We start from the raw sequence: 908,688 nt of genomic DNA, 5'->3' as shown, positions 1-908,688 counted from the left end.
TGTCCAAGTACCTCTCCGGGATCTACCCGGTGATGCTGGTGATCTGGGTGCGTTACTTCGTCCATACCCTGTTGATGATGGGTATCTTTTTACCGCAGTCGGGCCTGCGTATCTTGCGTACCAAGCGGCCGCTGCTTCAGGTAATGAGAGCCTTGTGCCTGTTGGGCACCAGCTTGATGTTTGTGTCGGGCCTGCAGTACATCCCCTTGGCCGAAGCCACGGCGGTCAACTTTCTTGCACCGCTGATGGTGACGGCCTTGTCTGTGCCCCTGCTACGGGAGCGGGTAACCGGTGGGCAATGGGCGGCCGTACTGGTGGGCTTTTGTGGCGTACTGACGATTGTCCACCCCGGTGGTGAGCTATTCACGCCCGCGATCCTGTTCCCGTTCGCGTCCGCGTTGTTTTTCTGCTTTTACCAGTTGCTGACCCGCAAGGTGGCGGAAGTCGACAGCCCCACTACCAGCAACTTTTTCGCAGGGGTCTTTAACACCCTGCTGATGAGCGCCGTGGTGCCGTTCTTTTGGCACTGGCCCACTTGGCTGGACGGCCTGTTCATGCTGGCCCTGGGCGGGTGTGGCATGACCGCTCACCTGCTGCTGACTCAGGCGTTTCGGCATGCACCACCGGCGTTGCTGGCGCCCTTGGGGTACTGCCAGATCGTCTTCGCAGGCTTTTATGGCTGGCTGATCTTCAACCACACGCCTACGTCCACTACGGTGCTGGGGATCCTGGTGATCTGCTCCAGTGGCGTGGCAGCGGCCTGGTTACAGCGCCGCGCCAAAGTCAGCCCCTCGACGTAAGCGGTGGCCCCCCAAGCGCGTTGGCTAGCGGCCCATGCTGTGAAAGTGCGCGCTCATGCGCTCGGTGTTTGGGGTAATTCCGGTAAACAGTTCGAATGCCTTCACCGCCTGGAACACAGCCATGGCGCTGCCGTCCAGGGTGCGGCAGCCCAGTGCCCGGGCATCGCGCAGCAGTTCGGTTTCCAGCGGGAAGTACACGATCTCCGCAACCCATAGCCCTGCGTGCAAAAGGCCCTTGGGCACAGGGGTACCGGGCAGCTTGGCCATACCCACAGGGGTGGTGTTGACCACCCCCTCTGCCTGCGCCAATGCGTCGGCCAGCGACACACCTACTTGTGCAGGCCTGCCTGGAAAGTGTGCATTGAGGTTAGCCACCAGTGTCTGGGCGCTGTGGGGGTTAACGTCGAAGACCGTCAAGTGCTTCATGCCCTCAAGCAACAGGGCGTGAGCGACCGCCGCGCCCGCACCGCCTGCACCCATTTGTACTACCCGCTCCCGGCCTGCACCGGCCATGGCACGGCGCAAGCCTTCGGCAAACCCCAGGCAGTCGGTGTTATGACCCATGCGCTTACCCTCGCGCAGCACCACGGTGTTTACGGCGCCGATACTCTGAGCCTCTGGCGATAACCCATCGAGCAACGGGATCACGGCCTGTTTGCTGGGGTAGGTGATGTTGAGGCCGGTAAAGCCCAGCTGCTGAGCCGCAGTAAGCAGTGTGTCCAACGCGCTGTTGTCGAGCGCTAGCACATCCAGGTCAATCAACCGGTACACATAGTTCACGCCTTGGGCGCGGCCCTCCTGCTCATGCATCGCCGGGGTTCGGGACAGCGCAATGCCTGAACCGATCAGGCCAACGAGAATGCTGCTAGCGGTGGGGGCTGTCATGCGGGGGCTCCTAGCGGGTGTAGGGCGTTGCGGTGTAAAGGGGCCGCCAGTGTATCAGGCGGCTACCCGGTTACTGCGCCACGGCTGCGGTTGCATCGTGGCAGTCGCTGAACACGTCAAGCGTTGGCGTATACACGGCGGTCTGTACACCGAATAGCCCCAGCACGGAATGAAAGACCACGTCGTGGCTCAGGTTGGCTTGGTCCCGCTTGGCCGCCAGGCAGCCTCTGGAAATACGGCCGTCTGCCAAGGTATGGGGCCCGAACCACAGCACCATAGGCACATGCTTTTGTGCCTCTGGTGCAATGGCATAGGGGGCGGCGTGAAGGTACACGCCGTTTTCACCCAGCGATTCCCCATGGTCGGAGACGTACCACATCGCCGTGTCGAAGCGCTGCGCGTTAGCCTGGAGCAGGCCAATCACCTGGGCCAGGAAATGGTCTGTGTACACCAAGGTGTTGTCATATACATTGGTCAGCGCCTCACTGCTGCAACTGCCCAGCTGGTTGGTATGGCACACCGGGGTGAAGCGCTCCATGGCAGGGGGGTAGCGGTCGTAATACTCAGGGCCATGACTGCCATCGGAGTGCAGGAAAATCACCGCATCGCCCTTCAGTGCGTCGATGTCGGTCTGCAAGCCTTGGAGTAGCGCTTCATCCAGGCACCGATGACCGTCACAAAACGGGCCCTGCTGGGTTTTAGGGATGTCGCGGTGCGGGCTGCGCAGGCAGGTACCTTTGCAGTCACTGTTGTTCTCCAGCCACAGCACCTGTACCCCAGCCTGTTGGAGCACATCGAGCAGGCTTTCGGTGGTTTTGCCTTTCGCGTCGCTGTACGCCTTGCGCCCGAACATGGAAAACATGCAGGGCACCGACACGGCGGTGGAGGTGCCGCAGGCGTGCACCTGGGTGTAGTTCAAAACGTCCAGCTGGCTAAGCTCCGGGTTGGTGTCGCGGGCGTAACCGTTGAGGGAAAAATGGTCTGCGCGCGCGGTTTCCCCTACTACAAAGATCATCAGCCGCTTGCGCACGCCCGCCTCATGATGAGCGTCGGTGCCTATGGCCTTCACCTGAGCCACCTCCCTTACCCCTAGGCGCTCCTTGCCCAGCTTCACGGCTGCATAGATAACGTTGGTGGGGTTGATGAAATGGGTGAGCTTGTCTTGCTGGCGGAACAACGGCCCGTAGGTGGAGTAGAACGCCGCCACCGTCGCCAGTAGAAGCAATGCCGCCAGGGCCGCTACGCCTACTTTATGTACCAGCCCTCGCAGGGGCGGCGCATACCTGACCGGCCACCGCCAGATCAACGCAACAGGGAGCACCCCCAGCAGGAGGGCATAGAGGGCCAGTGTTGGGCTAAGCAGGGAAGCTGCTTCACCTGGGTTGGTTTCCAGTACGTTCTGCACCATCACGGTGTCGATGGAAATACCGTAACTGTTCATGAAGTAAGCGGCGCCGGCGGCGATCAGGGTCACAGCACTGAGCACCGGCTTCAGCAGCGGCCGGAACGAAAGTCCGATCAGCAGCAACGTAAAGGCCGCCCATAAAAAGACAGCGAACGAGGCATAGAACAGCCACTGGGCGGGGCCTTTGAGTTCGATCAAGGCGGCCAGGGCGCGCCAGGTGGCCACGTTGTACACCGCCACTAAGCACAGGGCGAACAGCATGACCAGGCGTGAGGACGTAAGAGGAGGCAGGGGGCGCAAAGCGCTCATGAGTATTCAACTGGTCGGTCGTTGGCCCGCAAGCGGGATCGGCCCAGAGCGTAGGAGCGTATTCGTAAGTGAGCGGTGAGGGCGGGGTGAAAAAAGCGTGAACGCCCAAGGGGCCTGTCCTTGGGCGTCGGGGCGTTCAGCAGTGGTTCAGCGACGGACCAACAGCACCCCTGTTTCCATATGGTGGGTGTACGGGAACTGATCGAACAGGGCACAGCGGGCAATGCGGTGACTGTTGCTCAGTTGCGCCAAGTTGGCCGCCAGGGTGTCCGGGTTGCAGGAGATATAGAGAATCGTATCGAACCGCCGGGTGAGTTCGCAGGTATCAGGGTCCATGCCCGCACGGGGCGGGTCCACGAACACTGTGCCAAAGCGGTAGCCTGGCAGGTCGACGCCCTGCAAGCGGCGGAATTCACGCACCCCGTTAAGAGCCTGGGTGAGTTCTTCGGCCGACAACCGCACCAGCGTGACGTTGCCAACGTTGTTGTCGGCCAGGTTATGCAGCGCGGCGGCCACGCTGGTTTTGCTGATCTCGGTAGCCAGTACCTGGCGCACGCGCGTGGCCAGGGGCAGGGTGAAATTGCCGTTGCCGCAGTACAGCTCCAGCAGGTCGTTTTCGCGCTCACCCAGGGCATCTACCGCCCAATTGAGCATGTGCTGGCACACCGTGCCATTGGGCTGGGTGAAGGCGCCTTCGGGTTGGCGGTAGTGGAAGCTGCGGCCAGCCACAGCGAAGGTTTCACTCACGTAATCCCGACCTATCACTAGCCGTTGCCCACGAGAGCGGCCAATCAGGCTTACGCCTAGCTCCGCAGCCAACGCTTGGGCCTGCGCTTCCCACGCGCTGTCCAGCGGGCGGTGGTAACACAGGGTAATCAGCGCGTCACCGGCCAAGGTAGTCAGGAACTCCACCTGAAACAGTTTGTGGCTCAGCACGTCGCTGGCCTGCCAGGCCGCTTTCAGGCGTGGCATGAGCGCATTGATCCGCTCGCTGGCCACGGGGAACTGCTCGATCAGAATGGGCGTGTATTTATCGCCCGGGCTGAACATTGCGTAGTGGCGCTCACCGCCTTCACGCCACAAGCGAAATTCTGCCCTCAACCGGTAATGCTCTACGGGCGACTGGAATACCTCGGCAGCCGGTGCATCGAACGGCGCCAGCAGTGTCTGTAACCGGGCAACCTTGGCGTTGAGCTGTGCGGTGTAGTGCTCAGGGTGTGTCATGGTCATGCGTTGAACCATCCCAGTTTGACCACGAACAGTACCGACAGAATGACCAGCGCCGGGTTGAGGTCGCGCACCCTGCCCGATACCAGTTTGATAGCGGTCCAGGCGATAAAGCCCAAGGCAATGCCGTTGGCGATCGAGTACGTGAGGGGCATGGCCAGGGCGGTGACCACCACCGGCGCGGCCTCGGTGATGTCGTCCCAGTTGATCTCTGCCAGGCCCGAGGCCATTAGCACCGCCACGAACAGCAGCGCTGGCGCGGTGGCATAGGCCGGTACGCTGGCGGCCAGGGGAGAGAAGAACAGCGCCAGCAAGAACAGCACGGCCACCACGATGGCGGTCAGGCCGGTACGCCCGCCCGCGCTCACGCCAGCGGCGGACTCAATGTAGCTGGTCGTGGTAGAGGTGCCGAGCAGCGAGCCGGCCATGGCCGCGGTGCTGTCAGCGATCAGGGCACGGCCCATCTTCGGCATGTGGCCATCCTTGCCCATAAGCCCGGCGCGCTTGGCTACGCCGATAAGCGTGCCAGAGTTATCGAACAGGTCGACGAACAGGAACGCGAAAATAACGCTTACCAGGCCGATGTCCAGGGCGCCAGCCAGGTCCAGTTGCAAGAAGGTGGGGGCCAGCGAAGGTGGCATGGACAGTAGCCCGATGAACGGGCTGAACTTGAACAGGATCGAGACGGCTGTCACCGAGAGAATACCGATCAGCACCGCGCCTTTTACCTTGCGCGCCTCCAAGGCGACGATCAGCACAAAGCCTAATACCGCCAATACCGCGCCGGGTGCCTTCAAGTCGCCCAAACCCACCAGCGTGGCCTGGTTGGGTACAACGATGCCAGCGGTTGTCAAGGCAATCAGCGCCAGGAACAAACCGATGCCAGCAGCAATAGCGCTGCGCAGGGGCAGGGGAATGCTGTTCACGATCCACTCACGGATCCTGAAGATCGACAGCAGGAAGAAACACACCGCCGAGATAAACACCGCGCCCAAGGCCACCTGCCAGGTGTGGCCCATGTGCAGCACCACGGTGTATGTGAAGAAGGCGTTCAACCCCATGCCAGGTGCCAGGGCGATAGGGTAGTTGGCGATCAGCCCCATCACAGCCGAGCCGATCGCGGCGGCAAGGCAGGTGGCCACGAAGACCGCGCCCTTGTCCATGCCGGTACTGCCTAGGATGCTGGGGTTCACGAACAGGATATAGGCCATGGCCAGGAAGGTCGTGATGCCTGCCAGGACTTCCGTGCGCACGTTGGTGTTGTGTGCCTTTAACTGAAATAGCCTTTCCAGCATGCCCGCTCTCCGAAGCGCATTAGCGCCGAATGATGACCTAGTAGCAAAGCACAGCTTTACAACCAGGCCCAAAAAAGCCGCGCATCATACCAGCGCCAACCTCGCGGGTGAACGCAACGCTTCGCCTGATGGCATAGAAGCGAAATAAAAGCTGGCCGTTTGTCGGCAACACGGCGTATCGCTTAATCAACGCTGCTCGAACGTAAATATTTTTCCAAGCACGCAGGAAATGGGCCCTGTGCCAGCCCGTAGTGCTTTAAGGTCCGCGCCTGTGTGCGTTAGCCCATATAGATTCATAAGGTCGTTTGATGACAGCTGCGTCACCCTTGGCACTCATCCTTCAGGCATCCGCCACGGTGCTGTACCCCGGCGCGGAAGGTCGCATCCTCAGCGAGCATCTGCCCGGCCCGACTGCCGGGGTTGTTCAGTGCCAGCTGTATTTCAGTGATGGTGCGCAGGCGGAGGGCTCGCTGCTGGCCGTCGAAGAAAACGGCTGGCTGCTGCTGGTGTTGGCCTACACCACGGCGCTGGGCCGTAGCGTTCCGGCACGAAGCTGGGCGCTGGAGCAACGCCCGGATGAGCCTCAGGGTTTTCGCATTCGGTCCATGATTCCGGCCGGCCCTGTCGAAGTCATCTAGCTCCCGTCTATTAACGGCCCCGCCGGGCACGCTGAACGAACCAATGCCGTAGAAAGTCGTACAGGGTAGAGACGCAGGCAAACAGACTTGCGCAACAGACCGTGAGGCTTCCCCCGATGAGTGCCCCTTCAGACCGCGCTGGCGTGGATTCCTACGCCAGCCACGCCATACAGTTCACCCTTAATGGCCAACCTCGCACGCTGGACGTGCTGCCATGGACCACCCTGCTCGATTTGCTGCGTGAACGCCTTGACCTGGTGGGCAGCAAAAAAGGCTGCGATCACGGCCAATGCGGCGCCTGTACGGTGTTGGTAGATGGCAAACGCGTGAATGCCTGCCTGACATTGGCCGTCATGTGCGATGGCGCCACCCTGACCACCGTCGAAGGCTTGGCCACCGAAGAGGGCTTGCACCCGCTGCAAACCGCGTTCATCAAACATGACGCGTTCCAGTGTGGTTACTGCACCCCAGGGCAGCTCTGCTCGGCAGCCGCCTTGCTCAAAGAAGGGCACGCTCATTCGGCCGATGATATTCGCGAGCAAATGAGCGGCAACCTGTGCCGCTGTGGCGCTTACGGGAATATCCTGGCGGCGATTGAAGAGGTGATTCAACTGCCAGGGGAGGGCGCCCTGTGAACCCTTTTAACTACGCACGCGCCAGCGACGTCAATGAGGCACTGGCGTTACACCGCCCAGGTAGCCGTTTCATCGCAGGCGGCACCAACCTGCTGGACTTGATGAAAGAGAATGTCGTTCGGCCGGAGCAACTGATCGACATCACCCACTTGCCGCTGCGCGAAGTCACTGTGCTGGACGACGACCGCGTTCGTATTGGTGCCTTGGTAAGCAACGCCGATGTGGCCTATGACCCAATCATCCAGGCCCGCTACCCTTTGTTGAGCCAGGCAATATTGGCAGGTGCTTCGCCGCAGCTACGCAACATGGCCACCACCGGTGGCAACCTACTGCAGCGTACGCGGTGCTACTACTTTTACGACGCAGACATGCCTTGCAACAAGCGTGAGCCCGGCACCGGTTGCCCGGCGCGCACAGGGTTGAACCGTTTGCACGCCATCTTCGGTGCCAGCGAACACTGCGTAGCCACTCACCCGTCCGACATGTGCGTGGCGCTGGCCGCCCTTGAAGCACGTGTGCAGGTGCAAGGCAAGGTCGGCGTGCGGGAAATCGACTTCGCTGATTTCCACCGCTTGCCTGGCGATCAGCCTGAGCGTGACAACACGCTGGCCGAGGATGAACTGATTATTGTGGTCGAACTGCCCGCCGAAGGCTTCTCAACCCATAGCCATTACCTCAAGGTACGTGATCGTGCGTCCTACGCCTTTGCCTTGGTGTCGGTAGCGGTAGCCCTACAACTGGAAGGCAACGTGATCCGTCAAGCGCGCATTGCGCTGGGCGGTGTTGCCCACAAGCCATGGCGCAACCTGGACGTCGAGGCCTCTCTGGTCGGCCAGCCGGCGACACATGAGGCCTTTGCCGCTGCGGCCCAGGCCATGGTCAACGGGGCCCAACCGCTTGCTGGAAATGCCTTCAAGGTGACGTTAGCGCGCAGAGCGATCGTTCGCGCATTGGATGAAGCGGCACTGGGAGGGGCACAGGCATGACGGCGAATGCGATTGGTAAACCCATGGACCGCGTCGACGGCGTGCTCAAAGTCACCGGCCAGGCGCGTTATGCCGGCGAATACCCAGAAGAGAGGCTGCTTTACGGCAGCGTGGTCTCCAGCACTATCGCTTCAGGCCGCGTGCTACGCATCGACGCCAGCCAGGCCCTGGCCTTGCCTGGTGTGATCGAGGTGATGGACCACGGCAACCGCCCGCCCATGGCTGGCGATGACGACGACTACAGCGATGCCGATGCCGCCGATGGAAAGCCCTTCCGCCCGTTGTACAACGACCGCGTGCTCTACAACGGCCAGCCGTTGGCGCTGGTGATTGCCGAGAACCTGGAACTGGCCCGGCATGCTGCCTCCTTGGTACACATCGAATACGTTGAGCATGACTGGTGCTCAGATCTGCGTGCCGAATTAGCGAACGCTGAACCCGCGCCGGCCGAGCTGCCAGACCCACGAGGCGACTTCGATGCAGCCTATGCCAGGGCGGCCTACAGCGTCGATGCCACCTATGAAACCCCGATCGAACACCACAACCCTATGGAGCCCCATGCCAGTACGGTGATTTACAACGCCGACGGCACGCTTGAGGTCCACGATAAAACCCAGGGTACTCAGAACTGCCAGGCTTACCTCTGTCAGGCGCTGAACCTTGAAAAAGACCGCGTGAGGGTACTGGCGGCCTTTGTAGGTGGAGCCTTCGGCTCCGGCCTGCGCCCGCAGTATCAACTGCCGCTGGCGGCCATGGCTGCACTCAAGTTGCGCCGCTCGGTACGCGTGACCTTGACCCGGCAGCAGATGTTCACCTTCGGTTACCGCCCACGCACCCTGCAGCAGTTACGCCTGGCCAGTGATGAAGGCGGCAAGCTGGTAGCGGTTTCACACCATGCCACGGGCCAAACCTCGCGCTTCGAAAAATTCACCGAGCACGTGGTGGAATGGAGCGGCATGTTGTACCACTGCGACAACGTCAAACTCGGTTATGACTTGGTACCAGTCGACCTCTACACCCCATTGGACATGCGCGCCCCCGGTGCAGCCTTGGGGTTGATCGGGCTCGAATGCGCCATGGATGAACTGGCACAGCAGATGGGCATGGACCCTGTGACCTTCCGTGAGCTGAATTTCGCGGACACCAACCAGAACGAAGGCAAGCCGTACTCAAGCAAGGCGCTGATTGCCTGCTACAACGAGGGCAAGGCGCGGTTTGACTGGGCCAGGCGCAACGCCACGCCACGCAGCCTGCGTAACGGCCATAAGTTGGTCGGCCTGGGTATGGCGGGCGGGGTATGGGAAGCCATGCAAATGCCCGCGAGTGCCCGCGCCAGCCTGGGCAAAGACGGCACCCTGACCATCAGCACCGCCACCACAGACATCGGCACAGGCACCTATACCGCGCTGACCCAGATCGCCGCCGAAGCCGCTGGCCTGTCGCCGGAGCGCGTGGTGGTCAAGCTCGGTGACTCTTCCTTGCCCACAGCACCGCTGCAAGGTGGGTCGTTCACCATTTCGTCGGTGGGTACTGCCGTGCAGCAGGCGTGTGAAGCGTTGCACAAGCGGATGCTCACCGTTGCAGCCAGCATCGACCCTGAGTTCGCGACCTTGACCATGGACCGCGTGCGCTTCACCGATGGCGCGTTGGTGTGGGGCGAGCGCACGCTCGCCTTCGACGACTTGGTGCATGCCAGCGGCGTGGATACCCTTGAGGCGCATGTGGACGCCGAGCCCGATGAGAAGCGCGAAGGGTTCAGCACCGCGACGCACTCAGCAGTCTTCGCGGAGGTAGAGGTAGACGAAGACCTGGGCACCGTGCACGTGACGCGTGTAGTAAGCGCTGTCGCTGCAGGGCGCGTGGTCAACCCCAAGACAGCGCGCAGCCAGATCCTGGGCGGCGTGGTGTGGGGCATTGGCATGGCCTTGCATGAGGAAACCCTCACCGACCACGCCTTTGGCCGGCACATGAACCATAACCTGGCCGAGTACCACATTCCTGTGCAGGCGGATGTAGGCGATGTGGAGGTTGTCTTCGTCGAGGAGCATGACACGATTGTAAACGCGTTGGGTTCCAAAGGCGTGGGTGAGATCGGCCTGGTAGGCGTGGCGGCGGCAATCGCTAATGCCATCTACAACGCCACGGGTAAGCGAGTGCGCGAGTTCCCGATTACCCTGGACAAGTTGCTGGACCAGGCGTAACCCGCGCCTAGGGTCAGGCAGCGACGCCCATCACAACGCGCCGCTGCCTGACACCCTTACCGGTTAGGCGGCTGGAGTGGTTTCCCCTGGCGCCGCCGTATCGGGCGTTACGGGCGTTTGCATGTGGTCCCGGTTGGCAAGGCTGGGGAACAGCTTCATCCAGGTACCGGTGACCAGTAGCGTACCTACCCCTCCGATCACCACGGCTGGCACGGTGCCAAACCAGTGGGCGGTCAGGCCCGATTCAAACTCCCCTAGCTGATTCGAGGCGCCGATAAACAGGCCATTGACTGCGCTTACGCGCCCGCGCATCTCGTCGGGTGTCTCCAGCTGCACAAAGGCGCCACGGATGACCATGCTGATCATGTCTGCCGCGCCCAACACCGCCAAGGTTGCCAACGAAAACCAGAAAGAGGTAGACAGGCCGAAAGCAATGGTCGCAACGCCGAACACGCCAACGCCTGCGAACATGGTGCGGCCCACGTTGCGCTCGATAGCGAACCGCGACAACCAGAACGACATCAGCAATGCACCCACGGCGGGCGCTGAGCGCAGCAGGCCCAGCCCCCACGGGCCGGTGAGCAGGATGTCCTGGGCGAATACCGGCAACAGCGCCGTTGCGCCCCCAAGCAGCACTGCAAACAGGTCCAGCGAAATGGCGCCGAGGATGTCCTGTCGGCTCCGGATAAACCGAATTCCCGCCAATAGCGAATGCAGGGTTGCCCGGCCGGTAGGCAGGGGCGTCTCGCGTTTGGGCAGGCTAAGCATCAGGCTCACGGCCAACAGGTACAGCACCACGGTAGGGCCGTATACCCACAGGCTGCCGAACGCATACAGAAAGCCACCCAGGGCCGGGGCCACGATGGTTGCGGTTTGCATGGCCGACGCCGAGGCAGCGACTGCTCGTGGAAACAAACCTGGCGGCACGATGTTAGGCAACAGCGCTTGAGTCGTGGGCATTTCGAAGGCCCGTGCGCCACCCAGGCAAAACGCTAGGATAAAGATCATCTCGCGGCTTACATTGCCGGTACTGCTGCCTATGACGAGTGCCAAGGCAACCAGGGCTTGGAGGGCTTGGCACAGCGCTGCCACCTTGCGCCGGTCATAGCGGTCCGCCACATGCCCGGTGTGTAGCATGAACAGCACGCGTGGCGTGAACTCCACCAGGCCTACCAACCCTAGGTCCAGCACGCTACCAGTCAGTTGGTAGAGGTGCCAGCCAATGGCAACAGTCAGCATTTGAAAGCCGCTGGCAGTACAGACACGGGCCAGCCAGAACGCAAGGAAGGGGCGGTGATGCCGGAGGAGCCGCGGCGCTTCGGTAGCCATAAAGGTAGGGGCCTAAGGGAATAGGGGCCAGAAGACTACCATCACTCTGTAACAAAAAGTTGCATTTACCTGCATTAAACCTGCCGGTTTTGATCGGTGGGACAATCGGTCACGCGGCACTGCACCACAGGCTACATTGAAAGGAACAGGGCTACTCTATGGAGAGTCATTGACGTAGATCAATACGTTTGCCCGTTCCGCCTGCCTGAGGAAACCCTATGTTCGGTATAGAGGCATTGGACCTCGCCCGTATCCAGTTCGCGTTTACCGTGTCTTTTCATATCCTGTTCCCGGCCATCACCATCGGCTTGGCCAGTTACCTGGCCGTGCTGGAAGGCTTGTGGCTGAAGACCCATAACACGGTGTACCGCGAGCTGTACCATTACTGGTCGAAGATCTTCGCGGTCAACTTCGGCATGGGCGTGGTCTCCGGGCTGGTGATGGCCTATCAGTTCGGCACCAACTGGAGCCGATTCTCGGACTTCGCCGGTGCCGTGACCGGGCCTTTGCTTACCTATGAGGTACTCACCGCTTTCTTCCTGGAAGCAGGCTTCTTGGGCGTAATGTTATTTGGCTGGAACAGGGTTGGTCGTGGGCTGCACTTCTTCGCTACCGTTATGGTTGCCATCGGCACACTGATCTCCACCTTCTGGATCTTGTCGTCCAACAGCTGGATGCAAACCCCTCAGGGTTACGACATCGTCGACGGCCGGGTGGTCCCAGTGGACTGGCTGGCGGTAGTGTTCAACCCGTCGTTCCCCTACCGTTTGGCGCACATGGCCACAGCCGCGTTCGTGGCCACGGCATTCTTCGTCGGCGCGGCCGGGGCCTGGCACCTGCTGCGCGGCCGTAATACCCCCGCCGTGCGCAAGATGCTGTCCATGGCCATGTGGATGGCGCTGATCGTGGCGCCTATTCAGGCGATGATCGGCGACATGCACGGGTTAAATACCCTTGAGCACCAGCCGGCTAAAATTGCGGCCATCGAAGGGCACTGGGAGAACGAGGGTGACGGGCCCACGCCGTTGATCCTGTTTGGCCTGCCTGATATGAAAGCGGAGAAAACCCGCTTCGCCGTAGAGATTCCGTATTTAGGCAGCCTGATCCTGACCCACAGCCTGGATAAGCAAATCCCTGCGCTCAAAAGCTTCCCACCGGAGGATCGCCCTAACTCGACGATTATTTTCTGGTCGTTCCGGGTGATGGCAGGGCTGGGCATGCTAATGATCGCCGTTGGCCTGTGGAGCCTGTGGCTGCGCTGGCGCGGCAAACTGTACGACACTCGTCTTTTCCAACGGGTCGCCTTGGTGATGGGCCCGTCGGGGCTTATAGCGATACTGGCCGGGTGGTTCACTACTGAAATTGGCCGTCAACCGTGGGTAGTGTACGGCCTGATGCGTACGGCCGATGCCTCCTCCAACCATGACGTAGGGCAAATGAGCTTTACCCTGGCGCTGTTCGTGCTGGTGTACTTCGCAGTGTTCGGCGTGGGCTTTGGCTACATGATGCGCCTCGTCCGTCGCGGCCCTGCCAGCGCCGATCCGCACAACCATGGCGGCCCTGGGCAGAAGCGTACGCCTGCACGGCCACTGTCGGCGGCGAGCCAGGAAACACCGGAAGACCACCATGCCACCCCTGGCGAGAGGACCTGACCATGGGCATCGATCTATCACTTATCTGGGCCGTGATCATTATCTTCGGCGTGATGATGTACGTGTTCATGGACGGCTTCGACCTGGGGATCGGCATCCTCTTTCCGTTCACGCCGCAAGAGCACGATCGTGACGTGATGATGAACACCGTAGCGCCGGTCTGGGACGGTAACGAAACCTGGCTGGTACTAGGTGGGGCGGGCTTGTTTGCAGCCTTTCCGCTAGCGTATTCGGTGGTGCTATCGGCCTTGTACCTGCCATTGATTCTGATGCTGGTGGGGCTGATCTTTCGGGGCGTTGCATTTGAGTTCCGCTTCAAGGCACGCACGGACAAGCGTCATATCTGGGACAAAGCCTTTATTGGGGGCTCGCTGTTGGCCACCTTCTTCCAAGGTGTGGCGCTGGGCGCATACATCGACGGCATCAAGGTCGTAGGGCGCTCCTATGCCGGTGGGCCGTTCGACTGGCTCACGCCCTTCTCGCTGTTCTGTGGCGTAGGGCTGATCGCAACCTACGCGCTATTGGGCTGCACCTGGCTGATTATGAAAACCGAAGGCGAGTTGCAAGCCCGCATGCATTACCTGGCGCGGCCGCTGACGTTCCTGATGATTGCTTTCATGGTAATCGTCAGCCTGTGGACGCCATTGGCTCATGATGCCATTGCCGGCCGCTGGTTCACCCTGCCTAACCTGTTCTGGTTCATGCCGGTGCCCGTATTGGTGATAGTGGCAACTATCGGCTTGCTCAAGGCCGTGGCCCGTAACGCCAACTACACGCCGTTCCTGTTGACCCTGCTGTTGATTTTCCTCGGGTACAGCGGGTTGGGCATCAGCCTATGGCCTAACATCATTCCCCCGTCAGTCAGCATTTGGGCCGCTGCCTCGCCCCCGCAAAGCCAAGGCTTCGTGCTCGTAGGCACGCTGTTTATCCTGCCGCTGATCCTGGGGTATACGTTCTGGAGCTACTACGTCTTCCGCGGCAAAGTGACCACAGAAGATGGTTACCACTAGGGTGATGACCATGGACAACACCGAAGTGAAAAAACCCCTGTGGCAACGGCTGGGCTGGCTGGTGCTGATCTGGGTGGCCAGTGTTGTAAGCCTGGGCCTGGTGGCTGGGCTACTAAGGCTGCTGATGGCCGCCGCGGGTATGCGTAGCCATTGATCGGTAGGCCCGGGTGCAACGCCCGGGCCTTACCTAGCAGGTTGCTAGGTTATGTTGGCCTCTCTCTTTTCCTACACTCAGCACGGCCCAAATCTGGGACGGAGCCTGCTGATGTCATCTTCCACGCTAGCCTCATTCGCCCGCTACGCGCTTGTCGGTGTGCTCAATACCTTGGCGCACTGGGCCGTATTTCTTGCCTTGGTGTACGAAGCTGGTATTTCCCAAGGCACCTCCAATCTCGTGGCCTTTTTGCTGGCCGTGAGTATCAGTTACCTGATTAACGCTAGCTGGACGTTCAAGGCCCCACGATCGCGCGGGCGCTACCTGTGCTACGTAGGCTTCATGGGGCTGTTGGCGTTGACTGCGGGTTGGGTGGGGCAACGCTTTGCGACACCGCCACTGCTCACGGTTGGCGTGTTTTCCGCCGTGAGCCTCGTGCTGGGGTATGCCTATGCACGTGGGGTTGCGTTCAGGAAAGGGGCCGCACCGTGCTGATTTCGTTAGTAGTGCCGGTGTACAACGAACAAGAGGCTGTGCCGCTGTTCTTCAATGCGGTGAGAGCAATTGCGGCAGGGCGGCCTTACGACATCGAAGTGGTTTTTATCAATGACGGCAGTACAGATGGCACTGCGGCGGCGGTAGAGCATTTGGTCGCTACCGAACCTTTGGTCACGTTGATTAACCTCAGCCGCAACTTTGGTAAGGAGCCAGCCTTGCTGGCCGGGCTGGAGTACGCCAATGGGGATGCCATTATTCCCATGGATGTCGACCTGCAAGACCCTGTAGAGCTCATTCCACAGTTGGTGGAACGCTGGCAGGCCGGGGCCGATATCGTTCTCGCCAAGCGTGTAGACCGCAACGCCGATAGCCTGCTCAAACGCAAGAGCGCGCAGTGGTTCTACCGTGTTCACAACGCACTAAGCCCAAACAAGATTGAGGAGAACGTTGGCGACTTCCGTTTGCTCTCGCGCAAGACGGTAGAGCAGATTAAAACCATGCCCGAGCGCAACCTGTTCATGAAAGGGTTGATGCAATGGGTCGGTGGGCGCCGAGCGATCATCGAATACAGCCGGCCTGAACGGGCGGTGGGCAAAACCAAGTTCAATGGCTGGAAACTGTGGAACTTCGCCCTTGAGGGCATTACGTCGTTTTCTACCTGGCCGTTGCGCGTATGGACGTATATCGGGGTGTGCATCGCACTGGCTGCGCTGTTGTACAGCGCTTGGGTGGTGGCCTCCATGCTGTTCTGGGGCAATGCCGTGGCAGGGTATTCTTCATTGATGGCCGCCCTGCTGTTTTTGGGTGGGATTCAACTCATTGGTATTGGGGTATTAGGTGAGTATATAGGGCGTATTTATGCTGAGGCTAAGTCAAGGCCGAGGTATATCGTAGATAGTGTTGAATGCCGCCAAAAACTTTCTAAAGTTAAAGCTTGAGCGCTTATGAATATCAAAACTGTATTGACTGGCTGGAACTTTAAAACTCTGAGTACTGGGCAGGCTATTGGGTTTTATTTTTTTGCTCTCATTATTTATGTTGTTCCCTTGATAATTAATAATTATTCTTATTGGGATGATAATTTAAGGAAGGTCACTGCTTCCACAAGATGGTACGAAGAGGGACGAGTTGTAGCAGATGTCCTAATAAAAATTTTGACTATGACATCTGGCGCACCATCGGTATTTCCTCTGACGCTTATAGCAGGCGCTGCGGTTATGACTTATGGACTTTGGTATTTGGCGCGCTATTGGTTTGTGCGGCCCACAATTATGCAATGTGCGATTCTCCTGCCGCTTTGGTACAACCCTTACTATCTGCAATTACTTAGCTATCAGTACGACTCTTTTACTGTAAGCGTAGGCATAGCGTTCATGCTTGTGGCTATCCCTTTTTCAAGTAAATCGACCGTTGTAAATTGGGGTGTTCCCGTATTTTTAGTATGGGCTTCACTCAGTACCTACCAGCCTATAATAAATGTATATTTGGGCTTGGCATGTGTTGATGTGTTGCAAAAGGCCCATGGCCATGCTGAACGCCGCGTCGTTTATACAGCTTTTCGCCATATGGCTGTACTATCCAGCAGTTTGATTATTTATTTTCTAACAACCTATCAATTGCTAACGCGTGGGGAGCGGACGGGCTTTTTATGGCCGTTTACACCTGAATGGTACGGGAATGCAGTCAATATCGGTAGCAAGGCTTTAATATTTCTAAGCCCAGTTAATCTAGGGATTTTCTTGGTATTAGCAATCTCTGCCATGGGAGGGTGGTTGCTCGTCTTTGAAAAAACATGGTCGAAGCAGAGGGGCGTCCGAGCGAGAATTACTGGTGCTTCTGTATGCATTTTCAGTGCGGTTGGAATGGTTCTGTCCGTTGGAGGAATGCTCCTTTTCGTAAATGATCCAGGAGGTCACATACAGGCGAGAATGCTATTGGGGGTTTCCTCTTTATTGGTAGGGCTTTTTTTGTTAGCCAATCTGTTTTGGGTGAAAATAAATGAGAATCTAAATTGTTTGATATTTTTTCCCCTTCTTTGTTTTCTTTCGTTCTCCTTTGCGTATGGCCAAGTAATGAGCGATAAGAAAGAAAAAGAGATTTTTGTAGGCACGGTTTTGGCTCAGGACGTGCTTGGTCTTGATACTACCAAAGCGCCTGGATCAATAAGGGTTATTGTTGACTGGACGAAAGATAGATCCTATTATTCACCTGCTTGTGTGCAAACAGAATTCCCTGCCATGCAATATATTTTTAACAATAACTATGCGGTGTTGCCGGAGCAGCTTAATAAGCTTGGTTTCGCGCATATGAGTTTTAAGGTTTTTGATGAAAAGTTAAATGGGCTTGAGTTAGTTTCTTCACGGTCGCTTTACAATATATATTTGAAGGGTGACGTGGTGTATGTGGGCTTTAAGTCGTCGCCAAAAAGCCCGGATTGTGAAGAGGTACGTAGAGCTATGCTGGATAAACCGAAAAAGCCCTAGTGAATTATCTCCTCGCCCTCAACACCACAAACTTAGGATTAGCCCCCACCTGTTCAACCCCCCTGAACAACCGTGACAATTTACTGTGATAGCCCAAGTGCCGATTGCCTACGATATACAGCGAGCCACCGGGCACCAGTGCGTCTCGCGCCTGCTGGAACATGCGCCAGGCCAGGAAATCCCCCACTACCTGCTGCTGGTGGAAGGGCGGGTTGCACAGCACCACGTCCAGCGACCCGGGAGGCTGCTCGGCCAAGCCGTCGGTGGCCTGAATGTTCACGGGGCGATCCCCCAGCGCCGCTGCCCAGTTTTCTCGGGCCGATTGCACGGCCATAAAAGATTCGTCCACCAAGGTGTAATGAGCATCAGGGTTGTTCAGCGCGCTGACCACCGCCAACACGCCATTGCCGCAGCCCAGGTCTGCAACCCTGGCGCTACCCAAGTTCCGGGGAAGATGAGGCAGGAATGCCCTGGTGCCGATGTCCAGGCCTTCGCGACAGAACACGTTAGCGTGGTTGACCAGCGTCAGCGGCGGGGTGTCGAGGTGATAGCGAGTAGGGTAGGGGGAACGTTGCGCCTCGCGCCGCTGACAGGTTGCAATGAGCAGGCGTGCTTTTTTCACCGCCAGTGAGGCCTGTACCGGCCCTATGTACCGCTCCAGCAAATCACCGGCTGCCCGTGGCAGGTGTTTGAGCATGGCGCCCGCGACTACCTGAGCGCCGTCAACCAGGTGTGGCTGCAGGCGAATGAGTTGGTCTTCCAGCAATGCCAGGGTTTTAGGCACCCGCACCAGCACGTGATCGAACAGCCCTGTCAGCGGTTCGCTCGCTGGGATTACCCTCAATGCGTCGAAGGCGTGCCCATTGCGGGCCAGGTTCTTGCTCAGCGCCAGCGCGCCCAGGTACGAATCACCGCTTGACGTTACCTGGTAGCTACCCAGCAGGCTGGCAGCTATCGCGCCAAACGCATCATTGAGTACCAGTACGCGGGCACTCGTCGGCAGGCCTAAACCAGCCAGATGCTCCAATAAGTAATGGTCGGCAGCGTCGAAGGCTTGCAGCGGCTCATCGGCCTGCTCAGGCTGGCGTATCAGGTCAAGGTGGGCGAAGGCGTTATCGAAGCGGGGCATCGTGAGGCTCAGGCGTGCAAAAAAAGAAGAATTCTACGGCCTTTCCACACAGGGCGCCGGTGTTTGTGGGGGCGGGATTACGCCACACTATGCGCCATACGATGCGGAGGTTTCATGAGCGACGAGAAGTTTACCCGCCAGCGCCTGTTGGCTGTGCAGACGCTGACCCCTAACCTGTTTACCCTGCGTACTACCCGAGACCCTGGGTTTCGTTTCGTGGCCGGGCAGTTTGCTCGCCTGGGGGTTGCCAAGGCAGACGGTACCTTGGTGTGGCGTGCCTATTCCATGGTGTCGTCACCCTACGACGAGTTTCTGGAATTCTTTTCCGTGGTGGTGCCGGGCGGTGAGTTCACCAGCGAGCTGTCGCGGTTGCAGGTAGGCGACGAATTGCTGGTAGAGCGCCAGGCGTTTGGTTATCTGACCCTGGACCGCTTTGCCGATGGCCGCGACCTTTGGCTGCTAGCGACAGGTACCGGCCTGGCTCCGTTTCTGTCCATCCTGCAAGGGTTTGAGGCATGGGAGCGTTTCGAGCGGATCTTCCTCGTCTACAGTGCCCGCCATGGCCACGACCTTGCCTATGAGCAGTTGATCGCTGGCCTGGAGCAGCGGGAGTACCTGGCCGAATACGCTGGCAAGCTTACCTACCTGCCCGTAGTAAGCCGCGAGCCGTGGGAGGGTGCGCTTCAAGGCCGTATTACCGACCTGATCGGCAATTGCCAGCTTGAGCGCGCAGCAGGGGCCGCGTTAACGCCTGAAGCGTCACGGGTAATGATTTGCGGCAACCCTCAAATGATTGAGGACACCCGCGCGCTGCTTAAAGCCCGTGACATGCAACTAAGCCTCAGCCGCCGGCCGGGTGCAGTGGCGGTAGAGACCTACTGGTAACGCCAGCCTGATGCCTTGCTCAGCGTAGAGGTGGCGGGGTTACTGTTGGGGTGGTAGGTGCAGGCACGCCGTTCTGCGCTTTAAGGATGTCCCGTATCTCACCCAGCAATAGCTCTTCCTTGTTTGGCGCTGGCGGCAGGGTAGGGGCCTTGGCCTCTTCGCGCTTGAGGCGGTTGATGGCCTTCACACCAATGAAAATCGCGAACGCGACGATCACGAAGTCTACGATGGTCTGGATGAACTTACCGTACGCCAATACCACCGCGGGAGAGGTGCCTTCAGCCGGGCGCAAGGTGATGGCAAGGTCTGTGAAGTTAATGCCCCCGATCAGCAGGCCGAGGGGCGGCATGATGATATCACCGACGAACGACGAAACAATTTTGCCGAATGCCGCGCCGATGATGATGCCCACGGCAAGGTCGACCACGTTGCCTTTGACTGCGAAGGCCTTGAATTCTTTGATCAGGCTCATAGACGTATCCTTTTTTCCAAGAGAGAGAATGACGAAGCGCTTTTTACATAAACCCTAATCAAATCCGGGTCTTACCGTTTCGCACACTGTTAAACCAGACCGGCGATCCATGGATTAGTTTTGTCCTCTAGGCACCGGTGCGTTTCCCTAAGGGAGTATCATGGCGTCTTTTTCTAGCGGAGTTCGCCCATGGCCAAGGCTAAGCGCATGTACGGCTGCACCCAGTGCGGCGCCACCTTCCCCAAATGGGCAGGGCAATGCGCCGAATGTGGTGCCTGGAACACGCTGGTCGAAACCATGATCGAGGCTGCCCCGGCCTCCAGCGGTGGTGGGCGTACTGGTTGGACGGGCGAACAGGCCTCGGTAAAAACCCTTGCCGAAGTGAGTGTGGAAGAAATCCCGCGCTTTTCAACGGCCTCCACTGAATTGGACCGTGTTTTGGGCGGTGGCCTCGTAGATGGCTCGGTGGTACTGATTGGCGGCGACCCCGGCATTGGCAAGTCCACCATTTTGCTGCAAACCCTGTGCAACCTTGCCGAACGTATGCCGGCGCTGTACGTGACCGGGGAAGAATCCCAGCAACAGGTGGCCATGCGCGCTCGCCGGCTGGGGTTGCCGCAAGACAAACTCAAAGTAATGACCGAAACCTCCATCGAAACCATCATCGCAACCGCCCGCCATGAAAAGCCCAAGGTCATGGTGATCGATTCCATCCAGACCATTTTCACCGAGCAGCTGCAATCCGCGCCCGGCGGCGTGGCCCAGGTGCGTGAGAGCGCGGCATTGCTGGTGCGTTTTGCCAAGCAAAGCGGCACGGCTATTTTCCTGGTAGGGCATGTGACCAAGGAAGGTGCCCTGGCAGGCCCGCGCGTACTGGAGCATATGGTCGATACGGTGCTGTATTTCGAAGGCGAATCCGACGGCCGCCTCAGGCTGCTTAGGGCGGTGAAGAACCGCTTTGGCGCAATCAACGAGCTGGGCGTGTTTGGCATGACCGACCGTGGGCTGAAGGAGGTATCGAACCCTTCAGCGATCTTCCTCAGCCGTGCGCAGGAAGAAATCGCCGGCAGCGTGGTCATGGCTACCTGGGAAGGTACTCGGCCTATGCTGGTGGAAGTGCAGGCCCTGGTGGACGACAGCCACCTGGCCAACCCGCGCCGGGTCACCCTGGGCCTGGATCAGAACCGTCTGGCCATGCTGTTGGCGGTGCTGCATCGTCACGGGGGCATCCCCACTCACGACCAGGATGTGTTCCTCAACGTGGTAGGTGGGGTAAAAGTGCTGGAAACAGCTTCGGACCTGGCCTTGATGGCGGCGGTGATGTCCAGCCTGCGCAACCGTCCGCTGCCTCATGGGCTGCTGGTGTTTGGTGAGGTAGGGCTGTCCGGCGAGGTAAGGCCAGTGCCCAGTGGGCAGGAGCGGCTCAAGGAAGCAGCCAAGCATGGTTTCAAGCGCGCTATCGTGCCCAAGGGTAATGCGCCCAAGGAAGCACCGGCCGGTTTGGAGGTAGTGGCCGTCACGCGGCTTGAGCAAGCCTTGGACGCGCTGTTCGAATAGCCAAGCCGCGCTTGACCCCAGGCGTGAGGTCCAGTATCACCGTGTTTTAACCTGCGCAGGACTTCCCATGGTGACTGTTCCGACACCCGCCCGGCAGATCAAGGCCGTTATTTTCGACATGGACGGCCTGTTGCTCGATACCGAGGGTATCTACACCGAGGTCACCCAGGCCATCGCCCAGAAATACGGCAAAACGTTCGACTGGAGCCACAAGCAGCACATCATCGGCCGAGGTGCCCATGACCTGGCCGACTACGTGGTGAACGCCTTGGAGCTGCCTATCAGCATCGAGGAATTCCTAGAGCAGCGCGCGCCTTTGATGACTGCACGCTTCCCTGAGGCCTTGGGCATGGTCGGTGCAGAAGCCCTAGTACGGCATTTAAAGGCCAAGGGTGTGCCTATCGCTGTGGGTACCAGCTCGTCGCGTACCTACTTTGGCTTGAAAACCCAGCAGCACCAGGCGTGGTTCTCACTGTTCGATACCATCGTCACCGCTGATGATCCCGAAGTGGGCGCAGCCAAACCGGCGCCTGATATTTTCCTCGTTGCCGCACGCCGGCTTGGGGTTAGCCCTGCTGACTGCCTGGTGTTCGAAGATTCACCGTTCGGCGTAACTGCGGCCAAGGCCGCCGGGATGTTTGCGTTGGCCGTGCCCGATTCAGCCATGGACCCTGAAAAGTACACCCACGCTGATGGCCGGCTGGGCAGCCTGTTGGACTTCGTACCGGAGCAATGGGGCTTGCCAGCATTCCCTTGAGCCTGTCGGGGCTGGCCAGCCAAGGTTAGCCGCCCCTGGCTTAGCCGATTAGCGCGTTCAAGTCGCGCTCCAGTGCGTCCTCATCGCCCAGATTGAGCTCCACCAGGCGCCGCAGGTGCGTGATTGAGTCCAGGTCGATCTGGGTGCACTGGAAGCCCAACTGGCCGTTGTTGTCATGACGCAACTCAACGTCCATGCAAATCGGCATGTCTTCCGTCAGCGCTACCTTCACATCGAAAGGTGCTTCGGGGTTGCCCTGCCAGTCGTCAGGCCGCTTTACCAGCAGGCCTTTAAGGGAGAGATCCAGCAGCTCAACCGACCAGGTGTGCTCGCCTTGGGTCAATTGGGTGTCGGCATTGAAACCGATGCGATGGAAGCGACGGCGTTCTTCGGGCATGGGGTGGTCCTTTATAAAGCAGCGGAGGCGAATGTCTATGCTGCCGTGGGAACGAGGCCCCGGCAATGCTGGGGTCGCTATTTTATGACGGGGTGTACTAAATTGTTTCCAGTGTTCGGGGTGTGCTGATCCAAAAGTGCGGCTAGACTGGGCTCGGGTTAATTCCGTTCTACTTGTTGGACTATAAAAACATGAAAAACAACAATAGCCTGGCCCGGCATGTGCCGTGGGTCATTCTGGCAGTCATTGGCGCCTGGGCACTGGGTGTGGTGGCGCTGCGTCGCGGTGAAAGCATCAATGCCTTGTGGATAGTCGTGGCCTCTGTGGCCATCTATCTGGTTGCTTATCGTTACTACAGTTTGTTCATTGCCGAAAAAGTCATGCAACTCGACCCTCGGCGCGCCACCCCTGCGGTACTCAATAACGACGGCCTGGACTATGTGCCTACCAACAAGCACATTTTGTTCGGTCACCATTTCGCAGCCATTGCCGGTGCGGGGCCGCTGGTCGGGCCGGTACTGGCGGCGCAGATGGGGTATCTGCCAGGCACTTTGTGGCTGATCGCTGGGGTGGTACTGGCCGGCGCGGTTCAAGACTTCATGGTGCTGTTCATGTCCACCCGCCGCAACGGGCGCTCCCTGGGGGACATGGTGCGTGAAGAAATGGGCCGCATCCCTGGCACGATCGCCTTGTTCGGCTGCTTCCTCATCATGATCATCATCCTGGCAGTGCTGGCGCTGATCGTGGTCAAGGCACTGGCCGAAAGCCCTTGGGGCATCTTCACAGTCATGGCAACCATCCCGATCGCGGTGTTCATGGGCGTGTACATGCGGTTCATTCGCCCTGGCCGTATCGGTGAGATCTCGTTAATCGGCGTGGTGCTGCTATTGACGTCCATCTGGGGCGGTGGCCTGGTGGCCGCAGACCCTGTGTGGGCCAAGGCGTTTAGCTTCACCGGTATCCAGATCACCTGGATGCTGATTGGTTATGGGTTCGTGGCGGCGGTGTTGCCGGTGTGGCTGATCCTTGCACCGCGGGATTACCTCTCCACCTTCCTCAAGATCGGCACCATCATGGCCCTGGCCATCGGCATTCTGGTTACCATGCCGGAGCTGAAAATGCCTGCCCTCACGCAGTTCGTGGACGGTACCGGGCCGGTCTGGAAAGGCGCGCTGTTCCCCTTCCTGTTCATCACTATCGCCTGTGGCGCGGTTTCGGGGTTCCACTCTCTGATTGCATCAGGCACTACGCCCAAGCTGCTAGATAACGAAGTCAATGCGCGTTACATCGGGTATGGCGCCATGTTGATGGAGTCGTTCGTGGCGATCATGGCCATGGTTGCCGCGTCGGTCATCGAGCCTGGCGTGTACTTCGCCATGAATAGCCCTGCCGCAGTGGTCGGTGGCGATGTCAACGCCGTTGCGACGGCCATCAGTAGCTGGGGCTTCGCGATTTCACCCGATACCTTGCAGGCCGTGGCCCACGACATCGGTGAGAACACCATCCTGGCCCGTGCGGGCGGGGCGCCTACGCTAGCCGTGGGCATTGCGCAGATTCTCCATTCGGTACTGCCAGGGCAAAACACCATGGCGTTCTGGTACCACTTTGCAATTCTGTTCGAGGCGCTGTTCATCCTCACGGCTGTGGACGCTGGCACTCGAGCTGGCCGCTTCATGCTGCAAGACCTGCTAGGCAGCTTCATACCTTCGCTCAAGCGTACGGAGTCCTGGGGTGCCAACCTGTTGGCCACCGGGGGGTGTGTGGCACTGTGGGGCTATTTGTTGTACCAAGGCGTTATTGACCCCTTGGGTGGCATCAATACCCTATGGCCATTATTTGGCATCTCCAACCAGATGCTGGCAGGTATCGCGCTGATGCTGGGTACGGTGGTGTTGTTGAAGATGAAGCGCCAACAATACATCTGGGTCACCCTGGTGCCTGCAGTCTGGCTGCTGATTTGCACCACGGCCGCTGGCCTGATCAAGCTCTTTGACCCGAGCCCGGCAGTAGGCTTCCTGGCGCTGGCCAAGAAGTACAGCTATGCGCTGGCTGCGGGGCAAGTGATTGCACCCGCCAAAAGCATCGATCAGATGCACCATGTGATTTACAACGCCTACACCAACGCAACCTTGACCATCTTGTTCCTGTTCGTGGTCTTCGCTGTATTGGTATTCGCGTTCAAAACCGGCTATGCAGCGTTAGGCAAACGCGAGCGGACGGACAAAGAGGCGCCGTTCCAGGCGACGTCTGGCGCATAAAGGGGCTACATGATGTTCAACGACCTGAACCGGTTGGGTAAGTACCTAGGGCAGGCCGCGCGCCTGATGGTAGGCATGCCGGACTATGACAATTACGTCGAGCACATGCGCGCCAATCACCCTGAGCAACCGGTGATGGCCTATGAGGCCTTCTTCCGTGAGCGGCAAGAGGCACGTTATGGCGGCGGCAAGGGCTCGCCTCGTTGCTGCTGAGTCATCACACCTGCGCTATCGGCAGCAACCTGTACGGTTTTGAGCCATACGGGTTGCGCTGCTTCAGGTATTCCTACACTTCACCTATGTGGCATCACGTTGACTGACACTTCCCCCATCCCCGTTACGATACTCAGCGGCTTTCTCGGCGCTGGGAAAACCACCTTGCTGCGTTATTTGCTTCAAGCCGAGCATGGGTTAAAGCTTGCGGTGATCGAAAACGAGTTCAGTGACGCAGGTATCGACACCGAGCTGCTAGGCAGCGAGCCTGTTGAAATCATGACGTTGGCCAATGGTTGCGTATGTTGCAGTGTGCATACCGACCTCACCAAAGCGTTGTTTCTGCTGCTGGAAAAGATAGACGCCGGTACCTTGGTAGTTGATCGCCTGGTAATCGAATGCACGGGCCTGGCCGACCCCGCGCCGGTGGCGCAGACCTTTTTCATCGAAGAGGAACTGCGCGACCGCTATGTGTTGGACGGCATACTCACCCTGGTGGATGCCTACCATGCGCACGAGCACTTAAAGCAAACCATTGCGCAAGCCCAGGTAGGGTTTGCCGACCGTTTGCTTGTCAGCAAAACCGACCTGGTCGAGCCCCAAGCCTTTGAAGCGCTGAGCCAGCGCCTGGCGCGAATCAATCATCGAGCGCCCATCCGCGTGGTAGAACACGGCTGTATCGATTTGGCCGAGCTGCTGGATATCCGAGGTTTCAACCTAAACGCTGACATCGGTGCCATTGCCCCTCAACGCCCCTTGGCCATCGGGCAGGGCAGCGACCGCATCCGAAGTATGGTGCTGCGCACCACCCAACCGCTGGATAGCGATCGCGTCAGCACCTTCATGAATACCCTGCTCGAAGAGCACGGGCGCCAACTGCTTCGATATAAAGGCGTGCTAAGTATCGAAGGCGAGCCGCGCACCTTGGTGTTTCAGGGGGTATTGAAGCTGTATGGGTTTGACTGGGACCGTGAATGGCAAGCGGGCGAGGCCCGGGAAAGTGTGCTGGTATTTATCGGGGATGACCTGCCAGAGCAGGCCATCCGCGCGGCGTTCAGTGCGCTGTGACTATGCGCTAATCGCCATATCCGGGATATGTTGGATCGTCATATTGGGCATATTCTGGATAGTCCGCATTGCGTTCGACCAGGCTAATGCGTAAGGGGAAGACTTCTTGTTGTAACGAAGATGTTAGGTAATTTTCTGAAATAAACGGGTAGTGCCTTGCTATAAGAGGGTGGTGGTGACTGTCCGTGAGGGAAACAGTGGTGTCTGTATAGGTGAGTTCTGTTCCCGTTATCGGATTGCTGATTTCATCTCTTAGCCAGAAGTATGACGAGTTGGGGACGCTCAGCGGATAGGCGCCATAACGTGCTGCCGAGTCGTTACGGATTGCATGCCCTAAATACAGACCTTCTTGTACATATAGGCGATACCCTCTTGAGGTGTAACGGAAATACAGGCGGATGGCATCTTTCCTCGCCTCAAAGGTATAAGCAATCAGATGGGCTCGGTCAGACTTAGAGCTATCTATAACGCTGCGAAATTGAAGCGCTCCAGACAATGGGCGCACGTCGGCGACAAATGAACGTTGGCGGTGGGTAAACATGAGCACTCTCCAGTCGAGATAAGAGTGACCACTTGAACATTCCCGCATGTACCTAAGAATTGGGAAACATTACACAGGTTATAAAAAAGCCCGGCAGTTAAACTACCGGGCTTTTACCAATGACGCTTACTTGCCGTATACAGGCAGACGGGTGCAAATGGCTTGGACTTTACCACGCACTTGCTCAATGACAGCTTCGTTGTTCAGGTCTGCCAGGATGTCACAGATCCAGTCGGCCAATTCTCGGCAGTCTGCCTCGTTGAAGCCACGGGTGGTCACTGCCGGTGTGCCGAAGCGCAGGCCAGAGGTCACGAACGGGGAGCGTGGGTCGTTAGGTACCGAGTTCTTGTTCACGGTGATATGCGCACGGCCCAAGGCGGCGTCGGCGTCTTTACCGGAGATGTCCTGCTTGATCAGCGACAGCAGGAACAGGTGGTTCTCGGTGCCACCTGACACCACGTCGAAGCCACGCTCGATAAACACGCCGGCCATGGCCTGAGCGTTTTTAACCACTTGTTGCTGGTACGCCTTGAACTCGGGTTGCAGGGCTTCCTTGAAGCACACTGCTTTGGCGGCGATCACATGCTCGAGCGGGCCACCCTGTGCACCGGGGAACACGGCCGAGTTGAGCTTTTTCTCGATCTCCGCGTTAGCACGGGCCAGGATCAGGCCGCCACGCGGGCCACGCAGGGTTTTGTGGGTAGTGGTAGTGACCACATCCGCGAAAGGCACCGGGCTGGGGTAGACGCCAGCGGCGACCAAGCCTGCCACGTGGGCCATGTCCACGAAGAGGTAAGCACCTACTTTGTCGGCGATGGCGCGGAAGCGGGCGAAGTCCAGTACTTGCGAATACGCGGAGAAACCCGCCACGACCATCTTGGGCTTGTGTTCAACGGCCAGGCGCTCGACTTCGTCGTAATCGATCAGGCCGTTGGCGTCGATGCCATACTGCACCGCGTTGTACAGCTTGCCTGACGAAGACACGGAGGCGCCATGGGTAAGGTGCCCGCCGTGGGCCAGGCTCATGCCGAGGATGGTATCGCCCGCCTGCAGCAGTGCCAGGTAAACCGCAGCGTTGGCTTGTGAGCCTGCATGGGGCTGGACGTTGGCATAGTCAGCGCCGAACAGCGCTTTGGCACGGTCTATCGCCAGTTGCTCGACCACGTCAACGTATTCGCAACCGCCGTAGTAGCGCTTGCCTGGGTAACCTTCGGCATACTTGTTGGTCAGGACCGAACCTTGGGCTTCCATGACCGCGGGGCTGGTGTAGTTCTCCGAGGCGATCAGCTCGATGTGATCCTCCTGACGCTGGGCTTCTTGCTCCATGGCGGCAAAGAGGTCGGCATCGAACGTGGCAAGGGTCAAATCACGGCTGAACATTGGCGGTCCTCAAGGATCGGCGAAGAGAAGACGGCCATTCTACTAGATTGCGCCGAGCACCGCATATGAAGGCCAATCATGCGCCAGATCAAGGGCGGTCATGCTATGCGTGGGAGCCAACGACAGTTGGCGAATGGTTGGATTTTTACGCATCCGCTCACTCAAGCATGAACAGGGCATCGTTGCTGAACTGGGCCCCGAAGCGGTTCGCAGGCATAGGGCGCCCGAACAAGTAGCCTTGTACTTCGTCGCAGCCATGTTCGCGCAGGAACTCCAGTTGTTCGAGCGTCTCGACACCCTCGGCGATGACCGAGAGGTTCAGGCTGTGGGCCATCGCGATGATCGCCCTGGCGATCTGGGCGTCTTGCTCGCCTTCAGGCAAACCATCCACGAAGGTACGGTCGATCTTCAGCACATCGATGGGGAATTGCTTGAGGTAATTGAGGGATGAGTAGCCCGTACCAAAGTCATCTACGGCAATGCTTAACCCTAGCATTTTAAGGCCGTCCAGGATGTGCATGGCTTCGTTGACCTCACGCATCAGGATGCTCTCGGTGAGCTCCAACTCAAGACAGGCCGGGGGTACGCCGGTCTGGGCCAGAATACTGGCAATACGGTTACCCAACTGACCATCGGCAAACTGACGGGCTGACAGGTTTACCGACACCTTTGGCACCCTGACCCGTGCCTGATGCCAGGCCTTGAGCTGACGGCAGGCCTCGCTCAGTACCCAATCGCCTACCTCGACCACTAGCCCTAGCTCTTCCAACACCGGAATGAACTCCCCAGGCGGCACCAGGCCTCGCCGTGGGTGCCGCCAGCGCAGCAGTGCTTCCGCCCCGGTCAGGCGTTTGCCATCACCACTAAGTTGGGGCTGGTAATACAGCACGAATTCACCCTGCTCCAAGGCATGGCGCAGGTCACTTTCCAGTTCCAGGCGCTCCAGGGCGCTGGCGTTCATGTCGGCCTGGTAGAACTGGAAATTATTCTTGCCGCGCTCTTTAGCGTGGTACATGGCAGTGTCAGCGTTTTTCATCAGTTGGCTCAGCTCGTTCCCGTCCTGCGGGCTGAGCGCGATACCAATACTGGCCGTGACGAAGAATTCGCGGTTCTCGAGCACGAAGGGTGCGTGCAGATTACCAAGGATCTGCTCGGCCACATGGATGGCGCGGGTAAGCGCCGCTTCGCGGCTGATGCGCGACTGCAGCAGTAAGGTAAATTCATCCCCGCCCATGCGGGCAACGGTGTCGTCTTCAGCTACACAGGCGAGCAAGCGCTCGGCCATGTCCTTGAGCATCCGGTCGCCTGCAGCATGCCCCAGCGAGTCATTGATGGGCTTGAACCGGTCAAGGTCCAGGAACATGAGTACAACCCACGCTTTCTGCCGCTCGGCCTGTTGCAGCGCGGTAAACAACCGGTCCTGGAACAGGGTGCGGTTGGGCAGCTGGGTGAGGGCGTCATAGTAGGCAAGGCGATGAATGCGCTGCTCGCTGGCCTTGCGCTCGCTGATGTCGCTGAAGAAGCAGACATAGCTGGCCAGGTCACCCTCCTCATCGAGCACGGCAGTGATCCCTACCCAGGCGGGATAGTGCTCGCCATTACGCCGCTTGAGGCGGATCTCGCCCTCCCAACTGCCCTTGAGGCGCAATTGCTTAACCACGTAGCTCAGGTGCGCTTCCTGATGTTCGATGACAGTTAACAGTACCGGCAGTTGGTCCAGCACCTGGGGAGGTGTATAGCCAGTGACCCGGGTAAAGGCTTCGTTGACCTGAACGATGTAGCCTGCCACGTCAGTAATCAGAATGGCTGAGGTCGAGTGCTGGAATACCGTCGCGGCCATGCGCAAGTCTTTCTCGGCTCGTCGCTGCTGGCTCATGTCACGGCCTACGCCCAGCAGGCCTTCGAAACTGTCGTGCTCGTCCCAGATCAGCACAAGGCGTAGCTCGATGGGAATCTTACGGCCATCGGCACGCAGGCAATCGAGCATGAAGGTTTGGCTTTTGACCTGGCTACGCAGTTGCGCCAACAGGCCAGGGTCTCCCAGGGCAGCACGCACTTGGGCGATCAGTGCGTCCAGGCCGGTTGCCTGGCGCGGGGTGGCGATGGTGGACTTCCAGCCCTCGGTCAGGATAGTGCGCGCATCGTAGCCCAGTACGTTATGCACCGACGGGCTGACATAGTTGAGCTTGAGGCGGCTATTAGTGGAGAAAATCACGTCGCTGATGCTTTCAGCCAGCATGCGGTAACGTTGCTCGCTGTCGCGCAGCGACTGACTGGCCTCAACCTGTTCAGTTACATCCTTGGCCACCCCAATGATGCGCGTGACCCGCCGGTGGTTATCTTCGGTCAGGGTACGCTCGCGCACGTCAAAGCGGCGCCATGTGCCGTTGCGGTGCTGGAAACGCAATTGGCACAGCAGTTGCCCGGCGTAGGCTGTGTCCCTCTGATATTGGCGCAAGGTGCGGTATTGCTCGGCGTCTACCGGGTGCATCAACGCCTCCCAGAACTGATTGCCCAGCGCTTCCATTTCGCTGAGCGTATAGCCCAGGGTTAGCCCCAAGTGATGGTTGCTGTAGAGCATTTGCCGCTCTACCACGTCGGCAACATAGAGGTGGTCGGGCACCGAGCGCACCACGTCCGACCAGAACCGCTCCCGCTCCACCAGCGATAATTGAGCCTGCTTGTGTTGGGTGACATCGTTCAGGCTCAAGACCACTTCGTCCACGTCGCCGTCGTCCGGTACACGGATTTGCGCCCAGACATGGCAAGGGTGCTCGGGCGTCCCGACACTGAATTCCAACTCAACGGTAGCGGCGGAAAACAGCGCAACGATCAGTTGGAACGGCAAGCTGCCAGGCGCAAGGCCCGTGTCGTTCGTTAGTCGCGCCAACACTGTACTCTTGTCGTCTGCCCGCAAAAGGGCCAGCGCCCTCCGGTTCGCTTCTGTCAGCTGCATCGCCTCACGCAGCAGCTGATGCCGCTCAGGTTGAGCCACCAGCCACGCCTGAAGGTCTTCCATATTCTTTACGCCACCGTCCAGCAAGTGCTGGCGCAAAGGACGAAGGTCGAACACGCATAAGCCCACTCCGGCGCCTTCGAAAATATCCTGGTAGCGTCGACGTTGGGCGTGTGCGCTGCGCTGGCGCTGACGCAACCCCAGCAATACCCAGATCGGCAGCGTGATGCACCCCAGGCCAAGCACAAGTTTGCCAAGCAGGCCTGGAAGCAGCGTTGCCTGCGCGCTGCGGGGGTCGAACAAGCCCTGCAGCTGCCAGTCGCTGTTGGGCAGCGGGTAGTTTGCCTGTTCGAGGGCGTGCTCTTGCGGGGTAAGTATCGGAGACGTAGGGGCCTCGTCTGCCGAGGCCCCCTGGGGCCGTTGACGGTAAATCACCTGGTCGCCGTTGCCGGTCATCAGCCACTGAGGTTGGCCTTCACTGCCAGGGCGAGGCGTAAGCGAAGCATAAAACGAGTGGGCGAAACGGAGCAGGGTATAGCCTTGGTCGCGTGGGTCACGCAACAGCAGCCAGAGTTCACTGTAGTCCGGGCTGTTGCCGTACCAATAGCGTGCGCCACCCGCCCGCTCCAGCAACGCATCTATGGCATCGGTGAGTTCAGGCGAAATGCTTTGCCCGGGTAGTGGTTGCCCCTCGGGACCTAATTGCAGGCTACGGTAAGTGGCTTCATGAATGCCCTCGGACGCGTCGTCGATAGGCGCCAGCAACAATTGGCCAAGGCTGTGCTCAGCGAACAGCGCCATGTTCAGCTCAAGTCGGTCTGCCAGGTCGCTGCTGTGCGCTAACGCGTTTTTGCGCTGCTCGGTTTGGCTGCGTTGATAGTCATCCGTGAGCTGCCACGCCAGCAGTATGAACAATGACAGTGCCAATACGGCCAACACGCCTTTGAGCGAGCCCAGGAATACACTGCCCGTAAGCGCCTTGCGTTGGCGTAAGGGCGATGAGTGATCGAGATTACTCAAACTTAAATCCTGCGGTGTGGCTCATAGCCGCCTGTAGCCGATCGCCCGTAACACCATGGGCCTGCCTAGGGTGCTAAAAGCCTAATGGTAACAGGCGGTGCCATGCGTGGAAGGCTAGCATGTCGAGCGCCACATCACCTGCTTATCACAACGGTTGCGAGTTTGCCCTCTACCACGCATTCCGGTAGCTTTGAGGGCCTCCAAAGCGCGCCTTTATCGCTCTGCGCGCCATCATCGTTACCAGTTAGGTTTACCCATGGCCCAATACGTCTACACCATGCATCGGCTGAGCAAGGTTGTTCCGCCGAAGCGGGAAATCCTCAAAAATATTTCCCTGTCGTTTTTCCCAGGCGCCAAGATCGGTGTACTGGGGCTCAACGGTTCAGGTAAGTCCACGTTGCTACGCATCATGGCGGGGGTGGACAAAGAGTTCGATGGCGAGGCCCGGCCCATGCCTGAGCTCAATGTAGGCTACCTGCCTCAAGAGCCTGAGCTGGACCCGGCCAAGAGCGTGCGGGAAGTGGTAGAAGAGGCTGTTTCCGTGATCAAGGACGCCCAGGCCCGCCTGGACGAGGTCTACGCTGCTTACGCAGAGCCTGACGCAGACTTCGACAAGTTGGCGGCCGAGCAGGCCAAGCTAGAGTCCATCCTGCAAGCGTCCGACGGCCATAACCTTGAGCGCCAACTTGAAGTCGCCGCCGATGCATTGCGCCTGCCGCCATGGGATGCTCGCATCGAGCACCTCTCTGGCGGTGAAAAACGCCGGGTAGCGCTATGCCGGTTGCTGCTGTCAGCACCGGACATGCTCCTGCTCGACGAACCGACCAACCACCTGGACGCCGACTCCGTTGCCTGGCTTGAGCGGTTCCTGCACGATTTCCAGGGCACGGTAGTGGCGATCACCCACGACCGTTACTTCCTCGACAACGTTGCAGGCTGGATCCTTGAGCTCGACCGTGGCCAGGGCATTCCTTACGAGGGCAATTATTCCGGCTGGCTCGAAGCCAAGTCTGACCGCTTGGCTCAAGAGTCCAAGCAGCAGTCCGCTCACGAGAAAGCGCTTAAAGAAGAACTGGAGTGGGTGCGCAAGGGGGCCAAGGCTCGCCAGTCCAAGTCCAAGGCGCGTTTGCAACGCTTCGAGGAGCTGCAATCCCAGGAATTCCAGAAGCGCAGCGAAACCAACGAGATCTACATTCCCGTTGGCCCACGGCTGGGCGACAAAGTGATCGAATTCAAGAACGTCACCAAGAGCTACGGTGACCGTGTATTGATCGATAACCTCTCGTTCACCATGCCAAAGGGTGCCATCATCGGTGTGATCGGCGGCAACGGGGCTGGTAAGTCCACGCTGTTCCGCATGATCATGGGCAAAGAGCAGCCCGACTCCGGCGAAATCGACGTGGGCGATACGGTACAACTGGCCTGCGTGGACCAAAGCCGTGAAGACCTCGACGGCAGCAAGAGCGTCTTCCAGCAGATCTCGGACGGCTCCGATCAGATTCGTATCGGTAACTACGAAGTGCCTTCGCGCACCTACGTTGGCCGATTCAACTTCAAAGGCGGCGATCAGCAGAAGTTCGTAAAGGACTTGTCGGGTGGTGAGCGCGGGCGTTTGCACCTGGCCTTGACCCTCAAAGAGGGCGGTAACGTGCTGTTGCTCGACGAACCTTCCAACGACCTGGACGTAGAAACCCTGCGCTCGCTAGAAGAAGCCCTATTGGACTTCCCTGGCGCAGCCATTGTGATCTCTCACGATCGGTGGTTCCTGGACAGGGTAGCAACACACATCCTGGCCTACGAAGACGACTCGCAAATCACCTTCTTCGAAGGCAACTACACCGAGTACGAGGCCGACCGTAAGAAGCGCCTAGGCGATGCCGCTGCCCAGCCACACCGCGTGAAGTACCGCAAGTTGGCCTAAAGCCGGCGCACAGCAGCCTGGTCGGTCAAAGCCAGGCTGCACACGCGTTGTGTCAGGTGTCAGTCGGGGGTGGCGGAAATGGCCACCACTTCCAGGGTGCGGTCGCCGGCTGGGCGCCGCCATACCACTTCGTCGCCTATCTGGGTGTTCATCAATGCCCGGCCCAAGGGTGAGGCCCAATTGATTAACCCAACACCCACGTCTGCCTGATCCTCACCTACCAGGCACACTTGGTGGTGAGTGTCCTGCTCATCCACATAACTCACCCAGCTGCCAATCTGCGCTGCTTGGGTATTGGTCACAGGCGGCACGACCTTGGCCGTTTGCAGGCGTTGGTAGTAGTAGCGCAGGTCTCGCTCAAGGTCTGCCAGTGCTTGCCGGTCAGCACGCTCGCCCAAGGCGCTTTGCTCAAGGTGCAGCGAGCGGAGTTCTTCGGCGCGTGCGCGCAATTGCACAAGGCCGGATTCGGTCACGTAATTAGGGTGAGCACTGACCTGCCGCTCTACAGGTTGAGTGGCCTGGGCAGCGGCCTGGTCTTCATTCACAAATGCGCGGCTCATGGTGCAGTCTCCTTTGCGTTCCCTGGCGTGGCGTCGCAGAGGTTAGGCAAGCCAAGCGCCCAGGAGTTTCTCCAGATGCCTTTCAGCGGCCATGAAAAGCCCTTGCCCTACCGTTATCGACGTCACGTTGCCAGTCACGTTCGCGGTCGTTGACCACCTTGTCGTGAAGGCTTTGCTGGTCTTGGCTAAGGAGGGTTGCCTGGCACTGACGGAACCCATCATCCCAGCCACTGCTGTACAGCTTTTCACTCAAGTAGCGCTGTACGTTTTTGTTAAAGGTGCCGGTAATCGAGCCTGCTGCGCTGCGCCCGCTGCCGCAGCCATCCTGGTAGCCGTCGGCAAAGGCGGGCGGGTACCCCTGCTGCACTAATTGCTCATGAGCACTTTGACACCCGGCGATAGCTAACACGCCCACCACTACAGCCCAGCGCACGTCCATATTGACCACCTCATGCTCCAGGCACCACGCCTGGCATAGGTATCAGTCTAGGTTGTTTTTCATGGAGGCGATGTCAATTGTGCGTGATGGCATTGTCAGTAGTGATACCACTTCAACTCTGCCATCACTTCATTGGTTGGGCCGGCCAAGTGGCTGAAATCCCGCGTTGCGCTTACCCGCAAGCCCAGGTTGCGCGAAAGCTCCCATTGTTGGTTGAGGCTCAGCTGACGGCGTACCTCGCCGTTGATGAAATAGTCACTTGTGGCCTCCAGGCGCAGGTTACCCAGCCGGTTACGCCAGAGTATCCCGCTGTCGAACCCCATGGCCGGGCTGGCAAATGCAGAAAAATCATTGTTGTGCTCTACCCTCAGCGTACCCAAGGCGAAGCCGAGCACGTCAGGGCTTAGCTGCCAGGTGCCACCTGCGCCGCCGTTGAGGTGAGAGACCAAGACTTCGTCTCCGTGCTTGCCAAGCACCCGCTCCAGGCCACCGGTGACTTGCCATGACCACGGCTTGAGCAAAGCGGTACGCGGCGATAGGGAACGAATGGTTGCCAGGTTAAGCTGCTGCACTTGCCACTCTCCGCCCTCGTACTGGCGCACCTTCAGGCCGCCCAGTTCGATTTGCGCCCCGAGCGGGAATCCGTAGGCGTTATCGTTGAGGTCGTGATACGCCATGCGCAGGCCATATTCGGCAAAGGCGCGATCATCGCGGCTGCCAAAGCCCAGCTCCCAGGTGCGGGAGGGGTGGCCGTCTTCTGGCAGCCCAGGCCGTTCCAGGGCCAGCGGCGGCGGTGGGTTGCGGTTGATCGCCTGAAGCAAGGCGAAGCTGCGGCGGCTGCGTTGGGTGTCTCGCGCCTGGCCGGTTGCGCGATAACGATCAAGCCGATACGCGGTGTCTAGCACCAGCGCCTGGCGTGCCCGAGGTAGGGCGGAGAAATCAGGGTCGCCCACTGGGTTGGTCGCACTCGCGATACGTTGCGCCAGCGCTTGCTCCTCCGGCGACAGTGGCGCGGCCCTTGCGAGCAGCTCCCGCTCACGTGAAGGCCGGTACTCGATGTGTTCGACCAGCCCTGCGGCTTTTACGGCTTTCACCGTGTCTGTGGGGATGGCGGCTAACGGGAACTGGTCGGTCAGGTGAAGGCTTGGCCGCGCCACCTGTAGCAGCTCCAGCAAGCGATAAGAGCAGTTTTCGTCGAAGAAGAAGTAGTCGAAGCGAATCTGCTGAAGCTCCCAGACATGCTCCACCAGGCGCCCGGTTTCTTCCGGCGTAAGGCTCAGCTGGTATTCCCACAGGTCGCGGTTTTCAAGGCTTCGGTATTCCGCCAGCTTTTGCTGGTAGGGCACTAATGAAAATAACCCAGGGTAGCCGCCTGCCAGGCCTTTCCAGGCGTATAGCATGCTGTTGTCGCTGCCTTCGACATACGCCCCAAAGTTGATTGCGTAGCTGAGCAGCGCCGTTTTATCAGCCTGGGTGTCGACCTGATCGATACGCAGCAAGGTGTGCCCAAACATGGAGGAGGGGCTGTTGAGGTAAGCGGCAGGAAACACCAGCACGGCAGAGTGCGGCGAAATGTCAGAGTACCAGCGATGGAAATCGGGGCATTCCACGGCAGGCAAGTCAGTCAGCGCGAGTGTGCTGCGTAGCCAGCGCGTACGTGCCGGAAACACACACTGGGCATGGCGATTGCCGAGGCTGGCCGGCGCGTAAAGCGCTTTCAGGGTCGCGGCGAGTTCGTGTTCGGGTTGATAGCGGCCATCAGGGGCAAGGAAGAACCTGGCGTCGTCGACATAGCTGTGCCAGCCACTGAGGCGCTTGTGCTCGTAATGCATCAGCGCGACCCAGTTCGGATCAAGGGCCAGGCCGTCTAGGGTTGCTTGGGTGGGAAGCGAAGCGGCGTTGAGGGAAGTGCAGGCCAGCAAGGCCAGCCAGAGCAAGCGGGTGAGCATCCATTCCGTCCGGGCACAGGTGCGAGAGGCCCGCCCTTGTGGGGCGGGAACTGATACCGCGGGACGTTACGCCTGAGTGGCGTATTTAGCCAGGCGCGGATCGCTCTTGAGCACGTTCAGGGTGTTGCTGTGAACGTCTTCTGCGGTGACATCAGCGGTTTTGAAGATATCGCCGAAGTGCTGGTGGGTAACGGTGGAGAAATACGCACGGTCTTCAGGCTGCACGCCCAACACCACGGCGTACGTGGTCAGTGCTTCGCCGTTGCCTTTAGCCATGTCTTCGGAAAGCTCGTCCATCATGCCGTTCATGGCAATCCAGGATTTACCGCCGTAGGTCAGGGCGCCGCTAGTGTTACAACCGTTTGTGCCGGACGTCATACCGAAGGTAGCGTTACCGGAGGTACCGTTGGTGGTGGAAGCCAGGAAATGCGCCGGGGTGCCACGCTGGCCTTCGAACAGCATGTTGCCCCAGCCGCAGTCCGGGCCGCCAGGGGCCTGGGCGAATGCCTGGAGGGAAGCGACGGTAAGCAGGGAGCCAAGCAGAATCCGTTTCATAGCATTGTTCTCGCAGGTCGATCAAAATGGCCTGGGGCCCTGGAGGCACCAGGTACGTGCCCGCCGTTAGGCTGGGTACGCACCTTGGAGTTTAGGCGGTGATTACGGTTCCGTTGGCGAATGCCCCTAATTTAACTAAAAAGAACGGCGGCGCCTCCGACGCAGGTTGCGTGTCTTGCCAGCCGCGCCTTACGAGCGCCAGAATGCTTCATAGTCTGTAATCCAAGGAAGCCTGATGCCCGAATCCGCCGCCACTCGCCTGCGCCTTGCCCCTGATGCCCTGGCCCGCCCCTTCGCTGCCGAGCAGTTCCGTTTTACGAGCACTGAAGACATCGAGCCGTTCCGTGGTGTGTTGGGCCAGGAGCGCGCGGTCGAGGCCTTGCAGTTCGGTGTGGCAATGCCGCGCCCGGGCTATAACGTCTTTGTGATGGGCGAGCCGGGCACTGGACGATTTTCGTTCGCCAAGCGTTACCTCAAGACCGAGGCCAAGCGCCTGCGTGCGCCCAGCGACTGGGTGTACGTCAATAACTTCGACGAGCCGCGTAACCCCCGCGCCCTCGAAATGCCTGCCGGAAGCGCAGGCGAATTCATCACAGACATCGGCGCACTGATCGATAACCTGCTGGCGACCTTCCCTGCCGTATTTGAGCACCCCTCGTACCAGCAGAAAAAAAGCGCCATCGACCGAGCGTTCAACCAGCGCTATGACCGAGCGCTGGACGTCATCGAGCGCGCCGCGCTGGAAAAAGGCATTGCCCTGTACCGGGACAGTACCAATATTGCGTTCACCCCGATGCTTGAAGGCAAAGCCTTGGATGAAGCGGAGTTCGCCCAGTTGGCCGAGGAAGAGCGCGAGCGTTTCCACAGCGATATCGCAGTGCTTGAGGAGCGGCTCAACGAAGAGCTGGCCAGCCTGCCTCAATGGAAGCGGGAGTCGAGCAACCAACTACGCCAGCTAAACGAAGAAACCATCACCATTGCGCTGCAACCCCTGCTGGGGCCCCTCTCGGAGCGCTATTCAGAGTTCGCAGGCGTGTGTGCCTACCTACAGGCCATGCAGGTCAACCTGCTGCGTACCGTCGTAGAGCAGATCGTCGACGACCCAAAGCCCGACGCCCTCGCACGCAAGCTGCTCGAAGAGCAATACGCGCCTAATCTGGTGATGGGGCACCACGCCAGTGGGGGCGCGCCTGTGGTGTTTGAGCCGCACCCCACCTACGACAACCTGTTTGGCCGAATCGAGTACAGCACGGACCAAGGCGCGCTTTATACCAACTATCGGCAGCTGCGCTCGGGCGCGCTGCACCGGGCCAACGGCGGCTTCCTCATCCTTGAGGCGGAGAAAATGCTCGGCGAGCCCTTCGTCTGGGAAGCTCTCAAGCGGTCGCTGCAATCGCGCTGTCTGAAGATGGAGTCGCCGTTGGGCGAGTACGGCCGCCTGGCGACTGTCACCCTTACACCGCAGATGATCCCCTTGAACGTGAAGGTGGTGATCATTGGTTCGCGGCAGTTGTATTACGCCTTGCAGGACCACGATCCCGATTTCCAGGAAATGTTTCGGGTACTGGTGGACTTCGACGAAGACATTCCCATGGATGGCGATAGCCTGGAGCAGTTCGCCCAATTGCTTAAAACCCGCACCTCGGAGGAGGGTATGGCGCCGCTAAGCGCCGATGCCGTGGCGCGCCTGGCCACCTACAGCGCTCGCCTGGCAGAGCACCAAGGGCGGCTGTCGGCCAAGATTGGCGACCTCTTCCAGTTGGTCAGCGAAGCCGATTTTATCCGTCAGGTCGCCGGCGATGCCATTACCGACGCGGGGCATATCGAGCGTGCGCTCAAGGCCAAAGCGACCCGTACCGGCCGAGTCTCGGCGCGTATCCTGGACGACATGCTGGCGGGAATCGTGCTCATCGATACCACGGGCGCTGCGGTGGGCAAGTGTAATGGCCTGACCGTGCTGGCCGTGGGCGACTCGGCGTTTGGCGTGCCGGCGCGAATCTCGGCCACGGTGTACCCCGGTAGCAGCGGTATCGTGGACATTGAGCGTGAGGTCAACCTGGGTCAGCCTATCCACTCCAAGGGTGTGATGATCCTTACCGGTTACCTGGGCAGCCGTTACGCACAAGAGTTTCCCCTGGCCATCTCCGCCAGCATTGCGCTGGAACAATCCTACGGTTATGTCGACGGCGACAGTGCCTCACTAGGCGAGGCCTGCACGTTGATTTCTGCCCTGTCGCGCAAGCCGCTCAAGCAGTGTTTTGCGATCACCGGCTCGATCAACCAGTTTGGCGAAGTGCAGGCCGTAGGCGGGGTTAACGAGAAAATCGAAGGCTTTTTCCGCTTGTGCGAGGCCCGAGGGCTGACCGGCGAGCAGGGCGCAATTATTCCCAAAGCCAATGTGGCAACGCTGATGCTGGACGAGCGCGTGGTCAACGCGGTGCGCGAAGGCACCTTCCACGTGTATGCCGTAAGCCAGGCCGATGAAGCCCTCAGCCTGTTAGTGGGCGAGGACGCGGGTGAGCCGGATGCGGAGGGTAACTTCCCCGAGAGGAGTGTAAACGCGCTGGTAGTGGACCGCCTGCGGGCGATCGCGGAAGTGATCAGCGAGGAAGAATTGCGCGAAGCAGAACGCGAGCACAAGGTAGAAGCGTTGGCTGAAGTGAAGCCTTGCTCCTAACGCCCCGGTCGGCCGCCGAGCCCGCGGCCGACCACTCGGCGCAAGTGCGGCGGGGTCCGGAATTTTTCAGTTGAGTGCGGTCACACAAGGATCTACCCGTACAAGGGCCTGCTGTCATGTCTCACTCGCTTAGTCTCACCCGTCAATGCCTAGGGCTCGAAACCCGGATCGAATGCATGATTCGCCCGGTAACCGGGGACGTTGGCCACTGGACGCTGCTGTTCGCGGCGGGCATGGCAGGCGAGCAACCAACGGCCATCAAGGCGCAGGGGCCGTTTCATGATGCTCGCGAGGCTGAGTCGGTACTCGATTCCATCGTCGACAGCCTTACCCTGCACGGTTACCAACTGCGCGACGACCCTCGCATCTGGGACATTCACCTGCACGGGCAACTGCGCAAGATCAATGCCGAACGGGGTCGCCACCTCGGCTAGCCCAGGCATTTGCGGGTCACCTTCCGTAAACTGTTTTCCTACAAACGTTGGTATACTTGCGGCCGTTTGCCTGGCTATCTGTGAGTCCCAATGGAACGTTTGATTGAAAGAAGCATGTACGCCTCGCGCTGGCTTCTCGCGCCAATTTACTTAGGCCTTTCCCTAGGCTTGCTGGCCTTGGCGCTTAAGTTTTTCCAAGAAATCTTTCACGTTATTCCCAATGTGTTCGCGCTGGCCGAATCCGAGCTGATTCTGGTGCTGTTGTCGCTCATCGACATGGCACTGGTAGGCGGGCTGCTGGTGATGGTGATGATTTCGGGCTATGAGAATTTCGTGTCTCAGCTGGACATCGACGAAGGCGCCGAGAAGCTCAGTTGGCTAGGGAAAATGGACTCGACCTCCCTGAAGATGAAAGTGGCGGCATCCATCGTCGCGATTTCGTCCATTCACCTACTGCGCGTATTCATGGATGCGCAGAACATCGAGCCTCAGCACCTGATGTGGTACGTGATCATCCACATGACCTTCGTAATCTCGGCGTTCGCCATGGGGTACCTGGACAAGCTCACCAAGCACTGATGTGCTAGGCTGCACCCCTTTTGGCTTGGGCCGGTTCACCGGCCCCCGACGGAGCAGCGTAATGTCTGACCTTTCTTTCTCTACTGACGAATCACGCGTCAGCTATGGCATTGGCCGCCAGCTCGGCGATCAAATCCGTGACAATCCGCCGCCTGGCGTAAGCCTCGAAGCACTTATCGCCGGCTTGACCGATGCTTTCCACGGCACGCCCAGCCAGGTTGCCCCCGAGGCATTGAACGACGCCTTCCGTGCCATCCGTGAAGTGATGCAGGCCCAGGCTCAGGCCAAGGCTGAAGTCGCTGCAGGTGAAGGCAAGGTATTCCTTGAGGAGAACGCCAAGCGTGACGGCATCACTACTTTGCCATCAGGTTTGCAGTTCGAAGTACTGACCGCCGGTAGCGGCGAGAAGCCAACCCGCGAAAGCACTGTGCGTACTCACTACCACGGCACGCTCATCGACGGTACGGTGTTCGACAGCTCCTACGATCGGGGCCAGCCAGCTGAGTTTCCAGTGGGCGGCGTGATTGCCGGCTGGACCGAGGCCTTGCAATTGATGGGCACTGGCAGCAAATGGCGCCTGTATGTGCCAAGCGAGCTGGCCTATGGTGCTCAAGGTGTAGGCTCAATCCCGCCGCACAGCACCCTGGTGTTCGATGTAGAGTTGCTCGAAATCCTGTAATGCATCTCTGCCGCGTGTGGGGCCTTCGCGCCCTGCACACGGCTTTAGGTCTCAATGCAAGTCCGCTGCCGGGCGCAAGGCTCGTGCATAGCAAAACAGGAACAGGCTGCGCACCAGTTCTTTCTGCACCTGTGGCTCGGTTGAATAGAACCCGTCGAAATCCAACTCACCCTGGTCCCTTAGCTCGTCCAAGGCGTCCTCGTGCAGCACTGCGCATACTTCGCCCGTTTCCCGGTGCAGAATGCGCAGGAAGGGGTGAGAGCGGTCCAGCCAGGCATCGATGAAGTAGGTCACGATTATTCTCCTTAATGGGGTTCATTGAGAATAATTCGTATTCGCGATTTTGCAAAGGCCAGGGGCTACCGGCCGTCAGGCCTTTCGCACAAATTCAGACTTCAGCTTCATTGGGCCAATGCCATCCACCTTGCAATCGATGTCGTGGTCGCCTTCGCACAAGCGAATGTTACGAACCTTGGTGCCCACCTTTACCACCAGGGAAGTGCCCTTGACCTTGAGGTCCTTGATAACCGTCACGCTGTCGCCATCGTGCAGTGGGTTGCCGACCGAGTCCTTTACCACCACCGTGGCGTCTTGCGCTTCAGTGGGTGCGCCCGGTGTCCATTCATAGGCGCATTCAGGGCAGATCAATTGCCCGGCATCTTCATAGACGTATTCAGAGGCACAATGGGGGCAGGGAGGAAGTGACATCGAAGGGCTCCTTGAGGTGAAAGCAAACGCGGCTGCCGGCTTCTGTCAGACAGACGCAGGCAACCGCGCAGGTAACGCGAGATCAGTAGGTGCGGGCGACCGCGAATTGGCTGAGTTCGATCAAACCGTCACGGTACTCGCTGGGCGGCAGCGCATCCAGGCAGGCGATTGCCCGGCCGGCGAAGCCTTGGGCCATCTGCGCGGTGTAGGCCAGCGCGCCTGAGGCGTCTACGGCTTCGCGGATACGCTCAAGGTCTTCGATGCCACCCTTTTGAATGGCCTGGCGCACAAGGGCAGCCTGCTCGGGCGTGCCTTCGCGCATGGTGTAGATCAACGGCAGCGTAGGCTTGCCTTCGGCCAGGTCGTCACCCACGTTCTTGCCCAGGGTTTCGGCGTCACCTTTATAGTCCAGCAGGTCGTCTACGAGCTGGAACGCAACGCCCAGGTGGTCGCCGAATTGACGCAGGGCTTCGCGAGCCTGATCGCTGGCGCCGGCCAATGCCGCCGCGCTGTGGGTCGAGGCCTCGAACAACATGGCCGTTTTGCCGCGAATGACTTCCATGTAAGTTTCTTCGCTGGTGCTGGCATCGCGCACCTTGGACAGCTGCAGCACTTCGCCTTCGGCAATGATGCGGGTCGCTTGCGACAGGATCTTCATGACTGGCATCGAGCCTAGCTCGACCATCATTTCGAAGGACCGTGAATAAAGGAAGTCGCCTACCAGTACGCTTGGGGCATTCCCCCACATGGCATTGGCGGTGGAACGGCCACGGCGCATGCCGGACATGTCAACCACGTCGTCGTGCAGCAGCGTAGCGGTGTGCAAAAACTCGATGGTTGCGGCCAATAGCCGCAGGCTTTCACCCTCGTAGCCCAGGGCCTTGCCCCCTAGCAGCACCAGCAATGGGCGAAGGCGCTTGCCCCCAGCAGAGATGATGTAGTCGCCGATCTTCGATACCAGCGGCACCCGCGAGGTAAGCTGCTGCTTGATGATCTCGTCGACGGCAGTGAAATCTTCCGCCACCGCACGATAAAAGGCTTGGGGTTGCATCAGCGGCTAACGCTCCATAAAGGTTGCGCGGCATGCTAGGTGGCAGGTTCCGGCCTGTCAAGGCAAAGGCCCCGCGTACGGAAGGCCGGCAACCGCCAACAGTGGAGCCGGCACGTTCGAGGCCTTGCGTGGCCGGCGCACGTTGCGTACAATCGCGCACCCTGAACTTCTTGGGCATCACCTGCCTTACGCAATTGCAGAGTGGGTTTCCCGCCCACTGCAGCCATGCCAGCCAACACCTCTTCTTATAAAGCGCTGGGTGAGCAGGATTAACGGAGAAATATCATGTACGCAGTAATCGTTACCGGTGGCAAGCAATACAAAGTCGCCGAAGGTGAATACCTGAAGATCGAGAAACTGGAAGTCGCCACTGGCGAATCCGTTACTTTCGATCGCGTTCTGTTGGTCGCCAATGGTGACGACGTGAACATCGGCGCACCTGTCGTTGCAGGCGCCAAGGTGGTTGCCGAAGTCGTAGCGCAAGGTCGCCACGATAAAATCCGCATCATCAAGTTCCGTCGCCGTAAGCACCACATGAAGCGTATGGGCCACCGCCAGTGGTTCACCGAGATCAAAATCACCGGTATCCAGGGCTGATTTCTAGCCTGATCCGCATAGAGGAGTATTGAACTCATGGCACACAAAAAAGCTGGTGGTAGTACCCGTAACGGTCGCGATTCCGAAAGTAAACGCCTTGGCGTGAAAATGTTCGGCGGCCAGGTCATCAAGGCCGGCAACATCATCGTTCGTCAGCGTGGCACTCAGTTCCACCCTGGCTACGGCGTTGGCATCGGCAAGGACCACACCCTCTTCGCTAAAGTCGAAGGCGTGGTGAAGTTCGAAGTCAAAGGTGCCTTCGGTCGTCGTTACGTAAGCGTCGTCGCAGCCTAATCGCGACTCCGCTGAAAAGCCCTGTCTCGCGACGGGGCTTTTTTGTTTGTGATGAGTCTCTTGCAAAGCTGTTTGCTTGGGCTCCAGCGCTGTTTAACTCGGTCGTGGATTGGGGCGCTGCGGTCATTTTTGCAAGAGCCTTATGTTTCCAGGCTCCTATAGGCTCGCCACCTGAGGCGAGAGGCATGTTTTTATGAAGTTTGTAGATGAAGTATCCATCCGCGTAAAAGCGGGCGATGGCGGCAACGGTTGCATGAGTTTTCGCCGTGAAAAGTTTATCGAGAATGGCGGCCCAAACGGTGGCGATGGTGGTGACGGTGGCTCTGTGTACATGGTGGCCGACGAAAACCTCAATACGCTGGTGGACTACCGTTACACCCGCCACTTCGATGCGCAGCGTGGCGAAAACGGCGGCAGCACCGACTGTACCGGCGCAAAAGGCGAGGATCTGGTGCTGCGCGTACCAGTGGGCACTACCGTCATCGATGCCAGCACTCAGGAAGTGATCGGCGACCTGGTGAAAGCCGGCCAACGCTTGATGGTTGCCCAAGGCGGCTGGCACGGCTTGGGTAACACCCGCTTCAAGTCCAGTACCAACCGTGCACCACGCCAGACCACGCCGGGCAAGCCTGGCGACCAGCGTGACCTGAAGCTGGAAATGAAAGTACTTGCCGACGTAGGCCTGCTGGGCTTGCCGAACGCAGGTAAAAGCACCTTCATTCGTTCGGTATCCGCTGCCAAGCCGAAGGTAGCCGATTACCCCTTCACTACCCTGGTACCGAACTTGGGCGTGGTGAGCGTAGACCGCTGGAAAAGCTTCGTGGTCGCGGACATACCAGGGCTGATCGAAGGTGCCTCCGATGGCGCGGGCCTGGGTATTCGTTTCCTCAAGCACTTGGCGCGTACCCGTTTGCTGTTGCACCTGGTAGATATGGCGCCGTTCGATGGCACCAGTGCTGCCGATTCGGCCGAGATCATTGTCAACGAGCTGGTCAAGTTCAGCCCATCTCTGGCCGAACGTGACCGTTGGTTGGTGCTGAACAAGTGCGACAACCTGTTGGAAGAAGAGCATGAGGCCGCCGTCAAGGAGGTGGTCGATCGCCTGGAGTGGGAAGGGCCGGTGTACGTGATCTCTGCGCTGGCCAAGGAAGGTACCGAGCGCTTGAGCCGCGACATCATGCGTTACCTTGAGCTGCGTGCCGAGCGCTTGGCCGAAGACGCTGCTTTCGCTGAAGAAGTCGCCGAGCTGGACCAGCGCATCGAAGACGAAGCGCGGGCTCAGTTGCAGGCGCTGGACGACCAGCGTGCATTGCGCCGTACCGGGGTGAAGAGCGTCCATGACATCGGTGACGATGACGATTGGGACGAAGAAGACGCCGAAGATGGCCCGGAAATCATTTACGTGCGCGACTGACCGCTCACGGCAGGCTTGCAGTACACTGGAACGCCCCGATTTTCGGGGCGTTTTCGTTAATGGTTGGCAAGGACTGGAATAATGCGGATCAAGGTGAAGGGGGCGCGGCGTTGGGTAATCAAGATCGGCAGCGCATTACTCACAGCGGATGGTAAAGGCCTGGACCGTTCGGCCATGGCGGTATGGGTCGAGCAGATGGTCGCGCTCCACGAGGCCGGAATCGAGCTGGTACTGGTGTCGTCAGGGGCCGTTGCCGCAGGTATGAGCCGCCTTGGCTGGGCCCAACGGCCTACCGCGATGCATGAGCTGCAGGCGGCCGCTGCCATTGGCCAGATGGGCCTGGTACAGGCGTGGGAGTCCAGCTTTGCCCAGCATGAGCGCCGCACCGCGCAGATTCTGCTCACCCACGACGATCTTTCTGACCGCAAGCGCTACCTCAACGCCCGTAGCACCCTGCGTGCGCTGGTCGAGCTGGGTGTGATCCCGGTTATCAACGAGAACGACACCGTGGTTACCGATGAGATTCGTTTCGGTGACAACGACACCCTCGCGGCCTTGGTGGCCAACTTGGTAGAGGCTGACTTGCTCGTCATCCTCACGGACCGGGATGGCATGTTCGACGCCGACCCTCGCAGCAACCCCGAAGCGACATTGATCCAGGAGGCCCGCGCGGACGATCCTTCCCTGGATGCCGTGGCAGGTGGTACAGGTGGCGCACTAGGCCGTGGAGGAATGCAGACCAAGCTGCGTGCTGCGCGCCTGGCAGCCCGTTCCGGTGCCCACACAATGATTGTTGGCGGCCGTATTGATCAGGTGCTGGCGCGGCTTAAGGCAGGAGAGCGGCTGGGCACGCTGCTGTCGCCCGAGCGCGAAATGCTGGCGGCGCGTAAGCAGTGGCTGGCTGGCCATCTGCAAACCCGCGGCACCTTGCAGCTGGACGAGGGCGCGGTGCGTGCCTTGAAGGCCGCCAGCAAAAGCTTGCTGCCAGTAGGCGTGACTGCCGTGCAGGGGGCCTTCCGCCGTGGCGAAATGGTCGTGTGCCTGGGGCCGAGCGGCCAAGAGGTGGCCCGCGGGCTGTGCAATTACAGCGCCGCTGAGGCGCAGAGGATCATAGGGCAGCCCTCGGATGCCATCCATAGCGTGTTGGGTTACATGGCAGAGCCAGAGCTGATCCACCGCGACAACCTGATTCTGGTATGAGAGTTATTATGAACCGCATGAGTACCGCGCTGCTGGCGCTGCTGTTAGCTCCTTTGCTGGCGCATGCCGAGCAAGTGGGCGAGGTGTCCACCGTGTTCAAGTTCGTGGGCCCTAATGACCGTATCGTGGTCGAAGCCTTCGACGACCCCAAGGTAGAAGGCGTGACCTGCTACCTGTCCCGTGCCAAGACAGGGGGCGTGAAGGGTGGCCTGGGCTTGGCCGAGGACCGTGCCGAAGCCTCCATCGCCTGCAGGCAGGTGGGCGCGATCCGCTTCGCCCAGCCGCTCAAGGATGGTGAAGAGGTGTTCAAGGAGCGTACCTCGCTGGTATTCAAAACCATGCAGGTGGTGCGTTTCTTTGATGCCAAGCGCAATACGTTGGTGTACCTGGTGTACAGCGACCGCATGATCGAAGGCAGCCCGCAAAACGCCGTGACGGCTATACCGATCTTGCCCTGGCCAGTGCGTTAGCCTGGGCTGGTTAGGGCCCGTTGCCTGTAGGAGCTAATGCAGCCGCTAGGCGGAGCTGGCGAATGGGCTTATGTGTGATGCCCGGTTCGCGAACTTCGCCTGTGGCTCCGTTCACTCCTACAGGCTTTGGCTATTGCTTCCACATTTCAGGCAATAAAAAACCGACCCAGGGGTCGGTTTTTCATGAAGCGCGTCGCTTAGGCAGCAGCGGCAGTCTTCAAGGCCTTGACGTGGCCATTCAGACGGCTCTTGTGACGAGCAGCTTTGTTCTTGTGGATGATGCCCTTGTCAGCCATACGGTCGATGACAGGCACAGCCAGGGTGTAGGCAGCTTGTGCTTTTTCAGCGTCTTTGGTGTCGATCGCTTTGACTACGTTCTTGATGTAGGTACGAACCATCGAACGCAGGCTGGCGTTGTGGCTGCGACGCTTCTCAGCCTGTTTTGCACGTTTTTTGGCGGAAGGTGAGTTGGCCACCGTCGAGCTCCTCGAAAGACTTGGGTAATAGCAAACAAATAAGGCCGCGAATCATGCCCATGCGAGCCGGTAATGTCAAGGGAAAGCGCACTATATTCCACAGGGCCTCAGGACAGGCGGTAGTGTGCATAAAACCTTCCCTTCCGTCACGCTGGCTGTACACTTTCGGCTTTTTGACCCGGCGGCGCGATCCTTCATGAACCTGCTCAAGTCTCTGGCTGCGGTCAGCTCCATCACCATGATTTCCAGGGTGCTGGGTTTTGTGCGCGATACGTTGGTGGCACGGATCTTCGGCGCCGGCATGGCTACCGATGCGTTCTTCATTGCTTTCAAATTGCCAAACCTGCTCAGGCGGATTTTCGCGGAGGGTGCCTTTTCCCAAGCGTTCGTGCCCATTCTGGCGGAGTATCGGCAGCAGCAGGGCGATGAGGCCGCGCGCACCTTTACTGCCTATGTGGCCGGGCTACTCACCCTCGCCCTTGCGATTGTCACTGCCTTGGGCATGTTGGCTGCGCCCTGGGTGATCTGGGTGACCGCGCCAGGGTTTGCCGATACGCCCGAGAAATTCGAGTTGACCACTGCCCTGTTGCGGGTCACGTTCCCCTATATATTGCTGATCTCGCTGTCCTCCCTGGCGGGGGCTATCCTCAATACCTGGAACCGTTTCTCGGTACCTGCCTTCACGCCCACGTTGCTCAACGTGGCGATGATCCTCTTCGCGGTGTTCTTGACACCCTTCTTTCATCCCCCGGTCATGGCGCTGGCCTGGGCTGTGCTGGCCGGCGGGCTGGCACAGCTGGTGTACCAACTCCCGCACTTGAGAAAAATCGGCATGTTGGTGCTGCCCAGGCTCAACCTTGGCCATAGCGGCGCACGGCGGGTGTTGCGGCAGATGGGGCCTGCGATTCTGGGCGTGTCGGTGAGCCAGATTTCGCTCATCATCAATACGATTTTCGCGTCGTTCCTGGCCGCAGGCTCCGTGTCGTGGATGTATTACGCCGATCGCCTGATGGAGTTGCCCTCCGGTGTGCTTGGCGTGGCGTTGGGCACCATTTTGCTGCCAACCCTGGCCCGAACCTACGCTAACAAGGACCGCCAGGAGTACTCTCGTATCCTCGACTGGGGCCTGCGCTTGTGTTTTCTGTTGGTGCTGCCCTGCGCCGTGGCCCTGGCGTTGCTGGCCGAGCCTTTGACCGTGGCCTTGTTTCAGTACGGCCGCTTCGACGCCTTCGATGCCGCCATGACCCAGCGCGCCTTGATGGCCTATGCGGTCGGGTTGCTGGGCATCATCCTGATCAAGGTGCTGGCGCCAGGGTTCTACGCTCAGCAAAATCTGCGTACACCCGTCAAGATTGCAGTGGTTACCCTGCTTGCCACTCAGGCGTTCAACCTGGCATTGATTGGCCCGCTCAAGCACGCTGGGCTGGCATTGGCGATCAGTGGCGGTGCCACGTTGAACGCAGGGCTGCTGTACTGGCAACTGCGGCGCCAGCAGCTGTATCAGCCTCAGGCTGGCTGGGCCGGGTTCTTGTTGCGCCTGGGTGTGGCCGTGGTAGCCATGGGTGGGGTACTGTTAGCGCTAATGAGCATAATGCCGCCCTGGGCTGATGGCGCTATGGTTGAGCGGTTGCTGCGGCTGGGTGTGTTGGTAATCGCAGGGGCAGGCACCTACTTCATCGTGCTACTGGCCATGGGGGTGCGGCTGCATCAGTTCGCCCGTCGGGGCCTGCATTGAAATTTGCACGTGTCGGCGGAATATCCATTTCATCAGCACAAGGCGCTACGTCTTCGCTGCTGCCTGTCGCCCAGGCCTGGGTGTGGTTATAATTGCCGACTTTATGAGCAAGAAGCGTGCTATGCAGCTGGTTCGAGGCCTTCACAACCTCCGCCCCTACCATCGGGGCTGTGTCGCCACCATCGGTAATTTCGACGGAGTGCATCGGGGCCACCAGGCGATCCTTACGCGCTTGCGTGAGCGCGCCCGGGCACTTGGCGTACCCAGCTGTGTAGTGATTTTCGAACCTCAACCTCGGGAGTATTTCTCCCCCGACACCGCGCCGGCCCGGCTTTCACGCTTGCATGACAAGCTGGAGTTACTGGCAGCGGAAGGTATCGACCGGGTACTGTGCCTGGCCTTCAATCCGCAGCTGCGTGACCTCAGCGCCGCCGAGTTCGTGGATGCCATTCTGGTGAACGGCTTGGGCATCAAGCATTTGGAAGTCGGCGATGACTTTCGCTTCGGGTGTGACCGCCTGGGAGATTTCAACTTCCTCACCGAGGCAGGTCACACTCATGGTTTCACGGTAGACGCCGCGCGCACCGTAGAAGAAAACGGCGTGCGGGTCAGCAGTACCGAGGTGCGCAATGCGCTGGCTGAAGCGGATTTCGCCAAGGCTGGGCGGCTACTTGGCAGGCCCTTCTGCATCAGTGGCCGCGTATTGCACGGTCAGAAACTGGCCCGACAACTGGGCTGGCCCACGGCGAACGTGCAACTCAAGCGGCGTCGGGTTCCGTTGACGGGTGTTTATCTGGTCAGCGCAAGGGTCGACGGGCGCGTCTGGCCCGGTGTCGGCAATATTGGCACTCGCCCCACAGTGGTCGGGGACGGTCGGCCACACTTGGAGATTCACCTGCTGGACTTTGCCGGCGACCTGTATGGCCGGCGTTTGACGGTGGAATTCCACCAAAAGCTGCGTGATGAGCAGCGCTTCGCCTCACTGGAGGCGTTGAAGTCGGCGATCGAAGCGGACGTCGCCGCCGCCCGTGCCCACTGGCAGGGCTAACCGCCTTAATGAAGAGCCTGAAATGACCGATTACAAAGCCACGCTAAACCTTCCGGACACCGCCTTCCCCATGAAGGCCGGCCTGCCCCAGCGCGAGCCGCAGATACTGCAGCGCTGGGACAGCATTGGCCTGTACCAGAAGCTGCGTGAAATTGGCAAGGATCGGCCCAAGTTCGTGCTGCACGACGGCCCGCCCTATGCCAATGGCAGCATTCACATCGGTCATGCGGTCAACAAGATTCTCAAGGACATGATCCTGCGTTCGCGCACCCTGGCAGGCTTCGACGCGCCCTATGTGCCGGGCTGGGATTGCCATGGCCTGCCTATCGAACACAAGGTCGAGGTCACGCACGGCAAGGGCTTGTCCGCAGACAAAACCCGCGAGTTGTGCCGCGCCTACGCGGCTGAGCAGATCGAAGAACAGAAAGCCGGCTTCATTCGCCTGGGGGTACTGGGCGACTGGGGCAACCCCTACAAGACCATGAGTTTCGTCAACGAAGCCGGAGAGATCCGCGCTTTGGCCGAAATGGTCCGGGGCGGCTTCGTGTTCAAAGGCCTCAAGCCGGTGAACTGGTGCTTTGACTGCGGCTCGGCCCTGGCTGAGGCGGAAGTGGAATACGCCGACAAGAAATCCTCCACTATCGACGTCGCCTTCCCTGTCGCAGACCAGGCTGCACTGGCCAAGGCCTTTGGTGTGGACGGGTTGGAAAAACCGGCCGCCATCGTGATCTGGACCACCACACCCTGGACCATTCCTGCCAACCAGGCGCTGAATGTTCACCCTGAGTTCACCTATGCCTTGGTAGATGTAGGCGACCGTCTGTTGGTATTGGCCGAGGAGCTGATAGAAAGCTGCCTGGCCCGCTACGGCCGCGAAGGCATGGTGATCGCCACCGCCACTGGCGCGGCCCTTGAGCACCTGAACTTCCGTCACCCGTTCTACAACCGCTTGTCGCCGGTGTACCTGGCTGAGTACGTGGAGTTAGGTGCCGGTACCGGCGTGGTGCATTCGGCGCCGGCCTATGGCGAGGACGACTTCATCACCTGCAAGCGTTATGGCATGCACAACGATGACATCCTCACACCGGTGCGCGGTAACGGCGTGTACGTCGACGACCTGCCGTTCTTTGGCGGCCAGTTCATCTGGAAAGCCGGCGCTGGCATCATCGCCAAGCTCGAAGAAGTGGGCGCGCTGATGCACAGCGAAACCATCACCCACAGCTACATGCACTGCTGGCGGCACAAAACCCCATTGATCTATCGGGCTACGGCTCAATGGTTCGTGGGCATGGACAAGCCACCCGTGGTGGGCGATACCCTGCGTCAGCGCGCCCTCAAGGCTATCGAGCAGACCCAGTTCGTGCCCGAGTGGGGGCAAGCGCGTTTGCATTCGATGATCGCTAACCGCCCAGACTGGTGCATCTCCCGCCAACGTAACTGGGGCGTGCCGATTCCGTTCTTCCTGCACAAGCAAACCGGCGAGTTGCACCCGCGCACCGTGGAGCTGATGGAAGCCGTCGCCCAGCGTGTCGAGCAGGAAGGGATCGAGGCCTGGTTCAAGCTTGACGCCGCCGAGCTGCTGGGCTGCGAAGCCGCCGACTACGACAAAATCAATGACACCCTGGACGTGTGGTTCGACTCGGGTACTACCCACTGGCACGTGCTGCGCGGCTCCCACCCCATGGGGCATGAGCAAGGGCCGCGTGCCGACCTGTACCTGGAAGGCAGCGACCAGCACCGTGGCTGGTTCCACTCCTCGCTGCTCACCGGCTGCGCCATCGACGACCACGCCCCCTATAGGGAGCTGCTTACTCACGGTTTCACCGTGGACGAGAACGGCCGCAAGATGTCCAAGTCGCTGGGCAACACGGTCGCGCCGCAAAAAGTCAGCGACACCCTGGGTGCAGATATCATGCGCTTGTGGGTAGCGTCCACCGACTACTCGGGCGAAATGGCCGTTTCCGAACAGATCCTTCAGCGCAGTGCCGATGCCTATAGGCGTATCCGTAATACCGCACGCTTCCTGCTGTCCAACCTCACCGGGTTTGAACCAGCACGGCACCTGTTGCCGCCTGAAGAAATGCTGGCCCTGGACCGCTGGGCGGTGGACCGCGCCCTAGTGCTGCAGCGTGAGCTGGAAGAGCACTACCAGACGTATCGGTTCTGGAACGTGTACTCCAAGGTGCACAACTTCTGCGTGCAGGAGCTGGGCGGTTTCTACCTGGACATCATCAAGGACCGCCAGTACACCACCCCGGCCGACAGCGTTGCGCGGCGCTCTTGCCAAACCGCCCTGTTCCATATCGCCGAGGCGCTGGTGCGCTGGATCGCGCCGATTCTGGCCTTCACCGCAGATGAAATCTGGCAGTACCTGCCAGGCGAGCGAAATGAGTCCGTGATGCTCAACAGCGCCTACACCGGGCTGAGTGAATTGCCTGATGGCCTTGAGCTCAACCGTGGCTTCTGGGACGGCGTGATGGCGGTCAAGGCATCGGTGAACAAAGAGCTGGAGAATCAGCGCTCGGCCAAAGCCATTGGCGGCAACCTCCAAGCAGAGGTGACCCTGTACACCGATGAGGCCGTGCAGGGCGACCTGAGCAAGCTGGGTAACGAGTTGCGCTTTGTGCTCATCACGTCCAAGGCGACCCTGGCCCCCTTGGCCGCCGCGCCTGCCGATGCCGTAGCGACCGACCTCGCAGGGCTCAAGCTCAAGGTGGTCAAGTCCAGCAATCCCAAGTGCGCCCGTTGCTGGCACTTCGTGGAAGACGTGGGCGCCAACCCGGCCCATCCCGATATCTGCGGCCGCTGCGTGACCAACCTGACTGGCAGTGGCGAGGAGCGTCACTATGCATGAATCAGCGGGGCGCTTCGGGCGCCTGGGGTGGCTGTGGTTGAGCGCCGCCATGCTGGTGCTGGACCAAGCGGCCAAGTACTGGTTTGACAGCACCCTGTATGAAGGGCAGCGGGTTACGGTCATTCCAGGGTTTTTCGACTGGGTACTGGCGTACAACCGAGGCGCGGCGTTCAGCTTCCTGGCAGACCACTCGGGCTGGCAGCGTTGGTTGTTCTCGCTGATCGCCGTGGTGGTCAGCGCCGTGCTGGTGGTCTGGCTCAAGCGGCTTGGGCCTCGCGACACTTGGCTAGCCGTGGCGCTGGCCCTCGTGTTGGGGGGTGCCTTGGGCAACCTGTACGATCGCGTCGCCCTGGGCCACGTGATCGACTTTATCCTGGTGTACTGGAAAGACTGGCGCTACCCCGCGTTCAACATTGCCGATAGCGCGATCACCGTAGGCGCGGTGATGCTGGCGTTGGACATGTTCAAATCGAAAAAGAAGTCCGGAGCATAGGCCCATGACTGACATCCGCATTAGCCAGCACACCCAGGTGACCTTGCATTTCGCGTTGCACCTGGACGATGGCAATACCGTGGACAGTACCTTCGACAAAGCCCCGGCAACCTTCAAGGTAGGCGACGGCAACTTGTTGCCGGGCTTCGAAAATGCATTGTTCGGCCTGAAGGCAGGCGACAAGCGGGACCTCAGCGTGCCGCCAGAAAACGCCTTTGGCCAGCCCAACCCGCAGAACGTACAAGTCATGCCTCGCAGCCAGTTCCAAGACATGGAGCTGGCCGAGGGTTTGCTGGTGATCTTCAATGACGCGGCGAACACTGAGCTACCGGGTGTCGTCAAGGCCTTCGACGATCAGCAGGTCACGGTAGACTTCAATCACCCACTGGCTGGCAAAACCCTACGCTTCGAAGTCCAGATCATCGACGTCCAGGCTCTTTGAGCCACAAAAAGCCACACCAACAGGCGCAGCGCCGCGGAGCCCCTCATGCACATCAAACTCGCCAACCCCCGTGGCTTCTGCGCGGGCGTGGACCGAGCCATCGAGATTGTCAACCGCGCCCTGGAAGTGTTCGGCCCGCCGATCTACGTGCGCCACGAAGTGGTTCATAACAAATTCGTGGTGGCAGACCTGCGCGATCGTGGCGCGATCTTCGTCGAAGAGCTGGACCAAGTGCCTGATGACGTGATCGTGATCTTCAGTGCCCATGGCGTGTCCCAAGCGGTGCGGCAAGAGGCGGCCGGGCGTGGCCTGAAGGTGTTCGACGCCACCTGCCCGCTGGTGACCAAAGTGCACATCGAAGTGGCCCGCTACAGCCGGGACGGCCGCGAGACCATCCTCATTGGCCATGAGGGCCACCCCGAGGTGGAGGGCACCATGGGCCAGTACGATGCGAGCAACGGCGGCGCCATTTACCTGGTGGAGGACGAAGCCGACGTCGCTGGCCTGCAGGTGCGTGATCCGAACAACCTGGCGTTCGTTACCCAGACTACGTTATCCATGGACGACACCAGTCGGGTGATCGACGCCTTGCGTACGCGCTTTCCGAACATAGGCGGCCCGCGCAAGGACGACATTTGTTATGCCACGCAAAACCGCCAGGATGCGGTCAAACAGCTGGCCAACGAATGCGACCTGGTGTTGGTTGTAGGCAGCCCCAACAGCTCCAATTCCAACCGCCTGCGCGAGCTGGCCGAGCGCATGGAAACCCCGGCCTACCTCATCGATGGCGCCGAGGACCTGCAACAACGCTGGTTCGACGGGGTAGGGCGCATCGGCATTACGGCGGGTGCCTCGGCCCCTGAGGTCTTGGTGCGTGGCGTTATCCAGCAGCTACACGCCTGGGGCGCCACCGGCGCGGACGAACTGGCAGGCCGCGAGGAGAACATCACCTTCTCCATGCCCAAAGAACTACGGGTCAAAACCCTTAGCTGACAGGGCACAGTGAGGTGGCGGGGCCTTCGCGGGTCACCCGCACCCGCCCTGTACGGGCCACCACCACGCGCAAATGGCCATTGTTGCTTGCGTCACACAGGTGAAACGTCCCTGCCAGCGCGCCTCGGTTCGGTAGCCTGGGCACGCCCAAAGGGTCAAAGCCGATCTGTTCGCGCAAAGATTGAGACGGCCGTACTGCAATCTTCCCGTCGCCAGTGCGCACTACCAGCACCGGGTTGTTCGGGTCCGCCAGCCCTTGGCCGTTGTAGTCCACCACCAGGCGCCAGCCATTGGCCCAATTTGAATCCAGAGGTTGCACAATCACTCGGCGGTTATGCTCCACGGCCGCCAACCGGGCTGTGCGCAAGCCACTGGCCAGTTCTTGGGCAAACGCTGCCCTGCGTTGTTCAGCGATAAGCTCGGAAAACGCAGGCAGCGCGAGCTGTGTGAGGATTGCCATTACTGCCAGGGTTACCAGAAGGTCTACAAGGGTAAAGGCGCGAGACGCATTGAAGGAAATCGGCATCGGGATCATCCTTGAAACTATTTAAAGGCCCAACGCCTCCATGGCGCTGGTTCTGCTGAAATAACCGTATATGCTTTGCCCAGAAGTCCGGCGCTGGGGCTGGTTTATAGTCGGCGCGTCGAGGTGGAGACTGCAATGCGTCAAGGTATCAAGGGATTTACCCTCATCGAATTGCTGATCACCATGGCGGTGCTGACCATTGCCGTGACCATGGTCGTGCCTGCCTTTTCAGGGCTGATTGCGCGTAACCGGGCCAGCGCTGACATGGCGGAGATCGCCCGCGTGCTGGGGTTTGCACGGTTGGAGGCGATTGACAGGGGCGTGCGGGTGCGGCTCGTGCCCAACTCCCCCGGCGTATGGAGAGGCGAATTGTTGGTAATGGCACCAACGGCCTCAAAGCCAGATGGCGAAGAGCTTCGCCGCAGCAGCGCGCTTGGGGGGAGCGCCACATTGACCGTTGCTGCCGGCACTAGCGTCCCGGATTACATCGAATTCAATAGCCTGGGTGCACTGGCGGTGCCCACGGATGCCACGTTGTTTACCTATATCAACGGCAAGGAAGGGCGAACATTGCGAGTGTGTGTCAACGGTCGAGTCGTCGTTGGCGGTACCTGCACATGAGTCGCCAAGATGGAATCTCACTGATCGAAGTGCTGGTGGCTCTGTTGGTCATGACCCTGGCCTTGCTGGGCGCCGCCGCCCTGCAAATAAACGCGTTGAAGTACACCGGTAGCGCCTATCAGCGCACCCAGGTGAGCTTCATTGCCTATGACATGATGGAGCGCATCCGCGCCAACAGTGGCGCGACCTATACCCTTACCAGCCTGGACTCTGCCCCTACCGCCCCCAACCTGGCGGACCCTAAGACCCAAGACCTTTTCGACTTTGCCAATAACCTGAAAGCCCTCAACGCCAAAAGAGCCACCATTACCTTCGCCAATTCGGTATACACCATTACTATCGACTGGGATGACAAGCGCGCTGCGTCAATGTACAGCGCAAAGAATGACGCTGGAACTGGCCCTGAAACCCAGACCTTCGTCCTTACCAGCCGCGTGGCCGCGCCGGCTACTGCCACGGCGACCACCCCATGAACCGTCGCGAAAAAGGCCTTAGCCTGATCGAACTCATGGTGGCCATGGCACTGGGGCTGGTGATCGTGCTAGGGGTGACTCAGGCGTTCATCTCGGCCAAGAACACCTACCTTACCCAGAACGCCGCCTCCGCCATGCAGGAGGATGCCCGCTACCTGCTTACCCGCATGACCCAGGAGGTCCGTATGGTGGGTATGTTTGGCTGCCTGGCAACCATCACGCCGCCGCCTAATGCACCCACGGTGTTTACTGACGCCCAGACCACACCAATCTCCTGGACCCTGGACCCGGAAAAAGGCAACCGGCTGATGCTGGTGACGGCAGACGTCGGCAGCGCTGGTACGGCCCCTACCTGGACAGTGCTGTCAGACTGCGTCACCAACGCCACCGCCTATAATGGCCTTGCACCGGCTGCAGCTGCGGCAACGCCGGGGCAGTTGTCCTTCCCGCTGCGCCAGGTGTATTACTCCTTCCGGGACAATACCCTGTACACCGGGCTGGGTGATGCCCGGCAGCCTCTGATCAGCAATATCCGTAGCTTTGACGTGCTGTTCGGCATTGCGGCGGATGCCACCGGCGCGGCAGTTACCAGCTATATCCCGACACCGACCACCGCTCAGCTTCCATTGATCCGAACGGTGCGGTTAACGGTCACCATGATGGACCCTAAAAACCAGGTGCAGGACCAGACGTACTCAGTGGTCGCAGCCTTGCGTAACCGGCTGCAGTAAAGGAGGCGAACGATGGCTCCAGGTTTTATTCACCCACGCGCCCAGGCGGGCATGGCCCTGATTGTGGCGTTGGTGTTTCTATTGCTGCTGACGCTGCTGGGGATTAACTCCATGCAGAGTGCCACCCTGCAGGAAAAAATGAGCAGCAGCGTGCAGTTTCGGAATCAATCGTTCCAGTTGGCGGAAGCCGCGTTGCGGGTAGGGGAGGGCGTCGTTTCAGCGCCTGCCTACACCGCGCCGCTGTGTGCCAATACCGCTGCCTGCGCGCCACCAGACGGTTCTAGGGTGGAAGCGCCTGGCGGCAATGGCTATGTCACCTGGATTAGCACAGACAGTACTAATACCGGCTTCTATGCCATACAACGTATAGGCGTAACCACCGGCGCGGTATGGATCAGCGGCCAGTCCGCTACCCTGTACCGCATCACTGGCATCGGCATCGTCGGCAAAGCCCACACCGTGTTGGAGAGTATTTATGCCAAGTATTAGTGTGCGGGTGCGGTTCCAAGGGCTAAAGGCGCTGCTGCTAGGCATGGCCTTAGGGTTGTATACATCCGGTTCGGCTTATGCAGCCTTTACCCCCAGCAGCGCGCCCTTGCTGAGCTCCGCCATAGTGCCACCCAACGTAATGTTGCTGGTAGATAACTCCCGCAGTATGAATAACCTGATTAGGGACCCGAACTTCGAGCAGTCGGTGGTGCAGCCTCAACTCTACTCCTGCGATAACGACCAGAACTGCAAATCCTATACGACTCAAAACATGGCGGGTGAGAACGTAGTGCTGGGCACGTTGGGCCATGGGGACTGTGGCAGTTACTATGCATTTTTACGTTCAAATGGTCGGGGGCCTGGAGATAGGGTGTGTCTGAAACTGCCTGACCCCGTAGGTGGGGAGGAAACGCGCTACTCTGCTCGTTATTTATCCTACCTTATCGAGCAGATGCCTTCGGGGCTGGTATCGCGGGACTACACAGACGGCAGGATTCCTACTGACTATCGCATGAATGTTGCGCGTAATGTGTCCACGGCATTGGTAACTGCAAACCGTGGTGTACGTATTGGCCTTGCAGCATTTAACCCAATTACCGATAGCGATCGAGGCCCTGGGGGTTACATTGCACGTGCTATCGCAGATATCCAGACTACTAAAAATACCCTGGCGGCGCAGGCAAATTCAAACTATAACGGTCTATTGAATTCCATCAAAGGGCTGAGTGCTCTCGCTAACACTCCGCTGGCAGAAACCTATTATGAAATTACCCGCTACTTTAGGGGTATGATGCCTTATAAAACGTACAATCCCAAAGGGACTATATACGAAAGTCCCATTCAGTACCGTTGCCAGAGAAATTTTGGGGTGGTAATTACCGATGGATTACCAACGTTTGACCGCGATTATCCTACGACCACTGCAGAAGATCCAGCACTTGCTGGTGAGTTTAAACTGCCGAACTGGGATAAGGTGAATAACGACGGTAATAATATAAACGGAGACGGTGAGGGCGACACGTTATACCTGGATGACCTTGCCAAGTTTGCCTACGATATCGACATGCGTAGCGATGGAGACGATGCTACAGGGAAAAGTTGGGACGCTACGGATTTTCGTCAGCAAAATCTTTTGACGTATACGGTAGGCTTTACTGCTGCAAACAAAATGTTGTCGGACGCGGCGGGTTATGGGCATGGCAAGTACTACCAGGCAAACGATAGCTCTAGCCTAACGTTCGCCCTGACCCAAGCATTGAATGAAATCAATACCCAGGCAGGCTCTGGGGGCGGTGGCATCACTTCATCGTCGACCAGCTACTCTGGTACTTTCTACTACCAAAGCCTTTATGATCCTACAGATTGGAGCGGTACTATCAGGGCCTATGCATTTGACAGCGATGGGTCGCTTAATACTACGGTAGCACCAAGGTGGACGACCGACTCGACGATGTCAGCCACGTCGACCAATGGCAACTTCCAATCTTGGAACACTGCCAACAACACGGCGATCAACCTCGCTTATGGCAACTTTTCGCCTGATCAAAGAAACACAATCGACAAAAGTCTTGTAGGCCTCACTACTCGTCAGACTACTGGTGCAAATCTGACCGGAAGCAACCTGATTGAATGGACCAAAGGCGTTAATGCGAATGGCCTGAAGGTGCGTACGCGGTTATTGGGGGATGTCATCAATTCCCCCGTGGTGCTGGCCGCAGCCACGGACCAGACGGCTGCCGACATCAAGGGCGATACGAGCTACAGCGCTTATCTAAGTGCCAAAGCCAGTAAAATGGTCAACAGTCTTTTAGTGAATGCCAATGACGGCTTGACCAATGTGATCGAAGCAGACAGCGGCAGGCGCCTGTTTGCTTACTTGCCCTCTACCACGCTGCCAAACCTTTACCAGGTCGAAGACCCTACTTACGTAGAGGGAAAGGCTCATAAGTTCCTAAATGATGGCCAGCTATCTGTATTCGATGCGCAAATTGGCAGTGTTTGGAAAACCATCGCGTTCGGCGGCGTCGGTGGTGCTGCCAAAGCATTTTATGCACTCCAGCTTTTCGACAATGGCACTAATACTGTCAAGGCACTTTGGGAGCTGCGCGCGCCAGATACTCCTAGTACAGGCAACAGTTTTAACGACCTTGGTTACGCCTACGCCAAAGTAGAGGTCGCTCGGTTACCTGATGCCAACAACACTTGGGCAGCCTTTATCAGCAATGGGTATGGTAGCAACAGTGGTGTGGCGGCACTTTATGTGGTGAACGTTGCCACCGGTGCGTTGATCAAAAAAATCGTGGTTGACAGTACTGAATCCGACAACGGCCTTTCTTCGGTCAAACTGGTGGTGAATGCTTCCAACGTGGTGCAGGCCGCATACGGTGGTGATCTAAAAGGGCGGCTATGGAAATTTGACCTTAGCAGCCCGTCTATGTCCAATTGGGGGTTGGCATTCTCAGGCAAGCCGCTATTCACTGCGCCGGGCGGCGTTAGCCAACCCATCACTGCCCCGCCCACGGTTATTGCCAACCCTACCAGCGGTTACATGGTGTATGTCGGTACGGGCAAATTCCTTGAAAACACAGACAAAACTACGTCGGCCACTCAGAGTTTTTATGGCATCTGGGACGCGGCAGGTAGCACCGGCAATTTTAACGAGGCCAACCTACAACCCCAGGCTATAACGGGTACCTTCGATGCTGCAGGCGGTGCTTACCTAACGGTCTCTCAGAACCAAGTCGACTACACAACCAAAAAGGGCTGGTATCTACCGTTAAGGTATAACAACACCCTGGTAGGCGAGCGGGTTATCAATCAGGCGGTCTATACCCGAGGACGAGTGGTGTTCACCACTGCGGGGGTCGACACTTCAGACCCTTGCACCAGTCAAGGGTTTGGCCGATTGATTGAGCTGGACGGCATCAGCGGCAGCATGTTGGCCTATCCGGTTATCGACACCAACGGTGATGGCCTGGTGAACGGCGACGATAAGGTTTCGGCAGGGCTAAACTTTTTGAGCGGCATTCCTACGTTGAATGCGGTTGTGAGTGATACTGGATCAGGCTCGTCAGTTGATACCAAGGTTGTCAACACCTCAGACGCCAAGGTGAAGAGTATTCGGGAGCTTGGCGGCACCGGCGGAGCCAGGCGCATCATGTGGCGACAGGTACAGTAGAGGGCACCATGAGCAGGCATTTCAAAGGTTTTACCCTGATCGAGCTGATGGTCGTCGTGGCGATTGTGGGCATTCTTACTGCAATCGCCTACCCCAGCTACATGAATTACGTACGCAAAAGCCATCGGGCGGAGATTGTTCAGACAATTGTAGAGACGGCCCAAGGCCTTGAGCGTTATTACTCTCGGGCCGGGCGGTACAAGTACACCGATAAAGCAGCGCCAGACATCGTCACTTCTACTGGTAATGCCTGGTACAGGCTTGATGTCAAGCGCGATGAACAGAACTACACGATTACAGCGGTACCCCTCAATAACACCCTGATGGCCACTGACGTGTGTGGCAATTTCTGGATAAAAGAAACGGGGCAGCGGGGTAATTCAGATTTACCTGCAGGTGTGACTAACGCCTTCTGCTGGGGCCGCTAAGCCATACCCGTTGAGACCTCGATGAGCGAAACCGAACACATTATCGTAGTGGGCGCCGGAGTGATCGGTTTGCTCACGGCCCTCAATCTCGCCACGGCCAGCGCCCGCGTCACCCTGTTAGACCGCCAACAGGTAGGCAAGGAAGCCTCGTGGGCGGGCGGTGGCATCGTATCGCCCTTGTACCCCTGGCGTTACAGCGAAGCAGTCACCGCGTTGGCGCACTGGTCCCAGGATTTCTACCCTCAACTGGGTGATCTGCTATTCAGCCGCACGGGTGTAGACCCAGAGGTGCACGTGACCGGCCTGTATTGGCTGGACCTGGATGACGAGACCGAGGCCCTGGCCTGGGCGCGCCAACATGGCCGCCCGTTGAGCGAGGTGGCCATCGAGGCGGTGTACGCCAAGGTACCCCCCTTGGGCGAGGGGTTTAGTCGTGCCATCCACATGGCCGAAGTGGCCAACGTGCGTAACCCGCGGCTGGTCAAGGCCCTCCACGCGGCGCTCAAACAGCTGCCGAATGTCACGCTGCGCGAGCACTGCGCTGTGAGTGGGTTTATCCGCCAAGACGGGCGCATTTGCGGTGTGGCCTGTAGCGTTGGCGAGCTGCTTGCGGACAGCGTAGTGCTCACGGCGGGCGCCTGGAGTGGTGAGCTTCTGGCTACGCTAGGGTTGAACCTGCCGGTGGAGCCTGTGAAAGGGCAGATGATCCTGTTCAAGTGCCAAGAGGATTTTTTACCTGCCATGGTGCTCGCGCGCACCCGGTATGCCATACCCCGGCGGGACGGCCATGTGTTGGTAGGCAGTACCCTGGAGCACGCAGGCTTTGACAAAACGCCTACCGAGCACGCCTTGAGCAGCCTGCGCGCATCGGCCGAAGCACTGCTGCCTGCGCTGCACGACGCAACCCCTGTAGCTCATTGGGCGGGCCTGCGCCCAGGCTCGCCCAATGGCATCCCTTTTATCGGGCCGGTCCCGGGCCATTTAGGCCTATGGCTCAACTGCGGGCACTACCGCAACGGCCTGGTATTGGCCCCGGCCTCCTGCCAGTTACTGGCCGACCTGATGCTGGGCCGCCTTCCCATCATCGATCCTGAACCCTATACCCCACGGGCTGAACGGCTCCGTAGCCTGTAGGAGTGAACGCAGCCGTAGGCGAAGTTCGCGAACCGGCATCACGCAGTACCAAGAACAGGCCCTTTCGCCAGCTCCGCCTGTGGCTTCGCTCGCTCCCTCAAGCTGAAACGACATCGCGCTACTCCAGCCCCAGCTTCTTCAAGCGATAGCGCATTGAGCGAAAGCTCATGTTCAGACGCTGTGCGGCGGCGGTGCGGTTCCAGCGGGTTTCTTCCAGGGCTTGGAGGATCAGCGTGCGCTCGATGTTTTCCAGGTAGTCCTCCAAGTTGCCTACGTGGGTAAGGTCGTGTTCGCTCGCCTCGCGGGTGGGTGCAACCTCGGCCAGGCGGAGGTCCGCCGCATGAATGGCGTCGTTCTCACACAGGGTGTACGCCCGCTCCAGCATGTTTTCCAGCTCGCGCACGTTGCCGGGAAAGCGGTACTGGCGCAGGGTAGTGTGAGCGTCGGCGGCAAGCCGGGCAGGGGGCAGGGCGCCGGCGAGGCGCTTGAGTACGAAGTGCGCAATGGCATCGATGTCCTCGCGGCGCTCACGCAAGGGTGGTACGCGCAGTTCGATGACATTGAGGCGGTAGTACAAATCCTGGCGGAATCGCCCAGCCTGTACCTCGCCCGCCAAGTCTTTATGGGTGGCACACAACACGCGCACGTCTACCACCTGCTCAGCCTGGCCGCCTACGCTGCGCACGGCTTTTTCCTGGATGGCGCGCAGTAGTTTCACCTGCATGGCCAAGGGCAAATCGGCGACTTCGTCTAGAAACAACGTGCCGCCATCTGCAGCCTGAAACAAACCAGGCTTGTCTTCCGTGGCGCCGCTGAAGCTACCCTTGCGGTGGCCGAAGAATTCGCTTTCCATCAGCTCGGTAGGAATGGCGCCGCAGTTGACGGGTACAAAACGTCGATCGCTACGCGGCCCCTGGTCGTGAATCTGCCGGGCGACCAACTCTTTGCCTGTACCGGATTCACCGCTGATGTACACCGGTGCCTGGCTGCGGGCAACCCGGCCAATCTGCTTACGCAACGCCTGCATGGGCGGGGAGTCACCGATCAGCCGATCATCAGCGGTTATAGCCTCCGGCGGCCGGCTGCCCAATCTCAAGGCGGTACTGACCAGCTCACGCAGGCGCGGCAGGTCCACCGGCTTGGTCAGGAAATCGAAGGCGCCGGCCTTCAGGGCATTGATGGCGGTGTCCAGGTTACCGTAGGCCGTGATCATCGCGACAGGCACGTTAGGGTACCGCTGTTGAATATGCTGCACTAGGTCCAGCCCGGTGCCATCGGGTAAGCGCATGTCGGTCAGGCACAGGTCAAACACCTCGCTGGCGAGCCAGTCTCGGGCCTCCTTGACATTACGGGCGCTGCGGGTCTCCAGCTTCATGCGGCCAAGGGTAATCTCCAGCAGCTCGCGGATATCAGGCTCATCGTCCACTACCAGGATTTTCTGCCGTGACGTCATGTTCAGGCCTGCCTTTGTGCGTGAGCGAAAGTAATGCGCATACAACTGCCCCCACGTGGGCCGGGCCGGTAATCCAAGTGCGCGCGGTTGCCCTCGCACAGCTCACGGGAAATGTACAAACCCAGGCCCGTGCCTGTGGTGTCTGTGGTGAAAAACGGCTCGAACAGGTGCTGGCGTTTCTCTGGCGCAACGCCGGGCCCGTCGTCAATCACATCGAGGACCGGCAAGCCACTGGCTGCTTCCGTGTCGAGCTTGAGCCATACCTGCGCTTGCGCATGGCTCAACCCACTATAGCGCAAGCCGTTCTGTACCAAATTGGTCACCACCTGGGTCAGGTGGTGAGGGTCCATGCGGGTTTCGATCCGACCACTGGCGAACTCGGCGTGCAACTGGTGGTGGCTGGGTGCAGTGGTCATGAATTCCGTTACAAACGCTTTAAGCCAAGCGCACAGATCCAACATGTGCGGCGCCGCCGGCCGTCGCCTGGATAACTGAAGCACGTTCTCGATCACCAGGTTCATACGGGCAGATTGGTCCAGGATGATCTGCACCAGGCGGCGGTCCGGCTCGTTGAGCGCATCCGACTCCTGGAGCAATTGCCCGGCATGGCTGATAGCCCCCAGTGGATTGCGCACCTCATGGGCAATGCCTGCGGTAAGCCGTCCCAATGCAGCCAGCTTGAGCTGCTGTGCTTGCTGTGCGATCTGCGACAAGTCTTCGAAGAACACCAGGGTCTGCTGCCCGGCGCCACGGCTCAAGGCAATGAAACTCACCTGTACAGGGGGGCCATCGGGCTTGAGCTTGATGCTATTTACGCGCATGGCCGGGTTTACCCGCCACTGCAGTAAGCGCTCGATCAGGTCTGGCGCGTGGCTACTCACCATCTCACCTACAAGGTACGACCTGCCGAACAATGCCAAGGCACCTTGGTTAGCCAGTTGCACCCGGTGCTGTGCATCCAGCACCAGGATACCGGTACGCATGCGTTGCAGGATCAGTGCGTTGAGCTCTTCCAGGTTGTTCACGTCGCTGGCACGTTGCTCGGCCAGGGTTTCACTGGTACGCAGCAAATGACTCAAGCCCTGCACAATGAGCGCTACCGCAAAGCACAACACCCCCAGGGAGCCTGCCTGTACGTAATCATTGGTCGCTGCGGCTCGAGCGAAGCTCAGGTAAAACGTAAGGTAGATGATCCCGATGGAGGCCAGGGCCGCAATCAACAGCCCAAGGCGACCACGCAACAGCAGGTTGCTCATGGCCACCGAGGCGATTATCAGGTTGCCGATGCCACTGGCAATGCCTCCGGCGGCATAGAACAGCCCGGCCAAGAGGATGATGTCTGCGGCCGATACGCTGAAGACTTTCGCCGAACGGTTAGCATCGCTGAACGTAAGGCCTACCAGCAGGTTAAACAGCAGGTACAGCCAACTGCCCAGGCGAAACAGATGGCCGTCGGCAAGTTCGAGCAGGCGATTGTCCATGTCGCTGGAAATCAGCAGCACCAGGCTGATGGCAATCACCAGCCGGTATAGGTGATACAGGCGCAGCATGCGCCGCGCCTGGGATTTGCCGAGGGTGGTTGCCTCAGCGGTCACGCGCGGCAGGCCCTAACTTCAGGTGCGCCTGGCTGCAATACCAGTTCGAACCGTTGGCCAGGGCTCGGTCGCCTGGCAAGTGAACGCCGCAGTGCGCGCACCGCACCATGGGCAGGGTGTCCCCGGAAGGGCGCGGCGCTTGTGCCTTTTTGGCCTTGAACGTGCGCCACAGCCAGATGGCAATAGCGATAAGGGCGATCCAGAAGAGCAAGCGAATCATGGTGGCGGGGCTTCTGCAGAGAGGAATGCGCAGTGTAGCCAGAGGGGGAGGGCAGAGCCAGCGCAAGGCGGCTGGTGGCGGGATGAGAGAACAGGCCGCGCCCCGGAAGGCACGGCCTGTGTGTCGGCGTTAGTCGAACAGGCCAAAGGTAGCGCGGCTGAACCAGGAGCGGTGAGGCGTAGGCTCGTCGACCTCTGCAGGCGCCTCGTCGGCGCTACCGCCTTCGTCAGCAGGGCGCAGCTCGCGTGGGATGTTGTCCTTCGCGTCCTGGTATTGCTTCCTTAGCTCTTGGTTGGCGCGGCTCTCGCTCGGCGGCGGCGGCGTGTTGTTGCTGTCAATCAAGCCCAGTGTGGCCTTGGAAAGCCAAGAGCGGTTGTCTGCCTCTTCCTTGAGCGGCACGAACGCGCCGTCCTTGATACTAGGGTGATCAGGGTAGTTGTACTTGAGGGTTTCCAGGCTGGTTGCCGCCAGGTCGTCCAGGTGCAAGTGCTGGTAGCTCTCTACCATGACTGCCAGGCCATCGCCCACGGCTGGGGTTTCCTGGAAGTTTTCAACCACATAACGGCCCCGGTTGGCTGCTGCCACATACGCCTGACGGGTGATGTAGTAGTGGGCCACATGGATCTCGTAGGCGGCCAGCAGGTTGCGCAGGTAAATCATGCGCTGCTTGGCATCGGGTGCGTAGCGGCTGGTGGGGTAGCGGCTGGTGAGCTGGGCGAACTCGTTATAGGAGTCTCGCGCCGCGCCCGGGTCGCGCTTGGTCATGTCCAGCGGCAGGAAGCGAGCAACGATGCCCCGGTCCTGGTCGAAAGACGTGAGGCCCTTGAGGTAGTAGGCGTAGTCCACATTGGGATGTTGCGGGTGCAGGCGAATGAAGCGCTCAGCGGCGGATTTGGCGGCCTCCGGCTCTGAGTTCTTGTAGTTGGCGTAGATCAGCTCCAACTGTGCCTGGTCCGCGTAGCGGCCGAACGGATACCGGGACTCCAGTGCCTTCAGCTTGGCCGTGGCACTGGTGTAACTGTTGTTGTCCAGGTCGGTCTGAGCCTGCTGGTACAGTTCGGCTTCGCTCAGGTTTTCGTCGACCACTTCCTTGTTCGACGAACAGGCGGCAGTAAGGCCGACAATGGCGATCAGCAGCAGGTGTTTCAGTTGCATGGCGGCTTGCGTCCCTTAACAGCCGCTGTCTTGGGCGCGGCCGTCCTGTTATGATGAGCGCCCCGTGAACCTCCGGGACGAAAGACGCCGTATTTAACCACAAGCGCGCAGCTGAAACCAAAGGCTGTGCGGCCGCGCTGTTTCCTGTGTAGTTGAGCATGCCTGAGATCATCCGGCTTACCGCCGAAGTCACCCCCGACCTGGGAGGCCAACGCCTCGATCAGGTTGCCGCGCAATTGTTCGCGGAATTCTCCCGCTCACGCCTGTCGGCGTGGATCAAGGACGGTCGGCTTACCGTCGATGGTGCCGTGCTGCGGCCTCGCGATACCGTCCATGGCGGCGCCTTGCTGGCCCTGGAGGCCGAGCAGGAAGCGCAAGGCGAATGGGTCGCCCAGGACATCGCCCTGGATATCGTCTATGAAGACGACCACATTCTGGTCATCAACAAGCCCACCGGCCTTGTGGTTCATCCCGCGGCCGGTCACGCCGATGGCACCCTGCTCAATGCCCTGTTGCACCACGTGCCGGACATCGTCAACGTGCCCCGTGCCGGCATCGTGCATCGCCTGGACAAAGACACCACCGGCCTGATGGTGGTGGCCAAGACGCTGCAGGCCCAAACCCAACTCGTCACTCAACTGCAAAAGCGCAGCGTGAGCCGCATCTATGAATGCGTGGTGGTGGGTGTGGTTACTGCAGGCGGCAAGATCAACGCCCCTATCGGCCGTCACGGTACTCAGCGTCAGCGCATGGGCGTCATGGACAACGGCAAGCCTGCGGTAAGCCACTATCGCGTGCTGGACCGCTACCGCTCCCATACCCACGTGCGGGTAAAGCTCGAAACCGGGCGTACCCACCAAATCCGCGTGCACATGGCTCATGTGGGCTTCCCCCTGGTTGGGGACCCTGTGTACGGCGGGCGGTTCCGTATTCCGCCGGCCGCCAGCCAGAGCTTGGTGGAAGCGCTTAAAACCTTTCCGCGCCAAGCCTTGCACGCGCGCTTCCTGGAGCTGGACCATCCAGAAACCGGCGAGCGCATGGGCTGGGAATCGCCGCTACCGGATGATTTCGTCTGGCTGGTCTCGTTGCTTAAGCAGGACCGTGAGGCTTTCGTCGGATGAGCATGCTCGCTGGCAGTCTGCTTTTGCCAGACTGGCCAGCGCCAGCCACTGTCCGGGCCTGCGTCACTAGCCGCCTGGGCGGCGTCAGCCAGGCCCCCTTCGCCAGCTTGAACCTGGGTGACCACGTGGGCGATGACCCCTCGGCGGTGGGCGAGAACCGTCGCCGCCTCTCCACCCTGTATGCCATTAAGCCGGCCTGGTTACGCCAGGTACACGGTATCGATGTGGTCCATGCTAATCCTGCTCTGCAGGCCGAGGCCGATGCCAGTTGGTCCGAAACACCGGGGGTGGCCTGTACGGTCATGACCGCCGACTGCCTGCCTGCATTGTTTACCAACCGAGCAGGTACACGGGTCGCCGCGGCGCACGCAGGCTGGCGCGGGTTGGCCAATGGGGTACTGGAGGCCACTGTAGCGAGCCTCAACATAGCCCCTGAGGAGGTGCTGGTGTGGTTAGGCCCCGCCATCGGCCCTGCCGCATTCGAGGTAGGCGAAGAAGTACGTGACGCTTTTACTCGCCAACAGCCTGCTGCCAGCATTGCCTTCACGCCCGGTGTCATGCCCGGCAAGCTCATGGCCGATATCTACGCCTTGGCCCGACTGCGCCTGGCGGCTATTGGCGTAACGGCCGTCTACGGCGGCGGGCTGTGCACCGTGACAGACGAACGCTGGTTCTCGTATCGCCGCGCGCCACGTACCGGGCGGTTTGCGTCGCTGGTGTGGTTGAAGCCGTAACGTTCGGCTTTCTCCTGTGTAGTAGGCGCGTGGCACCTGCCGCTGTACGACGGCAGCGGCCTTGGCTTGAATCTTGAGCAAACGGCCTTATCTAACGGGTATCTCGGGCAGGTGGTCTCTTCATCTCTGCGGAGTTGGGTAACACTCCGGCCTGCCTCTATCAGGAAGGTGTATCCATGCGTATAGACCGTTTGACCAGTAAGTTGCAGTTGGCGCTCTCCGACGCTCAATCCATGGCCGTTGGCCACGATCATCCGGCCATCGAGCCTACTCACTTGCTACAGGCGTTAATCGACCAGCAAGGCGGCTCAATCAAGCCATTGCTGATGCAAGTGGGCTTCGATGTAAATAGCCTGCGTAAAGAGCTGGCGAAAGAGCTCGACCGGCTGCCGAAAATCCAAAACCCTACGGGCGACGTGAACATGTCGCCTGAGATGGCGCGCCTGTTGAACCAGGCCGACCGCCTTGCACAGCAAAAAGGTGATCAGTTCATCTCCAGCGAGCTGGTGCTGCTGGCAGCCATGGACGACAACACCAAAGTGGGCAAGCTCTTGCTTGGCCAGGGCGTCAGCAAAAAGGCGCTGGAAAACGCGATCAACAACCTGCGTGGCGGCGAGGCAGTGAACGACCCCAACGCAGAGGAATCGCGCAAAGCCCTTGAGAAGTACACCGTGGACCTTACCCGGCGAGCCGAAGAAGGCAAGTTGGACCCGGTCATTGGGCGTGATGACGAAATTCGTCGCACCGTACAGGTGCTGCAGCGCCGCACCAAGAACAACCCTGTGCTGATTGGTGAGCCGGGTGTCGGCAAAACGGCCATCGCCGAAGGCCTGGCCCAGCGCATCATCAACGGTGAGGTACCCGATGGGCTCAAAGGCAAGCGCTTGCTTTCGCTGGACATGGGGTCGTTGATCGCCGGGGCGAAGTTCAGGGGTGAGTTCGAAGAACGCCTCAAGGCCGTGCTCAATGAGCTGTCCAAGCAGGAAGGGCAGGTGATCCTGTTCATCGATGAGCTGCACACCATGGTTGGCGCCGGCAAGGCCGAGGGCTCGATGGACGCCGGCAACATGCTCAAGCCGGCCCTGGCCCGAGGCGAATTGCACTGCGTGGGCGCTACTACCCTCAACGAGTACCGTCAATACATCGAGAAGGATGCCGCGCTGGAGCGGCGCTTCCAAAAGGTACTGGTAGAGGAGCCCAGCGAAGAAGACACCATCGCGATTCTGCGGGGCTTGAAGGAGCGCTACGAAGTGCACCATAAGGTGGCGATCACGGACGGTGCAATCATTGCCGCCGCCAAGCTGAGCCACCGCTACATTACCGACCGCCAGTTGCCAGACAAAGCCATCGACCTGATCGACGAGGCGGCCAGCCGTATCCGCATGGAAATCGATTCCAAGCCTGAGCCGCTGGATCGCCTTGAGCGGCGGTTGATTCAGTTGAAGGTCGAATCCCAGGCATTGAAGAAAGAAGAAGACGAAGCCGCCCGCAAACGCTTGGAAAAGCTGACCGAGGACATCGCCCGGCTGGAACGCGAGTACGCCGACCTCGAAGAGGTATGGATGTCGGAAAAAGCCGAGGTGCAGGGCTCTGCGCAGATCCAGCAAAAAATCGAGCAGTCGCGCCAAGAGCTTGAAGCGGCCCGCCGGCGAGGTGACCTGAGCCGCATGGCTGAGCTGCAGTACGGGATCATCCCTGACCTTGAGCGCAGCCTCCAAATGGTGGATCAGCACGGCAAACCGGAAAACCAACTGCTGCGCAGCAAGGTGACCGAAGAAGAAATCGCCGAAGTGGTTTCCAAGTGGACCGGTATTCCTGTCTCGAAGATGCTCGAAGGCGAACGCGACAAGCTGTTGAAAATGGAAAGCCTGCTGCACCAGCGCGTCATCGGCCAAAATGAGGCTGTCGTGGCGGTCTCCAATGCCGTACGTCGTTCGCGCGCCGGGTTGTCGGACCCTAACCGCCCTAGCGGCTCGTTCATGTTCCTGGGCCCTACAGGCGTAGGTAAAACCGAGCTGTGCAAGGCGTTGGCAGAATTCCTGTTTGACACCGAAGAAGCGATGGTGCGCATCGACATGTCCGAGTTCATGGAGAAACATTCCGTGGCCAGGCTGATCGGTGCGCCACCCGGCTATGTAGGGTACGAAGAGGGGGGGTACCTGACCGAGGCCGTCCGCCGCAAGCCGTATTCGGTGGTGTTATTGGACGAGGTTGAGAAAGCCCACCCGGACGTGTTCAACGTGCTGCTGCAGGTGCTTGAAGACGGCCGCTTGACGGACAGCCACGGGCGCACGGTGGATTTCCGCAATACGGTGATCGTGATGACGTCGAACCTCGGCTCGGCGCGCATTCAAGAGCTGGTGGGGGACCGCGATGCGCAGCGTGCGGCCGTCATGGACGCGTTGTCATCGCACTTCCGCCCGGAATTCATCAACCGCGTCGATGAAGTGGTGATTTTCGAGCCACTGGCGCGCGATCAAATTGCCGGTATCACGCAGATCCAGTTGGGGCGGTTACGCAGCCGCCTTGCCGAGCGAGACCTGATGCTTGAGCTGAGCAGCGAGGCGTTGGACAAGCTCATTGCAGTGGGCTATGACCCTGTCTACGGCGCACGGCCGCTCAAGCGAGCCATTCAGCGCTGGATCGAAAACCCGCTGGCGCAGCTGATTCTAAGCGGCACGTTCCTGCCAGGGGTGGCGATCAAGGCTAGCGTGGAAGGGGATGAAATCGTCTTCGCGTAATAAATGGAAATTGGTGGCTGCATACCCCTTGCAGCCACCGCCGATGTTATATATCATGCGCCCCGCTTGAGTCGCCCTTCGTAAGACCGGTTTTACCGGTAGCAGGAAAAAAGATGCAAATCAGCATCTTAGTGCTAAAACAGGGGTTGACAGGGTAGTTTGAAGGTGTAGAATGGCGCGCCTCAGCACAGCGAATGTAGCGATACAGAGCGAAGCTTGAGTCGAAGGCCCGGCCTTCAGAAGAGTTAAATTGTTGTAACCGTTGTATGTAGTTCCGCGATAGCTCAGTTGGTAGAGCAAATGACTGTTAATCATTGGGTCCCTGGTTCGAGTCCAGGTCGTGGAGCCAACTTCGGGGTGTAGCGCAGTCCGGTAGCGCGCCTGCTTTGGGAGCAGGATGTCAGGAGTTCGAATCCCCTCACCCCGACCATTTTTGGGTCGTTAGCTCAGTTGGTAGAGCAGTTGGCTTTTAACCAATTGGTCGTAGGTTCGAATCCTACACGACCCACCAAGTAAAAAAAGGCATCCAATAGGGTGCCTTTTTTTCGTCTGTGTATTTTGGTGATACGTCTAACCTCTTTCGCTGGTCTGCCGTGCGCAGCCCGTGGTTTGCTACAATCGCTCACCACCGACGTAGGCCTGCGCCTGGAAGCGACTCCCCCGATGCTTACCTTCTTCAAGAAATTCATTAAAAGAAAAGCCGAAAGAAGAAAGAAAGGTGCCGTTAAGCATCTGTCTAAGTTCCATAAGCAGACTGAATTATTGAGAATAAAATTTCCGAGCTACACGTTCGGTTTAGGTACTTACGGGAGCTTGGAGGTCCACGACTGGAATGAAGGCTCTACGCTTGAGGTCGGCAGCTTCACGTCGCTCGCCAGGGGGACTACCGTCTTATTAGGCGGGCACCATCGTGCAGACTGGACCTCCACGTACCCGTTTCCGAAGTATATGGAAGAAGCTGCTCATATCGAGGACTACCACGGCACGAACGGTGATGTAATCATCGGCAGTGACTGCTGGATCGCTACGGATGTCCTCATACTGTCCGGCGTTAACATAGGGCACGGCGCCATCGTGGCGGCTCGGTCGGTAGTGACAAAGGATGTACCGCCGTATGCGATCGTTGGCGGCAATCCGGCCAAGCTTATCCGCTGGCGGTTTGATGAAACCACGATATCAACCTTGTTGAGGTCTGAGTGGTGGCTTTGGCCCGAACCGCAGATACGTAAGGCTGCGCCGCTGTTGTCGGGCGATGTAAGGGGGTTTGTAGCCTATCTTGACGGCCTCAACGCGCACTAATCACCAATAGCCAGTGTCAGTGTATGTAGGAAAGGGATAGAGCCGGATATGAATTTCAACACGCTCGTTGATTACTGGAAAGTGGAAGTTACAGGTAAACAAGGCAAACCCTTTAGCGTATTACGCTGCTGGCGTAAGGTTCGTAGAAAAGAAACTGACCATTTCATGTTTTGGTTTCGTCTTGCTCAGTACTTCCATCGTAAGCCAAAGGGGCTGTTGAATTATCACAGGATCGCCAGCAGAATTCATACAGGCCTGGTAAGCCGGCATAATATTGATATATTGCTGGATGCCGAGATTGGGCCTGGCCTGAAAATTTATCACCGCGTTGGAATCGTCATAGCAGACCGCGTAAGTATCGGTCGAAACCTTCGCATTAGGCAAAACACTACCATCGGTATTTTGGGTAAAAAGAAAGGCCGGATAACGATTGGCGATAACGTCAATATAGGGCCCAACACCTGCATCATTGGTGATGACTTGATTATTGGCGACAACGTCACGATCGGGGCGATGGCTTTCGTGAACAAGAACATATCAGCAGGTGCTGTGTTTTATTCCACACACCTGCCTAATGAAAAGCGAGCGATTTCAAACGATTAGTGTTAGGACGTCGTACCTGTTTAGCTCATTGTTCAAGTTGGCGTTTGCCTGGATTTTAGAAGGCGCTGAACGAACATTTACGCGTTTCTCCTTATGATCCTATGCCGTTGGTCGGCCAGCGGAGCGGCATTTTAGGCTAAGTGCAGTGGCTACAGGCGACCCATTGACCTATGCCATGCAGCGTATGTGTATGAATGCCGTGGGCTGAAACGTTTCTGAATGATCTGTTTCTTACAGCCCCAGGCCTTGGGTGGCTACGTGCTTGGCTACGGACTGCCCCTACCAACTACTCAATGGTTGCGAGTTCTCTCTGTCACATTGTAACCTTGAGCCCTGGCTTCAGCAGGCAGTCGCGGCTAGGCCCCGACCTGCACGCTAGAGGGGTTGGGAAGGGTTTCTCCAAGGCCCTGGTACTATAAAAAAAGGTTGTTGGTTGTTCTGAATTTTCACCGAGGTGAGTGCTTCGTTGCGCAAGCGGGTCCTCGTTGCAAGGGCAGGAAACTTCAAAACCCATCATGGAAACCGCCTGAAACCACGGTGCTTTCCAGTCGTTCATAACGTTGCGGCGTACGCACGCAACCATCCTTGAAGAGATAATAATGACAACGACGCATTACACAGGCGAAGAGCGGCGCAAGCGGATTTTTGCGATAGTCGGTGCATCTTCCGGCAACTTGGTCGAATGGTTCGACTTTTACATCTATGCGTTCTTTGCGCTTTATTTTGCGCCTGCATTCTTCCCTTCCGACGACCCTACCGTGCGACTGGTGCAGAGTGCTGGCGTGTTCGCCGCAGGCTTTCTGATGCGCCCTGTCGGGGGCTGGCTGTTTGGCCGAATTGCTGACCGTTACGGTCGCCGTACCTCCATGATGATTTCCGTATTCATGATGTGTGCAGGTTCATTGGTGATTGCCTTCCTGCCTACCTACCAAAGTATTGGCCTGGCTGCGCCGTTCCTACTGCTGCTGGCGCGGATGTTCCAAGGCCTGTCAGTGGGTGGTGAATATGGCACCACTGCGACCTACATGAGTGAAGTGGCCTTGACCGGGCAGCGTGGATTCTTCGCCTCCTTCCAGTACGTGACCTTGATTGGCGGCCAGTTGCTGGCTGTATTGGTCGTAGTGATCATGCAAAAGTGGCTCACCAAGGAGCAGCTGATGGACTGGGGCTGGCGCGTGCCCTTTGTGATCGGTGCCTTGGCCGCTATCATTGCGCTGTTGCTGCGTCGTTCGCTGGAAGAAACCCTGAAGCCGCAAACCCGTGAAGACAAAGAAGCTGGCACCCTGCGCAGCTTGTTCAAGCACCACCGCCTGGCCTTTATCACCGTACTGGGATACACCGCCGGCGGCTCGTTGATCTTCTACACCTTCACCACCTACATGCAGAAATACCTGGTGAATACCGCCAAGATGAGCGCTGAAACGGCCAGCTTCATCATGACCTGTGCGTTGTTCTTGTTCATGTGCATGCAGCCTCTGTTCGGTGCCTTGAGCGATCGCATTGGCCGCCGTAACTCCATGCTGTGGTTTGGTGGTCTGGGCGCCATTTGCACCGTACCAATCCTGATGACGCTGAAAACCACCACCAACCCGGTGATTGCCTTCCTGCTCATCACCCTGGCGCTGGCCATCATCAGCTTCTACACCTCTATTAGCGGCTTGGTGAAAGCCGAGATGTTCCCACCTCAGGTTCGGGCATTGGGTGTTGGCCTGTCTTACGCTGTGGCCAACGCCGTGTTCGGTGGTTCGGCCGAATTCGTGGCTTTGAGTCTGAAAAGCGGGGGCATTGAAAACACCTTCTACTGGTATGTGACGGCCATGATGGTGGTGGCGTTCCTGTTCAGCTTCCGATTGCCGAAGAAGGCTGTGTATTTGCAGCACGATGATCACTGAGTGAGTTAATCGGCCCAAGCCTGAGCGGTAATAGCGCTCAGATAGGGCTCATAAGCCGCATGCAGTGAACGACTGAGGCCCCTGGTCAGGTTGGGAGAATCTCCCTAACTTGGCCAGGGGCCTCGGTTTTTTTATGTGCGAAAAAAATCTACGTCTGCATCTGCTGCTACAGGATTAGGAATTAGTAGGGGACGAGCGGCGGGAACCGGTTGATGACTGATGCCACTCAGCCAGCAACCCCTTTGGGGTATTGCGCAATGAGATTTTCCAAGGCGCCAACCATAAGGAAAACAATACATGGCTTCTCAAAATTACCGTGCCTTGCTGGAACAGATCAGCCAGCTAACCCTTATTCCCGAGATGCTTCTGCCGGAAGAACTCACTCAGCTGTCCATTCGTGAAGTGAATTTTTCTCTATACGCCATAGGCGAGCAGAAGCAAGAGTATTTAATCATTCATGCCGATATGGGCCCATTACCCTCAAAGCGTCGGGAAGAAGTGATGTTGCGGCTGATGGACGTCAATTTTTTCCTATTTGAAGCCCCGCGGACTTCTACCTTTTGCCGTAATGCTGAAACCGGCCATATGATGATGAGCCATGCCCAGCCGCTGGCTGGCCTAACAGGGCAGGTGGTTCTTAATCAATTAGACGCTATGGTCACTCGGATATTGGATTGGCGCGTCGACTATTTTCTGGGTAATGAAGCACAGGCGAGCGCAACCGGAGGCAAGCAAGGCGCACAGCCTACTTCCAAGACTACGTTGGCTAGGAGCGTATTCTAATGCTTCCACCTATTCAGCATAACCGTACGTCCAGCGCAGACCAAATTCTGCCTATACATGAAACCGGTAGACCCTCGAGTTCAGCAGCCGTCCCCGGCGTCACTGTTCCTGTAGAAGGTGCAGTGACACGGCGTCCGTCCAATCCTAATCTCCAGGCACAAGACCTCCCACCGTCCCACGGGTTGGCGAGCGCAGCTCATGCCTTGGCTCAGGAACTCTCTGAAGAATCCAAATTGCCAGTCAATTTGGAGCAATCAAAGCAGCGCATGATTCTAGAGGGCCGTTATCTTAAAGAACACACAGGAAGCCACTTACCGTTTCATGCCGTGGTGAAAAACCTTGGGCTGCAGAGCAAGGTCGTCGAAGATGTGCAGAAAGGGCGGCATGAGCTTTTAACAAAAATGGGGCTGGCGCTTGAAAGTGCGGAGCCCAAGCAACTAATGGATATGACGGACACAATCCGCACTGCAATGCAAAATCAGACCCGCTTAATGAACGCCCGGGCAGCCTTATACAATGAAATTTTAAAAAAATCCGCTTTGCCTAAAACTGATCCTGACTTTATCTCCTTGGATGCTGAGGAAAAAGCGAATATAAAGCGCAGCCAGCTTTCTTTCTCAAGCTATGCTGAGCAGCTTTCGTCAGAAATACCCGTAATGCTCGAGTTGATGGACAAGAAAGCTTCGACGATGGCTAAGGCCCTGAAAGAGGCATCAAATATCCCAGGCTTTTCAAAAGGTGAAGATCTCAAGGCGCTCACTAAGAACTGGGAGGGTAGAGCTCAAGCAATCTCCGAAATAAAAGGAGAGTTAGGTAAACACTTCACGATGGCTGCTCAGCAAGGCCAGCGTGGAAAGACGCTAGAAGACATTGCAGAAAAAAATAGTGGCGTCGCAGCAGGTGCGAAGGCATATGCAGCAGGGGGCGGATCTCAGATTATGCCCTCAGGCGTCACCTTCGGCACGGTAAGAGGGGCTGTAGAGTCTGCCATCACTCATCCGGCAGGTCGTGTGGCCACCAATGCTGTTGCGATGACACTGTCGCATAACTTGATGAGTGACCTGGTCAGGGCATCGACTTCAAATATGTTTGGCAACTGGGCGGTAGTGCCAACCAGTGCCAAGCTGCTTATTCCTGACGCTAACCCTCGCGTAAGTGAAAACGGCGTTACGCGTATTCGCAACGAGGATGAGCTGAAAGAAGCGCAAAAAACCGTTGAAAACGATCGCGCACGGTTTGTGGATTCTTCGACGCGTCACAAAGTGGGCAGTATGTCCGGAAACCTAGAGTTCATTGGGTCATTCGCAACCGCTCAGGCGGTAGGCGCTGCTTATGACCTATCTGGCGGGGATTCAAATAGTGTTTTAGGGAAAACCCTTAAATCGATGGCTGGCGGTTTGAACGCAGGTGGCATGACGGCATTATTGCAGTTGCGTAATACCATGACTGACAGTGATGGCAATAAGGTGCATACGCACACCTTCAACGCCTCGAAGAAAACCCGTAATGAGGCATTTCAGGCTACGGCGTCTAGTTGGGCAAAATCACTTGATTATTCTCAAGAAACTGTCCGAAAGATTACAACCAGCAAAGCGGCCGGTATAGCGCTGGGCCTGGCAGGGAGCGCTGGCCTTGATGCATTACGCAATATGGCTGACGAGGACACTACCTTGGGCAAGGTTGGCATTGTTGCTACAGCGGCCCTGGGGCCGCCTACGTTGCTGGGTAATATGTTCGCGGGGATGAATCTAAACGCAGACGTGGCAGCAGACAAGACAGCCGATGCTAAGGCGCTTAAAGCCAGTGGTAAAAAGCCTAAAGAGGCTGGAATACTTGATACAAAACGGCTTGAATCTGCTTACCGCAACGTAGTTGATCCCAATCGTCCGCATGTTAAGCATGGGTCTGAAGCGGGTACGCGGAAACGTGTGGTAGAAAATACTAGCAGGCGGCTTGACGGTGTTTCCCAATTGGCTTCACAAGTTGTGCCGGATGCCCTATCAACGGCCGGCAATGCCATTAGCGCAGGCTACAACAAAGCGGGACAAGCAATTAGTGAGCGTGTTAATAGAGAAAAGGAGCAACCACAAGCTCACCCTGAAGTTCTGGCCCAGACCACTGCTACGGAAGCTGAAGAAATTGAGTTGACCCAAAGGCGCGTTCGCCCTGGCCTAGACAACTCTGATAACGTTTAACCGCTGCATAGAAAAAGCCCCTGGCGCCGTGAGGTGCCAGGGGCTTTTCGGTTTTACATAAAGCCGGTGTGACTGCCGCAGACAGAATCTGCGACAGCCTGCTACTTAGGCCGCAAAATCACTCTGGTGCAGCTGCGTTACGCCCACCAACTGAATCTCGAACTCAGGGTTGGCATCACCGTTCACGCTGCCGTACAGCACGCCGTTCTCAAAGCGCAACTGGCCAGCGGCATTGGTGCTGTCAAAGGCCTGAGAGCCGATGAAGGTGAAGGCGTCTTTGGCATCCGTACCAGTGTTGGCGTCCAGCCCAGTGAGGTCGATCTTGTCGCCCTCGCTGCTCTTGAAGCCCTGGATCACGTCACGCAGGTCGCCCAGCCCAAGGTCGGCCAGCGCTTTGAACGCGTAGGTGTCCGCACCGGTGCCACCGATCAGCAAGTCAGTACCGGCACCACCGATCAAGGTGTCGTCACCGCCACCGCCAACCAAGGTATCGTTGCCATCACCGCCGTCCAGCACGTTGGCGGCGCTACTACCGGTCAAGGTATCAGCGAAGTGGCTACCGGTCAGGTTCTCGATGTACTTGAGCGAGTCTGTGCCCGAGCCGCCAGTGTTTTGCTGAGCACTGGTGTTCAGCGCCACGGTCACGCCAGCGGAGGCGAAGGCGTAGGACACGGTGTCGTTGCCGCCACGGCCGTCCAACAGGTTGTTGCCAGCCCCTGCGAACAGGATGTTGTCCAACCCGTTACCAATACCGTTGGCCGCGCCGTCGGTATTGATCACCAGGTTTTCTATGTTGCTGGTCAAGGTCCAGGTCGCCAGGCTCGTGAACACGGTATCGATGCCACCTACCGAACTGTCGCTGTTCTTCTCGACGGTGGTGTCGTCGGCGTTATCTACATAATAGATATCCGAGCCATTGCCGCCGGTCATGCTGTCGGCGCCGCCCTGGCCATCCAATACGTTGGCGGCGTCGTTACCGGTGATGAAGTTGCGCAGTTCATTACCGGTGCCGTTGATGGCGGAGTAGCCGGTCAGCACCAGGTATTCCACGTTGGCACCCAGCGTCCAGCTGACGGAAGACCTGACCGTATCAATCTGGGTCGCGGCCGCGTTGGTTTCGGTCACGGTGTCCAGCGCGTTATCAACGATGTACACGTCTTTGCCGTCGCCACCGATCAGGGTGTCGGCGCCCAGGTCGCCATCCAGTGTGTCGTTCCACTGGCTGCCTACCAGGGTGTCGTCCTGGTCGGTACCCATGATGTAACCGCCACGCTGGCTGTTCACGTCGTCGTATACGTCTTGAGCCGTGCCGTTGTCGGTGAGGTCAGCCTGGTAGCCCATGTCGGTAGCGATGGCATCGGCCAGGCGCTGGCCTACGATCTCGGCCGACTCTTCATGCAAGTGCCATACGTCATCAGGGTAGGTAACCGGGTCGGCTTCTTGGCGCAACGGCAGGTCGGTGTAATCCACGCCCATCACCACATCAGCGCGCTCGGCAGCGATCGCTTCCTGAGCGGCGCGCACTGCAACCACGCCGCTTTGAATCGAGGCAATCTTGTCTTCGTCGTAGCCACGCACCCGCGCGGCTTCTGCGTCGTAGTGGCCGGTTTCCATCAGGTACACCTTGAAGTCGCCCAGCTGCGAATGCAGGTAGTCGAACACCTTCAGGGTGGAAGCTTTATAAAGTTCAGCCTGGGCTACAGGGTCAGCCGCGCGGCCGATCTCCTGAGCCCCTTCTTCACCTTGGCCCCAGACGATGGCCATGGTCACGTTGTCGATGGCCTTCAAGGTCGCCATCTGCTCTTGCAGCAAACCGACTGCGCGCAGCAGGGCAGGGCCCGGCTCGTTGGTATCGGTCAGCCACCAGGACAAGCGCAGCTCCTCGGGTGAGCCAGTGGACAGCCCGCATACGGTGCTGCCGCCCACGGCCACGTCGATGCCATTGCCATCAGCATCGGTGAATTGGCTACGCACATCATAGCTGGTGTACTTGGCCAGGTCCTTGACCAACTCGGTGGTGCCCGATTGGTCATCGTCATCGGTCATGCGCAGCAGGCGGGCGTTGGACTGGCCCAAGGTGGGCACGAACAGGATGTCTTGCTGGGCACGTTGGGCGAAGACGAAGTCGTCTGCGCTCAGGCTGTTGGCGTAGTTACCTTGAAGCGCGATCTCGAAGCGGTTGCCGTCAGCGTCCGTTTCAGCGGACTTGACGTACGTCTTGCTGCCGTCGTCGCTGGTGGTGATGTACAGAGTGTGGTTGCTGCCGTTACCCAAGCCTAGAATGCCCAGGGCGCTGACGTCGATCTTGTCCACACCGACAGTGAAGTCGTTGATGGTGTCAGTGGCGGTGATACCGTCGGCGTCGTAATCCCGGTAGCTGTCGCTCAGAGCGGTGTAGCGGAAAGTGTCGGCACCGGTGCCGCCCGTCAGGCTGTCACGCCCGGCGCCGCCGTCGATCACGTCGTTGCCGGCGTTACCGTTGATGGTGTCTGCGCCGTCAAGGCCCAGGATCAGGTCCTCGTGGGTCGTGCCGTTGAGGGTCTCGCCATCGGCGGTACCGATCAAGGTGATCGGCGCAGCGTTGGCCACGGTCAGGACGAACACATCACTGGCCGACGCGCCTTTGCTGTCGGTAGCGGTCACCAGGAAGTTGTACACGCCTGCGGCGTCGTCGTCCGGGGTACCACTGAAGGTCAGGGTGTCGGGGTTGAAGGTCATCCAGGCCGGCAGGGGCTTGCCGCCCTGCAGGGTGGCGCTAAAGGTGAGCACGTCCAGATCAGCATCAGAGAACGCTGCACGCGACAGCGTATAGCTGTACGGGGTGTTTTCGGTCGCGGTGCTGTCTTGCAGCGGGTCGGCTACTACGGGTGCGTTGTTGACCGGGATGGTGTCCGTGGTGAACACGAAGTTGGAAGCCGTCAGGGTTTTCAGGTAGTTGCCCTGAAGCGCCAGCTCGAAGCGATTGCCATTGGCGTCCGCGTCGCGGTCCTTGATATAGGTGCGGTCAGTCGTGCTGTTGTAAGAAATATCCAGCGTGCCGCCGTAGCCATTGCCCAGCCCGGTGAAGCCCAGCGTGGACAGGTCGATCTTGTCCATGCTCACGTCGAAATCGGTGATGATGTCGGTGGCACCGGAGGTGTCGGTGCGGTAGCTGTCTGTTATGGAGGTGAAACGGAACACATCCGCCCCGGCGCCGCCGGTGAGCTTGTCCGCGCCCGCGCCGCCGACCAGCAGGTCATTGCCGCCACCGCCGTTAAGGGTGTCATTGCCGGCCAGGCCGAGCAACTGCTCGCTGGCGTCGGTACCGTTCAAGGTGTCCTTGCCCGCAGTGCCATTGAGGGTAGTAGAGCCTGTGTCCGCCACGTCTTTCACGTCCAGGGTGAAGGTATCGCTAACGATGCCGCCTTTGCCGTCATCGGCGGTGACCACCACATCGAAGATGCCGGCCGCGGTTGAGCCAGGGGTGCCGCTGAACGCACGGGTCTCCGGATCGAATGCCAACCAGGCGGGCAGGGCGCTGCCGTCGGCCAGTTTGGCCGAGAAGGTCAGGGTGTCTTTGTCTGAGTCGCTGAAGCTGGTAGCAGGCACTACATAGGAGAATGGCGTGTTCTCGGTAGCGTTTTTATCCAGCAGTGGAACAGCCACCACAGGGTCGTGGTTCACGGCAGCCATGGCAGTGAACACGAAGTTGCCCGCCGTCAGTTTATTCACGTAGTTGCCATTGAGGGCCAACTCGAAGCGGTTGCCTGCGGCGTCTACGTCCAGCGACTTGATGTAGGTCTTGGTGCCGGCGCTGTTAAGCGTTACGTACACGGTACCGTTGCGGCCATCGCCCAGGCCGGTGATGCCCAGTGCGGCCAGGTCGATCTTGTCGTTGGCCGCGTCAAAGTCCGTGATCACGTCGGTCACGGTGTCGCCGCCAGTGTTGTAATTGCGGTAGCTGTCCAGGCGGTTGCTATAAATGAAGGTGTCAGCCCCCGCGCCACCCGTGAGGTTGTCTGCCCCGGCACCGCCATTGATACGGTCGTTGCCGTCACCACCGTTGATGCTGTCTGCGCCTGCCAGGCCATTGAGGGTGTCCGCGCCAGCGGTCCCTGTCAGCGAATCGTTGCCCGCAGTGCCATTAAGGGTGCGGTCGAACACAAAGTTCTTGGCAGTCAAGGTGGCGGCGAGGTTGCCTTCCAACGACAGCTCAAAGCGGTTGCCGCTGGCGTCAGCGTCGTAGCTCTTGATGTAGGTGCGGCCATTGCTGGTGTTGTATTGCACCAGCAGGGTGCCGTTGTAACCGTCGCCCAGGCCTTTGAAGCCTAAATCGGCCAGGTCGATCTTGTCACTGGCTACACTGAAGTCAGTGATCAGGTCAGCGAAGTTGGAAGTGGCGGTACGGTAGCTGTCGGTCAGGGCGGTATAGCGGAAGGTGTCCGCGCCCGCGCCGCCAGTGAGCTTGTCAGCCCCAGCGCCGCCTACCAGCACGTCGTCACCCGCGCCTGCAGAAATCGTGTCTTTGCCCGCGCCGCCGAAGATCAGGTCGCTGTTGGCGGTCCCGTTCAAGGTGTCGGCGCCGTCGGTACCGTTAATGGTGGTGATGGGTAGCGTGTCGCCCACGTAAGAGCCCTCGCCATAAACAAGGGTAGAGCCCTTGCTGGTATGGCTAATGTCGTTGCCTAAAATAGTGTTGTGGTCGGTGCCCGCTTCGTTGCGCTCGGCCACGCCGTAGGTAGACTTGTCACCGCCGGTGATGGTGTTGTCGATGATCTGGTTGTTGTTGCCAGGGAAGAACTGGCCAGACACACCAGCGGTGTCGTCGTAGCTTTGGATGATCACTTCCGGCACAGGGGCGTTGAGCGAGTTGTTGGTCAGGGTGTTGCCGGTCACGGTGACGTCGTTGCTGCCGTAGATCCGAACGCCAGCGCCACCGTTGTCATGGATGTTCACGCCGGTCACGGTCACGTCGCTGGACAGCTTCACCAGTACGCCTTCTGCGCCGTTGCCGTATACATCACCACCTTCGATGGTGACGTTGTAAGGCGAGGGAATGTTTTCGCTGCCGCGCTGCACCACGATGCCGTTGGCCCCATTGCCGTAGGCCACGTTGCCGGTCATGGTGAAGTCGTTGGTGCTGGTCACGATATTGAAGCCGTGGCGATCGTTGCCATAGGCAATGTTGTTCACGTACTTGGTATCGATCATGTAGTCCGCGACAAACCCATCCAGGCCATTGCCGTGGGACACGCAGTTTTCGATCAGCATGTTGATGGTTTGCTCGTGGGGGTCGAACCCGTAGCCCGAGCAATCCTTGATCTCTACCCCGCTCAGGGTCACGTTGCTGTCGTGCCCGTCTTTGCCAGGGATATAGCCATTGAACCAGCCATCGATCTTACCGGTGGTGTTTGCCCGGTTGCCGTCGATGGTCAAGTTGCTAAGGCCAAAATCATGGGTCTCTTCGCCGTAGGCGGAGCGGATAACCCCTGTGATTTTGGTATCAGAGCCGTCGATGACCTTCACAGTGGTCTTGCCCGCGCCTTCACCTTCCATGTACACGTTGCTTTTAAGCATCAAGCAGCCGTCGGAGGGTTCTTCGCCTGCGGAAACGATAAAGGTGCCGCTTGGAACAAATACAGTGCCACCACCTGCAGCCGAGGCTGCATCGATCGCTGCCTGCATCGCAGCCGTGTCATCCGTAACACCGTCACCGACAGCGCCAAAGTCCTTTACATTGAAAATCATGTGCTTGCTCCGGTCCTGGGAAAAGAAATGGAATCAATGCCAATAAGTCAGCGCTGGGTACCGGCCTTATATGACATGGTTCTCGGAAATCGTTTTCTCCTTTCCGCTAATACGTCAAATAAACAGACGAAAGCTGTTTAAGTGACGGTTTTCTGCCGGATTGCCGTGACGGCTCCCTAATGCGAAGCGGTGCTAAGCAGGCTTGTGTCAAAAAGCAGACGTAATAAAGCGCTTTTTTGGCGTTAATGGCGTAATGCTATGCATTCGCGTGTATCGGAGATTGGAAGCTGTCTGGGACTGGGTTTAGCGAGAAGGGGGAGGCGGGCTAGCCAGGGCAGAGAGAGGTATCAACGGATGGAAACGCCGCCGATGACCAAGCAGTTACCGGCGACGGAGGCGTTTTTCTGTCACGCAGGGCGCTTACGCCTCGGTGGTTGGTACACCTGCTTTGGAGAGCAGCGCTGTGCAGCGTGCCGAGAGGTTGACGAGGCGTAGCTGCCGGCCTTGGCTGCGATAGCGCTCAAGCAACGCCTGGAGTGCGGCGATACCCGAATGGTCCATGACCCGGAGGTCAGCGCAATCGATGATTACCTCTGGCGGGTCTTGGGCAGGGTTGAACAGTGCTTGGAAATGCGTGGTAGACGCGAAGAACAATGTGCCATCTACCCGATAACGCCGCACGCCGCCTTCATCGGTGGGCACCGCGTGCAGGTCATGGGCGTGCTGCCAGGCAAAGCTCAAGGCCGCGATGATCACCCCACACAACACCGCGGTGGCCAGGTCGGTAAACACTGTGATGAGGGTAACGGCCACGACCACCAAGGCATCATGACGAGGAATCTTGCCCAGCACGCGCAGTGAGCCCCAAGCAAAGGTCTGCTGGGCCACCACGAACATCACCCCTACCAGCGCAGCCAGGGGAATGCGTTCGATCCAGGGCGACAGGAACAGAATGAACATCAGCATCATGCCGCCGCTGACGATGCCAGAAAGCCGCCCACGGCCGCCCGAAGACAAGTTGATCATGGTCTGCCCGATCATGGCGCAGCCGCCCATGCCTCCGAACAACCCCGATGCCAGGTTGGCCGCACCCAGTGCCACGCACTCCCGGTTGGGCTGGCCACGGGTCTCGGTGATTTCGTCCGTAAGGTTAAAGGTGAGCAGGGTTTCGAGCAGGCCAACCGACGCCATCAGCACCGCGTAAGGCAACACGATGCGCAAGGTCTCCAGCGTCCATGGCACGTCAGGCCAATGGAAGGCGGGCAGGCCGCCAGCGATGTGGGCCATGTCGCCGAGTGTTCGGGTGGGCAGGCCTAGCCCCGCGGCCAGCACGCCAATGCCCACGATGGCTACCAATGCTGGTGGCACGGCTTGAGTCAGGCGCGGAAGCAACCAGACAATCGCCATGGTGGCGGCGACCAGCGCCACCATGACCCACAGGGCAGTGCCCTGGAGCCAATGTTCGCCCTGTTTGAAATGCTCAAGCTGAGCAAGGGCAATCACAATGGCCAGCCCGTTGACGAACCCCAGCATTACAGGGTGCGGCACCATGCGTATCAGTTTGCCCAAGCGCAAAGCGCCAAAGGCCATCATCAGCAGGCCACCCAGCACCACGGTCGCCAACAGGTACTGAGCACCGTGTTGGACCACCAGTGCCACGATCACCACCGCCATGGAGCCTGCGGCCCCGGAGATCATGCCCGGGCGGCCACCAAATACGGCCGTGAGCGTGCAGATAAAAAAGGCGCCATACAGCCCCATCAAGGGGTTGAGGTGGGCGACCAAGGCGAAGGCAATGCATTCGGGCACCAAAGCAAACGCAGTCGTCAGCCCGGCAAGGGCGTCCCGGCGTAGGGAGGTAAAACTCATAACACCTCTGAAGGAAACGTGAGAAACGCCCCATCAGCGCCGCTGGCAGGGGCCAGGGCGGTAAAGAGGCGTTATTGGAATGGCGGCACTATAGGCAATAGCAGGGCGATTGGCCAGTTCCGACGGGCATTCGCTATGTTGTCAAGCGAGGTATCTGACCAATAGCCGTCATGGCTGACGCCAGGCTCCAGTCGGCCCGTCTTTGTTCAAGTTGGAGCAAGGCTGTAGTAGGTTGTCATACAACATAGTTGAAGTTAGTGCTTTTATAGCCTAAAGCGCTATAAGCCAAGGTTATCAAGGGTTATAAGCCGACAACGGTTTAGCGCTTCAGGTGTGGATCAGCTGAAGATCTGTTTGACAGAGGGCTGGCGTGAACCTATAACGTGCGCAGTAGTACGACGACACATATCGTCACACTTATCTCGACAAAAACAATATAAAAGAGTGTTAGCCATGAAAATCAAAGGCATCCGCTGGTGGATGGTTGGCCTGGTGACGGCAGGGCTTATCGTCAACTACCTGGCCCGTAACACGCTGTCGGTGGCCGCGCCCACGTTGATGCAAGAGCTCACCATCACCACCGAGCAGTACGCCAACATCGTCGTGGCGTGGCAGTTGTGCTACGCGTTCATGCAGCCAGTGGCCGGCTATGTGCTCGATGCCATTGGCACCAAGATGGGGTTTTTCACGTTTGCACTGGCATGGTCAGCCGCGTGTGCCGCTGCGGCCCTGGCCACGGGTTGGCAGAGCATGGCCTTCCTTCGTGGGCTTTTGGGGCTGACTGAAGCGGCAGGGCTGCCGGCAGGGGTGAAAGCCACCACCGAGTGGTTCCCTGCCAAGGAGCGTTCCGTTGCCATCGGCTGGTTCAATATAGGGTCTTCGATTGGCGCGTTGCTGGCGCCGCCCTTGGTGGTATGGGCCATCCTGCAGAGCGGCTGGCAACTGGCGTTTCTGATGGTAGGCGCCTTGGGTATCGCCTGGAGCTTTGCCTGGTTGGTGCTGTACAAGCACCCTCGGGACCAGCGCCTGCTGGGTGAAGAGGAACGTCAATACATCCTCTCTGGGCAGGAAGCACGCTTCAAGGAAGTACCCCCGCAAAAAGGCGGCTGGAAAACCATCATCACCAGCCGCAACTTCTATGCAATCGCCTCGGCGCGCATCCTCTCCGAGCCTGCCTGGCAAACCTTTAACGCTTGGATTCCGCTGTACTTGATGACCGAGCGACACATGAACATCAAGGAAATCGCCCTGTTTGCCTGGCTGCCTTTCCTGGCAGCAGACATAGGCTGCGTATTGGGCGGTTACCTCAGCCCGTTTTTCCATAAGCACCTGAAGGTGTCGTTGTTCACGTCGCGCAAGCTGGTGTTGCTGTTCGGCGCCTCGTGCATGATAGGCCCGGCCTGTATTGGCCTGGTAGAGAGCCCTTACACCGCGATCCTGCTGCTGTGCATCGGGGGCTTTGCGCACCAGACGCTTTCGGGCGCGCTGTACTCGATCACGTCCGATTCCTTCGGCAAGCACGAGGTGGCCACTGCCACGGGCATGGGTGGCATGTTTGGCTACCTGGGGGCTGCCGCGTTTACCCTGGTGTTTGGTGTGTTGGTGACCAAGATTGGCTACAGCCCTCTGTTCGTTGTGCTGGCTGTGTTCGATATCGTGGCGGCGATTATTGTCTGGAAGGTGGCCCGCGAGCTGACCTCCCCACCCGCCCTACTGCCCACCGATGATGTACAAGGTAAGCCTGTGGCGGTGTGAGGCTTTGTGGTGCGGTTGCGCTCAGGTGCCTTGACCCCGAGAGGGCGCTGTGGGGTAATTCCGAGGCTGGGCGGCACTTGCCCATCCATCAACCCACAGGGTGCCCCCGGGGCGCCGGTACACCTGGCCCACTGCTGCGCGATCGCGTTCGGGGCCTCTTTCCTTGAGGTGCTTATGTTCGAACACTTACCCCTGTACGCTGGCGATCCCATATTGGGGCTGATGGGGGAGTTTGCCGATGACCCACGGCCGAACAAGGTTAACCTGGGCGTTGGCATCTATTACGACGACCTGGGCCGTGTGCCCTTGTTGGCCTCGGTCCAGCGGGCCGAGGAAACCCTGGTTGCCGAGCACCAGCCGCGTAGCTACCTCCCCATGGAAGGGTCGCCCGCCTATCGCAAGGTGGTGGAGCAGTTGCTGTTCGCTGACAGCGTGGACACCGCCCGCCACGGCGTGGCGATTATCCAGACGGTGGGCGGTTCAGGTGCCTTGAAAGTAGGCGCCGATTTCCTTAAAAGCGCCTGGCCCGAGTCTGAATTGTGGGTATCAGACCCTACCTGGGACAACCACTTGGGTATTTTCCAAGGGGCAGGGTTCAAGGTAAACCGTTACCCGTACTTCGAGCCTGGCCGTAAAGCCTTTGATTTCGACGGTGCGATGGCTGAGCTGGCTAAGCTGCCGCCTAACGCCATCGTGCTGCTGCACCCGTGCTGCCATAACCCTACGGGCATCCAACCTGAACGCGAGCAGTGGGTGCCGATGCTCGACCTGCTGCAGGCGCGGGGTGCGATCCTGTTCCTGGATATCGCCTACCAGGGGTTCGGCAAGGGCTTGGACGAAGATGCGTGGTTGATCCGTGAGTGTGCCCGGCGCGGGCTTGAGTTCCTGGTGGCCAGTTCCTTCTCTAAAACCTTCTCGTTGTACGGCGAACGGGTAGGGGCGCTGAGCGTTCATACCACTCACGCCAGCCAGGCTCAGGTCTTTGGCCAGCTCAAGCTGCATGTGCGGCGCAACTACTCCAGCCCTCCTATGTTTGGGGCCAGTATCGTGGCGCGGGTACTGAGTGACGCTGCCCTCAATCAGCAATGGCAAAGCGAGCTTGGGCACATGCGCGAGCGGATCACTCAGATGCGCGCAGCCTTGGTGGAAGGGCTCAGCACGCGGCTCCCCGAGCAGGATTTCGGCTTCCTGGCCCACCAGGAGGGTATGTTTGCCTATACCGGCCTTAGTGCCGAGCAGGTACGTAGGTTAAAGGCTGAGCATGGCGTGTATGCCGTGGAAACCGGGCGTATCTGCATCGCAGGCTTGAGCCCCAGTAACCTCGATCACGTGATTGAAGCCTTCGCGGCGGTGATGTAGCGGCAGGCCCATGTGCGTTGGGGCTCGGCCAAAAGGCCAGAGCCCCGTTCGCGAACTTCGCCGTTGGCTACGTTCACTCCTACCCAAAGGTTGATTGCAGGGGCGTTCACCCCTCACCACAGGTGGCTGATATTCAGTCGACCTTGACGACCCAACCCTGCGGGCCTTCGAGTTCGCCGCTCTGAATGCCAGTCAGCTCCTTGTACAAGCGCTGGGTGAACGGCCCTACCTCGGTTTCGCTGTAGAACACGTGCATCTTGCCCTTGTACTCAATGCCGCCGATCGGCGAAATCACCGCTGCGGTACCACAGGCGCCGGCTTCGGCGAAACGATCGAGTTCGTCGATATGCACGTCGCCCTCGATCACCTCCAGCCCCAGGCGGCTGGCAGCCAGCTCTAGCAACGACAAGCGGGTGATGCCTGGCAGCACGGAGTGGGACTTGGGTGTGACGAACTGCTTGCCGTCCTGGGTGATGCCAAAGAAGTTGGCCGAGCCCACTTCCTCGATCTTGGTGTGGGTTTCAGGGTCCAAGTAGATGCAGTCGGCGAAATTCTGTTTCTTGGCCTCGGCACCGGGCATCAGGCTGGCAGCATAGTTGCCGCCGACTTTGGTAGCGCCGGTACCGTTGGGCGCGGCGCGGTCGTAGCCGGAGATCACGAAGTTATGCGGCTTCATGCCGCCTTTGAAGTACGGGCCAACAGGCACGGCAAACACGCTGAAGATGAACTCGGGTGCCGTACGTACGCCAATGTTATCGCCGATACCGATCACGAAAGGGCGCAGGTACAACGCGCCGCCAGAACCATAGGGCGGGATAAAGCGTTCATTGGCCTTGACTACCTGCTTGCAGGCGTCGATGAACTGCTCGGTGGAGACCTGAGGCATCAGCAGGCGGCCGCAGCTACGCTGCATGCGCAGGGCATTCTGGTCGGGGCGGAACAGATTGATCGAACCGTCTTTGGCGCGGTAGGCCTTTAAGCCTTCAAAGCATTGCTGGCCATAGTGCAGCGCAGTGGAACCCTCGCTGATATGCAGCACATTGTCTTCGGTCAGCTCGCCGGCCTGCCAGGCGCCATCACGCCAGTACGCCAGGTAACGCAGGTCGGTCTTGATGTAGTCGAAGCCCAGTTTGTCCCAATCGATGCTTTCGTTGCCCATGACACCCTCGATCAACAGTTTCAGCTGGCTCTACGGCAGCCGTTCTTCACCTTGGGATAATAATGATTTCTGACAATTTGTCCGAGGCTTTCGCGCACCAATCGCAACATCAGCTCCAGGGCTTCACCTTATTACCCGTACAGGCACTGCGCCGGTAGCCATTGCTCAAACGCCCCTCCCTCTACCCATGCTCGCGCGCAGGCGATGTCTGGCGCGAAATAGCGATCTTCGTGGTAGTGGCCCACGTAGGCCCGCACCATCGTCATGACACCTTGCAGCAGAGGCGAGGTAGTGAGGGGTGCAAGCAAGTCGATGCCTTGAGCGGCGCCCAGTAATTCAATGGCTACCACTGCGCTGCTGTTGCCGGCCATGTCCTGAAGGCGTCGGGCGGCGAAGGTGGCCATGGACACGTGGTCTTCCTGGTTGGCCGAGGTAGGCAGGCTGTCCACGCACGCCGGGTGGGCCAAGGTTTTGTTCTCCGATGCCAGCGCCGCCGCCGTGACTTGAGCAATCATGAACCCCGAGTTAAGGCCGCCTTCTTTCACCAGGAACGCTGGCAAGCCCGACAGGGCAGGGTCAACCAGCTGAGCCATGCGGCGCTCAGACAGCGCGCCGATCTCGGAAATCGCCAGTGCCAACACGTCGGCGGCCATGGCCACAGGCTCTGCATGGAAGTTGCCACCTGACAGCACATCGCCTTCTGCGCTGAACACCAAGGGGTTGTCCGACACCGCATTGGCCTCGCGCAGGAATACCCCCGCTGCAAAGCGCATGTGGTCCAGGCAGGCGCCCATTACCTGCGGCTGGCAGCGCAGGGAGTAGGGGTCTTGCACGCGCGGGCAATCCCGATGCGACTCACGGATCTCGCTGGTTGCCAGTAGTTCGCGGTAAAAGGCCGCCACCGCGATCTGGCCGGGCTGGCCACGCACCGCCTGGATGCGCGGATCGAAGGGCGCGTCCGAGCCTCTGAGGGCTTCGACGGTCAGGCTGCCGGCTACCACGGCCGCGCTGAACAACCGCTCGGCCGCGAATAACCCACGCAGGGCCAACGCGGTGGACACCTGCGTGCCGTTGATCAACGCCAGCCCCTCTTTTGGGCCTAGCTCCAGCGGTGTCAGCCCGGCCAGCGCCAAGCCTTCGAGGGCGTCCATTTCCCGCCCCTGGTGGCGTACCTTGCCTACGCCGATCAATACCGCCGCCATGTGCGCCAGGGGCGCCAGGTCCCCTGATGCACCGACCGAGCCTTGCGAGGGAATGCAAGGGTACACCTTGGCGTTATAGAGGGCCGTCAACCCCGCGATCACTGCCCAGCGCACCCCGGAAAACCCTCTGGCCAAGGAGGCGACCTTCAAGGCCAGTATCAGGCCGACCGTGGTGTCATCGAGCAACGGCCCGGTGCCCGTGCAGTGGCTGAGCAGCAGGTTTCGCTGCAAGCGGGCAAGGGAGTGCTCTGCGATCGAGGTACGCGCCAGCAGGCCAAAGCCTGTATTGATGCCGTAGACGGTGCGGCGGCTGGCGATAATTTGGGTCACTGTGGCGGCGGCGTTGTCCACCAGGGCACGCGCCGAGGCCTCCAGCTCAAAGGCGGGCTGGGTGTAAAACAGGGTGCGCAGTTGAGCAAGGTCGAACAGGCCGGGCTGAATGAGCAAGGGCGCAGGCATGACGGGTGTCCTGGACAGTGACGGTGCCCGTTATCTAAGCCTGTATATACAAGTATGGCAAGCAGCATTTGCCGGCCCATTCAGGGGCTGGCAAGCCCTTCCGAGCGCTGCGCTTGGCCGGAAGGGCTTGCCAGCTGGTGCAACAAGGCTAATGGAGTTTGAGCCTCGGCTCGGTGCCTCGGCCCAGTCGGCTGCCGAGCATGGCCATGGCGGTGCGGAAGGGGCCGAACAAGGCCACCTGGTGCATGCGGTACAGCGACACGTAGAACATGCGCGCCAGCCAGCCTTCGAGCATGACGCTGCCGGTAAGGTTGCCCATCAGGTTGCCCACGGCCGAGAAGCGCGACAGCGAAATCAGCGAGCCGTAATCCGTGTAGCGGTACTCCGGCAGCGCGCCGCCTTCCAGCCGCTGCTTTAAGGATTTCACCAGTAACGAGGCTTGCTGGTGAGCGGCCTGCGCGCGTGGCGGTACGTTGCGGTCGCTGTCCGGTTGCGGGCAGGCCGCGCAATCGCCGAAGGCAAATACGTTGTCATCGCGGGTGGTTTGCAGGGAAAGCCGTACCTGAAGCTGGTTGATACGGTTGGTTTCCAGGCCGTCGATGTTCTCGAGGAAGGCCGGGGCGCGAATCCCTGCCGCCCACACCTTCAACCGCGCCGGGATCACCTTGCCATCGGCGGTGATCAGGTTGTGCTCGGTCACTTCGCTGACGGCTGCGCCGGTGAGCACGGTGACGCCGAGTTTTTCCAGGGTGCGGTGCACAGGGGCGCCGATGCGCTCAGGCAACGCTGGCAGTACGCGCGGCCCGGCTTCTATCAAGGTGATGCGCATGTTTTCGGGGCGAATGCGCCCTAGCCCATAGGCGGCCAGTTCGTGGGCTGCATGGTGCAGCTCGGCAGCCAGCTCGACGCCCGTGGCACCGGCGCCGACGATGGCAACGGTGATTTCTTCCGGGGGATCGGCGAGCTGCTGAGTGTCTTCCTGAGCGTGAACGCGCAAGTAGGCGTTTAGCAATTGCTGGTGGAAACGCTCGGCCTGGCGGCGGGTGTCCAGGAACAGGCAATGTTCCGCCGCGCCTTTGGTGCCGAAATCATTGGTGGTGCTGCCCACGGCGATCACCAGGGTGTCGTACGACAGCTCACGCTCGGGCACCAGTTCACGGCCCTGTTCGTCTTGAGTCGCCGCCAAGGTGATGCGCTGGCGGGCGCGGTCCAGGTTGCTCATACGGCCCAGCTGGAACTCGAAGTGGTTCCACTTGGCCTGGGCCAGGTAGTTGAGTTCGTCGCCCGAGGAGTTCAAGGAGCCCGCCGCCACTTCGTGCAGCAACGGCTTCCAGATGTGGGTGAGGTTGGCGTCTACCAGGGTAATGGAGGCTTTACCGCGCTTACCCAGGCCTTTACCCAGGCGAGTCGCCAGTTCCAGGCCGCCAGCGCCGCCACCGACGATCACGATGCGATGTTTCATGGAGGTATCTCTTAAGGTTGAAAAATCTGGAGCGCCCTGGCCGCAAACGGCGGTAGCAGGGCAGGGATGGGGCGAGCGCAAGGCAGCTTCGAGCGCCCATCCAGGCTGTTGCGTGATTCAGGTTGCGCGAGTAGACCGCCAAGTAGTCACTCTGTTGCACTTGGCCCGCACAAAGCTGTTGAGGTAAATGCCTGCATTGCAGTCACATGCGGGTAGACGGCGGGCATTGAAAGGAAGGCAGGGCTACGCGGTGTGCCAGTTGTATCACTGCGCCAGGTTAGGCGCCACGGACGTAATGTCACAGGGTGATCCCTACGTCGAATAAAATGCTGCGGCCCAGGTTGGCCCGTAAAAAATCCGGGGCGGCGGGGTGTGCGAACAACACCCGTGCAAAATTGGGCCCCACCAGTGACAGCGACCGCCAGCCCTGGCGCAGGTATTCCGTTGGGGGCGGAAAGTGGCTGTTGAGGTTGAGCACGTCGCGCTTGAGGCTGGCGAACGCAACCATGTCGAGCTGGCTGAGGTCTAGCCCGCGCTCAAGGTAGTTATGGGCTTTTTTGCGCAGGGTAGGCCCAAGCCTGGCCAACAGTTCCGGCGCCCGTATGCGCTTGGGCCGTGCTTCCCGGCGAACCAGTTGGTGTAGTGAAAACGCACTGCGCCGCCGCTTGAGTTCTTCACGCCACTCGTCATTGAGCCGGCGGCCTTCATCCAGCACAAAGAACACCTCGAAATTTGCGTCGCGGAACAACACGTCAGGGGGTTCCTGAGGCACAGGCAGGAATTCTTCGTTGCCGTAGGTGATGTTCAAACCCTGCAGCAGGCGCTGGCATACCCAGCGCTCGCGCTCCCACTTGCGGGCATTGGACAGCAGCGCGTTGGCTTGCTCAGCCTGGGTGGTCAACAGGCGCAGGTAATCGGAATCGTCCATGGCCTTGCCTCATGTGCGGCGTAGCCTATTGGTAGCAGCGATGGGGCGAGAGGACAAGCCCCCGCCACCTGGCAAAGCCTCAGTGATGACTAGGCGGCAGGTCGCCGCTGAATAGCTCATCTTCAGACTCTTCGCGCCCGGCGATCTTATGCTCCTCGGACGCCCAGGCGCCTAGGTCGATCAGCTTGCAGCGGCTGGAGCAAAACGGCCGGTCCGGGAACGCGCTGCTCCATTCCACAGGCGCACCACAGGTAGGGCAATTGACGAGCGAAGGTTGGGTCATGGTCGGTTTCCAGCTAAAGGCAAATAAGCGATGTGCAGGCGGTCTACCGCGGCGTGCAACACGTCGAGGCTGCTGTCGTTGACGATCACGTCGTCTGCTACGGCCAGGCGATCTTCCCGGGTGGTCTGGGCGGCCAGGATGGCTTCTACCTGGGCCTGGCTGGTGCCGTCACGCCTGAGCGTGCGGGCGATCTGCACATCCCGGGGCGCGTCGATCACCAGCAGGCGGTCGGCCAGGCGGTACTGGCCGGACTCTATCATCAGCGGAGAGACGAACACGGCGTACACCGACTGCGCAGCATCCAGGCGCTCGGCGATTTCAGTGGCGATCAACGGGTGCAGCAGCCGTTCGACCCACAGGCGGTGGTCGCTGTTTGCGAAAATCAGCGCCCTTAGTGCCGCACGGTCGAGGGTGCCATCAGCCGTCAGCACGCCATCACCGAACTGCGCCGCCAGCGCTGCCAGCGCGGGGCGTCCGGGTTCGACCACCCAGCGCGAGGCCTGGTCGGCGTCTATCACCTCCAGGCCCAGAGCGGCGAAACGGTCGGCGGCAGCGCTCTTGCCGCTGCCGATACCACCCGTAAGGCCCAGTACCCACGGGCGTGTGCGAGGTGCGTTCATGCGTCCAGCCCTGCGAAGCGAAGGTAGGCGGCCGTGAGGTCACTGCCCCAGATAATGGCGATCCAGCCTGCCACCGCCAGGTAAGGCCCAAACGGAATAGGGGTGCTGCGCTGGGCGCCTCGGGCACGCAGCAGCAGAGTACCGATCAGCGCGCCAACGGCCGACGACAGCAGGATCGTCAACGGCAGGATCTGCCAACCGCCCCAGGCGCCAATCAGCGCCAGTAACTTGAAGTCGCCGTAGCCCATGCCGTCTTTGCCGGTGATCAGCTTGAACAGCCAGAACACCGCCCACAGGCTCAGGTAACCTGCTACCGCGCCCCATAAGGCATCGGTCAGTGGCACGAACAGGCCCAAGGCGTTGACGATCAAGCCCAGCCACAGTAGCGGCAGCACGAGTGTGTCGGGCAGCAGTTGGTGGTCCACGTCGATCAGGCTCATGGCCAGCAACCCCCAGGTCAGCAGCAGCAGGGTGCCGCTTTGCCAGGTGGCGCCGAAGTACCAGGCTACCAAGGCAGACAGCAGGCCACAGCTGAGCTCTACCAAAGGGTAGCGTCGCGAAATGGGCGCCTGGCAGGCTGAGCAACGGCCGCGCAACCACAGGTAGCTGAGCACCGGGATGTTTTCCAGGGCAGTAATCGGGTGCCCACAGTGAGGGCAGGCGGAGCGCGGCACCACCAGGTTGTAGGCAGGCTCGGGGGTATCAGCAGGCAGGTTGAGGTACGCCCGCGCCTGAGTGCGCCACTGAGCGTTCATCATGATCGGCAACCGGTGGATCACCACATTCAAAAAGCTGCCTACCAACAGCCCCAGCACCAGGGCGCACAGCACGGTGGCCAGCGGCGAGCTGGCCAGGAGGTCGAAAGCGAGCATTTACACCACAGAGCCGAGCTGGAAGATAGGCAGGTACATGGCGATCACCAGGCCACCTACCAGTACACCCAGTACAGCCATAATCATCGGCTCCATCAGGGTGGTAAGGCTGGACACGGCGTTATCCACTTCCTCTTCGTAATAGTTGGCGACCTTGCCGAGCATTTCGTCCAGCGCACCGGACTCCTCGCCAATGGAGGTCATTTGTACCGCCATGCTGGGAAAGATACCCGTGGAGCGCATGGAGGTGTTCAGTTGCATGCCTGTGGACACGTCCTGGCGCACCTGATTGACCGCAGTGCGAAACACCACATTACCTGTAGCCCCGGCCACGGAGTCCAGCGCCTCCACCAAGGGCACGCCCGCCGCAAAGGTGGTGGACAAGGTACGCGCGTAACGCGCCACCGAACTCTTGTAGAGGATCTGGCCGATGATCGGGGTTTTCAGCAAGGCGCGGTCGACAGTGTCCCGAAACTTTACGTTCTTCTTGTAGGCGCGGCGAAATAGCACGCCAACGCCAATGAGTGCAGGCACCAGGATGTACCACCAGTTCTGCACCAGCTCGGACAAGTTGATGACCATCTGAGTAAAGGCGGGTAATTCCGCGCCAAAGCCTTCGAACACACTTTGGAACTGTGGCACCACTTTGATCAGCAAAATGCCCGACACAATAAAGGCCACCACCAATACCGCGATGGGGTAGGTCATGGCCTTCTTGATCTTGGCCTTGAGGGCTTCGGTTTTTTCCTTATACGTGGCTACACGATCCAGCAGGGTTTCCAGTGCACCGGCTTGTTCGCCCGCGTGTACCAGGTTGCAGTACAGGTCGTCGAAGTATTCAGGTTTGCGCCGCAACGAGTTGGCAAAGCTGTTACCGGCCGCCACCTCTTGTTTCAGCTCATTCACCAGGTCGCGCATGCTTGGCTTGTCTACGCCTTCGGCAATGATGTCGAACGCCTGCAGCAACGGCACGCCCGCGCGCATCATGGTTGCCATCTGGCGCGTGAAAAAGGCGATGTCCAACGGCTTGATCTTCTTGCCTCGGCTGAAGATCGACGTGGATTTCTTGCGGATCTTGCCGGGCACTACCCCCTGGCGGCGTAGCTGCGCCTTGATCAAGGCGACGTTGAGCCCGGTCAGCTCGCCCTTGAGCCGGTTGCCTTTGCGGTCCACGCCTTCCCAATGGAACACACTGGGTTGCGCGGCCTTCACTGCTTTTACCGCCATGGTTTAATCCTTGGTCACCCGGTTGACTTCTGCGAGGCTGGTCACGCCTTGCATAACCTTTGCCAAGCCTGACTGGCGCAGGTCGCTGAACCCTTCCCGGCGCATTTGCGCGGCGATGTCGATGGAGTTGGCCGCCTCCATGATGAGCCGTTGCAGCGCCGGGGTGTTTTTAACCACTTCATAAATGCCCTGACGGCCACGGTAGCCGTTATTGCACTGGTCGCACCCCTTGGGCTCGTACACCTTGAAGGTGCCAATGCTGGCTGCCGGGAAGCCTTCTTCAAGCAGCGCGTCGCGGGGGATGTCTGCTTCCACCTTGCAGTGCGGGCACAGCTTGCGCGCCAGCCGCTGGGCGATGATGAGGTTCACCGAGGTGGCGATGTTAAAGCCGGCCACACCCATGTTTTGCAGGCGGGTGAGGGTTTCTGCCGCGCTGTTGGTGTGCAGTGTGGAGAGCACCAAGTGGCCCGTCTGCGCAGCCTTGATCGCGATCTCGGCGGTTTCCAGGTCACGGATTTCCCCCACCATGATCACGTCCGGGTCTTGGCGCAGGAACGAGCGCAGCGCGGAGGCGAAATCCATCCCCTGGCGCGGGTTCACGTTCACCTGGTTGATGCCTTCCATGTTGATTTCCACCGGGTCCTCGGCAGTAGAGATGTTGATGTCTACCGTGTTGAGGATATTAAGGCCGGTATAGAGCGACACGGTTTTACCCGAGCCCGTGGGGCCGGTGACCAAAATCATGCCCTGCGGCTGATTCAACGCTTGGAGGTACAGCTCCTTTTGATTCTCTTCATAGCCTAGGGCATCGATGCCCATCTGGGCGCTGGTGGGGTCGAGGATACGCATCACGATCTTCTCGCCCCACAGCGTGGGCAGGGTATTTACCCGGAAGTCGATCGCCTTGCTTTTGGAGATGCGCATCTTGATGCGCCCGTCCTGAGGCTTGCGGCGCTCGGAGATGTCCAGGCTGGCCATCACCTTCAAGCGCGCGGCAATACGCCCGGCCAGGCTGATGGGCGGCCGCGCCACTTCGCGCAACATGCCATCAGTGCGGAACCGCACACGGTAGGCGCGCTCATACGGCTCGAAGTGCAAGTCTGACGAGCCGCTGCGGATGGCATCGAGCAGCATCTTGTTGACGAAGCGCACCACGGGCGCGTCGTCCGCGTCATTGCCGGGGGTGGCATCGTTGCGGTTGTCGTCCACCGCCTCCACATCGAGGCCGTCCAAGTCCACATCGGCCAGGTCTTCAAGGCCGGTGGTGCTTTCGAAGTAGCGGTCGATGGCGTCGCTGAGCTTGTCGTCTTCCACCAAAATGGCTTCGGCGTTCAGCCCGGTGTTGAACTGGATGTCAGTGATGGCTTGCTGGTTGGTGGGGTCGGATAACCCGATGAACAGCTTGTTGCCTCGGCGCCAGAGGGGCAGGGCGCGGTGCTGGCGCACCAGCCGCTCATTCACAAGGCCCTGGGGGAAGGCTTCTTTGTCGATGGTGGAGATGTCCAGCACCGCCATGCCGAACTGGTCAGCGGCCAGCTCCGCGATGTCCCGCCCCCGTACCAGCTTGGTCTGGACCAGGTAATGCACCAGAGGAATTTTGTTGCGCTGCGCCTGTTGAAACGCCTGCTGAGCGTTTTTTTCGTTCAATAGCTCTGCGACGACCAACTGCTTGGCCAGGCCGGTGAGGGCAATGTCATTCATGGGTGGCGAAACTCCTTCGGTCGCTGTTTATAGCGTAGTCCACCCTTGGGTGCCAAATACGTAGGATGAAGTGACAAAAATCGTCAGTTTGCGACGCACCGCAGGGAGCGGCGAAATGATGGCCAATTAGGGTGATTGTCTGAAAACGGGCGGTGCGCAAGGTTGGCACGCCCGTTGCTCTGTTACCCGCAGGCCATCAGGCCCTCTCGCATTAGGAGAATACGAATGAACAACCAGAAGGGTTTTACCCTGATTGAATTGATGATCGTCGTGGCGATCATCGGTATTTTGGCGGCGATTGCTATTCCTGCTTACAGCAAGTATCAAGCTCGCGCCAAGCTCACGGCAGGTCTTGCAGAGGTCACAGCTGCGAAAAATATCGCTGAGGACTTGCTTAATGGCGGTACAGCTATTACTGCAATCGGAAACGTAACAGGCGTCGTCACCCCTACGCAGAACTGCGCTTTAACTGCAAACTTGGCTGGGGGTCAAGGTACTATTGCATGTGCCATACGGAACGCCCCTCCTTCAGTAGCTAGTGCAACAGTAACTTGGACACGTGATATCCAAGGGGCTTGGGGCTGCGCTACCGCTGGTGCTGCTACCGCCGATTTGGCACCTAAGGGTTGCCCACAATAGCCTTAACTAATTCCCTATACCACATCAAAAAGACGAAGCCCGCTTATAGGCGGGCTAGGTTCATTATTTATGTATCGTCGTAGATGGTCCTAGGTTTCGGGCATATCTAATTTCTTCTTCCGCTCACATCTTCTAAGAATCAATTCCCCACTCCCTTGTCTACCGGTTGCCTACCCTCACATCTGATGGTAACTTCTGCACCCGAAACACGCCGGTGTAGCTCAGTCGGTAGAGCAGCGCACTCGTAACGCGAAGGTCGTAGGTTCGATTCCTATCTCCGGCACCATCTCCCCAGCGGCCTAGCCCGCCTTGCATTCTGATGATCCCCACGCCTATGTAGGCGCCAGCAAAGCTGGCGAATAATCAACAGCCGCTACCCCTCCCGACAAAACCGATACGCCCGCGTCTCATACGGAAACGCGATCTCAGCCTGCCCGTTCAACGCCGGGTGCTCGTGAATCAGCGCCTCCAGTTGCCGCGCCACTACCGCTTTCTGGGCCTCAGGCAAGGCCGCGATAAAACTCACCGACATGAAACGGTCCATGATGACCGCCTGTGGCGGCCCGTGATGGGTGTAGGCGAAGCGCGTTTCAGGGGCTTCGCTGAACAGCTCGCCGTCGAACGGCGTGCGCCATTGGCCGGTGTGGAAACGCGGTGCGTCGCCTTCGTACGGCGTGATGATGTCGGTGATGGCCGCTACCCAGTCCACGCTTTCGTCCCGCACGTTCCATATCAGCCCCAGTTGCCCGCCTGGCGTAAGCACCCGGTGGATCTCCCGTAAGGCGGCCTTGTTGGCAAACCAATGAAATGCTTGGCCGCACACCAGCGCGTTGGCACAACCTGCATCCAAAGGGATGCGCTCGGCGGTGCCGTCAAAGAGCGGGACCTGTGGAAAGTGGCGGGAAAATTCTGCGCGCATGGCGGCGACAGGCTCGACGGCCATGATCGACGCCCCCGGGTTGAGCAGGTGAGTGAGCTTCCCGGTACCCGCGCCCAGGTCAACGACCGTAGCGCCCTCGGTAATACCCAGCACCTGCTCCAGCCAGCTCCGCAAGGCCGGCGGATAGCCAGGTCGGCCCGTGCTGTAGGCGGTGGCTTGTAACGTAAAACCCACCTGTGCCGCGTTATGCATAGTGCGCTCCTGTATCCGGCAACCCTCAACCTTTGTAGCAGCCGAGCTTGCTCGCGACCTGGCGTATTACATAGGTTGTGCCTAGTCGCGAGCAAGCTCGGCTGCTACAGAGTACCGGTCTGATGTGGTGTGCCTAGTCGCGAGCAAGCTCGGCTGCTACAGGGTACCGGTCTGATGTGGTGTGCCTATTCGCGAGCAAGCTCGGCTGCTACAGAGCACCGTATTAGGTAGTGCGTCTGGTCGCGAGCAAGTCGTATAGGGCGAGGCAGTGGTTACCCCAGCTTAGACGTCAGCGCACTCATCTGCCCGGAGAGGTCATGCAGCCGCCCGCTGGCTTGTTGGGTGCCTCGCACGCTTTCCTGGTTCGCCACCGCGATGGTGGTGATGTCGGTAAGGTTGCGCGAGATGTCTTCGGCCACCGCAGTCTGCTCTTCGGCGGCGGTTGCGATTTGCTGGTTCATGCCGCGCATGGCTTCGATGGCCGACGTGATGCGTTGCAGCATGGCGCCGGTCTGGTTCACCTGCTCTACGCTGTTTTCGCTGCGCTGCTTACCGGCTTCGATGGCCCGGGCGGCATCGTGGGTGCCCAGTTGCACCGCGTCGATAATCTGGTTGATCTCGCTGATGGACGACGAGGTGCGCTGCGCCAGGCTGCGCACTTCATCGGCAACCACCGCAAAACCACGGCCGGCTTCGCCTGCGCGTGCAGCTTCGATGGCGGCGTTGAGCGCCAGCAGGTTGGTTTGTTCAGCGATCCCCCGGATCACTTCCAGCACCTTGCCTACGCGCCCGCTGTCGGTCTCCAGCTTACGGATCACCGACGCGGTGGTTTCGATCTCGTTACGCATGTGATTGATCGCCTCGATGGTGCCTTGCATCACCTGCTCACCCTGCTGGGCAGAGCGGTCGGCGTCTTCGGCAGCCTTGGCCGCTTCCTGAGCGTGGCGAGCCACTTCCTGGGCAGTGGCGGACATTTCATGCATAGCGGTGGCTACTTGGTCGGTGCGGTGGAATTGCTCTTCAGTACCCGTCGCCATGCGCCGGGCGATCTCATTCAAGCCCGAGCTTGCGCCATCCAGCTCGACGGCGTTGCGCTTGAGGCGGGTGAAGGTTTCGTCGAGGAAGTCACGCAAGGTATTAGCGGCGATAGCCAGCTGGCCCAGCTCGTCTTCACGGGTGTTGGCCACGCGGTCCTTGAACTTGCCTTTACTCAGGTCGGCCACGTAAGCAATCAAACGGGTTACAGGTTCAACCAGGCGACGGCTGACCAGCCACAGGCTCAGTACGGCCACAGCGATGGCTGAGAGCACCATGACCACCGTGCCCACCCACATGGCGCGTTCGGTATCGGCGCTGATCACGGTAGCCTGGGTGCGGGCGGCTTCACTCACGTCTTTCGCCAACTGGCTCAACTGGTCGGTAGTGGCGCGGTCGATGCCCTGAACGCTCTTATCGCCCGCCACCGGGTCGGCACCGGAGGCGACAAAGGCGTCACGCCCCTGGGTGTAGGCCGCCAGCAGGCCTTGGTGGTTGTCACGCAACTTCACCGCGCGCTGCTTGACGTCGTCGCCCAGGCCTGGCTCGGCGATCAATTGGCCCAGCAGTTGCTGAACGGCGCGATGACGGTCTTCGAATTGTGCCCAATATTTATCTCGGTCCGCCGGTTGCTTGCCGCGCAGCAGCACGTTTTTCCATTCCTGCACTTGCACCTTGAATTGCAGGTTGGTTTCTTCCATCAATTGCGACGCGCGCACGGGCCCTTCGACCAGTGCACGGTAGTCCCGCACTCCTCCGGCCAAAAACTGAAAGCAGCCTAGGGCAATAAGCAAAATGGCAAGCAAGCTGCTGCCGATCAATAGCAGCATTTGGGCCTTCAACGAAGTCTTCAGTGACATGTCAGGTACTCAAACGTAAGGGTAGGGGCGGTTAGCCATCTGGAACAGTCCCTGTCCCTCACACACCTATCGGCGGCCTTTTACTTTCATTTAGCGCGCTAACAACCGTTCGTCTGTTGCTCACAAGAAACCCAGCGCATGGCCGAAACTTGGTTAACCCATGGCGTAAGACCGCATGCAGTAGAACTCGCAAGTTTGATGTCTTAATGCCACTATCTCATGCTGCCACCAAGAGTGTTACGCCCATGCCCTTGCCCATGCTTAAGCCCAGGCCGACATTTGACCAACCCTTCGTACCCGTTGGGTGCGCTCAATGCCGTTCGTTGGAGCAACTGGGTTTCGAGTTCACCATGGCCTTCCAGCCCATCATGCACGTGCCCAGTGGCGTGCCGTTCGCCTATGAAGCCCTGGTGCGCGGCCTCAATGGCGAGGGCGCCGGGGAGATCCTGGCCAAGCTGAACGACAGCAACCTCTATCGCTTCGACCAGGCGTGCCGGGTCAAGGCCATTGAACTGGCAGCAGGCCTTGGCCTGGCGAACCTGCCCGACTGCAAACTGAGCATTAACTTCTTCCCCAATGCCGTGTACCGCGCCGAGGCCTGCGTTCGTGCCACGGTCGAGGCGTCGCGGGAGTTTGGCTTCCCGCTCAACCGGCTGATGTTCGAAGTGATGGAAGGCGAGCGGGTTATCGACCCGGACCACTTGAAGTCTATTTTTGCCGAGTACGAACGCCAGGGCTTTACCACGGCCATCGACGACTTCGGCTCAGGTTACTCAGGCCTCAACCTGCTGGCCACGTTCCAGCCGCAGGTGATCAAGCTGGACATGGTGCTCACCCGCAACATCAACGCCGACCCTGTACGCGAAGCCATCGTGTCCGGGATCGTACACGCCACGGGTCGGCTGGGGATCAAAGTGATCGCGGAAGGGGTGGAGACTGAAGCAGAGCGCGATGCCTTGCTCGCGCTGGGCATCGAGCTGATGCAAGGCTACCTGTTCGCCAGGCCAGAGGTCGGGTGCTTGCCGCTGGCGACCAAGGGCTAGCGAGCGGTTAGAAATTCGCAGGCGTATTGGCGCTGATGATTTCCGCTTCGTCGGGGCCGATGTTCTTGAAGCTATGGGGCAGGGTGGTGGGGAAGTAGTAGCCATCCCCCGGCTGCAGAATGCTCACCTCGCCATTGATCGTGACTTCGATGGTGCCACGCGTGACCAGGCCGCACTCTTCACCCTCGGGGTGCACGATAGGCTCGCCGCTGTCCGCGCCAGGGGCGTACAGCTCGCGCAACATGCGCATGCCACGCTGCTTCACGGTAGCCCCCACCAACAGCAGGCGTACGCCGTGCCGGCCTAGATCGGGCTGGTTGGCGGCGCGAAAGATATGAGGGTTTTCGGCAGGCGCTTCTTCAGGGGTGAAGAAATCCGCCAGGGACATGGGAATGCCTTCGAGCAGTTTTTTCAGTGAGCTTACCGACGGGCTTACGCGGTTTTGCTCGATCAGCGAAATAGTTGCGTTGGTGACGCCGCTGCGCCTGGCCAGCTCACGCTGGGACAGTTGGTGGCGCTCACGCACCCATTTCAGTCGTGGCCCGATGTCCATAGCACCCTTATCGATTCAAAGAGAAAGTACGGCCAGGGCCGCTTACAGGCTAAGGCGCATCGACAGGTCGACCGCCTTCACGTCTTTGGTGAGCGTACCCAGCGAGATATAGTCCACACCCGTTTCGGCCACTTGGCGCAGCGTACTTTCGTCGATGCCACCGCTGGCTTCCAGGCGCGCCCGGCCTGCGGTAATGCGCACGGCTTCGCGCATGTCGGCCAGGCTCAGCTCGTCAAGCATGATGATGTCGGCCCCACCCGCCAGTGCCTGGTTGAGTTCATCCAGGCTTTCCACTTCTACCTCCACCGGCTTGCCCGGCGCGATGCCATGGGCGGCGGCGATGGCCTCGGCGATGCCTCCGCAGGCAGCGATGTGGTTTTCCTTGATGAGGAAGGCGTCGAACAGGCCGATGCGATGGTTATGACAGCCGCCGCAGGTCATCGCGTACTTCTGTGCCAGGCGCAGGCCCGGTAGGGTTTTTCGGGTGTCCAGCAGGCGGACCGAGGTGTGCGCAACTTGGTCTGCGTAATGCTGGGCGCGGGTGGCCACGCCAGACAGAAGCTGCAAGAAGTTCAAGGCCGAGCGCTCGCCTGTGAGCAGTGCGCGGGCCGGGCCTTCGAGGCTGAACAGCACTTGATCGGGGGCTGCGCGGTCGCCGTCGGCCACGTGCCAATGCACCGCCACACGAGGGTCCAGCTGGCGGAACACCGCATCCACCCAGCCACAGCCTGCGACCACGCATGCCTGCCGGGTAATCACCTTGGCCTGCGCCAGGCGTTGCTCGGGAATCAACTGCGCGGTGATGTCGCCGGTGCCGACGTCTTCGAGCAAGGCGCGGCGCACATTGGCGTCGATCTCGGTGGCCAGGTCAGCGATCCTGAGGTTGGGCATGGGGCAGCTCCGGGGCAAATTCCGGGGCGATTATAGGGCAGTGCCCGGCCACTGCGTACCCCGCAGTGAACCGCCCGGCGCATTTGCTTTTTTTGGCGGTGCGCGGGAGCTTTTGGCCTGATTTACTGTCTATGCGTCATTAGGGCGCTGCATGTTGTTACAGGGGTAGCGGTTGCCAAGTCGCTGCCAGGGCGTCGAGATGCTGCAACCGCCCTGGCACACGCCGCTCGGCGCAGTGAACACCGCCACTCAACCTTCACTTTCAGGAGCTCGTCATGGTCACAGATGGCAACGTGGTGCCGCTTAAGGTGCCAACCGACCAGGCGGCGTCTGCCCCCTTGGCGCGGTTGCCCGTGGTACTGCTTCAAGTCCGTGACAAGGCCGCCCAGCAGCTGAAGGATGGCTTGCAAGCGTTGTTCGACAACGCGGACGACACCCTGTTCGAGATGGCTGACAAAGCCCTCAACAACGTCGATCAGAACACCTTCTTCGAAGCCATGCGTGACCTGCGCCTCAAGCGCAAGAACATCGAACGCGGCTTCCTCGAAAAATTCTACGAAGCGTTCGTGCGTATTGGTCAGTACGACGTCCAGGAAACGCCCTCGCTGCCCACCTACGACAAACTCGCGCTGGTGCCCAACGACGAGCTGGAGCGCACCGTCGCCCTGGATGCCATGGTGAGCAAGGTGCTGGCGCGTGACGGCTTGACCTTGAGCCAACTCACCATCCGCCTCAATACCTTGGTACCGCGCAAGCTCACGGACGCCAGCAACCCGCTGGGCCCTGCCATGCTTTGCGAATATTTCCTCCAGGCAGGGCGCAGCCTTGGGGTGGAAATCAAGGTCAAGCTGATCATTCTCAAGCTGTTCGATAAGTACGTGTTGAGCGACACCGACCATTTGTACGTGGACGCCAACCAGCTGCTGATCGCCACAGGTATCCTCCCGGAGCTTAAAGCCGCCCCTAGCCGTCGCGCCGAAGACCGGCCGGTGATCGCGCGAAAGCGTGTAGGGGAGCATGCTGAAGAGACCCATGCAGCCCGTCAGTACGCACCGCTGGATGAGAGCGTGCGCGAAGTGTTCTCGGCGTTGCAGGATTTGCTGCACACCGTACGCGGCAGTGTGGCACCCAAGCTGGATGTCCACGCCGACGCGCAGCCTATTTCCACCAGCGACCTGCTGCGCCTGCTGTCGCACTTGCAGCAGTACGTGCCAGCCAATGCCACCAGCCACGAAGACTACGACCTGCGTTACCAGCTTGAGCAACTGCTTACCCGCGTGAGCGTCAAGAGCGGGAAGTTCCGGGTAGTGGGCGGGGTGGACGAAGACGTCATCAACCTGGTGGCCATGCTCTTCGAGTTCATCCTCGACGACCGCAACCTGCCAGACTCGCTCAAGGCATTGATCGGCCGCTTGCAGATTCCGATGCTGAAAGTCGCCGTCCTGGACAAAAGCTTCTTCAGCCGTGGCGCTCACCCTGCGCGGCGCCTGCTCAACGAGATTGCCAACGCGGCAATGGGCTGGAGCAGCCGCGACGAGTCCCAGCGTGATGCCCTGTATGCGCGCATCGAGCAGATCGTGCAGCGCCTGCTTAACGATTTCGTCGACGACCCCTCGCTGTTCTCCGAGTTGCTGGTGGATTTCCTCGCCTTCACCGGTGAAGAGCGCCGCCGCAGCGAACTGCTTGAGCAGCGCACGCGCGACGCTGAGGAAGGCCGCGCACGTGCCGAGCTGGCACGTATGCAAGTGCAGTCCGAACTTAACCGCCGCCTGATCGGCAAGACCTTGCCGCACGTGGTTGTGCGCTTGCTGGAAGAAGCCTGGAGCAAATTCTTGTTGCTGACGTGGCTCAAGCACGGCGGCCAGTCCGAGGAATGGAAAGCTGGCCTTGAGACCATGGACCAGCTTATCTGGAGCGTGGTGCCGCACGATGACTCGAGCAGCCGCCTGCGGCTGTTGGAGCTGGTGCCAGGCCTGCTCAAGTCGCTGCGCGAAGGGTTGACCAGCTCGGCCTTCGACCCGTTCGCCACCAGCCAGTTTTTCAGCCAGTTGGAAAACCTGCACGTGCAGGCCTTCCAGCGTGAAACGCCCGGCGGGAGCCTGCCTGACCCGGCCAATGATCCCGCGCTGGTCAAGGTGCTGGACGAGATCGTGCTGGAAGGCAGTGGCTCGCCAGCGCCACCAGCCGCTGAGCCCGTGGCCCACCTGGCCGAAGACGACCCGGTATTCGCTCAGGTAGATGCCTTGCGTCCTGGGCTGTGGGTGGAGTTACAAGAGGACGAAGAATCCCGCCTTCGATGCAAGCTCACTGCCATTATCGAAAGCACGGGCAAGTATGTGTTCGTCAACCGTACCGGCATGAAGGTGCTGGAGAAAACGCGTCAGAGCTTGGCGCAGGAGTTCCAGCAGGGCAGCATTCGAATTCTGGATGACAACCTGTTGTTCGACCGTGCCCTGGATGCTGTAGTCATCAAGCTGCGCGAGCTCAAAAAGTAATACAAGGTGCCCTGGCGCGCTGCGCGGTGTGGCTGAACAGGGCATACTGCGCGCTTGACCTGCTAGCCCGAAGGTACCTGTATGCGCCTCGATGAGGTCCGCCTGGATCCCGTCACCGGGTGGTGCAGTGGCGTACGCCATTGCCCCTCGCCCAACTTCAATGCTCGCCCCGGCGATGAAGTGTCTTTGCTGGTGATCCACAACATCAGCCTGCCACCCGGCCAGTTCGGCACGGGCAACGTGGTTGAATTTTTCCAGAATCGCCTTGACGGCAACGCCCACCCTTATTTCGCAAGCATCGCGCAGATGACGGTCTCGGCGCACTTTCTCATCGAGCGTGACGGTGCTGTCACACAGTTCGTGTCCTGCCATGACCGAGCATGGCATGCGGGCGTGTCTTGTTTCGAAGGCAGGGAAGGGTGCAATGACTTTTCGCTAGGCATTGAGCTGGAGGGCACCGACGAGCTGCCCTATACCGACGCCCAATACGCAAGCCTTGCTCACTTGAGTGATGAAATCCGCAGGCTCTATCCCGCTATTACCCCCGCCCGTATCCAGGGCCATTGCCATATTGCGCCGGTGCGCAAAACCGACCCTGGCACTGCCTTTGCCTGGGAGCGATACCTGGCAAGCCTGGCACCGGTGCAGGCGCTGACTACGGAGAGAAACGCGTGAGCTTTTTGGTGCTGTTACTGGTGGTCTGGATCGAGAAGTTTTCTGCGCTGCGCCAGCGCGTTCAGCGTGATGGCTGGTTTTTGCGGGCACTGAGCACCTACGGTAGGGCGAGCGGGTTGCGCAAGCACCCGTGGGGTGCGTTGAGCCTATTGGTAGGTGTGCCAGTGTTGCTGGTGATACTGCTGCTGTGGGCGTTAAGCACTGTGGCCTACGGCTGGCTCGCGCTGCCTGTGCACCTGTGGATGTTGCTGTATAGCCTGGGCCGAGGCGAACCCAAGGCTGCCATGGGCCCGTTGCGCGATGCCTGGCGCCGCGGCGATGCACAGGCGGTGCTGTATGTGGCCGAGCGTGACCTGGGTGTGACGGCACCTACGGCTGAAGCGCTGCCCGAGCAGGCACATGGCTGGCTGCTCTGGCAGACGTTTCAGAGTTTTTTTGCAGTGGTGTTCTGGTACAGCCTGCTCGGCCCGGCGCTGGCATTGGCGTACCGGCTATTGGCGTTGGTGGCTGAACGCAGTACCCACCCCGCTTTGGCCGAGCACGCTCAACGGCTGCGCCATGCCTTGGACTGGCTGCCTGCGCGGGTACTGGGCGCCAGCTTTGCCTTGGTAGGCAACTTTGTAGCGGTGTGCCGTTGGATGCTGCTCGAACTGCTGGATTGGCGCGGCAGCGCAGCGCGTTTCGTGACCCAGACAGGCCGGTTGGCGGCAGACGTCGCTTCACCCGATGCCCTCCTGGCCACCGAGCCCGTGGCAGAGCTCGATGCCCTGTGGGCATTGCTGCAGCGGGCGGCAGTGCTGTGGTACGCGCTCTTCGCGTTATGGACGCTGCTATACCGAGGGTAAGGCGCGCGAGCGATAGGCGGGAGCCTAACTCATGCAGCGTTCTATGCCGCCCACCCAAATAGCTCGCAAGCGTTCTGGGTGCTGGCGGCTGCAAGGGCCTCGGGGGTCACGTTCAGCAGGGGCGCCAGGGCCCTGCAAATGTCCGGCAGGTGCAGCGGGCTGTTGCGCACTCCGGGGCGCATGCTGGGGGCCATGTCGGGGCTGTCGGTTTCCAGCACGATGCTGTCCAGGGGCAAGCGCGGCACGACCTTGCGCAGGCGCAACGCCTGAGGCCAGGTAGGGGCACCGCCCAGGCCCAGTTTGAACCCCAGCTTGAGGTACTCCCGCGCTTCTTCCCAACTGCCGGCAAACGCATGAATCACGCCGCATTTGGGCAGCTGGTAACGCTTGAGGGTAGCAATGACCGCGGCGTGGCAGTGGCGCGCATGCAGCAACACAGGGAGGTCGAAGTCTTTGGCCAAGCCCAGTTGTGCCTCGAACAGGCGTTGCTGGCGGTCACGGTCCAGGTGCTTGAGGTAGTAATCGAGCCCAAACTCGCCCAGCGCACACAGCCGTTCATTGCCCGCCAGGCGCTCAAGCCAGCCGCTCAGCTCGTGCAGGTGAGCGGGGGTATGCTCTTCCAGAAACACCGGGTGCAAGCCAAGGGCGGCATACAGACGGCTGTCTTGCGCCACCAGGCCCCACACCCGCTCGAAATTAGCGCGGTGGACACCCAGCACCACCACCCGCTGTACCCCAGCCGCGTAGGCCGCCTCCAACTGCTGAGAGCGGTCAGCGTCGAACTCAGGGAAATCCAGATGTGTGTGGGTGTCCACCAGGTTCACGCAGGGCCCTCGTGGATGCGTTGCTTGAAGGTCCGTGCGATGGCATGTACGCCAGGCAGGTAGTGTTTATCTTCCAGGGCGGTCAGGGCCACTTCCAGTGCGCGCAGGGCGATCAGCTCGTGCTGTTGCGCCATGGCGTTAATCGGCAGTGGCAGGAAATCCAGCAGCTGGGTGTCGCCGAACGTGCCTAGGCGCAGGGATCGGTCGGACAGTTCTCGGCCCTTGAGCACATCGAACACCCCCTGCAACAGCACATAGGAGGTGGTCACCAGGGCGCCTGGCAGGCCGCCAAGCTCGTCGATCAGCTCGCGCATCAATCGCTGGCCGGTCTCGCGGCTGAAGGTTTCGCCTTCGCGTACCAGCACCTTGCCAGAGAACGCCGACAGCGCATCGTTGAACCCACCGGCACGCTCGGTACTGATGCTCAACTCCGACCGTGCACCGATCAGGGCAATATGCGCCAGGCCTGGTTCGAGCAGGCTGGCGGTGAGCAGCCGGGAGGCTTCGCGGTCGTCGCTGATGACGGAGCAAAACAGGCTAGGGTCCATCTTGCGGTCGATGGCGATCACCGGGGTGCCCCGGCTTTGGATCTCCCGGTAGCAGCTGTCGTTGGTAGGCAGGCAACTGGCAACGAAGAGCGCGTCACAGCGGCGGGCCCGGAACAGCTTCTGCAGCTGGCGTTCGCTCTCAGGCTCATCATCGGAGCTAGCGATCAGCAGCTGATAGCCCCGAGCGCGCGCCCGCTGCTCAAGCACCTTGGCGATGCGTGCGTAGCTGGGGTTGTCCAGGTCGGGCAGGATGAACCCCAGCGTCATCGTGCGCTGGCTACGCAACCCGGCCGCTTGGGGGTTGGGTGTGAAGCCATGGGCATCAACCACGGCCCGCACCCGGGTAACGGTGGCTTCGCTGATGCGTTGCTGGGCGGCCTTGCCATTGATGACGTAGCTGGCGGTGGTGACCGAGACCCCGGCCAGCCGAGCGATATCGCTGAGTTTCAAGCAAAGGTTCCTTATAGGGCACCCCAGGCTCCGGCAGGCCACCTGTAGGCAGGGCAAAAGGCATTGTCGCTGATCTGGCGCCTTGGGGGCAGACCCAGTTTTTCACAGGTTGCCCGACGGTAGGCTTTCCTTCGTCCAGTGATTTCAAGTAACGTGCGCTGCTTCACAGATTAAACGTTTCAGCTGCCATGTGTGCGATAAAACTGCACCCGTGCGGTCTGAGGCGTGATTTCAATTATCCACCCACTGCCTGGGTGGCCCGAAAGCGTTTGTGCGCCTAGCCTCAACGATAGCCGTGGCAGGCTGGAAACACTCACAACAATACCTAAGCGCTGTTTAGCGGCGCGATAAGGAGTCAGGCATGCTCGAGCTTACCTCGCAGCAGATTTCCATGGGCCAGGTGGCTGACGACAAGCCCGCCGCGTTGCGCCTGCTGGCTGACCGGCTAGTGGCCGATGGGCTGGTTGCCCCCGGCTATCTGCAGGGCCTGCAGGACCGCGAAGGGCAAGGGTCGACGTACCTGGGCCAGGGTATTGCCATCCCCCACGGTACCCCTGCTACCCGCGACCACGTGTTCACCACCGGTGTACGTCTGCTGCAGTTCCCCGAAGGGGTGGATTGGGGCGATGGCCAGAGGGTGTACCTGGCGATCGGGATCGCGGCCAAGTCCGACGAACACCTGCGCCTGTTGCAACTGCTGACCCGTGCGCTGGGCGAAACCGACCTGGGCGAAGCCTTGCGCCGCGCCAGCACCCCCGACGCCTTGCTCAAGCTGCTGCAAGGCGCGCCCCAGGCCCTGGCCCTGGACGCGCAAATGGTCGGCCTCGGCGTGCCTGCCGAAGACTTTGAAGAGTTGGTATGGCGCGGTGCCCGCTTGCTGCGCCAGGCCGAGTGTGTGAGCAGCGGTTTTGCAGGCGTGCTGCAACAGACCCCACCCTTGCCGTTAGGCGAAGGGCTGTGGTGGCTGCACAGCGAACAAGGCGTCAGCCGGCCTGGCCTGGCGTTTGTAACCCCTGAGCGGCCGCTGGCCCACGACGGCGGGACGGTCAATGGGCTGTTCTGCCTGGCAAGTTTGGGCGAAGCCCACGAGGCGCTGCTGGAGCGGCTGTGCGTGCTGCTGATTGCTGGCCGTGGCGAAGAGCTGTTCCACGCCGCCGACAGCCGCGCCGTGCTGGAGGTATTGGGTGGGGAAGTACCGCCCGACTGGCCCAGCGTTCGGGTCACCCTGGCTAATGCCCACGGGCTGCACGCCCGGCCTGCCAAAGAGCTGGCCCAGCTGGCTAAAGGGTTCGACGGTGAAATCCAGGTGCGCCTGGTAGACAGCGGTGAGGCCCCTGTTTCGGCTAAAAGCCTCAGCCGGCTGCTTAGCCTCGGCGCCCGCCGTGGCCAGGTGTTGGAGTTGGCGGCAGAGCCCGCCATCGCCGAGCAGGCCTTGCCCGCGTTGATTGCGGCTATCGAGCGGGGCCTGGGCGAGGCAGTAGAGCCCTTGCCCCTAGCCACCGCCCTACCGCCGGTGGCCGAACCTGAAGCGCCCGCCCCGCTGCCGGCACCGGTGGCCGGCGAGGTGCTGCGCGCCGTGCCGGCTGCGCCGGGCATTGCCATGGGGCCTGCCCACGTGGATGTTGCCCAACACTTCGACTACCCCGCCCGTGGCAGCTCGCCTGCGGCGGAGCGTGAACACCTGGAGCGCGCCATTGGCCACGTGCGCGAGGCTGTTCAACGCCTCATTACACGGAGCACGGCGCAGGCCATCCGGGATATTTTCGTCACTCACCTGGAAATGCTTGACGACCCTGCGTTGTTCGATGAAGTGGCCCAGCGCCTGCGCCAAGGCGAAAGCGCTGCAGCGGCCTGGGTCGCGGTGATCGAAACCGCAGCTGTGCGCCAGGAAGCGCTACGCGACGCCTTGCTGGCAGAACGCGCCGCAGACCTGCGCGACATCGGTCGCCGCGTGCTGGCGCAATTGTGCGGCGTGCAGGCTGCCGAGGCACCTGCCGAGCCTTATGTGTTGGTGATGGATGAAGTCGGCCCCTCGGACGTGGCGCGGCTAGACCCCACACGCGTGGCCGGTATTCTTACCGCGCGCGGCGGTGCCACCGCGCACAGCGCTATCGTGGCGCGCGCCCTGGGTATTCCTGCCGTGGTGGGCGCGGGCGAGGCCGTGCTGCGCCTGGCCTCCGGTACCCTGCTGCTGCTGGACGGGCAACACGGCCTGGTGACCATTGCCCCGGCTGAGGACGCCCTGGTAAGTGCCCGTCGTGACCGTGACCAACGCGCCGAGCGCCTGGCCGCTGCGGCCCAGCGCCGACACGAACCTGCCATTACCACCGACCGCCATGCCGTGGAAGTGTTCGCCAACGTGGGTGAAGCCTCGGCTGTGGCGGGCGCGGTAGAGCAAGGTGCCGAAGGCATCGGGCTGCTGCGCACTGAGTTGATCTTCATGGCCCACCCCCAGGCACCCGACGAAGCCACCCAACGCGCCGAGTACCTTCGCGTACTCGACGCCCTTGAAGGGCGGCCGCTGGTGGTGCGTACCCTGGACGTGGGCGGCGATAAGCCTTTGCCCTACTGGCCCATTCCAGTCGAGGAAAACCCTTTCCTTGGCGTGCGGGGCATCCGATTGACGTTGCAGCGCCCCGAGCTGATGGAAACCCAATTGCGTGCCCTGTTGCAGGCGGGCAAAAACCGCCCGTTGCGCATCATGTTCCCGATGGTGGCGACAGTGGAAGAATGGCGCCAGGGCCGGGACATGGTGGCGCGCCTGCGCCAGGAACACCCGGTGGACGACCTGCAGCTGGGCATCATGATCGAAGTGCCCTCGGCCGCATTGCTGGCACCCGTATTGGCTGCCGAGGTGGACTTCTTCAGCATTGGCACCAACGACCTGACCCAGTACACCCTGGCCATTGACCGTGGTCACCCCACCTTGTCTGCCCAGGCCGATGGCCTGCATCCGGCAGTGCTGCAACTGATCGACATCACCGTGCGCGCCGCGCATGCCCACGGCAAATGGGTAGGGGTGTGTGGCGAACTGGCGGCTGACCCACTGGCCGTACCCGTACTGGTGGGGTTGGGCGTGGATGAGCTCAGCGTATCGGCGCGCAGCATCGCGCAAGTAAAAGCCGAAGTGCGCGGGCTGGCCTTGGCCACGGCTCAAGGCCTGGCGCGCCAGGCGCTGGTGGCAGCAAGTGCGGGCGAAGTGCGCGCACTGGTGGAGAACGCATAATGGCAAGGATTCTGACAATTACCCTCAACCCGGCCCTGGACCTTACCGTGCAACTGAACGGCTTACGGGTGGGTGAGGTAAACCGTAGCGATGCACTGCATGAGCATGCTGCGGGCAAGGGCTTGAACGTGGCTCAAGTGCTGGCCGACCTGGGCCATGAGTTGACCGTGACGGGCTTTCTGGGGAGCGACAACACGGATCGCTTCGAGGCGCTGTTCGCAGCGCGGGGCTTTACCGATGCGTTCATCCGGGTGCCCGGTGAGACCCGCCGCAACCTCAAGCTTGCCGAAGCCGATGGGCGGGTAACCGACATCAATGGCAGCGGCCCGCACGTATCCGAACAGAATCAGGCTGCGCTTATCGAACGCCTGGCGCGCATCGCGCCTGGTCATGACGTGGCCGTGGTGGCCGGTAGTTTGCCGCGAGGGGTAGACCTTCCCTGGTTGCGACACCTGCTTGAAGCCCTGCATGGCTTGGGCCTGCGTGTGGCGCTCGATACCAGTGGCGCCGCCTTGCGCACCGGCCTTACCTGTCAGCCCTGGCTGGTCAAGCCCAATACCGAGGAGCTGACCCAGGCCTTGGGCAGCCCGGTCGAAAACTTGGAGCAGCAGGCCAGCGCGGCCAAGGCACTGCAGGGTCAGGGCGTTGAACACGTGGTGATTTCCCAAGGCGCTCAAGGCGTCAGTTGGTTTACGCCCACCAGTGCCCTGCATGCACTGCCGCCCACGGTGGCCGTTGCCAGTACCGTGGGGGCGGGCGACTCTCTGCTCGCCGGCATGGTTCATGGCCTGTTGACCCAAACCAGCGCCCAAACCACCTTGCGTACGGCCACGGCTATCGCGGCCATGGCCGTGACGCAAATCGGCTTCGGCATCGCCGAGCCCGGCGCGTTGGCACAGCTTGAAAGTGGCGTGAGCGTGCGCCCCCTGGCAGCGTTCGAGGAGACACCCCAATGAAACTCGCCATCATTACTGCCTGCCCTGGCGGGCGGATTTCCAGCGTGCTCAGTGCCCGCTTGCTGGACGGCGCGGCGCAGCGCCGTGGCTGGAGTACCTGCGTAGAAATCCATGACCCGCAGCACCCGGAACGCCACCTGTCGCCGATGAACATCGAGGAAGCGGACTGGGTGCTGGTAGTCAACAGCGCACCGCTGGATTTGACCCGCCTGCGCGGTAAGCGCCTGTACCAGAGCACGCCGGCAGCCGCCTTGGGCGACGTGGATGCATTTCTGGACAAAGCCTTGGCCGAGGCCAGCCCCTATGAGCCGGAGGCTACGGTAACTGCACCTGTCGCCAGTACCGCGCAACCGCGTCTGGTCGCCATTACCGCATGCCCCACCGGGGTTGCGCACACGTTCATGGCGGCTGAAGCCCTGCAACAGGCGGCCAACCAGTTGGGCTACAGCCTCAAGGTAGAGACCCAGGGCTCGGTAGGCGCACGCAATCCGCTGGGGGCCGATGACATTGCCGCCGCCGACGTGGTGCTGCTCGCCTGTGATATCGAAGTGGCCACCGAGCGCTTCGCGGGCAAGCGCATCTTCCGCTGCGGCACGGGTATCGCCCTGAAGCAGGCCAAGGCCATGCTGCAAAAAGCCTTGGCTGAAGGGCAGGTGGAGAGTGCCAGCGGCGCGGCGGGTGCTACCTCTGCCAAGCAGGAGAAGCGCGGTGTCTACAAACACCTGCTGACCGGTGTTTCGTTCATGCTGCCCATGGTAGTGGCCGGCGGCCTGCTGATCGCGCTGTCCTTCGTGTTCGGCATCGACGCCTTCAAAGAGCCAGGCACGTTCCCTGCCGCGCTCAAGCAGATCGGCGACGCTGCCTTCATGCTGATGGTGCCACTGTTGGCAGGCTATATCGCCTGGTCCATCGCCGACCGCCCTGGCCTGGCGCCAGGGATGATTGGTGGCTTGCTCGCCAGCACCCTGGGTGCAGGCTTCATTGGGGGAATCCTCGCCGGGTTTATCGCAGGTTACGGCGCCAAAGGCATCAACCGCGCAGCCCGACTGCCCGCCAGCCTGGAATCGCTCAAGCCCATCCTCATCATCCCCTTGCTGGCCAGCCTGCTGACCGGCCTGGTAATGGTGTACGTGGTCGGGGCGCCTGTGGCGAGCATGTTGCGGGGGCTTACCGAGTTCCTCAACAGCATGGGCACCACCAACGCTGTGCTACTGGGTATCTTCCTGGGCGGCATGATGTGCGTGGACCTCGGGGGGCCTATCAACAAGGCAGCCTATGCCTTCTCGGTAGGCTTGCTTGCAGACCAGACCACTGGCCCGATGGCCGCAACCATGGCCGCTGGCATGGTTCCGCCCATCGGGCTGGGGTTGGCCAGCCTTTTGGCGCGGCACAAATTTGCCCAGGCTGAGCGTGAAGCCGGCAAGGCGGCGGTGATTCTCGGGCTATGCTTTATCTCCGAGGGTGCCATTCCGTTCGCGGCCAAGGACCCGCTGCGGGTCATTCCCGCCTCCATGGTCGGCGGTGCGCTCACCGGCGCGCTTTCCATGTACTTCGGCTGCAAGCTGGTTGCCCCCCATGGCGGGCTGTTCGTGCTGTTGATCCCCAATGCCATGAACCATGCCTTGCTGTACCTGCTGGCAATCCTGGCCGGCAGCCTGGTCACCGCGCTGGCGTACGCCGTCTTGAAAAAGGCTGAAGGTCAGACGCTGACTGTTCCGGGCGCGGCTTAATGCACCGCCCCTGCGCCTGTCACCCCGCCCCGATGCGCACGCTCGGGGCGGGGTGACAGGCGCAGGGCTGCAGCCCGCAGGGTAAGGGAAGTGTTTACCGATTCCGCGAAACCCGCATACCTCTGAGCATGAGCGCTCCCTGACAATGGAGCATCATCATGCAACCACGCTATATCAAAGACTTATCGTTCGTAGCCACGCTGAACGTCATTAACACTCAGGCACCTGGGCCTGTGCATACATGGGAACAGGCAGGGCGAAGAGACGACGGTTCTTTCATCGGACGTGATGGGAGCTGGCTGACGTCCACTCAAGCGTTTGCGAAACGCGGGCCTCAACCCCTCTGGTTCGGGGCCGTGAGCCGTGGTGAGGGCTTCACCCGCTATGAACTGCGGCTGTGGGGTGAGAACGCAGGCGCGGCTCGCAATGTACGAGCTGAATTCAGTGACAGCGGCTACCTTGGCCTCTACCCTCTGACCGACGCGGTGACGCCAGCCATTTACCTGTATGAACACGACACCTATGTCCGCATGACTGACGCACGTGGCCAGTTAGTACGTGTAGGGTTCGAAGCGTCGAGCCTGACAGGCTACAGCGGCGATTACCTAAACCTTCAGAAGGGCATCATTGCTCAGTTCACCCTGAATGTGATTGAAAAAGGGGTGGCTGAGCCTGGCGCCTGATACCCGCCCCACATAGCCGGCCTGTTTCAAGGCCGGCGCCATGGCCGGCAGCGCACCAGCCCGGTCAGTACACATCCCGCCGATACCGCCCGGTTTCGATCAAGCCGTCAACAGCGGCGTTCCCCAACAGTTGGCGCAAGGTAGTGTCGACCCCTTGAGCCATGCCTTCCAGGCTGCCGCACAGGTAAATCAGTGCGCCTTTATCTAGCCATTGACGCAGGTCGTCGGCGGCCTCCACCAGCAGGTGCTGTACGTAGCGCTTGTGTGGTTGGTCCTGTGAGAACACAGGGTCGAGGCGAGCCAGCGCGCCGGTGGCCTGCCAGGCGGTAAGTTGGCCTTCGCACAGAAAATCCGTCGCCCGGTTACGTTCGCCGAATATCAGCCAGTTGCGGTGATGGCCGGCCGCGATGCGGGCCTTGAGCACACCCAGCAAGCCGGCCAAGCCGCTGCCATTGCCTACCAGGATCAAGGGGCAATCGCCTTCAGGGGGGTGGAAGTTACTGTTGGGCCTTAATCGCGCGTCCAGGCTACTGCCAAGGGCTAACTGTGCTGTGAGCCAGCCTGAACACACGCCAAGTGCGCCGTGGGCCAGGCGGTGTTGGCGCACCAGCAGGCAGAGGGTGCCCTCGGCAGGCAGCGAGGCGATGGAGTAGGCGCGGGGCTGAGTAGCCAGGTGCTGCCCGGGCGGCAGCACTTCCAACAGGTCACCGGCACTCCAGTGCAGGCCCGGCGGGATGGCGAGTTCCAACCTGTACAGGGGCGCCCCCGCGCTGTCAGGGTTCAGCAGGGTGCGCTGTATGAGCACCCAGGGGTATACGGGGGCGAGGCCTGGCACGGCATCGGCCACCGCCACATCGCTTGCCGCACAATGAACCCCCAGCGCCTGTTGCCATTGGCCTAGGTCGCTTTCGCTGGCGCAGTCCACTTCTATAGGCGGGAACAGAGCCTGTGCACCCTGAGCGTCGAGCCAGCCTGTCAGGCGGCGGCCGAAGCCGCAGAAATCGTCATAGCTGCGGTCTCCCAGCGCCAATAGGGCGTAGCGCAACTGCGGCAATGGCCACTGGCGGGCAGCCAGTTGCCGCTCGAACAGGCGGGCGCTGTCCGGGGCCTGACCGTCCCCGAAGGTGCTCACCACGAACACCGCCTGGCAGGCGCCCTTGAGATCGGCTTCGCTTACCGTGGCCAGGCTGATCACGCGGGCACCCTGACCACTTGCCTGCAAGCGAGCGGCAGCCTGCCACGCCAACTGCTCGGCGAAACCACTCTGGCTGGCGAAGGCGATCAGCCAGCCTTCTTCCCGGCCATCCAGGCCCTGTTGGCTCAGGCGGATATGCCGTGCCTTGCGCCGGCGGTCCAGGTACAGCAGCCAGCCCGTGATGAAAAACAGTGGCATGCACAAGCTGGCCGCCATCATCAGCAGGCGCCCAGGCAGCCCGAAATAGCTACCGGTGTGCAGTGCATAGTTGCTGGCGAACAGTTGTTCCCCTAGCGGCTTGCTGGCATAGGTGTCGTGCTTGAGCACCGCGCCACTGACCGGGTTGAGCGTCAGGGTATTGAAAGCGCGATCATGGGGGGAGTGTGTCAGCAGGTAGAACACTGTGGCCGGTTGGCCAGGCCCTGCGGGCAAGCGCAGGTTGAAGCTGCTCAGCTCAGGCCCCGCCGTGGCCTGAAGGGTTCGCCACAGGGCATCGAGGTCGGGGGCCGGCCCAGGTGCATCACGTTGGCGGCCGCCGCGCCCCTCGCCGCTACGCGGGGGCACGGCGGTGCCGGTGAGCACCTGCGAGGCGCCTGCTCGAAACCAGTCATACGACCAGATCAACCCCGTACAGGCGGCCACGAGGTAACACGCCAGGCACCAAGTACCCGCCACCGCGTGCAGGTTCCACTGAAAGGCACGGCCACGCGCTGCCCAGTTCAGGCTCAGCCAGGCACGCCACCGCAGCGGCTGTCGCGGCCAGCGCAGGTAAATTCCGGAGAAACAAAAGAACAGCAAGGCCAGGGTACAGGCGGCGGTCACCTGCTTGCCGCTTTCCCCCAGGGCCAGAAAGCGGTGCAGCCGTAGCACGAAGCCAAAGAAGGCCTGACCAGTCACCTCGCCTCGCACCTGGCCGGTGTACGGGTCTACATATTGGGTAGGCCCGCGCCGCTCACCAGGCGCGGGCGCGTAGGACACGCGCGAGGCCTGATCGCCGGTAAGGTTGATCCAGAGCCCGCTGACCTTGCCGGGATACTGGTCCTCTAACTGGTGTACCAGACGTGACAGCGGCTCGATGCCCGCCTCGTTGGGCGTTACCTTCAGTGTGGTGGGGTTGAGTGCCAGCAGCAGCTCGTCTTGAAAGGTGTACAAGGCGCCAGTAATGCCCATCAGCGAGAGCACCAGGCCTGCGGAAATTCCAAGCAGCCAATGAAGTTGAAATACCGTTTTCTTGAACACGTGCCGGCCTGCTGGGGAAAAAGGGCCAAGGTTAAATCACCAACGCCCCGCACACCTAGGCGAGCGAGGCGGTGGCCATGGGCGAGGGTTAGAAGTGGAAGTTAGCGCTCATCAACGCGGTGCGGCCGGGCGCCACATGGGCGTAATGGGTTTGGAAGACCTGATCGAAATAGCGTTTGTCAGTGAGGTTTTGCACATTCAATTGCAGGTCGAGGTGCTTCGTCACGTGGTATTGCGCCATGGCGTCGTAGCGCCAGTAGGCAGGCACCTCTACCGAATTGGCTTCGTTGCCGAAGCGGGCATCGACGAAGGTCGCACCGGCACCGAAGGTGAGCTTGGGCGTTAGCGCATAGGTGGACCACAGGTTGAACGACTGACGCGGGGTGTTGGGCAGGTGGTTGCCTTCGTCGGCCGCGGCGGTGGTTTCCATTAGCTCGCTGCGCAGGTAGGTATACCCGCCATAGAGGTTCCAGGCGTCGGTCAGCTTGCCACTGTAGGTCAGCTCGATGCCGTCTACCCGTTGCTTGCCGCCCAGTACCTGATAGGTGCCGCCATCGGGGTCGGCTATCCGGGCGTTGGTTTTGTCTGTGCGGAACACCGCTGCCGTCAGCGCCAGGCGGTCATCGAACAGGTCCCACTTGGTGCCCACTTCGTAATTGCGATTACGCTCGGGCTCAAGATTGGTATTGGCGTCGCTCAGCTCCAACCCACCATTGCCGCTGGTCTCTCCGGCGGGATTGCTTGAGGTGGACCAGGCCGCGTACAGGCTGCCGTTGGGGCGAACGTTGTACACCACCCCCAGTTGGTAATTCCACAGATGGCTGTTGTTTTCCCGCGAGAAATCACCGGCCACCGCGCCGCGCCCGCCGGTGGAGTAACCACTGGACCGGGTTTGGTAATCGTCATAACGCAGGCCTGCGTTCACCGACCACCGTTCACTGAGCTTCAACGTATCGAACACATAGCCGGCAGCGGTTTTGGTGTCGGTATCAGTATAAGCAGGGCTGTCGGTGACCGTCCCGTCCCAGGCATCGCCCGGGGAGGGGTTGCTCAAGGAGGTGCAGTCGCCTGCGGGGACCGCGCCGGCCCTGCAGTTGGAGGTACCGGACACCACGTAGGCGCGGTTGTGTGTGTCCTGATAGGTCACTTCTATGCCGCTGTTGAGCGTGTGCTCGATGGCGCCCGTCTTGAAGCGGAAGGTCAGGTCGGTTTGGTTGGCAAACCCTTGGGAGGTGGAGTTGCGGCTTTTTGCCGAACGCGAGACCAAGCCATTGGCCACGTTACCTCGGCTGTCGTCCGGGTTGGTGACGATATAGTCCAGGGTGGAACGGGACACCCGCAGGCTGTTGCCCAGGGTTACGTTCTCGTTGAGGTCGTGCTCGATGCGCACGGTGCCACTGTCGTTGGTGCTCTTACGGTAGTCTCGGGCATCGAGGCCGTAGAAGTTGCTTTTGCTCACACTTACAGGCTTATCGATCTGGTACTTCGAGCGGTTCGGGCTTGAGGTGAGCGGAATGCCGTAGTCGGGCATGTCATCGGTGGACAGGTGATAGTAGCCCAGCGTTACCCGCGTGTCGGTGCCCAGGCCAAGGGCAAGGGAGGGTGCGAAGCCCCAGCGGCTGACGTCTACGTCGTCCCGGCCAGCCACGTTGGCCTCATGCTTCATCAGGTTGAGGCGCACGGCCGAGGTGTCGGTGAGTTGCTTGTTGAGGTCCAGCACGGTTCGCTTGGTCTGGTCAGAGCCCCAGGTGAAACCACCGTCATACGCATCGCCCAGCTTGGCCGACTTTGTGATGAGGTTAAGGCTGCCACCCGTGGAACCCGCGCCGGTGAAGGCTGAGCCAGGCCCTTTGCTGACCTCGACGGCCTCAACGTTGAAGATTTCCCGGCTTTGCGCGGCAACGTCACGCATACCGTCGATGAACACGTCGCTTTCGGCGTTGAAGCCGCGGATGATCGGGCGGTCCGCAGCAGGGTTGCCGCCTTCGCCCGCGCCAAAAGTGATACCAGGCGTGGTACGCAGTGCGTCGGTCAAGCTGGTAGCGGCGGTGTCCCTGATCACCTGTTGAGGGATAACGGTCACGCTCTTGGGCGTCTCGCGCAGCGGGGCGGTGTACTTGTTCGAGGCCGAGTCGTCGGTCTTGTAGGCGGCAGCCTCTGCCTGCTCCGTGACGGTCGTAGCGCCCAGGGTCACAGCATTGTCGTCCGCTTCAGCAGCCTGCGCCACGTGCGTGGCTGAAACGCTGGAAATCGCTACCCCCATCGCCGAAGCGACGAAGCGTTGCGAGCCGTGGAATGGTCTGAATTGGCGTGACATTGGGTCCCTCCCGAGGTCTGAGGCGCGGCAGAATAAGCTAAATGCGTATTTATATCAATTGAGAAACAATATTGTTCGTCATGGGATTGACCTGCCGCAATCCCTTGGGACGCGGCGCTTGATTGTCACAACGGGTAATAATTATCATTGCGCCCCCTTGATCGAGGCGCGTTCATGCTCATTCAAATTCCTGCGCTCTTTACCCCTGCTGAGGTACGTCGTATCCGTGACGCGCTGGCGGCCAGCCAATGGGCAGACGGCAAACTCACCGCGGGCTATCAATCAGCCAAAGCCAAACACAACCTGCAATTACCTGAAGAGCACCCGTTAGCGCGAGAAATTGGTAGCGCGTTGCTGGAGCGCTTATGGGCCAGCCCGTTGTTCCTCTCGGCAGCGTTGCCACACAAGGTGTTTCCACCCTTGATCAACTGCTACCAAGAGGGCGGCAGCTTCGACTTTCATATCGATAACGCCGTGCGCCAGCCCCGAGGCGGGGGCGAGCGGCTGAGAACGGACCTGTCGTCCACATTGTTCCTGAGCGACCCGGCGGACTACGACGGCGGCGAGCTGGAAATCCAGGACACCTTTGGCACCCAGGCAATCAAGCTGGCGGCTGGCGACCTACTGCTGTACCCCGGCACCAGCCTGCACAAAGTAAGGCCGGTCACGCGGGGGGCGCGCTATGCGGCATTTTTCTGGACGCAAAGCCTGGTGCGCGAAGACGCCCAGCGGGCGTTGCTGTTTGAAATGGACGGTGCGATCCAGGCCCTTACCGCAGAGGTGCCCGACCACCCGGCGCTGCTGCGCTTGACGGGCACCTACCACAACCTGTTACGCCGCTGGGTAGACGTATGAGTGGCTGGGCACTGCGTCGAGAGGAGGTCCTGGACGACGCGACCTTGCGCCAACAGCTGGCCAGTAGCCCCGCCCACGCTGCCCGGGCATTACTGGCCGCTGCTGGCGCCGGCGCGGTAGAGGCCCAGGCGTTACTTGGGCAGATTCTGCTCGATGGCCACGGCATCGAGCGCGACCCCGGTTTGGCCCTGCGCTGGTTTGCCATCGCCGCGCAGGCCGGGCATGTGATGGCCACCAATATGCTGGGCCGTTGCCACGAACTCGGTTGGGGCTGCGAGCCCAACGCTGCGCAGGCAGCCCGGTATTACCGCGCCTGCGCGGACAAGGGCCTGGATTGGGGGCTATACAACCTGGGTAATTTGCTCGCGACGGGCCGGGGCGTGCCTCAAGATGACGTCGCCGCCGCGGCCTGCTACCGCCGCGCCGCCGAACAAGGGCACGCCAAGGCCATGAATCTGTATGGCCGGTACCTGGAGGAGGGGCGCGGCGTGGTGCAAGACCAGGCCGCCGCGCGCGCGTGGTATCAGCGCTCTGCCGAAGCGGGGGATTTTCGCGGCCAGTTCAGCCACGCCGGCGTGCTGATCGGCGCTGGCAAGCTTCACGAGGCGGTGGTGTGGTTGGAAAAAGCACGCAAAGGTGGCCACGCCGCTTTTCGCGCCGTGGCAGCCCGCGCGTTAGCGCAGGCGAGCCAGCCTGAAGTGCGAGCTTTGGCGGCGGCTTGGCAGACGACGCTTACAGGTAGTACGACTTCAGCGGCGGGAAGCCATTAAATTCGACAGCGCTGTAGCTGGTGGTGTACGCCCCGGTGGACAGCCAGTACAAGCGGTCACCGATGGCCAGATTCAGCGGCAGGCCGTACTTGTAGTGCTCGTACATGATGTCCGCGCTGTCGCAGGTAGGGCCTGCGATCACCACTTCTTCCATTTCGCCTTTTTTCTCGGTCCAGATCGGGAACTTGATGGACTCGTCCATGGTTTCGATCAGGCCGCTGAACTTGCCCACATCGGCGTAGACCCAGCGCTCCACAGCGGTACGCGACTTGCGCGCCACCAATACCACTTCACTTACCAGAATTCCGGCGTTGGCAATCAACGAGCGGCCTGGCTCCAGGATGATCTCTGGCAGCTCATCGCCAAAGTCTTCTTTAAGGAAGCGAATGATCTCCTCGGCGTAGGTTTCCAGGCTGTTGGTGCGGGTGATGTAGTTGGCCGGGAAGCCACCGCCCATGTTGATCAGCTTTAGCACGATGCCGTCTTCTTCCTTGAGGCGCTCGAAGATCACTTTGACCTTGGCAATGGCTGCGTCCCACACGCTGATGTCGCGTTGCTGGGAGCCCACGTGGAATGAAATACCGTAGGGCACCAGGCCCAGATCCCGTGCGAGGATCAGCAGATCCATGGCCATGTCGGTCTGGCAGCCGAACTTGCGCGACAGCGGCCAGTCGGCGGTGGTGGAGCCTTCGGTCAGGATGCGCACATACACCTTGGCACCCGGCGCGGCCTTGGCAATGTTGCGCAGGTCGGCTTCCGAGTCGGTGGCAAACAGCCGCACGCCTTTGTCGTAGAAGTAGCGGATGTCCTTGGACTTCTTGATGGTGTTGCCATAACTGATGCGCTCTGGCCCCACACCACAGCCCATGACCTTGTCCAGCTCATAGATAGAGGCGATATCGAAGCTTGAGCCTTTGTCGCGCAACAGCTCGATGATTTCAACGGCAGGGTTGGCCTTAACGGCGTAGTACACCTTGGCGAACTCAAAACCTGCCCGCAGGTCGTCGTACGCCTTGCTGATGATCTGGGTATCGATCACCACGAAAGGGGTTTCTTGGGTGTCGGCAAACGCTTTCATCTTCTGGAAGGTTTCGCGCGGGTAGTAATCCTCGACCTTGATCGACATACAAGAAATCCTCAGGCAGGCGTGAATGAAGTCGCCGCGCACTGTAGGGCGTGACGCCTTGGAGATCAATAAAAACTGTCGCGTTTAAATAAGTTAAACAGCCAGGCAAATTGGTTTGTATTTTCCCGTAGCAGCACAGCTTGCTGGCGACCGGCATCACTACGGTGTCACGGCCGGTCGCTGGCAAGCCACGCTGCTACGGGTTGGGGTTAGCTCGCTATCTGCTCGGCGGGCGATACGATGCTGGTCTTCATGCCCCGCGAGCGGCCGGAGCTGAGGTACGCTGCAATGGATTCCTGGGTGACTTCGCCCAGGAACACGTTTTCGGCGTCGAGTACCGGCAGCCACGAGCGGTTGAATTCATACATGCGCGACAGCAGGATGCGCAGGTTCTCGTCATAGGCCGCTGTGCCGTTGAAGGGCCGCAGGAAGGCGGTGCAGGCACCTTGTTGACGGTGCAGGTCGCGGCGGCGTACGTAGCCCAAGGCTTTGTTGGCCGCATCGGTGACTACCACGTAACGGCGGTCATGCTCGTCCATCAGCTCCAGTGCATCGCTCACCGGCGTTTCCGGGCTCACCGATGGGGCATTGTCCGCGGCATCTTCAGCCTTCACCAGCAGCAAGCGCTTGAGCGTGCTGTCCTGGCCTACGAAGTTGCTCACGAAATCGTCTACCGGGTGCGCCAGCAGCGTGTCGGGGTGGTCCAGTTGCAGCAGTTTCCCCGCCCGGAAAATCGCAATCTTGTCGCCCAGCTTCAGGGCTTCGTCGATGTCATGGCTAACCATGATCACGGTCTTGTTCAAGGCGCGCTGCATCTCGAAGAACTCATTCTGGATCATCTCCCGGTTGATCGGGTCGACTGCGCCAAAGGGCTCGTCCATCAACAGCAAGGGGGCGTCTGCCGCGAGCGCGCGAATTACCCCGATACGCTGTTGCTGGCCCCCGGACAATTCCCGGGGGTAGCGGTTGAGGTATTGCTTGGGCTCCAGCTTGATCATGCCCATCAGCTCGCGCGCGCGCTCGCGGCACCGGTTTTTGTCCCAGCCCAACAGGCGCGGCACCACGGTGATGTTTTCTTCGATGGTCATGTTGGGGAACAAGCCGATCTGCTGAATCACATAGCCGATCTTGCGGCGCAGGGTCACTTCATCCAGCGCGCTGGTGTCTTCGTTGTTGATCAATACTTTGCCGGAGGTGGGCTCGATCAAGCGGTTGATCATCTTCAAGGTGGTGCTCTTGCCGCAGCCCGAAGGGCCCAGGAACACGCAAATCTCGCCCTCGTTGACGGTCAGGTTCACGGCGTCCACGGCACGCACGTCCTTGCCGTTGGCGTTGAAGGTCTTGGTCAGGTTCTGGAGTTCGATCATTTGAGCAGTCCTTTCGGGGTCAGCGAGCGTTGCAGCCATTGCAAGAGCAGGTCAGCGATGATGGCGAGCACACTCACCAGCACGGCGCCCACGACCAGCATGGACATGTCGCTGCGGCTAATAGAGGTCAGGATGAGCACGCCCAGGCCACCGGCACCAATGGTAGCGGCGATGGTCATCACACCAATGTTCATCACTACGGCGGTGCGCACGCCCGCGAGAATGACGGGTACCGCGATGGGTAGCTCGACCATGCGCAAGCGCTGACCGAAGGTCATACCAATGCCCTTAGCGGCTTCCCGGATACCGGGTTCGACGCTGGTCAAGGCCAGGTAGGTGTTACGCAAGATGGGTAGCAGCGAATACAGGAACACCGCCGTGATGGCCGGCAAGGGCCCCAGGCCCTGGCCGAACTTGGAGTAGAACGGCAGCAGCAGCCCGAACAGCGCAATGGACGGTATGGTCAGCAGCACGGTTGCGCTGGCCTGCAAGGGCCCAGCCAGGGCAGGGAAGCGGGTCATCAGCACGCCCAGGGGCACGCCCACGATGATTGCCAGCGTGACCGCGATACTCACCAGCATCACGTGCTGCCCGGTCAGGTGCAGCACCTGGTTCCAATCAATGTGGGCGAAGGTGTCGAAGATGCTCATTTCGCCTCCTGTTTCAATTCAGGGTGTTCGGCCAGGAACGCGCGTGCCACGTCGGTGGGGTTGCGGTGCTCTACATCCACTTCGGCATTGAGTTGGCGCATGGTGGTGTTGTCCAGCAGGTCCGCCAGCGGCTTGAGCAAGCCTGCAAGGTTGGGGTGGGCGTCGAGATAATCCTTACGAATCACTGGCGCGGCGGTGTAGTCGGGGAAGTAATGCAGGTCGTCTTCCAATACCTTGAGGTGGAACGAATCAAGACGCCCATCCGTGGTGTAGACCAGCCCGGCGAACACCTGGCCGTTCTTCAGTGCCGTGTACACCAGCCCTGCATCCATTTGGCGGATGTCGCGGCGGGTGAACGCCAGGTCGTAGGTTTCGGTCAGGCCCACCAAACCATCAGGGCGGTTGGCGAATTCGGTATCCAGCGCCAGCACATGATCTTTTTTCGGCTCGTCTTTCACCACCTGATTCAATTGACTGATGGTGTTGACCGACGGGTACTGCTTGGCGATGTCGTCCGGGAACGCCAGGGCATAGGTGTTGTTGAACTTGGACGGGGCCAGCCACACCAGGCCTTTTTTCGCATCCAGCATTTTTACCCGCTCGTAGGTGGCATCGCTGTCGAGCTTCTCGTTTACGTGGTTGTACGACACCAACGACACGCCCGTGTATTCCCAAAGCAAATCCAGCTGGCCGGTTTCCTGGGCGCTGCGGGCAATGTTGCTACCCAGCCCCGAGGTGATCTGCACGTCGTAGCCTTTAGTCTTGAGGTACTCGGCGGTGAGGGTGGCCAGCACGGTCTGTTCGGTGAACACCCGTGCGCCCACCCGCAATACCGCGTTTTGCGCGTGGGCCTGGCCCGCGCACAGCAGGGCCAGGCCCAGCATCATCAGTTTTTTCATGAGAGGTCCTTGTCGGCAGGCTCAACGAGCCGGTGCCAGCCCGCGTTCAAGCCAGGTGCGGCTAGCGAATGTAACGATACCGTCCAGCAGCAGTGCCAGCAGCGCGGTACATACGGCGCCCAGTACCAGTTGCGGCTGATTGTTCAAGGCAATGCCTGGGAAGATCAGGCTGCCGAGGCTGTTGGCACCGATCAGGAACGACAGGGGCGCCGTGCCTACGTTAATGGCCAGGGCCACGCGAACGCCGCCGACGATGATCGGTACCGCATTGGGTAGCTCTACCTGCCACAGCACTTGGCGAGGGGTCATGCCGATACCAACGGCGGCTTCCTTGATCGAACCTTGGACATTTTTAAGGCCCTCGTAGGTGTTTCGCACGATGGGCAAGAGCGACGCCAGGAACAAGGCAAAGATCGCAGGCCCCGACCCGATGCCCAAGATACTCAACGCAATGGCCAGCACCGCCAGAGGAGGGATGGTATTGCCAATGTTGAACACCTGCATGAAGCGCTCGGCAGTGTTGGCCCGCGCCGGGCGGCTGAGCCAGATACCCGCCGGGATCCCCACAACCACCGCCGCCAACATCGACACCAGCACCAACTCCAGGTGTGCCTGCAGGTAGAACCAGATGTCATCTTGGTATTGCCGTATCGCGTCCATACCGATCCACTGGATTAGCAGGCCCAGGATGACAAGCGCTACTGCGCTCGCTATCAGGCCCGTTCTATAGCGTGTGGCCATAGACGTCTCCTTTCTTTATCAAGTCTGCGCGGTCGCGGCCCATCAGGCGGGCACGTGAGCCCGCTGTGTGCGAAAGCGCGAAAAGTGGTTCATGCGAAGCGGCCTTTAAGGCGCTCTACGAACCCTGAGCACGGCCCCGTCAGGCCGAAATTGCCGGTTGTTTCAGCCACCGTAACGAAGCGACTACGGGGTTATGGACGACTCCACTGTTTTAAAGGTTCCCACAGCCAGGGGGGCTTGACCACCCTTAAGCCGCTCAGCGGTTCAGTGTAGCGCCCCACTTGAGCTATAATCCGCGCCCTCTTTTGATTAGCTCCCCGGGCGATTCTTTCATGACCCAGCAGGCCGCCGAAGTCGCGAAGCGCCGTACCTTCGCAATCATTTCCCACCCCGATGCCGGTAAAACCACCATCACCGAAAAGCTGCTGCTGATGGGCAAGGCGATCGCGGTGGCCGGCACGGTCAAATCGCGTAAATCCGACCGTCACGCCACCAGTGACTGGATGGAAATGGAAAAGCAGCGGGGTATTTCCATTACCACGTCGGTGATGCAGTTCCCTTACCGCGACCACATGATCAACCTGCTGGATACCCCCGGCCACGAAGACTTTTCCGAAGACACCTACCGTACCCTCACCGCCGTAGACTCGGCGCTGATGGTGCTGGACGGCGGTAAGGGCGTAGAGCCACGCACCATCGCCCTGATGGACGTGTGTCGGCTGCGCGATACGCCCATCGTCAGTTTCATCAACAAGCTGGACCGGGACATCCGCGACCCCATCGAGCTGCTGGACGAAATCGAGGCCGTGCTCAAGATCAAGGCCGCGCCCATCACCTGGCCCATTGGCTGCTACCGGGACTTCAAGGGCGTGTATCACCTGGAGGGGGACTACATCATCGTCTACACCCCAGGGCATGGTCACGAGCGCACCGAGGTCAAGATCATCGAAAAGCTGGACTCCGATGAGGCACGCGCGCACTTGGGCGACGAGTACGACCGCTTTACCGAGCAGTTGGAGCTGGTGCAAGGCGCGTGCCACCCGTTCGACCGTGAGGCCTTCATGAGCGGCCAACTCACGCCGGTGTTCTTCGGTACGGCCCTGGGCAACTTTGGCGTGGATCATGTGCTCGACGCCGTGGTGAACTGGGCGCCGCTGCCGCTGCCGCGCGTGGCCAACGAGCGCACCGTGGCACCCACCGAGGAGAAGTTCACCGGCTTCGTGTTCAAGATCCAGGCAAACATGGACCCAAAGCACCGCGACCGTATTGCGTTCATGCGCATCTGTTCGGGCAAGTACGACCAAGGCATGAAAATGCGCCATGTGCGCACGGGCAAAGACCTACGCATCGGCGACGCGCTGACGTTCTTCTCGTCCGAACGTGAGCAACTGGTCGAAGCCTTTGCCGGTGACATCATTGGCTTGCACAACCATGGCACCATCCAGATCGGCGACACCTTCAGCGAAGGCGAAAGCCTGGGCTTCACAGGTATCCCGCACTTCGCTCCGGAGTTGTTCCGCCGGGTGCGCCTGAAAGACCCGCTCAAGTCCAAGCAGTTGCGCCAGGGGTTGCAGCAGTTGGCGGAGGAGGGCGCTACTCAGGTGTTCTTCCCGCAGCGCAGCAACGACATCATCCTCGGCGCGGTGGGTGTGCTGCAGTTCGATGTGGTCGCCAGCCGCCTGAAGGAAGAATACAAGGTGGAATGCGCCTACGAGCCCATCACGGTGTGGTCTGCGCGCTGGATTGCCTGCAGTGACAAGAAAAAACTCGAGGAATTCGAAGCCAAGGCCGTGGAAAACCTGGCCATTGACGGCGGCGGGCACCTCACCTACCTGGCGCCTACGCGGGTTAACCTTGCGGTGATGGAAGAGCGTTGGCCCGACGTGAAATTCCACGCCACTCGCGAGCACCATTAATGCACGCAGGCGGTAACGGTAAGGAGGCAACTGTAGGAGGCAACGCCAGTTGCCGAACGGGGGCCGGCCGTGTTATCGCGCTATGCCCTGGTTCGCGAACTCCGCCGTTGGCTGCGTTCACTCCTACAAATAGCAGAACGGGGCCAGCCCGGTGCATTCCCCTGAGCGCTGTGATTGGCCTAAGCTGGGCCCTTATTCAGGATAAGGGTTAGCCCCATCCAGCAGATCAGCAGGGTGCTGGCAGAAGACCGCGTGAACTGAGCCCACATGCTGGGCGCCTGGGTGCTTAGCCCTGGCGCTTGGCGTTAAAAGCCGCCCTTGACTGTCTGGCCCGCTGTAAGAGGGGTATGCAAGATGCCAGACGTCGAGGGCGCTGCCGGATGCATCTCGATTTCGGCTTTTTCAATGGCCATCCCTAACAAATGCCGATTGAGCTTAGGCGTGAGCCGATGGCTGAGGTAAGCCAACTTGGCCTTATAACCTACGGCAATTTCCTCGGTCGGGTTCACCAAGGCGCGCAGGATGGCATCTACCACTTTGTCTGGGCTATCCATGGTAGGCATGCGAGTCTCATGCCCGGTGTAATTACCCACGTGATCCCACAATGGCGTGTCGAGCGCCCATGGCAACACGGTGGTGACGTGGACATAGCGCTCGCGGTTAAGCCGTAGTTCCTCATTTAGCACGCGGCCGAGCATTAGTGCCCCTGCCTTGGAGGCCGAGTAGCTTGCTTGATAGGCATGAGGGATTTCACTGTCCATGGAGCCCACATTTACCAAGGTGCCATAACCCTGGGCTCGGAACTGCTTCAGGGCGAGGTAGCTACCGGTTACCGTGCCTTTAAGGTTTACGTCTATGAGGCGCAAGTGGTCTTCAAGAGGTATGTCTTCGAAACGGCCGATGACAGCAACGCCTGCGTCGTTGATCCAGCCATCAATAGCGCCAAATCGTGCAATGGCTTGCTCTGCCAGGGCTTGCATCTGTGCCACATCGCTTACATCGGTGGTGACCACAAGGGCCTTGCCGCCAAGGGCGTCGATTTCGCTAGCCAACTGCGTCAACGCATCGGTGCGGCGTGCGGCAATCACCACGTTGGCGCCGCAGCGGCCCAAGGCCACGGCAATACCTCGGCCGACTCCGCTGGAGGCGCCAGTGAGCACCACAGTGCTTCCGGCTAGCCGGCTTGTGTCCACGGGGGCCAGTGAGCCGCTCTTGCGACGGTTCAACAGTAGATAAGCCGCCGGTACAGCCAGCAATAAGGGCCACGCGCGCATAGAGGTCTCACTTTTCAGGTGGGCTTAAACACCTGACCCAAGCGGCGCGAGGGAGTTGTTTCCAGGGTTTATCAGGTACGACAGGCGGCGGGAAGATGGCTGCCTAGGCAGCCAGCAGATTGCATAAAACCATGCCGCGCAGTGCCCAATCGCGCATTCTGCATGATGGCAATTCTAACATTCCTTTGTAACTCATTGTTTCTAAAGCGTAACGCTTTAGGGCTTACCTGGCACGGGCGCTGCAATGCTTAGGGCGATGGACTAATTGCTAACTAATAAAGGCCTCGCTAAATGATCACTACTGCCGATTACTCCTCCGCCGCTGCGGACAGCCCTAACCGCTCAGGTGTGTCCTGGGCAGCCATCTTCGCAGGTGCCGCTGCCGCTGCCGCGTTGACGTTGATACTGGTGGTGCTGGGCGCAGGCCTTGGGTTTGCTGCCTCGTCGCCTTGGGCCAATGAAGGCGCCAGCGCGAAAGCGATTGGTATCTCCAGCATCATCTATTTGTTGGTAACTGCAATTCTGGCCTCGGGGCTGGGTGGTTACATTGCAGGCCGCCTGCGTGCTCGTTGGGCCAACCTGCATGGCGATGAAGTGTATTTCCGCGACACCGCTCATGGTTTCCTGTCTTGGGCCGTTGCTACCCTGGTGACCACCGCGCTGATTGTCGGCACTGCCGGTAATGTCGCTAGCGCAGGCGCTCAAGCAGGTGCAAGCGTTGTATCGGGTGCTGCTCAAGTGGCCGGTAGCGCCGCTGGCAGTGCTGCAGCCAACAGCGGCAAAGGGGGTGACCCAATGGGTTACTTCGTCGACAGCCTGTTCCGTAGCGAAGGCCCCGCTTCGGTCAGCGATGATGCCGTGAATGGTGTTGCTAGCCGTATCTTCACCAAGGCCATGGCCGGTGATGGCAAGTTGAACGCCGACGACCGTACCTACTTGGCGCAATTGATTGCCCAGCGTACCCGTATGACTCAGGCCGAAGCTGAAGCCCGTGTAGACCAAGTGTACGCACAGGCGGTTAAAACCGCTGAAGATGCCAAAGTAGCTGCTAAGCAAGCTGCTGACGCCGCCGCCAAAGCCGCTGCCTGGGCTTCCCTGTGGACCTTCATCGCACTGTTGTGTGGCGCCTTCGCTGCCAGCTTTGCTGCATTGGCCGGTGGCCGTCAGCGTGACAACGCTCGCTTGTTGGACACTGACCGTCAGGCTACCCACACCACTACCGTACCGGTTCGTTAATACCGTCTACGCCTACGATTGAACAAGGAGAAACATTATGCGTTCCTTACTGCTTTGGTTCCTGGGTATCCCAATCCCGATCATCATCCTGATCGCACTGTTTATGCACTAAGCAGCTGCTGAACAAAAACGCCGCGGTCACTGATCGCGGCGTTCTTGTTTGGACACCCAGTGATCCAGCTCTATCGCATCGTGGCTGCAGAACATCCTTACAGAACGGTCCGTCGCCAGAGACAACGCCCGTAGACGCTGCTGGTTAGCAACCCGCTGCTGGTGGTCGTAATCCATCATGCGCTGGTAGAACCTTAAACCCGGCGTGCAATGGCGCTCAGGGCTGCCCACCTCGCCTCGGTAGAAGTACGCATCACCGGCATGCAGCAGCCAACCCTCAGCTGTACGCAACGCCACCCCCGCATGCCCCGGTGTATGCCCGGCCAGAGGGATAAGCAAGATCTCTTCGTTGGCATCACCCAGCAAGGCCCTCACTGCCTCAAAGTCATTCCAGCGCTCGCCTTCGGGTTCATAGAACGCCCAATCTTTCACGCCATTCCATTGTTGAGCCCGGAAGCGTCGGGTATCTCGCCAGCCTGCCGCCTGGCTGGCCGCGTCCATTTCCCTCTGCAACACATGAACGGTGGCGTTGGGAAAATCTTCCAGGCCGCCCGCGTGGTCGAAATCCAGGTGAGTCAGCACGATGTGGCGCACATCCGAGGGCGTAAAGCCCAACTGGCGGACTTGTTCCAACGCGGTATAGCGCGGTTCGAGCTGGATATTATTGAAGTAACGGAAGAATTGGCTAAGGCGCTGCCGGGGGTGAAGGACGTCCGCAGACCCAAAGCCGGTATCTACCAGTACCAGGCCATGTGTTGCGGTTTCGATCAGCAGACAGTGGCATACCAGATGGGCCGTGAGGCCTCGGCTATGACCGTCGAACAGGGCCCCGCCAAGCGGGCACATGCAGCCGCAATTCAAATGATGGACGCGCATAAGGGTTTCCACTGATGGCTATACAGCGTCGACCCCTGAGCATTGCGAGGTGATCCTTTAGCGCGATCAGTGGAGCGGGAGGCACTGGCACCTGACGTTTAGCCCGTGTGCCAGCGCTTGCGTTACACCTGTTGAGACTTACAAGAACTGCTCTGCGTAATGGCAGGCCACCAGGCGGGTATCCACTGGGCGGAAGGCAGGCACATCGGTCACGCACTTTTCGGTCGCGTACGGGCAGCGTTTATGGAACGGGCACCCCGAGGGCGGGTTGAGTGGGTTGGGCAGTTCGCCCGCGATCTTGATCCGGGGCTTGTCCGGATTAGGCTTGATCGTAGGGGTCGCTGACAGCAGGGCCTGGGTGTAGGGGTGCAGCGGGTTACGGTACAGGTCCTCTTTTGGCCCCATTTCCGCAGGCCGGCCAAGGTACATCACCAGCACGTCGTCCGCCACGTGGCGAACCACGGCCAGGTTGTGGGAGATGAACACGTAGGCGGTCTGGTACTGCTGCTGCAAGTCCATGAACAGGTTAAGCACCTGCGCCTGGATCGATACGTCCAAAGCCGAGGTGGGCTCATCCGCCACCAACACCTTGGGCTGCAGCATCATGGCCCGCGCCAGCGCAATACGCTGCCGCTGGCCGCCCGAAAACATGTGCGGGTAGCGCTGATAATGCTCGGGGCGCAGGCCCACCTGTTGCATCATCGCTTGCACTTTTTCCCGGCGCTCTGCCTTGGACAGGTTGGTATTGATCAGCAGCGGCTCGCCCAGCTGGTCACCAATCTTCTGCCGGGGGTTAAGCGAGGCATAGGGGCTCTGGAAAACCATCTGCACATCACGGCGCAACTGCTTGCGCTGCTCCTTATTGGCGCCAGCCACTTCCTGGCCAGCGATTTTCAGTGAGCCAGAGCTAGGCTCTTCGATCAGGGTCAGCTGGCGTGCCAGGGTGGACTTGCCGCAGCCGGATTCACCCACCACGGCCAAGGTTTTACCGGCCTCCAGCTCGAACGAAACCCCGTTGAGTGCCTGCACTTTTGCGTTAGGCTTGAACACGCCTTGGGAGACTTCGTAATGGCGAGTCAGCTCGCGAGCGGTAAGAACGACGCTCATCACGCCACCTCCTGGTTACGCGGGTAGAAGCAACGGGCCAGGCTCTGGGTTTTAGGGTCCAGGGCCGGGCGTTGCTGCCGGCAGTTTTCTTGAACATACGGGCAGCGTGGCGACAGCAGGCACCCTTGTGGGCGGTCGTAGCGGCCTGGCACGATGCCGGGAAGCGTCGACAGCCGCTCGGCGCCTTCGCTGTGCTCAGGGATTGCTGCCAGCAGGGCTTCGCTGTAAGGGTGCGCCGGTGCGTCGAACAGTTGCGGCACATGACCGACTTCTACGGCCTGACCTGCGTACATCACGCATACCCGTTGCGCCGTCTCAGCCACCACCGCCAGGTCGTGGGTAATCAGGATCAGGCCCATGTCCTGGTCTTTTTGCAACGCCAGCAGCAGCTCCATGATCTGCGCCTGGATGGTCACGTCCAGCGCGGTAGTGGGTTCGTCCGCGATCAACAGCTTGGGTTCGGCCGCGATGGCCATGGCGATCGCCACCCGTTGGCTCATGCCACCCGACAATTGATGCGGGTAGGCATCCAGGCGGCTCGCCGCGGCGGGGATTTCAACCTTCTGCAGCAGCTCCAGGGCGCGGGCGCGGGCCGCTCGGCCTGAGAGGCCAAGGTGCGCACGCAGCACTTCTTCGATCTGGAAGCCTACGGTGTAGCTGGGGTTCAGGGCGGTCATCGGGTCCTGGAAAATCATCGCCAGGTCTTTGCCGACCACTTTACGGCGCTCGCGCTTGTTGAGCGCCAGCATGTCGTGGCCGTCGAAGCGCAAGGCGTCGGCCGTGACGATCCCAGGGGCTTCAACCAGGCCCATCAGGGCCATCATGGTCACGGATTTACCCGAGCCGGATTCACCGACGATAGCCAGTACCTGGCCACGGTCCACGGTGAGGTCCAGACCGTCTACCACAGGCACCGCCTTGGCGTCGCCAAAACGTACGCTCAGGTTTTTGATTTCGAGCAATGACATGGGAGGCCTCCTCAGATCGCATTCTTGAGTTTCGGGTCCAGCGCATCGCGCAGGCCGTCGCCCATCAGGTTGATCGCCAGCACACTGAGCAAAATGGTCAAGCCGGGCAGGCTCACCACCCACCAGGCGCGCTCGATGTAGTCGCGGGCGGACGCCAGCATGGTGCCCCACTCAGGGGTTGGCGGCTGCACGCCCAGGCCCAGGAAGCCCAGGGCGGCGGCATCGAGGATGGCTGAGGAAAAGCTCAAGGTCGCCTGCACGATCAAGGGTGCCAGGCAGTTAGGCAGCACAGTGACGAACATGAGGCGGGGCAGGGTGGCGCCGGCCAGTTTGGCGGCGGTCACGTAGTCCCGGTTAAGCTCGCCCATAACTGCGGCGCGGGTCAGGCGCACATAGGACGGTAGCGAAACTACGGCGATGGCGATCACGGTGTTGATCAGGCCTGCACCGAGGATCGCCACGATGGCGACTGCCAGCAGCAGCGACGGCAACGCCAGCATGATGTCCATCAGGCGCATGATCGACGGCCCGAGGATGCGCGGGAAGAACCCGGCAAGCAGGCCCATGAGGATGCCTGGAATCAGCGACATCACCACGGACGACAAACCGATCAGCAGCGACAGGCGTGCGCCGTGGATCAGGCGCGAGAGCAGGTCGCGGCCGAGTTCGTCGGTGCCCAGCAGGTACTGCAACTGGCCGCCTTCGGCCCATGAGGGCGGGGTCAGCAGCGCGTCGCGGAACTGTTCGCTAGGGTCGAACGGGGCGACCCAGGGTGCGAACAGTACGCAGAACACCACCAGGATCATGAACATCAGGCCGGCCACGGCGCCTTTGTTACGGGCGAAGGCGATCCAGAATTCCTTATAGGGCGAGGGGTACAGCAGGCTTTGATCGGCTGCCGAGGGTTGAGCTTGGGTAGTCATGGCGAGATCTCAGCGCTGGTGACGAATACGTGGGTTGGCCAGGCCGTAGAGGATATCCACCACGAAGTTGACCAGGATGATCAGGCAGGCAATCAACAGGATGCCGTTCTGCACCACGGGGTAGTCACGGGCGCCAATGGCTTCGATGAGCCACTTGCCGACGCCCGGCCACGAGAAGATGGTCTCAGTCAGCACGGCGCCCGCCAGAAGCGTGCCCACCTGCAGCCCGAATACCGTCAGCACGGGGATCAACGCGTTGCGCAAGCCGTGCACGAACACCACTCGATTGGGCGACAGGCCCTTGGCCCGGGCGGTACGGATGTAGTCCTCGCGCAGCACTTCGAGCATCGACGAGCGGGTCATGCGGGCGATCACCGCCAAGGGGATCGTGCCCAGCACAATAGCAGGCAGGATCAAATGCCGAAGGGCATCCACCCACGCGCCTTCGTCGTCGGTGAACAGCGTATCGATCAGCATGAAGCCGGTCTTGGGCGGAATGTCATACAGCAGGTCGATGCGCCCGGACACTGGCGTCCAGCCCAAGGTAACCGAGAAGAACATGATGAGGATCAGGCCCCACCAGAAAATAGGCATCGAATAGCCCGCCAGGGAAATGCCCATCACCCCGTGGTCAAACAATGAGCCTCGTCGCAAGGCGGCGATTACCCCCGCCAGCAGCCCGAGTATGCCTGCGAAGATCAGCGCGGCAATGGACAACTCCAGGGTTGCGGGGAACAACGACGTGAACTCTTTCCAGACACTCTCCCGTGTTCGCAGGGATTGCCCCAGGTCACCGTGGGCCAGTTGCGCGACATAGTTTCCGTACTGCACATACAGCGGCTTGTTCAAGCCCAGGCGCTCCATGGCCTCGGCGTGCATTTGGGGGTCAACCCGTCGTTCTCCCATCATCACCTCCACCGGGTCACCGGGGATGAGGCGTATCAACGCGAACGTCAGCAGGGTGATGCCGAAGAAAGTGGGGATCAGCAGCCCCACTCGGCGGGCAATAAAGCTAAGCATTTTAAGGTCATACCTCATCGGCCAGTACGGCCGAGGCAGGGCATGGATAACGACCATGCCCTGCCTCGGAGCCCGCCGCTGGCCTGGATAGGGCCGCGGCAGGTCAGTTATTACTTCGCCTGGGTGGTGGCGAAGTTGTTATAGGTCATTGGGCTTATATAGAAGCCTTCGACGTTTTTACGCATTGCGACGAACAGCTTGGGGTAAGCCAGGCTGATCCAGGGTTGCTCCTTTTGGAAAATCGCTTGGGCTTGCTTATACAGCTGCGCCCGCTTGGCCGTGTCCGTTTCGGCCCGTGCTTGTGAAATCACGCCATCGTAAGCCGCATTGCACCAGCGTGCGGCGTTTTCCCCGCTCTTGGCTGCGTCGCAGCTCAAGTTAGGGGTTACGAAGTTATCCGGGTCGCCGTTGTCGCCGGCCCAGCCATAGAACACCAGGTCGTGCTCACCCATTTTGGCGCGCTTGACCATTTCGCCCCATTCCATGATGCGGATATCCGCCTTCAAGCCCACATTGGCCAGATCCGCCTGAAGCAACTGGGCAGACAAGGGTGGGTTGGGGTTGGTCACGCCACCACCGTTGCGGGTAAACACCGTAAAGCTTTGCCCCTCGGGAACACCGGCTTCCTTGAGCAACGCCTTGGCCTTTTCCGGGTCATGCGGGAGGTCGGCCAGTGTAGGGTCGAAACCCAGCATCGTCGATGGGTAAGGGCCGGTACCTAAGGTCGCATTGCCAGCGCCGAACAGGGTAGTGACCAGGTTTTTCTTGTCCAGTGCCATGGCGATAGCCTGGCGTACACGCACATCGTTCAGGTATTTATGCGACGTGTTCATAGCCACATAGCTGACGACCAGTGCTTCGATCTCCTCTACCTTCAGCGCCCCGTCCGCCTTCAACGCTTTAATATCATCAGGCTTAGGGTAGAGCGCCACCTGGCACTCATTGGCGCGTAGCTTCTGCAGACGTACGTTGTTGTCCACGGTGATCGCGAAGATCAGCGGGTCCGCTGGCGGCTTACCTTTGAAGTACTCGGGATTGGCCTTATACCGGATTTGCGCGTCTTTGTTGTAGCGGGTCAGGATGAACGGTCCGGTGCCAACAGGCTTGGTGTTCAGCTCATTGGTCTTATCGGCTTTGAGTAACTGATCGCCATACTCGGCGGAGTAGATTGACGCAAAGCCCATGGCCATGTCCCGCAGGAAGGGTGCCTCTGGGCGATTGAGCTCGAAGACGACGGTGTAGTCGTCGGTCTTGCCCACGCTTTTGAGCAGGTCCTTGAAGCCCATGGCCTCAAAGTAACCAAAACCCATGGATGCCTTGCTATGCCAGGGGTGCTTGGGGTCCAGCTGGCGCTGGAAGCTCCATATCACATCGTCGGCGGTCAGCTCACGGCTTGGCTTGAAGTAATCCGTAGTCTGGAACTTCACCCCTTTGCGTAGGTGAAAGGTGTAGGTCTTGCCGTCTTCGGAAACGTCCCAGCGGTCGGCCAGGCTCGGCTCGATATCAGTTGTGCCGGGTTTGAAGTCTACCAAGCGGTTGAAAATGGGGATGGAGGAGGCATCGAAGGTCGTTCCTGCCGTGTATTGCACCACGTCGAAGCCTTCGGGGCTGGCCTCGGTGCACACGACTAATGGCTTGGCAGCGGCCAAAGCGCTGAGGCTAAACAGTGCGGCGCCCAGGGCGACGCGCAGGGAAGGGCTAGTCATGGAGGATCTCTCGCTATCGTTGCCAGCTGGCCGTGGCGCAGGGGAGGGCCCTGTGCCACGGCTGGCATGCTTACAGGATGTTGAACGGGACCGTGGTGACTATGCGCAGTTCATTTTCGCGGCCGTCTGGCTGAGCATGAACGGTGCCACTGCTGTCCTTGTCCTGGCTGCCACGGTGGGCCGTATAGGTAGCGCGGATGGTCGTGGCTTTAAGCGGGCCATTCTGCACTTTGTAGGAAGTACCTACGCCGTATTCCACGTGGTGTTCGCCGTCCATGGTTTTTACGTCGTAGGCTTCACCCTTGTACTTGGTACCGTCGATGTCCCAACCACGTGCGGTGTAGATATTGAATTTCAGGCCAGGCACGCCGAAGGTGGTCATGTCCAGGCCGTAGGCTACCTGGAACGACTTCTCGTTAGGGGCGTTGAAGTCCGAGAGCAGGGAGTTGGCCAGGAAGATACCGTTGGTTTCATGCAGGTAGTCGAAGTATTCGTCGCCGTCTACTTGCTGCCAGGCCAGGGTCAGGCTGTGAGCGCCGTGGGTACCGGTGAGGCTGAAGCTGTAGGTATTGTTGTCGATGTTACCCAGCTTTTTGCTGCCTTCATCCTTGGTCTTGTAGTAGTTCAAGGACGAGGTCAGCGCGAACACGTCCGCGTCACCCAACTCGTGGGTCAGGCCGAAGTAGTACTGGTTCCAGAAGTCTTCAGCCTGAGTGGCGTAGAAGCTGGTTTCCAGGCTCTTGAATGGCTTGTACACGGCGCCTGCGGTGTGCACGTGATCGGTGGTCGCGCCATTACTGGTGTATTCACTCGTGAAGCGAGTAAGGCTTTGCTCGGTCCGTGGCGAAACGCGGTCGAAGGTACCGATGTCGAAGGTCAGGTTGTCGAACTCGCTGCTGTTCAACGCCACCCCTTCAAAGCTTGAAGGCAATGCACGGTTGCCGATGCTGGCGACCATGGGGGTGTTCAAAGTTTGGCGGCCTGCGGTCAGCACGGTGTTGGAGTAACGCATTTTGAGGTTACCCAGGCCCAGCTTGCTCCACTGGTCCACGGCGTCCCCGTCGCTGTCGGCCAGGGTACGGTTGCTGCCGCCCACAATACGGCTATTACCCCGTTCCAGCGCTATTTCGTTATACAGCGCGCCTTCGACCGCAAAGCCTACAGTGCCCTGAGTGAAGCCCGAGGTGTAGTTGAGGATGGTGCCTTGGGTCCAGGTGGTGCGGTTGTTCTTTTTCTCAACTACGCCATTGGTTTTAGGAACGGTAAATCGGCCCCCATTGGTGTTCTTGAACTTCTCCTCCGCGAAGAAGTTACGTGTGGTCCCCGACAACGACTGGCCTTCTACGAACCCTTTGGACTCGGCTTGGGCGCTGGTGCTTTTCACGGTAATGGGTACGAAGTCTTGGCTGACCGGCTCGGCCATGGCAAGTGAACTGACGCTGCCGATGGCAATGGCCAGCAAGGTGCGTTGGGTGTTTCTCATGAGATAGCTCCTGACTTCTTTTTTTTGCCGATGCCTTTGGGCACCGATCAGCTTTCGCTTGGTTACAACGAAAAGGGTTACCCGACTGCCTTGAGGGAACAGGCGGACACGCGGCCGACTTTAAGGCGATCGACCAGCAGGGTTAACCCGCGATTTCTGTAAGTGTTGTAGGAAAAATCTGTTACTGCGCCTGACACGCTTGCGGGCTCACCTCGCCAGGCCCTAGTAAGCCCCGGCAAGGTGCAACCCGCTTAGCTATCAGTCCTTGATGCCTACTCCGTAGAAGGAGTTGAGGCCGAACGGGCTGATCCGGAAATCCTGCACGCTGGCACGCATCGGTTGGTACACCGTGGAGTGTGCGATAGGGGTCATCGCCACTTGTTGTTTCAGCAGTTGCTGAGCCTGCTTGTACAGCACGGTGCGTTTTTCCTGGTCCGGGATCGCCTTGGCGTCCTGGATCAGCTTTTCGTAGTCCTGGTTGCAGAACTTACCGAAGTTGTTGCCGTTGAACGCGGCGCAGCTGAACAGCGTGCCCAGCCAGTTGTCCGGGTCACCGTTGTCGCCGCTCCAGCCAATCAGCATGGCACCCGTTTCGCCATTCTTGGCACGCTTGATGTACTCGCCCCATTCGTAGCTGATGATCTTGGCCTTGATACCCACCTGAGCCCAATCGTTCTGGAGCATCTCAGCCATTTGCTTGGCGTTGGGGTTGTAAGGGCGCTGTACGGGCATGGCCCACAGCTCAATCTCGGTGCCTTCAGGTACGCCCGCTTCTTTGAGCAATTCCTTAGCTTTCTTCGGGTCGTACGGAGCATCCTTGATGCTGGTGTCATAGGACCATTGCGTCGGCGGCATGGCGTTCACGGCCAACTGCCCCGCACCCTGGTAAACGGCCTTGAGGATTTCCGGTTTGTTCACCGCCATGTCCAACGCTTGGCGAACCTTGAGGTCCTTCAGCCAAGGCTTGGTGACGTTGTACGAGATGTAGCCCAGGTTGAAACCGGCCTGGTGAGGCATCTGCAGGTTTTTATCGGCTTCCAGCGACTTGAGGTCGGCCGGGCGCGGGTAGGCCGTGACCTGGCACTCGTTCTTCTTGAGCTTCTGCATACGCACCGAGGCGTCGGTGGTAATGGCGAAGATCAGGTTGTCTACGCGTACGTCCTCAGGCTTCCAGTAGTCCTTGTTGCCTTTGAAGCGAATCTGGGCGTCTTTCTGGTAGCGGCTGAACACGAAGGGGCCAGTGCCGATTGGTTGTTGGTTGATGTTCTGCGGCTTGCCTTCCTTGAGCAGCTTATCGGCGTACTCAGCAGACTGGATCGACGCAAAGCTCATGGCCAGGTTCTGGATGAAGGCGGCGTCTACGGTCTTGAGGGTGAAGCGTACGGTGGTGTCATCGAGCTTTTCGAGCTTGGTGATGTTCTCGTTCATGCCCATGTCGGTGAAGTATGGGAATTCGGTGGGGTAGGCCTTACGGAACGGCATGTCTTTATCGATCATGCGGTTGAAGGTAAACAGCACGTCATCCGCATTGAAGTCACGGGTTGGCTTGAAGTACTCGGTGGTATGGAACTTCACGCCAGGGCGCAGGTGGAAGGTGTAGGTCAGGTGGTCGTCAGCAATGTCCCAGCTGGTGGCCAAGCCAGGTTCTACCTGGGTGCCGCCGCGCTGAAACTGTACCAACCGGTTGAACACGGTTTCAGCAGAGGCGTCGAAATCCGTACCGGTAGTGTACTGGCCCGGGTCGAAGCCAGCCGGGCTCCCTTCCGAACAAAACACCAGGTTCGACGCGGCTTGGCTCAGCGGAGTGACAGCGAGCAAGCCTGCGCTAACCAGGAACGGAATGACTGCGTGTTTGAGCATGGTGGCCTCATTGTTGTCTTTTTTTCGAAAGAGGGTGGCCTTTTGGGCCTCCCTGCCGATACTTATGCAGGGCCCATACCGATTGCAATGCCAAAGGGTGCCAAGGTTAAAAAAATGTGAAACGGCGAACATGAATGTCGCATAAATATAAATTTACAGCGTAATCACGTTGATAAAGGTCGTTTTTGAAAAGGTGGGAGTGTTACCGCGCTACAGCGCGCACTGTAGTGGTGCGCGTCGCTTTGGGATGAGGCAAACGAACCGGCGTTCGTTCACCCGTATTGCTGTGGCTGGGCTAAGGTGCCAGCTCGATGGTGCCGTCTGCACTTACCGTAACATCCGTGGTGCCGCCCTCTACATCGGGGGTGACCGCGTTTGCACGGGCCGCTTTCATCATGGTCGCGCGCAGGAAAGGCTGGGGCACTCCGCTGCTGTTAAGGGTCAGGTTGACGATCTTGTAGTCCTGTTTACCCAATGCTTGCGCGGCGATTTTTGCGCGATTCTTGAATGCTTCCACGGCGTCCTTAATCAGCGCGTCTTCGCTCTGTTGGCGCGTCGCCGTGGCAATGCTGAAGTCCATCCCGCCCAGTTTCAGGCTTTGCTGCAATTCGCCTGTCAGCGTAGCAAGTGCGGCAAAATCCTGGCTTTCGAGGCGCAGCTCGCCGCGTTCGCGCCAGGCGGTGATAGCCTGGCCCTTGTCGTCGTACACAGCTGTACTGTTGCGGCTGCCTTGGCGGATTGTTACGCCCTTGGCTTGCCGAGCCTTGGCCAGCGCTTCATTGAGGCTTTTGGTTACAGTACTGGCCAGGCGTGCAGGGTCGGTGTCCTGCGCTTCGCTGTACAGCGTGACGCTCATCAGGTCGCGTGGCACTTCGCGCGTGGCTTCGGCATGCAGCGTGATCTGGTTGTAACGGGGCTCATCGGCCAAGGCTGGCACCGCCACGATAGCCAGGCAGGCGGCGAGGGCAGATGACGCTATCTTTTGAGGCATGTGAGCTTCCTTGGTTAACCGTCGAGGCTAGGACTAATAACAATTGCCCCGGTTCCTATTGCAGTGAAGGTTGCCGTGGCGCTGTAGACGCGGCAGCGAGGCCGTTATACTCCTGTGCGCTATTTCAGCGCATCCACCCCGGGAGAGGACATGCTCGCCGCCGTGCCACCGTTATCTGCTACTCGCCAAAACCTGTGGCGCCTCACCGGCGTGCGTATTCTGGTCTTGGCCGCCCAGGCAGGGTCGGTAGGTTTTGCCTACCTGACGCACTTGCTGCCGCTGCCCTGGATGCAATTGAGCATCACCCTGTGCTGTTCTGCCGTGCTGTGTGCATTGACCGCGCTGCGCTTGCGCGCCAGCCTGCCGGTGACCGAACTGGAGTACGCCCTACAACTGGTGTGCGACCTGCTGATTCACAGCGTCCTGCTGTATTACTCCGGGGGCAGCACCAACCCGTTCGTGTCTTTCTACCTGGTGCCGCTGACCATCGCCGCCGTCACCCTGCCATGGCTGTATTCCCTGGTGCTGTCTGGCGTTGCCTTGGCCAGCTACACGCTGCTGCTGATGCAGTTCTACCCGCTGGAAACCTACCCGATCGCACGGGAAAACATGCAGGTGTACGGCATGTGGCTGAGCTTTGCCCTGGCTGCTGCGGTGATTACCTTCTTTGCGGCGCGCATGGCCGAAGAGCTGCGCCGCCAACAGGATTGGCGAGCCCAGCGCCGGGAAGAGGGCTTGCGCGATCAGCAGTTGCTGGCCGTGGCAACACAGGCCGCTGGCGCCGCCCATGAATTGGGTACGCCGTTGGCCACCATGAGCGTCTTGCTCAAGGAGATGCGCCAGGACCACAACGACCCCATGCTTCAGGAAGACCTTCAGGTGCTGCAGGACCAAGTGCAACTGTGCAAGCAAACGCTGCAACAGTTGGTACGCGCTGCCGAGGCCAATCGGCGTCAGGACGTGATAGAGCTGGAGGTCACGGTATGGCTAGGCGAAGCGTTGGACCGCTGGCACTTGATGCGCCCGGAGGCCAGCTACCGGTTCCACCGCCTGGCGCAAGGCGCCGTGCCTCGACTGTCGCCGCCCGCGGACCTTACCCAAGCGTTGCTCAACCTGCTCAATAACGCCGCCGATGCATGCCCGGACGATCTGGAAGTGCGCCTGGATTGGGACGATGAAAACATCTTCATCAGTATTCGCGACCACGGGGCGGGTGTACCCCTGGCCATTGCCGAGCAAATCGGTAAACCTTTCTTCACCACCAAGGGCAAAGGCTTTGGCCTTGGCCTGTTCTTGAGCAAAGCCAGTGTGACCCGCGCGGGTGGCTCGGTAAAACTCTATAGTCACGAGGATGGGGGCACGCTCACCGAGCTTCGGTTGCCCCGTAATGCCCGAGGAGAAACAGATGACTGACGAAACCCAGGCGCCAGAGGCGGAGGAACTGCCTCACCTGTTGCTGGTGGACGACGATGCCACCTTTACCCGGGTGATGGCGCGTGCCATGGGCCGGCGCGGCTTTCGCGTCAGCACCGCAGGCTCGGCGGAGGAGGGCCTGGCCCTGGCCCAGCAGGACATGCCGGACTACGCCGTGCTGGACCTGAAAATGGAAGGTGACTCGGGGCTTGTACTGTTGCCCCGGTTGCTGGAGCTGGATGCCGAGATGCGGGTGGTGATCCTCACCGGGTACTCCAGCATCGCCACGGCGGTAGAGGCGATCAAGCGCGGTGCCTGTAACTACCTGTGCAAGCCGGCGGACGCCGACGATGTGCTGGCCGCGTTGTTGTCCGAGCACGCCGACCTGGACACGCTGGTGCCTGATAACCCCATGTCAGTAGACCGCTTGCAGTGGGAGCACATCCAGCGCGTGCTGGCCGAGCATGAAGGCAATATTTCCGCCACGGCGCGGGCCTTGGGCATGCACCGGCGCACGTTGCAGCGCAAGCTTCAAAAGCGGCCCGTGCGCCGCTAGGTCGCCCGCGTGGCTGCCCTTAGGTTCTTTGCCCGTCATCGGCCCGACTGCGGGCTTGGCGGGCGTCAAACTGCTTTGAGCCCTCTATGACCGATAACGCTGAATACTCTGCAGTGAACGATGCTGTACGCGGGCATTTCGTTGCCCGTGCGTGGAACATGATTACGCCTTACTGGCGAAGCGAGGAGAAGGGCAAGGCGTGGCTGCTGTTGATTGCCGTCATTGTGTTGTCACTCTTCAGCGTAGCGATCTCGGTGCTGCTAAACCGCTGGTATCGGGACTTTTACAATGCCCTGCAAGAGAAAGACACGGCGGCCTTCAGCCATCTGATTCTGTATTTCGGCGGTATCGCCGCTATCGCCATTCTGGGCGCGGTGTACCGGTTGTACCTTACGCAGATGCTGACCATACGCTGGCGCCGCTGGCTGACTGAACAGCATTTTGCACGGTGGCTGGGCCACAAGAATTTCTATCACATGGAAGCGGGCGCCTACACGGACAACCCCGACCAGCGCATCAGCGAGGACATCAACAACTTCACCGGCTCTACGTTATCCCTGGGCCTTGGGTTGTTGCGCACCGTGGTCAGCCTTGTGTCTTTCTCCATTATCTTGTGGGGGGTATCGGGCAGTATCGAGGTGTTTGGCATTAACGTGCCGGGGTACATGTTCTGGGCGGCTCTGGTGTACGCCATCGTGGGCAGCTGGCTGACTCATCTGATCGGGCGCAAGCTCATCCCGTTGAACAACCGCCAGCAGCGCTATGAAGCCGACTTGCGTTTTTCCATGGTACGGGTGCGGGAGAATGCCGAAAGCATCGCGCTCTACAAGGGTGAGCCCAACGAGCAGGCACGGCTGGTAGACCGCTTCGGGCGAGTATGGGGCAACTTCCGGTCGCTGATGAAGGTTCAGAAACGCCTTACCTTCTTCACCGCAGGCTACGGGCAGATCGCAATCATCTTCCCCTTTGTGGTCGCCGCCCCCCGCTATTTCGCTGGCAAGATTCAGCTTGGCGAACTCATGCAGATCAACTCCGCGTTCGGCAATGTGCAGGAAAACCTCAGCTGGTTCGTCGATGCGTATGCCTCGTTGGCCGAGTGGCGCGCAACCACCGACCGTCTATTGAGCTTCCGCCAGGCCATGAGTGAAAACGAAGAGCGCCCAGCCGCCATCAACGTGCAGGCTCAGGGGCCGATGTTGCACATCGCCGGCTTGTCCCTGGCATTGGCGGATGGGCGTACCTTGTTGGCCGGTACGAACCTGAACCTGGCGCCTGGTGAGCGGCTAATGCTCAGCGGCCGTTCCGGCAGTGGCAAAAGTACCTTGCTGCGCGCCTTGGGCGGGCTGTGGCCTAAGGGGGGCGGCACTATTCAGCTGCCCGGCGAGCGCACGTTGTTCCTGCCGCAAAAGCCCTACTTGCCCATTGGCACCCTTGAAGAGGCCTTGAGCTATCCACAATCTAGCGACACCTACTCCGCCGAGCAGTACGCAGAAGCCTTGCGCCATTGCAGGCTGGAGCACCTGGCCTCGCGGCTGGAGGAGGCAAACCATTGGCAACGCCTGCTCTCGCCTGGGGAGCAGCAGCGGTTGTCCTTTGCCAGGGCCTTGCTGTACCGGCCTCAATGGTTGTTCCTGGACGAAGCCACGTCGGCTATGGATGAAGAGGACGAAGCGGCCCTGTACGAGCAAGTGATCGAGCACCTGCCTGGGGTGAGTGTGCTGAGCGTGGGCCACCGCAGCAGTCTGACCCGGTTCCACCCCCGCCGCGTGCGCATCGAAGGGGGGAGGTTACAGGTACAGGAGGAGGGCGGCAGCACGGTCTAATTCAATGACGCGCCCCGCTTTACGCTATGATGGGGCGTGATCACTCCCGAGACGCGTTTATCCATGGACAATCAGAGCGCCCTCCCTCGCGCCCGTAAAAAACCCCGCAGCCTTGCTCAGGAGCTTGTCGCCGTGCTGAGCGAGCGCATCCGTAGTGGCGAGCTCAAGCGTGGCGACAAGCTGCCTACCGAGTCGGCCATCATGGAAGAGCAGGGCGTGAGCCGTACTGTAGTTCGGGAGGCTATTTCGCGCTTGCAGGCGGCCGGTCAGGTAGAGACCCGGCATGGCATTGGCACGTTTGTGCTCGATACCCCGAGCCCAAGCGGGTTTCGTATCGACCCTGCCACCATCGTTACGTTGCGCGATGTGCTGGCCGTGTTGGAGCTGCGCATCAGCCTGGAAGTGGAGTCCGCAGGGCTTGCGGCGCATCGGCGCAGCGACGAGCAGTTGCAGGCCATGCGCGCGGCCCTGGACGCCCTCAACGAAAGTGCGGCCCATGCTACCGATGCCGTAGCATCGGATTTTCAATTCCACCTCAGCATCGCACTTGCCACCGGCAACCGGTATTTCACCGACATCATGACCCACCTGGGCACCAGTATCATTCCGCGCACGCGCCTGAATTCCGCGCGCCTGGCCCATGACGATCAGCAGCACTACATGACCCGGCTCAGCCGCGAGCATGAAGAGATCTTCGATGCCATTGCCCGCCAGGACGCCGATGCTGCTCGCGCTGCCATGCGCCTTCACCTCACCAACAGCCGCGAACGCTTGCGCCAGGCGCACGAAGAAGCGGCCGGCAACCCCGCCTGAACGCGGGTGTTATTTGTAGGAGCCAACGCCAGTTGGCGAAAAGCGAAAAGGTCAAAACCGAAGGCATTGGCCAACTGCAGGTGGCTTCTAACCCCCTAACAAATCGGGTCTTGTATCTCTCTGATTGTGGTTGTACGATGACTTACAACATCGGCAAGAGCCGGTATTTGTCCTATAGCGCACCAGGGTGTTCACAACAATGAATCCACAAGAACTGAAGTCCATCCTCTCCGCCGGCCTGCTCTCGTTTCCGGTGACCGATTTCGATGCCAAAGGCGATTTCAACCGCGCCGGTTACATAAAGCGCCTGGAATGGCTTGCCCCCTATGGCGCCAGCGCGTTGTTCGCCGCCGGTGGCACGGGTGAATTTTTCTCTCTGGCGGCCAGTGAGTATTCCGAGGTCATCAAGACGGCCGTGGACACCTGCGCAACTAGCGTACCTATTCTGGCCGGCGTAGGCGGTGCCACCCGCCAGGCGATCGAATATGCGCAAGAGGCAGAGCGCCTTGGGGCCAAGGGCTTGCTACTGCTGCCTCACTATTTGACCGAAGCTTCTCAGGATGGCGTCGCTGCCCACGTAGAAGCGGTGTGCAAGTCCGTCAGCATTGGCGTGATCGTTTATAACCGCAACGTGTGCCGCCTCAACGCCGTACAGTTGGAACGCTTGGCCGAGCGCTGCCCTAACCTGATCGGTTACAAAGACGGCTTGGGTGATATCGAGCTAATGGTCAGCGTCCGTCGCCGCCTGGGTGACCGATTCAGCTACCTGGGCGGTTTGCCGACCGCAGAGGTGTACGCGGCCGCCTACAAGGCACTGGGTGTGCCCGTGTATTCATCGGCCGTGTTCAACTTCGTGCCTAAGCTGGCGATGGACTTCTACCACGCCATCGCTGCCGATGACCATGAAGCGGTTGGCAAGATGATCGATGACTTCTTCTTACCCTACCTGGATATCCGTAACCGCAAGGCGGGTTATGCGGTCAGTATCGTCAAGGCGGGCGCCAAGATCGCAGGTTATGACGCTGGCCCGGTGCGTACCCCGCTCACCGACCTTACGACGCAAGAGTACGAAATGCTTGCAGCCTTGATGGACAAGTTAGGCCCGCAATAACGCCGCTGCTGGCCAAAAAGCGCGCAGATTGCGCGCTTTTTTGTAGCCGTGAATTATCATGCAGTGAAGACGACGGACAACGGACTGCCTACCCCATGCTTGGCCTATTTCTAGACACCCTGAATATCACTGCACCGGTGTTTGCCATGCTCTTCATGGGCCTGTTGCTCAAACGTGTTCGCTGGATCGATGACGGCTTTATCAAGGTAGCGTCCGAATTAGTGTTCAACGTCACCATGCCCTGCCTGCTGTTTCTAGGGATCATTCATGCCAACCTCAACGAAGCCTTGCAACTGGGCGTGATGCTGTACTTCGCGGTGGCCACGGTAGTGAGTTTTGGCTTGATCTGGCTATGGGCACGGTGGCATTGCCCGCAAGAAGATCGGGGCGTCTACGTACAAGGGTGCTTTCGCGGTAACAACGGCATCATTGGCCTGGCGCTGGCCGCCAGCATGTATGGCGACTACGGGATTGCGGTGGGGTCGATTCTGGCAGCGGTGATGATCGTGCTGTACAACAGTTTGTCGTCCGTAGTGTTGGCCTATTACAGCCCCACCTTGAAATCCGACCCGCTGAGCCTGGCCATAAATGTGGTGCGCAACCCGTTGATTCTCGGCGTGCTAGCGGCGGTGCCCTTCGTCATCTGGCAGGTGTCGTTGCCCGGCTGGATAGACGCTTCGGCTCAATACCTGGCCCACATGACCCTGCCCCTGGCGCTGATCTGCATTGGCGGCACCTTATCCCTCTCCGCTTTGCGCGCAGGCAGTCGGCTGGCGCTCAGTGCCAGCCTGGTGAAGATGGTTGCGTTGCCCGTGTTCTCTACGTTGGGCGCCTGGCTGTGTGGCTTCAGAGGGGCAGACCTGGGGATTCTGTTCTTGTACTTCGGCGCCCCTACGGCTTCTGTCAGCTATGTGATGGCGCGGGCCGCCAACGGCAATTACCGGTTAGCAGCGACCATCGTGGTGGTGACCACCATCGCCGCAATCGTTACCACTAACCTGGGTATTTTCATACTGCACGGGTTGCAGTGGATCTAGCCGCGATAGCGACGTATTAACCCGCAGCCGACCACCGACGGCCAGCGCTTAATAGCACGCCGGCCACCAGCACAGGCAGCACATAGGTGCAAAGCAGGTGCTCCAGCCTTACGGCCAGTGGCATGTCCGTGCTGAAGGCGATCAGGTGCAGGCCGAACAGTGCATACAGTGCCAACAGCAGCAACCCCTCCAACCGGTTGAGCCGATACCCTATACGAAACAGCACGCCTGTCAGCACGGCAGCGCCGAGCAGCGCAGGCAACTCGAACACAAGGCTGTTGGGGGAGATGGACAGGCCTTCCGGGCTGGACAGTACGGCAATGGCCAGCACCAGGGTGAGGTTGCACAACGCACTCCCAATCACATTGCCCACAGCCAGTTCACGTTCGCCTCGCAAGGCCGCGAGCCCAGACATTAACAAGGCGGGCAGCGACCCGCAGGCCGCTACTACCGTCAGCCCAATCACGCGTTCGGACAACCCTAGCTCATTGGCAAAGCCGACCGTTGCCATTACCAGCCATTGACCGCCCAGTATCAGCAGGCCCATGCCTGTCAGCAGACGCACGGTAGCCGCCATCACCGAACGCTGCCGGCGTGGTGCCACAGGGGTAGGCCGTGCCTTTTGCCGAAACTGCCACGCCAATACGCCCAGGTAGGTGGCCCAGCCCACCAGCAGGTAGAGGGCCTCAAGTGCGCCGAGGTGCAAGTCCAGCGCGAGCAGGTACAGCAGGGCAGCCGCGCCAATGACCATGGGCAGGTCGAGCTTGACCACTGGCAACGATACCCGCAGCGGTACGATCAAGGCGCAAGCGCCCAAAGTAACCAGCAGGTTGAAGAGGGTACCGCCCATGACACTGCCCAAGGCCACGTCGTTAGCCCCTGTGCTCACAGCGCCCAGAGCGATTACCAACTGAGGGCCACTGCTGCCCAATGCCATCAGCGACAACCCAGCCACCAGGGGCCGCACCTGTGCGCGCGCTGCCAGGCGTAGGGCATTGCGCACCGTAAGCTCGGCCCCCAGCAGCAGCAACAGCGTGCCTAGTGCAAATTGCAGCCAGCCAAGGGGCGCGAGGGAGGCAAGTTCAGCGACGACGGTACACCTCCATCATTCGATGGGCGCGATGGAAACTCAGCCTTCGAGCTTGCGCTTGAGCAGTTCGTTCACCTGCTGCGGGTTCGCCTTGCCCTTCGATGCCTTCATGGCCTGACCCACGAAGAACCCAAACAGCTTGCCGCGCTTGGCCTCGTCGGCCGCCCGGTACTGGGCCACCTGCTCGGCGTTGGCCTCCAGCATGTCGTCGAGTACCTTCTCGATGGCGCCGCTGTCAGTGACCTGCTTCAGCCCTTTGGCTTCGATAATCTGGTCTGCAGTGCCTTCGCCATTGGCCATGGCCTCGAACACAACCTTGGCGATCTTGCCGGAAATGGTGTTGTCACGAATGCGCACCAGCATGCCGCCCAACTGCTCGGCGCTGACCGGTGCCTGATCGATGTCTACGCTCAGCTTGTTAAGCAGGCTGCCCAGCTCGACCATGACCCAGTTGGCGGCAAGTTTCGCGTCGCCACCTAGGGCCGCGACCTGTTCGAAGTAATCGGCCTGCTCACGGCTGGACGCCAGTACGGTGGCGTCGTATGCAGACAGCCCGTACTGCTGCTGAAAGCGTTCGCGCTTCTGAGGGGGCAGCTCTGGCAGTGACGCCCGCACGCTGTCCAGGAACGCGTCTTCGATCACCACCGGCAGCAGGTCGGGGTCAGGGAAGTAGCGGTAGTCGTTGGCCTCTTCCTTGCTGCGCATGGAGCGGGTTTCGTCTTTGTTGGGGTCGTACAGGCGGGTTTCCTGAATCACCCTGCCACCGTCCTCGATCAGTTCGATCTGACGCTGGACTTCCCGGTTGATGGCACGCTCGATAAAGCGGAACGAGTTGACGTTCTTGATCTCGCAACGTGTACCGAAGGCTTCCTGGCCTTTCGGTCGGATCGACACGTTGCAGTCGCAGCGCAGCGAACCTTCGGCCATGTTGCCGTCGCAGATGCCTAGATAGCGCACGAGGGCGTGGATGGCTTTCACGTAGGCAACTGCTTCCTTGGCGCTGCGCAGGTCAGGCTCGGACACGATTTCCAGCAGGGGGGTGCCGGCACGGTTCAGGTCGATGCCTGAAAAGCCTTGGAGGTCTTCGTGCAGGCTTTTGCCAGCGTCTTCTTCCAGGTGTGCCCGGGTGACCCCGATGCGCTTGACGGTGCCGTCCTCCAGGGTGATATCCAGATAGCCCTTGCCCACGATAGGGTGGTCCATCTGGCTGATCTGATAGCCCTTGGGGAGGTCGGGGTAGAAGTAGTTTTTACGCGCAAATACGTTTTGCTGGCCGATCTCGGCATCGATGGCCAGACCAAACATCACCGCCATGCGCACCGCTTCCTGATTCAGCACCGGCAGCACGCCCGGCATCCCCAGGTCAACCAGGCTGGCCTGGGTATTGGGCTCGGAGCCAAAGGTGGTGGCGCTGCCGGAGAAAATCTTCGATTGGGTGGCGAGCTGGGTATGAATCTCCAGCCCGATCACAACTTCCCATTGCATGGTGTTTCTCCTCAGAACCCTTCCGGCGACTGGCGGTGCCAGTCGGTGACCTGCTGGTAGCGGTGCGCGATGTTCAGCAATCGCCCTTCCTGGAAATACGGCGCCAGCAACTGCGCACCCACGGGCAAGCCGTCAGCAAACCCTACGGGCATCGATAGCCCAGGCAGGCCAGCCAGGTTGGCGGTGATGGTGTAGACATCTTCCAGGTAGGCCGCCACTGGGTCGTTGCTCTTGGCACCCAGTTTCCAGGCGGGGTTCGGCGTGGTAGGCCCGAGGATCACGTCCACGGTCTGGAAGGCCGCCATGAAGTCGTTCTTGATAAGCCTGCGGATACGCTGGGCCTTCAGGTAATAGGCATCGTAGTAACCGGCGGATAGGGCATAGGCGCCTACCATGATGCGCCGCTGCACCTCCGGGCCGAACCCTTCACCGCGCGAGCGTTTGTAGAGGTCGGTGAGGTCTGCGGGATGTTCGCAGCGGTAACCGAAGCGCACGCCATCGAAACGCGACAGGTTGGAGGAGGCTTCGGCAGGGGCGATCACGTAATAGGCCGGGATTGCATGCTGCATGTTCGGCAGGCTGATAGGCGTGATGATCGCACCGAGTTTTTCCAGCTCGCGCAGGCTGGCTTCAACGCGCTCGGCGATGCGCGGATCCAGCCCCGCGCCGAAGTATTCCTGAGGCACGCCGATGCGCAAGCCGTCGAGGCTGTCGTTGAGGGTAGCGCTGTAGTCGGGCACCGGTTCGTCGATGCTGGTGGAATCCTTGGGGTCGAAGCCTGCCATGCCCTGCAATAGCAAGGCGCAGTCTTCAGCGCTGCGGGCAAGGGGGCCGGCCTGGTCCAGGCTGGAGGCGTATGCGATCATGCCCCAACGCGAGACGCGGCCGTAGGTTGGCTTGAGCCCGGTGAGGTTGGTGAAGGCTGCCGGTTGACGGATGGAACCACCAGTGTCGGTACCGGTAGTGACCGGCAGCAGGCGCGCGGCCACGGCTGCGGCCGAGCCTCCAGAGGAGCCCCCCGGTACGTGTTCCAGCTGCCAGGGGTTCTTGACCGGGCCGTAGTAGCTGTTTTCGTTGGCCGACCCCATGGCGAATTCATCCATGTTGGTCTTGCCCAGGGTGACGGTGCCGGCAGCGGCGAGCTTTTCGACTACGGTCGCGTTATAGGGCGCCGTGAAGGTGTCCAGCATGCGCGAGCCGCAACTGGTGCGTACGCCCTGCGTGCAGAACAGGTCCTTGTGTGCCAGAGGGGCACCTAGCAGCGGGGTGCTTTCACCTGCAGCCAGGCGGGCGTCGGCGGCGCGGGCCTGCTCTATCGCCAGGGCCTCGGTCACGGTGATGAAGGCGTTCAGGCGTGGGTCCAGCGCCTGGATGCGGGCAAGCAGGGCGCGGGTCAGCTCTTCGGAGGAGAACTGCTTGGCTTTGAGGCCGTGGGCGATCTCGGCCAGGGTCAATTGATGCATGGCAGGCGTATTTCCCTTACTCGATGACTTTCGGTACCAGATAGAGGCCGCTGTCGACGGCCGGTGCGATGGCCTGATAGGCGTCGCGCTGGTTGTGTTCGGTGACGTGGTCGGGTCGCAGGCGCTGGGTGGCTTCCAGGGGGTGCGCCAGGGGTGCGACGTGATCCGTATTCACCGTTTGCATGTGGTCGGCCAGGCTCAAAATGCTGTTGAGCGCGTCAAGGGTGTGGGGAATATCAGCCTCATTGAGCCCAAGACGGGCCAGGTGGGCAATCTTTTCCACGTCAGAGCGTTCGAGCGCCATGGGGGTCTCCAGAAAGGGCAAAGCCGGGGGGAATGGCCCACCCGACGGGGACACTACGGCGTAAATACGGCCACAAAGCTGCGATCGTGAAGCCGTGTGCCCGGAAAAACAGCCAATTTAACATATTGGCGCCTTGCCCAAAATCCCTGCCGTTGTTAGAGTTTGCCGCACTTTTTTACCCACGCGTTGCCAGGGTCACTTTTCCATGTTCAAGAAACTGCGTGGCATGTTTTCCAGCGATCTGTCCATCGACCTGGGAACAGCCAACACCCTAATTTACGTGCGTGAGCGCGGTATCGTCCTGAATGAGCCCTCGGTGGTTGCCATCCGTACTCACGGTAACCAGAAGAGCGTTGTGGCCGTCGGGACCGAAGCCAAGCGCATGCTCGGCCGCACCCCGGGTAATATTGCAGCTATTCGCCCAATGAAAGACGGGGTTATCGCCGACTTCAGCGTCTGCGAGAAAATGCTCCAATATTTCATCAACAAGGTCCACGAGAACAGCTTCCTGCAGCCCAGCCCCCGTGTGCTGATCTGCGTGCCGTGCAAGTCCACCCAGGTCGAACGTCGTGCTATCCGCGAATCCGCACTGGGTGCGGGTGCCCGTGAGGTGTTCCTGATCGAAGAACCCATGGCGGCCGCCATCGGCGCCGGCCTTCCCGTCGAGGAAGCCCGTGGGTCCATGGTGGTCGACATCGGCGGTGGCACCACCGAAATCGCCCTGATCTCCCTCAACGGGGTGGTCTATGCCGAATCCGTTCGGGTCGGTGGCGACCGTTTCGACGAGGCCATCGTGACCTACGTGCGCCGCAACTACGGCAGCCTGATCGGCGAATCCACGGCCGAGCGCATCAAGCAGGAAATCGGCACCGCCTATCCAGGCGGCGAAGTGCGGGAAGTGGACGTGCGCGGCCGCAACCTGGCCGAGGGCGTGCCACGGGCCTTCACCTTGAACTCCAGTGAAGTACTGGAAGCGCTGCAGGAGTCGCTCGCGACCATCGTGCAAGCGGTCAAGAGCGCCCTGGAGCAGTCTCCGCCCGAGCTTGCCTCCGATATCGCCGAGCGTGGCCTGGTGCTTACGGGCGGTGGCGCGTTGCTGCGTGACCTCGATAAGCTCCTGGCGCAGGAAACCGGCCTGCCGGTGATTGTCGCCGAGGATCCGCTTACCTGCGTGGCACGCGGCGGTGGCCGTGCGCTGGAAATGATGGACAAACACACCATGGACTTGCTCTCAAGCGAATGATCCAAGGTGGCGCCCGGTGAGTTACAGTGGCGTGTCCCGCGCTGCCGTAACGCCGGGCGTTTGCGTTTTCCGTTATTGCCGCGGCGTCGATCCATGACTCATCTTCCCTTCCCATGCCCAGGAGGAGCAGCCCATTAAGCCGCTGTTCGCCAAGGGCCCTTCGCTGGTCGTGCACCTGCTGGTGCTGGCGGTGTTGTCTGTCGCCTTGATGGTGGTCGACGCCCGCTTTACGCTGCTCAAGCCGGTGCGTAGCCAGATGTCGCTGGTGCTGATGCAGTCGTACTGGATTACAGACCTGCCACAACGCGTGTGGCAAGGCGTAGCCAGCCAGTTCGGCAGCCGAACCGAGTTGATCGCCGAGAACGAAAAGCTCAAGACCGAAGCCTTGCTGCTGCAGGGGCGCTTGCAAAAGCTTGCGGCCCTGACCGAGCAGAATGTACGCCTGCGCGAGCTGCTCAACTCCTCGACGCTGGTGAACGAAAAAGTGGAAGTGGCCGAATTGATCGGCATGGACCCTAACCCGTTCACCCACCGCATCGTGATCAACAAGGGCGAGCACGACGGCGTGTTTTTGGGCCAGCCTGTCCTCGATGCGCGAGGCCTGATGGGGCAGGTCGTGGAGTTGATGCCCTATGCCTCGCGGGTTTTGCTGCTCACTGACAGCACTCACAGTATTCCAGTGCAGGTGAACCGCAATGGCTTGCGGGCCATTGCCAGCGGCACCGGTAACCCTGAGCGCCTGGAGTTGCGCCACGTGGCCGACACTGCGGATATCAAGGAGGGCGATCTGCTGGTCAGCTCCGGCCTGGGCCAGCGGTTCCCCGCCGGTTACCCCGTGGCCACGGTCAAAGAGGTGGTGCACGACTCAGGCCAGCCGTTCGCTATCGTTCGTGCGGTACCTACGGCGGCGCTCAACCGTAGCCGTTATGTACTGCTGGTGTTTTCGGACAGCCGTACGCCAGAGCAGCGCACCTCCGATGCCCAGGCCGAGGAGGACGCAACTCCTGCTGCGCCTGCCGCAGGGTCGCCTGCCGCCATACCTGCTGCGCCTGTGCCGGCCACTGTTAACCATGCGCCCTCTACCCAAGGTGCAACCGGGCACTCGGCGGCACCAGCCGCCGGCACGGCGCCTGCTGCCCCGCCGGCTCATCCTGCGACCACGGCGCCCGCCAAGCCGTCCGCCGCCACCTCCACTCACCCGGCACGCAGTGCGCCGGCCAGTCAAGAAGGCGCCCATTGATGGTTAATACCCGGCGCAACCATGGCTGGATGATCTGGCTGACTTTCGGGGTGGGCTTGCTACTGAGTGTGTCGCCCCTGCCTCAGTTCATGGAAGTGCTCCGTCCCCTATGGGTCGCATTGCTGTTGGCCTTCTGGTGCCTCAACGTCCCTTCCAAGGTAGGCATGACCACCGCATGGGTGCTGGGGTTGGCCGAAGACGTGCTGTACGGCACGCTGCTGGGCCAGAACGCATTGATCCTGTGCCTCACGACCTTCCTGATATTGTCCCTGCAGCAGCGCATGCGCATGTTCCCCATGTGGCAGCAGAGCCTGGTGATCTTCGTGGTGTTGGGCGTGACGCAATTGGCGCAACTATGGCTCAGCGCACTCACCGGCAATCGCCAGCCCACCCTGGCCCTGCTGCTGCCTGCCGTGGTCAGCGCTTTGTTATGGCCGTGGGTCAGTTATGGCCTGCGTGGGTTACGCCGTCGCTTCAATATCAACTGAAGCATGGCCTGAGCATTAGGCAAAAGGAGTTGGACCATGACATGCGTCTACCTTGCTTCAGGTTCGCCGCGCCGGCGCGAACTGCTCCAACAAATTGGCGTGCCCTTCGTTCAAGTCACGGCGGCCATCGACGAAACGCCGCAGCCTGCTGAAACCCCTGAAGCGTACGTGCGCCGTTTGGCGTCCAGCAAAGCGGCCGCAGGCGTGATGGTGGCGCCGGCGGGTGCCGTGGTGCTAGGCGCTGATACCGCTGTGGTGCTAAACGGCCGCATCCTGGGCAAGCCGGTCAGTGCCGAAGACGCCCGGCAGATGCTCCAGGCCCTCAGTGGGCGCCAGCATCAGGTATTAACCGCCGTGGCCGTGCGCACCCAGGCTGAAGAGCAGGTGTGTTGTGTGAGCAGTCATGTGGCATTCAGGCCTATCGCCCCTGGTGAAATCTCTGCCTATTGGGCCAGTGGCGAGCCGGCCGACAAGGCAGGCGGTTATGCCATTCAAGGGCTGGGCGCGGTGTTCGTCAGTGCCATCGAAGGCAGCTACTCGGCCGTGGTTGGCCTGCCGTTAAGTGAGACTGCTGCGCTGCTGGCCCGCTTCGGCATTGCGTGCTGGCAACCTGCTGCGCAGTAATGAGGTTACGCTGGCGTCGCGCTGCGGCTTCAGTCCGGGCATCATGGGTCACTATCCTGACGAGAGCCAGTCATGAGCGAAGAAATCCTCATCAACATCACGCCGATGGAATCCCGCGTCGCCGTGGTAGAGAACGGCGTATTGCAGGAAGTCCATGTAGAGCGTACCCAACGGCGCGGCATTGTGGGCAATATCTACAAGGGCAAGGTGGTGCGCGTGCTGCCCGGCATGCAGGCGGCCTTCATCGACATCGGCCTGGAGCGGGCAGCCTTTATCCACGCGTCGGAGATTTCCCTGCGTGAAGGCTCGGCCGTAGAAACCATCAGCGCTCTGGTACACGAAGGCCAAAGCCTGGTGGTGCAGGTTACCAAAGACCCTATCGGTTCCAAGGGCGCGCGCCTGACCACGCAGTTGTCCATTCCCTCACGCTACCTGGTCTACATGCCCCGTACCTGCCACGTGGGCATTTCACTCAAGATCGAGGAAGAAGCCGAGCGCGAACGCCTCAAGCAGGTGGTCAGCGACTGCGTCGCCCAAGAGGGCATTCAGGAAGCGGGTGGCTTTATCCTTCGCACCGCGGCTGAAGGCGCGCGTGCCGAAGAGATTCTGATGGACATCCGCTACCTTCGCCGGCTCTGGGATCAGATTGCCGCGCAGATCAAGACAGTCGGCGCCCCCACGGTCATCTACGAAGACCTTGGCCTCGCGTTGCGTACCCTGCGTGACCTGGTCAACCCCAAGATCGAGAAGATCCGGATCGACTCTCGGGAAACCTTCCAGAAAACCATCCAGTTCGTGGCCGAACTGATGCCAGAGATCGCCGACCGGCTGGAGCATTACCCGGGCGAACGCCCCATTTTCGACCTGTATGCGGTAGAGGACGAGATCCAGCGTGCCCTGGAACGCAAGGTGCCGCTCAAGTCCGGGGGGTACCTGATTGTCGATCCTGCCGAGGCCATGACCACCGTCGACGTGAACACTGGCGCGTTCGTGGGGCATCGCAATCTGGAAGAAACCATCTTCAAAACCAACCTGGAGGCGGCCACCGCCATTGCCCGGCAGCTGCGCCTGCGCAATATCGGCGGCATTATCATCATCGACTTCATCGACATGGAAGATGAAGATCACCAGCGCCAGGTACTGCGTACCCTTGAAAAACAGCTCGAACGCGATCACGCCAAAACCAACATCATTGGCATCACCGAGTTGGGACTGGTGCAGATGACCCGCAAGCGCACCCGCGAGAGCCTTGAGCAGGTGCTGTGTGAGCCTTGTGCCTGTTGCCAGGGCAGGGGCAAGCTGAAAACCCCGGAGACCGTGTGCTACGAAATATTCCGGGAAATCCTGCGAGAGGCCCGCGCGTACCAGGCCGAAGGGTACAGGGTGCTGGCCAACCAGAAGGTGGTCGACCGGCTGCTGGATGAAGAGTCGGGCAACGTCGCCGAACTCGAAACCTTCATCGGGCGTACCATTCGCTTCCAGGTCGAGAGCATGTATTCGCAGGAACAATACGATGTGGTGCTGCTCTGAGTCATTTGCCTAACGGTACAAGGGTCCATCCATGGCGCGTTTGACACAGGTTGCAAGCGCGCTCGTTCGCTGGAGCCTTGGCGCGTGCGCCCTATGCCTGATCGTGCTGGCCCTTTATGTCAGCCTGGGGCGGCAGCTCCTGCCTATGGTCAGCGATTACCGCCCTGCCTTGGCCACAAAGGCCAGCCAGGCACTGGGCATGTCTGTCGCCATTGGCCGCCTCGATGGGGCATGGCGGGGGCTAGCCCCGGTGATTACCGCACGCGACATCACGCTGGGAAGCGGGGCCAGCGCCCTGCACATAGACCAGGTGCGCATCGTGCCGGGCCTGTGGCGTAGCCTGCTTAACCGCGCGCCGCATATCGCTACGCTCCAGGTCGAAGGCCTGCAAATGGCACTGGTACAGGCCGAAGACGGCCGTTGGGCTGTGCAAGGCTTGCCCACACCCAACGATGACGCCCCGTTCGACCCCGCCCAGGCCATTGCCCGGTTACGCCAGTTGGGCGAGCTGACCCTCCTGGAGAGCCAGCTCGTGCTCAAGCCTTGGCAACACGACCCGATGGCCTTTACATACGTGAGCATGAGCCTACGGTCACCCGCAGGTGAGGAGCGCCTGGACCTACGCCTGCACCTGCCTGATGGTAAGCCCATGGCGGCACAGGTACGTGCCCGGGTGCCAGGCGCAGACTGGCGCAATGCGGCCGTACAGGCCTACCTGAGCCTGCCTCAGAGCGACTGGGCCGCCTGGGTGCCGTCTAGCCTTCTGGGGCAATGGCATTTCAGTACGTTGCAGGTGGGAGGGGAGCTGTGGCTAAACTGGGCCCAGGCCCACGTGGAAAGCGCCGCACTACGGTTGAATGCCCCTCACCTGAAGGGCAGTGTGACCGGCCGGCCTGCCGCCGAGCTGAACGATGTGGCCCTCAGCGCCTGGGTAAACCGTGACGTTGATGGGTATAGGCTGATGGCGCAACCGCTGGCCCTGAGCGTGGGCCATGAGCACTGGGAAAGCCGCGTTCAGGCCAAGCAGGAGGGAGAAGCCTGGCAGGTCCAGGCCGACTGTGTGGCACTGGGCCCCCTGCTGCCGGTGCTGGATGCGTTCGCGCCCTGGCCAAATAAAGCCGCCCTGGCCGTGGACAGCCTCAAGCCCAGTGGTACGCTGCGCAACCTGCAACTTACCCTGCGCCCTAACGCTCAAGGGGATGGCCGCCTGTCCTTTGCCGCCAACCTCGATAAGGTGGCGTTCGAGCCTTACCACAGTGCCCCAGGCGCCGCCAATGTGAGCGGCAGCATCAGCGGCGATCTGGGGCGGGGCGAGCTGCTGCTGGACAGCGAGCAGTTCATGCTGCACCTGTGGCCCATCTTCAAGCAGCCTTGGCATTACCTAAGTGCCAAGGCTCGCCTGGGCTGGACGCTCAACAGCGAGGGCTTCAGCCTGGTGGCGCCTGTTATTCAGGTGCAGGGCGAAGAGGGCAAAATTGCCGCGGACTTCATGATCCGCCTACCCTTCGGCGACGGGCTGGAGCCCTACATGGACTTACGCGTAGGCCTGCGCGACGGCGACGGGCGTTACACCGCCAAGTACCTGCCTGAGGCGCTAAGCCCGCAGGTAGCAGAGTGGCTGCGCGGTGCAGTGCAGCAGGGCAAGGTCAACGAGGGGTATTTCCAGTACCAGGGCAGCCTAGCCCACGGTGCGCCGGACCACGCACGCAGCCTGACGCTGTTTTTCGATGTGAAGGACGCCACCTTGGCATTTCAGCCGGGCTGGCCTTCGGTCACCGGCATCGCTGGCAAGGTCGCGATCCAGGACGGTGATGTTCGCATCGATGCCAGCCACGGGCGCTTGTTGGACACGGCAGTGCGCGACGTGCAGGTACGCGTGCCTCATGCGCCAGAAGGGCAAGCGCCACGGCTTACGGTCAAAGGCGTGTTCGAGGGCCCCTTAAGCGACGGCGTGAAAATTCTCCAAACGGCCCCCATCGGAACAGGCGAGCTGTTTGCAGGGTGGCAGGGCGAAGGCCCGCTCAAGGGCACGGTTGACCTGGACATCCCCTTGGCCCACGGTGAAGTGCCGAAGGTGGGCGTAGAGTTCATCACCAGTGGCGCGCGCTTGAAGATCGCCAACCCTGAGCTTGAGCTGACCCAGCTTAAAGGGGCGTTCCGCTTTGATCTGGACAAGGGCCTGGCGGGCCAGGACGTGAGCGGGCAAGCACTGGGCAAGGCCTTCACCGCCACTTTGGGCGCCAATGGCAGTGCGGGCACGCCCTTGACCGATATCAAGGTAAATGGCCGCGTAGACGCGCAAACCCTGAGCCAGTGGTTGGGGTATCGCCAGCCCTTGCCTGCCAGCGGCGAATTTCCTTACCTGCTGAACGTGAGCCTGGGGCAGCGTAGCCAGTTGAGCGTGGAGTCAGACCTCAAGGGCGCAGTCATCGACCTTCCACCGCCGTACGGCAAGGCGGCCCAAGACGTGCGGCCTACACGCGTAGACCTTGACCTCCAGGGCGATACGCGTCAGCTGCGGGTGGCGTATACAAGCTTGGCCAGTTTTGTGTACCAACCGCCCGAGGGGCAATTCACTGCGCCATTGACCACCGGGCGTGGCGAGTTACGGGTCGGCAGCGGCGTAGCCAAGGTGCCAGACGCCTTGGGGCTGCGCGTGCGCGGCACACTGGACACCTTCGACCTCAAGGCGTGGCAAGCGGTACGCGAGCGTTATGTACCAGTGGCCGTACCCACTCCCGTGCCTACGGCCACTGGTACGCCTTCGGTTGCGCTTGCCAACGCACCCGCTACGGTGCCCACTGCCAGCCTGCTGAGCAGTATCGACGTGACAGTGGGGAGGCTCGATGCGTTAGGGCAAACCCTCGCCCAGGCGCGCGTGCGGCTGGACCGTGCGCCGGCGGCCTGGCAGTTGATTGTGGACAGCCAGCAGCTCACGGGCAGGGTGCTGGTGCCAGACCAGGCCGGTGCTGCGCTGGACATCGACTTGCAGGACGTACGGCTACCCGCACCTGCCCCGGTGGTCGCAGGGGCCGAAGAGCCACCCGAGGCGCCTGACCCGCTTGCAGACGTGGACCCGCACACCGTGCCTGCGGTGAATGTACAGGTCGCCCGCCTTTGGCAAGGCGAAGACCTAGTCGGTGCCTGGTCGTTGACACTGCGCCCCACTGGGCAAGGGCTGGCGCTGGACAACCTGAACCTTGGCCTCAAGGGCATGCAGTTGCAGGGCAATGGCAGCTGGGAAGGGGCGCCGGGGGCAACCAGCAGTTGGTTCAAGGGCAGCGTGCGGGGCGGTAACCTGGCCGATGTGCTCAAAGCCTGGCGCTTCGCACCTTCGGTCACCAGCCATGACTTTGCCCTGGATGTCGACGGCCGCTGGCCGGGCTCCCCGGCATGGGCCTCGCCCAAGCGGTATTCGGGGAGCCTGAGCGCTACCCTCAACCATGGCCAATTCGTTGAGATAGAAGGCGGCGCCCAGGCCCTTCGCGTCTTCGGGCTGCTGAACTTCAACGCCATTGGCCGGCGCCTGCGCCTGGACTTTTCCGACTTGCTGGGGCGTGGGCTGAGCTACGACAAGGTGACCGGGCAACTGGCGGCCAGTGAAGGGGTGTACGTCACGCGAACGCCCATTAAGCTCACCGGCCCCTCTAGCAACCTTGAACTCGATGGCACCCTGGACATGGCCGCAGACCGAGTAGATGCGCGGCTACGGGTCACGCTGCCGGTGAGCAACAACTTGCCGATGGCTGCGCTGATCGTAGGTGCTCCGGCGGTGGGTGGGGCGCTCTTCCTGGTGGATAAGCTGCTAGGCGACCGTGTATCGCGCCTGCTCAGTGTGAAGTATCGCCTGGAGGGCTCGCTCAAGGAGCCCAAGCTGAGTTTCGACCGGCCCTTCGACAAAAGCCGTTAATTGCGTCGATAGTTAGCCCAGTTAGGTGGAGTGGAGTAGGCTGTAAGCCTGTTTTGACAGGTAACCCGTTCCCCACGCAGGGTACCTACTGTAGTCGTCTCACCAGGCCGCGCCGAGCAGGCGAGCGGCCGTGAGCGTAGGCCAATGCCCGTGCATTGGCAGTTTTCCTCGCAGGGCGCATTGCGGCCTGCCTCTTTCGCGGAGTGAACATGAGCGAGATGTTATCTACGGTCAGCGCACAACTGTTAACCCCTGGCGAGCTGACCCTCGATAGCCTGGGCAGCGTGCTAGGTGAATTGGCAGGCCCCGGCATCGATGCGGCGGACTTGTACTTCCAAACGCAGATTTCCGAGTCTTGGGCATTGGAAGACGGCATCGTCAAAGAAGGTAGCTTCAATTTCGACCAAGGCGTCGGCGTGCGTGCCCAAGCCGGTGAGAAAACCGGCTTTGCCTACAGCAACACTATTACTCGCGAAGCACTGGGGCTCGCTGCGCAAGCGGCCCGGTCGATCTCCCGGGCAGGCCAGCAGGGCCAGGTGCAGGCGTTCAAGGCGCCGGCCGTGCAGCCACTGTATGCAGCCGATAACCCGCTGGACGTGATGTCTCGCGCCGAAAAAGTCGAGTTGCTCAAGCGTATCGACGCCTACACCCGTACCCTGGATACCCGTATCCAGCAAGTCACCGTGAGCATGGCCGGGGTGTGGGAGCGCGTGCTGGTAGCGGCCATGGATGGCAGCCTGGCCGCAGATGTCCGGCCGTTGGTACGGTTCAATGTCAGCGTAATCGTCGAGCAGAACGGCCGTCGCGAACGTGGCGGCCATGGGGGCGGTGCGCGCACCGACTACCGCTACTTCGTTGATGAAGAGCGCGCCATGGGGTATGCCCGTGAAGCCTTGCGCCAAGCCTTGGTCAACCTGGAAGCCCGGCCTGCACCGGCCGGTACGCTACCGGTGGTGTTAGGGTCGGGATGGTCGGGTGTGCTGTTGCACGAGGCCGTGGGCCATGGCCTGGAAGGGGACTTCAATCGCAAGGGCAGCTCCGCATACAGCGGCCGCATGGGCGAGCAGGTGGCTTCCAGCCTCTGCACCATCGTCGACGATGGCACCCTGGCAGGCCGGCGTGGCTCGCTCAGCGTGGATGACGAAGGTACCCGTACCCAATGCACCACGTTGATCGAGAACGGCATTCTCAAGGGCTACATGCAAGATAAGCTCAATGCCCGCCTGATGGGTGCGGCCGCTACGGGTAACGGGCGCAGGGAATCCTACGCGCACCTGCCGATGCCGCGCATGACCAATACCTACATGCTGGCTGGCGAGCAGGACCCTGCGGAAATCATCGCATCGGTCAAAAAAGGTCTGTACTGCGCCAACCTAGGTGGCGGCCAAGTGGATATCACCAGCGGCAAGTTCGTGTTCTCGACCAGCGAAGCCTACTTGATCGAGGACGGCAAGATCACCGCGCCGGTCAAAGGCGCTACCTTGATCGGCAACGGGCCTGAGTGCATGAGCCGGGTGTCCATGGTCGGTAATGACTTGTCGCTGGACAGCGGCGTGGGCACCTGTGGCAAGGATGGCCAGTCGGTACCCGTAGGCGTAGGGCAACCTACGCTCAAAATCGACGCCATTACCGTAGGCGGTACGGGCGCGTGAGCCAGGCCGTCGTCATTGTGTGCCTGCCTAGCGCAGGCCACGCACCTGCTCGTCCAGCTCGCGGATGTATTTGAAGATCTTGCGGCTCGCGGTCGGTGGCCGGTTATGCGTGGCCTCATGCTGCGCATGTCGAACCAGTGAGCGCAGTTGTTGCCGATCGGTGTCTGGGTACTGGATGACGAAGCTGTCCAATACGCTGTCGTCGCCACCAATTAACCGATCACGCCAGCGCTCGAGGTTATGGAAGCGTTCGTTGTATTGGCGAGTGGAAGCATCCACCTGGTCGAGCAATTCCAGGATGGCGTCGGTGTCTTGGTCACGCATCAGCTTGCCGATGAATTGCCTGTGGCGCTTGAGCGCCGCGTTTGCCGTGTGCTTAGGGGCTTCTTCCAGTGCGCGACGCAAGGGCTCCGTAAGGGGCAGTTTGGCGAGCAGGTCGGGTTTGAGCGTGGTCAAGCGCTCGCCCAGTTCAGTCAAGGCATGGAGTTCGCGCTTGACCTGTGTCTTGCTTTTTCCCTCACCGAGGGAGTCGTCGTATGAATCAACCATGGGGGCCGTCCGTTTATAAACGCCGCCATGATAACCAGTCGGGGGCCGATTGTCCGGCCCGGCCAGCGCAGGCCCTTGCCGCGATCCATCTTTGAAGTGTGGAGAAACCCATGAAAGCAGTCCAAAGCGTTGGTCCAGAGGCCCTGCCACTGCTCAAGCAGCAGGTTCAGGAGATCATTGCCGAAGCCCAGCGTCAGGGGGCCAGCGCCTGTGAAGTTGCAGTTTCCCTGGAGCAGGGGCTGTCCACGTCTATCCGTCAGCGCGAAGTCGAAACGGTCGAGTTCAACCGTGACCAAGGGTTTGGCATCACCTTGTACCTGGGGCAGCGCAAGGGCTCGGCCAGTACCTCTGCCAGTGGGCCGGACGCGATCCGGGAAACCGTCGCTGCAGCCTTGGCCATCGCCAAGCACACGTCCGAGGACGAAGCCGCCGGGTTGGCAGACGCCGACCTTATGGCCAATGAGTTGCCTGCCTTGGATTTGTACCACCCTTGGAACATCAGCCCCGAAGCCAGCATCGAGCTGGCCCTGGCCTGCGAGGCCGCAGCCTTCGACGCCGACCCGCTGATCCGCAATGCCGACGGCAGCCAGGTTACGACTCACCAAGGCTGCCGGGTCTATGGCAACAGCCATGGCTTTGTGGGCGGTTATGCTTCCACCCGTCATAGCCTGAGCTGCGTCATGATCGCTGAGAAAGACGGGCAGATGCAGCGCGACTATTGGTACGACGTGAACCGTGAAGGGCACCTGTTGGCGTCGCCCGAGTCCATCGGCCGTAAGGCGGCCGAACGTGCGGCGAGCCGCTTGGGTGCTCGTCCAGTCTCCACCTGCGAGGTGCCTGTGCTGTTTGCTGCTGAATTGGCGGGTGGCTTGTTTGGCAGTTTTCTCTCGGCGGTGTCTGGCGGCAACCTGTACCGCAAGTCATCCTTCCTTGAAGGCGCCATGGGCCAGCAGTTGTTCCCTGAATGGCTCACCCTCGACGAGCGCCCGCACCTGGCGCGGGCCCTGGGTAGCGCAGGCTTCGACGGGGACGGCCTGGCGACCAGGGCCAAACCTTTCGTAGAGGGGGGCAGGCTGGTGTCATATGTGCTTAGCACCTATTCCGGGCGCAAGTTGGGCATGCCCAGCACGGCCAACTCTGGCGGCGTGCATAACCTGTTCGTGACCCATGGCAATGAAGACCAGGCAGCGTTGATCCAGCGCATGGGCCGTGGCCTGCTGGTCACCGAACTCATGGGCAGCGGCCTGAACATGGTGACCGGGGATTATTCTCGGGGGGCGGCAGGGTATTGGATAGAGAACGGCGAAATCCAGTTTCCCGTTCAAGAAGTCACGATCGCCGGCAACATGAAAGACATGTTCAAGCAGATTCTGGCGGTGGGTAACGACTTGGAGCAGCGTAGCAACGTGCGCACCGGGTCGGTGCTGATAGAGCGCATGACCGTCGCCGGTAGCTAACCGGCGCTAAGCGGGCCGTTCAGCCTGTTTCATGAATCTATGTACCCGCTCCGGTTGCGTTGAGATTGATTATCAACTAATAGTCAGTCTCAACGAGTACGCAATACGTGCGTGCCTCTCAAGCGGAGCGGGCCATGGACCAATGGAAACGCACCATCCAACGCGCTAATGCCTTGTTTGCCCAAGGGCATTGGGTCGATGCGCGTGAATACTACCTTCAAGCCCTGGCGTTGGCTCAGATCCTGTTCGAGCGCTGGGCCGATGCCGAAGAGGCGGTCGCCGCCTTCGTGGTGTCTCATCACAACCTGGCAGACGTGCATTTGCGGTTGCTTCAGCCAGAAGAAAGCGCGGAGTATTTCTGCGCCGCGCATGAGCATTTACTGGTCACCGTCCGCCAACGAGCGCTTCCTTATGCCCTGCGGGACGCTGCGCTTCGTCACAGCAATCGCACCTATACGGAACTGCTGGGTTTCATCGCCGTCCATGGCGAATACCCCCGCACTACGAGTTTGCTCTCAAGTGCCATGGGCCAACAGTCGCGCCACACCGGCGCCCATCCGCGATACGGAGTCCACTGACATGCCCCATACCTTGCCTAGCCTGCCTTACGACTACAAAGCGCTGGAGCCTCATATCGATGCCCAGACGATGGAAATCCACCACACCAAGCACCACCAAACTTACATCAACAACCTCAATGCCGCGCTGGAAGGCACTGAGTACGCTGAAATGCCGGTTGAGGAGTTGATGGCCAAGCACGCTACCCTCGACGACAAACTCAAAGGCCCGGTAGCGAACAACGGCGGTGGCCATGCTAACCATTCGCTGTTCTGGAAAGTGATGACCCCCCAGGGCGGCGGCGCGCCGACAGGGAAGGTGAAGGATGCCATCGAGCAAGACGTAGGCGGCTTCGACGCGTTCAAGGAAGCCTTTACCAAGGCAGCGCTAAGCCGGTTCGGCAGCGGTTGGGCCTGGCTGAGCGTTACTCCCGAGAAAAAACTGGTAGTTGAAAGCACTGCCAACCAGGACAGCCCTCTGATGAAGGGCAACACCCCAATCCTGGGCCTGGATGTGTGGGAACATGCGTACTACCTGAAGTACCAGAACCGTCGTCCTGAGTACATTGGCGCATTCTTCAACGTGATCAATTGGCAAGAAGTTGAGAAGCGCTACGAAGCTGCCCTGCAGGCTGCCTGATTACCGTAAGCCTTCCTGGCGCCTATGGCTCCCTTGCCATGATGTGCTTGGGGGTCATAATCCCTGGGAGCTAACGGAGCTTAAGCGGAGTTGGCGAACAGCGTCCTGTTTGTTGTTCAGGAGGGCCTCATTCGCCAACTGCCGTTGGCTTCTACTCGCCTTCGTCGAATTTGTCATTGATGAGGTGTGCCAGCGCGTCCAGGGCCTCTTGGGCCTGCTCGCCTTCGGTATTCAGATGAATTTGCGTGCCTTTGCCGGCCGCTAACATCATTACCCCCATGATGCTTTTGCCATCGACCAGGCTGGCTTCCGTACGGCCTACACGCACCTGACAGGGGAAGCGCCCGGCAACGCCCACGAATTTGGCGGCGGCGCGTGCGTGCAAACCCAGCTTGTTAATGATGGTGATGTCGAGTGCGGGCATTACGCGAGGCGTCCTTGGGTTCAGGTGAGGTCCCGGTGGCGAACCTGGACATTATCGATGATCGGTTGCAGCTGCTTACCGAGCCGCTCGGTGATATAAACCGAGCGATGGTGCCCTCCTGTGCAGCCGATGGCAACCGTGACGTAAGCACGATTGTTGGCGGCAAACCGGGGAAGCCACTTCACCAGGTACGCGGCGATGTCTTGATACATTTCTTCGACATCTGGCTGAGCCGCCAAATAGTCGATCACAGGCTGCTCCAGGCCGGAGTGCTCACGCAGCTCTGGCCTCCAATAAGGGTTGGGCAGGCAGCGTACGTCAAACACCAGATCTGCGTCTGTGGGCATACCGCGCTTGAAACCAAACGATTCGATCAGGAAGGCCGTACCGGCCTCGGGCTTATTCAGCAAGCGCAGCTTCAGCGTGTCTCGCAACTGATACAGGTTCAGGTGCGTGGTGTTCACCTTGAGGTCTGCCAAATCCGAGATAGGACCAAGCAGGTGGCTTTCTGCGCGAATGGCCTCCGCAAGGGATCGATCTGCACTGGTTAGTGGGTGACGGCGACGGGTCTCGGAAAAGCGTTTGAGCAGCGTGTTTTCGTCTGCATCCAGAAAAAGCACGTCGCACTGGATATGTTTGTTGCGCACCTCCTCTAGCAGCTCGGGGAACCGCGACAGGTGACTGGGTAGGTTACGGGCGTCAATCGAGACTGCAACCAGGGGGCGTGCCAATTCGGTATGGATAATGGCGCGTTCGGCCAGCTCGGGCAGCAGGCCGGCTGGCAGGTTGTCGATGCAGTAGAAACCGTTGTCTTCGAGTACATCGAGTGCGGTGCTCTTGCCGGAGCCAGAGCGACCACTCACGATGACCAGGCGCATGTCAGGCGCCAGCCTGGGTGTCTAGCACCACCTGATAGAGGGCTTCGCCGGACTCCGCAGCCCGTAGGCGGGCGCGTACTTCCTTGCGATCCAGCATGCTAGCGATCTGGCGCAGCAGCTCCAGGTGGGCGTCTGTAGCGGCCTGAGGCACCAGCAGTACGAAAATAAGGTCTACCGGTGCGCCGTCGATGGCGTCGAAGTCTACTGGCGCCTGCAAATGCAACAGCGCGCTCATGGGTGCTTCGCACTTGGCTAAGCGACAGTGGGGGATAGCGATACCGTTGCCAAAGCCCGTGGAGCCGAGTCTTTCTCTGGCGAGAAGTGCTTCGAATACGGTTTGCTGGTCAGCACCCGGAAGGTCCTTGCTGATGAGCCCTGCGATGTGTTCGAGGACGCTTTTTTTACTGCCTCCCGACACGTTCACGCAGGAACGGCCGGGGGTCAGGATGTTTTCTAGTCGGATCATTGGGGGCTCAGCGAGCGGCGGCACCTTGGAGGTGGCTCTGCTGTTTTTCCTTATACTTGAGCAATTGCCGGTCAAGTTTGTCAGTGAGGAGATCGATTGCAGCGTACATGTCGTCGTGCTTGGCTTCAGCGAACACATCCGACGTAGGGACGCGGATGGTAGCTTCAACCTTTTGCATCTGCTTGTCGACCTCCATGATGACCTGAACGCTGGTGATCTTGTCGCAGTGCCTTTGAAGCTTGGCAAGTTTTTCGGTCACGTAACTGCGCATGGCGTCGGTCACATCTAGCTGATGGCCACTGATGTTCACTTGCATACCGCTTCTCCTTATTGCCAGGGCATAAAGAGGCAGGTGTGGTACCTGCCACTGAAACGCTGGTGGCACCCCAGGCGAATGCTCAATGCCCAGGCCAGGTTACATCAGCCGCTTGCGTTCGCTCGACGGCGCGATCCCAAGAGACTCGCGGTACTTGGCGACTGTGCGACGTGCTACCTGAATGCCTTGTGCCTCCAGTAAACCAGCGATCTTACTGTCACTCAATGGCTTTTTCGGATTTTCCGCAGCGACCAGTTTTTTGATGATCGCGCGGATGGCTGTGGATGAGCATTCACCGCCTTCCGAGGTGCTGACGTGGCTTGAGAAAAAGTATTTCAGTTCGTATATGCCGCGGGGGGTGTGCATATATTTTTGAGTGGTCACCCGTGAAATAGTGGATTCATGCATGCCCACTGCTTCGGCGATATCGTGCAACACCAAGGGTTTCATGGCTTCGTCACCGTAGTCCAAAAAGCCACGCTGATGCTCCACGATCTGAGTGGCCACTTTCATCAGCGTTTCGTTACGGCTCTGCAGGCTCTTGATGAACCAGCGTGCTTCCTGCAGCTGATTGCGCATAAACGTGTTATCGGCACTGCTGTCGGCGCGGCGCACGAAGCCTGCATACTGGGCATTCACCCGCAGGCGCGGCACAGACTCCTGGTTAAGCTCTACCAGCCAGCGATCACTGTCCTTGCGCACGATCACGTCGGGCACGACGTATTCAGGCTCGCTGGACTCGATCTGTGAGCCCGGACGGGGATTGAGGCTCTGTACGAGTTCGATGACCTGCCGAAGCTCGTCTTCCTTGAGCTTCATGCGCCGCATCAGTTGGCTGTAGTCGCGGCCGCCCAGCAGCTCGATGTATTCGGTCACCAGCCGTTGCGCTTCGGCAAGCCAAGGCGTTTTTGCGGGCAGTTGCCTCAGTTGGAGCACCAGGCACTCACTCAGGCTTCGCGCACCGATACCGGCAGGCTCGAATTGCTGGATGCGCCGCAGTACGGCCTCGACCTCATCGAGTTCGATGTCCAGTTCGGGATCGAAGGACTGGCACACCTCTTCGAGGGTTTCCTCGAGATACCCCTGGTTGTTGATGCAATCGATCAGGGTGACTGCGATCAAGCGGTCGTTGTCCGACATGGGCGCGAGGTTGAGCTGCCATAGCAAGTGGCTTTGCAGGCTTTCACCCACCGAAGTGCGGGTGGTGAAGTCCCAGTCGTCATCCTCGCCACTGGAGGAGCTGTTGGTGCTGCTCTGGTAGATATCTTCCCAGGCAGTATCCACCGGCAGGTCATCCGGGATTCGTTCGCTCCAGTCACCTTCTTCGCTGCTGCTGCTTTCGGGGGCAGGTGAGCTTTCCTGGAAGTTGGCCTCCTGAAACGCGGGCTCCTGGTTTTCGGCAGGGCTGTTGTGCTCTACCTTATCTGCCAGCGGGTCTGCGTTATCGAAGTCGTCGCCTTCTTCCTGGCGTTCGAGCATGGGATTGGACTCAAGCGCCTCCTGGATTTCCTGCTGAAGGTCCAGGGTAGATAGCTGGAGAAGGCGGATGGCCTGTTGCAACTGCGGCGTCATCGTCAGTTGCTGGCCCATTTTAAGGACAAGCGATGGTTTCATGGCGTGAGCTTGACACCTTGATTGCCGGCGCTAAGCGCCATCCATAGCAAGCGCCTGGAAAAGGCGCCCGAATTTAAGCAAATTATATGCCTGAAACCGGGGCATTTGCCTAGGGGTTTTACATTTACAGCCTGAACTCGTGCCCCAAGTACACTTCCTTTACCAGTTCATTGGCAAGGATAGTGGCTGAATCGCCTTCGGCAATCAATTGGCCATCATTCACGATGTAGGCGATTTCACAAATATCGAGCGTCTCACGCACGTTGTGGTCGGTGATAAGCACCCCGATACCTTTCGCTTTGAGGTGATGAATGATCTGCTTGATATCGCCTACCGAGATAGGGTCCACGCCTGCGAAGGGTTCGTCCAGGAGGATGAACTTGGGTGAGGTTGCCAGCGCCCTGGCGATCTCGACGCGCCGCCGCTCGCCACCGGACAGGCTCATGCCAAGGTTGTCCCGGATGTGGGTGATGTGAAACTCCTGCAGCAGGCTCTCCAAGGCCTTGCGTCGGCCTGGGCTGTCCAGGTCTTTGCGGGTTTCCAGGATTGCCATGATGTTATCGGCTACCGACAGCTTGCGGAAGATGGACGCTTCCTGCGGCAGGTAGCCGATACCTGCACGAGCACGGCCATGCATGGGCTGGTGGCTGACGTCCAGGTCGTCGATAAGCACGCGTCCCTGGTCGGCCTGTACCAGGCCCACGATCATGTAAAAGCAGGTGGTTTTGCCGGCGCCGTTAGGCCCCAGCAGCCCAACGATCTGCCCACTTTCAATGGACAGGCTAACGTCCCTGACCACCTGACGACTTTTGTAGCTCTTGGCAAGGTGCTGAGCCTTCAACGTAGCCATTACTGCGCCTTCTGCGGCTGGTCGGTTTTCTTTTTCGGCTGGATGACCATGTCGATCCGTGGGCGAGGCGCGGTGACCTTGCTGCCCGTGGCGCGACCGGCATTGACCACCTGCTTGACGGTGTCGTAAACGATCTTCTCGCCTTCGGAGGTGTTGCCGTCGTTGATGACCTTGGCTTTGTCTACCAGCACGATGCGGTTTTGAGCCGCGAAGTACTGGATCGTCACGGCATAAGCTTGCACGATGGGCTTGTCCGCGGCGGGTTTCTGTTCGTAATACGCCAGGTTACCCACAGCCGTGAATACGTCTACGTCGCCCGTTGCATTTCGGGTAACCGTTACCTTGTTGCCGGTGATTTTCATCGACCCCTGGGTAATGATCACGCCGCCGGTGTACACGGCAACGCCCTGCTTATCATCGAGCTGGGCATCATCGGACTGGATGTGAATGGGTTGGTCCCTGTCGGTAGGCAGCGCCAAGGCGTTCACGCTTCCCAGTACCGCGCCCAGGCCAAGCAGGAAGGGGAGGGTTTTAACGAGCCTCATACTGTCCTCTTACGGTGGACAGCAAGTGGATCTTGCTGTCGTTCAAATACGCTTTCATTCCCTTGGCAGTCGTTACGCCACCGGCGCCCTCGATTCTAACGTCTCGGTCGGTCTGCGCATATTGCTTCTGTGGAAAGACTGTAGCGCGCGACGTGGTAATCACGGTCGTGCGGTTTTGCTGGTCGATACGATTGAGGCGAACGGCGTCGATCAGCTCAACCTCGCTACCATCAGGATTGACCTCGGCGCGATCGCTGCGCACGTGCCAGGGCAGGGGTGTGCCGCGGTAGATGTCCATCACCGGCGCAGTGACATGAGTGACCTCACTGGTCTTGAGGTGCTCCACCTTGTCAGCGGTCATTTCATATTGTCGGCTGCCGTCTGGCAGGTACTGTACGGTGTGGGCATTGATCGCATAGTAGTCGATCGTGCCTGCATCCACGCTAGCCTTCGGGTTGTGGAGGAACCGCTCAGGGCTGAGGTTCCAGTAGCCCACGGCAATCAGCAGTGCGGCGAGCACCGTGGCAGTTGCCAGCGTAAGGAGCTTTCGGTTTTGCATTGGTCAACCTACAGGTAATGGTTCAACGCGGCATCCAGGTTACCCTGCGCTCGCATGATCAGCTCGCAATACTCACGAGCGGCGCCTTCGCCACCCCTGGCCTGCGTGACCCCATGGGCATGCCGACGCACGAAATCGTTGGCATTGGCCACGGCCATGCCCAGGCCTACTCGGCGCATCACGGGCAAGTCTGGCAAGTCGTCACCCAGGTGCGCGACCTGGTCATAGGACAGGTGTAACTGCGCCAGGAGTTCATCGAGCACGACGAGTTTGTCCTCACGGCCTTGGTACAGGTGGGGAATGCCCAGATTACGGGCTCGCCGCTCAGTGGCGGGGCTGTTTCGGCCACTGATGATTGCGGCGGTCACCCCCGACGCCATGAGCATTTTGATGCCCTGGCCGTCGAGCGTATTGAACGCCTTCATTTCCGAGCCGTCTTCAAGAAAGTACAGGCGGCCATCGGTAAGTACGCCATCGACGTCGAAGATAGCCAGTTTGATGCGGCTCGCTCGCTCCAGGAGGGCACGATCCATTACACAACCCCTGCGCGAAGAAAATCATGCATGTTGACCGCGCCTATGGGCTGGTTCTGTTCGTTGACCACTACCAGGGCACCTATTTTATGATCTTCCATTATTTTCAGGGCCTGGGCTGCAAGCATGTCCGGTGTGACGGATTTGCCATTGACAGTCATCACCTGCTCGATGGGCGTGCGGTGCACGTCCAGGTTGCGGTCCAGGGTTCGGCGGAGGTCGCCGTCGGTGAAGACGCCTGCCAGGGCGCCGTTTTCTTCAAGTACCACCGTCATGCCCAGCCCTTTGCGGGACATTTCAAGCAGCGCTTCCTTGAGCAATGTGCCTCGGCGAACGGCGGGCAGCCCGGCGCCGCTGTGCATCAGTTGCTCTACCTTGAGCAGCAGGCGGCGGCCCAGCGCACCACCTGGATGGGAAAACGCAAAATCTTCCGCAGTGAAGCCGCGGGCCTCAAGCAATGCCACGGCCAGGGCGTCACCCAGCACCAAAGCGGCAGTGGTAGACGACGTAGGTGCCAGGTTGAGCGGGCAGGCCTCGTGCTGCACACGTGCGTCGAGGTTGACCTCTGCCACGTTTGCCAAGGTAGACTCCGGATTGCCCGTCAGGCTGATCAGCCGAATACCCAGGCGCTTGATCAGCGGGAGCAAGGTGAGGATCTCGGCCGTGGTGCCCGAATTGGACAGGGCCAGCACGATGTCATCGGGCGTGATCATGCCCATGTCGCCATGGCTGGCTTCGGCAGGGTGCACGAAAAACGCGGGGGTGCCAGTACTGGCAAGCGTGGCGGCAATCTTGCGTGCGATATGGCCCGATTTGCCCATGCCCATCACAACGACCCGGCCGTTGCTGGCCAGGATCATTTCGCAGGCGTGAACGAAGTCTGCGTTTATATGCGCGAGCAAGCCTTCTACGGCCTTCATCTCAAGGCCGATGGTGCGTTGCGCCGACTGAATAAGGTCGCGGGTTTGATTCATTCGAGGCAAGTCGGTCTGAAGAAAAGGCCGGGATTATATCTGGATTGCCAGAGTCGCGCACGGACCAGAACGCCTAAAGTCAATAGGGCAACCACACCGTCATGGCCACCTGCTAGCGAGGCGGTTCACTGTTCAACCCGTGGTGGTATAGTGCGCCGCTTGCCAAACGAGCCGGGAGTGTGCCCCGGCCTCTACCCCGCACGTCTGATGGGTGTGTCGCATCGTAAGGAGAACGAATGAGTGCCGAACACGCCTACGCCGTCGAGCTGAAGGACGTTACCTTCAAGCGCGGCGCGCGCACTATTTTCCAGAACGTAGATATTCGCATACCCCGTGGCAAGGTCACTGGCATCATGGGCCCGTCGGGCTCTGGCAAGACCACGCTGCTGCGGTTGATGGGCGCCCAGCTGCGCCCACTCAGTGGCGAGGTGCTGGTTAATGGGCAGAACCTGCCCAAGCTCTCGCGCAGCGACCTGTTCGATGCCCGCAAACACATGGGCGTGCTGTTTCAGAGTGGCGCCTTGTTCACCGACCTGGATGTCTTCGAAAACGTCGCCTTCCCCTTACGGGTGCACACCGATCTGCCCGAAGAAATGATCCGAGACATCGTGCTCATGAAGCTTCAGGCAGTCGGGTTGCGCGGTGCGATCGAGCTGATGCCCGATGAGCTGTCCGGCGGCATGAAGCGCCGCGTAGCCCTGGCCCGGGCCATCGCCATGGACCCGCAGATCCTCATGTACGATGAGCCTTTCGTAGGGCAGGACCCTATCGCCATGGGCATGCTGGTGCGGCTTATCCGGCTGCTTAACGATGCGCTGGGCATTACCAGTATCGTGGTTTCCCACGACCTGGCAGAAACCGCGAGTATCGCGGACTACCTGTATGTGGTGGGCGACACTCAAGTGCTCGGCCACGGCACGCCAGCGGAACTGATGGCCTCGGATAACCCTCGTATTCGTCAGTTCATGAAGGGTGAGGCCGATGGGCCTGTCCCGTTTCATTTTTCCGCGCCAGCCTTGGCCGATGATTTTCTAGGGAGGCGCTGATGCGGCATACATCGTTGTTGGAGCGCATTCGCCGGCTTGGGCAATCGGCCGTCGACGTGGTCGGTGGGCTAGGGCGCGCTACCTTGTTCCTGGGCCATGCGCTATTCAGCCGTGGAGGGTTGTCAGGCGGGTTTTCGCTGCTGATTCGCCAGCTGTACTCGGTGGGCGTGCTGTCGCTGGCGATCGTTGTGGTGTCAGGCGTCTTCATCGGGGGCGTGCTGTCGCTTCAGGGGTTCAGCATCCTGGCGAAGTATGGGTCTGAACAAGCCGTTGGGCAGATGATCGCATTAACCCTGCTTCGCGAGTTGGGCCCTGTGGTAACTGCCTTACTGTTCGCCGGGCGTGCAGGCTCAGCGCTGGCTGCCGAGATCGGCAACATGAAGGCTACCGAACAGCTGTCGAGCCTGGAAATGATCGGCGTCGATCCGCTCAAGTACATCATTGCCCCACGGCTCTGGGCCGGTTTCATATCCCTGCCAGTGCTGGCTGCAATGTTCAGTGTGGTCGGCATCTGGGGGGGGTCATGGGTAGCGGTTGACTGGCTGGGCGTTTACGAAGGTTCGTTCTGGGCCAACATGCAGAACAGCGTGAGCTTCACCGAAGATGTGCTCAACGGCGTCATCAAGAGCGTCGCGTTCGCCTTTGTCGTGACATGGATTGCCGTATACCAAGGCTACGATTGCGACCCCACCTCCGAAGGGATCAGCCGTGCGACCACGCGCACGGTGGTGTACGCCTCCCTGGCGGTGCTAGGGCTCGACTTTATTTTGACTGCTTTGATGTTTGGAGATTTCTAATGCAAAACCGCACCCTGGAAGTCGGTGTCGGCCTGTTCTTGTTGGCCGGCATCCTTGCCCTGCTGCTGCTGGCCCTTCGGGTAAGCGGGCTGTCGCCCAGTTCGGCCCACGACACCTACAAACTTTATGCGTATTTTGACAATATCGCTGGGCTTACGGTCAGATCAAAAGTGACCATGGCCGGGGTAACGATTGGCAAGGTGACAGCGATCGATCTGGACCGCGACACCTTCACTGGCCGCGTCACGATGCAGCTCGACCAAAGCGTTGATAACCTGCCAACCGATTCCACTGCCTCGATCCTCACCGCCGGGCTGTTAGGCGAGAAGTATATTGGTGTGAGTGTCGGTGGCGAGAGCGCCGTGCTTAAAGACGGTCAGACGATCCACGACACCCAGTCGTCGCTGGTACTTGAAGACCTGATCGGTAAATTCTTGCTCAATAATGTGAGCAAAGAGGCGAAATAAGGAGTTTCCATGATAGTCATTCTGCGTCGAGCGTTGCTCACCCTGCTGTTGGCGATGCCGCTGTTGGGCCATGCCGCTACCGCTACCCCAGCGCATGACCTGGTGCAAAAAACTACCCAGGAGCTGCTTGCGGACCTGGACGCCAATCGCGAACAGTACCGTACCAATCCTTCAGCCTTTTACGATGCCCTCAACCGTATCGTTGGCCCGGTAGTCGACGCCGACGGCATTTCTCGCAGCATCATGACGGTGAAATATTCGCGTAAGGCCACCCCTGATCAGATGGCCCGCTTCCAGGAAAATTTCCGTCGCAGCCTGTTCCAGTTCTATGGCAATGCCTTGCTTGAATACAATAACCAAGGCATCACTGTAGGCGCGCCCAAAGATGAAAGCGGGGACCGTACCTCCGTGGACATGCAAGTGAAAGGCACCAATGGTGCGGTATATCCTGTGTCCTACACGCTGGAGAAAGTAGCTGGCCAGTGGAAGGTGCGTAACGTGATCGTTAACGGTATCAACATTGGCAAACTGTTCCGCGATCAATTCGCCGATGCGATGCAGCGCAATGGCAATGACCTGGACAAAACCATCAACGGTTGGGCTGGCGAAGTGGCCAAGACCAAGGAAGCTGCAGGGAGCAAGATCCCTCAGGGCCAGCCATGAGTCTGGCAAGTGTGAGCCTGGTGGAGGGCCACCTGCAGCTTAACGGTGTACTGGATTACCGCACCGGTACCCAGCTGCGAGAGCAAGGCAAAGCCTTGGTTTCTCAGGTGCAGGGCACAGACGTGATCGTAGACTGCGCTGGCGTAGAACGCGCCAGCAGCGTGGGTATTTCATTGTTGTTAGCCCTTAGCCGGGATGCAAGGGGCGCAGGCAAGGTGCTTAAGGTCCGTGCCTTGCCTCGTGAGCTTTCCCAGATCGCGGACGTGTGTGGCGTTTCTCCGCTGCTCTCCAGCGTTTAGCCGCGCTGGGCCACGCTGCCGGCTAGCAGTTCATCCCTACGCTGCATGATTCACTATCTGCCCTACGCGCTGCCGCTCGCAGCGGTGGGGCTTTTTTTGTATGATGACCGGCCCGTGCGCGCAGGGCGCCGATCGAGGTTTAGCATGCAGGCCCTAGAAGTTAAACGCTTTCTTGAAGCGAAGCTGCCCCACGTTCAGGTGGAAGTCGAAGGCGAAGGCTGTAACTTCCAATTGAATGTCATCAGCGACGAAATCGCCGCGCTGAGCCCGGTCAAGCGCCAGCAGCAGGTTTACACGCACCTGAACCCGTGGATTGCCGATGGCAGTATCCATGCCGTCACCATGAAATTTTTCACCCGCGCAGCCTGGGCTGAGCGCACCTGAGCCACAGGCTTCGAGAGTGTTATGGATAAACTGATTATTACTGGCGGCGCTCGTCTCAATGGCGAGATCCGCATCTCCGGCGCGAAGAACTCAGCCTTGCCGATTCTTGCCGCCACCTTGCTGGCCGATGGCCCGGTAACCGTAGCGAACCTGCCGCACCTGCACGACATCACCACCATGATCGAGCTGTTCGGGCGCATGGGCATCGAACCGGTGATAAACGAAAAGCTGGCCGTGGAAATCGACCCCCGCACCATCAAAACCCTGGTTGCGCCGTACGAGCTGGTAAAAACCATGCGTGCCTCGATCCTGGTGCTAGGCCCCATGGTGGCGCGCTTTGGCGAGGCCGAAGTGGCCCTGCCAGGCGGCTGTGCCATTGGTTCACGCCCGGTAGACCTGCACATCCGAGGCCTTGAGGCCATGGGTGCGCACATCGACGTAGAAGGCGGCTACATCAAGGCCAAGGCGCCTGAAGGCGGCTTGCGTGGCGCCAACTTCTTCTTCGATACCGTGAGCGTCACCGGCACCGAAAACATCATGATGGCGGCGGCCCTGGCCAAGGGCCGTACCGTACTGCAGAACGCGGCACGTGAGCCCGAAGTCGTCGACCTCGCCCAGTTCATCAATGCCATGGGCGGTAATGTCCAGGGTGCGGGTACCGATACCATCACCATCGATGGCGTCGAGCGCTTGCATTCGGCTACCTACAAAGTGATGCCGGACCGCATCGAGACAGGCACCTACCTGGTGGCTGCGGCCATCACCGGTGGCCGAGTCAAGCTCAAGGACACCGATCCGACCATTCTCGAAGCGGTGCTCGACAAACTGCGCGAAGCGGGTGCGGAGGTTACCACCGGCAGCAACTGGATCGAGCTGAACATGCATGGCAAGCGTGCTCGTGCAGTCAACCTGCGCACCGCGCCGTATCCTGCGTTCCCTACCGACATGCAGGCGCAGTTCATTTCCCTGAACGTCGTGGCCGAGGGCGTGGGCGCAGTGATCGAAACCGTGTTCGAAAACCGCTTCATGCATGTGTACGAGTTGCTGCGCATGGGCGCGCAGATCATGGTCGAAGGTAACACTGCCGTGGTTACGGGTGTAGATGGCCTCAAGGGTGCCCCAGTCATGGCCACCGACCTGCGAGCCTCTGCCAGCCTCGTGTTGGCCGCACTGGTCGCCGAGGGCGATACGCTCATCGACCGCATCTACCACATCGACCGTGGTTACGAGTGCATCGAAGAGAAACTGCAAATGCTGGGCGCTAAGATTCGCCGCGTGCCGGGCTAACGATCATGGCCGGGTTCGCCTGGCCACTTTGTTGAATAGGGATTCGCTTCTCCCATGCTGACCATCGCGCTGTCCAAGGGCCGCATCCTCGACGACACACTGCCATTGCTGGCGGCTGCGGGCATCGTGCCCACCGAGAATCCGGACAAAAGCCGCAAGCTCATCATCCCCACCACTCAGGATGACGTTCGCTTGCTGATCGTACGTGCCACCGACGTGCCTACCTATGTAGAGCATGGCGCTGCCGACCTGGGTGTGGCGGGCAAGGATGTTCTTATGGAGTATGGCGGTCAGGGACTCTACGAACCCCTCGACCTGAAAATCGCGTGCTGCAAGCTCATGACCGCAGGTGCCATCGGCGCGCCTACGCCAAAGGGCCGTCTACGTATCGCCACCAAATTTGTCAACGTTGCCAAGCGCTACTACGCCGAGCAAGGCCGCCAGGTCGATATCATCAAGCTCTATGGTTCCATGGAGTTGGCGCCACTGGTGGGTTTGGCCGACAAGATCATCGACGTGGTCGACACTGGCAACACGCTGCGTGCCAACGGCCTGGAGCCCCAGGACTTGATCGCGACCATCAGCTCCCGGCTGGTGGTGAATAAAGCCTCCATGAAAATGCAGCACGGGCGTATCCAGGCTTTGGTTGATAGCCTGCGCCAGGCCGTGGATGCCCGACACCCTGATTAACCTTCCCCTGCGTGGCGCTCTTGCCGCGCTTCGCTATCCGCGCCATAGGTAAATTCAGCCCTATAAGCGCGATAGCCCTGATAAATTATCCGTCCTGTTCCACTGCCCATCGATTGAGGCTAGCCATGACCGTACCGACCGCCATCCGCCGACTTGACGCCACAGCTCCGGACTTCGCGCGGCATCTGGATCATCTGCTGAGCTGGGAAAGCGTTTCCGATGATGCGGTCAACGGCCGCGTACTGGAAATTATCCAGGCGGTGCGGGAGCGCGGTGATGCTGCCTTGGTGGAGTACACGCAGCGCTTCGACGGCTTGCTGGTTGCTAGCATGGCCGAGCTTATTTTACCCAGGGCTCGCCTGGAGCAAGCGCTCACACGCATTACCGGCGAGCAGCGCGAGGCGCTGGAAATGGCTGCAGAGCGTGTGCGCAACTACCACGAAAAGCAGAAGCAGGACTCCTGGCGCTACACCGAAGCCGATGGCACGGTGCTTGGCCAGCAGGTTACGCCGCTGGACCGAGCCGGGCTCTACGTACCCGGCGGTAAGGCCAGCTACCCGTCATCGGTCTTGATGAATGCCATTCCCGCCAAGGTGGCAGGCGTGCGTGAAGTGGTCATGGTGGTACCTACGCCGCGTGGCGAGGTAAATGAGCTGGTACTGGCTGCTGCCTGCATTGCCGGCGTAGACAGGGTGTTCACCATTGGTGGGGCGCAAGCCGTCGCAGCATTGGCCTACGGTACCGAAAGCGTGCCAGGGGTGGATAAAATCGTCGGCCCAGGCAACATCTATGTGGCCACGGCCAAGCGTCATGTGTTTGGCCAGGTAGGGATCGACATGATCGCTGGCCCCTCTGAGATTCTCGTGGTGTGCGATGGCGGCACCGACCCGGACTGGATCGCCATGGACCTGTTCTCCCAGGCCGAACACGATGAAGATGCTCAGGCTATTCTGGTGAGCCCCGATCAGGCGTTCCTGGATCGTGTGGCGCAAAGCATCGACACGCTGTTGCCTACCCTGGAACGTGCCGACATCATTCGCACCTCGCTGAACAACCGCGGTGCGCTCATCAAGGTGGCCGACATGACTCAGGCCATTGAAGTGGCCAATCGTATCGCCCCCGAGCACCTTGAGCTGTCGGTCGAAGACCCACAGGCCTGGCTGCCTTCAATTCGGCACGCCGGCGCGATCTTCATGGGCCGGCACACCAGCGAGGCGCTAGGCGACTATTGCGCAGGCCCCAACCATGTGCTGCCCACGTCTGGCACCGCGCGCTTCTCATCACCCCTGGGCGTGTATGACTTCCAAAAGCGCTCGTCCATCATTTACTGCTCGGAGCAGGGTGCGTCTGTACTGGGGCGCACCGCGTCAGTCCTGGCCCGTGGTGAATCCCTGAGCGCCCACGCGCGTAGTGCTGAATACCGGATCAAGGAAGCCTGACATGAGCAAATTCTGGAGCCCCTTCGTCAAGCAGCTGGTGCCCTATGTACCAGGCGAGCAGCCCAAGCTGACCAATCTGGTCAAGCTCAACACTAACGAAAACCCCTATGGCCCCTCGCCGTTGGCACTGGAAGCCATGCGAGCAGAAGTAGGCGACAACCTGCGCCTTTATCCAGACCCTAACGGGGATAGGCTCAAACAGGCAGTGGCCGCGTTTTATAACGTAACGCCCGCCCAGGTGTTTGTAGGCAACGGTTCGGACGAAGTACTGGCACATATCTTCCACGGGTTGTTCCAGCAGTCGCAACCGCTGCTGTTCCCCGACATCAGCTACAGTTTTTACCCTGTGTATTGCGGCCTGTACGGGATCGAATTCGAACAGGTGCCGCTCGACGATGATTTCCAGATCGACCCCCGCGATTACGCAAGGCCCAACGGCGGTATCATTTTCCCTAACCCCAACGCCCCCACCGGCTGCCTGCTGCCATTGACGGCCATCACGCACATCCTTGAAGCGAACCCGGATTCGGTCGTGGTGGTAGATGAAGCCTATATCGACTTCGGTGGGGATACCGCCATTGATCTCGTAGGCCAGTATCCCAATTTGCTGGTGACCCAAACCCTGTCCAAGTCCCGCTCGCTGGCGGGGCTGCGCGTGGGGTTGGCCGTGGGGCACCCTGATCTGATCGAGGCGCTGGAGCGGATAAAAAACAGTTTCAACTCCTACCCGGTGGACCGGATCGCCCTGGCAGGCGCCGCCGCCGCGTTCGAGGACCGCGCCTGGTTCGACCATACCCGTCAGCAGGTGATCGCAGAGCGGGAGCGGTTGACGGCAGAGCTGGAGCAGCGTGGCTTCATCGTGCTGCCTTCGGGCGCGAACTTTGTGTTTGCCCGTCATCCCGACCGTGACGCTGGCGAGATTGCTGCTCAGTTGCGTGAGGCCAACGTGATCGTGCGTCACTTCAAACAAGGGCGGATCGCACAGTTCCTGCGCATCACCGTAGGTACGCCGGAGCACAGCCAGGCACTGCTAAGCGCACTCTAGGTGAGGTGCGCTTGGTAAGCGCTTCATTCCCCTTCCTTAGGTGTCGCCGCTGGCGCAGGCGGCGGCCTCAAGCCGATTTCAGCGGTGAGCTTCAGGGTTTTGCCGTTACGCATCACCTCGATACCGATCTTGTCGCCTGGCTTGGTGCGTGCCACCTGGTTCATGGATTTGCGGCCATCAGCGGCGGGCGCGTTATTGATGCTTAAAATCACGTCGCCCAGTTGCAGGCCTGCCTTTTGCGCCGGGCCGTCACGGAAAATCCCTGCAACCACGATTCCAGGCCGGTCTTTGAGGCCAAAGGACTCGGCCAGGTCGTCAGTGAGCGGCTGCACTTCGATACCTAGCCAGCCACGGATGACCTGCCCATGTTCGATGATGGACTTCATCACCTCCAATGCCAGTTTGGTTGGAATGGCAAAGCCGATGCCTTGTGAGCCGCCAGACTTGGAGAAAATAGCGGTATTGATGCCGGTCAGGTTGCCGTTGGCATCGACCAGGGCGCCACCAGAGTTGCCAGGGTTGATGGCAGCGTCGGTCTGGATAAAGTCTTCATACGTATTCAGGCCGAGTTGGTTACGGCCCGTGGCACTGATAATTCCCATGGTCACGGTCTGGCCCACGCCGAACGGGTTGCCGATGGCCAAGGCCACATCACCGATGCGCAGGTTGTCAGAGCTGCCAATGGTGATGGCAGGAAGGTCCTTGAGGTCTATTTTCAGCACCGCCAGGTCTGTTTCGGGGTCACTGCCGATGACCCGGGCAATGGTTTCGCGGCCATCCTTGAGGGCCACTACGATCTGGTCCGCTCCAGCAGTAACGTGGTTGTTGGTGAGCAGGTAGCCCTCGGGGCTCATGATAACGCCTGACCCCAGGCTGGATTCCCAGCGCCGCTGGCGCGGTAGGTTGTCGCCGAAAAACCGCCGAAACTGCGGATCTTCGAACATGGCCTGGGACGACTTGTTCACCACCTTGGTGGTGTACAGGTTGGCCACGGCCGGCGCTGCCAAGGTGACTGCGCTGGCATAGGACACCGGCCCCTGAGTCACGGTCGTGGATTGAGGCGCCTGCTGCAAGTTGACGTCTTGGCTGGGCAGCCCCACCCATTCTGGAAAGCGTTGGATAATCAGCAATGCGACAAGAATGCCAGTCAGCAGCGGCCAACTGAAATAACGCAAGGCAATGGGCATTAGAGGGTCCTGGCAAGGCTGGAGGGATGCGGCGTTTTCACACGCCTGGGCGCAGCTCATAATGGGCGCCATTATACGAGCGCTTTGGCGTCCGCAAACTGCCTTTCTGGAGAGTTTTATGGCTGTATCGCTCAATACCCTGGTAGAGGAAGCCGATCGCTTTCTAGGTAGTGCTGCCATTGCCGATTACTGCCCCAACGGCTTGCAGGTAGAGGGGCGGCCCCAAGTGCGCCGTATCGTCAGTGGGGTCACCGCAAGCCAGGCCCTGCTAGACGCTGCCGTGCAGGCCAATGCTGACGTGGTGCTGGTGCACCATGGTTATTTCTGGAAAGGCGAAAACCCTTGCGTGACCGGCATGAAGCAACGGCGGCTCAAAACCTTACTCAAGCACGACATGAGCCTGTTGGCCTACCACCTGCCGCTGGATGTACACCCAGAAGTGGGCAATAACGCGCAATTGGCTGCCCGCCTGGGCATCACGGTCGAGGGGCCGCTGGACCCGGCAAACCCAAAGATCGTGGGCCTGGTCGGGTCGCTTCACACCCCTCAGACCGCCCTGGAGTTTTCCCGCCACATCAGCCAGGTGCTCGGGCGTGAGCCATTGGTGGTGTGTAGCGGGCACCGGGTACACCGGGTGGGATGGTGCAGTGGCGGTGGCCAGGGGTATATCGACACGGCCATTGCTGCCGGGGTAGACCTTTACCTCACGGGCGAGGCGTCCGAGCAGACCTTCCACAGCGCCTGCGAAAACGCCGTGTCGTTTATCGCCGCCGGGCACCATGCAACCGAGCGCTACGGCGTTCAGGCGCTGGGGGAGTACCTGGCACGACGCTTTGCCGTAGAGCATCTCTTCATTGATTGCCCGAACCCGGTCTAGCTAACTGTGAGGCATATACTCAGATCATTTGGGTCTAGCCCCTGCGCTTTATATACCCGGTTGCTGTGCTAAAGTCGTCGATTCGAACACGGCCCGCCGGCCGTCCCCCTCTGCACCGCATTCCGTGAGTAGCCATGGTCGACAAACTGACGCACTTGAAACAGCTCGAAGCGGAGAGCATCCACATCATTCGTGAAGTGGCAGCCGAGTTCGATAACCCGGTCATGCTCTATTCCATCGGCAAAGACTCTGCCGTGATGCTGCACCTGGCGCGTAAAGCCTTCTTCCCAGGCAAATTGCCGTTCCCGGTGATGCACGTGGACACCCAGTGGAAGTTTCAGGAGATGTATAAATTCCGCGACCGCATGGTCAAGGAGATGGGCCTGGACCTGCTGGTACATGTCAACCCTGAAGGCGTGGCGCAAGGGATCAACCCGTTTACCCACGGCAGCGCCAAGCATACCGATATCATGAAGACCCAAGGGCTCAAGCAGGCCCTGGACAAGTACGGCTTCGATGCAGCCTTCGGTGGCGCACGCCGGGATGAAGAAAAGTCCCGCGCCAAGGAGCGTGTGTACTCGTTCCGTGACAGCAAACACCGCTGGGACCCAAAAAACCAGCGGCCCGAGTTGTGGAGCCTGTACAACGGCAAGGTCAACAAGGGCGAGTCGATACGGGTGTTCCCCCTGTCCAACTGGACCGAGCTGGACATCTGGCAGTACATCTACCTAGAGCAGATCCCAATCGTACCTCTGTACTTTGCGGCCGAGCGGGAGGTGATCGAAAAGAACGGCACCCTCATCATGATTGACGATGAGCGCATCCTTGAGCACCTCAGCGATGAAGAAAAGGCCCGGATCGTCAAGAAGAACGTGCGGTTCCGTACCCTTGGCTGCTACCCGCTTACCGGTGCGGTGGAATCCAATGCCCAGAGCCTGACAGATATCATCCAGGAAATGCTTCTGACCCGAACGTCTGAGCGCCAGGGCCGCGTCATCGACCACGATGGTGCAGGCTCGATGGAAGATAAAAAACGCCAGGGTTATTTCTAAGCATTCCTGTGGGCCTGCCGGGCCGATCAACAGCATTACTAGCTAGCTGTACGCCACAGGCTCGCCGCTTGACGCGTACGGCTTGGAGCTCAAGATGAGTCACCAATCCGAATTGATCAGCGAGGACATCCTTGCTTATTTGGCACAGCACGAACGCAAGGAACTGCTGCGCTTTTTAACCTGCGGCAACGTGGACGACGGCAAGAGCACGTTGATCGGCCGCCTACTGCACGACTCCAAGATGATCTACGAAGATCATCTGGAGGCCATCACCCGTGATTCGAAAAAAAGCGGTACCACCGGCGAAGAGGTTGACCTGGCGCTGCTGGTTGACGGCCTGCAGGCCGAGCGGGAGCAGGGCATCACCATCGATGTGGCGTACCGTTACTTTTCCACTGCGAAACGCAAGTTCATCATTGCTGACACCCCAGGTCATGAGCAGTACACCCGCAACATGGCCACAGGTGCTTCCACCTGTGATCTGGCGATCATTCTGGTAGATGCGCGTTATGGCGTGCAAACCCAAACCCGTCGGCACAGCTATATCGCATCCTTGCTGGGCATCAAGCATATCGTGGTGGCCATCAACAAGATGGACCTCAAGGGCTTCGATGAAGGCGTATTCGACGCTATCAAGGCCGACTACCTCGCCTTCGCCGAGGCCATTGGCCTGGTGCCAACGACTTTGAATTTCGTGCCTATGTCCGCCCTCAAGGGCGACAACGTGGTTAATCGTAGCGAGCGTTCGCCGTGGTACAGCGGGCAGACGTTGATGGAGATTCTGGAAACGGTCGAGGTAGCCGCTGACCGTAACCTGACCGACCTGCGTTTCCCTGTGCAGTACGTGAACCGCCCCAACCTCAACTTCCGTGGTTTCGCAGGCACGCTTGCCAGCGGTGTGGTTCACAAAGGCGATGACATCGTGGTGCTGCCGTCCGGCAAAAGCAGCCGCGTGAAGTCCATCGTCACCTACGAGGGTGAGCTTGAGCAGGCGGGCCCTGGCCAGGCCATTACCCTCACGATGGAAGACGAGATCGACATTTCCCGTGGGGATCTGCTGGTCCACGCCGACAACGTACCGCCAGTGACCGACCACTTCGAAGCCATGCTGGTATGGATGGCCGAAGAGCCGATGCTGCCGGGCAAGAAATACGACATCAAGCGCGCTACCAGCTACGTGCCAGGCACCATTACCAGTATCGCCCACAGGGTAGACGTCAATACCTTGGAAGAGGGGCCGGCCAGTGCGCTGGCCCTCAATGAAATCGGCAAGGTGAAGGTTGCGCTCGATGCAGCCATTGCGCTGGATGGCTATGCCAGCAACCGCACCACCGGCGCCTTTATCGTTATCGACCGCCTTACCAACGGCACGGTGGGCGCGGGCATGATCATCGCCCCGCCTGTGCTCTCTCATGGCGCCAGCGGCGTTCACGGCAGCCTGGCACACGTCAGTGTTCACGAGCGGGCCCTGCGCTTCGGTCAGAAGCCGGCCACTGTCTTGTTCACTGGGCTGTCGGGCGCTGGTAAAAGCACCCTGGCCTATGCGGTTGAGCGAAAGCTCTTCGATCAAGGTCGGGCGGTGTATGTACTGGATGGCCAGAACCTACGGCATGACCTGAACAAAGGCTTGCCTCAGGACCGTGCAGGCCGTACTGAAAATTGGCGGCGGGCAGCTCACGTGGCGCGTCAATTCAACGAAGCCGGCTTGCTGACCTTGGCGGCGTTTGTCGCGCCCGACGCAGAAGGGCGTGCCCAGGCCCGTGACCTGATTGGTAATGAACGTTTGCTGACCGTGTATGTGCAGGCCTCACCGCAAGCGTGCCAGGCCCGTGATCCGCAAGGCCTGTATGCCGCAGGGCGGGATAACATTCCCGGTGAGTCGTTCCCTTATGACGTGCCATTGGACGCCGACCTGGTAGTAGATACCCAGGCTGCTTCTGTGGAGGAGGGGGTGAAGCAGGTGATTGAGCTGCTACGGGCACGAGGCGCGCTGTAGCTTGTACAAAGAAGGGGGTTTGATAACCCCCTTTGCCTTCCTACCGTTCTGATTACTTACGCGTAAGCCCATACTCTTCATCGAGCATGCCTGGGGTACCGGGCCCCTTGGGCGCATAGTCCTTGGGCACTTCCTGATCACGTGGCGGGGTAAGCCGGTCGCGAGGGGCATGGCTTGGCTCTGCGTGCAAGGCGGCCAGCAATCGCTGACGGGTTAGCTCATCGGTCGCCAGCTGATTGGCACCTTCGGCCAAATGCTCCTGCACTTCCTGGTAGCTCTGAGTGAGCTTCTTGACCAGGATGGCCGTGCTGTTGAAGTGGGTGACCACCTCGTGCTGATAATTGTCGAATTTCTGCTGCAGGTCATCTACCTGGCGTTGAGTGCCACCCGGCACCGCGTTAGGCATGAAGCGGGCAATGAGGAAGCCGGCGATGACACCTACGATAAGCGCCAAGGTAGGCAGCAACCAAATCAATAGCGAGTATTCCACGAGTCCTTCCTCTATAAACGGCTTTGCATTACGTTAACGGCTCGCACCCGTGCTGTATACCGCCACAGGCCCTAAAGCGCAGTTGGCAGGCACGGCACACATCGATAGCTAGACGAGTCGACCCCTGTCAGGGTCACGGAGTTCATACCTTGCTGATCCGCGAAAATGCCCTCATGCTCGACGGGCCCGTTGGCCAACTCGAAGCCCTCTACCTGGAAGTGCCCGAGCCGCGTGGGCTTGCGCTGCTCTGCCACCCAAACCCGGAGCAGGGCGGGACCATGCTCAATAAAGTCATGTCCACCCTCCAGCGCACGGCGCGAGACGCCGGTTACATCACCTTACGTTTTAATTATCGGGGCACGGGCAGCAGCGCTGGCGCCCACGACATGGGGCTTGGAGAAGTAGACGACGCACAAGCAGCAGCCAATTGGCTACGGCTACGCCATCCTGGGCTTCCCCTCACACTGATGGGGTTTTCCTTTGGCGGGTTCGTGGCGGGCACGTTGGCAGGCCGGCTTGAGCAGCAGGGCGCGGCATTACGGCATCTGTTCCTGTGCGCACCTGCGGTGATGCGTTTCCAGCCGGAGGCGCCCCTGCCTGAGCGCTGCCCTATTACCGTAATACAGCCCGATGCTGACGAAGTGGTACCACCGCAAGCGGTCTATCAGTGGTCCGCCGGCCTCGATCAGCCCCATGACCTGTGGAAAGTGGCAGAATGTGGCCACTTCTTTCATGGCAAACTCACCGACCTCAAAGATTTGATTTCGCCGCGCCTTGTTCACTGACTGTAGCCTGATAAGCGACCACCCATGACCACCCGGATTCTCACAGGTATCACCACCACCGGCACGCCCCACCTGGGTAACTATGCCGGTGCCATTCGCCCAGCCATTACCGCCAGCCAGCAGCCGGGCATGGACTCGTTCTATTTTCTGGCGGACTACCACGCGCTGATCAAGTGCGATGACCCCTTGCGCATCCAGCGTTCACGCCTGGAGATCGCTGCTACCTGGCTGGCCGGTGGCCTGGATGTGGAGCGTGCCACCTTTTATCGCCAGTCTGACATTCCGGAAATTACTGAGCTCACGTGGTTGCTCACCTGCGTCGCCGCCAAGGGGCTGCTCAACCGCGCCCATGCCTACAAGGCATCGGTGGACAAAAACGTTGAAACCGGTGAAGACCCGGACGCTGGTATCACCATGGGCCTGTACAGCTACCCGGTGCTGATGGCAGCGGACATCCTGCTGTTCAATGCTCACAAGGTGCCGGTAGGGCGCGACCAGATTCAGCACGTAGAAATGGCGCGCGACATTGGTCAGCGCTTCAATCACCTGTTCGGGGCCGGCAAAGAGCTGTTCGTCTTGCCTGAAGCGGTGATCGAGGAGAGTGTGGCCACCTTGCCAGGCCTGGATGGCCGCAAAATGTCCAAGAGCTACGACAACACCATCCCCTTGTTTAGCAGCCCCAAGCAGCTCAAGGATGCCATTGCCCGAATCGTGACCGATTCACGCGCCCCCGGCGAGCCCAAGGATCCTGATAACAGCCACCTGTTTACCCTGTACAGCGCGTTTGCCACGCCGGCCCAGGCCGAAGCGTTTCGGAGTGATTTGCTCGGTGGGCTAGGCTGGGGCGACGCCAAGCAGCAGTTGTTCCTGTTGCTTGACCAAGCGCTGGGCGAGGCCCGTGAGCGGTACCACCAGTTCATTGAACGGCCTGCAGACCTCGAAGACATCCTGCTGGCCGGTGCCGCTAAGGCGCGTCGGGTGGCTACGCCCTTCCTGGAGCAACTGCGCGAAGCCGTAGGGCTGCGCTCATTCCGCACACAGGTCAACACTGCGGGCGAAACTCGCAAGAAAGCCGGAAAGGCCGCGCGCTTCGTGAGTTTCCGTGAAGACGATGGCAGCTTCCGCTTCCGCTTGTTGAGTGCCGATGGCGAGCAGTTGCTGTTGTCGCAGGCCTTCCCTGACGGCAAGAGTGCTGGCGCGGCGAGCAAGCGCTTGCAAGAGGGTGAGCCTGACCTTCGCGCCGAAGGTAACGGGTTCAGCGTGTGGTTGGAGGATACCTGTGTAGCCAATAGCCCGGCGTTCGCAGATACCACCGCGCGAGACGCCGCGCTTGAGGCCGTGCGTCAGGCACTGCGCCCACAGGCGAGCTGAACTGAAGCGGCAACCCCACCGGCCGCACCTCGATTGCCAATCCCCTGGGGCCGCCTTAAAGTGGCGGCCCGGTTTTACAGCCCCGTAGACGACCTATGACGCCCCTCGAACGATACCAAGCTGACCTTAAACGTCCTGATTTCTTCCACGATGCGGCGCAAGAAACAGCAGTTCGCCATCTGCAGCGGCTGTACGACGACTTGGTCGCGGCTCACAACACCAAGCCAGGCCTGCTGGGCAAGCTGTTCGGCAAGAAAGACGTTACGCCCGTCAAAGGGCTGTATTTCTGGGGGGGTGTAGGGCGCGGCAAGACGTACCTGGTCGATACGTTCTTCGAGGCGCTGCCCTTCGAGGACAAAACCCGGACGCACTTCCACCGTTTCATGAAGCGCGTGCATGAGGAAATGAAAACCCTCAAGGGCGAGAAAAACCCGCTCACCCTCATCGCCAAGCGGTTCGCGGACGAGTCGCGGGTTATCTGCTTCGACGAGTTCTTCGTATCGGACATCACCGATGCAATGATCCTGGGCACGCTGATGGAGGAGTTGTTCAAGCACGGCGTAACGCTAGTGGCTACGTCCAATATCGTGCCAGACGGGCTCTACAAGGATGGCTTGCAGCGGGCGCGCTTCCTTCCTGCCATTGCCCTCATCAAACAGCACACCGAAATCGTTAATGTGGACAGCGGAGTGGACTACCGCCTTCGTCACCTTGAGCAGGCCGAGTTGTTCCATTTCCCCCTCAACGAGGCGGCTGAAAAAAGCCTGCGCGACAGCTTCCGTGCCCTGACGCCAGACTGCACCAAGCCAGTGGAAAACGACGTGCTGATGATCGAAAACCGTGAGATCCGTGCGCTGCGCACGTGTGACGACGTGGCCTGGTTCGATTTTCGCGCCCTGTGCGACGGCCCTCGCAGCCAGAACGACTACATCGAATTGGGCAAGATTTTTCACGCGGTGATTCTCAGCGGTGTAGAGCAAATGAGCGTGGCCACGGACGATATCGCCCGGCGCTTCATCAATATGGTGGACGAGTTCTACGACCGCAACGTAAAGCTGATCATTTCGGCAGAGGTAGAACTCAAGGACTTGTACGTCGGCGGGCGTCTGAATTTTGAGTTTCAACGTACCCTCAGTCGTTTGCTGGAGATGCAGTCTCACGAGTTCCTGTCTCGCCCGCACAAGCCATAATGCAATCGCTTGCAAAAGCTGCTTGAGTTTTTCGCTGTAATCCGGATAATTCGCCTGCTCTGCACAAGGGGGAAGTGATGCCCCTCCTTGAACAGGCCCCTGGCCGAAACCCGACGCGATGACCCGAGCCCCCAAAAGCGTCTGGATGCGGCTGCCTTTGACCTTGTCAAAGCAAGCACTATTCAGTAAGCTCCGCCGTCTATTTTTGCTGGGCGGCCCCTGAGGCTATAGAGAATGAAAACTTTTACTGCTAAACCGGAAACAGTAAAGCGCGACTGGTTTGTCGTCGACGCCGCTGGCCAGACCCTGGGTCGTCTGGCTACTGAAATCGCGAGCCGTCTGCGTGGCAAGCACAAGCCTGAGTACACCCCCCACGTTGACACCGGCGACTACATCGTCGTTATCAACGCTGAGCAGGTTCGTGTAACCGGCGCCAAGTCTACGGACAAGGTGTACTACTCCCACTCCGGTTTCCCGGGCGGTATCAAGTCGATTACGTTCGACAAACTGATCGACAAGGCGCCTGAGCGCGTGATCGAGACCGCGGTCAAAGGCATGCTGCCGAAGAACCCGCTGGGTCGCGACATGTACCGTAAGCTGAAAGTCTATGCGGGCGCTGCACACCCTCATACTGCTCAGCAGCCCCAAGAACTGAAGTTTTAACGGAATAGTCCACTATGTCGGCGACTCAAAATTACGGCACTGGCCGTCGCAAGACCGCAACCGCTCGCGTTTTCCTGCGCCCCGGTACCGGTAACATCTCCATCAACAACCGCGCGTTGGATACCTTCTTCGGTCGTGAAACCGCGCGCATGGTTGTTCGTCAGCCTCTGGAACTGACCGGCAACGTCGAGAAATTCGACGTGTTCGTGACCGTTTCTGGTGGTGGCGTAAGCGGCCAAGCTGGCGCCATCCGTCACGGTATCACCCGTGCCCTGATGGTGTACGACGAAACTCTGCGTAGCGAACTGCGTCGCGCTGGCTTCGTTACTCGCGATGCCCGTGAAGTTGAGCGTAAGAAGGTTGGTCTGCGTAAAGCGCGTAAGCGTCCGCAGTACTCCAAGCGTTAATTCGCTGCTTTGCTTCAAGAAAAGCCCGGCCCGAAAGAGTCGGGCTTTTTCGTTTGCACGCGCCGTAACGCTCTAGGTGCTGTGTACCTGCCCGCCCCTAGAGGTTTTGCTGTAAGATTACCGGTTACCGCGCGCCTTGAGGCGCGTTTGTTATAGCTGCTTCGAGCGAGGAGATCGCCATGGGCGTAACCAACCGGTTGGCATGTTACTCAGATCCGGCCGACCATTATTCCCATCGCGTGCGTATTGTGCTGGCCGAGAAAGCCGTGACTGTACAGATTGTCGACATCGCCGCCGGCCACCAGCCGCCTGCCTTGATGGAAGCGAACCCGTACGGGTCGCTGCCTACGCTGGTGGACCGTGACCTGGCGCTGTATGAGTCGACAGTGGTCATGGAGTACCTGGACGAGCGTTATCCACACCCCCCCTTACTGCCGGCCTATCCAGTGGCGCGCGCCAATGCACGGCTGCTGATGCACCGTATTCAGCGCGACTGGTGCGGGCACGTAGACGTGTTGCTCGATCCACGCAGCAAGGAGGCGGGCAGGGTTGAAGCCCGTAAGCAGTTGCGTGAGAGCCTCACAGGGGTGTCTCCGCTGTTTGCTGAAATGTCTTGCTTCATGAGCAACGAGCAAAGCTTGGTAGACTGCTGTCTACTGCCTATTGTGTGGCGGCTGCCTGTGATGGGCGTTGAGCTACCCCGTGGGGCCAAGCCCTTGCTGGACTACATGGACCGGCAGTTTGCCCGTGAGGCGTTCCAGGCCAGCCTATCGGCCGCCGAACGCGAAATGCGTTAGATTTTGAGGAGCTATCGATGAACTCCAGCCGTCCCTATCTCGTCCGCTCATTGTACGAGTGGATCGTAGATAACGATTGCACGCCGCATATTCTGGTAAATGCCGAATACCGAGAGGTGCAGGTGCCGCCAGGCTTCGCAACAGATGGCCAGATCGTGCTTAATGTCTCGCCCAATGCGGTGCGGCACTTGAACATGGATAACGACGCGGTCAGTTTCGAAGGCCGGTTCGGCGGTGTTGCACATACGCTCTTCGTGCCCATAGGCGCCATCTTGGGTATCTACGCCCGCGAAAATGGCCAAGGTATGGTATTCGAGCCCGATGTTCCCAACCTTGAGGATGACCTTGAGCTGGAGGCCGAGACTGAGCGCGATGATGAGCAGCCGCCACCCAGTGATCAGCCTCCACGCCCCAGTGGGCGGCCCAGCTTGAAAGTAGTGAAATGACAAAAGGCGACCCAAGGGTCGCCTTTTTACTGTGGTATCTGTTTGGTAGGAGAGTGGTGGGGTGCAAGGTCGCGGGCAAGCCCTGCTGCTACCGGCGTACCTTCAGACGCCCCTTAGGCATCAATCGATGTATTCGAACAACTTTACGATCTTCTGAACGCCTGATACGCCCTGCACCAGGGTGGTGGCGCGGGTAGCTTCTTGCTGGGTCACGAGCCCTAGCAAGTACACGATGCCATTTTCCGTGACTACTTTGATTCGCGACCCGGGGATCGCATTGTCGGTGAACATCTGCGCCTTGATCTTGGTCGTCAGCACGGCGTCGTTGCTGCGTGCCAGCAAGGAGGAGGGCGCAATAACCTGTAGTTCGTTTTCTACTTTTTTGACACGCTGCACAGCAGCCGCTGCCTGCTCGGCCGCCGCCTTGAGGTCAGCGCGCGGTGTCTGGCCTGCCAGCAATACGACGCCGTTGTAGCTGGTTACCACGATATGCGAGCCTTGATCCAAGTCTGGGCTGGCCTTGGCCACATTCACCGCCACCTTGGTCTCGATCAGCGAATCATCGATCTTGCTGCCCAGGGTGCGAGTGCCGCGGTCGTCATCGATAGGCTTGTCACGGGTGGCATTAAGCACGGAGCTACAGCCGGACAGCGTCAGGCAGAGGGTAAGGGCGGCTAGGCCTACACGGTTGAGGTTCATTCTTCACTCCCAAACAATTGGCTATCGATCAGATCACAAAGGCAGTGGATCGCCAGTAGGTGAACTTCCTGGATGCGTGCCGTGACCTGCGACGGCACTCGGATTTCAACGTCTTCGGGTAGAAGCAGCGAGGCCATGCCGCCACCGTCGCGGCCAGTGAGGGCTATCACGGTCATGTCCCGGTCATGGGCCGCTTGTATCGCCTGGATCACGTTCGCTGAATTGCCGCTGGTAGAAATCGCCAGCAGCACATCACCTGCCTGGCCAAGCGCGCGGATCTGTTTGGAGAAAATCTCGTTATAGCTGTAGTCGTTGGCGATGGAGGTGAGGGTCGAGCTGTCGGTGGTAAGCGCGATGGCAGGCAAGCCTGGGCGCTCTCGCTCAAAACGGTTGAGCATTTCTGACGAAAAGTGCTGGGCATCGCCAGCGGAGCCGCCATTGCCGCAGGCCAACACCTTGCCTTCGCTGAGCATCGCCTGAACCATGACCTGGCTGGCTTGTTCGATGTGAGGTGCCAGCACCTCCATCGCTTGTTGCTTGGTGTCGATGCTGGCTTGAAACAGCCGGCGAATCCGGGATTGCATGTCCATCCTGTACCTTAAAGCCTGGGCCCGCATGAGGGGGCTGCGCGCTGATTGTCTGATCGGGCCCGGCCACGCAGCCTGGCTTAGCTGGCAAAGGCGTCTTTGAGCCAGGTAAGGCCGGGCGAGTGGGGGTTGCTGCCCTCAATGGCAACGATATCGAAACGGCACGGGTGCTCTGCCCAGGAAGGCTCCTGATGCAGGTACCGTTCGGCTGCCTTGATGATGCGCGCCTGTTTACGGTCGTCGACGCTTTCTAGGGCGCCGCCCCATTGGCGGTGTAGCCTGTAGCGGACTTCGGCGAATACTACTGTATCGCCGTCTAGCATGACCAGATCCAGTTCGCCTTCTCGGCAGCGCCAGTTGCGCGCCAGCACGCTGAGGCCGTGCTGGCAAAGGTGGCGCTCGGCCCATCGCTCGGCCTGTTGCCCCGCCAGGCCAGGCGCCGTGGCGGTGGTCACTGAGCGCTGGCCGGCAGGCGCTCGACTTTACCGTTGGTGAACTGCGCCCACGGCAAGTGACGCTCGATACGCTGAGCGCTGTTCAGGCTGAGGTTGCCAGACAGGCCGTCGATTGTGTTGTCTGGCAAAGCCTTGAGCTGACCCAGGCGTGGCCCGAGGGTGTAAGCGTCCACGCCCATCGCGTAGAGGCGGCCAAGGCTGCCATTGGCCTGAGGCCACTGCCGGGCTACTTGCTGGCGAAGGGCATTATTGGCGTCCAGTAACCAAGGGGTTTCGCAGAAGCGCACGCCGCTCAGGTCGTTGTACTGAGCCGGGTCGCCACTGGCGCTGTACACATGGGACGTGGCGTAGACCGGCACATCCCCGGCGTATTGATAGTTAAGGGTGGGCTTGACCTGCTGAGCCTGCTGCGGCGTGGCGGTAAGGTAGATGAAGTCAACGTCCTGACGACGGCTACCTTGGCCGTTGGCACCCGCATGCGCCTGCATCAGCTCTGCGATCTGCTGGGCGAGCGCTACTGGTTGGTCTATCTGCACAGCGGCAACCAATGAGCCACCCCCTGCAAGCCATTCTTGCCGAAACGCTGCCAGCACCCGGTCCCCGAAGTCACCCTTGGGCACAATGGCCGCAGCGCGCTGAAAGCCATCGGCGCGTGCACGCCGTGCCACTTCGTGGGCTTCATCTTCTGCTGCCAAGCCGAATTGGAACAACTGAGAAGGGCCTGGCTGGGGGCTGTCGCTGTAATTGAGTGCAAGCGTGGTGATGGGCAACTGCGGCCGTGTGCTTAACTGCTTGACCAGGTTTTTTTCCAAGGGGCCTACCACCAGGTCGACACCTGCGGCTTGCGCCTGGCGATAGAAATCGTCCATCGAGGTGACTCTGGCGCTGTCGAACAGCTCGATCCGCGGTGCTTCCTGGCCCGCCTGAAGGGCGGCGTAGTAACTGGCCATGAAACCATCACGCAGGGCACGAGCGACACCTGCCAGCGAGCCTTCCTGCGGCAGCAAGAGGGCAATGTGCTTGAGGGGTTGGCTGGTGACGGTCATCAACTGGGCCAGAGGGGCCGGCAAGGTGCGCGCAGCGGGGTGGCTGGCATGTTGAGCACGCCAGGCTTCAATGGCGGCTTTTTGTTGCTCCAGGGTGCCCGGGGTTTTCACCACCTGAGCCAGCGTCAGCCAGCCTGCAAGGTCATCGTTGCCAACCGGCTGTACTTGGTCGGCCGGAAGGCTGGCGATCAACTTCCATATTTCCTCATGGTTAGCGGTGCTGGCGTCCCCTTGTAGCATCGGCGCGAGGAAGATTCGCTCACGCGCCGCGGCCAAGGTTTGACCATCGGCCTCAAGCGCCCTGGCACGGACCGTTTGGGCGCGCGTCTGCTGATCTATGGGCAGTTCGCCCAGATGCTGCAGGCTAGGGTGAGAAAGCGCAGTTAGCGCTGCCTTGGGGTCGTTACGGTTCAAGGCCAGTTCGGCCATGAGGGTGCTGGCGAACACTTGCTGGGCGGGCTTTAACAGGGCGAGGTCAAGGGTGCCGAAAATCTGAGTAGCTTGTGCATCCTGGTGGTCCTGCAGGGCTTTGTTGGCTGCGCTCAAGCGAAGCAGGGCGGCCTCGTCGGGCGCCTTGCTGGCCGCAGCCTGTTGTAGCAACTGTTCGACAGTGGCGTCGGTTGTGCGTGGCAGCTCGCCCAATGTCGAGCCAGGCTGGCTGGCGCAGGCGGCCAACAAAGCAGCCATGAGTAAGGCGATTAGCGGACGCAGGCAACCGGTCATGTACATCTTCCTGATACGAATCGTTGAGCGGGGCATTGTACCCAAGCAGTATTGCTGGTGCGATGCCGATGAGGGGCCGTTGCGCTGACACCCTGCCAACGCAGGCGCTACCCACCCGCGTATCGAGTGATTCGGCAAAGGCGCCCAAGGCCGTTACACTAGCGGCTTTTCCGGCGTTTCCAAGGTGTGTGCTGTGACCCTCCCAGGCGCGACTGATTCAACTTTCGGCACACTTTATGTGGTTGCCACTCCCATCGGTAATCTGGAGGACATAACCCCTCGTGCTCTGCAGGTGCTCAAGGCGGTCACCCTCATCGCTGCCGAGGACACGCGGCATTCGGTGCGCCTGTTGCAGCATTTCGGTATTCAAACGCCCCTTGCTGCCTGCCATGAACACAACGAGCGCGAAGACGGCGGGCGCTTCCTGATTAAGCTGCAAGGTGGCGAGGACGTCGCGTTGATTTCTGACGCAGGTACGCCACTGATCTCCGACCCTGGTTATCACCTGGTGCGTCAAGCAAGGGCGGCCGGTATACGGGTCGTACCTGTGCCGGGTGCCTGTGCAGTAATAGCCGCGTTGTGCGCGGCCGGGCTACCCTCCGATCGTTTCATCTTCGAAGGCTTCCTGCCTGCCAAGGCAGCGGCACGGGCCAGCCGTCTGGCCGCATTGGCCGAAGAGCCTCGAACGCTCATCTTTTATGAAGCCCCACACCGTATCCTCGAGTCGGTCCAGGCGATGGAGGCTGCCTTTGGTGGTGACCGCCCGGCCGTGCTGGCCCGTGAGCTGACTAAAACCTTCGAGACCTTGAAGGGTGTGCCCTTGGCGGACTTGAGTGCATTCATTGCCGCCGACCCCAATCAGCAGCGAGGGGAGTGCGTAGTGCTGGTGGGTGGCTGGGTAGCGCCGGTGGGCGAGGACGCCGTAAGTACAGAAGCGTTGCGGGTGCTTGACCTGCTTTTGGCCGAGCTTCCGCTCAAGAAGGCCTCGGCGTTGGCCGCTCAGATCACAGGTGTGCGCAAAAACCTGCTGTATCAAGCAGCGCTTAGCCGTCAGGGCAGCCAAACCTCAGAGTAACCACCTTATTAACGGTGAGGCGTGCGGGCCGCGCCATGAAACCGTAACGCGATTTCGCCCAACGTTGCTGGCTTTAAGCCACTTAATCGACGGATTGCTTGTGCCAGAGGCCGCTGCCCGGTAACCTTGCTGGCGGAGAGTCGGTTGGACAGTCGCTGCCGTTGCATGCTTGCATGCGCGGGGGAGGAAAGTCCGGGCTCCATAGGGCAGAGTGCCAGGTAATGCCTGGGGGGCGTGAGCCTACGGAAAGTGCCACAGAAAATAACCGCCTACGTGCTTCGGCGCCGGTAAGGGTGAAAAGGTGCGGTAAGAGCGCACCGCGCGGCTGGCAACAGTTCGTGGTCAAGGTAAACCCCACTCGGAGCAAGACCAAATAGGGTTCCATAGGCGTGGCCCGCGCTGGAACCGGGTAGGTTGCTAAAGGTGTTCAGTGATGACCACCGTAGAGGAATGACTGTCCTCGACAGAACCCGGCTTACAGACCGACTCTCCACCTTCCCCCTTCGCCGTTTCGTTTGTACCCCCTTCTCGGGTAATACCGAAAAAATCTTAATTCTCACAATTTACTTTAACTATTTGACGCAATCCCTTGCTGTGGAAGCGTATTCCCAGGCATTCGCGCATCCTTTTTGCAGCTTTTCCATCGATCCTTGGCGTAAATCACCGATATGTAAGGGATTTCACTGACAGCGCGCCTTGACGGTGTGGTGGGGGGGTTCCTATAGTGTGCGCGAGTGGCGAGAAGTGGCAGAAAGTGGGGAATAAGGGCGCCTAATAACAAGCGCGCAAAGGTTTATCTTGGGGGAAGCTCAACTGTGTTTCGCGGAGCCAATGCCATCAATCTCGATGCAAAGGGCCGTCTCGCTATGCCGAGCCGGTACCGTGACGAGTTGAATGAGCGCAGCTCTGGCCAGTTGATCATCACCATCGATACGGTTGATCGCTGTCTTAATGTGTACCCGCTCGACGAGTGGGAAATCATCGAAACCAAGCTCAAGGCGCTGCCCTCGTTGCGAGAGGAGGTCAAGCGCCTGCAACGCTTGCTGATCGGCAATGCAGTGGACCTCGAACTGGATTCAAGTGGCCGCTTTCTAGTCCCGCCGCGGCTACGTGAATATGCCCGGCTGGATAAGCGGGCGATGCTGGTAGGCCAGTTAAACAAGTTTCAACTTTGGGACGAGGACACCTGGAACGCAGTTTCAGCAGCGGACCTCGAAGCAATCCAACAACCGGGTGCCATGCCCGATGAACTGCGTGACCTGATCCTGTGACGACTGACAGCAGCTTTAACCACATTACCGTGTTGCTGGACGAGGCCATCGAGGCCTTGGCCGTGCGCCCGGACGGCTGCTATATAGATGGCACCTTTGGCCGGGGTGGGCACAGCCGCCTGCTCCTGCAGCAATTGGGCGAGGCCGGGCACCTGCTCGGGTTCGACAAGGACCCACTAGCGATTGCCACGGGGCAAGCGCTGGCGGCCGAAGATGGCCGCTTTGTCATTGTGCAGCGCAGCTTTGCCGAGATGGCCGCCGAGGCCGACCGCTTGGGCATAGCCGGCAAGGTCAGCGGCGTATTGCTGGACCTGGGCGTCTCCTCACCGCAACTGGACGACGCAACCCGCGGTTTCAGCTTCCTCAATGACGGCCCTCTGGACATGCGCATGGACCCTTCGAGCGGCGTCAGTGCGGCGGAGTTCATTGCCCAGGCTCCGGAGGAAGAGATTGCCCGGGTGTTCAAGGAGTACGGCGAGGAGCGTTTCGCCCGCCGCATGGCCCGTGCCGTGGTTCAGCGTCGGCTAGTGCAGCCTTTCGAGCGCACAGGTGATTTGGCTCAGGTGCTCAAAGACGCCAACCCGGCCTGGGAAAAGAACAAGCACCCGGCCACCCGTGCGTTCCAGGGCCTGCGCATTCACCTCAATAACGAGCTGGCCGATCTCGAAGCGGGCCTTGAGGCAGCGCTAAGCATTCTTGAGGTAGGCGGGCGGCTGGTTGTCATCAGCTTCCACTCGCTCGAAGACCGTATCGTCAAGTTGTTCATGCGACGGCTTGAAAAAGGCGAGGCTGATAAACTCCCCCGTAACCTGCCCGTTCAGGTGGAACGCTTCAACCCCATCATCCGCACCCTTGGCAAAGCCCGCTTTGCCTCCGACGCCGAACTAAAGGCCAACCCGCGTTCGCGTAGCGCAGTGATGCGTGTGGCGGAGAAGTTGCGGTGAGCAAGCTGCTAAGCAAGCCATTCGGCAAGCCATTCGGCAAGCCATTCGGCAAGCCCGTTGGCAAGCCCGTTGGCAAGCCCGTTGGCGAGGTGTCCGGCAAACCATTCGGCAAGCCCTTGCCGACCGGTAGCTTTTTGATGCTGCTGATGTTCCTGGCCGTCCTGGTGTCGGCCATCGCTGTCGCCTATAGCGCCCACCTCAACCGTACCCTGCTCAACGGCTTGTACACCGAGTTGAGTGAGCGTGACAAGGCGCAGGCAGAGTGGGGGCGGCTTATCCTTGAGCAAAGCACCTGGACGGCACACAGCCGCATTGAAGCGCTGGCCACCGAGCAGCTGAAGATGCATGTGCCTGACGCCGCCGACGTTCGCATGGTGGCTCCATGATGAAGCTCGACGGGGCGCTGTTCCCCTGGCGGTTTTGTGTGGTACTGGGCCTGTTGGGTATCATGGTCGCTGCCATCAGCTGGCGGATCATCGACTTGCAAGTGGTCGACCGGGACTTCCTCAAGGGGCAGGGTGATGCGCGCAGCATGCGGCACATTCCCATCCCCGCGCACCGCGGCTTGATCACCGATCGCAACGGCGAGCCACTGGCGGTCAGTACACCCGTCAGCACGCTTTGGGCCAACCCCAAGGAGTTGCAATTGGCCAAGGAGCGCTGGCCAGACCTTGCCCGCGCCCTCGGTCAAGCCCCGGCTCAGCTCAGCGAGCGGCTGGAAGCCAACGCCAGTAAAGAATTTCTCTACCTGGTGCGAGGGCTTACGCCTGAGCAGGGCCAGGCTGTGCTGGATCTGAAAGTGCCTGGCGTGTATGGCCTTGAAGAATTCCGCCGCTTTTACCCCGCTGGCGACGTTACCGCGCACATGGTGGGCTTTACCGACCTGGACGATCACGGCCGGGAAGGTGTAGAGCTTGCGTATGACGAATGGCTGGCGGGCGTACCCGGCCGGCGCCAGGTGATCAAGGACCGTCGCGGTAAACTGATCCGCGACGTGCAAGTGACCAAAAATGCCAAGGCAGGGAAAACCCTGGCCTTGTCCATTGACCTGCGCTTGCAATACCTGGCCACGCGCGAGTTGCGCAAGGCAATCACTGACAACCAGGCAAAGGCGGGCAGCCTGGTCATCATGGACGTGAAAACCGGTGAAGTGCTGGCCATGGTCAACATGCCCACGTACAACCCCAATAATCGCCGCACCATGGTGCCTGCCACCATGCGCAACCGTGCCATCATCGACGTATTCGAGCCCGGCTCGACCATGAAGCCGCTGTCCATGAGCGCTGCATTGGAAACCGGCCGCTGGAAGCCTACCGACAAGGTAGAGGTGTACCCAGGCTCACTGCAGATCGGCCGTTACACCATCAAGGACGTTTCCAAATCCGAAGGCCCGGTACTCGACCTGACCGGCATCCTGATCAACTCCAGTAACGTGGGGATGAGCAAGGTGGCCTTCGATGTAGGGGGCGAGAACATCTACCGCGTCATGGCGTCGGTCGGGCTTGGCCAGTATTCGGGCCTGGGCTTCCCTGGCGAGCGCGTGGGCAACCTGCCCAACCACCGCGAATGGCACAAGGCCGAGACTGCCACCCTGTCGTACGGCTATGGGCTGTCGGTCACCGCGTTGCAGTTGGTGCACGCCTACGCCACCTTGGCCAACGATGGCAAGCTGGTGCCACTGTCCATCCTCAAGGTGGACAAAGACCCTGAAGGCAACCAAGTCATTCCTCATAACGTTGCCTCTACTATCCAGGGCATGCTCCAGCAGGTAATCGAGGCACCACGAGGCGTCTATCGCGCTCAAGTGCCGGGCTACCACGTAGCGGGTAAAAGCGGTACCGCACGTAAAGCAACCATTGGCTCACGTGGCTACACCGAAAACGCCTACCGTTCGCTGTTCGCAGGCTTTGGGCCAGTGGCCAATCCGCGCTACGCGGTGGTCGTGGTCATCGACGAGCCAGGCGCTGGCGGCTACTTCGGTGGCCTGGTGTCTGCCCCGGTCTTCAGCAAGGTGATGTCGGGTACGTTGCGGTTGATGAACGTGACACCAGACAACCTTCCCGCCACCCCGCAGCAACAGGCCGAGGCAACACCGCCGGCAGCAGCACCTGCGCCCAGCAAAGGACGGCAAGGCTGATGAGCATGCCCTTGACCCACCTCTTCCCCGACGCGGGGCGCGACCCGTTGATCCGTGAGTTGGCGCTGGATAGCCGTGACGTTCGCCCAGGCGATCTGTTTCTGGCGGTGCCAGGCAAGTCGGTAGACGGCCGCACCCACATTGCCGATGCGCTGAAGCGAGGCGCAGCCGCCGTAGCCTATGAAGCCCAGGGCGCCAACGTACTGCCCCTTACCGATGTGCCGCTGATTCCTGTGCGTGGGTTGGCCGGCCAGCTGTCCCGCATCGCCGGCCGCTTCTATTCCGAGCCCGCCCGTCATCTGCGGGTAATAGGCGTGACCGGCACCAACGGTAAAACCAGTGTGACTCAACTGATCGCTCAGGCCCTGGACCACCTCGGCACCCGCTGTGGGCTGATCGGCACGCTGGGCACCGGTTTTCATGGGCAACTGAAAAGCGGGCGAATGACCACTCCCGATGCCGTGAAGGTCCAAGCGACCCTGGCCGACCTGCGCAAGGCCGGTGCCCGCGCTGTTGCCATGGAAGTGTCCTCCCACGCACTGGAGCAGGGCCGTGTCGCTGCCCTGGATTTCACCCTGGCCGTGTTCACCAACCTGTCCCGAGACCACTTGGACTACCACGGCAGCATGGAGGCCTACGCCGAGGCCAAGGCCCAATTGTTCGCCTGGCCAACCTTGCGCGCCCGGGTGCTTAACCTGGACGACGCCTTTGGCCGCGAGCTGGCCAGCCGGCCTGGTGTGTCCCGGGTGATTGGCTACAGCCTCACGGATACCCATGCCGCGCTGTATTGCCGCGACGTACGCTTTGACGACCACGGGGTGAGCGCAACCCTGGCAACCGGGCAGGGCACCTTCAGCCTGCGCAGCTGCCTGTTGGGCCGGTTCAACCTCAGCAACCTGCTGGCAGCCATTGGGGCGCTGATGGCGTTGGACTACCCGCTGGATGAAATTCTCAAGGTCGTGCCCAAGCTGCAAGGCCCGCAGGGGCGAGTGCAGCGTTTGGGCGGTGGCAACCAGCCATTGGTAGTGGTGGATTACGCGCATACTCCAGATGCCCTGGAGAAAATTCTTCAAGCCCTTCGCCCTCATGCCACGGGCAAGCTGGTGTGCGTATTCGGGTGCGGTGGTGACCGTGACCGTGGCAAGCGCCCACTCATGGCCAAGGTCGCCGAGGACGAGGCGGACGTTGTGATCGTCACTGACGACAACCCTCGCAGCGAAGTGCCGGAGGCGATCTTCGATGACATCCGCCCTGGCTTTACGCAGCCCGAGCAAGTGCGTTTCATCGCCGGCCGGGCCGAGGCTATCGCTCAGGCCATCGCACAGGCCAATACCGGCGATGTGGTCGTGCTGGCTGGTAAAGGCCACGAGGATTACCAGGAAATCAAAGGCGAGCGCCAGCCGTTCTCCGATATCGCACAGGCCCAAGCCGCGCTTGGCGCCTGGGAGCCTAACCATGTTTAAGCCTATGTCCCTTAGCCAGCTCATCGCGCCGCTGGGCGCTCGCCTGGTGGGTGACGACTGCAGTTTTACGGGCGTGAGCATCGACAGCCGCGCCATCGAACCAGGGTGCGCGTTCATTGCCTTGGCCGGCCCACGGTTCGATGGCCACGACTATTTGGCGGAGGTAGCGGCCAAGGGCGCCGTGGCCGCTGTGGTGGAGCGTGAAGTGCTGGGCGCACCCTTGCCGCAATTAGTGGTGGCTGACAGCCGCCTGGCGTTGGGCGCCTTGGGGGCACTGAACCGTGCTGCGTTCACTGGCCCTGTCGCCGCCGTTACCGGCTCCAGCGGCAAGACCACCGTAAAGGAAATGCTCGCCGCGATCCTTCGCGTGCGTGGGCCCGCTCTAGCAACCCGTGGGAATCTCAACAACGATCTGGGCGCCCCGCTTACGCTGCTTGAATTGAGCGAAGCGCACTGGGCGGCAGTCATCGAACTGGGTGCGTCACGGGTGGGCGAAATTGCCTATACCGTCGGCCTTACCCGGCCACAGGTCGCCCTTATCAACAATGCCGGCACTGCACACGTTGGCGAGTTTGGCGGGCCGGACAAAATCATCGAGGCCAAGGGTGAAATCCTGGAAGGCCTAGGCGCGACTGGCGTGGCCGTACTGAACCTCGACGACGCCGCCTACCCGATATGGCTTGCCAGAGCAGGCGCGCACGCCGTGTTGACCTTCTCGCTGGCCAACCCTGAAGCGAGTTTTCATGCCGGCCCCGTGGGAACGGACGAGCGCGGCTGCCCTGCGTTCGAACTACGCTGTGACGACGGCATCGAGCCTATTCAATTGAACCTGTTGGGCCTGCACAACGTGCTCAACGCACTGGCAGCGGCGGCGGCTGCACGCGCGCTGGGGGCTACCCTGCCGGAAATCGCCCAAGGCCTGAACAGCGTGCAACCGGTAAAAGGGCGCACGGTAGCGCAGGTTACGCCCACAGGCACCCGTGTAATCGACGACACCTATAACGCTAACCCCTCCTCGGTGGCCGCAGCGGTTGATATACTCGCCGGCTTTTCTGGCCGCACCGTTCTGGTGCTCGGGGACATCGGGGAATTAGGCAGCTGGGCCACCGAAGGCCATCGCCAAGTAGGGGCCTATGCCCGGGGGCGCGTCGATGCGCTGTATGCCGTGGGCCCACTCATGGCTCACGCCGTCGAAGCCTTCGGTGAAAACGCCCGGCACTTCAATACTCAGGCTGAACTCATCCAGGCCCTCGCCGCGGAACAGCTCGCTCATACCACTATTTTGATAAAAGGCTCGCGCAGCGCTGCGATGGAACACGTCGTAGCGGCCTTGTGCGGCGCCAGCGAGGAGAAACATTAATGCTGCTGCTGTTGGCCGAATTCCTTCAACAGTTCTATAAGGGCTTCGCGGTGTTCCAGTACCTCACCTTGCGTGGGATTCTGGGCGTCTTGACTGCGCTGGTGCTTTCGCTGTGGCTAGGCCCGTGGATGATCCGCACCCTGCAAATCCGTCAGATTGGCCAATCGGTTCGAAACGACGGCCCTCAGTCCCACCTGTCCAAGTCCGGCACCCCGACCATGGGGGGCGCGCTGATTCTGTCCGCCATTGGTATCAGCACCCTGTTATGGGCTGACCTTTCCAACCGCTACGTGTGGGTGGTACTGATCGTTACGCTCCTGTTCGGTGGCATCGGTTGGGTGGACGACTACCGTAAGGTGATCGAGAAAAACTCCCGTGGCTTGCCCAGCCGCTGGAAGTATTTCTGGCAGTCAGTGTTCGGGATTTGCGCGGCGGTGTTCTTGTACACCACCGCCAATAGCCCAGTAGAAACCACGTTGATCGTTCCGATGTTCAAGGACGCCAGCATTGCCATGGGCGCAGGCTTCATGGTGCTGGCGTATCTGGTGATCGTAGGGTCCAGCAACGCCGTCAACCTCACCGATGGCCTGGATGGCCTGGCGATCATGCCAACGGTCATGGTAGGTGGGGCGCTGGGGATCTTCTGCTACCTGTCCGGCAACGTAAAATTTGCAGACTACCTGCTGATCCCCTATGTGCCAGGCGCGGGCGAGCTCATCGTATTTTGCGGCGCGCTGATCGGGGCAGGGCTGGGCTTTTTGTGGTTCAACACCTACCCCGCCCAGGTGTTCATGGGCGATGTGGGCGCATTGGCCCTGGGTGCCGCCCTGGGCACCATTGCCGTGATCGTTCGCCAGGAGATTGTCCTGTTCATCATGGGCGGTGTGTTCGTGATGGAAACCCTTTCAGTGGTCATCCAGGTAGCGTCGTTCAAGTTGACCGGGCGCCGGGTGTTCCGCATGGCGCCGATCCATCACCATTTCGAACTCAAGGGCTGGCCCGAACCACGGGTCATCGTGCGCTTCTGGATCATTACCGTGATTCTGGTGCTCATCGGCCTTGCCACCTTGAAGCTGAGGTAGCCCTGTGTCGCTAATCGCTTCCGATCAGTTCCGCATCGTTGTCGGCCTCGGCAAGAGCGGCATGTCCCTGGTTCGCTTCCTGGCGAAGCAGGGCATTGCCTTTGCCGTGGCCGATACGCGCGAGCAGCCACCGGAATTGACGACGCTACAGCGAGACTTCCCTCAGGTTGAGGTGCGCTGCGGCGCCTTGGACGTGGATTTCCTGTGCCGTGCCAGTGAGCTGTTCGTAAGCCCGGGCCTGGCAATTGCGACCCCAGCCTTGGCTGAGGCCGCCGCTCGTGGCGTGAAGCTGTCCGGTGACATCGACCTGTTCGCCCGCTATGCCCGCGCCCCCATCGTGGCAATCACGGGCTCGAATGCAAAAAGCACGGTGACCACCTTGCTAGGGGAGATGGCCCAGGCCGCAGGCAAGCGGGTAGCCGTCGGCGGCAACCTGGGCACGCCCGCACTTGAGCTGCTGGACGATGCTGTGGAGCTGTACGTGATGGAGCTGTCCAGCTTCCAACTGGAAACCACTCATCAACTCAATGCTGAGGTCGCCACGGTGCTCAACCTCAGCGAAGACCACATGGACCGCTACAGCGGCATGCCGGCGTACCACATGGCCAAGCATCGCATCTTCAGGGGCGCGCGCATGGCGGTGGTCAACCGCCAGGACGCCCTGACCCGGCCCTTGCCCAGGGGCGATTTGCGCATCGTCTCGTTTGGCCTGGACGCCCCCGATTTCAATGCCTTTGGCCTGCGCCAGGAAGGTGGTATCAAGTACTTGGCGTTTGCACAGACACTGCTATTGCCGGTGAGCGAGCTCAAATTGCGTGGTGCCCATAACTACGCCAACGCCCTCGCGGCCTTGGCCCTGGGCCATGCCGCAGGCTTGCCGACAGCGCCCATGCTGGATGCGCTGCGGGCATTTACGGGGCTGGCCCACCGTTGCCAGTGGGTACGCGAGTACAACGGTGTGAGTTGGTACAACGACTCCAAGGCCACCAACGTGGGCGCGGCCCTGGCGGCCATTGAAGGGCTGGGCAGCGATATGGACGGCAAGCTGGTGCTCATTGCCGGCGGCGATGGCAAAGGTGCAGATTTTTCCGGCCTGCGCGCCCCGGTCAGCCGCTACTGCCGTGCGGTGGTCTTGTTGGGCCGTGACGCCCAGAAGATCGCTGACGCCCTAGGTCCAAGCGTGACCCAGGTTCAGGTAGCGGACCTGCCCGCCGCAGTCGCCCAGGGCGCTCAGCTGGCACAGCCAGGCGACGCAGTGTTGCTATCCCCTGCCTGCGCCAGCCTGGACATGTTCAGCAATTACGAAGCACGTGGGCACCTGTTCGCCCAAGCCGTGGAGGCATTGGCATGATTTTCAACGTCATCAAGCCGTTCCCTTCGCCGCTCATCAGCAACCGTGGCATTGATATCGATTTCCCGATGCTGGCGGGTTGCCTGGCACTGCTGGGCCTGGGGTTGGTCATGATTACCTCGGCCTCTAGTGAAGTCGCAGCGGTACAAAGCGGCAACGCGCTGTACAACATGACGCGCCACCTGGTTTACCTCGTGCTCGGCCTAGGGGCCTGTGGCATCACCTTGATGATCCCTATTGCCACGTGGCAACGTTTGGGCTGGTTGCTGTTGGCCGGCGCGTTTGCCTTGTTGTTCCTGGTGATCGTGCCAGGCATTGGGCGGGAGGTGAACGGCTCCATGCGCTGGATCGGCTTCGGCGCGTTCAACGTTCAGCCTTCGGAACTGGCTAAGGTGTTCGTGGTGATCTTCCTCTCCGGTTATCTGGTCAGGCGTCAGCACGAAGTGCGCGAAAGCTGGATGGGCTTTTTCAAGCCCTTCATCGTGCTGTTACCCATGGCAGGCCTCTTGCTCATGGAGCCAGACTTCGGCGCCACGGTTGTCATGATGGGCGCCGCTGCGGCCATGCTGTTCCTGGGTGGGGTTGGGCTGTTCCGCTTTGCCTTGATGGTAGCGCTGGCCGTGGGCGCAGTGTTCGTGCTGGTTCAAGCCCAGCCTTACCGCATGGCGCGTTTGATTACCTTCACCGACCCCTGGGCTGACCAGTTCGGTTCGGGCTACCAGCTAACCCAGGCGCTGATTGCCTTTGGGCGCGGTGAGTGGTTCGGCGTGGGGCTGGGCAATAGCGTGCAAAAGCAGTTTTACCTGCCAGAGGCCCATACCGACTTCGTGTTCTCGGTGCTGGCCGAAGAGCTGGGGGTCGTTGGCTCTTTATGCACTGTCGCGCTTTTTGTGTTCGTCTGCGTACGTGGCATGTACATCGGTTTGTGGGCCGAGAAGGCCAAACAATTCTTCGCGGCTTATATGGCGTATGGGCTGTCGTTCCTGTGGATTGGTCAATTCCTGATCAATATCGGCGTGAACGTGGGCTTGCTGCCTACCAAAGGCCTGACGCTTCCATTTCTCAGCTACGGGGGCAGCTCGTTGGTAATCTGCTGCGCCTGCCTGGGGCTGTTACTGCGGATCGAATGGGAGAGCCGCACGTACCTGGGCAGCGAGGAAGCCGAGTTTACCGAGAAGGATTTCATCGAGGAGCCCTACCATGGCCGGTAACGTGCTGATCATGGCAGGCGGCACCGGCGGCCACGTGTTCCCGGCGCTGGCCTGTGCCAAGGAGTTTCAGGCTCGCGGCTATACCGTTCACTGGTTGGGTACGCCGCGGGGCATTGAAAACGAGCTGGTCCCCGGCGCGGGCCTTACGCTGCATACCATCAGTGCCAGCGGTTTGCGCGGCAAAGGGCGAGCGGCGTTACTCAAGGCGCCTTTCATGCTACTGAAGTCGGTGATGCAGGCCAGGGCGATCATCCGCCGTGTACAACCCGTTTGCGTGGTGGGCTTCGGGGGCTATGTGACAGGCCCGGGCGGGCTGGCTGCGCGCCTGGCAGGCGTGCCGGTGGTAGTGCACGAGCAGAACGCCGTGGCCGGTACGGCCAATCGGCTACTGGCGCCCCTGGCGAGCCGTGTCTGCGAAGCCTTTCCACGCACCTTCGCCCCGTCGCCCAAGTGCTTGACCACGGGCAACCCCGTGCGCACAGAGCTGTTCCTCACGGCACCTCGCCAGCCGCTGGCCGGGCGCCGTGCCCGCCTGTTGGTAATGGGTGGAAGCCTGGGTGCCGAGCCGTTGAACAAACTGGTACCTCAGGCACTGGCCAGTCTGGAAGCGGCGCACCGGCCCGACGTGTTCCACCAAGCCGGCAAGCAGCACGATCAGACAACCGCCGAGCGCTACACCAGCTTGGGCGTCGATGCCCAGGTCGCACCCTTTATCGCGGACATGGCACAGGCCTATGCCTGGGCTGACGTAGTGATTTGCCGCGCGGGTGCACTGACTGTCAGCGAGTTGGCTGCCGCAGGCCTGCCTTCGCTGCTGGTCCCCTTGCCACACGCCATTGACGACCACCAGAGTCGCAATGCCGATTTTTTGGCCCGCGAAGGTGCTGCCTTCGTCATGCCGCAAGCAACAACAGGTGCCGCACAGCTTGCCGCGCGCCTTGAAGAGGTTTTGATGCAACCGCAAACACTAGTCACCATGGCCGACAGCGCCCGTCGATTGGCTAAACCAGACGCCACCCGCAGTGTCGTCGACGCTTGCCTGGAGGTGACCCATGGTTGAGGGTCAACGCGCCATGCCGCAGCCTGAAATGCGCCGTATTCGCCGTATCCACTTCGTGGGCATCGGCGGGGTGGGCATGTGCGGCATCGCTGAGGTGCTGCTCAACCTGGGGTATGAAGTTTCGGGTTCAGACTTGAAGGCCTCTGGCGTGACTGAGCGGCTACGTGCGTTTGGCGCCGAAGTGTTTATCGGTCACCGCGCCGAAAACGCGACCAAGGCCGATGTGCTGGTGGTGTCCAGCGCCGTGAACGTCAGCAACCCGGAAGTGGCCACCGCGCTGGAACGGCGCATCCCTGTCGTCCGCCGTGCCGAAATGCTGGCCGAGCTGATGCGCTACCGTCATGGCATCGCCGTGGCCGGTACCCATGGCAAGACCACCACTACCAGCTTGCTGGCCTCGGTGTTCGCGGCAGCGGGCCTGGACCCAACGTTCGTGATTGGTGGCCGTTTGAACGCGGCTGGCACCAATGCCCAATTGGGCAGCAGCCGTTACCTGATCGCCGAAGCCGACGAAAGCGACGCCAGCTTCCTGCATTTGCAGCCGCTGGTAGCGGTGGTCACCAACATCGACGCTGACCACATGGCCACCTACGAAGGGGACTTCAACAAGCTGAAGAAAACCTTCGTCGAGTTCCTGCATAACCTGCCGTTCTACGGGCTGGCCGTGGCCTGCCTGGACGACCCGGTGGTGCGAGACATCCTGCCGCAGATCGCGCGCCCCACTACTACGTACGGGGTGCACGAAGCCGCCGACGTACGCGCTATCAATATCCGTCAGGATGGCATGCAAACCTACTTCACCGTGTTGCGCCGCGACCGCGAGCCTTTGGCCGTGTCGGTCAACATGCCGGGCAACCACAACGTGCTCAATGCCTTGGCGACCATTGCCATCGCTACCGACGAGGGCATCAGCGACGAGGCCATTGTGCATGGCCTGTCCGGGTTCCAGGGCGTGGGCCGGCGATTCCAGGTGTACGGCGAGCTGCCCGTAGAGGGTGGCCACGTGATGCTGGTGGATGACTACGGTCATCACCCACGCGAAGTTGCCGCTGTGATCGAGGCAGTACGCGGCGGCTGGCCCGAGCGCCGTCTGGTCATGCTCTACCAGCCTCACCGCTACAGCCGTACGCGTGACCTGTACGACGATTTCGTGCAGGTACTGGCCGATGCCAATGTGCTGTTGCTGATGGAGGTGTACCCTGCTGGCGAAGAACCTATTCCTGGCGCGGACAGCCGACAGTTGTGCCACAGCATTCGTCAGCGCGGCCAACTCGACCCTATTTATGTAGAGCGTGGTACTGAAATCGCACCGGTGGTCAAGCCGCTGCTGCGCCCCGGTGACATCCTGCTGTGCCAGGGTGCCGGGGACGTTGGCTCTATCGCACCTCAGCTATTGAAAAGCCCGCTGTTTGCCGGCGCAGTCGCCACTTCGGGGAAAGACCAATGAACGCCCAAGCCTATGAACACTTGATGTCCACCGTCATGCCCAGCGACTTCGGCCGCGTGGCGGTACTGTACGGCGGTACCAGTGCCGAACGTGAGGTATCGCTCAAGTCCGGCGCACAGGTGCTGGGCGCGCTGCAAGCTGCAGGTGTCGATGCGTTCGGGATCGACGTAGGGCCCGATTTTCTACAGGTGTTGCAGCGCGAGAAGATCGACCGCGCCTTCATCATCCTGCACGGGCGCGGTGGCGAAGACGGCAGCATGCAGGGCCTGCTGGAGTGCCTGGGCATTCCCTACACCGGCAGCGGCATCCTGGCGTCAGCCCTGGCGATGGACAAACTGCGCACCAAGCAGGTGTGGCACACCCTGGGTATTCCTACGCCACGTCACGCGGTATTGGCCAGCGAGGCCGATTGTGTGAAGGCGATCACGGAACTGGGCTTCCCTTTAATCGTCAAACCCGCCCATGAAGGTTCAAGTATCGGCATGGCCAAGGTGACCAGTGAGCGTGAATTGGTCCAGGCCTGGCAGGCCGCCAGCGTTTTTGATTCGCAAGTCCTGGTTGAGCAGTGGGTCGATGGCCCCGAATTTACTGTGGCGGTCTTGCGTGACCAGGTGCTGCCGGCTATCGCGTTGGGCACGCCGCACACCTTCTATGACTACGATGCCAAGTACGTGGCGAACGACACCCAGTACCGCATTCCCTGCGGCCTGGCTCCAGAAAAAGAGCAAGAGTTGATGGCCCTAAGCCTTCGTGCCTGCCAGGCCATCGGTATTGCCGGATGGGGGCGGGTCGATATCATGCAAGATGCCGCTGGCGCCTTCTGGCTGCTGGAGGTCAACACCGCACCTGGCATGACAGACCACAGCCTGGTGCCTATGGCCGCCCGTGCTGCGGGCCTTGATTTCCAGCAATTGGTACTGTCGATCCTGGCTGACTCGCTACAGGCGCGAGGTTAATCCATGCGTGCCCCTGGCGTTCGTCATCCGCAGCCCATGCCCAGCCGTAAGGTTGAGCAACGTGGCGCAAGCCGTATGGTGGCCAAGGAGCCGCTGGGCAGCCGTGTGCCACGCGTGGGTGGCAGCGTGTTCAAGAAGCTGCTGTGGCCGTTGGTCCTGCTGGCGCTGGCGGCAGGCACGTATGAAGGCGCCGAGCGCGCCATGCCTTACCTGGACCGCCCCGTGTCCAAGATCAATGTCCAGGGCGACCTGAGCTACGTGAGTCAGCAGGCCGTGCAGGAACGTATCGCTCCGTACGCGAACGCGCGCTTTTTCAGCATTGACCTGACCGGCATGCGCACCGAACTGGAGCAGATGGCCTGGATTGCCCACGCTGAAGTCCGGCGGGTATGGCCAGACCAGGTCGTGATTCGCCTCGAAGAACAATTGCCCGTTGCCCGCTGGGGCGAAGGGCAGCTATTGAACAACCAAGGCCAGGCATTCGCCCCGCGCGAACTGGCCAATTATGAGCACCTGCCTCAGCTGTTTGGCCCGCAGCGTGCTCAGCAACAAGTCATGCAGCAGTATCAAGTGCTTAGTCAGATGCTTCGGCCTCTAGGGTTTTCAATAGCACGGCTTGAATTGCGTGAGCGCGGTAGCTGGTTCCTGACCACAGGCGCGGGCAGCGCCGGGCCGGGCATCGATTTGCTGCTGGGGCGTGACCATCTGGTGGAAAAGCTGCGCCGGTTCATCGCCATATACGACAAGACCCTAAAAGATCAGATCACGAATATTGCCCGCGTCGACTTGCGCTATGCCAACGGCCTTGCCGTTGGCTGGCGTGACCCGAACGCGGCGGCGCCAGCGGTACCGACCGTGGCGAAGAATTAACAAGAGGCAGGACATGGCAAACGCGCATAGCGGCAAAATGATCGTCGGGCTGGATATCGGCACCTCCAAGGTAGTGGCGCTGGTGGGCGAAGTCGCGGCCGATGGCACCCTCGAGATCGTCGGCATCGGCACACACCCGTCCCGTGGGCTGAAAAAAGGCGTGGTGGTTAACATCGAGTCCACTGTGCAGTCCATTCAAAGGGCTGTGGAAGAAGCTCAGCTGATGGCGGGCTGCCGTATTCACTCCGCCTTCGTCGGCGTTGCCGGTAACCATATTCGCAGCCTCAATTCGCACGGCATCGTCGCGATCCGAGACCGCGAAGTCAGTACTGCCGACCTGGAGCGTGTGTTGGACGCCGCCCAGGCGGTAGCGATTCCAGCGGATCAGCGTGTGCTACATACGTTGCCGCAGGATTACGTCATCGATAACCAGGAGGGCGTTCGTGAGCCCCTGGGCATGTCGGGCGTGCGACTGGAAGCGAAAGTGCATGTGGTAACGTGCGCGGTAAACGCGGCCCAGAACATCGAGAAGTGCGTTCGTCGCTGCGGCCTGGAAATCGACGACATTATCCTTGAGCAGTTGGCATCGGCGTACTCTGTACTGACTGACGACGAAAAAGAGCTGGGCGTGTGCCTTGTGGACATCGGTGGTGGTACCACAGACATTGCCATTTTCACTGAGGGCGCGATTCGTCACACAGCGGTTATCCCCATTGCCGGGGACCAGGTAACCAACGACATCGCCATGGCGCTGCGCACCCCTACCCAGTACGCCGAGGAAATCAAGATCCGCTACGCCTGCTGCCTGGCCAAGCTCGCAGGCGCCGGTGAAACCATCAAGGTGCCAAGCGTGGGTGACCGTCCCCCGCGTGAACTGTCCCGCCAGGCATTGGCCGAAGTGGTAGAGCCGCGTTATGACGAGCTCTTCACGTTGATTCAGGCAGAATTGCGCCGTAGTGGGTATGAAGACCTTATCCCCGCAGGCATCGTACTAACAGGCGGCACCGCCAAGATGGAAGGGGCGGTAGAGCTGGCCGAAGAGATTTTCCACATGCCGGTACGCCTGGGTGTACCGCATACCGTCCGGGGGCTGGATGACGTCATCCGCAACCCGATCTATTCGACAGCCGTAGGCTTACTGACCTACGGCCTGCAGAAGCAATCCGAAGGTGTGACGTTTACCGGCCTCGCCGGTCGCGACAGCAGTTATGGCGAGGAGCCCAAGGCGCCGGTGCTGGAACGCCTCAAGCGGTGGGTTCAGGGCAATTTTTAAGAGCGGCAGTAGGCGTACTAAAACTAGAGAATTGAAGGAGAGGGAACATGTTCGAGCTGGTAGACAACATCCCGCAGAGCCCGGTCATCAAGGTGATCGGCGTAGGTGGTGGCGGCGGTAACGCGGTCAATCACATGGTTAAAAGCAACATCGAAGGCGTTGAGTTCATCTGCGCCAACACCGACGCGCAGGCACTTAAAAACATCGGCGCGCGCACTATCCTGCAGTTGGGCACGGGCGTGACCAAGGGCTTGGGCGCAGGCGCCAACCCTGAAGTAGGTCGTCAGGCCGCCATGGAAGACCGTGAGCGCATTGCCGAAGTGTTGCAGGGCACCAACATGGTGTTCATCACCACGGGCATGGGGGGCGGCACCGGTACGGGCGCTGCGCCGATCATCGCTGAAGTGGCCAAGGAAATGGGTATCCTGACCGTCGCTGTCGTGACGCGTCCGTTCCCCTTCGAAGGCCGCAAGCGCATGCAGATCGCTGACGAAGGGATCCGTGCCCTGTCCGAGTGCGTGGATTCGTTGATCACCATCCCTAACGAAAAACTGCTCACGATCCTGGGCAAGGACGCAAGCTTGCTGTCTGCCTTCGCCAAGGCGGATGACGTGTTGGCCGGCGCCGTTCGCGGTATCTCCGACATCATCAAGCGTCCAGGCATGATCAACGTCGACTTCGCCGACGTGCGCACCGTGATGAGCGAGATGGGTATGGCCATGATGGGTACCGGCTTTGCCAGCGGCCCGAACCGTGCGCGTGAAGCGACTGAAGCGGCCATTCGCAACCCGCTACTTGAAGACGTCAACCTGCAGGGCGCGCGTGGCATCCTGGTGAACATCACGGCCGGCCCGGATTTGTCCCTGGGTGAATACTCTGACGTGGGTAGCATTATCGAAGCCTTCGCTTCCGACCACGCGATGGTCAAGGTTGGCACTGTAATCGACCCAGACATGCGCGATGAGCTGCATGTAACCGTGGTTGCCACGGGCCTGGGCGCCAAGATCGAGAAGCCGGCGAAAATCATCGACAACACGCTGCAGCCTGCCATGCCACAACAGCAGCAGCCTCAGGCCCAGACGCCCGCAGCGGCGCGTCAGGAGCAGCCAGCGGTCAACTACCGTGACTTGGAGCGCCCTACCGTAATGCGTAACCAGGCGCACGCCGGGGCCGCCGCAGCAGCCAAGCTGAACCCTAACGACGACCTGGATTATCTGGACATCCCAGCTTTCCTGCGCCGTCAAGCCGATTAATGCAATTTATCAGGGGTATAGAGGTGATTGGTGTTCAGCAAAGGCGGGGTCTGCTATGATCGCCTCCTTTGTTGATACCAGTTCGCAACTAGCGCTGAAGCGGCCACTGCCATGATTAAACAACGCACCCTGAAGAACATCATCCGTGCCACCGGCGTCGGTCTGCATTCGGGGGAAAAGGTCTACCTTACCCTCAAGCCCGCGCCAGTCGACACCGGGATCGTGTTCTGTCGTACCGATCTGGACCCAGTGGTCCAGATTCCCGCGCGTGCGGAAAACGTCGGTGAAACCACCATGTCCACCACCCTGTTTCAGGGGGACGTGAAGGTTGACACCGTGGAGCACCTGCTTTCGGCCATGGCCGGCCTCGGGATCGATAACGCCTACGTCGAACTCTCCGCCTCGGAAGTGCCGATCATGGATGGTAGCGCCGGTCCCTTTGTATTCCTGATTCAATCGGCTGGCCTGGAAGAGCAGAGCTCACCGAAGAAATTCATCCGGATCCTGCGTGAAGTCGAGGTTGAAGATGGCGATAAACGCGCCACCTTCGTGCCGTTTGAAGGGTTCAAGGTCAGTTTCGAAATTGATTTCGACCATCCGGTTTTCAAGGATCGCACCCAGAGCGCCAGCGTGGATTTCTCCAGCACCTCTTTCGTCAAGGAAGTGAGCCGGGCACGCACGTTTGGCTTCATGAGCGACATTGAATACCTGCGCAAGCACAACCTGGCGCTGGGCGGCAGTGTAGAAAACGCAATCGTGGTGGACAAGGAAGGCGTACTGAACGAAGACGGCCTGCGGTACGAGGACGAGTTTGTCAAGCACAAGATCCTGGACGCCATCGGCGATCTCTACTTGCTGGGCAACAGCCTGATTGGCGAGTTTCGTGGCTTCAAGTCAGGGCATGCCCTGAACAACAGGCTGCTACGCAAACTCATCGAACAGAAAGACGCATGGGAAGTGGTTACCTTTGAAGACGCGAGTACTGCGCCAATCTCCTATATGCGCCCGGTTGCAGCCGTTTAAGCTCGAACCTTCTCTCTAATTCAAAGCCACCTTCGGGTGGCTTTTTTTCGCCTGCTCACACAGCCTTTCGATTAAGCCCCACTGCTGACGACCAACACGCCCTGTAGCAGCCCAGCTTGCTGGCGACCCCAATACGCTACTCACTATCTGGCGCGCCAAGTGCCAGGGAAATCCGCCGCGCTGTCTGGCGCAGGGCGTTGACGTACTCCACCTTTCGCGCCTCAGGGAAACGAAAGCACGGAAATGAGATGCTCAACCCGGCGATCACGTGGCCAAAGCGATCAAACAACGGTGCCGCGATACAGCGCATGTTGTCTTCGAACTCTTCCTTGTCTTCCGCAAAACCTTGTTCGCGCACCTGACGTAGCTCGCTCATGTACGCCTCCAGATTAGGCAGGGTGTGTGGCGTACGGGCAATGAAGTCATCGGCTGCCAGCAGTTGGCGCACGTCTGTTTCGCCCCGCCAGGCCATCAACGTCTTGCCGATGCCCGTGCAATACAGCGGGGCCCGGCGGCCAATGCGTGAGTACATGCGCAGGCTGTAGCGCGAGTCGATTTTATGCACATACACAATGGCGCCTTCGTCGTGGATGCCTAAATGCACGGTTTCGCCCGTCAAGGTATTGAGGTGCCGCATGCCCTGTTCGGCTTCACGGATGAGGTCGAGCTGAGGCAGCGCACGTGCGCCCAGCTCGAACAGTTTCACCCCAAGCCGGTAACGGTCTTCACTGTCTTGCACCACATAGCCGAGGCGTTTGAGCGTTTGCAGGAATCGATGCACGGTGGCCTTGGACATGCCCAGCCGCTGCGCCAGTTCCGTAAGCCCGCTGTCGTCCTCCTGGTCACCCAGCGCTTCAAGTACTGCCAGGGTGCGCCCCACGGCGCTGACCATCTCGTTGCCAGTGGCGATGCCCTTGTCGTGCATAGGTGTCCGTCTACTCATATTTTTGAACCGGTGGTTCATCTTGCTTGACGGCAGCGTGGATTTCCATAGAAACTCCCTCGCAACAATAATGAACCGCTGTTCCGATTTAGCGAGTTCAGACCAATAAGACGAAGAGCAACGAGGTGCGACAATGAAACGGGTTCCTGAAGCGCCGGCTCGAGTGGCGCTGCTGGGTGAGTGCATGGTCGAGCTACAAAGACGGCCTGACGGCGCGCTTGTCCAGGCGTTCGGCGGCGATACACTCAACGTGGCTGTCTACCTGTCACGGCTTTGCGGCAACCCTGCACGCATCGACTACATCACCGCATTAGGGGACGACGACCTGAGCGCCGCCATGCGTGCCCGTTGGCAGGAAGAGGGTGTAAGCGACGTGCAAACCCGCACCTTGCCAGGCCACCTTCCAGGCCTCTACCTTATCCAGACGGACGATACGGGCGAGCGTCGATTCCTCTATTGGCGCAACGACTCCGCTGCCCGGCGCTGTTTTGATGGTCAGGAAGGCGCCGCCCTGGTCGAGCGGCTGACGGCCTACGACGTTATCTACCTGAGCGGTATCAGCCTGGCGATTCTGAGCGAGGAGGGCAGGTCGCGACTCCTGGCGGGCTTGCACCGCTGCCGCGAACAGGGTGTGCAGATCGTATTCGACAACAATTACCGGCCACGGCTATGGCCCAACGCCGATGAAACCCGCCGTCACCATCGGGCAGCGCTCGCCCTGACGGATCTGGCGCTAGTGACCTGGGAGGACGACGCCGAGCTGTTTGGGCTATCCAGCCCAGCATCGCTGTTTGAGATGTACGCTGAACTGGGCGTCAAAGAGCTCGCGCTCAAGCGTGGCAAGCAGCCCTGCCTGCTGAGTAGCCCTGAAGGCTGGATTGAGGTGCCTGCCGAGCAGATAGACACCGTGGTCGATACCACCGCTGCGGGCGATGCCTTCAGTGCCGCCTACCTGGCGTGTTGGTTACAGGGCGGTACGGCGGAGCTGGCCGCACGCTGGGGGCACCGCCTGGCAGGGGCCGTTATCAGTCATCCCGGTGCAATCATCGCGCGTGACGCCATGCCTGTAATGCCCGGATAAGCCTGTGGCTTGATCCGTAGCAGCCCGGCTTGCCGGCGACCTGGGCCCGTGGTGATATTCGTCGCCAGCCAGTTGGGCTGTTACGGCCGCCCAACAAGCGTCTACTTACGCCGGTGCTTGGACAGCCGCTCCAGCGCCGCGCGCAACCCAGGATCGTTGATGCCTTCAGCGGTCGCTTGCAGGTTGTCGGCGGCGCTGTCGGACAGGTCGAGCACTGGCCCTCTCGCCCGGCCAGGGCCCACGACGGGCTGGACCTTGAACAGGATGCGGGTCAAGCCGATGAACTCGGGCATGCCTTGCAGCCCCTGCTGCAGGCGACGTTGCTGATAACGCAGGCGGGTCGCCCAATGGCCATCGGTCACGACGAGCAGCAGGCTTCCTTCGCGCCAGGACGCCACATGGCAGTGTTCACGGGCTGCAGGCTGTAGCTGGGTGTCGAGCAGCTTTTTGAGCTGGCTCAACCGCTGTGCCTGATTCAGGAGCACCTTCAACGGCCTGGCCTCGCGCAACAGGACAGCGGGCGGGCGCGCCGGGTGGGGACGAAATGCCATGCAACGATCCTCGGTAGGGCGGGCATGTTACCAGAAGGGCACAAGGCACAATCGGCTACCTGATTGCGTGACGTTTGCTTCAGGCGCTTGAAGTTGAGAAAAAAGGCCTTATTGTAAAGCCGCCCCATAAAAGCGCTGTGCCAGCATTGTGGCGTCGCCACTTTCCTCTCCATCGTTTCCGGGTAGAATACTCGTTCGCATGCGGCCATGAGGGCTGCTCGGGCGACGCCTAGGGGCCGCCCTCCATTCCCAAGTGTGGAAGATCCAGCCGATATGTTTGCGCCTTTGTTGAAAAAACTTTTTGGAAGCAAGAACGAGCGTGAAGTAAAGCGCATGCTCAAGACGGTCGGTAACGTCAATGCCTTCGAAGAGAAGATGGTCGCGCTCTCGGACGAGCAGCTGCGTGCCAAGACTGCCGAGTTTCAGGCTCGCGTCGCCAAAGGTGAAACCCTCGACGCCCTGCTGCCCGAGGCCTTCGCCGTGTGCCGCGAGGCCGGTAAACGCATCATGGGCATGCGCCACTTTGACGTTCAGCTGATCGGCGGCATGACGCTCCACGAGGGGCAGATCGCCGAAATGCGAACCGGCGAAGGTAAAACCCTGGTAGCGACCCTGGCCGTGTACCTCAATGCGCTGTCGGGCAAGGGCGTACACGTGGTGACGGTGAACGACTACCTCGCCCGTCGCGATGCCAACTGGATGCGCCCGCTGTATGAGTTCCTGGGCTTGAGCGTGGGCGTGGTCACGCCGTTCCAGCCACCGGAAGACAAACGCGCGGCCTATGCCGCCGACATCACCTACGGCACCAACAACGAATTCGGCTTCGATTACCTGCGCGACAACATGGCGTTCAGCATGGAAGAAAAATTCCAGCGCGAACTCAATTTTGCCGTGATCGACGAGGTGGACTCCATCCTCATCGACGAAGCCCGTACCCCGCTGATCATCTCCGGCCAGGCCGAAGACAGCTCGCGGCTGTACATGGAAGTGAACCGCCTCATTCCGCAGCTCGAGCAGCACATCGAGGAGGTCGAGGGCGAGGTGACCAAGCAGGGTCACTACAGTGTCGACGAGAAAAGCCGTCAGGTGGAGCTCAACGAAGCCGGCCACCAGTTCATCGAAGACATGCTCACCAAAGCAGGGTTGCTGGCCGAAGGCGAGAGCCTGTACTCGGCCCATAATCTGGGCCTGCTGACCCACGTGTATGCCGGTCTGCGCGCCCACAAGCTGTTCCACCGCAACATTGAATACATCGTGCAGGACGGTGGCATTTTGCTCATCGACGAGCACACTGGCCGTACCATGCAAGGCCGTCGGCTGTCCGAAGGGCTGCACCAGGCCATCGAGGCCAAAGAGGGCCTGAAGATCCAGGCCGAAAGCCAGACCCTCGCGTCCACCACCTTCCAGAACTACTTCCGCCTGTACACCAAGCTGTCCGGCATGACCGGTACCGCCGACACCGAAGCCTTCGAATTCCAGCAGATCTACAGCCTGCCCGTGGTGGTGATTCCGCCCAACCGCCCGCTGGCGCGCAAGGATTTCAACGACCTGGTGTACCTCACCGCCGAAGAAAAATACACGGCGATCATCGCGGATATCAAAGAGTGCATGGCCACCGGCCGCCCTGTGCTGGTCGGTACTGCGACCATCGAAACCTCCGAGCACATGTCCAATCTGCTCCAGAAGGAAGGGATCGATCACAAGGTACTCAACGCCAAGTACCACGAAAAAGAAGCTGAAATCATTGCCCAGGCCGGCCGGCCGGGCGCGCTGACCATCGCCACCAACATGGCCGGTCGCGGTACGGACATCCTGCTGGGCGGCAACTGGGAAGTGGAAGTCGCTGCCCTGGAAGCGCCTAGTGAAGAGCAGATCGCACAGATCAAGGCTGATTGGCAGAAGCGCCACCAGCAGGTGCTTGAAGCGGGCGGCCTGCATGTAATCGCCTCCGAGCGGCACGAATCGCGTCGTATCGACAACCAGCTGCGCGGCCGTGCCGGGCGTCAGGGTGACGCCGGTTCCAGCCGGTTCTACCTGTCGCTGGAAGACCCGCTGATGCGTATCTTTGCGTCGGACCGGGTCAAGAACTTCATGAAGGCCTTGGGCATGCAGTCAGGCGAGGCCATTGAGCACCGCATGGTGACCAATGCCATCGAGAAGGCCCAACGCAAGGTAGAAGGCCGTAACTTCGATATCCGCAAGCAGCTGCTTGAATTCGATGACGTGGCCAACGAGCAGCGCAAAGTGATCTACCACATGCGTAACAGCCTGCTGGCCGCTCAGAACATTGGCGACACCATCGCTGAATTCCGTCAGGAAGTACTGGCGGCCACGGTTTCGCAGCACATTCCGCCTCAGTCGTTGCCCGAACAGTGGGACGTGGCCGGCCTGGAAGCGGCATTGCAGGCCGAATTTGCAGTCAACCTGCCGATCCAGCAGTGGCTCGACGAGGACGAGAAGCTCTACGAAGAGACCCTTCGCGAGCGCCTGATGGCCGAGATTCTTGCCGCCTACAACGAGAAGGAAGACCAGGCCAGCGCCGAAGCCCTGCGTACCTTCGAGAAGCAAATCCTGCTGCGCGTGGTAGACGACCTGTGGAAAGATCACCTCTCCACCATGGATCACCTGCGTCACGGTATTCACCTGCGTGGCTATGCGCAGAAGAACCCCAAGCAGGAGTACAAGCGCGAGTCCTTCAACCTGTTCCAGGAGCTGCTTGACTCCATCAAGCGCGACACCATTCGCGTGCTGTCCCACGTTCAGGTGCGTCGCGAAGACCCGGCCGAGGAAGAGGCGCGGCTGCGTCGCGAGGCTGAGGAAATGGCAGAGCGCATGCAGTTCCGTCACGCCGAAGCCCCTGGCCTCGATCAGCCCGAAGCGCTTGAAGACGGCACAGAGGAAGTTGTAGAAGCGTCACTGGCGCCGCTGCGCAACGAACAGAAGCTGGGCCGTAACGAAGTGTGCTGGTGTGGGTCTGGCAAAAAATTCAAACACTGCCACGGGCGTATTGAATAAGCCTCCCGCAGTATCGTTAAGCCACGCCGCGCCGGCCTAGCCGCCGCGGCGTTTATCATTTCAGGGTTCGCCCCTTTTAAAGGAGTCATCAATGGCTGTCGGTCTCGGTCCCTTGCCCACCTTGCATCCTGTTCCCGGTTTCGAGCTGGGCATCGCCTCGGCAGGTATCAAGCGCCCGGGTCGCAAGGACGTCGTGGTGATGCGTTGCGCCGAGGGTGCAACGGTTGCGGGCGTGTTCACCCTCAACGCGTTCTGCGCCGCGCCAGTGATTCTGGCCCGGCAGCGTGCAGCGGGAACCGTGCGCTACCTGCTCACCAATACCGGCAATGCCAACGCGGGTACTGGCCAGCCTGGCCTGCTGGCGGCCGAGCGCACGTGCCAGGCGCTGGCCGCGCTGACAGCGGTTGAGCCAGAGGCGGTGCTGCCGTTTTCGACCGGCGTGATCGGCGAACCCTTGCCCGTGGAAAAAATCGAAGGCGCCTTGCAGGCGGCGCTGGATGACTTGCACGAAGACCACTGGGCCGATGCCGCCACCGGCATCATGACCACTGACACCCTACCCAAGGGGGCGAGCCGGCAGTTCACCCACGACGGCGTAACCGTGACCGTGACAGGGATCAGCAAGGGCGCCGGGATGATCCGCCCGAACATGGCCACCATGCTCGGCTACATTGCTACCGACGCCAAGGTCTCACGGGCTGTGTTGCAGGACTTGATCCGCGACGCGGCCAACAAGTCGTTCAACCGCATTACCATCGATGGCGACACCTCGACCAACGACTGCTGCATGTTGATCGCCACCGGCAAGGCAGCGCTGCCGGAAATCACCGAGGCCAGCGGGCCGTTGTTCAACGCGCTCAAGGCCGCGGTATTCGACGTGTGCATGAGCGTGGCGCAAGCGATCGTGCGGGACGGCGAAGGGGCCACCAAGTTCGTGACCGTGCAGGTTAACGGCGGGGCCAACCCGCAGGAGTGCCTGGACGTGGCCTACACCGTGGCGCATTCGCCACTGATCAAAACCGCGTTGTTCGCCTCGGACCCTAACTGGGGCCGTATCCTCGCAGCCGTAGGGCGCGCCGGCGTGCCCGACCTGGACGTGAGCAAGGTCGACCTGTACCTGGGGCAGGTGTGCATTGCCAGCCAAGGGGGGAGGGCACAGAGTTACACCGAAGCGCAAGGCGCCGAGGTGATGGCTGAGGTTGAGATCCCGATCCGTATCGAGCTAGGGCGCGGTAGCTATAGCGAAACCCTGTGGACTACTGACCTTTCCCATGAGTATGTGAAGATCAACGCCGAATACCGCACCTGATCGAGGCGCACGGCGCTTACGGCCACGGGCTTTTATGCGAGGAGAGCACATGAAACGGGTCCACGTAGCGGCGGCGGTCATTCGCCGCGAGGGCAAGGTGCTGATCGCCCGGCGAGGCGCCAGCCAGCACCAGGGCAACCTGTGGGAGTTCCCGGGTGGCAAGCTGGAAGAGGGCGAAACGGCATCGGCAGGCCTGGCGAGAGAGCTGGCCGAGGAGCTGGGTATACAGGTGACGTGTGCGCGGCCGTTGATTCAGGTCGCCCATGACTACCCGGACAAGCAGGTGCTGCTGGACGTCTGGGACGTCAGTGCCTTCACCGGCGAGCCCCATGGTGCCGAAGGGCAGCCCCTGGCATGGGTCGCGCCCAAGGCCCTGGATAACTATGATTTCCCTGCCGCCAATTACCCTATCGTGGTTGCAGCGCGCTTGCCGTCCACCTACCTCATCACGCCCGACGGGTTGCCTCGGCCTGAAATACTCGGCGGGCTGCGCACAGCCATCAGCCAGGGCGTACAGCTCGTGCAGTTGCGCGCGCCCAATCTGTACGACCCGCAATACCGAGACCTGGCGGTTGATGCCGTTGGCCTGTGCGCGGGCAAGGCGCAGGTCATGCTCAAGGGGCCACTGGAATGGCTGGGCGATTTCCCCTCGGCGGGCTGGCACCTCACGGCCGATCAGGTGCGTAAATATGCACCCAAGGGCCGCCCGTTCCCACCAGAGCGCCTGTTGGCTGCGTCTTGTCACACCGCAGAGGAGCTGGCCCTGGCCCGACAAATGGGTGTGGATTTTGTCACGCTGTCGCCAGTGCAGCCTACCCAGACCCATCCCGAGGCGTCGCCCTTAGGGTGGGAGGCCGCTCAGGCCTTGATTGCAGGCTTCGATAGGCCTGTGTTCCTGATGGGCGGGTTGGGCCCTGCCGACTGCCAGCGCGCCTGGGAGGCAGGTGCCCAAGGCGTTGCCGGCATCCGGGCGTTCTGGCCAGCGTTGCCGTAGCCCGCCCTTACCCCTGTTCGCCCGTTGTAATGCCTGCCTTTGTGGGAGCCAACGGCAGTTGGCGAAAGAACGGTCAAAACGCAGGTTTGGCCTGCGCCCAGAGAATTTCGTCCACGCCCTCGCGGCGGCCGATGATGCGGGCTGCCACGAACAGTAGGTCTGATAGCCGGTTAAGGTAGGCCAGGCCTACGCCCTGCAAGGGCTCTTCCCGGTGCAGTTGTTGGCAACGGCGTTCGGCAGTGCGGGCCTGGGCGCGGCATACATGCGCTTGGGCTACCGCCAACGAGCCGCCCGGAAGAATGAAATTGCGCAGTGGCCCAAGTTCTTCGTTCCAGGTGTCGATAACGGCTTCGATCCGCTCCACCTCAGTGCCATGCAGCGCCTGATGCCCTGGCATGGCCAACTCCCCGCCCAAGTCGAACAAACGGTGTTGGCAAGGCGCCAATACGGCAGTCACTTCCGCAAGGCGCGGGTCACCGGCCAGGTGCGCCAGCAGCAGGCCCAACTGGCTGTTGAAGGTGTCGACTTCCCCAAGGGCGTCGATGCGGGGGTGGTCCTTTGGCACGCGGCGCCCATCGCCCAGGCCCGTTTCGCCAGCATCTCCCGCGCGGGTGTAAATCTTCGATAACCGGTGTTCCATTTCATGTTCCCGCAGTGGTGGCTGTCAGCGCAGGCTGAACCAAGGGCAGACGCAGGGTAAAACAGGTGCCCACGCCGGGCGTTGATTTCACCTCCATCTGGCCTTTGTGGTTGTTGGTGATGATGAAGTACGACACCGACAACCCCAGGCCGGTGCCTTGGCCTACCTCTTTGGTGGTAAAGAACGGCTCGAACATGCGCTTGCGCACGCTTTCAGGCATGCCCATGCCGTTGTCTTCGACCTCGATCTCTGCCCACGGGCTATTAAGCCGGGTGCGCAACACGATAGTGCCAGGCTCGGTGGGGTGTTCACGCTGCTGAATAGCCTGAGCGGCGTTTTTCAGCAGGTTCAGCACTACCTGCTCCAACTCGTTGGCCGTGCCGGGGACGGCTCCCAGCCGAGGGTCGAAGTGGCGCACGATAGCGGGCCCGCGGAAGTCAAAGCCCAGGCTAAGGTCGAAATCGCTGCCCGCGATCTCCACCGCCTGCCCGATCAGTGCAGGCAGGTCGCAGGGCGCCATCTGCCGGTTGCTCCGCCGACTGAAGCTCAGCATGTGGGTCACGATCTTCGCCGCCCGCGCACCTGCGCCCTGAATACCCTCAAGCAGTTGGGGAATTTCCCGGCCCGCCAGGTACGCATTGACGTTGTCCAAGGCGACGCCCGCTACTTCGGCCTGTAGCTGGTTTTTTGGCAGGTCCGGGGACAGGCGCCGGCGGATGTTCTGCACGTTATGGAGGATAGCGCCCAGGGGATTATTGATTTCATGGGCCATGCCCGCTGCCAGGCCACCCACTGAAAGCATTTTTTCAGACTGCACCATCATGTCTTCCAGGGACAGCCGCTGGGTAATGTCGTCGATACGAATCACCACGCCACGCCCGGCACTGCCGCCCAAGGGATAACAGGTCAGCGCATAGTGGTGCGGCACCTCGCCCTTGAGCCAGGTAACCCGCTCGACCTTGACCACCTGATGCTGTTCAATCGTGGCTTTGAGCTGCGGCAGGAACGGCTTAATGGGCTCGAACGCCAGGAAGACAGGCTGGTTGAGCGCTTCGGCCAGCGGGGTGCCAGAAAGCGCTGCCGCCTCTTTGTTCCACTGCGTGACATACAAGCCTTCGTCCAGCGCAATCAACGCCGAGGGCATGGAGTCGATAATGCTGTTCAGGTAGTTCTGGAAGCCTGTGAGCTTTTTCTCGATCTTGCTGCGCACTTCCACCTCCCGCTCCAACTTGCGGTTGGTGTGGCGGGTTTCTTCGGCAAGCCCCTGGGCCGAGTCATAAGCGGCCTGAAAATCGTCGCGTGCGCGTTTGATCTGCTGCTCCCGCGCCTCAATGCGCGCCAGCATGGTGTTGAAGGCTTCGGCCAGGCTACCGATTTCATCCTGATTGCCCGGCGCGGCCCGCAAGGCGTAGTTCTCCTCCCGCGTCACCTGACGGGTAAGCTCCTCAAGCTGGTAGATCGGCCGGGTAATCAAACGCCTGATCTGGCGGGCAATGACCATCCACAGCAGCACACTGAACACCAGAATGCCCAGGCTTGCGGTAAAGGTACCGGTGTAAAACGCCATGGGTAATTCACTGCTGGCGACCAACAGCAAATGCCCCGGCGCGCCGTGGGTGCCCGGCAGCTCAGCCAACTGGTTGCTGCGAAATTCAGTGAGGCGCCAGGTGTCCAGTTGGTCGAAGTGCCGCGGCAGGGAGATGTGATCGCCGTGCTGCAACTGCGCCAAGCGTTGCCCGTCAGGGCCATAAACGGCGGCGGCTCGCAAAGGCGAGTAACTGTCGAATGCCTTGAGCAAGGCTTGTGCGGCCTGGGGGTCATTGGCGGCCTGTTGGGCCAATTGCGGCTGTGCCACCAGCCTGCTGACCGTCTGCATGGCCTGCGGGGCCATGCTCTCGTGGGAAATCCAGTACGCAGCGGTAATGAAGGTAAGGTTGGCCACTACCAATACCGTGACCATCAGCACCAGCAATGCCGCGAGCAGCTTCTGCCCGACCGGAAGGTTTTCAAGACGCTGTCTAAGGGGCATCGCACACCTGGCTAACGAAGAACCTGCCGAGTGTAGCAAGGCTCAGGTGGTAGGCAGGCCCTTGCTGTGCAGTATCGCTACCAGGGCTTGATGGAGCGCGCCGAGGTTGGGGGCAGGCACGCCGTGCTGTTGTGCCTGTTCGCGCACATAGCCCAGCAGGTACGTGACCTCGGTGCGGCGGCCGGCAGCGACGTCCTGGTACATGGAAGAGTAATTGGCGGCCGTTGCGGCAATTACAGCCTCTACCTCGGCAAGCAGCCCGCTGGCCGCCGTGGGCTGCCCAGCCGCGGTGAGGATGGCGCACAACTCCTCACACAGTGCCGCCACGCGTTCAAGGTGCGCGCCTAGCTCGCCATTACGGCAGCCAAGCAGCACCGTCAGCGGGTTGATGGCGCAGTTGATCGCCAGCTTGCGCCACAACCGCGCCATGATGTCGGGAGCCCAGCGGTGCGTCGCCCCGGCACGTACCAGCGCCGTGGACCACGCAGGCGCAGCCGTGCTACAGCTGCCTGCTGCACTGGGGTCGCCTAGCCAGGTGTCGCCGTCTCCAGCGCGGACCACTGCGCCATCTGGGCGTCGGAACGCGCCCTCGGTCGTAGAGGCAAAATACACCTGAGCAAAGGGGAGGGCGGCCACCACGGCCTGCTGGCTACCCAGGCCGTTCTGCAGCATTACCACGCGAGCATCGGGCACCAGGCGCGGGCGTACTTGGGCAATGGCAGCTTCTACGTCATAGGCTTTGCAGGTGACCCATAGCTGGCTGACTGCCCCTGAACCGGCAACGGTGTCGGCAGGTGCCTGGACCGCCTGCTCCGTGTTGCCGTCGACCAGGCGAAGGCCAGGGCCCTGTTGGTAACGTTCGAGGCTGGCCTGGTCACGCAATAGCAGCCGCACGGGCATGCCTGCCTTCGCCAGCCGGCACGCCCACACCGTGCCCAGGCTACCGGCACCCAATACGTGCCAGGGCGCGTGTTGTGACATCAGCTTCTGGCCGGCAGTCGACGCGCACTTACCAACCCGGTGCGATAGCTCTCCTGCAACAACCGGCTGGCCTCGCCGAACAGGCTCAACGGGTCTATCGGCAGGCTTTTGTGGTCCAGGCCTACCAGGCTGATGCCTGCATGCAGCGAGATGCGCCCCGCCGAGGTGATGAAGCCTTGAAGGTTCAGGCCGTCGTGCAACCGGGTGAAACTGCTGGGTGCACATTCGCCCAGGCTGCTGGGCAATGTGAGCAGTACGAAGTGATGATCGTCCACGCGTGCCAGCACATCCAGCGGCCGTACCATTTGCTGGAGCCGCCGGGCCACCCCCTGAATCAGTTCGTTATAGCGTGGGGTGCCATGCGCGTGCCGCAGCGCGTCGGCGTCATGCAGGCCGATCAGCAGGTAGCACAGCGCCCCACCCCTGGCCTGAATGTGCCGAAGGCTGTCGTCCAGCTTTTGGCTGAGGTAACGAGCGTTGCCCAAGCCCGTTAGTGTATCCACCAGGTTGAGCTGCTCCAGGTGGGCCACGGTATCGCGTAGCGACTGGTTCTCCTCGCCCAGGCGCAACAGCTTGGCGCGAGCCCGACCACCCAGGTGCACGCGTGTACTCAATTGCTCATCGATCAGGCTAGCCGGCAGCAGGTCGTCGATCCCCGGGTAGGTGGTATCGTCCGGCAACGTAGCGCCTGGTGCTCCCATCAGTAGTATCCAGGTAGGCCGTTGCGTGGCGCTGTCCAGCAGGCGAACCCGCGGCACCATGGCCAGGCCCGTATCTTCGGCGATCAGCAACAGGTTAGCGTCGCGTTGGTCGAGCTCGGCGAGGGTGTTGGCTACCGAGCACGCCCGCAGGTCGCTGTAGCCAGCCTGCGACAGCAGTCGAGTTGCGTGCTGGCGCAGGGCGTCATCGTCGACGGCCAGAAGGATACTGAGGGTAGGGTTCGACATCTGAAACTCGCAATGAAGGAAATACCGACGTGTAACGGAAGGATGCTATCCATTAGGCTGTAACCGGATGTGCGAGGAAAGCATGCCGGACTGCTGGCGGTCGTTATAATGACCCCTGGTTTTATCCGTCAAGCAGGGTGGCGAGGTTTATCCCGACTTACCGACAGAACACCTTAGTACACTGCCTCTTTGTAACAAACTGGAGAATATTGAATGCCCTCGTTCGACGTAGTGTCCGAGTTGGACAAACACGAAGTCACCAACGCCGTCGACAATGCCGTGAAGGAACTGGACCGCCGTTATGATCTCAAGGGTAAGGCACAAATGGCCTTCAACGAGAAAGACCGGACGGTAAACCTCACCGCGGAGGCCGACTTTCAACTGGAGGCCACGCTGGAGATCCTCCGTCTTGCCTTGGTCAAGCGCAAGATCGACATCCAATGCCTTGAGGTGAAAGACGCTTATCCGTCAGGCAAAGAAATGAAACAGGACGTCGTACTGCGCGAAGGCCTGGACAAAGAAATGGCGAAGAAGATCGTCGCCCGCGTCAAAGACGCCAAGCTCAAGGTGCAAGCGGCCATTCAGGGTGAGCAAGTGCGCATCACCGGCAAAAAACGTGATGACCTGCAAGAGGCTATTGCGCTGTTGCGTGGCGAAACCTTTGGCATGCCGCTGCAGTTCAACAACTTCCGCGACTGACGCGCGCGGAACCATCGGCAAGGTCGGGGCGTCGGAACGGCTGTTGACGGCGGTGGCAAGCCCACCGCTCTTGAATAGTTGAACAGGAGACGCCCTATGGATTTGAACGCCCAAGTCAATCATCTCGTCCGCGCTTCCCAAGCCTGGATACCGATGATTATGGAGTACGGCAGCCGTGTGCTGTTGGCCGTCCTCACCCTGGTCATCGGCTGGTGGCTGGTTAACAGGCTAACGCGGCAAATTAGCAAGCTGTTGGCCTTGCGTCATGCCGACCTGGCGCTGCAAGGGTTCATCAGCACCCTCGCCAACATCATTCTCAAGATCCTGCTGATGGTGAGCGTGGCGTCGATGATCGGCATCGAGACCACCTCGTTCGTGGCGGCCATCGGTGCTGCGGGTCTGGCTGTGGGCCTGGCGTTGCAAGGCAGCCTGTCGAACTTCGCCGGCGGTGTGCTGATCCTGTTGTTCCGGCCCTTCCGTATTGGTGACTGGATCGAAGCACAGGGTGTGTCAGGCACGGTGGACGCGATACAAATCTTCCATACCGTGTTGCGTACCGGCGACAACAAGACAGTGATCTTGCCAAACGGCAATCTGTCCAACGGGATTATCACCAACACCAACCGCCAGCCGACCCGTAAAATCATGCTGAACATCGGCGTGGATTACGACGCAGACCTGCAAAAAGGGTGCGAGGTATTGCTGGACCTTGCCAAAGACCCTCGCGTGCTGGAAAGCCCAGCCCCCGAAGCAGTGGTAGCCGCGCTGGGTGACAGCGCAATTACGCTTTCGCTGCGGCTGTGGGTCAATACGGGGGACTATGGCGGAGTATTGAACATGCTCAATGCCGAAGTGCGCGACCGCTTGCGGGCGGCTGGCATCGATATTCCGTTCCCGCAGCGTGTGATTCGCCTGGTGCAGGATCAGAACGGCGCGCCCGTGGCGCCACAGATCATGACCCCACAGGACACGCAACAGCCTTAAGCAGGGCCCTCATCGGCCGCCTTGAAGTAACGCCAGTTGAGCAGGATAAGCACTAGCGTGGGCACACCCAGCAGGGCGGTGATGAGGAAGAAGCTGTGGTAGCCATACTTCTCCACCATCACCCCCGAATACCCTCCGATCAGCCGAGGCAGCAGCAGCATGATGGAGCTGAGCAGGGCGTACTGGGTGGCTGAGAACTTCAAGTTGGTCAGGCTGGAGAGGTAGGCCACGAACGCCGACGTCGCCAGCCCAGAGCTGAGGTTGTCCAGCGAGATGGTCACGATCAGCATTTTGATGTTCGGGCCCATGTCCGCGAGCATCAGAAACAGAATGTTAGTCCCCGCCGAGGCAGCTCCGCCAATGAACAGGATAGGCATGATGCCAAACCTCACGATCAACAGGCCGCCCGCGCCTGCACCCAGCAACGTCATCACCAGGCCAAACAGTTTGCTCACGCTGGCGATCTGATCCTTGGTAAAGCCCTGGTCGATATAAAACACGTTAGCCATTACCCCCATGACCGTGTCGGACATGCGGTAGGTAGCGATCAGCCCCAACAGCAGCAAGGCCTGCCAGCGGTAGCGCAGGATGAAGTCGTTGACAGGCGTAAGTACAGGCGCCAGGCCGCGCCGGCCCAATGATGACAGGCACAGGGTGGTGAGCAGGGTATACAGCAGCGAGCGGAGGAAGGCGCGGTCTTGCAGCAGCAGGTCCAGGGGGCTCATGTCACCGTTCAACACCTCGGCGAAGTCGGTGTTGTACAGCTGCGTGAACATTGCCGGGACCGATACCAGCAGGATGATCAGCACCACCACCGAGGCAATCTGGTGAATGAACCCATAGCGTGCGGCCGACAGCTGAGTGCGCAAGGGCACCGGGGGCTCGCGCATCAACAGCGACGTAATCAGGGCAGGGACCATCAATACCCCGAACAGCAGATAAGTGCCAGCCCAGGCGCGGTGAAGGTAGGCAAAGCCGGTAGAGCCGAAGCCTTCTGCGAAGAACAGCGCGCCTGCAGTGGCGAGCAAGGCCGCCACGCGGTAGCCGGCCATATAGCTGGCGGCGAGGGCGGCCTGGCGCTGGTCGCCGGCGATTTCGAGGCGATAGGCGTCCACGGCGATGTCTTGAGTGGCCGACGCGAAGGCCACAACTACGGCAATAGCGATCAGCCAGGACAGGTGCTTTTGCGGGTCGCAGAAGCTCATGCCGATCAGCCCCAGTATGACCAAGGCCTGCGCCAGCACCAGCCAGGAGCGTCGGCGGCCTAGCTTGGCCAGGCCGGGCAGGCGCCATTGGTCCAGTAGGGGCGACCATACCCATTTAAAGGCATAGGCCAGGCCGATGAGGCTGGCATAGCCGATGGTTTCACGGGCAACCCCTGCTTCGCGCAGCCACACGGAGAGGGTGGAAAACACCAGCATGTAGGGCAAGCCAGAGGCAAAGCCGAGAAGTAACAGCACCAGCGTGGAGGGGCTGGCATAGGCGGCCAAGGCGGCGCGCCAGGTTTTACCGGGCATGGGCGAAAATCTGCCTCGAATCAGCAAAAACAAAGCGCGCACTCTAACCGCTGTGCTCCTCCGGGCGCCAGCCATGCCGCCGGATATCCACACGATTAGCGTTAATTGTTACGCCTTCGCTGCGCAGGCGCGCACGCTGCTCGTCACCGCTGGCACTGCCTGGCGGTAGGCTGAGACGCCCGCCTGCCGCGATAACCCGGTGCCAAGGCAACGCAGTGCCTTCAGGCAACTGGCTCAGTTGGCGGCCCACCCACCTGGCCGCACGGGCCATACCTGCCATCTCACCCAATTGGCCGTAAGTGACGACCCTGCCCTTGGGAACCGCGGCCAGCACCGTATAAAGGGTTATCTTCCGAACGTCAGGTAACGAATCGGTGACATTATTCGCGGAAAAAAAGGGGAACTCATTGGGCATAATCTGGTCAGTCCTGAGTCCTTCGTTATAGCCGTATAACGCTGATCTTCCACGAAATCGAGTCCGTCGTCGCTTATGTTCTCCAGAACCCTCTTGTGTGTGGCTGTCACCTGCGCCTTACCCTCCGCTTTCGCAGACACTGTCTGGATGAAAAACGGTGACCGTTTGACCGGCACTATCAAGGTGTTCGATGGCGGCAAACTCATGGTAGATACCGCCTACGGTGGGTCGATCCCGGTTGACATGAAACAAGTCAAAACCCTGGAAACCGATCAGCCGCTCCTGGTTCGCCAGGATGCCAACGATGTCGAGATCGCTCAGGCGCTCAAGCCAGCCGATGAAGGTAAGGTAACCCTCGGCAACAATGGCTCGCCTGAAATCGTCGAGCTTGCCAGCATTCAGCAACTAATGAAGCCAAAGCCGTTGATCCAGGACCTCACCTGGAAAGGCAACATCGATGCGGCGCTGGACTTCAAGCGGGCCGAGACCGATACCGACGACTACAACGTCGCCTTTAAGACGACGGCCCGGCATGGCCGGTGGCGCCACATTGGTGACGGTGAGTACAACCGCGAAGCACAGGACAGCGTGACCGAGACCAACAACTGGAAGCTCGAGTACTCGCTGGACCGCTTCATCACCGACCAGTGGTTCTGGCAGGGCCGCTTGAACTACAAGCGCGATCAGGTCGAAGACCTGCGCCGCCAGCGCACCGTGGGTACTGGTCCGGGTTACCAGTTCTGGGATAACGAGCTGGGTTCGTTCTCCTTGGGTAGCTTGCTCAATCGCACCGACTACCAGTTCGCCGACGACTCGAAAGAAAACTTCTATTCTGTGGCGATGAAGTGGGACTACAACCGCTACCTGATCGGCAAGACTGTGGAGTTGTTCTCCTCGGGTGAGCTGGGTCGGCCGTTGAGCAATGTAGCTGATTACAGCCTGGATGCGGACGTGGGGCTGCGTTACAAGGTGACCGAGTGGGCCTCGCTCAACCTCAAGTACGAAAAAGACATCGTCACCGGCACCCGGGATAACAACGACCTGGACAGCAGCCGCTACACCGCCGGCTTCGGTATTGCGTGGTAACGGCTGTCACCTCGCCATCGCAATAAACCGAAACAAGTGCGCCAGCCCAACGCTGGCGTGGCTTGGCGGCGAGTTTGCCCGCAGTGCGACAGACGTACGCTTGAAATGAGGCGTATCGTCGGCACATATAGAGGTGACTTTCGCCGAGGATCATTTTGATGCGCGCTTTGCTGCTACTGCTGCTCCTGTTTCCTGTGTTGGAGCTCTACGTCTTTTTCCGGGTGGGGTTGGCCATTGGCTTCTTCCCTGCCTTGCTGTTGATCATCGCGGGTTCCGCGCTGGGCGTGCTGGTGCTGCGTGTGGCAGGGTTGGCCACTGCGTTGCGGGCACGCGAGAGCCTGCGCAGTGGCCAACTGCCTGCCGAAGAGCTGCTCAACGGCGCTGTTGTGGCAGCCGGCGGCCTGTTGCTGGTGGTGCCTGGTTTCCTCAGTGACATGATTGGTGCGCTGTGCCTGTTCCCTGTCACTCGCCGCCTGATCGCCAACAAGGTGCGGGAACGTGGCCAGGCTCAGGCCATGCGCCAGCGTGCCTTCGATGACACCGGCTATGGGTCGCCTGGCGGCCCACCTGCTTCGCCGAACGGTTCGCCGTCTGGTGTGGCCACACCCCACACGCCTCGTCGCCCCAACCTCATCGAAGGCGAATACGAGCAACGTGACTGACCTTTCAGGCAACCCTTCAGGCGCCCCCGTTCAGGGGGCGTCCTGCTTTCAGCTTGCTGATAATCGACAATTTTTTTTTGGCTCGGGCTTGTAATCCGATGCCATGGCCTCATGTATGGGTCACCGCAAGGTGCCGGCCTCAGGGGCGTGTACGTAACATCGGTCTGTACAGGCCATTTCGTACCTACTCGAGCTGCCGGCCATCATCTGCGTAGGGCCCATCGTCCTACGCGACCGGCAAGCGCCGGGTGCATCAGTGGGTCAGGTACGCCTGGCCGATGGATAACCATAATTAGGAGAGATCGACAATGAAGCTTCGTCCTCTGCATGACCGCGTCGTCATTCGTCGCAGTGAAGAAGAGTCCAAGACCGCCGGCGGCATCGTTCTGCCTGGCTCCGCCGCCGAGAAGCCCAACCGTGGTGAGATCCTCGCCGTTGGCACCGGTCGCGTTCTGGACAACGGTGAAGTGCGTGCCCCGGCCGTCAAAGTAGGCGACAAAGTCGTCTTCGGCCCCTACTCGGGCAGCAACACTGTCAAGGTTGATGGCGAAGACCTGCTGGTAATGAGCGAGAACGAAATCCTCGCCGTCGTTGAAGGCTAAGCCCCCGGCTTACGGCCTTTATTGATGTCCTGTCACGACTTCTGATTCAAGGAAAACGATCATGGCTGCTAAAGAAGTAAAATTCGGCGTCTCCGCCCGCAACAAGATGCTCACCGGCGTTAACGTCCTGGCGGATGCCGTCAAGGCGACCCTGGGCCCTAAAGGCCGTAACGTGGTAATCGCCAAGAGCTTCGGCGCACCTACCATCACCAAAGACGGCGTGTCCGTCGCCAAAGAAATCGAACTCAAAGACTCCTTCGAAAACATGGGCGCGCAGCTGCTGAAAGACGTTGCCTCCAAGGCCAACGACGAAGCAGGCGACGGCACCACTACCGCTACCGTTCTGGCCCAGGCTATCGTTAGCGAAGGCCTGAAGTCCGTTGCTGCCGGCATGAACCCAATGGACCTCAAGCGCGGCATTGACAAGGCGACCATCGCCATCGTTGCTGAGCTCAAGAACCTGTCCAAGCCGTGCGCTGATAACAAGGCTATCGCTCAGGTAGGTACCATCTCTGCCAACTCCGACACCGAAATCGGCAAGATCATCGCCGAAGCGATGGAGCGCGTGGGTAACGAAGGCGTCATCACCGTTGAAGAAGGCTCAGGCCTGGAAAACGACCTGACCGTCGTTGAAGGTATGCAGTTCGACCGCGGCTACCTGTCCCCTTACTTCGTCAACAAGCCAGAGACCATGGTTGCCGAGCTGGAAAGCCCGCTGATCCTGCTGGTTGACAAGAAGATCTCCAACATTCGCGAACTACTGCCGGTTCTGGAAGCCGTTGCCAAGTCGGGCCGCCCGCTGGTAATCGTGTCCGAAGACGTAGAAGGCGAAGCGCTGGCCACCTTGGTGGTCAACAACATGCGTGGCATCGTCAAGGTCGCTGCTGTCAAGGCGCCTGGTTTCGGTGACCGCCGCAAGGCCATGCTGCAAGACATCGCCGTATTGACCGGCGGTACCGTGATCTCCGAAGAAATCGGCCTCACCCTGGACACCACCACCCTTGAGCACCTGGGCACCGCCAAGCGCGTGACCATGACCAAGGAAAACACCACCATCGTTGATGGTGCAGGTTCCAAGGAAGACATCATGGCGCGCGTTTCCCAGATCCGCGCCCAGGTTGCCGACACCTCTTCGGACTACGACCGTGAAAAACTGCAAGAGCGCCTGGCCAAGCTGTCCGGCGGTGTTGCACTGATCAAGGTCGGTGCCGGTACCGAAGTTGAAATGAAAGAGAAGAAAGCCCGCGTTGAAGACGCCCTGCACGCTACCCGTGCAGCCGTTGAAGAAGGCGTGGTGCCTGGCGGTGGTGTTGCCCTGGTGCGCGCCCTGCAGGCGATCTCCGAGCTGCGTGGCGAGAACGAAGACCAGAACGTTGGTATCGCGCTGCTGCGTCGCGCCGTAGAAGCACCTCTGCGCCAGATCGCTGCCAACGCTGGTGACGAGCCAAGCGTGGTAGTGGACAAGGTCAAGAAAGAGTCCGGCAACTACGGTTACAACGCTGCAACCAGCGAATACGGCGACATGATCGAAATGGGTATCCTGGACCCTACCAAGGTAACCCGTTCGGCCCTGCAAGCCGCAGCCTCCATCGGTGGCCTGATGATCACCACCGAAGCCATGATCGCTGACCTGCCAGACGACAAGGCCGGTGGCGGCATGCCTGACATGGGCGGCATGGGTGGGATGGGTGGCATGGGCGGCATGATGTAAGCCCAGCTCCCTCCAGCTCGATGAAACCCTGCCTGCTAAAGGCAGGGTTTTTTTTCGTCCGTGCTATCTCCGCACTACCCCGTGCTACCCCCGTATTCCACGGGTGAGCAGCCGCTGGCCCGATTAACCCTAGCCGCCTATGGCGAACTGAGCGTAAGCTGCGCCGGCTTCGGTGTGTATACCGTACAAGAGGAACCCTACATGCGCATTCTCGTGGTCGAAGATAACCGCGATATCCTCGCCAACCTGGCGGACTACCTTGGGTTGAAAGGCTATACCGTCGACTGTGCCCAGGACGGCCTGTCCGGGCTGCACCTGGCCGCCACTGAACACTACGACCTTATCGTGCTGGACGTGATGCTGCCGGGTATCGACGGCTTTACCCTGTGCAAGCGCCTGCGTGAAGATGCTCGCCGGGATACGCCGGTCATCATGCTCACTGCCCGAGACCAGCTCGATGACCGCCTGCAAGGCTTCAGGCACGGCGCTGACGATTACCTGGTCAAACCGTTCGCCCTGTCAGAACTGGCGGCCCGTATCGAAGCGGTCATGCGCCGCGCGCAGGGTGGTGGTCGCCGCACCCTGCAAGTGGCAGACCTGCAGTACGACCTCGATACTCTGGAAGTGACCCGTGAAGGCAAGCTGCTCAAGCTCAACCCGGTGGGGCTCAAGCTGCTGGCGGTGCTGATGCAGAAAAGCCCTCATGTGCTGCGTCGAGAAGTGCTCGAAGAGGCCCTGTGGGGCGATGACTGCCCCGACAGCGACAGCCTGCGCAGCCACGTTCACCAGCTTCGCCAGGTGATCGACAAGCCCTTCGCCAAGCCCTTGTTGCAGACGGTGCACGGCGTTGGCTACCGGCTCACCGAGGGGCGTGATGGAGTTTAAACAAAGCCTGGCGCAACGCATCATCATTGCGTTCGCGCTGATGAGCGCGTTGGTCGCCGGTGCCTTTGCCGTGGGCATTGTGGCCACAGTCCACCTGGTCGAAGAAAAGCTCATTTCAGCAGGCTTGGGTGGCGATCTGCAGCGCCTGCTGCTCATGGACACCATGGATGATTGGAGCCATCGGCCCGAGCCTGATCAGTTGTTCTATTACAGTGAAGGCCGAGGCGATTTTGCCTTGCCTAAAGACCTGCGTAACCTCTCCGAGGGCTTTCACGAGGTGTTTCGTGGCGAGCTTTCTTACCACGCGATGGTAGAGATCGTAGACGGCCGTCATTACGTACTCCTGCAAGACCAGAGCGATTTCGAAGAGCGTGAACGGATTCTGTTTGCCGTCGTGGTAGTAGGCTTCGTCTTGAGCCTGGTATTGGCGGCCGTGCTGGGTTGGCTATTGGCGCGCCGGGTGATGGCGCCCGTCATTCGCCTGGCCCGGCAAGTACGCCACCGCGATCAACTGCTCGGCCTTGCACCACCGCTGGCGCCGGACTACGCCGCCGATGAAGTGGGCCAACTGGCCGTGGCGTTCGATGCCACCCTGGGCCGCTTGCGCGAGGCCCTCACCCGCGAGCGGCTGTTTACCAGCGACGTCAGCCACGAGTTGCGAACGCCTTTGATGGTGTTGGCCACCTCCTGCGAGCTATTGCTGGCCAACGAGCGGCTCGATGACCGTGCACGCCTTCAGGTAGAGCGCATTACCCGGGCATGTGAAGAGATGCGCGAGCTGGTGCAAACCTTCCTGATGCTGGCACGGGCACAGCGTAACGAGGCCCTCACGGCACAAGGCGCGCTACAGCAGGTGGCCGAAGACCTCATCGCCCAATGGCGCAAGCCTATCGAGCAAAAGGGGCTGACACTGCTCTATGAACCCGGTGAGCCCACTGAGGCACGCTTCAACGTTACCTTCCTGCAAACCGTGATGAGCAACCTGTTGCGCAACGCGCTGCACTACACCGACCAGGGGTTTATCCGCCTGACCCTCGGCAAAACCGGCTTCAGCGTGGAAGACTCCGGCGTGGGTATTCCTGAAGAAAAACGCGAAGCCATGTTCCAACCTTTCGTGCGAGGCAACGAAAAGCGAGGGGAAGGGTTAGGGCTGGGGTTGTCGCTGGTGCAGCGCATTTGCGACGACCAAGGCTGGCTCGTCACCTTAACTACCAATGAGCCTCAAGGCTGCGCGTTTCATGTGACGCTTGAAACGTCAACGCGCAAACACTAGCTGGGCAGCGTTTTTCACACGGGCCCTTGGTGAAACATCTGGCAACAGCACCAGCGCGCTGTTAACGTCGCATTACAGTTTTTTCACATTCGTATGACCACCCGATGACTCGCGCCGCTCTAGTGTTCGGTCCAGTTTCCAGGAGGTCATATGAACAATCCGATCAAGCTTGAGTTTTCTGAGAAGTACGACCAAACCCACGCGCGCCGCTATTTCTATAAGCATCAAAGCGGCGTGTCGCGGCGTCTGTCCCACTTGCGAGACGTGCAACTGGCCCGCAAGGCACTGGAATTGGCAGGGGACCCTGGCCTGGTGTTGGACTTGCCGTGCGGTGCTGGGCGCTTCTGGCCACTGCTGGCAGAGAAAGCCAACCGGGTCATCATAGGGGCTGACAACTCGGCAGATATGGTTGCCACCGCCTGCCAGATGCAACCGCCAGAGGTTGTGGCGCGGGTGAAGCCGATGCAAACGTCCGCGTTTGACATTGACTTGCCTGACAACGCAGTGGACAGCATTTTCTCCATGCGCCTGATGCACCACATCGGCGAAGCGGACCACCGGCTGGCGATGTTGCGCGAGTTTCACCGCGTGTCGAGAGATTCAGTGATCCTCTCGCTGTGGGTAGACGGCAATTACAAGGCTTGGAAGCGCAAGCGCTCCGAGCAGCGCCGGGCAGAGCGAGGCAGCGCGCCGGACTACCAGAACCGGTTCCTGGTGCCGGTACAAACAGCGGAGGCCGAATTTGTTCAAGCCGGTTTCCGCATACAAGAACGACTTGATTTCTTGCCGCTGTATGCCATGTGGCGAGTGTATGTGTTGCGTAAGGAGTAACCTCGATGGCAGCAGAACGGTCAACCCAGGCCAGCCCCGTAGCCGGTGACGCGGGCTTCGATCATTACTGGCAGAGTTCTGGCGAATGGGTAGAAGAGCCCAACCGTCGCCGCGGTGGTGAAAGCGGTGTTCAGCGCGTGTTGCTGCCACAGGCAGGCATGATTTACGTCAAACGGCAAACCGGGCACATCTACCGCTCGCCCTTGCACCCCTTTGGCCGGCCTACCGTGCTCCGCGAACGCGATGCGCTACGTGGCCTCAGCGCGCTGAAGGTTCGGGTGCCTCGGTTGCTGTATTGCGGCGCTCGGCGCGATCAGCAGTTTGGCTGGAAAGCCTTGCTGGTCACCGAATCGCTCGACGGTTTTGAAGAGATCACCCGCTGGTATGAAGCAGGGGGCCGCGAGCGCTATGGCGAAGCCGTGCATGACCAGATGCTGGAAGACTTGGCCCTGAACCTTGCGAAGATGCATAAGGGGCGTTGGCAGCACAGCTGCCTCTACATCAAGCATGTGTTCGTGCGGGTAGTCGAAGGCAACGGCGGGCCACGTGCCGAGGTTGCGCTACTGGACCTTGAGAAGTGTCGCCGGCGGCTGACCGCGACAGCGGCATCGCAGCACGATATCAAACAATTACGGCGCCATTCGTCGTTCAGCGAGGCAGATTGGAAGAAACTGCTCTACTTTTATGAGACCGCGTTTGGCAGCGTTGTCAAAGGGTTAGAGCGATGAACTTACAAATTGCACGAAGCTTGTTCTTCTTAGGCTCACTGGCAGTGGCAACCGCAGCGGTTGCTGCCTGGGATGAGCCGACCCCTGGGGTTTTGCGTGCAGAGCACGGCCAGGGCATCTGCCTGCTCCCTAAGGGCTTCAAATCGGATGCTGCCGAGGTAGCACCCGACCACAACCTGATGCTGTTGATGCTAGGCCTTACCCAAGGCCTGCGCTCCGGGGCATAACCTTGCTGGCTAACCGGCCTTGACCACCTGCAGGTGGTTGTCCCACAGGCCGGACGGCAGTGCCATTGGGCTGCCCAGCCACTGACCCGCCTTAGCGTTGTAATAGCGGCAGCGGCCTTGGCCCGACGTGACCACAAATCCGCCTTCCACGGCAGCTACGCCAGCGCAGTCAGGCATAGGTGCGTCTACCTTCACCTCGGCGGTGTCCAGGTCCCACACGTAGAATCGATTGGCGCGTGGCGCGGTTAGCGCAACCAGCCGCAGGGCATCATTGATTGCCACGCTGGCGGTGTAATTCCCCATCGAGAGCAGCTGTGACTCGCTCACCGGGAAGGGCATGAAGGGCTCGCCGGGGCGCTTGATCGCCAGCAAATGAGGCACCTCGCTGGCGTCGCCCATGAACTGTTGGCAGGCTGCCACGGTGCCGTCTTTGGCAATAGCCAAGTGACGAATGCTGTTCATGGGATGGGGCAGGGTTTCCCTGCTCAACAGGTCGCCCTCCCGGCTCATTAGCACCAGGCTGGGCTCCATCGCGTCAAGGTTCATCTCTACCCGGCTCTCCGCCTCGGTGCGGATGCCACCATTGGCGACCACCAGGGTTTCGCCGTCTGGCAGCCAGGCTAATTCGTGAGGGCCAATGCCATGGGTAGGCAGCTCCGCTACCCGTTCCACGTGGCCACTTGCAAAGCGATAGACACCCAGCACCCCACGGCCTGGCGCCGTGGTGTCGTTTTCGGTGGTGTACAGCCATTCGCCGCTGTGGTGGATCACGGCATGCCCATAAAAGTGCCGATCGGGCAGGGCGTTTATCGTCTGCACCAGCGTGCCACTGCGCAGGTCGATCAGGTAGCTCTGCGTACCTGGGCGACGCGCCACGAACAGCGCAAGAGGCTGGGAAGGGTGTTCGATAATGGCATGGCAGCGTTGGGCTACGGGTGTACAGAACGCCTGCGTGCCATCCATGCGATAGGCTACGGCGTAATGCCCGCCGTCGACGTCGTCCCGAGCCGACAGCAACAAGGGCGGCCGCCCGCCACGGCTGCTCAGCCGCCAGCCAGCTACGGCCCTGCTGCCTTTGAGGAGCCTGAAAAGGCCCGAAAGCGAACGCTGCCACATATCAGTCACCGTCGTTGGCATTGAAGCCCAGTTGGATGTTCAGCGCCCTTGCCAGCTCTAGCTCGTGCAGGCGGTGAACCGTGTTCAAGCGGTCATAGAGGGTATTGAGCGCCTGTTGACCGGCAGGGTCGGCCAGCAGTTCGGTCAGGGTACGCTGATTGTCATCCAGTGCTTGAGTGGCGGCAGCATAGGCTGCGTCGATTTTGGCGGCCAGCGGCTTCTGATCGCTGGGCAGCAAGTTGCGCAGGCCTTTGCCGTCCACGCCATTCCAGACCGCTTGGGCCGCGCTCAAGCTGGCCTGGAGGCTTTTAAGCGATGACTGGCTACGCCAGGCTTCTGCTTGGTACGGCTGTGGCAGGCCCTTGCTCTGACGGCCCATGGGGGCGCCGAGTTTTTTCTTCAGGCTGTCTAGCGCAGTGACCTGAGCGCGTAGCAGGTCTGCAATGGCTTCATGGGCATCGGCATAACGCTGGTTAGGGAAAGTGCTCATTTGCGCGAGCATCCCGTCGTTGCGCTTCCAGGCATCGAGGATGTCTTCAGCCAGGGCTTTTTGACGCTCGCCGATGGCCATCAGCAAGGGGCAATAGGCCGCTTTATTGGCCTCGCTGGCCATTTCAGGCTTGCTGTCGAACAGGATGTATTCATACGCCGACAACCCCTGCACCACTACGCTGGCCTTGGCCAGGGACGCAGTATCGATAGGGCCCCCGCTGGCAATCAGTTGCTCTACCTGGCGGCCTACGAGGTTTTTCTTGTCAGGCCAGAATTGCACCGACCAGGCGCGGTTGCCCTCGGTGAGTGGGCCGATGAGCAACGGTTGCAGGGCTGCCCAGGCCTTTTGCGCTACCAGGTAGTCAGCACGGGCTTTGTCCAGGCTTTCCTGGCCCTGGCAAAAGGCGAGCGCACTTTTGGCCAGTTGCTGATCGGCGTCTACCCACTGGCTGTAGGTAGGCAGCAGTACCTGACTGGCCAGCGCGGCACTCGTCACCGCTTGCGGGTCCTGAGGTGTGCAGGCGCCCAGTGCGAGGGCGGCAAGGCTGGTGAAGAGCAACTTGGGACGAAACATGGACAGCTCCACGGAAAGAAGATCTGGGATGTTATAGGGATTGAAGAAACGCCAGCAATGCTGCGCGCTCATCGGCATCGAATTGCAGCACGCGCGCCTTGGCGTCAGCGGCTTCACCGTCATGCCACAAGACCGCCTCAAGCAGGTCGCGGGCGCGCCCATCGTGCAGGAACCCGCCCTCTGGGTTGACCGTGGCGGACAGCCCGATGCCCCACAAGGGCGGCGTGCGCCAGTCCTGCCCACGGGCCTCGAACACACTGTAGCCATCCGCCAGCCCTGGCCCCATGTCATGAAGCAGCAGGTCGGTATAGGGGCGGATCACCTGGTTCGCAAGCTCGGGTTCGGCGGCGGTATCGGCGGTACGGTACTGGGGCACATGGCAGCGCTGGCAGCCTGCCTGGTAAAACAGCCCCTTGCCCTTAAGCACCTGAGGGGTGGCTTCGTCGCGGCGCGCAGGCACGGCCAGGTTACGGCTGTAGAACAGCACCAGCCGACGGATGTTGTCGCTCACCTCGAAGGGTTCTTCAGGGCTTTGGTTGCCATTTGCCGCGTTCAGGCAGCCGGCTTGGGCCGGCGTGCAGTCAGTGTTGGGATGCAACGAGGACGTAATCCCCAAGTCGCCTGCAAACGCATGGGCATTTTGCTGGTCCAGGCCTGGCTGGCTGGCCTTCCAGCCGAAGCGCCCGAGGGTGGTCTGCCCCGTGGCATCGTCGAACACGTAGTTGGGGCGCCCGCGCACGCCGCCGTCACCACTGGCCTGGGCCTTGGCATTGTCCAGAATGGCCTGCGCGGGGATTGCTTCGAGTAACCCCAGGCCAATCATGGGCGAGGCGATGCGTGCCGAGAGGCGCACTTGGGGATGCAGGGGGCCATAGCCTAACCGGTCAACGTGCAGCTCGGGCTGGCGCAGCACCACCTCGTGGCCGTCAGTAAAGGTGACCGCCACCGGTGTGTAAGCCACGCGCACGCGACCTTCGGGCTGTACACCCGGCACTGCCATGTCCTGCAGTTGGGTGCCATAGACCGGCTCGGGGGTGAACCCCAATCGGCGCAGGCTTTCCAGCGTCGGTTCGCTGTCAGGCACGGAGAGCCGTACCAGCATCGACACGGCATTGGCTGCACCGGCCTCGGGCGCATGGCCGCGCCCGTCACGAATGTGGCAGTTCTGGCAGGCATTGGTATTGAACAGCGGGCCTAGGCCATCTCGGGCGGTAGTGGTGGAGGGCGCGATGACCCAGGGGTTGCGGAAGAAGCTGTTGCCTACGCTGAAATCCACGCGCCGCTGTGCGCTGAGATTGGCCGACGGTAGCTGATAGGCGTTGGCGTCAGTGCGCCGTACCGTGGCAGCACCTGCCGATAAGGCTTCGCCGGGCTCGGCCCGGGTGAAGCGAGGCGCCTGGTCGCATGCCGAGAGCATCAGGCACAAGGCCAGCCATGGCAAACGAACCGGTAATAAGGACATCGGGGTAACCTGTGTTGCGCAAAACCTGTGGCCGCGCAGCAACGCTGCGCGGCCACGACATCAAAACTCGTGGTCGGCGTTGTCCGGGTTCAAGTCGGTGATGCCAAGCTTGCCTGCCGCCTGCTCGATGGCGCCGGTCTGCTTGACCAACGCGCCGATGGCATCACGTACCACTTGGTTGCCTGCGGCATTGCCAGAGGCAATGAGTTGGTCGAAATGCTCGCCCTGATTGGCACGGTCTACCATGACCTGCATTTTCGCTTCGGTATCGGCCAAATCGGCCTTCAGCGCCTGGTCAGTGGCAGGGTCGATCTTGGCCACCAGCGAAGACAGGCCAGGCCCGGTCAGGCGGGTGCCATCGGCGCGCAGGTATTCGCCCAGGTACACATTACGAATGCCTTTGGCATTGAAGAAGGCCGAGTTATGAGTGTTGTCACTGAAGCAGTCGTGCTCGTCTTCAGGCGAATTGGCCTCCAGTGCCACTTTCAGGCGCTCACCGGCCAGCTCACCCAGCGACAGGCTGCCCATGCCGAACAGCATCTTGCGCAGCCCGCTGTCTACCGGCTCGGCTTCCAGGCTGGCGCGGTAGTTGTCGGGGGTGTTGGGCTTCCAGTTATTGACCATTTCGGTGAGGTCGCTGACCAGCAGGTCGGTGGCGGCCTTGAGGTAGGCGCGGCGGCGGTCGTTATGGCCGCCGGTTGCGCCCTTGCCTTCCAGGTAATCGCTGGCAGGGCGGTTGCCGGCCCCGGCGCCCGTGCCGTTAAGGTCTTGACCCCAGAGCAGGAACTCGATGGCGTGGTAACCGGTGGCCACGTTGGCCTCCGACCCGCCAAGTTCGTTGAGGCTGGCGAGCTTCTCGGGGGTGATGTCTTTGACGTCTACCTTGTCTTCACCCAGCTGGATCTCAGTGTGGGCAATGATATTGACGGCGCCGCCGGGGTTGCCCAGCGCAGGCTCGTAATCCTTGGCCACGTAATCGATCAGACCCTCGTCCAGGGGCCAGGCGTTCACCTGGCCTTCCCAGTCGTCGATGATGGTGTTGCCGAAGCGGAACACTTCGCTTTGCAGGTAGCTAGGGCGCGAGGCCAGCCAGGCTTCGCGGGCGGCCTTGAGGGTGTTGGCGTCCGGCTTGGCAAGGAAGGCATCGACCGCTTGCTGCAGGCCGGTTGCGGTGGTGAGGGCATCACTGAACACGGCATGGACCATGTTGGCGTAATGGCCTACAACAGCCTTGGCCGCAGTTTGGTCGAGTGCAACCGCCGCAGGCGTCGCGCTGGCGTTGGCGGCCGTTGGTGCAGGTGTCTGAGCGGCCGCTTTGTCTTTGTCGTTGCTGTCTCCGCAACCGGCAAGGGAAATGGCGACGGCCAGCAGACTGGCAACCAAAGGCGTACGGATCATGGCAAATTCCTGCGTTAAAAATGGCGAAAGGCGCGTAGGAGCGCCGAACGGAGCGGCCACATAATGCGAAGGGTTTGCATTTAAAGTAAAGGGCCGGGTGAAAAATAATTCATCCCGGCGATCACAGGTTCACTGAGGCAAGGTGCCTATGTGCTCACTGCGTTTGAGGAAGGCCAGCAGTTCCCGGGCGGGTAATGGCTTGGCATAGTAGTAGCCCTGGCCCTCATGGCAGCCCTCGGCAATGATGTACGCCTCTTGCTCGGCGGTCTCTACGCCTTCAGCGATGACCTGCATGCCCAGGCTCTTGCCCAGTTGGATGACCGCTCGCACGATAGTGGCGTCGTCTTCATCCTCAAGCAGGTCTTTCACGAAGCTTTTATCGATCTTGATCTTGTCCAGGGGCAGTGAGCGCAGATAGCCCAGAGAGGAATAACCGGTACCGAAGTCATCGATGGCAATCAGTGCGCCCGAGCGGCGCAAGCTAAGCAAGTGCTGGGCGGCGGTACTGATGTCTTCCATCAGGCCGGTTTCAGTGACTTCCAACTCCAGGGTGCGTGGCGGCAGGCGGTACATCTGCACAATGTTGCTCACCACCCGTGGCAGTTCGCTGTGGTGCAGCTGCACCGTGGACAGGTTCACGGCCATGCGCAACTGGCTGAAGCCCTGGTCGTGCCACTCGCGCAGTTGCCGGCAGGCTTGGTCCAGTACCCATTCGCCGATGGCCAGGATCGTACCGTTCTGCTCGGCCAGGGGAATGAACTGATCGGGGGGGATCATCCCGTACTCGGGGTGGTGCCAGCGCAACAGTGCTTCTACCCCCACCACCTTGTTCTCCACGTAGCTCACCTGCGGCTGGTACACCAACGACAGCTGGTTACCCGCCAGCGCTTCGCGCAGGGCCTTTTCCAACTCACGGCGGCGGCGCATTTCGCTGTCCACGCTGGCCACGTAAAACTGGTAACGGTTACGAGAGCGGCCTTTGGCCAGGGTCATGGTCTGCTCGGCCTTTTGCAGCAGCTTCTCCGGGCTGTCGCCGTCTTCAGGGAAGAGGGTAATGCCGATGGTGGCGCGCAGGCGGATCTCCCGAGCATCCAGCGCAAACGGCGCGGCCAGGTCGTCGAGTATGCGCTGGGCCAGCTCGGCGGCCTGGTAGGGTTCCTGAATGCTGGCCTGCACCAGCGCAAATTGGTCACCGCCCAGGCGTGCCAGCGCACCCATACGGCCGCAGTGGGCACGTAGCCGGTCGGCCGTGGCCAATAGCAACTGGTCGCCTGCCTGATAGCTGTATTGCTCGTTCACCTCTTTGAAGTCATCCAGGCCCACGCACACGATCGCCACACGGTGCTGCAAGCGGCTGGCGTCCTTGAGGATCTCCTCCAGTTGCTGTTGCAATTGCAGGCGGTTGGGCAACCCGGTGAGGAAGTCGTATTGCGACATCCGCCGCAGGCTGTTCTCTGCCTCGGCGCGAAGGGTGGTGTTGCGCTCGATGGACGCCAGCAGTTGATTGGCGGTGCTGACCCATTGCCCCAACTCGTTGTGCTCATGGCCCGGAGGTGGCGGCAACTGGCGCTGGCCGGGCCGGTCGGGGTTGATCTGGCTGAGGTGGTGTAGCATGCGCGACAGCGGCTTGGTGAGCAGCCAGTGGTATACCAGGTACAGCACCAGCCCCATCAGCAAGGCGCGTAGCACCCCTGAGAGGAATAGCACCGCAGAGCTGCGCACGAAGTCTTCGCCGTAGGTGGCGGTGTCTACCGTGATGGTCAGGTCGCCGTAGTACTCGTTATAAGGCGCACGCCCTACGAGCCGGGCACTGAACGAGCGCTCTTCGCCCAGCACGGCATCGGTCAGCCAGCGCAGCGAGGTTTTCTGCCGGGGTCGTTCACGTTCGGCGAGCATGGCCTCGCCCGGTTGGCCAATAGACGCGGCCCGCACGGCCGGGTCCTGGAACAGGCCCTCGATCACTTGCAAGCCCATTTCTCGGTCCAGGCTATACACCGCCTGCGTAGAAGGGTCCTGGAACATGTCGAGGATACGCTCGGCGTCCCGTGTGATGGCCTGCCGCGTTTTATAGGCATCCAGAATGATCTGCCCACAACTGAGCAGTACGCCAACGATCAACGCGGACAGCAGCACAATCCGTAGCAGCTTCAGCGCCAAGCTGTGCTTGAGTTCCACCTTCAAAGGACAATTCCTTGTTCCGAGCACGCGGTAACCAGTCGCCCGAGTATTGGCAAAAGCATGGATGACCGTCAAAGGGTTCGAGCGAATTCAGGGGTTTAACGCCAGATGGCAGGCGATGGCAAGGCCTCACCAGAGTATCGGGGCATAAGGCCTTAACTTGAGGTAAGCACGATAAAAACCGCTGTGTGGTGATAAAGGATCAAAGGTAGGGGCGGGCCTTGACCCGCGAAAGGGTTCGCGGCGTGGCCTGCCCCTACACAGGGCACGCGGCCTGAATGGCCGGGTGTCTGCTTACGCGGTGAACGCGCTGCCTTCGAACTGCTGGGCAACGAAGCTCCAGTTGACCAGATTCCAGAAGGCCTCTACGTACTTGGGCCGCACATTGCGGTAGTCGATGTAGTAGGCGTGTTCCCATACATCGCAGGTGAGCAGCGGGGTGTCGCCGCTGGTGAGCGGGTTGCCGGCGCCAATGGTGCTGGCCAGGGCCAGGGAACCGTCGGCCTTCTTCACCAGCCAACCCCAGCCGGAACCGAAGGTGCCGATGGACGTTTTGCTGAATTCTTCTTTGAATTTTTCAAAGGAGCCGAACGCCTGGGTAATGGCTTCTGCCAGCTTGCCGCTAGGCTCGCCGCCACCGTTGGGTGACAGGCAATTCCAGTAGAAGGTGTGGTTCCACACTTGTGCCGCGTTGTTGAAGATGCCGCCAGACGAGGTCTTGACGATCTCTTCAAGGGTTTTGCCTTCGAACTCAGTGCCTGGAATCAGGTTGTTGAGGTTCACGACGTAGGTGTTGTGGTGCTTGTCGTGGTGGAATTCCAGGGTTTCCTGGGAAATGTGCGGCTGCAGGGCGTCATGTGCGTAGGGCAGCGGCGGCAGTTCAAAAGCCATGTGGTTCTCCTAATCGAGGCTGTTGCATTATGCGCAAGGCCGATCACGGGCGGCCCTGGCCACGCCTGCCACAGGGCCGGCGCAGGGCGGGGATCATAGCACCGGGGGCAGGGCATAACCACGCGGCAACTGTGTGGGATAGACGCGCTGGCGCGGCCAAGCGCAGCGGCGCTAACCCACGACCAGTTGGCCGGCCACCACGAACATCATCAGCGCCACGGCACCATCGAGCAGGCGCCAGGTGGCGGGGCGCGCCAACCAGGGGGCAAGCCAGGCCGCGCCCAGCGCCAACGTGAAGAACCAGGCCATCGAAGCACTGGCGGCCCCTGCCACGTAGGCCTCGGGTACCGCCTGACGCGCCCCGATACTGCCAATGAGCAGCACGGTGTCCACGTACACATGGGGGTTGAGCAGCGTGACCGCCAACGCGCTGAGCAGCACGTTTCGGCGCGAGCGGGGCGCCTGATTCTCGGCGGCCAGGGCGCTGGGTGAAACGGCACGGCGCAGGGCCTTGCAGCCATACCACAGCAAAAAAGCCGCACCGCCCCAACGGGCGATGCTCAGCAAGACAGGGCTTTGCGCCAGCAGGGTCGCCAGGCCAAACACCCCGGCACTCACCAGCAGGACATCGCACAGCACACACAAGGCGGCCACCGCCACGTGATGCTCACGGCGCAGGCTTTGGGCGAGCACGAAGGCGTTCTGCGCGCCAATTGCCACGATCAGCCCAATCGCGATTAATAGCCCATTAAGGTAGCTCTGCCACATAACGTTTCTCCCAGATAACGCTGGCAGTGTGAGGCGTAGGTGGCTATAAGGAAAACCGATAATGCTCATGGGGTATTAGTGAATCTGATGTTCGACTACAAATTGCTTACGGCCTTGGCCATGGTGATCGAGCAAGGCGGCTTCGAGCGTGCCGCCCAGGCGCTTGGGCTTTCTCAGTCGGCAGTGTCCCAGCGTATAAAACTGCTGGAGGCGCGGCTGGGCGAACCGGTGCTGGTGCGTGAAGCACCACCTACCCCCACGCCTGTGGGTAAACGGTTGCTGAGCCATGTACAGCACGTGCGCCTGCTAGAGCGGGATGTGCGCGAGGCCGTTCCTGGGCTGGACGACCACCCCTTGCCGGAGCGGCTGCGGGTGGCGATTAACGCCGACAGCCTGGCCACCTGGTGGCCCGCAGCGGTGGCGCCGTTCTGTCAGGAGCGGGGGGTGGTGCTGGAGTTGATAGTGGAAGACCAAGAGGTCGGCCTCAAGCGCATGCGTGCCGGTGAAGTGGCCGCCTGCTTGTGTGCCGCCCCACGGCCAGTGGCCGGTGCGCGCAGCGAGCCGTTGGGCGCCATGCGCTACCGTGCGGTGGCAACTCAGGCGTTTATCGACCGGCACTTCCCGTCAGGTTTCAGTGCGCCTGGCCTGGCACGGGTACCGGCCTTGGTGTACGGCCCGGATGATTTGCTCCAGCACCGCTTCATGGCCGCGCTGGGCATAGAGGGCGGGTTTGCCCACCACCTGGTGCCCTCATCTGAGGGCTTTGTGCGCATGACCGAAGCGGGCCTGGGCTGGGGCTTGGTGCCGGAGATGCAAGTGCGGGCGCAGTTGGCCCAAGGCACACTCGTAGAATTACTGCCGAGCTGCCACAGCGACGTACCCTTGTACTGGCACCATTGGCGCAGCGGCGGCCTGTTGCTCGATGAGCTGACCCGCGAGCTGGTCGACCAAGCCGCACGTGTCCTGGTCCCTATTGCAAGCGTCGGCAGTGCGGAGAAACACACACGGTGAGCAACCCATGAACATACTGGTTACAGGCGCCACGGGCTTTATCGGTGGCAGCTTCGCCCGGTTCGCCCTGAGCCAGGGTATGCAGGTGCGCGCCACGGGGCGCCGCCGGGAGCGCCTTGAGGGGCTGGCACGCCTTGGCGCCTCGGTACTCGACGGCGACCTGACCGACCCGGCCTTCGCTCGCCATGCCTGCCAGGGCATGGAAGTGGTCGTGCACTGTGCGGGGCTGGGTGGGCATTGGGGGCGCCTGCCGGCCTTTGAGTCGGCCAACCTCAGCACCACCGAAAACATTGTGGAGGCCTGCCTCAAGGCGCAGGTGCGGCGCCTGGTGTACCTGTCCAGTGCGCAGATCTACGAATGCCCCGCCGGGGGGCAGCCGGTACGCGAGGACCAACTGCCGCACCGTAAGCGCTCGTTGCAGGCACGCACCCGGTTCAGCGCCGAGCAGCGGGTGTTTGGCGCCGAGGAGTTCGGCCTTCAGGTGCTGGCTCTGCGCCCCGCCCCGGTGGTAGGCGCAGGCGAACCCACGTTGTGGCCCGGCCTGTTCACCCTGTGCGCTCGGCAGCGGCTGGCCATCCTGGGCGATGGCCTGAACCGAGTTGACTTCACTACCCAGGCTAACCTCGACCACGCCTTGTGGGCAGCGATGTACGCCAGCGATGACGCGCTGGGCAGGGCCTACAACATCGCCAACGGTGCCCCGGTGCCGTTCTGGGATGTACTCAACTACGGCCTTCGCCACCTGCAACTGGCACCGTTACGTCATTACCGGCGCGTATGGCCCGCGCGCATAGCAGCGGGGGTATCCGGTTGCGTGCGTGAGTACTGGCCAGGCCGCCCCCGGCCACCGCTGTTACCTGCTGATATCGCCTGGATCACTCAAGACATTACCCTGGACATCAGCCGTGCCTGCCACTACTTGGCGTATGCGCCGCAGGCGTCGATCTGGGCGGGCATGGATGATCTCTGTCGGGGTTGGCGTAGCCAGGACACCTCGGGCAAGTACCGCTAGGCATCTCGTGCAGAGCCTAGGCGAGGCCGTCGCCCCTGGCCATTGGGTGCGGTGATAGACTCGCCGCCATTGTTAATGACCCAGGACGCCTGCCATGCGTAAAGACGCCAGCGACGATTTCGACAACTTGCCCAGCCTTTCCGCCCGTGACCGGGATGACGTTGAGTTCGCGGACGCCCCGCAGCCGCCGGCCCAGCACGAAGCGGTGTATTCACGTACAACGCCTGTGATCAAGGTCAAGGCGCCGGGCTCGGGCGCTCTCTGGGCGTTGGTAGTGGCGCTGTTCATCGCGTTGGGCGGGCTGGGGTGGTGGAGCTTCCAGCAGATCTCGCTGATGGAGCAACAGCTGGTGGCCACGCAGGAAAGCTTTGCCAAGGTGAGCGAAGAAGCCGCCGGCCGGTTACAGGCAATCAGTGGCAAGGTGGCCGACGGCGAAAGCAGCGTCAGCAGCGACACTGAAGCCCTTAAGCAGCAGGTGCGCCAGTTGCAAACCCGTTTGGATGACCTGGGCCGCCAACAGCAGGGCACTACCGGCCAGCAAGGCGCAACGGACAAGCGCTTGGAGCAGTTGAACGGCCAGCTAAGTGCCCAACAAGCCACGGCTCAGCAAGTACAGGATCAGCTCAAAACCTTGAGCGCGGACCTGGCCAGCCTCAAGGCAACAGCAAGCGCGCAGGCGGCCCTTGACGGTCAGGTCAAGAGCCTGGCCACCGACGTGGCCGCGCTGAAAAAGGGGGATAACCTCGGGAACCGGCTGGAGCGGGTAGAGCAAGACCTGGTCGTGCTCAAGAGCGAGCTGGATAACCGGCCCGCTCAGGCCGCTGGCCCCAGCACCAGCGAGTTCGACGCCTTCCGTGGCCAGACCACCCGCAACATCAATGGCCTTCAGGCGCAGGTGCAGAACCTGCAACAGCAAATTGACAGGAAAACCCCTTGACCGCGCCCTTGGCCGTTTAAGCGTTACAGCGTGGGGTAATCCACATACCCCGCCGGGCCGCTGGCGTAGAAGGTGTCCGGGTGCGGCTCATTGAGCGGGGCATCGGCCTTGAACCGCGCTGGCAGGTCAGGGTTGGCGATAAAGGGCACGCCGAAGGCCACCGCATCAGCATCACCACGTGCCAAGGCGGCGTTAGCGCTGTCCTTGGTGTAGCGCTCGTTGGCCACGTACACGCCACCGAACGCCTGCTTGAGCTGCGCGCCCAGGCTGTCGCCGGCTTCTTTTTCCCGTGAGCAGATAAACGCAATGCCGCGCTTGCCCAGCTCACGCGCCACGTAGGTGAAGGTCTCGGCACGGTCGGCGTCGCCCATGTCGTGCAAATCCGCACGAGGGGCCAGGTGCATGCCTACTCGGTTCGCGCCCCACACGCCAATGGCCGCGTCCGTGATCTCCAGCAGCAGGCGCGCGCGGTTTTCCAGCGAGCCACCGTACTGATCGGTGCGCTGGTTGGTGCTGCTTTGCAGGAACTGGTCGATCAGGTAGCCGTTGGCGCCATGGATCTCCACGCCGTCAAACCCTGCCTTTTTGGCGTTTTCCGCACCCAGCCGGTAGGCCTCGACAATGCCGGGGATTTCGCTGGTGTCCAGCGTGCGGGGTGTTTCGAACCCAGTGATGGGCCGTACCAGGCTCACGTGGCCTTCAGGCTGAATGGCGCTAGGCGCTACCGGCAATTCACCGTCCAGGTAGCTGGAGTGGGAGATGCGGCCGACGTGCCACAGTTGTAGGAAGATACGCCCGCCCGCTGCTTGCACAGCCTGGGTCACCTGAGCCCAGCCGGCAACTTGCTCATCGCTCCAGATGCCTGGGGTGTTGGGGTAGCCCACGCCCATGGGCGTGACCGAGGTGGCTTCGGACAAAATCAGCCCGGCGCTGGCGCGCTGCACGTAGTAGTCGGCCATCATCGCATTGGGCACGCGGCCGGCGTCGGCACGGCAGCGGGTGAGGGGGGCCATGAAGATGCGGTTAGGCAATTCAAGGTCACCGACGCGGATAGGGTCAAACAAGGTAGCCATGGGGTATGCCTCTGCGCTTAGTGAGTAACAGGTGCCAGATCGGCCTTGCCGCCCCGGCTGAAGGTAATAAGGGTCAGCACCAGCGCGATCACCGCCAGGGCAGCCGCCGCCAGCGGCACCCGGGTCAGGCCCAGGCCGTGCTCGATCACAGCGCCGCCTGTCCAGGCGCCAAGGGCATTGCCCACGTTGAATGCGCTGATGTTGAGGGTGGACACCAGGTTAGGCGCCGCCTTGCCGAAGCTCACCACGTTCACCTGCAATGCAGGCACCGCTGCGAAGGCCGCCATGGCCCAGATGAACAGGGTGATTTCCGTGGGCACCACGGCCACGCTGGTCCACGCCAGTACCGTACACACCACGGCCATGGCCACGAAGGCGCCGGCCAGGGTGCCTGCCAGTTGGCGGTCAGCCAGCTTGCCGCCCACGATGTTGCCCAAGGTCAGGCCCAGGCCGATCAGCAGCAAGGTGAAGGTGATGCCCCGGTCGGAGACGCCAGTGACCTCGCCCAGCAGCGGTGCGATGTAGGTAAAGAGCGCGAACATCGACGCGGAGAACATCACCGTCATGCTCAGCGACAACCAGATGCCTACACCCTTGAGGCCGGCCAGCTCGGCGGCCATGTCCAGCTTTTGCTCATCGTGCCGCTTGGGCAGGAAGCGCAGCAGCCCCACGAACGCGATCACGCCAATCACCGTCACGCCCCAGAAGGTAGAGCGCCAGCCTGCCGCCTGACCCAGCGCCGTGCCCAGCGGCACGCCCAGCACGTTGGCCAGGGTCAGCCCGGTGAACATCAAGGCCACGGCCGAGGCGCGCCGGTTGGGCTCTACTAAATTGGCCGCCACCACCGAGCCGATGCCGAAGAAGGCGCCATGGCACAGGGCAGTGACCACGCGGGCGAACATCAACACGTTGTAATCCGACGCCACGGCGCACAGCAGGTTGCCAACGATGAACACGCCCATCAGCACCACCAGCGCCAGCTTGCGTGGCAGGCGTGCGGTGGCCATGGCCATGAAGGGCGCGCCCAGGGCCACGCCCAAGGCATAGCCAGTGACCAGCCAGCCGGCGCCGGGAATGGACACGCCCAAGTCCTGCGCCACATTGGGCAACAGCCCCATGATCACGAACTCGGTGGTGCCGATGGCGAACGAACTCAACGCCAGGATGAATAAGGGTAAGGGCATGTGAAGGGGTGTCCTGTCAGAGCTGTTCGCTCAGCTGCTTGAGAAAGGCCTGTAGCCGTTCTTCGTTACGTTGGAAGTAGTGCCATTGCCCTACCTTGCGGCTGCTGACCAGCCCGGCACGTTGCAAGGTGGCCAGGTGTGCCGAGACCGTGGACTGGGACAGCCCGCAGCGCTGGTCGATCTGCCCGGCACACACGCCATAGTCGTGGTTATGCGCCTGGCCAGGGAATTCACCCACTGGGTCTTTCAGCCAGTGCAGGATGTCGCGGCGCACAGGGTGGGAGAGGGCTTTGATGATGTCGTCGAAGTCAGAAGGCATATGACGTGCTCACAGGTGTAGCGGTATATCGCGAGGGGGCGAACTATAAATCGTTGTATCGCGATATACAAATATTTGATGGTGATAGCGCCCTGGCGTCTGGCTATACCCAAAGGCGCAGCCCAGGCGTAAGCTTTCCCCATGAATTTTCTCGCACACCTGCATCTAGGCGGGCCGGCTCCAGAGCAGCTGCTTGGCAGCCTTTATGGTGATTTCGTCAAGGGGCCGCTGGCGGGCCGCTTCAGCCCTCCGCTGGAAACCGCCATTCGCCTGCACCGGGCCATCGATGCCTACACCGACAGCCACCCCATCGTATTGGCAGCGCTGGCGCGCTTCTCGCCCAAGCGGCGGCGCTATGCGGGGATTATTCTGGACGTGTTTTTCGATCACTGCCTGGCGCGCCACTGGCAGGCGTACCACCCCGAGCCCTTGGCGCACTTTACAGGCCAAGTCTATGCCGTGTTGCAGCGCACCCCCGACCTTCCGGGGCGCCTGGCGGCCATCGCGCCCTTCATGATTGCCGACGACTGGCTGGGCTCGTACCAAGCCTTCGAGGTGCTGGATCAGGTGCTACAAGGTATTTCCCGCCGGCTTACCCGGCCCGAAGGGCTGCAAGGCGCCATGCCTGAGCTGCGCACCCTGTACCCCGCGCTGATGAACGACTTCATAGCCTTCTACCCCGAGCTACAGGCCTTTACCCAGGCCTGGCTCCAGCAACAGCGGGTGTAGGAGCATCCCTGGGCGCCCTTAATGTAGCAGCCCGGCTTGCCGGCGACCGGAAGCACCGCGGTCGTAACCACGTCGCGGCCAAGGCCTGCTGCTACAAGAGAACGCCCGTAGCCGCCCGGCTTGCCGGCGACCGGAGACACCGCAGTAGTAAGCACGTCGCGGCCAAGGCCGGCTGCTACAAGAGAACGCCCGTAGCCGCCCGGCTTGCCGGCGACCGGAGACCCGCAGTCGTAACCACGTCGCGGCCAAGGCCAGCTGCTACAAGAGAGCACCCGTAGCAGCCCGGCTTGCCGGCGACCGGAAGCACCGCGGTCGTAACCACGTCGCGGCCAAGGCCTGCTGCTACAAGAGAACGCCCGTAGCCGCCCGGCTTGCCGGCGACCGGAGACACCGCAGTAGTAAGCACGTCGCGGCCAAGGCCGGCTGCTACAGGAGAGCACCCGTAGCAGCCCGGCTTGCCGGCGACCGACGGCACCGTGGTAGTAAGCTCGTCGCGGGCAAGGCCGGCTGCTACAAGAGAACGCCCGTAGCCGCCCGGCTTGCCGGCGACCGGAGACACCGCAGTAGTAAGCTCGTCGCGGCCAAGGCCTGCTGCTACAAGAGAGCGCCCGTAGCCGCCCGGCTTGCCGGCGACCGGAAGCACCGCAGTCGTAACCACGTCGCGGCCAAGGCCGGCTGCTACAAGAGAACGCCCGTAGCCGCCCGGCTTGCCGGCGACCGGGGACACCGCAGTAGTAAGCACGTCGCGGCCAAGGCCGGCGGCTACAAGAGAACGCCCGTAGCCGCCCGGCTTGCCGGCGACCGGAGACACCGCAGTCGTAACCACGTCGCGGCCAAGGCCGGCGGCTACAGGAGAGCACCCGTAGCAGCCCGGCTTGCCGGCGACTGGTTTCAATGCAGATGATACTGCCCTGGCTGTAGGAAAATTCTTTTCATACAGGTAATGTGGCCCGGTCTTTTCGGTAGGCGCCTCTTGCATGACGTTCTGCGTATTGCTGCTCCACGCTTTGCCTTTCAGGGCGGCCTGAACCATGGCCGGGCCTATTTTCCCCTGGCGTAACGACAACCGCTTCGAGCTGCTGATCGACGGCCCGGCGTTCTTCCCACGCATGTTGGCCGCCATTGCTGCGGCCCAGACCCAAGTGGACCTGGAGCTTTACCTGGTAGAGGCAGGGGGCTGCGCCGACGAAGTGGTTGCCGCCCTGGTGGCCGCCGCTGAGCGCGGGGTAAGGGTACGCTGCCTGTTCGACGGCTATGGCAGCCTGGCCTTCGCTGCGCCGTCGCGGCAACAGCTCCAGGCGGCGGGTGTAGAGCTGCGGCTGTACAACCCGGTGTCCTGGCGTCGGGGCGGGCGCAACCTGTTTCGCGACCACCGCAAGCTGTTACTGGTGGACCACGCGCTGGCCGTCGTTGGCGGCACCGGGGTGACTGACCAGTTCTGGCAGCCGGGCCAGGACCAGAGCGAGTGGCATGAAGTGATGGTCGAGATGCAGGGGCCAGTGGTTGCGGACTGGCAGATGCTGTTCGACCGCCAGTGGCGCGCCAACCTGCGCCGCACCGCCTGGCGCCCGGCGACCCACTTTGGCCTGCCCCGTATGCCCCGCTTGCCGCCGAGCGGGGAAGGGCTGGCCCGCGTGGCCTATTGCGATGCCCACCAGAACCGCGACATCCTCCGCGCGCTGGTGCGGGCCATTCATTCGGGCCAGCAGCGCATCTGGCTGGCCACGCCGTATTTTTTGCCCACCTTCAGCGTGCGCCGCTCCCTGCGCCGCGCTGCCCAGCGTGGCCTGGACGTGCGCCTGTTGCTTACCGGCCCGCGCACCGACCACCCCTCGGTGCGCTATGCCGGCCATCGCTACTACCCCCGCCTGTTACGGGCCGGGGTGAAAATCTTTGAGTACCAGCCCTGCTTTCTGCACCTGAAAATGGCCATCGTCGATGACTGGGTGAGCGTGGGTTCCTGCAACTTCGACCACTGGAATCTGCGCTTCAACCTGGAGGCCAACCTCGAAGCCCTGGACCCGGCCTTCACCACGGCCGTGGCGGCCAGTTTCGAGACCGACTTCGCCCGAAGCCGGGAGATCACCCTGGACCAATGGAAAGCGCGCCCCCTGTGGCGACGGGCCAAGCAACGGGTGTGGGGTTGGCTGGACCGCATCGTGGCCAATTTGTTGGACAGCCGCGACTAAACCCCCGTGTACGCTGGGCCAAACCCAGCGACGCGACCCCGCCTGCCCGGAATAAATCCCTCGCGTGCAAAAAAATCCTCAAGGAAATGAACCTGTTGCCCGATAACCGTGGCAGGCAGCTCGGTGGATCCACCATCAGCATCGGCGTGAACGCGACGGTGCCTTAGGTTAATCCACTGCCCTGACCACCTTTCTAGCGATCAGGGACAGGCCGTGGACCGTTTTGCCGTGCGAGTGCTGTGTTTTACCCTGGCCAATGCCTGGGCGTTCGTTGCCGTGGCCGCGCCCGTGCAAACACCTGGCGAGCAAGACCTGTTGCGCGACCGTCAGCAGCAATTACTGCAAGACCAGCAACGCCGCCTGGAAGAACTCAAAACCCTGCCGGGCAAGGCCGAAAAACCCGAGGCCCCCGGCGCCCCCGAGGACACTCGCTGCTTCACCATCACTACCATTGAGCTCAAGGGCGCCAATCGCCTGTCTGACGCCGAGCGCACGCGCCTGACTCAACCCTACGTGGGCGAATGCCTAGGGGTGGCCCGGCTTAACGAACTGCTCAAGGCCATCACCAACCTCTACCTGGAAAAAGGGCTGGTCACCAGCCGCGCCTACCTGCCGCAGCAGGACCTGGCCACCGGGCACCTGCACGTGCTGGTGATCGAGGGCAACCTGGAAACCCTCAAGGGCGATGACGACAGCGGCCTTACTGAGCGCGAGCTGGCCATGGCGTTTCCTGGCCACGAAGGGCAGGTGGTCAACCTGCGCGAAATCGAGCAGATGGTGGACCAACTCAACCGTTTGCCGTCCAACCAAGCGCAGATGGAGCTTAGGCCTGGGCAAGCCGTGGGCGGCAGCGACGTGGTGGTGAAGAACACGCCACAAAAGCCTTGGCGCGTGAACCTGTCGCGCAGCAATGACGGCCAGCGCGGCACGGGTGAACAGCAATGGAACGGCGGCCTGGAGTGGGACAACCCACTGGGCCTGGCCGACCAACTCAGCCTGCGCGGCGGCCACGATGCCGTGAGCGATCACCAGCAGGGGTCGCGCAACAGCGCACTGGCCTACAGCCTGCCCTTTGGCTGGTGGACCTTCAGTTACACCTACAGCCAAAGCGACTACCGCTCCCAGGCCGTGGCCAACGGGTTTGCGTTCAAGCAGACCGGCGACAGCCAAACCCACCAGGCCCGCGCTGAGCGAGTCATCCACCGGGATGCGGTGAGCAAAACGTCCCTGAGCGTGGGCCTGTCCAACCTGCGCACCAACAACTACATCGAAGACAGCCGCCTGGCCCTGAGCAGCAACCGCCTCAGTGAAGTGCAGTACGGCATCAACCACGGCCGCCGCGTAGGCTCGGGGTTCGTGAACATCGACCTGGGGCTGCAGCAAGGCATTGGCGCGTTCGGCGCCCAAGCCAACCACAACCCCGGCCCCGGCGAGCCCAACGCCCGCTACCGCAAATACACTGGCACGGTCAGCTACCTGCAACCCTTCAGCCTGTGGGGCGAGCGCCTGGCGTTCACCAGCCTGGCCACCGGCCAACGCAGCGAGGACGTGCTGTTCAGCGGGCAGCGCACCAGCCTCGGCGGCCCCTCGTCGCTGCGTGGCTACAAGGATCAGTTCGTGGCCGGTGACAGCGGCGGCTACTGGCGCAATGAGCTGCGCCTCACCCGGCCGCTCACCCTGGAGTGGCTGCGCCCGGCGTTCAGTGAATACGGCATGGCCGCCGGCTACGACCAAGGCGTGATTCGTAACGACCGCTACAACGGCGCCCAGCATGGCCGGTTGTCGAGCAACGCCTTCGAGCTGTTTGCCCACGGCCAGCACCTGACCGCCAGCCTGACCTTTGCCCATTCCCTGGAACGCCCCGCTGGCCTGATCGAGCGTGAGTCGCCGATCTACTTCAGCCTTGGGCTGTTCCTCTGACGCAGTGCGAGACCCACGACATGGACGTTCGTCAGTTTGATTTTCTGGTGCGCCAGCCCTCGGCCCGTTTGAAAGAGCGGCAGGCCTTTTGGGGCATGCCCAAGCGCGGCATTGCGCTGATTCTGGTCAACGCGCTGTTCTGGCAGCCCATCTGGGCCCAGGCCGAGGGGATTGCAGTCAGTGGCGGCACCAACACCAGCCTCAACCAGGCCGGCAATGGCGTGCCCATCGTCAACATCGCCGCGCCCAATGCCACGGGGCTGTCTCACAACCAGTACCAGCAGTACAACGTCGGCGCCGAGGGCGCGATTCTCAACAACGCCACCGCCCGTACCCAGGCCACCCAACTGGGCGGCATCATCGTCGGCAACCCCAACTTCAACGGCACTGCCGCAACCACCATTCTCAACGAAGTGGTGGGCGCCAACGCCAGCCAGCTCAAGGGCTACACGGAAGTGGCCGGGCAGGCGGCGCGGGTGATCGTGGCCAACCCCTATGGCGTGACCTGCAACGGCTGCGGCTTTATCAACACCCCGCGCGCGACCCTCACCACCGGCAAGCCAGTGCTGGACGGCGACCGCCTGGACCGCTTCCAGGTGGACGGCGGCCAGGTCACGGTCGAAGGCCAGGGCCTGGACGCGAGCAGCGTGGACCAGTTCGAAATCATCACCCGCGCCACCCAGATCAACGCGCAGATCAACGCCAGGCAACTGGCGGTGATTGCCGGGCGCAACGATGTAGACGCACACACCCTTAACGCCACCGCCCGCGCCGACGACGGCAGCGCCAAGCCCAGCGTGGCCATCGACAGCTCTGCCTTGGGTGGCATGTACGCCGGCGCGATCAAGCTGGTGGGCACCGAAGCCGGGGTAGGGGTGCGCTTGGCCGGCAACCTGGCCGCCAGCGCTGGGGATATTCAGATCGACGCCAACGGGCAGCTCACCCTGGGGCAAGCCGCAGCCAGTGGAACAGTGGCGGTCAAGGCCGCCAGCGCCGACGTGCAGGGCACGGTATACGGCAGCAACGTGACGGTGCGCACCCAAGGTGCGCTTAACGTTCAGCAGAACGTGGCCGCCCGTGACAGCCTTCAGCTCAGCAGCGACGGGCAGCTGACCAACAGCGCCATCGTGGAAGCGGGCGTGAATGCCGACAACAGCCGCAATGGCACGGGGGATGTGACAGTTACCGCGCGCACCCTGCGCAACACCGGCAGCCTCACTGCCAGCCGTGGGCTTACCGCCAACGTTAGCCAGACCCTGAACAACCAGAGCGGCACCCTCAACAGCCAGGCACGCACCCAAATCACCGTCGGCACCCTGGATAACCGCCAGGGCGGACGTGTACTGAGCCAGGGCGCGCTCGACGTGCGCGGCGAGCAGGTACTCAACGACAACGGCGAGCTGGCGGCCGCAGGCAGTGCCCAGGTCACCGCCGCGCGGGTGAGTAACCGCAACGGCCAGGTCACCGCAGACCAGCGCCTCAACCTTCAAGTTACCGGGGCTGTGGACAACCAGGGCGGCCTGCTGGGCGCAGGGCTGGGGCTGGTGGTGAACGCCGCCAGCCTGGACAACCGCCAGGCCGGCGTGGTGGTGAGTGACGGCGCCTTGGACGTTACCCTCGGCGGCGTGCTGGATAACCGCGACGGCGGCGAGGTGCAGGCCAAAGGCCCGCTGACGCTTGCCAGTGGGGCAGTTGATAACCGTGGGGGCCGTGTATCCACCCAAAACACCCTCACCCTGCGCGCCGACGCCACCGACAACCGGGGCGGGGTGTTGCGTGCTGACCAGGCCGCGAGCCTCACCGTTGGCCGCCTGGATAACAGCCAGCAAGGCGCTATCACCAGCCAGGCAGGCTTCGAGCTGATCGGCCAGCAGCTCAACAACCAGGGCGGCCTGCTCACGGCCGCCGGCCCGCTGCGCTTGAACCTCGACGAGGTGCTCAATGGCGCTGGCCGTATCGCCAGCCAGGGCGACCTCACCGCCACCGTCGGCAGCCTTGAACAGCAGGGCGGCGAGCTGGTTGCCCAAGGCAGCCTGGCCTTTACTGGCAGCCGCCTGGACAACCGCGCGGGCGGTTTAGTGGGCGCCAAAAACGCGCTAAGCCTCATCGTTGAGCGCATCGACAACCGTGGCGGCGAGCTGTCCAGCCAAGTGGGCGTAACCCTCACCGGCCAGCAACTGGACAACAGCGACGGCGGCAAGGTACTGGCCGGTACTGCACTGCAAGTGGCAGTGGCCCATGTGATAAACCAGAACAAAGGCCTGTTGTTCGGCGACACCCTGCGCCTCGACGGCCAGCGGTTGGACAACGGCCAAGGCACGGTGGCCGGGCAGAACGGCGCGGTGCTGGCCCTGAGCGACCACCTGGACAACACCGCCGGCGTGGTCAGCAGCGAAGCCTTGCTCACCGTGAATGCCGGCAGCGTACGCAACGCCGCAGGCAGCTTCTCCAGCGCCGCAGCCCTTATGCTCAACGTCACGGGCGCCCTGGACAACCAAGGCGGCGCTATCACCACCGACGCCGCGCTCACCCTCACCAGTGCCAGCCTGGATAACCGCAACAACGGCCTTATCTCCGGCAAGGGCGCAACCCAGGTAACGACCGGCGCCCTGGACAACAGCCACGGCGGGCGGCTGACCAGCAGCGATGCGCTGACCCTTAACGCGGGGCAGGTGACCAACCAGGACGCTGGCCGCATCGCTAGCGCCCTGGCCCTGGCCGCTAACGTCACCGGCTTGGATCAACAGGGCGGGCAGCTCTTCAGCAACACCGCGCTCACCCTGGACCTCAACAACGGCGTGCTCAACAACCAGGGCGGTTTGATCAATGCCCCCGGTGCGCTGGTGCTCACCCACCTCGATACCCTCAACAACCAGGGCGGTGAGCTGTCCAGCAACCAGGCCTTTACCCTGGCCGCCCGGCAACTGGACAACAGCGGCGGCAAGCTGTTGAGCGACGGGCGCCTGACCCTGCGCATCGCCGAGGTGATGAACAACCTCAAGGGCGCCGTGGCGGCCAACGGCCTGGACCTGACCGCCGACAACCTGGACACCACCGACGGCCTGCTCAGCAGCCGTGGCGACGCCACCCTGGTGGTGCACAACGGCCTGATCAACCAGCGTGGCGCGGTCATTGCCGATGGCGACCTCGTGCTCGACGCTGCCACCCTGGACAACCGCCAGGGCCAAGCCTCCAGCAAACGCAACCTCACCGCCCGTGTTGGGCGCCTGCAACAGCAAGGCGGGCAACTGGTGGCACAAGGCGCGCTGAGCCTGACCGGCGACACTCTGGATAACCGCGCCAACGGCCTGATTGGCGCCACCGAAAGCCTGACCCTGGCCGTGACCGACGTGGACAACCGTGGCGGCGAACTCTCCAGCCAGGGCGCTATTGCCCTCACCAGCCAACGCCTGGACAACAGCGACGGCGGCAAGGTACTGGCGCAACGCGCCCTCGCCCTTACGGTGGGTGAACTCACCAACCGCAACAATGGGCTGCTGTCGGGCAGGGCCGGCCTCACCCTCAACGGCGGCCGGCTGGACAACACCGGCGGCGCGCTGGCCAGCCTGGCGGCCTTGAACATCAACCTTGCCGATGCACTCGACAACACCCAGGGCCTGCTCAGCAGCGAAGGCACCTTGAACGTGCAGGCGGGTAGCCTGGTGAACGCCGGTGGCCAGCTCTCCAGCGCCGACGCGCTCACCCTTGATGTCCTAGGCGTGCTGGACAATAGCGGCGGCCGCATCGTTACCGACAGCACCCTTACCCTGCGCAGCGCCAGCCTCATCAACCGCGACAACGGCAACCTCAGCAGCAAGGGCGCGTTAACCCTTACCACGGGCGATTTCGACAACAGCCAGGCGGGGCGCGTAACCAGCGGCGACCGCCTGACCCTCACCGCCGCACAGCTCACCAACCGCGACGGCGGCAGCATCGGCAGCGCCCAGGCCCTGGTGGCCAGCGTGACCGGGCTGGACCAACGCAACGGCCAGCTGTTCAGCAACACCGCGCTTACCCTGAACCTCAACAACGGCCTGCTCAACAACCAGGGTGGCCTGATCAACGCCCCCGGCGCCTTACTGCTGCAACAGCTCAACGAGGTGCAGAACCAAGGCGGCGAGATATCCAGCGCCCAAGCCTTCACCCTGGCCGCCCAACGCCTGGACAACAGCGGCGGCAAGCTACTGAGTAACCAGGGCCTGACCCTGCGCATCGCCCAGGCCTTGAACAACGTTAAAGGCCTGATCGCCGCGGCCAGCGTAGACGCTAGCGCCGGCACCCTGGACAACAGCGCCGGCACCCTCACCAGCCGGGGCGACCTGCAACTGAACGTGACTGGCCTGCTCAGCAACCGCGACAACGGCCTGCTCAACGCGACCCAGGCCCTGAGCCTGATGGCGGGCAGCCTGAACAACCAGGCCGGGCAGGTGCTGGGCAGCAGCGCCCTGACCCTGACCACCGGCGCGTTGAGCACCGGCGACGGTGGCCTGATCAACAGCCAAGGCACCCTGAGCCTGACCGCCGACCAGCTGGACACCAGCAACGGCGGCGAAGTGTCCGCCAAGGGCGACATGACCCTGGCCCTGCACGGCCTCACCCAAGCCGGGGGCCGCCTGCTGGGCGATGCCGCCCTGAGCCTGGACCTCAACGGCGCCGACCTGAACAACCGCGCCGGGCTGATTACCGCCAAAGGCCCCCTGGCCCTTAACCACCTGGGCGCGGTCAACAACCAGGGCGGCGAACTCTCCAGCGCCCTAGGCTTTACCTTGGCCACCGCTGCCCTGGATAACAGCAACGGCAAGGTCATCAGCAACGAGCAACTGAGCCTCAACGCCGCCAGCGTGAACAACCAAAACGGCCTGATCTCCGGCTGGCAGGGCCTTACCGTTACCGGCGGCACCCTGGACAACCGCACCAACGGCACGCTCTCCAGCCGCGCCGGCAACCTCTCCGCTGCGCTCAGCGGCGCACTGCTCAACGGCAACGGCGGCGCCCTGGTTAGCCAGCAAGCCCTTGATGTAAGCAGCGCCAGCCTCGACAACCGGGGCGGCATCCTCTCCAGCGGCGCCGGGCAAACCCTGGCCACCCGTGGCCTGCTGGACAACAGCCAGAACGGCCAGATCGACAGCGGCGCCGCCCTCACACTAACCGCCGACGCCCTCAGCAACGCCGCCGGCAACCTCAGCGCCCAACAGGCCGTGACCTTCACCGGCACCACACTGGACAACAGCGACGGCACCTTCAGCAGCCAGGGCGCGGTCACCCTCGACCTGCTCGGCGCCTTGACCAACACCAACGGCAAACTGGCCAGCGCCGGCCCCTTGCAGCTGCTGCGCAGTAGCCAGGTCAACAACCAAGGCGGGCAACTGGTGAGCCAGCACCTGATGACCCTTAACACCGGCCGCTTGGACAACAGCAACCGCGGCACCGTCGCGGCCAACGAACGCTTGGTGATCGCCGCCAGCGGCGACGTCCTCAACAGCGCCGATGGCTTGATCTACAGCCAGAACGCGGCCGTGCAACTGCAAGCCGCGAGCCTGTCCAACACCCAAGGCGCGGTACAGAGCCAAGGTGCCCTGGCCGTAAACGTGAGTGGGGATGTGGGCAACCTCGATGGCCGCCTGATCGCCCAAGGCGGCGACCTGGCCATTACCGCCGCTAACCTGGACAGCCGCGGTGGCGTGCTTTCCAGCCTGCAAGGCGCGTTCACCGCGCACATCACCGGCGTGCTGAAAAACGGCTACGACCTCAACCGCCAAGGCGGCGTGATTCAGGCCCAGCGCCTGGACCTGCTCGCCTCGGCGGGCCTGGACAACTACGGCGGGCGCGTGTCCGCCCAGGGCGGCGACGCACTGGTGGCGGCCAACAGCTTCGACAACCGCAACGGCGGCCTCTACGCCAAGGGCCTGGTGCGCTTTATCGGCAACAGTTTCGACAACAGCGGCGACAACGACGGCCAGATCGCTGGCCAGCAGATCAACCTCAACCTCAGCGGCGCGCTGAACAACCGCTTTGGCGTGATCGAGAGCGACACCACGCTTAACATCACCGCTGCCAGCCTGGATAACCAGACCGGCAAGATTCGCGCCCTGGGTAGCGCCGGCACCACCCAGTTCAACATCGGCGGCACCTTCGACAACCGCAACGGCACCCTGGAAAGCGCCAACACCGACCTGGCCTTCAACGTCGGCAACTTCCTCAACACCGGCGGCAGCCTGCTGCACGTGGGCAGCGGCGAGTTCGGCATTTCCACCGCCAACATCACCAACGCCGGCGGCAGCATCGTCACCCGTGGCGGCCTGACCCTCAACGCCGACAGCTGGACCAACAGCAGCGTGATCCAGGCCGGGCGCCTGACTGTAAACGTGGGCAATTTCACCCAAACGGCAAGCGGGCAATTGCTGGCGAGCAATGCCTTTGTGGGCACGGGCGGCAACTGGACCAACGACGGCCTTATTGCCAGCGACGGGAGCCTGAACCTCAACCTGAATGGGGCTTATGAGGGCAATGGGCGGCTCACCAGCCTGGGCAACTTCACCCTCACTACCGCGCAGCTGAACCTCAGCACCGCCGCAAGCATTGCAGGCGGTGGCAGCACCGGCCTCAACGTAGCCGGCCAACTGACCAACCAAGGCCGCTTGACCTCGGCCGGTGACCTTGCCGTTAGCGCAGGTGCCCTGAGCAACTACGGCACCCTCGGCACGGGGCAGAACTTGACGGTCAATACCCCGAGCCTGCTGAACGACCATGGGTTGGTGTTCAGTGGTGGGGATATGCAGTTGAATGTGGGAACCCTCGCTAACACTACAGGCGACGTTTACAGCCTTGGTCGGTTGGGCATTGGCGGCAACAATGGCGCTGCCAGAGCGGACCTTCTAGACAACTTTTCGGGTTATATCGAAGCGGCAGGTGATATGACGATCGGTGCTTCGGTTTTAAAAAACCGGGGTGAAGATTTCAATCCAGAACGCCATCTGGTCTCTGGCTTTATTGCGGTGGGTTGCTACGACTGTCAGGGTAGTACCTACGACATCCTCTATGGCGTAAGGGAAATTTATAAAGCCTCTGTAAGCAGCGATGCCAAGGGAGCAACGCTGACCACCGGTGGTAGTTTCAGTTTCGTGGGAGGGGATTTCACCAATAGCCGAAGCACGGTTGCGGCAGCCCGTGATATTTCTATCCAGGCGGACAATTTCAATAATATTGGTGCATCCGGTGGCACCGTAGAGCGCACCCGTACCTACCGTACCGGAGGTATCAGCAGCGGTACGCATTTTAACTTCTTGAATGGCGATCTCTATAACTACAACGTCCACAACGATGATGGGCCACAAGTTTTCCACTACATGGATTCAGAGACCGACTTCGAGGTTGCTACGCAATACGGTGCAGGTGGTAGCGCTGATTTGGTGAACCAGGTTACCGGAAAGCACCTTAAATATTACAGCGGGTTTGACTACGAGTTAGGTGAGTCACAGTACGACCCTAATAACCTGGTTGAAATACCTTCATTCCTGACCAATAGCAATTTCACCCTTAACCGGGATGTTGAGGTTGCTATTGAAGACGGTAGCAGCGTGCAGTCGGCTATTGTGCAAGCGGGAGGGAAGGTGACTATTCAAGCGTCGCAAAACCTGACCAATAGCGTGGTGCACGAAGACTACGCCTATAGCTCAGGTACGAATAAGGTCACGGCGACTCAGCCCTCGGGGTCCAGCATCCCGGTAGTTGCACATATCAATGCCCAACTCCCCCCCAACCTCGCCCAACAACAAATCAACCCCCTGAGCCTCCCCGGCTTCAACCTGCCCACCGGCCAGAACGGCCTCTTCCGCTTGAGCGGGCAGGGCGGCAGCGCGGCGCAAGTAGCCCAAGCAACCGGCGCCCCGCAGAGCTGGAGCCTTGCCGGTGCCAGCATTTCCCTGGCCCAGCGTGAGCAAGGCATCCCGGACGCCCTGGCGCGTGACGTGCAGATCGGCGGGGCCGCGCCGCTATCGGCCAACGCGGGTCAGCTAACTACCGTGAATCGCCAGAGCGCCGGCATCACCGCCGCGTCCACGGCTATTCCGCTCCAAGGCAACAGCGATGCTGGTAACGGTGCCTACGTATTGCCCGGCTATCAGGCTGGGGCGAGCAACACCAGCCCCGCTGCGCAAACCGTCAGCAAAGTACAAGGCGTGCCCAGCTCGGCAGCACGGCCCAACACCAACAAATACCTGATCGAAACCAACCCCGTACTCACCGACCTCAAGCAGTTCATGAGTTCGGACTACCTGCTCACCGGCCTCGGCTACGACCCCGACCTCAGCGCCAAGCGCCTGGGCGACGGCTTGTACGAGCAGCGCCTGGTACAGCAAGCCATCACCGCCCGCACCGGCCAGGCCTTTATCGATGGCCAAACCTCCAACGAGGCGCAGTTCAAGTACCTGATGAACAACGCCCTCGCCAGCAAACAGGCGATGAATTTGAGCGTGGGCGTGGGCTTGACGAGTGAGCAAGTCGCCGCCCTCACCCACGACATCGTGTGGCTCGAAACCCACGAGGTGAACGGCGAAAACGTGCTGGTGCCCGTGGTGTACCTGGCGCAAGCCACCGGCCGCCTCGGCCCTACCGGCGCACTCATCGCTGGCAACGACGTGAGCCTGATCGCCGGCCAAAACCTGGACAACGTCGGCACCCTCAAGGCCACCAACAACCTCTCCGCCACGGCCGGCAACGACCTGGTGAACAGCGGCTTGATCCAGGCTGGCAACCGCCTGGACTTGCTGGCGGGCAACTCGGTGGTGAACAAGGCCGGCGGCATCATCGCGGGCCGCGACGTGAGCGTGACCGCGCTGAGCGGCGACGTGATCAACGAGCGTACCGTCACCGCCGTGGACAGCAGCGTGCGTGGCCAATCCCACAAAGACTATGCCGACAACGCCGCCCGCATCGAAGCCGCCAACGACCTCAGCCTCTCCGCAGGCCGCGATATCAACAACCTCGGCAGCGTGCTGCAAAGCGGCCGCGACCTGAGCCTCAACGCCGGGCGCGACGTCAACCTCGCCGCCACGCAACTCACCAACAGCCTGATCCTGGACCCCAAACACACCAGCAGCGACATCACGCAAGTGAGCTCCACCGTCACCGCCGGCCGCGACCTCAGCGTACAAGCAGGCCGCGACCTCAACGTGATCGCCAGCCAACTCGACGCCAAGCGCGACGTGGCCATGGCGGCCACGGAAAACCTGACGATTAGCTCGGCGGCGGACGAGCAGCATTCGTACTCGAAGAGTAAGAAGGTCACCCGGCAGGAAGACCACGTTAGCCAGGTGGGAAGCACCATCAAGGCCGGTGGTTCAGTCGCCGCCAGCGCAGGCCAGGACCTCGCTGTTATCGGCAGCCAGATCAAGGCCGCTGAAGACGTGGCCCTGGACGCCAAGCGTGACGTGTTGATCGGCGCCGCCGAGAACGAAGACTTCTCCTACTACTACAAAAAGAAAAAGGGCAGTTTCGGCCGTAGTAAAACCAAGGAAACGCAAAGCTACACCAGCACCAACGTCGGCTCGGTGATCGAAGCCGGGCACGACCTGACCGTCAACACCGCCCAAGGCGACAACGGTGGCGTGACCCTCAACGGCGGCCGGGACGTTACCGTGGTGGGCAGCCAGTTGAAGGCCGGCAATGACCTGCTGCTGGGTGGTACCGGTGATGTGGTGATTGCTGCGGGTGAAAACGAAAGCGGCAGCTCTTACAAGAAAACCAAGTCCGGCGCGTTTGGCCTCTCCAAAAGTGGCCGCACTCAGCTGAACACTCAAACCACCCAAGCCGGCAGCGAGTTGGCAGCGGGCAACGATGCCGTGCTTCTGGCAGGCCGTGATGTGCAATTGAGTGCCAGCAGCCTGGCAGCGGGGCATGACGCCCAATTGCAAGCGGGCCTGACGGACAAGACCGGTGATGTGAACCTCAATGCGGCCAGCGATGAGGCGTATGTCTATGCCGAATCCTGGAAGAAGAAAACCGGCCTGTTCCTGAACGGTGGCTCCAGCCTTACCGGTAGCGGGGGTGAAAAAGGCTTTGGCGTATCGGTTGCCAAGGGTGAGAAGAAAGGCCACGAAAGCCAGCAGACCACCAGCATCGGCAGCCAGGTTACGGCGGGTAACGACGCCAGCCTGGGCGCGGCGCGGGACATCACGCTCACCGGCAGTAGCGTAAGCGCCGCCGGTACGGTGTCACTCGATGCCGGCCGGGACATCACCCTGGCTGCTGGCAACACCGCTAGCCAACAAGCCAACTGGTCGAGCAAAACCGCCAGTGGCCTGAACCTGGGCGCAGACCGTAATGGCTTTACTGCCTTTGCGGGCAAGGAAGCGGCCAAGGACAAAACCACCCAAGGCCATGAAGGTGCCGCCCCCAGCAGCCTCAGCGGCATGGACGTTAGCCTTACCGCTGCCCGGGACATTCTCCAGGCAGGCTCCGATGTGAGCGCCGTGCGTGACGTGGCCTACTCAGCTGGCCGTAACATTACGGTCACTGCGGCCAACGAACGCGATACCGCCAGCCGTGAGTCGAGCCTGTCTCGCTCAGGCCTGACCGTTACCGCGAATCACAACATCGGTTCTACCCTGGACGCCGTGAGGGATGCAGGGCAGGGCGAAGATGCAGTTAGCAAAGTCTCCAGTACGCTGGCAGCGGTAGACGCCGTGGACCAGTTCACGCGCGGGCCTACCCTGGAGGCCAGCCTCGGCAATGCCAAGAGCAGTGCCAAGAGCACAAGCACCACCGATAGCGGGCGTGCCTCGACCGTTGATGCGGGCCGGGACTTCACTGCCGTGGCAGGCGACACGCTGCAGGTCAATGGCAGCCGAGTAGGCGCAGGCCGTGATATCAACCTAAGCGGCCGTGATATTTCGTTAGGGGTTGCTAACGGCCAGATCGCGCAGACCGGAGCGCAAACGCAAAGCAGCGCAGGCCTCAACGCCGGCACCACCAACGGCGTGAAGCTGGGTGTGGGTACCAGCCAAGGCATAGCCAACCAAACCGGCACGCAACAGACGTCGCTGGCCAGCAGCCTCGACGCAGGCCGCGACATCAACGCCCAGGCTAAAAATGACCTCACCCTCGTCGGCGCCCAAGCCAACGCTGGGCGAGACATCCAGCTGCAGGCCGGCAACGACCTCACCATCAAGGCCGCGCAAAACGCCTACGCCAGCCGCGACACCCGGCACAGCAGTGGTAGTGAAATAGGCCTGACCGCAGGCCGCAGCGGCGTAGGCGTCTACGCCAGCGCCAACATGGGCCGTGGCACCCTCAGCCGAGACGGCACCCAGGCGCAGGTGGCCTCAGTGAACGCTGGCAACCAGCTGGCGCTTATCAGCGGCCGCGACACCACCGTGAGCGGCGCCGTGTTGCATGGCGACAGCGTTAACGCCAGCGTAGGCCGAGACTTGACCGTCAGCTCCGTGCCCGATACCGGCAAAGCCAGCGGTAAGCAAACCGACGTGAGTGGCACGGTTACCGCCGGCCCACTCCCAGGGCTGAGCGGCTCCGTAGGGTATGGCCGTACCAACGGCAAAACCAACTGGGTGGCCGAGCAAACTGCGATTACTGCGGCCAACCAGCTCAACCTCCAGGTAGGTGAACACACCCAGCTCAACGGCGCGCTGATCAACTCCAGCACCGGCAAGCTCCACCTGGACACACAGACGTTGGGCTTTGCCGACATATCAGGCCTGAACAAGGAGCACAGTTACTACCTCAACGTGGGGGGCAGCTTTGGTGCCAGCTTCGGCGCCAGCGGCGCACAAGACCCCAGCCAAACCGGCAAAGGCAAGCCTGGCGTAGCCGGCTGGAGCGTGCAGGGCTACAACGCCAACACCAACCGCGAGCAGCAAGTGCGCGCCACGGTAGGGGCAGGCGACATCGTGGTACGGGGTGATGCCGGGACGGGGACGGATTCAACGGCTGGGCTTAACCGCGACCCGAGCAAGGCGTACGAGATCACGCGTGATGAACAGCACCGGACGGAGGTGTATGCGTCGAGTTCGTCTATTGATGCGGTGACGCATCCAGTTCAAACGGCTTCGAGCTGGGCACATGCATTGGTCAATTACGACAAAGTGACGAAGGCAAACTTCGATCAGGCAGCGCTCATCGTAGGTAATCAGATTGATCGTTTGCAGCATCCAGGTGCAGGGGATAGTGCTATCGCTGCTGGAGGGGAAAAGCTAGCGGAGCAAACCTTAAGTGCTCTAACAGACGCGGGCATCGAGCGTGACAAAGCCCGTGCGTTATTGGCTGACAAGGATTTTCAAACATTAGTCCTTAGGGAACTGGCTGACATGGCCTCAGCTCAGGATGCAGACCCGAAGGCTATTGCAGAGATAAAGAAAACCCTGATCGATCCCATAACAGGTGAGCGAAATATTCAGGTCACGAGCGGGATAAAAAGAACCGCTGAGCAGCAGATACTGACGGGTGCTTCCTATATCAATCAATACCTTGAGGAAAATCCAGACAAAATAGAGTTGGTTGAAATTACCCTGGCGGCTGCTCAAGGCCCCAAAGGCCTCATGATGCTCGCGGCCCAGAAGGCGCTTAAGGAAACTGAAGCGGGCCAGAAGTTGGCGGAGTACTCTGCTGCCGTTGCACAGGCAGCAGGCAAAAAAATTGCTGAAACTGTCGAGGGTCAATCGTTTGACCCGCTGACTGATCATTTCGTGATTGGCGGCGGTACGCTTATGGCCGCTTTGCTAGTAGGGGTGGTTGGTGTAGCAGTTATAAAAGGTGCAGGTGTAGGTGCTGTAACCGAAAGGGCACCTTTGCCTGTTGGATACCGCGAAGGTAGCTCCGTAGGGGCATCGTTTAACGCTACGGGTGGTTTGCCTGAAGGGTATCGTCGCGTTGTTAGTAAAACGGGCAATACAGAGGTTTTGGGAGGCGACGGTAAGCTTTACGTTGAAGGAAATAATGGACTCGTTCCCAAGGCCGAAGGTAAGCTTGAAGGCCTCAAGGCGGCTGAGCGGGAGATTTCACTAAAAGGTGCAAAAGCGACTGGGACAGCAGGCAGGATTAAGATTGAACCTGGGGCAATACCTGACGTAAACGAAGCACGTGCAGGACAGGGATTATCCGATCTTGGGTACGATGTTACGCATCAAACCACCGCATCAGCTAAAGGTATTCAAGGGCAGCGAACTGCGGACTTACATGTTGATGGGATCGGTTCCATTGATGTGTATACGCCGAACAATCTTGATCCGACAAATATTGTTCGAGCGATAGAAAAGAAGTCGAATCAAGCCGACGGGGTCTTGGTGCAGGCGGACCTGTCAAAAGGTAACATGTCGTCCATCGCTGCCCGTATGTGGGGAAAGACAAATGCGCAGAGTATAAAAACTATATTCTTTCAGAAACCCGATGGATCATTGGTCCGATTTGATCGGCCTGATGGAGGAGGCTAATTATGTCGAAGTACACGTGCACCTGTGGCTACGTTATGAACCTTTCGCAAGGCTGGTCAGATTATGAGTTGACTCTAATTCCTGAGTCAGCGATAGAAAGCTTGGGGGATAGGCTAGACAGTGAGAACAAGCTATCTTCTGATCAGTTATATAAAAGCCTTGATGGAAAAGCCATTACGGTGTACCGATGCCCGAAGTGTAGCCGATTACATTTAGAGGAAGAACCAAACAAATTTACTACTTACATAGCCGAGCAGGCTATTTCTGGATAGAGACCTAGCCTGCAATTTGAGGTCATGGTGCAAAATATTCTGACGGGCAGCTGAGGCTTTATTCGGGAAATCCTGGTGCAAAAGAGGTGCCCGCTGTTAAGTGGAATGCTCAAGAAGCACTTTCCAGATCATAATTCGTACAGGCTAGGCCGAAGTGTTTTGACAAGTGATCCACGTAAGCTTGCTGAAAGTGCTGGGACTAGACAACAGGTCGGTAATATTCCAGTTGGGATGCCAGGCTCGAAAGAAAGGGTAAATTTGGTGGGCCTATAGAGGCATATATAGATGGAGGAGGCGTGGCAACACCTACTGCGAATGGAATTCACTATTCTAAGGATGGCATACATATTGTTCCAGCGAGGCCGTGAATGATGTTCTCTCTTGATAAAGCGATCGTAATTTTTTAAATTTGATAAGGATAATCAATGAGGATTGGGCTGTACGCGCAGTGCAAGAGATTCAAGAGATCTTGAGGTGTTCGCCATTTGTAGATGGTTAGATAGTAATTAAGTACTGGTTTGGGTGCATGTTCAGTAGGTGGCTAGCTATGTCTAAAAGCTAGCTCTGGCACGAAGTTTGAATTTTGCTTTATGCCAGAGCCGTTAGATTCGTGACTAAATACTGGTTGCTCTATACTCCTAGTTTTTATAAGGTCGTGTCTATTTTGATTATAGTGTCCATTAGTCTGTCATGCATTGGGGTAAGCAAGCAGTGTAAATGAAAGCTAGCTAATTGCTTTTCGTCCGCATCTTCTAGTAGTTCCAAAAGAATTCTTATGCTACATTCAATAACGTTTAGCTGGGGACTGTCAGAAATTTTGTGTTCGGGCATAACATGAGCGAAAGGAGCCTGTATGCCGACCAAAAAGAAACCTGCGCGCCAACCACTGAGAGATCTGCCCAAAATCCCGAAAGCGCTGCTTGAGTCTTTCGGTGAAGGGTTGATGACCGCTGATGCCATCGAGATGGCCTCTGCGGCGTTTAAGAAAGCCTTGATCGAGCGCGCCCTGAATGCCGAACTTGGTCACCATCTGGGCTATCCATCGGGCGCGCAGCGGCCGGAGGATGAAACCAACCAGCGCAATGGTAAAAGCGGCAAGACGGTTCTAACCGGCAATGGCCCGATTCGGCTGGAGATTCCGCGTGATCGAGATGGCAGTTTCTCCCCCATCCTGATTCCCAAGCACGAGCGCCGTTACACCGGTTTTGACGACAAGATCATCGCCATGTATGCCCGCGGCATGACCGTCAGAGAGATCCGTGCGTTCCTCTGCGAGCAGTACGGCACGGACGTGTCGCCTGACTTCATCAGCTCTGTAACTGACGAGGTCATGGCAGAGATCGGCGCGTGGCAACAGCGGCCCCTGGAGCCGATGTATCCCGTTATTTTCTTCGATGCCCTGCGGGTCAAAATCCGTGAAGAGGGGCTGGTTCGTAACAAGGCGATCTACCTGGCGCTGGGTGTATTGCCCAACGGAACCCGCGATATCCTTGGCATCTGGATCGAAACCACGGAAGGCGCCAAGTTTTGGATGAAGGTCTTTAACGACCTCAAGACACGCGGCGTCGAAGACGTGTTGATCGCGGTGACCGATGGCCTCAAAGGCATGCCAGAAGTCCTCAGCGCCGTGTTTCCAAAGACGACCTTGCAGACCTGCATTGTTCATTTAATCCGCAACAGCCTTGATTACGCGGCCTGGGATAAGCGCCGCGAATTGGCCAAGGCGCTCAAGCCGATCTATCAGGCAGTCACCGCCGAAGCGGCCGAGCAAGCGCTGGATGCCTTTGAACATGGACCCTGGGGCAAGCAGTACCCCACAGTCGTGGCGGCTTGGCGACGCGCGTGGGATCGAGTCATTCCATTCTTTGTGTTCCCGCCTGCCATCCGAAAAGTGATCTATACGACCAACGCCATCGAGAGCATCAATGCGCAGTTGCGTAAGATCATTAAAACTCGAGGTCACTTCCCGACCGACGAGGCCGCAACCAAGCTGATCTGGCTGGGGTTACGTAATATCACGGCCAAGTGGGGCAACGCAGCCCATGATTGGAAAAGCGCGATGAATCAGTTCGCGGTTCTGTACGGAGATCGATTTATCAGGCCGACCTGGTAAAGCATGGCTTGCCTAACGGCAGGCCGTTACCGGCCCGCACACAAAAAATCTGACAGGCCCTTTAGCTGCTGCCTCGCTTGCTCAACTGCATCTACAGTTGAACTCAGTGATTTAGTCTCGACCTTCAAGGCATCTGCTATTAAAGTCGGAGCATTCTCAATCAAGTTCAGAATATTTCGCTGAATCTCCGAAAAGGCTTTCATTCTTCACCCCAAAGGCCGGTGTGAAGCTGGTGATTAGCAGTTTCCCTTTTTTTAGTTTTAACGTTATCGACATTTAGAGAATCGCATAGGTAACTTACATAAGCAGGGTTTTGACCTGAAAGTAACTGAAGTGAACGCATGAGAGGCTCCCTTGCTAACTGGAGCTGCCACATGTCGTCGCCAAACGAGCAGGGTGGCAGCTGTACGCAGGTTGGCGAACCGGGGCAAAGGAACCCGGCAGGCCCGAAGGCCTCCCGCGCACAGCCGCCATAACACATAACCCCAGGCACAAAAAAAGCGCCTGAATTATGAATGGTGGCGCTGGTGCGCCTTTGCATACACGGGTCGCCAAACCCGGCCGCTGGATTGACAGCGACGCGCGAAGGTTACCGGCAACGAGTTCCCCCTGCAACAATCAACAAATACCTGATCGAAACTAACCCCGACCTCAGCGCCAAGCGCCTGGGCGACGGCTTGTACGAGCAGCGCCTCGTGCAGCAAGCCATCACCGCCCGCACCGGCCAGGCCTTCATCGACGGCCAAACCTCCTACGAGGCGCAGTTCAAGTACTTGATGAACAACGCCATCGCCAGCAAACAGGCGATGAACCTGAGCGTGGGCGTGGGCCTTACGAGTGAGCAAGTCGCTGCCCTGACCCACGACATCGTGTGGCTGGAAACCCACGAGGTAAACGGCGAAAACGTGCTGGTGCCCGTGGTGTACCTGGCGCAAGCCACCGGCCGCCTCGGCCCTACCGGCGCACTCATCGCTGGCAACGACGTGAGCCTGATCGCCGGCCAGAACTTGGACAACGTCGGCACCCTCAAGGCCACCAACAACCTTTCCGCCACGGCCGGCAACGACCTGGTGAACAGCGGCTTGATCCAGGCTGGCAACCGCCTGGACCTGCTCGCCGGTAACTCCGTGGTGAACAAAGCCGGCGGCATCATCGCGGGCCGCGACGTGAGCGTGACCGCGCTGAGCGGCGACGTGATCAACGAACGCACCGTTACTGCCGTGGACTCCACCGTGCGCGGCCAATCCCACAAAGACTATGCCGACAACGCCGCCCGCATCGAAGCGGCCAACGACCTCAGCGTGTCCGCAGGCCGCGACATCAACAACCTCGGCAGCGTGCTGCAAAGCGGCCGCGACCTGAGCCTCAACGCCGGGCGCGACGTCAACCTTGCCGCTACCCAACTCACCAACAGCCTGATCCTGGACCCCAAGCACACCAGCAGTGACATCACCCAGCTTGGCTCAACGATCACCGCCGGCCGCGACCTCAGCATACAAGCGGGCCGCGACCTCAACGTGATCGCCAGCCAGCTCGACGCCAAGCGCGACGTGGCCATGGCCGCTACTGAAGATCTCACCATTAGCTCGGCGGCGGACGAGCAGCATTCGTACTCGAAGAGTAAGAAAGTGACCCGGCAGGAAGATCACGTGAGCCAGGTGGCGAGCACGATCAACGCGGGCGGCAGCGCAGCCTTTAGCGCCGGCCAGGATTTAACCGTTATCTCCAGTCGGATAGAGACCGGCAACGAAGCCTACCTGGTAGCAGGCGGCAGTCTGGCCCTGCTGGCCGCCCAAGACAGCGACTACTCCCTTTACGACAAAAAGAAAAAAGGCAGCTTCGGCGCCAAGAAAACCAAACGCGACGAAGTAACCGAAGTCACCCACATCGGCAGCGAAATCAAAACCGGTGGCGACCTCTTGTTGGTCAGCGGCAAGGACCAAACCTACCAGGCCGCCAAGCTCGACAGCGGCAAGGACCTGATCCTTAACAGCGGCGGCGCCATCAACTTCGAAGGCGTGAAAGACCTGCACCAGGAGAGCCACGAAAAGAGCAACAGCAGCCTGGCCTGGACCAGCGCCAAGGGCAAAGGCAAGACCGACGAAACCCTGAAGCAAAGCGAGCTGGTTGCGCAAGGCGAAGTGGCGATCAACGCCGTGAATGGCCTGCACATTGACGTGAAGCAGGTGAACCAGCAAACGGTAAGCCAGGCCATCGATGCGATGGTGAAGGCTGATCCGCAGCTGGCTTGGCTGAAGGAGGCTGAGCAGCGGGGCGATGTGGATTGGCGGCAAGTGAAGGAGATACATGACTCCTTTAAATACAGCCAGTCGGGGTTGGGAGTATTGCCTTGGCGGTGGCCCTAGGCCCGGCTGGCATGGGTCTGTCCACGACCCAAGCCGCTGTCGCAGGCAGCCTGGCAAATACGGGCATCAACAGCACTATTTCGAATAAGGGCAACCTTGGCGCTTCGGTAAAAGACACGTTCAGCGCTGACAGTCTACAAAACGCCGCAGTGGCAGGCTTTACGGCTGGGTTGATCGATTATGCCGACACCACGTGGTTCGCTGGGGCAGACGGTGCGGCTAATGGTGGATCTAAGGTCGTAACTGCTGGCACTGCTCAAAATCCAGGCTATGCCGCCAGCATGCTTAAACTAGAGAACTGGACGCAAACACTGATACGTAGCGGTACGCATGCAGTTATCAGTAGTGGGGTTGCCACCACAATTAAGGGAGGCAGCTTCGGCTCCAACCGGCGGAGCGTTGGTTGGCGAAGGCATCGATTTAGGTGCGGCCATAGGTAACAAATCAATCGGAGACCTTGCAGCATCGCTGCAAATTCCATCAGGTACCGTTCGAACCATCCTTATGCATGCGGTACTGGGCGGCATTATTTCACTAGCCAGTGGCAGTGATTTTGCCAGCGGTGCAATCGCAGGAGGCGCGGTTGAGGGCCTGACCCCTATCGCGAATCAGTACTTGGCACAGTACGCGAGTGAGAAGTTCGCAGCAGGGGATTTAAGCCTCGTCGGCAGTCAGTACAAAATAACGACTGCGCAGATCATAGGGCTTGTGACGGCGGGTTTAGCAGGTGGGAACGTTGCGACCGGGAGTCTCATTGGTGGGGCGGGTGAAAAGTATAATCAGCAAGGTCACGAAAAAAACGTAGTCGAAGAGGTTAATGAGGAGCTTAGAAGGGAAGAAGGACTACCAGTTTCACAGCAAGAGCTTGAGCATTTCGGAAGCTCAGTAACACAGCCAATAGTTCCTGCTCTTCCAGTCGGCGGCTTGAGCTCAGGGTTTGGCGGTATACCAAAGGTCCCTCAAAAACTTCAGGAGTTTACAAACCCGCCTCAAGGGCCAGTAATACCTTTGAATTGGGTTAGTCGCCCAGGACGTACCGAAGGTAGTATAATCTACTATCCTCCTGGAACAGACCCAAATGCTAAAGGCAGTACCTATATTCGATCTATGCCAGCAGGATCTACTCCAATCCCAGGCCTTGAGAATGGGTATTGGATCTCGGTGGAGAAAGGCCAACCAATAAATGCGGCAACCGGTGGGACCGGTACTAGGGGGGATACTCATATACCATATCCTGCTAACACTAATCCTCCAGAGAGGTAGCTTTGATGATTGATGATTCTGATCTTAAAGAGTTGAATAATTCCAGGCTTATAGGCATTACTGTCGGAATTGGCTCGCAAGTTATGATTTTCGATAGCGGTACCATAATTTTGCAGTGTGGCTATGAATGTTTTTTGGGTGGGAAAAAGATTAGGGGGAATGGGGAGGATATAACTACAGCATCGAATCTTTTTGGGTTTTTAAATCGATGCGTATCCTCTGTTGAGTTTGGAATAGACAAAACTCTTTTATTGGTATTTTCAGGTGGTTATGAGGTAAAAGTAATTCCTGATCGAAATGGGCTTGAGTCTTATGTTTTAACGACCGCGCGCGGTATCGTTCCTGTAATATATTTTTAATAAGTTGATGGTCGGACAGGGCAGCCTGTCACACGAGGCCAAATCCATTATGGAAAAAATAGTGCCCACATTGTTCCAAGTGCGAGGGATTGAGATGCTATTCGCTACACAACTACCTGAATGGCTAGTAGCATGTTTTCGCATTGCACTAGGCGAAATTTATCCTAATATTAGAGCTATCGCTATCGGTTATCATGATAGTGGTTTTGTATTGATTAGGTACTATTGATCGTCAGCCAACCGACTTTGATTTGGAGAGTTTGGAAATTTTGGCCACGAATCGGACTCAGACCAGGGGCTGGAAATAACCTAGCATTACCTTCGGCCGCCGAGGAAGGTGTAGAAGGTGGAACGTGAATAGCCCCCAGATTCCTAGACACTTCCCAAGCTCAGAAAATAACGGTTCTCATACTCTACTGGCGACAGCCGCTTAGCACTGGTGTGTCGACGCTTAGGGTTATAGAACATCTCGATGTAATCGAAAATATCACTTCGGGCTTCATCACGCGTTGCGTAGATTTTTCGTCGGATTCGCTCTCGCTTCAACAGCTGGAAAAAGCTTTCGGCTACAGCATTGTCGTGGCAATTTCCTCGCCGGCTCATGCTGCTGATCACATTGTTGGCTTTCAAGAAACTTTGCCAGTCTGAGCTACTGAACTGACTGCCCTGGTCTGGTCTGGTCTGGTCTGAGTGAATCATCACTTGCTGCTGTGGCTTGCGTCTCCACACGGCCATCAACATTGCATCGATAGCCAGATCGCTGCACATCCTTGGCTTCATTGACCAACCAATGACTTGGCGAGAAAACAGATCCAGCACTACCGCCAGATACAGCCATCCTTCATAGGTTCGAACGTAGGTAATGTCTGTCACCCAGAACTTATTTGGTTCACTGGCCTTGAACTGCCGTGCGAGGTGGTTGGGCGAAGCCACTGTTGGCTTTGCGCCGTAAAACCCTGGACGCCGTCGATAGCCCGTTTGCGAACGCAGCCCCTCGGCCTGCATCAAGCGTCCGACTCGGTTTCGCCCGCATGTCTCGCCCAACTCACGTAGGTCATCGTGAATTTTGCGATAGCCGTACACACCTGCGCTTTCCAGCCAAGCCTGTTTGATCAAGCCAAGCAGCCGTTGATCTTCTTTGGTTCGGGCAGAGTGAGGCTCGGCCAGCCAGGCATAGTAACCGCTGGGATGCACCTTGAGGGTTTGGCAAAGGCGCCGTACCGGGTAATCAATCGAGTGCTTCTTGATAAAGGCGTACTTCAGCCGCACTCCTTGGCAAAGTACGCGGCGGCCTTTTTTAAGATGTCTCGCTCTTCAGTCACGCGTTTGAGTTCAGCGCGAAGCTGACGCAGTTCGGCTTGCTGGTCATCATCTTGCTGACGCTGCTCTTGGGGTTTGCTGTAGCGTTTGATCCAGGCATAGAGGCTGTGAACGGACATGCCCAGTCGCTGGGCAACATCGGCGACAGGTTTGCCTTTCTCAGTCACTTGCGTGACCGCTTCGATCTTGAATTCTTCGGGGTAAAGCTGGCGACTCATGGCACCTCCTATTTGGGCCTCATTATGAGGCTTGGAGGTGTCTAGTAAACCGGGGGCTATTCAGTCTTTTAAATAGAAGGTAGCCGACAGCAAATTGCTGCCGGCTCAACTAAGGCGTATCAAAGCCCCAATGCCTTACGCACGTATTTCTCACGCTGATGGGCGATGGACTCGTTCTGTACTTTGACTTCACCATCGGCCTCTCGTGGCACACGATGACGTTCCACACGTTGAGCTAGCGTTTCATTGCGCTTGTTAACCGGCTCAGATTCAAGCTCTGGGCGCGTTTCACGCAGTTCTGACAACCGTCGGCTTCCCTGTAGGTGTTTCATGAAAACTGGTGGCAGGAGCTTATCGACTTCGGTATACGGGACTGTGCCGAAATCGTCCTTGCCTTGTAGGGTATCATCACAGTTTCGAGCGTGAAGCCGTTCAAACGCCATCGTAGATTTATGCATTTTTACGGCGTAGTCCAAGCTGAACATGCCGCAGTCGAATGCACTCGACTGCTGGTTCACTTCAAGCATCGCAAACTTTGCTTGCGGCAAATGCTCCTGCAAGGCGAGGCTCATACGAAACGCCATCAGCCCAGGACCGCCGTTACGTTTGTTTCCAGGCTCTAGCCCTATCAAGGAGGGTACACCTTTGATTAGTTTGTAATCGAAGGCGCACATGTGCATTTCATTGGGGCTTAGGTTGCCGATAAAGCGTGCAGACCCTTCACCTCGTTTGGTGATGTCCGCCAGTTTCTCTGCGAGGTCATAAGGCGTCGATGCGTAATGTAGGCTTATGCCTGGATATTTGGACTTTGCCCACTCTACAAGATGAGGCATGGCCTCGAAGTCCAGTCGACCGAGCTTTGGGTCAGGTGGCAGATCATTGTCAATGGCGTGTTTTACATGGGTATACGCCTTTTCTAGCGCTTGTTGTTCACTTTCACTTTCACTTTCACTTGATGTCGACAGGTAGGAGACTGGGCTACTGCTCCTTAGCGAGTTAAACATTTATCACTTCCGTTTTTAATTTTAAGGAAGGAATGAGTGGCGATTCTTGAAAAGGAGTTCCATTTAAGGGCGTACCCAAACGGCCACGGCCTAAGCCGGAATACTGGCAATATGTGCGGTGTGTCTAATTAACGCTCTTTGACGGAAAAAAGCCCGGCATTGCACCGGGCTTGTTCATTCAGCGGATTTCTACCGCCAGGCTTTCAGCGATCTTGCCCTGCCATAGCGCTGGCCCGGTGATGTGCACCGATTCCCCCTGGCTGTCCACGGCCACGGTCACTGGCATGTCCTGCACGTCGAACTCGTAGATGGCTTCCATCCCCAGCTCTTCGAAGGCCACTACGCGGGCGCCCTTGATGGCTTGGGCCACCAGGTAGGCGGCGCCGCCCACGGCCATCAGGTACACGGCTTTGTAGTCTTTGATCGCGTCGATGGCGGTAGGGCCGCGCTCGCTTTTGCCGATCATGCCCAGGAGGCCGGTTTGGTCGAGGATCTGCCGGGTGAACTTGTCCATCCGCGTGGCGGTGGTAGGGCCAGCAGGGCCGACCACTTCTTCGCGTACCGGGTCCACGGGGCCTACGTAGTAGATGAAGCGGCCTTTCAGGTCCACCGGTAGCGACTCGCCTTTGTTGAGCATGTCCACCATGCGCTTGTGCGCGGCGTCACGGCCGGTGAGCATCTTGCCGTTGAGCAACAGGGTTTCGCCCGGCTTCCAGCTTTGTACGTCTTCGGGCGTGACGGTGTTGAGGTCTACGCGGCGCGCCGACGGGCCGGCTTCCCATACGATCTCGGGGTAGGCGTCCAGGGGCGGCGCCTCTAGCGAGGCGGGGCCGGTGCCGTCCAGCACAAAGTGGGCGTGACGGGTAGCGGCGCAGTTGGGGATCATGCACACCGGCAGCGAGGCGGCATGGGTGGGGTAATCCATGATTTTTACGTCCAGCACCGTGGTCAGGCCGCCCAGCCCTTGGGCGCCGATGCCCAGCTGGTTGACCTTCTCGAACAGCTCCAGGCGCATTTCTTCCAGGCGGTTCTGCGGGCCGCGGGCTTTCAGCTCGTGGATGTCGATGGGGTCCATCAACACTTCCTTGGCCATCACGGCGGCTTTTTCAGCGGTGCCGCCAATGCCAATGCCCAACATGCCTGGCGGGCACCAGCCAGCGCCCATGGTGGGCACGGTTTTAAGCACCCAGTCCACGATAGAGTCGGACGGGTTGAGCATGGCCATCTTGGACTTATTCTCGGAGCCGCCGCCCTTGGCGGCCACGTCCACTTCCACGGTATTGCCGGGCACGATCGAGTAGTGGATCACCGCCGGGGTGTTGTCCTTGGTGTTCGTGCGGCTGCCGGCTGGGTCGGCCAGGATCGAGGCGCGCAGTACGTTATCCGGCAGGTTGTAGGCGCGGCGTACGCCTTCGTTGATCATGTCGTCTACGCTCAGGGTGGCGCCGTCCCAGCGCACGTCCATGCCCACACGCACGAACACGGTCACGATGCCGGTGTCCTGACAGATCGGCCGGTGGCCGGTGGCGCACATGCGTGAGTTGATCAGGATCTGGGCGATGGAGTCGCGTGCAGCGGGGGATTCCTCGCGCAGGTAGGCCTGGTGCATGGCCTCGATGAAGTCAACGGGGTGGTAATAGGAAATGTACTGCAGGGCATCGGCGACACTCTGAATAAGGTCGTCTTGTTTGATCACGGTCACGGGCGCGCTCCTCTTTAACACGGGAACATTCTCGGCCCACGCAAGGCACGCGGGGCGGCCTCGCAGGCGTTACCCAAAGGGTGGGCAACAACCAGGGCCGGCGGAGGGCCGGCAAAAGGCGCGGCAGTATACCCCCGCCAGCGCAGCACGCGCACCCCGCTTTGGCCGAAGCCGTGCGGTATTCGGCAATGGCCTGAACGAGGTGGGCGAGTGGTTAGTCATCGGTTGGGCTAAAATCCGGTGGTCATTTCACCGAGGGGTCACTAAAGTGGCAACTTGCCATAATTGTGGTCAGGGATAGGATCCCTATTGAGTACGGTGAATCCACGCGTGACCGAACACACCCTTCAAACGCTCCTCATCAAGCGATACCTACTGGGCGCCAGCAGCTACCTCATCATGCTAGTGCTCATTGGCGTGACCTTTATGGGCGGCTACTTCAATGGCTCGCTTGGCACGCTGCTGGGCGGGGCCGCGCTTGCGCTGGCCGCTCAGGCAGTACTGGGCCTGGTGTTCCTTGGCCGTTACAACCTGCGCTTTGCCGACCCTAGCCTTACAGAACTACAGATCTGGTTGGGCATTGGCTGGCACACCTGGCTGCTCGATCATTTGGATGGCGCCCGGGGTGCCTTTCTGATGGTGTACATGGTGCCGTTGCTGTTCGGCCTGTTTCATTTGCCCAGGCGGGTGTTCCTGCGCTGCGCCGCGCTGGTGTTGCTGAGTTTCGTGGTGCTCAACCTGTATGAAGCAGGGCAGGGCCAATTGCAGGGGGCCGGCCTGGTGGTGATTCAGGGCGCGGTGTTGTTCGTGGTGCTGTTCTGGCTGTGCCTGTACGCCAATTACGTTCAAGCCTCTCGCCAGCGCACCCGGCAGCGCCGCTTTGCGTTGCAGGCCCACCAGGACACCTTGCGCGGCATGATGCGTCAGTTGGAAGAGTTGGTGGCCACGGACGAACTCACCGGGTTATTCAACCGTCGTCATTTCCTGCGTTTGGCGTCTCGCGAACTGAACAGCCTGCGTGCGGCCCATACCCATGGGCTGGCCTTGATCGACTTGGACCACTTCAAGCGGATCAATGACCTGCATGGTCACGCAGTGGGGGACGCGGTGCTGCAAGGCTTTGCCCAGGTAGCAACGTCTTGCCTGCGGGAGGGCGACGTGTTGGCGCGCTACGGGGGTGAGGAATTCGTGTTGCTGATGCTCGACTCCGACGCCGAGCGCTTGACCCTGTGCTGCGAGCGCTTGCGTCAGGCGTTCGCCGCCTCACAGCCGGCGGTGGGCAAAGTAGTGTCGGTAAGCCTGTGCGCCGGCATGACCCTGCTGTCCGAAGGGGATCGCCTCGACGATGCGCTACACCGCGCGGACAAGGCCCTCTATCAGGCCAAGCGTGAAGGGCGTAACCGCTGCGTGGCGGCATGGGAATGGGCCGATGCCTGAGTTGCGTGTGGGCGCCCTGAGCTGGCAGGTGCCCCTTGGCGCTTCGCTGTTGGACGCGCTGAATCACAACGGCGTGGCGGTGCCCTACAGTTGCCGCGCCGGCCACTGCCATGCCTGCCGCGTGCGCTGCGTTGCCGGTGACCCTCAGGACGAACGCCCTGACGCCCTGCCTGCCAGCGAGCGCGCCGCCGGTTGGCGCCTGGCGTGCCAGTGCCGTGTGCAGGGTGATCTGGCGGTAGTGCCTTACGACCCCCGTGTCGAGGGTATCGAGGCGCGTGTGGCTGAGGTGCAGTGGCCTAGCGCCGGCGTGCTCCGGCTGCGGCTGTTGTCGGCGCGCCCCGTGCGTTATCGAGCGGGGCAGCACGCGGTGCTGTGGGCAGGTTCAGGTGTTGCCCGGCCTTATTCCTTCGCCAGCCCGCCAGGCGAGGCGCCCTGGCTTGAATTCCATATCGATTGCACACGCTCCGGTGCATTCGTTGATCGTGCCCGCCAATTGCAGCTAGGCGACACGGTCCGTGTAGGCGAGGTACTGAGCGGCCCCTTGCACTACGACCCTGCCTGGGAAGCCCGGCCTCTCTGGCTCCTGGCCAGCGGCACCGGCCTGGCGCCGTTGTGGGCGGTGTTGCATGAGGCGCTCCGCCAGCAGCATCGAGGGGATATACGTGTCATGCATTGGGCAAAGGAGGGCGAGCATTACCTGGCTGATGAGTTAACGGCCTTGGCAGGGGCGGATGTTCACGTTGAGTTGCTTGGGCCAGGTTTGGACCTCAGCACGCTGCGGCCGCCCCGACAGGCCATTGCCCTGGCCTGCGGCGCACCGGCCACAATCGACACCCTCGGCCGCCGTTTATTCATGGCCGGCTTGCCACGCAATCAGGTGCTTACCGAGGCCTTCGAGCACCGCATCGCCAGCCCTTTATAAGAGGTAACGCCAGTTGCCGAAAGCCCCTTCGGCAACTGCGCCTGGCGGCTGCGTTGCCTCCTACAGCAGCACATTAAAAAGGCCTAGCTCAACAACTCAGCGAAGGCTTTATCAGCCTCTAGCACAGCGGGCAGGGCGTCGAACAGCAGGTCTAGATTTACACCCTTCATTAACGCGTCCTGGAGCTCCGCCTTAGCCTGATCGGTAGGGCCACCATGTTGCTGCAACTGGTCACTCACCTCGCTGGCCTGCGCCACCAATACCGGCATGGGCGCATTGCCCGGTGCCTTGTGAGGTTGCGCCTGGTAGGCGATAGCGTCCTGGATCTGCTGGGGCAGGTTCCAGCGGCGGGCCAGTTCGGCGCCCACTTCGGGGTAGCCAAAGCCCAATTGCAGGGTTTCATCGGCCGCATGCCCCGGCGAGGTAGCCGTGGCACGGCGGGCGTTGAGCCGCTCGACCATGTTCGGTGCGCCGGTCTGGATCAGCAGCTCGCCAATGTTGTGCATCAAACCGCAGGTAAAGGCCACCTCCGGGTCCTTGCCGTCCTGCTTGGCCAGCACGCGAGCAATACTTGCCACTTGAAAACTTTTAAGCCAAAAGCCTTTGAGGTCGAAGGACGGCGGGGCGCTGAATGCGCCGGTCACGGCGCTGGCCAACACCAGCGTGCGCAGGGTATTGAAGCCCAAGCGCATGGCAGCATCTTCGATGCTGGTGGATTCGCGTGCCCCGCGAAAGCGTGCGGAGTTGGCCAAGCGAAGGATCTTCGCCGACATGACCGGGTCTTTCTCGATATTCCGAGCGATGTCTTCGATATTCGACGTTGGATTGTCGAACTGAGTAATCAGGTCCTGGGCCACCTTGGGGATGCTGGGCAAGCTGTGCAGCTGGGTAAACAAATGCTCGATTTCCATGGCTCCGACCTCTCTGTCAACGAAGATTCCCACAACAATAGGCGATTTTTACGGCTATGGGTTCGTCTCGTTTAGGCCGCCATAGGTTCAAGCCAACTACTGGCAGGCAACCTTGAGCGCGCCGAGTGTTCTGAGAGTGACCCTGGCTTATGCTGTTGCCTCTACCGCTGTACACAGGACCCGCCAATGCGCTACTGCCCCAACCGAAGAACCTTTGTAAAAAGCCTGGCCGCGCTTGGCGCCGCAGGCACCACGGGCCTGTGGCGTACACCCGGATGGGCCGCACCTACGGCGGCGCCCTCGGCCTTACAGACCCTCACTGGCGACACCTTCGACCTGTTCATCGAAGAGCGTCAGGTCACCCTTGGCGGTGAGCCCCGCACGGCCTTGACCATCAATGGCGGGCTGCCCGGCCCTCTGTTGCGCTGGCGTGAGGGCGATACGGTCACGCTGCGGGTGCATAACCGCTTGAGCGAGCCTACCTCTCTGCACTGGCACGGTATTGTGCTGCCGGCCAACATGGACGGGGTGCCCGGCCTGAGCTTCCATGGCATCGCGCCCGGTGAGGTGTACGAGTACCGCTTCACGGTGCGCCAGCATGGCACCTATTGGTACCACAGCCATTCCGGCTTCCAGGAGCAGACCGGTGTGTACGGCCCGCTGGTGATCGAGCCCAGAGAAGCGGCCTCGGCGCCTATGCGTGAGCAGGTACTCATGCTCACAGACTGGACTGATGAAAACCCCTCGCGCGTCTTCGACCGCCTCAAGAAAGAGCCGGGCTACTACAACCAGAACCCCCGCACCCTGGGTACCTTCATCCACGACGCCGGGGCCAACGGCCTGGGCGCCACGCTGCGGGATCGCTGGATGTGGGCGCGCATGCGCATGGACCCTACCGACATCGCCGATGTGACCGGCCAAGCCTACACCTACCTGGTAAATGGCTACGCCCCGGACGATAACTTCACCACCGCCTTTGCCAGCGGTGAGCCGTTGCGGCTGCGGTTCATCAACGGCTCGGCCATGAGTTACTTCGACGTGCGCATTCCAGGCCTGACGATGACCGTGGTCGCCGCCGATGGCCAACCGGTGCAGCCAGTGAGCGTGGATGAGTTCCGCCTGGCCGTGGCGGAAACCCTCGACGTGATCGTGACCCCGAAAGGCGAGGGCGCTTACACGGTCTTTGCCCAGGCCATGGACCGCAGCGGTTACGCCCGAGCCACCCTGACCAGCCGCCCAGGCCTCGCTGCACCGGTACCCGCACTGGACGCGCCGGTGGTGGTGAGCATGGCCGACATGGGCATGGCCCACGGTGACATGGCGGGCATGGGGCACATGAGCGAGATGGCCGGCATGGGTCACGACACTCACGGCGCCATGCCGGGCATGACTGCGCACACTACGCCCGCGCCACCCGCTCATAAGCCCAGCGAGCACCGCAACCCGCTGGTAGACATGCAGACCGCCGCGCCCACCCCGCGCCTGGGGGACCCGGGCATTGGCCTACGCAACAATGGCCGCCGTGTCCTCACCTATGCCGACCTGCGCAGCACCTTCAGCGACCCCGATCCGCGCGAGCCAAGCCGCACCCTGGAGCTGCACCTCACCGGGCACATGGACAAATACGCCTGGTCCTTCGATGGCGTGAAATTCGCCGACGCCGAGCCCATCCGGCTGACCTATGGGGAGCGGGTGCGTATCGTGCTGGTAAACGACACCATGATGGCCCACCCCATTCACCTCCACGGCATGTGGAGCGACCTGGAAGATGAAGAGGGGCGCTTCATGGTACGTAAACACACCATCGACGTACCCCCCGGCACCCGCCGCAGCTACCGCGTCAGTGCCGATGCACTGGGCCGTTGGGCCTACCACTGCCACATGCTCTATCACATGGAAGCGGGCATGTTCCGCGAGGTACGCGTCGATGCATAAAGTAGCGATCTGTCTGTTGTTAAGCACAGGCGCCGGGTGCGCCCTGGCTGCCGAACCCATGCACGGCATGAATCACGACACCATGCCGGGCATGGACCATAGCGCCATGCCCGGCATGGACCATAGCCCAAGTGCCCCCGCAGCGCCTTCGCCACTGCCCGCCCCCACGGCGGCCGAGCGTGCAGCGGCATTCCCAGACGTACAAGGCCATGCCCTGCACGACAGCGACCTGCGCGCCTATTGGTTGCTGGACCGGCTGGAATACCAAAAAGCCGATGAGGGTACTGCGCTGGCGTGGGACGCCGAAGGCTGGATCGGAGGTGACATCGACCGGCTGTGGCTGCGCTCCGAAGGCGAGCGCACCAATGGCCATACCGAAGCCGCTGAGCTGCAAGCGCTGTATGGGCACGCTGTGTCGCCCTGGTGGACGCTGGTAGGTGGCGTGCGCCAGGACTTCAAACCCGAAAGCCCGCAAACCTGGGGCGCGTTGGGCGTGCAGGGCGAGCCGCTGTCAGACCTGGAGCTACAGGCCACCTTCTACCTGGGTGAAAACCACCAGACGTCGTTGCGCGTGGAAGGTGAATACGACCTTGCACTCACTTCGTCGTTGGTTCTGCAACCGCGCATGGAGGCCAACTTTTTCAGCCGCAACGACCCGGTGCGTCAACAGGGCGCGGGGCTGTCTACCCTTGAAGCCGGCCTGCGCCTGCGCTACGAAATCATCCCCGAAGTGGCGCCTTACATTGGCGTGAACTGGACCAAAAACTACGGCCGCACCGCCGACTACGTGCGTGAAGAGGGCGACGACGTAGACGAAGGGCGGCTAGTGGTGGGGGTAAGGCTGTGGTACTGAGGGCGTGCCTCAGTGCTTGGTCTGCAACTCGTAATAGGTCACCCGGCCGCCTTCAGTGGCGTAGCCGCTATGGTCTAGCGTGTAGTTGCCCGCCTTGAAGAAGAACGAATACGGCTTCCACTTGCTGTCCAGGGTGGCTTGGGTGGCCACGCCGTTGACCATCGCAGTCACCACGCCTTCCTTGTCCATTTGCACGGTGTAGGTGAAGGGCTGGCCCAGGGGGACGTTTTTGAGGGTGTAGATGATGGGGGAGGTGTCATCACCGGGTTTTTTACGCCAGGTGATGTCCACGTTGCCTACGCCCTTGGCGAACCGATACTGCAGCTTGAGTAAAGGCGATTCAGCGTCCTTGGCGTGGATCTGCGCGACTACCACTTTGCCCTCGCTTGGCACTTGCATCACCGCAACCTTGCCGCTGATGACGTTGGTGCCGCTGTTGTATTTCCAGTTGCGCTGGCTGCCCCCTTTGTTGACCTCGCGCAGTTCGCTACGTGGGTACTTGCTGCTGCCCGAATGCGAGCCCGTAACGGGCGCCCACAAGATCAGGCCGGTGCCTGTGTTTTGGAAGTAGGGGTTGCTGAAGGCGCTCAGCCTGGCGGCTGTCACTTCTTGCGCGGGCGCGCCGACAGGAAGAATAAGGTCCCATACGCTCAGGTCGATCATGATCATGCTCCGCAAGAGAGGGGAAGGCTGGGCAGTGATCCCAGGCCTAATACCGAGCTATCTGCCGCACAGCCGGGCGCTTGAAGACCGTTCAGCGGCTAGGCTAAGTGCCACTATTGGCGTTGGCGCTCAGTGCGTTCATGGCTGGACATCTGCCGCGTCGCCCGCATAATCGCCTACCCCCAATCATTGGACCTTCACACGATGCAAGCCGGTAAACCCGTCGACGGCCGCGCCCTGGGCCTGATGTGCGTCCTCTGCGCTATCTGGGGCTTCCAGCAGGTCACCCTCAAGGCTGCGGCAGCAGATGTGGCGCCACTGTTCCAGCTGGCCCTGCGTTCAGGCGGCGCGGCGGTGCTGGTGCTGATCGTGATGGCGGTGCGTGGGCACCGTCTACGCCCCAGCCCCGGCCTGTGGAAGCCAGGCCTGGCCGTGGGGGCGCTGTTCGCGCTGGAGTTCCTGCTGGTGGGGGAGGGGCTGCGCTACACCACCGCCTCGCACATGGTGGTGTTCCTCTACACTGCGCCGATCTTCGCGGCGCTGGGCTTGCAGTACTTCATCCCGCATGAACGCCTCAACGCGCTGCAATGGCTGGGCATTCTGGTCGCTTTCGCCGGTACCGCCGTGGCCTTCTCCGGCAAGCTGTTCGAGCCGGGCGGCAGCCAGCAATTGTTGGGCGATGCCCTGGGCCTGATGGGTGCCGTGGCGTGGGCAGCGACCACGCTTACCGTACGCTGCACCCCGCTCGCCACCGCCCGCACTACCCTGGTGCTGCTGTACCAACTGGTGGGCGCGTTTATCCTGCTGTTGTTTGCCAGCCTGGTCACCGGCCAGGCGCACTTCAACCCCACGGCCATCGCGCTGGCCAGCCTGGCCTTTCAAACCCTGGTGGTGTCCTTTGGCAGCTTCCTGATCTGGTTCTGGCTGCTGGGGCATTACCTGGCGTCGCGTATTGGAGTGTTGTCATTCCTTACGCCGCTCTATGGGGTGGTGTTCGGCGTGGTGTTGCTGGGCGAGCCGCTGGAGCCGGCCTTCATGGCAGGGGCTGCGCTGGTGCTGGCAGGCATCGTGCTGGTGAGTGGGCACGAATTCGTACGGCGGCTGGGTCGGGCCACGGCATCCTGATGGCGCTGGAGCAGGGCTCTAGTGCAGGGCCTCTAAGGGTAAGGCCTCCAGCAGGCGGCGACGAAGCGGACCGAACGGCTGCGCACGCAGGGGGTCAGTTTTTTATCCCCTGAACGGAGCCGCCTCATGCCTCGTACGCTATTAAGCCTGGGCAGCATCAACGCTGACTTTCAGGTACGCCTGGCGCGCGCGCCGGCCAGTCAGGAAACCTTGCTGGCCCATGGGCTGCATCGCCTCAGTGGCGGCAAAGCAGCCAATACCGCCTACCTGGGTGCGCTGTTCGGGCACCGTAGCGTGCTGCTGGGCCGGGTGGGCGCCGATGACCTGGCCGACCAGGCCTTGGGCCCGCTGCGCAAGGCAGGTGTGCTGCTCGATGGCGTTACCCATGCGCCGGGTGCCAGCACGGCGGTGTCCATGATCGCCGTGCCGGACAGCGGCAAAAAACAGATCATTCTTGCCAATGAAGCCAACGATCAGTGGGACGACATGGCGCGCGAACGGGTGCTGGCCGCCATCGCCGAGGCGCCCGCATCCGCGGTGCTGGTGCTCGACTACGAAGTGCCCGCCGAGGTTGTACGCCTGGCCGTACAGGCCGCCCATGCCAAGGGCCTGCCGGTGGTGCTGGACCCTTCCTTCCCGGAGCGCGTGGAGCCTGAGGTGCTGGCCCTGGTGACCGCGCTGACGCCCAATGTGGAAGAGGCCGCAGCGATGCTTGGCCGCGCCGTGGAAAGCGACGCCGATGAGATTGAAGCCGCCCAGGCCCTCAGGGCCGCCGGCGCCGCCATCGGCTGCCTCAAGCTGTCTGATGGTGGCTGTGTGCTGGCGTGTGCCGAGGGCGTGTTCAAGGTACCGGCTACGGGCGTATCAGCCCTGGACGCCACCGGCGCTGGCGATGCCTTCACCGGTACCTTTGCCATTGCTTTGCTGGAAGGGCACGGCGCCGTTGAAGCAGCGGTGTGGGGCACCGCAGCGGCCAACCTGGCGGTACAGGGTTTTGGTTCTCAGTCGGCCTATCAGGGGCGTGAGGCGGTGTTAGCGCTGGCCGCGCAGTTGCGTGACCAGGCGAGGCGGTTGCATGACTGAGGTCACCTTCGAGCACTACGACCCGGCCGACGAGCGCCGCCGTGAAGCGCTGTTCACCTTGAGCAACGGTGTGCTCAGCCTGCGCGGCAGTGCGCCCGAGACGGCCACCGGGCAGGCGGCTGAACCGGGCTACCCAGGGCTGTACTGGGCGGGGTTCTACGATGATGCCGAGCGCGACGTGAACGGCCAGGCGTGCCGCGTAGAGGCGTTGGTGAACTTGCCAGACCCCCTTGGGCTGAGCCTGTCCCCAGACCGTGTGGCGTGGCTGAGCCCCGACTACCGGTCGTATCACCAGTGCTATGACATGGCTCACCTGGAGCTGCGCCGACGCTTTGAAACGATGTGCGCGGGCACGCTGCTCACCGTGGAAGAAACGCGGCTAGTCAGCCATGCCGACCCCAGCCTGATTGTGCTTCGCTGGGTCGTGAACTGCGCGGCGCCCCTCGAAGGGCTGTGGGTGAGAAGTACGCTGCGCGTAAGGCCCAACGCGCTGATCGAACGTAACCTGGCCTACGAGGGGCAGCGTCTGGCCGTGCGCGCCCTGTATTGCGAAGCAGGGTACAGCGGTGTTCAGGCTCAGCTGGCCGGTGGGCGCACAGTCACGGTAGCGTGCCACACGCAGGTTGCGGCCCCCCTCGCATGGGAAGGCCCGGCCCATCAGCGTGAAGCCTGGCTCCCCTGGCCTGACGCAGGGACCTTGGTGATAGAAAAGCACGTGCGCGTGGCCCTCGGGGATACCGCCGTGAGCGACCTGTGCGGCCAGTTACCGGCCGGGCCGTTCGAGGCGGTGCAAGCAGCGCACCGCACGGCATGGGGCGCCGCGTGGCAACTGTCGCGCATGCAGGTGGCCGAGGAGGCCACGCAGCAGGCACTGGATTTTGGCCTGGCCCACGTGCTGCAAACCGTCACCGACCTCAGTCTCGGCCATGACGTTGGGTTCCCAGCCAGAGGGTGGCAGGAGGGCTACCACGGGCAGGTGTTCTGGGATGAACTGTTCGTGTTCCCGTTCCTCGCCAGCCACTTCCCCGCACGCGCCCGGCACCTGTTGGCCTACCGTTACCAGCGCCTGGACGTGGCCCGCGAGCGTGCCCGCGCCGTAGGTCTGGCTGGGGCGCTGTACCCCTGGCGTAGTGGCCAGTCCGGGCACGAACAAACCCCGCCCTGGATGTATTACCCGTTGTCCGGCCACTGGGTGGCCGACCCTACCTGGCGCCAGCGGCATATCGGCGCGGCGATCGTGTACGACGCCTGGCTGCTGTACCTCGCCACGGGCGACCGTGCCTTACTGGCCGGTATGGCCGGTGAAATCATTATCGAGGTGGCCCGCTGCTGGGCCAGCATGGCGCGCCTGCACACCACCCGTGGCCGCTACGTGATCGATGGGGTGATCGGCCCGGACGAATACCACAACCGCTACCCCGGTAGCGCCGAGGCGGGTTTGAACAACAACACCTACACCAACCTGATGGCCGCCTGGACGTTACAACGCGCCTTGCAGGTGCTCGACGAGTTACCTCCGGGCCAGGATCAAGGCCTACGCGAGCGCCTGGGCGTGGGCGAGGGCGAGCCGGCTCACTGGGATGACGTCAGCCGACGCCTGTACCTGCCCGTGCTGGCCGACGGTGTGCTGAGCCAGTTCGAAGGTTTCGAGCACTTATCGATGCCGCGCCCGGAGTGGCTGAACGGCGAGCACCCACGGCTGGACTGGATGCTTGAGGCCGAGGGCGACAGCGTTGACCATTATCAGGTGACCAAGCAGGCAGACACCCTGATGCTGCTGCACCTGTTCCCGCCGCACGAGATCCGCGAGCTGATCGGCCGGCTGGGTTACCCCGTGCCCGAAGACAATGGGCGTCACGCCGTGGAGCATCACCTGTCGCGTATTTCCCATGAGTCGAGCCTGTCCCATACCGTGTGCGCCGGCGCCATAGCGCACGTGGATTTGGCCCGTTCCAAGGCGTTCTTTTGCAACACCTTGAATACGGACCTGGCCGCCAGCGCAGACAGCGGCACACAGGAAGGCGTGCACCTGGCCGCCATGGCCGGCGCACTGGATGTATTGCAGCGTCATTACTTGGGCCTGCGCCCGGCACTGGATGGGCTGCACCTATTCCCCGACCCTCCTGCTGAATTGGGCGCGGTCACGTTGCGCGTGTGCTACTGCGGGCAGTGGCTGACGGTGGCCTGGACGGGTGCGCAATTGACTGTGCACCTGGCAGATAACGCCAGTGTCGGAGTGGCCTTGGTGCATCGACAAGGTGTTACCCGGCTGGCGCCAGGCGAGCACTGGACAGTGGCCTGCCCTCAGCCCTCGAAACGAGGGGGAAGCGGGCTGGACGAAAAGCGATAAACCCCTGCCGACCCGGCAGGGCCATAGCTAAAAAAGAGGGAAACAGCATGACTCAGCAAGCACTGGTCGTCGGCGCCAGCGGTATCGTCGGCAGCGCCATCACCGGCCTGCTTATCAGCCAAGGCTGGTCAGTCGCGGGCCTTGCCCGCAACCCCCAGGCGCGTGAGGGCATGACCCCGGTAGTGGCCAACCTGCAGGACCCTGCCGACCTGGCACGGGCCTTGGCCGGCCACTCGCTTACTCATGTGTTTTTGACCACTTGGTCGCGTCAGGCCACCGAGGCGGACAACATCCGGGTCAACGCCGCCATGGTGCGCAACGTGCTGGAGGCCTTGCGTGTGGCGGGTAGCGTTCGCCATGTAGCCCTGGTAACCGGGCTCAAACACTACCTGGGCCCGTTCGAGGCCTATGGCAAGGGTAGCCTGCCTCAGACGCCGTTCCGTGAGGAGCAGGGGCGCCTGGACGTGGACAACTTCTATTACGCCCAGGAAGACGAAGTGTTCGCCGCTGCTCAGCGCGATGGCTTTACCTGGAGCGTGCATCGCCCCCATACGGTCACCGGCGTGGCCGTGGGCAACGCTATGAACATGGCCACCACCCTGGCGGTGTACGCAACCGTGTGCCGTCACACCGGCCGGCCGTTCCGCTTCCCAGGCTCGGAAGCGCAGTGGAACAGCCTGACCGACATGACCGATGCAGGTCAGTTGGCCAAGCAACTGCTGTGGGCGGCTACTACGCCTGAAGCAGCCAATCAGGATTTCAACATCGTCAACGGTGATGTGTTCCGCTGGAAATGGATGTGGGGCCGCCTGGCCGAGTGGTTCGGCGTGCAAGCGGCACCCTTCGACGGCACGGTGATGCCTCTGGAAGAGCAGACGGCCCATGATGCGCCCACGTGGAAGGCCATTGCCGAGCAGCACGGCCTGGCCGAGGCGGATATCACTCGGCTTACCTCACCCTGGCACACCGATGCCGACCTGGGCCGGCCCATCGAAGTGGTCACGGACATGAGCAAAAGCCGCAAACTCGGCTTTAGCGCTTACCAAGCCAGTGACGAGGCCTTCTACGCGGTGTTCGAGCGGCTGCGTGCCCTGAAGTTGATCCCGTAACGGAGCCTGCGTGCCGGCCTGCCCCTTGGCAGGTACGGCACCACGGGTTACACAGCAACATCCTGTTTCGTAAAACCCTCGCGCCTGGTCAACATCCTGCGCCCTTTGCCCCGGCCGTTCATTGAACCCCTTCCAAGCATTGGCGATACTTCCCCCTTGTTTACAGTCGAGCACAGCACACGGCCATCGACGAGGATGATGCGCCGAGGGAGGATTGAGCGGGCAGGTAGGGTAGTGAAAATCAATGATGGAAATCCGGCTAGAGGTACTGACACAAGACTCGGAAGCAATAGCCTTGGTGCACCGGTACTGGGCCGCAAGCGAGACAGGTGTATTTCTGGAGCAGGTGTGTGATCTGGTGCCGTTCAGGGGTATCACCCGGGCGTCGGCCATGGCCGTTCAGATGCGTGAGTGGTGCCAGGCCTATGACGTAAACCAGCCCTGCAAACACTGTGGCCAGCCTACTGAGATCACCGCCCGCGCTCAGGCCAAGAAGCGCCTGCAGCGGCCCGCGTGGTCTTGCAAGCGGTGCCGCTCCCGTCAGGCGCGGGCCGCCGCGCAACAGCAGGCCCGGCAAGACGCCGAACTCGCAGCCCGCTTGGCGTCTTACCAGGCGCAGGCCAAACACCTCAGAGTGAGCTACGCGTCACTGAAGGACGACGTGGCGCTGCTTCTGATAGCCCTCGATGCCGCCATCCCCCCTCGTTTGATTGGCGATAGCTTTGCCGCCCACGACTGCACCGCGCTGGCGCCGTGCGGCGTGAGCCTTTACCTGCACCGCCTTCATGCAGCCGGTGTGCTCATTGACAGGCCTGATCGCGCGCCCCATGGCACCTATTTCTTACGGGATGAAGCCCTCTGGTACAAGCCCATGCAACGGGTGTTCGCGTTGGTGCCTGATACCGCATTGAAAAGCCCACGCGCCGCCCTCAACCAACTTGCTACCCGCACCTTATCAGACGGCCACGCCATTGCAGCCTTGTGGCTCGATTACGCCGTGGCGGACGTGATGCGGTACTTCCTGACCCAGTGCGAACGCTATGGGCAGGCGCTGTTGCCGCAGGCCCAAGCGCACATCCGTCAGGCCCTGCGAGGCGCCCTGCACACCTACAGCGTGGCGCAGCTCTGGACCATGGGCTGGAACGTGGCCAAGGAAGCAGCCACCCTGGCCAGCCACCCGCACTGCAATCGCAGCAAGGCTACCGCCAGCCTGCCAAGCTTGCTTGAGCGCCACCTTGAACAGGCTGCCTGCCAGCCGTTTACAGTCAAAGGCTGGCATCGCCCCCCGTATCACCCGTCCGGTACCCTGGGTGCGTTGTTCAAGGCCCGCTTCAACGTGGACGAGCACACACCCGGCGCCATGGTCATCGCCCTGTTTGCAGGGTTCGGGCGATCACGCAAACCAGCACAGGCCAGAAAGCCGCGCTAGACTCCGGCCAAATCACCGACCGTTCGCCAACATGAGGTAGCACGTGAGTATCGAGCAGCGTTGGCCATTGAGTGGGCGGGCACTTTCACAGGTGCAACGGTTTAATAACACCCTCAAGCGACTGCCGCGCTTTCGTATTCGCAGGCCGTTCGTGGCAGCGGCGATCCAGGTGCTGCTGCGGGTGAGCCAAGTCGGTGGCGTGCTCAGGCTACTCAGCCATGGGTTGTGCGCAGAGCAGCGCAAGGTCGCCGTGGAGGGCCATGCGGTAACCGTGCGCATAATCAGGCCAAAAGGGGCCAGCCGCGGCGTGGTGTTGGATATCCACGGCGGCGGTTGGGTCATTGGCAATGCCCAGATGAACGACAGCCAGAACATCGCCCTGGTCAATACCTGCCAGGTGACCCTGGTGTCGGTGGAGTACCGGCTGGCACCCGTCACGCCGCTTGAAGGTTTGATGGAGGACTGCCTCACGGCGGCACGCTGGCTGCTGGGTGAACCCGCGTTCGCGGGGCAGCCAGTGATGGTAGTGGGGGAGTCGGCCGGCGCACACTTGGCGGCCGGCATGCTGCTACAGCTCAAGGGCTGGCCGGCGCTGTTGACGCGTATTCAAGGTGCCGTGCTGTATTACGGCGTTTATGATTTCACCGGTACCCCTAGCGTACGTGCCGCAGGCACCGACACTCTGGTGCTGGACGGGCCGGGCTTGGTAGGGGCGCTGCGCACTCTGACGCCTGGCATGACGGACGCAGGCCGGCAGCACGCGCCCTTGTCACCGCTGTACGGCGAGTTCACCGGCTTGCCCCCTGCCTTGATGTTCGTGGGTGAGCTGGACCCTCTGCTTGACGACACACTTGAACTTGCTCGCCGCTGGGCGCCGTGCGCGCCCGTTGAGGCCTACCGGGTACCCGCGTGCCCCCACGGGTTTATTCACTTTCCCACCGCCCTTGCCCACAACGTGCTGGCGTACAGCCGCAGCTGGATTGATAGCCGTCTCGCCGACTAACCTGCCGGGCCCTCTCAAATGCTGATGCGTGGAACCGAATCCTGCTGCCAACCACGCACTCACGATCAGCGCGTATCGCCGTGAGCACCCCCTGCCCATGCGATGCCATTACCGGCCAGTGCCACCCCGCACCCTTGAGGCGAACCTTATGAATGCTCCTATCAACTCCCTGGGCTCTGTGCGCCCCTCATTCCAGCCAGACGACCTGAGCCTCAAGGGCGATGCGTCTTCGCTTGGTGGTGGGCAAAAGCAGAACTTTTCCTTTGGCAATGGCGCACCAGGGCAGGTGGACTTCTCCTCGCTGGGTGGTAAGAAGCAGGTGGATTTCGGCGGCGGGACAGAGCAGGCGTCTGCAGGCAAAGGCGCCGGTGGCGGCCTGGAGGGGATGTCGACCGACATGCTGGCAACGCTCAAATCGTTGCTTGAGCAACTGATCAAACTGCTGGGCGGTAACCCCAGCCAGGCCAGTGAGGGCAATGAAGCGTCTTCCGAGAAAAGCGCTGGCACCGGTTTAAGTAACCAACAGGCGGAGGCGTCACAAGGTGAGAGCCAGGGTGCAAGCGAAGGTGCAGGTACAAGTGAAGGTACTGGCCAGGCTCAGCAGCCGGACATTTCGTTCGCGCCGCAAAATGCCATGGTCCAACCCACCGAGCAATCCGGCGTCCAATCTTCCGACAAGGTAAGCGGTGCCAGCGCCGGCAAGGCGCCACAAGGCATGCCTCAGGACTTGTGGGAGTCATGTGTGGCCTCAGGTGAGAAGCACAACATCGATCCGTACGTGCTGGCGGCCCAGGCCAAGAAAGAAACCCAGTTTGGCGCAGACACCAGCGGTGCCAGCGGTGGCGATGGGGTGATGCAGGTAGAGCCCAACACACGCGCCGCCTATGCAGACAAATTCGCAGAGCAGGCTGGCCACGCGTATGACCATTCCAGCCAGCAGGACCAAGTAGAGATGGCTGCGGTCATCATGGCCAGCAAAGGCGGCGATACCACCAACCAGCTCACCAAATACAACGGCGGCGACAACTGGGCGCCGGGTGCAACGGACTCTTACCAGCGCCCGATCGAGGCGGACAAATACGCCGCCGACGTGCAGAAAATCGCCGAGCAACTACGGGCCAGCGTGGCCTAAGCGGCTGTTGTGTGGGCGCGGTGCCTCAGGGTGCCAGTTGCCCACACCGGGCCGCCGCCTGCCACAGCCGGGCAATGTCCACCGCGCGCTCGCGTAACAAACGGGGCGCGTGGTGGCAGGCTTGCTCAAGGCTCATGGGGCCCGGTGTCAGTGAAAACGCCGCGCTCACCCCGTGGGCGTACAACTGTTCATAGCCGTCGCCCAAGCTGCCCGCGATGATCACCACGGGCACGTGGTACTGATGGGCGAGCCGCGTAACGCCGAACGGGGTCTTCCCACGTAAGGTTTGGCTGTCCACACGGCCTTCGCCCGTAATCACCAAGTCCGCGCCCTGCACAGCCTGCTCCAACCCTACCAGCTCGGCCACCACCTCCACGCCGGGGCGAAACTGGGCCTTCAAGAAGGCCTTGGCTGCAAAGCCCAAGCCGCCCGCCGCGCCACTGCCCGGCTCATCCCGCACCTCCCGCCGCAAGGCCTGGGCGCAGCAGTCCGCGAAGTGGCCAAGGGCTGCATCCAGTTGTTGTACCTGTTCAGGCGTCGCGCCCTTCTGAGGGCCGAAGACCGCCGACGCGCCCTGTGGGCCGCACAGTGGATTATTCACATCGGCGGCGATCTCCACCCGCACATGGGCAAGGCGCGGGTCCATGCCGTCCAGGCTGACGCGGGCCAGCCTTGCCAGCGCCAGGCCGCCGGGCGCCAAGGGCTCCCCTTGGGCATCCAGCAGGCCTACGCCCAGGGCCTGCAACGCGCCTGCGCCGCCATCGTTGGTGGCGCTACCGCCCAAGGCAAGAATGATGCGCCGCGCGCCGGCGTCCAAAGCAGCGCGTATCAGCTCACCGGTGCCAAAAGTGGTGGTATGGCACGCATCGCGCTGCGCCAGCGGCACCCACTGCATGCCACTGGCCTCGGCCATCTCGATGAGTGCCGTGTGGCTGCTTGCCAGCCATCCCCAGTGTGCCGTCACGGTGTTGCCCAAGGGCCCTCGCACCTGCTGGTGGCGCCACGCCCCGTCACAGGCAGCCAGTACCGACGCCACCGTGCCTTCGCCGCCATCGGCCATGGGGCATTGCACGAGGTGGGCGTCAGGCCATACCTGCGCCAGCCCTTCAGCGATGGCTTCGGCCACGGCAGCGGCGCTCAGGCTGTCCTTGAATGAATCCGGCGCAATCACGACGTTCATAGGGCCTCTCCTGTCAGGCTGCTCGCTGTGAACCAGTGCGTCGTGTGGCTCAGGCGAGCAGCTCGGTGATCCACTGCACCTGTAACGCCAGCGCGTAGGTGGTGGCTTCAGGCACCGGGGTGCGGGCGTAGGCGAAGCTGGCCAGGGCCTTGCGCTTAACGCGTAGCCTGCGCTGCCATTTGGCCAAAAAGGCTGGGCTGCGCGCTTGCATGAGCAGGGGGCCAAAGTACAGCGCTTGCGGGCTGTAGGCCACGGGCCCGGTCGCCTCGGCAACGATGATCTCGTAGTCGAAACGGTGTTCCCTCAACACCGCTTCGTGAAGAATGCGGTAGCCGTTCTCCATCAGCCAGTAGCGCAAAGGCGCCTCGCCGCCGTTGGGTTGCAGGATCAGCCGCTCCTGACCACTGAGCTGCGCCTTGCCACTGTCGAGCAGGTCACGAATGGTTTCCCCGCCCATGCCGCAGAGGGTAACGGCGGTAATCCGGTCATCCGGGGTAATGGCCTCAAGCCCATGGGCCAGGCGCACTGCAATGCGTGCGCTCAGGCCCTGCTCGGCTACCGTGCGCTGTGCTGCGCGAAACGGCGTAAGTGCTACGTCACCCGCCACCGCCGCCGTGATCACGCCACGGCGCATCAAGGCCACTGGCAGGTAGCCGTGGTCCGAACCGATGTCTGCCAGCCGCGCCCCGAGCGGTACCTGCGCCGCGACCTGCTCCAGGCGCTGGGATAATGTGTGTTCGTTCAAGCGCTGCCTCTTTTTCTGCTCATTTGCCAACGGCAACGCTGTTGCACGCGCGCGCGGGTTACACGTTGCGAACGTATCGACACTCGTTAGCCGCCATGGGGCTTGTCTGAAGCACAAAACCACAACGCTCTAGTACTTTTCTCGAACCTTCATTGCGCGTGTAGACCTGCGCCTCCAACCGGGAAAGCGCCCATCGCATCTGAGCTTCAAGGATAAGCCGGTTGAGGGCGAGGGTCGCCAGGCCCTGCCTTCGGTGGTCTTGGCCAATACGGTAACCCACCTGCGCCGAGGCGTTTGCCGAAGCGATGTTTTTGAGGTTTGCGCGCCCCACGATGTCACCGTTGGCCGCCTCAATGATCAAGGGGTGCCAGGTTCCAGCGGCCAGGCCTTTAAGGCAGGTGTCGATATGCTCGGCTACGCCTCGTTCGCAATAGAACGCTGGGGCCCTCGGTTCAATGTGGCGTTCGAACCAGGCTCGGTTGTGATGTTCGAACGCTAGCAAGGCCTCAGCGTCGCCCATTGCCAGGGTTCGGAGTATGAATCTATCCACAGGGCGTTCCTTGATGCAGAAAAAGGTCTTACTGGCTTGGCACGCCTGGAACGTCCATGTTGATCCGGCGCCACGCGGCTTCGGCGAAGCTGTATACCGAGAAAGCAATCAACCCCAGCGCCATGAGCATCAGCAACAGGCCACCGGCAGGCAAGCTTTGAAGTGCGTTCAACGCATCTTTGAGGCCTGGAGGGTGCATGGCTTGGTAACGAGAGCCACTGACGGCGAGCAGGGCGGCGATTTCGATAAATACCACGCCCCGCGCGATAAGGCCAAAGCGCGACACAGGCCGCACATACTTCATGGTGTCTTCGTCGGCCTCGAAGTACTTCTCGAACGATGCCTTCCAGCCTTTGATAAGGTGCGCGATGCCTACCCCCAGTGGCACCAGCGCCACCAGGTAAACCAACAGGTTGGAGTATTGCCATGACAGCAGGCTGGCGAGCAGGTCCCGGGTCTGCTCGCCACCGCTACCGCCGCCGCTTGAACGTTCGCGACCGGTCATCAGCAGCCCCAGTGCGAAGAACGCCAGGGCGCCATTGACGATGCCACTGGCAAATAAACCTACGCGGATCACCAGCCCTTTGAGTTCGGTGCCGTGGTGGTCGACGTCGCGTGTGGCCTGCAGCACCCGCCACCCTGCAAAGGCGAGCAAACCGATCACCACCACCCCTACCAGCGCGTCGCCCAGCGGGTGGCTCAGCACGGCCACCAGGCTGCTGTGGCTGTCCCTCGGGTTGGAGGAATCGCGCGCTGCCAGCAGTGCGAAAATGCCCACGATCAGGTAGATCAAGCCGCGTGCGGCATAGCCACTGCGTGCAAGGATGACAAGACTTCGGTGCGGCGACATGGCCCAGCTCCAGCAGGGTAATGGAGGAGCAGACCGGAGGGGCGTAGGGGGGTTCCTTTTATGCGCCTGGGCGCCGTGCCAGGCCAGCGTAAACGGCTGAGGTTGCACACACCGGCCCATTGGTGGGCGCCCCGTCACGCATTCTCACCGCCGCGCCAGATCAGCGAGTAGCGGTCGGTATCCTGCCGCAACGACCACCCGCGGCTCGCCCAATAACGAGCCGCGGCCTGGTTGGTCTTGAACACGTCCAGATGGCATTTCTCGATGCCCGCCTGCTCCAGGCGCTGGAGGCAACGCTCCACCAAACGCTGCGCAATCCCCTGACGGCGGTAGGCCGGTGACACGATCACGTGTTGCAGGTAACCCCGGCGGCCGTCATGCCCGCTCATGGCACACCCACACATTGCCTCGTCGGCATGGGCCACAAAGCTCATGCCCGGGTTGCGCTCCAGGTACCTCAACGTAGCCGCGTGTGAATCGGCCTCCCGAATGGAAACCCCCGGCGTGGTGCTCATCAGGTGCATGACAGCATCGTAATCGTCGATGGTCATGGGGCGGATTGTGATCATCGTTAACCTCTGGCGTGTGGGCGCCAACGGCCGTTGGCGAAGAGGTTTAATACCGTGGCAAAGGCGTTTTCGCCAACTGTCGCTGTCTCTCACAAAGGCCGGTCTTTTGCTCTTTTTTTCTTCAGAAGGATTAGTCGCAGGCACCTTGCGATCGGCATCAACCCTGGCGTGCTTCGCTGTCGTGTTTGAGGGCGTTCCAGAAGGCCTGCATGGTGGCGTTGTTGTTTCCATTAGTGCGGTACGAGCGGATTTCCAGCTCTTCGTTCCAGGCGTCGCTTCCAGCAGGCACCAGCGTGCCGCGTGCCAACTCTTCCTGGGCGGCGCTTTTGGGCAGCCAGGCCAAGCCGTAGCCTTCCCGGGCCATTTGCATCACCTGCATTGCCATGTCGCCTTCGTAGCAGGTTTCGAGGTAATAGGGCGTAGGGCTGCGCTTGAGGATGGTGTCGACGATCCGCCGCAGGAAGGTGCTTTCCGTGTACGCCAGGTGCGGTGTCGGTGCGTGGGGGCTGCCGGGTAATGTGAACAAAGGGCGGCCGCGTCGACCTGGCGCAGACACCGGCACCAGAGAATCCAGTCCCAAGGACAGGCTGCTGAATTTTTCCGTGTTCAAGGAGATCGGCGCTTGGGGGTGGTGGTACCCAATCATCAGGTCGCAGTGGCCTTCTTCCAGTGCCATCACGGCCTGGTGCACATTGGCCGCCACTACCCGTGCCTTGAAGTGGCCATTGCGCGCCTGCTGCTGCTTCAGCCATTTGGGCAAGAAGGTAACCGAGAGGGTATGGCCTACGGTTACCGCGATGGAGTCCCCCGGCATGCGGCCGGCCTCTAGCAGTTCCTCGCGCACGGCGAGCAGGCTAAGCAGGCTTTCTCGGCTCTGTTCATAAAAGGCCTGCCCGGCGCTGGTAAGTTGCGCGGGGTAGATCCCCCGATTGACCAGCTCTACCCCAACCCAGCCCTCCAGGGACTGGATACGTCGGGATAACGCCGACTGGCTGATGCAGCGGATGTCCGCGGCGCGTGAGAAGCTATTCGTCTCCGCCAACGCGATCAGGTCTTCGATCCATTTCAATTGCATGGGGCACCCGGTGTTACGGTTGGCAAGGGCGCTAACCCTAACAAGCAACTCAGCCAACAGTCAGCCCGATTACGCAAAAAATACGACGCCTAGCGTTCCGTCTGCGACATGTCGACAAGAGGTGAAACCTTTCACCTGCCGTTGCCACTCAGGTTATGCAAAAACCACATAGTTGTAGACCGCGAATGCATCACCTTATGTGGCATTTGTTCTTAGAATCGATCTCAGCCGCCGATGCCTTTAAAAAGGCCCGATGGTGTTTCGGGCATTGACCCCTAGAGCACAAGCCCGGTTTCGGTTCACGCGGTGTCGCCACTTACGTTTTGCCTGCCTAACGCATCGCTCCACCGGAGCGGGTATGCGGCCTGCCGTGTTGCCCGCTGAACATACTTTTTGCGCGTCAGGTTCGCCGCGCGCCTGTTGAGGTTACGCATGAATAACATCCGATTGGCCAAGCAGATCGTGCTTGCTTTGATACTCGGCGTACTGGTCGGGGGCGGCCTGCATCATTACTTGGCAGACCCCGAAACGACCAAAGAGGTGGCCTCCTACTTCAACATGATCACCGATGTGTTCTTGCGGTTGATCAAGATGATCATCGCGCCGCTGGTGTTCGCGACCTTGGTGGCAGGCCTGGCAAGCATGAGCTCCAGCGGCTCAGGCATGGTTGCACGCATTTCCATTCGGGCCATGACGTGGTTTATCTGCGCGTCGTTGTTCTCCTTGTCGCTCGGGATTGTGCTGGTGAACCTATTCCAGCCGGGCGCAGACATGAACCTGCCTATTCCTGACAAAGACGTGGCGGTTGCGGGGATCAACACCAGCAGCTTCACGCTGCAATCGTTCCTGACCCACGTATTCCCTCGCAGCATTGCCGAGGCTATGGCCAATAACGAGATCCTGCAGATCCTGATCTTTGCATTGTTCTTCGGTGCTGCACTGGCCTACGTGAAGAAGACCACCAACAACTCGATGATCCAGCCGTTACTCGACGAGTTGGTCAAGGTTATGTTCCGCATTACCGACTATGTAATGGCGCTGGCGCCGATTGCCGTGTTTACCGCGATTGGCTCGGCGATCACTGTGCAAGGGCTGGGGTTGTTGATCGACTACGGCAAGCTGGTAGGTGAGTTCTACGTGGGCATTGCCTTGCTGTGGGCAGCGCTGATCCTGGTAGGGCGCGCGTTTCTGGGCAACGCGGTGTTCAAGCTGCTCAAGCTGATCCGTGAGCCGGTGCTGTTGGCGTTCTCCACGTGCAGCAGTGAGTCCGCTTACCCTAAAACTATCGACGCGCTGGAAAAGTTCGGTGCCTCCAAGAACGTCACCCGCTTCGTGCTACCGCTGGGGTATTCGTTCAACCTGGACGGCTCGATGATGTACCAGGCCTTCGCGCTGATGTTCATTGCTCAGGCATACAACGTCGAGCTGTCGATCCTTGAGCAGATCGTAATCCTCCTGACTTGCATGATCACCAGCAAAGGCATGGCCGGCGTGGCGCGGGCATCGTTGGTAGTGGTGGCGGCTACCCTGCCTATCGTGCACCTGCCTGAAGCCGGGCTGTTGTTGATCATCGGCATCGACCCCTTCATGGACATGGCGCGTACCGCCACCAACATCGGCGGCAACAGCATCGCGACCGCCGTAGTGGCCAAGCTCGAAGCCGACCGTGGCGAAGCGCCCGTGGCTGACACCCTCGATGGGCCAGTCGTGGCTGGTACACCGCCACGGCCAGCCCTGAACACTTCAGAACTGGCCTAAGTTGACGGAAGTAGCGATGAACATCATGAACCGGTATACCCACCAGGCTGGCGAGCGCTCACTCGGGGTCGTGGGCGGCCTCGGCGATCTGGCCGGCGTCGACCTGCTGGCTAAACTGGTCAGCAGCCCGGCGGTGCAGCACGCTCGCGACAAATACCATTTCATGCTCCAGCAGGACCCGTTCAAGGGCAGCGCATTGCCGCTGGCCTCGAACGCCAACCTGAGTTCTCGGATGTTCTACGTGTTCCAGACCTGTCAGGCGCTGGCACGGCGTGAAGCGGATGCGGTGCTGTTGCCCTGTTTTGCCAGCCATACGTTTCTGGAGCAGTTGCAGAACGAGTTGGACATCCCGGTGCTCGACATGATGGCTGCCCTGCGCCAGCACGTTAGCGAAACGCTGGGCGATGGCGGGCGCCTGGGCGTGTTGTGCTCGGATTTTGTACGGCACGACGGATTGTTCGAGCGCTACTTCGGTGATCGCTATACCGTTGTTTACCCGCGTGCCGAATACCAGGCCACCTTGATGGACGCCCTGTACGGGACCATTGGTATCAAGGCAGGCCACCTTGATGGTGAGCCTCTGGCAAAGGTGCGCCGTGCATGCATGGACCTACGCGAGCAGGGCGTAGACCTGCTACTGCCTGGCGCCACCGAGCTGAGCCTGGTGGCCCCGCTGCTTCAGCAACAGGGCCTGCCCCTGCTGGACGCCAACCGGTTGTACGCCGATTTCGCCACCCGTGGTGGTGAGATCACCCGGTCGTTGCCTTTCAAGCTTGGTGTAGTGGGCGGGGTAGGGCCGGCGGCCACGGTGGATTTCATGGGCAAGGTGGTACGCAACACCCCCGCCAGCCGTGACCAGGATCACATCAAGATGATCGTGGAGCAGAACCCGCAGATTCCTGACCGCACGGCCAACTTGTTGCACAACGAAGCCGACCCCAGCATTGCGTTGTACGCCACGTGCAAACGGCTGGAACAGGAGGGCGCGGGCGCAATCGCTATTCCCTGCAACACCGCTCATGCGTTCGTCGAGCGCATCCAGCCGATGCTGTCGATCCCGGTGGTACACATGCTCGACGAGACGGTCAAGCATGTGCGAGACCGCTACGGTGCAGAGGCTAAGGTGGGGCTGTTGGCCACGGCCGGCACCGTGCAGTCAGGGGTGTACCAGCAGGCGGCGGAGCGGGTGGGCCTGCAGCTGATGACGCCCGATGCTGAATTCCAGACCAGGGTCATGCGGTCTATTTACGGCGAGCACGGCATAAAGGCAGGGTTCGTCGAAGGAGAATGCCGCGAGGATTTGCTCGCTGCGGCACAGCATTTGGCCGAGCAGGGCGCGAAGATCCTCATTCTGGGTTGCACTGAATTGCCCTTGGTATTACGCCAGGCGGACGCTTTTTCGCTTGGCTCCTACACGGTGGCCTTGGTAGACCCGACCGAGGTACTGGCACAGCGTTGCGTGGCCATCGCAACGGCTTCTTAGAGACGTAGTGCTGTTTTAGGGAAATGCTCTATTGGAACTAAAAAGAGGCAGAAGAAAATAGAATGCCAGCTTATGGGGCACGTATAAATGCTCCGCAAGTGTGCAAAGAGTGATTTTTGATTAATTAAGTGCACTTTATCAGTGCCTTTTTCGACAAAGCTCTCGTTAGCCTTGGAAGGCCCTGCTGCAAGCCTTTCAGCAGGGTTTAAATAAATCAATATTTAACTTCCAGTGTGGAACTGCTTTAACGTTCCTGCCACATACCTCCTTGTACGTTAGTCGTTCCACAGTTGCTGCTCATTGGCAGAGTTGTCTCGGCGTGCGTGTGTGAAACTTATTAAGGAGAGGCCGTTAGATGATTACAAGACTTCCCAACACAAGCGTGGCCACTACCAGCGCGGCAACAGCCGCTCTCAATCTGGCGCCCGCGCACGCAGAGAAACCGCAGTCGCCGCGTGACGCCTTTATCAATGGCCGTAAAGGCGCCATGGAGGCGGTGAGCGATATGCTTGGCGGACCCCGCCCCGCTAATACACAGGGGCTTGAAGCCAAGCGCGGTGGGCCACTGCCTGATTTTGCCAAGATCGGCATCATTGGCGGCATGGGGCCGGCTGCAGGGAACGCCGCTGCAGAGCGGCTGGTGGACATTTTCCAGAACGAATTTGCGGTAAAAAGCGACCAGGCTCATGGTGCCTATGTACTGGTGTCAGATTCGCCCAAGATCGGTGACCGCACCGCCTACGCCAAAGACAACCTGCCCCCCGACCTGGGGACCCGTGGGCGCGACGAACGCATTAAAACGCTGACCGACCCGCGTGCTGACAATCCCTACCATGGCATGAAAGGGGCCATCGACCAAGCGGCCAGCGCCGGTGCCAAGGTTGCGGTGATTACCTGTAACACCGCGCACATTTGGTTCGACGCCTTGGAAGCACACGCCCAATCCAAGGGCGTGAAACTGCTTCACATCGCCGACTCCGTTGCCGAAGAGGTTAACAAGGCCATGGACGGCAAAGGCGAACGTCGCTACCCCGTGAAAATTGGCCAGTTGGCAACCAACGGCACCAACAGCACCGGCTTGTACCAGAACCGCTTGGCAAGCAAATACCCCGGCCAGTTCAGCATCACCGTACCGCACGAAGAACAGCAGCAAAAAACCATGGGCAGTATCTACGGGACCAAAAACTTCCCGGTGAAGGGCGGCCCCGAGACAAACGGCATCAAGGGCGGCGAATACAAGAACTCTCGTGACCTGATGCTCGAGCCGGCGAAGACCCTGGTCGATGGTGGGGCGCAAGTGGTAACGGGCGCCTGCACCGAAGTACCCCTGGTGATCAATCAGAAAGACTTCGACGCTCACAACGTGCAGTTCGTAGACACCTTGCGGTCGCTGATGGCCCTGGCAGCCACCGAAGCCAAGCAAATGGCTGATGCTGATAAGGACCCTACCGGTCAGGCGCTTTCGAAGGCCTTCAGCCAATTGAAGAGCGTACCTCAACGTTAGCGGCCTCTGGCTGAGTTGCATCGTTGGATGCACCTCGGCCTGCTTCCAAACGTTCCAAGCCTGTTATCACAAAGGCAATAGCACGCCCCTTCTTGCCTAAGAGAACTGACGACATGGCCATGACCTTCGAAACACTGATGACTGAATTCTGCCAGGCGACCGGCATCCGCGATAACGCTGACATCGAGGCAATCATCGGCGGCGCCCCTCTGGATATCGACGGTGTGGCAATTAGCGTACGGCACTCAGCAGATATTGCGCCGGATCGCCTGAGCATTTACTGCGACTTCGGTATCCCGCCTCAAGCGCAACGCGCCAAGGTATATAGCCGCATTCTAGAAGTGAACCTGGCAGGCTACGAGCTGGACCTGGGTGTCTTCGGCACCTCACCCGACAGCGGCCGCATCATCCTGGCCACCCGTTTCAGCCTCGGCACCATGACCGTTGCAGCCCTGCGCGAGGTCCTGGCCCACCTGGTGGAGCGCGGCAAGGCGTTTGGGCTGTCGTATCGCCGTACCGATGCTGACCCGGCGCTGGCACGCCTTGGCCTGGGCGCCGCAGCGACCCTTCCCCGGAGGTAACCAGGATGCGCATTCCTTCGTTTCCAGGGTTTTCTCACGCGAAGCCGCCTGCCGAACCTGCTCATGAGTTGGCCACGCGTGGCACCGGTTCGCCGCGCGCAGGCGATGACGTGGCGACACACGCGCCGCGCCAAACTGTGCGCAATGGCAAGCTGACCAAGCTGTCACCCCAGGAGCACCGGGCAGAATCGCTGGCCAAAAAAGGCCCCGTGAATGTTCAGCTGCAGGGCTTTCAGGATGGCTTGGACAAGTGGGACGACGACCACCCCTTGGACCTTGGCAAGGTCACTCAGGCACTGCGCTTGGTTGCCGAAGGGCATGATGAAAAGCTCGGTATCGGTGAGCGCAACCGTAAGTACAGCCAGGCGCGCATTTTGATGCGCGAAGGCTGTGGTATCGACCAGGCCACCTACAACAAGGCCAAGCATGCGATCGGGATGCAAGGGTTGGCGGATGTCTATGACTCCGCCTTTACCACCTTGGCCATCGCGCCGGCACTGGCTGCTGCGGCTGGGCCGGGGGCCGATGCACTGGGGACGGGCGCTGCGAAGGCCATCAAATATGCCGCCCTCTGGGCGCTCACGCCGCTTTCTAACGGCGCCGGGCAGATCGTTGTGGATGGTTACCAGGACATGGTTGCCAAATTCAACGGCATCCCTGCCTTCGCAGGCGATATCGCCGGCACCAAAAAACTGAACGTTATCCGCCAGCACATTGGCGAGGCGCTGAAAGAAGCGGCCACCCAGAAAGCGGCCTACGACGCACCTGGCGCCACGCCCCAGGCCCGTCGCCAAGCGTTGGATAAGCTGGAGGCCTGCGGTCAGAAACTTGATTCGCTGCACGGCGAATACCGCAAACGCGTGGCCCTGGGGCAGGCCAATTTCGTGAAATACCAAAGCCAGATCGGCTACAAAGCGGTCACTACACCGGGCGTGATTGCAGCCGGCGTGTTCGGTGGGCCCTTCGCCTCCTTTGGCGCCGTTACTGCGCAACAGGCCTTGCAAGCCCCGTTCGGCTACATGGACGAGATCATGCTCAAGGACCACATGATGCGGGCCAATACCAAGTACGCCGATGTGCTCACCGATGCTGCCAAGGCTGCCGGCAAGACCCGTACTAATCGCGACCTTCAGCAAGCAGATCTGGACCCGGCCAAGGTACGCAGCTTGTGGACGCACCCTAAGGAGATAGTCACCGCCAACATCAATGCGGTGGTAGCAGACGAGTTGGCGTCGCGCCTGGCCGACCTGGATGAGCTGGACGCTAAGATCGACAAGACACTCAACGCAGTAAGCATCGCGGATAAACTGCGAGGCACACGGGGCGAGCGCCCACGCCCAGCCGGTGCGGCGCCGGCAGAATCCCCGGAGTTGCTCAAGCTAAAAGCAAAACGTGCTCATCAACAGACGGAGCTGGACAATCTCACAGCGGACATTACCCGCTTCAAAAATGGCAAATGGTCCGAGCTGCATAGCGGCGGTACCATCGCGGCCATGCTGCTGTCGAGCAAGGAGCACTTCATGCTGCTCACCAAATCCAAATTCCGCCGCCCAGGGGAGTACGCGGCCCAGGTGCTCGACCGCCATGGTGGTTTGTCATTGCCCCGTACGGTCTTTGCTGCATTCGAAGACGGCTTCAATATAGGCCCCGCCCACCCTGGCCCGGGTGAGTCGGCCAGCGCACCGGAGGGTGGTGATGCGCAGGGAACGAACGCCGAGGCCGCCGCGCCTGCGGTGGGTATCACTGGTTCCAGCCCGGCCGCCGCCGCGATGGTGCAAACCGGTGTGCTGACCGGCAACGCGTACGCCAACCCGGTGACCAAGTTCACCAAGCAGCGTGTTACCCGCCGTCAACTGCTACCGAAAAAAGAGGAGGGCGATGCGCTGCGCGAGAAGAAAACCCTCACTGGCCGCACCCCTCTCAAGCCTGACCTGCGCTTACAACCGAAGATCGAGCTCAGCGACGGCCATACCATCGACCTGCGTGAAACCCGCGCTTGGTACATGCAAACTCACAGCGCGTCCCGCGCGTTCATGGAGTCGCTTGGGGAAGCCAGCAAGAGCTTCGGCACCCACATGAAAGCGGCTGTCAGCTTGCCCGTGCGCAGCACCCGGGCTTCACTGGCTGACAGTCAGGCCAAAGCCGAAAGCGCTCGCTTGCAGAATACGGTGAACCAGGAGCGGCATGCCCTTGACCTTGAAGACCTGCGCGACGAGGTACGACAGGCGGCGGCTGCGCCAACCCCGACTGTAGGCGACGGGATTCCTAACAACAGGCTAGACGAACTCGCTGATGCCATTGATCAGATAGGGCGGTAGTCAGTCCTGATTCGCGAACTCCGCCGTTGGCTGCGTTCACTCCTACAGCTGGCAGCTAACCAACCCAGGTGTAGAGGGCAACTGTAGGAGACAACGCCAGTTGGCGAAGCGTCATTCACATCGCTAAGCCTCCAGCAAAACGATGATCCTAATAAACGGGGCCCGCGGCCCTAAGGTGCAGAATCACGTCGGTAAAACTTACTGCTAGCCCTTCAGCACTAAGGTTCTGCAATCAGGCAAGACCTAAGGCTCACACACAAGGTGCTATCAGATGTTGAAAGGATTGTTCCACTACTTGGTTGGAGGCGCGTTGCTCTTGGCGGTATCCAGCGTGACTGCCGTGCAGGCAGCTGAAAGGCGCGACTTGATTATCGACACCGATCCGGGTGCCGACGATGTAGTTGCGTTATTGCTGGCACTGGCCTCGCCTCATGAACTGAACGTTATGGCGATCACCACGGTGGCAGGCAACGTGCGGCTGGAGAAAACGGCTCGCAACGCCCGGTTGGCGCGGGAATGGGCCGGTCGTGAGGAGGTGCCGGTCTATGCCGGCGCGCCCCGGCCGCTGGTGCGTTCGCCCATCTACGCGGAAAACGTGCATGGGCAGGAAGGGCTACCTGGTGTTCCTGTGCATGAGCCCGCCAAGGGTTTGGCGCCCGGTAATGCGGTGGACTACCTGATCCGTACCTTGAGCCAGGCACGCCCTCACAGCGTAACTATCGCCATGCTGGGCCCGCAAACCAACCTGGCACTGGCCCTCACGCAAGCGCCGAACATCACTCAGGGCATTAAAGAAGTAGTGGTCATGGGCGGTGCGCACTTTAATGGCGGCAACATCACGCCGGTGGCGGAGTTTAACCTCTACGCCGACCCCTACGCGGCGCAGGTGGTGCTCGCCAGCGGGGTCAAACTCACCTATGTGCCTTTGGACGTGACCCATAAAATCCTCACCAGCGAGGCGCGGCTCAAGCAGCTCTCAGCAGTGGGCAATCACGCTAGCAAACGGGTCGTGGACATCCTCAATGAGTACGTGAAGCTGGACATGGAGCACTATGGCCTGCCGGGCGGGCCCATACACGACGCGAGCGTGATCGCCTGGCTGCTCAAGCCTGAGCTGTTTTCGGGGCGGCAGGTCAACCTGGCGATCGATACCCGCGAAGGGCTTGGCTTTGGCCAAACAGTAGCTGACTGGTACGGCACCCTCAAGCAACCACCGAATGTGTTGTGGATTGCAAACGGCGATGCTCAGGGCTTTTTCGACCTGCTCAGCGAGCGGTTGGGGCGTTTGAAATAGGGTGAACGCTGCCGGTAACGTATCCCGCTGACCCTGGAGCATCCCGGCAAGGCCTGGGCGGCAACCACGTGCTGGCTCGAGGCCTCAACGGCCCCGGCTCAGGGTTATTTGGCAGCGTCTTCATCCAGGCTATACGCAACCACATAGTCGCCTGATTTGGTGCCCAGCCCGCCATGCCCGCCTGCGGCGATCACTACGTACTGTTTGCCTTCCACTGAATACGACATCGGCGTTGCCTGGCCTCCAGCGGGCAGGCGGGCTTGCCAGACAATCTTCCCGGTTCGTTCGTCGAACGCGCGCAGGTAGTTGTCAGCCGTGGCCCCCATGAAAATCAGGCCGCCCTGGGTCACCATGTTGCCGCCGATGTTGAAGATGCCGGTGTTCAAGGGCAGGTTCGTGTGGGTGCCGAACGGGCCGGTATCCCGGGTTGTGCCTACCGGGTGTTGCCACACGACCTTACGGCTCTTCAGGTCAATGGCCGTCAGGGTGCCCCAGGGCGGCGCATTGCAGGGCACGCCGATGGGATTGAGCCACGGGTGTACGCTCCCCACATAGGGGGTGCCATATTGCGGCGCGTACGTGGTGGGGTTGGTGGGTTGATCGCCTTTGCCATCCCAGCCCGGTACCGATGGCTTCTGCTCACGCGGCAGCAGCTGGATGATAAAGGGAATGTAGTTAGCGTTGGCGATCAGCACCTTGTGGTTAGGGTCGATCGAGGCGCCCATCCAGTCGATCACGCCGTCGAACGCCGGGTAGACGATGGTTGGCTTGAGCCCCGGTGGGGTGAACTGACCTTGATACGTATAGGTTTTGAACTCGATACGGCACAACATTTGATCGAATGGCGTCGCCCCCCAGAGGTGTTTCTCCTCTAGATCGGCTGGCGTCACCGAAGGTAAACCGGTCGAATACGGCTGGGTCGGCGAAGTGAAATCGCCTGCGACAGCGCCCTGTGGAACGGCCTTTTCTTCAACCTGCGCAATGGGTTCGCCTGTACGACGATCGAGCATGAAGAACTCGCCGCGCTTGTTGGTTTGTATCAGCGCCGGAAGGGTTGCTCCAGGGTTGTTGGGATCAGGCACGTCGACCAGCGACGGGCCGATGGGCAGGTCCATGTCCCACAGGTCGTGGTGGGTGGTCTGGAAGTGCCAGCGTTCCTCGCCGGTGGCGATATCCAGAGCAACAGTGGCACTGGAGTATTTCTCGTCGAACGGCCGGCGGTGGCCACCGAAGTAGTCCGGGGTCGCGTTACCCATTGGCAGGTACACAAGGCCCAAGTCGGCGTCGGCGGTATACACGCCCCAGGCGTTGGGGGTGCCGCGGGTCAGCTCTTCATCCGGGCCTGGCTTCCAGTTGTGCGGCTCATGGCCTACGTCCCAGGCCCAACTAAGCTCACCGGTGAGGGGGCTGAAGGCGCGGATGGCCCCGGACGGTTCATGTTCGGCCTGGTTGTCCCACACCCAGCCGCCGAGTATCAGGCGATCATGCAGCACCAACGGCGGCGAGGTTACGAAGTGAAAGCCTTTTTGTACGTGGCCCAGGTACTGGGCGAGCGAAATGAAGCCGTGTTCACCGAAGTCTTCGCAGGGCTTGCCGGTTTCGGCGTTCAAAGCCATGACCCGCGCATCGAGCACTGGCGCGATGATGCGCTTGGGGCAGTCTGTCACCGTCCCCTGCGGCGCTTCGTAATAGGCCACGCCACGGCAGGCCAGGTAGACATCGGCATCGGTGTCGGCCTGGGGGTTGAACGACCATTTCTTTTCACCGGTCTTGGCGTCGAACGCCACCACCCAACTGTGGCCGGTGCAGACGTACAGGGTGTCGCCTACCTTGGTGGGGGTGGCTTCGAAGTTGAACTCATGCCCCGCGTCCGTACCGCCTTTATCTTCCCCCGGGCGCATGGTATCGCCGGTCTGAGCCTGCCAAGCAGGCTTCAAGTGACCGACATTGCCGACGTTGATCTGATCTAGCGGAGAAAAACGGTCGCCCTTGGCGGTGCGGCCATAAAACTGCCAATCAGCGTCGGCAACCGACCGGTCATGGGCGTCTGCAGTGCTCGCCTGAGCGGGCAGGGTGCCGTCGATGCCTGGCGATTGGGTTAGTGAGAGCCCACCCACGACCATTGAGAGCAGTACCGCAAGGCCCAAGGGCACACGTACCCGCCGGCGGTTGCCAGTAGGGCCTGCAAGGCGATTGACCACCCACGGCAGCAGCAGGTACACCCCAAGACAGGTAGGTATCAGCAGGCGTGGCTCCAACTCCCAACCGTTGAGCCCCACTTCGTACAGCGCCCACAGCACCGTGCCCGCCAACACCAGCGCATACAGGTGCAGCGCCCAGCGCCGCCCGGTAAACAGCCCCGCACCGGTGGCCAACACGCCCAAGCCAGCGACCAGGTAATACCCACTGCCCCCTAGCCAGGCCAGGTAAGCGCCGCCTGCGGCAAGCGCCAGCCCCGCGAGCAAAACCAATACCCCGGTGATGCGGGGTCGTTGCCTGTTGTCTGCCAGCACGCCTAGTTCCTTATTGATCAAGAAGATGCCTGTCTCCAGGCTCAAGGGCCGCTTATGGGGCGCGGACCTACAGAGCTTTCCACTAACTGACCTGCATTGGCTAGGCGAGTTTTGGGGCTATTCCGAGAAATGAAGGGCATACGCCCCTCAATTAGCCGCTTGGTTGGCTCTACAACGCGGCTTCCCGACAGGTTGAGGGTAGACCTGAAGGTTTATTCAGGTGGTGTTTAAGAAGAGGGTGCTATGCAGCTATCGCTGGTGGAGTATGAGAAACGTTATTTCCTGGGCGTGCAGAGTGTCTAGGACACTGGGTGCGATTCACTAGGGTTATTAAACGCGACGCTAAGGTGAATCATGTCGGCCGGACTGCGAATGCCATGCTGTTGCGCAACCTGCTCAATCGAGGCGCCTTGCTGAATGGCCGTCACAGCGGCGGCCAAGGTTTCAACACTGACTCTTGGGGTTTGCTGACTATTAAACGCGACGCTAAGGTGAATCATGTCGAACCTATCGCGAATGCCATGCTGTTGCGCAGCCTGCTCAATCGAGGCGCCTTGCTGAATGGCCGTCACAGCCGTGGCCAAGGTTTCAACACTGACTCTGGTTGAAGCCTGCCAACCAGCAGCGGGCGGGCGTACTGGCAGGTGTGCCCTTTGTGCCTGAGTAGTTTCTCTCTCTTGAAGAGAATTATGTATATCCCGCAGTGCATCGGCTAATAGCCGATAGGTCTCCTCATCAATGTTATCGACGTCTGATCGTCTCTGAAGCTCTGTCATCGCGTCTGCGGCTTGTGACCGGCTTGTGATTGTTGTGATCGTACGCCAGTGATCTCTAGCCTGATCAGCGGTTCTTATCACTAATCGAGCCGGCGTAGATGCTTGATTTGGGTCGTGTTGGATAGGGGTAGTAGGCGAATCAGGGATATTGTTTATTTTAGTCATTGTTTTAATCCAAAATCTAAATATGCCAACGTAAGGAAAGTGGTAGCCAGGCATCACCAGGGGCCACCCTTAACTTAATAGATGGGTGTTGCACCGATCCTTAAAATCGCCAAGTGATGAGTGGCTTTTCCGCTCTTTTAGGTTCCTGGATATCCGCGCCAAAATGGCTTGGCCGTCGCGCTGCAAAGCCAGTGCGCTGATTGTTCCCCGCAGGATGACGGAAGCACACATGACTGAAGGGTTTAGTATACGGCTGATGTTTGAATGGGGCGGCGTTGCATTGTGGTGCGGAATGAGGTCGTTTCAGCACAATTCTCGGTTGGGTCGAATCGGTATCGTTACCAATTGGAAAATCAGAAGAAAATAAGCCGATCCAGTTTCAGCTGAAGCCTACGTGCAGCAAAGGCTCTAGCGTTTCGAAAAATCCGCGCCCTCTGGCATCGTCACTTCTCTATCTGGAGGCGGATAGATTCGCCCCCAAAATGACGTGGGAGCTGTGGCTCAGAAACAACGGCCTAGGCGGCCTCTACAAGCCCGTAGTAGTGACCTTTCCAGCAGCAGACCTAAACGCAATCCTCTGCCGAACGTCCAATCGAGAGCTGCTTTTAGCCTAAGAAAGCCCCTGTCTGCCGAACCATCAGAGTTCGCGACATCATAGCGTAGGCTCGATAGCGCCCTAACCCCCAAGATTATGCTGGATCGGATGCGGTTTTCCCAGGCGCCTCCTACAGCCATCCATCGGCCAAAAAACAAAATATTATTGACGATTTTTAGATACTATTGATATAGTAAATCGTAAATCAGAAATGCTGAGGTACTTTATGGACTCGCAAAGATCAATTCACGCATTAGTCGATACCCTGGCCGCCACCCTTGAAAAGGTTCCAGATATGGCGGGTGGATCGGTGCGCGTGCTGAAGCTTCTCACGAATGTCTTCCAGCAGTGGTCTGAGGAAAAAACCAAGGAAAGCCTTGGATCTATGACAGACGCGGAGCTTCTTCAAAAGCTTGCAGCTAGCAGCTCTGTCGCCGGGGCTTTGAGCACTAGGGAAACCCGCAAGCAAGCTCGGCGCGTCGCTGCAAAAATCGAGTTCTTTGATCGACTCAAGGGTTTTGGCGGAGTGCTGAAAAGCCAGGCAGTAGCCAGCACCTTGGGTACGACAAGACAAACAGTCAACAATCATGTGAAAAAAGGCACCTTAATCGCGATCCAAGAAGGAAACGATTACCTTTATCCGGCATTTCAGTTTGTTAAAGACGAGAAACTTGCACATCTGGAGGCGATTCTAGGTTTGATGAAAAACGTCAGCGCAGAAGCTCAGTGCACATTCTTCCTCAATCCTATTGCCTTCAATGATGAGGGGGCAGAGTTGCCGTATGTAGTTCTTAAAGACGGTGCTGATGAAAAACAGTTGGAAACGATCAAGCGTGAAGCGGCTCTTTTCATGAGCTCAACGCCTGCGTAAAAAACAGCGCACCCAAAGGTGGGGCGCTGCGTGAGGGGTAGCGGAGCTTAAGAGCTAAGCACCTTATAGCCGAGGATCTCGGTCAAGATCTCCTCTGCATCAATGCTGTCATCCTCAAAGCCTTCCGGAAGTTCTCCTTTGTACTCGAACTCCGGAAGCTTCGTCATCTCAACGGTCTTAACCGTTGTGGTCTCACTTGGTGCCGTCCACAGTGCGTAACAACTGTGTCCGTCCGGGTGATGCCGTGACTCATAAGCGATTCCATCAAAAGGGTTGCCGGGCAACCTGGCCACTGCTGCCACAATTTCTTGTGTAAGCGTGTAGTCAGGGCCCGTCACTTCGTCCACCGTCCGATTTAACTTGGACAGGCATGGCTTCAGATTCAGCAACTTCAAGTCCTTGGTCGTTTCAACCACGCACATATCTTTTTCCTCAAGATCAGTGGTGTTCAATACGATACCCAGCCCTTTCGACTCCTTGGGCCGAAGCCTTCCGAAGGTCTCGGCCAGCGCCCCGCTGGGGTGTTCAGCCCCGTACCAGATCCCGATTTCTTCCTTGGGATCATTAAACCTACCCAGTTCTTTAGGCTTTTTAGGGCATCCGTAATGCTCAGCATTCTTATGCCCGGAGTCCTGAATTCTGTAGCAAGTTGAGCCGCCCGGAAGCAGTTTAACGCTTAGCTTACCGCCAGAGTGCAGCCTTTGAACCAGTTGCTCGGTTTGTTTAATATCGTCGTCGCCTATAGCCATTAATCACCTCGTTAAAGAAAAGTATTGTCATAAGTTCACCATTCAAAGGTTGCTTACGAAAAGGACGCTGGAAATCCAGCGGCGCCCGACACATGTCGAGCGCTCGCGGATTTTAGCAGAGTAAGAGCAGAGGCAAACAGTGCTAGAAAGCTTGTGCATCGACGATGCATGCGGGACGATTAGTTAATGAATTGTGCGATTAACTCCGACGTCTCCCCCGACTTGAGTAGCGCCCAGCTTTAGAGTCCAATCCCAGCAACCAGGAGATTGGACATGAAGAAGCGTTTCACCGAAGAGCAAATCATTGGCTTCCTACGCGAAGCTGAAGCCGGGCTACCGGTTAAGGAACTGTGCCGCCAGCACGGCTTCTCGGAGGCCAGCTATTACCTGTGGCGTAGCAAGTTCGGCGGCATGAGCGTGTCGGACGCCAAGCGCCTCAAGGAGCTTGAGGCCGAGAATGCGCGGCTCAAGCGCATGTTGGCCAATGCCATGCTTGAGAATGAAATCACCAAAGAGGCACTGCAAAAAAAGTGGTGACCGCACCGGCAAAACGCGAGTTGGTGCGGCACATGGCCCTGCGTGGCCTAAGTGAACGTCATGCACTGCGGGTCATTCGTATGAGCGCCAGCGCTTTTCGCTACCAGCCTAGGCCGGATCGCAACCATGCGTTGCGCGAGCGCATCGTAGCGCTGGCCCATCGGTATCGCCGCTACGGCGCCGGCATGATCTATTTGAAGCTGCGCCAGGCCGGTGAGGAGGTTAATCACAAGCGCGTCGAGCGCCTGTACGCCGAGGCGCGGCTGCAGGTTAAAAGGCGCAAACGCAAGAAGGTACCGCTTAGTGAGCGGCAGCCGCTAGGCCGCCCACAGGCCGCCAATCAGGTCTGGTCGATGGACTTCGTGTTTGATCGTACGGCTGAGGGACGTGTTATCAAGAACTTGACGGTGGTCGACGATGCCACTCATGAGGCCGTCGCGATCGTGCCGGAGCGCGCCATTGGCGGGCACGCCTTGACTCGCATTCTTGATCGGGTGGCCATCCTGCGAGGGCTCCCGAAAGCAATCAGCACGGACAATGGTAAAGCGTTCTGCGGTCGCGCCATGTTGCTGTGGGCTCAGGTGCGTGGCGTAAACTGTTCCTGATTGAGCCGGGCAAACCGAATCAAAACGCTTATATCGAATTGTTTAATAGGCACTTTCGTGACGAGTGCCTGAACGAGCACTGGTTCATCAGCCTGCCGCACGCCCAGGTGGTCATCGAAGCGTGGCGCCGGGAATACAACGAGGAAAGGCCAAAGAAGGGTCTCGGGGGATTAACTCCGTCTGCTTATGCCAAGCAGCTGACCGCGAAAGCCGTTACATTGACCCAGGATTCTAAAGCCAACTGCTACTGAGGACGGGGGGACGTCGAGGGATTTTAAGTCTTGAGGCAAAGAGCAAAAGCACACACCATTCTGGTGCGCTTCGCGCTTGAAGGGCAGGAGGGTAGGGCAGAACGTCAGGTTTGACGTTCTAAAGGCCTTTTACTGCGCTTAAATCAGTTCTGACGTTAAATTGCATGAACGACAAAAAATAACAGCCTAAAAAACCTATTTTTGTGTCAAGGCACAAACCACCCAAACGGCATTTATGCCGCCCAGAGCGAGTTGTTATGTTTTGGACTGGACGTTGAAAGTTAGCGTCTCTGGTAGCCGATATAGAAGAGATCTTTTGATTTCTCCCTCATACGCTGTTTTTTGACGTATTTTCTTTTCGATGATTTTGAACTCATCATATGGGATTCGGGGGTCGATCATAATCTGAGTAATAAGTTTGTGAGGTTCAATGTCATACTTAAATAGGTTGTCTTTGCCTGCGTTTTTCGCCCAGTCGCAAAATATTAGACGAACTTCGTTCTCGTGTCTGAATGCTCGACGTTTCAGCAAAAGAGAGCTAAACATTTTTCCAAATGTCATTTGTCCTTGTGGGGTGAAAGTTTCTTTTGCTTTTTTAATAAGCTTCGATTGAATGAGGTATTCAACTTTTCCAATGCAGTGTTCACAGCCGTTTCTATCGTTGGTCGCTGTGCAAAGGCTATCAACTAGTTGCTCAATGGTTGTACGAATTCTGATACTATTTTTATCTGAAGAGTAAATTCTCCACATGGCATCCGATGACTTTTCTAAAGTCCAGCATTGCCCATACATTCGATTATGTATGTCGTACTCTATTTCTTGTCCGGTTTCATCTATCAACTTTGACTTTAAAATAAAATTTTCGAATGTATCTTCCCATAGACTAGGCTTAACTAATGTGTTTTTTTTGGTTTTGAACAGCTCTACTAATCGATCATATGTAACTGTTCGGTATACGTATTTTTTTAATTCTACCTCATCTAAATTAAGGTACATTTCAAGTCCTTTTGACAAATGTTAAACATTAAACCCTTGATGGCTGCCGCCAATCTACTTTTTTGATGGCTAGCTGTCCAGATTCAAAGTTTGGTTGTTATCTGCCATCACAGTCACAAAACGGACCTATCAAATCTCATGCGATGAGTCGTTAGGGCAGGTGTAGGCAGGCCGTCGAGGTGTGGGATCTATGAGGGTGCAAAGCACCACCAGACCACCAGAATGGCGAGCCAAGGGACGCCTGAGCGAAGCGTAAATGAGGGTAAAAAGGGGGGAAAAGGATAGATTTTTTGGATAGAAAAAGGGGTAGAAATTTCTTTCTACCCCTTCTCTAAGTCCTTGATTTACAAGGATTTGTATGGTGCCCCGAGGGAGACTCGAACTCCCACTCCTTTCGAAAACGGATTTTGAATCCGCCGCGTCTACCAATTCCGCCATCAGGGCTTGATGGGCGCGAAGTATAGAGAGGGTTCGACCGTTGGTCAATCAGCTTTCATGGTCAAATTTGCATATTTCGGCTAAGCTTTCCGCCCTTGCTGATCCCCCGTGCCCCAAGATGCGTGTTGCTGATTTCTCCTTCGACCTTCCTGATGCCCTGATCGCCCGCCATCCCTTGGCGCAGCGGCGTGCCAGCCGTTTGCTGGTACTCGATGGGCCATGCGGTAACCTGGCGCACCGGCACTTTGCCGACGTGCTGGAATACCTGCGCCCTGGCGACCTGATGGTGTTCAACAACACCCGGGTGATCCCCGCACGGCTGTTTGGCCAAAAGGCTAGCGGCGGCAAGCTGGAGGTGCTGGTGGAGCGGGTGCTGGGTAGCCATTCGGTGCTGGCCCATGTGCGTGCCAGCAAGGCGCCCAAGCCGGGTACCACCTTATTGATCGACGGAGGCGGCCAGGCGCAGATGGTTGCCCGCCATGAAACCCTGTTCGAGTTGCAGTTCAGCGAGCCCGTGTTGCCGTTGCTGGAGCGGGTAGGGCACATGCCGCTGCCTCCTTATATAGACCGCCCCGACGACAACGCAGACCGCGAGCGTTACCAAACCGTGTATGCCCAGCATGCCGGTGCGGTGGCAGCGCCCACTGCCGGGTTGCACTTCGACGAAGCCCTGATGGCGGCCATTCGCGACAAGGGTATAGACACCGCCTTCGTTACCCTGCATGTGGGCGCAGGTACCTTCCAGCCGGTGCGGGTCGAGCGGATCGAAGACCACACCATGCATAAAGAGTGGCTTGAGGTTACGCCCGAGGTGGTCGCGGCAGTGCAGGCATGCAAGGCACGGGGTGGGCGGGTGATCGCGGTGGGCACCACCAGCGTACGCTCCCTGGAGAGTGCTGCGCAGGGTGGCGAACTCAAGCCCTTTAGTGGCGACACCGACATCTTTATCTACCCCGGCCGGCCGTTCCATGTGGTGGACGCGCTGGTGACCAATTTCCATTTGCCCGAATCCACGCTCCTGATGCTGGTGTCGGCCTTTGCCGGTTACCCTCAAACCATGGCGGCCTATGCGGCCGCCATCGAAGGGCAATACCGCTTTTTCAGTTACGGTGATGCCATGTTCATCACCCGCAATCCGGCGCCAGAAGGTCCACAGGGCAGCGCCGTCGAGGATCGAGCATGAGTCGTACCTGCCGTATGCAGTTTGAGTTGCTGGCCACTGACGGCAAGGCCCGCCGTGGCCGCCTGACCTTCCCCCGTGGCACCGTCGAAACCCCCGCCTTCATGCCGGTAGGCACCTATGGCACGGTCAAGGGCATGTTACCTCGGGACATCGAAGCCACCGGCGCCGAAATCATTCTGGGCAACACCTTCCACCTGTGGCTGCGCCCCGGTACAGCGGTAGTAAAGGCCCACGGCGACCTGCACGACTTCATGCAATGGAAAGGCCCGATCCTCACAGACTCAGGCGGCTTTCAGGTGTTTAGCCTGGGCGCCATGCGCAAAATCAAGGAAGAGGGCGTGACTTTCGCCTCGCCGGTCGACGGCTCCAAGGTGTTCATGGGCCCGGAAGAGTCCATGCAGGTGCAGCGGGACTTGGGCTCGGACATCGTGATGATTTTCGACGAGTGCACCCCGTACCCGGCTACCCACGAGGTGGCCCGTACCTCCATGGAGCTGTCACTGCGCTGGGCCAAACGCTCCAAGGAAGCACACGGGGACAACACCGCAGCGTTGTTCGGCATCGTGCAGGGCGGCATGCACCAGGATTTGCGCATGCGTTCGCTGGAGGGCCTTGAAGCCATCGGTTTTGACGGCCTGGCCATCGGCGGGTTGTCGGTGGGCGAGCCCAAGCATGAAATGATCAAGGTGCTGGATTACCTGCCGGGCCAACTGCCCGCAGATAAACCTCGTTACCTTATGGGCGTTGGCAAACCCGAAGACCTCGTTGAGGGTGTGCGCCGAGGCGTAGACATGTTCGATTGCGTGATGCCTACCCGTAATGCGCGCAACGGTCATTTGTTCATCGACACCGGCGTGCTGAAGATCCGCAACGCGGTTCATCGTCACGACAACTCGTCACTGGACCCAACCTGCGATTGCTATACCTGCCAGAATTTCTCGCGCGCTTATCTCCATCACTTGGACAAGTGCGGCGAAATGCTCAGCAGCATGCTTAATACCATCCACAACTTGCGCCATTATCAGCGCCTGATGGCTGGTTTGCGCGAGGCAATCCAACAGGGTAAATTGGCCGCCTTTGTCGACGCCTTCTATGCCCGGCGCGGGCTGCCCGTGCCGTCTCTGGACCCACTTTAATAATTGACGAATCACGTCGAATGGAGCGCTGAATGAGCTTTCTGATCCCCGCCGCTTACGCGGATGCACCGGCCGCTGGCCCTGCTGGCACTGGTTTCGAATGGATTTTCCTGGTCGGCTTCCTGGTGATCTTCTACTTCATGATCTGGCGCCCACAAGCCAAGCGCGCCAAGGAGCAGAAAAACCTGCTCGGCGGCCTGCAGAAGGGCGACGAGGTAGTTACCAACGGTGGCATCGTTGGCCGGATCGTCAAAGTGAGCGATGACTTCGTGGTACTGGAAGTGTCGGACACCGTCGAACTGAAATTCCAGAAAGGTGCGATTGGTGCAACCTTGCCCAAGGGCACGCTCAAAGCGATCTGATCCAAGTCTTCTACCTCGGCGGGGCGCGCAACGCGCCCCGCGTTTGAACGGGCGGCGTGATGCTGAACAAATACCCTCTGTGGAAATACATCCTGATCGTGGCGGTACTCGCGGTCGGCTTTATCTATTCCGCACCCAACCTTTATCCGGATGATCCGGCCATTCAGGTATCCGGTGCCAGCACCGCCCTGCAAGTAGGCCAGGCCGATCTGGACAAAGCCAGCAAGGCGCTGACCGATGCCGGTATCCAGGTCAAAGGTGCCAGCGTGGCCAGCAATGGCAAGGGCGGCTTGCTGCGGCTCACCCGCCAGGAAGACCAGCTTCCTGCCAAGGACGTGGTTCGCAAGGCCTTGGGCGACGACTATGTCGTGGCCGTCAACCTGGCACGTACCACGCCTCAATGGCTGCGTAACCTGGGCGCCAGCCCCATGAAGCTAGGCCTTGACCTGTCCGGCGGCGTTCACTTCCTGCTGGAGGTGGACATGGACAAAGCCCTCGACGCCCGTATGAAGGTGTATGAAGGCGAAGTGAAAACCCTGCTGCGCAAAGAGAAAGTGCGCTATCGCAGCCTGCCTCAGCAAGATGGGGGCATCATGCTGGGCTTTAGCGACGACGCTGCCCGCGAACAGGCCCGTGGCCTGATCCGCAAGAATTTCACGGATTTCGACTTGACCACGACCGAGCGTAACGAGCTGGCAGTGCTGCGTTTGGCCTTGACTCAGGCCAAGGTGTCGGAAATCCGCGACTATGCCATCAAGCAGAACCTCACCACCGTGCGCAACCGGGTGAACGAGCTGGGTGTCGCTGAGCCGCTGGTACAGCGTCAGGGCGCCAACCGTATCGTGGTCGAGTTGCCCGGCGTGCAGGACACTGCCGAAGCCAAGCGCATCCTCGGCAAAACCGCCAACCTTGAGTTCCGCCTTGCCGCAGGGCCGGATGACAGTCGTGCGACCACCGAGCAATTCGAGTTCCGCGAAGGCAACCGCCCAGCCGCGGCCGTGGAGCGTGGGCTGATCATCACCGGTGACCAGGTGACCGATGCCCAGGCCAGCTATGACGAGCACGGCCGGCCGCAGGTGAACATCCGCCTGGATGGCCATGGCGGCGACCTGATGAACCGCGCCACGCGCAGCAACGTAGGGCGCGGCATGGCGGTGATTTTCATCGAGCAGAAGCCGAGCACCAAATACGTCAAGCAGACCGTGAATGGTGTGGAGCAAGACGTCGCGGTGCCCACCTTCACCGAAGAGAAGAAAATCATCAGCCTGGCGACCATCCAGTCGCCGCTGGGTAGCCAGTTCCGCATCACTGGCCTGGATGGCCAGGGCGAGTCCTCGGAGCTGGCACTGCTGCTGCGCGCCGGTGGCCTGGCTGCGCCGATGTACTTTGCCGAAGAGCGCACCATTGGCCCGAGCCTGGGTGCGGACAACATCACCAAAGGTGTACACGCTGCCCTGTGGGGCATGCTCTTCGTGTCGCTGTTCATCATCGCCATCTACCGCTTCTTCGGCGTGATCGCGACCGTGGCGCTGGCCTTCAACATGGTCATGCTGCTGGCCCTGATGTCTCTGCTGGGGGCAACCCTGACCCTGCCGGGTATCGCGGGTATCGTGCTGACCATGGGCATGGCGGTGGACGCCAACGTGCTGATCTTCTCGCGTATCCGTGAAGAGATTGCAGCGGGCCTGAGCGTTCAGCGTGCAATCTATGAGGGGTTCAACCGGGCCTACACGGCGATCGTTGACGCCAACCTCACCAGCTTGCTGGTAGGCGCGATTCTGTTCGCCATGGGTACCGGCCCGGTGAAAGGCTTTGCCGTAACCATGTCCCTCGGGATCTTTACTTCGATGTTCACTGCCATCATGGTAACCCGCGCGATGATCAACCTGATCTACGGCGGCCGTGACGTCAAGAAGCTGTGGATTTGAGGCCACTGCCATGAAAAAGACCATCAACTTCATGGGCGTGCGCAATATTGCGTTCGCCGTCACGGTCCTGTTAACCCTGCTGGCGCTGTTCAGTTGGTTCTACAAGGGCTTGAACTTTGGCTTGGACTTCACCGGGGGGACGCTGATCGAGCTGACCTACGAGAAGCCCGTTGAACTGGGGAGCCTGCGCCAGGAACTGGTAGGCGCCGGCTACCATGAAGCAATCGTGCAAAGCTTCGGTGCAGCGACTGACGTACTGGTGCGCATGCCAGGCGAGGACCCGAAGCTGGGCACGCAGGTAGCCGATGCGTTGCGGCAGGTGAGCGGAGACAACCCGGCCACTCTCAAGCGGGTGGAGTTCGTAGGGCCGCAGGTGGGTGAAGAGCTGCGCGACCAGGGCGGCCTTGGCATGCTACTGGCGCTGGGCGGCGTACTGATTTACCTGGCCTTCCGCTTCCAATGGAAGTTCGCAGTGGGCGCCATTGTGTCGCTGATTCACGACGTGGTGGTAACACTGGGCATCCTGTCTTTCTTCCAGATCACCTTCGACCTCACGGTGCTGGCTGCGGTATTGGCTATTATCGGCTACTCCCTGAACGACACCATCGTGGTGTTCGACCGGGTGCGGGAAAACTTCCGGGTCATGCGCAAGGCCACGTTGATCGAAAACATCAACGTATCTACCACGCAAACCCTGTTGCGTACGATTGCCACGTCGGTGTCCACGCTGCTCGCCATCGGCGCGCTGTTGCTGTTCGGGGGCGATAATCTGTTCGGCTTCTCCCTGGCGCTGTTCATCGGTGTAATGGCGGGTACTTACTCGTCCATTTACATCGCCAACGTGGTGCTGATCTGGCTGAACCTCAGCAGCGAAGACCTGATCCCGCCTGTTACCAAGGATGCGGTGGACGAGCGTCCTTGATGCGTTAAGCCTTATAAGGCTATGCCGCACCCCTTGAGAGCCGGTGAAAGGTTGAACCTTCACCGGTTTTTTTGCTCCAAGGCTAGGCATAGCGCGAGGCTCTATCCACCTCGCCATCAGGAGGTTCTCGTGAACAAATCGTTGCTGGTTGGTGCAGTATTGGGTGCTGTCGGTGTGACCGCCGGTGGCGCTGTTGCTACCTACAGCCTCGTAAGCAACAAAGCACCGGCGTACGCCCAGGTGCTGGCGGCCGAGCCGATCAATGAACAGGTCAAAACACCCCGTGAAGTCTGCAAGGACGTAGCCGTTACCCACCAGCGGCCCGTGCAGGATCAACACCAGATCCTCGGCAGCGTCGTGGGGGCTGTGGCTGGAGGGCTGTTGGGTAACCAGGTAGGCGGCGGGCATGGTAAGAAGCTAGCGACCGTAGCAGGTGCCGTGGGCGGTGGTTATGCCGGTAACAAGGTGCAAGAGCATATGCAATCCGGCGACACTTACACCACTACTCAAACCCGTTGTAACACCGTCAATGACGTGAGCAGCAAGCTGGTGGGCTACAACGTGAAATACCAGCTCAACGGCCAAGTAGGTCAGGTGCGCATGGACCACAACCCTGGGCCGCAGATTCCGGTCAGCAAAGAGGGGCAGTTGGTGTTGACGCAGGCGCCAGCGCAGTAGCGCAATCGGCAAGCACAAAAAAGCACCCATGTAGGGTGCTTTTTTACGCCCGGAGATCAGCGCTTGAGCGAGGCCGGCAGGTGCGGCTGGATAGCCGTCAACACTGCCTTGAAGCACTTGGTGTTACCCGCGACCACATGGCCTTTTTGCAGAAAGTCATGACCGCCGGTGAAGTCGCTGACCAGGCCGCCCGCCTCTTGGATCAGCAGGGCGCCTGCGGCCATGTCCCACTCGGACAGGCCGGACTCCCAGAAGGCATCGAAGCGGCCAGCGGCCACGTAGGCGAGGTCCAGGCTGGCAGCGCCTGCGCGGCGGATGCCGGCGGTTTCGCCCACAAGTGCGCGGAACATGCCCAGGTAGTTGTCCAGGTGCTCCATCTGGTTGTCGCGGAACGGGAAGCCGGTGCCGAGCAAGGCGCCTTCCAGGCTGCGACGGGGGCTGACACGAATACGGCGGCCGTTCAGCGCGGCACCGCGGCCACGGCTGGCGGTGAATTCTTCCTGGCGCACAGGGTCGAGGACCACCGCGTGTTCAAGGCGGCCACGGTATTTGCACGCGATGCTGACGGCAAAATGCGGTACGCCGCGCACGAAGTTGGTAGTGCCGTCGAGGGGGTCGATGATCCAGAGGTATTCCTCTCCCTCGCCGCTGCCAGCATGCAGGCCGCTTTCTTCGCCCAGGATGCCGTGAGTGGGGTACGCCTTGCGCAGGGCGGTAATGATGCTCTGCTCGGCGGCGCGGTCAACTTCGCTGACGTAATCCTTAGCGTCTTTTTCGTCAACCTTGATGCTATCCAGCCGCTCGATGGAGCGGAAGATCAGTTCACTGGCGCTGCGGGCGGCGCGCAGCGCGATATTCAGCATGGGCTGCATGGATGTTCTTTCACCTGGGTCATTAAAAAGAGCCGGGCATTCTATCAGAAAACCGGCCACTAAGAAGTGGGCCTTGAGCCTTCATGGCATTGCGTTCGTCGCTTCTGTAGAATTCGCCCCCTTTTCAGCTATGGGAGCGCGCAAGGTGCTGCAAAACATCCGCATCATTTTGGTCAATACCAGCCATCCCGGTAATATCGGCGGTGCTGCCCGTGCCATGAAAAACATGGGGCTGACCCGTTTGGTGCTCGTTGCCCCTAACGTGTTCCCCTCACCAGAGGCCAGTGCGCGCGCCTCTGGGGCCGACGACATCCTTGGCAATGCACAGGTGGTGTCCACGCTGGAGGAGGCATTGGTAGGGTGCAGCCTGGTCATGGGCACCAGCGCTCGTGACCGTAGCCTGCCCTGGCCGCTGCTCGACCCGCGAGCGTGCGCCAGCAAGGCCATCGAAGATGCCCAGGCCGGTGGTGAAGTCGCACTGGTATTCGGGCGCGAGCATGCCGGCCTTACCAACGAAGAGCTTCAGCGTTGTCATTTTCACGTCCACATTCCTTCCGCGCCGGAATTCAGCTCCTTGAACCTGGCAGCTGCGGTGCAGGTGCTGGCGTATGAAGTACGGCTGGCGTTCCTGGCGTTGGCCAGCGTTGCGCCTGCCAGCGAGGAGCCCGCAGTGGAATTGGCCACTACCGAAGAGCTGGAAGGCTTCTACGGGCACATGGAAGCCACGCTGGTAGATATCGGTTTTCTTGACCCGGAAAAACCCCGTCATCTGATGGCGCGGTTGCGTCGGTTGTACGGCCGGTGCCGGCTTGAGCGCACCGAAGTCAGCATTTTGCGGGGTATCCTTACCGAGACTCGCAAAACGGCACGGGGTGAGCCCTACAAGCGCAAGGACCCATGAAGTGCAGGGTAGGGCGCTGCTCAGGCGTGCGGGCATTATGCTATGATTCTCGGCCGTTCCGGCGGCTAAACCCGAGTAAATTAGTAGGTCTTATAGTTGACTTAAACACTCGGGAATCGCATACTTGCCCCATCGCGTTCCTCCCGCAACCGTGGTAACAGAACCATGCGACTCACAACTAAAGGCCGATATGCCGTCACCGCCATGCTAGACCTGGCGTTGCATGCGCAGCACGGGCCCGTGTCGCTGGCCGATATTTCCGAGCGCCAGGGCATTTCACTTTCGTACCTAGAGCAACTGTTCGCCAAGCTGCGGCGCGGCAACCTGGTCTCCAGTGTGCGCGGCCCCGGTGGGGGCTATCAGCTGTCCCGAGCCATGCAGGGCATCCAGGTAGCTCAGGTCATCGATGCGGTAAACGAATCCGTAGACGCCACGCGCTGCCAAGGGCTGGGCGATTGCCATGCGGGCGACACCTGCCTTACCCACCACTTGTGGTGTGACCTGAGCGAACAGATTCACGAATTTCTAAGCGGCATCAGCCTTGCAGACCTCGTGAGCCGCCGCGAAGTGCAGGAAGTTGCCCAACGCCAGGACCAGCGCCGCTGTGGCACCCAAGGTGTGATGCCGGCCAAGCCTTTGCTGGAAAAGATTGAAACCTCTGCCGTCGACTGACCGCCGTAGAGCGGAGCGCGCCTGATTAGGAGAATACCGATGAAATTGCCGATTTACCTGGACTATTCCGCGACCACCCCAGTCGACCCTCGTGTGGCTGAGAAAATGATCGCCTGCCTGACCATGGAAACGAACTTCGGTAACCCGGCGTCCCGTTCCCACGTGTTTGGTTGGAAGGCTGAAGAAGCTGTTGAAAATGCCCGTCGGCAAGTGGCCGACCTGGTGAATGCCGACCCTCGCGAGATTGTCTGGACGTCGGGTGCAACCGAATCCGACAACCTGGCCATCAAGGGCGTCGCGCACTTCTATGCCAGTAAGGGCAAGCACATCATCACCAGTAAGATCGAGCACAAGGCGGTGCTGGACACCACTCGCCAACTCGAGCGCGAAGGTTTCGAAGTCACGTACCTTGAGCCAGATGCAGACGGCTTGATCACGCCGGCCATGGTTGAAGGCGCCTTGCGCGACGACACTATCCTGGTCTCGATCATGCACGTGAATAACGAAGTTGGTACCGTGAATGACATCGCCGGCATTGGCGAAGTCACCCGCGCACGCGGTGTGTTATTCCACGTCGACGCCGCCCAGTCCACCGGTAAGGTAGACGTCGACCTGTCCGCGCTGAAGGTAGACCTTATGTCCTTCTCCGCGCACAAAACCTACGGCCCCAAAGGCATCGGCGCGCTCTACGTGAGCCGCAAGCCGCGAGTACGCCTTGAAGCGCAGATGCACGGCGGTGGTCACGAGCGCGGCATGCGTTCCGGTACCCTGGCCACCCACCAGATCGTGGGCATGGGCGAAGCGTTCCGTATTGCCAAAGAAGACATGGTCAAGGACCGCGAGCATGTAAAAGCATTGAGCGAACGCTTCTACAAGCAGGTCGAACACCTTGAGGAGCTGTACATCAACGGCAGCCAAACGTCGCGCGTACCGCATAACCTGAACCTGAGCTTCAACTACGTCGAAGGCGAGTCGTTGATCATGGCGCTCAAGGACCTGGCGGTATCGTCCGGGTCGGCATGCACCTCGGCGTCGCTTGAGCCTTCTTACGTACTGCGCGCCCTCGGCCGTAACGACGAATTGGCACACAGCTCCATCCGCTTTACCTTCGGTCGGTTCACCACCAACGAAGACATCGACTACGCCGCCGCCAAGGTGTGCGAGGCGGTCACCAAGCTGCGTTCACTCTCGCCGCTGTGGGACATGTACAAGGATGGCGTCGACATCTCGAAGATTGAGTGGGCGGCACACTGACGATTGGCAGGGCGGCATGCAGTGCCTGCTGCCTGGCAGGGGCCGCCACACAGAGCGGCTTAATGAAATGATGAGGAGTACCTGACATGGCTTACAGCGAAAAGGTCATCGACCACTACGAAAACCCCCGCAACGTTGGCAAGATGGATGCCGAAGATCCGGACGTAGGCACTGGCATGGTCGGCGCGCCCGCGTGCGGTGATGTCATGCGTTTGCAGATCAAGGTCAATGAGCAGGGTGTGATCGAAGATGCCAAGTTCAAGACCTACGGTTGCGGCTCCGCCATTGCGTCCAGCTCCCTCGCCACTGAGTGGATGAAGGGCAAGACCCTGGACGAAGCTGAAACCATCAAGAACACTCAGTTGGCTGAAGAGCTGGCGTTGCCGCCAGTGAAAATCCACTGCTCGGTACTCGCTGAAGACGCCATCAAGGCCGCCGTTCGCGACTACAAGCAGAAGAAAGGCCTGCTTTAATCGCTTGAATCGTACGCTTTGCACGTTAGGAGTTCCGATGGCCATCAGCATGACCGAAGCCGCCGCCAACCACGTTCGCCGTTCCCTGCAAGGGCGCGGCAAAGGTGAGGGTATCCGCCTGGGTGTTCGCACCACGGGTTGTTCCGGTTTGGCGTATGTGCTTGAGTTCGTCGACGCTACCGTCGATGAGGACCAGATTTTTGAAAGCCATGGCGTCAAGGTGATTATCGATCCCAAGAGCCTGGTTTACCTGGACGGCACCGAGCTGGATTTCGTTCGAGAAGGTTTGAACGAAGGCTTCAAGTTCAACAACCCCAACGTACGTGGCGAGTGTGGCTGCGGCGAAAGCTTCAATATCTGAGGTCGGCCGTGGGTACTCCCTGTCATTTCGCCCTGTTTGACCTCAAGCCGGCGTTCCGTCTGGATCTTGCTCGGTTGGGCGAGCGTTACCGTGAACTGGCTCGGGTCGTACACCCGGACCGTTTTGCCGACGCACCCGCTGCAGAGCAGCGCCAGGCGCTGGAGAAGTCTGCGGCGTTGAACGACGCGTACCAGACCCTCAAGAATGCGCCGCGGCGCGCCCGCTACTTGCTGGCAGTGTCCGGCAATGAGGTGCCGCAGGAAGTGACCGTGCATGATCCGGACTTCCTGTTGCAACAAATGCAGTGGCGTGAAGAGCTCGAAGACCTGCAAGACACTGCAGACCTGGAGGGCGTAGCGCGGTTCAAGCAACGCCTGAAAGCAGCCCAGGTTACTCTGGACGACGACTTTGCCGCCTGCTGGGACCAGCCCGCCGAGCGCGAACAGGCCGAGCGCCTGATGCGCCGCATGCAGTTTCTCGACAAGCTTTCACAAGAAGTGCGCCAGCTAGAAGAGCGCCTCGACGATTAACCCAGTGCCGCCTTGGTCGCACGCCTGATAACAGACAAGCATGGCTCTACTTCAGATCGCCGAACCCGGCCTGAGCCCTCAACCGCATCAGCGCAGGCTGGCGGTGGGGATCGACTTAGGCACTACCAATTCCTTGGTCGCTGCGTTGCGCAGCGGCCTTTCCGAACCACTGCCTGACGACCAGGGTAATGTCATCCTGCCTTCTGCGGTGCGCTACCATGCGAGCCGTGTAGAAGTCGGCATGGCTGCCCGACAGGCCGCCGCCACAGACCCGTTCAACACCATTCTGTCAGTCAAGCGGTTGATGGGGCGCGGCATCGCTGACGTCCATCAGTTGGGCGAACAGCTGCCGTATCGTTTCGCCGAAGGCGAATCCCATATGCCGTTCATCGAGACGGTACAAGGGCTTAAAAGCCCTGTGGAAGTGTCGGCAGAAATCCTGCGTACCCTTCGTCTGCGAGCCGAAGCCAGCCTGGGCGGGGAGCTGGTAGGTGCAGTGATTACCGTGCCGGCCTACTTCGACGACGCCCAGCGTCAGGCCACCAAGGACGCAGCCCGGCTAGCCGGCCTTAACGTGCTGCGCTTGCTCAATGAGCCCACCGCCGCTGCCGTCGCTTATGGCCTGGATCAGCAAGCCGAAGGGCTGGTAGCGATCTACGACTTGGGGGGTGGCACGTTCGACATCTCCATCCTGCGCCTGTCCAAGGGCGTGTTCGAGGTTTTGGCCACCGGTGGCGACAGTGCGCTGGGTGGGGACGACTTCGACCATGCCATTGCCACCTGGGTGCTTGAACAGGCCAGCCTGTCGTCCGATCTCGCGCCAGCTGCGCAGCGCGAACTGTTGCAGATCGCCTGCGCCGCCAAGGAAGCACTCAGCGCCGCCGAGGCGGTGCCTGTCGCCTACGCGGGGTGGTCGGGTGAGCTATCGCGTGCCGGTTTTGAAGCATTGATCGAGCCGCTGCTCGCGCGCAGCCTTAAAGCCTGCCGCCGCGCTGTGCGTGATTCGGGTATCGAGCTCGAAGACATCGGCGCGGTGGTCATGGTGGGGGGGTCTACCCGCGTGCCGCACGTGCGCCAGGCAGTGGGGCAATTGTTCGGGCGCGAGCCACTCACCAACATCGACCCCGATCAGGTGGTCGCCATTGGTGCCGCTATCCAGGCAGACACCCTCGCAGGCAACCAGCGTGACGGCGAAGCCCTCTTGTTGCTGGACGTAATTCCGCTCTCCCTCGGCCTCGAAACCATGGGTGGGCTGATGGAAAAAGTCATCCCTCGCAACACCACCATTCCCGTGGCTCGCGCTCAAGAGTTCACTACTTACAAAGACGGCCAGACGGCCATGGTGATTCATGTGCTGCAGGGCGAGCGGGAGCTGGTAAGCGATTGCCGCTCCCTGGCCCGTTTCGAACTACGCGGTATTCCGCCGATGGTGGCGGGTGCGGCAAAAATCCGCGTGACCTTCCAGGTCGATGCCGATGGCCTATTGAATGTAGGGGCGCGTGAGCTGGCCTCCGGCGTAGAGTCGAGCATTCAAGTAAAGCCGTCCTATGGCCTGACCGATGGCGAAGTGGCGCGAATGCTCAAGGATTCGTTCGAGTATGCAGGGCATGACAAGCAAGCGCGCCAGCTTCGCGAGCATCAGGTAGATGCCGAGCGGCTGGTGGAAGCCGTGCGCGCCGCGGTAGCAGTGGATGGCGAGCGCCTGCTCGATGCTGACGAATTGGCCTTGATCGAGTTGGAAGTTCAAGGGCTTGAAGCGGTGGCCAAGGGCGAAGATGGCGCTGCCATCGAAGCACAAACCCGCCGCCTGTCCCAGCTTACCGATGCCTTTGCCGCCCGCCGTATGAATTCTACTGTCAAGGCCGCGCTGGCTGGGCGCAACCTGAACGAGATTGAGGAGTAATCGATGCCTAAGGTGACATTTCTGCGGCATGAAAAATTTTGCCCCGAAGGGTTAGTGGTAGAGGTCGCGCCCGGTACCAATATCCTGGAGCTGGCCCACGAGCACCATATCGAAATGGAAAGCGCCTGCGGTGGCGTCTGCGCCTGCACCACGTGCCACTGCCTGGTGCGTCAGGGCTTCAATTCGCTTAAAGAAGCAGACGAAATGGAAGAAGACATGCTGGACAAGGCATGGGGGCTGGAACCTCAGTCACGCCTGGGGTGCCAGGTCATCGTCGGCAATGACGACCTGACCATTGAAATCCCTAAATACTCGCTCAACCATGCTGCTGAAGCGCCGCACTGAGGAAGGAGCCAATCATGGGCCTTAAATGGGTGGATGTGCAGGAGATCGCCATACAGCTGGCCGAAGCCATGCCCGATGTCGATCCCCGTACCTTGAACTTCCCCAGGCTGCGCCAGTGGGTCATCGAGTTGCCTGAGTTCGACGACGATCCCGGTCGCTCTGGCGAGAAGGTTTTGGAAGCTATCCAAGCCTTGTGGATCGAAGAAGTGGATTGAAATGCTTGGTCGTTAGGAAATACCTCCGAACCCGCGTATAATTCGCGGGTTTAATTTTTGCTTAACTCATTGTTTCTGGAGTGTCACATGGCTGTTCAACGTACCTTCTCTATCATCAAGCCCGACGCCGTTGCAAAGAACGTCATTGGCAAGATCACCACCCGCTTCGAAGACGCCGGCCTGCGCGTTGTTGCGTCCAAGCTCAAGCAACTGTCCAAGGCCGAAGCCGAAGGCTTCTACGCTGAGCACAGCGAGCGCGGCTTCTTCGGCGACCTGGTTGCCTTCATGACCTCCGGCCCAGTTGTAGTTCAGGTACTGGAAGGCGAAAACGCCATCGCCAAGAACCGCGAGCTGATGGGCGCTACCGACCCGAAGAAAGCAGACGCTGGCACCATCCGCGCCGACTTCGCTGACTCCATCGACGCCAACGCTGTTCACGGTTCGGACTCCGAAGCCGCTGCTGCTCGCGAAATCGCTTACTTTTTCGCTGCTACCGAGGTAAGCACTCGCTAAGCAATGGCTTACGAGTGAAGGGTGAATTCATGACAACGTCAGCCGACAAAATCAACCTGCTGGGCCTTACCCGTCAGGAAATGGAACAGTTCTTCGATACGCTCGGGGAAAAGCGCTTCCGCGCCGGTCAGGCGATGAAATGGATTCACCACTTTGGCGTCGATGATTTCGACGCCATGACCGATTTTGGCAAGGTCTTGCGCGCCAAGCTCAAGGCCTGTGCGGAGATTCGTGGCCCTGAAGTGGTCAGCGAAGACATCTCCGCCGATGGCACTCGTAAATGGGTCGTACGCGTGGCCTCCGGCAGTTGCGTAGAGACCGTGTACATTCCACAGGGCAAACGCGGCACGCTGTGTGTGTCGTCCCAAGCGGGCTGCGCACTGGATTGCTCCTTCTGCTCCACCGGCAAGCAAGGCTTCAACAGCAACCTCACTGCCGCCGAAGTGATCGGCCAGGTGTGGATTGCCAGTAAATCGTTCGGCAGCATTCCCGCCACGGTAGACCGCGCTATCACCAACGTGGTGATGATGGGCATGGGCGAGCCGTTGCTGAACTTCGATAATGTGGTTGCCGCCATGCATTTGATGATGGACGACTTCGGCTACGGCATTTCCAAGCGCCGTGTCACCTTGTCCACGTCTGGCGTAGTGCCAATGATCGACGAGCTTGCCAAGCACATCGACGTGTCGCTGGCGCTCTCGCTGCACGCGCCTAACGACGCCTTGCGCAACGAGCTGGTGCCTATCAACAAGAAGTATCCGCTCAAGGTGCTGCTCGAATCCTGCCAGCGCTACATGTCAGCGCTGGGTGAAAAACGCGTACTCACTGTAGAGTACACCTTGCTCAAGGACGTGAACGACCGCCCTGAGCATGCGGTGGAGATGATCGAGCTGCTGCGCTCGGTGCCCTGCAAGATCAACTTGATCCCGTTCAACCCGTTCCCTCACTCTGGCTACGAGCGGCCCAGCAACAATGCCGTTCGTCGCTTCCAGGATGCGTTGCATCAAGCAGGTTTCAATGTCACCGTCCGTACAACCCGCGGCGAGGACATAGACGCGGCTTGCGGGCAACTGGTGGGGCAGGTCATGGACCGCACCCGCCGTAGTGAGCGTTATATTGCCGTGCGTCAGCTGGAAGCCGACGCCCAGGTGCTGCAATCGACTGTCAGCCAGCCCTGAACGGCCCCCCAAAGAGAGGAACTCAATGACCCTGCGCCACGCACTTCTGCTCGTTATAGCCCTGTCGTTCACGGGCTGTGTTACAACCGGCAAGGTGAACCCCATGGAAACCCGTGAGGGCAGGGCTCAGGCGCGCGATGCCTACACGCAACTTGGGTTGGGCTACCTGCAACAGAATCAAACCGAGCGCGCCAAGGTGCCCCTCAAAAAGGCCCTTGAGCTGGACGCCGACGACCCGGACGCAAACGCTGCGCTAGCCTTGGTGTTCCAGGCCGAAGGGGAGGGGCCCCTGGCCGAGCAACAATTTCGCAAAGCGTTGTCGGGCCGCCCAGGTGATGCACGCATTCTGAACAACTACGGCGGCTTTCTGTACGAGCGCAAACGCTACCAGGACGCCTACGACAAGTTTCGCCAAGCCTCCGAAGACAGCCTTTACCCAGAGCGGTCCAGGGTGTTCGAAAACATGGGCATCACGGCGTTGATGCTGCAGAACAAACCAGAGGCTCAGCAGTGGCTGGAGAAAGCCCTGAGGCTTAACGCCCAACAACCGCGCGCGCTTTTGGAAATGGCCGAGCTATCCTATGAAGCGCGGCAGTATGTACCTGCGCGAGACTACTACGAGCGTTTTAGCCAGCTGAGCGAGCAGAATGCCCGTAGCCTGTTGCTGGGCATACGGCTGGCGAAGCTGTTTGACGACAAGAATCGGGCAGCCAGTTTTGGCCTGCAATTGAAGCGACTGTATCCCGGCACGCCGGAATATCAGCAATACCTGTCGGAGCAATGATGAAAGCGGCGCATCCCGAAGCAGTAGCAGTGGCTCGCACGAACCCCGGTGAAACCTTGCGCCAGGCCCGCGAAAGCAGAAACTGGTCGTTGCAGGAAGTGGCGACGCGGCTGAACCTCACCACCACCTCGTTGGCCAACCTGGAAGCGGGCGCCTTCGAGCGGCTGCCAGGGCATACGTTCGCACGTGGCTACATTCGTGCCTATGCCAAGCTGCTAGGCATGGATCAAACCCCGCTGGTGCAAGCCTTCGACCAATACACAGGCACTAATGCCCAGGGGGCCAGCGTGCATGGCCTGGGGCGTATCGAGGAGCCCGCGCGGTTTTCACACAATATCCTGCGCATCGTTAGCCTGTTATTGCTGGTGCTAGTGATTGGCGGTGGCTTCCTGTGGTGGCAAGACCAGAACGCCTCGCGTGGCCGGGACCAGGCCGGTACCGCCATGGAGCATGTGGAAGTAGAGAGCGCTGACGGCACTACCCAGATTCACCCTATCGACGAGCCTGAAGACCAAGCGGTGGCCGATAGCCAAACGGCGGCTGCACCCGTGTTGCAAACCCCCACCGCAACCGAACAACTGGCCGCCAACCCGCCAGCAACCGGCGCAACGCCGGCCGCTCCGGTGGCGAGCCCTAACGCTGCGCCGCTGTCGACCAATCCGCCCGGCGCCGTGCCGGTTACACCTGGGGCGCCCGCCACAGGAGTGCCTGCCACAGGAATGCCTGCCACACCAGGTACTGATCAGGCGGCAGCTCCGCTGCCAGGCGCAGGCCAGGTACAGATTCAATTCACTGCCGACTGCTGGATGCAGGTCACCGATGCCACCGGCAAGGTGCTGGCCAGCGGTCTCAAGCGCAAGGGCGATAGCCTGGACGTGAGCGGCAAACCACCTCTTCAGGTGCGCCTGGGCGTTGCCCGAGCGGCACAGATTACCTATAACGGCCAGGCCGTGAACGTGGAGCCCTTCATCTCGGGCGCAACGGCTCGCCTGAAACTGGGGCAATAACTGTCATGCATGGCGAATCTCCGATCAAAAGGCGCGTGTCTCGTAAAATCTGGGTGGGTAACGTTCCGGTAGGGGGTGATGCGCCCATTGCCGTCCAGAGCATGACCAACACCGATACCTTGGACGTGCTCTCCACCGTGGCGCAGATCGCCCGGCTGGAAGCGGCAGGCGCAGACATCGTTCGCGTCTCCGTGCCGGACATGGATGCCGCCGAGGCCTTCGGCAAGATCAAGCAGCAGGTCAATGTGCCCTTGGTAGCAGACATTCACTTCGACCACCGGATTGCGCTGCGCGTAGCCGAGTTGGGCGTGGATTGTTTGCGCATCAACCCTGGCAACATCGGCCGCGAAGACCGCGTGCGCGCCGTGGTGGATGCCGCCCGCGACCGTGGCATCCCAATCCGTATTGGGGTCAATGCGGGCTCTCTGGAAAAAGACCTGCAGAAAAAATACGGCGAGCCTACCCCCGAAGCACTGGTGGAATCTGCCCTGCGCCACGTAGAACACCTCGACCGTCTTGACTTCCAGGACTTCAAGGTCAGCGTTAAAGCTTCCGATGTCTTCATGGCGGTGGCGGCGTATCGACTACTCGCAGGCCAGATTATTCAGCCGCTTCACCTGGGCATTACCGAAGCCGGTGGTCTGCGTGCCGGTACCGTGAAGTCGTCCGTTGGCCTTGGCATGTTGCTGGCCGATGGCATCGGCGACACGATCCGGATTTCACTGGCGGCAGACCCGGTGGAAGAGGTAAAGGTGGGCTTCGACATACTGAAGTCGCTGCGGTTGAGGTCTCGCGGGATCAACTTCATCGCGTGCCCAAGCTGCTCCCGGCAAAACTTCGACGTGGTGAAAACCATGAACGAACTGGAAGAGCGCCTGGAAGACCTGCTGGTGCCATTGGACGTTGCCGTGATTGGCTGCGTGGTGAATGGGCCCGGCGAAGCCAAGGAGGCACATATTGGCCTCACGGGTGGTACGCCCAACCTTGTGTACATCGACGGTAAGCCGGCGCAAAAATTGACCAATGACAACCTGGCTGAACAGCTTGAACGGCTGATCCGCCAAAAGGCGGCAGAGAAGGTCGAAGCCGATGCGGCTGTTATTGCCCGTGGCTGAAAGCCGTCGTAATCGAATCGTTAAGGACACCCTGTGACAAAGTCTCTGCAAGCCATTCGTGGCATGAATGACATCCTGCCCGAGCAGACCCCCCTTTGGCGCTATTTCGAAGGTACCGTGGCGCAATTGCTGGACGCCTACGGCTATCGCCAGATCCGCATGCCCATCGTTGAATTCACTGAGCTGTTCAAGCGGTCCATCGGTGAAGTGACGGACATCGTCGAAAAAGAGATGTACACCTTTAACGACCGTAACGGTGATTCGCTCACCCTGCGGCCCGAAGGAACTGCCGCCTGTGTGCGTGCGGTGCTCGAACACGGCATTACCGGCAGCGGTCAACCACAGAAGCTGTGGTATGCCGGCCCTATGTTCCGCCACGAGCGGCCGCAAAAGGGGCGTTACCGGCAGTTCCACCAGATCGGTGTGGAAGTGTTCAACCTGGCAGGCCCAGACATCGACGCCGAGTTGATTACCCTGACGTGGCGCCTGTGGGGCGCACTGGGTATTCGCGATGCGGTCAAGCTTGAGCTCAACAGCCTGGGTACCAGCGAGGCCCGCGCCCGTTACCGCGAGGCGTTGGTCGCGTTTCTGTCCCAGCACCTTAGTGCCCTGGACGAAGACAGCCAGCGCCGCTTGAACAGCAACCCCTTGCGCATTCTCGACAGCAAGGTACCCGAGACTCAGGCGCTGCTGGTGGATGCGCCCAAGTTGGCCGATTACCTCGACGACGAATCCAAAGTGCATTTCGAGGGGCTCAAGGCGCGGCTCGACGCTGCAGGCATTCCTTACGTGATCAACCCCAAGTTGGTGCGCGGGCTGGATTACTACTCCAAGACTGTCTTCGAGTGGGTGACCGATAAACTGGGCGCCCAGGGCACCGTGTGCGCAGGCGGCCGTTACGACGGCCTGGTCGAGCAAATGGGCGGCAAGCCAACGCCAGGCGTCGGCTTTGCAATGGGCATCGAGCGGCTGATTCTGCTGCTCGAAACCCTGGAGCAGGTGCCTGAGGCCCTGGCCCGTCAGGTAGATGTGTACCTGTGCGCCATTGGTGAGGCTGCCGAGCTGGCCGCGTTAACGCTGAGCGAGCGGTTGCGGGACGCCTTGCCCACGCTGCGGCTGCAGGTAAACGCGGGCGGCGGCAGCTTCAAAAGCCAATTCAAGAAAGCTGATAAAAGTAACGCGCTCTTCGCCCTGGTACTGGGGGAGGACGAGCTGGCCGGTGAAATGATAGGGTTCAAGCCTTTGCGCGGTCAGGGCGAACAACAGGACATTGCCTGGAGCGCGCTGGCCGAACAGCTCGCCAGCGCCTTGCAGGCCTGATCAAATTGCCCGTGTGGGCATACGTGAATAACACAGGAGTATTGGGGTGTCGGGTAGCGATGATGAACAGCTCGTCCAGTTCAAGGACTGGTGGCAGCGCAACGGCAAGCCCTTGGTCACCGGCGGCCTGCTGGCGTTGGTAGTGGTCTTTGGCTGGCAGGGTTGGCAGAAATATCAGGGCAACCAGGCCCAAGGGGCTTCAGGCCTGTACCAGCAACTGCTGGAGACTGCGCTTGCGCCTGGTGGCAAGCCAGACCAGGCCAAGGTGGACTACCTGGCCGGTGAACTCGAAAAACAATACGGCGGAACGGCCTATGCGCAGTATGGCAAGCTCTTCCAGGCCAAAGTGAACGTAGATGCCGGTCGCCCGGACGCGGCCGCAGGCCAGCTGCAAGCCGTGGTCGACAAGCCTGCCAACCCCACGTTGGGTGAAGTGGCGCGCGAGCGGCTCGCCCAGGTGCTAGCGGCGCAGGGCAAGACGGAAGATGCGCTCAAGTTGCTTACCGGCGAACCGGACAAAGCCTTCGTTGCCAGCCGTGAAGAGCTGCGTGGCGACCTGTTGGTAAAACTGGGCCGGGCTGACGATGCCGCCGCTGCCTACCGTAAAGCTAAAGGTGCACTGTCCGACGATGCTGCCGTAGGCGACCTCCAACTCAAGCTCGACGACCTGGCCAAAGGGGATGCGTGACGTGATTCGATGGAAACATGCGGTATTGCTGGCACTGGCCCTGGGGGTCGTGGGGTGTAGCAGCAACAGTAACAAGGAACTTCCGCCTGCGGAGTTAACCGACTTCAAAGAAGAGGTATCGCTGAGTAAGGTCTGGAGCCGCTCCGTTGGCGATGGCCAGGGCGAAACCTTCAACATGCTGGTACCTGCCGTCGAGGGCAGCACGGTTTACGCCGCAGACACCAATGGCCTGGTAATGGCCATGGACCGCATGAACGGTGACGTTCAGTGGGAGAAGGACATGGAAATGCCGATCTCGGGCGCCGTGGGCGTGAGTGGTGGCATGGTCATGTTCGGTACCTTGCGCGGTGATGTGGTTGCCTTGGATGCTTCCAGTGGCGAGGAACGGTGGCGTGCCCACGTCAAAGCCGAAGTGCTTGCACCACCCGCCAGCAATGGCGACGTGGTGGTTGTGCAGACCCAGGACGACCGTTTGGTAGGCCTGGATGCAAGCAACGGCAACCAGCTCTGGATCTACGACAGTACCCCTGCCGTACTGACCCTGCGAGGCACCAGCGCACCCTTGGCCACCAACCAATTGGCGGTTGCCGGGTTGTCCACGGGCAAAGTGGTCGCGCTGGACATTCGCAATGGCAACCCTGTGTGGGAAACCCGCGTTGCCATTCCGCAAGGCCGTTCGGAGCTTGACCGCGTAGTGGACATCGACGGCGGCCTGCTGCTGGCTGGCGGCAACCTGTATGTCTCTACCTACCAGGGCCGTATGGCGGGCCTTGAGCTCGAAAGCGGTCGGGTACTGTGGCAGCGCGATGCGTCAAGCTATGCCGGCGTGGCGCAAGGGTTCGGTAGCGTGTACGTGGCCGGTGCGACTGGCATCGTCGAAGGCGTGGATGAGCGCTCTACCACGGCTCTATGGAGCAACGATGCACTGGCGCGCCGCCAGCTGACCGCCCCTGAGGTGTTCTCCAGCTATATCGCCGTGGGCGACATGGAAGGTTACCTGCACCTGCTCAGCCAGGTAGACGGTCGCTTCGTGGGCCGTATCAAGATTGACGGTGACGGCTTGCGGGCGCGGCCATTGGTGGTAGGCGACATGCTTTATGTGTACGCCAACAGCGGCAAGCTCGAGGCCCTGACCATCAAGTAATGCTTGCTATGCTTGGGGCAGTTAGCCCCAAGCGCGCGGGGTGATCCCGCACTCGTTAATGGCCGCTGCCCCGCAGCGGCCTTTGCCTTTCTGAAATTGTAAAGTGGAGAGCCGTATGGTTCCCGTAATCGCTCTGGTTGGCCGTCCCAATGTGGGTAAGTCCACCATGTTCAACCGCCTGACCAAGAGCCGCGACGCCATTGTTGGCGACCTGTCCGGCCTGACCCGCGACCGTCAATACGGTGAAGCGGTGTGGCAAGGCCGTTCTTATATTGTCGTCGATACCGGTGGTATCACAGGCGATGAAGCCGGCATGGATGAAAAGATGGCCGAGCAGTCGCTGCTGGCCATCGAAGAAGCTGATCTGGTGATGTTCATGGTGGACGCCCGCGCCGGCTTCACCGCTGCCGACCAGATGATCGCTGAGCACTTGCGCAAGCGAAACAAGCGTTCGCTGCTGGTGGCCAACAAGGTCGATAACATCGACCCCGAGATGGCGCGTGCTGAATTCGCACCGCTTGGCATGGGTAACGCGATTCCAGTAGCGGCCTCCCAGGGCCGTGGCATGAACGCGCTGCTGGAGTCGGCGCTGGGTGAATATCCTCGCGACCTGTCCGAGGACGAGCTGGGTGAGAACGTGGCCGAAGGCGAAGAGCCGACCCGCGTGCCAGGCCCTAGCGAAAAAGACGGCGTGAAAATCGCCATTATTGGCCGCCCGAACGTGGGCAAGTCCACGTTGGTCAACCGCATGCTGGGCGAAGAGCGGGTGATCACCTACGACGAACCCGGCACAACCCGCGACAGCATCTACATCCCGTTCGAGCGAGATGGTGACAAGTACACCTTCATCGACACGGCGGGCGTACGCAAGCGTGGCAAGATCCACGAGGAAGTTGAAAAATTCTCGGTGGTCAAAACGCTCCAGGCCATCAAAGATGCCAATGTCGTGATCTTCGTGATGGACGCCCGCGAAGGGGTGGTCGATCACGACCTGAACCTCCTGGGCTTTGCGCTGGAAACCGGCCGCGCCATCGTAATCGCTTTGAACAAGTGGGATGGCATGGCGCCAGGCGAGCGTGAATACGTGAAAACCGAATTGCAGCGCCGGTTGTTCTTCGTAGACTTCGCAGACATCCACTTCATTTCTGCACTGCACGGTACCGGGGTAGGCAACCTGTACGGTTCGGTACAGGCCGCGTTCAAGTCCGCGATCACCCGTTGGCCTACCAGCCGCCTAACGCAGATCCTGGAAGACGCCGTGGGCGATCACCAGCCCCCGATGGTCAATGGCCGTCGCATCAAGCTGCGTTATGCCCACTTGGGTGGCGCCAACCCGCCGCTGATCGTGATTCACGGCAATCAGGTGGAGAAGGTTCCGCGCTCCTACACCCGCTTCCTGGAAAACACTTACCGGCGCGTACTCAAGCTGGTCGGTACGCCGATCCGTATCGAATACAAGGGTGGTGAAAACCCCTATGAGGGCAACAAAAACACCCTCACGGACCGCCAGGTCAACAAGAAGCGCCGCCTGATGTCGCACCACAAAAAGGCCGAGAAAAAGCGCAAGGACAAGCGCTAATTGTGGGGTGGGGCTAGCCAACGGATGGCCAGCGCCGCGCTAGCCACTTGCTAACGCCTGCCTCCCTCGATCGGCTATCCTGCGCCTTCGCCCGCGTTCACGGGCGATAGGCTAGCAGGGGACCCAGATGATCGCTTCCAAACTGCCCAACGTCGGCACTACCATCTTCACCACCATGTCACAGCTCGCCGCGCAAACCGGCGCGTTGAACCTGAGCCAGGGTTTTCCAGACTTCGACGGGCCCTTGGCACTGCGTGAAGCTGTAGCGCGGCATGTGATGGAAGGGCGCAACCAATACGCACCGATGGCGGGGTTGCCTGGCTTGCGCGAGCAGGTGGCCGCAAAGATTGCCCGGAGCTATGGTGCTCAGGTGAGCCCTGACCATGAGATCACGATCACCCCTGGCGCCACCGAAGCTATTTTCTGCGCGGTTCAGGCCGTGGTGCGCCCGGGTGATGAGGTCATTGTGTTCGACCCGGTGTATGACAGCTACGAGCCCTCCGTCGCGCTGGCGGGCGGCCGTTGCGTACACGTGCCGCTAGACCCCGTCACCTTCGCGCTGGACTGGGACGCGCTGACGGCAGCGCTAAGCCCTCGCACCCGGCTTATCATGCTCAACAGCCCGCATAACCCCAGCGGCGCATTGGTCAGCACGCAGGACGTGGAGCGGCTGGCCGCCCTGGTGCAGGCCCGAGGGTTGTACCTGATCAGCGATGAAGTGTACGAACACCTGGTGTATGACGGTGCGTGCCATGCCAGCGTGCTGGCGCACCCTGGCCTGTATGAGCGTAGCTTTGTGGTGAGTTCGTTCGGCAAGACCTACCACGTGACGGGCTGGAAGACGGGTTATGTCGTGGCGCCCCCGGCCTTGACGTTGGAGCTGCGAAAGATTCACCAGTATGTGAATTTCTGCGCAGTAACCCCTTTGCAATGCGGGCTGGCCGATTACATGGCGGCCCACCCGGAACACGTGAGCGAATTGCCGGGGTTCTACCAGGCTAAACGGGATCTGTTCTGCGACCTGCTGGCCACTTCCCGTTTCACCTTTACCCGTACGCCTGCTACCTATTTCCAAGTGGTGGATTATTCCGCCATTCGACCAGACCTTAATGACGTGGACATGTCGCTCTGGCTTACCCGTGAGCATGGGGTGGCGACGATCCCGCTCTCAGTGTTCTATCAGACGCCTATACCGCAGCAGCGGCTGGTACGCCTATGCTTTGCCAAACGCGAAGACACCTTACGCGCCGCAGCGGAGAAACTATGCGCGATCTAACGCAGTTGCCGGATTTGAACGTAGCCTTGGTGCAGAGTGACCTGGAATGGCACGACCGGGCCGCCAACCTGGAACGCTTTGCGGCGCTGTTACCCCAGGCTGCCGGTGCAGACTTGGTGGTGTTGCCGGAAATGTTCACCACGGGCTTTTCCATGGAGTCAGCCACCCTGGCCGAACCGGAGGATGGCCCCACGCGCGCCTGGCTCTGCGAACAGGCCGCAACATTGGATGCAGTGATCACCGGTAGCGTGATTATCCAGGCTGCCGACGGTAGTTACCGGAATCGGCTGCTATGGGCGCGGCCAGACGGCACGGTGATGCATTATGACAAGCGTCACCTGTTCAGGATGGCGGGCGAGCACGAGCACTACGCCCCCGGCGAGCGCCAGGTGCGCTGGGAGTTGAAGGGCTGGCGAGTGCGCCCGCTCATCTGCTACGACCTGCGCTTTCCGGTGTGGAGCCGCGACCCGCAGGACACTGACCTGCTGCTGTACACCGCCAACTGGCCAGGGGCGCGCCGGCAACACTGGAACCGCTTGCTACCCGCCAGGGCTATTGAAAACCTCTGCTACGTGGTGGCCGTAAACCGTGTGGGCACTGATGGGAAGGGCTACGCCTATACGGGGGATAGCCAGGTGCTAGATGTGCAGGGTGAAACTCTGCTCAATGCAGGGGAAGCCGAGGGCGTATTTCACGTCACCCTCAGCAGTGCCGAACTCGCCGCGTACCGTACCCGCTTTCCTGCACATCTGGATGCGGACACGTTCGAAATCACCTAACCCACCACCACTTGTAGCCAGTCGTAGGAGCCAACAAAGTTGGCGAAGGCTCCTCCTGCCCAGGAGGCAGGCCGAGAAACCTTCGCCAACTGCCGTTGGCTCCTACCGGTGTACTACTAACCGGGTATGGCTCACGCCGCCTGCGTGGCCTGTTGGCTCAGCGACCGGTTAAGGGCACTGAACAACGCCTTGAAGCTGGCGGTAGTGATGTTTTCATCGATACCTACGCCGTGCACGGGCCGTTCACCGGCCACGCGCAGCTCGATGTAGGCCGCCGCCTTGGCGTTGGTCCCCGAGCTGATGGCGTGTTCGTTGTAGTCCATGATTTCCACACCCACGGGCAGGGCGTTGACTAAGGCTTCCAGGGCGCCGTTGCCTTTGCCTTTCCAGTGCAAGGTTTCGCCTTCGCTGCTGATCTCCACATACACCTGGCTGTTGCCATTCTCTTCAGCCAAACGATGGCTGACCAAGGCGTAGGGCAGGTTGGCCTGGAGGTATTCTTTTTGCAGCAGCTTATAGATCTGCTCTGCGGTCATTTCCAGCCCTAAGCGGTCGGTTTCGCCCTGCACCACTTGGCTGAATTCGATCTGCATCCGCCGTGGCAGGTTGATGCCATATTCCTGTTCCAGCAGGTACGTGATGCCGCCTTTGCCGGACTGGCTGTTTACCCGAATAACCGCTTCGTAGCTGCGGCCGATGTCTGCCGGGTCGATGGGCAGGTAGGGCACTTCCCACAGTGCGCCTTCGGCTTGCTGAGTGAACCCCTTGCGAATGGCATCCTGGTGAGAGCCGGAGAAGGCCGTGTGTACCAGGTCGCCTACGTACGGGTGTCGAGGGTGTACCGGCAGTTGGTTACATTCCTCGACCACCTTGCGTATGCCGTCGATGTCCGAGAAGTCCAGCAGGGGGTTGATGCCCTGGGTGTAGAGGTTCAGGCCGAGGGTGACCAGGTCGACGTTGCCCGTGCGCTCACCGTTCCCGAACAGGCAGCCTTCTACGCGGTCGGCCCCGGCCATCAGGCCCAGTTCGGTGGCAGCGACGCCGGTGCCCCGATCGTTGTGGGTATGCAGGCTGATCAACACGCTGTCGCGGCGGTTGATGTTGCGGCAGAACCACTCTATCTGGTCGGCGTATACATTGGGGGTGGACACCTCCACCGTGGCAGGCAGGTTGAGAATGATCTTGTTCTGCGGCGTAGGGTTCCACACCTCGATTACCGCATCACAGACCTCTTTAGCAAACGCAAGCTCGGTCGCGCTGAAGGTTTCTGGCGAGTATTGGAACGTCCATTCGGTGTCGGGCTGCTGCTTGGCGTATTTCACGAACAGCTTGGCCGCGTTCACCGCGATGTCCTTCACCCCTTGCTTGTCCTGGTTGAAGACAATACGGCGGAAGGCGGGGGAGGTGGCGTTGTACAGGTGAACGATTGCCTTCTTGGCACCGCGCAAGGATTCGAACGTGCGGGCGATCAAATCTTCCCGTGCCTGGGTCAGCACCTGAATGGTGGTGTCCTCAGGCACATGACCGCCTTCGATCAGCGTACGGATGAAGTCGAAGTCGGTTTGCGAAGCAGACGGGAACGCCGCTTCGATCTCTTTCACGCCCACTTTGACCAGTGTCTTCCAGAACCGTAGCTTTTTCTCGGCGTCCATTGGCTCGATCAAGGACTGGTTGCCATCGCGTAAGTCCGAGCTGCACCAGATTGGTGCTTCGGTAATGGCCTTTGACGGCCAAGTGCGATCAGGCAGGTCTATGGTGGGAAACGCGCGGTACTTGCTGGACGGGTCTTTGAGCATGGTCATGGAGTCAAAATCCTTTCGCGACGACGGCCCCAGGGCCGGCTTTGCTTAAATGCGGTATTGAAGAAGCGATGCGCAGCGGTTGGCAGGTAGTCGAAAGCCAACCAGATTCAGGCACCGGTGCTGACGAAGCAATATATGGGTATGTTGATTGTGCATGCCTCAAACCCTAACCAGTGCAGAGGAAGATCGCAAGCTGTGCAAGGAAATTGGTATAAAAGTTCAATTAAACGGATATTAACGATAAAAAATTTCACATATTTTCGTTAATCGCTAGAAATATGCCCTCGTTCTGCGTCGTTGAAAGGTGCGCCTTGCTCACGGGCTGCCAATAAAAATCGCCGGGTCCACCCGCGCGTCATTCAGGCTGACGTTCCAGTGCATGTGCGGCCCGGTGGCGCGCCCGGTGCTGCCTACTCGGCCTACCACCGCACCGCGAGCCAATACCTGGCCTATTTTCACGTCAACCTTGGACATGTGGCAGAACATGCTGATAAAGCCCTGGCCGTGGTCCACGAACACCGTATTGCCGTTGAAGAAGTAGTTCCCCACCAGGGTGACCTTGCCCGCTGCGGGGGTCTTGATGGGCGTGCCGGCAGGCACGGCGAAATCTAGCCCCGAGTGCGGGTTGCGTTCTTCCCCGTTGAAGAAGCGACGCACGCCGAACCGGCTGGACAACGGCCCGTTCACCGGCTTGTCGAGCAGCAGGTTGCTGGGCGTGCCGGGCGCAAAGTGGGCATAGGCCTGGTTCTGTTCAGCCAGCTCTTTATTGATGCGGGTGAGGTCCTGGGGCTCAGGGTTCACCTGACGCGTGTTCTTCAAGGTGATGCGCTGCTCAGGGTAGGTTTTGCTGCCAACGCTGAATGTGACTGCACGCGGGGCGCCAACTTCGCGTACCTCTAGCGTTTGCGTGCCAGGCTGGGTTTTCAAGGCGATCCCTATCACGGCGCGCCATCTGTCTTGCTCCTTTACTACCAGCACAGGTTTGCCGCCCAGGAACGCTTGGGGTGCGGCAGGTGCGTCACCCAGGTCGATCACCGCCACACCACCGGGCACCGGCCTGTTCAATTGACGAGTGAGGTAGCTGTCCGCCCAGGCGGAGGACGTGGTTATGGCAAGCAGTAGGGTGCAGAGCAGTCGATACATGGTCGGTCCAGGGCGTAAAGGTAGCGGCCATCTTAAGGGAGGATGCAGGGGTTTGCGCCATGGGGCTGCTCAAGCGGCCTGCCCTTATCTTGAAAAACCATGAAATGTAATGAAGGGCAGCTGCCAGTGATGAGCAGTCATGCCCACGCCTCGCTATGACCGTTCGTCGCTGCAACACTGCGCTCAGTTCGTGGTCACCGCCGCGGCACCCAGGTTCATCACCCTGGGCGCTGCCAAGGCTGATCACGGTGGTCCGGGACTGAATACGAGTGTGTCATGCGTAGGTTCATTTTGATGGGCGTGCTGTGGTTAAGCCTGGTACCGCATGCGTTGGCGTCGCCGATGATTAACCCCGGTGCGATGTTCAACTTTCTTGAAGCGGGTAGAAGCGCGCTGTTAAAGCGCGTGTACAACTCAGGCATCAGCACGGCGTTCATCAAAGTATCGGTTCAAGAGATCCTGATCGATGAACAGGGCCATCAGCGGGAGCTGGCGCCGCAAGCGTTAGGCGCAGCCCCGATGCTTGGGCACAACACGCTGGTGGCCAGCCCCGCGCGAATGATCATACCCGCCAAGGGCCGGCAATCGACGCGCCTGCTGTTCCTCGGGGCGCGGCCTGCGGAGCGTTATTTCCGTGTGCGCTTCATGCCTGTGCTGCCCAGTGGGGCGGACGCGTTCAATACCGATGAGGCGCAGCGCAAGGCCTATGAGCAGGAGTTGGCCGCTGGGGTCACCGTGCTCTCAGGGTTTGGCACCGTGTTGTTCGTGAGGCCCGACCAGCTCAGGTTCGACACCCGCCTGCGCGACGACCCTGCCGAGTACGGCGTGGAGAACGCAGGCAATACCACTGTGGTACTCGACCATTTCAAAGACTGCGCCAGCAGTGATCCCGAGCAATGCAAGCCCTTGACCCAGCACTACGTGCTACCCGGCAAGCGGCACCGCTTTGCCAAGTTACCCGGCCGCACCTACCACTTCGTGCTGCTGGAGGGCGATCGAGAACAGCCCGTGGCCGTCAGCCCTTTAGCGGCACAACCGCTCAACCACAACGCTTCATCACAACCCAAAAGGAAATGACCTATGTCACGTAAGACCCTCGCTCCTTCTCTGGCCGTAGCCGCGGCCCTCGGCATGGCTGCGAGCAGCGCGTTCGCCGCCGATACGTCGGTTGAGCATCAAGTGCAGCTGGTTGCCACGGTGCCAACCAATACGTTCTACGTGCAGCCCGCTGACGCCGGCTGGATCGGCCTGCCTCAGCGGATGGAGTGGAACCTGGTTCAAGAAACCCTGGATAAGCTGCGCAAGCCCTTCGATGTCAAGCACACCGCTGGCGCCATCCAGGCGCGCCTGACCGACACCGAGGCCTACCTGAGCAATGGCACCACCTCTATCCCTTTGGTCGTCACCTTCAATGGCAAGGTGTTGAGCGCGACCACTCCCATCGAAGTGGCCAGTGCCAGCGACGCCGCCGCCGGGCAGCGGGTGAATCTGGAAATCGCACCAGGTGCCAAGCCCTCGGGCGGCTTCAAGCCAGGTAACTACTCAGGCAACGTCAACATGACCTTCGACGCCGTGGTCGCCACCAACCCTTAAGCACAGCCCTTGTTTGCCGGCGGCAAGGCGGCCTGTTCAACAGGCACCTTGCCGCCGCGCCTCGCGACCTGCCATACGAGAAACCAATGTTCGACAACGCACTTAAACCTGCCTTGCTGGCCTGCTGCTGCGCGCTGTTTACGCTGGTGCAGCCCGCCGCGCAGGCGGTAGAAGGAGTAAGCGGCCTGACGGTGCTGAATCAGGCCGAGCAACTGCCTGACGGTTTTGAAGAACATTTTTTCGACGTTCCGCTTGCCGTGCGCATTGAGCTGGATGGGCAGTTTCTTGGCGAAGCCTTGGCGGTGATCAGCCGCAACGACACCGTACGGCTGCTTGATTTCACCGACAGCCAGGACAGCACGTGGCCTCAGGCGCAGCGGGACTTATGGGCCCAGACGCTGGCCGATGACACGGCGCTGGGCACCTGCACCGGCCAATGCCCCAATGGGCTGCTGGCCCTGCATTACCAGTTGGAAGACTCTCAGCTGTTCATTCTCACCGAACAGGCTGAGCGCAAGGCGCTGCAGCCTCGTTACCATGACCTTCCCCAGGCCGGCAGCTACGGCCTGTTGCTGCAGAACCAATTGAACCTTACTGGCGGCTCTGACAGCGAGCGGTCGGGCCGTTATTACCTTCAGGGCAGCAGCAGCCTGGGGGGCTGGACCCAGATCGCTACCGCGCAACTGGCCAAGACCGGCGCGCCCGGCGCGCCCGTGTACCATTCGATCAACGAGCTGTATACCCAGCGAGAAGTGCAAGGGGCGTTCTTTCGGCTGGGCTATTTCACCCCCGATGCCTTGGGCCTGTACCGGCAACCACGGCAGTTCGGCGGCAGCCCCGACACCACCTTGGGCGTAATGGTCGGCAGCAGCGATAGCCTGGTGGTTGAAACCGCGAGCCCCAGTACCTATCCGGTGTACGTCACCCCTTCTCGGCAGGGCGTGGTAGAGATCTACCGTGACGGGGTGCTGATCAACAGCCAGGCGGTGCAAGCCGGCTTGCAAACCCTGGATACGCGCAAATTGCCAGGTGGGATCTATCCCGTACAGGTACGGGTGGTGGAGGACGGCGCAGTGACGTCGACCACCGAAGAAACCATCTACAAGCCCACCAATTGGCACAACGCCGCGCAGCGCTGGCGCTACAACCTGTATGCAGGCCGCAATGCTCGGCTGGTGAATAACTGGGAAGATGACCGCACACAGCAACCCACCTTCGGGGCCTTGTTCAATTACCTGGCGCACCCCCGTGTGGTGGTTGGGCTGTCGGCGCAGCATATCGACGCAAAGAACCAGTACGGCACTTCGCTGGACTGGAGCCTGACCGACCGCGCCAGCCTTTACGCCAACCTATACCAGACCAGCCAGCACGGCACTGGCCTGGACGTGCAAAGTGTTTACCGTTACGGGAGCGGTAGCCTGGCGTTCAGCCATAGCCGCGCCTGGCTGGATACACGGCGTTCGTATGACTACCTCGACGGGGTGGCAATTCGTCAACGCCGCCACTACATCGGCGCCACGCAGAATAGCGCGCTGTCCCTCAACCAGCGGCTGAGCCTGGACAGCAGCCTCAACGCCCGCATCGCCCATAGTCAGGGCAATGTAAGCGGGGTGGCATTAGACCTGAGTTGGTTGCGCAATGGCACACTGTTTGGCAGCGATGTGAATTGGCGCGTGTCCTTGTTCGACCGGCCCAGCGCCATTACCACCGGCACCCGGCGCAACCGTGGGCTGGAAGTGGGTATCAACCTGGCGTTGGGCGGCGCTGGCAAACATGTGTCCGCCAGTGTTGGGACACGGACCGGCCCCGATGGCAAGCGTGACGTGAACGCGTCGCTGGGTTATCAGCGCCACTATGAAGAGGGCATCCTGCGCAGCTACTCCGCCACCCTGGACGCGGATCGCTACGGGGTAGGGGTGTCGGGGCAAGCCTACCTGCAAACCGAGCAGCTCAGCGGCGACCTGTATGCGCAGCGTTACTCCTACAGTGGTGCGCTCAGCGGTGGCGTTAACCTGGCCAGCACCCTGGCCTTCGGCGGTGGCGAGCTGGCCGCCAGCAGCCGCTACTACGGCAACGAAGCAGCAATGATCGTGGATGTTGATTCCGACCTGCCGAACCTGGCCCTGCGCGCCGACGACCTTGGGGGCGGGTACAGCGGGCAGCTAAAGCCTGGCCGCAACCTGATCCCGATCGGCGCCTACAAGGGCGGTGCGGTGCAGTTCGATTTTGCCAGCGACGATGCTCACGCAGCGCACATCGAGCCCGCATTGGCCACCTACCATCTGAACAAAGGTGCGGTGCGTTACCAAAAGGTGCAGGTGTTCAAGACTGTATCGGTACTGGGCCGCCTGCTCGACCCCCAGGGGCGCCCTCTGCGCGGTGCGCGGGTGCAGAACCATGCAAGCTCTGGCGTAACGGAGGCCGATGGCTTCTTCGTACTTGAAATGAGCGAGGCCACGCCTGTGCTCGAAGTGAGCCATTCAGGCCGCCACGCCTGCACCATCACCCTGGAGCCGCACAAGCACAAACGCGAGAACGACGTGCTGCTTGTCGCTGACCTTACCTGCCTGCCCTCCGCCCCAGCGGTTGCTCGACAGGAGGGGTGAGGTATGCCGGCCGCTTCATCACTCATGCCTAACAACACCAACGTCCAGGGAGGCCCCATGCGGACCCTTATTGTGCTAACGCTGCTCAGCCTGCTTGGGCTGTTACGCCCCCCTATGGCAGTGGCCGCTCAGATCAACATCACAGCGGTTTATTCCCCCGATAAAGCCAACCCTTCACGCAATGAATTCAAGAACACTACGCCAAATGGCGGTTATTGTGCGCTTTACCCTGCCCAGTGCGAGCAGCTCAATCAGTTCAGCGTCAGCCTGCCTATCCGGTTCGCCACTCAAGAGTCGATCATTCCCCAGGTAAACCAGGGCAATGCTCGTCAGGGTGCTTATTTCAGGTTACCGACGGCGTTCCGAACGATCACCGTAACCCATGAAAAAACCGGCGCAACCGCTGAACTGCGCTTTCGTTTTGCAGGTATCGGGGCTGAGTACGCGCTGAACCAAACCATCGTCAATCACGCCAGCGTGTGGCGCCGTACCTGGGTGAATGCCCCGGCACCCTGCAAGAACTCAGGGTCGGGTTGGTATAACCCGACCCGGTACCGTTTTTTCTGGAAAATGCCCGTAGGTATTGGCGCCTGTAGCATGCCGGCCAAGATCGAAGTGGTGCCGTCCTTTACCTACACCAACGTAACGTTTTCCTATGAGTTGATTACGCCGGACCCCTTGAACATGGACATCGGTCGCTACAGCGGCAGCCTGTCGCTAGGCGTGGGGCCGAACCAGGAACTGGACTTCGGCGACCTCACCCTGCCGTCCGACAATACCGTTACGCTCACCTTCGACTTGGCCGTGAACCACTTGCTCAAAGTGGACTTCCCTCCAGGGGCAGACCGCGCCGTGCTGCAACCGGCCGGTGGCTGGCAGGCCTGGCTCAATACCGGTAAAAACCCACCAGCCCTCACGGCCAGCCAACGGTTCAACCTCTCCAGCTCGGGCAAGTTCAGGATGTACCTGGCGTGCGAGTACCCCATCGGCGGCACTTGCGCTATCCAATCCCCTAACGGGACGGCCCAAGTACCCGTGGACATTTCAGTCACCTTGCCGCTAGGGGTTGTGGGGCGCCAGACCAAACAGCCTGTGCAGCGGCAGTTGCTGCTTGAGGGTAGCGCCAACGCACGGGAGTTTCAGAGCGTGCAGGTGCAGTTCGACCGCGCCGCCAGCCTGCATTACGACGTTCCGGCTGACTTCACCGCGAGGATGGCCAGCTACGCCGGGCAAACCTACCGGGGCGTGGCCACGGTCGTGTTCGACGCCAGCTTTTGAGTGTTAATCTTGGCCGGCGCTATCCAAGTGGGTGTCAGCCAAGTATCCAGAGGGGGTCGTGCATGACACGCTATCTGATAGACACAACAACCCTGTTCGACGATGAGTCCTTTGAAATTGCTCCAGTGAATGATCCAGCCGCGGCCGTTTCACTGGGCGCGGCGGCTAGCCGGTGCCTGTCCGCCCTGCTTGAAGCCCAGGGCAGTATCGTGACCAAGAAAGAGCTGCTGTACCAAGGCTGGGAACGCTATGGGCAACAGGTCTCGGGCAACAGCGTCAACCAGTCGGTGGCGCAGATCAGGCGCTGCCTGGCGAGCATCGGGCAGCCACCGGATTGGCTAGTGACGGTGCCACGCATTGGCTACAAGATGGCCGATTGCGTGCCGGTAACTCAGCAAGGCCTTGAGCGCGTCGCCAATCTTCAGCCTCCAACTACGCTGCCTGCCGTGACTGAGGTGCAGCCCCCTTTGCCCCCGGCGAGTGGGCGCCACTGGAGCACCCGCCTAAACCGTTTCGCGGTTTATGACGTATGGCGGCGTTGGCGGGCACCACTGTATGTATGCACCTTCTTGAGCCTGAATGGCGCCATGGCGCTAGGGTGGGATACCTTGCGGGGTGTGTCTCCTCTCACCAGTCAAGTGCCCGCGCTGTACGTACCTGCGGGCAGTGACGGCGCTTCGCGGGTGTTCGTTGGCCCCACTCTGGCAGGAAAACCCGATGTCATTGGCCATCACCTTGCTCAATTGCAGCGTTTTCCGGCAGCGGCGCTGAGCGGGGCCACCCCCTCGCACGTGTATGTCAACGGCACCCTTCGCGATGACGTGTACAGTTATTTTCTTTGCAACGGCCCCGTCGAACGTGCGCAGGCGCGTTGCCTGTCTTACCTGATCGTTGGTGAGCGGGCGCGATGAGGGCAGTGCTGTGCATGGTGAGGGTGGGCTGTTTACTGTTGTTAGCGATCGCGCCCTGGCTGTTTACCTTCGGGCTGGCAACCGAACCTCGCAAGCAGTGGTCCTGCGAAACCGCGTTTGAAGTGCTGCGCGTCTCTTCACTAAACGAGCAGCACCGGGCCGAGGGCCATCTGAGCCAACATTTTCGGTACAACGGGCAAGGCTTGGCACGCTTGAACGGCCGCGTGTTTCTGTACGCGCCAGGCCAGCCTGCCGATGCGTACACCTTCCACCGGGTGTCCGAATTCACCTTTGGCCAGGCCGGGCCGTATGTGAAAAAACGCATCGACAAGGTGGTCAAGGGCATGGGCGATACCCTGCCCGACGATTGGGCACTGGACTACTTTCACGAGCCTACCCACGACTATTACCTGCAGGTCATGCACCTGGGTGGAAAGGCGTATGCCTTGGGGGCCATCAACATGCCGCGGCTGCATTGCGGCGGCTAAGGGCTGTGCCTGTTCAATCGAACAAGGGCAGAGTCACAGGCTCGGCGGTGGGGCCTTCTACGCGCACGGTCAATTCACCCTCCCCAAGGCGTGCCGTAAGCCGTTGGTGAGGCGTGGCCTGGCTTGCCCGGCGGATGGCCTGGCCGCGTTCGTCCAGTAAAATACTGTAGCCGCGGCCAAGAGTGGCCAGGGGGCTGACAATGTTCAATGCCTGGGCCTGTGCCTGTAACCGCTGGCGCTCGGCACGTAAACGCTCCTGCATCACGTTGGGCAACCGCTGGCGAAGCTGGTCGAGGCGCTGCTGCAACAACGCGAGGGCGCGGCCCGGGTGTTGCGCGGCCAGGCGAGCATCCAAGTGAGCAAGGCGCTGGTGACGGTGGTGCATCGCGTTGGTGAACGCGCGGCGCAGGCGCATGTCCAGGTCGTCCAGGCGTTGTGCCTGTTGCCGCAGTTTTTCGCCAGGGTGGCGCAGCCGCCGGGTCAGGCCTTCCACCTGCAAGCGGTCGTGGGCCAGGCGGTGCTGCATGCGCAGTAACAGGCGGCGTTTGAGGCTGGCCAACTGGCGTTGCAGGTCGTTGCTGTCGGGGGCCAGCAACTCAGCAGCGGCAGTAGGGGTAGGGGCCCGCACATCCGCCACGAAGTCACTGATGGATACATCGGTCTCATGGCCCACGGCACTGACCACGGGCGTGATACAGGCGTCTATGGCCCGCGCCACTGCTTCTTCGTTGAAGCACCAGAGGTCTTCCAGGGAGCCACCGCCCCTGGCCAGGATAATGGCATCGAAGCCGTGGCGATCGGCCAGGCCCAGTGCCCGCACAATCTGCCCAATAGCCTCGCGCCCTTGCACGGCGGTAGGAATCACCGTGAGCTTGACCTGCGGCGCGCGACGACGGAAGACACTGATGATGTCGCGGATCACCGCGCCGCCGGGCGACGTAACGATACCGATGCGCCGGGGGTGAGCGGGCAGGGGCTGCTTGCGTTCGGCGCTGAACAGCCTTTCGTTGCCGAGCTTTTCTTTCAAGGCCTCGAAGGCCAGGCGCAAGGCGCCATCGCCGGCGGGCTCTACCGTATCGAGGATCAGTTGGTAATCACCCCGGCCCTCGAACAGCGACACCTTGCCGCGCACTTTCACCGCCAAGCCATCACGCAGGGCCTGGCGTACTCGGGTGGCGTTCTGCCGGAACACGGCGCAGCGCACCTGGGCGCCAGCATCTTTAAGGGTGAAATACAGGTGGCCAGAGGCTGGCCGGGCGAGGTTGGAAATCTCCCCCTCTACCCACACGCTGCTGAACACGTCTTCAAGCAGCACCCGCGCCCGCCCATTGAGCTGGGAAACGGTAAGCACTTGGCGATCCAGGCCAAGCCTGGCAAAGGGGTCGTTATTCATGGGCTGATAATAAAGGCAACCACGGCAGCTGTCGCGGCCGGAAATGCTAGAATCATCGACCGTTCTGTCGTTGTATGGCTCTCGCATGGCTTCGCAAAGTATTCTCGTTCCTCAACTCTCCACCGTGCCGCGGGCTGAAAGCGTCGCCAGCCTGATGCTGCGCTGGCTCGTGCACAAGAATGTAGTGGATGGCCAGCTCACCACCTGCTGCCGCGCCGGCGATGGCATGGGCTACGCCATTGCCGAGGGCGCCCGGCGCGCGGTGCGTTACCCCGAGCGCTTGCCATTCGGTGAAGCGCTCAATGGGTTGAGCGTGATGACCAAGCGCTGCATCTACACCCCGCAGCAGGGCTTCAGACAAGAAGCAGGCTGCCCTCAATGCCAGCGCGAGGTGGGCGAGCCGCTGTTCGAAAGCTTGGAGGAGTGGTACCCCGGCCTGACCGATAACTTTACCTGCCCGCTGTGCGGCTTCGAAGATGACATCAATGGGTTCATCTTCCTGCAGCCGTGCGGCTTTTCCAACGTAGGGTTTATCTTCGAAGGGTGGGGCGAGGCGGAGTTTACCGAAGCCTTTCTGGCAGATTTCGCCGAGCGCCTCGATTGGCCCGTGCGACAGGTGACCGTACGCCTGTAAGCATGCATTGAGCCGGTGGGCATCTACAGGTATAATGGCGCGCTTCCATTTTCCCGCCCGGGAGCCCCCGCGATGCTGCGTATCAGCCAAGAAGCCCTGACTTTCGATGACATTCTTTTGGTCCCCGGTTACTCCGAGGTCCTGCCGAACGAAGTCAGCCTCAAGACCCGTTTGACCCGTGGCATCGAGCTCAACATACCCCTGGTGTCCGCTGCCATGGACACCGTGACCGAAGCCCGCCTGGCCATCGCCATGGCACAGGAAGGCGGCATCGGCATCATTCACAAGAACATGACCGTCGAACAACAGGCCGCGGAAGTTCGCAAGGTCAAAAAGTTCGAGGCCGGTGTGGTGAAAGACCCTATCACCATCGAGGCGGATGCCACGGTGCGTGACCTGTTCGAGCTTACCCGCCTGCATAATATTTCCGGCGTACCCGTGCTGCACAACGGGGACCTGGTGGGCATCGTCACGTCCCGCGACGTGCGCTTCGAAAACCGCCTGGACATCGCCGTACGTGATGTCATGACCCCGCGTGAGCGGCTGGTCACTGTGCGCGAAGGCGCCACCAAGGAAGAAGTTCGGCAGCTGCTGCACAAGCACCGTCTGGAGAAAGTCCTGATCGTGGATGCGGAGTTCCAGCTCAAGGGCATGATGACCGTCAAGGACATCGAAAAAGCCAAGGCCTACCCGCTGGCCAGCAAAGACGACCAAGGCCGCTTGCGCGTTGGCGCTGCGGTCGGTACGGGCAAGGACACCGGCGAGCGCGTCACGGCCCTGGTGGCCGCTGGCGTAGACGTCGTAGTGGTCGACACCGCCCACGGTCACTCCAAAGGCGTAATCGACCGCGTGCGCTGGGTCAAACAAAACTTCCCACAGGTGCAGGTGATTGGCGGCAACATCGCCACCGGCGCCGCTGCCCTGGCCCTGGTAGAGGCGGGCGCCGACGGCGTGAAGGTCGGTATCGGCCCAGGCTCCATCTGCACCACCCGTATCGTGGCCGGTGTTGGCGTACCGCAGATCAGCGCCGTCGCCAACGTAGCCGAAGCGCTTAAAAACACCGACGTTCCGCTAATTGCCGACGGCGGTATCCGCTTCTCCGGGGACTTGTCCAAGGCCATCGTGGCGGGCGCCTATTGCGTGATGATGGGTTCGATGTTCGCAGGTACCGAAGAAGCGCCGGGCGAAATCGAACTGTTCCAGGGGCGTTCCTATAAAGCCTACCGGGGCATGGGGTCGCTGGGAGCCATGGCACAAGCCCAGGGCTCGTCGGACCGCTACTTCCAGGATTCCTCCGAAGGCGCCGAGAAGCTCGTGCCCGAAGGCATCGAGGGCCGCGTGCCCTACAAAGGCGTGTTGTCCGCGATCATCCACCAGTTGATGGGTGGGCTGCGTTCGTCCATGGGCTACACCGGCAGCGCCAATATTCACGAGATGCGCACCAAGCCCGAATTCGTGCGCATCACCGGCGCTGGCATGGCCGAATCCCATGTTCACGACGTGCAGATCACCAAGGAAGCACCTAACTACCGCGTAGGTTGATAGGCAAGCGTTCACTGAGCGGGGCTGTTGAGACACAGCCCCGTTTTTATTTTTTGTTCTCGAGAGAATGAGTCATGGCCCTCGATATTCATGCCCACCGTATCCTGATCCTCGATTTCGGTTCGCAGTACACCCAGCTTATCGCTCGCCGCGTGCGCGAAATCGGCGTGTATTGCGAGTTGCACCCGTTCGACATGAGCGATGAGGCGATCCGCGACTTCGCCCCACGCGGGATCATCCTCGCCGGTGGCCCGGAATCCGTTCACATGGCCAACAGCCCCCGCGCGCCGCAGGCCGTGTTCGACCTGGGCGTACCGCTGTTCGGCATCTGCTACGGCATGCAAACCATGGCCGAGCAGTTAGGCGGCCGGGTAGAGGGCTCCAGCCTGCGTGAATTTGGCTACGCCCGCGTGGACGTGGTCGGCAAAAGCCGCCTGCTCAGCGGGATCGAGGACCACATCGACGCCGATGGCATGCTGGGCCTGGATGTGTGGATGAGCCACGGCGACAAGGTCACTGAAATCCCATCGAGCTTCCATGTGCTGGCCAGCACCCCAAGCTGCCCCATCGCTGGCATGGCTGACGACGAGCGCGGTTACTACGGCGTGCAGTTCCATCCAGAAGTCACCCATACCAAGCAAGGCGGCCGCATCCTGTCGCGCTTCGTGCTGGATATCTGCGGCTGCGAAGCCCTATGGACCCCTTCGCGCATCGCCGACGATGCCATCGAGCAGGTACGCGCCCAAGTCGGCGACGCCAACGTATTGCTGGGCCTCTCCGGTGGTGTGGATTCCTCCGTGGTCGCCGCGCTATTGCACAAGGCCATTGGCGACCAGCTCACCTGCGTGTTCGTAGACAACGGCCTGCTGCGCCTGCACGAAGGCGAGCAAGTGATGGCTATGTTCGCCGAGAATATGGGCGTAAAAGTGATCCGCGCCAACGCCGAGGAGCAGTTCCTGGGCAACCTGGCCGGTGAAGCAGACCCAGAGAAAAAGCGCAAAATCATCGGGCGCACCTTCATTGACGTGTTCGACGCCCAGGCCAGCCAGCTGCATAACATCCAATTCCTGGCCCAAGGCACCATCTACCCTGACGTGATCGAGTCGGCCGGCGCCAAGAGCGGCAAGGCTCACGTGATCAAGTCGCACCACAACGTGGGTGGCCTGCCAGAGGAAATGAACCTAAAGCTGGTAGAGCCCCTGCGCGAGCTGTTCAAGGACGAAGTCCGCCGCCTCGGCCTGGAGCTGGGCCTGCCCTACGACATGGTCTACCGCCACCCCTTCCCTGGCCCAGGCCTGGGGGTGCGCATCCTCGGTGAAGTGAAGAAGGAATACGCCGACCTGCTGCGCCAGGCCGACCACATCTTCATCGAAGAGCTGCGCAACGCTGACTGGTACCACAAGGTGAGCCAGGCGTTCGTGGTGTTCCAGCCAGTCAAATCCGTGGGCGTGGTCGGCGACGGCCGCCGTTACGCTTGGGTTGTGGCGCTGCGTGCGGTAGAAACCATCGACTTCATGACCGCCCGCTGGGCGCACCTTCCGTATGAGCTGCTAGAGAAAGTCAGCGGCCGCATCATCAACGAGATCGAAGGCATCTCGCGGGTGACGTACGACGTGAGCAGCAAGCCGCCGGCTACGATTGAGTGGGAATGATTGGACGTCCGGCATTGTCCGGCACGATCTAGCAAGAAATGCCCTGGAGCCCGCGTAATTGCGGGCTTTTGGCTTTTTTGGGCTGGCAAATTCTGGCAGCTTTGTGCATCGCCAAGCACCGTGTTTGTATGGCATGGTACGGGGCATTGACTGAGCCAAATGCCATGTTCGGTGCTCGATACCATGTCGCCCTAGTAGGGCAGGGCATGGTATCAAATCTCATCATCAGCCCGGTTTCATTGGGTTTTATCGTGGTGCATGAGTGCTTTTCTGAGCATGGTATTTTTTCAATGGAATCCGTAACTGCCATGCTGACCGATACCAAGCTGCGTAACCTCAAACCGCAAGAAAAACTCTACAAGGTGAACGACCGTGACGGGCTGTACGTGGCCGTCACTGCTGCCGGTTCCATCTCCTTTCGTTACAACTACTCAATCAATGGCCGTCAGGAGACCATCACGTTCGGTCGTTATGGCGTGGGTGGCATCACACTTGCGGAAGCCAGAGAGCGCTTGGGCGAGGCTAAAAAGATGGTTTCGGCGGGTAAGTCACCTGCCAAAGAGAAAGCCCGTGCCAAGGCACGCATCAAAGGGGCAGAGACGTTTGATGCGTGGGCGGAGAAATGGCTGCGTGGGTATCAGATGGCTGACTCGACGCGTGACATGCGCCGATCGGTTTACGAGCGCGAGCTAAAGCCGCACTTCGGTAATCAGAAACTGGTGGAAATCAATCATGAGGATCTGCGTACCCTGACAGATGCAATTGTGGAGCGTGGAGCTCCAGCCACGGCCGTGCACTCCCGCGAGATTGTGATGCAGGTGTTCCGATGGGCGATAGAGCGTGGCCAGAAGGTTGAGAATCCGGCCGATCTGGTGCGTCCTGCAAGCATCGCTAAATTCGAGCCACGCGATCGCGCTTTAGGGCCTGACGAAATCGCGTTGATGTATCAGTACCTGGACCGCATCGGCACTGCCTCATCCGTGAGAGTCGCCGCTAAGCTGCTGTTGCTGACCATGGTTCGCAAAAGTGAATTGACCAACGCTACCTGGAACGAAATCAATTTCAGCGAAGCCCTGTGGACTATTCCGAAAGAGCGGATGAAGCGGCGCAATCCCCATTTGGTGTTCTTATCTCAGCAGGCGCTGGATTTCTTCATTGCTCTGAAGACGTTTGCCGGTGGTTCGGATTACGTCTTTCCCTCTCGGTACGATTCTGATTTGCCGATGAGTACCGCGACGATCAATCAGGTGCTGACGTTGACCTACCGGCTTGCGCAGAAAGAAGGGCAGCCGTTGAGCAAGTTCGGACCGCATGATTTGAGGCGCACAGCGAGCACGCTGCTGCATGAGGCGGGTTACAACTCAGATTGGATTGAGAAGTGCCTTGCGCACGAGCAGAAGGGCGTACGGGCCGTTTACAACAAGGCTGAATACCGCGATCAGCGTCGGGCGATGTTGCAGGATTGGGCGGATATGATTGACGAGTGGACGCTCAAACGACCACGTCCAAGCAATGGCGGAAAAAAATGAAACTAGAGCTTTGAGCTTTCATGGTGATGCCTGCTTTCCAGACCGTCGCTTGATGGCCGCAGAAACAGCTTGGCGTGATACGCCAAGCTGCCGGGCGATTTCAGCCTGACTTGTAATTCCTTGCATCAACAGATCATCTATCGTGCTAGTTGGTGACTTCAGTGCTTGGAGAAGGCGGTATGCCTCTTTTCTGACCTCGGCATGGGTCTCGATATCCCAGCTTGGAAGGAAAGCAGCTTCTTGAGACCAGATTTTTGCAATCAAATCCTCATAATCCAGCACGAACCTCCTATCGCGTTGGTAAGCGCGGCGTGCCTCATCGCTACGTCGCGGATTGTGGGCCTCACAATAGAGTTTGCTCGGTTTAGCTGACCCCTCTGGTTGGCCGGGTAGGGCCGCAGGCCTTAGTAATTCACCGTGTTGCGCCCAAGTAGAAACGAGCATTCGGCGCTCCACATGCTCACGAAATGCTGCTATCGAAAAGTCCCTGCGCAATTCCTGAATGTCACAGTACTTCGACAACATTCGAGGGGGCTCATACCTGCCGAACTCCCCATTCAATGCCCGTTCGTATCGATCCACCAAGGCATCGGCTTTTTTCTGAGCTTCGGTGCGAACAGACTCCGTTAATGGAACTGCTTTGATATTCCCGCGCTTTAGGCGCTTGAAGACTTTCGGCGCCGCGATGCTGATCACATATTCGGTGGAGCGCCAACATAGCTCGCAGAAGCACCACTCGTATTGGTTACTCAACTTGGCCCGGATGCGATCCGACGATGTGTCGCTCTCTCTAACCAGCATTTGCAAAAGCGGGTCGTAGGTGCTCGACGTTTTTAAGTGTTTTCCCATCATCCGATGATAGCTCTGATTGACAACCAAATTCTAACTTTTTTGCGCCCTGGTTCTGGCGCTCGAAGGCATTGTCAAGCATCTGACAACTTCGAAGGAAAGCGACCCCATGGAGACCAAACCAAAGAGCAAGACACTCATCAACCGTAAGAAATTGCATGCGATGATCCCGCTAGCAGAGCGCACGATCTACAACATGGAGCAGCGGGGAGAATTCCCGCGCCGTATTGCGTTAACCAGTCGAAATGTCGCTTGGGATTTGGCTGAAGTCGAAGAATGGATTGATGCGTGCAAGGCTTCTGGCCCAGCTCCCAGACCCGGAATTGGAGCCTGAATAGTGTGGGTCGGGCCCGACTCAGGGCCCATGCCGCAGCCGCATGTGCGAACTTCCCGCGCTCAACTTCAACGTTCACAGCTTGCGCTGTTCAGCTCTCAGGACGAGGCGCAGATGTACCATGACAGCAACAGGAGCGGGTTCTTCTCGCTACTGGTTGACGTTCGTGGCGAAAAGCGTCAATCGTCCCACCGGCTCGCGGATATGCCCACCATACTCAATCTGGTGGACAACACTCGCGATACTTGGATGTCTCAGGCCGAATTCATCCGCCCCAATCGCCGGGTAGTGAACCTCGCTCGCCTGGGGTTGTTGTTCACCGATCTTGATACCTACCGCATACCCGCGCTGGCAGGCCGCACGCCTGACCAACTGGCGGCATCGGTGCTCTATTTCTGCGCGGAAGATGGTCTACCTGCACCGTCTGTGCTGATCTACAGCGGCCGGGGCATCCAAGCGAAATGGCTACTCGATGGCACTATCCCGCGTCAGGCTTTGCCACGCTGGAATGCGTGCCAGCGCTACCTAGTGGATCGCCTCGCACATGTCGGTGCCGATCCGATGGCCAAAGATGCAAGCCGCGTTCTACGGACCATCGAGACAGTCAACAGCAAGAGCGGTGAAGTCTGCCGCGTTGTTCACGTCACGAACGACACCGACGGGCAGCCCGTCCGCTATAACTTCGAGTATCTAGCTGATGTCCTGCTACCAACCGCTCGCTGGACAATCGAGCAGCAACGGCAGGAGCAGACAGAGCGGGCCAAGCGCAAATCCAGGCGTTTCCTTTTGGTGCCCGGTGGCAAGACTGACAATCTACACGGATTCTCAGGCCGCAAGCTCGCGTGGGACCGCCTCGAAGACCTGCGCAAGCTCGCTGAGCTGCGCGGTGGTGTCAGCGAAGGCAGCCGGATGAAACACCTGTTTTGGCGCTTGAACTTCCTGTTGTTGTCCGGTGCAACCAACAGCAAACAGATGTATCACGAAGCCTCAGCGCTGGCCCGTGAGCTAGATCCGCAATGGAATAGCCGCTCCAAAGAGCTGATGACCTTGTTCAGCAAGGCCAAAGCTTACGAATCCGGCGAGCGGGTCAACTTCGGAGGCAGGGACTATCCATCGCTATACACGCCCAAGAACGATACCCTCATAAACCTGTTTGGAATCACTACGGATGAGCAACGGCAGCTCAAGACGATCATCAGTTCGGAGATGGCCCGAGAGCGTGATAGGAAGCGCCACGAGATCCGTAGGCGCGCCGCCGGAGCCAGAGACCGAGAAACCTACCTCGAAGCGGCTAACGCCAAGTTGGTAAAGGCGCAAGCCCTCAGAGCTGAAGGTTTGAGCGTGCGAGCCATCGCCAAGCAAATGGGCGTATCAGTTATGGCTGTGTCGAGGTACATAAACACCCCATAAAATCAGTGTACCAAGTCCGTCCGTATTACTAATGGCGAAGCCTCCGGGCATTTGGATGGTCGCTTGTTTTCGCTGAGTTAGAGGGCGTCGGGTCATTGGTCTGCACCTGAGCATCAGTACGCATTGCCACTGTTCTAACGCCTGCATCGAATTGACCGGCAAGCTGAACGGAGTTGATCGAGGCAGAATGGGTCAATTACTGATTCTACAAACCTCAACCTGGTAGCCCATTGCACCGAGCCTTTGGGCGAACTGCCGGAAGTTAACCTTTGAGAAAAATGGTACGTGCAAGGTCTCGTTGGGTTGCATGATAGCGAAAACGATTCTGTTGCGCGGTTGTGTGACAGGATTGAAGGAAAACTGGAAACTACCCAATTCCGCCAGATAGCCGTTCACCTGAGTAACAACGTCTGGGGCATTGATAAGGGCTTCAGCGGACACATAGGCCTGGGAAAAGAGATGGCTCAGCACGCTCGACGATGAGTACTTCTTGACGTGGATGATGTGGTGATCCGGCGTCAGCAGGTCACAAAATTCGAATGGGCCGCCAGCGCCCATCAACCTCACTAATTTCTGGTCCATCAGATAGAAGTTTATGTTATCTGCGATGCGTCTTAGGTAAGCGCCCTCGTGGTCGGTGCCATACGGAGGAAACACAAGGTTGCATGGAACTGCAGCGTCAAAGAAGCGATTCACTTGCTCAGTGTAATCGCGGTCTATCTGGTACCAATCACCCTCGCTGAGCAAATAGATTTTTCCCTCGTGCTCGATCTCCGCCTCAAGGCACGTATACAGAGGCCACGCGGCAATACGGTGCTCATCTGCCCCGTAAAGGTAGATACATTCGGATGCCAGTGCCTGGCGGGAGATACCCCGCAGAAGGTGCTTGGCGAGCAGCGCCTGCCGCAGATCTAGGTCGAATGCGATCGTCGGGCCGTTGCGAGATCGAGCGCTGTGTTTCACATAGCCGAAGCCGCTTATGTCATTGCCAAGTAGCTCGGGTGGCGCCGCACGGACGCTGTCGAACTGCTCTTGATTTATCGCAACCACTAAAAGCCCATCCAGTTGGCCCATGAGTGCGGAGTCGCGTACTGGGACGATGAAGTCCATCCAAGGGTATTTTTCCTTGCAATGCTCGTCTTCGTACGCCGTCAATAGTCGAAGCGCGATTTCCGGGAGGTCTTCGAGGCTTACATCGGAATGCAACGCCAATGAGTCCGAACCGCTAACGTACTCATCCTCATCCTGATCGCTCTGCACGATGCCGGTTAGCGATTTCAAGATCTCCGAGTCGAACTTGAAATCGAACTCCGAAATCGATAGCAGCCTCGATGACTGAGCCTTTGAGCGCAGGGGCGTGCGATCAATATTAGACTTTTCCACGGATTTGATCAGTAGTGGATCAGTCAAACTGAGCGCCGTGCGCAGCCCGAAATAACGCTCAATGGCTAGCTGATTGATCATGTGTCTGGCGTGGCCAAAAGTGAAGCAAAAGACCCTGCCATGGACTGCCAGGACGAGGAGCGCTTTAAGTGATCTGCCGGTAAGATCGAGACCAGCCACCTCTGGGATAGCACTGAATAGCTGCGTCCATTTAGGATGAGAAGGATTTTTCTGGTAGTAAAAGAGGCAATCAGCATCGCCCAACGAAAAAGCGATAGGTCGCAAGTTGACCTCATCGGAAAGAGCGTTTTGGGCGGTTAGCCCGTCTTTGAGCAGGAACACGTTGATGGTGATCTTCACATGTCACTCCTTGACCTTTCGCTTTGATGTTAAATTGGCATCTGCCTCTCTTTCCGTCAAGACACGGACGATGTGGGTAGCGTCAGCACTGCTGCTTTTGAAATCTAGAAGTCCGCAGGGACCAGCGTCACCTTTGTCGTACTCTTCACTTGGTGATGTCGCGCTAGCTATTCTAGCTAGGTAGGGACCTACAGGAAGCTCAGAAGCTTTTTACCCGAATGACAAGAAACTCGACGTGGCTTGTCACCCAATCAAAGTTTATTCTCGAGCCATTATGATTATTAATAACTTTATAGAGCTTCATAAAGCTTTTGAAAAATACAAGAATAATAGCGCTTGGATATTCAGGGGGCACGCTGATCCTTCGTGGGAGCTAAAACCTAAGTCTGGGCGTTTACCATATTCAAAATCAAATGAACAAAATATCTTCAAGGCTTGGGTACGTCGCGCAAATGAATTCATAAAAGAGAGACCTGAGAGCGAGTGGGAATGGCTTGCAATTGCTCAGCACCATGGTCTAGCGACTAGGCTGTTGGACTGGAGCTATAATCCTTTGGTAGCTGCATTTTTCGCGGTATCAGAAGGAGCTCCGGATCGAGATGCAAAAATATTCTGCTATAAGTGTCTATGGGAGTTTGATAGCAAAAAAACCAAAAGCCCATTCGATGTTAAAAGTGCGGGGAAATTCAAGCCAACTGGGGTTGTTCCTCGAATAATTAGGCAGGGCGGAGTTTTTACAGTGAGTCCAGACCCTAAAAAAGCCATTGATGAACTAATGCGCGAAAATGAAGAGCTTGAAATAATCACCATATCAAAGGAGTACAGAAAAACGCTCCTTGAAGACCTGAATTTTTATGGAATTAATATTTCTTCGATATATCCGGATCTTGATGGGCTTTCAGCTCATGTGAATTGGATTGTTGAGAACAATATCTACAATCTTGCTCCTGAAAAAGCGTAGCTATACGGGTAGGTCGTTTGCTTCGAATATTGGGACTGGCTTTCGCGTACCTTTAGCCAAACGCTATGAGGTTATGCAGAGGGTCGATTTCTGCCGGTTGCGTGACTGAGACAGGTCCGTGCGTATTACTGATGGCGGATCCCTCCGCACCATTACTGCTCTTCGTCCGCATTGATGGTTGAAGGTGGTAAACGATCCGTTCAGAAATGGGCATAAGAGAAGAGCGTAACTTCGGAAAAACAAAACCCCGCGCTCGGGCGGGGTTGTTATTGATAGCTCAGCAATCGGCAATCAGCGACTGCCGCGACGCTCTCGTTTCTGCGCTTCCTGAGCCGCTTGGATGGCCATCAACACTTGCCGGTTAAGAACGGCGCTACTCTTACTGCCCAGCAGAGGCAAACGATTCATGGTCTGCATCCCCGCAAACACACGGTAGGAAGCCGACAAGGCAAGCGGGCTTACTCGAAGCTGCAAGGCCGTATATTGATGATCCAGCCTATCGAGCTGCGGCCCATAGCCCTTGCTACGCAGCCACCTGCCGAGCGCCCACATGCCGACTGCGAGCGTCGAGGCTAATACTACGAATCCAGCGAATATCAGAACGTCCATCATGGTTATTTCTCCGATTGATCGTTGTTCGAGGTCACGCCCGGCACCTTGAGTGAGGCGAGGCGTCCAGGAGTAGAGTTAGTTTCCGAGGCCGGACGGATGACGTTAGGCTCTGCTTGTGAAGCTTCTGCGGCCGATTCTGCTTCATTGGCTGGAGTGGTCGAGTAGGTATCGTCGGGAACTGGTTGCGGAGATCCTGCACCAAGAGACAAGGCGTGCGCATTTTCCATACCTGGCACTGCTATCGAGGCCATCACGCCGAGCATTTTTGCGCCACCGTCGGCCGCTTGGGAAAGCGCGCTGCCGGAGCTGACAACTCCCCCTTTTGGTGTCGTCGGCTGGTCTTTGTCGTCGTTCCCCTGCGCGGCCTTTCCGGCCTGCTTGGCGGCCTGTTGTACGCCGCTGCTTGGCAAGGACGGAGCGGCCGACGCCTGCCGGGCAGGATTGGCTGAGCTGCCGCCGACCTTTGCGCCTGCGGAACTGGCACCCTGGGCCGCTGCGCCGCCGGTGCTGGCACCCACGCCGGAGGACGCCGCTGCACCCATAGACGACGCGGCACCACCTGCGGAGCTGGCACCGGCAAAGCTGGAGTTAATCGCCCCCGCCAGTCCACCGGCACCCGCCGCCCCAGCCCCGGCTGCGCTACCAGTACCGGCAGCTCCGAGGGCGGCAGCAGGAGCCGCGGCCCCGGCTGTGGCAATGGCGGCCGCCGCAGCCGCCGCCCCGGCAGCACCGGCCACTGCCATCCCGCCAATGGCCGAGCCGCCGCCCATTGACGTGCCACTAATCATGGCACCGATCAGGTCAGGAATTGTTTTCGTGAGGTAACAGCACACCAAGGCCAAACCGACCATCGTCATCAATGACGCTTCGTCATTGGTGTAGGCGGCCAACCACTGCTTTGCCGACTGTATGATCAGGCCGACAATCAGGGTTAGTACAAATAGCTTGGCGCCAATCGCAACGGTGAAGCGCATCGGCGCAATTGCAAAATCCCGCGTCCATTGCGAACCGCCAAAGCCGATGAACAGCACGGAAGCATTGATGATGATGTAAGACTCTACGAGCGTGACAAACATGAATGCAGCGATGAAGGCGAAACATGCCAACACAAGGATTGCGCATACAGCGATCAGCAGTCCCTTGGCTGGAGAAAACACTGAAATGCCCTCCACCATGGTGCGGCCAAAATCCAGCGCAACTGCCAGCATATCGCCGGGTTCTAATGCACGCCCGAGGCCGCTCGCCGATGCCGCCGCATCACGGAAGCTATCGACAATGGCCGTCGACCATTCCACCGAGTACTTCATGACTGCAAGGAAGAAACCGATCACCAGAATGAAGCGCAGCAGCTCGCCGACAATCTCGCCGAAATCGGCTTGCTTCATGACCAGAGGCATGAACGTCCAGATGAACTGGATCGAGGCCAGCAGCCAGAACAGTCTGATCGCATAGTCATACAGCTTCCCTGACCACTGGTGCGACTGTTGCAGAACGAGGTCGAGTAGACCCTGAATCGATGTATCGGCATGGGAGAGGTCGGTCGCCGCCACAGCATCTCCGCCCACGAACACACCAGCCAAGGTGAGGAACAACAATAGACGAGGATCCATAGCTAGTACCCCTTCACGCCGCCGCGAGTATTCGGGCGCGCCTCAAATGAGAGATCAGCGTCACGCTGTTGCCGTTGTTGCTCAGCCACGGCAGTACATTCGCTATTGCTTTGAACCATCACGGTGACCATGGAACCGGCCAGTACTGACCCGGCGCACATCAACGCGATGAGCCATCTCGAAATAGTCATTCTCAGTACTCCTTCACGCCGCCGCGTGTGTTTTTGCGCGCTTCAAACTGCTGTTCAGCGGCTTCGCTAGCGGCCTTCCGGTCGCCTTGCTGAGCCATGTAGTTGCCCTGCATGTTGATTTGGGTGGCCATCAGATCGCGCAGTTTTTGGAGTTGCTGCACATTCTGGGAGGCGATTTCGTTGCCCGCCTGTATAGCTTGCATGCGGCCTACGGCTGACTGCGAACGGGCCACCATGCGATCAAGCTGGATGTCTTCAGACTCGAACTTGCTGGTATTGAGGTTTGCCGCCTCGAGTGCCGTCTTTACGTTGTTGCTGCCTTGTTCCGACCACTTCTGATAGCGCTCATGAGCTGGTACTTCTGCTGAGTTCGCGGCTTGATTTAGGTAGGACTGAAAGCCGGGGAAAGCGGTGTTGAACTGAGAGTCCATATTCTGGATCTGGCGGCCTAGGGACTGCGAACGGGTGTAAAGGTTGGCCACGTTTTTAAGATCGGCCGCGATGCTGCCAAACATGGTGCTTGGCAAGCCCGTGCCTTGGGTGACCATATTCTGATACTGCTGAATCTGCGTCTGAAGCTGCTCTGCAGTGTTCAGCGCCGTGTTGACTGCCTCGGTGTACTCAAACATCTGTTGATAGAACGTCGAGCAGTTTGAGCAGTAGATGGCATATGCGGGGGGTGGTGCCAGGTAGAGACCCACACTAAGGCTTGTGCTTTTCATTGCTAAAACAAGGGCAGTACGTATTCTCGATTTTCGAGCCGATGAAATCTGCGATTTCAGCAATTCCGTATTCATGCCGAACACCTCGTTTTGTCATGGTTCGAGGTCTGATTATTGGCTGATATGGTGTGGTTTGGAACATGCGGATAAATATCTATCCGCATAGAAATCAATGACTTGCGGGCGCTGGCTGGGTGAGATTGACACGTAGCAACCTGATTTTGCTGACATTTTCTTTAGGCATGGACCTGTCTGTCTTTCCAGCGGGATGTGTTTTTACGGCCAAAAAAAAGCCCACCGAAGTGGGCTTTTGATGAAATGGCATAGCGCATTAGTGGGCTGAGTAATAGGGGTTCTGGGTCCTATAGTGACCACGTTCCGTTTCAGGGATGTGTAGCGTTTCTAGGTGCCAGTTTTCGAGCGAGGAAGCCAACTCTGCCGCAATGCGTTGGGCTTCTCTAACGGCTTTACTAGGTCGCCCGCTGGCTTGACCGAGGTAGGCTTGCAGTTCGTTGAGTTGGTTGGCCAATGAGCTGATGCGGTGAGCGGTTTTCATGATCAATCCCCCTTTCTGATCCTTTCTACAATATTGTCGAATTCTTCCCGAATCTGATCGTCTGTAATTTCAAGATTAACCAATCCTGATTTGATTGCAATTCTTCCAATTCTTTCAGCCGCCTCATTATCCAATTTCGCCAATCTTGCTTTAGCTGTTTCCAGCTCTGAAAGGGCGTCAGAACGGCGTTCTGCTAGAGTTTTTCGAGCCATGGGTTCACCTTTTTTAATGAGGTAAATTTAGACAGACTGAAAAGTTCTACCTCATTTTCTCGCCCAAATTAAAGGGGATACGCGGCCTCGATGTTTCGTGGAGCGTCAGATCAGGTCGTCCCGAGTGTTTCCACTATTTGGGTTGTGGTCGAATCCCGCACGTTTTGAGCCGGGTTTGGAAGGCGGTGTGGCGCTGTGCTCCGGCTGTCCTCTTACGACTCCTGTCGGGGCTGGTGAGAGGCTTTGCGATGTGGATTGCCCAGAGCCTTTCGTTTGGTGCCCATCGTCTTTTTCCTTTCGTACATACCTGCCGACGTATTTGGTGAATTGCGGGTAGCCAATGCCAAGCTGTTCAGCGTAATCGTCATAGATCGCACGTAGCGGATGCCCTGCATCTATCAGCTTACGAAAGTCATCAAGCCTGGCCAGAAAGGCAACTCGCCCTGCGCCGCGATAGACCTTTTTCGGCCCGTCTGTCATTTGGCGTCTCCTGTTTATGTGGTCGCACTAGTGGTCAGTATTTGCTTAAAGCAACTCAAGGAAATTCTAGGAAATTAAAGGAGATTTTTCATCTTTGTAACGCAATTTAACGCAACTCAAAGAGATTTAGGGCAATTCTGGGTCAGGAATGACCGAAAGTGCGGTAAGGCGAACCTAAGGCGGGCAAGTTGCCTAGAATTGCAGAAGATCAGACGGCAAGATGTGTGTTGTGGGTCCACAGGCTTCGCCTGTTCCCCCCAACACCGCCCCTTACTCACCTTCGGTTCGACGGCATCTTGCTCTGCGAGGCTTACCGTCGCTGCCGCGACCAGATATGAAAGCCCGAGCGGCACCAAAGGAAAGGCGAGCTGCTGCGCCACCTGACTGTCGCTGCGGCAAGAGCGAGAGACGAATGGCAGAGAAGAAAAAGACGACTTACGGCACCCGGCCCCGGAACGAATACATCAAGGTATTCGTGACCGAGGACGAGCGCGCCGAGCTGGTAGAGCGTGCCGCGCAAGCGGGCATGTCTCAGTCCGCGTTCCTGCGGGCGGTTGGGTTGAATGAGCCGATCCGTTCGGTTGTTGACCTGAAAGCTGTGGCCGACTTGGCCAAGGTCAATGGCGACCTCGGGCGGGTTGCTGGACTGCTGAAACTTTGGCTTGCAGAGAGGCGCGGACAAGGCGCAAGTCCGATGGACGTGGAGGCGGTGATGAATGACTTTCGGAAATTACAGAGTGAGGTGCTTTCCATCATGTCACGCGTCATAAGATGACTACTGAACGTGTGTCATCTGATGTAAAGCTAAGTTCAGCCTCGCACAGTTCATGCCGTATCGGTGCGGCCAACCGAACGCCTGATGTTGGATTGATAGGCGGCAAGCCAACGCATCGAAGGATCGTTCTTTAGCATGTTGCAGCACCGACGGAAGCACTGGTTGGCTGCAAGGTTTATGTCGAGGCACTCAGTGCTGTGCCTCGAGTCATCGGTGATGGAACTGATAAGGCGGGTGACGGCTGTGGTTAAGGAGAATCGAGAGGATTTCAGGGCAAAATTTACGGTGGTTGAAGCTCGAGCGTGGGGGAGGACGCACGAATGGTTGTCTTGCACCGCTTGGTGTTGGAGATCGAGAAGCAAATCATGAGATTTGGTATAGACTTGGATTGCACAATCCAAATTGCGAGTCGGTGTGCGTTGTCGAGGCTCAAATGAAGAAACAACATAGGAAAGATCGGGGTCACGATGAAGTTATGGCGGAGGCGTTTGGCTCTGATCCAGAATACGCGGCCAAACTTGCTGAGGAAGTTTTGCGAGATGGCGAACAAGGAGAGATTGACATTCTGCGTAGACAAATCGCAATAATTCCAAAAAAATATAAAGAAAAATGATTTTAGTATCGCTTTGTCAATAGTTTGCTTAAGGGGGAAACATGGCAGTTCCTGCACACCATAGGGGTCGCAACGCATATCATTTCACATCGATACAGAACCTCGAATCAATAATTGATCATGGTATCTTTTCGACTAATCAGAAAATTGCTCGAGGCATTCTACACGTTAATGTCGCTGAGGAAGGAATACAGAGGCGTCGTGCGCTGATGCAAGTGCCTGGGACCAACGGGCGGTGTGTTCATGATTATGTACCATTCTATTTCGCAAAGAAAACACCTATGCAACAGGCGGTACTGTATAGAAAGAATGTAGATCAGCAATTTATTATTTACCTTTCCGTTTCAGTTTTACTGATGGAGACAAAACCTGGGGTCTATTACACAAGTGCATCCGCAAATACGGAAATTCCCCCAGCTTTTTTTTCTGGAAATTATCAGTCTGATCAGCTCGATCAATTAGATTGGCCAACTATCGATAACGGTCGGTGGGGATATGACGACGATGATCAGAAACACCGTAAAATGGCGGAGCTTTTGTTACCAGATCATGTTCCATTGTGTGAAATTAATCAGATAGTTACGTTTAACCGCAGCATATCTGACTGTGTGAGGCAAATTTTTCAGAGCAAGGGGGTTGCTCCGCCGAACGTAGTTGAGGCGGGAGGGGAGCATTATTATCTAGAGCCTGGGAATTGGAATGCTTCTTTGGTTACAGGGCCTTTTTTTCTGAAGCGTTTTGTAGATGAGGCTGTTTCTCATGTGATCTCTTTTCAGCGTCAGGTGGTGTCGAAATTCCTGACCTTAAGTGACGCCTTGCGTGCTATTCGCGTTAACTTCGCGGCTATCAGAGAACTAGATGATATCGATGGTCTAGGTGCGAACTACGGGCCACACAGCGAAGATGTTGGCGCTCATTCTCGACGTGTTGCGAGTCTGGTGTTGAACTCACCTGAATATATTCAGTTGGACCCTATCCATCGTGAAGTCTTGGAGCTCTCTGCTTACCTTCACGATATAGGTAAAGGTCCGAAAACACGCTGGCCTAATAGCTTTATGAATAAGGCAGATGGGGAACATCCCAAAAAATCCCTACCCATGTTGAAGAGGATTTTGATAGAGGATTTGCCTATCCTGCCGCCAGACATAGTTCGAAAAATTGTAATGCTGGTGACCTATGATGACCTACTGGGTGAGATCGTTGCTAAAGGTCGGGACAAAAGTCAGTTGTTCGATATAATTACTTGTCCTGAAGATATCACTATGTTGGTGGCCTTGAGTAAGGCTGATATTGGTGCACTAAATCAATATTGGTTGATGCAAGTCTCTGCTGGAATCGACACCCTCAGAGCTGAAGCGCTCCAAAAATTGCAAGGTAATATTTGATGATAGAGTTTGTTTCCGGAGATTTTTTCGATTTTGATGCGGATATCATGATCAATACAGTCAACTGTGTTGGTGTGATGGGCGCAGGTGTGGCGCTCGCATTTAAGAAAAGATTTCCTGAAATGTTTGATGACTATGCTGAGAAGTGTCGTTTGGGCATTATTCGGCCCGGCCTGCCTTCCGCTTGGTCGCAAAAGGATATGATCTCTAAAGATATCGAGATCATAAATTTTCCGACAAAAAAACATTGGAAAAATCCATCTGAATATCATTACATTGATGAGGGATTGGTATGGCTTTCTAGGTATCTTGAAGATAAAAGTGGGAAAGTAGTAACTCTCCCGGCCCTAGGCTGTGGTCATGGTGGTTTGGACTGGGGCAGGGTCCGATCCATGATTGCCGAGAAGCTAAAAACCTCTCCTGCGCATATATATGTCTTTGAGCCTTTCGATTCAGTGAAAGCGGGTAATGTCAGGGCGTCAGAGCCAGACTATGAGCAACTGCTTGGTTCGGTGGGGGCTGGGATTGTTAAATATGCGTCGGATGCATACCCGGAAAAATTGCGCAGCTATACCAAGAAAGATGTGTATTACTATCCAAGGCAGCAAAACAAACTTGTATACGATTATTCAGTCGTGTGCAGCAGCAAGCCTGACTCAAGCGAGATAAATGCTATACGAAAGTTTGTTGATTTTTGCGTTCTCGAGAAGCGCAGTATTTTGTTGGGAGGGACAGCATTTGAAAAGAAACTCGCGCTTGAACTTTCGGCCAGAGGTCTAATTTGTGGCTGTGTTTTACCATCCGGAATTTATGAGTCCATAAAAAAAGTATCGTCATCGACGCTAAATGAGAAGCCTAATCTCCTGTCGATAGGGAATCCAGTAGTTGCCTTCGATAAGAAAGAATTCATCCCTTCTGTTTTTGCAAGGATGTATCTTTCTGAGAAGGTGGTGTTTTTTGCTAGCAAACTTGCTTGGTTGGATAGATATAAAAGCCAACTCAAGCGGATATCTATAGATGCGTACTATTGCGTTTCTGAAATTAGCTCCCCAGAGGATATGAAGGCGGTATCAGACATTGGGGCAAAAGCATTTGACTTGGATATGCACCTAAAAAGCTTTTTCGCGGATGGTACTCACAATTCTGATGCGGCTAAGGGGCGGTGATCGAGCTCTTACTTGATTTTAGCTAATCCAAAGTCGAGCATGGTATTTAATGGGTTATAATGATTAAGTGGGAGTAACCCCGCAGTGCTGCATGACTGCATAAAAGAACCGGCGTTGGCCGGTTTTTTACGCCCGCACCAGTGGCGCTTAGTCTCGCTATTGAAGGTGCCGCATTGTGTTGGCAGCAGCTCTTTGTCGGTAGCTGGAAATCGTCAAATACGGAAGACCAGTATGAAAGTCCTCACAGATGATGAGATTAACGTTGAGTACGCTCACGTCAGGGCAGTAGACGAAGGGCGTGTGGGACCAGATAGAGCAAATTATCTTGCGTTAACGGACGCTGATTTTGAACTTCTCCTGTACAGCATCTATCGAGGGCGTGCATCTGAGTTGTCTTGGTACAACAATGCTCGCTTGATGGTCACAGGAGCTGATCAAGGGCGGGATGTTTGGCTCACGAAGGATGAGCGGCCAGTTGGGCTTATTCAGTGCAAAAAGGTTAAGGCTGGTTTCACCCGGCCGGACACGCTCCGTGAGGTAATCAAGTTCCTTCTAAATGTCGTGCTTGAGCCGGCGCTTATGCCGGACCCGGCCGGCTTCCGATTTATTCTTGCTCTTGCTTCGGATCCTGCCAGCACTACAACCGATTTTTTCGATACGCCACAGAGTTGGCTAACTGCCAATGAAACAGAGCTTTTAGGTCTGGCTACCGACGTCATTAAAAAGTATGAAGCATTCTCGATGCTGAAGATCGAGGCTGTCATGCCAGGCATCAGGACGGCCCTGAAGAACCTGAAATATGAGCTTCTTAGACCAGTCGACCTCGACGCGTTACTGGAGTGCATCCCTGCTGTCCGTCAGCGGTTTTTCAAAGTTCAACTTGTCGTGGCTGTGGAGGATGCCGAGGCCATGATTGAGGCTCGGTTCGCTGCAGTTGGCTTGGTCTCAAAGAGCACACAAACATTCACCAGAGCTGATGTTGAGGAAGACATCACGCGCGGGTCGCGCGGTCTGGCCGACTGGCCTCAACTGATTTGGGGGCAGCATATAGAGCGACCAGAGTTCGACGATCTGATCCAGCGGATCAATCGGCATCCTGCAGGCTCCACGCTGGTCGTGGGAGGAGCAGGGACTGGGAAGTCAGCACTTCTCGCTGAGCTGTATTGTGCCCTCAAAGCCCGCGGCCAGATTGTGCTAGCGATAAAGGCCGACATGCTTAGCCCTAATATTGTGAATTTCGTCGACCTCGCTCGCGATCTTGGTATGTCAGGTGATATGGAACAGGAGCTTCTCTCGCTGGCGGTTGAAGCCCCGGTTGTGCTGATCATTGATCAGCTTGACGCTGTCAGTGAAGTGATGGACCAGAGTTCGCAGCGCATGCAGGTATTACTTCGCCTTGCATCTCGGTTACAGGAGGCAGAGAGTCAAGAGGGTAATAAACTTCCCATTCATGTCATCGTTTCTTCGCGACCATTTGAGGCGAAGTTCGACGCTCGATTTAGGTTGCTTGATGCGGATGAGTTACTACTTACTCTTCCTCCGTTCGAGCGGATATCCACGCTGCTTGGTGAGCTCGGTATCGACTCCACTGTCGTGCCGGATAGTCTCAAAGAGGCGCTGCGTACACCTTTTGCACTCGGTATATACGTCGATCTTGCCAAATCTGGCTTGAATCCTGCGGATTTTACGGCAGCAAACTTACTTGATCGATGGCTCGACAAAAAACTACCTGTAGGGCCCGCGCGTGCTTCGTGTCTGGCGTTCTTGCGCCAGCTCGCGGCTGACATGACGCAGTATGAGAGCCTCTGGCGGCCGGCTGCTTACTATGACCCGGACTACAGCGAGATGCTGCGTTGGGCCGAGTCGATTGGCATCGTCATCCGTGAAGACGCCAGCATTGGATTCAGTCATCAGTCATGGCTCGATGATTTCCAGGCTAAGACACTCCGAACCGCACAAGAGTTGGCTGATTACGCATGGAGTCGCCAGGAAGGGTTATTTGCGCGGGGAACAGTTTTACGCGGCCTTGAGCATATGCGAAGGGTTGATATGGCATCCTATGAGGTGTCTATTCGCTTGTTGCTACCAAACCCCAAGACACGCAGACATCTGCGCCATCTTGTGGCCGATTATTTGGCGAGTGCTGATGATCCGAGCGTAAGTGATATTGCTTGGGTCGATTGGATGGCGCGTAACGATCATGCACTTGCGAATCGGGCATTCAGGCAGGTAGCGATAAGATGGCCGTGCTGGAGGTCAGGGGTGCTGCCGCTCCTTCCTTTTCTTCTACAGGACGAAAAGCATCGCTGGAATGCGACCATGCTGCTCGTTCGAGAAGTTGCTGAGGACTCGAGCCAAGTTATGGATCTGGTCGACCGCTATTGGTCGGATACTTCACATGACGGAGACGTGTTTAGTCTCTTTGAGCGTTCTGGTATTGCGACCGACCGTGCAATCGCCCATGTCCGTACGATCTTTAATCGATCGACGTTGGCAGATTGGGCGATATCCCATTACGCCAAGACTTTGCATGAGAACGGTAATACCCGCGTTGCTTTGGATCTCATCTCATTATGGGCTGAGTTGCAGCCTGCGGATCGGCACAATGGCATCAAGGTGTATGGTGTTGAAAAGATTGCGGCAGCCGCACCGCTCTATTGTGCCGAACGACTCCTGCCTTGGTTTGTCGGGGTGGCATCGCGAGAGGTTGGTGATGGGCGGCCCGGGCATCGATATCCGCAATCGATATCTGTTCCATACGATTGGAAATATGATTTTGGCGAGGGGCATTTGACGCAGCTTCTGCGGAGTGTGCTCGAAGAGTCAGCAGTTTCTGACCCGCTAGGTGTGCGCACCTTGCTTGCTACTGTTGTTGCTGTAGAAATTGACGAGGTCCAGTCGCTAGTGGCCGATACCCTGGCGGCGAACTCGGCTGTATTTGCTGAGTATGCGCTCGCGTTTCTCCTGGCCGATCAGCGGCGTCTTCATCTAGGTAGCGACACGTTCGACGATGAAAGAAGTGTCGGCCACGTGATCTGCGGTTGGTCGTCAAGCACACTGATTGCCCAGATCACTCCCTACCTCTCTCTCGCTGATATTGAGCGGATTCGCGATTACATCGAGGCTTGGGAGCCTTGGGGGGAAGAATTACAGGAAGAGCAAGATCCTGCCCATAGAAGGCTATTGCTCCGTTGGTCTGATGAGCGGAGGTTGCGTTTACTTGCCGAACTACCTGTGCGCGTGCTGACGCCCCGTCGTCGTAGGCAAGTTGAGGAGTGGCAGGTCGAACAGCCCACGCTAAAAGCAAAACGTGGCGGTCGGAGGATGGCGCAGTTCGTTGGATCACCCATGAGCCACGATCAGATGGCGAAAGCCAGTGACGATGCGATTATCAAAATGTTCGTTGCAGTAAACGACCATACTGGCCGTCATGAGCACCCGAAACACTGGCTGAAGGGCGGTGTTACTGAGTTGTCTCGGGCTTTTTCCGCGTTTGCGAAGTCGTTCCCAGATCGTGTTCTTCGTATCATTCCGCGTTTACAACCAGGTCTGCACGAGCAGGTTACGGGCGCCGCGATTAGGGAGTTGTCGGCGGTTGAGGCAGTTGACGCTCAGACACAAAAAACTTTGATTTGGGATGCCCAATCCCGTGGCTTTTCGTCGACTAGCTTTCGCCACGATGTTGCCAGCGCCATGGAGGTACTCGCTAAACGCCTGAAAGGTCTTGAGGGTCGTGACATCGAGTTGCTCAAGGGCTGGCTGCAGCGCGACCCCAATGTGCTGGCTGCAGAAACAGTACGTCATGCCGAGTTAAACAAATCCAATCGTGAGCGGAATGAGAAACCAGATCAACGCCCTGAGGCCATGCTATTCGGCCGGGGCGGAGGGATGCATTTTCTCCCTCAGCGCAATTTCACGCTGCTGTCAGCGATCGCAGCGGGATATCTCCATCGTGACGGCGTGGATTGTGATGGTTGGCTCGCGGAGTTGGAACTACACGTTACTCATCCTGAAGATCCCGAGGTTTGGAGTGCGATCCTAATGTTCAGTTCGCATGAACTTTGGTGGGCGGACGCGGCAAGAGTGGGCGAACTGATTGAGGCGATTTGGCGGAGGTTTCCAGCGGCGTTTGAAGATGCAGCTGTAGTCCAGTCGTTGTGGCGCCTGCGCGTTCGCATGCATACGAGCGTACAGCAGGAGATTGTCAACTTCTGGCTCAGTCATAGCGATCATAAGCTTAGGCAGATTGGTGGTGAGTTCTCCGCTGCTAGCGTGATTGTCGATAGCGCTGCTTCTTGTGAGATGGGCGAGATAGTTGAAGCGGTGATGGCCGGGAATGATATTTCTGCCAGGTCTGGCGTGTTATTTGCGGCTGCAGCGGGGTGGGGTGAACTTGATCTCGATATTCGAAGCCGCTCGCATGCCTACCTCATTTATGTCGCCAGCATTGTCAGTGGGTTCGAGGCTCATGCTCTATCTACAGCTGTAGATCGTGGCGAGCGATTACCTCCCGATGAGATGACGCGAGCCCTGCTGGCTTCTGTTGCAGTAAATATTGATCTGCTCAGAGAATCGATGGGGCTGCTGTTTGTACGCTCGCTTCAGCACCTGTTGCTTTATCCAGGCTTTGAAATGCTGGTGCTTGAAATCGCAGAGGCTGCAACTGAGCTTGCACGTACATCGCCAGATAGGACCGTTGGAGGGTTGTACGACGGCGAATTTATAGGGCTTGTGATTGCACTTCAGCGTTCACCAATAGAGATCAAAACTCGTGCGATGACGATCTACGAGCGCCTGCTTGACGCTGAGGTTCACGGCGCAGAGGACGCTGCAGCATTTGCGCTGCGCCGTTAAGGCCCAAGCCGTATCCGCTCAACCCGTCCGCTTCCTGGCCTCCCACAGCTTGGATGAGACGATATCCCAATCGGTCGCCCGATTCGATTATGGGCTGATGTTCTCCGGATTCCGGTGTTGATGCGGCAGCTTTATACCGGCGTTGCCCTGGGTAGGTGTTTCCTAGCGATATCACCCTCAAGAGAGTTTCCCGTATGGTATTTCTCATGGTCTCGAAATAGAATTTTCTTTAAAGAGTGCGTTTCCAGGGGTTTATATGTGTCTATTGATAATAGAGTGGGAATGATGGGACGTCCGGCATTGTCCGGCACCAACTAGTAAGAAATGCCCTGGAGCCTGCGTAATTGCGGGCTTTTTGGTTTTTTGGGGTAGTGCTCTCTGTTCGGCCGCTTCAGGCAGTTCGTTCGTGGCGCCTGTATTAACAGTACAAAGCACATCCCCAGCGGGCGTGACAGGACAAGACAGCGTTGAGGCAAGCGGCCTAGGATTGTGGAGCCTGCCTGCACTCTACTAAGGTGCAGGCGCCCTCCATCGAGAAAAGGTTTTAAAGATGTCATCCGTTACCATCCGAAATATCCCCGATGAGGGGCATTGCGCCCTCCGCGCGCGAGCTGCTCAAAGTGGCCATAGCATTCAGGCCGGAATACGTGAAATTCTGGAGTCCGCCATAGAACTACCAGGCCGGGTCAAACTTGGCTCGCTGCTCGCCGACGTTGGCCGCAAGGCCAAGCTGACCGCTGAAGAGTTCGCCACCTTTGAGAGCGTGCGCGACAAATCTCCCGCCCGTGCAGCGAGCTTTGAATGATTCCGCTTGATACGAATTGTGGGCTCGGAGCCTCTGCGTAATTCGCCCGTGGAAAGCGTCATCGAATGGATCGACAAGCAACCCCTAGAGGCGCTCTACCTATCTGCGATTACCGTAGCTGAGCTGCGCGCGGGTGTGACACTGATGGCAATCGGCAATCAGCCTACGACGCATCAATGGCTCAATGTGCTCGGCTCTTAGGGTGCTACTTTGTGAGCAGTAATTGATGAATCCGTCTGGAGTACTCAAGCCATGAACCACAAGCTGAACGCCTACGGCGTATCCATAGTAGAGAGACCTAAAATCAAAGCCACCAAAAAGCTGGACCTGAGTGGCGACCTTGGCAAACAGATTGTTTATTCAGAGACCAAGCTCGTCCTCAGAACCCATAGGAAGACCTTTAAAAGCTGGCTGACATGGAATGAGATTGAGCTTCTTTTCATTTGAATTCCCTGGCTTGATTACCCGCAGCCATAAGAACCAATGACCGAGCTTTTCAAGCTGCTCTATGGTATGCCGCTAGGCTGCAACACCGCCACCACCCCCTCCAAATCCCCCACCTCCCCATAAGGCAACCACGCCGGATTACCCGCTTCCCCTCGGCGGTTCACCCAAATCCCGCGCACGCCCAGCTCATGGCAGGCCTTCATGTCGGTGTACATGCCCATCGCCACATGTACCGTCTCGTCCGGGTTCACGCCCATCGTCTGGTAGGCGTATTCAAAGAAGGCGCGCGACGGTTTGTAGGCGCGTGCCTGTTCGGCGGTGATGACGTAGTCGAACGGCACGCCGATGCTCGCCACGGTGGGTGCGATCAGGTCGTCGTCGGAGTTTGTGAAAATGGCGAGTTTGTAACGCTCACGCAGGCGCCGGAGCGCGTGGGGTACCTCAGGGTGCGGGCCCATCTTCAGAGGGGCGGTCACCAGGGCCTCGATTTGATCGGCGCTAGGGGTCAAACCGCAGTTGTGCAACGCCGTGGTAAAGCCGCTACGCAAGACATCTCGATAGACACGGTGTGGGGTTTGCGCTGTCAGTTGCCGGCTTTCTTCAGAGAAGCGGTCCAGCACGGCGCTTGCAGTCACGCTGTTGGCAGGGTGGGCTGCGAGCAGTTGATCGATCTCTCGCACAAACACCTCGTACCACTGCACCAAGGTGCCATAGCAGTCGAAGGTGATGACCTTGGGCACAGGGTCGAGGGTGAAGGCTAAGGGGGAGAGTTCGGGCATCACTAGGGCCTATGTGTGTGCAAGAGAGGGGAGGCTAGACCCTCGACTGTAGTACGCAGGCTGCTGTTCGCAACCTGAGTGGAGGGGCTTCCTTGACCGCGGCCGCCGTGGGGCGTACAGGTCAGGCCTGGCCAGCCAGTTGGGTGGCGAAGTCTCGATACGTGTGCAGGTCGCGCCCTAGCAACCTCGTCAAGCGCTCTACATCGCCGGTATCGGGCGTCATGCCGTCACTCACATAACGCTCGGCCATAAGGCGCATCTCATAGGCCATCCAGGCTGGCATGAACTGAGCGAGGTTCTGCTCGAAGCCGCTGGGGTCGTCACCGCCGTATACAACGGGGCGTTTCAGCACCTCTGCCCAGATCGCGGCAACCGCCGAACCTGTCAGTGTGTCGGGGCCCACCAGGTTGAGGGTTTCAAGGGGTAGGCTGTCCACGGCTTGATTGCGGCGAATCAATTCGAGGGCGGCTACTTCAGCGATGTCGCGGGTGTCGACCATGGCGATGCCTTTATTGCCAATCGGCATGGGGTAAACACCGTGGTTGAAGAGGGCGTCTTTGATCATCACTTCGTTGTCGATGAAGTAAGCGGGGCGCAGGATGGTGGCGCTGAAACCCATCTGTTCGATCATCCGCTCGGCACCGGACTTGACTGCAAAATGCGGCACATTCACAAAGCGGTCAGCGTGCAGTACCGACAGGTAAACCACCCGCTTCACGCCGGCGTCCAAGGCGATATTCAGCGCCAGCAAAGCCTGGGTGAATTCGTCTGCGGCCACGGCGTTCAGCAAGAAGAATGCGGACACACCGGTAAAGGCGCGGCGGAGCGACTCGATGTCGAGCATTTCGCCCTGCACTACCTCAACCTCAGCCGGAAAATCTGCTTTTGCGGGGTCTCGCACGAGCACGCGCACCTTAGCGTTGCGTTTAAGGAGTTGTTCAACAACGCGGGTGCCTACTCTGCCAGTGGCGCCGGTAACGAGGATAGTCATGGTCGTGCTCCGTTTTGGTTAACAGGGGCCCCACTATCGGTGTTTATCCAGCGGGCCGATAGCCGCTGAAAATTTACAGGCTGTCTCACCTGTGAGACATTTCTCAACGCCTGCTTTTTTTCAGCCCACTTCGATAAGGCACCGTCGCCATTGGTGCCCCAGCCTTAGGTAAACCGCATGGACCTGCTCGCGCTCGTAGATTTCAACCTCGTTGCCCGTCACGGAGGGTTCGGCCGGGCGGCGCGCGCAAGCGGTCGGCCAAAAGCCACGCTGTCTCGCCGGGTTGCAGACTTGGAGCAGAGCCTTGAGCTGCGCCTGTTCGAGCGCAGCGCGCGGGGCTTGAAACTCACAGAGGAAGGGCGGGCACTGTTCGAGCGCACCAGCGCGCTGCTGACCGAACTGGACGAGCGCGTGGCCTCTGTTGCCTCCGGTGGAGAGCAGCCACGGGGCACGCTACGCATCAGCGCTCCGCTGTTTTTCGCCCAGGCGGCAATGGGCAAGCTGGCGGCTGGCTTCATGCTCAAGTACCCACAGGTACGCCTTGAGGTCACCACAGAGGACCGAAGCGTCGACATGGTCGAAGAAGGCTATGACCTGATCATTCGGGTAAATCCCGCCCCCGATGAGCACCTTATCGGCCGCATCCTGCTGCGTGACCGGCTCGTGGTGGTCGGGGCTCCGCTGTTGAGTGCTGTGGCAGGTGAGGCAGTCCCGGCGGTGGTAAGGGTTGCTGGCGACGGCGGGGCGGCCTGGGCGATCACCACGCCAGCAGGTACGTCCCAGTTGGCGGTTGATCCGGTGCTTACCCTGTCTTCGCTGGTCATGGTGCGCGATGCGGTGCGCGCTGGGATAGGGGTGGCCCGCCTGCCGCTGTCGCTGGTCGACCGTGACCTGCGGGACGGCAGTTTGCAGCACTGGGGCGATGTAGCCGGGCCAGACGTCGCCCTCTGGGCGCTCTATCCCTCAAGGCGCCTCTTGAGCGCGCGGGTATCGGCGTTTCTCGACTACTTGAGAGTGGCCTTTCCCAAAGGGACATCGGACGAGCTTTCGGCGCTTATCGCGATCTGATTGGTTTAATAGATGTCTGCACGTTTATACCAGTGCATTACCCCTTGAAGGACACACCCTCATGACAAAAACCGAGCTTGCCGACTTCTACCGTGGCTACATTGACTGCCTCAACCGTCAACGCTGGGAGCACTTGGGGCAGTTCGTCAGCGACAACGTGACCCATAACGCCACCAAGCGTGGGTTGAGTGGCTACCGCGCCATGCTGGAACAGGACTACCTCGACATTCCAGACCTGGCGTTTCGGATTCAGATGCTGGTGTGCGACCCGCCCTGTGTGGCCAGCCGGCTTCACTTCGTGGTAACCCCAACGGGGCGCTTCATGGGCCTGCCCATCAACGGTAAAACCGTGACGTTCTGCGAGAACGTGTTCTACGAAGTCGTCGACGGGAAAATTGCCCACGTGTGGTCAGTCATCGACAAGGCGGCCATCGAAGCACAGCTTGGGTAGGGCGCCCAGCCCACCCGCGCTAGGCTTGGGGTGATGCCTATTGCCGCGTCAAGTCTTTCACCAGTGCCGCACCCACCTCGGCCATCACGGCATTGCGGGCCTCCAGCGTAAGCGAGGTGCCGGTCAAATACGCCGCAGCCACTATGGGGCCTGAGGTCACGCCGGGGCCTTTGGGCCAGATCACCCCGATGATGCCGCGTGAACCGTACTCGGCGGCGCCGGTACGGTCGGCGATGGTCCAGCCGTTGGGGAGGCTGGCGCGGAACAGGTCTGCGCTTACCTTGTTATCGATCAGCCAGGTTTTCAGTTGCTGTTGAGTCACAGGTGACAATACATCGCCCAGCAATAGCGTTTTCAAGGTGGTGGCGGCGGCGTTGGGGGTCGTGGTGTCCCGCGCATCGCCCGGTGCCACGTTGCTCATGTCGGGCTCATAGCGGTCGGAGCGGGTGTGTTTGTCGCCCAGAGTGCGCAGGAATGCGGTCAGGGCCTCTGGCCCACCGGTGGCTTTGAGCACCAGGTTGGTGGCGGTGTTGTCACTCATCGAGGTGGCGGCGTCGCACAGCTCACGCAAGGTCATGCCTGGGGCGCCCGCCCGGTCGTGTGTCACAGGCGAGTAGCTGTCCAGCTCGCTGGCGCTAAAGGGCACGCGGTCGTCCAGGTTTAGCGTGCCGTGGTCGGCCTGGTACAGCAGGTGGGCGCAGGTGAACGCCTTGAACGTGCTGGCCATGGGGAAGCGGTCGTCGCCGCGATAGGCCCAGGTTTGCCCGGTGGCTACGTCGATCACGCTTACTCCCAGGCGCCCTCCAACGCGTTGCTCAATGGCTTTCGCGGTGATACCCAACTGTTCGCCCACGCCTGATTGGCTGATGGCCTGGGCGGGCGCGGCCATGCCGGTAACCGCCAAGGCGGCAAACAGGATGCTGATGAGTGCGTTCATGGTGAGGTCACTGCCTTGCTGTACATGGCGCGGGAGGATAGGCGGGCCGGTGCCTGGCGTTCAACCCAGCAGCCGTCATCGATAACGTCTTTTGAGTGAAGTATTGATGCCGAGCAGGATAACGGCCACGACTACGCAGGTTAGTGTTTGCCGATGTTACAAGCAGCCCAGGCTACAGGCTGAAGGCTACTGCGGCGGTACCGCCTTCAAGGTGGCGGTTTCAAGGTGCCAGCGGCGTTGATCGGTCGTTGCCCCTTCCACGGCATTCATCCAAGTGGGCCGGTGTCATCGTGGGGTGACGGGGGGCTGGCACCCCGGGGCAAACCCTGACAGCGATACGGCCATGGCAAGGCTCAACGCCTTTGAATACGTGTGTTGCATAGGCGCTCCGTGGTGTGAGTAGGGCGCCACCGGTGGTGGGCATGACCGGGGCGCCGCGGGCTATCAGCCTGTCGTAAAGCCCAAGCGCTTGAGGTCATTGGCCAGCGCCGTAACGCTGGTATAGCGCACATGGTGCACCTGGGGTAGCTCTGGCAGGTTCACCAGTACGCAATTACCATCCTGCAGCAGCGGCCTGCTGATCAACCGATTGTCCGGCAGGCGCAGCGTCAGCAGCGGTTGCTCCTGCTCGCCGTGTATGTTGAAGCTACGCCGACGGGGCAGGCCTTGCGCCAAGTCATCTTCGCCGGCCGCCATGTGCAGGGCCTCGCTGCGGTACAGGTAGTTGCTTCTAAGCGTGACGCCGCCCAACCCGCTTTGCTCCACATAACGGCCAGGGTCGGGCACCAGGCCCTGATCGGCGCCCGGTGGCACGTCTTCGAAGCGCACGCTGGTCACGTCTTCAAGGGTGTCCAGCCCCTGCACGCCTCGAAAGGCGCTGGCGTGAGTGTTGCCCACCAACGCGACCCAGCGGCCACCCCCCAGGTTTACCCGGTCAGCCGAAATCACCTGGTGCGCATAATAGTTCATCATCTGCTGGCGCAGGTTGCCGTAAGGGTCTTCCAGCCGGGCCACCCGGTAGCTTGCCAGGCAATCGAGCGGTACCACCCTGATGCCCTGCTCGCTGGCGGCCTCGATCAGCTTCACATAGGTGTAGCGCTTGGCGTGCCATAGGTGGTAGCCGGTATCGAGCCTGCCAAGGTACTGCCTGAGGGCCGGGGTCAAGGTGCGGCTTTGCAGGGTAATGGCCAAATCTACCTGATGAAAATCCGCCAGCAAGTGCTCCATGTACAGGGTGTTTACGCCGGCTTTGCGCAACGCGCCCATCTGGTCGATCAGGAACCGCTTGCTTGCCGCATGCCCGTGCGCCTCACCGCACACCAAGCCATTACGCCTGCCGAATAACGCACGCAGCAGTGTCTTGCTGTTCAGGGTCGGGGGCAGGGGGGCTGCGGGCGGGCGCGGTACAACAGGGCGGGTTTGAAAGAAGGCATGGGCGTCGGCCTCAAGGCGTGTGCGCAACCGGCGGAAGGTCGAAAGTGCCTGGCTGCCTTCAGGGTTGTGGAGGAAGTCATAGTCGTCACCGTTGAGCATGGGGTTGGACGCGTCCGCCGCCGCGTTGGCCAGCGGTTCGCGCTGCGCCGCGGGTAGCTCATAGGGCGAAGCAGGTGCCGGCACGTACGCCGGTGCAACCGTAGCGCGCCGCGTCAGGGTGCCCAATGCCTGCCCGCCGCCCATGAGCCCCGGCCTCGGCACCACTGCCCACTCGCCCTGATCGTTGAGGCACACGGGTACGTTGCGCTGAAAGGCATAGGGCACCATGGGGTCGACGATTACCCAGCCATCCAGTGCCGACGCGTGGCGCACTTGGTAGCTGGCGCCGTCCAGCTGGATATAGAACTGCCCATCGACGGTGTACACCCCACGCAGTGGGCCGTCCGTTCCGGGCTGGTAACCCGCCAGCACTGCATTACTTTCGAAGTGCTCCAGCAGCGTAGTGGTCTCGTCAGGGTAGAGGCGCTCCGGGGTAACCTCGGCGAGGGACAATGCTGGGTTGGGCGCAGAGGTTTCAGGGAGTGGGCTGGCCGGCACCGCTTCATGCCAGGCGCCCCACAGGTATAAGGCATTGAACAGCAGGTCCACGCTCGCTGAAACGGCAGCCACGATGGCCTTGTCGCGGCGTGCCGTAGTAGGGGCGTGCACGGCCAGGTCGATGTTCAGGGCCACGTCCGTCAAGCCTGCGCCCACGCAAGCCAGCACCACGGGCCAGTCCAGTGCCGCCAAGGGGCCAAAGGCGTGATTGAAGGCACCCAGGTACCCCAGCCAGATCTGCTCGCGCAGCGTCGCGTTGCTGGTCAGGCGTAGGTTTGCATCATCCTGCATGCGCGCCGCTACGCGGTTTCGCAGCAGCGTAAAGGCATCTTCGCCAATCGACGGCGCGGGTGGGTCCAATAAGGTGCAGTGCTCACGGCCCCAGCTGGAGTACAGCAAATCCAGAGTGTGGTTGAGCGGTTGCTGGCCATGCTCAGCCAGCGCGGTGCGCAGTGGGAAATGGCTGGCGAAGCGGGCGCGGTTCTCAGCGTGGTCGTTATGCAGCAGCAGCCACCAGTGCAACCCGCGCAAATCGTCGAAGGCCAGCCATGGGTCTGGCTCGCCGGGTGCGTAGAGGTAATGGCCGCCCCCCACGATCAGGTGAAGAAGGTCAGTGGCCTGATGTTGGCCAATGCGTAAAAAGCTCACATGCACAGTGGTAGGAGGGGTATAGGCCGCCTTTAACAGCGTTTTGGTCACCGGGGCCTGTATTGGGCCGGTGAGCGCCGTGAAAATCCGCCCCAGGTCGGTGTCGGTCAGCGTGCCGTGTTGTCGTGCCTGCAATGCATGGCCAATCAGCGTGGCCTTGGCCATGGCGCGGTAATCGTCGCCGTGGGTAGCCCAGAACTGGCGGCTGTCGCGCTCGAAGCGTGCTTTGAAATCAAGTGCCCAGAGGCGCTGCAGTACCTCACTGGGTAACAGGCGCACTTCATTGCGTTCGTCAAAATAGCCTGCCGTGGCTGGCGCGCGATAAAAGCCGGTCTGGGTATCGAGGGCGTCTTGCGCCACGCTGTCTTCGCCGCTGAAGCGAATCATCACCAGCTCTACCAGGGTCAGTGACTGGATCGGCCGCTGATAGTGCGCCCAGCCTGAAAAGGTGCGTGGGCTACTGACGTGGTCGGTGAAGCGGTGCCAGTACAAGGTATCGGGTTCCAACTGGCCCAATTGGTGCTGCGCCAGTATCTGCTGGGCAATGACGCGGGCTTGCTGGCGCATGTCCGGGCAATTCAGTGCAAGGGCCTGTGCCGAGGCGCGCAAGGTGATCTGGGTGGACAAAAGAGAGCGCGTGAATCTGCTCATTACAGAGCCTCCTAACGGTGATCGGGAGGCGTAGCCTGAACAGGCTTTGATGGGCAGGTACGGTATATGTCTAGTGAGGCACGAGGTATAGGGCATCGGCCCCTGTTCGACCCCGAGGGCCCTTCATCAGCGGGCCTTAAATTTTGCAGTTGATCGGTGTATGGTGGCCTGCCCCGGCGGGTCAGGGCCCGCGCACCGTTCGAGAGGTTCCGTTTTCGATGTCTTTCACCCGCCGCCAAATCCTCGCAGGCCTGTCTGGCCTGGCCGTCGTGGGGCTGGGCGCTGGTGGCGCCACGCGTTACTGGCTTGGCCGTAATGAGGCGCCCGGTGGCCATGACTACGAACTGATCGCCGCGCCTCTCAACGTCGAGCTGGTACCAGGCCATCAGACGCCTGCCTGGGCCTTCGGCGGGTCCGCCCCTGGCACCGAGCTGCGTATGCGCCAAGGGGAATGGCTGCGGGTGCGCTTCGTCAACCACCTGCCCGTGCCCACCACCATTCATTGGCACGGCATCCGCCTGCCTCTGCACATGGACGGGGTGCCCTATGTGTCCCAATTGCCCGTCATGCCGGGCGAAACCTTCGAGTATCGGTTTCGCGTACCAGATGCCGGCAGTTACTGGTACCACCCCCATGTGGCCAGCAGTGAGCAGCTCGGGCGTGGCCTGGTGGGGCCGCTCATCGTAGAGGAGCGCGAGCCTACAGGCTTTACGCATGAGCGTACCCTTAGCCTGAAAAACTGGCACGTGGATGACGAAGGGGCCTTTTTGCCGTTCAGCATTCCTCGCGAAGCTGCCCGAAACGGCACCTTGGGTCGGCTGGCCACGATCAACGGCGCGCCCACCCCTACCCTGGATTTGCCCGCCGGGCAGATCGTAAGGCTGCGGTTGCTCAACCTCGACAACACCGCTACCTACCGCCTGAACCTCAAAGGTAAGTACGAGGCGCGCCTGTATGCCTTGGATGGCAACCCTATAGAGCCTCGCCCGCTGGGCAAGTCCTATTGGTTGGGGCCTGGTATGCGCGCGTGCCTGGCCCTGCGTATGCCGGCGGCGGGGGAAGAACTTTCCTTGCGTGACGGCCCGGTGCGCCTGGGCACCTTGCGTGCGGTGGCGGCCGAAGGCGTGGCAGGAGACTGGCCGTCTGCGCTACCGCCTAACCCTATCGCTGAGCCAGACCTGGCCGCTGCCGAAAAGCTGAATTTCAATTTCGAATGGGTGGGCACCACCCCGGCAGCCGATTCCACCGCAGCGCCTAGCCTGTGGCAGATCAACGGTGTGGCGTGGGACATCAATGACAAGGCCTGCGCAGACCGGCCCATCGCCCGCCTTGAGCAGGGCAAGAGCTATATTTTTGAACTGAGAAACCTGACCCAGTACCAGCATCCCGTGCATTTGCATGGCATGAGTTTCAAGGTGCTTGCCTCCAATAAGCGCAAGATCGTGCCGTACTTCACCGACACCTTCCTGCTGGGGCGTAATGAACGCGCCCAGGTGGCGTTGGTGGCGGATAACCCCGGCACCTGGATGTTCCACTGCCATGTGATCGACCACATGGAAACCGGCTTGATGGCCGCCATTGAGGTGGCCTGATGCGCCAGCCGGTGATCGTCGACCGCAGCCGCGACCAAGGCTTCATGCAAATGGCATTGGCCCTGGCAGAGCAGGGCGCGGCCTTGGGCGAGGTCCCGGTAGGCGCGGTGGTAGTTCAGGCGGGCGAGGTGATAGGGCAGGGTTTCAATTGCCCCATCAGTACCCACGACCCCAGCGCGCACGCCGAGATGGTCGCCATCCGGCGTGCTGCCACCCACCTGGCTAACTACCGGCTGCCCGGCAGTACGCTGTACGTGACCCTCGAACCTTGCAGCATGTGCGCCGGGCTTATCGTGCATTCGCGCATTACGCGGGTGGTATTCGGGGCGCTGGAGCCCAAGGCGGGGATCGTACACAGCCAAGGGCAGTTCTTTAGCCAGCCCTTCCTGAACCACCGGGTGCTGGTAGAAGGAGGGCTGATGGCCGAGGCCTGTGGCGCGGTACTCAGCGCGTTCTTCCGCAGCAGGCGTGCGCAGCAGACATGAGCGGTAGCCAAGGCTAGCCCTCGGCCAAGCCGGCGTTAGAGCGGTGCGGGGGCATGCTTGCCCTGAGTAGGCGGTGGGGTTTTGCCCACGCCCGGCACATGAGTGTTGCTCTCGGCCACCTGGCCGCCTTCGGCCTGAGGCTGGGTCACCCACGTGAGAATGTCGTAGTAACGGCGGATGTTGGCCACGAAATGCACCGGTTCACCGCCTCGGGCATAGCCATACTTCGTTTTGCTGTACCACTTCTTCTGGGCCAGGCGCGGCAGCATTTTCTTGACGTCCAGCCACTTGTTCGGGTCTAGCCCCTCGTCAACGGCCAACTTGCGGGCGTCGTCCAGGTGGGCGGTGCCTATGTTATAGGCCGCCAAAGCGAACCAAGTGCGGTCCGGGTCGCGAATGCTGTCGTCGAGTTGATCCTTGATCAGTGCAAAGTACTTCGCCCCGCCATAAATGCTCTGGCGCGCATCCAGGCGATTGGCCACGCCCATGGCCTGGGCGGTGTTCTGGGTGAGCATCATCAGGCCACGCACGCCGGTTTTGGAGGTGACCGATGCTTGCCACATTGATTCCTGATACCCAATGGCAGCCATCAGCCGCCAATCGACGCGCTCCTGGCGGGCAGCGGCCTGGAAATGCTTTTCGAACCGCGGTAGCCGCTCCTGCAAGTGCTGCGCAAAGGTATAGGCGCCTACGTAGCCAAGAACGTCCACGTGACCGTAGTAACGGTCCTTGAGGCGCTGCAAGGTGCCATTACGTCGCACTTTGTCGATAAAGGCGTCGATTTCGTGCAGCAGGCTGTTGTCAGTGCCCGCCCCGACAGCCCAGCGTTGGTCTCGCGTTTCCCCCAGGTCGAACGCTACGCGCACGTTGGGGAAATACACCTGGTTCATGGCCACTTCGTTGGAGTCCACCAGGGTGTAGTCGATTTGCCCTTCGTCCACCATGCGCAGCAGGTCTACCACCTCCACCTGATCGGACTCTTCGTACTCCAGCCCCGGGTTTTGCAGCGTGAGCTGAGCCAGTTGCTCGGCGTGGGTGCTGCCCTTGAGGACCGTGATTTTCTTGCCGATCAGGGCTTTGGGATCGGTAGGGCGAGGCTGGCCGTTGCGGTAAATGATTTGCGGCGTGACCTCCAGGTACGGGTGCGAGAAGCGCGCCGTTTGCTCGCGTGGCGCACTGCTGACCAGGCCCGCCGCAGCCAGGACAGGGCCATTGGGCTGGCCCAGCCGGTTGAAGAGGTCGTCGAGGTTGTCGGCCGTCTGGATTTCAAGCTTTACGCCCAGGTCGTCGGCGAAGCGCTTGACCAGCTCGTACTCGAAACCGGTTTCACCGTTACGGTCCTGGAAGTAGGTGGCAGGGCTGTTGCGGGTGATGACGCGCAGCACGCCGTCTTCCTTGATTCGCTCCAGCGTGCTGGGTTTTTCAACACACCCGCTGAGCATCAAAAGGAAAACGGTTGCAAGGAGCCACCGCGCCTGGCGCATGTGGAGAACGATGGAGGCGAACATGGGGGGAGTATACGCAAAGCATCGACGCCACCATATCTCGACAGTGCAACAGGGTTCTGCTAAAAGCGCGACCGCTTGCCCAGGGGCTGCCATGACGGGTGCCTAAGGCAACGCTTTAGGCTAGAATGCACGCCCCAATCTACACCCCTCCCGAGGCTGTCCCCACGATGTTGATCCTGCGCGGCGCTCCTGCCCTATCTGCCTTCCGCCACGGTAAATTACTGGAGCAACTGAGTCAGAAGGTCCCCGCTGTCACCGGCCTGTATGCCGAGTTCGCTCACTTTGCCGAACTCCAAACCGACCTCGACGACGAACAGCTGCAGGTGCTGGCACGCCTGCTCAAGTATGGGCCAAGCGTCCCGGTGCAGGAGCCGGTGGGGCGCCTGTTCCTGGTCGTGCCACGGCTTGGCACCATCTCGCCCTGGTCGAGCAAGGCCAGTGATATCGCCCACAATTGTGGGCTGGCCACGGTCGAGCGCCTGGAGCGCGGGATTGCCTACTATGTGCAGGGCGAGTTGAGCGCCGAGCAGGCCGCCGAGGTGGCCGCCGTGTTGCACGACCGCATGACCCAGCGCGTGCTGGAGCGCCTTGAGGATGCGTCGGCGATGTTTGGTCACGCCGAGCCGCGGCCGATGACGTCCGTAGATGTACTGGGCGGGGGCCGCGCTGCGCTGGCGGCCGCCAACGTTAGCCTGGGCCTGGCACTGGCCGAGGACGAAATCGATTACCTGGTCACCAGCTTCCAGGGCTTGGGCCGCAACCCCAACGACATCGAGCTGATGATGTTCGCCCAGGCGAACTCCGAGCACTGTCGGCACAAGATCTTCAACGCCAGTTGGGATATCGACGGCCAGGCCCAGGAAAAAAGCCTGTTCGGGATGATCAAGAACACCTACCAGATGCACAGCGAAGGGGTGTTGTCGGCGTATAAAGACAACGCCGCGGTGATCGTCGGTAATGAAGCAGGCCGGTTCTTCCCCGACCCGCACAGCGGTGAGTACGGGGCGGTACGCGAGCCGGTGCATATCCTGATGAAGGTAGAAACCCACAACCACCCTACGGCCATCGCACCCTTCCCTGGGGCGTCCACCGGGTCGGGTGGTGAAATCCGTGACGAAGGCGCCACCGGCCGGGGCGCCAAGCCCAAGGCCGGTCTTACCGGGTTCACGGTGTCCAACCTGAACATCCCAGGGTTCGAACAGCCTTGGGAGCAACCCTACGGCAAGCCCGAGCGTATCGTTACCCCGCTGGACATCATGATCGAGGGCCCGCTGGGCGGCGCTGCGTTCAACAACGAATTCGGCCGCCCCGCGCTCACCGGTTATTTCCGTACCTTCGAACAAGCGGTGAACAGCCCCCGAGGCGAAGAAGTACGCGGCTATCACAAGCCCATCATGCTGGCGGGGGGCATGGGTAATATCCGTGCCGAGCACGTACAAAAAGGCGAAATTCCCGTCGGTGCCAAGCTGATCGTGCTGGGCGGCCCGGCCATGCTGATCGGCCTGGGCGGTGGCGCGGCCTCGTCCATGGCCACCGGCGCCAGCTCGGCAGACCTGGACTTCGCCTCAGTGCAGCGCGAAAACCCTGAAATGGAGCGCCGTTGCCAGGAAGTGATCGACCGCTGTTGGCAGTTGGGTGATGCCAACCCTATCTGCTTCATCCACGATGTGGGCGCGGGTGGGTTGTCCAATGCCTTCCCGGAGCTGGTAAACGACGGCGGCCGTGGCGGGCGGTTCGAGTTGCGCAATGTGCCCAACGATGAGCCCGGCATGGCGCCGCACGAGATCTGGAGCAACGAATCCCAGGAGCGTTACGTCATGGCCGTGGCGGCGGAAGACTTCCCCGCCTTCGAAGCCATCTGCCAGCGCGAGCGTTGCCCCTTCGCCGTCGTCGGCGAGGCCACTACCGAGCCACGCTTGACCGTGACCGACAGCCACTTCGACAACAGCCCGGTGGACATGCCGCTTGAGGTGTTGCTGGGCAAGGCGCCGCGCATGCACCGCGCCGTGGGCCGCGAAGCCGAGCAAGGCGATGACTTCGACCCCGCCACCGTCGCGCTGGGCGAGGCCGTCACCCGTGTGCTGCGCCACCCTGCCGTGGCCAGCAAAAGCTTCCTCATCACCATTGGTGACCGCACCATCACCGGGCTGGTTGCCCGCGACCAGATGGTCGGCCCGTGGCAGGTGCCCGTGGCCGACTGTGCAGTCACCGCTACCAGCTACGATGTGTACACCGGCGAAGCCATGGCGATGGGCGAACGCACCCCGCTGGCCTTGCTCGATGCCCCGGCGTCGGGCCGCATGGCCATCGGCGAAACCCTTACCAACCTGGTGGCCTCGGCCATCGGCCGGTTGTCGGACGTAAAGCTCTCGGCCAACTGGATGGCCGCCGCCGGCCACCCTGGTGAAGACGCCCGCCTGTACGACACCGTCAAGGCGGTTGGGATGGAGCTGTGCCCTGCACTGGGCATTACCATTCCGGTGGGCAAGGATTCCATGTCCATGCAAACCCGCTGGCAGGATAGCGGTGGCGACAAGGCCGTTACCTCGCCCATGTCGCTGATCGTGACCGGCTTCGCGCCGGTGATCGATATCCGTAAAACCCTCACCCCCCAGCTGCGCATGGACAAGGGCGAGACAGACCTCATCCTGATCGACCTGGGCCGCGGTAAGAACCGCATGGGCGCCTCCATCCTGGCGCAGGTTCACGGCAAGCTGGGCCACAGTGCCCCGGATGTGGACGACGCCGAAGACCTCAAGGCGTTCTGGGCAGTGATTCAGGGCCTGAACGCGGACGGCCACTTGCTGGCGTACCACGACCGCTCCGACGGCGGCCTGTTGGTGACTGCCCTGGAAATGGCCTTCGCCGGTCACTGTGGGCTCGACCTGCGCCTGGACACCCTGGCGCAAGAGGAGAGCGAAGTCGCTGCCGTGCTGTTCAACGAAGAGCTGGGCGCGGTGATCCAGGTGCGCCACGACGCCACCCCGGCCATCCTCACCCAATTCAGCGCCGCAGGCCTCGCAGACTGCGTCGTGGTAGTGGGCAAACCCGTCAATAATGGCCACGTGTCCGTTCGCCTGGGCGAACAGGTAGTGTTCGAGGGCGAGCGCCGCCTGTTGCACCGTCAGTGGGCCGAGACCAGCTACCGTATCCAGCGGTTACGGGACAACGCAGCCTGCGCCGACCAGGAATTCGACGCGCTGCTCGAAGAAGACAACCCGGGCTTGCACGCCAAGCTGTCGTTCGACGTGAATGAAAACATCAGCGCGCCTTACATCAAGACGGGCGTTCGGCCCAAAGTCGCCGTGCTGCGCGAGCAAGGCGTCAACGGCCAGGTAGAAATGGCCGCCGCGTTCGACCGGGCCGGGTTCAGTGCACTGGATGTGCACATGAGCGATATCCTTGCCGGCCGCGTAGACCTGGCCGAGTTCAAGGGGCTGGTCGCCTGTGGTGGTTTCTCCTACGGTGACGTGCTGGGGGCCGGTGAAGGCTGGGCCAAGTCGGCGCTGTTCAATAGCCGCGCACGTGAGGCCTTCCAAGGCTTCTTCGAGCGTAGCGACAGCTTCGCGCTAGGGGTGTGCAACGGTTGCCAGATGATGTCCAACCTGCACGAGCTGATCCCTGGCACCGAAAGCTGGCCGCACTTTGTGCGTAACCGCTCCGAGCAGTTCGAAGCGCGTGTTGCCTTGGTACAGGTGCAGGAGTCCAACTCCATCTTCCTGCAAGGCATGGCCGGTTCGCGTATGCCCATCGCCATCGCCCACGGTGAAGGCCATGCGGAGTTCGCCAGCGACGAGGCCTTGGTCGAGGCAGATGTGTCCGGTTGTGTGGCGCTGCGGTTCGTGGACAGTCACGGCAAGGTCACCGAAGCCTACCCGGCCAACCCCAACGGCTCGCCGCGTGGCATCACCGGCCTCACCAGCCGAGACGGCCGCGTGACCATCATGATGCCCCACCCTGAGCGGGTATTCCGTGCGGTGCAAAACTCCTGGTATGGCGAGGAATGGACCGAGGACGGTGGCTGGATGCGCATGTTCCGCAATGCGCGTGTCTGGGTGAACTAAGCCGTAAGCGGGGGTACGCGCATGTACAAACTGTGCTTCTTCGTGCCCCCAAGTCACCTTGAATCCGTGAAGGCTGCTGTGTTCGATGCTGGCGGTGGTTGCATCGGCAACTACGATCGTTGCTGCTGGCAGGTGATGGGGCAGGGTCAGTTTCGGCCACTGGGCGGTAGCGAACCGTTCATTGGCCAGGCGGGCACCGTCGAAACGCTTCAGGAATGGCGCGTCGAGATGGTGGTGGCCGATGCGCTGATCGAGGCTGTGGTGGCCGCTCTCAAGCACAGCCACCCTTATGAAACGCCAGCCTATGACGTGTGGCGGCTACACGACCTGTAGCCTGCCCACCGCCCCCCTTAACCGATCAACGCCGCTCCTCCACGGCAGCGGCAGTGGTGTGCTGCCGATCATGGCCGCCGGCGCGAATCACCCCCAGGTTGCCGTGTTCGTCGGCCTTGGCCTGCTCACTACGGCCAGTGGTGAGTTCGTTGACCACGCTGGTTAGCAGCTCTGCAGGGCCTGCGGAAGCGTTGATGCTCACGTCCGCTCGATAGTCCCGGCCGCTCAGGTCGGTCAATTGCACGTCGCTGCCGCCCAACGCTACGCTGCCTTGGGCGGAACGCAGCTTGGCCCCTGTCAGTTGGGTAGTGCCCGCCACGTCCAGGTCAATGCCTTCACGACCGCTGAGGGTGGTTGCCTTCGCCACCTGATCACGCCGCTCATGAACCACGTCGAGCAGCAGGGTAGGGCTCAGTTTAGGGTCAATAGCCTGTAGCGACTTGCCAAGCTTTTCCTTGGCTTTATCCGCGAAGGGGCCTGTGACCGCGCTCAGGCCATTGAGCAGGCCTTGAGGGTTGTTCTCCTTGCCGAAACGGCCATCCACCTTCACCTGAGTGGACGACACTTCATCCTTCAGGCTGCTCACCACCAGGTCGCCGCCAACGGTGCCGCTTACGTTATTGGCGGTGATCACCGCGCCCTCCAGGCGGGTATCCATGGCCGATTCGAGTGCCAGGGTTTTCGTCCGGATGTCTGCATTGGCGTGGGTGGTGGTTTCCACGCGGTCGACGTCCACCTTGCCTCGGGCGTAGAGTGCCGAGGCGTCGTCGTCCTTGTTTAAGCCACGGCTGCCGTTGACACCAGCGCCGGTTGCGAGACGCAGGTTGTCTTTGTGCTCCTGGCTACGGGCCGCCTCGATACTGATACCGCCGTTCGGGGCCTCCAGCTGTAAACGGTCACCGGCTAATTGCGTGCCCTCCAGGCGTACCGAGGTGGCGTCGTGGGCGTGGCCTGTTACCACCAACTCATTGACCTTGAGTGCCGCGCCCTTGCGTGTCTCGGACTGTTCGTCCACACGCCCTATATCGATATGGCCGCCAATGCCTGCACCTTTGCGCTGAGCGTCGGCGGCTGGGTTGCGGCTAGCGTTGAATTGCACCGCACCGCCCAGTTGCTTGCCCTCAGCCTCATGGGTGTCGACCGTGGCGGTCAGCTCGGCCTTGCCGCCGGCCGTGACCTCAAAGCGCTCAGTGGCTTTATTGCCATGGTTGATAGCCACGCCTTGAAGATTCACGTTGCCCTCTCCCTGCACGGTGCCCTCTGCCGTTTTGATGCTGCCGCCCACCCCTTGCGTGTTGGTGGTGGTGAGGGTGTTTTGCTCAAGTGCTGCCATCAGGAGTGCGTTTTGGCCGGTCGGGGCGTTGCCTGCCTTCACCAGGCCGTAACCCGTAGTCGTGGATGTTTCCGAATGCTGGCGGTGTTGCGCTTGGAGTATGTCCAGGTCTCCCCCCACCTTTGTGTCCAGGCGGCCTTCGCCTGCGTCGAAGTTGGCCCCTTCGTAGCGGCCGTCCGCGCCCAACTGGATGGCCACGCCTTTTTTGCCGGCCACGCCCAGGGTGTAAGCGGTGGTGCTTTCGTCCAACAGGCTGTGAGAAGTGCCGCTTCCCTTCAGGGTGCCGTTTACGTCGGCGGTGGTGACCGTGTCCACCCGCAGGCCCGCCTCTATTTGGGTGTCCGTGCGGGTTTCAACGCGTGTTGCGTACGCGGCAGGGGCGTCATGGGTGTCGGCGGTGATGGAAGGCTTGCCGTTGGCGGCGGTGTACAGCGTGCCCCGGTCATAGAGCAACCCCTCCACGGTGGTGTTGGTTTCAGCGCCAGAGAGTTCGGTGACGTTCGGCTGCTCAGTCCGCAGGCCTTCGGCACGGTAGGCGTAGGTGCCGGTGCCATCCACACCCAGCGACGGCGGTGCCAGGGCGTCTTCTACGCCTGTCTGCTGGAAGCGCGCCTGGTCCTTGCCTTCGATGGCCTTGCGGATAGGGCCGGTGATGTCCTTGATTTCAGCACTCAGGCCCAGCTCGCCCTGGATACGCGAACTGGTTTTTTGCGTCTCATCGTGAGTTGCAACCTCCTCGCGATGAATTTCTTTACTGATTTCGTTGACCTCGCCTTTGGCCACGACCTTGGCACCCGCGTAATCGATGCGCTCTGAAATATCCAGGTTGAGGTCGTTTTCTGATTCGAGCGAGGCCAGGGCGAGTTGGGTACTGCTGGCGGTTTCGGTGTCCTTGGCGTGGCTGCCCACGGAGGCGCTGCCCGCCCGCTCGGCCCCGACCTGCACCTTGATGCCGCCCATGCTCGTGGAGCTTTCAGTGGCTTTGCGGGTTTCGTCCACTTCGGAGATAACGCTCAGGGTTTCGGCCTTTATATCCAGATCCCCCTGGGTGGACCTCACCTTTGAGGCGCCCACGGTCACGGCCTGTGCGGTCACCTGAACCATGGCTCCTTCAACCAACGAAGGCTGGTGCTCGGTGCGGCGGGTTTCTTCTCGTGTGTTTTTCTGCTGGTAGCCCCCTAGGGCCTGCCATTGCAGGGACCTGTCCTTGCCTTCTTCGGGAGGGCGGGTTTCGCCCGCGCTGCCTGTGAAGGCGCCGTTACGAGCGGTCGTGGTTTCATCGCGGGTGTCCTTGCCCGAAAGCACGTCGACCGTGCCCTTGGCATCGAACGCTACAGCGCCTCCTGCGACGACCTTCGAACCTATCACCTTGATGTCGGTGGCACTCGCGACGGTGTGAGCGCCTGCGGTGGTGAACTCAGACGCTTTAGCCGTTCTTTGGGTTGCATCCGTTGACTGCTTGGTACCCAGCGCACCACCCATTTGGGTCGTGTTGCGGTGTTCGGTTACCTGTCTGAAGTCGGTGACGTTCTCGATCACCACGCTGCCTTTCTCGCCAACCGTAAAGGTACCATTCGCGCCTTCTACCTTACTGCCACGCACCCGCACGTCATCCGACACCAGGCTGGCGGTGCCTCCAGCCGTTAGTTGGCTCCCTCGGTGGACGGTGCCGGTCTCTTTACGGCCGCCCGTGTTCTTGAAGAAAAATCCCTTGGCCAAGTCGCCCCGGTATTCGTCCTTGTCGGAGGTGTGCTCAAAGCCCTGAGCATCGATGTCTATGGATTGCGCCTTGATAGCCAGGTCGCCTTTCGAGGTGATGTCACTGCCACGCACCCGTGCCTTGCCGCCGGCTTCGATGGAGACCGTTGCGCCTTCCAGTACCGAGGGGCTGGCGGTTTCGCTCGTGCTGGACTCTGTTTTATCCCCCCGCCATAGGTGCTTGCGGTGATGGGTTTCCTGGCTGCGAGTGGTGCGTTCGACGCCGGCTTCGATGGTGACGTTATTGCCCCCTTTTACCTTCAAGGCCTGCCCCGCTTGCACTGCGGTCGCACGCAGCGTTACGTTTCGGCCGGCTGAGAGTTCAGCGTTTTCGGCGGCGGTGACGGTCGTGCCCTCCAGCCGTTTACGGGTGGTCGCGGTGTCTTGGGAATAGGTTTCGGTGGTGATGAACAGGGTTTTCTTGCTCCAGGCCTCGCGGCGCTGTTCGAGTTTTTCCCGGGTGGCGGCGTCCAGGGTGAGGTCGCGGCCGGCATGGGCGCGGACCGTACGCCCCGCCAGGCCGCTGCCACTGATGGTGAGGTCCCGCGTGGCCTTGAGGCTGAGCTCGCCCTGTGCCGCGCCTATCCGGGTACGGCCTTCATTGCCTTCGCGGCCGATCACCAAGTCGCCAGCGGAATCGACAGTGACGCCCTGGCGGCCCATCACCTCAGGCCCGGCCAGCCGAATGCCCGCGCCCTCTCGGGTACTGATCAGCCGAATACGCCCTGCGCGCATCGCGCCCAGTGCATTGAGGTCGATACCGTGCGCCAGGTCGGGCGCTTGGCGGCTTTCCAATACGTCCAGGGTCTGGGCCGAGACACGGTTGCGCCCGGCAATGGCGCTGAGGTCGGGGCCAGCGCTCAATTGCCCCTGGCTGTCGATACGAGGGGCGATCAGGCCAATGGCGGCTTCGGTGCTCAAGCCGCCACCCTGTATGCGTAGCTCGCCTGGCGCACCGAAGGTGTTGAGGCCGGTCAGGCGGCCGTCCTCGATCTCGGGGGTGCCTACCAGAAACACCGCCCGCGGCGTATTGATAAAGCCCACGCCCTGGATGTGAATGCCGTTGGGGTTGGCCAGTACGTAGTCCGCCGCGCTGCCGAAAATCTCCTGGGTACCCAGCACGTTGGACGACCGCTGGCCTACCACTTCGTTGAGGATGACGCTCGCAGCCTGCCCTTGAAACTGAGGGTTTGCAGCCAGCTCGCCGGCCAGGTGAGATAGCCCGCCCGCGACGGCATTGTTCAGCACCAGCCCCTGCACGGGCACGTTGTAGTCACTGAACTGGTTATGGGACAACCCGTTGCCGTTGGGGGCAGTGATGCCCACCACGGGCACGCCGTTGTACTCACTCAGCAGCGGTGTGCCACCCGGCCCCGTTACTGGCGCAATGCCGTTACCCAGTGCTACCAGGGGTTGGGCAAACAACGCTACTGCGATGGCCAAGCGCAAGGGATCGGGGCGCAGGTAGCACTGTGGAGAACCTTTGGTTTTTTTCATTGGGGGTTTCTCGTGGTGGGGGAGGGTTAAAAGCGCAGTTGCAGGCCTAGGCGCCAGTAGCCGGGCTCGGTCAGGGCCCCACGGCGGTAGAGGCTGCGTTGGTACTCGGCGTCGAGGCGGCCGTTGGGGTGGCTAAGGCCGGCGCCAATGGCGGCCCCTAGCAGGCGTGTACCTGAATGGGTGGGGGTGCCGCCTTGGCCGTCGGCCCAGCCGGTGTCCAGGCCCAGGGTTGGGGTGAAGGTGAAGGCGGACGGCAGCGAAAAGGGGAGGGCGAGGTTGGTGCGCCAGGCCACGCCGTTGCTGGTGTCGGCGCCGCCTCGCTGAAAGCCGCGCACAAGGCTGCCGCTCGTCAGGCCCAGGCCTTCTGGGGCGGGCAAATACTGAGGGCTGTATTGAGCGTGCAGGGCGCTGCTGATGGTGTAGGTCAACCCGCCCCAGTGATAGGCGGTCGTTCGCGACATGCTGGCATGCCACTTGTCGAAGCGGGCAGTTTGGGCATGGGGTTGTGAAACGGCGCGCCCCTTGTTGGCGGTCCAGCCGCCCAGGCCACGGCTGTAGGCCAAGGTGCCCGCCCAGGTAGTGTTGCCCATCAGCCACAGGCCATTAAGCCCCAGCTGCAGGGTGCGGTAGTGAGGGCTTTGAACCGTAAGGCGCGTACCTGCAAAGTACGCATCGGTGCGTTTGTCTTCCAGGCGCAGGGTGCCACTCAACAGCCGCTGCTGGTCCCGCCACAGGGTGCGTTCCAGCCCATAACCCAGCAGGGTGCTGCCCCCTTCGAAGCCTAGGTGCCCCGTGTTGCCCGCCAAAGCGGTACGGTAGCGAAACCGGTTGGCATTCAGCGTCAGGTTCCAGGGGCCGTAGGGAGTACTGTAGTACACACCCGCCGAGAGACTATTGGCGTCACCGATGCGGGAGCCGCTGCCATAGACGGTCAAGCTGTCGTTGTGCGACAGCGGGTTATCCAGCGACAGGCTCAGGTGGGTTCGATCACGCCCGGTACTCGCGCTACCGCCGTTATCACGCGCCGCAACCACCTCCCAGCGGCTGGGCCGGCTCAGGGCGCTCAATACCACCCGCGAGCCTCCCGGCAGTTGCCCTGGCAGTATGTCGGCGGTCAGGTCGATGGAGCGCAGGCGGTTTAGCTGTTCCAGCCCTTGCTCTAGCTGGCGCAAGTGCAACGGCTCGCCCAGCATCCCTGGAAAGGCTGCGGCCAGGCTGATGGGGAGGTCGTCACCGGCCAGTTCGATGGCTTCTACAAACCCCTCTTCGATGCCCAGCATCAAGGGCTCGCCATCGATCGGGGGCGCCAGCAGCATGGGGCGGCTGGCCACGTAACCTGCTGCGGTGTAAACGCCGGTAATGGCCGCCAACACCCGGTTGATCTGGCCAGGCGTCAGGCACGGGCTGAGATGGGGCTGCACCGCCTGGTACAAGCGGTCCCCCGGCAGGTTGTGGTTGCCTGCCAGGCGTACGCCGGTGATGTACCAGCAGGGCGCGTCAGGGCCTTCCTCCTCAGGAGGGGGCACTCCCGGTGGTTGGACGGCTGGGGGTGCAGCAGGGTCATCATTCAATTGCCGCTGCCGCCGCTCCCACTCAAGGGCCTCGCGACGCTGCTCGGCATCGTGGATGAACCGCGAGGGCGCCTCAGGTACGGCAGGCTGCGCCAGCACGCTGGCAGCAGAAAAGCTGCCTGCGGTGAGGCTAACCAAAAAGATGAATCTATGCACCATAATAGCCATCCGTTTGAATGGCTATCACCTTACGTGGGGTAGGGCAGTGGTCGCTGTAATCCCCGGCTTATAAAGGTGCAGGACGTTTTTGACAGAATTGCAGGAAAATTCCTGGCGAAGCGCTTATCCCTACGGTCGGATCTCGATAAGTGTGCCATCCTTCACCAGGCTCCACACTTCCTGCATGTCGGTGTTGTTCAGCGCAATGCAGCCGTCGGTCCAGTCCAGCGACTGGAAGTACCACTCGGGGTAGTCTTCGCTGACCGGCGTGCCGTGGATCATGATCATGCCCCCAGGCTCGACCCCGGCATTGCGGGCGTTGTTCGCGTCCCGTGCATTGGGGTAGGACAGGTGCAGCGCCAGGTTGAAGCGGTCGCTTACCTTGCGCCAGTCCACCCAGTACAGGCCTTCCGGGGTACGTTTGTCGCCCTCGCGCGCTTTGGCACCGCGTGGTTGCTTGCCCAGGGATACCCGGTACGTCTTCACCGCCACCCCGTGACTGAGCAACTGCAACTGGCGAGCAGATTTGATGACCAGCAGCTTGTCCACCGAGCCATTGACAGCCAACGGCGCCGGCGCTGGCGTGCCCAGCGGCCGAGGAACGATGGTTTGAGTGAAGCTGGCGTTGGCTGCGCACGCGAACGACAGGCACAGCATCGCAAACAGCATACGCATGGATAAAGGGCACTCGCTCAGGTCAAGGGGGTGACGGGCTGCGCGTACATCGGCGGCAGGGCTTCGTTGCGTACCGGGAAATTGCCGCCACGGCGGTCATCGAGCCAGCATTCTAAAGTACGGGCCACGGTGCGGAAAGCCAGCTCCGACCAGGGTATGTCTTTTTCGCTGAACAGCTTCACCTCAAGGCTTTCAATGCCGGCCGCGAAATCCAGGTCAGCCAGCGTGGCTCGGAAGAACACGTGCACCTGGTTGATGTGAGGCACGTCTAGCACGGTATACAGATGAAGGTCGTCCAGGCGCGCGCAGGCTTCTTCTTCGGTCTCCCGAAGCGCCGCCTGCTGCACGGTTTCGCCATTTTCCATAAAGCCTGCGGGCAACGTCCAAAAGCCTTTGCGCGGCTCGATGGCGCGGCGGCACAGCAGCACCTGGTCGCCCCACACCGGCAAGGCCCCGGCCACGATGTTGGGGTTCTGGTAATGCACCGTGCCACACGCGGGGCACACATCGCGCAAGCGAGCGTCCCCTTCGGGGATCAGGCGGGACACGGCGTGGCCGCACTGGCTGCAGAAATTCATTGAGTTCTCGCTGATAGGGCAGGCTGTAAAAGGGACTGCATTTTTGGGTTGGGCTATACGCGCCTTTGTAGCATGATGGAGGGCAGGCCAAGAAGCGGGGGACACCATGCTCGAGGAGTTATTGCGCCGTATCGGCAGTCATGTTCCGCGTACGCTGGAGGTCGACCGACGCTTTCCTGAAGCCGCGGTACTGATGCCCATCACCCGGGCCGAGAGCCCTGAGCTGATCCTCACGTTACGGGCCAAGGGGTTGTCGACCCATGGCGGTGAAGTCGCCTTTCCCGGTGGCCGTCGCGACCCCGAAGACACAAACCTCACCTTTACGGCGCTGCGCGAGGCCGAAGAAGAGATCGGCCTACCGCCCGGCATGGTCGAAGTGATCGGCCCGATGAGCCCCTTGATCTCCGCGCATGGCCTGAAGGTGACCCCTATCGCGGGGATCATCCCTGATTTCGTCGAGTACCGCCCCAACGACGCGGAAATCGCCGCGGTGTTCTCCGTACCGCTGGATTTCTTCCTGCAGCCCCCCAAGGAGCACACCCACCGTGTCGACCTTCAGGGGCGTGACTGGCATATCCCCTGTTACCGCTACGACGGCTACAAAATATGGGGCCTCACTGCCATCATGATCGTGGAACTGATGAACGTGGTCTACGACGCGGGCATCATCATGGAACGCCCTGTCGGGCCTGCGCGCCTGGCGTAGTCGTTATCTGGAATCACATCGCTATGACCGCTCTGCCTGAACCTGCCACGAACACCGACCCGGTGCGCCCGGTACGCTCGCCCTGCGTCAGCGTGTGCGCGCTCGATGACAACGACCTGTGCACGGGCTGCCAACGTACCGCTGCCGAAATCACCCAATGGGGCCGCATGAGCAACGACGAACGGCGTCGGGTGATTGCCCTGGCCACTGCGCGGGCGAAGGCCCAGGGGCTGATGCGCTAGGCGGAGGGGTGCGGTCATGCGCACGGGCTTGTTGTAGAATGCGCGCCTTTGAAGGGTTGCGCCCGGCGGCCCTCGATTGCTTACCCTGAGGACCTGACATGACCCGTATCGGAACCCCGCTGTCACCGACCGCCACCCGTGTATTGCTGTGCGGCTCGGGAGAGCTGGGCAAGGAAGTGGTGATCGAGCTGCAGCGGCTGGGTGTCGAAGTGATCGCCGTGGACCGTTACGCCGACGCGCCGGCCATGCAGGTGGCGCACCGTAGCCATGTGATCAACATGCTTGACGGCGACGCACTGCGGCAGGTGATCGAAGCTGAAAAACCGCATTACATCGTGCCGGAGATCGAGGCCATCTCCACCGCTACCCTGGTGGCGCTGGAAAACGAAGGTTTCACGGTCATTCCCACCGCACGTGCCGCGCAACTGACCATGAACCGCGAAGGCATTCGTCGCCTGGCAGCAGAAGAGTTAGGGCTGCCCACGTCGCCCTATCACTTTGCCGATACCCTTGAAGACTACCGCGAGGCCGTGCGCGCGCTGGGTTTCCCCTGTGTCGTGAAACCAGTGATAAGTTCGTCCGGCAAAGGCCAGAGCCTGCTTAAAAGCGAAGCCGACGTGCAACGCGCGTGGGACTATGCCCAGGAAGGCGGCCGTGCGGGCAAGGGCCGAGTGATCGTTGAAGGCTTTATAAACTTCGATTACGAAATCACTCTGCTGACCGTACGCCATGGTAACGGCACCACCTTCTGTGAGCCCGTAGGCCATCGCCAGGAAAACGGCGATTATCAGGAGTCCTGGCAACCTCAGGCCATGAGCCAAAAAGCCTTGGAAGCCTCCCGCGAAGTGGCCCGCGCCGTGACCGAGGCCCTGGGCGGGCGCGGCATGTTCGGCGTAGAGCTGTTCATCAAAGGGGACCAGGTGTGGTTCAGCGAGGTCTCGCCACGCCCGCACGATACCGGCCTGGTTACCCTGATTTCCCAGGATTTGTCCCAGTTCGCGCTGCATGCCCGTGCGATTTTGGGGTTGCCGGTCCCGGTGGTTCGCCAGTTCGGCCCATCGGCATCGGCCGTGGTGCTGGTCAATGGTAGCTCTCGGCAAACGGCGTTCGCCAACTTGGGCGAAGCGCTGAGCGAGGCAGACACCGCCCTACGCTTGTTCGGTAAGCCAGAGGTCAACGGCCAACGCCGCATGGGCGTGGCCCTGGCGCGTGACACCTCGATCGACGCCGCTCGCGCCAAGGCCACCCGTGCCGCTCAGGCGGTGAAAGTAGAGCTCTAGGTCAGCCTGCTACAGCGCCTGATGACGGGTTTCCTTCAGGCAGGCCACCGCGACAAGGCTGATCAGGGCGGCGGCGGACACATAGCCGCCCACCCAGCTTAAGCCGCCCATGGCAACGAGTTTTTGAGCGAAGAAGGGCGCAGCCGAGGCGCCCACGATACCGCCGATGTTGTACGCCGCCGACGCTCCCGTGTAGCGCACCCGAGTAGGAAACAGCTCGGGCAGCAGCGCGCCCATGGGGGCAAAGGTTGCGCCCATCAATAGCAGCTCCAGGCTCAGGAATAGCACCACCCCGGTGGCTGAACCCTGTGTCAGCAACGGCTCCATGGCAAACCCGGACGCCAGCGCCAGGGCGCCACTGACCAGCAGCACGGGTTTACGCCCGTAACGGTCACTCAGCCAGGCGCAGACCGGTGTGGCGGCCGCCATGAAGAGCACGGCAAAGCACAGCATGGCCAAAAACGCCTGGCGACTGTACCCCAGCGCGGTTACCCCGTAGCTCAGCGAAAATACCGTAGAAATGTAAAACAGCGCATAGCACACCACCATGGCGGCGGCGCCTAGCAGCATGGGCCGCCAGTGGTCACGGAACACCTCGATTACGGGTGCCTTGGCGGTTTCATGCCGCGCCAGTGCGGCAGCGAACACCGGCGTTTCGGCTAGTTTCAGGCGCACATACAAGCCGATCACCACCAGCACGGCACTGAGCAGGAACGGCAGCCGCCAGCCCCAGCTACGAAATTGTGCGTCGTCCAGGCCTAGGGCCAGCCCAAGGAACAAGCCGTTAGCCACCAAAAACCCAATGGATGGCCCCAGTTGAGGAAACATCCCAAACCAGCCGCGTTTGCCTTGAGGGGCGTTTTCCGTGGCCAGCAGCGCTGCACCGCCCCATTCTCCGCCCAACCCCAGCCCCTGGCCAAAGCGCAGTACGCAGAGTATTACCGGCGCCCACAAGCCAATCTGGTCATGGCCCGGAAGCACCCCTATCAGCGTGGTACACACGCCCATCAATAGTAGCGACGCCACCAAGGTGGCTTTGCGCCCTACTCGATCACCGAAATGGCCAAACAGGGCCGAGCCTAAGGGGCGGGCGAGGAAGGCAATGCCGAAGGTCAGGAAGGCCGACAGCATTTGCGCTGTGCCGGAGGTTTGCGGGAAGAACACCGGGCCGATCACCAGCGCAGCGGCGGTGGCGTACACGTAGAAATCATAGAACTCGATTGCAGTGCCGATGAAACTGGCGGTAGCAACACGGGCCGCCGAATTGACGGGGGGCGCCATCAGCGGCGCATCGGCCGCGAGGGTAGTAGAAGTCATGGGCGTCTCGACAGTCATGGAGCCATGAACGGCGTGGCCGTGCTGGCAATTATTGTAATGTGCGCTGAACAACGCCCTGGGTCGGGGAGCGCCGCCGCACCTTGTATGTACAGGGGCGGTTGCAGTGTTCAGCCAAACTGACTGGCCGAGGCGTGCGGTGCGGGTGGCACCGGCTTCGGCGGGCTGGGTAAGCCCGTGGAGTATAGGAAGGACAGGCGCCTTGGGCAATGTTGCCTGTCAGGGCGCAGCAGCAGGGGCGATGTGCTGCCATGCCAATACGCGCTTCACGCGGTTTTCTTCGGTTTCGAGGATTTCCATCCGGTAGTGGCCAATTTTCAGGCACACCGAGCGTTTTGGAATGGACTCCAGCGCTTCGGTAATCAGGCCGTTCAAGGTTTTAGGCCCATCACTGGGCAAGTGCCACCCCAGTACTTTATTCAGGTCGCGCAGGCTGGCGGCGCCGTCGAGGACATAACGGCCGTCAGCCTGGGGGAAGACGTGTGGGTGGCTACCAGTGGTTTCGTGCTCGAACTCGCCAACGATCTCTTCGAGAATATCCTCCAGGGTCACCAAGCCCAAGACCTCACCGTACTCGTCCACGACCATGCCCAGCCGCCGTTGCTGTTTATGGAAGTTCAGCAGCTGGATATGCAAGGGCGTTGCTTCGGGCACGAAATACGCTTCGTAGCAGGCCCCCATCAGTGCCTCGAGGGTCAGGCTTCGGCTAGGCAACAAATGGCTTATTTGCCGTGTGTTCACCACTTTGTCGACCTGATTGATATCACCCCGGTATACCGGCAGGCGCGTGTGCCGGCTGACCATGAGTTGATCGATGATCGCGTCCAGTGGGTCGTCCAGGTCCAGGCCATCCACTTCGTGGCGCGGTATCAGGATGTCGTTCACCGTCATCCGTTCCAGCCCCATGATCCCGCTGGCTACGCCCTGCCTGGACGCAGGGCTTTCGACGGATTCAAGCTGGTCCTGGCTGGGCTCGGCCTGGGGGTGGCGCTCCGAAGGGTCGTGGCGGGCAGGGGAGGGCTGCCTGAAGCCGTGGAGCAGGCGTTGCTGCGCGTGGGCGAACGGCAGCGCCAAACGCACGGGTAGCCACAGCACCAGCCCTGCCTGGCCGAAACGGTCGGCATAGCGCTGGGCCAGTAGCGTGGGCACCAGTGTGGTAAGCACAATGATCGCCAGCCATGCCAACAGGGCACCACCACCGGCCCCTACGGCGCCGCGCGCCTGTACGCCGAGCACTACCGCCAGGCTGATGATGATCAAGTGGAAGGCCAGGCGTGCCTGGTTAAACGCCGACTGCTCCCGGTCCTGGGCGCGCCGGCTTCGGCCTTGGCGTGCCAGGCGGGCATGGTCGTAGGCGGTAAGGGCGCCGCACCACAGCAACGCGAGAGCGATGACGCCGGCCGTAGGCGGTACTGACAACACCATGACAGTCACCTAGATATGCAGGATGTATTCGCGGACCAGCTTGCTGCCGAAATACGCCAGCATCAGCAGGACGAACCCTGAAAGCGTCCAGCGGATGGCCACGTGACCGCGCCATCCAAGCCGGGTGCGGCCCACCAGCAATACGCTGAAGACCACCCAGGCCAGGCAGGACAACAAGGTTTTATGCACCAGGTGCTGGGCAAACATGTTCTCCAGGAACAGCCAACCGGACACCAGCGACAGTGACAGCAGCACCCAACCTGCCCACAGAAAGCCGAACAGCAGGCTTTCCATGGTTTGCAATGGAGGGAAGGCACGAATAGGGCCTGAGGGGTGTTTGTGCTTGAGCTGGTGGTCTTGAAGCAGTAACAGCAAGGCCTGGAAAGCGGCGATGGTGAACACGCCATACGCCAGGATCGACAGCAGGATGTGGATAAGAATGCCGGGCTCTTCGTCGATGCGAGGCACCGTGCCAGTCGGCGCGAATTGTGCCACCAGGGTAGTGATGAGGCCCAAGGGGTAGAGCAGCACCAGCAGGTTCTCGACCGGCAGGGACGCGCACGCCAGTAGCGTGAGGGCGATAACCGCCGCCGCGATCAGGCTGGCCGCGGTAATGAAGTCTAGGTTCAGCCCTTCGGCGCCGATCATCTGTGACGACAGCGCGAGCGCATGCAACAACACCGCGACCACGCCCCCGCCGCACAGTAGGGCCCTGTTGGCTTTCGCCCCGCGAGCGAGCCGGGCGCCATGGTAGGCCGTGGCACCTGCGTAGATCAGCGCCGAGGCGAGGCTTGGAAGCAAACTGGAGGGCAAGGGGAGCATAGGTCCTGGCAAGCGCTAACTAAAGGCGCGAGTGTGGCATAGACCTTTGCTGGGATAAAGACTACGGCCTGGCCTCGGGCAAATGCTTTTTGCGGTAAGGGCCGCTACAACGCAGTGGGCTGTGTCAGACCCGGCAACTTCTCGTTATAATCGGCGGTCTCCCTTGCCCGTGGCCAGAACACATCGGCAGGCCGCATGCCACTTCGGTTCGACGGAGCCTGTAAGGATCGCCCATGTTTGAAAATCTTTCCGATCGTTTGTCGCAGACCCTTCGCCATGTCACCGGCAAGGCAAAGCTGACCGAAGACAACATTAAAGACACCCTGCGCGAAGTACGCATGGCCCTGCTTGAGGCTGACGTGGCCCTGCCGGTGGTCAAAGACTTCGTCAACGCCATCAAGGAGCGGGCAGTCGGCACCGAAGTGTCGCGCAGCCTCACCCCTGGGCAGGCGTTCGTCAAAATCGTGCGCGCCGAACTCGAAGCGGTCATGGGGGCTGCCAACGAAGACCTGGTGCTTAACGTAGCGCCGCCTGCCGTGGTACTGATGGCCGGTTTGCAAGGTGCGGGTAAAACCACCACCGCCGCCAAGCTGGCGCGCTTCCTCAAGGAGCGCAAGAAAAAATCCGTAATGGTGGTATCGGCGGACGTCTACCGCCCCGCCGCGATCAAGCAGCTCGAAACCCTGGCCGGTGAAGTAGGCGTGACCTTCTTCCCGTCGGATATCAGCCAGAAGCCTGTCGCCATCGCTGAAGCCGCCATCCGCGAAGCCAAGCTCAAGTTCATTGACGTGGTCATTCTCGACACTGCAGGCCGATTGCACATCGACGCCGACATGATGGCAGAGATCCAGGCGTTGCACGCGGCGGTCAAGCCGGTAGAGACCCTGTTCGTGGTCGATGCCATGACCGGCCAGGATGCTGCCAACACGGCCAAGGCCTTTGGTGACGCGCTGCCCCTGACCGGCGTGGTGCTTACCAAAGTAGACGGCGACGCACGCGGTGGTGCGGCCCTGTCCGTGCGGTCCATTACCGGCAAGCCCATCAAGTTCATCGGTATGGGCGAAAAAACCGAAGCGCTGGAGCCCTTCCACCCGGACCGTATCGCTTCGCGCATCCTGGGCATGGGCGATGTGCTCAGCCTGATCGAGCAGGCCGAGCAGACCCTCGACCGAGAAAAAGCCGACAAGCTCGCGAAGAAAATCAAGAAAGGCAAAGGCTTCGACCTCGAAGACTTCCGCGACCAGCTGCTGCAAATGAAGACCATGGGCGGCCTGGGCAGCCTGATGGAAAAGCTCCCCAACATCGGCGGTGTGAACCTGTCGCAGATGGGCAACGCTCAGGGGGCGGCCGAGAAGCAGTTCAAGCAAATGGAGGCCATCATCAACTCCATGACCCCTGCCGAACGCCGCGACCCTGACTTGATCAGTGGGTCGCGCAAGCGCCGTATCGCCATGGGCTCCGGTACTCAGGTGCAGGACATAGGCCGCTTGATCAAGCAGCACAAGCAGATGCAGAAGATGATGAAAAAATTCTCCACCAAAGGTGGCATGGCCAAGATGATGCGCGGCCTGGGTGGCATGATGCCCGGTGGTATGCCTCGCCCGTGAGGCACACCAACCCGGCGGCGCGGGCCTTTCCGACGCGTAGCCGGGCCGGGGGAAAAAGAGGTTTGCAAAAAACCCTGCATTCCTTGAGAATATGCGGCCTTTCGGGCACCCGTGCCCGCTGTGCCTTATAGATTTGCAGCACCGACAACAGGAACGATGTTCACATGGTAACCATCCGTCTTGCCCGTGGCGGCTCCAAAAAGCGCCCGTTTTACCACCTCACCGTGACCGATAGCCGCAATGCGCGCGATGGTCGTTTCAACGAGCGTGTTGGCTTCTTCAACCCGATCGCCAACGGTGGCGAAGTTCGCCTGTCCGTCAACCAGGAGCGCGTAAGCTACTGGCTGTCCCAGGGCGCCCAGCCGTCTGAGCGCGTTGCTCAACTGCTGAAAGACGCTGCCAAGGTTTCCGCCTGAGCAGTATGAACGCAACGCCAAACTCCGCAGATGACCTCATCGTCATCGGCAAGATTGTTTCGGTACACGGCGTTCGTGGCGAAGTGAAGGTGTTTTCCTTTACCGACCCAATCGACAACCTGCTGCAGTACTCCACCTGGTTGCTCCGGCACGAAGGTAAAACCCGGCAGGTAGAAATGATCAGTGGCCGTTCTCAGAACAAGGTGCTGGTCGCAAAGTTGAAAGGTCTTGATGACCGTGAAGAGGTTCGCCTCCTTGCCGGTTATGAGATCTGCATCGCGCGCAGCCTGCTGCCCGACCTCACCGACGGCGATTACTACTGGTATCAGCTCGAGGGTTTACAGGTCACCAATGGCGAAGGGCAGGTGTTGGGCAAGGTTGATCACCTGCTCGAAACCGGCGCGAACGATGTAATGGTGGTCAAGCCCTGTACGGGTAGCCTAGATGATCGCGAGCGCCTGTTGCCCTATACGGACGACTGCGTGCAAGCCATCGACCTGGACGCCGGTACGATGCGAGTCGAATGGGATGCGGATTTCTAGGCCATGGCGAGCCTGCGCATAGACGTCATCACCCTGTTTCCCGAGATGTTTTCGGCCATCAGCGAGTACGGCATTACCAGTCGCGCGGTAAAGCAGGGGTTGTTAAACCTCACCTGCTGGAATCCGCGGGCCTACACCACGGACCGTCACCACACAGTGGATGACCGGCCCTTTGGCGGTGGGCCAGGAATGGTCATGAAGATCAAGCCATTGGAAGACGCCCTGGCAGATGCCAGGCTGGCAACCGGAGGCACGGCGAAGGTGATTTACCTATCGCCACAAGGCCAGCGCCTGAATCAGGCGGCGGTGAAAGAGCTGGCGAAGGCAGAGTCTCTGATTCTCATCGCCGGTCGGTATGAAGGCATCGACGAGCGTTTCATTGAAGCGCAGGTAGATGAAGAGTGGTCGGTTGGCGATTACGTGTTGTCCGGTGGCGAGTTGCCGGCCATGGTGCTGATTGATGCGGTTACCCGTTTGCTGCCTGGAGCTTTAGGGCATGCAGGCTCCGCGGAGGAGGATTCCTTCACGGATGGCTTGCTCGATTGCCCGCACTACACCCGACCTGAGGTGTATGCGGAACGGCGTGTACCCGACGTGTTGCTTAGCGGCAACCATGCACATATCCGGCGCTGGCGTTTGCAGCAGTCCCTTGGGCGGACCTACGAACGACGTGCCGATCTTCTGGAAAGTCGCTCACTTTCTGGAGAAGAGCAGAAGCTGCTAACGGAGTATCTCCGTGAGCGGAACGATAGTTAACGTATCGATGGCAAACCAAACCTTTGCCTTAGGAGCACACGCATGACGAACAAGATTATTCTTCAGCTCGAAGCTGAGCAGATGACCAAGGAAATCCCAACCTTCGCACCCGGCGACACCGTTGTCGTTCAGGTGAAGGTTAAGGAAGGCGAGCGTACTCGTCTGCAGGCCTTCGAGGGTGTTGTCATCGGCAAGCGTAACCGTGGCGTGAACAGCGCATTCACCGTGCGTAAGATCTCCAACGGTGTTGGCGTAGAGCGTACCTTCCAGACCTACAGCCCACAGATCGACAGCCTGGCCGTGAAACGTCGTGGTGACGTGCGTAAAGCCAAGCTGTACTACCTGCGTGAACTGTCTGGTAAAGCAGCTCGCATCAAGGAAAAGCTGTCTTGATTGCAGCCTGAGCCTAGGCTCCCCCAAAACCCCGGCCCTTGTGCCGGGGTTTTGTGTTTATTAGCTATGCCTTTCATTCAGTAGGGGCGAATTATTAGTTTAGTTTTGTTACTAATTTTTAAGTCTTGTTAGGATGTTAGCGCTTTTAAGGCGATAAACTGTTAGTTTATATGGTCTGGTGCTTAAAAAAAATAATAAACCTGATATTATGGATGTAAATAATTTAGACTGTAGTATTTGGTTTTGGAGTTATTTCAGAGTTCCAATGTAATTGAATTTCTTTAGTTTTTCTGTGTAATTAGGAAATATTTGGTTTGATATCTTTAGTTGTGTGATTTTCTTGTGTGCTTAAATGATGACTCCGTTCTGTTGTAAAAACATGTCAAGGAGTATCTATGTCTGAAATTAAATTCCTGACTGAGTCAGGGCTTTCGATTTTGCCTGCTATGACGGCTATGCAGGTAGGCCAATATCTGGAATCGCCTTCAAAACAATATAAACTTCTTTTTGATGAAACTGGGCTAATGCTGTTTGATGGGCCTGCAGCGATTTGGCAGGCTAACATAAACCAAGTGCACAGCAATGCTTATAAGATAAAGAAGCTTGGGGGTATTGCGCGGGTAGAGATGGATTACTATCTTAGAATGATTCAGCCGCACAAAAATCACCTGTGGAATACAGTTGGATATTCAAGCCTAGGGAACGATTATGAGTCTGCTAGGCGAAGGGCATTTCTCTCTTTACAGGATGACGGAAATATTGTCATCATTGATAAGCAACCGGTATGGGCGCATAACAAATCTTTATGGGAGTTTTCCACCTCCCCTGTAGGTAAAGTTTTGATGGGGGCATTTGAAATGCTTCCTGGGCAGGGCAGGTCTTCAGCGCGGGCGCAGCAAGGCTTGAGTATCATGCTGACGGGACTTTTGTAGGAATTGATCCTGCCGGTCAAGGCACATGGCTGACAGACACCTCAGGAAAAGGCGTAAGTCGAGCGGTTATGCAAGAAGATGGAAATTTTGTTATTTTCGCTGGCGAAACTCCTGTCTGGGAAACCAAGACCTCTGGTCAAATTGGTGTATTCGCACAACTTCAAGAAAATGGAAATTTTTCCTTGGCTCGATATAGCCCAGTATGGGCACGGTTCGGTATTTTTCAGAAAAAGCGGCGGAAGAACAAACTATATGGGCCTTTGAATATACCGATATTTGACGTAATTGACTTCGTAAGAGGCTAGCCGGCCCTGGTGGCAGGGCTTGGTTTTTTTGCGGGCTCTGCCAATTCAATCAACTTTGAGATTTTCGTGCTTAAGTTGCATATAAAAGGTGTAGGGTGTAATCATCGTGTCTGCAATAGCTGACATGGCTGTATCGATAATTAAAATATCCATGCCAAAATCCGGCTTTTGGGATTTGACTGCTCAGAATTTAGTATGCAGAAATTGTAGGATACTCCGCTATACAGATGGGGTAGAAAGGAGCAGTGGCTTTTTCGGGCTCTCATATCCTGTCGCAGCTCTTCTTCACCTTTTAGTGAGTGAATGGTTCCGCAAGCCGTCAAATTTAAGAAAAGCGCGCATAAAATTATCTTCTTGAACATTATTAGCAGCCTATGGCTTTTTCTTGATTCTAGGTTTAGCCTCGCCTCGTATATCACTAAGTCTTTTCTGAATTTTTCTAAATGCCTGCCATCGACCACGCCCTTATCGACCAATTCCTCGACACCCTCTGGCTTGAAAAAGGCTTGTCCGAGAACAGCCGCAGTGCTTACCGTAGCGACCTGGCGCACTTCAACGGCTGGTTGGTAGAGCGCGACGTAGAGCTGCGCGCCGCAGGGCGGGACGTGCTGCTCGACTACCTGGCGTGGCGAGTGGACAACCAGTACAAGCCGCGATCCACGGCGCGGTTTCTGTCCGGCACGCGCGGCTTTTACCGTTACCTGTTGCGTGAAGAGCTGATTGCCGTAGACCCCACCCTGTTGGTAGAGCTGCCGCAGTTGGGCAAGCCCCTGCCCAAAAGCCTCTCCGAGGCCGATGTGGACGCCCTGCTGGCGGCCCCTGATCTGAGCGAAGCCATCGGCCAGCGCGACCGAGCGATGCTGGAGGTGCTGTACGCCTGTGGATTGCGCGTCACCGAGCTGGTGAGCCTGACCCTGGATCAGCTCAACCTGCGCCAAGGCGTAGTACGTGTCATGGGCAAGGGCAACAAAGAGCGGTTGGTGCCCATGGGGGAGGTGGCGATCACCTGGCTGGAGCGTTACCTGCGCGACGGCCGTGCCAGCCTGTTGAACGGTCGGCCCAGCGATGTGGTGTTCCCCAGCCAGCGCGGCGAACAAATGACGCGGCAGACCTTCTGGCACCGGATCAAACAGCACGCCATGAGGGCGGGCATTAGCAAAACCCTATCGCCGCACACCTTGCGTCATGCGTTCGCCACACACCTGCTCAACCATGGCGCAGACTTACGCTCGGTCCAGCTGTTGCTTGGCCATGCCGACCTTTCTACCACCCAGATCTACACCCACGTGGCCAAGGCACGCTTGCAGGAGCTGCACGCGCGCCATCATCCGCGAGGGTAGGCGCGCTCTGCAATTACGCGAGTGCGGCGTAGTCGGCCCCGCGTGCCTTATGTGGTAGTCTTGGCCGCTAGTCGTGCCTCAGGCGGCCGCCGCGTAGTGGTGCGTGGCTTGGGGCCGTTCGTCCGCTGCCCCAGGAGTTTTCATGCGCGTGACACGCCTTTTCGCCGCTGCCGCGTTGGCGCTGGCCAGTACTGCTGTATTGGCCGATGATGCCGAACAAGCCATCCGTAAAACCCTCGATACCCTTAAGCTCGATGTGCCTATCCAGTCAGTGTCCAGCAGCCCGCTCAACGGGCTGTACGAAGTCCACCTCAAAGGCGGCCGCGTACTCTATGCCAGCCCCGATGGGCAGTTCGTGATGCAGGGCTACCTGTATCAGATGCAGAACGGCAAACCGGTGAACCTCACTGAAAGAACCGAGCGGGCTGCCATCGCCAAGACCATCAATGCTATCCCGCGTGGGGAAACCATTGTGTTCCCGGCCCAGGGTGAGGTGAAGGCGCATATCACGGTCTTTACCGATACCACTTGCCCTTACTGTCAAAAGCTTCACGCCGAAGTCCCGGAGCTGAACCGCCGTGGCATCGAAGTGCGCTACCTGGCCTTCCCGCGTCAAGGCCTGGGGTCGGAGGGTGACAAGCAATTGCAGGCCGCCTGGTGCTCCGCCGACCCGAAAGCGGCGCTGGGCAAGCTGATCGAGGGTGATAAGGTTGCCGCCGCCGCGTGTGCCAACCCTGTGAGCGAGCAGTTTGCCCTTGGCCAGAGCATTGGCGTAAGTGGCACACCGGCCATCGTGTTGCAGGATGGTCAGGTGATTCCAGGCTATCAGCCAGCCGCACAAGTCGCTGAGTTGGCCCTTTCGGCCAAGTGACAGGGCGTACCTAACACGCGCCGCGGTGATCGCGGTGCTATTCGCGGCCTGCGGGAGCGCAGGCCGTTTCATGGGGAGTAAAGAGTGAAACCGGTCAAAGTAGGCATCTGTGGGTTAGGTACCGTCGGTGGCGGCACCTACAACGTACTTCAGCGCAACGCCGAGGAGATTGCCCGCCGTGCCGGGCGTGGAATCGAAGTGGCTCAGATCGCCATGCGTTCGCCTAACCCCCATTGCCAGATTACCGGTACACCCATTACCCAGGATGTGTTCGAAGTGGTCGCCAACCCCGACATCGACATCGTGATCGAATTGATCGGGGGCTACACCATTGCCCGTGAGTTGGTACTCAAGGCCATCGACAATGGCAAGCACGTGGTCACCGCCAACAAGGCGCTGATCGCGGTGCATGGCAACGAAATTTTCGCCAAGGCGCAGGAGAAGGGCGTCATCGTTGCCTTCGAGGCTGCCGTCGCAGGCGGTATTCCTGTTATCAAGGCCATCCGTGAAGGCCTGTCGGCCAACCGTATCAACTGGGTCGCGGGCATTATCAACGGCACCGGCAACTTCATCCTCACCGAAATGCGCGAGAAGGGCCGTGCCTTCCCCGACGTGCTGGCCGAAGCTCAGGCGCTGGGGTATGCCGAGGCAGACCCTACCTTCGACGTCGAAGGCATCGATGCCGCCCACAAGCTCACCATCCTGGCCTCCATTGCCTTTGGTATCCCGCTGCAGTTCGATAAGGCCTACACCGAAGGCATCTCCCGGCTGACCACGGCAGACGTTAATTATGCCGAGGCGTTAGGCTACCGCATCAAACACTTGGGTGTGGCGCGCAGCACCGCCAATGGGATCGAGTTGCGCGTGCACCCCACACTCATCCCGGCCGACCGCCTGATCGCCAACGTCAACGGCGTGATGAACGCGGTGATGGTCAACGGTGACGCGGTAGGGTCTACGCTGTTCTATGGTGCTGGCGCTGGCATGGAGCCTACCGCGTCCTCCGTCGTAGCAGACGTCATAGACGTGGTGCGTGCCATGACGTCAGACCCGGAGAACCGCGTGCCGCACCTGGCGTTCCAGCCTGATGCCCTGTCGGCGCACCCCATTTTGCCCATAAGCGCCTGTGAGAGTGCGTACTACCTGCGTATTCAGGCCAAGGACCACCCCGGTGTGCTGGCCCAAGTCGCAAGCATTCTGTCCGCGCGTGGCATTAACATTGAGTCCATCATGCAGAAAGAGGCCGAGGAGCACGACGGCCTGGTGCCAATGATTTTGCTGACGCACCGCGTGGTGGAGCACCGCATCGACGACGCAATCACAGCCTTGGAAGCGCTGGACGATGTAGTAGGCAGCGTGGTTCGAATCCGGGTAGAGCACCTTTCATAAGCACCCCGCGAGCCGCTTTCGGGCGGTTACGCACGCAGGCCTGGCGGATGGCTCGCTGGCTGCACAGACATGAATCGATAACATCCGCGGCACAGCAGTGGGGTGCCTTCGCCCCAAACCCTACTGCTCCGGCGTGTAGCCAGCCGCTCAAACCAAAGGTTTGCACTCATGCGTTACATCAGTACCCGTGGCCAGGCCCCCGCGCTTAATTTTGAAGACGTGTTGCTCACCGGCCTTGCCAGCGATGGCGGCCTGTACGTTCCGGAAAACCTGCCCCGTTTCACGCAGGAAGAAATCGCCTCCTGGGCCGGCCTGCCGTATCACGAGCTAGCGTTCCGGGTCATGCGCCCGTTCGTGGCGGGCAGCATTGCCGATGCAGACTTCAAGCGTATCCTTGAAGAGACCTACGCAACCTTCTCGCACGCCGCGATAGCGCCCTTGCGTCAGCTCAAGGGCAACGAGTGGATACTGGAGCTGTTCCACGGCCCCACCCTGGCGTTCAAGGACTTTGCCCTACAACTGTTGGGGCGGTTGCTGGACCACGTGCTGGCCAGGCGGGGTGAGCGGGTGGTCATCATGGGGGCAACCAGTGGCGACACCGGTTCGGCCGCCATCGAAGGCTGCAAACACTGCGAAAACGTGGACATCTTCATTCTGCACCCACACCAGCGGGTCTCTGCCGTGCAGCGCCGGCAAATGACCACGCTGTTTGGCGACAACATCCACAACCTGGCCATCGAGGGTAACTTCGATGACTGCCAGGAGATGGTCAAGGCCAGCTTCGCCGATCAAAGCTTCCTCAAGGGCACCCGCCTGGTGGCTGTTAACTCCATCAACTGGGCGAGGATCATGGCCCAGATCGTGTACTACTTCTACGCTGCCTTGCAGCTGGGCGGCCCGGCACGCTCCATGGCGTTCTCAGTGCCTACCGGTAACTTCGGCGATATCTTTGCCGGCTACCTGGCACGCAACATGGGCTTGCCCATCAGCCAGCTGATCGTGGCCACCAACCGCAACGACATCCTTCACCGCTTCATGAGCGGCAACCAATACGTGAAGGACGCCCTGTACGCCACGCTATCCCCGTCCATGGACATCATGGTGTCGTCCAACTTCGAGCGGCTACTGTTCGACCTGCACGGGCGCAATGGCATGGCCATCGCGCAGTTGATGTCCAGCTTCAAGCTCGGTGGCGGGTTCAGCGTCGAAGAAGAGCGCTGGACCGAGGCGCGCCGGTTGTTCGACTCCCTGGCCGTGAGCGACGAGGACACCTGTAGCACCATTGCCCAGGTCTTTGCCGAGACCGGCGAAGTGCTCGACCCACACACTGCTATTGGTGTGCGGGCTGCGCGGGAGTGTCGTCGTAGCCTGGACACGCCAATGATCGTGCTGGGCACCGCTCACCCGGTAAAATTCCCGGACGCAGTGGAACAGGCTGGCGTGGGCAAGGCGCTGCACCTGCCAGAGCACATGAAAGACTTGTTCGAGCGGGAAGAGCGCTGCACCGTACTGCCAAACGACCTGATAGCGGTACAGGCCTTCGTCGGGGCCCACGGCAACCGCGGCAAGCCGCTCTGAGCGACGTTGGACGTAGGAAAGAGAGCAGGGTGTAGGAATTATTCCGAGTCTTCCCGTAGAGGGCTCGGAATTTTCCCACAACACTTTCAGAACGGTCTCATTTTCTTGGCGGTACGCGTTCCCTAAGGTGGTAGCCCTTTTCCGTTCTTTTGGAGGCCACCATGCGTTCGCTCAGGGTTCTCGTGGTAGAACAGCATCCCGCCCGCCTGTTGCACCTGCACCAGATGCTCAATGCCTGTGGTGTGTTCAGCGTGCGCGTGGCCGAGGGCTGCTCTGTGGCTCACCGTAGCCTGGAACAGCGCGGGCCGGTAGACATCCTCCTTTTTGATAGCCAGGCTTCGTCGGTCCCCAGCCTGCTCAGTGCCTTGGGCCAACAAGGTGGCGCTGGCGCGCTGATCATCCAGGGAAGCACCGACTGCGCCATCACCGCCGCTGCGTTGCAGCAGGCCCGGCAAGAGGGGCTTTGGGTGTTGGGCGTGCTGCCCAGGGGCGAGGCCACTTGCCCCTTGCACGCCATGCTTCGGCGCTTCACCGCGCAATGTGCCCAGCCGCTCATCGCCTGAGTGACAGGCAAGCGCCGTTACGCTTCTCTCCACAGGCTACCCGCGAACTTTTGTCGCACCCATGGGGTCATTTACTGGCACTGAAATGAATTCCGGGTCAATAAGGGTGATCGAGATGGAAAACACCAGCTTGTTGCTAAGTGAAGCACTGGCACCGTATTGCGTCAGCCTGGCCCCGTCGGATCTCCACGGGCGGCTGCGGCTCACGGTCGTCAATCAAACCGGCGCTGTTGTCCTGCACCGTGATGTACTGGAGTCCCAATTGGCAGACACCCGTGCGCTCACCGATGTGGTGGACGGCCTGCACCGGGACCTGATGATCGCCGAAGGGCGTCTGGAGCCCAGCATGATCGCCGCCTTGCGCGCCAGTAATCAGTTTGCGGTTCAGATGCGTTAAACATCGGGAACCTTCATCATCACCTGCTCTCTTAATTTACATGGACGCTTGAACGGCATTGTGCTCCGGTGCCGCTCAGTCGTCCGGTGACCCGAATGGGTCATGTTTGCCCCGGCCGGCCTCCCCACCAGCCGGGGTTTCTTTTGCCCGCATGGTTACCATCGGCCTGCATCGGGTAAACTGGCGCCCCCCTCGTTACCCGAGCCCCACATGGCCCAGCCTTCTACCACGTACAAGTTCGAACTCAACCTCACCGACCTGGATCGGGGCGTGTACGAAAGCGTCAAGCAAACCATTGCCCGCCACCCCTCGGAAACCGAAGAACGCATGACCGTGCGCTTGCTGGCCTATGCGCTCTGGTACAACGAGCAGCTGAGCTTCGGTCGAGGCCTGTCGGATGTCGACGAGCCCGCGTTGTGGGAAAAAAGCCTGGATGACCGCGTGCTGCACTGGATCGAAGTGGGCCAGCCCGACCTGGAGCGCCTGACGTGGTGTTCCCGGCGCACCGAGCGCACCAGCTTGCTGGCGTACGGCAGCCTGCGGGTGTGGCAGGGCAAGGTGGTAGACGCCGCCAAGCCGCTGCGCAACGTGAACATCGCTGCAGTGCCCCAAGAGGTGTTGGACGTGTTGGCCACCGACATGCCACGGGTAATCAAGTGGGACGTGATGATCAGCGAAGGTACCCTGTTCGTAACCGATGATCGGGGCCAGCACGAAGTGCAACTTGAGTGGTTGCTGGGGGAGCGGGGCTAGGGCATGGTGACGCCCACCGCACTGCCCCCTCTCTTCCCACGATTGACCTGAGACGACCGCCGTACATGCGTATCGAGCCCCGCCAACTCCCCGCCGAACTGCCTTTTTTGGGCGATCTGCCGCCCTTGCTTACCCGGTTGTATGCCGCCAGGGGAGTGCAGGCCCCTTCCGAACTCGACAAGGGCCTGGCGCGGCTGATTCCCTATCAGCAACTCAAGGGCATGGACGCCGCAGTGGAGTTACTGGTAGCAGCCATTGATGGCCGCCAGCGGATTCTCGTGGTAGGGGATTTTGACGCCGACGGCGCCACCGCAAGTACCGTAGCGGTATTGGGCTTGCGCCTGTTGGGCGCGGCCGAGGTGAGTTACCTGGTGCCCAACCGCTTTACCTATGGCTATGGCCTCACCCCTGAAATCGTTGCCGTGGCGCTGGAGCGGCAACCAGACCTGCTCGTTACCGTAGACAACGGCATTTCCAGCGTGGAGGGGGTGGACGCTGCGCGCAGCGCTGGCCTCAAGGTGCTGATCACCGACCACCACCTACCGGGCGCGCAGTTGCCGACTGCCGATGCCATTGTCAATCCGAACCAGCCAGGTTGTGAGTTTCCCAGCAAGGCATTGGCGGGCGTCGGGGTCATCTTCTACGTGTTGATGGCTTTGCGCGCCCGCCTGCGCGCCCTCGGCCGCTATGCCCAGGCCCCGCAGCCCAACATCGGCGAGCTGCTGGACCTCGTCGCGCTGGGCAGCGTGGCAGACGTGGTGCCCCTGGATGCCAACAACCGTATCCTCGTTCACCAGGGCCTGGAGCGTATTCGTGCGGGCCGCGCCAGGCCAGGGATCATGGCCCTGCTCGAAGTGGCCCGCCGCGATCATCGGCGCCTGACCTCCACCGACCTAGGCTTTATCCTGGGCCCTCGGCTCAATGCGGCGGGGCGTATGGATGACATGAGCCTGGGCATCGAGTGCCTGCTCAGCGAAGACCTTGCCATGGCCCGCGACATGGCCGCCGAACTGGATGGCCTCAACCAGGATCGAAAATCGGTAGAGCAGGGCATGCAGCGCGAAGCCCTGGCCCAACTTAAAGACCTTCCTGCCGAGGCGATGCCATTTGGGCTGTGCGTCTTCGAGCCGGACTGGCACCAGGGCGTGATCGGTATTCTTGCCTCGCGGCTCAAAGAGCGTTACCACCGGCCTACCATTGCGTTCGCCGACGCCGGCGAAGGGGTACTGAAAGGGTCGGCTCGTTCGGTGCCCGGCTTTCATATCCGCGATGCCCTGGATGCTGTAGCCGCGCACCACCCTCACTTGATCACCAAGTTCGGTGGGCATGCCATGGCCGCCGGCCTGTCGTTGCCGGCAGAACATTTTCAAGCGTTCGCCGAGGCCTTCGATGTGCAGGTGCGCGAGCACTTGGGCGAGGACGACCTGACGGGCCGCCTGCTGTCGGACGGTACGCTGGCCGTAGAAGAGTTTCACCTGGAACTGGCCAAGGCGCTGCGCAATGCCGGCCCGTGGGGGCAGCACTTTCCCGAGCCGTTGTTTCACGGCGTGTTCGAGCTGGTCGAACAGCGCGTAGTAGGCGAGCGCCACCTTAAAGTCGTGCTCAAAAGTGAATGCGGCAGCCTGCGCCTGGATGGCATTGCCTTCGGTGTGGACCGCGAGCTGTGGCCCAACCCTGGCGCCCGCTGGGTAGAGCTAGCCTACAAGCTGGACGTGAACGAATACCGTGGGGTCGAAAGCGTACAGCTGATGATCGCTCACATACAGCCACGCTAGCGGCACCCTGGAGCACTCCGGTGGAATCTGGGGCCTGGGTCGGCGGTCTACTGCACTCTGTAGATCGCCTTGCGCTTACTGCAGCCTGCCCCTTCCCCTTGAGAGGTGCTTCATGAGCCTGCTGTTGGAACCCTATACCCTACGGGAATTGACCCTGCGCAATCGCATTGTGGTCTCCCCTATGTGCCAATACTCGTCTGAAGACGGCTTTGCCAATGACTGGCATTTGGTTCACCTGGGCAGCCGCGCTACCGGCGGCGCTGGCCTAGTGATTTTCGAGGCCACGGCGGTAACCGCTGATGGGCGTATTACTCCTGAAGATTTGGGCCTGTGGAAAGACGACCACATTCCCATGCTGCAGCGCATCACCCGCTTCATCAAATCCCAAGGTGCCGTGGCGGGCGTACAGCTGGGCCATGCCGGGCGTAAGGCCAGTACCTGGCGGCCGTGGCTAGGCAAGCATGGCAGCGTGACCTTGGACGAAGGCGGTTGGATACCCACCGCGCCGTCGCCCATTGCGTTCGACCCCGAGCATACCCGCCCTACGGAATTGACCGAAGGCGAGATCGTCCAAGTGATCGAAGCCTTCGCTGCTGCCGCAAGGCGAGCCCTTACCGCCAACTTCGAAGTGATGGAAATCCATGCGGCCCATGGTTACCTGCTCCATCAGTTCATGTCGCCCTTGAGCAACCGGCGCAGTGACCAGTACGGCGGCAGTTTCGATAACCGCATCCGGCTGCTGCTGGAAGTGACGAAAGTGATACGTGACCTGTGGCCGGCGAACCTTCCAGTGTTCGTGCGGGTGTCGGCTACCGACTGGGTGGACGAGGGCTGGAACCCTGATGAGACCGTGGAATTGTCCCGTCGCCTGAAGGCATTGGGCGTGGACCTGGTGGACGTGTCGTCTGGGGGCACCGCTGCCAAGGCAGAAATCCCGACGGGGCCGGGTTACCAGACCCAATTTGCCGAACGCGTGCGCAAAGAAGCTGAGATTCCTACAGGCACGGTGGGCATGATCACTGACCCCGCCCAGGCCGAGCACATTCTGCGTACCGGTCAGGCAGACCTGATTTTCTTGGCGAGGGAATTACTGCGTGACCCCTATTGGCCACTGAGTGCGGATGAAGCCTTGGGTGGTCGCCAGGCGGTGTGGCCGGCGCAGTATCAACGTGCGACTCACCGGGACCAGCCGATTCACGAGTCCAACCTGCGCGACTGACGCTGGCCTTGAGGTTGCGCCTTTGCCAAGGCGCAACCTGTCAGGTACCGCGGTACTTACACGTACTTGCGCAGCTCAGGCGCAGGCGGGAAGTACTGGTACAACCAGGTTTCGCTCAAGGTGCGGTCGCTGGTGCGGATGAACAAACGCATGTCCACCGGCGCTACGCTATCGCTGGTGGGGTACCAGTCGAAGATGATGCGGTAGCCTTTGATGTCCGGCAGCACCAGCACATGGAAATCCTGCACCTTGCCGTTTGAGACCGTCACCACCGGCTCAATGCCGGTACCCTGTGGCAGTCGATCCAGGCCGCCGCCGGTGAAGTCCACCGCAAAGCGCCGCGCCCAGGTTTCCGGGTAATGCTCGCCTGGCGCCCAACCTTCGAGGAAACCACCCATGCCGGAGCGTGTGGCCTGTACCCGCGCCAGAGGCGTGCCGATCGGGGGCAGCGCGCTCCAGTGCAGCTTGTAGCCAAAGTTTAAGGTATCGCCCGCAGCCACTGGCGTCTTGGGCGACCAGAAGGCCACGATATTGTCCAGGGTTTCACCCGTGGTCGGGATTTCCAGCAGGTCGATACTGCCTTCACCCCAGGCCGTGGTGGGCTCGACCCACAGGCTTGGGCGCTTGCTGTACCAATCCACGGTGTCTTGATAGCTGGCAAAGTCATGGTCGGTCTGCAGCAGGCCGAACCCCTTCGGGTCTTTATCGGCGAAGGTATTGAATTGCAGCTTGGCCGGGTTGTTCAGCGGCCGGCAAATCCACTCGCCGTTGCCGCGCCACATGGCCAGGCGGTCGGAGTCATGAATCTGCGGGTGAATGGTGTCGCACATCCGGCGTTCGTGGGTGCCGCAGCTGAACATGGTGGTCATGGGTGCGATGCCCAACTGCTCGATGGCCGTGCGGGCAGTGACCTGCATGTCGACTTCCATCACCACCTTCTCGGCACGGCAGTCCACGTCGAAGCGGTAAGCGCCGGTGGCACTGGGTGATTCAAGCAGGGCGTAGACCACGAAACGGGTGGCGTTCTTGTGCGGGGTTTCGAACCAGAACGCAGTGAAATCAGGGAACTCTTCCTGGTGCTTGGCGAAGGTGTCCACGGCCAGGCCCCGTGCCGACAGGCCGTATTGCTTGGTGGTGTCTACCGCGCGGAAGTAGCTGGCACCCAGGAACGACACGATATCGTGGCTGGCGATTTCCGGGGCCTTGAACAGCTTGAAGCCCGAGAAGCCCAGGTCGCCCTTGAGCTGCGCCTGGTCCACCTTGCTGTCGTTGTAGTTGAACAGCTCCGGGCGGAAATGCACTTCCCGTGCCTGACGGCTTGCCGGGTCTACGCTGTACATGCGCACCGGGGTCCGGAAACCCATGCCCACATGGAAAAACTGCACGTCCAACTGGCCTTTTACGTCCTTCCAGAGCGAGTGGTTGGCGTCGTATTGAATGGCGTTGAACTGCTGCGGGGTCATGGTCGCCAGGGTAGGCGGCAATTGTTGCTTGCGGTCGGTGTACGGCTTGGCGGCCAGCGCCTTTGCCTTTGCCTTGAGGCCTTCGAAGTCGAAGTGCTCGGCGTCACCATTAGCCGTGGCCGCCAGGGCTCCAGCGGAAAACAACGTACTTGACGCCAGGCCGGTGTAGGCCGCCAGGGCCATGGAGGCTTTCAACAGACTTCTGCGGTGCATAGGCAACCCTTTACTTAAAATGCCGAACGTTAGCCAAGGACAGGTGCCGGACGCAATCGCAAAGGTGGTCGATGTGTCGCGGCCCTCCTTTGCTCCACGGGCTGTGTAGAGCAGTGAAAGCCATTTTGGTTCACGACCCCACACTTGAGGGTCGTGGCTGCAGGCCGCTCGCTAGACGCAAACTCCCGCCTGGCTGGATGAACGGTGGTCTATACTCCCGTGCTTTCGCGTGCGTGTTGATTCCCAGGCAGTGACAGTGAAGAACTGGACAATGCGCCAGCGACAGTGGTCGAAGGCCTGCATGGTGGCCTCGCCTTTCGCCAACTGCCGTTGGCTCCCACACGCTATCGCTGGCAAGCCAGGCTGCTACGGGGCAAGTGCCCCATGCTATACTCACCGGCTTTTGAACTGAGTGTGCCGTCGCCATGGAAATCAATCCGATCCTGAACACCATCAAGGACCTGAAAGAGCGCTCCGAAACCATTCGGGGGTATCTTTGACTACGATCAAAAGCATGAGCGCCTGACCGAAGTCAACCGCGAGCTTGAAGATCCGAATGTCTGGAACAACCCTGAGTACGCCCAGAACCTGGGCCGTGAGCGCGCCACCCTGGCGACTATCGTCGAAACCCTCGACGAAATGGCCAGCGGCCTGGCCGATGCCCGTGAGCTGCTCGACATGGCGGTGGATGAAGATGACGAAAGCGCGGTAGGCGATATCGTCAGTGAACTGGCCCGCTTGCAGGGCACCCTGGAAAAACTCGAATTCCGCCGTATGTTCAGCGGCGAGATGGACGCGAACAACGCCTACCTGGACATCCAGGCGGGGTCAGGCGGCACCGAAGCCCAGGACTGGGCCAACATGCTGTTGCGCATGTACCTGCGGTGGGCAGACAAACGCGGCTTCGACACCACCATCATGGAGCTGTCCGAAGGCGAAGTGGCCGGCATCAAGGGCGCTACCTTGCACATCAAGGGCGAGTACGCGTTCGGCTGGCTGCGCACCGAAATCGGCGTTCACCGCCTGGTGCGTAAAAGCCCCTTCGACTCCGGCAACCGCCGCCATACGTCGTTCACGGCGGTGTTTGTGTCGCCAGAAATCGACGACAACATCGAAATCGAGATCAACCCTGCCGACCTGCGTATCGACACTTACCGCTCCTCTGGCGCGGGCGGCCAGCACGTTAACACCACAGACTCAGCGGTGCGGATCACCCACGTGCCCACCAACACCGTTGTCAGCTGCCAGAACGAGCGCTCCCAGCACGCCAACAAAGACACCGCCATGAAAATGCTGCGGGCCCGCTTGTACGAGCAGGAAGTGCAAAAGCGAAACGCGGCGTCCCAAGCGCTGGAAGACACCAAGTCCGACATCGGCTGGGGCCACCAGATCCGGTCCTACGTGCTCGATGCCTCGCGTATCAAAGACCTGCGTACCGGCGTAGAGCGCAGCGACTGCGACAAAGTACTGGACGGTGACCTCGACGAGTACCTGGAAGCCAGCTTGAAACAAGGGCTGTAACCGCTGCAGCGGGCGGGCTCCATGGTGCTCGCCCCCGGCCTGCCCGAGATCCCGGCCCCGTAGCCTGGAGCAACGAACCCGTGATGGAAAATCTGAAAACATGAGCGACCAACAACTCGACCCGCAAGACCTGCAACAGGAAGAAAACAACCTGATCGCGCTGCGCAAGGAAAAACTTGCCGCCGTACGCGCCCAGGGCCAGGCCTTCCCCAACGATTTTCGTCGTGACAACTATGCAGGCGACTTGCAGAAGCAGTACGTCGACAGCACCAAAGAGGCGCTCGCCGAGGCGGCCATTCCGGTCAAGGTTGCCGGTCGCATCATGCTCAACCGTGGCTCGTTCATGGTCATCCAGGACATGTCTGGCCGCATTCAGGTGTACGTCAACCGTAAAACGCTATCTGAAGACACCCTGGCCCAGGTCAAAACCTGGGACATGGGCGATATCATCGCGGCCGAAGGTACCCTGGCCCGCTCCGGCAAGGGCGACCTGTATGTCGAAATGACTAGCGTGCGCTTGCTCACCAAATCCCTGCGGCCGCTACCGGACAAGCATCATGGCCTCACCGACACCGAGCAGCGGTATCGCCAGCGCTACGTCGACCTCATCGTCAACGAAGACGTGCGCGAAACCTTCCGCGTCCGCTCCCAGGTGATCGCGCACATTCGCAGCTTCCTTATGAAGCGTGACTTCCTTGAAGTCGAAACCCCCATGTTGCAGACCATCCCAGGGGGCGCTGCGGCCAAGCCATTCGAAACCCACCACAATGCCTTGGACATGGAAATGTTCCTGCGCATCGCACCGGAGCTGTACCTCAAGCGCCTGGTGGTCGGTGGCTTTGAAAAAGTCTTCGAGATCAACCGCAACTTCCGTAACGAAGGGGTTTCCACCCGGCACAACCCTGAGTTCACCATGTTGGAGTTCTACCAGGCTTACGCCGACTACGAAGACAACATGGACCTCACCGAGGAGCTGTTCCGCGAACTGGCCCAGGCCGTTTTGGGCACCACTGACGTGCCGTACGGTGACAAGGTGTTCCACTTTGGCGAGCCGTTCGTGCGCCTGTCGGTGTTCGATTCCATCCTCAAGTACAACCCTGAGTTGAGCGCCGACGACCTCAACGACCTCGACAAGGCCCGCGCCCTTGCCAAAAAGGCAGGCGCCAAGGTGCTGGGCTTTGAAGGCTTGGGCAAGTTGCAGGTCATGATTTTCGAGGAAATGGTCGAGCACAAGCTGGAGCAGCCGCACTTCATTACCCAGTACCCGTTCGAGGTGTCGCCGCTGGCCCGCCGCAACGACGACAACCCGAACGTCACCGACCGCTTCGAGCTGTTCATTGGCGGTCGTGAAATCGCCAACGCCTATTCGGAGCTCAACGACGCCGAGGACCAGGCCGCCCGCTTCATGGCGCAAGTGGCGGACAAGGACGCCGGTGACGACGAAGCCATGCACTACGACGCAGACTTCGTACGCGCACTCGAATACGGCATGCCACCCACTGCGGGCGAAGGCATCGGCATCGACCGGCTGGTGATGTTGCTGACCAACTCACCGTCCATCCGCGATGTGATTCTCTTCCCGCACATGCGGCCTCAGGCGTAACCTGGCGGTCACTACCCCCATCACCGTGGCAGCGCTCGCGAGCGGGCTGAAGGAGCATGTATGAAGGCCTGGCGTGTGCTGCTCGCGGTTGCGCTGACCTGCATAAGCCTGGCGGGCTGCCTGGCCACGCTCGACGAGCCGTTCGCGCCAGGCGAACAGGCCCCTGTTGCCCTGATGGGGCAGTGGCAGGCCCGCGATGCCTGGGGCGATCACCTCAAGCTGACCATCCAGCCCGCCAGTCAGGGCCGCTACAGTGCCGTCAGCTATCAGAAGGGTGCAGCCTCTCCCCACGATCAAGTCACCTTCAGCGTCAGCCACCATGCCGGCCGTTGGTACGCGGCCGCACCTATGGCCAAAGCCTATGGTGGGCGGTTCGCGATGGTGGGTTTCGAATTGACCGAAGCGGGGGAGTTGGTGGTCTACAGCCTTGACCTGGAGCGCCTGCAACAGGCGATTGCCGCAGGTGCCCTGGCAGGCGACCGCTTTGAGACACGAGACGGGCAAGGGGTTGCGCTACGGTCGCCGCCCGCGACGGTGTTCGCCTGGCTGGACGACCCTGCAAACTCCGATGTATTTACAGAGGTAGCCCGCTACACGCGCATTGCGCACTGATCGCACCCATTCATTGCAAGGAAAGGCCGATGGACGATTATCAGCAAAGTGTCCGGGCATTGTCCGATCGCATCGTTACTGCGCAAACCCCTATCCGCATTCTCGATGCGGTGAAGTGGGACGAGACGATTCGCCGTACATTTCTAGACGCCAAGGGCAAGGTCATGCCCGCCGTGGACCGTGCCTGGTACCAAGGGCGGCCCTTGGGGTTTGATGCCGCGGCAGTGAAACTGGAATTTCAAAACATCGAACGTGACGTTACCCGCCAACTGGGCCAGTTCAACCCGGTGGGGCAGATCATGCGGCGCATGTGCCGGGAATACCGCATGGTGGTGCGGATGTTGGAGGCCCGGGGTACCGAAGACTTTGGCTTGATTTCCCAAGAGCTTTACGGCGCGGCGTCCGATGCCTTCCACGCCGGCGACCCTACGTTGTCAGACCTGGGCCTGATGTTGTCGGACTACCTCAATAAGATTGATGGCCGCGGCGACCTCAAGGACGAAGCCAAGACGCTGACCGCCAAGGATGCCGTCGCCTTGCTGCAAAGCCGGCTCAACACCGTGTTCGGCGAAGGCAAGGAAACCATTCGGGTGTTTGAGTCCGATGGCATCGTCGCGGACGCGGCGGCGGGGGCCGACTACATCAAGGTACGTGCCGATGCGATGTTCAATCAGCGGGACGTACGCGCGTTGGAGGTTCACGAAGGGCTAGTGCATGTGGGCACCACCCTCAACGGCCTCAACCAGCCTATTTGTACCTTCCTGTCCAAAGGGCCGCCCTCTTCGACGGTGACCCAAGAGGGCCTGGCGATTCTCATGGAAGTGATTGCGTTCGCTTCCTACCCTAGCCGCTTGCGCAAGCTCACCAACCGCACCCGCGCCATTCATATGGTGGAGGAGGGCGCGGACTTCATTCAGGTGTTCGACTGGTTCCAAGAGCAGGGCTTTAGCATGGAGGACAGCTACGGCAATGCCAGCCGTGTATTCCGTGGCTCTACGCCCACGGGCCTGCCCTTTACCAAAGACCTCTCCTACCTGAAGGGCTTTATCATGGTCTACAACTACATTCAGCTCGCCGTGCGCAAGGGCAAGCTGGAGCAGGTGCCGTTGCTGTTCTGCGGCAAGACCACCCTGGAGGACATGCGTACGCTGCGCCAACTGGTGGATGAAGGCCTGGTGGTTGCGCCCAAGTACCTGCCTGAACAGTTCCGGGACATGAACGCACTGGCCGCCTGGATGTGTTTCTCCAACTTCCTCAACCACCTGAGCCTGGATCGGATCGAGGCGGATTATGCCAACATCCTTTAAGGGCCTTGGGCGTGCCCTGTTGGCCGCCAGTTGGCTAAGCGTTGCAGGGTGCAGCAGCCTGTTGTTCTACCCTGAGCCGGGGGAGCCGTTTACGCCGGAGGTCGCTCGCCTGGGCTATCAGGATGTCACGCTGGTAAGTGCCGATGGTGTACGCCTGCATGCCTGGTGGCTGCCCGCCAAGCCTGGGGTTGAGGTCAAAGGCACGGTGCTGCACCTGCACGGTAACGGCGGTAACTTATCCCGGCATTTGGGAGGCAGTTGGTGGCTTCCAGGGGCGGGCTATCAGGTGTTGTTGCTCGATTACCGAGGCTACGGCCGCTCTGAGGGGAAAGCGGGGCTGCCGGGTGTGTACTTGGACATCGAGGCCGCCATGAAGTGGCTGCAGCAGGCGCCTGCCGCTCAAGGCAGGCCGCTGGTGTTGTTGGGGCAAAGCCTAGGTGGGGCGTTGGCCATTCACTACCTGGCGGCGCACCCGCAGGAGGCCAGCCGTTTCTCGGCGCTGATATTCGACGGTGCGCCCGCCAGCTACCGCAAGGTGGGGCGCTTTGCCCTGAGTACGTCTTGGCTTACCTGGCCGTTTCAGGTGCCCCTCTCCTGGCTGGTGCCTGACGCAGACAGCGCATTGAGCGCCGCGCCAAACGTGGGCGGCGTGCCCAAATTGCTGTTCCAGAGCCTGGACGATCCCGTGGTGCCACTGGATAACGGCATTGCCTTGTACAAAGCGCTACCGCCGCCTCGGGTGCTGCAATTGACCCGGGGCGCGCATGTACAGACCTTCGCCGACCCCACGTACCGTCAGGTCATGCTCAACTTCCTGGAAGACCCCAGCCATTTCAATGGGCTAAGGCGGCTGGGCGAGATACCCAATTACCCGTAGCAGCGCCGTTGGGCCTCGTAGATGGGACGTTGTTGGGGTGTGTGATTGCGCGCGCCCTATCTTGGGTGTACCTCATAAAGCGCTTTCCAACAAGCCGAATGAAGCGATGCGAGACGCTTAAATGGAACCAATTGGTTCCAGGACGCGACTCAGCCCCCCGCTCCCTACTGAGGAGTACGTGTTACATCCACCGTAATCATAGAGCGGGAGGGCAGAGTGCCAAGCATTTCAAGCCAAATGGACCACTACAGCGCAGCCTTGGGCGCGCACATTGCAGGCGAGTTGGAAGCGCCACACAAGGCACGGCAGGCTGAGCTGGCGTTGCTACCGTTGATTGATCGGCAAAAAGCGAAATTGGCCGACGCCCAAGTAGCCACTGGCAAGTTTTCTCCAGCGCTTACAGGAAAAGAGCTGGTCAGAAATGCGGGTGATGCCCTGCAGGATGTACTAGGTACCGCCGCCAGTGCGGCCGTGGTTGGCTATGCGAGTTCAGTCATGATGAATGAGGAGCGCAGCAGCCAAGGGCATATCGCTCAAGCCGCCGTAAGCTCTCTTACAGTGGCTACCACTTCGCTGATCCGAAGCACAGTGAGCACCGTGGTACATAAGAGTACGGTTGGCGAGCTGGATGCAGAAATAGAAACTTATAAAAATTTGAAGAAAGCCACTAACTTAGAAAACTACCCTGCGGATATCAAAAAGGCTGTTAAAGCGTTGGATGATGAAGTTGCTCAGGCCATAAAATCTCCTCGGGGCGAAGGTGCGGTGTGGTTTCAGCAAAAAATAAGGCACCGCGAGCTCGTACTGCTAGCGCGACCCACTGAGGTCAAGCCCTTTGCAAACTTTGTGGACCCGGCATCAAAAGATAGCTTTTATAAGGATCTAAATGCCTTAATAAATGACTATCCGAAGTTGAACGCGGCCACCATCGAAACGCTGGTTCAGCGCATTGCTGCCAATTCTCAAAGTGATCGGGCGGTCCGTTCCCAAGCCTATCTTCAAGGCCCAGGCGGGGTGGGGAAAACACGCTTGGTTAAGCTTATTGCTAAAGCCCTGAATGCGCCCTTGATAGAGTTGAATCTCAACGGCAAGTCCATAGGGCAATTAAAAGGCTTCCCCTATCCTGCTTCCTATGCTGCTTCAACCGAGCCAGATGATAAGGTGATCGGTGAGTTGCCGATGAAAATGATAGCTGCAGGTTATTCCAATCCTATTATTTTTATCGACGAGTTGAAGCTTACCCATGATAACCTCAATGAGCTCAAGCTTCTTCTGGACCCGAATAACAAAGAGTTGAAAATCGGTGGTTATGACGCGAGTATTGATTGGAGTCGAGCTATTGTTCTAGTCGGCAGCAATGATCCCCTCACGGATGGGGCTATGCAGACCAGGATGCCTCAAATAATTATTCGAGAAGTTTCAGAAGAAGCAAAGTTCAAGGTGGCTGGGAATGTCATCAAGCAAGCCGCTGAAGTTTATAAAAAGAGTTTGTCTAGCGAACTTTATAAAAGACTATTAAGCACCTGCGAAACCCGTAAGGATCAACTTATAGAGTTCGATACGGAAAACTTCCCAGGGGTACGGTTCTTGGAGAACTCTGCTGAAAACATGGTCCATTTTGTTGCCTCAGGCTTGCAACAAGGCAAGCCCAAGACCATGGATGAAATAAGGGATTCTATTGAGATCCAATATGCCCAAGCCAAGGGTCGACCAACACCAGGCGATGTCATTCCTCCAGACACTGCGCTCGCTGGCAACCAGCCCCCTTCTTGGGACTAAGCGAACCGCGGTTTAAAATCAAACAGAGGTAGAGTGGGATCCGATGGAAAGTTTCGAAAAAATTATTGCGCCATTGTTAAAAACGTTGAAGATTGAAGCGTCGAAAATCCAAGAAAATCAGGTTTTCATAGAGCTTGAGGGTGGGCTCAAAGTGAATATGATCTGCAATTGGGAAGGGAGCGTGATCCTGGTGGCTAATGTAGGCGGCATCAAGCAGGCATCGCCTGAATTGCTATGGTCGCTGCTCGAACGGAATTTATTTTGCGAGCTTCCGCAGGTTCAAATCAGCGCGTCTGCGCAGGATAAAAAAATCATCCTGTGGGTACAGGAGCGGCTCAGTCAGCTGGACTCAAGTTCACTGCACAGGTTATTTGAAAGGTTCGTTCGCACAGCCAAGGAAGTCGGCTTGATGCTGGAAAGCAAAACGCCTGCGCTGCCTAAGCTCGGCAGTGGGGCATCAGGGCTTAATAGAAGCCGGCTTGGCGCGTACTCGGCATAGCGATGTTTCATAGCACTTCGTAAGCGCAACCGAGCCCATGACTAAAACCGCACCACGCTGAAACTAAAAGGCCTAAGCCCGGCGCAATACCGGACTCAGGCCTTGGGTGCCACGCTGAGCTGTTCCCTACACAAACTTAGCCCAACAGCGAGCATTCCCGCTACAACCGAGCCGCTTACTTCATCGAAGAACGTGGCGCGACTGGCTGGTTGTCGTTGGAGATGGTCACTTCCACGCGACGGTTCATGGCACGGCCCGAACTGCTGCTGTTGTCAGCAACGGGATACTGCTTGCCATAGCCCTGGGCAACGATGCGCTTGGCATCTACGCCCTGACGAACCAGAGCAGCCATCACAGAAGTGGCGCGCGCCTGAGACAGATTCTGGTTGTAAGAATCCGAACCGGTAGCGTCAGTGTAACCTTCGATGATCACCTGGCGATCCGGGTTGTCCCGCAGGAACTGAGCCAGCTGGATGACGTTGGTCATGCCGCTAGGCTTGAGCTCGGATTTGTTCAGGTCAAACAGCACGTCGCCGAAGGTGACCAGGGTGCCGCGTTCGGTCTGCTTGGCGTTGAGGCTGTTCTGCAGTTTCTTGATCTGGGCGTCACGGGCATCAAGCTGGGCTTGAGCACGCATGGCGGCAGCGTTCTTGATGTCGTCTTCGGACGTGCGCAGGGCGATGGTCTGCTTAGCGAACTCAACACGCTGGTTGGTCAGGTAAGCCAGTTGATCGACCTTCTTTTCGTCGTCGCCATTGCGGAAGGCTTTGTCAGCCTTGTCCAGCCATTCGGAGGCGTCTTTGGTCTCCAGCGCCGCCAGGGTGGCCGACTTCGGGTTGGTCTGCAGCGACGAGAAGTTGGTGCGGGCGCTTTCCAGGTGGGCGTTCGGGTCCTGCGAGCAGGCGCTCAAGCTTACGGCCACGGCCAAGAGGGCAGGGAACATCAAGTGTTTACGCATGGGAGTCTTCCTTATAAGTCCAAAGTGCAAGGGCAATTACTGAGCGCTGCGCATGCCTTCCTGGCGCAGTTGGTCAACGGCCTGGCGGGAGTCATCCACCGCCTTTTGCGCCTTGGCGGCCTGTGCCTTGCGTTCTGCGACACGAGCGTCCCATTCGGCTTGCTCGGCCAGCATCTTGGCTTTGTCGTAGTTTTCGTCGTGCATGGCGATTTCAGCAGCTTTGAACTTGTCCTGAGCGGACTTGGTTTCAACTGCAGCGTACTGGGTACCACCGGCGCTTACCGCGCTGTTGACGGCCGATTGAGCCAGCGCATATTGCTCGGTTGGCGGGTTACCGGCGCAACCGGCCAGTACTAAGCTGCTGCCCAGCGCCAATGCTGCAAGCTTGAGCCCACGGAAAGCGTTGGACGAGGGTTTGGCAGTGCAAGTCTTCATGATCATCAACTCCATAGGAGGGTCCTCAAAAACACCGTGTGCATGGCAGCGGCGTACGGCGGCATGGCCGGTAATCGCATCTACTGCAATGGCTAACGTTTGGGACTCAAGTGTTTTTTGAATAGTTCACAAATCCGCCCGCTGCGTTTGTTTTTTCATCTAAACCGGGCTGGGTGGCCTGGCCGTGCGCAGCGCGTGCGTAGCGGGCGGCGCGTCACCCTTGGGCGCGTCGGCGTCGGTTTCGTTCATTTCTTGAAGGTGACGACGCGACAGCGCCAGGTAGCGAGGAGTAGGGCCCTCGTCTTCATACATAGGGTCGCCTTCCTCGTCAGTGGCAATAACCTTGGTGCCTGGCTCATAGGGGAAGCTGGTTTCCAGCTCCTCCAGCGCGGCACCGATTAGCTCGCCAAGCAGCTCCTCGGCGTGGTGCTTGGGGTACATCTCGGCCAAGGCCGCCAGGCGGGCGGCGGCCTCCACGTCCAAATGGATGCTGTAAGCCGTCTTGGTCAGGCGGCCTTTTGCGTTCTGTTCCCAGTGGCGGGCAAGCTCACGGATTTTCATGGGCACCTCATAGGTCGGATGATCGAGTAAAGCAGGGTCAACCGCCTGATCGCGATGTTCAGAGGCAGGACGGTGGCCACAGGGGTATTGAGCGGTTTTGCCCCGCCGCGTTCAGTGCCGCTGCGCTATCCTGCTACGGCTGTGCCCCTTTGACGGAGACACGAGATGAGCGAGATCGACGCACGCCTGCGTGAGCGGGTGCATGTGCTGGGCGAGCTGTTGGGCTCCACCATTGCCCGGCAATACGGCGAGGCATTTCTGGAGAAAATCGAGCGCATCCGCTTGGGTGCCAAGGCTGACCGCCGCACCTCTGAGGCCAGCCGCGCTCAGTTGCGTGAGAGCCTGGACAGCTTGTCAGAGGAGGAATTGCTCCCCGTGGCCCGAGCGTTCAGCCATTTCCTGAACCTGGCCAACATCGCCGAGCAGTACCAGCTTATCCGCAGGCGGCCGGAAGGCGACGCAGCAACCGAGGCCGCCAGCGACCCAGCGACCGATGCGTTGTACGCCGCCCGCCTTCCTGACCTGCTCGCGCGGTTACGGACTGCAGGGCACAGCCCCGAACGGCTGGCTCAGGATGTGAGCGGGTTGGAGATCGAGCTGGTGTTGACTGCCCACCCCACTGAAGTGGCCCGGCGTACGCTGATCCAGAAGTACGACGCGATTGCCGCGCAGCTTGCCGAGCTGGATCACCAGGACCTCACCAGCGTCGAGCAGGCCGCCATTCGTGAGCGCCTGCAACGGTTGATTGCCGAAGGCTGGCACACCGACGAGATTCGCCGTAGCCGCCCCACACCGGTGGACGAAGCCAAGTGGGGTTTTGCGGTCATCGAACACTCCCTATGGCACGCAATTCCCAGCCACCTGCGTAAGGTAGACGCTGCCCTGTTTGCCGCCACCGGCCAGCCCTTGCCGCTGGACGCCGCGCCGATTCGCTTTGCGTCCTGGATGGGCGGCGACCGTGACGGGAACCCTAACGTGACCGCAGCCGTGACCCGTGAGGTGTTGCTGCTGGCGCGCTGGATGGCCGCCGACCTGTTTCTGCGGGACGTCGACCAACTGGCGGCGGAATTGTCTATGCAGCACGCCAGCGACGCGTTGCGTGCCCACACCGGTGAGTGCGACGAGCCTTACCGACAGGTACTCAAACAGCTGCGCGAGCGGCTAAGGGCGACCCGTGCCTGGGCGCAGTCGGCGCTCAAAGGCAGGCCACCCCAGGACGACGCGGTGCTGCAAGACAACGCGCAGTTGTTGGCGCCGCTGATGCTGTGCTTTGAATCGCTCCACGCCTGCGGCATGGGCGTGATCGCAGACGGCCCCTTGCTTGACTGCATCCGCCGAGCCGTGACGTTCGGCCTGTTCCTCGTGCGCCTGGATGCGCGCCAGGACGCCGCTCGACACTGCTCGGCCATGACCGAAATAACCGAGTATTTGGGGCTGGGTCGTTACGAAGACTGGGACGAAGATGCCCGCGTGGCCTTCCTCTTGAGTGAGCTAAGCAACCGCAGGCCGTTGCTGCCTGCGTATTTTGACCCGTCGGCCGATACCGCCGAAGTGCTGGCGACCTGCAAGGAAGTGGCGCAAGCGCCCGCTGCCGCGCTGGGCTCTTACGTGATTTCCATGGCCGGTGCCGCTTCCGATGTGCTGGCAGTGCAATTGCTGCTCAAGGAAAGCGGGCTGCGCCGGCCCATGCGGGTGGTGCCGTTGTTCGAAACCCTGGCGGACCTCGACAACGCGGGGCCGGTGATCGAGCGCTTGCTGGCGCTACCCAGCTACCTCGCGGGGCTTGAAGGCCCTCAAGAGGTCATGATTGGGTATTCCGACTCTGCCAAGGATGCGGGCACCACGGCGGCAGCGTGGGCCCAGTACCGCGCCCAGGAAACGCTGGTTCGGCTGTGCGAGGCGCAAGGGGTGCCGCTGCTGCTGTTCCATGGCCGTGGCGGCACGGTGGGGCGCGGCGGTGGCCCGGCTCACGCGGCGATCCTGTCGCAACCGCCTGGCTCAGTAGCGGGGCGTTTCCGCACCACCGAACAAGGCGAAATGATCCGGTTCAAGTTTGGCTTGCCAGCCATTGCCGAGCAGAACCTCAACCTGTACCTGTCGGCCGTGCTGGAGGCAACCCTGCTGCCGCCACCCCCGCCAGCGCCTGCCTGGCGCGAGCAAATGGACCGCCTGGCCAGCGATGGCGTGCAGGCCTACCGCCGTATCGTGCGGGAGCACCCTGAGTTCGTTGAGTATTTCCGCCAGTCCACCCCTGAGCAGGAGCTGGGGCTGCTACCGCTGGGTAGCCGGCCCGCTAAGCGACGTCAGGGCGGCATCGAGAGTTTGCGGGCGATCCCCTGGATTTTTGGCTGGACCCAAACCCGGTTGATGCTGCCCGCCTGGCTGGGCTGGGAAACTGCCCTGGGCAATGCGCTGAAACGAGGCGATGGCCCGCTGCTACACACCATGCGTGAGCAGTGGCCGTTTTTCCGCACCCGGATCGACATGCTGGAGATGGTCCTGGCCAAAGCCGATGCCCATATCGCACTGCAATATGACGAACGCCTGGTGCGTGAGGCACTGCGACCCTTGGGTATTGAACTGCGCGACCTATTGTCGCACTGCACGCAGCAGGTCCTGGCAGTCACAGGGCAGCCGCGGCTGCTCGCCAGCAACCCCGAAACCCTGGCGTTCTTTGCCGTGCGCAACACGTACCTGGACCCACTGCACCGCCTGCAAACCGAATTGCTGGCACGCGCCCGAGCCCGTGAAGGCGCACCGGGTAGCGGGCTTGAGCAGGCACTGCTGGTCACCGTGGCGGGGATAGCCGCAGGGTTGCGCAACACCGGTTAGCCGGTACTGGCTCGCGCGCCTGAGGCAAGGCCTTGTTCGAGCGGCGCGGCCGTGGCCTGTCGCCCCAGGGCGCGCGTAGAGCGTTTCTGGGACGGTAGACGGCTTGTCTGCCTCCGAGCGGCTGTGTATCTTGGTCAGCCTTTTGGCCGATTATTCGGTCAGCCCGATTGTATCGGTGGCTCGCTGGTAGTTAGGTTTTCTCCTGGGGCACCGGCGTTGTCATATAAAAAAACATTTGAGGAGCACATCGATGCGCGTGATTCTGCTGGGAGCTCCCGGAGCCGGGAAAGGTACGCAGGCCAAGTTCATCACCGAAAAATTCAGTATTCCGCAGATCTCCACGGGTGACATGCTGCGCGCTGCCGTCAAGGCAGGTACTGAACTGGGCCTGAAGGCCAAGAGCGTGATGGACAGCGGCGGCCTGGTCTCCGACGACTTGATCATTGCCTTGGTCAAGGAGCGTATCGCCCAGCCTGATTGCGCCAAGGGCTTTCTGTTCGATGGCTTCCCGCGCACCATTCCGCAGGCTCAGGCCCTGGTAGCGGCCAATGTAGTGCTGGACTACGTGGTCGAGATCAACGTCGAGGACGAAGAAATCGTCAAGCGTATCGCCGGGCGCCGCGTGCATGAAGCCTCCGGCCGGGTCTACCACACCGTGTTCAACCCGCCGCGCGTAGCAGGCAAGGATGACGTCACCGGTGAAGACCTTATCCATCGCGCCGACGATACCGAAGCCACCGTGCGTCACCGCTTGAGCGTGTATCACGAACAAACCAAGCCGCTGGTGGATTTCTACCAGAACCTTTCCGCCGAGCAAGGCAAGCCTAAGTACGCCCAGATCCAAGGCGTGGGCACGGTGGAGGCTATAACTGCCAAGGTTGTCCATGCTCTAAGCTAAGTGCCCGCTTGGCATTCGAGAGCCCGTTCGCGGGCTTTCGTCGCTTATACTGCCTGCCTTTTTCTGCCCGGATACCGCAATGCCCACCCTGTTGGCCCTCGATACCGCCACTGAAGCCTGTTCCGTTGCCCTGCTGCATGACGGCAAGGTCCTGAGCCATTACGAAGTCATTCCTCGGCTGCATGCCCAAAAACTACTGCCCATGATCCAGCAACTGCTGGGTGATGCCGGCGTGGCCCTGAGTGCGGTAGACGCCATCGCTTTCGGGCGCGGGCCGGGCGCCTTTACAGGGGTGCGTATCGCGATTGGCGTGGTTCAGGGGCTAGCCTTCGCCTTGGACCGTCCGGTGCTGGGTATTTCCAACCTTGCTGCCCTGGCTCAAGGTGCCCTGCGCCGCAACGGCGAGGCGTCGGTGGCTGCGGCGATCGATGCCCGCATGGAGGAAGTGTATTGGGGCTGCTACCAAGCCCAGGCGGGTGAAATGCGCCTGGTTGGCGTTGAGGCGGTGCTGCCGCCACAGTGGGTGACCCTGCCGGCCGACTCATCGGCACGCTGGTATGGCGCCGGTACCGGGTGGGGGTATGCCGACCGCCTGGCCGTGCGGCCACAGGCCTGTGACGCCACGGCTTTGCCTCATGCCGAGGACGTACTGGCCCTGGCAGCCTTTGCCTGGGCGCGAGGAGAAGCCATCAGCGCAGAGCATGCTCAGCCGGTGTACTTGCGTGATAACGTTGCAACCCCGAAAGGCGCACCGCGCGGCTGACCTAATAGTACATAACAGTGCTGATTTCGAGGCTTTTCGACGGCAGGCTATAAACCTTTTTTGCGATATGTGGTCCAGTTAACACCAGCGTAAAGCCTACGCGGCTACAGTCCGCCACAGTGCCACCAGCCATTGAGAACCGGTATGCGTATAGACGGAGTCGCAGCGCGGTCATACCCCATCAAGCGCAAGCCCCGTACAGGGATTTCGCGGGTAGACGAAGCGGTCGATGAACAAGCAGCGGATGTTGAAGTGATCGAAGCCCGTCAGCGCCCTGCTGCCGGTGGCGGCCGTTCGCTCGTGACAACGCTGCCGTCTCGCTACCAGGACGATATTCTGCGGGGCATCAACGCCCGCGTGGCGTCTGCCTTGGCGAGCTACCTGACCACTGCCAGTTTCGGCGACTGGGACGGCGAGCTGGTTGGGTTGGACGTACACATCTGAGTACGCCAAGCCTGCCGTACCACCTTGGCTGCCCTTCCTGGAGCGATGCCGCCTGGCGCGGTGACCTGTACCCCAATGATTCTGTTCCTGCCCAGTGGTTGGGTTTGTATGCCGGCACCTTCAACGCCGTAGAAGGCAATACGACGTTCTACGCCCGGCCCGCTGACAGCACGGTTGCCCGTTGGGCGCGGGAAATGCCCGAGCATTTTCGGTTCACTGCCAAGTTTCCTCGTGATGTTAGCCATGCGCCTGACCTGATGCCGCAGTTGGATGCCGCCGAAGAATTTCTGCGGCTGCTGGCGCCCCTCGGGCAACGCGTCGCGCCCGTGTGGTTGCAGCTACCCGCAAGCTTTGGCCCTAATCGGTTGCCTGAGTTGGCGGCGTTCATTGAGCGCATTGCCCGGCCGCTTGCCATTGAGCTTCGGCATTCGGCGTTCTTTGCCAAGGGTGAGGAAGAACGGGCCGTCAACCGCCTGTTGAGGGACACCGGCACAGAGCGTATCTGCCTGGACCCTCGGGCCCTGTTCAGCGTCACTACCCAAGACCCTGCGATACGCCATGCTCAGGACAAAAAGCCCAACGTGCCGCCACGGCCGGCTGCGTTTACTCAACGGCCCCAGGTACGCTTCATTGGCTTGCCCGAGGTGATGGCCAACGAGGCATTCCTCACGCCTTGGGTAGAAAAGGTGGCGGAGTGGATCGAGGAGGGGCGTACCCCTTATGTGTTTCTGCATACCGCAGACAACCGTCATGCCCCTTCGCTGGCGCGGCATTTCCATGAGCGGTTGAGGGGGCGCCTGCCTGGCCTGCCTGAGCTTGCCCCCCTGCCTGAATCACCTGCGGCGGCTCAGTTGGGCCTGCTCTGACACTGGGAGGGTGCAATGCGAGGCCTGATCCTGATGGCAGTGTTTGCCCTGTTGGCAGGTTTGGCCTGGCGGCAATGGCCACCACCCGCGCGGTGGGTGCCCTGGGCACCGCTGAACGTGGAAGATGCGCCCAACTGGCTCACAGCCTACAAGTTGATGCGCCTGCGCAGCGACCCGCAGCGCTGCGCCGAGACGCTGGCGACCTCGAGCCTGACCGTTCGCGCGCAGGCCGACTCACCCCCTGGTCAGCGTTGCGGCTTAAGCCATGTGTACCGCGTCAGTGGTGGGCCAGTCCGCCTGAGCAGCAGTTTTTTGGCCACCTGCCCGCTGGCGGTGGCCTTTGCCTTATTCGAGCGCCACGGCTTACAGCCTGCCGCCATGGCGGCTTTCAATTCACCCGTCACGCGTATCGAGCACTTGGGCAGCTTCGCCTGCCGCAACGTTTATCATCGAAGCCAAGGCCGGTTAAGCGAACATGCCAGTGCCAACGCCCTCGACCTCTCAGCCTTCCAGTTGGCCAATGGACGTCGTATTACCGTATTGAAAGGCTGGAACGACGACGCCGAGGGGGCGTTTTTACGTCAGGCGCGTAATGCCGCCTGCCAGGCATTCAGCACGGTGTTGGGGCCTGACTACAACGCTGCCCACCGTAATCACTTTCACCTGGACATGGGCGGCTGGTCTGTCTGTCGCTGATGTATTTCGAAGTATTTCCAACAATGCACGGGTGCCCGTTTATCCTGTCTGAGGTTGAGCAGAGTCCCCTCTGCGGTCCTGGAGGCCGCCCATGTATCGCACACTATTACTGATTCTTTCGCTGAGCACCGTGCTGGACGGTTGCGCACCTTATGCGTCTGAAAGCTATGTACGCACCGAAGTGTATAGCGCACCTGTGCCCACCTACGAGTATGCCTACCCCTATGGCTATACCCAGGGCTACTACGTGCGGCCAGCGCCTCGCTACTACGTGGCTCCACCGGTGTATTACCGCCCGGCGCCACCCGTGATCTGGCGCGATGGGCCTTCCCGTGGTTGGCGAGACGGCCCACCGGGCTATTGGCGAGGAGGTGGCCGCCCAGGCTGGCAAGGCCATGGCGGCGGCTGGCGTGATGGCCCTGGTGGTGGGCATGGCTGGGGTCACGGTGGGCCTGGGCGGGGCGGCCGTGGGCATCGCTAGGCTCTGTACGAAATGAATTGGCACTCGGTGATGCTGCGTTAAAAACCGGCGAGGAATGCTCATTTACGATCAGTAAACTGGATCGCCAGCCCGGTCCGCTTCCTCGCCGGTTTCGCCTTGCCTGCGAGGCCCGGCCTGACCTTCGTTCCAAACCATTTCATACAGACCCTAGGCCTGGTTATAAATCAGCCAGGGGATGCCTGCCTTCCCACACCGGGCTGAAGTGCGCGTTTACCACGGCGTCGGGAATGGCGGCTACGTCAGGCCAATGCCAGCGGGGCGTGTTGTCTTTATCCACCAGGCGCGCCCGCACACCTTCGGTAAGCTCCGGGTAACGGCAGCAATTAAGGCTCAAGCCGTAATCCATACGCAGCACATCGGCCAGGGACAATCGCCGGGCACGCTTTAGCTGGTGCCAGGCCAGGTGCACGGTGAGCGGGCAACCACTCACAAGGTTACGGGCTGCCTGCGCAACCTGTGGGTCGGCGTGGTCGCGCCAGCCGGCGATAGCGTGCCAGGCCTGGACCGGCCCTGCCACGTCCAGCAGGGCGTCGATGGCGGCCCTGCGCGCCATCCAGGCGCTCGGTGGCCTATCTGACAGGGCTTCGTGCTCCAGTGCCCGTAGCAGGCTGATCAGTTGAACGTCAGCGCCCTCCTGCCAGTTGAGTTGCACCAGCCCATCGATCAGCGCGTCCTGCTGGTCGTCGCGCAGCAAGCGGTCCGCCAACCCGAGCTCCAGGGCATCGGTGCCGTTGACCTGGGCGCCGGTCAGGGCCAGGAACAGGCCCAGCTTGCCGGGCAGCCGGTTATAGAACCAGCCAGCCCCCACATCGGGGTACAGCCCGATACTGACCTCGGGCATACCTAACCGGCTGCTGGGCGTAACGATGCGAATGGCTGCGCCCTGCAACAACCCCATGCCCCCGCCCAACACAAAGCCGTGACCCCAACAGATCACGGGGCGCGAATAGGTATGCAGCCGGTAGTCCAGGCGGTATTCATGTTCGAAGAAGCTGGCTGCCAAGGCAGGCACCTCGCCCGGTTGTGCACGACAGGCGGCCACCAGCGCGCGTACATCACCCCCTGCGCAAAAGGCTTTGGGGCCATTGCCGCGCAATAGTACACAGGCGATGCGCGGGTTCTTCTCCCAGGCGTCGAGTTTTTCCAGCAAGCCCTCGATCATCGGCGGCGACAGCGCATTCAGGGACGTGGGGGCATCCAGGGTGGCGACGCCAATGTGGGCGCCATTGACCCCGATAAGCTCTTCAAAACTCAGATTCATCACAACCTCGGTTCAGCGCTGATTGGAATTATAGGGCCACACGCAGGCCGGTTTGATTGACAACAGAGAAGGGGTTTCCTAGTGTCCTGGGATTGTTCCATGGACTGCCACATGACCACCACTGACTCAGACAACGACCGCATCAAACTCGAGCCAAGCTGGAAACAGGCGCTCAAAGAAGAATTCGACCAACCCTATATGCGTCAGCTACGGGAATTCCTGCTGCGCGAGAGGGCCGAGGGCAAGGAGGTGTACCCGCCGGGCCCGTTGATCTTCAATGCCCTTAACCTTACGCCACTGGAGCAGGTGAAGGTGGTGATTCTCGGGCAGGATCCGTATCACGGGCCGGGCCAGGCCCATGGGCTGTGCTTCTCGGTGCAACCTGGCGTGCCCACGCCGCCCTCCCTGGTGAACGTCTTCAAGGAGCTCAAACGCGACCTGAACATCGAGATCCCTGGCAGCGGTTACCTGCAGCATTGGGCGGAGCAAGGGGTGTTGCTGCTCAACACTACCCTCACCGTGCAGCGTGGGATCGCCGCGTCTCATGCCAAAAAGGGCTGGGAGCCGTTCACTGACCGCATCATCCAGACGGTGAGCGACCAGTGCGAGCACGTGGTGTTTCTACTGTGGGGCGCTCATGCGCAGAGCAAGACCAAGCTGATTGACCCTACGAAGCATTTGATCCTCAAGTCGGTTCACCCTTCGCCGTTATCCGCGCACAAAGGGTTTATCGGCAATGGTCACTTCAGCAAAGCCAACCGCTTTCTGGAAGACCATCACCTGCCCCCCATCGACTGGCGCTTGTAGTCAGCCGCGAGGGGGGCGGTTCCAGCGGCGGAAGATCGGCTCGGCAAGAAACAGCACAAACATCAGCCGCATCACTTGCAGGGCCGTGACCAGCGGCACTGACAACTGGAGGGTTTCAGCAGTCAGGCTCATTTCCGCGATACCCCCTGGCATCATGCCCAAGGTCAGGGAGCGCAGGTCCAGCGCCGTGGCCGCGCTCAGTAACCAGGCCGCGAGGCCCGCCACCAGCATGGTAAGCAGGGTGCCGATCAAGGTGCGCCCAAGGAAGGATGGCGCGCGGCGGAAGAACGCTCGCTTGAAATGACAACCCAGCCCGCTGCCGATCAGCCACTGGCCTATTTGACTACCACCCTGCGGCAGGCCGCCCTGCAGGTCGAAGCCGATACTTAGCGCCGCCGTGACCACCAGCGGGCCGAACAGCCAGGGGTTGGGCTGCCCCAAGGCTTGCCACGCCAGGGCTGCGCCTACCCCGAGCAGGCCTATCAGCAGCAACCACGCCCAGCCTAGCTCGCCGCCGTGATGGGTAAGGGCACCTTCGCCGAGCAAGTACGTGAAGACGGCCGGCACCAGCAACACGACCAGCAATACCCGCAAGCTCTGGCCCGCCGCAACCTGGCCCAGGTTGGCGCCGTTGCGAGCACCCAGATTGACCATCTCTCCAGACCCGCCCGGCATGCTGGAGAAAAACGCCGTGGCCCGATCTTCGCCCGTGCGCAGCAGCAGCCACACACTGGCCAGGCTGGACAGGCTGGTCACTAGCGCACCCAGTACGATCAGCACCCAATGGGCGGCGACCTGTTCGAGGACTACAGGGGTAAAGTGCAGGCCGATGCCGATGCCGATGATCCACTGGCCACAGCGGCGGCCGTTAGGGATTTCGCGCAGCTGCCATGGGGTGGCACAGCGCACCAGGATGACCGCCAGCAGTGCGCCAGTCATCCAGGGGAGCGGCCAGCCTGCAAGGCTGGCAAGGTAGCCGCCGATCAGCCCTACCAGGGCGGTGAAGCCCCAGGCGGGAAGGGCGGGCTCAGACGCTTGTGGCATGACGAGCGCGGCTGCGTTTGCGCCAGATGCGCAGCAGGGGCAGCACTAGCATGATGGCTGTCAGTACCCAAACACCGATGGTGATTGGGCTGCTCGCGAGGATGTGCAAATCGCCATTGGAGATGGACAACGCACGACGCAGGTTCTGCTCCATCAGACCGCCCAGGATAAAGCCCAGAAGCAGTGGCGAGAGGGGGAAATCCAGCTTGCGCAGGATGTACCCGAAGATACCGATGCCTACCATCAGGAACAGGTCGAAGGTAGTGGCGTGCACCGCATAGACACCAATACCGGTGATGATGGCGATGATAGGCACAAGCGCCCAGTTCGGCACTGAGAGGATGCGGGTGAACACGCGGATCATCGGGATGTTGAGGATCACCAGCATCACGTTAGCGATGAACAGCGAGGCGATCAGCCCCCAGACGATATCGGGTTGTTGTTCGAACAGCAGCGGGCCCGGGGTGATGTTGTACAGGCTGAGGGCACCGATCATCACGGCGGTGGTGCCTGACCCTGGCACGCCGAGGGTAAGCATCGGCACCAGCGCGCCACAGGCGGCAGCGCCAATGGCAGTTTCAGGTGCCGCCAGGCCACGCAGGTCACCCTGCCCAAACTTGCCCGTGGTACCGGCCATGCGCTTTTCGGTCATGTAGGCCACGGCACTGGCCAATGTCGCGCCTGCGCCGGGCAGCACGCCCATGATAAAGCCCATGAAGCCACAACGAACGTTCACGAGCCATACGCTCCCGGCTTCCTTGAGGTTGAACATCATGCGCCCGGTCGCTTGGGCGGCGGCATGGCCGTGGTGGGTTTTTTCCAGCAGCAGCAGGATCTCTGACACCGAGAACAGGCCCAGCACCAGCACCACGAATTGAATCCCGTCAGCCAGGTGTACGCTGTCGCCGGTGAAGCGGTACACGCCACTGTTGGCGTCGATGCCGATGGTGGACAGGAACAGCCCAATAAGCGCGGCCACGAACGTTTTCAGCGGCCGATTACCCGCCATGCCGCCGAGGCAAACGATGGCGAACACCATCAGCACGAAGTACTCAGCCGGCCCGAAAGCAATCGCCCATTTGGCCAGCAAGGGCGCGAACAGCACCATGCCGCAGGTGGCGATGAACGCCCCGATGAACGAGCTCCACGCCGACAACGACAAGGCCACGCCTGCCAACCCCTGGCGCGCCAGGGGGTAGCCGTCCAACGTGGTCATCACGGTAGAGGCTTCGCCCGGGATGTTCAGCAAGATGGAGCTGATGCGCCCGCCGTATTCGCAGCCCAGGTAGACCGCTGCACACAGGATCAGGGCCGATTCCGGTGGCAGGCCCAGGGCGAAGGCGATAGGGATCAGCAGCGCTACGCCGTTGATAGGCCCCAGGCCTGGCAGCAAGCCAACCACGGTACCGATCAAGGTGCCGCACAGGGCTGTGATCAGGTTGTAGGGGGTAAGGGCAACGCCAAAGCCTTGCCCGAGGTAATCAAGCGTGTTCATGTGTCAGTTCTCCAGCACGTCGAGCAGGCCCATGGGCAGCGGAACGTCCATCACACGATCGAACAGGAAATAAAGGCCGATGACGGCGATCGGGATGATCACCAGCGTCGGCGCCCAGCGACCGCCGTACAACCGGGCCATCGGTATGCCCACCAACAAGGCACTGAGGATGAAGCCCAGCGGCTCGAACAGGCCTGCAAACAACAGCAGGAGCAGAACGCACGCCGCTATCTTGGTCAGGGTAGGGCGGTCCAGCGCCGGCTCGTCTTCACTGTGCTCAACGGCTACCGGGCGCGCGATCATGTACACCAGTGCCAGGCCCATCAGCGCCAGCAATAGCAGCGGGTAAGCCCGTGGGCCTACGGGTTCATAGGAAAAGGCCGCCTGGTACGGCCAAGCCATGATCGCCAGTGCAACGCACACGACCAGTAGCGCCGCGGCGAACAGCCGTTGCAGTGTTTTCATTGTTTTTCTCCGACGCGCCCATGTAGCCATGGGCGCAGGGGGGTCACTGGATCAGCCCGAACTCTTTGGCCAAGGTCTTGTAGTCAGCTACCTGTTTTTTCACGTAGGTGTCCAGCTCCTGACCCGTCATGGCAAAGGGGAAGAGCTCGCGCTGGTCACGCAGCTTGGCGAACTCGTCGCTGGCCAATAGCTTGTCGAAAGTACCTTTCCACCAGTTGTACTCTTCGTCACTGACCTTAGGCCCTACATAGAAGCCACGGACCACTGGCCACTCGATGTCGTAGCCCTGCTCTTTGGCGGTGGGGATGTCTTTCATTTCCGGCTCGTCCAGGCGTTTGTCGGAGAACACCGCCAGGATGCGCATGTTGCCCGCTTGGATGTGCGGCATGGAGTCGGAAATGTCCGTGCTGCCTACCTGAATGTGGCCGCCCAGCAAGGCCGTGGCGATCTCGCCGCCGCCTTCGAGCGCGACATAGCGAAGGTCACGCGGGTTGATGCCGGCCGCTTTGGCCAGTAGCGCGGTTTGCATCCAGTCCTGGCTGCCCACGGTACCGCCGGAACCGATCACCACTTTGCTCGGGTCGGCCTTGAGGGCCTCGACCAAGTCCTTGAGGTTTTTGTAAGGGGAGTCGCTCTTGACCGCAATGGCGCCATAGCTGGTGCCGACGGCGGCCAGCCAACGTACGGCGTTTTCGTCGTAGCGGCCGAACTTGCCTTGGGCCAGATTGAGCAGTGAGCCACTGGACCAGGCCACCAGCGTGCCGGCGTCGTCAGGGCGCTGGGCAACCACCGCGTTGTAGGCCACCGCGCCGACACCGCCAGGCATGTAGGTCACTCGCATAGGCTTTTCAAGCAGCTTCTGGTTGAGCAGGGCGCTTTGGACGAGTTTGCAGGTGAGGTCGAAACCACCACCCGGCGAGGCTGGGGCAATGCATTCAGGGCGCTTGGGTTCGGCTGCAAGGGTGGGGGTTGCGAGTGCCAGGCAGGTAACGGCCAGCACGAGGGGGCGCAGTATCGCGTTCATGGTAACTCCACTGTTGTTTTTGTTGTTCGGCAGGTCGGTGCCCGCCTTAGTTAAGCCTGACGCGTAAAACTTTCACCAACCTTTCAAAAAAAACGGCCCCTGAAAAAAATATCACGCTGCACGGCAGGCATCGCCATTGACTTGCGGATGATGGACACTGCGCACCCGTGATCGCTCAAGAGGAGAACGAATGCGCATACTCTTGGTAGAAGACCACTTGCAATTGGCGCAGAGCATCGCCCAGGCCTTGAAGGCCGCTGGCCTGACGGTAGACGTGTTGCACGATGGAGTGGCAGCGGACTTGGCGTTGAGCAGTGAAAACTACGCCATGGCCATCTTGGACGTTGGGCTTCCACGCCTGGACGGCTTCGAGGTGCTGGCTCGGTTGCGCGACCGTGGCCGTCATCTGCCTGTACTGATGCTCACCGCCCGGGCCGACGTCAAGGACCGCGTACACGGGCTGAACCTAGGGGCCGACGACTACCTGGCCAAGCCGTTCGAGCTCACCGAGCTGGAAGCCCGCGTGAAGGCCTTGCTGCGCCGCACCCTGCTTGGGGGCGAGCGCCAGCAGCGCTGTGGGCCCCTGGTGTACGACCTCGAAGCCCGGCGCTTCACGATGAACGAGTTGCCGTTGGTGCTGACCTCCAGGGAGCAGGCGGTACTGCAAGCGTTGATCGCTCGGCCTGGGCGGGTCATGAGTAAAGAGCAATTGGCCGCTCAGGTGTTTGGCCTGGACGAAGAAGCCAGCACTGAAGCCATCGAGATCTACATCCACCGCCTGCGCAAGAAGCTCGACGGCCAAGGGGTGGCTATCGTGACCTTCCGAGGCTTGGGCTACCTGTTGGAGGGGCGTGATGGCTAGGCCGGGAAGCCTGCGCTGGCGGCTATTGGGAAACCTGGCCTCGCTGCTGGTATTGCTGATGCTGGCCAGTGGCATGAGTGCCTACTGGAACGGGCGCCAGGCGGCAGATGTCGCCTATGACCGCACGCTGCTGGCATCAGCCCGCACTATTGCAGCCGGTTTGTTTGAACAGGACGGCAAGCTGAGCCTGGACGTGCCTTATGTGGCGCTGGACACCTTTGCCTATGACAGCGCAGGGCGTATCTACTACCAGGTGAACGGGGTCGATAAACAACTGATCTCCGGGTATGAAAACCTTCCCGCCCCCCCTGAAAGCGCGCCGCGTACCGACACCTACCCGGCCTTGGCAAAATTCTATGACGGCACTTACCGTGGTCAGGACATCCGGGTAGTGAGCCTGCTGACGGCAGTCAGCGAGCCGAGTATGAACGGCATGGCCGAGATTCGCGTGGCGGAAACCGACGAAGCCCGCTTCAACATGGCCCGTGACCTGATGACCGATACCTTGCTGCGGCTGGGCATGCTCGGCGGCGGCGCCTTGTTGCTGGTATGGGTCACCGTCAGCGGCGCGTTGAGCCCGCTGGACCGTCTGCGTCGGGCGGTGGAGGCGCGGCGCACCGATGACTTGCGGCCATTGCCTCGGGAAGAAGTGCAGCATGAGCTACTGCCTCTGGTGGAGTCCATCGACCACTTTACCGAGCGCCTGCGGGTTCAGTTCGAGCGCCAGAGCCAGTTTATCGCCGACGCCGCGCACGAGTTGCGCACGCCCCTGGCCGCCCTTAAGGCACGGGTTGAATTAAGCCTGCGCAGCACAGACCCCGCAGAGCTGCGCAGAGGCCTGGAGGATGGGCGACAGGGCATCGACCGGTTGACGCATTTGGCCAACCAATTACTGTCACTGGCGCGTATCGAAAACGGCGCGCAGGCCGTTGCGGAGGGCGGGGCGGAGGTGATCGACCTGTCACAAGTGGCACGGGAGCTCGGGATGGCCATGGCGCCGTTGGCCCATGGCCGTGGCGTAGCGCTGGCACTGGAGGCAGAGCGGTCGGTGCTGGTACGGGGCGAGCCTACGTTGCTCAGTGAACTGCTCAGCAACCTGGTGGACAACGCCATGGCCCATACACCCGTTGGCGGCACCGTGGTGATCAGAGTCATGCCAGGCGGCGTGCTGGAGGTCGAGGACGATGGCCCCGGCATTCCCGAGGCGGAACGTGGCCGGGTGTTCGAGCGGTTCTACCGGGGTGGCCAGCAGGGCACAGGCTTAGGCCTGGCGATTGTCAGCGAAATCTGCCGCGCCCATCAGGCTGGTATCTCGTTGGGGGACGGCGCCCAAGGCGGCTTGAGGATTACCGTAGCGTTCCCCGCGGTTGAAGCGCCCTGGGCGTCTTGACCCGCCGGCCTGTGCAAGCGTTCAGGCCAGCAGCGCCCTTGCGTGGTCCAGTTCGCTGTTGAGCAGCGGTGGGTTCAGGTCGCTCATGCCTAGCCGGGTATAAGCAGGCAGGGTGGTGAGGGGTGGCCGCTGCGCCAGAGGCAGGTTCAATAGCGCCGCCATCTGCACCGCATCGGCGTAATCGGCAGCGGCCTGTTCGCGCTGGTAATCGAGATGAAGCAAAGGCACGTCGGACAGTGCCTTGGGAAAGTCCCATGACTTTAAAATACGCGTGCCCAACACAGGATGAATGGTGTTGATGACGTGGTTAAGGCTTATGGGGTCTCCTAGCAGGGTATTGTGCTCCTCGGCATAGGTGAGGATAGGTAACACGCCAATCAGGTGAACCATGCCTGCCAGGGCGCCCTGGTCGGGCTTCAAGTGGGCCTGCCGCCGGCACAGCTCATAGCTGATACCGGCCACCTCGATACTGGTTGCCCAGATCTGCCGCAGCTTGGCTTCAACGATCGGCAGGCGGCCACTGAAGATTTGCTCGATCACTAAGCCGATGGCCAGGTTGCAGGTGTAATCCACCCCTAGCCGGGTGATCGCCGCTTGCAGGTTATTGATCTCCATGTGGCTGCGCAGCAGCGGGCTGTTGACCACTTTGATCAGGCGGGCGCTAAGGGCTGGGTCGCGTCTGATCACATGGCTCAGCTCATTGATACCGATGTCGGTATCTTCCGCTGCCTGTCGGATCTCCAACGCCACCTCCGGCAAGGTCGGTAGCAGAAGGTCATCCCGATCGATGGCAGCCAGCAAATCATCTTGAACAGCGTGGGCCAGGTCGATCATGAGGCCTCTTGGGCGTTCGAAGGTGCATGGCGCGGCAGTCGCTAACGCTGGATCTCACGATCACGGTCAAGCGTGTAGGGCAGGCTTAGCAAGGTTAGACGAGGGCCGCTGATCGTGCCCAGCGCAAGCTCACCGAGCTCTGCCGCATCGCCTTGCAGCACCGCCAGCAACTCCACCCCCTGCTCGGCGGGCGCGGCCATTACCACGTCCCCCACAGGTGAGGCGTGGCTGGGTGCAAACACTGGCGTGCCAGGCGCGGGCACCTCTTCACTGACCACCTCAAGCCGGTACAAGCGGCGCTTGAGCTTGCCCAGGTATTGCATGCGGGCGACAATTTCCTGGCCGGTGTAGCAGCCTTTCTTGAAGCTCACGCCGCCCACTGCCTGCAAACTGATCATCTGCGGAATGAAGGCTTCGCGGGTAGGGCCGAAGACTTGCCCGAGCCCGGCGCGAATCTGGCCCAGCAGCCAGGCTTGAACGCTGGCTTGGGGCAAGGCGCTGGCCAGCTGGGCCTGGAAGGCGTGAGCCTGGCTCGCAGGCAGCCAGGCCTCGACGCGCTGAGGCGACACGCGAATGAACAGCGCGTCGTTCAGGCCGACCATGGCATTCGCTTCGGCCGAGAGGTGGACGCCCAGCCCCGCCAGAAAGGCATCGCCTGACTGCAAGCCGAAACGTATCCAGTGGGCCGATTCGTCAGTCAGGGTGGCCTTGGAGAAGACGGCGTATTTTTTGAGGTCCGCCAGTTGGGCGTCGAGCAACTCCGCAGCCATCGCCAGCAGGCAGCCGTCACCCTGTTTGACGATCCGGAAGCTCGATTGCATACGCCCTTTGGGCGTGCAGCGCGCACCCAGGCTACTGGCCTCGGGGCCAAGGTAATTAAGGTTGCAGGTCAATTGACCCTGCAGGAACTTGCTGGCATCCGAGCCGCGAACCGCAAGTACGCCTTCATGGTCAAGCGTGCAAAAAAAGGCAGAGTCGGACATGGGTCACTTTGCTGAACTCAAGGAGGGTCATCATAGTGCGCTCGGTGAAAAATAAACAGGCAGGCATATCCGTACACACAGGGCAGGGTGCCCTGACCCCCGACGCGCTGTATACTTGCGGCCTTTTCGAGGAGGGCCCCCATGGTTACGGATTTAGAACTCAATCGCCTGTACTGGCATAGTCGCCGTGGCATGTTGGAGCTGGATGTCCTGCTCGTGCCCTTCGTCAAAGAGGTGTACCCCAGCCTTAACGACACCGACCGCGCCCTCTACGTGCGCTTGCTCGAATGCGAAGACCAGGACATGTTCGTCTGGTTCATGGAGCGCGCCGAATCCGAAGACCCGGAGCTGCAACGCATGGTTCGGATGATCCTGGACCGTGTCCAACCGAAATGACCGTTTCGAATGCCGATGGCGGCCTTCTCGCAGGTTGCTTGCACTGTACTGCGGTACTCAACTGCTGGCCGTGTGCTCGGCCCTGGTGCTACAACTCCCCAGCCCGGTAGGGTTTTTGCTGATGGTGGGCTGTGTAGCCCATGGGGTATGGGCATTACCCAGGCAAGTACTGTTGTCATCCCCCACTGCAATCATCGGCCTGCGCCGCTCGGCGCAAGGCTGGGCGCTGTTAAGCCGAGGCGAAGGGTGGCAGAGGGTGCAGCTACGCCCCGACAGCCTGGCCCTGCCATGGGTGGTCATTGTGCGCTATCGCCTGCCTGGCCAATGGTGGTCGCGGGCGGTGTGTGTGCCGTCCGATGCGCTGCCTCCCGATACTCATCGTCGCTTGCGGGTGCGCCTGAGGTTCAGCCGTAACCGCTTTGCCATGCCGCCTGGCGGTGATGCGTTGTAGGCGTCAATGGCAGTTAGCGAAGGCGTTTGTCCCAGGCGTCAGTACCGTATCCACTGCCTTCTCCAGCATCTCTGGATAATCCAGCGTGTAATGCAGCCCCCGCGACTCTTTGCGTTCGAGCGCAGAGCGAATCATCAGGTCAGCGACACAGGCCAGGTTGCGCAGCTCGATCAGGTCCCGGCTCACTTTATAGTTGCTGTAGAACTCATCGATCTCGCTCAACAGCAGCCGCACCCGGTGCTGGGCACGCAGCAAGCGCTTGGTGGTGCGCACGATGCCCACGTAGTCCCACATGAAGCGGCGCAGCTCATCCCAGTTATGGGCGATGACCACGTCTTCGTCAGAGTCGGTCACCTGGCTGGCGTCCCAGGCAGGCAAGGGTGCAGGTGCAGCCACTTGGCTCAATTGCGACTCGATATGCTGCGCAGCAGAGCGCCCATACACGAAGCACTCCAGCAGCGAATTGCTAGCCATACGGTTGGCGCCGTGAAGGCCGGTGAAGGAGGTTTCGCCGATAGCGTACAAGCCGGGTACGTCGGTTCGGCCATGGTCATCCACCATTACGCCGCCACAGGTGTAATGGGCAGCCGGCACTACTGGGATGGCTTGCTGGGTGATGTCGATGCCAAAGGTCAGGCAACGCTCATACACGGTAGGGAAGTGCGCCTTGACGAAGTCAGCGGGCTTGTGACTGATGTCCAGGTACACGCAGGCCACACCCAGCCGTTTCATTTCGTGATCAATGGCCCGCGCAACGATATCCCGGGGCGCCAGTTCAGCACGCGGGTCGAAACGCGGCATGAAGCGCTCCCCGTTAGGCAGCGTGAGGATGGCGCCTTCACCGCGTAAGGCTTCGGTAACCAGCAGGCTCTTGGCCTGAGGGTGATACAGGCACGTTGGGTGAAACTGGTTGAACTCCAGGTTGGCCACCCGGCACCCTGCACGCCACGCCATGGCGATGCCATCCCCGCACGCGCCATCGGGGTTGCTGGTGTACAGATAGACTTTGGCAGCACCGCCGGTAGCCAGCACTGTGAAGCGGGCGCTGAAGGTCTCGACTTCACCCGTCTTGCGGTCCAGCACGTAGGCGCCCAGGCAGCGGTCACCCTCTCGCCCTAGTCGCTTTTCCGTAATCAGGTCCACCGCTACCCGGTGTTCCAGCAGCTCGATAGTTGGCCGCTGGTGTACCTGCGCCAACAACGTATTGAAGATCGCGGCGCCAGTAGCGTCAGCTGCGTGAATAATGCGACGGTGGCTATGGCCGCCTTCTCGGGTAAGGTGGAACTCAAACCGGCCCTCTTCGGGCGAGACGGCGTCCTCCTGCATATCCTCTCGCGTGAAGGGTACGCCTTGTTCGATCAACCACTCGATGGCCTCTCGGCTGTGTTCAACGGTGAAGCGCACGGCGTGCTCATCACATAGGCCGGCGCCCGCGCCCAGGGTATCCCGCACGTGGGATTCCACCGTGTCAGTGTTGCCCAGCACGGCAGCTACGCCGCCCTGCGCCCAGTAAGTGGAGCCGTTGGAGAGGGGGCCCTTACTCAAGACCGCGATGCGCAGATGCGAAGGTAAGTTCAAGGCCAGGCTCAAGCCTGCCGCTCCACTGCCGATAACCAGTACGTCGTACTGCAAGTGCTGACTCATGGAGCTCCAACGGCTCAGGCTGCCGTTCGTTGAGGCCGGGCCAGCAAGCGGGGCGCGGCGTTAGGGTAAGGCAAGCGCTTGCCCGTGCGGGTATAGCAAAATGAAACTACCCGTTTCGACGGGCGGTCGATATTTATACCAGCGTGCATCCGTACCCGCTACGGTGAAGGTTGTAGGAAATTGGCTATCAGATAGCGGGAACTTTCCTAAATAATGCACAATCCATAGGGGGTTAAGATAAAACAGGGCACGACGAAGCGAGCGCCTCGTGCGGATCGGTGTCGCCAGTGGCCGGACATCCGGATCGTTTTACGCAGCAGGTAGGTGCCTGGTGTGTTTTTTCCTGTCCCTGTGTGTACGGGCGGGAAACTTGCGTGGAGGGGAGAACTTTTGCACAAAGCCCGAGTCTATGGTTGCAAGCCTGAACGATGGCTCTTGCAGCGCTCGTTGGAGCACAGCGAGGAGTGTTCATGCTAACGCAGGAAGAAGATCAGCAGCTGGTAGAGCGTGTACAACGCGGCGACCGGCGAGCGTTCGATCTGTTGGTGCTCAAATACCAGCACAAGATTCTCGGGTTGATCGTGCGCTTCGTGCACGACACCCACGAAGCACAGGATGTCGCTCAGGAAGCTTTCATCAAGGCCTACCGAGCGCTCGGCAACTTCCGCGGTGACAGTGCCTTCTACACCTGGCTCTACCGCATCGCTATCAATACGGCGAAGAACTACCTGGTGTCCCGAGGACGACGGCCGCCAGACAGCGACGTGAGCTCTGAAGATGCAGAGTTCTATGACGGTGATCATGGCCTCAAAGACCTTGAGTCGCCTGAGCGCTCTCTATTGAGGGATGAGATCGAGGGCACTGTCCATCGGACCATCCAGCAACTGCCTGAAGACCTTCGCACGGCCCTGACCCTGCGTGAGTTCGACGGCCTGAGTTATGAAGACATCGCGAGCGTGATGCAATGCCCGGTAGGCACCGTCAGGTCGCGGATCTTCCGTGCCCGCGAAGCCATAGACAAAGCTCTGCAGCCATTGCTGCAGGAAACCTGAGACAGCGGCGTCAGCCAAAGAGAGGAACCGCTATGAGTCGTGAAGCCCTGCAGGAATCGCTGTCCGCAGTGATGGATAACGAAGCGGACGAACTGGAATTACGCCGCGTACTGACCGCTGTGGAAACCCGTGAAGCCCGCGCTACGTGGGCGCGTTATCAAATCGCTCGCGCAGCCATGCATAAAGAGTTGCTCGACCCACGCCTGGATTTGGCGGTTGCCGTATCTGTGGCGCTGGCCCAGGAAACTGCCCCAGTACGCGCTGCTCGCCCATGGCGCAGCCTGGGTCGCCTGGCCGTTGCCGCATCGGTAACGGTTGCCGTATTGGCCGGTGTTCGCCTGTATAACCAGAACGAAATCAGCGGTGCCGAGCTTGCGCAACAGGCTCAACAGCCTGTGCTGGTAGCACCTCACGCCCAAGGCCCTGCTGTGCTTGCAGGTTATACCGAAAGCAATGATGCTCAAAGCACCGCGGTACAGCCAGACCCGGCCCCAGGTTTCATGCGTCAGCCTGTCCAAGAGTCTGCGCCTCAAACCCATTGATGGCGCTACCGCGCCGTTCCGCCCATGGCGTGACGGCGCGGCCCTGTTTCCTCCCGCCAATTCTTGCCTCTCCTTAATGATCAACGCTTTCCTGGCTTGGCTGCCTATGGCTTTCGCCAACTATCGTTAGCTCCCTGGGCGTAGGTCATGCCAGCTCTTGTGAACCAACGCCAGTTGGCGAAGCTTTCGGTCATCTAGCACGCAGCGCGACCCCCGCAGCCGCCCTGACAGAAGGGATGAAACCTCTGTAAAACGAATGCCGCCCGAGCAGTCGCCGTCTCTGGGCAGTCAAGGTCGCGTCTGAATAAAGCCTATGCAATCAAGGCCTCGCGCGTGATGAGGCGTTATAATCGCGCATTAAATTTGCATTTATGTTTTAAATTGCAACATGAAAGTTCTGCTGTTGGTGTTGCAAAGGCGCGCGGATTTTCTTATAGGTCTGTGCCACTGCAGGCGCGACAGTAGGCGCGCTGTTTGATCGGCGAGGGCAGGCTGATACCTTGGCGCACATGATGCCAAGGCCGCTACTTCGCTTAACCATGCTCGTACTGTACGGGAGCCGTATGTCGATACCACGTTTGAAATCCTGCCTTTCGCTGTTCGCGGCGGTACTGATGCTTGGGCAGGTCGTTACTGCCCAGGCAGAAGCGCTGCCCGACTTCACAACCCTTGTGGAGCAAGCCTCCCCTGCGGTGGTGAACATCAGCACCACCCAGAAGCTGCCAGACCGCGGGGTGGCCGACAGCCAAATGCCCGACCTGCAAGGCTTGCCGCCTATGTTCAGGGAGTTTTTCGAACGCAATATGCCACGCAACAACCCCCGTGCCCCGCGCGGGGATCGTCAGCGTGAGGCACAGTCGCTGGGGTCGGGCTTCATTATTTCCCCCGATGGCTATGTGATGACCAATAACCATGTCATCGCCGATGCCGACGAAATCGTCGTCCGTCTCTCTGACCGCAGCGAACTCAAGGCCAAGCTGGTAGGCACCGACATTCGTACGGATGTCGCCCTGCTCAAGATCGATGGCAAGAACCTGCCCACGGTCAAGCTGGGTGACTCTGATAAATTGAAAGTGGGCGAGTGGGTATTGGCCATCGGTTCGCCGTTTGGCTTCGATCATTCGGTCACTAAGGGGATTGTCAGTGCAAAGGGCCGTACGCTACCCAATGACTCGTACGTGCCTTTTATCCAAACCGATGTTGCGATCAACCCCGGAAACTCAGGTGGGCCGCTGTTCAACATGAGCGGTGAGGTAGTGGGCATCAATTCGCAAATCTTCACCCGGTCCGGTGGCTTCATGGGCTTGTCGTTTGCGATCCCGATCGACGTAGCGCTGGATGTGTCCAATCAGCTCAAGAAAGATGGCAAAGTCAGCCGAGGCTGGCTGGGTGTGGTTATCCAGGAAGTCAACAAAGACCTGGCAGAGTCCTTCGGATTGGACAAGCCCGCTGGCGCATTGGTGGCGCAGGTGATGCAGGACGGCCCGGCCGCCAAGGGTGGCTTGCAGGTAGGGGATGTGATTCTCACCATGAACGGGCAACCCATCATCATGTCGGCAGACCTGCCCCACCTCGTGGGCGGCCTGAAAGCCGGTGCCAAGGCCTCTCTGGAAATTATCCGGGAGGGTAAGCGGCAAACCCTGGACCTGACCGTGGGCGCCCTGCCTGAAGACGATGCCGAGGCGGTAGCAGGCGCCGATGGCCAGCCTGAGCGCAGTAGCAACCGGCTGGGCTTGGCGGTCGCTGACCTTTCCGACGAACAGAAAAAAGCCGCTGACCTCAAAGGGGGCGTGCTGATCAAGGACGTTCAGGATGGCCCAGCTGCCCTGATTGGTCTGCAGCCAGGCGATGTCATCACCCACCTGAACAACCAGGCGGTGACCTCTGCCAAACAGTTCACTGAGGTGGCCAAAGGGTTGCCGAAGAACCGCTCGGTGTCCATGCGCGTCTTGCGCCAAGGGCGGGCCAGCTTCATCACCTTCAAGCTGGCTGAGTAACCTGGCGGTAGCTTAGGCTCTGAGCTGCCCTTGCGCCCTTGCAGGCTACGGTTAATCCATAGCCTGCAAGGGCGCGGCTCGTGATTGGCGTGATCCCTGAATCAAGATTGCCTCAAGAGGCGTGGCATCAGGTACAATGCCCGGCTATTTTTGTCGGGCGTCCGGCCCAAGGCCTTTTTGAGTGTTGATCCGTGAGTGATTTGAGTCATATCCGCAATTTCTCCATCATCGCCCACATCGACCACGGCAAGTCGACCCTGGCCGATCGGTTCATCCAGATATGCGGCGGCCTTGCCGACCGTGAGATGGAAGCCCAGGTACTGGATTCCATGGACCTGGAGCGCGAACGCGGGATCACCATCAAGGCCCATAGCGTTACCCTGCATTACAAGGCCCGCGACGGCAAAACCTACCAGCTCAACTTCATCGACACCCCCGGCCACGTGGACTTCACCTATGAAGTCAGCCGCTCGCTGGCAGCCTGCGAAGGCGCCCTGCTGGTGGTCGATGCCGGCCAAGGGGTAGAGGCGCAGTCGGTTGCCAACTGCTATACCGCCATCGAGCAAGGGCTGGAAGTGATGCCCGTGCTGAACAAGATGGACCTCCCTCAGGCCGACCCCGACCGAGTGAAAGACGAAATCGAGAAGATCATCGGCATCGATGCCATGGATGCAGTCGCCTGTAGCGCCAAAAGCGGCATGGGCGTCGAGGACGTGCTCGAACGGCTGGTGCAGACCATCCCCGCGCCCCAAGGCAACATCGAAGCCCCTCTGCAGGCGCTGATCATCGACTCCTGGTTCGATAACTACCTAGGCGTGGTCTCTCTGGTGCGCGTGCGTCATGGCTGCGTCAAAAAGGGTGACAAGATCCTCGTCAAGTCCACGGGCAAAACCCACTTGGTCGACAGCGTGGGCGTATTTACCCCCAAGCACACCCCTACGGTGGACCTCAAGGCGGGCGAAGTTGGCTTCATCATTGGCAGCATCAAGGACATTCACGGCGCGCCGGTAGGGGATACCCTCACGCTGTCGACCACGCCGGATGTCGAAGTGTTGCCTGGGTTCAAACGCATTCAGCCGCAGGTCTACGCCGGGCTGTTCCCGACCAGCTCCGAAGATTTCGAAGACTTCCGTGAAGCGCTGCAAAAGCTCACCCTCAACGATTCTTCGCTGCAGTACCAGCCTGAAAGCTCGGACGCCTTGGGCTTCGGGTTCCGGTGCGGGTTCCTTGGCATGTTGCACATGGAGATCATCCAGGAGCGCCTTGAGCGCGAGTACGACCTGGACCTCATCACCACGGCGCCTAGCGTAATCTTTGAAGTGCAGATGAAAAACGGGGAGACGATCTATGTCGACAACCCGTCCAAGCTGCCAGATGTCTCCTCCGTCGAAGACTTCCGCGAGCCGATCGTCGAGGCGACTATCCTGGTGCCGCAAGAGCACTTGGGCAACGTCATCACCTTGTGCATCGAGAAGCGTGGCGTACAGCGGGACATGCAGTTCCTCGGCACCCAGGTGCAGGTGCGCTATGACTTGCCAATGAACGAAGTGGTGCTCGACTTCTTCGACCGGCTCAAGTCCACCAGCCGTGGCTATGCGTCCCTGGATTACCATTTCGACCGCTACCAGTCCGCCAGCCTGGTGAAACTGGACGTGTTGATCAATGGCGACAAGGTCGATGCCCTTGCCCTGATCGTTCATCGCGACAACGCTCACTACAAGGGCCGCGCGCTGACCGAAAAAATGAAGGAGCTGATTCCTCGGCAGATGTTCGATGTGGCGATCCAGGCGGCCATCGGTGGCCAGATCGTAGCCCGAACCACTGTAAAGGCGCTCCGGAAGAACGTTTTGGCCAAGTGCTACGGCGGTGACGTCAGCCGTAAGCGCAAGCTGCTTGAAAAGCAGAAGGCCGGTAAGAAACGTATGAAACAGGTGGGCAACGTGGAAATTCCACAGGAAGCCTTCCTTGCCGTGCTCAGGTTGGAATAATCAGGTCCTATGTCTCTTAATTTCCCGCTGTTGTTGGTTATCCTTGTGGCCGTTTGCGGCGTGCTGGGTTCGCTTGACCTCCTGTACTACGCCCCCAGGCGCCGCAAGGCCATTGCCCAGTATCAGGGCAGCGTGGCCCAGCCAGAGCCTGCGGTCTTGGAGCAACTGAACAAGGAGCCGCTGTTGGTGGAGTACGGGAAGTCGTTCTTCCCCGTATTGTTCATCGTGCTGGTGTTGCGATCCTTCCTGGTAGAGCCTTTCCAGATCCCGTCCGGCTCCATGAAGCCGACGCTGGAGGTGGGGGATTTCATCCTGGTGAACAAGTTCTCCTATGGCATACGCCTGCCGGTACTGGATACCAAGGTCATCGACATCGGTGACCCCCAGCGCGGCGACGTGATGGTGTTCCGCTACCCAAGCGACCCGTCGGTGAACTACATCAAGCGGGTCATAGGCCTGCCTGGTGACAACATTCGCTACACCTCCGATAAGCACCTGTACGTTAATGGCGCGCTGGTGGACGAGCAGATGGTAGGCACCACCTTCGACCCCAGCCTGGGTGAGGTAGGTGTGTACAAAGAGCACATCGGGGAAGCTGAACACCTGATTCATCAGCAGATGGCCACGTACCGCATGCTTCCAGGCGGGGAGTGGACGGTACCTGCCGGGCACTACTTCATGATGGGTGACAACCGGGACAACTCCAACGACAGCCGCTATTGGGACGATGCTCATATTCCCAAGGACCTGCTCGGCATGGTTCCCGATCACAACATCGTGGGCAAGGCGTTCGCGGTATGGATGAGCTGGCCTGAGCCGAAAACTCGCCACTTGCCTACACTGGATCGAGTAGGGCTGATCAAATAGCGCCAACATGGCAAGGCCATTGCGGTCCGCCCGGCGTGTTCATTCGAAAGTCAGGCGAGGGCCAAGCATGAATGCAGTGACTTCCCAGCGGGGCGCTTCTCTGATTGGGGGGCTTATCTTGCTGGCCGCCATCAGCGTCTTGGCCATCGCCGGCATGCAAGTAGGGCCGCACTACATGGATTACTGGGCCTTGAAGAAGGCCATGGACAAAGCCTCCAGCGACCCGGCGGTGAAAGTCGAGGGCAGGGATGACTATTTCGAGTACCTCAACCGCACCATGCAGGTCAATAACATCCGAGATCTGGATTTGAAAAACGCGTTGAAAATGACTGAACAATCCGGTGGCATGCTCGCCCACCTTGCCTACGAAAAGCGTGAGCACCTGCTGGGCAACATTGACCTGGTTGTGCGCTTCGATCACCAAACCAGCGTGCGTCTCCCGTGAACCAGTCACTGTTAAGTCGCCTTGAGCGTCAGCTCGGCTATACCTTCAAAAACAAAGAATTGATGCTGCTGGCGCTTACCCACCGCAGCTTCGCAGGCCGTAACAACGAACGCCTGGAGTTTTTAGGGGATGCCATCCTCAACTTCATCGCAGGCGAAGCGCTCTATGAGCGTTTTCCACAGGCACGCGAGGGGCAATTGTCTCGATTGCGCGCGCGGCTGGTCAAAGGCGAAACCCTGGCCTTGCTGGCCCGTGGCTTTGATCTAGGCGAATACCTGCGGCTGGGCTCGGGCGAACTCAAGAGTGGAGGCTTTCGCCGTGAGTCGATTCTGGCCGATGCATTGGAAGCCTTGATCGGTGCTATCTACCTGGACGCCGACATGGGCGCGGCCCGCGAGCGCGTGCTGGCCTGGCTGGCTAACGAGTTCGAGAGCCTGACGCTGGTGGACACCAACAAAGATCCGAAAACCCGATTGCAGGAATTCCTACAGTCCCGTGCCTGTGACTTGCCCCGCTACGAGGTGGTCGATATTCAGGGTGAACCGCATTGCCGTACCTTCTTCGTGGAATGCGAAGTGGCTTTGCTCAATGAAAAAAGCCGAGGCCAGGGCGTAAGCCGGCGTATCGCCGAGCAGGTGGCCGCCGCTGCCGCCCTGATTGCCCTTGGCGTGGAGAATGGCAATGACTGAAGCACCACTACCCCGTTGCGGCTATGTGGCCATCGTGGGCCGGCCCAATGTGGGCAAGTCGACGCTGATCAACCACATCTTGGGTCAAAAGCTTGCAATCACCTCCCGCAAGCCACAAACCACCCGCCATACCATGCTGGGCATCAAGACTGAAGGCCATGTGCAAGCCGTGTACGTCGATACACCGGGTATGCACAAGGACAACGACAAAGCCCTCAACCGCTACATGAACAAGACCGCGTCGGCCGCCCTTAAAGACGTGGACGTTGTGATTTTCGTGGTAGACCGTACCCGCTGGACCGACGAGGACCAGATGGTGCTTGAGCGTGTGCAGTACGTTGAAGGGCCGGTAATCCTGGCCATCAACAAAACGGACCGCCTCGAAGACAAGGCCGCGCTGATTCCGCATCTGGAGTGGCTGCAGCAGCAATTGCCCAAGGCTGAAGTGGTGCCCATTTCAGCGCAGCAAGGTCATAACCTAAATACCCTGGAATCGCTCATCGGCAATTACTTGCCCGAAGCCGAGCATTTCTTCCCCGAAGATCAGATCACCGACCGTAGTAGCCGCTTCCTGGCCGCTGAGTTGGTACGCGAAAAGATCATGCGGCAGTTGGGGGCCGAGTTGCCTTACCAAATTACCGTCGAGATCGAAGAGTTCAAGCAACAGGGCGCCACCTTGCATATTCATGCGTTGATTTTGGTCGAGCGGGACGGTCAAAAGAAAATCATCATTGGCGACAAGGGTGAACGCATCAAGCGCATCGGTATGGAGGCGCGCAAGGACATGGAGCAGATGTTCGACGCCAAGGTAATGCTCAACCTGTGGGTGAAGGTCAAAGGCGGCTGGTCCGACGATGAACGTGCGCTGCGCTCCCTTGGCTACGGCGACGTCTAGGCCCTCGTTCTTACAGGGCCGCGCATGAGCGGCGTGCAGCCGCAGGCGGCCTACGTACTTCACGCCCGCCCATACCGAGAAACCAGCGCCCTTGTGGACTTCTTCACCCCTGCCGGCCGGGTGAGCGGGGTGCTGCGCGGCGCGAGAGGCAAGGGCGGTAGCCTGGCGCGCCCCTTCGTGCCTCTGATCGTTGAGTTTCGCGGCAAGAGCGAATTGCGCAGCGTAGGCCGCCTTGAGCCTGCAGGCCCCAGCCCCTGGCTGGTCGGAGAAGCGCTGTTCAGCGGTTTGTACCTGAACGAGCTGCTGGTGCGGCTACTGCCGTTCGAAGATGCCCATCCCAACCTCTACGAGCATTACAGCCTTACCTTGCAGGCTCTGGCCTTGGGCAGGCCTTTGGAGCCCCTGCTACGTGCGTTCGAATGGCAGCTGCTGGACGAGCTAGGGTATGCCTTTGCGCTGGACCGTGACAGCGAAGGCAACCCCATAACCGCCGATGCTTTGTACCGCTTGAGCGCCGACGAGGGCCTTGAGCGGGTGATGGCGTTCGCGCCCGGGTTGTTCCATGGCGCCGACCTGTTGGCCATGGCGGCGGCTGATTGGGCCGCGCCGGGCGCGTTGCTGGCAGCCAAGCGGCTCATGCGCCAGGCGCTGGCGGCACACTTGGGGGGCAAACCGCTCATGAGCCGAGAGCTATTCCGTAGGCCCTAATACGCAATACCCAGGCCTACACACGCCTCCTCGCGCCACGTATCCTGTCGCTCACCGATAACCTGGAGACTTATGTGACCACGAACAACCGTATTCTTTTGGGTGTAAATATCGACCACGTTGCCACGCTGCGCCAGGCGCGGGGTACGCGTTACCCCGATCCGGTAAAGGCTGCGATGGATGCGGAGCAGGCAGGCGCAGATGGGATTACTGTCCACCTGCGTGAAGACCGTCGGCATATCCAGGAACGTGACGTACTGTTGCTCAAGGAGGTCATGCAGACCCGGATGAACTTTGAAATGGGGGTGACCGAGGCCATGCTGGCATTCGCGGAACGCCTGCGCCCTGAGCACGTATGCCTGGTACCTGAAACCCGCCAGGAACTTACCACCGAAGGTGGTCTAGACGTGGCAGGGCAGGAGGCTCGAATTCAGGCCGCTGTGGCACGATTGAGCGCAGTGGGCAGTGAGGTATCGTTGTTCATCGACGCTGACCCAGCCCAGATCGAGGCGTCGGCGCGAGTGGGCGCGCCTGCGATCGAGCTACACACCGGGCGCTATGCCGATGCGCATACCCCTGAAGAGGCGGCTGCCGAGTTGCAACGCATTGCTGATGGCGTGAAGCAAGGCCTGGCCTTAGGGTTAGTGGTAAACGCAGGCCATGGGCTTCATTACCACAACGTTGAGCCCATTGCCGCCATTGCTGGCATCAACGAGCTGAATATTGGCCACGCCCTGGTCGCCCACGCACTGTTCGTGGGCTTTCCTGCCGCTGTGGCAGAGATGAAAGCGTTGATCATCGCTGCCGCAGACCGCGCCAAGGGTTAACCTCGCTGGCATTTACTCGGGCGCGTAAGGCTGGCGGCGTTTATGGGCGGTTTTATCGTAGGTGCGTACGATGATTTCGTATGCCGCCTCGTTAACCTCTTTGCCCTGCAGGAAGGCATCGATCTGGGCATAGCTCACGCCATGGGCGTCTTCATCCGGCTTGCCAGGGGTGAGTTCTTCCAAGTCTGCCGTGGGCACTTTTGAGTACAGCTTCTCAGCCGCACCCAGGTATTTGGCGATGTCGCGCACCTGGCCTTTTACCAACCCCTCCAACGGCGTGAGGTCACACGCCCCGTCACCAAACTTGGTGAAAAAGCCCATCACTGCTTCGGCTGCATGGTCGGTACCTATCACCAATGCGTCGTTGGCATTGGCGATGGCGTACTGCGCCACCATGCGCATACGGGCTTTGGTATTGCCCCTGACAAAGTCCCGGCGCTCTTTGGTGAGGCGGTCGGCGCCAGGCAGGGCATCGAGCTGGCCATCCAGCCCCTTAACCGCGTCGGCGATATTGACAGTGATTTCCTGATCCGCTTTCACGAACGCCATGGCCGCCGCCGCGTCGTCTTCGTCCAGCTGGTTACCGTAGGGCAGGCGCACGGCAATAAACCGGTAGCTGTCGTCTTTGGTTTCTTCGCGCAGTTCCTCAACGGCCAACTGGGCCAGCCGGCCTGCGGTGCTAGAGTCCACGCCACCACTGATGCCCAACACTAAGGCCTTGAAGCCCGCATTGCGCAGGGTTTGCTTGATAAACGCCTTGCGCCGTTCTACTTCCGCGACCAGGGCAGCCTCGTTGGCAAAAGGTGGGATTACGTTCAGCGCGGCGGCGATTTCGGCCTGGCGGTTGCTCATACGTTCGACCTCTTCTGGGGAGCCAGCTCACTGGCGATCTAGGTTACGACACCGAGAAGTTTAACCTGCTCCACTGGCATTCAGCAGCACTGCGCATTAGCCTCTATACGAAATTTACTATCGCAAACACCGCAGCAAGCAGGCGAGTGAAACCATTGCAGAAAAGCTTCTAGCCAGCTTGTCGTAGCGAGTCCCGATTCGGCGATTATTTTTAAGCCAGCCAAACCTCCACTCAGTGATGTTTCGCTGCGTATATTTGGGCTTGTCAAAGAGCCGAACATGCAAGCGCTTGAGCACCTGATCGAACGTACCTAATTACGCCAGTCACGGAACCGTTGATAGAGCGTGACCGAGGCCTAAAACGCTCCGGCGTATCCCGCCAAGAAGCGCCCGAACACATGGCCCAGGGGATGCCATTGAGCATAAGGCGGTCATCAGCTCTAGGGCGCCTGCTGTACTGCGGTGCGCAGAACAGGTCCGCAATCAAGGCCCAAGATTCGTCTGCGATTTCGTAGCGTTTGGGCATTAGAAAACCTCCACCGTGATGGCCGAGAACTTTACTGAATCTGGGTGTTTGTATGAGATGAAATAGCTTTGGCTAATTTTGTACAGAGCCTATTCCTTAGAGATTAGTCGCTTTTTCCGACATGAGAAATTTAAAAATCCTATTTTATATGAGAGCGAATTCGATAATCATTCTCTCCACCCCTAATGGAGGGGTTACTTAAAGGAGATGACTATGAACAATGAGGATCTGGATAAGCTAGTCGAAAACGCCGCCTCGGAAGTGGAGAACGAAGAGGGTCAAGTAAAGGATCGGTTCCAGCAATCGATCTGTCGTCACCCAACAATCCCAGGGTGCGGAATCCCACTTCGGATGATCGCTTTCGATGACATGTAAGCCACAGTAACTCACCGGAAGAGCAGCACGTATACCAACGTATATGTGCTGTCGTCAAAGGAAAAACATGATTTGTCAATTACCGCTCAAAGCGCAAATGCAAAACGTCCTGCGTATGGCAAAAGGGGTGTGGAATAGGTATCAATGGGATCAATTGCAGGGAAAAGCTGTTCAACGCGTATAGAAAATCTATCACCACTTTGCAAAATCGAGAAACTAAAGCATCGCATGGCAGCGTACACCTCGTAGTGGAGAAAGAAGAGGCTGCTGAATTCTGTGCTCTTATCAGTGATGACGCGCTCAGCATGTTGGATGATAGAAGTCAGACTGAAGTTATCCATCACTCGATTGATCCGGCCGCACCTCAAAAAGGAGAACTTCTATCCCGCGCTATAAAGTGCATGAGAGCCGTCTCACCACAACACTCCAGTCTATTTGACCTCGTAATTACGGATATCTTCGTTATGCCCTCTACTACAGCTAGAGGCGGCAGCACATCATCCGCTATGGGCGTTATATGGGCAAACCCAAAGCTGACATACAGAGTTACTGATGTCATGGAATTTCTAGTTCATGAAATGACACATCATGCTCTTTTTGTAGATGAAAGGGTTTATGGTCATTATGACTATGATGTCATATTACAGCAAGATACGTGGGCTAAGTCCGCGATTTTAAAGGCCTCTCGCCCCCTGGATAAAGTCGTACACAGTCTTATAGTGGCAGCAGAAATAATAGCACTAAGAGAAGACTACCTAGGCCACCCACAAACTCCGTCAGTACACGCCCCAACGCGCATACTATGCGAGCAAACCAAAGGTTCCCTGGATTCCGTTGTACGCCGAATTGCCTCTTTAGAAATAGGTAATCGTGAGTGTGTATCACCAAGAGTTAAACATTTACTGAAAGGAGTAGATATGATACTAAACAGAGTTTCGGTGAACTAACTGAAAATTCTTCAAGGACGAGTAAAAATGAAAGCAAACGACATATTAAAGCTTATTTATTTTAATACCCATGGTGCGACCACCCTTCTTCTAGTGGTGATTCACCAGGTCATGATAGCCTCCTCTGTCTACTTCTTGATCCAAGTCATGGATATCAATCGTGAGGGCGCAGATATCGCGGAGTATCTGCTCCTGTATCTAGTTTCCATGATCGCGCCGTATTTGCCTGGCTGCTTATCTTTCATCACGATGCAGAGATGGACTAACACAATACATGAGACCATCGTCCAGCGCATGATTCAACGCTCGTATGGCCAAGTTGGCCTAGCTCGAGACGTGCAACTGAAAGAAAGCTTTTCGTCTGCAGCATCCAGGAATTCATTTAGCATCATTTCAAACTACATAGCGCTCACCCATGATTTTATGAGTCTACTGCTCAACAGCATTTTGAGCGCCTTAGTGATAGGCATTGTTTTGCCTAAAGAACTCTTATCTGGCTATGTTATAAGCTTTATTATTAGCGCCCTACTGGTGGTTATTTTAGGAAAACTTGTAAAAAAACCTGCGCTAGCATCCGAAGAAGCATTTTCGACCTATGGTCAGGTGCTAGACCGAGCCTGGGATAATTCTGTAACAGGAAATGTATACAATTTTTCAAAGTGGAAGCAGAGATTTAACTCAGCCTCTAATGGCTATTACCTAGCTCAAACCAAGCTGTCGATAGTACTTCAGTTTGGTAATTTTTGTATAGCTATGGCAGGCCTGATTCCCACTGCATATTTGGTATACAGTTTAACAACCAGTGCTTTTATCGAAAGTGGAGTGGTAGCGGCTATCATTGTGAGTTTAACCCGGATATTTCAAATATTGAATTCGCTCAGCACTGTAACCTATCAAATAATCGCCTGGTCTTCCGCTCATGCCAGGATTTCTTACCTTTCAAATTACCTAAACTGTTCCCCAGAGGGTATCCCTAATGCACCTGCCGGAAGAATATGGATTAACGATATCGAGATAAAGGTTTTTACTGAAGCTAGCGAGCTTATTCGAAATCATACAATTGGTAGATTTACGGTAAGGGGAGAGAACGGAGCGGGAAAGTCTTCCCTTCTCTTATTCTTAAAAACTGCCTTTCCTGAATCTTCATATCTTCTACCCACCGCTCACGCGCAGCTTTACTGGGAAGACGATCATTCAGCCATGTCAACTGGGCAACGTGCCTTGAGGATCATCGACGAGATCGCCCGGAATGCAAGCGGACTCAAGGTAGTGCTTCTTGACGAATGGGATGCTAATCTAGACTCATTAAAAAGGGATGAAATCAATAACGAACTGGAGGCATTAAGTAGAAAGATGCTCGTAGTGGAAGTTAGGCATTGGTAGGAATGTAAGTTGCTTATGGAGTGGTGGCAGCGGAATTGACTATCGGAATTGCAGATTTAAAAATGATGGCCCACCTGATTGACTACGGTTGATTTATGGAAAGCTGTATTGAACGCCTTAAAAACAGACGCGAAGAAGTCTTCCTTGGTTTATAGCGGTAAGTCTATTACGTAGTGATCAGCATGCAAGCATTGCAGCGGCCACTATTAGGTTAAGTTAGCTTGGTCTGCGCGCAGTAATCACCGCCCGCATGGGCGCAGGCAGGCCCTCCACGGTCTTGCTGTGGTCTTCCGGGTCAAGGAAGTGCTCCAGGGATTGATAACGCATCCATGGCGTACTGCGCTGTTCATCCGTGGTGGTGGTGCTGACGTCCACACAGGTGACGTCCGTGAAGCCGGCCCGGCGCACCCATAGCTCAAGGGCTGCCACTGAGGGCAGGAACCAGACGTTGCGCATTTGCGCGTAGCGGTCTTCAGGCACCACTACCTGCTGCTCGTTACCGCGCACTGCCAAGGTTTCTAGCACCAGCTGGCCGCCTTTGACCAGGCAGTCCTTGAGTGCCAACAGGTGATCGATGGGGGAGCGGCGGTGGTACAGCACGCCCATGGAAAACACGGCATCGAAGCCTTGCAAGTTGGCGGGGAGGTCTTCCAGTGCCAGGGGCAGGTGCCAGGCAGGCAGGCCCGGCAGGTAATGCCGCAGCGCCTGGAACTGGCAGAAGAACAGCCAGTTGGGGTCGATGCCGATCACGCTCTCGGCGCCGGCACCCAGCATGCGCCACTGGTAATAGCCATTGCCACAGCCGACGTCCAGCACGCGCTTGCCTGTGAGGTTCAGGTAAGGCGCCACCCGTTCCCATTTCCAGTCCGAGCGCCATTCGGTATCGACCTGCACCCCGAAGAGGTTAAACGGCCCTTTGCGCCAGGGGGATAGCCCCATCAAAGCTTCATGCAGCTGATGCCGCGCTGGCTCGTCGCAAGCGCCATCTAAGGTTACGCTGTAGGCAAGGTCAATCTGGCTCGGCGTGAGCGGGGGGAGGGCGGCCAGTGCGGCCTGCCAGCGTTGCAAGTCACCATGGCCTTTTTCCAGGCGCTGGTTCAGGTCCGCTTGCAGCCCATTGGCCCACTGCGCCAACGGGGAGCCAGCCAGGTGCCGGGCGAGGGGGGACAGGTCAATCATGGCAGGGCAATCATCGAGGCGAAGTTGAGGCACTGGAACCAGGGTATGACCTTGCTGAACCCGGCGGCCAGCAAGCGATCACGGTGGCCTTCGAAGCTGTCCGGCTTCATCACGTGTTCGATAGCACTGCGCTTTTGGGCAATTTCCAGGTCGCTGTAGCCATTGGCACGTTTGAAATCTACATGCAGTTGAGTGAGCAACGCGTGAGCCTGGGCATCTTCGAAGTGCAGTTTCTCTGACAGCAACAGCGCACCACCGGGCACCAGGGCCTGGCGCAAACGGGTCAGCAATGCCAGGCGCTGTTCAGGGGCGATGAACTGAAGCGTGAAATTCAGGGCGATCACCGACGCGGGCTTGAACTCGAAGGCCAGGATGTCTGCCTCCAGTACGCTGACCGGCAGTAGCTCCTGGAACATAGAGTCCTGCGCCTTGAGGTACTCCTGGCAACGTTGAACCATCGCAGGCGAGTTATCCAGCGCCACGACCTCACAGCCATCAAGCCGCACATGGCGACGCAGAGCCTGAGTCACCGCCCCGAGCGAGGCGCCCAGGTCATAGAGGCAGGTGTGCGCTTGAGCGAAACGTGCTGCCAGCACACCGAGGTTTTCCACGATAGCGGGGTAACCAGGGACGGATCGCTTGATCATGTCCGGAAACACCCGAACCACGTCCTCGTTGAACACGAAATCCGGCACTTGGGCCAGAGGCTGGGCAAACAGACGATCAGGATGGTCGGGCACGGTTATCTACAAGCGAGGCAGGAAAGGCGCGGATTTTACGAGTTTCAGGCGGTGCGCCACAACCCGTAGACGCACCCATCGCCGCGCTCACTCCACGTCAATATCGCACTCGAAGCTTTGCACCGGCTTCACTTCCGGCGCCCAGGGTTGCTGAAGCACCATCAACAGGTGGCTATGGCTGGGCCCTTGCGCCTTGTAACGCCACTGGGACTGCCCGGCAGTACCTACGATACCGGCGTCTTCAGAGTTGGTGTACACCTCTGGGCCCAACGGCTTGAGCGAAGCGGGGGCAGGGTTTTGTACCAGCCAGCGGTAGCCGGTGGTGGGGTTGCTGGGCAGGGTGAGGATTAACCGTTGGCCGTGGGCCAGGCGCACAGGGCACTGCTGTTGCTTGGTGAGGGAGAAGGCTACGGAAGGGTCTGGCGAGTGCCGCCCGGTACAGGCAGTTAAGAGTGCGAGGCTGGCGAGGGCAAAAAAACGCAGAGGCGGCATCGTCGGGCATCCAGGCAAAAGCGATGCCCGCCAGCATAGCGCAGGCGGGTAGCCACGTTAACCACTGGCGTTAGAACAACACCTTGACCACGTCGGCAAAGCGTTTCGCGAAGTGTACGGTCAAGCCTTCCTTGAGGTAGTCGGGCAGCTCTTGGAAGTTGCCCCGGTTGGCTTCGGGCAGGATCAGCTCGGTGAGTTTCTGCCGACGCGCCGCGATCACTTTCTCGCGCACCCCACCGATGGGCAGCACATGACCCGTAAGGGTCAGCTCCCCGGTCATTGCCACTCCCTTTTTCGGTGCCTGGTTACGCGCCAGCGACAACAACGCGCTGGCCATGGTCACGCCTGCGCTGGGGCCGTCTTTTGGCGTGGCGCCTTCGGGAACGTGCAGGTGCACGAAGGCTTCGTTGAAGAAGGTCGCTTTGCCGCCAAACTGTTCCAGGTTCGAGGTGACATAGCTGTACGCGATTTCGGCGGACTCCTTCATCACATCACCCAATTGACCGGTAAGCTTGAAGCCGCGGCTCAGGCTGTGTACATGGCTGGCTTCGATGGGCAAGGTTGCGCCGCCCATGCTGGTCCAGGCCAGGCCAGTGATCACGCCCACGCCACTGAGTACTTGCTCGCTGCGGAACACCGGCATGCCCAGGTAGGCTTCCAGCTCTTTGGGCCCTACCTTGATCACGGCAGTGGGGTCTTCGAGCAAGGTGACCACGGCCTTGCGCACGACCTTGCCCAACTGCTTTTCAAGCTGACGAACGCCGGCTTCCCGCGCATAGCCTTCGATGACCATCCGCAGCGCACTGTCACTGATAGAGAGGTTGGCTTTGGCGACGCCCGCTTTCTGCAGTTGCTTGGGCCACAGATGGCGCTTGGCAATGGCAAGCTTTTCTTCCGTGATATAGCCCGACAGGCGAATCACTTCCATACGGTCGAGCAGGGGGCCGGGAATGGAATCCAGGGTGTTGGCCGTGCACACGAACAGCACCTTGGACAGGTCAAGGCGCAGGTCGAGGTAGTGGTCAAGGAAATCCACGTTCTGTTCCGGGTCCAGGGTTTCCAGCAGCGCCGAAGCCGGATCGCCCTGGTAGCTTTGGCCCATTTTGTCGATTTCGTCCAGCATGATGACCGGGTTCATCACCTCGACATCTTTGAGCGCCTGCACCAGCTTGCCCGGCTGGGCGCCGATGTAGGTGCGGCGGTGGCCCTTGATCTCGGCCTCGTCACGCATACCGCCTACGCTGAAACGGTAGAAGGGGCGGTTGAGGGATTCAGCAATGGATTTGCCGATGCTGGTCTTACCCACGCCGGGTGGGCCGACCAGCAACACGATGGAGCCGCTGATTTCGCCTTTGTAAGCGCCCACCGCAAGGAATTCCAGGATACGGCTTTTGATGTCGCCCAAGCCTGCGTGATGAGCATCCAGCACCTTGCGAGCATGCTTGAGCTCTAGCCGATCCTTGCCGTACACGCCCCAAGGCAGCGCGGTGGCCCAGTCCAGGTAATTGCGGGTAACGGCATACTCGGGCGAGCCGGTTTCAAGAATCGCCAGCTTGCCCAGTTCTTCGTCGATGCGCTTACGGGCCGACGCAGGCAACGTCTTGCCTTCGAGCCGTTCTTCGAATTGCTCAAGGTCTGCGCTGCGGTCATCCTTGGTCAGCCCCAGCTCTTGCTGGATCACCTTGAGTTGTTCTTTGAGGAAGAACTGGCGCTGGTGCTCGCCAATCTGGCGATTTACCTCTGCGGAGATTTCCTTCTGCAGCCGTGCCACCTCGACTTCCTTGCGCAGCATGGGCAGTACCCGTTCCATGCGTTTGAGCATGGGTACGCAGTCCAGCACCTGCTGTAGCTCCGCGCCGGTGGCGGACGTCAGCGCGGCGGCGAAGTCTGTGAGCGGTGAAGGGTCATTGGGGCTGAAACGATTGAGGTAGTTTTTAAGCTCTTCGCTGTACAGCGGGTTAAGCGGCAGCAGCTCTTTGATCGCGTTGATCAAGGCCATGCCATAGGCTTTGATTTCATCCGTAGGCTCGGATGGTTGCAGCGGATACTCCACCTCTACCAGGTAGGGCGGGCGATGGTGCTTGAGCCAGGTACGAATGCGAACGCGCGACAGGCCTTGGGCCACGAACTGCAACTTGCCATCCTCGCGGCTGGCATGGTGGATTTTTACCAGCGTGCCGTACAGGGGCAGGGTAGAGGTATCCAGGTGGCGTGGGTCCTCGGCCGGCGTCTCCATGTAGAACAGCGCCAGGGAGTGGTGCGGGGTTTTCGCGACCAAGTCCAGGGTTTCTGCCCAAGGCTCTTCGTTGACGATGACCGGCAACACTTGCGCGGGGAAGAAGGGCCGGTTGTGAATCGGGATCACATAGACTTTGTCCGGCAGGTTTTGCCCAGGCAGTACCAGTTCGGTGCTGGACGTTGTGGAGTGTTCTACATGTTCCTGCGCGTCCGACGGCTGACTGTCAGCGTTGGCGTGGTCCGCTACGGAATCCTGATCGCTCATGAGGCACCTGCAAGAATGGCTATGACGCTTAGATGGGGCGCACACGGATGGGTTTCAATGGCGCGCTGAAGGATTGCCGTTGCTGGCCGATAAGGTAGGCACGACGATAGAACACGCGAGCCTGGCGTAATGTGCTTCTATTTCATTTTCACGTGATCCAAGCCTGCGCCGCGCTGCTAGTGCCAGCGCCCCTGAGCAGGCTGTGTTTAAGCCGAGCGAGTGTGCGTAATGCGTTTATTCTTGCGCCGTATAGCCTTGTTACTCATCTGCGCGGCAGGCCCTGCGCTGGGCGCTTCAGCCGTGGCCGGCACACTGGCCCTTGATGTCGCGGACCAGCAGGGGACGCCGTTGGCAGACGCCGTGGTTAGCCTGGCAGGCCCGCCAGGTACGCCAGGCATAGACCGCGCGCCCTTGACGGCGAATATGGATCAACGTGACAAGATGTTCTCCCCGCATGTGCTAGCCGTACGCACCGGCACCGGCGTCGCCTTCCCCAACAGCGATGATATTCGCCACCAGGTGTACTCGTTTTCGTCTACCAAGCGCTTTGAACTGCGGTTATACGAGGGCACCCCGACGGCCCCGGTGATCTTCGATCAGCCCGGCGTCGTGGTGCTGGGCTGCAACATCCATGATTGGATGCTAGGGTACATCTACGTGACCCCCGATCCCTGGTTTGGCGTCACTGACAAACAGGGCAAGCTTAAGTTTGAGCACCTTCCTGAAGGCGTCTACAGCGTGACCCTTTGGCACCCCCGGGGCGCGGGCTTGCGGCCCCAATCTGGCGGCACCCTCACTGTCAGCGCCGCCGCCCCGCTTGGCAAAACCCTGACCGTTGCAGTAGAGCCGTCTGCCGAGGATCAGCCAGCGCCACCGCCCACCAGCCCATTTGGCGACGCCTTTGGCAAGGCTCTGCGTGAAAACGAAAAGTAGCGTGCAATGGCGGATCAGCAGCGTGCTCGTGCTCTTGCTGCTGGTAGTCATTGCTGCGCTTACCCTGGCCGTCAAGTTTGCGACGAACGACGCAGTGCGCGTTCAAGGCCACCAGCAGCTTGAGGTAGGCGGGCGGGTGTTCGAGCGGTTGTTGGACATGCGCGGCCGTCGCCTGCGCGACGGCGTGCAGTTGCTGGCGTCAGACTTCGGCCTGCGCGACGCCATTTCCAGCGGCGACGTGGCCACTATTCGCTCTGCATTGCTCAACCATGGCGGCCGCATTGGTGCCACTGATGCCGTGCTGCTGAGCATGGAAGGTACGGTGATGGCGAGCACCCACATGACCTTCGTCGAAGGCGAGCTCTTTCCTTATGACCAGGCCCTGCGAGCCGCGCGCAAACGCAACCAGTACATGGTGATCGTGGCGTGGGATGGCCTGCCGATGCTGTTGGTCGACGCGGTGGTATCGGCGCCGCTGCCCATTGCCCGCGTGGTGATGGGGTTTGCCATGGACGACAGCTTTGCGCAGGAGCTGCGTGCGCTGAGCAACCTGCAGGTGTCCTTCCTCACCGTCAAAGATGGCAAGGTAGGAGAGCTGGTCTCCACCCAACCTGCTGCGCTGCGGCCAGACTTGGTGCAATGGTTACTAAGCGAGCAAAGCCTGCAATCGACAGGCGTCAACGAGCACAGTGGCCAGCGCTTTCTCGAACAGCGGCTGGACCTCTCCAGTGATCAAGACGCCAGTGGCCAGGTGTTGGCGTTGTTGCAAAGCCCGCTGGATGAAGCCTTGCATGCCTTTGCCCCGCTGGACCATGACATTTTAGTGATCGCGGTAGTGGGCTTGCTGGCATCGCTTCTAGGCGCGCTGCTGCTGGCCAGGACCATTTCCCGGCCCGTGCGGATGCTGGCCGACGCTGCCCAGCGCATTGGCCAGGGTGACTATCAGGTGCGCGTGCAGCTGCGCCGCAGTGATGAGTTCGGTACCTTGGCCAGCGCTATCAACCTGATGCAAGCCGGGATCGCCGAACGCGAGCACCGGCTGGCCCACAATGCCCTGCATGATCACCTGACCGGGCTGCCTAACCGCGCGTTGGCCATGGAACGTTTGAGCAGCGCTATCACCGCCGACCGGCCCGCCGCGGTGGTGAACCTGGCCCTGGATAACCTGGCAAGCCTGACCAGTAACGGCGGCGAATTCACTGAAAGCGTATTGCGCACCGTGGGGCCTATCCTGGGCCCGCTGTTGCGCCCAGGCGACACCCTGGCGCACTTGATCGGGGGCGAGTACCTGCTGATTCTAGAAGGGGTCGATGCCCAGCGTGCGGTGGCGGTGGCGGACCGCTTGCAGCAGGCGTTGCTCAAACCCCAGCGGCTGGTGAGCCATGACTTCAGCCTGGATGCCAGCATTGGCATCGCGGTGTTTCCTGACGACGGCGAGGAGGCAGATGTGCTGGTGGCCCGGGCGACGATCGCCCGTACCGATGCGATGGTCGTTCCAGGGCGGTTGCAGGTCTATCAGCAGGGCCGGGACTTGATACACCAGCGAGAGGTCAGGCTCATCCGCGACCTGCGCACCGCTGCTGATAACGGCGAGCTGCTGCTGCACTACCAGCCCAAGCTGGACTTGCGCGAGGGCAAGGTGCGCCAGGCCGAAGCGCTGTTGCGCTGGGAGCACCCACACTTAGGGATGGTGTCCCCCGGCGAATTCATCGCGTTGGCCGAGCGTACGGGCAGCATTCAAGGGCTCACGCGCTGGGTTATCGGCGAAAGCATCCGCCAATTGGAGGCCTGGAACGGCCAGGGGCTGGTCCTGGGCTTGTCGGTCAACGTGTCTGCCGAAGACCTCCTCGACACTGACCTGGCCGACCGCGTGCCATGGTTATTGGCCAAGCATGGGGTACCCGCCCACCAACTGACGTTCGAGATCACTGAAAGCGCCATCATGCGCGAGCCCGAAGCTGCCCTGGCGGTGCTTCACCGCCTGCGCGACTGCGGCATTAGCTTGTCAGTAGACGATTTCGGTACCGGCTACTCTTCGCTCGCACACCTCAAGCGCTTGCCTGTACAGGAACTCAAGATCGACCAATCCTTTGTACGCGACCTGGATGAAACCAGCGAGGATGCGGTGATCGTGCGCTCGACCATCGAAATGAGTCACAACCTGGGCCTACGCGTCGTTGCCGAAGGGGTGGAGCACGAGCGCAGCCTCCGCTTGCTGGAGCGCTGGCGTTGCGACACCGCCCAAGGCTACCTGATCAGCCGGCCGTTACCGGCAGAGGCGTTCGAAGCCTGGATCGCCCGTACGCACTATTCGGCTGCCAAGGAGGCGTGGAGCCAATGAACCTTGCCGCATGCCTGCTGTGCTTTGCCTTGGCGTTTATTGCACCAGCCTTCGCGGACGATAGCCCCCGGCAGGGCCGTTTCTTGGCCACGGGGGGAACGAGCAGCATCGACGGCGCTGCTGGTGGCGGTATCACCCCCTGGGCCGTGATTGCAGGCTACGGTGAAGAAGGGCAGGTGGGCGGTACCCTGTTCGCTACGCAGGTGCAATTGCCTGACTACCGGCTGGACGTGATCGGCGGGGCCGTAGGGTACGGCAACCGTATTGAGTTCTCAGCGGCCCGCAACCGGTTTGACCTGGGTAGCCTGGTGCATAAGCTCGGCCTGCCTGAAAACAGCCTTAGCCAGGACGTACTTGGCGTAAAGGTGCGCCTGTTCGGCGACTTGATCTATGACCGGTTGCCTCAGGTGTCGCTGGGCCTTGAATACAAGCACCAAAAAGACTTCCTCATCCCTGAGCTGGTGGGGGCCCGGCGAGATCACGATGCCGAATGCTACCTGGCGGCAAGCCGGCTGTTCCTGGGGGGTGCTTTCGGGTACAACCTGCTGGTCAACGGCGGTGTGCGTTACAGCCGTGCCAATGAGCTTGGCCTGCTGGGGTTTGGTGGCGACCGCCGTGGTCGCCGCAGCCTGCTAAAGGAAGGGTCGGTTGCAGTGCTGTTCAACCCTCGCTGGGCAGTAGGCCTGGAATACCGTGAAAAGCCGGATAACCTGTCGTTCGCGGGCGAAAGCGACTGGGCAGACGCCTTTGTCGGCTGGTTCCCGAACAAACACGTGTCGGTGGTGCTGGCTTACGCGCGCTTAGGGGAAATCGCCACGCTGGATAACCAAAACGGCACCTACTTGTCTGTGCAAGGAGCCTTCTGATGCGGCGCCTGTTGCTAGCCTGTTCACTACTGACCCTACTCACCGCCTGCGCTCAAAACCCCGCCACTGACGACAGCCTGTTCCAGGACTTGGGCGGTAAGCCTGGCATAACGCATATCGTGGAGGGCATGTTGCTGAACGTGGCGCGCGACGCCCGTATTGTGCAGCACTTTCGCAACGTAGACCCGGTGCGCTTGCGCGATAAGCTGATAGAAAAGTTCTGCGCAGAAGCAGGCGGCCCTTGCACCTATACCGGCGACAGCATGGCAGAGGCCCACAAAGGCCAACGCATTGACCCGGCTGAGTTCAATGCGTTGGTGGAAGACCTGATGGCCGCGATGGACGCGCAACGTGTGCCTGTCAGGGTGCAGAACCGCTTACTGGCCCGGTTGGCGGCGGAGCGGGGGGACGTGATCAGGAAGTAAAGGCTTACCTGCTAGCCTAATTGCCGTTCGATAGGCACGCTTCGGGGGGTGACTTCATCCCCTGTGTGAAGGGTTGTCACGGTCTCAATCAACACAATCCCGCATTCTTCCACCGCCACCGGGTTGTGCCGTACGCCCTTAGGGATCACACAAAACTCACCCGCGTTCAGTGTGAGGTCCTTATCTTCCAATTGAATGGTGAGTGTGCCGTACACCACCATAAACAGTTCGTCCTCGTCGGCATGGGCATGCCAGGTCAGTTCGCCCTTGAGTTTCGCTACTTTGATGTACTGGTCATTGACCTGGCCAATGACCTGTGGCGACCAGTGCTCAGTGACGTGGACAAGCGCGGATTCGATGTTTCTGGTAGTGCTGTTGAGAATCATACAAAGGCTCCTTAAAAGGATGGTTACTGTATGCCGCAGCCCCTGACAGCCCGTATCCAATGTTTATAATGTGACCATTAGCAACGTTAATGACCCGTGGCACGTTATGGCTCGCACGCTTGATCTCGTATTGCTTCGCACGTTTATGATGGTTGCTCAGACGGGCAGTATCAGCAGTGCAGCACGTCAGCTGCACCTGACACAAAGTGCTGTCAGCCAACAAGTAAAGCGGCTTGAACGCTTCTTTGGCGGTGATCTGCTGGTGCGCATGCCTCACGGCGCGCGCTTGACTGGAAGGGGAACGGCTTTGCTTCCCAAGGCCCGCCAACTGCTCGCCCTGCACGATGACGTCTGCCAGGAGATGAACGGCGTCGTTGCCGTGGAGAACGTGCGGGTGGGCGTCCCCTACGACATGGCCGGCTTGCATTTCGCGCCGGTGCTCAAGCAGGTTGCGCAGTTGCGCGGGGGCCTGGAAGTAACGGTGGTATCAGGGTCGTCGGTTGACCTGATGACCGCGCTTGGCGAAGGGTTAGTTGATCTGACCCTGCGTCAATGCCCAGTGTACGAGAGTTTTGGGGAGCGTCTGTCCGTCGAGCCTTTGGTATGGATAGCCAGCTCAAGCGAGCTGCTCGTGCAGAGGCCATTGCCGCTGTGCTTCGTCACGCCGACCTGCACCTTTCGCCGCATCGCGTTTTCACGCCTGGGAGAGGCCAGAATCCCCTGGCGGGTGATTGTTGAAAATGCCTCCGTTGACACCACGCTTGCCACGGTTAGAAGTGGCTTGGCGCTAACGCCATGGCTTCGCATGCTGGTTCCAAATGATATGCAGGTGTTAGACCCAGGTGCGGGAGTGCCCATCTTGCCTGACGTCGCAATCGACCTACATATTGCGCAGGCAGCAGGTAAAGGCGCCTTGGCCATGGCAGAGGTGATTCGCCAGGCGTACAAAACGTAGTCGCATAAAAAAGGGCCGCCGCTCGAAAGCGAGGCCCCTTCTTTGCGCCACTGCGTTACTTAGGCAATGCAAACGCCATCACGTAGTCACCTTGCTTGGTGCCTAGCGAGCCGTGCCCGCCGGCCACCACCAGCACGTACTGACGGCCGTCCTTACCGGTGTATGTCATGGGCGTGGTTTGCGCGCCTGCAGGCAGGCGGCCTTCCCACAACTGCTTGCCATTGTTCATGTCATAAGCACGCAGGTACTGGTCCAGGGTGCCGCTGAGGAAGCCGACGCCGCCAGCGGTAACGAACGTGCCACCCAGGCTGGGCACACCCATGGTCAGCGGCAGAGGCACAGGCGAGCTGTCCCGAACGGTACCGTTCTTGTGCTTCCAGATCACCTTGTGGGTGGTTAGGTCCACGGCCGCCACGTAGCCCCAGGCAGGTGCCTGGCAGGGCAGGCCGGCGGCCGACAACAGTGGCTCCAGAATCACCCCATAAGGGGCGCCCTTGTTGGGCTGTACGCCCTCGGTTTCACTCTTGCGCGCAGGTCCGCCTTCCACATCGGAACGGGGCACCAAGCGTGACTTGAACGCCATGTAGTCCGGGTTGACGAAGGCAATCTGGCGGACAGGGTCGACCGAGATGCCGCCCCAGTCGAACACACCGAAGTTACCGGGGTACACGATCGACCCTTGCAGCGACGGCGGGGTATAAATGCCTTCGTAGCGCAGCGAACGGAAGTCCATGCGGCACATCATCTGGTCAAACGGCGTCACGCCCCACATGTCCTTCTCTTGCAGCGTAGGGGGCATGAAGTTCAGCTCAGACATCGGCTGGGTTGGCGAGGTGTGATCGCCCTCTACAGCACCTTGCGGCACGGGGGTTTCGTTGATGGGCACGATGGGCTGACCGTTGCTACGGTCGAGCACATAAATGCTGCCCTGCTTGGTAGAGGCCATCAGGGCAGGCTTGGTGCCGTCTGCGGTCTTGATGTCGACCAGGCTAGGCTGCCCGCCTACGTCCATGTCCCATAGGTCGTGGTGAGTGAACTGGTAGGTCCAGCGTACTTGGCCGGTGGTGATGTCCAAGGCCGTGACGCCTGCGCTGTACTTCTCGCTCTCAGGGGTGCGGTTGCCGCCCCACTGGTCGGGCATCTGGTTGCCCATGGGCAGGTACAGCATGCCGAGTTTCTCGTCCACCGACATCAACGACCACATGTTGGGCGAGTTGCGGGTGTAGTGCTCACCAGCAGGCAGTGGCGTAGTCACATCGGGGTTGCCGCTATCCCAGTTCCATACCAAGTGGCCATCGTGTACGTCAAACGCACGCACCACGCCCGAAGGCTCATCGGTGGACACGTTGTCGGTGACGTGGCCGCCAATCACGACCAAGTCCTTGGTCACCGCAGGTGGCGAGGTAGAGTAGTAGCCGCCCGGTGCGAAGGTGCCGATGTTGGCGCTCAGGTCGATGGCACCTTTGTTGCCGAAGTCTTCGCACATCTTGCCCGTGTCCGCATTAAGCGCGATCAGACGAGTGTCTGCGGTCGGCACAAAGATCCGCTTGGGGCAGGCGGTGGCAGTAGAGGGGCTGGCTTGGGCGTCGCTGGCCGCAGCGTAGGCAGCGTCGTCGTGGTAAGACACGCCACGGCAGGTCATGTGCGCCCAGCCCTTGAAGTTGTCAGCGCCCTGGCTGCTGATCTTCGGGTCGAAGCGCCAGATTTCCTTGCCGGTGTCGGGGTCGAGTGCGATGACCTGGCTGTGTGGAGTACACACGTACAGCATGCCGTTAACCTTGAGGGGGGTGTTTTCAGCGGTGGTCTCGCCGGGGTCGTTAGGCCCTGGGATATCGCCCGTGCGGAACGTCCACGCTGGCTCCAGCTTGCTCACGTTTTCGGGTGTGATCTGGGCCAGTGGGGAATAACGATCGCCAAAGCCAGTGCGCCCGTAGGAACCCCAGTCACCTTCTGCCATCGCAGGTGCAGCGCTGGTGGTGCCGGCGGTGTCGCGGCCCAGCTCGCCCTTGACTTCGCCAGGGTGGGTGAACTGGCTGGCCAAGGCCGTGAGGCCTGCAAGCACTACCGCGACACTCAGGCCGTTAGTGCCCAGCGGGTAGCGTTGGCCACGGGTAAGCGGAAGACGGAACCAAGGCAGCAACAGCACGATGCCCAGTGCGAACCACATGGCCAGGCGTGGCACCAACTGCCACCAGTCCAGGCCCACTTCCCACAACGCCCATACCGTACTGGCGAACAGCACCAGTGCGTAGAGGCTCAGGGCCGTGCGCTTGTGCAGGATCAACAGCACGCCCGTCAGCGCGACGCCAATGCCTGCAATGAGGTAGTACAACGATCCGTGGCTAGCCGCCAGCTTGATGCCCCCGGCGAACAAGGCCAGGCCCATCAGCAGGAACAATAGGCCGAGCAAAGTAGGCAGGATGCGCCTACCGCCCTTGGCACCGTCAGTGCTCATACTTAGAAATCTCCAGTGAGTGGCAAATGTATCGAGAAATTTCCTACAGCCAGTAGGCTGAGAATCTCGTTGTTAGTTCGGTAAATCTAGAGAATGTGGGTGCACCTGGTCACAGGGCCCAAAGGGGTGCCAGTTTCGCAATCCATACGCATCCTGTAAGCAGAGCAGTTCAGGTTACAGGGGCGTAACCACCGTGCCAGCTATCGAACAACCAGGGTGAATGTGCATCTAACGGGCCTGACTCATGGTTGAGGGCGAGTGTTGGAGCGGCCAGGGTTGAGGCAGCGCGAGCAGCGACGCCGGCCAGGCAGACCAAGGCGTCGCTAACATGGCGGGATGTAATAGCAGGCATTGAAGGCAGTCTTTCTAATGGTTTTATCGTACACGCTGAACGGTTTAAGCCTAACGCTGCGGCAGGATATAGACATCTGTGATCGCGGCAAAGCGTCGCGGTACCAATACACCCTTGTTCGTGCCGTAATAATGGCACGCGCATGGTGATCGGGCGGCGCGGCGTACTGCCCCCGCTGGCCGTACTGAGTTGGGGCGCCTTGATACTTCAGTTGTATCTGGTACTGGCAGTTCGATGGGGAATGGGCGCGAGCCTACTGGGCGGGCTGATCCATTTCTTCAGTTACTTCACGGTGCTGAGCAACACCTTGGCCGCCAGCGTGATCACCGCAGCCGCCTGGCCATCCGATACCGCCGTGGGCCGCTGGTTGCGAACACCGGCCGTGGCGGGCTGTGCGCTGGTCAGCATCCTGCTGGTAGGCGCGGCCTATAACCTGTTGCTGCGCACGCTCTGGGCGCCGCAGGGCGCGCAATGGCTGGCCAACCAACTGCTGCACAACCTGATGCCGCTGGCGTTTCTGGTGTTCTGGTGGCGGTGGGTGCCCAAGGGTAGCCTGCGCTGGCGGCACTTAGGGGTATGGGCGCTCTACCCCTTGGGGTGGTATGGCTTTACCGTGCTGCGCGGCTGGTCCATCGGCGTATGGCCGTACCCCTTTATCGATGCGTGGTCGCTAGGCGTTGCCCGTGCCGTGCTCAACGCATTGGGATTGTTCGGCGTGTACTGCCTGGGTGGGCTGTGCGTCATCGCCGTGGATCGCTACGCAGGCGTCAAGCGTCGTCGTGCTCTTCGCGCCGCCAGTAACCCGCTGCCTTGACGCAGCCTTCTTCGAGTTGGAACTGGTCCAGGGCTATCCTGCGCAAGCGACGGGACAACCCTGCTTCCGTGGCTATCCAGGCGTAGAGTTTGCCGGGAGGTAGGGTAAGGCCGGCCATCACCTGCTCCAAGGCCTCTTCGTGACGTACCACCCACCTCACTTCGACGCCCGGCCGTACCGGCAAAGGCTGGCGTTCGGCCTGGTCTGCAATTTCGATCACGGCCAATACGTTGCAATGAGCCGGCAGCTCTTCGAGCCGACGGCCGATGGCAGGCAGCGCGGTTTCATCACCGATCAACAGGTAGCTGTCGAACACGTCTTCCACAATCAGCGACCCGCGAGGGCCGGCCATGTGCAGCGTATGACCAGGCGCGGCCTGTTCTGCCCAGCTCGACGCAGCGCCTTCGCCATGAATCACAAAGTCGATGTCGAGTTCGCCGGCCGCCAGGTCGATGCGCCGAGGCGTGTAGTCGCGCATAAGGGGCTTGGGGCCGTTGCCGTTGGGGGTTAGCTCCAGGGTGGGCAGTATCGCTTGCTCTTCGGGCGTGCGCGGGAAGACCAGCTTGATGTGGTCATCGCTGCCCAGGCTGATGAAGCCTTCCAGTGCTGGGCCGCCCAAGGTGATGCGACGCATGCGTGGGGTTAGCTCCACTACTCGCAGCACTTCCAGCGTGCGGCGCTTGATGTCGTGCATGACGCGGCGAACCGCAGGGTTGGGCGCGGTGGTCATGGTTTACTCCTTCGGGCCATCGGCGATGGCTCGGGCTGTGGCATTGAGCAGGTCGCGGACCCGCAGGGTTTCGGCGTGATCCCAGCGCCCGTGATGAAGCTGTAGGGCGTGGCGCACGTTGTGTACGGCCTCGTGAATTTCCGGCGGCCGGTCGTGACCGCGCAGGGCGCGCTTGCTGACATCGATGCGTGTACGAATGCCTTCAAGGGCGATGGCCTGCTCCGCTAGCGCGCGTTGACCCGGCTCGGTGATGCTGTAGCGCTTTTTGCTGCCTTCACTGGCACTGAGGATCAAGTCGCTTTCTTCAAGAAACGTAAGGGTGGGGTAGATCACCCCTGGGCTCGGGCTGTAGGCCTCGTCAAACAAGGATTCGATTCGGCGTATCAAGTCGTAGCCGTGGCACGGCTGCTCGGCAATCAGTGACAGCAACAGCAACTTAAGGTCGCCAGGGGCGAACACACGGCCGCCTCGCGGGCCGCGCTCACGGCCCCGACCGGGCTCCAGGCCATCGTGATGGGGGGAATGCTTCATGGTGTCAATGCTCTCAAAAAGTGAACAAAGAATAAGATATATCTTAAGAGCAGTCTAGAGATGTATCGTGCCACACGTCGTGACGCGTGGCCGGCGGTCATGGCTGCCCGAAGAGGGCCCTTAACCAAGCGCCTTGTGCCTACCCAGGGCAAACGACCCAGCAGAGGCTACGCGTTCTTCTTCTTCGAACACCGTGTGCTCGCAGTGGCAATCGGAGCGAGGGCAAGGCTGTTTGTTTGGATGCCGGTCGGCACAGGCAGGGCTACAGAAGTGTTGCCCGTTGCGTGCAATCATTGGGTCGGCCGAAGCTTTGCATTGAGGGCAAGCGCAGGTAGATGGCATGTCGTCTTTCTCCGTGAACCCCATGGCGCCCTGGCGAGGCGTTTGGGAAAGGGCCTACAGGCAGTTTGAAAACCTGATGTTGAAGGTAGTTCAGGTGGGGTGATGCTCGTCGCCATGAAGTGGCAGGCCTTGGTTGCGATTCACACCCCACTGCTCAAGCACGAACGCTACAAAGCTGCGTATCTTCGGCAAGCGGTAGCGGTCCAGACCATAGAGCAGGTTCAGGGGGCGGCGCGGCAAGTGGTAACCCTGCAACAGCGGTACTAACCGCCCCTCGGCCAAATCAGTAGCGACCAAGGCGTCTGGCATCATCACGATCCCCATGCCCGCGCGGGCTACCTGATGCAGGGCGCTGGAGCTATTTATCATCAACGGCCCACTTACCGGTACGACCACCTCGCCCTCAGGCCCGCTCAGGCGCCATTCTTTTTCCACGGAACGCCAGTCATCGCCGGCGGGGTAAGCAAACGCCAGGCATTTGTGGTTGCACAGGTCCATCGGTTCAAGCGGCACCCCGTACTGGGCCAGGTAGGCGGGCGACGCGCAGAGGGTCAAGGTGTAGTCCTCCAAAGGGCGCGCTATCACGCCATTGGCGGCGTCCGGGGTACCCAGGTGAATGGCCACATCGAACCCATCGTCCAACAGGTCCAGGCGCTGATTGCTCAACACCACATCCAGTTGCACCTTGGGGTGGCGTTGGTGGTACTCGGCAAGAGCCGGCGCAAGGCGCTCTGCCCCGAAGGCAGGCGGAGCGGTTATCCGCAGGCGGCCGGTAGGCTCTGCGTGTTCCTGCTCAGCCAGGCGCTCCGCTGCGCCCACCAGCCCAAGGATCTCCACACAGCGCTGATGGTACTGACTGCCAAAATCGGTCAAACGCTGGCGCCGGGTGGTGCGTTGCAACAGGCTCACACCCAGGCGCTGTTCCAGGGCTCGTATGTGGTTACCCACCATGGTGGTGGACATCCCGCACACCTGAGCAGCGGCGGTAAGGCTGCCGTGCTCCACCACGCGCACGTACACCGACATCGCTAACAGCACGTCCATTATCAAGCCCTGCTTACCAATGATTGAAGTAGCTCGGTGTTTATCCAGCCTGGGTGGCTAACCATACTGGACTTCTACCCGGAAAGGAGCCCCTATCATGACGACCGCCGCGAGCTTGATGAACACGTACACACCCTTGCCCATGAGCTTCGTGCGGGGGGAGGGCGCAAGCCTGTGGGACACAACCGGCAAGCACTACCTGGACGCCATGGGCGGAGTGGCCGTGACTAGCGTGGGGCACTGTCACCCGAGCGTGGTGGAGGCTATTCGCGATCAGGCGGGTAAGCTGCTGCACACCTCCAATCACTACGCTATTGATTGGCAGCATCGTCTGGCGGATCGGTTAGCGTCACTGACCGGCCTGGATGCAGCGTTTTTCAACAACTCGGGGGCGGAAGCCAACGAAACCGCGTTGAAGCTCGCCCGCCTCGCAGGCTGGTACCGTGGCATCGAAAGGCCTCGTATCCTGGTGATGGAGCAGGCCTTTCATGGCCGGACCCTGGCCACGTTGGCCGCCAGTGATTGTGCGGGGGCAAGGCTAGGCTTCGGTGCCTACACCGACGATTTCATTCGAGTGCCGTTCGGGGATATCCCTGCGTTACACGCCGCCGCCCTGCGGCATACGGGGGAGGTCATCGCCGTACTGCTCGAACCGGTTCAAGGAGAGGCCGGCGTGCGGGTGGCGCCGCCAGGTTATCTGCGGGCTGTGCGTAGCCTTTGCGACCAGCAGGGGTGGCTGATGATGCTCGATGAAGTGCAGACAGGGCTGGGCCGCACCGGGCACTGGTTTGCTTACGAGGAAGACGGTGTAGTGCCTGATGTTCTGACCCTCGCCAAAGGGCTCGCCAACGGGATTCCCATTGGCGTATGCCTAGCCAAGGGGCACACCGCAACATTACTGACGCCGGGTAGCCATGGCAGTACGTTCGGCGGCAACCCACTGGCGTGCCGGGTGGGCTATACCGTGCTTGAGGTCATAGAGCGTGAGGGCCTGGTGGCCAATGCTCAGCGGCAGGGGGAGTGGCTATTGCACGCCTTGCAGTCGCGCCTGGCGAACAATCCCGCGGTTAAAGACGTGCGTGGAAAAGGCTTGATGCTGGGTATAGAACTCGCCAAAGCAGCCGGCAACCTTGCCCAGCAGGCGGCTGAGCAGGGGCTGCTGTTGAACGTCACGCGGGGCACCGTGGTGCGCTTGCTACCGGCGCTGACCCTGACCGATGCCCAGGCCGCAGCGATTGCCGATCATCTTGTGCTGGCGCTGGGCCGGTTGGCCTAAAGCGGTCAGTCGTCCAGGCCGGCTGGTGGTGCCTTGCTGGCGGCGGGTTTGCCAGCTTTACCCTTGGCTTTTGAATCTTCCGGGGCGGCCTGTGCAGGCGCCGCTACGGCCGCTGCTTCCTTTTCCGCCATCGGCATCTGGTCGATGGTGGCAAAGATCTCGTCCAGTTTGACCGGGGTCACGCTCTGGAATTTCTGCTCACCGTCCTTGCCGACCAGTACTACCTTGGCATGGCTGCCAGGCTCCAGCTTCAGCTCGCGGATCAACGCCATGGTGGCCTGTGGGTCCAGGGTTACACCGTTACGGTCGCCTGATAGCCCTACCAGGTGGTACACCACCACGTCCCGTTGCTTAAGGCCTGGGTCTTTCAGTGCGGCGTCCTGGTCCACCAGGGCATGGTCGCCCCCTTTATTGCCGTAGACCAGCAACGGCCTGGCCTTACCGCGGTCCTGGGCCAGCGGCGAGTCGCTGTCGGCCGCATAGAGCGGGCTGGCGGCGAACAGGGCGGTGAGCGCGAGGGTGCGGATAAGCATCTAATAACTCCTTCGGGGTTGTCGCCCGGACAGGTGTTGCCACTCGTCAAAGCGCTAATCAGGTACAGCCACCCAGCGTGTGAAGGCAGGCGGGCACCGGTCATTTTCGTACACAGCCTAGCGCATCATTTCTTTAACGGCCTGCTCTTGAGCCATCATCTCTTTCTGACGCGCATCGATGCGTGAGGCAAGCGGGAAGTTATCGCCCGCCCGGCGCTTGGCAAAGTCCAGTTGCTGAATGGCCTGGCGGAAGTCCCCAACCAGCGCGAAATACTCCGCTCGCGCCTGGTGCAGGCCGATGATGTTACCGTTTTGGCCGCGGGTTTCGGCCACCATGTACCACACGTCCGGGTCCATCGGTCGCGCCTTGAGCAGCGCGTCGAGGCCTTTTTCGGCTTCGGCAGTACGGCCTTGTTTGAGATAGAGGTCAATCCGCGACTGATTGAGCGGATAGCTGTCGGGGTACAGCGCGAACAGGCGGTCTACCCGGTGTTGGGCATCGGCCAGCCGGTTGTTGGTGATGTCCAGGTCCACCTGCGCCAGGTTGAAGGTGAGGTCGTCAGGGGCCTTGGTCAGCAGTGGCTTGAGGTTTTCACGGGCTTCGTTGAGTTGGCCGGCTTTGATCTGCGCCAGCGCAAGGCCGTAGCGGGCGACATCGTTGCCCGCGTTTTCGTCCAGCTGGGCCCGGAAGCGCTTGGCCGCCACGCCGGGTGTTTCTTCGTACATCAACTGCACACGGGCGCGCATCAGTTGGTACAACTGGCTGTCTTCTTTGCCACCCTTGGGTGCCTGCTCAGCTCGGTTACGGGTGTCGGCGATACGCGATTCGGTTACCGGGTGGGTCAGTAGAAACTCGGGCGGTTTGGCGGCGAATTGGTACTGGCGTGCTAGCCGCTCGAACATCGCTGGCATGTTGCGCGGGTCGTAACCGGCTTTTTGCAGGTTAAGAATCCCGATGCGGTCCGCTTCGGCTTCCTTCTGACGGGAAAACCCCAGTTGCGTCTGGATGCCCGCTGCCTGGGTACCGAAGATGGTCGCCATGCCCGCATCGCCTGCGCCGGCGGCGGCCATCACCACCCCTGCAAGCAACGCCGCCATCATCGGCAATTGCATGCGTTGCTGCTCTTCCAGCCCACGGGCAAAGTGCCGCTGCGACAGGTGCCCCAGTTCGTGGGCGAGTACACCGGCGTACTCGCCCTCGGTCTGCGCCCCCAGGAACAAACCACCGTTTACCCCGACAATGCCCCCTGGGGCGGCGAAGGCGTTTAGCTCCTTGCTGTCGATAATGATGAATTCGAGCCTTCGGTCCTGCACCTGGCTGGTTTCAGCCAGGCGGTACACCGACGTTTCGACGAAATCCTTGAGCTGTGCGTCTGGTAGCTGCTTGACCTCCGAGCGCAACATGCTGAGCCAGGCACGGCCGAGGTCATGTTCCTGTTCAGGGGAGACGATGGCCGAACTGGCATCGCCCAGGGAGGGCAGGTCGTCGCCATGGGCGGGAACGGCAAGCAGGCAGGCCAGGGCCAACAGCGTAGGGCGCAGAAGGGTCATGCACGAAACTCTGGGCGGCAAAAGGGTACTGTATCCATCGCAAGGGGTGAGCCACAAGGGCGAACGGCCCGAGCAGGCGAAACAGGCTTCTGACGAGGCGGTGACCTTTCTGTACCCTAGGCAGTCGCACATAGCATTACGGCACCATAGACGTAGTTTTCGAGGGCGCGATGAACGAAAAAATAAAGTGTGACGCCGAGGTGGATGCAAGCGGTCTGAATTGTCCGCTGCCGTTGCTCAAGGCCAAGTTGGCGCTGAACGGGTTGGCCACGGGTGCCATCCTCAAAGTGCTGGCTACCGATGCCGGTTCCCAGCGGGATTTTCGTACCTTCGCCAAGCTCTCGGGCAATGCCTTGCTCGATGAGGCGCACGAGCAGGGCACTTACACCTACTGGCTCCGTAAACACTGACTTCGCGCCAAGGATCTTGCATGTACAAGCTGTTCAGGGATTGGACCCAGCGTTACTTCTCGGATGAAGAAGCCGTGGTGCTGGTGTTGTTGTTGGTGCTGGCCTTTACCGTGGTACTGACCGTTGGCGGCATGTTGGCCCCGGTGCTGGCGGCCATGGTGCTGTCGTTTCTCATGCACGGGTTGGTGGCGCAACTGGAACGCTGGAAGATGCCTCCAGCCATGGCGGTAGGGCTTGTGTTCACCTTGTTCATGGGGCTGCTGGCGGTCATCGCGTTGGTGCTGGTGCCCCTGCTGTGGCACCAGCTCATTACCCTGTTCAACGAAGCGCCCGGCATGTTGGGCAAATGGCAGTCGCTGCTGCTCTTGCTCCCTGAGCGCTACCCGCACCTGGTCACCGATGAACAAGTGCTGGCCGCCATGGAGGCGGCGCGGGGCGAGATCGGCAAATTTGGCCAATGGGCGCTGACGCTGTCGCTGTCCAGCCTGCCGTTTTTGGTCAACCTGATGATTTATTGCGTGCTGGTGCCCACGCTGGTGTTTTTCTTTCTCAAAGACCGTGAGCTGATCGGCCATTGGATCAAGGGCTACCTGCCCCGTGAGCGGGTACTGCTCACACGGGTGGCCCATGAAATGAACCGGCAGACGGCCAATTACATTCGCGGCAAGGTCATCGAGATCGTGATCTGCGGGGGCGCGACCTACATTGCGTTCGTGGCTTTGGGGCTCAATTACTCAGCGCTGCTTGGCCTGCTGGTAGGCCTGTCCGTGGTCGTGCCCTATGTGGGGGCAGTGGTGGTGACGGTGCCGGTGGCGATGATTGCGTTGTTCCAGTGGGGCTGGGGCGATCAGTTCATCTACCTAATGGTGGTGTACGGCATTATCCAGGCGCTTGATGGCAACGTATTAGTGCCCTTGCTGTTCGCAGAGGCGGTAAACCTTCATCCCGTCGCTATCATCTGTGCGGTGCTGCTGTTTGGTGGGCTGTGGGGCTTCTGGGGGATTTTCTTCGCCATCCCCTTGGCCACCCTGTTCAAGGCCGTGCTCGAAGCCTGGCCGCGTAACCAGGGCGGCGTGGCGCCGTTGTTATAAGGCGGTCACTTTAGGTGCGAAGGGAGGGCCAGCGTCAGCTTTTCCTTACGTTATCAGTATCAAAGCGTTGCTCGAAGGTACGTAATATTCCCGGCACCACGCGCTCTTTGGTGGCAGATGGCCATTTATCGTTGCCTTCGAAGTGATAGCCGTTTTTAATAGCAAGCCCTACCAGTTCGGCCATGTCTTCAGGTGAGTGTAGAACTGCCACCGGGCCGAATTTCTCAAGTGCGCGGGGCAGAAATACCGTGCTGGGGTAGTTATCGGCTTCGGTAGAGTAGGGGTTACCCATGTCGGCGCCATGGTGGAGCATCCGCCACGCGCTTGCGTAACCGGTTTTCTCGGACGAGTTGTGGGCTTCCCGCAACCGTGAATTGCCTAGGCGACAGATGTCTTGTTCGTGGGTTGATGAATAGTCCGTGGGCCCGTCAGCGTCAACTGACGGCTGACGAGAGCGTGATTCATGCAGGTTTTTCAAGTCAGAAACACTGCTGGTTCGGCTCAATGGAGCCGCCAATGGTGATTGCCGTGGGCTCGGGGGCGCGGGCGTCACCGAGAGCGCCTCGAACTGTTGGGCCAAATCGCCGACGCTTGAGCTGCGCGACAAGCTGGGTATTGCTACCGGCGCCGCCATGGCGGGGCTAAGGGTAGGCGATCGTGCGCCAGGGTGTGATGCGGTACGCCATAAGTTAAACCCGTCGGGGCTGGTGGGCCGTAGGCCAGGGGAATTCGGGCTTTGCGGTACCTGCGCTTTGAGCGAGGGCGACGAGGGGCGCCGGATGTTATGCCCGCCAAAATCCTCCCACTTAGGCAGCACGGCCAGCAGATCGTAGTCGGCCGTCATGGGTAGTTGTTTCAAGCCGCGCTCGGCGGCGCCGGGTACCAGCGGCGGCGCCAGTACCTTCATCGGTTGGCCGTCAGCCAGAATACGCACCTCACCGTTGCGCTGGCGCTCGCCCATGAATACCGGGTCATCCTTCTGATGCGGCTCGGCGCGCAACCTAAAGTGATCGCCTCCGCCCTCCCTGGTGAGCAGGCCGTGTTCGATGAGGTAGTTAAGGCGCGCCGGTGAAAGGTGCAGATCGATGGCCTCGGCGTGCTCGCCCAGGCAGCTCTGCACGCTGTGGTTTGCCTCTTCTATCTTGGCCTCATCGCGCCCACGCAGCTTGCTAAATGCCTGGTTGACACACACAAACCCGTACTGCGGGCCCCAATTGGCACTCTTGCCTTTGATATGCAAGCCTTTGGTGGGGTGGCCTGCTTCGATCAACTGGGTATTGTGTGGGTCAACCGGGCGCAGGGCGATGATGCTCTGCGTATGCTCAGCGATCTCATGCAAGACCTTCATGTGATCATCTGGCACGCCTGAGTATACGCGCGCTTCGGCAATGCACTTCTCCAGCGCTTCTGTAGCGTGCCGCGCGATGGACGTTTCCTCAACAAGCCCGGTGTTGTCCAGGGCGATGGTGGGAATCGATAACGACAGGCTGAAGTTGCGCGGAAACATGGCAACGCCCTAGCGATGGATAGTGATTAACTAGTGGCGCTGGGCGGCCCTTGGGTTCCCAGTTGGCCGTTACAATTCGCGACAGGCTTCCAGCACGGCTTCCACGTGGCCTGGCACTTTAACGCCGCGCCATTCACGCCGCAGTACACCCTGCTCATCGATCAGGAAGGTGCTGCGTTCGATCCCCACGTAATCCTTGCCATACAGCTTCTTCTGCTTGATCACGTCAAACAGCTGGCACAGGGCCTCGCTGTCGTCGCTGATCAAGTCGAAGGTAAAGCCTTGCTTGGCCTTGAAGCCTTCATGGGACTTGAGCGTGTCCCGGGACACGCCCAGCACCTGCGTATTGGCCGCCTCGAACTGATCATGCAACTCGGTGAAGCCCTGGCCCTGGGTAGTGCAACCAGGCGTGTTGTCTTTTGGGTAGAAATACAGCGCCAGCTTGCGCCCGCGCAGTGCGGACAGCGTGATGGTGCGCCCTGAGGTAGCCTGTGCGGTGAAGTCGGGGACGGGGTGGTCCAGATGAACGGCCATGAAGCTTCCTTACATCGGGTTTTGAGGGCGCCACGGCTCGATCAGCGCATCCAGGTTCAGCGCATCGGCGAAGTCCAGGAACTGGTCCCGAAGCCAACTGATCTGAACCCCCGCCGGCAGCGTGACGGTAAAGGTGGCATTGAGCATCATGCCGCCGGTCTGAGGGGCCTGATAGGTGTCGCAGGTCAGGTTCTCCAGTTCGACGTTATTGTCGATAAAGAACTGGCACAGCTCGTTGATGATGTCCGAACGGTACACCGAGCTTACGTAGGCCACGTAAGGCAGTGCCTGGGGGCGGTTGTCCAGCGTGGAGCTGCGCACCACGTCCACGTGCAGGTCATGGCGCTTGGCCAAGCCTGGCAACAGGCCTTCGAACCGGGCCAGGGCATCCCAGTTACCGGAGATCTGCAATACCAGCGCGCTGTACTCGCCGTGGCGAGTGAGGCGTGAGGTGACCACCGAGCAGCGACTGTCGTGGCTGGCACGGCAAAGCACATTGGTCAGCTCCATGGGGTTACGCCCCATGGCACTGAGGACAAGAAATTGTTCGCGAACGGGTGGGGTGGACATGCAGCCTTCCTAAAGCGATGAGCGGTCGACCGGGGGCGCTCGCGGGCAGGTATTCCGTGGCTGGCCTGCCGTGTAGGCGGGCCTGGACACCACGCTTTCGCGCCAGCGGCGTTCACCCCTGTCGATCAAAGGGTCAAGGGTAGCGAAAAGCGCCGCCCGTGGGAATGCTCGAAACCATGGCGTCGCTTGTGCAAGGTCGGTGGCGCCAGTACCATTACCGCTCTCTTTTTCCGGCAGGAGCGGTTGCATGTACGCGGGCAGCATGGTGGCGTTGGTCACCCCGATGGATGCCAAGGGCGGTCTCGACTGGAGCGCCCTCAGCAAGCTGGTGGATTTCCACCTTCAGAACGGCACCGATGCCATCGTTGCCGTGGGCACCACCGGCGAATCGGCTACCCTCGACGTACACGAGCACATCGAGGTTATCCGCCGCGTCGTGGCGCAAGTCAATAAACGCATTCCGGTCATTGCCGGTACGGGCGCCAACTCAACCCGCGAAGCGGTCGAGTTGACCACCAATGCCAAAAATGCCGGCGCCGATGCCTGCCTGCTGGTAACGCCGTATTACAACAAGCCGACCCAGGAAGGCCTGTACCAGCATTTCCGGTTCATCGCCGAGGCGGTCAACATTCCGCAGATCCTCTACAACGTACCCGGCCGTACGGCCTGCGACATGCAGCCCGATACCGTGGCGCGCCTGTCCAAGGTCGATAACATCGTGGGCATCAAGGAAGCCACCGGCGACCTGCAGCGCGCCCAGGATATCCTCGACCGGGTCAGCAGCGACTTCATGCTGCTGTCCGGCGACGACCCCACGGCCGCAGAGCTGATCCTGCTGGGTGGCAAGGGTAATATCTCGGTGACCGCTAACGTGGCACCCCGGCAAATGGCCGACCTCTGCGCTGCAGCGCTCAAGGGCGATGCCGGTACGGCCCGGGCCCTCAACGACCAACTGATGCCGCTGCACAAGAATCTCTTCCTCGAGGCTAACCCCATCCCGGTGAAGTTTGCGCTACAACACATGGGCCTGATGGCCGAAGGCATCCGCCTGCCGCTCACCTGGTTGAGTGAACCCTGTCAAGAGCCGCTGCGGCAGGCCCTGCGCCAGTCCGGCGTTCTGGTTTGAGTGAGGAAGTACAACGCATGAAGCGCCTGGCTGGTCTGTCTGTCCTAGCTGTCATCATTTCGAGTACCAGTGGCTGTGGTTGGCTCTGGGGCGAACACGGTTATTTCCGTGATCGCGGCAACGATTACCTGGACGCGCGCCAAACCGCGGCCATGAACCTTCCTCAAGACGTGTCCACCAGCAAGCGCCTGGACCCGCTGTTGCCAGTGCCGCGTAATGTGGCCGACGATACCGCGCTGACCAATTACGAGGTGCCGCGCCCGCAGCGCCTGGCCGCTACGGCAGACAGCGGCAGTGACTTCACGCTGCAAAAAAGTGCCGCCAGCCGCTGGGTATTGGCCCAGAAGCCGCCCGCCGAAGCCTGGCCTTTGGCCCGGCAGTTCTTCGAAGACAACGGTTTCCGTGTGGACCACGAAAGCCTGCAGACCGGTGAGTTCACCACGGCCTGGCAACCCCTCGACAGCCTGTCTGCGGACCTGGCCCAGCGCCTGCGTAGCGGTTCGGACGTAAACGGCGATATTCGCCTGCAAGTGCGGGTAGAGCCGGGCGTGCAGCGCAACAGCAGTGAAATCTACGTGGTCAGCGCCCAACGCCCGTCAGGCAGCGCTGAAAACGTAGCCTTCCCAGGCCGCACTACCAGTGGCGTAGATGCCACCTTGGTCGATGAGCTCCTCTCCAGCCTTACCCGCGGCGCCGAGAAGGGCGGTTCTATTTCGTTGTTGGCGGCACGTGACTTCGACGCCCCTGGGCAAGTCGCCATGACTGAAGACGGCAGCGGCAACCCGGTACTCACCGTGGGTTCGGACCTGGACCGTGCCTGGTCAAGCGTGGGCCGTGCCTTGGAGCAGGGTGGCCAGTGGCGCGTGGAAGACATCAACCGCAGCCTGGGCTTGTACTACATCAACCTGGCCGAGAAAGGCGGCCCTGAAGAGAGCAAGCCTGGCTTCTTCGGCCGGCTGTTCGGCGACACGCCTTCCAAAGAAGAGCTCGAAGCCCGCGCAGAGCGTTACCAGGTTCGCCTGAGCAAGGTGGGCGACGCGGTACAGGTAACGGTCGAGAAGAACATCAACACCGTGGCCCCGGCTGACGTGGCGCACCGTGTGTTGAGCGTCATTCAGGACAACCTGGGCTAAGTGCGCTTCGCCCTTCTCGGGAGCGGCAGCCAAGGAAATGGCACGCTGGTCGCCAGCGGTAGCACCTTGGTGCTGGTGGACTGCGGCTTTTCACTGCGTGAAACCGAGCGTCGCATGGCGCTGCTGGGTGTGCACCCAGCGCAGCTCAAAGCGGTGTTGGTGACCCATGAGCACGCCGACCATGTTCATGGTGTAGAGCTGATGGCCCGGCGCTACAACGTGCCGGTGTATATGAGTGAAGGCACGCGCAGCGGCCTACGCAAGCCGGTGATCGCCGCGCGCGTGGTGCGGTGCGGCGATACCTTCAACATCGGCGCCCTCGAAGTACGGGTGGTGCAGGTAGCGCACGACGCGCGCGAGCCTACGCACTTCGTTTTCAGTGATGGCACGCGGCGCTTTGGCCAGCTCACCGACCTGGGCTCGTGGTGTCCCAAGGTGATGAACCACTACAGTGGCCTGGATGCCTTGGTGATTGAGGCCAACCATTGCCGTGACCTGCTCGCGGGCGGGCCTTACCCCTACTACCTCAAGCAACGGGTGGGCGGCGACCGGGGCCATTTGAACAACCACCAGGCTGCGGGCCTGGTGTCAGCGTTGGGGTGGCAAGGCCTGCAGCATTTGGTGCTGGCCCACCTCAGCCAAAAGAACAACCTGCCGGAACGCGCCAGGCAATGCTTCGTCGACACCCTTGGGTGCGATCCCGCCTGGCTACAGCTGGCGGATCAGGCCTCAGGACTCGATTGGCGCTATATCGCTTAGTCAGCCTCTTTACAGTTAGCTACAGTTAGCGGAGCCCCCTCTCATGGAAAAACGCGAAGAACTCTACCGTGGCAAAGCCAAGTCGGTGTACACCACCGACGACGCAGACCGCCTGGTGCTGCTGTTTCGCAACGACACCTCGGCCTTCGACGGCAAGCGCATCGAGCAGCTTGACCGCAAGGGCATGGTGAACAACAAATTCAATGCCTTCATCATGCAGAAGCTGGAAGAAGCGGGTATCCCTACTCAATTCGACCGCCTGCTGAGCGACAACGAATGCCTGGTGAAGAAGCTGGACATGATCCCGGTGGAATGCGTGGTGCGTAACTACGCCGCTGGCAGCCTGGTCAAGCGTTTGGGCGTGGAGGAGGGCATGAAGCTGGAGCCTTATACCTTCGAATTGTTTCTCAAGAACGACGCCATGGGCGATCCGTTCATCAATGAATCCCACGTCGTGGCCTTCGGTTGGGGCACGGCTGAACAGCTTGCGACCATGAAACAACTGTCCCTCAAGGTGAACGATGTCCTCGACAAGCTCTTCGACGCCGCCGGCCTGCTGCTAGTGGACTTCAAGCTAGAATTTGGCGTGTTTCACGGCCAGATCGTGCTGGGTGACGAATTCAGCCCGGACGGTTGCCGCCTGTGGGACAAAGAAACCCGCAAGAAGATGGACAAGGACCGCTTCCGTCAGGGCCTGGGTGACGTGATCGAGGCCTACGAAGAAGTCGCACAGCGTCTGGGCGTGCCTCTGTAAACCCTGCTAGCGCGCAAATACCTGAAAGCACGTGGTTTTTTTAGACTGAAGGGCTTCGCCTGACGCTAAACAACTGCTATCATGCGCGCCATTGGAGAGATGCCGGAGTGGCCGAACGGGACGGATTCGAAATCCGTTGTACTGGCAACAGTACCTAGGGTTCAAATCCCTATCTCTCCGCCAAACTAAAGGCCCCGAGCGCTTATTGCCCTCGGGGCCTTTTCTATTTGGGGGAATTTTGGGGGAATGGGGGAGCGTGATTTCCCCCATTCAGTCCGCTATGATTCCCCCATGGCCTACTACGAAAAACGCGGCGAAGCCTGGCGTGCCCAGATTCGGCGCAAAGGATACCCCACACTTACTGCTACCTTTGACACGAAGGCGGAAGCCCAGCGCTGGGCCGCCGAGATCGAAGGCGATATGTCACGTGCGCGGTTTGTGGATATCCGCGAGGCCGAGGCCACTACCCTGGTCAAGGCGCTCGAGCGCTACGAGTCAGAGGTCACTGAAGGAAAGAAGGGGGCTAAGCAAGAGCGGGTGCGCATCAGAAAGTGGCTCGAGTCGGCATACGCCGGTAAATCCCTGGCTTCCCTTCGGTCCAGCGACATGGCCTCTTATCGCGATGAGCAGATCAAGGCGGGGCGGTCTACTGCCACTGTACGCCTGGACTTGGCTGTCATCAGCCACCTATACACCGTGGCCACCAAGGATTGGGGCATCGAAGGGCTTACCAACCCATGCCGTGCACTGCGCATGCCTAAGGGCAGCAGGCAGCGCGAGCGCCGACCTACTGCGGACGAGCTCAAGGCACTGTACAAAGCAGCGGCCGAGATAAGCCCAGAGTTGCCGATCATCATTGAGCTTGCCGTAGAAACCGCGATGCGCCGGTCTGAACTGGTCACATTGCGAAAGGATCAAATTCGGGGAAAGGTTGCGTTCCTCGAGGATACGAAGAACGGTGAGCGTCGGTCCGTGCCCCTCTCGTCCAGGGCGCGTGAGCTCATAGATGGTTTGCCTGCGCCCATCACGGGCGGCCCGTTGTTCAGGCTGAAGGCCGATACAGTCAGCAACTACTTCCCGCTTGCTTGCGAGAAGGCAAATATTCAAGGGCTTCGCCTCCACGACCTGAGGCACGAAGCCACCAGCCGCTTGTTCGAGCGCGGCTTCACCATGATGGAAGTGGCCAGCATCACCGGCCACAAGACTCTTGCCATGCTCAAGCGGTACACCCACTTGAGCCCGCAGGATCTTGCCGAAAAGCTCGGCTGACCCGTCACGCCACTCCCCTGAGCGAGGGTGGCGCCTGTCTCTTTCTTCCTACCTTGGGTTTCGTGTGCTCGCCATCACGAAATTCCCTGAGAAATTTCCGTACGTCCTCCTTTAACCAGCAATGTTTGCCGCCCATCTTGAAGCTTTTGGGCAGCCAGGCCACACCGCGGCGAATCCCCTCCCTGATTGATGCCTCTGTTCGACCAAGCATTTTTGCCAGGCCTTCCACTTTTACTACTTCAGCGTCTTCTGACATTTAAGGCTCCAGGCCCCCTGGGGCGGCGGTCGGGTTAAGCGAGCTTCAGCTCAGCCGGAAATGATTCGGCCACTTTAGCCACGGCCAATACGTAAGCTTCAGGGTGCTGCTTGTCGAAGGCAGGCATATGCTCTGTCTCTACCCAGTGGCCTCTGGACGCGCCGCGTGCCAGCCATCCAGGCTTGCTGCCAGGTGCCTGCGTCCATGCGGTAACGCCTATCCCGTAGGAGGCGATCTGCTTGGCAGTAATAAAACCTTGCAGGCGCATCTGAGCTATCACGCGGAGGGCTGACTCTTTCCATGGCGTGAGCTTGATAGGAGAAGGCACGCCTGCGGGCAAATTCGTCACAACGCTGGGAACATGGCAGCGCTCGGATGGCCACCAGTCAAACATTCGGTTTGAGTGGCCCCAGCGCGGCATTTCTTTTTCAGGCCAGAAGAGATTGGATTCGATGTTGAACCCATGTGAGCAGCCCCTCACCCTTGAATATTTGCTGGCGACCAGTACTCGCACACCCAGGTGCTCGAGCATCTTCATGATGCCTGCGCTGGCCTCAGTGATTCTGCTGACAATGACGAGACGGTGATCGGGGCCAGGTCGGCCATAAAATTCATCGCCTAGAGACGGAAGAATCTGATCGGCGACTTTCGCGTTTAAGGCCAGCTTGGCCTCGACCCCGATCTGACGGCCGTCATCATGCACGACCAACACGTCGAACCCTCCAGCTTCGGGGTGGCAGGTCCATCCGGGTAGGCTGTTGAACTCCAGCATGAAGACAGCGCAAAGCTGCGCCTCTGTTGTTATGGCTTCAAGTTCCATGGACATAGCTCCGCCCGCCGTCAGCTGGCAGGCTCATCAATAGGGAAGGGGGGGTTAGGCGTCGGGCGCGGGGATGCGCTTGCGTGCGGCCAGCACGATGCTTTTGGAGGCAGTGGCGACACCACCGGCAACATCCTCTGGCAAAATCGCTGCGTTGCAGTGAGGGCAGAGTGGTACGGTTTTCGTTCGGCGCCATGCTTCGTCCATGACCTTTGCCGCTCGGCTGCGGGCCTGGAATGATTCAGCCTCGGCGAGTTCTTTGCTTTGCCGGTTTAGCTTGTCCACCCCATGGCTGAACGAACCGACCAAGCCTACGAATGCATCGAATGCTTCAACGTCGGTTTCGCAGTCGCTACACCAGATGCGTCGCTCCTTGTCGTCGTAGACCAGCTTCCTGTGCTTGCAGGCTGAATACGGTCGGCGGGTCAGGCCTCGGGCCACCCGCAAATCTTCAATCTGAACGACTTTTACTCCATACAAATAGTCTTGCGGCTCGATGGGTGCCTTGCTCATGGCGAGTTCCTCGCAGTCAGGGCGTCAACCAGCGCTTTGCGCAGCTGGGGAATGGTCTGGAAGGTAAGGGCCTGGTCTGATCTCAGCAACGCCAGCGCCGCACCGATGCGCGTCTGGGCCTGCTGCAGCTCTTCAAAAACCTGCAGGTTGAGGTCAGCCATGGTTGGCAGTTCATCCACCGCCACAGCTGGTGCTAAGCGAGTGTTCCAGGCGACGATAGCTTCTTCGACAGACCTTCGTACAGGCCCATCAGCACCGCATTTGGCGGACCTACATTCAACCCAGCCATAGCCTGCGCGTGCCTCGCCGCTGCACCAGGGGCACGGCAATAGCTTCTGTTTAGTCATGCTTGGTCACCTGCTTGAACTCAACCACCCACACCCAGGGGTTAGCGTTCCACGACTCGGCGCCATTGATGGAAGCCCATAGTTCGCGCCATGCAGCCGGATACCAATCGCGGTAGTTGGGCGATACATCATCCCCAGCGAGTTCCAGCGGACATTCCAGCCCCTCTGCTCGAATGTCATAGCGACTTATGTCCTGCAGCCGCTCGACGCGCACGTCGGTGATCTCCAGCAGGATGCGGCTGGCCCAGCGCGGCATGTGAATGCTGGGGCGCCATGCGCCGTCATATTCCATAGCTTCAGTATCTGGCTTCCATTCTGCCTTCGCTGGGATCTGGTACAGACCGTAGTCGCCCGGCGGGCAGCTTGCTCGGTAAATCCGTGCCGCACCTCGCTCATCGCCTTTGACCAAGTTGTCTTGCCAGTCGATAAAGCAGCCGTCTTCGTTGCCGAGTAAGGCGAAGGTCTCGCGCACCCACAGCCGGTCGCCTGGCCTGCCATAGGGGCAGCAGCCTTTGACGAAGTGTTTCGTCACAGGGTTGCCGTAGCCGTCCTGACCGTAGTTGGATCTGCCTACGCAGAAATTGCCACTGGCATCGATATGCGGCTGAACCTTGATTGTCCGCCGCGTCACCGTCTTGCGTTCCTCCAGGATGGCGCGCACCATCGGCGCCGAGAACAGAATCGGTCGCTCCTTTGTTGCTGACATGACTTCTCCTTGCCGCAGAGTGGCTTTTTAACGTTGAGATAGAGGGGTATGGTCACCCTCCAGATTTGGAGGAGACTGATATGGAGCTGAATGGAGTTGGGTACCAATTTGTTACGGCATCTCACGTATCCGGCGGCCGGGATGGGCTCGCGCTCGAATGCTGGCGCGACAATGACAACGTCTTTGAGATATTTCGGAACGACGCCACATTGATGCTGGAAGTGACGTTCTTTGAACAGGACGTTCCGTTTGACTTGGTCGAGCACGCGGTGAAGATCGCCCGTGGCTCTCTTGGTGATTTCGTCCCATAGCCGCCTATGGGCTGCAAAGCTGAGACTGAATGCGGCGGCCTATCCAGTGCACGACCGGTACGGCCTTGCTATTACCGATGGCCTTGTATCGCGGGCCGTCCGGGCAGGCGGTGGCATCGCGCCCACGCCAAGGGATTTGGGTGTAGTCGTCTGGAAAGCCCTGCAAGCGTTCGCATTCCCGGGGCGTCAGTCGGCGCACGCCAGTGCCGGCCGGTACCATAGGCTGGCCACGGCCAGTCCCATCCTCACTGGCATCGAAACCTTCTGTCTTGAGCGTATGCGTAACCTCACCGGTAATGCATACGGCCACCTGGCCACCTGCGTTAGTGTGGCTGCCATCGTGACCCATGGCCCGTAGGGTCGGAGCAACAGCACCTGCGTCGGCGCCGTAGTCCTTGCAGCTAAAAGCTATAGGCGCACTTGAAGATGCTGGCAAGGTATGGCAAATGCCGGGCATTGGGTTGCTCCGGTTGCCCGGGCTAGTGATCTGGTTGGGATCGAACACGGCGTTCTCCTGGCCATTGTTTCTGCCCAAGGCAAACGCTGACTCCCTTTGCACGCATGGGTCTTGGGTACCGTGCACCACCAGTAACCCTGCATGTGCGTCCTGTTGGGTGGCGCTGCCTGCGGCCCTGCCAGAAGCCTGGAGTGTGCCCGCGACGACGTAAGTGTCGCTATCCGCCCGATGGCTTGCGTTGCACTGAGCGCGCAGGGTGCCCGCGGTTAGTGGTACGTCATCGAGGCTATAGCCACCGCGCTTGCGACCGCCGCCGGCTAGAGTCGAAGCAACAACAAATGTCTCGGTTTCGGCATCCATCCGCATACCACCTGGGTGGGCACTTAAAGCGGTGGCGACCTCGGTGCGCCGACAGTTCGAGCCGCCGCCGAACGCTAAGAGTGCACCGGGGCTGGAGTCGTTTCCTGCAGGGATTCCACCGTTGCGGCCAATGCTGCTTGTAACTGTTCCGGTAACATCTTGCCTCTGGCCTCGGCCCGGCGGAGTATCCCGGCGCACGCTTTCGCGCTCAAAAAGTACTGCGGCGGGATCGAACCCGTCTCGAGCACTTGCGACAAGGAACACACGGCGGCGTCGTTGGGCCAGGCCGAAATATTGGGCGTCAAGAACCCTCCACGCGATTGCTCTTTTTGGTCCATACACACAACCAGCGTCTGTCCAGCGCTTCCCTGAAGGCTGCAGCTCGCAGCTTTCCCCAGCCAGCGCGCCAAGAAAGCATCCGAAGGCGTTGCCTTTGTCGGAGAGGACGCCTGGGACATTTTCCCAGACGATGACGGCGGGCGGTTCGCCACGGCGGACGCGAACATGGTCAATTGCATCTGCAAGCTCCACATACTTAATGGTGAGGGCGCCGCGCGGGTCGGCTAGGCCTTCCCGCATACCTGCAACGCTGAAGGCTTGGCACGGGGTACCGCCAACCAGGACGTCCGGCGCCGGAATGCCGCCAAGCATCACGCGCTTGGCCAGGCGAGTCATATCGCCCAGGTTGGGGGTAGTGGGGTAGTGGTGCGCCAGCACCGCACTGGGGAATGCTTCAATCTCGGCATACCACTCCGCACGCCACCCGAGCGGGTGCCAGGCGGCCGTAGCAGCTTCGATGCCGCTGCAAACGCTTCCGTAGGTGAGCATGGATACTCCAGACAGAACCGCACTGGCGGTGCCGGGGGATTTAGAAAAGAGGATCAATCAAATTCAGCTTCGGCCATCTCGCAGAAGAAGGAGCAGGCCGGTAGCTTCTCGTTTCGGCGTACGGGTCCGTTGCCTAGTTCGCGCAGGGAAAAGCGCACATTGGTTTCCCGGTTGCGGAACAGATATGAGCCTTCACCCAACTCGTCTTGGACAGCGCACAGCGTTTCGAACTGCTCGGGAAAATCTTCACGAATAGCCCTGAAATAGCCTTCGCCGCCCTTCACGCAGCCTATGCAGTTGGCGTTGTCATAGCCCATCTGGTACATGACGGGCAGGGTGATACCTGCGCGCTCTACCATGGCCTTGCAATCTTCTTTGCCCAGTCCCCGTTCGATCAGGGGAGCAACTACAGGGCGGTCAGGATTGCGTTCGCGAAAATCCTCAAGGCGCTCAGCCTCCTCGGCCGTGTAACCAAACACAATCACGTCGCCAGGAAGGCTTATGGTGTCGAGCATGTGCCGCTTGAGCCTCAGCGTACAAGAGGCACCACTGGGACCACGCATGTAACGCACACGATTGAACACGGTGATGATGTTGGCGCCATATTTCTCGTCGCGCAGCACGGTGATCGGTTGCCCGAACCATGCCTGGCAATCCTCTGCAAAGCGGCGATTGTCCGGGTGCTCGTTTTCAAGGTAGGCGTTGACGATCACCACTTCGTGGGTGGTGCTGTACTGGGCTATAGCCAGTTTGGTGGCGACGGCCGAAGCCGCACCACAGCTGAATTGGCAAACGATCCGAGGTGTCATGGATACTCCAGGCAGCCGCCCGCCTGCCGAGGCGTGGTGGCACTGAGTGATAGGGGATGACGCCAATTGGCTACATATAAGGGCTTTGAAGCCAACGGTGCTCCCGCCAGAGCTTCATCTGCTAAGGTCAGGGAAGCGGCCACTTGTAGCGAACATAATGATAAGCTGGATCCCTAACACAGGATTAAGGTAGCGTTTAGTTGAATAAGTCGAGTGATATGGAAATTGGCGGAGTCGCCACCGCTCTTTACGTCGGCGGGCTAATTTGTGTGATAGCTGCTCGACATGCAGATTTTTTTGATCTGAAATTGAATGAGCTTGGCGACTTTCTTGCTGGTGCGTTTGGCCCTGTAGCATTTGCATGGCTTGTCTTGGGGTTTATTCAGCAAGGTAGGGAGCTGAAGTTAAGCTCTGCTGCCTTGGCTCTACAGGCCGAGGAATTAAAATCGTCTGTGGAACAGCAGCGAGAAATTGCAGCGGCTGCTCAAGCTCAAGTAGATCATTTATTAACAGAGGCTAAGGAAGATCGCAGAAGATACGAAGCTAGATTAAATGCTAGGTTTGTAATTGAATCTATCGTTTCCAATACCTTGCATAATGGTATGTCTGTACTAAAGTTGACTATTGAGAATAAAGGGTCTGCTGCTTTCGATACCTATTTAGAGCTTCTATTGCCGTATGAGGAAAAGTCTTCCAGATTTGCGGTCGGATATATTGACTCTGGTGGATTTAAGGAAGTTATTATTCATTATAATGATCCCGCTATGCACCATTACTCAAAGATGACTGTTGCATACGAAACTTTAGATGGGAGGCATGTTTCTGATGGCTATGACACTAACTTTTCAGGTGAAAGCGCTAAGGTTAGCGTAACTAGGGATTTAAAAATTGAAGTTTTGATTCCAACACAAGTTTAGGATTAAATGCTTACTGAGAAAAGTACCAGGGCGGCGTGGTGGTAAATGGTGGGTTATTCGTCGCGGGAGATGCGCAATGCTTCGCGCTGGTAAGACAGCGTCAGTCGCCGCTCCACGGCTGGTGATATCGTGATTTCGTGGCGCGGCGGAGTAAGCAGTGGCACCGCACGATCAGCCCCCAGCTCATGCAGACGATGAATCATCAACGTCAGCGCCTCACCCTGTTCCTCGAGTCCCGCCCATTTCATCAGCTCAGCGAGCGCTTGCTTCGTACCTGGGCGCACTCTCAGGCGCAGCTCCTGCTCCTGCACACGCGCCGCCTTCTCTGCACGGCGCACGTCCCGTTCCTTCTGTGTCATGGCCATAAACCACCTCCGTCAGCCCGCTAGGCGGCAAGTGAAATTGAGCCTGGCGTATCCGCCGCTGGGCCCGTGTACGCTTCATGCCTTGCCACGGTGGGGAAATGTGATGCCGTAGTCCTTCGCCAGGCGACTGGCCCGTGTCTTGCCAATGCCTGAATGTTTGGCGGCGTGGTGAAGGCTGGTGCCTAGGGCGGCATAGCGACGCAAGCAGGCGGCCTCCCTGGCGTCTTGCTCAACAGAGGCATAGGCCCCTTTGATGGCCTCGCTGCGGCTGGCTGTCTTGAACTGAATGTCGTGTCGCCGGGCGATGCCGCGAAGGGAATCGCGGGGCATCGTCAGGGTGTCGCCCACCTCGCGGATGGTCATCGTCTCGGCCAGGCTACGGATGTGCTCAGCCAGTGCTATGTCCTCGGCCTGGGCCTTCATGCGGCGGTTGCTGCGCTCGAGCGCCTGCGCGGAGGAGTCGACGAAGTGGAGCGAGGGCAGCGGCTTGCCAACGATGGTGGGGGATTCTTCCACCGGCCCGCCACCCGCCAGGTACTGCGCAACCTGTGCCGCCAGTGCTGCGCGCTCAGCGTCTTTAGCGCGAACCAGGTTCAGATCCAGACTGATCATCTTGCCCCCCATAGCGCCAAGCCCAGCAGGGCCAAGCCAATGATCAGGGCCCAACGAAACATACGGTCCGCGAAGCCCTTCACGACAGAAGCTGAGGCCTCGCTCTTCTCCACAGCACGTTCCAACTGCTGGGCGTACTGCACAGCCTCCTTGTGATGCTTGCACTGGCCGTGCAGGCGGTCAGTGTCCATGCTTACAACGCCCCAGCCATCGCCATGCGGTTCAACACGAAAGCGGCACTTGCTGCGGGCTTCGGCGCTGGCAATGGCGGTACGTTCGCGCAGGGCATCCAGCACAGCGCGTTTTTCTGGGAACAGAAGAAGGGTAGTCATTGGGAATCCTTGGCGTGTGGTGTGCGTACAGGACCGTATGGGGCAGGCGCCAAGCCCAGTGACCAAACTGGGGAAAAGCCAGCCTGACGCCTGTCCGATACGGTCGTGGGTAGGGGGGTGATGCAGGGGGCCGCGTTGCGCGGTGCAGAAGACTTCCGCATCCCGCTGCGCACTCGGTGAATGCGCAGGAGGATGGTTCATGCTGCTTCAGTAGCAGGTTTTTCGGCTTTGCATTTCACACCGCAGAATGGGCAGTAGGTGGCAGCCAGGAAGGTGTCCACCTTGACCCGCTTGAACCCACCGGCTTTCTTTGGTGCATGGAACTCGCCCTTGATATCGAGCACGGGCATGGTAATTACGCCATCGTTTGTCAGGCAGATCCGCAACTGCGGAAAGTCCCAATGAAGATCGGTGGAGCCTTTGGGCATTTGCTCCCGCAGCTTGCCGTCGATCTTGTCCTTAACGCGCTTTACGCATTCGCATTGCATGGCTTTCACTCCGGTTGATTTCCCGTCTGGCCCTGTCGCCAAGGCCAGCCAGTGAAATCCTTTAGCACAGCTGGCTTCGGTCTAAGCCAGCAAACTCAAGCAACCCATCAGAAGCTTCGCGTCTGGCTCGCCTTGCCTCGCGCAATTTTGCTTCCGCCAGCTTTAGCCCCTCTTCGCTAACCCGGCATTGGTGCTGCCAAAATCGCTCATTCTCTCCTGCCTGCTTTAGCCGTTTCGCGGCCTCATCCAACTCTGTCCACGCCATTTCATGACTCCTGTGTGATTTCCCTGATGCCCCTGTCTCCAAGGGCATCGAGGAAATCTGTCCCATTACCGCCGGGGTGGCGGGGCGCATGGCTTGCCGGGTCATTCGCACGGTTAGAGCGTTTCGCTCTCGATCAGCCGTACAGGGTTCTCCCTGTCGTGGGCAGGCTTTCCTCATTCGCCTGTCTGATCGCCGGTCGCCGGTAGAGGCAATGCGGTCTGTTGTGTGTTGCGCTGGTTTTTAAAGAGCGGGGCTTTTGAGGGCCCGCCGCGTTGTGCTGCGGCTTGAGGTGATTTAAGCAAGCTGAATCCGCATAGTCAAGCATGCTGAATAAAATAATTAAGTTTGCTGAATTTAGGGGCGCAAAAATGCCCGCTCAGAGGCGGGCACGTTGGTAGAGCGGAATTCAGTCCTGAGCTGGAACCGTCCAGAAGATCTGTACGTGGCCATCATCGCGATGGGCGATGGTCACGTTATCGTTCTCGGAAATCTCTCCCAGGATGCGGTCCCAGTCGTCCGGGCTGTCATTTGGAAGGCGCTCGAGGAGGGTAGAGCGGGCGAGCTGCGCACTCGGCGCGTTGATCGCCTTCTGAAGGCGCACCCCCAGCAATTCGTAAGAAGTAGGGGTGGTGGTATGGGCCGCTTTGCGCGCCTTCGTCATTGTGAAGCCTCCGTAAGGCAATTACTGGTTAAATATACAGTATTGGAGGAGGATCCATATAGCAAGCAAAGCAATGGTTTAGCTGATTTTGGTCAAAAGAAAACCCGCCGAGGCGGGTCCGGTCTTCAATTTCGCCATATAGGGTCAAAGAACGTCTTGATTTCTCTGGGGGTGTGCCGAGAATTTAGGACGCCTTCACAAATTCTCGCGAATACCGCCCCTTCCATTGGCTCCTTAGGGACTAACAAACGCTGCTTCACGCCTTCCTCAAGGGTTCGCATTGACTCAATCTGAGCTTTTGAATAATGAACGAAGCTAGGGCGCTTGAGGAATGGATGATCTCCAACACCAAGCAGGCATGTTGGATCGTAGAATTTACCATCCCTGATGGTAGATATGCTGACCATCAGAACAAGCTTTTCTTGGTTTATGGGGTCGTTAAGCAGTATGAAGAGATGCTTGAGATCGGGCTGTTCTACTGTTCCTGATGGCACCAGGACCGTTGCTCGCCTTGTCACTATGAACATCTGATCCTCGAAAACAGCAAATCCATGCTATGACGACTGTCCAAATCCTGCTGCGCTTGCCGTGCTTGCTCAGGCGTGCGGCCCAATGCAATGAATACGTCCTTATAATCGATCGGCCGCGATGAGCCGTCCGGGTCCTTCCACTCTGAGCACTCATCGTGCGTCAGGTTTCGAAGCGTCCAACCTTCCATAGCGCCGTATTGATCCTGTACAGCGGTAAGGACATCAATCTCGGCATCACTCAACGCCTCAAAATCGGGCTGATAGCCGGGTTGATGCTGGTTTTTTAGACTAAGCATGCGCCCAGCGCGATCATCCACAACGCTATCCCAGCCGCCTTCAATTGAACAGCCAGCACCGTTCATGAGCTCCAAAGTCCTAGACAGCACCGGACCGTGAGGCATCGAAACCATTCGATCGCCCGAAATTGGCTCATCAAACTCATTGAGGGCGCGGCGATCTGCCAAGTAGAGAAGCTTCGTCAATTTGAGAATTGACAAGATTCCGCCATTCCTTTGGAGAAAAAAGGTCGCCATTTGCGCAACCTTGCGTTCGTTGAACGCCATGATTCACCTCCTATCGTATTCCCAATCATTGGAATACCGTGCGTGGGCCAACCTCTTAGGGCCAACGTTCGGGGCGGGATCATATAGAGTCCACCAACCCTGTCAACTGAATTCCGCGCCACGAAATCGCTGATAGACGAAGCGTGGCGCGCAACCACAGCGTAGGACATATCCGGAACGCGTGGTGTTCAAATGTTATGTAAGGGGCCTATAGGCAATTTCAATCCCACTTCCTATATCGGCTCCATCGGCGCCAACGTTAGGCTGATTTTCGCGGCTAAAACGCTTGGCTTTGATCAAAGCCCGGTAACCTTTAAGTCGATCACCCGCCCAATCACATCCCAGTCGTCGTCCATTTTGATCGTCTCGAACGCCGAATTTAGCGGTACTAGGTACTCCCGACCTGCATCGTAGACATATTGCTTGAACGTGGTCTCACCGTCCCGGTGCTGAGCAATGTAGTACTTGCCGCTCACCAAGTCGAAGCCTTCAGGCTGCACCAAGACGTAGGTGCCTGGCAGAAACGAGGGGCTAGTGGTGGACGTCATCGAGCCACCCTTTACCTCAAGCCAGTACCCGTACTCGCCTGCGTTTTGGTCGGATTCGAACGCCAGGCCTGAGCCAGGTACGTATTGCTCGGGCGATTGAGCGCGTACACCAGCGGCAATCCAGCTAATCACCGGATAGGGGGCAGCCTTCTTGGCTGGGCGGAAGGCAGGCTCTACGTTGGCGTGTGCTCCGATCGTCTCGGGGACCATGCTTCCAGTGCCATTAGCCAACCATTCGGCACTCACGCCAGTAGCCTCTGCCAATGCGAAAAGGTTCTCTGGCTTCATGCTCTTGCTATCACCGGTTACCCACTGGGTAACGGCAGAAGGCGAGACACCGCACTGACGTGCAATGTCCTTCTTGAGCTTCTTGCTGTGCTTGATCGCTGATGCGATGCGTTCGGGTCTGGTCATGCGCTGAATATTAAGCGAACTGAAATTAAGTATGGCCTTTGGCTCGGCTCGCTGTTGAAGTTGAATATTCAGCATGCTTAAATATAACCATCGCCAAAGGAGCGAACCTATGAAAACCACTGATGCCGCCGCTTTCTTCGGCTCGAAAAAGAAGCTCGCCACTGCTCTAGCCATCAACCCTAGCGCTGTAACCCAGTGGGGTGAGTACGTGCCTGAGTCCCGGCAGTACCAGATCCAGGTTCTCACTAAGGGCCGGCTCAAGGCTGCGCAGCCTAAGTCCGCCGCCTAACCCACCAACCCAGAGGAGCACCCCTGATGTACCTAGACCCCAGTCAGAAGCGCGCCATTCCGGTGAAGGTCCGTTTCGAGCCAGTACTGGACCGAATCCTTCGCCGCGCAGCCAGCAAGACCCGTATGCAACACGCGACCTACCTCTACGAAATCATCGAGTGGGCAGTAGCCAACGGTGTGATCGAGGAGCTCATGCAGGACAAACAAGACGATATCGCAGGCTAGAGGCCTTTTGGAGGCCCGAATGAGCGTTGAACTCGCGAAGCTGCCGCCTAAAACGCGGCAAAGAGTCGAGGAGTTGATGGCTGCTAACGGCTGGTCTTTCAGCCAGGCCATCAACGCGATGATGGAAGGCGCGATTGCCAGCGGTGCGCTTTCCGAGGTTGGAAGGAAGAAGGCCAAGGTCCTTCAACTGGTGGCCCGAAATAGCCCCTCTCAGAGGGACTCTTGAGGGTAGGGCAGAGGCCCTCTGCCAAATCCTAGGCAAAAAAAAGCCGGGGTAGTGACCCGGCTTCTTCAACATCAACTAGTGGGACCGATTATGCACAACCAAGCCCAAGCTGTACAGGCCCTCAACCCGCCCGCTCCACAAAATGGGAGCCACGAAAACGTGGCGGCAGGTAAATCACGACTTGTTCGCGGAATGGGTCGGAATGATGCGGTTGGCCCCGTATACACCTACACAAGAGTAAATGGTCGCCAGAAGCGACTCTGGATATGCCCATTTTATGTAGCTTGGGCAGACATGCTCGAGCGGTGCTACAGCGAAAAGTTCCAGAGGCGCTATCCAACGTACATCGGATGTTCAGTTCATCCGGATTGGTTGTCTCTGTCCGCTTTCAGTGAGTGGATGTCCGGGCAAGACCATGCTGGCAAGCATCTGGACAAGGACATCTTGCTCGCAGGGAACAAGTTCTATTCCGCTGAAACATGCGCGTTCATTTCTCCGCAGCTTAATAATTTCCATACCAACACAGCCTTGCCCCGTGAAGGATTACCCACTGGGGTTACCAAAGCGCCAGGCGGTCGCTTCTCCGCACGCTGCCGCAATCCATCAACTGGGAAGTACGACCACCTTGGGATGTTTGATAGTGCCGAGTCAGCACACCAGGCATGGCGCGCCCGTAAACACGAACACGCATGCGCCTATGCCGAAATACAAACGGATCCGCGTGTAGCTCGCTCACTCAGAAGGCGGTATCTGGCCCAGGACGTCCTGTTCACTCAAGACACAGCACTCAAGGGGGTCGCGTAATGGCTGGCGACTGGATCAAATTCGAACTCACCACGATGGACAAGCCCGAGGTTTGCCAGATCGCAGACTTGGCAGGTATTGACCCCGATGCAGTAGTCGGCAAGCTGATGCGCGTGTGGGGCTGGTTCGACCAACAGACCGAGAATGGTAACGCTCCGAGCGTTAGTAAAAAGTTACTCGACCGTTTGGTAGGCGTTACCGGCTTCTGCGATTACATGAAGTCAGTGGGCTGGATGGTAGAGGAGGGTGCGCTGATCAGCCTGCCTCACTTCGACCGCCATAACGGCAGGACCGCCAAAAACAGGCTTCTAACGGCAAAGCGCGTAGCAAATCACAAGAACGCTAACGCCAAAGGTAACGCTCCGACCGTTAGCGATGCGTTACCTAAAGAAGATGTAGAGAAGAATAAAGAACCTCTCTCTGCGCGTGAGTCTGTCGACCCTCGCATGCCCAGCGAAATGACCCTGGACTGGCAACCTGATCACAAGCTGTTGAAAACCTACGCACTCCACTCGGGCGTAGCGCTGAACCTGTTCACCGATGAAGCCCGCCGCGCCTTCACTGCCCACTACGAGCCCCGTGGACAGGTGAACACCCAGGCCGAGTGGGTGCAGATGCTGGTTAAGTGGGTGCTCAACGACCGCAACCGCGCCGCTGCCTCGAACGTGAAGCCATTCCCTTCGCGCCAGAGCAGTGAGCCTGACTTCGACAGCACCGAATGGGCTAACAACCTGGTGGTGCGCCCATGAAGCGAGCGAGCCAGGTCATGGCCACCATGACCAACCAGCCCCCAGAGCTGCACGGCGGCCCTGTTGTCGTCTCCCTGGAAACCGCTGAGGTCGTGAACGACCTGTTCCGCCGCTTGCGGGGCATCTTCCCGGCCTGGCGCCAGGCGTGGCCCTCCACCGAGGCCCTGGCCGCTGCCAAGGAGGAGTGGATCAAAGAGTTTGCCGACGAGGGCATCCGCACGCTCGAGCAAATCGAGTTCGGTATCCAGAAGTGCCGCAAGCTCTCGAAGCCTTTCGCGCCGAGTGTGGGCGAGTTCATTGCCATGTGCGTGCCTGGCCCTGAGGACTTCGGCATGCCAGCTCCGGCGGATGCCTGGATGGAGGCCCTGATGGGCACCTACAGCCACGAAGGCGTGAAGATCGCTGCGGTGGCCACCGGCCTATTTGATCTGCGCAGCGCCAAGCAGGACGACAAGGGCCTGCGCCAGCGCTTCGATCATAACTACACCATCGTCCTGCGCCGCGCCCAGGCGGGCCAGCCGCTCGACGGCAAGATCCTCACCGGCATTGGCCACGACAGCCAGAAAAGCGCACTTGAGCTGGCGAACGAGCAGGCCGAGCGCGAGACCCAGGCACGGATCAGCCAGCAAGGCATACCGGCAGACGGCACCAAAGCGCGTGAGCTGCTGATGGCGAAATTCGGCAGGCGGAGGGCTTCGTGATGGCCGTTCGTTTAGCAACACCCCCTGAAACCCGAGCTGCTTTGGAAATGGCTTCCACCATGGCCAAGCACGGCGTCCGGTTCGTCTGCATACCTGTCATGGACGATGCGGACCACGACCAACTGGTTGAGCTTTCGTTAACGCGGCTGGATGCGCTGATCGCCAGGGCCGACGCTGAGGAGGGTGCAGCATGAGTGATTACAGCGAACTGAAGCGGCTGGCTGAGGCTGCAACGCCTGGGCCTTGGTCTACCGTACAGGATGAGTTGTATTGGCATGAAGATGGATACACCAGACACCTAATGGAAACTTTTGATGGTAGCGATCTATGTCATGAAAAAGAGCATTCCGAGAATCTCAAGTTCATCGCCGCCGCCAATCCTGCCGCCATTTTGAAGTTGATAGCCGAGAACGAGCGGCTGAGGGAAAGTCTCCACTGGGCCAGCGCCGAAGTGCATGGCCTGTCGGTCCGGTTAGGAAGAATTAGCGCCGAGCGCGACCAGCTCAGGGCCGAGAACGAAGCCCTGCGCGGCACCATCACCGCTGCTCAGTCCGTTGTAGAGGGCGACCTGGCCGCGACCTACCGTGACCAGGTAAACGGCAGGGATACCACTGACGAACTGTACGAGGACATCGAGAAGCTGCGCGCAGTGCTGGGGGTGGCGTCATGACAGAGATCATCATGCGCAACGCCCAGGACACCAGCCGCCTGCTGGGCATCCTGCACGGTACCAACTTCGACAAGCCCAAGAAGATCGTCATCAAAGACCTGGACCGCAGTGCGGAGCAGAACAAGCTGCTGCACGCCAGGCTCACCGATATCGCCGCCCAGGTAGAGCACGCCGGCAAGAAGTGGGACGTGCTGATCTGGAAGCGCCTGCTCACCGCCGCCTGGCTGCGTGAGACGGGCGAGCGCCCACAGATGATCCCAGCACTCGACGGCCACGGCTTTGACGTTGTGTACGAGCGAACCAGCAAGCTGACCGTGAAGCAGTGCGGCGAGCTGCTGGACTGGATCGAGGCCTTCGGTGGCGAGCACCAGGTGCGCTGGACGGCAAAAGATCATTGGGGAGGGCGGTACTGATGCGTGTTGTCAGCAAGAAGCTCCGCGACAGCGCTCGCGGCCGAGAATGCACCCTTCGCATCTATGGCGTGTGCAACCGCAACCCTGAAACCACCGTCCTCGCCCACGTCCCGTGCGGTCAGAAGGGCATGCGCAAGGTGCCGCTGGCGCTTCCTGCCGAGGTCTCGGTCAGTACGCCGGAAGTGGGCCGGGCTGCTCTGGCAGCGATCCGCCAAAACCGGGGAGGGCGCTGCTCATGAGCCATCAATTCAAGCCTGGTGGTCTGGCGCTGACGCTCAAATCAGTTGGGCCCGTACCTGAAATGGCCTGCGTTGAAATCGGAGAGATTATTCCGTGTGGCAGCCGGATCGACGTAGGCGGGAAAATCTACACGACAAAAATGGAGGTTGTGGAAGTTATTTATCAGGGCGCAAACGTTGGATACAAGCATAGAAATTTGATCCCACTGCGCGGCGACTTCGCCCCCGAGCAGCATAAAGTCCGGGAGATCGAGCCATGCGCGTGATCTCTCAGAAGCTCCGCAACAGCGCTCGCGGCCGAGACTGCACCCTTCGCATCTTCGGCGTGTGCAACTACAACCCTGAAACCACCGTCCTGGCCCACGTCCCTTGCGGGCAGAAGGGCATGGGCATGAAAGGCCCTCACCAGATCGCGTGCTTCGCCTGTAGCGACTGCCACGATGCCTTGGATGGCCGGCGCCGTATCGAAATCGACTGGCAGGACGTGATCCGCGCCGTTGCTGAAACCCAATCCACCTGGTTACGCGAGGGCCTATTGCGGGTCCAGGGCGTGGCCGCCTAATGAGACCCAAAGAGGACCTGCCCTTGATCGACCTTTCATGCTTCAACCTCACAATTCCTGCAGGCGCCACGGTCATCCCGACCAAGGTGCTGAACTCTGGTTACCAAGACCCGTTCTTCATCCGGCAGGGTGATGGGGCGCTGACCTTCATTGCCCCCTCTAACGGCGTGAACATCAAGTCCACCAAGAACAGCACCTACCCACGTTCAGAGCTGCGCGAGACGCTGACCAATGGTGACGACAAGGAAGCCAACTGGAAGATCGCCAGCGCCGAGCTGCACAGCCTGGATGCGGATCTCGCTGTGCAGGAACTGCCCAAGTCGAAGAAGGCAATCATCGGCCAGATCCATGGCGAGACGAACCACCCGCCTTTGAAAATCCAGATCACCGGCGACACCATCTATGCCCAGCTGCGCCGCAAGCTCGACGGTGACGAAGACAAGCCCGCATTGCTTAAGGGCTACACCCTGGGCCAGTTCTTCACCTACCGCTTCGAGCTCAGCCGGGACGGCAAGGCGAAGTTCTTCATCAACGGCAAACAGGTAGTCAACGAAACCCTACCCGCCGACGGCTACCAGTTCGATATGGCGTCGTACAAGAACGACACCTGGTACTTCAAGGCTGGTATCTATAGCCAAGAGAAGGTGGGCGGTGTGGGCACTGGCCGCGCTACGTTCCGTGCGTTGAAGGTTTACCACGGCCCCGCCAAAGTCGCGGAGTTGCCAGCGCCTACGCCGGCCCAGCCGACGACCCCTGGCGAACGCGCATTGGCCGACCTGGCCCTCGCTGTGGCTGAAGTCCTGGCGAAAGTAAGGGCAGGCACGCTGCCAGTGGCCGAAGCCCTGGCCACAATCCAAGCCCTGAAGGTCGAGGCCGACACGAAGTTCGCCAAGAGCAGAGAGCGGAGCGACCTCTACACGCAGATCGTCGAGGTCCGTGAGGCGATCCGTAAGCCTGTCGAGCCCCCGACCCCGGCTGAGCCCGAGGTGCCGGAAGTAACCACGGCGCCTTCCGAGCCAGAACCCACCACACCAGAACCTGCCAACGACGGGGAGGGCATCAAGGCCAAGCTGAGCGAGATGGAAGACCTGCTGGACCAGATCCCCGAAACAACGGCCGAACCCCTGCGCCACCTGATCGACGACGTTCGGAGGCTGGTGGCGTGATCAGTGGCAGCCGGAAACCACAGGGTGCCTCAGCAGCAGTGCTCAGGCCCTTCAAACCACGCGTGCAGCGAGCCAAGCCGGTAGACCGGGAAGGGCTGGAGCAAGCCGCCTTGCTGCGCGAGCTGGCATTGCGGTTTCCGGCTGCCGCCGAGTTGATCTTCCACGTGCCCAATGGCGGCCACCGTGTAAAAGCCGTGGCCGCCAAGCTCAAAGCCCAGGGCGTAAAGGCCGGAATACCGGACTTGGTCCTACCTATGGCCCGTGGTGGTTACTTCGGGCTTTACATCGAATTTAAAGCCAAGCCGCCGTTTGACGCGGAGGTTTCGGTCAACCAGCAGGCCAGCATCAACAAGCTGAACGCGCAGGGCTACTTGGCGGTGGTATGCCGGGGGCATATCGACGCGCTCGAAACGATCCGGAGCTACCTGCTGCTGCCCCCGACGAGAGCGATAGGAGGGCCATGGCATGAGTCGCACCCTAGCCGTTAACTTTTCCGACGCCGAGATCCGGAGGCAGGCTGTCGACAGGTCCGTGGCATCCCTTCGTGATCCTCGGCACCCGGGCCTGTATTTCCGCTACACGCAGGGCCGCGGTCGTGGATCTTGGTACCTGGTCGTGAACCGTAGTTGGCGGCGCATAGCGGGTTACCCTGACCTCAAGACCGGCGCCGTGCTGTCGGTGCTGCCTGAGCTGCGACAGCGCATCGTGCTCAAGCCCAACGCGAGCGTGGCGGTTGAGGCCTGGGGCACGGTGGGGGATCTGCTGGACTGGTTTGCCGAGCGTATGGCGCGGGACCGCTCGCTGTCGGCCAAGCGCAAGGCCGGGGCTAAGTCGGCGATCGCCTGCCACCTCAAACCTCGCCTGGTGGAACTTCCCCTACGGGACGTGAGCGCCCAAAGCCTGGACAAGCTGCTGATGTGGCCCGCCCAGGAGGCGCTGTCCCTTTCGTACGTGCAGCAACTGTACCGCCTGCTGTCCATGGCGTTCCGCCAGGCCCATAAGCTGGACCTGATTCGCAGCAACCCCATGTCCGGAATGAAATTCGCCGACTTCACCCAGGCCCGCGTGATGCCCAAGAGCGCCCGGTTACGCGGTGGCCAACTGACCGACCTGATGCCGCTGCTGGCCGGCCTGTTCGGTAACGACCCGGCACCCGCGATGCTGGCGCTGATGATGCTCTGCCACGGCACCCGCGTAGGGGAGACCCGCCAGGCGCGCTGGCCCGACATGGCGCTGGCCGAGGGTGAGTGGTTCATCCCCGCCGAGCACACCAAGACCCGGACCGAGCACCGGCTACCACTGACGGAGCAGGTCCAGGCACTGCTGCGCCGATATCGCACTGCTCAGCTCGCTGAAGGCTATGACGGCATCTACCTGTTCCCCAATCGCCGTGGTCAGGCCCTGAGCGAGAGCCAGGCTAGCGCCGTGTTCGTCCGCCTAGGCCAGGGCCAGTGGACTAGCCACGACCTGCGCAAGGTTGCCCGTACCGCCTGGACGGACCTGGGCATCGATGGGCACATCGGCGAGATGCTGCTTAACCACTCGTTGGGCAAGATCGCCAGCACCTACATCAACACCCAGGCCACGGTGCAGCGGCGCATCGCGTTGGAGAAGTGGCATGGCTGGTTAGATGAGCGTGGCTTTGCACCTGTTCACGGGTGGACGGGTGTTAGATCCGAAGATTCGCAAAACCCTGCGCAAGCCACGAACGGCGCGGGCTGCGAGGCACATTCCAACATTGTTAATGGCGAGGTTTCAAAAGCATGAAAAAGCAGCATGGCCCCGCCTTTCGACGCGCTCGCACCTCGCTCTTCGAGTGCAGTTGCTGCCGCGGTACCGGGCTTGTCGCCGGTGTGTTCCACCAGATGGACTGCACCAACTGCAATGCAACAGGCTGGCTTTCCGCCGATACCGGCCAACCGCTCCCGCCGGCCGAGATCGTGCTCGAGCTGAACCGAAGGCTGCGCGATGCATTGGCCGAGATCGCCAGGGCTAATCACCCTATGGGCGGAGCTCACCAGCAGTACGAACAGAACAACCGCCGCGGCGCCGGCGGCACGAACTACACCGGGGATTGAGGGAGAGCACAATGATTTACTCCAGCGTTTTGAGCGCGGTTGTATCCGCACTGGCCGCCGAGGCCATCGACAACACCAGCAAGCAGGCCTGGCAGAAGCTGTACCAGCCTGGCCATGACGATGGCCACGACCTGGCCACGCTATCCCGATCGGTTGAGTCAGGCTCGCTGACGCGCATGGATGCCGACTGTTGGGTATTTGCGCGGCTGCATAGCCAGCTCAAGCCCAGGCACTGGGATGCCCTTGTTGCCAAGTACAGCACCCACCGAGTCAGGAAGGTGCAGTCCATTGGGCGCTTGCACCCGCTGATTGCCTCCCATGCGCCAAGGCTATTTGTGGTCAGCGCGGTCACAGCCTGGGCCGTACCGAAGCTGAAGGGTGCCGATGGTAAGCGGTCCTCCGACATGATCGTGCTGCCAGCCGAGTTCTATGACGTGAACCGTTGGGACCGTGAGGCACGTCCTGAGCGCACTCGACGCCGTTGGAAGAAGGGGGTCGAGGACGCCTTGAATACCATGGTGAGCGAGGCACTGGCCGAAGCGGGAAAGTTCTTGGAGTATGAAGGGCTAACGTTACAAATGGCCGCTTGACATCACGTGGCCGGATGGCCGATTATTTACCCATCCTGTCATTCTTGCGTGTGTAGAGGACTGACCACATAGAGCCCGGCCATTGAGCTGGGCTTTTTCGTTTTGATGTGCCGAACGTTCCTTTGGTAGCCTCACGGTTTAAATGAGCCTAGGGATCAAGGAAATGATTATCCGCCTGCTGTTGCTGAGCCTAGTTCTGCTACCTACGTACGCCGACGCGGCCAAGAAGGCTGAAGACTTCGAATACCTGCTACCGGAAGACTTCGACGATGCGAGCCCCGCCAAGCAGCCAGCGGCTCAACCTGGCTTAGACCTCACGCCAAAGAAGCTTCAAGCAGGATTGCAGAAATACACTCAAGAGGAAGAGGGTTGCCGATCTACCCGACTGGGCAATCCTAACGCAATGAAAGAGGGTGCAGTCGTTCATCAAGAGCTGGAGCGTGACGGGGCCAAGATTGATGTGTTTCTCGATGTAGGTAATACCGGAAAGGTCTCAAACGCTAGGTTTGTTGCTGCGGCCAAGGATCAAGCGCATTTGACTGCCATGCTTTGCGCGACTTATGCCACGATGAGAACCATTCAACCAAAGTTGGAAACACCAAAGGCTGCTCATAGCAATGCTGTTCACCTCTGGGAACAGGCACAGCAAAAGCCCTTTATCAAAGCTTTCTACTTCAACCAGCTTAAAGCACAGATGACACCGTTTGAGATGAACGTTTTCTAACGCTTTTTGCAGCCCATAGCCTGGCCATTGAGTCGGGCTTTTTCGTTTCTGGAGCAAGCGATGGACCCAACTGACCTTGGCCCAGGCACCGCTACCTGGCTAGGCGGCACTGGGACCGTACTGCTTGGCGCCTTCCTGTGGCTAAGGAAGTTTCTGGCCAAGGATGCAACCGAGCGTGCCATGGACAACGCCGATATCGGTACTGTCCGCCGCTTGAATGAATTGCTCGACTCAGAACGGACAGCACGGTTGGCGTCTGATGCCCGCGCTGATCAGTTTGCAAAAGAGCGAAACGAACTTGCCGCCGCAGTAGGCCGGATGGAGGGCAAGATTGAGGCCCTTACCGGCCAGGTCGCACAACTCACAGAAAAGGTGACCAGCCAGAGTGCGGAGCTTTCCCGCCTGCGGTCCCAACTCGGGGGAGCAGCCTGATGGAACGGTGCGCAATGGAATTTATTGCCCGGCGCTGGTGGCGTCGATTTGAAATCTGGGTGATTGCCACGCTTCTGGTGGCGGGTGGGGCTGTGCTTGGCTTCCAGGCTGCCCAATGGTCGCTAGCCAGCTGGTACACCCAGCAGGTGGCAGATGTTCGCCGCGGCTACGACGAGGCAACTACCCAGCGCGATATGCGGCTCAACAAGCTGGCCAAGAGCGCGACAGAGGCGGCAGGCAAGGTAGAAGCCGCAGCTGGGGCAGCATCCAAGGCGGCTGATACAGCTAGCAAGGCGGCAGATAAGGCCGGCGAGGTACTGGAGAGAGCCAGCCAGTAGCCCAGAGGTGACGTATGAACAAAAAACAAATCGCCATGGCCACGCAGCTATTCCATGAGCGTGATCGTATTCAATCCTTGGTGGATCTCGTTGCGTCTGGAAAGGGTATTGGGGTCACTATCTCCTCTACCTATCAGTCCGAAGAGGTTGTAAAGATTGTGCTTGAGCCCTTGCGCATGCACTTCCAGTCTCAGCTCAATCGCATCAATGCCGACCTGAAGCAGCTTGGCTGGTCAGGCGCTTAACCGCGCCACAAAACGAGATACGCCCATTTCGTGGTGCGCAAAGGAGATAGGTATGGACAATCAACACAAGAAAATCACTGGCTATCGCGATCTGAGCCAGTCCGAAATCGACGGCATGAACTCGATCAAGGCGCTGGAGGCCGATGCGGGTGAGCTGTTCAAGCAGGTTGGCCAGATCGAGGGCGTCGACCAGCGGCTCCTTGCGTTGGCCAAGACCAACCTACAGCAGGGCTTCATGTGGTTTGTTCGCTCAATCGCGAAGCCCGCTGATCCATTCCAGTGATGGCTTGCGCTGGCTGCGCTGCTCGCCGAGCCAGCATGACAAAAGCCGCCCGCCTGGCTTACCGCAAGGCCAAGGGCCTGATCACTACCCACCTGCCACTACCGCCTTCGGATCAAGCCAATGCCGCCGAGAACTCTCAAGCCTTGCGCTGCCCAAGGGTGTCGGGCATTGACCCGAAACCCTAAGTACTGCGACGAACATACGCACCTTGCCAAGGCCTGGGGCACCCGCGTTGGATCGGGTCGAGGCGGGCGTCCATGGCGCCGGATTCGAGATGAGGTCTTGGAGCGAGACAAATACACCTGCCAGACATGCATGCGTGTTACCTCAGAGCTTGAGATTGACCATATCGTCGGCAAAGCACAGGGCGGTAGCGACCATCCTTCCAATTTGCAGAGCCTTTGCGTCGACTGCCACAAGGCAAAGACCGCACGCGAGTCAGCGTCCGGTCGAGGATGACGGAGCAACCCTGCCGGTGGCGACGAATGGTTGGCGCAGGCCGGGACCTGGTCGGGAAATGCACGGATTTAGTGCGATTTCGTCGAAAATGACCGTTCGTCGGGTCTGCACCGACCTGGTGCAGGGGGGAGGGGCAAAAGTTGGGGGTTTTTGGCCTCGGACACCGCCCGCCCGTCGTTTTTTTACACCCGCGAAATATAAAGTTTAAACGGAGCTCCCATGGCAGGTGTGAAGGGGCGGTCTGGCCGTACCCCGAAGCCCACCGCCAAGAAGGAATTGGCCGGTAATCCTGGTAAGCGGAAGCTCAATAAGGCCGAGCCTTCGTTTTCTACTGTCACGAACATCGACCCGCCGGATTGGCTAGGCGAGCGCGCAGTCATGATGTGGAAAATGCTGGTGCCAGAGCTGCTGCGCGAGCACGTCATAGCGCTGACCGACATGCATAACGTCGAGGCTTTTTGCACTGCATATGACAACTGGCGGATGGCCCAGGAATCCGTTCAGCAACACGGCATCGTGGTTGCAGGAGCATCAGGCGGGCCGGTTAAAAACCCTGCCCTGACCGCTGCCAATGAAGCCATGCGCCAGATGGTTACCTTCGGCTCCATGCTGGGCCTGGACCCGGCTAGCCGAACGCGGATCATCGGCGGCAACAAACAAAAATCCACCAACGAATTTGCAGCCCTGTTGAGTACCTGATGGCCCGGACCAAGTACACCAATGTCGATAAGGCAATGGTGTGGGCAAGGTCCGTTCTCAAAGGCAAGTTTCCCGCGTGTCGCTATATTCATCAGGCAATCGAGCGGCATTTCGACGATGTGGCCGAGAGCCGATCCAAGAGCTACCCCTACAAGTTCGACCCGGCCAAGGCCGAGAAGAAATTGCGGCTGATGCAGCTGTTGCCGCACACGAAGGGTGAGTGGGCCTTTAAGCGTCAGTTGATCACGCTCGAACCCTGGCAGCTGTTTGGCTTGGCCTGCACCTTCGGATGGGTGCGCAAGAAGGGCGGGTACCGGCGCTTCCGTGAAAGTTACTGGGAGGTTCCCCGCAAAAACGGCAAGTCGGTGATCGCCGCCGGTGTGGGCATCAGTATGTTGACCGCCGACAACGAGTTCGGCGCCGAGGTGTATTCCGGTGCTACTACCGAGAAGCAGGCGTGGGAAGTATTCCGGCCGGCGCGCCTGATGGTCAGCCGCTCGCCAATGCTTATTGAGGCGGCCGGTATTGAGGTCAACGCCTCAAACCTGAACATTCCATCCAATGGCAGCCGCTTCGAGCCCCTGATTGGCAACCCGGGTGACGGCGCTTCGCCGTCCTGCGCGATCATCGACGAATTCCACGAACACGATAGCGCGGCCCAATACGACACCATGCTCACCGGTATGGGCGCCAGGCGGCAGCCGCTGATGTTCATCATCACCACCGCCGGGGCCAACATCGAGGGGCCGTGCTACGACAAACGTCGTCAGTCATTGGAAATGCTCGAAGGCACGGTGCCGGATGATGAGCTTTTCGCTTGGATATGGACCCTAGATGAAGGCGACGATTGGACCGATCCGAAAAACCTGGCCAAGGCAAACCCCTGCATGGGGGTATCGGTGTTTCAAGAATACCTAGAAAGCCAGCTGGCGAGGGCTCTGCGCTCCGCCCGCTTCACCAACACCTTCAAGACCAAGCACTTGAACTTGTGGGTGAGTGCGAAGGCTGGCTTCTACAACATGGAAAGCTGGAAAGCATGCGAGGACCGAAGCCTAACCCTTGAGCAATTTGAAGGGCAGGAATGTATTGCTGCGTTCGACTTGGCCAGAAAGCTTGATATGAACTCGCGGGCCAGGTTGTTCTGGCGCGAGATCGATGGGCGGATCCACTATTACAGCGTCGCCCCTGCATTCTGGGTACCAGAGGACACCGTACACAACCCTGATAATCAGCGTATGTCTGAGCGCTTCCAGGCATGGGTGAACAGCGGTCACTTGTCGACCACCGACGGCGCCGAAGTGGATTACCGCGAGATCCTCGAGGATACGAAGGAGGCCAATAAGCTGGCCCCTATACTCGAAAGCCCCATCGACCCTCACGGCGCAACAGGCTTGAGCCATAGCCTGGATGATGAGGGCTTTAACCCGATCACCATCACTCAGAACTACACGAACATGTCCGACGGCATGAAGGAATTGGAAGCGGCTATTGAGTCAGGCCGGTTTCACCATGACGGCAATCCAATAATGACGTGGTGCATCGGCAACGTGATAGGCAAGCACCTGCCCGGCAATGACGACGTAGTGCGCCCCATCAAGCAGGGCGAGGACAACAAGATAGACGGCGCCGTAGCGCTGATCATGGCAGTCGGTAGGGCGATGACGAAAGTCGCGATCGGCGACGGCGGTGTGGACCGACTCATGGATTCAATCCGGGACCCAATATTCGAATGAACACAGCGTCGATTATCTACTTGCTGATTGCAGTGCTGGGCTTCGCCTTCGCTGTGGCGGGCGTTTACATCCTGCTCGGCATCGGCTGGGCACTACTTGCCGCTGCATCATCGTGCTTCGTTGCTGCGGCCTTCATTCGTAGGGGACTGACCAGTGGCTAAGTCTCTGCGATCTGTTTTAAGCAGTGCCGTGACGGCGCCACGATCCTCGATCATCGACTGGGTGGGGCGATCAATCTCTGGCGGAGCTTCGGGGATCTGGGCGCAGACAGTTGGGAGCACGTCCGCCAATGGCAAGACGGTGACCATCAACAAGGCCATGCGACTTGCCGCCTGCTGGTCCTGCGTGCGCCTGATTTCCGAGACGATTGCCACGCTGCCACTAGGCCTTTATCGCCGAATGCCGGATGGCGGTCGAGAAGTAGCCGGCGACAACGACCTACACTGGATACTCAACACCAATCCCAACAGCCGTATGACGGCGGTACAGTTTTGGGAAGCCGTGGTTGCCTCAATGTTGCTGCGAGGTAACGCCTTCGTCGAGATCATCCGCATCAGTGGCCGAATTGTGGCGCTTGAATTCTTGCTCCCCAACCGCGTAGAGCTGGACGTAGCCGATAACGGCGAGCTCCTTTACCGGTACCGGGAAAAGAATGGCCAACCACGGGATATTGCCGGACGCGACATGATGCACATACCAGCGTTCTCTCTGGATGGGCAGGTCGGGCTGTCACCCATTGCTTATGGTGCCGATGTTTTTGGCGCGGCGATGTCGGCTGAGGACGTGGCCAGCTCCACCTTCAAGAACGGCATGCACCAGACCGTAGCCTTTGAGGTGGATCAGTTGCTGAACAAGCAACAACGCGATGACTTCCGAGATTACGTCCAGCGTATCAGTGGTGCGATGAACGCCGGCAAGTCGCCCGTTCTGGAAAAGGGCGTCAGTGCCAAAGTGATTGGTATCAACCCCGTCGATGCTCAGCTACTGGAATCCCGGGAATACAGCGCCGAGGAAATCTGCAGGTTCTACATGGTAGACCCGACCCTGGTCGGTTACAGCGACAAAGCTTCGAACTGGGGTACCGGACTGGAGCAGAAGCTGCTGCGGTTTTTGACCTTTACGCTGCGCAGCTACATGCGTCGCATAGAGGAAGCGATCAGTCGAAAATTACTGACGCCTGCGCAGCGCCGGCAGATATACCCGGAGTTCTCCATTGAAGGACTGATGCGCGCTGATAGCGCTGCACGCGCCACGCTGTACTCCCAGATGGTGCAGAACGGTATCTACACGCGCGACGAATGCCGGATGAAGGAGAACCTCCCGAGGATGGGTGGTAACGCCTCGGTGCTCACCGTGCAAACCAACCTTTCCCCAATCGACCAACTCGGACGGGGGGACGACGGGCAAGCCGCAAGGGCTGCTCTGCAGAACTGGCTCGATCAGCCGGCAAACTCGAAGGACTAAATCATGCAACCAAAATCCAAGGCTGGCAGTTTCAACTGCGAGCTGAGCCCGCGTGCGCTCGACAGATGGAATCCGGCCATCAAGGCAGCGGTGGAGTCGAGTAACGACACCATCACCATCTACGGAGTGATCGGCCAGGACTGGTATGGAGAAGGTGTGACCGTCTCGCGTATCGACGCTGCCCTACGGGCCATCGGCGACAAGCCAGTAGACGTCTACATCAACTCGCCAGGTGGCGACATGTTCGAAGGGCTCGCCATCTACAACCGTCTACGCGAGCACAGCCAAGCGGTGACGACCAAGGTGCTTGGCTTGGCTGCCTCCGCTGCCTCAGTCATCTACATGGCGGGCGCCAAGCGAGAGGTCGCTAGCAGCGCCTTTCTAATGATTCACAACTGCTGGACCCTCGCCGTAGGTAACCGCCATGACCTGCGCAATACAGCGGACACCATGGAAGAGTTCGATGCAGCGATGGCCGACCTCTATGCGGAGGGCAGCGGTCAGGCAGTCGCCGATATCACCGAGATGCTAGACGACGAGACCTTCATCCGCGGTAAGCGGGCAGTAGAGCTCGGTTTCGCAACCGGCCTGCTGTCCTCGGACGAGATCACCGAGCGCGAAGACGAGCAAACGCAGCAGAGCAACGCGCTCAAGGCCATGGATGTAGCCTTGGCCAAAGCAGGAATGGCCCGCAGCGAGCGGCGCGAGCTCTTCGCCAATTTCAAGTCCAGCACGCCGCGCGCTGCTGGCGGAGGTACGCAACCTGCTACCTCGTCCGATAAGCCGCGCGCTGTCGAGTTCAACCTTGCACCCCTACCCAAACTCTCCTTCTCCATTCCTGCATGAGGCTTCACTCCATGATGAAATTTCGTTTGTCCCCGGCATTTTTGATGGCAGTGTTGGCCATCACTGCCATGATCCCGCTGACGTTTGGCGTTACGCCTCAGGCCATCATTGGCTCGGTCTGCTTGGTTGCTCTCTCGACCATGCTGGTGAAACGCGGGAACTCCAGCTACACCTCCTGGAATGCGCAGATGGGCAAGATCGGTGAAGAGGACATCGAGGCCCAGTACAAGCAGACTCAAGCGAACCTCAAGGATATTGGCGATCAACTCAAGGCGCATGCCGAGCAGGCGCAGAAGAACGTTGATCGCCATGAGGGTCTCAGCAAAGAAACGTCGGCTAAGGTTGACGAACTGCTGATGAAACAGGGTGAGCTGCAGGCTCGCGTGCTGGAAGCAGAGCAAAAGCTGGTAAATGCCAACCGCGACACGCAGCGGGATGAGGCGCCAAAGTCCGCCGGCGAGCTATTTATCGCCAGCGAGCAGATGGAAGGCGTCAACTCTTCGTTCCGTGGCTCTCGTCGCGTCTCAGTGCCGCGCGCCGCGATCACTACCACATCCGCCGGCGGCCTGGCTGCTACAGAGCGCTTGGACACTGTTGCACTGCCGGGTATGCGTCGGGCGACGATTCGTGATCTCGTCGCACCCGGTCAAACCGAGGCGGGTTCGCTCGAGTACGTCCGGGAGACCGGCTTCACCAACAACGCCGCAATCGTCGCAGAAGGGGGTGCCAAGCCTTATTCCGAAATCACGACTGCCCTGGTCACGGCGTCGGTCCGCACCATCGCCCACCTGTTCAAGGCGTCTCGTCAAATTTTGGACGACGCAAAAGCGCTGCAAAGCTACATCGACGCTCGGGCGCGCTATGGTCTGCTGCTGACGGAAGAGTCCCAGCTGCTCTACGGCAGCGGTGCAGGTGCAAACCTGCAAGGACTGGTCCCGGTTGCAAACCAGTATGTGTCCCCAGCTGGTTGGACTGTCACCGGCGAACAGCGCATCGATCGCCTTCGCTTGGCCCTCCTGCAAGCCGAGCTTGCTGAGTTCCCTTCTGACGGCATCGTGCTCAACCCAACTGATTGGGCACTGATCGAGTTGATTAAAGACAGCCAAGGCCGCTATCTGATCGGCCAGCCCCAGGAAGGCACCGCTGCTCGTTTGTGGAACCGCCCTGTCGTGGCAACCCAAGCCATGAAGCAAAACGACTTTCTGGTTGGCGCCTTCAAGCTGGGTGCGCAGATCTTCGACCGAATGGAAGTTGAAGTTCTGATCTCCACCGAGAACGACAAAGATTTCGAGAACAACATGGTCACCCTGCGCGCTGAAGAGCGACTGGCGTTCGCCATTTATCGCACCGAAGCTTTCGTAACCGGCAAGCTCGCCGCCGTCGCTGCGTAATTCCCTAAAACCTTTGAAGTGGGCGGGGCTGCCGTCCATTGAGGTGAGAAATGTCAGATAAGTTGATCAAGCCGCTGCGGGCCTACGAGGACCGTGGCGTGATTCGTGACGTCGATAACGAGCCCTATGCCGCCCCGGTATGGCTCGCAAAGGAGTTGGAACAGCTCAACTTGTGCGTGATCGTGGGTGACCTGGATGTTCCCGCAGTGAACCATGCTGACGGCCCTAATACGACTTCTGCGCTGAAGATCGTAAAGAAGGGACAGCGATGGATCATCGCCGACGCCCATGGCGTGCAAGTCGGTGACTTCATTGGCAAGCGAGAAGAAGCTGAAACCGAGCTCGCCAGCCTGCTGCAGACCGTTAACTTGGATGTTGTTGAGTCGCACCCGCCAGTGGCTCTCACTTCTGCTACAGAGCCATCGGTAGCGGAAGTTAATCTGCCTCCGGTGACTGAATCGGCCCAGCAGATTCAGGAGTAAGCGATGTCCGTGATCAGTATCGAAACGGCCATCGAGCACTTGCGCGCCGAGGATGATGATCGCGTATTCATCGAGGGCTTGCTGGATGCAGCGGAGGGTGCTGCTTGCGATTACATGGCACGGCGCTTGTATGCTGATGCTTCCGCCATGTCCGTAGGTCGAGCAGATGCTGTGGCTTTGCGGTCACAGGCCAGAATTCGATATGACGCGGCAATGGCAGCCGCCGGGCTCATCTGTGCCGAAGATGATCGTTTATCTGCGGTTGAAGTTGCTAAATACGATCTGAGGCTTGCAATCGCCCAGTCTGAAGCAATGTCCCTGGGCGTAGAACTAAACCCTACCATTCAGGCGGCATGTCTATTGATCTTGGGTCACCTGTATAGCAACCGTGAGGACGTGGTGGCTGCTGCTGGATCAAGGGCCACACTCTCGCTACCGCAGGGTTCGAGGTATTTGCTTGCACCCTACCGGGCGCAGATGGGGGTTTGATGGCTATTTCTGAGCCTGGGGCCGGTGACCTGAACCGGCGCGTTATCCTTCGCCGTCGCTCCGATCTTCCCGCGGATGACGGTGGACTTGCCTCTCAGTTCAGCGATGAACGCAAGCGCTGGGCCCGCATCGAACCTGTTGGCACGGCCATCTACAGCGGTAGCGTCCAGGCCGATGACAAGATCACCCACCGCATTACCCTGCGTTACCTGGGGCTGGTGCCTGTCGATTTTGAAGTGGTGCACGGCGCCGTAGTGTACCGGGTCAAGCGGGCAACCGACCTGAACGGCTCGCACCGCTTCACCCTGCTTGAGGTTGAAGAACTGGGCCTGGTACAGGCCGGGGGAGGACTCTATGGCTAGACCTGCTGCTTACCTGCACTTCGGTGACTTCGACAGCTACGGCAAGCTGGACTTTGACAAAAAGGAAATCCGCAAGGCGATGCGCCGGGCGGGGGCGCTGGTGCGCGGCGAGGGCCGCAAACTGGTGAGCAAGCGCGGGGCCTCCGAAAAAGGCCAGTACCCAGGCATGCGCACGGGCCGCTTGCGCCGCTCCATTACCTACCGGGTGAGCAGGGCCGGGTTTTTGGTGAAGATCGAGCCGAAGAAAACCGCCGACATGAAAGCGTTCTACCCGGCGTTTCTCTGGTACGGCGTGCGACGTGGTGCCAAGCGGGGCAAGTCACACCATAAGCAGGCTGATACCGGTGCCTGGCGGATCGAGCCTCGCAACAACTACATGGTCGACGCGCTCAATAACCACGCCGACGACGTTCGCTCCATCCTGCGCCGGGCTTTTGCTGACGCGCTGAGCTGACTTTCGAGGCACCCATGAAAATCACCCCTGTGGTGCTGCAATTGCGGCAGCGCTGCCCTGTGTTCGCTGGCCGGGTGGCAGGCGGCATCGACTTCGATGCGGTCAAGGCCAGCCAGCAAGTGGACCGTCCTGGCGCATTCGTGATTGCCACGGCCGACGATGCCCGCGAGAACGACTTGGAAAATGGCATCCGCCAGGAGATCACCGACGCTTTCGACGTGGTGGTCATCCTGGATAGCAAGGATCAGCGCGGGCAGCTGGCAGTAGATGTGTTGCACGACATCAGAGCCCAGCTATGGAGCGCACTAGTGGGCTGGACCCCCGGCCCTGAGTACGACCCCATCACCTACGACGGTGGTGACCTAGTACAAATCGACCGTGCACTAGTGATCTACCGGTACTCGTTCCTCACCGCCTTCCAGCTGGGCCGCAACGCCGAAACCGATCCTGCTGAAACCTGGCACGAACTGGAGCTCGACGGCCTGCCCAGGCTTGAGGGCTTCGATATCAATGTGGACTGCATCGACCCGGCGGACCGCAACCTGAAGTACCCAGGCCCGGACGGGCGCATTGAAATTCAATTCCAAGAGGATCTGCCATGAACCGCATTACCGTGGTGCCGGCCAAGGGCCGCGCGGTGCCGGACCCGGAAACCGGGGAGCTGTTGCTGCCGGAGGGCCGCGACGTGCCGGACGATATCTACTGGCGCCGCCGTCTGGAAGACGGTGACGTTGTGAACCCAGCCCCGACCGCGAAAGAGGCCTCGACCAAATGAGCGTAGGATTCCAACAGATTCCGCAGGACGTGCGCGTTCCGCTGTTCTATGCGGAAATGGACAACTCCATGGCCAACAGCGCGAACAGCGCGCTACGCCGCCTGATCGTCGCCCAGGTCAACGATACTGCTGTCGCCGATGAACTCGGCAAGCTCACGCTGATCGCCAGCCTGGCCCAGGCCAAAACCATCGGCGGCCAGGGTTCAATGCTGGCCGCCATGTACGATACCTGGCGTCAGAACGATCCGGTGGGTGAAATCTGGTGCCTGCCGGTGAAGAACACCACCGGTGCTATGGCGACAGGCAAAGTCACGTTCACCGGTACCGCGACCGAGGCGGGGCTTATCAATCTGTACGTCGGTGGCGTTCGTATTCAGGCGGCCATTGCCTCTGGGAATGCCGCTGCAGCGGCTGCTTCGTCGCTGGCCACCAAGATCAATGCTAGCGCTGACCTTCCGGTGACCGCAATAGCGGCGGCTGGCGTGGTGACATTGACCACCAAGTGGACGGGCGACTCAGGCAACGATATCAGTCTGGTACTGAACCGCCTGGGCAAGAGCAACGGGGAGGCCACACCGGCAGGGCTCAACATTGCGATCACTGCAATGTCCGGCGGCGCTGGGACCCCTGACGCGGTCGCAGCGCTGGCCGCCTTGGGCGATGCGCCGTTCGAGTTCATCTGCGTGCCATGGGCCGACACCACTACCTTAGAGGCCTGGAAGGTGGCAATGAGCGATGCCAGCGGGCGCTGGTCCTGGGCTAAGCAGCTTTATGGCCATGTGTTTGGCGCCTTGCGCGGGACTCTGGGCACGTTGGTCGCGGCGGGGCAGGCACGTAATGACCAGCATGTGACCCTGTTCGGCTTCGAGGCGGGTGTACCTCAGCCCGCTTGGCGGGTAGCTGCGGCCGCGACTGCGCGCCAGGCTGTATTTATTTCAGCCGATGCCAGCAGGCCGACCCAGACCGGGGCGCTGGTAGGCATCGACCCGGCGCCGGAAGGTAGCCGCTTCACGCTGACGGAGTTCCAGTCGCTGCTGCAGTACGGCATCGCCACCCTGTACTTCGAAGGTGGATACATGCGCATTCAGCGGGCGATCACCACCTACCAGAAGAACGCCTATGGCCAGGCCGATGATTCGTACCTGGACAGCGAGACGATGCACCAGAGCGCGTACATCGTGCGCCGCCTCAAGAGCATCATCACCAGCAAGTACGGACGCCATAAGCTGGCCAACGACGGCACCCAGTTCGGTGATGGGCAGCCGATCGTCACACCCAACGTGGTGCGCAGCGAGTTGATCAGCGAGTACAGCAACCTGGAACGCGATGGGCATGTCGAGAACTCCGCGCTGTTCGCCCAGTACCTGATCGTCGAGCGCGACAGCAAGAACCCTGCGCGGGTGAACGTGCTGTATCCGCCGGACTACGTGAACGGCCTGCGCATCTTCGCGCTGCTCAATCAGTTCAGGCTGCAATACACCGCCGACGCGGCGTAACGTTGTCCCATTACCCAGGCCCGCCGCGTGCGGGCTTTTTTGTTTGGAGGCCCAGCCATGGGGCAGAAAGTTGCAGGTACCTGCTACGTCAAGGTGGACGGTACACAGTTGACCCTGAAGGGGGGCGTTGAAGCCTCGCTGACGGATAAGACCCGGGAGACGGTGGTGCCTGGGTTTTTCAAGGAAGAGGACAAGGCACCCTGGGTGAAGCTCACGGCGGTACACACGCCTAACTTTCCGCTCAAGGCCCTGACCGAGGGCACCAACATGACCATCACTGCCGAGTTCAAGAACGGCAAGGTCTATACGCTTTCCGGCGCCTACCTGGTGGACCAGTCCAGCAGCAACGGCGAGGAAGGCACCATCGAGCTGCAATTCGAAGGCATCAAGGGGGTATGGTCGTGAGTGATACCGTCAAGCTCAATAGCCCGATCAAGGCTCATGGCGAGGAAGTGACCGAGCTCACGCTGCGCAGGCCAACGGCAAAAGACGCCCGGGGCATTAAGGCGCTGCCATACAAGATCGATCAGGACCAAGCAGTGAGCCTGGACCTGGACGTGGCAGCCAAGTACATCTCGGTCTGCGCAGACATCCCGCCGTCGTCCGTTGACCAACTGGATCTGGCGGACCTCAACACCCTGGCGTGGCAGGTGGCAGGTTTTTTCATGACGCCTGCGTCGAAGACCTCGGCAGCCTGATCACGCTGGCCTACGACTTGGCCTACTTCTGGAAGGTTGACCCCGAACAGATGCTGGTCAGGCCGCTCGACACCCTTGTCGAGTCGCTGGCGCACGCGCAACGCATCAACAGGACCCAGCAGGCAGACTGATGGCTGATAATTTCCAGCTCAAGGCGCTCATCACCGGCGTCGACAAGCTCTCGCCTACCCTGGCGGGCATCCGAAAGAACGTTGCCGGCTTTCGCAAGAACCTGCAAAGCACGGGCTTGGGGAGCATCGGGTTCAAGGATGTGCTGGCAGGTGGTGCTTTGGCAACACCCTTTGTTGCCGGGACCCGCGCAGCGATCCAATTTGAATCCGCCATGGCCGATGTGCGCAAGGTGGTCAACTTCGACAACCCTGGCCAGTTTAAGGAAATGGGCGATGACATTGCCAAAATGTCAGAACGCCTACCGATGGCGGCCAACGATATCGCCAAGATCGTTGCCGCGGGTGGTCAGTCCGGTATTGCCCGAGGCGAGCTGCTGGGGTTTGCCCAGGACGCCGTAAAAATGGGTATCGCTTTCGACCAGACTGCCGAGCAGAGCGGCGAAATGATGGCCAAGTGGCGAACATCGTTCAAGATGACGCAAAAGGAAGTAGTGGGCCTAGCCGACCGCATTAACTACCTGGGCAACACGGGACCGGCGAACGCCAAACAGATCTCCGACATCGTGACTCGCTTAGGTCCGCTCGGTGAGGTCGCTGGCGTGGCCTCTGGGCAGATCGCCGCGTTGGGCGCGACCATGGCGGGCGTCGGCGTCGAGCAGGAAGTGGCGGCCACGGGCATCAAGAACTTCATGCTGTCCATGACTAAAGGAAGTGCGGCCACGAAGAGCCAGGCTAATGCTTTCAAAGCATTGCGTTTGGATGCTAAGGCGGTAGCTGCGGGCATGCAAAAAGACGCTCAGGGCACCATGTTGGGCGTGTTGAAACGCATAGCAGCAGTGGATGCGATCAAGCGGCCGGCACTACTGACCGAGCTGTTTGGTACCGAGTCGGTTGCCGCGATAGCGCCGTTGTTGACCAACCTCGGCTTGCTGGAAAGCAACCTGAAAAAGACGGGTGACGCTACGCAGTATGCAGGCTCCATGGAGGCTGAGTATGCGTCCCGCGCAGCCACCACCGAAAACAACCTTACCTTAATGCGTAATGCCGTCGCTCGAGCGGGAATGGCGCTCGGCAACGCCTTCTTGCCGGTTGTGAATTCGGTGGTAAACGCCATGCGTCCGCTGATCAGCAACGTCGGCGATTTCATTCGTGACAATCCTGGGTTGATCCGAGGTATTGCCGCCGCCGGCCTAGCCTTCACGGTGCTGCGGGTAGGCATCGTGGGCGCCGTGGTCGCTACAAAATTGCTGAGCCTGGCGCTGGGTATGACGCCTTTCGGCATGATCGCGCTAGCCATCGCTGGGGCAGTCGGGCTGATCGTTGCGAACTGGGAGGGGATTGCAGGTTTCTTCACGAGACTATGGGGGCAGGTAGTAGCTACCTTCGCTGTAGTTTGGCCGGTGATGAAGAAAGTATTTTCCTGGTCTCCCTTGGGCCTGGTCATTGAAAACTGGGAGCCCCTTAAAGAGTTTTTCAGCGCACTTTGGGATTTCATCAATGCAGCCCTCAGTATTGGCTGGAACGGTGTAAAGGCCTCCTTCTCAGCGGGCTGGGATTGGATTAAAGAGCAGATTGGTTTTGATCCTGTGCAGATCGTCACGGCAGCCTGGGAGCCGCTGGTTAACTTCTTCAAGGGCCTGTTCGAGCGGATTCAACCATTTATCCAACCGCTCGTTACTGCCGGGGACTGGGCCAATGAGGCCTTCGACAAGGTTGGTGGCAAGACCAATGATCTGTTTGACGGCGCGGCCAAGTGGGTCGGTGATGGCGCGTCACAGGTAAGTGGTTTCTTCGACCGAAATACGCCAGGTTCACTCGGTGGCGATTTAATCGGTCAAGGTACGGCGGGTCTGCAAAGCGCTACCCAAGGTTTGCTGGCGGGTGGGAACAAGGCCCAGCTCGACGGTGCGCTGGTTGTGCGATTCGAAAACGCCCCTCCGGGCCTGCGCCCGCAACCTGCCCAAACCAACCAGCCCGGCCTCAAGGTCACCACCAACGTCGGTTATCGATCCCTGTCCGGAGCGCAGTAAATGGCAGATACCTGGCGCGAGCAGTTGTTGCCCGCGTCCTTCCGGGGCGAGACGTTTCTCATTGAGGACACGTCTGTTCCTGTGGGGCGCAAGGTCCAGCTGCATGAGTACCCCAAGCGCGATGAAGCCTATGCCGAACAGATGGGCAAGGTGGCCAGGGTTCACAAGGTCAAGGCCTATATCATCGGCGCCGACTGTTTCACGCGCCGTGACAAGTTACTAAAGGCGCTGGAAACCGAAGGCGAGGGCACCCTCGTGCATCCCTGGCTGGGCCAGCTGTCGGTGGTGCCTGGGCAATGCGAGATGGCGCATAGCCGCCGCGAAGGCGGCATGGTCACGTTCGACCTGACGTTCTACCCCGGCAATGCCCAGCTCAACCCCTCGGTGCGGGCCAACACTTCCAGGCAGTTGGCGCAGACTTCGGCCAGCTATTGGAGCAGCGCCGTGGACCGATACAAGTCGGCCATGGCTAAAGTGGATACTGCACGCATCAACCTGACCGGCCTGCAGAACCGCCTTACTGATGTGTTCGGTGTGGTGGGCAGTCAGTTTTCACCCATTGGTGGCGCTGTGGGATCTATCACTTCCATGGCCCAAGCCCTAAAGAATTCGCCGGGCTCACTGTCCAGCCTGTTCTCCGGCTACTTCAGCGACCTGGGCCTTTCATCGTTCAGCTCCGGTAGCTCGAGCAAAAGCAGCAGTGCGTCCGCAGCGACATTCGAAAGCTACAGCACTGCGATGGCCACCGTCTCAAACCAGGCTGAGGACGCAGCCCGCGTTAATACCGTGAATGCCGCCAGCGGCGCAGATACCACGGCTGCCGCCCAAGCGTTAGCCAACCTGGTGCAAGACGCGGTGCTGGTACAGGCCACGGCGACCGTGGCCGAAATGCCCGTAGTCATACCGCCAGCACCTCAGGAAACCACTGCCTCGCTCGAGCAGCAGGTGGTTAATCCGGTAGAGCGAGCCGAAGTCCCGGTTGCCGACGATGTGATTGCCGCTCGTGACGCGCTGGACGATGCCTTCTGGCAAGCGTCGCTCAAAGCGGACGCTACCTATTACCCGGTGGTGAACGCTGCACGCCAGCAGGTGGTACGGCATCTTACGGCGGTCGCCGCCTCTGGCGTACAGCTGGTGACCCTGACGCCTCATGAAACCTTGCCCGCTCTGGTGCTGGCTTATCGACGGTTCGGCGACGCCACCCGTGATGGGGAAGTCGTACAGCGCAACAAGATCACCCACCCTGGCTTCGTGCCGGCAGTACCGCTGCAAATCGCCCGGGAGTAATACTCAATGTCCGACCCCTCGACGGCCGTGACTCTGACCGTCGACGGTCTGGATTATTCAGGCTGGACCTCGGTGGAGATCAGTGCCGGGCTTGAGCGCCAGGCACGTAGCTTTAACATCGGCATCACTTGGAAATGGCCCGGCCAAAGCGTGCTCCGGCCCGTGAAGCAGGGCGCACGTTGTGAACTGCGCATTGGCGGTGACTTAATGATCACCGGTTGGGTCGACGCCACGCCAATCAGCTACAACCACGAACAGGTCACCACGTCGATCAGCGGTCGATCGCTCACCGGCGACTTGGTGGACTGCGGCGCGATCAACTCGCCGGGTCAATGGAAAGGCCAAAGTGTGCAGAAGATCGTCCAGGCCATTGCTGGCGTGTACGGCCTTACCGTCAAAAGCGAGATCGCCGCGACCGCTAGCCTTTCCGACCACACGATTGAGCCGGGCGAAACCGCGTTCGAATCTATCGACCGGTTGCTGACGTTGTATCGAGTGTTTAGCACCGATAATGCCCATGGCCAGGTGGTACTGGCCGACGTCGGCAGCGCCGGCCGCGCCGTCGAAGCGCTTGAGTTGGGGCGTAACATTCTGAATGCTGATGCCCCGCTGGACTTCACCCGCGTGTTCTCGGAGTACCGGGTGATAGGTCAACGGTCGGGTACCGATGAGGAGTTTGGCAAGACAACGACCGAGGTCAGTGGTGTGGTCACCGACCCCCGCATGACTCGCAAGCGCATAAAGGTCATCCACGAAAGTGGCCAGCTTAGCGACAAGATCGCGGCTGACCGGGCCAACTGGGAGCGCGGTACCGCCCTGGGCAAGGCGCTGGAAGCCACCTATGAGGTTCAGGGCTGGCGCCAGGCCAATGGTGCGCTATGGCTACCCAATACCCTGGTGCGCGTGATCGATCCGGTCATTGGGTTCGAGCGCGACATGCTCATCGCTGAAGTGACCTACCAGCTTAACGATCAAGGCACGATCTGCCGCCTGCGAGTAGGACCCCCTGAGGGGTATCTGCAGGAGCCTGACGACCCGCATAAAAAACGCAAGGCGAAGAAGGCAGACGCTTTCGAGTACCTGTTGCCCGCTGAATGGAAGGACAAGAAGGACCCATGAGCCGACTGATGAACATGCTGACCCGCGGCGTGGTGTCCCTGGCCAAGTCCACGGGCAAGCTGCAAACCTTGCAGATGCGCCTTACCCATGGGGAGGTCAAGGATTCCATGGAGCACCTGGAGCCCTATGGCTTCACCAGCTGCCCGCACGAAGGCGCCGAGGGCCTGGCTGCGTTCATAGGCGGCGACCGCTCCCATGGGGTGGTGATCGTGGTGGCGGACCGGCGCTATCGATTGCAGGCCCTGGAAGCAGGGGAGGTGGCCATTCACACCGATGAGGGCGACAAGATCCACCTGAGGCGTGGGCGCATCATCGATATCGAAACGGGCACGCTGAACATCCGGGCTTCGGCCGGGGTGCACTTCGAGACGCCGACCATTACCCAGACCGGCACCATCGTCAGCGACGGCGACCAGATAGCGGGCGGTGTCAGCCAGATCAATCACCCGCACGAGGGTGTAAGAGCGGGCCCCGATCAAAGCGGCCGGCCCGTGCCTGGAGGTGGTGCATGACGATCATCACCATCGATGACCAGGAGACAGGCCTCAAGCGCGCGGTGGAAATCAGCTTGTTCACCTGGCGCCGAGCCAGTGCATCGGATCGCACCGATGACGAAGAGCGTTTCGGATGGTGGGGCGACAGCTACCCACTGGTAGCGAACGACCGTATCGGCTCTCGGTTATGGCTGCTTCGGCGTCGAAAACTCACCACCGAGACCATTGGTGATGCGGTCACCTACGCCCGTGAGGCGCTGCAATGGCTGCTCGACGATGGTCACGCCACGGACGTGCAGATCCTGGCCGACCGGGCGGGAAATGATCGGCTCAACCTCGGGGTAGTGCTCACGCTGCCGGCGGGTGAGCAACTGGAAATTTATCCCAACGAACAGTGGCAGGTGCTCTATGCCGTTTGAAACTCCCAGCCTGCCGACCTTGATCAGTCGCACTGCGGCGGACCTAACCAGCGAAGCCTTGCGCAAGTCCGATGCACAGGTACTGTCACGCGCGCTCAGTGGCGCTGCTTATGGTGTCTATGGGTACATAGACTGGGCGGTGAAGCAGATCCTGCCGGACACCGCCGACGAATCCACGCTTGAGCGCCAGGCGTTGCTCAGGCTTGAAACCCCGCGCATCGCCGCCAAAAGCGCTGCGGGCTCGGCCAGCTTCCAGGCAGCCGCAGGCGCCGTACTGGATGCCGACCAGATTGTTCAGGCCAGTGATGGCAGGCAGTACCGGATCGCCGCGGCCGTCACCACCAAGGTCGGCACCAATACCGCAACCCTTGAAGCAGTGGACGGTGGTGCCCTGGGCAATGCTGATGCGGGCCTGGTGTTGACCCTGGTGCAACCGGCAATGGGTGTTAGTGATACGTTTACAGTGCTGGCGCCTGGTCTGACCGGGGGCACCAATCAAGAATCCATCGAATCCCTGCGTTCGCGGGTGATCCGCAGCTATCGCGTGATTCCTCATGGCGGTGACGCGGATGACTATGTGACCTGGGCGCTGGAGTGCGCGGGCGTGACCCGGGCATGGACTGTGAAGAACTACATGGGGCCCGGCACCGTCGGTGTGTTCTTCGTCCGCGACGGCGATAGCAGCATCATCCCTGACGCCAATGAGATCGCGACCGTCCAGGCCTATCTGGAGTCGAAGGCCCCCGTCACCGCCGAGGTATATGCCCTGGGTCCGGTACTCAAGGTCGTGAACTACACCATCAAGCTCACCCCGGACACCACAGCCGTGCGGGCTGCTGTGATCGCTGAACTGACCGACCTGCACGAACGGGAAGCCGGGTTGGGCGAGACCTTGTTGATCAGCCATATCCGCGAAGCGGTGAGCAGCGCCGAAGGTGAAATCAACCATGTGATGGTTGCCCCAACATCGGATATCCCTGCCAAGGCCAATGAGCTGCTGACGGTAGGGGTGTTTTCATGGCAGTGAGAACAGCGGAGCAATACCTATCGCAGCTCAAAGCCCTGCTGCCTGAAGGTCCCGCCTGGGATCTGGAGCGAGTGCCGGAACTGGCGGTGGTGCTGAGCGGTATAGCCCAGGAGATGGCGCGCATCGATAGCCGGGTGGTGGCGTTCAATTCGGAGACGGACCCTGCTGGGGTAACAGAGCTGGTCCCTGAGTGGGAAGCAGTGATGGATCTGCCCGACGCGTGTCTTGGCCTGAACCCTTCATTTTCGGATCGCCAAAAGGCGGTGCAGCAACGGCTGATCGCCGTGGGTAGCCAACGCGCTGCCTACTTTATTGCCATTGCCAAAGGGCAGGGCTACCCCAACGCGACAATCACCCAGCACCGCGCCCCGCGCTTTGGCACGGCCCGTATGGGAAAAAGCCACTTCGGCACTTGGGGCGCACAGTTCATGTGGACGCTGAACACCGGGGGGCGCCAATTGCTGGGGCGCCGTTTCGGCGTGAGCTACTGGGGTGAGCACTTCGGGGCTAACGCCGGCAGCTCTCTGGAATGCCTGATCAGTCGCTACGCCCCCGCGCACACCGTGCCATACATCAATTACAGCTGAGGATACAACGTGGACTATCCCAAGAGCGTGCCCAACGTTGGGCTCGTCAACGGCAAATTTGTCGATGAGAACACTGCAACCGGGCAAGCCGGCTCCCTGATCCCCGCGACCTGGGGCAATGCAGTCACCGACGAGATCCTGGCAGTCATCAATAACGGAGGCCTTGCCGCAGCGGAAAGCGATCCCGCGCAATTGGTTCAGGCGATCCGCGCTAACGGATTCGCCTACGCGCCCAGTACAACGGGCAGCGCCAACGTTTACAAGGCAGGATTTACACCAGCGGTGGTAAACCTGGTAGATGGTATGACGTTGCGCTTCAAGGCCAACACGACCAACACGGGCGCAGCCACGTTTGCTCCAGACGGCATTCCCGCAAAGGGCATCCTCAGCCTGGGACAGAACTCGCTACGGGGCGGGGAGATTGTTGCCAATAGCCAGTGCATGGTGGTGTTCTCTGCCGCCTTCGATTGCTGGATTTTGATCTATTCCAGCGGCGGGTCTGCGCAGACTGGTAGGTTGATTGGTGTACAGGTCTTCACCGCCACTGGGACTTATACCCCCACACTGGGTACAAACTCCGTCATTGTCGAAGTCCAGGGTGCTGGTGGCGGTGGTGGGGGCGCGCCGGCGACTGCTTCAGGTGTGGCGTCCGCTGCTGGTGGTGGTGGCGCGGGGGCGTTCTCATCCTCCCGGCTGACGTCGGGTTTTTCAGGGATCGCAGTGACTGTCGGTACCGGAGGCGCGGGTGGAGTAGCTACGCCATCGGCAGGTGGGAATGGCGGCGCATCGTCGTTCGGTTCGCTAATCGTTGCTGCGGGCGGCGGTGGCGGAAACACCATGGCCGCTTCTGCATCATTCCCGCTGCAATCCTCTGGGGGTAACGCAGGTGGTGGCGGAACCGGGGGCAACGTAATAAACGGAGCTGGGGCCACCGGCTTCGGCGGATTGGTTACATCGTCTGGCAACGGCACGTCCGGATCAGGCGGGTCTAGCCGGTATTCAGGTGGTGGTTCACGCGCTGTCGGGTCAGCCGTAGGTGGCGTGGGAACAATCGGTGATGGGGGCGGAGGGGCTATATCTCAAAGCAGCACCAATACTGGCTTCAGCGGCGGGAAGGGCGGCGATGGCCGAGTAATTGTTTGGGAGTACGCTTGATGAAAACCTATGCACGAATTGTCGACGGCATCGTTTACGAAATCATCCCACCGTTCCCGTCCGAGGACGGTACGGACGTGCCGATCGAGGATCGTTTCCCGCCCGAGTTCGTAGAGCAAATGGTCGACATCACCAAGCTCGACCCACAGCCCGACCAGCAATGGACCTACAACGGCAAGAAGTTCGCGGCACCAGTGCCCTACAAGCCGAGCGCGGACGAGATAAAGGCCACTAATACGACAGAGCGCGACAGGCTGTTAGCTATCGCTACGCTGGCCATCGCGCCATTGCAGGACGCTGCGGATCTGGAGGAAGCCACAGCAGCCGAAACGACCCTCCTTAAAAAGTGGAAGCAATACCGGGTGGCAGTGAATCGAATCGACCTCACGCTTGAAGGCCCGGCCTGGCCGGCTAGTCCCGTCTGAGTAGGGTGTTAATTTTTCCGACCTTTGATGTAGGCCACTAGAGCCCGCCTTGAGCGGGCTTATTTACGCCTGGAGAAAAATATGACCGGATTCGATCTGACATTTGAAAGGGTGATCGGCCACGAGGGCCTGTTCACTGCTGACCCGAAGGACCGAGGCAACTGGACATCCGGCGTCATAGGACAGGGCCAGCTGAATGGCACCAAGTACGGTATCTCGGCTATGAGCTATCCAGACGTGGATATCGTTAGCCTGACGGTGGATCAGGCCAAGGCCATCTACAAGCGCGACTTTTGGGACCGCGCCCAGGCTGATCAGTACCCGGCAGCGCTCGCTTACCAGCTGTTCGATATCGCTGTGAACAATGGCAACGGTAACGCCATCCGGATGCTCCAGCGCGCCGCTGGCGTGGCTGATGACGGCCAGGTGGGCAAGATCACCATTGCTGCCGTGAAAGCCATGAGTGTCACCGATGCGGTCATGCTCTTGAACGCCGAGCGCTTGCTGTTCATCACCAAGCTCTCGACCTGGCCCACCTATGGCCGGGGATGGACCAACCGCGTGGCTGGTAACCTTCAATACGGGGCGGTGGACTCATGAACTGGGCAGACGTAGGCCGAATCATCGGCGCAGCCGCCCCCACCCTGGGAACACTGCTCGGCGGGCCCGCGGGTGCTGCCGTCGGCGCGCTTGTATCGAGCGCACTCAACGCGCCCAACGACCCCGAGGCAGTTGGCACCATCCTGGCCACCAACCCCGATGCAATGGTGAAGGTCCAAGAGCTGCAGACCAACGCCAAGGTGCAGCTGCAGCAGTTGGCCGTCACCGCCGAAAACAACCGGCTTCAGGCCGAGGCCTCGCAGTACGCCGCCGAAGCCGCCGACCGTGATAGCGCCCGCAAGCTGGCGGCCGCGCAGCCCCGTGATCTGATTCGCCCGATCGTCACCGGTTTGGTGCTGCTGGGCACACTGCTGATCATTGCCGCTGTGTTCATGGGCTGGAACAAGGAGATCCTTACCGATCCCACGGCCAGCCTCACCGTGGGCACGGTCATCGGGCTGTGGTTCGGGGAGCTCAAGCAGGTGATGGGTTTTTGGTTCGGCATGACCAAGGAGTCCCAGAAACAAAATGCGGCAATCACCGAATTTGCGGTGGCGCCCGGTACCGTCACCAGAACGGACAGGTAGAAAGGGGAAGTGATGCAGACCACAACGAAAGAAGAAACCTACAGCCGCGCCATGCGTATTACGTTGGGTGTCCAAGCCAACGGCGGCAGTGTGGCCATCCAGATCAAGATGGGTACCAGTTGGGTCACCACTGATACCCTGTGGACTGACGGTGCGTTCCCTCTCGATATCCCTCCTGCCACAGTGCGTTTCGTGCCTGCTGGCGGTGCAGCCTTCGAGGTGTATGCATGAGCCTGCTCGCAAATCAGCTCTCGACCCGACACCGAATCCGCCGCGGGCTTGGCCTGCTAGGCGACAGCTTCAGTGCCAACTGCCACACCATAGCAGCCACGGCCTGGGGCACCGAGGCCTACGGCTATGCAGGGGCCATCGCGGCGAAGACTGGACTTTTTCCCGACTACCGGGACAACCTGGGCAAGGTAGGCGATCACACCGGGCAGTTCATGCCCCGACTGCCCTCGGCCCTCACGTCGCTTACGGCAGACCTCTGGCTGCTGCTGTCGCGGACGAATGACAGCACCACCCCTGGCATGACCTTGGCGGACTCTAAGGCCAATGTGATGAAGTTCATCAGCGCCTTCGAGAACACCCCTGGCAAATACCTGGCCGTCGGTACCGGCACGCCGCGCTTCGGTGACAAGGCGCTGACCGGCCAGCCTCTGGCGGATGCCATCGCCTACAAGGACTGGGTGCTGGGCTACGTCAGCCAGTTCGTACCCGTGGCCAACATTTGGGACGGGTTTACGGCTGAGATGACGGTAGAGGGCCTGCACCCGAACCTGCTGGGGGCCGACTTCATCCAGTCCCGCCTTGTGCCTGTGATCAATGCGAACTTCGAGTTCTTCGGCGTGCCGCTGCCAACCGATGCCGCTGACCTGTATTCGGCCATCCGCCCGTTCGGCTGCCTGAATGCCAACCCACTCATGCTCGGTACCGCAGGCACACTCAACGCCTCGGTAAACGCAGTGGCGGGCTCGGTGCTGGCCGACGGCTACAAAGCCACGGGCTCTGGCCTGGCTGGCATCACCACCAGGTGGTACAAGGAGCCGGCTGCCTACGGCGAGGCGCAGTGCATCGAGCTGGCTGGCACCATGGCCGCCGCCGGTGGGTACATCTACGTTCAGCCCATCGCCAACGTACCCATCGCCAACCTAGCCGTGGCCGATGTCCTGGAAATGGTATCGGCGCCGGAGATCATCGGGAGCAGCCGGGGCATTCTGGGCTGGGAAGCGGAGATGATCATCAACAAGCCGGTGAACGGGACCGCCACTACCCTCTATTACCGGTCCATGGACAAGTACCAGGAACCGTTCACCCTGCCGGCGAACTGGAAGGGCGCGCTCGAGACCCAGCGTTACAGCGCGGACCTGACTGAAACTACGGTTACATGCCGGATGGGCCTCTACCTGGCCACCGGCATCGCCCAGGCGTCGACGGTCAAGGTTGCGCAGTACGGCCTTCGGAAAGTGTAGCGTGGCCCGAGGGAGCTTCTGCTGCTGCAACCAGATGCCCTCGATAACCTGACGTCATGATCGCCACCGGATCACCGCCCAGCCGCTGTATGGCTTCACAGAAGAACGCCCTGTCAGCCTCCCGAGCCATTGCCTCGCCTTGCCACTTCTTCCAGTTATTGGAGGCATTCAGGTTTGCTCTGGATTGCTCCAGAAGACTTGCCTCCAGCTCCTTCCTCAACCGTATTCGCTCGCGGTCAGCGTCGGTGAACATGGTAATCAGCGTGGCCAGCCTAGTGCGCTGCTCTGCCAGGGACTGCTGAAGCAGGTTGCATTCCTCCATGAGGAGGTGGGCTTGCTGCTTCCACATTTCTACTGGGGTGGGTAGTCCCAGCCAGTGTGCTGGGTCTAGGTCGTCGTCGGTCATAGTGGGCGGGCTTCGGTTGCTGTATGCACATACAGTAGTCGAGCGAATCGGGCAGGTCGATTGGAAGGGGATGAGCGGCCTAGCCGATATGATTTTCTAGGTCCGACTAAAGCTCCGTAACGGTCGCTATGAAAGGGTTGAGCTAGCCTTAATCTGGCCTGGGGGAATTTTGGGGGAATGAATCCCCCGAACCGTGTGGAATCGTGTGGTGTCATGCTTTGCTGAAAGCCCCGAAATAAAAGGGTTTCAGAGGTTTGAGCCAATATTTATTTAGGGTGAAAACGGATTCGAAATCCGTTGTACTGGCAACAGTACCTAGGGTTCAAATCCCTATCTCTCCGCCATTATGTGTCCTAAGAGCCCCGCAACGCGGGGCTTTTTGGTTTCTGCAGTTTGATAATCCCCCACTCAATCCCCCATTTCTGTTTTGCGTTGCGCCGTGCTGAGTATGGCCGCGAGTGCCATTCAGCCAGAGAATTCGCACGCGCCTGGGCGACTGCGCACGTTGGCATCCCAGAGGGTATTCAGGAACGCGATGGCTACCGCAATGCAGAATACGGCCACGGCCAGGTTGATCTTACAGCTATAACTGCGGTGGCAGACCACAGCGCGATGATGAATGCGAGTAGCGCACAGGCAAGCTTGAGCTTCGACATGTCGGGTGTCCTCGAGAGTGAAGTTGTTTTTCGGTTGGGAAGGGTATAACGCCCGCTCCATACGGAACGGGCGATGGTGTGGTTTTCAGCATTTTTTATGCGACTAGGCTAAGGGCCCCGTGAAGCGCCCTTTGTTTGAGCATCGCGCCTTGGCCAAACCAAGCCGAATCCATTCTGTAATCTGCAGAGCGTGCGCGCTTCTCATGGTCTACAAATTCTGTCACGGCGTTCAGCAAGCCCCAGGCCGTTCCCTTCGCCGAAGCGAGTTCAGCACCCTTACCCCGGCCGTCATAAAGGCTATGGGCTTTGGAGATTGCATGGCGATTGGTTTGCCTTGCCGACGCAGTCGCGTCGGTGCTCGTGACGCTCAGTACCTGGTTGAAGAAGCGCTTCGCTTCCTTACTCGATACTTTGCGCTCAGCGAGCATCCGCATCTCGTACATGAACTCTGTAGTGGTCTACTAATCCCGGACACGACGTTAAGTTTTTTCTTGGCCTGAGCCCATGGTCGGTATCCACTCGGTTTTCAGGCTCCTGAACACCCGCTCCATCGGCGCATTATTCCAACAATTTCCCCGGCGACTCATGCTTTGGTTTATGCGGTATCGCCACAACCGTTGGCGAAATAACCGGCTTGCATATTGCGAGCCTTGGACGCCTTTCTAAGCGTCAAGTGGAGATCGTGCTTTGATTGATGGTCAGGTTTCGACTTTGGATGATGCCGTAAACCTCGCGCGCGATATAACGCTTAAGGCAGCGAATCGCCTCAAGCTTTGAATGGCCCTCAGCGATACGCTTGGCAACATAAGTCTGGGTTCGAACGTCTGTCCTCAGGCGTCCGATTGCGATGATGTGCAATGCGCTATTGGCAGCACGATCACCACATCGATTTAGGCGATGGCGGTTGACCTTTCCTGAAGATGCCTGGACGGGGCTGACGCCACAAAGGGCGGCGAAGCTAGATTCCGAGCGAAAGCGATCACTGTTGTCTCCAGCTGTCAGTAGAAGCTGGGCGGCTGTCTCGTAGCCGATCGCATTGCGTGAAACCAGTTCTGGCGCAAGCTCGTCAACCAAGCCTGCGATCATCACATCCAGATCTGCTATCTCATCGTGCAGCTCCAGATAACGCCTGCCCAGTGTTTTTAGAGCTATGCGGTAAGCAGAAGCCAACTGACGGTAATCAGACAGATCTGGACGCCACGCGGCCAGCATTCGAATCAACTGCATTCGCGTCAGACTGCGTAATTGCTCACGAAGCTCATCTGGTGCGCTGACGATGGTGTTGTGGATAAGTTGCAATGTGACGCGACGAGCCTGGATCGCTGTTTTGCGGCAAACTTTGAGGACGCGCAGCGACTCGACCATCCCGTCTCGCTTCTTGGGTGTGACTGTTCGAATACCTGCGAAGGCCGCATGGGCTGCATTACAGGCATCCAGCGTGTCGTCCTTGCCGCGTTTGTGCCTATCGCTTCTATCGGGGGCTGTCACTTCAAGAACAGATATCTTGGCGTGCTCCAGGTAACGCAGCAGCCCAGCCCCATATGTTCCAGTGCATTCAATGCCCACCCGTGTGAGCTCGCCGAATGAGCGCATCCACGTCAGCATTTGTTTGTAGCCATGCCGTGTCGTCGCAAAGCACGCGCTGGCTAGAACGCGATCAAGGTCGTCTACAACTGCTGCTACATGTAGGTCTTTGTGGGTATCCACACCGCCTACAACACACTTGCGAACGCCTTCGGTCTTAATATCACTCATGGCTGGGTGCTCCAACTTTGGAATCACAAACCAATCCACCCGAACCGATTACATGGACAAGACAGTAAAGAGACGTAACGTCAGGCCCTTCTAGGGTCACAGGTATCGGCGAGGCGGAAACCTCGACGTGCAGCGCTCCCGGCTGGCCGACAGGTCCAGGGAAAGACACGAGGTCAATCGGAGTGTGGGTCAGGCCAACCAGGGCACCTCACGACACCAGATCACCCCTTACTGATCCGTCGCTGTGCACGTCAGGTCATCCGGAAACACTGGCGATCACATTCTTACTGTCGGAGTGGAACAGCAATCCTTGAGGCTCCCCTCGCTGCTCGCAAGCCATGTCCAAGGCCTTGATGACCACGTCCGCATCCGGCTTTCCCGACAACGCCCAGCCCACAACACGGCGGACAAAAAGATCTAGCACAACCGCCAGATACTGCCATTTCCCTTGAGCCCAGATGTAAGTGATATCGCCACACCAGACATGGTCAGGAGCGGGCACATCAAACTCCCGGTTCAAAATATTAGGAATGTCGGGCCGCTCGACCGTCGCCTTTTTGTAAGCATGCGATCCCGGTTGTTTGCTCACCAACTCCAGCTCGCGCATCAGGCTGCGTACCTTGAATCGCCCGATCTGCTCGCCGTCGCCCTGCATCATGGTCATGATGCTACGGCTACCGGGAGCACTCCGGCCTTGGGTGAACAACTCGTTCACTCGACTGCGCAATCGAAGGCGTTCTACATCCGGTGTGCGGCGCCTCAGACGCCGAGCGTAGTAGCACGAGCAGGTCACTTCAAACACCTTGCACAGCCAATCTACCGGCTCGTGGATGCTCAACTGGTCAATCAGCGCGAACGCTCGAGATCTTCCGACATCAAGAGCGCGGTAGCCTTTTTTAATATTGATTTCTCGCGTTCGAGGCGAGCAATCCGAGCTTCCAACTCCTGGATTTTTTGCTGCTCCGGGGTCAGCGCTTTGCTCTGCGGGGTGACGCCCGTGCGTTCTTGCTGCACTTGGTCGACCCCCCGGCGCAAAGCCGACTCGCCGACACCAAGCGAGCGGCTGGCTTCAATGAAGCTGTAATTCTGCTTGAGAACGAGGTCGGCAGCCTCGCGTTTGAATTCAGGGGAAAAGGTACGGCGTTGTTTGGTCATCTAACATCTCGTTCTGACGAGCATTCTCGCCTAAATGAGTGTCCGGTTTCATTAGACCACTACAACGCAAGGTGGCGAGGGGAGATCAGTCCGCCACCTACACCCCCTCAATACAAGCCGATCTCCCGCTGCTGGCGTCTTAGCCTGGACGGCAAGACGGAGTATTTGGTCTTGAAGGTCTTGCAGAAGTGGGTGCTGTCCGAGAACCCACACTCGTAGGCAATCTGCGACACCGAGCGATCGCTGTTCTGCACCAGCCAATGTGCGTGATCCAGACGCAATTCGCGCCAGAACACCGAAGGTGAAATGTTCAGGTTGGCGACGAAAATGCGGGTCAGCTGTTTTTCCGTGCAGCCGATCAGTCGTGCCAGCGCTTTGACGCTCAGGTGCACGTAGATGCGCTCGCGCATGATGGTCACGGCGCGCACAATGCGCCGGTCCGTCGCGTTGAGGGCCATTTCTTCTAGCGGGTGCAGCTTGGCGATGGCGAACGTGCTGTGATCGGTACCGGATACCAAGTAGTCCATAGCCTTCTTGGCGCGGGACACGCCGCAGTGACGCAGCACGATTTCCTTGGCCGCCTCCACCGATGCGATGCCGCCGGGACAGGTCAGGATGTTGCCGTCACGCACCATAGGTAAGCCCTGCATCGGCCGAACGTTGGGGTAGCGTTTTTGCAGGATCTGATCCAGCGAAAAGTGCACGGCGCAACGCCGGCCCTCCAGCAGGCCTGCTTCGGCGAGCACAAACGAACCGGTGCACAGGCCGATCAGTTTCACGTCTCGCGCGTGGGCCAGACGCAGGTAGTCTAGCAACTCGCCGGGAATGCCCTTTTCGGAGTGAATGGGCCCGCCGATCACCGTGATGTAGTCGTAGTACTCAGGCTCGCGGTAGAGCCGCTGCGGTTTGACCTCATAGCCACAGCTAGAAGGAATCGCGTCCCAGTTGTGCGACAGCAAGGCCCATTCGCAATAGATCTGTCGACCGAAATCCGACTCGTCGGCCGCATGGCGCAGGCAGTCGGTGAACAGCGCCAGGGGCGACAGAGTGAAATCCGGCGTCACCAGGATGCCGACTTTCAACGCAGGCTCGATAGCGGGGACAGATTTGCGTGGTCTTAACAGTGTTTCAAGCTCATCCGAAGTAGTAAACAACGTGGCCGCCCCTGGGTACAAATCTACCTATAGTTGTCCGTTTTTTACTATTAACGTGCCAGTGTCAAGAATAATCTGAGGCCAGCCCCCACCCAGGTGAACATTAACATGAAGACGTTGCCTCCTTGCGAAAACTCACTCATCGATCTGACCACTACCCGACGTAAATTCCTGCAAGGCGCTACGGTGCTCGGTGCGTCCCTGGCCGCAGGTTCTTCACTGTGGACCTCAACTATTTTTGCGGCCGTCCCTCCCAACCGTGGTGGACATTTGAAGGCAGGGCTTGCTGGCGGCTCGACCTCTGACTCACTGGACCCGACCACCTTCAGCGATACCTTCATGATTTCAGTAGGCTTCTCGGTTCGCGACAACCTCACCGAGCTGGGCCAGGACAACAGTATCAAACCCGCCTTGGCACAAAGCTGGGAAACCGACAGCGCAGCCAAAATCTGGCGCTTCACCCTGCGCAAAGGCGCGCAGTTCAGCAACGGCAAACCTCTGACGCCTGAAGACGTAATCGTCTCGATCAATGACCACCGCGGAGAGAACTCCAAGTCTGGTGCCAAGGCGCTGGTAGAAGGGGTAAGCACCATCAAGGCCGATGGCAGTGACGTGGTAGTGTTCGAATTGAAAAGCGGTAACGCCGACTTTCCATCAGTGTTGACCGACTATCACCTGAACATCGCCCCGGCCAAGGACGGTAAGCCGGACTGGGCCTCCGGCATCGGCACCGGCCTTTATGTGCTGGAGAAATTCGAACCCGGCATTCGTGCGTTACTTAAGCGCAACCCCAACGCCTGGCAATCAGATTTCGGCTTTTTCGACAGTGCCGAATTCCTCGCCATCAGCGATGACAATGCCCGCATGAGCGCACTGCTGACTGGCGAGGTCGATGTGATCAATCGCCTAGACGGCAAGACCATTGGGCTGCTCAAACGCAAGCCCAATGTGCGCGTACTCGATGTACCCAGCCGTACCCATTACTCGATGCCGATGTTCTCGGATATCACCCCCTTCAAAGACCCCAACGTGCGCCTGGCACTCAAGCACGCTATCGATCGCAAGGAGTTCCTCGACAAGGTGCTGCACGGTTACGGCCAGATCGGCAACGACCAACCCATCGGCCCGACTTTCCGCTACCACGCCAGCGATATTCCGCAGCGCGAATACGACCCCGAGAAAGCCCGGTTCTACCTCAAACAGGCCGGGCTGGATTCGCTCAGCGTCGACTATCACTGCGCCGATGGCGCCTACCTGGGAGCAGTGGACGGCGGTGTGCTGTTCCAGGCCAACGCGGCCAAGGCCGGGATCAAAATCAATGTGGTCAAGGAGCCAAACGACGGCTACTGGTCCAACGTCTGGTTGAAGAAACCGTTCATTGCGAGCAATTGGGGATCGCGAGCCAACGAAGACCTGATTCTGTCGCTGGGCTATCTGTCGAACGCAGCATGGAACGAGGGGCATTTTCGCAACGACAAGCTCGACAACCTGATCATCTCGGCGCGCAGCGAACTGGACGAGGATAAGCGCAAGCAGATGTACCACGACGTTCAGGTGCTGATCAGCGAAGAGGGTGGGTCGATCATTCCGGCGTTCGCCAACCTGATCCAGGGGCTGTCCAGCAAGGTCGCTACGTCCACTCAGATCGGCGGTGGCTGGGACATGGACGGCGGGCATTTTCTCAAGCGCTGGTGGCAAGCCTGAGGCTGCCCTGAGCGGACACGCACCACTCTTCAATAATAAGAAAGATTTAAGACAGCCCGTTCAAGAGCGCTGTCCTGAATAATCAGCACACTGTGAATCTGCCAATAGTAAAAATTATAAAGGGCTTGATCCTATGCGCACCCTCTTACCCAAGTTGGTTATGGGCCGATTATTACTGGGCTTGGTAACAGTATTCGTCATCTCTGCGATCATCTTTTCCGGCGTCTCGATGCTCCCTGGCGATCTAGCGCAGCAAATGCTCGGCCAGTCGGCCACACCGGAAAGCGTCGCCGCTTACCGCACGCAGTTGGGCCTCGACAAACCGCCGGTTGAACGCTACTTCGTCTGGTTGGCCCACACCCTCACTGGCGATTTCGGAACCTCTCTGGCCAACGGCCGGGAGATCTCCGAACTGATTGGCGCACGGCTGAGCAACACGCTGTTCCTGGCAGGGATGTCAGCACTCATCTCGGTGCCGCTGGCACTGGGGCTGGGGATTATGGCAGCGCTGTACCGCAACTCGGTGTTCGACCGGGTGGCCAGTGTCTCGACACTCACGGCGATTTCCTACCCGGAATTCTTCGTGGCCTACATCCTGGTTTTCCTGCTTGCGCAAAGCGGCTGGTTTCCCTCCATCTCCAGCGTTTCGCCGGACATGAGCCTCACCGAAAAAGCCTACCGGACTTTTCTTCCGGCCCTGACCATGACCATGGTGGTGACCGCTCACATGATGCGCATGACCCGGGCGGCGCTGATCAACCTACTCGGTTCGCCGTACATAGAGATGGCCCGGCTCAAAGGCGTCGGAGCCCTGCGCGTGGTGGTCCGGCATGCATTGCCCAATGCGCTGGGGATCGTGTTCAACGTCATCGCCCTGAACCTGGCGTACCTGGTGGTCGGGGTGGTCATCGTCGAGGTGGTCTTCGCCTATCCGGGGCTTGGCCAGTTGCTAGTGGACTCGGTGTCCAAGCGCGACATCGCCGTCGTGCAGGCTTGCAGCATGGTATTCGCCATCACATACATCCTGCTCAACCTGTTGGCTGACGTGCTCTCGACCGTCTGCAACCCTCGTTTGATACATCAGGAGTGAACACCATGAAGACCTGGAAAAAACGCCTGCGCAGTGTCTCCTGGAGCGCGTGGCTCGGCATGCTGGTGATTGCGATTTACGTGCTGGTCGCTGTGTTTGCGGACGTGCTAGCCCCCCATGGCGAGCGCGAGATCGTTGGCAGCGTCTATGAGCCCTGGGGTGCCGGGTTCATCCTGGGCACTGATAACCTGGGCCGAGACATGTTTTCGCGGCTGATCTACGGCGCGCGCAACACCGTCGGCATCGCCATGCTCACCACTGTACTAGCGTTCTCGGTGGGCAGCGTCACTGGGATTTTGTCCGCCACTCTCGGGGGCTGGCTTGACAGCGTATTGGGACGGGTGGTCGACGTGCTGATGGCGATCCCGCAGCTGATTTTTGCGCTGTTGCTGCTGACAATTTTCGGCGCCTCGATTCTCAACATGATCCTGATCATCGCCTTGCTCGACTCGACACGGGTATACCGGATCTCGCGAGCGGCAGCGATCAACGTGGTGGCCATGGACTACATCGAGGCCTCCCGGCTGCGCGGCGAAAAGCTTCCTTACCTGATCTTCAGCGAGGTGCTGCCCAACATCACGGCGCCGCTGACCGCCGAGTTCGGCCTGCGGTTTTGCTACGTGTTCCTGCTGATTTCGTCCTTGAGCTTTTTGGGGCTGGGCGTACAACCGCCCACCGCTGACTGGGGCTCGATGGTCCGTGACAGCGCCAACCTGATCTCATTCGGAGAAGTGACTCCTCTGGTGCCGGCTTTCGCCATTGCCTTGCTGACCGTCGCGGTCAATTTCGTGGCCGACTGGCTACTCAACCGCACCAGCGCTGCTAGGGGATAACGCCATGACCCACAACGAAACATTGCTGCAGATCAACGGCCTGTGCATCGAAGCGCGAGGCGAGGAAGGCTGGTCGAGGATCGTTCACAGCGTTGACCTGACCTTGCGCCGCGGCGAGATCTTGGGGCTGATCGGCGAGTCCGGTGCTGGCAAATCGACCGTCGGCCTGGCCGCTATGGGCTACAGCCGGGACGGGTGCCGTATTGCCGAAGGATCGATAATTTTCGACGGCATCGATCTGATGCGCGCCAGCGAAAAACAGCGGCAGGCGCTGCGCGGCACTCGCATTGCCTATGTCGCGCAATCGGCGGCCGCCAACTTCAACCCGGCGCATCGCCTGATCGACCAGTGCTGCGAAACCGCGGTGCTGCACGGGTTGATGAGTCGGGACGAAGCCTCGCGCGAAGCGGTCAGGCTGTATGAAAAACTGCGCCTGCCCAATCCTCAGGACATCGGCTTTCGCTACCCTCATCAGCTGTCCGGCGGCCAGTTGCAGCGGGCCATGACCGCCATGGCTATGCTCTGCAAACCCGACCTGATTATATTCGACGAACCGACCACGGCGCTCGACGTCACCACTCAGGTGGAAGTGATCGCGACCATCCGCGACGTGGTCAGGCAGTTCGGCGTAGCCGCGATCTACATCACCCATGACCTGGCCGTGGTCGCGCAAATGGCCGACACCATCAAGGTGCTGCGTCACGGCCGCGAGGTTGAGCAGGCTGACACTCGGACCATGCTGAGCGCGCCGCGAGAGGCCTATACCCGCTCGCTGTGGGCCGTGCGTACCCACCGGAACACGCCCAAGGCGCCGGTGTTGCCCGGACTGACTCCAATCATTCGAATCGATCACGTCACCGCGTCCTATGGTGGCTTGTCGGTGCCAGTGCTCAAGGACGTGACGTTCGACATACATCCGGGCAGAACAGTGGCGGTAGTGGGGGAATCCGGCTCCGGGAAATCCACGACCGCACGTTGCATCGCCGGGCTGCTTGCGCCATCCCAAGGGGTGGTGTCGTACAACGGTCGGGCATTGCCCAACCGCGTGAGCAAACGCAGCAAAGAGCAGTTGCGCGAGATACAGATGATCTACCAGATGGCCGACACCGCCCTGAATCCCAAGAAGCGCATTTCGGACATCATCGGTCGCCCAGTGCAGTTTTATCTCGGCCTCAAGGGCGAGCAGAAAAAGGCCCGTGTGCGCGAACTGCTGACCCTGATCGAGCTGGACCCGGACATCTATTACAACCGCCTGCCCACGGAACTATCAGGCGGCCAGAAACAGCGCATTGGCATCGCCCGGGCACTGGCGGCCAACCCGCGTTTCATCATCTGCGACGAGATCACCTCGGCGCTGGATCAGTTGGTAGCCGAAGGCATCCTGAAACTGCTTGATCGCCTGCAACAGGAGCTGAACCTGACCTACCTGTTCATCACCCACGATCTAGCCACGGTCAACGCCATCGCCGACGACGTCATCGTCATGCGCCACGGTCAGGTGGTCGATGTAGGGCTCAAGGAGAAGGTCTTCGCACCGCCTTATCACCCTTACACCGAGCTACTGCTGTCATCGGTCCCGCAGATGGACCCCGACTGGCTGACCCGGCATCTGGAAGCACGATCGCCACTTCTCAATGACCTCAAAGGGGGCGACGCGAAAAAAAAATCGTATGAGTTTACCTGATCCGCAGTCCTCAAATCACGGCTTAGGCATTCAAGCCCGGCCCACATTTGCTTACACATCAGTAGGGGTATCGTTATGCGTTGGAAGAAAACACTGCAGCTTCTGGATGTTCATTGTGAGGGGGAGGTTGGCAAAGTCATCCTTTCGGGCATTTATGACATTCCCGGCAACACTATGATGGCCAAGATGGACTACATTAATCACGAGAATGACAGCCTGCGCCGTTTTGTCTGCCTGGAACCTCGGGGTGCGGTGAATCAGACGGTGAACCTGATGATTCCGCCGTGCGACCCGACCGCCGACGCCGGTTTCATCGTGCTGCAGGCTGATGAAGCGCACCCGATGTCAGGCGCCAATACCATGTGCGTCGCCACCGCGCTGCTGGAAACCGGCATGCTTGAAATGCACGAGCCGCTGACCACGCTGCGCCTTGAAGCGCCGGCAGGCATCGTCACTGCACATGCCGAATGCCACGACGGCAAATGCGTGCGGGTCTCGCTGGACATGATTCCGGCCTATGTCGAAGCGCTGGATCAGGTGGTGCATACCGAGCGCTGGGGAGAGGTCAAACTCGATATCGCTTTTGGCGGCGTGTTCTACGCCGTGGTGTTCGTTGAGCAACTGGGCATCGAAATCACCCCGGATTACACCGCTGATCTGGTGGAGGCGGGCATGGTCATTAAGCGCGCGGCCAACGAGGCGTTCAGCGTAAAGCACCCTGATGTGCCCTCCATCGACCATATCGCCTATGCAATTTTCGCCCAGCGTCAGGCCGACAGCTCGGTGCGCACCTGCTGCACCTTGTGGCCGGGTCGTGTGGATCGTTCGCCTTGTGGCACCGGCAGCTCGGCGATTCTCTCGGTGTTGCATGCACGGGGGGAAGTGCAGGTGGGCGAGCAGTTCATCACGCGCTCGATCATCGACAGCGAGTTCCAGGTCAAGCTCCTGGGCCTGACCGAAGTGGGCGGCAAACCCGCCGTGCTGCCCAACGTCAGCGGCCGCTGCTGGACCTATGGCATGAGCCAATTGTCGCTCGACCCGACTGATCCATTCTCAAGGGGCTTTGCCCTACCGGATGCTTGGGGGGCCGAGGCCATTCATATCAAGTAAATTCTGAATGCGTGCTGCAAAGGTCCGCGCTAGAAAACTTCTGGTAGCCATTGCCTGTCAGCCCTTGATAGTCAGTATTCAGGCCCTCTCAATGAGCACCGACGTACTTAACTGTAGCGCCGAGCGGGCGGCTGTCTGCTCGGCGTAATTTCAGAGATCAGCCTCATCAATGCTTGAGGTCTGCTTTCGGCCGATTCTGTTGAAAACAGTCGGCCATGGTGTTCACCACAGAAAAGTACGCACATTGTAATCTGTACTTTGAAAAAGAAGATTCTGGGCTTAGATTTCGAGTAGCTGCGAGCAAAAAAGACATTTTAGAATTTAACACGTGCACAGCCTCGAAGAATCGATCTTTCACCATCGTCGTTAATAGCCGCCTAAAGCTTAAGCCGACCGACGAAAGCTAATTAGGATTCAATAAGTGAGCGACACATATTCATAAGTCTCTAGAAAGCCGATATGGCATGATTCAGTAGGCCGAAAACGAATGATTATGTTCACCGTCCTATGTTCATGGACGAGGCTTTATCTAATTGGTCCGACCTTTGGCGTCCAGGGACGCTGCAGTAGATGGACAGAAAGGCGCGTTGGAGAGACTGATACTAGTCCGCTATGCAGCCATTTAGACTGACCATTCCTAATTAACACAGCTACTGGATCGAAGGCCCCGCGCCATCGAACCGCGCCATGGCCTTTCTGCATTTCGGGGATGGCCGCTGATGTCGCTGATACCAAGGTGAGGTCGCCTAACCGCCCAATGGGCCGCAAATTAAGATTCCCAGCAAGGCGGATGCGCCGATCAATCTCTCCCAGGTCAGAGAAAGGTCCAGCTGTTGGATAATAGCCGGCATGACAATGCCCTTGCCGCCGACAATAAATCCAACGATCAGCATCCCACCCGAGATCAGCACCGCCAGTTTGGTGATGAACTTGCGCTGCTTATCAGACATAGCTTTAGACACCCGCCCTTGGCCTGGGATTGCGTATGAGGCAAGCGTCGACACGAATACTTCTCCTTGTCTTTTTTATGTTTATCGGCGCCGCCGCTCATAGGCAACTCGATAGCTGCCAGGCGCGGCGCCGAAGAAATCGCGGAAGCGTTTTTGGAAATGGGGAAGGCTGATGGCTTACCTGCGCGAATGGAAAATGGGCGATCCGCTCGATCCGCAGAACCGCGTGGGTGCGCTGGTAAGCAGCGACCACTTCGCCAAGGTCAAGTCCTACCTGGAGTACGCCGCCGAGTCCAGGCTCGCCGCGGTCTACGGGGGTGACACCCAGGATGACGCCTTTGTGCAACCTACCGTGATTGACGGAGTGGATCGAGACAGCCGTCTGTTCTAAGAGGAAATCTTCGGCCCGATTCTCTCAGTGTCCACCTTCAGTTCGCTGTCCGAGGCTGTCGCCATGGCCAATGACACGGCCTATGGCCTCGCTGCATCTGTCTACACCGGTAGCCTGCGCCGTGCGATCAAGCTGGCGCGGGAAATTCGTGCCGGGATCGTCACCGTCAACTGCTTTGGCGAAGGCGATGCTTCCACGCCGTTCGGTGGCTACAAGGAGTCCGGTTTTGGCGGGCGTGACAAGTCAGTCTTCGCCCACGACCAATACACTGAAATCAAGACTATCTGGATCGATGTGTCTGATCGGTCGGTGGACGAGACCGTAAAATGAGCACTCACACCATCAAGCGTCTGCCGGTAGATACCGGTGTTTCAGGCTGGGAAGCCATCTCTTCACGAGTGGCTCCCGTCCAATTGTTTGATGGGAATGTGACGGCGGATTGGCTGATCATCGGTGCGGGATTTGCCGGTTTGTCAGCTGCCCGCCGACTTTCCCAACTCAGGCCCGAGGACTCCATTGTCGTTGTCGATGCTCATAAGGTGGCGAAAGGGCCGGCGGGACGCAATTCAGGTTTCATGATCGATGTGCCGCACAGCCTGTCTTCCGGCGAGTATTCGGTGGCGGGAGAGTCGGCAACGGCGCTGGAGATCGAGCAAAATAGATTCGCGATCAAGTTCGCAGCGCTGGCCGCCGAAGAGTACGGCATGTCGGCGCAGACCTTCGACCCCTCCGGAAAGATCAACGCAGCGGCGTCTGAACGGGGGCTCAAGCTCAACGCGAAGTACGCTGCGTCGCTCGGCGGGATAGGAGAGCGTTTCGAGCTGTTCGATGCTGCACAGATGCGTGAAATCACCGGGACAAATTACTACCACGGCGGGCTCTATACCCCCGGCGCGGTAATGATTCAGCCGGCTCAGTACATTCAGGATCTGGCCCAGGGCTTGTTGGGGAAAATCACTCTCTATGAGCGCTCGCCCATTGTCGAGCTCTCTCAGGTGGGTAGTGGCTGGGTCGCTAAGTCCGCAAAGGGCAGCATCAATGCGCCAAAAGTCATTTTGGCCGTCAATGGACATGTGGAGGATTTCGGTCATTTCCAGGGACGGTTGCTGCATGTCTTCACTTACGCATCCATGACCGCCGCGTACCAGCACAGTAGCTTTGGGCGCGAAGTCTCCGGGCAACCTCGTTGGGCTTTGCTCCCAGCCGACCCGATGGGAGCGACGGTTCGCAAGATCACTACGGAGGAAGGTGCGCGTATTGTCATTCGGACAAAGTTCACCTACGACCCCAGCATCAAGGTATCGCCCGAGCGGGTGGCTGGCGTGGCGAAAGAGCAACGCATCTCCCTGGATGCGCGGTTTCCCGAGCTGAAGGGGACGCCCATCGAATTCAGCTGGGCAGGGCGGCTCAACCATCCAGGTAAGCGTTCAGAGCATCAAGCGGTGGTTTTGACTGAAGCGTGGCAGCTCCTGCTTGCCAGTGCATGTCGCTTCGCTCAGGGTCTGTTTTTTCCACCCCTCCGAGACCGGGATGGAGTGGAAGAGTGTTTCTTCCAACCGGGATCTGAGCGTCGTATCGATTCAGATTCGATATCAAGCTAGCAACATTGCCTTATCCACTTCTTATCGATTAGTAGCTAAGATTTCACGTATCTGCTGCCCATTGCGCATTCTCACCTCAGGTCTCGAAGAATAACTTACCAATCCCATACGAATCGAAACTGATTAGACCTGCTTGTAGCCTGAGTTGCAGTTGGGTTATCGACGTACCTACCGCGCTATATAAATTTGCCTTTTGATTGTAAGCCCAATTGAGGACACGATGAATTCACGGAAACTGCCGCGTGGTATTGCTATGCTGGTCATAAAAACTCAAGTTTCAGCAACTAATATCGGCCCGCCGGTAGAATTTGCCGAAGAACTTGATTGAAGGGTCGATTCAAGCGTTGACCTTATTCCAAAAACGACAAATCGTTCAAAAAACGACTTTTTCGTCAGACGGATAAAGCTTCCCTTGCCAAAAACGGAAGCAGTCGCTAGCTTGGATATATCTGATCAGATATCAGAATATTCGGTGACGGAGACGCTTCATGGACCTGCTCGTTCCACAGAAAAATTTAGCTTTCCCAAAGGTTGCAGTGATTGGCGCTGGTTTGATTGGTTGCAGCTGGGCAGCACTTTTTGCCGCTTCTGGCCGCAAGGTCAATATGTTTGATACCCGCCCGGAGGCTGCCGAGTTGATGGCGCAGTTCTGGGACTCGGTCAAACCAACCCTCATTCAACTGGGCCTCGCCACAGAAGCCACCGTTGTGCATTGGCAGGTATTCGACAACTTGGCCGACGCCGTCGGCGACGCAGATTTCGTACAAGAAAACATTCCTGAGCGCCTGCCTGCCAAACAGGCGCTGTATGCGCAAATGGAACCGTTACTGAAGCCGGCGGCGATCGTCGCTACCAGCTCCTCGGGCTTGAAGCTCTCAGACCTGCAGTCGCACTGGCATAACCCCAGTCGCATCATCATCGCGCACCCTTTCAATCCACCACATCTGATTCCCCTAGTGGAGCTGTATGGAAATGAGCGCACCGCAGCTGAAGTGTTGCCCGGCGCTACAGCGTTCTATGAAAGCTGCGGCAAGACCGTCATCACGCTGAAACGCGAGGTAATTGCCCATGTCGCCAACCGTTTGCAGGCAGCGTTGTGGCGCGAGGCGATTCACCTCGTGGCCGAAGGTGTGGCCAGCCTAAAGGACGTCGACACTGCGGTCAGTGCCGGCCCGGGGCTGCGCTGGGCGGTCATGGGCCCGCATCTGTTACTCAATCTTGGCGGTGGCGAGGGCGGCTTGCGGGCCTATTGCGAGCAGTTCAAGGACAGCTACCACACCTGGTGGGGTGACCTGGGCAAGCCGCAGTTGGACGCTCAAACCATCGACAGGCTGGTCGCCGAGTTGAACGAAGAAATTGCCGGGCGTGACTATGCACAGATTCGTCAAGAGCGCGACGACAAACTGGTGGCGATCTTGAGCGCGATGAAAGCGGTCGATGCCGTCAAGCCCGCGCCCATCAGTAACTGATTAGCCGGCGGCGCTGCGTTCTATGCGACAGCGCATCCCTTCAATGCGACAGCGCATCCCTTCAATGCTCGGAACCCATCAAGAGGTAATCATGAAACGCAAAGTGATATTGACATGCGCCGTGACCGGCGATGGCCCGCTCAACCCCAAGTACCCAGACTATCCTATCAATCCCGAGCAAATCGCCCGGGCTTGCCTGGACGCCGCCAAGGCAGGGGCCGCTTCGGTACATATTCACGGCCGCAATCCTGACACCGGCCTGGGCGATCGCTCCCCATCGATTTTCCGTGAAATCGTCGAGCGCATCCGAGCCGAAAACACTGAGGTGATCATCAACCTCACTACGGGCATGGGCGGCACGTTCGTTCCTGAGTTGCACAACGAAGCCTTGGCTCATCCGAGCACCGATGTCGGCACCGCTCAAGAGCGTGTGGGTCACGTGTTTGAAAATCGTCCTGAAATTTGCACGTTAGATGTCACCACCATGAACCTGGAGGGAGGTATCGCCGGTGCTCCCGACTGTGTGTTCATGAACACACCGGGTAAGTTGCGCGACATGGGCGACCTCATCAAGGAGGCCGGGGCCAAGCCGGAAATCGAAGTTTTTAACCCTGGCGATATCTTGCTTGCGTGCAAGCTCATGGAGGACGGCCATATCGATGCTCCGCCATTGTTCCAGCTGTGCCTCGGGGTGAAATGGTCGGCGCCGGCCGACGCCAAAACACTTTCGTATATGAAAGACCTGCTGCCTGCGAACGCGCTGTGGGGAGCATTTGGAGTGTCGCGTTTCCAAATGCCGATGGTTGCCTTGTCGACCGTCATGGGCGGTCATTGCCGCGTGGGCCTCGAAGACAACATCTACTTGGAACGTGGGGTATTTGCTACCAACGCGCAATTAGTCGAGCGAGCGTGCCGCATCATCCGTGACTTAGGTTGCGACGTTGCGACTCCAGACGAAGCGCGGGAAATATTGGGTCTAGCGCCCCGTGGCGGTATGTAAGTATGGGTAAATCAACCCTGCTTAGTTCCGCAGTCATTCACCCATGGCACTGCGACCACTATGGGCACATGAATACACGTCATTACGCGGCCTTCTTCGATGATGCGGTGTTTATTTTCTGGTCGCGCTGCGAGGTGCGTCTTAATGCCGATCAAGCATCGCGCGTTTTCCCAGTTACTGCGCAGATGACCACCGCATTTATTGCCGAAGCATCGGTAGGGACCATCGTTGACCTACATGCCGTCGTCTCTCGCATCGGTTCCAAGTCAGTCACGTTACGCCTGGAGATGCATGAACCATTGCATGAGAGGCTGCTGGCAACCTGTGATGTGGTGGAAGTATTTTTTGATAGCGGAACCCGCGCCAGCCATGCGATTCCGGAAGCGGTCCGCGGTTGCCTCCAAGCCCTAATTCCGGCCTTGGAGGCTGGCGCACAGTAAAAGACAGCCAGCGCGCAGAGCACGACGCTCATCGATAAAAGCGCCTATGTCCCAGTTGATTGAAGTCCGTATGGACCACTGCTCCCTATATAAGCGGGCAACGCGCCCGCAAATTGAAAAAAGTGAGGGCGTAATCATGATGTTAAGAAAGCAGGTTTTAGCGGTGCTGGTCACCGGCGCCATGAGCTTCGGGCTTAACGCCGTCGCGCACGCTGAGACGATCAGCTTCGTAGGATGGGGCGGGATGACGCAAGATCATCAGAATGAAACCATGGGCAAGCCGTTCACCAAGCAGACCGGCATTGACGTAGTGATGGATGGCCCCACCGATTACGGCAAATTCAAGGCCATGGTCGACAGCAAGAACGTGGAATGGGACGTGGTGGACGTCGAGGGTGATTTCGCCCTGCGTGCGGCTAACGAGGGCTTACTCGAGCCCTTGGACTTCAACGTAGTCGACCGTACCAAGCTCAACTCGTATTTTGTCAATGACCAAGGGGTAGGGGTGTTTCTCTACTCGTTCGTGCTCGGTTGGAACGCGGCCAAATTCCCCGGCGCCAATGCACCGGCCGACTGGAAGGCAATCTTCGATACCAGCAAATACCCGGGAAAGCGCGCTCTCTATCGTTGGCCAAGCCCAGGGGCATTGGAAATGGCCTTGCTTGCCGATGGCGTACCCGCCGATAAGCTGTACCCGCTGGATCTCGACCGCGCATTCAAGAAGCTCGACACCATCAAGAAGGACATCGTGTGGTGGAGCGGCGGTGCGCAGTCGCAACAGTTGTTGGCTTCAGGCGAAGCAAGCCTCGGTTCGTTCTGGAACGGCCGCGTTCTGGCTTTACAGCAAGACGGTGCGCCGGTAGCGCTTAACTGGGCGCAAAACTTGGTGATGGCCGATTACCTAGTCATACCCAAGGGCACCAAACACAAGGATGCGGCGATGAAGCTGCTGGCGTATGCCGTGACCGCCAAGCCACAGGCAGACTTCTCCAGCAAGATCCCCTATGCCCCTGTCAACACCGAGGCCGTTGCCCTGATCGACAAAGGCATGGCGCAGAACCTACCAACTGCGCACACCGACGGCCAGATCAATCTGGACCTGGCTTACTGGGCCAAGAACGGACCTGCCATTGCCGCTCGGTGGAACGAATGGCTGGTGAAGTGAAGCTCGCCATGGCGGTCGATACCAACCCTGCAGCGACCGCAGGCGAGAACATGCGCAAGAAACGCGTGGCCGGCAAATGGAAGGGGGTCGGCAACCTGGCACCTGCGGCGATATTTCTGGGCATCTTCTTCTTTGCGCCATTGCTGGGGTTATTGCTGCGAGGCGTTTTGGAACCGCAACCGGGGCTGGGTAACTACGTCCAGCTGTTCGCTAATGAGGCGTACAGCCGGGTGTTGTTCAACACTTTTTCGGTGGCGGGCGTAGTCACTTTGCTCAGCGTGCTGCTGGGGTTTCCGCTGGCCTGGGTGATCACCTTGGTACCCCGTGGCTGGGGCCGCTGGTTGATGAACATCGTATTGCTGTCGATGTGGACAAGCCTGCTGGCTCGTAGCTACGCGTGGTTGGTGATCTTGCAAGCCTCTGGGGTTGTCAACAAGGCACTGCTCGCGATGGGCGTCATCGACCACCCACTAGAGCTGGTGCACAACCTGACCGGTGTGGTGATAGGCATGACTTACATCATGATCCCGTTCATTGTGCTGCCGTTGCAGGCGACCCTGCAGGCCATCGATCCGATGGTGTTGCAGGCCGGCGCGATCTGCGGAGCCAGCCCGTGGCGAAACTTTGTCAAGGTGTTGTTGCCGCTGTGCCGCCCCGGCCTGTTTTCGGGGGCGCTGATGGTGTTCGTGATGTCGCTGGGGTATTACGTCACGCCTTCGCTGCTGGGGGGCGCACAGAACATGATGCTTCCGGAATTCATCGTGCAGCAAGTACAGACCTTCCTCAATTGGGGAATGGCCAGTGCGGCGGCGGCACTGCTGGTGATCATCACCCTGGTGCTGTTCTATTTCTACCTCAAACTCCAACCCGAGTCGCCAGTCGGCTCCAGCCATGGGAGGTGAACCATGCTCCTGACGCCAAACGCCATGGGCTTCAAGTTGCGTTTTGGGTTGTACGTCGGCACGGGCCTTATCGCACTACTGCTGCTTTTGCCTATCGTGTTCATCGTATTGTTATCATTCGGCTCATCGCAGTGGCTCGTATTCCCGCCGCCCGGCTGGAGTACCAAGTGGTACCTGCAGTTCTTCGCTGATGCGCAGTGGATGGGGGCTGCCTGGTCAAGCTTGAAGATTGCGCTGCTGACCATGGTGTTTGCCGTTGCGCTGGGGTTGCCTACGGCATTCGCTCTGGTGCGTGGGCGGTTTCCGGGGCGCGAGTTTCTATATGGATTGTTCACCTTGCCCATGATCGTGCCGCTCGTGATTGTAGCGGTCGCCGTATACGCCTTGTTTCTCAAGCTGGGCATGACCGGGACACTATTGGCGTTTGTAGTCAGCCACGTCATCGTTGCCTTGCCGTTCACCATTATTTCGATCATCAACTCGCTCAAGCTGTTCGATAAGTCGATCGAGGATGCGGCGGTCATCTGCGGCGCCTCACGGCGGCAGGCAATTTACAAGGTGACCTTTCCAGCCATTCGTCCTGGGCTGATAGGCGGCGCGCTTTTTGCGTTCCTGGTCTCTTGGGATGAAGTGGTGATGAGCGTGATGATGGCAAGCCCTACGTTGCAAACCCTGCCGGTGAAAATGTGGACCACGCTGAGGCAGGACCTCACACCGGTGATCGCGGTGGCCTCGACCCTCCTGATCGCCTTGTCCCTGCTGATCATGTTTGTGGGTGCCGCGCTTCGGCGACGCGCCGAAGCTCAACTTTCAAGGAGTTCATCATGAGTGCAGTCTTGAATGAAATGGCGCAACAGCCGCTGGTGAGCCTGCGGCAGTTGAACAAGTACTATGGCAACTTTGCTGCCGTGGACAATATTTCCCTGGAGATTCCCGAAGGCGAATTCCTGACCTTCCTCGGGTCAAGCGGTTCCGGCAAAAGCACCACCTTGGCAATGCTCGCAGGTTTCGAAATGCCCAGCAGCGGGGAAATATCGCTCGGTGGCAGGTCGCTGGTAAAGGTTCCTCCACACAAACGTGACATCGGCATGGTGTTCCAACGTTATTCGTTATTTCCTCACTTGAGCGTGCGCGATAACATCGGCTTCCCGCTGTCAATCCGTAACTTGCAAACAGCTGAAGTCAAGCGCAAGGTCGACGCGATGCTCAAGCTGGTCCAGCTGGAAAGCTTTGCCGAACGTCGACCCGCACAGCTCTCCGGCGGCCAGCAGCAACGTGTGGCCATCGCTCGCGCGCTGGTCTACGAACCACGCATGTTGCTGATGGATGAACCCTTGGGTGCGCTGGACAAGAAACTGCGCGAAGAATTGCAGGACGAACTACGCCATCTGCATCGGCGCCTTGGCCTGAATATCATTTACGTCACCCACGATCAGGAAGAAGCCATGCGCCTGTCCCAGCGCATCGCGATCTTCAGCCACGGCAAAATTGTCGGGCTTGGCACCGGCTACGATCTCTACCAGAACCCTCCAAACGCCTTCGTCGCGTCTTTCCTGGGCAACTCCAACTTCCTCGCGGCTACTGCGCAAGGCAACGCCAGCGCTATGTTCGAAGGCCAGTTGGTGGGCCTACGCCCGCAGCCAGGCGTTCAGACAGGGCAAGATCTGCGATTGATGATGCGTCCTGAAAAGGCCATCGCGCTGGGAGTCAACGAAGCGCGCAACACTCCCTTGGCGCCGGGCTGGAATGAAATCGGCGCAACGGTCACCGAACTGCTGTTCCTCGGAGAAAGTCAGACGTGCGCCGCGGTGACCGCTGGGGGCACGGCGCTGACAGTGAAGGCTTTGTCGCAGCCCGGGTTGGCAATCGTGCCCGGCAGTGAAGTGCGAATCCGTTGGGCCGTTGCCGATGCCTGCGTTTACACGTCCTGGCAATCGCAAGATTTGAAAAAGACCTGAAACGCTGAACCGAACCGGCCTGATGGAGTGACCCGATGCGCCGTGCTTATGCCTTGAGCGAATCGATGCGCGAGTTCATCGCTGAAACCTATCAATTCCAAGTCTCGGAACCTGGCATCGCTGGCGAGCGGGCGGCTTACTTGCGCATGGCGGCGCACTTTACGCCGCCTATGCCAGATGGATTAGTGCAAGTGGATGTGACCCCTGACAATTGCCCGCCACTACGTATCTATCGTTCCAAAACCGAGCGGATTTCTGCTTGGTCCACGGTGATGTATCTGCATGGGGGCGGTTGGGTCGTGGGAAACCTGGATTCGCACGATTTTGTCTGTCGCGAATTGGTGCACCGCACGGGCGCCCAGGTTGTCGCTGTGGATTACCGACTAGCGCCGGAATATCCGGCGCCTGCGGCGCTGCATGACGCAATGACTGCATGGCATTACTTGCAATCGATACCCGACGTAGACCGTGACTGCATGCTGGTTGCTGGCGACAGCGCCGGTGCGACTCTCGCTGCGGCCCTGAGCTTAGTATTGCGAGACTCCCAACAGCGCGCACCTCGAGGGCAAGCGTTGATCTACCCATTTCTGGGGACCGAGAATACCGCGTCGCGCGATGAGCACGCCGAGGCACCACTTCTCACCACCGCCCAGCTCGATTCTTATCTGCAGGCCTGGTTACCGGAGCAGCAGGCGGGTTCGCTGGTGTTGCCCTTAGCCACTGAGCGAGTGGAGGGGGTGGCACCCGCTTTCATTGCTGTCGCAGAGTTCGACCCTCTGCGCGACGACGGGGTTCTTTACGCGCAGCGTCTTGTCGAAGAGGCAGTCCCAGTCAAGCTCCTGGAAGCGCAAGGTTGGCTGCATGGTGGCTTGCGTGCTGCAGATTCTGAGCAGACAAAAGAGGTGATGAACGCAATGTGCGATTGGATCAGAAAACAAATCCTAATACACAGTGATATCTGATCACCAAGCTATTTACCTTGATATGCGACTGATATGATCAGTGCGATATCACCGACAATCGTTTTTTACAGTGCAGAGAAAATTGAGGATTTGCAGCAGTGTCACAGCAATTGTATGAGCTACCAGACTTCCAGGCCCGGCGCCCGGTTTCTGATCTGGAATATGTGTACGGTGCACTCAAGCAATCGTTCATGATTGGTGAGTTCGAACCAGGCCAACGACTCACCTTACCGCTCCTAGCCGAGGCGTTTGGTACGAGCCAGATGCCCATCCGCGAGGCGATGAACCGCCTAGTGGTCGCCCGTGCAATGGAAGCATTGCCACGCCGTTCTTTGCGGGTGCCCGAAGCGACCACGGAACGACTGGACGCCTTGCTGCCTCTGCGTTTGCTTCTCGAAGGCGAGGCCACTCGCTTGGCGGTAGAGAATGGTTGCGCGGGACATATCAATGAATTGATCACCATCAACCGGCAAATGGATTCGATGGTCGCTTCCGATGACCGCAAGGGCTACCTACGCCTTAATCAGAATTTTCACTTCACGCTTTATCGCCATTGCAACAACGAAGAGTTGATCGACATGATCGAATCATTGTGGATGCGCTATGGCCCTCTGATGAATGTGGTCCGTAGCAAGGTACTGTCGAGCACGGGGCATAAGGACCATGAAGCTATGATCACGGCGGTAAGCAACAGAGATGCCGACGCCGCTGCCACGGCCCTACGCAGCGATATCGCCGACGCTGCCAAGTCAATTCGGGCCGCCATCGCTACGCGCATGGGGCACTGACAGCGGCTGGCCTGCTTGGACAGCTCCGTTCAGGCAAGGAGCATCTTGATCAATCGACTGTCGTATTGACCGAATATTTTTTACACGCCGGCGCGAAGTATGTCGACGGTCCTTAGGCTTGTACCGAGTTCCTTGTCAATCCCTTGCTGGTTCAACCATCTACCAACGCCGCCACATCCCATCTGCGACCAGTAGGTGACCGGATGGTCTTGGCGCGCTGCTGCGAAAAGGTCGGTAAACGCCCACGCTGCGAGTAACACGCTTCTCCTAGCGGTGGCCGAAAACGATCGTTTCGGCTCCTTGCCTGGACTTTGTACGGGGCCGTGCCAAGGTTCAGAAGCAGGCTGACCATTTCAACATGTTCGATCCCCTCATCGGGGGTAAACCTGCCCCTGGCGATCAACCCGAACAGCGACCAGTACCTGGAAGAGCGTTTGCAGCTTCTGGACGAGCAGTGGCCACCGTCACCTGCCTGGCCAAGGACAATGAGCTGCCCGATGCCATCCTCACCGAGTCTGGACTGAAGATTACACCGCTAGATGCGGGTGCCGGATCGGGCGCAGGCGCTGATCGACCAGGCCAGTCAGCTACTGCCCCGTATCAAGATCACCGAACTGCTGATGGACGTAGACGACTGGACGGGCTTCAGCCGTCACTTCACCCACCTGAAGGACGGGGCCGAGGCCAAAGACCGGACGTTGCTGCTGTCCGCCATCCTGGGCGATGCGATCAACCTCGGGCTGACCAAGATGGCCGAATCGAGCCCCGGGCTGACTTATGCCAAGCTGTCTTGGCTGCGAGCCAGGCACATGCGCGACGAAACCTATTCGACGGCCCTGGCCGAACTGGTCAATTACCAGTACCGCCATGCCTTCGTCGCCCAATGGGGCGACGGCACGACCTCGTCTTCCGATGGTCAATGATCTTACCCAGCCCAAGTGGACATCCCGTTAAGCGATACACTGCAGCGAGGTGAACCATGGCAAGCCAGGCAAAGACGATGAAGAAGACCCGTATCCAGCATTCGCAGACCTACAAAGATGAAGCCCTGGCCTTGGCCGATCGCATCGGCATGAGCAAGGCCGCTGAGCAGCCCGGCCTTCATGCGTCACAGCTTTATGGCTGGAAAAGCAAGAAGCATCAGGCCGAGGACAATACCGAGCGCGAGCAGTCGCTGGCCGAAGAGAATGCACGGCTCAAGCGGCAGTTGGCTGAGCAGGCAGAGGAATTGGCCATCGTAAAAAAGGCCGCCGCGTACTTTGCCAGGAACCTCAAGTGAAGTACGCCTTCATACAGGCGCAGACGCCGCATTTCTCGATCAAAGCCATGTGTCGTGTGCTGGGCGTTGCCCGTAGCGGCTACTACACCTGGCGCTCATGTGGGGCATCAGTGCGTCTGCAACGAAGTGTTGAATTGGACAAACAGGTTGCCCATGCATTCGTTGCTCGTAAAGGCCGGAGCGGAGCGCCACGGTTGTGGTACGACCTGCAAGACGCCGGGCGGCCCTGTAATCGCAAGACCGTTGCCGCTTCGGTGCGCAGGCAAGGGCTACGTGCCAAAGCCGCCAGGAAGTTCAAGGCCACCACCTACTCGCGCCACACGTTGCCTGTAGCCGTGAATCTACTCAACCAGGATTTCACTGCCTCGGCACCGAACCAGAAATGGGTAGGCGATATCACCTACCTGCATACTGATGAGGGCTGGCTTTATCTGGCAACGGTTATCGACCTTTACTCCCGAATGGTCATTGGCTGGGCCATGAGTGAGCGTATGACTGCCGAGCTGGTCTGCGATGCCTTGCGCATGGCGTTGTGGCGGCGTAAACAGCCTCAAGGCGTGATCGTACATAGCGATCGTGACAGCCAATACTGCTCGGCGGCTTACCAGCAATTGATCGTCGCTCATCAACTCAAATGCAGCATGAGCGCTAAGGGCAAATGCTACGACAACGTGTGCGCGGAGAGCTTCTTCCACAGTTTGAAGATTGAATGCATTCATGGTGAGCGATTCAGCGGTCGCGCTCAGATGCGTGAAACCGTGTTCGAATATATCGAGATAGACTACAACCGCCAGCGGCGACATAGCACGCTGGGTCATATCAGCCCGCGAGCCTTCGAGGCTCGGATGAGTGCTTAAACCCGTGTCCACTGGTGCTGGGTAAGATCACCACGCTTCTGGGCTGGCGGCCGGGGCGAGAGCACAGGACACGTCAATCCGAGGTACGGTAGCGAGCCGGGACGGCTGTTCTACACCCATATCTCCGACCGGTACGCGCCGTTCATCACCCGCGTGGTGAATGTCGGCGTGCGCGATTCCACCTATGTGCTCGATGGCCTGCTGTACCATGAGGCCGACCATCGAGGAACACTACACCGACACGGTCGGCTTCACCGATCACGTCTTTGCCCTGATGACCTGCTAGGCTTACGCTTCGCGCCGCGCATCCGCGACCTGGGCGAAACCAAGCTGTATGTGCCGCAGGGTGTGCAGGCCTACCCGACGCTGCGCCCGCTGATAGGCGGCACGCTGAACATCAAGCACGTCCGCGCCCATTGGGACGACATCTTACGCCTGGCAAGTTCGGTCAAGCAGGGCACCGTTACTGCCTCGCTGATGTTGCGCGAGCTTGGCAGCTATCCGCGCCAAAACGGCCTGGCCGTCGCCCTGCGCGAGTTGGACGGGATCGAACGCACGCTGTTCATCCTCGACTGGCTGCAGAGCGTCGAACTGCGCCGCCGTGTGCATGCCGGGCTGAACAAGGGCGAGGCGCGCAACTCGCTGACCAGGGCAGTGTTCTTCAACCGCCTCGGCGAGATCAGGGATCGGAGCTTCGAGCAGCAACGCTACCGAGCCAGCGGCCTCAACTTGGAGACGGCTGCCATCGTGCTGTGGAACACGGCGTACCTGGAACGCGCCATCCAGGCGATGGGCGACGCGGGCAAGCCAATGGACGCGAGCTGTTGCAATATCTTTCGCCGCTGGACTGGGAGCACATCAACCTGACCGGCGGTTACGTTTGGCGACAGAGCCGTAGGCTGGAGAATGGGAACTTCGGCCCCTACAGCTGCTTGAAAAGCCTGAGCGTACGATTTTTTCCGTTTTCTCTATTCGCCCCATGGGGCACTGATGGCGGCGGCCTGCTTGGACAAATTCGTTCAAGCAATGAGCATCTTGACCAGATCGGCCGTCGTATTGACCGCGTATTTTTTTAGCAGGCTGGCGCGATGTATGTCAACGGTACGTGGGCTGATACCGAGTTCCTTGCCGATCTCCTTGCTGGTGCGACCGTCGACCAACAGCGCTGCCACATCCCGTTCGCGGCCAGTGAGCAGGGCGATCGGATGGTCCTGACGCCCTGCTGCGGAAAGGTCGGTAAACGCCCACGCCGCAAGTTCATATGGATCTTGCTGATTGAAGCCATAACCCCGTACGGTCGTCCAAAAGTGCGTGCCGTCGATACGTCGCATGATGCGGTCGTCAGTGAACACTGCCTTACGAGTCAGCAACGGCGCGATGCGTTCACCTGCGCTTTCAAAATCTTTCTCTTCCGGGTATAGCACCGCGAAGGACTGCCCTATGATCTCACTTCTTGAAGCGCGAAATATCTCCATGGCCCGAATATTACAATCGACCATCATCCTCTGTTTGGCGACGATGACCGCCACCGGCAAATGCAAAAACAAATCTGCATAATCAAGTTTTCCAATAGTTTGCATCATGAAAGTGCGCTCGCTTCATATTGGTGCCGCCAACTAACTCGCGTGACTCAGCATGGGGCATTGGATTTACGCTTTGATTACCTAGGTAAACGTTACCTATAGACCTACGTTATCCTACTTCCTATATTGATGTCACTACGCAACGACATAGAGAACGGCATATGAGTTTGCATGATGATGCAATAGTGATGGATGGACTCGTTGTTTCAAAATGGAGCGCCGACATCTTCAAGGATATGCGAAAAGGTGGTTTGACCGCAGCGAATTGCACTGTTTCAATCTGGGAGGACTTCATCGGCACGGTCGATAATATTATCGCATTCAAGAAACTGATCGAGGCGAATCAAGGTATAGTAAGCCTGGTCCGCGACACGGATGATATCCGTGCCGCCAAGCAGGCCGGCAAGACCGGTTTAATCCTCGGCTTTCAAAATAGCCACTGTTTTGAAGATCGTATCGAGTATGTGGGTTTGTTCAAAGAATTGGGGGTCGGTATCTCTCAGCTGACCTACAACACTCAGAACCTGATTGGCACCGGTTGCTATGAGCGTGACGGCGGGCTGTCTGGTTTTGGCCGCGAGATTATCGCGGAAATGAATAAAGTTGGCATGCTGGTGGACCTTTCCCATGTGGGGGCATTAACCTCTGAAGAGGCCATTCTGGCGTCGAGCAAGCCTGTCTGCTACTCGCATTGCCTGCCTACCGGGCTGAAGGAACATCCGCGCAACAAGTCTGACGAACAATTGCGGCTTATCGCAGATCGTGGTGGCTTCGTGGGCGTTACCATGTTTCCACCTTTCCTAAAGCGCGGTGCGGATGCCACCGTGGAAGATTACGTTGAGGCCATTCAATACACTCTGAATGTGGTGGGCGAAGACGCAGTGGGGATCGGCACCGACTTCACCCAAGGGTACGATAAAGGCTTCTTTGACTGGATCACCCATGACAAGGGAGCCTACCGCAAGCTCACCACCTTCGGCCCGATCATCAACCCGCTGGGTATTCGCACACTAGGCGAATACCCCAACTTGACCGAGGCCATGCAAGCGGCTGGCATGCCCGAGCGGGTCATCGAAAAAGTACTGGGGTTGAACTGGCTGCGAGTGCTCGATGATGTTTGGCGAGTCTAGCATTCGCTCATAATTATATCTCAGAGAGAAATTTCCATGCACGAGCCATCCTCCCTTGGCGGTAATACTGCAGGCGCGGTCATTATTAAGCTCGATCCAGCCGATCTGCTGTATCGTCGAGTGGCCGGGCGCCTTGTTCCTTTTCTGTTGATTTGCTACGTCGTAGCCTATCTGGATCGTATCAACGTCGGCTTTGCCAAGCTGCAAATGCAGGATGCATTAGGTTTTAGTGATGCCGTATATGGGCTAGGTGCGGGTATATTCTTTATCGGTTACTTTCTTTTTGAAGTGCCGAGCAATCTGTTATTGCAAAAGGTCGGGGCTAAAAGAACTATTGCTCGCATCATGATTTGCTGGGGCATCATCGGTTGCCTGATGGCGCTGGTTGCCACCCCGATGCAGTTATATGTGCTGCGCTTCCTGCTTGGAGTGTTCGAGGCCGGGTTCTTTCCAGGCGTCGTTTACTTCCTTGGCTGCTGGTTTCCCGAGGCGCGGCGCGGCCAGGTGCTGGGGATTTTCATGGTCGGCATCCCGGTCGCCGGGCTGCTCGGTGGGCCTATCTCCGGCTGGGCGATGCAAGGCCTTGATCAAGTGGCCAATGTTCAGGGCTGGCAATGGCTTTACATCATTGAAGCGCTCCCGGCCGTAGTGCTGGGCGTGCTCGCGATCTTTATTCTTGATGACAATATCGACGAGGCCAAGTGGCTGAACAGTGATGAGAAGCGGCTGCTCCATTCGGCTGTCACGGCCGAGGCACGCCGTCATCAAGGCCAGGCGTCCTCGCTGATGCAACTGCTGAGTAACCCGCAGCTGTACATCATGAGCTTCACTTACTTCGCATTCATCTGTGGCACGTACGCGGTCAGCTTTTGGTTGCCAACCATGCTCAAGGCCGGTGGCGCCACCAGTGCGGCACAGATCGGCTGGCTGTCGGCGATTCCCTACGGCGTCACGATGGCTGCCATGGTGCTGCTGTGTCGTCGATCTGACCAACGCCGTGAGCGGCGTTGGCACACGGCGCTTCCAGCGGTTATCGGCGCCATAGCGTTGGCGGCATTGCCGGCCGCCAGCGCCAACCTGGCAATAGTGGTGTGCCTGTTAGCCGTCGCCACTGCGGGGATCGTGTCAACCATGCCCCTGTTTTGGTCGCTGGCCACTGATTATTACGCTGGGCATCCCGGTGCCGCCGGTGCGATCGCACTCATCAACAGCCTCGGCCTGATCGGCGGGTTCGCCAGCCCTTCGGCAATCGGTTGGTTGAAGACGGTTACCGGTTCGCTCACCAGCGGGCTGTATCTGGTCACTGGAGTCGTGCTGCTCGGCGCTATCGCAGTGCTCTGCTCTGGGCGAGTCCGCCGTGCCAACTGAAACACTTTCTTCAGGTCGGCGCTAGGCATGCGTCGGCGCGACATTGTTCACTCTGGAGCGTTAGAGCTATGAAATCAGCAGCAATCGTAGGAACCGGCCTGATCGGTCAAGGCTGGGCCATCGTTTTCGCCAGGGCAGGTTGGGACGTCAAGCTTCACGATCCCCAGCCCGGTGCAGCGCAACGTGCCCAGCAACTGATTGACGTGCAACTCGAAACCTTACTTCAGGAAGGATTGATCACTGACGCCAAGGGCGCCAGCTCACGAATCCAGGTTGCCGAAAGCTTGGAGCAAGCGCTGACGGGCGTTGCTTACGTGCAGGAAAGTTCGCCTGAAATCCTTGAGGTCAAACGTTCGCTGTTCGAGCAGCTTGATCGGTTCGCACCGGCCGACGCGATTATTGGCAGTTCTACCTCGACCATGCCCGCCAGCGAGTTCACCAAGCATTTGCCGGGCCGCCATCGTTGCCTGGTGGCGCACCCCGTCAACCCGACCTACTTGGTTCCGATCGTCGAGCTGTGCGGTGCGCCCTGGACCTCCAGCGAAGCGGTCGATCAAGCCCGTGCGCTGTTGGCCAGCGTCGGACAGAAACCGGTGATTCTTAACAAGGAGATCGAAGGGTTCGTACTGAACCGGCTGCAAGGCGCGGTGCTGCACGAAGCCTTCCGCCTGTTCAGCGAAGGCATCGCCAGCGCCGAGGACATCGACGCCACCATTAAGCACGGCCTCGGTTTGCGTTGGGCTTTCATCGGGCCGTTCGAGACCATCGACCTCAACTCACCTAACGGCATCGCCGAGTACTGCGAGCGTTACAGCAGCGTCTACGAGTCGATTGGCGCCTCGCTGGGTAAATGCGTGCCGTGGAAAGGCGAAACCCTAAGCCAGGTCAACCGCGAGCGCCGTGAGCAGGTTCCTGCCGAACAACTCGAAGAACGCCGCCTGTGGCGCGACCGCGAGTTGATGGGCTTGGTCCGCCAGCTGTATCGGCGCTGATCGCGGCGCCCGGTCAGTGGGCGAACCGCTTTGCCTTCATCCAGGTTCGTTGTGTATTCATGAGGTTCCAAAGGAGAGTAACCGTGCCTACCCCTGTCATCATTACCTGCGCCGTCACCGGTGGTACCGACCATGCCAGCAAGAGCCCGGCGGTGCCTGTCAATCCTGAGCAGATTGCCCAGTCAGCGATCGAGGCGGCCGATGCTGGCGCCGCTATCGTCCATGTTCACGTGCGCGATCCATACACTACCCGCGCCTCCATGGATTTGGAGCTGTATGCCGAAGTGTTCGAGCGCCTGCGCTCGGCTCGGCCGGAATTGATCATCAACCTCACCACCGGCCCAGGCGCGATGGTTACGTCCGAGCAGATTCGGGACGGACGAAGCGGGGCACTGGCGATCGCGAGCCCGGAAAAGCGCGTAGAGCACATCGAAAAACTGCGGCCCGATATCTGCAGCCTGGATATCGCCGCCATGAACTTCGGCGAGCAGATGTTCCTAAATTCCATTCCCGATTTGCGCGAAATGGCACGGCGCATCGAGGCTGCCGGTGTCAAGCCAGAACTCGAAGCCTTCGATCTGGGACACTTGGGTGTCATTTCTCACTTCCTCAAGACCGGCGTGGTCAGCGCCCCGCCCATTGTGCAAATCGGCCTGGGCGTGCTGGGTGGCGCAGCGGCTACCAGTCAGACCATGTGCGATCTGGTCCACGCTGTGCCACAAGATGCGATCTGGGCCGGTTTCGGCATCGGTCGGCATCAATTCACCATGGCAGCGCAATCGGTATTGATGGGCGGTCATGTACGGGTCGGCCTGGAGGACAACCTCTACATCGAAGAGGGTGTACTGGCCGAATCCAACGCAGCCTTGGTCCGCAAAGTAGCGAGCCTGATCCGACTGCTCGGCCGGGAGCCTTCTACCTGTGCTCAGGCGCGCGGCATTCTGAAGCTTCGACCAAAGGCACAAGTCCGATGAGCGAATTGGCACTGGTGTGCGAGATGACCCTGCAGACTCGCTGGGGCGATATGGATGCGGCAGGGCATGTGAACAACACGGTGTACTTCCGCTTTATGGAACAGGTGCGCTTGTCATGGCTCGAGCGCATTGGCCATATCGGCTCGATAGGCCGAGGCGAAGGAGCAGTCATCGCTACCGCTAGCGCGGCGTTTATCCACCCGCTGCATTACCCCGGCGACATCATTGCACGCATGTACGCGGGCAATCCGGGGCGCAGCAGTTTCGATACAGATTACGAATTGCTGCGCGCCGATGACTCTAAACAGGTATATGCGAAGGGACACGCACGCTGCGTATGGATGGATTACGCCGTCGGCAAGTCGATGGCCATGCCGGATAGTCTACGTGCGATTTTGTTAGCGCCAACGTGCCATTTCCTCAAATAACAATAATCAGGCACAACTTTTTTGCTGCCCTTGAGCAGTAGGTATCCACCACGCTCGTAAAGGTGTTGGATGCGGTGGCTGCCTTTCTCCATGCAAATGAAGGGAAGAGTTATATGTCCAACAACACAATGCGCGTCAATGGCAATGCCAAGTCTTTGAAGGTGGCCGCAATTGGTAATGCCTTGGAATGGTTCGATTGGACCCTGTACGGCACATTTTCCTATTACCTGTCGATCAACCTCTTCGACAAGACCGACCCCACCTCGGCGTTGCTGGCGACCCTCGGGGCCTTCGCCGGCGGTTTCATCGCTCGCCCCATAGGTGGCTGGCTGTTCGGCCGAGTAGGGGACCACTACGGTCGTAAACAGGCGCTGGTACTGACCATGTGTCTGCTGGCGCTGTGCAGCCTCGGCATCGCGGCATTGCCGACCTTCGAGAGCGTCGGCGTTTATGCCTCGCTGATGCTGTTCCTGCTGCGTCTGCTACAAGGCCTGGCCCATGGCGGCGAGTCCGGTGTGGCGTTTACCTACGTCGCCGAAGTGGCGCCCGCGGCCCGCCGTGGGTTCTGGTCGAGCGCCATTTACGTCAGTGTGCTGATCGGGGTGATCGCCGCTACCGGGCTGGCGGCCTTGCTGACCAGTATGCTGGACAAGGCGACCATGGCCGACTGGGGCTGGCGTGTGGGCTTTGCCATCGGCGGTGTGCTAGGTATTTACGCGTTGTTCCTGCGCCGCGGCGCCGCCGAAAGCGAAGTATTCGAACACAAGCAACAGCATGCCCAGGCAGTGCCCGAGAAGCTCACTAGAAAGCAGATCTGGGTCATCGCCCGCAACATCGTGATGATCTCGGCTGTGGTCAATGCCGCGTATTACACTTGGGTAACCTTCGCGGCATCGATCGCCATCAACAAGGGCATGGATCCTTCCGGTGCCTACACGGCGAGCCTGATGGCCCAAATCATTTGCCTTGCCTGGTTGCCAATTTCTGGCTGGCTGTCTGACCGGCTAGGCCGCCGAGTAATGGTGGTGGCATTTGGCGCGGGTGTGATCGTCATCGCCTACCCGGTTTCGTGGATGGTGACCAACGATCCATGGACGCTATTCGCTGCGCAGTTAATTAGCCTTTTCGTATGGGGATTGCTGGCCGCGATGTTCCCGGCATTGGTCTCAGAGCAAGTGCCGACTTACGCCCGGGCGACATCCGTGGGGTGGATTACATCCACAGCGGCGGCGATTTTTGGTGGCACCGCGCCGTATCTATATGCCTGGCTGAGCGAGCATCAACTGGTGTGGGCTTATAACGCCTACGTAGTGGTGCTGGGCGGCGTGGCGTGCATCGGCGGCCTGCTGATAAAAGAAACCGCGCGCATGGAGCTTGATGATATTTTCAAGCGCGACGTTCAACCACCAGCGACCACGAAGGTAGCACCGGGCCAAGTCTTGAATCGTTAAGCCACCCATACACCGGCAACTGACAGAACGAAGTTGTCGACGGGACCCGCAATCACCTTTCCCTCAAAACTATAAAAAAGCCCGCCATGCGCGTTGTCCTGCGCATGGCAGCGGCGGCTGCGCGCCTGTGTTTTATGCCTCAAGCCTATTCAATTATTAATTTCTTGAGAGTGATTCAATGCAAACTCCGAGTGTGATCCCAGCCTTGCTGTGCCTGTCATTCAGTCTCCCCGTTATTGCCGTCGCGGCTGAGGACGAAAGCAAAGTGGCGCCAGTCCCCACCAACGCCAGCGCTCAACCCAAGCTCACGCCCGTGGTGCAACCCACCCAACCGGTCAACGAGCAGGACAGCGCCGAAGGCTTTTTGCAGGGGAGTCATGCAAAGTTGACGCTGCGTAATTATTTCAGCCGCCAGAACACCCATCGCACTACCTCGCTGAGCATCCAGAAACCCTGGGGCCTGCAATCTACTAACCACCGCACCACCTGGATTCAGGCTGCAATGCTCGATTACCGCTCGGGTTATACCCAAGGCGTGCTGGGTCTGGGCATGGATGCCTCAATCTGGGCGGCGACGCCGCTCGAGCGTGGCAAGGGGCAGTTGGCCAATGGCAGCGATCGCACCTTAGTGCACAGTAACGGCGAGGCCGTGGACGAGTGGAGCCGGCTCGCCGTGGCGGACGTACGCTTGCGGGTGTCGAGTACCGAGCTCAAGGCTGGGCGCTTCATGGTCGACAACCCGATGCTGCGCTCCAAGGACAATCGCTCGATGCCCGCCACTTTCGAAGGCGCCAGTTTGGTTAGCAACGATATCGGCGGCGTTGCGCTTCAGGCAGGCTACCTTGATCGTGTGATCCCGCGTACGGGGGCTGGGCTTGAAAAATTCGTTAGCACCTTTGGCAGCCGCAATTACAGCGGCGACAGCCTCAGTTTCATCGGTATCAACAGCACGCCCTGGCATGGTCTGTCCACCAGCGTCTACGCCAGCCGTTTCGAGAATGTCTGGGACCGTTACTATTTGGGGCTAACTCACCGCACGGGGGATCTGCAGCGCTTGGCCTGGAAAAATACCTTCACCTACTACCGCACCCGCGACCAAGGCAGCCGTGAACTTGGCTATATTAACAATAATATCGCGAGCCTCGGCTCGACCCTTAGCCACGGCGCACACAGCTTTACGCTAGCTTACCAGCAGGTATTCGGTAACGAATATTTTGATTATCCTTGGGAGACGAGCTCCAATTTCAGCAGCATCTCGCTTTACTCGGACTTCAATGGTCCCAACGAGAAATCCTGGATGGCCAAGTACGACATCGACTTCGCCGCCTATGGAGTACCTGGGCTGACAACCAGCCTCTGGTACGCGCGTGGGTGGGGAATAGATGGTACCCATTACGATGGCGATCGCAATGGCGCCCACACTGGTTACAATGTGCGAGGCCTGGATGATGTGGGCCATTGGGAAGCAGGACTAATGGCAGGGTATGTGGTGCAGACCGGGGCGTTGAAAAACTTCGGCTTACGCACGATTGTCTTTCACCACCGCGCCGATCCGGGTCAGATCGACGGGAACTACGACGAGCTGCGGTTGATTGCCAGTGCGCCTATCCAGTTGTTTTAAGGGCGCTGCAGCACCCGCATGTTTGCGGGTGCTGTTCAATCATTAGTAGCGTGTTGTGTTTACAAGTGGACGCGAAGACCCTGTTTCCTTCTCTAGTTTTCAAGCTCATGCACATCTCTCGGGAACCGATTTTCGGATTCCCCTAGCTTGTGGATCAAAGATGATTGGTTTTCAAAAAGCTCCGAATAGCCGCGAGCACTTACGCGGGTTGTTCCTCATAGATGTAATGTGCGCTGTTGTTGATCAGCTTAAATTCGCTTCCCTTGATCAGCCCGGCGATGCGTTGGCTAATGGCGGGGCTGGAGGCGTCGCGATCACCGCACATAACCAAGGTCGGAACGTGGATGTCCTTAACCTTGGCCGTGATGTTGAAGTCCTTGAGCGTGCCTGTCACAACAACGTCAGAGGTGCCCCACATATATTGCATCAGGTCGTTGCCGTGGGGCGGCGCATCGACGGTATCGGGCATGTCACAGGGTGCGGTGCAAAAGTGTTTGCCGTTGTAGATATCCACGGCCTTGAGGTATTCGGGGTTGTCGAACTCGCGCTTGGCCTCGTAATTGGCGAGGGTTTGCTGCACTGAACCGCCCTGGGTATCGCGGAGGCTCCACCTTTTGAGAAACTGGAGCCACTATGCCAAAGCCACCTAAATTTCCCCCCGAAGTCCGTGAGCGTGCCGTGCGGATGGTCTACGAAGTTCGCGAGGCACATGACTCCCAGTGGGCGGCCATCGAAGCGGTATCCAGTAAGATCGGTTGCACCGCTCAGACCTTGAGCAACTGGATTCGCAGGGCCTCCTCTCCCTCAACACCCGGTCTCCCGGTAGATCCTCGGGTCAAAGAGCTGGAGCGCGAGATTCGTGAGCTCAAACGGGCCAACGAGATCCTCAAGGTCGCCAGCGCTTTTTTCGCCCAGGCGGAGCTCGACCGCCATTTGAAGTGATCTGGTCGCTCATCGACAAGCACCGAAAAACCTTTGGAGTCGAGCGGCTGTGCAGCGTGCTTCACGTGTCCTCATCGGCCTATCGACGGCATGCTGCACGTTTACGTGACCCATCACGGCGCTCAATGCGTGCGATTCGTGACGAGACACTTGCGCTGCAGGTTCGTCGTGTCTGGCAAGAAAACTACGAGGTCTATGGGGCCAGGAAAGTCTGGCGCCAGATGCTGCGCGAGCGCCAGGCTGTGGCGCGTTGCACAGTGGAGCGGTTGATGCGTGAAATGGGGTTGTGTGGTGTGACACGAGGCAAAACGATAAAGACCACGAAGCCAGACCCTGAAAATGCCACTCCCAGAGATCTGGTGAAGCGGCAGTTCACAGCAGAACGGCCCAATCAGCTCTGGGTGGCCGATTTCACGTTCGTTTCGACTTGGCAGGGATTTGCCTATGTCGCCTTCATCGTGGATGTCTATTCACGGTTCATCGTAGGTTGGCGTGTCAACCGCCACATGCGCACGGAGTTTGTCCTGGATGCGCTCGAGCAGGCGCTTCATGCCCGTCGGCCCGAGCCTCACCGGCTGGTTCATCATCGCGACAGAGGCTCGCAATACCTGTCGATTCGTTACAGCGAGCGGCTGGGTGAGGCCGCTATCGAGCCATCGGTTGGCAAGACAGGCGACAGCTACGATAACGCGTTGGCAGAGACTATCAACAGGCTTTACAAGACCGAGCTGATCCACAGACAAGGTCCGTGGAAAAGCATAGAAGCCTTGGAATGGGAAACGATGAAATGGGTAACCTGGTTCAACCATCGGCGCTTGCTGGAGCCGATTGGAAATAGGCCGCCAGCAGAGTTTGAGGCACTATACGAGCAGAGTCAGACAGCAATCCCAGTTGCGGCCTGACTCAAACACAACAGCCTCCGCGATACCCGGTGCGGTTCAAGATTCATACAGAGCCTAGGCTCGCTCTAGCTTCGCCCCTCACGCCTGCCCGCGTAAGCGTGTTTTACCTCCACCGTCTCTGCACGGTAACGGCCTTTGGAGTAAATGATGACGTCCATTCCAGCTGATGTTCTTGAACAACTCGCGCCAGAGGGTGTGCTGCGCGCTGCCATTAACCTTGGGAACCCGGTACTGGCCCAGCAAGGCCCGCAGGGGCAGCCCCAAGGTGTGTCTGTGGCGCTGGCCAAGCGCCTGGCCGCGCAGCTGAACGTAGCGCTTGATATGACGACCTTCGACGCCGCTGGCAAGGTGTTCGCCGCCTTGGAGCACAACACATGGACCGTGGCGTTTCTGGCGATAGAGCCGGTACGCGAAGCGCAGATCGCGTTCACCGAACCTTACGTATTGATTGAAGGCACTTACCTGGTGCGCAGTGACTCGCCCTATGAAGACGTGGCCGAACTCGATCAGTCTGGGTTGCAGATTGCCGTAGGCGAGGGGGCCGCCTACGACCTTTACCTGTCGCGCACCCTTGAACACGCGACGCTGGAGCGCGCTGCAACTTCCATGGCTGCGGTTGAATTGTTCGTCGATCAACAGCTGACCGCCGCCGCAGGGGTACGGCAGCCCTTGGAAGCCTTTGCGCTCAGCAACAGCGAGTTTCGCGTACTGCCTGGCAGCTTTACCCAGATCCGCCAGGCCATGGCGGTGCCTCGGGGCAATACGGCTGCAAGCGCCTATGTTGCAGCCTTTATAGAGGACGCATTGCGAGCGGGGTTTGTACGTGAGGCCTTGATCGCCAGCGGGCAAGCGGACGTCAGCGCGCCTCGCTAGCCCTGCCTCTTTGCCCACACCGTCCATTGCTTTACCCCAGCGGTAACCTTTCGTTGCCGGTGGTGCCTAAACCGCCGACTGCCACCGTACACATTGGACGTGGCGCTACCGTTTGCAGGCAGCAAGAGGGGTACTGTGTGAATAAGGCCGAGGCTTCAAGGGTGGTGGTAGCCGGTGCCACTGGCGATCTGGGGTATCGGATCGCGGCGGCGTTGGTCGAGCGCGGCGTTCAGGTCACCGCGTTGGTGAGGCCTGGCACCGAAGCTAGCCGCCTGGCCAGGCTACACGCCAAGGGCATAAGCGTAGAGGCCGTGGCGCTGGACGATGCAGCCGGCTTGCGCACGGCTTTGACCGGGGCGGTGTGCGTGGTGTCGGCACTCAATGGTCTTGAGCACGTTATCCTGGGCCAGCAGGGTCACCTACTGGACGCTGCCGTGGCAGCGGGTGTGCCACGGTTCATACCGTCCGATTTCTGTTTGGATTACACGCAAACGCGCTTTGGCGATAACCGCAACATGGACCTGCGCCGGCGGTTCAAGGCCAGGCTGGATGTTGCGCCGTTGGCCGCTACCTCGATCTTCAACGGCGGCTTTCTAGAGCTGCTCGACGGCGGCGCCCCTATCGTAGTACCAGGCCGCCGGGTGCTGCATTTCGGCGACCCTCGGCAGGCGCTGGACTTTACCGCCAAAGACGACGTAGCAGCGTTTACCGCAGCTGCTGCACTCGACCCCGATGCGCCACGGGTGCTACGCATCGCCGGCGACAGCCTGTCCCCGGCTGACATGGCCCATACGCTTACCGCGCTTACCGGGCAGCACTACCGCACCTTGCGGCCGGGCGGCATCTCTGTGCTGTCAGGCCTTATCAGCGTGGCCCGCGCCGTTACCCCTAAAAGTGAGGAGCCCTTTCCTGCGTGGCAGGGGATGCAGTACCTGCGCGACATGATGAGTGGCCGGGGCAAACTGCAAGGCCTGGATAACGACCGCTACGGCGCGCGACCCTGGCAGTCGGCCCGTGATGTGTTCAAACGCCTCTATAGGTAGCCCTGGCCGCTGACACGGGCGCAAATAGCACGTTTGCGCCCGTGTCAGCGGGTAACTACAAGATAGTCATTTCGCCACACTACGCCGCCATGCGCAGCCTCTACCAAATGAACGTACCGCCCGCTTACCTCATCGAGGGGGATGCAGTCATCCACGTCCACTAGCGCGTCCAGGTGGCGGCCCGCCCAGTGTGCCTGGCAAAGCCGCTTGCCTTTGAGCTTGGCCTCGGCCTTGCTGTGCGCTACCACCAGCAGGTACTGGTGGGCCTCGCCAAATAGCTGAGGGTCGTAACCGCCCAGGTTGAGGAAGTAGAGCCGTGGGTCATCAGGGCGCGGTGCAAGAGGGCTGAGTTCCACTTTCCGGCCCTCCACACCCTGCACCTCCATCCAGGCGTCGATGTGTAGCCCTTTGGGGCTGCCGAACCACTGTTGCCGCAACTGAGGGTAGGCCGCCTCCAGGGTGTCTGCCACCGCAAACACAATGTCGTGGACTTCAATGCTCGCTTTAGGGTGCTTACCGCCCAGCAATACCGCAAACAGCATGGTCACTCCTGCTCTTTATCAGGTCACTGCTCAATCATAAGGTGTGAGGGCAGCAGACACGCGAAGTTGTTGTGGGAAAAATCCGAGTTGGACGGCATCGGTTTCGCCCGGCAGCGTCATGCCCTGCTAGCATTGCGCATCCACCCTCGAAGGAGCTGTTGAATGGTTGCCCGCCTGTTGCTGATCTGCCTGCTCGTTGCACCTACCTTTGCAGCCCAGGCGGCCACGAAGAAGGACGCCAAGGCCAAGCCATCCGCGCCGGATAATGGCCTTCAGATCACCCCTAAAACGCTCCAGGACGGCCTGCAACGCTTCATCAAGGAAGAGGCAGACTGCCGTTCTGTGACCTTTGAAAAGGTACGCACCCTGAAAAAAGGCGCGGTGATTCGCCAAAAGCTGGCGCGAGAAGGCGCCAAGGTGGACATGTCTCTGGACGTGTCCAAAGCCGGGACGATTTCCAATGCCCGTTTCTCCGCCGGCACCAAAGACCCGGCTCACCTCACCGTGATGCTGTGCGCCACCTACGCGGCCATGCGTACCCTGCAACCCAAGGTGCAAGGGCCGGATGCAGCACGCAAGGCCGCATTGGAGCTGTGGCAAGGCGCGCAGCAAAAGCCCCTGTCAACCACCCTCGGGGGGCAAACCTTCAAGGCCCAGATGGCGCCGTTCGAGCTCAACGCGTTCTGATGTAACGGCCCGGCTGCAGCTCATACACCGGGCAGTTGCGCGATCAATGCAGTCAGCCGCGCCTTGTCTTCCGAGAGGGTGAGCGCGTGCTCGGCCCGCTTGAGCAGCAGCCGGGCTTGCGCAGCGGCGGCCTCAGCAAACAAGGCTGAGTTGACATGGCTCAGGCTGATCAAGGCTTTAAGCACACGTATGTTGATTTCGACCACGCTGGCGCCGTCGCGGACGATAGGCGAAAAGAAATCGTCGAACAGGTCCGCCACGGTGATGCCCCGTACGAACACCTGTTCGCAGCGGTCCTCTTTGCCAGACAACAGCGGCTGCGGCATGCCCCAGCAGGTCAGGGTGCGCACCCCACGACCAATGACGTCGATGGCCGTTCCAGCATCGTTCACCGCAGGTGATAGCGCCCGCGAGGCAATCTCTGATAACACCAATAGACCGAAGCGTGGGTCGTGTTCAAAAGTGCGACGTACCTCAATACTGATGGCTGAACGTATCGCCACAGTAGGGCTTTTTTCCACTTCGGTAGTCGCGGCGCCGGCTGGCACCACATAGGCCAGCGGCATGCCCACATGCACAAAGCTGCCAGGCAGCACGCTGACGAACACCTGTACGCCCTGTGCCAGCGCCTTTTCATTCATGGCCTGCACGTCGATGTGCTGCACATAGCCGGTGTGCTCACTGGTGACGATTTGAGCCCCCGGCGTAGGCACCCACCCCACCGGATAGGCCATGGCGCCTAAGTGGGGCCACTGGGCGCGGTGCTTGATCGCGTCGATGGCAGCTTTTTCGACCCGGTCGATGGTTTCACCCACACGGCCGAGCTTTGACAGGTGATCGATCCAGCGCAGCAAGGTGTAGACGATCAGCACCACCACCATAATGGTGACCGCGAACAACAGCACGCGCCCCTGAGCGCCATAGGCACCTGTGCTCAAGGCAATGATGCCTACCAAGCTGAATAGGAATGAGCCAATGAAAGTGGCCAGGGCGTTCTGAGTGGTGGCGTCCTCCATCACCAGTTTGGTGGCGCGAGGGGTGACGCTGCTGCTGGCCGCGCCATAGGCCGAGACCATGGTGCTTAATGAAAAGGTGGTCACCGCAAGCATGCTGGAGGCGATGATCCCGAGAATTTTGTCCACGGCGTCAGCACCGATCTTGGCTGAGAGTGCAAAGGGGATCGAATCCTTGAGCACGATAGAGGCCAGCGCCGTCGCGACCCCCAACACCGAAAATAGCGTTGCCCTGAACCACAGCCGTCTGGTGAGTTGTGTCAGTATCCAGCGCCAGCGAGCAATCATCCGTTTCTCCTCAGCCTATAAGATTTAGCATGGCCAATGCGGCCAGAAGTGCAGGCGGCATCACCAGCACCCCCAGTTTCAGGAACGCCAAGGCGCTTACATGTTGCCCTTCGCGGCGAACAGCGATCAGCCACAGCACCGTGGCTAATGAGCCCGTAACGGACAGGTTGGGCCCTAGGTCTACGGCAACCACCAACGCCCGCGTGGTCTCCGTGGGCAGTGTGGCCAGTTGGCCTACCGAGCCTGCGATCAGGCCTGCGGGCAGGTTGTTGACCAGGTTACAGGCAATGGCCACCAGTACACCCACGCCCCAGGGGGTTTGCTCAGGCGCAGCGCGCGCAAAGGCTTCCAGTTGGTGGCCCAGCGCGCCGATCACGCCGGTAAGCGCCAAGGCTTCGACCAGCACGAACAGGCCTGCTACCAGCGGCAGCACGCCCCACGACACGTCCTTGAGCACTGGCAGCGGGCTACGCCGCTGTACCGCGTGTACCACCGCGAGTGTGGCCAGGCCAGCCAGGCAGGTGGGCAGACCTAGGGGCTTGTCCAGCGCCGATACGGTTAACAACACCACCCCGGTAACGGCAATGCCGGCCGCGGTAAGCCGCGCCCCTAGCGGCAGGGGCGGTAGCGCTTGCACCTTGGCCAAGGGCTTGCGCAGCGCTGTGCGCTGGGTCCAGCGCAGCACAACATAGGTACACGCAATGGCTGCCAGTGAAGGCAGGCTGAAATGCAGCAGCCAGTCCTTGAGCGGCGGCATGTGCTCGCCAAAGATCACCAGATTCGCAGGGTTGGAGATCGGTAGCACGAAGCTGGCGGCGTTGGCGATGAATGCGCACACGAACAGGTAGGGCAGCGGCTCTGCCTTGGCAGCCCGCGCGGCTGCGTACACCGCAGGGGTCAGTACTACGGCGGTGGCATCGTTGGACAGAAATACCGTCACCGCTGTGCCCACCGCGAACACCAGGTCGAACAAACGCTGGCTTGACCCTTTCGCGTGGCGAGCGGCTAAGGTGGCGAGCCAGTCGAACAAGCCTTCGCGCCGAGCCAGCTCGGCCAGCACCATCATCCCGGTGAGAAACAGGTACACGTCGTTGCCCTTGGCCACTGCGCTCGAGGCCGCAGGGAATGGCACCAGCCCAAACAGCACCAACAAGGCCGCGCCGCCCAGGGCCCAGACGTACTCGGGCAGGCGCCACGGGCGCAGTATCACCCCAGCGGTGGCAAGGGCCGCGATACACCAGGTCAATATCGGTAGAGGCATGACCATGCTCAGTGAGTGAGGTTTAAAAGTTTCAGGCAGCACCAACACCAACAGCGCGCTGATGAACAGGCCCATGCTGGCCGGCTCCCAGTGGTGTAGCGCCAGGGGTAGATGGCCAAGTAGGGGCCGAGGCCATCCCGTACGTCGGCCAGGAAAAAATTCAATGCATCCAAGGCGTGTGTATTGTGCGGGTCAAGGGGTGTGGCCATGGTGATTCGACAGCGAATGGGATGAGCGTCAGTGGGCCTTTCAGCACATTTAGTTCACTGTTAATAACTGCCGTGTTATTCCTAGCGCTACACAAGGAAACAACATGGGCTCACGCGGGTGACGCCTCAAGGAGCGAGCGGTTGGCCAGGTCTAAAATTATCGCGATAGCAGCCCTGCTCGGGGTATTCGGGGCTGTGGTGCCGGTGGGGTTGATGGCGTATGTGTCCTGGTCCAGGGCGCTGGCCAATGAGCAGTCGCATTTGCTCGCGTTCTCCCACCGCGCCCTGAAGAACGTAATGATTTCACTGGAGCAGGGGCGTACCGCGATCAACTCGCTGAGCGCCTGGAACGGCACCTTGTGCTCACCGGAGCACCTGATGGCGATGCGGCGAGTCACCCTTAACACCCGCTCGGTGGAGGAGGTCCGTTATCAGGGTAGCGAAGCCCAGTGCAGTTCGTGGGGCGTGGATACCGGTGACAACAATGACGTAAAGGCCGACGGCCCGCTGGACGGCGGTTTCGAACTTACCCTGCGGGCGGTGTCGCCGATACCGGGCGTTGACCCCCTGACCCTGCTCAGGCGCGGTGCGTATAGCGTAGTGATCAATACCAGTCGCTTGTCCGATGTGATACTTGATGAACGCCTGCACTTGGGCGTGCTCTATAAAGGCACCGTGGTCAGCAGCCTGCGGGTTAGGCGTACGGCGCTACAGTTCGATCGCCTCTCCGAACCTCAGGGCGAAGAGGGCGGTTACCTTTATGCCACTGCGAGAGAGGGTGACTGGACGGCCGTTGTAGTCGAGCCCACCAGCGCATTGGGCACCAGTTTTCGCCAAGAGCTGGTATGGATGCTGCCTATCGGCGTGATCCTTGGGCTGTTCATCGCCGCCTTGGTGACCAGGCTGCTGCAAAAAAGGCAGTCACCCTTGTCCGAGCTCAAGATAGCCGTAGCGCAGCGCGAGTTCGTGGTGTTTTACCAGCCCATCATGGCGCTGGGTTCGGGTGCCTGTGTAGGGGCCGAGGCCTTGGTGCGATGGGTGCGCCCAGATGGCAGCATGGTGTCGCCTGACCAGTTCATTCCGTTGGCCGAAGACAGCGGGCTTATCCTGGCGATCACCGACCAAGTGATCGAGGCGGTGGTACGAGATCTAGGCGAGGTTTTGGAGCAGCGCCGCGACTTGCACATCGCGATCAACCTGTGCGCCGACGACATCAAAACCGGCCGTTTCATGCCCGTCATCGAAGCGGCCCTCCGGCGTAGCCCCATCGACCACCACCAGATCTGGCTGGAGGCGACCGAGCGGGGGTTCATGGATGTCGATTCGGCCAGCAGTTGCCTTCAGAAGGCACAAGGCCTGGGCTTCAGCGTGGCAATCGATGACTTCGGCACGGGGTATTCCAGCCTGCAATACCTGCAGGACCTGCCGATCAATGTGCTCAAGATCGACAAAGCTTTTGTAGACACCATTGGCCTGTCATCGGCTTCAAGCTCCGTCATTACCCACATCATCGCCATGGCGAAAACCCTTGATCTGGCGATCGTTGCCGAGGGCGTGGAGACGCAGGAACAGGCGGCTTACCTGAAAGGGCAGGGCGTGGACTACGTGCAGGGGTGGCTGTATTGCAAAGCCATCCCGTCGCAGGAGTTCATCCGTTTCGTCACCGAGGCACGTACGCCCCAAGCATCCAGGGCTCAGGCCTGAACGCTGGCAGCGCGGGTTACAGTTGCTTGGCGAACTGCTCGACCGCACCCACCACCTTGCGTGCGCCGTTCTGGATCTCGACGATCACCGCACCGGCCTGCGTGGCCAGTTCGAGCCCCTGCTCGGCCTTGGCCCGGCTGCCGCCAATATGAGTCACGGCGTCATCCACTAAGGCCTGGTTTTTCTGCACCACGGCCACGATTTCTTCCGTCGCTGCGCTGGTACGTCCTGCCAGTTGACGCACTTCATCAGCCACCACCGCAAAGCCTCGGCCCTGTTCGCCGGCACGGGCCGCTTCGATGGCGGCGTTTAGGGCCAGCAGGTTGGTTTGCTGGGCGATGCCGCCGATGGTTTGAACGATCGAACTGATCAGCAGCGACTGCTCACCAAGCGCACCGATGCCCGTAGCCGCCGACGACATCTGCTCGGCGATGCTTTTCATGGTGGCAACGGTTTCGTGTACCACCTGCGCGCCTCGGTTGGCGGACACGTCGGTCTGTTGAGAGATGTCGTAAGCCGTGCCTGCGGCGGCGCTTACTTCCTGCTCGCGCTGAATCTGATCGGTAATCAGCGTGGCGAACTTCACGATCTTGTACAGCTTGCCTTGAGTGTCATGCACGGGGTTGTAGGTGGCTTCCAGCCACAGTTCGCGGCCCATGCTGTCGATGCGCTTGAACCGGTCCGCCATGAAGCCGCCTCGGTTCAGGGTTTCCCAGAAGCTGCGGTACGCCGGTGAGCTGGTGTAGGACGATTCACAGAACATGCTGTGGTGCTTGCCCACGATTTGCTGTAACGAATAGCCCACCGCCTTCAGGAAATGCTCATTCGCTGTCAGCACCTTGCCGTTGAGGTCGAATTCGATCACGGCCGTGGAGCGCAACAGCGCTTGTATCAGGGCTTCGTTTTCCTTGGCTGTGTCCATGGCTTTGGTCACGTCCGAGCCGTAGCAGGTCATGTGGGTCACCTGCCCACTGGCATCCTTGGTGGGGAACCAGGCGCCGCGTAGCCAGGCCAGCTTGCCATCAGGTTTCAGGAACCGGTAATCGTCCTGGGTCGTGGTGCCATTGGTCAGGGCTACATGGAAGTTCTTGAAGCAGGGCAGGTCTTTGACGTAAGGCGGGACGATGTCCGAGATCAGCCCGCCAACAAGCTTGTTTTCGTCCGTTTCGACGAATCGGCAGAACTTCGCATTGACGCTCGTGATGCGCATGGCGCGGTCGAGCGTCACGACCAGCAATTCACTGGCAAGCCCCGTCTGCAACGCCCGCAGGGTGGCGAGCTCCTGTTGCAAATCCAAAACGTCCTTTTTTAGCCGTGAGTTGAACATGGGGGTTACCAGTGAATGGGAGGGTGGTACTTGGGCTATCGACCACTGAGCGGAAAAACTTGAGGGGCGATGGTGCGCTTTACATGGGGTGGCGCGTTGCAGGCACAACGAGGTATCGATGCGAACAATAAAATGATTGTTATGCGCAAAATTTGCGAATAACATCTTTTATATGACTGAATCGATCAGTACCTTGATCGTTTTGATCAGGCTACTGCCAGTGGTCGTCGACCACATCCATAAAAATAAGGAGTGCCCGTGGTGCAGATTCCTATAAAGCGCAGCATTGAACGCGTCCCCGGCGGGATGATGATCGTGCCCTTGCTGATCGGTTCGTTGGTTGCCACCTTTTTGCCTGACATGCCGAAGTTCTTTGGCTCGTTCACCAACGCCCTGTTCACCGGGTCCTTGCCTATCCTGGCCGTGTTCTATGTGTGCATGGGCGCCAGTATCGATGTGAAAGCCACCCCGTATCTGCTGAAAAAGGGTGGGGTGCTGTTTGCCACCAAGGTCGGCACTGCCATGGTGATTGGCTTGGTGATGGGGCACTTCCTGGGAGAGCAGCCAATCAGCTCGGGTGTTTTTGCCGGGATTTCGACCCTGGCGGTGGTCGCGGCCTTGAACGACACCAACGGTGGCCTGTACATGGCGCTGATGGGCCAGTACGGCCGGTCTGAAGACGTAGGTGCTTACTCAGTGATGTCACTGGAATCCGGGCCATTCCTGACCATGATTACGCTAGGGGTGGCGGGCTTGGCTGCGTTCCCCTGGCCGACCTTGGTGGGGGCGATCCTGCCGCTACTGCTGGGCATGCTGCTGGGCAACCTGGACCGGGAAATGCGCGACTTTCTCGCCAAGGCGGTACCGGTGATGATCCCCTTCTTTGCTTTGGCGCTGGGTGCCAGTCTCGACCTGCATAAGGTATGGCAAGCGGGCCTGCTAGGCATCGGCCTGGGCGTGGCGGTTGTGGTGGTGACGGGTATTCCGCTGTTCCTCACCGACCGGCTGTCTGGGGGTACTGGTGTAGCCGGGGTGGCGGCGGCCAATACGGCAGGTAACGCCGCCGCAGTGCCTGCGCTGGTGGCAGCTGCCAACCCGGTATACACCGAGGCGGCGACCACGGCGACGTTATTGGTGGCTGCCTGTGTGGTGGTCACGGCGGTGCTGTCGCCGGTGGTCACTTCGATGGTGGCCAAGCGGTACAACGCCCGTCATGGCTTGCCAGCGGCGGGAACGGTGCCAGAGCGGGAGATAATCCGATGAGTTTGCTGATCATCGCGGACGATTTGTCAGGGGCCGCAGACTGCGCCATCGCGTTCGCCAGTAACGGGCTACGTACCGTGGTGGCATTGGACGCTGCCCAAGACACGGGCGATGCCCAGGTGATCGCCATCGACACCGATACTCGACGGCTGTCTTGCGAAGAAGCAGCCCAGAGGGCAATCGAGGTGTGCCAGGGGTTACTTGAGGGCGAGCGGCGCCTGTACAAAAAGATCGACTCCACCTTACGTGGCAATTGGGCGGCGGAAGTGGCTGCGTTGCAGCCCTTGGCCGGGCTGGCAATCGTTGCGCCAGCCTTCCCAGCCACTGGCCGTACCACCCTGAAAGGCAAGGTGTTGGTGAACGGCCAGGCTTTGGAAACCACGGACACCTGGAAGCTTGAACACGCTGACCACTGCGCCGACCTGGATGCAATGCTTGAATCGGCAGGTTTGCGCGTGTGCAAATTGCCGTTGACGCTACTGCGTGGCGGTCTGCAGGCGCTGACCGCGCACATCGCCAGCCTCGTCAAAGGCGATTGCCAGGCGGTGATCGTTGATGCCGAGACCACTGACGACCTGCGTACCCTGGCGCAAGTGACCGCGCCACTGGGCGAGCAGCTGTTTTGGGTGGGTTCTGGTGGGCTTGCGAGAGAAATTGCGTTGCTGCCAGAGGTACTGGCGACCGTCACACCTGTTGAAGCCACTGCACCGCCTACGCACAGCCCTGTTCTAGTGCTGGTGGGTAGCTTGTCGGCCGTGTCAGAACGGCAATGTTCACTGCTCAAGGCGCGTTCGGGTATTCAGGAGTTGATGGTTGAGCCTGCCGTGCTGCGCCAGGGCGAACGCCACCCACAGTGGGCGCAGTGGCAACAACGTATTGGCGAATGCCTTGGCCGCAAAGAAGATGTACTTCTGCGCATTGGTCGCGACGAGGCCTTCGATGCGGCCGAAGGGGCACTGCTCTCCAACGCCCTGGCTGAACTGGTGCGCCCGCACTTCCCTCGTGTGGGTGGGCTGGTTGCCACCGGTGGCGAAACGGCGCGGGCCATGTTGGGCGCGGTGGGTATCGGCGGCTTGGCGCTGCGCTGTGAAATCGAAGCGGGCGTGGCCTTAGGGTCCCCGGTCTCTTGCCATGAAGGCCATCAGCCAGGCGTGATCACCAAGGCAGGCGCCTTTGGGACCGATCATGCGCTGTACGCCTCATGGCTCCATTTACGCAATGTCGTTGAACCGGTGACCCCGGCCAGCGGCGCTGTCTCTCTTTCTGTGCAACAGGGTGAACATTCATGAGCAATTACCTTCCGGTTATCGGCATCACGATGGGCGACGCCGCAGGCGTGGGTCCGGAAGTCATCGTAAAGAGCCTGACCCACGACAGCGTGTACCAACAGTGCCGGCCACTGGTGATCGGCGATGCCCGGCGCCTGGAACAGGCCAATGTCATCGTCAAGGGTAGCGCGAAGATTCGCCGCATCACCGAGGCCGATCAGGCCTTGTATGAGCCTGGCACCATCGACTGTATCGACCTGGACCTGATTCCAGACGACCTGCCGTTCGGCCAGTTATCGCCGGTTGCCGGGAACGCCGCGTACCGCTACATCGCACGGGCGGTAGAGTTGGCCGAGGCCAAGCAGATCGATGCCATTTGCACCGCGCCACTGAACAAGGAAGCGCTGCATGCGGGCGGACACAAGTACCCGGGCCATACCGAGATGCTGGCGCACCTGACCCACGTGGAAGAGGTGTCGATGATGCTGGTGGCGCCACAGCTGCGCGTGATCCACGTTACTACTCACATGGGCATCATTGACGCCATCCGCAAGATCGAGCCGGGCCTGGTACAGCGCACCATCGAGCGCGGCAACGCCACCTTGATCAAGGCAGGTATCGCCAAGCCGCGTATCGGGGTGTGCGGCATCAACCCCCATGCCGGCGAAAACGGCCTGTTTGGCTACGGTGAAGAAGAAGAGAAAATCATCCCTGCCGTGAAGGTGTTGCAGGAGCAAGGCTTGGACGTTACCGGCCCATTGCCAGCCGATACCTTGTTCTTCCGCGCCGGGCGGGGCGATTTCGACCTGGTCGTTGCCATGTACCACGACCAAGGCCACGGCCCTGTGAAGGTACTTGGGCTGGAGTCTGGCGTAAACGTGACCGTTGGGCTGGAGGTGATTCGTACGTCGGTGGACCACGGCACGGCCTTCGATATCGCTGGCAAGGGCATCGCTGACGAGCGCAGCCTGCTTGAGGCACTGCGTCAGGGCGCAGAGCTGGCCACGCGTCGGGCCTGACCCGCTCGCGAGGCTGGCGTAGCCGTGGTGGTGTAGCGCCAGGGGATGCAACAATGCAGGCCTGACCCCGAGGTGCCCTCAATGGAACTGCGCCAACTTCGTTATTTCGTGAAGATCGTAGAGGTAGGTAGCCTGGGCCGTGCGGCCCTGGCTCTGGACGTAGGCGTCTCGGCCCTGAGCCAGCAGGTCGCCAAGCTGGAAGGCGAGTTGGCCACGCGCCTGCTCACCCGCGCCAGCACAGGGGTTACCCCTACCAGTGCGGGGCTGGCGTTCCTGCACCACGCCCAGCTCACCTTGCGCCAAGCGGATAACGCCGTGCTGGCCGCCCACCGCGGGCGCATGAGCGGCTATGTCAGCGTAGGCTTGCCGCCTACTACAGCCACGGTGTTGGCGCTGCCCCTGATCAACGCCATGCGCGAGCGCTACCCGGATATCCAGCTGCGTATCGTGGAGATGCTCTCCGGGCACCTGGCCGCCCAGCTCAATGCCCGCCAACTGGACATGGCTATCCTCTTTCATCTGGATAGCGGTAAGCGCTGGCGCGTGACGGCGTTGCTGGACGAAAACCTTTTCGTAATTGCCGCACCTACCCTGGCAGGCGCGCCCACCGGCGAGCGCATCGCATTGTCGGCGCTGGGCGACTTGCCTCTGGTATTGCCCAGTGCCCAGCATGGCTTGCGGGCGTCCCTGACCACCGCCTTCGAGCGCTCAGGCGTGGTGCCAAACGTAGTCATGGAGGTGGACGGCCTGGCCGTGTTGATGAACGCCGTGCGAGCAGGGCATGCCGCCACCATTCAGCCAGGCGCGGCGGCGGGCTTGTCAGGAGGCTCTGAATTAACCCTGGTGCAGATCGCGGATGCGCACGCCGGGCGACGTAATCACTTGGCTACCTTGGCAGATGACGAGCTGTCCCCAGCCGCGCTGGCGACCCGTAATGTGATAACCGACGTGGCGCGGCAGTTGGTAATCACGCAGCAATGGCCTGGCGCTCGCTGGATTGGCGATGCCTGAGCAGCACCATACCCTTTAGCAAAACTGAACACCCCTCGCCTGTTTGCGCCTTTCGGCCTCCCGGCCGGTTACCTACTCTACGGCCTGCGTTGGCCGCCCGTGTCCATGACAGCCAGCGCCTGGAGGAGCAGGTGATGGTGGATGTGTTAGTGATAGGGGGTGGCAACGCTGCCTTGTGCGCTGCATTGATGGCGCGTGAGGCAGGGGCCAGCGTGATGCTGCTGGAGGGCTCGCCCAAAGTGTGGCGAGGGGGCAATTCGCAGCACACGCGTAACCTGCGCTGCATGCACGATGCGCCTCAGGATGTATTGATCGAGGCATACCCCGAAGAAGAGTACTGGCAGGACCTGCTGAAGGTCACCGGGGGGCTGACGAACGAAGCCCTCGCCCGGCTGACCATACGAGCGTCGTCATGCTGCCGGGACTGGATGCGCAGCCATGGCGTGCATTTTCAGCCACCGCTGTCTGGCGCACTGCACGTGGCCCGCACCAATGCATTCTTCATGGGCGGCGGCAAGGCCTTGGTCAACGCCTACTTCCGTAGCGCCGAGCGCCTGGGTATTGAGGTGCGGTACAACGCCATGGTCACCGACCTTGAGCTGCGCGACGGTGAATTCCTGGCAGCCCTGCTGCCGGCCCGTGAGGTCGATGGCCAGCAGGTCCCGGCTGAGCGCATTGAGGCCCGCACCTGTGTGCTGGCCTGCGGCGGGTTCGAGTCCAACCGCGAATGGCTGCGCGAGGCCTGGGGCCAGAACGAGCGGGGCGAATGGCCATCGGATAATTTCCTGATCCGAGGCACGCGCTTCAATACCGGCACCTTGCTGCGGCGGATGATCGATGCAGGTGCAGACATGATTGGCGACCCTACCCAGGCCCACATGGTTGCCATCGATGCCCGGGCACCGTTGTACGACGGTGGCATCTGTACGCGCATCGACTGCGTGTCACTGGGCGTGGTGGTGAACCGTGACGGCGAGCGCTTCTACGACGAGGGCGAAGATTTCTGGCCCAAGCGCTATGCGATCTGGGGGCGGCTGGTCGCCGGCCAGCCTGGGCAGCAGGCGTATTCGATCATCGACCAACACGCCATTGGCCGCTTTATGCCACCGGTGTTTCCAGGCACTCAGGCCAGTAACCTCACAGAGCTGGCTCGCAAACTGGGCCTGCCTGAAGGCGCCTTTGTGGCCACGGTCGAGGCGTACAACCGTGCTTGCATCGCAGGCACGTTCGACCACACGGCACTGGACAACTGCCACACCGAAGGGCTCACCCCGGCGAAAACCCACTGGGCACTGCCCATCGCCAAACCACCGTTCTATGCCTACCCGCTCAAACCGGGGGTGACCTTCACCTACCTGGGCCTGGCCACAGACGAGAGCGCCGCAGTGCGCTTCAACGGCAAGGCCAGCCCTAATCTGTTCGTGGCCGGGGAGATGATGGCGGGCAACGTGCTTGGCAAGGGCTATACCGCCGGCATCGGCATGGCCATCGGTACTGCCTTCGGCCGGATCGCGGGCGTGCAGGCCGCCGCTGCCGCAGGTTTTGCGACCACTACCCCTTTCTTGGAGCCTCAGCATGCAACTGTTTGACCCCCAGGCGCCGGGCGAGCTGATTCCAGTGCTTAACCTGCATGAGCAGGACGCCCAACGGCAATTGACCATCTGCAACGCATGCCGTTATTGCGAAGGCTTCTGCGCGGTGTTTCCGGCGATGACGCGGCGGCTGGAGTTCGCTCAGGCGGATATCCACTACTTGGCGAACCTGTGCCATAACTGCGGGGCCTGCCTGACGTCCTGCCAATACGCCGCGCCTCATGAATTTGCTGTCAACGTGCCTCAGGCCATGGCCAAGGTGCGCCTGGACACCTACGTGGAGTACGCCTGGCCCAAGCCCCTCGGGCGGCTATATCACCACAATGGCCTGACCCTGGCCCTGGCCAGTGGTGCCGGCCTGGCGTTATGCCTGTGCCTGGCGCTGTGGATGGCGGGCAACCTGTTCACGCCGGTGGAGGGGGGCAATTTCTACCGTTTCTTCCCTCATAACACGTTGGCGTTGATGTTCGGCGCAGTGTTTGCCTTCTCTGGTGTCGCGCTGGCGATTGGGGTGCGGCGCTTCTGGCAGCAGGTGACGCCACCACAGGCGCCGGCCTTCACCCAGCGGGCGGCCGCGCTTGAGGCGGGTGCCAGCGCGGCCAAGCTCAGGTACCTGGGTGGGGGGCACGGCGAAGGCTGCACCAACCATGATGACCGCTTCACCCTGTGGCGCCGGCGCTTTCATCACTTGACCTTCTACGGCTTCATGCTGTGCTTCGCCGCCACCTGCGTAGCCACGCTGTACCACTACGTGCTGGAGTGGTCGGCGCCGTACCCATTGTTCAGCCTTCCGGTGATGCTGGGCGTAGTAGGGGGGATTGGCCTGCTCATTGGCCCCACGGGTTTGCTGTGGCTCAACCTGCGGCGCAATCCCGAGCAGGGCGACCTGGCCCAGCGCCCCATGGACCGAGGGTTCATCGCCCTGCTGTTAACCGTAAGCCTCAGCGGCCTGGCTTTACTGGCGCTCCGTGACACCACCTGGCTGGGGTTCACCCTGGCGGTACACCTGGGCCTGGTGATGGCGTTTTTCCTGACCATGCCCTACAGCAAGTTCGCCCATGGCGTGTTTCGTAGCGCCGCGCTGTGGAAATACGCCATCGAAAAACGCCAGCCTAACCCTATCAATGCCGGCGGCGAGTAAGCCTGCAAGGCCACATTCCAAAAACAATAGCGAGTGCCTGATTAACCATGACTTCACTACACCCAGCTTCACCGCCCAACCGTGGCGCTACCGTTGCCGCCATCCTGCGGGTGACCAGCGGCAACTTCCTTGAGCAGTTCGATTTTTTTCTGTTCGGCTTCTATGCCACGTACATCGCTCAGACGTTCTTTCCCAGCACCAGCGAATTCGCTTCGTTGATGATGACCTTTGCCGTGTTCGGTTCTGGGTTCTTGATGCGCCCGCTCGGGGCTATCGTGCTGGGCGCCTACATCGACAAGGTCGGGCGTCGCAAAGGCTTGATCGTGACCTTGGGGATCATGGCCTGCGGTACCGTATTAATTGCGCTGGTGCCTGGCTATGCCAGCATCGGCGTCGCTGCGCCAGCGCTGGTGCTGCTAGGGCGCTTGCTGCAAGGGTTTTCAGCAGGCGCAGAGCTGGGGGGCGTGTCAGTGTATCTGGCCGAGATCGCAACGCCAGGGCGTACTGGGCTCTATACCAGCTGGCAGTCGGCTAGCCAGCAGATCGCGATCATTCTGGCCGCAGCCCTTTGGTACGGCATCAACACCTGGCTCACCACCACCGAGATCGCCGCGTGGGGCTGGCGCGTACCCTTCTTCGTGGGCTGCGTGATCATTCCCTTCATCTTCGTGATCCGCCGGTCCCTTCAAGAAACTGAAGCGTTCAAGGCGCGTACCCATCGGCCTTCCACCTCGGAGGTGTTCCGGTCTATGCGGCAAAACTGGCGTACCGTGCTGGCCGGTGGCCTGCTGGCCTCAATGACCACCACCACGTTTTACCTGATCACGGTCTACACCCCAACGTTTGGCAGGTCTGTGCTGCATTTGACCACTACCGATAGCCTGATGGTGACGCTGCTGGTAGGCCTGAGCAATTTCATCTGGCTGCCAATTGGCGGCGCCGTGTCTGACCGGCTGGGCCGTCGGCCTTCATTGCTCGGCATTTCCGTACTGTGCATTGCCACTGCTTACCCGGCGATGCATTGGTTGGCCGAGGCCGCCAGCTTCGAGCGCTTGCTAGTGGTGCTGCTGTACTTTTCGTTCTTCTTCGGAATGTACAACGGCGCCATGGTGGCGGCCTTGACCGAAGTGATGCCGCAGGAGGTGAGGGTGGTCGGCTTCTCTCTGGCTTTCAGCCTGGCCACTGCCTTGTTCGGCGGCTTTACGCCGGCGGTGTCGACCTACTTGGTACAAACCACGGGTGATAAGGCCTCGCCCGCCTATTGGCTGATGTTCGCAGCCTTATGCGGATTCAGCGCGACCCTGGCGTTGTATAGGCGCAAGCAGGTAGCGGCCCATGTGGTTCATCCTTGAACGCGGCAGAGTGATCGTAGCCTTGAACGGGGCGTAAGCGCTAAAACCCTTATTGGGCAACCACGGTGCCAGGGAAGGGCACCACTGAGGCGTTGACCGTCACCTGTGGGTCTCGTGCTCGCACGGTGGCGCTGGCACTGGCGCCTTCGTACTGTACTGGCTGCCAGATACGGTAAGCCTGGCCAGGTTCCAAGTCGGGTACCTCTACGGTTTCCCGGGCGACTACTTTGTCCTGTCGGCTAACTTCCAGGTCGATGTAGCCGCCTTTGACGGTATCTTCGCTCTCGTTCACCACAGTGCCGACGATATTGGTGAGGTGGCCGGTGTCTACCAACCGAACATTGCGAACTTTGAGGTCAGTGGCCAATGCCGGGGCTGCCATCAGGCTAGCCAGCACTAATGCGATCACTTGGTTCTTCACGCCGTGTACTCCATGGGTCTAGGTAGCAGGGAGGATACCGGGCCATGTGAACGCTGGGATGGGTTTTTTGACGGAATCTGAAAAATTTGTGAAGTCTGTAGAAAAAAGTCAATAAATTGTCGATCTACCCTGTTTGAATGCTGTCAAATTGCAATCACATCCTAAGTCTTAGTTAGAGCGCGTCTTGAAGGGGCGACTCCCCTTTTGTGGGAAGCGGGCGCGTCAGCTCGCTAAGGGGGTCTACCTCACTGCCTCTTTCGGTTACAGGGGAATGTGATCAGTAAAGGAGGGATACAGGGAGGGGCCGCCTTGGCATAGGCCAAGACGGCATCAGAACGTTAGAACGTTTTAGCAGCGCCTTGAGTACCGGGGTTTTCGATAGCCTGCACGATCCTCTCTTTAATCGCACCGCGCTTTTTCTTCAGTTGAGTGACTTCGTCGTCCTCCGCTGAGCGCCCTTCTGCATCCACCACATCACGGTCGATGCTTTCATATTGTTCGACCAGGCTTGAGAGGCGCTTGTCGTTCTCTTGCAATTTGGTGAGTTCTTCCTTGGTCTTGCCAAGGTCGGCGTACAAATCGTGTTTTACGGGCATCACTTCACCTCGCGGCTGGTGGTTTAAAAACGCTATACAACAGTTAGCCTAGCCTTCGACCCCCTCATCCTCAGGATTCGTTCCCCTAAAATAAACCTGCCTTGATCGCTGGTCCGGCCTGACTGCTCCCACACGCTGGCCGGGCGACGGTATACTGCCAGCATTGTTCGAGGAGAGGCCTGTGGCCATAGCGATAGAGTGGATTCGTGACGACCAAGCCCTGGCGGCGCAATGTGCCCAGTGGCAAGGCTTGCCCTTCATAGCGCTGGATACCGAATTCGTGCGGGTAGACACCTTCTACCCCAAGGTTGGGCTGTTGCAGGTCAGTGATGGCCAAACTGTAGCGCTTATCGACCCATTGAGCATTCAGGCGTGGGGCCCGTTGGCCGCCTTGCTCGCAGATCCAGGGGTGGTCAAGGTGCTGCACGCGTGCAGTGAAGACCTTGAAGTACTCTCGCGCCTCACCGGCCAACTGCCTACGCCCTTGTTCGATACTCAAGTAGCGGCAGCCTACCTGGGCCTGGGGTTCAGCATGGGCTATTCGCGGTTGGTACAGGCGGTGCTAAACATTGAGTTGCCCAAGGGTGAAACCCGTTCCGATTGGCTTCAGCGGCCCCTGTCTGACCTGCAAGTGAGCTATGCCGCTGAAGACGCGCTGCACTTGGCGCAGGTGTACCAGGCACTCAGGCCTCGGTTGAGTGAGGAACGCTTCAGTTGGGTGATCGACGATGGCCACGAGCTGACCACGCAGTGGGACCGCGACGTTGACCCCCGTCTTCTTTACCGTGATGCGCGGTTGGGCTGGAAGCTCAGCCGTGGGCAGTTGGCGGTGCTGCGTGAGCTGTATGCCTGGCGTGAAGAGCAGGCGCGCCTGCGCGATGTGCCACGCAACCGTGTTATCAAGGAGCAAACCCTGTGGCCGCTGGCCCGTTTTCAGCCGAACAACCTGTCTGCCCTGGCTAAAGTGGATGAAATGCACCCGCGTACCGTCCGCCAGGACGGCGAGACCTTGCTGGAGCTGATCAAGCAGGCGTCGCACATGCCTGAAGCCGATTGGCCCGAACCCCTGCCTGAGCCTTTGCCCATAGACGCTGCCGGTGTGCTCAAGCAGCTGCGCGCCGTGGGCCAGGGCCATGCCGAACAGCTGGGCATTGCCCCTGAGCTGGTGTTGCGCAAAAAAGTGCTGGAAGCCCTGTTGCGCAGCGGCTATCCCAATGGGCCCTATAGCCTTCCCGATACCCTGCGCGGTTGGCGCCGCGAGCACTTAGGCCAGGTGTTGCTTGACACCCTGACCGCTGGAGGCCAGCAGCCGTGAAGTACATTTGCTCGATCTACCGTAGCCCCAAAAAGAACGAGATGTACCTGTACGTGCTTAAAAGCGAGGCGTTGTCACGGGTGCCCGAGGCCCTGCTCACAGCCTTTGGCACCCCGCATCATGCGTTCGACCTGGTGCTGACCGCACAGCGTGAGCTTGCCCGCGAGGACATCCACAAGGTGCTGGAAAACCTGAGCAGCCAAGGCTATCACCTGCAAATGCCGCCTCCGGAAGCCGAGTACATCGAACACCTGCCCGAAGAGTTGTTGCGTCGCAACGACCCGATGTGACCAGTACGGGCCTCGCCAGCAACCCTTTGAAGGTTTCACCCTGTTACCTGCGAAGCCTGGTTAAGCTGCTGGCGTTGCCCTATCAAACGTTTAAGGTTCATTCATGCGTGTGCTTATTGCGGAGCAGGCGTTCGCTGCCTACGCCGCCCACCTTGACCGCAAGGCCCCCGGCTTGCGGGTTTACACCAGCGACGATTCTGCCGAGCTGTCGCGTCAGGCCGCAGAGTGTGAGGTCTGGTTCGGTCAGCCCGACCTGCTGGCCAGCCTGCTGCGCCAAGGCCATCGCCCGCGCTGGGTGCAGGCCACCTGGGCAGGCATTACCCCGCTGCTGGGTATCGGCTTACCCCGTGATTATCAGCTCACACGTGCGGTGGGCATTTTTGGTCAGGTCATGGCGGAATACGTGCTCACTTATGTGCTGGGCCATGAGCGCAAGGTAATGTCGCGCCTCGTCAGTCAAGTGGAGCGGCAGTGGGACACGCGGCCCGCTGGCAGTATTGCCGGGCGCAAAGCACTGATCGTCGGAGTAGGGGATATCGGCCGTTGTGTGGCCCAGTACCTGTCTTTGTTCGGCGTAGAGGTGTATGGCGTGGCCACCGCTGCTCGGGAACAGGCGCCGTTCAAAGAGGTTGCAGGCCTCAATGACCTGCCACGGCTGGTGGCCCAGGTTGACTACGTGATTAACCTGCTACCGGATACCCACCCCACCCGGGACCTGTTCGATGGCCAACTGTTTGCCGCGTTCAAGCCGGACGCAGTGTTCATCAATGTTGGTCGCGGCAGCGCGGTGGTAGACGCCGACCTGGTCAAGGCGTTGAAAGAAGGGCACCTGGCCGGCGCGGTGATTGATGTGTGCCGCCAGGAGCCGTTACCCCGGCAGCACCCGTTCTGGACAGCGTGGGGGCTGCTGATTACAGGTCATACCGCCGCGCCCACGTCACCGGCGCTGATGGCTGATCTGTTTTTGAGTAACCTGGCGGCCTTCGAGGCGGGCGAGCCCTTGAAAGGGCTCGTGGACTTCAACCGCGGTTACTGACCTCACTGCCCTCGGCAGGTCAGTTGAAGTCAAAGTCCCCACCCTTGGCCAATTCACTCACCTGCCGGCGCGGGCTTGGCGTTTCGCGTGCCTGCAGGTACTCGGCCAGTGTCGCCTTGTCGCCCAGCCGGCCCACCGCCACCGCGGCATGAAGGGCGTAGAGGTCGGGTATGCCCAGGGTTTCACGCGTCTTGGCTTGGTCGAACCCTGCCATGGCGTGGGTGTGCCAACCGCTCAGGCTGGCCTGGAGCGCGAAGTACGCCCAGGCCGAGCCCGTGTCGAAGGTGTGCCACAAGGCCGGTCCTTCCTCGGCGGCGCCAGGCGCGGTAAAGGTGGTTTTCGACACGATGATCACCAGCGCAGAGGCGTGCTGGGCCCAGCCCCGGTTGAATTCATTGAGCAGGCCTAGAAACCGCGGCCAGTCTGCCGTGTCCCGGCGCGCGTAAAGAAACCGCCAGGGCTGTGAGTTGTAGGCAGAAGGCGCCCAGCGTGCGGCTTCGAAGAAGCTGAGCAACGTAGGCTCATCGATAGGTTGGGGGCTGAAGGCGCGTGGTGACCAGCGGTCCAGAAACTGTTCAGCGACGGGGTATTCGGCAACACGGGCGGTGTCGGGCATGGCGCAATGTCCTGGCGGGGAAAATCGCACGCTACTCAACCCAGGCAATACTGGCAAGCACGGCCGTTCGGTCAATCCAGTAATGTTCGGGCTTGGCCTTCATGGCGGCGGGTACTAGACTTGCGCCGCTTTGCGCCGGTGTCCCATCGGCCTGCTTTCGTCTCAGGAACACCCATGGCTGCAAAAGTAGAACCCTTCTGGATGCGCAAGACCCTCGACCAGCTAGACGCCGCCGAATGGGAGTCGCTGTGCGACGGCTGCGGGCTATGCTGCCTGCAGAAACTGGAAGATGAAGACGACGGCAGCGTGTACTACACCCGCATTGCCTGTCGCCTGCTAGACCGAGACACGTGCCGCTGCTCGGATTATCCAAACCGCCGTGCCCATGTGCCCGATTGCATCCAGCTTACCCCCGACCAGGCTCACACCTTCAACTGGCTTCCACCCACCTGCGCGTACCGCCTGGTAGGCGAAGGCAAGGACCTGCCGTTATGGCATTACCTGGTGTGTGGGGACGTGGAGCAGGTACACAAGCAGCGCGTATCCCAGGCTGGGCGCATGCTAAGTGAAGACAGCGTAGCGCCCGACGACTGGGAAGAGCATCTGATTTTCAGGGCAGGCTAGGCGGCGCCTCAGACTTCGCCAACTGGCGTTGGCTCCTACACTCACCTTATTGCCGGTTATGGTAGGAGCCAACGCTCGTTGGCGAAAGGCGGTTACACCGGTGTGCGAATTAGGCCTTCGGGCTATCCAGCGCATCGTTGCCAGTGACGGTAGCGGAATGCGTAGCCGCTTCGGCATTGGTTTTTAGCGCGTTGAGCTTGTCACCGGCGCGGTCTACCGTGCCACGCAGCTCATCAAGTTCTTCGCGGCCCTTGGCCAACAGCGTCTTGGTCTTGCTACGGCCGGTAAAGCCACGGGTCAGCGCGACGCCGCCCAACGCGATCTGAATCAGGCCAAACAGGCCGCCACGGCGAATCCCCTTGCCGACCAATACCAGGCCGCCGGCCAGCGAGCCTGCGCGCTCCCATCCATGTACGTTGGTGTCGGCAGTAGAGGGGACAGAGGGCAGGGCGTCGATCACTTCGCTGATAGGGTCTTTGTTCATTGTGGCGTCTCCGTTGCGTAATGGGTTTGGCTCAATAAGCTGACTCCGAAACGCGACGGCTGTTCCACTTACTTGAAGCCTGGCCCTGAACGGGTGTTGGTTCCCTTGGCCAACCGGTCGTACAGCACGACGTTTACCGTGGCTGCCAGGTTCATGCAGCCTTGGGTCGGGATATAAATGGTTTCCTCACACCACTGCCGTAGATCTTCGTCGAGGCTGCCGTCTTCCGGGCCGAAGATATACAAGGCGCGGTCTGGGTGAGTGTAGGCGGGCAAGGGGCGGGCATCAGGCACCAGCTCGACGGCCACGGCAATACAGTCCAGCGGGAGAATGCCGCGCAGGTCCTCCACGCCTATCAGAGGAATGTCGTAGTGCACACGCTTGGTGTCGGTAATGAAGTCTCGGGCGCGCGCGTAACGCCGGCCGGTATAGAACACGGAGTTCACGCCATAGCACCCTGCAGCGCGCATCACCGAGCCTACGTTTTCGGGGGACTTCGGGTTCTGTAGCCCGATGCAACTGTATCGCTTGTTCGCCACCACCGGCCCCCTGTGGGTAAAGCGCGCGATTATCCAAGGCCATGCCACCGGGGGCAAGCACGTAGCGCTTGCTACCGCATCAAAGCAGCGCTAGCGTGTGCGGGCCCCCGCAACGCGAAGCCGCGCCGCATGACCCGATTCCTTGTGCTGTTGCTCTGCGCCCTGGCCAGTTGTGCCCAGGCCGCCACTGAACCCCCGGCCACCGTGGACGCTGCGCCCCCGGTGCCCGCTGTGGCACCGGCTACGCCGTCGATGCAAGGCGGCCCTGGCGCAGTGGCGCCGCCTTCAAGCCCCAGCACACCCTTACCCGACGTGGAGCTGCCACAGCCGCCCGCCGTGAGCCCAACGGCCATTCAAAAACCCCCTGCCACTGCGCTGGAGGGGTAACCGCCGCCCTCAGGACAGGCGTTGCCCGTCCGCCATGCGCAGGCGTTTGGACAAAGACACCGCCAAGGCGCGGATCACCTTGGCGGCGACCTTGGGCGCCTCGTTCATCATTTTTTCCAGGGAATCCTTGCCCAGGCTGAGCAGCTGGCAGTCGGTGGCCGCGGCACAACTGGCCGAGCGCCGCTCGCCGTCCAGCACGGCCATTTCGCCAAAGGCGCGCCCTTTGCGCAGCAGGGCGATTTCCACCTGGTTGCCTTCGGCGTCGGTCTTGGACACCGACACATTGCCGTAGTGGATGATGCACATGAAGGTGCCCGCATCCCCCTCGTTGAAGATGCGAGTGCCTTGGTCCATGGCGACAATGCTGAAATAGCCGGCGGCAACGCCGCAGTCGTCCGGGTGCAGCTGATTGAACAGGCCGCAGTCCATCAGCATGCCGCGAATTTCGTTGTTCAGTGAGGCGGAGTGGGCCATGTCTGTATCTTCGCTATGCCGTGATCGTCATTACACCAAATGCAGCACTTTGAATACAAAGCTGTATTCGAGCGCCACGTCCCTGAGCCCTTGGTAGCGGCCACTCATGCCGCCATGGCCTGCGCCCAGCTCGGTCTTGAGCAGCAACAGGTTTTTGCCCGTGCCCACCTCGCGCAGGCGCGCTACCCACTTGGCCGCTTCCCAGTAAGCCACCCGGCTGTCGTTGTAGCCAGCCACGGCCAGCACGTGGGGGTACGGCTGCGGCCTTATGTTCTCGTAAGGCGCATATGCCTTGATGCGTGCATAGACGTCAGGCTCTTGTGGGTTGCCCCACTCGTCGTATTCGGTCACCGTCAGCGGCAGCTCAGGGTCGAGCATGGTGTTGAGCACGTCCACGAACGGCACCTCGGCGATAGCCCCTACGAACAGGTCAGGGCGCAGGTTGAGCACTGCGCCGATCAACAGCCCGCCGGCGCTACCACCGCTGATGACCAGGCGGTCGGGCTGGGTCACGCCCCGCTGTATCAAGTGTTCGGCGCAGGCAATGAAATCGCTGAAGGTGTTGGGTTTGTTGGCTTGCTTGCCAGCCTGGTACCACTGCTCGCCCAGTTCGCCACCGCCGCGTACATGGGCGATGGCAAAGCCGACACCACGGTCGAGCAGGCTCAGCCGTGCGTGAGAAAACCACGGATCGAGGCTTTCGCCATAGGCGCCATAGCCGTACAGGTACACCGGCATGGGCGCGCCAATATGGCTGCGATGGCGCACCAGGCTGATAGGGACCTGGGTGCCATCCGTGGCCGTGGCCCACACCCGCTCGCTGAGGTAGTCATCAGCGTTGAAGGCCCCGAGCACAGGTGTCTGCTTGAGTACCTTCTGGTCACCGCTGGGCAGGTGCAGCTGGCGCACCTGGGCAGGCCGGTTCAAGGCTTCGTAGCGCAGGCGTATGTGCTCGCCCTCGAACTCCAGCGTGTCTTGCACGTACAGGCTGTAGGCCGCGTCGGGCAGGCTGACGCGATACGCCTCGGCGCCGCTGGGGTGCACACTTACCACCGGCAGGCCGGCTTCGCGCAGGCTCAGCACGTACGCGCCCTGATTGAGGCTGAACCCGTCCAGCATGATGGCGGGGTCGTGGGCTACCAACAGGTGCCAGCGGGCTTCCTCAGGCACCTGGCCGTTGTCTGCGCACTGGTAGATCGCAAAATTCAAGCCGTCACGGTTGGTGCGGGCAAACCAGGCCCAGGCGCCGTCCAACTGGCCGTGGTCCACGTCATAGTCATGACCTTCGCGTCGCGGTGCCACACAGGCGAAGGCGCCGTCGGGCGTGTCGGCGTCCAGCACCCAGGCTTCGCTGGTGGTCTTGCTGTTGGTGTGAAGAATCAACTGGCGTTCGGAGCTGGCCCGGTAGCAGTGCAGGAAGAAGCGCCCGTCGGTTTCTTCGAACACCAGGGTAGCGGCGGCCTCGCCCAGACGATGGCGATGCAGCTGATAGGGGCGGTGGGTGTCGTCATGCACCGAGAAAAACAGTGTGGCGTTGTCGTTGGCCCACGTCATGGCGCCGCTACAGGCCTCGAATGGCAGCGGCTGGACATCGCCACTGGCCAGGTTCTTTACGAACAGCTGGTAGGTTTCGTCGCCCTGAGTATCGAGGCTGTAGGCCAGCCATTGATGGTCCTGGCTGATGCTAAAGGCACCCAGCGACAAGAAGCCTCCCTCGGCGAGCACGTTCGGGTCTAGCAATAATTGCTCTGCGGCCGGGTCTACGGTCAATGAACCGTCTGCTGGGCGGGGCGCGCGGTAGTGCCGTGCATACTCATCGCCGGCAGTGGTCCGCGAGTAATACAGCCACGGCCCCCAGGGCGAGGGCAGGCTCAGGTCGGTTTCAAGAATGCGGCTGCGGATTTCTTCGAACAGCCCTTCGCGCAGGTCGGCCTGGTCGGCCATGCACGCCTCCAGGTAGGCGTTCTCAGCCTGCAAGTGCGCGAGCACCTCGTCGCTGTCTCGGTGTTGCAACCAGGCATAAGGGTCTTGGCCTGGGGCCTTGCGGGCAATCGGAGGCGTAGGCTCAGACATGTTTGAATCCTCATCAATGCGCGTGACCGGCACCCAGTGAGTGCCGGGGTGGCGGTCAACACTGCGCCACACGCCAAAAGCCGTTATCATAAGCGCCACCTTGCCGCCTTGCCACGAACACCATGACCGAGAATGACTATTACATCGCCTGGGGCTTGTATGCCTTCGCTGCCCTGGGCTGTTTGCTGGTGTGGTTTCGCCTCACCCGATGGCTGTGGCGCTGGCTGCGCGAGCCGCTGCGGGTAGTCATGGCAGTGGCGCTGTGTACGCCCACGGTCGTAGACCCTGCCCGTGACCAGTACGCTCCGGCCTTGGCCATTACCGCGCTGGACATGCTCTTCAAGGTGGCGGACAACGCCTGGCGGGCGGTTTCGGACCTCGCCATGTACCTCGCTATCGCGCTGGTGCTTTACGGGGTATTTGCCTTGATCCGCTGGCCGTTGCAACGCAGTGCCCGTGCTCGCCGCACAGAGGCGCAGGCACAGGCCCAGCGCCGCGCCCAGGTAAGCGAAGCACAGCCGAGCGAGCCACTGCCGTCAGAGGCATTGGCAGGCCTTGGGCGCCCTGAGGCCGAGCCCCGCCCGGCATCTGGCAGCCCCAGGCGCCCAGCCGAGGGCGGCCCCCTGCGGGTTGAACCCAGGCTCTAATTTCAGCCGTCCAGGGAGCGTTGTATGTGCGAGTTGCTCGGCATGAGTGCCAATGTTCCCACCGACATCGTGTTCAGTTTTACCGGGCTGGTTCAGCGCGGCGGGCGTACCGGCCCACACCGTGACGGTTGGGGTATTGCCTTCTACGAAGGGCGCGGGCTACGGCTGTTCCAAGACCCGGCCCCCAGTTGTGAATCCAGGGTCGCGGAGCTGGTGCAGCGTTACCCCATCAAAAGCGAAGTAGTGATTGGTCACGTGCGTCAGGCCAACGTCGGCAAGGTGTGCCTGGCCAACACGCACCCGTTCGTGCGAGAGCTATGGGGCCGCAACTGGTGTTTTGCGCATAATGGGCAGTTGAGCAACTTCCTGCCTGCGCCTGGCTTTTATCGCCCTGTGGGGGACACGGACAGCGAGGCAGCCTTCTGCGACCTGCTCAATCGGGTTCGTACGGCATTTCCCGAGCCCACTATCGATGCGCGCCTGCTCCCGGTGCTGATCGAGGCCTGCGCCTCCTACCGTGCGCTGGGGGTGTTCAACGGCCTGCTCAGCGACGGCGACTGGCTGTTCACCTTCTGCTCCACCAAGCTGGCACACATAACCCGGCGGGCACCTTTCGGCCCGGCTCGGCTCAAAGATGTCGATGTGATCGTAGACTTTCACGCAGAAACCACCCCTGACGATGTCGTCACGGTGATCGCCACCGAGCCATTGACCGAAAATGAAACCTGGCACCGTTATAGCCCTGGCCAATGGGCCCTGTGGCGCGGCGGCGAATGTGTAGCCCAAGGGCATATCGAATAAGGACGCTCCATGCTACGAAGCTATCTTCGGTTGATACTGTTCGCCCTCGGGCTGTTGGTGGGGGTTCAGGTACCGGGTGTGATCGGTGATTACACCCAACGGGTGCAAGCGCACCTGATTGAAGCTGAAAAAGCCCTGCAAGGCTTTACGGACACTGCCCAGAAGTTTTTCAACGGCGACCTACGTGCACTGGTGCAGCATTACCAGAGCAGCGAGGACCCAGTATTCCGCAATGATGCCCAGAGCGTGGGCGCCCTGGTGACCCGCGAGCAAGCCCTGCAACGCGAATGGCAGGCATTGCAAGGCCCGTGGTATGAGCGCGCCTGGCACGTGGCCACGGCCGCAGACCGGGAGATCCGCGATGAAACCCTGCGCAGCTACGATTACCGCGTGCCGCTCGCACCCGAGGCCATCGCCTGGGGTATTTGCGTAGCGCTGTTATTGGCAGCACTCATCGAGTGGCTAATGATCGGCATCGGTCACACCTTCGGTATCCGGCCCCGCAAGCCGATTCCGGAAAGCTGGCGCTAGGCATCAGGGCGCGGTAGGCCCCAGTCTGTAGACGCCAACGGCAGTGGGCAAAGGGCCTCACACCCGAACTTTTCGGAACGTGAGGTTAAGCCGCCTCTGGCCAACCAACGGGTGCTCGCCAGCCTTGACCGGCGCTACGCCGTGATAGCGCAGGCGGCTCTCTGCGCCCCACACCACGACGTCCCCATGCTGCAACCCATAGCGTTGAACAGGCGCAGTGCGCTCCAGCCCGCCAAACAGGAACACAGCAGGTAAACCGAGGGATACGGACACAATAGGCGCCGACAAGTCCTGTTCGTCTTTGTCCTGGTGCAGCGATAGCCGCGCATCGGGGAGGTAGGTGTTGATCAAGCAGGCGTCTGGGTCAAAGGGCGGGTAGCCTGCCGCTGTGGCAGCGGCCATGGCCAGGCGCGTGAACACGTCGGGCATGGCCGGCCAGGGCGTTCGGGTAAGCGGGTCGTGAGTCGAGTAGCGGTAACCGCTGGCATCGCTGGTCCAGCCCAGGCGGCCACAGTTGGTCATGGCGACTGACATGGTAAAGCCACCTGGGGTGACCAGGTGGCGGAACGGGCTATGCGCTTCGATTGCCTGTATTGCAGCGAGCAAGGCCTCAGCGTAGGCAGTGGCAAAGCCTTCAAGCAACCAGGCGCCCGGCCCCAGTGGTTTATGTTCATCGGCCTGGCGGGGCGGCAGGTCGGCGAACAGGTCCAGGGTAAACATGCTTAATCAACCCCGACGAAGCCACCGGTCTGGTGGCGCCACAGGCGCGAATACAGACCTTTGTGGGCCAGCAGCTCGCTGTGGGTGCCCACTTCCACTACCCGGCCTTTATCCATTACCACTAGACGGTCCATCTGGGCGATGGTCGACAGCCGGTGAGCAATGGCGATGACCGTTTTACCCTCCATCAAGGTACCCAGGCTTTCCTGGATCGCGGCTTCCACTTCTGAATCCAGTGCCGAGGTGGCCTCGTCCATGATTAGAATGGGCGCGTTCTTGAGCAATACGCGGGCAATTGCGATGCGCTGACGCTGGCCTCCGGAGAGTTTGACGCCGCGCTCGCCCACATGGGCGTCCAGGCCCGTGCGGCCTTCGGCGTCAGTCAATTGGGTCAGGAACTCATCGGCCTTGGCCTTGTGGATGGCGTCCCACAACTGGGCTTCGGTCGCGTCTGGCTTTCCGTACAGCAGGTTGTCGCGCAGTGAGCGGTGGAGCAGGGCGGTGTCTTGGGTAATCAAGCCGATCTGTTCGCGCAGGCTCTCCTGGCGAACACTGGCGATGTCTTGGCCGTCAATCAGGATACGCCCGCTCTCCAGGTCGTATAGGCGTAACAGCAGGTTGACGATGGTCGACTTGCCCGCACCGGAAGGCCCGATCAGGCCGATGTTTTCGCCAGGAGCGATTTCCAGGTCCAGGCCGCTGATCACCCGGCCAACCTTGCCGTAATGGAACTCGGCCGCCTCGAAACGCACACCGCCTTTAGCTACCTTGAGCGCCGGTGCGCCAGGCGCGTCGGTGACGCTCAGAGGTTGCGAAATGGTTTGCAAGCCATCCTGCACCATGCCGATGTTTTCGAAGATGCCATTGACCACCCACATGATCCAGCCCGACATATTGACGATGCGGATCACCAGGCCGGTAGCCAGCGCGATGGCGCCTACCGTGAGTAAGCCCTGGGTCCAAAGCCATAAGGCCAGGCCCGTGGTCCCCACGATCAACACGCCATTGAGGGTGGTAATGACCACGTCCATGCTAGTGATGACGCGGCTGGCCAGTTGGGTTTTCTCGGTCTGCTCGGTAATGGCTTCGCGGGCGTACTGCTGCTCAAGGTTGGTGTGGGCGAACAGCTTGAGGGTAGTGATGTTGGTGTAGCCATCGACGATGCGCCCCATAAGTTTGGAGCGTGCATCGGAAGACACCACCGACCGCGCCTTTACGCGCGGCACGAAGTACCAGAGGCACAGGATATACGCCGCGATCCAGGCAATCAGTGGCAGCATCAGGCGCCAATCACTCTCGGCGAACAGCACCAGGGCACTGATGGCGTAAATCGCCACATGCCACAGCGCGTCCACAGCCTGCACGGCGGAATCGCGCAACGAGTTGCCGGTTTGCATGATGCGCGTGGCGATGCGCCCGGCGAAATCGTTCTGGAAGAAATTCATGCTCTGCTTGAGCACATGGTTGTGGTTCTGCCAGCGAATCATGCTGGTCATGCCGGGGGCGATGGTCTGGTGCACCAGCAGGTCATGCAGCCCCACGAATACCGGGCGAATGATCATCGCGACCACCAGCATCCAGGTCAGGCTGCCCCAGTGCTCGGCGAAAAAACGCTCGGGGGCGGTGGTGTTCACCATGTCGATGATGTCGCTGAGGTAACTGAACAGCGACACCTCGATCAGCGCCGCGATCAGCCCTACCGCCAACAGGGCAGCGAAGCTCGGCCACACCTGGCGCAGGTAGTAGAGGTAGAACGCCGTTACCTTGCCCGGCGGTGCCTCCGTGGGGGCGTCACGGAAGACATTAATCCACTGTTCGAAGCGGCGGTACAGCATGGGGCATCCCCTCCTGGTCTAGGCGCCACCCGGCATAGCCGAGTGGCGAGGCGTGTCACTCTACAAGCTTGGCGGACTTGATCATGATGGGTTGCTTGGGAACGTTCTGCATGCCCTTGGACGTGCCGGTAGGGCTGTTCACGATGTTAGTGACCACATCCATGCCCTTGACCACCTTGCCGAACACGGCATACCCAAAGTCACGGCCGCCGTGATCGAGGAAGGCGTTGTCGTTGACGTTGATGAAGAACTGGCTAGTGGCCGAATTCACCTCGGACGTGCGGGCCATGGCCAAGGTGCCGGTCAGGTTTTTAAGGCCATTGTCGGCTTCATTCTTGATAGGCGCCTGGGTGGGTTTCTCGTTCATGTTGCGGTCGTAACCACCGCCTTGCACCATGAAACCGGGGATTACCCGGTGAAACTGCGTGCCGACGTAGGTGCCGCTTTGCACATAGCCGAGGAAATTCTTCGTACTGATGGGCGCTTTGTCGGCATTGAGTTCCACCTCGATCTGGCCCATGTCGGTGTCCAGCAGCACGTGGGGCTTGCTGGCGTCAGGCGCTGCCTGGAGGCTGGCGGCGAACAACAGAGAACTGGCACATAAGGCGATGCGTTTGAACATGAGGCAGGATCCTTAGGGTAAGGTGGACGGCAATGCCGGTAACACAGCAGGGTACCTCAAATGCTCTACTTCGCCAGCCGTACAGCGTGCGAGCACGTCCAGAGCCTCACCGTTATGGACCCCTGTGAGGGAATGCCCGTTCAACCTGGCTGGCTGACAACAACATGTGGGGCATGTGGGGCATGTGCGAGTCAACGGCAGTTGGCGAAAGCGTTCGGCCTGCTGCTAGGGCTGCGGCAACTCGGGCAAGGGGGCATCCAGAGGCGCGGTGTCGAAGATACGTAGCAGCTCGACCAGGATCTGCGTAGCCGGCCCCAGGGGTTTTTCCTTGCTGGCATACAGGAAAAACATGGGGTGGCGGGTAGCGCCCTGGTCCAGCCGCAACGGCTTGAGCACGCCTTCGCGCAGCTCCCGCTCGATGGTTTGCCGCGGCAGCCAGGCAAACCCCAGGCCGCTGCCTACGAAGGTCGCGGCCGTCGCCAGGCTGCCCACGGTCCAACGCTGCTCGGCACCCAGCCACCCGGCGTCCTTGGGCTGCCGGCCCGAGTCGCGAATCACGATTTGCAACTGGGTTTCCAGATCATGGAAGGTCAATGGGCGGTTCATCCGGTGCAGTGGGTGATCCGGGTGAGCCACGGCCACGAACTCCACGGTGCTCATTTCCGTGCCCAGGTAGCCGCGGATATTCAAGGCGCTGATAGCAAGGTCTGCTACGCCGTCGAGCAATACATCCTCCACCCCCGACAGCACTTCTTCGCGCAGGCGCACACGACAGCCTTGGCTGCGTGGCATAAAGGCGCTCAGTGCCCGCGCCAGCCGTGCATTAGGGTAAGCAGCATCCACCACCAGGCGTACCTCGGCCTCCCAGCCCTGCTCCATGTGATGGGCAAGGTCTTCCAATAGGCTGGCCTGACTGACTAACTGCCGTGACCGGCGCAACAGCACCGCCCCTGCCTCCGTCAGTACCGCTTTGCGCCCATCGATGCGCAGCAGTGGCACGCCGAGTTGTTCCTGCATCCGGCCCACGGTGTAGCTCACCGAAGACTGTGAGCGGTGCAGGGCATGGGCGGCCTGCGCGAACCCACCGTGGTCCACCACGGCTTGCAGGGTTCGCCACTGGTCGAGGGTAACGCGGGGCGCTTTCATGGACAGGGTACCTGTTAAAATCCTGCGCTATTAAACAACAAACCGGCCACCGTTCAGGCATGAAATCCTATGGCCGGATAAAGCTGCCGGCCTGTGTTAAGGTCGCGCGCTTTGCCCGAGGCGCCCATGGCCTACCTGCTCATCGTTACCTTGATCCAAGCCTTTTCGTTCAACCTGATTGGCGAATACCTGGCCGGCCACGTCGACAGCTACTTCGCGGTGCTGGCACGGGTCATAGTGGCGGGGCTGGTGTTCTTACCCTTGACCCGGTGGCGCGCCGTGCCTGGCCCCTACTGGCGGCGCCTGATGGTGATCGGTGCCTTGCAGTTTGGCGTGACGTACGTGTGCCTGTACTTGAGCTTCCGTGTGCTCACAGTGCCGGAGGTGCTGCTGTTCACCGTGCTGACCCCGCTGCACGTAACCCTCTTGCAGGATGCGCTGGCGCGGCGGTTCAACCCATGGGCACTGCTGTCCGCGCTGGTGGCAGTGCTTGGCGCGGTGGTGATTCGCTTCGATGGCATCACGGGTGACTTCCTGGGTGGGTTCCTGCTGCTTCAATTGGCGAATTTCACCTATGCCGCTGGTCAGGTGTTGTACAAGCGGCTGCGCGCCCAGCACGATATGCCAGGCCCGCAGTACCAGGGCTTTGGGTATTTCTTCGTAGGCGCCTTGCTGGTGGCGCTGCCAGCCTTCGTGGTGCTGGGCAACCCGGCGCACCTGCCGCAAACGCCTGTACAGTGGGGGGTGCTGGGGTTTCTAGGGCTGGTGGCCACTGCCTTCGGCATGTACGCCTGGAACAAAGGCGCCAGCCAGGTGCCTGCCGCTACGCTGGCCGTGATGAACAACCTGCATGTGCCGGTGGGGTTGCTGATTAACCTGCTGGTCTGGAATCACCAAGAGCCCCTGGGGCGGCTGGCTCTAGGCGGGGCTATCATTCTGGCCTCGGTGTGGCTCAGCCGCCGGCGCTCGGCAGTCACCGCGTAAGCGTTCAACGGGCCTGGTACAGCGCGTACGGCTCGCTTGTACGGCGTAGCTCCGCTACCCTATGCAGTCGTTCCAGGTTCCCTTCGAGGTAGTACCCCGTGTTTTCCCAATTCGCCCTTCACGAACGCCTGCTCAAAGCCGTGGCCGAGCTCAAATTCATCGAGCCGACCCCGGTGCAGGTCGCGGCCATTCCGCCAGCGCTGGAGGGGCGTGACCTGCGGGTAACCGCCCAGACCGGCAGCGGCAAGACCGCTGCGTTCGTCTTGCCCATGCTCAATCGGCTAATCGGCCCGGCCCGGCCCCGGGTAGACATCCGTGCGTTGATCCTGCTGCCTACCCGCGAGCTGGCGCAGCAAACCCTCAAAGAGGTAGAGCGTTTTGCCCGCTACACCTTCATCAAGGCGGGGTTGATCACCGGCGGTGAAGACTTCAAGGTGCAGGCCGCCATGCTGCGCAAGGTGCCAGATATCCTCATCGGCACCCCAGGGCGCCTGCTGGAACACCTCAATGCAGGCAACCTGGACCTGGCCCACGTGGAAGTGATGGTGCTGGATGAAGCCGACCGCATGCTGGACATGGGCTTTGCCGACGACGTAACCCGCCTGTGCGACCTGTGCCCCGCCGACCACCAAACCCTGCTGTTCTCGGCCACCACCGGCGGCGCCGGCTTGCGTGACATGATCGCCAAAGTGCTCAAGGACCCTGAGCACCTAATGGTGAACAACGTCAGCGACCTTAGCGAAACCACGCGCCAACAAATCATGATGGCCGACCATAACGCGCATAAGGAGGCCATCGTCCAGTGGCTGCTGGCCAACGAAACCTACCGCAAGGCCATTGTCTTTACCAACACCCGGAGCATGGCCGACCGGGTATATGGCCACCTGGTCGCCAAGGACTTCAAAGTCTTCGTGCTGCACGGGGAAAAAGACCAGAAAGACCGCAAGTTGGCCATTGAGCGCCTCAAGCAGGGCGCCGCCAAGATCCTCGTGGCCACCGACGTGGCAGCACGTGGCCTGGACGTAGAGGGCATGGACCTGGTCATCAACTTCGATTTGCCACGCAGCGGTGACGAATACGTACACCGGGTAGGTCGCACCGGCCGGGCTGGCGGCGAAGGCTTGGCGATTTCCTTGATTTGCCATGGGGACTGGAACCTGATGTCCAGCATTGAGCGCTACCTCAAGCAGAACTTCGAGCGCCGGGTGATCAAGGAGGTCAAAGGTAATTACACCGGCCCTAAAAAACTCAAGGCGTCAGGTAAGGCCGTTGGCACCAAGAAAAAGAAAACCGAGAAGGATAAAAAAGCCACGACCAAGGCTACCCCCAAGCGCTCACCCAATGCGCGAAAGCCGGCCAGCGCAGGCCTGGCAAGCCAGGACGGCCTCGCGCCGTTGAAAAAACGTAAGGTGGATTAAGCTGCCTACATCTGTACCTGCCATGAACGCGCTGCCCTCACGGTGCGGTCATGGCTACAGCGCTTCTGACCGAACGGTCACTTTCTCAACCGGTCACAACTAGGCACGTTTACCTCCACCCTTTCATCTTTGGAGTAATCGCCTCATGCCACAGTACAACTGGGACCTGATTGAGCGTCTGCTGCACAAAGTGCAAAGCACCGCTGGTGAAGCCTTCGATACGGACGCTTACGCCGAGGAGCTGACACGCACCCAGGCCGCCGAGGGGGCCGCCCCCCAAGACCTGGGCACGCTCAAGGCCGACGCTGCCCGCTATGAAAAGGTGTTGCGGGAGCGTAATTTTGTGGAGCGCAAAGGTGCAGGCTATGCATTGACCGACACAGGCGCCCGTCTGTTGGCCCTGATCGATAGCAGCATCCCTGACAGCGAGCACCCACGCGATGTGCTTAATGAGCAAAGTGATGCCCTTGAGCCCAGCACCTTCAAAACAGTAGCCAGCAAGGCCCAAGTGGCACCCTGAACTAAAAGGCCCTCTTGCCAGTTCGAGGGAACCTGGCCTTTGGCACGGCAGTCGTCTGCACAACAGCAGATGGCAGCCGGCTACCGCTGGTCGCACAGGCCGGTTTTGAGGTGCCATCACGGCCAGTACTGGCTGCTAAAGCCATGCGCAAATCACTGGGCGGGATTATGATCTGTAGAGTAACGGCACATGTAGTCGCCGTATCGGGCAAGTCCCAAGGGGGCGTGTAATGCAAGGCAAACTCTTAAACTGGCTGCACGACTTGGCTGTAGCGCTGGGTTTGATTCCTCCAATGCAACCGGTGCCTATTCCTGCCGAAGATGAGCGCAAGCGTCGCCAGCCGCGCCGTTGAAGCAACCTGGCGTCTCTGTCCAGCGTGCAAGGTGTGAACACTGCCTGCGGCCACAGTCGCACTGCTTGTGTGCGCTGATCCCTAGCCTCACCAGCCAAAGCCCCGTGATGATTCTTCAGCATGCCAGCGAGGCCGGCCATGCGCTGAATACCGCCCGGCTGGCCCACCTGGGTTTGGCGAACAGCCAGCTGTTCATTGGCGAACGCTTTGACCCCTCGCTATGGCAAGACAGCGCGTTCCCCGTCTGCGTACTGTTTCCAAGTAAAGGAGCAGTGCCCCTGTCAGCCTCTACAGGGCCGCAGCAGCTGATCGTGCTTGATGGCACTTGGCGTAAGGCGCGCAAGCTGCTCCACGTTAATCCGTCCCTGGCGGCACTTCCCCGTGTCTGCCTACCGGCACCCACGCCCTCCCGGTATCGCCTGCGAAAGGCGCCGGGGGAGGGTGCGGTGTCTACCCTTGAGGCCATCGTGCAGGCCCTTGAGGTAATGGAAACCCCTCGTTCATTCCAGGCGCTGCTGGCACCGTTCGAGGCCCTGATTGAAGGGCAGATCCATGCTATGGGGCCAGCGGTGTACGCCAGAAACCACCACACGCCTTAGCCTTGGCGTTGCTAGGTTTGCCCTGTAGGAGCAAACGCAGCCAACGGCGGAGTTCGCGAAGGCATCACCTCGAATGGCCTATCAGGCAGCCCTGTCACCGCCACCTCATGATTGGCCAACCTGCCTGCTCGGCGTGGGCACGCAACACTGGGTCCGGGTTGACGGCCACGGGCCGTTCAACGGCTTCCAACAAGGGCAAGTCATTGTGGGAGTCAGAATAAAACGCCGCACCCGCCAGGGTTTCGCCTTCGGCGGCCAACCATTCCTGAAGGCGCGTCAGTTTACCTTCCCGGTAGGTCAGGGTGCCTTCAGTTTGGCCGTTGTAGCAGCCATGGGCATACGCCAATTGGATGGCCAGCACCTCGTCAATGCCGATACGTTCGGCAATCGGCTTTACCAGGTGTTCGCCAGACGCTGAGATGATAAGCACGCGATCGCCAGCCGCACGGTGCGCGGCAATGCAACGCGTGGCATCACTGAAGATCAGCGGCTCTATCACGTCCTCTACCCAAGGGCCTACCAAATGAGCCACTTCCTCTTCGGTACGGCCCAGCAGCGGTTCCAGAGTGAACGCCATGTAGGCCTCCATCGCCAGTTCGCCTCGCCGGTAGGCGTCCATCAACGCATGGTCTTGGCGGATGAAACTGTCGCCATCTACCCAGCCCAGGCGTGCCATCTGCTCACTCCACAGGGACGCACAGTCGCCGTCTATCAGCGTCTCATCCAGGTCAAAAATCGCCAGGGGCATTGCGGTGTTCTCCTCGGTTTACGCCAGGGCTCGTGCCGCCTCAGGCGCGATAGACAGCCGTACGCGGGTACCGCTGGGGTAGAGGTCATCGGCGCTGCGGTTGAGCACATCGACACTGACGTCCACGCCGTGCGCACGCACCCGGTAGCGGATCACATTGCCTAACAGGCTATGGCTGAGAATCTCTCCGATGCCCTGTGGTTCCACCTGTAACTCAATGGCTTCCGGGCGGATGGCCTGTGCGACGCTAACGCTGCGCCCCAGCAACAGGCTCGCGGCTGGGGCCTGGAGCACGTTGTAATGACCGATGAACCCTGCGGCGAAGGCGTTGATGGGCGCGGTGTAGAGGTGCTGTGCATCGCCGCTTTGCACGATCTGCCCCTCGTTCATGAGCACGATGCGGTCGCTGAGGGTGAGGGCTTCTTCTTGGTCGTGGGTCACGAACAGGGTGGTTATCCCCAGGGCTTGTTGAATGCCTCGGATGTGCTCGCGCAGGTGCCTGCGAATACGTGCGTCCAGGGCTGACAAGGGCTCATCGAGCAGCAACAGGCGAGGGCGGGTGACCAATGAGCGGGCTAGCGCCACGCGCTGACATTGCCCACCCGATAACTGATGGGGGTAGCGTTGAGCGAAGGTACTGAGCTCTACCATGTGCAACGCCTCCTTGACCCGTTCCTGGCAGCGTTCAGCGCTCACCTTGCGCATGCGCAGGCCGAAGGCAACGTTTTGCTCCACGGTCATATTGGGGAACAGCGCATAGCTCTGGAACACCATGCCAATGTCGCGCTTCTGCGGCGGAAGGGGCACGAGGTCCTGGCCGTCCAGCAGGATCTGCCCGCTGTCGACGCGAGTAAGGCCGGCAATGCAGCGCAGCAATGTGGACTTGCCGCACCCCGAGGGCCCGAGCAAGGTCACGAATTCTCCTTGGGCTACCTCAATGTTGATGTCGGCAAACACCGGTGTGGCGCCGAACGCCTTGTGCAGCCCGCGTACAGTGACAAAACTCATGTCAGGGGGTGTCCTTGTTCAAGCGCATGGCAAGCCAGGTGGTTACCAGTACAAACACGAAGTAGGACATCACCAGCGCACTGTTGAAGTGGCCGCTGCTGTTGCGCATGTTGTTCAGGTACACCTGAAGGGTTTCGTAGCGGGTACCCACCAACAGGTTGGCGAACACGAACTCGCCGAACAGGAATGAAAACGACAACAGCAGCGCCACCAGCAGGCCCTTGCGCACGTTAGGCAGGATCACGTGCCACGCCGCTTGCCAGGGGTTGGCGCCTAGCAGCTGGGCGGCGTCCATCAAGTCGTGCAGCTTGATGGCCTGCAGGCTGTTGGTGATAGCGCGGTACATGAAGGGCAGCGCAACGGTGAAATAACACCCGATCAGAATCCAGGGCGTGCCTACCATGGCCAGTGGCCCGGCGCCGTACAACTGGAGCAGGCCCACCGAAGACACTACAGGCGGCACGGCGAAGGGCAGCAGGATGAGGATATTCATCAGCCTATCCAGCCGCGGAAAATGGTAATGCACTACAAACAACAACGGCAGGATCAGCACCACTGCCAGCACGAGCGCACCTACGCAAATCACCAGGGAATGCCCGAACGCCTGCAGGAAGCGCGCGTCAGTCCAGAGCGCCACGTACCATTTCAGCGTCAGCCCACTGGGCAACACAGTGGCTGACCATTCAGTGGCCAGGGAATAGAGCAGCGTACCTGCCAGGGGCAGCAACAGGATCAGGAACAGCAACCACACCACCACGCGGTGGTAGAGGGGGGCGCTACTGCGTTCAGCGGCGGCCATGGTAGCTCCTGCGCACTATCCACTGATGGACCAGGGTCACCAGGGTCATCATGCCCACCAGTACCATGGCCAATGCGCTGGCCAGGTTGGGGTCCAGCGTGATATCCCCGGCCACCATCGCTGCGATACGCACGGGCAATACATTGAAATTCCCTGTGGTTAGCGCATACACCGTGGCGTAGGCGCCCAGGGCATTGGCCAGCAGGATCACGAAGGTGCCCAATAAGGCGGGAAGCATCACCGGCAGCGCGACCAGCCGCCAGTAGTGAAAGGGGCTTGCGCCTAGCAAAGCGGCGGCCTCGCGCCACTCATCGCGCAGCGCATCGAAGGCGGGGTACAACAACAGTACGCCAAGGGGGATCTGAAAGTAGGTGTACACCACGATCAGGCCCAGCTTGGAATAGAGGTTAAAGTCGGTCAGTAGCCCCTGTTGCTTGAGCAGCAGGGTAATGGCGCCGTTAAAGCCCAGCAAAATGATAAAAGCGAAGGCCAAAGGCACGCCGGCGAAGTTGCTGGTCATGTTGGCGAACGCGGTCACGAAATTACGCAGCGGCGACGGCACTTGGCGCAAGGCGTAACTGCCCACCACAGCAATCAGCAGCCCCAGCAGGCTAGACCACAGACTGATCTCCAGGCTGAATTGCATGGCCTGGCGATAGAAGCGTGAGCCAAACGCCTTGATAAAGTTGGCCAGGCCCCAGCCTTCCGGGCCGTGCAGGCTGCCCACCGCTACCCACGCCAGTGGGGCCAGCTGGAACACCACAAAGAACAGGGCAAACGGCAGCAGCAACAAAGCTGCCAGCCATTTACCCCGAGGGCTGCCGCCCATGCTTATTGCATCTCAACGATGACCTGTTCGTTCCACTGCTGCGGCAATGCCTTGGAGCTCTTTTCCCAGACGGCCGGGTTGGTGATGGGCTTCACATTCTTGTACTGCTCAGCCGGTAGCAACTTGGCAGCGACCTCTGCGGGCAGCTTCAGATGGTCGGCGCGGATAGGGCGGGCGTAGCCGTTGGCAAGGTTGATCTGGCCGGCGTCGCTGAGGATGTATTCCCGCGCAAGCTTGGCGGCGTTGGGGTGCGTCGCGTACTTATTGATGAGGGTGGTGTAGCCCGAGATGACCGAGCCGTCAGAGGGGATCAACACATCGAAGCGCTTGGGGTCGATCTGGTCACGGTAGCTCAGGCCATTGAAGTCCCAGACCACGCCCACCTCGATCTCGCCTTTTTCCAGCGTCTGGATGGTGGGGTTGGAGAGGCTGAGCCGGCCTTGCTTGGCCAGTTCGGTGAACAGCGCCAAACCCGGGGCCAGGTTGCTCTCGTCCCCCTTATTGGCGATGGCCGCCGCCAGCACGCCGTTGGCGGCCTGTGCTGCAGTACTCACGTCACCGATAGCCACCTTGTATTTGCCGGTTTTCAGGTCTGCCCAGCGTTTAGGCGCATCGCCGTCCTTGACCAATTGCTTGTTGATAATGAAAGCAATACTGCCGGTGTACGCCAGCATCCAGTGGCCATCTGCGTCCTTGGCCCAGCCCGGAATCTGGCTCCAGGTACTCGGCTTGTAGGGTTGGGTCACGCCTTGGCTGGCGGCGATGGGGCCAAAGGCAGCGCCTACGTCCCCGATGTCGGCGCTGGCGTTGTCTTTTTCAGCAGCGAACTTGGCCACTTCCTGCGCCGAGCTCATGTCCGTGTCCATGTGTTTGAGGCCGTAGGTGGTGCCCAGCGCCTCCCAGGTGCCTTTCCAGTTCGCCCAGGCGTCCGGCATGCCCACGCTGTTGACCTGGCCTTCTTTGCGCGCGGCCGCTTCCAGCGCCTGCAGGTCGTCAGCGGCCATGGCCACATTGCCCAGCCCCAAGGCCGAACCCAGCAGCGAGGCCAGCAGCAGTGTGTTGAGCGTTGTCTGTTTTGTCATCGGTAGCTCCGGGAAGGCGAAGGGGATGCCATAAGCGAATGAGCCTATGCCGACGCAGGGCATTAGCCTGGGCCGCGCCAGAGACCCTAAGAGGCCGACATGACCGTTTGATGTCAGGCCCGCTTCGCTGCTCAAGCGTAGACCACCTGGCGGCGCCCGTGAGCGGTTCGTTCACGGGCGCGTTGCTCACACTGGCTTGGCAGGCGGCCCGCCGTGGACCACTTGCACGCTCAGGCGTGGCGTGGCGAGGTCCAGGCCCGCTTCATCCAGCGTGCGCTTTAGCAGCAGGTTGAAGGCGCGGGAGATTTCCCACTGCTTGAGCGGCGCGGTTTTAAAGCGCGCCCGCAGTACCGCTGAACCGGCGTCGAAGCTCTCGACACCCTGAAACTCCAGGGGCGACCAGATTTCCCGACGCAGCAAGGGGTCGCTGTGCATCTTCTGGCCTACGTCGCGGATCAGCTTTATCGCGTCGTCGATCCCTACGGCATGAGGAATCGCCACGCGGAAAATGGCATAGCCGAATTCACGGGAGTAGTTTTTGATGCTTTTGATTTCGCTGAACGGGATGGTATGCACGATGCCGTCGATGTCCCGCAGGCGTACCGTGCGAATGGTCAAGCCCTCAACCGTGCCCAGGTGGCCACCAAGGTCAACGTAGTCATCGATGGCCAGGGAGTCTTCGACGATGATGAACAGCCCGGTAATCAGGTCGGCGACCAGCGACTGAGCGCCGAAACCGATGGCCAGGCCGATCACGCCCGCACCGGCCAGCAGCGGCGTAACGTTCACGCCCATGTTGGCCAGCGCGACGATCCCTGCAATCACGAAGATGGTCACGAACAACACGTTACGGATCAGCGGCATCATGGTTTGCGCGCGGGCGTTGGCCACGCCCTTGCGTGAGCGCGCCAGGCCATGGTGGATGGCGGTGTCAGCCAGAATCCACACCAGCCACGCCAGCATCAGAGTGCTGGCAAGGCCGAACAGGCGCACCGTGAACTCATGGCCGCTGCCCTCGGTGAAGCGAATCACCGACAGGCCCCAGACACGCAGGCCCAGCTCCACGAACAGCACCCATACCAGGATGTGCGCCACGGTGTAGCCAAAGCTTCTCAGCCGCTCTGCATAGGCCGCCTGGCGACGCAGACGTTTGCCGGGTTTTTGCGCATAGCGGCTGACCAGGCCATTGATGACCATGCACACCACCAGCAGCACGGTGCACAACAGTGACTGGCGCAGCGCGGTGCTGGCATCCCCGGCTGACACGAAGGTAGCCACCAGCGATACCGCGACCAGCACCAGGGCCGGCAGGTACCAGTAGGTGCCCAGCACCTGCAACGTGTCGGTCATGGCCCGGCGATGCAGGCGGCGCGACAAGGGCTGATTGCAGATAAGGTGGGCCACCGGGCGCCGGAAGCGCAGGATGAACAGGCCACTGAACACCGCCGCCAACACATTGGCCACGGCCGCACCGGTGTGGGCCAGGTGTACGCCAAGGCCCTCGACCAGGCGAGGGTCGCTCAATGCCTCGCCAAAGGCGGCAAAGCTGCCGATCAGCCACATGGGACGGAAGGCACGCCGACGCAGGATGTACAGTGCGCGGTGCCGGTGCGGCCCATCGAGCAGGGAAAAGGCGATCACGCAGATGGCGGCGAAGCAAGTGCCGACTACCAAGGCGTACGCCACCACCAGGGCCAGGTCCTTGCCGAGGGAGGAGGGCACCGCGTAGCCCACGCCTAGCGTCAACCCCAGTGCCACCAGCCATGGCCCAAGCTTGCGCAGTGCAAAGCGCAGCAAGTCTCGAGTGCTGGGATGCTGCGGCAAGTCTTCGGTCAGCCCGAAGCGCTCACGAATACGGTGACTGAGCCAGATCAACCCATACGCCAACAGCGCCCACGCCAGGATGGTGAGTACGAACACACCCAGCACGGAGCCTTGGTCAGAGAGGCTACTAGTGCGTGCCAGCAGTTCGGAACGGGCAAGGCTCAGCTCTTCGAGCCACTGGTTGAGCGGGCTGTCTTCACCGGTGAATTGCCGCTCCAGCGTGCGCACCGTGCCGCCCAGCAAGCCCACCACACCCTCTTCGGCGGTGGGGTGGGCCTTGTGGGTAGCATTGCGCAGTTGCTTGAGGTCGCTGAGCAGCTTGGCTCGCTGCCCGTCGTTCTCCAGGGTGCCAATCACCTGGTCCAGTGATTTGTTGAGGTCTTCGGGGGGCGCGTCGGTTTTGGCGGGCGTACCCAGTAAACCAGGCAAACCAGTAGCGTAAGCAGCGCCCGGGATTGCAAGCAGGGCACACAACAACCAACACAACGGCAACCAGCCTAACGACCGCGCCCACCTGGACAGCGGCCTTGCCGCACCCAAGGTCACGGCAAGGCTCGGGCAGCGTAGAAAGCGCTCAGGACTTTGACCAGGTGGGCCAGGTCATGGCTGCCCGCCAGTTCGCGAATGGAGTGCATGGCGAAGGTGGGCAGGCCTATATCCACGGTGCGCACACCCAGCCGGCTGGCGGTGATAGGCCCGATGGTAGACCCGCACCCCATGTCACTGCGCACCACGAAGCTTTGCACCGGTACTTCTTCTGCCATGCACAGGTGACGGAAGAACCCGGCGGTTTCGCTATTGGTGGCGTAGCGCTGGTTACTGTTGACCTTGATCACCGGGCCCGCATTGAGCTTGGGCCCGTGGTTGCCGTCGTGCTTGTCGGCGTAATTGGGGTGTACGCCGTGGGCGTTGTCGGCCGAGACCAGCAGCGAGCGCTGGACTGCGCGGACGTAATCGTCGTTGTCGGGGAGCAGCCGTTGCAGGGTTTGTTCCAGCAGCGGGCCGTCAGCACCGCAGGCGGAGCTGGAGCCTACTTCCTCGTGGTCGGTACACACCAGCACGCAGGTTTCGTCGCTGTCGGCGCGCAGTAGGGCTTGCAGGCCCGCGAAGCATGACAGCAGGTTGTCTAGTCGCGCCCCGGCGATGAAGTCTTCGTTCAGGCCAATCACAGCGGCGGGCTGGGTGTCATAGAAGCTCAGTTCGTAGTCCAGCACCACGTCCGCGTTTACATCGTGTTCCTTGGCCAGTTGCTCGGTGAGCAGGGCGCGGAAGTCAAAGCGCTCACTGCCAGCCACTTGGGCAAGCAAGGGCGGCAGCTCATTCTGCGCGTTGATGGCCCAGCCTTCGTTGGCGCCTCGGTTGAGGTGGATGGCGAGGTTTGGAATGATCGCGATAGGCACGCGGAAGTCCACCAACTGGCTCGCCACGCGGCCATCCTGGCGGAAGGTGACACGGCCTGCCAGTGACAAGTCGCGGTCGAACCAGGGGGCCAATAACGCGCCGCCATACACTTCTACGCCCAGCTGCAAAAAGCCCTGGCGCTGTAGCTCGGGCTGGGGCTTTACCCTCAGGCACGGGCTGTCGGTATGGGCGCCGACCAGCCGTATGCCGCCATCCACGGGGCTGTCTTTACCCAGGCGGATGGCGATCAGCGAAGAGTCGTTGCGGGTTAGGTAATAGCGCCCGCCGGGCAGGGTGTGCCAGTGATCACGCTCATCCAGGCGCTGGTAACCAGCGGCCTGCAGGCGTTTGGCAAGGGTGGCAGTGGCATGGAACGGGGTGGGCGAGGCCTTGAGGAAATCGATCAAGCCTTGGTTGAGGGTGTCGCGCATCGGGGTACTCCAGGCAGCAATGGGAGCAGTCTACTCCACATCCGCCCTCGTAGCAGCCAGTGGCCCGTGCGGGCGCGGGTCGCTATCGAACGCACTGCGGTCGTGCGGCAGGGTGCTGGGTAGCAGCCGAGCTTGCTCGCGATAAGGCGCATTGCGGCGGTGTGGCGGTCGCTGGCAAGCCAGGCTGCTACAAGCGATCAGGCCTACTGCGGCAGTGTGGCCGGCCGATTGGTAGCAGCCGAGCTTGCTCGCGATAAGGCGCTGCACCGTCAAAACGGCGCGGGGCACTCGAAGCGCAGGCGTTCGCCGCTGGTGGGGTGGGTGAACGCAAGCATGCTGGCGTGCAGGCACAGGCGTGGGTACGCCTCCAGTGCGGCGCCTTCGGCATACAGGCGGTCGCCCAGCAGCGGGTGGCCCAGGCTGAGCATATGCACGCGTAATTGGTGAGAGCGGCCCGTGACCGGCGTGAGTTCGACCCGGCACCACTGCTCATGCCGCTCCCGCACTCGCCAAAAGGTCAGGGCGTGCTTGCCTGCCTCGTGATCTACCACATGGCGCGGCTTGGTGGGCGGGTCGTAACGCAGCGGGAGGTCGATGCTGCCGCTGTCCAGGGCCGGCTGCCCCCAGCACAAGGCGGTGTAGGTTTTTTCGGTTTCACGGTCGTGGAACTGCCGAGACAGCTCACGGTGGCTGTCTGCGTCTCGCGCCAACAGAATGATGCCTGAGGTTTCCCAATCCAGCCGGTGAACGATCCGGGCTTCAGGGTAGCCGTTGTCTTGCAGGCGGGTAATCAGGCAGTCCTTGTTGTCCTCCGCCCGGCCGGGTACGGAAAGCAACAGGGTAGGTTTGTCGATCACCAGAAAGGTAGCGTCCTGGTGCAGGATGCGAATGTTGGACAGGGGCATTGCCAAAGGTCTCGCGCGTAGGCCGGTAACGCACACGGCGACCGCGGCCAGGGCCGGGTCGCCGTGCAAGGCGCCGTTCCGTCTAGCGGTCGGGCAGGGTGATGTTCAATTCGAGGATCGAGCAGCTGCCTTGGTTTTCCAGGGCGACCTGCACGTCGTCGTTGTCGATGCTGACATACTTGCGGATGACTTCTACCAGTTCCTTCTGCAGGGCAGGAAGGTAATCCGGCTCGCTCCGCTGGCCGCGCTCATGCGCCACGATAATCTGTAGACGCTCTTTGGCAACCGAAGCAGTGCTGGCTTTTTTGCGGTCGCGAAAGAAGTCGAAAATATTCATTCACGGCCTCCGAACAGGCGCTCAATCCAGCCCTTTTTCTTGACGTCGAGGAAGCGGTGGGCAACTTCTTTGCCCAGCAGGCGATCTACAGCGTCGCTGTAGGCCTGGCCGGCATCGCTTTGCTCGTCGAGGATCACCGGCACGCCCTGGTTGGAGGCCTTGAGCACCGCCTGGGATTCAGGGATCACACCCAGCAGGCGAATGGCGAGGATTTCTTCAACGTCCTCGACGCCCAGCATTTCGCCCTTGCTGACGCGCTCCGGGTTGTAGCGGGTAAGCAACAGGTGCTCCTTGATCGGGTCCTCGCCCAGCTCGGCGCGACGAGACTTGCTCGCCAACAGGCCGAGCATGCGATCGGAGTCGCGCACCGACGATACTTCGGGGTTGGTGACCACGATGGCTTCGTCAGCGAAGTACATGGCCAGGCTGGCACCTTTTTCGATGCCGGCAGGGGAATCGCATAGGACGTATTCGAAGTCTTCCTTGAGTTCGTTGAGTACTTTCTCGACGCCTTCCTGGGTCAGGGCATCCTTGTCGCGGGTTTGGCTGGCGGCCAGTACGTAGAGGTTTTCCAGGCGCTTGTCTTTGATCAGCGCCTGCTTGAGGGTCGCTTCGCCGTTGACCACGTTGACGAAGTCGTACACCACGCGGCGTTCACAGCCCATGATGAGGTCCAAGTTACGCAGGCCCACGTCGAAGTCGACGATAACGGTTTTGTGGCCGCGCAGTGCCAGGCCGGTGCCGATGGCTGCGCTGGTGGTGGTTTTGCCCACACCACCCTTGCCGGAAGTAACCACTAGAATCTTGGCCAAGGTGTATCACCCCTAAAGAAAAAAGGACTAGATGTCCTCGAAAACATGAAGATGAAGATGACGTGCTTATTGAGGTGCGCAACACCGTAAATCAGGCCGCCTACCGGCGAAGTTGCGCTTAAAATGGCGGCAGTATCCGTTAAAGACGGGTGATGTTCAACACATCGGCGCTCAGGTTGATCTGAACCGCGGCACCCCAGAGAGGATCGCGGCGCAGGTCTTCAGCCACCTTGTACTGGCCTGCGATAGACACCAGTTCAGCGCCCAACTGCTGGCAGAAGATGCGTGCGCGGGTGTCGCCCTTGATACCTGCCAGGGCGCGGCCGCGCATCGGGCCATACACATGGATATTGCCATCGGCGAGAAGTTCCGCCCCCGAGCTTACCGACGACACGATCACCAGGTCGCCGCCCTGGGCGTAGATCTGTTGCCCGCCCCGAACAGGCGTGGTGATCACGCGGGTAGGTTGCAGGGTGGGCGGTGGAGGGGCCTGCACCGCCGGGGGCGCCTCTACCATCGGCTTGCGTTCTTCCGGCGCGTCCACCGGACGCTCCCTGCCATGGGAGGGCGGTAATACCGGCAGGTCGATGGCGATGGCCGCAGCGATGTCTTCGATGCGTGCGGCCCGGAGGGCCAAGGTACGCAAACCATGGTGGCGGCATACCCGCATCAGCCCGGGCAGGTCGATGGCACCCTCACTGGTTGGCAGCTTGTCCAGGGCCAGCACCAAGGGGGTGTTGCTGAAGAAGTTGGGTGCCTGCGCAACCTTGGCGGCTAACTGGCGGTCGAGGCCTGCAAGATCGTTACGCGCCAGTTCCAGCACGGTGATTGCGAGCATGCTGCCCTTCAGTTGGAATACAGCGTCCTGCTGCTGAGGTTCTGTTTGGCTCATGGTCGGCAACTGTCGCCTTGTACGAAAAGTGCCGTGACTTATAGCGAGAACGCTTGCCTGCCGCAAGCCAAGCGCAACCCATGTAGAATGCGCGGCTTTGCCTTTACCCGGAATTTTTCATGCAGCGACCGCAGTTTCGCCGTGCCTTCCTCCACCCCCGCTACTGGCTGCTATGGCTAGGGTTAGGGCTGTTGTGGCTAACGGTTCAGCTGCCATATTCCGCGCTACTGGGGCTGGGGGGCATGTTGGGGCGAATAATGAGCGTGTTCGCTACCGATAGGCGCATGATAGTCGCACGTAACCTGGCGTTGTGCTTTCCCGAGGCGACTGCGCAGGCACGGGCCTTATTGCTCAAAGAAAACTTTCGATCCACCGGGATTGCGTTCTTCGAAATGGCCATGAGCTGGTGGTGGCCACACGCCCGGCTTGCACGGTTGGCGCACATCGAAGGCTTGGAGCACCTTCAGCAGGCCCAGGCTGAAGGAGAAGGCGCAATTCTGATGGCGGCCCATTTCACTACGTTGGAAATCGGCGCGGCGCTACTGGGGCAGCGCCACACCATCGATGGGATGTACCGCGAGCATGGCAACCCGGTATTCGATTACGTGCAGCGCCGAGGCCGCGAGCGTCATAACCTCGATGCATTGGCCGTTGAGCGCGAGGATGTGCGCGGCATGCTCAAGCTGCTGCGAAAGGGGCGCGCCATCTGGTATGCGCCCGATCAGGACTACGGCGCCAAGCAAAGTGTATTCGTGCCATTGTTCGGTATCCCGGCCGCTACGGTAACGGCTACCAGCAAATTCGCTCGGCTGGGTAAGGCTAAGGTGATTCCCTTTACCCAGATGCGGCTGCCCAATGGCCGAGGCTACCGCTTGGTGGTGCATCCGCCGCTGGCGGATTTCCCCGCCGAGACCGAGGTGCAGGATTGCCTGCGCATCAATCAGTGGGTAGAGGCCGCGATTCGGGAATGCCCGGCACAGTACTTGTGGGCCCACCGCCGGTTCAAGTCACGACCCGAAGGTGAGCCCAGGCTCTACCCCAAGCGTCGGTAACTAGGCGGTGAGGCGGTTGGCTCGAAAATCCCTTACCGCCTGCTCGATTTCTTCCCGGCTATTCATCACAAAGGGGCCGTACTGCACGATCGGCTCGTTCAACGGCTTGCCGGCGATCAGCAGGGCGCGGCAACCGTTGGCACTCCTGAGTTTCACTTCGCCGTGGGTGCTCAACCGGGCCAGTTGGCTCGCGCCTACGGGGTCTGCATAGCCTTCCAGGGCCAGCTCGCCTTCGTACACGTAGAGCAGCGCGCGGTGCCCCTCTGGTACGTAAGGGCTGATCGAGGTATGGGCGGGAAGGTGCAGATCCAGGTAAAGCGGCTCGGTATCGGGCCGTTGCACCGCGCCCTCGGTGCGGGTTGCGCCGTCATCCAGCGTGCCCGCGATTACCGTTACGCTCACGCCGCCCGCCGTAATCAGGCGTGGAATGTCCGCTGGTGAAATGTCCCGGTACGCAGGATCGCTCAGCTTGGTTTTAGCGGGCAGGTTCAGCCATAGCTGAAAACCACGCATCGCGCCCGCCTGTTGTTCGGGCATTTCACTGTGGATGACTCCACGCGCGGCGGTCATCCACTGCACGGCGCCGCTGTCCAGCAGCCCCACATTGCCCATGTGGTCCTCATGACGCATGCGGCCTTCGAGCATATAGGTCACGGTCTCGAACCCTCGATGCGGGTGCGGCGGAAAGCCTGCGATGTACTCGTCCGGGTTGATCGAGCCAAACTCATCGAGCATAAGGAAGGGGTCGAACCGCTCGATCCCCGCCCCGCCGAATACACGCGTCAAGCGCACACCGGCGCCATCTGACGCCGCTTGGCCAACATGAATATCCAGTACTTCGCGCAAGCCAGCCATAACAGCACTCCAGAGAAGAATGCCGCCATGGTAGGCCGTTTATCTTGATCGATGGTTGAGTTATTCAGAAGGAAATGATCGGTAGGGTCGATCATTTCCCGTCGTCGTGAGGGTGGGCCTGGTTGCTGGCAAGCCAGGCTGCTACCTGTTACTCGTTAACCTGCAGCTTGCGGGCTTCGGTGTACACATAGCGCACTTTTTCATACTCGAAAGGCGAGTTCAGCTGCCCGTAGCGGAAGCTGGTGGTGTAACGCCGGTCGATGGCGCGCAGCAGCAGGATTTCCGGGTGGCGGCCACTTTCCTCGGACACGTTGAGGAAGTTGATTTGCGATTCCGCGGCGAAGTCGGTCAGCAGGCCCGTGGTGTCTCGCAGGTTGGACGGCCCAAAGATAGGCAGCACCACGTACGGGCCTTCTGGCACCCCGTAGTGCCCCAGGGTCTGGCCGAAGTCTTCGTTCTGACGCAGCAGCCCAAAGTGGGTAGCCGGGTCCCACAGCCCAGCCACGCCGAGGGTGGTGTTCACCAGCAGGCGCCCGCTGATGTCCAGAGACCGTTTGCCTTTGAGTTGCAGCAGCGAGTTGAGCAGGTTGCTCACATCGCCCAGGTTGCTGAAGAAGTTACTGACGCCTGTGCGCAGGAAGCTTGGGGTCACGTAGCGGTAGCCACGCACCACCGGCAGGAACACCCATTCGTCGAACCGGTAGTTGAAGTGGTATACCCGGCGGTTCCAGCTTTCCAGTGGGTCGTAGACATTCAGCGCGCTGAGGGTGGAGCGTTCGAACTCGCGCTGGTCCAGGCCAGGGTTGAACGACAATTGCTTGAGTGGCTCTTTGAAGCCGTCCGGGTCTGTGGCGGCACGGCCGTCTTCGGCCTGGGCGGCGCCTGCGCACAACAGCGCGGCAATGAGCAGGGCTTGTTTAACCACGGAAGAACTCCAGAATTGCGTCGCTGTTTACACGGTAGTTGAGGTTGCCGCAGTGACCGCCATAGGGGTACAGGGTCAAGCGGTCGCCAAAGGTCTTGCGCAGGAAGCCGATGTCGCCTGGGCCGAGGATCACGTCGTCGGCATTGTGCATCACGGCGATCTTGCTGCTGGTGTGCAGGTAGTCCTTCAAGCCATACAGGCTCACTTGGTCGATCAACTGCAACACGCTGCCACCATCGGTCCGCGCACGCCACATGGGAATCACCTGCTCGGTCATGTAGCAGTCGAAGTCGCACTGCATTGACCGGCGCATGAACTCGGTCAGGCTGGTGCCTTCGTGGATCGGATATTTGGGCGGAATAATCAGCCCGCGACGGTTTATCAAGTCGGAGGTAAAAGCGATGTCGGCAGCGGAGAAGCGGAACGACACACCGATCAGCATGGCCATCTGTTCGTTGGACAGGTGCTGTTTGGATTGCTGGAAGTCGTACAGCAAGGCTTCGTTGAGGTCGATGTAACCCTTTTGCTGGAAGTAACGGGTGAGCTTGTTCAGCATCAATTCATAGAAGGTGGTGCTGTTGTTGATGCCCTTTACTTCGGTCTGGGTGAGCTTGTCCAGGTTGTTGATAGACGTGTAGAGGTTCACTGGAGGGTTAAGCAGCAGCACTTTCTTGAAGTTGAAGCTGCGCCGGGTTTCATCCAGCTTGCTCACGAACGCCGCGTCCAGGCCGCCAAGGCTGTAACCGGTCAGGTAGTAGTCGGTAACAGGAAGCTTGGGGTGCTGCGCCCGCACGCCCTGCATCACGCGGTACAGGTCTTCGGCGTCTTCGCTGCTGATGCCCGGCGTCGCGAAGCGCGAAGCCGCACTCATAAAGTCGTAGCTGGTAGGGGAGGACAGCTGCACCACGTGGTAGCCGGCTTGATAGAACAGCTTCTTGAGGTATTCGTTCAAGGTGCTGTTATAGGGCGCGCCAGTCCCTGCGATCAGGAAAATCAACGGTGCGGCGTGGTCCTGTTCGGCCATGCGGTAACGCAGCTTTTTCACCGGCCAGAAGTTATCCGGCAGGATGAATTCGCGTTCCGGCCGGATGTTCAGGGTGTAGTCGGCCTGGTCGATGTCGTCATCAAGGGGCAGCTTGGGCCGCAAATCCGGGGGCGTGGAGGCAATGGTGGCCTCGAACGGGTTCGTCAGCGGGAAACCGTAGCTGGCAGGGTCTATATCCTTGGCCAGCGAGAACGCGCTCATGACGAGGCCGCCTAGCAAGGCGGCGAGGCGCAAAGATCGGAGCATGTGATGTTTCCTGACGACGAGATGCTGACTAGACAACCGCCGTAGTGGCAAGTTGCCAACCCCTGGTGTTTTTTTACCCTGCCGCTCACGCTGGCGGCACAGTGTGGATGGGGCGAGACAATACACGGTTTTCGCTGCGTACATGTAGAGTGTGGCCACGCTTTTGTGCAGTTAGTATCACGCAGGTGGATCACCTGTCTTGAAAGGGAAAACCATGAAGCGCCTCGGGTATCTTTTAGCGCTGGCCGCCTGGCTCGCCGCTGCATACGGCGTGCGTTACGGGTTGATGGAGCAGGCCGTCTGGGTAGGCGCCTGCGCCGCGGCCCCAACTCAGTGGCTGTGCCGGGTGCGGGCGGGGTTGGGGCTGGTCATTCATTGGGGGTTGCTGCCGTGGGCAAGCCTGGCGATGGCCCTGCTGGCGTGGTGCATCAAGGGACGGCAGGGCCGCCAGGCAGCGCTGATTAGCGTGGCCCTGGGCGTGCCCGCGCTGGTGCTGTACACCACCTCCCTGGCAGCAGTGGCGGTGATGGCGGCGGGGCTGCGTTGGGTGCAGCGCCCACCGGCCTCTGATGGCCGTTAGGCGCCGGCTACTTTAGGGGTTCGGCCTCTACACGTCGTGCCAACAGTGCCCATGCCATTGCGCAGGTAAGCAGCGCCCAGGCCCAGGCATAAGGGTTTTGCCACCCTTCGCGCAGTACCTGCGGCGCTACGCCTACCGCGCACACCACGCCCAGCAGGTCAGTGCTCGGCGTTGGCCGTAGGGCAGGGCGCCAGAGCAGGCACAGCACCGGCACCATCAGCCCCGCCGTGGCAAAATCCCGATAGCGCGGATCAAACACCATCCAGAGGGTTTCAACCGCCATGGCACAGCCGGTGGCCAGCATGAGTGCGCTGCGTAAAGGCTTCAGCGGGTTGGGCCGCACGCTCAGCCGCAAGGCTGCGTCAGCCAGTGCCCACAGGGTCAGCACGCCCAGGCCGATCATCCAGGCCCATTCACCTGCATAGCGTGCCTCGACCATCACCTGCCGCGCCCAACTCATCAGGCTCACCCCTGCCAGTGCCCCTAGCCAGGGCAGTGCGCAGGCTGCCGCACGTGAGCGTGGCCGACCCGCCAGGGCAAGCGCGCCCACCATCAGCAGCACGTTGCCGCTCAGCCATAGGCGCCAGTCAGGCACATTGCTCACCGGGCCGGCCAATACGCCTTTATCCTCGCGGTCAGCGTTGAACAGCCCCCAGTACCCGCCCACGGCGCCTTCGTTGTTGCGCTTCCAGGGCTGGTCAATGGCTTCGATCAGGTTGTACTGCCAGCCCAAGCGCTCGGCCAGGTGCACAAAATCACGCACGAACCGGGCCTGGTTCACGGGGCCCGGCTCGGCGGTTTCACGGCGGCGGCCCTCACTGGGCCAACCGGTTTCGCCCACCATTACCGGCTTGGGCGCATAGCGTTGAGCAAACTCATCATGAATCGCCTCGATGTGGGACAAGGCCGTGGTTACCCCGTGAGGGATATCTTCCCAGTAGGGCAGCAGATGAATGGTGATGAAGTCCACCTCTGGCGCCACTTGGGGGTACAAGGTCCAGTACTCCCAGACGTCGGCGTAGGTAACGGGCTGGCGTACCTGTGCTTTTACCTGGCGGATCAACTGCGCCATGCGCTCACCTGTGGCTTCTTTGCGCAGCAGCACTTCGTTGCCCACGATCACGGCGCGTACTACGTCCGGGTTGGCATTGGCGGAGCGCACCAGCGCGTCCAGCTCTTTCTGGGTATCGGACGGGTTGCTATTCACCCAGGCGCCCAGCATCAACGTCAGGCCATGGGCGCGGGCGATCGCCGGCAAGGCTTCCAGGCCTGTCATGGAGTAGGTACGCAGGCAACTGAAGTGCCTGCTCAACACCGCGAGGTCCGTTTCGAGTTGGCTTCTGCGGATGGCCAGCGGCTGATCGAACGGGGACTGGTCCTTGCCGAACGGCGAGTAGGACGCGCATTGCACGCGCTGCCCTGGCGCCACTGCGTCGGCCATGACCACGGGCTGCCCCAAGGTGTACCAGCAGGCAAATAGCGCGCACAGCGCCAGGGCGGTGCTTAGCCCGTATAACGCAGAGAGGCGGATGGTGGACAGGTGCATGACAGGCCTGGTAGCGAGGTAAACGCCGATCTTAACCTGTTCACGCTGCGTCGGCTGCTGCGGCTGTTCTGTGCCTTGAGTCGCCGGCAAGCCGGGCTGCTACGCCGTTCTTTGTAGCAGTCGGCCCTGGCCGCGACTGGGGCGCATAACCCATGCAAGGAACGGGCGAGCCTCCAGCTTTTGCGTAGCTGGGAGCCGACCGCTGTCGCTGATCGTCTGCTACAGGTCGTGCCTGGAACCGGCACCGCCTCGCTACAGGCCGATCATCAAGGTGTCGGCACGTTGCCGACGGTTGTGCGCGGCATCACCAAGACATTTGCGTACACGCGCGAGCCGCCGCGCACCTTGCCAATACAGAGCGCCGGGGCTACCGGCCACACCCGTAATAGGAGCGAAGATGAAAGCACAAAGACTATGGGGCGCAAGTGCGGCATTGGTGCTGGCGATGGGGTCGGGCTCAAGTTGGGCCAAGACTCAATTGGACATTGGCTATGTGGATGGATGGTCGGACAGCGTGGCCACCACCTTTGTGGCGGCGGAGATCATCAAGCAGCAGTTGGGCTATGACGTGAAGCTGCAGTCCGTAGCGACCGGGATCATGTGGCAGGGCGTCGCCACCGGCAAGCTGGACCTGATGCTCTCAGCGTGGCTGCCTGTTACTCACGGCGAGTATTGGGAAAAGAATAAAGACAAGGTGGTGGACTACGGCCCCAACTTCAATGACGCAAAAATCGGCTTGATCGTGCCTGAGTACGTCAAGGCCAAGAGCATTGCAGACCTGGCCACCGACGACAGCTTCGACAAGAAGATCGTGGGCATCGACGCAGGCTCTGGCGTGGTGATGAAGACCGATGAGGCTATCAAGGCCTATGGGCTGACGGGTTACAAATTAGTCACCAGTTCTGGCGCGGCCATGACCTCTGAATTGGGTCGTGCCTATCCCGAGCAAAAATCCATTGCAGTCACCGGCTGGAAGCCTCACTGGATGCTTGCCAAGTGGAAGCTGCGCTTCCTGGAAGACCCTAAAGGCATCTACGGCGCGGCCGAGCACGTAGACAGCGTAGGCAGCAAAGGCCTCGAAGCCAAGGCCCCGGAAGTAGTGGCATTCCTGAAAAAATTCACCTGGAAAGATGAAGTCGAAATTGGCGAAGTGATGCTGGCCATCCAGAACGGCGAGAAGCCCGAAGCCGCCGCCAAAGCCTGGGTTGCAGCCCACCCCGACCGCGTGAAGGACTGGACGGGTAAGTAAGTAGAGACGGCATCGGTAGAACCTGTGATGCCAATTCCCGTAGGAGACAACGCCAGTTGGCGAAACATACGCCAGGCCCTTTTCGCTAACTGCCGTTAGCTCCTACCCCATGACTGAGTCAATAACAGGCCCGACCTGCGTGGCCCGACCTGCGCGGCCCGACCCCACCTACACTTACGACTAAGGTCGTCTATTGTTCTCTGACCCTGGGCATACAGTAGCTATGTTCCACTCACTCCATGCTGCGGAGACAAAAACAATGAACGACAGCATTTACCTTACGATTCAGAACAACCCACGCTTCAAAGAACTGGTTGCCAAGCGAGAGCGTTTTGCCTGGATTCTTTCAGCCATCATGCTTGGGCTCTACGCAGCCTTTATCTTGTTGATTGCCTACGCGCCGCAGGTGCTAGGTACTCGGCTCAGCGCCGACTCATCCATCACCTGGGGCATCCCCATCGGGGTAGGGCTGATTCTCTCCGCTTTTGTGCTTACTGCCATTTACGTACGCCGCGCTAATGGTGAGTTCGACGCCATGAACCACGCCTTGCTCAAGGAGGTGCAGTCATGAGCCGCGGCCTTCTTGCGGTACTGGCCGGGATGGCCCTGGCGCCCTCGATCATGGCCGCAGACGCCCTGACCGGCGCGGTTCAAAAGCAGCCACTGAATGTCGCGGCCATTGTCATGTTCGTCGTGTTCGTGGGCGCCACCCTCTGCATCACCTATTGGGCCTCCAAGCGTAACCGCTCCGCGTCGGACTACTACGCCGCAGGCGGGCGTATTACCGGGTTCCAGAACGGCCTGGCCATCGCAGGCGATTACATGTCGGCGGCGTCCTTCCTGGGAATTTCCGCCTTGGTGTTCACCTCAGGCTACGACGGGCTGATTTACTCCATCGGCTTTTTGGTGGGCTGGCCGATCATCCTGTTCCTGATTGCCGAGCGGCTGCGTAATCTGGGCAAGTACACCTTTGCCGACGTGGCCAGCTACCGCCTCAAGCAAAAGGAAATCCGCACCCTGTCCGCCTGTGGCTCGCTGGTGGTGGTTGCGTTTTACCTGATTGCGCAAATGGTCGGTGCAGGCAAGCTGATCCAGTTGCTGTTTGGCCTGGACTACGCCGTGGCCGTTGTGCTGGTGGGTATCTTGATGTGCCTGTACGTGCTGTTTGGCGGCATGCTGGCTACCACCTGGGTGCAGATCATCAAGGCGGTACTGTTGCTGTCCGGGGCCAGTTTCATGGCCTTGATGGTGATGAAGCACGTGAACTTTGACTTCAATGCCCTCTTCGCCGAAGCGATCAAGGTCCACCCCAAGGGCGAGGCCATCATGAGCCCTGGCGGGCTGGTGAAAGACCCGATCTCTGCGTTCTCGCTGGGTTTGGCATTGATGTTCGGCACTGCGGGCCTGCCACACATCCTGATGCGCTTCTTCACGGTGAGTGACGCCAAGGAAGCCCGCAAGAGTGTGCTCTACGCCACTGGTTTCATCGGCTACTTCTATATCCTCACCTTCATCATCGGCTTTGGTGCCATTCTGCTGGTCAGTACCAACCCGGCGTTCAAGGATGCGGCAGGCGCTCTGCTGGGCGGCAACAACATGGCAGCGGTGCACCTGGCCAACGCAGTTGGGGGAAGCGTGTTCCTTGGGTTTATCTCCGCCGTGGCCTTTGCCACCATCCTGGCGGTCGTGGCCGGCCTCACCCTGGCGGGTGCTTCTGCCGTCTCTCACGACCTGTATGCCTCGGTGCTGAAAAAAGGCAATGCAAACGAGAAGGATGAGATCCGCGTGTCGAAGATCACCACCGTGGCCCTCGGCGTACTGGCCATTGGTTTGGGTATCCTGTTCGAGAAGCAGAACATCGCCTTCATGGTAGGCCTGGCGTTCTCCATTGCGGCCAGCTGCAACTTCCCGGTGCTGTTGCTTTCGATGTACTGGAAAAACCTCACGACTCGTGGCGCCATGATTGGTGGCTGGCTGGGGCTCGTCACGGCAGTAGGCTTGATGATTCTGGGGCCTACCATCTGGGTGCAGATCCTGGGCCACGCTACGCCTGTCTACCCGTACGAGTACCCCGCGCTGTTCTCCATCACCGTGGCCTTCGTGGGTATCTGGTTCTTCTCCATTACCGATAAGTCCAAGGCTGCCGAGGAAGAGCGGGCCAAGTTCTTCCCGCAATTCGTGCGTTCGCAAACCGGCCTGGGTGCTACGGGGGCGGTGTCCCACTGATTGCTCCCACGCGCCAATCGGCGCGTTCCAGGCAAACCTTGCGCGGCTAAGCTGTGCAAGGTTTGCCACCTCATCCCCTTGGACGCTGGCACTTTTCTGCCTCAAAGCATTCGAGTTTATCTAGCGGCACCGCAGATTGGGCTGTATGACGTGCGTAACTTGTGCCATTAGCGGGCCTCAGTGGGCCCGCTCCTTACCTCTAAGCTCATATCAGCTGTCTGAAAAACTGTAGGGTTCAAGCTCTGCGATTTGCGCGAGGAATGTCAGATGTTCTACCGCTTTTACTTTCTCAAGATGATCGAACGTTTCCGGCCCGCCTAACATCAGTGCAGGAACAAAGCCGTACATCTCGTCATGTTTTAGAGTGCCAAGCTTTTTCCGGGCCCGCTTAAACATACCTTCAAAATCGTTATACTCCACCTCCTTGGTTAATAAGAAATTTTGAATCCCTCTGTCCATGTCGTCCTTTTTTATTCCAAGATCTTGAATGACGCATCGAGAAAAAAGACTGGTTATTTTAAGTGAAGGGCCTGTGTTTTCTCCCCACAAATATAAATCGCCAAAAGCGCCACGGGCGATAAGGTGATAGTTATCGCGCTTTTCAATTTTCGTCCCCTCAATCCAGGAAGCCACTACCCCTTCGTACTCTTGTGGATTCACGATCCAAAAAATACCGTTGCCATAGCCACACCAGCCATGTTCAGCCCAGTACTCTAACAGTTGATTGGGCAGTTTTTCTCTATAGCGTTCAAAGCTTGAAGCTGGTACTTCCTGGCGATCCGTTGGCCCGCCAAAAGTATCTAAAAAGATAGAAAATACTTCGTCCATTAAATACCTCTGCTGATCAGCACTTATGTAAGGTTACGTTTAGAAAGGTTGCCTCCCTCATTGAGGCAGGTATGCTCTCGGCTGCATTCTTCAAGTTCCGAATTTTATTTCTCCACTGAGGGCCGATACTGGAATTTACTTGTCGGTCCCCAAAGTCGGCGATTATGTCTTTGCCCCCTGCGGTTAGATCAGGGTTATGTAGTCCTGCTAGGCTTGACATGGTTTTTCTGGTTTCTTCAAGCGCAGCAATTTTAGCGCTGCCTGGGCTCATTGTTTTTGAGAAATCTTCCTGTAAGCGCTCCTGCAACTTGGATCGCAAATCGTCACGCGCCCTCTGAGCAGCCGCTCTACTGCGCTTCACCGGATTAGCAATATTCTCCAGATACTCCTCAACCGTGAGCCGGTTCAGGCCATTTTCCTGGCCTTTGAGCTGCCGTTCAAACTCCCCAACCTTGGACGCTGGCAATTTATCTGCCTTGAAGCATTCAACCTGGTGCAGCGGCATGGTGTTTGGCGTGCCTTTGGCAGCCGCTTTGTCTTTTTCGTTCGAGCGATGCGGAGGCGTCTCGCCCTGGGGGCTGATTGCGCCTCGGCGGGGTTCGGGGGCTTTCAGGTCGGGGTGCTGTTTCAGGGCCTCTTATTGGCCAAGCGTTGCGCTGCGCTCGCTGCGTTACCCTCTAACGCACTCGAACATAAACCGCGTGCATGGATACACCAGAAAAGCACAGCGGCTCAGCTGTATGACGTCTGTAACCTATGCCGTTGGCGGGCCTAAACGGGCCCGCTCCTTAAGTGTAAGCGCCCTCTAACTTCACATGTCAGTCGTCTGAAAAGCTGTAGGGCTCAAGCTCTGCGATTTGCGCGAGGAATGTAAGGTGCTCGACCGCTTTTACTTTTTCAAGGTGATCGAACGTCTCCGGCCCACCTAACATCAGTGCAGGAACAAAGCCGTACATCTCGTCATGCTTTAGAGTGCCAAGCTTTTTCCGGGCCCGCTTAAACATACCTTCAAAATCGTTATACTCCACCCCCTTGGTTAATAAGAAATTTTGAATCCCTCTGTCCATGTCGTCCTTTTTTATTCCAAGATCTTGAATGACGCATCGAGAAAAAAGACTGGTTATTTTAAGTGAAGGGCCAGTATTTTCTCCCCATAAATATAAATCGCCAAAAGCCCCACGTGCGAGAAGGTGGTAGGTGTCACGTTTTTCAAGTTTTGTCCCTTCAATCCAGGAAGCCACTACCCCTTCGTACTCTTGTGGATTCACGATCCAAAAAATACCGTCACCATAGCCACACCAGCCATGTTCAGCCCAGTATTCTAACAGTTGATTGGGCAGCTTTCCTCTATAGCGTTCAAGGCTTGAAACTGGTACTTCCTGACGATCCGTTGGCCCATCAAATTTTTCTATAAATCTAGCAAATACTTTATCCATAATAGGCCCCTAGCTGATTAGCACTTATGTAAGGTTACGTTTAGAAAAGTCCCTTCCCTCATTGAGAGAGGTATATTTTCAGCTGCATTTTTCAGGTTCTGAATTTTATTTTTCCACTGAGGGCCGATGCTGGAATTTACTTGTCGGTCCCCAAAATCGGCGATTATGTCTTTACCCCCTGCAGTTAGGTCGGGATTATGTAGCCCTGCCAGGCTTGACATAGTTTTCTTGGCTTCTTTTATTGCCGCCGCTTCAGCATCAAATGGGCTCATTGTTTTTGAGAAATCTTCCTGGAAGCGCTCCTGCAACTTGGATCGCAAATCGTCACGCGCCCTCTGAGCAGCCGCTCTACTGCGCTTCACCGGATTAGCAATATTCTCCAGATACTCCTCAACCGTGAGCCGGTTCAGGCCATTCTCCTGGCCTTTGAGCTGGCGTTCAAACTCCCCAACCTTGGACGCTGGCAATTTATCTGCCTTGAAGCATTCAACCTGGTGCAGCGGCATGGTGTTTGGCGTGCCTTTGGCAGCCGCCTTGTCTTTTTCGTTCGGGTGATGCGGGGGCGTCTCGCCCTGGGGGCTGATTGCGCCTCGCCGGGGTTCGGGGGCTTTCAGATCAGGGTGCTGTTTCAAGGCATCTTCATGCTTGACCATCCATTGGCCAAGCGTTGCGCCGCGCTCGCTGCGGCGCATCTCGCTGGCCAGCACAGAGGCGTTGCCACGGCCTCGTGTGAGGTACGCCACCATTGCGCTCAGTAGCAGCACCACAACGGCTTCATGGGACAGGGCAATGTTCCATGCGCCTTGTTGCGCGGACATTTCGTCGCTGGAAAACCCGCCCAGCGGGTTGCCGGTGCGCTCTTGCGGACCATTCCAGGCGGTGGAGATCCCTCGCAGGTAGCCGGTGGCGATGGGCTTCAAGCCGTCTGTGAAGAACTCAGCGAGTGAGGCCAGCCCCAGCACGCCCAGAATCCAGGTGCCTGCCTGCACCCCCACTGCCGCGCCTGCCGCCGCCCCTGGGAAGGCGCCCACGCCACCGGCCAATAAGCCGACCCCACCCCGATCGTGGCGCCGGTCAACACGCTGCCGATGATGATCATGGCCATGTCGGTGACGGCGCTGATCAGTTCGTCGAGGATGCTGCGAATATCGAGGTCGGAAAAGCGTTTCAAGAGGTTGTCGGCAGCCATGCGTTCGGCCAGGTTACAAGCGCGGCGAACGCACCTGATCCGGCGAACGATCAGCTCCACACTGGGTGCTTGTAACGAGCTGCTCGCGCTGATGGGGCTTGTGCTGGCGTTGCGATCGTATGCGCTGCGCGTGCCGGTTAGGCGATCTGCGTAGAACTCGATATCGATCCAACGGGGGATGTTGCTCCATAGAGGCATTGACCGCTCCTGCGTTCAGATAGGCTGCAAACCTAAGCGCTGAGCGTTGCCCTGTCAAAAGCGATGTGGGGAATTTGTGCCTTGGGAGGCCATAAGCGCCGTGAAGGCTGAGCTGGATCAAGGCGCGCGGCTGAGGCGACGTAAACCGTAGCAGCCGGCCTTGGCCGCGACCAGCACCAACCCCGTGGCGTGGCCGGTCGCCAGCAAGCTGGGCTGCTACGGGTGCCGCGAGGACGTAGACCGTAGCAGCCGGCCTTGGCCGCGACCGGACTCAACGCCGTGGTGCCGCCGGTCGCCAGCAAGCTGGGCTGCTACGGGTGCCGCGAGGACGTAGACCGTAGCAGCCGGCCTTGGCCGCGACCGGATTCCATAAAAGACTTCAGTAGTGCATTGTGCTAAATATGTTATACCATAACATTTCAAGCACTAGGCCTAGCAGTGTGTCTTCTGCGGGGCGTGCAGGTCAGTCGACGGGCCTGTGACCCCCGCTTTCATGGAAACCGGCATGTTCAACCAATCAAGGACTGTTCTTGGGCCACTGTCGCCCTTGGCGATCGCACTCGTTATCGCTCATCCCGCATACGCGGCCGATGCCGTGGACTTAAGCCCCGTGGTCATTACAGCCAACCCTTTGGGCAGTGCCCAAGTAGCGGCCCCAAGCACGGTAGTGGAAGGCGATGCCTTGACTCTTCAGCAAAAAGGCAGCCTGGGCGAAACCCTCAAACATGAGCCCGGAGTGTCATCCTCCTACTTTGGCCCAGGCGCCAGCCGACCTATCATTCGCGGGTTGGATGGCGACCGTATCCGGTTGCTGCGCAACGGTGTGGGCGCCTTGGACGCCTCGTCCCTGTCGTACGACCACGCTGTGCCGCTGGACCCGGTCAACGTTGATCGGATCGAAATCGTGCGAGGCCCTGCAGCGTTGCTCTATGGGGGCAGTGCCATTGGCGGGGTAGTCAATACCTTCGATAACCGTATTCCCACCGAGGCCATCGAAGGCATTCAGGGTGCAGGCGAGCTGCGGTATGGTGGCGCTGACACGACTCGCAGCCGCGCGGGCAAGCTGGAGGCGGGCAATGGCGCTTTTGCCTTACACCTGGACGCCAACAGCCGCGAGTTCAACGACCTGCGCATTCCAGGCTATGCCCGTACCGGCGAGCAGCGGGCGCTTGAGCCTGAAGCCGACCGCAAGCATCGCCTGGGTAACAGTGATGGCCGCCAGGATGGCGGGGCAGTCGGGGGCAGCTACACCTGGGACCACGGCTATGCGGGCCTGTCCTATAGCAACTACGACTCCAACTACGGCTCACCGGCCGAGCAGGGCGTGCGCATCCGCATGCAACAGGACCACTACGCCTTCGCGTCGGAGCTGCGCGACCTGGAAGGGCCATTTAGCTCGGTGAAGCTGGATGCCGGGTATACCGACTACGAGCACCGGGAAATCGAAGACGGCGAAGTGGGCACGGTATTCAAGAACAAAGGGTACGAGGCGCGCGTGGAAGCCAGGCATCAGCCGTTGGGCCCGATCAACGGTGTGGTAGGCGCCCAAGTGAGCCGCAGCGAGTTTTCCGCGCTGGGCGAAGAGGCCTTCGTACCCCAGACCGATACCGACGCTGCGGCGCTGTTTATCCTGGAAGAGTGGCAGGCGACTGACCGCCTCAAGGCCACGCTGGGCGGCCGCTTGGAACACACCACTGTTGACCCTGACGGCGCGGGCAATGACCGGTTCGCCGCAGCAAATCGCTCCAGCAGCTTTACTGCAGGCAGCCTGTCCACAGGGGCGGTGTACACCCTGACGCCCACCTGGGCGCTGGCAGCCACCTTGAGCTATACCGAGCGCGCACCTACCTTCTACGAGCTGTATGCCAATGGCGCCCATGTAGCGACCGGCACCTATGAAGTAGGTGACCCTGGGCTGGAAAAAGAAAAGGCTGTGAGCGCCGACCTGGCGCTGCGCTTTGATAACCAGGTACACAAGGGCAGCATTGGCGTGTTCTACAGCCACTTTTCCAACTACATCGGCTTGCTCAGCAGCGGGCGTACGCTGGGGGAGGAAGGTGAGGAGGCCGCAGAGGGCATTCCTGAGTACACCTATTCAGGCGTGCGGGCCCGCTTTGCCGGCATTGAAGCGCAGGATCATTGGGCGCTGGGTGATACCCGCTATGGCAGCTTCGCGCTTGAAGTCTCGGCCGATTACACCCGCGCCCAAAACCTGGACACCGGTGAGCCCTTGCCGCGCATTGCCCCGCTTCGTGTTGATACAGGCCTACTGTGGAATAAAGACGCCTGGCAGGCGCGCATTGACGTAGAACATGCCAGCAGCCAGCACCGGGTGCCCGATAACGAAGGCGATACCGACGGCTATACCACCTTGGGTGCCAGTGTGGGGTATGGGTTCGATATCGGCAGCAGCCGTTGGCTGGCATTCGTGGACGCAGACAACCTCACCAACCAGACGGTGCGCTACGCCAGCTCGATCTTGCGTGACATCGCCCCGGCAGAAGGCCGTAGCCTGCAAGTAGGGTTGCGTACAACGTTCTGAAACACAACCCCGAGGGTGGGAAGCCACCGCTCGGGGTTGTGTTTATTCCGGTATCACGCTCAACGCACAGGTGCTAGATCTTCCCGAGTAGCACAAGGATCAGCAGGATAACCAGCACAGTACCGATGATGCCCGACGGCCCGTAGCCCCAGCTGCGCGAGTGCGGGAAGACAGGTAGACCACCGATCAGGAGCAGAATCAGAATGATGATGAGTATGGTGCCCATGGCGGCTTCCTTAGTGAGGTCCTTCGCGGCACAGGCCGCTGGTGGGGCGGGCCAAGAATACCGCCCGCTTGGGTTATACGAACATCAGGGGCGCAAAAAGTTTGAAAGAATGTTTCTAGGGCGCGCATGCCGATCCGAGTTACGCGCAACGACTGGCGTATGCTTTGCGCTTTACGACTGATCGAAGGGGCCTGCCGTGCTCAACTACCTGTGGTTTGCCCTGGCGGCTGTGTTCGAGATCGCTGGCTGCTATGGCGTTTACCTTTGGCTGAGGGTGGGCAAAGGGCCTGGCTGGGCGGTAGCGGGTGGGTTAAGCCTGGCATGCTTTGCGTTGCTGCTTACCCGTGTAGAAGCCAGCTATGCCGGGCGGGCGTACGCAGCCTATGGCGGTATCTATGTCGCGGCCTCACTAGGGTGGCTGGCGGTGGTAGAGCGCAGCCGGCCGCTATGGACGGACTGGCTAGGGGCCGGCCTATGTGTGCTGGGTGCCACGCTGGTGTTGTTTGGGCCGAAGTGGTCGGCCTAGCACCCTGTTCTTGAGCGCTAATGGGCAAAAAACCGTTTGAAGTGGTTCCACTATCTTGTAGGAAAGTGTCCAATTTTCACTTCAATCACCTGATTATGACGTGACTGCGTTGAACCCCTCGCGCGTACAGGGCAGGCTCACCTTTCCAACCAAGAAAGGACGCTAGCCATGCTTGTACTGACCCGAACAGTCGGTGAGGAAATCGTTATCGGCGATAACATCCGTATCAAAATCCTTTCGGTCAGCGGCAGCCAGGTGAGGCTGGGCATCGCCGCGCCAAGAAAGGTGGAAGTGCACCGTTCGGAAATCTACAAACGCCTGCAATCGGAGCGCCTGGATAAAGTGGCGGCCTCAAGCTTATGAAGGGTTCAGGTCGTCCAGCAGCTCTGCGGGCACATCGTGGCGGGCCAGTAACTGACACTGTTGGCTCTCCAGGTCGAACAGGATAAAGGCCTGACCCTTGGCCAAGGCCTGCCTCACCCTTAGCACGCGTGTCTGCAAAGGCGTTTCGTCGCCATTGTCAGTGCCATCGCGGGTCACGAAGTCTTCGATCAACCGGGTCAGGGTATCGGGGTCAAGTTGCTCGTAAGGAATCAGCAAGGGCGTCGCACCGTGAGTGAAGAGCGCCCAGCTTACCGTAATGGCTGGGCGCGGGTGGTCACAGGCCGACGGGTATCACTTGCCGATCACCTCATCCACGGTAGGCACTCGGGTGTCACTTTCCATGTGGGTGTCGTGTTCGATCTGCTTGCTGAAGTTGCTCAGCGAGGCATGGGCTGGGTCCGCGTCGCTCGCAAACACCGGCGGGCTGAGCATGTATGCCGTCAATAAACGGCTCAGGGCTGCCAGGCTGTCGATATGGGTGCGCTCGTAGCCATGGGTGGCGTCGCAACCGAAGGCCAGCAGGGCCGTCCGGGTATCATTGCCGGCCATGATCGCCGAGTGAGCGTCGCTGTAGTAATAGCGGAACAAGTCTCTGCGTACAGGCAGGGCATTGTCGTCGCCCAACCGAAGCAAATGCCGCGACAAATGATAGTCATACGGCCCGCTGGAATCCTGCAAGGCCACACTCACGGCATGTTCGCTGGAATGTTGCCCAGGGGCGACCGGGGCGATATCCACACCCACGAATTCGCTCACGTCCCAGGGGAGCGCGCCCGCTGCACCTGATCCGGTTTCTTCGGTGATGGTGAAGATCGGATGGCAGTCGATCAAGGGCTCGCTTTTGCTGTCCACGATGGCCTTGAGCGCTGCCAGCACCGCCGCTACGCCGGCTTTATCATCCAGGTGCCGGGCGCTGATGTGGCCACTGTCGGTAAATTCAGGCAGGGGGTCGAACGCAACGAAGTCGCCAATGTTCACGCCCAACGCCTCGGCGTCGGCGCGGGTGGACGAGTAGGCATCCAGCCTCAGCTCTACGTGGTCCCAGCTAATGGGAAGTTCATCGACTGCGGTGTTGAAGGCATGCCCAGAGGCCATCAGGGGTAAAACGCTGCCGCGCACGATGCCGGTGTCGGTGAATACGCTCACCCGGCTACCTTCGGCAAAGCGGCTGGACCAGCAGCCTACTGGCGCCAAACCGAGGCGGCCGTTGTCTTGAATCACGCGCACGATGGCCCCAATGGTGTCCAAGTGCGACGATACGGCGCGGTCAGGCGAGCTGCGTTTGCCTTTAAGCGTGGCGCGCAGCGTGCCACGGCGGGTCAGTTCATAAGGGATACCCAGTGTATCCAGGCACTCGGCCACGTAACGCACAATGGTATCGGTAAAGCCGGTGGGGCTTGGAATGGCCAGCATTTCAAGCAGTACCTTGCGCAGATAATTCATATCCGGCTCGGGGATAGTAGACATCAATGGGCTCCTCGAGGTACTTGAGGCAGCAGGGCGCCGTGTGGGCACCCTGCTGCAGTGGATAAGCCTAGGACCAGGCCGTCCAGGCATTCAGCGCACAGGCTGTACATGTGGGAACAGCAAATCGATGAAGCGTTCCGCTGTGGGGCGGGGCTCATGGTTGGCCAGGCCTACGCGCTCGTTAGCTTCGATAAACACATAGTCAGGTTGGTCTGCGGCAGGCACGAGCAGGTCCATACCCACCACAGGAATGTCCAGGGCTCGTGCGGCCTGGATGGCCGCATCGCGCAGTACCGGGTGAAGGCTGTCGGTAACGTCTTCCAGATGGCCGCCGGTGTGCAGGTTGGCAGTCTTGCGCACTACTAGCGTTTCGTCCTTGGGCACAATGCTGCTGTAGTCATAGCCTGCGGCCTTGACGGTGCGCTCGGTTTCAGCGTCCAGCGGAATCCGGCTCTCGCCTCCCGTCGCGGCTTGCCGACGACGGCTCTGGGCTTCGATCAGTTCGCGCACCGAGTAATGGCCGTCACCCACCACTTGGGCGGGGCGGCGGATGGCAGCGGCCACCACTTCAAAGCCAATGACCACGATGCGCAGGTCTGCGCCTTCGTGGAAGCTCTCCAGCAGCACCTGTCTGTCGTACTGACGAGCCGTCTCGATGGCAGCCTGGACCTCTTCCAGGGTGCGTAGGTCTACGGCCACGCCCAAGCCTTGCTCGCCATCCAGAGGCTTGACCACAACACGGCCATGCTCTTCGAGGAAGTCCTGGTTGTCATCGGCACTGGCGGCCAACTGTTGTGCGGGCAGCGATACCCCGGCGGCGGCCAGGGTTTTGTGGGTCAGGCTCTTGTCCTGGCACAGCATCACGCTGACGGCGCTGGTGAGGTCGGAAAGCGACTCCCGGCAGCGAATACGCCGGCCACTGTGGCTGAGGGCAAAAAGCCCATACTCGGCGTCGATCACCTGCACGTCGATGCCGCGCCGGTAGGCTTCGTCGACGATGATGCGCGCATAGGGGTTAAGCTCCTCCGTAGGGCCAGGGCCCAGGAACAGCTTATGGTTGATCACGTTCTTGCACTTCACCGCGAAGGTGGCCAGCGTGCGAAAGCCCAACTTGGCGTAGAGGTTCTTGGCCAGGCGATTGTCGTGCATCACAGACAAGTCGATGAACGCCAGGCCACGGCTCATGAAGTGTTCTACCAAGTGGCGCACCAGTACCTCGCCAACACCTGGGCGGGTGCATCGGGGGTCGACCGCCAGGCACCAGAGGCTGCTGCCGTGCTCGGGGTCCTGAAACGCGGTGCGGTGGTTCAAGCCCATCACGCTGCCGATGACCGAACCGTCCGCTTCATCCTCGGCCAGCCAATACACCGGGCCACCCTGGTGGCGAGGCGTCAAGTGCGCCGGGTCCACAGGCATCATGCGCCGTTTACGGTAGAGCTGGTTGATCGCCTCCCAGTCATGCTCCGTGCAGGCCCGGCGGATGCGAAACCCACGAAACACGCGCTGCGCCGGGCGATAGTCGCTAAACCACAGGCGCAGCGTATCGGAGGGGTCGAGGAACAATTGCTGAGGGGCTTGGGCCAGCACCTGCTGTGGGGCGGCCACATAGAGTGCGATGTCCCGCTCCCCCGGCTGCTCCTTGAGCAATTCGCCGGCCAAGGCCTGTGGGGAGGCCCAGGTGTGGCCCATAAGCAAGCGGCCCCAGCCGCAGTGCAAAGGGCGCGGGGCGCTGGCCGGGGGCAGGCCGTCCTCGGCGCACATGGCCTGGAGCCGCTCATAGGACGGCGGCTGACCACGTTGCAGGCGCTGGCTCAAGGAGTGCGGGTACGCTTTCATGAATCAGAGCCCCTGTTCAGTAAGCCATAGGTTCAACGCGGCCAACTGCCATAGCTTAGAGCCACGCAACGGCGTTAATTGGCCATGCGGGTCAGTCAGCAAGGCGTCGATGCGCGCGGGGTTGAACAGCCCGCGGTCTTGGCTGGAGTCGGTCAACAAGTCGCGTACCCACCCTAGGGTAGCGCCCTCCAGGTGTTTGAGGCCTGGCACAGGGAAATAACCCTTCTTGCGGTCGATCACCTCGCTGGGAATTACCCGCCGCGCGGCTTCCTTCAATACCTGCTTGCCGCCGTCGGGCAGCTTGAAGCGCCCAGGCACCCGTGCCGACAGCTCTACCAACCGGTAATCGAGGAAGGGTGTGCGGGCTTCAAGGCCCCAGGCCATGGTCATGTTGTCCACGCGCTTGACCGGGTCCTCTACCAGCATCACGGTGCTGTCCAGTCGCAAGGCCTTGTCCACGGCAGCCTCGGCGCCAGGCATCGCGAAATGATTACGCACGAAGTCACCCGCCACGTCGCTGCCCAGGCGCCACGTTGGCTGCACGGTGTCGGCGTAGTCGGCGTAGTCGCGGTCGAAAAACGCCTTGCGGTACGCGGCGAAGGGGTCGGCGGCGCCGTCTACTTGCGGGTACCAGTGGTAACCGGCAAACAGCTCGTCTGCACCCTGGCCGCTTTGCACTACCTTGCAGTGACGCGCCACTTCCCGCGACAGCAGGTAAAAAGCGATGCAGTCGTGGCTGACCATTGGCTCGCTCATGGCGCGGAAGGCAGCGGGCAGTTGCTCGATGATTTCGTGTTCGCCAATACGCAATTGGTGGTGACGCGTGCCGTAGTGCCGGGCGATCAGGTCCGAGAACTCGAATTCGTTGCCGCGTTCGCCCCCTGCATCGTCAAAGCCTATGGAGAAGGTCAGCAAGTTGTCGACGCCCGCTTCGCGCAGCAAACCCACCAGCAGGCTGGAATCCACACCACCCGACAACAGCACGCCTACGTCTACTGCGGCCCGTTGGCGAATGGCAACGGCCTCGCGGGTAGCGTCAAGCACGCGGTCAGTCCAGCCCTCAAGGTCCAGGCCGCGCTCGTCGTCATGGGGGCCGTAGGGCAGGGTCCACCAGGTTTTTTCTTCCGTGCGGCCGTCCGCCTCAATGCGCATCCAGGTCGCTGCCGGTAGCTTCTGCACGTTGGCCAGCAGCGTACGTGGCGCGGGAACCACTGCATGGAAGTTCAGGTAGTGGTTCAGCCCCACTGGGTCCAGCACGGGGTCGATGTCCCCGCCCTTGAGCAGCGCTGGCAACGTGGAAGAAAACCGCAAGCGGTTGCCGGTGCGTGACAGGTAGAGAGGCTTGACGCCCAGACGGTCGCGGGCCAGGAACAGCCGCTGGCTGTCGCGCTCCCACACGGCAAAGGCAAACATGCCGTTGAGCTTGGGCAACAGGGCTTCGCGCCAGGCATGATAACCCTTGAGCAGCACTTCGGTATCGCCATCGGAGTAGAAGCTATAGCCCAAGGCTTCAAGCTCTTTGCGCAGCTCAGGGTAGTTGTAGATGGCGCCGTTGAAAGCCATCGCCAGGCCCAGTTGGCCATCGACCATCGGCTGCGCGGAGCAATCTGACAGGTCCATGATTTTCAGCCGACGGTGCCCGAGGGCCACTGGGCCCTGGCTATGGAAGCCCCAGGCGTCAGGGCCACGGGGGGCCAGGTGATGGGTAATGCGTTCGATGGCGCCCAGGTCGGCGGGTTGACGATCGAAACGAAGCTCTCCTGCGATTCCACACATGGTGCAACAACCTTTTGCTATCAGCGTTTAGCGCTACTGGGGGCCGCGCATGGGCGGTCAGAGGCAAGGCGCAAGGTCGCCCGGTATAAATAGCCAGGCTGCGAAAGGTGTCATGCCAGTAGCGCGCGGCCCTGCCTGGCGCGCTGGTTGAAGCGTCACCACAGCAGGGGCATGGGTTTTGGAGGGGGGGAGGGCAGGATCGTTCCATTCGGGGTAGGCGGCAGGGGCTTACACCCCTTGGCCTATACCCTCTGACTTACCGTCCCTGACTTACCGTCCCTGACTTACCGTCCCTGACTTACCGTCCCTGACTTACCGTCCGTGTCGGGAGGTGTGACGGTCAGAGGGCGCGCGGCACGCCAGGTTTCCAACAGGGTCAGCTCCATGGGGCGTGCCAGGAAAAACCCTTGCACTTCATGACAGCCTGCTTCGCGTAGCACTTCGAGGGTATCAGCGGCCTCGATGCCCTCGGCCACGATGCGGTAACCCAAGCGCTGGCCCAAGCCGATCAGGGTTTCTACCAGGCGGCGGTCTCGCTCGTCGGTGGTTACGTTGCAGATCATCGAGCGGTCGAGCTTTACCGCCGTGGCCGGTAGCTGGCGCAGGTACGTCCAATTGCTGTAGCCGGTACCGAAGTCGTCGATGGCCACGTCGATACCCACGCTGCGCAAACGCTCCAATTGTTCGCGCACCAGCTCAGGGCTTTGGCACAGCGCGCTTTCGGTGAATTCCAGCTCCAGCAGCGAGGGTGGCAAGCCATGCTCGGCCAGCAGTTTTAGCAGGTTGTCGGTGAACGGGGCGCCATCGAGGTCTTCAGCGGACACGTTCACCGACACCTTCAAGCTTTTACCCGCACGGTGCCACTGAGTCGCCTGGGCTACTGCCTGCCGGATCACCCAGAGGCTCAGCGGCCGAATCATGGAGGTGCGTTCGGCCAGGGGGATAAACTCCCCAGGGCTGACTGCGCCTAAAAACGGGTGCTCCCAGCGCAAAAGCGCTTCTACCGAGAGCAAGGCGCCATTCTGTGCATCGAAGCGCGGCTGGTACACCAATCGAAGTTGGTCAGGCCGTTGCAACGCTTCGGCCAACGCGCTCAGCAGCATGAACGCCCGCTGCTGCACGCGGGCCAGGCCCGAATCGTACCAGCCCCAGCCTTTGGCCTTGATGCGGGCATCGTCCGATGCGCTCACCACCATGCGCAGCCAGTCCGGAAGGTTGGCCGGGTTGTTGGCCAGCTCAATGGCGCCGATACCGATCTGGGTTTGTATGGGAATGCCGTTGCACATCAGCGGGCGCTTGAAGCGCTGGGCAATGCTGGCGAACACCGATTCGGTTTCCGACCCGCGTCCACCGGACAGGAAGAACCCAAAGCGGGTCTGGCTGATGCGGTAAATAGCCGTGTGAGCAGGCAGTACGGCTTGCAGCTGCTCGTGCATGGCCAGCATCAGGTCTTGGGAAAACTGATACCCCAAGGCTTTGACGATGTCGTTGAGCATCTGTGGGGACACCATGTCGATGGCAACCAGCGAGTGAGCGTTCTCGCCACGACGCTCGGCAATGTCTTGCTCCAACCGAGTGCGGTTAAGCATGCCGGTCTGTTGATCACGGAAATGGAAATTGCGCAGGCTGGCAATGCGCTGCATCACCAGAGAGCCAAAGCGCCGCAGGGCCTGCCGCTCGCGAGGGGTCAAGGCAGGGCGAGGCTCGCTATCGATGATGCATAGGCTGCCAAGCCCCAGCCCTTCCTCAGTGATTAAGGGCACCCCGGCGTAGAACCGGATGTGTGGTGCTCCTGTTACCAATGGGTTGTTCTTGAAGCGGCTGTCCAGAGAGGCGTCTTCGACCACGAACAACTCATCTGAAAGGATTGCGTAGCCGCAGAAGGAGATATCCCTGGGGGTTTGATTGACGACCAGCCCACGCTGGGCCACGAACCATTGCCGTTGCTCTTCCAAAATGGCGATTAAGGCAATAGGTGCGTTGAAATAGGATTGCACCAACGCAACGATGTCGTCGAACACCGGGTCGCCGACGTTTTCAAGAGGGCTCAGCTCGGCGGCGCGACAGAGCCGGGCTGCTTCGTTGATGGGCGTGGGTGCTGGTTGCGTCATCGTCTATCTTCCAAGGCGGGTGGAAATACCCTTCCGTGATATCAAAGTGCCCATTTATGCTACAGGTAATCGGCCGCCCTGGCGTAATCTTCAGCCGCCATCGGTCGGCTTGCCTGCAGGCCCTTTGCTCAGCGAGCGCACGCCGAAGCGGTTCGGGTGGCAGGCGTGGGCAACGTCCTGGGCCACGGGCAGGGGCTCGCCGCTCAGCCAGGCGGCGATCATTTCGCCGGCCAGCGGCGCGGTAATCAGGCCGCGCGAGCCATGGCCACTGTTCACCCAGAGGCCAGGCAACCAGGGGCAGGGTTCGGTGACCGGTGCACGTGCGTTGTGACGCAGCGCCTGGTAAGTAGTGGTAAAGGCTTTGGCGGCCGCCACGGGGCCCACGATGGGCAGGTAGTCCGGGCTGGTACAGCGCAGGCCCACCCGGCCTTTCAAGGCCTCAGCCGCAGGGGGCGCCAAGCGCTCGGCCAATTCGGGCGAGATGCCGCGCAGCAGTTCGAGGTTATGCCGGTGTTCAGGTGTGCTGGGTTCACTGTCCAGGCGCTGGAAGTCAAAACTGGCGCCCAGCGTATGCTCACCCAGGCGCGCGGGCGCGACGTACCCTTCTGCACACACCACTGTGGCCAGCGCGCTACTGGCCGGCGTTTCCGGCAGCGCGGTGATTTGCCCGCGTATGGGCTTGAGTGGCAAGTGCGCCGTGGGCTCGAATGCCTTCACCTGTGCAGCGCACGCCAGCACCACCACTGGCGCGCTGGCCACCAGCCGCTCCCCTGCATACGCCTGCCAGCGGTCGTCGCGGCGTGACAGGCGCAGCACTTCGTGATGGGTGACCACCTGAATAGACGGATGATCGGCCAGCAGTGCGCACAGGGCCGGTGGGTGTACCCAGCCTCCCTCCGGGAACCACAGGCCGCCGATGGGCAGCGGCACACCGGCACGCTGGCTGGCCTGTTCGGCACTGACTTCTTGCAACAGGCCTGGGGCAAAGGCTTCGGCCAGCGCCGCCTGGCGGGTGGCTTCGCGAGCGTCGGTGGCCAATTGCAGCACACCGCAGTCCGCCCAGTCGCGGCCTCGCTGCAGGCGCTCCAGCAGGCGCCGGGTGTAGCCAAAGCCACCGACGATGAGCCGTGACAAGGCAGTGCCATGGGCGGACAACTTCAGGTACAGCACCCCTTGTGGGTTGCCCGAGGCCTCGCTGGCCAGGTGCGCGTTACGCTCTACCAAGGTGACCTGCCAGCCCCGTGCTGCCAGGCTGGCCGCCGTGGCGCACCCTGCCAGCCCCGCACCGATGACCAAGGCCTCCCGCGGGCCTGGTACCGGCGGTGGCGAGGCAAACCATGGCTTGCCGGGGGCTGCGGGCGCACCAATGAACTCGCCGCGCATGATTTCCCATTTCTTCCCCTGGCCAGGCAAGCGCTTCATTTTAAAGCCCACGGCCGTCAGGCCCCGGCGAACGGCACCCGCCGCGCTGAAGGTGCCCAACGTCGTCCCTGGCGCTGACAATCGCGCCACTTCGGCAAACAGTTCGGGCGTCCACATATCGGGGTTCTTCGCCGGGGCGAAGCCGTCCAGAAACCACGCATCTACACCGGCCTGAGCCTGGCTTAATTGGGTGCTCGCATCGCCGACCAACAGGGTCAGGGTCACGCGCCCCTGGGCAAATACCAGGCGCTGCGGCCCATCGTGCAGGGCGTGGTAGGCGCTTAGCAACGCGCTGGCCCAAGGGGCCAGGTCGGGCCACAAGCTCAAGGCGCGGCGCAGGTCTGGCAGCGTAAGCGGGTATTTTTCCGTGCTGAGCATATGCAGCCGCGCGCCCTTCGGGGCATTGGCGTCGAACAGGCGCCAGGCGCACAGGAAATTCAAACCCGTGCCAAAGCCCGTTTCCCCGATCACCAGGCATTCACCCTCGGCCATTTGGGTGAACCGCGCTTCCAGGCGATTTTGCTCCAGGAACACATAGCGTGTTTCTTCCAGGGCGGCTTGGCTTGAGTAGTACACGTCGTCGAAGGCAAGAGAGCGTGGCTGGCCGTTTTCATCCCAGTCGAGCTGGGCGCAGCGGGTAGGGGCGGGCATAGGCGCTGATAGGGTTCTGGTAAGACGGGCGAGTATTCTGGCATACCCCGCGGTCAAGATAAGCAGCCAACAGGAGCTCGCCCATGTTTGAATCCGCCGAAATCGGCCACGCTATTGATGATGAGGCCTATGAGGCCGCTGTACCGGCCCTGCGCGAGGCCTTGCTCGATGCTCAATACGAGCTCAAGGAGCAGGGCAATTTTCCGGTGATCATCCTGATCAACGGCGTGGAGGGCGCTGGCAAAGGCGAGACCGTCAAGCTGCTCAGTGAGTGGATGGACCCACGCCTGATCGAAGTACGCACCTTCGATGAGCAAACCGATGAAGAGTTGGCCCGGCCGCCAGTGTGGCGTTACTGGCGCATGCTCCCGGCAAAGGGGCGGATGGGGGTGTTTTTCGGCAACTGGTACAGCCAAATGATCCAGGGGCGGGTGCATGGGCGCTTCAAGGACGCCGTGCTGGACCAGGCAATCAACCAGGCCGAGCGCCTGGAGCAAATGCTGTGTGACGAGGGCGCGCTGATTTTCAAGTTCTGGTTCCATCTGTCCAAGAAACAGATGAAGCACAGGCTCAAATCCCTTAAAGACGACCCGCTGCACAGCTGGCGTATTAGCCCATTGGACTGGCAGCAATCCAAAACCTACGACCACTTCGTGCGTTATGGCGAGCGCGTGCTGCGCCGAACCAGTCGCGAATACGCGCCATGGCATGTGATTGAAGGCGTGGACAGCAATTACCGTAGCCTGGCCGTGGGTAACATTTTGCTCGAAGGGCTGCAAGCGCGCCTTAATGCACCCAAGCGCCCGGTTCAGCAAGCCGTGCCGCCGTTGGGCAAGAGCCTGGATGAGCGTTCGGTGCTTGAAGGCCTGGACCTGAGCCAAAGCCTGGAGAAGGACGACTACCAGCGGCAGTTGATCGAAGAGCAAGCCCGGCTGGCCTTGCTGCTGCGCCATAAGCAAATGCGCAAGCATGCGCTGGTGGCGGTGTTCGAGGGCAATGACGCGGCGGGCAAAGGCGGGGCAATCCGCCGAGTTGCGGCAGCACTCGACCCCCGTCAGTACCACATCATCCCAGTGGCCGCACCTACCGAAGAAGAGCGCGCCCAGCCTTATCTATGGCGATTTTGGCGGCACATTCCAGCACGTCGGCAGTTCACTATTTTTGACCGTTCATGGTACGGCCGCGTTCTGGTCGAGCGGGTAGAAGGCTTTTGTGAACCGGCTGACTGGCTCAGGGCTTACAGCGAAATCAACGACTTCGAAGAGCAGCTCACCAACGCTGGGGTAGTGGTAGTGAAATTCTGGCTGGCCATCGATGAGGCTACTCAGCTGGAGCGTTTTAAAGAGCGTGAGGAAACGCCCTTCAAACGTTACAAAATCACCGAAGACGACTGGCGCAATCGGGACAAGTGGCCCCAATACCGCCAGGCCGTTACCGATATGGTAGACCGCACCAGCACCGAGATCGCGCCTTGGACCTTGGTCGAGGCGAACGATAAGCGCTGGGCGAGGGTGAAGGTACTGCGCACTATCAATGAGGCACTGGAGAACGCATTCAAGCAGGGCAAATGAGTTGCCCGAGGCCTTGAAACGCTATTGTCAAGGCAGCGCGGTTAGCGGTGCATCTGCTCCCGCGCAGCGCGCTCGATGTACACCTGGCTTTCTTTGACCGCATCTTCGCGGGTGCGAAACGGGCCTTCCAGGGTGTTCTCACGGGTGCTGAAAAAGAAATTGCCATTGATCAACGTAAAGCGATCACTGCGAAACCGTGTAGCGGGTGCGGTTTCTTCCGCGCGTTTGCCTAGCATGTGGCCTCCGAACCAACTGTCTGCCGAAGTGAGAAACTGCCCGCCGCAAAGACGGGCAGGAATACCTGTTTAACCGTTACTGCCTGCTGAAAGCATGTTTTCAGGGCGCACCCACTGATCGAATTGCTCGTCGGTAAGGTACCCCAGGTCTAACGCGGCTTGGCGTAGTGTAAGGCCTTCGCCATACGCTTTTTTAGCAATTTGCGCGGCTTTGTCATAACCGATGTGTGGATTGAGCGCGGTGACCAGCATAAGGCCCCGTTCCAGGTGCTCGGCCATCTTGTCGGCGTCCGCTTCCAGGCCTGCAATGCAGTGAGTCTGAAAGTTACGGCAGCCGTCGGCCAGCAAGCGGATCGACTGCAGCAAGTTATGAATCAACACTGGCTTGAACACGTTCAATTGCAAGTGGCCCTGGCTGGCCGCCAGGCCAATGGTCACGTCATTGCCCAGCACCTGGCACGCCAGCATCGATAGCGCTTCGCACTGGGTAGGGTTTACCTTGCCGGGCATGATCGAGCTGCCTGGCTCATTGGCAGGCAAGCGCACTTCCGCCAGGCCACCACGGGGGCCAGAGCTGAGCAGGCGCAGGTCGTTGGCCAATTTCATCAAGGCCACGGCGAGGGTCTTGAGGGCGCCGGCCAGCGTTACCAGCGGTTCATGCCCTGACAGGGCAGCGAATTTATTGGGTGCAGTCACGAATGGCAGGCCAGACAACGCCGCCAACTCAGCCGCCACAGCCTCAGCGAACCCCTGCGGCGCGTTAAGGCCGGTGCCTACTGCGGTGCCGCCTTGGGCCAATTCATACACACCTGGCAGCGCGCTGCGAATCGCCTGCTGGGCGTAATCGAGCTGGGCCACGAATGCGGACATTTCCTGGCCGAAGGTAATCGGGGTCGCGTCCATCATGTGGGTGCGGCCGGTTTTGACCAGGTTCATATGCCGCGCCGATAGATCGGCCAGGCCTGCTGACAACTCACCTATGGCGGGGAGCAGGTCAGCCTGAACCGCTTGGGCGGTGGCCACGTGCATGGCCGTGGGGAAGCAGTCGTTGGAACTCTGCGAGCGGTTCACATGGTCATTGGGGTGAACAGGCGCTTTGCCGCCACGGCCATTGCCGGCCAGCTCGTTGGCGCGGCCTGCAATCACTTCATTGACGTTCATGTTGCTCTGGGTGCCGCTACCGGTCTGCCACACCACCAGGGGGAACTGTGCGTCATGCTCGCCGGCCAGTATTTCGTCGGCGGCCTGTTCGATCAGCCGCGCCACGTCTGGCGGCAGGTCGCCGCTGCGATTGTTGACCCGTGATGCCGCTTTCTTGATCAGGGCCAGGGCATGCACCACCGCCAATGGCATGCGCTGATCGCCAATGGCGAAGTTGATCAGCGAGCGTTGGGTCTGCGCGCCCCAGTAGGCGTCTTCAGGGACGTCGATCTGGCCAATACTGTCGGTTTCGATACGGGTCATTGCTCTCTCGCTTGTGCAGGTCAACAGCCTGTTTAGGCGCCCTCAAGGCGGTCGGGTTCCGTGATTCGGGTGCCCATCCGGCGGCTGGCACCTGCGCGGCTCGTCAGTCAGGGTTGAGTGGCCGGTTCGGTTAGGCGCAGAATGCTGCGCTCGAAGGCTTGGTGCCTTGTTAAAACCGCCACAGTAAGGAAAACCGATGAATCGAGTTCGTGCCCTCTGCACCGCGGCCTTGTTGGCCTGCGCCGCGCCAGTCATGGCTGACACGGCTAGCCATAACGCCAGTGCCGAGGCCTTCCTGAAGATGGCGAACGCCGACAAGCTCGGCACGCCGGTGTACATGCAGGTTCAGCAGATGTTCGCTCAGCGCTTCGCCCAGTCCAATGCCCCTGATTCCAAGAAGGCCGTGCTGGAAACCTACCAGGCCAAGGCCAACGCCGCCCTGGACAACGCTATCGGTTGGAACAAGCTCAAGCCTGAAATGGTGAAGCTGTACACCGAAAACTTCAGCGAGCAGGAGCTCAAGGACCTGGTGAAGTTCTACCAGTCGCCACTGGGGCAGAAAATCGTACAGAAAATGCCGCAAGTGACCGAGCAGTCCGCCGAGCTGACCCAGAAGCACCTGCAAGAGGCCGCCCCGGTGGTCAATAAGCTGCTGGCAGACATGACCGCCGAAGTCGCCCCGGCCAAGCCTTCCGAGCCTGCCAAGAAGAAGTGATCGCCATGAGCCTGCAAACCCGCATCGAGCAAGCCCTTACGCTGCTACAACCCAGCCACTTGAGCGTAGTGGACGAGAGCCACCTGCACAGCCGGGGTCAGCAGACCCACTATAAGGCTGTGGTGGTCAGCGAGCGTTTCGCCGGGCTCAACAGCGTGAAGCGTCATCAATTGGTGTATGGCACGTTGAGCGAATTGATGGGTGAGTTCCATGCCCTGGCGCTGCACACCTACACACCGGAAGAATGGGCAACCACAGGCGCGGCGCCGGCCTCGCCCACCTGCGCCGGTGGCCATTGATCCGGTTCAACACGGCGCTTGATCCCTTTGCTAGAATGCGCGCCGCCGGCGGCTAGCCCCGGCGCGTTTCACTGACCCCGGTCCGCCCTTTGCGAGGGTGACCACCTGGAGAAAGCAAAGATGAGTCAACAACCGATCGTAGTCGCGGCGCTGTACAAATTCGTCACCCTGGAGGATTACGTCGCGCTGCGCGAGCCGCTGCTCGATACCCTCCTGCGCAATAACGTAAAGGGCACCCTGCTATTGGCCAATGAAGGCATCAACGGCACGGTGTCAGGTACACGCGAGGGCATTGACGCGCTGCTGGCGTGGCTGCGCAGCGACCCTCGCCTGATAGATGTAGATCACAAAGAGTCCTACTGCGACGAGCAGCCCTTCTATCGCACCAAGGTCAAACTCAAGAAAGAGATCGTGACCTTGGGTGTACAAGGCGTAGACCCGAACAAGCAGGTAGGCACCTACGTCGAGCCTCAAGACTGGAACGCGCTGCTCAACGACCCAGAAGTGCTGCTGATCGATACCCGCAACGATTACGAAGTGGCGATTGGCACCTTCGAAGGCGCGGTAGACCCCAAGACGGCAACGTTCCGTGAGTTTCCCGAGTACATCAAGGCGAACTTCGACCCGGCTCGCCACAAGAAGGTCGCGATGTTCTGCACCGGCGGCATACGGTGCGAGAAGGCCTCCAGCTACATGCTGGGGGAGGGCTTCGAGGAGGTGTACCACCTAAAGGGTGGCATTCTCAAATACCTGGAGACCGTCGCGCCTGAAGACAGCAAATGGCAAGGTGACTGCTTCGTGTTCGACAACCGGGTAACCGTGCGCCACGACCTCACAGAAGGTGATTATGACCAGTGCCACGCCTGCCGTATGCCTATCAGCGTGGAGGAGCGTGAGTCACCCCACTATTCTCCAGGCATCAGTTGCCCCCACTGCTGGGACAACCTGAGCGAGAAAACTCGGCGCAGCGCCATCGACCGGCAACGGCAGATCGAGCTGGCCAAGGCCCGTAATCAACCTCATCCGATTGGTTACAACTACCGCAAGACCAGCGAGGCCTGACTGATGACCCACCGCCTGGTATACGTGATGGACCCAATGTGTTCTTGGTGCTGGGGGTTCGCGCCAGTCGCCAAGGCGCTGATCGAACAGGCGGCAGTGGCGGGCATCAGCGCCCATGTGGTAGTCGGCGGATTACGCACGGGGCAAGCGGCACTGGATGCCTCTACCCGCGCGCGTATTCTTGAGCACTGGCACAGCGTGCACGAGGCCACGGGTCAACCCTTTGCGTTCACCAACGCGTTGCCGCCCGGTTTTGTGTACGACACCGAGCCCGCCTGCCGCGCGGTGGTTGCAGCACGGGAGGTGGCTCCTGAGTTGGCACTGTCTATGGCCCACGCCATTGCCAGTGCGTTTTACGAGCATGGCCAGGACGTCACGCGCACCGCCACCCTCGTTGACATCGCTCAGGGCCTGGGGTTGGCCCGTGTCCAATTTGCCCAAGCGTTCGATGCCCGCGGCACCCTGGTGGCTACCCAGGCAGACTTCTCCTGGTCACATTCTCTTGGTATTTCAGGGTTCCCTACGATGCTGGCACAGCGGGAGAGGCAATTTGCCCTATTGACTAACGGTTATCAGCCGATAGAGGAGCTTGCACCACTGCTGGCACGTTGGCTTGACCGTGTCACCGCGCTATAGTCGCCCGGTGCCATACCGTCCAGCGCGTCGGCGAGACACAGGCTTATGGGCGTCACGCAGGGTGACGCTTACGCACAGCTGGCTGCGTTGCGCCGAACCATGCCTTGACCTTCGCTGTCAGGTGCAGGCTTGTGCTGCGCAAGGGATCACATGAAGCAAAAACGCACACTGGAAACCCCTCGCCTGATCAGCATCGCCTGGCCTTTTATAGCGGTGGTATTGCTATTGGCGTTGCTTGGGTGCATTAGCCTGTACGCGCTCTCGGCCGTGCGTGGCTATGTGGCCGGGGAAAGCCTGTGGTCCAAGGGCCAGAAAGACGCCATTTTTTACTTGAGCCTGTATGCGGACAACCGGCAAGAGCAGGCCTTTCTCAAATATAAAGAGGCACTGGCCGTTCCCGAGGGCAGCCGCGCCATGCGCCTGGCGCTGGAACAGCCTGAGCCTGACCTGGGCCAGGCACGCTTGGGCTTGAAGCAGGGCGGCAACCACCCGGATGACTTCGACGGGGTGATCTGGTTATTCCTCAACTTCCGTCACATCTCGTATTTTTCCCGGGCCATCGAATTGTGGACCATTGGCGACGGCTACCTGCACCAGCTGGATCAGATCGCTCAGCGCATGCACTCGGCGATCATTGCCGGTACCGCGACCGATGCCGACATGACGCAATGGAAGAGCGAAATCCTTAGCCTCAACGATGCCGTGACCCCCTCCGAAAAAGCGTTCAGTGATGCCCTTGGAGAGGGCACACGGGTGCTTCAGCGGCTGTTAATCGCCACCAACCTCATCACGGCATTTTTGCTGATCGGCCTGGCCTTGTGGATTACCCGCAAGCTGCTGGGGCAGCGCCAGGGTATGGCCGAGGCGTTGCAATTGGAGAAAGAACGCGCGCAGGTGACCCTGGCCTCGATTGGCGACGGCGTGATCGCCACGGACGTCACTGGTGCCATCGCTTACATGAACCGGGCAGCCGAGCAGCTAACGCACTGGAAGGTGGAGCAAGCCTTGGGGCTTCCGTTGGCCTCGTTGTTCAATTTGCTCGATGAGCACGCCGAGAAGGATAACTTTACGCTCATCGAGCGGATTCTGGCCGGCCAGCTCAAGGGCGGCAGCGAGCATGCCAAGCTGATTCAGCGCCTGGATGGCAGCACCGTGTCGGTCACCCTGGTAGGCGCCCCAATTGAAACCGACGGCCGGATCAGCGGTGCCGTGCTGGTGCTCCACGACATGACCCAAGAGCGCCAATACATCGCCAACCTCTCGTGGCAGGCGAGCCATGACGCGTTGACGGGGCTGGCCAACCGGCGTGAATTCGAGCATCGCCTGGAGCAGGCACTGCTGCGTATGGCGGCAGGGCGTGGCCGTTACTCGCTGATGTTCCTGGACCTTGACCAGTTCAAGCTGGTGAACGATACCTGTGGCCATGCTGCGGGTGACGAACTTTTGCGACACATCTGCGCCGTGCTCCAAGCTGGCCTGCGGGAAAGCGATACGTTGGCGCGCCTGGGGGGCGATGAATTCGGTGTGCTGCTGGAAGACTGTCCGGCCGACCAGGCCGAACGCATTGCCGAACACCTGCGTGAAAGCGTGCACAGCCTGCATTTCGTGTGGAAGGGCCGCCCCTTCATGACGTCGGTCAGCATTGGCTTGGTGCACCTCAACCTGTTGCCGGCCACCCTTGAGCTGTCGCTACGCGCTGCTGACATGGCCTGCTACATGGCCAAGGAAAAAGGCCGCAATCGGGTGCAGGTGTACCATGCCGATGACACCGAAGTGTCTACCCGCTTTGGAGAAATGGCCTGGATCCAGCGTTTGCGGGTAGCACTGGAAGAAGACCGTTTCACCCTCTACGCTCAAGAAATCGCGCTGCTGACCAACAACAGGCGAGATACCGGCCAGGCCCGCCATGTGGAAATTCTGCTACGCCTGCACGACGAAAACGGCCGTATGATTTTGCCGGACACCTTTATCCCGGCCGCCGAACGCTATGGCTTGATGACCGCTATGGACCGTTGGGTGGTAAAAAGTGTGTTCGCGGTGATTCGCCAAGCGATGGATGAGGGCAATGGCGAGTCGCTAGCCATTTGTGCCATCAACTTGTCAGGGATCAGTATCGGCGACGACGATTTCCTCGATTATCTTCGCGAGCAGTTCCGGCGGTTTGCCATCCCAGGACACCTGATCTGCTTCGAAATCACAGAGACCAGCGCCATTTCCAATTTGGGCAGTGCCATTCGTTTTATCAATGAATTGAAGGCGCTTGGCTGTTTGTTCTCTCTGGACGATTTCTGCGCAGGCATGTCGTCCTTCGCCTACCTCAAACACCTGCCGGTGGATTTCTTGAAAATCGACGGCAGTTTCGTCAAGGATATGCTGGATGATCCTATCAACCGCGCCATGGTGGAAGTGATCAACCATATCGGTCATGTGATGGGCAAACGCACGATTGCCGAGTTTGTAGAAACGCCGTTGATCGAGCAGGCTCTGATGGAAATCGGCGTGGACTACGCCCAAGGGTATCTGATTGAACGGCCACGCCTGTTTACCTGCGACAGCTTGAGGCGTGCCGTCGATGTGGTGGGTGTTCAGACGTAGCAGCAGGGCTTGCCTGCGGTTGGGTCAAGCCTGAAGGGTGCCTGTGCTGGCAAGCCAGCTTGCTGCGGCGCGTCAGGGCCGTAGGCAGGTGGGACGGTAGTTTTTCACCAACAGAAGGGAAGTTGTCGATGAATGAAGTAATTGAATCAGCCTTTACCCGTACCGGCCCGCTCATGGAGGCCAGCAGTTATCCGGCATGGGCTCAGCAATTGTTGCGTGACTGCAGCATCGCCAAGCGCCGGGTCGTGCAGCACGAGCTGTACCAGCGGCTGCGCGACAACCAGCTCAGCGCGATCACCATGCGCCAATACCTGATTGGCGGGTGGCCGGTGGTGGAGCAGTTCTCGCTGTACATGGCGCAGAACCTGATCAAGACCCGCTTCGGTCGTCACCCCGGTGAGGACATGGCGCGTCGCTGGTTGATGCGGAACATCCGCGTGGAGCTTAACCACGCCGATTACTGGGTGAACTGGTGCGTAGCCCATGGTGTGACCCTGGAAGACCTGCAAGCGCAAAAAGTACCGCCTGAGCTTCAAGCCTTGAGCCACTGGTGCTGGCAGAGCTGCGCTACCGATTCGCTGGCCGTGGCGATGGCAGCGACCAACTACGCCATTGAAGGTGCGACCGGTGAATGGTCTGCCGTGGTGTGTTCCAGCGATGTGTATGCCAATGCCTTCCCTGAGGACACCCGCAAGCGGGCGATGAAGTGGCTGAAGATGCACGCACAGTACGATGATGCGCACCCATGGGAAGCGCTGGAAATCATCTGTACGCTGGTGGGTAATCACCCATCGCAAGCGGTACAGACCGAGCTGCGCAAAGCCATTTGCAAGAGCTATGACTACATGTTCCTGTTCCTGGAGCGGTGCATGGAGCTGGAAAGCAAAGCCGTGCAGCGCGAGCACGAAGCGGTCGCCTGACTGTGACGGGCCGGCCGCACCTTGCCGGCCGCACCTTTTCACTCTGAGGGGGTAAGCGAAGCCTGCGACAGCGGCTGGGCTTGCCCCTGCATGGGGTTACTGCGCGTCGAAGGCCTGACCGTTTACGTTGGCGCTGTCAGGGCCCATCAAGTAAAGGTACACCGGCATGATCTGCTCAGGGGTTGGGTTGCGCTCGGGGTCCTCGTCCGGGTAAGCCTCTGCGCGCATGGCTGTGCGGGTACCGCCTGGGTTCACACTGTTGGCCCGGACCAGGCAGCCTTCCTTTAGCTCATCTGCCAACGTTTGCATCAGCCCCTCAGTGGCGAATTTCGACACCGCATAGGCGCCCCACTGGGCTCGCCCTTTACGCCCTACGCTGCTTGAGGTAAAGACCACCGAGGCGTCCATCGAGCGGTGGAGCAGTGGCAACAGGGCGCGGGTGAGCATGAAGGTGGCGTTCACGTTGACGTGCATCACTTTGGCGAAGGATTCGTCGGGAATCTCATCCAGGGTTGTTCTTGGGCCCAGCATCGAGGCGTTATGGAGCACGCCGTCAAGCCGGCCGAACCGGTCGTCGATGCTCACTTCGAGCTTTTCGTAGTCGCTTGTGCTTGCTGTTTCCAGGTCCAGGGTGAACACCACCGGCTCGGCGTGGCCTGCCTGCTTGATGCTTTCAGCGACCGCTCGTAAGGCTGGGGCGGTTCTGCCAAGCAGTATTACGGTTGCGCCGTGAGCGGCATAGGCGCGAGCCGCCGCTGCTCCTATGCCGCGCGCGGCGCCCGTCACCAGAATGACGCGGTTGGCAAGCAGGCGAGGGGGTGCCTGGTAGTTGAACATGACGTAGGTCTCCGTTAGTACGCCAGGGCTAGCAACCACATAGAGCGCGGTCCAGTACCTCGCGCAATTCCCAGGGGTCGTTGACCACGACATCCGCGCCCCAGTGGTTGGGATTGTCGTCGGGGTGGATATAACCGTAGCGCACGGCGGCCGTTTTGGCACCTGCGTCTCGCCCGGATTCGATGTCGCGAAGGTCGTCCCCTACGAACAATACCCGCGAAGGGTCCAGCCCAAGGGTCTTGCACGCCAGTGTCAGGGGTTCCGGGTCTGGTTTGCTACGGGTCACGTGATCTGGGCAGATCAACACTTTGGAGCGCTCCGAAAGGTTAAGCTGGCGCATGATCGGTTCGGCGAAACGCACCGGCTTGTTCGTCACGACCCCCCAGGTCAGCCCGGCTTTTTCAATGTCTTGTAGGAGCGCTTCCATGCCGTCGTACAGGCGGGTATGCACAGCGCACGCGAGTTGATAGCGCTCCAGAAATTCCAGGCGAAGCGCCTCGAAACCTGGCGCCTCCACGGCTAGCCCAAACGTGGCCGTGACCATGGCGCGGGCGCCGCCCGATACAACATCGCGTACCTGCTGGTCGTTCACGGGCGGCAGGTCACGCTCGGCGCGCATCGCCTGGCACACTGCAATGAAATCCGGCGCAGTGTCCAGCAGGGTGCCGTCCATATCGAAGAGCACTGCGTCCAGGCGCATGATCAAGCCTCCCGTACCGTTTGAACCATGTAGTTGACGTCCACGTCGTTGCCCAGCTTGTAATGCTTGGTTAGCGGGTTGTACGTGAGGCCTACCATGTCCCGTACGCGTAGGTCCGCTGCGCGGCTCCAGTTACCCAGCTCCGAGGGGCGGATGAATTTCTTGAAGTCGTGGGTGCCTCGCGGCAACAGCTTCATAATGTATTCCGCGCCGACGATGGCAAACAGGTACGCCTTGGGATTGCGGTTGATGGTGGAGAAAAATACCTGGCCGCCGGGTTTGACCATGCGTGCGCAGGCAAGGATCACGGACGCTGGGTCAGGTACGTGTTCGAGCATTTCCAGGCAGGTGACCACGTCGAACTTACCCGGTGCCTCCACTGCCAGGGCTTCTGCGGTAATTTGCCGGTAAGTGACATTCACGCCCGATTCCAACTGGTGCAGCCGAGCTACGGCCAGGGGTGCTTCACCCATGTCGATACCGGTCACGGTCGCGCCGCGCAAGGCCATGGCTTCGCTCAGGATGCCGCCGCCGCACCCTACGTCCAGCACTGTTTTGCCAGCCAGCGGGGCGTGTTCGTCGATCCAGTTCACCCGCAGAGGGTTGATTTCATGCAGCGGTTTAAACTCGCTTTCTCGGTCCCACCAGCGGTGAGCCAGGGCTTCGAATTTAGCGATTTCTGCGTGGTCGACGTTGCTCATGGGCGGTCCTTGATACAAAAAGAGAAAAGCATTAATTAGGCATCGCTGGCGCCAATACGCTCACCCCAGGCACGTGCCTTGGCGATGAGCGCGGTTTCGTCCATGCCAGTAAGGCGGCTTTGGTCCAGCAAAGGCTGACCGGCCACCCATACGTGCGTCACGCAATTGCGGCCAGCCGCGTAGATCAATTGAGACACCGGATTGTAGATGGGCTGCAAAGCCAGGCCGGAGAGGTCGAAGGCCGTTATGTCTGCCGCCTTGCCCACTTCCAGCGAACCAATGTGCCCGTCCAGGCCCAGCGCGCGGGCGCCATTGAGGGTGGCCATGCGCAGGGCGCGATGCGCATCCACTGCAGTGGCAGAGCCTGCAACGGCCTTTGCCAACAAGGCTGCCGTACGGGTTTCGCCGAGTAAGTCCAGGTCGTTGTTGCTGGCAGCGCCGTCGGTGCCTACGGCCACGTTGACGCCGGCTTGCCACAGCCGCTCTACAGGGCAAAAGCCGCTGGCGAGCTTGAGGTTGGACTCGGGGCAGTGCATCACACTGCAGTTGTTTTCTATCAACAGCGCCAGGTCATCGTCGTTTACCTGGGTCATGTGCACCGCCTGGAAACGAGGGCCCAGCAGCCCCAGCCGGGCCAGCCGCGCCAACGGGCGCTCGCCGGTCTGTTGCACGGCTTGTTCGACCTCAAAGGCAGTTTCGTGCACGTGCATGTGGATAGGCGCGTCCAGTTGGTTGGCCAGCACGCGCACTTTTTCCAGGTTAGCGTCGCCCACCGTGTACGGTGCGTGCGGGCCGAAGGCCAGGGTGATGCGGGGGTGGTCGCGCAGCTCATCGAACAGGGCGATGCCCTGGCGCAGGGCCTCGTCTATGTTCGCGGCGCCGGGCACCGGGAAGTCCAGCACAGGAATAGCGATTTGTGCGCGCGCACCGCTGTGATGAACCCGCTCGGCGGCTACCTTGGGGTAAAAATACATATCCGCGAAGCAGGTGATGCCCCCTTTGATTTGTTCAGCGATAGCGAGGTCCATGCCGTCGCGGATAAAGGCGTCGTCTACCCAGCGGCCCTCGGCCGGCCAGATGTGGTCTTGCAGCCAGCTCATCAGCGGCAGGTCGTCCGCCAGCCCGCGGAACAGGCTCATGGCCGCATGCCCATGGGCGTTGACCATGCCGGGTGCCAACAGGCAACCCGGCAACTCGCGGACCTCCAGCGCAGCCCGCGCGATACCATCGGCCTTCGGACCTATGAAGGCGATCAGGCCATCGCGCATACCCAGTGCATAGTCTGTGAACACCACGCCCGCTGGCTCTACCGGCACCAACCAGGTTGGCAGCAATAAAAGGTCAAGGGTAGGGGCTTGAGGCATGGGCGGTGTCCGATCGGAGGAACATGACGACGAAGTATACCCGAGCGTCTTTCCCGGGGGGGCGGTATAATCGGCCGCTTTGGCAGCTTGAGTGGGGTGATTCATGCGCGATCGTCTGTTGGCGGCAGAGAAGGTAAAGGCCATCGACTGGCAAGACGGCGCCTTGCTCCTGCTGGATCAGCGCCTGTTGCCGGCTACTGAAACCTGGCTCCGGCATGGCACGGCCGCCGAGGTAGCCGACGCCATTCGGGCGATGGTAGTGCGTGGTGCGCCTGCGATCGGTATCGCCGCCGCCTATGGCGTGGTGCTGTCTGCGGCCGGGCGGGTGGCTGCGGGGGGCGACTGGAAGGCCGGCATCGCTGCCGATATCGCTTTGCTCGCGGGCACGCGCCCGACGGCGGTCAACCTGTTCTGGGCGCTGGACCGCATGCGCGACCGGCTGAGCCGCCTGCGCCCTGAAGAGTCTCCAGTGGCGGCCTTGGAGGCCGAAGCGGTGGCCATTCACCAAAGCGACCGCGAGGCCAACCTTACCATGGCCCAGTTGGGCGTAGACCTGATCCGCAAGCACCAGGGCAACATGCAAACCTTGCTCACCCACTGCAACACCGGTGCGCTGGCGACTGGTGGCTTCGGTACGGCGCTGGGGGTCATTCGGGGCGCCTGGCTCGAAGGCATGGTCGAGCGGGTGTATGCCGACGAAACCCGCCCCTGGCTGCAAGGCTCGCGCCTGACCGCCTGGGAGCTGGCCAACGAAGGCATCCCGGTATCGCTCAACGCAGACGCCGCTGCCGCTCACATCATGAAAACCAAAGGCGTCACCTGGGTAATCGTGGGGGCAGACCGCATTACCGCCAACGGTGACGTAGCCAACAAGATTGGCACCTATCAACTGGCCGTGAATGCCATGCACCATGGCGTGCGGTTCATGGTGGTAGCCCCCAGCTCAACCATCGACATGACCCTCGACAGCGGCGATGACATCCCTATCGAGGAGCGCGCCAGCAGTGAGCTGCTGGAGGTGGCGGGCACCCGTATCGGCGCCGAGGTAGAGGCCTTTAACCCGGTGTTCGATGTCACCCCAGCCGACCTCATCGATGCAATCGTCACGGAAAAAGGCGTGATCGAGCGCCCCGACGCCGCCAAGCTGGCCCAGCTGATGTGCCGCAAACGCTTGCACTGAGGGTGTGCGCTTTTAACCTCTTGCAGCAAGCTGCGGCGGCGATTCCTGTGAGAGATGCGATTCCGATCCTTACAGGGGATGCGCCGGCGACCTCTGTGCAGCCAAAAACAGTTGGCGAACGCCGTTGCACGGTTTTGCGCCTTACGCTTCGTCTGCTGCCGTTAGCTTAAAGCAGGCAGTGGCGCATCCATTTGCCTTGCCGGCGCCCTACAGGGCGCTGTGAGCGATTTCTGGATTACTGCTTCCTCTACCAAGGCCATATGAAGATAGGCCTCACACGCGCGCTGTGGTAAGATCCAGCGGTTTAGAGGCGGGCGTTTCCACCAAGCGCAAATGCCTGCTTTGTGAGACGCGGGTCGTCAGGTGTGTCGCTGGCCAATGCTGGCTCGGCTGAGTTTCATTACATTAAGGAATCAGGCTTCTCATGGGCGAACTGGCCAAAGAAATCCTACCGGTCAATATCGAAGACGAGCTCCGGCAGTCGTACCTCGACTATGCCATGAGCGTTATCGTGGGGCGTGCGTTGCCCGATGCCCGCGATGGCTTGAAGCCCGTGCATCGCCGGGTGCTGTTCGCCATGAGCGAGCTGGGCAACGACTGGAACAAGCCCTACAAGAAATCCGCCCGTGTGGTCGGTGACGTGATCGGTAAGTACCATCCTCACGGCGACACGGCTGTCTACGACACCATCGTGCGCATGGCCCAGCCGTTCTCTCTGCGCTACCTGCTGGTCGATGGTCAGGGTAACTTCGGCTCCGTCGACGGCGATAACGCAGCTGCCATGCGATACACCGAAGTGCGCATGACCAAGCTGGCCCACGAGCTGCTGGCCGACCTGCACAAAGAAACCGTGGATTGGGTGCCCAACTACGACGGCACCGAGCAGATCCCGGCCGTTATGCCTACCCGTGTGCCCAACCTGCTGGTCAACGGCTCCAGTGGTATCGCCGTGGGCATGGCCACCAACATTCCACCCCATAACCTGGGTGAGGTGCTGGACGGCTGCCTGGCCGTGATCGACAACCCGGACGTGACCATCGATGAGCTGATGCAGCACATCCCCGGCCCGGATTTCCCCACCGCTGCCATCATCAATGGCCGCCAAGGCATCATTGAGGCCTACCGTACTGGCCGTGGGCGCATCTACATGCGTGCCCGCTCTACGGTAGAGGACATCGATAAAGTCGGTGGCCGCCAGCAGATCGTGGTCACCGAGCTGCCTTATCAGCTCAACAAGGCGCGGCTGATCGAAAAGATCGCCGAGCTGGTAAAAGAGAAGAAGCTCGAAGGCATCACCGAGCTGCGTGACGAGTCCGACAAGGACGGCATGCGTATCGTGATTGAGCTGCGTCGGGGCGAAGTGCCCGAGGTGATCCTCAACAACCTGTATGCACAAACCCAGCTGCAAGCGGTGTTCGGCATCAATATCGTTGCGCTGATCGATGGCCGGCCGCGCCTGCTCAACCTCAAAGACCTGCTTGAAGCCTTCGTACGTCATCGTCGAGAAGTAGTGACCCGGCGCACGGTGTTCGAGCTGCGCAAGGCCCGCGAGCGCGGGCACATCCTCGAAGGCCAGGCTGTCGCGCTGTCCAATATCGACCCAGTCATTGCCCTGATCAAGGCCTCGCCAACGCCCTCCGAGGCCAAAGAAGCGCTGGTGTCCACCGGTTGGGAATCTTCGGCAGTGACCACCATGGTCGAGCGTGCAGGTGCCGACGCGTGCCGCCCTGAAAACCTTGACCCGCAATATGGCATGCGTGATGGCAAGTATTTCCTGTCACCTGAACAGGCACAGGCAATTCTCGACCTGCGCCTGCACCGGTTGACGGGCCTGGAGCACGAGAAGCTGCTGGCCGAGTACCAGGAAATCCTCAACCAGATCGGCGAGCTGATCCGCATCCTCAATAGCGCCGAGCGCCTGATGGAAGTGATCCGTGAGGAGCTCGAGCTGATCCGTTCCGAATACGGTGACGTGCGCCGCACCGAGATTCTAGATGCTCGCCTGGACCTCACCCTCGGAGACATGATCCCGGAAGAGCACCGCGTAGTGACCATTTCCCATGGTGGTTATGCCAAGACCCAACCACTGGCGGCCTATCAAGCTCAGCGCCGCGGCGGCAAGGGTAAATCCGCCACTGGCGTGAAAGACGAAGACTACATTTCGCACCTGCTGGTCGCCAACAGTCACACCACCCTGATGCTGTTCTCCAGCAAGGGGAAAGTGTACTGGCTCAAAACCTATGAAATTCCCGAGGCGTCCCGTGCGGCCCGTGGCCGGCCATTGGTCAACCTGCTGCCGCTCGGAGAGGGTGAGTACATCACGACCATGCTGCCGGTGGAGGAATACACCGAAGGCCATTTCATCTTCATGGCCACCGCCAACGGTACCGTCAAGAAGGTGCCGCTGCCGCAGTTCAGCCGCCAGCGTAGCGTAGGCTTGATTGCCTTGGAGCTGGATGAAGGTGACGTGCTGATCTCCGCCTCGATCACCGACGGCGAGCGTGAAGTGATGCTCTTCTCCGACGCCGGCAAGGTCACGCGTTTCAATGAGGCAGATGTACGCCCCATGGGCCGTACTGCCCGCGGCGTGCGCGGCATGCGCCTGGCGCAAGGGCAGCGGCTTATTTCCATGATCATTCCGGAGGAGGGCAGTGAAATCCTTACCGCCTCCGAGCGTGGCTACGGCAAGCGTACTGCGATTGCCGAGTTCCCCCAGTACAACCGGGGCGGGCAGGGCGTAATTGCGATGGTCAGTAATGACCGTAATGGCCGTTTGGTGGGGGCCGTGCAGGTGTTGGAAGGCGAGGAGATCATGCTGATCTCGGACCAAGGCACCCTGGTACGTACCCGAGTAGGCGAGGTGTCCAGCCTGGGCCGTAATACCCAAGGCGTGACCCTTATCAAACTGGCCACCGACGAGAAGCTAGTGGGCCTTGAGCGCGTGCAGGAACCGTCCGAAGAAGAAGTGGAAATCTTCGAGAGCGAAGACGCTCTGGCCGCCAGCATGGTCGAAGAGCTGGTAGAGGCGCCCGAGGAGCCGCTGGAAACCCCAGCCGATCACCTCGGCGACACGGGCGAAGAGCCGCTTGACGATGAGTGACAGGCAGTAGCGCGCGGCCCTCGCCGCCAAGGGGCCCGAAACGATAGCCGCCGCTTAGGCGCTTTCGCCCGGGCCTTGCACAGACAACCAGCCCTTTGTATAGCGAGAGTGGATGTGAGCAACCGAGCCTTCAATTTCTGCGCAGGCCCCGCCGCGCTTCCCGAAGCCGTTCTGCAGCGTGCCCAGGCGGAAATGCTCGACTGGCATGGTAAAGGCCTTTCCGTGATGGAGATGAGCCACCGCAGCGACGACTATACCGCCGTGGCCCAGAAGGCCGAGCAAGACGTGCGCGACCTGTTGTCCATCCCGGCTAACTACAAGGTCTTGTTCCTGCAAGGTGGGGCTAGCCAGCAGTTTGCGCAGATCCCGCTCAACCTGTTGCCCGAAGGCGGTGTGGCCGACTACATCGATACGGGTATCTGGTCGCGCAAAGCCATCGACGAAGCGCGGCGCTATGGCGCGGTCAACGTGGCGGCTTCCGCCAAAGCCTTGAACTACCTCGACCTGCCCACCCAGGGTGAGTGGCAGTTGAGCGATAATCCTGCTTATATCCATTACGCCAGCAACGAAACCATCGGTGGCCTGCAGTTCCAGTGGGTGCCGCGCACCGATGCGCCCCTGGTAGTGGACATGTCCTCGGATATCCTGTCCCGGCCAATCAACGTGGCCGACTACGGCATGATCTACGCCGGCGCACAGAAGAACATCGGCCCCAGCGGGCTGGTGCTGGTCATCATTCGGGAAGACCTGCTCGGCCGCGCCCGGGCTATCTGCCCCACCATGCTCGATTACAAGGTAGCCGCTGATAACGGCTCCATGTTCAATACCCCCGCAACCTATTCCTGGTACCTCTCTGGCCTGGTGTTCGAATGGCTTAAAGAGCAGGGCGGGGTCACGGCCATGGAGCAACGTAACCACGCCAAGAAAGACCGCCTCTACGGCTTTATCGACAGCAGTGATTTTTACAGCAATCCTATCGCGCCGTCGGCGCGGTCCTGGATGAACGTGCCGTTCCGCCTGGCTGATGAAGCACTGGACAGCGTTTTCCTGGCCGGTGCCGACGCCCGTGGGTTGCTTAACCTCAAGGGCCACCGTTCGGTAGGCGGCATGCGCGCGTCCATCTACAACGCCATGGGGCTCCACGCCATTGAGGCGCTGGTGGCCTACATGGCCGAGTTCGAGAAGGAACACGGCTAATGAGCGATGTAAGCGACCAGTCACTCAAGGCCTTGCGCCTTCGCATTGACAGCCTCGATGAGAAGATCCTTGAACTGATCAGCGACCGCGCCCGCTGTGCCCAGGAAGTGGCACGGGTAAAAATGGGCACCTTGGCCGCTGGCGAGCAGCCCGTGTTCTATCGGCCTGAGCGCGAGGCCCAGGTGCTCAAGCGAGTGATGGAGCGTAACCAGGGGCCGCTGGGCGACGAGGAAATGGCCCGGCTGTTTCGCGAGATCATGTCCACCTGCCTGGCTTTGGAGCAGCCGCTCAAAGTGGCTTATCTGGGCCCTGAAGGTACCTTCACCCAGGCTGCGGCCATGAAGCATTTCGGCCACGCCGTGATCAGCCAGCCCATGGCGGCCATCGATGAGGTGTTCCGCGAAGTGGTTGCCGGGGCGGTGAATTTTGGCGTGGTGCCGGTAGAAAACTCTACCGAAGGCGCGGTAAACCATACCCTGGACAGCTTCCTGGAACACGACATGGTGATCTGTGGCGAGGTAGAGCTGCGCATTCACCACCACTTGCTGATCGGCGCCAATACCAAGACTGACAGCATCTCGCGCATCTACTCTCACGCCCAGTCGTTGGCTCAGTGCCGTAAATGGCTGGACGCGCACTACCCCAACGTCGAGCGCGTGGCGGTGGCCAGTAACGCCGATGCGGCCAAGCGCGTAAAGGGTGAGTGGAACTCCGCGGCAATCGCTGGCGACATGGCGGCCAGCCTGTATGAGCTGGACCGCCTTGCCGAAAAAATAGAAGACCGCCCGGACAACTCCACGCGGTTCCTGATTATCGGCAGTCAGGAAGTGCCGCCCACCGGTGACGACAAAACCTCGATCATCGTTTCCATGCAGAACAAGCCTGGCGCCCTGCACGAGCTGCTGATGCCGTTCCACGAAAACCACATCGACCTGACGCGTATCGAAACCCGGCCGTCGCGTAGCGGCAAATGGACCTACGTATTCTTCATCGATTTCGTTGGGCACCACCGCGACCCTTTGATAAAGGCCGTGCTGGAGCGCATCAGCGGTGAATCGGTAGCCCTCAAGGTGCTGGGGTCCTACCCCAAGGCTGTGCTCTAGGTCATGGAGTACCCACCTGTCTTGATGTCGAATGAAAACACCCCGCGCACTCGGCCGCTGATTGGTCGGCTGGTGGTCGTGGGTCTGGGCCTGATCGGTGGCTCCTTTGCAAAAGGCATGCGTGAAAGCGGGCTGTGCACTGAGGTCGTAGGCGTTGATGTGAACGCTTCCACGCGTTCACGGGCGGTGGCGCTGGGTGTGACTGACCGCTGCGAAGCGAACCTGGCCGAAGCCTGCGTAGGCGCAGACGTGATTCTGCTCGCAGTGCCGATGCTGGCCCTTGAGCGTGTGCTGGGGCTGCTGGCTACGCTGAACATGGGCACTGCGGTGATTACCGATGTGGGCAGTGCCAAAGGTACGGTGGTGAGCGCCGCGCGTGCGGCCTTGCCGGGGCGGTTGGGGCGCCTGGTGCCGGGCCACCCGATCGCCGGGTCTGAGCAGAGCGGAGTAGAGGCGTCCAACGCCCGGCTGTTTTATCGCCATAAGGTTATCCTCACGCCGCTGGCTGAAACCGAACCCTCGGCGCTGGCATTGGTAGACTCGCTATGGCGCGCAGTGGGTGCTGACGTGGAGCACATGAGTGTGGAGCGTCATGATGAGGTGCTTGCGGCCACCAGCCACCTGCCACACTTGCTGGCGTTCAACCTCGTGGATTCGCTCGCCAGGCGTGACGAAAGCCTGGACATCTTCCGCTACGCCGCTGGGGGCTTTCGAGACTTCACGCGTATTGCCGGTAGCGACCCGGTGATGTGGCACGACATTTTCGTGGCCAACCGGGACGCGGTGCTTAGGCAGCTGGACACCTTTCGTGCCGACCTGGACGATTTGCGCAATGCGGTAGATCAGGGCAACAGCGACGAACTGTTGAAAGTCTTTACCCGCGCCCGCATGGCACGGGAGCACTTTGGCCAGATACTGGCCAGTCGCGCGGCCGATGCACCGCCTGGCAGCTGACCGCCGGGTAGGTATCGATCGGGTATCATGTGGAATGCACGTGTCTGAAGAGGGTTAGTTGTGAATTTTCAAGTTCCAGTCATTACCATCGACGGGCCAAGTGGGTCGGGCAAGGGCACAGTTGCCGGCAAGCTCGCTGAACAGCTCGGATGGAACCTACTCGATTCCGGCGCCTTGTATCGGCTGCTTGCCTTCGCCGCCACTAATCACGGCGTGGCCTTGAGTAACGAGGCCTCACTGGTGCTGCTGGCCAAGCACCTGGACGTGCAATTCGTCGCGGCGACCGGTAACGGGGTGGACCGTATTGTGCTTGAAGGGGATGATGTGTCCAGGGCCATCCGTAACGAACAGGTCGGAGCCGGGGCCTCGCAAGTAGCCGCTATCCCCGCCGTTCGCGAGGCCCTGCTTGAACGCCAGAAGGCTTTTTGCGAGTTGCCTGGGCTGGTGGCCGATGGTCGTGACATGGGCACCGTCGTGTTCCCTCAAGCCGCGTTGAAGATCTTTCTTACCGCCAGCTCCGAAGAACGTGCAAGACGTCGTTACTTGCAGTTGAAGGCAAAGGGCGATGATGTTAGTCTGGCGAGTCTGTTGGATGAGATACGTCTACGCGATGAGCGTGACACCCAGCGCGCCGTGGCACCGCTCAAGCCTGCCTCGGACGCTATACAGCTTGATTCAACCGAGCTGTCCATCGAGCAGGTGCTCCAACGAATCATGAGCGAGGTCGACTTGCGTAGCTTGCGCGACCCTGCCTGACCCAGGAAGGCCTTCGGGGGTTCCAGTGTAAGCGGCGATTGCCGCTGCCCCCGCAGGTTTTCTTTTATTTGAACGCAGCCCACGTTAGCTGGATCGTGGTTGATGGGCCGGCATCCGGCTCAATTTACAGGAATTAAAATGAGCGAAAGCTTTGCAGAACTTTTTGAAGAAAGCCTGAAAACCCTCAATCTTCAGCCAGGTGCGATCATCACCGGTACTGTTGTCGACATCGATGGCGACTGGGTGACTGTTCACGCAGGTCTGAAATCCGAGGGCGTCATCCCGCTCGAGCAGTTCTTCAACGAAGCTGGCGAGCTGACCATCAAGGTCGGTGACGAAGTTCACGTCGCGCTGGACGCGGTGGAAGACGGCTTTGGCGAAACCAAGCTGTCCCGTGAAAAAGCCAAGCGCGCCGAGTGCTGGATCGTTCTGGAAGCTGCCTTCGCTGCCGAAGAAGTGGTCAAGGGCGTCATCAACGGCAAGGTCAAAGGTGGTTTCACCGTCGATGTCAACGGTATCCGTGCATTCTTGCCGGGTTCGCTGGTCGACGTGCGCCCTGTGCGCGACACCACTCACCTCGAAGGCAAAGAGCTCGAGTTCAAGGTCATCAAGCTGGACCAGAAGCGCAACAACGTTGTTGTTTCGCGTCGTAGCGTTCTAGAAGCCGAGAACAGCGCCGAGCGCGAAGCGCTGCTGGAATCGCTGCAGGAAGGCCAGCAGGTCAAAGGTATCGTCAAGAACCTCACCGACTACGGCGCATTCGTCGACCTGGGCGGCGTGGACGGCTTGCTGCACATTACCGACATGGCCTGGAAGCGTATCAAGCATCCTTCCGAGATCGTCAACGTTGGCGACGAGATCGACGTCAAGGTACTGAAGTACGATCGCGAGCGTAACCGTGTATCTCTGGGCCTCAAGCAGCTTGGCGAAGACCCATGGGTTGCTATCAAGGCACGTTACCCAGAAGGTACTCGCGTCAATGCACGCGTTACCAACCTCACCGACTACGGCTGCTTCGCAGAGCTGGAAGAAGGCGTGGAAGGCCTGGTACACGTTTCCGAAATGGACTGGACCAACAAAAACATTCACCCGTCGAAAGTCGTTCAGGTTGGCGACGAAGTGGAAGTCATGGTTCTGGACATCGACGAAGAGCGTCGTCGTATCTCCCTGGGCATCAAGCAGTGCAAGTCCAACCCATGGGAAGACTTCTCTGGCCAGTTCAACAAGGGCGACAAGATCTCCGGCACCATCAAGTCGATCACCGATTTCGGTATCTTCATCGGCTTGGACGGCGGCATCGATGGTCTGGTCCACCTGTCCGACATCTCCTGGAACGAAGCCGGTGAAGAAGCGGTACGCCGCTTCAAGAAGGGCGACGAGCTGGAAACCGTCATCCTGTCCGTTGATCCTGAGCGCGAGCGCATCTCGCTGGGCATCAAGCAGCTGGAAGACGATCCGTTCTCCAACTTCGTTGCAGTCAACGACAAGGGCGCTATCGTTCGCGGTATCGTGAAAGAAGTCGACGCCAAGGGCGCTATCATCACCTTGGCCGAAGACATCGAAGCTACGCTGAAAGCGTCTGAAATCAGCCGTGACCGCGTTGAAGACGCCCGCAACGTGCTGAAAGAAGGCGAAGAAGTCGAAGCTAAGATCATCAGCGTCGACCGCAAGTCCCGCGTTATTCAACTGTCGGTCAAATCGAAAGACGTTGAAGACGAGAAAGAAGCCATCCAGAGCCTGCGCGAGAAGCCAAGCTCCGAGGCAGCTGGGCCGACCACCCTCGGTGATCTGCTCCGCGCTCAAATGGAAAAGCAGAACTAAGTTCTGGCTTCCATGCGAAAAAGGGGTGACTTCGGTCACCCCTTTTTTTTGGTTCTTCACGGATTGCCGGGAAAAGCGCATTTGATCTTCAGGAAAAAGAACGCGCTGTCCCGGTAGCCGTACGCCATACGTTTTATGACCTTGATCTTGTTGTTCATACCCTCCAGTTGACCGGTGTGCATAGGCCAGCGAACTCTGCTCAAGATGCCTCGCCAGTAGCCACTCAGCCGTTTGGCGAACAAGATCAGTGATGGGATACCGCTCTGTTTGGCATGTGCCATCCATTGTTTCCAGGCCTTGCGCCACTCCCAAGCCGAGCCGATTGACCACAGCGCCTTAAGCTCAGCCTTCATCACGTAGACGGTCATCAGCGACTGATTGGCGGCCAGCAAGTCTTGCAGATGCACCTGCTGTTCGTGGTTTTTCATGTTCTCTGGGTTGCGCAGGAGCAGCCAGCGCGCCTGTTTGATGACTTTTCTCTGCGGCTTGTCATGGCGCAGACGATTCGCCTCATCCACTCGCACTCGGCCGATCACTTCCCGCCCAAACTTGGCGATGACATGGAACAGGTCGTAGACCACCCGGGCGTTACGGCAGTGGTATTTCACCTCCAGATCAAAGGCCGTATTCATGTCCATGGCGACTGCTTCGATACGCAAGCACCGCTGCGGTCCAAGCTCTTCGAAGAATGAGCGGATAGCAAGTCGACTGCGCCCTTCGCCGACCCAGAGAACGCGGCGTGTATCTGCATCTAGGATCACACTGGCGTAGCGGTGGCCCTTGAAAAGGGCAAACTCGTCCATGACCAGGCGGCGAGGCTCGACCTCGGGCAGCGCCTCAAGTTTTTGCTCAAGGGCGCGACGCTCCAACACTCTGACCGTCTCCCAATGAAGACCGAAAAGCTGAGCCACATGCAGTGTTGCCATGGTTTTACACGCATAAATCACTGCGTCACACAGCCTCACGGTCAGTCTGGAATAGCGATCCAGCCAGCTTACCGACTCCGCTCGTGTGCCGCAGTTGGGGCAGCGCAACCTTCGGAAATGGGTAATGAGAACGACCGGGTGACCGAGAATCGGGAGATCGCGAATAGAGCGCTCAACCTGATCGTGGATCGTCGGGCATGGCTGGAGGCAGCCACTGCAGGAGGGCGTTTGACCGTGAAGCCGGGTGAGTTGAATCTGCAAGGTCTCGCCAGTGAGTGAGGCGCTGACCACAGAAAAACCCTCCCAAAAGGGCAGGATCGTATTAATATCTGGCATTGGAACGGCGGTTTGGTTGATGGGTTTGCTCGCACGAACATCATCGGTCAAATCGCCGTTCTTTTTTGCCTATTTCCCAGGATTCCGTGAAGAACCTTTTTTTTGGCATGAAATGCTTGGAAAATCTGTTCGCGAACTATGCCCATGGCTTCGTTTGCTTCTACACCCTTATGTCTCGAAAAACCTTCAGCAGCAGGCGCTAACGCCAGTTAGCGAACCCAGGCTCTGCTGAAACATCGCTTGCCGTATCAAACAACTGATGCCTCAGATCTCAAATTATCCCAGAGCCGCTAGAATTTCTAGAAAGTCAAGATGCGGGCTGTTCAAATCCGGCGCACCATGCTACAACCTTCGAGCGGTTTCCTAGCTTCTTGATAAAGAAGGGAAAAGTATGACGAAGTCCGAATTGATCGAACGAATTGTCACGCATCAAGGCTTGTTGTCACCCAAGGATGTTGAGCTGGCAATCAAGACCATGCTGGAGCAAATGTCCCAGTCATTGGCAACAGGAGACCGGATCGAGATCCGCGGCTTCGGTAGCTTTTCACTTCATTACCGCTCACCACGGGTAGGGCGCAATCCGAAGACCGGCCAGTCTGTAACACTGGATGGTAAGTTTGTGCCTCACTTCAAGCCCGGCAAAGAACTGCGGGATCGTGTGAACGAAGACGACGTGCGCGACAGCGCCTGAGTCGAGGAGGAATGCCGTGCGTAGCTTCACGCGCTTGTTTCAAGTGGTAGTGGTATTGATCGTTGCAGCCATCTGCCTGTTATTCGTACTCGAAAATCCGCAGAAGGTGACCTTGAGTTTCCTGGGCTTCGCTGGGCCGCAATGGCCAGTGTCTGTCGTAGTGCTGCTCGCACTGTTGATAGGGTTGGCAATAGGGCCACTGATTGGTTGGTTTATCGCCATGCGAGGGCGCCGTCGGCTACACCGCGCCGCGATTCGTCAGAAAGCGAGCAGCGCGAACAGCTGAGGTCATGCAGGAGGCGGCTGTGAATTCAGCCGCACGGCCTGTGGCTTACCTGCACATGATGATCATGCTGCGGCTGGTAAAGCCCGCAGGGTTAATACCAAAGGGCAGGTCTGTGGCTTCTTCGCCATCCTGACCCGACCGTGCCAATACCCTAAAGTCCCCACCACAAGCCTTGAAGGCGCGCTTCTCACACTTGTTCCATGAAGACATAAGGCCAGAGCAGCTTACGTGAATCCCTCGCTTGCCCTGCTTTACGTAGGATTCATCGTGCCCCGCGCAGCCATAGAGGCTCACAATCACCAGTGTTAATAGCAGACCTCTCATGCCCTTCCCTATGGTTGCTCCAGGTACGTTGCCCGGCTTCATCGTATTAAGCGTATGCGCTTAACGCCCAGCCTAATGGTTTCTACTTCCGGAAACCTTACGCAACGCTACCGTAATTGCCAGCAAAAACGTAGCGGAGTTTGACTGACCTCAAACGCGTCCTGCATTTAGGACGGCGCCTATAGGCCAGGGCACGGCAGACACGGCTTAATTCCGTACCTCTTCGCTCATAAGGAAACGAGCCCGTGCAGTATCCTGCCATAAGCCACCATGGTGCCCACCAAGGTGTGACCGGTTCGTGTCATCAGCTTCACGTAAGCCCAAGCACCAGCTTATTGATCGACTGTGGGCTGTTTCAGGGCACTGAAGCAGGCCGAGAAGCGCGGCACGCCATTGAGTTCTCGCTGCAAGACGTTGCAGCGCTGATCGTGACCCATGTTCACCTAGACCATGTAGGCCGCATCCCGTGGCTGCTCGCAGCCGGCTTTGACGGCCCTATCCTGTGTAGCGAGCCTTCGGCTGCATTGTTGCCGTTGATGCTGGAAGACGCCTTCAAACTGATGCTTAGCCGAGACCGGGACAAGGTAGCGCGCTACCTGCAGAGCGTCGGCAGCCGCGTGGTAGCAATACCCTATGACGCCTGGCACCCCATTAAGCACGCAGGGCACACAGCGTGCCGCATACGCCTACGCCGTGCTGGCCATGTGTTGGGCTCTGCCTATGTCGAAGTAGACCTCCCGCAGCCCGACCCCCTTCGCAGTAAACGGGTAGTGTTCTCGGGCGACCTAGGCAGCGGCCGCTCTGCATTGCTGCGTAACCCACAGCCACCGGAGCGGGCAGACGTGCTGGTGCTGGAAAGCACCTACGGAGGCCGTCTCCACGGAGGCCGTCTCCACGACACCTCTGAAGGGCGTATCGCCAGGCTGCAACACTTGATTGAGAAAGCGCTGGCAGACCAAGGCACTGTACTGATTCCCTCGTTTAGCCTGGGCAGGGCTCAAGAGCTTTTGTCCGATATAGAAACGATACTGCGTACGAACGCCCTGGATGAGCCCCAGCGTTCGCGCCTGAACATCGACCTTGTTGACTGGCCCCGCGTGCCAATCATCCTGGACTCACCCTTGGCCAGCCGCATTACACAGGCCTATCGCACGTTGCACCCGTTCTGGAATGACGAAGCACAAGCCCGTGTGAGCGCAGGGCAGTCGCCCTTGGCCTTTTCCCAACTCATTACCCTGGACAGCCACGCCCAACACCAGCGAGCCCTTAATCTGCTCGCCAGTACGCACCGCCCGGCCATCGTGATCGCGGGTAACGGCATGTGTTCGGCCGGACGAATCCTTAACTACCTCAAGGCCATGCTGGGCGACGCGCGCCATAATGTGTTGTTTTCGGGTTACCAGGCGCAGGGTACCCCAGGGGCGCGCCTTCAGGCTGCCGAGCATAGGTCACAACCCACCTGCATCAATCTGGACGGCAAGCGCTATGAAGTTCGCTTAGGTGTGTCCACCCTGGACGGTTATTCCGCTCACGCGGATCAGGAAGGGCTGTTGAATTTTGTAGAGGGTATGCACGAGCCGCCGGGTGAAGTGCGCTTGGTTCACGGTGAAACCCGTGCAAAAGCCGCGCTCTCACGCGCGTTGAAAGCCCGGCTAGGAGAGGGGCTGCGGGTACTGACGCGCTATTGACCCCTGTAAGGCCCCCTGATGCAGCCCAAGCAGCGCGTTATCAGCGCGAAAAAAGCAGCCGAGCCAGGCCTCGGACCGTTTTACGGTTCCAGTGCCGCAAGGGGATATCCCGCAGAATGTCCCGCGCCAGCGGTTTATCCCGGTTGGCGCTTTTGAGGAACATTGAGTTGCGGTAGGCCATGGCCACGTGGTCGTAGCCAGGCTGCTCCTTGAACGCAGCGAAGGTGCTGAGCATGCTCTGGTACATGAACCTGTGCTGCTTGTAGGTATTGGTAGGGTGCTTGCGGTACTGAGACAGCGGCTCGCCCAACACATCCACATAATACCCGGCACGGGCGATCGCCAACTGAATGTAAATGTCTTCGAGCCGAATAGACGGGTCGAACCCGCCTACTTGCTCGAACGCTTCTCGCCGCAACATCAAGGTCGCGGCATTGGGGCCTGGCTTGCGATCAAAAAACAAGTCAGCGAAATCCAGGCGGCGAAACGGTAGGTTGCGCTTGCGCTGCTCCTTGGCTGGCAGCACCTGCCCATCCGGCCCTATGTGTTCGATGTTCGCCGAGCAAATCCCTACCTCAGGTTTACCCTCAAGGTATGCCACCTGCGTTGCGATCCTGTGGGGGAACATGATGTCGTCAGACCCGAAGGGCACGATCAGCGACCCTTTAGCGCGTGCGATAGCTGCATTCAGGGTACGGGACAGGCCCATGTTGGCTTGAAGCCTAAGGTCAAAGCCGTGGGTAGCAGCCAACCTCTGAAGCGGCTCGATGCTGCCATCGGTAGAGCCGTCGTCTACCACGATCAGCTCGATGCGTTCGTAGGTTTGGCCAAGCACACTGGTAATGCTCGCCTCCACGTAAGGGAGGTGGTTGTAGGACGCGATGATGACCGAGACCAGGGGACGAGGGTCTGGGGTGTGTTCGGGGCGCATTTCATAATCCTTGGTGTAATCTGGCCACCTCACCACAACACCCCCGGCAAGAGGTGCTATTGGCTGGCTAAACTGTGGTTGCACTGCAGCAATGCACCTATTGTAGGCGGTCCCTTGTTAGAATCCTTGTACATTCACTGACCGCGTACTAAGCGACACGGGAGCAAGCACATTTGAAGGCTGTCTATTTACCCGGAAACGCACTCCGCACCCGCTCCGCAGATTGGTTAGTGCAGTACATTCTACCGATAGGCTGGGTCGCTATGCTTACGGGCATGTTCTGGATTGGTGACCGGTCGCTTTACCACAAGCTGTATTACGCGCTAATTGCCTTTCCCACCGCGCTGGCGGTGTTGATACATCCTTCTTCGCTCAAGCCGCTCATTCGCCAACCCTTGTTTTGGGTCTTCGTCTGCTTTGCAGCCTATATGATGCTTACGCTTGTATGGTCGCCCACCGAAGAAGGCACCGGCTCGTTACTTAAACGCCCCCTGTACGTCGTGTTAATGATGCTAGCGGTTGGCCTGATGGCCACGCAGTGTTACAACCGCCTGATGGCCGCTACGCAGGCGTCGGCCGTGGTTGCCACTGCGGGTGCTGTGATGTTACTCGCGCACTATGTGCTGGTAGAGCTTCCTAACGGTGAAGGTCGCTTGAGTGGCATGGGCGCGTTGTATAACCCTCTTCTCACTTCTCATGTGCTAGGGGCGTTCGCAGCCTATTGGCTAGCCACCGCCTTTCGTGCACCTGTGGGTAAGCTTGCGTTGCCATTGGCGTGCCTGGCTATCCTGCTCGTTGCGATTATCGCAACCGGGTCTCGTACCCCGCTGGTAGGGCTATTGCTCGCATTCGGCTGGCTGCTGATAGGCGGTAACCCTAAACGGGGCTTGATCGGCGCGGGGGCCATTGTCGTCATTGCCGTGGCCCTTGTGTTCGCCTATCCCGATGCCGTGATGCAGCGTGGCGTATCTTACCGGCCAGAAATCTGGGAAAAGGTACTGGGCATGATAGCGGCCGACCCTTGGCTGGGGCACGGCTACGATGCCGGGTTCGTGATTCAGATCGCGGGCCTCCCTGAGGCACTGGCCGACCCGCATAACATCGAGCTGGCCGTGCTCTATGAGGGCGGTGTGGTAGGGCTGGCGCTCTGGTGCGCGTTGTATGCCGTAGCCTTTGCCTACTGCTGGCAGAACCGAAACGTGCCGTCGTTTACTGCAGCAGGCACCTGGCTCGTGTTTGGCATGGGCGCCGGGCTAACCGAAGGAGCGGCCTTTCTATCCCGTCCAAAAGAGCATTGGCTATTGATATGGCTCCCGATGGCGCTTGTGTATGGGCTTTCAGTGTTCAGGAAAAAACAAGTGACGACTGCGGCAAGCTGACGTCAATGTTTGGTATCGTCACGGGCTGTTTCCGCCAACCGGTTGCAGTGAATCAAATAACACCAGGCGACTGATCGCAGCGCGCTATAGGGCGCTGGGCATCGTCAGGGCATTAATGGAAGCTTGCATGCATAACGTGAAAGCCTGGAACAAGGAAACTCGAAGTATGACCTTAGCGCGTAAAGGCATCATCTTGGCTGGTGGCTCTGGCACTCGGCTGCACCCACTGACGCTCGGTACCTCAAAGCAGATGCTGCCGGTGTACGACAAGCCAATGATCTATTACCCGCTGAGCGTGCTGATGCTGGCCGGCATGAAGGAAATCCTGATCATCTCTACGCCCGATGACCTGCCTTCGTTCCGTAAGTTGTTAGGGGATGGCAGCCAGTTGGGCATTCGCCTGGAGTATGCGGTGCAGCCTAGCCCAGACGGCCTGGCCCAGGCGTTCATCATCGGTGAGGAGTTCCTGGCGGGTGCACCAAGTTGCCTGATCTTGGGCGACAATATTTTCTATGGCCAACATTTCTCCGACAATTTGCACGCAGCGAATAGCCAGCAACAGGGTGCTACGGTGTTTGGCTACCATGTGGCAGATCCAGAGCGGTTTGGCGTGGTGGAGTTCGACAGCGCAGGGCGTGCCTTGAGCATTGAGGAAAAACCTGCCAAGCCCAAGTCCAACTACGCCGTGACGGGCCTGTATTTCTACGACAGCCAAGTAGTTGAGATTGCCAAGGGCATCAAGCCATCCCACCGTGGCGAGCTGGAAATCACCGACCTCAACCGCGTGTACCTTGAAAAGGGCGCGTTGAATGTTGAGTTATTGGGCCGTGGCTTCGCCTGGCTCGATACCGGCACTCATGAGTCCCTGCTTGAGGCCAGCCATTTTGTACACACCATTGAGCACCGTCAGGGTCTGAAGGTGGCATGTCTGGAGGAAATCGCCTACCACGCGGGCTGGATCTGCCAGAACAAGCTTCGTGAACAGGGCCAGCGCCTGGCAAAAACGGGGTACGGTCAATACCTGCTCAAGATCGCCGACGAAAAAATTGGCTAATAGCCCAGATGAGTTATGACTGTAGGAGCGAGCAAAGCTCGCGAAGCCTCTCGTCACTTGTACGTAGAGGCCTTCTAACGAAACCCTACTTAGCGACTAGCAGACACGATGAAAGGATCAGAAATGAAGCATAGGCAAGCCGCAAGCGTTAAGCAGGTAAATGCGCACTAAACGTGTGGCAGTGTTATTGGCGGCTTACAACGGTAGCCAGTGGCTCGACGAACAGATTGATACCATCCTGGCGCAGGTCGGGGTAGGGGTAGAACTGTTCGTCAGCGTAGACCTAAGCGCCGACGACACGCTAGAGCGCTGCCAGCGCCGGGCCGCTGACGACTTACGCATTCATGTGCTGCCATATGGGCAATGCTTCGGGGGTGCGGCGGCGAACTTCTTCCGATTGCTGGCCGAAGCCCCTTTAGCGGGCTTCGAACTGGTCGCGCTCAGCGATCAAGACGATCGCTGGCTACCACACAAGTTGGAAAGGGCCGCGCAGCAGCTTGCCGCACAACGCGTCGATGCTTACTCCTCCAACGTGATTGCCTTCTGGCCAGACGGTCGTGAATGCCTTTTAGATAAAGCTCAGCCGCAAGTGCCGTATGACCACTATTTCGAAGCAGCAGGGCCTGGCTGCACCTACGTATTTACCGCCGAGCTGGCGCACCGAATTCAGGAAAACGTCCAAGACCAGGCTCAAGCCTTGGCGGAGGTGACGTTGCACGATTGGTACCTGTACGCCTGGGCTCGCTCCAATGGGTACAGATGGTGTATCGATGCAATGCCCGGCTTGCGCTATCGGCAGCATGGGGGTAACGCTGTCGGGGCTAACGTGGGAAGGGCGTCTTTACTCTCACGCTACCGGCGCATCAGGCAAGGCTGGTGGTTCGGGCAGATTCGGCTGATAGCGACGCTGGTAGGTTGCCCGGAGCGATTGTCCACGCAGCTCAGTAATGGGCGCTGCGGTTTGGTGTGGATGGCAGCGCATGCTTCTAAGTGCAGGCGCCGTAAGCGTGACCGCGTTTACTTCACTGGGCTTTGCCTGATCCAGGCGGTATGCGGGGAAACGCCATGAGCCAGAGAATAGTGTGTGTCACTGGAGCTACGGGCTTCGTAGGGTCTGCCGTAATGGCGACAATTACTGCCTCCGGCAAAGGTGAGCCTATTGCCGCAGTACGGGCACCCGAGCGCTGGAAGGGGCCGGGGACAGCGGTGCGTTATGAATCGCTGGATTCTGTACTGCCTGACCTTAGTGGCGTAAACGTGGTGATTCATTGTGCGGCCCGTGTACACGTGATGGATGACACCTCCCAATCCCCGCTTCATGCGTACCGTGCCGCCAACACGGCGGCCACTGCCCAATTGGCGGCCTATGCCGCGAGCTGTGGGGTAAAGCGGTTTATCTTTATCAGCACCATCAAGGTGAACGGAGAGACGACCCTTGGGCGGGGGCCTTTCACCGCCCTAGATGCGCCAGCACCGCAAGACCCTTATTCGCAATCCAAATACGAGGCGGAGCAAGCGCTTACCGAGCTTGGCGGTAGGTGCACCATGGAAATCGTGATCATCCGCCCACCCTTGGTGTATGGGCCAGGAGTAAAAGCGAACTTTAAATCACTGATGGCTGCGTTGCACCGTGGGCTGCCATTGCCCTGCGGTGCCTTGCATAACCGACGCAGCATGATCAGTGTGCAGAACCTGGCAAGCCTTGTGGTGCACTGCATCGATGCACCGGATGCTGCCGGGGTGTATCTGGCCCGTGACCAGGAACAGCCTTCAACCACTGAACTGATGGTCCTGTTGGCAGGCGCCTTGGGCCAGCCGCCGCGCCTGATTCCTGTGCCAGCCGCTTTGTTACGCAAGTTCGGCAGTGCCCTGGGCAAAGCTGGGGTTGTTAGCCGGCTGTGCGACCCCCTGGAAGTTGACCTGGCTCAGACGTCTACCCGGCTGGGCTGGCAACCACCTTTACGTCTTGAAGAAGGGCTGCGGCTGACCGCACAGGCCTATAAGGAACGATCGTGATCGTGATTATCGGCATGGTTGTGTTCCTGGCGGCTATCTTGATGACAGGCATCGTGCGCAAATACGCGCTGCATCGCCAACTACTGGATGTGCCTACCGCACGCAGTTCGCATACGGTACCAACGCCTCGAGGCGGCGGAGTGGGCATCGTCATTGCATTTTTACTGAGCCTACCGGCTGGGGTATTTTTTGGATTGCTGGCCTGGCCTGATGCAATTGTATTAGCCGTGCCTGGGCTCGTTGTCGCGGGTATCGGGTTTGCAGACGACCATGGCCATATTGCTGCAAGGTGGCGTTTGCTAGGCCACTTTGCAGCGGCTTTGATCGGCATAGCATTGCTGCCAGTGGTTCCCTCTGTGCCGCTGACACAGGACATTACCTTGAGCGGAACATGGCTTGTGATTCCGCTGGTAGTGGGCCTGGTATGGCTACTTAACCTCTATAATTTCATGGACGGGATCGACGGTATTGCTGGTGTGCAGGCGGTTACTGTCTCCCTGGGGTTGGCATTACTAAGCTATTGGTATGGGAATCTGGAAGATGTGGTGTTGGCATTGCTGCTGGCAGCTGCATCGGCCGGGTTCTTGTGCTGGAATCTGCCGCCCGCGAAGATCTTTATGGGCGATGCAGGGAGCGGGTTTTTAGGGGTGGTGATAGGGCTGCTGTGGCTAAAAATGGCAGCGGCCACCCCAGCGCTGTTTTGGCCGGGGTTGATCTTGATGGGAGTGTTTATAGTAGATGCTACGTGGACATTGATCGTCCGATTGAAACGTGGAGAAAAGGTATATGAGGCACATCGTAGCCATGCCTATCAGCATGCAGCCCAGCGGTACCGGAGCCATGGGAGAGTGACTGCGACGGTTGCAATTCTCAATATAGGATGGTTGTTGCCAATAAGTATCTTAAATTACGCTACTTATATAAGTAATATAAGCAGCCTATTAGTGAGTTATGTGCCTCTTGTCGCTCTAGCGGTTTGCTTTAGGGGAGGTCAGCGAGCCTTTTGAGTTCCAAATACCAATCTTGATAGCAAAAAAGTAATAGGTAAGGAGATCACGATCGCTATAAGAGGAGCGAGTTCAGCCTGCCAACCTAACTGCGTAACCCAGATGTTCAATACGACCATGCTAATTAAGTATTGAGTCAAGTAGATAAACGGGAAGGCTACCAAGGATCGCCAGCCTCGATCGCTTTTAAAAACGTAAGCCTTATTAAGAATAAAGGCCAGTACTATACCTAGCGCATAAGCGATGCTATAGCTCCAAGTATAGTCCATCCATTGCAAAGCCAAGAGATACACAAGATAAGTAATGGCGGTATTGAAACCGCCCGATACCAGGAACCTAGCAAAGCTAAAATGGCTGATTCTTTGAAACGCACGCTTAACCATTTATTGAGCTTTCAGCTTTATAAAGTCATCATAGTTTCGTATGTAATCACCTGCATCGTAATAATGCGAGGCGAAAACCAAAAGCACTGCGTCATTGGAGTAGCGGTACTGGATGCCCCAAGTCATGGGAGGCAAATGTAGGCCAATATTGGGCTTGTCCAGCACGAACTCCTCCCGATTGCCGCCATCATCTGCAACTACATGCACCGTGCCCTTGATAGCCAGTAGAAACTGATGGCACTCACGATGCGCGTGCTCGCCTCGTGTTTCAGCAGTAGGGACATCATAAACGAGAAAATAACGTTGTACTTTAAAAGGAATCTGCCGCTCGAATTCACCAACCGAGAGGTTGCCGCGCATATCGGTAACCTGCGGAAGGGTATGGAGACGAACTCCATTTACCTTACTCACCCCGGAGGAGCTATCTTCCGAACCAGAGACCATCGGTTGGCTCAAAGTTTCAGCCTTGGCATTTACATAACCAATGATTTTGGCAGGGTTGCCTACCACGATGGCATTAGGCGGTACGGAACGTGTAACGACTGCTCCTGCCCCAATCATTGCGTTACGTTCAACGGTTATCCCGGGCAGGATGGTGCAGTTAGCGCCAAGAGATGCACCTTGGCGAATGACAGTACGAGAAAAGGCCTCTGGGTAAACTTTACTTCGCGGGAAGCGATCATTTGTGAATGTAGCGTTGGGGCCGATGAACACATCATCTTCGATTTCGATACCGTCCCAGATTTGAACGCCACATTTAACAGTTACCCGATTACCAAGCACTACGTCGTTCTCGATGAACACTTGATCACAGATATTACAGTCTTCACCAATCTGCGCTTTTGGCAGAATGTGTGCAAACGCCCATACGCGCGTACCCTTGCCAATGGACTCGCTCTCACATAGAGCGTGGCTATGTACAAAATAATCTTTCTTTGGGATTGTCACGATTTTCCCTCGTAAGCATGCATACGCATTGGAATCGCCAGTGGCCTTTGCTTGGTGTTCTCATAAGTACGCCATGCGTAGGAACCAACAATACCCAAGCCCATCAGATTGGCGCAGCCTAGGAAGGTGATTGCCAACATGATCATGGCATAGCCAGGTACATCAATAGCGCCGTGCAGCTTGGCGATAACTACAATGATACCCAACAACGCGGCAAGCGTGGCCCCTACTGCGCCTACTCGTGTAAGAAGACGAATAGGAAGGTCTGTGAATGAGAAAATGCTATCCATCAGGTACGTCAGCTTTTTCTTAAACGTCCACGCGGATTTTCCATGCTCTCTTTCACGCCTTGAATAGGTGATGCATTTTCGCCTGTAACCAAGCCAAAAAATCTGTGCAATTAGGGAGCTGTGACGCTCATCCAAGGTGAGTAGTGTGTCCCTGAATGCCTGGTTGCAACCAAACATATCTACACCACCAGGGGGGATCTCAGGCACCACATAGCGCCTGTAAAAGCCCCAAAAGGCACCCGAGGCCATTCGAGAAAATAAAGGATCCTCACGGCTCTCACGCGCACCCACGACAACGTCCACAGGCTCGCTGAGCAGAATCCGATTCATTTCGATAACCAGTTCTGGAGGCTCTTGCAGATCGGCGGCCATGACAGCAAATCGTGTCCCTGTTCCCTGTTGCAGGCCAGTCCTAATGGCCATGAAAGAGCCAAAATTACGGGATAGCAGAATAAGTTTCGATCGCCACGGCTGGTTAGGAAGCGTGGCCGCTAGCAATTCATAGCACCGATCAGGGCTACCGTCCACGACGAATACAACTTCAAGATCACCGTTTAGCTGGTTATTCATGCCAGAAACGGCGTCGAGTAGCGCCGGGATAGAACTTTCGTTCTTGTAGACTGGAATGACGAGTGTCAGCACGTGTTTATCCTTTTTGGAAGAAGGCAAGGACAGCGGCTATGACTCGATCTACCTCGTCCTCGGCAAGCCCAGGGAAACAGGGTAGGGATAATACTTCTTGGCAGGCTTGTTCAGTGTGTTGGAGGTCAAACTGCCGTGCGCTTGGATAAGCTGGCTGCTTATGGTCTGGCAAGGGATAGTGAATATCGCTGGCAACATCCTGCGTTTTCAGGAACTCAGCCAATTCGCTACGGCGTGGCGTACGAATCACGTAAAGGTGAGCCACGTAATCCTCACCTAACGAAGCAGGAAGCTTAATTGGCAAATCACCAAAGGCTTCACTATAGCGAAGGGCAATGCTCCGGCGCTCTTCGTTCCAAGCGTTCAGATGCGGCAGCTTGACCGAGAGTATTGCTGCCTGCATTTCATCCAGCCTGCTATTCCTGCCACCTGGCACCGCGACGGTGTATTTTGACGACCAGCCATACTGCCGTAGCTGGCGGATACGCCCTGCAATGGCGGGATCAGAGGTAACAACCGCACCACCGTCGCCCAATGCACCGAGGTTCTTGGTCGGATAGAAACTGAAACAGGAAACAGCCCCCGTCGCCCCAGCAGCTTTACCGTCACGCCGTGCGCCATGTGATTGAGCACAATCTTCTATAACCGGGATTCCTGCAGCCTGAGCAATGGCCATGATGGCAGGCATATCGGCCATTAGGCCATAGAGATGAGTAACAATGATTGCTTTTGGTTTTTCTTTTATAAGCGACTCAAGCGAGGCTGGGCACAGCGTTAATGCCTCTGGATCAATGTCTCCATACAACGGCACGGCGCCAACTGCATGAATCGCCGTACTACTGTAAAAACCGGCGTTGGCGACAGCGATAACATGATCGCCTCTCTCGACCCCTACGCCTTTTAACGCGAGCTCCAATGCATCTGAGCCATTGGCTACGGAAATACATTCCGCAGCACCAACATAGATAGCGAATGATGATTCAAATTCCTTCACCTTAGCGCCGAGGACGTACCAATGGCTATCGATCACGGCCGTGACGGCTGCCGTTAGGTTCAAGTTCGCGTTGGCTTTGATAGCTGAAAACAACGGGACTAAAGAGGTACTCATAGGTTATCCATATCCATTGACTTTGCGGCGCAGGTCGAGGGTACTCTCGAAACGCTCAGGTCTAGGGTGATGACGAAAAATGTAGTATTGCAGGCCTGATCTTGATCTGTCGAGGGCAGCTCGATAGTGAAGCCAGAGTGCTCTGCCTCAGGGGCGTTCAATGCGGTTGAGACATCAGCACGTAACCCGCCGATAACACCAGAATAAACGTGCCCCTCAGGGGACAGCGCTAAGATCGCCAAGGCGTTCTTACCAGGAACGTATGCCCACCCACGAACAAGTAATCGATTCGCGTTTGGCGTCAGTTCATCGATATTACCCAAGGCGGCCGTGTCTGATGCTAGCCTTAGTTGGAAGCCCTGGGCATCCTTGGTAATCCTAGCCGGTTGTTGTAAGGCTTGGGTAAGGGGCGATGTATAATCGCCGCTCAGCCTATGGTGCAATGCATTATCTAGAACAAGCGTAAGAGGAATCGATTTCGGCAAATTGCTCGCGCCTAGTGTTCGCGCCCATGCAGAGGCATTTGCAAATAGCATAAACACAGGGGCCAGTAAAATTATGCAGATTGACAATCGACTTTGCCGTCCAGTGTTGTGAACTGGTGACATATATGGCAAGCCGCTATAGGCGTAGGCTGCAAGCAACGCCAAAAACGGTATTGTAACAAAGAGATAACGTCCTTGGGGTTGGGGCATGCTCATCTGGGAACCGAGGATGCTGAAAAGTATCATGGCGGGAAATAAGCCGAGCGCCATTATGGTCGGAAGGGCATGCCGCAGAAAAAACGACTTTCGATCCAAAGCCCGTGCAGCGCTAAGATTTACTAAGGCTGCGCAGATTATGACGCAACAATACAGCAGCCCAGCGAACCAGTAGTAGCCGTCAGGAATGAAAACATTCATCCATCCTGTTACAGAAAAATAGCTTTTTAGGCTGAGGTTCAACCAAGGCATTAGGGTGTCTAATTGGACAAGAGTATCGGCACAGGCGATATAACATGTGCCAGCAAGAGAACCAACATCGTTTTTATGCAGCTGCACAAATGCGGCCTGCCCAGACACTCCACTGATTTCGCCCCATTTCATCCAGGTTATAAGCAGCAAGGGAAGTGCCACTAGCGCTGCAGTTCCGAATACTACGATAAGCTTTCTGGGTGAAAATTTCTGGCCATAGAAGGCGTCTGCAATAAGCCTTACCAAAACAAAGACGATAGCGGGCAGGAAGTACAGCTTTGCCAATAGTAAAAGGCCTAAAGCTGCGCCTAGCTGCATACTTATTTTAAGCGTGGGCGTTGCTAGAAAACGCAAGCATACGGCTAGGCTAAGCGCAACCATCGTTAAGCCATAGGCATCACTGTTAAAGTAGGAAAAAATGAAGGTTACTTGGGGGATTAAGCATATTCCAATGGTTACCGCCAGTGCAATACGCCTGCTTTCTAAGACTGAAGAGCAGATTTTATAAATTGCTAGCAGGAAAACAGGCGCGAGTAACCAGTTAAATGCCCGCCCACCGAGAAACGTAAGTTCAGCTGGCAGAAATACTGAGCCCAGATGAGCGGTTAACAATGCACCTAACACATGCGGGAAAGGTAGGCCGTGGTACCAGAAGTCACCTGGCTGCCAAGTATGGCCCGTGAGCCGACCATTAAATGGCGAGCTTAACGATGTATCGTTTGGCAGATGTCCAGTCGAGTATAAGTAGTCCAGCAGAAAGAAATGTGTGGACTCATCGGGCGCACCATGGAAGGCAATGATGGCTGACCAGCAGAGCACCAGAACGAAATAACCTGCTGCTGCAAGCAAAACCCAACGATTAGCTAGAGCCATCGAACGCACGCTCATATTTTTACTCGTGGCGGCCAGGCCAAGCTGAAGTCTTCGTGATCTAGGGTAAGATTTGGATTGTAGCAATAATCTTCCTGAATCTTAGGCCAGCGAGCTTTCATATGCTGAACTTCTTGGGAGAACCGTGCTTTCTTTTCTGGAGTGTCTTCATGGCCGCGAGTGGCGGATTCATGATGATAAAGTTCTGCATAAGGGGTCCAAACATTGACGTAACCGGCTTCACCCACGCGCAAACAGAAATCCACATCATTGAACGCAACCTTGAGGTTTTGCTCGTCCAGTCCGTCGACAGCCAGGAATATGCTTTTTTTAATGACTAAGCACGCAGCGGTAACCGCTGAGAATTCTTGTACGAGCTCGGCCCGGCAGAAATAGCCATGATCCCCTTTTGGAAGATATTTGTGTGAATGACCCGCCACACCGCCCACGCCCACTACAACGCCTCCATGTTGGAGGCGGTCATCCGGGTACCATAACCGTGCCCCCACGGCACCCACCTCCGGAAGAGCGGCCAGCCCAACCATTTCTTCAAGCCAGTTGGGTGATATAACCTCTATATCGTTATTTACAAGGCAAACGAATTCGCCATCGGATTCACGGACCGCTCTGTTATTAAGCGCAGAGTAATTGAAGGGGCTGTCGTCACGAATGACGCGCGCACGTTCCGATTGTTGCAAGGATTCAAAGTAAGCCAATGCGGATGGATCATCAGAGCCGTTATCAATCAGGATGATTTCGTAATTGCGGTAGGTGCTGCGCTGCACAATGCTGTCAATGCATTGCCGTACCAACCCTTCCGCGTTACGGGTAGGTATGACCAAGCTTACCAGTGGCTGTGGGCTGGGTAACTCGTAGTGCACCCTGTACATGCCGGTAGGTAACAGTTCAACCATAGCATTGCAGTGCTTACGCTCCAGGTGCTCTTCGAGTGCCTTGACCCCGGCCAATGCCGCGTAGGGTTTTTCTGCACCGGCTAGTGCGGTACTGCCCTGGTGTATGCGCCAGTGGTAGAGCACCCGAGGTATATGCACCACTTGCCTGGCCTTGAGCGCGTCAACGCAACGCAACGCCAGGTCATAATCCTGCGAGCCTTCAAATCCGGGCCGGAAGCCACCCAATGATCGCACCAGGTCGGTGTGGTATACGCCCAAGTGACAGACCATGTTCTGAGAGCGGCAGAGGTGCCCGTTCCATCCGCTTTTAAAATAGGGCGACGTTCGCTTGCCATGGCTGTCTACTTTGTCTTCATCCGAGTAAAACATGCGCGCATCCGGATTTTCCAGAATGTTGCGCGCTACCCAGTACAAGGCATGTTCCGGTATGAGGTCATCATTGTCCATCAGGGCAATGAATTCACCCGTGGCCAGTTCAAGGGCGCTGTTACTTGCACGGGAAATATGGCCGTTCTCGGCACGGAAGGTGACTTTGATACGTTTGTCACGTTTTGCAAACGCTTTCAAGGTTGAAGTGATTTCTGGATCGGTCGAAGCATCATCAGCAATGCACAGCTCCCACTCGCTGTACAGCTGGCCACAAATGCTCTCGACTGCTTCACGGAGCAGGTCAATAGGTGGGTTGTACACGGGCATGATTATGGAGATTTTTGGCCGACGCGTGAAAACGCGTATGGCTTCTTTTATGCCCCACCGCTTGTTATCGTCCATGGTGTCGTAGTATTCGACCCACAGTGAATAATCATGGCGATCTGTCACAGGCCTGGTTTCCTGGCCTATGAACTCGTGCCCAGAAGCGCCAGCCACCCAGCGGGCTCTGGCTACCAACCCGGCGATGCCCTGAGTACGCGCTACATTGACGGCTTTCTTCGCGGTCGCTTGCCACCCGCCTCCGCGCCGGATAATAGCAGGTAACGCGCGCGAAACCTTGCGCAGGCGACTTGTCCAGATCGATGCCTTTCTTAGAGGGGCAGTGGCCTTCCAACTGTTGGAGGTGCACATCGAGATAATGTGCAAATTGAGATTATGGATGTGAGTATCCTTTGCAATCTGCTGCTGGACTAGCGCCTCTTGAAGGCTCTGAATTTCCTTGTCATACGAATCTTTCCCTACGAGGCTATCCTCCGCAGGGAGCTGGATGGATGTTCGAGACGTTAGAAGCGTGGCTTCGAGATCAGCGATGCGTTGGTTCGCCGAGTTAAGTGCCTGTTCAAGAGCAAGTAGCGCACTGGCTCTCGCTTCGTCATCGTGCTGGGTCCGTTCCACAGCGTCCAGTTTTGGGTCCATTTCCGAAGTTCCGTTATTTAGCGTGGGGGTAGCAGTGTCTTGGGCGGGCGAGTATGGGAGGCCTTTGCGGCCCTCATTGATTAGGTTCAGCGTAACGAGCAGGGTTACGTTGTCAGCGACAGCCGCTTCAGAAGGCACGCTGAGGTAAAAATAGGGGTCTGAATCCAACGCCAAGAAGCTATTTGAGTCGCCTAGGTCGGGTACTTGTAGCATGGCTGTACGTTTGGCGAATTGCTCAATGTCACCCTTCCAGTTCCAGCATAGGCTTTCATCGATCTCGAAAGCCAGCTCCTGTATTTGAAATAAAGAGAACGCATCCACGGGGTCGAAGCGGACCTGAGTTACGCCCCCGGCCCCAATGCTTTTGAGATCATAACGTAAGTGATTTATACCCAAAGCCAGAGGCTTGGAAAGCGTTCGAATTTCGTCCAGTTCACCTTCGCTGTTAGGAATATACACCTTGGCAACAATCCCGGTTGATGCACTGAGCATCGTATTTTCAACAGGGCTGACCGGAGCGTTGGGGTTCCAGTTGACAAAGGTGTCAACAGGCTGCCCGGTAACTATATGTTGCATATCCGCTTCCCAACGGACATAACGGTCGATAAGTTCCCTGCTGACTACCCATCCAAGAGGCGCCATACAGGCGGCCATGAACTCGAAACGTGTAGGGTTGCGCTTAGCGATGGCAGGCGATGAACCCGCAAGTAGGAGAAGTATCGCGCGGGTAAGTAAGTGACCGAGTTCGATACCATTTTTTTTATTCCACTCCATATCAAAGAGGTGTGGCTCGCCGCTTGAATCAATCACGATGTTACTAGGCACTGCATCAATGAAATGACCCGGAAGCCGGGTAGTTGGGCCCTGTAGCGAAATATCTGTACCTTCACGAGTGATAAGCTTTGCCAGAAGGTTAACGTATCGGACGGTAAAGTCACCGAACATCGTTAGCGTCCAATCAGGCTGGCTCGCAATTTCAATGAATTCGGCACTCAGCAGTTCACCTCTTCGATAAGTGTCCTTCTGCAGGCTGTTGTAGGTAAAGCTAGCGTTATCCATTGTGTGTGGGCCGAGGCAAGTGTAACGAACCTCTATATTGTCGTTACTGTTTACAAAGCGTGCCTCTCGGCAATAAGACGCATGCCTTCCTGTGCTGTAATGAAGCGCTAGTAATTCGTTCCCGATGACCCTTGTGCCGGTATCTTTACCCGCACAAACCAGAAATGAGTTAGCTAACTCCAGGCCAAGACCGTTCTCTATAACTACAGGCCAGGCGCGCTGTAGGTCAAAGTTGGTTTCCTTTGGAAGTTGGGGGTCTTTTCGAGTGTTTTGCCATATTAAAGCACTGGCGTCGAATGCCTTGTTTTCGAGCCCGGCTTGAGTTAACAGTGTATTAGGAAGCTTATAATCCGGTGCTGGTACCAAGTACTCAATACACTCGAAAGCTGCCTGGTTCAGCAAGTCGGTAAGTGCCGCACGGCCATAGGTTTGAGGCTGGCCTTTCTCATATCGCCCCTCGATGCCGTACATCGTGACGCCTAGGTGGTCCTCGGGTGCGCCTGCGAAATACTTGAGCCCTAGCTGGTTTTCAATGGCGATTATCAAGCGACCACCCGGTTTCAGCAACTCGAATGCGCGTTGGAGCATGCGTACAGCAGGCTCTGGACGGTCACTGAACATGCTGGCGTATTCAAGCACGCCGATAAGGGTAATAGCATCGAAACGCTCTTGAGTGGAAAAGTCATCGAAGCGTTCGGCGAGCACCTGTACATTGGGAAGGTCGCGGGTACGGCTGGCGGCTATCCGAGCACGGCGCATGCTACCTTCAAGGCTTGTGACCTGCCCGCCGTTTTCGCCAAGAAAACGGCTGATCGCGCCACAGCCCGCGCCGATTTCTAGCACATTGCCACGTAACTCATTAGCGAAAGGCCGCAAAATGTTCGCGCGGGCACCACTAAGGTGGTACAAAGTGGCCCAATCTGTTGTATGGGGGGCCCACTCCGTGGATAGAACGGATAAATCCCGAGCTTCGGCTATAATGTGTGCAAGTCGGTTCTCGCTATGGTCGCCATCACTGTAAGCGATGCTGCCATACCCTACGCTGGACCATACGCCTGTTTGTTCATCCAGTGAGTATCGTGTGTTTCGTTCCAACATTTTATATCACCGGCTCTACGTCGATGCTCGCACCTAGATCTATCAGGCCAAGCATATGAAGGGTTGGCGCGACGGTCAGATGCAATACATCATATCGACGATCGTGAGGAATGATTTCTTCGCCATTGCGCGAGGCTAAGCCGATAGACAGGAAATAATCCCCACTGGCCAATCGGGCATTGAATTCGATCTTGAACCGTAGGCAGCTACCAGGCGAGCCAAGATCGGCCATTTCATTACAGCCTTGTAGGAAGGTATTGGTGCCATAGACACTGACGCCTTCCTTGGTTTTGAGGGTTACGCCAAGAATGGGATGAATGACGGGCTGGTAAAAACGTACAGCGAGCCAAAGAGTAACGCGTTCACCGGAGTTCAACAGGGCGGGGAATGCTTCGTGCTCTCCTTGAACGTGATAGTCAACGAAGCCTGCAGCACCGTCGCCCCAGCGATATTCATTGGGGTTGTAGCCGGGCCTGCAATTAAAGTTGTCTCGATCAAGGATCAACTCCGGCTGCCCCTCAGAAGCTGCCCTTACCACCCCAATGGCCTCAACAGGGCTCTGGGTGGGCGCTGCTGGGCTTTTCTCTCGCCCAAAGAGCAAGTCCAGGTAACGATTGATTACGGGGCGGGGCTCTCCGACCATCTCTACGCGGCTTTGGTCAAGCAATACTGCTCTGTTGCAGTGGGTAACCACCTGCTCGCTAGCATGGGTCACCAGTAAAATGCTCGTACCGTTTTCCTTAAGCTGGCGCAGCCGCTCGAAGCATTTTGCCTGGAACCGCGCGTCACCCACAGACAGGGCTTCATCCACGACCAGAATGTCTGGATCTACCTGTGCTTGCACAGCAAAAGCGAGACGCACGGCCATACCGCTTGAGTAATGCTTCACCGGTTGTTCAATGAACTCACCAATGTCTGCAAATGAGGCAATGGCATCGAAGCGAGCCTCTACTTCCTCCTTGCTGAGCCCCAGCAAAGCCCCGTTGAGAAACACATTCTCACGGCCTGTGAACTCGGGATTGAAGCCAGAGCCTAGCTCTAGAAGGGCTGCAATCCTACCGTAAGTGTGCACCGCTCCGCTGGTAGGGTTCAGGGTGCCGCAGATAATCTGCAGCAGCGTCGACTTACCAGAGCCGTTACGCCCTACGATGCCTACCGTCTCGCCGCGTTTTACCTCGAAGCTGACATTGCGTAATGCCCAAAACTCTTTCCCGTATGACTTAGGCGGCTCACCCACCCAGCGCTGCAAGCGGGGAACTAGTGCCTGTCTGAGGCGGTCAGCGGGCTTATCATAAGTATGGAAGCATTTAGATACATCCTCTACTCGAATCGCGTAGGCGTCAGAGGACATCAGCGAATCCCCTGCGCGTTTTTTGGAATAGCCAGAAACCAACGACAGCCATCAGTACACTTCCCGCCATAGCAAGCCCGAATGCGTCCCAATCTGGCTGCTGCCCGAATATAAGCACATTACGGCTGTCTTCAATGATGTAGGTAAGGGGGTTAAGCCGCAGCCAGGGCCGATAAGCCTCGGGCAATGCAGATACCGGATAAAGTACCGGAGATAAGAAAAGCAGCACCGTCGTCAATACACTGATGATTTGACCGACGTCTCTGATAAAGACGCCTAATGCTGCCAGCAGCCAGCTTAGCCCCAACGTACCGAGACAAAGCGGCAGTAATATAAGCGGGAAATATAGGGCGGTCACAGGCGTAGAGCCGGCGAGAAGCTGTTGAGCAGCCAACAGCACAACCACACTGATACAACTATGGAACAGCGCCGCTCCCAGGCTTATCAAGGGCAGGATTTCCAGTGGGAATAATACTTTCTTAACGTAGTTGGCATTGCTGAGAATCAACGAAGGCGCACGGTTTGCACATTCCGCGAACAAGCCATGAACGATCATCCCGACAAAAAGTAGTATTGCGAAATCGCCTTTGCCCTCTTGGCCTGCCCAACGCGACTTGAACACTTCTGAGAATACGAAGGTGTAAACCAAGAGCATTAGCACCGGATTGAAGAACGACCATGCCAAACCCATGACCGAGCCTCGATAGCGGCCTATCACCTCACGACGCGTCATTTGAGAGATTAACTGGCGGTGATGCCAAAGGCCCTTGACCATATGCCCTGGGTTGCTGCTGTAACGCGAAATCAAAATGCTAGATTCCCTTGGATGATGGCTTTGAGCCATGTTCGCCCTGCCGTGGTGTCAGATCTTCCCTAAAAAGGCTGCTACTAACAAGCTGCATTGCCCTAATGGAGTCTGTCGATACACGCCTGATTGGTATAGAGCCCATAAACCTTTAAACCCGCTTGCCCTATGGCAGCGTTTAAACCAGTGAAGCGCGATGGTGTTTTGCTGCCCTAAAGGGGGCTGAAGGCAGTCTAGGATGGACAAATTGGCTTGGGTCCACCGGCTATAACTCCCTTTGAGCAGCATGCCTATGCGCTTCGAGCGTGCCCAAATCCCAGTATTGCCGCCGATGACATTGGCTTCATGCTGCCGATAGTCCAGGGTGGGTTCCGGATCATAAACGACTCGGCCGCCGTATGCTGTAACTAGCAGGTACGCTAACCAATCGTGCGCCACGACCTGGGCATCCGTTGGTAGCTTCATCAAGAGTGTTCTGGCTGCGCTATTGAGTAACATTGTGTTTGCGCCAGCCAGGCTTTGCACTAGCGCATTTCTGAAGGAGGGCGCCTGCGTAAAGAGTGGAGAGAGGCCTAGATACGTACCCGCGTGATCGACCAGCCGACACCTTCCGCAGTACACCGCCGGTTCGCCGTAAGCCTTGAAGCCTTCGAGCCTCTCGACAGCTCTACATAGTTTGTTTGCGTGCCAAATATCGTCTTGGTCTGCAAACGCGAAGTACTCTCCCTGGATCTCTGGCTGGGCCACCAACGACATGAAATTTGCGGCGAACCCTTGACCGGGGCCGCTGAAAACCTTAAGCCGATCACCAAGTATGGCGGCCTGTTCTTCGAGGACGCTCAAGGTAGCATCTGTGGAGCCGTCGTCAGAGACGATTAATATCCAGTTTTCGTAGGTCTGAGCAACAATGGATTGGATCTGCTGGCTTAAAAAGGTCGCGCCATTATAGGTGCACATAAGGATGGCTACACGCGGTTGCTCGGCAAACACATTCGAATTTTGATTGTCAAGCGTCATCCGGCGTTGATTCCCACTGATCTGTGCAAATTTTTACAATTCTGCTGCTAGATTGCCCAATGGGACAAGCGTCGAAGTTTACAGGCTGTTGGCTCGATCCACGATAGATGGCCTTATGATATTCCCTGGATGGCAGAATGCTCGTGGAGAAAAAAACTTACGGTCAAGGCTTTTGCTGTAAATTGTTCTGTTTCAGGCCATTACTGCTGGTACTTAAATGCACAGGTGTTTAGGCGTGTGATGATAAATGCGCTCCGGTCAAGGCTCATTAGTCTTCCCCGCAGGCAAAAGCGTCTGCTGCAGGTTGTTGCGGACGTGTTGCTGGTGTGGTTGTCCCTCTACCTTGCATTCGTAGTGCGCCTCGGAATAGAGGAGGCTGGTAACCCTCTGGTTCGCCATGCCTGGCTTTTCATCGCCGCTCCGATTATTTCAATCCCGGTCTTTATTCGCATCGGCATGTATCGCGCCGTAATGCGTTATTTTGGCAATGACGCCTTATCTGCCATCGCCAAAGCCGTCACGTTGTCTTCGCTAGTCCTGGCTCTGCTCGTCTACTGGTACAGTGACCATAAGGTGCTTGTTCCACGCTCCATTATTTTCAATTACTGGTGGCTCAGCCTTGTCCTCATTGGCGGCTTACGCCTTGCCATGCGGCAGTTTTTCCATGGGGACTGGTTTACAGGTTTGCAAGGCATGCCCTTAATGCGCCGTGAGGAGGGTTTAACCCGTGTCGCAGTCTATGGCGCAGGTGTCGCAGGCAACCAACTGGTCGCCGCTCTGCGTTTAGGCCAGCGCATGCGCCCCGTTGCGTTTGTAGACGATGACTCAAGTATTGCCAATAGGGTGATTTCCGGCCTGGCGGTTTACAAACCCAAGCACTTGGAACAGATGCTTCGCGAAACCGGGGCCACGGAAATCCTGTTGGCACTTCCTTCAGTCAGCCGCTCCCGTCGCCGAGAAATCTTGGAGCTGTTGGAAGGATTCCCTCTGCATGTGCGCAGCGTGCCTAACTTTTCTGACCTCACCTCGGGTAAGGGCAGTGTTCAGGACCTGCAAGAGGTCGACATCGCAGATTTACTCGGACGAGACGCGGTGCCCGCGCAGCCCGATCTGTTGTGCCACTGTATTTTGGACCAGAACGTCTTGGTGACGGGCGCTGGCGGCTCAATCGGTTCGGAGCTGTGTCGGCAAATCCTGGTACTCAAACCTAAAGTACTGGTGCTGTTCGAGCATTGTGAATACAACCTCTATGCTATTCATCAAGAGCTGACCGCCTTGATGGAGCGAATCGGCATCCAAACCCAGGTGCTTCCAATCCTTGGTTCGGTACGTAATCCAGACAAGCTGTTCGATGTGTTGAATACCTGGAAAATCAATACGGTTTATCATGCGGCTGCTTACAAACACGTGCCCATTGTGGAGCACAACATTGCTGAAGGCGTCATGAACAACGTCATAGGCACGCTCCATACCGCACAGGCAGCAATCCGCAGTCATGTGGCGAACTTCGTGCTAGTGTCCACCGATAAAGCGGTACGGCCTACCAATGTCATGGGCAGTACGAAGCGTTTGTCCGAAATGCTGCTTCAGGCGTTAAGCCGTGAAGTGGCGCCTGTGCTCTTTCAAGATTCGGCGCGGGTAGCCCACGTAAACCGTACCCGATTCACCATGGTGCGCTTCGGGAACGTGCTGGGCTCTTCTGGTTCGGTGATTCCGCTGTTCCATAAGCAGATACGCCTAGGCGGGCCGTTGACGGTTACGCACCCCAGTGTCACCCGTTACTTCATGACCATTCCTGAAGCGGCTCAGTTAGTAATTCAGGCTGGTTCCATGGGGCAGGGCGGCGATGTATTCGTGCTGGATATGGGTGAGCCGGTTCGGATCACCGATCTGGCGGAAAAAATGGTGCGCCTCTCTGGCCTTTCGGTGCGCTCGGAGCACAATCCCCAAGGCGATATCGCTATTGAGTTCACCGGTTTGCGACCTGGAGAAAAACTGTACGAGGAGCTTTTGATTGGGGACAACATCGCGACCACGGGTCACCCGATGATCATGAGCGCCCAGGAAGACTTGCTCCCTTGGGAAGAACTCAAATGTGGGCTGCAAGCGTTATTGGATGCAATAGCCGCAGACGACTACGTGCGGGTGCGGTACGTGTTACGTGAACTGGTGAGCGGCTATACACCTAGCTCTGACATCGTCGACTGGAAGCACCTTCAGCAGCGCCGTGATCTGTAAACCTAAAAAAGCCTTAGGGGGGCACGGCTGCCTGGTTCCAGGCTTAATGCACCCGCTCCCCCTCGCTCATCGCCGCGTACTCAAACCGCTCCAACGCCTTGACCCAATACCGCTTGTACTCCGCCTCGCCAGGCGGTACGGGTTTTTCGTGAAGCCACCCGGAAGGCCGCCGCAACTCGGCGCGGTAGGCTTCCCATTCCAGCTTGAGCGCGGCCTCTCTTGCTGTGGCCTCGTTGTCGAACCAGCCCAGCACGTAGGCTTCGCCGTATTCACGGCCGTGCTCGATCAGCAGGTAGATATTGTTGTTCATGGCGGTCTCCGTCTTTCACCAGCGTCGGGTTGGCCTGGGAGTGTTCGTCCCTTACGTCTTACTGTAGACAGCCCATGCTTAAGAGGTGCGCCGACTGTCACCCTTTATGCACTGGCGATGTGTTGCAAAGGTTGAGTCGATGCGCACGCGGTCATAGGATGACAACCTGATTGTTAGCCTGCCGAGGGAATGCCATGAGCTATGCCTACATTTCCAGCCCCAATGACGGGCTGGTGTCGCACTATCACCTTAACGACGCCACGGGCGAACTCACGTTGGTGGAGCAGGTAGCGGCGGGCCCCAAGGTGAACGCCATGGCACTGTCGCCTGACGGCAGCACGCTGTACGCCGCCCTGCGTGGGCAGCCTCCCCAAGTGGCCAGCTTCAGCATCGATGCCAACAGTGGAAAGCTTGGAAAACGCGCAGAAGCGCCGTTGGGTGCAGGCATGTCGTACCTGTCCGTCGACCGGGAGGGTGAGTTCCTGTTCGGCGCCTCTTATGGCGAGGATGTGGTCACACTGCAGCCCATCAATGACGAGCTGCAAGTGCAGGAGACCATTCGCACCTATCCCAGTGGGCTGCATGCGCACTCCATTCGGCCAGAGCCCAGTAATCGATTTGTGTACGCCTGTGTGCTGGGGGCGGACCGTATCCTGCAGTTCGCTCTGGATGCGCAGACGCAGGCGTTACAGCCTATCGAAGAAGGCTTTATCGCCGTGCCGGACAATACCGGGCCCCGTCACTTGGCGTTCTCCAGTGATGGTCAGCACGTGTTCGTACTCAGCGAAATGAGCGGTACGGTGATGTCGTTCGCCATCCACCCTGAGACAGGCGCCCTGAGCCATGTTCAAACGGAAGAGGGCATACCGGCATCCCTTGGGCTACGCGAAGGGCAGGTACGAGACAGCCGTAACGACAATTTGAGCGGTGACCCTACCCCTCGGGTGTGGTGCGCCGATATTCGCCTGGCACCGGCCGGAGACATGCTGTTTATCACGGAGCGCACCACCAGCTCGGTCAGCGCGCTTCGCGTATCCTCGGGTGGGCAACTGAGCTACCAGGGCAACTACCCGCTGGAAGAAAAGCAGCCTCGCAATATCGCCCTGGCGCCCAATGGCCGCTGGTTGATCGCATGCGGCGAAGCAAGCAAGGTGGTCGGCGTCTATGACATTCAGAAAGCTGGCGCCTTGAGTCGGGTCAGTGAGGCGGCCTCGGGCGATGGTGCGCTTTGGATTGAAATCCTCCCTGAAGCCTGACAACTCCGCTAACACCTGCGCGCTGGTATTACCGCCTCGCTCCGTTAAGGTAGGTGCACGGCTCACGACGTGCCGTGCAACCTGTCAAGGAGCATTCCATGCGCAAGACCCTTCTTTCATCTGCACTTATCTCTTTGCTGGCGCTGATGCCTCTCGGCGCACAGGCGGCCATGAAGGACGCCATGCCACAGCCCGACAAAGAAATGATGCAGGGCGCTGCCGCTGCTGATAGCGGCATGGCAATGATGCAAGCGCCGGTCAACCTCAATACCGCCGACGCAGCCACCCTGCAAAAAGAGCTGGCGGGCATCGGGGCTGCCAAGGCAAAAGCGATTGTCGAGTTCCGCGAGCAGAACGGTACCTTTGCTTCGGTGGACGAGCTATTGGAAGTGGAGGGTATTGGCAAAGCGCTGTTGGACCGCAACCGTAGCCGCTTGGCTGTGAACTAGCTCCAATACCGCCCGTATGGCAGAAGCGCCATAGCGGGCGGTTCTAATTGTACGTTTTTTGTACAGTGCTTTTTGGGCCATAGGCGCCGGGGCTTAGCGGTACATTCCCCCAGGTTATGCACAGGCCCATCAAGGTTTTCACGGGATAACCTCATTTCTATGCAAATGGGCTGCCGCTACTTGTCTCGGGCGTCTTTGGCGTCCATTTCTGCGTTCCGTTCGTGCACTCGCTTGAGTTGGTCGTCGGTCAACGGCAGCTTTTGGGCGCTCTGCTTGAGCATCATCAAGCCCCCTACAATGGAGCCAAGGGCTACTAACAGGATCAACCACGCGTACCAGGGCATATTCATCTCCTTTTCGGGTTCGAGTAACGCCGCTTCGTAATGGTTCAAGTACGGCGCTTCAACAGCATGCGTAACATCCAAAAGCCGTTTTAAAGCAGGGCAAATCCGCTACAATGCGCGCCGTTTCACACCAGCCGTTGAGAGTCTTTATGCCTGTTTGCCAGTCACCTGTCATTGTTGCCCTAGATTTTTCCTCCCGTGAGGCCGCCTTGGCGCTTGCCGATCGCCTGGACCCTCGCTTATGCCGGGTGAAGGTCGGCAAGGAACTGTTCACCAGCAGTGCGGCGGGTATCGTTCAAGCGCTCAACGACCGTGGCTTCGAAGTTTTTCTGGACCTTAAATTCCATGACATTCCCAATACCACGGCGATGGCGGTCAAGGCTGCGGCAGACATGGGCGTGTGGATGGTCAACGTGCATTGTTCCGGTGGCCTGCGCATGATGAGCGCGTGCCGTGAGGTGCTGGAGCAGAAGGGCGGGCATACGCCCTTGCTGATCGGCGTTACCGTGCTCACCAGCATGGAGCGTGAAGACTTGGCCGATATCGGCCTGGACGTCGACCCTCAAGAGCACGTCCTGCGGCTGGCAGGCTTGGCACAGCGGGCAGGCATGGACGGTTTGGTGTGCTCGGCGCTGGAGGCCCCCGCGCTCAAGGCTGCGTACCCTGGCCTGCAGTTGGTGACGCCTGGGATTCGCCCCGCTGGCAGCGTGCAGGATGACCAGCGTCGGATACTTACCCCGCGCCAGGCAATGGAGGCAGGCTCCGATTACCTGGTCATCGGCCGGCCTATCAGCCAGGCCGTAGACCCGGCCGAGGTATTGGCGCAGGTGGTAGCAACCCTCAAGGGGTAAGCGACCACGCTCTCCAGATCGCCCCCTTCAAAAGCGCCGTGCGTTAAGGATCAGTAGCGTAAGCACGCCTGCCACGATTCCCCAGAAGGCCGAGCCAATGGACAGCAAGGTCATGCCAGAGGCGGTGACCATGAAGGTAACCAAGGCCGCTTCACGCTCTTGTGGCTGCGCCATGGCCTGGGTAAGCCCGTTGATGATAGAGCCGAACAAGGCGAGCGCCGCGATAGACAGCACCAACTCATGCGGGAACGCAGCAAATAGCGCGGCCAGGGTTGCGCCAAACGTACCGGCGATTGCAAAGAACAGCCCGCACCACACCGCCGCCGTGTAACGTTTGCTAGGGTCTTCGTGTGCTTGTGGGCCGGTGCAGATAGCCGCACTGATAGCCGCCAGGTTAACCCCGTGAGCACCGAATGGGGCAATCAACATCGAAGCGATGCCCGTGACGGTAATCAGGGGTGAAGCAGGCACCTGGTAGCCATCGGCTCGCAGCACAGCGATGCCGGGCATGTTTTGGGACGTCATGCACACCACCAGTAATGGAATGGCAATGCTCACGGTGGCTGCGAACGAAAACGCAGGCATGGTCCACACTGGCACGGCCACTTGCAGGTGTACGCCACTGAAATTCAACAAGCCTAACGCTGCGGCCACCGCCACACCTACCAGCAGCGTTACCAACACGGCATAGCGGGGCACCAGGCGTTTAGCGAACAGGTAGGTGAAGAACATGCTCAGCACTAGCGCTGTCTGGTGCTGAGCGGCAATAAAGATCTCGCTGCCGATGCGAAATAAAATGCCAGCCAATAAGGCGGAGGCCAGAGAGGCGGGCAGGCGCCGCACCAGCCGCTCGAATGAGCCCGTGATACCGCACAGGGCAACCAATGCCGCGCAAGTCAGGTAGGCACCAATGGCTTCAGGGTAGGTCACGCCACCCAGGCTGGTAATCAGCAGCGCTGCGCCGGGCGTTGACCACGCCACGGTGATAGGCGTGCGGTAGCGTAACGACAGGCCGATGCTGCACACCGCCATGCTCATCGATAAGGCCCAGATCCAGGAGGCGACCTGCCCGGTATCAAGGCCTGCGGCTTGACCCGCCTGGTAGATAAGGATCAGTGAGCTGGTATAGGCCGTTACCATTCCGACGAAACCGGCCGCCACGGCTGAGGGCGAGGTATCGGTCAGTAAACGGGGCCGCGAAGTAAGGGTGGTAAGCATGTGGGCGATCCTTGCGTGGAGTATACGCAGGGTAACGCCGGGGCAGGTTAGCGGGGCGGTACAGCCAGTGGCGCAATGGGCGATACAGTGTTGCGAAGGCAGAAGAGGTAGCCAACCCCTCGTAGGAGCTAGCGCAGCCGCTAGGCGTAGCTGGCGAAGCGGCCCAGGCGCAAACCGCCTTCAGCCCTTGATCAGGCTCAAGAACTCGCTGCGGGTAGCGGCGTTGCTGCGGAACGTGCCCAGCATCACTGAGGTGACCATGGAGGAGTTCTGCTTCTCTACGCCACGCATCATCATGCACATGTGCTTGGCCTCTACTACCACGGCTACGCCGTGAGCGCCGGTTACCTGAAGGATGGCATCGGCAATCTGCCGGCTCAGGTTTTCCTGGATCTGCAGGCGGCGGGCGTACATGTCCACGATGCGCGCCACTTTGGACAGGCCGAGTACCTTGCCATTAGGCAGGTAGGCCACGTGCACCTTCCCAATGAACGGCAGCATGTGGTGCTCGCACAGGGAGTACAGCTCAATGTCCTTCACCAGGACCATTTCGCTGTTGTCCGAGCTGAACAACGCGCCGTTGGTGACTTCTTCGAGGGTTTGCGCATAGCCTTTGCAAAGGTACTGCATGGCTTTTGCCGCCCGCTTGGGCGTGTCGAGCAAACCTTCGCGCGAGACGTCCTCGCCAATCTGGCCAAGAATGGCGCTGTATTGCTGTTCCAGGGACATGGAGTTACCTGTAAGGGGGTATTAAGCAGGCGCGTAGGGTAAGGCCCTCAAGAGGGCGCCGCAAGTGTGAGGGTTCATGCTGCCTGCGGTTACTCGTCGCGGCCTTCGAGCATGGTCCGGCGCAACATCACATACACCGCCCCCGTGCCGCCATGCCGAGCCTGGCACGACGCAAAGCCCAGCACGTGAGGGTGTTGGCGCAACCAGGTGTTCACGTGGCTTTTGATCATGGGGCGCTTGCCGTCAAGGCGCGATGCTTTGCCATGGGTCACCCGTACGCAGCGAATTTCCAGGCGAGTGGCTTCAGCCAGAAATTCCCACAGGATTTCACGTGCCTTTTCGACCGCCATGCCGTGCAAGTCCAGGCTGCCCTCGAAGGGGATCTGGCCAAGCTTGAGCTTGCGAGTCTGGGTTTCCTGCACGCCGTCACGCGCCCAGGCGATGGCGTCCTCGGGCCCTACATCGATCACGAACTGATCACTCAACCCGTCAACGACCGTAACCCCCTGTCGCACGGTGGCCGCATGGCGCAGGGCTTGCAGGCGCTGACGGTCGGCACGCGGCTTGCCGGTGTCTGCACGGTCATGCCGGATAGGCTTCACGCCCTGCATCTGCGACTGAAACAGGGAAATATCATCGTCTTGCATCGTTGCCTCCTGACAGGAAGCCAGTCTACGCCAGTCAGTCGTGCCTTTTCATCAAGTGCGGCGCAAGGTTCAGGTCTTGCGTACGGCGCATACGGCGACGGCAGCGGCGCCACACCACTACCCCCAGGTATAAAAACAACAGCCCGAACGCCACCTGGATGATTGCGCCGGTGGTGCTGGTGTCCAGGCCTTCGAGGGCAGGCGGGCGGCCCAGCAAGCTGGCAGCGCCTGCCATGCCCAGCAGGATCCCAAGGGTGGCCAGCAATGCCGCGAAGGTTGCGCCCAGCCGCATCCGCCAACGCTTTTCACCGCGGGGGCGAAGCCGGCGAGCGTCGAAACCGTCGTCGGATAGCTTCATCAAGAATTCCTCAGGTAAATATCGGCCCTTCGACGCGCTCGGCGTGAGGGGGTTCCGGCGTGGGCGAGAATCGTACGTCAGTGATGGCCTTCGCCGACAGGCGGTATGACATCGACTGCGCGGGTAACAGCAGCAAAGTTATCCGCCATGGTCGCCATGCCCACTTGCTTGACCTGTTCGGCGCTCAGCACGCCGTCCTTGTAAGGGAGGTCACGGGTGGCGCAGGCGTCCTCGACCAGTGTGCAACGGTAGCCGTAATCCTTGGCAGCACGGATGGTGGTGCTGATGCTGGAGTGGGTCATGAAGCCGCAGACAATAAGGTCCAGGTGGCCAAGGCTTTGCAGCAGCTCATGCAGGCCGGTGTTGTTGAAGGCGTTGGGCATGCGTTTTTCGATGATGTGCTCACCGTCCGCCGGGGCTGCCTTGTCGATGAACAGGCCGCGCTCGCCCTGAGGGTCGAACAGCCCTCCGGGGATGCCCAGGTGTTTTACATGCACAACCGGCCGCTTGGCCTTGCGTGCAGCGTCCAGCAGTAACGCGATGTGATCGACGGCTTCGTCAATGCCCGACAACGCCAAGGGGCCGCTCAGGTACTCCTTTTGCGCATCGATAATGATCAGCGTGGCATTGCTCAGGGTAAATGGCGGGTAGCCACGACCGCTGAGTTGAAACATCGTCTTGACATCAGGCATCAGGGGCTCCTTTGAAGAGGGCTTTTGCATATTCTCCACTGCCAAGGCCATTATGGGAATCACTGTGATGCGAAGTCGACCAGGCTGAGGCCTGCGATGGGTAGAATCACTGCCAGATTTTTCAAGGAGCTCGCCGTGATCACCACCCGCCTGCGCACCCTGCGCGACCATATCCGTTGGGCGGTAAGCCGCTTTCATGCCGAAGGGCTTTATTTCGGTCATGGCACCGACAACGCCTGGGACGAGGCGCGGCAATTAGTGGTCGGCGCGTTGCATTTGCCGTGGGCAATCAGCGACGCCTATCTCGATTGCAACCTGGAAGACGACGAGTTGAGCCATGTGCAGCATATGCTGCGGCGGCGCATCAAGGAGCGTATTCCCGCGGCATACCTGCTGGGCGAGGCTTGGTTTTGCGAGCTTCCGTTCATGGTGGACGAACGCGTATTGATCCCGCGCTCACCCATTGCAGAACTGATCGGCAACCGGTTTGCGCCTTGGTTGGCCAGCACGCCGGCGCGCATCCTGGACCTCTGCACCGGTTCAGGCTGCATTGGCATCGCTTGCGCCACGACCTTCGCCCATGCAGAGGTGGTGTTGGCCGACCTGTCCTTCGATGCGTTGGAGGTGGCCAATCACAACATCGAGCGGCACGAGCTTGAGAGCCGTGTGTTCACGGTGCAAGGTGACGGTTTCGAGGGCTTGCCGGGTCAACGCTTCGACTTGATCGTGTCCAATCCGCCGTACGTGGATGCCGAAGATTTCGCAGACATGCCTGCCGAGTATCACCACGAGCCAGCCTTGGGGTTGGCCTGCGGTGAGGACGGCCTGGATCTGGTGCGGCGAATGCTGGCCGAGGCCGCCGACCACTTGACCGAGCACGGTTTGTTGGTGATTGAAGTAGGTAACAGCCAGGTCCACGTTGAGGCGTTGTACCCCGAGGTGGACTTCACCTGGTTTGAATTCGAGCACGGCGGCCATGGTGTGTTTGCCCTGACAGCGGCCCAGTGCCGAGAGCACCAAGCGCTGTTCGCATCCAAGGTTTAACTACCGGCCCCCTGGCAAGGTCAGCGGTGGGTTGCGATCCAGATCAGCAGCCCCGCCTGGAACACCGCAAAGGCAATCAGGCAGGCGATGGTGAAGCGCAGGCTACCGTCCTCGCGGCGGTACTTGCCCAAGCGTTCGTCCTGGGTGCGTAGTTTTACTTCCATCTCTTGCAGGCTTTTGTCTGCCAGGTGAAGCAGGTTGGCGCTTTCAAGGGTATCCACCCGTTGGAGCTTCTCGGTATTCCAGTTGGGCACCAAGGCGCTGAGCGTGATGGGTTTGACGCTGCCCTTCAGGTGTTGAGGGTCGGCGTAGTCCACATCAAAGCCTTGACTACGCAGCACATGGTCACGGCGTAAGCGGATCGCTTCCACCAGTGCATCGCGGTTGGGCAGCTCCAAGGCTTCAAGCCCGTAGGTGGGCCAGCGAGGCCGGGCCCAACTGATCGCCTGCGCCAGCAGAAAGCGCCCTATACCTCGGTTGGCAGGCTCGATGCTCAGTGTCTGCGGCTCGCTCCACACCCGGAGTGTCTGATGATCCACCCACACGTCCAGGCTGTTCTGTTCCTTGCGCACGCGCAGGCCGGGCAGGTCGATGTTCAGGCGTAGCAGGCTGTACTGGTCGCTGTGACGCTCTGCCCAACCGAACTGCGCAAAACGCAGCGGCCGAGGGCCGGTTACTCGGTCGTTCGGCAGCGCGGCCAGGCGCACCAATTCAAAATGTTCCGGCACGACGTCGCCCCACGGCAGCGTCGGCACCTCGATGATGGGCGCGGCGGGTGCCTCGGGCTGTGGGGGTTGCGGATGGGTGTTGTACATATCGGCGATCCTCTAGCTACGAGAGGTATCGGCCGTTTACACAAAACCTAAAATGCAGGCTTAGCGTTGGCTTCGATAAACCCGGCAATGGCTTCGGCAAGCCCGGCGGCCAGGGGCAAGCCGGGGTTGTTGTAAGAGGCAACCTGTTGCTTGAGCGCCAGGGGCACGATGCGCAGCACGTGGTTCATGCCAGGGATGACCACTTTGCGGGCCCGAGGGTTGGCCGCCGCCAGGGCATCCGCGTCGGCCACCCCTACTTGAATATCATGTTCGCCTTGCACGATCAGCGCGGGCACGTTCAGGGCCGCGAACGCCTTGGCGGGGCGTTGACGGAACAACGAAATCAAATAGGGCTGCACGCTAGGGCGGAACACTACCTGCAGCGCGTCAGGCACATTGTCGTCTACCTGCCCAGCCTGCAGTGAGGCGAGCAACTGTTGGCTGCGTGCATACAGCGCGGGCGGCAAGCGCTCGCGTAGCTGTTCATCGAGTACCTGATCGATAGGGCGCCCGCTGCCGGCCAGCGTCACTACGGCCACCGCGTGCGTCTGAGGTGCTGCCAGGGTCGCGATCAGAGCCCCTTCGCTGTGCCCCAGCAACGTAAGGGGGCCGAAACGCTTATCGGCGGATAGCTGATGTGCCCAGGCCGTTGCGTCGGCTACATAGCCTTCCACGCTCAGGGTGCGCTCGTCGGGGGCCAGGGGCAGGCCACTGGCGACGCCGCGCTTGTCGTAGCGCACACTGGCGATGCCGGCACGTGCCAGGGCCCACGCGAGTTTTTTCAAGCTATCGGTACGGCCCGCATCGCTGTTATTGCCGTCACGGTCAGTGGCGCCCGACCCCGAGATGATCAGTACGACGGGCACCGGGCCGCCTGCGCGTGGCAATAACAGGCTGCCGTGAAGCGTGCCGCTGCCAGTATCAAGGTCGATAGGCCGCTGGAGGATAGAGGAGGGCGCCGCGTGAGCCAGGGACGATATAAACACGGCAAGTAAAATCAGGATACGCAACATCATCGGCTGTCATCAGGGGGGAAGGGTTGGACTCAAGCGGCCGAGCAAGGTTCTGCAAGGGGTGAACTGCCCGGCCAGCCTGCGTATACTTGGCGCCCCCTGGTTCATTCAGCCTCATCTCGCGGAGCTTCTCGCATGTCTGGCAATACCTTTGGCAAGCTGTTCACCGTTACCACCGCGGGCGAAAGCCACGGGCCAGGGTTGCTTGCCATCGTAGACGGCTGCCCCCCCGGCCTGCCCTTGAGCGTGGCCGACCTGCAAGGCGACCTGGACCGCCGCAGGCCGGGCACCAGCCGCCATACCACGCAGCGCCAGGAGGCCGATGAGGTAGAAATCCTCTCTGGCGTGTTCGAAGGCGCCACGACCGGTACGCCCATTGGTCTGCTCATCCGTAACACAGACCAGAAGTCCAAAGACTACTCTGCAATCAAAGACCTTTTCCGGCCGGCCCACGCGGACTACACCTACCACCACAAGTACGGTATACGCGATTACCGGGGCGGCGGTCGCAGCTCTGCCCGTGAAACCGCGATGCGGGTCGCAGCCGGGGCCATTGCCAAGAAGTATCTGGCCACGCTGGGTATTCAGGTGCGTGGCTACATGAGCCAGTTGGGCCCGATCCCGATCCCTTTCGTGAGTTGGGATGCGGTAGAGAACAACGCCTTCTTCAGCCCCAATGCGGCCATGGTGCCGCAGCTCGAGGCCTATATGGACCAGCTGCGTCGCGACCAGGATTCCATCGGCGCCAAGATCACCGTGGTAGCGGACGGTGTAATGCCTGGGCTGGGCGAGCCGGTGTTCGACCGCCTCGATGCAGACCTGGCCCATGCGCTGATGAGTATCAACGCCGTCAAGGGCGTGGAGATCGGTGCAGGCTTCGACAGCATTGCCCAACGTGGTAGCGAACACCGCGACGCCCTTACGCCTGAGGGGTTCGTGGGCAATAACGCAGGTGGCATCCTGGGCGGCATCTCGTCCGGCCAGCCCATTGTCGCGCACCTGGCACTCAAGCCGACCTCCAGCATCACCACGCCTGGGCAGTCGATCGATGCGCAGGGGCAAGCGGTAGACATGGTCACCAAGGGGCGTCATGACCCGTGCGTGGGCATCCGTGCTACGCCCATCGCGGAGGCAATGATGGCCATCGTGCTGCTGGATCATCTGCTTCGCCATCGTGGGCAGAATGCCGACGTGCGGGTAGGTACGCCAGTGTTGGGCCAGCAGGCGTGAGCCCGCCCTACACTGCACGCGTGACGGGCGCCTGACGGCAGTGGCGGTGCCTTATTGGCGGCTGTCCGGGTTCTACTTCTTCTATTTCGCTTTGCTGGGCGCGACCGCGCCCTTCCTGGCGCCGTATTTCGCCTACCTGGGCTTTGCGCCAGCGCGTATTGGCGAGCTGGTGGCCATCCCGATGGTCATGCGCTGCCTGGCTCCTCATCTGTGGGGCTGGCTAGGCGATCGCAGCGGCCAGCGCTTGCGCATCGTGCGGGTAGGCGCGGCGGCCACCCTGTTTAGCTTCTCGCTGATCTTTCTGAATAAAAGCTATGTCTGGCTGGCGCTGGTGATGGCACTGCATGCGTTCTTTTGGCACGCCGTGTTGCCTCAGTTCGAGGTGATCACGCTGGCGCATCTGCGCGAGCACCCTGCGCGCTACGGGCAGGTCCGGCTGTGGGGCTCGATTGGTTTTATTGCAGCAGTGGTTGCCATCGGGCGATGGTTCGAGCTCAGCGGCCTTGGGGTGTACCCCTACACGATCGTGGCCATCATGGTCGGTATCCTGTTGGCAAGCGCGTGGGTGCCGGCGCCTCTGCGCGGGGCTGAAGAAACCAGCCGTCAGGCCCCGGGAGACGGGTTTCTCAGCCGCCTGCGCGGGCCAGGCATAGGGGTGTTTTATGGGTGCGTAGGGCTGATGCAGCTGAGCCATGGCCCGTATTACACCTTCTTCAGCATTCACTTGGCGCAACTGGGTTATAGCCCCACGGTCATCGGGCTGTACTGGTCCCTGGGTGTGGTTGCCGAAGTGTTGATGTTCCTGGGCATGGCTCGCCTGCTGGCGCGCTGGCCAGTCAATACGTTGTTGGCGGCAAGCTTTGCGTTGGCGAGTGTACGCTGGCTGCTGCTGGGCGGGCTGGCGGGCGCCCCTTGGGTGCTGGTGCTTGCACAAGTGCTGCACGCGGCCACCTTCGGCAGCTTTCACGCTGCGGCCATCCAGAAGATCCGCCTGACGTTCGGGTTGCGTTACCAAGGCCAAGGCCAGGCGCTGTATGCCGCGCTGGCGGGAATAGGGGGCGCCTTGGGCGCGCTCTACTCAGGGTATACCTGGCAGGCGGTAGGCCCATTGGGTACCTTTGGCCTGGCCAGCCTCACAGCCCTGGCAGCAGCGGTTATGATCGTCGTTTTCAACGAGAAGGAGCCGGTATGATCCCGGATCGCGATTCGCTTACCCGGCAGATCATCGACGCCGGTCGGTTTCTCTACGCACGGGGCTGGTCGCCTGCAACCAGCAGTAATTATTCAGCGCGGTTGTCGAGCAGCGAGGCTTTGCTCACGGTGTCGGGCAAGCACAAGGGGGAGCTAGGGCCCAGTGACCTGCTCGCTACGGACATGGCCGGCAACAGCCTGGAGCCCGGAAAGCGTCCCTCGGCCGAGACCTTGCTGCACACCCAGCTATACCGCTGTGATGCGCGTATCAACGCCGTACTGCATACCCATTCGGTCAATGCCACCGTGCTGTCCCGAGTCACTGAGGGTAGCCAGCTGGTGTTTGAGGATTACGAGCTACAAAAGGCGTTCAGCGGCATTTCGTCCCATGAAAGCCCTGTCACCGTTCCTATTTTCGAGAACGACCAGGATATCCCGCGGATTGCCAGCCAGGTGCAGCCCTGGCTCGATGACCACCCCGATTGCGTGGGCTATCTTATTCGCGGCCACGGCCTGTACACCTGGGGCGCGACCCTGCAAGACGCCCTGCGCCAGGTAGAGGCCTTCGAGTTTTTGTTTGAGTGTGAATTGAGAATGCGCGCGGTGCGTTAACCGCTGGAGTGCTTATGAGCAGCCTGACCGTTTACCACGAAAGTAGCCCGGAGCTTCCCAACAAGGTATTGACCCATGTGGACGATATCGCCGCCACGCTAGCGGAGCAGGGTGTGCGGTTCGAGCGCTGGGAAGCCAGTGCGCCGATTCAGCCCGGGGCAAGCCAGGAGGCGGTGATAGAGGCGTATCGTGGACAGATCGACCAATTGATGACCGAGTGCGGCTATCAGACGGTAGACGTCATCAGCCTGGCCAGCAACCATCCCGACAAAGCCGCGCTGCGTGCCAAATTCTTGGAAGAGCATCGCCACGCCGAGGATGAGGTACGCTTCTTCGTGGCAGGCCGTGGGCTGTTCACCTTGCACCTGGGCAGCTATGTGTACGCCGTGCTGTGCGAAAAGAACGACCTGATTTCCGTGCCCGCCGATACCCCTCACTGGTTCGACATGGGTGAGCAGCCGCATTTTGTAGCCATCCGCCTGTTCAATAATGCCGAGGGTTGGGTGGCTAACTTCACAGGCGAGCCCATCGCTCAACATTTTCCTCGACTGGACGACTGATAAGGACGCCCCATGCCCATCAAGGCCATAGTGACGGACATCGAAGGTACCACCAGCGCCGTCAGTTTCGTGTATGACGTACTCTTTCCCTACGCACGTACGGCACTTCCCGGATTTATCCAGGCGCGTTATACCCAGCCTGACGTCGCGGCCGTGCTTGATGCAGTACGCGCTACCGCTCAGGAACCTCACGCCAGCGTGGAGCGGGTGACCGAGATTTTTGTGGGCTGGATGACGGAAGACCTCAAAACCACTGCGCTCAAGGCCCTTCAGGGCATGGTGTGGCAACAGGGGTATGCATCAGGGGAGCTGAAAGGGCACGTGTACCCGGATGCTGTAACCGCACTACAGCACTGGCATCAGCAGGGGTACAAGCTGTATGTGTACTCCTCAGGCAGCATCCAGGCGCAGCAGTTGATCTTTGGCTGGTCCGAGGCAGGGGACCTGACAGGTTTGTTTTCCGGATATTTCGACACCACGACTGGCCCAAAGCGAGACGCAGCCTCTTATCAGCAGATTGCTGAGCAGATAGGGTTGCCAGCGGGAGACATCCTGTTCCTTTCAGACGTGGCAGAGGAGTTGGATGCAGCCCGGGGTGCAGGTATGCAAACGTGCGGGGTAGCGCGGGGGAACGGCTTAAACAGTAGTCACCAAGAGGTGGCGAACTTCAGTGAAATTGAACCGAATGGTTTTCGATAGCTATAGCTGGTTCACAGAGGCGGGTTAAACCGCCGCTGGCCACGCGAATACGTAACTGCGCAAAGGCCTGCGGCGAAAACGGTTTACGCCGAGTGGTAGGTCGGCAGGGCGAAACGATTTTGGCTCTGTAGCAAGTGGATGTCGGGCAGTTGGCTAACTTCACCTGCGAGGTCACGGCGGATTGCGTTGATGACCCAAGACAACTGCTCTGGAGTGTTGAGCTGCGAGTAAGAAATCGAACGGCGGGTCTGACGGCCATCGGCGCTGCGCAAAGTCAACAGGACGGCACCGTCTGGGCGAGGCAGGGTGACAACGTCGTATTCAGAGAAAAGGCTAGCGAATTTTTCTTGGAGGAATTCCATCTGGCGACTCCTTGGCGTATTGCATGGGCAAGCTGTACCAAGGGTATTGCACCGACTGTGCCAACTTCGCTGAAAAGCTTAATTCCTTATAAATCATCAATTTAGAGAGGAAACAATTTTTTCGGATTCGTGCAAAGTGCAAGGTGGGGGCTGATCGACGATGCATTTTGCGTGATGCCCATCACAATTCGCCGTTCAGTAAAAACTTTGACATCATTTTGCCCATTAATTTCCTCTTGCTACCTCATTTGCTCAGGCTGTTGACCGGCGGTTGGCGCTAGGAAAGACTGTCGGCATTCCTGCTGATGGAGGCCGAGATGGCTGATACGAACGCGCCGCACGAGATGACTGAAGATGAATTCGCAGAATTGGCCACTGAACTGTTCAACCTGGCGCGCAACGGCGACGCTGCCATGTTGGAGCGTGTGCTAAGCCGAGGCATACCGCCCAACCTGCGCAATCAGAACGGCGATACTTTGCTGATGCTTGCCAGCTACCACGGCCACTTAGAGGCTGTTCGCGTGTTGCTGGCAGCGGGGGCCGATGCCAACATTCCCAACGATAAGTATCAACTGCCGCTCGCGGGCGCGGCGTTCAAGGGCAACCTTGAGGTCGCACAGCTTTTGGTAAGCGGGGGCGCGCAGGTTGATGGTGCTGCTGACGACGGCCGCACGGCTTTGATGATGGCAGCCATGTTCAACCGTATGGATTTTGTCACGTACTTGCTGGAGCAAGGGGCTGACCCCCATGCATGTGACCGAGCAGGCATTAACGCGCTAGCTGCCGCACAGACCATGGGTGCGCAGGACACGGCCGCGCAATTGCAGGTGCTGGCAGAGCGATCCTGATGGCTCGCCGAACGGTTCGCCGAAGGCTGAAGGCTAGCTGCTAGTCCAATACAGGCGGTTCGAGGGTAGCCGTTAACCTGCTATCCTAGCCCGCCCGTTTGACCGGCATACCTACATATGCAAAGCCTTTTGACCGAACTCATTACCTGCATCAGCTCCGGCTGCATGGCAGAGGGCGATATCCTTCGCATTGCAACCGAAGCAGCGGCCGCTTACGCAGACCCAGAGGCCTTTCTAGCAGCCAACCCAGATATCAATTACGACGATTCCTACCCGATCCCCCTAGGCGAGTGGGTGGTCGTGGGCAGCCTGCCCGATACCGTGTTGTTCCAGGCAGATACCTACGCCGAGCTGCTCACCCAGATCATCGCTTCGTTCGGCCAGCAGGTTTCATTCAACCTCAAGCCCAAGCAACTGCAGAAAGTTGAGCCCTTGATCGCCCTCAATCGCCTGCAACTCCAGCTGTCGAGCATGAACCGCGAAGTGGGTGGCTACGTGCTGCTGGATTTCAGTCGCCTGCTGGATTCCGAGCTGCAAGCCGTGCTGGTGTATGCCAATGACCTGTCCAAGGTATTGGCTTTGTGCGAGCAGGCCTGTATCTATGCGGCCCCAGCCCTGGAAACCCTCAAGGCGCAGACGCCTGCCCACTGACGGAACCGTGGCTGCTGCGTGTAACCTAATGGGCGTATTCACCCACCGGAGCACACCATGGGCGCCACCTTCAATGGCCTGTTCGGCCTTATCATCCTGGCTTTGGATATCTGGGCCATTCTTCATGTGCTCAGAAGCACCCAGGAAGTGGGTATCAAAGTGTTGTGGATCTTACTGATCGCCATCGTGCCGGTATTGGGCCTGATCATCTGGGCGATCCTGGGCCCTCGGGGCCGTTTGCGCTAACGCACGAGAGAGGCGGCAGAGAGGGGGGCGCGGGGGTTGCCATAGGCTTGCTATTGGCTCGCCCTACCGTACAGGCGTTGCTACAGCCTTCATTGATCTGGATTTACCCCTGAGGGCAGTGACGTCGTAGAATGCGCCCCTTTCTCACTTCGACGGCAGCGTGCTGCTGTCGATTGCCAGGGGGCACGCGATGAGCGAATACCAGGAAACGTTATATGAGGGGTACGGGCAGCGGTTCCGTATGGAAAAGCTACTGCACGAAGTGCGCACTGATCATCAGTACCTGGTGATCTTCCAGAACCCTGTCATGGGGCGAGTCATGGCGCTGGACGGGGTGATCCAGACCACCGAGAAAGACGAGTTCATCTACCACGAGATGCTCACCCATGTGCCGATCTTTGCCCATGGCGCGGCACGACGCGTGTTGATCATCGGCGGGGGGGACGGTGGCATGTTGCGAGAAGTCGCCAAGCACCGTGGCGTCGAGCACATCACCATGGTAGAGATCGACGCCACGGTGGTAGAGATGTGCAAAACCTTCTTGCCCAATCACTCCAGCGGCGCCTTCGACGACCCTCGTCTCGAACTGGTGATCGATGATGGCATGCGCTTCGTGTCCACTACCGATCAACGCTACGACGTGATCATTTCCGACTCCACCGACCCTATCGGCCCAGGTGAAGTGTTATTCACCGAAAACTTCTATCAGGCCTGTCACCGTTGCCTGAACGACGGCGGTATTCTGGTCACTCAGAACGGTACGCCGTTCATGCAACTGGAGGGCGTTCGCACCACCGCCAGCCGCCTGCGTGGGTTGTTCACCGACTGGCATTTCTACCAAGCTGCAATACCCACATACATCGGCGGTGCCATGACGTTCGCCTGGGGTGCTACCCGTCCTGAATACCGCAGGTTGTCGGTAGACACGCTGCGCGCTCGCTACGCCGGTAGCGGCATCATTACGCGTTATTACAATCCCGAGATTCATGCGGGGGCCTTCGCCTTGCCACAGTACGTCTTGCAGGCAGTGAACAAGCCAAGCAATCACTGATCGAGGGGCTCTGGGCTACACGGAATTTTCACCCGTGTGGCCGCAGAATCCGCGCCGGTCTCGCTTCTTAATCGTCCACCTGTACGGATATCACACGAAACATGGCAACCCCAGATTCCAGGCTGGAACCCAGCGCCGCACCCCTCGCGCGGCTGTCGCTCAAATCCCACTTGCTGTTTACGCTGCTGAGCGGCCTCGCCCTGATGGTGCTGCTCACCGGCTCACGCACGGCCTTGCTGGCCTATAACCTGGAGGCTGCGGGTGATGCCTCTACTTCGGCGCTGGTCGAAGGCATGCTCAACGGCTTGCGCTTTGACCTGCGTCTGGTGGTCTACCTGCTCATTCCCTTGATGCTGGCGATACCCAGCGCACGGCTGATCGCTGCGCGGATGCTCTTCCGCGTCTGGCTTACGGTGACCGCCAGCCTGTCGTTCTTCGCAGGTTTGCTTGAAATGGACTTCTACCGAGAGTTTCACCAGCGCCTCAACGGGCTGGTGTTCCAGTATGTGAAGGAAGACCCCAAAACAGTCATGAGCATGATCTGGTACGGCTACCCGGTGGTGCGCTACCTAGTGGCGTGGGTCGTTGTCACTGTCGTGCTGTGGTGGGTGTTCAAATGGATCGATCGCGCAACACGGCCGCGCGTCGGTACCTCTGTCGCCCGCTCGATTGCGCCTTGGTACGCCCGCATCGGTGTATTCGTGCTGGTGTTGTTGGTGGCTGTGCTAGCGGCGCGTGGCACCCTGCGCCAGGGCCCGCCAATGCGTTGGGGCGATGCCTACACCACCGACTCCAACTTCGCCAACCAGTTGGGCCTCAACGGCGTGCTGACCCTGATAAGCGCGGCAAAGAGCCGGATGTCCGAAGATCGCGACAACATTTGGCAGGCCACGTTGCCGCAGCCCCAGGCCACCCGAACGGTGCGTGACATGTTGCTCAGCACCAACGACCGGTTGATTGATGCCGACACCGCGCCGGTACGCCGTGTGTCTACTCCGCCGGTGGGCAATACCCTGCCGATCCGCAACGTCGTGGTCATTCTGCTGGAAAGCTTCGCAGGCCACTCGGTAGGGGCGCTGGGCAGTGACGCGAACATCACGCCGTACTTCGATAAGTTGGCCAAGGAAGGATTGCTGTTCGATCACTTCTTCTCCAACGGTACCCATACCCACCAGGGTATGTTCGCCACCATGGGCTGCTTCCCCAACCTGCCTGGTTTCGAGTACCTGATGCAAACGCCAGAGGGCAGTCACAAGCTGTCTGGCTTGCCGGAGTTGCTAAGCGCACGCGGTTATAACGATGTGTACGTGTACAACGGGGACTTTGCCTGGGACAACCAGTCCGGTTTCTTCAGCAACCAGGGCATGACCACGTTCATTGGCCGGGATGATTTCGTCAATCCAGTGTTCTCGGACCCCACGTGGGGTGTTTCAGATCAGGACATGTTCAGCCGTGGCAATGAGGAGCTGGACAAGCTGTCCGGCACGGGCAAGCCGTTCTATGCGCTGCTGCAGTCGCTGTCCAATCACACGCCTTACGCGTTGCCCAAGGACCTGCCCGTTGAGCCTGTCACTGGCCGTGGCAACCTGGACCAGCACCTTACGGCCATGCGGTATTCGGATTGGGCGCTGGGTCAGTTCTTTGAAAAGGCAAAGCAGTCGCCTTACTACAACCAGACCCTGTTCATCGTGGTGGGAGATCATGGATTTGGTAATGAGCGCCAGCTCACTGAAATGGACTTGAGCCGCTTCAACGTGCCCTTGCTGTTGATCGCCCCCGGTATCCAGGACAAGTTCGGTACGGTGAACCATACCGTCGGCACCCAGATCGATATCGTGCCCACCATCATGGGCCGCCTGGGAGGCGACACCCAGCAACAGTGCTGGGGGCGTGACCTGCTCAATTTGCAGCAGGGCGACCAGGGCTTCGGGGTTATCAAGCCCTCTGGCAGCGAGCAGAGCGTCGCTATCGTGACGGGGGATCGTATACTGATCGAGTCCCGCGACATGGACCCGAAGCTCTATCGCTATACGCTTGGCCGTGAGCCCAAGGCTGAGGTCATCCCTGAAACCGCAGACGTGCCTGCCTTGCGTAATAAACTCGATGCCTTTATCCAGACGGCCACCAAAAGCCTGATGGACAACACCGCTGGCGCTGTACCCAGCAAAACCGAGTAAGCGTCACACCCACAAAAAAGGGCCAATCATCGACTGGCCCTTTTTGTGGGTAAACCCATCGCGGCAGTTATCAGGCCGCGTGGCACTTCTTGAATTTCTTTCCGCTGCCGCACGGGCAGGGGTCATTACGGCCCACATCCTTCAGTGAATTACGGACCGGCTCTTGAGGCTCATGATTGCAATGTGGGCCGTGCACATGACCGTGACCGTGATCGTGGTTATGGTGATGGTCGCGATCATGGTCATGGTTGCAATCTGGGCCATGCACGTGAGGTTGCTGGGACATCTATCGCTACTCCGGAAGCAAACCTGCGGGGGTGATCTCACCCGTTCGCCGCAGGAGAAGGTTGTGGCCGAATAATACTCCGGTACGCAGCTCGCCCTCCAGCCGATAGTGCAGGGTTCGCTCGGGATCGCGGAGCAATTTGGCCAAGGGTTTGAGCTGCGCCCACAGGTTGGTCCGAACGTCCACCACATGGACAGCACGGCTGCGGCCGGCCACACTGAACCAGCTATCGTCCTCGCCCTCGGCCAGTACGATGTCCTCCAGGCTCACCTTGTAAGTAAGCCCGCGGATAGGCAGGTCGTTGTCGTTAGGGTTGTTGATCACGAAATACAGCCGCAAGTGCTGCTCCAGCAGCTTGGCCTTGACCACTTGCACCCGTTGAAGGTGAATATCAGGGTCGTCATAGTTGCCGGTAAGCCAAGTGGAGCAGCCGCCGCACGTCAGCATCAGGGCGAGCAGCAGGAATCGAGCGTGGTAGGGCGCACGTCGCATTTACCGCCTCCCTTGAGTAAGTGGTTCGGCCTGAAAGGTTTGGCCTGAAAGGTTCGACCTGAAAGGTTCGACCGGTCCAGGCACAGGTGTGGGAGAACATAACATGTTGCTATACGAAATCGCTTTTACTGGCGAATGTTTGCCCGGAATCCCTGTTGAGGTCGTAAAGGCCCGTGTGGGTCAGCTGTTCCGGGCAGATGCTCAGCGCGTGGACCTGTTGTTTTCAGGCCGGCGTCTGGTGCTCAAGAGCCACCTTGATGCCGCCGCGGCAGAGCGCTTTCGGCAGGCGGTCGAGCAAGCCGGGGCAGTTGCCAGGGTATGCCCCATGGAAGAACCCCACGTCATCGAGCTGGCGCCGCCACCGGCCGCTACGCCAGCACTCACCCTGCCAAGGGCCAACGTGGTACCTAGGGACCTGTACATGGCAGCCTTCGCTGAGGTGGATGCACCCGCCTACGGTATCGCCGAAACCGGCGCCTTGTTGCAGCCCATGGCACAACCCGCCCCGCCACCTGTGCTGGATTTGAGCCAGCTCAGCCTTGCGCCAGCGGGTGCGAAGCTTGACACCGAGCCTCGCCCGCCTGCACCGCCAGCACCGGACACCTCAAGGTTTACGCTGGCGCCGTGACCGCCAGAACACCCAAATACCCGGAGCAGCACTTTTTAAATTTCTGGCCGCTCTGGCAAGGGCAGGGGTCGTTGCGGCCGCTGTTCAGCGCAACGGTAGGGTCGAGGAAGTACCAGCGGCCATCATGCTGAACGAACGCGGAGCGCTCACGGTGGCCATGGTCGCCCTGCTCGTCATGCCAGCGCGCCACGAAGGTCACAAATGCATGCTCAGGCGTACCGCCCATCACTTGAACCGCTTCCACCTCAAGGCCCAGCCAGGTCGCTTGAGCGCTCCAGGCGGCCATGGAGGCCCGGTCAAGCCCTGCCTGCTGCGCGGGGAGGGTGGTCGCCACCAGGTAGTCTACGTCCCCAAGCACATACGCGCTGTACCGCGAGCGCATCAGGTGCTGTGCATCCGGGGCGTTGAATGCGGTGTGATACCGGCCGCAGCATTGATCCAGCAGGGTGCCGCTGCCACAGGGGCATATCGCTAACATGAAGTTACCACCAGTACTTGCCAAAATGCTGAGGGTTGGCCCAGAAGCGGGCGTTAAGCCAGTCTGGCACCTCTTTGTAGGCGTGCAAATCGTAGGTAAACAAGCCTAGAGTTTGCGACTCTCGCTGAAACGTCGCGGTTTTTTGAAGGGCCAGGGCGTAGAAGTCAGTGTCTTTCCAGGGTGTGGCGGCAACGTCTGCCAGTACCGCCAGTCGGCTGGCATTGAGGTTGCGAATCCCCCCCAGCAGTTCCAGGCCTTCACGCCGGGACAGGTGCTCCAGGCAATCGATGACCAGGGCCAAGTCAAAGCGCTCGCTGGCCAACGCGGCGGGCAATGGGCCAGGCGGCGCTAGCCCAAGCGTGGTGTGGGGGTGTGCTTCGAGGAACGCATCCAGCGCCGGAAAGCGGCTGGCGCTCACCACCAAAAGGCGCTCAGGCCGCTGTTTATCAAGCAGCGCAGCCAGCGCTTGTTGCGGCGTTTGGGTTAAAACTGCCATGCAGTGCTTCCTCTGTTTGAAAACAAAGCCTAACCTTCTGGAAACTTCGCGCCTAGCGCGCAATCAATCTGCCTGTACTTCGGCAGAGTGACCTGCCTAAGGCTTTAATCCTCATACCGGCAAAAAAAAGACCGGCGACACAGGAGTTTCGACGATGAGAATGATCGTGCGGGCGTTTTTGCCCGTCCTTCTGGTCAGTAGTGTTCTGTCCGGTTGTGCTTCGCGCAGTGATGGTACCGCGCCGCTCAACCAGGGGAACTGGCCCATTTGTACTGCAATCGGGGGCGTAGCGGGCGCGGGCCTGGGGGCGTTGGAAAGCAGCGCTTGGGCCGCGGGTGGTGGTTTGGCCGGCGCGGTTGCCGGTACCTTGATTTGTTTCGCTCAGGACGGTGACGAAGACGGCGATGGTGTATTCGATCGTCGAGACCGTTGCCCAGGCACGGCGCCTCGTACGCCGGTTTCTCATAACGGTTGCCCGCTGCCTGTGATTCCAGCACCGGTTACCGCGGAGGCACCGCCGCCGCCAGCGCCAGCGCCCAAGGAAGAAGTCATTACCTTGAGCGACGCGGGCGACGTCTTGTTCGAATTCGACAAGTCGAACCTTACCGCTGAGGCCCAAAGCCAGTTGGAAGCGTTACTGCCGCGCCTCAATGCTGCAGACATCGTCAGTGTGAAGGTAGACGGTCATACCGACAGCGTCGGTTCTGACCAGTACAACCAGGGGTTGTCGGAGCGCCGGGCTGCCAGCGTTGTAACCTTCCTCACCGAGCATGGTGTGTCTCAGGCCAAGCTCAGCAGCGAAGGCTACGGTGAAAGCCGGCCTGTAGCGGAAAACGACACGGCTGATGGCCGCGCTCAGAACCGCCGGGTAGAGCTGCACCTGAACCGCTGATAAACACCTCGCAGTGGATGGCCGAGCGCCTGCTTTGCCATCCGCTGCGAACGTCGTATTCTACGGCGTTTCGCTCCCCACCCTGCCTATTGCCAAGGCGCTCATACAGGCGTGGTAAGAACTAACCCCCTTTAAAGCGTTACTTCCCTCCTTTTCCCTCGGTCTGCTCTCTGGCTTGGCGCAAAAGCTGCATTACGGAATCCATTAGACGGGTTTTTGTCGCGGCTTTCGGAGAACAGGATGCGCAGGTTGTTTGTAATCGCGGCACTGGCGATGTTGCAGGGCTGTATGAGTATCAGCGACATGGGTGTGGTCGCGCGCGACCAGCTCAGCGACGCAGGCGTGCTGGACCACAGCCAAACCCGCCGATCTACCAACTTCAGGTTGCAGCCCGATTCCTTTATCTACATTGCGCAAGGAGCCTTCGTGCCGCCCGGCGGTGCCTACCCACGGCCTAACGTAGTGGCCGAGGAGGCGTTTCGTGGCTTTATCGAGTACTTCCCCCTGGTCCGCCGTGCTGCGCAGCCTGAGGGCCTTGAACAGGCGCTGAGTGAGGCGCGTGGAGTAGGGGCGCACTACGTGCTCTACACGCGCTTTGCCAGGGCAGACGACCGCATCGGCAACCTCGATGAATGGTCAGACCAAGAGGCACTGGACCGACTGGGCGTCGACAGCGGCGTGGTGCAGATGATGCTCATCGAAACCAATACCCGGTACCTGATCGATACCGCTACGATCCGCAGCCGTGGCGGCCTGCTCACTCTTCATGACAACAAGCCGGAAGATTTGCTTGGCCCGCCCTTCGAGGATTACGCTCAACGGCTCTTAGGCATGAGCCAACCCTGAAGGAGCCCGTCATGAGCGGCCCTGTAACGCCCGACACCTTGCTGGGGCAGGTCCCCAGCAGCGACGGGCTGCCTCCGGTACACCTCTGGAACCCGCCCTTCTGTGGTGATATCGATATGCGTATTGGTCGGGATGGCACGTGGTTTTATCACGGCACGCCCATCAACCGTAAACCCATGGTGAAGCTGTTTTCCACCATCCTGCGCCGTGAAAGCGAGGGCTGGTTTCTGGTAACGCCGGTTGAAAAGGTCGGTATTCAAGTAGACGACGCGCCCTTCGTGGCTGTGCTGCTGGATGTCGAAGGCCAGGGTGCCAGCCAGCGTTTGCACTTCACCGACAATGTGGGCAATCAGTTTGTTGCCGGCCCTGAACATCCCATTCGCGTAGAGACTAATCCTTCCACCGGCGAACCGGCCCCCTATGTCAGGGTGAGGGACAACCTGGATGCCCTGATTCATCGCGCAGTGTTTTACGAACTGGTCGACCTTGCCATCGCCGCGCATACCGAAGGCACACCCGTACTTGGCATTACCAGCGATAACGAATTTTTTGTAATAGGAAAGGCGGCTTAGCGCAGATTGGCCCCGAAAGGGGCCTTGCCCTAGACATTGCGCCCGCAGGCTGTGCGATTAAGGCCTGGCCACGTGCCAGACATTGCCTTTGTTATCGCCGGTGGCTACGCCTGCTGTGGTATCGCTCACCCAGGTGTACAGTGGCTTACCTTTGTAGGCCCATTGCAGGCGCCCGTCGTCGCGCTTCACGGTAGACCAGTTCCCTTCAGCCTTGGCGCCATCGGGTGCGACGAATGCTGGCCATTTCTTCTCGCAATCAGCGTTGCACTTCGACCTGCCCGCTTCATCCTCTTCGTAGGTATACAGCGCCATGCCGCGAGCGTCCACGAACATCACAGCGTGCTTGTCCGTAGTTTTTTCCATGGCAGGTGCAGCCGCATACGCGGTACCGGCAAACGCAGTAAGGGCAAGCAACAGGGAGAAACCGATGCGTGTCATGAAAGCTCCTCAAAGGTAGTTCCGGTCATGCCGGTAGCACTACAGTAGGAGAAGACGCGACGGCTTGCGAGGGAAATTGGCTCCAGGCCACGGGTAGATCAGCGATGCTCAACGGGGTGCTGCTGGGTAAGGCCATGCCTGCTACCACGCGGTGTGGCGGGTGATAGCAGGGCGCGCTTGGGTGTGGCTACAGCACCTGAATGATGGCGGCGGTCACGGCTTCCAGGTTGCGGTGATTAAGGGCGGCTGCACAGATACGCCCGGTATCCAGCGCGTAGATGCCGAACTCATCACGTAACCGGTGAACCTGAGGCGTGGTTAGCCCGGAATAGGAAAACATGCCGCGCTGCTGCTTGATGAAGCTGAAATCCTGTTTGGCGCCCAACGCCGCCAAACGGTCTACCATGCTCATGCGCATGTCCCGAATGCGTTCGCGCATACCAGCGAGTTCTTCCTCCCACAGCGCACGAAGCTCAGGGCTGTTGAGCACAGTGGCCACAATCGCCGCACCATGGGTAGGCGGGTTCGAATAGTTGGTACGGATCACCCGCTTGACCTGCGACAGCACACGGGTGCTTTCTTCCTTGGAGCTGGTGACGATCGACAGTGCACCCACGCGCTCGCCGTACAGCGAGAAGGACTTGGAAAACGAACTCGACACGAAGAAGGTAAGGCCGGCCTGCGCGAACAAGCGAACCGCAGCGGCGTCCTCTTCGATGCCGTCGCCAAACCCTTGGTAGGCGATGTCCAGGAAGGGGATGTGCCCCTTGGCCTGCACCACAGCAAGCACCTGCTGCCAATCTTCCGGGGTGAGGTCTACGCCGGTTGGGTTATGGCAGCACGCATGAAGCACTACCACCGAGCCGCTGGGCAGGGCGTTAAGGTCTTCCAGTAAACCGGAACGGTTCACGCCATGGCTGGTCGCATCGTAGTAGCGATAATCCTGTACCGGGAATCCGGCGGTTTCGAACAGTGCCCGATGGTTTTCCCAGCTAGGGTCACTGATGGCAACGATGGCGTCTGGCTGCAGGCGCTTGATAAAATCAGCCCCCAGTTTGAGCGCGCCGGTGCCACCCACCGCCTGCACCGTCACCACACGGCCTTCGGCCAGCAATGCTGAGTCTGCGCCGAACAGCAAGGTTTGCACGGCGTTGTCGTAGGCAGCGATGCCGTCGATGGGCAGGTAGCCACGCGCGGCGTGCTGAGCCACCCTGGCTTCTTCTGCCTGGATCACCGCGCGCATGAGCGGGATCTTGCCCTCTTCGTTGCAGTAAACGCCTACGCCCAGATTCACTCGGTGTGGGCGGGTATCTGCGTTAAAGGCTTCGTTGAGGCCCAGGATAGGATCGCGGGGCGCCAGTGCTACAGCGGAAAACAGGCTCATTAGGGACCGTGGCTCTATGGGGAAGGAAGGAAAGTCCGCACCAAGGGGTGCGCCAACGGTCGATGAGTATAGAGGGGCATGGCCGTGCACGCGACCTGCCTGCACACGGTTACGCCGATTTTTTAAATACCCTTGAGCACATTGCCTGCCACCAGCGTTTGACGCCTTCAATGCCGGGCACGTACTGTTTATAGATACAGCCCTTTCGAGGCGATCGAGGTAACCCATGTCTGATTTTCAGCTTGTAACCCAATACAAGCCCGCTGGTGACCAGCCCGAAGCCATTCGTCAATTGGTCGAAGGCATCGATGCCGGGCTGGCCCACCAAACCCTGTTGGGGGTAACGGGCTCTGGTAAAACGTTCAGCATTGCCAACGTGATTGCCCAGATAAAACGCCCTACGTTGGTGTTGGCGCCTAACAAAACCCTGGCTGCCCAGCTGTATGGGGAGTTCAAGGCTTTCTTCCCTAACAACGCCGTGGAATATTTCGTTTCCTATTACGACTACTACCAGCCCGAGGCGTACGTACCTTCTTCCGACACCTTCATCGAAAAAGACGCGTCTATCAACGACCACATCGAGCAGATGCGCTTATCCGCCACAAAAGCCCTCATTGAGCGCAAAGACGCCATCATCGTGACGACGGTGTCTTGCATCTATGGTTTGGGGAGCCCGGAAACCTACCTGCGCATGGTGCTGCACCTGGACCGAGGCGATCGCTTCGATCAGCGCGAGCTGTTGCGCAGGCTCACCGAGCTTCAGTACACCCGTAATGAAATCGACTTCGCCCGTGCAACGTTCCGGGTACGTGGCGATGTCATTGATGTGTTCCCGGCCGAATCGGACCTTGAAGCCATTCGTATCGAGCTGTTCGATGATGAGGTCGAAAACATTTCGTCTTTCGATCCGCTCACAGGTGAAGTGATCCGTCGCCTGCCTCGCTATACCTTCTACCCCAAGACCCACTACGTCACGCCGCGGGAAACCCTGGTGGGGGCCATCGAAAAGATCAAGGTAGAGCTGCAGGAGCGGCTGGATTACCTGCGCGGCGCCAATAAGCTGGTAGAGGCGCAGCGCCTGGAGCAGCGCACCCGCTTTGACTTGGAGATGATGCTAGAGCTGGGGTACTGCAACGGCATCGAAAACTACTCACGCTACCTGTCAGGCCGCCCAGCAGGGGCAGCGCCACCCACGCTGTACGATTACCTGCCACCCGAAGCCTTGCTGGTGATCGATGAATCCCACGTCAGCGTGCCCCAGGTGGGCGCCATGTACAAAGGTGACCGCTCCCGTAAGGAAACCCTCGTAGAGTACGGGTTCCGTCTGCCGTCGGCACTGGATAACCGGCCGATGCGTTTCGACGAATGGGAGGCAATCATGCCGCAGACCATCTTCGTCTCCGCCACCCCAGGGCCGTATGAACAGGAACACGCTGGGCGTGTGGTCGAGCAAGTGGTCCGCCCCACCGGCCTGGTAGACCCTCAGATCGAAATCCGCCCGGCCACGACTCAGGTTGACGACCTGCTTTCAGAGATCCGCAAGCGCGTGGTGCTCGACCAACGGGTACTGGTCACCACCCTCACCAAGCGCATGGCAGAAGACCTGACCGACTACCTGGCTGACCACGACGTACGCATCCGTTACCTGCACTCGGACATTGACACCGTGGAACGGGTAGAAATCATCCGTGATCTGCGCCTGGGCACCTTCGATGTACTGGTAGGCATCAACCTGCTGCGTGAGGGCCTGGACATGCCCGAGGTGGCCCTGGTTGCCATCCTGGATGCCGATAAGGAAGGTTTCCTGCGTTCCGAACGCTCGCTGATCCAGACCATTGGCCGTGCGGCACGTAACCTCAATGGCCGCGCGATTCTTTACGCGGACAACATGACCGGCTCCATGGAGCGGGCCATCAACGAGACCGACCGCCGCCGAGAAAAACAGATCGCCTTCAACGAAGCCAATGGCATTGTGCCTAAAGGGGTAATGCGGGACATCGCCGACATTCTCGAAGGCGCCCACATTCCCGGCTCGCGCAGCAAGAAACGCAAGGGCATGGCGAAGGCCGCGGAAGAGAGCGCTCGCTATGAGGCCGAGCTGCGTAGCCCGAACGAGATCAACAAGCGGATTCGCCAGCTGGAAGAAAAAATGCTCCAGCACGCCCGCGACCTGGAGTTCGAAGCTGCCGCCCAAACCCGTGACGACATCGGAAAGCTTAGGGAGCGGCTGTTGGCGGTATAGCCGGCGGGCTCGGGGCCAGGTGAGGATGTGTGGCAGTAATAGCGTGCAGAGCTAAGGCGGCGGCAGATGGGGCAGGGCGCTTGAGGGCAATGCCTTGAGCCGTACCCAAGGGGGCTTTGTCACTACCCCTTGGGCCTCACCCGCCCAGCCTGCTACCATTCTCCGCTTTGCACTGTCCTGTTCGAGACCTCTCCATGAGCACCGTTCGTACCCGAATCGCGCCTTCGCCCACAGGCGACCCCCACGTTGGCACGGCGTACATCGCCTTGTTCAACTATTGCTTCGCCAAAAAGCACGGCGGGGAATTCATCCTGCGGATCGAGGACACCGACCAGTTGCGCTCTACCCGCGAGTCCGAGCAGCAAATCTACGACGCGCTGCGCTGGCTGGGCATCGAATGGAGCGAAGGCCCGGACGTCGGCGGCCCCCACGGGCCTTACCGGCAGAGCGAGCGCGGTGATATCTACCGCGGCTATGCTCAGCAGCTGGTAGATGCGGGTCACGCATTCCCCTGCTTCTGCACGGCAGAAGAGCTGGACCAGATGCGCGCCGAGCAATTAGCCAAGGGTGAGACCCCCCGTTACGACGGGCGCGCCCTGTTGCTGTCGGCAGACGAAGTGCAGCGTCGCCTGGCGGCTGGAGAGCCCCATGTGATCCGCATGAAAGTGCCCAGCGAAGGCATCTGCGTGGTGCCTGACATGCTAAGGGGCGACGTCGAGATTCCTTGGGACCGCATGGACATGCAGGTGCTGATCAAGACCGACGGCCTGCCAACGTACTTCCTGGCCAACGTGGTGGACGACCACCTGATGGGCATCACTCATGTGCTGCGGGGCGAGGAATGGTTGCCGTCGGCACCCAAGCTGATGAAGCTGTACGAATACTTCGGCTGGGAGCAGCCGCAGCTGTGCTACATGCCCTTGCTGCGTAACCCGGACAAATCCAAGCTCTCAAAGCGCAAAAACCCCACGTCGGTCACCTTCTATGAGCGCATGGGCTTTATGCCCGAGGCAATGCTCAATTACTTGGGGCGTATGGGGTGGTCCATGCCCGATGAGCGCGAGAAGTTTTCCCTCGCTGAAATGGTGGAGCACTTCGACCTGTCCCGCGTGTCGTTGGGCGGGCCGATCTTCGATATTGAAAAACTGTCTTGGCTCAACGGCCAATGGTTACGTGAGTTGCCGGTGGAAGCTTTTGCTGAACGCGTTCGGCAGTGGGCATTCAACCCCGACTACCTGATGAAAATCGCCCCCCTGGTGCAGGGTAGGGTAGAAACGTTCAGTCAAATCGTTCCACTGGGTGGGTTTTTCTTCGAAGGTGGGGTACGCCCTGATCCTGCCTTGTTCGCGCATAAAAAGCTCACCCCAGATCAGGTGCGGCAACTGATCCAGTTGATCCTCTGGAAGCTTGAAAGCCTTCGGCAATGGGAAAAGGACCCCATTACCGGCTGCATCCAGGCCGTAGTAGAGGCGTTAGGTTACAAGCTGCGCGATGCCATGCCCTTGATGTTCGCCGCTATCACCGGTCAGGCCAGCTCGGTGTCAGTGCTCGATGCCATGGAAATCCTCGGCCCTGACCTCACCCGTTTCCGGCTGCGCCAAGCCTTGGACCTACTGGGCGGTGTATCGAAGAAAGAAAACAAGGAATGGGAAAAGCAGTTGTCGGATATTCAGTAAGACAGGCAGGGCCTCTTTACCGGGGCCAAACCTAACCCTTTGAATGCCGTGAGAAATTCTAGAAAATATTCTCAAAATTAGTTTGACAGGGTAGGGGCAGCGTCTTAATATGCGCCCCGTCCACGACATGGTGCTGAAACAAAGCGCCGCATTGTGGGGCTATAGCTCAGCTGGGAGAGCGCTTGCATGGCATGCAAGAGGTCGACGGTTCGATCCCGTCTAGCTCCACCACATTCCTGGCCTAAGGTATTGCTGTAAACCTCGGGCTCGCCGGCCAACCAGCCGGCTGGAAAGAAGGTCTGTCCCCTTCGTCTAGTGGCCTAGGACACCGCCCTTTCACGGCGGTAACAGGGGTTCGAGTCCCCTAGGGGACGCCATGTTTACCTGTATCGCCATTGGCGGTGCACGCCGCCAGGCGTTAAATTGGGGCTATAGCTCAGCTGGGAGAGCGCTTGCATGGCATGCAAGAGGTCGACGGTTCGATCCCGTCTAGCTCCACCAATTTGCCAAGGTTCGCTACAGCGTGCCTGCTCGAAGGTTTGCGTCCCCTTCGTCTAGTGGCCTAGGACACCGCCCTTTCACGGCGGTAACAGGGGTTCGAGTCCCCTAGGGGACGCCACGTTTACCCCGATCTCCGGGAATCAAGGCTCATTCGATTATTGAATGGGCCTTTTGTTTTTTCTGGCTATGCGGCGAGCACAGGGGCCTACATGAACTGGGATTTGCCGTCACCTTTCACCCTCGAACTGCACGTGACCCCCGAGCACATCGATGGCCTGGGTCATGCCAACAATGCCGTTTACGTCACATGGCTAGAGCGCTGCGCGTGGGGTCATTCGCGTGCATTAGGCCTGGGCCTTGAGCAATACCGGCACCTAAACAGAGCAATGGCGGTGCTGCGCCACGAAATCGACTACCTGGCGCCTGCGCTCAACGGTGATGCATTGCTATTAGGCACTTGGATCACTGACTGGGACCAGCGGCTGAAAATGAACCGGCGCTTCCAGTTGATCCGCCCACGAGATGGCGCGACGCTGCTACGCGCGCAAACCACGTTTGTCTGCATTGAGCTGTCCACCGGGCGGCCTAAACGCATGCCGCGCGAATTCATCGAGGGGTACGCCTGCGCGATTCTGCCGGGGCCGTGTAGCCCGCAGCAGGAGGGTTGAGCCGTGCAGCTGGCATTGGCCCCCATGGAGGGGTTGGTCGATAACATCCTTCGGGACGTACTCACCCGCGTAGGTGGCATTGACTGGTGTGTTACCGAGTTCATCCGGGTGTCGGACCGCGCGCTACCCCCCTCATCCTTTGTGAAGCTGGCGCCCGAGCTGCTGCAAGGCAGCCAAACCCGCGCTGGTACGCCATTACATGTCCAGTTGCTCGGCTCCGACCCCCACTTGCTAGGGGAGAGCGCGGCTGTGGCGTGTGAGCTGGGCGCGCCGGTGATCGACCTCAACTTTGGCTGCCCCGCCAAGACGGTCAATCGCTCGAAAGGCGGCGCGGTGCTGCTGAACGAGCCTGAACTGCTGCACGCGATTGTCAGCCAGGTGCGTCGGGACACGCCCGCCCATGTGCCCGTGACCGCCAAAATGCGGTTGGGCTACGCCAGCCCGGCAGGCGCCTTGGACTGCGCGCGCGCGCTGGCCGAGGGTGGGGCCGAACGCATCGTCGTTCACGCCAGAACCAAGTTCGATGGGTATAAGCCACCCGCCCACTGGGAGTGGGTGGCTCGGGTACAGAGCGTGGTCAAGGTGCCGGTCTACGCCAATGGAGAAATCTGGACAGTGGACGATTGGCAGCGCTGCAAGGCCGTGAGCGGTGCCGAGCATTTCATGCTGGGCCGGGGGTTGGTGTCCTGCCCCGACCTTGCTCTGCAAATCGCCGCAGCCGGCCGAGGCGAGTATGTGCAGCCCATGAGATGGGAAGCGCTGCTGCCCATGCTGCGAGACTTCTGGCAGCAAGCCACGGCAAAGCTATCGCCGCGCTATGCGCCTGGTCGGCTCAAGCAATGGGTGGCGATGCTTACCCGTACTTACCCTGGGGCGGTCACCTTATTTACGGCGCTGCGGCAAGAAACCGACTGCGCTCGCATCAGTGCATTGTTGGGAATGGCTGAGCCTGAGCTGGCTTGAAAGATCCCGACGAACGGTCTTGAAAGCCTTCAGTGAGCCCCTATCTGTTGGGTAAGCGATGCCGAAGTCGGGTCGCTGAATCAACCACTCGCTGAATTTCAGGAGATTGTCATGAGCACTGCATTTTCTATGGCTCCCTTGTTCCGTCACTCGGTTGGCTTCGATCGTTTCAATGATTTGTTCGAATCCGCCTTGCGCAATGAATCAGGCAGTACCTACCCACCCTACAACGTCGAAAAGCATGGCGATAACGAATACCGTATCGTCGTTGCAGCCGCAGGCTTCCAGGAGCAAGACTTGGAGCTGCAAGTGGAGAAAGGCGTACTGACAGTCACCGGCGGCAAGAACCGCGAGGGGGATACCAGCAGCGTCACCTACTTGCACCAGGGCATCGCTCAACGGGCGTTCAAGCTGTCGTTCCGCTTGGCCGACCATATCGAAGTCAAGGCGGCAGGCTTGCAGAACGGGCTGCTAAACATCGACTTGCTGCGCCAAGTGCCTGAAGAGGCAAAGCCTAAGCGTATCCCGATCGGTGGGGCACACACGCCTGTGCTGGAACATTGATCGCTCGACGCGAGCTGCGATAAAAAAAAGGGGGGCGCCTGGTGGGGCGCCCCCTTTTTCATGCGTACTCCAGCCATCAGGTAACGTGGCTTTCAAGCAGGGCCATGAACGCCCTGGCGGCATTGGAAAGGGTTCGTTCGGTATGGACAATGTAGCCCAGTTCACGGTTTAGCTGAACGCCGGGCAAAGCGAGCTGCGTAACCTGGTCATCGAGCATGGTGCGTGGCAGCACACTCCAGGCAAGCCCAATAGATACCATCATCTTGATGGTTTCCAGGTAATTGGTACTCATGGCGATGTTGGGGGTCAGGCCCTGTGCCTGGAACAGGTGCTGCACGATATGGTGGGTGAAGGTGTTACCCCCTGGAAAGACTGCCGGGTGGCGCGCAATATCTTCGAGCGACACCTCTGCCTGACGTGCCAGGGCATGTTCGGGCGCGGCCACCAGGTCCAACGGGTCATCCCAGATTTTTACCGCTTTGATCAACCCGTAGGGTTCCGGCGCCAGTGTAATCACGGCCAGTTCGGCCCGCCCGTGAAGGATCTCTTCATACGCCACTTCTGAATCAAGAAACTGGATGTCCAGCGCAACGTTGGGGTAGCGACGGGTAAAGGTGCGTAGCAAGGGCGGGAGGCGATGCAAGCCGATGTGATGGCTGGTAGCAAGGGTCAGCCGGCCGGTCACTTCCCCATTCAGGTTGCTCAATGCCCGTCGGGTGTCATCCAGCACGTTGAGGATCTGATAAGCCCGGGGCAACAGCGCTCGCCCCGCTTCGGTCAAGCTGACTTCCCGGCCCAAACGATCGAACAGCCGTGTGTCGAGCTGCGCTTCCAGGCCGGCAATACGCTTGCTGATAGCGGGCTGGGTGAGGTGAAGCCGCTCGCCTGCATTGGAAAAGCTGCCGGTCTCTGCCACACCAATAAAGGCAGTAAGGTTTGCCAAGTCCATCTACGGGATTCCTTGCTGTTATCCAGAAGATAAAAATTATGAATTTGAGTTATTGAATCTAACCTCATAGCATTCCCTTAACAAGCGTGGGCCCTTTAATCGAGCAGTGACTCAAACACTGCCTGGCTTACGCCACAGTCATGCCTGACGAGGATGCAAGAAATGGCCGGCAAAACCCTGTATGACAAGCTCTGGGATTCACACGTGGTCAAGCAGCGTGACGATGGTTCATCGCTGATATACATCGACCGCCACATTGTCCACGAAGTGACCTCGCCTCAGGCTTTCGAAGGGCTACGCTTGGCCGGCCGCACACCTTGGCGCGTAGACAGCATCATGGCCACGCCCGACCACAACGTGCCCACCACCGCAGAGCGCAAGGGCGGCATCGACGCTATCGAGGACCAGGTCTCACGCTTGCAGGTCCAGACCCTGGATGACAACTGCGATGAATACGGCATTACCGAATTCAAGATGAACGACCCGCGCCAGGGCATCGTTCATGTGATCGGCCCGGAGCAGGGCGCAACCTTGCCAGGCATGACCGTGGTCTGTGGTGACTCCCACACCTCTACCCATGGCGCCTTCGGGGCGTTGGCGCATGGTATCGGCACCTCCGAGGTGGAGCATGTACTGGCCACCCAGTGCCTGGTAGCCAAGAAAATGAAAAACATGCAGGTGCTGGTCGAAGGCACCTTACCCTTTGGCGTCACTGCCAAGGACATCGTGCTCGCCGTGATCGGCAAGATTGGCACTGCGGGTGGCAATGGCCACGCCATTGAGTTCGCCGGCAGCGCCATCCGCGCCCTGTCGGTTGAAGGGCGCATGACCATCTGCAATATGTCCATCGAAGCCGGTGCGCGGGTGGGCCTGGTGGCGTGTGATGAGAAAACCATCGCCTACGTGAAAGGGCGCCCGTTCGCGCCCTCGGCCGAACAATGGGAGCAGGCCGTCGAAGCCTGGGAAGGCCTGGTTTCCGACGCGGATGCCCACTTCGACACCGTTGTGCGCCTGGACGCCGCCCAGATCAAGCCTCAAGTGAGCTGGGGCACGTCGCCTGAGATGGTGCTGGCGGTGGACCAATCGGTGCCTGACCCTGCCGCTGAGGCAGACCTGGTCAAGCGTGGCTCCATCGAGCGTGCGTTGAAGTACATGGGCTTGCGTCCTAACCAACCCATCACCGAGATTCGTCTGGACCGTATCTTCATCGGCTCGTGCACCAATTCGCGCATCGAAGACCTGCGCGCCGCCGCTGAAGTCGCCAAGGGCCGTAAGGTGGCGGCAAGCGTAAAGCAAGCCATCGTGGTGCCGGGGTCTGGCTTGGTGAAAGCACAAGCCGAACAGGAAGGGTTGGACCGCATTTTCATCGAGGCTGGCTTTGAATGGCGCGAGCCAGGCTGCTCCATGTGCCTGGCCATGAACCCGGATCGCCTGGAGTCTGGCGAGCACTGTGCGTCTACCTCCAACCGTAACTTCGAGGGGCGTCAGGGTGCCGGCGGCCGCACTCACTTGGTCAGCCCGGCCATGGCCGCAGCGGCTGCCGTGGCAGGTCATTTCGTTGATGTCCGTGAACTTACTCAGGAGCGTGCAGCATGAAAGCCTTTACTCAACACACAGGCCTGGCCGCTCCTCTGGACCGTGCCAATGTGGACACCGATCAGATCATTCCCAAGCAGTTCTTAAAGTCCATCAAGCGCACCGGGTTTGGCCCCAACCTGTTTGACGAGTGGCGTTACCTGGACGTAGGGCAGCCCTACCAGGACAACTCCAAGCGGCCGCTGAACCAGGATTTCGTGCTCAATCACCCGCGCTACCAGGGCGCCAGCGTGCTGCTGGCCCGCGAGAATTTCGGCTGTGGCTCTAGCCGCGAACATGCCCCCTGGGCCTTGGATGAGTATGGGTTTCGCTGCGTGATTGCGCCCAGCTTTGCTGACATCTTCTTCAATAACAGCTTCAAGAACGGGCTGTTGCCGATCATCCTCACGGCCGCTGAAGTGGACGAACTGTTCAAGCAGATCGAGGCACAGCCTGGCTACTCGTTGGCTATCGACCTCGCTGCGCAGACCGTTACCCGCCCCGATGGCAAAGCCTATGCCTTTGAGATCGATGAGTTTCGCAAGCATTGCCTGCTGCACGGCCTGGACGACATTGGCCTGACGTTGCAGGATGCCGAGGCCATTCGTGTTTTCGAAGGCGATCACAGTGCCACGCAGCCTTGGCTGTTTCGCTGACCCCTGCCTAGGGTAGCGGGCTGGCTTACCTAGTTACCGGCACCCTTCGGGGTGCCGTTCGCATAAGAAGAGGAACCCATGAGCAAGCAGATCCTGATTCTCCCCGGCGACGGTATTGGCCCGGAGATCATGGCCGAAGCGGTGAAGGTGCTGAACCTGGCCAACGAACGGTTCGCGCTGGGCTTTACCCTGACCGAGGATGTCATCGGCGGCGCCGCCATCGATCGCCACGGTGTGCCCCTGGCAGATGAAACCCTTGCCCGCGCACGCGCCGCAGACGCAGTGCTGCTGGGCGCAGTGGGTGGGCCCAAGTGGGACAAGATCGAGCGGGACATCCGCCCCGAGCGCGGCTTGCTCAAAATCCGCGCTCAACTGGGCTTGTTCGCCAACCTTCGCCCAGCGATCCTTTACCCGCAATTGGCTGATGCCTCGTCACTCAAACCGGAAATCGTCGCAGGCCTGGATATCCTTATCGTCCGTGAGTTGACCGGCGGGATTTACTTTGGCGCCCCACGCGGCACCCGCGAGCTGGAAAACGGCGAGCGGCAGGCGTACGACACCCTTCCGTACAGTGAGAGCGAGATCCGCCGCATCGCCCGCGTTGGCTTTGATATGGCCCGCGTCCGCGGCAAGAAGCTGTGCTCCGTGGACAAAGCCAACGTACTGGCGTCCAGCCAGCTGTGGCGGGAAGTGGTGGAGGACCTTGCGAAGGATTATCCTGAGGTGGAGCTTAGCCACATGTATGTGGATAACGCCGCGATGCAGTTGGTCCGCGCGCCCAAGCAGTTCGATGTGGTGGTCACTGACAACCTGTTCGGCGATATCCTCTCGGACGAAGCATCAATGCTCACAGGTTCGATTGGCATGTTGCCGTCTGCATCGCTCGATGCCGCCAACAAGGGTATGTACGAGCCCTGCCATGGGTCGGCGCCAGACATCGCGGGGCAAGGCATCGCCAACCCGCTGGCCACTATCCTGTCGGTGTCGATGATGTTGCGTTATAGCTTCAATCAGATCGACGCCGCCCAGGCCATCGAAACCGCAGTGGGCAAGGTGCTCGACCAGGGCTTGCGTACAGGCGACATTTGGTCGCCTGGCTGCACGAAGGTCGGTACGCAGGAAATGGGCGACGCAGTAGTCGCCGCGCTGCGAAATCTGTAATCTCTCGGGCCCGCCGCAAGGTCTGTAAGGCGGCGGCCCACTTTTTTCAAGGGTGTAGTTGCGATGAAACGTGTAGGTCTGATCGGTTGGCGCGGTATGGTCGGTTCCGTGCTCATGCAGCGGATGCTGGAAGAGCAGGATTTCGACCTGATCGAACCGGTATTTTTCACCACCTCCAATGTGGGTGGCGAGGGTCCTGCCGTGGGCAAGGAGGTGGCGCCGCTCAAGGACGCCTATAACATCGAGGCGCTCAAATCCCTGGATGTCATCCTTACCTGCCAGGGTGGCGACTACACCACCGAGGTGTTTCCCAAGCTGCGCGAGGCGGGCTGGCAAGGGTATTGGATCGACGCTGCGTCCACCTTGCGTATGGAGGACGACGCCGTCATCGTGCTGGACCCGGTCAATCGCAAGGTCATCGATCAACAGCTGGATGCTGGCACCCGCAACTATGTGGGCGGCAATTGCACCGTTAGCCTGATGCTCATGGGCCTGGGTGGCCTGTTCGAGGCCGGGCTGGTGGAATGGATGAGTGCCATGACCTATCAGGCGGCCTCGGGTGCCGGCGCGCAGAACATGCGTGAATTGATCCGCCAAATGGGCGCAACCCACGCGGCCGTGGCCGATGAACTGGCCAACCCCGCCAGCGCGATCCTGGACATCGACCGCAAGGTGGCCGAGGCCATGCGCAGTGACGCCTTCCCCACCGAGCAGTTTGGTGTGCCCCTGGCCGGTAGCCTGATCCCCTGGATCGACAAAGAGCTGCCCAACGGCCAAAGCCGTGAAGAGTGGAAAGGCCAGGCAGAAACCAACAAGATCCTTGGCCGCTTTAAGAACCCTGTGCCTGTCGACGGTATTTGCGTGCGCATCGGCGCCATGCGCTGCCACAGCCAGGCATTGACGATCAAACTGAACAAAGACGTACCTATCGCTGATATCGAAGGCATGATCAGCCAGCACAACCCCTGGGTGAAGCTGGTCTCCAACCACCGTGATGCCAGCATGGCGGAGCTTACACCTACCCACGTGACCGGTACCTTGAACGTCCCCGTCGGGCGGTTGCGCAAGCTGAACATGGGGTCTCAGTACCTGGGTGCCTTCACGGTAGGCGACCAGTTGCTCTGGGGCGCCGCCGAGCCCTTGCGTCGTATGTTGCGTATTCTGCTCGAACGCTGATACGTGCTTCAGCCCACGCGGCTGGCTACGCTGTCTCTTTATCAGGGCAGCCGTGGCCAGCCGCGTTTTCGTTTACAGAGCAGCTGCGCGATCCGCCAGCTGCCTTGCCGTTAAGGAAACATCATGTCCGCAGCCTTTGACGTGGCGGTGATCGGTGCAACCGGCACCGTAGGGGAAACCCTGGTGCAGGTCCTTGAAGAACGCGACTTCCCGCTGGGCCAGCTGCACCTATTGGCCAGCGAAGCTTCAGTGGCTAAGTCCGTGCCCTTCCGCGGGCGCAACACACGGGTAAAGGCCCTGGATGGCTTCGACTTCTCTCAAGTGCAGTTAGCCTTTTTCTGCGCGGGCGATGCGGTGAGTGAAGCCTTTGCGCATAAGGCTACCCAGGCAGGGTGTGCGGTGATTGACCTGGCGGCAAGGCAGGGCGCTCCGTTGGTGGTTCCGGAAGTGAATGCAGAGCGTTTGGGTGCGCTGCAAGGGCCCATCCGCGTCGGTAGCCCTGGCAGCATCGCCACGGCACTGGCGCTGGCATTATGGCCGCTTCAATCACTGCTGACGCTTGAGCAGGTGACCGTCACGGCCTGTCTATCCATGTCTGCCAGTGGCCGTGAAGCAATTGGTGAGCTAGCCCGCCAAACCACGGAGCTGCTCAATGCCCGCCCACTGGAACCGCGCGTGTTCGACCGCCAGGTAGCCTTCAACGTACTGGCTCAAGTGGGGGTGCCCGATGAGGCGGGGCACCTGGCTTTGGAGAAACGCGCGCACCGCGAGCTGCGAGCGTTGCTGGGGCTGCCTGCTTTGAAGGTGGCGGTGAGTTGTATTCAGGTGCCGGTGTTTTTTGGCGACAGCCTGAGCGTCAGCGTGCGCTCGGCCCGCCCGGTAGACATCGCCGCCGTTCAGGCGGCACTGGCCAAGGCACCCGGAGTGGAATGGACCGGCACTGACGACTACCCTACCTCTGTAGGGGACGCGGTAGGCCAGGACGCGCTGTATATCGGCCGGGTGCGGTGCGGGCTGGACGATCCACAACTCCTCAGTTTTTGGCTGACGCTCGATAACGTGCGCAAGGGTGCGGCACTGAATGCGGTGCAAGTGGCAGAATTGTTGATAAAAGCTATGTCCTAAAAGATACTTGGCAACACTTTGCATAAAGTTTCTCGGATTACGCTGTAAGTCCGGCACGCACAAAAGGATCTGGCCATGGTTCAAGTTCGCAAACTGGCATTGGCGATAGCCGCTGCGACAGCGCTGTCATCCGGGCTGGCACAGGCACTGGAGCTGGGTGAGCTGACCCTCAAGTCAGCGGCCAACCAACCCCTGGTGGCAGAAATTGAGCTGCGTGATGTCGCCGCGCTCACTGCTCCGGAAATCGTACCTGGGCTCGCCTCGGCGGAGGAGTTCGCCCGTGCGGGCCTGGATCGCCAGGCGTTTCTTAACCAGTTGAGCTTTACCCCTATCATTAATCCAGGGGGGCGTAGCGTTATTCAGGTAACGTCCTCTGCGCCGTTGTCCGAGCCTCTGGTCAAGTTCCTGATGCAGGTGATCTACCCTAGCGGCCGCCTCATGCGCGATTACAGCGTACTGGTCGATGCCTCGCGCTTTGCCCCGCAGGACGCCAACGCCGCGGCTATACCGCCTGCTACGCCAGCGCTAACCGCACCGAGCACGAGCAACCGGGAGTACACCACTACTAACCGCGATACCTTGTGGGAAATCGCCGCCAAGGTCCGTGAGCAAGCGTCAGTACAGCAAACCATGTTAGCGATCCAGGCCATCAACCCGGACGCCTTCCAAGACAGTAATATCAACCGCCTGCGTGCGGGTCAGGTGCTGCGCTTGCCTGACGCCAGTGATGCTACTGCGCTTGCCCAGCCTCAGGCTATCGCCGAAGTTGCGCGGCAGAACACAGCATGGCGCGAGGGTCGTCGGCTAGGGCCACGAGCGCAGCAATTGGACGCAACCCGTCGTAGCGGAAACGGTAATGCCCCTGCGCCGCAGCAAGGTGACCGATTGAAGCTGGTATCGGGTGAGGCTAACGATGCTCAGGCGCGTGGCGTGGTCGGGGACAATAAAGCCCTGACTGACAAACTGGCCGTTACACAAGAACACCTGGACACCACCCAGCGCGAAAATGCCGAGTTGAAAAGCCGCCTGGCAGACCTTCAAAGCCAGCTGGATAAGGCCCAGCGCTTGCTGCAACTGCGCAGCGATCAGTTGGCCCGGTTAGAAGCCGGCGCCGCAGCGCCAACCGTGCCGGCACAAGTGCCTACGGCCGAGACCCCACCCACTGAGCCTTCTACGCCGGGTGTGAATGGTCAGCCTGCTATCGATGCTCAGCTCACCCCGCCGGTGGAGCACACCACCCCTGTCGACCCTTCCATTGCGCCAGTGGTAGCAGACCCTGCAGCGCCGCTCACCGAGCCTGCGCCTCTGCCAACTGCCGAGACGCCTGCCGCCGAGAACAGCAACCGATGGGTGCTGGGTACCGTGGTTGGGTTTGCTTTGGCCGCGCTGCTATTGGCCGCATGGCTACTGGCCAGACGGCGTAAGGCGCAGCAGGAGTCCGAGCGGCATCACCGCATGGCGAAGGAGCTGTCCGACGCACAGGAGTTTCGCACCGACGACTTCGACCTTCCCCCGACCAGTTTCGATAACCTAGGCACGTCCGCCCCTTCTGTACGCCTGGCGCCTGCAATGGTTGCCGCCTCCGCTGCAGCGGCAACCGCTGCGTCCGCGCCGATCTACGACCGCCCGAGCACGCCTGCGCCTAAAAGCGAACTGCCCTCGGTAGCGTCACTGGTGGTTGCGCCTGCCGCGCAGGATCCGCTGGAAGAAGCCCAAGAGCACATAGATCGCGGCCGTTACAACCGTGCAGGCGACCTGCTGGAGCATGCCATCACCGCAGCGCCTGAGCGCGATGACCTTCGGGTCAAGCTGATGGAAGTGTACGGTCATCAAGGTGACCGAGACGGGTTTATCGGACAGGAGCGTGTACTTATGGCCAATGGCGAATACCAAGCCCACGTCAATGAGCTCAAAACCCGCTTCCCTGCCATGGCGGGCCTGGCGGCAGGGCTCAGCGCTGCGGCAGTGGCTGCCGAGCTGGACGCCCAGTATGTAAAAGACTTGTTGCAGGACGAGGCAGACACCCCTGAGCCTATTGGCAACGTGTTTGACACCGACTTCGACCTGAGCCTGGATGGCATCGAAACGGCCCCCGAAGCGCCAGCCGAGACTCAACGCGACGCTCCTGGCGAGACACCAGATTTCGAAGCGCTGTTGCGCGAACAAACCGCAGAGCAGGCGGTGGTAGAGCCCCAGCCGGACCTCGACGCGGTAGACCCTGTGCCGTCTCCGGTCGATGACCTCGATGACCTGGAGCCCTTAGGCCCTGAACAGGGCCCTGCCGACGCACCTGATGACACTGCAGTACCTACCGACCGCGAACACTTGGATGATTTCGACTTGTCTTTGTCTGAGGAGCAGCGCGAGGATCAGAGCCGGTTCGCGGCTGACGTCAGTGACGTCAACTCGCAACTCGAAGACCTGTCGCGCAGTATGAGCCAAGCGCCCACCGAAGACGCCCTGCACACCGGCGTAGGCGGTAGTCTGGATGAGTTCGACTTTCTGGCCGACTCCGATGAAGTGACCACCAAGCTGGACCTTGCGCGTGCATACATCGACATGGCAGATGCAGAAGGGGCCCGAGATATCCTCGATGAAGTGCTCAAGGAAGGCACGCTCGATCAACAAAAAGAGGCGCGCAAAATGCTGGCCGCGTTGAGCTAACGTCATTGGCTCGTTTCTCTCACGGCAGCCTTGCAGGCTGCCGTTGTCGTTTTTCTAGAAGGTAGGTTTGACGCTGTGGAGAGTTACCAAAGTGCGGCGGATGAAATCGCCGCCCAAGGCCACACGCGCATTGCGCTAGGCGTGGAGTACAAAGGGTCGCGTTATAAAGGCTGGCAGCGTCAAATCGACGGCGTGCGCAGCGTGCAGGAAACCCTCGAAAAGGCCCTATCGAAGGTGGCGGCAAGCCCTGTCTCAGTGCTCTGTGCCGGGCGTACCGACGCCGGCGTTCATGCGTGTGGCCAGGTTGTACACTTTGACACCCAAGCGGTTCGGCCAGAACGGGCCTGGGTCATGGGCAGCAATGCAGCCCTGCCGGGCGATATCAGCGTGACCTGGGCGCGGCCGATGCCGGCAGATTTCCACGCCCGCTTCAAAGCCGTGGCCAGGCGTTACCGGTATGTGATTTACAACGACCTGATACGCCCCGCACACCTGGCCGAAGAAGTCACCTGGAATCACCGCCCTCTGGATGCAGAGCGCATGGCCGCCGCCGCCGCCCCTTTGGTGGGGACCCATGATTTCAGTGCCTTCCGCGCCAGCCAGTGCCAAGCTAAATCGCCCATCAAGCAGCTTCACCACTTACGGGTGACCCGTCATGGCGCCATGGTTGTGATTGATGTGCGCGCCAATGCTTTCCTTCACCACATGGTGCGTAATTTGGCCGGGGTACTGATGGCCATCGGTAGTGGGGACAAATCCGTGGGCTGGGCCGCTGAGGTATTGGCAGGGCGAGAACGTCGGCAGGGTGGGGTGACTGCGCACCCTTATGGGCTCTATCTGGTACAGGTGGAGTACCCCGACACTTACGCCTTACCGTCCCGTTACATAGGGCCACATTTCCTTACGGGGTTTGATAGCCTGCCGGGCTGACGCAGCCGAGGGCTTTTTGTTAACATCCCTCGCACCTTCCAGACCGTACGAGGTAGTTGCGTCATGGCCGCTGTTCGCAGCAAGATCTGCGGGATTACCCGCGTTGACGATGCTTTGGTAGCCGCCCGCGCCGGGGCAGATGCCATTGGCCTGGTGTTCTACGCCCCAAGCCCACGGGCGGTCACCCTTCAGCAGGCGCGTGAAATCGTTGCTGCCCTGCCTCCGTTCATCACCGTGGTAGGGCTGTTCGTCAATGCCAGCCGTTGCGAAATCAACGAAACGCTCGACGCCGTGCGCCTGGATCTCCTGCAATTTCATGGGGACGAAACTCCCGAACAGTGCGCAGGTTATAACCGCCCTTATATAAAGGCGCTGCGGGTCCGCCCTGGGGATGATATCGCTGCTGCTGCTGAGTTGTACCACGGCGCTTCCGGCCTGCTCCTCGATGCCTTCGTCGAAGGCGTACCGGGCGGCACTGGCGTTGCATTTGACTGGGAGCTGGTGCCGATGGGCCTTGCCAAGCCGATCATTCTCGCTGGTGGCCTTACCCCTGAAAACGTCAGCGAGGCTATTCAGCACGTACGGCCCTTCGGGGTGGACGTGAGCGGTGGCGTAGAGCACAGCAAAGGCATCAAGGACAGCCGCCGCGTAGAAGGCTTCATCAAGGCCGTGCGTTCCTGGAATTAATCCCTTAGCCAGCGTATGTGGCAATGTGACGGCCATCGTTGAGCGGCCGTCGAATATCTTCAGCGCGCAAACGGCCGTTCCCGGGCTAACCGGCACGCATCTGCATTTTCGAGAGGGTGAAGCGCCTGTCGCTCCCCTGGTATTGAATCACCGAGGTGGCCCTATGGCCCCCGGCACGGCCCGCGCAGGGTCGCCAGTGACTGGAGAAACAAGCATGAGCAACTGGTTGGTAGACAAACTGATCCCTTCGATCATGCGTTCCGAAGTAAAGAAAAGCTCGGTGCCTGAAGGGCTGTGGCACAAGTGCCCCAATTGCGAGGCGGTGCTGTATCGCCCAGAGCTGGAAAAAACCCTCGACGTGTGCCCCAAGTGCAATCACCACATGCGAATCGGGGCCCGTAGCCGTCTGGACATTTTTCTCGACCCTGAGGGCCGGGAAGAACTGGGTGCCGACCTCGAGCCGGTAGATCGCCTGAAATTCCGTGATGGCAAGAAGTACAAAGACCGCCTGACTGCCGCCCAGAAGCAAACAGGTGAGAAAGACGCGCTGATTTCCATGAGCGGTACGCTCATGGGCATGCCTGTGGTCGCCAGCGCTTTTGAGTTCAGCTTCATGGGCGGCTCCATGGGTGCCATCGTCGGTGAGCGCTTCGTGCGCGCCGCCAATTATGCCTTGGAACACCGGTGCCCCATGATCTGCTTTGCAGCGTCCGGCGGGGCGCGCATGCAGGAGGCACTGATTTCCCTGATGCAGATGGCCAAAACCTCTGCGGTGCTGGCCCGCTTGCGTGAAGAGGGCATCCCGTTCATTTCGGTATTGACCGACCCGGTATATGGCGGAGTGTCGGCCAGCCTGGCAATGCTTGGCGATGTCATCGTTGGCGAGCCCAAGGCCTTGATCGGCTTCGCGGGCCCACGGGTAATCGAGCAAACCGTACGAGAAAAACTCCCCGAGGGGTTCCAGCGTAGCGAGTTCCTGTTGGAGCACGGTGCAATCGACCTTATCGTCCATCGCCAAGAGCTGCGACCTCGCTTGGCGCGCCTGCTGGCACAAATGACCAATACGCCCACGCCAGGCCAGGCATTGGTCACGGCGGTGCAGGCAGACGCCTCCCCTGCGCCGGTGCCCGCAGCGCCATGACCTCCCGCACCCTCGACGCGTGGCTCGCTTATCTGGAGCAACTGCATCCGGTGGCAATCGACATGGGGCTGGGCCGCTGCCGGCAGGTATTTGACCGGCTAGTACTCGGGCCGCTGGCGCCTCGTGTGGTCACGGTTACGGGTACCAATGGCAAAGGCTCTACCTGCGCATTTCTTGCCAGCCTGCTCGCGGCCGAAGGGCTTCGGGTGGGGGTGTACAGTTCGCCGCACCTGCTGCGCTATAACGAGCGAGTGGTGATAAACGGCCAGCCTGCTACCGACGCGCAGTTGTGCGCGGCCTTCGAAGCCGTGGAAGCTGCCCGCCTTGAGGTGTCACTTACCTATTTTGAAATGGGCACGCTGGCCGCTTTCTGGCTATTCGCCCAGGCAGGCCTGGATGCGCTGGTGCTCGAAGTTGGCCTGGGTGGGCGGCTGGACACCGTTAATCTGGTCAGCGCCGACCTTGCCCTGATTACCAACATCGGCCTGGACCATGCCGAGTACCTCGGCAACACCCGAGAGTCGGTCGCTTTCGAGAAGGCGGGTATTCTGCGTGCCGGCCGGCCGGCAGTGTGTGGCGACCCAGCGCCGCCAAGTACCCTGCTCGAAGTGGCCGAGCGTAAAGATGTGAAGTTGTTGGTACACGGGCAGGCGTTCAGCCTGAGCGTTACGGACACCGACTGGCACTGGCAGGGCCAGGGGAGCGATGGGCAACCCTTGGCGCTGGCGTCGCTGCCGCTTCTGGGCCTGCCATTGGAAAACGCCGCTCTGGCGCTGCAGGGCTTTGCTTTGCTGGGCCTTTCGTGGCGGCCTGCGGCTATCGCTCTGGCACTGGTCGCAACCCGGGTAGTAGGGCGCTTGGATCGCCGCCTGGCGTTCTGGCAAGGCAAACCGGTGCAGCTATTGCTGGATGTAGGCCATAACCCCCATGCTGCGCACTACCTGCGTAAGCGTCTGGCGCCACTGCCTCCCCCGGCAATTCGGCGGGCCGTGTTCGGTCTGCTATCCGACAAAGCGCTGGAGGGAGTTATCAAGCCTTTGCTCGAACGGGTAGGCGAGTGGGCAGTGGCACCCTTGCCCTCTGAGCGTAGCCGTCGCCCTGAACAATTGCAGGCGGCCTTGTCGAACCTTGGTGCGGTGGTAACGTCACATGCCAGTGTGCAGGCCGCCCTGGATTACCAGTGCGAGCGTGCGGGGCCCCACGATGAGATATTCGTGTTCGGATCGTTTTTTTGTGTCGCCCAAGCCTTGTCATGGCTGGAGCAACACGGCGTGGAGGTAGCCGCAGATGGCTTTGCTGGATAACGTCTTCAAGCAACGCATGGTGGGGGCGATCGTATTGATTGCGTTGGCCGTGGTTTTTCTGCCTATGTTGTTTAGCCGGCCAGATGAGCTGCATGCCGTTCGGGTAGAGGCGCCTGCTGCGCCAGCCGCACCGGTGGTACCAACGGTCAAGGTACAGCCTACCGCTGTCCCGGAGGCCCCCGCGCCTACGGTTACGCAGGACGTACCGGCATCACCGCCTGTTACGGCACGCGCCACGGCGCAGGCCTCGGCGCCAAGCATGCCTATCTCAGCTGCGCCTACCGTGACCACGTCGGGTACCAAGCCCGTACCAGCTCAAGCGGCGGCACCCGCTACCCCAGCCGCTCAGGCCAAGGCAGACACCACCAGCAAGCTCGATGCTGCAGGGGTGCCGGTCAGTTGGTCGGTACAGCTCGCCAGCCTGTCCAATCGCGCGGGGGCCGATACCTTGCAAAAAAACCTACGCACTCAAGGCTACAATGCCTATGTCCGCTCATCCGACGGCAAGAACCGCGTCTTCGTAGGGCCTCTGGTAGACCGTAGCGAGGCAGAACGCCTACGCGATGTCATCAATCGTCAGCAAAACCTCAAGGGTTTCGTGGTGCGTTTCGAGCCTGAGCGCGCCTGAACCACGCGGCAGGCAGGCCTGGAGTTTCATAGCAGGCCTGCATGCATGCGATCTGATAATCACGCTTAACCCCGCACGTCCCGTCTGCTAAAATGCGCGCCCTTACCCCCTTGCAGGCCAAATCGTGGCATTTACCTGGGTTGACTGGGCGATCCTGGCGGTCGTTGCTGTCTCAGCACTGATCAGCTTGAAACGCGGCTTCGTCAAAGAGGCGTTGTCGTTGCTCACCTGGATAGTGGCTGGCGCCGTGGCCTGGATGTTCGGAGGGGGGCTGGCTCAGTACCTCGAAGGCTATATTCAAACGCCTTCGGCCAGGGTCATCGCAAGCTGTGCCATTTTATTTGTCGCCACGCTGCTTGTAGGCGCCATGATCAACTTCCTCATCGGCGAGCTGATTCGCGTTACCGGGCTGTCCGGCACCGATCGGTTCCTGGGTATGGTGTTTGGCGCAGCGCGTGGCGGGCTGCTGGTAGTGATATGCGCAGGGCTGCTCAGCCTTGGGCCGGTCCAACAAGACCCATGGTGGCAGCAGTCTCAGTTGCTGCCGCGTTTTCTTCTTGTCGCTGACTGGTCCAAAAACCTCATTTTGGGCATGAGCAGTCGGTGGTTGGCGGCTGGTGTCACTTCACCGGTCGAGATCCCATTCAAGGAACACCTCTTGCCCGCGCCTAAAAGCCAGGAGCAAGGGTCCTTTCAGGTCCACTAAGTAGGGGTTGTGTCGCATGTGTGGCATCGTCGGTATCGTCGGTAAGTCGAATGTCAATCAGGCGCTGTATGACGCGTTAACCGTCTTGCAGCATCGCGGCCAGGACGCTGCCGGTATTGTCACCAGCCACGATGGCAGGTTGTTTTTGCGCAAGGACAACGGCCTGGTCCGTGACGTGTTCCAACAGCGGCACATGCAAGGCTTGGTCGGTCACATGGGCATCGCGCACGTGCGCTACCCCACGGCAGGTAGCTCTACCTCGGCCGAGGCGCAGCCGTTTTACGTAAACTCGCCTTACGGGATCACCCTGGCCCACAACGGTAACTTGACCAACGTGGAACAGCTGGCCAAGGAGATTTACGAATCAGACCTGCGTCACGTGAATACCAACTCCGATTCCGAGGTGTTGCTCAACGTCTTCGCCCACGAGCTGGCCGTGCGCGGCAAGCTGCAGCCTACCGAAGAGGACGTGTTCGCTGCGGTGAAAGACACGCACAAACGCTGCCGCGGCGGCTATGCCGTGGTTGCGATGCTCACAGGCTATGGCATCGTTGGCTTCCGTGACCCTAACGCCATTCGCCCCATTGTATTCGGTCAGCGCAACACCGATGATGGCGTGGAGTACATGATCGCTTCCGAAAGCGTTGCGCTGGACGTGCTGGGCTTCACCCTGATCCGCGACCTGGCACCCGGTGAAGCGGTGTACATCACCGAAGACGGTCGCCTACACACCCGGCAGTGCGCACCAAACCCGCACTACGCGCCTTGCATCTTCGAGCACGTATACCTGGCGCGCCCGGATTCGATCATCGACGGCATCTCGGTGTACAAGGCCCGGCTGCGCATGGGCGAAAAACTGGCGGATAAAATCCTCCGCGAGCGCCCGGATCACGACATCGACGTGGTGATTCCAATCCCCGACACCAGTCGTACGTCGGCGTTGGAGCTGGCTAATCAGCTGGGCGTCAAATTCCGCGAAGGTTTTGTTAAAAACCGCTACATCGGCCGTACCTTCATCATGCCTGGCCAGGCTGCGCGGAAGAAATCCGTTCGCCAGAAGCTCAATGCCATTGAGCTGGAGTTCCGCGGCAAAAACGTGATGCTGGTAGACGACTCCATCGTCCGCGGCACGACGTGCAAGCAGATCATCCAGATGGCGCGCGAGGCTGGGGCGAAAAAAGTGTACTTCTGCTCGGCGGCGCCCGCCGTTCGCTACCCGAACGTTTACGGCATCGACATGCCCAGTGCCCACGAGCTGATCGCGCATGACCGCAGCACCGAAGAGGTGGCTGACCTGATCGGCGCCGATTGGTTGATCTACCAGGATTTGCCAGACCTCATCGAGGCAGTGGGCGGTGGCAAGGTCAAGATCGATCACTTCGACTGTGCGGTATTCGACGGCAAGTACGTCACCGGCGACGTAGACGCCGCGTACCTGAGCAAGATCGACACGGCACGTAATGACTTGGCCAAGGATAAGCGCCACTCTGTTAGCGCAATCATCGATCTGTACAACAACTGAGGGAGCACGCCATGAGCCAGGATTGGGACGCAGGGCGCCTTGATAGCGATCTGGAAGGCGTAGGCTTCGATACCCTGGCGGTCAGGGCCGGCCAGCACCGCACCCCGGAAGGTGAGCACAGCGACCCGTTGTTCTTCACCTCCAGCTATGTGTTCCGCACCGCTGCGGACGCCGCGGCACGGTTCTCCGGGGAGGTGCCGGGCAACGTCTACTCTCGCTACACCAACCCCACGGTGCGCTCCTTCGAGGAGCGTATCGCGGCCCTTGAAGGCGCAGAGCAGGCCGTAGCCTTCTCCACCGGCATGGCAGCGATTACCGGCATCGCCATGGGGTTGTGCAGCGCGGGGGACCACATATTGGTTTCCCAAAGCGTGTTCGGCTCCACCATCAGCCTGTTCGACAAGTACTTCAAGCGCTTCGGCATTGAAGTGGACTACGTGCCCCTGGCGGACTTGGGCGGGTGGGAAAGGGCCATAAAGCCCAACACCCGTTTCCTGTTCGTGGAATCGCCTTCCAACCCCTTGGCAGAAGTCGTAGACATCGCCGGGCTAGCGGCCATTGCTCACGCCAAGAGCACCTTGCTGGTGGTGGACAACTGCTTCAATACGCCTGCTTTGCAACAACCGCTGAAGCTGGGTGCGGACATCGTGACCCATTCGGCCACCAAGTTCATCGACGGGCAGGGCCGCTGCATGGGCGGTATCGTCGCGGGGCGCGCCGAACACATGAAAGAGATGGTCGGCGTGGTGCGCACGGCAGGGGCATCGTTAAGCCCGTTCAATGCCTGGATCTTCCTCAAGGGGCTGGAAACCCTGAGCCTGCGCATGCGTGCTCATTGTGCCAACGCCCAGGCGCTGGCGGAGTGGCTTGAAGGCCAGGAAGGCATCGAACGGGTCCATTACGTGGGCCTTAAGAGCCATCCACAGCATGAGTTGGCCACGCGCCAGATGCACGGTGGTTACGGCGGCGTAGTGAGCTTCGAGGTCAAGGGGGGCAAGGCAGGCGCCTGGGCATTCATCGACGCCACGCGGCTGGTCTCCATCACCGCCAACCTGGGTGATAGCAAAACCACCATCACTCACCCGGCTACCACGTCGCACGGGCGGCTGTCGCCGGCAGAGCGAGACGCGGCAGGTATTCGGGACAGCCTTATTCGCGTTGCAGTAGGGCTTGAAGACCTGGCCGACCTGCAGGCAGACATGGCCCGCGGCTTGGCTGCGCTGTGATACCAATGGAACTCGTCAGCACCGGGTTTCACCATGCGCGGGTGGCGTTGGTCACAGGGGCTGCCCGCGGAATCGGCCTGGGCATCGCGGCGTGGCTGCTCACCGAAGGGTGGAAAGTAGTCATCGCCGATGTGGATGACGCACGTGGAGTGCTGGTTGCCGAGGCGTTGGGGGAGGGCGCTACTTTCGTTCACATGGATGTCTCTGACGACCGTCAGGTGTCGGCAGGGGTGGCCACAGCCCTCGGGCATTTCGGCAGGCTCGATGGCCTGGTATGCAACGCTGCGATCACTCATGCCCACAACGGGCCGGTGGAAGCCTTGCCGCTGGCTCACTGGCACAGGGTAATCGGCACCAACCTAACCGGCACCATGCTATTGGCCAGGCACTGCGCGCCTTATCTAAGGGCGCGTCATGGGGCTATCGTGACCCTGTGCTCTACCCGGGCTCACCAGTCGGAGCCTGATACCGAAGCCTATGCCGCCAGCAAGGGTGGCGTACTGGCGCTTACCCATGCCTTGGCGATCAGCCTTTCGCCTGAAATCCGTGTGAACGCGGTAAGCCCAGGGTGGATCGACGCGCGTGATCCACGGGAGCGGCGTGCAGAGCCGTTGAGTGAGCTGGATCACCAGCAGCACCCTTCGGGCCGTGTGGGGACGGTGGAGGACGTTGCCTGTGCGGCGGCGTGGCTGTTGTCCCCCAATGCGGGCTTTGTGACTGGCCAAGAATTGATCGTGGACGGTGGTATGACCCGCAAGATGATTTACCAGTAAAGGCTAAGCGAAGCGGTGTGTTTTTATACCTGATTCGTCTTTTTCAAAAAAACTTCAAGCAGGCTATTGACTTACAGCGGGTCGGTCGCCAAAATGCGCACCACTTCGACGCAGTACACGGGTGATTAGCTCAGCTGGGAGAGCGTCTGCCTTACAAGCAGAATGTCGGCGGTTCGATCCCGTCATCACCCACCACTTCGAAGTGCTCTGATTCTAGAGCGGATGAAAGTCCACCGACGCGCAGCGGTAGTTCAGTCGGTTAGAATACCGGCCTGTCACGCCGGGGGTCGCGGGTTCGAGTCCCGTCCGCTGCGCCATTTGTCCCAAGTGTTGTTAACGCGCCACTTGAGACTGAAGCACTACCCCGCTTTAGTCAGTTTGTTTCAATCAGGCGAATGTCTGAGCAATTACGCAGCGGTAGTTCAGTCGGTTAGAATACCGGCCTGTCACGCCGGGGGTCGCGGGTTCGAGTCCCGTCCGCTGCGCCATATTTAGCCTGAAGCCTCTGAACAGCTTCAGGTATCGAGAAAGCGACCTTCTGGTCGCTTTTTTTATACATAAATTTTGTGTAACTGCGCCCTTGATGGGCAGGCGGTTTGGCGTTATCCGGCTAGCTCTAAGTTGCAAGCGTTCTTACAAGCGTGCTTAGAGCGTGTCTACAGGCGTGAACGAACTTTCACCTGCCAGAACCCATTTCGTTTGGTAGCGTGAACTTATCAGTGCATTCCTTCTCCTATGGCATAGCCATTGGTCGGGGCTGGCTGATAAGCTCGCGGCTTCTCTCGATCGCCTCTCATATGGCGCCCCTTTTTACAAGGAAACAGCATGAAACAGCATCGGTTGGCGGCTGCGATCGCCCTGGTTGGTTTGGTTCTCGCCGGTTGCGACAAGCAGACCAGTAGTGTCGAGCTCAAAACCCCGGCCCAGAAAGCATCCTACGGTATCGGCTTGAACATGGGCAAAAGCCTGGCTCAGGAAGGCATGGATGACTTGGACTCTAAGGCCGTGGCCTTGGGTATCGAAGATGCCGTTGGCAAGAAAGAGCAAAAGCTCAAGGACGACGAACTGGTAGAAGCTTTTGCGGCCCTTCAAAAACGTGCCGAAGAGCGCATGACCAAGATGAGTGAAGACTCCTTGGCGGCCGGTAAGAAATTCCTGGAAGAAAACGCCAAGAAAGACGGCGTGGTCACCACGGCCTCTGGCTTGCAATACCAAGTGGTACAGAAGGCAGACGGCCCACAGCCAAAGCCTACCGATGTAGTCACTGTTCATTACACCGGCAAGCTGATCGATGGCAAAACCTTCGACAGCTCCGTTGAGCGTGGCAGCCCTATCGATTTGCCTGTGAGTGGTGTAATCCCAGGGTGGGTTGAAGGCCTGCAACTGATGCACGTCGGTGAAAAGGTCAAGCTGTTCATCCCGAGCGACCTGGCGTATGGCGCGCAGAGCCCAAGCCCGACCATCCCGGCCAACTCGGTCCTGGTGTTTGACCTAGAACTGATCGGCATCAAGGACCCGTCCAAGGCGCCTGTAGACGCTGACGACGCCGCAGCCAGTGAAGAAATGCCTGCTGAGCCTGCTCAGAAGAAGTAAGCTCGCTGCTCTACACAGCGCCCCGGTTACCGGGGCGTTGTCGTTTCTGGCCTGGTTACCCGTGGCGTTAGCGGTCGTGCAGCGCCTAGGCGGTGAGCCTGACGGATTTACGAACCCTTGCGTGGCACATTAGTCAGACGGGGAGGGGCGTAGTAGACGCCGGTTAGGCTTCATGGATGATTTTGTTACAGAAGGTGAACGAAAAAGCGTCGATTTGACGCTTCCCCTTTGCTACTGGGCGTTACAGGCCGTTCTGACACGGCTGTTCACATGGTTATCCACACTTTCTGTGGATATCCTTTCAAGCACTGCGTGGAGGTTGCATGAAGGTACCTTTGGGCTTTACCCGGTTTCTTCCCCTTGCCGAGCGGCTGATTGCCCGCGGTCGTTTGCCTGCGCTGGCGATTGCCGTGGCGCGCAAGGTTCGTGGCAAAAAGCTCGGGGGGCTGAAAGAAGACATAGGCCTGTTACAGGCGCTGTGCCTGGCGTACTGGCGTGGTGAGTACCGTGCAATCAGCGGTAAAGCGATCTTGTCTATCGTGGCAGGCTTGCTGTATTTCGTCAGCCCTATCGACGTGATTCCAGATTGGCTGGTGGGCGTTGGCATGCTCGATGACATCGCTGTGCTGGGCTGGGTCATGAAAACCCTCCAAGGTGAGCTGGGGGCCTTCCGGGCGTGGCGTGCTCGCCAAAACCCAGAGGCCCTCAGCGCAGCCGAGCGCGTACCGGACCAGGCCGTACCGCTGGAGGGCGAATACCTGGGTCGTCAGTAACGCCATCGCACTGAGCCCTTGTGCCCCTGAAGGGTCCCCTGGCCGGCCGCTGCCTGATAAGCTCACCCATGAACCTATCGGATGGCAGGCGAGGAGGGCCCTGAATGAAAGTACGGATTAGCCAGCAGCACTGGGAGGGGCTCCTGAGCGAGCTGGACACGGCTAGGCAGCATCGCCAACTACTGACCTACCGTTCATTGCTTGAGCGCCTGCAACTGCCTACTCCTGCCATGCGAACGCTCACCGCTGCTCTTGAGCATCTAGCCTTATTGGATGCCCGTGCTGAGCTGCCCTTGCGCAGCTCGTTGGTTATCAGCCAGGGCGCCAGCCGGCTGCCCCGCACAGGGTTTTTTGAATGTGTGGAGCGCCTGGGCCGGTTCTCTGGCCCGGCGGACGGCCTGGCAGCGGCTTCCTGGCACGCGTCCGAGGTCGCGCGAGTGTTCGAGCATGCCTACCCCGCCGCAGTGCCTTGAATGGGCGCTGCTAACCTTGTGTGTTCCGCCAGAAAGGCTCCGCGCTCAACTCGGTAATAAGCTTGAGTACGTCGATTGCCTGCCCCATCCCCACGTACGTGCCCTGTTGGGTAATGATGAAATCTTCATCCATGCGCGGCTGAGCGCTGCTCGTCAGCAGGCGGCTCACGTGCTGAAGGGAGTCACTTACCTCCACAGCCACGAACGCCTTGCTCATCAACTGTTGGGTGGTCATCTCAGCGGGGCGGTTCGCGGGCACACTGAGTGAGCCAAACACCGCTGAGCGGCGAATGATGCCGCAAGGGCGGTGTGCTTCATCCAGCACTGCGATTGTGTTCAAGCAGGGGCGCTGGCGGAATGCGTCCATCACCAGGGCCATGGGGGAACCGCAGGTTAGCGTTGGCTGTTCACGCAGTAGCTGCATAAGTGCCTGGGGCACTTGGCCAGCGCTTGGGTTTGGCTCAGTGGGGGGCAGCAGGTGGCTGGCGTCCAACGGTGGTCGTTCCTGGGGCCTGGCCAACAGGTACCCCTGAACCAGGTCTACGCCCATTTCACGCAGGACCGTAAGCTCGTCCATCTGCTCAATGCCCTCAGCGATGACCAGCGCCTTGGACCGTCGCGCGATCTGCAAGATGGAGCCAACGAATTCGCGCTTGAGTGCATCCTGATGGATGTCTTCAATAAAGTGCCGGTCTATCTTCACGTAGTCGGGCCGCAGCTCGGACCACAACCGCAGGCTTGAATACCCCGCGCCCAGATCATCCAGGGCGATGGTGAAGCCCATGGCCCGGTAGTGGTGAAGTGCACGGGATAGCAGCTGAAAGTCGTCGGTGGGCGTTTGTTCAGTCAGCTCAATCACCACCTGAGCAGGGTTCAGGCCAAACTGATGCAGCAGTTGCAAGGTCAGGCCCGACGGGTGTAACGGTTCGAGCAGGGATTCAGGCGAGACGTTAAGAAAAAGTTTACCCCTCAAGCCCTGCTCGCTGAATCGACGGCACGCGGCGTGGCGGCAGATCACTTCCAGTTCACTCAAATGGCCGGTCTGGCGTGCCACGGCGAACAGGTTCAAGGGGGCGTGTAGCACGGAGTTGGACGGCCCCCGGGTAAGGGCTTCATATCCGAGCAGGCGACGTCCAGCAAGAGACACGATGGGCTGGAACAAGGTGTGCACGTTACCCTGGCTCAGGATGGTACTGAGGGCGCCGTGCTGTTCAGTAAGGGTCATGGTAGCCTGCCGCCGGAAATAATAAAGCCGGGCATGTAGGCCCGGCTTGCTATTTCACGACAGTCAGGTGACAGGGTGATGACTAGAACGCCATCATTTTGTCACTTGCCTTCGGTGGTTTATTCGGCCTGCGTGCCCGTGCTGGCAGTCTGTTTCTTTGCATCAGAGGCTAGGATCATTGCCATTTCGGTGTTCTCTGGCTGAGTCTTTTCCGCAGAGGCTGCTTCGGGCTTGGCCTTTGGCCTAACAGGTTGCTTGGGCGATTTACTGGCATAGTCCACGCCCTTCGATTCAGGATCGGTGCTTGCTACGTTTTCTTGCGCTCGCTCAAGCTCTTCGGAGCTCATACCCAGTTTAGGGGTACCAGGCGCGACCACAGGGTTGGGTTTTTGCGGCGGTAGGTTTGTGCCGCTGAGCGCGTATGGCCGAGGCGTGCGCGCCTGTGCTCCCGCTACGAAGCGCGATGCAGACAAACTGTTAGGCTGAGGCCCACGGAGTTTGTTAGCCAGGTTATCAGCCTTAGAAAGTAGTGACTGCCCTTTCTCACTGAACGCATCAAGAAAACTCACCACTCCAGCTTTGGCGGCAGATGCCGCTTTCCCAAGGCCGAACTCAATGCTGATTTGGTTATAGCCGGGCATGTCCATCTTGAACTTGGTGACGTCTTCACCTTGCTTGTTTTTACCTTGGTGAGGCTCTCGAGCTTCCGCAGCCCCCTCGCGCCCCTTTAGTACGCCTACAGCCGCATCGAATATCAGTTTCTGTCCGCCATTGAGGCTTTGGCTTTTTTTGGCGACCCAGTCACCCGATACGGTTATATGTTTCCCGAACGAAAGGTTGTCGCTTACCTTGGCGTCCCCGCCCTCGCTAGGCTTCTTAGCCGCTTCGGTCTGTGCAGTATTCGTAGCTGCGGTTGGCGAGCGGCTGAAAGAGACAGTTAGCATAGGTCACCCCGAAATGAGCTTATACCGCCTGAGTGGCTCGCTTTTCCGTTCGGTTCCAATTAATTTTCACCTCATTCAGCAGTGCAATCCGTGCCTGTGATCACTACTTGATACCCGAGGCCGTGCCTAATCTGCGCGCATAAAAAAGCCAGGCTTTCAGCCCGGCTTGTATAGAGCGCACCTCGTTGTCAATGCTTGGCCACCTGCGTATTGAGCCTCAGGTAATCGATAAGGATTCGCCCCGTTTCGCTCAGGTAGGCGTCGTCCTCTGGCTTGGTATCGTCTGGCGTTGCGGCCAGCGGGTCTTCGTCTTCCTTCTTGAGCTCTTTCAGAGGCTCTTGGCCTTTAGCCTTGCGTCGCGCATTTTCCAGGGCCAACTGCTGGCCTTCGATGGTTGTGTGCTCCGTACGGCGCTGGGCTTCATTGAGGCTGACTGTTTTCTGTTCCGACAGCTTTTGGCTCAAGGCAAGACGATCGCGGATATAGGCAAACTCTGCGTCGCTTTCGGTGCGCTTATCGTGCAGCGACTTGAGTTGTGCAACGAAGGGCTTGAACGGATCAGCGCCAGGCTTGATTGCGGGGCGGATCGTGTCCCACGGCATCGCTTCAGGCAGTGCGCTCTCGCCGATCTCTTTGGTGTCGATGACCGAAGGGTAGGCGATATCCGGCAGTACGCCCTGGTGCTGGGTACTCTGCCCGGATACGCGGTAGAACTTGGCCAGCGTAAGCTTCAACTCGCCATGGTTAAGCGGCTGAATGGTTTGCACGGTGCCCTTGCCGAAGGTCTGGCCACCGATAATCAACGCGCGGTGGTAGTCCTGCATGGCGCCTGCGAAGATCTCCGACGCTGAGGCGGACAAACGGTTTACCAGCAGTGCCATTGGGCCTTTGTAGAAAGCGCCTGGGTTTTCATCTTCGAGTACGTCTACCTTACCGTCGCTGTTACGCACCAGTACCGTCGGGCCTTTTTCGATAAAGAGGCTGGTAAGCTCTGTCGCTTCCTGCAATGAGCCGCCGCCGTTGTTACGCAAATCGATGACCACGCCATCGACCTTTTCTTTCTGCAACTCGCTCAGCAGCTTCTTCACATCGCGGGTGGTTGACTTGTAATCAGGGTCACCTGCGCGGAAGGCTTTGAAGTCCAGGTAGAACGCTGGGATCTCGATCACGCCAAGCTTGTAGTCATGGCCATTCTGGTTGAGGTGCAGCACGGACTTCTTGGCAGCCTGCTCTTCGAGTTTGACTGCCTCGCGGGTAATCGACACCACCTTGCTGGTTTGATCGTTGGGCGCATTGGTGTGAGGGATTACCTCCAAGCGCACCACAGAGCCCTTGGGCCCACGAATCAGCTTCACCACTTCATCCAGGCGCCAGCCCACTACGTCGACCATTTCTTTGTCAGCCTGGGCGACGCCGATGATTTTGTCTGACGGTGCAACCTGCTTGGTCTTGTCGGCAGGGCCGGCAGGCACCAGGCGCACGATCTTTACTTGGTCGTTGTCGCTTTGCAGCACGGCGCCGATCCCTTCAAGGGACAGGCTCATGTTGATGTCGAAGTTTTCGGCATTATCAGGCGACAAATAATTGGTGTGCGGGTCGTAAGACTGCGCGAAGGTATTGATATACGCCTGGAAGATGTCCTCTGCGCGGGTCTGATCCAGCCGTGCCAACTGATTCTTGTAACGCTTGGTCAGGGTTTCCTGAATCTGCTTGGCATCTTTGCCGGCCAACTTCATGCGCAGTACTTCGTCCATGACACGCTTGCGCCACAGGGCGTCGAGGTCTGCGCCACTGGCCAGCCAGGCAGCGTCTTTACGATCGACTTCCAGGGTTTCCTGGGTGGTGAAGTCCATCTTGTCGACACCGTCGTCCAGAAGGCCAAGGGCGTAATCCAGGCGGGCCTTCACGCGGTCGAGGTAGCGCTTATAAATGGTAAAGCCAGGGTCGAGATTGCCTCCTTTAAGGAAATCGTCGAACTGTGTTTTCCACTTGTCGAACTCTGCAATATCACTGGCAAGAAAATAACTGCGCGACGGATCCAGCAGTTTGATGTAACTGTCATAGATGATAACTGAGCGAGCGTCGTTCAGCGGTGGCTTGCTGTAATGATGACGCTTGAGAAGTTCGACGACGTTGAGGCTGGCGATCACCTCGTCACGGTCGGGCTGAAGCGTGTTCCAGCTATTGGCCGCAAAGCCTGGGACTGACAGCAGGCTGAGACTGATGCCTAGTGCCAGGGCGGTACCGGGAAATAATTGCTTCATGCTCATTCGACGTGGGGACAGTTGATCACGCATATTAGGCCGTCTTTGAATGGACCGGTTCCACGCCGCTACATTAAATCCTGTTCATGCGGCGGCGAGTTACGTGGGTCTCATAATGCAAAAAACCCCACGCCATGGCGCGGGGCTCACTCTGAGTTAACTATGGAGGTAGCGTGAAAGCATTGCAAGGTATGGAAGGGCATGTGGAATGGGCAGAAGCGCCCACGCCGACCTGTGACGTAGGGCAGGTACGCATACGCGTCGCCGCTGCGGGCCTCAATCGTGCAGACCTCTTGCAGCGTTCAGGGCACTATCCACCGCCGCCAGGCGCCAGTGAAGTATTGGGCCTGGAGTGCGCCGGCGTGATCAGCGAAGTGGGTGCCGGTTCGGCCTGGAACGTGGGCGACCGGGTGTGCACGTTACTGGCTGGTGGCGGCATGGCGGAGGAGGTCGTGGTAGACGCCCGTCATGTGCTGCCAGTACCGGAAGGCCTGAGCCTGGTGGAGGCGGCCGGTATCCTGGAGGTCTACGCCACTGTGTGGCTGAACCTGTTTCAGTTGGCGCAGCTGCAGCCGGGCCAGAAGGTCCTGTTGCACGCGGGCGCCAGCGGCATAGGCTCGGCCGCTATCCAGCTGTGCAAAGCCTTCGGCAACCCTGTGTGGGTAACGGTGGGGTCCAAGGAGCGCCTGGCCTACTGCGAAAAGCTGGGGGCGCAAGGGGGCGTACTGCGTGGCGATGGCTTGCCGTCATTGAAAGCCCTCGGGCCCTTTGACGTGATCCTCGACCCGGTAGGCGCCAATTACACTGCGCTTAACCTGGACGTGGCCGCACAAGACGCGCGGTGGGTGTTGATCGGCACCATGGGCGGCCGTAAGGCAGAGCTGGACATGGGCCTGCTACTGGGCAAGCGTGTTCACCTCATGGGCTCTACGCTGCGTAGCCGTGACGACAACTTCAAGGCGGAGTTGCTTCGCGAACTGGGGCAGCAAGTATTGCCGCTGTTCACCGAAGGGCGGCTCAACCCTCAGATTGCCGCAACCTTCCCGGCCAGTGAGGCGGAGAAAGCCTTTGCTGAACTGGAAAGCAATCAGGTGTCAGGCAAGGTGATTCTGATCGTGGACGCCGCATTGGTGTAGAGCGCTTCATGGAGGGGAAAGCGCTCTAACGGCAGGCCATTGCGGCCTGCCTTTCGCATCAACCGGTACTTAACGCATTTCCGGTAGGTGGGCTTCGCTCTTTACATCGGAGGCGGCAACGGCACTGGCGGGAAGCACTACTTTCGCTTTGGGCAAGATCACGCCCATGTTGGCCAGCACGCGGTACATCGAGTATTCCTCGGTGTAGCGCACTTCGGTATAGCGGCGGTTGGCGTTGTACAGTTCGTTTTCGCTGTCGAGCAAGTCCAGCAGCGTGCGCTGGCCCAAGCCAAACTGGTTCTGATACGCAGCCCGTACGCGGGTAGTAGTCTCAGCGTACTCGCGAGCACTAGGTGCCTGCTGACGCGCATTGAGCATGGCGTTCCAGGCCAGCGACATGTTTTCGTTCATGCTGCGCAGGGCATTGTTACGAATGTCCATGGCTTGGTTGATCAAATGCGCATCGGCCTGCAGCCGTGCTTTATCGCTGCCGCCACGGAACAGGTTGTAGCTAACCGCTACACCGGCGCGCCAGTTATTGGCATGGCCTTCTTCGCCCGAAATATTATCGTTGGCGCCTACGGCCACTTCTGCATCCACCCGTGGGTAGAACTGCGACTTGGCCCCTTCGTACTGCTGCTCGGCAGCCTGCACGTCAGCCTGTGCCGATTTGAGGTAGGGGTTGTTGTCGATCATCGTCTGCCGAGCGTCTGCGATTTCACCAGGCAGCTCGCCACGAATGGTGGGCGGTGCTTCCAGTTCGTCAGGCATGCGGCCCGTAGCGCTGAAGAAGTTGGCCTCAGCGTCTGCCAAGTCCACCATCGCGGTTTGGTAGTTGTTTTCGGCCAAGGCGCGACGTGCACGGGACTGGTCGCTGTCCGCAGTGCTACCGATACCCCGTTCAGTACGCAGGCCGATCTGGTCGTTCACTCGCAGGTGGGCCTGCAAGTTGTTCTTGGCCAGGTCTACCAGCTCACGGCGCTTGAGCACTTCCAGGTACACCTCGACCGCGCGCAGCGCCAAGTCTTGGGCAACACCCTGCACATAAAACGCACGCGAGTTCGTCACCGACTCGGTACGCGCAACTTCACGCGTAGCGCTGGAGCCGTCGAACAGCATTTGGCGCAGGCGCAGCTCTGAAGTGGTGTAGGTCAGCAGCTCCTTATGGTGCCCACCTTGGAAGCGCGTAGTGGGTGTGTCGGAATTTTCCCGGCCATAGCCCCCTACGAAGTCTACGCTGGGCAGGTAAGCACCACGGGCGACCTTTACCTCTTCATCAGCGGCGAGGCGACGGTTGATATTCGATTGCAGCTCCGGGTGAGTATCCACGGTGCTCTGAATGGCCTCCTGAAGCGTCATGGCATGGGCCTGCATGGCCCCTAGTGCCAATAACACCGCGCTGCAGATAGGTGTAAAGGTGCGCATCGGTATACTTCTCCCTGTCCCTAGTAATGGCAGTCGCCAAAAATTTGGCGGAAATCTTTGTGCTTCCGTGTGCGGATGCTAACACCAGCGCCGCACGTAAAATTATTTGTTGCTAATACCTTTTTCTCATAAGCTTTATTCCTAAATAAACTTATGACCCAGGTCGTGTTTCAGGCGATCTTAGCATCGTTCAGTAAGCTGAACGCTCCGAGATGCGGGGCCGTTCAGGGATTTTTTAAACGGCTTACAATCAGCGTTGCAAAGGATCGGTAGATCGTTCTCTAGAAGGATTTTTGAACAGTCGTAAGGTGGCGATTTTTTGACGCCGCCAGTCGTGTGGCAAATTGCCTTCATGTTCGATCAGGGCTTCTGTGACCCTAATATTGCGAACTGGTTTCGCATTATTCGTCATTTCACAAAGTTTTGACATGGGGTGGGCTAGCAAATTGCCAGCGCCTCGTGAACTCCGGGGCACATCTCCTGTCTTCTTTGCGCAGCGGCCTGGGGCTGATTAGCAATGGAGGAGTGGGTAAATGGCAAGCTTGATCGGTGTCGTCAGCAAAGTAGTAGGGCAGGTATTCGCAGTTGCCGGTGATGGCACCCGTCGTCTTTTGGTCGAGGGGGATCGGGTGTATGCCGGCGAACAGCTGGACACCGGAGTAGGCGGCGCGATCTCGGTTCATTTGCAAAGTGGGCAGGATATCGCCCTGGGCCGCGGCAGCAGTCTGGTTCTTAACGACGGCTTGCTGCATCAGCAGGCTCCAGATATTCAGGTGACGGACGGTCGCGTGGCCGACACTGCCCTGGACGACGTCAATGCGTTGCAGCAGGCCATTGCCGCTGGCGCTGACCCTACCCAAGTGACCGACCCCACAGCCGCTGGCCCTACGGCTACCGGCCCGACCGGCGTGCCTAGCGGGGGCGGCGGTCACAGTTTCGTGTTGCTCACCGAAGTGGGCGGTGCCGTTGCACCCGTCATCGGTTTCCCGACTGAAGGCTTGGCGCCCGCGCCGGAGTTCCCGGACCCTACCTTGCCACCGTTGGTGGGCGCGGACGACGGTGCGCCTGGCCTTCCAGGCACTCCGGTTACCCCTGTTCCGCCAACGCCTCCGGTTCCTCCTTCCTCACCTGCGACGGATAATCCAGTGACCTTCGGCGGGCTGGACATAGCGGGAGGCGAAGTCGCCGTCGATGAAGCCAATTTGCCTATTGGTTCCAGGCCCGACACTGCCGCGCTTACCCAAGCCGGCAGCTTTACCGTCAACGCGCCGGATGGGCTCAGTAGCCTGTCGGTGGGCAGCCTGGAAGTGGTCCGTGCCGGCCAGGTAATAGGGCTAGGGCAGTCCTTCACTACCGCTGACGGTAACCTGCTGACTGTAACCGGCTTCGACCTGGCCACCGGAACGCTCACCTACACCTACACCCTTACCGAGAATGCTACTCATCCTGCGGGCGATGGCACCAATACCCTGGGCGAAAGCATTCCGGTCGCCGCTGTGGACGCCAATGGCTCTACTGCCACTGGCACGTTGGACGTTGTTATCCTGGACGACGTACCTACCGCTGTGGCCGATACCCAGGCCGTGCCTGTGACCGAGCAACTGCTGTCGGTTACTGGCAACGTGTTGACCAACGATACCCAAGGCGCTGATGCCATCGCCGGTGGTGGCGTGACCGCAGGGACCTTCGTGGGCACCTACGGCACCCTCGTTCTCGCTGCAGATGGCACTTACACCTACACCCTCAACAGTAATGGGATCAATTTCCAGGACCTGTTCGGCGGACGTTCGGCTACCGATACCTTCACCTACACGCTCAATGACTCGGACGGCGACAGCAGCACCGCGTCGCTTACGCTCAACGTCACCAACCTCGACGACCCTGTCATCATTCGTAACCTCGGCCAGGATGGCGGCGAGCAACGCGTGTTCGAGGCCAACCTGAGCAGCGGCACCGACCCTGATGCTGCAGCACTGACCCGCGTGGGCACCTTCACCCTCGACGCCAAGGACGGCCTGGCCACCTTGACCATCGATGGCGTGGCCGTGATCGGCGGCACAGCGACGGGTTTGCCTGTGACCATCACCGGGCAATTGGGCAACGCGCTAACCATCACCGGTTTCGATGCCGCCACCGGTGTGGTTAGCTACAGCTATACGCTGTCTGTCGCGCAGGAACATAACCTGGGCCGCAATGAGCTGTCGGAAGACTTCAAAGTCGTGGCCACAGACCGCGACGGTGACTCGGGCACCGCCTGGCTGAACGTGCGTATCGAGGATGACAACCCGCTGGCCGTCAACGACACGGCCAACGTGAATGACACCACGACCGTGGCCAGCGGCAACGTGCTGAGCAACGATGCCTTGGGTGCCGACGCCATCACCTCGCCGGTAACCAATGCAGGTACTTACACCGGCACGTACGGCACCCTGGTGCTGGCTGCTGATGGCACCTACACCTACACGCTCGATACTAACGGTGCGGCCTACAAGGCACTGCTGGCCGGTGGCGCTGCCGTCGGCACGGCCACCGACACCTTCGCGTACTCGATCATCGATCGCGATGGCGATACTGCCAATGCCAGCCTGACCGTGAACGTGCAGAACCTCGACGACCCAGTGAAGTTCTTCGACCTGGGCGTAGATGGCGGCGAGCAGCGTGTGTTCGAGGCCAACCTGGCAAGCGGCACCAACCCGGATGCCGCGGCCTTGACCCGCACCGGCACCTTCGTCCTCGACGCCAAGGATGGCCTGGCCACCTTGACCATCGACGGCGTGGCGGTGATCGGTGGCAACGCGACGGGCCTGCCGGTAACTATTACCGGCCAGTTGGGCAACGCGCTGACCATCACCGGCTACGACGCCACCACGGGCGTGGTGAGTTACAGCTACACGCTGTCCGAGGCCCAACAGAACAACTCTGGCAAGGCGCAGACCGAGCTGTCCGAAGACTTCCACCTGATTGCTACCGACACCGACGGCGATACCGGCGCAGCCTGGCTCAACGTTCGCATCGAAGATGACAACCCTGTCGCGGTGAGCGACACCACCAGCGTCAATGACACCACAACGGTGGTGTCTGGCAACGTGCTGAGCAACGACCTGGTAGGCGCAGACACCAACGCTACCCCGGTCACCAACGCTGGCACCTACACCGGTACCTACGGCACCCTGGTGTTGGCGGCTGATGGCACCTACACCTACACGCTCGATACTAACGGTGCGGCCTACAAGGCACTGCTGGCCGGTGGCGCTGCCGTCGGCACGGCCACCGACACCTTCGCGTACTCGATCATCGATCGCGATGGCGATACTGCCAATGCTAGCCTGACCGTGAACGTGCAGAACCTCGACGACCCAGTGAAGTTCTTCAACCTGGGCGTGGACGGCGGCGAGCAGCGTGTGTTCGAAGCTAACCTGGCAACCGGCACCAACCCGGATGCCGCGGCCTTGACCCGCACCGGCACCTTCGTCCTCGACGCCAAGGATGGCCTGGCCACCTTGACCATCGACGGCGTGGCGGTGATCGGTGGCAACGCGACGGGCCTACCGGTAACTATTACCGGCCAGTTGGGCAACGCGCTGACCATCACCGGCTACGACGCCACCACGGGCGTGGTGAGTTACAGCTACACGCTGTCCGAGGCCCAACAGAACAACTCTGGCAAGGCGCAGACCGAGCTGTCCGAAGACTTCCACCTGATCGCTACCGACACCGACGGCGATACCGGCGCAGCCTGGCTCAACGTTCGCATCGAAGATGACAACCCTGTCGCGGTGAGCGACACCACCAGCGTCAATGACACCACAACGGTGGTGTCTGGCAACTTGCTGAGCAACGACCTGGTAGGCGCAGACACCAACGCTACCCCGGTCACCAACGCTGGCACCTACACCGGTACCTACGGCACGCTGGTGTTGGCGGCTGATGGCACTTACACCTACACGCTCGATACCAATGGCGCCGCCTACAAGGCGCTGCTGGCAGGCAACGCAGCCGTCGGCAATGCGACCGATACCTTCAGCTATTCCATCGTGGATGGCGACGGTGACACTGCAATCTCCAGCCTGACCGTCAATGTGCAGAACCTCGACGACCCGGTGACCTTCGTCAACCTGGGCGTGGACGGCGGCGAGCAGCGTGTGTTCGAGGCCAATCTGCCCGGCGGTACCGACCCTGATGCGGCAGCGTTGACCCGCATCGGTACCTTTACTCTGGACGCGAAAGACGGCCTCGCAGCCTTGACCATCGATGGCGTGGACGTGATCGGCGGTAACGCGACCGGCCTGCCAGTAACGGTTACCGGCCAGTTGGGCAACGAACTGACCATCACCGGCTATAACGCAACCACCGGCGTGGTGAGCTACAGCTACACCCTGTCTGAGGCGCAGCAACACAACGTCGGTCAGAACGAGCTGTCCGAAGACTTCAGGCTGGTTGCCACCGATACCGATGGCGACACCGGTACGGCCTGGCTCAACGTGCGCATTGAAGATGATGCCCCCGTTGCCGCACCTATCACTGAGAACGTGGCCTCTGCCACGGCCAGCACCAACGTGCTGATCGTGCTGGATGTGTCCAACAGCATGGGTGACGACTCCCGGGTCAACGGCCTATCGCGTCTGGACCTGGCCAAGCAGTCAATCAACGAACTGCTCGACAAATACGCCGAGCAAGGTGATGTGAAGGTGCAGATCGTGACCTTCAACAACCACGAAAACGTGCTGGGCAGCGAATGGATGACCGTCAGCCAGGCACGCGATGCCATCAATGACCCTTCGATCACAAACGGCGGCGGTACTAACTACGACTACGCCCTTGACGGCGCGGAGCAGGCGTGGGCGACGGCTGGGAAGCTGACCAACGCTCAGAACGTGAGTTACTTCCTGTCAGATGGCAACCCAACGCTGTCCAGCGAGCGTCCAAAGACCGGCAACGGTCAGTCTGGCAACAAGACGGACACCGCGCTGGGTGATGGCATCGACGGCAATGAACAGGCGGCCTGGCAGGCGTTCCTGAACGCGAACCAGATCCAGTCCTACGCTATTGGCATGGGCCCCAGCGCCAAAGCGGTGTATCTGGACCCTATCGCCTATGACGGCACTACTGGCACTGACACCGCTCCAGTGGTAGTTACTGATCTGTCCCAATTGCCTACAGTGCTCAACGACACCGTGGGAGGTGGCTCCGCCATCGGCAGCCTGACCAGCGTGGCTAAATTTGGCGTGGACGGCGGTCATGTGCAGGGCATCAGTGTCGACGGCGTCGCTTACACCTTCGATGGCAAAGGCGCGGTGAGCACCACAGCCGCAGCGGGTACCTGGAGCTTCGACAACGCCACCAAGATGCTGACTGTCGAGACCAGCCAAGGCAGCACCTTCGCTATCAATCTGGAAACGGGCCAGTACCGCTACGACGCTGCGCCAACCAATGGCAGCGCTGTGGAGCGCATCGGCTACACCCTGATCGATAACGATGGCGACACGGCCAGCTCGACGCTCACGGTTAACGTGAATGCACCTGCGACCACCAACAACATCGCCAGCCTGATGGACGCACCGAACGCGATCACCGTTAACACAGCCATCGCAGGCATGGACTTCACCGCCAGCCGTGCAGGTACGCTGGCAGTGACTGGCAACAGCCTAGAGGTGCAGCGCTCGCAGTTCTACGCGAACACCCTGGCGCTCACGGCGGCCCTGCTTATCACCGGCACCCTGGGTACCGCGCACGCTACCGATGCCAGCGACACGCTCAGCGTGAACCTGCGCCACGGTGAAACCCTGAGCCTGGATTCAGCGGCGATCAGCAGCGGCGCCGTGAGCCTGAGCTACGCCGTAGGCGATGGCAGCTATACCGCCCTGGCCGGCAATACCTTGACCGCAACGACAGATGGCACCTATCACCTGAAGGTGACCAACGTGGATGCCTCTGCAGCCACTGAGCAGTACCAGCTGAACCTGAACCTGGACTACAGCGGTGTACAAACCGCAGCCGCGGCTACGCCTGAGCCTGTAGCTACAGACACCCACGATGGGCATTCGGCGGCCTATGCAGCGGGCGAGTCGGCGCCGGCACCGGTGGTCACCGGGACCGATGGCAACGATACCCTGGTAGCAGGGCAGGGCGTCGAAGCCTTGCACGGTGGTCAGGGCAACGACGTGCTGTTGGCAGGGACCGATACCGTGATCCTTGATGGCGGTGCAGGGTTCGATACCGTGAGCTACCAGGCAGCTACCAGTGCCGTTACCGTAGATTTGCGGCCTGAGGGTGTCAACGGTGGCTGGGCGGCGGGTGAAACCCTGACCAGCATCGAGCACTTGGTCGGCTCCGATTACGACGACATCTTCCACGCCGGTGATACGGCGTTGGTGATGGACGGCGGTAAAGGCAATGACCAATTGGTCGGCGGCAAGGGCAACGACACGCTGATCGGCGGTACGGGCGATGACTCGCTCACCGGTGGGGCAGGTGCTGATACCTTCGTGTGGCATGCTGGCGACAGCGGCACCGACACCGTCAGCGACTTCCAGCTGGGCACCGATACCTTGGATTTGGGCGCGTTGTTAGGGGATGCGGCCAAGGGCGGGCTGGAGAACCTGCTCAGCTTCAAGGTCACCGGTAGCGGCGACAATGTGGTGTCGACCATCGACGTCAGCACTACACCCGGCAGCGCGCCGGTGCAGAGCATCGACCTGCAACACGTCAACGTGGCCCAGGCCTACAACGTGAGCACCGATGCCAATGGCATGGTTGTTGGCCTGCAAAACAACTCCGCCATCATCAACGGCTTGCTGGGTGACCACTCGCTGAAGGTAGATCACACGGCGTAATGCAAAAAGCCGCGAGGGTCACCCCTCGCGGCCTTCGCCAACTACCGCTATGTGTAAGAGCCAACACCAGTTGGCGAAGCGGGCCAGACACGGCTTACGCTTTCGCCAACTGGCGTTGGCTTCTACTGGCGCGGTGAAGACAACCCTTCGATCAATGCTTGCGTGGCTTCAGCAACGCAGGCTTTTCGTCGGGTGCGTGGCTGAGCAGGAACAGCCCGGTGAGGATTTCCGGAATTTGCACCACCATCTCCGATTGCAGGTCGGCATCGCTGGCGATGTCGGCGAATTCTGGCTGTTCGTCGAACAGGCCCGAACCTACCATGATAGGCAGCAACAGTTCACTCACTTCGTCTTCGGCTGACTCGAACCAGGCGGCTTCGCGCAGGAATACCCCTTCCATGAAGCCAATGCACCAACCGCGCAGCTCTGATTCATCGGGATCGTCGCCCAAGTCCAGGTCACACGGCAGCTCGAACTCGTCGTCGCTTGCCAGCTGCTTGGCGATATGGGCCTTGAGCTGAACGAGCGTGGCTTCAATGGCTTCACGTTCAGCGTCATCGGCATAGCGAGGTTGTTCTGCGAACAGCGCGTCGATCCATTCGCGCTCTGGGACTTCCTCGGTGGAAATCGACAGCGCGGTCAGGTAGCCATGCGCCGCTACGTAATCCAGCGCTTCTTCATGGAGCTCATCGGCATCCAGAAAGACCTGCAGGCGGGTGAGTTGCTCGGCGAAGGACATTAATTGCTACCTTGGGGAGAAATGACAATGCTCAATTCTAGGCCTTACAGGCGGGTAAGCGCCACCGCCAGCCACGGAAAACCGCTGTGCCTCGGCACTTTGGTATACTAGGCGCCTTTTTTGCGACCGGCTGCCTCCGCTGACGGTGTTGCGATACGTGGAGTGATGCATGCTCGAACAGGCACAACGTGTACTCAAGGACGTCTTCGGCTACGACAGTTTCCGCGGTCGGCAGGGTGCGATCATCGAGCGCGTGGCCCGAGGCGGGGACGCCTTGGTATTGATGCCCACCGGGGGCGGCAAATCCCTGTGCTTTCAGGTCCCGGCACTTCTACGAGAAGGCATCACCATCGTCGTATCACCCCTGATCGCGTTGATGGATGACCAGGTTGCGACACTGGACGAACTTGGCGTTCCGGCGGCAGCGCTCAATTCCACGGTAAGTGCTGAAGAGCAACGCGCGCTGGCCGTTCGGTTGCGCCAAGGCGAGATCAAACTTCTTTACCTGGCGCCCGAGCGCTTGCTGCAACCAAGGATGCTCAATTTCCTTCACCAGTTGAACGTGGCCTTGTTCGCCATCGACGAGGCTCACTGCGTTTCTCAGTGGGGGCATGACTTTCGCCCTGAATACCTCCAGCTAAGCCAACTCGCAGAGCTGTTTCCCGATGTACCTCGCATTGCGCTCACAGCTACGGCGGATAAGCGAACCCGCGAAGAAATCGTCAACCGACTCGCCTTGCACGATGCCGAGCGCTTCCTGTCCAGCTTCGACCGGCCCAATATCTTCTATCGGATCGTGCCCAAGGAGCAGCCTCGCAAGCAATTGCTTACCTTCCTCAGCCAACGCAAAGGCGACGCCGGGATCATCTACTGCCTGTCGCGCAAGAAAGTCGACGAAATCGCCGCGCAACTGGTGGAGCAGGGTTACCCTGCGTTGCCTTACCACGCAGGGTTGCCCGCCGACTTGCGCGCGTTCAACCAAAAGCGTTTCCTTAACGAGGAAGGGCTCATCATGGTGGCCACGATCGCCTTTGGCATGGGCATCGACAAACCCAACGTACGCTATGTGGCCCACCTGGACCTGCCTAAGTCGCTGGAAGCCTATTACCAGGAAACAGGCCGCGCGGGCCGCGACGGCCTGCCGGCGGACGCCTGGATGGCCTATGGGCTTCAGGACGTGCTCATGCTCAAGCAGATGATGCAGAACTCCGAAGGTGATGAGCGTCACAAACGGGTTGAGCAGCACAAGCTCGATGCCATGCTCGCCCTGTGCGAAGAAACCCGATGCCGTCGCCAGGCCCTGCTGGCGTACTTCGATGAAACCATGCCAGAGCCCTGCGGGCACTGCGACAACTGCGTGGATGGCGTGCAAACCTGGGACGCTACCGAGCCTGCACGTCAGGCGCTCTCGGCTATCTTCCGCACGGGCCAGCGCTATGGCGTGGGCTACCTGGTTGACGTGCTGTTAGGCCGTGAGAACGACAAAATTCGTGCGTCAGGGCATGAGCGGCTGGCGGTGTTCGGCGTGGGTAAAGGGCGTAATGAAGGCGAATGGCGAACCTTGTACCGTCAATTGGTAGCACGCGGCCTGGCGGATATCGACCTCGAAGGGTTTGGCGGGCTGCGGTTGACCGACGCCTGCCGGCCGCTGTTGCGGGGTGAAGTCACGCTAGAGTTGCGGCATGATCCCAAGCCTCAAGCCGCAGCGCGCGCCAGCGGTGGCAGCCCGGCCAGCCAACTGGTACGGGGCGAGGAGCGCGACCAGTGGGAGGCCTTGCGTGCGCTGCGGCGGCGACTGGCCGAGGAGCATGGCGTGCCGCCTTATGTGATTTTCCCTGACTCCACCTTGCTCGAAATGCTCCGCAGCCAGCCGGCCAGCCTGGCTGATATGGGGCGGGTGAGTGGGGTAGGCGCTCGCAAGCTGGAGCGCTATGGCCAGGCATTTCTGGAAGTGCTCGGTGGAGCGGCCGCGCCTGCGCCTGCACCCGTGGTAGACCTGCGCCACGAACTGGTGAGCCTTGCACGGGCTGGCATGACGCCTACCCAGGTTGCTAGCCAGCTTAACTGCAGCGAAAAGAACGTCTATGCGTTATTGGCTGAGGCCATCAGCGCGCAGCAGTTGTCGTTGGAACAGGCCCTGGACCTTCCCTCCGAGGTGCTGAGCGAGATCCAGGACGCCTTCCTTGATGGCGAGGGTGAATTGCCGCCAGTCAGCGACATTGCCGAGCAGTTCCAGGGCAAAGTTCCGGAGGGGGTGTTGTATTGCGTGCGCGCGGCGCTGCAATCTGAATTCGAGCTCTAGCCGAGCGCCTCTAGCCGAGCGCTAGCCTTGCCCCACTCACTAGCGCATGATTAGGGGGCTAATAATTGTAGATGGATGAAGCTTCCATGGCCCTTACAGATGAACACCGCTTTGGCATGCAGTTGGCACACCTGTCCCGTGCCTGGCGCGCAGAGCTGGACCGCCGCTTGGCGGGCCTGGGGTTGTCTCAGGCGCGCTGGTTGGTGCTCTTGCACTTGGGCCGCTTTGACGCAGCGCCCACCCAGCGCGAGCTTGCCGCCAGCGTGGGCGTTGAAGGCCCGACCCTGGCTCGCCTGCTCGACAGCCTTGAAGCACAAGGCCTGGTGCAACGTCATGCGGTAATGGAAGATCGTCGCGCCAAGCAAATCAGCCTCAGCGACTCGGCACGGCCGCTGATCAAACAGATTGAAACCATTGCTAACACGCTGCGCCTCGAACTGTTCAGTGGTATCGCCGAGCAAGATGTCGCAACGGCCATGGCTGTGCACGCCAGGCTGTTGGATAACCTTGAAAAGCGTGGATAAACACCGGCCCCTGTGTTGGTACTTTGAGTTTCGCCAGCCACAGGCTATAAGGAAGTTAGTGGAAGCCGTTCCCAAGGGATGCTCATGCGCAAGCGTTTTACCCGCACCGCCCGGCTCGTGCCGCCTCCAGCCATGCGACTGGCTCTTTACTCAGCATTAGGAGGCTGCGCATTGGCGTGGGCCAGCGCAGCCAGCGCCCTTGGCCTGGGAGAGATAAGCCTGCATTCGGCACTCAACCAGCCCTTAAACGCCGATATCCCGTTATCGGACATCGCAGGGCTGGACGAGAGTGACCTCAATGTTAGCCTCGCAAGCGCCGAAGCCTTCGCTCAAGCAGGCGTAGAGCGCTCGTTTTTTCTGACGGGCCTACGCTTCACGCCCGTGTTTCGAAACGGGCGCAACGTTATCCATGTGAGTTCGAGCAAAGTTGTCGTAGAGCCCTACCTCAGCTTTATCGTGCAGGTCACTCAACCCACTGGCCAAGTGTTGCGCACCTATACCGTACTGATCGACCCACCAGGGGCGGTGGCATTGGCACCGCCTTTGATTGCGACCAATGCTCGCCCTGAGCCGGTGTCCTCCGTAGCGCCCATGCCGGCGCCCGTGTCGCCGCCCGTAAACCCGCCCGCAGCCGCTGTCCGTACTGCAAGCAATCGAGGCGCTTCGGCACCTTCGCCCAGCAGCGAGGCGCTGACGGCTACCGCCAGCCAGAACCAACAGCTTCAGCAGTCGGTAGACACCCTTCAAGAGCATGTACAAAACCTTGAAGAAGACAGTGAGGAAAAAGACCGCCGGCTGGCAGAGCTGCAGTCCCAGCTGGCCGAGGCGCAGGCGCTAGCTGCCGCCCGGGCAGCCGCTGCGACCGTACGGCCTGCTGAACCGCCAGCCACTGCTGCGATTGCTGGCACACCCGCTGGTGCCGCACCCTCCACACAGCCTCGGGCAGGCCCATCGTCAGCTGTCGCCTCCACTACCCCAGCAACGGCCCCGGTAGCGAACAGTACGCCGGCCAACCGCCCGAGGGCTGCAACGCCCCTGGTAGTCGCTCCGCAAACCAGCGACCTGACCTGGCTATTACAACTGGGTGCCTTGTGCGCCTTGCTGCTGCTGATTGCCGCCTGGGTGTTGCAACGCAGGCGGCAGCGACCTGCCAGCCCCGCCCCTGACCTATTGCCGGTTACCGTTGCCGCACCCGCCCCGCCCCTTGCTCAAGAGGCAGCGTTGCAGCTGCCCTCCAGCCCCGTACCCGCCGCGCGCCGTGAACAAGGGCCTGCCACTGATGCCTTGGACGCCGCCAGCATCTACATTGCGTACGGGCGCTTCAATGAAGCGCTGGGCGTTCTGCGTGAGGGCCTGCAGCGTCAGCCCGACCGCCGGGATTTGCGCTTGCGTATTCTCGAAGTACTGGGCCTTCAAGGTGATGCCCATGGGTATGCCGAAGAAGAGGCGGCACTGCGCGCCAACGGCGAACAGGACGCCGTGCTCGATCAAACCCGCGCACGCTTCCCGCGCCTGGCCCCAGCCGCCGTGGCCCTTGCTGCTGCCGGCGCTGGGGGGGTAGGCGCACTGGCGGCGAACCGGGTGGCTTCGACCGAGCAAGGCCAGGCGCCGCGCGCTACCGTGGACCTGGAACCGCAGGTCACCCTGGTAGAGCCCACGCTCTCATCTCTGCCTCCGGCCGATGAAACGTCAGACATGGACATCGATTTCGATGACCTGGGGGACTTGGACAGCCCCCTGGAGTTGGCCGCGCCTCGGCATGAACGCGAGGACGCGCCAGAGGCCTTCCAGTTGAACCTGGACGACCTCTCGCTGGACGCAGACTGGTCCTCCATGGACCCTTTCGAGCGGCCCCCTGCACCGGCGGGTCGAGCATCGCCGGTTCCAAACGCTGGTGTTGACACCCCGGACGCCACCTCCGATGCAATGTTTTTCTCTAACCTGCGAGAACTTCCTGAGGTGATGGAGCTGCCGGAGGAGGAGTTCCTCAGCGACTTCGCCGATGAACCCCTTACCGTCCAGGGCGCAGGCGAGCATGACTTGGACGCAGCCTTCCTGGACAATTTCGCCGAGGCGCCATCGTCACTGTCGGATTTTGAAACGGCAGAGCTTTCCAGCCCATCGAACAACGATGTTGCCGATTCGGTTTACGAACTGCCCCCAGAGGCTATGCCCGACCTTGAAGAGCTAAGCATCGACTTCGATAGCATTGAAAGCCAGGCCCTGGCAGCAGACAGGCTGGACCAGGCGCGGTCGTTATTGGCCCAGGGGCAGTTGCAGGAAGCGGACTGGCTGCTGCACGAGCTGCTCCGGGACGCAGACGAGACCACTCGGGAAGCGGCCCGGCAGATGCTGGCAGGGTTATGACCCCTGCCGCCCTTAATGACGCCAGAAGGCCGGAACGCACAGCACCAACACGGTAATGATCTCAAGCCGGCCCAGCAGCATCCCGAACGACAATAACCACTTGGCCGCATCGGGCAGAGGCGAGAAGTTACCAGCGGGGCCTATGGTATCCCCCAAGCCTGGGCCCACGCCGGATACCGTGCTTGCGGCGCCCGTGAGGGCGGTCATCCAGTCCAGCCCAAGCAACCCGAGCGCCAGGGCAATGAGCCCGATGGTCGCGCCAAAGAAAAACGAGAACGTGAGGATGGAGCGCACGATGTCTTCGTCGAGGCGGTGACGGTTGTACTTCTGGCTGATCACTGCCCTCGGGTGAATCAACTGGTTCAGGCTCGCCTTGAGCAAAATGAACGCCACCTGGAAACGGAATATCTTGATGCCCCCCGCCGTTGACCCGGAGCAGCCGCCGATAAAGCCCAGGTAAAAGAAGAACATCAGGGCGAAATTACCCCACAGGCTGTAATCCCCCAAGGCGAAGCCGGTGGTGGTGATCACAGAGGTGACGTTGAAGGCTACATGCCGCAGTGCGTCGTACCACGGCAAGTCGGTGCTCCACCAATACCAGGCGCCCAACACCAGCCAGCACAGCGCCAGCAGTGACAGGAACCCACGTACCTGATCGTCGCGCCACAGTGCCCAATAGTGACCCCGCAAGGTGGCCACGTAGAGGGTAAAGGGCAGGCTGCCCAAGATCATCAACACAATGGCGACCCAGTGAACCGCCGGCTGGTGCCACTTGGCCAAAGACTGATCAGAGGTAGAGAACCCCCCTGTGGAGATAGCAGACATGGCATGGTTAACCGCATCGAACAAACCCATGCCGGCCAGCCACAACGCTACCGTACCCACCCCGGTGATGCCCACATACACCAGCACGATGGACTTGGCCACCATGTGGGACCGGGGCATGAGTTTTTCCGAGCGGTCTGAGGATTCTGTCTGGAATAGGCGCATGCCACCAATGCGCAGTAACGGCAGGATGGCGACTGCCATGGCGATGAAGCCAATACCGCCCAGCCAGTGCAACAAAGACCGCCAGATCAGGATGCCTCGGGACATGGTGTCCAGGTTGCTCAGCACCGTGGACCCCGTGGCGGTGATGCCCGACATGCTTTCAAAAAACGCATCGGTATAACTCACTTGCTCGGCCAGGCGGAAGGGCAGGGCGGCGAACACCGCGACCACAACCCAGCTGCTCACCGTGAGCAGGTACATGTCGCGGGGGCGCAGGTTGCTGTGTTCGGGGCGGCCACGGGCAACCAACGCAAGCCCGGTGACGAAGGTAATCAGGCTGGCCCACAGAAAGCCACGCAGGTCTTCGGTGTGCTGATCTACAAGCTGAACCAGCATGGGAATGGCCATACCCGCCGCCAGCGTCAGCAGGAAGATACCGATGATGAAGCCGATGACTCGGAGGGTTTGCAGTGACATTGGGCCCACGCTGGCCGTTGAGGGGGGCACATTTTACCTGCGAGCGGCGCGCTGTAAACGGTAGACTGACGGCATCGATCTTACGAGGAATGCCCAATGGAAGCGCTGCAAGCCCTGCTCGAACGTGTGTCAGTCAGCCGTCTGGTAGACCCTGCGCCCGGCCAGGCGCAGCGTGAAGTCATGTTCGAGGCGGCCCTGCGTGCCCCGGACCACGGTCAGTTACGGCCATGGCGCTTCCTCACGGTGGAGGGTGACGCGCGCCACGCATTGGGCGAACTGCTTGCCGAGGCTGCCATCGCCAAGGGCGGCGAGGTAAACGAGGCGGCGGTAGAAAAAGCCCGCAAGGGGCCGCTGCGTGCGCCTTTGGTGGTCGTGGCGGTCGCCGTGGTGCGCCCCCACCCTAAGGTGCCCCCCAGCGAGCAGGTACTCACCGCCGGGTGTGCAGTGCACGGCCTGTTGCTAGCCGCTTACGCTCAAGGGGTAGGCGCGATGTGGCGCAGCGGCGAATTGTCCTTTGCCCGTTCCGTGGCCACGGGCCTAGGCTTGGCGGAGCATGAGCAGATTATTGGCTTCATCTACCTGGGCACACCGGCCCACGACATGCGCCCTGCCAGCAGGGCGTCGGTCGAAGGCTGTGTAGAGGCGTGGCCTGGCCGCGCCTGAAGCCACAAGGTTACGCCGCCGAAGGCGGCTCCAGTGGCAGCTCGAGCCGCGCCACGAAACCGCTTTGCGGATGGTTGTCCAGCACCAGCTTCCCACCTTGACGCTCGGCGGCCCGGCGCGCGATGGCCAGGCCCAGGCCATGGCCGGCGGCCGCCTGGCCAGGGGCGCGATAGAAGGGTTCGCCCAACTGTGCCAGATACTCAGGCGGGCAGCCTGGGCCATGATCGCGCACGCTGATCACAATGCCGCCTTCATCGGGCTCGGCCGTCACTTCGATGGGCTGCCCAGCGGGGTTGAAACGCACTGCGTTACGCAACAGGTTGTCTACGGCCCGCTCCAGTAACATTGGCCATCCACGTAACGCCAGCGTGGGCGCTACGGTTACGGTAACGTTTTGATCGGGGGCGCCGAGCATGGCGTCGTGCGCCACGCTACGCAGCAACGGATCGAGTGTTACCGCTTGCGCGCTGGTCTGCTCGGCGTCCACCCGTGCCAGCACCAGGATTTCACTGATCAAGGCCTCCAGGCGGTCGCATTCCAGGGTTAGCCGAGGCCACAGCCGTTCACGCTCCTGCGGCCCGCCGCGTTCGGCCAGGGCCAGGGCCACGCGCAGGCGGGCGAGGGGCGAGCGCAGCTCATGGGACACGTCGCGCAGCAGTTGTCGCTGGCTGGTAATCAGGCTCTGTAGCCGCGCACCCATACGGTTGAAGTCATTGGCCAGCACTCCGAACTCATCACGGCGGCCGGCCAGTTGAGCCAGGGTGTGTTGCTGATAGGTAGCTTGTCCCAGATCATGCACGGCGCCCCGCAGACGTTTGAGTGGGCGAGTAATGGATAGCGTGACCAACAGGCTGAACAGGGTAAGCACCACCAAGGCAATCACCAGTGCACCCACCGGCCACAGCAGGCTTTCTCGGTGCCAAGCGTCCAGCTCGGGGTGTGGGATGCGGTAGATGAACAGGTAGGTATCACCGGTCGTGGGGCTGGTGTATTCAGCAGTCAGACGGCGCCAAGGCAAGTGACGGTCACCTTGGTTTTCTCGCGCCTCGAACGCTTGCGCTCGGCGAGGAAAGGTTCCTGGCACTACGGCCTCACCGGCTTCGTTAAGCACTTGGGTGTCCACATGATAGCGGCGCTTGTGTTGTTCCAGCATTTGTTCCGCCGCGTCGGCGCCTTCGGCTTCGAAGCGTTGCGTCCATTTCTCGGAAAAATGCTTGAGGGCAGGGTGTCGGCTGAGGATCCAGGTGTCCTGGTTCAACATGTGCCCCATGAGCAGCGACAGGCCCGCCACCAGGGTAATGGCTAGCCAGAAGCTGGCCAGGATCCGCCAAAACAATGAACGCACCGGGGCACTCCTTCATTCAACGAGAACACCCGGCCATGAGTGGCCGGGTTGGATGATGCGTCAGGCGTTGCGTATGATCACTCGGCCTTTTTATCTTTTTGTGCTTTCCAGGCCTGGAACTCAGCCCATTCGGCACGGCGCTCGTCTTGCGCTTTGTTCATCTGATCGAATTGCTTTTGCTGGTCTGAGGTCAGCAGGGCGCGGATCGCGCTGCGGGTCTTGGTCTCGCTGGCGGTGATGGCGTCGCGCATGTTCTTTTGCTCGGCGGCTGGCAGTTTGTCCAAGTAGCTGCGGGTAATCTCCCGACGTTGTTGCATCTGCTCGCCCCGAAGCTGGTCGACCTGGCGATGCTGCTCAGGGGTCAGGCCCAACTGCTCCATTGGCCCATGGCCACGGTGATGCATCATGGCCATGCCTTCGCGCGGGCCTTCACCTGGGCCGTGGGCGGGAGGTTGCGGTGCTGCCATGGCCAGGGTGGGCAGGGTGGCTGCGAACAGCAGGGCGGTGAGCGTCTTACGCATGGTGAATCTCCTTGTCTCGTCGCCGGTCGTTTACCGGATGAGTTCAGTGTAAGGACGAGAGCGTCAGGGGCGGTCAGGCGCAGGTAAAGACTGGGTAAACTCGGAAAGCATTGTGTAAGCACTAGGCCGCGTAGTAATAGCCTCGGCTGCGCAGCGCCACGATACGAGGCCTGCCATCAGGGTGGGGCCCGATTTTTTTGCGTAGATTACTCACGTGCATGTCCAGGCTGCGGTCATAGAGCGTGAGCTTGCGGCCCAACGCCAATTGGGCCAGCGCTTGCTTGTCTAGTGGCTCGCCGGGCTGGCGCAGCAGGGCTTCGAGGATGCGGCTCTCCGAGAGGGTGAGGGCAATGTCGTGCTGGTCGATGCTGGCAATGCCGCGCGCCGGGCTAAAGGTCAAGTCGCCGATTTCCAGCTGGCTCACACTCGCCACAGGGTGGCTGCGGCGCAATACGGCGCGTAGCCGGGCGGTCAACTCGCGAGGGTCGCAAGGCTTTGCCAGGTAATCATCTGCACCCAGCTCCAGGCCCAGTATGCGGTCCAGGGGTTCGCCACGGGCCGAGAGCATCAGCACAGGCAGCTCGGCATGCTCAGAGCGCAACTGCTTGAGCAACTCCAGGCCGCTGCCGTCGGGCAGCATCACGTCCAGCACCACGGCAGCGGGTGCGGCCTCGGCCAAGGCGCGGCGAGCGCTTTGACCGTCGTGGCACGCACGCACCTGGAAGCCCTCATGGACCAGCCAACTGCTCAGCAGGTCGCACAGCTCCACGTCGTCATCGATCAGCAGCAGGTCGCTCATGGTCGCTTAGGCACCGGGAAACACTTGCTTGAAAGGCTTGACCACCACATCCGCGTACACCCCCGCAAGGGTGTAAGGGTCTGCGCCGGCCCACGCTTGCGCGTCGCCCAGCGAAGCAAATTCAGCCACCACCAGGCTGCCGCTGAAACCGGCCGTACCGGGGTCAAGGCTGTCGATGGCCGGGTGTGGGCCGGCCAATACCAGCCGGCCTTCGGCCTGCAATGCCTGTAGGCGCGCCAAGTGCGCCGGGCGGGTAGCGAGGCGTTGGTCGAGCGAGCCGGCCACGTCGGTGGCGATGATTGCGTAAAGCATGTCAGTCCTCTGTGTTCTGGCGGGGGGTGGGCTCGTGCAGGTGCCGGGACAGGTAAATACCTTGGCCCAGCAAGAACAGCAAGGTCATGCCCAGGCTGCCGAATACTTTGAAGTCCACCCAAAAGCGTTCAAAGGTGAAGGCCACGAACAGGTTGGCCGCCCCGCATACGATGAAGAATATGATCCAGGCCACGTTCAGCCGCGCCCAGACAGTGGCCGGCAGCGTGAGCGCATGGCCCATGATGCGCTGGATCAGCACCCGGTCGCCGATGAAGTGGCTGCCCAGGAACGCAAGGGCAAACACCCAGTTCACTACCGGGGCCTTCCACTTCAGGAAGGTCTCGCTATGGAATGCCAATGTCATGCCACCGAACACCAGGCACCCTAGCAGCGTCAGCCATTGGCCTTTCTCTAGCCGACGCTGACGTAGGAACAAGAGACCGTAGACCAGCAACGAACTGCCAATCAGAAAGGCGGTCGCACTGAAAATACCTCCCACGGCGATGCTATGGCCTGCCAGGTCGAAGGTGCGGGGTTCGGTTTTATAAACGATGAAGAACAGCAGCAGCGGAATGAAATCGATCAGTTGTTTCACAATGGCAGCCAGGCGCGGGATGTGGCGGCATAATAGCAAACCTTCTCGAACTCGAAAGCGCCGCCCATGAATGTTGACCTGCATTGCCACAGTACTGCCTCGGACGGTGCCCTGGCGCCTGCCACTGTCGTGGCACGTGCCCACGAGCGGGGGGTAGCCCTGCTGGCGCTCACCGACCACGACACCCTCGATGGCCTGGCTGAAGCACGCGACACGGCTGCCACACTGGGGATGCGCTGGGTCAGCGGGGTCGAGATGTCCTGCACCTGGGGCGGCGCTACCCTGCATGTGCTGGGCTATGGCTTCGCCCTCGACGCACCGGCACTGGTGCACACCCTGGAGCAACTGCATACCGGGCGGTGGCTGCGTGCCGAGGAAATCGACCGTCGGTTGGCCGCTAAAGGGATGCCAGGGGCGCTGGAGGGCGCACGCGCCATTCAGGGTGAGCTAGGCGATAGCCGCAATGCGCCCGCGCGGCCGCACTTCGCAGATTTTCTGGTGCGCCAAGGGCATGTGCCTGATCGCGCCACAGCGTTCAGGCGCTGGCTGGGGGCCGGCAAGATCGGCGACGTTAAACAACACTGGCCCACGCTCGAGGTAACCGTTGCCACCCTGCGCGAGGCGGGGGCCTGGGTCAGCCTTGCCCACCCCATGCACTATGATTTCAACCGCGGCAAACGGCGCCGCCTGGTCGGTGAGTTTCTTCAGGCCGGGGGGCATGCGCTGGAGGTGGTCAACGGCCTTCAGGCAGATGAGCAAACGGGTGCCTTGGCGATCCTGACCCGTGAATTCGGTATGCTGGCCAGTGCCGGCAGCGATTTTCACGGGCCCGGCAACTGGGGCGATATCGGCAGTTACCGCGCTTTGCCGGACGACCTGCCGCTGTTGTGGGAGCGTTTTCGTGATGACCGTACAGGCCTACCAGCAGGGATATGACGTGAGCCAGTTTTTCCAGATTCACCCGCAAACCCCACAAGCTCGCCTGATCAAGCAGGCGGTGGAGATCATCCGCGCAGGATGGGTTGTGGTCTACCCCACGGATTCCTCCTACGCCGTGGGTTGTCGTATCGGTGAAAAAAGCGCCATTGAGCGGGTTCGCCGCCTCCGCCAGCTCGACGACAAGCACAACTTCACACTGTTATGCCGTGACCTGTCCCAGCTTGGCTTGTTCGCCAAGGTAGACACGGCCGCGTTCAGGCTGCTCAAGGCTTACACCCCTGGGCCGTACACCTTTATCCTGGACGCCACCCGAGAGGTGCCCCGGCTGTTGCTTCACCCCAAGCGCCGCACCATTGGCCTGCGGGTGCCTACCCACCCCATCGCGCAGGCGCTGCTTGAACAGTTGGGCGAGCCGCTGATGAGCGTCAGCCTGGTCATGCCGGGGGATGACGAGCCCTTGAGTGACCCTTACGAAATGCGCGACCGGCTGGAGCATCAGGTAGACCTGGTGATCGATGGGGGGCCGGGTGGCAGTGCCGCGTCCACCGTAGTAGACCTCACCCAGGCCGAGCCCCAGATCGTGCGCGTGGGCTGCGGCGACCCCGAGCCGTTCATGGCGGGCGCATGAGCGAGGCTGCCCAGGCTACCGATGAAACAGTGACAGCGGCCCCCGAGGACGCCCGTGCCCAGCGGGCCTTGGTGTATGGGGCTGCGTTCAACGAAGTGCCCCAGGACCTTTACATCCCGCCAGACGCCCTGGAAGTGTTTCTCGAAGCGTTCGAAGGCCCGCTGGACCTGCTCCTGTACCTGATTCGCAAGCAGAACATCGATGTGCTCGACATCCCCGTTGCCGAAATCACGCGCCAGTACATGACCTACGTCGAGCTGATGAAAACCATTCGGCTGGAGCTGGCCGCCGAGTACCTGGTTATGGCCGCCATGCTGGCCGAGATCAAGTCGCGTATGCTCCTGCCGCGCTCTGCCGAGGTCGAGGAAGAAGAGGGCGACCCCCGCGCCGAGTTGATCCGTCGCCTTCAGGAATACGAGCGGTTCAAGGCGGCGGCTGAGGGGCTTGACGGGCTGCCTCGGGTAGGGCGCGACATTCTGGTGCCGCAACTGGACGCCCCCGAAGCCAAAGCGCGCCGCCTGTTGCCCGACGTCGCTCTGGAAGAGGTGTTGCTGGCAATGGCCGAGGTGATGCGGCGCAACGACCTGTTCGAAAGTCACCAGGTAAGCCGGGAGGCGTTATCTACCCGCGAGCGCATGAGTGAAGTACTGGAGAAGCTCAAGGGCGGGGCCTTCGTGCCTTTTGCCCACCTGTTCGCTGCCCACGAAGGCAAGCTTGGTGTGGTGGTGACCTTTATGGCTATCCTCGAACTTGTGAAGGAATCTTTGATCGAGCTGGTGCAAAATGAGCCTTTTGCCGCGATCCATGTACGGGTGCGCGGCGAGTGACCGTACCGGCTTGAGTATCCATGAACCTTAACGAACCCCGCGAGCTGGCTTCCCTGCTGGAAGCCTTCTTGCTCGCCTCCGGCAAACCTCAAAGCCTGGACCGCCTCTATGAGCTGTTCGAGGAGGCCGAACGCCCTGGGCCTACGGTGTTTCGCAAGGCGTTGGACGTGCTGCGCAAATCCTGCGACAACCGCGCGTTCGAGCTGATCGAGGTTGCGTCGGGCTACCGTTTGCAGATCCGTGAGCGTTACGCGCCCTGGGTGGGCCGCCTGTGGGAAGAGCGGCCACAGCGGTACTCGCGTGCCATGCTCGAAACCCTGGCGCTGATCGCCTACCGTCAGCCCATTACCCGTGGTGAAATCGAGGACGTGCGGGGCGTGGCGGTGAACAGCAACATTGTCAAAACGCTACTAGAGCGCGAATGGATTCGTGTGGTAGGGCACCGAGAGGTGCCAGGGCGGCCTGCAATGTTCGCCACTACCAAGGCGTTTCTCGATCACTTCAACCTGAAAAACCTGGATGAGCTGCCACCGCTCGCCGACCTTCGGGAGCTGGAACCTCGGTCGTTCGTCGATGAAGAAGACCTCCCGGTGCCGCCGCACTTGCAAGCCCTGGCCGACGCCAGTGCGGTGCAGGAGGGTGACGCTGCTGCTGCGCCACTTACCGAGGAAACCAGCTTCCGCAGCTTGTTGCTGGAGCTGGACGACATGGAGGCCAACCTCAAGACCGACTTCGACGACCTGCGCGAACCTGCGCCAGACGATGACCATGCCCAACTGCCGGCGGATGCGCCATCGCGCCAAGGCGGTGAGCAGCCCTGACGCAGGCCGGCGCGGCCCCGTTGTTGGTCGGTTAGTGTAAGGCGCCTCGTGCGTTTGGTCGCTCAAGCGCGTATGATGCGCGCCCTCTTCAAGCCTTTGGCGTGCCTTTTCCGAGAAAGCCGCCGTGTCGTCCACCCACCGGGAGGTGCCAACCATGAATGAACACGAACGCGATGCCGCCGATGCCCCGCTGCCCCCAGCCGGCGAAAAACTTCAGAAAGTACTCGCCCGCATCGGTGTTGGCTCGCGCCGCGACGTAGAAGCCTGGATCGCTGAAGGCCGTATCAAGGTCAATGGTAAGGTGGCCACCTTGGGCCAGCGCGTTGATTTGCATGATGCCATCAGTGTGGACGGCAAGCTTATCAAGCGCGAAGAAGCCGCCGAAACCGTGCGGCGGGTCATCATCTACAACAAGCCCGATGGCGAGATCTGCACCCGTGACGACCCTGAAGGCCGCCCCACGGTGTTCGACCGCCTGCCGCGCCCGCGCGAGGGCCGCTGGATCAACATTGGCCGGCTGGACATCAACACCACCGGTTTGCTGATGTTCACCACCGATGGCGAATTGGCCAACCGCTTGATGCACCCCTCCTATGAAATGGACCGCGAGTACGCGGTGCGGGTGCGTGGCGAAGTGGACGACGACATGATCGCCCGCCTCAAGGAAGGCGTAGTGCTCGAAGACGGCCCGGCGAAATTCACCGATATCCAACAGGCCCCTGGTGGCGAAGGCTTCAACCACTGGTACCACTGCGTGGTAATGGAAGGTCGCAACCGTGAAGTGCGCCGGTTGTGGGAATCTCAAGGCTTGGTGGTCAGCCGCCTCAAGCGCGTGCGGTTCGGCCCGGTGTTCCTTAACTCCGACCTGCCCATGGGGCGCTGGCGCGAACTGAGCCAGGGCGAGGTGGACATCCTCAGCGGCGAAGTCGGGCTCAAGCCTGTGGCCATGCCGGTGCAAACGGCTAAAACCAAAGAGAAGCTTGAGCGCATGCAGCGCAAATCCGCCCGGCCCCTGGGCCGTAACGAGCGAGTGCGCCAGGTGCGCCCCGCCCTGGACGGTGGTGATGAGCGCGCGCCGCGCAAGGGCCGCGACGACCAGGCTCGCCCGGCCACCCCGCGTGGTTCGGTAGTGGCCGAACGGCCAAGTGAAGTACGCGGTGGTAACGGGCGTCCCGCCAAGGGCGACCCCAAGCGTGCGCCGAAGGGCGCGCCTCGGCGTACCCGTGAAGGGGCCCCAGGCAAGCCACCCAAGCGTTGAGTCAAGGTGATGACATGAGCAGTACCCGGCCAGCGTCCAGCGGCACCCTTCAACGCGGCCTGAAGAACCGCCATATCCAGTTGATCGCCCTGGGAGGTGCCATTGGCACCGGCTTGTTTTTGGGGTCGGCTGGCGTGCTTAAAAGCGCCGGCCCTTCGATGATCCTGGGCTATGCAGTGTGCGGCTTCATTGCCTTCCTGATCATGCGCCAATTGGGTGAAATGATCGTGGAAGAGCCGGTGGCGGGCTCCTTCAGCCATTTTGCCCACACCTATTGGGGCGGCTTCGCAGGCTTTCTTTCGGGTTGGAACTGCTGGCTGCTGTATACCCTGGTGGGCATGTCAGAGCTGACGGCCGTGGGCAAGTACATCCAGTATTGGTGGCCTCATATCCCTACCTGGGTGTCAGCGGCAGGGTTCTTCGGCCTGGTCACCTTGGTAAACCTGGCTAACGTACGGGTGTTTGGGGAAGCCGAGTTCTGCTTCGCGATCATCAAAGTGTTGGCGGTGGTGGGCATGATCGGCCTGGGCAGCTACCTGCTGGTGTCGGGCGAAGGCGGCCCGCAAGCCGGTGTGAGCAACCTGTGGGCGCATGGCGGGTTCTTTCCCCATGGGCTCAAAGGCCTGGTGCTGGCTCTGGCGCTGATCATGTTTTCTTTTGGTGGGCTCGAAATGCTGGGCTTCACCGCTGCCGAGGCCGACCAGCCGCGGCAGGTGATCCCGCGCGCGATCAACCAGGTTATCTGGCGCATCCTGATCTTCTACATAGGTGCGCTGACCGTATTGCTTGCGCTGATTCCTTGGGACACCCTGCTGGGCAGCTTGGCGAGTACGGGTGACGCCTATGGTGCAAGCCCCTTCGTGCAGGTGTTTGCCCTGCTGGGCAGCGACACTGCTGCGCACCTGCTCAACTTCGTGGTGCTGACCGCGGCGGTCTCGGTCTACAACAGTGGCGCCTATTGCAACGGCCGTATGCTCGTGGGCATGGCAGAGCAGGGCGACGCCCCGGCCGTACTGGCCCGAGTTGATCGCCGTGGCGTACCGGTGCTGGCGATCCTGGCGTCTGCGCTGGTGACTGCGTTCACGGTACTGCTCAATTACTGGATGCCCCACGATGTGCTTGAGCTGCTGATGGCGCTGGTGGTGGCCACATTGGTTATCAATTGGGCCATGATCAGTTGGTCGCACCTGAGGTTCCGTCAGCACTTGGCGCGTACAGGCCGGGTGCCGTTGTTCAAGGCGGTGCTGTACCCCTACGGCAATTATCTGTGCCTGGCTTTCGTAGTCGTGATACTGGCGGTGATGTGGGCCACCGGCATGAGGGTGCCGGTGCTGGCGGTGCCGGTGTGGCTGTTGGTGTCGTGGGCGTTGTACCGGCTCAAACCTACCCGCAGGCGCGAGACCGCGCCGTTGAATACGTGACCGGCAAGCCCGTGGCTGGCACGGGCGGCTAACCCTTTCTGATTTTTACATGGCGTTTCCGATGTCTCTGTCACCCCGCCCCCGGGCGGTCACGCTGCAAATCGTCTCCATCGTTGCCTTTACCTTCATTGGCTACCTGAATATCGGCATCCCTCTGGCGGTGTTGCCGGGGTTTGTCCATACCGACCTAGGGTTCGGCGCGGTGATCGCAGGCCTGGTCATCAGCGTTCAATACCTGGCCACCTTGCTGAGCCGCCCCTACGCCAGCCGCATCATCGATAACCGCGGGTGTAAGCGTGCGGTGATCTACGGCTTGGCGGGCTGCGGCATCAGCGGCCTGTTCATGCTCGTGGCCACCTGGCTTCAGGCTTGGCCGCAGTGGAGCCTTGGCTGCCTGTTCGTGGCCAGGGTGGTGCTGGGCGCGGCCGAAAGCCTGGTAGGGTCGGCCGCTATTGGCTGGGGCATTGGTCAGGTAGGGCCGAGCAATACCGCGCGGGTCATTTCCTGGAACGGTATCGCCAGTTACGGCGCGCTAGCGGTAGGTGCGCCGGGTGGCGTATGGCTGGTGCAACACACCGGGTTATGGAGCATGGGGGTTGCAGTAATGCTGCTCTGCGCGTTGGGCATTACCCTGGCCTGGCGCAAGCCGGGCACGCCCATTCTCAGTGGCGAGCGTTTGCCGTTTCTGCACGTGCTGGGCCGGGTGTTCCCTCACGGGTGTGGCTTGGCTCTGGGGGGTATCGGCTTTGGCACCATCGCCACCTTCATTACCTTGTATTACGCCGCCCAACAGTGGCAAGACGCCGCCCTGTGCCTGTCGCTGTTTGGTGCCTGCTTCATCGTGGCGCGGCTGTTGTTTGGCGGTATGATCAACCGACTGGGTGGCTTCCGGGTCGCCATCGTCTGCCTGGGTGTCGAGGCCCTTGGGCTTACCTTGCTGTGGCTGGCGCCCGGCCCGGAGCTGGCATTGGCAGGGGCAGCCCTGAGCGGTTTCGGGTTTTCCCTGGTGTTCCCGGCCTTGGGGGTGGAGGCGGTCAACCTGGTGCCGACCACTAGCCGAGGTGCGGCGGTCGGTGCGTACTCGCTGTTCGTCGACCTGTCCTTGGGGCTCACGGGGCCGGTGGCCGGTGCCATCGCGTCGGGCCTGGGGTTTGCGTCTATTTTCCTCTTCGCAGCGATCGCGGCCCTGGCGGGCCTGCTGCTAAGCCTGCGGCTGTACCGGCAAAGCCAGCACGCAGTCTAAGCACACTGTCGCAAGCCACCCGTCTTCAGGCTTCGCCCGGCCTCACAGTTCAGGTCAGGGCGGGCCTTATACCTGACCGTCAAACCCCCACCACCCGCTTGCCAATACCCACTGGCCCCGAATCGTTGTAGTGTTCAGCACACCGGCGTTTGTGTGCCAGGCTCGATCCAGCACGTTACTACCATCGTCGAATGGTTGCTGCACGCGCCTTGACGTACAACGCAACCCTACAAGAAAAATGATTGCCCCGAGGAACCTAAAGATGAGTGCGGCTTCCCTGTACCCCGTTCGCCCTGAAGTGAAGGAACATACCCTCACCGACGAGGCAACCTACAAGGCCATGTACCAGCAGTCCGTGGTGAACCCCGACGGCTTCTGGCGCGAACAAGCCCAGCGTCTGGACTGGATCAAGCCCTTCGACAAGGTCAAGCAGACCTCTTTCGACGATCATCGGGTAGACATCAAGTGGTTTGCCGATGGCACGCTCAACGTGGCCTATAACTGCCTGGACCGCCACCTCGAAACCCGTGGCGACCAGCCCGCCATTATCTGGGAGGGCGACGAACCGGCCGACAGTCGCACCATCACCTACCGGGAGCTGCACGAAGAAGTCTGCAAGTTCGCCAACGCCTTGCGCGGCCAGGATGTGCACCGGGGCGACGTAGTGACCTTGTACATGCCCATGATTCCCGAAGCCGTGGTTGCGATGCTGGCGTGCGCGCGGATTGGTGCCATCCACTCGGTCGTGTTTGGCGGTTTTTCTCCTGAAGCGCTGGCAGGGCGCATCATCGACTGTAAATCCAAGGTGGTGATCACGGCCGATGAAGGTGTCCGGGGCGGTAAGAAAACGTCGCTCAAGGCCAACGTGGACCGCGCGCTGACCAACCCTGAAACCAGCAGTGTGCAGAAAGTGATCGTGTGCAAGCGCACGGGCGGGGAGATCGAATGGAACCGTCACCGTGACATCTGGTACCACGCGCTGCTCGAGGTGGCCTCCAGCACCTGCGCCCCCAAAGAAATGGGTGCCGAAGAAGCGTTGTTCATCCTGTACACCTCCGGGTCTACCGGCAAGCCCAAAGGCGTGCTGCACACCAGCGCAGGCTACCTGTTGTATGCAGCGCTCACCCATGAGCGGGTGTTCGACTACAAGCCCGGTGAAATCTACTGGTGCACCGCCGACGTGGGCTGGGTCACCGGCCACAGCTACATCGTGTACGGCCCCTTGGCCAACGGCGCTACCACGCTGCTGTTCGAAGGCGTGCCCAATTACCCGGACATCACCCGCGTGTCGAAGATCATCGACAAGCACAAGGTCAACATTCTCTACACGGCGCCTACCGCTATCCGCGCCATGATGGCCGAGGGCACTGCAGCGGTGGAGGGCGCCGACGGGTCCAGCCTGCGCCTGCTGGGGTCGGTGGGTGAGCCGATCAACCCGGAAGCCTGGAACTGGTATTACAAGACGGTCGGCAAGGAACGTTGCCCGATCGTTGACACTTGGTGGCAGACCGAAACCGGCGGTGTGCTGATCAGCCCGTTACCTGGTGCCATCGGCCTGAAGCCAGGGTCGGCCACCAAGCCCTTCTTCGGGGTGATCCCGGCGCTGGTCGATAACCTGGGCAACCTGATCGAGGGCGCCGCCGAGGGCAACCTGGTGATTCTGGACTCCTGGCCGGGGCAGGCGCGCTCGTTGTACGGCGACCATGACCGCTTTGTAGACACCTACTTCAAGACGTTCCGGGGCATGTACTTCACCGGCGACGGCGCCCGCCGCGATGAGGATGGCTACTACTGGATCACCGGCCGTGTCGATGACGTGCTCAATGTGTCCGGGCACCGCATGGGTACTGCAGAAATCGAGAGTGCCATGGTTGCCCACCCTAAGGTCGCCGAGGCCGCTGTGGTGGGCGTGCCCCATGACATCAAAGGGCAGGGGATCTATGTGTACGTGACCCTGAACCACGGCGAGCAACCCAGTGAGACATTGCGTCAGGATTTGAAAAACTGGGTGCGCAAGGAGATCGGCCCCATCGCCTCACCAGACGTGATCCAGTGGGCGCCGGGCCTGCCAAAAACCCGATCGGGCAAGATCATGCGGCGCATCCTGCGCAAGATCGCGACCGGCGAGTACGATGCCTTGGGTGATATCTCTACCCTGGCTGACCCTGGGGTGGTGCAGCACCTGATCGACACCCACCGAGAAATGTCTGCCGCATAGGCCGCGCAGGCTGCGCAAGCCACAGGGGCACGCACGCACGTTGCGTCGGCCCCTGTGGAAACTCACACGGTGTTACCGGATAATGCCCGCCGTGGCACCACAAGAAACAGGGTTCCAGCCTCCCCGATGCCTCGCCTTTCATGCTCTGTAGGCAAGAATGCTCTAGAATGCGGCCTCATTGAACATGGGCAAGGTAATTGCACTAGCCTTGGGTTGGATTGATTTCGGCTAAACACCGTATTCATCGTCTGTCAAGGCTTCAAGTCAATTGCCTTGGATGTTCTGTAACTTGTTGTCGCATTGTGGAAATTTCCCGCCCGCGCACGCCGCTAGAATGCCCCCCACTCGCTTCCACCTTGGGGGCGCGACCGAACCCTGGCTTTGTACTGATTCAGTGCCCGTAGCCAACCGATGGAGTACACCCATGAACAAGCTTGCCCTCTTTGGTGCCCTGGCGCTGTCTGTGCTGTCGTTCACCGCTATGGCGGAAGACAAGCCCATGAAGATCGGTATAGAGGCCGCCTACCCGCCATTCGCGTCCAAGGCACCCGATGGCAGCATCGTGGGCTTCGACTACGACATCGGTAACGCCCTATGCGCTGAAATGAAGGTCAAGTGCGTCTGGGTCGAACAAGAGTTCGACGGCCTGATCCCTGCGCTGAAGGTGCGCAAGATCGATGCCATCCTGTCGTCCATGTCTATCACCGACGACCGCAAGAAGTCTGTGGACTTCACCAATAAGTACTACAACACACCCGCTCGCCTGGTCATGAAGGAAGGCGTCACTCTCGATGACAGCCTGAGTGGGCTCAAAGGCAAGAACATCGGGGTGCAGCGCGGCTCCATCCACGAGCGCTTCGCCCGTGAAGTGCTGGCGCCAAAAGGTGTCGAAGTTAAACCCTATGGCTCGCAGAACGAGATCTACCTTGACCTGGCCGCCGGCCGCCTGGACGGTACCCTGGCCGACGCTACCCTCCTGCAGGATGGCTTCCTGAAAACCGAGTCGGGTAAAGGCTTTGCGTTCGCAGGCCCTGCGTTCACTGACGCGAATTACTTCGGTGACGGCATAGGTATCGCCGTGCGCAAGGGTGACAAGGCTCACCTGGAGCAACTCAATGCCGCCATCGCCGCTATCCGCGCCAACGGCGAGTACAAGAAAATTCAGGACAAGTACTTCGACTTCAATATTTACGGCCAGTAATCGGGCTGTGTCTCTCGGCGGGGCCCTGGGTGGTCCCGCTTTGTTTTTTTTAGGGCGCCCTGCCGCGCCGGCGCTCACACTAAAGGCTTACGAGCATGTTGAAAGGCTACGGCGAGGTCATCCTCGAGGGGGTCGGCCTGACCCTGCAATTGGCACTCTCGTCCATGGCGCTGGCCATCGTGCTGGGGTTGATAGGTGCCTCATTCCGGCTATCCCCCATTCGCCTGCTGGCGTGGCTGGGCGAGGTGTATTCTACGGTCATCCGTGGCATTCCAGACCTGGTGCTGATCCTGCTGATCTTCTATGGCGGCCAGGACGTGCTCAACCGCGTTGCGGCGGCGGTGGGCTATGACGACTACATCGACCTCAATCCATTGCTCACCGGTATTTTTACCTTGGGCTTCATTTTTGGCGCTTACCTCTCTGAAACCTTCCGTGGGGCCTTCATGGGCATTCCCAAAGGTCAGGCAGAGGCCGGCGCGGCCTATGGCATGAGCGGCCTGCAGATATTCTTCAGGGTGCTGGTGCCGCAGATGATTCGCCTGGCCATTCCTGGCTTTACCAACAACTGGCTAGTGCTCACCAAAGCCACTGCGCTGATTTCGGTGGTAGGGCTGCAGGACATGATGTTCAAGGCCAAGCAGGCGGCCGATGCTACCCGCGAGCCGTTCACGTTTTACCTGGCCGTGGCGGGGCTGTACCTGCTCATCACTACCGTGTCCCTGCTATTGCTCAAATGGCTCGAACGGCGCTACTCCGTTGGAGTAAGGGCGGCAGAATTATGATTTTCGATTACAACGTTGTGCTAAACAGCCTGCCGCTGTACCTGGCGGGCCTGCTCGAAACCCTCAAGTTGCTGGCCATTTCGTTACTGTTCGGTTTGGCGGCGGCCCTGCCCCTTGCGCTGATGCGCGTATCACGCAACCGGCTGGTCAATGCCGTGGCCTGGACCTACACCTATGTCATCCGTGGCACCCCCATGCTGGTGCAGTTGTTCCTGATCTACTACGGCCTGGCGCAGTTCGAGAGCGTGCGCGACAGCGCGCTGTGGCCCTGGCTCTCCAGTGCAACCTTCTGCGCGTGCCTGGCCTTTGCCATCAATACCAGTGCCTATACCGCCGAGATCGTCGCCGGCAGCCTTCGCGCCACGCCTAATGGCGAAATCGAAGCCGCACGGGCCATGGGCATGTCCAGGTCGCTGTTGTACCGCCGCATTCTGTTCCCCTCTGCGATGCGCCGGGCGCTGCCTCAGTACAGCAACGAGGTGATCATGATGCTGCAGACCACCAGCCTGGCTTCCATCGTCACCCTGATGGACATCACCGGCGCGGCGCGCGCCGTTAATGCCCAGTATTACTTGCCCTTCGAAGCCTACATTACCGCCGGGGTCATCTACCTGTGCCTGACCTTCGTGCTGGTGCAGCTGTTCAAGCGGGCTGAACGCCGTTGGCTCGGGTACCTGGCGCCACGCAAGGGCTGACCGTTTTTGCGGGCGGCCGATGCGCCGCCCGGTCTTATTTCAGAGAAACCACCCATGAACAAACTCGAAGTCCAGGACCTGCACAAGCGCTACGGTAGCCACGAAGTGCTCAAAGGCGTAAGCCTTGCAGCCAAGGCGGGTGACGTGATCAGCATCATTGGCTCCAGCGGTTCGGGCAAGAGCACGTTCCTGCGCTGCATTAACCTGCTTGAGCAGCCGTGGTCAGGCCGTATCCTGCTCAACAACGAGCCGCTGGCCCTGGTGCCCAACAAGGGCGGCGGGCTCAAGGTCGGCGACCCCAAGCAGCTGCAGCGTATGCGTTCTCGGCTGGCGATGGTGTTCCAACACTTCAACCTGTGGTCGCACATGACCGCCCTGCAGAACGTAATGGAAGCGCCCGTGCACGTGTTGGGTATGAGCAAGCAGCAAGCGCTGGAAAAAGCCGAGCATTACCTGGCCAAGGTAGGGGTGACCCACCGCAAGGACGCCTACCCTGGGCATATGTCGGGTGGCGAGCAGCAGCGTGTGGCCATTGCCCGGGCGCTGGCCATGGAGCCTGAGGTCATGCTGTTCGATGAACCTACGTCGGCCCTGGACCCTGAGCTGGTGGGTGACGTGCTTAAAGTGATGCAGTCCCTTGCCCAGGAAGGGCGGACCATGGTGGTGGTGACCCACGAGATGGGGTTCGCTCGGGAGGTCTCCAATCAGGTGGTGTTCCTGCACAAGGGGCTGGTGGAGGAGTGCGGCAATCCGCGTGAGGTGTTGGCCAACCCGCAGTCGGAGCGGCTGCGCCAGTTCCTCTCCGGTAGTCTTAAATAAGCCCGTGTCTGAGCGCTCCGCCAGGCGGGGCGCCTTTTCATCTTCAACCTGTGAGTGCCCACATGACCGCCCAGCGTATTGGTTTTCTGATTTGGCCCAGCACCAAGGCGCTGACCCTTGCGCTGGCCGAGGAAGCCTTGAGTGTTGCACGCAGGGTTCACCCTGGCGCCCTTTACGAGCCGCTGTTCTTGCATGCAGAACCCGCCGTGAACGCTACCTGGCAGCTGCCGGGCGAAGCCTGGCCGGGCAAGCTCGATGGGTGCCAGAAGCTGTTCCTGCTGGCAGACGAGCCCCCTGCCACCCCTTCGCCAGCCTTGGCCAGTGCCATCAAGCAATTGGTGCGCGGGGGCTGTGTGATCGGTGGGCTGTCGGCAGGTATCTACCCATTGGCTCAACTGGGCCTGCTAGATGGCTACCGGGCGTCTGTGCATTGGCGCTGGCAGGATGATTTCAGCGAGCGTTATCCCAAGGTCATTGCCACTAGCCATTTGTTCGACTGCGACCGTGACCGGCTGACGGCCTGCGGCGGCCTGGCCGTGCTCGACCTCATGCTGGCCCTGCTGGCCCGGGACCACGGCGCGGAGGTGGCGGGTGCGGTGTCTGAAGAGTTGGTGGTCGAGCGTATCCGTGAGGGTGGCGAGCGCCAGCGCATTCCGTTGCAGAACCGCCTGGGTTCCAGCCACCCCAAGCTGACTCAGGCGGTGCTGCTGATGGAGGCCAACATCGAGGAGCCGTTGACGACCGATGAGATTGCCCAGCACGTGTGCGTGTCGCGACGCCAACTGGAGCGGATCTTCAAGCAATACCTGAACCGGGTACCCAGCCAGTACTACCTGGAGCTGCGCTTGAACAAAGCCAGGCAAATGCTGATGCAGACCAGCAAGTCCATTATTCAGATCGGCCTGTCGTGTGGCTTTTCATCGGGCCCGCACTTTTCCAGCGCCTACCGTAACTTCTTCGGCGCCACCCCGCGTGAAGACCGCAATCAACGCCGCACCGGCAGCCCCTTCGAGTTGTCGTCAGTCGCGGCGGAGCGGGGGTAGGCCCGTAGCGCTGGCACACTAAACTGCTTTAAATTGACGCTATATGTCGCATTGCTGAAAGCCCCGGTCGTTGTCGGGGTGAGGCTGTAACAAGTTGTCGCTTGGCGACAAGGCCAAGCGCACCCCCCTCATTACAATCCGCTTACCGTCGGGCCACTTCGGCCCGGCGCATTGTTTCAGGAGACGCTGATGTCCGCTGATCACGCCCAGGTGCAACGCGCCGATTTTGACCAGGTCATGGTCCCCAACTATGCACCTGCCGGGTTCATCCCCGTGCGCGGCGCAGGCTCCCGCGTCTGGGATCAGGCGGGTCGCGAGCTGATCGATTTCTCGGGCGGCATCGCGGTAAACGTCCTCGGCCATGCCCACCCGGCGCTGGTGGGCGCGCTCACCGAGCAGGCGGGCCGGCTGTGGCACATCTCCAACGTATTCACCAACGAGCCGGCCCTGCGCCTGGCACATAAGCTGGTGGCCGCGACCTTCGCCGACCGGGTGTTCTTCTGCAATTCCGGCGCCGAGGCCAATGAGGCTTGTTTCAAGCTGGCGCGGCGCGTTGCCCATGACAGGTTCGGGCCAGAAAAATACGAGATCATCTCGGCGGTCAACAGCTTCCATGGCCGTACCCTGTTCACCGTCAGCGTAGGTGGGCAGCCCAAGTATTCCGATGGCTTTGGCCCCAAGATCGAAGGCATTACCCACGTGCCTTACAACGACCTGGAGGCGCTCAAGGCCGCGATTTCCGACAAAACCTGCGCGGTGGTGCTGGAGCCGATTCAGGGCGAGGGTGGTGTGTTGCCGGCAGACCGTGCTTACCTGGAGGGCGCCCGTGCCTTGTGTAACGAGCACAATGCGCTGCTGGTGTTCGATGAAGTGCAAAGTGGCATGGGGCGCAGTGGCTCCCTGTTTGCGTACATGGAATATGGCGTAACCCCGGATGTGCTTTCCAGCGCCAAAAGCCTGGGCGGCGGCTTCCCTATTGGTGCCATGCTCACTACCGAGGCGCTGGCCAAGCACCTGGGTGTGGGCGTTCACGGCACCACCTATGGCGGGAACCCCCTGGCGTGCGCGGTGGCCGAGGCCGTGGTGGATGTCATCAACACCCCTGGGGTGCTTGAGGGGGTAAAGGCCCGGCACGAGCGTTTCACAACCCGTCTGCGCGCCATTGGCGAGCGCTATGGGGTGTTTTCACAGGTGCGTGGCATGGGCCTGTTGATCGGCTGCGTGTTGAGCGAGGCCTGGAAAGGCAAGGCGAAAGACTTCTTCAATGCGGCAGAGCAGCATGACCTGATGATCCTGCAGGCCGGCCCGGACGTTGTGCGGTTCGCGCCCAGCCTGGTCATCGACCTGGCGGACATCGACGAAGGCCTGGACCGCTTCGAGCGCGCCGTGGCGCAGCTGACTCAAGCCTGACCATACCTTACAGGCCGTACCTGACCGGCCGTACCTTACAGGCCGTACCGCGGGGCCGTTTGCCCCGCGTTCATTCTTCGGATTCAAAGGAGTGGCACCATGCTGGTGATGCGCCCTGCGCAAATGGCTGACCTGGACGAGGTGTACCGGCTCGCCGTGGACAGCCCGATTGGTGTCACTTCGCTGCCCGACGACATTGAGCGCCTGCGCGACAAGATTGTCGCCTCCGAGGCCTCGTTCGCCGCCGAGGTCAGCTTCAACGGCGAGGAGAGTTACTTCTTCGTACTGGAAGACACCGCTCAGGCCCGCCTGGTGGGCTGTTCCGCCATCGTGGCCTCGGCAGGCTATTCCGAGCCCTTTTATAGTTTCCGCAACGAAACCTTCGTGCATGCTTCGCGCGAGTTGAAGATTCACAACAAGATCCATGTGCTGTCTCAGTGCCATGACCTTACCGGCAATAGCCTGTTGACCAGCTTCTATGTCATCCCCGAGCTGGTCACCACCCCCCTGGCCGAACTCAACTCCCGTGCCCGTTTATTGTTCATGGCTAACCACCCGGCGCGCTTCGCCGATGCGGTGGTGACCGAGATCGTGGGCTATAGCGACGAACAGGGAGACTCCCCATTCTGGGATGCCATCGGGCGTAACTTTTTCGACATCAACTATGCCGCCGCGGAGCGCCTGTGCGGCCTCAAAAGCCGGACGTTCCTGGCCGAGCTGATGCCGCATTACCCTATCTACGTGCCGCTGCTGCCTGACGCTGCCCAAGAGGCGATGGGGCAAGTGCACCCTCGTGCGCAGATCACGTTCGACATCCTGATGCGCGAAGGCTTTGAAACTGAACATTACATCGACATCTTCGATGGCGGCCCCACCCTGCACGCACGGGTGTCCACTATTCGCTCCGTCACTCACAGCCGTGTGGTGCCTGTACGTATTGAGGAAGACACCCAGGCAGGGCGCCCTTACCTGGTCGCCAATTGTCAGTTGCAAGACTACCGCGCGGCACTGGTAGAACTGGACTGGGCACCTGGCAAGCCGGTCAGCCTGCCTGCTGCAGTAGCGCAGCGCTTGAATGTGGTCGAGGGTGCCAACGTGCGCCTGGTCGCGGTGTGACGGGGTTCGTTGCCCGGTGAAGAACGCGGCGCCATGGCGCTGCCCGAGGAGTTGACATGATTGTTCGTCCCGTACGCAGCAGCGACCTGAGCGCGCTGATCGACCTGGCCCGGGGGACCGGCCCTGGCCTTACCACGCTGCCGGCCAACGAAGAGCGGCTCACCCACCGCGTGGGTTGGGCCGAGAAAACCTTCCGTGGCGAGGCGGAGCGGGGTGACACCGACTACCTCTTCGTACTTGAAACCGACGACGGCACCGTGGTCGGCACCTCGGCCATCGCAGGCGCGGTAGGCCAGCGCGAGCCTTGGTACAACTACCGGGTAGGGCTTACGGTCAGCGCCTCCAAAGAGCTCAACATCTACCGGGAAGTGCCCACGCTGTTCTTGGCCAACGACCTCACCGGCAATTCGGAGCTGTGCTCGTTGTTCCTGCGCGATGACATGCGTAATGGCCTGCATGGGCGGTTGTTGGCCAAGGCCCGCTTGCTGTTCATGGCTGAATTCAGTGAGTTGTTCGGCAGCAAAGTCATCGCTGAATTGCGCGGCATCTCGGATGCGGCCGGTCGCTCGCCGTTTTGGGAAAGCCTGGGGCGTTACTTTTTCAAGATGGAGTTCAGCCAGGCTGACTACCTCACGGGCGTCGGCAACCGGGCGTTCATCGCTGAACTCATGCCCAAGTTTCCGCTGTATGCGTGCTTCCTGTCCGAGGCGGCGCGCGGCGTGATCGGCAAGGTACACCCCGATACCGAGCCTGCCCTGGCCATGCTCAAAGCCGAGGGCTTCGACTACCGAGGCTATGTGGACATCTTCGATGCAGGCCCGGCCGTTGAATGCGAAGTGGCGAAGATCCGCGCCGTGCAGGACAGCAAGACACTGGTATTGGCGGTGGGTACCCCTGGCGACGACGCGCCGGTGTACCTGATCCATAACCGCCAACTGGAGCAGTGCCGCATGACCGCGGCGCCCGCGCGCCTGGCCGCAGGCACCCTGGTGGTAGACCCGCTCACTGCACGCCGCTTGCGGCTACATGCGGGCGACCCCATACGGGCCGTCACCTTGTCACCCACCCCCGCTTCGGAGGGCCGCGCATGACCACGTTATTCATTGGCGGGCAATGGCTCGCAGGGCAGGGCAAGGCCTTCCAGTCCGTGGCCCCGGTGAGCCAGCGCGTGTTGTGGGAAGGGCAAGGGGCTAGCCCGGCCCAGGTAGACGAGGCAGTCCGGGCGGCGCGGCGTGCGTTTCCAGGCTGGGCGAGTGTGCCCCTGGACGTGCGCATCCGCTACTTGCAAGCCTTCGCAGAACGCTTGAAAGCGACCGCCGAGGCCTTGGCGCACTGCATTGGTGAGGAAACCGGCAAGCCACTGTGGGAGGCTGCTACTGAAGTCACCAGCATGGCGAATAAAGTGGGCATTTCCCTTCAGGCCTACCAAGAGCGCACCGGCGAGAAGCGCAGCCTGCTCGGTGACGCCAACGCGGTGCTGCGCCATAAGCCTCACGGCGTGGTAGCGGTATTTGGCCCGTACAACTTCCCCGGCCACCTGCCTAACGGGCATATTGTTCCCGCGCTGCTGGCCGGCAATACGCTGGTGTTCAAACCCAGTGAGTTCACCCCGGCAGTGGCGGCCCTTACCGTGCGCTGCTGGGAAGAAGCCGGCTTGCCAGCCGGTGTGCTCAACCTGGTGCAGGGCGGCCGTGAAACCGGTATCGCGTTGGCTGCGGCCGATGTGGACGGCATCTTCTTCACCGGCTCCAGCCGCACCGGCGAGCACTTGCACCAGCAGTTCGCCGGCCGCCCGGACAAAATCCTGGCCCTGGAAATGGGCGGCAACAACCCCTTGGTGGTCGATCAAGTGGAAGACGTGGATGCCGCCGTCTATACCATCGTGCAATCGGCCTTTATCTCTGCAGGGCAGCGCTGCACCTGTGCGCGCCGCCTGCTGGTACCGGTGGGCGAGTGGGGCGATGCCCTGCTGGCGCGACTGGTAGAGGTCGCCGCACGCCTTCGTGTAGGTGCCTTCGATGAGCAGCCGCCGCCCTTCATGGGGGCCGTGGTGTCCCTCGCTGCTGCGCAGCACCTGATGGACGCCCAGGCGCATTTAGTAGCTGCCGGCGCCAGCTCCCTGTTGGCCATGGCCCAGCCTGATCCGGGCGCAGCCCTACTCACCCCAGGCGTGCTGGACGTTACCCAGGTGGCCGAACGCCCGGACGAGGAACTGTTTGGCCCTTTGCTGCAAGTGGTCCGCTACCAAGGTTTCGAACAGGCCATCGCCGAAGCCAATAACACCCGCTACGGGCTGGCGGCAGGGCTGTTGTCTGATTCTGCCGAGCGTTACCAGCACTTTTGGCTGCACGCCCGGGCAGGCATCGTCAACTGGAACAAGCAGCTGACCGGCGCTGCCAGCAGTGCGCCGTTCGGGGGCGTGGGCGCCTCGGGCAACCACCGCGCCAGCGCGTACTACGCTGCCGATTACTGTGCGTTCCCGGTAGCGTCTCTGGAAGCAGAGCGGGTGACCCTGCCCGCGTCACTTACCCCAGGCGTAAGCCTTTAACGTGTTACACCGTCAGCAACCTGCGATACGCCATCAGCATGAGCTGGAGCCGAGCCAATGAAAGCGTTTGAAGTCAATTTTGACGGGCTGGTGGGGCCGACCCACAATTACGGCGGGCTGTCGTATGGCAACGTCGCGTCCCAAAGTAACAGTCAGGCCCAGTCCAATCCCCGTGAGGCCGCTCGCCAAGGGCTGGCCAAGATGAAAGCCCTGAGCGAGATGGGCTTTGTGCAAGGGGTACTCGCCCCCCAGGAGCGCCCGGATGTCGCCGGGTTGCGCCGGTTGGGCTTTGCGGGCACCGATGCGCATGTGATCACTCAGGCTGCGCGCGAAGCGATGCCCTTGCTGGCCGCCAGTTGCTCAGCGTCCAGCATGTGGGTAGCCAATGCGGCGACCGTCAGCCCCGGCGCCGATACCGCCGATGGCCGTGTGCATTTCACTGCCGCCAACCTCAACTGCAAGTACCACCGCAGCATCGAACACCCCACCACCAGCCGTGTGCTGGCGGCCATGTTCGCCGATGAACGCCATTTCGCTCATCATCCTGCATTGCCCGCCGTTGCCCAGTTCGGTGACGAGGGCGCGGCCAACCATACCCGCTTTTGCAAAGGCTACGGCGACCCAGGCGTGGAGTTTTTCGTATACGGCCGGGCCGCGTTCGATACCCGGCGCCCGGCGCCCCAGCGCTACCCTGCTCGGCAAACACTGGAGGCCTCCCAGGCCGTGGCGCGGCTTCATGGGCTGGGCGAGGAGGGCATCGTGTATGCCCAGCAAAACCCTGCCGTCATCGACCAGGGCGTGTTCCATAATGATGTGATCGCAGTGGGCAATGGCGAGGTGCTGTTTTATCACCAGGACGCGTTCCTGAACACGGATCAGGTGCTGGCAGAGCTGACGGCCAAACTGGCGCAACGTGGCGGTCAGTTCCAGGCGATCTGCGTGCCTCGGGACCAGATAGGCGTAGAGGACGCCGTGCGTTCCTACCTGTTCAACAGCCAATTGCTCACCCGTGCCGACGGCCGCATGCTACTCATCGTGCCGGAAGAGTGCCGGGGTAACAGCCGCGTGTGGCAGTACCTGCAGGGGCTCTCTGCAGGTAATGGGCCGATTGCGGAGGTGAAGGTATTTGACCTCAAGCAAAGCATGCGCAACGGGGGTGGCCCGGCGTGCCTGCGCTTGCGGGTTGCGCTCAATGAACATGAACTGGCGGCGGTGAACCCAGGCGTTATCATGACCGCCACCTTGTATGAGCAACTCACTCAGTGGGTAGACCGGCATTACCGGGACCGCCTCGGTGAGGCCGACCTGGCCGACCCTCAGTTGCTAATGGAGTGCCGTACCGCGCTAGACGAACTGACCGGGTTGCTCACGCTGGGCTCGGTGTATCCTTTCCAACTCAATTGAACGAGACGCTTACCATGTCTGACACCCTGCAACTGATACTTGAAGACGACGACGGCACCCAGTTGGAGACCTCCTGCACCCGGTTCGCCGTGGTCTGGCAAGGTCGGGAAGTCTGGATTCAGCAGGGCGGCAATGGGCAATTGTTCATTGGCGTGGACGTAGAGGACGGCGACACCGAGTACGCCAACCTGTTGCTGCGCCCCATGGCCACTAACCTGGTCAGCCTCCAGCTCGAGATGGAGCCGGTCGAGGCAAGCGATGAAGAGGATGTGGACGAAGGCCACGTGCATGGCCCCGATTGCGGCCACCATCACTGATCTTGGCGAGGGCCCCAGCCTATGCTGTCGCTTGGCAAGCTGCTTGAGTTGACCCTGGCTGAACGTGAGCCAGCACAGAAAAACCAGATGACCACCCGCGGTACCTGCCTACGCTGGCTGGCCCCTGGCGCGTTGGAAGTGCGCCCTCCCAGTGATCGCGACAGCGGGCTGGATTTGCTGCTGTCGGCGGGCATTCATGGCAACGAGACCGCCCCCATCGAGCTTCTGGACGCGCTCATCCATGCCATTGCCCGCAACGAGCTGCAGCCACGGGCGCGGTTACTGTTCCTGTTCGGCAACCCTGAGGCCATTCGCCGGGGCGAGCGCTACATCGAGCAGGACGTGAACCGCTTGTTTAATGGCCGTCATGCGTTGTCCAGTGGCTTCGAGGCCATGCGCGCCTGCGAGCTAGAGCGGCTGGCGGCCAGCTTCTTCAAGGTCGAGGGGCGTACGCGCTTGCATTACGACCTGCACACCGCCATCCGAGGCTCACGGATCGAACAATTTGCGTTGTACCCCTGGAAAGAGGGGCGGGCGCATTCGCAGGTCGAGTTGTCACGCTTGAGCCGTGCAGGCATGAACGCCGTGCTGCTGCAAAACAAGCCAGCCATTACCTTTAGTGCCTATACCTATGAGCAATTGGGCGCTGAAGCCTTCACCCTGGAGCTGGGAAAAGCCCGACCTTTTGGGCACAACCAGCAGGTAGACCTCTCACGCCTCGATGCCTGCCTGCGGGCGCTCATCGAAGGCCGCGAGGAGCCCTTCGCTGCTGGGCCACCCGCTGATCTGGCGTTGTTCAGTGTCTCGCGCGAGATCATCAAGGCCAGCGAGCATTTCCGCTTGCACCTGCCGGCAGAGGTCGAAAACTTCTCGGAGCTGCCCCAAGGTACGCTGTTGGCCGAGGACGGTGATGTGCGCTGGCAGGTGGACGAAGCCGGCGCGCGGGTTATTTTCCCTAATCCGAAGGTGAAGAATGGGTTGCGCGCGGGTATCGTAATCGTCCCTTACGAAGGCTGATTCGCGGTGGCGGCACCCGGCAGTGTGCCGGGTGCGTACCTTGTACCGGGTACCGGGTACCGCGTACCGCTTACCGCGAGCAGCATCCACCACGGAGCCCCTATGAGCCAGATCGATCTACGCAGCGATACCGTGACCCGTCCCACGCCTGACATGCTTCGCGCCATGACCAGCGCCGAAACGGGGGACGATGTATACGGTGAAGACCCTACCGTGGCGCGGCTAGAGGCAAGGTTGGCCGATGAACTGGGGTTTGAGTCAGGCATGTTCGTGCCCAGTGGCACCATGAGTAACCTGTTAGGGCTGATGGCGCACTGTGAGCGCGGCGATGAATACATCGTGGGCCAGCACGCCCACACGTTCAAATACGAAGCCGGGGGGGCGGCGGTGTTAGGCTCGATCCAGCCGCAACCGCTGGACAACCAGCCTGACGGGTCGCTGGACCTGAGCCAGGTCGCCGCCGCTATCAAGCCTGACGATTTCCATTTCGCACGTACCCGCTTGCTGGCTCTGGAAAACACCATGCATGGCAAGGTATTGCCCACGGCCTACCTGGCTGCCGCCAAGGCGCTGTGCGTGGAACGCGGGCTTGGCTTGCACCTGGACGGCGCGCGCCTGTTCAATGCGGCTGTGGCGCAGGAGGTGGAGGCGGGCGACATTACCGGGTATTTCGATTCGGTCTCGGTGTGCTTGTCAAAAGGGCTGGGCGCGCCAGTAGGGTCGGTACTGTGCGGCACAGATGCCCTCATCGGCCGCGCTCGTCGGTTGCGCAAGATGGTCGGCGGCGGTATGCGCCAAGCTGGAGTGCTGGCGGCGGCGGGGCTGTATGCGCTGGATCACCACGTCGCGCGCCTTGCCGAGGACCACGCCAATGCACGTCGCCTGGCAGAGGGGCTGCAACGCCTGGGCTATCGTATCGAGCCGGTGCAGACCAACATGGTGTACGTGGACATCGGTGAAGCCGCCCAAGCCCTGCATGACTACGCAGCCACGCAAGGCATTCGATTAACCGCCAGTGCCCGCTTGCGCCTGGTCACGCACCTGGATGTGAGCGCAGCGCAGGTGCATCAAGCCCTTGAGGTGTTCGGCCGCTTTGCAGACAAAGCCGGGCACGAATCGTCCAATTGATGGCCTCAATCGCGTAAACACACTGTACCCTGACGGCTGGGCCGATATAATGCGGCCCTTTGCCGTCGTTTCGACGCCATGCCTATGCCTCTGGCCGCTGTCTCCGTGGAAGAACCTATGAAAAGCGCAGAAATCCGTGAAGCCTTCCTTCGCTTCTTCGAAGAGCAAGGCCACACCCGTGTCGCCTCCAGCTCTCTGATCCCCGCTAACGACCCCACCCTGCTGTTCACCAACGCGGGGATGAACCAATTCAAGGACTGCTTCCTCGGGCAGGAAAAACGCGCCTATACCCGTGCGGTAAGCAGCCAGAAGTGCGTGCGTGCCGGTGGCAAGCACAACGACCTCGAAAACGTCGGTTATACCGCGCGTCACCATACCTTCTTTGAAATGCTGGGCAACTTCAGCTTTGGTGACTACTTCAAGCGTGACGCCATCACCTTTGCCTGGACGTTCCTCACCTCCGAGCACTGGCTCAACCTGCCCAAGGACAAACTTTGGGTCACGGTCTATGCCACGGACGACGAGGCTTACGATATTTGGACCAAAGAAGTGGGCGTGCCCGCCGAGCGTATGGTCCGTATCGGCGACAACAAGGGTGCGCCCTATGCTTCCGATAACTTCTGGACCATGGGCGACACCGGCCCCTGCGGCCCTTGCACCGAGATCTTCTACGATCACGGCGCAGACATCTGGGGTGGCCCACCTGGCTCGCCTGAAGAAGACGGTGACCGCTACATCGAAATCTGGAACAACGTCTTCATGCAGTTCAACCGCACCGCCGATGGCGTGTTGCATCCGCTTCCTGCGCCGTCAGTCGACACCGGCATGGGCCTGGAGCGGATCAGCGCGGTGTTGCAGCACGTGCACTCCAACTACGAGATCGACCTGTTCCAACACCTGCTTGAAGCGTCGGCCGCCGCCATTGGTTGCGCGAACGACGGCCAGGCATCGCTCAAAGTGGTGGCAGACCACATTCGTTCGTGCGGCTTCCTGATCGCCGACGGCGTATCGCCGTCCAACGAAGGCCGCGGCTATGTGCTGCGCCGCATCGTGCGCCGTGCATGCCGCCACGGCAACAAGCTGGGCGCCCAGGGTACCTTCTTCCACACCATCGTGGCGGCGTTGGTCAATGAGATGGGCGAAGCCTTCCCTGAACTCAAGCGCCAGCAGGCCCATATCGAGCGCGTGCTTAAAGGTGAAGAAGAGCAGTTCGCCAAAACCCTGGAGCAGGGGCTGAAAATCCTGGAGCAGGACCTGGCTGAGCTCAAGGGTGACGTCGTGCCCGGTGAAGTGATCTTCAAGCTGTACGACACCTACGGTTTCCCGATGGACCTCACCGGTGACATCGCCCGTGAGCGTAACCTCACCCTGGACGAAGCTGGCTTTGAACGCGAGATGAACGCCCAGCGTGAGCGTGCCCGTTCTGCCAGCGCCTTCGGCATGGATTACAACAGCCTGGTGAAGGTAGAAGAAGCCACTCAGTTCCTTGGCTACACCACCCACAGCGGTGAAGGTAAGGTGATTGGCCTGTACAAAGACGGCCAGGCGGTGCAGGCCCTGGCCGAGGGCGACGAAGGTGTGGTGATCCTCAACCAGACGCCGTTCTACGCCGAGTCGGGTGGGCAGGTGGGGGACCGTGGCTACCTGCAAGTGGGCAATGGCCGCTTCCAGGTAAGCGATACCACTAAATCCGGTGGCGCATTCCTTCACCACGGTATCGTGGCCCTGGGTAGCGTCAACCTGGGTGAAACCGCCGAGGCGCAAGTGGAGGGCGACCTGCAACTGTCCACGTCGCTTAACCACTCTGCCACCCACCTGCTGCATGCGGCACTGCGTGAAATTCTCGGTGATCACGTACAGCAGAAAGGCTCGCTGGTCGATAGTCAGCGGCTGCGCTTTGACTTCAGCCACTTCGAGGCCATCAAGCCCGAGCAGATCAAAGCCATCGAAGACATCGTCAACCGCGAGATCCGCCGTAACACGCCGGTGCAGATCGAAGAAATGGACATCGATAGCGCCAAGCGCAAAGGCGCCATGGCGCTGTTCGGTGAAAAGTATGGCGATCGTGTGCGCGTGCTGACCATGGGCGGCGATTTTTCCGTCGAGCTGTGCGGCGGCATCCATGCCAAGCGCACCGGCGATATCGCCGTGTTCAAGGTTGTCAGCGAAAGCGGTGTGGCGTCGGGCGTACGGCGCATTGAGGCAGTGACGGGGGCGACGGCATTGAGCCTGCTCACCGGCGCCGAAGAGCAGGTTCGGGAAGTGGCCAGCCTGCTCAAAGGCAGCCGCGACAACGTGCTCGATAAGCTTCAGGCGTTGCTTGAGCGCAACCGTCAGCTAGAGAAACAACTGGAGCAACTGCAGGCCAAGGCTGCCAGCGCTACGGGCGACGACCTGTTAGCCAAGGCGGTGGACATCAATGGCGTGAAAGTACTCGCTTCACGCATGGACGGCGTTGATGGCAAGGCCCTGCTGGCCTTGGTAGATCAGCTCAAGAACAAACTGGGCGAGGCGGTGATCCTGCTCGGTGGCGTACAGGATGACAAAGTGGTGCTGGTAGCGGGCGTGACCAAGGCACTGTCGACCAAGCTCAAGGCTGGGGACTTGATGAAAGAAGCTGCCGCAGCAGTAGGCGGAAAGGGGGGCGGCAGGCCGGACATGGCCCAAGGCGGCGGCGTAGAGGTCGCGGCACTGGATAGCGCCTTGGCACTGGCAGTGCCCTTCGCGCAGCGCGGGCTGTAACCGCTGGCGCGCCTCGGCAACGCTTTTGCAACGCTGGGGTGCGCGGGTATCAGGACGTTTAACGGGAGCCCTGGGTGGGCGTAAGGCGGCGTTGAAATGGCTTTGATCGTACAAAAATTTGGTGGCACCTCCGTGGGCTCCATCGAGCGCATCGAGCAGGTGGCCGAGAAGGTCAAGAAATTCCGTGAGCAGGGCCATGACTTGGTGGTAGTGCTGTCGGCCATGAGCGGGGAAACCAACCGCCTGATCGACTTGGCCAGGCAGATCAGCGATCAGCCTGAGCCCCGAGAGCTGGATATGGTGGTATCCACTGGCGAACAAGTCACCATCGGCCTGCTCGCCATGGCGTTGATCAAGCGTGGTGTGCCAGCAGTATCCTATACCGGCAATCAGGTGCGCATTCTCACCGACGATGCCTATAACAAGGCGCGCATCCTGCAAATCGATGACAAGCGCCTACGCCAGGACTTGGAAGCAGGCCGTGTGGTGGTGGTCGCAGGGTTCCAGGGTGTGGATGAGAACGGCAATATCACCACGCTGGGGCGCGGCGGTTCCGACACTACCGGGGTAGCCCTGGCTGCGGCCTTGAAGGCGGACGAATGCCAGATCTACACCGACGTGGATGGGGTCTATACCACAGACCCACGGGTGGTGGCTCAGGCCAAGCGCCTGGATAAGATCACCTTCGAAGAAATGCTGGAAATGGCCAGTCTTGGCTCCAAGGTGCTGCAGATTCGCGCAGTGGAGTTTGCCGGAAAATACAATGTGCCGTTGCGTGTCTTGCACAGCTTCCAGGAAGGCCCTGGGACCCTGATCACCATTGATGAAGAGGAAACCATGGAACAGCCGATCATTTCCGGCATCGCTTTCAATCGCGACGAAGCCAAGCTGACCGTCCGTGGCGTGCCAGATACCCCTGGGGTAGCGTTCAAGATCCTGGGCCCAATCAGCGCGGCTAATATAGAAGTGGACATGATCGTGCAGAACGTCTCGCACGATAACACCACCGATTTCACCTTCACGGTGCACCGCAACGATTACCAGAAAGCCCTGGGTGTATTGCAGGCGACCGCGACTGAAATCCGCGCACGCGAAGTGGTGGGCGACACCAAGATTGCCAAGGTATCGATCGTTGGCGTTGGGATGCGCTCCCATGCAGGGGTCGCCAGCCAAATGTTCGAGGCGCTGGCCAAAGAGAGCATCAATATTCAGATGATCTCCACCTCGGAGATCAAGGTGTCGGTGGTTATCGAAGAGAAGTACCTGGAGCTGGCCGTGCGCGCCCTGCACACGGCGTTTGACCTGGACGCTACGGCTCGCCAAGGCGAGTAAGATGTCCAGCAAGGGCGCGGCCTGGCCGCGCCCTTTTTCTTTTTTCGGCACCAGGGTTTCGTCCTTGGCGCTACTTTGGCAAGCGGGCAGGCGTTGGCCGCCGTGAGGCCCTTTTTTGCAGACGGTTCCCAGATAGACCTTAGGAGTATTTCATGCTGATTTTGACCCGCCGCTGTGCGGAAAGCCTGATCATCGGTGACGGGGAAATCACCGTAACGGTGCTTGGCGTAAAGGGCAGCCAGGTACGCCTGGGGGTAAATGCGCCCAAGGAAGTCGCGGTTCACCGTGAGGAAATCTACCAGCGAATTCGTAAGGAGAAGGGCGAAGAACCAAGCCATTAATTTTCTTCGTTTTTTCTGTTTGCAAACCGGAAAGAACGTGGTTAATATACGCCCCGTGTTGCGGAGAGGTGGCCGAGTGGCCGAAGGCGCTCCCCTGCTAAGGGAGTACACCTCACAAGGGTGTCGGGGGTTCGAATCCCCCCTTCTCCGCCATTATTCATCGTAGTTTGCCTGCGGCAGATTACAGTTAGTTTCAATGCACTCATAGCTCAGCTGGATAGAGTACTCGGCTACGAACCGAGCGGTCGGAGGTTCGAATCCTCCTGAGTGCACCATATCAGTAGGCCTCTGGCGTTTTACTCTAGAGGTGCTGATACCAGCGGTGGCTGGTTTATCAACACCATTTGCACTCATAGCTCAGCTGGATAGAGTACTCGGCTACGAACCGAGCGGTCGGAGGTTCGAATCCTCCTGAGTGCACCATATCAGCAGGCCTCTGGCGTTTTACTCTAGAGGTGCTGACACCAGCGGTGGCTGGTTTATCAACGCCATTTGCACTCATAGCTCAGCTGGATAGAGTACTCGGCTACGAACCGAGCGGTCGGAGGTTCGAATCCTCCTGAGTGCACCATCTTCAAAAGCCCGCATTTTCGAATGCGGGCTTTTTTTTGGAATGTTCGAGTGGTCGCTGCTTGCAAAACCCTCGTCATCCAGCCCTGTCATATCCCTCTGCCAATGCGGCCAAGCGTTTGTAAACCCACAATTTAGTCACCAAAATCTTTGGTTAGCGGGTATGATTGCCGCCGTCTGCCCCGCCGGGCTCTGGATTTCTTTCCATGGACTTACCCAGTAGTACCTTACTTACGCCTTTGGCCCCTATCGCATTGTTTGATTGAACTCCCGGTGTAGTCCGCTGCTGGGAGTGGAGTACGCCTATGACCGACGTCGACGTCAAAAACCGCCAAGACAGCTTGCAGGATCGGCTCGGCCAAGTAGTTGAACTGTTGCAGCGCCAGCGCGTGGTGGAAGACCTGACCCACCGGCAGGAAGGTCAACACCAGGAGCTGGTAGAGAGTCTGGTGCACCGCCAGAACGTCGTCGAACTGCAGCGCAAGCTGGACGACCTGCACTCTGCCGACATCGCCTATATTCTCGAAGCGCTGCCCCTGATTGACAGGCTTGCCGTCTGGCAGCTGGTAAAGGCCGAACGCGACGGCGATATCCTGCTCGAAGTCTCCGATGCCGTGCGTGAAACCCTCATTGCCGACATGGAAGACCACGAATTGCTGGCGGCGGCCAAAGAAATGGACGCCGACGAGCTGGCCGACCTGGCGCCCGAGCTTCCCCGTGATGTTGTCCATGAGCTGATGGAAAGCCTGGATGCGCAGCAGCGTGAACGCGTGCGTTCCGCCCTGAGCTACGACGAAGATCAAGTCGGTGCGTTGATGGACTTCGAGATGGTCACGATCCGCGAGGACGTGACCCTGGAAGTGGTGCTGCGCTATTTGCGCCGCCTGCGGGAATTACCCGGTCATACCGACAAAGTGTTCGTGATCGACCAGGAAGGGCTGCTCAAGGGCGTATTGCCGATCAAGCGGTTGCTGGTCAATGACCCTGAAAAAGGCGTGGCAGAGGTGATGGCCAGCGATTTGGTCACCTTTCACCCGGATGCAGACGCTTACGAGGCTGCCCAGGCATTCGAGCGCTATGACTTGGTATCAGCCCCGGTTGTCGATAAAAATCGGCGTTTGATTGGTCGCCTCACCATTGACCAGATGGTCGACTTGATTCGTGAAGAAAGCGAAAGCGAAGTATTGAACATGGCGGGCCTGCGCGAGGATGAAGACATCTTCGCCTCCGTATGGCGATCGCTGCGTAACCGTTGGTCCTGGCTGGCCGTCAACCTGATTACTGCATTCGTGGCGTCCCGCGTCATCGGCCTGTTCGAAGGCTCCATCGAGCGTCTGGTGGCCCTCGCTGCCCTGATGCCGATCGTTGCAGGGATAGGCGGTAACTCGGGTAACCAGACGATCACCATGATCGTCCGCGCCATGGCGCTGGATCAGGTGGGCACCGGCAATACCCGCCGGCTCTTGAAGAAAGAACTGTCTGTGGCTGTGATCAATGGCTTGGTATGGGGGGGCGTGATTGGTGTCGTGGCCTGGCTGCTGTACCACAGCTGGTCGCTTGGGCTGGTCATGACCACAGCCATGACACTGAACCTGCTACTGGCGGCCTTTATGGGTGTAACGATCCCCATGACGCTCGCCAAGTTGGGTAAAGACCCTGCCATGGGGGCGAGTGTGATGATCACGGCCATGACTGACAGCGGTGGGTTCTTTATCTTCCTGGGGTTGGCGACGGTGTTTCTGATGTAGCAGGTCGAGGGATTCTCAATAAAAAGGCCAGCAACGATGCTGGCCTTTTTCATGATACATACTGGGTATGCAGTTCCGGCAACCGATCAGGACGCCTCGGCTTCTGCTGCGAGGTCTGCGTCGTGCGCGATCAGTGCAATAAGAGCATTCTGCTGGCGGTGAGCAAGCTGGCGGAAGCGCTGGAGCAGTTCGCGCTCGTGCAGCGACAGCTCTGGGCTGTCCAGACGCATGCTCAATTCTTCGCCCAGTGCACCTTCTTGAATAAGGCTCTGCTCCAGGCGCGCAATGATTTCTGAGTTCATGCTGCGATGGTGAGTGCGGGCGACCTCGGCGATACGCTCGCGCATGCCGTCTGGAAGGCGGACAACGAACTTGTCGGCGGTGCGGCTGGAATAGACTGCCTGTTTCAGTGGGCGCATAGAATTAAACCGGTTAAGTTCAGGAAAGCGGTTCCTCGGAGTAGGCCGCAGGATGTGGGTACGACAATCAATTCTGCCAAGCGTTCCATCGAAAAGCGCTGTGCGGCTGAACATTATGCTCGTTTTTGGTAGGTAGCTTGGCGTCAAATATGTGACAAATTCTGAATTGCAGTGCTACTTAAAAACAGCACCTTAATTCCTAAAACGTAAACAGCCCAAATTACAGGCCTTTGGCCAACCCATAACAGCTAACGCATGCCGCTTGTGTCTAGCACAGGCGTTTTACGACCCCGGCCTCGATGGAAGTTTTACCCAGGGGCGGTGTACAGGGTACTCTAAAGCATAGTGGCATTCAGGTTATTCGCGAGTGAAAAGGGCGGATTAGATGCAAGCAGGGCGACTGATTTACTTGATAGGCGCATCCGGTGCGGGCAAAGACAGCCTTATCAACCAAGCGCGCAGTGCCCTCGCTGATCGTAACGTGCACATTGTGCGACGCATCATCACCCGTTCGGCCGAAGCCAGTAACGAACAAGCCTATGGTGTAAGCATGGCGCAATTCGAGGCAATGGCAGATCAGGGCGAATTTGCAATGCATTGGGCGGCTAACGGTTTGCGCTATGGCATCCCCTCCAGCATTGAGCAAGCCATGGCTCAGGGGCAGTGGGTGCTGGTCAATGGTTCGCGTGCCTATCTTCCACGGGCCTTTGCCCTGTACCCAGACCTGCTGGCGGTGCTGGTAGTGGTTGATACCGAGGTCCTGCGCGCGCGGCTTACGGCACGTGCGCGAGAACCCTTGAATGACATCGAAACCCGTCTTGCGCGCAATGAGCAGTTTGGCGCGATGGAGGTGGACGGGCAGGGGCCTCGCCTTCACAGGGTGGATAATTCCGCCACCCTTGAACGTGCCGTTACGTGCCTGTTGGCAGTGATCGATCAGGCGCAATCAACGTAGCTGGGGGTTGAAGCGAATCCGCTTGCCCCTGATCAATGCCAGCACGAAGAGCCCTGCGCAAACCACGCTCAAGCTGAGCAGTAACGTGATAAAGACGCCTGCGGAGTAGGGGATGGCTGCCGCAATCAAGAAGCACGCTAGCGAGGCGGTCATAAAAATCAGTGCGGACCGTGACATGTTAAGCCCTGCCTTAAAAGGTATACCGGTCTAGAACGCGGGTGGGCGCGGCCATTGAATGTACCGTCATTGCATCAGGTCGCTGGCGCTCATGCATGCCTGCACGCTGCGCCAAAGGCGGATGTACCCAACCTTGAACACTGAGATGAGCGTGAGTGTGCAGGGCAGGTGCAAAAAAATGGAACGAAACCATTGCAACCATGGCCAGAGCATTGAGCAGATAGAGCGCGCCGTTCATCCTTGTCTCCGATGTGTCATAGCAAGCCACCCTCAGCAGGTGCCACTATATTGGAAGCATTGGCCGTGCCAACGTGCACGACCTGTTAAATCCATTTCAAAACAATCACTTATAAGTAAATTGCTAGAACTTTGCCTTGCATTGTGCATTGTTTGACGCGATTTGCCGTGCAGATTGCACGAATCCCTGCCTCTACGTCCAGTACTAATGCGGCAAAGTGCCTTCATTGCCTGCATTTCAGTCACGCGCGTGAGCTACTTCACACTTGCATGTGAATTTGCATCTCCACCGGCGCGGTGATAGATTTGCAGCCGCTTTTTAAGGCGCGTAAGCCTGCCGGCCAGAGCAGTTGCCAGCATCCAGGCTCTCAGCTTTTTTCTTTTGAAGTTTATGTCCTTGTAGTTCAACGGATAGAACGGGGCCCTCCTAAGGCTCAGATGCAGGTTCGATTCCTGCCGGGGACACCATGCCACACCTTCTTAATGGCCCTATTGGCTCTGCTACTCAGAGGCACGTACCTATGCGCCTCCCTTGAGTAAGCAATGCCGTGTCCCTTTTGCTTGATATTCTTAACAGCCGATGCGAATTTTGTACGGGTGTGTGAGGCCGTGCCCGTGCCCTTCATAAGGAATGCATCATGCGCAATGACAACCCGTTGATGGGTGTGGATGAAATCGAATGCGTTACGCCAGACCTCAACGGTGTACCGCGCGGTAAGGTGATGACCGCATCGGGGTTCGCCGAAGGTCGCCGTCTGCAGTTGGCTCGCGGGGTGCTGTTGCAATGCATCATGGGCGGGTATCCGCCTGCACGCTTCTACGGGGCCGACGACGGTGATGTAGCACTGGTACCCGATGCAGCTCAGGTGCATCGCTTGCCGTGGAGCGACCCGCCCCGCGCCTTTGCCATTTGCGATGCCAACGAACTGAGTGGGGGTGGTTCGGCGCTGTCCACCCGGGCGCAATTGAAGGGGGTCATTGCGCGCTATGCAGCGTGCGGCCTGGCGCCAATGGTGGCGACCGAGCTGGAATTCTACGTGTTCGCCGCCAACCCTGATCCGTCTCAACCGTTTCAGCCGCCTGTAGGGCTCGATGGTCGGCGCGAGGCGGGGCATAGTGCCTTCAGCGTGACTTCCAACAACGGTCTACGGCCGTTTTGGGCTGAGGTCTACGCCTGCATGGCAGCCTTGGGGCTGCCTCGGGACACCTTCATGCATGAGATGGGTGTCAGCCAGTTTGAGATCAACCTGTTACATGGCGACCCTTTGCTTATTGCCGACCAGACCTTCCTGTTCAAGCACTTGTTGAAAGAGGTAGCGCTCAAACATGGCTTGATGGTGGTGTGCATGGCCAAACCGCTGGCGCATATGCCGGGCAGCTCCATGCACATTCACCAGAGCGTGGTTAGCCTGGCAGACGGCCACAACCTGTTCAGTGACGAGCACGGCCAGCCCACCGCGACCTTCCGGCAGTTCATCGCAGGGCAGCAATGTGCGTTGAAAGACTTCACTGCGTTTTTTGCGCCTAACGTCAATGCGTACCAGCGTCTGTTTCATCCCTATGCCTCGCCCAATAACCTGTGTTGGTCTGAGGACAATCGTGCGGCAGGTTTGCGCATTCCTGCCAGCGCACCAGGCGCCCGGCGGGTAGAGAACCGCTTGCCGGGAGCGGACGCCAACCCGTACCTGGCAATCACCGCAAGCTTGGCGGCGGGCTTGTACGGCATAGAACACGCTCTTGAGCCGACGCCCCCGATCCAGGGAGCGTTCGAGGTGCCTGAGCCGTTAGCGCTACCACGCACCTTGGATAGCGCGCTTGAACAGCTCACTCGCAGTAAGGTGGCTGTTGAACTGTTTGAGCGTGAATTCATCGAAGGCTACATTGCGACCAAGACCCTGGAGTTAGCCAGTTTCATGGACGAAATTACCCTTTGGGAGCGGCGTGTGCTGGCAGCACAGGCCTGACTCCGGGTTACCCCGCCAGCGGGCGAATTACCGCGGTTGATGCCTTTGGCGATCAGCACACTCGGTGCGCGGCCCCTGTGCGTTACTGGTTCGGACGTTGCGGAGCATCAATGCGTCAAATCTTGAAAAACTTTCGAGGCCTATACTTTGCCTCCCTGATGATGCTGATTGGTTCAGGACTGCTCAGCACCTACCTCGCGCTACGCCTGGCAGCCGATAACGTCGACGGCCTGTGGGTGGGCGCGTTAATGGCAGCCTACTACTTTGGCTTGGTACTGGGCGGCAAGATCGGCCACAGGCTGATCGCCCGGGTGGGGCATATCCGGGCCTATACCGCCTGTGCCGGCATCGTCACGGCAGCCGTGCTGGGTCACGGCATGACCTCGTTGTTACCCATCTGGCTACTGCTGCGTCTGGTGGTAGGCCTAGGGATGATGTGCCAGTACATGGTGATCGAGAGCTGGCTCAACGAACAGGCTGAAGCGCGGCAGCGTGGCCTTGTGTTCAGCGGGTACATGATCGCGTCGTACCTGGGGTTGGTGTTGGGCCAGCTGATTCTGGTATGGCACCCCCAGTTAGGGCTGGAACTGCTGATGATGGTTGCGTTGTGTTTTGCGGTTTGCCTGGTGCCGGTCGCGCTCACCCGCCGGCTGCACCCGGCGCCCCTGCACTCGGCACCCATGGACCCTCGTTTCTTCATCAAACGCGTGCCCCAGTCCCTCGGCACTGTGATGGGTGCCGGCTTGATTATCGGCTCATTTTACGGCTTGGCCCCGCTCTACGCGGCAGGCCGAGGCATGACCACCGAGGCGGTGGGGCTGTTCATGGGCTGCTGTGTGTTCGCAGGGCTGGTCGTGCAGTGGCCACTGGGCTGGCTGTCAGACCGTTATGACCGCCCGCTGCTGATCCGTGCTATCGCCACCATGCTCTGTGTGCTGGCGCTGCCCATGGCGGTGGCGCCGCGGCTGTTCGACGTGCCCCTGGAGGGGTTGTTCATGGGCGGGTTCGTGGTGTCGCTCTTGCAGTTTTGCCTTTACCCCTTGGCCGTGGCGTTCGCCAACGACCACGTCGAGAGCGAGCGGCGCGTCTCACTGACCGCCATGTTGCTCGTTACGTATGGCCTGGGCGCAAGTATCGGGCCGCTGGCGGCCGGGGTACTGATGAAGTTTTATGGCAGCGAGATGCTATATGCCTTCGTGTCGTTTTTTGCGTTGGTGCTTGTCTGGCGGGTACGCCCACGGGCCGTTACCAATTTGCACCAGGTAGACGATGCCCCGCTGCACCACATCGCTATGCCTGACAACATGACCAGCTCGCCGCTGGTCGCGGCCCTGGACCCGCGCGTGGACGAGCAGGTGGTAGAAGACCAGATGAAGGATAACTGAGCCGTACGGCAAGCCATTCGGCAAGCCATTCGGCGAGCCATCCGGCGGCGCAGCCACGCCTGGGAAGGGTTAGAAATCGTCTTTGTCGAAGCGTCGGGCTTCGCGCTGCAATTGGTACACGAAGCGCTCTACGTTGCGTTGCACGGCGCCCGTCATGTGATGGAAGCGTACACCCGCAAAGGTAGTGTCCAACCGCTTCTCGAAGTGCAGATGCCGAAGCTCCACAGGCGTAAGAATGGCGCCGAGGGGGAGGGCGGCGGCAAACCGCTCATAGACCTGACCCAGTTGTAGCCGCTCCGTGATGTCGCCACTGAAGCGCAGCTTGCAGCCGGTGGCTGAGAGGTCCAATAGCTTGCCACGCATGCTCTTGATAAGCCGATCCCCGGCGATCTCCACATCGACCAGCGAGGAGAGCTTGAGCGCTGCACGAAACGCATTGCGCCGCTGGTGGTAGATCACTTCCGTGGGCAGAGGCCCCCGATAACTGCGCCCACTTTCGCTGTCTTCGATCACATAACCGCCTCGGCCTTCCCAGGCAATGCGGGCACCGTCATGGAAACCCTCGGCCCGAAACGCCTCGCCTAAGCTGAGTAAACGCTCACCGTCGCGCGGGATCAGCTCGTCCAAGACCACCGTGCCGGTGTCTCGATCAGCCTCGATGACATAGCTCTGGAACCGTTGCTGGCGTTCGATGAAGGTCACGATCAAAGGGTTGTGGCCGTCGAGCAGCGACCTGAGGCTGGCGTGGATTTCCAGCGGCGTGGAGAGGACCTTGGGGGGCTGCGGTGCATCCTCTGAAGGCGAGGCGTTAAACACAGTCATCAGGTCTCCCGGGAAAGCGTAACGGCAGCGCGGCAAGACGGCATCGTGCCGTCACCGCACACCCGGACGAGGCAAGCGATCAGGCTTGGCTGAAGGCGCGGACGGTCGCCAGGCGCGCTGTAGCGCCGCGTGCCGTATACAGCGAAGGCGTGTCGCCGCCACTGAGGATCTTCAACTGGTTAGCCGTGGCGAACTGCTGCAGGGCGATGGCCCGGCCGTTCTGCTCGTTGATTACCTGGCACTCTGCAAGCATGCCGGCCAATTGCTCGCCGCGCTCTACTAACACATGCCCTAGCACCGAAGATTGGGCAAATGCCGCCAGGCCTTCGGAATCTGCGGTAAACCCGAGGGCCACCAGCAACTGGCTGCGCTGACGGCCATGCTGGCCCAGCTGCACAATCAGCGACTGCTTATGGGCCAGGATGTTTTCCAGCAATTGCATGTCACGACCCCGCAGCGCGGTATATTCCTCACGCAGCAGCGACAGGAGATGCTCAGCGGGCGCAATGTCGTCTTCAATCAACTTCAATAGGGTTGTGTCGTGCATGACTGTTCCTGGTAATCACTGCGCCCGGTAAATCAAGAGCCGCGTCAGCGCAGGCTCAGGCTTCGAAAGAAAGCATCTTGCTAGCGACGCGGCTGCTGTCCACCTGGTAGCTGCCGCTGGCGATCTGCTCTTTGAGCTCAGCAATGCGGGCCGCATTCACAGGCGCGTCAGTGCCCAGGTTCTCGGTGACCTTTTTCATGTGCTGGGCTACGTCGCTCAGTTGGACGGATTCCCCAGCCTGGCTGGTTTCCTTGACGCTTTTGACGTCGTCTACAGCCCCAACCGCCTTGCTGCCAGTTGTGCGAGCAGTGCTTGAGACTTGAGTGGAGCCGGTAACGCTCCGGAAATCGATGACCATGATATGAACCCCTTGGTGTTTGGACGCTTGCCTTGTTTTCGACTGGGTGCCGAAAAACTTTAGGGTATTTTTTCGAAAGCACCCAATAGGCAAGGTTCGCACGCCAAGTGTAGGAAAATCAGGCCGCCGCTACCAGACGCATGCGTCGGACAACGACCCTCGCGTAGCCCGTCGAGCGTTGCGGTTACATAGACACTTCTACCTGTGCCGGTCCGGTGACGCGGGCCCTGACGACGCGTTGCGAATTGAGGTTGCGCACGCGTATCTGTTCGTTCAGCGCGCCCTTGCTCAGCGCTTCGCCTGGCATTCTTACCGCCAGGGTGCCTGCCCGCGCGGTAATCACCACCTGGTCACCCTTGCTGATAACCTCCGGTTGCTCTACCTGCACAGGCGCCAGGACCTGATCCATAACCGTCGGTCTGATCACGCGTTGGCCAATGGCTTGATCCAGGGCGGGGAGAAACCCTTGGCTCAGTTGGCCCACGTCGCGCTCGCGCAGAGCCACGTCACCTTCAGCGATGACCGTATCGCGCTTGAGTGGCCGCGTTGCAACCACCACCTCGCGAAAGAGTTTGACCGTAGCCGGCACGAATACCGTCCAGGGCGATGCCCCTTCACAGCGTACCCGCACCGTTACCCGCCCAAGGGGTACGGCAGGCGTCTCAAGGCGGGCAGTCAGGTCTCGGTCACACTGGGGCATGCGCAACCGAGGGTCCAGGTTGGCCACCTCTATCTCATAACGGCCTTCGGTTTGGCTGGTCGCCAAATAATCTTCCACGGTGAACTCAAGAAACCCCTGAGTCACACCGATAAGCTGTTCGGGCGGTGTGACGTCGTCGGCAAGCAGGCGTCCGGAGCCGACAAGGCACAAAGCAGTGAACAACCCATACAGGGTGGTGAGCAGGTGTCGTGAATATGGCGTTTTCTCGTTCATGGCTATGCTTGAGCAAGTGACGTGCCAGACTCGCCGCTTGCTCGCACAGAACGGGGCTCTTCGGAGCTAACAGTCCAAGGTGGAGGTTTAATATGGCTGGTGTGATGGATTCCGTAAACCAGCGCACGCAACTGGTAGGGCAGAACCGCCTTGAACTGTTGTTGTTCCGCTTGAACGGCAAACAGTTATACGGCATCAACGTCTTCAAAGTTCGCGAAGTGCTGCAGTGCCCGAAGTTGACCCTGATGCCCAAGTCCAACCCGGTGGTGCGTGGCGTGGCCAGTATCCGTGGCGCGACCATTCCTATTCTGGACCTGTCCATGGCCACGAACTCACGCTCGCTTGAGGCCGAACAGGACCCTTTCGTGATCATCACGGAGTACAACACCAAGATCCAGGGCTTCCTGGTTCATTCCGTGGAACGTATCGTCAACATGAACTGGGAGGACATCCATCCGCCACCCAAGGGCACGGGCCGCGATCACTACCTGACGGCCGTTACCCGGGTCGATAACCAGTTGGTGGAAATCATCGACGTGGAGAAAATCCTGGCCGAGGTTTCGCCAGTGTCCGAAACGATCAGCTGTGGTGTGATCAACGCCGAGGTGCAGCAAAAAGCCGTGGCCATGCGCGTATTGACCGTGGACGACTCCTCGGTGGCGCGCAAGCAGGTGAGCCGCTGCCTGGAAACGGTAGGCGTGGAAGTGGTAGCGCTCAACGATGGTCGGCAAGCCCTTGAGTACCTCAAGGCGATGGTTGCGGAGGGCAAAGATCCAAACGAAGAATTTCTGATGTTGATTTCTGACATCGAGATGCCGGAGATGGATGGCTATACCCTGACGGCAGAAATCCGTAGCGACCCGCGTTTGAAAAAGCTGCACATCGTATTGCACACGTCACTCTCGGGCGTTTTCAACCAGGCGATGGTCAAGAAAGTAGGGGCTGACGACTTTTTGGCTAAGTTTAGACCGGATGATCTCGCATCTAGAGTGGTCGAACGAATTAACGCGAAAGGCTGATCTCCAGTACGGACGGCAGCGATCCAATCATTTACCAAGAGGCGGCACCATTGGCTACGGCGAATTCGGATTTTGAACAGTTCCGGGGCTTCCTGGAAAAGGCCTGTGGCATCGTGCTGGGTGAGAACAAACAGTACCTGGTCTCGAGCCGCCTCAATAAATTGATGGAGCAACAGGAGATCAAGAGCCTGGGCGAGTTGGTGCAGCGCATCCAGATGCAGCCCAGGGGCGGTTTGCGCGAGCAAGTGGTCGATGCGATGACCACGAACGAAACCCTGTGGTTTCGCGACACCTACCCTTTCGAAGTGATGAAGAACAAGGTATTGCCAGAAATGATCAAGGCCAGCCCTGGCCAGCGCTTGCGTATCTGGTCGGCGGCCTGTTCTTCTGGCCAGGAACCCTATTCACTGAGCATGACGTTCGAAGAGTTCACCCAATCCAACCCTGGGCAGCTCAAGAGTGGCGTGCAGATTGTAGCCACCGACCTGTCGCCGTCGATGCTGATCAACTGCCGCAGTGGCGAGTACGACAGCCTGGCCATTGGCCGAGGCCTGTCGCCTGAACGCCTGCAGCGCTATTTTGACGCAAAGCCGGGGAACCGCTGGGCCGTCAAGGCGCCTTTGCGCAGCCGTATCGAGTTCAGGCCGATCAATCTGCTGGAAAGCTACGCGTCGCTGGGCAAGTTCGACGTGGTGTTCTGCCGCAACGTGCTGATCTACTTCTCTGCCGAGGTGAAGAAAGACATCCTGACGCGCATTCATGCCACCCTCAAGCCAGGCGGGTATCTGTTCCTGGGGGCTTCCGAGGCGCTCAACGGTTTGCCAGACAAGTACCAGATGGTGCAGTGCAGCCCTGGCATTATCTATCAAGCGAAATAACCCCTTCAGCGCGTTAGCCTCAAGTTATTCGCCAACTGCGTTCGCCCCTACCGTGATCGATTTAACATTCGCCATGTGGGCCAACGGTAGTTGGCGAACAACCCTCAACACCAATCATTTTTCTGACGCCTGCTTTGCGGTTTCTCTGCTGCGTCCGGCCTCCTGCCCTTTGGGTATTGCCGACTTTCTGGCGACATTTTTCGGTCTAACTTTATATATCCTTATAAAACAATGGCTTACAAAGTTGGCACACCTGTTGCTATATCTCGATCAGCACATCACGTTTTGCGCCAGAGGTATCGAACATGGGTATCAGTTTTGACAAAGCACTCGGCATCCACGAGCAGGCTCTGAACTTCCGCGCGCAGCGCGCCGAAGTGCTTGCCAACAACCTCGCCAACGCTGACACGCCTAACTACAAAGCACGCGACCTGGATTTTTCCTCAGTGCTCGCTGCCCAGGCCGATAAAACCCGTAACGGTACCTTTGGTCTTGAACGCACTAATGCCATGCACATTGATGCCGATGGCCTGAGCACTACCGAAGATGCCTCACTGCAATACCGCATTCCGACGCAGCCGTCGCTGGACCAGAACTCTGTGGATGCGCAGATCGAGCAGGCGAACTACGCCAAGAACTCGGTGGACTTCCAGGCCAGCTTTACCTTGTTGAACAATAAATTCCGTGGCCTGGTCACGGCCATCAAAGGAGAGTAATTCATGTCACTGTCCAGCGTTTTCAATATTGCCGGTACCGGCATGAGCGCCCAGACCACTCGCCTCAACACCGTGGCCAGTAACATCGCCAACGCCGAAACCGTCTCGTCCAGCCTTGACCAGACCTACCGTGCCCGCCACCCCGTGTTTGCCACCGTTCTGGCAGACCAGGCCGGGGGTACGTCAGGCAGCAGCTCGCTGTTCGACGAGCAGGGCGAGGCAGGGCACGGGGTACAGGTGTCCGGCATCGTCGAAGACCAGAGCAACCTCGAACCCCGTTACGAACCCAACAACCCTGCTGCGAACAAAGACGGGTACGTGTACTACCCCAACGTGAACGTGGTGGAGGAAATGGCCGACATGATCTCTGCCAGCCGGTCATTCCAGACCAACGCTGACATCATGAACACCGCCAAAACCATGATGCAGAAAGTGCTGACGCTGGGTCAGTAAGCCAAGGGATAAACCATGACTACCACCTCTACCACTACCGATAGCACCAGCGCCTCGCTTCTTTCTCAATACGCTGTTGCGAGTAAAGACAAGACAACCGCTGCCTCGACAAGCTCGACCGACTCAGTGACCGGTTCCCAGACCATGGGCAAGGACACCTTCTTGCAACTGCTGGTCACCCAGTTGAAGAACCAAAACCCGCTTGACCCGCAGGACAACTCGGCCTTCGTGGCGCAGTTGGCTCAATTCAGCAGCGTGGAAGGCATCAACAACCTCAATACAACGGTGTCCGCCTTATCCAGTAACTACACGTCCAATCAGGCGCTTCAAGCGTCGGCGTTGGTAGGGCATTCGGTATTGGCACCCGCTAGCAGCACCGTGGTGGACACGAGCAGCGGCCTGACCGGCCAGTTCGACCTGACAGCCTCGACCAGCGACGCTTCGGTGAAGGTGTACGACGCCAACGGCACCTTGGTGAAGAACATCGACCTGGGCTCTCAGAGCGCCGGCACTATTGCCTTCGACTGGGACGGCACCAACAACGAAGGCGTTGCGCTTTCGTCGGGCACTTACAAATTCGTGGCCAATGCCACGGTAGATGGCGAAGATGTTGCTCAGACCACGTACCTGCCTTCCACCGTCGCAAGTGTGACGGTCGGCAGTACCGCGGGTGATATGTCCCTTAAATTGGCTGACGGCTCTAGCGTAGCGCTGTCCGCTGTTAAATCCGTTGGATTGTAAGCCGGCTAATCGGCACTGGAGATAAACTATGTCGTTCAATACCGGCCTCAGCGGTCTCAACGCGGCCAACACTGCACTCAACGTCACCGGCAACAACATTGCCAACGTGGCCACCACCGGTTTCAAGAAATCACGTGCCGAATTCGGTGACGTGTACGCCAACTCATTGTTCCTGGGCAGTTCCAAGAATGGCGTAGGCTCTGGCGTTGCCACGGCGGCGGTGTCGCAACAGTTCACCCAGGGCACCGTGAGCAGCACCGGCGCCAGCCTGGACATGGCCATCAACGGCAACGGCTTCTTCGTGGTCAGCGACAACGGCAACAAGGTGTATACCCGTGCCGGCGCCTTTGGCACCGACAAATCGGGCAACATCGTCGACAGTAGCGGCAACAAACTGATGGGGTACGGCGCGGACGAAAACGGCAATGTTATCGACGGCATCATGACTACCTTGAAAGTGGACACCTCGGCGCTTGCTCCCAAGGCCACGGACACGCTGACGGAAACGATCAACCTCAATTCCAGCGCTACCGTCCCTGCCACGACGCCCTTCGATGCCTCGGACACCACCACCTACAACTACACCTTCAGCACGGACATCTTCGACAGCCAGGGTAACTCCCACACTTTGTCGCAGTACTTTGCAAAAGACGACACCAACAGCTGGACCATGTACTCCACCATCGATGGCGTAAACCCGGCAGACCCAACCTCCACCACACCCTTTTCCGCCAACCTGACGTTCAACTCGGACGGTAGCCTGGCGACCACCACCAGCTCGGACATGACGGTGGGTTCCAATGGCAAGCTCACATTCACCAACTGGGTGCCGGCCGCCAAGAACGCCGCCGGCGTAATGGCCAGTAACGGGTCTACCGCGTCGACTAGCGGCGTTACGCTGAACATGGCGCAGACATCTTCGTATAACACCACGTCGGCCGTCACTGCCAAGTCTCAGGACGGTTATGCCACCGGTAGCCTGTCGTCGCTGTCAATCGACACCGAAGGCAACATCTTCGGTAGCTACAGCAACGGTCAGTCCAAGACCGTTGGCCAGGTAGCCTTGGCGAACTTTGCCAACGTCCAGGGTTTGACCCCGAACGGCAGCACCGGCTGGCGTGAGTCGTCGGCCTCAGGTGTACCGATCGTGGGCGCGCCTAACAGCGGCACGATGGGCACGCTGTCGGCCGGTTCGTTGGAGGACTCCAACGTAGACCTGACCAGTGAACTGGTGAACCTGATCAAGGCGCAGAGCAATTACCAAGCGAACGCCAAGACCATTTCCACCGAAAGCACCATCATGCAGACCATTATCCAGATGGCCTGATAACGACAGGGCGGTGAGCGGAGCCGCTGCCCTGGTCTTGGAGCCGCCATGAAGACGTATGTGCATCTATTGATGATCTTCCTGACGTTTACCAGCGGGCTGGCTGAAGCCGGCCCGGCCCCCTGGTACAAATACCAAAGCCTGGCCACCGGCAGGTTCGTTTGCATGCAAGCGAGCCCTGGCGACGCATTTCAACGGTTCGCAGGGCCGTTCAACAATGCCGGGTGCCATTAATCGCGAGCTTCGCCCGCTTCATATGGTTGGAACGTTGGAAACTGTAGGAAGCGGGCGCTAGCTCGCGAACACGTCCATTGTAAAGCGCCGTTTTTTCGTCACTTCCCTTTCGTCATTTTTATGACTATCCTCTGAAACCCCTGATATAGAGCCTTTATAGCTAGCTTTTTAAAGTTGGCCCGGCTCTTGCTACGCCTATGGTAATCAGCCATTTCGCGGCGCTCGCCGCCAAGGAGATGACCATGGACAAGATGCTTTATGTCGCCATGACCGGCGCCAGCCAAAATGCCCTCGCGCAAAAGGCGCACGCCAACAACCTGGCCAACGTATCCACTAACGGCTTTCAGAAAGACTTGGAGCAGGCCCGTTCCATGCCGGTGTTTGGCGATACCTTGCCGTCCCGTGCCTACGCCATGACCGAGCGTCCCGCCACAGACTTGAGCGGTGGCCCGATGATCGCTACCGGTCGTGACCTCGACGTAGCTGTGGGTGGTGAAGGCTGGATCGCGGTGCAGGCCCCCGATGGCTCTGAGGCTTATACCAAAAGTGCCAGCCTGAACGTTGACGCCTTGGGTGTACTGCGTACCAGCACAGGCATGGCGGTGCTGGGCAACGGCGGCCCTATCGCCGTGCCGCCAGAAGAGCAGATCGAAGTCGGGCAGGACGGCACCATCAGCATCCGCTCACTGGGGCAGGCGCCATCAGTCATGGCAGTCGTAGATCGGATCAAGACCGTCAACCCCAAGGCCGCTGAGTTGACCAAGGGCACCGACGGCATGATTCACACTAAAAACGGCCAGCCGGCGGCGATGGATGGCGCGGTGCAGATGACCTCCGGGTTCTTGCAGGGCAGCAACGTCAATGCCGTGGACGAGATGACTCAGGTGATGGCGCTTTCCAAGCAGTTTGAGATGCACATCAAAATGATGACCACCGCCAAAGAAGACGATGAGGCGATGGCACGGGTCCTGCAAAGCTAGTTGTAACCCACACCTTTATTGACACACAGGCCCCGCGTAGCCGGCGCCCGAAGGAGAACACCCCATGCTTCCAGCACTTTATGTCAGTAAAACCGGCCTGGCTGCGCAGGACACCAACCTGACCACCATTTCCAACAACCTGGCCAACGTTTCCACCACCGGTTTCAAGAAAGACCGTGCTGAATTCCAGGACTTGCTGTACCAGGTAAAACGTCAGCCGGGCGCTCAGTCGACCCAGGACAGCGAATTGCCGTCGGGCCTGCAAGTGGGTACCGGTGTGCGTATCGTCGGTACCCAGAAGAACTTCACCGCTGGCAGCCTGCAAACCACCGACCAGCCACTGGACATGGCCGTGAACGGCCGTGGTTTCTTCCAGGTCATGCAACCGGACGGCACCATCTCTTACACCCGTGACGGTACCTTCCACCTGAACTCCGACGGCCAGATCGTTACGGCCAATGGTCTGGCGCTGCAGCCCGCCGTGACCGTACCTGCCGATGCCCAAACCTTTACCGTTGGCACCGACGGCACCGTCTCGATCACTGTCACCGGTAGTGCGACGGCCCAGGTCATCGGCAACGTACAAACCGCTGACTTCATCAACCCGGCCGGCCTGCAATCGATTGGCGGCAACCTCTATCTGGAAACCGCCGCCAGTGGCGCGCCCAACGTCGGCACGCCTGGCCTCAACGGGTTCGGCACCGTACTGCAGAACACCTTGGAAAACTCCAACGTAAGCACCGTTGAAGAACTGGTGAACATGATCACCACTCAGCGCGCCTACGAGATGAACTCCAAAGTGATTTCCACCGCCGACCAGATGCTTCAGTACGTGACGCAGAACCTGTAATCGCCGGTCACGCCCCTGAATGCCATTTAAATGCCTGAAGGATCAGTTACACCGTGAGGTTGAAGTGATGAATCGTCTGTCTGCTGTGCTGTTGTTGACCGGAACCGCCTTGCTCGGTGGTTGCATGTCGCCGCCTCCCAAGGTCAACGATCCGTACTACGCCCCGGTGTTGCCACGTACGCCGTTGCCAGCGGCCAGCAACAACGGCTCGATCTATCAGGCGGGCTTCGACCAGAACCTGTACACCGACCGTAAAGCGTTCCGGGTAGGTGACATCATCACTATTACCCTGGCGGAAAAAACGTCTGCCAGCAAAAGCGCCAACTCCAAGGTGAGCAAGAGCAGTAGCAACAAGCTTGGGCTCACTTCACTGTTTGGTAGCAGCGCCACGACCAACAACCCGCTCACCGGCGGCGATCTGAGCCTTAACGCAGGCTATAGCGGCGACCGTTCGACCAATGGCGATGCCAAGTCCGCGCAAGGCAACAGCCTCACCGGTTCCGTCACGGTGACCGTGGCGGATGTACTGCCCAACGGGATTATTTCGGTGCGGGGCGAGAAGTGGCTGACCCTTAACACGGGAGAGGAGCTGGTACGCATCGCTGGCCTGATTCGTGCAGATGACATTGCAACCGACAACACCGTGTCGTCGACCCGGGTAGCCGATGCCCGCATTACCTATTCAGGCACGGGTTCATTTGCCGAGGCCAGCCAGCCTGGGTGGTTGGACCGCTTCTTCTCCAGCCCGTACTTCCCCTTCTGAGTGCGCATGAACATGTTGAACTTCAAGCAATTGGTGGCGGCCTCCGTGTTGTTCCTTACCGCCCTGGGCGCTCATGCCGAGCGCCTCAAGGACATCGCCAGCATTGACGGCGTACGCAGTAACCAATTGATCGGCTACGGCCTGGTCGTGGGCCTCAGCGGCACCGGCGACCAGACCACACAAACGCCGTTCACCCTGCAGACGTTCAACAACATGCTGGCTCAGTTCGGGATCAAGGTGCCGTCGGGCACCAGTTCGGCCCAGCTGAAAAACGTCGCGGCCGTGTCGATTCATGCCGACTTGCCGCCGTTTTCAAAGCCCGGCCAAACCATCGACATTACGGTGTCGAGTATCGGTAACTCCAAGAGCCTTCGCGGTGGCAGCCTGTTGATGAGCCCCCTCAAAGGGATCGACGGCAACGTCTACGCCATCGCCCAGGGCAACCTGGTGGTGGGTGGTTTTGACGCGGAAGGCAAGGACGGCTCCAAAATCACCGTCAATGTGCCCTCGGCAGGTCGGATTCCTGGCGGCGCAACGGTAGAACGTACAGTGCCCAGCGGCTTCAACCAGGGCAATTTCCTGACCCTGAACCTTAATCGGCCGGACTTCACCACCGCCAAGCACATCGTGGACAAGGTCAACGAATTACTTGGCGCGGGAGTTGCAAGTGCAGTGGACGGAGGGTCGGTGCGGGTGACTGCGCCGCTTGATCCCAACCAGCGTGTGGACTACTTGTCGATACTGGAAAACCTTGAAGTAGACCCCGGTCAGGCAATGGCCAAGGTCATTATCAACTCGCGCACTGGCACGATCGTGATCGGCCAGAACGTCAAGGTTACGCCAGCGGCAGTGACGCACGGCAGTTTGACAGTGACGATTACCGAAGACCCGATCGTCAGCCAGCCTGGGCCTTTGTCCAATGGCCAGACCGCCGTCGTACCACGCTCTAAGGTCAATGCCGAACAGGAAACCAAACCCATGTTCAAGTTCGGCCCCGGAACCACGCTTGATGAGATCGTGCGTGCCGTCAACCAAGTTGGCGCTGCGCCTGGTGACCTGATGGCGATCCTTGAAGCCTTGAAGCAGGCCGGCGCCTTGCAAGCCGACCTGATCGTAATCTGAGGGTAATGCAGCATGGATATGCCTTCTGGTGGCGTTTCATCGGGCACTGATTCAGGTGCCTACACCGACCTTAACCGGCTGAACTCGCTCAAGGTGGGTGACCGCGACAGCGACGCCAACCTGCGCAAGGTCGCTCAGGAGTTCGAATCGGTGTTCGTTGGCCAGATGCTCAAATCCATGCGCTCGGCCAACGATGTGCTGGCCAAAGACAACCCCATGAACTCTGAAGCGGTGAAGCAGTACCAGGACATGTACGACCAGCAGCTGTCGGTCAGCCTGTCGCACCAAGGTAACGGGATCGGGCTGCAGGACGTACTCATGCGCCAGCTGTCCAAGACCAAGGACGTTGCCCACACCGGCACCAACCCCTTCGCCCGCCCGGATGCCAACCAGCACGCCTTGGGCGCGGTGCGTAATGGCTCGGCTGAAACCCAGGCCGCTGCGGCATCGGCGCGCAATGACATGGCGATGCTCAACCAGCGCAGGCTGGCCTTGCCGAGCAAATCGGTTGATCGGCTGCTGGCCGGCATCGTACCGGGCGACACTCAAGCGACCCCGGCCAACACCCTGGTACGCGGCCTGCCGCCCCACGCGAACCTGTTGCACCCTCATGTGGCTAACCGCATCAACGTGCCTGGCACCGCGCCTGCGAGCCTCGACCAGGCAGTGGCCAGCCAAGGCACTGGTCAGCAAGGCACTGAGACGCAGGCAGGGCAGGGTGGCTACGGCGACTGGACCCAACCCTACGCTGCGGGCGCCAGGGGCGGCATCGACCCCGCCAGCGGCCGCAGCCTGGCTCAGGTGCCGTTGGCGCCGGGCAAGGCCGCCTTTGCCTCTCACGACGAGTTCATTGCCACCATGTTGCCCATGGCCGAAGAAGCCGCAGCGCGCATCGGGGTGGACCCTAAAGTGCTGGTGGCCCAGGCCGCGCTGGAAACGGGCTGGGGCAAGTCGGTGCTGCGTCAGAGCGATGGCAACAGCACCCACAACTTGTTCAACATCAAGGCCGGGTCGAGTTGGAAAGGCGAGACCGCACGGGCGGTCACTGCCGAATACCAAGGCGGGGAGGTGGTCAAGGAGTCGGCGCAGTTCCGTGCCTACGATTCGTTCGCTGACAGCTTCCACGACTTGGTCAACCTGCTGCAGAACAATGATCGCTATCAAGATGTGGTGAAAGCGGCCGATAACCCTGAACAGTTTGTCAAAGAGCTGCAAAAGGCTGGTTATGCGACGGACCCGCGCTATGCGAGCAAGATCGCGTCGATCGCCAAGCAGCTTGAGAGCTACGGCAACTATGCGTCGAGCGGCTCCTCCACGACTTTATAGGGTTTCTGAACCATGGCGAATCTGATCAACATCGGGCTGTCGGGGCTGTCCACCAGCCAGACCGCGCTGACCACGACCAGTAACAACATTTCTAACGTGGGCACCGCCGGCTACTCGCGGCAGTCCACGGTGTCCAACGCAGGCGCGCTGCAAAGCATCGGCGGCGCCGGCTACGTGGGCACAGGAACCACCCTGGCCGAGGTACGTCGGATCTACAGCTCCTACCTGCAGAACCAGGTATCGAGCAGCACCGCCCTGGAATCAGAAGCCAGCACGTTGTCCACCAATGCGGCCACCCTCGATTCGCTGCTCTCGGACAAGACCACCGGGATCACTTCCGTGTTGTCGGATTTTTTCAAGTCCCTGCAAACCTCGGCTGCCGCGCCCAGCGATACCGCTTCGCGCCAATTGCTGGTGACGGCGGCTTCAACCCTGAGCAACCGCTTCAACTCGATCGCCTCGCAGATGGCCACGTCTACCAGCGACGTCAACAGCCAACTGACCCAGTTGTCCGAGCAGGTCAACACCCTCAGCAAGTCCGTGGCCTCGCTCAACCAGCAGATCGTGGCGATGTCGGGCACAGGCTCGCCCACCAGCCTACTGGATTCGCGGGACGAAGCCGTTCGCCAGCTCAACGAGCTGGTAGGCGTGACCGTGCAGCAACGTGATGGGCAGTATGACGTGTACCTGGGCACCGGCCAGACGTTGGTGTCCGGTACGTCAGCTAACACCCTGACCGCCGGGCCAAGCAGCGCCGACCCCAGCCAGTATGGGTTGACCGTCAACTACCCCAGCTACAGCACCGAGGTGACTTCGGTGGTGAGCGGTGGGCAAATCGGCGGCTTGCTGCGCTATCGCAGCGAAGTGCTGAAGCCGGCCCAGAACGAGCTGGGGCGTCTGGCCATGGTGGTCAGTGACTCGATCAACAGCCAGCTCGGCCAGGGCGTGGACAACAACGGCGACTTTGGCAGCAGCCTGTTCTCCAGCATCAACAGCGACGTGGCGGTAGGCAGCCGTAGCCTGGGCTCGCCGCGCAATAGCGCAGGCTCTGGCAACCTGGACGTCAGCATCACCAACAGCAGTGCGCTGACGGCGTATGACTACTCGGTGAAGTTCAGTGATGCCAATACCTACACCGTGACTCGCTCCGATGGCTTGTCCATGGGCAGCCACTCCTTGGCTGAAGACCCCGCGCCGAGCATCGATGGCTTTACCCTGGCCCTCAAGGGCAACGCACTGAGCGCGGGTGACAGTTTTACCGTAACGCCCACCCGCAACGGCGCGAGCCAGATCCAGACCACCCTGACGGACGTGTCCAAGCTGGCCTTCTCTGGCCCGCTTGCGGCCACCAGCAGCTCGGGCAACAGTGGCACCGGCAGCGTGACCCAGCCGACCCTGACCACCAAGCTGGACGTCTACGATTCGGCGGCCCTGGCCAAATCCCAAACCGGGCTTGAAAACGGCTTGCCGGTCAAGCTGGTGTTCGGCTCGGCCAGCAACGGCGCCCAGGGCTATACCGTGTTTAACGCCAGCGGCGCGAGCATCGGCAGCGGCACCATCGTGCCCAACCAGACCAACACCCTCAACGTGTCGGTGCCCATGCTCGATGACAGCGGCAATGCCATGGTCGACGCCAAGGGCAATGCCATGAGCTCAACCTTCCAGATCAACGTCAGTGGTTCGCCTGCAGCCAACGACAGCTACACCGTGGCCTTTAACAGCGACGGCGCATCGGACAACCGCAACGCCACCTCGCTTATTTCGCTGCAAAACAGCAAGACCGTGGGTACGGCCTCCGGCGGTGGCGGCGTGAGCATGACCGGCGCCTATTCCAAGCTGGTGGAAGATGTGGGGGCCAAGGCTGCACAGGCCAGCGGTGATGCCACCGCTACTGCCGCAGTGTTGAGCTCCGCCACCGAGAGCCGTGATTCTGTCGCCGGGGTGAACCTGGACGAAGAAGCCGCGGACCTCGTGAAGTTTCAGCAGTACTACACGGCGTCCTCGCAGATCATCAAGGCTGCGCAGGAAATCTTCTCCACTTTGCTTAACGCCCTGTAAGGAGCCGACACCATGCGCATCTCTACTGGTCAATACTTCGCCAACAGCACCGCCACGTACACCAAGAACTTCTCGGACACTGCCAAGACCCAGAACCAGATCAGTTCGGGGCAGCGCATCCAGACGGCCGCAGATGACCCTATCGGGGCGGCCAAGCTGTTGCAGCTGCGCCAGCAGAGCGGCGTGCTGGAGCAGTACACGTCCAACATCACCAGCGCCAATAACTCGCTGCTGTCCGAGGAAAGTGTGCTGAGCAACATCACCAAGGCTTTGCAACGCGGTCAAGAGCTGGCGATCCAGGCCGGTAACGGCGTGTTGACCGACGACGACCGTGTGTCCCTGGCCAGTGAAATCGGCCAGATCAAAGAAACCGTGTATGGCTTGCTTAACACCAAAGATGCCAACGGCCAGTACCTGTTCTCGGGCTCCAAGACCACGACTCAGCCGTACCTGCAAAACAGCGATGGTTCTTACACCTATCAGGGCGACGAAACCCAGTTAAGCCTGCAAGTGTCCGATGCTCTGTCGGTGGCCACCAACGATACCGGCTTTGCCATCTTCGACCTGGCCACCAACGTGAGCCGTACCCAGACCGCTCAAACCGCCCCAACAACCGTGGACGGCAAGTTGTCTGTCAGCGATGGGATGATGACTTCGCTTACCAGCTACAACGAAAAATTCGCACCCGGCCAACCCTATACCCTGACCTTCACCAGCGGCACGCAGTACACCGTGACAGATGCCATCGGCAATGACCTTACGGCTCAGACTGCTGGCAAGGGCAGCTACAGCTACAGCAAAGAGGGCGGTGACAGCATCAGCCTGTACGGTGTGACCTTCAACGTAGACACCAACGTGGCCGCGGGCGAAGACGCCAATACCGTACTGGCCGGGCGTACCTTCTCGCTTGCCACCACGCCGGACAGCATCACCACCAACCGCCTGGCCAGTAATACGTCCACCGCGCAGATGACCACCGGTACGGTGAGCAACCAGGCGGCCTACACCGCAGGGTTCCCCACCAATGGGGCATTGCTCAAGTTCACCAGCCCTACCCAATACCAGGTGTTCGCACAGCCGGTGAGCGACACCAGCAAGCCGGTAGCCAGCGGGACCTACGACGGCAGCGGTTCGCTGACCACTACCGGGGTGACCTTCAGCATCAGCGGTACGCCTGCCACCAGCGATCAGTTCACGGTCAGCGCCAACACGCACAGCACACAGAACGTGCTGGACACGCTCAACAATTTGCAGGTGGCGCTTAACACGCCAACGGTGGGCAACTCTGCCGCGCAGCTTAAACTGCAGAATGCGATCGAATCGGCCATAGGCAACTTGCAGTCGGCGGATAACCGGATCGAAGTAACCCGTGGCTCCATCGGTGCCCGTGGTAACGCGCTGGACATTCAAAGCTCGGAAATCGAAAGCCTGCAAACGGCCAACGCCACCACCCAATCCCAGATTGGCGACACGGACCTGGCTGAAGCCACCACGCGGCTTACCTTGCAGCAAACCATGTTGCAAGCCGCACAGCTGTCGTTCTCCAAGATCTCGCAGTTGTCGTTGTTCGACCGGTTGTAATATCCCGCCGGCGTTGAACCCTGTCGCGGGCACGTTGCCCTGGCCGCGACAGGCGTAACACCCTCGTTGAAACGGCCTTCGGCCTCTCACGCAACCACTCCGATTTTCCCGCCTTTATCCCCTTAGCCGTTTATCCGGCACTTCTTTTGCAATCCCCCCGCTACAAGGCACGTCGCCGTCATTTTTTTGGCCGCTCTCAATGAAATCGACTCCGTTGGTTACCCTCGCTGTCCTGGTTCAGGATGCCACCCATTTTTACCGGGCCTTGCACAGCGCATTGGGGCAGACCTACCCGGCGCTGGAAGTGATCGTGAGTGACAGCTCCGGCGGCACCGAGGTGGCGCGCCTGGTGGAAGAAGCCAAAGCCCGCACGGGTGTGCCGCTGCGCTATCACGCGCATAAGCGGCCCCTGGCATATCCCGCCGATGTGCTCTGGGCGCTGGGCCAGGCGAAGGGTGAGTTTGTAAAATTCCTACTGGGTGACGACTGGCTGCTGCCCATGATGGTGTCTCGTCAGGTGGAGGCACTCCAGGCGTACCCAGAGGCCGGCCTGTGCGCAGCCCAACGCTGGCTGGCCGACGCGGACAGCATCCTGCTGCCGCCGCGGGTAGAGAACATTTCGCTGTTTGGCAGCGATGCGCTGGTCAAGGGCGGCGACCTGTTGTCCTTCTTCGAAACCTGGCCCCTTAACGTGATTGGCAGCCTGAGTACCAGCTTGCTGCGTACCGCCTTCCTCAAGCGGGTGGTGCCAGCCCTGGCTAACCCTGACAGCGAGTTGATCGTCTATTTCGACCTGGCGCTGTACATCAGCGTGTTACGCCACGGCGACTTGGCGATGATCGTCCAGGGGCTCTGCACCGAACGCCTCACGCCTGTCCGTTTCAGCGAGCTGGACCTACCCGCGCGCCGGCCGTTGGAAAAAGCCATTATCGTCCGGCTGCTCAGTGAGCTTGGCGGCGAGCGGGCGCCGTGGGAGGGGTCGGTGCGGGTGGCCGATCTGGTCATGCCGCCGGTGCCTGCCGCCGAGCGAGAGTACACCGAGCTACCCATGGCGCGGCTGCTGCACATCCAGAAGCTGACTCAGGATGACCGCATCGGTAGCAATGCCGAGACGTTCGCTGAGATGTACCAGCAGTGGCTGGCCAGTCGGGACTTCCCCGCCCACGCGCAGCCGCTATTGGCCGAGCGCGTGGCAGGCTGGCCGCAACAACCTCAGCTGATGCCGGTAATCCTTGACCGGGGCGATCAAAGCGCGCTGGACGCGACCCTGCACAGTATCGATGCCCAGAGCTATGGCGCCTGTGGCTGCCTTGTGCTTTCTACCCGCCAAAACGATATCGAGATGCGCGGCACCCATTTATATGTGCCGCTGCATGCGGATTGGGCCGCACAGCTCAATGAACTGCTGGTAGAGCTGGACGGTTTCGATTGGTTCTACCTGCTTGAAGCGGGCGATACCCTGAGCCGCCACGCGCTGTTGCAAGTCGCCGAACGTATCGCTACCGGTGAAGGCCTGCAGGCCTGTTATAGCGACGAAGACCGTCAAGGTACGCCTGATGCACCAGAGCCGGTCTTCAAGCCCGCCTTCAACCTGGACTTGCTCAGGGCCTACCCGTATGTAGGCCGGGCCATTGCGTTCTCTCGCCAAGGGTTTGCCGACGTCGGAGGGCTCGACAGCGAGGCGGGGGAGGCGGCAGCGGCGGACCTGCTGCTGCGCCTGGCCGAGCAGTATGGGTTCGCCAGCATTGCGCACGTAGCTGATGTGCTGCTGCACGCAGGCCAGGCCTACGCTCATTGGCTGGCCGAGCCGAGTGTGGCCCAAGGCCACGGCGCCATGCTGGCGGGGCACTTGTCTCGTCTGGGCCAGGCTTTTGAATGGCGGCAGCCGGTGATTGGCGACTTCCGCCGCGTGGGCTATGTGCATGAGCATCGCCCGATGGTGTCCATTTTGCTGATGAGTGTGGACGACCCGGCACTGATGCAGGCCTGCCTGGATAGCCTGTTGGAACACACCGCTTACCCTCACTACGAGGTGTTGATCGGGGTGGGGCAGGAAGCGTCGGCCGCGACCCATGAGTGGGTTCTGGCGCTGGTAGACATCGCCGGTGAGCGCATCCGTGCGGTGCCCTTGGCAGGCGATACGCAGCCTGGGGCGGGCTATAACGCGCTGGCTGAATACGCTCGCGGGGACTACCTGCTGCTGCTGAGTGTGGACTGCCGGGCCTTGCAGCCGCAGTGGCTGGACGAACTGCTGGCGTGCGCCCAGCGCCCTGAAGTAGGGGTAACCGGTGCCAAGCTGTTGAGCCCGGAAGGGCGCGTGGAACATGCCGGGTTGATCCTGGGTATGCGCGGCATCGCGGCGTCGCCGTTCCTGGGTGAGGCGCAGACGGCGCGGGGTTACCTGCAGCGGTTGGTAGTGCCCCAGAACTACAGCGCGGTCAGCCAGCACTGCCTGCTGGTACGACGCAGCCTGTTCGAGGCGGTAGGCGGCCTGAGCGAGGGGGTGTTGGGTGAGCACTGTGCCGACGTGGCACTGTGCTTGAACATAACGGCCGCAGGCGCATTGGTGGTCTGGACCCCAGACGCCGTCCTGGGCTATCGCCCGTCATCTGAGCATTCGCCCCGACAGCGTGCCGGCTATGAAACGGCGATGGTCGAGGCTTACCAGCAATGGATGCCGCAGTTGGTCGCAGACCCGGCCTATAACCCGAACCTGGCGCTGAGCAGCACTGGCTTTAGCCTGGACGCCGGGCTGAAAACCGCCTGGCAGCCGTTTGAGCAACGGCTCAGGCCGCACCTGTTGTGCCTGCCTATCAACCCTGGTGCGGTAGGGCATTACCGCCTGATCCAGCCGTTCCATGAGATCGAACGCGCCGGCCTGGCAACCGGGCTTGTGTACCACGGAGGGCCGTCCCTCACCGAGATCGGGCGCATCCGGCCAGATTCAGTGATTTTCCAGGGCCGCTATAGCACGCGCGCCGCCGAAGGCATCATGTCCTTCAAACAGTTCTCCTCAGCGTTTCGCGTCTACGAGCTGGACGACTACCTGCTGGACGTGCCCGGCGCAAACGAGCACAAGCGGTTCATGGCCAGGGAAATACAGTCGTCGTTGCGTTACAGCGTGGGGCTGTGCGACCGGCTGGTGGTGTCCACGCAAACCCTGGCGGAGGTCATGGCGGACATGAGTTCGGACATTCGCGTGGTGCCCAACATGCTCCCTGCCGACCGCTGGGCGCATTTGCAAGGCAAGCGCGGTAGGGGCGAGAAGCCACGGGTTGGGTGGGGCGGTGGCACCAGCCATACCGGCGACCTGTTGCTGATCAAGGACGTGGTTCGGGCCTTGGCCGGCGAGGTGCATTGGGTGTTCTTCGGCATGTGCCCGGACGAGCTCAGGCCCTACGTACACGAGTACCACGGTACCGTGCCTCTGGAAGACTACCCCGCCAAGCTGGCCAGCCTGGACCTGGATCTAGCGGTGGCGCCTCTGGAACAACACATTTTCAACGACTGCAAGAGCAACCTGCGCCTGCTGGAATACGGTGCCTGTGGTTTCCCCGTCGTGTGTACCGAAACCCGCAGCTACCGCGGTACTTTGCCCGTGACGCTGGTTAGCACCAACAGCACCGAGGAATGGATTGCCGCTATTCGTTCTCACCTCACTGACCCCGCCGCCAGTGCTGCGCAAGGCGCGGCCCTACGCGAGGCGATTCACCGGGAGTTCATGCTGCATGGGCCAGCGTTGAACCGCTGGCTGGAGGCTTGGACCCCAGGTTGAGCGTTGGCATGCTTCATGAAGCACGAGGCGCAGGCGTCAAAAATGCTGCACTGACCTTGTTCGATGACTTCTATCAGGTAACCTTATGTACCCTCAGCCGCTCTCGGAAGAACTGACCGCTCATTGCCTGCAAGCGATTCCCGAGGGGGTCACGTCCATCATCGAGCTCACCATGGGCGATACAGCCCTGGCCAGCGCCATTAAACGGGCTCGGCCCCAGGTGCACTACACCTGCGTTACCAATGACCAGGCGGTGTACGGCCAGGCCATGGCGATGTGCGACCAGGTGGAGCTGATGGATTTAAACGAGCTCAGCGGCTTGTTTTTCCTGGAGCACAACGCTAAGCAGTGCTGGGTGTTGGGTGAATCCCTGTCGCAGGCTGCCGACCCTTGGGCATTGCTGCGTGCTATTGAAAAGCACCTCCCCGAGCACGCAAGCGTGGTGCTGTGCATGCCCAACGCGCAGCACTGGTCATTGCAGGTGAAGCTGGCCGCTGGCGCCTTCAGTTATCAAGAGGAGGGCCTGTTGCACCGGTCCCGCCTGCGCTGGTTTACGCGCGAGACCTTGTTCGAGCTGCTCGATCAAACCGGTTACGCGGTCGCCCAAGGGGTGCCGGTGATCCCGGAGAACCCGTTGAGCGCCACCTTCCTGCCGCTCATTGGCCAGATTGCCAACGCCGCCGAATTGAACGTAGAGATGGCCATGGCCGATGCCAAGGCCACCCACTACGTGGTCCAGGCCGTGCGTAAAAGCAAGGCGGCGGCCACCACGCCCCGGCCGTTGCTAACCCCCGACCAATTCATTGCGCAGGACCGGGCAAGCCCCACGGACGACGCACTGTGGGCGTTTCCGGTGTGCGCGTTCGACCACCTGCTGACCGGCAATGACCGCGCAGTGTTCGAGGCCGTGCGGTACCGTACGGACATCCGCAAGGTCGTGCTGACCCGAGGCAAGGCCTTCGAGCTGGAGGGCGAAAACCTGACGGTGGTGCCGCTGGGTAGCCGGGAAGGGCAGGAGGCGTTGATCGCTGCGGGTTATATTTTCGCTAAACACTCGGCGGCCGTGAACGCGCCTTATCCGCTGGACCCGGTCAAGCACCGCTTTATCAACCTGTGGCACGGCATTCCGCTCAAGCGCATCGGCGTCACGTCGCTGGACAACGCCCCGCATTTGGACAACCTGATGCGTGAGCACGCACGCCATCACGCGGTGATCTGCTCGTCGAAGATGGACCAGCTCGCCATGGCGGCCGCCTTCCACCCATTGCCGCTGGACCGCATCTGGGTTACCGGGTTGCCGCGCAACGATGTGGTGGTGTGTGACGAGCAGCGCTTGCCCGACGACTTCGCCGAGCAGCTCGGCCGGTTGCGTGACACGTTGCAGGGTCGCCGGCTGGTGCTGTTCGCGCCTACCTTCCGTAACGGCCAGGCTGCAGCCTATTACCGTTTCAGTGCCAGCGAGCGCGATGCACTGGCCGCGTGCCTTGAACGGCATAACGCGCTGCTGGGCATTCGCGAACACATGGCCGACCGCGCCCACAGTTTTACGGCGGCGCTTATGGCCAGCGCTGGGCCTTTTATCAGCCTGGACCGGGAGGCTTTCGCTGAGATCGAGGTGCTGTACCGCCAGGCTGACGCGCTGATTACCGACTATTCCAGCTGCTTCATCGACTTTATGCTCACCGGCCGCCCGCAGATCAGCTTTGCCTACGACCGCGCCCGTTACGCCGGCCAGGAACGTGGCCTGTTCTATAACCTCGAAGACGTGTTCCCAGGGCCGGTGTGTGAGGATGCGCCGGCCTTGCTCGCGGCCCTGGACGCCACCCTGGCAGGCGAGGCGACCGAGCACCCGCTGGTGTACGCCCACAAGCGCCGGATGTTTTTCGAGTATCACGACGACCGTAACACCGAGCGCCTGGTCGACCGCCTGCTGGCGGAGGCGCGCTCATGAAGACCGTGCTCACTTACGGCACCTTCGATGTGTTGCACGCAGGCCATATCCGCTTGTTGGCGCGCGCCAAAGCCTTGGGGGACCGCCTGATCGTCGGGCTGTCCACCGACGAATTCAATGCGCTCAAGCATAAAAGCGCCCTGCTTGACTTTGACAACCGACGGATCGTGCTCGAAGCCGTGCGGTATGTGGACCTGGTGTTCGCTGAGGGGAACTGGGACCAAAAGCAAGCCGATGTACGCCGCTATAACGTGGATGTGTTCGTGATGGGCGACGACTGGGAAGGGAAGTTCGACTTTCTCAAACCGGAGTGCGACGTGGTGTACCTCCCGCGCACCGAAAAAATCTCCTCGACCCTGATACGCCAGGAGCTTCAAGGCCTGGAGAGGCCGCCGGAGCATACGCCGGCGGCTTGATGGCCCATCGTGTGCGTAGCTAAAACGCACACAACGGGCCTGCGGCTAGACCATGCGTTCCGCAGCGTTGAGGCTTGGCCGAGCCGATGCGGTGGCCTCAGCTGTATCGGCCTCCGGCTCAGGTGGGTGAGGCAGGTCTGGCAGGGGTATGGCGCCCTGTTGGGCGTCCAGGTGATCAGGTTGGTGGGTATGACGGTCTACGGCGTCAAAGAACTGGTCGGTCAGAGGTTGGGTGGTAATGGCGCTTGTCACCCAGGCGCCGATCACCGGGGCCATGGTCGCGGCCACCGTGGCCCTCCCCACCGCGGCCACTGCAGCAGGGGGAAAGTGTGCTTCAGCGGCGGCTGCCGTTGCTTTGCTCGTGGCTACCCCGATAGCGGTAATCCCGCCTGCTAGAGCGCCCAGACCGCTGACCAGCCCGGTAGGGGTTACCAGCGCCTGCACTGCCTTGCTGCCATCGCGTGCTACGTCCATCGGCAGGTGAGCCACACGGCGGGCCAAGCCGGCTGCCTGGCTGGCTTTACCGTAGACTTTAAGGGCGGTGTACTGCTGTTCCCAGTCCGCCCGCCCGAAGAGGTACTCGGGGCCTACGCGGTGTTTTTTCCTATTGATTTGGTGCTGTATATCCGCAGCACCCATACCCGCAAGGGGAGAGCCCGCAGCGGCGAGAACGCCCCTCATCTTGGCGGCCCTCTGCGCGCCCATGAGCAAAACCCCAGTAGGTTCCGCTGCTAGCATAACGCCGTTTCGCCCCGTGAAGGCGGCCCCATACGCCAAGCTCGCCTCAGTCGACTGGGCGGTAAGGTTGGGCTTCACCGCCTCGGCGGCTGCTTTCATCGGCGGCTCCAACTTGTCCTCTTCGGCGGCAAGCCACAGGGTGTCGCTGGTGGCCCGTTTGATCAGCGCGCACCCTATGGTGTCCGCAGCACTGCTGACCAGCCCTTCAATAGCGGCCAGTGCCACGGGGCTGGTAATGCTGCCGTTACCCGTCACTGCCGGAATGAATGAAACAGCTGCCGAGGCCAAACCAAAGGGTACCGAGCGGGCAAACCCCACTGCATCCTGGGCCTGGCGATCCATCCGCGCGGCTTTGGTGAGCTGGGCCTCGATGCTCTCAGGCGTTTCGTTCATTTCATGGAGCCGCGTGGCGCGGTTTTTTATCAGCGCCTCGAACGCCTCGCGGTTATCGCCCGTGATATGCGGCGTGAACAGCGATTCAAGTTTGACCTCAAGGCGGTGTACCGCCCCGAGCTCACCCCCCGTACGGCCTGCCCCCTCTACGGGCGTAGCGGCTTGCGTCGGCGTTGAGCGCCCAATGGCAGGGGGTGTTTGCGTAGCGGTTGGGTGAGCGGATTGCGTAGCGTCCACCGACAACGGTAGTAAGGGCAGGAAACCCGAGTGGAGTGTGGTCATAAGAAAAACGCCTTGGTGTGAAGTGCACTACCTGAATGGTTTCAGGCGGCGATCGGTTCCCTTGGCGTCAAATTTTATAATGAGGTTTCATAAAAGGCTTAACGCACAAATTCCCGCCCCAGGCGTGACCTCACGACCGTTTTGCGCATCTCCACACTATTGTATCCTGGGGCATCAAAGGCGCTGGCTGCCCGCAGCCCGCTGTCTATCACGCCAGCCCAGGGGTTTCGTCAGCGCGTCATGTGAATGACAGCGCGTTTTTCCAGCCTTCTTTTTTGGGAAGCCAGCATGATTGGCATCAAGAGCATAGCGAGTTACGTACCGGCTCAGGGCCTGGACAACTACGCCCAAGGTGCGAAATTCGGCAAGGGTGAAGACTTCATCCTTGGCAAGATCGGTTCGGCCTTTTTACCGCGCAAAGGGCCGGAGCAAGAAACGTCGGACCTGTGCGTAGAGGCCGTCAATGCCCTGTTCGCCAATAACCCGGCATTAAAGCGCGATGCTATCGATGCCCTGATTGTGGTCACCCAAAATGGCGACGCCGAAGGCCTGCCGCATACCGCTGCTATCGTGCAGGACAAACTCGGGCTGCCCACCGGCATCGCCGCGTTCGATATCTCGTTGGGCTGTTCCGGCTACGTGTATGGCATCTACGCCCTCAAAGGCTTCATGGAAGCGGCGGGCCTGAAGAACGGGTTGCTCATTACCGCCGACCCTTACTCCAAGATCGTTGACCCAGAAGACCGCAACACCACCATGCTGTTCGGTGATGCCGCCACGGTCACCTGGATGGGGGAGGGCGCGACTTGGCAGCTGGGTAAATCGTTGTTTGGCACCGATGGCTCCGGCGCACCTCACCTCAAGGTGGAAGACGGCACCTTCTTCATGAACGGGCGTCAGGTGTTCAACTTTGCACTGGTCAAGGTGCCGACGCACCTGCATGAGCTGCTGGCCCTCTCTGGGCTCAGCTCGGCAGACATCGACGCCTACTGCATCCATCAGGGCAGCGCTGCCATTGTCGATGCGGTGGCGCGGCGCTTCGAGGAAGACCAGCCAGAGAAGTTCGTCAAAGACATGGTCGAGACAGGTAACACCGTCTCGTCCAGTATTCCCCTGCTGTTAGAGAAGCACCTGTTCGACGCTGCCTGGACGCGCGTAGCGATCAGCGGCTTCGGTGTTGGGCTGTCGTGGGGCTCGGCGATCCTCTACCGCGAATAACCTGTTTGCTGCTACCCCTGGGCGCCGCGTTGAGGGCGGCCAGGGGCGCCTCCTGGCGCCAACTGCCACACCTGCTACCACGTCGTTTACCCCGCGCTTTACCCACCGCTACTTTTTCTTGTGTACCCCCCTTCAGATTTGATGCGCAATGGCCGATGAAGTCTTTGTACGAGTTGGTAGCGCTTATCGGGCGGGTACGTAGTAATACGCCCCCGTCGAGTGACCCCTCGGGCAAGTAGGCAAACAACGGTCATAAGTACTGACCACTGCCTAAATGCCAAGAGAGTCACACTTTTGTTTCTCGATGCTCACGGCCTTAACGCCGTAAACCATTGAAACTGATGGTAAAAAAGCAAAGAAGAAAAAAAATTCGAAATCGCCCTCAAGCAAGCAGCCAACACGACGATAACTATTACGAAGGTTCTCTAGGCCATACCGGCTCAGAAAGAGCCGGATGACCCTAAGCACACACACTCCCCCGAGGAATTCGTCATGTCGTTGACCGTTAACACCAACATCGCTTCGCTGACTGTTCAAAACAACCTGAACAAGGCTTCCAGCGCTACCGCTACCTCGATGACTCGTTTGTCCTCGGGCTTGAAAATCAACAGCGCTAAAGATGACGCCGCTGGCCTGCAGATCGCTACCCGTCTGACCACCCAGATCAAGGGCCTGACGGTAGCCACCAAGAACGCCAACGACGCTACCTCGATCGCTCAGACCGCTGAAGGCGCTCTGCAAGAAACCACCAGCATCTTGCAGCGTATGCGTGAACTGGCTGTTCAGTCCCGCAACGACTCCAACAGCAGCGATGACCGTACCGCTCTGCAATCTGAATTCACCCAGATGAGCGCTGAACTGACCCGTATCTCTACGTCGACCACCTTCGGTACCGGCATGAAGTTGCTTGACGGTTCTGCTTCTGGCCTGCAGTTCCAGGTTGGCGCACTGACCGGTGACGACCAGCATATCGACCTGGGCATCAACCTGAACGCTTCGGCCTCCGGCCTTGGCTTGGGTTCTTCGACCATCACTGGCGCCAGCGTCAGCGCTGCTCACACTGCAATCGACTCGGCCATCACCGCGATCGACGCCGCTTTGGGCAAAGTGAACACCACCCGTGCCGACCTGGGTGCTAAGCAAAACCGTCTGGCCAGCACTGTTAGCAACATCGCCAACATCATCCAGAACGCTACCGCTTCGCGCTCCACCATCCAGGACGTTGACTTCGCTTCTGAAACGGCTGAGCTGACCAAGCAACAAACCCTGCAACAGGCTTCCACCGCGATCCTGTCTCAGGCCAACCAGATCCCATCCGCTGTTCTGAAGCTCCTTCAGTAATATCGGTAACGGTCAATGACGAAGGGGTGCGCGATGCGTGCCCTTTCGTTGTTTTCACCCTGAGGTGACGGTTATGGACATGAGTGTCAATGCGGTAAAGGCGCTTGAAGTCGGTAAACCTATGGCCACGGCCACCTCCAGTCATTCCGCCGCGCCTGTCACGGACAGCAAGAGTGACAGCGTGGTAGCACCGACCGGCAAGGTTGAGCGTGACGAGGTTGAAAAGGCTGTAAAGGACATTCAGGCGTTCGTTGATTCCAACCAGCGCAATCTCAACTTCTCCATTGACGAAACCACCGGTGACGTCGTGGTGAAGATCGTTGCGACACAAAGCGGCGAGGTCATTCGGCAACTGCCTTCTGAAGAAGCCCTGAAGATGGCACAGCGCCTGAAAGACCCGCACAGCTTGTTGTTCAACGAACAAGTCTGAGTTGGGCATGGAACTTGTAGAGTTCTGGTGAAGAAGGCAGCGCGCCGGATTCTCGGCGCCTGACCTCCAGGAGAGGATTGATAACCATGACTACATCCACCACATCGGTCAGTTCGGCCGGCGGGATTACCGTAAGCGGCGTGGGCTCGGGCATCGACACCTCGTCGATCGTCACCGCGCTGGTCAACGCTTCAAGCGCCCCCAAGCAAACACAGATCACCCGTACTGAAACCGCTACGAACACCACGTTATCGGGTATCGGCAGCCTTAAAAGCGCACTGGAGGCTTTCCAGACCGCCTCTAAAGCGCTGAACAACACCAATACCTTCATGGGCTTGACGGCGTCTTCCTCATTGGAAAGCGTGGTCAAGACCACGTCGGATAACACCGCTTCGCCAGGCAGCTATACGCTGAACGTCTCCAAAGTGGCCACCGCTTCGAAAGTGGCGAGCCAGTTGTTCACCAGTGGCACCTCCAGCGCTATCAGCTCAGGCACCTTGGCCATTACGCAAGGTGGCAAGAGCTATTCGGTGACCGTAGGCTCTGGGGCGACCTTGAGCACGGTGCGTGATGCGATCAACTCGTCACTGGCGTCCAGCGGCATCAGCGCCAACATCGTCACCGACTCGACCGGTTCGCGTTTGGTGATGAGCTCCACTACCACCGGCGCCGGCTCTGATATTTCCATGAGCGGCATCTCCGAGTTGACCATCGATGGCACCAGCAAGCTGGATGCCACCGACACTACCAGCGCCGGCTACATTACCGACCGCCCGGTAGATGCGGCCTACACCATCGACGGCTTGTCGATGACCAGCAGCAGCAACTCGATCAGCTCAGCGGTTAGCGGATTAAGCCTGACGTTGACTGGAACAGGCACCTCGACCATTACCGTGGCATCTGATACCGATACGTTGAAGAAGTCGGTGCAGACGTTCGTGGATGCCTACAACACCATGATGACCGTGGTGAACAACCAGACAAAGGTGACCTCCACTGGGGCGACCTCCAGCACCAGCAGTTCGGCGACCACCACGGCGGGCGCGCTTACCGGGGATGCCATGGTGCGTAAGCTGGTCTCGCAGGTGCACGATGTGCTTACCAGCGTCAGTACCAGCAGTGGTTCGTTGAGCGTGCTGTCTCAGCTGGGTGTGGGGACTAACTCGTCCACCGGCTTGCTGTCGCTGGACGACACCAAGTGGAACACCGCCATGAAAACCCAGTACGGCAACGTGGCCAGCCTGTTTACTGGGGACAATGGCCTGATTACCAAGATGAACAACGTCCTGGATGGCTATACGCAAACTGGCGGCGTATTGGAAACCCGGCAGAAATCACTCAATGAAAAGTTGAGTGATCTGGATGATCAGCAAGACGCACTGGACCGCCGCACCGAGACGCTCAAGACCATTCTTACCGCCAAATACACAGCCATGGATACGTTGGTGGCTCAGCTCAACTCCACCAGCAGCAGCGTGCTGGCAACGTTAGAAGCTATGAATAAGTCTGACGACTGATCTGGCCAGTTAAAGCCATTGCCCGGTGATCTTCGCGGATCATCGGGCTTTTTCATTTCTGCGCCCGTTAAAGTTCAAGCGCTCCAGGTCGATAACTTAAACAAGAGAACCGCCGGTTCCATAGACTCCGCTCACCCCTGAGGCCAACCGCAATGCATCCGATGAAGGCGCTTCGCCAATACCAGAAAGTCAACTCTCACGCCCAGGCGTCTGAGGCCACCCCGCACCAATTAGTGCAGATGCTGATGCAAGGCACCCTTGACCGGCTGGCCCAGGCCAAGGGCGCCATGGCCCGCAACCAGCTCGCTGAGAAAGGGATGTTGCTGGGTAAGGCAATCGAGATCATTGGCGGCTTGCGTGAAGGCCTGGACCCGGAAAAAACCGAGGACAAGAAAGGCATCGCCAAGCTCGACCAGTTGTACGCCTACATGATGAAACAGCTGATCGAAGCCAACCGCAAAAACGATCCGAACATCGTCGACGAAGTGGCTCGCCTGATGATTACCGTCAAATCTGGTTGGGATGCAATCGGCCATGTCGCTCAGGACTAATCGCGAGGCTCCCACCATGAGCGCTCTTGAACGTATCGAGTACACACGGGCCGCGCTGAGCGAGGCGCTGGCTGTGAAGGATTGGACTGCCATTGGCCAACTGGACCGGCAGTGCCGGGCCTGCCTGGATGGGCTCTTTGACGGAACTGTGCTGGACCCAGTGGTGTTGCGGCAAAACCTTGAGTCACTGCTAGCCCTGTATCGCCAGTTGGTGGATGCCAGCCGTGGTGAGCGGCAAGCAGTAGTGGACGAACTCAAGCTGGTGCGTCAAGGTCAGAGCGCTAGCAAGGTCTATCATCTCTTCACCTGAGCACCCTGTGAAAACCGCTTTGCAGGAGGGCCGGAGAAGGGGCTAAATGCTTCCGGTGCGCCATAAATTTGACTGTGCCGGAAATTTTGACTTTACTAGTGCCTGTTTATCAGGTTCCGGCGTCTCAAGGTCTAGAGCCGTGAGGTGGCAAATCGCCCTAGCGGGCATTGGGTTGACTAGGGAAGTTGCTATTGCATGTGGCGTGAAACGAAAATTCTGCTGATCGATGACGATAGCGTTCGCCGGCGTGACATGGCGGTAATCCTCAGTTTCCTGGGTGAGGACAACCTCCCCTGCGGGAGTGGGGACTGGCAACGGGTAGTTGAAGGCCTGGCCTCTACGCGAGAAGTACTCTGCGTGTTGGTCGGTACCTTGAACGCCCCCGCCAGCCTGTCTGGTTTGGTCAAGACCATCGCGGGCTGGGATGAATTCCTGCCTGTCCTGCTGCTGGGCGATACCACTCAGGTGGAATTGCCCGAGGACCAGCGCAGGCGCGTGTTGTCCACCCTGGAGATGCCCCCCAGCTACAGCAAGCTCCTTGATTCCTTGCATCGGGCCCAGGTGTACCGGGAGATGTACGACCAGGCTCGCGACCGCGGCCGTCATCGCGAGCCCAATCTGTTCCGTAGTCTGGTAGGCACCAGCCGCGCCATTCAACACGTGCGTCAGATGATGCAGCAGGTTGCCGACACCGACGCCAGCGTGCTGATTCTGGGCGAATCGGGTACAGGCAAGGAGGTGGTCGCGCGTAACCTGCACTACCACTCAAAGCGCCGAGACGCGCCCTTCGTGCCCGTCAACTGCGGGGCGATACCCGCAGAGCTGCTGGAAAGTGAACTGTTCGGCCACGAGAAGGGCGCGTTCACGGGGGCCATCACCAGCCGTGCCGGGCGTTTTGAGCTGGCCAACGGTGGCACGCTGTTCCTGGATGAAATCGGCGACATGCCGCTGCCCATGCAGGTAAAGCTGCTGCGCGTGTTACAGGAGCGTACCTTCGAGCGCGTGGGCAGTAACAAAACCCAGAGCATTGATGTGCGCATCATTGCGGCCACGCACAAAAACCTCGAAAGCATGATCGAGATCGGCAGCTTCCGCGAAGACCTGTACTACCGCCTCAATGTATTCCCCATTGAGATGGCGCCTCTGCGTGAGCGGGTCGAAGACATCCCGCTGCTGATGAACGAGCTCATCTCACGGATGGAGCACGAGAAACGCGGCTCCATCCGCTTTAACTCTGCGGCGATCATGTCTCTGTGCCGCCATGCCTGGCCGGGTAATGTGCGCGAGCTTGCCAACTTGGTAGAGCGCATGGCGATCATGCACCCCTATGGTGTGATAGGCGTGGCGGAGCTGCCCAAGAAATTCCGCTACGTCGACGATGAAGACGAGCAACTGGTGGACAGCCTGCGCAGTGACTTGGAAGAGCGTGTGGCAATCAACAGCCATGCGCCAGACTTCACGTCCAATGCGTTGCTGCCCCCTGAGGGGCTGGACCTCAAGGATTACCTGGGGGGGCTGGAACAGGGGCTGATCCAGCAGGCGTTGGACGATGCGAACGGGATCGTCGCACGCGCCGCCGAGCGCTTGCGTATTCGCCGCACTACCCTGGTGGAAAAAATGCGCAAGTACGGTATGAGCCGCCGCGAGGGTGACGAAGCCGGGGACGACTGACACTAAAAGCGCGTCTCCAAAGGGGGGCAGACCGGCCGTCGGAATGCAGGCGCTCTGTTAAACACGCGACGCCTTGGCGTGAGGTGTTCCAGCCCGCTTGATAGCGATACAGCGTGGTGCTATCAAGCGCAACGGCGGAGGTAGTAACGAATGGCTTCACGCCTTGTAGCCCGCTAGCTCCAGCGCTGTGCTCCGGCCTTATTCATCGGCGCCTTCCAGGCGTTACACTTCAATTGTTTGCCCAAGCGCTCTCCACTCTCCAAGCCTCGGTGGCCACCTTGCGGGCCACGCCGCTCGGCGCTTCAGCCTTAATGTTCGAACCTTGAGAGCTATGCTCTTTAAAAGGTAGGGCGCTCGTTCCACAGGGCTATTAGCCCGTTTGCTCGCTTATCTACTTCGGATGTTTGTCGTTGGCATCGCTCTTGCTACCTCTTAGGTAACTGACGGATCTAGCGTCAAAAATTTGCAGGCCCCGGAGAGCAGCCCATGAGCCAAGGTGTTGAATTCAATCGCTTGATGATGGACATGCGTTCCATGCAAATGGAAGCCATGGGCTCATCCAAGACCACCGCCATTTCCCCCGTGAACGCCACTGGCGGCAACAGTTTCGCTGACCTGCTGGGCAACGCCGTAGGCAAGGTCAACGATACGCAGCAAGCCGCCAACCAATTGGCGAATGCGTTCGAGATTGGCAAGAGCGGCGTGGATCTGACGGACGTGATGATTTCCTCCCAGAAAGCGAGCGTGTCTTTCCAGGCACTGACCCAGGTTCGTAACAAGCTGGTTCAAGCCTATCAAGACATTATGCAAATGCCGGTTTGAGGGCAGATTAGGTCATGGCGGATGCAACAACGGACAACGTACCGGCCAAAGTGGGCGCGGTAGGCACTAAGTCCATGCCTGGCATGGCCTTCCTCGAAAACATCTCGAAAATGCCAGCTTTGCGGCAGGTCGGCCTGTTGGTGGGCTTGGCGGCAAGCGTGGCTATTGGCTTTGCTGTGGTGCTGTGGTCGCAGCAGCCGGACTACCGTCCGCTGCTTACCAGCCTTCAGGGCATGGACGCCAAACAGGTGACGGACACCCTGACCGCCTCGGACATTCCCTACACCGTGGAACCCAATTCCGGCGCGTTGTTGGTGAAAGCTGATGACATCGGCCGTGCGCGCCTGAAACTGGCCTCTGCTGGCGTCGTACAGGGTGACGGCAACGTTGGCTATGAGTCCCTGGACAAAGACCAAGGCTTGGGCACCAGTCAGTTCATGGAAGCGGCGCGTTATCGCCGTGGCCTGGAAGGCGAACTGGCGCGTACGATTTCGGCCCTTAATGGCGTCAAGGGCGCCCGTGTTCACCTGGCGATCCCTAAAAGCTCGGTGTTCGTCCGTGACGAGCGCAAGCCTACCGCCTCGGTGCTCGTTGAAATGTACGGCGGCCGTACCCTTGACCCGGGTCAGGTGATGGCCATCGTCAACCTGGTAGCCACCAGCGTGCCGGAAATGGACCGCAATGGTGTGACGGTCGTAGACCAGAAGGGCACCTTGCTCTCTGATTTGGGCGAGAACTCCGAACTCAGCATGGCCGGCAAGCAGTTCGATTACACGCGGCGTATGGAAGGCATGCTGACCCAGCGTGTGCAGAGCATCTTGCAGCCGGTGCTGGGCAGCGACAGGTTCAAGGCCGAGGTCTCCGCGATGGTGGACTTCAGTGCCGTGGAATCCACCTCCGAGCAGTTCAACCCCGATCAGCCAGCCCTGCGCAGTGAGCAGTCGGTGACCGAACAGCGTTCCAGCGGTAGCAGCAATGGCGGTGTTCCGGGCGCTCTGAGCAACCAGCCACCTAGCCCAGCGACTGCACCGCAAAATGCACGGGCAGGGGCCGCAGCAGGCGCACCGGGCGCCATTGCGCCAGGGCAGCCACTGTTGGATGCCAACGGTCAGCAGATCATGGACCCTGCCACCGGCCAGCCCATGCTCGCGCCTTACCCGGCTGACAAGCGTCAGCAATCGACCAAGAATTTTGAGCTGGATCGCTCCATCAGCCATACCCGCCAGCAGCAAGGGCGTTTGACCCGCCTGTCAGTGGCTGTAGTGGTAGACGACCAGGCTAAGCTGAACGCAGCCAATGGCGAAATCACCCATAACGCCTGGGGCGCTGAAGATTTGGCGCGCTTCCAGCGCCTGGTACAGGATGCCGTGGGGTTCGATGCCAGCCGTGGCGACAGCGTGACCGTGATTAACGCACCCTTTAACCCGGATCGCGGCGAAATCATTCCTGAGCCTTCGTTCTACCAGCAGCCTTGGTTCTGGGACTTGGTCAAGCAAGGCCTGGGTGTCGTCTTCATCCTGCTCCTGGTGTTCGGCGTACTACGCCCTGTGCTTAACAACATCACCGGTGGCGGCAAGTCCAAGCAGTTGGCCGTCGATGGTGAAGGCGGGCCGGGCGGCGGAATGGCAGGGCCAGGTGGTTTCAGCGGTATGAGTGGTGAGCTGGCCGATGATCGGGTCAGCCTGGGTGGGCCGCAAAGCATCATGCTGCCTAGCCCAACCGAGGGCTATGACGCCCAGCTAAACGCAATCAAGAACTTGGTGGCCGAAGACCCGGGCCGTGTCGCGCAGGTCGTGAAAGAATGGATCAACGCAGATGAGTAGTAATCAAGTTGTTGTACCCAAGCTGACCAAGGTCGATAAGGCCGCCATTCTTCTACTGTCCCTGGGTGAAACGGACGCAGCACAAGTGTTACGCCACATGGGCCCCAAAGAGGTCCAGCGTGTAGGCGTGGCCATGGCGCAAATGCGCAATGTGCACCGCGAACAGGTCGAAGAGGTCATGACTGAGTTCGTGGCCAGCGTGGGCGACCAGACCAGCCTGGGCGTAGGCTCCGATGGTTACATCCGCAAAATGCTGACCCAGGCGTTGGGCGAAGACAAAGCCAACGGCCTGATCGACCGCATCCTGCTCGGCGGTAACACTAGCGGCCTGGACAGCCTCAAGTGGATGGAGCCCCGTGCAGTCGCTGACGTGATTCGCTACGAGCACCCGCAGATTCAAGCGATCGTGGTGGCGTACCTGGACCCGGACCAGGCCGGCGAAGTGCTGGGCCATTTCGACCACAAGGTACGCTTGGATATCGTGTTGCGTGTCTCGTCGCTTAACACCGTACAGCCGTCGGCCTTGAAAGAACTCAACACGATTCTTGAGAAACAGTTTGCCGGTAACTCCACCACCGCGCGCACGACCTTGGGCGGCATTAAGCGCGCAGCCGATATCATGAACTTCCTCGATAGCTCCCTGGAAGGTCAGCTCATGGATTCGATCCGCGAGATCGATGCCGAGCTGTCTGGCCAGATCGAAGACCTCATGTTTGTCTTCAACAACCTCAAGGACGTGGACGACCGAGGCATTCAGGCGCTGTTGCGCGAAGTGTCTTCCGAAGTATTGGTGGTGGCGCTCAAGGGTGCCGACGATGGCATCAAGGAAAAGATCTTCAAGAACATGTCCAAGCGTGCCTCCGAACTCCTGCGCGACGACTTGGACTCCAAAGGGCCGGTGCGCGTCAGCGATGTGGAAACCGCGCAGAAAGAAATCCTTACTATTGCACGCCGCATGGCCGAGGCCGGTGAAATCGTATTGGGTGGTAAAGGCGGCGAGGAGATGATCTAACGCACTGCGTGGGTGTCCAACGTCAAGCCCATGCCGTGGGGCCCAGTACCTGGGCCCTTTGCGCGCGCCTCTGTGTTTTGCCAGGAATGAGTGATGAGTCAGTCGAGTAAGGAACCCGTCAGCGAGCTGATCCGTGCCAAGGATCTGCAAGGGGTAGATGTATGGCGGCTGCCTAGTTTCGACCCGCAACTGCCGGAGCCTGAGCCCGAACCCGAGCCGCTCACAGACAGTGAGGAAGTGCCCCTCGAAGAGGTGCAGCCGCTCACGCTGGAAGAACTCGAAGCCATCCGCCAGGAGGCTTATAACGAGGGCTTCGCTGCCGGGGAACGCGACGGTTTCCATGCCACCCAACTCAAGGTACGTCAGGAAGCGGACGTAGCCCTGCAAGCCCGGCTTGCTACCCTGGAAACCCTGATGGGCAGTCTGATGGCGCCTATCGCCGAGCAGGACACTCAAATTGAGCGCTCCTTGGTAGAGCTGGTGGGCCACATCACGCGTGAGGTGATTCAGCGTGAGCTGATGATTGAGTCCTCGCAGATCGAGCGCGTGATTCAGGAGGCCCTCAAGCTGCTGCCTATGGGCGCTAATAACATTCGTATCTTTGTCAACCCGCAGGACTTCGAGCAGATCAAGGGCCTGCGTGAGCGTCACGAAGAACACTGGAAAATTCTCGAAGACCCGGCGTTGTTGCCGGGAGGGTGCCGCGTCGAAAGCGAACACAGCCGCATCGATGGCTCGGTAGAAACCCGTATTACCCAGGCGCTGGCGCAGCTGTTCGACCAATTGCACGAACAGGGCATGCACCCCGCTGAAGCCGACCTTCACCTTGACCTGGAGACCAGCGATGCGCGTTGAACGTACCAGTTTCGGGCGGCGGTTGAGCACCTATGCCCCGGCCGTGGACCTGCCCAGACAAGCCGTGGTGGAAGGGCGCCTGCTGCGCATGGTGGGCCTCACCCTCGAAGCCGAAGGGCTGCGCGCCGCCATGGGCACGCGCTGCATGGTCATCAACGATGACTCCTACCAGCCGTCTCAGGTCGAGGCGGAGGTCATGGGGTTTTCAGGCGGCAAGGTGTTCTTGATGCCAGTAGGCAGCGCTGCCGGCATCGCGCCGGGCGCTCGCGTAGTGCCCCTGGCGGACACCGGGCGCCTGCCGATGGGCATGAGTATGCTGGGGCGGGTACTAGACGGTGCGGGGAGGGCGCTCGACGGCAAAGGCCGTATGCGCGCCGAGGACTGGGTGCCCTTGGACGGCCCCACCATCAACCCCCTCAACCGTGACCCGATCAGCCAGCCGCTGGACGTGGGCATTCGCTGCATCAATGGCTTGCTGACCGTAGGCCGAGGCCAGCGCCTTGGCCTGTTCGCCGGTACCGGTGTGGGTAAGAGCGTGCTGCTGGGCATGATGACCCGCTTTACCGAAGCTGAAATCATCGTGGTGGGGCTGATTGGCGAGCGGGGCCGGGAGGTAAAGGAATTCATCGAGCACAGCTTGGGCCCTGAAGGCCTCAAGCGTTCGGTGGTGGTCGCCTCCCCTGCAGACGATGCCCCCTTGATGCGCCTGCGCGCCGCCATGTATTGCACCCGGATTGCCGAGTATTTCCGAGACAAGGGCAAGAATGTTTTGTTGTTGATGGACTCGCTCACCCGCTATGCCCAGGCACAGCGTGAAATTGCACTGGCCATTGGCGAACCCCCTGCTACTAAAGGCTACCCGCCCTCTGTCTTCGCCAAGCTGCCCAAGCTGGTAGAGCGGGCAGGCAATGCCGAGGCGGGCGGTGGCTCTATCACCGCGTTTTATACCGTGCTGTCTGAAGGGGACGACCAGCAAGACCCCATCGCGGACTCCGCCCGAGGCGTACTCGATGGCCACATCGTGTTGTCCCGGCGTTTGGCTGAGGAAGGCCACTATCCAGCAATCGACATCGAAGCGTCCATCAGCCGGGTGATGCCATCGGTGGTCACGCCCCAGCACCTGACCCAGGCGCAGCAGTTCAAACAGTTGTGGTCGCGCTATCAACAAAGCCGCGACCTCATCAGCGTGGGTGCCTATGTCGCCGGCGGTGATCGGGACACCGACCTTGCCATCAGCCTGCACCCGCAACTGGTTCACTTCCTGCGTCAGGGGCTGCATGACAACGAAAACATGAAAGCGAGCATGGAGCGCCTGGCTACGGTGTTCCGCCCGCTGGCGCCGGGGTAACCGACCATGGCCGTTAGCCGCGCGGCGCGCCTGGCGCCAGTTGTCGAGATGGCTGAAAAGGTCGAGCGCACAGCCGTGCAGCGCCTGGGCCATTTTCAAGGCCAGGTACGCCTGGCCGAAGCCAAGCTGCAAGAGCTGGAGCAGTTTCGTATGAGCTATCAGCAGCAGTGGATTACCAACGGCACCAAGGGCGTGTCCGGGCAGTGGCTGATGAACTACCAGCGCTTTCTCAACCAGCTTGAGACGGCCGTAGAGCAACAACGTAAGAGCCTGACCTGGCACCAGAACAACCTGAATAACGCCCGCGATACCTGGCAGAAAGCCTATGCCCGGGTCGAAGGGCTGCGCAAACTCGTGATGCGCTACATGACTGAAGCGCGCACGCTGGAAGATAAGCGGGAGCAGCGCTTGCTGGATGAACTTTCTCAGCGGTTGCCACGGTCTGATCCGTATTGAAAGCCAAATTTCAGCACGACAGTCGCCGTGTCATTAGCAGCCGTTGAATCCTCATTTGTAAATGCCCCCGCACAGGGAAGGATTGATGTATGGACGTAGTTACCGCAGCGTTGTCCGAGTCCGGAAAGGAGCTGGTGATCCACATCAACGGCCGGTTCGATTTCGGTTGTCACCAAGCGTTCAGAGACGCTTATGAGCGACCCCCGCGGCCAGAGCGGTTCGTGATAGACCTCAGCAAAACCACCTACCTGGACAGCTCTGCCTTGGGCATGTTGTTACTGTTGCGCGACCACGCCGGCGGCGATAAAGCCCAGATAGAGCTGGTGAACGCCAGTTCGGATGTGATCAAGATCCTTAATATCTCGAATTTCACTCAATTGTTCACCCTGGGTACCAGACAGCATGATGCTACCTGATAGCCCCTCGGTATCGGTGCTGATCGCCGATGACAACATGACCGACCGCATGCTGCTGGCCAGCATCGTGCGGCGTCAGGGGCATCACGTTCTACAAGCCGGTAATGGTGAAGAGGCGGTACGGGTGTTCGAGCAAATGCGCCCGCAAATCGTCCTGCTCGACGTGATGATGCCAGTGATGGACGGCTTTGAAACCGCACGGCGCATCAAGGCCCTTGCAGGTGAAGCCCTGGTGCCGGTGATTTTCCTTACCTCCATGTCTGAAGACGACGCCCTGGTGCGTTGCCTGGAAGCGGGCGGCGACGACTTTTTGCCCAAGCCGTACAACCAGATCATCCTGGCGGCCAAGATTCACGCCATGGAACGTATGCGCAGGCTTCAAGCGACCGTGCTCAAGCAGCGCGATGAGCTTGCGCGTCACCATGGCCACTTGCTGAACGAGCAACGGGTGGCCAAGGCGGTATTCGATCAGGTTGCCCACTCGGGGTGCCTGGGCGCGGCCAATATCAGGTACCTGCAATCACCCTATGCGCTGTTCAATGGCGACCTGTTGCTGGCCGCGGCCAGCCCGGGTGGTGACCTGCACCTGCTGCTGGGGGACTTCACCGGCCACGGCCTGCCTGCTGCCGTGGGCGCCATGCCCCTGGCGGACGTGTTTTACGGCATGACCTCCAAAGGCTATGGCCTGGCAGAAACGCTGCGCGAGATGAACGCCAAGCTTAAACGCATCCTGCCGCCGGATATGTTCTGTTGTGCCACGCTCATTAACGTGAGTGTGAACCGGCGCGTGCTTGAAGTCTGGAACGGCGGCATGCCGGATGGGTACCTGCTGCGGCAAAACGGTGAGCGCGTGGCGCTGCCGTCCAAAGCGCTGCCTTTGGGCATTTTGTCGCCCGAACGCTTCGACCCCGTGACCCAGGTGTATTCGGCGCAGGAGGGCGACCGGGTGTTCCTGCTCTCCGATGGCGTGATTGAAACCGCCAACCACATGGACACTTTGTTTGGCGTCGAGCGCCTGGAGGCAGTGCTGGACCGCAACACTGACCGTGGCCGCCTGTTCGAGGATATCCGTGAGGCGCTGCAGGGGTTTCATGGTGAAAGCCGTGACGACGTCAGTATGGTTCAGGTGCAGGTAGTGGATTCTGCCAGCATGCCGCCGGTGGCGCTGACCTCCGAACGCGGGCAGCCGACACCGCGTGACTGGTCAGTCTCGTTCGAGTTTCGTGCCGAAACCCTCAAACACTACAATCCGCTGCCGTTTCTGCTGCAACTGCTGCAGGAAGTGCAAGGATTGCGCGCCCAGAGCGGCGCACTCTACACCGTGCTTACCGAGCTGTACTCCAATGCATTGGAGCACGGTGTATTGGGCCTGGACTCCACCCTCAAGCGGGATGCCCAAGGCTTTGCACAGTACTATCAGTTACGCGAAGCGCGGCTGCGTCAGCTTGAAACAGGCTATGTGCGGGTGGGCTTGATCGTAGAGCCCGAAGGCGAAAGCGGTGGCTGCTTGATCATCACCATAGAGGACAGCGGCATGGGCTTCGATGTGAATACCACTCTGCAACAGATCGGCGAGGCCCAAGGGTATTCAGGGCGCGGGGTCAAACTGGTCAACGCATTGAGCCGCAAGGCCGTATGGGCTGAAGATGGGCGAAGCGCCCGCGTAGAATTTGCCTGGGAGGCCCAGGCCTGATTGATTGCTCATGGAGGAGCCTATGACGATCACGTATCTGGACCCAACCGTACTCGCCTCGCTACGTGACATCATGGGCGACGATTACCGCTTGCTGGTGGAGACCTACCTAAAGGATTCCACCCAGCGCGTCGCTCAGCTGCAGCAGGGCGCCGCACCTCATACCTTGCGTGAAACCGCACATAGCCTTAAAGGCAGTAGCAGTAACATGGGCGCCACCCAGTTGGCGAGCTGGTGCGCTCAGCTGGAGCACCTGCCCCTCGATGCACCCCCCGAACAGGTACAGGCACTGGTGAGGGCTCTCACTGAAGCGTTCTCACAGGTTGCGCAGGTGTTCTCCACGCACCTGCAATAACCTGCGTTTGTTCAAGCTGGCCCACCTTTTGCTTTAGCCCCTGTAACTATCATTCACCAGCTTGCGGGGTTGCTGTCATGGCTGTCGCTCCAAACCCACTCTTGACGCTTGGAAGCTTGGCCGGAACCACCGGCAAGTCAGCGGTCACGGCTGTCAATTCGCCGTCCAAACTCACTGATCACCTGAAGGGCGGGCCCTCCAGCTTTGCCAAGGTCTATGCGCAGGAGCATAAGGCCCTGCCTATGAAGGCCCCGCTCAAGGCAGCCCCACCACCTGTTGAGCACGCCGCAGTGAGCGACAAAAAGCCAGCGGTCTCGGTGCAGGAAAAAGACGATAAACCGGCGGTCAATGGCAAAGACGCCCACAACACGGTGGGCAGGGCGGACCGTTCAGGCCAGCCAGACAAGGCGGATACGGCTGATGCGACCGACGGCAAAGACGACGTAAACGCCCAGGACGACGCCGGCGACCCCAAGGTGATAGCCGAAAAAGCCGACGACGTTGCCCCTGGTGACGACGCAGCAGATCCCAGCTTGGCGCTAACCACACCGCTTAACGACCCTACGGCAACCACTCAGCCCGCTGCACCCGTGGCGACTGACCCGGCACAGCTGCCTCAGCCAGTGGTCGACCCTGCTCAATTGCAGGCTGCCGTGCAGAGCCCAATGAGTTCGGCTAACGATGCGTTCGACCCTGCGGCCGACCCGTTGGCGGATTTGCCCATGGTGCGTATGGCGCTGGAGCAAAGCGCGAAAGACCAAGGCACGACCTCTGTGCATGCGCAGGCAGCACCCACCACTGACCCGGCAGCCGAACCTACGGCAGGCGCTGTGTTTGCCGAGAGCCTGGGGGCGATGCAGGCCCAGGATAAAGTCGAGGGTGCGCTTGACGAAGACACCGATGGGCTGGCTGCGCTCGGCGAACTTGATGGCAGTAAGGGTGGTAACGCCGATGGCCGAATCGATGACGTGACCAGCCGGCTCAGCCAGCTCAATCAGGCCGTTGGCGCCAAGGTCGCCAGTACCACGGCGCCCATAACCCAGCCGATGAACATGCAGCAGACCGGTTGGAGTGAAGCGCTGGTGAACCGGGTGATGTACCTGTCGAGCCAGAACCTGAAATCTGCTGACATCCAGTTGCACCCGCTGGAGTTGGGGCGCCTGGATATTCGGGTAGACGTAAGCCCGGACCAGCAGACGCAGATTACCTTCCACAGTGCCCACCTGGGGGTACGTGACGCCTTGGAAGGCCAGCAGAGTCGCCTGCGTGAAATGCTCTCCGAACAGGGCATGAACAATGTCAACGTGAACGTTTCGGACCAGTCACGCCAGCAACAGCAGCAACAACAGCAAGCCCAGGCCAACGGCCAGGCGAGCCAGGGCCGTAGCGGTGACACGGGTCGAGGTGTGCACGGCTCAGGCGATGCTGAAGCCTCTGCAGTGGCTGAAGCCGCCACCCAGCAGGTAATTGGCGACAGCATGGTGGATTACTATGCCTGATACCGGGCAACTGGCCCCTACCTGCCGGCGGGCTACCGTAGGTAGGGGCCAGGTGTCAGCGGGTGTGTAACCAGCTTGAGGTCGAGCCGATGCGTATCCGCCAGGCCAGCGGTGAGTAGTGAAGGGTCTGGGCGCGGATCTGCTGGTGTAATGCCGCCAAGTGCCGCGCCGGCACGTACAGCTCCACAACGATCCGGCACAAGGCGCGGAATTGCCTTACCTCCGGCTGGCGCGCCATCAGGACATCATTGAAGACGCCTGGGCCAGTCACTTGGTTGATCCGGCGTGCGTACGCGGTGACCCGTTCATAGGGATCAGCGCCCTCGAAAGGGCGTTGGTAGTAAAGGTCCCGGTTGGCCAAAAAACGCGCGTAGCTTTCCTCCGAAATGGCTTCAAGCAGCGGATTGCCCGGCAGGCTCGCGAAATTGCTGGTGTTGAAGCCGCAGTGCAGGCCCAGGCGCGGTTCGCTGACCAAGCCATTGAGCAACAACCGCCCTGGAGCGACCGTCCAGGCGTGGTCGGCAAAGCCGCTTTGCCCTGGAGTGCCTGCATAGATCACGTCATCCACATCCATGTACAGGCCTCCGTAGTGATTCAGGAGGCGGTAGCGCAGCACATCGGTCGCGCTGGCGTAATTGATGCCGCTGCCTTCAGTGGCAGCCACGAACTGCTCATGGTAAGGGCTGCGTGCGAAGGCTTCGAAGAACGCAGTTTGCTTCAATTCATGAAGGTGAAGGTTGCTCGGCGCCGAGGCAAGATCAGCCAGCGTGAGGGCGTGTTCCAGTGGGTCATCGATTGCCAGGTACAGGTGGTACGCGAACGGGCGCTCGCCAAGGCCGGCTTGGGCCGCGTTACGCAGCAGGTTGTCCACCAACGTGCCAGGCATCCTGCGCCCAAGCCATACACTGTGTATGAGCCGGGGCAAAGGGCAGTCATCGAGGGCAGCCAGCGGCGGGATGCGCCAGGGGTAGCTGGCAGGTATACCCAACTCCTCGGTGGCCGCTTCGATGGTCGGCGCCAAGGCCTCCGGTGCATTGGCTGCATCAAACGGCTCGAACGCGCCTCGCGCATCGTTGTAGCGAAACGCCGTCCCGCGCACGGTGCGCCAGCTTTCGCTAAAGGGGTCGAAGCGTACTAGCCGTAGGCTGTCCTCGGCTTCGATAAGGTAACCAGGGGCAATGATATTGCTCAGCGACTGGCGCTGCACGCCGCGCAAGACATTCAACACCGGGCGGCGCCAGGGTTGGCGTGCCAGGGGTGACAGCAGGCGCAGCCGCGCCGGGCTAAGGTCTGTCGCGGCCACGTGGGCTTCATGCTCCAGCCAGGCGCCGTCGGCCAGTTGCTCAAGCTCCACCCCTGTCAGCTCGCGGTCCTCCTGGCCTAGCAACGCTAATGTGTTAGCCCGATTCAGACGCAGGTTCATTCGCAGCGAAGCCACCCGCAGGCCACGGGCCTGCATTCGACACAAATGGAACGGGCCGTCGAAGTTCGCCTTGGCATAGGCCAGCGCCCCTTCGGCATTGCCAAAAGCGCGTAATACGGGCCCTTCAAGCATGGCAGGCAGGCGGGTGAAACGCGTAGTCAGGGGCAGAGAGGTTGTGAGCAACCGGGTAGGGGGCAGCCCTCGCTCAGCCTCGAACACAACGAACAACAGGTCGGTATCGGTGTGCTCGACCATGCCGCGCGCGTTCAGCGGCCAGGGCGAGACGGGCGAGGCAGGTAACGTCGTCGGCTGGGTGGGGGCGGTGAGCTCGTCGTCGCTCATGTCCCATGGCCAGTCGACGAGGCTGCCCGTGGCGAGCAGTGGCAAGGTGAACAGCGCGGTAAGCCCTTCCCCTACGGCCGCCCATAAGGCCTGGTTACGCTCGGCCACTGAGGCGTACGTGAAAGCTTTTTCCAGATCGAGCCCACAGGCTGCGCCTGCGCTCAGCACAGTGACCAAGGCCACAGGCCAGCCCATGGGGGCCAAGTTGGCTGCCAGCCCTGACAGGGTAGACAAAAACGCAATGGCAGCCTCTTTGCGTAGCTGGCTGTTGGAGGTGAGCGCTTCATGTGCATGGTGCTCCATTTCAGCCTGCGCACGATGCGCGAGCCAGGCGAAGGGGTCACCCTCACCAGAAATTGTCTCGGCGCCCAGCCAGCCTGCAGGCAACCTGCCAGAGGCCAGCCGCTCCAGTACCTCATGGGCCTGACGGTTGCCGGTGTGGAAGTGATTGTGCAGGCGCGCCATGCCCTGGGGCGTCCCGGCTGTGGCAACCAACCATGCCGCCAAGTCGGCCTCGTGGTCAAAGCGATGGAAACTTGGCGTGGCCCCTGGCTCGTACAGGTAGTGGGTGCCGCTTTGGGTAAAGATGCGCAGCATATGGCGAGCGCTATGCCCGGCAATGCTCACACCCGTGACCCGTATGCCGCCGCGTGGCGATTGAGGGTGGCTCAGGGCCGAGAGGCACCACGTATCGTCGACGGCCGGCGCCAACGCTTGACGCAGGGTGATCATATCGGGCGCGCTTAGCTCACCGTCCTCACGTGCCTGGCCTAGGCTGATCAGGGCGCTGGCTCGGCTCAAGGCGATGTAGTCGGACGCGCGGGTGCGCCAGAAATCTCGCAGCTGGGCGCCGTAATGATCGGCAAAGTCGGTGTGCCAGAAATCCGCGCTGAGTTGGCTAGGCAATAGCCTGACCTCGTGGGTTTCATCGTACTGGCCCTCGTCCGCGCCTTTGGTGTAGAGGCCGCTCACCATGTCCAGCGTGTCCAGGCTGTCTTGAACGGTCGATGAGAAACGATGCATTACCAAAGCGGGCAGGCTGAGGCTTTCCACCGGCGGGCCACTGTGGGCCCAGCCGCTGAAGGCAGTAGGGCTGGACTGCGCATGGTCGAATCGATGCCAGTACACCTGGCGTACGTCCAGCGTGGACAGGGCGTGTGAGCGCAGCAGCCGCTCGGCTTCGCGTTCGGCCGCCTGGGTCAGGTCGGGGTAGTCATCGAGCCAGCGGTGGGCCAGGTCCAGCAGTTCCGCCATCTGGCGGGTGTGTGCGTTGATGGTCATCAGGGCGTCCTCGGGGCAAAGCGCCGAGCCTAGGAGCCTGTTGTCTGACGGGGGTGGTGCATATGGCGAGCCTGGCAGAAACCTGGCACAACACTTGCTCGGCCTGACTCCACGTACAAGTAACCCCTTATTGCGACGGATTATTGGCATGGCGAAGAAAGACGAAGACGCAGGCGCGGCCCCCGAGAAGAAAAAGGGCAAGCTCAAGTTCATCCTGATTATCGTCGTGGCGCTGTTGCTGGCGGTCGGTGCTTCGGTGGGTGGAACCTGGTACTTCATGAACAAGTCCCAGGCTAATAAGGAGGAACACGCCCCTGAGGCCGCAGCGGCGAATGCCAAGCCGGTTGCGATCTACGAGGCGCTGACGCCAGCTTTCGTGGTAAACCTCAATCAGAACGGCAGGCAGCGTTACCTTCAGGTCAGCATTACGCTGCTCACCCATGACCAGGCCGGTCTCGATGCGCTCAAGGCGCATCTGCCGGTGATTCGAAATAACCTGGTGCTGTTGCTGTCGGGGCAGGATTTCACTACGTTGGCCAGCACTGTCGGCATTGAGATGTTGCGCCAAAAGGCCACGGCCAGCGTGCAGGAAGTGGCGCAGAAAGAGGTTGGCAAACTCGTCGTGGATCAACTGCTGTTCACCAATTTCGTATTGCAATAGGAACCCCTCATGGCCATGCAGGACCTGTTGTCACAGGACGAGATCGACGCGCTGCTACATGGCGTGGACGATGGGCTGGTGCAGACCGAGACCTTGGTCGAGCCTGGCAGTGTCAAGAACTACGACCTTACCAGCCAGGACCGGATTGTCCGCGGGCGCATGCCCACCCTGGAGATGATTAACGAGCGCTTTGCCCGCTACACCCGTGTGAGTATGTTCAACCTGCTGCGCCGCTCGGCCGATGTGGCGGTGGGCGGGGTGCAGGTGATGAAGTTCGGCGAGTACATTCATTCTTTGTACGTGCCCACGAGCCTCAACCTGGTGAAAGTGAAGCCACTGCGTGGCACCGCCTTGTTCATTCTGGACGCCAGGTTGGTGTTCAAACTGGTGGACAACTTCTTCGGGGGGGACGGCCGTCACGCCAAGATTGAAGGCCGGGAATTCACCCCTACCGAGTTGCGCGTGGTGCGCATGGTGTTGGATCAGGCATTCGTAGACCTCAAGGAAGCCTGGCAGGCGGTCATGGAGGTTACCTTCGAATTCATCCAGTCGGAGGTCAACCCGGCCATGGCCAACATTGTTGGCCCCAGTGAAGCAGTGGTGGTGTCTACCTTCCATGTAGAAATGGACGGCGGCGGCGGCGACTTCCACGTGGCCATGCCGTATTCGATGGTCGAGCCGATACGCGAGATGCTCGACGCAGGTTTCCAGTCCGACCTGGACGACCAAGATGAACGCTGGATCAAGGCCCTTCGCGAGGACGTGCTGGACGTGTCGGTGCCGCTGAGCGCCACTGTGGTCCGCCGCCAGCTCAAATTGCGTGACATCCTGCACATGCAGCCAGGGGACGTGATCCCCGTAGACCTGCCCGAAGAACTCGTCATGCGCGCCAACGGCGTGCCCTCGTTCAAGGCCCGTCTCGGGTCGCACAAGGGCACCTTGTCGCTGCAGATCACTACCCCGATAGAGCGCCGCTGACCGCCGCGCCTGTCACTAGATTGCTTACCGAGGGAACCTAATGGCTGACGATAAAAACACCCCTGTCGATGACCAGGCCCTGGCCGATGAGTGGGCGGCTGCGCTCACGGAGTCTGGCGACGGAGGCCAGAGTGATATCGACGCTTTGCTGCAGGCTGATACCCAGGCCCGCCCGGCCGGCACACGCTTACCCATGGAGGAGTTCGGCTCCTCGCCAAAACCGTCAGACACCCATGGCCTGGAAGGCCCCAACCTGGATGTGATTCTGGACATCCCGGTCACCATTTCCATGGAAGTGGGCAGCACCGAGATCAACATCCGTAACCTGCTTCAGCTCAACCAGGGCTCTGTGATCGAACTGGACCGCCTGGCCGGTGAGCCGCTGGACGTACTGGTCAACGGCACCTTGGTAGCCCATGGCGAAGTGGTGGTGGTGAACGAAAAGTTCGGTATCCGCCTGACTGACGTCATCAGCCCCGCCGAACGCATCAAGAAGCTGCGCTGATGAAGGCGCTATTGGCAAGCCTCGCGGCCCTGCCCCTATGGGCGCTGGCAGCCGACCCTGCTACCGCGCCAGTACCCGCACCCGCGGCCACCGTCGCCGCACCCGGCCCTGTGGCCGGCACCGGCATGGCAGGGCAGTTGGGCCAGACCGCCTTGGGGCTGCTGGCAGTGGTGGCGATCATCCTGGCGCTGGCCTGGCTGCTGCGCCGGGTGCAGCAGAACAGCCCCCGGAGCGGGCAGGTCATCGAATTGCTCGGGTCGCGTTCACTGGGCCCAAGGGACCGGTTGGTATTGGTGCAGGTAGGCCAGGAGCAGATCCTGTTGGGGTTGTCGCCGGGCCGTATCACGCCGCTGCATGTGCTTGAGCACCCCGTCGAGCCACTTCGTGCAGGGGACCCCGTCGCACCCGAATTCGCCCAGCGGCTCATGGAACTGCTTGGCAAGGACCATAAGGATAAGAAGTGATGCGCACCACGCGCGGGTTGATGTTGCTGGGGGGGCTGTTACTGGCCCCTTCGGTATTGGCCGCTGACCCTCTGTCGCTGCCAGCTATTACCCTGACCACCGGCGCCAACGGCCAGCAGGAGTATTCGGTCAGCTTGCAGATCCTGGCGATCATGACCGCGCTGAGCTTTATCCCCGCGGTGGTGATGCTGATGACCAGTTTCACCCGGATCATCATCGTGTTCTCGATCCTGCGTCAGGCATTGGGGCTGCAACAGACGCCGTCCAACCAATTGCTCACCGGCATGGCGCTGTTCTTGACCATGTTCATCATGGCCCCCGTGTTCGACCGCGTGAACAACGATGCGTTGCAACCCTACCTGGCGGAACGAATGACCGCCCAGGAAGCCTTGGCCAAGGCAGAAGTGCCGGTGCGTGACTTTATGCTGGCGCAAACCCGCCAGAGTGACCTTGACCTGTTCATGCGGCTATCCCGGCGCACGGATATCCCGAGCGCTGACCAGGCCCCGTTGACGATCATCGTGCCGGCGTTTGTCACATCTGAACTCAAAACCGCATTCCAGATCGGATTCATGATTTTTATTCCCTTCCTGATCATCGACCTGGTGGTGGCCAGCGTGCTTATGGCCATGGGCATGATGATGCTGTCACCCCTGATCATTTCGCTGCCGTTCAAGATCATGCTGTTCGTGCTGGTAGACGGCTGGGCTTTGATTATCGGTACCCTGGCCGGCAGCTTCGGCGGCGTTTGATCCAAGGAGCCTGGGATGACCCCGGAAATCGCAACAGACCTGTTTCGTGAAGCGCTGTGGCTGACCACCATCATGGTAGCCATTCTGGTTTTGCCCAGCCTGTTGGTCGGCCTGGTGATCGCCATGTTCCAGGCGGCCACCCAGATCAACGAACAAACCCTGAGCTTCCTGCCACGGATGCTGGTGATGTTGGTGACGCTGATCGTGCTCGGGCCGTGGATCGTTCGTGAGTTCATGGACTACATCACCACCCTGTACGGCAGCATCCCTGGGTTGATCGGCTAGCATGCTCGCCCTTACCGACGGCCAGATAGGCACCTGGGTTGCGACCTTTATCCTTCCGCTGTTTCGGGTTGCCGGTGTCTTGATGACCATGCCGCTGTTTGGCAGCACCATGGTCTCCACTCGCATTCGCTTGTACTTTGCAGTCGCCATCACGGTAGTGATCGTGCCTGGCCTTCCAGCGATGCCGGAGGTGCACGCGCTGGACATCAGCGCCTTGCTGTTGGTGGGCGAGCAAATCATCGTCGGGTCCATGATGGGGCTATCGATGCACCTGCTGTTCCAGGCGTTCGTAATTGCCGGCCAGATCGTGGCCATCCAGATGGGGATGGCCTTTGCCTCCATGGTCGACCCTACCAATGGCGTGAACGTGGCGGTGGTCAGCCAGTTCTTCAACATGCTGGTCACCTTGTTGTTCCTGACCATGAACGGCCACCTGGTGGTCTTCGAGGTGCTGACCGACAGTTTCACCACGTTGCCCGTAGGGCACGCGTTGGTCACCGGGCAGTTCTGGGCGTTGGTCACCCGGGTAGGCTGGGTGATGGGGGCCTCACTGCTGTTGGTATTGCCCGCTGTCACCGCATTGCTGGTGGTGAACATTGCCTTGGGCATCATGACCCGTGCAGCGCCTCAGCTGAATATCTTCTCCGTGGGCATGCCGATGACCCTGGTGCTGGGCATGGTAATTCTGTGGATCAACATGGCGGACATTCTCAACCAGTACCAGCCGTTGGCAACTGAAGCCTTGCGCTGGCTGCGTGTACTGACAGAGGCGAGGTGAGGCCATGGCCGAAAGCGAGAGCGGTGCGGACAAAACAGAAGACCCCACAGACAAACGCAAGAAAGACTCCCGGGAAAAGGGTGAAATCACCCGCTCCAAAGAGCTCAACACCTTTGTGGTGATGCTGGCGGGCACTGGCGCTGTACTAGCGTTCGGCGGCGCGCTGGCCGAAGGCTTGATGGCCATCATGAAGTACAACTTCACCCTGCGCCGTGAAGTATTGACCGATACCAACCAGATGGCCCTGTTCCTGTTCAGCTCGGGGAAGATGGCCCTGCAAGGGTTGCAGCCGATCCTCATTACCCTGGTGCTGGCGGCCATTATCGGCCCCATCTGCCTGGGCGGCTGGCTGTTTGCCGCAGGCTCCATGGCCCCCAAGTTCAGCCGCATGAACCCTGCCAGCGGGCTCAAGCGCATGTTCTCCAAGAACGCACTGAGCGAGCTGCTTAAAGCCCTAGGGAAGTTTGCAATCACCATGGCGGTGGCGGTGTGGGTGCTCAAGCGTGACCAGCCCGAGCTGTTAGCCATCGCCCACGAGCCCATGGAGCGCGCCATTGTCCATGCTATTCAATTGGTGGGCTGGAGCGCGCTCTACATGGCCATGGGGCTGCTTATTATCGCGGCTATTGACGTGCCCTTGCAGCTGTACCAGGGCAAGGAAAAGCTCAAGATGACCAAGCAGGAGGTGCGTGACGAGCACAAAGACTCTGAAGGCCGCCCTGAAGTGAAAGGGCGTATCCGCCAGTTGCAGCGCGAGATGTCCCAGCGGCGGATGATTGCCAATATTCCGCAAGCGGACGTGATCATCACCAACCCCACTCACTTTGCCGTGGCCCTTAAGTACGATGCCGATACCGGCGGCGCGCCTATGCTGGTGGCCAAAGGGGTGGACATGATGGCGCTCAAGATCCGCGAAATCGCCGTGGCCCATGAGGTTCAGATCATGGAATCGCCCGCCCTGGCCCGCTCGATCTACTACTCTACGGAGCTGGACCAGCAAATTCCCGCTGGCCTGTACCTCGCCGTCGCTCAGGTGCTGGCCTATGTGTATCAGATCCGCCAGTACCGGCCGAGCCAGGGCCGACGGCCTGAGCCTCCCAAAGACATGCCCATCCCCGACGACCTCAAGCGCAACGAAAGCGGCGAACCGCCCAAGGCCTGATGCTACGAGGTGTTCCATTTTTTGTGGGAGCCAACGGCAGTTGGCGAATAGGGTATATGGCCTGATTGAACGCTACTCGGCCGACACTGCCAAAACTGGAGAGATAATTGCAATGCCCCCGAAAGGACGCATGAGCGTCAAATGTTTGTGGGGAATTATAGATGGCGGTGGATCGCACACAATTTTTGAATAACGCACGCAGCCTTAGCCAGGGCAACCTTGGCGTGCCGCTGGCGCTGCTCGTCATGCTCGCCATGATGATGCTGCCGGTACCGCCGTTTCTGCTGGACGTGTTCTTCACGTTCAACATCGCGTTGTCGCTGGTAGTGCTGCTGGTGTGCGTGTATGCCATGCGCCCGCTGGATTTCGCGGTGTTCCCCACCATCCTGTTAGTGGCCACTCTGCTACGCCTGGCACTCAACGTGGCATCCACCCGCGTGGTCATGCTGCACGGCCATCAGGGCCACGAGGCCGCAGGCAAGGTGATCCAGGCGTTCGGTGAAGTGGTCATTGGCGGTAATTACGTGGTCGGTGGCGTGGTGTTCGCTATCCTGATGATCATTAACTTCGTGGTAGTGACCAAGGGCGCCGGGCGAATCTCCGAAGTAAGTGCACGCTTCACCCTCGACGCCATGCCCGGTAAGCAGATGGCGATCGACGCCGACTTGAACGCCGGCCTGATCGACCAGGCCGCAGCCAAACATCGCCGTGCTGAAGTGGCGCAAGAGGCTGAGTTCTACGGCTCCATGGACGGTGCGAGCAAGTTTGTACGCGGTGACGCCATCGCCGGCCTGCTTATTCTATTCATCAACTTGCTCGGTGGCATGGCCATCGGCATCTTGCAGCATGGCCTGAGCTTTGCCGACGCAGGCACGACTTACGCCCTGTTGACCATCGGTGACGGTTTGGTGGCGCAATTGCCGTCTCTGCTGCTGTCCACCGCCGCAGCCATCATGGTGACGCGAGCCTCCGGCTCCGAGGAGATGGGCAAGCAGATTGGCCGACAGATGTTCGACTCTCCCAAGGCACTGGGTGTGTCTGGAGCGCTGATGGCTGTCATGGGCTTGGTACCGGGCATGCCGCATATGGCGTTCCTGTCCCTGGCCGCAGCTGCTGGCGGCGGGGCGTACCTGCTGTGGAAGAAAAAGAATCAGGTCAAGCTGGAGGCGGCGGCCGAAGTGCAGCGCCAGCAAGAGTTGCTGCCTTCTCCGCAGCGCTCTCAGGAAACCAAAGAGCTGGGCTGGGATGACGTTACACCCATCGACATGATTGGCCTGGAAGTAGGTTACCGGTTGATCCCTTTGGTGGACCGCAACCAGGGTGGACAGCTGCTGGCGCGTATCAAAGGGGTGCGCAAGAAGCTCTCTCAGGATTTGGGCTTTCTCATGCCCACCGTTCACATCCGTGACAACCTCGACCTTGCACCCAGCGCCTACCGCCTTACCCTAATGGGAGTGATCCTGGCGGAAGCCGAGATTTACCCCGACCGCGAGCTGGCCATCAACCCAGGCCAGGTATTCGGCTCACTCAATGGTATTCAGGCGCGCGACCCCGCGTTCGGCCTGGAAGCCGTCTGGATCGAGATCAGCGCCCGGGCGCAGGCCCAGTCGTTGGGGTACACGGTGGTGGATGCCAGCACGGTCGTTGCCACCCACCTCAACCAGATCCTGCAAAAACACGCCCACGAGTTGATCGGCCATGAAGAGGTCCAACAACTGCTGCAAGTGCTGGCCAAGGGGTCGCCCAAATTGGCTGAGGAATTAGTGCCGGGGCTGATTACCTTGTCTGCTTTACTCAAGGTGCTGCAAGCGCTACTGGCCGAGCAGGTGCCGGTGCGAGATATCCGCAGCATCGCTGAAGCCATCGCTAACAGCGGGGCAAGGAGTCAAGATACCGCCGCGATGGTCAGTGCAGTGAGGGCAGGTTTATCACGTGCGATCGTCCAAAGCATTGTAGGTACGGAGTCTGAGCTACCTGTAATCACCCTGGAACCAAAGTTGGAACAGATATTGCTCAATAGTATTCAGAAGGCAGGGCAGGGGCAGGAAGATGGCGTTTTGCTTGAACCTAGCATGGCCGAGCGGCTGCAACGCTCGCTCATCGAGGCCTCCCAGCGTCAGGAAATGCAAGGGCAACCAGCTATTTTGCTGGTCGCTGGGCCGATTCGGACCATGTTGTCGCGTTTTGGCCGGTTGGCCGTACCGAACCTTCATGTGCTGGCCTACCAAGAAATACCGGACAACAAGCAAGTGACGATCGTAGCGACAGTAGGGCCCAACGGCTGAGGTAGCGGGATATGCAAGTAAAGCGTTTTTTCGCCGCGGATATGCGTCAAGCCATGAAATTGGTACGCGATGAGCTGGGCGCTGACGCTGCGATCATTGGCAACCGCCGGATCGCAGGGGGCGTAGAGCTTACCGCTGCGTTGGATTACAAACTGTCGGCCTTGGCCCCGCGCGTACCCAATGTTGAGTTGGAAGACGAGCTGCGCAAAACCCAGTCGCGTATCGTGTCGGCGCAGGTCGAACTCGACTCGCGCAGCGCCCACGATGGCGTGACCAATCGCCAGTTATTTGCAGGCTTGCCGCTGACCGCGCCCGAGCCTTTGATCGAGCCCACCTTGGCTGAAGCCCCGCGTGCGCCCGTTGCCGCCTCGCCTGCACCTGCGGCAGTGGACCAGCGCCTGTTCGACTCCATGCGTTCCGAGCTTTCTGGCTTGCGCGAGCTGCTGGAAGTGCAACTGGGCTCATTGGCCTGGACTCAATTACAAGGCAGCCGCCCAGAGCAGGCTACTCTATGGCGCAAGTTGCAGCGCATCGGGCTGTCTGGCCCGTTGTCGCGCGATTTGCTGGCTGAAGTGGACGGCATCGACGAGCCCCGCCAAGCCTGGCGCATGCTGTTGGCGCACTTGGCCAGAATGATCAGTACCCCAGAGGTAGAACCCCTGGAAGAAGGCGGCATCATCGCCATGGTAGGCCCCGCCGGCATGGGCAAGACTACCACCCTGGCCAAGCTGGCCGCACGTTACGTGCTCAAGTACGGCGCGCAGAACATCGCCTTGGTGAGCATGGACAGTTTCCGCATCGGGGCCCAGGAGCAACTTAAAACCCTGGGCCGTATCCTGAATGTAACCGTAACGCACGTAGACCCTGGGCAATCCCTGGCGCAGGCCTTGGAGCCTCTGCTGCGCAAGCGGGTGGTCTTGATCGACACCGCTGGCCTGCAGGCCAGTGACCCGGCGCTCAAGCTGCAACTTGAAAGCCTGGCGGGCCGTGGGATTCGGGCGCGCAATTACCTGGTGCTCGCCACAACCAGCCAGAAGCAGGTATTGACTGCGGCCTACCACAGTTACAAGCGTTGCGGCCTTGCAGGCTGTATCCTCACCAAACTCGATGAAACCGCGAGCCTGGGTGAAGTACTAAGCCTTGCGATCAGTCATGAATTGCCAGTGGCCTACCTGACTGACGGCCCACGTATCCCGGACGATCTGCACCTGCCTCGTCGGCACCAGTTGGTTAGCCGCGCGGTAAGTGTACAAATGCAGGAAGAGCCCAGCGAAGAGGCCATGGCCGATATGTTCGCCGACCTGTATCACAGCCCCAACAAGCGTGTGGGCTGAGGGCATGAAGACACATGAATGCATGCGCAAGTGGTTGCGCGACAGCGCGCCCCGACAGGGCGTGTTGCATGGCTTGAAACCTACCTGCACCGCACGCAGCGCAGGCTTGCCCAACAGGCAAGCCGGCCGTGGTGTAGCCAGCGTCTCAGTGACAGGGTAAAGAACGAATGGGCAGCATGCATCCCGTACAGGTGATTGCGGTGACCGGCGGCAAAGGTGGCGTCGGCAAGACAAACGTGTCAGTGAACCTCTCACTGGCACTGGCCGAACTCGGCCGGCGCGTGATGCTGATGGACGCCGACCTTGGCCTGGCCAATGTGGACGTATTACTGGGGCTTACTCCCAAGCGCACCTTGGCCGACGTAATAGAAGGCCGGTGTGAGCTGCGCGACGTACTGTTGCAGGGCCCAGGTGGCATCCGCATCATTCCCGCAGCGTCAGGCACCCAGACCATGGTCCACTTGACCACGGCTCAGCACGCCGGGCTGATCCAAGCCTTCAGTGAAGTCGGCGATAACCTGGACGTGCTGGTGATCGACACCGCCGCCGGGATCGGTGATTCAGTGGTGAGCTTCGTGCGCGCAGCCCAGGAGGTACTCTTGGTGGTATGCGACGAGCCCACCTCGATTACCGATGCCTACGCCTTGATCAAGCTGTTGAACCGCGATTACGGCATGAACCGCTTCAGGGTGCTGGCCAACATGGCCCAAAGCCCCCAAGAGGGGCGCAACCTGTTTGCCAAGCTTACTAAGGTGACCGACCGTTTTCTGGACGTCGCCCTCCAATATGTGGGTGCGGTGCCGTACGACGAGACCGTGCGTAAGGCCGTACAAAAGCAGCGTGCTGTGTACGAAGCGTTCCCACGCTCCAAATGCGCCCTGGCCTTCAAGGCCATCGCCCAGAAGGTGGATACCTGGCCGCTTCCCGCAAACCCGCGGGGGCACCTGGAATTCTTCGTCGAACGGTTGGTACAGCAAACCAGTGCGGGGCCTGTCTCATGAGCGCCAGTGGATACCGGATGTACAACAATGCTTCTCGGCAGTCGCAGCAGCATGAACTGATCGAGCGTTATGCACCCTTGGTCAAGCGCATCGCCTATCACTTGCTGGCGCGGTTGCCAGCCAGTGTGCAGGTCGAAGATTTGATCCAGGCCGGCATGATCGGGCTATTGGAAGTGGCCAACAAATACGACGCCAGCAAGGGGGCCAGTTTCGAGACCTATGCAGGCATTCGTATCCGTGGCGCGATGCTCGACGAAGTGCGCAAAGGCGACTGGGCACCTCGCTCAGTGCACCGTAATACCCGTACCGTCAGCGAGGCCATTCGAAGAATTGAAGCGCGAACGGGTCGCGACGCTAAAGATCATGAAGTTGCTGCCGAACTTAACATGAAGATCGACGAGTACTACTCGATTCTCAACGATACGTTGGGAAGCCGGTTGTTCAGCTTCGACGATCTGTTGCAGGACGGTGATCACGAGGGGCTTCACGAAGACGGCGCCAGTGGGAGTGGTGAGCCCGCCCGAGGCTTGGAAGACGAGCGCTTCCAATCGGCCTTGGCGGACGCCATCGCTAATTTGCCAGAGCGTGAGCGGTTGGTGCTGGCGCTGTATTACGACGAAGAACTCAACCTCAAGGAAATCGGTGAGGTGTTGGGGGTAAGTGAGTCTCGGGTCAGTCAGCTTCATAGCCAATGTGCGGCGCGTTTACGCAGTCGTCTTGGCGAATGGCGGGCCGCCGCGCGATAAGCCCTGCCGTAACAGCAGGGCTTGCCCGCGATAGCGTGCTTCTCATGCAGCGGCCGGTCGCAGGCAATGTATGCGGTTATGGGTTTATCGCACACCTAATGAATTCGATTGACTGCGCACCCCGGAGTGGGCGTGTTTGAGACTGCTGGAGGTCTACTTGGACAAGAACATGAAAATCCTCATCGTTGATGATTTCTCGACGATGAGGCGGATCATTAAGAACCTGCTACGCGACTTGGGCTTTACCAATACCTCCGAAGCCGACGACGGCGTCACGGCATTGCCGATGCTGCAAAGCGGCTCGTTCGACTTTCTGGTGACGGACTGGAACATGCCCGGCATGACCGGCATCGAGCTGCTGCGCCAGGTGCGCGCCGATGACCGTCTCAAGCACCTGCCGGTGTTAATGGTAACGGCCGAAGCCAAGCGTGAACAAATCATCGAAGCGGCTCAGGCCGGCGTCAATGGCTACGTAGTCAAGCCTTTCACCGCTCAGGTGCTCAAAGAGAAGATTGAAAAAATCTTCGAACGCGTGAACAGCTGAGCTGCCAGGGGGCGCTATGGAGTCCAGTAAACTGCCGTTGGGTGACTTTGAATCCACCCTGAAAACCCATGCCCGCCAGCTGGTCGAAAGCCTTGAAAAGGGGCAATTCGGCGAAGCGGTAGGGTTGATCCATGAGTTAAACCAGACGCGTGATCGCGGGCTGTATCAGGAAGTGGGCAAGCTCACTCGCGAATTGCACAGCGCTATCGTTAATTTTCAGATTGACCCTCGCTCGCCTCGGGCCGAAGAAATGTCGGGGATCACCGATGCTACCGAGCGCCTTGATTACGTGGTACGGCTGACGGAAAACGCCGCCAACCGCACCATGGACCTGGTCGAGCAGAGCACGCCCGTGGTCCACGATCTGGGCGAAGAGGCCAAGGCGCTGCGCACGGACTGGCAGCGCTTCATGCGCCGGGAAGTCCAGGCCGATGAGTTCCGTGAGCTCGTCAAGCGCATGGACACCTTCCTGGCGCGCAGCGAAACCGACGCCGACGTGCTGTCCACCCACCTCAACGACATCTTGCTCGCCCAGGATTTCCAGGACCTCACAGGCCAGGTAATCAAGCGCGTAACCTCGTTGGTGACCGAGGTAGAAGCGAACCTGCTCAAACTGGTGCTGATGGCCAGCCAGGTAGACCGCTTTGCAGGTATCCATCACGACGAAGAAAGCCTGCGCCAAGAAAAAAATCCTGAAAAAGACCCGTCCCGGGGTGAAGGTCCGCAGATTCATGCCGATAAGCGTGAAGACGTCGTATCCGGTCAGGACGATGTGGACGACTTGCTCTCCAGCTTAGGTTTCTAAGCGGTTGCGGTCGTCGGACAGGCGCCTTCGCGCTATCCGGGCCGCACGCCATTTTCAGCATTCCAGGGAGCAACCAAATGAGCTTCGGCGCCGATGAAGAGATCCTCCAGGACTTCCTGGTTGAGGCCGGCGAGATCCTCGAGCAGCTATCTGAACAGTTAGTCGAGCTGGAAAGCCGACCCGACGACGCAAACCTGCTCAATGCGATTTTTCGTGGTTTTCATACTGTCAAAGGCGGCGCCGGCTTTCTCCAGCTCAATGAGCTGGTGGAGTGCTGTCACATCGCCGAAAACGTGTTCGACATCCTGCGTAAGGGCGAACGCCGAGTAGACTCCGAGCTGATGGACGTAGTGCTCGAAGCGCTGGACACGGTCAATAGCATGTTTGGTGAGGTTCGCGAGCGTGCCCCGCTGACCCCTGCCACCCCCCAATTACTCGCGGCGTTGGCCCGACTGGCCGAGCCGGCAGGCGCGCAGCCGGCGGTCGCAGCCCCTGCACCCGCCGTGGTGGCTGCGCCGATGCCCGGCACCGGTTTCGATGCCCTTATGAGCAGCCTGGACGACGAACACACCCACGCCGCCAGCGACGACATTACCGACTCCGAATTCGAATCCCTGCTCGACCAACTCCATGGCAAAGGGCAGTTTGCCGCGGATACCGTGGCAGCAGCGCCTGCGGCCCCTGCTCCAGCAGTTGGCAGCGATGAAATCACCGACGCTGAATTCGAATCGCTGCTGGACCAGTTGCACGGCAAAGGCAGCTTCGCCGCTGACAACCTGGCCGGTACACCTGCACCGGCGCCCGCGCCACCTGTGGCAGTGCCCGCAGCGGGCGGTGGCGACCTGATTACCGACACTGAATTTGAAGACCTGCTTGACCAGCTTCATGGCAAGGGCAAGTTCGCGGCGGATGCCACCGCAGCCCAGGCGCCTGCTGCTCCTGCGCAGGTAGCCCCAGCGCCCAAAGCTGTCGCGCCGGGCGTCGCCGCGCCGGGCGCCGCCGCGCCGGCCGTTCCTGTGCCCGCACCGGCTGCTGCTGCCGCGCCGGCTGCCGCCCGTGCACCTTCGGGGGAAAAACCCGTCGTCAACGAGGCTGAAACCACCGTACGGGTCGACACCGCTCGGCTGGATGAAATCATGAACATGGTGGGCGAGCTGGTACTGGTGCGTAACCGCTTGGTGCGCCTGGGCCTGAACAGCAGCGATGAAGCCATGTCCAAGGCCGTCTCCAACCTGGACGTCGTCACCGCTGACCTGCAAACGTCGGTGATGAAGACCCGGATGCAGCCTATCAAGAAAGTCTTTGGCCGCTTCCCCCGTCTGGTACGCGACCTGGCACGCCAGCTCAAGAAAGAAATCACCCTGGAGCTGGTGGGCGAAGAAACCGACCTGGACAAGAACCTGGTCGAAGCCTTGGCCGACCCCTTGGTCCACTTGGTGCGCAACGCTGTGGACCACGGCGTAGAAATGCCGGACGAGCGTGAAGCGGCCGACAAGCCGCGCTCTGGCAAGGTCGTGCTGTCTGCCGAGCAGGAAGGCGACCACATTCTGTTGTCCATCTCCGACGACGGCAAGGGCATGGACCCTGCCGTGTTGCGCGCCAAAGCGGTAGAGAAGGGCGTGATGGACAAAGACGCCGCTGATCGGCTGTCTGAGACCGACTGTTACAACCTGATCTTTGCCCCTGGGTTCTCGACCAAGACCGAAATCTCGGACGTGTCCGGGCGCGGCGTGGGCATGGATGTGGTGAAAACCAAGATCTCCCAGCTCAACGGCTCGATCAACATCTACTCGGCCAAGGGTCAGGGCTCGAAGATTGTCATCAAGGTCCCGCTGACCCTGGCGATCATGCCTACCTTGATGGTGATGCTGGGCAACCAGGCCTTTGCCTTCCCCCTGGTCAGCGTGAACGAGATTTTCCACCTCGACCTGTCTCGCACCAACGTGGTGGATGGTCAGGAAGTGGTCATCGTGCGCGACAAAGCCTTGCCGCTGTTCTACCTCAAGCGCTGGCTGGTGCCAGGTGCCCAAGACAGCGAGCAGCGCGAGGGCCACGTAGTGATTCTGTCGGTAGGCACCCAGCGCATAGGGTTCGTGGTGGACCAACTGGTAGGGCAGGAAGAGGTGGTCATCAAACCGCTGGGCAAGATGCTTCAGGGCACGCCTGGTATGTCAGGCGCTACCATTACGGGTGACGGCCGCATTGCGCTGATTCTCGATGTGCCTAGCATGCTCAAGCGTTACGCCGCCCGGCGTATCTGATACCACCCGCCGCCAGCCCGCAAAGGCTGGCGGCCTGTAACGGAGTTACTATGGCAGTCACAGTCCTGGTGGTGGACGATTCTGGCTTTTTCCGCCGCCGTCTTACCGAAATCCTCTCGCAGGACAGCAATATCAAGGTCGTAGGCACCGCCAGCAATGGTCGAGAGGCCATCGACCAAGCGGTGGCGCTCAAGCCTGACGTCATCACCATGGACTATGAGATGCCGATGATGGACGGCATCACGGCCGTCCGGCACATCATGCAACGCTGCCCTACACCGGTGTTGATGTTCTCATCGCTTACCCATGAAGGCGCCCGGGTTACTTTGGACGCGCTGGATGCAGGCGCGGTGGATTTCCTGCCGAAGAATTTCGAAGACATCTCGCGCAACCCGGACAAAGTTCGCCAATTGCTGTGCGAGAAGGTGAACTCCATCGCGCGCAGTAACCGGCGCCTGACCTCACACGCTGCCCCTGCGTCGGCCCCCGCGCCACGCGACGCCCTGCCTACCCGAACCGCCCCGCGGCCCGCCGCCGCTGCGCCTGCGCAGGCCCCTCGTGCGCCTGCACCGGCCACCAGCGGGCCGCCCAAGCGCAAGGCGTATAAATTATTGGCAATCGGCACCTCGACCGGTGGCCCGGTGGCCTTGCAGAAGGTACTCACTCAACTGCCCGCCAATTTCCCGTCGCCTATCGTGCTGATCCAGCACATGCCTGCAGCCTTCACCAAGGCCTTTGCAGAGCGCCTGGATAAACTCTGCCGTATTTCGGTCAAGGAAGCCGAGGACGGCGACCAGTTGCGTCCAGGGCTGGCCTTGCTGGCGCCGGGTGGCAAACAAATGATGGTCGATGCCCGGGGTACGGTGAAGATCCTGCCGGGTGACGAGCGTTTGAACTACAAGCCGTGCGTGGACATCACCTTTGGCTCGGCGGCAAAAAGCTTTGGCGACAAAGTGCTGGCCGTGATCCTGACCGGCATGGGGGCCGATGGCCGCGAGGGCGCGCGCTTGCTCAAGCAAGTCGGTAGCCAGGTATGGGCGCAGGATGAAGCCAGCAGCGTGATCTATGGCATGCCCATGGCGGTAGCCAAGGCTGGCCTGACCGACGCGGTTTATAGCTTGGACGATATGGGCCGTCACCTGGCGGAGGCGTGTCAGTAATGGACGTACTTAGCCTCATTGGCATCATTCTGGCGTTCGTCGCGATTGTAGGCGGCAACTTCCTCGAAGGCGGTCACTTGCCTTCGTTGCTCAACGGGCCTGCGGGCCTGATCGTGCTGGGCGGCACCTTGGCAGCGGCGCTGCTGCAAACCCCGATGAACGCGTTCAAGCGGGCCTTGCAGATCCTGCCGTGGATTCTGTTCCCGCCACGGGTCGATTTGGCCGGGGGTATCGACAGGGTAGTGAACTGGAGTCTGGTTGCGCGCAAAGAAGGCCTGCTGGGCCTGGAAAGCGTCGCCGACGGCGAGCCTGACAGCTACGCCCGCAAGGGCTTGCAGTTGCTGGTGGACGGTGCCGAGCCCGAAGCCATCCGTAGCATCCTGGAGGTGGATTTCTTCGGCCAGGAAAGCCGAGACATCCAGGCCGCCAAAGTGTACGAGTGCATGGGGGGTTATGCGCCCACCATCGGCATCATTGGTGCCGTGATGGGGTTGATCCATGTCATGGGCAACCTGGCGGACCCTTCACAACTGGGAAGTGGCATAGCCGTTGCTTTCGTAGCCACTATCTACGGTGTGGCGTCAGCCAATCTGGTGTTGCTGCCCATCGCCAATAAGCTCAAGGCACTGGCGCAGCGCCAGGCGCGGTACCGGGAAATGCTCCTGGAAGGGCTGCTCTCGATCGCGGAAGGTGAAAACCCCCGGTCCATCGAACTGAAGCTGCAAGGCTTCATGGAGTAACTGATGCGTCGTCGCCGGGCTACCGAAGAGCACGAGAATCATGAACGCTGGCTGGTGTCCTACGCCGACTTCATTACCCTGCTGTTTGCCTTTTTCGTAGTGATGTATTCCATCTCTTCGGTCAACGAGGGCAAGTACAAGGTGCTGTCCGACGCCCTGGTGGGGGTATTCAACGACCAGCAGCGCTCGCTCAAACCCATCCCCATCGGGGATGAGCGCCCTCGTACCACTCAGCCTGCCACGCCATTGGACACAGACAGCGATGAGCCCGACGCCGCAATCACCCCGGCGGACCCCTTTCAGTCCATCACCGACCAGGTGCGCAGCGCGTTTGGTGACTTGATTGCCGCCGACCAGTTGACCGTGCGTGGCAATGAACTGTGGATCGAAATCGAGCTCAAGTCGGGGCTGCTGTTTGGCAGTGGCGATGCCATTCCCAGCGACCGCGCCTTTGCCATCGTCGAAAAGGTCGCCGGCATTTTGCAGCCCTTCGCCAACCCGGTACACGTTGAGGGGTTCACTGACAACCAGCCCATACGCACCGCCCAGTACCCTACCAACTGGGAGCTGGCCTCGGCGCGGGCGTCTAGCATTGTGCGCATGCTGGCCATGGACGGCATCGACCCCAGCCGTATGGCAGCGGTGGGCTATGGCGAGTACCAGCCTGTAGCCAGCAACGACAGCGCAGAGGGACGTGCGCGTAACCGCCGGGTCGTGCTAGTGATCTCTCGTAACTTGGAGGTGCGCCGTAGCCTTACCGGTACCGGCACAGCCAATACTGCCCCGGACGCTGCGCTTAAGCGGGCTGGCACACTACATGCAAAGTCCGAGGGAATGCAGCCGGTGGTGGGGCAAACCGTCAAAACCCCGTCGCCCACGTTGTAGACCGTTCTAAACCGGTATTGGAACCCGAATACATGAGAGTCTGGGCAATTGCCAATCAAAAAGGTGGCGTCGGCAAGACCACCACGACCGTTGCGCTGGCCGGCCTGTTGGCGGACGCCGGCAAGCGCGTGGTGGTGGTAGACCTCGACCCCCATGGCTCGCTGACCAGCTATTTCGGCAATGACCCGGACGGGCAAGAACACAGCTGCTATGACCTGTTCCTCAACCGTGGCGCAGTACCTGAAGGCCTGCCGGGCCAATTGTTGCTGCCCACCACGGACGAACGCATTTCGTTGCTGCCCTCCAGCACCGCGCTGGCGACCTTGGAGCGCCAGTCCCCTAGCCAAAGCGGCTTAGGGTTGGTGATTGCCAAGGCATTGGCGCAACTGTGGCAAGACTTCGACTATGCCCTGATCGACAGCCCGCCGCTGTTGGGCGTGCTGATGGTCAATGCCCTGGCAGCCAGCCAGCAGTTGATTGTGCCCGTGCAAACCGAACACCTGGCCGTAAACGGCCTGGAGCGCATGATCAGTACCCTGACCATGATTAACCGCTCACGCAAACAGCCACTGCCCTACAGCATCGTCCCAACCTTGTTCGACCGCCGTACTCAAGCCTCGCTCGGCACACTCAGGTTGCTGCGCGACCGTTGGCAGGACAGCGTGTGGGAAGGCTACATCCCCGTGGACACCCGTTTGCGCGATGCCAGCCGGGCAGGGGTGGCGCCGTCGCACTTCGACCCTAAAAGCCGGGGCGTGATCGCTTATCGTGCCCTGCTCAAGCACCTGCTTGAGCAGCAACTTCAGAGCCAGGTGGCCTGACATGCGCAAGCCCGTGGATACCGCCCAACTTCCCAAGCAGGCCTTGCAGGCCTACCTGGACGGCTTGCTTCAGGAAGCCACCGAAGCCGCGCCGCTGGAGCCGGAGCCCGTACCTGTGGCAACCGTGCCTGTGCAGGCGAGCGCCCCGGCGCCTGAGGACGACTTCGAAGCCGCCGTGCGCGAGGAGCAGGCCCGTGATGGGCAGGTGCCTACCGCCCGCGCGCCGGCTGACGCTGTTGCACCTGCTCCTGCCACACCTACACCCGAGCCGCCACCGACAGTGGACGCGCCCGTCGCCACAGTTGGGCAGGCCGGCGGCCCCGCCGCCCCCGTTGCACTGGGCCCGCCCGCGTGGGCAGACGAGCCCTTCGAGTGCCTGTTGTTTGACGTTGCCGGGCTTACCTTGGCAGTGCCGTTGGTGTGCCTGGGTTCTATCTACCCGCTGGCCGGGCAAGAGCTGACACCGTTGTTCGGGCAGCCAGAGTGGTTCCTGGGCCTGCTGCCCAGCCACAACGGCAACCTTAAAGTATTGGATACCGCCCGCTGGGTGATGCCGGACCGCTACCGGGACGACTTCCAGCAGGGCTTGCAGTATGTGATTTCCGTGCAAGGCTACGAGTGGGGCCTGGCGGTGCATTCCGTAAGCCGTTCCCTGCGCCTGGACCCGAGCGAAGTCAAATGGCGGGGCCAGCGCGGCCAGCGGCCCTGGCTGGCCGGTACGGTGATCGAGCACATGTGTGCGCTACTGGATGTGGCGCAATTGGCTGAGATGATTTCCAGCGGCGCGATCAAACGTCAGGAAGCTGAAGCCCGGGCCAACGCCAAGGCGCAGGCCGATGCAAAAGCTCAAGCCGCTGCCGCAAGCCGGCGTAAACGATAATTCCCTTGGCCATGTGGCCGGGGCATGCTTAACAGACCGCAACAGCGGGAGCGAGGGGTAGGGTATGAGTAAAGCGTCTGGCAAGGGTACTGAAGATCCGATCCTGCAATGGGTCACCTTCCGCCTGGATAACGAAACCTATGGCATCAATGTGATGCAGGTTCAAGAAGTGCTGCGTTACACCGAAATCGCCCCGGTTCCCGGTGCGCCTACCTATGTACTGGGGATCATCAACCTACGCGGCAACGTGGTGACAGTCATCGACACCCGCCAGCGGTTTGGCCTGGCGTCCAGCGATGTGACCGACAACACCCGTATCGTCATCATCGAGGCAGACAAACAGGTGGTGGGCATCCTGGTCGACAGCGTGGCGGAAGTGGTGTACTTGCGCCAGTCTGAAGTTGAGACGGCGCCGAACGTGGGCAACGAAGAGTCCGCCAAGTTTATCCAAGGCGTGTGCAACAAGAACGGCGAGCTGCTGATTCTGGTCGAACTCGACAAGATGATGAGCGAAGAAGAGTGGTCGGACCTGGAGAACATCTGAGTTGATCCTAGAAGCCGCCGTCATCGTCCTCGCCGTTCTCTGGATAGGGTCGGTGGCGATGTTTTTGTCCTACAGCCGCAACCAGCAACGCCTGGCCGCCGAACAGGCGGCAGGCGATGCAGTGCGCGATCAACGTATCCGTGAACTGGCCAAGCGCCTGGACGACTACCAGAACGGCACCGTGCGCATGGGTGACGCCATTCACGAACTGCGCGCGGTGGTGGCGCCGTTGCCGGATAAACTCCTGCAGTTGGAACAGCGCGACCCAGACACCCTCTCGTTCGACCAGGCCGCCAAGTTGGTGCAGATGGGCGCAACCATCGACGAACTGACCCAGGCCTGTGGGTTAACACAGGCCGAGGCAGCGTTGATGACGCGGATGCATGGGGGGTGAGGGCCCCTGTTGAGTTGCAATGGCTTTTTTCTGGGATCAGGCCTGAGGGCCTTTAGTCAGCGCCTTGCCTGAACGCCGTGACGCGCTTATAGGAAGGATCTGTGGCTTCCGCGTAGCTGGGAGGCGGCACGGCGTCATCGTAACTAGGAGGCGGACTGTGATGTGGAGGCTGGGCATTTGATCGAGCCCCAGTATGCGCGGCTATAGACTCTAGGGAGCTAGAACTACTCACTCTCCCCCTGACTGCATAGCGGTCACGTCCTGGTCTCATCCTAAGATCCACGAACTCATTGATATCATCGGTACCAAACCTTGCCCGCCTTGGAAAGACCGGTGTAGGGGGTGTAGGAGGTAGAGACATCGATCCACTCGTGAGAGAAGAGGCGTGCGACAGTGAAGTTGAAGAACGTGAGGCCAGGTTATTTCCCGTTATCGATAAGGGACTTGCCCCAGCAGGCGTAACGGGTGATCTTGCAATCGGACTAACATCAAGAAGCACCGCCGACGAGGAGGTCGATTGCCGTGTGGTTCGCCCTAAGATCCGTCTTAGCGCTCTGCGGATCGCGCTACCCAAACTATGGCCACTTGGATCAATTTCGTTAACAGGGTCGGCTCCGCAATAGGCGTAGGCATTGATTCCGCCGTCTCCAAAAGGGCTGTAGCTGTCAGCAGACATAAATCGAAGTAAGAAGGTGGAATACCCTCTATATCCATTACCCAATAGATAGCATCCCGTAACAGGTTCTTTCATCTGCCCAGTAAATCCAATTCTATGAGTTTGCGAGTAACCGAAAGCGGTATAATTCATCCGCTTGCCTGAATCTAACGTTAGCCGCAAGACAGGAGAGCCTAGACTGTCGGCGACCAATAATGTGGGGGTTGGAGAGGCAGGCGGAGAATTTTGCATGGGGCAATTCCTTTAAGAGTTAGTAACCATCATCTGCCCAATGCATCTCTTGGATAAGCTGACAAAGTGCTAGGTAGACACTATTGAAGCCTGATAAAGTTTCGGCGCTTAACTCTATGTAATATCGTCCGCTTCGTGAACTCCGCCTGCGGCTGCGTTCACTCCTACATGGGTTAGCAGCAGAACTCGACACCCTCTCGTACGACCAGGCCACCAAGTTGGTGCAGATGGGCGCCACCATTGACGAGCTGACTCAGGCCTGTGGGTTAACACAGGCCGAGGCAGCGTTGATTGAAAAGATGCATGGGTAACAATAGGGACGGTATATAAGTGATCTGTACCTTTAATGTCAGATATTTAATTATTAGAGTGCCCGATCTTCCGATTTTCGTAGCGATTCACCTATGGAAGCCTTCTTGGCCAGCTAATCGAATCTAGATCAGTGTTAAGTGGCCAAATTTTTGCCTTAATTTAGGTAAAGGTGATGGTTTTCCAAGTGAAGGTACCGCTTGTATTCAAATTGCTTGCGTCGTTCTAGACGAGACGTTGGTTTCAGCTTGAGAGGCCCTCTATTTGGGTTTTTGATATACCGGAGTTTGGGAGGCAGGCCCGCAGTCGAGCGAAGCCAATTCGGTGCGTGATATATATCTATTTCTCCTGAGAACAAAGGATGCGTACCACGCCCTCTGAAGGTCACCGCTTCAGTCCTAAGGCGCGAGTTAGTTGGCTGATCCGAAATTGCCCTGGAAAAGTTAGGACGCTCAGAAGGTAGATTAAAAGTCACCCGCTTGGTAGCAGTGCTAGCCCTGGCAGGCAAGACATGATCTACTGTACGGCCATTAATAACGGAAGTTGAGATCTGGCGGGTAGTAGGAGTCATGGCGCGAGAAACATTAGCCACAGGACGACGGACGAAATGAGAGGCAAGCCCTGCAGCTGCATCGTCCACATTTCCCCGAAAGAATGTATTTAAGATATTGATCCCGAAAAAGGCATGTCCGTCCGGGTCAATATGATTGACTGGATCACTTGCGCAATAAGCGTATGCATTTATTTCGACTATGCCAAAAGGGCTTAGGTTATCAGCGGCAATAAATCGCATAAGCGTAGGAGAGTAAGCCCGGTACCCATTCCCCAAGAGGTAGAACCCAGTTGCCGATTCGTCAAATTCACCTACAAAACCTGTAATGCCGTGGCTGTGTTCAGGCGCATAACCGAACGGGGTGTAAGTGATGACTTCCTCAGTTGATGCTGGTGAACCCTTTACAACCGAGCCTTGTTGATCCGTGCCTTTTATGGCAGAGGTGGCGCTGACGTTTATAGGGGTAGGCATAATCGTATCCTGGTGAAGGTGCCCCTCCATTGAATGCCGAAAATCACCTTTGCGTAACCTGGCAATGTGTGAGGTAGCGCGTGCCTCGGGCCTTTTTGTAGGACAGGCGTCCGCGAAGAGCGAGTCTTCCCCCTTGCCATTCTATGAAGGAGTCGGTTGTGATGTTTGTATCCTGCAGCCGCAACCAGCAGCGACTAGCCACCGAATAGACGGCAGGCAATACATTGCCCGATCAACGTATTCGTGAGCTGGCCAAGCGCCTGGACGGCTACCAGAACGGCACCGTGCGCATGGGTGACGCCATTCACGAACTGCGCGCGGTGGTGGCGCCGTTGCCGGATAAACTCCTGCAATTGGAACAGCGCGACCCCGACACTCTCTCGTTCGACCAAGCCGCCAAGTTGGTGCAGATGGGCGCAACCATCGACGAACTGACCCAGGCCTGTGGATTAACACAGGCCGAGGCGGCGTTGATGACAAGGATGCATGGGGGGTGAGGGCCCATGTTGAGTTGCACTGGTTTTTTTCCAGGGTCAGGCCTGAGGGCCTTTAGTCAGCGTAAGCGTGCTGCGTCATGATAGTCTCAGGGTAGTGGTTCCATAGTGTGCGCTGTGCATACTCTATTTGACTCTGAAAATAAGTGGGAGGCTGTTGATTTCTTTGAAAAGCGTTGAGCGGTTCACTACCGACGTGACGAAGCGCTCGCCGGGTTTGTTGGAGTGCTTCAGCGGATATAGGAGGTCTTCTCCTAATGACCACACTCGCAGTTCGCCCTGAGAGTGCTCTGTTTACCATGCGGAACAAGCGGAGAAAATACTGGCCACTTGGATCAACCCTGTTTACAGGGTTTGCCCCGCAATAGGCGTAGGCATTGATTCCACCGTTTCCAAAAGGGCTATAACTGTCGGCCGAGATAAATCGGAGTAAGAAGGTGGAATACCCTCTATATCCATTACCCAATAGATAGCATCCCGTAACAGGTTCCTTAATCTGTCCAGTAAATCCAACCCTATGAGTCTGCGACTAACCGAAAGCGGTATAGTTCATCCGCTTGGCTGAATCCAACGTTAGCCGCAATACAGGAGAGCCTAGACTGTCGGCGACCAATAATGTGGGGTTTGGAGAGGCAGGCGGAGGATTTTGCATGGGGTAATTCCTTTAAGCGCGTTAGTAACCATTACCTGCCCAATGCTTCGGTTGGACAAGCTGACAAAGTGCTAGGTAGACACTATTGAAGCCTGCTAAAGGTCCGGCGCTTACCCTATGTAATACCGTTTCACGAACTCTGCCTGCGGCTGCGTTCACTCCTACATGGGTTAGCAGCGCAGCGCGAAACCCTTTCGTTCGACTAGGTCGTCAAGTTAGTGCAAATGGGCGCAACCATTGACGAACTGACCCAGGCCTGTGGATTGACACAGGCCGAAGCAGCGTTGACCCATGATAAATAGATGTGATCGCGATTAGGACCTATTAGCCTATGACCCAGGTGTTTTAATGACCGGAATTATTGCGCGAATATTTGCCTCGCAGTGTATCCCTACGTAGTAAATCTCTTTTTATAGAATTTTTCTGACTCTGGCTGCGTATTACTTCTGAAGGACGCTGTTCATAGATTGGTACTAGGGCTTTAAAGTAGTCGCGTTGGCCTCTTATGGGCAAATCTTGACGCCATCTATTTATCTCCACGCGACTGTGGAAGCTTAACTGCTCCAAGCCGGCCCGTTCAGCATTATACCTAGCCATAAACTTTGGTTGGCTGAGTGAGGAAATGGCTTCAGCTTTATTTCCCGTCATCAGTCCTCGGTTCAATTTTTTGATGCGGGCTGTATCTCTGATAGCTTGGCCGCTTTTTATAAATTTTCCACGTGATAGGACTCCAACGGCTTCCTCGGCAGTATCGCCTAAAAGTCTGAGTAAGCGCAGTGCCATGTGCCCGTCCTGGTCAACATTGTTGACAGGGTCACCACTGCAATAAGCATAGGTGCTCAAGCCGCCCCACCCAAATGGACTTATCATATCTGGGCTTGCGAAACGCATAATTGCACAGCTATATAGGCGATATCCGTTTCCCAACAAATAGCTTTCTAAATCAGTTTCTTTGAGCTGACCTATAAACCCGATTCCATTCATTTGGGTGTGCCCAAAAGATGTGTATTTGTGTCGGGTAATTGTTTTTTCAGTGGCTCTCAGAACTGGAGAGCTCATTTGATCATGGCCCAATAATGTGGCCGAAGTGAGAGTGCGCACGAGCTTGATCCTTTGAAAGGTATGTCTTCATTAAAGGCACAGTTCCTCCATCAGGTAAGCTGACAAAGTACTAGGTGACATACCTTGACCAAACCCTGTATGGGCGATAGTGAAGCTGTTACATCGCGCCGATCCACTGACTTGGCGAACGTCGCCGTTGGCTGCGTTTGCTCCTCCAAGCCAGCCGCGTTCGCGTCTACCGGACCGATGACACCGTAGGTGGCGTCACATCCCGCTCTACCCTCGGCCCAGGCCCGATATCCACCCCCGCCGGCACCTTCCCCTGTAAGTACCACGCAAAGGCAATGATCTCGGCAATCGTCAGATACAGCTCCCGAGGAATACTGTCGCCCAGCTCCAATTGCCCCAGCATTTTCACCAGCTCGGCGTTTTCGTAGATGGGCACGTCGTGGGCCTTGGCGATGGCGATGATGGCGTCGGCCAAGTCGTCGTCGCCCTTGCCCGAGAGGGTAGGGGCCTGTACGCCGTCGTAGCTCAGGGCGATAGCCTGGCGGGGGTAACGGTTGCTCATGCGGTTTCATCCACCCAGCGTTGTTCGAGGCGTGTGCGGTTGCCCTGGGGTGGGCGGCCGTTGTGGCAGGCCAGCTCGCCCACCTCCAGGCCAGCCGCGACCAGGCGTTCTCTGAACCAGGGCAGCTCCCGCTCCACCACCTGGGCGGTGGTCGGGGTTTCGGCCCACACCTGGCTCGACAGGTTGCGGTTGAACAGCTGCGCCTGTATATGCAGCGGGCCTAGCCGGGGGAGGTCGAACGCCAGGTCCAGGCGCCAGAGCTTGCGCGGCGGCAGGCGGTTGCCCTCGGGGTCGTGTTCTTCGGCCTGTTCGTCTGCTCTTGGGTCGTCTTGGGCCTGCACGCGTACTTGCATAGGCACGATGTCGTTGAAGGCCCGCAGGGGGATCTCCATCTGCCAACTGTGCTGCACGCTGCCGTGGTTGCCGGGGGTGCTTTGCTCAAGGCTGGCCAATTGATGGGTCTGCACCCGAGACAGCGCCGCCGAGGCCAGGCGCAGCAGGGTATGGAGGTCGTCGTCTTTGTCGTTTTTGGGCAGCGACCGGTCAGTGAGCGGAAACCCCGGCGCCCCTTGGGCGCGGGGGCCGACCTGGCCAAGAATGCCCAAGGCCGTACGCACGAAACCCGGCGCCGAGAGCGCAAGTGTTGCCAAGGTGGCCGGGTTGAGGGGTTGAGGGCTGGGCGGCAGATGAGGCAACACCTGCGCCACCAGGCGCAGCAGGGCGCCCTTGAGGTCAAGGTCCGGTGTCTCCAGCGTGCCGGTGAGCAGGCCGGATTCCAAAAACACACCCGAGTTGGCAAAGGCTTTGGCCACTGCCTCAGCGGTGGTGAGCGACGGCATGTCCGGCACGGTGGCCAGCAGCACGTGGGCGCTTGCACTTACCGCTGGGGGGAGGGTGGTTTGCCCTTGGCCGGCCTGAATCAACGCCAGCAGGCTTTGCAAGGAGGCCTGACGGCTACTTTGAGTGGTCAGTTGCTGCGCCACCGCCAGCTCATCCAGGCGCCCGCCCAGTTGCACCACAGCCAAGGCTTGAGCGCCCTGCACCTGAGCACTGAGCAGGCTGCCGACGCGCAACGGTTGTGGGCTGTCAATCGTCAGGGTTTGGCCTGCCAGGGCGCTGTTAAGCAGGGTTACCATGGCTCGGTACACAGGCGGGCCATCGCCCGCAGCCACGGGCAACGACGTGACCACCTTGCCCTGCAGCAGCGTGCCCACGGGCAGCTTGCTGGTGTCCAGCTCGGTCAGGCCCGTGCGTGGCGCCCCTGCCAGGCTCACGCCCAGTTGCTCGGCGAACAGGCGCGTGACCACCAAGGGCGTGCCAATCGCCAGGGGTTGGGTAGCACCCACCTGCACCGTGGTTTGCCGACCGCCTTCAAGGGTGAGCTTGAGCAGCAGCTGAAAATCTACCGGCAACTGCTTGATCGCCAGCACTTCGGCCTTGGCAGTCTGGCCAGGCTCCAGCAGGCCATCGACCGACTGCAACAGCTTTAGCACTTCGCCATTCGTGGCAGGGCCACGGCCCGCGCCGGCCAGGTTAGCCAGTGCCGCGACACCACTGATTTCATTCGTCATCGTTTATGACCGCCCACGTTCAGGCTATGAACCGATAGCACGCCAGGGCCAGGCACCTGCGTCACTGTGTATAATCGCCCGCTGCCCACGTTGCACCGGCAGGGCGTTCGTTATTTATTTTTATCGGCGTGGCAGGCGGGTACTTGAACCTGCCTGCGGCCCCCTCTCTACAAGGTTGACTGTGACGGCTGTTCTGGAAACCCTGGCGTTGGCGTGTGAGCGGGACTGGCGGCTGCTGTTTCAAGGGCTGAGCCTGCAGCTGTACCCAGGCGACATGCTTAAAGTCAGCGGGCCCAACGGCGCGGGTAAAACCTCTTTGCTCAGGCTTCTCTGCGGCTTGATGGCGCCCACGGCCGGTGAGGTGCGCTTCAAGGGCCAGCCCCTGCCCAAGGCTGGCCGCGACCTTGCCACGCACCTGTTGTGGCTGGGCCATGCGCCAGCGCTCAAACTGGCGCTTACCCCTCAAGAAAACCTTGCCTGGCTGTGTGCCTTGAGCGAGCCCGCGCAGCCCGAGGCCATTGACCTGGCCCTGAAGACGGTAGGCCTGCGCGGCTTTGAGCAGCAGCCTTGTAATACGCTGTCCGCCGGGCAGCTGCGCCGGGTGGCGTTAGCCCGCTTATACCTACACCCGCCCACCCTGTGGCTGTTGGACGAGCCCTTTACCGCCCTGGACGCTGCGTCTATCGCACAGCTTGAAGCGCACCTTGCGGGGCACTGCGACAGCGGTGGGATGGTGGTGCTCACCTCTCACCATGAGCTTAGCCACCGCCCCGCCGGCTACCGCGAGCTGTACCTGGAGCCCGCGCAATGAGCACAAACGGCCTGGGTGTATTCCTGGCGCTGGTGCGCCGAGAAGGGTTGCTGCTGGCCCGCCGACCAGCGGCGTTGGCCAACCCCTTGGTGTTTTTCGCGGTGGTCGCTACCTTGTTCCCCCTGGCCACCGGCGTGGAGCCTGCGTTGTTGCGGCAAATGGCGCCTGGGGTGGTGTGGGTTGCGGCAGTGCTTGCGCAGTTGCTGTCCATGGACGGGCTGTTTCGGGAGGATTACGAAGACGGCTCCCTGGAACAATGGGCGCTGAGCCGCCACGGCATGGCTTTGCCGGTGTTGGCCAAGGTGCTTGCGCACTGGTTGTTTTCCGGCCTGGCTTTAAGCGTGCTGGCCCCGGTGTTGGGCCTGATGTTGGGCTTGCCGGCCAGCAGTGTGCCGGTGTTGATAGCAGCCTTGGTGCTGGGCACGCCTGCGCTGACCTTGCTGGGCGCCATCGGTGCCGCGCTGACCGTTGGGTTGCGCCGCGGTGGTGTGCTACTGGCCTTGCTGGTGCTGCCCTTATATATTCCCGTGCTGATCCTGGGGGCCGCCGCGCTGCGGGCAAGCCTCGCCGGGTTGCCGGTAGCCGGCTACCTGTTATGGCTGGGTAGCCTGAGCGCCCTTATCGTCACCCTGTCCCCGTGGGCCATTGTCGCCGGCCTGCGGATCGGTATTAACGAGTGAACCTTCAGATAGGAATGCACTGCCTATGAGCTGGGCCTGGCTGCACCGGTTGGCTTCACCCCCGCGCTTTTACGCGCTGGCCGGGCGTTGTATGCCCTGGCTGGGCGGCCTGTCGGCGGTTTTGATGCTCATCGGCGTGGTGTGGGGCCTGGCCTTCGCGCCCCCGGATTACCAGCAAGGCAACAGCGTGCGTATTTTGTACATCCACGTACCGGCGGCCATGCTGGCCCAGAGCATTTACCTGATGCTGGCGGTGGCCGGCGTGGTCTCGCTGGTGTGGAAGATCAAGCTGGCCGACGTGGCCCTGCGCTGCGCGGCACCGGTCGGCGCCTCCATGACAGCGCTGGCGTTGGTCACGGGCGCCATCTGGGGCAAGCCTACCTGGGGCGCGTGGTGGGTCTGGGATGCGCGGCTCACCTCCATGTTGATTTTGTTGTTCCTGTACGCCGGGGTGATCGCGCTAGGCCAGGCAATCAGCAACCGCGACAGCGCCGCCAAGGCCTGCGCAGTGCTGGCCATCGTGGGGGTGGTGAACCTGCCCATCATCAAGTACTCGGTGGTGTGGTGGAGCACCCTTCACCAAGGGGCCACCTTTACCCTCACCGCCAAGCCGGCCATGCCAGCCGAGATGTGGCTGCCATTGGCCTTCACGGTACCAGGCTTCTACCTGTTCTTTGCCTGGGTGCTGTGTGCACGCATGCGCCTGGAGTTGCTGCACCGGGAGGCCCGTAGCCACTGGGCACAGGCCGCCCTTCAACCCGCCTTACCCCCGGAGGGTGCGTCATGAGCTTTGCCACCTTCGCCGACTTTATCGCCATGGGCCAGCATGGCCTTTATGTATGGGCCGCGTATGGCTGCTGCCTCGTGGTTGTGACGTGGAACCTGGCCATTCCGCTGCTGGGCAAGCGCCGCCTGCGCGCCGATCAAGCCCGCCGCGAACGTCGTGGGGGGCTGTCATGAACCCGGTTCGCAAACGGCGCCTGGTCATTGTGCTGGCGCTGATGGTGGGTGTGGGCATCGCTGCCGCTCTGGCTTTGAGCGCTTTGCAGCAGAACATCAACCTGTTCTACACGCCTACCCAGATTGCCAGTGGCGAGGCGCCTCAGGGTGAGCGGATCCGCGCCGGGGGGATGGTCGAGAAGGGTTCCCTGAGCCGCAGCGCCGACAGCTTGGACGTGCGCTTCGTGGTCACGGATTTCAATCGGTCGGTGCCCATCCATTACCGCGGCATCCTGCCGGACCTGTTCCGCGAAGGGCAGGGCATCGTGGCGCTGGGCGTGGTGGACGGCAGCGGGGTGGTGCAGGCCGACGAGGTGTTGGCCAAGCACGATGAAAAGTACATGCCGCCTGAAGTCAACAAGGCCCTGAAAGACAGCGGCCGCCTTGGAGCCAACCCATGATGCCTGAACTGGGCCAACTGGCCCTTGCCTTGGCGTTCTGCCTGGCCCTTGTACAGGCGGCGCTACCGCTGCTGGGCGCGTGGCGCAACGTGCCCACCTGGATGGCCGTAGCGCGGCCCGCAGCCTGGGGCCAGTTCGCCTTCTTGCTGTTTGCCTTTGCCTGCCTGGCGCATGCGTTCTTGCATGACGATTTTTCCGTGGCTTATGTGGCCGAAAACTCCAATACCGCGCTGCCTTGGTACTACAAGTTCAGCGCGGTGTGGGGGGCGCATGAAGGGTCGTTGCTGCTCTGGGCACTGATCCTCGGCGGCTGGACCTTTGCCGTGTCCCTGTGCTCAGGCCAGTTGCCCAAGGCGATGCTGGCGCGGGTGCTGGGCGTGATGGGGCTGATCAGCAGCGGCTTTCTATTGTTCCTGCTGGCCACCTCCAACCCCTTCACCCGTATCCTGCCTCAGGTGCCGCTGGAAGGTCGGGACCTTAACCCCTTGTTGCAGGACTTCGGCCTGATCGTTCACCCGCCCATGCTGTATATGGGGTACGTGGGCTTCTCAGTGGCCTTTGCCTTTGCCATCGCGGCCCTGCTGGGCGGCCAGCTGGATGCCGCCTGGGCCCGCTGGTCGCGACCCTGGACGCTGGTCGCCTGGAGCTTTCTCGGCCTGGGCATCAGCCTGGGCTCTTGGTGGGCGTACTACGAATTGGGCTGGGGCGGCTGGTGGTTCTGGGACCCAGTGGAAAACGCCTCCTTCATGCCATGGCTGGTAGGCACGGCGCTGATCCATTCGCTGGCGGTGACCGAGCAGCGCGGGGTGTTCAAAAGCTGGACGGTACTGCTGGCGATCGCGGCGTTTTCGTTGAGCCTGCTGGGTACTTTCCTGGTGCGCTCCGGTGTACTCACCTCCGTGCATGCTTTTGCGTCAGACCCCACCCGTGGGGTGTTCATCCTGATGTTCCTGCTGCTGGTGATCGGTGGCTCGCTGGCCCTGTTCGCGGTGCGGGCACCCGTGGTGCGCAGCCATGCCCGCTTTGGCTGGGCGTCCAGAGAGTGCCTGCTGCTGGCCAATAACCTGCTGCTGGTGGTCGCCGCCGCTACCATCTTGCTGGGTACCCTGTACCCCTTGCTGCTCGACGCCTTGACCGGCGCGCGCTTATCGGTGGGGCCGCCGTACTTCAATGCGCTGTTCGTGCCCATCATGGGCGTAGTGCTGGCCACCTTGGGCGTGGGCGTGGCCATGCGCTGGAAGGCCACCCCCGGCGCCTGGCTGGTGCGCATGCTAAGCCCCGTGCTGCTAGGTGCGCTGGTGCTGTGCGTTGTGGTGGGAGGGTTGGGCGGCTTCACCCATTGGCCATTGCTGGCGGTGGTTGCCTTGGCGGCGTGGGTCATCCTCGCGGGTCTGCGCGACTTGGCTGACAAGTTGCGCCACCAAGGCCTGGCCGGCCTGGGGCGCTTGCGTCGAAGCTACTGGGGCATGCAACTGTCCCACCTGGGCCTGGCCGTGGCCGCTGTGGGGGTGGTATTTGCCACCCAGCTCGATGCTGCCCGAGACCTGCGCATGGCACCCAACGACAGCGCTGAGGTAGGCAGCTACACCTTTGTGTTCCGAGGTACCCAACCCATGCTCGGGCCAAACTACAAAGGGGACAGGGCCATCATCGAAGTGCGGCGCGACGGCCACGCAGTGAGCGTGCTGCACCCAGAAAAACGCCTCTATGCCGCGCAGGGGTCAGTGATGACCGAAGCGGGCATCCAGGCGGGGCTGTTCGCTGATCTGTATGTGGCTCTGGGCGAACCTCTACCCGATGGCGCCTGGGCGGTTCGCTTGCAGGTCAAGCCCTTTGTGCGCTGGATTTGGCTGGGCGGCCTGCTCACCGCGCTGGGCGGCGGGCTGGCTGCAACGGACAGCCGCTATCGCGCCAAGGTACGTCAGCGCGTCACAGGCACCCTAGAGGCGGAAGCGGTATGAAGCGTTGGCTATTGGCGATTCCCTTGCTGGCGTTCCTGGGCCTGGCGGTAGTGCTTTACCGAGGGCTGTACCTGGACCCGGCCGAGCTGCCGTCGGCCTTGATCGGCCAGCCGTTTCCCCGTTTTGAGTTAACAGCACTGGACGATGGCCGCCCGCTCAGCCGCGAGGCGTTGCTAGGCGCCCCTGCCTTGGTGAACGTCTGGGGCACCTGGTGCGTAGCCTGCCGTGACGAACACCCCACGCTGGCCAGGCTGGCGGCGCAAGGGGTGCTGATCCACGGGGTCAACTACAAGGACGATAACCAGGCCGCCAAGCAGTGGTTGCAGCAGCTACACAACCCTTACCAAGTGAACGTGAGTGATCCCCAAGGCACCCTCGGCCTGGACCTTGGCGTGTATGGCGCACCCGAAACCTTCCTGATCGATGCGCAAGGGGTGATTCGCTACAAGCATGTGGGGATCGTCAACGAGCAGGTGTGGCGTGACGAACTGGCGCCCCGTTACCAGGCATTGCTCGACGGGAAGCAGCCATGAAGGTGCTGGGTTTTGTACTGGCGCTTCTGTTCACTACCCTGGCCCAAGCGGCCATCGACACTTACGCGTTCACGGACGACAGCCAGCGGGCACGATTCGCCAACCTCACCCAGCAGCTGCGCTGCCCCAAGTGCCAGAACCAGGACCTTGCCGACTCCAATGCCCCCATTGCCGCAGACCTGCGCCGGGAGATCCACCGGCTGCTGCTTGAGGGCAAGACCGACCAGGAAATAGTGGATTACCTGGTGGCGCGCTATGGGTCGTTCGTCCGCTACAAGCCCGCCTTTGAGGCGCGCACGCTTCTGCTATGGCTAGGCCCTGGCGCGCTCCTCCTGGGCGGGGCAGGGCTGGTGTGGTTGCTGCTGCGCCGCCGCGACGCCAATGCCGCGCCTCAGGCCCTGAGCCCAGAGGAGCAGGCACGGCTGGCCACTTTACTGAAGGGCAATGAGCATGATTGATTTTTGGGTCGCGGCTGTGGCCCTGCTGGCCATGGCCAGCGCCTTGCTGGCCTTGCCGTTGTTGCGCACCTCAGCTAACGGCGCGCCCACGGTTGACCCGTCCCGGCGTGGGGCCAATATCCGCGTGTATGAAGAGCGCTTGGCGGTGCTGCGCCAGGAGCATCAGGGGGGGCGGCTCACGGCCGAGGCTCTGGCAGGCGCTGAAGCTGAAGCCGCCCAGGCGTTGCTGGCCGATGAAGAAGAGCGGGCCGCGTTACCCGCCGTGAATAACGGCGGCCGCCGCGTGCTAGGGCTCACCCTGCTGCTGGTGCCCTTGGCCGCATTGGCCTTGTACCTGCAACTGGGCGCGCTAGGCCGCGTGAGCCTGAGCCGTGAGCTGGCTACCCCGGCAACCAGCCCTGCCCAAAGCCTGGACCGCCTTGAGCGCACCGTGAAGGCACAGCCAGACGCGCCCGATGCGCTGTTTCTACTGGCTCGTACCTACATGGCCCAAAACCGTGCCGCCGAGGCCGTGCCGCTGTTCGAGCAGGTTGCGCAACTCACTGGCAGGCCACCGGAGCTGCTGGGACAGTGGGCCCAGGCCCAGTTCTTCGCCGCCGACCGCACCTGGTCGCCGCAGATCCAGGCGCTGGTGGACGAAGCCCTGGCGGGCAACCCGAACGAAGGCACCAGCCTGGGCCTGTTGGGGATTGCGGCCTTCGAGTCCCATCACTGGGGTGCGGCCATTGACTATTGGCAGCGGCTGCAAGCCGGCTTAAACCCTAAAGACCCCACCTGGGCCGCATTGCAAACCGGCATTGACCGGGCGCGCAGCGAGCTGAGCGCCCGTGGCGGTCAGGCACCTGCACCGGTGGCCCTGGCCCATTCGGTGCAGGTGCGCGTGGGCCTGGCACCGGCCGTTGCCCAGCAGGTAAAACCCGATGACGCGGTGTTTGTGTTTGCCCGCGCCGTGGAGGGGCCGCGCATCCCCTTGGCCGTGAAGCGGCTGAAGGTGTCGGATCTGCCCACGGTCGTAACCCTCAGCGATGCCGATGCCATGCAGCCTGGGCTGAAACTCTCGGCCTTCGACCACGTCCAACTGGTGGCACGTATCAGCCGCACCGGCCAGCCCACGCAAGGCGAATGGCGCGGCACTGGTACTGCAGTCGCCGGCCAGCCTGGCGTGTATACCCTTACCCTCGATAGCCCGGACCCTTAAGTATGCCCTCTGCCATTACCGCCACCTCCCGCCTGATGTTGTTGACGCTGGCGCTCGGCTTGGGCGCGTGTACGGCCCAGCGGCCTTCCTCGCAGCCGCCCCTGCCGCCGATCCAGACCGTACCGGCTACCCAGCCACCGGCCACTACACCAACGCCGCCAGCCCCTGTACCCGCACCGGCCCCAGCGCCTGCCCCACGCACGTCGGCCAGCTTCGCGCCGCCGCCGAGTGGGCCTAGCCATTGGGATCAGGCCCGAGGCGTGTACGTACTGGAAGACCAGCCGGGCGTGTACTACCGTCAGCGCACCTATTACCGCTGGAGCAACGGCTGGGGTTGGGCCACCAGCCCTAACGGCCCCTGGGAGCCCACCGATAGCAGCGGCGTGCCACCAGGGCTTGGCCGCGAGCACCCCTGAGGGCAGTTGCCCCCGGCCATGCTAGGGGTGGTAAGCCACTGCGCTGCATCTTCAGTGAACAGCGCCGCACCCCGCGCATTCAGGTGGTCGGTGTCTTTGTAGAAGGACGCGCTGTCACCGATCAGGCAGCGTGATCCGTCGCATAAGCGATTATCGAGTGTGAACACCCGCGCCTGGCCCTCGGCACGTGCCTGTTCAAACAGGTTGCGGCTGTACTGCTGCAAGCGACCATGCTCCGCTAGCCCGATAGAGTAGGCCTTCACCGCCGCCAGTTTCTGTTCAGGGCTAGCGCCAGTATCGTGTGCCAGGCGGTAGTACAGGTACTGAGGGCTGGTCCGCTGTTGAGGCGCTTGGCTGATGATGTCCACCTGGGCGCCCAGTGCATGGTAGGCCGCTACTGTATTGCTCAGCGCCTGAGTGAACACCTGCCGTGCGTTTTCTCGGGTGTGATCTGCCAAGGCAGGGGTGACCAAGAAGTACCTGAACAGGCGCGCTTGCCCGTAATTGCCATCCGTGTAGAGGGTCCAACGTGCAATCAGCACCACGTGCTTGATCCCGTGTGCCTTCACGTACGCCAGTTGCTGCTGGGCCAGGGCTGCACAGGCGCCCGGCGCATAATTGCCAAGCGCCACGTCTACACCCTGCAACGGCGGGCAGCCGCCTACCCCAAGGTGAACCACGCTCAGCCCCAAGCGTTGCCCGGCGTTATCGAACGCCGGTAATAGCGCTTCGGAGTGGCTGTCTCCGAATACCGCAACGTCGACAGCACCCGCGTGTACCGGCGCACCGAACAGGCACGGCTGAAGGTTCCAGCCATCACCCTTGTAATCAGGGTCACAGGCGGCGCGCAGCGTGGGGTCTTCGAACACTTGGGCCAGTTCCGGTGTAGCCATCTGGGGGTGAAGCCTACCCTGGGCCAGGTAACCCACACCGCCGACGAGCATGAACAGCACAGACGCCACGGCCCCGTAGGCAAACACCTGCGGGCGGCTGAAGCGCTGGCGGCTACGGAACGGGCGCTCTACGTAACGCCAGCTAAGCCACGCCACTATCAGCGACAGGGCTGCCACGCCCAGCAGTTGGAGCAGCGACGGTGGCACCAGGCTGCGGTGACGGGCAAAAGCCAGCAGCGGCTGATGCCACAGGTAGAGGCTGTAGCTGATAAGCCCGACGAACACCAGCGGGCGCTTGGCTAATAGGCGCCCTACCCAGGTACCGGGCCCTGCCCACAGGATCAGCAAGGCTGCACCCAGCGTAGGTACCAGCGCATGCAGGCCAGGGAAGGGTGTGGCCCGGTCAAAAACCAACATGGCCCACGCCAGCAGCCCAAGGCCCACGCCGGCCATGGCTTGCTGAAGCGGGCCATGGCCGTGCGCGTGGCGTGGGTGACGAGCGGCATAAAAAGCCAGCATCGAGCCCACCAGCAGCTCCCAGGCACGCGCTGGCAGCAGAAAAAAGGCCGCTGTGCTGGCCTGTTGAGCGCCGTGCTCTGCCCAGGCCAGGCTAGCCGCCGCCACTACCGCCAGGCTGGCTATTTGAAACCGCCGGCCGAGGCGCCATGTCAGCATCAGCCCCAGCGGAATCAGCATGTAGTACTGCTCTTCCACCCCCAGTGTCCAGGTATGGATAAGGGGTTTGAGGTCGGCTTCGCCATCGAAGTAACCGCTTTCCTTCCAGAACAGCACATTGGAAGAAAACAGCGGCACCGCCACCAGACTCTTGGCGAAGGCTTTCATGTCCAGTGGGTCTAACCAGAGCCATGCCATCGGCAGGCAGGCCAGCATCATCAGGGTGAGCGCCGGCAGGATACGACGCGCACGGCGCTCGTAGAAATCCAGCAGCGAAAATCTGCCGTGCGCCAAGTCTGCCAGCAGGAGTGCGGTAATCAGGTAGCCAGAGATCACGAAGAACACGTCAACGCCCACGAACCCGCCACGAAACAGCGGCGCGCCCGCGTGGTACAGCACCACCGGCAACACAGCCAGGGCACGCAAGCCGTCGACCTCTGGCCGATAGGGCATCGCGGGGGCGTGGGTAGTTCTCATCGAGGGCTAACCGAAAGGGCGGAAGATAGGGCCGGCTAACACGCAAGAGACCGCACGGGCATAAACAGCCCGTGCAGCGTGAGAACAGGTGAAATCGAGCGCACCTTAGCGGGGAGATGGCAGAATATCAAGTAGCCATTAATGGCCTACTGCTGGTATATCTGGTCGAACACACCGCCGTCCGCAAAATGCGTCTTTTGAACGGTACGCCAGTCGCCAAACGTCTGTTCGACCGGTAGGAAATCAACGGCCGGGAAGCGGTCTGCGTATTTGGCCAGCACGGCAGGGTCGCGTGGGCGCAGGTAGTTCTCTGCAGCCACGGCTTGGCCTTCGGCAGACCACAAGTACTTCAGGTAATCCTCGGCCAGGGCGCGGGTGCCTTTCTTGTCCACCACCTTGTCGACCACGGCCACCGGCGGCTCGGCTTCGGCGGACACGCTTGGGTACACTACCTCGAACTGATCGCGGCCGAACTCACGGGCAATCATCTCGGCTTCGTTCTCGAACGTGACCAGCACGTCGCCAATCTGGTTGGTCATAAAGGTGGTCGTCGCTGCCCGGCCACCGGTATCGAGCAGCGGCGCCTGCTTGAAGAGTTTGCCTACGAAGGCCTTGGCCTTGGCGTCGTCGCCGCCATGCTTAAGCACGTAGGCCCAGGCGGAGAGGTAGGTGTAGCGGCCGTTACCCGACGTCTTAGGGTTTGGCACGATCACCTGTACCCCGTCCGTGAGCAGGTCAGGCCAGTCCTTGAGCTGCTTGGGGTTGCCCTTGCGCACGATGAACACGGTGGCCGAGGTGAAGGGCGCGCTGTGATTGGGCAGCAGTGTGACCCAGTTGTCCGGCACCAGCTTGCCGTTGTCGGCCAGGGCATTGATGTCGGTGGCCATGTTCATGGTAATCACATCGGCGGGCAGCCCATCGATCACCGACCGCGCTTGCTTGCTGGACCCGCCATAGGACATCTGCACCGTGACAGGCTCGTTGTGCTCAGCCTGCCAGTGCTTTTGGAACACCGCGTTGTAATCCTTATAGAAGTCGCGCATCACGTCGTAGGACACGTTGAGCAATGTCGGCGCAGCGCTGGCGCCGCCCGCGAACACAGCGCCGGCACAGAGCAGCGAGGCGGTGAGCAATTTCTTCACTGGGCAATCCTTGGGTTGGCGTAAAGGGTGAGGCGACTATAGCCAACCCTCCTTGGGCCTGAAAGCCGCAGCCGTCTTTTTAGCCGGGATGTTGCTCGGGCACTGTCAGGAAGCCGCCCACCCCAACTGCTCGCCAATGACCTTGCGGTACGCCGTATCGATCTGCGCAGGTACTGCTTCCATATAGGCCCTGGCGTGGTCAAGGGCATCGCCGGTGAGCGATTGCAAGTAATTCACAGCGTCGTTGGCGGAGGGGATACGGCCCTCAGTGCCGCCGAAACGGGGAGGCAGGTCGGTCCAGATCAAGGCATTGATGGCCCTGGCCCGCGCCCACTCCACAATCGGGCCGCCCGCATGCTCGGTCACCCACAGGCTGCCGACGCCGTCATGGCGGTGCTCAGGAATGCCTTCGCGTTGCCTTAGCTGCGCGCAGGCCTGTTCCAAGTCCGTTGCGCTCAACCACGCCCAGAGCACTGGCACGGGTATGCTGTCCAAGCACAGCGCGGTGGCCAGCTCGCCAACGTCGCCGACGCGAGAGAATTCAACAGGCAAGCGAGGCCCGTCGGTGAACCAGTCGCTGGCCATATCCAGCTCAGCGGGCTTCCAGATAAGGGAGCCCCATCCAAGGCATGCAATGTTCATTTCGTGATTCCTGTCGGCGTGGCTTAAGGCAAGTAGCCGCAGCGTCAGCCTGCACTATGCGGGTGAATTCTGCACCTGCCGCTGGGGTACTTTCGTCAGGAAACAGCCTTTTGGATGGAACGCTGTCGCCCGAACGCCAATCTCTCGAAAAACACCCTGCCCAGGAGGTAACGCCATGGCGACCCGACCCACCCTCGCTTCTACCAAAGCCGGCAACGCCGGTGAAAACCTCAGCAAGCCGGAACGCGTGCTCTCTATGGCGGGGGGCGGCGCGTTGCTGGTCAACGGCCTGCGCACAGGCGGCGTACGCGGGGTGGCCCAGCTGGCCCTGGGAGGCTGGACGCTCTGGCGAGGTTACAAAGGGCGATGTGAGCTCAAGGCCATGGCAGCCCATACGCCTTTTGAGCAGCAATGGGAGGCTGAAACCGGCTGGCCCACCAGCAAAGTGGTCACCCGTAGCATCACGGTTAACAAGCCGCTGGAGGAGGTGATCGCCTGGTGCCGCGACCCAGCCAATATCGGGCCGCTGATCCCTTGGGTTGATTCCATTGAGCAGACCGCCGACGATACCTTCCGCTGGACGGTACGCGGGCCGCGTGAGCGCACCTACAGCTGGACGCTGATCCAGAGCGAACCGGATGCCGGCCGTGCGTTGCGCTGGAACACACCGGGGGAGGGCGTCTGGCAGCACGAAGCGGATGCGCGGTTCACCGAAGCCCCACAGGGCGGCACTGAAATCAAGCTGGTACTGGCAACGCAGCCGCCCAAAGGCGCGCCAGGTTATGCGATGGCGTCCCTGATTAGCCGCTTTACCCACAAGGCCTTGTTATACCTGCTGCGAGCCCTTAAGCAGCAGATGGAAACCGGTGAGATTGCTACCAACCGTACCCGCAATGGCGCACGGGATTTTCTGTTCATTCATCCTAACCATCGCGGCGACACACCGCCTACGTCCGAGCCTTTGGAAGGAGGGATTCACTGATGCGCGCCCTGACCTGGCAAGGCCCCAATCGCCTGCAAGTCGATACTGTCCCCGACCCTGTGCTGCTGAACCCACAGGACGCGATCATCAAGGTCACACTGTCGTCGGTCTGTGGCTCTGACTTGCACCTGCTGGGAGGCTACGTGCCCACCATGCACCCGGGCGATATCATCGGCCATGAGTTTTTAGGGGAAGTGGTGGAAGTGGGCGCGCGCGTGTCTTCTGTGCGCAAAGGCGACCGGGTAATTACCATCTCCATTGTCGGTTGTGGCGAATGCGAGCACTGCCGGCGACAGGATTTCTCCTGCTGCGACAACTCCAACCCCAACCCCTGTGTGACCGAGCTGGCCTATGGGCAACCTACCAGCGGCATCATCGGCTACAGCCATGCATTCGGGGGCTATGCCGGTAGCCACGCTACCTACATCCGGGTGCCCTTCGCGGACACTAATCTCTTCAAAGTGCCCGAGGGGGTAAGCGACGAGCAGGCGGTGTTCGTCTCGGACGCGGCGCCAACGGGGTACTTCGCCGCCGATAACGCCAATATCCAGCCGGGTGACACGGTTGCAGTCTGGGGCTGCGGCGGGGTGGGCCTGATGGCCATCGCCAGCGCCTATATTCTAGGCGCCGAGCGGGTGATTGCCATCGATCGGCTGCCGGACCGGTTGGCGCTGGCCGAAGGCAAGTTGGGCGCGATTCCCTTGAATTATGAGACCACCAATGTACATCAGGCCTTGCTGGAACTGACCGGCGGGCGTGGGCCCGATCGCTGCATCGATTGCGTGGGCATGGAAGCACACGGCACCGAGGTGGACTACGCCTACGATAAGGCAAAGCAACTGTTGCGCTTGCACACCGAGCGCGGCACCGTGCTGCGCCAGGCCATACGCGCTTGCCGCAAGGGCGGTACGGTGTCGGTGGTGGGCGTGTACGGCGGCCTGATGGATAAATTCCCTATGGGTGCCATCGTCAATAAGGCCCTTACCTTGCGTGCCGGGCAGCAGCCGGGGCAGCGCTACGCCAACCGCCTGTTCGAGCTGATCCAGCAAGGGCAGCTTGACCCTTCCTTCCTGCTGACGCACCCGATGGCCCTGGAAGACAGCCCGCACGGCTACAAGCTATTCAAGGAAAAAGGCGACCAGTGTTTGCGAGCGGTGTTTAGGCCGTAAGTGCCTAATACGCCAGTCGCGGGCAAGCCCGGCTGCTACGAGGGGCTGTAGCAGCCGGGCTTGCCCGCGACAGGGTTGAGCGCTGAGGTAACGCAACAAGCCTGGCCATCCCACTGTGCGCCCCACATAGGGTACTGACCAATATGGGGTGATCAACCCCGCCCTTAGCGCACAGTCGCGGGCAAGCCCAGCTGCTACGAGGGGCTGTAGCAGCCTGGCTTGCCCGCGACCGCTTTGCGCGCTGAGGTAACGCAACAAGCCTAGCCATCCCATCGCGCGCCCCACATAGAGTACTGACCAATATGGGGTGATCAACCCCGCCCTTAGCGCACAGTCGCGGGCAAGCCCAGCTGCTACGAGGGGCTGTAGCAGCCGGGCTTGCCCGCGACCG

838 protein-coding genes, 18 tRNA genes, 1 other RNA gene, 21 pseudogenes and 1 other annotated feature (1 of these 879 only partly in view) are annotated in these 908,688 nt (G+C 60.0%); of the genes and pseudogenes, 580 read left to right on the top strand and 298 right to left on the bottom strand.

Features of this window, described 5'->3' with window-relative positions; genetic code table 11:
• Window positions 1-800 carry the 3' portion of a DMT family transporter gene (locus AC4LE2_RS17565; protein WP_491826982.1) on the top strand. Its footprint begins 100 nt before the window's first position, so only the last 800 of its 900 coding nucleotides appear in the window; its start codon lies beyond the left edge, outside the window; it ends in the stop codon at window positions 798-800.
• A 24-nt stretch (window positions 801-824) separates the two neighbouring features.
• Here the strand turns inward: AC4LE2_RS17565 and AC4LE2_RS17560 are convergent, their stop codons facing one another.
• The 4 genes from AC4LE2_RS17560 to AC4LE2_RS17545 form a co-directional block, all read right to left on the bottom strand.
• Complete coding sequence (locus AC4LE2_RS17560; RefSeq protein WP_491826980.1) at window positions 825-1,685, bottom strand: shikimate dehydrogenase; 861 nt, start codon at window positions 1,683-1,685, stop codon at window positions 825-827.
• Between the two features lie 70 nt (window positions 1,686-1,755).
• Window positions 1,756-3,399, bottom strand: a complete 1,644-nt coding sequence (locus AC4LE2_RS17555) for a phosphoethanolamine transferase (RefSeq protein ID WP_491826978.1) — start codon at window positions 3,397-3,399, stop codon at window positions 1,756-1,758.
• Window positions 3,400-3,546: 147 nt separating this feature from the next.
• The gene (gene trmA, locus AC4LE2_RS17550; protein ID WP_491826976.1) at window positions 3,547-4,629 is read right to left on the bottom strand and encodes a tRNA (uridine(54)-C5)-methyltransferase TrmA; all 1,083 of its coding nucleotides are present in this window, start codon (window positions 4,627-4,629) and stop codon (window positions 3,547-3,549) included.
• Complete coding sequence (locus tag AC4LE2_RS17545) at window positions 4,626-5,921, bottom strand: NCS2 family permease (protein WP_491826974.1); 1,296 nt, start codon at window positions 5,919-5,921, stop codon at window positions 4,626-4,628. The genes trmA and AC4LE2_RS17545 overlap by 4 nt, the downstream gene beginning before the upstream one ends.
• 308 nt (window positions 5,922-6,229) lie before the next feature.
• Here AC4LE2_RS17545 and AC4LE2_RS17540 point away from each other — a divergent pair, with 308 nt between their 5' ends.
• From AC4LE2_RS17540 to AC4LE2_RS17525, 4 genes are all read left to right on the top strand, one after another.
• Entirely contained in the window at window positions 6,230-6,559 is a 330-nt protein-coding gene (locus tag AC4LE2_RS17540; protein WP_491826972.1) for a hypothetical protein, read from the top strand.
• Between the two features lie 116 nt (window positions 6,560-6,675).
• Window positions 6,676-7,194, top strand: a complete 519-nt coding sequence (locus AC4LE2_RS17535) for a (2Fe-2S)-binding protein (RefSeq protein ID WP_491826970.1) — start codon at window positions 6,676-6,678, stop codon at window positions 7,192-7,194.
• Entirely contained in the window at window positions 7,191-8,180 is a 990-nt protein-coding gene (locus AC4LE2_RS17530) for an FAD binding domain-containing protein (RefSeq protein ID WP_491826969.1), read from the top strand. Before AC4LE2_RS17535 ends, AC4LE2_RS17530 begins: the two co-directional genes overlap by 4 nt.
• Window positions 8,177-10,381, top strand: coding sequence for a xanthine dehydrogenase family protein molybdopterin-binding subunit (locus tag AC4LE2_RS17525; protein ID WP_491826967.1), 2,205 nt, complete (start codon window positions 8,177-8,179; stop codon window positions 10,379-10,381). Before AC4LE2_RS17530 ends, AC4LE2_RS17525 begins: the two co-directional genes overlap by 4 nt.
• A 63-nt stretch (window positions 10,382-10,444) precedes the next feature.
• Here AC4LE2_RS17525 and AC4LE2_RS17520 read toward each other — a convergent pair whose 3' ends face one another.
• Entirely contained in the window at window positions 10,445-11,710 is a 1,266-nt protein-coding gene (locus AC4LE2_RS17520) for an MFS transporter (RefSeq protein WP_491826965.1), read from the bottom strand.
• 218 nt (window positions 11,711-11,928) lie between these two features.
• Here AC4LE2_RS17520 and AC4LE2_RS17515 point away from each other — a divergent pair, with 218 nt between their 5' ends.
• From AC4LE2_RS17515 to AC4LE2_RS17490, 6 genes are all read left to right on the top strand, one after another.
• Window positions 11,929-13,362: a cytochrome ubiquinol oxidase subunit I gene (locus tag AC4LE2_RS17515; protein WP_491826963.1), complete on the top strand. Its 1,434-nt coding sequence runs from the start codon at window positions 11,929-11,931 to the stop codon at window positions 13,360-13,362.
• A gap of 2 nt (window positions 13,363-13,364) precedes the next feature.
• Window positions 13,365-14,372: a cytochrome d ubiquinol oxidase subunit II gene (gene cydB, locus AC4LE2_RS17510; RefSeq protein WP_491826961.1), complete on the top strand. Its 1,008-nt coding sequence runs from the start codon at window positions 13,365-13,367 to the stop codon at window positions 14,370-14,372.
• Between the two features lie 10 nt (window positions 14,373-14,382).
• Window positions 14,383-14,526, top strand: a complete 144-nt coding sequence (locus AC4LE2_RS17505) for a DUF2474 domain-containing protein (RefSeq protein WP_491826960.1) — start codon at window positions 14,383-14,385, stop codon at window positions 14,524-14,526.
• A 111-nt stretch (window positions 14,527-14,637) separates the two neighbouring features.
• The gene (locus tag AC4LE2_RS17500; RefSeq protein WP_491826959.1) at window positions 14,638-15,021 is read left to right on the top strand and encodes a GtrA family protein; all 384 of its coding nucleotides are present in this window, start codon (window positions 14,638-14,640) and stop codon (window positions 15,019-15,021) included.
• A complete protein-coding gene (locus tag AC4LE2_RS17495; protein WP_491826958.1) occupies window positions 15,015-15,962 on the top strand; it encodes a glycosyltransferase family 2 protein in 948 nt (315 codons plus the stop codon). The genes AC4LE2_RS17500 and AC4LE2_RS17495 overlap by 7 nt, the downstream gene beginning before the upstream one ends.
• Window positions 15,963-15,968: 6 nt before the next feature.
• Complete coding sequence (locus AC4LE2_RS17490; RefSeq protein WP_491826957.1) at window positions 15,969-17,507, top strand: glucosyltransferase domain-containing protein; 1,539 nt, start codon at window positions 15,969-15,971, stop codon at window positions 17,505-17,507.
• Between the two features lie 4 nt (window positions 17,508-17,511).
• Here AC4LE2_RS17490 and AC4LE2_RS17485 read toward each other — a convergent pair whose 3' ends face one another.
• Complete coding sequence (locus tag AC4LE2_RS17485; RefSeq protein ID WP_491826956.1) at window positions 17,512-18,636, bottom strand: methyltransferase; 1,125 nt, start codon at window positions 18,634-18,636, stop codon at window positions 17,512-17,514.
• A gap of 114 nt (window positions 18,637-18,750) precedes the next feature.
• On the opposite strand from AC4LE2_RS17485, the gene AC4LE2_RS17480 reads away from it, so the two are divergent.
• Window positions 18,751-19,521, top strand: coding sequence for a ferredoxin--NADP reductase (locus tag AC4LE2_RS17480; RefSeq protein ID WP_491826955.1), 771 nt, complete (start codon window positions 18,751-18,753; stop codon window positions 19,519-19,521).
• 19 nt (window positions 19,522-19,540) lie between these two features.
• On the opposite strand, the gene mscL is transcribed toward AC4LE2_RS17480, so the two are convergent.
• Window positions 19,541-19,993, bottom strand: a complete 453-nt coding sequence (mscL, locus tag AC4LE2_RS17475; RefSeq protein ID WP_491826954.1) for a large-conductance mechanosensitive channel protein MscL — start codon at window positions 19,991-19,993, stop codon at window positions 19,541-19,543.
• 189 nt (window positions 19,994-20,182) lie between these two features.
• On the opposite strand from mscL, the gene radA reads away from it, so the two are divergent.
• Together radA and AC4LE2_RS17465 are read left to right on the top strand one after the other, a co-directional pair.
• Window positions 20,183-21,550, top strand: coding sequence for a DNA repair protein RadA (gene radA, locus AC4LE2_RS17470; RefSeq protein ID WP_491826953.1), 1,368 nt, complete (start codon window positions 20,183-20,185; stop codon window positions 21,548-21,550).
• A gap of 67 nt (window positions 21,551-21,617) precedes the next feature.
• On the top strand, window positions 21,618-22,307 hold the full coding sequence (locus tag AC4LE2_RS17465; RefSeq protein WP_491826952.1) for an HAD-IA family hydrolase: 690 nt from the start codon (window positions 21,618-21,620) through the stop codon (window positions 22,305-22,307).
• A gap of 40 nt (window positions 22,308-22,347) precedes the next feature.
• Here the strand turns inward: AC4LE2_RS17465 and AC4LE2_RS17460 are convergent, their stop codons facing one another.
• Window positions 22,348-22,704, bottom strand: a complete 357-nt coding sequence (locus AC4LE2_RS17460; protein ID WP_491826951.1) for a PilZ domain-containing protein — start codon at window positions 22,702-22,704, stop codon at window positions 22,348-22,350.
• 191 nt (window positions 22,705-22,895) lie between these two features.
• Here AC4LE2_RS17460 and AC4LE2_RS17455 point away from each other — a divergent pair, with 191 nt between their 5' ends.
• From AC4LE2_RS17455 to yjiA, 3 genes are all read left to right on the top strand, one after another.
• Window positions 22,896-24,962 (top strand): carbon starvation CstA family protein, encoded by a 2,067-nt coding sequence (locus AC4LE2_RS17455; RefSeq protein WP_491826950.1) that lies wholly within the window; start codon window positions 22,896-22,898, stop codon window positions 24,960-24,962.
• A 12-nt stretch (window positions 24,963-24,974) separates the two neighbouring features.
• The gene (locus AC4LE2_RS17450; RefSeq protein WP_491828166.1) at window positions 24,975-25,175 is read left to right on the top strand and encodes a YbdD/YjiX family protein; all 201 of its coding nucleotides are present in this window, start codon (window positions 24,975-24,977) and stop codon (window positions 25,173-25,175) included.
• 99 nt (window positions 25,176-25,274) lie between these two features.
• Window positions 25,275-26,243 carry a GTPase gene (yjiA, locus tag AC4LE2_RS17445; RefSeq protein WP_491826949.1) on the top strand — a complete coding sequence of 323 codons (969 nt, stop codon included), beginning with the start codon at window positions 25,275-25,277 and terminating at the stop codon, window positions 26,241-26,243.
• A 7-nt stretch (window positions 26,244-26,250) separates the two neighbouring features.
• Here the strand turns inward: yjiA and AC4LE2_RS17440 are convergent, their stop codons facing one another.
• The 3 genes from AC4LE2_RS17440 to AC4LE2_RS17430 all read right to left on the bottom strand — a co-directional run bounded on the left by AC4LE2_RS17440 (window position 26,251) and on the right by AC4LE2_RS17430 (window position 32,140).
• On the bottom strand, window positions 26,251-26,784 hold the full coding sequence (locus AC4LE2_RS17440) for a hypothetical protein (RefSeq protein ID WP_491826948.1): 534 nt from the start codon (window positions 26,782-26,784) through the stop codon (window positions 26,251-26,253).
• Window positions 26,785-26,910: 126 nt separating this feature from the next.
• The gene (gene glyA / locus AC4LE2_RS17435) at window positions 26,911-28,164 is read right to left on the bottom strand and encodes a serine hydroxymethyltransferase (protein WP_491826947.1); all 1,254 of its coding nucleotides are present in this window, start codon (window positions 28,162-28,164) and stop codon (window positions 26,911-26,913) included.
• Window positions 28,165-28,321: 157 nt separating this feature from the next.
• Window positions 28,322-32,140 carry a sensor domain-containing protein gene (locus AC4LE2_RS17430; RefSeq protein WP_491826946.1) on the bottom strand — a complete coding sequence of 1,273 codons (3,819 nt, stop codon included), beginning with the start codon at window positions 32,138-32,140 and terminating at the stop codon, window positions 28,322-28,324.
• Between the two features lie 256 nt (window positions 32,141-32,396).
• On the opposite strand from AC4LE2_RS17430, the gene ettA reads away from it, so the two are divergent.
• Entirely contained in the window at window positions 32,397-34,061 is a 1,665-nt protein-coding gene (gene ettA, locus AC4LE2_RS17425; RefSeq protein WP_491826945.1) for an energy-dependent translational throttle protein EttA, read from the top strand.
• Between the two features lie 59 nt (window positions 34,062-34,120).
• Here the strand turns inward: ettA and AC4LE2_RS17420 are convergent, their stop codons facing one another.
• The 4 genes from AC4LE2_RS17420 to AC4LE2_RS17405 form a co-directional block, all read right to left on the bottom strand.
• Complete coding sequence (locus AC4LE2_RS17420; RefSeq protein WP_491826944.1) at window positions 34,121-34,621, bottom strand: GreA/GreB family elongation factor; 501 nt, start codon at window positions 34,619-34,621, stop codon at window positions 34,121-34,123.
• Between the two features lie 82 nt (window positions 34,622-34,703).
• A complete protein-coding gene (locus AC4LE2_RS17415) occupies window positions 34,704-35,060 on the bottom strand; it encodes a hypothetical protein (RefSeq protein ID WP_491826943.1) in 357 nt (118 codons plus the stop codon).
• 95 nt (window positions 35,061-35,155) lie between these two features.
• Complete coding sequence (locus tag AC4LE2_RS17410; protein ID WP_491826942.1) at window positions 35,156-37,009, bottom strand: Lnb N-terminal periplasmic domain-containing protein; 1,854 nt, start codon at window positions 37,007-37,009, stop codon at window positions 35,156-35,158.
• Window positions 37,010-37,075: 66 nt separating this feature from the next.
• Window positions 37,076-37,564 carry a DUF3015 domain-containing protein gene (locus tag AC4LE2_RS17405; protein ID WP_491826941.1) on the bottom strand — a complete coding sequence of 163 codons (489 nt, stop codon included), beginning with the start codon at window positions 37,562-37,564 and terminating at the stop codon, window positions 37,076-37,078.
• Window positions 37,565-37,799: 235 nt separating this feature from the next.
• On the opposite strand from AC4LE2_RS17405, the gene AC4LE2_RS17400 reads away from it, so the two are divergent.
• The 4 genes from AC4LE2_RS17400 (at window position 37,800) to bamJ (AC4LE2_RS17385) (ending at window position 41,933) form a co-directional block, all read left to right on the top strand.
• Complete coding sequence (locus AC4LE2_RS17400) at window positions 37,800-40,241, top strand: Lon protease family protein (RefSeq protein ID WP_491826940.1); 2,442 nt, start codon at window positions 37,800-37,802, stop codon at window positions 40,239-40,241.
• A gap of 116 nt (window positions 40,242-40,357) precedes the next feature.
• Window positions 40,358-40,675: a PA4575 family protein gene (locus AC4LE2_RS17395; RefSeq protein WP_491826939.1), complete on the top strand. Its 318-nt coding sequence runs from the start codon at window positions 40,358-40,360 to the stop codon at window positions 40,673-40,675.
• 90 nt (window positions 40,676-40,765) lie between these two features.
• A complete protein-coding gene (locus tag AC4LE2_RS17390) occupies window positions 40,766-41,254 on the top strand; it encodes a TIGR00645 family protein (RefSeq protein ID WP_491826938.1) in 489 nt (162 codons plus the stop codon).
• Between the two features lie 61 nt (window positions 41,255-41,315).
• A complete protein-coding gene (bamJ, locus tag AC4LE2_RS17385) occupies window positions 41,316-41,933 on the top strand; it encodes a BamJ family beta-barrel-assembly machinery protein (protein WP_491826937.1) in 618 nt (205 codons plus the stop codon).
• A 51-nt stretch (window positions 41,934-41,984) separates the two neighbouring features.
• Here the strand turns inward: bamJ (AC4LE2_RS17385) and AC4LE2_RS17380 are convergent, their stop codons facing one another.
• From AC4LE2_RS17380 to AC4LE2_RS17370, 3 genes are all read right to left on the bottom strand, one after another.
• Window positions 41,985-42,227: a PA4570 family protein gene (locus AC4LE2_RS17380; protein ID WP_491826936.1), complete on the bottom strand. Its 243-nt coding sequence runs from the start codon at window positions 42,225-42,227 to the stop codon at window positions 41,985-41,987.
• A gap of 75 nt (window positions 42,228-42,302) precedes the next feature.
• Complete coding sequence (locus AC4LE2_RS17375; protein WP_491826935.1) at window positions 42,303-42,641, bottom strand: zinc ribbon domain-containing protein YjdM; 339 nt, start codon at window positions 42,639-42,641, stop codon at window positions 42,303-42,305.
• An 82-nt stretch (window positions 42,642-42,723) separates the two neighbouring features.
• Window positions 42,724-43,692, bottom strand: coding sequence for a polyprenyl synthetase family protein (locus AC4LE2_RS17370; RefSeq protein WP_491826934.1), 969 nt, complete (start codon window positions 43,690-43,692; stop codon window positions 42,724-42,726).
• 285 nt (window positions 43,693-43,977) lie between these two features.
• Between AC4LE2_RS17370 and rplU the strand changes: the two genes are divergently transcribed.
• The 5 genes from rplU (at window position 43,978) to AC4LE2_RS17345 (ending at window position 47,667) form a co-directional block, all read left to right on the top strand.
• Window positions 43,978-44,289 carry a 50S ribosomal protein L21 gene (gene rplU, locus AC4LE2_RS17365; protein ID WP_491826933.1) on the top strand — a complete coding sequence of 104 codons (312 nt, stop codon included), beginning with the start codon at window positions 43,978-43,980 and terminating at the stop codon, window positions 44,287-44,289.
• A gap of 36 nt (window positions 44,290-44,325) precedes the next feature.
• Window positions 44,326-44,583, top strand: a complete 258-nt coding sequence (gene rpmA, locus AC4LE2_RS17360) for a 50S ribosomal protein L27 (RefSeq protein ID WP_491826932.1) — start codon at window positions 44,326-44,328, stop codon at window positions 44,581-44,583.
• Window positions 44,584-44,776: 193 nt separating this feature from the next.
• Window positions 44,777-45,997 (top strand): Obg family GTPase CgtA, encoded by a 1,221-nt coding sequence (cgtA, locus tag AC4LE2_RS17355; RefSeq protein ID WP_491826931.1) that lies wholly within the window; start codon window positions 44,777-44,779, stop codon window positions 45,995-45,997.
• A gap of 81 nt (window positions 45,998-46,078) precedes the next feature.
• On the top strand, window positions 46,079-47,197 hold the full coding sequence (gene proB / locus AC4LE2_RS17350) for a glutamate 5-kinase (RefSeq protein ID WP_491826930.1): 1,119 nt from the start codon (window positions 46,079-46,081) through the stop codon (window positions 47,195-47,197).
• A gap of 8 nt (window positions 47,198-47,205) precedes the next feature.
• Complete coding sequence (locus tag AC4LE2_RS17345; RefSeq protein WP_491826929.1) at window positions 47,206-47,667, top strand: CreA family protein; 462 nt, start codon at window positions 47,206-47,208, stop codon at window positions 47,665-47,667.
• Between the two features lie 197 nt (window positions 47,668-47,864).
• Here the strand turns inward: AC4LE2_RS17345 and rpsT are convergent, their stop codons facing one another.
• Window positions 47,865-48,143, bottom strand: a complete 279-nt coding sequence (gene rpsT, locus AC4LE2_RS17340; RefSeq protein ID WP_491826928.1) for a 30S ribosomal protein S20 — start codon at window positions 48,141-48,143, stop codon at window positions 47,865-47,867.
• 196 nt (window positions 48,144-48,339) lie between these two features.
• Between rpsT and murJ the strand changes: the two genes are divergently transcribed.
• From murJ to ispH, 6 genes are all read left to right on the top strand, one after another.
• Entirely contained in the window at window positions 48,340-49,878 is a 1,539-nt protein-coding gene (gene murJ, locus AC4LE2_RS17335) for a murein biosynthesis integral membrane protein MurJ (protein ID WP_491826927.1), read from the top strand.
• 121 nt (window positions 49,879-49,999) lie between these two features.
• Window positions 50,000-50,926, top strand: coding sequence for a bifunctional riboflavin kinase/FAD synthetase (gene ribF / locus AC4LE2_RS17330; protein ID WP_491826926.1), 927 nt, complete (start codon window positions 50,000-50,002; stop codon window positions 50,924-50,926).
• A gap of 22 nt (window positions 50,927-50,948) precedes the next feature.
• Window positions 50,949-53,780, top strand: a complete 2,832-nt coding sequence (gene ileS / locus AC4LE2_RS17325) for an isoleucine--tRNA ligase (protein WP_491826925.1) — start codon at window positions 50,949-50,951, stop codon at window positions 53,778-53,780.
• Window positions 53,773-54,273: a signal peptidase II gene (lspA, locus tag AC4LE2_RS17320; RefSeq protein ID WP_491826924.1), complete on the top strand. Its 501-nt coding sequence runs from the start codon at window positions 53,773-53,775 to the stop codon at window positions 54,271-54,273. The genes ileS and lspA overlap by 8 nt, the downstream gene beginning before the upstream one ends.
• Window positions 54,274-54,277: 4 nt before the next feature.
• Window positions 54,278-54,715, top strand: a complete 438-nt coding sequence (fkpB, locus tag AC4LE2_RS17315) for an FKBP-type peptidyl-prolyl cis-trans isomerase (protein ID WP_491826923.1) — start codon at window positions 54,278-54,280, stop codon at window positions 54,713-54,715.
• Window positions 54,716-54,760: 45 nt separating this feature from the next.
• On the top strand, window positions 54,761-55,708 hold the full coding sequence (gene ispH, locus AC4LE2_RS17310) for a 4-hydroxy-3-methylbut-2-enyl diphosphate reductase (protein ID WP_491826922.1): 948 nt from the start codon (window positions 54,761-54,763) through the stop codon (window positions 55,706-55,708).
• Here the strand turns inward: ispH and AC4LE2_RS17305 are convergent.
• Window positions 55,701-56,234: a GspH/FimT family pseudopilin gene (locus AC4LE2_RS17305; RefSeq protein WP_491826921.1), complete on the bottom strand. Its 534-nt coding sequence runs from the start codon at window positions 56,232-56,234 to the stop codon at window positions 55,701-55,703. The two genes, ispH and AC4LE2_RS17305, sit on opposite strands and share 8 nt — an antisense overlap.
• Before the next feature lie 135 nt (window positions 56,235-56,369).
• Between AC4LE2_RS17305 and AC4LE2_RS17300 the strand changes: the two genes are divergently transcribed.
• Genes AC4LE2_RS17300 through thiO form a run of 7 tightly spaced genes read left to right on the top strand, consistent with a single transcriptional unit; the run spans window position 56,370 to window position 63,288 of the window.
• Window positions 56,370-56,855 carry a GspH/FimT family pseudopilin gene (locus AC4LE2_RS17300; RefSeq protein ID WP_491826920.1) on the top strand — a complete coding sequence of 162 codons (486 nt, stop codon included), beginning with the start codon at window positions 56,370-56,372 and terminating at the stop codon, window positions 56,853-56,855.
• Window positions 56,852-57,328: a type IV pilus modification protein PilV gene (gene pilV, locus AC4LE2_RS17295; RefSeq protein WP_491826919.1), complete on the top strand. Its 477-nt coding sequence runs from the start codon at window positions 56,852-56,854 to the stop codon at window positions 57,326-57,328. Before AC4LE2_RS17300 ends, pilV begins: the two co-directional genes overlap by 4 nt.
• A complete protein-coding gene (locus AC4LE2_RS17290) occupies window positions 57,325-58,059 on the top strand; it encodes a PilW family protein (RefSeq protein ID WP_491826918.1) in 735 nt (244 codons plus the stop codon). The genes pilV and AC4LE2_RS17290 overlap by 4 nt, the downstream gene beginning before the upstream one ends.
• 12 nt (window positions 58,060-58,071) lie before the next feature.
• On the top strand, window positions 58,072-58,548 hold the full coding sequence (locus tag AC4LE2_RS17285) for a pilus assembly PilX family protein (RefSeq protein ID WP_491826917.1): 477 nt from the start codon (window positions 58,072-58,074) through the stop codon (window positions 58,546-58,548).
• Complete coding sequence (locus AC4LE2_RS17280; RefSeq protein ID WP_491826916.1) at window positions 58,535-61,726, top strand: pilus assembly protein; 3,192 nt, start codon at window positions 58,535-58,537, stop codon at window positions 61,724-61,726. The genes AC4LE2_RS17285 and AC4LE2_RS17280 overlap by 14 nt, the downstream gene beginning before the upstream one ends.
• Before the next feature lie 8 nt (window positions 61,727-61,734).
• Window positions 61,735-62,154, top strand: coding sequence for a type IV pilin protein (locus tag AC4LE2_RS17275; protein WP_491826915.1), 420 nt, complete (start codon window positions 61,735-61,737; stop codon window positions 62,152-62,154).
• 21 nt (window positions 62,155-62,175) lie between these two features.
• Entirely contained in the window at window positions 62,176-63,288 is a 1,113-nt protein-coding gene (thiO, locus tag AC4LE2_RS17270) for a glycine oxidase ThiO (protein WP_491826914.1), read from the top strand.
• A 118-nt stretch (window positions 63,289-63,406) separates the two neighbouring features.
• On the opposite strand, the gene AC4LE2_RS17265 is transcribed toward thiO, so the two are convergent.
• The 4 genes from AC4LE2_RS17265 to AC4LE2_RS17250 form a co-directional block, all read right to left on the bottom strand.
• Window positions 63,407-64,741: a sigma-54-dependent transcriptional regulator gene (locus tag AC4LE2_RS17265; RefSeq protein ID WP_491826913.1), complete on the bottom strand. Its 1,335-nt coding sequence runs from the start codon at window positions 64,739-64,741 to the stop codon at window positions 63,407-63,409.
• Window positions 64,742-64,743: 2 nt separating this feature from the next.
• Window positions 64,744-66,336 (bottom strand): two-component system sensor histidine kinase NtrB, encoded by a 1,593-nt coding sequence (locus AC4LE2_RS17260; RefSeq protein WP_491826912.1) that lies wholly within the window; start codon window positions 66,334-66,336, stop codon window positions 64,744-64,746.
• Window positions 66,326-66,556, bottom strand: a complete 231-nt coding sequence (locus AC4LE2_RS17255) for a PP0621 family protein (RefSeq protein ID WP_491826911.1) — start codon at window positions 66,554-66,556, stop codon at window positions 66,326-66,328. The genes AC4LE2_RS17260 and AC4LE2_RS17255 overlap by 11 nt, the downstream gene beginning before the upstream one ends.
• A gap of 129 nt (window positions 66,557-66,685) precedes the next feature.
• A complete protein-coding gene (locus tag AC4LE2_RS17250) occupies window positions 66,686-67,711 on the bottom strand; it encodes an outer membrane protein assembly factor BamD (RefSeq protein ID WP_491826910.1) in 1,026 nt (341 codons plus the stop codon).
• Between the two features lie 158 nt (window positions 67,712-67,869).
• Here AC4LE2_RS17250 and rluD point away from each other — a divergent pair, with 158 nt between their 5' ends.
• From rluD to AC4LE2_RS17195, 11 genes are all read left to right on the top strand, one after another.
• On the top strand, window positions 67,870-68,832 hold the full coding sequence (gene rluD / locus AC4LE2_RS17245; protein ID WP_491826909.1) for a 23S rRNA pseudouridine(1911/1915/1917) synthase RluD: 963 nt from the start codon (window positions 67,870-67,872) through the stop codon (window positions 68,830-68,832).
• Window positions 68,829-69,566, top strand: a complete 738-nt coding sequence (gene pgeF, locus AC4LE2_RS17240; protein ID WP_491826908.1) for a peptidoglycan editing factor PgeF — start codon at window positions 68,829-68,831, stop codon at window positions 69,564-69,566. Before rluD ends, pgeF begins: the two co-directional genes overlap by 4 nt.
• Window positions 69,567-69,742: 176 nt before the next feature.
• Window positions 69,743-72,307, top strand: a complete 2,565-nt coding sequence (gene clpB / locus AC4LE2_RS17235) for an ATP-dependent chaperone ClpB (RefSeq protein WP_491826907.1) — start codon at window positions 69,743-69,745, stop codon at window positions 72,305-72,307.
• A gap of 273 nt (window positions 72,308-72,580) precedes the next feature.
• A tRNA-Asn gene (locus tag AC4LE2_RS17230) sits at window positions 72,581-72,656 on the top strand.
• A 4-nt stretch (window positions 72,657-72,660) separates the two neighbouring features.
• A tRNA-Pro gene (locus AC4LE2_RS17225) sits at window positions 72,661-72,737 on the top strand.
• Window positions 72,738-72,742: 5 nt separating this feature from the next.
• Window positions 72,743-72,818 (top strand) — tRNA-Lys (locus AC4LE2_RS17220).
• A gap of 152 nt (window positions 72,819-72,970) precedes the next feature.
• Window positions 72,971-73,606, top strand: a complete 636-nt coding sequence (locus tag AC4LE2_RS17215; protein ID WP_491826906.1) for a CatB-related O-acetyltransferase — start codon at window positions 72,971-72,973, stop codon at window positions 73,604-73,606.
• Between the two features lie 48 nt (window positions 73,607-73,654).
• Complete coding sequence (locus AC4LE2_RS17210; RefSeq protein WP_491826905.1) at window positions 73,655-74,209, top strand: LbetaH domain-containing protein; 555 nt, start codon at window positions 73,655-73,657, stop codon at window positions 74,207-74,209.
• 599 nt (window positions 74,210-74,808) lie between these two features.
• A complete protein-coding gene (locus AC4LE2_RS17205) occupies window positions 74,809-76,101 on the top strand; it encodes an MFS family transporter (RefSeq protein ID WP_491826904.1) in 1,293 nt (430 codons plus the stop codon).
• A 297-nt stretch (window positions 76,102-76,398) separates the two neighbouring features.
• On the top strand, window positions 76,399-76,884 hold the full coding sequence (locus tag AC4LE2_RS17200; protein ID WP_491826903.1) for a CesT family type III secretion system chaperone: 486 nt from the start codon (window positions 76,399-76,401) through the stop codon (window positions 76,882-76,884).
• Between the two features lie 203 nt (window positions 76,885-77,087).
• Window positions 77,088-79,079, top strand: coding sequence for a hypothetical protein (locus AC4LE2_RS17195; RefSeq protein WP_491826902.1), 1,992 nt, complete (start codon window positions 77,088-77,090; stop codon window positions 79,077-79,079).
• A 105-nt stretch (window positions 79,080-79,184) separates the two neighbouring features.
• Here AC4LE2_RS17195 and AC4LE2_RS17190 read toward each other — a convergent pair whose 3' ends face one another.
• Both AC4LE2_RS17190 and AC4LE2_RS17185 read right to left on the bottom strand, forming a co-directional pair.
• The gene (locus AC4LE2_RS17190; RefSeq protein ID WP_491826901.1) at window positions 79,185-84,806 is read right to left on the bottom strand and encodes a putative Ig domain-containing protein; all 5,622 of its coding nucleotides are present in this window, start codon (window positions 84,804-84,806) and stop codon (window positions 79,185-79,187) included.
• Between the two features lie 420 nt (window positions 84,807-85,226).
• A complete protein-coding gene (locus AC4LE2_RS17185) occupies window positions 85,227-86,675 on the bottom strand; it encodes a SulP family inorganic anion transporter (protein WP_491826900.1) in 1,449 nt (482 codons plus the stop codon).
• Window positions 86,676-87,128: 453 nt separating this feature from the next.
• On the opposite strand from AC4LE2_RS17185, the gene AC4LE2_RS17180 reads away from it, so the two are divergent.
• Window positions 87,129-88,430, top strand: a complete 1,302-nt coding sequence (locus AC4LE2_RS17180; protein WP_491826899.1) for an MFS transporter — start codon at window positions 87,129-87,131, stop codon at window positions 88,428-88,430.
• 174 nt (window positions 88,431-88,604) lie between these two features.
• Complete coding sequence (locus AC4LE2_RS17175) at window positions 88,605-89,789, top strand: amino acid aminotransferase (protein WP_491826898.1); 1,185 nt, start codon at window positions 88,605-88,607, stop codon at window positions 89,787-89,789.
• A 133-nt stretch (window positions 89,790-89,922) separates the two neighbouring features.
• Here the strand turns inward: AC4LE2_RS17175 and AC4LE2_RS17170 are convergent, their stop codons facing one another.
• The 9 genes from AC4LE2_RS17170 to pilB form a co-directional block, all read right to left on the bottom strand.
• Complete coding sequence (locus AC4LE2_RS17170) at window positions 89,923-90,948, bottom strand: branched-chain amino acid aminotransferase (protein WP_491826897.1); 1,026 nt, start codon at window positions 90,946-90,948, stop codon at window positions 89,923-89,925.
• A 131-nt stretch (window positions 90,949-91,079) separates the two neighbouring features.
• The gene (gene hutH, locus AC4LE2_RS17165) at window positions 91,080-92,609 is read right to left on the bottom strand and encodes a histidine ammonia-lyase (RefSeq protein ID WP_491826896.1); all 1,530 of its coding nucleotides are present in this window, start codon (window positions 92,607-92,609) and stop codon (window positions 91,080-91,082) included.
• Between the two features lie 148 nt (window positions 92,610-92,757).
• A complete protein-coding gene (locus AC4LE2_RS17160; RefSeq protein ID WP_491826895.1) occupies window positions 92,758-94,071 on the bottom strand; it encodes an NAD(P)/FAD-dependent oxidoreductase in 1,314 nt (437 codons plus the stop codon).
• A gap of 298 nt (window positions 94,072-94,369) precedes the next feature.
• Window positions 94,370-94,999, bottom strand: coding sequence for a DUF1780 domain-containing protein (locus AC4LE2_RS17155; protein WP_491826894.1), 630 nt, complete (start codon window positions 94,997-94,999; stop codon window positions 94,370-94,372).
• Window positions 95,000-95,078: 79 nt separating this feature from the next.
• Window positions 95,079-95,282 carry a DNA gyrase inhibitor YacG gene (gene yacG, locus AC4LE2_RS17150; RefSeq protein WP_491826893.1) on the bottom strand — a complete coding sequence of 68 codons (204 nt, stop codon included), beginning with the start codon at window positions 95,280-95,282 and terminating at the stop codon, window positions 95,079-95,081.
• Window positions 95,279-95,902: a dephospho-CoA kinase gene (gene coaE / locus AC4LE2_RS17145; protein ID WP_491826892.1), complete on the bottom strand. Its 624-nt coding sequence runs from the start codon at window positions 95,900-95,902 to the stop codon at window positions 95,279-95,281. The genes yacG and coaE overlap by 4 nt, the downstream gene beginning before the upstream one ends.
• Window positions 95,899-96,774 (bottom strand): prepilin peptidase, encoded by an 876-nt coding sequence (locus tag AC4LE2_RS17140; RefSeq protein ID WP_491826891.1) that lies wholly within the window; start codon window positions 96,772-96,774, stop codon window positions 95,899-95,901. The genes coaE and AC4LE2_RS17140 overlap by 4 nt, the downstream gene beginning before the upstream one ends.
• Window positions 96,775-98,001, bottom strand: coding sequence for a type II secretion system F family protein (locus AC4LE2_RS17135; RefSeq protein WP_491826890.1), 1,227 nt, complete (start codon window positions 97,999-98,001; stop codon window positions 96,775-96,777).
• A gap of 3 nt (window positions 98,002-98,004) precedes the next feature.
• On the bottom strand, window positions 98,005-99,702 hold the full coding sequence (pilB, locus tag AC4LE2_RS17130) for a type IV-A pilus assembly ATPase PilB (RefSeq protein WP_491826889.1): 1,698 nt from the start codon (window positions 99,700-99,702) through the stop codon (window positions 98,005-98,007).
• A 225-nt stretch (window positions 99,703-99,927) separates the two neighbouring features.
• Here pilB and AC4LE2_RS17125 point away from each other — a divergent pair, with 225 nt between their 5' ends.
• Both AC4LE2_RS17125 and AC4LE2_RS17120 read left to right on the top strand, forming a co-directional pair.
• Window positions 99,928-100,341, top strand: coding sequence for a pilin (locus AC4LE2_RS17125; protein WP_491826888.1), 414 nt, complete (start codon window positions 99,928-99,930; stop codon window positions 100,339-100,341).
• A 210-nt stretch (window positions 100,342-100,551) separates the two neighbouring features.
• Window positions 100,552-100,627, top strand: a tRNA-Thr gene (locus AC4LE2_RS17120).
• A gap of 87 nt (window positions 100,628-100,714) precedes the next feature.
• On the opposite strand, the gene AC4LE2_RS17115 is transcribed toward AC4LE2_RS17120, so the two are convergent.
• From AC4LE2_RS17115 to AC4LE2_RS17105, 3 genes and pseudogenes are all read right to left on the bottom strand, one after another.
• A complete protein-coding gene (locus AC4LE2_RS17115; RefSeq protein WP_491826887.1) occupies window positions 100,715-101,473 on the bottom strand; it encodes a class I SAM-dependent methyltransferase in 759 nt (252 codons plus the stop codon).
• A 272-nt stretch (window positions 101,474-101,745) separates the two neighbouring features.
• The gene (locus AC4LE2_RS17110) at window positions 101,746-102,447 is read right to left on the bottom strand and encodes a methyl-accepting chemotaxis protein (RefSeq protein WP_491828165.1); all 702 of its coding nucleotides are present in this window, start codon (window positions 102,445-102,447) and stop codon (window positions 101,746-101,748) included.
• A 228-nt stretch (window positions 102,448-102,675) separates the two neighbouring features.
• A pseudogene (locus tag AC4LE2_RS17105) lies at window positions 102,676-102,786 on the bottom strand (hypothetical protein); the annotation flags it as partial.
• 839 nt (window positions 102,787-103,625) lie between these two features.
• On the opposite strand from AC4LE2_RS17105, the gene AC4LE2_RS17100 reads away from it, so the two are divergent.
• Window positions 103,626-104,411, top strand: a complete 786-nt coding sequence (locus AC4LE2_RS17100; protein ID WP_491828164.1) for an EAL domain-containing protein — start codon at window positions 103,626-103,628, stop codon at window positions 104,409-104,411.
• A 7-nt stretch (window positions 104,412-104,418) separates the two neighbouring features.
• Here AC4LE2_RS17100 and AC4LE2_RS17095 read toward each other — a convergent pair whose 3' ends face one another.
• Together AC4LE2_RS17095 and nadC are read right to left on the bottom strand one after the other, a co-directional pair.
• The gene (locus tag AC4LE2_RS17095) at window positions 104,419-104,964 is read right to left on the bottom strand and encodes a cupin domain-containing protein (RefSeq protein ID WP_491826886.1); all 546 of its coding nucleotides are present in this window, start codon (window positions 104,962-104,964) and stop codon (window positions 104,419-104,421) included.
• A 42-nt stretch (window positions 104,965-105,006) separates the two neighbouring features.
• Window positions 105,007-105,855 carry a carboxylating nicotinate-nucleotide diphosphorylase gene (gene nadC, locus AC4LE2_RS17090; protein WP_491826885.1) on the bottom strand — a complete coding sequence of 283 codons (849 nt, stop codon included), beginning with the start codon at window positions 105,853-105,855 and terminating at the stop codon, window positions 105,007-105,009.
• A gap of 275 nt (window positions 105,856-106,130) precedes the next feature.
• Here nadC and AC4LE2_RS17085 point away from each other — a divergent pair, with 275 nt between their 5' ends.
• From AC4LE2_RS17085 to ampE, 3 genes are all read left to right on the top strand, one after another.
• Entirely contained in the window at window positions 106,131-108,350 is a 2,220-nt protein-coding gene (locus AC4LE2_RS17085; RefSeq protein WP_491826884.1) for a DUF1631 domain-containing protein, read from the top strand.
• An 81-nt stretch (window positions 108,351-108,431) separates the two neighbouring features.
• Complete coding sequence (gene ampD, locus AC4LE2_RS17080; protein ID WP_491826883.1) at window positions 108,432-109,025, top strand: 1,6-anhydro-N-acetylmuramyl-L-alanine amidase AmpD; 594 nt, start codon at window positions 108,432-108,434, stop codon at window positions 109,023-109,025.
• The gene (ampE, locus tag AC4LE2_RS17075; protein ID WP_491826882.1) at window positions 109,022-109,870 is read left to right on the top strand and encodes a regulatory signaling modulator protein AmpE; all 849 of its coding nucleotides are present in this window, start codon (window positions 109,022-109,024) and stop codon (window positions 109,868-109,870) included. The genes ampD and ampE overlap by 4 nt, the downstream gene beginning before the upstream one ends.
• Window positions 109,871-109,911: 41 nt before the next feature.
• On the opposite strand, the gene AC4LE2_RS17070 is transcribed toward ampE, so the two are convergent.
• Complete coding sequence (locus tag AC4LE2_RS17070) at window positions 109,912-110,694, bottom strand: TatD family hydrolase (protein ID WP_491826881.1); 783 nt, start codon at window positions 110,692-110,694, stop codon at window positions 109,912-109,914.
• Entirely contained in the window at window positions 110,691-111,692 is a 1,002-nt protein-coding gene (cra, locus tag AC4LE2_RS17065) for a catabolite repressor/activator (protein WP_491826880.1), read from the bottom strand. Before cra ends, AC4LE2_RS17070 begins: the two co-directional genes overlap by 4 nt.
• A 361-nt stretch (window positions 111,693-112,053) precedes the next feature.
• Here cra and ptsP point away from each other — a divergent pair, with 361 nt between their 5' ends.
• The 4 genes from ptsP (at window position 112,054) to AC4LE2_RS17045 (ending at window position 118,287) form a co-directional block, all read left to right on the top strand.
• Complete coding sequence (ptsP, locus tag AC4LE2_RS17060) at window positions 112,054-114,918, top strand: phosphoenolpyruvate--protein phosphotransferase (protein WP_491826879.1); 2,865 nt, start codon at window positions 112,054-112,056, stop codon at window positions 114,916-114,918.
• Window positions 114,918-115,874 (top strand): 1-phosphofructokinase, encoded by a 957-nt coding sequence (gene pfkB, locus AC4LE2_RS17055; protein WP_491826878.1) that lies wholly within the window; start codon window positions 114,918-114,920, stop codon window positions 115,872-115,874. The genes ptsP and pfkB overlap by 1 nt, the downstream gene beginning before the upstream one ends.
• Entirely contained in the window at window positions 115,871-117,604 is a 1,734-nt protein-coding gene (locus tag AC4LE2_RS17050) for a PTS fructose-like transporter subunit IIB (RefSeq protein ID WP_491826877.1), read from the top strand. The genes pfkB and AC4LE2_RS17050 overlap by 4 nt, the downstream gene beginning before the upstream one ends.
• Before the next feature lie 158 nt (window positions 117,605-117,762).
• Complete coding sequence (locus tag AC4LE2_RS17045) at window positions 117,763-118,287, top strand: hypothetical protein (RefSeq protein ID WP_491826876.1); 525 nt, start codon at window positions 117,763-117,765, stop codon at window positions 118,285-118,287.
• A 64-nt stretch (window positions 118,288-118,351) separates the two neighbouring features.
• On the opposite strand, the gene AC4LE2_RS17040 is transcribed toward AC4LE2_RS17045, so the two are convergent.
• Together AC4LE2_RS17040 and AC4LE2_RS17035 are read right to left on the bottom strand one after the other, a co-directional pair.
• Window positions 118,352-120,721, bottom strand: a complete 2,370-nt coding sequence (locus AC4LE2_RS17040) for a PepSY domain-containing protein (RefSeq protein WP_491826875.1) — start codon at window positions 120,719-120,721, stop codon at window positions 118,352-118,354.
• 88 nt (window positions 120,722-120,809) lie between these two features.
• Window positions 120,810-123,038: a TonB-dependent receptor gene (locus AC4LE2_RS17035; protein WP_491826874.1), complete on the bottom strand. Its 2,229-nt coding sequence runs from the start codon at window positions 123,036-123,038 to the stop codon at window positions 120,810-120,812.
• 174 nt (window positions 123,039-123,212) lie between these two features.
• On the opposite strand from AC4LE2_RS17035, the gene AC4LE2_RS17030 reads away from it, so the two are divergent.
• Window positions 123,213-123,893 (top strand): Fe2+-dependent dioxygenase, encoded by a 681-nt coding sequence (locus tag AC4LE2_RS17030; RefSeq protein WP_491826873.1) that lies wholly within the window; start codon window positions 123,213-123,215, stop codon window positions 123,891-123,893.
• Entirely contained in the window at window positions 123,890-124,663 is a 774-nt protein-coding gene (locus AC4LE2_RS17025) for a tetratricopeptide repeat protein (protein ID WP_491826872.1), read from the top strand. The genes AC4LE2_RS17030 and AC4LE2_RS17025 overlap by 4 nt, the downstream gene beginning before the upstream one ends.
• On the opposite strand, the gene AC4LE2_RS17020 is transcribed toward AC4LE2_RS17025, so the two are convergent.
• From AC4LE2_RS17020 to AC4LE2_RS17000, 5 genes are all read right to left on the bottom strand, one after another.
• On the bottom strand, window positions 124,626-125,789 hold the full coding sequence (locus AC4LE2_RS17020; protein ID WP_491826871.1) for a type III PLP-dependent enzyme: 1,164 nt from the start codon (window positions 125,787-125,789) through the stop codon (window positions 124,626-124,628). The genes AC4LE2_RS17025 and AC4LE2_RS17020 overlap by 38 nt on opposite strands.
• Window positions 125,790-125,998: 209 nt before the next feature.
• Entirely contained in the window at window positions 125,999-127,156 is a 1,158-nt protein-coding gene (locus tag AC4LE2_RS17015) for an osmoprotectant ABC transporter ATP-binding protein OsmV (protein WP_491826870.1), read from the bottom strand.
• The gene (locus tag AC4LE2_RS17010) at window positions 127,153-127,806 is read right to left on the bottom strand and encodes an ABC transporter permease (RefSeq protein ID WP_491826869.1); all 654 of its coding nucleotides are present in this window, start codon (window positions 127,804-127,806) and stop codon (window positions 127,153-127,155) included. The genes AC4LE2_RS17015 and AC4LE2_RS17010 overlap by 4 nt, the downstream gene beginning before the upstream one ends.
• Window positions 127,803-128,705 carry a glycine betaine ABC transporter substrate-binding protein gene (locus AC4LE2_RS17005; protein ID WP_491826868.1) on the bottom strand — a complete coding sequence of 301 codons (903 nt, stop codon included), beginning with the start codon at window positions 128,703-128,705 and terminating at the stop codon, window positions 127,803-127,805. The genes AC4LE2_RS17010 and AC4LE2_RS17005 overlap by 4 nt, the downstream gene beginning before the upstream one ends.
• Before the next feature lie 21 nt (window positions 128,706-128,726).
• On the bottom strand, window positions 128,727-129,446 hold the full coding sequence (locus AC4LE2_RS17000; RefSeq protein ID WP_491826867.1) for an ABC transporter permease: 720 nt from the start codon (window positions 129,444-129,446) through the stop codon (window positions 128,727-128,729).
• A 332-nt stretch (window positions 129,447-129,778) separates the two neighbouring features.
• Between AC4LE2_RS17000 and AC4LE2_RS16995 the strand changes: the two genes are divergently transcribed.
• Window positions 129,779-131,362, top strand: a complete 1,584-nt coding sequence (locus tag AC4LE2_RS16995) for a peptide chain release factor 3 (RefSeq protein WP_491826866.1) — start codon at window positions 129,779-129,781, stop codon at window positions 131,360-131,362.
• A gap of 305 nt (window positions 131,363-131,667) precedes the next feature.
• Here AC4LE2_RS16995 and AC4LE2_RS16990 read toward each other — a convergent pair whose 3' ends face one another.
• On the bottom strand, window positions 131,668-132,636 hold the full coding sequence (locus AC4LE2_RS16990; RefSeq protein WP_491826865.1) for an SDR family NAD(P)-dependent oxidoreductase: 969 nt from the start codon (window positions 132,634-132,636) through the stop codon (window positions 131,668-131,670).
• Between the two features lie 291 nt (window positions 132,637-132,927).
• On the opposite strand from AC4LE2_RS16990, the gene AC4LE2_RS16985 reads away from it, so the two are divergent.
• Window positions 132,928-133,872 carry a hypothetical protein gene (locus tag AC4LE2_RS16985; protein ID WP_491826864.1) on the top strand — a complete coding sequence of 315 codons (945 nt, stop codon included), beginning with the start codon at window positions 132,928-132,930 and terminating at the stop codon, window positions 133,870-133,872.
• Window positions 133,873-134,010: 138 nt separating this feature from the next.
• On the opposite strand, the gene AC4LE2_RS16980 is transcribed toward AC4LE2_RS16985, so the two are convergent.
• From AC4LE2_RS16980 to AC4LE2_RS16940, 9 genes are all read right to left on the bottom strand, one after another.
• A complete protein-coding gene (locus tag AC4LE2_RS16980) occupies window positions 134,011-134,859 on the bottom strand; it encodes an MBL fold metallo-hydrolase (protein WP_491826863.1) in 849 nt (282 codons plus the stop codon).
• Between the two features lie 138 nt (window positions 134,860-134,997).
• Window positions 134,998-135,966 (bottom strand): peptide ABC transporter ATP-binding protein, encoded by a 969-nt coding sequence (locus AC4LE2_RS16975; RefSeq protein ID WP_491826862.1) that lies wholly within the window; start codon window positions 135,964-135,966, stop codon window positions 134,998-135,000.
• The gene (locus tag AC4LE2_RS16970; RefSeq protein WP_491826861.1) at window positions 135,966-136,934 is read right to left on the bottom strand and encodes an ABC transporter ATP-binding protein; all 969 of its coding nucleotides are present in this window, start codon (window positions 136,932-136,934) and stop codon (window positions 135,966-135,968) included. The genes AC4LE2_RS16975 and AC4LE2_RS16970 overlap by 1 nt, the downstream gene beginning before the upstream one ends.
• A gap of 11 nt (window positions 136,935-136,945) precedes the next feature.
• Window positions 136,946-137,857 carry an ABC transporter permease subunit gene (locus AC4LE2_RS16965; RefSeq protein WP_491826860.1) on the bottom strand — a complete coding sequence of 304 codons (912 nt, stop codon included), beginning with the start codon at window positions 137,855-137,857 and terminating at the stop codon, window positions 136,946-136,948.
• 9 nt (window positions 137,858-137,866) lie between these two features.
• Window positions 137,867-138,877, bottom strand: coding sequence for an ABC transporter permease subunit (locus AC4LE2_RS16960; RefSeq protein ID WP_491826859.1), 1,011 nt, complete (start codon window positions 138,875-138,877; stop codon window positions 137,867-137,869).
• Window positions 138,878-138,987: 110 nt separating this feature from the next.
• Entirely contained in the window at window positions 138,988-140,583 is a 1,596-nt protein-coding gene (locus AC4LE2_RS16955) for an ABC transporter substrate-binding protein (protein ID WP_491826858.1), read from the bottom strand.
• Window positions 140,584-140,653: 70 nt separating this feature from the next.
• Window positions 140,654-142,066 (bottom strand): OprD family porin, encoded by a 1,413-nt coding sequence (locus AC4LE2_RS16950; protein ID WP_491826857.1) that lies wholly within the window; start codon window positions 142,064-142,066, stop codon window positions 140,654-140,656.
• A gap of 258 nt (window positions 142,067-142,324) precedes the next feature.
• Complete coding sequence (locus tag AC4LE2_RS16945; RefSeq protein WP_491826856.1) at window positions 142,325-143,926, bottom strand: ABC transporter substrate-binding protein; 1,602 nt, start codon at window positions 143,924-143,926, stop codon at window positions 142,325-142,327.
• A 295-nt stretch (window positions 143,927-144,221) separates the two neighbouring features.
• Complete coding sequence (locus AC4LE2_RS16940; protein WP_491826855.1) at window positions 144,222-144,917, bottom strand: SIMPL domain-containing protein; 696 nt, start codon at window positions 144,915-144,917, stop codon at window positions 144,222-144,224.
• A 150-nt stretch (window positions 144,918-145,067) separates the two neighbouring features.
• Here AC4LE2_RS16940 and AC4LE2_RS16935 point away from each other — a divergent pair, with 150 nt between their 5' ends.
• The 6 genes from AC4LE2_RS16935 (at window position 145,068) to AC4LE2_RS16910 (ending at window position 151,670) form a co-directional block, all read left to right on the top strand.
• Window positions 145,068-146,330: an ATP-binding protein gene (locus AC4LE2_RS16935; RefSeq protein WP_491826854.1), complete on the top strand. Its 1,263-nt coding sequence runs from the start codon at window positions 145,068-145,070 to the stop codon at window positions 146,328-146,330.
• Window positions 146,323-146,886, top strand: coding sequence for a response regulator transcription factor (locus AC4LE2_RS16930; RefSeq protein ID WP_491826853.1), 564 nt, complete (start codon window positions 146,323-146,325; stop codon window positions 146,884-146,886). The genes AC4LE2_RS16935 and AC4LE2_RS16930 overlap by 8 nt, the downstream gene beginning before the upstream one ends.
• Window positions 146,887-146,972: 86 nt before the next feature.
• The gene (locus AC4LE2_RS16925; RefSeq protein ID WP_491826852.1) at window positions 146,973-148,709 is read left to right on the top strand and encodes an ABC transporter ATP-binding protein/permease; all 1,737 of its coding nucleotides are present in this window, start codon (window positions 146,973-146,975) and stop codon (window positions 148,707-148,709) included.
• 63 nt (window positions 148,710-148,772) lie between these two features.
• The gene (locus AC4LE2_RS16920; RefSeq protein ID WP_491826851.1) at window positions 148,773-149,522 is read left to right on the top strand and encodes a FadR/GntR family transcriptional regulator; all 750 of its coding nucleotides are present in this window, start codon (window positions 148,773-148,775) and stop codon (window positions 149,520-149,522) included.
• Window positions 149,523-149,721: 199 nt separating this feature from the next.
• Window positions 149,722-150,633, top strand: a complete 912-nt coding sequence (kdgD, locus tag AC4LE2_RS16915) for a 5-dehydro-4-deoxyglucarate dehydratase (protein ID WP_491826850.1) — start codon at window positions 149,722-149,724, stop codon at window positions 150,631-150,633.
• Between the two features lie 95 nt (window positions 150,634-150,728).
• Window positions 150,729-151,670, top strand: coding sequence for an AEC family transporter (locus tag AC4LE2_RS16910; protein ID WP_491826849.1), 942 nt, complete (start codon window positions 150,729-150,731; stop codon window positions 151,668-151,670).
• Between the two features lie 16 nt (window positions 151,671-151,686).
• Here AC4LE2_RS16910 and AC4LE2_RS16905 read toward each other — a convergent pair whose 3' ends face one another.
• The 4 genes from AC4LE2_RS16905 to gatC form a co-directional block, all read right to left on the bottom strand.
• Window positions 151,687-152,724 (bottom strand): sodium:calcium antiporter, encoded by a 1,038-nt coding sequence (locus AC4LE2_RS16905; RefSeq protein ID WP_491828163.1) that lies wholly within the window; start codon window positions 152,722-152,724, stop codon window positions 151,687-151,689.
• Between the two features lie 75 nt (window positions 152,725-152,799).
• Entirely contained in the window at window positions 152,800-154,245 is a 1,446-nt protein-coding gene (gene gatB, locus AC4LE2_RS16900) for an Asp-tRNA(Asn)/Glu-tRNA(Gln) amidotransferase subunit GatB (protein WP_491826848.1), read from the bottom strand.
• A gap of 11 nt (window positions 154,246-154,256) precedes the next feature.
• Window positions 154,257-155,708 carry an Asp-tRNA(Asn)/Glu-tRNA(Gln) amidotransferase subunit GatA gene (gene gatA / locus AC4LE2_RS16895; RefSeq protein WP_491826847.1) on the bottom strand — a complete coding sequence of 484 codons (1,452 nt, stop codon included), beginning with the start codon at window positions 155,706-155,708 and terminating at the stop codon, window positions 154,257-154,259.
• Window positions 155,709-155,724: 16 nt separating this feature from the next.
• Window positions 155,725-156,012 carry an Asp-tRNA(Asn)/Glu-tRNA(Gln) amidotransferase subunit GatC gene (gene gatC / locus AC4LE2_RS16890; protein WP_491826846.1) on the bottom strand — a complete coding sequence of 96 codons (288 nt, stop codon included), beginning with the start codon at window positions 156,010-156,012 and terminating at the stop codon, window positions 155,725-155,727.
• 205 nt (window positions 156,013-156,217) lie between these two features.
• On the opposite strand from gatC, the gene mreB reads away from it, so the two are divergent.
• The 7 genes from mreB to tldD all read left to right on the top strand — a co-directional run bounded on the left by mreB (window position 156,218) and on the right by tldD (window position 166,699).
• Entirely contained in the window at window positions 156,218-157,255 is a 1,038-nt protein-coding gene (mreB, locus tag AC4LE2_RS16885; RefSeq protein WP_168083969.1) for a rod shape-determining protein MreB, read from the top strand.
• A gap of 181 nt (window positions 157,256-157,436) precedes the next feature.
• The gene (gene mreC / locus AC4LE2_RS16880) at window positions 157,437-158,495 is read left to right on the top strand and encodes a rod shape-determining protein MreC (RefSeq protein ID WP_491828162.1); all 1,059 of its coding nucleotides are present in this window, start codon (window positions 157,437-157,439) and stop codon (window positions 158,493-158,495) included.
• Window positions 158,495-158,983 carry a rod shape-determining protein MreD gene (mreD, locus tag AC4LE2_RS16875; protein WP_491826845.1) on the top strand — a complete coding sequence of 163 codons (489 nt, stop codon included), beginning with the start codon at window positions 158,495-158,497 and terminating at the stop codon, window positions 158,981-158,983. The genes mreC and mreD overlap by 1 nt, the downstream gene beginning before the upstream one ends.
• A gap of 36 nt (window positions 158,984-159,019) precedes the next feature.
• Window positions 159,020-159,607 carry a Maf family protein gene (locus AC4LE2_RS16870; protein ID WP_491826844.1) on the top strand — a complete coding sequence of 196 codons (588 nt, stop codon included), beginning with the start codon at window positions 159,020-159,022 and terminating at the stop codon, window positions 159,605-159,607.
• Between the two features lie 72 nt (window positions 159,608-159,679).
• Window positions 159,680-161,137, top strand: a complete 1,458-nt coding sequence (gene rng, locus AC4LE2_RS16865; protein ID WP_491826843.1) for a ribonuclease G — start codon at window positions 159,680-159,682, stop codon at window positions 161,135-161,137.
• Window positions 161,138-161,168: 31 nt separating this feature from the next.
• Complete coding sequence (locus AC4LE2_RS16860; RefSeq protein WP_491826842.1) at window positions 161,169-165,047, top strand: YhdP family protein; 3,879 nt, start codon at window positions 161,169-161,171, stop codon at window positions 165,045-165,047.
• A 209-nt stretch (window positions 165,048-165,256) separates the two neighbouring features.
• The gene (tldD, locus tag AC4LE2_RS16855; protein ID WP_491826841.1) at window positions 165,257-166,699 is read left to right on the top strand and encodes a metalloprotease TldD; all 1,443 of its coding nucleotides are present in this window, start codon (window positions 165,257-165,259) and stop codon (window positions 166,697-166,699) included.
• A 27-nt stretch (window positions 166,700-166,726) separates the two neighbouring features.
• Here tldD and yjgA read toward each other — a convergent pair whose 3' ends face one another.
• Window positions 166,727-167,248 (bottom strand): ribosome biogenesis factor YjgA, encoded by a 522-nt coding sequence (gene yjgA / locus AC4LE2_RS16850; protein ID WP_491826840.1) that lies wholly within the window; start codon window positions 167,246-167,248, stop codon window positions 166,727-166,729.
• 110 nt (window positions 167,249-167,358) lie between these two features.
• Here yjgA and pmbA point away from each other — a divergent pair, with 110 nt between their 5' ends.
• From pmbA to AC4LE2_RS16835, 3 genes are all read left to right on the top strand, one after another.
• On the top strand, window positions 167,359-168,705 hold the full coding sequence (gene pmbA, locus AC4LE2_RS16845) for a metalloprotease PmbA (protein WP_491826839.1): 1,347 nt from the start codon (window positions 167,359-167,361) through the stop codon (window positions 168,703-168,705).
• Between the two features lie 134 nt (window positions 168,706-168,839).
• Window positions 168,840-169,283 carry a DUF2753 family protein gene (locus tag AC4LE2_RS16840; protein ID WP_491826838.1) on the top strand — a complete coding sequence of 148 codons (444 nt, stop codon included), beginning with the start codon at window positions 168,840-168,842 and terminating at the stop codon, window positions 169,281-169,283.
• A 1-nt stretch (window position 169,284) separates the two neighbouring features.
• Window positions 169,285-169,902 (top strand): superoxide dismutase, encoded by a 618-nt coding sequence (locus tag AC4LE2_RS16835; RefSeq protein WP_491826837.1) that lies wholly within the window; start codon window positions 169,285-169,287, stop codon window positions 169,900-169,902.
• 151 nt (window positions 169,903-170,053) lie between these two features.
• Here the strand turns inward: AC4LE2_RS16835 and AC4LE2_RS16830 are convergent, their stop codons facing one another.
• The 10 genes from AC4LE2_RS16830 to AC4LE2_RS16785 all read right to left on the bottom strand — a co-directional run bounded on the left by AC4LE2_RS16830 (window position 170,054) and on the right by AC4LE2_RS16785 (window position 177,061).
• Window positions 170,054-170,326 carry an HPr family phosphocarrier protein gene (locus AC4LE2_RS16830; protein ID WP_491826836.1) on the bottom strand — a complete coding sequence of 91 codons (273 nt, stop codon included), beginning with the start codon at window positions 170,324-170,326 and terminating at the stop codon, window positions 170,054-170,056.
• Window positions 170,327-170,346: 20 nt separating this feature from the next.
• Window positions 170,347-171,204 (bottom strand): RNase adapter RapZ, encoded by an 858-nt coding sequence (rapZ, locus tag AC4LE2_RS16825; protein WP_491826835.1) that lies wholly within the window; start codon window positions 171,202-171,204, stop codon window positions 170,347-170,349.
• A gap of 1 nt (window position 171,205) precedes the next feature.
• Window positions 171,206-171,670, bottom strand: a complete 465-nt coding sequence (gene ptsN, locus AC4LE2_RS16820; RefSeq protein ID WP_491826834.1) for a PTS IIA-like nitrogen regulatory protein PtsN — start codon at window positions 171,668-171,670, stop codon at window positions 171,206-171,208.
• A 7-nt stretch (window positions 171,671-171,677) separates the two neighbouring features.
• Complete coding sequence (hpf, locus tag AC4LE2_RS16815) at window positions 171,678-171,986, bottom strand: ribosome hibernation-promoting factor, HPF/YfiA family (protein WP_491826833.1); 309 nt, start codon at window positions 171,984-171,986, stop codon at window positions 171,678-171,680.
• Window positions 171,987-172,085: 99 nt separating this feature from the next.
• On the bottom strand, window positions 172,086-173,600 hold the full coding sequence (locus AC4LE2_RS16810; RefSeq protein WP_491826832.1) for an RNA polymerase factor sigma-54: 1,515 nt from the start codon (window positions 173,598-173,600) through the stop codon (window positions 172,086-172,088).
• Window positions 173,601-173,724: 124 nt separating this feature from the next.
• Window positions 173,725-174,450: an LPS export ABC transporter ATP-binding protein gene (gene lptB, locus AC4LE2_RS16805; RefSeq protein WP_491826831.1), complete on the bottom strand. Its 726-nt coding sequence runs from the start codon at window positions 174,448-174,450 to the stop codon at window positions 173,725-173,727.
• Window positions 174,450-174,995: a lipopolysaccharide transport periplasmic protein LptA gene (lptA, locus tag AC4LE2_RS16800; RefSeq protein ID WP_491826830.1), complete on the bottom strand. Its 546-nt coding sequence runs from the start codon at window positions 174,993-174,995 to the stop codon at window positions 174,450-174,452. The genes lptB and lptA overlap by 1 nt, the downstream gene beginning before the upstream one ends.
• Window positions 174,982-175,554 carry an LPS export ABC transporter periplasmic protein LptC gene (gene lptC / locus AC4LE2_RS16795; RefSeq protein ID WP_491826829.1) on the bottom strand — a complete coding sequence of 191 codons (573 nt, stop codon included), beginning with the start codon at window positions 175,552-175,554 and terminating at the stop codon, window positions 174,982-174,984. The genes lptA and lptC overlap by 14 nt, the downstream gene beginning before the upstream one ends.
• A gap of 8 nt (window positions 175,555-175,562) precedes the next feature.
• Window positions 175,563-176,087, bottom strand: a complete 525-nt coding sequence (locus AC4LE2_RS16790; RefSeq protein ID WP_491826828.1) for a KdsC family phosphatase — start codon at window positions 176,085-176,087, stop codon at window positions 175,563-175,565.
• Window positions 176,087-177,061: a KpsF/GutQ family sugar-phosphate isomerase gene (locus tag AC4LE2_RS16785; RefSeq protein ID WP_491826827.1), complete on the bottom strand. Its 975-nt coding sequence runs from the start codon at window positions 177,059-177,061 to the stop codon at window positions 176,087-176,089. Before AC4LE2_RS16785 ends, AC4LE2_RS16790 begins: the two co-directional genes overlap by 1 nt.
• A 236-nt stretch (window positions 177,062-177,297) precedes the next feature.
• On the opposite strand from AC4LE2_RS16785, the gene AC4LE2_RS16780 reads away from it, so the two are divergent.
• From AC4LE2_RS16780 to hisC, 10 genes are all read left to right on the top strand, one after another.
• Window positions 177,298-178,107: an ATP-binding cassette domain-containing protein gene (locus AC4LE2_RS16780; protein WP_491826826.1), complete on the top strand. Its 810-nt coding sequence runs from the start codon at window positions 177,298-177,300 to the stop codon at window positions 178,105-178,107.
• Window positions 178,107-178,904: a lipid asymmetry maintenance ABC transporter permease subunit MlaE gene (mlaE, locus tag AC4LE2_RS16775; protein WP_491826825.1), complete on the top strand. Its 798-nt coding sequence runs from the start codon at window positions 178,107-178,109 to the stop codon at window positions 178,902-178,904. Before AC4LE2_RS16780 ends, mlaE begins: the two co-directional genes overlap by 1 nt.
• Entirely contained in the window at window positions 178,904-179,371 is a 468-nt protein-coding gene (mlaD, locus tag AC4LE2_RS16770) for an outer membrane lipid asymmetry maintenance protein MlaD (protein WP_491826824.1), read from the top strand. The genes mlaE and mlaD overlap by 1 nt, the downstream gene beginning before the upstream one ends.
• Before the next feature lie 9 nt (window positions 179,372-179,380).
• Window positions 179,381-180,034, top strand: a complete 654-nt coding sequence (locus AC4LE2_RS16765) for an MlaC/ttg2D family ABC transporter substrate-binding protein (RefSeq protein WP_491826823.1) — start codon at window positions 179,381-179,383, stop codon at window positions 180,032-180,034.
• A complete protein-coding gene (locus AC4LE2_RS16760) occupies window positions 180,031-180,333 on the top strand; it encodes an STAS domain-containing protein (RefSeq protein WP_491826822.1) in 303 nt (100 codons plus the stop codon). Before AC4LE2_RS16765 ends, AC4LE2_RS16760 begins: the two co-directional genes overlap by 4 nt.
• Window positions 180,334-180,477: 144 nt before the next feature.
• Window positions 180,478-180,717 carry a BolA family protein gene (locus AC4LE2_RS16755; RefSeq protein WP_491828161.1) on the top strand — a complete coding sequence of 80 codons (240 nt, stop codon included), beginning with the start codon at window positions 180,478-180,480 and terminating at the stop codon, window positions 180,715-180,717.
• 21 nt (window positions 180,718-180,738) lie between these two features.
• Window positions 180,739-182,004: a UDP-N-acetylglucosamine 1-carboxyvinyltransferase gene (murA, locus tag AC4LE2_RS16750; RefSeq protein WP_491826821.1), complete on the top strand. Its 1,266-nt coding sequence runs from the start codon at window positions 180,739-180,741 to the stop codon at window positions 182,002-182,004.
• A gap of 54 nt (window positions 182,005-182,058) precedes the next feature.
• On the top strand, window positions 182,059-182,694 hold the full coding sequence (gene hisG / locus AC4LE2_RS16745; RefSeq protein ID WP_491826820.1) for an ATP phosphoribosyltransferase: 636 nt from the start codon (window positions 182,059-182,061) through the stop codon (window positions 182,692-182,694).
• Window positions 182,695-182,819: 125 nt separating this feature from the next.
• Window positions 182,820-184,133, top strand: a complete 1,314-nt coding sequence (gene hisD, locus AC4LE2_RS16740; RefSeq protein ID WP_491826819.1) for a histidinol dehydrogenase — start codon at window positions 182,820-182,822, stop codon at window positions 184,131-184,133.
• A gap of 1 nt (window position 184,134) precedes the next feature.
• Window positions 184,135-185,178, top strand: a complete 1,044-nt coding sequence (gene hisC / locus AC4LE2_RS16735; RefSeq protein WP_491826818.1) for a histidinol-phosphate transaminase — start codon at window positions 184,135-184,137, stop codon at window positions 185,176-185,178.
• A gap of 23 nt (window positions 185,179-185,201) precedes the next feature.
• Here the strand turns inward: hisC and algW are convergent, their stop codons facing one another.
• Window positions 185,202-186,365: a Do family serine endopeptidase AlgW gene (algW, locus tag AC4LE2_RS16730; RefSeq protein ID WP_491826817.1), complete on the bottom strand. Its 1,164-nt coding sequence runs from the start codon at window positions 186,363-186,365 to the stop codon at window positions 185,202-185,204.
• 118 nt (window positions 186,366-186,483) lie between these two features.
• Here algW and AC4LE2_RS16725 point away from each other — a divergent pair, with 118 nt between their 5' ends.
• From AC4LE2_RS16725 to cysN, 3 genes are all read left to right on the top strand, one after another.
• Window positions 186,484-187,242, top strand: coding sequence for a Nif3-like dinuclear metal center hexameric protein (locus AC4LE2_RS16725; protein ID WP_491826816.1), 759 nt, complete (start codon window positions 186,484-186,486; stop codon window positions 187,240-187,242).
• A 134-nt stretch (window positions 187,243-187,376) separates the two neighbouring features.
• Window positions 187,377-188,294 carry a sulfate adenylyltransferase subunit CysD gene (cysD, locus tag AC4LE2_RS16720; RefSeq protein ID WP_491826815.1) on the top strand — a complete coding sequence of 306 codons (918 nt, stop codon included), beginning with the start codon at window positions 187,377-187,379 and terminating at the stop codon, window positions 188,292-188,294.
• Window positions 188,295-188,388: 94 nt separating this feature from the next.
• The gene (gene cysN / locus AC4LE2_RS16715) at window positions 188,389-190,290 is read left to right on the top strand and encodes a sulfate adenylyltransferase subunit CysN (RefSeq protein ID WP_491826814.1); all 1,902 of its coding nucleotides are present in this window, start codon (window positions 188,389-188,391) and stop codon (window positions 190,288-190,290) included.
• Window positions 190,291-190,342: 52 nt separating this feature from the next.
• Here the strand turns inward: cysN and AC4LE2_RS16710 are convergent, their stop codons facing one another.
• On the bottom strand, window positions 190,343-190,780 hold the full coding sequence (locus AC4LE2_RS16710) for a Z-ring associated ZapG family protein (protein ID WP_491826813.1): 438 nt from the start codon (window positions 190,778-190,780) through the stop codon (window positions 190,343-190,345).
• A gap of 173 nt (window positions 190,781-190,953) precedes the next feature.
• Here AC4LE2_RS16710 and AC4LE2_RS16705 point away from each other — a divergent pair, with 173 nt between their 5' ends.
• The 7 genes from AC4LE2_RS16705 (at window position 190,954) to AC4LE2_RS16675 (ending at window position 196,439) form a co-directional block, all read left to right on the top strand.
• The gene (locus tag AC4LE2_RS16705) at window positions 190,954-191,565 is read left to right on the top strand and encodes an alpha/beta hydrolase (protein WP_491828160.1); all 612 of its coding nucleotides are present in this window, start codon (window positions 190,954-190,956) and stop codon (window positions 191,563-191,565) included.
• Between the two features lie 24 nt (window positions 191,566-191,589).
• Complete coding sequence (locus tag AC4LE2_RS16700) at window positions 191,590-192,936, top strand: tryptophan--tRNA ligase (RefSeq protein ID WP_491826812.1); 1,347 nt, start codon at window positions 191,590-191,592, stop codon at window positions 192,934-192,936.
• A gap of 95 nt (window positions 192,937-193,031) precedes the next feature.
• A complete protein-coding gene (gene zapE / locus AC4LE2_RS16695) occupies window positions 193,032-194,126 on the top strand; it encodes a cell division protein ZapE (RefSeq protein ID WP_491826811.1) in 1,095 nt (364 codons plus the stop codon).
• 234 nt (window positions 194,127-194,360) lie between these two features.
• Window positions 194,361-194,789 carry a 50S ribosomal protein L13 gene (gene rplM, locus AC4LE2_RS16690; RefSeq protein ID WP_168083930.1) on the top strand — a complete coding sequence of 143 codons (429 nt, stop codon included), beginning with the start codon at window positions 194,361-194,363 and terminating at the stop codon, window positions 194,787-194,789.
• Between the two features lie 14 nt (window positions 194,790-194,803).
• Window positions 194,804-195,196 carry a 30S ribosomal protein S9 gene (gene rpsI / locus AC4LE2_RS16685; RefSeq protein WP_491826810.1) on the top strand — a complete coding sequence of 131 codons (393 nt, stop codon included), beginning with the start codon at window positions 194,804-194,806 and terminating at the stop codon, window positions 195,194-195,196.
• Window positions 195,197-195,375: 179 nt separating this feature from the next.
• On the top strand, window positions 195,376-195,993 hold the full coding sequence (locus AC4LE2_RS16680; RefSeq protein ID WP_491826809.1) for a glutathione S-transferase N-terminal domain-containing protein: 618 nt from the start codon (window positions 195,376-195,378) through the stop codon (window positions 195,991-195,993).
• A 17-nt stretch (window positions 195,994-196,010) separates the two neighbouring features.
• The gene (locus tag AC4LE2_RS16675) at window positions 196,011-196,439 is read left to right on the top strand and encodes a ClpXP protease specificity-enhancing factor (RefSeq protein ID WP_491826808.1); all 429 of its coding nucleotides are present in this window, start codon (window positions 196,011-196,013) and stop codon (window positions 196,437-196,439) included.
• Window positions 196,440-196,559: 120 nt separating this feature from the next.
• Here the strand turns inward: AC4LE2_RS16675 and AC4LE2_RS16670 are convergent, their stop codons facing one another.
• The 4 genes from AC4LE2_RS16670 to AC4LE2_RS16655 all read right to left on the bottom strand — a co-directional run bounded on the left by AC4LE2_RS16670 (window position 196,560) and on the right by AC4LE2_RS16655 (window position 199,949).
• Entirely contained in the window at window positions 196,560-197,138 is a 579-nt protein-coding gene (locus AC4LE2_RS16670; protein WP_491826807.1) for a BON domain-containing protein, read from the bottom strand.
• Window positions 197,135-197,728, bottom strand: coding sequence for a phosphoheptose isomerase (locus tag AC4LE2_RS16665; RefSeq protein WP_491826806.1), 594 nt, complete (start codon window positions 197,726-197,728; stop codon window positions 197,135-197,137). The genes AC4LE2_RS16670 and AC4LE2_RS16665 overlap by 4 nt, the downstream gene beginning before the upstream one ends.
• Before the next feature lie 77 nt (window positions 197,729-197,805).
• The gene (locus AC4LE2_RS16660; RefSeq protein WP_491826805.1) at window positions 197,806-198,180 is read right to left on the bottom strand and encodes a YraN family protein; all 375 of its coding nucleotides are present in this window, start codon (window positions 198,178-198,180) and stop codon (window positions 197,806-197,808) included.
• Window positions 198,177-199,949: a penicillin-binding protein activator gene (locus AC4LE2_RS16655; protein WP_491826804.1), complete on the bottom strand. Its 1,773-nt coding sequence runs from the start codon at window positions 199,947-199,949 to the stop codon at window positions 198,177-198,179. The genes AC4LE2_RS16660 and AC4LE2_RS16655 overlap by 4 nt, the downstream gene beginning before the upstream one ends.
• 193 nt (window positions 199,950-200,142) lie before the next feature.
• Between AC4LE2_RS16655 and rsmI the strand changes: the two genes are divergently transcribed.
• The 18 genes from rsmI (at window position 200,143) to lpxC (ending at window position 219,725) form a co-directional block, all read left to right on the top strand.
• A complete protein-coding gene (gene rsmI, locus AC4LE2_RS16650; protein ID WP_491826803.1) occupies window positions 200,143-201,024 on the top strand; it encodes a 16S rRNA (cytidine(1402)-2'-O)-methyltransferase in 882 nt (293 codons plus the stop codon).
• A 136-nt stretch (window positions 201,025-201,160) separates the two neighbouring features.
• Window positions 201,161-201,518, top strand: an RNA gene (gene rnpB, locus AC4LE2_RS16645) — RNase P RNA component class A.
• A gap of 321 nt (window positions 201,519-201,839) precedes the next feature.
• Complete coding sequence (gene mraZ / locus AC4LE2_RS16640; RefSeq protein WP_491826802.1) at window positions 201,840-202,295, top strand: division/cell wall cluster transcriptional repressor MraZ; 456 nt, start codon at window positions 201,840-201,842, stop codon at window positions 202,293-202,295.
• The gene (gene rsmH / locus AC4LE2_RS16635; RefSeq protein ID WP_491826801.1) at window positions 202,292-203,239 is read left to right on the top strand and encodes a 16S rRNA (cytosine(1402)-N(4))-methyltransferase RsmH; all 948 of its coding nucleotides are present in this window, start codon (window positions 202,292-202,294) and stop codon (window positions 203,237-203,239) included. Before mraZ ends, rsmH begins: the two co-directional genes overlap by 4 nt.
• An 89-nt stretch (window positions 203,240-203,328) precedes the next feature.
• Window positions 203,329-203,625: a cell division protein FtsL gene (gene ftsL / locus AC4LE2_RS16630; RefSeq protein WP_491828159.1), complete on the top strand. Its 297-nt coding sequence runs from the start codon at window positions 203,329-203,331 to the stop codon at window positions 203,623-203,625.
• Complete coding sequence (locus AC4LE2_RS16625; protein WP_491828158.1) at window positions 203,625-205,376, top strand: peptidoglycan D,D-transpeptidase FtsI family protein; 1,752 nt, start codon at window positions 203,625-203,627, stop codon at window positions 205,374-205,376. Before ftsL ends, AC4LE2_RS16625 begins: the two co-directional genes overlap by 1 nt.
• Complete coding sequence (locus AC4LE2_RS16620; protein WP_491826800.1) at window positions 205,376-206,839, top strand: UDP-N-acetylmuramoyl-L-alanyl-D-glutamate--2,6-diaminopimelate ligase; 1,464 nt, start codon at window positions 205,376-205,378, stop codon at window positions 206,837-206,839. Before AC4LE2_RS16625 ends, AC4LE2_RS16620 begins: the two co-directional genes overlap by 1 nt.
• Complete coding sequence (locus AC4LE2_RS16615; RefSeq protein WP_491826799.1) at window positions 206,832-208,199, top strand: UDP-N-acetylmuramoyl-tripeptide--D-alanyl-D-alanine ligase; 1,368 nt, start codon at window positions 206,832-206,834, stop codon at window positions 208,197-208,199. Before AC4LE2_RS16620 ends, AC4LE2_RS16615 begins: the two co-directional genes overlap by 8 nt.
• Window positions 208,199-209,281 carry a phospho-N-acetylmuramoyl-pentapeptide-transferase gene (gene mraY / locus AC4LE2_RS16610; RefSeq protein ID WP_491826798.1) on the top strand — a complete coding sequence of 361 codons (1,083 nt, stop codon included), beginning with the start codon at window positions 208,199-208,201 and terminating at the stop codon, window positions 209,279-209,281. Before AC4LE2_RS16615 ends, mraY begins: the two co-directional genes overlap by 1 nt.
• 4 nt (window positions 209,282-209,285) lie before the next feature.
• Entirely contained in the window at window positions 209,286-210,632 is a 1,347-nt protein-coding gene (gene murD / locus AC4LE2_RS16605; protein ID WP_491826797.1) for a UDP-N-acetylmuramoyl-L-alanine--D-glutamate ligase, read from the top strand.
• Window positions 210,629-211,843 (top strand): putative lipid II flippase FtsW, encoded by a 1,215-nt coding sequence (gene ftsW / locus AC4LE2_RS16600; RefSeq protein WP_491826796.1) that lies wholly within the window; start codon window positions 210,629-210,631, stop codon window positions 211,841-211,843. Before murD ends, ftsW begins: the two co-directional genes overlap by 4 nt.
• Window positions 211,833-212,903: an undecaprenyldiphospho-muramoylpentapeptide beta-N-acetylglucosaminyltransferase gene (gene murG, locus AC4LE2_RS16595; protein ID WP_491826795.1), complete on the top strand. Its 1,071-nt coding sequence runs from the start codon at window positions 211,833-211,835 to the stop codon at window positions 212,901-212,903. The genes ftsW and murG overlap by 11 nt, the downstream gene beginning before the upstream one ends.
• Window positions 212,896-214,350 (top strand): UDP-N-acetylmuramate--L-alanine ligase, encoded by a 1,455-nt coding sequence (murC, locus tag AC4LE2_RS16590; RefSeq protein ID WP_491826794.1) that lies wholly within the window; start codon window positions 212,896-212,898, stop codon window positions 214,348-214,350. The genes murG and murC overlap by 8 nt, the downstream gene beginning before the upstream one ends.
• A complete protein-coding gene (locus AC4LE2_RS16585) occupies window positions 214,347-215,306 on the top strand; it encodes a D-alanine--D-alanine ligase (RefSeq protein WP_491826793.1) in 960 nt (319 codons plus the stop codon). Before murC ends, AC4LE2_RS16585 begins: the two co-directional genes overlap by 4 nt.
• 3 nt (window positions 215,307-215,309) lie before the next feature.
• A complete protein-coding gene (locus AC4LE2_RS16580) occupies window positions 215,310-216,176 on the top strand; it encodes a cell division protein FtsQ/DivIB (protein ID WP_491826792.1) in 867 nt (288 codons plus the stop codon).
• A 13-nt stretch (window positions 216,177-216,189) separates the two neighbouring features.
• A complete protein-coding gene (ftsA, locus tag AC4LE2_RS16575) occupies window positions 216,190-217,449 on the top strand; it encodes a cell division protein FtsA (protein WP_491826791.1) in 1,260 nt (419 codons plus the stop codon).
• Window positions 217,450-217,496: 47 nt separating this feature from the next.
• Window positions 217,497-218,702: a cell division protein FtsZ gene (gene ftsZ, locus AC4LE2_RS16570; RefSeq protein WP_491826790.1), complete on the top strand. Its 1,206-nt coding sequence runs from the start codon at window positions 217,497-217,499 to the stop codon at window positions 218,700-218,702.
• Between the two features lie 111 nt (window positions 218,703-218,813).
• Window positions 218,814-219,725, top strand: coding sequence for a UDP-3-O-acyl-N-acetylglucosamine deacetylase (gene lpxC / locus AC4LE2_RS16565; RefSeq protein ID WP_491826789.1), 912 nt, complete (start codon window positions 218,814-218,816; stop codon window positions 219,723-219,725).
• Window positions 219,726-219,861: 136 nt separating this feature from the next.
• Here the strand turns inward: lpxC and kdgR are convergent, their stop codons facing one another.
• A complete protein-coding gene (gene kdgR / locus AC4LE2_RS16560; RefSeq protein ID WP_491826788.1) occupies window positions 219,862-220,668 on the bottom strand; it encodes a DNA-binding transcriptional regulator KdgR in 807 nt (268 codons plus the stop codon).
• 133 nt (window positions 220,669-220,801) lie between these two features.
• Here kdgR and AC4LE2_RS16555 point away from each other — a divergent pair, with 133 nt between their 5' ends.
• A complete protein-coding gene (locus AC4LE2_RS16555; protein ID WP_491826787.1) occupies window positions 220,802-221,749 on the top strand; it encodes a sugar kinase in 948 nt (315 codons plus the stop codon).
• A 101-nt stretch (window positions 221,750-221,850) separates the two neighbouring features.
• On the opposite strand, the gene AC4LE2_RS16550 is transcribed toward AC4LE2_RS16555, so the two are convergent.
• Window positions 221,851-222,300 carry a DUF721 domain-containing protein gene (locus tag AC4LE2_RS16550; RefSeq protein WP_491826786.1) on the bottom strand — a complete coding sequence of 150 codons (450 nt, stop codon included), beginning with the start codon at window positions 222,298-222,300 and terminating at the stop codon, window positions 221,851-221,853.
• Between the two features lie 273 nt (window positions 222,301-222,573).
• Here AC4LE2_RS16550 and secA point away from each other — a divergent pair, with 273 nt between their 5' ends.
• The 3 genes from secA to AC4LE2_RS16535 all read left to right on the top strand — a co-directional run bounded on the left by secA (window position 222,574) and on the right by AC4LE2_RS16535 (window position 227,618).
• The gene (secA, locus tag AC4LE2_RS16545) at window positions 222,574-225,315 is read left to right on the top strand and encodes a preprotein translocase subunit SecA (protein WP_491826785.1); all 2,742 of its coding nucleotides are present in this window, start codon (window positions 222,574-222,576) and stop codon (window positions 225,313-225,315) included.
• Between the two features lie 91 nt (window positions 225,316-225,406).
• Window positions 225,407-226,624, top strand: coding sequence for a bifunctional glutamate N-acetyltransferase/amino-acid acetyltransferase ArgJ (gene argJ / locus AC4LE2_RS16540; RefSeq protein WP_491826784.1), 1,218 nt, complete (start codon window positions 225,407-225,409; stop codon window positions 226,622-226,624).
• 49 nt (window positions 226,625-226,673) lie between these two features.
• A complete protein-coding gene (locus tag AC4LE2_RS16535; protein ID WP_491826783.1) occupies window positions 226,674-227,618 on the top strand; it encodes a Nudix family hydrolase in 945 nt (314 codons plus the stop codon).
• Window positions 227,619-227,691: 73 nt separating this feature from the next.
• Here the strand turns inward: AC4LE2_RS16535 and AC4LE2_RS16530 are convergent, their stop codons facing one another.
• Genes AC4LE2_RS16530 through AC4LE2_RS16515 form a run of 4 tightly spaced genes read right to left on the bottom strand, consistent with a single transcriptional unit; the run spans window position 227,692 to window position 232,215 of the window.
• Complete coding sequence (locus tag AC4LE2_RS16530) at window positions 227,692-228,258, bottom strand: cob(I)yrinic acid a,c-diamide adenosyltransferase (RefSeq protein ID WP_491826782.1); 567 nt, start codon at window positions 228,256-228,258, stop codon at window positions 227,692-227,694.
• A 1-nt stretch (window position 228,259) separates the two neighbouring features.
• The gene (locus AC4LE2_RS16525) at window positions 228,260-230,287 is read right to left on the bottom strand and encodes an ATP-binding protein (RefSeq protein ID WP_491826781.1); all 2,028 of its coding nucleotides are present in this window, start codon (window positions 230,285-230,287) and stop codon (window positions 228,260-228,262) included.
• A gap of 42 nt (window positions 230,288-230,329) precedes the next feature.
• Window positions 230,330-231,268: a putative 2-dehydropantoate 2-reductase gene (locus AC4LE2_RS16520; protein ID WP_491826780.1), complete on the bottom strand. Its 939-nt coding sequence runs from the start codon at window positions 231,266-231,268 to the stop codon at window positions 230,330-230,332.
• Window positions 231,268-232,215, bottom strand: coding sequence for a GGDEF domain-containing protein (locus AC4LE2_RS16515; protein WP_491826779.1), 948 nt, complete (start codon window positions 232,213-232,215; stop codon window positions 231,268-231,270). Before AC4LE2_RS16515 ends, AC4LE2_RS16520 begins: the two co-directional genes overlap by 1 nt.
• 213 nt (window positions 232,216-232,428) lie before the next feature.
• On the opposite strand from AC4LE2_RS16515, the gene AC4LE2_RS16510 reads away from it, so the two are divergent.
• Window positions 232,429-232,914 carry a YajQ family cyclic di-GMP-binding protein gene (locus tag AC4LE2_RS16510; RefSeq protein WP_491826778.1) on the top strand — a complete coding sequence of 162 codons (486 nt, stop codon included), beginning with the start codon at window positions 232,429-232,431 and terminating at the stop codon, window positions 232,912-232,914.
• Window positions 232,915-233,010: 96 nt separating this feature from the next.
• Window positions 233,011-233,898: a mechanosensitive ion channel family protein gene (locus AC4LE2_RS16505; RefSeq protein ID WP_491826777.1), complete on the top strand. Its 888-nt coding sequence runs from the start codon at window positions 233,011-233,013 to the stop codon at window positions 233,896-233,898.
• On the opposite strand, the gene AC4LE2_RS16500 is transcribed toward AC4LE2_RS16505, so the two are convergent.
• Both AC4LE2_RS16500 and AC4LE2_RS16495 read right to left on the bottom strand, forming a co-directional pair.
• Complete coding sequence (locus tag AC4LE2_RS16500; protein ID WP_491826776.1) at window positions 233,895-235,415, bottom strand: AmpG family muropeptide MFS transporter; 1,521 nt, start codon at window positions 235,413-235,415, stop codon at window positions 233,895-233,897. The genes AC4LE2_RS16505 and AC4LE2_RS16500 overlap by 4 nt on opposite strands.
• Window positions 235,416-235,458: 43 nt before the next feature.
• A complete protein-coding gene (locus AC4LE2_RS16495) occupies window positions 235,459-235,830 on the bottom strand; it encodes an MGMT family protein (protein WP_491826775.1) in 372 nt (123 codons plus the stop codon).
• 75 nt (window positions 235,831-235,905) lie between these two features.
• Here AC4LE2_RS16495 and AC4LE2_RS16490 point away from each other — a divergent pair, with 75 nt between their 5' ends.
• From AC4LE2_RS16490 to AC4LE2_RS16450, 9 genes are all read left to right on the top strand, one after another.
• Window positions 235,906-236,916, top strand: coding sequence for a DUF481 domain-containing protein (locus AC4LE2_RS16490; protein WP_491826774.1), 1,011 nt, complete (start codon window positions 235,906-235,908; stop codon window positions 236,914-236,916).
• A 158-nt stretch (window positions 236,917-237,074) separates the two neighbouring features.
• Window positions 237,075-237,578, top strand: a complete 504-nt coding sequence (locus AC4LE2_RS16485) for an FxsA family protein (RefSeq protein ID WP_491826773.1) — start codon at window positions 237,075-237,077, stop codon at window positions 237,576-237,578.
• A gap of 308 nt (window positions 237,579-237,886) precedes the next feature.
• Complete coding sequence (locus AC4LE2_RS16480; protein WP_491826772.1) at window positions 237,887-238,180, top strand: co-chaperone GroES; 294 nt, start codon at window positions 237,887-237,889, stop codon at window positions 238,178-238,180.
• A gap of 61 nt (window positions 238,181-238,241) precedes the next feature.
• Window positions 238,242-239,891, top strand: coding sequence for a chaperonin GroEL (gene groL, locus AC4LE2_RS16475; RefSeq protein ID WP_491826771.1), 1,650 nt, complete (start codon window positions 238,242-238,244; stop codon window positions 239,889-239,891).
• A gap of 201 nt (window positions 239,892-240,092) precedes the next feature.
• Window positions 240,093-240,776 (top strand): two-component system response regulator ColR, encoded by a 684-nt coding sequence (gene colR / locus AC4LE2_RS16470; RefSeq protein WP_491826770.1) that lies wholly within the window; start codon window positions 240,093-240,095, stop codon window positions 240,774-240,776.
• Window positions 240,766-242,049, top strand: coding sequence for a sensor histidine kinase (locus AC4LE2_RS16465; protein ID WP_491826769.1), 1,284 nt, complete (start codon window positions 240,766-240,768; stop codon window positions 242,047-242,049). Before colR ends, AC4LE2_RS16465 begins: the two co-directional genes overlap by 11 nt.
• 150 nt (window positions 242,050-242,199) lie before the next feature.
• Window positions 242,200-242,880, top strand: coding sequence for a class I SAM-dependent methyltransferase (locus AC4LE2_RS16460; protein ID WP_491826768.1), 681 nt, complete (start codon window positions 242,200-242,202; stop codon window positions 242,878-242,880).
• A gap of 5 nt (window positions 242,881-242,885) precedes the next feature.
• A complete protein-coding gene (locus tag AC4LE2_RS16455; RefSeq protein WP_491826767.1) occupies window positions 242,886-243,608 on the top strand; it encodes a lipopolysaccharide kinase InaA family protein in 723 nt (240 codons plus the stop codon).
• Entirely contained in the window at window positions 243,605-243,835 is a 231-nt protein-coding gene (locus tag AC4LE2_RS16450) for a hypothetical protein (RefSeq protein ID WP_491826766.1), read from the top strand. The genes AC4LE2_RS16455 and AC4LE2_RS16450 overlap by 4 nt, the downstream gene beginning before the upstream one ends.
• Before the next feature lie 9 nt (window positions 243,836-243,844).
• On the opposite strand, the gene AC4LE2_RS16445 is transcribed toward AC4LE2_RS16450, so the two are convergent.
• The 7 genes from AC4LE2_RS16445 to AC4LE2_RS16415 all read right to left on the bottom strand — a co-directional run bounded on the left by AC4LE2_RS16445 (window position 243,845) and on the right by AC4LE2_RS16415 (window position 252,714).
• Window positions 243,845-244,951 (bottom strand): DUF1513 domain-containing protein, encoded by a 1,107-nt coding sequence (locus AC4LE2_RS16445; RefSeq protein WP_491826765.1) that lies wholly within the window; start codon window positions 244,949-244,951, stop codon window positions 243,845-243,847.
• Window position 244,952: 1 nt separating this feature from the next.
• A complete protein-coding gene (locus AC4LE2_RS16440; protein ID WP_491826764.1) occupies window positions 244,953-246,017 on the bottom strand; it encodes an imelysin family protein in 1,065 nt (354 codons plus the stop codon).
• Between the two features lie 31 nt (window positions 246,018-246,048).
• Entirely contained in the window at window positions 246,049-247,479 is a 1,431-nt protein-coding gene (locus AC4LE2_RS16435; RefSeq protein WP_491826763.1) for a di-heme oxidoreductase family protein, read from the bottom strand.
• A 60-nt stretch (window positions 247,480-247,539) separates the two neighbouring features.
• Entirely contained in the window at window positions 247,540-248,877 is a 1,338-nt protein-coding gene (locus tag AC4LE2_RS16430; protein WP_491826762.1) for an imelysin family protein, read from the bottom strand.
• Window positions 248,878-249,006: 129 nt separating this feature from the next.
• The gene (locus AC4LE2_RS16425) at window positions 249,007-251,058 is read right to left on the bottom strand and encodes a putative bifunctional diguanylate cyclase/phosphodiesterase (RefSeq protein WP_491826761.1); all 2,052 of its coding nucleotides are present in this window, start codon (window positions 251,056-251,058) and stop codon (window positions 249,007-249,009) included.
• 291 nt (window positions 251,059-251,349) lie between these two features.
• Window positions 251,350-251,946, bottom strand: a complete 597-nt coding sequence (locus AC4LE2_RS16420; protein ID WP_491826760.1) for a superoxide dismutase — start codon at window positions 251,944-251,946, stop codon at window positions 251,350-251,352.
• 171 nt (window positions 251,947-252,117) lie between these two features.
• Window positions 252,118-252,714, bottom strand: coding sequence for a LysE/ArgO family amino acid transporter (locus AC4LE2_RS16415; protein ID WP_491826759.1), 597 nt, complete (start codon window positions 252,712-252,714; stop codon window positions 252,118-252,120).
• An 87-nt stretch (window positions 252,715-252,801) separates the two neighbouring features.
• On the opposite strand from AC4LE2_RS16415, the gene AC4LE2_RS16410 reads away from it, so the two are divergent.
• The 3 genes from AC4LE2_RS16410 to AC4LE2_RS16400 all read left to right on the top strand — a co-directional run bounded on the left by AC4LE2_RS16410 (window position 252,802) and on the right by AC4LE2_RS16400 (window position 255,674).
• Window positions 252,802-253,725, top strand: coding sequence for a LysR family transcriptional regulator ArgP (locus AC4LE2_RS16410; RefSeq protein ID WP_491826758.1), 924 nt, complete (start codon window positions 252,802-252,804; stop codon window positions 253,723-253,725).
• Between the two features lie 7 nt (window positions 253,726-253,732).
• Window positions 253,733-254,737, top strand: a complete 1,005-nt coding sequence (locus AC4LE2_RS16405; protein WP_491826757.1) for an NAD-dependent epimerase/dehydratase family protein — start codon at window positions 253,733-253,735, stop codon at window positions 254,735-254,737.
• Between the two features lie 94 nt (window positions 254,738-254,831).
• A complete protein-coding gene (locus tag AC4LE2_RS16400) occupies window positions 254,832-255,674 on the top strand; it encodes an ATPase (protein WP_491826756.1) in 843 nt (280 codons plus the stop codon).
• A 23-nt stretch (window positions 255,675-255,697) separates the two neighbouring features.
• Here the strand turns inward: AC4LE2_RS16400 and AC4LE2_RS16395 are convergent, their stop codons facing one another.
• The 3 genes from AC4LE2_RS16395 to AC4LE2_RS16385 are packed head-to-tail and all read right to left on the bottom strand — an operon-like array spanning window position 255,698 to window position 258,250.
• A complete protein-coding gene (locus AC4LE2_RS16395; protein ID WP_491826755.1) occupies window positions 255,698-256,747 on the bottom strand; it encodes an alkene reductase in 1,050 nt (349 codons plus the stop codon).
• A gap of 17 nt (window positions 256,748-256,764) precedes the next feature.
• Window positions 256,765-257,931 carry an MFS transporter gene (locus AC4LE2_RS16390; protein WP_491826754.1) on the bottom strand — a complete coding sequence of 389 codons (1,167 nt, stop codon included), beginning with the start codon at window positions 257,929-257,931 and terminating at the stop codon, window positions 256,765-256,767.
• Window positions 257,932-257,947: 16 nt separating this feature from the next.
• A complete protein-coding gene (locus AC4LE2_RS16385) occupies window positions 257,948-258,250 on the bottom strand; it encodes an ArsR/SmtB family transcription factor (protein WP_491826753.1) in 303 nt (100 codons plus the stop codon).
• Window positions 258,251-258,391: 141 nt separating this feature from the next.
• On the opposite strand from AC4LE2_RS16385, the gene AC4LE2_RS16380 reads away from it, so the two are divergent.
• Complete coding sequence (locus AC4LE2_RS16380; RefSeq protein ID WP_491826752.1) at window positions 258,392-258,979, top strand: acyl carrier protein phosphodiesterase; 588 nt, start codon at window positions 258,392-258,394, stop codon at window positions 258,977-258,979.
• 175 nt (window positions 258,980-259,154) lie between these two features.
• On the opposite strand, the gene AC4LE2_RS16375 is transcribed toward AC4LE2_RS16380, so the two are convergent.
• Complete coding sequence (locus AC4LE2_RS16375; RefSeq protein WP_491826751.1) at window positions 259,155-260,045, bottom strand: hypothetical protein; 891 nt, start codon at window positions 260,043-260,045, stop codon at window positions 259,155-259,157.
• Here AC4LE2_RS16375 and AC4LE2_RS16370 point away from each other — a divergent pair.
• The 10 genes and pseudogenes from AC4LE2_RS16370 to AC4LE2_RS16325 form a co-directional block, all read left to right on the top strand.
• Complete coding sequence (locus AC4LE2_RS16370) at window positions 260,011-261,168, top strand: phospholipase D-like domain-containing protein (RefSeq protein WP_491826750.1); 1,158 nt, start codon at window positions 260,011-260,013, stop codon at window positions 261,166-261,168. The two genes, AC4LE2_RS16375 and AC4LE2_RS16370, sit on opposite strands and share 35 nt — an antisense overlap.
• Before the next feature lie 234 nt (window positions 261,169-261,402).
• Window positions 261,403-263,088, top strand: a complete 1,686-nt coding sequence (locus AC4LE2_RS16365; RefSeq protein WP_491828157.1) for a ShlB/FhaC/HecB family hemolysin secretion/activation protein — start codon at window positions 261,403-261,405, stop codon at window positions 263,086-263,088.
• Window positions 263,089-263,108: 20 nt separating this feature from the next.
• On the top strand, window positions 263,109-276,530 hold the full coding sequence (locus AC4LE2_RS16360; RefSeq protein WP_491826749.1) for a hemagglutinin repeat-containing protein: 13,422 nt from the start codon (window positions 263,109-263,111) through the stop codon (window positions 276,528-276,530).
• Window positions 276,531-276,532: 2 nt separating this feature from the next.
• A complete protein-coding gene (locus AC4LE2_RS16355) occupies window positions 276,533-276,802 on the top strand; it encodes a DUF8617 domain-containing protein (protein WP_491826748.1) in 270 nt (89 codons plus the stop codon).
• A 269-nt stretch (window positions 276,803-277,071) separates the two neighbouring features.
• The gene (locus AC4LE2_RS16350; RefSeq protein ID WP_491828156.1) at window positions 277,072-277,170 is read left to right on the top strand and encodes a hypothetical protein; all 99 of its coding nucleotides are present in this window, start codon (window positions 277,072-277,074) and stop codon (window positions 277,168-277,170) included.
• Between the two features lie 485 nt (window positions 277,171-277,655).
• Window positions 277,656-278,915, top strand: coding sequence for an IS256 family transposase (locus AC4LE2_RS16345; RefSeq protein WP_491826747.1), 1,260 nt, complete (start codon window positions 277,656-277,658; stop codon window positions 278,913-278,915).
• Window positions 278,916-279,433: 518 nt separating this feature from the next.
• Window positions 279,434-281,625 (top strand): annotated as a pseudogene (locus AC4LE2_RS16340) (hemagglutinin repeat-containing protein); the annotation flags it as partial.
• Complete coding sequence (locus tag AC4LE2_RS16335; RefSeq protein ID WP_491828201.1) at window positions 281,612-282,544, top strand: hypothetical protein; 933 nt, start codon at window positions 281,612-281,614, stop codon at window positions 282,542-282,544. The pseudogene AC4LE2_RS16340 and the gene AC4LE2_RS16335, both read left to right, overlap by 14 nt.
• 5 nt (window positions 282,545-282,549) lie before the next feature.
• Window positions 282,550-282,903 (top strand): hypothetical protein, encoded by a 354-nt coding sequence (locus AC4LE2_RS16330; protein WP_491826746.1) that lies wholly within the window; start codon window positions 282,550-282,552, stop codon window positions 282,901-282,903.
• An 18-nt stretch (window positions 282,904-282,921) separates the two neighbouring features.
• Window positions 282,922-282,996 (top strand): annotated as a pseudogene (locus tag AC4LE2_RS16325) (polymorphic toxin type 50 domain-containing protein); the annotation flags it as partial.
• Window positions 282,997-283,275: 279 nt separating this feature from the next.
• Here AC4LE2_RS16325 and AC4LE2_RS16320 read toward each other — a convergent pair.
• The 3 genes from AC4LE2_RS16320 to AC4LE2_RS16310 form a co-directional block, all read right to left on the bottom strand.
• Window positions 283,276-284,441 (bottom strand): IS3 family transposase gene (locus AC4LE2_RS16320; RefSeq protein WP_491826745.1). Its coding sequence is split into 2 segments (ribosomal slippage): window positions 283,276-284,207 and window positions 284,207-284,441, totalling 1,167 coding nucleotides; the frame shifts between segments, so codons are not numbered across the junction.
• A gap of 119 nt (window positions 284,442-284,560) precedes the next feature.
• On the bottom strand, window positions 284,561-285,445 hold the full coding sequence (locus AC4LE2_RS16315; protein WP_491826744.1) for a YopJ family acetyltransferase: 885 nt from the start codon (window positions 285,443-285,445) through the stop codon (window positions 284,561-284,563).
• 178 nt (window positions 285,446-285,623) lie between these two features.
• Window positions 285,624-287,147, bottom strand: a complete 1,524-nt coding sequence (locus tag AC4LE2_RS16310) for a fumarate hydratase (protein WP_491826743.1) — start codon at window positions 287,145-287,147, stop codon at window positions 285,624-285,626.
• A 330-nt stretch (window positions 287,148-287,477) separates the two neighbouring features.
• On the opposite strand from AC4LE2_RS16310, the gene AC4LE2_RS16305 reads away from it, so the two are divergent.
• Together AC4LE2_RS16305 and AC4LE2_RS16300 are read left to right on the top strand one after the other, a co-directional pair.
• Window positions 287,478-288,584: a GGDEF domain-containing protein gene (locus AC4LE2_RS16305; RefSeq protein WP_491828155.1), complete on the top strand. Its 1,107-nt coding sequence runs from the start codon at window positions 287,478-287,480 to the stop codon at window positions 288,582-288,584.
• Window positions 288,577-289,506, top strand: a complete 930-nt coding sequence (locus AC4LE2_RS16300) for an iron-sulfur-binding ferredoxin reductase (RefSeq protein ID WP_491826742.1) — start codon at window positions 288,577-288,579, stop codon at window positions 289,504-289,506. The genes AC4LE2_RS16305 and AC4LE2_RS16300 overlap by 8 nt, the downstream gene beginning before the upstream one ends.
• An 83-nt stretch (window positions 289,507-289,589) precedes the next feature.
• Here the strand turns inward: AC4LE2_RS16300 and AC4LE2_RS16295 are convergent, their stop codons facing one another.
• Complete coding sequence (locus AC4LE2_RS16295; protein ID WP_491826741.1) at window positions 289,590-290,417, bottom strand: HDOD domain-containing protein; 828 nt, start codon at window positions 290,415-290,417, stop codon at window positions 289,590-289,592.
• Between the two features lie 186 nt (window positions 290,418-290,603).
• Here AC4LE2_RS16295 and AC4LE2_RS16290 point away from each other — a divergent pair, with 186 nt between their 5' ends.
• Window positions 290,604-292,352 (top strand): copper resistance system multicopper oxidase, encoded by a 1,749-nt coding sequence (locus AC4LE2_RS16290; RefSeq protein ID WP_491826740.1) that lies wholly within the window; start codon window positions 290,604-290,606, stop codon window positions 292,350-292,352.
• Window positions 292,345-293,205: a copper resistance protein B gene (locus AC4LE2_RS16285; RefSeq protein WP_491826739.1), complete on the top strand. Its 861-nt coding sequence runs from the start codon at window positions 292,345-292,347 to the stop codon at window positions 293,203-293,205. The genes AC4LE2_RS16290 and AC4LE2_RS16285 overlap by 8 nt, the downstream gene beginning before the upstream one ends.
• Window positions 293,206-293,214: 9 nt before the next feature.
• Here AC4LE2_RS16285 and AC4LE2_RS16280 read toward each other — a convergent pair whose 3' ends face one another.
• Entirely contained in the window at window positions 293,215-293,868 is a 654-nt protein-coding gene (locus AC4LE2_RS16280) for a polysaccharide lyase family 7 protein (RefSeq protein ID WP_491826738.1), read from the bottom strand.
• A gap of 204 nt (window positions 293,869-294,072) precedes the next feature.
• Here AC4LE2_RS16280 and AC4LE2_RS16275 point away from each other — a divergent pair, with 204 nt between their 5' ends.
• The 7 genes from AC4LE2_RS16275 to AC4LE2_RS16245 all read left to right on the top strand — a co-directional run bounded on the left by AC4LE2_RS16275 (window position 294,073) and on the right by AC4LE2_RS16245 (window position 303,099).
• On the top strand, window positions 294,073-294,993 hold the full coding sequence (locus AC4LE2_RS16275) for a DMT family transporter (protein WP_491826737.1): 921 nt from the start codon (window positions 294,073-294,075) through the stop codon (window positions 294,991-294,993).
• 126 nt (window positions 294,994-295,119) lie between these two features.
• Window positions 295,120-296,076, top strand: a complete 957-nt coding sequence (locus AC4LE2_RS16270) for a PfkB family carbohydrate kinase (RefSeq protein ID WP_491826736.1) — start codon at window positions 295,120-295,122, stop codon at window positions 296,074-296,076.
• Window positions 296,069-298,426, top strand: a complete 2,358-nt coding sequence (locus tag AC4LE2_RS16265; protein WP_491826735.1) for a glycosyl hydrolase family 65 domain-containing protein — start codon at window positions 296,069-296,071, stop codon at window positions 298,424-298,426. The genes AC4LE2_RS16270 and AC4LE2_RS16265 overlap by 8 nt, the downstream gene beginning before the upstream one ends.
• A gap of 47 nt (window positions 298,427-298,473) precedes the next feature.
• Window positions 298,474-299,535 carry an SDR family oxidoreductase gene (locus AC4LE2_RS16260; protein WP_491826734.1) on the top strand — a complete coding sequence of 354 codons (1,062 nt, stop codon included), beginning with the start codon at window positions 298,474-298,476 and terminating at the stop codon, window positions 299,533-299,535.
• Between the two features lie 244 nt (window positions 299,536-299,779).
• Window positions 299,780-300,964: a hypothetical protein gene (locus AC4LE2_RS16255; RefSeq protein ID WP_491826733.1), complete on the top strand. Its 1,185-nt coding sequence runs from the start codon at window positions 299,780-299,782 to the stop codon at window positions 300,962-300,964.
• A 43-nt stretch (window positions 300,965-301,007) separates the two neighbouring features.
• Entirely contained in the window at window positions 301,008-301,967 is a 960-nt protein-coding gene (locus tag AC4LE2_RS16250) for an alpha/beta hydrolase (RefSeq protein WP_491826732.1), read from the top strand.
• A 148-nt stretch (window positions 301,968-302,115) separates the two neighbouring features.
• Window positions 302,116-303,099, top strand: coding sequence for a hypothetical protein (locus AC4LE2_RS16245; RefSeq protein WP_491826731.1), 984 nt, complete (start codon window positions 302,116-302,118; stop codon window positions 303,097-303,099).
• A gap of 25 nt (window positions 303,100-303,124) precedes the next feature.
• Here the strand turns inward: AC4LE2_RS16245 and AC4LE2_RS16240 are convergent, their stop codons facing one another.
• From AC4LE2_RS16240 to AC4LE2_RS16215, 6 genes are all read right to left on the bottom strand, one after another.
• Window positions 303,125-304,279: a glycerate kinase gene (locus tag AC4LE2_RS16240; RefSeq protein WP_491826730.1), complete on the bottom strand. Its 1,155-nt coding sequence runs from the start codon at window positions 304,277-304,279 to the stop codon at window positions 303,125-303,127.
• 49 nt (window positions 304,280-304,328) lie between these two features.
• Complete coding sequence (locus tag AC4LE2_RS16235; protein WP_491826729.1) at window positions 304,329-305,024, bottom strand: tRNA (adenine(22)-N(1))-methyltransferase; 696 nt, start codon at window positions 305,022-305,024, stop codon at window positions 304,329-304,331.
• Between the two features lie 58 nt (window positions 305,025-305,082).
• Window positions 305,083-305,574, bottom strand: coding sequence for a GNAT family N-acetyltransferase (locus AC4LE2_RS16230; RefSeq protein ID WP_491826728.1), 492 nt, complete (start codon window positions 305,572-305,574; stop codon window positions 305,083-305,085).
• Window positions 305,575-305,602: 28 nt separating this feature from the next.
• Window positions 305,603-306,424 carry a DUF1206 domain-containing protein gene (locus AC4LE2_RS16225; RefSeq protein WP_491826727.1) on the bottom strand — a complete coding sequence of 274 codons (822 nt, stop codon included), beginning with the start codon at window positions 306,422-306,424 and terminating at the stop codon, window positions 305,603-305,605.
• Window positions 306,425-306,558: 134 nt separating this feature from the next.
• Window positions 306,559-306,993 (bottom strand): GNAT family N-acetyltransferase, encoded by a 435-nt coding sequence (locus AC4LE2_RS16220; RefSeq protein WP_491826726.1) that lies wholly within the window; start codon window positions 306,991-306,993, stop codon window positions 306,559-306,561.
• Window positions 306,994-307,150: 157 nt separating this feature from the next.
• Window positions 307,151-308,068 carry a LysR substrate-binding domain-containing protein gene (locus tag AC4LE2_RS16215; protein WP_491826725.1) on the bottom strand — a complete coding sequence of 306 codons (918 nt, stop codon included), beginning with the start codon at window positions 308,066-308,068 and terminating at the stop codon, window positions 307,151-307,153.
• Between the two features lie 432 nt (window positions 308,069-308,500).
• Between AC4LE2_RS16215 and AC4LE2_RS16210 the strand changes: the two genes are divergently transcribed.
• The 6 genes from AC4LE2_RS16210 to AC4LE2_RS16185 all read left to right on the top strand — a co-directional run bounded on the left by AC4LE2_RS16210 (window position 308,501) and on the right by AC4LE2_RS16185 (window position 317,006).
• Window positions 308,501-309,826 carry a dicarboxylate/amino acid:cation symporter gene (locus AC4LE2_RS16210; protein WP_491826724.1) on the top strand — a complete coding sequence of 442 codons (1,326 nt, stop codon included), beginning with the start codon at window positions 308,501-308,503 and terminating at the stop codon, window positions 309,824-309,826.
• A 16-nt stretch (window positions 309,827-309,842) separates the two neighbouring features.
• Entirely contained in the window at window positions 309,843-311,309 is a 1,467-nt protein-coding gene (gene cuyB, locus AC4LE2_RS16205) for a cysteate racemase (protein WP_491826723.1), read from the top strand.
• Window positions 311,310-311,664: 355 nt separating this feature from the next.
• Window positions 311,665-312,813: an aspartate/glutamate racemase family protein gene (locus tag AC4LE2_RS16200; RefSeq protein ID WP_491826722.1), complete on the top strand. Its 1,149-nt coding sequence runs from the start codon at window positions 311,665-311,667 to the stop codon at window positions 312,811-312,813.
• A 119-nt stretch (window positions 312,814-312,932) separates the two neighbouring features.
• Entirely contained in the window at window positions 312,933-313,394 is a 462-nt protein-coding gene (locus AC4LE2_RS16195; protein ID WP_491826721.1) for a CesT family type III secretion system chaperone, read from the top strand.
• A gap of 5 nt (window positions 313,395-313,399) precedes the next feature.
• Window positions 313,400-315,712, top strand: coding sequence for a hypothetical protein (locus AC4LE2_RS16190; protein ID WP_491826720.1), 2,313 nt, complete (start codon window positions 313,400-313,402; stop codon window positions 315,710-315,712).
• 271 nt (window positions 315,713-315,983) lie between these two features.
• Window positions 315,984-317,006, top strand: coding sequence for a nucleoside hydrolase (locus tag AC4LE2_RS16185; RefSeq protein WP_491826719.1), 1,023 nt, complete (start codon window positions 315,984-315,986; stop codon window positions 317,004-317,006).
• 104 nt (window positions 317,007-317,110) lie between these two features.
• On the opposite strand, the gene AC4LE2_RS16180 is transcribed toward AC4LE2_RS16185, so the two are convergent.
• Entirely contained in the window at window positions 317,111-319,540 is a 2,430-nt protein-coding gene (locus AC4LE2_RS16180) for a membrane-bound PQQ-dependent dehydrogenase, glucose/quinate/shikimate family (RefSeq protein ID WP_491826718.1), read from the bottom strand.
• A gap of 356 nt (window positions 319,541-319,896) precedes the next feature.
• Between AC4LE2_RS16180 and AC4LE2_RS16175 the strand changes: the two genes are divergently transcribed.
• Entirely contained in the window at window positions 319,897-320,127 is a 231-nt protein-coding gene (locus AC4LE2_RS16175; RefSeq protein WP_491826717.1) for a hypothetical protein, read from the top strand.
• A 1,154-nt stretch (window positions 320,128-321,281) separates the two neighbouring features.
• Complete coding sequence (locus tag AC4LE2_RS16170; protein WP_491826716.1) at window positions 321,282-321,926, top strand: hypothetical protein; 645 nt, start codon at window positions 321,282-321,284, stop codon at window positions 321,924-321,926.
• A 47-nt stretch (window positions 321,927-321,973) separates the two neighbouring features.
• Here the strand turns inward: AC4LE2_RS16170 and AC4LE2_RS16165 are convergent, their stop codons facing one another.
• Window positions 321,974-322,675 (bottom strand): RES family NAD+ phosphorylase, encoded by a 702-nt coding sequence (locus tag AC4LE2_RS16165; RefSeq protein WP_491826715.1) that lies wholly within the window; start codon window positions 322,673-322,675, stop codon window positions 321,974-321,976.
• 273 nt (window positions 322,676-322,948) lie between these two features.
• On the opposite strand from AC4LE2_RS16165, the pseudogene AC4LE2_RS16160 reads away from it, so the two are divergent.
• Window positions 322,949-324,068, top strand: a pseudogene (locus tag AC4LE2_RS16160) (IS3 family transposase).
• A gap of 255 nt (window positions 324,069-324,323) precedes the next feature.
• Here the strand turns inward: AC4LE2_RS16160 and AC4LE2_RS16155 are convergent.
• Both AC4LE2_RS16155 and AC4LE2_RS16150 read right to left on the bottom strand, forming a co-directional pair.
• Entirely contained in the window at window positions 324,324-325,064 is a 741-nt protein-coding gene (locus AC4LE2_RS16155; protein ID WP_491826714.1) for a DUF2971 domain-containing protein, read from the bottom strand.
• 359 nt (window positions 325,065-325,423) lie between these two features.
• A tRNA-Leu gene (locus tag AC4LE2_RS16150) sits at window positions 325,424-325,508 on the bottom strand.
• Between the two features lie 112 nt (window positions 325,509-325,620).
• Here AC4LE2_RS16150 and queA point away from each other — a divergent pair.
• The 6 genes from queA to AC4LE2_RS16120 all read left to right on the top strand — a co-directional run bounded on the left by queA (window position 325,621) and on the right by AC4LE2_RS16120 (window position 331,711).
• On the top strand, window positions 325,621-326,685 hold the full coding sequence (gene queA / locus AC4LE2_RS16145) for a tRNA preQ1(34) S-adenosylmethionine ribosyltransferase-isomerase QueA (protein WP_491826713.1): 1,065 nt from the start codon (window positions 325,621-325,623) through the stop codon (window positions 326,683-326,685).
• Window positions 326,686-326,699: 14 nt separating this feature from the next.
• Window positions 326,700-327,821: a tRNA guanosine(34) transglycosylase Tgt gene (tgt, locus tag AC4LE2_RS16140; protein ID WP_491828154.1), complete on the top strand. Its 1,122-nt coding sequence runs from the start codon at window positions 326,700-326,702 to the stop codon at window positions 327,819-327,821.
• 32 nt (window positions 327,822-327,853) lie between these two features.
• Complete coding sequence (gene yajC / locus AC4LE2_RS16135; RefSeq protein WP_491826712.1) at window positions 327,854-328,183, top strand: preprotein translocase subunit YajC; 330 nt, start codon at window positions 327,854-327,856, stop codon at window positions 328,181-328,183.
• A gap of 59 nt (window positions 328,184-328,242) precedes the next feature.
• Complete coding sequence (gene secD / locus AC4LE2_RS16130; protein WP_491826711.1) at window positions 328,243-330,111, top strand: protein translocase subunit SecD; 1,869 nt, start codon at window positions 328,243-328,245, stop codon at window positions 330,109-330,111.
• 10 nt (window positions 330,112-330,121) lie between these two features.
• On the top strand, window positions 330,122-331,033 hold the full coding sequence (secF, locus tag AC4LE2_RS16125; protein ID WP_491826710.1) for a protein translocase subunit SecF: 912 nt from the start codon (window positions 330,122-330,124) through the stop codon (window positions 331,031-331,033).
• 129 nt (window positions 331,034-331,162) lie between these two features.
• A complete protein-coding gene (locus AC4LE2_RS16120; RefSeq protein WP_491826709.1) occupies window positions 331,163-331,711 on the top strand; it encodes a glycine zipper 2TM domain-containing protein in 549 nt (182 codons plus the stop codon).
• Between the two features lie 56 nt (window positions 331,712-331,767).
• Here AC4LE2_RS16120 and suhB read toward each other — a convergent pair whose 3' ends face one another.
• A complete protein-coding gene (suhB, locus tag AC4LE2_RS16115; RefSeq protein WP_491826708.1) occupies window positions 331,768-332,583 on the bottom strand; it encodes a type III secretion system regulator SuhB in 816 nt (271 codons plus the stop codon).
• 145 nt (window positions 332,584-332,728) lie between these two features.
• Here suhB and trmJ point away from each other — a divergent pair, with 145 nt between their 5' ends.
• The 20 genes from trmJ (at window position 332,729) to AC4LE2_RS16015 (ending at window position 350,620) form a co-directional block, all read left to right on the top strand.
• Window positions 332,729-333,484 carry a tRNA (cytosine(32)/uridine(32)-2'-O)-methyltransferase TrmJ gene (trmJ, locus tag AC4LE2_RS16110; protein WP_491828153.1) on the top strand — a complete coding sequence of 252 codons (756 nt, stop codon included), beginning with the start codon at window positions 332,729-332,731 and terminating at the stop codon, window positions 333,482-333,484.
• 165 nt (window positions 333,485-333,649) lie between these two features.
• Window positions 333,650-334,156: a Fe-S cluster assembly transcriptional regulator IscR gene (gene iscR / locus AC4LE2_RS16105; protein WP_491826707.1), complete on the top strand. Its 507-nt coding sequence runs from the start codon at window positions 333,650-333,652 to the stop codon at window positions 334,154-334,156.
• Between the two features lie 39 nt (window positions 334,157-334,195).
• Window positions 334,196-335,410: an IscS subfamily cysteine desulfurase gene (locus AC4LE2_RS16100; RefSeq protein WP_491826706.1), complete on the top strand. Its 1,215-nt coding sequence runs from the start codon at window positions 334,196-334,198 to the stop codon at window positions 335,408-335,410.
• Between the two features lie 86 nt (window positions 335,411-335,496).
• Window positions 335,497-335,883, top strand: a complete 387-nt coding sequence (gene iscU, locus AC4LE2_RS16095) for a Fe-S cluster assembly scaffold IscU (protein ID WP_040261926.1) — start codon at window positions 335,497-335,499, stop codon at window positions 335,881-335,883.
• Window positions 335,884-335,920: 37 nt separating this feature from the next.
• Complete coding sequence (iscA, locus tag AC4LE2_RS16090; protein ID WP_491826705.1) at window positions 335,921-336,244, top strand: iron-sulfur cluster assembly protein IscA; 324 nt, start codon at window positions 335,921-335,923, stop codon at window positions 336,242-336,244.
• 8 nt (window positions 336,245-336,252) lie between these two features.
• Window positions 336,253-336,774 carry a co-chaperone HscB gene (gene hscB / locus AC4LE2_RS16085; protein ID WP_491826704.1) on the top strand — a complete coding sequence of 174 codons (522 nt, stop codon included), beginning with the start codon at window positions 336,253-336,255 and terminating at the stop codon, window positions 336,772-336,774.
• A gap of 40 nt (window positions 336,775-336,814) precedes the next feature.
• Window positions 336,815-338,677: a Fe-S protein assembly chaperone HscA gene (hscA, locus tag AC4LE2_RS16080; RefSeq protein WP_491826703.1), complete on the top strand. Its 1,863-nt coding sequence runs from the start codon at window positions 336,815-336,817 to the stop codon at window positions 338,675-338,677.
• Window positions 338,678-338,680: 3 nt separating this feature from the next.
• A complete protein-coding gene (gene fdx, locus AC4LE2_RS16075) occupies window positions 338,681-339,022 on the top strand; it encodes an ISC system 2Fe-2S type ferredoxin (protein ID WP_491826702.1) in 342 nt (113 codons plus the stop codon).
• A 14-nt stretch (window positions 339,023-339,036) separates the two neighbouring features.
• On the top strand, window positions 339,037-339,237 hold the full coding sequence (gene iscX / locus AC4LE2_RS16070; protein ID WP_491826701.1) for a Fe-S cluster assembly protein IscX: 201 nt from the start codon (window positions 339,037-339,039) through the stop codon (window positions 339,235-339,237).
• An 87-nt stretch (window positions 339,238-339,324) separates the two neighbouring features.
• Window positions 339,325-339,750 (top strand): nucleoside-diphosphate kinase, encoded by a 426-nt coding sequence (gene ndk, locus AC4LE2_RS16065; protein ID WP_491826700.1) that lies wholly within the window; start codon window positions 339,325-339,327, stop codon window positions 339,748-339,750.
• Window positions 339,751-339,779: 29 nt separating this feature from the next.
• On the top strand, window positions 339,780-340,928 hold the full coding sequence (gene rlmN, locus AC4LE2_RS16060) for a dual-specificity RNA methyltransferase RlmN (RefSeq protein WP_491826699.1): 1,149 nt from the start codon (window positions 339,780-339,782) through the stop codon (window positions 340,926-340,928).
• 25 nt (window positions 340,929-340,953) lie between these two features.
• Window positions 340,954-341,712 (top strand): type IV pilus biogenesis/stability protein PilW, encoded by a 759-nt coding sequence (pilW, locus tag AC4LE2_RS16055; RefSeq protein ID WP_491826698.1) that lies wholly within the window; start codon window positions 340,954-340,956, stop codon window positions 341,710-341,712.
• The gene (locus AC4LE2_RS16050) at window positions 341,712-342,719 is read left to right on the top strand and encodes a RodZ domain-containing protein (protein WP_491826697.1); all 1,008 of its coding nucleotides are present in this window, start codon (window positions 341,712-341,714) and stop codon (window positions 342,717-342,719) included. Before pilW ends, AC4LE2_RS16050 begins: the two co-directional genes overlap by 1 nt.
• 5 nt (window positions 342,720-342,724) lie before the next feature.
• The gene (ispG, locus tag AC4LE2_RS16045; protein ID WP_491826696.1) at window positions 342,725-343,834 is read left to right on the top strand and encodes a flavodoxin-dependent (E)-4-hydroxy-3-methylbut-2-enyl-diphosphate synthase; all 1,110 of its coding nucleotides are present in this window, start codon (window positions 342,725-342,727) and stop codon (window positions 343,832-343,834) included.
• A gap of 33 nt (window positions 343,835-343,867) precedes the next feature.
• The gene (gene hisS / locus AC4LE2_RS16040) at window positions 343,868-345,154 is read left to right on the top strand and encodes a histidine--tRNA ligase (RefSeq protein WP_491826695.1); all 1,287 of its coding nucleotides are present in this window, start codon (window positions 343,868-343,870) and stop codon (window positions 345,152-345,154) included.
• A 46-nt stretch (window positions 345,155-345,200) separates the two neighbouring features.
• The gene (locus AC4LE2_RS16035; RefSeq protein ID WP_491826694.1) at window positions 345,201-345,842 is read left to right on the top strand and encodes a YfgM family protein; all 642 of its coding nucleotides are present in this window, start codon (window positions 345,201-345,203) and stop codon (window positions 345,840-345,842) included.
• Window positions 345,835-346,986 carry an outer membrane protein assembly factor BamB gene (bamB, locus tag AC4LE2_RS16030; RefSeq protein ID WP_491826693.1) on the top strand — a complete coding sequence of 384 codons (1,152 nt, stop codon included), beginning with the start codon at window positions 345,835-345,837 and terminating at the stop codon, window positions 346,984-346,986. The genes AC4LE2_RS16035 and bamB overlap by 8 nt, the downstream gene beginning before the upstream one ends.
• Window positions 346,987-347,101: 115 nt before the next feature.
• Window positions 347,102-348,565: a ribosome biogenesis GTPase Der gene (gene der, locus AC4LE2_RS16025; protein ID WP_491826692.1), complete on the top strand. Its 1,464-nt coding sequence runs from the start codon at window positions 347,102-347,104 to the stop codon at window positions 348,563-348,565.
• A 127-nt stretch (window positions 348,566-348,692) separates the two neighbouring features.
• Window positions 348,693-349,841, top strand: a complete 1,149-nt coding sequence (locus tag AC4LE2_RS16020; RefSeq protein ID WP_491826691.1) for a pyridoxal phosphate-dependent aminotransferase — start codon at window positions 348,693-348,695, stop codon at window positions 349,839-349,841.
• Window positions 349,829-350,620 (top strand): amidohydrolase, encoded by a 792-nt coding sequence (locus tag AC4LE2_RS16015; RefSeq protein ID WP_491826690.1) that lies wholly within the window; start codon window positions 349,829-349,831, stop codon window positions 350,618-350,620. The genes AC4LE2_RS16020 and AC4LE2_RS16015 overlap by 13 nt, the downstream gene beginning before the upstream one ends.
• A gap of 131 nt (window positions 350,621-350,751) precedes the next feature.
• Here AC4LE2_RS16015 and leuA read toward each other — a convergent pair whose 3' ends face one another.
• Together leuA and AC4LE2_RS16005 are read right to left on the bottom strand one after the other, a co-directional pair.
• Complete coding sequence (leuA, locus tag AC4LE2_RS16010; protein WP_491826689.1) at window positions 350,752-352,422, bottom strand: 2-isopropylmalate synthase; 1,671 nt, start codon at window positions 352,420-352,422, stop codon at window positions 350,752-350,754.
• Window positions 352,423-352,737: 315 nt separating this feature from the next.
• Window positions 352,738-353,565, bottom strand: a complete 828-nt coding sequence (locus AC4LE2_RS16005) for a peptidoglycan DD-metalloendopeptidase family protein (protein ID WP_491826688.1) — start codon at window positions 353,563-353,565, stop codon at window positions 352,738-352,740.
• Window positions 353,566-353,841: 276 nt separating this feature from the next.
• On the opposite strand from AC4LE2_RS16005, the gene AC4LE2_RS16000 reads away from it, so the two are divergent.
• From AC4LE2_RS16000 to AC4LE2_RS15975, 6 genes are all read left to right on the top strand, one after another.
• Window positions 353,842-354,642, top strand: coding sequence for a hypothetical protein (locus AC4LE2_RS16000; protein WP_491826687.1), 801 nt, complete (start codon window positions 353,842-353,844; stop codon window positions 354,640-354,642).
• A 3-nt stretch (window positions 354,643-354,645) separates the two neighbouring features.
• Entirely contained in the window at window positions 354,646-355,158 is a 513-nt protein-coding gene (locus AC4LE2_RS15995; RefSeq protein ID WP_491826686.1) for a CS1 type fimbrial major subunit, read from the top strand.
• An 86-nt stretch (window positions 355,159-355,244) separates the two neighbouring features.
• Window positions 355,245-357,764 (top strand): TcfC E-set like domain-containing protein, encoded by a 2,520-nt coding sequence (locus tag AC4LE2_RS15990; RefSeq protein WP_491826685.1) that lies wholly within the window; start codon window positions 355,245-355,247, stop codon window positions 357,762-357,764.
• 57 nt (window positions 357,765-357,821) lie between these two features.
• A complete protein-coding gene (locus AC4LE2_RS15985) occupies window positions 357,822-359,042 on the top strand; it encodes a hypothetical protein (RefSeq protein WP_491826684.1) in 1,221 nt (406 codons plus the stop codon).
• A gap of 62 nt (window positions 359,043-359,104) precedes the next feature.
• Entirely contained in the window at window positions 359,105-359,953 is an 849-nt protein-coding gene (locus AC4LE2_RS15980; protein ID WP_491826683.1) for a winged helix-turn-helix domain-containing protein, read from the top strand.
• Window positions 359,950-360,441: a hypothetical protein gene (locus AC4LE2_RS15975; protein ID WP_491826682.1), complete on the top strand. Its 492-nt coding sequence runs from the start codon at window positions 359,950-359,952 to the stop codon at window positions 360,439-360,441. The genes AC4LE2_RS15980 and AC4LE2_RS15975 overlap by 4 nt, the downstream gene beginning before the upstream one ends.
• A gap of 13 nt (window positions 360,442-360,454) precedes the next feature.
• On the opposite strand, the gene xseA is transcribed toward AC4LE2_RS15975, so the two are convergent.
• Complete coding sequence (gene xseA, locus AC4LE2_RS15970) at window positions 360,455-361,834, bottom strand: exodeoxyribonuclease VII large subunit (RefSeq protein WP_491826681.1); 1,380 nt, start codon at window positions 361,832-361,834, stop codon at window positions 360,455-360,457.
• An 85-nt stretch (window positions 361,835-361,919) separates the two neighbouring features.
• Between xseA and AC4LE2_RS15965 the strand changes: the two genes are divergently transcribed.
• The 4 genes from AC4LE2_RS15965 to AC4LE2_RS15950 all read left to right on the top strand — a co-directional run bounded on the left by AC4LE2_RS15965 (window position 361,920) and on the right by AC4LE2_RS15950 (window position 367,191).
• Window positions 361,920-362,468 (top strand): sugar ABC transporter ATPase, encoded by a 549-nt coding sequence (locus tag AC4LE2_RS15965; protein WP_491826680.1) that lies wholly within the window; start codon window positions 361,920-361,922, stop codon window positions 362,466-362,468.
• A 72-nt stretch (window positions 362,469-362,540) separates the two neighbouring features.
• Entirely contained in the window at window positions 362,541-364,010 is a 1,470-nt protein-coding gene (gene guaB, locus AC4LE2_RS15960) for an IMP dehydrogenase (RefSeq protein ID WP_491826679.1), read from the top strand.
• Between the two features lie 74 nt (window positions 364,011-364,084).
• The gene (gene guaA / locus AC4LE2_RS15955; RefSeq protein WP_491826678.1) at window positions 364,085-365,662 is read left to right on the top strand and encodes a glutamine-hydrolyzing GMP synthase; all 1,578 of its coding nucleotides are present in this window, start codon (window positions 364,085-364,087) and stop codon (window positions 365,660-365,662) included.
• Between the two features lie 308 nt (window positions 365,663-365,970).
• A complete protein-coding gene (locus AC4LE2_RS15950; RefSeq protein ID WP_031597370.1) occupies window positions 365,971-367,191 on the top strand; it encodes a tyrosine-type recombinase/integrase in 1,221 nt (406 codons plus the stop codon).
• A gap of 18 nt (window positions 367,192-367,209) precedes the next feature.
• Here AC4LE2_RS15950 and AC4LE2_RS15945 read toward each other — a convergent pair whose 3' ends face one another.
• Window positions 367,210-368,070 (bottom strand): hypothetical protein, encoded by an 861-nt coding sequence (locus AC4LE2_RS15945; protein WP_491826677.1) that lies wholly within the window; start codon window positions 368,068-368,070, stop codon window positions 367,210-367,212.
• A 79-nt stretch (window positions 368,071-368,149) separates the two neighbouring features.
• Between AC4LE2_RS15945 and AC4LE2_RS15940 the strand changes: the two genes are divergently transcribed.
• Window positions 368,150-368,374: a helix-turn-helix transcriptional regulator gene (locus AC4LE2_RS15940; RefSeq protein WP_031597374.1), complete on the top strand. Its 225-nt coding sequence runs from the start codon at window positions 368,150-368,152 to the stop codon at window positions 368,372-368,374.
• Window positions 368,375-368,404: 30 nt separating this feature from the next.
• Complete coding sequence (locus AC4LE2_RS15935) at window positions 368,405-369,784, top strand: helix-turn-helix domain-containing protein (RefSeq protein WP_240994268.1); 1,380 nt, start codon at window positions 368,405-368,407, stop codon at window positions 369,782-369,784.
• Between the two features lie 192 nt (window positions 369,785-369,976).
• On the opposite strand, the gene AC4LE2_RS15930 is transcribed toward AC4LE2_RS15935, so the two are convergent.
• Window positions 369,977-371,527 carry a TIGR04141 family sporadically distributed protein gene (locus AC4LE2_RS15930; protein WP_491826676.1) on the bottom strand — a complete coding sequence of 517 codons (1,551 nt, stop codon included), beginning with the start codon at window positions 371,525-371,527 and terminating at the stop codon, window positions 369,977-369,979.
• Between the two features lie 274 nt (window positions 371,528-371,801).
• Here AC4LE2_RS15930 and AC4LE2_RS15925 point away from each other — a divergent pair, with 274 nt between their 5' ends.
• The gene (locus tag AC4LE2_RS15925; protein WP_057414249.1) at window positions 371,802-372,488 is read left to right on the top strand and encodes an FRG domain-containing protein; all 687 of its coding nucleotides are present in this window, start codon (window positions 371,802-371,804) and stop codon (window positions 372,486-372,488) included.
• A 291-nt stretch (window positions 372,489-372,779) separates the two neighbouring features.
• Here the strand turns inward: AC4LE2_RS15925 and AC4LE2_RS15920 are convergent, their stop codons facing one another.
• From AC4LE2_RS15920 to AC4LE2_RS15895, 6 genes are all read right to left on the bottom strand, one after another.
• Window positions 372,780-373,100, bottom strand: a complete 321-nt coding sequence (locus AC4LE2_RS15920) for a hypothetical protein (RefSeq protein WP_258695025.1) — start codon at window positions 373,098-373,100, stop codon at window positions 372,780-372,782.
• 2 nt (window positions 373,101-373,102) lie between these two features.
• Entirely contained in the window at window positions 373,103-374,710 is a 1,608-nt protein-coding gene (gene trbL, locus AC4LE2_RS15915; RefSeq protein ID WP_491826675.1) for a P-type conjugative transfer protein TrbL, read from the bottom strand.
• Between the two features lie 2 nt (window positions 374,711-374,712).
• Complete coding sequence (locus AC4LE2_RS15910) at window positions 374,713-374,901, bottom strand: hypothetical protein (RefSeq protein WP_003380644.1); 189 nt, start codon at window positions 374,899-374,901, stop codon at window positions 374,713-374,715.
• A gap of 2 nt (window positions 374,902-374,903) precedes the next feature.
• Entirely contained in the window at window positions 374,904-375,698 is a 795-nt protein-coding gene (trbJ, locus tag AC4LE2_RS15905) for a P-type conjugative transfer protein TrbJ (protein WP_122364148.1), read from the bottom strand.
• 483 nt (window positions 375,699-376,181) lie between these two features.
• Window positions 376,182-376,391 carry a TraC family protein gene (locus AC4LE2_RS15900; protein ID WP_003380647.1) on the bottom strand — a complete coding sequence of 70 codons (210 nt, stop codon included), beginning with the start codon at window positions 376,389-376,391 and terminating at the stop codon, window positions 376,182-376,184.
• A 105-nt stretch (window positions 376,392-376,496) separates the two neighbouring features.
• The gene (locus AC4LE2_RS15895; protein WP_258695023.1) at window positions 376,497-376,871 is read right to left on the bottom strand and encodes a TraK family protein; all 375 of its coding nucleotides are present in this window, start codon (window positions 376,869-376,871) and stop codon (window positions 376,497-376,499) included.
• Window positions 376,872-377,283: 412 nt separating this feature from the next.
• On the opposite strand from AC4LE2_RS15895, the gene AC4LE2_RS15890 reads away from it, so the two are divergent.
• The 8 genes from AC4LE2_RS15890 (at window position 377,284) to AC4LE2_RS15855 (ending at window position 386,916) form a co-directional block, all read left to right on the top strand.
• Window positions 377,284-377,646, top strand: a complete 363-nt coding sequence (locus AC4LE2_RS15890) for a plasmid mobilization protein (RefSeq protein ID WP_024778916.1) — start codon at window positions 377,284-377,286, stop codon at window positions 377,644-377,646.
• Window positions 377,647-378,079: 433 nt separating this feature from the next.
• Window positions 378,080-378,259 (top strand): hypothetical protein, encoded by a 180-nt coding sequence (locus AC4LE2_RS15885; RefSeq protein ID WP_122364149.1) that lies wholly within the window; start codon window positions 378,080-378,082, stop codon window positions 378,257-378,259.
• 41 nt (window positions 378,260-378,300) lie between these two features.
• On the top strand, window positions 378,301-379,644 hold the full coding sequence (locus AC4LE2_RS15880) for a DarT ssDNA thymidine ADP-ribosyltransferase family protein (protein ID WP_491826674.1): 1,344 nt from the start codon (window positions 378,301-378,303) through the stop codon (window positions 379,642-379,644).
• A complete protein-coding gene (locus AC4LE2_RS15875) occupies window positions 379,644-380,810 on the top strand; it encodes a macro domain-containing protein (RefSeq protein WP_258695021.1) in 1,167 nt (388 codons plus the stop codon). Before AC4LE2_RS15880 ends, AC4LE2_RS15875 begins: the two co-directional genes overlap by 1 nt.
• Before the next feature lie 231 nt (window positions 380,811-381,041).
• Window positions 381,042-385,664 (top strand): NACHT domain-containing protein, encoded by a 4,623-nt coding sequence (locus tag AC4LE2_RS15870; RefSeq protein ID WP_491826673.1) that lies wholly within the window; start codon window positions 381,042-381,044, stop codon window positions 385,662-385,664.
• A 550-nt stretch (window positions 385,665-386,214) separates the two neighbouring features.
• The gene (locus tag AC4LE2_RS15865) at window positions 386,215-386,469 is read left to right on the top strand and encodes a FitA-like ribbon-helix-helix domain-containing protein (protein ID WP_491826672.1); all 255 of its coding nucleotides are present in this window, start codon (window positions 386,215-386,217) and stop codon (window positions 386,467-386,469) included.
• Between the two features lie 6 nt (window positions 386,470-386,475).
• A complete protein-coding gene (locus tag AC4LE2_RS15860) occupies window positions 386,476-386,670 on the top strand; it encodes a hypothetical protein (protein WP_491826671.1) in 195 nt (64 codons plus the stop codon).
• Between the two features lie 51 nt (window positions 386,671-386,721).
• A complete protein-coding gene (locus tag AC4LE2_RS15855) occupies window positions 386,722-386,916 on the top strand; it encodes an acetyltransferase (protein WP_491826670.1) in 195 nt (64 codons plus the stop codon).
• 59 nt (window positions 386,917-386,975) lie between these two features.
• Here the strand turns inward: AC4LE2_RS15855 and AC4LE2_RS15850 are convergent, their stop codons facing one another.
• Window positions 386,976-387,695, bottom strand: a complete 720-nt coding sequence (locus AC4LE2_RS15850; RefSeq protein WP_491826669.1) for a haloacid dehalogenase type II — start codon at window positions 387,693-387,695, stop codon at window positions 386,976-386,978.
• A gap of 121 nt (window positions 387,696-387,816) precedes the next feature.
• Window positions 387,817-388,686, bottom strand: coding sequence for an SDR family oxidoreductase (locus tag AC4LE2_RS15845; protein WP_491826668.1), 870 nt, complete (start codon window positions 388,684-388,686; stop codon window positions 387,817-387,819).
• A gap of 177 nt (window positions 388,687-388,863) precedes the next feature.
• Between AC4LE2_RS15845 and AC4LE2_RS15840 the strand changes: the two genes are divergently transcribed.
• Both AC4LE2_RS15840 and AC4LE2_RS15835 read left to right on the top strand, forming a co-directional pair.
• Entirely contained in the window at window positions 388,864-389,754 is an 891-nt protein-coding gene (locus tag AC4LE2_RS15840) for a LysR family transcriptional regulator (RefSeq protein WP_491826667.1), read from the top strand.
• 61 nt (window positions 389,755-389,815) lie between these two features.
• The gene (locus tag AC4LE2_RS15835) at window positions 389,816-390,205 is read left to right on the top strand and encodes an ester cyclase (protein WP_491826666.1); all 390 of its coding nucleotides are present in this window, start codon (window positions 389,816-389,818) and stop codon (window positions 390,203-390,205) included.
• A 37-nt stretch (window positions 390,206-390,242) separates the two neighbouring features.
• On the opposite strand, the gene bla is transcribed toward AC4LE2_RS15835, so the two are convergent.
• Entirely contained in the window at window positions 390,243-391,142 is a 900-nt protein-coding gene (gene bla / locus AC4LE2_RS15830) for a class A beta-lactamase (protein WP_491826665.1), read from the bottom strand.
• 444 nt (window positions 391,143-391,586) lie between these two features.
• Complete coding sequence (locus AC4LE2_RS15825; protein ID WP_491826664.1) at window positions 391,587-394,472, bottom strand: dermonecrotic toxin domain-containing protein; 2,886 nt, start codon at window positions 394,470-394,472, stop codon at window positions 391,587-391,589.
• A 218-nt stretch (window positions 394,473-394,690) separates the two neighbouring features.
• Between AC4LE2_RS15825 and AC4LE2_RS15820 the strand changes: the two genes are divergently transcribed.
• Both AC4LE2_RS15820 and tadA read left to right on the top strand, forming a co-directional pair.
• On the top strand, window positions 394,691-396,064 hold the full coding sequence (locus tag AC4LE2_RS15820) for a multicopper oxidase family protein (RefSeq protein WP_491826663.1): 1,374 nt from the start codon (window positions 394,691-394,693) through the stop codon (window positions 396,062-396,064).
• Window positions 396,064-396,549 carry a tRNA adenosine(34) deaminase TadA gene (tadA, locus tag AC4LE2_RS15815; RefSeq protein ID WP_491826662.1) on the top strand — a complete coding sequence of 162 codons (486 nt, stop codon included), beginning with the start codon at window positions 396,064-396,066 and terminating at the stop codon, window positions 396,547-396,549. Before AC4LE2_RS15820 ends, tadA begins: the two co-directional genes overlap by 1 nt.
• 35 nt (window positions 396,550-396,584) lie before the next feature.
• Here tadA and mltF read toward each other — a convergent pair whose 3' ends face one another.
• Complete coding sequence (gene mltF / locus AC4LE2_RS15810; protein WP_491826661.1) at window positions 396,585-398,057, bottom strand: membrane-bound lytic murein transglycosylase MltF; 1,473 nt, start codon at window positions 398,055-398,057, stop codon at window positions 396,585-396,587.
• 167 nt (window positions 398,058-398,224) lie between these two features.
• Between mltF and purL the strand changes: the two genes are divergently transcribed.
• Together purL and AC4LE2_RS15800 are read left to right on the top strand one after the other, a co-directional pair.
• Window positions 398,225-402,121 (top strand): phosphoribosylformylglycinamidine synthase, encoded by a 3,897-nt coding sequence (gene purL / locus AC4LE2_RS15805; RefSeq protein WP_491826660.1) that lies wholly within the window; start codon window positions 398,225-398,227, stop codon window positions 402,119-402,121.
• Window positions 402,122-402,142: 21 nt separating this feature from the next.
• A complete protein-coding gene (locus tag AC4LE2_RS15800) occupies window positions 402,143-402,454 on the top strand; it encodes an NGG1p interacting factor NIF3 (RefSeq protein ID WP_491826659.1) in 312 nt (103 codons plus the stop codon).
• Window positions 402,455-402,479: 25 nt separating this feature from the next.
• Here the strand turns inward: AC4LE2_RS15800 and AC4LE2_RS15795 are convergent, their stop codons facing one another.
• From AC4LE2_RS15795 to AC4LE2_RS15780, 4 genes are all read right to left on the bottom strand, one after another.
• A complete protein-coding gene (locus AC4LE2_RS15795) occupies window positions 402,480-407,042 on the bottom strand; it encodes a hemagglutinin repeat-containing protein (RefSeq protein WP_491826658.1) in 4,563 nt (1,520 codons plus the stop codon).
• Window positions 407,043-407,068: 26 nt separating this feature from the next.
• Window positions 407,069-408,772: a ShlB/FhaC/HecB family hemolysin secretion/activation protein gene (locus tag AC4LE2_RS15790; RefSeq protein WP_491826657.1), complete on the bottom strand. Its 1,704-nt coding sequence runs from the start codon at window positions 408,770-408,772 to the stop codon at window positions 407,069-407,071.
• Between the two features lie 129 nt (window positions 408,773-408,901).
• On the bottom strand, window positions 408,902-409,447 hold the full coding sequence (locus tag AC4LE2_RS15785; RefSeq protein ID WP_491826656.1) for a L,D-transpeptidase family protein: 546 nt from the start codon (window positions 409,445-409,447) through the stop codon (window positions 408,902-408,904).
• A 17-nt stretch (window positions 409,448-409,464) separates the two neighbouring features.
• Window positions 409,465-410,025 (bottom strand): NUDIX hydrolase, encoded by a 561-nt coding sequence (locus tag AC4LE2_RS15780; RefSeq protein WP_491826655.1) that lies wholly within the window; start codon window positions 410,023-410,025, stop codon window positions 409,465-409,467.
• Between the two features lie 106 nt (window positions 410,026-410,131).
• On the opposite strand from AC4LE2_RS15780, the gene AC4LE2_RS15775 reads away from it, so the two are divergent.
• The 3 genes from AC4LE2_RS15775 to purT all read left to right on the top strand — a co-directional run bounded on the left by AC4LE2_RS15775 (window position 410,132) and on the right by purT (window position 412,253).
• Entirely contained in the window at window positions 410,132-410,731 is a 600-nt protein-coding gene (locus tag AC4LE2_RS15775; RefSeq protein ID WP_491826654.1) for a CoA pyrophosphatase, read from the top strand.
• A 23-nt stretch (window positions 410,732-410,754) separates the two neighbouring features.
• A complete protein-coding gene (locus AC4LE2_RS15770) occupies window positions 410,755-410,973 on the top strand; it encodes a DUF1289 domain-containing protein (protein ID WP_491826653.1) in 219 nt (72 codons plus the stop codon).
• 98 nt (window positions 410,974-411,071) lie between these two features.
• On the top strand, window positions 411,072-412,253 hold the full coding sequence (gene purT / locus AC4LE2_RS15765) for a formate-dependent phosphoribosylglycinamide formyltransferase (RefSeq protein ID WP_491826652.1): 1,182 nt from the start codon (window positions 411,072-411,074) through the stop codon (window positions 412,251-412,253).
• A gap of 9 nt (window positions 412,254-412,262) precedes the next feature.
• On the opposite strand, the gene AC4LE2_RS15760 is transcribed toward purT, so the two are convergent.
• From AC4LE2_RS15760 to AC4LE2_RS15750, 3 genes are all read right to left on the bottom strand, one after another.
• Window positions 412,263-413,570: an MFS transporter gene (locus AC4LE2_RS15760; RefSeq protein WP_491826651.1), complete on the bottom strand. Its 1,308-nt coding sequence runs from the start codon at window positions 413,568-413,570 to the stop codon at window positions 412,263-412,265.
• A 237-nt stretch (window positions 413,571-413,807) separates the two neighbouring features.
• The gene (locus tag AC4LE2_RS15755; protein WP_491826650.1) at window positions 413,808-415,013 is read right to left on the bottom strand and encodes a transporter associated domain-containing protein; all 1,206 of its coding nucleotides are present in this window, start codon (window positions 415,011-415,013) and stop codon (window positions 413,808-413,810) included.
• A gap of 9 nt (window positions 415,014-415,022) precedes the next feature.
• On the bottom strand, window positions 415,023-415,835 hold the full coding sequence (locus AC4LE2_RS15750) for a cytochrome C assembly family protein (protein WP_491826649.1): 813 nt from the start codon (window positions 415,833-415,835) through the stop codon (window positions 415,023-415,025).
• A 233-nt stretch (window positions 415,836-416,068) separates the two neighbouring features.
• Between AC4LE2_RS15750 and ffh the strand changes: the two genes are divergently transcribed.
• The 15 genes from ffh (at window position 416,069) to AC4LE2_RS15675 (ending at window position 430,671) form a co-directional block, all read left to right on the top strand.
• Window positions 416,069-417,442 carry a signal recognition particle protein gene (ffh, locus tag AC4LE2_RS15745; RefSeq protein WP_491826648.1) on the top strand — a complete coding sequence of 458 codons (1,374 nt, stop codon included), beginning with the start codon at window positions 416,069-416,071 and terminating at the stop codon, window positions 417,440-417,442.
• Between the two features lie 164 nt (window positions 417,443-417,606).
• Complete coding sequence (rpsP, locus tag AC4LE2_RS15740; protein ID WP_491826647.1) at window positions 417,607-417,858, top strand: 30S ribosomal protein S16; 252 nt, start codon at window positions 417,607-417,609, stop codon at window positions 417,856-417,858.
• Between the two features lie 5 nt (window positions 417,859-417,863).
• A complete protein-coding gene (gene rimM / locus AC4LE2_RS15735) occupies window positions 417,864-418,400 on the top strand; it encodes a ribosome maturation factor RimM (RefSeq protein ID WP_491826646.1) in 537 nt (178 codons plus the stop codon).
• Window positions 418,401-418,403: 3 nt separating this feature from the next.
• Complete coding sequence (gene trmD, locus AC4LE2_RS15730; protein ID WP_491826645.1) at window positions 418,404-419,156, top strand: tRNA (guanosine(37)-N1)-methyltransferase TrmD; 753 nt, start codon at window positions 418,404-418,406, stop codon at window positions 419,154-419,156.
• Between the two features lie 42 nt (window positions 419,157-419,198).
• On the top strand, window positions 419,199-419,549 hold the full coding sequence (gene rplS, locus AC4LE2_RS15725) for a 50S ribosomal protein L19 (protein ID WP_168084395.1): 351 nt from the start codon (window positions 419,199-419,201) through the stop codon (window positions 419,547-419,549).
• A 395-nt stretch (window positions 419,550-419,944) separates the two neighbouring features.
• Window positions 419,945-420,481: a hypothetical protein gene (locus AC4LE2_RS15720; RefSeq protein WP_491826644.1), complete on the top strand. Its 537-nt coding sequence runs from the start codon at window positions 419,945-419,947 to the stop codon at window positions 420,479-420,481.
• A 748-nt stretch (window positions 420,482-421,229) separates the two neighbouring features.
• Window positions 421,230-422,126 carry a site-specific tyrosine recombinase XerD gene (gene xerD / locus AC4LE2_RS15715; RefSeq protein WP_491826643.1) on the top strand — a complete coding sequence of 299 codons (897 nt, stop codon included), beginning with the start codon at window positions 421,230-421,232 and terminating at the stop codon, window positions 422,124-422,126.
• 142 nt (window positions 422,127-422,268) lie between these two features.
• On the top strand, window positions 422,269-422,997 hold the full coding sequence (locus tag AC4LE2_RS15710) for a DsbC family protein (protein ID WP_491826642.1): 729 nt from the start codon (window positions 422,269-422,271) through the stop codon (window positions 422,995-422,997).
• Between the two features lie 84 nt (window positions 422,998-423,081).
• Window positions 423,082-424,386, top strand: a complete 1,305-nt coding sequence (locus tag AC4LE2_RS15705) for a homoserine dehydrogenase (protein ID WP_491826641.1) — start codon at window positions 423,082-423,084, stop codon at window positions 424,384-424,386.
• A gap of 168 nt (window positions 424,387-424,554) precedes the next feature.
• Window positions 424,555-425,964 (top strand): threonine synthase, encoded by a 1,410-nt coding sequence (thrC, locus tag AC4LE2_RS15700; RefSeq protein WP_491826640.1) that lies wholly within the window; start codon window positions 424,555-424,557, stop codon window positions 425,962-425,964.
• Window positions 425,965-426,125: 161 nt separating this feature from the next.
• Window positions 426,126-426,527, top strand: a complete 402-nt coding sequence (locus tag AC4LE2_RS15695) for an ANTAR domain-containing protein (protein ID WP_491826639.1) — start codon at window positions 426,126-426,128, stop codon at window positions 426,525-426,527.
• A 115-nt stretch (window positions 426,528-426,642) separates the two neighbouring features.
• Window positions 426,643-426,924: a DUF3509 domain-containing protein gene (locus AC4LE2_RS15690; protein WP_491826638.1), complete on the top strand. Its 282-nt coding sequence runs from the start codon at window positions 426,643-426,645 to the stop codon at window positions 426,922-426,924.
• A gap of 210 nt (window positions 426,925-427,134) precedes the next feature.
• The gene (locus AC4LE2_RS15685; protein WP_491826637.1) at window positions 427,135-427,677 is read left to right on the top strand and encodes a YaeQ family protein; all 543 of its coding nucleotides are present in this window, start codon (window positions 427,135-427,137) and stop codon (window positions 427,675-427,677) included.
• 65 nt (window positions 427,678-427,742) lie between these two features.
• On the top strand, window positions 427,743-429,452 hold the full coding sequence (gene recJ / locus AC4LE2_RS15680) for a single-stranded-DNA-specific exonuclease RecJ (protein WP_491826636.1): 1,710 nt from the start codon (window positions 427,743-427,745) through the stop codon (window positions 429,450-429,452).
• 112 nt (window positions 429,453-429,564) lie between these two features.
• On the top strand, window positions 429,565-430,671 hold the full coding sequence (locus tag AC4LE2_RS15675; protein ID WP_491826635.1) for an NADH:flavin oxidoreductase/NADH oxidase: 1,107 nt from the start codon (window positions 429,565-429,567) through the stop codon (window positions 430,669-430,671).
• A gap of 56 nt (window positions 430,672-430,727) precedes the next feature.
• On the opposite strand, the gene AC4LE2_RS15670 is transcribed toward AC4LE2_RS15675, so the two are convergent.
• The gene (locus tag AC4LE2_RS15670; RefSeq protein ID WP_491826634.1) at window positions 430,728-432,347 is read right to left on the bottom strand and encodes a glucan biosynthesis protein D; all 1,620 of its coding nucleotides are present in this window, start codon (window positions 432,345-432,347) and stop codon (window positions 430,728-430,730) included.
• Between the two features lie 425 nt (window positions 432,348-432,772).
• Between AC4LE2_RS15670 and prfB the strand changes: the two genes are divergently transcribed.
• The 7 genes from prfB (at window position 432,773) to AC4LE2_RS15635 (ending at window position 440,545) form a co-directional block, all read left to right on the top strand.
• Window positions 432,773-433,868, top strand: a protein-coding gene (prfB, locus tag AC4LE2_RS15665) for a peptide chain release factor 2 (RefSeq protein ID WP_491826633.1) whose coding sequence is annotated in 2 segments (ribosomal slippage) — window positions 432,773-432,844 and window positions 432,846-433,868 — 1,095 coding nt in all. Because the reading frame shifts where the segments join, the coding sequence is not laid out codon by codon here.
• Between the two features lie 100 nt (window positions 433,869-433,968).
• A complete protein-coding gene (lysS, locus tag AC4LE2_RS15660) occupies window positions 433,969-435,471 on the top strand; it encodes a lysine--tRNA ligase (RefSeq protein WP_491826632.1) in 1,503 nt (500 codons plus the stop codon).
• A 60-nt stretch (window positions 435,472-435,531) separates the two neighbouring features.
• Window positions 435,532-436,083, top strand: a complete 552-nt coding sequence (locus AC4LE2_RS15655; RefSeq protein ID WP_491826631.1) for a hypothetical protein — start codon at window positions 435,532-435,534, stop codon at window positions 436,081-436,083.
• Between the two features lie 29 nt (window positions 436,084-436,112).
• Complete coding sequence (locus AC4LE2_RS15650) at window positions 436,113-437,390, top strand: flavohemoglobin expression-modulating QEGLA motif protein (RefSeq protein ID WP_491826630.1); 1,278 nt, start codon at window positions 436,113-436,115, stop codon at window positions 437,388-437,390.
• Window positions 437,374-438,267: an alpha/beta hydrolase gene (locus AC4LE2_RS15645; protein WP_491826629.1), complete on the top strand. Its 894-nt coding sequence runs from the start codon at window positions 437,374-437,376 to the stop codon at window positions 438,265-438,267. The genes AC4LE2_RS15650 and AC4LE2_RS15645 overlap by 17 nt, the downstream gene beginning before the upstream one ends.
• A gap of 237 nt (window positions 438,268-438,504) precedes the next feature.
• Window positions 438,505-440,046: an AAA family ATPase gene (locus tag AC4LE2_RS15640; protein WP_491826628.1), complete on the top strand. Its 1,542-nt coding sequence runs from the start codon at window positions 438,505-438,507 to the stop codon at window positions 440,044-440,046.
• A gap of 43 nt (window positions 440,047-440,089) precedes the next feature.
• Window positions 440,090-440,545, top strand: coding sequence for a CesT family type III secretion system chaperone (locus tag AC4LE2_RS15635; RefSeq protein WP_491826627.1), 456 nt, complete (start codon window positions 440,090-440,092; stop codon window positions 440,543-440,545).
• A 175-nt stretch (window positions 440,546-440,720) separates the two neighbouring features.
• Here AC4LE2_RS15635 and lptF read toward each other — a convergent pair whose 3' ends face one another.
• The 3 genes from lptF to AC4LE2_RS15620 form a co-directional block, all read right to left on the bottom strand.
• A complete protein-coding gene (lptF, locus tag AC4LE2_RS15630) occupies window positions 440,721-441,503 on the bottom strand; it encodes a lipotoxin F family OmpA-related lipoprotein LptF (RefSeq protein ID WP_491826626.1) in 783 nt (260 codons plus the stop codon).
• A 36-nt stretch (window positions 441,504-441,539) separates the two neighbouring features.
• A complete protein-coding gene (locus AC4LE2_RS15625; RefSeq protein ID WP_491826625.1) occupies window positions 441,540-441,953 on the bottom strand; it encodes a DUF4398 domain-containing protein in 414 nt (137 codons plus the stop codon).
• Window positions 441,954-442,097: 144 nt separating this feature from the next.
• Window positions 442,098-442,499: a pilin assembly protein gene (locus AC4LE2_RS15620; RefSeq protein WP_491826624.1), complete on the bottom strand. Its 402-nt coding sequence runs from the start codon at window positions 442,497-442,499 to the stop codon at window positions 442,098-442,100.
• A gap of 165 nt (window positions 442,500-442,664) precedes the next feature.
• Between AC4LE2_RS15620 and ppc the strand changes: the two genes are divergently transcribed.
• The 7 genes from ppc to AC4LE2_RS15585 all read left to right on the top strand — a co-directional run bounded on the left by ppc (window position 442,665) and on the right by AC4LE2_RS15585 (window position 449,479).
• Window positions 442,665-445,331, top strand: coding sequence for a phosphoenolpyruvate carboxylase (gene ppc / locus AC4LE2_RS15615; RefSeq protein WP_491826623.1), 2,667 nt, complete (start codon window positions 442,665-442,667; stop codon window positions 445,329-445,331).
• A 250-nt stretch (window positions 445,332-445,581) separates the two neighbouring features.
• A complete protein-coding gene (gene adk, locus AC4LE2_RS15610) occupies window positions 445,582-446,229 on the top strand; it encodes an adenylate kinase (RefSeq protein ID WP_491826622.1) in 648 nt (215 codons plus the stop codon).
• 79 nt (window positions 446,230-446,308) lie between these two features.
• The gene (tsaB, locus tag AC4LE2_RS15605; RefSeq protein WP_491826621.1) at window positions 446,309-446,992 is read left to right on the top strand and encodes a tRNA (adenosine(37)-N6)-threonylcarbamoyltransferase complex dimerization subunit type 1 TsaB; all 684 of its coding nucleotides are present in this window, start codon (window positions 446,309-446,311) and stop codon (window positions 446,990-446,992) included.
• A 144-nt stretch (window positions 446,993-447,136) separates the two neighbouring features.
• Window positions 447,137-447,436 (top strand): hypothetical protein, encoded by a 300-nt coding sequence (locus AC4LE2_RS15600; RefSeq protein WP_491826620.1) that lies wholly within the window; start codon window positions 447,137-447,139, stop codon window positions 447,434-447,436.
• Window positions 447,433-448,302, top strand: a complete 870-nt coding sequence (locus tag AC4LE2_RS15595; RefSeq protein ID WP_491828152.1) for a DUF72 domain-containing protein — start codon at window positions 447,433-447,435, stop codon at window positions 448,300-448,302. Before AC4LE2_RS15600 ends, AC4LE2_RS15595 begins: the two co-directional genes overlap by 4 nt.
• Before the next feature lie 15 nt (window positions 448,303-448,317).
• A complete protein-coding gene (locus tag AC4LE2_RS15590) occupies window positions 448,318-448,998 on the top strand; it encodes an extensin-like domain-containing protein (protein WP_491826619.1) in 681 nt (226 codons plus the stop codon).
• Window positions 448,999-449,089: 91 nt separating this feature from the next.
• On the top strand, window positions 449,090-449,479 hold the full coding sequence (locus AC4LE2_RS15585) for a hypothetical protein (RefSeq protein ID WP_491826618.1): 390 nt from the start codon (window positions 449,090-449,092) through the stop codon (window positions 449,477-449,479).
• Window positions 449,480-449,657: 178 nt separating this feature from the next.
• Here the strand turns inward: AC4LE2_RS15585 and dspII are convergent, their stop codons facing one another.
• A complete protein-coding gene (gene dspII / locus AC4LE2_RS15580; RefSeq protein WP_491826617.1) occupies window positions 449,658-450,761 on the bottom strand; it encodes an enoyl-CoA hydratase/isomerase DspII in 1,104 nt (367 codons plus the stop codon).
• 111 nt (window positions 450,762-450,872) lie between these two features.
• On the opposite strand from dspII, the gene ung reads away from it, so the two are divergent.
• Window positions 450,873-451,568 (top strand): uracil-DNA glycosylase, encoded by a 696-nt coding sequence (gene ung / locus AC4LE2_RS15575; RefSeq protein WP_491826616.1) that lies wholly within the window; start codon window positions 450,873-450,875, stop codon window positions 451,566-451,568.
• Here ung and AC4LE2_RS15570 read toward each other — a convergent pair whose 3' ends face one another.
• Genes AC4LE2_RS15570 through AC4LE2_RS15555 form a run of 4 tightly spaced genes read right to left on the bottom strand, consistent with a single transcriptional unit; the run spans window position 451,569 to window position 455,596 of the window.
• Window positions 451,569-452,612 carry an AbrB family transcriptional regulator gene (locus tag AC4LE2_RS15570; RefSeq protein WP_491826615.1) on the bottom strand — a complete coding sequence of 348 codons (1,044 nt, stop codon included), beginning with the start codon at window positions 452,610-452,612 and terminating at the stop codon, window positions 451,569-451,571.
• Window positions 452,596-454,107, bottom strand: a complete 1,512-nt coding sequence (locus AC4LE2_RS15565) for a tripartite tricarboxylate transporter permease (RefSeq protein ID WP_491826614.1) — start codon at window positions 454,105-454,107, stop codon at window positions 452,596-452,598. The genes AC4LE2_RS15570 and AC4LE2_RS15565 overlap by 17 nt, the downstream gene beginning before the upstream one ends.
• Window positions 454,108-454,110: 3 nt before the next feature.
• Window positions 454,111-454,572, bottom strand: coding sequence for a tripartite tricarboxylate transporter TctB family protein (locus AC4LE2_RS15560; RefSeq protein WP_491826613.1), 462 nt, complete (start codon window positions 454,570-454,572; stop codon window positions 454,111-454,113).
• Window positions 454,573-454,615: 43 nt separating this feature from the next.
• Entirely contained in the window at window positions 454,616-455,596 is a 981-nt protein-coding gene (locus AC4LE2_RS15555; protein WP_491826612.1) for a Bug family tripartite tricarboxylate transporter substrate binding protein, read from the bottom strand.
• Between the two features lie 190 nt (window positions 455,597-455,786).
• On the opposite strand from AC4LE2_RS15555, the gene AC4LE2_RS15550 reads away from it, so the two are divergent.
• Together AC4LE2_RS15550 and AC4LE2_RS15545 are read left to right on the top strand one after the other, a co-directional pair.
• Window positions 455,787-456,458, top strand: coding sequence for a response regulator (locus tag AC4LE2_RS15550; protein ID WP_491826611.1), 672 nt, complete (start codon window positions 455,787-455,789; stop codon window positions 456,456-456,458).
• On the top strand, window positions 456,451-457,848 hold the full coding sequence (locus tag AC4LE2_RS15545; RefSeq protein ID WP_491826610.1) for a sensor histidine kinase: 1,398 nt from the start codon (window positions 456,451-456,453) through the stop codon (window positions 457,846-457,848). Before AC4LE2_RS15550 ends, AC4LE2_RS15545 begins: the two co-directional genes overlap by 8 nt.
• Before the next feature lie 21 nt (window positions 457,849-457,869).
• Here the strand turns inward: AC4LE2_RS15545 and AC4LE2_RS15540 are convergent, their stop codons facing one another.
• Complete coding sequence (locus tag AC4LE2_RS15540; protein WP_491826609.1) at window positions 457,870-458,682, bottom strand: HDOD domain-containing protein; 813 nt, start codon at window positions 458,680-458,682, stop codon at window positions 457,870-457,872.
• A 41-nt stretch (window positions 458,683-458,723) separates the two neighbouring features.
• Window positions 458,724-459,665, bottom strand: coding sequence for a CAF17-like 4Fe-4S cluster assembly/insertion protein YgfZ (gene ygfZ / locus AC4LE2_RS15535; RefSeq protein ID WP_491826608.1), 942 nt, complete (start codon window positions 459,663-459,665; stop codon window positions 458,724-458,726).
• Between the two features lie 141 nt (window positions 459,666-459,806).
• Here ygfZ and AC4LE2_RS15530 point away from each other — a divergent pair, with 141 nt between their 5' ends.
• Complete coding sequence (locus tag AC4LE2_RS15530; RefSeq protein ID WP_491826607.1) at window positions 459,807-460,061, top strand: FAD assembly factor SdhE; 255 nt, start codon at window positions 459,807-459,809, stop codon at window positions 460,059-460,061.
• Window positions 460,045-460,512 carry a protein YgfX gene (locus tag AC4LE2_RS15525; RefSeq protein WP_491826606.1) on the top strand — a complete coding sequence of 156 codons (468 nt, stop codon included), beginning with the start codon at window positions 460,045-460,047 and terminating at the stop codon, window positions 460,510-460,512. The genes AC4LE2_RS15530 and AC4LE2_RS15525 overlap by 17 nt, the downstream gene beginning before the upstream one ends.
• 3 nt (window positions 460,513-460,515) lie before the next feature.
• On the opposite strand, the gene nadB is transcribed toward AC4LE2_RS15525, so the two are convergent.
• Entirely contained in the window at window positions 460,516-462,156 is a 1,641-nt protein-coding gene (gene nadB / locus AC4LE2_RS15520; RefSeq protein WP_491826605.1) for an L-aspartate oxidase, read from the bottom strand.
• A gap of 470 nt (window positions 462,157-462,626) precedes the next feature.
• Between nadB and rpoE the strand changes: the two genes are divergently transcribed.
• From rpoE to pdxJ, 10 genes and pseudogenes are all read left to right on the top strand, one after another.
• On the top strand, window positions 462,627-463,208 hold the full coding sequence (gene rpoE, locus AC4LE2_RS15515) for an RNA polymerase sigma factor RpoE/AlgU (RefSeq protein ID WP_003252049.1): 582 nt from the start codon (window positions 462,627-462,629) through the stop codon (window positions 463,206-463,208).
• 32 nt (window positions 463,209-463,240) lie between these two features.
• A pseudogene (locus AC4LE2_RS15510) lies at window positions 463,241-463,660 on the top strand (sigma-E factor negative regulatory protein); the annotation flags it as partial.
• Between the two features lie 659 nt (window positions 463,661-464,319).
• A complete protein-coding gene (locus AC4LE2_RS15505) occupies window positions 464,320-465,747 on the top strand; it encodes a DegQ family serine endoprotease (protein ID WP_491828151.1) in 1,428 nt (475 codons plus the stop codon).
• Window positions 465,748-465,938: 191 nt separating this feature from the next.
• The gene (gene lepA, locus AC4LE2_RS15500) at window positions 465,939-467,735 is read left to right on the top strand and encodes a translation elongation factor 4 (RefSeq protein WP_491826604.1); all 1,797 of its coding nucleotides are present in this window, start codon (window positions 465,939-465,941) and stop codon (window positions 467,733-467,735) included.
• 9 nt (window positions 467,736-467,744) lie between these two features.
• The gene (gene lepB, locus AC4LE2_RS15495) at window positions 467,745-468,602 is read left to right on the top strand and encodes a signal peptidase I (RefSeq protein WP_491826603.1); all 858 of its coding nucleotides are present in this window, start codon (window positions 467,745-467,747) and stop codon (window positions 468,600-468,602) included.
• Between the two features lie 67 nt (window positions 468,603-468,669).
• Window positions 468,670-469,047 (top strand): DUF4845 domain-containing protein, encoded by a 378-nt coding sequence (locus tag AC4LE2_RS15490; protein ID WP_491826602.1) that lies wholly within the window; start codon window positions 468,670-468,672, stop codon window positions 469,045-469,047.
• An 8-nt stretch (window positions 469,048-469,055) separates the two neighbouring features.
• Entirely contained in the window at window positions 469,056-469,736 is a 681-nt protein-coding gene (rnc, locus tag AC4LE2_RS15485; protein WP_491828150.1) for a ribonuclease III, read from the top strand.
• Window positions 469,729-470,631: a GTPase Era gene (gene era / locus AC4LE2_RS15480; protein ID WP_491826601.1), complete on the top strand. Its 903-nt coding sequence runs from the start codon at window positions 469,729-469,731 to the stop codon at window positions 470,629-470,631. Before rnc ends, era begins: the two co-directional genes overlap by 8 nt.
• A 24-nt stretch (window positions 470,632-470,655) precedes the next feature.
• Entirely contained in the window at window positions 470,656-471,339 is a 684-nt protein-coding gene (gene recO / locus AC4LE2_RS15475) for a DNA repair protein RecO (protein ID WP_491826600.1), read from the top strand.
• Between the two features lie 74 nt (window positions 471,340-471,413).
• The gene (gene pdxJ / locus AC4LE2_RS15470; protein ID WP_491826599.1) at window positions 471,414-472,166 is read left to right on the top strand and encodes a pyridoxine 5'-phosphate synthase; all 753 of its coding nucleotides are present in this window, start codon (window positions 471,414-471,416) and stop codon (window positions 472,164-472,166) included.
• Window positions 472,167-472,178: 12 nt separating this feature from the next.
• Here the strand turns inward: pdxJ and nadE are convergent, their stop codons facing one another.
• The 3 genes and pseudogenes from nadE to AC4LE2_RS15455 all read right to left on the bottom strand — a co-directional run bounded on the left by nadE (window position 472,179) and on the right by AC4LE2_RS15455 (window position 474,260).
• Window positions 472,179-473,018 (bottom strand): NAD(+) synthase, encoded by an 840-nt coding sequence (gene nadE / locus AC4LE2_RS15465; RefSeq protein WP_491826598.1) that lies wholly within the window; start codon window positions 473,016-473,018, stop codon window positions 472,179-472,181.
• A 117-nt stretch (window positions 473,019-473,135) separates the two neighbouring features.
• Window positions 473,136-473,544: pseudogene (locus AC4LE2_RS15460) on the bottom strand (transposase).
• Window positions 473,545-474,005: 461 nt separating this feature from the next.
• Window positions 474,006-474,260, bottom strand: a complete 255-nt coding sequence (locus tag AC4LE2_RS15455; protein ID WP_491828200.1) for a hypothetical protein — start codon at window positions 474,258-474,260, stop codon at window positions 474,006-474,008.
• On the opposite strand from AC4LE2_RS15455, the gene AC4LE2_RS15450 reads away from it, so the two are divergent.
• Together AC4LE2_RS15450 and AC4LE2_RS15445 are read left to right on the top strand one after the other, a co-directional pair.
• A complete protein-coding gene (locus AC4LE2_RS15450) occupies window positions 474,225-474,866 on the top strand; it encodes an aKG-HExxH-type peptide beta-hydroxylase (protein WP_491828149.1) in 642 nt (213 codons plus the stop codon). The two genes, AC4LE2_RS15455 and AC4LE2_RS15450, sit on opposite strands and share 36 nt — an antisense overlap.
• Before the next feature lie 27 nt (window positions 474,867-474,893).
• Window positions 474,894-476,249, top strand: a complete 1,356-nt coding sequence (locus tag AC4LE2_RS15445; protein WP_491826597.1) for a hypothetical protein — start codon at window positions 474,894-474,896, stop codon at window positions 476,247-476,249.
• A gap of 216 nt (window positions 476,250-476,465) precedes the next feature.
• Here AC4LE2_RS15445 and cmoB read toward each other — a convergent pair whose 3' ends face one another.
• The 4 genes from cmoB to lon form a co-directional block, all read right to left on the bottom strand.
• Window positions 476,466-477,428, bottom strand: a complete 963-nt coding sequence (gene cmoB / locus AC4LE2_RS15440; protein WP_491826596.1) for a tRNA 5-methoxyuridine(34)/uridine 5-oxyacetic acid(34) synthase CmoB — start codon at window positions 477,426-477,428, stop codon at window positions 476,466-476,468.
• Window positions 477,425-478,168, bottom strand: a complete 744-nt coding sequence (gene cmoA / locus AC4LE2_RS15435) for a carboxy-S-adenosyl-L-methionine synthase CmoA (protein ID WP_491826595.1) — start codon at window positions 478,166-478,168, stop codon at window positions 477,425-477,427. Before cmoA ends, cmoB begins: the two co-directional genes overlap by 4 nt.
• A gap of 87 nt (window positions 478,169-478,255) precedes the next feature.
• Window positions 478,256-478,660, bottom strand: a complete 405-nt coding sequence (locus AC4LE2_RS15430) for a protease inhibitor I42 family protein (RefSeq protein WP_491826594.1) — start codon at window positions 478,658-478,660, stop codon at window positions 478,256-478,258.
• Between the two features lie 70 nt (window positions 478,661-478,730).
• Window positions 478,731-481,163 (bottom strand): endopeptidase La, encoded by a 2,433-nt coding sequence (lon, locus tag AC4LE2_RS15425; protein WP_491826593.1) that lies wholly within the window; start codon window positions 481,161-481,163, stop codon window positions 478,731-478,733.
• Window positions 481,164-481,391: 228 nt separating this feature from the next.
• Between lon and AC4LE2_RS15420 the strand changes: the two genes are divergently transcribed.
• Genes AC4LE2_RS15420 through AC4LE2_RS15405 form a run of 4 tightly spaced genes read left to right on the top strand, consistent with a single transcriptional unit; the run spans window position 481,392 to window position 485,728 of the window.
• Window positions 481,392-482,096, top strand: a complete 705-nt coding sequence (locus AC4LE2_RS15420; RefSeq protein WP_491826592.1) for a methylamine utilization protein — start codon at window positions 481,392-481,394, stop codon at window positions 482,094-482,096.
• A complete protein-coding gene (locus AC4LE2_RS15415) occupies window positions 482,080-484,437 on the top strand; it encodes a putative bifunctional diguanylate cyclase/phosphodiesterase (protein ID WP_491826591.1) in 2,358 nt (785 codons plus the stop codon). The genes AC4LE2_RS15420 and AC4LE2_RS15415 overlap by 17 nt, the downstream gene beginning before the upstream one ends.
• Window positions 484,434-485,303, top strand: a complete 870-nt coding sequence (locus tag AC4LE2_RS15410; protein WP_491826590.1) for a DUF3034 family protein — start codon at window positions 484,434-484,436, stop codon at window positions 485,301-485,303. Before AC4LE2_RS15415 ends, AC4LE2_RS15410 begins: the two co-directional genes overlap by 4 nt.
• Window positions 485,303-485,728 carry a group I truncated hemoglobin gene (locus tag AC4LE2_RS15405; protein ID WP_491826589.1) on the top strand — a complete coding sequence of 142 codons (426 nt, stop codon included), beginning with the start codon at window positions 485,303-485,305 and terminating at the stop codon, window positions 485,726-485,728. Before AC4LE2_RS15410 ends, AC4LE2_RS15405 begins: the two co-directional genes overlap by 1 nt.
• A gap of 11 nt (window positions 485,729-485,739) precedes the next feature.
• Here AC4LE2_RS15405 and AC4LE2_RS15400 read toward each other — a convergent pair whose 3' ends face one another.
• Entirely contained in the window at window positions 485,740-486,114 is a 375-nt protein-coding gene (locus AC4LE2_RS15400; RefSeq protein ID WP_491826588.1) for a cupin domain-containing protein, read from the bottom strand.
• A gap of 106 nt (window positions 486,115-486,220) precedes the next feature.
• Between AC4LE2_RS15400 and AC4LE2_RS15395 the strand changes: the two genes are divergently transcribed.
• Window positions 486,221-487,069 (top strand): LysR family transcriptional regulator, encoded by an 849-nt coding sequence (locus AC4LE2_RS15395; RefSeq protein WP_491826587.1) that lies wholly within the window; start codon window positions 486,221-486,223, stop codon window positions 487,067-487,069.
• Between the two features lie 55 nt (window positions 487,070-487,124).
• Here AC4LE2_RS15395 and AC4LE2_RS15390 read toward each other — a convergent pair whose 3' ends face one another.
• On the bottom strand, window positions 487,125-489,524 hold the full coding sequence (locus AC4LE2_RS15390) for a glucose/quinate/shikimate family membrane-bound PQQ-dependent dehydrogenase (protein ID WP_491826586.1): 2,400 nt from the start codon (window positions 489,522-489,524) through the stop codon (window positions 487,125-487,127).
• 494 nt (window positions 489,525-490,018) lie between these two features.
• Here AC4LE2_RS15390 and AC4LE2_RS15385 point away from each other — a divergent pair, with 494 nt between their 5' ends.
• Window positions 490,019-490,690 carry a Pr6Pr family membrane protein gene (locus tag AC4LE2_RS15385; protein WP_491826585.1) on the top strand — a complete coding sequence of 224 codons (672 nt, stop codon included), beginning with the start codon at window positions 490,019-490,021 and terminating at the stop codon, window positions 490,688-490,690.
• On the opposite strand, the gene AC4LE2_RS15380 is transcribed toward AC4LE2_RS15385, so the two are convergent.
• The 4 genes from AC4LE2_RS15380 to AC4LE2_RS15365 form a co-directional block, all read right to left on the bottom strand.
• Window positions 490,644-491,420: a siderophore-interacting protein gene (locus tag AC4LE2_RS15380; RefSeq protein ID WP_491826584.1), complete on the bottom strand. Its 777-nt coding sequence runs from the start codon at window positions 491,418-491,420 to the stop codon at window positions 490,644-490,646. The genes AC4LE2_RS15385 and AC4LE2_RS15380 overlap by 47 nt on opposite strands.
• Before the next feature lie 3 nt (window positions 491,421-491,423).
• Window positions 491,424-491,951: a PadR family transcriptional regulator gene (locus tag AC4LE2_RS15375; RefSeq protein ID WP_491826583.1), complete on the bottom strand. Its 528-nt coding sequence runs from the start codon at window positions 491,949-491,951 to the stop codon at window positions 491,424-491,426.
• A gap of 120 nt (window positions 491,952-492,071) precedes the next feature.
• Complete coding sequence (locus tag AC4LE2_RS15370) at window positions 492,072-492,293, bottom strand: metallothionein family protein (protein ID WP_491826582.1); 222 nt, start codon at window positions 492,291-492,293, stop codon at window positions 492,072-492,074.
• A 90-nt stretch (window positions 492,294-492,383) separates the two neighbouring features.
• Window positions 492,384-493,337 carry a LysR family transcriptional regulator gene (locus AC4LE2_RS15365; RefSeq protein ID WP_491826581.1) on the bottom strand — a complete coding sequence of 318 codons (954 nt, stop codon included), beginning with the start codon at window positions 493,335-493,337 and terminating at the stop codon, window positions 492,384-492,386.
• 97 nt (window positions 493,338-493,434) lie between these two features.
• Between AC4LE2_RS15365 and AC4LE2_RS15360 the strand changes: the two genes are divergently transcribed.
• A complete protein-coding gene (locus tag AC4LE2_RS15360; protein WP_491826580.1) occupies window positions 493,435-494,613 on the top strand; it encodes an aspartate aminotransferase family protein in 1,179 nt (392 codons plus the stop codon).
• Window positions 494,614-494,618: 5 nt separating this feature from the next.
• On the opposite strand, the gene AC4LE2_RS15355 is transcribed toward AC4LE2_RS15360, so the two are convergent.
• Together AC4LE2_RS15355 and AC4LE2_RS15350 are read right to left on the bottom strand one after the other, a co-directional pair.
• Window positions 494,619-495,146, bottom strand: coding sequence for a DUF4174 domain-containing protein (locus AC4LE2_RS15355; protein WP_491826579.1), 528 nt, complete (start codon window positions 495,144-495,146; stop codon window positions 494,619-494,621).
• Window positions 495,147-495,263: 117 nt separating this feature from the next.
• Window positions 495,264-496,697 (bottom strand): M48 family metalloprotease, encoded by a 1,434-nt coding sequence (locus tag AC4LE2_RS15350; RefSeq protein ID WP_491826578.1) that lies wholly within the window; start codon window positions 496,695-496,697, stop codon window positions 495,264-495,266.
• 170 nt (window positions 496,698-496,867) lie between these two features.
• Between AC4LE2_RS15350 and AC4LE2_RS15345 the strand changes: the two genes are divergently transcribed.
• A complete protein-coding gene (locus AC4LE2_RS15345) occupies window positions 496,868-497,107 on the top strand; it encodes a sulfurtransferase TusA family protein (protein WP_491826577.1) in 240 nt (79 codons plus the stop codon).
• A gap of 20 nt (window positions 497,108-497,127) precedes the next feature.
• Complete coding sequence (locus tag AC4LE2_RS15340) at window positions 497,128-498,198, top strand: AI-2E family transporter (protein WP_491826576.1); 1,071 nt, start codon at window positions 497,128-497,130, stop codon at window positions 498,196-498,198.
• 34 nt (window positions 498,199-498,232) lie between these two features.
• Here the strand turns inward: AC4LE2_RS15340 and AC4LE2_RS15335 are convergent, their stop codons facing one another.
• The 3 genes from AC4LE2_RS15335 to AC4LE2_RS15325 all read right to left on the bottom strand — a co-directional run bounded on the left by AC4LE2_RS15335 (window position 498,233) and on the right by AC4LE2_RS15325 (window position 500,809).
• Entirely contained in the window at window positions 498,233-499,705 is a 1,473-nt protein-coding gene (locus AC4LE2_RS15335) for an anthrax toxin-like adenylyl cyclase domain-containing protein (RefSeq protein WP_491826575.1), read from the bottom strand.
• Between the two features lie 69 nt (window positions 499,706-499,774).
• Window positions 499,775-500,239 carry a peroxiredoxin gene (locus tag AC4LE2_RS15330; protein WP_491826574.1) on the bottom strand — a complete coding sequence of 155 codons (465 nt, stop codon included), beginning with the start codon at window positions 500,237-500,239 and terminating at the stop codon, window positions 499,775-499,777.
• 9 nt (window positions 500,240-500,248) lie between these two features.
• Window positions 500,249-500,809, bottom strand: coding sequence for a glycine cleavage system transcriptional repressor (locus AC4LE2_RS15325; protein WP_491826573.1), 561 nt, complete (start codon window positions 500,807-500,809; stop codon window positions 500,249-500,251).
• 247 nt (window positions 500,810-501,056) lie between these two features.
• On the opposite strand from AC4LE2_RS15325, the gene dapA reads away from it, so the two are divergent.
• The 6 genes from dapA to AC4LE2_RS15295 all read left to right on the top strand — a co-directional run bounded on the left by dapA (window position 501,057) and on the right by AC4LE2_RS15295 (window position 505,850).
• A complete protein-coding gene (dapA, locus tag AC4LE2_RS15320; protein ID WP_491826572.1) occupies window positions 501,057-501,935 on the top strand; it encodes a 4-hydroxy-tetrahydrodipicolinate synthase in 879 nt (292 codons plus the stop codon).
• Window positions 501,936-501,952: 17 nt separating this feature from the next.
• Window positions 501,953-503,068 (top strand): NlpB/DapX family lipoprotein, encoded by a 1,116-nt coding sequence (bamC, locus tag AC4LE2_RS15315; protein WP_491826571.1) that lies wholly within the window; start codon window positions 501,953-501,955, stop codon window positions 503,066-503,068.
• On the top strand, window positions 503,069-503,827 hold the full coding sequence (locus AC4LE2_RS15310; RefSeq protein ID WP_491826570.1) for an MBL fold metallo-hydrolase: 759 nt from the start codon (window positions 503,069-503,071) through the stop codon (window positions 503,825-503,827).
• A gap of 43 nt (window positions 503,828-503,870) precedes the next feature.
• The gene (gene purC, locus AC4LE2_RS15305; protein WP_491826569.1) at window positions 503,871-504,581 is read left to right on the top strand and encodes a phosphoribosylaminoimidazolesuccinocarboxamide synthase; all 711 of its coding nucleotides are present in this window, start codon (window positions 503,871-503,873) and stop codon (window positions 504,579-504,581) included.
• 93 nt (window positions 504,582-504,674) lie between these two features.
• Window positions 504,675-504,764, top strand: a tRNA-Ser gene (locus AC4LE2_RS15300).
• A 108-nt stretch (window positions 504,765-504,872) separates the two neighbouring features.
• Window positions 504,873-505,850: a tyrosine-type recombinase/integrase gene (locus AC4LE2_RS15295; RefSeq protein ID WP_491826568.1), complete on the top strand. Its 978-nt coding sequence runs from the start codon at window positions 504,873-504,875 to the stop codon at window positions 505,848-505,850.
• A 4-nt stretch (window positions 505,851-505,854) separates the two neighbouring features.
• Here the strand turns inward: AC4LE2_RS15295 and AC4LE2_RS15290 are convergent, their stop codons facing one another.
• From AC4LE2_RS15290 to AC4LE2_RS15270, 5 genes are read right to left on the bottom strand one after another with little or no spacing between them, the layout of a single operon-like run.
• Window positions 505,855-506,106, bottom strand: a complete 252-nt coding sequence (locus tag AC4LE2_RS15290) for a hypothetical protein (protein WP_491826567.1) — start codon at window positions 506,104-506,106, stop codon at window positions 505,855-505,857.
• Between the two features lie 34 nt (window positions 506,107-506,140).
• Window positions 506,141-506,926: a hypothetical protein gene (locus AC4LE2_RS15285; protein WP_491826566.1), complete on the bottom strand. Its 786-nt coding sequence runs from the start codon at window positions 506,924-506,926 to the stop codon at window positions 506,141-506,143.
• A gap of 54 nt (window positions 506,927-506,980) precedes the next feature.
• A complete protein-coding gene (locus tag AC4LE2_RS15280; RefSeq protein ID WP_491826565.1) occupies window positions 506,981-507,439 on the bottom strand; it encodes a hypothetical protein in 459 nt (152 codons plus the stop codon).
• Window positions 507,436-507,786 (bottom strand): hypothetical protein, encoded by a 351-nt coding sequence (locus AC4LE2_RS15275; RefSeq protein ID WP_491826564.1) that lies wholly within the window; start codon window positions 507,784-507,786, stop codon window positions 507,436-507,438. The genes AC4LE2_RS15280 and AC4LE2_RS15275 overlap by 4 nt, the downstream gene beginning before the upstream one ends.
• A complete protein-coding gene (locus tag AC4LE2_RS15270; RefSeq protein WP_491826563.1) occupies window positions 507,779-508,492 on the bottom strand; it encodes a morphogenetic protein in 714 nt (237 codons plus the stop codon). The genes AC4LE2_RS15275 and AC4LE2_RS15270 overlap by 8 nt, the downstream gene beginning before the upstream one ends.
• 80 nt (window positions 508,493-508,572) lie before the next feature.
• Here AC4LE2_RS15270 and AC4LE2_RS15265 point away from each other — a divergent pair, with 80 nt between their 5' ends.
• Complete coding sequence (locus AC4LE2_RS15265) at window positions 508,573-508,803, top strand: hypothetical protein (protein ID WP_491826562.1); 231 nt, start codon at window positions 508,573-508,575, stop codon at window positions 508,801-508,803.
• 4 nt (window positions 508,804-508,807) lie between these two features.
• Here AC4LE2_RS15265 and AC4LE2_RS15260 read toward each other — a convergent pair whose 3' ends face one another.
• Both AC4LE2_RS15260 and AC4LE2_RS15255 read right to left on the bottom strand, forming a co-directional pair.
• The gene (locus AC4LE2_RS15260) at window positions 508,808-510,448 is read right to left on the bottom strand and encodes a DNA cytosine methyltransferase (RefSeq protein ID WP_491826561.1); all 1,641 of its coding nucleotides are present in this window, start codon (window positions 510,446-510,448) and stop codon (window positions 508,808-508,810) included.
• Window positions 510,449-510,501: 53 nt separating this feature from the next.
• On the bottom strand, window positions 510,502-511,257 hold the full coding sequence (locus AC4LE2_RS15255; RefSeq protein ID WP_491826560.1) for a hypothetical protein: 756 nt from the start codon (window positions 511,255-511,257) through the stop codon (window positions 510,502-510,504).
• A gap of 200 nt (window positions 511,258-511,457) precedes the next feature.
• Between AC4LE2_RS15255 and AC4LE2_RS15250 the strand changes: the two genes are divergently transcribed.
• Window positions 511,458-512,174, top strand: a complete 717-nt coding sequence (locus AC4LE2_RS15250; RefSeq protein WP_491826559.1) for a hypothetical protein — start codon at window positions 511,458-511,460, stop codon at window positions 512,172-512,174.
• A gap of 53 nt (window positions 512,175-512,227) precedes the next feature.
• Here the strand turns inward: AC4LE2_RS15250 and AC4LE2_RS15245 are convergent, their stop codons facing one another.
• The 8 genes from AC4LE2_RS15245 to AC4LE2_RS15210 all read right to left on the bottom strand — a co-directional run bounded on the left by AC4LE2_RS15245 (window position 512,228) and on the right by AC4LE2_RS15210 (window position 516,952).
• On the bottom strand, window positions 512,228-512,539 hold the full coding sequence (locus tag AC4LE2_RS15245) for a hypothetical protein (RefSeq protein ID WP_491826558.1): 312 nt from the start codon (window positions 512,537-512,539) through the stop codon (window positions 512,228-512,230).
• 75 nt (window positions 512,540-512,614) lie between these two features.
• A complete protein-coding gene (locus AC4LE2_RS15240) occupies window positions 512,615-513,151 on the bottom strand; it encodes a hypothetical protein (protein WP_491826557.1) in 537 nt (178 codons plus the stop codon).
• Window positions 513,148-513,483: a hypothetical protein gene (locus AC4LE2_RS15235; RefSeq protein WP_491826556.1), complete on the bottom strand. Its 336-nt coding sequence runs from the start codon at window positions 513,481-513,483 to the stop codon at window positions 513,148-513,150. Before AC4LE2_RS15235 ends, AC4LE2_RS15240 begins: the two co-directional genes overlap by 4 nt.
• 197 nt (window positions 513,484-513,680) lie before the next feature.
• On the bottom strand, window positions 513,681-513,971 hold the full coding sequence (locus AC4LE2_RS15230; protein ID WP_491826555.1) for a hypothetical protein: 291 nt from the start codon (window positions 513,969-513,971) through the stop codon (window positions 513,681-513,683).
• 671 nt (window positions 513,972-514,642) lie between these two features.
• Window positions 514,643-514,897 (bottom strand): DUF1654 domain-containing protein, encoded by a 255-nt coding sequence (locus tag AC4LE2_RS15225; protein ID WP_491826554.1) that lies wholly within the window; start codon window positions 514,895-514,897, stop codon window positions 514,643-514,645.
• Window positions 514,898-515,022: 125 nt separating this feature from the next.
• Entirely contained in the window at window positions 515,023-515,424 is a 402-nt protein-coding gene (locus AC4LE2_RS15220) for a hypothetical protein (protein ID WP_491826553.1), read from the bottom strand.
• Entirely contained in the window at window positions 515,415-515,990 is a 576-nt protein-coding gene (locus AC4LE2_RS15215; RefSeq protein WP_491826552.1) for a Panacea domain-containing protein, read from the bottom strand. The genes AC4LE2_RS15220 and AC4LE2_RS15215 overlap by 10 nt, the downstream gene beginning before the upstream one ends.
• Before the next feature lie 296 nt (window positions 515,991-516,286).
• Window positions 516,287-516,952: a LexA family protein gene (locus AC4LE2_RS15210; protein ID WP_491826551.1), complete on the bottom strand. Its 666-nt coding sequence runs from the start codon at window positions 516,950-516,952 to the stop codon at window positions 516,287-516,289.
• Window positions 516,953-517,061: 109 nt separating this feature from the next.
• Between AC4LE2_RS15210 and AC4LE2_RS15205 the strand changes: the two genes are divergently transcribed.
• The 51 genes from AC4LE2_RS15205 (at window position 517,062) to AC4LE2_RS14955 (ending at window position 550,369) form a co-directional block, all read left to right on the top strand.
• Window positions 517,062-517,241, top strand: coding sequence for a Cro/CI family transcriptional regulator (locus tag AC4LE2_RS15205; RefSeq protein WP_491826550.1), 180 nt, complete (start codon window positions 517,062-517,064; stop codon window positions 517,239-517,241).
• Window positions 517,242-517,267: 26 nt separating this feature from the next.
• Window positions 517,268-517,468, top strand: coding sequence for a hypothetical protein (locus tag AC4LE2_RS15200; RefSeq protein ID WP_491826549.1), 201 nt, complete (start codon window positions 517,268-517,270; stop codon window positions 517,466-517,468).
• Between the two features lie 19 nt (window positions 517,469-517,487).
• Window positions 517,488-517,694: a hypothetical protein gene (locus AC4LE2_RS15195; RefSeq protein WP_491826548.1), complete on the top strand. Its 207-nt coding sequence runs from the start codon at window positions 517,488-517,490 to the stop codon at window positions 517,692-517,694.
• 803 nt (window positions 517,695-518,497) lie between these two features.
• Window positions 518,498-519,247 (top strand): DnaT-like ssDNA-binding domain-containing protein, encoded by a 750-nt coding sequence (locus AC4LE2_RS15190; RefSeq protein WP_491826547.1) that lies wholly within the window; start codon window positions 518,498-518,500, stop codon window positions 519,245-519,247.
• Complete coding sequence (locus tag AC4LE2_RS15185) at window positions 519,244-519,948, top strand: replication protein P (RefSeq protein ID WP_491826546.1); 705 nt, start codon at window positions 519,244-519,246, stop codon at window positions 519,946-519,948. Before AC4LE2_RS15190 ends, AC4LE2_RS15185 begins: the two co-directional genes overlap by 4 nt.
• Window positions 519,948-520,142 carry a DUF1382 family protein gene (locus AC4LE2_RS15180; RefSeq protein ID WP_491826545.1) on the top strand — a complete coding sequence of 65 codons (195 nt, stop codon included), beginning with the start codon at window positions 519,948-519,950 and terminating at the stop codon, window positions 520,140-520,142. Before AC4LE2_RS15185 ends, AC4LE2_RS15180 begins: the two co-directional genes overlap by 1 nt.
• Window positions 520,139-520,618, top strand: coding sequence for an ead/Ea22-like family protein (locus tag AC4LE2_RS15175; RefSeq protein ID WP_491826544.1), 480 nt, complete (start codon window positions 520,139-520,141; stop codon window positions 520,616-520,618). Before AC4LE2_RS15180 ends, AC4LE2_RS15175 begins: the two co-directional genes overlap by 4 nt.
• Window positions 520,615-521,031 carry a recombination protein NinB gene (locus AC4LE2_RS15170; RefSeq protein WP_491826543.1) on the top strand — a complete coding sequence of 139 codons (417 nt, stop codon included), beginning with the start codon at window positions 520,615-520,617 and terminating at the stop codon, window positions 521,029-521,031. Before AC4LE2_RS15175 ends, AC4LE2_RS15170 begins: the two co-directional genes overlap by 4 nt.
• Window positions 521,031-521,270, top strand: a complete 240-nt coding sequence (locus AC4LE2_RS15165) for a nuclease domain-containing protein (protein ID WP_491826542.1) — start codon at window positions 521,031-521,033, stop codon at window positions 521,268-521,270. Before AC4LE2_RS15170 ends, AC4LE2_RS15165 begins: the two co-directional genes overlap by 1 nt.
• Window positions 521,267-521,536 (top strand): hypothetical protein, encoded by a 270-nt coding sequence (locus tag AC4LE2_RS15160; protein WP_491826541.1) that lies wholly within the window; start codon window positions 521,267-521,269, stop codon window positions 521,534-521,536. Before AC4LE2_RS15165 ends, AC4LE2_RS15160 begins: the two co-directional genes overlap by 4 nt.
• The gene (locus AC4LE2_RS15155) at window positions 521,527-521,832 is read left to right on the top strand and encodes a nuclease domain-containing protein (RefSeq protein WP_491826540.1); all 306 of its coding nucleotides are present in this window, start codon (window positions 521,527-521,529) and stop codon (window positions 521,830-521,832) included. The genes AC4LE2_RS15160 and AC4LE2_RS15155 overlap by 10 nt, the downstream gene beginning before the upstream one ends.
• Window positions 521,832-522,998 (top strand): polysaccharide lyase family 7 protein, encoded by a 1,167-nt coding sequence (locus AC4LE2_RS15150; RefSeq protein ID WP_491826539.1) that lies wholly within the window; start codon window positions 521,832-521,834, stop codon window positions 522,996-522,998. The genes AC4LE2_RS15155 and AC4LE2_RS15150 overlap by 1 nt, the downstream gene beginning before the upstream one ends.
• 38 nt (window positions 522,999-523,036) lie before the next feature.
• Window positions 523,037-523,486: a VRR-NUC domain-containing protein gene (locus AC4LE2_RS15145; protein WP_491826538.1), complete on the top strand. Its 450-nt coding sequence runs from the start codon at window positions 523,037-523,039 to the stop codon at window positions 523,484-523,486.
• A complete protein-coding gene (locus AC4LE2_RS15140; protein WP_491826537.1) occupies window positions 523,464-524,765 on the top strand; it encodes a tyrosine-type recombinase/integrase in 1,302 nt (433 codons plus the stop codon). Before AC4LE2_RS15145 ends, AC4LE2_RS15140 begins: the two co-directional genes overlap by 23 nt.
• The gene (locus AC4LE2_RS15135; protein WP_491826536.1) at window positions 524,762-525,076 is read left to right on the top strand and encodes a hypothetical protein; all 315 of its coding nucleotides are present in this window, start codon (window positions 524,762-524,764) and stop codon (window positions 525,074-525,076) included. Before AC4LE2_RS15140 ends, AC4LE2_RS15135 begins: the two co-directional genes overlap by 4 nt.
• Window positions 525,077-525,087: 11 nt before the next feature.
• Window positions 525,088-525,666, top strand: coding sequence for a hypothetical protein (locus AC4LE2_RS15130; RefSeq protein WP_491826535.1), 579 nt, complete (start codon window positions 525,088-525,090; stop codon window positions 525,664-525,666).
• A gap of 163 nt (window positions 525,667-525,829) precedes the next feature.
• Window positions 525,830-526,390: a hypothetical protein gene (locus AC4LE2_RS15125; RefSeq protein WP_491826534.1), complete on the top strand. Its 561-nt coding sequence runs from the start codon at window positions 525,830-525,832 to the stop codon at window positions 526,388-526,390.
• 60 nt (window positions 526,391-526,450) lie between these two features.
• Complete coding sequence (locus AC4LE2_RS15120; protein WP_491826533.1) at window positions 526,451-526,822, top strand: chemotaxis protein; 372 nt, start codon at window positions 526,451-526,453, stop codon at window positions 526,820-526,822.
• On the top strand, window positions 526,822-527,160 hold the full coding sequence (locus AC4LE2_RS15115; protein ID WP_491826532.1) for a hypothetical protein: 339 nt from the start codon (window positions 526,822-526,824) through the stop codon (window positions 527,158-527,160). Before AC4LE2_RS15120 ends, AC4LE2_RS15115 begins: the two co-directional genes overlap by 1 nt.
• A 14-nt stretch (window positions 527,161-527,174) precedes the next feature.
• On the top strand, window positions 527,175-527,405 hold the full coding sequence (locus AC4LE2_RS15110) for a hypothetical protein (RefSeq protein WP_491826531.1): 231 nt from the start codon (window positions 527,175-527,177) through the stop codon (window positions 527,403-527,405).
• Between the two features lie 52 nt (window positions 527,406-527,457).
• The gene (locus AC4LE2_RS15105) at window positions 527,458-527,688 is read left to right on the top strand and encodes an Acb2/Tad1 domain-containing protein (RefSeq protein ID WP_491826530.1); all 231 of its coding nucleotides are present in this window, start codon (window positions 527,458-527,460) and stop codon (window positions 527,686-527,688) included.
• A 35-nt stretch (window positions 527,689-527,723) separates the two neighbouring features.
• Complete coding sequence (locus tag AC4LE2_RS15100; RefSeq protein WP_491828199.1) at window positions 527,724-527,873, top strand: hypothetical protein; 150 nt, start codon at window positions 527,724-527,726, stop codon at window positions 527,871-527,873.
• Window positions 527,809-528,147 (top strand): HNH endonuclease, encoded by a 339-nt coding sequence (locus tag AC4LE2_RS15095; RefSeq protein ID WP_491826529.1) that lies wholly within the window; start codon window positions 527,809-527,811, stop codon window positions 528,145-528,147. The genes AC4LE2_RS15100 and AC4LE2_RS15095 overlap by 65 nt, the downstream gene beginning before the upstream one ends.
• A gap of 219 nt (window positions 528,148-528,366) precedes the next feature.
• Window positions 528,367-528,846: a phage terminase small subunit P27 family gene (locus AC4LE2_RS15090; protein WP_491826528.1), complete on the top strand. Its 480-nt coding sequence runs from the start codon at window positions 528,367-528,369 to the stop codon at window positions 528,844-528,846.
• Entirely contained in the window at window positions 528,846-530,579 is a 1,734-nt protein-coding gene (locus tag AC4LE2_RS15085; protein WP_491826527.1) for a terminase large subunit, read from the top strand. The genes AC4LE2_RS15090 and AC4LE2_RS15085 overlap by 1 nt, the downstream gene beginning before the upstream one ends.
• Window positions 530,576-530,740, top strand: coding sequence for a hypothetical protein (locus AC4LE2_RS15080; RefSeq protein WP_491826526.1), 165 nt, complete (start codon window positions 530,576-530,578; stop codon window positions 530,738-530,740). Before AC4LE2_RS15085 ends, AC4LE2_RS15080 begins: the two co-directional genes overlap by 4 nt.
• Entirely contained in the window at window positions 530,733-532,043 is a 1,311-nt protein-coding gene (locus tag AC4LE2_RS15075) for a phage portal protein (protein WP_491826525.1), read from the top strand. Before AC4LE2_RS15080 ends, AC4LE2_RS15075 begins: the two co-directional genes overlap by 8 nt.
• Window positions 532,044-532,046: 3 nt before the next feature.
• Complete coding sequence (locus tag AC4LE2_RS15070; protein WP_491826524.1) at window positions 532,047-532,889, top strand: head maturation protease, ClpP-related; 843 nt, start codon at window positions 532,047-532,049, stop codon at window positions 532,887-532,889.
• A gap of 11 nt (window positions 532,890-532,900) precedes the next feature.
• On the top strand, window positions 532,901-534,280 hold the full coding sequence (locus AC4LE2_RS15065; RefSeq protein WP_491826523.1) for a phage major capsid protein: 1,380 nt from the start codon (window positions 532,901-532,903) through the stop codon (window positions 534,278-534,280).
• 50 nt (window positions 534,281-534,330) lie between these two features.
• Window positions 534,331-534,762: a hypothetical protein gene (locus AC4LE2_RS15060; protein ID WP_491826522.1), complete on the top strand. Its 432-nt coding sequence runs from the start codon at window positions 534,331-534,333 to the stop codon at window positions 534,760-534,762.
• 3 nt (window positions 534,763-534,765) lie between these two features.
• The gene (locus tag AC4LE2_RS15055; protein WP_491826521.1) at window positions 534,766-535,251 is read left to right on the top strand and encodes a head-tail connector protein; all 486 of its coding nucleotides are present in this window, start codon (window positions 534,766-534,768) and stop codon (window positions 535,249-535,251) included.
• Window positions 535,251-535,613, top strand: coding sequence for a head-tail adaptor protein (locus AC4LE2_RS15050; protein ID WP_491826520.1), 363 nt, complete (start codon window positions 535,251-535,253; stop codon window positions 535,611-535,613). The genes AC4LE2_RS15055 and AC4LE2_RS15050 overlap by 1 nt, the downstream gene beginning before the upstream one ends.
• A complete protein-coding gene (locus tag AC4LE2_RS15045) occupies window positions 535,606-536,067 on the top strand; it encodes a hypothetical protein (RefSeq protein ID WP_491826519.1) in 462 nt (153 codons plus the stop codon). Before AC4LE2_RS15050 ends, AC4LE2_RS15045 begins: the two co-directional genes overlap by 8 nt.
• 14 nt (window positions 536,068-536,081) lie before the next feature.
• On the top strand, window positions 536,082-536,669 hold the full coding sequence (locus AC4LE2_RS15040; protein WP_491826518.1) for a phage tail terminator protein: 588 nt from the start codon (window positions 536,082-536,084) through the stop codon (window positions 536,667-536,669).
• Window positions 536,666-536,842 carry a DUF2635 domain-containing protein gene (locus AC4LE2_RS15035; protein WP_491826517.1) on the top strand — a complete coding sequence of 59 codons (177 nt, stop codon included), beginning with the start codon at window positions 536,666-536,668 and terminating at the stop codon, window positions 536,840-536,842. Before AC4LE2_RS15040 ends, AC4LE2_RS15035 begins: the two co-directional genes overlap by 4 nt.
• Complete coding sequence (locus AC4LE2_RS15030; protein WP_491826516.1) at window positions 536,839-538,338, top strand: phage tail sheath subtilisin-like domain-containing protein; 1,500 nt, start codon at window positions 536,839-536,841, stop codon at window positions 538,336-538,338. Before AC4LE2_RS15035 ends, AC4LE2_RS15030 begins: the two co-directional genes overlap by 4 nt.
• A gap of 57 nt (window positions 538,339-538,395) precedes the next feature.
• Window positions 538,396-538,743 carry a phage tail tube protein gene (locus tag AC4LE2_RS15025; RefSeq protein WP_491826515.1) on the top strand — a complete coding sequence of 116 codons (348 nt, stop codon included), beginning with the start codon at window positions 538,396-538,398 and terminating at the stop codon, window positions 538,741-538,743.
• Window positions 538,740-539,036 carry a phage tail assembly protein gene (locus AC4LE2_RS15020; RefSeq protein ID WP_491826514.1) on the top strand — a complete coding sequence of 99 codons (297 nt, stop codon included), beginning with the start codon at window positions 538,740-538,742 and terminating at the stop codon, window positions 539,034-539,036. Before AC4LE2_RS15025 ends, AC4LE2_RS15020 begins: the two co-directional genes overlap by 4 nt.
• 130 nt (window positions 539,037-539,166) lie before the next feature.
• Window positions 539,167-541,197, top strand: coding sequence for a phage tail tape measure protein (locus AC4LE2_RS15015; protein WP_491826513.1), 2,031 nt, complete (start codon window positions 539,167-539,169; stop codon window positions 541,195-541,197).
• The gene (locus AC4LE2_RS15010; protein ID WP_491826512.1) at window positions 541,198-542,484 is read left to right on the top strand and encodes a DNA circularization protein; all 1,287 of its coding nucleotides are present in this window, start codon (window positions 541,198-541,200) and stop codon (window positions 542,482-542,484) included.
• Between the two features lie 6 nt (window positions 542,485-542,490).
• A complete protein-coding gene (locus tag AC4LE2_RS15005; RefSeq protein WP_491826511.1) occupies window positions 542,491-543,603 on the top strand; it encodes a phage baseplate assembly protein in 1,113 nt (370 codons plus the stop codon).
• A complete protein-coding gene (locus AC4LE2_RS15000) occupies window positions 543,600-544,115 on the top strand; it encodes a phage baseplate assembly protein V (RefSeq protein ID WP_491826510.1) in 516 nt (171 codons plus the stop codon). The genes AC4LE2_RS15005 and AC4LE2_RS15000 overlap by 4 nt, the downstream gene beginning before the upstream one ends.
• Window positions 544,116-544,117: 2 nt before the next feature.
• Window positions 544,118-544,516 carry a phage GP46 family protein gene (locus AC4LE2_RS14995; protein ID WP_491828148.1) on the top strand — a complete coding sequence of 133 codons (399 nt, stop codon included), beginning with the start codon at window positions 544,118-544,120 and terminating at the stop codon, window positions 544,514-544,516.
• Window positions 544,506-545,543, top strand: coding sequence for a baseplate J/gp47 family protein (locus AC4LE2_RS14990; protein WP_491826509.1), 1,038 nt, complete (start codon window positions 544,506-544,508; stop codon window positions 545,541-545,543). The genes AC4LE2_RS14995 and AC4LE2_RS14990 overlap by 11 nt, the downstream gene beginning before the upstream one ends.
• Complete coding sequence (locus AC4LE2_RS14985) at window positions 545,534-546,130, top strand: YmfQ family protein (protein ID WP_491826508.1); 597 nt, start codon at window positions 545,534-545,536, stop codon at window positions 546,128-546,130. Before AC4LE2_RS14990 ends, AC4LE2_RS14985 begins: the two co-directional genes overlap by 10 nt.
• A 9-nt stretch (window positions 546,131-546,139) precedes the next feature.
• Entirely contained in the window at window positions 546,140-547,285 is a 1,146-nt protein-coding gene (locus AC4LE2_RS14980) for a glycine-rich domain-containing protein (protein WP_491826507.1), read from the top strand.
• Complete coding sequence (locus AC4LE2_RS14975; RefSeq protein WP_491826506.1) at window positions 547,285-547,710, top strand: tail fiber assembly protein; 426 nt, start codon at window positions 547,285-547,287, stop codon at window positions 547,708-547,710. The genes AC4LE2_RS14980 and AC4LE2_RS14975 overlap by 1 nt, the downstream gene beginning before the upstream one ends.
• A gap of 81 nt (window positions 547,711-547,791) precedes the next feature.
• Window positions 547,792-548,310, top strand: coding sequence for a glycoside hydrolase family 108 protein (locus AC4LE2_RS14970; RefSeq protein WP_491826505.1), 519 nt, complete (start codon window positions 547,792-547,794; stop codon window positions 548,308-548,310).
• Window positions 548,307-548,897: a hypothetical protein gene (locus tag AC4LE2_RS14965; RefSeq protein ID WP_491826504.1), complete on the top strand. Its 591-nt coding sequence runs from the start codon at window positions 548,307-548,309 to the stop codon at window positions 548,895-548,897. The genes AC4LE2_RS14970 and AC4LE2_RS14965 overlap by 4 nt, the downstream gene beginning before the upstream one ends.
• A 12-nt stretch (window positions 548,898-548,909) precedes the next feature.
• Window positions 548,910-549,128 (top strand): hypothetical protein, encoded by a 219-nt coding sequence (locus tag AC4LE2_RS14960; RefSeq protein ID WP_491826503.1) that lies wholly within the window; start codon window positions 548,910-548,912, stop codon window positions 549,126-549,128.
• Window positions 549,125-550,369 carry an SGNH/GDSL hydrolase family protein gene (locus AC4LE2_RS14955; protein ID WP_491826502.1) on the top strand — a complete coding sequence of 415 codons (1,245 nt, stop codon included), beginning with the start codon at window positions 549,125-549,127 and terminating at the stop codon, window positions 550,367-550,369. Before AC4LE2_RS14960 ends, AC4LE2_RS14955 begins: the two co-directional genes overlap by 4 nt.
• Here AC4LE2_RS14955 and AC4LE2_RS14950 read toward each other — a convergent pair.
• The 6 genes and pseudogenes from AC4LE2_RS14950 to AC4LE2_RS14925 all read right to left on the bottom strand — a co-directional run bounded on the left by AC4LE2_RS14950 (window position 550,335) and on the right by AC4LE2_RS14925 (window position 555,423).
• A complete protein-coding gene (locus tag AC4LE2_RS14950; RefSeq protein ID WP_491826501.1) occupies window positions 550,335-550,775 on the bottom strand; it encodes a hypothetical protein in 441 nt (146 codons plus the stop codon). The genes AC4LE2_RS14955 and AC4LE2_RS14950 overlap by 35 nt on opposite strands.
• 751 nt (window positions 550,776-551,526) lie before the next feature.
• Window positions 551,527-551,880, bottom strand: a pseudogene (locus AC4LE2_RS14945) (DUF932 domain-containing protein); the annotation flags it as partial.
• Between the two features lie 51 nt (window positions 551,881-551,931).
• Window positions 551,932-552,084 (bottom strand): annotated as a pseudogene (locus AC4LE2_RS14940) (IS3 family transposase); the annotation flags it as partial.
• 16 nt (window positions 552,085-552,100) lie between these two features.
• Window positions 552,101-553,186 carry an IS110 family RNA-guided transposase gene (locus AC4LE2_RS14935; protein ID WP_491826500.1) on the bottom strand — a complete coding sequence of 362 codons (1,086 nt, stop codon included), beginning with the start codon at window positions 553,184-553,186 and terminating at the stop codon, window positions 552,101-552,103.
• A 289-nt stretch (window positions 553,187-553,475) separates the two neighbouring features.
• Window positions 553,476-554,341 (bottom strand): annotated as a pseudogene (locus AC4LE2_RS14930) (IS3 family transposase); the annotation flags it as partial.
• A gap of 107 nt (window positions 554,342-554,448) precedes the next feature.
• Window positions 554,449-555,423 carry a GlxA family transcriptional regulator gene (locus tag AC4LE2_RS14925; protein ID WP_491826499.1) on the bottom strand — a complete coding sequence of 325 codons (975 nt, stop codon included), beginning with the start codon at window positions 555,421-555,423 and terminating at the stop codon, window positions 554,449-554,451.
• Window positions 555,424-555,603: 180 nt separating this feature from the next.
• Between AC4LE2_RS14925 and AC4LE2_RS14920 the strand changes: the two genes are divergently transcribed.
• The 5 genes from AC4LE2_RS14920 to AC4LE2_RS14900 all read left to right on the top strand — a co-directional run bounded on the left by AC4LE2_RS14920 (window position 555,604) and on the right by AC4LE2_RS14900 (window position 561,916).
• Window positions 555,604-557,199 carry an ABC transporter substrate-binding protein gene (locus AC4LE2_RS14920; protein ID WP_491826498.1) on the top strand — a complete coding sequence of 532 codons (1,596 nt, stop codon included), beginning with the start codon at window positions 555,604-555,606 and terminating at the stop codon, window positions 557,197-557,199.
• A gap of 133 nt (window positions 557,200-557,332) precedes the next feature.
• Window positions 557,333-558,289 (top strand): ABC transporter permease, encoded by a 957-nt coding sequence (locus AC4LE2_RS14915; protein ID WP_491826497.1) that lies wholly within the window; start codon window positions 557,333-557,335, stop codon window positions 558,287-558,289.
• Window positions 558,290-558,294: 5 nt separating this feature from the next.
• Window positions 558,295-559,122, top strand: a complete 828-nt coding sequence (locus AC4LE2_RS14910; protein WP_491826496.1) for an ABC transporter permease — start codon at window positions 558,295-558,297, stop codon at window positions 559,120-559,122.
• Between the two features lie 4 nt (window positions 559,123-559,126).
• Complete coding sequence (locus AC4LE2_RS14905) at window positions 559,127-560,806, top strand: ABC transporter ATP-binding protein (protein ID WP_491826495.1); 1,680 nt, start codon at window positions 559,127-559,129, stop codon at window positions 560,804-560,806.
• A 75-nt stretch (window positions 560,807-560,881) separates the two neighbouring features.
• Window positions 560,882-561,916, top strand: coding sequence for a proline racemase family protein (locus tag AC4LE2_RS14900; protein WP_491826494.1), 1,035 nt, complete (start codon window positions 560,882-560,884; stop codon window positions 561,914-561,916).
• 746 nt (window positions 561,917-562,662) lie between these two features.
• Here AC4LE2_RS14900 and AC4LE2_RS14895 read toward each other — a convergent pair.
• On the bottom strand, window positions 562,663-562,866 hold the full coding sequence (locus tag AC4LE2_RS14895; RefSeq protein WP_491826493.1) for a hypothetical protein: 204 nt from the start codon (window positions 562,864-562,866) through the stop codon (window positions 562,663-562,665).
• A gap of 166 nt (window positions 562,867-563,032) precedes the next feature.
• Between AC4LE2_RS14895 and AC4LE2_RS14890 the strand changes: the two are divergent.
• The 14 genes and pseudogenes from AC4LE2_RS14890 to AC4LE2_RS14825 all read left to right on the top strand — a co-directional run.
• A pseudogene (locus AC4LE2_RS14890) lies at window positions 563,033-563,587 on the top strand (aldehyde dehydrogenase family protein); the annotation flags it as partial.
• Window positions 563,584-564,666 (top strand): annotated as a pseudogene (locus tag AC4LE2_RS14885) (NAD(P)/FAD-dependent oxidoreductase); the annotation flags it as partial. The pseudogenes AC4LE2_RS14890 and AC4LE2_RS14885, both read left to right, overlap by 4 nt.
• Before the next feature lie 680 nt (window positions 564,667-565,346).
• Window positions 565,347-566,327 carry a 3-hydroxyacyl-CoA dehydrogenase NAD-binding domain-containing protein gene (locus AC4LE2_RS14880; protein WP_491826492.1) on the top strand — a complete coding sequence of 327 codons (981 nt, stop codon included), beginning with the start codon at window positions 565,347-565,349 and terminating at the stop codon, window positions 566,325-566,327.
• A gap of 91 nt (window positions 566,328-566,418) precedes the next feature.
• The gene (locus tag AC4LE2_RS14875) at window positions 566,419-567,327 is read left to right on the top strand and encodes a beta-keto acid cleavage family enzyme (RefSeq protein WP_491826491.1); all 909 of its coding nucleotides are present in this window, start codon (window positions 566,419-566,421) and stop codon (window positions 567,325-567,327) included.
• Window positions 567,328-567,329: 2 nt separating this feature from the next.
• Window positions 567,330-567,767, top strand: coding sequence for an acyl-CoA thioesterase (locus tag AC4LE2_RS14870; RefSeq protein ID WP_491826490.1), 438 nt, complete (start codon window positions 567,330-567,332; stop codon window positions 567,765-567,767).
• A 136-nt stretch (window positions 567,768-567,903) separates the two neighbouring features.
• The gene (locus AC4LE2_RS14865) at window positions 567,904-568,932 is read left to right on the top strand and encodes an ABC transporter substrate-binding protein (protein WP_491826489.1); all 1,029 of its coding nucleotides are present in this window, start codon (window positions 567,904-567,906) and stop codon (window positions 568,930-568,932) included.
• Complete coding sequence (locus AC4LE2_RS14860) at window positions 568,917-569,834, top strand: ABC transporter permease (protein WP_491826488.1); 918 nt, start codon at window positions 568,917-568,919, stop codon at window positions 569,832-569,834. The genes AC4LE2_RS14865 and AC4LE2_RS14860 overlap by 16 nt, the downstream gene beginning before the upstream one ends.
• Window positions 569,835-569,837: 3 nt before the next feature.
• Complete coding sequence (locus AC4LE2_RS14855) at window positions 569,838-570,662, top strand: ABC transporter permease (protein WP_491826487.1); 825 nt, start codon at window positions 569,838-569,840, stop codon at window positions 570,660-570,662.
• On the top strand, window positions 570,659-571,792 hold the full coding sequence (locus AC4LE2_RS14850; RefSeq protein ID WP_491826486.1) for an ABC transporter ATP-binding protein: 1,134 nt from the start codon (window positions 570,659-570,661) through the stop codon (window positions 571,790-571,792). Before AC4LE2_RS14855 ends, AC4LE2_RS14850 begins: the two co-directional genes overlap by 4 nt.
• Before the next feature lie 35 nt (window positions 571,793-571,827).
• On the top strand, window positions 571,828-572,754 hold the full coding sequence (locus AC4LE2_RS14845; protein WP_491826485.1) for an alpha/beta hydrolase: 927 nt from the start codon (window positions 571,828-571,830) through the stop codon (window positions 572,752-572,754).
• Window positions 572,755-572,852: 98 nt separating this feature from the next.
• Window positions 572,853-573,542, top strand: coding sequence for a GntR family transcriptional regulator (locus tag AC4LE2_RS14840; protein WP_491826484.1), 690 nt, complete (start codon window positions 572,853-572,855; stop codon window positions 573,540-573,542).
• A 386-nt stretch (window positions 573,543-573,928) separates the two neighbouring features.
• Window positions 573,929-574,462 (top strand): annotated as a pseudogene (locus AC4LE2_RS14835) (Tn3 family transposase); the annotation flags it as partial.
• A gap of 59 nt (window positions 574,463-574,521) precedes the next feature.
• Window positions 574,522-575,678, top strand: a protein-coding gene (locus AC4LE2_RS14830; RefSeq protein ID WP_491826483.1) for an IS3 family transposase whose coding sequence is annotated in 2 segments (ribosomal slippage) — window positions 574,522-574,780 and window positions 574,780-575,678 — 1,158 coding nt in all. Because the reading frame shifts where the segments join, the coding sequence is not laid out codon by codon here.
• A gap of 105 nt (window positions 575,679-575,783) precedes the next feature.
• Window positions 575,784-576,545 (top strand): Tn3 family transposase, encoded by a 762-nt coding sequence (locus tag AC4LE2_RS14825; RefSeq protein WP_491828147.1) that lies wholly within the window; start codon window positions 575,784-575,786, stop codon window positions 576,543-576,545.
• Between the two features lie 152 nt (window positions 576,546-576,697).
• Here AC4LE2_RS14825 and AC4LE2_RS14820 read toward each other — a convergent pair whose 3' ends face one another.
• Window positions 576,698-577,261: a helix-turn-helix transcriptional regulator gene (locus AC4LE2_RS14820; protein ID WP_491826482.1), complete on the bottom strand. Its 564-nt coding sequence runs from the start codon at window positions 577,259-577,261 to the stop codon at window positions 576,698-576,700.
• Window positions 577,262-577,422: 161 nt separating this feature from the next.
• Between AC4LE2_RS14820 and AC4LE2_RS14815 the strand changes: the two genes are divergently transcribed.
• The 7 genes from AC4LE2_RS14815 (at window position 577,423) to AC4LE2_RS14785 (ending at window position 585,225) form a co-directional block, all read left to right on the top strand.
• Entirely contained in the window at window positions 577,423-578,391 is a 969-nt protein-coding gene (locus AC4LE2_RS14815) for a dipeptidase (RefSeq protein ID WP_491826481.1), read from the top strand.
• 36 nt (window positions 578,392-578,427) lie between these two features.
• Window positions 578,428-579,759: an MFS transporter gene (locus tag AC4LE2_RS14810; RefSeq protein WP_491826480.1), complete on the top strand. Its 1,332-nt coding sequence runs from the start codon at window positions 578,428-578,430 to the stop codon at window positions 579,757-579,759.
• A gap of 68 nt (window positions 579,760-579,827) precedes the next feature.
• Window positions 579,828-580,751 (top strand): 3-hydroxyacyl-CoA dehydrogenase, encoded by a 924-nt coding sequence (locus AC4LE2_RS14805; protein WP_491826479.1) that lies wholly within the window; start codon window positions 579,828-579,830, stop codon window positions 580,749-580,751.
• A gap of 83 nt (window positions 580,752-580,834) precedes the next feature.
• Window positions 580,835-581,725 carry a beta-keto acid cleavage family enzyme gene (locus AC4LE2_RS14800; RefSeq protein ID WP_491826478.1) on the top strand — a complete coding sequence of 297 codons (891 nt, stop codon included), beginning with the start codon at window positions 580,835-580,837 and terminating at the stop codon, window positions 581,723-581,725.
• On the top strand, window positions 581,722-582,153 hold the full coding sequence (locus AC4LE2_RS14795; RefSeq protein WP_491826477.1) for an acyl-CoA thioesterase: 432 nt from the start codon (window positions 581,722-581,724) through the stop codon (window positions 582,151-582,153). Before AC4LE2_RS14800 ends, AC4LE2_RS14795 begins: the two co-directional genes overlap by 4 nt.
• A 113-nt stretch (window positions 582,154-582,266) precedes the next feature.
• Window positions 582,267-583,604 carry an MFS transporter gene (locus AC4LE2_RS14790; RefSeq protein WP_491826476.1) on the top strand — a complete coding sequence of 446 codons (1,338 nt, stop codon included), beginning with the start codon at window positions 582,267-582,269 and terminating at the stop codon, window positions 583,602-583,604.
• A gap of 178 nt (window positions 583,605-583,782) precedes the next feature.
• The gene (locus tag AC4LE2_RS14785) at window positions 583,783-585,225 is read left to right on the top strand and encodes an OprD family outer membrane porin (RefSeq protein WP_491826475.1); all 1,443 of its coding nucleotides are present in this window, start codon (window positions 583,783-583,785) and stop codon (window positions 585,223-585,225) included.
• Between the two features lie 199 nt (window positions 585,226-585,424).
• On the opposite strand, the gene AC4LE2_RS14780 is transcribed toward AC4LE2_RS14785, so the two are convergent.
• Window positions 585,425-585,805: an alpha/beta hydrolase family protein gene (locus AC4LE2_RS14780; protein ID WP_491826474.1), complete on the bottom strand. Its 381-nt coding sequence runs from the start codon at window positions 585,803-585,805 to the stop codon at window positions 585,425-585,427.
• 53 nt (window positions 585,806-585,858) lie between these two features.
• Between AC4LE2_RS14780 and AC4LE2_RS14775 the strand changes: the two genes are divergently transcribed.
• The 3 genes from AC4LE2_RS14775 (at window position 585,859) to AC4LE2_RS14765 (ending at window position 588,985) form a co-directional block, all read left to right on the top strand.
• A protein-coding gene (locus AC4LE2_RS14775; RefSeq protein ID WP_491826473.1) for an IS3 family transposase occupies window positions 585,859-587,069 on the top strand; the annotation gives its coding sequence in 2 pieces (ribosomal slippage) (window positions 585,859-586,135 and window positions 586,135-587,069; 1,212 coding nt in all).
• Window positions 586,125-586,241: a sequence feature (AL1L pseudoknot), on the top strand. Its footprint overlaps the gene before it by 117 nt.
• Before the next feature lie 147 nt (window positions 587,070-587,216).
• On the top strand, window positions 587,217-587,942 hold the full coding sequence (locus AC4LE2_RS14770) for a transporter substrate-binding domain-containing protein (RefSeq protein ID WP_491826472.1): 726 nt from the start codon (window positions 587,217-587,219) through the stop codon (window positions 587,940-587,942).
• 137 nt (window positions 587,943-588,079) lie between these two features.
• On the top strand, window positions 588,080-588,985 hold the full coding sequence (locus AC4LE2_RS14765) for an NmrA family NAD(P)-binding protein (RefSeq protein ID WP_491826471.1): 906 nt from the start codon (window positions 588,080-588,082) through the stop codon (window positions 588,983-588,985).
• Window positions 588,986-589,029: 44 nt separating this feature from the next.
• On the opposite strand, the gene AC4LE2_RS14760 is transcribed toward AC4LE2_RS14765, so the two are convergent.
• Window positions 589,030-589,527, bottom strand: a complete 498-nt coding sequence (locus AC4LE2_RS14760) for a DUF1543 domain-containing protein (protein WP_491826470.1) — start codon at window positions 589,525-589,527, stop codon at window positions 589,030-589,032.
• A gap of 162 nt (window positions 589,528-589,689) precedes the next feature.
• Between AC4LE2_RS14760 and AC4LE2_RS14755 the strand changes: the two genes are divergently transcribed.
• Complete coding sequence (locus AC4LE2_RS14755) at window positions 589,690-590,214, top strand: hypothetical protein (RefSeq protein ID WP_491826469.1); 525 nt, start codon at window positions 589,690-589,692, stop codon at window positions 590,212-590,214.
• Between the two features lie 20 nt (window positions 590,215-590,234).
• On the opposite strand, the gene AC4LE2_RS14750 is transcribed toward AC4LE2_RS14755, so the two are convergent.
• From AC4LE2_RS14750 to AC4LE2_RS14740, 3 genes and pseudogenes are all read right to left on the bottom strand, one after another.
• A complete protein-coding gene (locus AC4LE2_RS14750; protein ID WP_491826468.1) occupies window positions 590,235-591,515 on the bottom strand; it encodes a DUF2254 domain-containing protein in 1,281 nt (426 codons plus the stop codon).
• A 10-nt stretch (window positions 591,516-591,525) separates the two neighbouring features.
• Window positions 591,526-592,782 carry an arsenic transporter gene (locus tag AC4LE2_RS14745; protein ID WP_491828146.1) on the bottom strand — a complete coding sequence of 419 codons (1,257 nt, stop codon included), beginning with the start codon at window positions 592,780-592,782 and terminating at the stop codon, window positions 591,526-591,528.
• A 51-nt stretch (window positions 592,783-592,833) separates the two neighbouring features.
• Window positions 592,834-592,985 (bottom strand): annotated as a pseudogene (locus AC4LE2_RS14740) (MFS transporter); the annotation flags it as partial.
• Between the two features lie 141 nt (window positions 592,986-593,126).
• Between AC4LE2_RS14740 and AC4LE2_RS14735 the strand changes: the two are divergent.
• On the top strand, window positions 593,127-594,689 hold the full coding sequence (locus AC4LE2_RS14735; RefSeq protein WP_491826467.1) for an EAL domain-containing protein: 1,563 nt from the start codon (window positions 593,127-593,129) through the stop codon (window positions 594,687-594,689).
• A 16-nt stretch (window positions 594,690-594,705) separates the two neighbouring features.
• On the opposite strand, the pseudogene AC4LE2_RS14730 reads toward AC4LE2_RS14735, so the two are convergent.
• Both AC4LE2_RS14730 and AC4LE2_RS14725 read right to left on the bottom strand, forming a co-directional pair.
• Window positions 594,706-595,140 (bottom strand): annotated as a pseudogene (locus AC4LE2_RS14730) (methyl-accepting chemotaxis protein); the annotation flags it as partial.
• 99 nt (window positions 595,141-595,239) lie between these two features.
• Window positions 595,240-596,016, bottom strand: a pseudogene (locus AC4LE2_RS14725) (PAS domain-containing protein); the annotation flags it as partial.
• A gap of 261 nt (window positions 596,017-596,277) precedes the next feature.
• Here AC4LE2_RS14725 and AC4LE2_RS14720 point away from each other — a divergent pair.
• From AC4LE2_RS14720 to AC4LE2_RS14690, 7 genes are all read left to right on the top strand, one after another.
• A complete protein-coding gene (locus tag AC4LE2_RS14720; protein ID WP_491826466.1) occupies window positions 596,278-597,279 on the top strand; it encodes a 2-keto-3-deoxygluconate permease in 1,002 nt (333 codons plus the stop codon).
• Window positions 597,276-598,568: a four-carbon acid sugar kinase family protein gene (locus AC4LE2_RS14715; RefSeq protein ID WP_491826465.1), complete on the top strand. Its 1,293-nt coding sequence runs from the start codon at window positions 597,276-597,278 to the stop codon at window positions 598,566-598,568. Before AC4LE2_RS14720 ends, AC4LE2_RS14715 begins: the two co-directional genes overlap by 4 nt.
• Complete coding sequence (pdxA, locus tag AC4LE2_RS14710; RefSeq protein WP_491826464.1) at window positions 598,565-599,566, top strand: 4-hydroxythreonine-4-phosphate dehydrogenase PdxA; 1,002 nt, start codon at window positions 598,565-598,567, stop codon at window positions 599,564-599,566. Before AC4LE2_RS14715 ends, pdxA begins: the two co-directional genes overlap by 4 nt.
• An 81-nt stretch (window positions 599,567-599,647) precedes the next feature.
• Window positions 599,648-600,577 (top strand): LysR family transcriptional regulator, encoded by a 930-nt coding sequence (locus AC4LE2_RS14705; RefSeq protein WP_491826463.1) that lies wholly within the window; start codon window positions 599,648-599,650, stop codon window positions 600,575-600,577.
• 134 nt (window positions 600,578-600,711) lie between these two features.
• Entirely contained in the window at window positions 600,712-602,166 is a 1,455-nt protein-coding gene (gene tcuA, locus AC4LE2_RS14700) for an FAD-dependent tricarballylate dehydrogenase TcuA (RefSeq protein WP_491828145.1), read from the top strand.
• Window positions 602,153-603,310, top strand: coding sequence for a tricarballylate utilization 4Fe-4S protein TcuB (tcuB, locus tag AC4LE2_RS14695; protein WP_491826462.1), 1,158 nt, complete (start codon window positions 602,153-602,155; stop codon window positions 603,308-603,310). The genes tcuA and tcuB overlap by 14 nt, the downstream gene beginning before the upstream one ends.
• A gap of 47 nt (window positions 603,311-603,357) precedes the next feature.
• Window positions 603,358-604,662 carry an MFS transporter gene (locus tag AC4LE2_RS14690; protein WP_491826461.1) on the top strand — a complete coding sequence of 435 codons (1,305 nt, stop codon included), beginning with the start codon at window positions 603,358-603,360 and terminating at the stop codon, window positions 604,660-604,662.
• A 49-nt stretch (window positions 604,663-604,711) separates the two neighbouring features.
• On the opposite strand, the gene AC4LE2_RS14685 is transcribed toward AC4LE2_RS14690, so the two are convergent.
• Window positions 604,712-605,083, bottom strand: coding sequence for a hypothetical protein (locus AC4LE2_RS14685; protein WP_491826460.1), 372 nt, complete (start codon window positions 605,081-605,083; stop codon window positions 604,712-604,714).
• Between the two features lie 338 nt (window positions 605,084-605,421).
• Window positions 605,422-605,679, bottom strand: coding sequence for an HP1242/YdcH family protein (locus AC4LE2_RS14680; RefSeq protein WP_491826459.1), 258 nt, complete (start codon window positions 605,677-605,679; stop codon window positions 605,422-605,424).
• Between the two features lie 181 nt (window positions 605,680-605,860).
• On the opposite strand from AC4LE2_RS14680, the gene rnd reads away from it, so the two are divergent.
• The 3 genes from rnd to AC4LE2_RS14665 all read left to right on the top strand — a co-directional run bounded on the left by rnd (window position 605,861) and on the right by AC4LE2_RS14665 (window position 608,320).
• Window positions 605,861-606,994, top strand: a complete 1,134-nt coding sequence (gene rnd, locus AC4LE2_RS14675; RefSeq protein WP_491826458.1) for a ribonuclease D — start codon at window positions 605,861-605,863, stop codon at window positions 606,992-606,994.
• Complete coding sequence (locus tag AC4LE2_RS14670; protein ID WP_491826457.1) at window positions 606,991-607,284, top strand: YcgL domain-containing protein; 294 nt, start codon at window positions 606,991-606,993, stop codon at window positions 607,282-607,284. The genes rnd and AC4LE2_RS14670 overlap by 4 nt, the downstream gene beginning before the upstream one ends.
• Before the next feature lie 103 nt (window positions 607,285-607,387).
• On the top strand, window positions 607,388-608,320 hold the full coding sequence (locus AC4LE2_RS14665; RefSeq protein WP_491826456.1) for a D-2-hydroxyacid dehydrogenase: 933 nt from the start codon (window positions 607,388-607,390) through the stop codon (window positions 608,318-608,320).
• 19 nt (window positions 608,321-608,339) lie between these two features.
• Here AC4LE2_RS14665 and AC4LE2_RS14660 read toward each other — a convergent pair whose 3' ends face one another.
• A complete protein-coding gene (locus tag AC4LE2_RS14660) occupies window positions 608,340-608,936 on the bottom strand; it encodes a nitroreductase family protein (protein ID WP_491826455.1) in 597 nt (198 codons plus the stop codon).
• Window positions 608,937-609,110: 174 nt separating this feature from the next.
• On the opposite strand from AC4LE2_RS14660, the gene AC4LE2_RS14655 reads away from it, so the two are divergent.
• Window positions 609,111-609,560 carry a YcgN family cysteine cluster protein gene (locus tag AC4LE2_RS14655; protein ID WP_491826454.1) on the top strand — a complete coding sequence of 150 codons (450 nt, stop codon included), beginning with the start codon at window positions 609,111-609,113 and terminating at the stop codon, window positions 609,558-609,560.
• A gap of 109 nt (window positions 609,561-609,669) precedes the next feature.
• On the opposite strand, the gene AC4LE2_RS14650 is transcribed toward AC4LE2_RS14655, so the two are convergent.
• A complete protein-coding gene (locus AC4LE2_RS14650; RefSeq protein ID WP_491826453.1) occupies window positions 609,670-610,044 on the bottom strand; it encodes a DUF2892 domain-containing protein in 375 nt (124 codons plus the stop codon).
• A 68-nt stretch (window positions 610,045-610,112) separates the two neighbouring features.
• The gene (locus AC4LE2_RS14645; RefSeq protein WP_491826452.1) at window positions 610,113-610,583 is read right to left on the bottom strand and encodes an RNA methyltransferase; all 471 of its coding nucleotides are present in this window, start codon (window positions 610,581-610,583) and stop codon (window positions 610,113-610,115) included.
• A 129-nt stretch (window positions 610,584-610,712) separates the two neighbouring features.
• Between AC4LE2_RS14645 and AC4LE2_RS14640 the strand changes: the two genes are divergently transcribed.
• Window positions 610,713-610,970 (top strand): hypothetical protein, encoded by a 258-nt coding sequence (locus AC4LE2_RS14640; protein ID WP_491826451.1) that lies wholly within the window; start codon window positions 610,713-610,715, stop codon window positions 610,968-610,970.
• Window positions 610,971-610,979: 9 nt separating this feature from the next.
• Here AC4LE2_RS14640 and AC4LE2_RS14635 read toward each other — a convergent pair whose 3' ends face one another.
• Both AC4LE2_RS14635 and AC4LE2_RS14630 read right to left on the bottom strand, forming a co-directional pair.
• Entirely contained in the window at window positions 610,980-611,444 is a 465-nt protein-coding gene (locus tag AC4LE2_RS14635) for a Crp/Fnr family transcriptional regulator (protein ID WP_491826450.1), read from the bottom strand.
• Window positions 611,445-611,474: 30 nt separating this feature from the next.
• Window positions 611,475-613,517 (bottom strand): S9 family peptidase, encoded by a 2,043-nt coding sequence (locus tag AC4LE2_RS14630; RefSeq protein WP_491828144.1) that lies wholly within the window; start codon window positions 613,515-613,517, stop codon window positions 611,475-611,477.
• 122 nt (window positions 613,518-613,639) lie between these two features.
• On the opposite strand from AC4LE2_RS14630, the gene AC4LE2_RS14625 reads away from it, so the two are divergent.
• Genes AC4LE2_RS14625 through AC4LE2_RS14615 form a run of 3 tightly spaced genes read left to right on the top strand, consistent with a single transcriptional unit; the run spans window position 613,640 to window position 615,496 of the window.
• The gene (locus tag AC4LE2_RS14625) at window positions 613,640-614,164 is read left to right on the top strand and encodes an MFS transporter (RefSeq protein ID WP_491826449.1); all 525 of its coding nucleotides are present in this window, start codon (window positions 613,640-613,642) and stop codon (window positions 614,162-614,164) included.
• Window positions 614,165-614,188: 24 nt separating this feature from the next.
• The gene (locus AC4LE2_RS14620) at window positions 614,189-614,965 is read left to right on the top strand and encodes a class II glutamine amidotransferase (RefSeq protein ID WP_491826448.1); all 777 of its coding nucleotides are present in this window, start codon (window positions 614,189-614,191) and stop codon (window positions 614,963-614,965) included.
• 9 nt (window positions 614,966-614,974) lie between these two features.
• Window positions 614,975-615,496 carry a DUF2937 family protein gene (locus AC4LE2_RS14615; protein WP_491826447.1) on the top strand — a complete coding sequence of 174 codons (522 nt, stop codon included), beginning with the start codon at window positions 614,975-614,977 and terminating at the stop codon, window positions 615,494-615,496.
• A gap of 57 nt (window positions 615,497-615,553) precedes the next feature.
• Here AC4LE2_RS14615 and alkB read toward each other — a convergent pair whose 3' ends face one another.
• From alkB to AC4LE2_RS14595, 4 genes are all read right to left on the bottom strand, one after another.
• Complete coding sequence (alkB, locus tag AC4LE2_RS14610; RefSeq protein ID WP_491826446.1) at window positions 615,554-616,216, bottom strand: DNA oxidative demethylase AlkB; 663 nt, start codon at window positions 616,214-616,216, stop codon at window positions 615,554-615,556.
• 2 nt (window positions 616,217-616,218) lie between these two features.
• Entirely contained in the window at window positions 616,219-618,051 is a 1,833-nt protein-coding gene (locus AC4LE2_RS14605; RefSeq protein ID WP_491826445.1) for an ABC transporter ATP-binding protein, read from the bottom strand.
• A gap of 55 nt (window positions 618,052-618,106) precedes the next feature.
• Window positions 618,107-618,673 (bottom strand): peptidylprolyl isomerase, encoded by a 567-nt coding sequence (locus tag AC4LE2_RS14600; protein WP_491826444.1) that lies wholly within the window; start codon window positions 618,671-618,673, stop codon window positions 618,107-618,109.
• Between the two features lie 225 nt (window positions 618,674-618,898).
• Window positions 618,899-619,819, bottom strand: a complete 921-nt coding sequence (locus tag AC4LE2_RS14595) for a LysR family transcriptional regulator (RefSeq protein ID WP_491826443.1) — start codon at window positions 619,817-619,819, stop codon at window positions 618,899-618,901.
• 126 nt (window positions 619,820-619,945) lie between these two features.
• Between AC4LE2_RS14595 and AC4LE2_RS14590 the strand changes: the two genes are divergently transcribed.
• The 5 genes from AC4LE2_RS14590 to AC4LE2_RS14570 all read left to right on the top strand — a co-directional run bounded on the left by AC4LE2_RS14590 (window position 619,946) and on the right by AC4LE2_RS14570 (window position 623,692).
• Window positions 619,946-620,803 (top strand): carboxylate/amino acid/amine transporter, encoded by an 858-nt coding sequence (locus tag AC4LE2_RS14590; protein WP_491826442.1) that lies wholly within the window; start codon window positions 619,946-619,948, stop codon window positions 620,801-620,803.
• Window positions 620,804-620,901: 98 nt separating this feature from the next.
• Entirely contained in the window at window positions 620,902-622,221 is a 1,320-nt protein-coding gene (locus AC4LE2_RS14585; protein ID WP_491826441.1) for a DEAD/DEAH box helicase, read from the top strand.
• Between the two features lie 145 nt (window positions 622,222-622,366).
• A complete protein-coding gene (locus AC4LE2_RS14580; protein WP_491826440.1) occupies window positions 622,367-622,741 on the top strand; it encodes a transcriptional regulator in 375 nt (124 codons plus the stop codon).
• Between the two features lie 229 nt (window positions 622,742-622,970).
• The gene (locus AC4LE2_RS14575; RefSeq protein ID WP_491826439.1) at window positions 622,971-623,093 is read left to right on the top strand and encodes a PA1414 family protein; all 123 of its coding nucleotides are present in this window, start codon (window positions 622,971-622,973) and stop codon (window positions 623,091-623,093) included.
• Complete coding sequence (locus AC4LE2_RS14570; RefSeq protein ID WP_491826438.1) at window positions 623,090-623,692, top strand: tRNA-uridine aminocarboxypropyltransferase; 603 nt, start codon at window positions 623,090-623,092, stop codon at window positions 623,690-623,692. The genes AC4LE2_RS14575 and AC4LE2_RS14570 overlap by 4 nt, the downstream gene beginning before the upstream one ends.
• A gap of 94 nt (window positions 623,693-623,786) precedes the next feature.
• Here the strand turns inward: AC4LE2_RS14570 and AC4LE2_RS14565 are convergent, their stop codons facing one another.
• From AC4LE2_RS14565 to minC, 11 genes are all read right to left on the bottom strand, one after another.
• A complete protein-coding gene (locus AC4LE2_RS14565) occupies window positions 623,787-624,440 on the bottom strand; it encodes an HAD family hydrolase (RefSeq protein WP_491826437.1) in 654 nt (217 codons plus the stop codon).
• Window positions 624,441-624,458: 18 nt separating this feature from the next.
• Window positions 624,459-625,448, bottom strand: a complete 990-nt coding sequence (locus AC4LE2_RS14560; protein ID WP_491826436.1) for an ABC transporter ATP-binding protein — start codon at window positions 625,446-625,448, stop codon at window positions 624,459-624,461.
• 1 nt (window position 625,449) lies between these two features.
• Window positions 625,450-626,247, bottom strand: coding sequence for an ABC transporter permease (locus AC4LE2_RS14555; protein ID WP_491826435.1), 798 nt, complete (start codon window positions 626,245-626,247; stop codon window positions 625,450-625,452).
• Window positions 626,234-627,076, bottom strand: coding sequence for an ABC transporter permease (locus tag AC4LE2_RS14550; RefSeq protein ID WP_491826434.1), 843 nt, complete (start codon window positions 627,074-627,076; stop codon window positions 626,234-626,236). Before AC4LE2_RS14550 ends, AC4LE2_RS14555 begins: the two co-directional genes overlap by 14 nt.
• A 2-nt stretch (window positions 627,077-627,078) precedes the next feature.
• The gene (locus tag AC4LE2_RS14545) at window positions 627,079-628,158 is read right to left on the bottom strand and encodes an ABC transporter substrate-binding protein (RefSeq protein WP_491826433.1); all 1,080 of its coding nucleotides are present in this window, start codon (window positions 628,156-628,158) and stop codon (window positions 627,079-627,081) included.
• Between the two features lie 186 nt (window positions 628,159-628,344).
• Complete coding sequence (locus AC4LE2_RS14540; RefSeq protein WP_491828143.1) at window positions 628,345-630,504, bottom strand: mechanosensitive ion channel family protein; 2,160 nt, start codon at window positions 630,502-630,504, stop codon at window positions 628,345-628,347.
• Between the two features lie 20 nt (window positions 630,505-630,524).
• The gene (locus AC4LE2_RS14535) at window positions 630,525-631,814 is read right to left on the bottom strand and encodes a M18 family aminopeptidase (protein ID WP_491826432.1); all 1,290 of its coding nucleotides are present in this window, start codon (window positions 631,812-631,814) and stop codon (window positions 630,525-630,527) included.
• Window positions 631,815-632,083: 269 nt separating this feature from the next.
• A complete protein-coding gene (locus AC4LE2_RS14530) occupies window positions 632,084-632,719 on the bottom strand; it encodes an RluA family pseudouridine synthase (RefSeq protein WP_491826431.1) in 636 nt (211 codons plus the stop codon).
• A gap of 82 nt (window positions 632,720-632,801) precedes the next feature.
• Window positions 632,802-633,056, bottom strand: a complete 255-nt coding sequence (gene minE, locus AC4LE2_RS14525) for a cell division topological specificity factor MinE (RefSeq protein WP_491826430.1) — start codon at window positions 633,054-633,056, stop codon at window positions 632,802-632,804.
• Window positions 633,053-633,868: a septum site-determining protein MinD gene (minD, locus tag AC4LE2_RS14520; RefSeq protein WP_491826429.1), complete on the bottom strand. Its 816-nt coding sequence runs from the start codon at window positions 633,866-633,868 to the stop codon at window positions 633,053-633,055. Before minD ends, minE begins: the two co-directional genes overlap by 4 nt.
• A gap of 139 nt (window positions 633,869-634,007) precedes the next feature.
• Window positions 634,008-634,769, bottom strand: a complete 762-nt coding sequence (minC, locus tag AC4LE2_RS14515) for a septum site-determining protein MinC (protein WP_491826428.1) — start codon at window positions 634,767-634,769, stop codon at window positions 634,008-634,010.
• A gap of 110 nt (window positions 634,770-634,879) precedes the next feature.
• Here minC and AC4LE2_RS14510 point away from each other — a divergent pair, with 110 nt between their 5' ends.
• A complete protein-coding gene (locus AC4LE2_RS14510; RefSeq protein ID WP_491826427.1) occupies window positions 634,880-635,812 on the top strand; it encodes a lipid A biosynthesis lauroyl acyltransferase in 933 nt (310 codons plus the stop codon).
• Here the strand turns inward: AC4LE2_RS14510 and AC4LE2_RS14505 are convergent, their stop codons facing one another.
• From AC4LE2_RS14505 to AC4LE2_RS14495, 3 genes are all read right to left on the bottom strand, one after another.
• Window positions 635,813-636,667 carry a pirin family protein gene (locus AC4LE2_RS14505; protein ID WP_491826426.1) on the bottom strand — a complete coding sequence of 285 codons (855 nt, stop codon included), beginning with the start codon at window positions 636,665-636,667 and terminating at the stop codon, window positions 635,813-635,815.
• Between the two features lie 148 nt (window positions 636,668-636,815).
• The gene (locus AC4LE2_RS14500; RefSeq protein WP_491826425.1) at window positions 636,816-637,592 is read right to left on the bottom strand and encodes an MlaA family lipoprotein; all 777 of its coding nucleotides are present in this window, start codon (window positions 637,590-637,592) and stop codon (window positions 636,816-636,818) included.
• A complete protein-coding gene (locus AC4LE2_RS14495) occupies window positions 637,585-638,883 on the bottom strand; it encodes an alpha/beta fold hydrolase family protein (RefSeq protein WP_491826424.1) in 1,299 nt (432 codons plus the stop codon). Before AC4LE2_RS14495 ends, AC4LE2_RS14500 begins: the two co-directional genes overlap by 8 nt.
• Before the next feature lie 214 nt (window positions 638,884-639,097).
• On the opposite strand from AC4LE2_RS14495, the gene AC4LE2_RS14490 reads away from it, so the two are divergent.
• Window positions 639,098-639,463, top strand: coding sequence for a hypothetical protein (locus AC4LE2_RS14490; protein WP_491826423.1), 366 nt, complete (start codon window positions 639,098-639,100; stop codon window positions 639,461-639,463).
• A gap of 7 nt (window positions 639,464-639,470) precedes the next feature.
• Here AC4LE2_RS14490 and AC4LE2_RS14485 read toward each other — a convergent pair whose 3' ends face one another.
• The gene (locus tag AC4LE2_RS14485; protein WP_491826422.1) at window positions 639,471-641,009 is read right to left on the bottom strand and encodes a glycoside hydrolase family 17 protein; all 1,539 of its coding nucleotides are present in this window, start codon (window positions 641,007-641,009) and stop codon (window positions 639,471-639,473) included.
• 397 nt (window positions 641,010-641,406) lie between these two features.
• Between AC4LE2_RS14485 and AC4LE2_RS14480 the strand changes: the two genes are divergently transcribed.
• From AC4LE2_RS14480 to AC4LE2_RS14470, 3 genes are all read left to right on the top strand, one after another.
• Window positions 641,407-642,258, top strand: a complete 852-nt coding sequence (locus tag AC4LE2_RS14480) for a glycine betaine ABC transporter substrate-binding protein (protein ID WP_491826421.1) — start codon at window positions 641,407-641,409, stop codon at window positions 642,256-642,258.
• 259 nt (window positions 642,259-642,517) lie between these two features.
• Complete coding sequence (locus AC4LE2_RS14475; RefSeq protein ID WP_491826420.1) at window positions 642,518-642,829, top strand: DUF485 domain-containing protein; 312 nt, start codon at window positions 642,518-642,520, stop codon at window positions 642,827-642,829.
• Entirely contained in the window at window positions 642,826-644,484 is a 1,659-nt protein-coding gene (locus AC4LE2_RS14470; protein ID WP_491826419.1) for a cation acetate symporter, read from the top strand. The genes AC4LE2_RS14475 and AC4LE2_RS14470 overlap by 4 nt, the downstream gene beginning before the upstream one ends.
• A gap of 210 nt (window positions 644,485-644,694) precedes the next feature.
• Here AC4LE2_RS14470 and AC4LE2_RS14465 read toward each other — a convergent pair whose 3' ends face one another.
• The 4 genes and pseudogenes from AC4LE2_RS14465 to AC4LE2_RS14450 form a co-directional block, all read right to left on the bottom strand.
• Window positions 644,695-645,312 carry a GAD-like domain-containing protein gene (locus AC4LE2_RS14465; RefSeq protein WP_491826418.1) on the bottom strand — a complete coding sequence of 206 codons (618 nt, stop codon included), beginning with the start codon at window positions 645,310-645,312 and terminating at the stop codon, window positions 644,695-644,697.
• Between the two features lie 16 nt (window positions 645,313-645,328).
• Window positions 645,329-645,949 (bottom strand): annotated as a pseudogene (locus AC4LE2_RS14460) (polymorphic toxin type 15 domain-containing protein); the annotation flags it as partial.
• 181 nt (window positions 645,950-646,130) lie between these two features.
• A complete protein-coding gene (locus tag AC4LE2_RS14455; RefSeq protein ID WP_491826417.1) occupies window positions 646,131-646,748 on the bottom strand; it encodes a GAD-like domain-containing protein in 618 nt (205 codons plus the stop codon).
• 17 nt (window positions 646,749-646,765) lie between these two features.
• Window positions 646,766-648,135: pseudogene (locus AC4LE2_RS14450) on the bottom strand (DUF6861 domain-containing protein).
• Between the two features lie 505 nt (window positions 648,136-648,640).
• Between AC4LE2_RS14450 and AC4LE2_RS14445 the strand changes: the two are divergent.
• Window positions 648,641-650,677 carry a TonB-dependent receptor gene (locus tag AC4LE2_RS14445; protein ID WP_491826416.1) on the top strand — a complete coding sequence of 679 codons (2,037 nt, stop codon included), beginning with the start codon at window positions 648,641-648,643 and terminating at the stop codon, window positions 650,675-650,677.
• A gap of 73 nt (window positions 650,678-650,750) precedes the next feature.
• Here AC4LE2_RS14445 and AC4LE2_RS14440 read toward each other — a convergent pair whose 3' ends face one another.
• Window positions 650,751-650,903, bottom strand: a complete 153-nt coding sequence (locus tag AC4LE2_RS14440) for a DUF3309 family protein (protein WP_225772438.1) — start codon at window positions 650,901-650,903, stop codon at window positions 650,751-650,753.
• 196 nt (window positions 650,904-651,099) lie between these two features.
• Here AC4LE2_RS14440 and AC4LE2_RS14435 point away from each other — a divergent pair, with 196 nt between their 5' ends.
• Window positions 651,100-651,429, top strand: coding sequence for a YnfA family protein (locus AC4LE2_RS14435; RefSeq protein ID WP_491826415.1), 330 nt, complete (start codon window positions 651,100-651,102; stop codon window positions 651,427-651,429).
• Between the two features lie 168 nt (window positions 651,430-651,597).
• A complete protein-coding gene (gene csrA, locus AC4LE2_RS14430) occupies window positions 651,598-651,792 on the top strand; it encodes a carbon storage regulator CsrA (RefSeq protein ID WP_491826414.1) in 195 nt (64 codons plus the stop codon).
• Here csrA (AC4LE2_RS14430) and AC4LE2_RS14425 read toward each other — a convergent pair.
• From AC4LE2_RS14425 to mnmC, 6 genes are all read right to left on the bottom strand, one after another.
• Window positions 651,787-652,029 carry a YheU family protein gene (locus tag AC4LE2_RS14425; protein WP_491826413.1) on the bottom strand — a complete coding sequence of 81 codons (243 nt, stop codon included), beginning with the start codon at window positions 652,027-652,029 and terminating at the stop codon, window positions 651,787-651,789. The genes csrA (AC4LE2_RS14430) and AC4LE2_RS14425 overlap by 6 nt on opposite strands.
• Window positions 652,030-652,104: 75 nt before the next feature.
• Window positions 652,105-653,280, bottom strand: coding sequence for an osmoprotectant NAGGN system M42 family peptidase (locus AC4LE2_RS14420; protein WP_491826412.1), 1,176 nt, complete (start codon window positions 653,278-653,280; stop codon window positions 652,105-652,107).
• A 90-nt stretch (window positions 653,281-653,370) separates the two neighbouring features.
• Window positions 653,371-655,116 (bottom strand): N-acetylglutaminylglutamine synthetase, encoded by a 1,746-nt coding sequence (ngg, locus tag AC4LE2_RS14415; RefSeq protein ID WP_491826411.1) that lies wholly within the window; start codon window positions 655,114-655,116, stop codon window positions 653,371-653,373.
• A 3-nt stretch (window positions 655,117-655,119) separates the two neighbouring features.
• Window positions 655,120-656,892, bottom strand: a complete 1,773-nt coding sequence (locus tag AC4LE2_RS14410) for an N-acetylglutaminylglutamine amidotransferase (RefSeq protein WP_491826410.1) — start codon at window positions 656,890-656,892, stop codon at window positions 655,120-655,122.
• A gap of 284 nt (window positions 656,893-657,176) precedes the next feature.
• Entirely contained in the window at window positions 657,177-659,003 is a 1,827-nt protein-coding gene (locus tag AC4LE2_RS14405; RefSeq protein WP_491826409.1) for a putative bifunctional diguanylate cyclase/phosphodiesterase, read from the bottom strand.
• Window positions 659,004-659,093: 90 nt separating this feature from the next.
• Window positions 659,094-661,076, bottom strand: coding sequence for a bifunctional tRNA (5-methylaminomethyl-2-thiouridine)(34)-methyltransferase MnmC2/FAD-dependent 5-carboxymethylaminomethyl-2-thiouridine(34) oxidoreductase MnmC1 (gene mnmC, locus AC4LE2_RS14400; protein WP_491826408.1), 1,983 nt, complete (start codon window positions 661,074-661,076; stop codon window positions 659,094-659,096).
• An 83-nt stretch (window positions 661,077-661,159) separates the two neighbouring features.
• Between mnmC and pap the strand changes: the two genes are divergently transcribed.
• On the top strand, window positions 661,160-662,647 hold the full coding sequence (pap, locus tag AC4LE2_RS14395; RefSeq protein WP_491826407.1) for a polyphosphate:AMP phosphotransferase: 1,488 nt from the start codon (window positions 661,160-661,162) through the stop codon (window positions 662,645-662,647).
• A gap of 41 nt (window positions 662,648-662,688) precedes the next feature.
• On the opposite strand, the gene AC4LE2_RS14390 is transcribed toward pap, so the two are convergent.
• Window positions 662,689-662,883, bottom strand: a complete 195-nt coding sequence (locus tag AC4LE2_RS14390) for a DUF6316 family protein (RefSeq protein ID WP_491826406.1) — start codon at window positions 662,881-662,883, stop codon at window positions 662,689-662,691.
• A 69-nt stretch (window positions 662,884-662,952) separates the two neighbouring features.
• Entirely contained in the window at window positions 662,953-664,347 is a 1,395-nt protein-coding gene (locus tag AC4LE2_RS14385) for a class II fumarate hydratase (protein ID WP_491826405.1), read from the bottom strand.
• A 196-nt stretch (window positions 664,348-664,543) separates the two neighbouring features.
• On the opposite strand from AC4LE2_RS14385, the gene AC4LE2_RS14380 reads away from it, so the two are divergent.
• From AC4LE2_RS14380 to AC4LE2_RS14355, 6 genes are all read left to right on the top strand, one after another.
• Window positions 664,544-665,062, top strand: a complete 519-nt coding sequence (locus AC4LE2_RS14380; RefSeq protein ID WP_491826404.1) for a DUF2059 domain-containing protein — start codon at window positions 664,544-664,546, stop codon at window positions 665,060-665,062.
• Between the two features lie 5 nt (window positions 665,063-665,067).
• A complete protein-coding gene (locus AC4LE2_RS14375; RefSeq protein ID WP_491826403.1) occupies window positions 665,068-665,361 on the top strand; it encodes a BolA family protein in 294 nt (97 codons plus the stop codon).
• 120 nt (window positions 665,362-665,481) lie between these two features.
• A complete protein-coding gene (gene trhO, locus AC4LE2_RS14370; RefSeq protein ID WP_491826402.1) occupies window positions 665,482-666,423 on the top strand; it encodes an oxygen-dependent tRNA uridine(34) hydroxylase TrhO in 942 nt (313 codons plus the stop codon).
• Between the two features lie 3 nt (window positions 666,424-666,426).
• Window positions 666,427-667,059, top strand: coding sequence for a DsbA family protein (locus AC4LE2_RS14365; protein WP_491826401.1), 633 nt, complete (start codon window positions 666,427-666,429; stop codon window positions 667,057-667,059).
• A gap of 150 nt (window positions 667,060-667,209) precedes the next feature.
• Window positions 667,210-669,654, top strand: coding sequence for an EAL domain-containing protein (locus tag AC4LE2_RS14360; protein ID WP_491826400.1), 2,445 nt, complete (start codon window positions 667,210-667,212; stop codon window positions 669,652-669,654).
• 128 nt (window positions 669,655-669,782) lie between these two features.
• The gene (locus tag AC4LE2_RS14355; protein WP_491826399.1) at window positions 669,783-670,574 is read left to right on the top strand and encodes an iron-containing redox enzyme family protein; all 792 of its coding nucleotides are present in this window, start codon (window positions 669,783-669,785) and stop codon (window positions 670,572-670,574) included.
• Window positions 670,575-670,670: 96 nt separating this feature from the next.
• Here the strand turns inward: AC4LE2_RS14355 and AC4LE2_RS14350 are convergent, their stop codons facing one another.
• Genes AC4LE2_RS14350 through AC4LE2_RS14335 form a run of 4 tightly spaced genes read right to left on the bottom strand, consistent with a single transcriptional unit; the run spans window position 670,671 to window position 674,176 of the window.
• Window positions 670,671-671,411, bottom strand: a complete 741-nt coding sequence (locus AC4LE2_RS14350; RefSeq protein ID WP_491826398.1) for a YciK family oxidoreductase — start codon at window positions 671,409-671,411, stop codon at window positions 670,671-670,673.
• A gap of 28 nt (window positions 671,412-671,439) precedes the next feature.
• A complete protein-coding gene (mupP, locus tag AC4LE2_RS14345) occupies window positions 671,440-672,111 on the bottom strand; it encodes an N-acetylmuramic acid 6-phosphate phosphatase MupP (RefSeq protein ID WP_491826397.1) in 672 nt (223 codons plus the stop codon).
• 2 nt (window positions 672,112-672,113) lie between these two features.
• Window positions 672,114-672,812, bottom strand: a complete 699-nt coding sequence (gene ubiG, locus AC4LE2_RS14340; protein WP_491826396.1) for a bifunctional 2-polyprenyl-6-hydroxyphenol methylase/3-demethylubiquinol 3-O-methyltransferase UbiG — start codon at window positions 672,810-672,812, stop codon at window positions 672,114-672,116.
• Window positions 672,813-672,847: 35 nt separating this feature from the next.
• Entirely contained in the window at window positions 672,848-674,176 is a 1,329-nt protein-coding gene (locus AC4LE2_RS14335) for a TRZ/ATZ family hydrolase (protein ID WP_491826395.1), read from the bottom strand.
• A gap of 103 nt (window positions 674,177-674,279) precedes the next feature.
• On the opposite strand from AC4LE2_RS14335, the gene mtnA reads away from it, so the two are divergent.
• The 7 genes and pseudogenes from mtnA (at window position 674,280) to rpsA (ending at window position 684,287) form a co-directional block, all read left to right on the top strand.
• Window positions 674,280-675,356 (top strand): S-methyl-5-thioribose-1-phosphate isomerase, encoded by a 1,077-nt coding sequence (mtnA, locus tag AC4LE2_RS14330; RefSeq protein ID WP_491826394.1) that lies wholly within the window; start codon window positions 674,280-674,282, stop codon window positions 675,354-675,356.
• A 424-nt stretch (window positions 675,357-675,780) separates the two neighbouring features.
• A complete protein-coding gene (gene gyrA, locus AC4LE2_RS14325; protein WP_491826393.1) occupies window positions 675,781-678,456 on the top strand; it encodes a DNA gyrase subunit A in 2,676 nt (891 codons plus the stop codon).
• 114 nt (window positions 678,457-678,570) lie between these two features.
• Entirely contained in the window at window positions 678,571-679,653 is a 1,083-nt protein-coding gene (gene serC, locus AC4LE2_RS14320; protein ID WP_491826392.1) for a 3-phosphoserine/phosphohydroxythreonine transaminase, read from the top strand.
• Window positions 679,653-680,756 carry a prephenate dehydratase gene (gene pheA / locus AC4LE2_RS14315; protein WP_491826391.1) on the top strand — a complete coding sequence of 368 codons (1,104 nt, stop codon included), beginning with the start codon at window positions 679,653-679,655 and terminating at the stop codon, window positions 680,754-680,756. Before serC ends, pheA begins: the two co-directional genes overlap by 1 nt.
• Before the next feature lie 24 nt (window positions 680,757-680,780).
• Window positions 680,781-681,686: pseudogene (locus AC4LE2_RS14310) on the top strand (prephenate dehydrogenase/arogenate dehydrogenase family protein); the annotation flags it as partial.
• A gap of 84 nt (window positions 681,687-681,770) precedes the next feature.
• Window positions 681,771-682,466: a (d)CMP kinase gene (cmk, locus tag AC4LE2_RS14305; protein ID WP_491826390.1), complete on the top strand. Its 696-nt coding sequence runs from the start codon at window positions 681,771-681,773 to the stop codon at window positions 682,464-682,466.
• 138 nt (window positions 682,467-682,604) lie between these two features.
• Window positions 682,605-684,287: a 30S ribosomal protein S1 gene (gene rpsA / locus AC4LE2_RS14300; protein WP_491826389.1), complete on the top strand. Its 1,683-nt coding sequence runs from the start codon at window positions 682,605-682,607 to the stop codon at window positions 684,285-684,287.
• 56 nt (window positions 684,288-684,343) lie between these two features.
• On the opposite strand, the gene AC4LE2_RS14295 is transcribed toward rpsA, so the two are convergent.
• Window positions 684,344-685,549 (bottom strand): ISL3 family transposase, encoded by a 1,206-nt coding sequence (locus tag AC4LE2_RS14295; protein WP_491828142.1) that lies wholly within the window; start codon window positions 685,547-685,549, stop codon window positions 684,344-684,346.
• Window positions 685,550-685,940: 391 nt separating this feature from the next.
• On the opposite strand from AC4LE2_RS14295, the gene ihfB reads away from it, so the two are divergent.
• From ihfB to AC4LE2_RS14280, 3 genes are all read left to right on the top strand, one after another.
• A complete protein-coding gene (gene ihfB / locus AC4LE2_RS14290; RefSeq protein ID WP_491826388.1) occupies window positions 685,941-686,240 on the top strand; it encodes an integration host factor subunit beta in 300 nt (99 codons plus the stop codon).
• A 16-nt stretch (window positions 686,241-686,256) separates the two neighbouring features.
• Window positions 686,257-686,526 (top strand): lipopolysaccharide assembly protein LapA domain-containing protein, encoded by a 270-nt coding sequence (locus tag AC4LE2_RS14285; RefSeq protein ID WP_491826387.1) that lies wholly within the window; start codon window positions 686,257-686,259, stop codon window positions 686,524-686,526.
• A 569-nt stretch (window positions 686,527-687,095) separates the two neighbouring features.
• Window positions 687,096-688,538 (top strand): MBL fold metallo-hydrolase RNA specificity domain-containing protein, encoded by a 1,443-nt coding sequence (locus AC4LE2_RS14280; RefSeq protein ID WP_491826386.1) that lies wholly within the window; start codon window positions 687,096-687,098, stop codon window positions 688,536-688,538.
• A 40-nt stretch (window positions 688,539-688,578) separates the two neighbouring features.
• On the opposite strand, the gene AC4LE2_RS14275 is transcribed toward AC4LE2_RS14280, so the two are convergent.
• The gene (locus tag AC4LE2_RS14275; RefSeq protein WP_491826385.1) at window positions 688,579-689,469 is read right to left on the bottom strand and encodes a glycosyltransferase family 2 protein; all 891 of its coding nucleotides are present in this window, start codon (window positions 689,467-689,469) and stop codon (window positions 688,579-688,581) included.
• A 263-nt stretch (window positions 689,470-689,732) separates the two neighbouring features.
• Between AC4LE2_RS14275 and AC4LE2_RS14270 the strand changes: the two genes are divergently transcribed.
• The 5 genes from AC4LE2_RS14270 (at window position 689,733) to AC4LE2_RS14250 (ending at window position 694,925) form a co-directional block, all read left to right on the top strand.
• Entirely contained in the window at window positions 689,733-690,848 is a 1,116-nt protein-coding gene (locus AC4LE2_RS14270) for an O-antigen ligase family protein (protein ID WP_491828141.1), read from the top strand.
• 166 nt (window positions 690,849-691,014) lie between these two features.
• Window positions 691,015-691,902, top strand: a complete 888-nt coding sequence (gene rfbA / locus AC4LE2_RS14265; protein WP_491826384.1) for a glucose-1-phosphate thymidylyltransferase RfbA — start codon at window positions 691,015-691,017, stop codon at window positions 691,900-691,902.
• A gap of 160 nt (window positions 691,903-692,062) precedes the next feature.
• Window positions 692,063-692,971, top strand: a complete 909-nt coding sequence (locus AC4LE2_RS14260) for a glycosyltransferase (RefSeq protein ID WP_491826383.1) — start codon at window positions 692,063-692,065, stop codon at window positions 692,969-692,971.
• Window positions 692,953-693,918: an NAD-dependent epimerase/dehydratase family protein gene (locus AC4LE2_RS14255; protein WP_491826382.1), complete on the top strand. Its 966-nt coding sequence runs from the start codon at window positions 692,953-692,955 to the stop codon at window positions 693,916-693,918. Before AC4LE2_RS14260 ends, AC4LE2_RS14255 begins: the two co-directional genes overlap by 19 nt.
• A complete protein-coding gene (locus AC4LE2_RS14250; protein ID WP_491826381.1) occupies window positions 693,915-694,925 on the top strand; it encodes an MraY family glycosyltransferase in 1,011 nt (336 codons plus the stop codon). The genes AC4LE2_RS14255 and AC4LE2_RS14250 overlap by 4 nt, the downstream gene beginning before the upstream one ends.
• Here the strand turns inward: AC4LE2_RS14250 and AC4LE2_RS14245 are convergent.
• The 9 genes from AC4LE2_RS14245 to AC4LE2_RS14205 form a co-directional block, all read right to left on the bottom strand.
• A complete protein-coding gene (locus tag AC4LE2_RS14245) occupies window positions 694,910-695,308 on the bottom strand; it encodes a GtrA family protein (RefSeq protein ID WP_491826380.1) in 399 nt (132 codons plus the stop codon). The two genes, AC4LE2_RS14250 and AC4LE2_RS14245, sit on opposite strands and share 16 nt — an antisense overlap.
• Window positions 695,309-696,256 carry a WxcM-like domain-containing protein gene (locus AC4LE2_RS14240; protein ID WP_491826379.1) on the bottom strand — a complete coding sequence of 316 codons (948 nt, stop codon included), beginning with the start codon at window positions 696,254-696,256 and terminating at the stop codon, window positions 695,309-695,311.
• Entirely contained in the window at window positions 696,253-697,188 is a 936-nt protein-coding gene (locus tag AC4LE2_RS14235) for a glycosyltransferase family 2 protein (protein WP_491826378.1), read from the bottom strand. Before AC4LE2_RS14235 ends, AC4LE2_RS14240 begins: the two co-directional genes overlap by 4 nt.
• Window positions 697,189-697,192: 4 nt before the next feature.
• Window positions 697,193-698,296 (bottom strand): DegT/DnrJ/EryC1/StrS family aminotransferase, encoded by a 1,104-nt coding sequence (locus AC4LE2_RS14230; RefSeq protein ID WP_491826377.1) that lies wholly within the window; start codon window positions 698,294-698,296, stop codon window positions 697,193-697,195.
• Entirely contained in the window at window positions 698,293-700,137 is a 1,845-nt protein-coding gene (locus AC4LE2_RS14225) for a DUF2142 domain-containing protein (RefSeq protein ID WP_491826376.1), read from the bottom strand. Before AC4LE2_RS14225 ends, AC4LE2_RS14230 begins: the two co-directional genes overlap by 4 nt.
• On the bottom strand, window positions 700,134-704,537 hold the full coding sequence (locus tag AC4LE2_RS14220; protein WP_491826375.1) for a glycosyltransferase: 4,404 nt from the start codon (window positions 704,535-704,537) through the stop codon (window positions 700,134-700,136). The genes AC4LE2_RS14225 and AC4LE2_RS14220 overlap by 4 nt, the downstream gene beginning before the upstream one ends.
• A 1-nt stretch (window position 704,538) precedes the next feature.
• Window positions 704,539-705,888, bottom strand: a complete 1,350-nt coding sequence (locus AC4LE2_RS14215; protein WP_491826374.1) for an ABC transporter ATP-binding protein — start codon at window positions 705,886-705,888, stop codon at window positions 704,539-704,541.
• Window positions 705,878-706,663, bottom strand: a complete 786-nt coding sequence (locus AC4LE2_RS14210; protein ID WP_491828140.1) for an ABC transporter permease — start codon at window positions 706,661-706,663, stop codon at window positions 705,878-705,880. Before AC4LE2_RS14210 ends, AC4LE2_RS14215 begins: the two co-directional genes overlap by 11 nt.
• A gap of 87 nt (window positions 706,664-706,750) precedes the next feature.
• Window positions 706,751-707,710: a glycosyltransferase family 2 protein gene (locus AC4LE2_RS14205; protein WP_491826373.1), complete on the bottom strand. Its 960-nt coding sequence runs from the start codon at window positions 707,708-707,710 to the stop codon at window positions 706,751-706,753.
• Between the two features lie 240 nt (window positions 707,711-707,950).
• Here AC4LE2_RS14205 and AC4LE2_RS14200 point away from each other — a divergent pair, with 240 nt between their 5' ends.
• The gene (locus tag AC4LE2_RS14200; RefSeq protein ID WP_491828139.1) at window positions 707,951-709,948 is read left to right on the top strand and encodes a polysaccharide biosynthesis protein; all 1,998 of its coding nucleotides are present in this window, start codon (window positions 707,951-707,953) and stop codon (window positions 709,946-709,948) included.
• 43 nt (window positions 709,949-709,991) lie between these two features.
• On the opposite strand, the gene AC4LE2_RS14195 is transcribed toward AC4LE2_RS14200, so the two are convergent.
• Window positions 709,992-710,258, bottom strand: coding sequence for a hypothetical protein (locus AC4LE2_RS14195; RefSeq protein ID WP_491826372.1), 267 nt, complete (start codon window positions 710,256-710,258; stop codon window positions 709,992-709,994).
• A gap of 194 nt (window positions 710,259-710,452) precedes the next feature.
• On the opposite strand from AC4LE2_RS14195, the gene AC4LE2_RS14190 reads away from it, so the two are divergent.
• Complete coding sequence (locus AC4LE2_RS14190; RefSeq protein WP_491826371.1) at window positions 710,453-711,514, top strand: lactonase family protein; 1,062 nt, start codon at window positions 710,453-710,455, stop codon at window positions 711,512-711,514.
• Between the two features lie 98 nt (window positions 711,515-711,612).
• On the top strand, window positions 711,613-711,963 hold the full coding sequence (locus tag AC4LE2_RS14185) for a ComEA family DNA-binding protein (RefSeq protein WP_491826370.1): 351 nt from the start codon (window positions 711,613-711,615) through the stop codon (window positions 711,961-711,963).
• A gap of 176 nt (window positions 711,964-712,139) precedes the next feature.
• Here the strand turns inward: AC4LE2_RS14185 and AC4LE2_RS14180 are convergent, their stop codons facing one another.
• The gene (locus AC4LE2_RS14180) at window positions 712,140-712,307 is read right to left on the bottom strand and encodes a DUF2897 family protein (protein WP_491826369.1); all 168 of its coding nucleotides are present in this window, start codon (window positions 712,305-712,307) and stop codon (window positions 712,140-712,142) included.
• A 149-nt stretch (window positions 712,308-712,456) separates the two neighbouring features.
• Between AC4LE2_RS14180 and pyrF the strand changes: the two genes are divergently transcribed.
• Window positions 712,457-713,158: an orotidine-5'-phosphate decarboxylase gene (gene pyrF, locus AC4LE2_RS14175; RefSeq protein WP_491826368.1), complete on the top strand. Its 702-nt coding sequence runs from the start codon at window positions 712,457-712,459 to the stop codon at window positions 713,156-713,158.
• A gap of 27 nt (window positions 713,159-713,185) precedes the next feature.
• Here pyrF and AC4LE2_RS14170 read toward each other — a convergent pair whose 3' ends face one another.
• From AC4LE2_RS14170 to AC4LE2_RS14150, 5 genes are all read right to left on the bottom strand, one after another.
• A complete protein-coding gene (locus AC4LE2_RS14170; RefSeq protein ID WP_491826367.1) occupies window positions 713,186-714,376 on the bottom strand; it encodes a benzoate/H(+) symporter BenE family transporter in 1,191 nt (396 codons plus the stop codon).
• Window positions 714,377-714,556: 180 nt separating this feature from the next.
• A complete protein-coding gene (folE, locus tag AC4LE2_RS14165) occupies window positions 714,557-715,105 on the bottom strand; it encodes a GTP cyclohydrolase I FolE (RefSeq protein WP_491826366.1) in 549 nt (182 codons plus the stop codon).
• Between the two features lie 89 nt (window positions 715,106-715,194).
• A complete protein-coding gene (locus tag AC4LE2_RS14160; protein WP_491826365.1) occupies window positions 715,195-715,752 on the bottom strand; it encodes a Smr/MutS family protein in 558 nt (185 codons plus the stop codon).
• Between the two features lie 34 nt (window positions 715,753-715,786).
• The gene (locus AC4LE2_RS14155; protein ID WP_491826364.1) at window positions 715,787-716,110 is read right to left on the bottom strand and encodes a hypothetical protein; all 324 of its coding nucleotides are present in this window, start codon (window positions 716,108-716,110) and stop codon (window positions 715,787-715,789) included.
• Between the two features lie 77 nt (window positions 716,111-716,187).
• Window positions 716,188-716,802: a cysteine hydrolase family protein gene (locus AC4LE2_RS14150; protein ID WP_491826363.1), complete on the bottom strand. Its 615-nt coding sequence runs from the start codon at window positions 716,800-716,802 to the stop codon at window positions 716,188-716,190.
• A gap of 96 nt (window positions 716,803-716,898) precedes the next feature.
• On the opposite strand from AC4LE2_RS14150, the gene prmB reads away from it, so the two are divergent.
• A complete protein-coding gene (gene prmB / locus AC4LE2_RS14145) occupies window positions 716,899-717,846 on the top strand; it encodes a 50S ribosomal protein L3 N(5)-glutamine methyltransferase (protein ID WP_491826362.1) in 948 nt (315 codons plus the stop codon).
• Between the two features lie 20 nt (window positions 717,847-717,866).
• Here prmB and AC4LE2_RS14140 read toward each other — a convergent pair whose 3' ends face one another.
• Window positions 717,867-718,661 carry a hypothetical protein gene (locus tag AC4LE2_RS14140; protein WP_491826361.1) on the bottom strand — a complete coding sequence of 265 codons (795 nt, stop codon included), beginning with the start codon at window positions 718,659-718,661 and terminating at the stop codon, window positions 717,867-717,869.
• Window positions 718,662-718,708: 47 nt separating this feature from the next.
• The gene (locus AC4LE2_RS14135; RefSeq protein WP_491826360.1) at window positions 718,709-719,677 is read right to left on the bottom strand and encodes an alpha/beta hydrolase; all 969 of its coding nucleotides are present in this window, start codon (window positions 719,675-719,677) and stop codon (window positions 718,709-718,711) included.
• 132 nt (window positions 719,678-719,809) lie between these two features.
• Here AC4LE2_RS14135 and aroC point away from each other — a divergent pair, with 132 nt between their 5' ends.
• The 5 genes from aroC to mtnC are packed head-to-tail and all read left to right on the top strand — an operon-like array spanning window position 719,810 to window position 723,966.
• Window positions 719,810-720,904, top strand: a complete 1,095-nt coding sequence (gene aroC / locus AC4LE2_RS14130) for a chorismate synthase (protein ID WP_491826359.1) — start codon at window positions 719,810-719,812, stop codon at window positions 720,902-720,904.
• A gap of 31 nt (window positions 720,905-720,935) precedes the next feature.
• Window positions 720,936-722,096, top strand: coding sequence for an MFS transporter (locus AC4LE2_RS14125; RefSeq protein WP_491828138.1), 1,161 nt, complete (start codon window positions 720,936-720,938; stop codon window positions 722,094-722,096).
• On the top strand, window positions 722,093-722,707 hold the full coding sequence (locus tag AC4LE2_RS14120) for a methylthioribulose 1-phosphate dehydratase (protein WP_491826358.1): 615 nt from the start codon (window positions 722,093-722,095) through the stop codon (window positions 722,705-722,707). The genes AC4LE2_RS14125 and AC4LE2_RS14120 overlap by 4 nt, the downstream gene beginning before the upstream one ends.
• Window positions 722,708-722,721: 14 nt before the next feature.
• Entirely contained in the window at window positions 722,722-723,267 is a 546-nt protein-coding gene (locus AC4LE2_RS14115) for a 1,2-dihydroxy-3-keto-5-methylthiopentene dioxygenase (protein WP_491826357.1), read from the top strand.
• Window positions 723,268-723,279: 12 nt separating this feature from the next.
• Entirely contained in the window at window positions 723,280-723,966 is a 687-nt protein-coding gene (gene mtnC, locus AC4LE2_RS14110) for an acireductone synthase (protein WP_491826356.1), read from the top strand.
• A gap of 83 nt (window positions 723,967-724,049) precedes the next feature.
• On the opposite strand, the gene AC4LE2_RS14105 is transcribed toward mtnC, so the two are convergent.
• A complete protein-coding gene (locus AC4LE2_RS14105) occupies window positions 724,050-724,328 on the bottom strand; it encodes a DUF3509 domain-containing protein (protein WP_491826355.1) in 279 nt (92 codons plus the stop codon).
• Between the two features lie 317 nt (window positions 724,329-724,645).
• On the opposite strand from AC4LE2_RS14105, the gene AC4LE2_RS14100 reads away from it, so the two are divergent.
• The 5 genes from AC4LE2_RS14100 (at window position 724,646) to AC4LE2_RS14080 (ending at window position 729,301) form a co-directional block, all read left to right on the top strand.
• The gene (locus AC4LE2_RS14100; protein ID WP_491826354.1) at window positions 724,646-725,176 is read left to right on the top strand and encodes an ankyrin repeat domain-containing protein; all 531 of its coding nucleotides are present in this window, start codon (window positions 724,646-724,648) and stop codon (window positions 725,174-725,176) included.
• 117 nt (window positions 725,177-725,293) lie between these two features.
• Window positions 725,294-725,827: a hypothetical protein gene (locus tag AC4LE2_RS14095; protein WP_491826353.1), complete on the top strand. Its 534-nt coding sequence runs from the start codon at window positions 725,294-725,296 to the stop codon at window positions 725,825-725,827.
• A 57-nt stretch (window positions 725,828-725,884) separates the two neighbouring features.
• Window positions 725,885-726,073 (top strand): PLDc N-terminal domain-containing protein, encoded by a 189-nt coding sequence (locus tag AC4LE2_RS14090; protein WP_491826352.1) that lies wholly within the window; start codon window positions 725,885-725,887, stop codon window positions 726,071-726,073.
• Between the two features lie 190 nt (window positions 726,074-726,263).
• The gene (speE, locus tag AC4LE2_RS14085; RefSeq protein ID WP_491826351.1) at window positions 726,264-727,124 is read left to right on the top strand and encodes a polyamine aminopropyltransferase; all 861 of its coding nucleotides are present in this window, start codon (window positions 726,264-726,266) and stop codon (window positions 727,122-727,124) included.
• A 101-nt stretch (window positions 727,125-727,225) separates the two neighbouring features.
• Window positions 727,226-729,301: an LTA synthase family protein gene (locus AC4LE2_RS14080; protein WP_491826350.1), complete on the top strand. Its 2,076-nt coding sequence runs from the start codon at window positions 727,226-727,228 to the stop codon at window positions 729,299-729,301.
• A gap of 70 nt (window positions 729,302-729,371) precedes the next feature.
• Here AC4LE2_RS14080 and AC4LE2_RS14075 read toward each other — a convergent pair whose 3' ends face one another.
• Both AC4LE2_RS14075 and AC4LE2_RS14070 read right to left on the bottom strand, forming a co-directional pair.
• The gene (locus tag AC4LE2_RS14075) at window positions 729,372-729,587 is read right to left on the bottom strand and encodes an SEC-C metal-binding domain-containing protein (protein WP_491826349.1); all 216 of its coding nucleotides are present in this window, start codon (window positions 729,585-729,587) and stop codon (window positions 729,372-729,374) included.
• A gap of 6 nt (window positions 729,588-729,593) precedes the next feature.
• On the bottom strand, window positions 729,594-730,079 hold the full coding sequence (locus tag AC4LE2_RS14070) for an LEA/WHy family protein (RefSeq protein ID WP_491826348.1): 486 nt from the start codon (window positions 730,077-730,079) through the stop codon (window positions 729,594-729,596).
• A gap of 103 nt (window positions 730,080-730,182) precedes the next feature.
• On the opposite strand from AC4LE2_RS14070, the gene AC4LE2_RS14065 reads away from it, so the two are divergent.
• Window positions 730,183-730,707 carry a hypothetical protein gene (locus AC4LE2_RS14065; protein ID WP_491826347.1) on the top strand — a complete coding sequence of 175 codons (525 nt, stop codon included), beginning with the start codon at window positions 730,183-730,185 and terminating at the stop codon, window positions 730,705-730,707.
• On the opposite strand, the gene AC4LE2_RS14060 is transcribed toward AC4LE2_RS14065, so the two are convergent.
• Together AC4LE2_RS14060 and AC4LE2_RS14055 are read right to left on the bottom strand one after the other, a co-directional pair.
• Window positions 730,691-731,185, bottom strand: coding sequence for a YchJ family protein (locus tag AC4LE2_RS14060; protein WP_491826346.1), 495 nt, complete (start codon window positions 731,183-731,185; stop codon window positions 730,691-730,693). The two genes, AC4LE2_RS14065 and AC4LE2_RS14060, sit on opposite strands and share 17 nt — an antisense overlap.
• Before the next feature lie 4 nt (window positions 731,186-731,189).
• The gene (locus tag AC4LE2_RS14055) at window positions 731,190-731,681 is read right to left on the bottom strand and encodes a DUF6231 family protein (RefSeq protein ID WP_491826345.1); all 492 of its coding nucleotides are present in this window, start codon (window positions 731,679-731,681) and stop codon (window positions 731,190-731,192) included.
• A gap of 154 nt (window positions 731,682-731,835) precedes the next feature.
• Here AC4LE2_RS14055 and AC4LE2_RS14050 point away from each other — a divergent pair, with 154 nt between their 5' ends.
• From AC4LE2_RS14050 to AC4LE2_RS14040, 3 genes are all read left to right on the top strand, one after another.
• Window positions 731,836-732,573: a PA1041 family peptidoglycan-binding anchor lipoprotein gene (locus AC4LE2_RS14050; RefSeq protein ID WP_491826344.1), complete on the top strand. Its 738-nt coding sequence runs from the start codon at window positions 731,836-731,838 to the stop codon at window positions 732,571-732,573.
• A 240-nt stretch (window positions 732,574-732,813) separates the two neighbouring features.
• Window positions 732,814-733,419 (top strand): DUF4823 domain-containing protein, encoded by a 606-nt coding sequence (locus tag AC4LE2_RS14045; RefSeq protein ID WP_491826343.1) that lies wholly within the window; start codon window positions 732,814-732,816, stop codon window positions 733,417-733,419.
• Window positions 733,420-733,430: 11 nt separating this feature from the next.
• Window positions 733,431-733,991: a DUF1285 domain-containing protein gene (locus AC4LE2_RS14040; protein WP_491826342.1), complete on the top strand. Its 561-nt coding sequence runs from the start codon at window positions 733,431-733,433 to the stop codon at window positions 733,989-733,991.
• Window positions 733,992-734,048: 57 nt separating this feature from the next.
• Here AC4LE2_RS14040 and AC4LE2_RS14035 read toward each other — a convergent pair whose 3' ends face one another.
• Together AC4LE2_RS14035 and AC4LE2_RS14030 are read right to left on the bottom strand one after the other, a co-directional pair.
• Window positions 734,049-734,429, bottom strand: a complete 381-nt coding sequence (locus AC4LE2_RS14035) for a COG4315 family predicted lipoprotein (protein WP_491826341.1) — start codon at window positions 734,427-734,429, stop codon at window positions 734,049-734,051.
• A 187-nt stretch (window positions 734,430-734,616) separates the two neighbouring features.
• Window positions 734,617-735,813 (bottom strand): amino acid aminotransferase, encoded by a 1,197-nt coding sequence (locus AC4LE2_RS14030; protein WP_491826340.1) that lies wholly within the window; start codon window positions 735,811-735,813, stop codon window positions 734,617-734,619.
• Between the two features lie 226 nt (window positions 735,814-736,039).
• On the opposite strand from AC4LE2_RS14030, the gene uvrB reads away from it, so the two are divergent.
• The 9 genes from uvrB (at window position 736,040) to AC4LE2_RS13985 (ending at window position 742,427) form a co-directional block, all read left to right on the top strand.
• Window positions 736,040-738,055 (top strand): excinuclease ABC subunit UvrB, encoded by a 2,016-nt coding sequence (gene uvrB / locus AC4LE2_RS14025; RefSeq protein WP_491826339.1) that lies wholly within the window; start codon window positions 736,040-736,042, stop codon window positions 738,053-738,055.
• Between the two features lie 194 nt (window positions 738,056-738,249).
• Window positions 738,250-739,731 carry a glutamate--tRNA ligase gene (gene gltX / locus AC4LE2_RS14020; protein WP_491826338.1) on the top strand — a complete coding sequence of 494 codons (1,482 nt, stop codon included), beginning with the start codon at window positions 738,250-738,252 and terminating at the stop codon, window positions 739,729-739,731.
• A 155-nt stretch (window positions 739,732-739,886) separates the two neighbouring features.
• Window positions 739,887-739,962 (top strand) — tRNA-Ala (locus AC4LE2_RS14015).
• Between the two features lie 70 nt (window positions 739,963-740,032).
• Window positions 740,033-740,108: transfer RNA gene (locus AC4LE2_RS14010), tRNA-Glu, on the top strand.
• A gap of 48 nt (window positions 740,109-740,156) precedes the next feature.
• A tRNA-Ala gene (locus AC4LE2_RS14005) sits at window positions 740,157-740,232 on the top strand.
• Window positions 740,233-740,274: 42 nt separating this feature from the next.
• Window positions 740,275-740,350 (top strand) — tRNA-Glu (locus AC4LE2_RS14000).
• A gap of 91 nt (window positions 740,351-740,441) precedes the next feature.
• A complete protein-coding gene (locus AC4LE2_RS13995; RefSeq protein ID WP_491826337.1) occupies window positions 740,442-740,900 on the top strand; it encodes an acyl-CoA thioesterase in 459 nt (152 codons plus the stop codon).
• Between the two features lie 3 nt (window positions 740,901-740,903).
• On the top strand, window positions 740,904-741,863 hold the full coding sequence (locus AC4LE2_RS13990; RefSeq protein WP_491826336.1) for a tRNA dihydrouridine synthase: 960 nt from the start codon (window positions 740,904-740,906) through the stop codon (window positions 741,861-741,863).
• A gap of 111 nt (window positions 741,864-741,974) precedes the next feature.
• On the top strand, window positions 741,975-742,427 hold the full coding sequence (locus AC4LE2_RS13985; RefSeq protein WP_491826335.1) for an Hsp20 family protein: 453 nt from the start codon (window positions 741,975-741,977) through the stop codon (window positions 742,425-742,427).
• Window positions 742,428-742,503: 76 nt separating this feature from the next.
• On the opposite strand, the gene AC4LE2_RS13980 is transcribed toward AC4LE2_RS13985, so the two are convergent.
• Window positions 742,504-743,376 (bottom strand): LysR family transcriptional regulator, encoded by an 873-nt coding sequence (locus AC4LE2_RS13980; RefSeq protein ID WP_491826334.1) that lies wholly within the window; start codon window positions 743,374-743,376, stop codon window positions 742,504-742,506.
• 162 nt (window positions 743,377-743,538) lie between these two features.
• On the opposite strand from AC4LE2_RS13980, the gene leuC reads away from it, so the two are divergent.
• The 21 genes from leuC (at window position 743,539) to AC4LE2_RS13875 (ending at window position 763,489) form a co-directional block, all read left to right on the top strand.
• Window positions 743,539-744,972: a 3-isopropylmalate dehydratase large subunit gene (gene leuC, locus AC4LE2_RS13975; protein ID WP_491826333.1), complete on the top strand. Its 1,434-nt coding sequence runs from the start codon at window positions 743,539-743,541 to the stop codon at window positions 744,970-744,972.
• The gene (gene leuD / locus AC4LE2_RS13970) at window positions 744,969-745,607 is read left to right on the top strand and encodes a 3-isopropylmalate dehydratase small subunit (protein WP_491826332.1); all 639 of its coding nucleotides are present in this window, start codon (window positions 744,969-744,971) and stop codon (window positions 745,605-745,607) included. Before leuC ends, leuD begins: the two co-directional genes overlap by 4 nt.
• A 78-nt stretch (window positions 745,608-745,685) precedes the next feature.
• A complete protein-coding gene (gene leuB, locus AC4LE2_RS13965; protein ID WP_491826331.1) occupies window positions 745,686-746,768 on the top strand; it encodes a 3-isopropylmalate dehydrogenase in 1,083 nt (360 codons plus the stop codon).
• A gap of 63 nt (window positions 746,769-746,831) precedes the next feature.
• Complete coding sequence (asd, locus tag AC4LE2_RS13960; protein ID WP_491826330.1) at window positions 746,832-747,944, top strand: aspartate-semialdehyde dehydrogenase; 1,113 nt, start codon at window positions 746,832-746,834, stop codon at window positions 747,942-747,944.
• A gap of 123 nt (window positions 747,945-748,067) precedes the next feature.
• Window positions 748,068-749,069, top strand: a complete 1,002-nt coding sequence (locus AC4LE2_RS13955; RefSeq protein WP_491826329.1) for an aspartate-semialdehyde dehydrogenase — start codon at window positions 748,068-748,070, stop codon at window positions 749,067-749,069.
• A gap of 75 nt (window positions 749,070-749,144) precedes the next feature.
• Window positions 749,145-751,733 carry a motility hub landmark protein FimV gene (locus AC4LE2_RS13950; RefSeq protein ID WP_491826328.1) on the top strand — a complete coding sequence of 863 codons (2,589 nt, stop codon included), beginning with the start codon at window positions 749,145-749,147 and terminating at the stop codon, window positions 751,731-751,733.
• A 75-nt stretch (window positions 751,734-751,808) separates the two neighbouring features.
• Entirely contained in the window at window positions 751,809-752,663 is an 855-nt protein-coding gene (gene truA / locus AC4LE2_RS13945) for a tRNA pseudouridine(38-40) synthase TruA (protein WP_491826327.1), read from the top strand.
• A gap of 63 nt (window positions 752,664-752,726) precedes the next feature.
• Entirely contained in the window at window positions 752,727-753,350 is a 624-nt protein-coding gene (locus AC4LE2_RS13940) for a phosphoribosylanthranilate isomerase (protein WP_491826326.1), read from the top strand.
• Window positions 753,351-753,564: 214 nt separating this feature from the next.
• Entirely contained in the window at window positions 753,565-754,491 is a 927-nt protein-coding gene (gene accD, locus AC4LE2_RS13935; RefSeq protein ID WP_491826325.1) for an acetyl-CoA carboxylase, carboxyltransferase subunit beta, read from the top strand.
• Window positions 754,488-755,795, top strand: a complete 1,308-nt coding sequence (gene folC, locus AC4LE2_RS13930) for a bifunctional tetrahydrofolate synthase/dihydrofolate synthase (RefSeq protein ID WP_491826324.1) — start codon at window positions 754,488-754,490, stop codon at window positions 755,793-755,795. Before accD ends, folC begins: the two co-directional genes overlap by 4 nt.
• Window positions 755,779-756,423, top strand: a complete 645-nt coding sequence (locus tag AC4LE2_RS13925) for an SPOR domain-containing protein (RefSeq protein WP_491826323.1) — start codon at window positions 755,779-755,781, stop codon at window positions 756,421-756,423. The genes folC and AC4LE2_RS13925 overlap by 17 nt, the downstream gene beginning before the upstream one ends.
• A gap of 124 nt (window positions 756,424-756,547) precedes the next feature.
• Window positions 756,548-757,129 carry a CvpA family protein gene (locus AC4LE2_RS13920; RefSeq protein WP_491826322.1) on the top strand — a complete coding sequence of 194 codons (582 nt, stop codon included), beginning with the start codon at window positions 756,548-756,550 and terminating at the stop codon, window positions 757,127-757,129.
• A gap of 16 nt (window positions 757,130-757,145) precedes the next feature.
• On the top strand, window positions 757,146-758,651 hold the full coding sequence (gene purF, locus AC4LE2_RS13915) for an amidophosphoribosyltransferase (protein WP_491826321.1): 1,506 nt from the start codon (window positions 757,146-757,148) through the stop codon (window positions 758,649-758,651).
• Between the two features lie 11 nt (window positions 758,652-758,662).
• Window positions 758,663-759,877 (top strand): O-succinylhomoserine sulfhydrylase, encoded by a 1,215-nt coding sequence (locus tag AC4LE2_RS13910; RefSeq protein WP_491826320.1) that lies wholly within the window; start codon window positions 758,663-758,665, stop codon window positions 759,875-759,877.
• A 5-nt stretch (window positions 759,878-759,882) separates the two neighbouring features.
• Window positions 759,883-760,650 carry an SDR family oxidoreductase gene (locus AC4LE2_RS13905; protein WP_491826319.1) on the top strand — a complete coding sequence of 256 codons (768 nt, stop codon included), beginning with the start codon at window positions 759,883-759,885 and terminating at the stop codon, window positions 760,648-760,650.
• Between the two features lie 119 nt (window positions 760,651-760,769).
• A tRNA-Val gene (locus AC4LE2_RS13900) sits at window positions 760,770-760,845 on the top strand.
• Window positions 760,846-760,890: 45 nt separating this feature from the next.
• Window positions 760,891-760,967: transfer RNA gene (locus AC4LE2_RS13895), tRNA-Asp, on the top strand.
• A 94-nt stretch (window positions 760,968-761,061) separates the two neighbouring features.
• Window positions 761,062-761,138: transfer RNA gene (locus tag AC4LE2_RS13890), tRNA-Asp, on the top strand.
• 337 nt (window positions 761,139-761,475) lie between these two features.
• Window positions 761,476-762,243, top strand: a complete 768-nt coding sequence (gene bamJ, locus AC4LE2_RS13885; protein WP_491826318.1) for a BamJ family beta-barrel-assembly machinery protein — start codon at window positions 761,476-761,478, stop codon at window positions 762,241-762,243.
• A gap of 323 nt (window positions 762,244-762,566) precedes the next feature.
• Window positions 762,567-763,016, top strand: coding sequence for a YkvA family protein (locus AC4LE2_RS13880; protein ID WP_491826317.1), 450 nt, complete (start codon window positions 762,567-762,569; stop codon window positions 763,014-763,016).
• A gap of 104 nt (window positions 763,017-763,120) precedes the next feature.
• Window positions 763,121-763,489 carry a hypothetical protein gene (locus tag AC4LE2_RS13875; protein WP_491826316.1) on the top strand — a complete coding sequence of 123 codons (369 nt, stop codon included), beginning with the start codon at window positions 763,121-763,123 and terminating at the stop codon, window positions 763,487-763,489.
• Between the two features lie 37 nt (window positions 763,490-763,526).
• On the opposite strand, the pseudogene AC4LE2_RS13870 reads toward AC4LE2_RS13875, so the two are convergent.
• From AC4LE2_RS13870 to AC4LE2_RS13860, 3 genes and pseudogenes are all read right to left on the bottom strand, one after another.
• Window positions 763,527-764,714 (bottom strand): annotated as a pseudogene (locus AC4LE2_RS13870) (EAL domain-containing protein); the annotation flags it as partial.
• 119 nt (window positions 764,715-764,833) lie between these two features.
• On the bottom strand, window positions 764,834-765,658 hold the full coding sequence (locus tag AC4LE2_RS13865) for a hypothetical protein (protein WP_491826315.1): 825 nt from the start codon (window positions 765,656-765,658) through the stop codon (window positions 764,834-764,836).
• A gap of 188 nt (window positions 765,659-765,846) precedes the next feature.
• Window positions 765,847-767,922, bottom strand: coding sequence for a carboxy terminal-processing peptidase (locus AC4LE2_RS13860; RefSeq protein ID WP_491828137.1), 2,076 nt, complete (start codon window positions 767,920-767,922; stop codon window positions 765,847-765,849).
• 173 nt (window positions 767,923-768,095) lie between these two features.
• Between AC4LE2_RS13860 and AC4LE2_RS13855 the strand changes: the two genes are divergently transcribed.
• Complete coding sequence (locus AC4LE2_RS13855) at window positions 768,096-769,058, top strand: NAD(P)H-quinone oxidoreductase (RefSeq protein ID WP_491826314.1); 963 nt, start codon at window positions 768,096-768,098, stop codon at window positions 769,056-769,058.
• A 69-nt stretch (window positions 769,059-769,127) separates the two neighbouring features.
• Here AC4LE2_RS13855 and AC4LE2_RS13850 read toward each other — a convergent pair whose 3' ends face one another.
• Window positions 769,128-770,483, bottom strand: a complete 1,356-nt coding sequence (locus AC4LE2_RS13850) for a TolC family outer membrane protein (RefSeq protein WP_491826313.1) — start codon at window positions 770,481-770,483, stop codon at window positions 769,128-769,130.
• 533 nt (window positions 770,484-771,016) lie between these two features.
• Between AC4LE2_RS13850 and AC4LE2_RS13845 the strand changes: the two genes are divergently transcribed.
• Entirely contained in the window at window positions 771,017-777,316 is a 6,300-nt protein-coding gene (locus tag AC4LE2_RS13845; protein WP_491826312.1) for a retention module-containing protein, read from the top strand.
• A 151-nt stretch (window positions 777,317-777,467) separates the two neighbouring features.
• On the opposite strand, the gene AC4LE2_RS13840 is transcribed toward AC4LE2_RS13845, so the two are convergent.
• Entirely contained in the window at window positions 777,468-778,055 is a 588-nt protein-coding gene (locus tag AC4LE2_RS13840) for a UPF0149 family protein (RefSeq protein ID WP_491826311.1), read from the bottom strand.
• A 169-nt stretch (window positions 778,056-778,224) separates the two neighbouring features.
• Between AC4LE2_RS13840 and recQ the strand changes: the two genes are divergently transcribed.
• The 3 genes from recQ to AC4LE2_RS13825 all read left to right on the top strand — a co-directional run bounded on the left by recQ (window position 778,225) and on the right by AC4LE2_RS13825 (window position 783,248).
• Complete coding sequence (gene recQ, locus AC4LE2_RS13835) at window positions 778,225-780,357, top strand: DNA helicase RecQ (protein ID WP_491826310.1); 2,133 nt, start codon at window positions 778,225-778,227, stop codon at window positions 780,355-780,357.
• An 86-nt stretch (window positions 780,358-780,443) separates the two neighbouring features.
• Window positions 780,444-780,881: a MarR family transcriptional regulator gene (locus AC4LE2_RS13830; RefSeq protein WP_491826309.1), complete on the top strand. Its 438-nt coding sequence runs from the start codon at window positions 780,444-780,446 to the stop codon at window positions 780,879-780,881.
• Window positions 780,882-780,965: 84 nt separating this feature from the next.
• Window positions 780,966-783,248, top strand: a complete 2,283-nt coding sequence (locus tag AC4LE2_RS13825) for a type IV pilus assembly protein FimV (protein WP_491826308.1) — start codon at window positions 780,966-780,968, stop codon at window positions 783,246-783,248.
• Window positions 783,249-783,260: 12 nt separating this feature from the next.
• On the opposite strand, the gene AC4LE2_RS13820 is transcribed toward AC4LE2_RS13825, so the two are convergent.
• A complete protein-coding gene (locus AC4LE2_RS13820) occupies window positions 783,261-784,715 on the bottom strand; it encodes a TrkH family potassium uptake protein (protein ID WP_491826307.1) in 1,455 nt (484 codons plus the stop codon).
• Between the two features lie 96 nt (window positions 784,716-784,811).
• Here AC4LE2_RS13820 and AC4LE2_RS13815 point away from each other — a divergent pair, with 96 nt between their 5' ends.
• Window positions 784,812-785,378 (top strand): nitroreductase family protein, encoded by a 567-nt coding sequence (locus AC4LE2_RS13815; RefSeq protein WP_491826306.1) that lies wholly within the window; start codon window positions 784,812-784,814, stop codon window positions 785,376-785,378.
• 10 nt (window positions 785,379-785,388) lie between these two features.
• Here the strand turns inward: AC4LE2_RS13815 and AC4LE2_RS13810 are convergent, their stop codons facing one another.
• The 5 genes from AC4LE2_RS13810 to AC4LE2_RS13790 form a co-directional block, all read right to left on the bottom strand.
• The gene (locus AC4LE2_RS13810) at window positions 785,389-786,723 is read right to left on the bottom strand and encodes a sensor histidine kinase (RefSeq protein ID WP_491826305.1); all 1,335 of its coding nucleotides are present in this window, start codon (window positions 786,721-786,723) and stop codon (window positions 785,389-785,391) included.
• 77 nt (window positions 786,724-786,800) lie between these two features.
• Window positions 786,801-787,244: a hypothetical protein gene (locus AC4LE2_RS13805; protein WP_491826304.1), complete on the bottom strand. Its 444-nt coding sequence runs from the start codon at window positions 787,242-787,244 to the stop codon at window positions 786,801-786,803.
• Between the two features lie 121 nt (window positions 787,245-787,365).
• A complete protein-coding gene (locus AC4LE2_RS13800) occupies window positions 787,366-788,043 on the bottom strand; it encodes a response regulator (protein WP_491826303.1) in 678 nt (225 codons plus the stop codon).
• Between the two features lie 6 nt (window positions 788,044-788,049).
• A complete protein-coding gene (locus tag AC4LE2_RS13795) occupies window positions 788,050-788,355 on the bottom strand; it encodes a YciI family protein (RefSeq protein ID WP_491826302.1) in 306 nt (101 codons plus the stop codon).
• A 1-nt stretch (window position 788,356) separates the two neighbouring features.
• Entirely contained in the window at window positions 788,357-788,950 is a 594-nt protein-coding gene (locus AC4LE2_RS13790) for a septation protein A (protein WP_491826301.1), read from the bottom strand.
• Window positions 788,951-789,016: 66 nt separating this feature from the next.
• On the opposite strand from AC4LE2_RS13790, the gene AC4LE2_RS13785 reads away from it, so the two are divergent.
• From AC4LE2_RS13785 to mgtE, 29 genes are all read left to right on the top strand, one after another.
• A complete protein-coding gene (locus tag AC4LE2_RS13785) occupies window positions 789,017-789,886 on the top strand; it encodes a PHP domain-containing protein (protein WP_491826300.1) in 870 nt (289 codons plus the stop codon).
• Window position 789,887: 1 nt separating this feature from the next.
• Window positions 789,888-790,517 carry an L-threonylcarbamoyladenylate synthase gene (locus AC4LE2_RS13780; RefSeq protein ID WP_491828136.1) on the top strand — a complete coding sequence of 210 codons (630 nt, stop codon included), beginning with the start codon at window positions 789,888-789,890 and terminating at the stop codon, window positions 790,515-790,517.
• Complete coding sequence (locus AC4LE2_RS13775) at window positions 790,514-791,344, top strand: segregation and condensation protein A (protein WP_491826299.1); 831 nt, start codon at window positions 790,514-790,516, stop codon at window positions 791,342-791,344. Before AC4LE2_RS13780 ends, AC4LE2_RS13775 begins: the two co-directional genes overlap by 4 nt.
• Window positions 791,345-791,364: 20 nt before the next feature.
• Complete coding sequence (scpB, locus tag AC4LE2_RS13770; protein WP_491826298.1) at window positions 791,365-792,165, top strand: SMC-Scp complex subunit ScpB; 801 nt, start codon at window positions 791,365-791,367, stop codon at window positions 792,163-792,165.
• 154 nt (window positions 792,166-792,319) lie between these two features.
• Window positions 792,320-793,423, top strand: a complete 1,104-nt coding sequence (rluB, locus tag AC4LE2_RS13765) for a 23S rRNA pseudouridine(2605) synthase RluB (RefSeq protein ID WP_491826297.1) — start codon at window positions 792,320-792,322, stop codon at window positions 793,421-793,423.
• 14 nt (window positions 793,424-793,437) lie between these two features.
• On the top strand, window positions 793,438-794,844 hold the full coding sequence (locus tag AC4LE2_RS13760; protein WP_491826296.1) for an amino acid permease: 1,407 nt from the start codon (window positions 793,438-793,440) through the stop codon (window positions 794,842-794,844).
• Between the two features lie 61 nt (window positions 794,845-794,905).
• Window positions 794,906-796,087 carry an MFS transporter gene (locus AC4LE2_RS13755; protein WP_491826295.1) on the top strand — a complete coding sequence of 394 codons (1,182 nt, stop codon included), beginning with the start codon at window positions 794,906-794,908 and terminating at the stop codon, window positions 796,085-796,087.
• A 262-nt stretch (window positions 796,088-796,349) separates the two neighbouring features.
• Window positions 796,350-798,305, top strand: a complete 1,956-nt coding sequence (acs, locus tag AC4LE2_RS13750; RefSeq protein ID WP_491826294.1) for an acetate--CoA ligase — start codon at window positions 796,350-796,352, stop codon at window positions 798,303-798,305.
• 424 nt (window positions 798,306-798,729) lie between these two features.
• A complete protein-coding gene (locus AC4LE2_RS13745) occupies window positions 798,730-799,506 on the top strand; it encodes an ABC transporter substrate-binding protein (RefSeq protein ID WP_491826293.1) in 777 nt (258 codons plus the stop codon).
• Window positions 799,507-799,601: 95 nt separating this feature from the next.
• Window positions 799,602-800,291, top strand: coding sequence for an ABC transporter permease (locus tag AC4LE2_RS13740; RefSeq protein ID WP_491826292.1), 690 nt, complete (start codon window positions 799,602-799,604; stop codon window positions 800,289-800,291).
• A complete protein-coding gene (locus tag AC4LE2_RS13735) occupies window positions 800,288-800,986 on the top strand; it encodes an ABC transporter permease (protein ID WP_491826291.1) in 699 nt (232 codons plus the stop codon). Before AC4LE2_RS13740 ends, AC4LE2_RS13735 begins: the two co-directional genes overlap by 4 nt.
• A 54-nt stretch (window positions 800,987-801,040) precedes the next feature.
• Window positions 801,041-801,805 carry an ABC transporter ATP-binding protein gene (locus tag AC4LE2_RS13730; protein WP_491826290.1) on the top strand — a complete coding sequence of 255 codons (765 nt, stop codon included), beginning with the start codon at window positions 801,041-801,043 and terminating at the stop codon, window positions 801,803-801,805.
• 62 nt (window positions 801,806-801,867) lie between these two features.
• Window positions 801,868-802,848: a transcriptional regulator ArgR gene (gene argR / locus AC4LE2_RS13725; RefSeq protein ID WP_491826289.1), complete on the top strand. Its 981-nt coding sequence runs from the start codon at window positions 801,868-801,870 to the stop codon at window positions 802,846-802,848.
• A 189-nt stretch (window positions 802,849-803,037) separates the two neighbouring features.
• Entirely contained in the window at window positions 803,038-804,258 is a 1,221-nt protein-coding gene (locus tag AC4LE2_RS13720; protein ID WP_491826288.1) for an aspartate aminotransferase family protein, read from the top strand.
• A 99-nt stretch (window positions 804,259-804,357) separates the two neighbouring features.
• Window positions 804,358-805,374: an arginine/ornithine succinyltransferase subunit alpha gene (gene aruF, locus AC4LE2_RS13715; protein ID WP_491826287.1), complete on the top strand. Its 1,017-nt coding sequence runs from the start codon at window positions 804,358-804,360 to the stop codon at window positions 805,372-805,374.
• Between the two features lie 56 nt (window positions 805,375-805,430).
• Window positions 805,431-806,465 carry an arginine N-succinyltransferase gene (astA, locus tag AC4LE2_RS13710; RefSeq protein ID WP_491826286.1) on the top strand — a complete coding sequence of 345 codons (1,035 nt, stop codon included), beginning with the start codon at window positions 805,431-805,433 and terminating at the stop codon, window positions 806,463-806,465.
• Window positions 806,462-807,922 carry a succinylglutamate-semialdehyde dehydrogenase gene (astD, locus tag AC4LE2_RS13705; protein WP_491826285.1) on the top strand — a complete coding sequence of 487 codons (1,461 nt, stop codon included), beginning with the start codon at window positions 806,462-806,464 and terminating at the stop codon, window positions 807,920-807,922. The genes astA and astD overlap by 4 nt, the downstream gene beginning before the upstream one ends.
• Before the next feature lie 57 nt (window positions 807,923-807,979).
• Window positions 807,980-809,326 carry an N-succinylarginine dihydrolase gene (gene astB / locus AC4LE2_RS13700; protein ID WP_491826284.1) on the top strand — a complete coding sequence of 449 codons (1,347 nt, stop codon included), beginning with the start codon at window positions 807,980-807,982 and terminating at the stop codon, window positions 809,324-809,326.
• A gap of 14 nt (window positions 809,327-809,340) precedes the next feature.
• Window positions 809,341-809,643 carry a topoisomerase II gene (locus tag AC4LE2_RS13695; protein ID WP_491826283.1) on the top strand — a complete coding sequence of 101 codons (303 nt, stop codon included), beginning with the start codon at window positions 809,341-809,343 and terminating at the stop codon, window positions 809,641-809,643.
• Window positions 809,644-809,664: 21 nt separating this feature from the next.
• Complete coding sequence (gene astE, locus AC4LE2_RS13690) at window positions 809,665-810,660, top strand: succinylglutamate desuccinylase (RefSeq protein ID WP_491826282.1); 996 nt, start codon at window positions 809,665-809,667, stop codon at window positions 810,658-810,660.
• Between the two features lie 102 nt (window positions 810,661-810,762).
• On the top strand, window positions 810,763-811,788 hold the full coding sequence (gene ltaE / locus AC4LE2_RS13685) for a low-specificity L-threonine aldolase (protein WP_491826281.1): 1,026 nt from the start codon (window positions 810,763-810,765) through the stop codon (window positions 811,786-811,788).
• 117 nt (window positions 811,789-811,905) lie between these two features.
• Window positions 811,906-814,530 (top strand): alanine--tRNA ligase, encoded by a 2,625-nt coding sequence (gene alaS, locus AC4LE2_RS13680; RefSeq protein WP_491826280.1) that lies wholly within the window; start codon window positions 811,906-811,908, stop codon window positions 814,528-814,530.
• Window positions 814,531-814,626: 96 nt separating this feature from the next.
• The gene (locus AC4LE2_RS13675) at window positions 814,627-815,862 is read left to right on the top strand and encodes an aspartate kinase (RefSeq protein WP_491826279.1); all 1,236 of its coding nucleotides are present in this window, start codon (window positions 814,627-814,629) and stop codon (window positions 815,860-815,862) included.
• 152 nt (window positions 815,863-816,014) lie between these two features.
• Window positions 816,015-816,203, top strand: coding sequence for a carbon storage regulator CsrA (csrA, locus tag AC4LE2_RS13670; protein WP_491826278.1), 189 nt, complete (start codon window positions 816,015-816,017; stop codon window positions 816,201-816,203).
• Window positions 816,204-816,265: 62 nt separating this feature from the next.
• A tRNA-Ser gene (locus tag AC4LE2_RS13665) sits at window positions 816,266-816,356 on the top strand.
• 45 nt (window positions 816,357-816,401) lie between these two features.
• A tRNA-Arg gene (locus AC4LE2_RS13660) sits at window positions 816,402-816,478 on the top strand.
• Window positions 816,479-816,549: 71 nt separating this feature from the next.
• A tRNA-Arg gene (locus AC4LE2_RS13655) sits at window positions 816,550-816,626 on the top strand.
• Between the two features lie 71 nt (window positions 816,627-816,697).
• Window positions 816,698-816,774 (top strand) — tRNA-Arg (locus AC4LE2_RS13650).
• Window positions 816,775-817,078: 304 nt separating this feature from the next.
• Complete coding sequence (gene mgtE, locus AC4LE2_RS13645; protein ID WP_491826277.1) at window positions 817,079-818,521, top strand: magnesium transporter; 1,443 nt, start codon at window positions 817,079-817,081, stop codon at window positions 818,519-818,521.
• Window positions 818,522-818,607: 86 nt separating this feature from the next.
• Here mgtE and AC4LE2_RS13640 read toward each other — a convergent pair whose 3' ends face one another.
• On the bottom strand, window positions 818,608-818,940 hold the full coding sequence (locus AC4LE2_RS13640; protein ID WP_491826276.1) for an Arc family DNA-binding protein: 333 nt from the start codon (window positions 818,938-818,940) through the stop codon (window positions 818,608-818,610).
• Window positions 818,941-819,325: 385 nt separating this feature from the next.
• Here AC4LE2_RS13640 and phnN point away from each other — a divergent pair, with 385 nt between their 5' ends.
• Window positions 819,326-819,895: a phosphonate metabolism protein/1,5-bisphosphokinase (PRPP-forming) PhnN gene (gene phnN / locus AC4LE2_RS13635; protein WP_491826275.1), complete on the top strand. Its 570-nt coding sequence runs from the start codon at window positions 819,326-819,328 to the stop codon at window positions 819,893-819,895.
• On the opposite strand, the gene AC4LE2_RS13630 is transcribed toward phnN, so the two are convergent.
• Together AC4LE2_RS13630 and AC4LE2_RS13625 are read right to left on the bottom strand one after the other, a co-directional pair.
• Window positions 819,887-820,072 (bottom strand): PA3371 family protein, encoded by a 186-nt coding sequence (locus tag AC4LE2_RS13630; RefSeq protein ID WP_491826274.1) that lies wholly within the window; start codon window positions 820,070-820,072, stop codon window positions 819,887-819,889. The two genes, phnN and AC4LE2_RS13630, sit on opposite strands and share 9 nt — an antisense overlap.
• Window positions 820,073-820,085: 13 nt before the next feature.
• Window positions 820,086-820,310 (bottom strand): hypothetical protein, encoded by a 225-nt coding sequence (locus AC4LE2_RS13625; RefSeq protein ID WP_491826273.1) that lies wholly within the window; start codon window positions 820,308-820,310, stop codon window positions 820,086-820,088.
• Between the two features lie 392 nt (window positions 820,311-820,702).
• On the opposite strand from AC4LE2_RS13625, the gene AC4LE2_RS13620 reads away from it, so the two are divergent.
• The 3 genes from AC4LE2_RS13620 to AC4LE2_RS13610 all read left to right on the top strand — a co-directional run bounded on the left by AC4LE2_RS13620 (window position 820,703) and on the right by AC4LE2_RS13610 (window position 823,658).
• Window positions 820,703-820,777 (top strand) — tRNA-Arg (locus AC4LE2_RS13620).
• Between the two features lie 254 nt (window positions 820,778-821,031).
• Window positions 821,032-822,273, top strand: coding sequence for a glutamine synthetase family protein (locus AC4LE2_RS13615; RefSeq protein ID WP_491828135.1), 1,242 nt, complete (start codon window positions 821,032-821,034; stop codon window positions 822,271-822,273).
• 110 nt (window positions 822,274-822,383) lie between these two features.
• Window positions 822,384-823,658 carry an MFS transporter gene (locus AC4LE2_RS13610; RefSeq protein ID WP_491826272.1) on the top strand — a complete coding sequence of 425 codons (1,275 nt, stop codon included), beginning with the start codon at window positions 822,384-822,386 and terminating at the stop codon, window positions 823,656-823,658.
• A 69-nt stretch (window positions 823,659-823,727) separates the two neighbouring features.
• Here the strand turns inward: AC4LE2_RS13610 and AC4LE2_RS13605 are convergent, their stop codons facing one another.
• From AC4LE2_RS13605 to flgA, 4 genes are all read right to left on the bottom strand, one after another.
• Complete coding sequence (locus tag AC4LE2_RS13605; protein WP_491826271.1) at window positions 823,728-824,480, bottom strand: flagellar brake protein; 753 nt, start codon at window positions 824,478-824,480, stop codon at window positions 823,728-823,730.
• A 79-nt stretch (window positions 824,481-824,559) separates the two neighbouring features.
• Complete coding sequence (locus AC4LE2_RS13600) at window positions 824,560-825,027, bottom strand: flagella synthesis protein FlgN (RefSeq protein WP_491826270.1); 468 nt, start codon at window positions 825,025-825,027, stop codon at window positions 824,560-824,562.
• A gap of 55 nt (window positions 825,028-825,082) precedes the next feature.
• Window positions 825,083-825,385: a flagellar biosynthesis anti-sigma factor FlgM gene (gene flgM, locus AC4LE2_RS13595; protein ID WP_491826269.1), complete on the bottom strand. Its 303-nt coding sequence runs from the start codon at window positions 825,383-825,385 to the stop codon at window positions 825,083-825,085.
• A gap of 184 nt (window positions 825,386-825,569) precedes the next feature.
• On the bottom strand, window positions 825,570-826,319 hold the full coding sequence (flgA, locus tag AC4LE2_RS13590; protein ID WP_491826268.1) for a flagellar basal body P-ring formation chaperone FlgA: 750 nt from the start codon (window positions 826,317-826,319) through the stop codon (window positions 825,570-825,572).
• Window positions 826,320-826,411: 92 nt separating this feature from the next.
• On the opposite strand from flgA, the gene AC4LE2_RS13585 reads away from it, so the two are divergent.
• The 17 genes from AC4LE2_RS13585 to tagD all read left to right on the top strand — a co-directional run bounded on the left by AC4LE2_RS13585 (window position 826,412) and on the right by tagD (window position 846,509).
• Complete coding sequence (locus AC4LE2_RS13585; protein ID WP_491826267.1) at window positions 826,412-827,338, top strand: chemotaxis protein CheV; 927 nt, start codon at window positions 826,412-826,414, stop codon at window positions 827,336-827,338.
• A gap of 50 nt (window positions 827,339-827,388) precedes the next feature.
• The gene (gene cheR, locus AC4LE2_RS13580; RefSeq protein WP_491826266.1) at window positions 827,389-828,216 is read left to right on the top strand and encodes a protein-glutamate O-methyltransferase CheR; all 828 of its coding nucleotides are present in this window, start codon (window positions 827,389-827,391) and stop codon (window positions 828,214-828,216) included.
• Window positions 828,217-828,521: 305 nt separating this feature from the next.
• The gene (flgB, locus tag AC4LE2_RS13575; protein ID WP_491826265.1) at window positions 828,522-828,932 is read left to right on the top strand and encodes a flagellar basal body rod protein FlgB; all 411 of its coding nucleotides are present in this window, start codon (window positions 828,522-828,524) and stop codon (window positions 828,930-828,932) included.
• A 3-nt stretch (window positions 828,933-828,935) separates the two neighbouring features.
• Window positions 828,936-829,385: a flagellar basal body rod protein FlgC gene (gene flgC, locus AC4LE2_RS13570; RefSeq protein WP_491826264.1), complete on the top strand. Its 450-nt coding sequence runs from the start codon at window positions 828,936-828,938 to the stop codon at window positions 829,383-829,385.
• A gap of 15 nt (window positions 829,386-829,400) precedes the next feature.
• Window positions 829,401-830,126 (top strand): flagellar hook assembly protein FlgD, encoded by a 726-nt coding sequence (locus AC4LE2_RS13565; protein WP_491826263.1) that lies wholly within the window; start codon window positions 829,401-829,403, stop codon window positions 830,124-830,126.
• A 28-nt stretch (window positions 830,127-830,154) separates the two neighbouring features.
• A complete protein-coding gene (gene flgE / locus AC4LE2_RS13560) occupies window positions 830,155-831,453 on the top strand; it encodes a flagellar hook protein FlgE (RefSeq protein ID WP_491826262.1) in 1,299 nt (432 codons plus the stop codon).
• Window positions 831,454-831,501: 48 nt separating this feature from the next.
• Entirely contained in the window at window positions 831,502-831,687 is a 186-nt protein-coding gene (locus AC4LE2_RS13555) for a hypothetical protein (RefSeq protein ID WP_491826261.1), read from the top strand.
• A 242-nt stretch (window positions 831,688-831,929) separates the two neighbouring features.
• On the top strand, window positions 831,930-832,667 hold the full coding sequence (locus AC4LE2_RS13550; protein ID WP_491826260.1) for a flagellar basal body rod protein FlgF: 738 nt from the start codon (window positions 831,930-831,932) through the stop codon (window positions 832,665-832,667).
• Between the two features lie 64 nt (window positions 832,668-832,731).
• Entirely contained in the window at window positions 832,732-833,517 is a 786-nt protein-coding gene (gene flgG / locus AC4LE2_RS13545) for a flagellar basal-body rod protein FlgG (RefSeq protein ID WP_491826259.1), read from the top strand.
• A 67-nt stretch (window positions 833,518-833,584) separates the two neighbouring features.
• Window positions 833,585-834,280: a flagellar basal body L-ring protein FlgH gene (flgH, locus tag AC4LE2_RS13540; protein WP_491826258.1), complete on the top strand. Its 696-nt coding sequence runs from the start codon at window positions 833,585-833,587 to the stop codon at window positions 834,278-834,280.
• Window positions 834,281-834,292: 12 nt separating this feature from the next.
• Window positions 834,293-835,402 (top strand): flagellar basal body P-ring protein FlgI, encoded by a 1,110-nt coding sequence (locus AC4LE2_RS13535; protein WP_491828134.1) that lies wholly within the window; start codon window positions 834,293-834,295, stop codon window positions 835,400-835,402.
• A 12-nt stretch (window positions 835,403-835,414) separates the two neighbouring features.
• Window positions 835,415-836,728, top strand: a complete 1,314-nt coding sequence (gene flgJ, locus AC4LE2_RS13530) for a flagellar assembly peptidoglycan hydrolase FlgJ (RefSeq protein ID WP_491826257.1) — start codon at window positions 835,415-835,417, stop codon at window positions 836,726-836,728.
• A gap of 12 nt (window positions 836,729-836,740) precedes the next feature.
• Complete coding sequence (flgK, locus tag AC4LE2_RS13525) at window positions 836,741-838,786, top strand: flagellar hook-associated protein FlgK (protein WP_491826256.1); 2,046 nt, start codon at window positions 836,741-836,743, stop codon at window positions 838,784-838,786.
• Window positions 838,787-838,798: 12 nt separating this feature from the next.
• Window positions 838,799-840,367, top strand: coding sequence for a flagellar hook-associated protein 3 (locus tag AC4LE2_RS13520; RefSeq protein ID WP_491826255.1), 1,569 nt, complete (start codon window positions 838,799-838,801; stop codon window positions 840,365-840,367).
• A 199-nt stretch (window positions 840,368-840,566) separates the two neighbouring features.
• Window positions 840,567-844,142 (top strand): glycosyltransferase, encoded by a 3,576-nt coding sequence (locus tag AC4LE2_RS13515; protein WP_491826254.1) that lies wholly within the window; start codon window positions 840,567-840,569, stop codon window positions 844,140-844,142.
• An 85-nt stretch (window positions 844,143-844,227) separates the two neighbouring features.
• Complete coding sequence (locus AC4LE2_RS13510) at window positions 844,228-846,093, top strand: CDP-glycerol glycerophosphotransferase family protein (protein ID WP_491826253.1); 1,866 nt, start codon at window positions 844,228-844,230, stop codon at window positions 846,091-846,093.
• Entirely contained in the window at window positions 846,090-846,509 is a 420-nt protein-coding gene (gene tagD / locus AC4LE2_RS13505; protein WP_491826252.1) for a glycerol-3-phosphate cytidylyltransferase, read from the top strand. Before AC4LE2_RS13510 ends, tagD begins: the two co-directional genes overlap by 4 nt.
• A 45-nt stretch (window positions 846,510-846,554) precedes the next feature.
• Here the strand turns inward: tagD and AC4LE2_RS13500 are convergent, their stop codons facing one another.
• Window positions 846,555-847,922 carry a type III effector protein RopAA gene (locus AC4LE2_RS13500; protein WP_491826251.1) on the bottom strand — a complete coding sequence of 456 codons (1,368 nt, stop codon included), beginning with the start codon at window positions 847,920-847,922 and terminating at the stop codon, window positions 846,555-846,557.
• Window positions 847,923-848,210: 288 nt separating this feature from the next.
• Here AC4LE2_RS13500 and AC4LE2_RS13495 point away from each other — a divergent pair, with 288 nt between their 5' ends.
• From AC4LE2_RS13495 to AC4LE2_RS13415, 17 genes are all read left to right on the top strand, one after another.
• On the top strand, window positions 848,211-849,140 hold the full coding sequence (locus tag AC4LE2_RS13495; RefSeq protein WP_491826250.1) for a ketoacyl-ACP synthase III: 930 nt from the start codon (window positions 848,211-848,213) through the stop codon (window positions 849,138-849,140).
• 492 nt (window positions 849,141-849,632) lie between these two features.
• Window positions 849,633-850,481: a flagellin domain-containing protein gene (locus AC4LE2_RS13490; protein ID WP_491826249.1), complete on the top strand. Its 849-nt coding sequence runs from the start codon at window positions 849,633-849,635 to the stop codon at window positions 850,479-850,481.
• A gap of 73 nt (window positions 850,482-850,554) precedes the next feature.
• Complete coding sequence (locus tag AC4LE2_RS13485; protein ID WP_491826248.1) at window positions 850,555-850,911, top strand: flagellar protein FlaG; 357 nt, start codon at window positions 850,555-850,557, stop codon at window positions 850,909-850,911.
• An 86-nt stretch (window positions 850,912-850,997) separates the two neighbouring features.
• Window positions 850,998-852,428, top strand: coding sequence for a flagellar filament capping protein FliD (gene fliD / locus AC4LE2_RS13480; protein WP_491826247.1), 1,431 nt, complete (start codon window positions 850,998-851,000; stop codon window positions 852,426-852,428).
• 152 nt (window positions 852,429-852,580) lie between these two features.
• Window positions 852,581-852,979, top strand: coding sequence for a flagellar export chaperone FliS (gene fliS / locus AC4LE2_RS13475; RefSeq protein ID WP_491826246.1), 399 nt, complete (start codon window positions 852,581-852,583; stop codon window positions 852,977-852,979).
• A gap of 16 nt (window positions 852,980-852,995) precedes the next feature.
• The gene (locus tag AC4LE2_RS13470; protein WP_491826245.1) at window positions 852,996-853,289 is read left to right on the top strand and encodes a flagellar protein FliT; all 294 of its coding nucleotides are present in this window, start codon (window positions 852,996-852,998) and stop codon (window positions 853,287-853,289) included.
• 195 nt (window positions 853,290-853,484) lie between these two features.
• Window positions 853,485-854,960, top strand: coding sequence for a sigma-54 dependent transcriptional regulator (locus AC4LE2_RS13465; RefSeq protein ID WP_491826244.1), 1,476 nt, complete (start codon window positions 853,485-853,487; stop codon window positions 854,958-854,960).
• Between the two features lie 486 nt (window positions 854,961-855,446).
• Window positions 855,447-855,782 (top strand): flagellar hook-basal body complex protein FliE, encoded by a 336-nt coding sequence (gene fliE / locus AC4LE2_RS13460; protein ID WP_491826243.1) that lies wholly within the window; start codon window positions 855,447-855,449, stop codon window positions 855,780-855,782.
• Between the two features lie 14 nt (window positions 855,783-855,796).
• The gene (gene fliF, locus AC4LE2_RS13455; RefSeq protein ID WP_491826242.1) at window positions 855,797-857,605 is read left to right on the top strand and encodes a flagellar basal-body MS-ring/collar protein FliF; all 1,809 of its coding nucleotides are present in this window, start codon (window positions 855,797-855,799) and stop codon (window positions 857,603-857,605) included.
• Window positions 857,598-858,617, top strand: a complete 1,020-nt coding sequence (gene fliG, locus AC4LE2_RS13450; protein ID WP_491826241.1) for a flagellar motor switch protein FliG — start codon at window positions 857,598-857,600, stop codon at window positions 858,615-858,617. The genes fliF and fliG overlap by 8 nt, the downstream gene beginning before the upstream one ends.
• A 93-nt stretch (window positions 858,618-858,710) precedes the next feature.
• Window positions 858,711-859,472 carry a flagellar assembly protein FliH gene (gene fliH, locus AC4LE2_RS13445; protein WP_491826240.1) on the top strand — a complete coding sequence of 254 codons (762 nt, stop codon included), beginning with the start codon at window positions 858,711-858,713 and terminating at the stop codon, window positions 859,470-859,472.
• Entirely contained in the window at window positions 859,462-860,820 is a 1,359-nt protein-coding gene (gene fliI, locus AC4LE2_RS13440) for a flagellar protein export ATPase FliI (RefSeq protein ID WP_491826239.1), read from the top strand. Before fliH ends, fliI begins: the two co-directional genes overlap by 11 nt.
• Window positions 860,821-860,826: 6 nt before the next feature.
• Complete coding sequence (fliJ, locus tag AC4LE2_RS13435) at window positions 860,827-861,276, top strand: flagellar export protein FliJ (RefSeq protein ID WP_491826238.1); 450 nt, start codon at window positions 860,827-860,829, stop codon at window positions 861,274-861,276.
• A gap of 89 nt (window positions 861,277-861,365) precedes the next feature.
• Window positions 861,366-861,692 (top strand): STAS domain-containing protein, encoded by a 327-nt coding sequence (locus tag AC4LE2_RS13430; protein ID WP_491826237.1) that lies wholly within the window; start codon window positions 861,366-861,368, stop codon window positions 861,690-861,692.
• A complete protein-coding gene (locus AC4LE2_RS13425) occupies window positions 861,682-863,385 on the top strand; it encodes a SpoIIE family protein phosphatase (protein ID WP_491828133.1) in 1,704 nt (567 codons plus the stop codon). Before AC4LE2_RS13430 ends, AC4LE2_RS13425 begins: the two co-directional genes overlap by 11 nt.
• A 22-nt stretch (window positions 863,386-863,407) precedes the next feature.
• The gene (locus AC4LE2_RS13420; protein WP_491826236.1) at window positions 863,408-863,740 is read left to right on the top strand and encodes an Hpt domain-containing protein; all 333 of its coding nucleotides are present in this window, start codon (window positions 863,408-863,410) and stop codon (window positions 863,738-863,740) included.
• A 77-nt stretch (window positions 863,741-863,817) separates the two neighbouring features.
• On the top strand, window positions 863,818-865,239 hold the full coding sequence (locus AC4LE2_RS13415; RefSeq protein WP_491826235.1) for a flagellar hook-length control protein FliK: 1,422 nt from the start codon (window positions 863,818-863,820) through the stop codon (window positions 865,237-865,239).
• A gap of 55 nt (window positions 865,240-865,294) precedes the next feature.
• Here the strand turns inward: AC4LE2_RS13415 and AC4LE2_RS13410 are convergent, their stop codons facing one another.
• On the bottom strand, window positions 865,295-868,285 hold the full coding sequence (locus AC4LE2_RS13410; protein WP_491826234.1) for a dermonecrotic toxin domain-containing protein: 2,991 nt from the start codon (window positions 868,283-868,285) through the stop codon (window positions 865,295-865,297).
• Window positions 868,286-868,433: 148 nt separating this feature from the next.
• Between AC4LE2_RS13410 and fliL the strand changes: the two genes are divergently transcribed.
• The 22 genes from fliL to AC4LE2_RS13300 all read left to right on the top strand — a co-directional run bounded on the left by fliL (window position 868,434) and on the right by AC4LE2_RS13300 (window position 888,270).
• Window positions 868,434-868,946, top strand: a complete 513-nt coding sequence (fliL, locus tag AC4LE2_RS13405) for a flagellar basal body-associated protein FliL (RefSeq protein ID WP_491826233.1) — start codon at window positions 868,434-868,436, stop codon at window positions 868,944-868,946.
• 9 nt (window positions 868,947-868,955) lie between these two features.
• Window positions 868,956-869,924: a flagellar motor switch protein FliM gene (fliM, locus tag AC4LE2_RS13400; RefSeq protein WP_491826232.1), complete on the top strand. Its 969-nt coding sequence runs from the start codon at window positions 868,956-868,958 to the stop codon at window positions 869,922-869,924.
• Window positions 869,925-869,964: 40 nt separating this feature from the next.
• The gene (fliN, locus tag AC4LE2_RS13395; RefSeq protein ID WP_491826231.1) at window positions 869,965-870,429 is read left to right on the top strand and encodes a flagellar motor switch protein FliN; all 465 of its coding nucleotides are present in this window, start codon (window positions 869,965-869,967) and stop codon (window positions 870,427-870,429) included.
• Window positions 870,429-870,893 (top strand): flagellar biosynthetic protein FliO, encoded by a 465-nt coding sequence (gene fliO, locus AC4LE2_RS13390; RefSeq protein ID WP_491826230.1) that lies wholly within the window; start codon window positions 870,429-870,431, stop codon window positions 870,891-870,893. Before fliN ends, fliO begins: the two co-directional genes overlap by 1 nt.
• On the top strand, window positions 870,893-871,645 hold the full coding sequence (gene fliP / locus AC4LE2_RS13385) for a flagellar type III secretion system pore protein FliP (protein WP_491826229.1): 753 nt from the start codon (window positions 870,893-870,895) through the stop codon (window positions 871,643-871,645). Before fliO ends, fliP begins: the two co-directional genes overlap by 1 nt.
• 15 nt (window positions 871,646-871,660) lie before the next feature.
• Window positions 871,661-871,930, top strand: coding sequence for a flagellar biosynthesis protein FliQ (gene fliQ, locus AC4LE2_RS13380; RefSeq protein WP_491826228.1), 270 nt, complete (start codon window positions 871,661-871,663; stop codon window positions 871,928-871,930).
• A 1-nt stretch (window position 871,931) separates the two neighbouring features.
• The gene (gene fliR / locus AC4LE2_RS13375) at window positions 871,932-872,708 is read left to right on the top strand and encodes a flagellar biosynthetic protein FliR (protein ID WP_491826227.1); all 777 of its coding nucleotides are present in this window, start codon (window positions 871,932-871,934) and stop codon (window positions 872,706-872,708) included.
• Between the two features lie 4 nt (window positions 872,709-872,712).
• Window positions 872,713-873,870: a flagellar biosynthesis protein FlhB gene (gene flhB, locus AC4LE2_RS13370; RefSeq protein ID WP_491826226.1), complete on the top strand. Its 1,158-nt coding sequence runs from the start codon at window positions 872,713-872,715 to the stop codon at window positions 873,868-873,870.
• 167 nt (window positions 873,871-874,037) lie between these two features.
• Window positions 874,038-876,155, top strand: a complete 2,118-nt coding sequence (gene flhA, locus AC4LE2_RS13365) for a flagellar biosynthesis protein FlhA (protein ID WP_491828132.1) — start codon at window positions 874,038-874,040, stop codon at window positions 876,153-876,155.
• Window positions 876,156-876,166: 11 nt separating this feature from the next.
• Entirely contained in the window at window positions 876,167-877,489 is a 1,323-nt protein-coding gene (gene flhF, locus AC4LE2_RS13360) for a flagellar biosynthesis GTPase FlhF (RefSeq protein WP_491826225.1), read from the top strand.
• 167 nt (window positions 877,490-877,656) lie between these two features.
• A complete protein-coding gene (fleN, locus tag AC4LE2_RS13355) occupies window positions 877,657-878,490 on the top strand; it encodes a flagellar synthesis regulator FleN (RefSeq protein WP_491826224.1) in 834 nt (277 codons plus the stop codon).
• Window positions 878,487-879,236, top strand: a complete 750-nt coding sequence (gene fliA / locus AC4LE2_RS13350; RefSeq protein WP_491826223.1) for an RNA polymerase sigma factor FliA — start codon at window positions 878,487-878,489, stop codon at window positions 879,234-879,236. Before fleN ends, fliA begins: the two co-directional genes overlap by 4 nt.
• A 169-nt stretch (window positions 879,237-879,405) precedes the next feature.
• The gene (locus tag AC4LE2_RS13345) at window positions 879,406-879,780 is read left to right on the top strand and encodes a chemotaxis response regulator CheY (RefSeq protein ID WP_491826222.1); all 375 of its coding nucleotides are present in this window, start codon (window positions 879,406-879,408) and stop codon (window positions 879,778-879,780) included.
• A 16-nt stretch (window positions 879,781-879,796) separates the two neighbouring features.
• Entirely contained in the window at window positions 879,797-880,585 is a 789-nt protein-coding gene (locus AC4LE2_RS13340) for a protein phosphatase CheZ (protein WP_491826221.1), read from the top strand.
• 77 nt (window positions 880,586-880,662) lie between these two features.
• On the top strand, window positions 880,663-882,846 hold the full coding sequence (locus tag AC4LE2_RS13335) for a chemotaxis protein CheA (protein WP_491826220.1): 2,184 nt from the start codon (window positions 880,663-880,665) through the stop codon (window positions 882,844-882,846).
• Window positions 882,847-882,896: 50 nt separating this feature from the next.
• Entirely contained in the window at window positions 882,897-884,006 is a 1,110-nt protein-coding gene (locus AC4LE2_RS13330; RefSeq protein ID WP_491826219.1) for a protein-glutamate methylesterase/protein-glutamine glutaminase, read from the top strand.
• Window positions 884,006-884,746 carry a flagellar motor protein gene (locus AC4LE2_RS13325; RefSeq protein ID WP_491826218.1) on the top strand — a complete coding sequence of 247 codons (741 nt, stop codon included), beginning with the start codon at window positions 884,006-884,008 and terminating at the stop codon, window positions 884,744-884,746. The genes AC4LE2_RS13330 and AC4LE2_RS13325 overlap by 1 nt, the downstream gene beginning before the upstream one ends.
• Before the next feature lie 3 nt (window positions 884,747-884,749).
• Window positions 884,750-885,631 (top strand): flagellar motor protein MotD, encoded by an 882-nt coding sequence (gene motD, locus AC4LE2_RS13320; RefSeq protein ID WP_491826217.1) that lies wholly within the window; start codon window positions 884,750-884,752, stop codon window positions 885,629-885,631.
• Between the two features lie 32 nt (window positions 885,632-885,663).
• Window positions 885,664-886,452: a ParA family protein gene (locus AC4LE2_RS13315; RefSeq protein WP_491826216.1), complete on the top strand. Its 789-nt coding sequence runs from the start codon at window positions 885,664-885,666 to the stop codon at window positions 886,450-886,452.
• 1 nt (window position 886,453) lies between these two features.
• The gene (locus tag AC4LE2_RS13310) at window positions 886,454-887,332 is read left to right on the top strand and encodes a CheW domain-containing protein (protein ID WP_491826215.1); all 879 of its coding nucleotides are present in this window, start codon (window positions 886,454-886,456) and stop codon (window positions 887,330-887,332) included.
• Between the two features lie 64 nt (window positions 887,333-887,396).
• Window positions 887,397-887,876: a chemotaxis protein CheW gene (locus AC4LE2_RS13305; protein ID WP_491826214.1), complete on the top strand. Its 480-nt coding sequence runs from the start codon at window positions 887,397-887,399 to the stop codon at window positions 887,874-887,876.
• 1 nt (window position 887,877) lies between these two features.
• Window positions 887,878-888,270, top strand: a complete 393-nt coding sequence (locus tag AC4LE2_RS13300; RefSeq protein ID WP_491826213.1) for a DUF2802 domain-containing protein — start codon at window positions 887,878-887,880, stop codon at window positions 888,268-888,270.
• A gap of 52 nt (window positions 888,271-888,322) precedes the next feature.
• Here AC4LE2_RS13300 and AC4LE2_RS13295 read toward each other — a convergent pair whose 3' ends face one another.
• Entirely contained in the window at window positions 888,323-889,078 is a 756-nt protein-coding gene (locus tag AC4LE2_RS13295; protein ID WP_491828131.1) for an RHS repeat-associated core domain-containing protein, read from the bottom strand.
• A 245-nt stretch (window positions 889,079-889,323) separates the two neighbouring features.
• Here AC4LE2_RS13295 and AC4LE2_RS13290 point away from each other — a divergent pair, with 245 nt between their 5' ends.
• Window positions 889,324-889,488, top strand: coding sequence for a DUF2802 domain-containing protein (locus tag AC4LE2_RS13290; RefSeq protein ID WP_491828130.1), 165 nt, complete (start codon window positions 889,324-889,326; stop codon window positions 889,486-889,488).
• Between the two features lie 155 nt (window positions 889,489-889,643).
• On the opposite strand, the gene AC4LE2_RS13285 is transcribed toward AC4LE2_RS13290, so the two are convergent.
• Entirely contained in the window at window positions 889,644-890,510 is an 867-nt protein-coding gene (locus tag AC4LE2_RS13285) for an RHS repeat-associated core domain-containing protein (protein WP_491826212.1), read from the bottom strand.
• 161 nt (window positions 890,511-890,671) lie between these two features.
• Between AC4LE2_RS13285 and AC4LE2_RS13280 the strand changes: the two are divergent.
• A pseudogene (locus tag AC4LE2_RS13280) lies at window positions 890,672-891,007 on the top strand (DUF2802 domain-containing protein).
• A 52-nt stretch (window positions 891,008-891,059) separates the two neighbouring features.
• Here AC4LE2_RS13280 and AC4LE2_RS13275 read toward each other — a convergent pair.
• Entirely contained in the window at window positions 891,060-891,470 is a 411-nt protein-coding gene (locus tag AC4LE2_RS13275; RefSeq protein WP_491826211.1) for an RHS repeat-associated core domain-containing protein, read from the bottom strand.
• Window positions 891,471-891,868: 398 nt separating this feature from the next.
• On the opposite strand from AC4LE2_RS13275, the pseudogene AC4LE2_RS13270 reads away from it, so the two are divergent.
• Window positions 891,869-891,958, top strand: a pseudogene (locus tag AC4LE2_RS13270) (DUF2802 domain-containing protein); the annotation flags it as partial.
• 43 nt (window positions 891,959-892,001) lie between these two features.
• Here the strand turns inward: AC4LE2_RS13270 and AC4LE2_RS13265 are convergent.
• The 3 genes from AC4LE2_RS13265 to fliK form a co-directional block, all read right to left on the bottom strand.
• Window positions 892,002-892,757, bottom strand: a complete 756-nt coding sequence (locus tag AC4LE2_RS13265; protein ID WP_491826210.1) for an RHS repeat-associated core domain-containing protein — start codon at window positions 892,755-892,757, stop codon at window positions 892,002-892,004.
• A 196-nt stretch (window positions 892,758-892,953) separates the two neighbouring features.
• Window positions 892,954-893,289, bottom strand: coding sequence for an EscU/YscU/HrcU family type III secretion system export apparatus switch protein (locus AC4LE2_RS13260; RefSeq protein WP_491826209.1), 336 nt, complete (start codon window positions 893,287-893,289; stop codon window positions 892,954-892,956).
• Window positions 893,286-894,860: a flagellar hook-length control protein FliK gene (gene fliK, locus AC4LE2_RS13255; RefSeq protein ID WP_491826208.1), complete on the bottom strand. Its 1,575-nt coding sequence runs from the start codon at window positions 894,858-894,860 to the stop codon at window positions 893,286-893,288. Before fliK ends, AC4LE2_RS13260 begins: the two co-directional genes overlap by 4 nt.
• Window positions 894,861-895,041: 181 nt before the next feature.
• Between fliK and ccmA the strand changes: the two genes are divergently transcribed.
• The 10 genes from ccmA to AC4LE2_RS13205 are packed head-to-tail and all read left to right on the top strand — an operon-like array spanning window position 895,042 to window position 902,317.
• Window positions 895,042-895,671: a cytochrome c biogenesis heme-transporting ATPase CcmA gene (gene ccmA, locus AC4LE2_RS13250; RefSeq protein ID WP_491826207.1), complete on the top strand. Its 630-nt coding sequence runs from the start codon at window positions 895,042-895,044 to the stop codon at window positions 895,669-895,671.
• Window positions 895,668-896,351, top strand: coding sequence for a heme exporter protein CcmB (gene ccmB / locus AC4LE2_RS13245; protein WP_491826206.1), 684 nt, complete (start codon window positions 895,668-895,670; stop codon window positions 896,349-896,351). The genes ccmA and ccmB overlap by 4 nt, the downstream gene beginning before the upstream one ends.
• Window positions 896,352-896,376: 25 nt before the next feature.
• Window positions 896,377-897,138 (top strand): heme ABC transporter permease, encoded by a 762-nt coding sequence (locus AC4LE2_RS13240; protein WP_491826205.1) that lies wholly within the window; start codon window positions 896,377-896,379, stop codon window positions 897,136-897,138.
• Window positions 897,135-897,311: a heme exporter protein CcmD gene (ccmD, locus tag AC4LE2_RS13235; RefSeq protein WP_491826204.1), complete on the top strand. Its 177-nt coding sequence runs from the start codon at window positions 897,135-897,137 to the stop codon at window positions 897,309-897,311. Before AC4LE2_RS13240 ends, ccmD begins: the two co-directional genes overlap by 4 nt.
• Window positions 897,308-897,751, top strand: a complete 444-nt coding sequence (gene ccmE, locus AC4LE2_RS13230; RefSeq protein WP_491826203.1) for a cytochrome c maturation protein CcmE — start codon at window positions 897,308-897,310, stop codon at window positions 897,749-897,751. Before ccmD ends, ccmE begins: the two co-directional genes overlap by 4 nt.
• Window positions 897,748-899,712, top strand: a complete 1,965-nt coding sequence (locus tag AC4LE2_RS13225; RefSeq protein ID WP_491826202.1) for a heme lyase CcmF/NrfE family subunit — start codon at window positions 897,748-897,750, stop codon at window positions 899,710-899,712. Before ccmE ends, AC4LE2_RS13225 begins: the two co-directional genes overlap by 4 nt.
• Window positions 899,709-900,245: a DsbE family thiol:disulfide interchange protein gene (locus AC4LE2_RS13220; protein WP_491826201.1), complete on the top strand. Its 537-nt coding sequence runs from the start codon at window positions 899,709-899,711 to the stop codon at window positions 900,243-900,245. The genes AC4LE2_RS13225 and AC4LE2_RS13220 overlap by 4 nt, the downstream gene beginning before the upstream one ends.
• Window positions 900,242-900,703, top strand: a complete 462-nt coding sequence (locus AC4LE2_RS13215) for a cytochrome c-type biogenesis protein (RefSeq protein ID WP_491826200.1) — start codon at window positions 900,242-900,244, stop codon at window positions 900,701-900,703. Before AC4LE2_RS13220 ends, AC4LE2_RS13215 begins: the two co-directional genes overlap by 4 nt.
• Entirely contained in the window at window positions 900,696-901,901 is a 1,206-nt protein-coding gene (ccmI, locus tag AC4LE2_RS13210) for a c-type cytochrome biogenesis protein CcmI (protein ID WP_491826199.1), read from the top strand. The genes AC4LE2_RS13215 and ccmI overlap by 8 nt, the downstream gene beginning before the upstream one ends.
• A 14-nt stretch (window positions 901,902-901,915) precedes the next feature.
• Window positions 901,916-902,317: a hypothetical protein gene (locus AC4LE2_RS13205; protein ID WP_491828129.1), complete on the top strand. Its 402-nt coding sequence runs from the start codon at window positions 901,916-901,918 to the stop codon at window positions 902,315-902,317.
• Here AC4LE2_RS13205 and AC4LE2_RS13200 read toward each other — a convergent pair.
• The 3 genes from AC4LE2_RS13200 to AC4LE2_RS13190 all read right to left on the bottom strand — a co-directional run bounded on the left by AC4LE2_RS13200 (window position 902,212) and on the right by AC4LE2_RS13190 (window position 906,146).
• Window positions 902,212-904,362 (bottom strand): acyltransferase family protein, encoded by a 2,151-nt coding sequence (locus AC4LE2_RS13200; protein ID WP_491826198.1) that lies wholly within the window; start codon window positions 904,360-904,362, stop codon window positions 902,212-902,214. The genes AC4LE2_RS13205 and AC4LE2_RS13200 overlap by 106 nt on opposite strands.
• A gap of 146 nt (window positions 904,363-904,508) precedes the next feature.
• Window positions 904,509-905,504, bottom strand: a complete 996-nt coding sequence (locus AC4LE2_RS13195) for a sulfate ABC transporter substrate-binding protein (RefSeq protein WP_491826197.1) — start codon at window positions 905,502-905,504, stop codon at window positions 904,509-904,511.
• Between the two features lie 105 nt (window positions 905,505-905,609).
• The gene (locus tag AC4LE2_RS13190) at window positions 905,610-906,146 is read right to left on the bottom strand and encodes a hypothetical protein (protein ID WP_491826196.1); all 537 of its coding nucleotides are present in this window, start codon (window positions 906,144-906,146) and stop codon (window positions 905,610-905,612) included.
• Window positions 906,147-906,321: 175 nt separating this feature from the next.
• Between AC4LE2_RS13190 and AC4LE2_RS13185 the strand changes: the two genes are divergently transcribed.
• Together AC4LE2_RS13185 and AC4LE2_RS13180 are read left to right on the top strand one after the other, a co-directional pair.
• Window positions 906,322-907,128: an SRPBCC family protein gene (locus tag AC4LE2_RS13185; RefSeq protein WP_491826195.1), complete on the top strand. Its 807-nt coding sequence runs from the start codon at window positions 906,322-906,324 to the stop codon at window positions 907,126-907,128.
• Window positions 907,128-908,297, top strand: a complete 1,170-nt coding sequence (locus tag AC4LE2_RS13180; protein ID WP_491826194.1) for a zinc-dependent alcohol dehydrogenase — start codon at window positions 907,128-907,130, stop codon at window positions 908,295-908,297. The genes AC4LE2_RS13185 and AC4LE2_RS13180 overlap by 1 nt, the downstream gene beginning before the upstream one ends.
• Window positions 908,298-908,688 lie beyond the last annotated feature (391 nt).

This window comes from Pseudomonas sp. 9.3L, assembly GCF_058536285.1.
The sequence above is the reverse complement of the archived record's forward strand: the minus strand, read 5'-3'. Positions and strand labels throughout refer to the sequence as shown.

Bases quoted from the DNA above. Each gene is read 5' to 3' on its own strand.
- flgG (WP_491826259.1), top strand. From the start codon at position 832,732: ATGCTTCCAGCACTTTATGTCAGTAAAACCGGCCTGGCTGCGCAGGAC.
- AC4LE2_RS16945 (WP_491826856.1), bottom strand. From the start codon at position 143,926: ATGCTCAAACACGCAGTCATTCCGTTCCTGGTTAGCGCAGGCTTGCTC.
- ppc (WP_491826623.1), top strand. From the start codon at position 442,665: ATGAGCGAGATCGACGCACGCCTGCGTGAGCGGGTGCATGTGCTGGGC.
- mraY (WP_491826798.1), top strand. From the start codon at position 208,199: ATGCTGCTGCTGTTGGCCGAATTCCTTCAACAGTTCTATAAGGGCTTC.
- AC4LE2_RS15260 (WP_491826561.1), bottom strand. From the start codon at position 510,448: ATGCTCACCTACGGAAGCGTTTGCAGCGGCATCGAAGCTGCTACGGCC.
- AC4LE2_RS14935 (WP_491826500.1), bottom strand. From the start codon at position 553,186: ATGAGTGATATTAAGACCGAAGGCGTTCGCAAGTGTGTTGTAGGCGGT.
- trmA (WP_491826976.1), bottom strand. From the start codon at position 4,629: ATGACCATGACACACCCTGAGCACTACACCGCACAGCTCAACGCCAAG.
- AC4LE2_RS17280 (WP_491826916.1), top strand. From the start codon at position 58,535: ATGCCAAGTATTAGTGTGCGGGTGCGGTTCCAAGGGCTAAAGGCGCTG.
- AC4LE2_RS17215 (WP_491826906.1), top strand. From the start codon at position 72,971: ATGCTTACCTTCTTCAAGAAATTCATTAAAAGAAAAGCCGAAAGAAGA.
- AC4LE2_RS13775 (WP_491826299.1), top strand. From the start codon at position 790,514: ATGAGCGAGGCTGCCCAGGCTACCGATGAAACAGTGACAGCGGCCCCC.
- AC4LE2_RS17030 (WP_491826873.1), top strand. From the start codon at position 123,213: ATGCTCATTCAAATTCCTGCGCTCTTTACCCCTGCTGAGGTACGTCGT.
- AC4LE2_RS14855 (WP_491826487.1), top strand. From the start codon at position 569,838: ATGCTCCTGACGCCAAACGCCATGGGCTTCAAGTTGCGTTTTGGGTTG.
- rluB (WP_491826297.1), top strand. From the start codon at position 792,320: ATGAATGAACACGAACGCGATGCCGCCGATGCCCCGCTGCCCCCAGCC.
- AC4LE2_RS14030 (WP_491826340.1), bottom strand. From the start codon at position 735,813: ATGAGCCTGTTTTCCGCTGTAGCACTGGCGCCCCGCGATCCTATCCTG.
- mreD (WP_491826845.1), top strand. From the start codon at position 158,495: ATGGTTAATACCCGGCGCAACCATGGCTGGATGATCTGGCTGACTTTC.
- cmoB (WP_491826596.1), bottom strand. From the start codon at position 477,428: ATGATTGACCTGTCCCCCCTCGCCCGGCACCTGGCTGGCTCCCCGTTG.
- AC4LE2_RS14420 (WP_491826412.1), bottom strand. From the start codon at position 653,280: ATGTCTACTATCCCCGAGCCGGATATGAATTATCTGCGCAAGGTACTG.
- AC4LE2_RS13335 (WP_491826220.1), top strand. From the start codon at position 880,663: ATGAGCTTCGGCGCCGATGAAGAGATCCTCCAGGACTTCCTGGTTGAG.
- AC4LE2_RS14295 (WP_491828142.1), bottom strand. From the start codon at position 685,549: ATGCCAGATATTAATACGATCCTGCCCTTTTGGGAGGGTTTTTCTGTG.
- murG (WP_491826795.1), top strand. From the start codon at position 211,833: ATGGCCGGTAACGTGCTGATCATGGCAGGCGGCACCGGCGGCCACGTG.
- AC4LE2_RS15190 (WP_491826547.1), top strand. From the start codon at position 518,498: ATGGCTGGCGACTGGATCAAATTCGAACTCACCACGATGGACAAGCCC.
- fleN (WP_491826224.1), top strand. From the start codon at position 877,657: ATGGGCAGCATGCATCCCGTACAGGTGATTGCGGTGACCGGCGGCAAA.
- fliA (WP_491826223.1), top strand. From the start codon at position 878,487: ATGAGCGCCAGTGGATACCGGATGTACAACAATGCTTCTCGGCAGTCG.
- AC4LE2_RS14955 (WP_491826502.1), top strand. From the start codon at position 549,125: ATGAGCCTGCTCGCAAATCAGCTCTCGACCCGACACCGAATCCGCCGC.
- purF (WP_491826321.1), top strand. From the start codon at position 757,146: ATGTGTGGCATCGTCGGTATCGTCGGTAAGTCGAATGTCAATCAGGCG.
- AC4LE2_RS15185 (WP_491826546.1), top strand. From the start codon at position 519,244: ATGAAGCGAGCGAGCCAGGTCATGGCCACCATGACCAACCAGCCCCCA.
- ptsN (WP_491826834.1), bottom strand. From the start codon at position 171,670: ATGATCCGACTAGAAAACATCCTGACCCCCGGCCGTTCCTGCGTGAAC.
- flhB (WP_491826226.1), top strand. From the start codon at position 872,713: ATGGCCGAAAGCGAGAGCGGTGCGGACAAAACAGAAGACCCCACAGAC.
- AC4LE2_RS17390 (WP_491826938.1), top strand. From the start codon at position 40,766: ATGGAACGTTTGATTGAAAGAAGCATGTACGCCTCGCGCTGGCTTCTC.
- astD (WP_491826285.1), top strand. From the start codon at position 806,462: ATGACCACGTTATTCATTGGCGGGCAATGGCTCGCAGGGCAGGGCAAG.
- AC4LE2_RS13225 (WP_491826202.1), top strand. From the start codon at position 897,748: ATGATGCCTGAACTGGGCCAACTGGCCCTTGCCTTGGCGTTCTGCCTG.
- AC4LE2_RS13285 (WP_491826212.1), bottom strand. From the start codon at position 890,510: ATGCCTACCCCTATAAACGTCAGCGCCACCTCTGCCATAAAAGGCACG.
- AC4LE2_RS13830 (WP_491826309.1), top strand. From the start codon at position 780,444: ATGGCCCTTACAGATGAACACCGCTTTGGCATGCAGTTGGCACACCTG.
- AC4LE2_RS15710 (WP_491826642.1), top strand. From the start codon at position 422,269: ATGCGCGTGACACGCCTTTTCGCCGCTGCCGCGTTGGCGCTGGCCAGT.
- AC4LE2_RS17255 (WP_491826911.1), bottom strand. From the start codon at position 66,556: ATGATTCGCTTGCTCTTCTGGATCGCCCTTATCGCTATTGCCATCTGG.
- AC4LE2_RS16785 (WP_491826827.1), bottom strand. From the start codon at position 177,061: ATGAATCAAACCCGCGACCTTATTCAGTCGGCGCAACGCACCATCGGC.
- rpsI (WP_491826810.1), top strand. From the start codon at position 194,804: ATGTCGGCGACTCAAAATTACGGCACTGGCCGTCGCAAGACCGCAACC.
- AC4LE2_RS14850 (WP_491826486.1), top strand. From the start codon at position 570,659: ATGAGTGCAGTCTTGAATGAAATGGCGCAACAGCCGCTGGTGAGCCTG.
- AC4LE2_RS14470 (WP_491826419.1), top strand. From the start codon at position 642,826: ATGAGCCGCGGCCTTCTTGCGGTACTGGCCGGGATGGCCCTGGCGCCC.
- AC4LE2_RS13675 (WP_491826279.1), top strand. From the start codon at position 814,627: ATGGCTTTGATCGTACAAAAATTTGGTGGCACCTCCGTGGGCTCCATC.
- AC4LE2_RS16390 (WP_491826754.1), bottom strand. From the start codon at position 257,931: ATGCCCTTACCCTTATTCATCCTGGCGTTGAGTTCGTTCGCCATCGGC.
- AC4LE2_RS14115 (WP_491826357.1), top strand. From the start codon at position 722,722: ATGAGCAGCCTGACCGTTTACCACGAAAGTAGCCCGGAGCTTCCCAAC.
- argJ (WP_491826784.1), top strand. From the start codon at position 225,407: ATGGCTGTCGGTCTCGGTCCCTTGCCCACCTTGCATCCTGTTCCCGGT.
- AC4LE2_RS13800 (WP_491826303.1), bottom strand. From the start codon at position 788,043: ATGAGCGACCTGCTGCTGATCGATGACGACGTGGAGCTGTGCGACCTG.
- ftsZ (WP_491826790.1), top strand. From the start codon at position 217,497: ATGTTCGAGCTGGTAGACAACATCCCGCAGAGCCCGGTCATCAAGGTG.
- AC4LE2_RS17045 (WP_491826876.1), top strand. From the start codon at position 117,763: ATGCAACCACGCTATATCAAAGACTTATCGTTCGTAGCCACGCTGAAC.
- AC4LE2_RS17560 (WP_491826980.1), bottom strand. From the start codon at position 1,685: ATGACAGCCCCCACCGCTAGCAGCATTCTCGTTGGCCTGATCGGTTCA.
- AC4LE2_RS15690 (WP_491826638.1), top strand. From the start codon at position 426,643: ATGGAAAACACCAGCTTGTTGCTAAGTGAAGCACTGGCACCGTATTGC.
- AC4LE2_RS13845 (WP_491826312.1), top strand. From the start codon at position 771,017: ATGGCAAGCTTGATCGGTGTCGTCAGCAAAGTAGTAGGGCAGGTATTC.
- cuyB (WP_491826723.1), top strand. From the start codon at position 309,843: ATGAACATCATGAACCGGTATACCCACCAGGCTGGCGAGCGCTCACTC.
- AC4LE2_RS13625 (WP_491826273.1), bottom strand. From the start codon at position 820,310: ATGAACGGCGCGCTCTATCTGCTCAATGCTCTGGCCATGGTTGCAATG.
- AC4LE2_RS17250 (WP_491826910.1), bottom strand. From the start codon at position 67,711: ATGCAACTGAAACACCTGCTGCTGATCGCCATTGTCGGCCTTACTGCC.
- AC4LE2_RS16580 (WP_491826792.1), top strand. From the start codon at position 215,310: ATGCGTGCCCCTGGCGTTCGTCATCCGCAGCCCATGCCCAGCCGTAAG.
- AC4LE2_RS14090 (WP_491826352.1), top strand. From the start codon at position 725,885: ATGGGCGCCACCTTCAATGGCCTGTTCGGCCTTATCATCCTGGCTTTG.
- fliN (WP_491826231.1), top strand. From the start codon at position 869,965: ATGGCTGACGATAAAAACACCCCTGTCGATGACCAGGCCCTGGCCGAT.
- AC4LE2_RS16385 (WP_491826753.1), bottom strand. From the start codon at position 258,250: ATGCCTTCTGACTTCGACGACATCATCAAAGCCCTCTCCCACCCTGTG.
- AC4LE2_RS13785 (WP_491826300.1), top strand. From the start codon at position 789,017: ATGAATGTTGACCTGCATTGCCACAGTACTGCCTCGGACGGTGCCCTG.
- AC4LE2_RS17005 (WP_491826868.1), bottom strand. From the start codon at position 128,705: ATGAAAAAACTGATGATGCTGGGCCTGGCCCTGCTGTGCGCGGGCCAG.
- AC4LE2_RS14770 (WP_491826472.1), top strand. From the start codon at position 587,217: ATGACGTCCATTCCAGCTGATGTTCTTGAACAACTCGCGCCAGAGGGT.
- AC4LE2_RS14655 (WP_491826454.1), top strand. From the start codon at position 609,111: ATGGCTGCAAAAGTAGAACCCTTCTGGATGCGCAAGACCCTCGACCAG.
- flgC (WP_491826264.1), top strand. From the start codon at position 828,936: ATGTCACTGTCCAGCGTTTTCAATATTGCCGGTACCGGCATGAGCGCC.
- AC4LE2_RS16200 (WP_491826722.1), top strand. From the start codon at position 311,665: ATGATTACAAGACTTCCCAACACAAGCGTGGCCACTACCAGCGCGGCA.
- AC4LE2_RS15965 (WP_491826680.1), top strand. From the start codon at position 361,920: ATGGCTTCGCAAAGTATTCTCGTTCCTCAACTCTCCACCGTGCCGCGG.
- asd (WP_491826330.1), top strand. From the start codon at position 746,832: ATGAAACGTGTAGGTCTGATCGGTTGGCGCGGTATGGTCGGTTCCGTG.
- AC4LE2_RS16670 (WP_491826807.1), bottom strand. From the start codon at position 197,138: ATGAACCTCAACCGTGTAGGCCTAGCCGCCCTTACCCTCTGCCTGACG.
- AC4LE2_RS14750 (WP_491826468.1), bottom strand. From the start codon at position 591,515: ATGATTGCTCGCTGGCGCTGGATACTGACACAACTCACCAGACGGCTG.
- AC4LE2_RS15835 (WP_491826666.1), top strand. From the start codon at position 389,816: ATGACAAAAACCGAGCTTGCCGACTTCTACCGTGGCTACATTGACTGC.
- AC4LE2_RS15550 (WP_491826611.1), top strand. From the start codon at position 455,787: ATGCGCATACTCTTGGTAGAAGACCACTTGCAATTGGCGCAGAGCATC.
- fkpB (WP_491826923.1), top strand. From the start codon at position 54,278: ATGACTGACATCCGCATTAGCCAGCACACCCAGGTGACCTTGCATTTC.
- AC4LE2_RS15280 (WP_491826565.1), bottom strand. From the start codon at position 507,439: ATGAGCAAGGCACCCATCGAGCCGCAAGACTATTTGTATGGAGTAAAA.
- nadB (WP_491826605.1), bottom strand. From the start codon at position 462,156: ATGAGTCAGCACTTGCAGTACGACGTACTGGTTATCGGCAGTGGAGCG.
- recO (WP_491826600.1), top strand. From the start codon at position 470,656: ATGAGCGGCGTGCAGCCGCAGGCGGCCTACGTACTTCACGCCCGCCCA.
- recQ (WP_491826310.1), top strand. From the start codon at position 778,225: ATGCTCGAACAGGCACAACGTGTACTCAAGGACGTCTTCGGCTACGAC.
- AC4LE2_RS14595 (WP_491826443.1), bottom strand. From the start codon at position 619,819: ATGAAAGCGCCCCGCGTTACCCTCGACCAGTGGCGAACCCTGCAAGCC.
- ccmE (WP_491826203.1), top strand. From the start codon at position 897,308: ATGAACCCGGTTCGCAAACGGCGCCTGGTCATTGTGCTGGCGCTGATG.
- phnN (WP_491826275.1), top strand. From the start codon at position 819,326: ATGCAAGCAGGGCGACTGATTTACTTGATAGGCGCATCCGGTGCGGGC.
- AC4LE2_RS13910 (WP_491826320.1), top strand. From the start codon at position 758,663: ATGAGCCAGGATTGGGACGCAGGGCGCCTTGATAGCGATCTGGAAGGC.
- AC4LE2_RS17375 (WP_491826935.1), bottom strand. From the start codon at position 42,641: ATGTCACTTCCTCCCTGCCCCCATTGTGCCTCTGAATACGTCTATGAA.
- AC4LE2_RS15985 (WP_491826684.1), top strand. From the start codon at position 357,822: ATGCGGACCCTTATTGTGCTAACGCTGCTCAGCCTGCTTGGGCTGTTA.
- AC4LE2_RS16930 (WP_491826853.1), top strand. From the start codon at position 146,323: ATGACTGACGAAACCCAGGCGCCAGAGGCGGAGGAACTGCCTCACCTG.
- AC4LE2_RS17085 (WP_491826884.1), top strand. From the start codon at position 106,131: ATGGTCACAGATGGCAACGTGGTGCCGCTTAAGGTGCCAACCGACCAG.
- AC4LE2_RS16925 (WP_491826852.1), top strand. From the start codon at position 146,973: ATGACCGATAACGCTGAATACTCTGCAGTGAACGATGCTGTACGCGGG.
- AC4LE2_RS13840 (WP_491826311.1), bottom strand. From the start codon at position 778,055: ATGTCCTTCGCCGAGCAACTCACCCGCCTGCAGGTCTTTCTGGATGCC.
- AC4LE2_RS13190 (WP_491826196.1), bottom strand. From the start codon at position 906,146: ATGAACATTGCATGCCTTGGATGGGGCTCCCTTATCTGGAAGCCCGCT.
- AC4LE2_RS16950 (WP_491826857.1), bottom strand. From the start codon at position 142,066: ATGAGAAACACCCAACGCACCTTGCTGGCCATTGCCATCGGCAGCGTC.
- AC4LE2_RS17420 (WP_491826944.1), bottom strand. From the start codon at position 34,621: ATGAGCCGCGCATTTGTGAATGAAGACCAGGCCGCTGCCCAGGCCACT.
- AC4LE2_RS14205 (WP_491826373.1), bottom strand. From the start codon at position 707,710: ATGACGCTTGACAATCAAAATTCGAATGTGTTTGCCGAGCAACCGCGT.
- gatC (WP_491826846.1), bottom strand. From the start codon at position 156,012: ATGGCGCTCGAACGCTCTGACGTGGAAAAGATTGCCCACCTGGCCCGT.
- AC4LE2_RS14620 (WP_491826448.1), top strand. From the start codon at position 614,189: ATGTGCGAGTTGCTCGGCATGAGTGCCAATGTTCCCACCGACATCGTG.
- AC4LE2_RS15215 (WP_491826552.1), bottom strand. From the start codon at position 515,990: ATGGCGTTCAACGAACGCAAGGTTGCGCAAATGGCGACCTTTTTTCTC.
- AC4LE2_RS17410 (WP_491826942.1), bottom strand. From the start codon at position 37,009: ATGCTCACCCGCTTGCTCTGGCTGGCCTTGCTGGCCTGCACTTCCCTC.
- AC4LE2_RS14075 (WP_491826349.1), bottom strand. From the start codon at position 729,587: ATGTCCCAGCAACCTCACGTGCATGGCCCAGATTGCAACCATGACCAT.
- AC4LE2_RS13550 (WP_491826260.1), top strand. From the start codon at position 831,930: ATGGACAAGATGCTTTATGTCGCCATGACCGGCGCCAGCCAAAATGCC.
- AC4LE2_RS17185 (WP_491826900.1), bottom strand. From the start codon at position 86,675: ATGAGTTTTACCTCCCTACGCCGGGACGCCCTTGCCGGGCTGACGACT.
- AC4LE2_RS14745 (WP_491828146.1), bottom strand. From the start codon at position 592,782: ATGGTCATGCCTCTACCGATATTGACCTGGTGTATCGCGGCCCTTGCC.
- fliP (WP_491826229.1), top strand. From the start codon at position 870,893: ATGCGCACCACGCGCGGGTTGATGTTGCTGGGGGGGCTGTTACTGGCC.
- AC4LE2_RS15675 (WP_491826635.1), top strand. From the start codon at position 429,565: ATGAGCCTGCTGTTGGAACCCTATACCCTACGGGAATTGACCCTGCGC.
- guaA (WP_491826678.1), top strand. From the start codon at position 364,085: ATGGCCCTCGATATTCATGCCCACCGTATCCTGATCCTCGATTTCGGT.
- AC4LE2_RS13735 (WP_491826291.1), top strand. From the start codon at position 800,288: ATGATTTTCGATTACAACGTTGTGCTAAACAGCCTGCCGCTGTACCTG.
- AC4LE2_RS16395 (WP_491826755.1), bottom strand. From the start codon at position 256,747: ATGGCTACCTTGTTTGACCCTATCCGCGTCGGTGACCTTGAATTGCCT.
- AC4LE2_RS16910 (WP_491826849.1), top strand. From the start codon at position 150,729: ATGCTTGGCCTATTTCTAGACACCCTGAATATCACTGCACCGGTGTTT.
- algW (WP_491826817.1), bottom strand. From the start codon at position 186,365: ATGCCCATTGCCTTGCGTTATTTCAGTTGGCCGCTGCTGACTGGCATT.
- csrA (WP_491826278.1), top strand. From the start codon at position 816,015: ATGCTGATTTTGACCCGCCGCTGTGCGGAAAGCCTGATCATCGGTGAC.
- AC4LE2_RS14095 (WP_491826353.1), top strand. From the start codon at position 725,294: ATGCAAAGCCTTTTGACCGAACTCATTACCTGCATCAGCTCCGGCTGC.
- rpsA (WP_491826389.1), top strand. From the start codon at position 682,605: ATGAGCGAAAGCTTTGCAGAACTTTTTGAAGAAAGCCTGAAAACCCTC.
- AC4LE2_RS15130 (WP_491826535.1), top strand. From the start codon at position 525,088: ATGATTTACTCCAGCGTTTTGAGCGCGGTTGTATCCGCACTGGCCGCC.
- AC4LE2_RS16920 (WP_491826851.1), top strand. From the start codon at position 148,773: ATGGACAATCAGAGCGCCCTCCCTCGCGCCCGTAAAAAACCCCGCAGC.
- AC4LE2_RS17285 (WP_491826917.1), top strand. From the start codon at position 58,072: ATGGCTCCAGGTTTTATTCACCCACGCGCCCAGGCGGGCATGGCCCTG.
- AC4LE2_RS16290 (WP_491826740.1), top strand. From the start codon at position 290,604: ATGCGCTACTGCCCCAACCGAAGAACCTTTGTAAAAAGCCTGGCCGCG.
- AC4LE2_RS15450 (WP_491828149.1), top strand. From the start codon at position 474,225: ATGTTGGATGATAGAAGTCAGACTGAAGTTATCCATCACTCGATTGAT.
- AC4LE2_RS13180 (WP_491826194.1), top strand. From the start codon at position 907,128: ATGCGCGCCCTGACCTGGCAAGGCCCCAATCGCCTGCAAGTCGATACT.
- AC4LE2_RS15685 (WP_491826637.1), top strand. From the start codon at position 427,135: ATGGCCCAGCCTTCTACCACGTACAAGTTCGAACTCAACCTCACCGAC.
- AC4LE2_RS15010 (WP_491826512.1), top strand. From the start codon at position 541,198: ATGGCAGATACCTGGCGCGAGCAGTTGTTGCCCGCGTCCTTCCGGGGC.
- coaE (WP_491826892.1), bottom strand. From the start codon at position 95,902: ATGAACGCACCTCGCACACGCCCGTGGGTACTGGGCCTTACGGGTGGT.
- ispH (WP_491826922.1), top strand. From the start codon at position 54,761: ATGCACATCAAACTCGCCAACCCCCGTGGCTTCTGCGCGGGCGTGGAC.
- AC4LE2_RS14040 (WP_491826342.1), top strand. From the start codon at position 733,431: ATGAGCGGCCCTGTAACGCCCGACACCTTGCTGGGGCAGGTCCCCAGC.
- ccmI (WP_491826199.1), top strand. From the start codon at position 900,696: ATGATTGATTTTTGGGTCGCGGCTGTGGCCCTGCTGGCCATGGCCAGC.
- AC4LE2_RS13875 (WP_491826316.1), top strand. From the start codon at position 763,121: ATGAAAGTACGGATTAGCCAGCAGCACTGGGAGGGGCTCCTGAGCGAG.
- tcuA (WP_491828145.1), top strand. From the start codon at position 600,712: ATGGTGGATGTGTTAGTGATAGGGGGTGGCAACGCTGCCTTGTGCGCT.
- AC4LE2_RS13465 (WP_491826244.1), top strand. From the start codon at position 853,485: ATGTGGCGTGAAACGAAAATTCTGCTGATCGATGACGATAGCGTTCGC.
- AC4LE2_RS15975 (WP_491826682.1), top strand. From the start codon at position 359,950: ATGAGGGCAGTGCTGTGCATGGTGAGGGTGGGCTGTTTACTGTTGTTA.
- AC4LE2_RS15340 (WP_491826576.1), top strand. From the start codon at position 497,128: ATGTACAAGCTGTTCAGGGATTGGACCCAGCGTTACTTCTCGGATGAA.
- speE (WP_491826351.1), top strand. From the start codon at position 726,264: ATGAGCGAATACCAGGAAACGTTATATGAGGGGTACGGGCAGCGGTTC.
- pmbA (WP_491826839.1), top strand. From the start codon at position 167,359: ATGAAAGCAGTCCAAAGCGTTGGTCCAGAGGCCCTGCCACTGCTCAAG.
- glyA (WP_491826947.1), bottom strand. From the start codon at position 28,164: ATGTTCAGCCGTGATTTGACCCTTGCCACGTTCGATGCCGACCTCTTT.
- flgA (WP_491826268.1), bottom strand. From the start codon at position 826,319: ATGAACGAGAAAACGCCATATTCACGACACCTGCTCACCACCCTGTAT.
- AC4LE2_RS14375 (WP_491826403.1), top strand. From the start codon at position 665,068: ATGAGCCTGCAAACCCGCATCGAGCAAGCCCTTACGCTGCTACAACCC.
- AC4LE2_RS16380 (WP_491826752.1), top strand. From the start codon at position 258,392: ATGAATTTTCTCGCACACCTGCATCTAGGCGGGCCGGCTCCAGAGCAG.
- mupP (WP_491826397.1), bottom strand. From the start codon at position 672,111: ATGCGCCTGGACGCAGTGCTCTTCGATATGGACGGCACCCTGCTGGAC.
- AC4LE2_RS13200 (WP_491826198.1), bottom strand. From the start codon at position 904,362: ATGAGAACTACCCACGCCCCCGCGATGCCCTATCGGCCAGAGGTCGAC.
- secA (WP_491826785.1), top strand. From the start codon at position 222,574: ATGTTTGCGCCTTTGTTGAAAAAACTTTTTGGAAGCAAGAACGAGCGT.
- AC4LE2_RS14875 (WP_491826491.1), top strand. From the start codon at position 566,419: ATGAAACGCAAAGTGATATTGACATGCGCCGTGACCGGCGATGGCCCG.
- AC4LE2_RS14160 (WP_491826365.1), bottom strand. From the start codon at position 715,752: ATGCAAGACGATGATATTTCCCTGTTTCAGTCGCAGATGCAGGGCGTG.
- AC4LE2_RS15085 (WP_491826527.1), top strand. From the start codon at position 528,846: ATGGCCCGGACCAAGTACACCAATGTCGATAAGGCAATGGTGTGGGCA.
- tsaB (WP_491826621.1), top strand. From the start codon at position 446,309: ATGCCCACCCTGTTGGCCCTCGATACCGCCACTGAAGCCTGTTCCGTT.
- AC4LE2_RS15240 (WP_491826557.1), bottom strand. From the start codon at position 513,151: ATGATCAGTCTGGATCTGAACCTGGTTCGCGCTAAAGACGCTGAGCGC.
- AC4LE2_RS17010 (WP_491826869.1), bottom strand. From the start codon at position 127,806: ATGAGCATCTTCGACACCTTCGCCCACATTGATTGGAACCAGGTGCTG.
- AC4LE2_RS15655 (WP_491826631.1), top strand. From the start codon at position 435,532: ATGAAGGCCTGGCGTGTGCTGCTCGCGGTTGCGCTGACCTGCATAAGC.
- AC4LE2_RS15950 (WP_031597370.1), top strand. From the start codon at position 365,971: ATGCTGACCGATACCAAGCTGCGTAACCTCAAACCGCAAGAAAAACTC.
- AC4LE2_RS15570 (WP_491826615.1), bottom strand. From the start codon at position 452,612: ATGCCACAAGCGTCTGAGCCCGCCCTTCCCGCCTGGGGCTTCACCGCC.
- AC4LE2_RS17210 (WP_491826905.1), top strand. From the start codon at position 73,655: ATGAATTTCAACACGCTCGTTGATTACTGGAAAGTGGAAGTTACAGGT.
- AC4LE2_RS13585 (WP_491826267.1), top strand. From the start codon at position 826,412: ATGGCTGGTGTGATGGATTCCGTAAACCAGCGCACGCAACTGGTAGGG.
- fliE (WP_491826243.1), top strand. From the start codon at position 855,447: ATGAGCCAAGGTGTTGAATTCAATCGCTTGATGATGGACATGCGTTCC.
- ffh (WP_491826648.1), top strand. From the start codon at position 416,069: ATGTTTGAAAATCTTTCCGATCGTTTGTCGCAGACCCTTCGCCATGTC.
- AC4LE2_RS15035 (WP_491826517.1), top strand. From the start codon at position 536,666: ATGAACCGCATTACCGTGGTGCCGGCCAAGGGCCGCGCGGTGCCGGAC.
- AC4LE2_RS16615 (WP_491826799.1), top strand. From the start codon at position 206,832: ATGTTTAAGCCTATGTCCCTTAGCCAGCTCATCGCGCCGCTGGGCGCT.
- AC4LE2_RS14170 (WP_491826367.1), bottom strand. From the start codon at position 714,376: ATGCTTACCACCCTTACTTCGCGGCCCCGTTTACTGACCGATACCTCG.
- AC4LE2_RS13720 (WP_491826288.1), top strand. From the start codon at position 803,038: ATGTCCGCTGATCACGCCCAGGTGCAACGCGCCGATTTTGACCAGGTC.
- AC4LE2_RS15780 (WP_491826655.1), bottom strand. From the start codon at position 410,025: ATGAATTTCTGCAGCCAGTGCGGCCACGCCGTGTCCCGCCTGATCCCC.
- AC4LE2_RS14690 (WP_491826461.1), top strand. From the start codon at position 603,358: ATGACTTCACTACACCCAGCTTCACCGCCCAACCGTGGCGCTACCGTT.
- AC4LE2_RS16515 (WP_491826779.1), bottom strand. From the start codon at position 232,215: ATGTCGAACCCTACCCTCAGTATCCTTCTGGCCGTCGACGATGACGCC.
- AC4LE2_RS14795 (WP_491826477.1), top strand. From the start codon at position 581,722: ATGAGCGAATTGGCACTGGTGTGCGAGATGACCCTGCAGACTCGCTGG.
- AC4LE2_RS16680 (WP_491826809.1), top strand. From the start codon at position 195,376: ATGGGCGTAACCAACCGGTTGGCATGTTACTCAGATCCGGCCGACCAT.
- fliF (WP_491826242.1), top strand. From the start codon at position 855,797: ATGGCGGATGCAACAACGGACAACGTACCGGCCAAAGTGGGCGCGGTA.
- fliL (WP_491826233.1), top strand. From the start codon at position 868,434: ATGGCGAAGAAAGACGAAGACGCAGGCGCGGCCCCCGAGAAGAAAAAG.
- AC4LE2_RS13410 (WP_491826234.1), bottom strand. From the start codon at position 868,285: ATGACCATCAACGCACACACCCGCCAGATGGCGGAACTGCTGGACCTG.
- AC4LE2_RS15530 (WP_491826607.1), top strand. From the start codon at position 459,807: ATGGTTACGGATTTAGAACTCAATCGCCTGTACTGGCATAGTCGCCGT.
- AC4LE2_RS15135 (WP_491826536.1), top strand. From the start codon at position 524,762: ATGAAAAAGCAGCATGGCCCCGCCTTTCGACGCGCTCGCACCTCGCTC.
- adk (WP_491826622.1), top strand. From the start codon at position 445,582: ATGCGCGTGATTCTGCTGGGAGCTCCCGGAGCCGGGAAAGGTACGCAG.
- trhO (WP_491826402.1), top strand. From the start codon at position 665,482: ATGAGTCAACAACCGATCGTAGTCGCGGCGCTGTACAAATTCGTCACC.
- AC4LE2_RS14950 (WP_491826501.1), bottom strand. From the start codon at position 550,775: ATGACCGACGACGACCTAGACCCAGCACACTGGCTGGGACTACCCACC.
- pilB (WP_491826889.1), bottom strand. From the start codon at position 99,702: ATGAATGACATTGCCCTCACCGGCCTGGCCAAGCAGTTGGTCGTCGCA.
- AC4LE2_RS14505 (WP_491826426.1), bottom strand. From the start codon at position 636,667: ATGGCTGGCTTGCGCGAAGTACTGGATATTCATGTTGGCCAAGCGGCG.
- AC4LE2_RS14055 (WP_491826345.1), bottom strand. From the start codon at position 731,681: ATGGCAGTTTTAACCCAAACGCCGCAACAAGCGCTGGCTGCGCTGCTT.
- AC4LE2_RS17450 (WP_491828166.1), top strand. From the start codon at position 24,975: ATGTTCAACGACCTGAACCGGTTGGGTAAGTACCTAGGGCAGGCCGCG.
- AC4LE2_RS17110 (WP_491828165.1), bottom strand. From the start codon at position 102,447: ATGTCCGCCACTGCCCAGGAAGTGGCTCGCCACGCTCAGGAAGCGGCC.
- murC (WP_491826794.1), top strand. From the start codon at position 212,896: ATGGTTGAGGGTCAACGCGCCATGCCGCAGCCTGAAATGCGCCGTATT.
- guaB (WP_491826679.1), top strand. From the start codon at position 362,541: ATGCTGCGTATCAGCCAAGAAGCCCTGACTTTCGATGACATTCTTTTG.
- AC4LE2_RS15000 (WP_491826510.1), top strand. From the start codon at position 543,600: ATGAGCCGACTGATGAACATGCTGACCCGCGGCGTGGTGTCCCTGGCC.
- AC4LE2_RS14475 (WP_491826420.1), top strand. From the start codon at position 642,518: ATGAACGACAGCATTTACCTTACGATTCAGAACAACCCACGCTTCAAA.
- AC4LE2_RS15140 (WP_491826537.1), top strand. From the start codon at position 523,464: ATGAGTCGCACCCTAGCCGTTAACTTTTCCGACGCCGAGATCCGGAGG.
- AC4LE2_RS15430 (WP_491826594.1), bottom strand. From the start codon at position 478,660: ATGCCGCCTCTGCGTTTTTTTGCCCTCGCCAGCCTCGCACTCTTAACT.
- AC4LE2_RS13495 (WP_491826250.1), top strand. From the start codon at position 848,211: ATGATTGGCATCAAGAGCATAGCGAGTTACGTACCGGCTCAGGGCCTG.
- motD (WP_491826217.1), top strand. From the start codon at position 884,750: ATGCGTCGTCGCCGGGCTACCGAAGAGCACGAGAATCATGAACGCTGG.
- AC4LE2_RS15065 (WP_491826523.1), top strand. From the start codon at position 532,901: ATGATGAAATTTCGTTTGTCCCCGGCATTTTTGATGGCAGTGTTGGCC.
- prmB (WP_491826362.1), top strand. From the start codon at position 716,899: ATGGGTAGAATCACTGCCAGATTTTTCAAGGAGCTCGCCGTGATCACC.
- AC4LE2_RS16955 (WP_491826858.1), bottom strand. From the start codon at position 140,583: ATGACTAGCCCTTCCCTGCGCGTCGCCCTGGGCGCCGCACTGTTTAGC.
- bla (WP_491826665.1), bottom strand. From the start codon at position 391,142: ATGAACGCACTCATCAGCATCCTGTTTGCCGCCTTGGCGGTTACCGGC.
- AC4LE2_RS15350 (WP_491826578.1), bottom strand. From the start codon at position 496,697: ATGACCCTTCTGCGCCCTACGCTGTTGGCCCTGGCCTGCCTGCTTGCC.
- lptA (WP_491826830.1), bottom strand. From the start codon at position 174,995: ATGAGGCTCGTTAAAACCCTCCCCTTCCTGCTTGGCCTGGGCGCGGTA.
- AC4LE2_RS14035 (WP_491826341.1), bottom strand. From the start codon at position 734,429: ATGACACGCATCGGTTTCTCCCTGTTGCTTGCCCTTACTGCGTTTGCC.
- ihfB (WP_491826388.1), top strand. From the start codon at position 685,941: ATGACGAAGTCCGAATTGATCGAACGAATTGTCACGCATCAAGGCTTG.
- AC4LE2_RS16495 (WP_491826775.1), bottom strand. From the start codon at position 235,830: ATGCCCAATGAGTTCCCCTTTTTTTCCGCGAATAATGTCACCGATTCG.
- AC4LE2_RS14350 (WP_491826398.1), bottom strand. From the start codon at position 671,411: ATGTTCAACTACCAGGCACCCCCTCGCCTGCTTGCCAACCGCGTCATT.
- AC4LE2_RS16520 (WP_491826780.1), bottom strand. From the start codon at position 231,268: ATGTCACAACACGCGCCCTGGCACGTATTGGGTGCCGGTAGCCTGGGC.
- AC4LE2_RS15055 (WP_491826521.1), top strand. From the start codon at position 534,766: ATGTCCGTGATCAGTATCGAAACGGCCATCGAGCACTTGCGCGCCGAG.
- AC4LE2_RS17370 (WP_491826934.1), bottom strand. From the start codon at position 43,692: ATGCAACCCCAAGCCTTTTATCGTGCGGTGGCGGAAGATTTCACTGCC.
- alaS (WP_491826280.1), top strand. From the start codon at position 811,906: ATGAAAAGCGCAGAAATCCGTGAAGCCTTCCTTCGCTTCTTCGAAGAG.
- AC4LE2_RS17160 (WP_491826895.1), bottom strand. From the start codon at position 94,071: ATGAAACATCGCATCGTGATCGTCGGTGGCGGCGCTGGCGGCCTGGAA.
- AC4LE2_RS16405 (WP_491826757.1), top strand. From the start codon at position 253,733: ATGAACATACTGGTTACAGGCGCCACGGGCTTTATCGGTGGCAGCTTC.
- AC4LE2_RS13950 (WP_491826328.1), top strand. From the start codon at position 749,145: ATGGTTCAAGTTCGCAAACTGGCATTGGCGATAGCCGCTGCGACAGCG.
- AC4LE2_RS14445 (WP_491826416.1), top strand. From the start codon at position 648,641: ATGTTCAACCAATCAAGGACTGTTCTTGGGCCACTGTCGCCCTTGGCG.
- AC4LE2_RS15285 (WP_491826566.1), bottom strand. From the start codon at position 506,926: ATGGAACTTGAAGCCATAACAACAGAGGCGCAGCTTTGCGCTGTCTTC.
- AC4LE2_RS15100 (WP_491828199.1), top strand. From the start codon at position 527,724: ATGACAAAAGCCGCCCGCCTGGCTTACCGCAAGGCCAAGGGCCTGATC.
- AC4LE2_RS15585 (WP_491826618.1), top strand. From the start codon at position 449,090: ATGTATCGCACACTATTACTGATTCTTTCGCTGAGCACCGTGCTGGAC.
- flhF (WP_491826225.1), top strand. From the start codon at position 876,167: ATGCAAGTAAAGCGTTTTTTCGCCGCGGATATGCGTCAAGCCATGAAA.
- secF (WP_491826710.1), top strand. From the start codon at position 330,122: ATGAAAAAGACCATCAACTTCATGGGCGTGCGCAATATTGCGTTCGCC.
- AC4LE2_RS17180 (WP_491826899.1), top strand. From the start codon at position 87,129: ATGAAAATCAAAGGCATCCGCTGGTGGATGGTTGGCCTGGTGACGGCA.
- ndk (WP_491826700.1), top strand. From the start codon at position 339,325: ATGGCTGTTCAACGTACCTTCTCTATCATCAAGCCCGACGCCGTTGCA.
- hpf (WP_491826833.1), bottom strand. From the start codon at position 171,986: ATGCAAGTGAACATCAGTGGCCATCAGCTAGATGTGACCGACGCCATG.
- AC4LE2_RS14715 (WP_491826465.1), top strand. From the start codon at position 597,276: ATGAGTTTGCTGATCATCGCGGACGATTTGTCAGGGGCCGCAGACTGC.
- pheA (WP_491826391.1), top strand. From the start codon at position 679,653: ATGAGCGATGTAAGCGACCAGTCACTCAAGGCCTTGCGCCTTCGCATT.
- AC4LE2_RS14985 (WP_491826508.1), top strand. From the start codon at position 545,534: ATGGCAGTGAGAACAGCGGAGCAATACCTATCGCAGCTCAAAGCCCTG.
- AC4LE2_RS17405 (WP_491826941.1), bottom strand. From the start codon at position 37,564: ATGAAACGGATTCTGCTTGGCTCCCTGCTTACCGTCGCTTCCCTCCAG.
- mtnC (WP_491826356.1), top strand. From the start codon at position 723,280: ATGCCCATCAAGGCCATAGTGACGGACATCGAAGGTACCACCAGCGCC.
- AC4LE2_RS16510 (WP_491826778.1), top strand. From the start codon at position 232,429: ATGCCCTCGTTCGACGTAGTGTCCGAGTTGGACAAACACGAAGTCACC.
- AC4LE2_RS15090 (WP_491826528.1), top strand. From the start codon at position 528,367: ATGGCAGGTGTGAAGGGGCGGTCTGGCCGTACCCCGAAGCCCACCGCC.
- AC4LE2_RS13925 (WP_491826323.1), top strand. From the start codon at position 755,779: ATGGCTTTGCTGGATAACGTCTTCAAGCAACGCATGGTGGGGGCGATC.
- AC4LE2_RS16965 (WP_491826860.1), bottom strand. From the start codon at position 137,857: ATGACTACCCAAGCTCAACCCTCGGCAGCCGATCAAAGCCTGCTGTAC.
- ampD (WP_491826883.1), top strand. From the start codon at position 108,432: ATGCGCCTCGATGAGGTCCGCCTGGATCCCGTCACCGGGTGGTGCAGT.
- recJ (WP_491826636.1), top strand. From the start codon at position 427,743: ATGCGTATCGAGCCCCGCCAACTCCCCGCCGAACTGCCTTTTTTGGGC.
- AC4LE2_RS17395 (WP_491826939.1), top strand. From the start codon at position 40,358: ATGTCTCACTCGCTTAGTCTCACCCGTCAATGCCTAGGGCTCGAAACC.
- lptB (WP_491826831.1), bottom strand. From the start codon at position 174,450: ATGGCTACGTTGAAGGCTCAGCACCTTGCCAAGAGCTACAAAAGTCGT.
- AC4LE2_RS16860 (WP_491826842.1), top strand. From the start codon at position 161,169: ATGGCGCGTTTGACACAGGTTGCAAGCGCGCTCGTTCGCTGGAGCCTT.
- AC4LE2_RS15775 (WP_491826654.1), top strand. From the start codon at position 410,132: ATGCTCGAGGAGTTATTGCGCCGTATCGGCAGTCATGTTCCGCGTACG.
- AC4LE2_RS14260 (WP_491826383.1), top strand. From the start codon at position 692,063: ATGCGCACTAAACGTGTGGCAGTGTTATTGGCGGCTTACAACGGTAGC.
- AC4LE2_RS14410 (WP_491826410.1), bottom strand. From the start codon at position 656,892: ATGTGTGGAATCGCAGGAGAGCTTCGTTTCGATCGTCAACCCGCCGAC.
- AC4LE2_RS13555 (WP_491826261.1), top strand. From the start codon at position 831,502: ATGAAGACGTATGTGCATCTATTGATGATCTTCCTGACGTTTACCAGC.
- AC4LE2_RS14535 (WP_491826432.1), bottom strand. From the start codon at position 631,814: ATGCGCGACACCCTCAACCAAGGCTTGATCGATTTCCTCAAGGCCTCG.
- AC4LE2_RS14665 (WP_491826456.1), top strand. From the start codon at position 607,388: ATGCGTGTGCTTATTGCGGAGCAGGCGTTCGCTGCCTACGCCGCCCAC.
- AC4LE2_RS14865 (WP_491826489.1), top strand. From the start codon at position 567,904: ATGATGTTAAGAAAGCAGGTTTTAGCGGTGCTGGTCACCGGCGCCATG.
- AC4LE2_RS16295 (WP_491826741.1), bottom strand. From the start codon at position 290,417: ATGGAAATCGAGCATTTGTTTACCCAGCTGCACAGCTTGCCCAGCATC.
- tcuB (WP_491826462.1), top strand. From the start codon at position 602,153: ATGCAACTGTTTGACCCCCAGGCGCCGGGCGAGCTGATTCCAGTGCTT.
- AC4LE2_RS17035 (WP_491826874.1), bottom strand. From the start codon at position 123,038: ATGTCACGCCAATTCAGACCATTCCACGGCTCGCAACGCTTCGTCGCT.
- bamB (WP_491826693.1), top strand. From the start codon at position 345,835: ATGCGTGACGTGATTCGATGGAAACATGCGGTATTGCTGGCACTGGCC.
- AC4LE2_RS14190 (WP_491826371.1), top strand. From the start codon at position 710,453: ATGAGCTATGCCTACATTTCCAGCCCCAATGACGGGCTGGTGTCGCAC.
- AC4LE2_RS16995 (WP_491826866.1), top strand. From the start codon at position 129,779: ATGACCCAGCAGGCCGCCGAAGTCGCGAAGCGCCGTACCTTCGCAATC.
- iscU (WP_040261926.1), top strand. From the start codon at position 335,497: ATGGCTTACAGCGAAAAGGTCATCGACCACTACGAAAACCCCCGCAAC.
- AC4LE2_RS13330 (WP_491826219.1), top strand. From the start codon at position 882,897: ATGGCAGTCACAGTCCTGGTGGTGGACGATTCTGGCTTTTTCCGCCGC.
- AC4LE2_RS14590 (WP_491826442.1), top strand. From the start codon at position 619,946: ATGGCCTACCTGCTCATCGTTACCTTGATCCAAGCCTTTTCGTTCAAC.
- AC4LE2_RS14080 (WP_491826350.1), top strand. From the start codon at position 727,226: ATGGCAACCCCAGATTCCAGGCTGGAACCCAGCGCCGCACCCCTCGCG.
- AC4LE2_RS13755 (WP_491826295.1), top strand. From the start codon at position 794,906: ATGTCTCTGTCACCCCGCCCCCGGGCGGTCACGCTGCAAATCGTCTCC.
- AC4LE2_RS13315 (WP_491826216.1), top strand. From the start codon at position 885,664: ATGAGAGTCTGGGCAATTGCCAATCAAAAAGGTGGCGTCGGCAAGACC.
- AC4LE2_RS14245 (WP_491826380.1), bottom strand. From the start codon at position 695,308: ATGGTTAAGCGTGCGTTTCAAAGAATCAGCCATTTTAGCTTTGCTAGG.
- AC4LE2_RS13615 (WP_491828135.1), top strand. From the start codon at position 821,032: ATGACCGCATCGGGGTTCGCCGAAGGTCGCCGTCTGCAGTTGGCTCGC.
- AC4LE2_RS14140 (WP_491826361.1), bottom strand. From the start codon at position 718,661: ATGTACAACACCCATCCGCAACCCCCACAGCCCGAGGCACCCGCCGCG.
- AC4LE2_RS15645 (WP_491826629.1), top strand. From the start codon at position 437,374: ATGCCAACATCCTTTAAGGGCCTTGGGCGTGCCCTGTTGGCCGCCAGT.
- AC4LE2_RS14660 (WP_491826455.1), bottom strand. From the start codon at position 608,936: ATGCCCGACACCGCCCGTGTTGCCGAATACCCCGTCGCTGAACAGTTT.
- AC4LE2_RS14880 (WP_491826492.1), top strand. From the start codon at position 565,347: ATGGACCTGCTCGTTCCACAGAAAAATTTAGCTTTCCCAAAGGTTGCA.
- AC4LE2_RS17480 (WP_491826955.1), top strand. From the start codon at position 18,751: ATGAGCGACGAGAAGTTTACCCGCCAGCGCCTGTTGGCTGTGCAGACG.
- folC (WP_491826324.1), top strand. From the start codon at position 754,488: ATGACCTCCCGCACCCTCGACGCGTGGCTCGCTTATCTGGAGCAACTG.
- AC4LE2_RS15840 (WP_491826667.1), top strand. From the start codon at position 388,864: ATGGACCTGCTCGCGCTCGTAGATTTCAACCTCGTTGCCCGTCACGGA.
- thiO (WP_491826914.1), top strand. From the start codon at position 62,176: ATGAGCGAAACCGAACACATTATCGTAGTGGGCGCCGGAGTGATCGGT.
- AC4LE2_RS15375 (WP_491826583.1), bottom strand. From the start codon at position 491,951: ATGAAGCATTCCCCCCATCACGATGGCCTGGAGCCCGGTCGGGGCCGT.
- AC4LE2_RS14910 (WP_491826496.1), top strand. From the start codon at position 558,295: ATGAAGACCTGGAAAAAACGCCTGCGCAGTGTCTCCTGGAGCGCGTGG.
- iscR (WP_491826707.1), top strand. From the start codon at position 333,650: ATGCGACTCACAACTAAAGGCCGATATGCCGTCACCGCCATGCTAGAC.
- AC4LE2_RS14625 (WP_491826449.1), top strand. From the start codon at position 613,640: ATGACCGAGAATGACTATTACATCGCCTGGGGCTTGTATGCCTTCGCT.
- AC4LE2_RS14465 (WP_491826418.1), bottom strand. From the start codon at position 645,312: ATGGACGAAGTATTTTCTATCTTTTTAGATACTTTTGGCGGGCCAACG.
- AC4LE2_RS16980 (WP_491826863.1), bottom strand. From the start codon at position 134,859: ATGCGCGTCCATCATTTGAATTGCGGCTGCATGTGCCCGCTTGGCGGG.
- AC4LE2_RS14650 (WP_491826453.1), bottom strand. From the start codon at position 610,044: ATGAACAAAGACCCTATCAGCGAAGTGATCGACGCCCTGCCCTCTGTC.
- AC4LE2_RS17520 (WP_491826965.1), bottom strand. From the start codon at position 11,710: ATGGCTACCGAAGCGCCGCGGCTCCTCCGGCATCACCGCCCCTTCCTT.
- AC4LE2_RS17190 (WP_491826901.1), bottom strand. From the start codon at position 84,806: ATGATTTTCAATGTAAAGGACTTTGGCGCTGTCGGTGACGGTGTTACG.
- pilW (WP_491826698.1), top strand. From the start codon at position 340,954: ATGACCCTGCGCCACGCACTTCTGCTCGTTATAGCCCTGTCGTTCACG.
- AC4LE2_RS13730 (WP_491826290.1), top strand. From the start codon at position 801,041: ATGAACAAACTCGAAGTCCAGGACCTGCACAAGCGCTACGGTAGCCAC.
- AC4LE2_RS14365 (WP_491826401.1), top strand. From the start codon at position 666,427: ATGACCCACCGCCTGGTATACGTGATGGACCCAATGTGTTCTTGGTGC.
- AC4LE2_RS14820 (WP_491826482.1), bottom strand. From the start codon at position 577,261: ATGATGCAAACTATTGGAAAACTTGATTATGCAGATTTGTTTTTGCAT.
- AC4LE2_RS15795 (WP_491826658.1), bottom strand. From the start codon at position 407,042: ATGAAAAAAACCAAAGGTTCTCCACAGTGCTACCTGCGCCCCGATCCC.
- dspII (WP_491826617.1), bottom strand. From the start codon at position 450,761: ATGAATCTGAGTTTTGAAGAGCTTATCGGGGTCAATGGCGCCCACATT.
- AC4LE2_RS13825 (WP_491826308.1), top strand. From the start codon at position 780,966: ATGCGCAAGCGTTTTACCCGCACCGCCCGGCTCGTGCCGCCTCCAGCC.
- AC4LE2_RS14755 (WP_491826469.1), top strand. From the start codon at position 589,690: ATGGTTGCCCGCCTGTTGCTGATCTGCCTGCTCGTTGCACCTACCTTT.
- AC4LE2_RS17415 (WP_491826943.1), bottom strand. From the start codon at position 35,060: ATGGACGTGCGCTGGGCTGTAGTGGTGGGCGTGTTAGCTATCGCCGGG.
- AC4LE2_RS17555 (WP_491826978.1), bottom strand. From the start codon at position 3,399: ATGAGCGCTTTGCGCCCCCTGCCTCCTCTTACGTCCTCACGCCTGGTC.
- AC4LE2_RS16755 (WP_491828161.1), top strand. From the start codon at position 180,478: ATGCAGGCCCTAGAAGTTAAACGCTTTCTTGAAGCGAAGCTGCCCCAC.
- AC4LE2_RS17460 (WP_491826951.1), bottom strand. From the start codon at position 22,704: ATGCCCGAAGAACGCCGTCGCTTCCATCGCATCGGTTTCAATGCCGAC.
- purL (WP_491826660.1), top strand. From the start codon at position 398,225: ATGTTGATCCTGCGCGGCGCTCCTGCCCTATCTGCCTTCCGCCACGGT.
- AC4LE2_RS14640 (WP_491826451.1), top strand. From the start codon at position 610,713: ATGACCCGATTCCTTGTGCTGTTGCTCTGCGCCCTGGCCAGTTGTGCC.
- AC4LE2_RS15620 (WP_491826624.1), bottom strand. From the start codon at position 442,499: ATGAAAATCCGTGAGCTTGCCCGCCACTGGGAACAGAACGCAAAAGGC.
- AC4LE2_RS16675 (WP_491826808.1), top strand. From the start codon at position 196,011: ATGAACTCCAGCCGTCCCTATCTCGTCCGCTCATTGTACGAGTGGATC.
- AC4LE2_RS13695 (WP_491826283.1), top strand. From the start codon at position 809,341: ATGTCTGACACCCTGCAACTGATACTTGAAGACGACGACGGCACCCAG.
- AC4LE2_RS13340 (WP_491826221.1), top strand. From the start codon at position 879,797: ATGGAGTCCAGTAAACTGCCGTTGGGTGACTTTGAATCCACCCTGAAA.
- AC4LE2_RS14530 (WP_491826431.1), bottom strand. From the start codon at position 632,719: ATGCCCCTGTCCAACATTCGCATCCTGCACCAGGACGCTACCTTTCTG.
- AC4LE2_RS15385 (WP_491826585.1), top strand. From the start codon at position 490,019: ATGGTGATCGGGCGGCGCGGCGTACTGCCCCCGCTGGCCGTACTGAGT.
- AC4LE2_RS16245 (WP_491826731.1), top strand. From the start codon at position 302,116: ATGAATGCTCCTATCAACTCCCTGGGCTCTGTGCGCCCCTCATTCCAG.
- AC4LE2_RS13220 (WP_491826201.1), top strand. From the start codon at position 899,709: ATGAAGCGTTGGCTATTGGCGATTCCCTTGCTGGCGTTCCTGGGCCTG.
- AC4LE2_RS16790 (WP_491826828.1), bottom strand. From the start codon at position 176,087: ATGGATCGTGCCCTCCTGGAGCGAGCGAGCCGCATCAAACTGGCTATC.
- AC4LE2_RS16210 (WP_491826724.1), top strand. From the start codon at position 308,501: ATGAATAACATCCGATTGGCCAAGCAGATCGTGCTTGCTTTGATACTC.
- flgJ (WP_491826257.1), top strand. From the start codon at position 835,415: ATGGATATGCCTTCTGGTGGCGTTTCATCGGGCACTGATTCAGGTGCC.
- AC4LE2_RS16185 (WP_491826719.1), top strand. From the start codon at position 315,984: ATGTTGAAAGGATTGTTCCACTACTTGGTTGGAGGCGCGTTGCTCTTG.
- AC4LE2_RS15125 (WP_491826534.1), top strand. From the start codon at position 525,830: ATGATTATCCGCCTGCTGTTGCTGAGCCTAGTTCTGCTACCTACGTAC.
- era (WP_491826601.1), top strand. From the start codon at position 469,729: ATGACTGAAGCACCACTACCCCGTTGCGGCTATGTGGCCATCGTGGGC.
- AC4LE2_RS13955 (WP_491826329.1), top strand. From the start codon at position 748,068: ATGTCCGCAGCCTTTGACGTGGCGGTGATCGGTGCAACCGGCACCGTA.
- iscX (WP_491826701.1), top strand. From the start codon at position 339,037: ATGGGCCTTAAATGGGTGGATGTGCAGGAGATCGCCATACAGCTGGCC.
- fliS (WP_491826246.1), top strand. From the start codon at position 852,581: ATGCATCCGATGAAGGCGCTTCGCCAATACCAGAAAGTCAACTCTCAC.
- AC4LE2_RS17140 (WP_491826891.1), bottom strand. From the start codon at position 96,774: ATGCTCGCTTTCGACCTCCTGGCCAGCTCGCCGCTGGCCACCGTGCTG.
- AC4LE2_RS15245 (WP_491826558.1), bottom strand. From the start codon at position 512,539: ATGGCCATGACACAGAAGGAACGGGACGTGCGCCGTGCAGAGAAGGCG.
- lptF (WP_491826626.1), bottom strand. From the start codon at position 441,503: ATGCGTAAACACTTGATGTTCCCTGCCCTCTTGGCCGTGGCCGTAAGC.
- AC4LE2_RS13430 (WP_491826237.1), top strand. From the start codon at position 861,366: ATGGACGTAGTTACCGCAGCGTTGTCCGAGTCCGGAAAGGAGCTGGTG.
- AC4LE2_RS15335 (WP_491826575.1), bottom strand. From the start codon at position 499,705: ATGTTTCCGCGCAACTTCAGCCTGTCGTTATCGATTCCCACCATCGCC.
- pilV (WP_491826919.1), top strand. From the start codon at position 56,852: ATGAGTCGCCAAGATGGAATCTCACTGATCGAAGTGCTGGTGGCTCTG.
- flgH (WP_491826258.1), top strand. From the start codon at position 833,585: ATGAATCGTCTGTCTGCTGTGCTGTTGTTGACCGGAACCGCCTTGCTC.
- zapE (WP_491826811.1), top strand. From the start codon at position 193,032: ATGACGCCCCTCGAACGATACCAAGCTGACCTTAAACGTCCTGATTTC.
- rfbA (WP_491826384.1), top strand. From the start codon at position 691,015: ATGACCTTAGCGCGTAAAGGCATCATCTTGGCTGGTGGCTCTGGCACT.
- AC4LE2_RS15030 (WP_491826516.1), top strand. From the start codon at position 536,839: ATGAGCGTAGGATTCCAACAGATTCCGCAGGACGTGCGCGTTCCGCTG.
- AC4LE2_RS15330 (WP_491826574.1), bottom strand. From the start codon at position 500,239: ATGGCCGTTCATCTGGACCACCCCGTCCCCGACTTCACCGCACAGGCT.
- AC4LE2_RS15750 (WP_491826649.1), bottom strand. From the start codon at position 415,835: ATGCTCCCCTTGCCCTCCAGTTTGCTTCCAAGCCTCGCCTCGGCGCTG.
- AC4LE2_RS17155 (WP_491826894.1), bottom strand. From the start codon at position 94,999: ATGGACGATTCCGATTACCTGCGCCTGTTGACCACCCAGGCTGAGCAA.
- fdx (WP_491826702.1), top strand. From the start codon at position 338,681: ATGCCTAAGGTGACATTTCTGCGGCATGAAAAATTTTGCCCCGAAGGG.
- leuA (WP_491826689.1), bottom strand. From the start codon at position 352,422: ATGACCATGCTCAAAGACCCGTCCAGCAAGTACCGCGCGTTTCCCACC.
- AC4LE2_RS14255 (WP_491826382.1), top strand. From the start codon at position 692,953: ATGCGGGGAAACGCCATGAGCCAGAGAATAGTGTGTGTCACTGGAGCT.
- AC4LE2_RS14970 (WP_491826505.1), top strand. From the start codon at position 547,792: ATGACCGGATTCGATCTGACATTTGAAAGGGTGATCGGCCACGAGGGC.
- AC4LE2_RS14180 (WP_491826369.1), bottom strand. From the start codon at position 712,307: ATGCCCTGGTACGCGTGGTTGATCCTGTTAGTAGCCCTTGGCTCCATT.
- AC4LE2_RS15270 (WP_491826563.1), bottom strand. From the start codon at position 508,492: ATGTCAGCAACAAAGGAGCGACCGATTCTGTTCTCGGCGCCGATGGTG.
- AC4LE2_RS15070 (WP_491826524.1), top strand. From the start codon at position 532,047: ATGCAACCAAAATCCAAGGCTGGCAGTTTCAACTGCGAGCTGAGCCCG.
- AC4LE2_RS13815 (WP_491826306.1), top strand. From the start codon at position 784,812: ATGGAAGCGCTGCAAGCCCTGCTCGAACGTGTGTCAGTCAGCCGTCTG.
- AC4LE2_RS15600 (WP_491826620.1), top strand. From the start codon at position 447,137: ATGCGTATAGACGGAGTCGCAGCGCGGTCATACCCCATCAAGCGCAAG.
- AC4LE2_RS15670 (WP_491826634.1), bottom strand. From the start codon at position 432,347: ATGCACCGCAGAAGTCTGTTGAAAGCCTCCATGGCCCTGGCGGCCTAC.
- AC4LE2_RS16225 (WP_491826727.1), bottom strand. From the start codon at position 306,424: ATGTCGCCGCACCGAAGTCTTGTCATCCTTGCACGCAGTGGCTATGCC.
- AC4LE2_RS13740 (WP_491826292.1), top strand. From the start codon at position 799,602: ATGTTGAAAGGCTACGGCGAGGTCATCCTCGAGGGGGTCGGCCTGACC.
- AC4LE2_RS17500 (WP_491826959.1), top strand. From the start codon at position 14,638: ATGTCATCTTCCACGCTAGCCTCATTCGCCCGCTACGCGCTTGTCGGT.
- AC4LE2_RS16435 (WP_491826763.1), bottom strand. From the start codon at position 247,479: ATGTCCTTATTACCGGTTCGTTTGCCATGGCTGGCCTTGTGCCTGATG.
- AC4LE2_RS15220 (WP_491826553.1), bottom strand. From the start codon at position 515,424: ATGTTCATAGTGACAAGGCGAGCAACGGTCCTGGTGCCATCAGGAACA.
- AC4LE2_RS16700 (WP_491826812.1), top strand. From the start codon at position 191,590: ATGACCACCCGGATTCTCACAGGTATCACCACCACCGGCACGCCCCAC.
- rplS (WP_168084395.1), top strand. From the start codon at position 419,199: ATGACGAACAAGATTATTCTTCAGCTCGAAGCTGAGCAGATGACCAAG.
- AC4LE2_RS16465 (WP_491826769.1), top strand. From the start codon at position 240,766: ATGGAGTTTAAACAAAGCCTGGCGCAACGCATCATCATTGCGTTCGCG.
- AC4LE2_RS14810 (WP_491826480.1), top strand. From the start codon at position 578,428: ATGCACGAGCCATCCTCCCTTGGCGGTAATACTGCAGGCGCGGTCATT.
- AC4LE2_RS16050 (WP_491826697.1), top strand. From the start codon at position 341,712: ATGAAAGCGGCGCATCCCGAAGCAGTAGCAGTGGCTCGCACGAACCCC.
- AC4LE2_RS15040 (WP_491826518.1), top strand. From the start codon at position 536,082: ATGAAAATCACCCCTGTGGTGCTGCAATTGCGGCAGCGCTGCCCTGTG.
- AC4LE2_RS15345 (WP_491826577.1), top strand. From the start codon at position 496,868: ATGAACGAAAAAATAAAGTGTGACGCCGAGGTGGATGCAAGCGGTCTG.
- AC4LE2_RS14405 (WP_491826409.1), bottom strand. From the start codon at position 659,003: ATGACGCAACCAGCACCCACGCCCATCAACGAAGCAGCCCGGCTCTGT.
- AC4LE2_RS15210 (WP_491826551.1), bottom strand. From the start codon at position 516,952: ATGACCAGACCCGAACGCATCGCATCAGCGATCAAGCACAGCAAGAAG.
- gatB (WP_491826848.1), bottom strand. From the start codon at position 154,245: ATGCAATGGGAAGTTGTGATCGGGCTGGAGATTCATACCCAGCTCGCC.
- AC4LE2_RS14895 (WP_491826493.1), bottom strand. From the start codon at position 562,866: ATGTCTGATAAGCAGCGCAAGTTCATCACCAAACTGGCGGTGCTGATC.
- AC4LE2_RS16300 (WP_491826742.1), top strand. From the start codon at position 288,577: ATGCCTGAGTTGCGTGTGGGCGCCCTGAGCTGGCAGGTGCCCCTTGGC.
- AC4LE2_RS15910 (WP_003380644.1), bottom strand. From the start codon at position 374,901: ATGACTATTTCGAGATGGCTCATCGCGTTGATGTGCGCCGGGTCAGTA.
- AC4LE2_RS14785 (WP_491826475.1), top strand. From the start codon at position 583,783: ATGCAAACTCCGAGTGTGATCCCAGCCTTGCTGTGCCTGTCATTCAGT.
- yajC (WP_491826712.1), top strand. From the start codon at position 327,854: ATGAGCTTTCTGATCCCCGCCGCTTACGCGGATGCACCGGCCGCTGGC.
- ettA (WP_491826945.1), top strand. From the start codon at position 32,397: ATGGCCCAATACGTCTACACCATGCATCGGCTGAGCAAGGTTGTTCCG.
- flgE (WP_491826262.1), top strand. From the start codon at position 830,155: ATGTCGTTCAATACCGGCCTCAGCGGTCTCAACGCGGCCAACACTGCA.
- AC4LE2_RS14440 (WP_225772438.1), bottom strand. From the start codon at position 650,903: ATGGGCACCATACTCATCATCATTCTGATTCTGCTCCTGATCGGTGGT.
- lon (WP_491826593.1), bottom strand. From the start codon at position 481,163: ATGAGCGATCAGGATTCCGTAGCGGACCACGCCAACGCTGACAGTCAG.
- trmD (WP_491826645.1), top strand. From the start codon at position 418,404: ATGGCGAGCCTGCGCATAGACGTCATCACCCTGTTTCCCGAGATGTTT.
- AC4LE2_RS17205 (WP_491826904.1), top strand. From the start codon at position 74,809: ATGACAACGACGCATTACACAGGCGAAGAGCGGCGCAAGCGGATTTTT.
- AC4LE2_RS15165 (WP_491826542.1), top strand. From the start codon at position 521,031: ATGCGTGTTGTCAGCAAGAAGCTCCGCGACAGCGCTCGCGGCCGAGAA.
- AC4LE2_RS16550 (WP_491826786.1), bottom strand. From the start codon at position 222,300: ATGGCATTTCGTCCCCACCCGGCGCGCCCGCCCGCTGTCCTGTTGCGC.
- cysN (WP_491826814.1), top strand. From the start codon at position 188,389: ATGAGTCACCAATCCGAATTGATCAGCGAGGACATCCTTGCTTATTTG.
- mnmC (WP_491826408.1), bottom strand. From the start codon at position 661,076: ATGCCCGCCCCTACCCGCTGCGCCCAGCTCGACTGGGATGAAAACGGC.
- bamC (WP_491826571.1), top strand. From the start codon at position 501,953: ATGAAGCGCCTGGCTGGTCTGTCTGTCCTAGCTGTCATCATTTCGAGT.
- AC4LE2_RS15380 (WP_491826584.1), bottom strand. From the start codon at position 491,420: ATGACCACCGCGCCCAACCCTGCGGTTCGCCGCGTCATGCACGACATC.
- rluD (WP_491826909.1), top strand. From the start codon at position 67,870: ATGCCTGAGATCATCCGGCTTACCGCCGAAGTCACCCCCGACCTGGGA.
- AC4LE2_RS16240 (WP_491826730.1), bottom strand. From the start codon at position 304,279: ATGAACGTCGTGATTGCGCCGGATTCATTCAAGGACAGCCTGAGCGCC.
- AC4LE2_RS17200 (WP_491826903.1), top strand. From the start codon at position 76,399: ATGGCTTCTCAAAATTACCGTGCCTTGCTGGAACAGATCAGCCAGCTA.
- AC4LE2_RS14335 (WP_491826395.1), bottom strand. From the start codon at position 674,176: ATGCCTCAAGCCCCTACCCTTGACCTTTTATTGCTGCCAACCTGGTTG.
- AC4LE2_RS15555 (WP_491826612.1), bottom strand. From the start codon at position 455,596: ATGAACGCGATACTGCGCCCCCTCGTGCTGGCCGTTACCTGCCTGGCA.
- AC4LE2_RS16285 (WP_491826739.1), top strand. From the start codon at position 292,345: ATGCATAAAGTAGCGATCTGTCTGTTGTTAAGCACAGGCGCCGGGTGC.
- AC4LE2_RS16370 (WP_491826750.1), top strand. From the start codon at position 260,011: ATGGCCGGGCCTATTTTCCCCTGGCGTAACGACAACCGCTTCGAGCTG.
- hisG (WP_491826820.1), top strand. From the start codon at position 182,059: ATGCTGACCATCGCGCTGTCCAAGGGCCGCATCCTCGACGACACACTG.
- AC4LE2_RS16345 (WP_491826747.1), top strand. From the start codon at position 277,656: ATGCCGACCAAAAAGAAACCTGCGCGCCAACCACTGAGAGATCTGCCC.
- AC4LE2_RS17100 (WP_491828164.1), top strand. From the start codon at position 103,626: ATGCTTAAGCCCAGGCCGACATTTGACCAACCCTTCGTACCCGTTGGG.
- lspA (WP_491826924.1), top strand. From the start codon at position 53,773: ATGCATGAATCAGCGGGGCGCTTCGGGCGCCTGGGGTGGCTGTGGTTG.
- AC4LE2_RS14990 (WP_491826509.1), top strand. From the start codon at position 544,506: ATGCCGTTTGAAACTCCCAGCCTGCCGACCTTGATCAGTCGCACTGCG.
- AC4LE2_RS15920 (WP_258695025.1), bottom strand. From the start codon at position 373,100: ATGATGGACGTTCTGATATTCGCTGGATTCGTAGTATTAGCCTCGACG.
- AC4LE2_RS16270 (WP_491826736.1), top strand. From the start codon at position 295,120: ATGCCTCGTACGCTATTAAGCCTGGGCAGCATCAACGCTGACTTTCAG.
- AC4LE2_RS14185 (WP_491826370.1), top strand. From the start codon at position 711,613: ATGCGCAAGACCCTTCTTTCATCTGCACTTATCTCTTTGCTGGCGCTG.
- fliJ (WP_491826238.1), top strand. From the start codon at position 860,827: ATGGCCGTTAGCCGCGCGGCGCGCCTGGCGCCAGTTGTCGAGATGGCT.
- AC4LE2_RS14565 (WP_491826437.1), bottom strand. From the start codon at position 624,440: ATGCCCCTGGCGATTTTTGACCTGGATGAGACGCTGATAGACGGCGAC.
- AC4LE2_RS14155 (WP_491826364.1), bottom strand. From the start codon at position 716,110: ATGAAGCTATCCGACGACGGTTTCGACGCTCGCCGGCTTCGCCCCCGC.
- AC4LE2_RS14200 (WP_491828139.1), top strand. From the start codon at position 707,951: ATGATAAATGCGCTCCGGTCAAGGCTCATTAGTCTTCCCCGCAGGCAA.
- rplU (WP_491826933.1), top strand. From the start codon at position 43,978: ATGTACGCAGTAATCGTTACCGGTGGCAAGCAATACAAAGTCGCCGAA.
- AC4LE2_RS16970 (WP_491826861.1), bottom strand. From the start codon at position 136,934: ATGTCATTGCTCGAAATCAAAAACCTGAGCGTACGTTTTGGCGACGCC.
- AC4LE2_RS14060 (WP_491826346.1), bottom strand. From the start codon at position 731,185: ATGTTAGCGATATGCCCCTGTGGCAGCGGCACCCTGCTGGATCAATGC.
- AC4LE2_RS13510 (WP_491826253.1), top strand. From the start codon at position 844,228: ATGTACCCTCAGCCGCTCTCGGAAGAACTGACCGCTCATTGCCTGCAA.
- AC4LE2_RS17515 (WP_491826963.1), top strand. From the start codon at position 11,929: ATGTTCGGTATAGAGGCATTGGACCTCGCCCGTATCCAGTTCGCGTTT.
- mgtE (WP_491826277.1), top strand. From the start codon at position 817,079: ATGACCGACGTCGACGTCAAAAACCGCCAAGACAGCTTGCAGGATCGG.
- gyrA (WP_491826393.1), top strand. From the start codon at position 675,781: ATGGGCGAACTGGCCAAAGAAATCCTACCGGTCAATATCGAAGACGAG.
- AC4LE2_RS13470 (WP_491826245.1), top strand. From the start codon at position 852,996: ATGAGCGCTCTTGAACGTATCGAGTACACACGGGCCGCGCTGAGCGAG.
- AC4LE2_RS17135 (WP_491826890.1), bottom strand. From the start codon at position 98,001: ATGGCGGTAAAAGCAGTGAAGGCCGCGCAACCCAGTGTGTTCCATTGG.
- AC4LE2_RS15295 (WP_491826568.1), top strand. From the start codon at position 504,873: ATGGCCTACTACGAAAAACGCGGCGAAGCCTGGCGTGCCCAGATTCGG.
- AC4LE2_RS13520 (WP_491826255.1), top strand. From the start codon at position 838,799: ATGCGCATCTCTACTGGTCAATACTTCGCCAACAGCACCGCCACGTAC.
- AC4LE2_RS16990 (WP_491826865.1), bottom strand. From the start codon at position 132,636: ATGCGCGCGTGGCCCTTATTGCTGGCTGTACCGGCGGCTTATCTACTG.
- AC4LE2_RS16255 (WP_491826733.1), top strand. From the start codon at position 299,780: ATGATGGAAATCCGGCTAGAGGTACTGACACAAGACTCGGAAGCAATA.
- AC4LE2_RS15395 (WP_491826587.1), top strand. From the start codon at position 486,221: ATGGCTCGCACGCTTGATCTCGTATTGCTTCGCACGTTTATGATGGTT.
- AC4LE2_RS17015 (WP_491826870.1), bottom strand. From the start codon at position 127,156: ATGATCGAACTCCAGAACCTGACCAAGACCTTCAACGCCAACGGCAAG.
- fliI (WP_491826239.1), top strand. From the start codon at position 859,462: ATGCGCGTTGAACGTACCAGTTTCGGGCGGCGGTTGAGCACCTATGCC.
- AC4LE2_RS14920 (WP_491826498.1), top strand. From the start codon at position 555,604: ATGAAGACGTTGCCTCCTTGCGAAAACTCACTCATCGATCTGACCACT.
- acs (WP_491826294.1), top strand. From the start codon at position 796,350: ATGAGTGCGGCTTCCCTGTACCCCGTTCGCCCTGAAGTGAAGGAACAT.
- AC4LE2_RS14860 (WP_491826488.1), top strand. From the start codon at position 568,917: ATGGCTGGTGAAGTGAAGCTCGCCATGGCGGTCGATACCAACCCTGCA.
- dapA (WP_491826572.1), top strand. From the start codon at position 501,057: ATGTACGCGGGCAGCATGGTGGCGTTGGTCACCCCGATGGATGCCAAG.
- AC4LE2_RS13295 (WP_491828131.1), bottom strand. From the start codon at position 889,078: ATGAATTATACCGCTTTCGGTTACTCGCAAACTCATAGAATTGGATTT.
- tagD (WP_491826252.1), top strand. From the start codon at position 846,090: ATGAAGACCGTGCTCACTTACGGCACCTTCGATGTGTTGCACGCAGGC.
- AC4LE2_RS13345 (WP_491826222.1), top strand. From the start codon at position 879,406: ATGAAAATCCTCATCGTTGATGATTTCTCGACGATGAGGCGGATCATT.
- AC4LE2_RS14380 (WP_491826404.1), top strand. From the start codon at position 664,544: ATGAATCGAGTTCGTGCCCTCTGCACCGCGGCCTTGTTGGCCTGCGCC.
- argR (WP_491826289.1), top strand. From the start codon at position 801,868: ATGACCGCCCAGCGTATTGGTTTTCTGATTTGGCCCAGCACCAAGGCG.
- AC4LE2_RS15820 (WP_491826663.1), top strand. From the start codon at position 394,691: ATGTCTTTCACCCGCCGCCAAATCCTCGCAGGCCTGTCTGGCCTGGCC.
- AC4LE2_RS17535 (WP_491826970.1), top strand. From the start codon at position 6,676: ATGAGTGCCCCTTCAGACCGCGCTGGCGTGGATTCCTACGCCAGCCAC.
- AC4LE2_RS15160 (WP_491826541.1), top strand. From the start codon at position 521,267: ATGAGCCATCAATTCAAGCCTGGTGGTCTGGCGCTGACGCTCAAATCA.
- AC4LE2_RS14045 (WP_491826343.1), top strand. From the start codon at position 732,814: ATGCGCAGGTTGTTTGTAATCGCGGCACTGGCGATGTTGCAGGGCTGT.
- AC4LE2_RS16505 (WP_491826777.1), top strand. From the start codon at position 233,011: ATGGATTTGAACGCCCAAGTCAATCATCTCGTCCGCGCTTCCCAAGCC.
- AC4LE2_RS13610 (WP_491826272.1), top strand. From the start codon at position 822,384: ATGCGTCAAATCTTGAAAAACTTTCGAGGCCTATACTTTGCCTCCCTG.
- AC4LE2_RS13420 (WP_491826236.1), top strand. From the start codon at position 863,408: ATGACGATCACGTATCTGGACCCAACCGTACTCGCCTCGCTACGTGAC.
- AC4LE2_RS14455 (WP_491826417.1), bottom strand. From the start codon at position 646,748: ATGGATAAAGTATTTGCTAGATTTATAGAAAAATTTGATGGGCCAACG.
- AC4LE2_RS14150 (WP_491826363.1), bottom strand. From the start codon at position 716,802: ATGCCTGATGTCAAGACGATGTTTCAACTCAGCGGTCGTGGCTACCCG.
- AC4LE2_RS16420 (WP_491826760.1), bottom strand. From the start codon at position 251,946: ATGGCTTTTGAACTGCCGCCGCTGCCCTACGCACATGACGCCCTGCAG.
- AC4LE2_RS16265 (WP_491826735.1), top strand. From the start codon at position 296,069: ATGACTGAGGTCACCTTCGAGCACTACGACCCGGCCGACGAGCGCCGC.
- AC4LE2_RS16870 (WP_491826844.1), top strand. From the start codon at position 159,020: ATGACATGCGTCTACCTTGCTTCAGGTTCGCCGCGCCGGCGCGAACTG.
- AC4LE2_RS16215 (WP_491826725.1), bottom strand. From the start codon at position 308,068: ATGCAATTGAAATGGATCGAAGACCTGATCGCGTTGGCGGAGACGAAT.
- AC4LE2_RS15205 (WP_491826550.1), top strand. From the start codon at position 517,062: ATGAAAACCACTGATGCCGCCGCTTTCTTCGGCTCGAAAAAGAAGCTC.
- AC4LE2_RS14960 (WP_491826503.1), top strand. From the start codon at position 548,910: ATGCAGACCACAACGAAAGAAGAAACCTACAGCCGCGCCATGCGTATT.
- AC4LE2_RS16170 (WP_491826716.1), top strand. From the start codon at position 321,282: ATGGACTCGCAAAGATCAATTCACGCATTAGTCGATACCCTGGCCGCC.
- hisC (WP_491826818.1), top strand. From the start codon at position 184,135: ATGAGCAAATTCTGGAGCCCCTTCGTCAAGCAGCTGGTGCCCTATGTA.
- AC4LE2_RS15625 (WP_491826625.1), bottom strand. From the start codon at position 441,953: ATGGAGTTGATGATCATGAAGACTTGCACTGCCAAACCCTCGTCCAAC.
- AC4LE2_RS17175 (WP_491826898.1), top strand. From the start codon at position 88,605: ATGTTCGAACACTTACCCCTGTACGCTGGCGATCCCATATTGGGGCTG.
- AC4LE2_RS14385 (WP_491826405.1), bottom strand. From the start codon at position 664,347: ATGACCCGTATCGAAACCGACAGTATTGGCCAGATCGACGTCCCTGAA.
- AC4LE2_RS15885 (WP_122364149.1), top strand. From the start codon at position 378,080: ATGAAGAAACAACATAGGAAAGATCGGGGTCACGATGAAGTTATGGCG.
- uvrB (WP_491826339.1), top strand. From the start codon at position 736,040: ATGTCTGATTTTCAGCTTGTAACCCAATACAAGCCCGCTGGTGACCAG.
- rlmN (WP_491826699.1), top strand. From the start codon at position 339,780: ATGACAACGTCAGCCGACAAAATCAACCTGCTGGGCCTTACCCGTCAG.
- AC4LE2_RS15895 (WP_258695023.1), bottom strand. From the start codon at position 376,871: ATGACAGACGGGCCGAAAAAGGTCTATCGCGGCGCAGGGCGAGTTGCC.
- AC4LE2_RS17465 (WP_491826952.1), top strand. From the start codon at position 21,618: ATGGTGACTGTTCCGACACCCGCCCGGCAGATCAAGGCCGTTATTTTC.
- AC4LE2_RS14050 (WP_491826344.1), top strand. From the start codon at position 731,836: ATGAGAATGATCGTGCGGGCGTTTTTGCCCGTCCTTCTGGTCAGTAGT.
- AC4LE2_RS14790 (WP_491826476.1), top strand. From the start codon at position 582,267: ATGTCCAACAACACAATGCGCGTCAATGGCAATGCCAAGTCTTTGAAG.
- AC4LE2_RS15935 (WP_240994268.1), top strand. From the start codon at position 368,405: ATGCCGCAGCCGCATGTGCGAACTTCCCGCGCTCAACTTCAACGTTCA.
- AC4LE2_RS15845 (WP_491826668.1), bottom strand. From the start codon at position 388,686: ATGACTATCCTCGTTACCGGCGCCACTGGCAGAGTAGGCACCCGCGTT.
- trbL (WP_491826675.1), bottom strand. From the start codon at position 374,710: ATGGATCCTCGTCTATTGTTGTTCCTCACCTTGGCTGGTGTGTTCGTG.
- kdgD (WP_491826850.1), top strand. From the start codon at position 149,722: ATGAATCCACAAGAACTGAAGTCCATCCTCTCCGCCGGCCTGCTCTCG.
- AC4LE2_RS15445 (WP_491826597.1), top strand. From the start codon at position 474,894: ATGAAAGCAAACGACATATTAAAGCTTATTTATTTTAATACCCATGGT.
- rimM (WP_491826646.1), top strand. From the start codon at position 417,864: ATGAACGCAACGCCAAACTCCGCAGATGACCTCATCGTCATCGGCAAG.
- cgtA (WP_491826931.1), top strand. From the start codon at position 44,777: ATGAAGTTTGTAGATGAAGTATCCATCCGCGTAAAAGCGGGCGATGGC.
- mlaE (WP_491826825.1), top strand. From the start codon at position 178,107: ATGCGGCATACATCGTTGTTGGAGCGCATTCGCCGGCTTGGGCAATCG.
- AC4LE2_RS14900 (WP_491826494.1), top strand. From the start codon at position 560,882: ATGCGTTGGAAGAAAACACTGCAGCTTCTGGATGTTCATTGTGAGGGG.
- fliQ (WP_491826228.1), top strand. From the start codon at position 871,661: ATGACCCCGGAAATCGCAACAGACCTGTTTCGTGAAGCGCTGTGGCTG.
- AC4LE2_RS14135 (WP_491826360.1), bottom strand. From the start codon at position 719,677: ATGATGTTGCGTATCCTGATTTTACTTGCCGTGTTTATATCGTCCCTG.
- AC4LE2_RS14105 (WP_491826355.1), bottom strand. From the start codon at position 724,328: ATGGAATTCCTCCAAGAAAAATTCGCTAGCCTTTTCTCTGAATACGAC.
- AC4LE2_RS15890 (WP_024778916.1), top strand. From the start codon at position 377,284: ATGGCAGAGAAGAAAAAGACGACTTACGGCACCCGGCCCCGGAACGAA.
- minE (WP_491826430.1), bottom strand. From the start codon at position 633,056: ATGAATATTTTCGACTTCTTTCGCGACCGCAAAAAAGCCAGCACTGCT.
- AC4LE2_RS16535 (WP_491826783.1), top strand. From the start codon at position 226,674: ATGAAACGGGTCCACGTAGCGGCGGCGGTCATTCGCCGCGAGGGCAAG.
- AC4LE2_RS15265 (WP_491826562.1), top strand. From the start codon at position 508,573: ATGGAGCTGAATGGAGTTGGGTACCAATTTGTTACGGCATCTCACGTA.
- aroC (WP_491826359.1), top strand. From the start codon at position 719,810: ATGTCTGGCAATACCTTTGGCAAGCTGTTCACCGTTACCACCGCGGGC.
- ptsP (WP_491826879.1), top strand. From the start codon at position 112,054: ATGCTCGAGCTTACCTCGCAGCAGATTTCCATGGGCCAGGTGGCTGAC.
- AC4LE2_RS15275 (WP_491826564.1), bottom strand. From the start codon at position 507,786: ATGACTAAACAGAAGCTATTGCCGTGCCCCTGGTGCAGCGGCGAGGCA.
- pdxA (WP_491826464.1), top strand. From the start codon at position 598,565: ATGAGCAATTACCTTCCGGTTATCGGCATCACGATGGGCGACGCCGCA.
- AC4LE2_RS16280 (WP_491826738.1), bottom strand. From the start codon at position 293,868: ATGATCGACCTGAGCGTATGGGACCTTATTCTTCCTGTCGGCGCGCCC.
- AC4LE2_RS16525 (WP_491826781.1), bottom strand. From the start codon at position 230,287: ATGCCCCTTAGACAGCGTCTTGAAAACCTTCCGGTCGGGCAGAAGCTG.
- xseA (WP_491826681.1), bottom strand. From the start codon at position 361,834: ATGAATAACGACCCCTTTGCCAGGCTTGGCCTGGATCGCCAAGTGCTT.
- colR (WP_491826770.1), top strand. From the start codon at position 240,093: ATGCGCATTCTCGTGGTCGAAGATAACCGCGATATCCTCGCCAACCTG.
- AC4LE2_RS15360 (WP_491826580.1), top strand. From the start codon at position 493,435: ATGACGACCGCCGCGAGCTTGATGAACACGTACACACCCTTGCCCATG.
- AC4LE2_RS16485 (WP_491826773.1), top strand. From the start codon at position 237,075: ATGCGCGCTTTGCTGCTACTGCTGCTCCTGTTTCCTGTGTTGGAGCTC.
- AC4LE2_RS14575 (WP_491826439.1), top strand. From the start codon at position 622,971: ATGCAAGGCAAACTCTTAAACTGGCTGCACGACTTGGCTGTAGCGCTG.
- AC4LE2_RS15180 (WP_491826545.1), top strand. From the start codon at position 519,948: ATGGCCGTTCGTTTAGCAACACCCCCTGAAACCCGAGCTGCTTTGGAA.
- AC4LE2_RS15225 (WP_491826554.1), bottom strand. From the start codon at position 514,897: ATGACGAAGGCGCGCAAAGCGGCCCATACCACCACCCCTACTTCTTAC.
- AC4LE2_RS14495 (WP_491826424.1), bottom strand. From the start codon at position 638,883: ATGCTCCGATCTTTGCGCCTCGCCGCCTTGCTAGGCGGCCTCGTCATG.
- AC4LE2_RS15410 (WP_491826590.1), top strand. From the start codon at position 484,434: ATGAACCTTGCCGCATGCCTGCTGTGCTTTGCCTTGGCGTTTATTGCA.
- AC4LE2_RS13185 (WP_491826195.1), top strand. From the start codon at position 906,322: ATGGCGACCCGACCCACCCTCGCTTCTACCAAAGCCGGCAACGCCGGT.
- AC4LE2_RS13760 (WP_491826296.1), top strand. From the start codon at position 793,438: ATGAGCAGTACCCGGCCAGCGTCCAGCGGCACCCTTCAACGCGGCCTG.
- AC4LE2_RS15175 (WP_491826544.1), top strand. From the start codon at position 520,139: ATGAGTGATTACAGCGAACTGAAGCGGCTGGCTGAGGCTGCAACGCCT.
- AC4LE2_RS16765 (WP_491826823.1), top strand. From the start codon at position 179,381: ATGATAGTCATTCTGCGTCGAGCGTTGCTCACCCTGCTGTTGGCGATG.
- AC4LE2_RS15365 (WP_491826581.1), bottom strand. From the start codon at position 493,337: ATGGACGTGCTGTTAGCGATGTCGGTGTACGTGCGCGTGGTGGAGCAC.
- AC4LE2_RS14230 (WP_491826377.1), bottom strand. From the start codon at position 698,296: ATGAGTACCTCTTTAGTCCCGTTGTTTTCAGCTATCAAAGCCAACGCG.
- AC4LE2_RS17525 (WP_491826967.1), top strand. From the start codon at position 8,177: ATGACGGCGAATGCGATTGGTAAACCCATGGACCGCGTCGACGGCGTG.
- AC4LE2_RS15420 (WP_491826592.1), top strand. From the start codon at position 481,392: ATGCGTTTATTCTTGCGCCGTATAGCCTTGTTACTCATCTGCGCGGCA.
- AC4LE2_RS14220 (WP_491826375.1), bottom strand. From the start codon at position 704,537: ATGTTGGAACGAAACACACGATACTCACTGGATGAACAAACAGGCGTA.
- AC4LE2_RS15170 (WP_491826543.1), top strand. From the start codon at position 520,615: ATGACAGAGATCATCATGCGCAACGCCCAGGACACCAGCCGCCTGCTG.
- mreB (WP_168083969.1), top strand. From the start codon at position 156,218: ATGTTCAAGAAACTGCGTGGCATGTTTTCCAGCGATCTGTCCATCGAC.
- AC4LE2_RS16460 (WP_491826768.1), top strand. From the start codon at position 242,200: ATGAACAATCCGATCAAGCTTGAGTTTTCTGAGAAGTACGACCAAACC.
- fliG (WP_491826241.1), top strand. From the start codon at position 857,598: ATGAGTAGTAATCAAGTTGTTGTACCCAAGCTGACCAAGGTCGATAAG.
- murJ (WP_491826927.1), top strand. From the start codon at position 48,340: ATGAACCTGCTCAAGTCTCTGGCTGCGGTCAGCTCCATCACCATGATT.
- AC4LE2_RS17540 (WP_491826972.1), top strand. From the start codon at position 6,230: ATGACAGCTGCGTCACCCTTGGCACTCATCCTTCAGGCATCCGCCACG.
- AC4LE2_RS15865 (WP_491826672.1), top strand. From the start codon at position 386,215: ATGTCATCCGTTACCATCCGAAATATCCCCGATGAGGGGCATTGCGCC.
- AC4LE2_RS16450 (WP_491826766.1), top strand. From the start codon at position 243,605: ATGAACTTACAAATTGCACGAAGCTTGTTCTTCTTAGGCTCACTGGCA.
- pyrF (WP_491826368.1), top strand. From the start codon at position 712,457: ATGCCTGTTTGCCAGTCACCTGTCATTGTTGCCCTAGATTTTTCCTCC.
- AC4LE2_RS13630 (WP_491826274.1), bottom strand. From the start codon at position 820,072: ATGTCACGGTCCGCACTGATTTTTATGACCGCCTCGCTAGCGTGCTTC.
- AC4LE2_RS14615 (WP_491826447.1), top strand. From the start codon at position 614,975: ATGCTACGAAGCTATCTTCGGTTGATACTGTTCGCCCTCGGGCTGTTG.
- purT (WP_491826652.1), top strand. From the start codon at position 411,072: ATGACCCGTATCGGAACCCCGCTGTCACCGACCGCCACCCGTGTATTG.
- AC4LE2_RS13260 (WP_491826209.1), bottom strand. From the start codon at position 893,289: ATGAGCAACCGTTACCCCCGCCAGGCTATCGCCCTGAGCTACGACGGC.
- AC4LE2_RS16455 (WP_491826767.1), top strand. From the start codon at position 242,886: ATGGCAGCAGAACGGTCAACCCAGGCCAGCCCCGTAGCCGGTGACGCG.
- AC4LE2_RS13310 (WP_491826215.1), top strand. From the start codon at position 886,454: ATGCGCAAGCCCGTGGATACCGCCCAACTTCCCAAGCAGGCCTTGCAG.
- AC4LE2_RS13995 (WP_491826337.1), top strand. From the start codon at position 740,442: ATGAACTGGGATTTGCCGTCACCTTTCACCCTCGAACTGCACGTGACC.
- AC4LE2_RS15370 (WP_491826582.1), bottom strand. From the start codon at position 492,293: ATGCCATCTACCTGCGCTTGCCCTCAATGCAAAGCTTCGGCCGACCCA.
- AC4LE2_RS13850 (WP_491826313.1), bottom strand. From the start codon at position 770,483: ATGCGCACCTTTACACCTATCTGCAGCGCGGTGTTATTGGCACTAGGG.
- AC4LE2_RS16260 (WP_491826734.1), top strand. From the start codon at position 298,474: ATGACTCAGCAAGCACTGGTCGTCGGCGCCAGCGGTATCGTCGGCAGC.
- AC4LE2_RS15560 (WP_491826613.1), bottom strand. From the start codon at position 454,572: ATGAAAACACTGCAACGGCTGTTCGCCGCGGCGCTACTGGTCGTGTGC.
- yacG (WP_491826893.1), bottom strand. From the start codon at position 95,282: ATGACCCAACCTTCGCTCGTCAATTGCCCTACCTGTGGTGCGCCTGTG.
- AC4LE2_RS13485 (WP_491826248.1), top strand. From the start codon at position 850,555: ATGGACATGAGTGTCAATGCGGTAAAGGCGCTTGAAGTCGGTAAACCT.
- AC4LE2_RS16840 (WP_491826838.1), top strand. From the start codon at position 168,840: ATGGACCAATGGAAACGCACCATCCAACGCGCTAATGCCTTGTTTGCC.
- AC4LE2_RS15850 (WP_491826669.1), bottom strand. From the start codon at position 387,695: ATGCCCGAACTCTCCCCCTTAGCCTTCACCCTCGACCCTGTGCCCAAG.
- astB (WP_491826284.1), top strand. From the start codon at position 807,980: ATGAAAGCGTTTGAAGTCAATTTTGACGGGCTGGTGGGGCCGACCCAC.
- AC4LE2_RS14635 (WP_491826450.1), bottom strand. From the start codon at position 611,444: ATGGCCCACTCCGCCTCACTGAACAACGAAATTCGCGGCATGCTGATG.
- AC4LE2_RS16555 (WP_491826787.1), top strand. From the start codon at position 220,802: ATGAAACGGGTTCCTGAAGCGCCGGCTCGAGTGGCGCTGCTGGGTGAG.
- AC4LE2_RS16275 (WP_491826737.1), top strand. From the start codon at position 294,073: ATGCAAGCCGGTAAACCCGTCGACGGCCGCGCCCTGGGCCTGATGTGC.
- ileS (WP_491826925.1), top strand. From the start codon at position 50,949: ATGACCGATTACAAAGCCACGCTAAACCTTCCGGACACCGCCTTCCCC.
- AC4LE2_RS17290 (WP_491826918.1), top strand. From the start codon at position 57,325: ATGAACCGTCGCGAAAAAGGCCTTAGCCTGATCGAACTCATGGTGGCC.
- ngg (WP_491826411.1), bottom strand. From the start codon at position 655,116: ATGAAAGCGTACCCGCACTCCTTGAGCCAGCGCCTGCAACGTGGTCAG.
- bamJ (WP_491826318.1), top strand. From the start codon at position 761,476: ATGAAACAGCATCGGTTGGCGGCTGCGATCGCCCTGGTTGGTTTGGTT.
- thrC (WP_491826640.1), top strand. From the start codon at position 424,555: ATGCGTTACATCAGTACCCGTGGCCAGGCCCCCGCGCTTAATTTTGAA.
- AC4LE2_RS15155 (WP_491826540.1), top strand. From the start codon at position 521,527: ATGCGCGTGATCTCTCAGAAGCTCCGCAACAGCGCTCGCGGCCGAGAC.
- hisD (WP_491826819.1), top strand. From the start codon at position 182,820: ATGACCGTACCGACCGCCATCCGCCGACTTGACGCCACAGCTCCGGAC.
- AC4LE2_RS15545 (WP_491826610.1), top strand. From the start codon at position 456,451: ATGGCTAGGCCGGGAAGCCTGCGCTGGCGGCTATTGGGAAACCTGGCC.
- AC4LE2_RS17170 (WP_491826897.1), bottom strand. From the start codon at position 90,948: ATGGGCAACGAAAGCATCGATTGGGACAAACTGGGCTTCGACTACATC.
- AC4LE2_RS15235 (WP_491826556.1), bottom strand. From the start codon at position 513,483: ATGACTACCCTTCTTCTGTTCCCAGAAAAACGCGCTGTGCTGGATGCC.
- AC4LE2_RS13415 (WP_491826235.1), top strand. From the start codon at position 863,818: ATGGCTGTCGCTCCAAACCCACTCTTGACGCTTGGAAGCTTGGCCGGA.
- AC4LE2_RS15200 (WP_491826549.1), top strand. From the start codon at position 517,268: ATGTACCTAGACCCCAGTCAGAAGCGCGCCATTCCGGTGAAGGTCCGT.
- rpsP (WP_491826647.1), top strand. From the start codon at position 417,607: ATGGTAACCATCCGTCTTGCCCGTGGCGGCTCCAAAAAGCGCCCGTTT.
- rpmA (WP_491826932.1), top strand. From the start codon at position 44,326: ATGGCACACAAAAAAGCTGGTGGTAGTACCCGTAACGGTCGCGATTCC.
- AC4LE2_RS15045 (WP_491826519.1), top strand. From the start codon at position 535,606: ATGGCTAGACCTGCTGCTTACCTGCACTTCGGTGACTTCGACAGCTAC.
- AC4LE2_RS13860 (WP_491828137.1), bottom strand. From the start codon at position 767,922: ATGAAGCAATTATTTCCCGGTACCGCCCTGGCACTAGGCATCAGTCTC.
- AC4LE2_RS13880 (WP_491826317.1), top strand. From the start codon at position 762,567: ATGAAGGTACCTTTGGGCTTTACCCGGTTTCTTCCCCTTGCCGAGCGG.
- nadE (WP_491826598.1), bottom strand. From the start codon at position 473,018: ATGAGCAACCGCCAGGCCGAAATCGCCGCCGCGCTGAACGTAATCCCA.
- AC4LE2_RS16835 (WP_491826837.1), top strand. From the start codon at position 169,285: ATGCCCCATACCTTGCCTAGCCTGCCTTACGACTACAAAGCGCTGGAG.
- leuB (WP_491826331.1), top strand. From the start codon at position 745,686: ATGAGCAAGCAGATCCTGATTCTCCCCGGCGACGGTATTGGCCCGGAG.
- AC4LE2_RS15120 (WP_491826533.1), top strand. From the start codon at position 526,451: ATGGACCCAACTGACCTTGGCCCAGGCACCGCTACCTGGCTAGGCGGC.
- AC4LE2_RS15060 (WP_491826522.1), top strand. From the start codon at position 534,331: ATGTCAGATAAGTTGATCAAGCCGCTGCGGGCCTACGAGGACCGTGGC.
- AC4LE2_RS15770 (WP_491826653.1), top strand. From the start codon at position 410,755: ATGACCGCTCTGCCTGAACCTGCCACGAACACCGACCCGGTGCGCCCG.
- csrA (WP_491826414.1), top strand. From the start codon at position 651,598: ATGCTTGTACTGACCCGAACAGTCGGTGAGGAAATCGTTATCGGCGAT.
- AC4LE2_RS16165 (WP_491826715.1), bottom strand. From the start codon at position 322,675: ATGGCTATAGGCGACGACGATATTAAACAAACCGAGCAACTGGTTCAA.
- AC4LE2_RS16330 (WP_491826746.1), top strand. From the start codon at position 282,550: ATGATTGATGATTCTGATCTTAAAGAGTTGAATAATTCCAGGCTTATA.
- AC4LE2_RS14545 (WP_491826433.1), bottom strand. From the start codon at position 628,158: ATGACAAAACAGACAACGCTCAACACACTGCTGCTGGCCTCGCTGCTG.
- ribF (WP_491826926.1), top strand. From the start codon at position 50,000: ATGCAGCTGGTTCGAGGCCTTCACAACCTCCGCCCCTACCATCGGGGC.
- AC4LE2_RS15995 (WP_491826686.1), top strand. From the start codon at position 354,646: ATGTCACGTAAGACCCTCGCTCCTTCTCTGGCCGTAGCCGCGGCCCTC.
- AC4LE2_RS15050 (WP_491826520.1), top strand. From the start codon at position 535,251: ATGGCTATTTCTGAGCCTGGGGCCGGTGACCTGAACCGGCGCGTTATC.
- AC4LE2_RS15650 (WP_491826630.1), top strand. From the start codon at position 436,113: ATGGACGATTATCAGCAAAGTGTCCGGGCATTGTCCGATCGCATCGTT.
- AC4LE2_RS16155 (WP_491826714.1), bottom strand. From the start codon at position 325,064: ATGTACCTTAATTTAGATGAGGTAGAATTAAAAAAATACGTATACCGA.
- AC4LE2_RS17275 (WP_491826915.1), top strand. From the start codon at position 61,735: ATGAGCAGGCATTTCAAAGGTTTTACCCTGATCGAGCTGATGGTCGTC.
- AC4LE2_RS16830 (WP_491826836.1), bottom strand. From the start codon at position 170,326: ATGCCCGCACTCGACATCACCATCATTAACAAGCTGGGTTTGCACGCA.
- lptC (WP_491826829.1), bottom strand. From the start codon at position 175,554: ATGCAAAACCGAAAGCTCCTTACGCTGGCAACTGCCACGGTGCTCGCC.
- ftsW (WP_491826796.1), top strand. From the start codon at position 210,629: ATGATTTTCAACGTCATCAAGCCGTTCCCTTCGCCGCTCATCAGCAAC.
- AC4LE2_RS13305 (WP_491826214.1), top strand. From the start codon at position 887,397: ATGAGTAAAGCGTCTGGCAAGGGTACTGAAGATCCGATCCTGCAATGG.
- AC4LE2_RS17020 (WP_491826871.1), bottom strand. From the start codon at position 125,789: ATGTCGATCAAGGTCGAGGATTACTACCCGCGCGAAACCTTCCAGAAG.
- AC4LE2_RS16705 (WP_491828160.1), top strand. From the start codon at position 190,954: ATGCTCGACGGGCCCGTTGGCCAACTCGAAGCCCTCTACCTGGAAGTG.
- rapZ (WP_491826835.1), bottom strand. From the start codon at position 171,204: ATGCGCCTGGTCATCGTGAGTGGTCGCTCTGGCTCCGGCAAGAGCACC.
- leuD (WP_491826332.1), top strand. From the start codon at position 744,969: ATGAAAGCCTTTACTCAACACACAGGCCTGGCCGCTCCTCTGGACCGT.
- fliR (WP_491826227.1), top strand. From the start codon at position 871,932: ATGCTCGCCCTTACCGACGGCCAGATAGGCACCTGGGTTGCGACCTTT.
- AC4LE2_RS16760 (WP_491826822.1), top strand. From the start codon at position 180,031: ATGAGTCTGGCAAGTGTGAGCCTGGTGGAGGGCCACCTGCAGCTTAAC.
- AC4LE2_RS13565 (WP_491826263.1), top strand. From the start codon at position 829,401: ATGACTACCACCTCTACCACTACCGATAGCACCAGCGCCTCGCTTCTT.
- AC4LE2_RS14490 (WP_491826423.1), top strand. From the start codon at position 639,098: ATGAAGCGCCTCGGGTATCTTTTAGCGCTGGCCGCCTGGCTCGCCGCT.
- ltaE (WP_491826281.1), top strand. From the start codon at position 810,763: ATGAGCCAGATCGATCTACGCAGCGATACCGTGACCCGTCCCACGCCT.
- AC4LE2_RS16190 (WP_491826720.1), top strand. From the start codon at position 313,400: ATGCGCATTCCTTCGTTTCCAGGGTTTTCTCACGCGAAGCCGCCTGCC.
- fliH (WP_491826240.1), top strand. From the start codon at position 858,711: ATGAGTCAGTCGAGTAAGGAACCCGTCAGCGAGCTGATCCGTGCCAAG.
- murA (WP_491826821.1), top strand. From the start codon at position 180,739: ATGGATAAACTGATTATTACTGGCGGCGCTCGTCTCAATGGCGAGATC.
- AC4LE2_RS14480 (WP_491826421.1), top strand. From the start codon at position 641,407: ATGAAAGCACAAAGACTATGGGGCGCAAGTGCGGCATTGGTGCTGGCG.
- AC4LE2_RS15015 (WP_491826513.1), top strand. From the start codon at position 539,167: ATGGCTGATAATTTCCAGCTCAAGGCGCTCATCACCGGCGTCGACAAG.
- groL (WP_491826771.1), top strand. From the start codon at position 238,242: ATGGCTGCTAAAGAAGTAAAATTCGGCGTCTCCGCCCGCAACAAGATG.
- AC4LE2_RS15755 (WP_491826650.1), bottom strand. From the start codon at position 415,013: ATGGTGTTGTCAGTACCGCCTACGGCCGGCGTCATCGCTCTCGCGTTG.
- AC4LE2_RS15855 (WP_491826670.1), top strand. From the start codon at position 386,722: ATGAACCACAAGCTGAACGCCTACGGCGTATCCATAGTAGAGAGACCT.
- AC4LE2_RS14550 (WP_491826434.1), bottom strand. From the start codon at position 627,076: ATGGGCGGCAGCCCTCGGGGTAAATGGCTGGCAGCTTTGTTGCTGCTG.
- AC4LE2_RS17490 (WP_491826957.1), top strand. From the start codon at position 15,969: ATGAATATCAAAACTGTATTGACTGGCTGGAACTTTAAAACTCTGAGT.
- AC4LE2_RS14845 (WP_491826485.1), top strand. From the start codon at position 571,828: ATGCGCCGTGCTTATGCCTTGAGCGAATCGATGCGCGAGTTCATCGCT.
- AC4LE2_RS17545 (WP_491826974.1), bottom strand. From the start codon at position 5,921: ATGCTGGAAAGGCTATTTCAGTTAAAGGCACACAACACCAACGTGCGC.
- AC4LE2_RS16400 (WP_491826756.1), top strand. From the start codon at position 254,832: ATGCGTAAAGACGCCAGCGACGATTTCGACAACTTGCCCAGCCTTTCC.
- AC4LE2_RS14195 (WP_491826372.1), bottom strand. From the start codon at position 710,258: ATGAACAACAATATCTACCTGCTGATCGAGCACGGCCGTGAATACGGC.
- folE (WP_491826366.1), bottom strand. From the start codon at position 715,105: ATGTCCCTGGAACAGCAATACAGCGCCATTCTTGGCCAGATTGGCGAG.
- AC4LE2_RS15025 (WP_491826515.1), top strand. From the start codon at position 538,396: ATGGGGCAGAAAGTTGCAGGTACCTGCTACGTCAAGGTGGACGGTACA.
- AC4LE2_RS16530 (WP_491826782.1), bottom strand. From the start codon at position 228,258: ATGGAACACCGGTTATCGAAGATTTACACCCGCGCGGGAGATGCTGGC.
- AC4LE2_RS14580 (WP_491826440.1), top strand. From the start codon at position 622,367: ATGCCACAGTACAACTGGGACCTGATTGAGCGTCTGCTGCACAAAGTG.
- gltX (WP_491826338.1), top strand. From the start codon at position 738,250: ATGAGCACCGTTCGTACCCGAATCGCGCCTTCGCCCACAGGCGACCCC.
- AC4LE2_RS15490 (WP_491826602.1), top strand. From the start codon at position 468,670: ATGAATGCAGTGACTTCCCAGCGGGGCGCTTCTCTGATTGGGGGGCTT.
- AC4LE2_RS13215 (WP_491826200.1), top strand. From the start codon at position 900,242: ATGAAGGTGCTGGGTTTTGTACTGGCGCTTCTGTTCACTACCCTGGCC.
- AC4LE2_RS15760 (WP_491826651.1), bottom strand. From the start codon at position 413,570: ATGACTTCTACTACCCTCGCGGCCGATGCGCCGCTGATGGCGCCCCCC.
- AC4LE2_RS16665 (WP_491826806.1), bottom strand. From the start codon at position 197,728: ATGGACATGCAATCCCGGATTCGCCGGCTGTTTCAAGCCAGCATCGAC.
- AC4LE2_RS15980 (WP_491826683.1), top strand. From the start codon at position 359,105: ATGACACGCTATCTGATAGACACAACAACCCTGTTCGACGATGAGTCC.
- ispG (WP_491826696.1), top strand. From the start codon at position 342,725: ATGCATGGCGAATCTCCGATCAAAAGGCGCGTGTCTCGTAAAATCTGG.
- flgM (WP_491826269.1), bottom strand. From the start codon at position 825,385: ATGGTCATCGATTTCCGGAGCGTTACCGGCTCCACTCAAGTCTCAAGC.
- AC4LE2_RS17115 (WP_491826887.1), bottom strand. From the start codon at position 101,473: ATGCATAACGCGGCACAGGTGGGTTTTACGTTACAAGCCACCGCCTAC.
- astA (WP_491826286.1), top strand. From the start codon at position 805,431: ATGATTGTTCGTCCCGTACGCAGCAGCGACCTGAGCGCGCTGATCGAC.
- AC4LE2_RS16500 (WP_491826776.1), bottom strand. From the start codon at position 235,415: ATGCCCGGTAAAACCTGGCGCGCCGCCTTGGCCGCCTATGCCAGCCCC.
- AC4LE2_RS15400 (WP_491826588.1), bottom strand. From the start codon at position 486,114: ATGATTCTCAACAGCACTACCAGAAACATCGAATCCGCGCTTGTCCAC.
- AC4LE2_RS15565 (WP_491826614.1), bottom strand. From the start codon at position 454,107: ATGAACACGCTTGATTACCTCGGGCAAGGCTTTGGCGTTGCCCTTACC.
- AC4LE2_RS16015 (WP_491826690.1), top strand. From the start codon at position 349,829: ATGCGCGATCTAACGCAGTTGCCGGATTTGAACGTAGCCTTGGTGCAG.
- AC4LE2_RS14270 (WP_491828141.1), top strand. From the start codon at position 689,733: ATGCTTACGGGCATGTTCTGGATTGGTGACCGGTCGCTTTACCACAAG.
- AC4LE2_RS15790 (WP_491826657.1), bottom strand. From the start codon at position 408,772: ATGGTGCATAGATTCATCTTTTTGGTTAGCCTCACCGCAGGCAGCTTT.
- ung (WP_491826616.1), top strand. From the start codon at position 450,873: ATGACCACCACTGACTCAGACAACGACCGCATCAAACTCGAGCCAAGC.
- AC4LE2_RS17050 (WP_491826877.1), top strand. From the start codon at position 115,871: ATGAAACTCGCCATCATTACTGCCTGCCCTGGCGGGCGGATTTCCAGC.
- AC4LE2_RS15900 (WP_003380647.1), bottom strand. From the start codon at position 376,391: ATGGCTCGAAAAACTCTAGCAGAACGCCGTTCTGACGCCCTTTCAGAG.
- flgK (WP_491826256.1), top strand. From the start codon at position 836,741: ATGGCGAATCTGATCAACATCGGGCTGTCGGGGCTGTCCACCAGCCAG.
- yjgA (WP_491826840.1), bottom strand. From the start codon at position 167,248: ATGGTTGATTCATACGACGACTCCCTCGGTGAGGGAAAAAGCAAGACA.
- AC4LE2_RS15255 (WP_491826560.1), bottom strand. From the start codon at position 511,257: ATGACACCTCGGATCGTTTGCCAATTCAGCTGTGGTGCGGCTTCGGCC.
- AC4LE2_RS16620 (WP_491826800.1), top strand. From the start codon at position 205,376: ATGAGCATGCCCTTGACCCACCTCTTCCCCGACGCGGGGCGCGACCCG.
- AC4LE2_RS15005 (WP_491826511.1), top strand. From the start codon at position 542,491: ATGTCCGACCCCTCGACGGCCGTGACTCTGACCGTCGACGGTCTGGAT.
- AC4LE2_RS15105 (WP_491826530.1), top strand. From the start codon at position 527,458: ATGGACAATCAACACAAGAAAATCACTGGCTATCGCGATCTGAGCCAG.
- AC4LE2_RS15325 (WP_491826573.1), bottom strand. From the start codon at position 500,809: ATGTCCACCCCACCCGTTCGCGAACAATTTCTTGTCCTCAGTGCCATG.
- ccmD (WP_491826204.1), top strand. From the start codon at position 897,135: ATGAGCTTTGCCACCTTCGCCGACTTTATCGCCATGGGCCAGCATGGC.
- AC4LE2_RS17345 (WP_491826929.1), top strand. From the start codon at position 47,206: ATGAACCGCATGAGTACCGCGCTGCTGGCGCTGCTGTTAGCTCCTTTG.
- AC4LE2_RS17455 (WP_491826950.1), top strand. From the start codon at position 22,896: ATGAAAAACAACAATAGCCTGGCCCGGCATGTGCCGTGGGTCATTCTG.
- iscA (WP_491826705.1), top strand. From the start codon at position 335,921: ATGGCCATCAGCATGACCGAAGCCGCCGCCAACCACGTTCGCCGTTCC.
- AC4LE2_RS15405 (WP_491826589.1), top strand. From the start codon at position 485,303: ATGCGGCGCCTGTTGCTAGCCTGTTCACTACTGACCCTACTCACCGCC.
- lepB (WP_491826603.1), top strand. From the start codon at position 467,745: ATGTCTCTTAATTTCCCGCTGTTGTTGGTTATCCTTGTGGCCGTTTGC.
- AC4LE2_RS13490 (WP_491826249.1), top strand. From the start codon at position 849,633: ATGTCGTTGACCGTTAACACCAACATCGCTTCGCTGACTGTTCAAAAC.
- AC4LE2_RS16985 (WP_491826864.1), top strand. From the start codon at position 132,928: ATGATCACTACTGCCGATTACTCCTCCGCCGCTGCGGACAGCCCTAAC.
- hutH (WP_491826896.1), bottom strand. From the start codon at position 92,609: ATGCCTGCGCCCTTGCTCATTCAGCCCGGCCTGTTCGACCTTGCTCAA.
- AC4LE2_RS15695 (WP_491826639.1), top strand. From the start codon at position 426,126: ATGCGTTCGCTCAGGGTTCTCGTGGTAGAACAGCATCCCGCCCGCCTG.
- AC4LE2_RS16430 (WP_491826762.1), bottom strand. From the start codon at position 248,877: ATGATCCGTACGCCTTTGGTTGCCAGTCTGCTGGCCGTCGCCATTTCC.
- AC4LE2_RS13865 (WP_491826315.1), bottom strand. From the start codon at position 765,658: ATGCTAACTGTCTCTTTCAGCCGCTCGCCAACCGCAGCTACGAATACT.
- mlaD (WP_491826824.1), top strand. From the start codon at position 178,904: ATGCAAAACCGCACCCTGGAAGTCGGTGTCGGCCTGTTCTTGTTGGCC.
- mltF (WP_491826661.1), bottom strand. From the start codon at position 398,057: ATGTTCGCCTCCATCGTTCTCCACATGCGCCAGGCGCGGTGGCTCCTT.
- ubiG (WP_491826396.1), bottom strand. From the start codon at position 672,812: ATGAGCAACGTCGACCACGCAGAAATCGCTAAATTCGAAGCCCTGGCT.
- AC4LE2_RS17305 (WP_491826921.1), bottom strand. From the start codon at position 56,234: ATGCCGATTTCCTTCAATGCGTCTCGCGCCTTTACCCTTGTAGACCTT.
- kdgR (WP_491826788.1), bottom strand. From the start codon at position 220,668: ATGAGTAGACGGACACCTATGCACGACAAGGGCATCGCCACTGGCAAC.
- AC4LE2_RS17025 (WP_491826872.1), top strand. From the start codon at position 123,890: ATGAGTGGCTGGGCACTGCGTCGAGAGGAGGTCCTGGACGACGCGACC.
- AC4LE2_RS14070 (WP_491826348.1), bottom strand. From the start codon at position 730,079: ATGCGACGTGCGCCCTACCACGCTCGATTCCTGCTGCTCGCCCTGATG.
- rplM (WP_168083930.1), top strand. From the start codon at position 194,361: ATGAAAACTTTTACTGCTAAACCGGAAACAGTAAAGCGCGACTGGTTT.
- cydB (WP_491826961.1), top strand. From the start codon at position 13,365: ATGGGCATCGATCTATCACTTATCTGGGCCGTGATCATTATCTTCGGC.
- AC4LE2_RS14065 (WP_491826347.1), top strand. From the start codon at position 730,183: ATGTTGCTATACGAAATCGCTTTTACTGGCGAATGTTTGCCCGGAATC.
- AC4LE2_RS14390 (WP_491826406.1), bottom strand. From the start codon at position 662,883: ATGCTAGGCAAACGCGCGGAAGAAACCGCACCCGCTACACGGTTTCGC.
- leuC (WP_491826333.1), top strand. From the start codon at position 743,539: ATGGCCGGCAAAACCCTGTATGACAAGCTCTGGGATTCACACGTGGTC.
- AC4LE2_RS16585 (WP_491826793.1), top strand. From the start codon at position 214,347: ATGAACGCCCAAGCCTATGAACACTTGATGTCCACCGTCATGCCCAGC.
- mtnA (WP_491826394.1), top strand. From the start codon at position 674,280: ATGCGCGATCGTCTGTTGGCGGCAGAGAAGGTAAAGGCCATCGACTGG.
- AC4LE2_RS15080 (WP_491826526.1), top strand. From the start codon at position 530,576: ATGAACACAGCGTCGATTATCTACTTGCTGATTGCAGTGCTGGGCTTC.
- tadA (WP_491826662.1), top strand. From the start codon at position 396,064: ATGCGCCAGCCGGTGATCGTCGACCGCAGCCGCGACCAAGGCTTCATG.
- AC4LE2_RS13745 (WP_491826293.1), top strand. From the start codon at position 798,730: ATGAACAAGCTTGCCCTCTTTGGTGCCCTGGCGCTGTCTGTGCTGTCG.
- AC4LE2_RS16100 (WP_491826706.1), top strand. From the start codon at position 334,196: ATGAAATTGCCGATTTACCTGGACTATTCCGCGACCACCCCAGTCGAC.
- AC4LE2_RS16440 (WP_491826764.1), bottom strand. From the start codon at position 246,017: ATGTTTCGTCCCAAGTTGCTCTTCACCAGCCTTGCCGCCCTCGCACTG.
- flgB (WP_491826265.1), top strand. From the start codon at position 828,522: ATGGGTATCAGTTTTGACAAAGCACTCGGCATCCACGAGCAGGCTCTG.
- clpB (WP_491826907.1), top strand. From the start codon at position 69,743: ATGCGTATAGACCGTTTGACCAGTAAGTTGCAGTTGGCGCTCTCCGAC.
- AC4LE2_RS13515 (WP_491826254.1), top strand. From the start codon at position 840,567: ATGAAATCGACTCCGTTGGTTACCCTCGCTGTCCTGGTTCAGGATGCC.
- AC4LE2_RS14630 (WP_491828144.1), bottom strand. From the start codon at position 613,517: ATGTCTGAGCCTACGCCTCCGATTGCCCGCAAGGCCCCAGGCCAAGAC.
- AC4LE2_RS13425 (WP_491828133.1), top strand. From the start codon at position 861,682: ATGCTACCTGATAGCCCCTCGGTATCGGTGCTGATCGCCGATGACAAC.
- AC4LE2_RS16445 (WP_491826765.1), bottom strand. From the start codon at position 244,951: ATGTGGCAGCGTTCGCTTTCGGGCCTTTTCAGGCTCCTCAAAGGCAGC.
- AC4LE2_RS17300 (WP_491826920.1), top strand. From the start codon at position 56,370: ATGCGTCAAGGTATCAAGGGATTTACCCTCATCGAATTGCTGATCACC.
- rng (WP_491826843.1), top strand. From the start codon at position 159,680: ATGAGCGAAGAAATCCTCATCAACATCACGCCGATGGAATCCCGCGTC.
- AC4LE2_RS16490 (WP_491826774.1), top strand. From the start codon at position 235,906: ATGTTCTCCAGAACCCTCTTGTGTGTGGCTGTCACCTGCGCCTTACCC.
- AC4LE2_RS16975 (WP_491826862.1), bottom strand. From the start codon at position 135,966: ATGAGCGTCGTTCTTACCGCTCGCGAGCTGACTCGCCATTACGAAGTC.
- hscA (WP_491826703.1), top strand. From the start codon at position 336,815: ATGGCTCTACTTCAGATCGCCGAACCCGGCCTGAGCCCTCAACCGCAT.
- AC4LE2_RS15230 (WP_491826555.1), bottom strand. From the start codon at position 513,971: ATGCAATGCGAATGCGTAAAGCGCGTTAAGGACAAGATCGACGGCAAG.
- AC4LE2_RS15990 (WP_491826685.1), top strand. From the start codon at position 355,245: ATGTTCGACAACGCACTTAAACCTGCCTTGCTGGCCTGCTGCTGCGCG.
- AC4LE2_RS16780 (WP_491826826.1), top strand. From the start codon at position 177,298: ATGAGTGCCGAACACGCCTACGCCGTCGAGCTGAAGGACGTTACCTTC.
- accD (WP_491826325.1), top strand. From the start codon at position 753,565: ATGAGCAACTGGTTGGTAGACAAACTGATCCCTTCGATCATGCGTTCC.
- AC4LE2_RS15880 (WP_491826674.1), top strand. From the start codon at position 378,301: ATGGCAGTTCCTGCACACCATAGGGGTCGCAACGCATATCATTTCACA.
- AC4LE2_RS15825 (WP_491826664.1), bottom strand. From the start codon at position 394,472: ATGAGCAGATTCACGCGCTCTCTTTTGTCCACCCAGATCACCTTGCGC.
- AC4LE2_RS15635 (WP_491826627.1), top strand. From the start codon at position 440,090: ATGGAAAGTTTCGAAAAAATTATTGCGCCATTGTTAAAAACGTTGAAG.
- pap (WP_491826407.1), top strand. From the start codon at position 661,160: ATGTTTGAATCCGCCGAAATCGGCCACGCTATTGATGATGAGGCCTAT.
- AC4LE2_RS16220 (WP_491826726.1), bottom strand. From the start codon at position 306,993: ATGATCACAATCCGCCCCATGACCATCGACGATTACGATGCTGTCATG.
- AC4LE2_RS15540 (WP_491826609.1), bottom strand. From the start codon at position 458,682: ATGATCGACCTGGCCCACGCTGTTCAAGATGATTTGCTGGCTGCCATC.
- AC4LE2_RS13500 (WP_491826251.1), bottom strand. From the start codon at position 847,922: ATGACCACACTCCACTCGGGTTTCCTGCCCTTACTACCGTTGTCGGTG.
- fliK (WP_491826208.1), bottom strand. From the start codon at position 894,860: ATGACGAATGAAATCAGTGGTGTCGCGGCACTGGCTAACCTGGCCGGC.
- AC4LE2_RS13605 (WP_491826271.1), bottom strand. From the start codon at position 824,480: ATGACTGTGTTTAACGCCTCGCCTTCAGAGGATGCACCGCAGCCCCCC.
- AC4LE2_RS14275 (WP_491826385.1), bottom strand. From the start codon at position 689,469: ATGCGCCCCGAACACACCCCAGACCCTCGTCCCCTGGTCTCGGTCATC.
- AC4LE2_RS16335 (WP_491828201.1), top strand. From the start codon at position 281,612: ATGCAGTTATCAGTAGTGGGGTTGCCACCACAATTAAGGGAGGCAGCT.
- pfkB (WP_491826878.1), top strand. From the start codon at position 114,918: ATGGCAAGGATTCTGACAATTACCCTCAACCCGGCCCTGGACCTTACC.
- AC4LE2_RS13795 (WP_491826302.1), bottom strand. From the start codon at position 788,355: ATGCTTTACGCAATCATCGCCACCGACGTGGCCGGCTCGCTCGACCAA.
- AC4LE2_RS16355 (WP_491826748.1), top strand. From the start codon at position 276,533: ATGTCGAAGTACACGTGCACCTGTGGCTACGTTATGAACCTTTCGCAA.
- purC (WP_491826569.1), top strand. From the start codon at position 503,871: ATGGAAAAACGCGAAGAACTCTACCGTGGCAAAGCCAAGTCGGTGTAC.
- AC4LE2_RS14560 (WP_491826436.1), bottom strand. From the start codon at position 625,448: ATGAGTTTTGTCACTGTACGCGGGCTGCACAAGGCGTTCGGCGCCACA.
- AC4LE2_RS15640 (WP_491826628.1), top strand. From the start codon at position 438,505: ATGGACCACTACAGCGCAGCCTTGGGCGCGCACATTGCAGGCGAGTTG.
- AC4LE2_RS15150 (WP_491826539.1), top strand. From the start codon at position 521,832: ATGAGACCCAAAGAGGACCTGCCCTTGATCGACCTTTCATGCTTCAAC.
- lpxC (WP_491826789.1), top strand. From the start codon at position 218,814: ATGATTAAACAACGCACCCTGAAGAACATCATCCGTGCCACCGGCGTC.
- AC4LE2_RS15940 (WP_031597374.1), top strand. From the start codon at position 368,150: ATGGAGACCAAACCAAAGAGCAAGACACTCATCAACCGTAAGAAATTG.
- AC4LE2_RS14210 (WP_491828140.1), bottom strand. From the start codon at position 706,663: ATGGTCAAGGGCCTTTGGCATCACCGCCAGTTAATCTCTCAAATGACG.
- AC4LE2_RS16655 (WP_491826804.1), bottom strand. From the start codon at position 199,949: ATGACCGGTTGCCTGCGTCCGCTAATCGCCTTACTCATGGCTGCTTTG.
- AC4LE2_RS16195 (WP_491826721.1), top strand. From the start codon at position 312,933: ATGACCTTCGAAACACTGATGACTGAATTCTGCCAGGCGACCGGCATC.
- AC4LE2_RS15110 (WP_491826531.1), top strand. From the start codon at position 527,175: ATGAACAAAAAACAAATCGCCATGGCCACGCAGCTATTCCATGAGCGT.
- AC4LE2_RS17000 (WP_491826867.1), bottom strand. From the start codon at position 129,446: ATGGCCACACGCTATAGAACGGGCCTGATAGCGAGCGCAGTAGCGCTT.
- secD (WP_491826711.1), top strand. From the start codon at position 328,243: ATGCTGAACAAATACCCTCTGTGGAAATACATCCTGATCGTGGCGGTA.
- AC4LE2_RS15590 (WP_491826619.1), top strand. From the start codon at position 448,318: ATGCGAGGCCTGATCCTGATGGCAGTGTTTGCCCTGTTGGCAGGTTTG.
- fliM (WP_491826232.1), top strand. From the start codon at position 868,956: ATGGCCATGCAGGACCTGTTGTCACAGGACGAGATCGACGCGCTGCTA.
- AC4LE2_RS15800 (WP_491826659.1), top strand. From the start codon at position 402,143: ATGTACAAACTGTGCTTCTTCGTGCCCCCAAGTCACCTTGAATCCGTG.
- mscL (WP_491826954.1), bottom strand. From the start codon at position 19,993: ATGAGCCTGATCAAAGAATTCAAGGCCTTCGCAGTCAAAGGCAACGTG.
- bamJ (WP_491826937.1), top strand. From the start codon at position 41,316: ATGTCTGACCTTTCTTTCTCTACTGACGAATCACGCGTCAGCTATGGC.
- AC4LE2_RS15455 (WP_491828200.1), bottom strand. From the start codon at position 474,260: ATGGATAACTTCAGTCTGACTTCTATCATCCAACATGCTGAGCGCGTC.
- xerD (WP_491826643.1), top strand. From the start codon at position 421,230: ATGCCTGCCATCGACCACGCCCTTATCGACCAATTCCTCGACACCCTC.
- AC4LE2_RS13240 (WP_491826205.1), top strand. From the start codon at position 896,377: ATGAGCTGGGCCTGGCTGCACCGGTTGGCTTCACCCCCGCGCTTTTAC.
- AC4LE2_RS14680 (WP_491826459.1), bottom strand. From the start codon at position 605,679: ATGCCCGTAAAACACGATTTGTACGCCGACCTTGGCAAGACCAAGGAA.
- AC4LE2_RS16360 (WP_491826749.1), top strand. From the start codon at position 263,109: ATGGACGTTCGTCAGTTTGATTTTCTGGTGCGCCAGCCCTCGGCCCGT.
- AC4LE2_RS14760 (WP_491826470.1), bottom strand. From the start codon at position 589,527: ATGCTGTTTGCGGTATTGCTGGGCGGTAAGCACCCTAAAGCGAGCATT.
- AC4LE2_RS16940 (WP_491826855.1), bottom strand. From the start codon at position 144,917: ATGCCTCAAAAGATAGCGTCATCTGCCCTCGCCGCCTGCCTGGCTATC.
- der (WP_491826692.1), top strand. From the start codon at position 347,102: ATGGTTCCCGTAATCGCTCTGGTTGGCCGTCCCAATGTGGGTAAGTCC.
- AC4LE2_RS13325 (WP_491826218.1), top strand. From the start codon at position 884,006: ATGGACGTACTTAGCCTCATTGGCATCATTCTGGCGTTCGTCGCGATT.
- AC4LE2_RS14975 (WP_491826506.1), top strand. From the start codon at position 547,285: ATGAAAACCTATGCACGAATTGTCGACGGCATCGTTTACGAAATCATC.
- rpoE (WP_003252049.1), top strand. From the start codon at position 462,627: ATGCTAACGCAGGAAGAAGATCAGCAGCTGGTAGAGCGTGTACAACGC.
- tgt (WP_491828154.1), top strand. From the start codon at position 326,700: ATGCAGTTTGAGTTGCTGGCCACTGACGGCAAGGCCCGCCGTGGCCGC.
- AC4LE2_RS16810 (WP_491826832.1), bottom strand. From the start codon at position 173,600: ATGAAACCATCGCTTGTCCTTAAAATGGGCCAGCAACTGACGATGACG.
- AC4LE2_RS14215 (WP_491826374.1), bottom strand. From the start codon at position 705,888: ATGTCCTCTGACGCCTACGCGATTCGAGTAGAGGATGTATCTAAATGC.
- AC4LE2_RS16725 (WP_491826816.1), top strand. From the start codon at position 186,484: ATGGCTGTATCGCTCAATACCCTGGTAGAGGAAGCCGATCGCTTTCTA.
- AC4LE2_RS13940 (WP_491826326.1), top strand. From the start codon at position 752,727: ATGGCCGCTGTTCGCAGCAAGATCTGCGGGATTACCCGCGTTGACGAT.
- scpB (WP_491826298.1), top strand. From the start codon at position 791,365: ATGAACCTTAACGAACCCCGCGAGCTGGCTTCCCTGCTGGAAGCCTTC.
- astE (WP_491826282.1), top strand. From the start codon at position 809,665: ATGCTGTCGCTTGGCAAGCTGCTTGAGTTGACCCTGGCTGAACGTGAG.
- AC4LE2_RS15095 (WP_491826529.1), top strand. From the start codon at position 527,809: ATGCCGCCGAGAACTCTCAAGCCTTGCGCTGCCCAAGGGTGTCGGGCA.
- AC4LE2_RS14705 (WP_491826463.1), top strand. From the start codon at position 599,648: ATGGAACTGCGCCAACTTCGTTATTTCGTGAAGATCGTAGAGGTAGGT.
- AC4LE2_RS16410 (WP_491826758.1), top strand. From the start codon at position 252,802: ATGTTCGACTACAAATTGCTTACGGCCTTGGCCATGGTGATCGAGCAA.
- AC4LE2_RS16480 (WP_491826772.1), top strand. From the start codon at position 237,887: ATGAAGCTTCGTCCTCTGCATGACCGCGTCGTCATTCGTCGCAGTGAA.
- trbJ (WP_122364148.1), bottom strand. From the start codon at position 375,698: ATGAATACGGAATTGCTGAAATCGCAGATTTCATCGGCTCGAAAATCG.
- radA (WP_491826953.1), top strand. From the start codon at position 20,183: ATGGCCAAGGCTAAGCGCATGTACGGCTGCACCCAGTGCGGCGCCACC.
- AC4LE2_RS15875 (WP_258695021.1), top strand. From the start codon at position 379,644: ATGATAGAGTTTGTTTCCGGAGATTTTTTCGATTTTGATGCGGATATC.
- AC4LE2_RS16005 (WP_491826688.1), bottom strand. From the start codon at position 353,565: ATGTATCGACTGCTCTGCACCCTACTGCTTGCCATAACCACGTCCTCC.
- AC4LE2_RS14360 (WP_491826400.1), top strand. From the start codon at position 667,210: ATGAAGCAAAAACGCACACTGGAAACCCCTCGCCTGATCAGCATCGCC.
- AC4LE2_RS14870 (WP_491826490.1), top strand. From the start codon at position 567,330: ATGGGTAAATCAACCCTGCTTAGTTCCGCAGTCATTCACCCATGGCAC.
- AC4LE2_RS13805 (WP_491826304.1), bottom strand. From the start codon at position 787,244: ATGCGTAAGACGCTCACCGCCCTGCTGTTCGCAGCCACCCTGCCCACC.
- AC4LE2_RS16625 (WP_491828158.1), top strand. From the start codon at position 203,625: ATGAAGCTCGACGGGGCGCTGTTCCCCTGGCGGTTTTGTGTGGTACTG.
- AC4LE2_RS14225 (WP_491826376.1), bottom strand. From the start codon at position 700,137: ATGAGCGTGCGTTCGATGGCTCTAGCTAATCGTTGGGTTTTGCTTGCA.
- cysD (WP_491826815.1), top strand. From the start codon at position 187,377: ATGGTCGACAAACTGACGCACTTGAAACAGCTCGAAGCGGAGAGCATC.
- AC4LE2_RS13905 (WP_491826319.1), top strand. From the start codon at position 759,883: ATGGAACTCGTCAGCACCGGGTTTCACCATGCGCGGGTGGCGTTGGTC.
- AC4LE2_RS13535 (WP_491828134.1), top strand. From the start codon at position 834,293: ATGTTGAACTTCAAGCAATTGGTGGCGGCCTCCGTGTTGTTCCTTACC.
- AC4LE2_RS14600 (WP_491826444.1), bottom strand. From the start codon at position 618,673: ATGTTCAAACGCATCGCCTTATGTGCCAGTTCTCTGTTGTTCGCCGCC.
- AC4LE2_RS14965 (WP_491826504.1), top strand. From the start codon at position 548,307: ATGAACTGGGCAGACGTAGGCCGAATCATCGGCGCAGCCGCCCCCACC.
- AC4LE2_RS14485 (WP_491826422.1), bottom strand. From the start codon at position 641,009: ATGCACCTGTCCACCATCCGCCTCTCTGCGTTATACGGGCTAAGCACC.
- fliD (WP_491826247.1), top strand. From the start codon at position 850,998: ATGACTACATCCACCACATCGGTCAGTTCGGCCGGCGGGATTACCGTA.
- AC4LE2_RS17505 (WP_491826960.1), top strand. From the start codon at position 14,383: ATGGACAACACCGAAGTGAAAAAACCCCTGTGGCAACGGCTGGGCTGG.
- AC4LE2_RS14605 (WP_491826445.1), bottom strand. From the start codon at position 618,051: ATGCTGTACCGCCGCTTCGAACAGTGGATTAATGTCTTCCGTGACGCC.
- AC4LE2_RS15290 (WP_491826567.1), bottom strand. From the start codon at position 506,106: ATGTCAGAAGACGCTGAAGTAGTAAAAGTGGAAGGCCTGGCAAAAATG.
- AC4LE2_RS14905 (WP_491826495.1), top strand. From the start codon at position 559,127: ATGACCCACAACGAAACATTGCTGCAGATCAACGGCCTGTGCATCGAA.
- AC4LE2_RS17440 (WP_491826948.1), bottom strand. From the start codon at position 26,784: ATGTTTACCCACCGCCAACGTTCATTTGTCGCCGACGTGCGCCCATTG.
- alkB (WP_491826446.1), bottom strand. From the start codon at position 616,216: ATGTTTACCCTGGACCTGTTCGCCGACCTGCCGCCCCGCCAGGCCGAT.
- AC4LE2_RS17125 (WP_491826888.1), top strand. From the start codon at position 99,928: ATGAACAACCAGAAGGGTTTTACCCTGATTGAATTGATGATCGTCGTG.
- AC4LE2_RS14815 (WP_491826481.1), top strand. From the start codon at position 577,423: ATGAGTTTGCATGATGATGCAATAGTGATGGATGGACTCGTTGTTTCA.
- ygfZ (WP_491826608.1), bottom strand. From the start codon at position 459,665: ATGTCCGACTCTGCCTTTTTTTGCACGCTTGACCATGAAGGCGTACTT.
- proB (WP_491826930.1), top strand. From the start codon at position 46,079: ATGCGGATCAAGGTGAAGGGGGCGCGGCGTTGGGTAATCAAGATCGGC.
- AC4LE2_RS17095 (WP_491826886.1), bottom strand. From the start codon at position 104,964: ATGGACATCGGGCCACGACTGAAATGGGTGCGTGAGCGCCACCAACTG.
- AC4LE2_RS15720 (WP_491826644.1), top strand. From the start codon at position 419,945: ATGTCTGAAATTAAATTCCTGACTGAGTCAGGGCTTTCGATTTTGCCT.
- AC4LE2_RS14510 (WP_491826427.1), top strand. From the start codon at position 634,880: ATGCAGCGACCGCAGTTTCGCCGTGCCTTCCTCCACCCCCGCTACTGG.
- AC4LE2_RS14915 (WP_491826497.1), top strand. From the start codon at position 557,333: ATGCGCACCCTCTTACCCAAGTTGGTTATGGGCCGATTATTACTGGGC.
- ccmB (WP_491826206.1), top strand. From the start codon at position 895,668: ATGAGCACAAACGGCCTGGGTGTATTCCTGGCGCTGGTGCGCCGAGAA.
- ftsA (WP_491826791.1), top strand. From the start codon at position 216,190: ATGGCAAACGCGCATAGCGGCAAAATGATCGTCGGGCTGGATATCGGC.
- AC4LE2_RS14355 (WP_491826399.1), top strand. From the start codon at position 669,783: ATGAATGAAGTAATTGAATCAGCCTTTACCCGTACCGGCCCGCTCATG.
- AC4LE2_RS15195 (WP_491826548.1), top strand. From the start codon at position 517,488: ATGAGCGTTGAACTCGCGAAGCTGCCGCCTAAAACGCGGCAAAGAGTC.
- gatA (WP_491826847.1), bottom strand. From the start codon at position 155,708: ATGCATCAATTGACCCTGGCCGAGATCGCCCACGGCCTCAAAGCCAAG.
- AC4LE2_RS16415 (WP_491826759.1), bottom strand. From the start codon at position 252,714: ATGTGGCAGAGCTACCTTAATGGGCTATTAATCGCGATTGGGCTGATC.
- AC4LE2_RS17485 (WP_491826956.1), bottom strand. From the start codon at position 18,636: ATGCCCCGCTTCGATAACGCCTTCGCCCACCTTGACCTGATACGCCAG.
- AC4LE2_RS13640 (WP_491826276.1), bottom strand. From the start codon at position 818,940: ATGCGCCCACTGAAACAGGCAGTCTATTCCAGCCGCACCGCCGACAAG.
- AC4LE2_RS17265 (WP_491826913.1), bottom strand. From the start codon at position 64,741: ATGACGTCACGGCAGAAAATCCTGGTAGTGGACGATGAGCCTGATATC.
- AC4LE2_RS13820 (WP_491826307.1), bottom strand. From the start codon at position 784,715: ATGTCACTGCAAACCCTCCGAGTCATCGGCTTCATCATCGGTATCTTC.
- AC4LE2_RS15115 (WP_491826532.1), top strand. From the start codon at position 526,822: ATGGAACGGTGCGCAATGGAATTTATTGCCCGGCGCTGGTGGCGTCGA.
- AC4LE2_RS15870 (WP_491826673.1), top strand. From the start codon at position 381,042: ATGAAAGTCCTCACAGATGATGAGATTAACGTTGAGTACGCTCACGTC.
- aruF (WP_491826287.1), top strand. From the start codon at position 804,358: ATGCTGGTGATGCGCCCTGCGCAAATGGCTGACCTGGACGAGGTGTAC.
- AC4LE2_RS13980 (WP_491826334.1), bottom strand. From the start codon at position 743,376: ATGGACTTGGCAAACCTTACTGCCTTTATTGGTGTGGCAGAGACCGGC.
- AC4LE2_RS16175 (WP_491826717.1), top strand. From the start codon at position 319,897: ATGCTGTTGCGCAACCTGCTCAATCGAGGCGCCTTGCTGAATGGCCGT.
- lysS (WP_491826632.1), top strand. From the start codon at position 433,969: ATGAGCGACCAACAACTCGACCCGCAAGACCTGCAACAGGAAGAAAAC.
- AC4LE2_RS17400 (WP_491826940.1), top strand. From the start codon at position 37,800: ATGCCCGAATCCGCCGCCACTCGCCTGCGCCTTGCCCCTGATGCCCTG.
- AC4LE2_RS16000 (WP_491826687.1), top strand. From the start codon at position 353,842: ATGCGTAGGTTCATTTTGATGGGCGTGCTGTGGTTAAGCCTGGTACCG.
- AC4LE2_RS15925 (WP_057414249.1), top strand. From the start codon at position 371,802: ATGATTATTAATAACTTTATAGAGCTTCATAAAGCTTTTGAAAAATAC.
- AC4LE2_RS14100 (WP_491826354.1), top strand. From the start codon at position 724,646: ATGGCTGATACGAACGCGCCGCACGAGATGACTGAAGATGAATTCGCA.
- AC4LE2_RS16935 (WP_491826854.1), top strand. From the start codon at position 145,068: ATGCTCGCCGCCGTGCCACCGTTATCTGCTACTCGCCAAAACCTGTGG.
- tldD (WP_491826841.1), top strand. From the start codon at position 165,257: ATGAGCGAGATGTTATCTACGGTCAGCGCACAACTGTTAACCCCTGGC.
- AC4LE2_RS13600 (WP_491826270.1), bottom strand. From the start codon at position 825,027: ATGCACGACACAACCCTATTGAAGTTGATTGAAGACGACATTGCGCCC.
- fliO (WP_491826230.1), top strand. From the start codon at position 870,429: ATGAAGGCGCTATTGGCAAGCCTCGCGGCCCTGCCCCTATGGGCGCTG.
- queA (WP_491826713.1), top strand. From the start codon at position 325,621: ATGCGTGTTGCTGATTTCTCCTTCGACCTTCCTGATGCCCTGATCGCC.
- AC4LE2_RS15785 (WP_491826656.1), bottom strand. From the start codon at position 409,447: ATGCGTATGCTGTTTGCGATGCTGTGCCTGTCGTTCGCGTGCGCAGCC.
- AC4LE2_RS16020 (WP_491826691.1), top strand. From the start codon at position 348,693: ATGATCGCTTCCAAACTGCCCAACGTCGGCACTACCATCTTCACCACC.
- AC4LE2_RS13985 (WP_491826335.1), top strand. From the start codon at position 741,975: ATGAGCACTGCATTTTCTATGGCTCCCTTGTTCCGTCACTCGGTTGGC.
- suhB (WP_491826708.1), bottom strand. From the start codon at position 332,583: ATGCAGCCCATGCTGAATATCGCGCTGCGCGCCGCCCGCAGCGCCAGT.
- AC4LE2_RS14555 (WP_491826435.1), bottom strand. From the start codon at position 626,247: ATGGCCGCCGCTGAACGCAGTAGCGCCCCCCTCTACCACCGCGTGGTG.
- AC4LE2_RS14805 (WP_491826479.1), top strand. From the start codon at position 579,828: ATGAAATCAGCAGCAATCGTAGGAACCGGCCTGATCGGTCAAGGCTGG.
- pgeF (WP_491826908.1), top strand. From the start codon at position 68,829: ATGAGCATGCTCGCTGGCAGTCTGCTTTTGCCAGACTGGCCAGCGCCA.
- AC4LE2_RS15355 (WP_491826579.1), bottom strand. From the start codon at position 495,146: ATGCTTATCCGCACCCTCGCGCTCACCGCCCTGTTCGCCGCCAGCCCG.
- AC4LE2_RS16960 (WP_491826859.1), bottom strand. From the start codon at position 138,877: ATGCTTAGCTTTATTGCCCGCCGAGTGGGGCTGCTGATCCCCACTTTC.
- AC4LE2_RS14120 (WP_491826358.1), top strand. From the start codon at position 722,093: ATGATCCCGGATCGCGATTCGCTTACCCGGCAGATCATCGACGCCGGT.
- AC4LE2_RS16315 (WP_491826744.1), bottom strand. From the start codon at position 285,445: ATGTTTAACTCGCTAAGGAGCAGTAGCCCAGTCTCCTACCTGTCGACA.
- nadC (WP_491826885.1), bottom strand. From the start codon at position 105,855: ATGCCCAACCTCAGGATCGCTGACCTGGCCACCGAGATCGACGCCAAT.
- AC4LE2_RS15390 (WP_491826586.1), bottom strand. From the start codon at position 489,524: ATGAGCACTGACGGTGCCAAGGGCGGTAGGCGCATCCTGCCTACTTTG.